This is a genomic window from Teredinibacter sp. KSP-S5-2 (assembly GCF_032773895.1).
In the GTDB taxonomy this organism is placed as follows: domain Bacteria; phylum Pseudomonadota; class Gammaproteobacteria; order Pseudomonadales; family Cellvibrionaceae.
This window is the reverse complement of record NZ_CP120416.1, coordinates 658,357-1,581,102: the sequence shown is the minus strand read 5'-3', so window position 1 is coordinate 1,581,102 and position 922,746 is coordinate 658,357. Positions and strand designations below refer to the sequence as shown.

Here is a 922,746-nt window from a genome sequence, read left to right as displayed (position 1 = left end):
TGTATAGTTTTGACTGGCCGGTACTTCATCGTAAAACTCCAGACTGTCAGGCATAGGTAGAATATTCATTCCGGACAAATCGATAAGCTCTGTTCTGAGCTTTCTAGCGACTAACTCCGAAGGGTTTTCGAGCTTTAACCCGTCAGCGGCGGACCCCAACTTATCCGCATAAAAAATGGTGTGAATGCCGAGTGTTCCACTCTCCATCAATGCTTTCATGGGTGTCGTGATATTGATTTCCGGATCAGTGAGAACCACGACATCCACTGGCTTAAAATCGATCGAATCCAGCACCGTATCGTGACTTATTTGGACTGGGGACGGCGCACAGCCCGACAGAAAAAGAGAGAAAGCCGAAACGATAAAAGCTAATCGGAGGAACATATTGCAAAAACCCTTAAGATGCATCCGGCGACAAAAGCTCTCACATCTTCAGCTTATGCGGCCACGATAGTTAAAAATAGAAACAGATATCGACAGCAAACAGAGGCACAAAGCTATCGTCGAACACAAAAAAAAGCCACCTAAAAAGGTGGCTTAAGACATATGTATAATTAATCCGTTAACTCAATCACAAAGAACATCCAGTCCTTCTAACAGCCTCCGAGCTGTGTCCAGGCGCTTGTCCAGGCCCAACCAACGCCAGGCTCATAGGGGCCGCCAACCGAACACCATCCGCCAACAGTACAACGGTATTCATTACCGACATTCTGTACTACATCCCCAGTGCTGTATGGCGAACCATCAACATAAGCAGGCGATGTACATGAACCGCCGCTGGATGAGCTGGAGCTACTGGTGGAAGATGAACTTGTGCTACTGGATGAGCTTGAACTGGACGAACTAACTAACGTACCGCGAGGGTAATCAAACGAAACGGCGTAGGTTTGCCCACCAAAAGATACAGTCCAGTTAGAGTACATGGATGTCGGCAGCTGTTGCGCGAACGTAATGGTCACACTCGCACCTGGCGCTAAAGATTGCCAAGAAGGCATTGTTAAGCGAGCCAAATGGTAGTTGCTATCTAACCCTGGCGCGCCAGTGTTATTGCCGGAATGACCATCCTGGACCAGAGTCAAAGTAAACCCGGACTGGTTCGATACCGTGCCCACATCAGACGTACCATAGTTGAACTCAAACACCGCCCCACCAGGAATCGTCATTGACGAGTCATTAGTCAGAGTCAACTTGCCAGTAATCGGGAAGTTGGAATCACCAACAGGATACCCGCCCAAGCTATAGGACATCGGCAATACCTGAGTTGGCATAGCCCGTTCGGCTTTGGTTGCATTGTAAGGTGAAGCATTAGCAAACTTGTTGTAGATGGTTGTGGTCAGGGTATCCCCCATTCCACATTCACCGCTGGCCGGACAATCATAGTCACCGGACAACTCCCAGAACATGATGCCGCCAATTCCCTTATCGATCACATAATCCGACTTGGTATTCAGTGACTGCTCATCCTCCGTCGAAAGGAAAACGCGTTTTTCCGCATTCCACAGCCAAGGCGTAACCATAGTAGCGTTGTAATAACGGGTGTAGGTTCCGGTAAGCTGGTCATCTGGATCATTGGCAGGATCAAGACCAAAGGCGCCGATGTAACTACCCGCTAAACCACGCTCCAGGTTTTTCGCATGCCACATTGGGTTGGCTCCAGCAGGCACTTCCAAACCGGTTATAGGATCAAGGTCATGCCAGATATTGTCGATACCGATTGCACCATTACCACAGGGTACGGTCGACCCCACTGTTCCACCTGTTCCTTCAGGACACTGTGTTTGATCAGGTAAAGGCGCTTTACCCCATAAGCCGTTGGTTCCGCCCTGAACATCGCGCCAACCGCGGGTGTAGTATGGAACGCCGATATTGAGTCGGCCCGCAGGCATTGAGCCACGGAAATAATGGTAGGCCCAGTCGGTATTCAAATAACCAATGCCATATACACCATAGAAATTCCAGAACACCAACTCAGGATCTTGCCCATCATCGTACAAGGCCGCATTCGGGCCGACATACTCGTTCCAGGCACCGTGCAAGTCGTAAGACATAATATTCAGGTAATCCAGATATTCGGTAACCTGATACATGTCCATACCTCGTAACATATACCCCGACGAAGGTGCGGCAACAGTTAACAGATAGTGCTTACCATCCTGTTCACCGGCTGCATCCAGTGCATTTCGCAATTTCCGCATAAGCACCACATAACTGGCCATCAAACTGGAACGTCGAGCCTCTGAGAATGGGAAGTCCAAAGGGTTACCCGCGTATGGCATTGAAGTGGCATATTCGTAATCGATATCGATACCATCAAAACCGTAAGTACGCAGGAAGTTCACCGCAGATTGGGCAAAGGTATCCATGTTGGCTTCGCTATCTGTCAGCGTATAAAAACCACCATCACTTACACGAGTGCCTGTTGAATCGAAATGTCCACCGGTTTCAGCCCAACCTCCCACGGAGACCATGGTTTTAACCTGTGGGTACATTTTTTTGTATTTGTTAAATAAGTTGAAGTGACCGTTAAACGAGTATTCTGGATCCATTTCCGCCCCAGCCACACCAGGCCAAGTCATGCCAGTCGCGGGGTTTTCCGGGTTATTCGGGTCACCAATGGAGACCTGACTGTTTTCAACATGAGCGAACGCATAATTAATATGTGTAATCTTATCCCAGGGAATATCTTTAACGATGTATTGGGGTCGTCCGTCTTTACCATGTCGCCATGCGGGGAAGTAGCCAATGATACGACGATTGATTGCCATCTTCTCCCGACCATCCGTATCGTAAACATCACAATATGCAGACTGAACACCGGGTGCAGTGTATAAGCCATCAGGACGACACGCCGCATGATCCACACCACCGGATGAACTTGAGGAACTGGAAGAGCTACTGCTTGAGGATGAAGAAGAGCTGCTACTCGAGGAAGAAGACGAACTACTGGAAGAACTCGATGAGCTCGAACTACTACTAGAAGAAGATGAAGAAGAACTGCTGGACGAACTTGAGGAACTGGAACTGCTTGAACTGGACGAACTGCTGCTCGATGAACTTGTGGATGAGCAACCTCCTAGAGAACTCCAGGCATATTGCCACGCCCAGCCAACACCTGGCTCATAGGGGCCACCCACCGTACACCAACCACCGACGGTACAATTAAATGCTTCATTAATATTCTGCACTATGTCTCCGGTGTTATAGCTACTGCCGTCAACATATTGCGGTACACCATTACAATCGTAGGCCTGTGACTCAAGAGAAAAAGCCCCAGCCGCCAGCAATAATAAGCCACCGACTTTTTTTATTTTTTCTGCCGAAATCATTTAGGTTTCTCCAATAATAGGATAGAACGTAAAAGCATGAACAATACCCAGAGACAAACACGTTCTCTGAACGGTGTTCAAATATTTTGCTGTCTTAATAAAGTGAGCAAAGTCCTTTTAAACAACCCTTACCTGTATTCATTTCCCTGTGAAGACGTATTCGTTTCCAAACAGCATTATTGTTTTGTACCAGTGTTTGAAAACTTCAGAAGAGTATGGATGAAGGACGGAACAGACGCCGAGCGGCCAGAATGACTTACACGCCATCCCTAGATTAATTCTTAATAAAAAAAATAATAGAAATTCGGATACCCCGAAAAAAATGTTTGAGAAATATCAGCCATTGATTGATAGATACAATTGCTATTACCGAGCTAACAGATTGGTTAAAAGAAGCCCCCTATCGACACAAAATAATGATACGAGCGAATAGAAAAATATAATCCAGATAGCTTTATCGATGATAAGACCTACCACTTACCATTGTTGAATATTTCAATCAACAATGCACAGCTATGCATACACAATAGAATTCACTTAACACCGACTGAGGGAAGAATACTGTGATTGTTCAACTGATTTATTTAATATACAAAATGATGTACGACTATGAAAAGATACATATTTTTACTACTAGTAGGGCTCTTTGGGTGTAGCCAACAATCCGTCCAAAATGAACAGACAAACAATACAGTTGCGCAGGGCACAGTAATTAATAGCATTGCCAACTCTACGGCCATATCCCGAGCCAAACTCCAAGAAAACCCGCTTCAGTCCATCAACATATACCTTCCGCCCAATTACAGTAAGACAAATAAGCGTTACCCTGTAATCTATTTTTTACATGGCTTTGGTGGAAGTAACGACGTAGTTACCAAAAACAAAGAAAGAATTGATCAAGCTATTGCTAATAAAGCAAAAGAATTTATTTTTGTTGAACCAAACGGCAACAGTTCTCTTGGCGGTTCTTTTTACGCAAACTCACCTGCAATGGGTAATTGGGAAGATTACATCGTAAAGGAACTTATCCCTTACATCGATAAAAGCTATCGTACAATCAACAGTAAACAAGGTAGAGGGCTCGCTGGATTTTCAATGGGTGGCACAGGTACAATCAATATCGGTTTTAAACACCCCGACAAATTTAACGCAATATACTCATTTGCCGCTGGCGTACTTCAACCCGGTGATTTAGAAAACATGATCAAATCCTGGGGCACAACACGAGAGCATTTTAATTCCTACGGCGCAGCAGCTTCACCGAACCTAAACCTGCCAGCACCTTATGCCGAAATTCCTTTTGAAACCTATACCAATCCAACCAAAAACAAACAAGTTGTTGACCGTTGGTATGCCCTATTTGGCAACCAAGAAAGAAAAATGGACAATTATCTTGAGAATAGTTCCAAACTATCGGGCATAAAAATATCCGTAAATAACGATGATTACTATCCCTGGATTGCTAACGGAAATAAGCACTTTCATCAAGTGCTGAACAAAAAGAAAATTGAACATCAGTTTGACCTAAGAGAGACAGGAAATCACAACCTGAGAGATGACTTTATCGAAAACGAGCTTATTCCATTTTTCAGCCAACACCTCGAATAAAAACCTCAGTGGAGCTAATAGCAATTAGCTCCACATTTCATATTCATTAGCACAACCAATAAAACCCAAAGCAATAACAACACAAGTTAAAAATTGCATACCTAAGTGCTTGTACTAACCACACTTTTTGCTAGACTAGGTGTTTACTTTTCCCTACCTGAGGTTATCACTTGCTCGACCTACTCTTTGATTTTATAGGAATGACCGGCACTACACTGGTGGTTGGTGCCTTTTTTCTGTTACAGCTCGAAAAAATTGCATCTAAAGACCTTAGCTACAACCTGATGAACCTAGCCGGGGCAATACTGCTCATGATCAGCCTCTGCTACAACTTTAATTTAGCAAGCTTTGTGATTGAAATATTCTGGATAGGTGCATCACTCGTTGGCTTAGCCAAGAGTTTAAAACGTGATGATGATGTCAACCCAATGACAGATTAATATAGACTATACTATTGATCACAGGACACACCATACTTGTTAAAGCTATGCTCTATATAACCCTTATGTTCATTATCTACATTCATAATATTTAGTTGAAGCTTATACTCATCATACCCCCTAAAAATTTCACACTTATATTCTTTTTCAAATTCCTCAGGATCAAGGTAATACCTCTGAATGAGCAGTACATCCACTAAAACCTTATCTTTTAGAGTCGTCAACTGATAATTATCCACCGATTTTCGTAAAAGAAAAACATAGATACAACCAAAAACAATAACCAACAACTGAACAAAACAAACTATAGACAATACTTTTATTTTCATGTCATTCACTTATTAACAGCCATACCCATCAACTAACAACTGAAGGCTTTTTTCCCGCCATACCTAGTGTAACGAAGAGGCCTTAAAAGCTATTCCTTTTGACACAACCAAGCAACACCTCCACATTGCTTTCCTTCATCAGGAAAAAATTCTTTCAACTCTGGGTTCCTGTGTAGAAGCATGCGAATTTCATCATCATCCCACTCAAACTGTTTAACTTCTTGCCACAACGGATACAAGCCAATTAATTCTATCTTCAAATAGAGGGTTCCGGACTCTATCAAATACATATCTCCCTGATTCCCTCTCCCGTCAACACGAACATAATCTTCACTTATTGGAGATTTCGATAAGACTGACCGATAAACTCGGTTGTAGCCAAAAACAGGATTAGTCATAAGCACCGGAAAAGCACACAGCAACGCCAATAGAATTAACTTACCCATAACCCCAATTATGCGCCGAACAAATACCAAACCGGCATACCCGATATATACTGATGAAAATACGCTTCCACACCATACGCCACGCAAGCGATTACAAAAACAATAAAATCATTTCGCCAAGGGATACTTTTTTTAACAGGCGGTTTATTTCGCTTATTCAAAGAAACAATTTTGAATATTGAAAACACAACAAAACCGAAAAAGAAAACAAGCGACCACAAATCACCATTTGCAACACAATGGGCAATACCCCATATTATTACTGCAATCAACATCGGATGCCTGACCTTTTGCCCAATATTATTTGGAGCAAACATAGCAACAAGAAAAAATATCGAGAAAAACATCAACACCATAGTAAACTGTTTGATAAGGGCTGATGGCTCATAGATAAAAACAAATTCGGCTTTTGCATACCCTATGCTATATAAAACCAACCCGATTAACGCAATTAATGCATACGCTCCTGCATAGCCATTTTCGCCATACTTGCTGATTAGATTATTTCTCACATTCCCCATGTTGGGCACAAGATGAACCCCAAAAAACAAAACCATTCCAACAATAAAATACACCATAGAACACCCCCATTTTCATCTGGTAACGCGAAAGGAAATAACATCTCATTTGAGATTAATTGTCATTTAAAACACTGAAGATTTTTCTCATTCACATAGATCCGTTATTTTATAAACCTAAATACAAAGAACAACAATCCGTTTCCACCACCCGCTTCAACTTTTCTCTTAATATTTTTTAAGCACAAAAAAAGGCGAGCCTAAGCTCGCCTTTTGGGTATTCACACAACCATTGCTGATTATGATTCTTTTAGGATTCTTAACATTCTGCGAAGTGGCTCAGCGGCACCCCACAACAATTGATCACCTACGGTAAACGCAGACAAGTACTCGGGGCCCATAGACATCTTACGTAAACGGCCAACAGGAATAGATAGCGTGCCTGTTACTTTCGTTGGCGTAAGCTCTTGCAAGGTCACATCACGATCGTTAGGAACAACCTTCACCCAGTCATTCGCTTTGGCAATAATGTCAGATACTTCGTCAAGCGGGATATCTTTTTTCAGCTTGATGGTTAGCGCCTGACTATGACAACGCATTGCACCGATTCGAACACAGATACCGTCTACAGGAACCGGGTTAGCAGAAGAACCAAGGATTTTGTTTGTTTCAACTTCCCCTTTCCACTCCTCACGGCTTTGCCCGCTTTCCAATTGAGAATCGATATAAGGCAACAAGCTACCAGCCAATGGTGCACCGAAATTATCAATCAACAAATCATTGCGCATCGCGGATGCGACTTTACGGTCGATATCCAGAATAGCTGAAGCAGGATCAGCTAACTCAGGCGCAACAGCATCACGAATTTGTCCCATTTGCGTGATCAACTCACGCATATTTTGTGCACCGGCACCACTGGCAGCCTGGTAAGTCATAGCAGTTACCCACTCAACCAACCCTTGCTGGAACAAACCGCCCAAGCCCATTAGCATCAAGCTAACAGTACAGTTACCGCCAATGTAGTTTTTCACACCTTTGGCTAAACCATCACGGATGACAGAATCGTTTACAGGGTCAAGAATAATAAGCGCATCATCAGCCATACGCAGTGAAGATGCCGCATCAATCCAGTAACCATCCCAGCCAGCATTACGCAATTCTGCGAACACTTTACCGGTATAACCACCACCTTGACATGAAATGATGGCGTCCAGCTGTTTTAGCTCTTCCAGATCGTATGCATCTTTAAGCGGGGGAATGTCCACGCCAATGTCTGGCCCCTGGCCACCGACATTGGATGTCGTGAAAAAGACTGGCTCTATATCACGAAAATCGTTTTCTTCCAGCATGCGACCCATTAATACCGAGCCGACCATACCTCGCCAACCTACAAAACCTACTTTCATTTTCTTTACCCTATCCAATAAATGAATATTTCATTGCGTGTTTAAAAATAATTACGCGTTGTTTACTGCCGCGACGACAGCGTCCCCCATTTCTGAGGTGGTTGCTTTTGTTGCGCCTTCAGAATATATATCAGCCGATCTTAGACCTTGATCTAGGACAGCACCAACTGCGTTTTCAATCGTGGCAGCCGCTTCTGGCTCATCCAGCGAGTACTTCAACATCATGGCTGCAGACAAAATAGTTGCCAAAGGGTTGGCAATGTTTTGCCCTGCAATATCTGGCGCGGAACCGTGTACCGGTTCATACAACCCTTTACCTTCTGCGTTAAGCGATGCGGACGGCAGCATCCCAATGGAACCGGTAAGCATGGCAGCCGTATCAGAAAGAATATCGCCAAACATGTTACCCGTTACAATGACATCAAACTGCTTGGGCGCCCTTACCAACTGCATCGCCGCGTTATCCACATACATATGGGACAACTCAACATCCGGATATTCTTTCGCAAGAGACTGGATAATCTCACGCCATAAGACGGTTGCTTCCAATACATTGGCTTTATCCACCGAGCACACTTTACCGCTACGCTTACGCGCCATTTCAAAAGCAGTACGGCCTATGCGCTCGATTTCAGACTCCGAATACACATAGGTGTTATAGCCCTGGCGCTCACCGTTGTCGAGCAAACGAATACCACGAGGCTCACCAAAATAAATACCGCCGGTAAGCTCGCGAACAATCAGTATGTCCAAACCCGCCACGATCTCAGACTTCAACGTGGACGCTTCAGCCAGCTGTGGATACAAAATTGCTGGACGAAGATTGGCGTACAAACCCATTTCGTAGCGGATTTTCAACAACCCTTTTTCCGGACGAATAGCAGAATCAAGATTATCCCATTTCGGACCACCAACAGCGCCCATTAAAACTGCATCGGCCGCTTTACACTTTTCCAATGTTGAATTGGCAAGAGGCACACCGTACTCATCAATCGCACAGCCGCCGATAAAGTCTTCCTGAAACTTAAAGCTGATTTTGTGCTTTTCACTTACGGCTTTAAGTACCTTTACCGCTTCGGTCATAATTTCCGGGCCAATACCATCGCCCGCTAATAAAACAATTTTTTTAGTCAAGGTAGTTTCCTCTATAACACCAATTAGGAAATCGTGTTAAACAGCCAGGGAGCCGTTTGCTTACGTTGCTCTTCATAGATTTTGATTTTATCTGCATCCTGTAGCGTCAGGCTAATGTCATCAAAACCATTTAATAAACAATGCTTTCTAAATTCGTCGATATCGAAGCTGTGTGCAGCACCAGATGGTGTCACCACTTGCTGTGCTTCCAGGTCGATCGTAAGCGAATACCCTTCGGTCGCATACATTTCCTGGAACAATCCTTCAACAATATCATCAGCCAGCACGATTGGTAACAAGCCATTTTTAAAACAGTTGTTATAAAAAATATCGGCAAAACTGGGAGCAATGATGGCACGAAAACCATATTCATCCAGCGCCCAGGGAGCATGCTCCCGGCTTGAACCACAACCAAAATTTTCTCTTGCAAGCAAGACACTCGCACCCTGATAGCGAGAAAAATTAAGCGGGAACTCTTCATTTAATGGACGATTGCTATTGTCCATTCCCGGCTCGCCCGTATCAAGATAACGCAGTTCATCGAATAAGTTAGGGCCGAAACCTGTTCGCTTGATCGATTTTAGAAATTGCTTCGGGATAATCAGATCTGTATCCACATTTGCCCGGTCCATTGGAGCAGCCAGGCCAGTATGTTGAGTAAAACTTTTCATTGCTATATACCTTTACTTGGCTGATTAAAACTCTCGCACATCGACAAAATGACCTGCAATTGCTGCTGCAGCTGCCATCGCAGGGCTTACCAGGTGAGTTCTCCCACCAAAGCCTTGTCGACCTTCAAAGTTACGGTTCGAGGTAGAAGCACAGTGCTCCCCTTGACCCAACTTATCTGCATTCATCGCCAAACACATAGAACAACCCGGTTCACGCCATTCCATCCCCGCATCAATAAACACCTGATGCAGACCTTCTTTTTCCGCCGCTTCTTTTACAACACCGGACCCCGGTACCACAATGACTTCTTTCACAGAGTCGGCCTTTTTACGGCCTTTTACAACTTCTGCTGCTGCACGAATATCTTCAATACGCGAGTTAGTGCACGAACCAATAAACACTCGGTCTACGGGAATACTTTTAATATCCTGATTGGCTTTCAAGCCCATGTACTGTAGCGCTCGCTCAATACCACTCTTTTTAACCGGGTCAGATTCATCAGCGGGATTTGGCACCTGAGCTGTAACCGGGAGCACCATCTCAGGGGAAGTTCCCCAGGTTACCTGCGGTTCGATTTCTTCTGCTTTCAGCTCGACCACTTTATCGAATTGCGCATCAGTATCGCTGACCAGTTCACGCCAGGACGCTTCCGCCTGAGCCCACTGATCTGCCTTCGGCGCAAAAGTACGGCCTTTAACATAGTTAATGGTAATGTCATCCACGGCGACCATACCGGCACGCGCACCAGCCTCAATGGCCATATTACATACCGTTAAACGCCCTTCCATCGACATACTGCGGAAAACGTCACCGCCGAATTCAATGGCGAAACCAGTACCACCGGCTGTACCAATCTTGCCGATAATGGCAAGTATTACGTCTTTTGGCGTGACACCTTTACCTAGCTGACCGTCCACTCGCACCAACATGCTTTTCATTTTCTTGGCAACAATACATTGTGTCGCCAGCACATGCTCTACTTCACTTGTACCAATTCCAAACGACAGCGCACCAAGCGCGCCATTGGTTGAGGTATGGGAGTCACCACAAACAATCGTCATTCCCGGTAGACAAGCACCGGATTCCGGACCAACAACATGGACAATGCCCTGTCGTCGGTCGTTAATTTTGAACTCCGTAATGCCCAGTTCATCACAGTTTTCATCCAAAGTTTTTACCTGGATTTTGGAAATCGGATCGGCAATACCATCTACGCCAGAAGCACGCTCTTTCGATGTCGTGGGAACATTATGGTCAGGTGTAGCCAAAACGCTATCCGCTCTCCAGGGTTGACGCCCAGCCAGGCGCAAACCTTCAAACGCCTGCGGAGAAGTCACCTCATGCACAATGTGGCGATCAATATAGATAAGTGCAGACCCGTCATCTCGTTCGCTGACCAGGTGTGCATCCCAAAGCTTGTCATACAGAGTTTTTCCAGCCATATGCCTCTTCCAGATCTCTCCATTAAGTTTTTTTTAGAAGTGCGTATTCTAAAAGCCAGGAACAAATAACTCAAATTCATTATTTTTATAAATTGCATTCCCTAACGGAATAGATAAACTATGAAATGAAATCCCCTACTCAGCCGTTTACTCTTCATGGACACAGATTCACTTAAAGCGTTTATCTCAGTCGCAAAACATGGCTCCTTCTCTAAGGCCGCAGAAGAGCTGTTTCTTACCCAGCCTGCGGTAAGTAAACGCATCGCAGCCCTGGAAAACGAACTTAATCACAGCCTGTTTGATCGACTGGGACGCGAAACCATGCTCACCGAAGCGGGACAGGTATTGTTACCCGAAGCACAAAGCATTATGCGAAGTATTGAGACAACCAAACGCTCAATCCTTGAACTTTCCGGTGAAATTGTTGGAACACTACGCGTGGCCACCAGCCACCACATTGGCTTGCACCACTTACCACCGGTATTAAGAAAATTTGCCGCCGCTCATAAGGAAGTAAATTTACAATTTGATTTTTTAGACTCGGAACAAGCGCATTTCAAAGTCGCCAAGGGTGAATGTGAACTGGCGATTGTGACACTGGCTCCGATTATCGAAGAACCCTTGCAAGATCATTTACTGTGGCATGATCCACTGGTTTTTGTTGTGGGCCAAGGGCATCACTTAGCGAATAAAAAATCCGTTACTCTCAAAGAGCTAAGTAACGAAACAGCTATACTGCCGAGCTTGGCAACATTTACCGGACGATTATTAAAAGAATGTTTTGATAACGCCAACCTGCCTTTAACGCTCAATATGACAACGAACTATCTGGAAACAATTAAAATGATGGTGTCTGTAGGATTAGGCTGGAGTTTATTACCAAAAAAAATGGTGGATGAGCAGTTAATCTGCTTAAACGTACCGGGAGTTTCGATTGCAAGAGAGCTCGGTATTATTACCCATAAAAAACGTTCGCTTGGAAATGCAGCTCGCGCATTTTTTGAATTATTATGCGAGAGTTCAAATAATCCGACAAATTAGATACATTAATTTACATTAATATCTGCTATATATAGTCACGATAAGCTTTTGCTTAAAATAAATACCGACTGCACCCTGGGGGAATAAACACATGAAGAAACTCATTATTGGCTCAACGTTACTTTTGACGACAGGAAGCGCTTTTGCCGATATCGTCGGTATATACGCTGGCGGTGGAGTTTGGGGCACAGAATTGAACGGTGAAATTGGTGAGACAACTGAATCAGCTCAGCCACTGGATGCTGATGATTTGGGAGTGGATGCTGAAGCAAATACATTTTTCTACGTAGCACTTGAACATCCCGTTCCCGTTATCCCGAATATCAAACTGATGCATTCAGCCTTGAAATTAGAAGGCGAAACAAATAACCTTGCCGGAACCGTGGTTGACTTGGACCCAGACTCATCAGAATTTATTGTTCCTGCGGACGGCTACGTAAATACTGAAGTCGACTTCAGTCACACTGACGCCACTCTGTACTATGAAATTCTGGATAATTACATATCCATCGATTTAGGTTTAACCGCACGTGCGCTTGATGGTTATGCCCGGGTTTCAACCCACCAGGATGTAGAAGAAGTGGAGTTCGACGGTGTGGTTCCCATGCTTTACCTTAAAGGGCAATTCGATCTACCTTTTACAGGTTGGTACGCTGGTGGTCACGGAAACTTTTTAAGTATTGGCGATAATGAATTTACTGATCTTGATGTACGAATTGGTTACTTAACCGATGGCCTTGGTCTCGACTTTGGTTTTGATATTGGTTACCGTCAAATGAAACTGGTTGTTGATGAAAGCAGTGAAGCCAAAGCAGATATTGAAGTTGGTGGACCTTACCTTTCAGTACAAATGCATTTTTAATCCTCAAAAAAAGAGCCACATACTTGTGGCTCTTTTCTATTTCTTTCAACCTAGAATTCTTTACTCTTCGTCCTCAACCAAAAGCGGGTCTACACTCCTTGGCTCTTTCATGTAGGGTTGAGACTCTTGAAGGCTGTTCTTTGCATCCCGCATCTGCTCTTCCATTAACCATTCGTAACTGGCTCGATGTAACCGCGCAGCAGCTTGGTAACGAAAATATTCGATTCCCTGCTGGGAGCTTCCTAGCGACTGCTTCTGCTCTATCAACAACTTAGTCAGGCTCGCAGCTTTACTCCAGACTTTGGCAGACTCCTCATACTGCACACCACCATCATATGCATATGCGGCCTGTTCGTAGACTTCTCCAGCCAAACGCAACAGCTTGTGCGAAAGCACACGGTTAACTTTTTTTACCGTTTCATCTTCAGCTTGCTCAAAACGCTTCCAGAGATCGGCAGCACGTTTTTCAATGTAGCCTCCCATTTCCTCCGTATCAGAGGAATAATCCCGCCATGCTTTAATCGCGTTTTTTTCTTCTTCATAGGAAACCCAGGAAACAACGACCTGGTGCTGATTTTCAAATAAATTCTGGATATTGGCTTCAACCACTTTAATGATTTGCTGAGCACGAACATGCTGCCCTTTTTCCACTTGCTCCACAGCCAAATCCACATCTGTCCTCACAGACCAATACATTGAAGCAATGCGACGATTGGTTTCCGCAATATTTTCGACAGGGATAACCTCGACACTGGGAATAGATAAAGCCAACGGTAAAGGTGTTGCATCAGGTCCGTGAAGCGCGCAATAGGTAGTTGGCTCTCCACCATTTTTCGCACAGGCCTGCTTTATTTTCTTCTCATAATTGGCACAAATAGATTGCCAGGGTTCCACCGGCAATTTCATGCAGTCACACGAGATTTTGGGGCATTGACCTTGTGCGCCAGCCTGCATGGCTAGGCATGTCAACCCCGCCAGGAGAAAGGTGTGTAAGAATGTACGTATTTGCATAGAGCCCCCTTTCTGTTTCAAGGTGTCAGAATATCGTTCAATACAGGTAAGGCGGCGGAGCTTCCAGCGCCATAACTTTTATTGCCTGTTTTACTTACCACCATATAACAAAATTAGCTTAAAACGTTCGCCATTACACATTTAATTATCGAAATATCTATTCTTTAGGCGTCGCAGGTATAATGGGAACCTCAATTTTCTGACCGCCGTTTTGGCCTCGATTACGTAAAGCATGGTCCAATATGGTAATCGCCATCATCGCTTCAGCAATCGGCGTTGCCCGTATACCCACGCATGGATCATGTCGTCCGGTGGTCACGACTTCCACCGAATTGCCGTGAACATCCACACTGCGGCCAGGAATACGCAAACTGGAAGTCGGTTTCAGCGCAATATGAGCAATTAAATCCTGTCCCGTAGAAATCCCCCCGAGAACACCACCAGCCTGATTCGATAAGAAGCCTTCAGGAGTTATTTCGTCGCGGTGCTCTGTCCCTTTCTGAGCCACAGAATCAAAACCAGCACCAATCTCCACGCCTTTCACCGCGTTAATCCCCATCAGTGCATGAGCCAAATCCGCATCTAACCGATCGAAGATAGGTTCGCCCAGCCCCGGAATCATGTTTTGCGCAATCACCGTTATTTTTGCACCAACCGAGTTGCCTTCTTTGTTTAAGGCAATCATATACTCTTCCATTTCTGCCACTTTACTTGCATCCGGGCAGAAAAACGGGTTTTGCTCTATTTGATCCCAATCGACGGTGTCGATACTGATCGGGCCTAACTGAGATAAATAACCTCGAACTTCAATTCCCCAAGTTTCTTTGAGCACTTTCTTGGCTACCGCACCAGCCGCAACACGCATGGCAGTTTCCCGCGCGGAAGAACGGCCACCGCCCCGGTAATCGCGAATACCATATTTCTGCATATAGGTATAATCAGCATGAGCCGGGCGAAATTGATCTTTAATGGTGGAATAATCTTTCGAGCGCTGATCGGTGTTTTCTATCAACAGCCCTATAGGTGTACCCGTGGTTTTCCCTTCGAATACGCCGGACAATATTTTGACTTGATCCGCTTCCCGTCGTTGTGTAGTGAAACGAGATTGACCGGGCTTTCTTCTGTCCAGATCCTGCTGTATTTCTTCTTCGCTGATTGCTATTCCCGGTGGACAACCATCAACAATACAACCCAACGCCAACCCGTGGCTTTCACCAAATGAAGTGACAGTGAATAGCTTACCTATGGTATTACCTGACATAAGATACTCTTTCTAATACTTGTTTTTATTACATGCGCTTAAGAAGCGCTATTAAAATATTCTTTAATCTGCGCAGAGGTTAACACAAACACGCCGTGCCCTCCGTTTTCAAATTCTGGCCACATAAAAGGCACATCAGGATAAGCCGCCTCCAGGGCCGGCCAACTGTTCCCAACTTCCACAACTAACAGCCCGTCATCACTGAGATATTCCGCAGCATGGGACAAGATCTGCCGAGTGATATCCAACCCGTCATCCCCAGAACCTAACCCCATTGCCGGCTCCGCATGATACTCTGCGGGCATAGAGGCCAAATCCTCGGCATCTACATAGGGTGGGTTGGACACAATAAGCTGATACTTTTTAGGTGGGATACTGGCAAACACATCCGAGTGAACAGCTTGAACACGGTCTGCCAACTCATATCGCTCAATATTACTTCGAGCTACATTGAGTGCTTTGACGGACAGATCCGAAAGGTCCACCTCCGCTTCGGGAAAAGCAAACGCACAAGCAATACCAATACAACCACTACCTGTACATAAATCCAAAATACGTTGGGGATAGGCTTCCAACCAAGGCTGAAATTCATTGACGATCAGCTCGGCAATTGGCGACCGGGGAACCAAGACATCTTCCGTTACCCGAAATGTCAAACCAGCAAATGGTGCTTCACCCACCAAATATGCCGCAGGTATGCGCTTTTCAACACGATCCCGAATGGCTGCAATTAGTAACTCTTTTTCCGCTACGGTTAAACGTGCGTCAATAACAGCATCACACCGATCCCAAGGCTGCTTAATAAGCCCTAACACCAGCATCATCGCCTCATCCCACGCATTATCCGTTCCGTGACCAAAAAACAGACCAGCACGAGTAAACTCACTCGAAGCCCATCTAATCCAGTCCCGAACGGTCAATAACTGATCCACAACATTCTTATCCATGCAATTTGTTACTCATCAGGGTCATTTGAACACCATATGTACACGTATCAGGCAAATATAACCTTCTTTATTTTTGGCAAATAGCGAAAAGCGGGCTATTCTAACGCCTTTTTCACAAGAGCCCTAACGCCTTCAGGTATTTAGCAGGGCCAGATACGAAAATATCTGCCATTCAAGGGCAGGGTTACCTCGGGATACGTATAGCTATGAAAGAACTGTTTGCTCAAATTATCGAAAAAATGGGAGAAGACCTTGCTCGACCAGGGTTGGTGGACACCCCGGATAGGGCAGCTAAAGCATACGAGTTTCTCACTAGTGGCTACAACTCAACCATTGAAGATGTGGTGAATGACGCGCTGTTTCCCTCAGACTGCAATGACATGGTGATTGTGCGAGATATCGAGCTGTTCTCGATGTGTGAGCATCATATGCTGCCTTTTATCGGTAAGGCCCATGTTGGATACATCCCTAAAGGCAAGGTTTTGGGTTTGTCGAAAGTAGCCCGAATTATAGACATGTACGCCCGTCGCCTGCAGATACAAGAGCAACTGACACATCAGGTGGCGGAAACTATTTTGAATGTCACAGGTGCGGCAGGCGTTGCAGTTATTATCGAAGCAAAACATCTATGTATGATGATGCGCGGCGTGGAGAAACAAGGTTCATCAATGAAAACGTCGGCAATGCTGGGTTGCTTTAGAAATAGCCCAGCAACCCGAGCGGAATTTTTATCGTTAATCGAGAGCTAAACCGTCTTATTTTTTTATTACCACCAATTCAACCTTGGCGCTGCCCTGTTTCCCCTGTGGCGCCAAGCCGCCTACCCCTCTCACCTCAATACGCGACTCAGGCATTCCTGCTTTTATAAGTGCTGCTGCAACTATTTTTGCGTAAGACTCTGAACTTTGAATCTGATTATCCAAACGAACGGGAGAATAATCGTGCCCCACTACGGCCACATTTTTACCAAATAACTTCAATAGGGCTTTGACGGTGTGTTCGGCATACGCTTCCGACACTTTATAACCTGATGAAGCAACCTCCGCATGTGCGAAAACCCAATAACCATGATCTTTTAATGTACGATAGATTTCTTCACTAGATGCAACCAGAGGTTCCCACGCTTCATCCAAAGGCTTAAGCGTATCGAGCTGAACATATGTACGCTGATTTCCGCGTTGCACCACATACGCAACCAATACATAAAATTGTTTATTGTGTTTTACTTCCCAAACCCGGTAGTACTGGGAAGCATCCATTCCATATAACTGTTTTACTTTAAATCGATTATTAGCCCATGCGTTGCTGCTGCCACAATCCATCAGATCACAAGAATACAGTGCCCGAGAATCTTCGGATTTAACCTGTTTTTCCAAGTCGTCAATCACCGTTTCGAGGGCAACTTGATAATCCGATGACAACTCTATGGTTCTCCGAAAAACTTCGGAATGAATCACCTCCTCCCTATCAGACACCCACTGGCCATTTATCTTTTTTAGATTCGCCAAAGAAAGTCGATATTCCTGCGCAGGAATATGAGTTTGGTAAACAACGCGTCCTTCTATAGAAATAACGTCTAAAGGGTTAGCGGTTGAAGCAACCGAGTGGGTTCCGACAACTACAAAAATTAACGAAATAAAACGCAGGTATTTATTCATACAAGTCAAAATATTTTCCAATTTTCTCCGACATCGCCAAATACTGTTGCGACATATGTAAATGATGCTCACCTTCGAGCATATGAATAACAACATTTTTATATTTACGAATAGACTCTAACATCGGTTCTTCCTGAACCATTAGCCCCTGGCTTGCGATATAAAGTTCCACCGGAATTTCGATTCTACGCATAAAGGCATGAACCTGTTCATGTGTCAAACGCAACTCAGAGGGCGCTAATAATTTTGCATCATTTCCCCAGTAAAAGCCTTGCCCGTCATTGAGCACACCCCGCTCTGCTAAGGTTTTCGCATCCGCAGCACTCAACTTAAAAAAGCCATTTTCCCTTGCCACGACGGCACGTTCAAAGCTCGTGTAGTAGTGGCGTTTTTTATGGAGCTGGTCCAGAACCCCCTCAATGGACAACGCGAGTTGCTGGGGTGCATTTTCAGGTTTTTCAACCCAGGGAAACAGGCATTCAATGGTCACCAGATGTGTGACTAACTCAGGAAATGTACCAGCCATAATCATGGCAATCATGGCACCACGCGAATGCCCAATCAAAGCAAACTTTCGCCAACCGAGCTGCTGCACGACATGGTAAAGCTCGGCGGTATCCGTCCAAATATTGTATGCACCAATGTGAGGTCTATGATCTGACCTGCCATGCCCGGCAAGATCAAGCGCAACAAGGTTCAGTTGCGGTAATTGAGCGGCAAGAAAATGAAATGAAGCACAGTTGTCTAACCAACCATGTAATGCCAGGACGGGGATACCATCTGGTGAGCCATAACGCCGAGCCCGAAGGGTAACGTCGCCGAGATCAAACTCGAGCTCCTCGTAGGCAGGAGACAAGCTGTCTATGCTGGTTCTGCCTGGTGTAGCCATCTTAACTCACCACAATTTGCAGCAACCACATCAGTATCGATCGCCGCCAATGCCGCGGTTCCCATACGATAAGCGCCAGGCTCCAACCCACACAACCTATCGACCAGCGTACCAACCAAAGGCTGGTGACTTACAAGTAACACGGACTCCACACCTTTCTGTTGTATCTCGTACAAGTAATCAATCAATTTTTGAGGGTCTGCACACGGAACCACTAACTCTGACTCAACAAACTCGTGAGCAGGAAGCGCAGTTCGCGCAACTTGATAAGTACTCTGAGCCCGTACATAAGGGCTCACCACAGCAAGTTGAATTTTTTCCAACTCACTTTTATGACGAGACAGACTGCGCGCCACTTCACTTTCCCCCTGCACCGATAATGCACGCAGGCGGTCAGAAGGCGCCTCGGGCTCTGCATGCCCGTGACGCATAACAAATATTTCCATAGTGCTACCCGTGGAGCAAAAGTTACGACTCGGAACCTTTTTCAATGATTTCCTGTTCGACGACCTTGTCTTCTGCCGGCGCGGCAACCACTGAGGATTCTGGCCAGTCAGCAAACGGGAATGGCTTGTCTTCTGTGTTATAGGTCAAAAACCGTAAGGCCTGGTAGATATATTGCGATAAAGAATCACCAAAACGTCGCAGGTTCACGTTATCTTTACCGGTTATTAAGGCAAAAAGGAACTGAACTGCAACCAGAACCCACATCACTAACGAAGAAACTTGCAAGAATATGGAAAACAACACCATATACACCAGACGTAACCAGTGCTTGCTTGAAGTTAAATTCGATTTTAACTGTTCATCCATCACACACCCCCTTGTATATCGACGTCACTACTCAGTTCACCAGACATTAAACCCTGTACGACTTCTTTAATATCCTGAGATTCCCACAGTATTGCATATAAGCCTTGCACTAAAGGCATATATACACCTAATTCATCGGCCTTGGCTTTAACCAGTTTAACCGTATTGACACCTTCCGCGGTCTGCCCAATTTCAGCCAAGGCATCTTCTAATGCTTTACCTGTACCCACCGCATACCCTACACGATAGTTACGACTTAAATTGGAAGTACAGGTGAGAATTAAATCTCCTACACCAGCCAATCCCAGGAAGGTCAGTGAATCAGCGCCTAACTCACGAGCAAAGCGCCCCATTTCCGCAAGGCTTCGGGTAAGCAACATGGCTATAGTTACATGGCCACAACCCAAGGCTACCGCCATTCCAGTAACAATAGCGTAAATATTCTTCAGCGCCCCCCCCAACTCCACACCATAACGGTCTTTGCTGCTGTATACCCGGAAAGTACCAGAAGAGAATACCCGAGACACGATGTCGACAACGTCCTGATGCTCACTAGCTATCACGCTACCAGTGTATTGATGCTGGATAATCTCTTTAGCGAAATTTGGTCCACTCAATACGCCAATTTTCACATCAGTCAGTTCCTGCTCAAGAATCTGACTCATCAAATAAAAACCAGAGGATTCAATACCTTTCGTAGTGCTAACCACTATGGCATTTTTCTTTATCAAAGGTCGAGCAAGCCGTGTTACTTCACGAAAAGAACCACTGGGAATAGAAATGACCACAATATCACTGTGACTGACACACTCTTCCAGGTCGGCAGTTACGTTTAATCGGGAATCCAATTGATACCCTGGCAAATACTCTGAGTTTTCCCTGGTCTGTTGGCACTGCTCTGCACGATCGTGATCACGCATCCACAGGTATGTCTTATGTCCATTAGCAGCAATAATATTTGCTATTGCTGTACCAAAACTGCCTCCCCCAAGAACGGATACAGTGTATACATCTTGCATATTGATTCACTCGCAGGTTAGTGCTTTAAACGCCATTCAACACGTAACTATTTGTCCAGTTAAACGCGCCATTTTAATGCTGGATTAAATCCTATAGCCGTCATAACAAAAAAGCCGCCAAGAAGTCTTAGCGGCTATTTAGTTCAGTCAAGCTTGCATCAGGTTTACTGACTCAACTCAAGTAATAGCTTGTTGAGTCTGTGAACATAAGAAGCCGGGTCTTTAAGGGTTCCCCCTTCCGCCAAGCTGGCCTGATCAAAAATCACCTTGGCCAAATCGCCAAATCTGTCTTCATCTTGCTCCGTATCCATTTTCTTTACAAGAGGATGATGCGGGTTAATTTCAATGGTTGGCTTGCTTTCGGGTACATGTTGACCAGCAGACTCCAGCAAACGCTTCATCTGTGCACCCATGTCATGTTCACCGACAACAAGACACGCTGGAGATTCAGTCAAACGATGTGTAACACGTACTGTCTCAACATCATCTTTAAGCACCTCTTTCACACGAGAAATAAAGTCTTCAAATTCCTTTTCAACTTTCTCTTGCTCTTTTTTATCTTCTTCGGTGTCCAGCTTGCCTAAATCCAAAGCACCTTTGCCAACATCCTGGAATGACTTCCCATCGTATTCCATTAGGTGCCCCATCAGCCAATCGTCTACACGATTGGACAACAGCAAAACTTCTATACCTTTTTTACGAAACACTTCCAAGTGAGGGCTGTTCTTAGCCGTATTGTGGTTTTCTGCAACCACATAATAAATTTTTTCCTGGCCCTCTTTCATTCGCTCAATGTATTCGTCTAATGAATGCGTTTGCTCTTCATTGTCATCGAGTGTAGAAGCAAAACGCAGGAGCTTGGCAACTTTTTCTTTGTTTGCATAATCTTCAGCTGGACCTTCTTTTAGTACCTCACCGAACTCCTTCCAGAAAGACTGGTAATTTTCCTTATCGTTTTTGGCCATTTTCTCCAGCATATCGAGCACACGCTTGGTTAATGCAGTGCGCATGCTGTCAATATTCGGATCTTTTTGCAGGATTTCACGGGATACGTTTAACGAAAGGTCGTTGGAGTCTACAACACCTTTAATAAAACGAAGATACAACGGTAGGAATTGTTCAGCATCATCCATAATAAAGGTACGTTGAACATACAGCTTTAATCCTCTGGCCGCATCACGGTTATACATATCAAACGGCGCTTTTTGTGGAAGGTAAAGCAAACTGGTGTAATCAAGTTTGCCCTCTACCCGGTTATGACTCCATTTAAGCGGCTCATTAAAATCATGACTGATGTGCTTATAAAATTCTTTGTACTCTTCATCAGAAACATCACTGCGCGAACGTGTCCACAAGGCGGTCGCAGTGTTAATAGTTTCATCTTCAGGCTCTTTGTCTTTTTCCTCTTCGCCATACTGCTCTTTTTTCATGACGACAGGAATGGATATGTGATCTGAGTATTTTTTAATAATTGAGCGTAAACGCCAGCCGTCTGCAAATTCTTCCTGATCTTTATTCAAATGAAGAATTATCGTAGTCCCACGTTCTTTTTTCTCTACGTTTTCAATTGAGTATTCCGCTTCACCTGCGCTTTCCCAGTGAACACCATCTTCAATATTTTTCCCTGCGCGTCTGGTCAAGACTTCAACCTTATCAGCCACAATAAATGCAGAATAAAAACCCACACCAAACTGACCAATAAGCTGCGCATCTTTTTTCTCGTCACCTGATAAGGATTGCAGAAACGCCGCTGTACCAGATTTCGCTATTGTTCCGAGATTTTCTATTACCTCTTCACGACTCATACCAATACCGTTATCGCTTATGGTAATGGTTTTTGCTTCCTTATCGAATTCAACACGGATTTTAAGATCAGTATTACCTTCATATAAATCCGGCTTTTTCAACGCTTCAAATCGCAACTTATCTGCGGCATCAGAAGCATTTGATACCAACTCACGTAAGAAGATTTCCTTATTGGAATAAAGCGAATGGATCATCAATTGAAGCAATTGTTTGGCTTCGGTTTCAAAACCTCGTGTTTCTTTTGCTGCCTCGACAGTCATCGCAGTCTAACTCCTGATATTTTGGCTAGTTCATATTCATGTTCATCTCGGATACCCCTGTATACCGAGGGTTAATCCTATACAGGAGCCAAACTTGGGGCTAAAGAAACTTTTTCAAGTTTTTCACAGGGATACGAAGATAAAATGTCAAAAAAATTGGCTATTATTGAAACAAGCTGGATGAGCGCCAGAGACGTGGGGAGGGATTCTTATACCAAAGCCTGGATGAACAGCAACAGTTTTCACAATAGTTGACTGAAATCTAAGGAATTTTGGCCAAAGACCTTCCATTCGCGGCTGATTTGATCCATATTATCGCCCGGCTTGAAACTGGCCGTTAAAATCTATCGAAATCGATTAATATTCAAACCGAAATTTACTTTCAAGTCTGTTAGGGGCTATATATGCGAGTTGGTATTCTTACAGGAGGCGGTGACTGTTCAGGTCTTAACGCAGCCGTCAGAGGTGTTGCTAAGAGTCTTATGCACCAATACGGTGCAGAAGTGATAGGTATTGAGGAAGGCTTCCTCGGTATGATCGAAAAAAGGACTCGCCCTCTTTCACTTGAAGACATAGATGGCATTCTCGATAAAGGCGGTACACTTCTCGGTACTAGTAACCGTGCAAACCCCTTTGATTTCGGGGGGAAAGACGTATCAGATCAGGTGGCAGAGTATTACAACGAGCTTGGCCTGGATTGCATTGTATCCATGGGCGGTGATGGCTCCATGACGCTGTGCTACGAAATGTCCAAGAAAGGCATGAATTTCGTTGGCGTTCCAAAAACCATCGACAACGACCTAACTGGTACAGACAGAACTTTCGGTTTCGATACCGCAGTGAACATTGCAGCTGAGTCGATCGATCGCTTACAGACTACTGGCAAAAGCCACAAGCGAGTGATGATTCTTGAAACAATGGGCCGTTATGCGGGCTGGATTGCTCTTCACGCAGGCGTTGCCGGCGCTGCAGACATGATCCTCATTCCTGAATTCCCATATGACCTGGATGAAGTTGTTCGGGTAATTAAGGATAACGAGAAGAAAAAATCATACACCGTGATTGTTATCGCTGAAGGGGCAACCCAGAAAGGCGGTCACATGGTGACAGATAAGGTTGGCGTCGATGCCCCAGACCCCATTCGTTTGGGTGGTGTAGGCCGATTCCTGCAAACTCAATTAGAAGAACGTATTGATCAGGAAGTACGTACTACAATTCTTGGTCATATCCAACGTGGTGGCGCACCGTCTCCGTTTGACCGAATTTTTGCTACCAACGTAGGTGCTTATGCCGCCTCTTTGGTTGCCTCCAAGCGTTACGGACGAATGGTGACTGTTTCTAATAATCACCTTTCCAGTGTGTTGCTTGAAGAAGTTGCTCACAACACCCGCACTGTGCCAAAAGATGACATGAGTCTTGTTGGTGCTGTAAGTATGGGCGTGTCTTTTGGTGACCCTAATCTTAAAGTTTCACTTAGCGACCTGAAAGATGGTGACGTTAAAATGAGCTAAGTGCATATTGCACGATGATCACCAAAAAAGCCGGGCAAATGCCCGGCTTTTTTATTGTTCTCTGAAAAAGCGCATGGTATATCGATGAGGCTTTTAACTACCCGCCCAACACCGCACTCTACCAATGGGCACCTTTTGAAATCACCACCCTATTCCTTCCCTGAGCTTTGGCAGAATACAAAGCTTTATCTGCTCGCTCAATAAAGTCTTCCGTTGATTCCTCACCCATCTGAGCCACACCAAAACTGCAAGTCACACTAATGCCCTCTGGCCACTCGTTGGCTTCGATCATTCTTCTCAACTTCTCCGCAATAGCCGTGATCTCCAACAAATTACAGTTCGGACAAGCAAGAATAAACTCTTCCCCACCCCAACGTGCGAGCAGTTCCGTACTGCGTGTGTTTTCACTGACGACCCGGGAAAATTCCTTCAAGACATCGTCCCCGATTGCATGACCATAGGTATCATTAATTTTCTTAAAGTGATCAATGTCCATAAAGGCTATACATAGACCATCTGTACGATTGGCTTTAATTGCGCCTTCAATAAACAGCTTTTGCAGTCCTTCCCGATTAAGCGCTCCAGTAAGTGGGTCGCGTGTAATCTTATTTTCCAGCTCCTGACTTTTCACATTGAGCAACCGATTAATTGCTTCCAGCTCTCTTTCCCGGTAGCGGGCAGCAGATAGGGCTTTCTTATATGAAACAATCCAAAACAGAATATAAATAATCCCGGAAAGCATCCAGACAACAACAATAAATAAATACAGGTGGTTCTGTTTGATTAACTTGCCCTGGAATTCTATACGCTCGACAACGAGTCGGTAGTGACCTGCTGACGCCGCTGAACCTGTGGCTATCTCAATTGAATGAACGTTGGTGAACTCATTCCCCATGTATTCGATTTCAATATTGTTTTCAACAATCCACCAGTTCGCGACACGAAAGCTGCTCAGCGGCACCCATATTGGGTAATCCTGCTTTTCCGCTACCCATTCAAAGGTGTTGTACTTAATAGTATTTGGGTCACTTAGGGTTGAATAATTCGGATTAAAATTGCGTAAATGAAAACGTATTGTGCTGGTTGCCTCTGACTCATAGCTAATCCAAAGGCCTATCTTGGAGTAGTTGGATAAATTAATTCCTTTTATATCCCCTTCATTAGTAAGGTCAGTAAAGGTAATGTTGATTTCACAATAAGGCCATTGGTATTCCCGACTAAGCTCACAGTCCAAAATGAGCTTTTCCCCTTCTCGGGTCAGAGAAGACTGGCTCACGCCCCCAGATAACCTATCGTCAACTGGATCAATCTGGATATCACTATTGCCATCGATGACAAAGCTGGTATTCATGCCATACCGATGGAGAACCAGTAATAAGGCGGTTCCTATCAATAACAGAATAATAACTTTAAGAGGTTTTTTATTCTCTAAATCCATATCAGATCACATGATCAGTCAATCTTATTGTAAGAGTAGCAGAGGAATGCCCGACTATCGGCAGTATGGACGGCTTGGCGGTTTTTTAGTTAAGCACTTGATCAAGGCTATACTTTTGCGCTTCGACTACTTGATTTCTACCTCGGGACTTGGCCTGATATAAAGCCTTATCTGCCCTTTCAATGAAGTCCTCCAAACTTTCATTATAGTCAAGCTGAGCAACACCAAAACTGCAAGTCACCGATATTCCTTTGGGCCATTGATACTCCTCAACAATTCTACGCAGCTTTTCAGCCAACATAATGATTGAATCTATTTTTGATAACGGGCAGACAAGGATAAACTCTTCTCCCCCCCAACGAGCTAGAAAATCCGAACTGCGGATATTCTCCGCAATCAGAGCACTGAACTGACAAAGAATGGTATCTCCGAAATTGTGTCCATAGACATCGTTCACTTTCTTAAAATGATCAATATCCAACATCACGATACAACAGCGCGGAAGCTTAGTTTTTTTGGACTCTTCTAAACTAAAAAAAAGATCCTTCAAACCTTCACGATTCAGCACTCCTGTAAGAGGATCCCGAATTATTTTCTCCTGTAACTCCTGACTTCGGTTATTCAGCAACTGATTGATCGACTCCAGTTCTCTTTCACGTTGAGTATAAAGCTTGATTTTATTACGATAATGCAGCCCCCAAGAAACAATATAACTTGCTCCGGCTGCCATCCAAATGAGTAAGATCCCAAAATATAACTGGGCGCGAGTGATATACTTTCCATGAAAAGCGATTTTATCCAGAAATAAACGGTGACTTCCTTCTGCAATCTCCGTACCTGTGACTATTTCAATGGAACGAACATCATTGAATTCCGGTGCCATTTGTTTAAGTGGAATATTACGCTCTACGATCCACCATGAAGCAACCTGAAAGGTATCCATGGGAATAGTGACAGGGTAATCAAAATCTGACTTAAACCATTCAATGCTATTGTATTTCAGGCTATCAGGGTTATCTTCTGTCGCATAAGCCGAATTAAAATTACGTATATGAACACGTATACCTGCGTTGTTTTTATTTTCGTAACCAATCCACAAACTCACACTATCAAAAGCACTTAAATCCAAGCCGTATATTTTTCCATTGCCATCCCGTTGACTCACATCAATATCAAATTCGCAATATGGCCAAGCATTGGAAATACGGATAGTACAATCCAAGACGTATCTACCATTTTCTATGTAATATTTGGATTGAGAAGCACCACCCAAGACACTGTCATCCAACACTTTCATTGAGATGCCAGAGGTAGGGTCAATAACCAGAGTTTTGTTGAATGAAAAATTATGCAGGATTAATAATAGTATTGTTAACAATAATAACAACGGGATGGATTTTATAAATTTATTGTCGCTGATTTCCATTTTTACGCTAGTCAATCACTCATATATTCATGCTAGCACAGGAAATTATATTTTGATGCGAACACGAGCACTCTACCAGGAATGCTCGTGTTCAAAAAGGAATTAGATCTCTACACCAAACTGAAATGCAAAACCTGAGTTGTTATCTCCCAAGGCAGCCGCGAAATCAAAATGAACAGCAATAATATTAAAACCGAACCCAAGGGTATAAGCACTGTCATCAGATTCGCTTAAATTTTCTCTAAAACCTGCGCGCAAACGAATTGCATTTATAACATCCCACTCAGCACCAAGGTTCAGATATTGAGAATCAACACCATTTACCAGAGCCTTGTTCTCTTTTAAATCCATGTCAGCAGCCAAGCTCACCCCCAAAGGACCATTCCAGGCAACACCAGCACGATATTGAGGCTCTATATCAAATGTAACTTTTGTCTGATTGTCCTCGACAGAATCATAACTATTTGAAATAAGATTTTTACCAACAATGCCAACAGTGAGAGAATCTGCCAACAATTGCACGGCAACACCAAAATCTAAATTAAAATCAGTCTCGTCACGCTCGTTGGCATCTAACCGATCGGAAAGGTCAAAGTCGTCTTGTGATGCATCACTCACTAGAACATTCGCAATACGATTTTTCACTGACACCACTTTGGGTGTAATACCAAAAGAAACTGGCACACCACCCAGTTTAAATTCTCTGGAAAGTGCGATGCCGTACTCATCCGTTTCCAAAGTAACCGCCAGGAAATTCGAGGTTAGATTGTCTTCCGGACTGACTAATTCATTGCCGACCACAATATCAATAGATGTTTCTCCATCGCTACAATTAAACCTTTCGTTGGGAAGTGTACTGGCATCATTTAATCCATCGACAAAATCCGCATAAAAATCCAGCAGTTCGCCGTCACATTCACTCACGTATGCAGTCGCTTCAGCAATCCCGCCCTTAGCGTAATAAAACGAAAAACCCAAGTGTTCATTAGGCAAAGCAACCGATAGCATTCCCTGTGCTGCACCTGTGATGGGCTTACCGGATATTTCCGCTAAATTACGATTTAGGCCACGGACGTTGGTCGAAAAATCTGCGGCAGCATTTTCGAAGTTGGCGTTTGCATTGATACTTTCTACGGCATCATTTATCGCATCAATATAGTTTTCATCGTCAATATCTTCGTATGCGTCAACAGCATCTTCGTCAGCGAAAATCGTTACCGCAAGATTGGGTACCAAGATACTAACCTTGTCACCGGTATCGGTACTGAGCAAAGCTGGGTTGTACAAGGCAGCCGACCCAGCCTTGGCAGAAGCCACACCAGTCTCTCCCATCCCCATTTGACGAACATCCAAAATATTAAACGGTGCGGCGTTTGCGGTAGCGGCTGTAAATAGCCCCAAGAAAACAAGCTTCTTCATTTCGACATACCTTTATTCATAGTTGCTCTGACTGCTTTAACAGTTTGCTATTGAGCGAAGTATAGACTCGATTATGCTGTTTATTTGTTCACTTACAGCTTTACCGTAAACCTTTCCTCACTGTTACAAAAATCAGAAAAAAATATGATGAAATATGTGCCAAATGGTTATACCCTGTGTAAGCAGATTAGATAGCCACTTAGATATGACACAATAACTTTTATAACAATGTCAGTGAGCCACTTATTTCAATTATTCACATTCACTATCTGGAGTTCGGTGCTTTTATTTATTTCGCCCGTCTCTTATGCAGCACCTTTAAATTTTTCATTCAATAACAGCATTACCATTCTTGTCCCGAGTGATGTATTAACAACGTTTCAAGAGTTCACCAAAGACAAGAAAGTCCCCGAAATAACCGACTTTTCTAATACAGCAATCTGGCGAGACGTCGCGGAGCTGATACTTCAGCAACAAGCACTACGTCTTGGCGGTTTTCAGGGACAGATAAAATACGGTGTATCAAATAGCTATTCCCGCAGCCTGAGACTGATTAGTCAGGGTAAAAACCTCATTTTGGGGACGACCGTATGGAGCCTCGACGCGAATAAATATTACGGTCTTTGGCAGAGCGAAGCGCTGGTCAGTAGAGGTGAATACAAGGTCGGCCTCTATGCCCTGCCAAGTAACTACAAAGCGATGAATGTTCGCGGAAAAGAGGGGCTAAAACAGCTCAGTGGAGTTACCAATCAACAATGGGGACCAGACAAGGAGCTATTAACGCAGCTTGACCTGAAATCTGTCTTATATGGGCCAAGTTTTCAGTCAATGGTAAAAATGGTGGCCGGAAAACGAGCAGATTTTATGCTGCTGGCTTTTCGTTCGACGGAAGATCTGTCGTTTCAGTACGACAACATCACGTTGAAACCGATACCAGGCGTTACAGTAGCTTTTAATGACAGTCGTCACTGGGTTGTCAGTGATATTCACCCAGATGGAAAAGTGATTCAGATGATTTTGAATACCGGGTTGGCCAAACTGCAAAAGGAAAATAAGATTGTGAGTGCTTTTGAGCAGGTCGGAGTCATGCACCCATTAGTCAAAGATTGGCAGGTTCTTAATCAAGAGGAGAGCCGCTAGGCACTCCCCTTTCAGTGTTTCTTAGACAGTTAAATCACGAATACTGGCTTTAACGAATTCTTTTTTCAGATCTTCGTATGTATGAACCGCCGGAAATTGTGGGAACTCGTCAATGACATTCTGTGGAGCGCTAAACAGAATACCAGCATCAGCCTCAGCCAGCATGGTGGTATCGTTGTATGAATCCCCAGTTGCAATGGTTCGATAGTAGAGGGATTTAAATGCACAGATAGCCTGGCGCTTCGGGTTGGCTTGACGGAGATTGTAATCGGTTACCCTACCCGTGTTGTCTACAGTCAACTTGTGGCATAGCAAAGTTGGGTAGCCAAGCTGCGCCATAAGCGGACCAGCAAACTCGTAAAAAGTATCCGACAAAATAACAACCTGAAATCGTTCTCTTAACCAGTTTAGGAAGTCTGCAGCACCTTCCAGTGGACTTAATGTTGAAATTACCTCCTGTATCTCATTCAGCCCAAGACCAGCTTTATCCAGCTCAGCCAAACGCATAGTCATAAGCTCATCGTAATCTGGAATGTCACGAGTTGTCGCTTTCAAAGCTTCGATACCGGTTTTTTCCGAAAACGCGATCCAGATTTCTGGAATAAGAACACCTTCAAGGTCCAGGCAAGCGATTTCCACAAAATTCTCCTTGCAATTAGGTTAAGAAACATATTTGGGACGCCAATCTACAGCGAAGCCCAAAAGATAGCAAATGGAAATGAAGCCGGTTTTATATATGAGTATTACACTCGGTTATTTCTCATATTCATAAGGGTTTGATATCCTTGCGCCCGCCTTTATACCGGGCATACGAACTAACAAACTTAGGTAATAACAATGACAACCGCCATTAACGCTGTTGATGTAGACAAACAACTACAAGAATCCTCTCCACAAGAAATATTGCGCTATGCCCTAGATCAGTTTGACAACCTGGCAATTTCATTTAGCGGTGCTGAAGACGTAGTCTTGGTTGATATGGCCAGTAAAATCAAACCAGGTGTGCAGGTTTTTTGCCTGGATACCGGACGCTTGCACTCGGAAACCTACCAATTCATAGAAAAAGTCAGAAAACACTACGATATAGATCTGGATATACTCTTCCCTAACACCCAGGCCGTACAAGAATTGGTCAAGGAAAAAGGTCTATTCAGCTTCTTCGAAGACACGCACAAAGAATGCTGCAGTATTCGCAAGGTCGGTCCCTTGAAGAAAAAACTAATGACGCTGGACGCCTGGGTAACAGGACAGCGTAAAGACCAAAGCCCTGGCACACGTGCCCAAATCCCCGTAGTACAGAATGATCTCGTTTTTGCCCGACCAGGTGAAACTTTCACCAAATTTAATCCCCTTGCTAACTGGACGTCTCAGCAGGTGTGGGAATACATTCGTAACAACAATGTCCCATATAACAGCTTACATGACCGCGGATTTGTGTCGATTGGTTGCGAACCTTGCACAAAACCCATCGGCCCAGGTCAACACGAACGCGAAGGCCGCTGGTGGTGGGAAGAAGCCACTAAAAAAGAGTGTGGTTTGCATTCCACGAATATTGAACAATAACGCTTGAATAAACCGTATACGCCTCCACTAATACAGCCAGGCAGGTTAATAAAACTTAAGGTTGGATAAATGAAGATTACCTTTGTTAAAAAGATTCTCGCAGATGGCTCCCCCTGTAAAAAATGTGCAGACGTGATGGAGAAGCTTGAATCAAGTGGACAAATCAACCAGATCGACGAAGTTCTGGTAGCAGATGAGCGAGACCCGTTTAGCCCTGGGATTAAACTTGCTTCAGACTTGGTTGTCGATCGAGCACCCTTCTTCGTCGTGGAGAAAGAAGGGGAAGCTCCGCAGGTGTATACGGTTTATATGAAGTTTGTCAAAGAGGTTTTACAGCAGGAAACAGCAGAGAAAGATGAACTAAAGGAAATCATGGAAAACAATCAGGATCTCGATTTTCTGTAAACAACACCAAAAAAGGCCGGTATTCACCGGCCTTTTTTATATCCACCTTATAAATACTTAATGCGATGGCAGCTCAATATGATTGAACAGCTCATCCAGCTCCACTTTTGAGTGTCGATTAAAGGCTTCGCTAACCAGCTCTTTGGTCAAGTGAGGCGCAAACTGCTCGATAAACTCATACATGAAGCCCCGCAAGAAGGTTCCACGACGGAAACCAATTTTGGTAATGCTTTCACGGAACAGGTGGCTTGCGTCCAACGCGACTAGATCACTGTCTTCCTCAGGATCATAGGCCATTTGAGCAACGATCCCGATTCCCAACCCTAAACGAACATAGGTTTTGATGACATCCGCATCTGCAGCCGTAAACACCACTCTAGGAGCCAAACCTCTTTCCATAAAGGCTTCATCCAATTTAGAACGCCCGGTAAAACCAAATACATAGGTGACAATCGGATGCTTAGCAACCTCTTCCAGGGTCAACATGGAAAGCTGACAAAGCGGGTGCCCTTTGGGAACCAAAATACATCGGTTCCAACGGTAGCAAGGCAACATCACTAAATCGCTGAACAGCTCAAGAGCTTCCGTCGCAATGGCAAAATCAACCGTGCCATCCGCCGCCATTTCAGATATCTGCATGGGCGTCCCTTGATGCATATGCAGCGAAACATCAGGGTATTTTTCAATGAAGGAACCAATTACCCGAGGCAACGCATAACGAGCCTGAGTATGAGTAGTTGCAATAGACAGGCTTCCCTTTTTCTCGTTACTAAACTCCTGAGCAACCTGCTTAATGCTTTCTACTTTTCGTAGTATTTCCCCGGCGGTACGCAGTATTGCCTCCCCCGCGGGAGTAATTCGAGTGAGATGTTTTCCACTTCGAGAAAATATTTCCACACCCAGCTCATCTTCCAGCAAACGAATTTGCTTACTGATACCTGGTTGTGACGTATATAAACTCTGAGCCGTTGCCGATACGTTCAACTCGTGATGTGCAACTTCCCAAATGTAGCGCAACTGCTGCAGTTTCATATGCCCTCCGCATAGCGGCAGTGAAGATTATTATTCAATCAAATGATAGACGAAAAAATCGGATTTGGACTTTTCATTATAAAAATATAAGAAAATATTCTTTTGAAGAATAGTTAGATATCCGTATATTTGCCAGCCCTAATTTCTAATTTAGCAGCGATTTCGCATTTTTCTGCATAAGAATGGACCTAATTTTCTACATTTTTGCCGGTGCAGGTGTCGGTTTAGCAGTAGGACTCACAGGTGTCGGCGGAGGTTCACTTATGACCCCCCTGCTAATCTTGTCTGGCGTTCCTGAAAAGATTGCTATAGGAACCGACCTACTTTATGCCGCGGCCACTAAAACGGGCGCAGTCCACACTCATCAAAAGCTGGGGACCATTCGCTGGCGTCTGGTGATTGTGCTATTGGCCGGCAGTATTCCAGCCTCGCTGATTACCAGCTATGTTCTTAAACATCTTGTCCCGCCGGATTTTGATTACGGCCCAACACTAACAACCTCATTGGGCTACATGCTTATCGCCACCTCGCTGGTTATCTTTTTCAAAAAACGAATTCAGGGTGAAACTTCTGACGGCGAAGTCAAAATCAACTGGTTTCACCGGCACGCCAACCTCATAACGTTTTTTGCCGGCATTATTCTCGGTGCCTGCGTCACACTCTCTTCAGTGGGAGCTGGTGCCTTCTGTGCGGCTCTACTGCTTATACTCTACCCAAGACTGCCAGCACTCCATGTCGTTGGGACAGACATTGCCCACGCAGTACCATTAACACTTATTGCAGGCCTTGGCCACTTATGGAATGGAAATGTCGATTTTCAACTGCTTGCTGGGCTACTGATAGGTTCTTTGCCTGCGGTGCACTTTGGCTCGAAAGCAGCGGCCAAAGTGCCTAACTCCATCCTTCAACCAATCCTGGCCGTGATTTTGATGATCATCGGCATTAAGTTTGGCTTTTTTGGCAGCAGTCACTAGCAAGTACAAGAATTTACTAGCAGCAAGAATCAAGTTCCAAAACGAGTTGGGATGGGAACTTCCGTCATTCCTAAGGCATGGGCAGGATTCATCATCGGTATCATAAACACCGGCACTTTCGCTAACTGGAGTACTTTACTTGCAACAGAGCCGAGTAAACGACCGTCCAACGACTCTGTACCATGACTGCCAATAACGATTAAATCCACACCCAAGCGTTCAGCTTCATACAAAATAATGCTGGCAGGGTGTCCGGGAGCGACAAAAACACCTGAAACGCGATCGATAAGAGAGCCATCGATAAATGCGTTATTTGACAAAATATCGTAAACCTCTGAACTCAACGTATCCAAGAGTCCTTCGATCCGCAGAGTTCCTAACACTTCTTTTTTTGCAGACTCAGAGCAATGGCTTTTCACGACGGAAGCAGCAAACTCACCAAGAGGCGGCACCGCATGAACCACAACGACTTCAGCATCAAAAGATTTCGCCAGCGATTCAACATGGATGAGTGCATGGGAAGTAAAGGCGCCCAAGTCCGCAGCATATAAAATTTTTTTAAACATAACCCGCCAAACAAAATCCATCATAAACAAGCGCTACAGCCGTCAGTATTTTTGTAAAACAGGAAATGAAAACGACGACCTATAGAGCCTGGAACGCGAGTACAAACTAACTTAAGTACACACTACTAGGTTAGCATTCAGGTGTCACGCTGCACGATGAAAGTCGCATTTTCCCTATACTGAATCAGTCTAGGTTTTGACTTTTTTATACGTCCCATTACCTCATTTATTGTTTGCAATACCGTGGGGTACGTGGCCCGTCGCCACGTGATCTCTCGCAGAATCACAATGACTCTGCTGATCGTCAAAGAAGACATCAGCACCGTATGCTTTGAGGAACGCGCCCTTAGGCAGACCACCAAGAAACAGTGACTCGTCAATCCGAATATCCCATGCGCGAAGTGTACGTATCACCCGCTCATGAGCAGGCGCAGACCTTGCTGTAACCAGCGCCGTGCGTATCGGACACTCACTCTCTGTAAACTCGCTCTGAAGCTCGTGCAAAGCTGACAGGAAGGATTTGAAAGGCCCACCGCTTAATGGTTTTTTGGCTGACGCGGTTTCACTTTCAGTAAAGGCATCCAATCCCTGAGTTTTGTATATTTTTTCAGCCTCATCCGAGAAGAGGACAGCATCACCATCAAATGCAAAGCGCAGCTGATCTTGATTCGCTTGATCGGGGTTAGAGGCCAACAAGGTTGCTGCGGCAACACCATGCTCCAAAGCATGACGAACGTCATCCGCATCGGTTGACAGAAAAAGGTGTGCACTAAAAGGGGCGATATAACGGTAAGGACTCATACCACTGGTAAACGCAGCCCTGGAAATATCCAAACCATAGTGATTAATACTGTTAAAAACACGTAGCCCCGTATCCGCACTATTACGGGAAAGCAGAATAACCTCAACCCGTGGTTCACCCTCTAAAAGGCTATTGATATTCAACAGTTTTTTTACCATGTGAAATGCATCACCTGGCTTTAACACTACTTCTTCGTTTTCTATTTGATACTTGGAATATGCGTCTAAACCTTCATTTTCAAATACATGATGACTATCGCTTAAATCAAATAACGCACGAGAAGAAATCGCAATGATCAGTTTTTTACCAAACCCTTTTGCCATCTAACCTTACTCCTGTTTAATTTCATTTTGTACGGAAGGAGCGAAATATTCTTTGGTTAAACGAGTAACCACACCGGACAATAAAACTAATGCGATTAAATTCGGGATCGCCATCAAACCATTTAAGATATCCGCAGCAAGCCACACAGATTTCATAGGGATGAGTATCCCAATGGGTATCATCGCAACCCACGCAAGACGATACGGAAAAGAAGTTTTCTGACCTAACAAATACCCCGCACACTTCTCTCCATAGTAGCTCCATCCTAATATGGTCGTAAACGCAAACACAATCAGAGCCATAGATACAATTTTATCTCCGTGGGGAAGCACCGAGTTAAATGCTGCCTGAGACATTTCAACACCTTGTGCCTCTCCACTCCATACACCGGTTACGATAATTACCAGTCCGGTGATAGAGCAAACAACTAGGGTATCGATGAATGTGCCTAACATAGCGACAGTGCCTTGCCTCACAGGGTTATCAGTTGCCGCCGCTGCGTGCGCAATAGGTGCACTCCCTAGCCCTGCCTCGTTCGAGAAAACGCCTCTTGCAACCCCCATTCTGAGAGCAAGCATTATCGTCGCTCCAGCAAAGCCTCCCGTCGCAGCAACAGGTGTAAAAGCACTTTTCACAACAAGGACTATCGCTTCAGGTAAAGCTGTAATATTCATAACCAATACAACCATGCCTGCCAATAGGTAGCTGCATGCCATAAATGGGACTAAATGCCGAGCCACATTTGCGATGCGCTTGACACCACCGAGCAATACTGCCCCCACGAGACAAACCAGAACCACCGCAGTGATTTTCTCATCTACACCAAACGCAACAGCCATAGATTCTGCTACTGAATTTGCCTGAACAGCATTGCCAATTCCAAAGCCCGCTAATGATCCAAATAGTGCAAAGGTTCCGCCTAGCCATAACCAGTGCTTGCCCAGGCCATTCTTTATGTAATACATGGGTCCCCCCACATATTCGCCTTTCTCATTCTGTTCTCTGTAATGAACAGCACATACCGCCTCGGCGTACTTCGTTGCCATCCCTAATAAAGCACTGCACCACATCCAAAACAACGCCCCAGGACCACCTAGCCCTATTGCTGTAGCAACGCCAACAATATTACCGGTTCCGATTGTTGCAGATAGCGAAAGCATTAACGCGTTAAACGGCGCAATTGTCCCATCACCCTTTGCTCTTCTCCCGGATATAAGCTGACCAAACCCATACGGGATCTGACGAACAGAAATAAACCGAATACACACGCTGAGAAATAACCCTACGCCCATAATTAAACAAAGCGTGACAGGCCCCCATACGAAATCAGAGACAATTTTAAGAATTTGATGGAACTCACTCATTATTTTTCTTTCCCGTCATCAGGAGAATTTAAATTCGTTTTTAAACGGAAACAAACCAAAGCCTCCGCCTGTATGCACAAACACAATATTTTCCATATCTTGAAATACACCGTTCTTTATCTCTTGAACCATTCCATAAAATGCTTTCCCTGTATACACTGGATCTAAAACCACCCCTTCTTCTTTTGCTAACTCTTGAAGTAGCGCGATCATTTCCGGGTAGGTTTTTGCGTACCCCGGACCAATAAAGTTATCCAAAGTATTAATTTCGATCTCTTCTGCAATTGAAGAACAATATCCAATATGTTCCTGATATCGCGTTTGCCACCCGTTAACGTCTTGCTTAATTTTACTCAGAAAATACTCACTCGAATCACATACTGCAATACCAAACACCTTGGTATGAAGCTGATTTAACCAACAACCGACCGTCAAGCCTGCCTGGGTTCCAGCTGAACCAGTTGCACATACGATCGCTTCAGGATTGATTGCCGAGTTTTCAAACTGATTCACTAACTCATACGCAGCATCAATATACCCCCACAAACCAACCTCATCACTTCCACCTGTCGAAATAGCATATGGAATGTCCCCCCTATCGATACAGATTTTCTTATGATGAACAAATAAATTATCCAATTGAGATATATACTTATTTATTGGGTATAAATGAATATCAGCACCGAATAATCTATCAAGAAGCAAATTGCCGTCGCCGTTCGGTTCACAATTTAATCGAGCATCGTCTCTCAAAATCAATTCACATTTCATTCCTTCCTGCGCAGCAACAGCGGCCACAGCACGGCAGTGATTAGACTGAACACCACCACAACTAATAAGAACATTGGATTTTTGAGATCGGGCATCTGCAACTAAGTATTCCAGTTTGCGGATTTTATTTCCTGAACACATAAACCCAGTAAGGTCATCGTTCTTTAACCAAATTTTTGGCCCACCTAATTTACGAGAAAAACGCTCAAGTAACCTGAGCGAGGTCGGCGTATTTGCTAACGGTGCTTTCTTTGGAAAAGAGATTCTAATCTCTGACATTTCATATCCTTAGTATGTTAATAGCTGACCAAAGCAAATCAGTTAATCATTTATTGAAACGTCAATACAAAGCATATGCTATATATTGGATCGCGGAGTCATCAAAAAATATTTTTCGCAAAATGTGCATTTTACGTATAAATAACGCCTAGCAGCTTCCGAAGGACACACTTTTCTTGCGCTTCGGACGAAATGGATAACGTATTCAGTATTATTTTGTAAGTGCTATATAGCAGACTACATCAGTCATCGACTATATTTGTCATCGCTCCTACAAGCTTACACAGCGTTGAATAGACAAAAAAAAACCCCGCTGATCAGCGAGGCTTTCGTATATTTTTCAACCAAACAAACCATTAAATTGATTTGATTGTTCCTTTGGGCAATACAGCATGGACAGCAACCTTTTGAAACTTCAATTCAACTTTATCAGCTGCACTCACAGTTACGTAATGCTCATCCACATTTATGATTTTGCCAAGCATGCCGCTATTCAAAACAACTTCATCGCCTTTGGACAAACTATCAACCAAGGCCTGATGCTCTTTCTGGCGTTTTCGCTGTGGCCGAATCATAACGAAATACATAAACAAGAATAGCCCGCCGAAAAACAGGAGCTGGACAAATACGTTAGACTTCGGTGCAGCTGCTTCCGTTTGGGCTACAGCATCAGCGATAAAAAACCCCATAGTTAACCTCTTTCACAACCAAATATTTCAAGGCTCGCTACTGTACAAGACTTAATGAAGAATGGGAATAGCGTTGTCAATTGGTAAACGAACGAAACCATTAGAACGTCACTTAACATGTAAAAAAGTGATGTTCTAATGGCTTAGTCGCGAATAACGAGCTGATTAAAAATTAAACGTAATCGCGGAAAAGTTTTCTAAACGTGCTTGGAGACAAACCAGTCCAACGTTTAAAAGCATTGGTAAAACTAGTACGGTCTGAAAAGTCCAGAGCCGCTGAGATACCGTCAATACTCATATGCTGTTTGATTAGGTAATCAATTGCATAGTGGAATCGAACCTGATCTCTTAACTCAGCGAAGTTGACATCTTGTTGTTGCAACCTACGCTGAAGAGTTCGTTTCGAAAGATTGAGTTCTTCAGCAATGTGGCCAATGCTTAGTGCCGCTTGCCCTACTCTGCGCTCTAATACTTCCACTACTCGCGCGGGGACACCAAAAACCTCTGGAATTCTGGCCTGTTCAAGGTATTCATCCAAAGATTTAACGGAACCCAAGGCAAACATGGCCTGATCAGTCAACTTACGTTGCGCATGTGCTTTCTGCAGATCAACCATAAAGGCGACTCCTTCTGCCAAAAGTTCTAGTAAAAACACGTCCTTAACAACCTTCTCTTCAACCAGTGAAGCCGAAGAAATAAAGCACAAAATCGCTGGATCAGAATTCTGTGCGTTTACAAAGGTACCAAGATACGCGCCTACTTGGACGCCATTATACGCCGCAGGAGATGGCTTTACATCCTCTGCTAACACATTGGCGTATACACAAGTCTCTTTTTCATTGAGGACTCGTTCACAAAAAGAATCTGTAATCTCGATATGCTGGTTAATGTAAAAAGAATCACCACCGCCAGCATAAGCTAGTACTTGAGCTTTTTGGCTTGATACAGGCCTTAAAACCAAGGCAATCTCTGCACCAAAACGCTTAATTCCAGATTCTAAAAGAAGTTTAATACCCTCAGTATGAGACTCTAACCGTTGGCTTGAAGCCAGAGTACGGTACAAGAAGGTTAGATACTCTTCCGTACTTTGCAAGTTATAGTTCCCAATCAAAGGGACAGTTTCATGGTGGCCGGGCTGATAACTACGGCTTTCTACAAGTTTCAATTCACTCACCTTTTTTTTAGTGCCCGAAATATGATGGCACTTATTCTACTGCGTTATTAGGGGCTCAAAAAAGCGTCTACGCGCTTATGGCGCTAAACTATGTCTTTGCACCGACTAACACCAGCCAAAACAACGTCAAAATACCACTTTTGGTGTCATTAATTTGGACAACAATGAAACTTTTGTCAAAACAGCATTCAAAATAACGTAATGACACAAAAAAAGCCCTAGATGAGTATAGATTCTTTTTAGCGCACCCGGGCACGCATCCACTAACGCATACAAGATAAGCTGCTGTATAGATCTTAGGATTTACGATCTCAAAGAATGACTGAAGCGCCATCTATAAGCGCCAACGATGGCGTTCCTTTCTCACATTTAAGGCCTGACATGCACAAGCTGCCAATTTATGAATCGTAATATAGAATTTTTGCTTTTTATCACTATGAGAATGATTTATGAGGTGCAAGAGAAATAAGTGCCGAATATCATTTAAAGACGACACTTTGAATAGATTAGACCATTGAATTTAAAGCTTATAGGAGCGCATCCAGCTCGGCTAACAAGTCGTCGTGATGAGTATTGGTTTTAAATTTATCCATTACTTTTTTTAAGCGCCCCTCTTCATCAATAATGAAAGTAGTCCGAATCAGCCCCATGAACTCCTTACCCATAAACTTCTTCATCCCCCAACAACCATATTTTTCTGCTACCTTATGGTCTTCATCAGAAAGCAAAGTAAAATTCAGATTTTGCTTTTCAATAAATTTTGGCAGGCGTTCAACTGGATCCGGGCTTACGCCTATGACAACAACATTGCGTTTATCAAGTTCTTTTTTAATATCCCTCAATCCGCATGCTTGCACAGTACACCCAGGCGTCATTGCTTTCGGATAAAAGTAGAGAACGACAGTTTTGCCAACTAGAGACGAAAGCTTAACCTTATCTCCATTCTGATCCGACAAGGTAAAAGCCGGTGCTTTATTACCAATTTTTGGAAAACTCATTTTTATCTCCGCAGAATTTTTTTATTTTAATAAATCTAAAATGTTCAGGTAAAAAAAAACGCTGCATAGCAGCGTCTTTTTTCGTTCAATGAAACATTATGCAGGAAGCAAAGATTTCACTGCGTCACGCTCTTCTTGCAATTCTTTTTCTGTCTCAAGCATTTTCTCTTGAGAGAACTCATCAATAGATAGCCCTTGAACGATCTCCCAGTCACCATCTTTACATACACATGGGAAGGAGTAAATCAGACCTTCTTCGATACCGTAACTACCATCGCTGTATACAGCCATGCTCACCCAGTCATTGTCTGGTGAACCTAAAGCCCAATCGCGAATGTGGAAGATTGCAGCGTTTGCAGCAGATGCAGCACTGGAAGCACCACGAGCCTTAATAATAGCCGCACCACGTTGCTGAACTGTCGGGATAAACTCATCTCGATACCAACCCTGGTCCACTTGCTCAACAGCAACCTTGTTATTTACCAACGAGTGGTACAAATCAGGGTACTGTGTAGCGGAATGGTTACCCCAGATAGTCATTTTAGTGATATCAGTAATTGAGTTGCCTAGTTTTTGGCCAAGCTGGGTAAGCGCTCTGTTATGATCCAAACGAGTCATCGCAGTAAAGTTGCGAGGGTTTAGGTCTGGCGCATTACGCTGAGCGATTAGAGCATTAGTATTTGCTGGGTTACCAACAACAAGAACTTTAACGTCACGAGAAGCGTGATCATTTAAAGCTTTACCCTGTACAGAGAAGATTGCAGCATTTGCTTCAAGTAAGTCTTTACGCTCCATACCAGGTCCACGAGGACGAGCACCGACCAATAGAGCGTAGTCTGCATCTTTAAATGCCACATTAGGGTCATCAGTGCACACTATTCCTTGCAACAAAGGAAAAGCACAGTCGTCCAACTCCATAGCCACACCCTTAAGAGCATCAAGTGCTGGGGTGATTTCTAGCATTTGTAGAATAACAGGTTGGTCGTTACCAAGCATTTCGCCTGCGGCAATGCGGAATAACAAAGAATAGCTGATTTGACCAGCAGCGCCGGTAACGGCCACACGAACGGGTGATTTCACAATAATATCTCCGTATGCTTTCAGTTGAACTACCCCAAAACGGGGTAAAAGTTTACAAAATGGATGAAGCCCAATAAATAAGAGCTGTAACTGTACTACCAGGTGGTCGCCATTATATTGATCTGGGTAGAAAAGTCATGCGTTGGACATCTTAAATCGAATAAATCACCCCGGATAGCGGGCTTCTAAAGCAGAATAGAGTTGCTGCTGAAAGTCATCCGCAGATGAGTCTAATTGGCTCAATATGTCGACTAAATGCTCGTTATCCTCTCTACCTGACCATTGTTTTAAATAGCTTCCATCCTGATAGCCATGATCCTGGCGGAAGAAGTTTAGTACGTTTTTTCCAACATAGCTTTTAAAAAGCTGTTCAAAGCTCAGATCCATATCCGCCATAAGCTTGGCGAACTTATCAACATGAAAGCTTTTGGAACTCAATGTAGATAACGTAAAATCTTCCAGATCGGCCCGAAAATCACTCCCTTTTTCTGCCGTTTTTAACTTGAGCTCTATTTCAGAAGCAATTGTATTATGATCAGCTCCCTCCATGATGAGAGCACTCAATCCGAAATGCCATATATCAATCAGCTCTAATATGACTTGTTCCGTGTCTGGAATTTGCTTTTTCCACCACTTCCAACCGTAATGATCCAATAATTCTGCACTTTCAATCCAAATCGCCCGGTACCATTCAAAATTCTGCTCTCGCCAGTCCGCATGGACTTTAGTATTCATGGAATCTTGCAATTTAAGCATTGTAATTATTTGATTTTGCATATCTTTTGTTCTACCGGTTGGAGGGAGTTTCAATCACTAATTCGGCGAGTATAGTAGCACATCAGCCCCCTTCCCTTTTTACCTAGCTACCCTTTGAATTCAAAACAAATCACTGTAAGATAAATGTCATATTTATCTCATATGTCTGTCATTAACGACCTCTAACGTATGTAGGGATAGAGGATCGGCCATGCGTTTATTAGAAAGTATTCATAATTACGACATCATTACTTTTAGCTGGTGTTTGAAACATAAACACAGGGATCAGGCTGTTAAAATCAGTCGTATTGTATCCTTCTCAGCTGATGGTCCCCTCTATGTTTTAGCTGGGGTATGCTTTCTTATTGCCCAAAACTGGGATGTATCTTTACTTCTGGCTCTGGGCTTCTTAATTGAGCGAACCTGCTACAGTCGATTTAAAAAATTATTTAAAAGAAACCGTCCACCGGAAGCTATACCCGGGTTTAAAAGTGTTGTTGAGCCGTCAGATCAATTCAGTTTTCCATCAGGACACACTTCAGCAGCATTCTTAATCGCATGTTCAATTAGCTTTCACTTTCCTTTCATGGCATGGATTTTATACCCTTGGGCGTGCTGCGTTGGTATGGCACGCGTGTTTCTAGGTGTTCACTTTCCTTCAGATGTGATTGCCGGGGCAACAATGGGGATCACCATCGCCGCTACTTTGATTAATTTTCTATTTTAAATGAAAGTACTTTATGGCGTTCAGGCCACGGGCAACGGCCACATATCCCGCGCACGCGCACTTAATAAATATCTCAAAGAATTTGGAGTTGACGTCGACTATGTGTTTAGTGGCCGCCCTCGTGAGCAGTTCTTTGATATGGAAGAATTTGGCAACTGGAAGTGTTATCGAGGCTTGACCTTCGTGCATGAAGCCGGCGATTTAAAGATATTTCGGACGTTGCAACACAACAACATGCTCCAACTCATCAAGGATATTCGAGAGTTCCAACTGGACGGATACGATTTGATCATCAGTGATTTTGAACCAATCACTTCATGGGCCTGTAAAACACGGGGTATACCCTGCATTGGGGTAAGTCATCAGCAAGCTTTCGCCTTTGATGTTCCTCGACGTGGTGGCGGAATCATTCCAAAACTAATTATGAAATATTTCGCTCCCACCACAAGCGGACTGGGGTTACATTGGCATCACTTCAATCAGCCAATTCTGCCCCCCATCGCTGAAATTCATGAAACTGATGAAGCCAGTGACCCCAATAAAATTGTTGTCTACCTGGGTTTTGAAGAACCAGAGGATGTAATCCAGTTACTTGAGCCCTTTGATGACCACTTATTTATCTACTATGGCCCATTCCCACAATACGAAAGTCGAGGCCATATTCAGTTAAAACCTCTTTCCAGAGAAGGTTTCAAGCAAGACTTGGCCACCTGCTCTGGAGTAATTTGCAACGCGGGGTTTGAATTGTCCAGCGAAGCAATACAACTTGGGAAAAAACTTTTAGTCAAACCATTAAAGGGCCAGCTCGAACAACTCTCTAACGCTAAAGCGCTTGAAGCAACAGGTTTAGGCATGACGATGGGTAACCTGGACTCGGGTGCGGTTAAAGACTGGTTAGAGAACTGGCAAGCAAAACAGGTTATTTACCCCAATGTAGCAAAAGCCATCGCAGAATGGATTGCCAAAGGCCGATGGCAGGACGAAAGCTCCCGTGATGAGTTGGTTAATCGTTTGTGGTCAGAAACCAACGCAGCGGGCGTGCCAAGCTTTGAAAGCGCCCCTTTGCCAAACCTATTGCAAAGAAGTTGAGCCTTCCTAAAGATCTCGTTTGGCGGTTTTGAAAAGCTGGAAAAAATTTTCGGTCGTTTGCTCAGCCAACTTTTCGAAGCTTACGCCTCTGAGATCGGCAATAAATTCTGCGACCTCCCTGACGTATTTAGGCTCATTCGGTTTCCCTCTGTGAGGAACAGGAGCCAAGTATGGAGAATCAGTTTCAACCAACAGCCGATCAGATGGAATCCTGCGTGTTACGTCACGCAGCTCTTCGGCATTTTTAAACGTGACAATGCCGGAAATGGAGATATAAAACCCCATAGCGAGAGCCTTCTCAGCCATTTCCCAGCTTTCGGTGAAACAATGCATGACGCCAGCACTTTCCCTACTGGCATATTGATCCATAAGATCCAACGTATCATGCCTGGCGTCACGAGTATGAATAATCACGGGCAGATCCAGTTCTGCCGCTGCAATCAAATGGTTCTTAAAGCTGGCCTTCTGTGCGTCTGCAGATTCTTCTGCATAGTAATAATCCAGGCCTGTTTCACCTAAAGCGACAACCTTATCTTCAGATGCCCACTCTTTTAGTGTTTCAACAGACACAACTTCGCCTTTTACATCAGAGGGGTGAACACCTACCGACGCGTATATTCCGGGGTAACGTTGAGCAATACTCACCACAGTATTTTTATTCTGTTCACTGATACACACACACAGCATGTGTGAAATATCTCGAGCCTTTGCCGCCTGAATAGCCTCTTCAAGACTATTTCCTGGATAAGAGGAAAGCTTTAAACGATCTAAGTGGCAATGGGAATCGACAAGCATAGGACAGACATACGCCTTTTAAAACGGGAGAGGAAATAGTAAAGCTTATAAGAGCCAGATAAAGCTACATGGTATGTGTGGGACGATCAGATTCAAGAGTTCCCGCAAGATAGTTTTCTATTTTGCTATTGGCCACATCATCGTCGCCGCTAAATTGCACCCCGATACCAGCTGCACGGTTTCCCTGAGCGCCCTTGGGAGTTATCCATACAACCTTACCGGCAACTGGGATTTTTTCAGGTTCATCCATCAGGCTGAGTAGCATGAAAACCTCATCACCAAGGCTATAGGATTTGTTAGTGGGAATGAACAGACCGCCGTTTTCCACAAAAGGCATGTAAGCGGCATACAAAACCGCTTTGTCGCGAATCGTCAAAGACAAAATACCGTTGCGGGCAGCACCACCAACACCTTTCATTCACTCACTCCGTATCGAGAGATTCTTATATGGGTTCGATCATACAAAAGATTATGAACCAAACAAAGTATAAAACGCCTAGAGAAAGCCTGCATGACTTTTCATGCTGCTGGCACGTAACCTTATCACAGCCGCCCAATCAAGCATTAACTCTTCCAATATCAACGTTGGGTTCAAATTCGATGACGATTGTACCAGTCGTCTTTTCTTCGCCAGATTATCTCTAAGACGGAATAACAACCCGGATTCAGCGCCTTCAAATGCCTGCTCAAGCTCACTAAGTTCAGCTAGAGGCTCATCAGCCAAACGAATCTTTATCATTTTCTCTACCCAGTACAGCATATTGGAGATAATTGAGGTCAGATCCACCTTAGCCCAGACTTTAGCGGTTTCTATAGGTGTCGTCTGCGATAAACTCAACGCAACCAGCGACTGAAGAAGCTTTTGCCGTTCCTGTAGATATTCAGAATCAGCCCATGACTTAGCCAACAAGGGAGCGCCGCCTGCCGCTTCAAGGATGGCTCCAGGCTGTTCGACGTGAACCGATTTTAACCATTCTTCAGCTAAGTGCTTCTCCGGCAAAGGGAGCACAAGTTTCAGGCAACGACTTCGAATAGTTGGAAGCACCTGACTCAGAGAGGAAGACACAAGAAGAAATACTGTGTCCCCAGCGGGCTCTTCCAGATTCTTAAGTAACGCATTCGCTGCATTGATATTCAACGCATCCGCCGGGTGAATGACAATAATTTTCTTCGCCCCCTGCTGAGAAGTCTTACCAACAAAATCAGCCAAGGTACGAATTTCATCAACTTTAATCTGCTTACCAGGCTCTTCTGGTGAGATAACCACCATATCTGGATGATTACCGGAAGATAACAACATACAACTCTTACATCGACCACAGGAGATCTTTCCCATCGGCGATTGGCACAGCAAGAATTGCCCCATAGCGATAGCCAGGGTTTCAACGCCTGTACCTGCAACCCCAGTTAAAAGCATTGCGTGGGGTAAACGATCCGCACTGATATTATCGATAAACTCTTGCCAAACCTTGTCTTGCCATCGATAAGGAGGCATAGGTAATATTGCATTACTCATATGTCACGCACGTATATTGCTGTCTAACAGCTATTTTCACACCTTAACCAACGCCTAGTAAAGTTTTACCATACATGACCCTTAGCCAAATACGAGAACCGGTCTATTCTGACGAGCATTTAATCGTTGTTAACAAACCATCTGGATTACTGTGTGTTCCAGGTTTGACTGAGCCAGAGAATTTATATGACTCGGTGTTAACAGAATTCCCGAACGCTCGCGTCGTCCATCGATTGGATATGGCAACTTCCGGGCTGGTAATATTTGCGCTCTCATATGAAGCACAAAGGGAGCTAGGCAAATTATTTGAACAACGAAAGGTCAGCAAAAAATATATCGCCGTAGTTCATGGGATATTGGACAGCCATTATGGCGAAATCCACTCACCAATGATGTGTGACTGGATAAACCGACCGAAACAAAAAATCGACTGGCTATCGGGAAAGAAAGCCTCAACTTTTTATAAGACCCTAGCAACCGACAACAACAAAAACCAAAGTCGCTTATTGCTCAGCCCACACACAGGCCGATCCCACCAACTGAGGCTACACACCCTACAACTCGGTCATCCGATCTTAGGGGATAAATTGTACAGTGGTCACTTGGAAGCAGAACTTGAAACAGCTCCGGCAAGAATGCATTTACACGCCCAGAGCTTACAATTTATCCAGCCAATGACAGGAAAGAAAATTAAAATCGATTGCCAACCGGAATTCTAGAATAATTTTTCCAGTGCAACCTGTATATCATCCTGCACCGCATTAAGCGGTTGACCTGCATTAACTACAGCGTACTTGTCGGGGGTTTCATTTACGCGCTCCAAGTAACCGGCCCTAACACGCTCAAAGAATGAGATTTGCTCCTCTTCAAAGCGATCCAGTTCAGCTCGGGCTTTTGCACGCTCCAACCCAACTTGCACATCGATATCCAGTAAAAATGTTTTATCAGGACGCAGATCGCCTTGAACGCTTTGTTCAAGCTCCAAAATAAAGGACTTTGACAAGCCTCTCCCCGCTCCCTGATACGCGTATGTAGCATCAGTGAAACGATCACACAAAACCCACTGACCACGGGCTAACGCAGGTTTAATAACAGTGTTTAAATGTTGGGCGCGTGCAGCAAAAATCATTAATAACTCAGCTTTTGCATCAAAAGGCTCTTCTCTTTTTTGCAATAGCATTTCTCGTATTTCTTCCGCGAGAGGTGTTCCACCTGGCTCACGCGTTATCAAAAGAGGAATTCCACGCGCTTCTATTTTTGACTTTATGAAATCGATATTTGTCGATTTACCAACACCTTCAGTGCCTTCTACTGTAATAAACTTACCTATCATTCGTTATCGGCCTTGTCTACTTCGTTACTACGTTCGTCCGTCAACGGGGATGAGCGATAATCCTCTCTTCGCTTTAATTGAAATTTTCTTACTGCATCTAAATGCTCATCAAGTGTTTCAGAGAAATGATGCGTACCATCACCTTTCGCCACAAAAAACAAGGTACTCCCTTTTGCTGGATTAAGTGCGGCGTTTATTGCTTTTTCTCCAGGCATTGCGATCGGCGTGGGAGGCAAACCTCGAATCATATAAGTGTTGTAAGGCGTATAAGTTTGCAAATCCTTTTTAGTAATATTTCCAGAATAATTATCACCCATACCATAAATCACAGTCGGATCAGTCTGCAAACGCATTTTTGCTTCCAGTCGACGAACAAATACGCCCGCTATCTGCTTACGTTCAAACGCTGCACCCGTTTCCTTCTCGACTATTGAAGCCATAATTAATGCTTCATAAGGTGTTTCATAGGGAAGTTGTTCGGCTCTTTTTTCCCACTCAGAATCCAACACCAAACGCATTTTTTCGTATGCACGACTCAGGATTTCTAAATCACTATCTCCGTTAGTAAATTGATATGTATCTGGATAAAACCACCCTTCAAGGTGTTCGACGTTGACACCATTTTCTCGAAACAAAGCAAGATCATTCGATGTGCCTAACAATTTTTTAATTTGCTTATGACTATGCAAACTATGGACGAAGTCTATATACGTTCTACCCTCGACCAAAGTAATATGATGCTGTACTACATCGCCAGATTGGAACCTGGCTAATAAAGAGATTGGGGATTCTTGATGAGAAAAGCGATATTCCCCTGCTTTAATCGTCGTCAAATTCATAAAGCGCGCATAAAAAACCCACAACCTTGGCCAGCGGATAATTTTCGCTTCTGACAATTCCCAAGAAACTTTTGTCAGAGATTTCCCTTTGCTTATTTCATAGAGCTGTTTCTCTTCCGGAATTTCAACAGGCGTTTCCAACCACTGCCAGACATAATATCCAGCACACCCCGCCATAACCAACAACCACAAACTAATCGCAATCACTGTGCGAGCAATATCTATTTTCATATTTTTATTTTTTTCTCAAGTAATTGGCTCAATTTAAAAGCCACATCATATTGAGCGTAGGTTTTATGCAACTCTTGCTTGGAATCCAATAAAGATTTTACCGGAACAATCCCCACAACTGCATTAGTGAGAAAAACCTCATCTGCATCAACAATATCATCAAAAGACAAAACCTGTTCTGAGTATGAAATAAAATCGTGATCATCAACTAAAGATTTCAATACTCTTTTCAACACCCCTTCAACACCACACGTATCCAATGTCGGAGTAAGAATACGATCTTTCTGCGCAATAAAAATATTGTGATGCATTGATTCGATAATCTTCTCTTCTGTGTCAGCCAACAGTAATTCTTGCTGATTACTTACCTGAGCTTTTTCCGCCGCAACGATGTAATCCAAACGATTTAAGTGCTTAAGCCCTGCAAGATAACGGTTTCCTGAAAGACGGTGTTCGGACATAACCAACTCAGTTTCAGACTGAAACCACACATCCGACTTAACAGAAGCTCTTTCATGAAAAAGCAGCACTATTTTAGGCTGCGGCTGTTTATCCGGGTAGAAGCCTTTACCACCTTTACCACGCGTTACAACTAACTTAACAACACCATTTACTGATGGAAGGCGACTTATAAATTCTGACAGATAAGCTTCTATATCAGTTTCTTCGAATTGAATAAAAAGCTTTCGAATGGAGGCAAGCAATCTGGATTTATGTTCTTGCCACAAAGGAATCAGGCCATTTTGAAACCGCATTGTTTCAAAAACGCCATCACCATACAGAAAACCCCGATCTTCTACCTCAACAAAGTTACTTATGTTTCCATTGATAGAGATAATCGGGGAGTTCATCTGGCGCTACAGTTTGGTTAAACCTTCTTAAAGAGCAAGGTTCCGTTGGTACCACCAAAACCAAATGAATTACTAAGCGCAATGTTAATTTCCATTTCCTGCGCCGTATGAGGAACGAGGTTTAAATCACAACCTTCGCTAGGATTGTCCAGATTAATAGTAGGCGGTGCAACCTGGTCACGAATAGACAGAGCCGTAAAAATTGCTTCAACAGCACCAGCTGCGCCTAGTAAGTGACCAATCATGGATTTGGTCGAACTCACAGCCAACTTCGATGCATGACCACCAAACACCTGCTTCAGCGCATTACACTCGGCTAAATCGCCTGCCAGAGTTGAGGTGCCGTGAGCATTAATATAATCCATATCCTCAGGATTAACAGATGCATCAATAAGCGCATTTTTCATTGAAAGTGCCGCACCTTCACCCGACTCAGGAGGAGAAGTCATATGATAGGCATCACCACTTGTACCAAAACCTGCGACTTCAGCATAGATTTTTGCCCCTCGGGCTTTGGCATGCTCATAATTTTCAAGAACAACAATACCGGCACCATCACCTAACACAAAACCATCGCGGTCTTTATCCCAAGGCCGACTCGCCCGTTCTGGATCATCATTGCGTTTAGATAACGCTCTCGCAGCACCAAAACCACCGACACCAACAGGTGTTGTCGCCATTTCAGAACCACCGGCAATCATCACATCAGCCGTACCGAACATAATTTCTCGTGCAGCCAAACCGATACAATGAGTACCAGTAGTACACGCTGTCGTGACTGCCAGGTTAATACCTTTTAGGCCATACTTGATAGAAAGATTGCCCGCGATCATATTGATAATCGAACCAGGAACAAAGAAAGGAGATACCCGTCTCGGGCCGCGCTCTTTGATGGTTAGTGTGGTATTTTCAATTGATCCCAAACCACCGATACCCGAACCAACAACACAGCCAATACGGTGTGCATTCTTTTCAGTCACTTCAATACCGGAATCTTCAAATGCCTGAGTACCGGCAACCATGCCATACTGAATAAACGGGTCAATTTTTCGCGCTTCTTTTTCGTCCATATAGGGAGAAAGATCCAACCCCTTGACCGATGCGCTAAAACGCGTGGCAAAGGCTGATGCATCGAATGAATCAATCGGTGTGACACCGCTTTTTCCACTTAAAATGGCTTTCCAAGTGTCTTCAACGTTGTGGGCCAGTGAGCTGACCATACCAACACCAGTAATAACGACCCGATTGCGATTCACAAACTCCTCCGATACAGATGGCAAAACTAATGAGTGCTACAAAGTAGATAGCATTAAACAGAAAATAAACACTCAGTAGCTAATACAACAAAAGCCGTACTATGAACCATAGATACGGCTTTTGGCGACAATAGGCTTCAGCTAATAACTAAAAACGGCTTATGCCAAGTTTTCGTTGATGTAGTTGATAGCAAGCTGAACTGTAGTAATTTTTTCAGCTTCTTCGTCTGGAATCTCAGTCTCGAACTCTTCTTCCAATGCCATAACGAGTTCAACAGTATCAAGGGAATCCGCTCCCAAATCTTCAACGAAGGACGCTTCGTTTTTTACTTCTTCTTCTTTAACACCAAGTTGCTCAGCGACAATTTTCTTAACGCGTTCTTCAATGCTGCTCATAATCGTAATTAACTCCTAATGGTAGTCTATCAGTGAAGCCGTAGAACATCTGACAATTGATATTCCGTAATAATCAACACACTCTGGAGAGTGCTATTTCTGGAGCCACAAACACCTACAGCTCAGGTACCCACACCGTTAAACAAAACAATGCCCAACGGTGGCTCGGGCTCACACGTGCGCGCATTTTAACTCGAAATTCTTGCAGTTGTAACGCAAGATTCGAAATTTATTACGCTTTTATAAAAAAAACCTTTATTTTCAGAAGGTTAGCGCATATACATGCCGCCATTAACCTGCAGTGTCTCGCCGGTAAGGTAGCTGGCATCTTCACTGCACAGGAAGCTTACTACACCAGCAATCTCTTCTGGCTTACCAAAACGCCCAGATGGTATGGCACCCATCATAGAATTTCTTTGATCGTCATTAAGTGCCTTGGTCATATCTGTTTCAATAAACCCTGGTGCCACAGAATTGACGGTAATCCCCCTAGAAGCGACCTCTTTAGCCAAAGACCGGGCAAAACCAGCCACTCCCGCCTTGGTTGCTGCGTAATTGGCCTGACCGGGATTCCCCATCTGCCCAACCACTGAGCTAATGTTCACTATGCGCCCCCAACGGGCTTTCATCATACCCCTTAAACATGCCTTACTTAGACGGAATACAGCGCTGAGGTTAGTATTGATTACATCAAACCATTCTTCTTCGCTCATGCGAAGCATCAGGTTATCACGAGTAATCCCGGCGTTATTTACAAGGATTGCCGGTGCACCATACTTTTCTTGAATCGCTTTGAGTACCTGAGCTACGGAATCGGGGTCAGTGACGTTTAACATCATACCTTCACCCTTGTAGCCTGCAGCCTCCATGCGAGCAGAGATCTTCTCCGCGCCGCCTTCAGAGGTGGCCGTACCAACAACAACCGCACCGCTTTCAGCCAAACGATTGGCTATTGCCTCACCAATACCACGACTTGCACCTGTTACTAACGCAACTTTACCTTCTAAGGTCATTTTATCTATCCCCCGTTCTCTGCTGTGCTCTCTAAGCACAGCAAACAATGTTCTTAATGATTGCCTTGCAAACTAGCAGAAAATAAATCTTCAGACTCTGTTGCCAAAGCCTGTAATGGTTTGTGAATGCGCTTAACTAACCCAGCCAATACTTTACCGGGGCCGCATTCTATAGTCGTTTCCACACCGTTATCGACCAAATACTTAACACAATCAACCCACTGCACTGCAGAATAGATCTGCTCCACCATAATTGCTTTAATTTTTTCAGGGTTAGCCTCTGGTAAAGCGCTCACATTGTGTACAACAGGTACTTTTGGCTGACTAAATTCGGTTTCCTGAATTTGTGCTGCCAGCCTGTCTGCAGCAGGCTTCATCAGCGAAGTATGAAATGGTGCGCTCACGGGTAAAGGCAGCGCACGTTTAGCTCCGGCCTCTTTACAAAGCGCCATGGCACGCTCAACAGCATCGCTCTCTCCGGCAATAACAACCTGCCCAGGTGAGTTGTAGTTAACCGGACAAACTACCTGTCCCTCTGCCGCCTTTTCACAAGCTTGCTCTATTTCTTCATCCCCCAAGCCAATAATGGCTGCCATTGCACCCTGACCTGCGGGGACTGCTTCCTGCATGTATTGACCGCGAGCTCTTACCAAGGCCACTGCATCTTCAAACTTAACCACTTCTGCGCAAACCAATGCAGACCACTCCCCCAAACTGTGCCCTGCCATATATGCAGGCACCACACCGCCTCGCGACTGCCACAATCTCCATAGGGCCACACTACAGGTTAGCAATGCAGGTTGGGTTACCTCTGTCATATTGAGTTTTTCTTGAGGCCCCTCTTGAATCAATGCCAGTAAGTCATAGCCAAGTACATCACTCGCCTGAGCAAATGTATTCTTCACCAGTTCTTCGCCGTAAAAATCTTCAAGCATGCCCACTTTTTGCGAGCCTTGACCAGGAAAAACAAATGCAAGGGATTGCTGAGTATTCATAGATATATCCGCTAAATTACAAAAACACTAAAATTAAGAGACTAAACACTGTTCAATTTTATTTGGGATGTCAGCCTGAACCTGCTCTAAGGCCGTTTCCAGGGCATTAACAAAGCCTTCTTTGTCTGCCTTGCCGTGACTTTTAACCACAATCTTCTTTAAGCCCAGGAGTGCAGCGCCGTTATAGCGTGAGGGATCAAACCTTTTTGCCCATGAAGCCAAAAGAGGTTTAACAAGTAAGGACAAGATTCGGCGCACAATACTTGATGCGAGATATGTTTTAAGACTGCCAAACACAAACTGCACCACTCCCTCACTGACTTTCAAAGCCACATTACCGGCAAAACCATCACACACAACAACATCATAGTTGCCGGTGTAGAGGCCATCACCCTCGACAAATCCACAGAAATTCATCTCTTTACGCTGACTCAGGATTTCGGCCGCCTCCCTGATATCGCCGCTGCCTTTTGTTGTTTCAGCACCAATATTGAGCAGCGCAACCTTAGGCATGGATTTGCCATATACTTTTGCCAACGCCGCCCCCATCTCTGCGAACTGAACCAGTTGCTGCGATGAACAATCAATGTTTGCCCCCAAGTCGAGAAAGAAGCTTTTACCTTTAGCTGTTGGCATAGGTTTACAAATTGCTGGCCTGCTCATACCTTCGTAGGTAGTAATCAAATAGCGACTCATAGCCATTAGAGCTCCGGTATTACCACCGCTCACACAGGCGTCGGCCTCCCCTTTCGCAACTAGCTCCAGGCTTTGCCACATAGAAGAGTTACGCTTGTGGCGCAATGCAACTCCAGGCTTGTCATTCATGCTGACAACATCCTCGGCGTGGACAATACGAATTCTTTCTTGCTGCTGATGATTCGGAATTAGAGAGGTAAGAGTCTGACCATCTCCAACCAGGATGATATGAACGTGGCTATGCCGTTCAAGAAATGAGAGGACAGCTTCAACGCAAAGACGGGGACCTAAATCCCCGCCCATAGCGTCAATTGACAGGTAAATCGCCTTCGACAAGCTTACTCGTCGTCAGCTACGTCAACAACTTTGCGACCACGATAAAAACCGTCTGCAGTCACATGGTGGCGACGATGCTTTTCACCAGTTACAGAATCTACAGACAAAGTAGAATTGTCAGTTAAAGCATCATGAGAACGACGCATACCGCGCTTTGAACGAGTTTTACGATTTTGTTGTACCGCCATAACAATTACTCCAAGTAATCACCACGAGACATTAAACGTCTTTTGGTTTCTTTTTCAGTTGAGCCAATACCTGAAACGGGTTTTCTCCCGTTTCCTGTTCACTGGCCTCAATTTCGCCAGCCGTCATCATCTCAGCATCAATACACTGATAATCATGTACAGCCACTACAGGTAGCTCTAGCAACACTTCTTCTTCAATTGCACTAATCAAATCAGCGTCACTTCCAGTTACTACCCAGGGATCTAATTCCTTCGGTAGCCCTTTCGCCTCGCTTTCATCCCAAACAATGCCAACCATAAAGTCTGAGCTAAGCGATAATGTCATCGGTTCCAGGCACCGCTGACATATTACTTGTACCTCAATAGCATATTCGCCCCGAAGGATCTTCCTGTTTTCTTCATCCACAGAAAAAACCAACTTGGCGGTTAAATTGCCATTAGAATGAGTGGCCGAAGCCAATCGAGGCAGTTTATCGGCTTCTATAATCCCATCGTACACTGCCCCCAAATGCGCGCATTTGCGGGGATCGAGGTGGCGTGGGAGCCGTTTTGAAGGAGCACCTTCTGACATAAGCGCGCAATGATAGGGAGTTGACCTAACTCTGTCAAAGAAAAGTGTGGATAATATGGTAAAAATCGCCGATTAATCACCAATTCACTGGAAAAAAAAGGCCCGAACTACTCAAAATATGAACACTCACATACATTGCAAGCTCATTTTGGCCTCCAGCTCACCATATAGGGCTGCTCAACTGAACCAATTACAACTTAGATTTCAGTGTTTATCACCAGATATCGACGAGCAGCCAACCCCAGGAGAGACAGCGGAAACCATTGCCCACAGACTTTCAATCGAAAAAGCCAAAGCAGTAGCCAAGCATGCCCCCGAAGCGGTCGTTATCGGCTCGGACCAAACGGCGGAACTCGACAATGCCATACTGGGAAAACCCGGCTCACCTCAGAAGGCTATCCGACAATTGCAAGCATGCAGCGGCAAGACAGTTACCTTCTATACAGGTATTGCTTTATATCAGGAAGCCACGGACACGCTTTATTCCAAGGTTGTTTCTACACACGTGAAGTTTCGAACGCTTACTAGCCAGCAAATAAACAATTACATCAGAGAGGAACAACCTTTGGATTGTGCCGGTAGTTTTAAGTGCGAGGGCCTTGGAATTGCGCTATTTGAGGAAATCTCAAGTTCCGACCCATCTGCATTAATCGGACTACCGTTGATTGCACTGACTTCCGCACTAAACAGTTTTGGTATTGACCCATTACTCACAAACAATGCTAGCTGACGTTCCCGCTTTTACCTACAATGCCTCCCCATGATTCAGCTTACCGATTTTAGCCTCCAGCGAGGCAGCAAATTCCTGTTCGAGAATAGCAGTGCAACCATTCACCCCAGCCAAAAATGCGGTGTCATTGGCGGCAACGGCAGTGGTAAATCGAGCTTTTTTAAACTGCTTTTGCGAGAAATTACTGAGGACTCCGGCTCAGTCAGTATTCCCAAAGAATGGCGTATCGCCCACATGGCTCAGGAAGTTCATGCTTCTGACCGTTCAGCCACAGACTACGTTTTGGACGGCGACCAACAATTCCGGGAAATAGAAGCCGCCATTGCAACATGTGAAGACGGCGAAAAGCTGGGCAACCTCTACGCACAATTTGAACAAGTTGATGGGTACAGCGCCCCTTCTCGTGCACAGCAACTTTTACGGGGCCTGGGTTTTTCAAGCTCGGATGAAAACAGACCCGTATCTGACTTTTCTGGTGGATGGCGTATACGACTTAACCTCGCTCAGGCACTGATGTGCCCGTCCAACTTACTTTTGCTCGATGAGCCCACGAACCACTTGGACTTGGATGCCACCCTCTGGCTTGAACAGTGGCTTCAATTCTATTCAGGAACACTCCTGATCATATCCCATGACAGGGACTTCCTAGATAATGTGATTGATCACGTACTCAGCATAGAAAATCAAAAACTCATTACTTACAAAGGCAACTACAGCGCCTACGAGAAGCAAAAAGCAGAGCGTATAGCCCAACAAGCCGCAGCCTATACCAAGCAACAGGAGCGTATAGCGGAAATCGAAAACTTTGTGCGACGCTTTAAAGCCAAAGCATCAAAAGCAAAGCAAGCCCAAAGCCGCCTCAAAGAATTGGAACGTATGGAGCAAATTGCTCCTGCACACGTAGATTCCCCGTTCAGCTTTCGCTTCCCAACGGCAGATAAAACGTCCCAAGCCTTGATTAATTTATCCGATGCATCACTGGGCTATGGCGAAACCAGCCTTGTCTCGAAAGCCAATTTAAATATTCTGCAAAATAGTCGTATTGGTTTACTCGGGCACAATGGTGCAGGCAAATCCACACTGATAAAAAGCCTGGCGAAGGAAATTCCGCTTATAGCAGGCGAGTACGCTGAAGGTATCCATCTCAAAATTGGTTATTTCGCTCAACATCAATTAGAAGCGCTTGATCTAGCGGCTTCAGCTGCTCTACATATACAGCGAATATCACCTAAAGCCAGCGAACAGGAAATTCGCAACTTCCTCGGTAACTTTGGTTTTCAGGGAGACCGAGCCTTTGAAACCATTACCCACTTTTCCGGAGGAGAAAAAGCTCGTTTAGCGCTTGCCCTCATTGCCTGGCAACGCCCTAACCTACTTCTGTTAGATGAACCAACCAACCACCTGGATCTCGAAGTTCGCCATGCATTGACCATCGCTTTGCAGACCTATGAAGGGGCGATAGTGATTGTGTCCCACGACCGTCATCTGCTTAACAATACAGTCGATGATTTTTGGTTAGTGGATTCGGGGCAACTTACCCCCTTCGATGGCACCCTGGACGACTACCATGACTGGTTGAAAAACGATTTTTCTGCAAATGAACACAACTCGCAGACCACCAAAGCGATAAATAAAGAAACCAAGAAATCCAATCGCCAGAATGCCGCTGTGATCAGAGAAAAACTCAAACCCTACACAAATGCTATTCAAGCAATAGAACGTAAACTCTCTAAAATGCAGCAAGAGCTAGAAACAATAGAAACTCGTCTTTCGGATACATCACTTTATGAAAGTAACAACAACGAACTCTCTCAACTGCTGAAAGATCAGGGACAATTGCGACAATCAATAGAAACCCTTGAAGAAGAGTGGTTATCAAAACACGATGAAGTAGAATCGCTAAAAGCCTCGCTGGAAGCTTGAAGACGCTGAATTAGTCCCCAGATTGAAAATATCGGCCATAAAACTTTTGGCCCAAATGAAAGTCTGATACGTATAGATAATAGTACGACGCCAACCGAAATAACTTGCTTTTGACTCCTGGCTTCGTATGATTAAGGTCAAAAATCAAGGACCACTTGGAGGTTACTTTTATGCAAGAACTGTATTCACAAACTGGTGCTGCGAGTCACTCGCAAGAAGTCAGCAAGGTATTACGCAATACCTATGCGATGCTTGCCATGACATTGGTTGTCAGCGCTTTGTCGGCTGGTGCAGCGATGGCAATAGGCATTGGTCATGGAATGGCCCTAATTTTTAACATTGTTGCAATCGGCATGCTATGGTTCGTTTTGCCTCGCACAGCCAACTCCGCCGCTGGTGTATGGGTAGTATTTGGCTTTACCGCATTGCTTGGTGCAGGGCTTGGTCCAATGCTGTCGCACTACCTAGCAATGCCCAATGGCTCCGCTATCGTAATGCAAGCCCTGGGCGCAACGGCTCTCGTATTCTTTGCTTTATCTGGTTACGTGCTGACAACAGGTAAAGACTTCAGTTTTCTAGGCGGCTTCCTGTTCGTTGGCTTGGTTGTAGTACTGCTTGCCGCAGTTGGCAGTATGATTGCGGGCTTTTTTGGGGTAGCCATTTCCGGTGTAATGCTTGCCATTAATGCAGCTATTGTTTTTCTTATGTCTGGTTTTATTCTTTATGATACCAGCCGCATTATTCACGGCGGAGAAAGAAACTACTTGATGGCAACAGTGGCACTATATTTGGATATTCTGAATCTATTCACTAGCCTACTTCACTTAATTGGCGCCTTTAGTGGTGACGACTAATTGAAATAGCTCTACACTATAAAGCCCCGCAATTGCGGGGCTTTTTTATTGGTGATCAGTTAAACGGTTTGAGGCTTCCTAAGTAGCACCCGTTTTATCCCCTCCTAGTTATTGTGTGACAAACAGGACTTCAAGAATGACCCTTGGGTGTGCAAAACCAGAAACCTACGAACAACAACTCCAGGATAAAGTGCAATTAACTCAAAGCGAATTCCAATCGCTGTATTCTGGAGATATCGATGTTTACGCCTCGGAACCCACACATTTCCGAATGCGGGCGGAATTTAAAATCTGGCACAAAGATAGTATTGCACACTATGCCATGTATCAACCTGGCGAATACAAAAAACCCGTTATTATCAGCGAGTTTACAATCGGCTCAGAAACAATTTGTAACCTGATGCCAAAGCTTCTCCAGGAGATAAACACTTCAGACACACTTAGGAGAAAATTATTTCAGGTCGAGTTTCTCACAACCCAGACAAAACAGTCTGTCATCACCCTGATCTATCACAAATCTCTCGATGAAATATGGGAGCAAGAAGCTCAGGTACTCTCTCAGGCACTTAACACCCAAGTAATTGGCCGTAGTAGAAAACAAAAAGTGGTACTGAACACTGACTTTGTTATCGAAGAAATGCAGATAAATCAAACCACCTTTCAATACCAACAGGTCGAAACCGGGTTCACTCAACCAAATGCAAAAGTCTGCGAAAAAATGTTGAGCTGGGCTTATGAAGCTTCAGCAGGTCTTGGCGGAGATTTGGTTGAACTCTATTGCGGGAATGGCAATTTCACATTGCCTCTATCTCAAAATTTCGAAAGAGTCTTAGCAACAGAAGTGTCGAAAACTTCCGTCAACTCAGCACTCTACAATATAAAAGCCAATAACATCGAAAACATTCAAATTGCCAGAATGTCTAGCGAGGAGTTTACTCAAGCATTGAACGGGGAAAGAGAATTTCGTCGCTTAAAAGATATTGATTTGCCCTCCTATTCGTTCTCAACCATATTTGTGGATCCTCCACGAGCTGGGCTCGATACAGAAACAGAAAAACTCTGCTCCAGGTTTGACAATATTATTTATATCTCCTGTAACCCTGAAACACTAAAGAACAATCTTTCATCCCTAACCCAAACGCACACGATTGAAAAAATGGCTCTGTTTGATCAGTTTCCTTATACCACTCACAGAGAGTGCGGAGTAATACTAAAGAAAAAACAATAGCCTCAAGCCATACAGGTTTATAATGAGCAAGGGCTGTCATATACAGGCTCTTACTCTTCTACGTTTAATCGTTCGTCTTTCAATAGGCGATGCATGGCATTTTCAACAAAGTCCTGATACTTCTCTTCAATTTTCTCTCTTTGTTTTTCGTATACTTGCTTCTCTTTTTTAGTCAGTTTTTGCCATTCATCTAAAATTGGAATATGCGATGTTGCCTGAGCAAGCTGAGAAAAAACTTTATAGTCTTCATCATTATCTTCAATAAAATTGATGGACTCCATCAACTTACTAATACGAATACAGGCTTCGGTTAAAGTTACCTGCCCCTCAAGCGTACCTTTAGCTAGCACCGTGATACTTTTCTTAGTACGCATACGCTTTTCTTTCTGTAAGGCCTCCAACACACGAACACCCTCATCATGCTTCAGCCGTTGTTTGTACAATAACCAATGCAGATAAAGCGCTACAGCAAACAACACCAAAACGACAACAACAGCAATCCCAATTAATAACGACGTCATATAACAACCTTACGCTTCATCATTATCCAAAGGCAGATAGTTTTGCACACCTTCGGGTAAATTCTTACTTGTTTTAGCTCCAAGCTCTTTCAACCCATCAATTCTGCGCAACAAGTTTCCTCTGCCCTGTGACAAGCGCTTCAAGCTTAATTCATAAGCAGCGGAGGCCTTATCTATATGCTTACCAATATCTTCTAAAGACTCAACAAAAAGAGCAAATTGATCATAGAGTTTTCCTGCACTTGCCGCGATAGCCTCAGCATTAGCGTTTTGCTTTTCATATCGCCATATGGTTTCAACAGTACGTAGTGCAACCATGAGACTTGACGGGCTAACTAATACGATATTTTTATCATAAGCCTCTTTAAAAAGCGCCGGACTCGCTTGCATTGCCCCGATATAAGCAGCTTCGATAGGGATAAAAATAAACACAAAATCCAGCGTCCGTATCCCTTCCAGATTTTCATACTCCTTCAGGGACAAACCTTTAACATGAGCTCGAATTGAATCGACATGTGCCTTTAGGTATTTATCCTGATCAACAGCATCATCATTTGAACAATAACGCTCAAAATCAATCATAGAGACTTTAGCATCAATAACAATATCTTTCCCATCTGGCAGATGCACTACCACATCGGGTTTGAAACGCTTGCCGTCAGCGTTTTTAAATGTTTCCTGGACTATGTATTCTCTACCCTTAACAAGACCGGATTCCTCTAATAGTCGCTCCAAGACAATTTCACCCCAGGTTCCCTGAAGCTTGTTATCCCCTTTTAACGCATTGGCCAGATTGTTTGCGTCTGCACTGATCTTCTGTGTTTGCTTCTGTAGCTCTACGATTTGCCCAAACAACTGATTTCGTTCACTGTTTTCTTTGTGATAAATATCTTCGACGCGCTTATTAAAGTCTTTTAATTGATCTTTAAAAGGGTTAAGAATTGCTTCCATATTTACCCGCGAAGCATGCGTAAACTTCTCTTGTTTCAGTTCAAATATTTTATTCGATGAATTTTCAAATTCTTTTATCAGTTCCTTTTTTGCTTGCTCCAAAAACGCCCGCTCGCTTTCCAGTTGCGCCAGCTTTTCGGTTAACGATGCGCGCTCCTGTATATACTCTTCTTTTAACTTTTGAAGCTGGCCAAGTTCAACTAAAGCTTTGTCGTGATCCTGCTGTACTTTCTCTAAACGAGAGGATACTTGAGCAGTTTTTATCTGCTCCTGGTGCAATTGCTCTTTCCACTGGGATTCGAGGTTTATTCGCGCAACATCATTCGCTCTCTCAAGCTCAAATAACCGAACCTCCTGCTTACGCCGTTCAGCACGAAGCAACAACACATGAAGGACAATAACGATAACCACCACAATCAGGCATACAACTATCGCCAAAACAGGATAAAAATCGGGATTTTGAACCAAATCTGATAAGAACACTTTAACTCTCTACAAAAGACGAACAATGTAATGGATACGAATACTAACACCAGAGACTGTGTTATCCTTTGACCTATCGACTCTGCCGATTAACTTCCAACCGAAACAATGACAACAAGACCTAATATTGCAGTTTTCGATTCCGGTGCCGGTGGTTTAAGCGTGGCTCTAGAGATTCTCAAAAAATTGCATCCATGTATTCTAACCTATTCTGCGGACAAGGCAGCCTTTCCCTATGGCTTGATTGAGGACTCTCTACTGATTGAGCGCATCCTCAGGATTTCCAAAAATGTCGTTGAAAACCATTCACCAGACATACTGGTTATCGCCTGCAATACCGCTAGTACGCTGGCTCTCACCCAGCTGAGAGAACAACTGACACTCCCCATTGTTGGCGTGGTTCCGGCAATCAAGCCTGCAGCTAAAAGTAGTAGCGGAGCAATAGGTTTGCTTGCAACACCCGCTACAGTGAACAGAAATTATACCTATTCTCTCGCTCAGGAGTTTGCATCAGATAAACAGCTTCTTTCCCTGGGCAGCAATATTCTTGTTGAACAAGCGGAACGTTATCTAAACCAAGAAGAAGTCGACCTTAATATCTTAAAACAGGAACTTCAACGCTTATTTGATCTGGAAAACCATATAAAAATTGACACAATTATTCTCGCCTGCACGCACTTTCCAATAATAAAAGAGTTACTCATAGAAGTAATTCAGCCCAGACAAGTAAAGTGGGTGGATTCAGGGGAAGCCATTGCGCGACGAGTTGAATACTTATTAGGAACACTCGGAGCGGATATATCAGAACAGAGATACACGCCATCTCAAATCAACTTTTCATGCACGCTGGATAGCAGTACAAATATCGAGAGCTTAAGTAAAAGCTACTATAGCTACCTCTGCAAGCACTCGGAAAATCCGCTGTGTTTAGGCACAACAACAGCCTTGAACTAAAATTTGTCGGTTAAGAAAGCTATTTTTTACCAAACGCGCTAACGCTCTGCGGCCGAAGTATCTTCAACTTTTTGCTCCGCATCTTCTTTTTCAGACTCATCTTGAACAAAAGCGGCGGCCGTATTACCAGTAATATGCCCAGGAATGGCCCCCGCAGCAAACCCCCACGATGTCGCCGCACCAATCAAGGTACCGCCAACATATGTACCGTAAGCGGGATGCAACGTCCTATATGCATGCTTTCGCTCCCTATCCATACTCTCAGCTTTCATATAGCTCAAAACATCAGAAGATGCGACAGCTTCATAATACAAGGCAGCCCCCGGCAACCCATATAAGAACGCATGCAAACCCTTTCGCTTTCTCCGACCAAGATCTTTAGCATGAGCCGCTTCATGCAGTGCTATTGCATAGTCATCAGAATATATGCTGATCGTATTAGTGTAAGGATTGTAGTGATCTCCACCAAAGAAACGGCCGGGAAATGCAGCGTACATAACCGCTGAATAAAAGCCGACAGTGAAACGCCAACCAGCACCGACCGTTCGATTACGAAAAAGACGCTTAAACTGAAGCCCAGGCTTATAGGTATTGACCAGTATTTGAACATTTTCCAGATCATTCTTATCTACATATTCCATTAGATAAGATAAAGTCTCTTCAGAGATCTCGTGACTATCAACCTTGGGATTAAGGAGTACTAGTTTGCCCAGTAAACTCCCAATCCAATACCAGTCCGAGGCATCCAAAACTTTGTGAGGGGTCCCAACATAGACCTGCTGTTGCATATCAGGAGAGAGCGGATTATCGATCTCCGCCCTCCCGGTCGTGTATGTATAGGTATTAGAGGCACAACCTGTGATACAAGCCAATACTATAAGTAGCAGCAAACGACATCGATATAAAAAGCGCATAACAACAACTTCCCTTTAGTTATGCAGACTAGTTAAATTTTGCCTCTGCTTTCTCTACCACATCAGCTTCATACGAAGCATTTTCGAATTGACCATTTTCTCTTTTCAACTGCGCGGTCATACCGAAGAGCTGTTGAGGAGGTAAATCCGTGCGAGTTCCCGCTACCACTTCAGTTAATACGGTAACAAGGTAACCTCCCGACATATCCACTTCGGCCTTGAAACTCTTACCATCGACCGCAGGCATCGCAAATACTTGTCTCAACGCGGAGCGATCAACCGTAACATCTGTTCTCTTAACCTTATCATGAGCAGAATATTCGTATTTCGCTTCATCCGCTTTTTCTTTTGTGTCCGCGCCGTTTTTGAGGTCAGCGATAAATGCTTCCGCCAAGGACTGAAGCTTTTCTTGCTTCATTTTTTCTCTTAACAGAGCCGTTATCTGCTCTTTAACCTCGTCCAACGCTTTGATACGTTCTGGTGAATGCGTTTTCTTTCTCAATACCACAGCTTTATCGGCAGAGATTTCAATAGCCTGACTGTTTTGCCCCTCAGAAACTACCACCGGATTAAACGCAGCATCCCGAACGACTTTGTTAGAAGCGATCCCAGTTCCAGAAGCGCGAGTAAACTCTTCGGACTCTTTAATAGTTAAGCCAAGTTCCGTAGAAGCAGTCCGCAAGCCTTCTGCACTGTATGTCAAATCACCCAACTCTTCCAACATCTCGAAATATGCTTCTTCGGCAGTTGCTCTAGCTAGCTGCGCCTTAATCGCATCTTTTCGATCTTCGAAAGAAGGTGCATTTTTAATCGTTTTCTTAACAACTTTTAAAATATGCGAACCTGCGTCCGTTTTAACAACAGCGGATACCTGGCCTTCGTTCAAGTCAGCAACCGCTGGAGCGAATTGCTCAGGAAACGCACCTGGAGTTAACAGACCGAGATAACCTTTCGAGCTTTTGCTTCCGATATCGTCACTATAGTTTTCAACTAGTGCGTCGAATTCCTCACCAGCATCCAATTTGGATTGAAGCTCAGCAAGCTTATCAGATGCACCGTCCCCGTCTTCTATCAAAATATGAGCAATCTCGACTTCAGGAGTACTATCAAAAGCCGCTATTTCCTGATCGTATTGAGCGCGAATATCTGCCTCAGCAATAACCTCATGTTTTGCCAGATCATCTACCGATAACTCTACATATTCAATAGACATTTTTTCTGGATCCAGATAGGTCGTCTGGTTATCGTAATAATATGCAGATATCTCTTCGGTAGTCGGTTCAAGATCTTCGCCTATAGCGCTCGCAGGAATTTTAATCATCTCAAACGATCTGGCTTCCCCGACAACACTAACAATCGCATCCAATTCAGCAGGAGTTACAAAAGAAGACGCCTGGATACCGGAAGCAATTTGCGAAATAAGAAGATCTTCTGATAAAGAAGCCTTGAATGTGGCTGGCGTATACCCGACCCCCGATAGTACACGACGGTATGCTTGTTTATCGAACTTACCATCTGTGTGGAAACTTTGCTGATCGAGAATAGTTTTATTAATAGTTGTATCAGAAACGCCAACACCACTATCTTCTGCAGAGGCAATTAATGCTGTTCGACGAATAAGCTGTTGCAACACTGGACCACGTAAATTTTCGTCTTTCAGGTAGTCAGCGGAAGGATCGACACCTTCTTGTGACAGCAAACGCTGTTTCTGCATGTAGACCGCGCGCGCCAACTCGTTATTGCTTATAGCACGCCCATCCACCGTTGCCACTTTGCCCCCCGCAGGGCCACCCAAGAAGGAGGTTCCAATTCCGGACAAAACCATGGGCACAACAAACATAAGCACGACAACGACTGCCAGAGTGCCTTTCATGTTGTCACGAATAACTTGCATCGCACACCTCGATAAAATTTATATTTTTATTTGTGAGAATATAAAAAAAGGCGCATAAGTGTGCGCCTTTTTTATTTACACGAAACACTGATTTTTATTTTATTTACTTCAGTGTTTTTAATTTTTTTCAATTAAACGTTTTTTGCTTAAATAGAAAATTAATTAACTGCGTCTTTAAGCGCTTTACCAGCTTTAAAGCTTGGAATTTTTGCTGCTGCAATTTGAATTGGTTCACCTGTCTGAGGATTACGACCAGTGCGTGCTGCGCGCTCTTTTACCAAGAAAGTGCCGAAGCCAACAAGTGCCACCTGATCTCCTTCTTTTAAAGCGTTAGCGATCGCATCGGTCATAGCGTCAAGTGCCCGACCTGCCGCTGCTTTGGAAATATCTGCTGACGCGGCAATCGCTTCGGTCAATTCTGATTTATTCACTATAAACCCCTTTTATATTTGTTTCATGTTTCACTTCGACACTCACTCTCAACAATGAGAAGTCTAGTAGTTTCGCCCCAAGCCGACCCAATAGAGGCCACCCCATCGAGTCGCTGTGATGAACTGCGATTTATACCAACTGCCCTAGGGCCGGTCAAGAATGAAATCCAGAATTTCGTCTTGTTTCGAGCAACTGCTCGCAATTCATACAGTTTTATGGTCTCAGACTCAGCATTTAGTGAGTACTTATTCTATTTTCGTCTTTTTTACTATCCTGAACCTTTTCCTGCAACGCTTCATATTCTTCGTCGCTATAGGGTGTTGGCATGTATTGTAAAGCAATTTCCAACACCTGATCGATCCATTGAACAGGTTTGATCTGTAAATCTTGCTTGATATTGTCCGGAATTTCACGCAAATCCGACTCATTATCTTGCGGAATGAGAACTGTTTTGATCCCACCACGGTGAGCCGCCAATAGCTTCTCTTTTAACCCGCCAATTTTTAAAACTTCCCCGCGCAGGGTTATTTCCCCTGTCATTGCCACATCCGCTCTAACGGGTATGTCAGTGTATACAGAAACTAACGCTGTACACATGGCAATACCAGCACTTGGTCCATCTTTTGGCGTCGCCCCTTCGGGTACATGTATATGCAAATCTTTTTTCTCGTGAAATTCAGGATGAATTCCCAAAAACTGCGCACGAGATCTCACAACTGTCATAGCCGCCTGAATAGATTCTTGCATGACATCACCGAGAGAACCGGTTTTTATCATACGACCACGACCATTTACGGCTGAAGCTTCAATAGTGAGTAATTCTCCCCCCACTTGCGTCCAAGCTAAACCTGTAACCTGACCAACTTGGTTTTCATCTTCTGCCCGGCCAAAGTCGGTTTTTCGAACGCCTAAATAATCTTCTAATTTTTCAGGCTCAACATGAGTTGTCTCATGCGATTTCTCTTTCACATTGCGCGTAACAACCTTTCTACACAGTTTTGCAATTTCTCGATCCAGGCCACGTACTCCAGCCTCTTTTGTGTAATAACGAATAACGTCTCGTATTGTTTGCTCTTCTACCGCAATTTCATCTTTCACCAAACCATTATTTTTAATTTGTTTCGGAATTAAATAACGGCTTGCGATATTAACTTTTTCATCTTCGGTATAACCTGGAATACGAATAACTTCCATTCGATCCAATAACGGTCCCGGAATATTCATACTATTGGAAGTACAAACGAACATCACATCAGAAAGGTCATAATCGACTTCCAGATAGTGATCATTAAAACTGTTGTTTTGCTCTGGGTCTAAAACCTCAAGCAATGCAGACGCTGGATCACCACGATGATCCATTCCCATCTTATCGATCTCATCCAATAAGAACAGAGGGTTCTTCACTCCAGCCTTGGACATTTTCTGAATCAACTTACCTGGCATAGAACCAATATAGGTTCGCCGGTGACCACGTATTTCCGCTTCATCGCGTACACCACCTAACGCCATACGGACAAACTTTCTATTTGTTGCCCTTGCTATGGATTCGCCGAGCGAGGTCTTACCAACCCCGGGAGGGCCAACCAGGCACAATATCGGGCCCTTAACTTTTTTGACGCGCTTTTGCACTGCCAAGTATTCAAGTATGCGCTCTTTGACTTCTTCCAAGCCGTAGTGATCTTCTTCCAGAATCTGCTCAGCTTTCTCTAAATCATGGCGAACTTTACTGCGTTTTTTCCAGGGAACGTTGACCATCCAGTCAATATAGGCGCGAACAACGGATGCCTCTGCAGACATCGGGGACATCATCTTTAATTTACCAAGTTCAGCCATGGTTTTTTCTTCAGCTTCTTTCGGCATGCCAGACTCAGCCACCTTTCTTTCCAGCTCTCCATGCTCATTTGCACCTTCATCACCCATGTCACCAAGCTCTTTCTGAATCGCTTTTAACTGCTCATTCAGATAGTACTCGCGCTGGCTTTTCTCCATTTGCTTTTTAACACGGCCACGAATACGTTTCTCAACTTGGTACAAGTCTGCCTCGGCCTCCATCAAACCGATAAGGTGCTCCAGGCGTTCACGTACATTAATAATTTCCAGCAGCTCTTGCTTCTGCGCCAACTCCAAAGACATATGCGCAGCCACTGTATCAGCCAAACGGCCAGGCTCATCGATGCCACTTAGGGAGGTCATCACCTCGGACGGCACCTTTTTACTGAGGTTAACGTACTGCTCAAAACGTGTTAACAGAGAACGAGTTAACACCTCAACCTCTCTATCCTCTTCTGCATCGGACTCGACGTACTCAATTTCAGCCTGGAAATGCCCCTCAGATTCTGTAACTTCGATGATTTGAGCGCGTTTCCCGCCTTCTACCAAAACCTTTACCGTGCCATCGGGAAGTTTTAGTAACTGTAACACCGTGGCAACCGTACCAAATTCATAGAGATCCGCACGATTTGGCTCGTCGACAGAGGCATGTTTCTGCGCAACCAGCAGAACTTGCTTATCCTCGGTCATAGCGTGCTCCAACGCAGAGATAGACTTCTCTCTACCAACGAACAAAGGGATAACCATATGCGGGTATACCACAACATCACGCAGCGGTAGTAATGGGAGTCTGTTTTCTTCTACTGTGGATTCAATCTGATCCATTGATTAAGCCTCAATACACGGGGGCAATTGTTGTTGAAAGTTTTGTTTCATTAAGATTGGGGGCTACCCTTGTAAAATACAAGCTACACAGAGCAAAAAGGACTCATAAGAGCCCTTTTTAAATCAAAGTGTCACATTAAAACGCTAGTCCTCTGGGACTGCCTTAGCTGAATCGTTGTTTTCATAAACAAGCAATGGCTCAGACTCCCCTCGAATGACAGCATCGTCAACAACGACTTTACTGACACCGGGTTCTGACGGTAAACGGTACATAGTATCCAACAGCACTGCCTCCATGATTGAACGCAACCCACGAGCACCGGTTTTTCGTTCCATAGCTTTTTCCGCAACAGCATCCAGTGCGTCGTCTCTGAAATCCACCTCAACATCTTCCATTTCAAACAGCTTGGCATATTGCTTAACCAAGGAGTTCTTTGGCTCTTTCAGGATTTGAACAAGCGCCAGCTTATCCAACTCATCGAGTGTGGCAATGATTGGTAACCGGCCAACAAACTCAGGAATCAACCCATATTTCACCAGGTCTTCCGCTTCAAGCTCTTTCAGTGTCTCACCGACATTTTTGCTGGAATTCTTGCTGCGTACTTCCGCACCAAAGCCGATCCCACCTTTTTCGGATCGATCCAAGATAACCTTATCCAGGCCGGCAAAGGCACCACCACAGATAAACAGGATGTTTGACGTATCGACCTGTAAAAACTCTTGCTGAGGATGCTTACGACCACCTTGAGGAGGAACAGAAGCAATAGTGCCTTCGATCAGCTTTAACAATGCCTGCTGAACGCCCTCTCCAGACACATCCCGAGTAATAGAGGGGTTATCCGACTTACGCGAAACCTTATCAATTTCATCAATATAGACAATGCCCTGTTGAGCTTTCTCTACATCGTAGTCACACTTTTGCAACAGTTTCTGGATGATATTCTCTACGTCTTCTCCGACATAACCCGCTTCGGTCAAAGTCGTTGCATCGGCGATCGTAAAGGGTACATTTAGCAACCTTGCCAAAGTTTCCGCCAATAGGGTTTTACCGCTACCCGTTGGCCCAACCAGCAGGATATTACTCTTACCCAGCTCAACATCATCTTTGGACTTTTTCTTTCCACCCAAACGCAACCGTTTGTAGTGGTTATATACAGCAACGGCAAGGACTTTCTTCGCACCACGTTGACCAATAACGTACTGATCTAAGGTCTCAGAGATTTCTTGAGGCGTAGGCAGTTTATCGCCAGAAGTCTCGGCACTGCTTTCCTGAATTTCTTCCCGAATAATGTCGTTACAAAGATCGACACATTCATCACAGATAAATACCGACGGGCCAGCGATCAATTTGCGTACTTCATGCTGACTCTTTCCGCAGAAAGAGCAGTACAGCAACTTGCCGTTATCGTCGTTATCACCACTATGGTCAGACATTAAGTCTCTCCAACTTTCTAAAACTTTGCTTTGATAAGCTTAAATGTAGCCCAATAGACATATTTCAAGGGCGAACTTAGCAAAATCAAGGCAGAATTGCGAATATCTATGCCACAAATTACTGGTAGCACACTATCTTAAGACGTTTACCGGCTTGATATTAGGCAAAAATCAGGCCTAAGCTTCGGTACCACGCATACTAACAACTTCATCAATTAACCCGTAAGCCTTTGATTCTTCTGCGCTCATAAAGTTGTCACGCTCAGTATCTTTGGCAATTTGCTCAATGGACTGTCCGGTATGGCCAGCCATGATACGGTTCAAATTCTCACGAATCTTAAGGATTTCTTGCGCATGAATGTGAATATCTGACGCTTGGCCCTGCGCACCGCCAGAGGGCTGATGGATCATTACTCTAGAGTTTGGTAAACAGTAACGTTTCCCCTTAGCTCCAGCCGTTAATAAGAAGGCACCCATGCTACATGCCTGACCAATACACATTGTACTCACATCGGGCTTAATAAATTGCATAGTATCGTATATAGATAGCCCCGCAGTCACAGAACCACCAGGGGAATTGATATACAAGTGGATATCTTTATCAGGGTTTTCTGCTTCCAAGAACAAAAGCTGGGCAACCACCAGGTTTGCCATATGGTCTTCGACCTGCCCAACCAGAAAAATTACGCGCTCTTTTAATAAACGAGAATAAATATCGTAAGAACGTTCACCACGAGCTGTTTGCTCTACAACAATGGGGACTAACGAATTCACAGTTTCAAGTGATTTGTTACCAAGCAAGTCAATTTTCGACATAAATTGTTCCGTATCCTTAACAAATTTTACATGGCGCCCTAGTTATCAATGCAAAAAATAATGATATTAACAGTAAGGTCGCAGGATCATCTCTTATATGCTACAGCCACTTATGCTTTAGCTTAACCTTGAACGAGATATTTCGCCAATAAAATCAATAGCTTTTGGAGGTGAAGAATTCAAATACCTTGGGATATGGTTTTTTTTAACTCAGCTTGCCCAATCATTAAACAGCACCAAAAATCCAGGGCCTGATTTCGTTTTAAAAAAATCCACACATTCTACTAAGGTATTATTATTCAGATAAAAAAAAAGCTAGGAAGCCTGACACCTCCTAGCTTTTTTTAACTCTTTTACTTTAGGCTTCTTCTTTTTCCAGAGGCTTTATAACCTCATCGTAAGAAACTGTTTTATCAACAACCTTGGCCTTTTCCAGCAGAAAATCAACAACTTGATCTTCCAGTGCGGCCGCTTCCACGCTTGCCAACAATTGCTCATTGCTGAAATAGTAATTAACAACACTTTCCGGGTCCTCATAGGATGAGGCAGCTTCTTCGATAAGCGTTTTAACCTTGTCTTTATCTGCAACAAGCTTTTCTTTACTTACGATTTCAGAAACCAACAACCCAAGAGCAGTTCTGCGTTCAGCCTGCTCTTTAAACATGTCGTCAGGAAGAAGAGACTGAATATCAAGATTTTGCGCTGCCTGACCATATTGCTGGATCATCTGGTTACGCATTGCATTAATTTCTTGCGAGATTAATGCTTTCGGAATATCAACTTCATTTGCTTTCAAAAGAGCATTCATTACCTGCTCTTTTGTTTTCGCTTTAATAGCCTTCAGCTTTTCCCGCTCCATGTTTTCTTTAACATCTTCACGGAAACTAGCTTCGTCACCTTCTACACCGTATTTTTTGAAGAATTCTTCGTTCAACTCTGGCAATTTTTGCGCGCTTACAGCATTAACCGTAATCTTGAACTCAACGGCTGCACCTTTTAGGTCTTCCGCGTGATAATCCTCAGGGAAAGTCAGCTCTAAAACTTTTTCCTCGCCCGCTTTCATCCCGATAATGCCTTTTTCAAAACCAGGAATCATACTGTCTGAACCAAGCACCAAGTTGTGCCCTTTAGCAGAACCACCTGCGAACTCTTCGCCGTCTTTTGTACCAACAAAGTCAATATTTACCCGGTCAGTCTTTTTCGACTTACGCTTTACATCGCTCCACTCAGCCTGACTTTTGCGTAAAACTTCGATCATATTGTCGACGTCTTCGTCACCGATCTCAGCGTTGTAACGAACAATTTCGGACTCTCCCAAACCATCAACCGTTACTTCGGGGTAAACTTCAAATGTTGCTACAAACTCAACATCTTTACCTTCTTCAAGCTGTTTCGCATCAATTTGAGGCTGGCCGGCTGGGCGTAATGACTCTTTTTGAACCGCTTCGTAGAACGATCGGTTAATGGTATCGCCAAGAACTTCTTGACGCACACCGGCGCCAAAACGGCTTTTGACAACTTTCATAGGAACTTTACCTTTACGGAAACCGTTGATACGTACAGTTTTGGCGGCTTCTTTCAGGCGTTTCTCCACTTCCTGGTCAACTACGTCGGCAGGAATACCTACAGTAACTTTTCTTTCTAAACCGGTAGTTGTTTCAACTGAAACTTGCATTTTGTTCCTCGTGAAGTAAGAGAGTAGTGTTATTAGTTAAATCTGGGGGACTACCTTTGCCATTCTCATTACGACAGGCATTTCACCCAGTTCAGAATTTGCTCTGACGTTTAAGGGCGCGCAGTATACACAAATGAAATAAAAAGTGCGACTAGAAGAAAGACCCAAAATTGGGGCGACAAAACTACTGAGAGTATCTATTGAGATTTACCAAGATGGTGCGGTCGGAGAGACTTGAACTCTCACGCCTTGCGGCACTGGAACCTAAATCCAGCGCGTCTACCAATTCCGCCACGACCGCGCTATGAAAAGCATTTAGCCTAATAAGCTAATCTTCAAACTTAATCTAAGCCATTGATTTTCAATGATAAATCAATCAAAAATTGGCCTCTCATTTGAAGAGGCGGGCATTCTGCCACAAGCTTTTCATCTGAGCAACAACAATTTTCAATTTCTTTAGTTTAATCGCTCTAGGACGGTGGTAATGCCCTGCCCCAGGCCTATACACATAGTCGCAACGCCAAGAGCTTTATCCTTATCCTGCATTACCGACAGTAATGTCCCTGTAATCCGGGTTCCGGAACAGCCAAATGGATGTCCCAAAGCAATAGCGCCCCCGTACAAATTCACTTTTTCATCCATTACATCCAAGAGCTTTAAATCCTTTAACACTGGTAACGCCTGAGCGGCGAACGCTTCATTCAACTCAACAATGTCGATATCTTCAATGCTCAAACCGACCTGTTTGAGCGCTTTCTGGGTTGCCGGAACTGGCCCATATCCCATAATTGACGGATCCACCCCTGCCAGCGCCATGCCACGTACTTTGGCTATGGGGGTCAAACCTAATGCCTGCGCTTTCTCCCACGATAAAACTAACATCGAAGATGCCCCATCCGTTACCTGAGAAGAGGTTCCCGCTGTTACAGTTCCACCTTTCGGGTTGAATACTGGCTTAAGCGTTGCCAGCACTTCAACTGTTGTTTCCGGTCGAATCGTCTCATCGTGTTCGACGAGCATTAACGCACCATCTTCATCGTGACCATTTAACGGGATAATCTCTCGGGAGAACTTTCCCTCTTGAGTTGCTTTAGCTGCAAGCTGATGAGAGCGAGCACCAAATGCATCCATTTGCTCTCTACCAATGCCATGTAAAAGGGCAAGATACTCCGCGGTTAAGCCCATTGAACCGGCGGCCTTGGCTACAGACACGCCCAACGCCGGGTTCGGGTCAACATGCTGATTCATATCGATATGCCCCATATGCTCAACACCGCCAACCAGATAAATATCCCCTAAACCGGCTTTTATGTTGGCTGCGGCAATATGAAGAGCAGACATAGAGGAACCGCAAAGTCGATTAACTGTTTGCGCCGGAATTTCGTGGGGAAGCCCGGCTCGAAGCAATATATTCCGGGCGACATTAAAACCCTGCTCTCCGCGCTGCATAACGCACCCCCAAATAATGTCATCGATCTCTTTAGAATCAATACCGGGGTTTCGCTCAAGTAAACCATTTATTAGAAAAGCGCTCATATCATCGGCGCGCAAGTGTCGGAAACACCCATTTTTTGCACGCCCCATTGGGCTGCGCGCATAATCAACAATAACCACGTCTCTTGCTTGTAAACTCATGCTCCGCTCCTCCTTAGGCTGCGCGATAATATTTTGCATGTGCGGCGGCCATCTCTGACATGCCCGCTGTCACCTTATATAGCTCGCCCAGATGAGCGTAGGGTTCCGCCATAGTAATAAAATTGTCGATACCCATATTATCAATCCAGCGTAACAAGCCTCCCCTAAAGGGTGGAAACCCTAACCCATAAACCAACGCCATATCCGCCTCAGCAGCCGAATCAACAACCCCCTCTTCGAGACATCGCGCTAACTCAGTTGCCATGGGAATCATCATTCGCGCAACAATCTCGTCTTCTGAAAAATCCTTTTTCTCAGCATATTCTCCAGCGAGTAATTGATAAGATTCATCCGTAACCACCTTCTGTGGTTTACCTTTCTTATCCAACTCGTAATTGTAAAAACCTTTCTTGTTTTTTTGCCCGAGACGCTGCGCCTCGAATAATATATCTGTCGCAGATTTATAGGTTCTTCCCATTCTTTCGGGGAAGCCTTTAGCCATGACCGCTTCTGCATGGACTCCGGTATCCACCCCGACAACATCCATTAAGTAAGCCGGCCCCATTGGCCATCCCCAACGCTCCATGACTTTATCCACTTCCTGAAAGTCAGCGCCATCACGCAGAAGCATGCTAAAACCAGAAAAATAAGGGAACAAAACCCGATTTACCAAAAATCCAGGGCAATCATTTACGACTATTGGCTTTTTCCCCAAGGCATTGGCATAAGCCACCGTTTTTGCCACTGTAGATTCTGCTGTTTTCTCACCCCGGATAACTTCAACTAAAGGCATTGCATGGACCGGATTAAAAAAATGCATCCCACAAAATTTATCGGGATGTTTTAACTCTGCAGCCAGATGAGAAATAGAAATAGTCGAAGTGTTGGAACAAATTATCGTATTTTCAGATACATGTTTTTCCACGTCAGCCAATACAGCTCGTTTCACTTTCGCGTTTTCCACAACAGCTTCAATCACAATATCCGTTTGATCAAAACCGCTATAAGCAAGTGTTGGTTCGATTTTATTTAATACTTCCGCCATTTTTGAGGCAGTCATCCTTCCACGTTCAACCCGCTTGTTTAATAATTTGGCCGCTTCAGATAAGCCTAAATCCAAACCATCCTGAGCAATGTCCTTCATTTTTACAGGGATGCCTTTATAGGCAGACTGGTAGGCAATACCCCCCCCCATAATCCCTGCACCAAGTACTGCAGCTCGTTTTATTTTTTCGCCAGATTCTTTTTCATACTGCTTGGCTTTTTTATTGATTAACTGGTCATTAAGGAAGATACCCACCAAGGCATGGGCGACAGGAGTTAACGCCAATTGAACAAAAGCATTCCCTTCCACAACTAACGCTTCGTCCCTCCCCATTTTTGATGCATCCTGCATTGCCTGAACCGCTGCAACAGGCGCTGGATAATGCTTTCCAGCCTGTGACTTCACAAACATTTTTGACGTCTCAAAAGACATTAGCGATTCAATGTCATTGATTGGCAACGGTGATTTTTTTTGCACTTTGCGTTCTTGGAAATTCAGCTTGCCAGCTATCGCTCTCTCCAACATATTAATGGCTGACCCACGAAGCTGCTCCGACTCAACCACCGCATCAACAACACCTGCTTTCAACGCAGGAAGGGCATCATAGTTTCGCCCACCAGCAATCCATTCAACAGCAATATCAACACCTGCCACGCGGGGTAGACGAACCGTTCCGCCCCAGCCGGGAATAATCCCCAACTTAGTCTCAGGTAAACCCACCTGTGTACCATTGCTCATTACGCGATAATCACAGGACAGACACACCTCCATGCCGCCGCCCAAAGCAAACCCGTTAATCGCTGCGAGACTTGGTATAGTCAGATCTTCAATTCGGTTAAAGCACGCATTTACCCGATTTAAATAGCCGCGAACAATGTCTCCACCCTGAGTAAAAATTGGGCCAAACTCAGTTATATCTGCCCCAACAACAAATACTGATTTGCCGCTAGTTAAAAGCAATGCTTTAGCATCCTGAGTGGTCTCAACTACGGTGAGAGCTTCCCCCAATTCATCAAGGGTTACGGAGTTAAACTTATTGACAGATTCATTTTTGAGATCAAAACACAGTTCAATAATTCCTGACTCTAACTGTGTTAGCGATAAAGTCTGACCTTGGTAAAGCATGACAACCTCAGCATTCCTAAAAAGGTTAGAAAGTAAGCAAACCTATTATTAATCGCACTCACTAAAAACGCGACAGCCACAATATACAGTCCTTTCCCGCATATAGAACGTAGCATGATTTAACTAGTATAGATTTACACTAGCCTCAAGGTTTTATTACCTTAAGGCTTAGTCAAGTATGGATCAGAACGATAATGATTTACAGTTGATTTAGGAAAGAAAATCACTGTCAATTTGCGATGTTAATCGCCAAATGAGACGCAGACCACAGTACAGTCTTTATCGGTTGCGTTTAAAAAGGAGTGAGAACGTAGAAGAGAAAAATAAAAACCATCGCCAGGTTTTAACTCATAAACGGTTCCTTCCAGATGCAGTTCAATTTGCCCATCAATAACCATTCCTCCGACGTAGCCATTTTTAACCATCCATTCTGAAGTGACTTTCGCGCCAGGAGAATAAACCTGCTGCGCGAGAAAAACCCCTTTATTGTCTGATCGGTTTATAGGCAAAACCCGATAATCAACTGCATCCTTTTCAACATGCACGAGCTGGTCATAACGAAACACCGGCGGCGTAATATCAAGCGAGTCAGAAAAAAACTCCTGCAGAGACATCGGAATCGCATTCACAATTTTTTCCAATGATGCGATTGACGGACTGACTTTACCCTGCTCAATCATGGATAAAGTACTATTGGTCACTTCAGCACGGCGCGCAAGCTCCCGCTGAGATAAGCCGTGAATTTTTCTTACAGTTTGTAATCGTGTGCCAACAGTTTCACTACAACCAGTATCCACCCCATCCGGAGTTGCTTGTTCGGACAACAGATTAGAAATTGGCATCGCCCTTTACCCTTTTGTCAGTTAGATTTTATTTATTTTTTGAAACCAGACAATCCTTCATCGTTTTGTAATGAAATTGTAGCTTTATATCCCGGCATGCATACATTTTCTTTACTGACTTGAATTGAATCCTCATCAAGCAGGTTATTACCAAATTCATATATTGGGCTTAGCTTGCCAAGATCAGCATCCTGACAATACTGACTGGCCATTGATTCCACCTGCTCTCGCTTATTTTTATACTCTAACAGCTGACTAGAACTATAGTGGTTCGCGAGATAACTGTCGACTACTGACGGTGAAAAAACTGTCGCTGTAGCGTTATTTCCGCCAAAACCTTTTGAATTTAAAAATGCGACTTGCGCACCTTTTTCACCCAACTCATTGTCAGTTTTGCGAATATCTAAACGGGCAGAAAAAACATCATCAGCAACGGAATCAATCGTCTTAATGCCAGGCAAAATTCCTCGAGCAAATACACCTAAACTCGCAGCTATTTGATCCCCACTGGCTGGCCCAAGAGAATGCCCCACATAACTTTTTACAGCCGCCACGGGCCAATTTTGAATACCAAATGCTTCTGCAACCTTATCAAATATCTTCGATTCCGTGACACGGTTTTGCGGTGTACTTGAACCATGCGCCTGAACAAAGCTTCCATTTTTTACAGCTTCCTCACCCAATAGGGTGTTTGCCAAACCTACGGCACGAGCCATGGTAATGTAGTTACCAGCACCAGGAGCTGAAATAGATTTTTTAAAGCCGTCAGCATTGACATAAACACCAGGCACAGCACCATATATCTGCGCGCCCATTTCGATAGCCAAATCATCAGCCATAAGCACGATGTATTGACTGGACTCAGCCAAGGTAAAGCCACAGTTTTCACTGAAAGGACGACTGGCTCGTCGATAATCAGGTACATCCACCTGATCCAGTTTTCTTAAATTATCATCGGTTGCCAAAGCGCTCATCGCCGCGTAACCATCGATAACTTCAGGAAGAATAGGTGCTTCGCTACATCCGACAACAGCAACCTTCTTTCTCCCCATCCGAATCTCTTCGACCGCCTGCCGCAAATTGAAAAGAAAAGTTGCACATGCTCCGGTCACACCACCAGTTGAACCCAAGCTTCCCAGAATATAGGCATTAACGAAATCCGCTGGCATGGTGTTCATGCCAAGAGGAAGCTGTTTGGACGTCACCCTCGCACCATTTTGTCTCGCCTGCATCATTCCACCAAAACCAGACTGATCCAGCTGACTCATGACACTACTGGCATAAACCGCGACCTGATCCGGGGAGATTTTCTTGGCAACATTGGACCATTTGATTCCCATGGACCGCACAGCATCTGAGGCACCCAAAACAGTCAATTGCAGGCCTCTTGGATGATGCATCGAACGATAATGATCTGCGGGATTAAAACCAGAAGGAAGCTGACCCGCGGATTGGACTGCAATTGGAGAATGGCTGTTCACCCGTACGGACTGATTCCCCATAAGGGTTACCTGAAACTGTCGATCATCCCCTGCCACTGGCTCAACGTGCCAGTGCTCAGGTATTGCTTCTGGCAGCTCACGTGCACTCAACACAAAACGAACAGGATCAGATCCAGAGCTTCTTATCGGAAAAGTCTTACCAAAGGGAGCTTTTTCAACATCAAAATAGGTTGGCTCTATACGTCGAACCAAAGAACCAAGCAAAATTTCCTGCTCGTCCGCTCCAGGCTTTCCCATTATGTGTGCTAGCGAGCTAAGTGTTTTCGCCCTATCGGCCTCACCCAGGCTTTCCAATATCATTCGTTCATATGCTCGGTGAAAAGAGCTTCTGCCCGCAGCATTGTAACCACCAAACCCGACAATTAATGGTAAGAAAGACGTCATGACCTGTGCCTATATTCGTTATTAAGCAATCAATATTGAGAATGGGATTCTATTCAGTTAAATTACCATCGTCTCGGGCATATCAGCCGTTTAACCATGGCAAAACAGCCAAAAATGCAGACTGGAGAATAACTGGAGAATATATGGCACTAAAGGTAGCTTTTGTTGTTTGCGAAAAGATGCTGGCGACCAGTCTTACCCTTCCCTTGGAGCTACTTCGGGCAGCAGAAGATATCGCCAAAACAAAACCCAAAGGCAGCACGCAACGCCAACAACTATCGGTCCAAGTGATTTCAGATATTAATGAAAGCGTAACCACTCATACAGGGATTCGCTTCGACACAGACAACAGCATTGATGACGCTGGCGAGCTGGATCTTATTTACCTGCCCGCACTATGGAGAAACCCAAACACCGTTATTAATAGACACCACAGGCTCATTGCCTGGCTCCGTGATCAATACGAAAATGGTGTCACAATAGCCGGGGTCGGAACCGGTTGCTGCTTTATGGCTGAAGCCGGCATATTAGACGGCAAACCTGCAACCACACACTGGCATCACTTCGACTTTTTTCAAAAAAAATATCCTCAGATTAACCTGAAACGCCAGTACTTTATTACCCAGGCAGGTAATCTCTATTGCACCGGGAGCGTCAACTCTCTAGGGGATTTGACGGTTCACTTCATTCAAAAATACTTTTCCAGAGAGGTCGCCACTCATGTAGAACAACATTTTTTTCACGAAATACGCCGAGCCTACGAGAAACCCAGTTCACTTATCGAAAGCAACAACAGCCATCCAGACGAAGAAATTGTTCAAAGCCAAATATGGATTCAGTCCAACCAAAGCAAACATATTTCAGTGCAAAACCTGGCTGAGCAATTTGGTATGAGCATGCGAAGTTTTAATCGTCGCTTTAAAACTGCAACCGGTGTTTCCCCCCTTACCTATGTTCAGCAAGTACGAATGGAAACAGCAAAGGACTTATTAAAAACCACCAATTTAAGCATCGGAGAAGTAATGGACAAAGTGGGTTACCATGACGGCTCTTACTTCACCAACTTATTCAGAAAAATACATGGTACTACTCCAAGCCAATACCGCACAACAGTGAGAGCAAAACTGTTCAGTTTAAACACTTAACTCATTCCTTACTGAAGATAAATGCATCATTAGCAACACGCTGCAACGAAACCCTGGCAGAAAACTGCCGCTGTAACGCTTCCATTAACCAAAGCAACGTTTCCCATGAATAAAAACTGATGTGCGTAGGGTCATTTTTATAGTGCCATTGGGAAAAACGTTCAGGACTTTCCACGAGCTTAGTCATCAGACCCAAATGGCCTCCACTATCTAATATCGACCAAAGCAAACGAAATGTCTCCCAGGGCTGGGCAAGGTGCTCAACAACTTCAGTTGCGGTAATAAAATCATACTGCGTTGTCGTTAAAGCAGAATTATCTGGGTAATAGAACTTATCGTACAACGTGACTCTATGTCCCCGCTCTTCAAACATAACCGATAACGTAGGACCTGGCCCGCAACCAAAATCCAAGCCAATAGAGTTACTCCGAAGAAGCTGATTTAAAGGGTGAAACAATCGACCAAGAAACACTCGATAGCCATTATCATCCGGCGAATTCTGGTGTTTATCATATTCCCCTTTTTCGGCATCCAGATTCAGGTGGTACTCACTCGGTACAAAAACCAAGTGACAGCGCACGCATTGACGGTAGCACCGCTTTTTATCTTGATGAAAATCAACGAGTTCAAGACCACGACACAAGGGGCAGTAATTAAACATAACGCGCCACAGCAGTAATTATGAAGTACATACAAAACAATGCTACTTAAATCAAAAAAGGCCACCCTTGGGTGGCCAATAGCTATGCAGACAACTATTCATTGGACAACAGCTTACACATTAGATGCATATTGACGTTATGCAACGCGATCATTAATGCCTTTAACTGTTGCTCCCTGGTTTTCAATTGATGCTGATGATGCATCTCTAATTTCAATCGTACGGGGTTTCATCGCTTCAGGTATTTCCCGCACTAAGTCAACGTGCAACAAACCATTCTGAATAGAGGCATTCACGACTTTTACATAATCCGCCAATTGAAATCTTCGTTCAAAATTTCGCGCAGCAATACCTTGATGAAGAAACTGCTGCTGTTCTGTTGATGGTAATTTCTTGCCTGTAACGGTTAACGTATTTTGTTTTGCTTCAATATTTAATTCAGATTGATCAAAACCAGCAACAGCCATAGTAATTCGATATTGATCCTCACCCGTTAATTCAATATTGTACGGGGGGTAACTTGGTTGACCTTGATCGTTGCGACTTAACGCATCCAACATATTTGCCATACGATCAAAACCAATAGCAGAACGGTAAAGTGGTGATAGGTCAAATTCTCTCATTGTATTATCCTCATTTGAGCAATAAATTAGGGGCTTATCAAATGATCAAGCCAGAAGTATTATGCGGACAAATCATGTTTATCCGTTAGCGAACTGCTTATCAAGCCAGCTCATTAACAGATATATGGCCACCCAAAACTTTTTCAAGAAAAAAATTTAAAAAAATGCATTTGGCGATTTTGACACTGACTTTCAGGCTCCACGGCTGCAGCTCTCTCAAAGAAAAGCGCCATAGAATAAGCGGCATAAAAGAGAAGTTCTCACGGGTTACATCAGTCGCGGGATGCGAGAGTCACTATCACGACTCCTGGCAGATGTGCGAGTTGAGTTTCGTTGCCATATCCACGACTAGAAAGACAGTAGAGTCCAGCCTGACGACCATTGTTAATTACGCAGAAAAAGAAATGGACGCAGAGTTACTCGACCATAAAATGGAGTGGATTTAAAAATTTCCTCCCTGCGAATAATCTACTCTCACCCGAGCTATTATTTGTGCTACGTCAAATCACCTTCGGACCAAAGGAGTAGCATAATTCTGACTTAGCACAAAAAGTTTTATCGCTTAGTTTATAAGACCATAAGAACATAATTGAATATTCTTAAAAAGTTCTTGAATTTTTTGTGGCAGACGCCATGATAAAGATGTGGGCCCAAGAATTTATACCTTCAATCAAAACGGCACCAATGGAGGTTTGCCTATGCTATCGAACGCAGAAGTTGTCTACCGCGACATTGATTCATCTCCTGCACTCAGCGAGGTAATAGAAAAGAAAATACAAAAACTTCATCGCTTTTCAGATTCCATCATGCACAGCCGTGTTGTCATTGACACACCGCACAAACATAAGCACAAGGGAAAGTTATTCAGAGCTTCCATCGAACTTGGAATGAAAGGATCTCCCATTACAGTTAGCCATGATGACCCATCCGTTCATGTTGCAGTAAGAGACGCCTTCTTAGCAGTAGAACAAAAGCTGAAAAAGGAAGAAAGTAAACGTAAAGTATAAACAACCATCTTCAATTGAGTTGCCAATCGCAGCTCGGGGCCTGTGAAAAAGGCCCGTCCAAAACGGGAAGTCCATAAGCGACTTCCCGTTTTAACATTCCCCTACCCCATTAAAATTCTTGTAGCACATAGGTTATTTTTTGCCTAAAATCCGCGCTCCATGACCCAGGTCACAGGTATTTCCTGCGACCTATTGTATTCACTTAAAATTCTTACCAAGAGTACGGAATTTGAACAATCCAGATAACAAAAAGTGGTCCAGCCGCCTATCAAACGAGCTCTACGGTGTAAATGAGTGGGGAGCTGACTATTTTAGCATCTCCGATTCAGGGGAGATATGCGCCCTACCCATGGTAGATGGTGCTCGAAAAGAGCTTTCCTTACTTAAACTCGTCGAAGATTTACGAGAGCGTGGGACAGATATGCCCGTTCTGCTGCGCTTTGAAGATATCCTCGAAGAACAAATCGGCCGTTTAAACCAGGCGTTTAACCATGCCATAACCTCAATGGACTATAAGGGACAATACCGTGGCGTTTTCCCGATTAAAGTCAACCAGCAATGTCATGTTATTGAGGAAATTGCCAAAGTCGGCGCAAAGTACGGCCACGGTCTGGAAGCTGGCTCTAAAGCCGAATTGCTTATTGCACTGTCTCACATTGAGTCAGAAGAGTCCTGTATTGTCTGCAATGGCTATAAAGATGAAGAGTTTATCGACCTCGGCTTACATGCCTGCAAAATGGGCTATAAATGCTTCTTCGTTGTAGAGACACCCGCAGAACTATCTATCATCATTGAACGCAGTCAAATTCTCGGGATTCAACCACTGATCGGTGCCCGGGTAAAATTAGCCTCGATTGTTAGCGGGCATTGGAACGCAACCAGCGGCGACCGAAGCATCTTTGGCTTATCCATTGCTCAGCTGGTCGAGATGGTCGACGCGTTAAAAGCGGTGGATATGCTGGATTGCCTGAAACTGTTGCACTTTCACCTCGGCTCCCAAATCCCAAATATTCGAGATATTCGTGGCGGCGTAATTGAAGCCTGCCATGTGTATATGGATCTAGTTGAGGAAGGCGCTCCGATGGGCTACCTCGATTTGGGAGGAGGCTTGGCCGTGGACTACGACGGCTCAAAAACCAGCCAAATTCATTCGAGAAACTATACCCTCGACGAATACTGCACCGACGTTGTGGATGTCATTATGTCCACATTAGACCCTGAGGGCATTCCTCACCCAACCATAGTCACAGAATCTGGACGAGCCACTATCGCCTACTCCTCGGTACTGCTTTTTAACGTGCTGGATGTAGCCAAATTTGAACCAGGCCCATTGCCAGAAACAATCCCGGAAACCGAACACAAGCTTATTCATGACTTACAGGAAGCCCTTGTTTCAGCACAAACCAAAAACCTGCAAGAATGTTACAACGATGCGGTCTTCTACCGGGATGAGGTTCGCGAACTGTTTAAACGTGGCCAAGTGTCATTGCGTACACGTTCCATTGCCGAAAACCTGTTTTTAAAAATCATGCACCGCATTATTAAGCTTGCAGATAAAAGCCAGCGAGTGCCACCAGAGATCGAAAACCTCAAGGGTCAGCTGGCAGATATCTATTACTGCAACTTTAGTTTGTTCCAGTCGCTTCCTGATATTTGGGCGATAGATCAAATATTCCCAATCGCGCCAATTCATCGCCTGAATGAAAAGCCGACCAGGGAAACCATTATTGCGGATATCACCTGTGACTGTGACGGGAAGATCGATAGTTTTTCCAATATGCATGAGACGCGAAGCACTCTGCCCCTGCACGAACTAAAAGAGGGTGAAGAATACTATATCGGTGCCTTTTTGGTCGGCGCGTATCAAGAAACCCTTGGAGACTTGCATAATCTCTTTGGTGACCCCAATGTAGCCAGTATTCGAGTGAATACAGATGGTAGCTACGATTTTGCCGATGAGATAGAAGGTGACCAAATCGCCGATGTTCTAAGCTACGTGGAATACAGCCCGCAGACAATGAAAGAGCGATTTAGAAAACTTGCCGAGAAAGCCGTGCGAAAAGGCCACATTAGCGCAAGCGAAAGGCAAAAAATCATGAAAGCTTTTTCTGACAGCTTATCGGGCTACACCTACTACGAAAAAGAATAACACTTAATGAAGAATGCCGCTGTTTGCTCGGCAAACTGGAGACAACCATGAAAAAAGTACTGATTGTAGGCGCCGGCGGCGTCGGTGGTGTTGTGACACACAAATGTGCTCAATTACCAGAAGTGTTTGGCGAGATTATTCTCGCCAGCCGAAATGAAGACAAGTGCAAAAAAATTGCCGCACAACTAAAACGTGAAATTAAAACTGCTCAAGTCGACGCCGATAACGTGGCAGAGATGACCGCATTACTTGAAAAAGAAAAGCCGGATCTCGTCATTAACGTGGCACTTCCCTACCAGGATCTTCACATTATGGATGCCTGCTTAAATGCTGGCATTGATTACCTGGATACGGCGAATTACGAACCACCGGAAGAAGCCAAGTTTGAATACAGCTGGCAATGGGCCTACCAGGATAAATTTACTAACGCCAACCTTACTGCATTGTTAGGCAGTGGTTTTGATCCAGGTGTAACCAACGTATATACCGCGTATATTCGTAAGCATTATCTTGATGAGATTCATGAACTGGATATTATCGACTGTAATGCCGGTGATCACGGCCAACCGTTTGCCACCAATTTTAACCCCGAGATCAATATTCGCGAAGTAACAGCGAAGGGTCGCTACTGGGAAAATGGTCAATGGGTTGAGACCGACCCTCTGACAGTCAACCAAGCTTACGACTTCCCAGAAGGTATTGGCGAAAAACAAATCTATCTGATGTACCACGAAGAGCTGGAATCCATCACCAAGCACTTCCCTGAAATCAAACGTGCACGCTTCTGGATGACTTTCTCGCAAAACTACCTGAAGCATTTGGAAGTCTTACAAAATGTTGGAATGACAGGAATCGAGCCCGTTAAATATGAGGGCGTGGAAATTATTCCTCTTCAATTTTTAAAAGCCGTATTACCTGACCCATCCAGCCTAGGCCCACTGACGAAAGGTAAAACCTGTATCGGCTGTGTCGCTAAAGGCATAAAGGACGGGAAAGAAAAAATCGTATATGTGTACAACATTTGTGACCACGAACAATGCTACGAAGAAGTGCAGTCACAGGCCATATCCTACACCACCGGTGTACCAGCTATGATCGGAGCCAAAATGATTCTGGAAGGAAAATGGAAGAAAGCCGGCGTATGGAATATGGAGCAGTTTGATCCAGACCCATTCATGGAAGACCTGAATAAATATGGCCTACCCTGGACCGCTGTTGAGTTGGACTCCACAGGGTTAAATTCATAAATGGGCAAATTGAAAAAAGTACATTTTGGTATGGGGGAGCAAGAACTGGTTACAGAGGCTCTCCCCTCGCCTTGCTATATCGTTGATGAGCACGCAATTAAATCTAACCTGAAAATTCTTGCAGATATTCAGGAGAGAAGCGGAGCCAAAATTCTGCTCGCACTTAAAGCTTTCTCCATGTTTGCTGTTGCCCCGTTAGTCAGTAAATATTTACATGGTGTATGTGCCAGCGGGCTGAATGAAGCAAAACTGGGCAGAGAAGAATTCGGTGGCGAAGTACACACCTACGCTGCTGCATACAAAGAAAGCGAACTTCTGGATATCGCCAAGTTATCCAACCATATGGTGTTTAATTCTTTCTCCCAATGGGAAAGATTTAAAGACACACTTATACAGTACCAAAAGCAACACCCTGGTATTGAATACGGTTTGCGAATCAACCCGGAACATTCAGAAGGGGCAACGCCAATCTATGACCCCTGCTCCCCGTGTTCGCGTATGGGCATTCCTCTAAAGCACTTCAAGGACCAGGACCTAAGTGGCATTAGTGGCATACATTTCCATACGCTGTGTGAACAAAACTTCGCACCGTTAGAACGTACACTGGATGTAATCGAACACCGCTTTGGCCACGTTTTAAAGAATATGAAATGGGTCAACTTCGGTGGTGGTCACCATATCACTCGGGAAGACTATGATCGGGAAGCCCTAATACGCCGAATCAAAGCGTTCCAAAAAAAATACAAAGTTCAGGTCTACCTTGAACCCGGCGAAGCAATTGCCCTAAACAGCGGCATCCTGGTAGGAGAAGTTCTGGACACCATTCACAACGGCATGGATTTGGCCATTCTGGACATTTCCGCCACCTGCCATATGCCTGACGTGCTGGAGATGCCCTACCGACCGAGTATTCAAGGCGCTGGCGAACCGGGAGAAAAACCCTATACCTATCGACTGGGTGGGCCTAGCTGCCTGGCTGGCGACGTGGTTGGCGACTACAGCTTTGAACATCCGCTGCAAATTGGGGATAAATTGGTGTTTGAGGACATGGCGATATATACCATGGTAAAAAACACCACATTCAACGGCATTAACCTGCCTGCCATTGCTTTGTGGAACAGTAAGAACGGTAAGCTAAAATTAGTGAAAGAGTTTGGCTATTCCGATTTTAAAAACCGACTTTCCTAAAGCCGCTGTGTTAGCCTAGTACTCTGAGCGAAAGCCAAATATGAATTTGAACTGGGTTAACACCGCCGAATGTCAGATAAATCCGAGAAGCTTCACTGCCCCCTGGGGGAGAACGATTGCCCAATATTTGAACACGTCGATCAACTTAAGCAACAGGTTGAAAACCTAAGCAACGAAGTACGCACCGACCACCTTACCGGCCTCTACAATCGACGACATCTCACCTTCGCTCTAGAACAAGAGATAGAACGAACACAAAGAACTGCCCAACCAACAACACTGGTTTTGCTCGACCTCGACCACTTCAAACAGGTCAACGATACCTATGGCCATATAGTTGGGGATAAAGTACTCATTCATTTGGCCAATATTCTCAAGGCAACGGTTAGAAAACTGGATATCCCCTGCCGTTACGGCGGTGAAGAGTTTGCAGTCATACTGCCTTCCACATCCGTATTCGTTGGCGCGCAAGTCGCGGAACGCATTCGCCAAGTGGTTGCCAACTCCCCCCTTCAGATAGATCAGGAAACCCTACACATCAGCGCAAGCCTTGGGGTGGATGCCCTTTCCCCCAACTGCCTTGAATCGCCACAAGAACTGATTGATCGAGCAGACAAGCAACTCTATCGAGCCAAAAAACAGGGTAGAAATCAGGTTTGCCAGGCAACACAAGACATCGCACCATCCGCTGTCAGTGTTACTCCAAGCGAACGGGATGCGCTATTTAATTCCCCCGAAGACTAATCAAAACGTCTTTCGCATACCTGTTTTGACATTGGCGTTTGACCAAATACATTCACCAAACGGGTAAATTCCTGATAGTTATCGCTTTTACAAACCTGCTTGGCAATATTCTCTTTCGCCAAGTCTGATAAAACCCACCCAATGGGTGCCACGCCGGCTTCTTCCGGTAACGCATTCAAATGAAAGTGATAAAAGCTGTTTAAACAGCCTTTATCAATATCTTCACAAATGTTCGTGCTTAACTCTTTGAACGCCAGAATGCCCCGCGATTCCCTCGCATTCGCTAACCCCAACACCGGAGCCAATACTTGGTTGGCGATTTTGGCGGGATTAAAATTTTGAAACACAGAGTTAGCCTGATAGTCTTCTCGCGTGAGCGTGACATCATTTGAAATCATAACCACAGCAATAGGAATCTCTTTTTCTGCGGCTTTTTTCCGAATAACACCTAACAATTGTTTTAATGTTTCCGCACCATAGTTTTCAAAATAACCCCCATCCAAAACGTGGCCACGTAATGGAGAACCGAAACCACCGGCCGGACTGACATAAGGGAAGCGCGCCGCATTATGGGCAATTGTCGAGGCACGATATTGATAGCCCGGCGCAGCGTGATAAAAATCAATCGCATTTTTAAACACATGAGATTCCAAGGTAAACGGTGCGGCAATAATTCGCTTACCGGATTCCTCATGGGTACTGTTAGAAATCATAATCGGTAACCAGGCTGGCTGGGCACTGCAATAGGTTTCTGGTTTTCCGTCATATAGTTTTAGATAAGGCTGGTTTAAACAGTCCTGGCCAAAGTGATCTTTAAGTGCAAGCGCCCATGACTCTTCCAACGCACGAGAGCGATCGGGCAATCCAATAAAAGGAAAAAAACTGTGCGCCAAATCCGCGTACAACCAAGCGGCCATTAACGGCGACAAGAAGTCCGTACCAACCGCATACTTTAATTTATCCTCAAACACGCCAATCTCTTCAGCGGTAATCGCGTGCTCAGCACCTAAGGCCGAAACATAAAACATGCCACCAACCGCACCACCGGACACACCCGATATTGCAAAGACATGTTCATGAAAAGCCTTAACATTTTCCTCCAGCGCACCCAACAATAGCGCAGTCCAATAAGCAGAACGACTACCACCACCGGCAGTGGCCACTAAAACCAGAGGCGGACGGGATTCACCCTCAACAACAGGGTGCTGCGCTTCGTAAAAATCCAGCCACTGATCCCAATATTCATGTAACGGTCTTCGTTGATCAGGCTCTCCTGGCAAGATACGGACGTTGTGTTCAAAAAAGACCGTGCCCACAACAAAGATCCAGAGAAAAATCAGTGTCACAGCAGGAACACCCAAACGATCTGAGTGATAGACAATATGGCTGCCAATTGGCACGATAGCTCCAAGACCAAAAAAGATTGTCCCTCCAGGACCCAACAACCAGCCCATGTGAACAGGCGAGACAATGGAGTAAAGCAATAAAACCAGCAATATGGTCCAAATCATTAATCGCAGCTTTAAACCACCCTTCTCCGATAACACACAAAAGCCCAGTGCTTTTATCCGTGTCCTAAAATGTGCAAATACGTAAAACACTATCCCTAAAGGCAGTAGAAACCAGCCGAGAACATCTTGCTCTGCATTAAAAGCAACATAACTAGCAACTAAATAAGCAATTAACGCATACATACGAGGAAGATGATCAATGTAAGGCGAGCTTAAATCGATTTTAATATCTTCCAGATACAGGTCCCCAGCCTTAGCTCGATCAATTAGATCATTAAGAATAAACCTGGCCCAGCCCCAGCTTTGAGTCGCCCACCAGATAATACCCAAGACAAAAAACAGACCATGAATATGCCACAGGTTCAGGCCAATAAAGATATCAAGCGTTTGATCGCCAGCAGTATAGGAGAGAATAAAAAGTAAAATAACTAAGGCGCTGAATCGGGTCTTACTGATTAAAAAAGAGAGGATTCTCAACTGCATCCAAATTGAGTAACGGGTTCTTTCCTCTTTCACAATTCAACTCCTCGCCCTGTTTTTACAAACGGTATTCAATCTAGTAGGTAGTGGGCGTCAATAATAACGTTATTGTCTCAAATGCTCCATTTTTATTACTTATTTACCGATTCGGCAGACACAGCCACCCCACTGTAAATCCTGTGCTATAAATTTTAAGGAATCATTTTTTTACGGCATGAGCTAATAAATGAAGAATACGGAAAACCAAAGCTACTTTGTCGTTGCCGCTATCGTTGCCGCAGAACTCCATAAAGCGATGAAAATCGCAAATGAAATATCACTCACAGCAAGTAATGCCAGAGCATTAGCTTTAAGAGCCGGCCAAGGTGCCGCCGGGTTTCGAGCAATCACCGATTTCATCGACGAACTTGCCCGTGTAACCGTAAGTGCCTCACAAACCATCAACAGGCAAGCCATACTCATAAGCCGTATGGCTTCCGATACGGCACGAGCTGAATCCGCTTTGGCCCGTTTCAATGCGGCAATACAAAAAGCGGAAGGTGCGAAATACGTATCAAGTATCGACAAACCAGTAAAACGTACACGTGACTATTACGACGATATCAATAAAAAATTTACCAAAGGGGTCTGGAAACTCACTGACCAGCTGAACGACTTAGCACGGGAATTGAGAACCGCTACAGTACTCTCTGCCATGTCCAGAGTTGAAGCATCTCAATCCGGCAAAGAATACGAACAATCTCTAAATGTCGTCGCCGAAAATGTCGCCAGAGCGGCGGAAGAAATTCAACATCATGTGAAAAAATCCCAATCCCTGTTTAACGCCTTAGCATAATAATCCAAGGGAATCATTCAATGCTAACAAAGCAAATTTATAACGGTAGTACACACCAATGGTTTATGTTCGGTAGAGATCCGGAAAAACCCAGTAAGATTATCGACACAAATCAGTACATGATACGAACTGCTCGCAATGCCCTGTTAATGGATCCTGGCGGTATTGAGCTTTTTTCTGCCATGCTCGCTAACATTGTCAAGCAGGTACCTCTTGAGCAAATCACGCATTTATTTGCCTCCCACCAAGACCCAGACATTATCTCTTCTCTTGGTTTATGGGACAAAGCTCTGGAGGGAAGTACACTACATGCCCCTTGGTTATGGGAAGGGTTTTTGCGACATTTCGGGATGGAGAATATTGAATACGCATCAATTCCCGACGAGGGGGAAACATTGACCATTGATGGACTGAGTTTTCAATTTATTCCCGCCCATTATTTACACGCGTCAGGTAATTTCCACGTATACGACCCACAGGCAAAGATTCTTATGTGTGGGGACGTGGGGGCAGCATTAGAAGCAGACAACGCACCATTGGAAGTCGATGACTTTGAAGAACACATAGGCAAAATGAAACTATTTCATCAACGCTGGATGCCTTCCAATCGGGCCAAAAATGACTGGGTTAGTCGAGTGAGAAAACTCGAAATCAACAAATTATGCCCGCAACACGGACGCATGTTTTCAGGTGACAATGTGAAAAAGTTTCTCGACTGGTTCGAAGGCCTGGAGGTCGGTACCGCCATATAACCATCTTAGTTATGAAATATGGCTAACCCATCGCAACGCATAAGCCAGATATAGCAATGCAGCGCCAATACTTGCCGGATACATTTTATGGCCAATGTCTTCATTGGCCATTTTCATTATGGAGGCATAATACAAAAACCAGCCAATCACAACCTGAAAAGACAACACGAAAACTGCATCATACCTTGGCGATTTAAAACTATAAGCCGCAACAATACCGAGAGCCAACACCCCAGACACAGCAACAATAAGACCGATATATTTAGAAACCTGATATTTACTCATAATGTATTTTTAACAAAAAATGATTCTATTTCACGGGGTTCATTGTAACAAGCTTGCCCGTTTTACTGCCTCGATTATTTAATAGTAAATAAATAACCCCCTTTGGCCCAACGGCGACATCTCTTATTCTTCCACGGTTTTTTAAGATGATACGGTCTTCTTCTATAGAATTCCCTTTTACGTCTAGTAAATGTAATTCTTCGGATGCCATACCACTCACCAGTAAACGATTCTTCCACAAAGGGAACGCCTCGCCCGAATAAAAATCGATATCGGAAACAGCAATTGACGGCACCCAATAGTGGAGCGGGTCCACCATACCCGGTTTTGAGGTATGGGCTGTCATCGGTGTGCCGTTATAGTTCATTCCGTGTGTCACAACCGGCCAGCCATAATTCTTTCCTTTCTCCACAATATTGATTTCGTCACCCCCACGAGGCCCGTGTTCGGTAATCCATAATGTTTTTCCATCCCGAGCCACAGTCATTCCTTGCGGGTTTCTGTGTCCGTAACTCCATATTTCGGGTAACGCACCTTTTTGATCAACAAAAGGATTATCCTTAGGAACTCGACCGTCATCGTGCACACGAAAAATCTTGCCATTTGGCTTATCCAACTGCTGCGCCAGTGCCATATCCCCCCGGTCACCAATACTAAAGAATAGATAACCATCGATAATCGCTAAACGAGAACCGAAATGCACACCAGCAGATGTGTGAAACTTGTCATCCAGTTCAAAGATTGTTTGCTGATCTTGCCATTGACCATTTCTTATCTTTCCCCGAATAATTTTTGTTATGCCTTTATCCCGGCCGAATAATTTTGGTTCGACACTGTGGCTGTATGACATATAAATCCAACCATTGTTTAGATAGTCAGGGTGTAAATATACATCTAACAAACCACCCTGCCCGTGCTGCCATACGTCTGCAACGTCGATTATCTTGCGTTTTTTCTTATCAGAGATTTGCCATAGAGACCCGGATCTCTCAGTCACCAAAATGCTTCCATCAGGTAAAAATGCCATTCCCCACAAAACGCCATTCAGTTCCGCCAGTGTGGTCAACGAATACTTGTGCCCCGAAGCTTCGATAACACCATTTTCAGGTGCAAGCTCTGCCTGCATCTGTGTTAACGATGCGGCCTTGGTTTCTTCTCGAATTAAAATCACCAGACTACGCACGTCTTCATCTGTCAGTATTTTTCCCCACGCAGGCATCCCCATATCAGGCGCGCCATATTTGATTACCTGAGCAATATCCTCATCACGACCACCATACTTCCACTCATTATCAATCAAGGAACTGCCTGAACCCCCAGATAGATTTTTACCGTGACACCCTGAACAATGGGTTTGATAAATATTGGTCACATCAGCATAACTAATGCTGGCAATCAAAAAAGAAAAGCTCAATAAAACTCTTCGTACAATACTCATCTTATTTCCCCTTCCAGGAACACCCTATTCACATAGATATGACAATGCAACTAATACAGAAGCTCAACATAAAAGCCCACACAAACCATGGAATATCGGCCTTTTCTCTAATAACTTATACCGCATTCAATCACACCCTGGGCATCTGAATCAATTGGCTCGAAACAGCTAAAAACACTAACGATTAAAATCGGCTTTATTCTCTAAAGAAAAGCCATTACTATGGCCACCGGTCACACAACGACCTATGTATTCATAGCATGTGAATATTTTTACTTCTTAAGGAGATTTATATGAAACTCAGATTAGAAATCAGAGCCGCTGAAGGTGGCGATGATAGTAAACTATTTGCCCAGGATCTTGCTAACGCTTACATTCGGTTAGCAGAAGCTCAAAACTGGAAGACCACTCGCCTTTAGCCCCCTCACACTTGATGTTTCTGGCAAAGGCGTAGATGCCTTGTTACAAGAAGCCGGCGGACATCGAATTCAACGTATCCCTCCAACAGAAAAACGCGGTCGAGTCCATACCAGCAGTGTCACTGTTGCAGTTTACGATGCCTCAATAAAAAGAGATCTTGAAGAACTGTCTAACCAGGATGTCAGAATTGAATGGTTTAGTGGTACCGGTGCAGGCGGCCAACATCGAAATAAAACCCAAAACTGCTGCCGTGTTATTCACACATCGACGGGAATGGTTGAAAGCCACCAGGGACGGAACAGAGAAACCAATAAAAAGTTAGCGTTGGAAGCTTTAGAAAGACGTTTATTCAATGCGGCTAAAGCCAGCCAGAATATGGATATAAATACTATTCGTACTGAACAAATTGGCATTGGTTTACGAGGAGAGAAAATTCGAACTTATCGTCAGAAAGACAATCTGGTCATCAACCATGTAAATGGCAAAACCACCCGATACACTTCAATAATGAAAGGTAACTTTAACAAGCTATGGGAATAATCGACTGACAGTTTGAAAATAAAACAAGCCCGGATAGTTCCGGGCTTGTTCTGACAAACGATATAAATCAGATTAACTCATGGGAGAATTAAAATCGGAAAGGAGTATTCACTTTTTAGTCTGGACGGATAGAATACAACTCATTGATATCGCGTTTTTTACTGCGAACCCACTGATCGCAACGCTCCACAAATTCATCCAGTTTTTCCAGCGCATTTCGATCAGCGCGTAAAATCGATTCCCGCAGCCCAGGTGAAGAATATACTTTTTGAATATGGGCTTCCATTAATGCTCGTGCCGCATCGCAGTTCATAGGGCAGCTAACACAATTATCACGAATATAATCACTTTCGTGATATACCTGCGTTTTCTCTTGGACAAAACCTCGCTCCCCTATCGGAGTAAGGAAGATTTCATCTTCAATCCATTCATACACCAGCGAAGCGTGAAGCTCTTTGGAATCCAATTCAAATCGCTTATCGATAGTCATCCACATATTCCTGCCAACTACTACTGAATAGGTATGGTATGTAACAAGCCTAGACGTATTCCTATCTATTTGAAGCGGTTTATTAGATGAAAAAACGATTAAAAAGACGCCGCAAACGTTGCTATTCCAATAAAAAGAATTCTGCGTCAAACATCAAAATATAAGGGGAGTTTTTAATAACCCTAGATAATACGAAGTATCACAATCGAACTCGATTACTAGTTTTCTTAAAATCGAAACCTGCTTTGCAGGCTAACCTACTCTGAAGGATATTCGTATCTGAAACGTATGACATCATCCTTTCAAGGGATAAACAACATCAGTATTTTCTATCTCTTACAAAGCTCGAAGAAATACTCATCTACTCACAACAGTCACGGACATAATTTCTTGTGAAGATAAAGAAAAGACTTACACAAACTAGTGTTGTTAATTTTTAACACCCAAAAAACAAGATTGATTTGCCTACTAGTTTTTCTTGCTCTTTGTCATCAAATCAATCAACATTTCCCAACACTTTGCTACACTGTCAAAAACGCAGGCAAACACTTCACTCTGACTATTGTTTCTTCAACACGATCAATAAAGAAGCTTTCAGTCTAAAAATTCTAATCCTTATATTGATGGTGGTTTTCTCCAATATGGATATGCTCGCTAAACGCTCTTTTTACTACGAAACCCGTCCAGCAAGACAGATGCTACCCGCTGGACAATCTTCAGTGCAGCTTCTAAGCCGCTTGAGCAAACAAGATCTGGACAAATTTGATCAGATAGTCGAACAGCATCGCCCCATTGATAAAGGTGAATATCTCTACCAAGCCAGCAAAGAGTTCAAATCAGTTTTTTTACTCAAAACGGGTGCGATAAAAACAGTTAAAAATACACACAAAGGCCATGAACGAGTAACTGGGTTCTACTTTCCAGGAGAAATAGTTGGCGTGGACGGATTAGCATCCAATCATCACAGTAACTCCGCCATCGCACTTGAACGTTCGACTGTATCTATCATTCCGTTTTCTCGATTGGAAAAAATCAGTTCAGACAATCCCGATATCCAACGATGGTTTTTCCAGGTACTCAGTAAAAGTATCATACACGAACAGCAACTCATGACGTTAATCAACACACAACAAGCGCAAGAGCGCGTTATATTTTTGTTGTTAAACTTATCCAGGCGTTATTCGTCTCGAGGCTTATCGGCAAAGGAATTTTTCTTACCCATGTCTCGGACGGATATTGGAAATTATTTAGGAATAACAATTGAGACTGTCAGCCGTGTACTATCACGACTCCAAAAATTTAATTTAATAAAAGTGGATAAGAAGCTTATTTTCTTAGCCGATATCGATAAACTCGCCAGTATGGTATCCATGAATAATGAATAAGCCATACACCCTTTCAAGCACAGCAGCATATACAGAGAAATATACGTTCGTTCTTATCCGTCTCTCAAAGAAAGTATTTGGTTGTTAAGCTTGTCAGCCCATATTGCCAAAACGAAGCTCAGTAGAAGCACAGACTTTAAAAACTGAAGTTTTAATTACGACTAAAGAGGACTTACTATCCCTTCACATTCAAATCAACCAAGTAAAAAACGGGTTTACAAGAGACTAATCCAGTTTTTTATCTCCAACTTCGGTAAGTTTAGTCTCCATCATGTATAGGTTCAGTTACCAAATTGGCTTACCTTGGAGATAACAGCAGGAGCGAAACTTAAAAAAGCTCGGGAGTAATGTAAAAAGCAGGAGTTATATAAAAAGAAAGGAGCGAGATGCTCCCTTCATTTTTAGTGGAGTGAGTTATTAATAAATGGCGTTGTGATAAACCCTCTGTACGTCATCGCAATCATTAAGCATATCTAGAAAGCGCTCCATTATTGCCACATCATCACCAGAAATATCGGTCGTTACTTGTGGCACGAACTGAATAGAATCCACTTCCAGCTCCACACCTTCAAAGGCATCTGTAAGGGCTTGTTTAGCTTTGAAGTATTCTGTGTGTGGTGCAAAGACTGTGACCATATCATCTTCGTTTTCAATGTCAGTAACGTCGACATCGGCCTCCATTAAAACTTCCAGCACAGCGTCTTCTTCCTGCCCTTTAAGCGCGAGAATGGCGCAATGATCAAACATGTGGCTGACACTGCCTTGTGTACCGATTTTGGCCTTTGCCTTGTTAAAACAGGTGCGCAGATCACCGAAGGTGCGATTTGGGTTGTCTGTAAGGCAATCTACAATCACCATACAGTTACCTGGGCCAAACCCCTCGTATCTGGCTGCATCGAAGTTCTCTCCTCCACCACCTTCCGCTTTCTTTATGGCCTTTTCAATAACATGGGTGGGTACTTGATCTTTTTTTGCTCGATCAATCAACGCTCGAAGGCTTAGATTACTATCAGGGTCAGTACCACCTGATTTGGCGCATACATATATTTCCCGGCCGTATTTACTGTATACCTTGGATTTCTGATCCGAGGTTTTTGCCATGGATTCTTTTCGGTTTTGGAAGGCTCTACCCATTGCTAATTCCTGGTTTCATACTAATTTGGGGCCCATTTTACAGGAGATGAGCCAAAACGGCATGCTACAGTTCACCCGAAAATGACGGCTTGACGGTTTTTTGAGCAAGTCGGCAGCTTTTAGAAAAGCATGGGGTTTCGTTTTATGCGTTGCGCTGAAAAACGGGAGTTCATTAAACACTCAAAGGTGGTCACGGTAAGGCTTCCGATACGGGGTGCTAATATGCTTTAACACCGTTTATTCCAGCCGTTCATGAATACCGGGCTGGTTTGAATCTACCGCTTTTGAATGGAACTGGTTTTCTGGGGGGGGGGTTGTATCTGACATAGGATGTTGTGGGTTGCGATAGATTTTTAGAGAACTGGCATACTTACAAATAGACGGCGATGAAATGGAGTCTGCCCAAATTATCAATAGCAGACAAGCTCGTCTTATTTCTTTCTCCTCTTTTTCCTAGCAGCATCTTTTTCGGCTTTTTTACGAATAGCCTCTTCCACTTCAATTAGCTCTTGCTCAATCATAGTTGGTGTTTCTAAGCTAATCGGCCCTATAGTGCAATCTCTAAATTCATGAATCAGTATTTTGCACACCCTATCAATATCAACTCGTTTCCCCCCGGTTATACACCCTCTTCTTCTACCGATGCTTTCCAGTAACTCTGTAACATCATCAGGCAAAGAATCTAATTTAAAATTCTCTTTTAGTTTCTCAGGGTAAGCTTGTAGTAAATATTCTGCCGCATAATAAGCAATGTCGTCATACTCAATAACCGTATCTTTAATCGCACCCGTAACGGCTAAACGGTAACTGCTATTTTTATTATGAATTTTCGGCCACAAAAACCCTGGGGTGTCATGCAAAACAATGTTGCTATCCAAATGTATTTTTTGTTGGCGCTTGGTAACCGCAGGTTCATTCCCCACAGTGGCAAGCTTTCGGCCAGAAAGAATATTGATGATAGTGGATTTTCCCACATTGGGTATGCCCATAATCATGGCGTTAATCGGTTTCAGGCTCGTATTACGTTCTGGAACCAGCTCATGACATAACTTCAAAAGCTTTTTTATCTGCTCAGGCTTCTTACTGGTCACGGGTATAGCTTTCGAATCGTCCAGGCTTTCAAAATACTCACACCATAACCTTGTGGTTTCCGGGTCAGCTAAGTCACTTTTATTAAGTAACCGTATAACCGGCTTCTTCTGATGCTCCTTGGCAATAATTTCTGCCACAGCAGGGTTGGTACTACTATACGGAATACGCGCATCCACCACCTCAATAACAACATCGACCTTTGGCAATGCCTCTTTTATCTCTTTTTGGGCTTTGTGCATGTGCCCCGGGTACCATTGTATGGCCATTCTTTGTTCTGCTTTCTTGTGTGATTATTGGGTTTGATGTGGGGATTATATCGGGAATTGGCGATACTCTGGTAAAACACCCGGAAGTTTGTATGAGATGGATTAGTGTAGCGACCTAAAAGGCTAGCCTCATGGATTAGGCGAGTGAGTTTGTTCATGGCGAATTAGTAAATCGATGACCTCAACACTGCCAGAGGCATTTCGCACGAACTCAGACATATTTTTTCCTTAAATTTCAATAACTTAACAAGCTGGCTTTCGTGCACCCATTCAGCTTAATGCAGGTTTGATCACATCAACTCAGAAGTGTTGTCACGTATTTGTCACGCGAACAACTAGCCATCTACAGGTTTGAACCTGATTTGAACCAGCTATCGCACTCATACCCTTCGTAACCAGAAGCAACCTGCTCTTTCTATTCCCCTGAGCTTTGCATGGAGCAAATACCGCACTTGAGCTCTTTAATGAAGTCATGTTAGGAAAGGCGATTAAAGGAAAGGTTTCAGTTATTGATCTCAGAGAGATCTGCACCATTGAAGAGGACTTCTCAGAGCTATCCCCCATTGCGCCTTCGAGCATTGGTGCAGATAAGATAGTTAAAAGGATACTTGATGTGAACCTAACAATAGAACTGTAGTTTCCCTATATTAGCTCTGAGAATAACTCATTGTTGGAGAAAGTATTATGTTCAAGCTAGCTTAATTGCGTCACGTACAGACATAAGTACCTTCCCCAAAAGATTCTTCCCTCGCCAGTTTTTCTCATCAAGTATTAAATCATCATCAGCCGAAAATCCAACGCCCCATACAAGGTCGTATGGAGATGCTTCGGCTAACACCTTGCTACCTGTATCAATTAATCTACTAGACAAATCCGCATGCTGAGAAAACTTCAAATAGTTTCCATACCATACAATTCCAATCTTATTCAGGTTCCACAACCCAGACTGAAATCTTTTAACCTCTCGTCCCAATTTTTGTTGTACGGCTGGCTCTGGCTCACTTAAAATTTTACTTGCAGTCTCCATATCCCCAAATAGAAGAGCCTTTTTATACATCATGTATTGTTCACAACAGTTATACTTTACCCCCTCTGGATCTACAATATCCCTCTTAGTCCACTGACCAAACTGATGTTTCCAAAAGAAGTAAAACTCCTCTGTTTCTCTCATAACTGTTCCTCAATGATCAAAATCCGTAGCCAATTGGTGCTCACTTCCAATAAGAATGATGGCCATTTCTTCCATTAATTTATGCTCTTTGATTTATACCACTAGATTCCCTTGCCTACTCGATACCTTTATATCAACTACGGCTCCACTATTGAACTCTATAAAATCGTCGACCATACCATCACTAAAAATCACACCATGGTTTGTCATTTGTGATTCAATGGTGAGCTTTTCCCCGCGGTTAACTCTTCCAAAAATACACTCAGCGCCAGTAATCTGGCTAACAAACGGTTCACGGACAGCATAGGACAAGTAATTCGCATCCCAAGGAATGGGTTGATGTTCACAGGATGAACCAGGGACGACTCCTTGAGCCCCAGCAATAACACTCTTTAGCCAACCTGTTGAGCCTAGCCCTGTTGAAACCAATACACCACTGGAACTTTGATGTTCAGATTTTCCATCAATGTGTAATTGGTATCTCGCAGAAATCTGCAGTTTTGGACCAATAAACAAGTCATTTACGGCCAACAGGCTTTGGCCATCATTCAAATTGGCTTGAGCCATAGTAATATTTTTAGAAGAATAACGTTTATTGAGTACTTCAGTGACAATGACTTTTACATCATCTACGGAAAAAGGCAGAAGCACCCCATCGTACCGATGCATATCCGGATTGATAGCAACTACAGGCTGACGGCTCAGGTACTTCAAAGTATTTGCGACTAAGCCATCCTGACCAATAACTAAGACAATATCTTCTTCTCCAAATAGGTAATTCGGCAGAAACTCTCTGTCCAGAAACTGCACCCGAGCCAAGTCTTTCAGTACATTTTCTACTTGTTTGAGTGCATTGCAATATACTTCATGCTCTACCTCATAATCCGAAAAGTCGCCGTTGCGACTCTCAATAACAAACTTAGCTTGAGCCTTGGTGTTGTACTGTGCCACCAATTCAGCCAACCTTGTCTTGCGAGTCACAACGACGATTTTTCTCTCCAGCTTCTTCATAACTGCATGCCCTTAACGTTGCACAGCTCCTGCCATTGCCTGAAGTAGATCTGGAGAGAAATTGAGCTGGCCGATTTTTTCTGAATTCCCTGCAAGCTCTCTTATTCCTTGAGCCAGCATTTGCTCGGGTTTAAGGTTAGACATAACAAGTGCTTCCAACACTCGAACATCTACCCCAGCTAACGCCTGCATGGTTTCAGAAATATCATAGGCTTTTGCGTCCGCTTGTTTCCTTGAGTTCTCTGTGGAAAGCTCAACAAACTCCTTGCGTTTTTCTTCCTGCTCGATTTCCGCTTCCAGCGCTTCCTTTTTCATCTGCCTACGTTGTTCAGCCAGCTGTCGCTCGGCCTTGAGCTTCTCTTCCTTGATTATCTGTTGTTTCTGTTCAACAGCAAGTTCCGTCTTTAACTCGTTTTCCTTAACAAGTCGTTCCTGATCAATAGAAGCATTTCTACGTTTGTAGATAGCTTCATCAGCTTCTTCTAAAAGCTGCTCTCGTACAGAGGCTTCAAGTGCTCGTGCAGTCTCTGGATTAGGTTTAATTGCCAAAATTGCAAAATCCAGGACTTCCACACCTAAAGCACTTAAAACATCAGAGGTCATCAAAGCACTCTTAACTCCGCTGACTAAGTCCTTCGAAGCGGAAATAGCTTCTCGTAACTCAAGTTGCTCCAAGCGAGACCGCATAATGACTTGGACCAGGCTCACCACCCTATTCTTTAGCTTCTCCGGATCCTCCGAAACATAACCAGCTCCACCTGGTTTAAGCGAATAGTTCATTATGGACGCAAGCTTCTCAGGCTCCACAATACGAAAAACGATCTGCCCCTGCACGTTGACCTCTTGAAAGTCCTTGGTTGACTCCTTAAACATAAAAGGCTGATCAACCGACCCCATTGGAATAGCAACCATTGATACGGAAGGTGAAAAGTACCAGAAAGCTAACCCAGCCCCTTTCCTTTTGAGTTTCCCACGGGAGAACTGCATCAAGTAGGTAGTGGGTTCCGATTTAATATATTTAAAACCAAACATGCTACATAACCTCCATAAATTCAACGGGCACTTCATCCGTTAACCACACACCATTCTTAGATACGTAGAAGCTATAACCACTGTTGTACATTCCCAGTGCATCCACTTTTAAAATCACCACCTTACCGTGACGCTGACCAACATTAGAAGCTGTACTTTTATCTTTGGTTAAGTGTACGTGGTGGCGGTTTCTTTTAACTAAACCTTTGGAAAGAATTTCTCCCAAATAGCGAGAAGCTGTTCCGTGATACAACACTTCTGGTGGCTCTTGCGGCGCAAGTTCAAGATCCACCTCGATGGAGTGGCCCTGGTTTGCACGGATTTTGTTACCAGAATCATTAAGAGTGAAACGTTGCTTCTCACATCCTGCAACGATCTCCTCAATCAACTTTCGGGTTAGCTGAGGCTTTCTGTCTTTTGTAAGCACTATAAGATCACTCACCAAAGCCCACCCCTGAGCATCTAATTCCAAACCTATTTCATCCGGCTTATGTCTTAGTACGTAACTCAGGAATTTGCTTCCTTTTTTCAATTTTTTGTCTTCCATCTTGTGATTTCCTACTATCAAATCAATTATCACGTTGACTTAGTGTCTATATGTCACTAACATAGTGTCATACAAACACTATGTCAACTGAATTTTTTCATTTATGAACAAAGAAGAAAACTACCAATCCGAAAAAGAGTTCCTGGAACACTACGATATACACCGGTTTGATATTCCCCTTACGACGGTAGATATGGGAATTTTTTCTTTAAGAGAAGATGAACTCTGCGTTCTTTTAATTAAACGAGCGAACTTCCCTGCAAAAGGGAAGTGGGCACTACCAGGTGGTTTTATTGATCTTAAAAAAGACAATAATTTAGATGAAACAGCTCACAGAAAACTCAACGAAAAAACTGGGGTTAACACTCCATATTTGGAGCAAATAGGTACTTTTGGCAGTAAGAAACGAGACCCTAGGGGTTGGTCGGTCACTGTTGCCTATTTGGCTCTTATATCATCTGAGGATATTGGCTTATCACTCAGTAAAACAACCGAAGACATTGCCTGGGTACCAGTAGAGGAAGCCATCGAGAAATACAAATTAGCGTTCGATCATAATGAAATCTTACGCACATGCCATGAAAGGCTGAAATCGAAGGTTCTGTACACGTCATTACCGGTAAATCTACTCCCAGAGGAGTTTACGTTAACAGATTTACAAAATACCTTTGAGATTATTCTGGGCACAGAAATCGAGAAAAAATCATTTAGAAAACGTATGTTAGATTCTGGATGTATAGAAGAAACTGGAAATATGCGCAGGGGAAGCAATCGCCCTGCGAAACTCTACAGAACAAGTCCTAATGGGGAACAGTTTTTCTTTACCCGAATTATTGAAGGCCCCAGGAACTAGCCCTTCATAGAAGGAGAGAACACTTAAGGAAATATTATGGAACTTATATTAGAAAACTATATACATCAAAAACAACACTGGCCAGATAAAGGCAAACACATAATGGCTCAATTCGACAATGAGTCCGTTGTTGTTTATCAAGCCTATCGACCAGCTATTGGAGAGTTTGCCGCAAAAAACGGTTTTTTTGGCGGCTCCTTTAGCTATACACGCATGAGCTGGATAAAGCCAAATTTTCTTTGGATGATGTACCGCTGTGGTTGGGCTTCAAAAGAAGGTCAGGAAGTTGTATTAGCAATACATCTCAAAAGAACGTTTTTCGAAAACATACTTACTTCTGCCTTCCCTTCTTCGAATACCTTAGACTTATCCAAAGAAGAATGGAATAGCAAAACGGCGTCTAGCAATGTTCGACTGCAATGGGATCCAGACCACGACCCATATGGAAACAAAGAGGAACGGCGGGCCGTTCAACTAGGTTTAAGAAATGAGTTTTTGCTTCCATTTAAAGGTGAAGGTATAAACAAAATTGAAGATATTACAGATTTTGTGAGAGAACAAAGTAGATTTGTCGAAAGTAAACAATTAGATAAGTTAATCACACCCAAAGAACAGGTTTATCCAGTGAGTAATGATGCAATGCAAGCGCTAGGAATGAAATACGAAAAGGATATGTAATGGACGAAAATAAAAACCTCGGTTGCTTGGTAGGCTTGGCTGTAGGTGATGCTCTAGGCACCACCCTCGAATTTTCTCCCAGAGGAAGCTTTACACCAATTATCGATATGATTGGTGGAGGCCCTTTTGAGCTGGAGCCAGGCCAATGGACAGATGACACATCCATGGCCCTGTGTTTAGCCGAATCATTGATAGAGAAACAAGGCTTTGACGCAAATGATCAAATGGGTCGCTACTGTAACTGGTTTAAATGGGGCTATATGAGTAGTAACGGTCGGTGTTTTGACATTGGCAATACTGTCGTTGCAGCACTGGACGCTTATAAAAAAACGGGAGAACCATTTTCTGGTTCACAAGACCCGAACACCGCTGGTAACGGGTCGATAATGCGCCTAGCCCCTGTAGCTATGTACTTCAACCCAAACCTTGGTGATGTTATTCACTATTGTGGAGAAAGTTCCAGAACCACACATGGTGCAGCAGAGTGTATAGATGCTTGTAGATATTTAGGAGCCCTGCTTTATTTGGCACTAAATGGTACAAGTAAAGATGAAATGCTAAACCAAACCGTTTACACCCCGTACACAGAGAAAATAAAGCTTATAAACTCTGGAGAGTTCAAGTGTAAACATAGTACACAGATTCGTGGTTCAGGTTACGTAATAGAAAGTCTGGAAGCTGCTCTGTGGTGCTTTTATAACACTGATAACTATCAAGAAGCAGTATTAACGGCAGCAAACCTTGGAGAAGATGCCGACACAACGGCAGCAATATGCGGCCAAATAGCCGGGGCGTTTTACGGTTACAACAACATACCAGAGAGCTGGCGAAATAAAATTACCTACAAACAAGACATTGAAAGCTTTGCGATTTCCCTAATGCTCGGGAACTCGTAAAGAGACGAACAAGGAATGAAAAATGACAAATAGGAATCAGCGATCCAAAATCGCACATAATACTCTAGAGATTCTGGAAGCAAAGAAATACCTGACACCTAATGGAGTAAAGACTGATATTAGCAGTCAACTCAGTAAATGCGTAGACGGCTCTATTCATTACACGCCAGAAACGCTTGATATACTTCTGGGTGAAATAGACCCAACCGGAAATACTGAAACTCAAATTGAAGTAATAAACGAAACAACGTTTGCGGGGGCAAAAACCCTGTTAAATCAGGGTAATGGCAAAGTCCTCTGCCTCAATTTTGCCTCAGCTAAAAACCCTGGTGGCGGCTTTATTGGAGGCAGCCAAGCACAAGAAGAGGCTTTGACAAGAGCAAGTGGGCTCTATGACTGCCTTTCTCAATATATGGACATGTATATAGATAACCGGACATATAAAAGCTGCTTGTATCGAAATCATATAATCTATTCGCCAGATGTACCTGTGTTTAGAGATGAAATGGATGAACTTATTGAAGCACCTTGGAGCACATCTATTATCACCGCTCCAGCAGTGAACTATGGTGCGCTAAAGGAGAATGAAAAAGAACAAGCCGAAACAGTTATGCGAGAACGTATTGATATGGTTTTAGCTATTGCATATGAGCATGAATATAAAAACCTGGTATTGGGTGCCTGGGGCTGTGGTGTATTTAGAAACGACCCGTACAGAATCGCGGCATACTTCTGTCACTCACTTAGTAAGGAAGGACGATTCCATAATAGTTTCGAGAGAGTAAGATTTTCTGTATTCGATAGATCAGAAAATACCAACACCTATACTGCATTTAAGGAGATACTCGAGCCAGTTGACACTGATTATGTGAGCAACTCCTAAGTTAGAAACAAAGATGAAAATAACAGATATTAGAAATAATGAACAACTACAACAATTTGTAGCAACCAAGAATAAAGCAAAATATATATTCTTCTGGGGTCATCAAGAGACCTCCGGAAAGGTTACCAAGAGCTGCTTTAGCCAATGGTATGAATCTTCTTTTGAAATTGAAAGGGTAAAGTATCAAACAGCTGAGCACTTTATGATGGCAGAAAAAGCCAGACTATTTGGTGACGCTAAGTTAGAAAGTAAAATAATTGCAGCTTCAAATCCGGGCGAAGCAAAAGCTCTGGGAAGGTCTGTCGCCAACTTTTCCGAATCACTTTGGAATGAAAAACGATTTAATATAGTCGTACAGGCCAACCTTGCTAAGTTTAGGCAGAACCCTTCACTCCAAGAGTTTCTACTCAATACTGGAGATAGAATTCTGGTAGAAGCAAGCCCCGTAGATAAGATATGGGGTATCGGGCTCGCTCAGGATTCACCACACATAGACAACCCCTTCAAATGGAAGGGGCTGAATCTATTGGGGTACGCCTTAATGGAGGTAAGGAGCCAATTACAAACTACGCCAGTTGAGCCTTAATAAAACCAACAACTAACCTTTAAAAGTCAACATTGGTTTTAATTTAGCTACAGGGCTAACAATTTTGTTTTGAACCTGTACCTCCACAACCTCGTCGATATCCTTGTAAGCCGCTGGAGCTTCTTCGATTCGACGATCCTCCTTGAGCGTAATACAGTCCACACAGGTTAACCCCAAGTCCTCGCCAGCTTTATTTCTACAAAACATATCATGCCGGGATTTATCTCTCCCAGCACCATGAGACGCAGAATTAAGAAAGCGTTGGTTGCCCAACCCCATCATTAAGTAGGAAGGATGCCCCATAGAACCTGGTATCAATACCGGCTCTCCGAAATGCGCTGGTGTCGCGCCTTTACGGTGAATAAAGCAGCCCGACTCTTCAGTAACGATATTATGAGGTGCGTCATGAATTAGAGGCATCTCAATACCCTTACCAAATACCTCCCTTACACGCTTGCGCACCAACTCAGCCAAAAGCAGTCGGTTAAGGTTGGCATAATTAGCGGCCGTATTCATTGCTTCTAAATACTCCGTTGCCCTATTCCCATATAACGGGAATATTTTTGAACTTGGGTATTTATAGGTACTCGGCCAATTTTCCCTTGCTTTATCTATCCAATAGTTTCCTACATGCATACCCACTGCTCTAGAGCCTGTGTGAATCATTATTGAAATCTGACCCTTTTTAACCCCTAACTGAAAAGCCCTCTTCCGATCCAGAATTTCATCAACGATTTGAAACTCTACAAAATGGTTACCACCACCAATGGTTGCTAATGAGCTATCACGAATAACGCTTCGCTCAAGGTTCACCAATGATTCTGGAGCCCATTTAGCATGCCCCTCTTCTGAACCTCCGGAATAGACACAACCAAGCTCGTTTTCCAGTTGAACAAAATCCGTTTCTATAAAATCACCCATAGGTTTTAACTTTGCAGATCTAACCCAGCCAGCTAAGCCATTATTAAATAGCTCATGAAAACTGCGAGGTTGCATTGGTAAATTCCTAGTCCCTAGCAGTAAATCACCTCGCAGTTTTTCCACCAACTCTGTTTTTTTGCTTTGCCAGTCCGTAATATCAATATCCATAGCATGTAACCTCATGCCACAGTGAATATCTGTACCTATGGCTTGAGGAATAATCATATCTCTGGATGTTGCCACAACCGCACCAACAGGAACACTAGAACCGGCATGAAAATCTGGAGTCGCTACTGCAGCTCTTACTTCGCCACCGTTAGGATGAGCCACTCCAGCGAAAGACATAAGTTGTTTTACAGCCTTTAGATCCAGATTATAGCGCTCAGGCAAAAGCACCTCAGATATAGGCGCGCCAGGCACTCCAATATTTTGGATTCGGTACACAGCCCCATCTTTGGATACAGCTAAGTTCTGCTTTTTAAATAATTTTGTAAGACGTTTGAGCGAAGTACTCATACTGCCTCCGTTTGCTCGATAGAAATACGCTCTCAAAATTTTGAGAAACGAAAAAGCGGTCACGATTAACGCGACCATCGAGCAAGAGTCAGCAGCCAGAAAGGTATCTCTTGCAATTTGGGCGGCACTATACTGAAAGGAAATAATCCGTGCAAGCGTAAAATTGAGACAAATTGTAGATTAAGTACTCCACAGGGTTTACTCTCCCACTAAACTTGAGGTAACCTAAGTCGCTCGGGTTACTTCACATCCCATCTTCCCACAAGAAAAGGCCCATAAGCCGTGAAGACGTGATACTTCTTATTTACATAGCAAACTTTGTCTTATAGACACGGGTTCTAGAGTGGGACGGTGACCGTGTCGAGGTATTAGGCGGAGAACATGTTATGCCCTTCTATATTTCTCAAAACACCCTTAAGCAACAAGTTAAGCTCGTCGTAAAAAACTGGCCTTTTGCGGAAATTAAAAGCCATCAGGCCCGCATACTGCTTTGCAAGCTATATGGCTTTGAAAATCAACACGATTATCTTAAAAAAACTCATGAAACCCCAAGCTCACTAACACCAATAAACGAGCAAACTGTCATTAATGCCTACCTACAGTGGGTTAAAAGGCTTGCGAAACTTGGATCTATCAATGAAATTCAAGCAAAGAATTTGCTACACATTCTCTGGCCAACTTATTTGGCTCCGCACAAGCATTTAAAGGAAAAGCTATACACCTGCAAATTTAAATTTCACGGTACCTGCCTGGATTTTTTAAACCAGGCAACAGAAGATAAGTGGGTCGACTACAAGTTTGATGACCGCCCGTCGGTTAAAGATGCCATTGAAGCCATAGGTGTGCCTCATCCAGAAGTTGGAGGCATAACGATTGATGGAACTGATGTGGACTTCAACTACTTACTTGAAGATGCCCGTGAAGTAGAAGTCTACCCTCATCCATATGAAACCGGTCTGTTACCTTATAAACCAGAAAGAAAGAGTACATTTCTTTTGGATGTGCATTTAGCCAAGCTCACGCGTTATTTACGCATGGCAGGCTTTGATTGTCTGCACGAGTCAAAAGACATTGGTGACGAGTTACTGGCACATCTTTCACAAACCAACGACTATATATTACTAACACGGGACATAGGTCTATTAAAACGTGGTAATGTCAAACATGCTCGCTGGATAAGGAATACCGAACCGCAGGCACAATTTAAAGAGATTGTAGACTATTACGACTTACTCGATAAATTTAAGCCTTTTAGCCGCTGTGTAAAATGTAACGGTGATATACAACCAATAAACAAAGAAAGTATAAAACCTGCAGTACCAGGACAAATTTTTGAATCACAGGAATCCTTTAAGCAATGCGCCCATTGTAACCAAGTGTATTGGAAAGGCTCACACTACGACAAGATTAAAAATATTTTGCTGCAGGCAGAATAGAAAGGAGACGAAAAATGAATGGATTTGAAACGTTAAAACAACGTTTAGGCTATTTTGAAGGTGTCCATGAATGCCACATAACCGTAGACATTCAACCCAGTGAGGTAGAAGCCTTTTGCCACTTCTGCCAACACCTAGGAGGTGACGCCACTGTTATAGAATTAAGCAACGGACACACCCCTGTTCAACCAATGCTAGGAAAAATCATTTCTCCATACGAGGGCGAAACTTACGAGCAGATATTGCACCTATATAATGTTTTAAAAGTGCGCTACAGAATATTACGAGTAAAGGTAGAAGCAGGCCTGGAAAACAAAAATATTCCGCTGCTAGATGATGAGAACAGAAGTCTTCCAGACACCTGTTACTTTGAGCACCATGTAAAAATGCAACTTCGTTTAGATGCGAACCTGGATGACATACGCATGCAGCTGAAAAAATACAACGCTCACCTTTCTAATAATGCATTAACGGTAAATAAAGAAAATCAATATCGCTTTGCGACTCAGAGATTTGATGACATAGGGAAATATAATGCTGGGGCAAAGCTACAGGAGCTATTGGGGTTTCTTTCTGAGAAAAATATACCCGCATGCAAGGTAATTCGTGAATTCAATATCTATGATAGTAATAAGGATCTGGATGCAGGATGGTTATAAAAAATATGAACGTAAATCCAATACGTTACGCAGTAGAGGCGATATTAAAGACCCTTTCGGAGTCCCGCCATTATGAACACTTTGTAGTACGGGGAAGTGTCAGTACGCGAGACTGGATGGGCGAGCATGCTCGTCCATTTCACGACTTGGATTTTCTCTATACCAGACAAAATCATATTGATGGGCTGGTAGACATTTTCAAAGAACTACTTAAAAGCTCATCCAAATATGGGCTAACCTTAGACATTAATAAAATTGATACCCAAAACATTTGGGAAGACAGCATATCTCCAGGTATTCGCTTAATCGTACCCTTCTCTATTAAGGAAGAGATAAATGAATTACAAGTAGATATAGCAGTGGGTGATCCATTATCTCAACCACCAATAGAAATAAAATTTGATACTCAGTTTTTCGACTTTTTTCCTATACAAACCGTAACCCTGGAAATTGCCACAGCTTGGAAACTGCATGGTCTGTTTGAGCATTTGAATGGCCCTTGGCAATCCAAAACCTTATGGGACTTATACCTATTTTGCCGTTATAACTCTTTGAACAAGACACACCTACTAGAGGCCATTAAGCTTGCTTTCTCTAGTAGGTTAGACCCGTTAGAGATTCTAAAACGTTTCGTTTACGGAGATTTTGGTCAAAGCAAGCAGTCCAAGCGGAATTGGAAAAGCGATTTCAAAAAGTTTCACGCTAAAGAATTCATGGATCTATCGGATGTATTGAATTACCTACAAGGGTATTTTATGCCTATTCTCAATCTAGAAAACGATGGCACCTTATTGACCCTAACGGAAGTAATTGAGTACCGAGTAAATCTGTTAAGAGAAATGGAATGCGATGAAGCAAGAAAAAAACTAAAAACTTTATCACGAAAGGTTCGAGTACTTCCCTATAAAGCCTACCGAACAATTCAGCACATAAAAGGTTCAAGACTCGGACCATCTGAACGAAGTATTGATATCAATAAACAACACATACTAACTATTGAAACCAAACAACCTTCAGATAAAGTTGTGATACAAGAAAAGTTGGACGGCTCGTGTGTATGTGCATATCGCCAAGGTGATGACATTCTTGCTCTTGGACGAGACGGAGACTTGGCATACTTATCTCCAAATGAGTCTCGAAGGCTCTGGGCTAACTGGGTTGAGAAAAATACTGAGCGTTTTCTTGCTTTACTCCAACCTGGTGAACGAGCCGTAGGAGAGTGGCTCGCCATGGCACATGGGACACGCTATAAGCTTCATCATGAACCATTTGTTTTATTTGATATTTTTAATCAAGAAAACCGGGAAATGGAATACCTACAAATGAAAAACAAAGCAAACGCTCAAAAATTTGTGACCCCCAAACTTATTCATATAGGGGCACCCTGCTCTCTTGAAAAAGCGCTGGCTATTCTTGACGAAGGTCACCATGGCTCAGAGGATGCACCCGAAGGACTCGTGTGGAGGCTTGAACGGAGTGGAAAAGTACTGTTTAAAGCCAAATATGTATATCCAAACAAACTGGATGGCAGCTTACTGACCGAAACTACAGGTAAACCCAGTGTATGGAACTGGCGGCCAGAGTAACACCCCCTTATTTAGCCCTTCAAATATTTGATTCTATCACTTGAACTAAACTTTTCCCGCTGGTAGGATGCGCAGCAATTAATTTAGGACTTTCAAATGACAACTTCATTCACTACAGCTTCTGCATTCGGTTACGGGTTTTTACCTGCTGCTTTTGCATGTGCGTCTGAAGCATTTTCATCAGAAGAATCAATACGTTAGCCTCAAAATATACAGGAGGCTAAGGCCTCCAGCGAAATTTAAAACCCTGGTAGGCCTAAAGCAAACCAGGGTTTTTTTATGCCTGTTTGACAGCTATTTACATGGCTAAGCGAGCGAATTATGAGACTTAATTACAGAATTAACGGCAAGAACATAGACGCAATTTCCATTCGCCAGGGAAAGGACAGCTCGCGCCTTTTACTTGGTGTAAACACGACTCGATATGTTACTGAAGTAGTATCTAGTGTACGTGTATTGGAGAAAGTCGAGACAGAATATTAGCCCTCCATAGATAAAACCTGGAAGGCTATACGCCTGACAGGTACTCACAATAAGCCTGTTAGGTGAAAACTTAACAGGCTTTTTTATGGAAAAAATCATGACTAATTTAAATTTGAGAAACATAGGCATTATTGCTCATGTAGATGCAGGCAAAACTACCTTAACCGAAAGAGTTTTATTTTATGCCGGCGAAACCCATTCCATGGGCGATGTTCACGATGGAAACACCCGAACAGACTCTTCTGTTCAGGAAAGGCAAATGGGCATCACCATTGGCAGTGCAGCGGTAAATGTGAACTGGAATAACCACCGTATCAATATTATTGATACTCCAGGCCACATTGACTTCAATATCGAAGTAAAACGTTCTCTTAGAGTATTAGACGGTGCAGTAGTTGTATTTGATTCTGTAGCAGGTGTTGAACCTCAATCAGAAACCAACTGGCGACTGGCAGACCAATACGGCGTGCCAAGAATTTGCTTGGTAAATAAGATGGACAGAACTGGCGCGGACTATTTTTCCGTAGTTAACGCCATACAAAAACAATTAGGTGCTCAACCTCTGGTAACCCAGTTACCTATTGGTTCTGAAGCTGAATTTAAGGGAATGGTAGACCTAGCTTCCAAACAGGCTTATATCTGGAAGGAAGAATGTACCAGTGCAGAAACTATTAATATTCCTGCAGAACTTGAAGCTTCTGTTGAACATTATAGAGAAGCACTTTTATACGAATTGGCGGAACACGACCAGAGCGTTATGGAAGCCATTCTAAACGAAGAGGAGATAACAGAAATACAAATACGAACTGCAATACGCAAAGGCACCATTGAAGGAAAATTTGTTCCTGTTTTATGTGCATCTGCATACAAAAACAAAGGCGTAGAGCTTCTGCTTAATGCAGTTGTTGATTACTTGCCCTCCCCTAAAGAGAGACAAGTAATTGAAGCAAAAACCCAAAACAGCGAACAGGTGATTCTTAAGGTCGACATAAATGAAGACTTCTGTGCTTTGGCTTTTAAAGTGACAACGGACAAACACGGCACATTAACCTACCTTCGAGTGTACAGCGGAGAACTGGAAGCAGGCGAAAAAGTCGTGAATGCCAGTCACAACAAAACGGAACGCATCGGTCGAATGTTTGTGATGCAGGCGAACCAAAAGCAACCTGTAGACACAATACAAGCCGGCGATATTGTTGCGGTACAAGGCCTAAAACACACAAGCACGGGTGACACTCTTTGTAATGAAAACTGTGTTGTTCAACTGGAAACGATTACAGCGTCTAAACCAGTGATCGAACTTGCTGTTGAAGCAAAGAATAAGGCTGAGCAAACAAAATTGACTGATGCGCTCAGGCAAATAACCAAGGAAGACCCTAGCCTACATTTCTCGACCAATAACAGTCAGGAAATGATATTGGCCGGTATGGGCGAGCTTCATCTTGAAGTCGTTCTAAAACGTTTGGATACGGATTTCGGCGTACAAGCCAAAACGGGTAAACCTCAAGTTGCATGGCAAGAAGCTTTTACGCAGAACACAGAAATAAATGTTCGGTATAAAAAGCAAGACGGAGGCCCCGGCCAATTTGCAGAAGTTAATTTGGTATTTGAGGTAATTGACAACAACCAAATTGAATTTGAAAACCGGATTACCGGCGGAGCCATACCCAATGAGTTTATTGGTTCCGTTGAAAAGGGAATACGCTCAGCCGCCCAAAGTGGCGTGTTAGGTGGCTACCCATGTTCGGGATTCAATGCAATTTTGTTAGATGGTAGTTACCACGCACAGGATTCTTCGCAGTTAGCATTTGAAATTGCCGGCACGAAGGCTTTCCAACAAGCCGCTCAAAAAGCTGCTTGTACTTTGTTAGAGCCGGTAATGAAGGTCGAGATTGTACTACCGCAGGAACATGTAGGTGACTGCATTGGCGACTTGGTTCGCAGGCGCAGTGAAATATTGGAACAAACCCATAGAGGGAACAGCGTAGTAATTCAGGCAAGAGCACCACTGGCCAATATGTTTGGCTACATTGGTGACTTACGCTCCCTAAGTGCGGGCCGTGGAAACTTTTCCATGGTATTTGACCAGTACCAACAGGTTCCTGCAAATATAACGGCAGGAGTTTTGAAGCAGAGTTAATTCTGCTGAATACAGAATTACGAGTGCTACTTATTTATAGCAACATATTAGTAGTACTCGTATTTAAACGCCCATAGAGGGCACAAATTAAACAGGAGGGTTATTTAACCTTTAATAGGAGAAGTCCGATGGATAAATTGCATTTAAACGTAGGAACAATTGGTCACGTTGATCATGGTAAAACCACTTTGACAGCGGCTATTACCCAACACCAGGCATTAAAGTTTGGTGGTACCGCTTGGTCTTTTGACCAGATCGACAACGCCAAAGAAGAAAAAGAGCGCGGTATTACGATTAATACTTCCCATGTGGAGTATGAGTCTGATAATCGTCACTATGCGCACATTGACTGCCCGGGGCACGCTGACTATATCAAAAACATGATTACCGGCGCATCTCAAATGGACGGTGCAATTTTGTTGGTTGACGGCACAGAGGGTGCTGCCAAGCAAACCATCGAGCATATCCTTTTAGCTCGTCAGGTGAATGTCGAAAACCTTGTAGTATTTGTTAACAAAATGGACATGCTGGCCGACGACGAGAGAGAGGAAATGGCAGACCTTGTTCAAATGGACTTGGAAGACCAGCTTTCCTCGCAAGGTTATACCGATGTGAAGTTTATTTTTGGTAGTGCGCTAATGGCACTTAACGATGTTGCCGAAGGCAATCTTAATACTGAAGCTACCCAGTGCATCGATGAATTGGTAAAGGCGCTGGACACCGAAATACCTGACCCAGTCAGGGATTACGACAGCCCATTTATGATGCCAATCGAAGACGTTCACACTATTGGTGGTCGTGGAACCGTGGTAACAGGTCGTGTTGACCGTGGTGTAATTAAAGTGGGCGACACTGTGGAAATTGTTGGTTTGGACAGTCAACACAACGAAGCCGTTGTGGTAACCGGTACTCAAGCTTTCCACAAAGACGTAGACGAAGCCCGTGCGGGTATGAACGTCGGCTTGCTTCTTCGCGGAGTTAAGCGCGACGAAGTACAACGCGGCCAGGTAATTACTATACCCGGTGCGGTGAAACCCTACACTAAAGCTCAAGCAACCATATTCGTGTTGAGCAAAGAGGAAGGGGGTCGCCACACTGCGTTCAGCTCCGGCTACCGCCCGCAGTTCTTCTTCGGCACGACCGATGTAACTGGTATTGTGAACGTTGAAAATGACACTGCTCAGCTACACCCTGGTGCTCAGGGTCAAATTAATTTTGAGCTATTGAAGCCAGTTGGTTTGGAAGAAGGCATTCGCTTTGCGATTCGCGAAGGTGGAAAAACTGTGGGTGCCGGTGTGGTTACTGAAGTCATTGAGTAATTCTTGAGTAGAAATACTCGTTAGAAAGCCGGAGGCACTGCCTCCGGTTTCATCTTATTTTCTACCTTATTCAGGCTCACTTCACCTTTATTATTCATCCAGTAACAATCCAAGTCTTTAGCCAGAAAAATATTTCCAACGAAAACAGATTTAGCTTCGTCCTCAATATTTAATACACTGGGGAAGCGATCGATATCATCGGTATAGCGCGGACTGAAATGCGTCAGAATTAGATTTTTCAACCCCACCTCCTGAGCAAAAGCAGCCACCTTTTTTGCATAACTATGTTGAGGGACATTCCCCACTTTTGCGGCTACATCTTCCGTATAGGTTGCCTCATGTACAACTATATCTACACCTTCCATATAGGGCTTCAACAATTCAGGACTATCGTTATCTCCACAGACGATCAATTTCGGGGAACGCTCAACTTCCGTTAAAAATTCTGCCGATTTAAGCTGCCGCCCATCTTCTAGAGAAACATCCTCTCCCTTTTGAATTCGCCCCCACAACTCACCTTTTGCAATACCTTCCGAAATCAGTTTTTTTGTATTCAACTTTTTCTTTCGCTCAACAACCTCAGAAAATCGAAAGCCAAATGAAGGCACTCTATGAGAGAGAGGGATTACTTCAACGACCACCTCGTCCAAAGCAACAGAGAGACTTTTTACTGCTACATCAATGTACTCGAGTTCATAGGAAAGATGCATCTCAGTCTCTGCTATTATTGACTGCATAAAATTTCTTACTCCAGCAGGACAAATAATTTTCAGAGGGGCATCTCTTCCTGCCATGGCAGCACTAGCCAACAATCCAGGCAAGCCGTAGCAATGATCTCCATGAACATGGCTTATAAAAATCGCTTGAAGATGAATTAATGAATACCGGGTTAGCGATATTTGATGTTGTGTCCCCTCTCCGCAGTCAACCAAACACCACTTCTTTGAATCCCGCAAGCTTACAGCTGCACCAGATACATTTCTTGTTTTGGTTGGTGTACCCGAAGACGTTCCTAAAAAAGTAAGTTCCATTCGATTTTTTCCACTAAGCTCTGTTGCTACTTTCTCCGCCCATTATTGCTGCTCCAATAAGATGGGCCAACCGTAGAGGCTCTGGTACTTTTCCGTTATCGGTCACCGCTTTCAACACTTCAGCGGCACAGGCCGCATCACAACCGATAACCTGGAAAAAGAAACCACCCAAATGGTGAATTTCTCCAGCCTCTTCCAGAATTTTGATTCGCAACTCAGATTTATTAAGGTTACCCAACGCAGAGTATATTGATGGCAGGTCTGGCATTCGCCGCATTACAGCGATAGAGGGTAAACCAGTGAGTTCATGCATTTCCTTCAAATTTATAATATTAAACCCAGCAACTGCAATCCCGTCTAACAATACAGCATCGAGCTGTTGATGGAACTTACTATTGCATATCATTGAGGATAACTTGTGCGTTGCATCAAAACCATCTTTATCTACCTCCCCCCATAACATGCCTTCAAACCGAGTATTTGAGCAGACAATTCCCGAGACATTTACCTTGCCATGCCCATTTTTTGGAAAGGGGGCGTCATCAAAGCCAATAACTCTGATTTGTTTTTTCTGATTGAGCTTTTTATGTAGTGTCATAATGAAAGGTAATATTCTTCGAGAAGCCGACTAGACTTTTTTAAATAGTCGAGACCAAACTCTTCATTTTCTAATGAATCAATGAGATGAGAAGGTAGATCGTTAACAAAAAACTGACTTCGACTGGCAGCAGCTAAAGCAACAGCAGCTACCGTATCAACATCCCCGCAGAATTCAACACTTTCCCTCAATACTCCGGCTAAACTATTTTGTGTACTAAGCACAGTCAATATGGCATTCACGGTCTGTTTTCCACAGCATGCAACAGGCCCAGACCACTGATCACTCCATTTAAACTCGGAGTATTCTTTTACAAAGTCTAACAACTGTTCTTTTGGTCCCAGATTGTATATAAAATAGTGGCATATAAGGGCTACCGCCTGAGCAGACTTTATTCCAATTTCTGTATCGTGGGTTATCGCAGCCTGAATAGCAGAATGTGATAATAACAATGGTATATCTTTTATATATCCGATCGGCGTTGCCCGCATAGCGGCACCGTTACGTGTACTATATGGATTGATTTTATTCAATAACTCTGAACCATTTTTTATGGAACAAAGTAACTGATAGAACCCTTCTGAGTACCCTAGTCTCTGGTCTCTCTTAAAGCATTCTACAAACTTATGCGCAATATTTTCTCTTATCCAATCTTCACCTTCTATAAGAAGCTCCGCCAAAGCAAGAGACATCTGAGTATCATCTGTATAGTTTCCAGCTTTGATTCCTAGACCATGCTCATAGTACATTTTAAGGTTATTATGATTTTTGACTTTTTCTTCTGAAGCAAATTCAAAGCCAGCGCCATATGCATCACCAATAGCTAGATAAAGCAGCATAATTATTCCCTCAATGTTTCAGCCTAACCAATAACATGTAAAAAAGTGGTTTCAATACCATGAAATGTACTTTTGTAAATTTCCGAATCATCAAACATCAAGTCAATATCTTGTGCCTCACAGTATTGGCTCTTTGCAATATTCCAGGCATTTTCATCGGCATATGGCAATCCCTTTCTCCACTGAACATCTACACTGGTTTGTTCAAGATGATCAACGATTGAGAAATAGTGAGTAAACTGGATACCAGCATTTGCCAGCATATTATCAATTCTCTCACAGCGTTTTGACCCAGTAACGATGTGCACTTCTGCCCCAGCCTGAACTAACGCAGAAGAAAGAAGCTTGAACTTTTCGGGGAAAGTATCAATAACGCCATGAATATCTATACCCACCTTTAATACTCTGGTCATGCCTCTTTCTCCTTTTCACTTTTATTGAACTTCGGTCACTTTTGCAGTCAATGGTATTTGCCTATCTGCGCCGAAAGAACGGCGATTGATACGAATAACTGGCGCAGCCTGACGTCGTTTATATTCGTTTCTATCTAATAGCCTTTTGACTTTCGCTTTATCTTCCTCTCTCATCATACTTGCAGTTTTACTGTGTTTTTCTATCTCTTCTGGCTCTAACAAATCATGCTCAAGCAGCAAATGTAAAAACGCATCTAACTGGTCATAAGGAGGCAAAGCATCACTGTCTTTCTGATCCGGTGCTAGCTCTGCAGACGGTTCCTTATCAATAATTATTTGCGGAATGACTTCCTTTTTAAACACTTCGTTATTTAAGTATTTTGCCAAGGCGTATACCTGGAGCTTGTATAAGTCTGCAAGCAAGGAAACACCTCCAGCCATATCACCATACAAGGTACAGTAGCCAACAGACATTTCCGTTTTGTTCCCTGTAGAAACGACCATCGCTCCTGTTGTGTTTGAATAGGTCATTAGACGCTGGCCACGAATTCTCGCCTGTAGGTTTTCTTGTGCCAAGCCACTTGGCGGACTACCAAACGCCTCAGTATAAGCCTGAACTTCCGTATCAAAAGTTGCCTTAATAGGCGCATTAATTAACTCAACTTCAAGCGCATCACACAGGGCAACAGAGTCATCAACGGAACCGGCAGAACTATATTTGGATGGCATAGTCACGGCAATAACATTCTGCGACCCCATTGCCAGAGCAGCAATGGCTATGGTTACCGCACTGTCTATGCCACCACTTGAACCTATTACGACTTTTTCAAATCCAGACTTATCGCAATAATCCTTCAAGCCGGTAACCAGTTGGTTGGTAATAATTTCCATATCATTCAGCGCTTCTATTACAACTGGCTGCTCTTGAGCAAGGTTTACTTCAGCAACCTCTTCCTTAAACAGCACGCCATCAAAAAGGCATTCTGCTTTTTCTGAATACACAAGCGAGTTACCATCGAATACAAGCTCATCAATTGCCCCCACTTGATTGACATACACCACAGGTGCATTACACCTAGTCGCAATAGTTTTAACCAACCCATGTCGAGTAGTGCGTTTATATATACTGTAAGGAGAAGCATTAATGCTAACGATCAAATCAAGCTGGCTTTTTTCCAACAACTTAACCGGATCACGCTTGTATAATGGCCGCTCTCCATCTTCCCAGGCATCTTCGCAGATCAAAAAACCTAAACGCCTCCCCTTCCACAGAAAGGTTGCAGGCAAATTGCCCGGTTCAAAATGTCTTGCCTCATCAAATACACCATAAGTTGGCAAAAGTTGTTTGTGGTAATTAAAGCGAGTCTCTCCATTCTCAATAAACTCCAATGCGTTTAAAAACGCCTTTCCATTAAATGGGTTTTCTTGAACAGTACCTATCACCACCGCAGCGTGAATATTTTTTGTTGCTTCTCTAATTTTCGCTACCGCTCGGTTTTGTTTCTCTATAAACCCTTTTCTTTGAAGCAAGTCTTTTGGGTAGTAACCGGTTACACATAGCTCAGAGAAAACGATAAGGTCAGCATCATTCCCTTTATTCTTAATTACATCCAAGATCTTTTCGGTATTACCCTGAAAATCACCAATGGTATAGTTTAGTTGTGCTGTTACTATTTTCATTACACAAATTCCTCTTTCCTTCCATATGCTCCTGCTAACCAGGCCACATAATCCGGGTTTTCACACATGGTTTTACCGGCGCTATCAGAAAGCTTGGCAACAGGTCTGCCGTTCACTTCCACCACTTTCATCACAATATTCAGTGCTTTATATCCGAGGTCGTTAGTAAGGTTTGTTCCTATACCAAAACCTGTTTGAATACATGGGTTAAATTGACGATATAGTTCAACCATTTTCTCAAAGTCCAAACCATCGCTCCAAATAGCCCGTTTAGTTCTTGGGTCTAAACCTAGCTCCGTTAAGCGATTAATCAGTTTGTTGCACCAAATAGCGGGGTCACCAGAGTCATGCCTGAAACCATCAAATTGCTTGGCAAAATACAAATCCAATACATTGCAGAAGCTATCCATACCAATCACATCGGTTAGTGCATCTCCCAAACTCCCCCTAAATTCTTGTGCCCAGGCATTCAGTGCTGCTTTTTGAGCATCTAGCGGGTGAGCAAGTGCTTGCCATGCTTGTAAATATTCATGGGCCATAGTGCCAATGGGTTTTAGCCCATGCTCTCTGGCAAAATAATAGTTAGAGGTACCAACAAAATATTCGGGCAGCTCCAAGCGAATTGTACGCAGAACTTCAGCCTGCCATTCTTTACTGAATCGTCGGCGCGTTCCAAAATCAGTAAAGTTAAACCCTTCAAGCTTACCCTGCTCTTTTATGAACTTAATTTTATTGGCTAGACGACGACGCCCTTCATCATAATCAGGCTCTGGTATAGAATGACGGAACCAAAGTTCATTAACAATTGGCAGTACATACAACTCCCAAGGGCTGGTTTTCAACATTGGCCCTTCGGCAAATATATCTATCCCACCATTTGCTTCACGTACAAAAATCTGGCTTGCATCTACACTGAAATCGCTTAGAAAATCAATGTAATCCGACGTCAAATGAGGTTCCTGGCTAAGGTAACGCAGCTCGCTGTCTGTAAAGCGAAGTTCAGCAACCATTGCCAACTGCTCTCGAATAGCAGGAATCAAAGGTCTAAGGTCAATATCCTTGTTACGGCATTTGAACCTGTACTTTGCCATTGCACCTGGATACTGGTGAAAGTTCACTTGCTGCATACTGAATTTGTATTTGTCGGTATCCAGTAAACTCGTAAAAATTGGCTTTCCTTCATCTCTCATTGAACCGCTTCCTGTAATTAATTATTTGTAAGTTCTGTCGCACTTTGAATAAGTATCGCGCCCTGGGTGGCCATTTCATTCAACGCTTGAGTAATTGTTTCTTCTGCAATTCCCCGGCAAGCTTCAAGGTTTACCACCACCTCAAACCCCGCCTTTAACAGTTGCAGCACTGTCAGCTTTACGCAGTAATCCGTTGCCAAACCACCACATATCACTGTCTCTATCTCATTCTGCTTAAGGTATTCAATCACGCCGGTGGACAGAGTATCTCCAAGGTCGTGGTAACACGCTCCGTAAGGATGCATATCTGGGGCAACCCCTTTATATACAATAAAGTCGTAATCTGTTGGCTTGGGAAGTCCATCGATTAGCTCAAAGCCTTTGGTACCTGGCACACAGTGCATATTCCAGCGTATATCAACGTTCTGCCCATCAACAGGACTAAAACTTGGGTTTTCATCATCCGTCTTCCATATAGAGTGTGGGGTGTGAGCATCCTGGGATACCACTCGAATTCGAGCAAACTCTGCTTGCGCGTTCAGGAAGGGTGCGATTTGATGCCCGCCCTCAACGGGTAATTCGTCTGGGCACACTGGGGTAAAGCCATTCTGGGGATCAATATCAAAACTGGCAGTTTTGGCCTTGTTCACTTTCATGTTTACTTCTCCTTACTCTCGATTTCTCTCTTTACTTCGCAACCTTTAATTGCTAAGATAGCAACCATACATTGCGATGTAAACCCCCTTAAGAGATATTTTTATGAAAAAAGACCAAATTGCAGTATTTGGTTCAGCCTTTAACCCGCCTCATAGAGGGCATGAAGACGTAATCCATCAAATACTGGAACATACAGATAAGCTTGTTCTCGTCCCTAGCTACAATCATGCTTTTGGTAAGAAGATGATGCCCTTTGAGTTTCGAGTGGGATTGGTTAAAGGTATGGTTGCCGAGATGGGGTTGAATGAAAATACTCTAGTCTCACGTATTGAGCATGACATCGCAGATACTCACCCAGAAGATAGACCAGTGTATACTTTTGACGTACTCAGTGAGCTGGAAAAGGTATATAACACCCAAAACCTTACCTTCGTAGTCGGCCCAGATAATGCCTCCCCCAGCACATGGAAACGGTTTTATAACGCAGATGAAATTCTAACCAGGTGGAATATTTGGGCAGCTGAAGAACGCATTAAAGTACGAAGCACGATGATCAGGGAAAAGTTGGACAAAGGAAGCGCCCCCAGTAATGAAGAATGTTGTGAGTTTGTGATTACTCAACTAACCAATACATATATAGAGCAAATATAAAAGCAATGAATAAGATTGATTGGGTTTTATATAGCGTCGACCCCGTAATTTTTACTTTTCACAAAGGTGAGCTCTGTGTCCTTCTAGTTAAGCGAAGCTCCGAACCTGAAAAAGGTTTGTGGGCATTGCCCGGAGGTCGAGTAGATAAAGACAACTGCCCAGACCTGGACTCCGCCCTATTGGCTAAGTTAAAAAGAAAAACAGGTATCGAGAATATTTTCTTTGAGCAACTTTCCACTTACGGCTCTGACTCCATGGACCCGAGAGGATGGTCTGTAACCACTGCGTATTTAGCATTAGCGCACGAAGGTGAGTTTGATATTAACAATATGGAAGGCAGTGAAATTATTCGCTGGAAACCCATTTCTGATGTTGGCACAAAATGCGAGATGGCCTTTTGGCATGAACAGATAATTAAAGATGCCTTCAATAGATTAAGAGACAAATCACTCTACACTGATTTACCCGTTAACTTTATGCCGGAGACTTTTACCTACCCAATGCTCAAAGAAGCCTATGAGAAAATACTTGGCATAAGCATTACCCGACAAAGTTTTGCCAAACGCATGGATTCCGCTGGAATTTTCGAAGATACCGGCGAAAGAGAAGCGGGAAGAAATCGCCCCTCCCCTTTATATAGAAAAATAAACCGTGGTGGCGCATATATTTTCCCTGGGATAATTAAAGGAGTAGCACCTAGTAATGGATAAAAAATTCACAATACTGGAAAGCAACACGACGTATAACGGGTTCTTTAAACTCATTAGTCACACAATCCAACACAGCCTCTTTCAAGGAGGCTTATCACAAGCATATACCCGAGAAGTACTCGAACGCGGGCATGCCGTTGCTGTACTGCTTCATGATCCGCAGCTAGACCAAATAGTCCTTATAGAGCAGTTCCGTATTGGTGCCATTCATTCGGAAAACCCATGGCTGATAGAGTTGGTAGCAGGCATAGTTGAGCCAGGAGAGTTACCGGAAGACGTTGCCATTCGTGAAGCAGAAGAAGAATGTGGCGCTCAAATAGAAAACCTTGAACTGATTACCAGCTATTTCAATTCTGCTGGAGGAAGTACAGAAACCACAACGATTTATTACGCACATGTGGATGCCTCGACAATTGAAGGCGTGCACGGATTGGACTCAGAAAATGAAGATATTCGCGTTGTAAAAATGGGAACTCAGGATTTCTTGAACAAAGTAACAAATAACGAATTTAATACTGCTTCTTTGGTTACAGCTGGATACTGGTTACTCTCAAAAGTTAGCTCTCATGCTTTCTAAAGCTGTGATAAGAACTATGATTATTTAAACTATGCCAATTAGTGCACCACCACAATATTAGTTAAAGTTCAACAAAAACTGATTCTTTATAGAGTTAAAATGAAGTTAGACAAAACAATGCCAGGGTTAATCGTAAAAAAACACGGCCCTGAGCTGACCCAAATTCCAACTCCACAAATTGAACACCCGGATGAAGTCATCGTTCAGGTTGAGTTGGCAGGTATCTGCCTCACAGATCTACTCGTAGCCCAAGGCAAACTTCCCAATGTAGCAGGACAAGCATTTGGTCATGAATTTAGCGGCCGTGTTGTAGCAAAAGGAGCAAATTGCCCCCTAACTATCAACGAGACTGTCGCAGTCAACCCAATCATTCCCTGTGGTACATGTAGTGACTGTCATAAACAACTCCCGCACCTTTGTGGTAACACTCAACTATTAGGGGTTAGCCAGCCCGGTGCATTTGCAAAGTATTGCAAGGTTCATCGCAATCAATGCTACCGCGTGCCAGCAAACTTGGCGCCTTCCATAGCAGCCTATGCAGAACCTGTTGCAGCCATGCTGTCGATTTTGAACTGTAATATCCGACCAAAAGACAAAGTTGTAGTTCTAGGGCACGGAAGAATCGCAAAGCTTTGTGCATTTATTCTATCTACCCAAGGTATTCAAATACTGGAACAATCAGAAACAGAAAATATTGACTTCCTAATTGTTATATCGCCCACAGAGTCTCTTCCAGTTGAAAGTTTAAAAACCGGAGGCCAGATTATTGTCAAAAGTAGAGCACCCTCTAAATTGAGTATTCCTTATTCCACTGTGGTACAGAAAAGAATAACCATAAGAGGTGTTAACTACGCCCCCTTTTCCCAAGCTCTGGATTTCATTCAGGCGTATCAGGAAGACATGACTCAATTTATTGGCAACCATTACCCGCTGGCACAGTTTAAGTGTGCATTTTCTGCGGATGACAACAAAAAAGCATTCCTTAACCTATGTGCGGATTAGTTGCGCTTATTGATCAAAACAGGCCTATTGACCTAAGTATTTTGCCGTCTATTTTCCATAGTATGCAACACCGTGGACCGGACGATGAACACTACTATGCGGAGCCTGGTGCATTACTTTGTCACAGCCGTTTAGCCATTGAGAGCGCCGAAGGTGATAAACAACCTATTACCAGTGTGTGTGGTCGATACACCATTGCAGTGAACGGAGAGCTCTATCCACATAGAGAACTCCATCAACAACTATTGCAACAGGGTTACACTTTTCAAACACAAAGCGACAGTGAAATCGCGCTAGCACTCTACCTGAAATACGGTGAAGACTTTGTTCTACATTTAAGGGGTGAGTTTGTTATCCTACTGTGGGACACACTTAAGCAAGAACTGCTGGTTGTGCGTGACCGATTCGGAATAAAGCCTTTAGTCTACGGCCAACAAAAAGGTCGCTGGTATTTTGGCTCAGAAGCAAAAAGTCTATTTGCTGCCGGGTTTAATGCAAGCTGGAGCTTACCAGGGCTTGCTCAATGCTTAAGCTATCAATACCTATCCCCGGCTGAAAGTCTATTTGGTGGCCTACAGCAGCTTCCTCCGGCTCATATGCTAAAGCTAAGTAACGGAACGGCTAGAGTCACTCGCTATTGGGAGATGACCTTCTCCCAATCAGGTCAATCACCTATTGTTACTCCGGACGAAATTCTAGAGTGCCTGAATGAAGCTATTCGTATTCGCCTTTCCCAAAACAAACAGTGTGTATTTAGTTTAAGCGGTGGCCTGGATTCCAGTGCTACGGTTGCCTTAGCCTCCAAGTATTTGAACAGACCAGCAGTTTGCTACAGCGTTTCTTTTGATGAAAGTAGATTTGATGAATATCCTCAGGCAAAGAGCTATACAAGCGCAATGGGATATACTCATCATAAAGTTAATGTATCCCGCAGTGATCTTATTGAGCATATTGATAAAGCCGCGTACTTTTGTGAAGGACTAGCGAGCAACGGACAATATGTTGGTAAATTCTTGCTAAATAAAGCTATCGCTAAAAATGGCCACCAAGTTATTTTATCAGGAGAAGGTGCAGACGAAGCCTTTATGGGGTACGCACATTTATTACAGGATTATGCAAACTCAGAACTTACAGGCGAGGCACAACAACAAGCGCTAACACATATCGGTCAAGTACATCAGCTGCAGAAAGGACTTATGCTGAGCACTAACAAAAAAAATGATTCTGTGTTTATTCCCAGTTTTTTAGCTGCCAAGTTTCAATTCTGTCAACAATTTCCACCTTTATTCAAAGAAGAGTTTAACCAACTGTTTCAACAGGCAAAAGCCAAGCAAGAATTACTCAACAAGCTAGACAGTCCGACAAGCTCTCCTTTACTCACTCCCGTTCAAAAATCAAATAAGCTATGGACAGAAATGGTGTTAAGCAATTACATATTAAAAACGTTAGGCGACGGGATGGAAATGGCATTTTCTATAGAAGGCAGGCTCCCTTTCCTAGACCATACGGTATTTGAGCTAGGCATCAAGCTAGACACTCAACAGAAGCTAGATAGAAAAACGACAAAAAAAGCACTTAGAGAGTGTTTAAAGAACAAGTTGCCACATAATATTGTCAATAGAGAGAAGCACCCGTTTATTGCACCTCCGATATCGGGAGGAATTTCAACCAACTTAATGGAAAAGATTTTTGACCAACTTTCCACGCAAACATTCCGGTACAACCCTGTATTCTGCCCAGAAAAAACTCAGCAATGGTTGCAACAATGGAGACACGCCACCCCTGAAGTCCAAAAGACTATGGATCCAGTACTAATGACGCTCTTATCTTTTAGTGCTCTCAATAAACATTTTTCGCTAAACCACATAGACTAATCCATATTATCTCATGACATCATATATAGAGCCCCCCTGGTGGAAAACACTTTACGACCAAAATCTTGCAGACATCCTAATGGAGAATGCGTCTACGGAAGACGCGGAAAACACGCTACTATTTTTAGAGAATTACGCAAAAATGAAAGCGGGAGATAGCGTGTTTGACCAGTGCTGCGGTACCGGTCGCCTAACAGCCTTACTCGCAAAAAAACACAATGTCATAGGTGTAGACCTAATACCAGAGTACATTGTACTAGCAGAAAAAAAGCTAAAGAAGCACGAAGTAAAAGCAGATCTATTTTGTGCAGACGCCATGCAGTTCTCTACCGAAATACCCGTAGATATTGCTATAAACTGGTGGACAAGCTTTGGCTATGCTGAAGATGATGCTACCAATAGTAGAATGCTACAACGAGCGTATACGAGCTTAAAACCAGGAGGGCGTTTTGTTATTGACTTTATGAACGTACCAGGACTACACCGGCACTTTCAACCAAGCATGGTAAATTCCATCATCAAAAATGGTAAGACAATAACATTAGAGCGAATAAGCTCGATTGACTTTAAAAGAGACGTACTCCTGAAAGATTGGAATTACTCAATTGAAGGACAAGCACCTATTACACGTCAAAGCGAAGTAAAATTATACTCACCAGCTCAATTGATCACGCTACTCTCCAAAGTGGGATTTATAAACATTCAGCTATTTGGCGACCTAAGTGGCGCCCCACTTAATCTCGACAGTCCACGCTGTATTGTTATGGGAGAAAAGCCATGATTTCATCACTACCAAACGATCCCAAAACATGGCGGGATCAACTCTATCAAGGTAAGTTATACAAACTCTCCCCAAGCCCAAAAACAATCAACCTGGTGCGTGAAGTGAACAGTTTTTTACAAGAAATATTTGCCCTTGACAACCTGACCCAAGTGCACAAAAAACTGGATGAAGACGATTTTTTCCAAGCCATGAAAACGATTCGAAAAAACCTTTATGAAGGTAAAAAGTACCGCCTACTTCTTACTGATGTATTAGTAGAACTGGGTTATTCTGAAGGAGAAATCGCATATGAACCCTTGCGGCTAAGAGCTATTCGTCACAATGGCCACTTAAACCCCAGAGCCAAAGCAGTGTATTACCCCCATAGGGACACATGGTACAGTCACGGACAAAGCCTAATTGTTGGCTGGATTCCTCTCCATGATCAAACGGAAGAACAAACTTTTGAAATCTACCCAGAATGGTACAAAGAATCTGTACCCAATAACTCCGAGGTATTTGATTTTGACCAATGGCGGGAGAATGGTAGCGATAGAAAAATTGGATGGCAGAAAAAGAGCACGGGGTTAACTGCAGTCTACCCAGAAGCCACAGAAACAGTGCCAATTAAAGAGATAGTTAAGTTTGGTGCAAAAACCGGGGAGCAGCTGCTGTTCTCTGGAGCACATTTCCATAAAACCCGAGAACAAACTAATGACCTCACTCGTTTTAGTGTGGATTACCGTTTCGTTCATCTCGGAGATCATCAACAAGGCATAGGTGCGCCAAATGCAGACAACCGCTCTCGGGGCTGTGCAGTAAAAGACTATATTCGCCTATGATATCCCACTTATACCAGCAAGTACTGCGGCAACCCAATGCCACAGCGTTACATATTAATAATACAAAACTGAGCTATGCAGAGATATGGCAACTAGCCCACACTAACGCAATTCAAATGCAAAATGCTGGTATAAAACCTGGCGATATCGTTGCACTGCATCTGGAAAAGTCTAATGAGTTTGTTATCGCTCAAATAGCATGCTGGTTACTGGGTGCTGTATTTTTACCACTACCCCCAGACTGGCCACTGCAACGGAAAAAACAAACGCTCGCTATCGCGAACTGTAAGTTTATTTTCACTCACCAAGTAATTAAAGAAGCGGAAGCAACCCAAGTACCTCCAATAACGGTCTTCGAAGAAATTCACTATTTCCCCTACTTCAACCTGTGCGAAGCCAATCAAACAGCCTATGTAATATTCACCTCTGGCTCCAGTGGCTCACCTAAAGGAGTAGAAATTACGTTCTCTGGGCTATTGCATGTCATAACCGCACAAATCCACACCGTAAAGCTGGAACCCCAAGCCAAGAGTTTGTGGCTGCACCACATTAGCTTTGACGCATCGATTGCCGATGTATGGGTTTCGCTTTTAGCCGGGGCAGAGCTTTATGCAAAAGAGCCGTTTCAAGCTGAAAACATCTTTAGAATAGTAAACGAACAAGGTATTAACTATATTGACCTACCCTCCCCCTTACTTCCTTTACTCAATCCCAAAGACTCGCCGGATTGTCTAAATTGCATTCTAGTGGGTGGTGAGGTTTCAGACCTATTGGCGTTAAAGTCATGGGCGAAGTTCAAACGCGTAATTATTGCCTACGGCCCCACTGAAACCACCATTTGCTCTAGCATGTTTCATTTCAATGCCTCCGATAATACTCCAGGTCTCATAGGCAAACCTTTAGCACATCTTCATTATGCATTAAAGAAAAGCGATTCAAAAAAAATCGATAACAACATCGGAGAGCTTATTATTTATGGCAAGGGCGTAGCAAAAGGCCACATAAACTCCAGCGGGAATCAACAACGTTTTCAATATTATGAGAGCGCACCAGCCTACTTTACCGGCGATTTAGTGCGAAAACTGGAATATGGTTACCAGTTTATTGGCCGTATTGATCGCCAATTTAAGTTCAGAGGAAAACTAGTCTGCCCAGAAGAAGTTGAGCAAGTTCTTTCGGCACACACGGGCATATCAGAATGCTATGTCTATCAGATGAATGGCAGCATTTGTGCAGCTACTTGCGGTTCACTTACGCAAGAGGAAATGACTACCTTGCTAAAAGGTTTATTCCCACACTGGATGATACCATCCATTTGGCTAATACTTGATTCACTTCCAAGGAATACCCACAATAAACCAGATACAGTAGCCATAAAACGCCTTCATCACCAGCAAATTAATACTTCGAAAAATGGTTCTGAAAATCACGAGCATACGATATTAGCATCCATTCGAAACATTCTTAGCTGGCCAGAATTTACCTACTCTCACTGTTTGCATGACAAGTCACCAGATTCCATTCAATGGCTTGAAATTATTGTCAGCCTTCGCAGTCAAGGACTTTACTTCACACCAGAAACACTTCAACAAGAAAAGCCCTTTGAACAGCTTCTCACCGAAATTGACTCTGGTTCCGCTGTGGAGGAGTTGGACGCACCGACTCTAAAAAAAATACTTAAACAGTATCCATTACACTGCAATCTGGAAGAAAGCGCCACCCAAGATGCTATCTTTATTACAGGTGCAAATGGCAAACTAGGTAAAGAGCTTTTAAAACACATTACCTCAACAGGAAGGAGAACTTATTGCCTGGTACGCGGGGGATCAGCGCGATTAAATGAGGGTTTAGAGTTCCCCCTGGATACTGACAACCTAACTTGTCTCGATGGCGACATTCGACAACCCAAACTTGGTCTTACCCCAATACAATGGAAAGAGCTATGTAGTAACGTGAGCGATATATACCACTGTGCGGCGGATACCAGCTTAATAAAAAAATGTCATGAGTTAGAAGAAACAAATGTTTGTGGTACATTCCATTTACTTCAACTTTTAGAGCAAGGGCAAAAAAAGCGAGTTCACTATGCCTCTACGCTAGCTTTAGTCGTTGATTCTGACTGGCGAACAAAAAATGTGGATGAGAGCAACCAACTAAAAACTGGCATCTATACCGGAGGCTACTGCCAGAGCAAATGGTTAGCTGAACAGCTTGTTCAGCAAGTGCCTTACGCAAATATTTTCCGCTTTGGCCTACTCATATCACAGACAGAGAATACTAGGCCTTCAACAAGCATTGACTGGATTGAAACTCAATTAAAAAAGCTTCCTGATTTATCCTCCGTACCAGATTACTTCAGCTTGGATTTTACACCGCTCAAGTACGCAGCAGAAATGATGTTCGGTGTTAGCAACCACATGGAGTCGGGGATTTACCATATTTGTCATCCCACTCCGGTAACGGCAAAAAAAGTAAAAAGAGCTTGTGATTTACTCTGGAAAACTCAAAAAGAGCAGAGTCGACCTATTTGGAATGAATCACCCAATAGTCCATTTCGCATTTTTAAAATGACAAACACCCTAATAGATACTTCTGAAGCACAGCTTTGGGCAAGAAAATTGGCTATTGGCATCCCATCAGTAACAACAACCAATTTGGTGCAGTATTTAGAAACAATATGAATAGAAAACTAAAAACACCAGGATCATCTCATGGTTTAGTTCTAGGGAAGTTTTATCCACCCCACCTGGGTCATCAATATTTGATCGAATTTGCTTACAGGTATGTCGACCAGCTAACCATAGTAGTTGAAGAAATGCCCAGGGAGACGTTACCTGTTGCTCTCCGGGCGAGCTGGTTAACGTCGCTATTTCCCAAAGCTGAAATACTACAGCTAAAAGATCAAAACCCCCAAGATCCAAGTGAAACTCCAGAGTTCTGGGCTATTTGGGAATCCAGCTTAAAAAGAATAATATCTGAACCTTTAGATTATGTGTTTGCCTCTGAGGCATACGGTAACCCCCTCGCAAAATGCCTCGATGCTGAGTTTATTCCTGTTGACCCGAATCGAGAGCGCTACCCTACATCTGGAACTCAAATTAGACAAAACCCATACAAACATTGGCAATATCTTAGCTTGCCAGTAAAACAGTATTATCAGAAACGAATATGTGTGTGCGGGCCGGAGAGCACAGGAAAATCCACTCTTAGCCAATGGCTCACGGAGCAACTTAATCAAAAGCAACCCAGTAGCGCCCAACTCACTTCTGAATATGCCCGCACCTATTTAGAAAGCAGAAATACCGCTTTAGAGCATTCAGATATTGAGCGTATTGCACTGGGACAAAATGTTAGTGAACAATGCCACGATACCAGTCCCTCTCCGTTTCATATAATTGATACTGGTGTCAAAGCCTCCCAAGTATGGGGTGAGTTTTTATTTAATAAAACATCAAACATGCTAGTAAAACTCTGCCAAGAAACAAACTACGACCTATACTTACTCTGCCACCCTGATATTCCTTGGGTTAAAGACGGCATCCGATATTTACCAAAGGAAAGCCATCAATTTTATAACCGCTTAAAAGAAGTATTATCTAAGGAGAAATCGAGCACCGTTATTGAAGTTTTTGGCCAAGGTCAGGCTAGACAGAAGCTTGCTCTAGATGCTTGTTTAGATGTAATAGATAACGCTATCTAGGTAACGTCTTCAGCTTACCAATAGAGAACTCGTAAAAAGGGCTTATACGCCCTTTTTATTACATCGAAATGTTATGCAAAGCAAAGTATACAATAGAATAGTAGTCATAGATTCTTCACTGCATTGGTTACTTGAACTCGCGCACGCCAATGCGTATTTGAACTCAAAATCTTACTCAAGAACTCATAACGAATATATTTATACCGTTCCTGAACATAGCTATCCTTTTCTACTTTAATATACAACCCCTCCATTAAACCTGTTAGGTCGGTTTCTTCCAGCACTCTTCCGGAATCAACGCTTGCCACTCCTTCTACATTAGCTTTCAATCTAGCTAGCGATTCAGAAGATATAAAGGCAGAAGCACCAACCAAAGCTTCAAGCTCTGAAGCATTATCAAACACTTGGTGTGCGATAACTCGAACCGAATGAATATAATCATGCCCCCTGAATAGAGATTGACGAGCTTCAGTAGATAAAAACTGCTCTACTCGTCGATCATAAACATCATATTCCATAAAATACGCAGGTAGCGCGTCGTAGAAAATAGTGTGTTTTAGGTACAACCATTCTCCAAACAGAATAAAACGCTGACCTAACAGCTCCCATAGTTTTTCTATATTGGAGTACACCCATTGCTTTGCCAAAGAAAATTCATCACTCGCCTCAATAATTGAGCCCCTAGAATAGAAAACTGGCTCAGTTGGCCCCTTAAAAAATATACCGAGTTGCGAACCATCCATTTTTTCTTCAATAAGCAACTTAACTTTCTTGCCTTCAAATAATTTAATGCGTTTAAGTTCCTCAAGTCCCTTTTTTAGACCATGAGAAAATCGAAATTTCGACCCATCAATATGATGGGTCTTTGGGTATGTAACGATATCCGTCAAAATATTCATAACACTATACTCCAGAGCGCTCTAACTAAAAGAGCGCTTTACGACTGGTAAAAACACCCTCTGTTTTTATAATTTCATAGTCTTCATTAATAACAATAAACCTGTGAGCCTCATTCGGTGTTGGCCATTGTGCCGTTTCCAGTTGGCGAGCCAACACTTCGTCTGGCACAGCATGTTCCCGGCTTTTATTCCCTTCGTAAACAGCCTGCTCTGGCAATTGAAAAACAACCAATGTCACCATTGCATGGTAAGCACAGCCGATATCGATCACTTGCTTGCGAAAATCAAACCTCAGGCTTGTTGCATCCCACACAACTTTGTGACCTTGAGATAGATGCTGTTTCAGGCGCTTTTTGGCTTCCTGCAATACCTGCCCCTGGATTTTTTGATTTGCCCTGTTGCCGCCTAACTCTTCTCTCAGATCATCAAGAGAAACCACTTTGTAATCTGGCAAACTGTTTTTTATCCAAGTTGACTTTCCGGCTCCCGAAGGCGCACAGACAACCACCAAATGACTGTAGTCATCACGATATTCAAAGGATTTCGCAATAGCCTCTTCTGGCATTGTAATTACTCCTTCCTCCCTATCTTTAATGGCCTTGGCATAAATAAAATCGCAGGTCAGCGCATCAAAACTCGTTACCTCGGATTCAAGAAAAAGCCTCCATTCTTTATACGCATCGCTGTCACTCCCCCAAACATTGTATTCCTGGCAAAACAACTTGAACTGTTCCAAATAATCCAGCTGAATGCTTTTGTCCGGGCAGTTTCGCCCCGTCATATCTGCTACTTCCAGGTAGTACAGCAATTCACAATCTGCCTTGCGTGAAAGCGCCAAATAAGCGCCCTCTGGCCGATTTCTGACAACCAGAAGCTTCGGCATATGATGCTCACCTACCAAGCCAAGGATGCTTGAAATGACTTCATGGGAAAGTCCTTCACGCTCTAAGGCACACAGTTTATAGGCAAGGTATGAACGACCATTATCTTCATGACCTGGCGAAATCACACGCTCAACTCCACGAACTTCCGCACGCCTAGTACATACAGGCTTACCAATATCGTGCAGTAACGCAGCGAGAATTAGGGCTTGCCTGCGCTCACCGTGAATATCGCAATAAGCAGTACTTAATATTTGATAAAGCGCTTCCAGCACCATACCTGTATGAACATGAACATCGCCCTCACCATGCCACTCCGGGTCTTGCTCTGTGTTTTTTAATTGGCTTAGTCTTGGCAATATACCTTTAAGCATTAGTACACATTCATCAATACGAGGAGAGGCGCTTCCTTTAAGTTCTGATAACCATAGGTTCAACTTGTTATTCATTGTCACTCTCCTCATACGTATCCTCATTGCTATTCACACAACTCTCGTGAGAGCCAGCTAGCTTGTTGGGTACAACATCACCATGCATCCAATGCTGATCTGTTTTCACGTGGTTTGTTCTCACCCACTTTGCAACACTGCTCCCAAACTCCCTGTAAGGAAAAGCATCAACCAATCGAACTACATAACCTTCACACTCATTGGTATCAACCTGAATGGATTTCACCAAGTCTTCATCCCATACTCCCTTATAGAATACTTTTGGCGTGACTAAACCAAGCAAGTCACACCATTCCATCGTTTCGCTCCAGCTTAGACAAGTGTTATTGCTGTCCCAAATCGAGAACACGTAAAAATATGTACTTAAACTGTCATAGTGTATTGAATGCTTTGCATAAACATTCTCACCGCATAATCGCCAACCTTCAGGTATTTGATACTGAATTTGTGCATGTAATCGTTTTACCCAGTTTCTTGATGAGTGGTTCCTGCTATCAATAGACCGTGCATGAATATGATCACAATACATGGTGGTGTTTTCACCATCCAATTTCTCAGTAACAACTACCTCTTTTCCGCCAAATACACCAGCGGAAGATGCTCGGATATCGTCATGCGTCCATCCTGGTGACCAGGGTAAATGCGGTGTTCTTGGGTATTTAAACCTTTTCATAATCCTATACTCCGTATTCACTTTTCCTCCATTCCAATGTCCCCAATACGATTTCAACAGGCGACAAGAAGCTCTGAATAAATAACTTCAGTAGAATGGATGAATCCTAATTGATGTTTCTCTTGTTCTTTAAAAGGTATAAAACACAGTGATTACATGCCCTTACATTTAGTTTCCTAAACGCTCCTAACGCAAAGCGATACCAGCCCTAGCCGCTAACACAGCAGGGAGAATACGCGTTAATTTATAAGGGCTTACAAAATCAAGATAAACCTGACACCTAAATTAAAGGTGCAGGTTAACGACAAACCAATAAGGTTAGCAGTAAGTAGACTGGGAAGCCCATTTTTTAAAACATAACAAATTAGTAAACAAATGAACCTCCTATAGAATTGAACGTGGATTTGAAGCGCGCTATGGTACGTGTGCGTTTTATATAATTCAAGCTTTATTAAGTGAATAATTGTGAACTCATATCCAACCAAACCAATGAAGCCGCGCATAGACGCTATACGCGGCTTACACTTTAGATTAACGAGAATCGATATTTTATTACATGTTTGACAGAAGTTGACCATAACTTCTTTTCACACTTGCCCAGACTATTTATTTGTTCGATCTGCACCGTAGAAGGATCAACAAAAAAGTTCGCCATTTTCTCTACCCAAAGCATCAATACCTTTTCAATGGAGCAAGCCAGTTCTTTATTCGCCGCCTTCGAGAGTTTGCTTAAGAATAGCAATTGTTTCCATTTATTCATTTTATGAGTCGTTCTAAGCAAGGCAGGATAAACACCAACCGACTTCTGACCAAGAAGAATAGTTTCAAACTCTTCCAAAGATATAACCAGATTGCTCTTTTCCAGCATCCTGGCACATTCCTTAACTATCTTTGGTGAGTCGTCCATCATCATTCTCTTCAAGATACTAACTAAATCAGTCTCTTCAGCAAAAACATAACACGCTCTTAGGGCTTGCAAGCGCACGCTTGGATATTCTGAGTCTAGCTTAGGCAACACTTCACTTAAGCTAGCCTTCGAGAACAATTCCATTAAACCCCATATCGCAATTTTTTGTTTACGAGGCATTTCTGTATTTAATTGCTTTAGATAAACATCAACACAATCAAAACCACTTTTCTTCAATTGAAAAACGGCCGCCGAACGCACACCAGTGTGCGAGTCAAACATCAGCTCTTTCGCTACCTGAAGAGACTCATTTTCAGCAAGGCGCACCAACTGACGGAATGCTTCACTTCGTACTCTTGCTGACTTATCTAATATCGAGACCTTACCTAGAATATGACCATCTACTTCTGACACCTGTTCAAGGCTTGAAAGACCAAACTGCCGAACACGGACATAACGACTAGCCAGGCAAAGGTCGAAAAGTGCTTTTTTAGAAAAATGCTCTGCTCTAGCCAACAGCTTCGCTGAATATAATGCTGACTCAGCAGAGCTTTTCCTAAGGGCTTCCTTAAGTGCATCAGGAAATAGACAAAGCTGTTTTTCTATTTCTCTAACAAAGCTAGAATGCTCACTTCTTCCGCACTGGCGCAAATGATAAAAACGATTTAATTTTTTTGCATAGTATATAGCCGACGACTCAGACAACATGTCTGTCAGGATTTCTTTTGCTCTGCTCCTGATTATAGGCACCCAATCATTTGTTCTTATAATTAGTGCCTCTACCGTATCTTCAGACGGGAAGCAAGATAGCGCCTTAACAGCCGCTTCTCTGATATAACCATTTGAGTCTTTCGACTGACTAATTAGCTGCTTTTCCCGGCCTTTTGATACAAAAGTATCTTTTGCTATTCTTTTCTCTTCACTGTTTTTGTATTCCATAACAGTACTTCCTTTAATCCAAAACGATAAAAAAGATTTTCAAAAGACAAGAGGGTGTGAGACGCCTTGGTGCTCTACCACTGAGCTACGCTTCCACTGTTAGAAGCGGCGGGATTCGAACCCGCGACCACCCGATTAAAAGTCGATGTAGTCCCACAGGCATTCTTTTGAAAACCTTAGATTTGGTTGACTCTTCTTACAATGACAAAAACAAGTTATTGAGAGACATTTTTCGGTACTCTACCAATGAGCCACGCCCCCACTGAAGGGTAAGCGGTGGGAGTCGAACCCACTCCTCCGAACCTGGATGTAGTCCCACAAGCATTTCTTACCTGTGCAAGAAAAGTCAACACAAAAAGAGAGGCGACAAAAAATTGATGAAACATATTTCCCATAAATGTAGTTCCATCAGCATTCGCCTCAAAACCTAAGCACTTTGAACCTGGTCGGAAATTACCTTTTCCCAATAATTAGGGATTCCACCACCGTCAACAAATTGCGCAATAACATTAAACACTTGGTCAGAAAAACCACCTATATTAAGCACATCATGGCTGGATTTCGCCTGAGATGTTCCGTATGGTTGCAAGTCAGTCAAAACCAATTTTGCATTTGGGTTTCGCTTTTTAAACACCGCCCATTCCTTAGATATTTTTGTTCTGCCGCCAAAGTAGCCTCGATCAGCCCACGATTCATTATCGGAAAAATAAATTACTGTGTCAGCTTTGGCTCGACACATATTTAGTTCTTCGAGAGGCAAACCGCAAGCAGTACCTCCACCACCGTATTTTGCTAAATTATGTGCGACCGTAAAAACACTATCACGATCATTCAATCTAGCTCTATGAACTTGGGTATCAAAGGGGATAATTTCTACATCTTGACCCGTTTTTAACAATGCCGCGGCAAACAAGGCGGCGACATCAATACAACGAACCGTCGATGTAGCCCCAGGGCGATACCCCGTCACAGGAGATTGCATCGAACCGGAAACATCAATGAGTACGTAAGTCTTTCCCTTCAGTACAGGCACGTTACTCAAAGCATGCTCCATAGCATCTTGCAAAGCATCTCGAATAACTTTTGGCACATCTACCGCAGCGTTAAATGCGGACATTAGCTGATAGGGAAATACCTTAGATTTTTCAATTAATGCTTTATTTCGTAAACGATTAGCCATTTTAATCGTTAGCTTTTTATCATCAAAACATCCCTGTCGATTAAACGTATTCAGGTTCATACGTGTCATCTGCCAACCACCGTTTTCAGCAATGCTTTTCCAGGTATCTGCATCCAGTTCCAAACCGCTTAATAAACGAAAATCTACATTTGGGACTTTTGACGCCACTCCAGATTTAAACCTCTCGAACTCTTTTACGCACCTAGGTAGATTTTCGAACTTATATTCCTTATTAACGATGTAAGCAAACAGCGCCTCTTGCTCCAAATCTACTGGCGCAGGATGAACCATCTTAATTACATCAGATAAAGATGGAGATTTTCCCACTGAAGCATTCAACAACTGCTCCGATTTTTTATTTCTTAGCCAGGCCGCCACCATCTTCTTAGGTGCTGAACCTAATGATTTTCTTCCCACAACGCCAGAACGCATAATCTGAACAAAATTTCTTAACATCTTCCCGTTATCAATAACCTGAAAAAAAGTCCGCTTAAATAATTCGGTATCCTTCATGCTTAACACCGCCAGCAACAATGCGGGACTATCTTTCATATACGCATGATTACGTGCATATATCGCAAGCTGAGATAAAAACCTTGCGTCAACCTTATTAGCCAAATCGATAACTGTTTGCAGCTGTTTTTCATCAGTCGCATAAAAAGTACCATTTAAACACCCTGTTACGACGTATTGAGCCAAAGCCTCTTTATTAGAAAGAGCATATGCTTTTCCACCGGCTTCGTTTACCGAATCAGCTTTAATACCTCGAATTTTAGAGAACAAATTTTTATTAGCCATTTCTCTATTCCTTCAATCTCATAAATAGTTACCAGGTACACTACAAGCACCGTGCCAAAAAAGATAAAAACAATAAAAGAATTTTTAACCTATTGATTTTTATAGATTTTATTTTGACGCACCAAAATTTCACCTATTCATTTAAGAGCATCATTACAGTAAATTTATATCCTTATAGATAGCCATCTATCTCTATAGATACTTTATAAAACCATGCATCATATATCCAAACTTATGGAGATTTAACACTTAAGCTTTTAAACTAAGGCCTATCCACACTTAGAATCACCACAGACCCATGGCAAGCAAAACTCGACACTTAAAAAAACAAAACCTGCTAATTAACCCACCCCACTTCCTGGATACCGGAGTTCAGTACGAAGTCATCATGGGGTCAATCGCCTATGGAGTATCTAACGATAATTCAGATATGGACATTTATGGCTTTGCTATCCCACCAAGAGATACGGTGTTTCCGCATCTGCAAGGCTATATCCACGGGTTTGATCAAGAGCTAAAGCCCTTCAACCAATTTCAACAACATAAAATTCAAGACGCATCTGGCAATGCTGGAAAAGGGCGTGAATACGACCTCACCATATACTCCATCATTAAGTACTTTCGACTGCTTGCGGATTGCAACCCCAATATCATTGACACCCTCTTTGTTCCGCGCCGCTGCGTGATATACAGCACCGCACTGGGTGAGCTTATTAGAGAAAACCGCCACCTGTTTTTGCATAAAGGTTGCTGGCCAACCTTCAAAGGCTACGCTTATGCTCAGATGCATAAGATGAAAACTAAGCAGCCCGAAGGAAATAGAGTCAAGCTCATTGAAAAGTACGGCTATGATGTAAAGTTTGCCTATCACGTGGTACGCCTGCTCAACGAAATTGAGCAAATTATGGCTGAAGGCGATTTGGAGCTAGACAAGAACAGCGAACAACTAAAGGCCATACGAAGAGGAGAATGGAACCAACATCAGATTGAAACCTATTTTTACGAAAAAGAGAAATCTTTGGAAACTCTATACACCAATAGCACCCTACCAATCAAAGCTGACCACAACGCAATAAAAGATCTACTATTACACTGCCTTGAACAGCATTACGGCACACTAGAGAATTGCATATCCTCTCAGGATAAAAACACCAAAGCACTTAATGAAATCAAGAAGATAGTTAGCTCACTATCTCTATAAAAGATAAAAAAATGGAAATAAAAAAAGATAAACTACAGGAAATTGAAAACCATCTTCAAAACCTGGAGCGAGAGAAAGGCATTACCATTCTTCACGCGGTGGAAAGCGGCAGCAGAGCCTGGGGTTTTCCTTCGCTAGACAGCGACTATGACGTCCGGATTATTTATCACCATGAGCACGAGTGGTACATCAGCCCTTTTGAGAAAAAAGACAATATCGAAATCCCCATTACTGACGACCTGGATATTGCAGGCTGGGATATTGGAAAAACACTAAGCCTCCTATACAAAGGAAACGCGACTGTACACGAATGGCTAAACTCCCCCATCGTGTATTTCAGCAATCAAGAAAAGCACTCATTATTGAGAGATTTTGCAGCTAAAGAATTCAACGCCGCACCGGCGTTTTACCACTATATCTCCCTAACCAAAAGGAAATTTCTTGAACCTCAGACCCAATTTAACGCAAAAGCCTATTTGTATGGTTTACGCGCTTTATTGTGCGCAAACTGGATAGCAGACAGAAATACTGCTCCTCCTGTTCTTTTTGAAGTTTTGACAAAGACTTACCTTGACACAAACCTCAAAAACGAACTGAAAATCGTACTTCAAGATAAAGCCAAGCAAAAAGAGAAAGATGCCTTTGCAATCCCCAAAAACCTTTGGCAATACAGCTTAGAAACCTACGAGCAGGTATCCGAGAGTTTTTCAGAGAGAAAGAGACAAGGAAAACAAAGCGATTACGAACAACTACTCAGGAAAATAGTTATGTAACCGCCTTGGATATTGGCAAGCTTAGTGAGAGACACTCACCTGCCAAATCTTTTCATCGCGCTTAGTAATGGAAATCTGACAACGAATAAACGCTTGAATAACAGAAGCATTAGTTTTTAGATGCAGACTGGGCTCAAGCGTAGTAAAGCTGCCTCCACCACCTAACACTATTGGTAATAGCAATTGATCCGCCAAATGCTCACCTACCACTGCATTTGAGTTTAAGTAGCGATCCATTTCCGATATTGCCTTGTCCGCTACTTTTTCTGCTGAAACACCTCGCTCGCCGATCACTTCAACCACTTCTGTCATATTTTCATATTCAGCACGTAAAGAGAGAATATTTCCAGGGCCAACAGACTTTACTAACCGTTTATGCAAACTCTCAGTCTGCAATGAAAAGCGATTAGCAACACTCCGCAGCTCTCTATCCACCACATGCTGAGGAATTTGAGCCGAAGTTGCGACCGCACTTACAGACAAAAGGTCACCACGCACTTCATTTTTGTATTTAGCAATCCTACCAACAGGCGTAATGCGCGCCTTCCAAGCACCACCACCTGCAGGGTAAAACCCGTAGCGATCCAATATTGCTTCCATACAAACGCCCATCTTGCTTAACTCGGGAAAAAAGGAGTTCTGAATAAAGTCAAAGCTCGGAGCCATACCGTTATGCGTCCCTCCTTCAAGCAATAATTCACTGTCACCACCAGTCAGTAACAATGGCAAATACACCGTTTGAAATACCAGCGTAGTACTTCCAGCAGAACCCACAGCAATGTGATATTTTCCCGGCCTCACCTTACCAGGAGTAAACACAACGCTTTGAGAACCGAGCACCGCCCCTTCCACTTTTGCATCACAGATTTCCTGCGCAGCCTTTAAACAAGTTAGATGCTGTCGTAATAACCCAGGCTTTTTCCTACCTGAGCGTATATTTTTTATTGTTACCGGCTCCCCCAAGCACATTGAAAGCGTTAAACTGGTACGAAAAACCTGCCCTCCCCCTTCGCCTTGTGAGCCATCTATTATTTTCATTTTATATCCTTAATGTAGGTAGCCATCCGTAGCCTCTTTGTCCATTAAAACACTTCATTTCAAAATTAAAGATATCCCTATCACCCTTTAATACCGAACCAACTTTGCAGCTGGAAACTTCCTGTCACTTAGATCCTGCCTCACCAAGAACCTGCTTACCCCTTAACACATACAACTTGCTTCAACGTATAAACCACTTCCACCAAATCCTTTTGTGCTTCCATGACCTTTTCGATTGGCTTATACGCCGACGGGGTTTCGTCAATCACGCCTTCATCCTTACGGCATTCCACTCCCTCGGTCGCTTGACGATGCTCTTCCAATGAAACTAATTTTTTTGCTTTAGTTCGTGACATGATTCGTCCTGCACCATGACTACAACTACAAAAGCTTTCCTCATTACCCAATCCGCGAACAATGATAGATCTCGCCCCCATACTTCCTGGAATGATACCCATCTCACCTTCGCGAGCACGAACAGCACCCTTACGGGTTACCAGAATATTTTTTCCGTAATGGTTTTCACGGGACACATAGTTATGATGGCAATTTACCGCCTCCATTCGCGCATCAAACTCTCGATGCAGCGTATCTTTAACCGCACCAATAACACGCGCCATCATTACTTCCCGATTAATTCGCGCAAAACTTTGCGCCCATTCAACCGCCTCAACATATTCATCAAAATGCTCAGTACCTTCAGGCAAATACGCCAGGTCAGAATCTGGAAGCTGAATATGCCAACGCTCCATATCTCTTTTTGCCTTCTGAATAAAGTGCGTACCAATACGGTTACCCACTCCACGAGAACCGCTATGCAGCATTAGCCATACGCTATCGTGTTCATCCAGGCACATTTCTATAAAATGGTTTCCGGTTCCCAACGTCCCCAAATGGTTAATATTGTTTGTGCTTTTTAGTACTCGATGCTTTTCAGTTAGCACATCAAACTGAGCCGAAAGCGGCGCCCATGCTCTCATTACATCTTCCGGGATATTTGCCCAAGCACCTTTATCGCGACCTCCCCTAGCATGAGCAGAACGTCCATGCGGTACCGCACGCTCAATCGCATTTCTAATTGCCGCCAAATTATCTGGCAGATCAGAAGCCTTTAAGCTGGTACGCACAGCCATCATTCCACAACCGATATCCACACCAACGGCCGCAGGAATTACAGCACCTAAAGTTGGCACCACACTCCCAATGGTCGCCCCTTTACCCAAATGAACATCTGGCATTGCAGCTATCCACTTATGAATAAAGGGCAGACGGGCAATATTTTTTAGTTGCTGTTTTGCGTCTAACTCAAAAGAAACACCTTTAGTCCACGACTTAATTGGCACCCCACCGTCTTGCATTACTTCATAAGCATGTTCAATCACTGCTTTTTCCTCTTTATTCATTTAATTCACGCCTCTCATATAGCGAAGACAATGCCAAGTTTTCATAAAGGCCCCAAAACAAACTGTAACTCATTGTTTTGCTTATATTTTTTAAAAAGACAAAAAATTAGACCATAATCCACCCTCTTAAAATAGCAAGCAAATATATCTTTTTCGATAGCCATCTAATATATTTGATACCTTACACATGCAAGGAGAACCCATGAAAACTGTCGCTATCAGCATACTCGGCACCGTGCTAGACAAACGAGGCAAGCGCAGTAAGCGTTGGGACAAATGGCGACCTACGGTTTCTATGTTCCAACATGATGACCTACTGATAGACAGGCTCGACCTTGTACTAGACAAAAACCACCAGCGCCTTGCAGACCAAGTAACAGAAGATGTTCAGCACGCCTCACCTGAAACCAAAGTAGTTCATCACTACGTTAATTTTGAAAACCCGTGGGACTTTGAAACGGTTTACAGCGAGCTTCTTGATTTTTGCAGAGGCTACACATTTAAACCTGGCCGAGAACAGTACCTAACCCACATCACCACAGGCACACACGTTGCCCAAATATGCTTGTACCTTTTGACGGAAGCTGGCTATCTCCCCGGCAAATTACTTCAAACCTCTCCCCCCAGAAAAGAAAGTGGCAATGCGGGTGAATACCAAATTATCGATTTGGATCTTTCAAAATATGACCAAATTGCTTCCCGCTTTCAAAAAGAACACACAGAAGGCACCTCTTACTTAAAAGGCGGCATTGAAACCAATAATAAAAAATTCAACGCAATGATTGAGCAATTAGAGAAAGTCTCCATTCGCTCAACCGAACCTATTTTGATAACAGGCCCAACTGGGGCAGGTAAATCTCAACTAGCGCAACGGGTATACGAACTTAGAAAACACAGAGGCAATCTGGAAGGCAACCTTGTTGCAGTTAACTGCGCAACATTGCGCGGTGAAAATGCCATGTCTGCACTCTTTGGCCATAAAAAGGGGGCATTTACTGGCGCAACCACTGACAGACCCGGACTATTAAAAGAAGCAGACCAAGGTCTTCTCTTTCTCGATGAAGTTGGCGAGTTAGGCCTGGACGAACAGGCTATGCTGCTGCGAGCAATAGAAGATAAAAGGTTTATTCCGTTTGGCGCAGACAAAGAAACCAGCAGTGATTTTCAGCTTATTGCCGGCACAAATAGAGATTTAGCAAAATTTGCCCGCGAAGGCAAATTCAGAGAGGATCTACTGGCCAGAATAGACCTATGGGAATACTGCCTTCCCTCCCTAAGAGAAAGGCCAGAAGATATTGAACCCAACATTGAATATGAGCTTGAGAAATTTGCCACCAAAAGAGGTCAGTTAATCAGCTTCAATAAAACGGCTAGAGACATCTACCTAAGATTTAGCCAATCCCCCGAAGCAAAGTGGTCCGCCAATTTCAGAGACCTGAATGCAAGTATTACCCGCATGGGCACTCTGGCCGATGGCGGGCGCATAACCGCAAACTTGGTAAAGGAAGAAATAAGCCGATTAAAAGCAAAATGGAAAACTTCTACCCAAGCAGGTGAAAACCAGGTTGAACAGGCAAGAGAACTGTTAGGTGATGCAAGGTTTAGCCAACTCGACCTTTACGACCAAATTATTTTGGCTGGCATTACAAATGTATGTAGAAACTCCAGCTCTATGGCCGAAGCAGGCAGAACACTGTTTAACTTAAGCCGTACAGCCAAAAAATCGACCAATGATTCGCATCGCATTCGACAGCTTCTGGAAAAATATGGCGTTTCGTTTGATGAGTTGCGGTGAGGCACTATTACAACGTTGAGCTTTGTAGCTTCTCTGCCTGTTTTGGCCGTTTAAGCTTCTTCAATGCTTCTACAGCGGTGGCCTTCAATGCTGGAGCCATATAAAAGTTCTTTCTACGCCGCAACTTATTAAAAATTCTTAACACAGCCATGGCGTCATATTGGACTAAATATGACGCTAGCTCCTCGTCCACCCAGTAATGGTCAACAGCTTGCTTATAAAGAGCCCTCTTCAACTCTCTAAGGCCAGATAACGGTTTGTCACGTATTTGTCACGCAACTTCGGTGACAACAAAAAGCGTTGCGGGAGAGTTAGAAAAAATTACTGAGTTTTCGACCAGCTAATTAACACGATACCTATGAGTAAATGAAGTTTCAGGTTAAGTTTTTGGCGTTGGGATCGGGCCGCTCTCGGCATCCATGCCTACGCGGCACGCGGGCTTCCTGCCCGCGACCGCTGAGCCAAGAACCATCTCTCTGAACTTCTACAGGACAAACAAAAAACCCCCGTCCGATGGACGAGGGTTTTGTTTGTTTGGTGGAGCCTAGCGGGATCGAACCGCTGACCTCAACACTGCCAGTGTTGCGCTCTCCCAGCTGAGCTAAGGCCCCGAATTGAGGAGGCGCATTGTATCAGCCAGTGGGAGTGTGTCAACTTTTTGTTAACACCTGCACCACCTCAATCAAACCCAAACCTTTCGCCCCAATAAACATATTGACTCATAAATGATAATCTATATCATTCGCATTTTTATTTTCGCCGAGAGGCGCTTTTATTGGGGAAGGTTTTTAATGAGTTTACGTGTTAGCAAGCCATGCGCTTTGGCCCTATCGGTTTCTGCAAGTATCGCACAAGCCGATGTTCAGGCACCTTATGTTGAAGAAATGATTGTCACCGGTAGCCGGGTGTTGGAGCGTATTGATGAAGTGCCGGCTTCAGTCACAGTGATATCCGCAGCAGAAATCGCGGAAGACATTAAGGTGAACACGGAACTAAGTTCTTTGCTCGGAATACGCGTTCCAGGTATGTCCGCCAGTACGGGCTCCAGTAGCAACTCTGGTCAAAACTTGCGCGGCCGTCCACCGCTTATTTTGATTGATGGTGTTCCTCAATCCACCCCACTACGTAATGGCAAGCTGGGTATTCGGTCGATTGATGCCGGTGTTATCGAGAATATTGAGGTCATTAAAGGCGCAACTTCCGTTTACGGTAACGGCGCTGCGGGTGGTGTCATCAATTACATTACCAAGAAAGCGCGCACTGATAGTTCACTAAATGGTGAGCTGGCTTTCGGCACAAATTTCTCTGCGATCAATACGGAAGATACTCTGGGCACACGTATTCAATTGGGTGTAGACGGCGGTATTGATCAATTCAATTATTTGATTAACGGCGTACTGGAAAACAACGGTGTTCAGCGTGACGCGGAAGGCGATGTCATTGGTTTGCAGTATGGTTTGTCTGATGTGGAAAGCAGAAACCTTTTAACCAAGTTCGGTTTTAATTTTAATGATAAAAACATTGTGAGCTTGAGTTACAACTATTACGAAGGCAGACAAGATACCGATTACGTGAATGTACACGGAAGTGTCAACTCCGGCGTTAAGAGCTACGCAATAAAGAACGGAGAAAAAATTCCTGGTGAGCCACAAGGCCCGGATGGAAATGAAAACATCACTCTGAAGTATGTTAGTGAAGATTGGTTCGGGAATACCAATTTTACTTTCGATTTATATCAACAGAAGATTAACAACGTATTTTTCTATTCGACTCGCCTCGCAGACTTTGACCAAGGGTTTGAGGGCGGCCAGTCCAGAATTGTTTCTGACAAAGACGGGTTACGAGTTAACTTTAATACTTCCCTGAATTTCTCCGATGTTGAAACAACCATTATTTACGGTGTGGATGCCATAAGTGATACCACAAAACAGGACTTAGTTGACGGTCGAATTTGGGTTCCGGAGATGGAAATGGAAAACTTTGCCCCCTATTTGCAAACGAAGTTTGTCTTTGCTGAGGACTGGGTATTAAAAGCCGGTGTACGCAGGGAAGATATCGACGTTAGTGTTACCGATTACGAAACCATGAATCGATGTTCTGCCCCTGGTGTCTGTACCGGGTCTGTTTCAGTCACCGGTGGCGATATTGAATACGAAGCCACAACCTATAACCTCGGTTTCCGTTACAACGGTATTGAAGCATTTAATCCATTCTTTAGTTATTCAGAAGGGTTTGATGTTTCAGACTTAGGTCGACTGCTACGTGCAGCAACCGTAACCGATATTCAACAAGTCAGAACAGAAGCTTCTATTGTTGAAAACAAAGAAGTTGGCTTTAGTGGTTCTATAGATAAGCTGAGCTACGCCTTTGCTTACTACGAAAGCTATTCTGAACTTGGTACGGTCAACGTGTTTAACACAGTAACCGGTTATTACGATCCTGTGCGAGCACCGCAAGATATTTGGGGTTACGAGGCAGCTATTGATTACACGCTGTCAGATAATATTTCTTTCGGAATGACTTACACCTGGATTGAAGGCAAAAACAAAGAAGCTGGCAAATATTTATCCGGCCGAGAGATTTCACCCCCCAAATTCACCGCCTATATCGACTGGCAAGTATCAGAGAATTTGGACATAAGTGTTGACTGGTTGAATTCAGGCTCTCGTGATCGATTCCAACCAGACGACGCAGGGAATTATGTTGGTGATGAAGGCCCCGTATCCGGTTTTGATTTAATTAACCTTAGAGCAAGTTACCAATTTAACGCATGGAGTACATACGTAGGTATAGAAAACCTGTTTAACGAAGACTATTATCCCGCGATTTCTGAAGCGATTACCTACTCCGGTTACAATACTAAAGGCCGAGGCCGATGGTTAACACTCGGTGCAACCTACCAATTTTAAGTTACAGCGTTAGTTAGCAACCCCTTTAGCCTTCTCACAAGAGAAGGCTTTTTTATTATCTAGAAAAAAATTATTTTTGAAATACACAGATGGGCAAAGCACTAAGAAACAAAGTATTAAAAGTACACCTATACCTCGCCTTTATTGGTGGAGCATTTTTACTAATGTTAAGCGTAAGCGGAGCATTGCTCGTTTTTGGCAAAGAAATTCAACATACTATCTGGCCTGATTACTGGCAAGTTGAAGCTCAGAATTCACCGCTTTCCGTTAACACATTAGTACGCAGCCTTCAGCAACAAGCAGAAGCTGAAAATAGTGAGCTTAAACAGTTAAAAATTGCTGAGAAGAACAGCATTGTTTGGACAGCAAACTTAGCCAATGGCACACAATGGAATATTGACCCCTTTACTGGCCGTATTGTTCACCGCTTTACTACTGGACAGGATTTTTACAGCTATATACTTTTTTTCCATCGCTGGTTACTGATGGATGCGGGGCCGTATCGTGACTGGACCAGGCATATAATTTCAATTGCTGCATTGCTTTTTATTCTGCAAATCATTGTAGGGGTATGCCTTTGGTTACAACCACGAAAACGTGCAATTAAGCGGTTAAAATATAAAACGGGGCTTCCCTTTCGTCCCTGGTTAAATCAACTTCATCTTATATCCGGTGTTTACGCTGGCATTTTTCTTATTTTAATAGCCTACACCGGCATAGGGTTTAACTGGCCGGAGGTGAACAAACTGGTTGAATGGTTAAGCTTTAGCAAAGTGTCCTATCCGCCACCCCCAAAAACCGCACCAATAGGAGGAACCAATCAGTTTGGCCTGGCGCTAAAAAATGGACAACAAGCCTTACCTGAAGCGGAGTTAAGAAGGATTTACTTCCCACAAGACAAAAACAAACCCATGGTATTACGCTATAAAACATCGGGGGAATTTCACCCATTCAGCTATGTTTGGGTTGATGGTGGGTCTGGAAACGTTTTGTTGACTCATAATGCGAGTAAGGCATCACGGGCAACACGAGTCTGGAACTTCAAATACAAATTCCATATTGGCGATTTTGCTGGTACGCCGGTCCGCTTTATCTGGTTAGTACTGAGCTTACTACCATGCTTCTTTGTATTATCTGGTTTTTATTTATGGTGGAAACGTAATCCCACTCACAAGAAAAGAAGTAATGTTAGCTTGATTAGGTAAATAGAAAATTTTATTGAAAGCCGCCTATTTTGAGGCGGCTTTCAATTGCAAAGAATTATTCTGCTGAACTTAAAGCCGCAAACTCTTTTTCATAACGTTTGAGTACTTTCTTCCCTGCACCACCCAATACCTCAACGGCTTCGCGTAAACGTGCACGGGACAGGTCGGAACCTAACAGTACCATCGCATCCATCACAGAAAACGATGCAGTCGAACCCGAGATGGCAACAAATAACGGTGCCAGAAAATCTTTTAATTTGATTTCCAATGCATCGGCTAACGCTTTCATGGATGAGAATATTTCATCTCGCTCCCAGGAACGTAATGATTCAAGGCGCCACAAAGCAAACTGAAGGACTTTTTTCTGGGTCTCAATATCCAGCTTATTGCTTGCAAAGCTTTGCTCACTTAACGGTAGACTACCAGCGGCCAAAAATGCCACGGAAGGGACAAAATCTGCCAAGGTTTCCATACGCTGTTTAATATGTGGAATCACTTTTAACAGATTTTCTCGATTCAGTAACCAATCGTGCAGCGTTGTCGCAAGGGCTTGATCATCAAGATCCTCACGAATCCACATGCCGTTTAACCAACGCAGTTTTTCCACATCGAAGATTGGCCCGCCCAAAGACACACGGGAAATATCGAACACTTCCTGCATTTGCTCCAGGCTAAATTTCTCTTCGCCATTTGGCATTGACCAGCCCATACGTCCAAGGTAGTTCAACAGGGCTTCAGGTAAATAACCGGTTCGTTGATAGTACAAAATACTGGTGGGGTTTTTACGCTTACTCAGTTTGGTTTTATCCGGGTTACGCAATAACGGTAGGTGACAAAGCTGGGGCGCATCCCAACCGAAGTACTTGTATAGCAATAGGTGTTTGGGTGCAGAGTTAATCCACTCTTCACCACGGATCACATGAGTAATGCCCATTAAATGATCATCCACCACATTGGCGAGGTGGTAGGTAGGCATACCATCCGACTTTAAGAGTATCTGAGCATCCACGAGTGCCCAATCCAGCTCCATTTTGCCACGAAGCATATCGTCAACTTCACATGCACCCTCTTCCTCCGGCACCACCATACGCACAACATAGGGCTCACCAGCAGCTTCGCGTTTGGCAAATTCGTCGTCGGACAACTTAAGATCCGATGCTTTCAATGCACTGTGAATCCCCGCCTCTTTCCGTTCTGCACGAAGTGTGTCCAGTTCCTCTGCCGTTCGATAGCATTTAAAGGCATGGCCACTCTCAAGTAGCTGGTCTACGTACTTACCATAAATATCCTTACGCTCGCTCTGCCGGTACGGGCCGAACTCGCCTTCTTTATCCGGGCCTTCATCCCAGTCCAAGCCCAGCCAGCGCAGGGAATCCAATATCGCCTGCTCGCTCTCGGGAGTGGAACGGGTTTGGTCTGTGTCTTCAATACGTAGAATAAACTGCCCACCATGCTTCTTAGCGAAACACATGTTAAATAAAGCGATATAAGCGGTACCAACGTGGGGGTCTCCGGTTGGAGACGGCGCAATACGGGTGCGAACTGTCATGGATAATCTGCTCTCGTGCCAATAGAAAAGTACAAAGGCGCGAATTATACGCGCCTTGAGCCAGAGAGTTAATCAATCAGTGAATTTGGATGGTTTTGGCCCGTATCACCGTATGAAAAACAAACAAACCTCACTCAGCCTCATTCACAAGGCTAAAACCTTGTAGCGAAACTGAAGTAGTAGTTATTTAAGTCTGTATCATCCATCTTGGCAGTGCTAGCTCCTATGGCAAATTCGACGGAGACTCTTTTATGATGGCCAACGGCATATCCCATTTCAACGGCCGCTTTCGGGTAAAAACCAGACCACGACTCTTCCTTAACAACGTCACCATTTCTCTCTAGAATTAACTCATTTCTTGCGTAGAGAGTACCTGCCTTACCTCGAACAAAGAGCCCATATGGTGACATAGCCTCGCCCAGAGCCAACAGGCTGTAGCCATCCATTTCATACTCAATGTTTTCGCTTAGCCACCCGTCAAATAGATCTCCAAAAAACAAGTTATCATCTTCGAAATTCTGGTAGCTAAGCTCTATACCAAAATGTCGATTAATATAAAAACTGACATGCGGGATTAGACTAAAGCCGTCATCATCAATTGCAGATGCATTTTGACTAAGCCTCTGAATTCGAGACCTATCTATTTCTACATGCGCGGATGCAAATGATAGGCCCGTGCGAAAACGCTTAAAGTTCTCTGTTTCAGAATAGACATCGGACGAAACCAACGATATGAATAATATTACCCCTCCAACAACACCTATTTGGCAAGCTCGGTTCATAGCCCTCTCCTCCGTTAAAATGTGTAGCACTCGAACCAATAACCCTATAAACATTATGCCAATACTCTCACGCTAACTGTGTAAAATGTGTCTTTTTATTGTTACGATCTTTCAGCTTTTCCATTTCATTCTATGACAAAGAGATTATGACGACAGATAAGATTCAAGCGCTGCTAACACGACGCTCAGTAGTTGCACGGGACCTATGTGAACCGGGCCCAAACCAAAATGAACTGGACACGATATTAAAATGCGCTCACAGAGTGCCCGACCACGGAAAAATAGGCCCGTGGCGGTTTATTATCTTTCAGGGCGAGGCACGCCTGGCATTCGGCCAGGAACTGGAGAAAATCTTTGCAGAGGAAAACCCGGACGCAACAGATAAAGCACTTGAGTTTGAAAATGAACGCTTTATACGTGCCCCTATTGTGGTTGGTGTTATCTATTCCCCACAAGAACATCCCAAAGTCCCTGAATGGGAGCAACAACTATCCACTGGGGCGGTGTGTCAAAACATACTAAATGCGGCACATTTTTTAGGCTACTCCGCCCAGTGGCTCACGGAGTGGTATGCCTTTAATGATCGGGTAAACAATGTTCTCGGTTTACAAGCACAGGAACAGGTTGCTGGTTTTATTTATATCGGCAGCACCAAAGAAAAACCGTCGGAAAGAAATCGTCCAGATTTAACCGAGCGTATTCTTCACTGGCAGCCATAACGTAGCGCTTTCGGAAGCCCAGACTCCCGAGGCTTCCCCCCTTTCTTTTATCCAAGTACGCAACAAATCAAAAGAGAAAGATCATCCTTCCTGTGTAAACAAAACCCAATAAAACTGTAACTTTTCTTTAACAATCCCCCCCTATAGTCGTCCATTGGTTTAACCGCTCAATTAAACAATCTGACGCCAAAATATCTTTTGCTTTTTTGCATCTTCGTAATATTTCTTTAACGAACATGCAATATAAGCTAATCCGCGTTATCGAAATTCATTGTTTCGGTATTCATCGATACATATTAAATGTATTTCGAATTCTTTGAATAAGACAATTTATCTAGCTTTTGTAAACAGGGTTATTAACATGAAACAAAAAGCATTAAGCGCCGCAATCGCAGCATCATTATTTACCTTTAGCCAGGTTCATGCTGGCGACGCAGATATTTTTGTATTTGTAGACCAAAACCCACTGCAAGGCATTGATGTCGAAATAAATGGACAGACAATTGGAAAAACCAACAACGAAGGTGAAGCCTCAACATATATTGGTGAATCTGGCCAACAAAAAGTTGCGATTGTCCGAGAAGGCGAAACTATAGCAACCAGTGAATTCCAACTTAGTGCCGAACAAGATGTAGAAGTGAGTGTGGTTCTTTCTAAAACAAACGAACCTCAAATACACATATACAAAACAGGCGACAACGCCCTGAAAGCGATAGGATTTTTAAACGGGCAAATTCAAGACCCAAATGGTAATCCGTTATCTGGCGCACAAATTCAGTTATCTAATACCAACCAAAGCACAACAACAGATAGCAACGGAAACTATGCATTTAAACTGCCTAGAGGTATATACGATTTAACTGTATCTCACCCAGACTTTGCAGAAAAAACCTTTCACGATATTCGTATCGTTGCAAACATCGGCACTGCTGCTGTCGTAAAAATGCGTGAGAAAGGTTCAACCCCGATATCATCGCAAATGAACATAGCAGCACCGATTGAAGAAGTACTAATTCTGGGTAAATATACACCCACAAATGAATCCAGTTTTACCGTTGAAAACATGGCAACATCCGTAGTGGATGCCATTGATATGGAACAAATTATTCGTTTTGGCGATTCAAGCGTTGCTTCTGCGCTAAAACGAGTTGTGGGAGTATCAATTGTCGATGGTAAATACGCCGTTGTACGAGGATTACAAGGTCGCTACGTCGCACCCACACTCAATGGCAACTTAATGCCAACAACCAACCCTTTTAAACGCGATGCAGAACTTGATCTTTTTCCTGCGGATGTTCTTAGCGGAATTGAAATTCAAAAAAGCTTTACAGCTAACCTTCCTGCAAGCTCAACCGCCGGTAGTCTATTGATAAAAACACAAGGTATGCCAGACCAGTTTAAGCATAAAATTGGTGCATCCTTTGGCTATAACTTTGAAACGACAGGAAAAGATACCTATACCTACCAAGGCGGAGATTCTGACTACTTTGGTATAGACGATGGCTACCGTGAACTAACGCCAGCATTGTATCAACAGTCAAACGGCGGGCTTGATTTCAGCATCTGCCAGATTGAAGGACAAGCTAACTGCATTTCTCGTGAAGACGCATCAAACTTAGCGAATACTCTTGAAAATGAATGGATACCTGCTGAAATTGAAGCCAGCCCTAATCACGGCCTTTCCTATTCTCTAGGTGGATTGCTTGACACATCAATTGGCTCATTGGGAAATTTTTTATCTTTATCTTTCGACAAAGAATATCAATCTAAAGCAGATTATCTACTCGATGATATTGATGTATCAGCAGATAAGACGACTGACACTATAAATACAGCTTTCAATGGTTATTTCACTACAGGATTTGAACTTAGCAACGGCAACAAACTAGAAAGCAAGACTCTGTTTATCCGTGATACCGATAAGAGAACCTCTATTACAGACGGTTTTAATAAAAAAGAAGAAAACGACTATACCAAAACCGTTTTGGAGTGGAAGGAGCGGGAAGTTTTTGCAGAACAGCTTTCTGGTCTAGTGTATTTAACTGAAACCCAAGAGTTAAATATTCGTCTTGCCTATTCAAAAACCACCAACGATATTCCAGACAGAAGAACGTATACCTACTTCGGCGACTTTTTATCTTTCTCAACTGTTGAGCGCATGTGGTCAGAGCTGGATGAAACCGCATACGACGCAGGTTTCGATTACCTACTACCTATTGATTTTGATGATAGCTGGAGATCTGACTTCAAGCTAGGAGCGTTATACAACAAGAAAGAACGTGAGAACGAAATTGTCCGTTTCGGTATTCGTCAAGGTAGTAATAGAATTTCTCTCAACGAAGACTTGGAAACCCTTCTACAACCAGAAAATTTCGACAACGATGCCTTCAGACTAAACGCAACCACAACCAATTCAGATATGACAAAAGGAGATGCTGAGACAACAGCATATTACCTAAATTCAGATATTCATTATCAAGAAACACTCACGCTTTCTCTCGGTGCAAGACAAGAGGAATACGAGCACATCATCTCTCTCCCGAATGCACCAAGACCAGATATTGATTTATCCACGGACGATCTATATCCCTCATTAAATATTACTTATAGACCTTCTGACAGCTGGCAAATAAAAGCCGGGGCATCTAATACGCTATCTCGCCCGAGTGTAACAGAAATGACTCCGTCTAAGTTTTATGACGACGAGGGAGATGCGTGGATTGGCAACCCGGACTTGGTTGAATCCGAAATTTCAAATGCTGACCTACGTATTGATTACTATTTTGGTGAACAAAACAGTATCTCTTTAGCCTATTTTGAAAAACAAATTGATAACCCAGTAGAAGTCAGCGTTGCAGACGGTTCGGGATCGGCCTCCTCAGCAAGAACCTGGAGAAATGAAGAAGAAGCCAGTATTAGCGGAATTGAATTAGACGTTAACTACGAATTTTTAAGCACAGACAACTTTTCCGGATTCGTAAGCGGCAACTTGGCATTTATCGATTCAGAGGTAATCCTGAGCGAAGACAGCGCACGCCTTCAGTTGGATGACAAACGTGAACTACAAGGGCAATCCCCGATGTTAGGCAACATCCAGCTTGGATTTGATCACTTCCCAACGGAACAAAAGGTCACGCTGTTATTGAATTACTTTGATGATCGAATCGATGTCGCCACCAGAGCGCCAGAAGAAGTTATCTATGAAGCAGCCCAATTAACTGTAGATTTTAACTACGAAATTTTATTGGGTGAAAGAACAAAAATTAAAACAAAAATTAAAAATTTAACAAATGAAAAAGTTAAGTACACACAATCAGATCGAGTCATTGAGAGCTGGAAAAATGGTACGTCTCTTTCTGTAAGTTTGTCTTACAACTTTGAGTAATTTGTCATAAAAACTAAACAGAAAAACGTTAAAAAATGCATAGCTGACATTCATTTAGGAATTATGTCATTTAATTCTTTTTCCTATTTACAGCTTAAGATTTTAAATTCACTAAAATTGGGATCAACTCAATGAACAAAGAAAAATTGGCCTTAGGAGCATTTGTTGTTTCTGCAGCTTTTGGCTTGGCGTCATGCAGCGGCAGCGACAATAGCAACAGCGGCGGTTCTAGTAGCTCAAGTAGCTCAAGCTCATCCAGCAGCTCCAGTTCTTCAAGTAGCTCAAGTGGTGTTATATCAAGTTGTGAAACAGGTTTACCCAGCTTTGTTTCATGCGTTGACTCGAGCGGTACAGCAATTTATACGATAGCCGGGAAAGTTGACCAGGATTACACACTGGAAGCGAATAAAGAATGGCGCTTAGATGGCGTTGTAACTGTCGGTTCTGGTAACGTCAATGTTGCAAACGATGGCGACGTTGCAGCTATCAAAGCAGCGGGTGTTACTCTTACTATTGAGCCAGGCACTCACATTAAAGCATTTGACGACGGTGCACTTCTTGTTACCCGCGGCTCAAAATTGATGGCTGATGGCTCAGCAGCAATGCCAATTACCTTCTCTTCGCTTGATGCCGGTTATGACGGTGAAGGTGAATGGGGTGGCGTTATCATCCAAGGTTTTGCTCCTCAATATGGCGCTGGTAACACAGGCCCATGTTACGGTACTGGCACAGTATGTAACGTTGAAGGTGAAGGCGGTACTGAAGTTGCCGTGTACGGCGGCAACATAGAAGACGACAACAGCGGTATCATCCGGTATGTTCGTATCGCTGAAGGTGGATTAGTTGCTGGTCCAAATAACGAAATTAACGGTTTAACACTTCAAGGTGTTGGCCACGGTACCACAGTAGAATACATCCACGTCCACAATAACCTTGATGACGGTATAGAGTGGTTCGGTGGCACAGTTAATGCGAAGTATGTTGTTCTTACTAACAACGACGATGACGACATAGACTTCGACGAAGGCTTTAAAGGTAATATTCAATACGGCTTGGTTGTTAAAAACCAAACTAAGACAGAACCCACTGGCAGTAACGACCCTCGTGGTGTAGAAGCCAACTCTTCTGATGACGAGTATGTACCTCAAACAGAAGCAACACTTGCCAATATCACCGTTATCGGCGGCCCGGTAAACAACAACGCAGCCCACTCTAAAGGTCAACAGCCTGGTATGCGCCTACGTGGTTCTTTGACTGTAAGCGTATATAACACTGCAGTGAAAGGCTTTGATACTGGTTGCTACCGAATTGATGACTCTGATATAGACGGTGACGGCCCTGGAACAACAATCGTGAACTCCAACGTTACATTTACTAACGTATTTGGTGACTGTGCTGACGGATTCTATGATAAGCGTGATGCTGATAGCACAACTAACACTCAAGCGGTCTCGTTAACACTGAACGAAAACTACGCTATTACTGAAGCTGCTGCTCAGCTAGGAGCACCTCAATCAATTCCTGCAACAGATAATGGCTCCGGTTTCGTATTCGACGATACTGCCTATGTTGGTGCTGTTGACCCTACAGCCACAACACCATGGTGGGCCGGCTGGGTACTTGAAGGTGTGCTTGCTGACGCAAATGTCGAAAATCCGCCGGCTGAAGCCTCTTTTGTGACATGTAACCACTCTCTTCTTACTTGTGACGTATCTGGAACAATCGACAAAGACTACACGTTCGAATCTCACTACGAGTGGCGTCTTGACGGCGTTGTAACCGTTGGTGCTGGGAACGTGAATGTTTCCAACAGCGATGACGTGACTGCGATTCGAGCTGCGGGTGTAAAACTTACCATTGAGCCAGGCACTCAGGTTAAAGCGTATGACGATGGCGCACTTCTGGTAACACGTGGCTCCCAGTTGATTGCGAACGGTTCTGCAGCACAGCCAATTACCTTCTCCTCTCTGGACGCTAACTACGACGGCCTAGGCGAATGGGGTGGCGTTATCATCCAAGGTTTCGCTCCACAATACGGTGCTGGTAACACGGGCCCATGTTACGGTACTGGCACAGTATGTAATGTTGAAGGCGAAGGCGGCACCGAAGTTGCGGTATACGGTGGCAACCTACCGAGTGATAACAGCGGTATTATCCGTTACGTTCGCATCGCCGAAGGTGGTCTGGTTGCTGGTCCGAACAACGAAATCAACGGCTTGACACTTCAAGGTGTTGGTAGCGGCACAACCATCGAATACATCCACGTTCACAACAATCTGGATGATGGTATTGAGTGGTTCGGTGGAACAGTTAACGCCAAGTACGTTGTTTTGACTGGTAACGACGATGACGACATCGACTTCGACGAAGGCTACAAAGGTAATATCCAGTACGGCATCATTGTTAAAGACCAGAACAAAACCGAACCAACGGGTAGCAATGACCCTCGTGGTATTGAAGCGAACTCTTCTGATGACGAGTATGTTCCTCAAACAGAAGCAACACTCGCCAACATCACTATTCTGGGTGGCCCCGTTAACAACAACGCAGCTCACTCTAAGGGTCAACAACCAGGTATGCGTTTGCGCGGTTCATTAACCGTTGCGATTCATAATACTGCTGTTGCCGGCTTTGACACGGGCTGTATTCGAATCGACGACTCAGACATTGATGGCGACGGTCCAGGCACAACAATTGTTGACTCTGACGTGACGTTGAACAATGTTCTTGGTGAGTGTACAGACGGCTTCTATGACAAACGCACTGCTGACACAGCAAACAATGCGGTTGCCAACGCAGTTAATGTAGACAGCGCATTCGCTCTTACTCAAACAGAAGCAGACCTGGGTGCAGCAGCAACTATACCCGCTACAAACAACGGCTCTGGCTTTACCTTTGAGCAAACCGACTACATCGGCGCAGTAGCTCCTGGCACAACCGAAAATGCGGCATGGTGGAAAGGTTGGACATTAGAAAACACTCTAGACGATGCAATAACCAATTACGCACCAGCACCTTAAGCTTTATCCCTAAGCTTACTTAGGAAAACAAAGCCGGCCCAAAACCTGGGCCGGCTTTTTTGTATTAAGAGAATGGATAGACCTTCCACACACGTTTTAGCCAATAAAGACTCATAAATTGTATCCCTGAAAAGAGCCAGTTTATAAAGGTAGTCAGCGCGTTAATTGACCCACCTCATACCCCTCGGGCAACACTTGTACTATTGTATGCTCAGCCTGAACTGTCAGGTATTTCCGTAATAACTTATATACGATTTATTCTTATTTGACCTGAGTTTCAAATTGACTTTGGTAGTGCAAAGAGCCAAAATGTAAACACGAATACTTCTCATCAGTAATATCTTTTAACTCGAGAGAAAAACATGACACTTGACCAGCTAGCTATCGGACAACACGCTCACATAACCTGTACTGGCGGTGGCCAGGAAGATTTTACGTCCTTTTGCCAATCTCTTGGTATCGAGCCAGGAGCAAGTGTCCGCGTATTACGTAAAGCCCCAGGTGGCAGCCCTCTCCAAGTGAAAGTCACGAATACTCTTTTTGCTGTACGCAACTTGGACGCACAGCAAATCAAGGTCAAAATAGCTTGATAGAATCAGACAAACACGAACGTAAAACCCCCGCTGAAATCGCCATAATCGGCAACCCAAACTGCGGTAAAACTTCCCTTTTCAACAAACTGACCGGCACGCGACAACGCACTGGCAACTGGCCTGGCGTCACAGTGGAACGAAAAGACGGTAAAGTTCGCCTTGCTGACCAGCACCACTGCTTGGTCGACCTTCCTGGCATTTACACACTAACAGGTAAAGGTGGCGGCATAGATGCCAAAGTAGCTCAGGAATATCTCACCAGCCAGCAAGCAAGTCTGGTTATCTTTGTCCTCGATGCAACACAGCTCGCTCGCCAAATAATGTTGCTGGCAGAGTTAAACACTCTGAACATTCCTCTTGTCATCGCCGTCAATATGCTCGATACCGCTGAAAAAGAAGGTATTGAGCTGGATCTCCCTCTGCTCTCCGAAGCTACCGGTTATCCCGTTGTTGGCGTATCGGCCTCTACAGGTTTAGGCATTGAACAGCTTAAGCAAACCGCCGCAGAACAACTGCAAAGTAAACAGCAAACGCCGGAGCCCATTACCATGCAGGCGCTCAGGGACCTTGCACCCAAGGTTGCTGTTTACACCAAAGAAACCACACGTACAGAACAAATAGATCGCTGGCTTCTGCACACATGGTTAGCCGTTCCCATATTTTTATTGGTGATGTATGCCCTTTTCTCCATATCGGTGAATGTCGGTTCGATATTTATCGATTTCTTCGATATATGGCTCGGTTCGTGGTTGATCGATGGCAGCCGCTGGGCACTGACCAGTATCAACGCACCTGGCTGGCTAACCGCGATTATCTCGGAAGGGGTGTTTGCAGGTATCCAACTTGTTTGTACATTTATCCCTGTTATCGGTTGTTTATACCTTTGTATGTCAATACTGGAAGACTCCGGATATTTATCCCGGGCAGCGTTTGTCATCGACAGTGTGATGTCCAAGATTGGTCTTCCCGGTCAAGCCTTCATTCCGCTTATTGTTGGTTTTGGCTGTAATGTTCCATCAGTGATGGCCTCGCGCGCGCTCGACCGCCCCAGCGCGAGACTGACAACAATCTTTATCGCTCCGTTTATGTCCTGTGGGGCACGGTTGTCAGTCTATGTTTTTGTCGGTACTGCGCTGTTCCCCAATCAAGCCCAAAACGCAATATTCCTTCTTTACGTACTGGGCATTGCTGTTGCGGTGTTTTCCGCCTGGCTATTACGCAAATCCCTATTCCTTGGGGAAACCCAGTCAAACCTGACCGAAATGCCAGCCTATCATCGACCACTTATGCGTAATGTACTCACGCAAAGCTGGCAGCGGCTGAATAGCTTTATATTCCGTGCAGGTAAGCGCATTGTTGCCGTAGTTCTTGTACTCGCCCTTTTCCAATCCTGGGGGATGGATGGCACCTGGGGTAATCAAAACAGTGAAAAGTCTGTTCTTTCATATACAGGAAAAGTGATTACGCCAGTCTTCGAGCCAATGGGAATTGGTGAAGATAACTGGCCCGCAACAGTTGGTCTGTTTACCGGCTTATTTGCCAAAGAAGTGGTTGTCGGCACACTGGATACCCTGTATTCACCGCCACAGATAACAGAAAACGACTCAAACGAAAAACCCGATTTTGCAGCAGGCTTTATGGAGGCGCTTGGCTCCATTGCTGAAAACGCGAAAGGGCTTTCTGACGTGGTATTCAACCCTCTGGGCATTGATACGAGTAATGTAGGCAACCAGGACGCAGCGGCAGAAGAGCAAGGAGTACAGCAATCCAGTTACGACTCCATGATCGCGCTCTTTCCCTCCGCATGGGCAGCCTTTTGTTATCTCGCCTTTATTTTGCTTTACGCTCCGTGTGTTGCAACTATCGGGGTAATGCAAAAAGAAGCCGGACACGGCTGGTTGCAGTTTTCTATCATCTGGAGCCTGCTGTTGTCTTATTGGCTCGCCAGTAATCTGTGGCAGGTCAGCCAGCTAATGATAACCCCCCTCTTTTCGGGAAGTTGGTTTGTTGGCAGCACATTAGTTTTAATCGCCAGCTATAAGCTCATTGTTCGCCGGGTTAGAAGACAATACGCGAACGAAATTCCGATTGTTAACCTGCCCATTTAACTAAACAGAATCATATTTTTCAGGTTAAAAAAACGCGTTCAATTGAACGCGTTTTTTATTTCAATAGAGCTTGTGGAATTATTCGTGGTTAATCACCATCACATCCACATCAAGCGCCGCAATCAAACGCTCAGCGGTATAACCGCGGTAAGATTTCAGCATACCGTTGGCTCCCAATGTCCCCATAATAACCAAGTCAGCATCGATTTCTTCTGCCAGTGCCGAAACTTGTTCGTCGGTATAACCTTGTCTCACAAAAATATCTTCTGGAGGTAAGCCGGTTTGGTTGGCAAGCTTGCCCCTGTCAGGGTAGTTCATAGAATCCAAGTAGATATTTGCCACACAGAAACGAGCATTATAGCCATCAGCCCAACGCTTACCCTGCTCCAGAATCTTGTTATTTAGCTCACGCTGGACATCGGATGTAGCCTGGAAGTTAACGGCAGCCAAAACAGTTTCACGCTTTTCTTTCCCACCGGGACGCTCCATCACCACAGGACATGGAGCACTCTTCAATAGCGACCATACCGACTCTGGCAAGCTAAAACGATGTTTTTCAGATTTACCTTTAACAGGAATAAAAATGTTATCCGCACTGATACGACGCGCTTGGTTCAGAATGGACTTCTGCCACTCGGTTGACCAGGAGATCTCCAGCTCATACTTGATACCGGCCTCTTCCAACGGCGTTCGAACAGAGCGGTCAAACCAGTCCTCTTGTCGGAAAAGCTTGTCGTTGCAGGCTCGAGTGTCTACGGACTCAGGGTCTATGGCAACGAACACATGCAACTCAGGACAAGGCTTGCGAATACGTGAAGTAATAAGCGCACGCTGAAGCGCAATATGATCATCTTGGCTAGGGTCGACCACAACCAATAATTTTTCGGGTGTAGACATATTATCTCCTGTTTACCTATTTATTACGTTAGTAATGTACATCTCGACTGCCTCAGCAAGGTATAAAGCGAACTTGTTAAGGAAGCGCTACGATAACCAAATAATGGGTTAGCATAGTTGATTGATGCCAAATTTGCTGACAAACCAAATCATAGATGCCACTGTAACCGGTTTTGCCCCCCAGTCAATCTGTTTCAACCAGTAGAATAATAAAGCCTCAATGTGTCCAACGATTGACCAGAGCGTCCTATTATAAAACGCAAAAATTCCGTAAAAATCGACAACAAAACAGAAACCAGGCTCAGCTTACCTTTCGGTATGTGGTTGTCACCGGGTGTTGAGATACTTTCCCGGGTCTAGGTAAAACGCTTTTTTGTAGCCCTGACTGGAACCATCAGCCAGCCAGGGATAAGGTATGAGAGAAACAATAGAGTAATGGAGGTGCGGCTGCTTCCCGATAGCATTACCCGTATCCCCCACTTCGCCAATCACTTCATTCGACGATAACAGAACGCCAGCACGGCGATCGATAGTATGCAAGTGAGCAAAGTAATGAAGCCGCCATTTAGGGCCAAGGGCAAGAATAACGTTACCGCCTTTACTTAACTCTCCCCGATACAAGAGAATCAGGCCAGTTGGTGCGACAACCTGCGCTCCCCTGTCAGCAAAAATATCAATACCTTTATGAACACCAGAGGTACCCCAAGGCTCAAACCAAAACGTATCCCTATGCCAATCGTTGACACTTGCACCAACAACAGGAATGTGGTTTTCTTCGGGGAATAAAAAACCAAGCAGGACCGCACAGCCAAAAACTAACGTAATTAATTTCCACATAGAAGAACACTTAATAAATACGGTTTACGAATAAAACACGGCTAACCAAATCGTTTTCTGATTAGGATCAGTCCAGGATACTCGATGACGAACATGTTTCGGGATGGTAACGTACTCCCCTTTTTGAAGTAATATCTCTACCCCATCTTCATATTTGATCTTCCCGGCTCCCTGGATAACCATTACCCACTCATTCTCCTCTTGGTCGTACCATTCATTTTCAGAAGAAGAATGGCCTTGAGAAACAATTCTCTCGATTCGAACAGAGCCTGAACGAACAATGTCTTCGAAATGCTCCTGTTTCATATTCCCAGGCAGGAACTGATAAATATTTCCAGGCTTATCCATAGATACCACCAAATGCAAACAGCTATGAAAACATCAGAGTATAAATGGTGGGATACAGACTACAACAATAAACATAAAAGAAAATGAAACATTCAGAATGAACTTTCTAAAAGAGTATTTCACTTCCAGACAACAATGTGTTTTAGCAAAAAAAGTCTGTCCAAAAAAACAATACTCAAAAGTACGTATAGTTATACAAATGAACAGTATTTAAGAAAAGAGAAATCAATCCATCAATCGATAGTACAGTAATAAAGGCGCAGGGAAAGGTAACAAGGTTTAACACGGACCTCTGATTATTCAGTATCAGAGAAAAAACATAAGACGAACCACCTCTAGAAGAGGTGGTTCGATAAAGTAAATAATAGGGCGTTTCTTATTGAACAAGGTCAACATTGTTCAATTTCACAATATCCCCTGAAGCATTACCACTCAACTCTACATCGCTAGCACTAACTTGACCCGCGGCTTCTGCTGGAGCAGGCTCATCTTCAACAATCCATTGCCCAATCGTTACGCCATACTTGGCGTTGTCTTCAGCTTCAACACCAGTCAATGAGCCAAATATTTGCCCAGCACCCTGTTCAGTGAACTGGATTCCGTCATCACCGTTTTCTTCGGACTCGACGTTTTTCAAGGCAAAGTTAATATCGCCATCATCAGCCTCGTCAACTTTCAAACCTTCGTCGCCACTGCCAGACACCTCGGTATCAAGCACACTGATGTTAACGCTACCCGCTCCCGCTTCATCGAAATCAAGACCTTCGTCTTTATTATCAGCAGCAGATACGCCGATCATATTCACCCAGATACTTCCTTCATCACCTTCATCAATGTCGAAACCGTCATCGTAATCTTCTGCGTTATAAAAACCGTTTCGGTCGATGATGGTATCAATTACGGTGGTAATAACATCACCGCGCCCGGCTTCATCCAACTCAATGCCGTCACCGCCATTATCACTAATAACAGATTGACGAATAGTGGTTATGATATCGCCGTCACCACGCTCATCCACACGAATTCCGTCAAAATCCAAAGCACCAATACCATTGAAAGTGAAGCTGGATTTGCTAATGTTAAGCTCTAAGCCAATGGCAGAACCAAAGTTACCATCATCAAACTCATCTCGGTTATCATCAATATGCAAACCATAAAGTGCAGAATTACGCACCACCACTTTGTGCAAGTTCACAACTTGGTCACCACCAACTGCATCTTCTGGAATATTGACCACAATACCGCGTGTTGCGCTGTTCAATACGCTTAAATTTTTAATGGTAATGCTTGCCGCAGTATTAAAAACAAAAGTGCCATCCTCTGTAACCGCAGTAAGATCCTGATCCAGAACAAAACTACCGGCTGAAGCTCCATCAATCGTTGCGCCGTGACCAACCAAGACCAAATCTTGTGTACCGGAATAAACTACGGGTTGGTTTAAAACGATATGCGCGTCTTCTTCAAAACGGATTTTTTTGATATTTGGGTTCGCGTTTGCTTCTGCAATAGCCTGCATAAGAGAAGCTTCATCAGAAACTCCACCATCAGCAAAAACATTGTTTGCACAAATTAAAGGCAATAAAGCGGATAAAACAATTATTTTTTTCATCTTCTATTCCTAGTTATCGAAATATGATTGTTTGCCCATGTCTCTGAATATTTAGAAACTAAAAATTCACCCCGGCTGAGCAGCACCACAATAGCCGATAAAGAAAATAAAATATGAATAGTTTTAACAAATCTGAAAAAATTGGAAAATCACGCCACGATACTTATAGGTATTGTGATTCACTTAACATCAGACAATACCTTGAAATATCGAAAATAATTCTCATTTTTACCACATATAAAATACAAAAATAAAATGTTAATACACAGTATAAAATAGGCAACAAAAACGGAATAACACGCTGCATTAATACGTCTAAGTAGGTTTAAGCCATAGAAACGGAGGGTGACACTTATTACATTAAAAAACAAATGCGACAAATCTGTTAGTGAATCGAAAATAAACTCAACACTAATCCAACGGAATTTCACTAAGAGCGAGATTAATTAATTGCCGTTTGGCCGACAATCCCAACCAAACAATAGCATCGTCGAGACTATCCGTAACTTTGTAATAAGCGTTGGCATTGGTTGAACTCACCCCCCACTGATGGGCCATTTTCCTCTCGGGGTCCTGGCGAACAATAATTGCCTGCATTGCTTTTTTATCGTAGGGGTTACGCGCAGCCAAGTCGGACAAAAAAGATTGGGATACATTATTTGCGACTATATCCCGAATATCAGATATAACTGAATAAGTCGGTTTAAAATCGGGGTCGCTTTTTAAAGAGGCTAGATGACTCAATACGGTTTCGTCATACACAACCCCCCAAGTTTTAGCGATAACAAGCTCCAAATCCCCCAAAATCACATAGCCAATAGGCATTAAAAACTTCCTCCGAATAGTCGTTGCCCTTCCACCAAGTTTAGCAAAGGAAAAATCCGGTAAGCGGTAATTAGAAGAATAAAAGAAGAAGATCAAATAACGGTAAGATAATACTCAGCCGGAGAGATACTTTCTCCAGCTGAGCATACAAAGGCACTTAAGATATGTCTCATTCAAGCACGGTTTCCATAAAATCCAAGCTGGCTTGACTTCGAATAGCTTTACGATGATTGGCCCACAGTGCTTTAATTTTTTCCTGATTACAGACTTTACGATCCACCAACACACAAGTTTTTAACTCACCTACAGGTGTCGGAGAAGGCAGCTTGGCAAATACAAACTGATTGCTGATCAAATCCATAAACGGCCCGGACTTACTTGTGGGCATAATAAAAATCAGTTGTAAACCGAGCGTTTCAGTCAGGTAATGAATCACTTCACGTGAACGGGTTTCATCCATTTTGGAGAAGGCTTCGTCAACCAACACCATGCGTAAATGATTACTGCCTTCATTAAAGCGAAACGCCGAAGTCACTGCCGCAGAACGAATAATATAGGCAGGCGTCTCCAATTGCCCACCAGAGCCCGTACCGTATTGGCTTAAGGCAATAGGCGCTTTACCCTCCGGCTCTTTATAAATTTCATATTGACGATAATTTCTATAATCGCTAATTCGGGTTAATTCACGCAGAGCAACCTGCTCATCCTGGGAAAGCAGCATCTCGAATAGTTTATCCCGAATTTTACACGCCTCTTTCGGTAAGCCGGCATCAAACAAGCTGGTACCATCGCCCAGGTTGGGCATATCGATAATGGTCTTGAAGAAACGCCAATACTCTTTATATTCCGGCATCCAATCCCAACCAAAATAAAAGCGCTCTCTATCCGCGCCAAAGCGGTGGCTTTCCAATTCCTGGTTTAGTTCTTCCAGTACTCGCTTACCCTGGCAAATGGCCTGATAGATCGAATGGCACAGATTGGTCACAAACGCCGTGTTAAAACTTTCTTTTAACTTTTCCAATTGACCGTACTTATTCACCAATACATTATTTTTTAATGTATTAAGCAAACGCACAAGTTCTCCCCCAAGTGCTACTACCCCCAGGAAAAACTCGTCGCCATGACGCTCGCCTATGCCCATGCTATACACAATCTGATTGTGTTGTTGGGCATTCTGATTATGTTCCGTCACTACCTGATAGAGCTTACGCTCAATCTCTTCAAGGGACTGGGCCAGGGTTTTAAGCTGATCAGTAAAATCAAAGTCAGCAGAAGCTTGCCCTGCTTGTGTATCGGCCGCCTGCAAAGCGGTCTCATCGTCAAAGTCGGGGTACAATTTACCAATTTTACGAATACGTTCTTCCAGACGCTCCTGCTCCGCCTGCAGTTCTTCAATACTGTCGACTTGCTCGCGAATCTTTTTATCAATTTGTCGATTTTTTTCCGTAGCAACACCAATCTGCTGCTGTAATTCGCTGGACTGAGCTTCCAGCTCCTGAGATTGCTGTTTAATTTTTTCCAGCTCGTCTTCCAGTGATTTAAAATCACTGAGGTCAAGCCGGGCTAATTCATTTTCAGCGTGGGTAATTTTCCGCTGAATTCGGCAAATATCCTGCAACAGTTCCGCGCAAGCAACGGGTTTAATCCCGTCTACCAACTGAAAAATGGTGTGAACCTGCTGCACACTAGTCTCAAAGGCGTTTTGTTCGATCAGCAAACGATCCAGTTCATCGCGCTTTGCCTGCATAGCTCGCTGCCGAGCACCCTGGCCAAAAACCAATTCACTGTCGTCCAGATCGCAACGCCACATACTGTAGTTACCAGCACCCAGCCCTTCCGTAGTTAAACCACGTGCGGTTTTTTTCAGGGATTCGGCATCCTCCACTAACAGCACATTGCCGTAGGAAGCGCGAATATAGTACTCAGCGGTTTTGTGGCTGAACTCCAAAACACTGACCAGAGAGTTATCGGCATGGGTTAATCTGTCTGCATCACGCTTTGCTTTCCCACCTTGAATCACACGCGCATTGTTTCGTCGGGCATCAGACAAAGAACGAACTATGCGGATCGCGTCGGCCTCATACTCTTCATCAACAAGAATGGAGAAACGCGCACCACCAATATAGCCTTCAATTGCCATCTGCCATTGCGGGTCAGTCACTTCAATAAAATCACACAACACTTGTGGATTGGCTTCCGGGCATTGTTTGCGAATTGCATTCAATGCATTTTCGACATAAACCGGATAATTGGCTTTATGATTTTTCAGGCGCAGAATTTCTTTTTCTTTTTGCCCACGACGCCCCAACATGGCTTGGTATTTTTGGTCGTTCAGGGAAACCTGGATGGCAATTTGGTCGCGTATACTTTTTTTGCCACTGCCTTCTTCTTTATGCAGTAACTCAGTCCACTTTTGCAGATTAGCTTCAAACGCTATAAAGGAATCCAGCTGTTGCTCGATTTGTTCGATTCCCACCCAGTCCTTGGACAACATACGACTGATATCAATATCAATCGTATTTTCATTCTCCAATACTTTTTTCGCAGCCTGCCGGAAATGCTTATCTTCCAACTCGGGAATGTGCACCGCCAATGAGCTTTTGCTGAGCGCTTCAACCAGTTTTTGCGTGGCCTCTGTGTTTTTTACCATCTGCTGATGTTGAACCAACAACGGCTTGGCACGCTCTCCCAATTCACGGGAAAACTGCTCCACAGATTGTTCTAAATCGTCTTTGGTTTTCAGCGCATTAATGCCCTGACGTTTGGCTTCAAGGGCTACCCGCTGATCGTATAACTGTCGCTGACGCTCATTGCAGATAGTCAGCTTTTCGGAGTTTTCGTCAAAGTCACTTTTTATTTGAGACTGCAGACGTTTAGTATCCCGATAGGCTTTTTGTTTTAAAAACAAACTGCGGCTGGCATCGGTATATTGCAATACATTGCCTTCGATCCAGGTGTCCACATAACGTTTGGTATAGGATTCCGCATTAGACAAAGTTTCGATTGCACCGCGAATGGTTTTTGCATCCGCTTCCATTTGATGGATGGTTTTCATCAGTTCGGAAACATTGCGGATAGCATCACCCAAATCACGCGGTTCCAATACTTCTCTAGCAACAAACTCGGAGATGCTTTTTACTGGCTTATAGGCCATAAAATTGGAAAAAGTACGTGCGGCATGTTTGGCTTCACGGGCCGGAACCGCTTCCTTTTTCCCCCTTAACACACCGTAGAGACGATTAAGATACACCCCTTTTTTGTCATACACCTCGACCAGATTACTGCCAAACTCTTTTTTCAGCAGGCCTGCAATATGGGCGGTTTCAGTTATATGTTTACCATCGGGAAATTCCCGAACAAAGTGCGCCAGATTTAATTCCGTGTCCGTGACAATTAAAAAGTTTACATTATCTAAACGGGCCTGAGTTTGCTTTCCAGCTCGATCCAAAAAGGCCCGCATGCACATTACCGCAGTAAATGGTGAAGCATTTTCTCCCTGGGTGGGGTGAAACACCCCTGCGATATATCCATCTGACGTATCTAATCGAGCATAACTGCCGTCGTCACAGCCCATCACGTATGACGCTAATGTACGAACCTGCTTGCCCCCTCGCCCTTTTTGTGTGGTTTCATCCTGACCGGGGTTGTAGTTAAACAGGTTTTCGTGGGCCGCCGTCATTAAGGTTTGAATCGCATCGGCTGCGGTGGTTTTTCCAGAACCATTACCACCGGAAAATAAATTAATCGGGCCAAATTCAAATTCGCGCTGCGGGATGTTGCCCCAATTCACCAGAATCAGTTTTTTTAAAAACATCAGGCCTCTCCCCCATCTTTAAACAGCTCACTGGGTGTTACTTCATTATCATCGTCATCAAAGACATTACCGGAAGGGTTAGCCTGTTTATTTTTTTCTTCGACGAGCTCATCGCCCCCCAAAGTTTGCATCACCTCGTCGGTGACAAAGCTGGTAATTGCCGGTTGAATTTTTATCCAGCCCTCATCCCCTTCCAAATCGTCTTCCGAGTTAAACTGGATAAGACGCAACTGGCGCAGGCGACGAAAAATGTTTTTTCTTTCCACCAGGCTTTCCGGTAACGTTCGCTTGAGCAAATTGTTCATCGCAATAGCCAAGCCTTCGAGCGACAACAATGAACAGCCATCATCCTGAATCTGCCCTTCCCGTAGCGACTTTTCATATTCCGCACGCAATACCAGAATAACCGCCACTTCCTGCTGTGTTGGCCGGGTACGAAAGCCGCCGTTAAATGGTTGATCATTTTCATCGGCCAAACCGGGAACCTGTGACCCAGGCGGATAGACACGAACAAAAGCAAACTGTTTATCGTGCTGTAAACGCACAGCAATAAACGATAAGTAGGACTCAACTAATTCCATACACGATAAAAAGCGATCGTAAAGGGTTGCTTCAATCTGACTTTCGTTGCGACAGATAACACCGTAATCGAGCAAGCGAATGACAAGCTCAGAAAACTCATTACGCGAGATATTCAGCGTTTTCAGCTGTTCTTCAATATAGGCATCTAACATAGATTAATTCTTTATTTCGATGAGGAACTCATCGACTTTCTTATAGAAATCGGTTTCAATTTGGCGTTCATTCCAGCGCACAACAAAATGGTGGTCGGAACTGAGGTTATTCACCGCCCCTACTTCAATGGCATGCGCCATAGCCAACAGGTCATGAGCCGTGTTGACCGGCAAATCGGCAGTGGAAACAACCCCTTTATTTTTTAAGGCATCAGCGACATAAGCCTTTAAGGTTTTGTTATCCATAATGAATGCCTGATCCAGAAACTGTTGGATCATCTGCTCACGGCGCGCATCTTCATCAATAGAGACAGACTCCTGCACAGCGGTAGTGACGGTTCGGACTCGTCTGCGCTCATACAATTTTATTTGTGCCGGGTCCACCCATTGCAAACGCATTCCCGCCAAGTTGCCAGAGGCTTCTTCCAGACGGCGGTTTTGCTCTTCCTCGGGCAAGCTTCTTAACACCTGACATAAAGCCACCACGTCATCCGCTTGTTGAACACTCAGATAACTCAGCTGACGAATAATAATGTCTGCCCGCTTGGTAAACCCATGTAAGGCATTGCGCAACGCCGGCAACATAACCTCTGCCGCATTGGTCATACGCTGATCAATGGTATCGAGTATCTGCCATAAGACAGAACGGCTTTTATCCTCTACCAAGTCCGGTACTTGCTGGCGCAATTGTCGCTCAACCTGAGCTTTAAACTCTTTCGGCTTTCGACGAATACGGGTAATAGTTTTGCTTATTTGATCCCGGTGTTTTTCCACGCTGTCTGCCGACAATCGTACAGACACATCCGGCTGGAATCGTTTTTCCATAAACTCAAAGAACTGATCCGTTGCCTGTTGCACCAATTGCTGTGCTTCCACCTCTTGAACCAACTGGCGTTTACGCTCATCCAGTTCGGCAATAACATCGGTAAAATCGGTGACGATTCGTTCGGAGTACTCATAGGCATCCAATAAGTCATAGACCTCACCGCGGGAAATAAACGCTTCCAGCGCATTCAGGGTATTACGGGTGTTACGGTGACGGGTTCGAATCTGAGTCGCATCCGACTCCACTAATGACTGGGTAAAAACCCGGCCCATACGAGTAAACGGGTATGTGGACTGTAAAGTCGCAGGGTCCACCTGCTTAATTAACCAACCACATTCTAATAGCTGCTTGAGAATCCAGCTGGATTGCTCCCGGTTAGACTTGAATCGTTGGCTCGCCTCTTCGCCATCTTCGGTTTCCAGAACCGGCGCACGCACCAGGGCTTCATCAAAAATATCCAATATTTGGTCTTTGGATAATATATGTCCGTAATCCGCCTGCACGCTGTACAGCCGCTGGTAGAGCAAGCGTAAGCATTGCACTATCTGTTCACGGTATTTACTGGTAAGAGGTTTAAAAAAATCTCGACGCTCAGAGGAAAAAAACATAGGTGGTGTGACAAAGCCTCTGGTTAAAAAATAGCCTAAAAGGCATTCAGACTAAGCGGGCTACTCTATGCTTCTGGACGCTATCCGTCAATCCGCCGAGCAAAATTTCCTGGGCCACTTGGCAATCAAACAATTCAAGCGCCTGTCTAGATATTAATCAGTCTCTTCAAGGGCATCCCAGGCTTTTCCCTGCCTTAAATTAACCAGAAAATTACAATTCACAACGCCCGAATTACGAGGAGATCAGAATGGCTATAAAAAAACGGTGTAAAGCTGAGAGCGAAATTCGACATGTCTCTCGAACACACAAGATAATTACCTGGAGCAGAACCAACATAAGCTCCTTTTCACGTAAAAAGACGCTATTTTCGAGGTAAAAAGGGCATTAAATCCGGCCATATCGCGCAAAAGCTAGGCATAGCCTTAAAACATGCTTTAGAATTAATGTGTACGGTTAACAAAAACATATAAAGGAGCCTCTATGGCCGCGAATAAAACCTCCCTTTCCAGTCACGACATTAAGAAACAAATCAACGACCTTCATACCAAACTTGAAAAAACCCAATTTTCTGACTTGTCGAAATCTGAAAAAGCGCTCGCCAAGCTACAAAAGGCCATAACCAAGTCTTCAGAAAAACAGAAAAAAGCCAAAGCCAAGCTGGATGCTCTAAGAAGCAAGCACAAGAGTAACCCGTCTAAGTCGTCTAAAACTGCAGTCGCCAAGGCACAAGAAGCAAGCAATGCCGCCTCGGCAGAATCAAAAGAGCTAAGAACTCAACTCGCTGCAGCAAAAGCAGCCATGAAATCCATTCAAGACGATTTGGCACAAACCAAAAAAGAAAAGAAAGCGGTTGAAGATATCAGAAACAAGCAAAGCAAGCCCGCTCCAAAACGTAAGAAAAGAGCACCAAAAAAAGCTTAATACAATTCAGTACAGGCTCGACTACTTGAGCCTGTACTTCTTCCTTTGGCATTAAGCGCCCAATAGTATCGAAACAAACCATTTTTAATAAACAAATAAAATGCCGCTATGGCATTGTATCGTGAATATTCTCCAGCTCTTCCAGAATTGCCGTGTACATTTCGGTATCGCAGGCGCGAGTAAAGGAATCTTTATCGCTATTGTTCAGTTCAAATAAATAGTAATTGTATTGCAGAACTAACTGGGGAATTTTATCCCGAGCATTTTGATTCCAAGGCCATCCACTAATCCGTTGCAACAAATAGGTTTTTGCTTCCGGGCTGGATACAATAAAAACCAATTCGACAACACACTCAGTAGAAAACTCGGACGCAACAGGTAGGTGTCTGACCATTTCCAAAATCCATTTATCACCTTTCACCCTCGCCAAATGAATTAATTCTGTTCCTAAGTTTTTTTCAAAGATATCAATAATAAGCGACCTAGGAGTGATTACCCCGCCATCAATATCAGTTAAGCTCCCCGCCGGATTAGAATTATTTCCTTCCGGTTTAGTCTCATCCCTTTCTATTAAATCCATTTCAGAAAGCAACTGAATGGGGTCTCGATGGTTCACTATTTGATCACAGAAATATATATGGCTAGTGTTTGCCATATAAAATACAACGGTATGGCCTGAAAACACCGTTAAACATTAGGCGGAATTCTATTCTTTTCGAAGAACAAAAATATGATGTAACTTAACAAAAACATTAAAAAGGCGGGAAAAGCTTATATAAAGCTCATTATTTTACATTTGGGGAATCATAAAAGATGATTTAAAGACACATATATGCAGCGGTTTGAACCATTCAAAAACAACCCAATCCACGACCGTTACGCATAATGGGAATTATTCACCCTAGAAGAAGCGAATAAAAAATGGAAGTGCTTTACAAAAAAAGCTTTATCCCCCCGCGATAGGAGATAAAGCCTAAAAAAGACTTTGGCATTTAGATGCCAAAGTCTTGAGCAGTGAACGTTATAGGTTCAGAGTTGGCAACCAGTTCATCTGATTGGTGGAAGAACAAGACTCTTGAGTCAGATAATAAAAACTGTTCGGTCCTTCTGGAACAGAAGAGCTATTCAAACACAAGTTGCTATGGGCGTTTTGAAATTTGACGGAACCATCGGCTTGAATTTCTTTTGTCCATAAAACGGCATCCGAGTCATCACACTTATTGAGCACAATATCGGATCCAGCTGTTTGATCACTTACAGACAGACAGTTTTTAGACTTATATTGCTTTAACATCCACGAGCCTGATTGAGTCTTAGATTGAACCAGGGACCACAAAAAATTGTCGTTAGTAGAACACGTATATTCGATTGTTTTGCTTCCTATATTCGTCCCGGCCATTTCAGAATCGACACATCGACCAGTGGCTGTATTTTTGATCACAGTGAAACTCATTTCTATGCCACTGTCTGGACGAGTGGTAAAACGCCAATCCGAGTTAGCGGAAAAGTCTGCGCAGCCTGCTTGGATTATATCTCCCGTATTGCTCACACTTAAACATAAGCCGCTGGCATTATTCTGCAGTCTGATCTTACCATCGTCCCGCACAATTTTTTTCCACTGCCGGTCACTCACATCGTTACACGCAGCCTCTTCCACAGCGCTACCAACGAGGTTATTTGTGGTTTGTAAACATCCGCCCATGCCGTAAACATTAAATTGCTGAATTTGCATGTAGCCTGGTGCGGTAAGCGAATCGAGCTGTTCCCAACGCACTAATGTGCTGGTGTTAGCGCAATCAGCCGTGGTGATGTCGCCGCCATTGTTTGCAAGGCATTGCAGTACACTCAAGTTTTGTAGATGTTGATTGGTATCATATACCGCCTCAATGTTCACATCACCATTCACTACCACCGTGGTATTCGGTAAATAGCTCGCAGCAATAGTCGCTGGCGCAGAAGCATCCATAGACCAACCCTGGAAGTTTCGACCATCCACTTGTGCTGGCGCGCTCAAAACAAAAGTCTCGCCTTCACCATCCCAACGGCTATCTTGAACCACTTTATTTGCCGCAACGATATTGGCACTGGTCGTTAAACGAACCTCCGGTTTAAAAACAGCCTGAATCGATGTATTAGCCGTTACGCTTGGCAATGTTAACGTTTTTGGACCAATCTGATCGGCGTTATCCGGTTGCACAACTTGACCATCCACTAGGAAGTGTGCGAGTGCGTATCCCATGTCTGAACGTGCAGTGATGGTAAACGGTGTACCTGCTGGCACAGATGTATTCGCAGTTGGGTAAATTTCTCCGCGAGCCAATGCCTGTGTTACTACTTGTGATGGCCCAAGATCATCCCATGCACCATATTGGCCACCCACAACAGGTGGTGAGTATTGATCAGCATACCAGTTCGCTTCAAAATCATGGCCTTGATACGCAACTCGTGCACCCGCCTGATAAACAGAACTTGAACTCCATTGCGGGTACACGGTGCCTACTACAGTTTGAGTAACATTTGTTGATACATCTACAGTGTAATGCGATACAGGTGAACTTCCTCGGGTATAACTTATTGGATGAGCATAATCGACATCGTTAGTGCGCCCAACAAACTCAATGGTATATACACCTGAACTCAAAGCAGTGAAATCAACGCTAGGGTTAACAGAAAAGTCTGTTTGGTATACAAGGTTGTGACTCTTATAGCGATCATATCCTCCAGCACCATCATCTACATATTCAACGACAAAAGGCGAAGGCTCACTTCCCGGATCAACCAATTTATTATTGCGATCCACTCTAGGCGCATTACCGGCATAAATATCTACACGAATGGGCTTACCATGCGAGTCAACATTCAATAGCAAATTCTCATTCGCGAGTAACGCAGTTCGACGACGAGTTACCTGTACATCATATACCGCCGAGTCCCATTGCTGGATGTCATTGTCGACACAAGTTTCTTCGATAATTTTCACCGAAGGACCCGCCTTCAACGATGCATTTTCTATGGACAAACATAACCCCGAATTTACGTTTTGATATGCTGTGCCGCCATTGGCTTGTAATACTTTTAACCAAACTTGTTTATCGTCGGAACCATTACAAGCAGCAAATTTAACAACAGGATCCAGCACGTTGCCGGTACTGCTGACACAAACATTATCATTGAAGTGTTTTATTTGAACGCCCAAACCTTGCGGTGGTAGCGACCACACCATAGATGAACTGTTTAGATCGCAATACCACGGAATGAAATCATTACCAACAGCGCGTGCGCTACCATTGGGGTCAAGACAGAAACCGCTCCTCCCATTTACCAAAAAAATAGACCCCTGAGTCGCAGTATTAGAACGTTGGTTTTTGCTCAGGTTAGCACCCACCCACAAGCTTTCGCCAATATTCGCAGCAGGAACCAATACTCCGTCATTCTCAAAACCACTGAGGTCAGTATCGACATTGGTATATAGATATTCATCACGAAGTGGACTGATCGTTGGGTCTGAATCATCCGCATCCATTCCGACAACAAAACCATCACCATCTGCGTCCACTGGTGTAATGCCCGATAAATAGGTGTAGTTCAGTCCCCAATAAACAAGTTGCGCTTTCCATATATCCGCTTTGGCCGGGTCGATTGCAGCAATCTGATTAATCAATTGCAAATGGAAAAACTCTTCGGCTTCCTTTTCTTTAAAGCTTACTTTAGGGTTCTGAGCTTGATACCACTGAATGGTATTAATCAGAAAATCCCATGAGCCCATAAAATTCTTTAACATCAACATGAACGCATCGCTATTCATAACCGCATACATATCAATATCCGGGTCATTGCCAAATTTTAAATAACGGCCGCGAATCAACATGGCTTTGGCAAGCGCAAGATATTCGTTCTTTTCCATACCGCCAGCACCTTCGGGGTCGGCAATCCATTCCCGAAAATAGTTCGCCGCCGGTTCGACGTTATTGTATCTAGCAACCTTCTCATTTTTCTCATTCAGGTAGTAAGTGTGTGCATAGGTCATGCCATAGGCCAGAGTAAAAATATGGCCAACTTCATGGGTCCAGGCAGAAGCATCCAATACTCGATCGCCTGGATTGAAATTAAAATGGGCAATATTAATTGGACCTGAAGCATCTCCACCATTTTTATAATTTGGATCATGGGGCTTTTGACCACCTACTCGAGACCCCCAGGTGGTTTCATTAATATCCGTCAACTTAAAAAATTCATTGAACGCTTTTGAGTGCTCTTCACTGTAAGCCTGCCAATTGAACGTACTTTTCTGATGAGTTTCCGCCTCGATATAGCCTTTATTATTGGCACTGGCTGCGCCCAAAACAAAGGTGTCATCAAAGGTACTGGCATCAATTTCCGACATTGCACCTTCCAAGCGGGCTGGTGAAGCAACGGCGCTTTTTATCGTATAGGGCACAGTAATATCCCTCGGTGCTAACCAAGTACTCTTCCACACTTCCCGGTCAGGAGAATCGTTCAACGCGGTCAGGATTAACGTGTAACTTCCCGCCTTTTCGACATGAAATTCAATGCGGTTGTTTGCTTTCGGAATATTCGTACCAGCAACATTACCACTCCAATCAGCGGGCGAAGACCACCATGGCCCTTTGTCGCCGTTACGATTCCCCTGGATCAAATTGAGTTGAAGAGGTGAGCTACTACCTATATGAATATCGACATACTTGCCCACATCTTCTAGCGGAACATTAAAATTCACCACTGCAGACTGGTCGTAAGCGTTGCTTACGCCATCAGGCGCTGCCCCCAATTGAATCGTGGAACTGATATCAATATCAGCCCAGCTTGCCCCACTCAAAAGTGCGGCAGCAATAGCCAAAGCGGGAACTTTTGACAAGTTTTTCATCAGAAACCCTCATTTAATAATTTTTATGCTGTTTGTACAGAAAATAAATATCCGTATTGGGAAATATCTCTGGCCCAAAACAAAGAGCGGAAATACATCTACCCTGAATATCAAGTAGCGTTTACTTACGACAATTTCAGGAAGGTGGTGATACTTACCACGCGGAGGGGATATTACTTTGAGGTCAAAAAAACGAAATATAAAAAGATATTACAATTCATCAGAAAAATAGTACCTTTCTATTTATTCTCAAGACTATAAAAACAACATGGGCGATAAATTTTAAATAAAGCAAAAAATCAATAGATTTAGGCGACAATAAATAAAAAACAACGAAAACAATGCCCGTCGTATTTTATTCCATTCCTTTCGCTTTATATTCATAATTTTACAAACGCACAAAAAAAGCTCTATTCCCCAAATAGGGAACAGAGCTTCGATAGAGGTCAACAATACATGTTGACATGTTTTTACCGCAATTAGAGATTAGTTAACGACTGCCACGTCACTTCCGTTGCCGTATCACAATCCCGCTGGGTGACATAATAAACATTATCCGGTGCGGTGGTGGTTGGATTCTTACTAATACACAATAAGCTGTATCGGTTTTTATACTTCACGCTGCCATCGGCTTGTACAATTTTTTCCCAAAGTGTATTGGCATTTTCTGAACAAATACCCAGAGTTAATTGACTACCGGACTGCATATCATTGGCTTGCATACAGTGTTTTGACTTATGCTGCTTCAACATCACATCATCGGAACCATTACTCGCCGGCACTTGGTACCACAACAGGGAATCAAACGAGTTGCACGTGTACGCGATGATTGCGGTACCAGGATCAGTATTCCCCCAAAATGAATCAAAACAGTAATTACCTGAGAGATTCTTTATTCGGGTTGCGCCCATTGCGGCAGGCTCCGAAGGCGCTGTAGTGAATCGCCACTCGTTGTCCAGAGTTGTACTGTTGCAATCTTCCTGAATCAGGTCACCGGTGTTATTGATCGTCAAGCATAAGTTGCTGGCTCCGTTTTTCAACTTAACCGCACCATTATCCTGAACCAATTTAGTCCACTGTTGATTCGCGGAATCGATGCAAAAATCATCAGTGACAGCGCTTCCCGCAATCGTATTTGTTGACTGGACACATGTGCCGTAACCGTAAACATTATATTGCTTGATTTGCACAAACCCCGGTTGAACAGAATCCACCTGCTCCCAACGTGCCACAGGGCCTCCAGTTTGACATGCAACGGCCTGCATATCTGAGCCCGAATTACCCACGCACAATCCGGATTTTAAACTTTGAATATGTTGATCCGTTTCGTATATAGCTTGAATACTGACATCACCGTTCACCACAACAGTGGTCGACGCACTGTAAGCAGCGGCTATGATGGCTGGCCCATTATTATCAATCTGCCAACCCTGGAAACCTCGACCATTTACCTGTGCTGGTGCATTTAATGAAAAGGTTTTTCCTTGTGCATTCCAGCGGCTGGTTTCAATCACTTCATTTGCTGGCGTAATATTGGCGTAAGTATGCAACCTGACCTCAGGTTTAAATACCGCCTCAATACTCATGCTCGAGCTCACGTTGGCAATCGTTACCGTCTTAGGCCCAAGGGCATCCGGGTTGTCTGGAAGCACAACTTGTCCATCAACCAGAAAGTGATCCAACTCGTATCCCATTTCTGATCGCGCAGTAAAGGTAAATGGTCTCCCCCCAGCAGCAAAAGAATTGTACTTGGGGTAAACTTTTCCACGGCTACTCTCTACCGCAACAAGCGTCTCGTTTAATTCATCCCAAGCCGTATTCCAGGGGCTATCCGACGGCTCTTGATAATTCCAGTTAACGGTCGAAACGTAGTATTTCCCTTTGTAACTGACCTTGTCACCCACCGATAATGGCTTAGCCGCATCATTCCAATCGGGATGGCAGATCGGGTTTGTTGTGGCACCATTAATTGATACGCAGATGTTATGCATATCAACCACAGCATTAGTGTGCTTGTAGGTAATGGGGTGTGCGTAATCACTGTCTACCGCCAAAGCTGTAAACTCAATGGTATAAATACCAGATAAAGGTGCAACAAAATCAAGATGCTGATTCACCGCAGGGTCAGTTTGGTAAACCAAATGATGGGTTTTATGTCTTTCATCCACACTATTCACCGAACTCATGGTAGCGGTAATAGAACTAGTATGATTAAAAATCTCATTATTCGGCCCAATATACGGAGCGTTACCTTGGTAAACATCTATCTGAATCGGCACACCATGAGATTCAACATCCAGTTTCAGGTTTTCACCGGCAGCAAGCAGTGTACGTCGACGGGTTGTTTTTACATTAAAAGAAACATAATCCCATTGCTGGAATTCCGTTGCCGAACACGCTTCCTCAATAACACCGGCACCATTGAAATAAGAATGGCCGTCAACTGACAAACACTTGCCTGAATTTTTATTTTTGTAGCCAAACCCACCATTCGCTTGCGTAATTCTTTCCCATGTCTGCTTATTATCAGCGCTATTACATGTCTGTAACTTAACGCCATTACTGGTGGAAGAAAGGCATAAATTTTCAGCAAACTGTTTTATACGCAGACCATTGGCCACTTGCTGAATATCCCATGCCATATTAGGGAAGTTAAAGCACGACCAAACAAGATTGTCTGCATTAACGCTGTAATGACTGTATAAACAATAAGCGCTTGCACCATTCACCAAAACATGACTACCACGTATATCCGGCGAACCAGGATCCCCCTCATACACGTTCTTACTTAAATCAGAACCAAGTAAAAAACTCTCGGCTTTGAAATTAATAGGCACAAGCACGCCATCGTTCGCATATCCACTATAGTCCGTATCAACGCCAGAATAGAAATATTCATCACGCGCAGGACTGATCGATGCATCGTTGTCGTTAGTATCTAACCCGGCAACAAAACCATCATTATCCCCATCAACAGGGTTAGCGTTTGCCAATACCGGGTAATTTAATCCCCAATGGGCCAACTGATTTTTCCATACGGTGGCTTTTGCCGGATCGATGGCTTCTATTTCGATCAGTAACCTCGCCACCAACAACTGCTCAGACTGTTCATCGCCGTCAGCAGGAGGCACGTTTTGAGACAGATACCACTCAATGGTGTTTTGTAAAAAATCCCAATTACCGATGTAGTTTTTTAATAACAGCATAACGCCCTGATTGATCATCACTCTATGTGGATCGATATCCGGATCGTAGCCATGCTTGAGCTCGCCTAAAAACGAAAGCATCAGTTTAGAATGACGAATAAACTCTTGCTTCTCGGCACCGCCTCGGCCGTCGGGGTCTGAAAGCCACTCGCGGTAATAATTCGCTGTCGTTTCCCAGCTCTCATATCTTTCATTCCCACCTGAAGGCCCAGGCGCGTCAAAACCATATTCCCAACCCACGGCATGACTGAAAACATGACCGACTTCATGTGTCCAGGCAGTTGGGTCTAACACTCTATCGCTAAAATTCAAATAGGGAATAGTCACTCGGATAGGGCTGGACGCATCGGCTGCCGGCTTATAATTGGGTTCAAAAGGTATCTGGTACGGAACGAACGTGCCATATTTAGTAAATTTTTTCTTGGTCAGAGAAAAGTATTCGTTAAAAACTTTAAAGTACTCTTCATTATATGCCTGCCAATTAAAGCTGCTTTTTTGTACGACCTGAGCATCGCGGTATGCCTTTTCTTTCCAGGTAATTTCACCAATTGAAAACGTATCAGGAAAAGTCTCTTCTAATGCATAAGTGCTTTCAGCATTTTTATATATCTGTGAGGCCACATTAGTAGCAATAGAATATGGCAGTACAACATCACGAGGCGCCATAAGGTGTTTTTCCCAGGAATATCGCCCGGCGTGATCATTGCGCGTAGTAAGTACCAAAGTATAACGGCCGGGTATAGCAGGCTGAAATTCAACGCGAGTGTTGGCAACAGGGCGTGTCTGACCGGCAATACTCTGATTCCAATCACCATACGTCCATAATTCTTTTGACCAGTTTCTATGGCCTCGCGACACATTCAACTGAACCGGTGTCTGGCTATTTATTTCTATAGAAATATATTTCCCCACATCTTCGGACGAGACATTAAATGGTATGACCGCGGATTGGTCATAGGGATAGTCAACACCATCACCATTTAATGCACCCATGGTAACAGTACCAGACAGATCAACTGCCCAGCCAGCCCCGCTAAGAAGTGCAGAGGCAATAGCCACAGCAGAAACTCTTGACAAGTTTTTCATCAAAAACCCTCATATAATAATTATTGTGTTTTACACACGAGAAACGTATGCAATACAAGGCATACCGAAAAACCGTTTTCAAGAAGCAAACTGCGCCTAACGTAACAAGGGCATGAAGAACGTACTTACACCCGTAACATCAGACAGCATTTACTTATAATTGAAAATTAAACAGATTTGTTTTCGGATTATTTTTAGAACAGCAGCGGCCGCCACCACGCATAAGGAATGTTACTGTGAGGTAAAAAAAATGAAATATAAAAAGATATTAAAACCAGCCACAAAAATATTACCTTTTTGCTCAAAAAAGTAAAATCGGAAAACTTTAGCGACAAAGTAAAGCAAACAGCGAAAAGCCAAAATATGGACACAGATACATTGCCGATCATTATTCAGGTTATAAAACAAAAACCATCCCACCAGCTGACTGTACGTTTTACGCCCACCCTTTTCATATAAGGTGAGCATTTTCAATCTATGTATCAGCTTATCAGAGGCAAAGCATATCGAAACTCTCCAACAATACTATTCACCATGCATATCAAATTTTCCTGACGAAAACCCTTTATCACCAGAGAAAGAGCATTAATCAAGAACAGTCAACATACAAGCAAAAAGGTAATCACAGAGCGATAGCACATCACTTAGAACGGGGTGATTTTAGAATGACTTTTCCTTCCGGAAAGATTGAGAAAGCAAACAAAAAAAGAATAATAAGAGGTCGGATAGACCAACCTCTTAGTTAGAGGTTATTTGAAAATACAATGTTTCGCGTAGTCTTTTGTTTCATTTGCAGTCCAATCGCCCTTATCCTTAGCATCCATATGCTTACACCACTTATCACTTCCTACTTCTGGCGTACAACCAAGAAACATTAAGCACAATAACGGAATGATTATTTTTTTCATCTCAACACCACAACTTAGTATAATCAGAAGCCTATATAAAAGGCTCGGCTATCATACTCACACGATTGACTTTCTGCAAATTATCCATCAGGGAAATGTGATTCTCGCTATCAGGCCTTCCCCCTCGTCTTTATCCAAAAATGCCAGACCAGCCTGATGTAAATCCACTATTTTCATCACGATTGATAAACCAATACCACTGCCATAGGTTTGAGTATCCGAAACGCGATACGAACGACGGACGGAGTTTAGCTTCTGATCATCCGTCATCCCCGGTCCGTTATCAATCACATCTAGCATAGAGTGACCGTTTTCGCTTCCCACACGAACGATAATCAACTCTTTTTCTTTACTGTACTTATAGGCATTTTCCACCAAATTTCTCAACAGTGTGTTGAGTAGTGTTCGATTACCCAATATCACTGTTTTTTCGCCTTGAAGTTCAAAATCATACTTTGCTAACACATAGTCCGGTAAGAGCATAATGACTTCTTTTGCCAACATATAAAGATCAATCTCTTCGACGCTCATACGGCCATGTTCGCTTTCCAGCTTATTTAAAAGCAACAGCTGTTCAATAGTATGAGACATGTTATCAATACTACGGATAACTTTATGCACAGACTCTTCTGATTCACCTCGCAGTGTTTCTTTTAACTGAATATTCTGCACATGAACCTTAATCGCCGCCAAAGGCGTTCTTAGTTCGTGGGCCAAATCAGCATTAAAGTTTTTCTCTTGTGTCAGCACACAATGAATACGCTCTAACAAGTCGTTAATTGCTTGCTTGATTGGCGCTAATTCCCCGATCACAGGTAGGTCAATGGAATTAAGGTTATTTTCACCGCGCTCAGATAACTCGGCACTAAACCTGAACAGTGGTCGCATACCAAATAACACCGCCAGAATGGCAATAGTTAACACCAACAGATTAGTTAACGCCATGGCAAACAAATGATCGCGGGTAAGCATATCAACTAACTCTTCTCGTACACTTTCCTGCTGAGCGGTATATATCCATTTATTTGCCGTATTGGAATACAAGGCAAAGATATGCCAACGAATATCGTTGTATTTAATTTCGCTGTAACCCGGCGTGGTAGCAGCCAGAGGATATAACGGCGCATTTTCCGATGTTAGAAGTAAATTTCCTTCGAGGTCCCATACTTGGTAGGCAATTTTTGCTTCATAGTCATGGCCATAATACGCTGAGGCTTCAATCCCCTCCATTTCTGGCACTGAACTCACGATTGCATCAGGGGAATCCGGAATTGAGGTAGTGGAAACCAGGCGATCGATAGTTCTCGCCAACTGCGCCTGCTCGGCAGCAAATAACTCTTCAATTTCCAGCTTGGTATATCGGTAAATATAGAAACCAGCGACAACGTTGACACAGGTCAGCCCAATAACCAGAAGCAGGATGATTCGATTACGAATGGAGTTCAATGAAAGAAGTCCTTCACCAACATGTACCCAACACCACGAATGGTTTTAATTGACCCGGTGCCAATTTTTTTACGCAGGTTATGGATATGTACCTCCAGAGCATTGCTTTCAATATCCTGCTCCCAACCATAAGACAAAGATTCAAGGTTATCACGGGTAAATACTTTATTTGGATTTTCAAAAAAGGTTTTAATTAATGGAAACTCTCGACGGGAGAATTCAATTCGTTTATCAGCAAAAAGCAACACCCTGCTGTTCAGGTCCAACTGCGCATGACCAAGCGTAATGTTTTCGTCCGCCCGCCCACTAAAACGCCGGGTTAGCGTTCGAATTCGCGCTTCCAGTTCACGAACATCAAAGGGTTTTATCATGTAATCATCCGCACCGGTGTTCAATCCCAGAAGTTTATCTTCCAACTGGTCTCTGGCGGTAAGAATTAACACTGGAATCGTTTTCCCCTGCTGACGAATTTCTTTTAATAGTGTGAGTCCGTCAACATCCGGTAAGCCTAAATCTAAAATAACAAGGCTGAAATCATTATCTTGCAATGCTGAAACAACATACTTACCCGCTTTAAGCCATTCAACGGTATAAGAAAAATGAGACAGGGCTTCTTTCACCCCTTCTCCAAGTAGGTCATCATCTTCGACGAGCAGTATTCTCATGTAGCACTACACCAATACTTAACCTCTTGCTGCTGTAAAAACGCTTCGGCATTTTTACCATTAAGCAAAGCAATGGTCGCCAGACATCCGGCTTGAATACATACCTGTGCAGCAACCGTCACAGAGGAAGGGGCACCGGGAACAGGCCAACCGGTTTTGGGGTTTAATATGTGGCTGTATTTCTTTTTACCTCGACGAAGGAAACGCTTGGAATCACCGCTGGTTGCCAAAGCCCCTTCGCGGATAGTGAGTACACCTTGAGTTTTATCACTGGCGGTTGGGTCTTCAACTCCAACTGTCCAAACCTCATTGTTTTTTCTGGGAACAGAAATTTCGATATCGCCACCCAGGTTAACCAGAACAGAAGTTTCGGGGAATTGTTCCCGACAAAGTTGAGCGGTCCGACTGACCGCATACTCTTTACCTATGCCACCAAAATCGATTTCCATGTCTTTTTTCATAGTCAGGGACTGATTGCTATAACGGATTTTTTCCCAACCGATGTCTGGCAGAATTTGATCAATTTGCGACTGTGATGGAATCTTGTCACTGCCATCAAATTTCCATATTCGACGTAAAACCCCCGAAGTGATATCAAACATACCGGAGGAAAGCGTATAACAGGCATCGGCAAAGGTTAATAGCTTGTAGCATTCTTCATCGATATCGACGGTTTCACCCATCGCAGTATTGAGTCGATCACACAAATTCCCTTTTATGTAACGACTAAATTTGTGTTCTATGCGTTTTACCTCCTGGTAGCAGATATTCTGTATGGCCTGCGCGCGCTGTATATCATCCGTTTCGATTAATAACTCACACGGGCTGGCCATAGCAGAAAAAGCTGCCAGATAATAGGTTTTCTTGTGTATCAGTTGAGGTTCTTCGCTCACATCCACTATAAGGTGTTACCTGGAAATCAGAAACTGTAGTTAAATTGTAGTATCAACGCATCTAACTTGGGAAACAGATCCTGATCCTGTAACTGTCCAGGCCGATTTTTCCCAACGTCTTTCGGTACTTGGGAATAATACTCCAACCTAACGCCATATTCGTGTCCTTTGGATAATTTTTTCCCATATTTAATACCAAACGTATAAGCATCCATTTTACCGATGCGGTAATCCGCGCTGGCAAATTCCGGCGTTGCTTCCGAGTCGACTAAAAACGGCGTATAGAAATCCGCTTCACTCTGCTGGTAATACCGAACATGGGGCTCAATATAGTTATTATTACCGAATGGAATTCGATAGCGAGTATCGAGAGTATGGCTGGTAATCCCCCAGTCGTCCCCGGCATATCGATAGGAAAAATCCCAAATATTTTTACTGAATTGATACTTCGACTGGGCAAAGAATGTATGCTTCGAACGTGTGTCGGGTCTTTGCTCATAAAGGTTGGACTGAGTTGTCCCCGAAGCATCTACCACACTCACCACTTTGTAAGGGCCTGTTTGATAACCATCAACCTCGGAAATGCCAAAATTGAATTGGGTAATCCAACGCCGATTGATTACCTGCGTGACACCAAGTAAGACATCTAAAGTATTTTTTGTATCATCCGCACTGTCATCACGGGTCAGGTCAAACGCTGTGCGAAACTCATCATCGCTCGCATACTGCCCTAAATTAACTACCATTTCAGATAGCCCTACGGGTTGCCCACCTACTGGATCAATAACATCCATCGCATAAGACAACCCAAGCGATACAGATGTATTCTTTTGATTAAAATCCCGACCTAACATGCCATTCAGGGCCACGGACTGGTAATCATGCTCTGCAGAAATATGAATACCTGTGGAAAAAGTGTTGTCCGCCATGAATGGCTGAGTCCACTGCACATCTAACTGGCCACGGGTATCTTTAAACGTATCATCCAGAGGTATTTCCCCTGCCTCAGCCTGATATTGGCCATTGCCTGAGGGACGAGTAAATGTTTGTGCAGTGTTTTGAGGCACAGCACCATTTGCCGATGCCCCGGTTAGAGAGTCAATCACAAATTTCGCATTAAATACGGCATCATTTTTAAAGGTCTTATTACCAACAATCACACCTTCTAATGCGGATACCCGATCCTGCTCGCCATAGTACATAATCGCGGTATCGACATTCCAGTCATCAGCTTGCGTTGTGCTCCCTAATAACGAACAGGATGCAGCCAGTAGTGCGCCTGTGATATTTGTTTTCTTTAATTGCATCCGCAACCTCCTCCAGCATAACCTCGGCCACCACTCGTACCTTCTTTACTGAAGTAGATGTGTTCATCGAGTGACAAATCAACAGCATTTCCGTTTAATGACATTTCATCCTTAGCCAGTAAATCGCGCTCCCAGGGCTGCACACCAAGAGAACTGCATCCGGTCACAAAAAAAATCCAGAACAGATTAAAAATTAATAATTTCTTCATTGTTTACTCCCGGTTGCATTTAACAAGGATGAGATTTCATCTTCATATTGCTGCACCTTATTTTCAAAAAAGCCGCGATGGGAAAATGCCACCTTCCCGTCTGGACTCAGCATATAACTGGAGGGCATGCCTTTTACTTTAAATTCTTTGGCGTACTTTCCTTTTGGATCAAAGATAACGCCAAACTCAACGGGAACATCCCGCAAAAAGGAATCTGCCAGAGCCTTCTCCTGATCCAGATTCACCGCAATAATTCTCAACCCTTTGTTGGCATACTTGGCTTGCATTTCATTCATCCAGGGGAAGGATTTACGACAAGGGGTACACCAGGAAGCCCAGAAATCAACGTAAACGAGCTCGCCATCCTTGATATTTGCCTGCTGCTTTAACTCATTCAATACGCTGCTGGGTATGACTCTCTCAGCAAAGGAAGCCGGAGAGAGAAGGAGGATAAGCACACTAAAAAGTGATATAAATCTCATTTTTATTTCCATTGTTCCATCTTTAGCCAAAGTTTCCCCCAGTATCACGTGTCAATCTTAAGAAAATCTTAAGAAACCTAACCGCGATCTATATCATTCATAAAAGCCACCCCAAAAAAGAGAGGCCTTAAGTTTTCATTAAGCTTTATCGCAGAGAATATCCCGCAGACTGAGAATCGAATTAATGAGGCATAACAATGCAAAGCACTTTAAATGGGCGCCTGTACATAGCGATCCAATTAATGTCCTATCTATTTTTGTTAGTAGTGTGCAACACCTATGCTGATGAGGAAATGTTTCTAGATGCCAAAGAAGCATTTCAGGCCAATATAATTATCGAGGATTCCAATATTCTCGTGAGTTGGAAAATCGCCCCGGATTATTATCTCTACCGACACGCATTCAAAGCTTATGCAGCAACAGCAGATGAACAAGAGTTATTATCATTCACATTACCCGAAGGCGTAATAAGTTATGACACCTATCTCGATAAAGAAATTGAAACCTATTCTCACGATATAACCCAACGCATTACCTATACCGCACCGGGAGAAGCGCATAAGCTGATTCTCTATGCCCAAGGCTGTAGCAAGAAAGGGCTATGTTATCCACCAGAGAAATATGAGTTTGATTTACCGCGAACAACAGTACAGAAAAGTGTCAGTAGCCTCACGGAAAATAATTCCGAAAACGCCGCGAATTTATCTTTATATACTGTGATGATCATGATGGCCAGCGGATTCCTGGGTGGCCTTATTCTAAATTTGATGCCGTGTGTTTTCCCGGTGTTATCGCTAAAGGTGCTTTCTTTATCAACCAATCATCAAGACGGCAAAAGTCAAAAGCGTCATGGTCAAGTTTACACCCTGGGTGTTGTGCTCTCATTCATCGCAATCGCCAGTACAATTTTTATCGCCCGCCAATTGGGTGAACACGTTGGCTGGGGCTTTCAGTTACAGCATCCCTCATTTGTTATCAGTATGATTTATCTGTTTTTTATCATGGGCATCATATTAATGGGGTTTGTCGAAATAGGTGGCTCTTACGCAGGTTTGGGACAATCACTGGTTTCCGGTGAAAGCACTCGTGCTTCTTTTTTTACCGGCGTGTTGGCGGTGCTGGTGGCCTCCCCCTGCTCCGCCCCGTTTATGGCCCCCGCACTGGGTTATGCCTTAACTCAACCTTTTCTTTATTCATTAACAATTTTTATTGCATTGGGCTTTGGGATGGCGTTTCCCTTTTTGTTGTTAAGTTATGTTCCAGGCTTAACCAAGTACTTACCCTCACCAGGAAACTGGATGGTGTTATTTAAACAGCTTTTGGCGTTTCCATTGTTTATTACAGTCGTTTGGTTAATTTGGGTACTGTCAAATCAAGTAGGTGTTGATACAGTGGTCATGGTGTTGTTTGGTTTACTTGGTATCAGCTTTTCTCTATGGCTCTATCGTATCGCGCAACATTCCGCTCATTTTCCTCACAGAAACACTCTGATAAAAGGAATGAGCTTAACGGTGTTAAGCCTGTCTCTTTTCTTCACACTTGCGCCAAAGAATGATGCCCTGGCAATGGAGCTGACCCAGGACAACCACCGGGAATTGTTCAGTTTGGAAAAACTGGAAGCTTTACGTAATACTAATCAGGCTGTTTTTGTTGATGTCACTGCCGAGTGGTGCATTACCTGTCAAGTAAATGAAAAAATAGCGTTTACAGATCGAGTCAAGGATGCATTTAAACTTCACGAGGTTGAATTTCTCGTCGCGGACTGGACCAACGCCAACCCGGAAATCGAACAGCTATTGCGTGAGAATGGCCGTAGCGGTGCCCCTTTATATCTTTTGTACTCGAAGAATAAAGTATCACCCGAGATACTCCCGCAAATACTTACTGAGGCTACAGTGCTTGAGGCATTAAAACGAGCGCAGCTATAGCGCTCTTCTTTTAGTACGCTTTTATTACCCTTCTGGCCGAAGGTAGCGGTTAATCGCCTGAACCAAACTATGCTCTTTGTTTTTGGAGTCCGAAGTTACTTCAAAAACAAATACTCCGGCGAGATTATGATCCAAAACATACTTGGATTTCTTGACCACATTTTCGGTGTTTTCAAAATATAGGTGCTGGTAATGTCCTGAACTAAGGTGTTTTTCGTTTTCCTTCACTCTATCGACGATCACATCATAAGACACATGTTTGACTTCTTTATTGTTCCCCCCAATAAATTCAACACCATATAGGGGAATACCCGCAATCAACTTTTCTGCTTTAAAGCCGCGCTCCAGAACGGATTGAACCGCTAGAGCAAAGGTTTCAAATTCGGAATGATGACCGACAGGAGAATCCGGCCAGGCACCGGTAAAATCGAACGCCATTAAATTCACGTAATCGACATATTTCTGCACGTCAACCTGATACTGTTCCCCCTGCCAGGCTCCAGCCATAATATCAACAGTTAACAAGGTTCCTTTCGGCAATTGGGCTCTTAGCTCCGCAAGAAGCTGAACCAGCTGTTGGCTTTCTATAGGATCGACACCGCCTTTGAACAACTCATGCTGAAATGTCCAATACTCCCAGTCAATATCAATACCATCCAGATCATAGCGTTTGACGATTTCTACAATGTTATTCACTAGCGTCTTTCTGACTTCCGGAGTTCTTGTGGCGACAAGATAACCTTTGCTTGCCTCGCCCGCACCACCGATAGAAAGAATAACTTTTTTCCCCTGCTGCTTTGCTTTAGTAATTACTTCGCTCGCAAAGCCGTCAATATGCTCAGTAATTATCGAACCATCGGACTCAGGAAAAGCTGCAAACAAAGTAATATGAGAAAAATGCTGCCACTGTAAGCTATCAACTTCTTCTGAGGAATGTTTCCAGTATGGATAGACAGCAATAACAACTTTTTCTTCGGGCAGTACTTTAGAACAAGACACCAGACTTACGAATACAGATAATACTACTATTTTGAAAAACCACGACAAACCCATTTCCCTGACTCCGTTGTTAGAAACAATTAGGAAACTCTATGGATACAACGTATAAAGCTCAACTATTACTCGAAAACACCTATAAAAAACCAAACATAAAAACAGATCATTTTAAATCTGCGATATAAACATTTATTTCAGCACGTTTTCATTGGACACGTTAAATATACACACCTAACTTTTCAAATGCGAGTTAGAGAGCACAGAAAAACCAGTATCAAGAAAGATTTTACAAATACCAAATGAGAATTTAATTAAGGCATTTGCACACCAACAAACAGAAAACAAAAACGCCTATTTTTTGCACTGGATCGTAGTAAATTGGAAATAACGCTTATCTATTTTTTGATAGAAAACCAGGCATGGATAAATAAATTCTGATAAAACAGAACGGGGCTCGAAAAACCACCCGCCAGAATAAACGCTTCGATATCATTAATGGATGACACCATCACCTTTTTCCCAAAGTTTTCTATCTCTGCATTGGGCACATCAGCGTACTTCATGGTTCTAACCCAGACATTCAACAATGCCTGTTGAGGTTGCGATGAATAGCCAGATGACAAATCCGCATTCAACAGTACGCCCCCATTTTTCAAACGTTGAAATATTTGCAAAAAATACTCTTTCCGTTCATCTTCCCTAAGTATGAATTGAGAAACCAAAAAGGATGTTGCCGCATCAAAGTGCGTTTCAACCGACAAACTCGACAAGTACCCCTGATGAAACTGGCAACGATGTGCGATTCCTTCCGCTTTCATTTTTTCCCGACATACTGCCAACATCGTGTTTGACGGTTCGACCAGCACAAATTGCCATGTGGGGTTCGCCTTCGCCAACTCAACCACTTCAATACCGGTTCCCACACCAACGCACAACACATTTGAATTTTCAGGCAGCTCAGACAAAATCATTCTGGCCAGGAGATGCAACGAATCCCGCATAGGGGAAAGTTTTTCTAATCGCTTATCATGATGACTGGCATTAGACTCATCAAAATAATTATCCGTTTTGAGTTGTTGTTTTTTCATCAATCCACATTTTTACAACCAGTCAATCTACTCACCCCTATTTGATGATCCTGGTTGATATAACACTCCATCATATGCACAAAGTAATTAGGCTAGTCATTGTGAATAACAGAACATGCGTTATCACATCATTAAACAGCAAGACTAAAACCCGACGGTTAAATTTTATCAGATCCTGCTTTCATCCATGAAAACTAGCGCGTCAGCATTTTTCAATTCGTTTACACACATATTTTTCAAGGATATTAAATTCAACTTAGCTTTTCTTGCTCATCGGCTTACAGATACCGAAAACATTGGCCCCTTAAAAACCAGACACACCTGCTTGCTTCGTTTTACACAGAAAAAACCTCAACAAAATATTTTAAAAAAATGTTTTATTTTGTAACAAATTGCAGGGGTAGACCTGCATTGTTGTTTTGAACGACATCTTTTTTGAATTAATTTTGACGTCTGTTTTATCTAAAACAATATGAATAAAAAACATTGAGGAAACATCTTTGTGAGTCGTCCTGTCTGGGATGAAATACATCATCTATAGTCATTTGTGCTGGCTCATTATTTCTATGAGAAGAAATCAATCTTTGATTTCAAGAATAAGAATCAACGCAAGTCACCTAAATAACGCAATGAACCAAACATTTATAAATGCAGCCGTTCATTATTTCTAATAAAAAGGTAGAGCTATGTATAAGAGATACCCGAAACAGCTTGCCCTATTGCTCGTACTGGTCACGCTGTTTTCCAGTTTTGCACTCAGGGTTTTTGCAGCAACCACGGCAGATCATGAAAAACAGATTGTCGGTTACATCACCCAATGGGACCCCTGGAAAGACACCAAAGCGGGATTCCCGGCAAAAGGCGCGTCCAACCATTTAAATGTGGACATGTCCAAATACACCATTCTTAACTATTCATTTTTCGGTGTGGCTGTCGATGGCTCACTACACTCCGGTGACTACCGAAATAAGAAGATCTACCAAGATGGTGTTGTACAACAACCCGCTCCCATTCTGATGACGGATGTGTACAGTAGTTGGGATCTGTATTTGATCTGGGGTGAGTTACAACCAACTTACACCGAAAGTCAGGCAACCAAAGACCAAGGTTTTGTGGTTTCCGGTCAAAGCTGGACTCACCAACCTTCTGGTTTATCTGGCAGCTTCCCAATTCCTGCGCGCAAAGTTGGTGGCAAGCCCGGCTTAATCGAACACGCTCATGCAAACGGTGTGAAGGTAATGGCCTCCATCGGTGGCTGGAGTATGTGTAAGCACTTCCCGGAAATGGCAGCAGACCCAGCGAAACGTGCCAAATTTATGGAAGGTGTAAGAACCCTTATGGGCCTTGGCTTTGACGGTATCGATCTGGACTGGGAATACCCAGGCCCCTTCACCGGCATGAACTTTACCGGTACCCAAGCTGACTACGCGAACTTCTTAACTCTGGTAAAAGAAATTCGCGCTGAAATTGGTCCAGATAAATTAATTACTTCTGCTTTCTCTATGGTGCCAGACAAACTCGCCGGTTTTGATTGGACAGAATTAAATAAATACATGGACTACTACAATATGATGACCTACGACGTGAACGGCGGCTGGTCTAATATTGCAGGACACAACTCTCCGCTATACAACTACCCTGGCGCAGAGTGGGATCTAAGCTGGGATGTTACCGCACAATGGTTACTGAACCAGGGTATCCCCGGCCATAAAATCAATATGGGCTTTGCCTTCTATGGTCGTGGTGTGGTTACCGAAGCACCTACGGGTTTGAATCAAACCACCATCAAGCGTGATGTCACCATTCAACCAGACGGCCCCATTACCACGGCTGCAGATTACGACAACTGGAAAGAAGAAGTGTACGACGGTACACCTAACTTCTTCTTTATCGAATCGCAAAAAGCCAACGGCTGGACTGAGCATTGGGACGACGACGCCAAGGTACCATACCTAACCAAAGACGCTGGAACCAAGAGTTACTTCCTCAGCTACGATAACGAGCGTTCAATTGGCTTAAAAGCCCAATACGTCAATGACTATGGCTTAGGCGGTGGTATCGTTTGGCAAGTGGCCGGTGATTTTGAATGCGTTGGTGGTTACACCATGCATGGCAAATTGCCTGTATGTAACGGCGTAAACCCCAAGCTTGCCAATAAGATGAACGAAGTCTTTGCGCTGGGCTGTAAGGGTTGCCCAACTATTCGCATTACTTCACCTATTGCCGGCGACCAAATTGCACCGGGTGATAACGTTACCTTTACTGTTGCGGCTAACGACGCAGACGGACAAGTCATCAGCGTTGAGTACTATGCGAATGATCAGCTAATTGGTACTGCCAGCAGTGCGCCGTTCTCCTTTACCTGGAACGCAGTTCTTGCAGGTAAGTACGACATTGTTGCTGTTGCCACAGACAACGCCAACAATGCCCAACGTTCTGCAGTATTAAAACTGGATGTAAACAATGACCACCTAGCTCCGGAAGTCACAATTACAGCACCGGGCGCAAAAGTCGTTCAAGACACTCTGGGCAGCGTTGCTATCTCAGCTGACGTTATTTACACCTTGGGTTCAGTGACTGGCGTGCAGATGTCTGTTGGCTCTGAGCAATTGGTCGTCAGCCAGGCAGGTGACACATACACCGCAGCATTCTATCCAGCCAGTTTTGGTAACTACACGCTTTCTGTTGTGGCTACCAGCAGTGATGGCTTCAGCAAAACAGTCACCACTGACTTTGCTGTGCTAGCGTGTGATGCACCGGCCTGGAATGCAAGCACTGTGTATGCTCAAGCAGGTACCGAAGTAATTTACCAAGGCATGCTTTATCGCAACAAGTGGTACATCTCGGGTACACCACCAAGCAGCTCAGCTTCTGGCCCGTGGGAGTTCATCAAAAACTGTGACGGCAGTGGGTCATCTTCCAGCTCCAGCAGTTCATCGTCGTCTTCATCCAGCTCAAGCTCATCTTCAAGCACAAGCAGCTCGTCCAGCTCCAGCAGTTCTTCTTCTGGCGGCAGCACCTGTTCTGCGTATGTTGCGGGTAACAGCTATCAAGTGGGTGAGGTAGTGACCAATGCTGGTGGCTACTACAGATGTACAGTTAGCGGCTGGTGTTCAAGCGGTTCATCCGCATACGAGCCGGGTGTAGGCTGGGCTTATCAATACGCCTGGACGAATGCATCAGCAAGTGACTGCGGTACTTCCAGCAGCTCTTCCAGTTCATCATCCAGCTCAAGCAGCTCGTCTTCGTCTAGCAGCTCCTCTTCCAGCAGCTCTAGCTCGTCCAGTAGCTCATCTTCATCCAGCTCGAGCAGCAGCTCTTCTTCAAGCTCGTCTGGTGGCACAACGTGTACCGCGCCGAACTATGTTGACGGCGCTGCATACAGCACAGGTGACACGGTTCAAGCCGGTGGTATTGAATACCAGTGTACCGTTGGCGGATGGTGTTCTATCGGTGGACCATACGCGCCAGGAACTGGCTGGGCATGGCAAAGTGCCTGGACTTCTCTTGGAGCCTGTCAATAACTTAGCCACAATCTAATCGTTAGATTGCATCGTTGTAGCCCGCGTTTTACGCGGGCTTTTTTTACTCACCTTGTTGCAAGGTATGCGAATTACTTTTCATTAATAGAGAAAACATCCCGCCTTCCCTTTAATTTGTTTGGTATTTAAGGCATCAAACTATTGCACCACTACAGGGTTTTCAAAGCGAATGTTATCCAACTGAAAACGAAAACCAGATTGTGGTATCACCCAGTCCGGTAATATATTTATCCCAACAGGCACAGCGGTAATATCCATCCCATCAGAAATTAACTGAGAAACAGGTATCCGAACTTCTTGCCAACGATCGACCAGGCTCTTATCAATCCTATGACTTGTTCCATTGCACGGATAGCCACAGTTATATACCAGACTTGTCGTTTCAGCGCCGACAGACAGTATTTTTATATCGAAAACATAATCACCATTTATAAATTCGGAAAAATCCGGGCCTAATTGCTGTGGTGGGAATATATAGAAGGTTCCCAATACGTCATCTTTATTAAAGGATATCTCCAAGACATTCTTACGTACTGGATCGCCGGAGAATACTTCCGTCCATTGAACATGATTATTTACATCAGTGTAAAAATAGTTTCCATTCCACTCCGTGTCCCAGGCACCAAACCCGCCCCATTTACTATCCAGGCAATTACCGTAAACATTGCCAGGTTGATCAACACAACCCGATTTTTCCCAACGTATATTGTCCAGCTGGAAATGCACGCCTTGCTGCAAATTCCAATCTGGATTAATTTGCAGAGCAGTACCTACTTTTGATAGATCTAAACCTATCGACTGTAAATCGTCGACATTAAAAGAAACTGATTGCCATTGCCCTACTTCTGCCACAGGCACTTGGAAAGGTGCACTCTGACAAGGCCAGCCACACTCAACTTGCAACCAAATATTTTCAGTTAACCCCATGTCCAATACCCGGATATCAAATTTAAGTTGGCCGCCTGCAAATGCTGTCATATCAATGAGCTGCTCTTGTTCAGGATATCCACTCAAACCGCGTTTTGCGGTCAATAATTGAAAGGTTCCATTGACAGCACTGTGATTAAATTGAACATCGACAACACGATTATGGGCTTGATCTTGTAAATTTTGAATTGACCATTGAACGTGATTCTGAGTTGCACCGCTAAAATAATTAAACGGCTCCAAGCCTTCACTCATCTCCCAACCCGATAACCCTTGCCAAGTAGGATCAACGCATTCGATAAAGACATCACCTTCTTGTTGAGTACAAGGTTCAACGTTGACCGAAACACTATCTGGAATACTTTCAGTAACACCATCATTTACAACAAGGGTAAATTCCACTGATTTCCCCTGAAGCTCTGCTGGAATAAATGCAATAAGCTTTTGTGTTGTGTTATCCGTTGTTACTTTTCCTTCACTATCCAATAATAAAACGGACTCTCCTCCATTATGTGTCCATTGGTAGGTTAAGGTAGTGTCTACCTGGGCCTGACTACCATCCTCATTAAAGGCATAAGCGCCACCATTTAATTCAACCTGCTGCCCGCCGGAAACGGTTACATCATCACCTGCATCAGCTAACAACCCACCGCCACAGGCCGTTAATGCTGCAGATACCATCACTACAAGCAAAGATAAAAAGCGTGTCATCAATATTTACTCCTCAATTGTTATACTTTTCCAGTTCCACAGCTGACAACCTCAAAACCCGCTGACTCCTGTCTTTAAATCCGTAAACTGAGCAGACCTTGAGGCTGCCAACATAAGCAATAACACCTGAGCCACAGACCCCCTCCATTTTTTTTGAAAAAAATAATGCGATCAAAATTTAGACACAAAGACTCTATTACAGGCTCTGTCAACGAAAGCCGAGACTAATAGGTAAAAAGATGTGATTAGATGGAGGATAGAAAACCAGGATGTAATTACTAGCCTACCAGGGCCATAAATGGCCCCATTAGAGGCAGCACAACGAATAAAGAAAGGAGCTAGTTTTCAAAACGAATATTGTCTAACTGAAAAACCAAGCCATCCTGAGCTTTTGAATCCGACGGAAAAATATTAATCCCTCTGCGAACATCATTGATATTCATACCTTGTGCTTCCAATGTGCGTACTGGAATACGTACCTCCTGCCATACTCCTGGCTCGCCGAAGGAAATCACATTTTTAATACCCTCGCAGTCCGGGCCGCAATTATAATAGACCGCTGCATTCTCCGAACTTGGCGATATCAAGCGAAAATCAAATACAAAGTCCCCGTCGCTATAATTCGATACACTCGTATTGAAATTTAGCGCTTCCGTAAAAAATCCACCGTAAACCCCCGGCTTCACAAAAGAAAGCTGGAGTACATCACTTCGTTCAGGGTCGCCAGGAAAAACCAACTCCCAAAAGACATGTTCACCAAACGTAGGGTCATTCAAACCACTGCCAATAATCAAGGTGCCTTCAGAATCCCAGGTTCCAGGGCGAAACCAAGTAGGATCAAAGCAGTCTCTAAATACTTGCCCAGCAACACTGTCGCATATATCTGTATAAAAACGGATATTATCTACCTGAATATGAAAACCTTGTTGCTGCAAACTCCCAGGGCTGATTTTAAAAGCACTGGTTAGGTTGGAGAAATCTCGTCCCAAGAATTCAATCATGTGGGAGTACACTTTTTGGGTAAACCATTGGCCAGAGGTATCAATCGGAAGTTGCAATCGGGGCCCGACACAAGGCGTTTGGCATTCCCCTTCAAGAAAAATCGTATCGTTACCCGCAGCGTCAAGCACTCGCATATCAAAATGCAAACTATCGCGAGAATAGGTGGAAAAATTGCCGCCAGAGGTGGCTGAGGTGGAAACATAAGCCATTTCCCGCGAGGAAATAAAAATCGCGCCCGCACTGTTTTCTTTACGAAATTGAATATCCAATACTTGGTTGTGCTCATCATCAAGTAGATTAAGCACAGACCAATTAACATGACGCTCACCCTCCCCGGTATAGAAAGTTTGAACCTCTTCCATATTGATTCTTTCTTCACTGGCAATCCCTTTCCATGACGGATCAATACAATCAACAAAAATATACGTGTCTTTATCGACACACGGAGTAACATTTATGGTAATCACTTCGGAATTATCTCGAGTACCGCCATCATCAATATCCAATTGCAGACTAAAGCTTTCTCCGGCATAAGATGCAGGTATATGCACCAATAGATCACGAGAATCGGGGGCTTCCACCGCAGTCCCATCGGGTTTTAAAAAACCGATAGGGAAATCGCCAATTAACGTCCAGCGGTAAATGGCATGCTTTGACGTACTGCCTGCACCCAATATACGAACAACATCACCAGGGCTTGCGGTCAAATCCTCTGTCAGAATAGCGCCAGAACCATTTTCACCGGAGTCAATTTGAGTGACATTAGTCGTATCAAACTGCGCACTATTGTCTCCCGACCCACAGGACAAAATCCCAAGCACACAAGTTACATAAAATAAGTATTTCATAGTCATTAAAACTGTTAACAGAACCCTCTACGAAAACAGCTAATCTCCCGCCTGCAGTGTTACCTGTGTTCCATCATCGGAAAAAATCGGAGTTATTGCCAGAGAGTGAGCCAACACTTTTACGGTCGTTTCAAATTCAGCAATCTGGATAACCGCCGTAATCTCCATTTCGGCCATTTCTGAATCGGCGAGCAATACAGTTTGAGGGTAATAGCGCCGTAAATCTTCGATTACCGCGTCCAAACGAGCACGCTCATAGATTAATTTTTTGTCTCGCCAACTTAATCGTTGATGCGCGTTTACCTCATCGGGCAGAACGCCTTCTTCAGCGTCAGACATAGAGAGCTGCTGATCTTTAATCACAACAGCTTGTGCATGAAATTGATGATTATTCTGGTCATAGTGTCCAATCTCAACCTTGCCCCCTAACACCGTGACCTCAATATCTCCCTCGAGAACCCGGACTGAAAATTGAGTACCAAGAACACGAACACTACCGAAATGACTATTAATAATAAAAGGTCTATTCGGATCCCTGTTTACGTCGAAAAACGCTTCACCCTTTTCCAGGAACACTTCACGTCTATTGTTAGTGACCGCCACTCTCAGTTGACTATGTGTATTCAAAGCAATATCAGAACCATCTTGTAAGGAGATACGCTTGAATTCACCTTGAGCAGTTTGTATGTCATAACTCTCAGAGAGAGTCGAACTCATATGAGAATACAAAAAAACGCCCACAAGAAGAATTGCACAGGTTGCAGGTATCGCTAACCAACGTGTCATCCAGGTAAAATTCATTCGGTTTTCCGGAAGGCGATTCAATACCTCCCCTCGCTGCCAGAGTTCTTCCACCTTGATATAGGCCGCTTGATGTCGTGGAGACATCTCCAGCCAACGCATAAATGCCTGCTCCTGCTCAACTGTTAGGTTGGACGATTCAAGCTTGGCTAACCATTCAATGGCTTCATTTTCTGCGCGACGATTCAGAGCGTTGTTATTCATTCATGCTCCCCTCTTCAAGCACTTCCCGTAAAAATTTGAGTGCTTTTATGATATGTTTTTCAACCGTGCTTTCTGCAATATTTAACTCCAGACTGATTTCTTTGTAACTTTTCCCATCTACTCGACTGAGTAAAAATGTACGCCGATATTTTTCTGGTAAACGCTCAATAGAATTCTCCACTTTCTCCAGATCTTTTCGTGCAGTGGTAGAGCGCTCTGGAGACAAATCATAGCTTTGATCCGGGTTTTGATTCGCCAGGTATTCACGATGCCTGTTGATTTTTCTAATACGGTTCAACGCCAGATTGGCTGCCGTCTGATACAAGTAGGCCTTTGGATTATCCAATTCGGAGATATTTCCCAGCTTCAATACGCGCTGAAACGCATCTTGAACCACTTCTTCCGCATCATCCTGGGATTTATTGAACTTAAATGCGATAAGCTTCTTTAAGTCCACACCATACTTTTCAAATAAGGTGCCAAGCAAACTTCGATCTTCCAGCATCTATAACTCCACTCCCAAACCGAGTGAATAAGCCCTACCTTCAGAAGCGTTATTACGAATACCTCCTACTAATGCGTTTAAATAGGATTCATCGGTTAGATTCTTTACCGAAAAATCCAACGACCAATCGATATTCGCCACAGAAAAACGATAACGTGAAGAAAAATCAAAGGTCTGGTATGCAGCAATGGGGTGAAGGTTCTCAGCATCGGCGTACCGTTCACCGACATAATTTACCCCTAGACTCATATCCCATCGTTTTATTGGCATGTAATTGATAAAGAGACTGCCACTGTGTTCAGCTACTAGCGGTGATTGATTTCCCTGCCATTGACCGGAGATAATTTCCGGCCTCATATAGGCATAGCCTGCGATGAAATTAAGCGATGGCCAGGGAGATAGCGTCACATCAAAATCCATTCCATTTACTTGTTCCTCATGCCCGGACAAAAGACGTCGCTGTCCATTCACATAGCGGATATCAATAATATTTTCTTTATTGATTTGGTACAGAGCAAAGCTAGAGAGCAATTTTCCATTCCATAATAGCGATTTAACACCAAACTCCAGTTGATCCGATAACTCAGGTTTTACAGGCGAATCCCCACTATAGTCAATCCGATAATTTGCCTTTAACGCTTCACTGTAATTCAAATAGAGTGACTGATTCTCCAAAGGCTTAAACACCACTCCGACCTGAGAGGAAAACCGATTATGGTTGCTGAGTTCGATTGTACGGTTATCATGGCTCAGAAACTCTCCTGAAATTGACGAATATCGAGTACCAAGCGATACCAGCCAATATGGGCTTAATTCAATAACATCTTGAACGAAAAAACCCAGATCCTGAGTTTGTAACTGAGATTCATTTTCCTCCAAGTTCCCCAATCGGGATGTGGATGAGGAAATGGTATTCAGCACTTCCTGGAAACCGGTATCAAACTCTTCCGGCGTCCATTCCTTGCCAGTAAATAAATCACGTTCCTCGATAATATAACGATGCTCTCGGTCCGCTTGGTATGCATCTATCCCCAATGAAAGATAATGTTCAGTAGCAAAGAAAGATACATCCCCCTCCAATCGGATTTTCACTTCTCCCGTATTGTCACTAGAAAACTCATCGTAGATACTTTTGATCGTACCAATACGGTACCGTGTTGCTCCGCTACTAGAATCAAAGATCAACGGCAACGCCATTTGCCCACCCGCTATATAGACCCGAAATTGTTCGCCCAACTCATCCGGATCAAAAAACAAGTCTTTATTAAAGATGGTGTCAATAGATGTCCGAACACCTTCTCGCTCTTCATTGTGTAGAAAGACACTTGTTTGTATATGCCAGCTCGCAGAAAGATAATGATCAAATTCAACATCAATCAGAGAAAATTCCGCACTGAATTCCGGTCTATTTTGCTGCGCTAATGCAGATAAAGAAATGCTATCCGAGGCATCACCATGGGGAAATAACACCTCATATTCCCTATCCCATGTCTGTCGGAAACGGCGGTGCTCAATTGCCATATTTATCATTGTATCGGGAGTCGCTTGCCAATCAGCCGATATGGTAAGCATGTCGTTTTCAATATTATGATATCCACCGGATTGATTCTGGGAAGAGCTGGCACCAATAACGCGGTAACGTATGTCGGCAACGTTTCCTAGGGAGTTGTTCCAATCGACGGAAAACTCTTTACGGCCAAATGAACCTCTCTTTGCGGTAGCGTGGAAGAAATGGTTAGACTGTGGCCCCTTACGAATAACATTAATTATTCCCCCCGGTTCAGCTTGGCCAAACAACAACGTGGACGGACCTTTAAGAATTTCTATTCTTTCGATATTCGCTGGGTGAATTTTCCCACCGGCAGAGTCTCCCAAACGAAAACCATCTACGTAAATTGCATGCCTTTGAAAACCTCGAATATAGGCGTCATCGTTGCTATTTGAAATACCATCCCCCGGAGTGATGCCACTGGCAAACTTCAATACATCAGCTAATTCTCTCGCCTGTTGGTCTTCAAACAACTCAGCAGGAATGGTATTAAGAAACCGGGAAGAATCGAAATAAGACACACTGCCATGCATCTGCGAATTGGTGACAGTATGATAACGAAAGGGGTACTTATTGCCCAAGACCAGAGTTTCATCAATTGAGCTGGAGTCACTCTCCTGAGCAATTACCAGATCCGGCTCAGCATCAATCACCCTCCGCCGAATAACGTATACCCCTTCATCAGGTAAATATTGATAGGTTAGAGAACTCGATGCCAACAGCAAGGTTAAAGCACTGTCGATCGTATGTGGGCCGACGATAGGGTTAGAACGTTTTCCTTTAAGTAACTTATTGTCCGCGACAATAGAGACTTGCCCTTGTAAACCAAACTCAATAAGCCCCGACTGTAAATTCTGGGCAGGCAAATCGAAAAAACGAATTCTGCTCTCAGAGGAGGCCTGAACGGAATAATTAAGAGAAATAAGTATTAATACAACGAATGCGCGAACTGGCACTAAAGATTGAAGAAAAGCATCCATGATAATTCGATAACAGACTTATTGATTTTGCCGGCAATAATAAATGCTCTTATCGATTATGTATATGCTAAAAGTAACTCTACAATCCATCAATAATGGCAATCATTTTAGCCTCTAGCATTCGTATACCTCATGAATACTTTATCCAAACCGGCAGCATAACCATTTTTCTCAACTTCGTAGGCAACAAACCCCATTTTTTCATAAAAGCCTTGAGTAAGCTGTGAAGTGTCTATTTTTATTTGTCGATCCGGGTATTCCTGAAGAATTTCATTGAGCCTGAACTCCACAAGCTTTTTGCCGATACCTCGGCCATGAAGACTGCGATCCACCATCCCCCAGCTAAACGTGACATGCTCTTCCTCTTGCTCATATCCACCGCAAGCCACAACAACTCCATGTTGCTCAATCACGAAATAGGGGTAAGTGCTGGCATAATTTTCTAAAAAGGTTTGAAACTTAGCCCGTTCACACTCCACGAAATACGTTCCGAGGTTGCTATCAAACAACAGTAAACATTGGCGTTGATATTTCGATGTATAACGAATAATGTCCATATATTTTGACCTATTTGAAACGAGACCTTACTCAGTGCTTGTTAATTGAGTTAACCGTCGGTCAATCTCTTTGAGCTCCTCCGGTAGCTCTCCATACAACTTAGCCCTTCGTAGAGACTCCTTTGCCTGATCAATACGTCCAGAGTTTATATATTTCAAAGTATTCTTTATATGCATTTTCCTGCGTTTTATCCGAATCCTGGATTTTCGCTCTACGAATAACCTGTCAACCAACTCAAAACCACCAATGATAGCCGGAACAATAAGCCACAGAATATAGAAGTTTTGGGTAATTCCCGCTAACAAGCCAACCAGGAAAATAGCAACAGGAGGAACCAAGACAATGAGAAACGTCTCTGCACCACTGCGCCCTTGAGGGAATTTAAATCCGAATCGTTTGTACCACATAGTATGATTACACTTTACCTTTATAACGATTTTTTAACCTGTGTTCTAACCTGCAATTTTCTCTTCGATTATATCGCCTAATTTACTAAAATTATTTATCTTGGCATAAATGAGTATTTTATCTCCGCTTTCTGTTACTACTCGAATCCCTGCTCCGCCGAATGCAATTTCACTATCCATATCAATATCGTCAGCGCATACACCCTGCTTCGGAAACATCTCAATCCGCTTGCATTGTCCCCATTCATAAAAATCTCCACTTGATGAGGTGATACCCAACTCGGAGATATAGATTGATCCGTATCTCTTCTTACTTCGCAAGTCCACAGCGAATAGCAATATGTATGTAATTAGACTAAACACCACGGTAAAACCTATGGAGGGCACCATATTCTGGAACACTCCGTAGACCATTATCGCTGTTAGAAACGTAGCCCAACACAACCCTCTATGCTTGGCCAGAAATCCATATTTATACTCTTCTTTCATACATCAGAACCAAAAAACAAGATACAAACCAACCGACATCAGAATCATCAAATACTTACGGATTCACGCCTCCAACCAAAATCAACGAAGCCAAAGCTCCCGTTTGTGGATTAATTGTTTCTTTAAGCTCGCCTAATGTAAAACCGTTATTCAAAAATAAGTTAACCCATGATTCGAGAGTTCTAAAATACCAGGGAGCAGGATCAACAAACTCTTGACTAAAGCCATCCCATGATCCACTGCGCCACCCGTCTTCATATCTCGCCTGACCATAACTTGCATGAGGGTGAAGGGTTTGAACGATAAACCGCCCTTGAGGTTGCAATAATTCAGGCAGGGTTTTAAAAAGATACTCGACAGAATCCTTTCCCAAGAGTGAGAAATTACAGACCGCAAGATCATATCGACCAGGTATGGCGCTGCTTGATATCTGATCGTATGGCAAAATCTGAAACTCACCGCCCCCAAACTGTCTGGCTTGGCTAATTAGCTTTTCGGTTGCATCGACGCCAGTAACAGACACCCCTCTGGCAAAAAGCGCACGAGCGAGCCACCCTTCTCCGCAACCGATATCGAGAACGTTATTTGGGGAATACGACATAACCGTATCAATTATGGCTTGATCCGTGACCAGATTTCGACTCTGAATTTGCTTTTCCTGAATGGCGTTAACCCAGGGAGACGCATTTTTCGCCCAAGAGTTCAGAATCTGTTTTTCCTTTGAGGAAGGCATCTAAGTCTCCATCATACACTCATCTATCTACGTAAATGCGCAAACGAATTCGCTAGCAGGCAAACTCTCACTAAGACAAAAGCAATCAATATAATTGGCTGACAACTTATTCAAGAGTAATAGGCAGTGGAATATCAAGCTGACAATTTTCCTTCAAAAAAAGACGACTAAAAATATCCACTCCTCTTTCGAACATTAAAAAACTATAACTTACCGGTTTTAATGTAGTCAGCTATTTTATCAGCATGCTGTTCAATTAACAGGCGAGCAGAACTTGTTGCAGTGGGATTCTTGGAAACCACCTGCAGTTTTCCCACGATTTCACCACTGGATCTATCCTTAATTAGAACAGTACTAGTTATATTATCTGAACCGGCCATTACACCAACCAAAGCTCTAGCCGCTCCGTGTCGCATGTAGTAATTTGTGAACGTTACTTCGATTAACTTAGTTGATTCACCGGAGGTATTTAACCCTAACGCTTTAATTTTTGACTCCAATCTTTCCTTAAAAATAGACATTCCTTGTGGAGTTACATTCGCGTTATCAACAATCTCATAAGAAAAGATATCGTTCTGCTGAAAAGCATAACCCTGATCAACACGTAAGTGAGTCCCTGCACACCCGGCTAGAAATACGTAGCTGAAAACCAACGTTAATACAACCATTTTTTTCATTTTGCTTCCTCTTTTGACTTAATAGATATTCATTGTTAGTTGAGCCCCATATTAGATCAAAGCTCCACGCCGTACTCCACATTAAAGGACATTCAAGTAAAATACCCTAATCACCGAAAGTTATTATTATATACTTTCGCCAACAAAACCCTCTTATTCATTTAGGGAGATACCAAAAAATTGCGTGATATAACACGGCTTTGGAACAGCCACATTATCCATTTCTCTTGGGTTTTCAGAAAAGGCTTTCTTGAACTTATTCAGCTTTACAACACCTCTGACGGACTGCATAAAAATTAGACTCACAAACGGGAAAACAATCCAATCGTAGAACCCCATCCCCACAACCAATATCGAGCACCTTCACAGAAGATCAATCGCGTAAACAGCACATGTCATCGTTGACCAAGGCGAGACAACATCAGTGTAATAATAAACACGAACCTCGTTATTCTGAGCTTTACTTGAAATTAAAAAAGACAAACTAGCCTTATCCTCAGGTGCTATATATAACCAAGTACATGGAGAAACTAAAGCAGCATCCAGTTGAAAAACTGTAAAACCTTTTACCGGAGTTTGCTCATGAATTAATGTATGATTTCTTAATACACCGACTTTTCCAGAAACGGTTTTTCCCGTCGCAGCATTTACCCCCTGTGCTGCAATCAACAACACCAAACAAAAAATGAATTTTTTCATAGTTACTCCAATTTAGCTATTAGCACGCACAATCAAAAATTTTAAATAATCGTTACACATATTTGCCATATCATTTTTAGATGCTGCATACCGCCATAAAGCACATCCATTCATTGAGCAAGGAGCTATTCCCATCCAACACTAAACTTATATGTCCCCACCTATAAGCCAGTCATATATGAAACGAATTTTACTCGAGATACAACACGCTCCAAAATCAAAGAAACACTACCGAACTACAAAGATAAATCCACCTGTTACTTTACTCAGAGAGCACTTTTGCAATACTCTTCTCTGCTTTACTGGAAGCCTTTACCGCTAGATACTTTGTATGCCTTAACAGCTCAACATCCCCTACTGCCCCATGACCAGGAACAACGATTTTTGCGTTTGAATAATTAGTAAGAAGCTTTTCCGCCGAAGCAGGCCATTTATCGATATGAGCTTCCCCAATGTATCCTAACCCTTCGGTCTCACGACTACGAACAAAGCAACCGCCAAATAATATTTGATGTTTCGGTAACCACACGACCACATTATCAATGGTGTGGCCACCTCCCGGATAAAACACTTCCAGCAAGCCATTCGCTAACGCATTCTCATTCCCCTCTAACGAGTTCCTTGCTTGCGCCTTGCCTTTATCCCGCAATATATTGTTGGTTAACGTCGTTGCATAAGTGGGGATAGAATGATTGTTTAACCATTTTATTCCGGCGGTTCTGTCATCATGCGAATGAGTGGAAATACTCCCCAGCAACTCATAGCTCTTTGAACGGATCCAATCCACAAGTTTTTCTGTGTCTCGGTCAGACCAGGGGGTATCAACAATAAAGGCTTTATGATCATTAACTACAACAAGACCATTTGCACTCACCAAACCCCAACCTTCAACTTGGCTATATGATTTGTGCAGAAAAACACCCTTGTCAATTTCGATAATTTCCAGACGGGGAATAGCCTCTCTAGCGAAAGACATACAACCCAAAAAAATAATTAACAAAAGATAATATGATCGTATATTCATACCCCCTCCAACAAGAAGTCTACTCACTTAAGCAAATCCTATTTACTGCTTCATCTCTAGCTCCATTTACATATTGCCAAGACTTGACCAAAAACAAAGCAGTGTAGTACATCGACCAGTGTTAAACATTTAGCTTTTTAACTGTTACATATTAATCAATACTCAGATGCCTTAGATAACATCGACCATCAGGATCAACTATTGTGTAGAGAGTAACATCGCTGCCAGAAAACTTGGCAGCCAATAATGCACTTACAAATGTCGGATAATTTGAATCCGTTTTCTTGACGTAAGCCCAGTTATTTGTGTTTCCACACAACGCGGGCTGGCCTTTTAAAGAAACACGAAAAGAATAAGGTTCATCGTGTGCAACTTCCGTTAATGCAATTTTCCCCTTGAGCTGACCCGCCCAGGCTCCAAATACATTTACAGACAAAAACAAAAATAGAGTAAGTAGGTATTTCATTATATTTCCTTTATAGATATAGGGCCGGCGCCTCACAACCCCAAGTAAGTGAAAATTTGAAAAAAATTAATGGGCAGATGCGCATACCCATATTTTCAACCAACTTCTAAAAAAACTCATACTCGACTTATCAGGACCAGATGGACGATCATCAACCCGACATTTAGCCGATTTTATCTGATTTTCATTTATTAAAACCTTTATTCAAAATTTACCGCTACGCGATTAATTACACAGTCGATTTTTAACTACTCAAAGTTTATAGTAGCCTCTCGCTTAGTCGCAGCAGCAGTTAACAAGACACTTTCACTGCGGATTCTTAACCCAAAGATAATAACTAACCGCAGGCTTTGACAAGTACATAGGTGCCACATATAAGCCTACGATAACCAAGGCTATTATCAAGAATAGATAATTAGAAGCTAAAAAACATACCAAAACCGCAACACAAAATGCTCCGACTGTTGAAACAATTCGGTATTGCGCCAATTCCATACCCAATAGCACTGAACCTGCCACTAAAAATATACCGGATATGAAAATGGCTACAGCGTGAAAAGGTGACTCGAATATACCTCCGATACCAAACAGGAATAGCAATCCAATAAAGAACTGTACAACCTCATACACTCGAAGTATTAACGGTTTTCGAATATATTTTTTTAGATTTTGAGGCCGCTTTTCAATCAAGCCACCTCTACCAAAGTTTATGAATTTGATCTTCATACAGATATTAGTTAGGTATTACGGTTTAGATTGAATAACAACACTGCTCAGGTTTATAAACTTCCTGCAACTGCCATAACCGCCACAATTGCAACCAACTTACTTACTAATACCATAAGAATAAGATCTGGCCAAACCGAAGCCCCCGTATATTTTTTCAATAAATAGAAAAAGACGACAATAGATAAAATCCATCCCACACCGGGTATTAACCCAACAAGAGCTGAACAACCTGAAACGATTACGGCTGTTTTAAACAACAGGTCAACTGAAGTGATACGGCTTGCAACCCACAAGACAGAGCCACTTATAATGGCATCTAAAAGAAAATAAATTAAAAACTCCATCTAACTCCCTCCCCACGAAAGTATTAATAATATAAGAAACTAGCCACAGAGCCAACTAATAACTCGGCTAAAGAGCCGATACAAGCTCAAGACAGCCTTATTACAAATAACAATTATTATCACTCATAATATTTTCTTTTAGAGATTAAAAAACATGTCCCACAGAAAACCATACACACTAGACTCAATGTATTTTAAATCAAAACACACTGAAAAATATTTCCAGATGAAGATGTAGAAAACATTTAAAACATAATTTGATATATCTATGAGCCACCAAATATTTTGGACGTTAGATTTCTACGCTCTTGCAACAAGGAAGACGGCATTGTTCCATTATCTTTAACTCGGTCTATCATCATTCTTGCTAGCGAGACAGGGATCTTATGGTCCTTTTTCACATCTTGACGATGATATCGATAAATAGTTTTTTGTTTATATGGGTCAAATTCTTTGGTTCCTAATGTTGCGTTAGCACTGATAAAAACCTGAGAAGTCGGTATAACGATACGAACAGGCTCCCCCTGTTCATTTTCGGTTGTCCACACCGCGACGGTATGATTCCATGTTGGCCAAAATAGGCCAACATTCTTTACCCCCAAACTACTGGATATAAATGCAAACAACGCCGATAGTTCATCACACTCTGCTATTGCTGTAGGTTGGAGGCTCTCTTTTTCCCAAAAGCTATTGCCAACCAACGCATCCCACTGATGCCAAATAGAGTCCGAATTAGGCTCTTTGTCTGTTATCCCCCAGCGTAATTGCCATAAACCGGAGTCTCTCGTTGCTTCAAAAATGGTTCTTACTCGTACAAACTCACGATAAACTCTTTCTGAACCCGCAATGCCATGAGATTGCTGAAGAGCTACAAATTCCGCTTTAATGACTTCGGAAGTTTCTATCTCATTTTTTATAATGTTTTCTAAAGAGGAGATTAGTTCGCTATAGGTTACGTAACCAGACGCAGTGCCCTCCCCTAAAGCAAAAACAGGAAGAGAAAGTGCAAATATCAAAACAGTTGTTATGCATTTATACTTTTTGAAGCCCAGCATTGAGCACCCCCAGAGAGCAATCTTTACATAAAACTACCGACTAAGGTACTTGCCTAGCTGTTCTAACCCCGCACCCCAGCCTTTACCATGGTGAGGTCGTGAGGCATTAAACACTTTGATCTCAACGTCTGTTGCGTTCATGGGTTGCCAGGTCAGAGTTAAACGGGTCTGATTATCTGCAATTTCCGTCAGCTCTACCGTTGTTCTGAGCTCTTTTGGCCAACCTGGCATTTGTGGATTACTCAGCTTATCGCCAAGTTGGTTCGACATATATTGACGGAAGACAATACAAGTGGGCGGGGTCAGGGCTTCGTATTCCGTTAACAGCCACATTTGATGGCCATCTGGCGAAGTCATTTTATGCAGGGTACTTCCCCCGGCACGAATATCGGATCTGGTGTACTCACACTCAAATCCGGCTTGCGGCATCATCCACTTAGCCAGATGCTCAACTTGCGTCCAGGCTTCGTAGACCAGTTGAATTGGGGCTTGATAATCCCGCGTCAGGATTGTCGGCTCCACGTTCTTATTATTATTCGTTGTCATCGCTTATCTCCTTGGATTGAATGGTATCAAGGTACTCCCCCAGTTGATCCAACTGCTGACTCCAGTAACCTTCAAACTGGTGCACCCAATCGTGAATGAGTTTTAATTGCTCAGGGTTAACCCGGTAAACCCGAAAACGCCCCTGCTTGCTTTCCAAGACCAGGCCAACCTGCTTAAGCACACCAAGATGCTTGGATACAACAGGCTGGTTCCAGCCCATTCGCCCGACAATCTCATTCACTGTTAGGGCTCCCCCCGCCAGATTTTCGATAAGCGCCCTGCGTTTGGGTTCTGCGATCGCATTAAACGGGTCAGAGGTGGTTTTTGTTCGGGCCATACGCTCAATATATTCCAATATAGGAATATGTCAAACTTTTTCGATTCACCCTCCTTCGGATACCGAACACTTAACCAGTGGATAAGTGAGATACGTCCAAAAGTTATGTTCACATGGTGTGTGTTACATCAATCGTTAAAGGCGTTACGAATGACGATAAAGAAGTGTTACCTGGACGGAAACCAGACGATCACTGGCAAAAAATCAAATAGCCGCTATAGTCTTTTTATCGGGAACAGACAGCTTGTACTTTTCAATCCGATTTTTCACAAAATGATTCGTCTGAGAAAAAAGTAACACGCGTTTGAAAATCCAAAAAACACTTATATTAAGCAGGCATTACGTCTTGATGAGGTGGCAAAGCGTTTGAGTACTCTCTACTTTTTAAATTATTTCCCATGACGTTCCTGGGCTTATTTCGTTAAGATTATTTCAAATCAATATATTAATTTTAGAGAAATATATAATACCGTCACTTTCCTATTCCGGTGTTTACACTGGCGTTTCACTATCTACATTCTCAGAGCTTTATTATGAGCGAAGTCGCACTTTCGATACTGATCCTATCAGTAGTCGCAATTATTGGTTTATGGATAGGTGGTTTTAAAGTCAAAGGAGTTGGCTTAGGCATTGGAGGCGTATTATTCGGCGGATTGATCGTCGGTCACTTTACTGCAAAGAACGGCTGGCATCTTGATGCCCACTCCTTACACTTTATTAAAGAATTTGGTCTGATCCTTTTTGTCTACACAATCGGCATTCAGGTAGGCCCCGGGTTTTTTGCCTCTTTAAAAAGCAGTGGTTTACGTTTAAACGGCCTAGCCGCAAGTATCGTTATTCTTGGCGGTCTGGTAGCGGTCATGCTTCACTTTATTTTTGACTTGGAGCTAAACGTTTTTCTAGGTATCTACTCTGGTGCGGTGACCAATACACCTTCCCTCGCAGCCGGACAACAAATTTTACAGGAGCTTGGCCTAAACTCTGAGCAAACCTCGACACTGGGTTTGGGTTACGCGATGGCCTACCCCTTCGGTATCCTCGGCATATTGCTTTCCATGTGGGTTGTCCGCATTTTCTTCAAGGTCAATATCGATCAAGAGTCGGAACAGTTTGATCAGGGTAGCCATAATAAAAAATCCAAAATTACCTCTACCAACGTAATGGTCAGCAACAGCAACCTGGAAAATATCACCTTATCTGCCTTGACCAAACTAATCGGTACCGAGGTTATTTGTTCCCGTCTCAAATCCGATGGCGAACTCAAAGTGCCCAAACCCGACAGCATACTCAAAATGGGCGACGTGCTGCATTTGGTTGCTTCGACCAAAGAACAACTGAAACAGGCTGTCATGATCGTTGGTACGGAAGTCAACGAGTCCCTATCAACCCAGGGTACCGACTTCCTCAGTGACCGGGTGGTGGTGACCAACGAAAACATGCTGGGCAAGAAACTTAGCGAAATCGACTTAAAGCACAATCACCATGTCGTTATCTCACGCCAAAACCGTGCGGGTGTGGAACTGATTGCCAACAAGGATTCTGTCCTCCAGTTTGGTGACATTCTTAACATCGTTGGTAAAGAAAAGGACGTAAACGAAGTGGGAAAAATGCTGGGTAATGTGGCCAGTAAATTGAACCACGTCCAGATGCTGCCGATTTTTATCGGTATTAGCCTCGGGGTTTTGTTGGGGTCTTTACCTATCCATATTTCCGGTTTGCCGGCACCGTTAAAACTTGGCCTTGCAGGCGGGCCACTTATCGTAGCCATTATTCTGGCCAGAATCGGCAGTGTTGGTCGCCTCTACTGGTTCATGCCGCCCAGTGCTAACCTGGCATTGCGGGAAATTGGGATCGTCCTGTTCCTCGCAGTGGTTGGTGTAAACTCCGGTGCCCATTTTGTCGACACATTGGTAAATGGCGACGGTTTAAGCTGGATGGGCTACGGCGTGGCAATTACGTTACTACCGCTGCTCATTGTTGGTTTTGTTGCCAGATGGTGGATGAAACTGAACTACCTTTCTTTGTGTGGTTTGATGGCAGGTTCCATGACAGATCCACCCGCCCTGGCCTTTGCCAATTCCATCCACCCAACCAGTGGTGCCTCTGCGCTTTCCTACGCAACAGTTTATCCATTGGTAATGTGTTTGCGAATATTATCCCCTCAGGTTATCGCCGTTCTCCTGTGGGTCTCAGTCTAAAAAAAAGTGTGCCCGGCTACACGGCCGGGCCTGCTCAAATCGATACAACTCTTTCCCTTCTCGCAAACCTACTCCACCTGCTGTAAGTTAGACACTCTCCTGTGGTTATAAATAAGTAGCAGCATAACCATAGCAATGGTTAGTAGAATGCTCAGCTTACTGAATAAACTAAACGGCACTAACAGTAAGGTGGTGATCACTTCTATTGCGATAACAAAAATAATTAGCATTTTGGTATGGAAAATTTTTAGCTTGGACAAAACATACCCACCTAATGGCGCTCCCAGGGAAACAACAGGCGCGGACACAAGCCAGCTATTAGCAACAAACTCGTTGGGTGGCTCAAACCACAACAACCAAAGGGAAGCATAAATCGAGTTCAACGCCATAAAACCGACGGTGGTTGGAATACTGTCCTTGGCACAAAACCGGCAAACATAAACCAGATAGAAAAAAAGTAAGGCATCACAGCCAGAACCAATTTTAGATGAAAGCAGGCCGCCTAGAAAACCAAATACCATCGCCCCGAACAAACGAACCTTCTTTTCCTGCTCATATGAAGATGCCGTATTTAGCGTAATAAAAGCGCAGAAGACAATGAACTGTGAAAAGATATATCTGGCGGTAATGTTATCTACCGAAAAAACAAACAAACCAATTGGCAATGCAAGCAGACTTCCCAGCCCGGCATAGAGAATCACATTCCAGTATATTTTTATCGAGCGACTGACAAAAAACAACGTCGCAAAAGTCATTCCAACGGACTGGATCATAAAACTAAATGCACTGGCATCCACGCTACTCACATGTAACACCTTGGTAAACACAGGAAATGCGACAGCGCCACCTCCCAGAGGAGTCGCGCCCGCGACAAAAGAACCTGCAACCATGGTAACGCTGCTTTGCCAGTACTGGGAAAAAAGTAATCCGGCATCCTTATGCATAAACAACCATGCCCATAACAACCAGAAAAGAAAGAGCGGGCACCAATATATGGCTGTTCGATACCACGAGTGTGTGTTACTGGATTTCATTCGCTACTAGCATCCTAAAATAAATAATTACCAAGCTCATGCTTCATGACCAAAAGGCAAACATCTCGTAAATTTCGGGAGAATTAATATCTTTCTGCACAAGAGAAGCAATTTTCTGTAAGTTATCGGGTTGAACGATAGTCTCGTGATTGGCATCCAGCTCATACTGATTCACCTCTTTGGCATATTGATCCCAACCATTATAGGGGCGATCCAGTTGGAAAAGATGGTGTGCAATGTGATCCGAGGGCAAGCCAGTCAAGGGAGACAATAAATTTTTGGCCTTCACCAGGGAGATTTTTATCGGCAACTTTTTATCTGGAATATAACTAAATAGTAAGCTCATTTCTGTTTTTACCAGATCAAGCAGTCGTTGATTTTTTCCACCCTCAAATCCAAAATATTCCAGAAACTGTTTAGCTTCTCTGTCCGATATACCCTGTTTTTTGGCAGTAGGAGAAGGCAATACGGAATCGATAAGGTATAGGCCATCCACATTTTCTCCCATTCCAATTAACTGATGGGCAACTTCATAGGCGATATTGCCGCCTAAGGAATACCCGCCTAAAAAGTACGGGCCAGACGCCTGAATCGATTTAATATAACGAATGTAACGCTGCGCGAGAGAAATTAAATCCGTTTCGGGAGAATCCAGATGGTTAAAGTTATAGGATTCCACCCCATAAAATGGCTGATCTGCATCTAACCAATTCACCATTTTCATATATAGCTCTGAGCCACTCATACTGGGGTGGACAAAAAATAAGCCTGGACGTTGTTCGTTATGACGAATACGAAGAATGGGTTCAAAACCTTCGCTTGGTACATCTTCAATAAGCAGTAAATCCGCCATTTTGGCGATAGTGCCGGCCTCAAGCAATTGCGCAGTGGATATTTTCTTATCAAATTTAGTGTTGATCAGTAATGTCAGGCGAATTGCCAACAACGAATCCCCACCCAGCTCAAAAAAATCATCATGAATACTGAGCGATTCAACACCAAGTACGGATAACCAGATGTCATACAGCTCTTGTTCAATATCAGTTCTCGGTGCGACTTGCTCACCCGATTCGGAGTGCAGTTCTATTTGCTCAAGCTGATTACGATCAACCTTACCATTGGTAGTAGTTGGAAATGCTTCCAACCAATGAAACACGCTGGGAACCATGTATCCGGGCAGATAGTTTGACATATGCGCGACCATGAGGCCCGTTTCAATTTTTTGTTCCGCCGTATAAAACACCGCTAAATAATTACTGCGGTTATCGGTTTGATTCGCAGACTTTCGTGACTTTGCCAATACGCAGACATTACTCACGCCGGGGTATTTCAATAACACCGACTCAATTTCCCCCAACTCAATTCGATGTCCGCGAATTTTTACCTGATGATCGTTCCGACCAATATATTCAATTTTTCCGTTTGGTAGATAACGACCCAAATCCCCGGTTTTATATAACTTACTGGGCTTGTCCGAATACTTAAGCGGTGTCGAGAACGGATCGTCAATAAAACGTTCTGCCGTTAATTCCGGCTTATTGAGGTAACCTCTTGCCAAACCCACGCCACCGATATACAACTCGCCAACCTCTCCCAATCCAACCAGGTTAAGGCTCTCGTCCAGAAGGTAAACATACATATTCTGAATTGCCAAACCGATATTGGTTGGCACGTCGTCATCCTGAAAATGATTTACGGTTGCGCAAACGGTTGTTTCTGTCGGGCCATACGCATTTATCATACGACGACCCGGTCGCCATTTACTGACCACCGATTGAGTACAGGCCTCCCCGGCCACCACCAGTGTTTTTAAACTTGGCAATAGCGGCGCATCACTGTATGTCATTTGCGCCAGTAGTGAGGGCACAATTGTGGCAACCGACACTTTTTCACGGTCAATAAACTCTATAATTTTGTCGCCATCAATTTTGGACTCATCATCAATAATCGCCAAGGTGGCACCGTTTAACAGGGCACTGAATATTTCACAAACAGAGGCATCAAAGGTAATAGGCGAAAATTGCAATACCACACTTTTATTATTAATCAGAAAATCTGTCTTTCTGGAATGAGCCAGATTAATCACACCTTGGTGTTCAATCATTACACCTTTTGGCTTGCCTGTTGTACCGGATGTGTATATCACATAAGCCAGGTCACCTGCAGACTGTAGTTGCGAGTACCAACGTGTACTTTCGTCTGCATAATTTTCGGGATTCACGGGTATAACATGGGGATACGCTTTATTGTTCGCTTCCCTGTATTCCTGGATGATTGGCGTCACTTTTCGAACCAGATGATTTTCCGTTACAACGACTTTAATATCGGTGTCAGCCAATAGATACCGTATTCGATTTACCGGATCAGCAGGGTTTAAAGGGAGATAGGCTGCGCCGGTTTTTAGTACACCAAGAATAGCAATAATGGCATCCAGTCCACGCTCGTAAAATAGACCAATCAAACAATCGGATGCTATCTCTTCCCCTGTGGAACCGCAGTATTGTGCAGACAAGTAGTTAGCAAATTGATTGGCCCGGTCATTTAGCTCGCGATAGGTTACTCGTTCATGCAAATAGGAGACAGCGACGTCATCCAGATGCCGACTCACTATATCCTCAAACATATCGATGATTGTTTTATCACTCGGGTATTCCGCTTCGTGAATATCTGGAAAAAAAGCGTTACCCCAAGGGTGAGTTATGCGTTCTTTTCTTTGGACTTTTTCTTGTGTAGACATAACTAAAGCATCCTTATTTCGCAATCTAAAATAGCTTTACTCGTCTAGTAACGATCAATAAATCGATACTGTTTCCAACATCGAGATGCAGCAAATTAAGATCCACCCATATAATCAGTAAACGTTCATCGAACGCCCTATACAGGTTCTTGACTTACCAGCATACCTTTTACTGAAATCTTGAGCTTCTTTTGAAACCGTTGGAGGCAGGACGCTGACAACGAGCTTACATAGACGTATTTATTGCGTGTTTCAAAAGAAGGCCAGGAATTTCAACTCATATCCTATTTGGACATATCACCGATTAGAGCCTAATCAACATAGAAAATGACTCTAAACAGAAATAAAAATCCACCTTAAAAAGTGGATTACTTTTTACACTAGTATTCTCTACGATTACTTTAAATTACAGCAGCAGCCTTGGTTGTAGCTTTCTGAACACACTCAGCAATATACTTTGCATGCTGCCCTACACCATAAAGCAAAGTCGATTTATTTAAATCGACCCCTTGAATACCAACAAAATACAATCCTGGGCACTGAGTCACACCACGCTCAGCAATGGGGTAACCAAACTCGTCGAAGACATCTTCATGAATCCAGCTAAAATCATACTGATAACCGGAAGCCCAAATTATCGAGCTGATATTGCATTGACTAATGGAGAGCTCCTGAGGTGCGCCGGCATAATCGTCCAACGGCGGTTCGATATAATCTGGCGCAGGGCAGTCCAACGCTTCCGTTTCAATAAACTCATCCACTTTTTTCAGAAACTGAGTACTGGAGTTAGCGATGAACGTCATATTTTCGACCAAGTCCGAATCAAAAAATAACCTATCGCCATCGGCGTGACTCATCTTCCCCAAAAGTTTTAAGCCGGAACGCGCCAACTCTTGCAGATGAATTTCCTTTCCGCCGTTTTTACCAGATACCTGCGGGCTAGAAGGAAATTTACCGCCGAGCTCTTTTGTCATAGGGACTTTTGCTTCCAGAAAGCCCATCAACCTCGCCCACTTCGTGGTATCTTTTCCCCTGTAACGTCGAGCCATTTTCATAGTACGACTGGTAGAGCAAAAGACATCACGGCCCGCTTCAACCAATTCATCAACAATTTGCGCACCGGATTGAGCTACCCCCACAACCAATACCGCGCCGTCAGGTAAACTCTCAGGGTTCTTATACTCAGAAGAGTGAGTCTGCGTAACTCCTGATGATATCGCATTGGAAAATTCGGGGATTCGAGGCTTATTAAATGCGCTAGTGGCAACCACAACTTGCTTTGCAGTAAAAACACCATTATTCGTGCGTAACACAAAGCGATCATCTTCTTTTACCACCTCAGAAACCCGGACATTAAAACGTATTTCTTTATCAAATTGTCCTGCGAAGTCATCGACATACATACACACCTGCTCTTTGGTAAGAAATTCGTCCTCACCAAAGCCCTGTGCCGGAAAGTCCGGTAACTGATTCATACTGTTTGGCGTAATGAGTGTGAACGAATCCCATTTTCTTTTCTTCCAGGAGGAAGCAATAACACTATCCTGCTCCAGGATAACGTGGTCTATATTTTCCTTTGCCAAGTAGTAGCTGACAGACAAACCAGCCTGGCCAGCGCCAACAATAACTACCTCGAAATCACTTTTCATTTTCACTTCCACTTTCTATTTACACAGAGACAATTTATTTACAACAACATAATTATTCTTAAGTCACAGGTTGATATTTGGCACCGTAGTAATACAACGGGTCCGCATCCGAAACTTTATCCAGCCCTGACCAACGAGTTTTATTTTTACTAATATGGTCAAACACCTCGACCACATAGTCCAAATGACTTTGGGTGTATACCCGCCGGGGGATAGCCATTCGAATAAGGCAGCGACCGGAAGCCTCAGGCTTATCGAAAGCGTTATCCAACTTAATCGAATTTAATTCGCACGCGCGTATACCCCCACTTTCATACAAGGCCACATTTAATGTTTGCCCAGGGTGATGTGCGGCATCAATATGGTTGAAAAAGCGCGTTGCATCGACATATACCGCATGAGATGAGTAGGGTTTCACTACAGGAATACCCAATTTATCCAGACCACTCGCCAAGCGTTCGACGGATTTAATTCTGTGCTTCAGGTAATGCTCGTCCACACCTTCCTGCACGCCCACAGCAATGGCTTCAAGGTCTCTGCCACTCAAACCACCGTAAGTCACAAAACCTTGGGTAAGCAACAACTCGTTTAAGGCTTTTTTTGCCCAATCATCATCATTTAATGCTAACCAGCCTCCGGTATTGACCAAAGCATCTTTTTTAGCACTCATGGTCATACCATCAACATAAGAAAACATCTCCTGGATAATTTCTCTGACAGGGATATTTGCGTAGCCCTCTTCCCGCTGTTTAATCATGTATGCATTTTCTGCAAAGCGGCAACCATCGAAAAAAAGAGGAATATTAAAGGTATGACACAAGTCCCGTGTTGCACGGATATTCTGCATCGAAACCGGTTGTCCCAATGCAGAGTTATTTGTGATGGTAAGAAAAACCAGAGGAATGCTTTCGCTATGCTCTTTCAACAGGGAAGCCAAACGGTCGATATCCATATTCCCTTTAAACGGGTAATCACTATTCAGGTCTCGTGACTCATCTACTAATAGATCTACGGCCTCACCCCCCATACTCATAATGTTACCTTTGGTGGTATCAAAATGGGCATTATTGGGAATAATGGTATTTTCGCTGGTCACCAGGCTGGCCAGAATTCTTTCTGCAGAACGTCCTTGATGGGTTGGAATAATATGTTTAAAAGGAATAATTTCCCGCAGAGACTGTTGAAACTTTTCGTAAGACGGAGAACGAACATAACTTTCGTCACCAAGCTGCACAGCCGCCCACTGATTGGAGCTCATCGCAGATATACCAGAGTCGGTTAGAAAATCCAGTAACACATCATCAGATTTTAGTAAGGCGACGTTGTAAAAAGCCTCACGCAACAAAGCCTTTCGCTCTTGTTCCGTGGTGACTTTTAACAACTCAACACTTTTAATTCTATAGGGTTCGAAGACAGTATTCATATTTGATGCTATCGATACCACCACATCCCTGTGGAACGGTTATTGTTAAACAGCCTCAGCCACTTCTTCCGTTTGCTTGTACGCCACAGCAATATTATTGGAATAGTCACCAAAGGTTGTGGAGTTATCCTCGTTGTAAAACTTATGGTGTGTACTGACTGGGGGACGCTGCATCTTGAATGTATTTTTAGGGTTAGCAAAGAACGGCATGGAACTGCGTTCGCTATTTTCAATATCCGTTGCAGGACCAGTCACTGCGTGCATAACGGGTTGAACTCGGCCGTTGGTCAATGAGTTCATTGTCTCCCCTGTCATGACTACAATAGAGCCACGAACAGGAGGAATCGGCACGTATTTATCATCCATTTTGGCTTTTAACCCAACGTGGCCGTTTCGCGCAGGTAGTTGAGTAAGCAAGGTAATAGAGGATGCATCAGCATGAGTGACCATTCTGTCTACACCCAAAGGTTTCTCCGGGTAATAGCATTGACAGTGAAGTACGGTGTCTTCTCCATCAAACAGGTTATCCCATTCTGGATGCTGTTTTAAATCCAGCGCTTTACCAATACAATCCATCGTTCGGTCTGAAACGCGAATTAACTTGTCAATCATGTCTTGAAAGGTATTTTTAAATCCGTCATCCGGATATACATTTTCGGACGGTCCCCAAGCATATTTGGCGTACTGATTAATCGCTTTACCATTGTTGATCGAGTTTTCATACGCACCAGTACCATAGGCAGAGTAACCACGAAGAATAATGGGCAAGCGTTCATGCACCATGGCTCGCTTTTCCGCTTCCGACTTTCTGAAGAAACGTCTGGTTGTATTAAAGATATTCTCAACTTCGTCTTCGTGTATACCGAAGTTTTTAATATAGAAGGGATAAGACTTTTCCAATGATTCTTTAAGTTCATCCAACCTCAAACCTTTTTCTAACTCTTCCAAATCAAATATTTTTACCCCTTCAGGAATTTCTTCCTCAGAGTTCCAATTCAATTCATTAAAGATCAAATCCGAAAATTCAGGAGCGCTTAACGGGTCGATATGTGTTTTATTATCTTGGTTCATACAGGATTCCTTATGGAAGAATTAGTACTTCGGATCAGGCTCAATGACACCGATGTTCGCCAAAATATGCGAAATGGGTGCATATATGGACATCAAAATCATCTCAAACAACGGTAATGCAACCGGCACATTAAAAATCAGCTTTTTGGCTTTCTGATAATCGCTGTGTGGACCGTGCAACCGGTAAATAATTGGCATTTGCGAACCAAACCACAGCCGATAGGTTAATAACGGATTCAGGAAAGTCGATGCTCGCCAGGGAGAACAACCAATCACTCGCGAGAAATCACTCATATACTTCGAATACTGGACGAGCGATCGTACATTCTTATTACGATAGAAAACTTTATCTTCGTAGTTGGCCTGCTGATCGATTAACATCATCAGCTTTTCTTTTTCTGGCAATTTCTTTTTACCACTGCATAACAGCGCAAAATACCTGGCCTGCATTTCCGAACAGGCAGGGACTCCACCTGCTGCAGGACGTGCCCAGCCGATAAACACAACTTCATCACCTAACTCAGGGTGGATCATATGCTTATATAAGTGCCGAACATCTGTCACATCCGCATCTTTAATAAAACAGAACTTATCCATGTAACCCGTATTCAGCATAATCATATCGATTTCTTCTTTTCTGCCATCTTTAAACATGACGTAGTCTTTACCGATATGATCAATACCTGAATCATTGATATTTAATTTGTTATCAACTATCCGCTTAACAAATGCTTCACTTTTAATATTGAATCCACTCAAGTAATGCCCTGCTTTAAGGTTCCACTTGGCGTATTCCCGCTCTTCTGGGTCCTTCGAGTGTTTAGATATCATTTTGAATGCGAATTTCATCCGTGCGTTAGCGGCAACAACAGGCGTGGCGTTTAAAGCGTGAGAGGTATAGGCATCACTGGTGTGAACTCCACCAAAAGGAAAGCGCTGGATAATAGGTTGATACTGCCTGACCGAAAGCACACATTTTTCGGCTAACTGGGAAATTTCATTGACCACATCAACGCCGGTTTCTCCCATTCCAATACATAGGGCTTTACGTCCCTTATAAGGATCCGCGTTACGATAATACGCTGAGTGGAAGACATCCCCTTCGAAGTCTTCCAGACCTTTCACTTCGACATATTTGGGCACACGACTACTACCGGTACACACAGCAACAGCATCAAACGCATATTGCCGGGTCATCTGATCCTCAGTAGACATGACGTCAACGATATACTTCCCTTCACCATTTTTTTCAACGTTGGAGACTTCCGAGTAATACACAATAGTTTCATCCAAACCAAATTTCTGGGCAAAATCCACCAGGTATTGCTGGTATTCCGCAGCGGTCCAGAAACGTCGTTGATCTTTCATTGGAGGCGGAAAACTGGAGAAAGCCATCATATAATTGGAAATGGTCAGCAATGTAGAGTCGTAGGCACCCGTCTCTTTATTATCACTACGATAAAAATTGCCTCCGGGCTGACCATATTTTTCAAAACAGGTTACCTCATGCCCCTCATCCAGAAGCTCTTTAATAGCGGTAAGGCCTGAGCTTCCGGCACCAATAACACAGACATGTTTTTTTTGTGTAAACATAGGTCTTCCTTATCAGGTAAAATTTTTATTTTCTTTATAGAAGAAATGACTAAGCGAAAAATTCTGTATTATTTTTATTAGTATTTAGGATCAGGTGTAATTACCCTGAAAGATGCCAGTAACCTTGTGACCACGGTATATAACGTCAAGATCACAGTTTCAACCGCCCCGAATGCAACAGGCACATTGAAAATGCTTTTCTTAGCGTTGTGATAATCACTGTGAGGGCCGTATAACCGGTAAATGGTAGGCATTTGCGAACCGATCCACAGCCGATATGCAAGTACCGGATTCAGGAAGGTTCGAATACGCCAGGGGCTGCAACCAATTACTTTGGCAAAGTCATTCATGTACTTGGTGTAGCTCACCAGGGAACGTAAAGCGGGATTTTTATGGTAGACCTGATCTTCATATTTCGCCTGGCGCCGGATAATATTCATCAGCTTCTTAGGCTCAGGTAATTTTTTCTTTCCACTGCATAGTAACGCGAAATAGCGACTCTGCATTTCAGAACAGGCTGGCACACCACCCACAGCAGGCCTTGCCCAGCCAATAAAGACAATTCCCTTACCCAAGCCAGGGTGAATCATATGTTTATACAACATACGTACATCAGTAACATCTACATCTTTTAAAAAGCAGAATTTATCCATGTAACCGGTGTTGAGCATCACCATATCAATTTCTTCACGCCGCCCATCCTTGAACACAACATGATGCTCTTCCAGGTAATCAACACCACTGTCATTGATGATAAGTTTGTCTTCTACAATACGGTCGACAAATATTTCACTTTTAATATTAAATCCATTGAAGTAACCACCGGCCTTCAGATTCCAGTCTGCAAAGGCTTTTTGCTGATCAATTTTTGAATATTTTTTTGTTAACACAAATTGCAGCTTCATTCTGGCATTGGCGGCTGAAATCGGCTGCGCATACAAAAACGGAGAGGTATAAGCGTCACTGGTATGTTCCCGCAACAAGGGAAAACGTTCAATCACGGGCTGATATTGACGAACAGACAGAACACATTTCTCTGCAGCCCCAGCCAGCTCGTTAACCACATCCACACCAGTTTCACCCATTCCAACACATAATACTTTTCGCCCGGAATAGGGTTCGGCGTTTTTATAATATGCCGAGTGATAGATTTCGCCCTTAAATTTTTCTTTGCCTTTTAATTCAACATACTTCGGCACTCGACTACTACCGGTGCACACGGCCACCGCGTCAAATATAAAGGCCTGTTCACTATCGTCAGCTAACGACCTAACCACAACCTCGTATCGATCATTGTCGCCTGAGCCAATATTTTTAACACTTATTACTTCTTTATTGTATTGAATGCACTCATTGAGAGAAAACTCTTGAGCAAAACGATTCAGATATTCCTGATATTCAGCCCCACTCCAAAACTTTCTTTTTTCACTTAAGGGAGGCGGAAAGCTGGAAAACGCCATCATATAATTCGAGATAGTCAACATTGTGGAATCGTAGGCACCAGTGTCTTTCACCTCATCATTCCTGTAAAAGTTTCCACCAACCTGATCGTACTTCTCAAAACACACTACCGAATGATTTTCATCCAGAAGCTCTTTTATTGCCACCAAGCCAGAACTTCCAGCACCGATCACACACACATTCAAATTGTTAGTAGTAGACATTTTTAGCCTTTTGTATTTTTAGTTTATTAACTGTCACTCTGAATAACGCAATGACCAATAAAATCATATAATGTGACCTAATAATTCAAAATGTCATTAAAACCCTAATCCCTTAGCCATCTTGCCGACAAATCTATATTCAAACGTTTTTGATGTCCACACCAAAAACAAATTTTTAATAATTTTATATATAAAATATCTTCGAATTGTTAAATTGATATTTAATTATTTTTTCTTGAAACAATTAAGTCACAATAAAAATAAATAATTTTTTACGACATAAATTTTTATTTATCAAAATACCCATAAAAACCCAACCCCTTACATTAACCAAGGAGATAAATTAATGAATAATTTTTATAAACTATTATTTATGTGCTTTACTGTATTTCATTTAAGTTCTTGCAAAGCCACATCGAGAGGAGATAATTTTGTTACGTTCGAAACAGGCCAGGTTAACCCGATAGCCATATCAGATGACGGAAAAAATATTTTTGCACTCAACACGCCAAACAGTTCTCTGGAAATATTTTCCGTTACCAGCAGTGGACTGTCTTTATCAGAAAGCATTGATGTTGGCATGGAACCAACATCCATCGCCGTACTCAGCAACAAACAAGTCTGGGTGGTAAATCACCTTTCAGATAGTGTCAGTATTATTGATATCAGTGAGAAGCCCGCAAAAATTATTCGCACTCTTCTGGTAGGCGATGAGCCGAGAGACATTGTGTTCGCAGGGAATAATAATAGGTATGCGTTTATTACCGCTGCCCACAGAGGACAAAACGGGCGAGATGATAGACCTATTGATGCCAAGCTTACTGAACCCGGAATCGGTCGCGCTGATGTTTGGGTTTTTGACACCATGAATCTGGGCGAAACAATTGGGGGCGACCCGGTTGATGTGATCAATTTATTTGGCGACACCCCAAGATCTCTAACGGTAAGCCCCGATGGAAAAAGTGTTTTTGCCTCCATCTTTCTTTCAGGCAACCAAACAACGTCCTTGGGAGTGGAGTACTTTGCCAAACACGGCCCAACCACAAGTATTGACGGAACACCACAACCGGATACCGGCCTGATTGTTCAATTCGACGGAAACCAGTGGGTTGACGAGAATGGTAACGCTGCAGATCAAAACGGAACAAATTACGGCAGCCGTGTTTTATTTTCTTTGCCTGACTATGATGTATTCCGCATTGATATTGAAAACGGCAAAAAACCAAAACTGAGCGGAACTCCCTACAGCGGTGTGGGTACGGTTTTGCTAAATATGATTACAAACCCAAGAAATGGCGCGCTTTATGTCACCAATCTGGAAGCATTAAATGTAAATAGGTTTGAAGGACCCGGCACTATGGCATCCAGTGTTCGTGGTCACTTTACTGAAAATCATATTAGCGTTATTAAAAACAATAGTGTCAGTCCACGACATTTAAACAAGCACATTGATTACACTCAATTCCCCGGCACGAAAACCGAACGAGACTCAGCAATTTCATATCCAACGGATATGGCCATTACCTCGGATGGAAAGACGTTATATGTAGCCGGTTTCGGTTCCAGTAATATTGCCGTCATAAATACGCAAGAGTTGGAGAATAATAGTTTTCAACCCAGTCCGGAAAAATATATTCGTCTTTCTGGCGGCGGCCCTTCCGGTATCGCTTTAGATGAAACAAACAACCGTTTGTATGTATTAACACGTTTTGACAACAGTGTTTCAGTCATTGATACAAAATCAAAAAATGAAGTATCCCGCGTTGCAATGTACAACCCCGAACCTGACAGTGTGATCGAAGGACGGCCGTTTTTATACGATTCCATTGCTACATCCAGTCGCGGCGATTCTTCCTGCGCACTTTGTCATGTCTATGGAGATTTCGATGGTTTAGCCTGGGACCTTGGTGACCCGGATGCACCAATGAAACTTAACCCTAACGGTTACGTCGATGAGAAAGTAACACCGCCTTACACACCTTATTTCCATCCTCTAAAAGGGCCAATGACCACACAAAGTATGCGCGGCCTAAAAGGTAACGGGCCAATGCACTGGCGTGGAGACCGAACCGGCGCACAAGCGAAAGAAGGTGAAAGTATTGAATTTGCAGCACTAAAAGAATTTAATGCCGCATTTACCGGCTTGGTCGGACGGGAAAATCAATTAAGTGAAACGGACATTGATAAACTGTCTAGATTTGGACTGGAGATAACCTACCCTCCCAATCCAATCCGGGCGTTGGATAACTCGCTGACACCGATGCAACAAGCCGGTCTTGATGTCTATAACAATGATATTACGACTGGCGTCCCCCAACCTGTTCATGCCTGCAATCAATGTCATGTTTTAGACCCGGTCAACAATAAGTTTGGAACAGGTGCTTTATCGGTACTTGCCGGCCCCGATATAACTCAGGAATTTAAAGTCCCCCATCTACGTAACCTCTATCAAAAGATAGGACGCTTTGGCAATTCCGGTCGGTTTTTCACGGACGGCATTGATTATGGGGAACAGATAAAAGGGTTTGGTTTCCTACACGATGGCACACTGGACACTCTGGATAAGTTTTTAAAAAGCCCTAACTTCCATTTTGAAACCGACCTTAAACGCGATCAGGTCGTGGATTTTATCCTCGCCATTGATAGCGAGCTTGCCCCGGTTGTCGGACAACAAATCACCTTAACCAAACACAGTGACACAAAAGTGCATGAGAGAATTGATCTGCTACGATCCCGCGCACAAATTGTCACACCGAGGGAAGAATGTGACCTGGTGGTAAAAGGCGTTATTGATGGTCAACAACGTAGCTATTTAATGCATGCGGATGGCAGTTATCAAAGTGACAAAATCCAGGAGGTGTTGAATGACTCAGAACTGCGTAAGCTGGTAAGCAAACATAATCAGACTCTCACCTTTACCTGTGTGCCGCCCGGCTCAGGCATCTGGATGGGTATTGACCACGATGAAGACGGCATATACGACGGTGACGAAAAGACATTGGGTACCGACCCACTAACACCTGACGCCTATTTAGTTGAACAATTATTGACGGCAAATCAATAATACCTCAACGCCAAAAAACTGAATGAGAAATGAGTCATCGCTTTTAGCTAAGAGGTGACTTATTTTTTAGACGCTGAGGTATTTTTTTTGTACCAACAAGCCTCTCACATAGGCTTTAAACCGATACGCTTTCCTCACTCCTAAATACCGGAGGAATTAACTTGAGGAAAAATAATGAAGATTCACTATTTAATTATCAGTGCTACGCTTTTGCTTACACAACTTGTTTACGCGGATAACGTTGTTACCGGTTGTGAGCAAGTGGGACAGGGTCAATATGCCTGCGATACCTTCCCGGTAGACAACTCTCCAGGTGATGGACTTAACGCTCAATTGGTGTCTCAAACCTGGCAGATCACATATGGTGGCGTTATTGTTGCTCAGTCAACAGGTTCCATGATTGCCAACTGCAGTTCATCTCATTCGAATGCCGGCTATCAATTTATTGCCGAACTCAATACGGGACAGACTTTTTTCCAAACTGGAACTCTGCCCTGTGCAGCAGGCGGTGGTGGCGGATCCGTTGGTCCAGGAAGCGGTTGTTTTGGCCGACTGGATCAATTTGGTAACTGTATTAATCAGCAATAGCTCTAAATTCATTTAGCAACCTTTTCACCTTTGCTGACACGCTATGGATATGTCCCTATACGCTCATCGTCGGCGTCCTGCCTCCGATGGTCAGCACAAGGCAACAAAGCCTGCTAAGTAGAATACTTGTCATGAGCTGCAATTTCGACCGTCGACAGCAAGGAAGCTTGTCGACGAGCCTCCATGGATGGATTTACGGAGCGTCGAGCAAATAGCACCTGCTTTGCATTAATGTGTATTTTTAACCTTACTACAACTTTAGATAAAAACCGTCTCGACTTCACTCGCCGAATCCATTTCAGCAACCTTTTCACCTTTGCTGACACGCTGTAAACATTTAACTCGAATGCGCCCATGCATTCTCCCCTTAGGGCGTGGATACAGTTCATCATCAACAAAGGTAAGAATGCTTTCCCAATGCAGAACCGACGGCAAGAATATCAGAAGCAAAGCAGATGCTATGAGCAAGACCGTCGACAGCAGGGATGCTGGCGACGAGCCAACAAAGATGTTTTCACGGCGTGTCGAGCAAATAGCACCTGCTTTGCATTAATGTGTATTTTTAGCATTACTACAACTTTAGATAAAAACCGTCTCAACTTCGCTCACAGAATCTATTTCAGTAACCTTTTTACCTTTACTAACACACTGTGAATATTTACTTTCGAAAACTTATTTTAAAAATAAGAAATTACCATTGGTTTAACACTTTTTTAATCTTTAAAACAAACTTGTTGACTCGACCCGAGTCGACACTCTCACACTTATAAAGCGGTAAAAATGTTAACTTAGCCTTCCTTGCACATGCCCCCAGCAAAGCATACTTAACAACCCGTTTAACAGGTTGCCACAAAACCAACTTATCCACCCACCAGGGTGCGCCAAAAGTAGTGACCACCAACACTTTTTTTAGGTTATTCAACTTCGGTGTAATTGGCCCATAATCACTGGCATGATCATAAGCAAACCCTGGAGCCCATACTCGATCAAACCATCCCTTTAGAATGGCCGGAAAGCCAAACCACCATGTCGGAAAAACCAGCACCAAATACTCTGCAGCAAGAAGTCGATTAATCGAAGATTCAACAGCCTGATAATGATATGCATCAGCGTAATAAGAATCTCTTTCTGTTTTAGATAATACTGGGTCAAAATTCTGTTGATAAAGGTTTTCTTCGGTAATATCCACCCCCCTATTAGATAAACACTGAATGATTTCCTTTGCCAAATGCGAACACAAACTATTTTGCTGAGGATGAGCAATAACCACCAAACATTTCACGTACTTTAATACCTTTCTCTAGAGTCTGTTTAAGCTAGTTTTACCTAACACTTGCTAAACTTCAATAAGCGTTCAACTATTCATTTTGGTGTATCAATTAATCATGAATACGATAGGTTCCGTCAAAAAAGCAGTAAAAGAATCTTTCACGCAACTTACGCAAATATCAAGCTGGACTAATATAACCTACACTGGCTGGATATTAGTGAGCCTATTCTGGGTATGCGTCGCGTTAGTCAATGCTTTGCACTGTTTCATATACACCGAAATCGTCCATCCGAATATATCCAACTTTTTTATTTCATTCGAACACACATTAATTCGATGGCTACCCTGGATACTTTTCACACCTTTTCTGATCAACCATGCCAAACAACTGGATGATGCATATTGGAATATACAGTTATTGGTAAAAAAAATACTTCTCATTACCATAACCTGGGGGCTAGCTCTACCAATAAGCTTTTGTATTTTTCAATCATTTAATACCACCGATTCCACCGCAAAAGTTTCTGTTTTTTATACAACACTCGTTAAAGAAATTCCGCTTTTTCTGGTTGCGACAAGCTGCTTGTTAACTTTGTGGCGCTATCAAATATCCAAAATATCTTCTCCACCCCCGCCGTCAGACTCAATCCAACAGGTCGAATCACTGCTAGTGGAGACCCGCCAGGGAACTGAACCGATTGATATTCCAGATATTGAACACATTTCAGCTTCGGGAAACTATGTTGTCTTATGTACATTTTCCGGCAAACAGTATATGCATCGGGCGACGATGAAAAGCGTTATGCAATCCCTGGATCAAGGTTTATTTATCCGAATTCACCGTTCGAGCATTATTAATAAAAATGCGGTGAAGAAAGTACGCACAGCAACACATGGCGAAATTAAATTAACATTATCCAGTGGTCAGGATGCTATCGTCAGCAGACACTACGCCAAGAAACTGCGGCAAGAATACGCCACACCACTAAAGCAACTCTTTCTTGCCAGCTAGAGCGTATTAACACGAATTGAATTATTGCGCTTGTTTTTTGCCGTTCATATAGGGCAAACCAAGCCAAGTATTTCCCGGTGTAACTTATCACTTTCTCAGTCCGTCTTATCACATATTCCTTGTGTGGCGAGGCCTGCAGACCTATTTTGATTTCGAGACAACAACAACTTGTTCAAGCGCAAACTGAACACTTGGATATCAAAATATGGTCACCTTCACGCTCAATGGCGAAACCGTCACTATCGACAACGAAGATATGAGCAAACCTCTACTGTGGTTTTTGCGTGATCAACAACAGCTTACTGGAACAAAATACGGTTGTGGTAAGGGTTTATGCGGCGCATGCACGGTTCATGTTAATGGCTATGCAACACCTTCATGCAGCCTTCCTCTGGGTGCAGTAAACGGAATGAATGTCACCACCATTGAAGGCTTGGAGAAAACACAATTTAACACTCTGCAACAAGCCTGGATTGAACAGGATGTTCCTCAGTGCGGTTATTGCCAGCCTGGACAAATTATGAGCGCAGCAGATCTGCTGGCCCATAACAAAAACCCGAGCGAAGAAGACATCACCCAAAAGATGACCAATATCTGTCGATGCGGAACCTACTCACGTATTCGAAAGGCCATAAAACAAGCGGCACATATGACCAACCTGGCTGCGGAGGTGAAATCATGAAACGCAGAGATTTCCTGAAAGCCAGCGCTTTGACCACCGGTGGTTTATTGCTGTCGCTAAACCTGCCAGCAACCCAAATTAGAGAATCATCCTCGTCTGCCAATATGGTTGGCCCGCTGATACAAATCGATACCAATGGCGACGTCACCATTTTTATCTACAAACAGGAAATGGGACAAGGTGCCGCAACGGGAATCGCTATGATTGCGGCGGAAGAATTGGATGCTGACTGGTCGAGCACTCACATTAAACTTCTTAGTTACGATAAAAATATTGAAAACTACCAATCCGACTGGGGACGGTTTGATACGGGTGGCAGTTATTCAATAGAAACTGAGTGGAGTTTAATGCGTTCAGCCGGAGCAAGTGCCAGAGCCATGCTCATCGCCTGCGCTGCGGCCAGTTGGCATACCAACCCTTCAAATTGCCGAACGGAGAAAGGGTTTGTCATTCATACGCCAACGGGGAGAAAACGCAGTTACGGCGAACTCGCTCAGGAAGCCGCGAATATACCAGTGCCGGAAATAAATCAATTCAAACCTCAGAGCCAGTATCAGATTATTGGTCAACCACACAGCAGCTTAAAAACAAAAAATATCGTACAGGGTAAACTGAAATACGGCCTGGATATAAAAGTGCCCGGCATGCTGGTCGCAACCATTATTCGACCACCCGTGCTGGGAGGAAAAATAAAACGTTATAACGCTGAAGAAGCACTGAAGCTGCCAGGAATTGTTGCGATCTATCCAATGCAGGAACGGACATCCAAAGAAGTGTTTAACAAAGGTATTCGCGGCGGCTTAGTGATTGTCGGCCAATCGACCTGGGATTGTTTATCCGCCAGAGATAAAATAGAAATTGAATGGGATCACGGCGTATTACAAACCAAAAGTTGCCGGGATCTCTACGCCCAACTTGATGCATTCCGAAATCCAAATACCACACCTTGCCAAACCGCTGGCGTATCTGAGCAATCAATCAATCAGTCGCACCAACATGTATCGGCGGAATACACCAGCCCGTTTATTGGCCACGGATTGATGGAGCCCTTAAACGCCATTGCCGATTTCAGTGATGGCAAACATTTAGAAATCTGGACGGGCACACAATCCCCACAGCATTCAACCAGACATCTCTCTATTATCCTCGGTATCGAGAAAGATACCATTGTTGTACATCCCTGCTTTATGGGAGGCGGCTACGGCCGCCGTTTTTTTTGCGATTTTTTGTTGGAAGCAAGTTTTATTTCGAAAGAAGTTAAACGCCCTATTCAACTGATTTGGACACGGGAAGACGAAATTCAGTTTGGCCACTATCACCCACTGCGCAAAGATTATTATCAGTGTGGTTTAGATAAAGACGGCAACATCGAAACCCTAGCATTGAATGTTGTCAGTACCCATGAATGGGGTGGCGGTGAAATGCCCTATGGTTATGGATTAAAAAATCTGAAGGTCACCAGCCAGCATTATGCGGACTCCATTGTTCCCTGGGGATCATGGCGAAGTGTAGTACCACACTTGGATAGTTTTTCACGGGAAATTTTTATCGATGAACTGGCTCATGCTGCTGGTAAAGATCCGATTGCCTACCGCATAAGTCAACTAAAAAGACCTTCACCCGAAAATTATTTTAACCAGCACAATAAAGAAATACTGAGCACATTATCTTTTATAAAAGATATGCAAATAAAACTCTTGGAAGCCGTAACAAAACTTAGCAACTGGCATACACCACGTGCAGCAAACACAGGCTTGGGTGTGGCTATTTCTGCATTTCACGATCGCAGTTTTTGCGCCCAGGTGGTGGAAATCGAATTAGTTGGTGAAGAATACATACTCAAAAAGGTATATACCGCTGCGGATATTGGTTTGGTGATCAACCCTAACTTAGTAAAAGGTCAGATAGAAAGCGGTATTATTTGGGGGCTAACCCCGGTTATTCATGGCGGGGTTACCGTGATCAACGGCAGAATTGCACAAAGTAATTTTCACGATATGCCGCTAATTAAAATGCACGAAACGCCGGAAATGATCACTGAGCTTTTCAGCTTTCAGGAAAGGTCGCCCGCCGGTGCAGGCGAATTTGCTGTTACCACGATTGCTCCGGCGATATCCAACGCAATATTTTCTTTATCCGGCGTTCGTAAACGCCACCTTCATATGCTCGGGTAAAAACTTATTTTAATTTAAAGTCGCTGACGGTGGTCTGCAATTTATTGGCTAATCCCAATAACTGTTCTGCAACAGCAGCGGATTTTTTTGCATCGCCGGAGGTAATTTCGGCAGAATGGCTGATATCGTTAATATTTTGATTGATGCTTTCTGCAACCTGACATTGTTCGGATGCCGCAACTTCCATTTGCGCATTGAGTTTACTGATGCTTCCCACCACCTGAGAAATACCACGCAACTCTTCTGCAACAGTCATGATAACTTGCACTTGCTGTTCCGCATGCGAAGATGCGCGGCTCATAATGGTCACACATTCACTTGCCTCAAGTCGCAATGCTTCAATGGTTCGACGAATTTCCTCCGTTGACTGTTGTGTTCTAAATGCCAGAGAACGCACCTCATCCGCGACCACGGCAAAGCCTCGGCCTTGCTCTCCCGCCCTCGCCGCTTCAATAGCCGCATTCAGCGCTAACAGGTTTGTTTGCTCTGCAATACTGGAAATCACCTCAAGAATAGAGGCCACGTCATCTGTGCGCAGGTTTAACTTATCAATTTTTTCCGCGCCTTCCTGAACACATCGATTTAACGCCTCGATTCCCTCCACAGCACCCTGCACTTTGGTTTCACCTTGTGCGGTAATTTCTGCGGCTTTTTCCGATTCATTTCGGGTAACGCCAGCGTTATTTTTTACTTCTGTCGAGGAAGCCGCCATCTCTGTCATCGCGGTTGCCACTTGATCAGTTTTCAACTTCTGTTCTAAAACTTCTTTTTCCGTGGCTTCGGCCAAACCGGTAATCGATTTTGCCGCGTCATTTACTTGTAATGCGTTGTTCGTCACAGCAGTCAGGCTTGAATGAATTTGCTTTATCATCCGGTTAAACGCGTGAGATACGGAACTGATTTCATCGTCACGATTTACTTTCAACGTAATAGTCAGGTCTGAATTTTCAGCAATTTCGCCCATTTTTATCTGCAAATATCGCAACCGCCGAATCACAATCCGATTCAGCACCCATGCGGTAAGCACAAACCCAAACACGGCAAAAAGGGTTTGAATAACTCCATGGGTTAATACGGATCGCCAAAGTTCTGCATCTTCGCTTGCCAGCGAATAGTCGATTCGAATAGCCCCCAGAACCTGATTCTCCGGTCCTTGATGGCAGGCAAGGCAATTACTGCCCTGATAATCAGATTGTGCTCTAACAGGGACAACAATCGTCAACAACCTTCCGTTATCGTTTTGCTGAATAACGTCCACCGCCTCACCTAAGAGGCCGCGATTATCATAGGGGTCTTTGGATTTTTCCGTATCAAGACCAGAACCGTAGAGCGCCGAAATCGGTTCGCCGCGGACAATACGAATATCTTCCACATTGGGCGTAGCCAGCATTTTCTCTCTAAGAAGTTGTCGATTCGCCATGGTGCCGGTATGCATCATGGTATTGAGCGCATCAAAGTAGGACTTGGACAGGCTGTAAACCTGATGACGGGAAGACTCTTCCATTCGGCTTTGCTGGGTTTCGCTGCTATAAATAACGTTAAAAGCCAATACCAGGGTAAAAACAACCGCCAGAACCCCCAGAATTAAGGTTCGAATGGAGAAACGACTAAACACGCTTAATGCCTCCCGCCAAGATCAACGAAAGGGAAACGGGCCCCATTAGCCTGAACAACCAAGCCAGGTAAATGGGACACCTGCCACCGCCTATAGGATTTTTGATTTACCCCTGAGGCCGGAAAATAAGCTTGAGATATATGGGGTTATTCAGAGCGTCCTATATACTAACCCTAGCCTACAAACGCCAAACTGGACAGAAAACCAACATCTGGCAGGCTATTGAGGAGGGTCGACTCTTTCCGCCACTGACGTATTCACCCTGAACCACCCGGCGATGGAATACCGGTCCCGCTTGGCTGGCAGAACCTCATGGGGAAACTCCTCACTGAGGAAAACCACAACAGTTCCCATCAAGGGCGTTACCCGAATACCTTTCTCCTCCTGCCAGTTCTGGTATATCACCAACTCCCCACCATCCTCGGTGTACCAGTTGGAGTTCAAATACACCACTACCGATAATTTGCGATTACTTTCGCCTTTAAAGGCATCCACATGACGCTTATAAAAGTCGCCCGCTTTGTAATGTGCAAAGTGACTCTCAAAGGAGAACAAGCCAAGAAATAAGCGGCGATTTAGGTATTTTTGTAATTCCGCACACCAGTGTAACCAGGCTGTGCCTGCTTCAGACTCACCTGTTATCCAGCATATTTCATCGGTACGGACAAAATCATTCTTTAAATAGTCATCCGCCCGACCTATGCCAGCAGAGACAAATTGTGACGGGCTCATGAGTTGCGAATGGCGGTACAGAGCTTCGGTCAAAGTTGGCGGGAGCGCTGCCGGATTTATGCTATAGCCTGTTTGTAAAATATCCTCTGCAATACGTGCGAACAGCGTATCTTCATTGAAACCATCAACCTCTGAAACAGATTGAGATAATGCGTTCATTTATTTTGCTGTCCTTTATAAAAAGAAAACTTAACCCGCGAATGAACGCCACGGCTCAGAACCTTTAAACGGTCTTCCAATACATCGACGCCATATAAAATGGCCACCACCAAAAGCGAGAGCTTTATTGCGGGAATCAAATAGCCCACGCCAATCATTACACCAAGGGACGCCAGAACCCAAATTGTTGCAGCAGAAGTCACACCCACCACTGCACCGTCTTTAGCCAACATTACCCCAGCCCCAAGGAAACCAATACCGGTAATTACCTGGCCGATAACGCGGGACGGATCCACAATCTCACCTTGTAACAAGAAGGCACTGGTAATAAATAAATAAGTTCCAAGGGTAATGAGCGAGGATGTGCGAATACCAACCGGCTTGCCACGTATTTGCCGCTCCAATCCGACAACAGCACCACAAAATACTGACGCACCTATGGAGTGCCATTCAAAAGGCGATACATCGGTTATTACAGAAAGTATGGTTGTTATATTCATAAAGTCTTACCCAGCCCCAACAATCCAAACACAAAGCTAAATGAAGAAAAGCCCACTGCTATTGCAATAGCAAAACATACAGGCTTGCTCCGCTATAGGCAAAACAAGATGAATGCGCAATTGGATTTAAACAGTTGGAGTTGAACACTGAACGATGCTCGGGCACAACAGATCCTGACGGATTCGGCAGCGCAGTTTCAACCTGGGCGAAACCATGCTATTTACACGCTTTGTTGGTTTTTAGCAAGAATTTAATCGGTCAATTTGAACAGAGAGAGGAACACAAGGGATAAAACCTGAATGGAATCCGACTTTGACAAATCGCCTCCTTTTAGCAAAGAGACGATTGCTGGGTTTAAGCTCACATAAATCGTTATTCAGCGGTATAGGTCACGGAAAAAGCACCACGAAAATCCTCCATCTTATACCCTCGGGCAAGATCATTCGGATACAAGGCGTCCAACTTATCCTTTAACTCTCCCTGAATGTTTTCTCCATGGCAGGTCAAACACACGGCGTCAATAGCGATGCTTTTCATCAACCGAAACTCATTACCAACCTGTTCGGACAAGTATTTTTTCTCACTACCAACATCGTAGTTTTTTTTCAGATCCGTTAACATTTTACCTTCCCACCCTTGCGCAGCATTATTCGGGTTGCGCGGACGGTCTGACACACGACGAACCAACCAGCCCTGTTCACTGTGCTTGGCAGCGATCTTCTCCGCTTCTTCATGACATACTGCAATGGCTTTCGTAGGGCCACCATCCTGAATCCCGGTTTTTAATCGGGTTTTTAATTCTATGGCGAAGCTTCGGATCTTAGCCATCGCCTGCCGATCAAACTCAATTTGATCCATTTTACTTTCTGGCGGTGTTACAGGTGGTTCAGCAACAACGAATAAAGACCCGGTGAAAAATACTCCTGCCCCAATCGCCAATGTGGTACGTAAAAAAGTGCGCATTTTGTATTCCTCTAAACTATTTTTTATTTATATCTTTATTCTCAAAAAATCACCCCTAACACAACAACACCCATTAACAACCAGGCAGAAAAAGGGTTAAAAAGAATTCGCCATAACCAAAATTCGGGGATATACCCAACGCCAACAACAAAACCAGCACTCATACCAAGCATTCCCAAACTGATCATATCGTGGTTAACGGCATCTTCAGTTAACCACAACGGCATCGCCAAAGTAATACCAGCAAAAAGAAAAGATACGAAAAATGTTAATAGGCGCACAGGGAATGCGTAAACGGTTTTCCAATACCAACAACTCAGACTTTCAATGCTGAAATAAGAATGATTCCCGCTCATATGGATTATTCTGATTCCCTATCCAGGTTTTCATTCACCTCAAGCCACAGAGCATTAACAATGCCAAAAGAGCAGGCCAATAGCACACCAAGAATCCAGGTAAAATACCACATAATTTTTCTCCCTTAATAGGTTCCAAGACGATTGTTTTCAATAAAATCAGTATCTAATTTTCGCCACATTTTCACGTATCCCCACAGGGTATAACTCAAAACTATAGGAACAAAAATAACCGCCACCCAAAACATAACAGTTAAGGTCAATTTACTCGACACCACATCCCACAAGGTTAAACTAAAATCCGGGTTAATGCTGGACGGCATAATAAATGGAAACAGACTCAGCCCGGCAGTCAAAATAATTCCCGCTAACGCAACGGAGCTGAAGAAAAAGGCCCAGCCCGCACGTTTAAACACGCTAAAAGCCAAAGTGAGCAACAAAGCACAAATTGCACTAATCGGCGCAAGCATGGTTAAAGGCATGGCAGAATAATTATTTAGCCAGGCACCGTCGGCAGTTACAACATTTTTATCCAGCGGAGACATTGCCAACTGCGGATCAACCATTTCGGTCACAACAAAACCTTTTATGTTTGCCACCCATACGCCGGCGAGAACAAATGCGACCAGCGTAACGCTTGCAGAGATCATTGTCGCTTTCACTGCACGTTGTGCCAGTTCGCCGTTTGTTCGCATTTGCAAATAGCAACCACCATGCATAATTAACATTGCCAGACTCACTACGCCACACAATACCGCGAAGGGAGAAAGCAATTGCCAGAAAGTTCCTTCATAGGCACTGTGCATGTACTCATCCAGCACAAAAGGTAAACCCAAAAATAAATTGCCAAAGGCAACACCAAAAACCAAAGCGGGAATCGCACTGCCTGCTGTCATTAGCCAATCCCATGCAGTACGCCAGCGAAGATCCTCTATTTTTGACCGATACTCAAAACCAACCGGTCGAAAAAACAGTGCAAACAACACCAGAAGCAATGCCCAGTACAAACCACTAAAAGCCACCGCATAAACAATAGGCCAGGCGGCAAAAATAGCGCCGCCTGCAGTAATAAACCAAACCTGATTGCCATCCCAATGAGGGCCAACCGTATTTAATACGACACGCCGTTCATCGTCGGTACGACCGACAAACCGAATCAGTGCAACCGCCCCCATATCAAAGCCATCGGTAACGGCAAAGCCAATTAATAAAACACCGATTAAACACCACCAGATAATTTTCAGCATTTCATAATCAAGCATGGCCAACCTCCGCGTTTACTTCTTCCAGATTCTTTTGTTCGTGGTAATAACGCCCGGTTCCAAGTGAACTCGGCCCTAGGCGGGCAAAACGAATCATTAAATACATTTCCACAACAAGCAGGCCACTGTAAAAAATAATAAAACCGGAAAGACTCAGCCAGAGATCACCAGCCGAACGGGATGATACCGACAGTGCAGTGGGCAAGACCTCCCCTATTGACCAGGGCTGACGCCCGAACTCAGCAACAAACCAACCCATTTCCGATGCAATCCAGGGTGCGGGCAAGCAAATGATTAATGCTTTTAACAACCAACGCTGATGCTCGGCGTTGTGTTTGGTGGCATGATAAAAACTTAAGCCAATAAGGATCAGCATAAGTAAGCCCAAGCCCACCATAATACGAAAACTCCAAAACATGGGCGCAACAGCGGGAATGGTATCCCGAGCAGCTTGTTTTATTTGTTCTTCCGATGCGTCGCTAACCGATTCCGTATATTTCTTTAACAACAAGCCATAACCTAAATCGGATTTAACACGATTAAACGCATCAATGTTTTCCGCACTCTTCTCACCCGATTTAAGTTGTTCCAATAAATCGTAAGCCACCATGCCATTGCGAATGCGCTGCTCATGACGAACAATTAAATCCTTAATGCCTGTCACTTCTTCATCAATCGATCGTGTGGCAATTAATCCCAGAGCAAAGGGAATTTTTATCGCGAAGTCGGTGGTCATGGTGTCTTCATTTGGAAATCCCACCACCGTAAACGCCGCCGGCGCCGGGTGCGTTTCCCATTCCGCTTCAATAACGGCTAACTTGGTTTCCTGAACATCCCCAAGCTCATAACCAGATTCATCGCCTAAAACAATAACGGACAAAATCGACGCCATACCAAAACTGGATGCAATGGCGAAGGAACGCCGGGCAAAAGGTAGGTCGCGCTTGTTCAGCATGTAATAGGCGGAAATCGCCAATACAAACATGGCACCGGTGACGTAACCCGCCGCAACGGTGTGTACAAACTTGACCTGAGCAACCGGATTAAAAATCACATCGGAAAAACTCGCCATTTCCATGCGCATGGTTTCAAAGTTAAATTCCGCACCTACCGGGTTTTGCATCCAGCCATTGGCAATCAGAATCCACAAAGCCGATAAATTGGAACCCAACGCCACTAACCAAGTCACCACTAGATGCTGTAGCTTGGTTAATCTGTCCCAGCCAAAAAAGAACAAACCGATAAATGTCGACTCAAGAAAAAACGCCATCAAGCCTTCAATTGCTAAAGGCGCGCCAAACACGTCACCAACATAGTGTGAGTAATAAGCCCAGTTAGTACCAAACTGAAACTCCATGGTTAAACCGGTCGTGACACCGAGCGCAAAGTTGATGCCGAATAACTTGCCCCAGAACTTCACCATATCCTTGTATACCTGCTTGCCTGTCATGACATAAACAGATTCCATAATGGCGAGAATGAATGCCAACCCCAAAGTCAGCGGCACAAATAAAAAATGGTAAAACGCGGTTATCGCAAATTGCAGACGCGATAAGTCCACCACGGATTCATCAATCATAGAGATTCCCCATGAGTAGCTTGTGAAGCGGAAACCGGGCTTTGCTCCCCCAAACCGAAATGCTGATCGATTCCCTGTTCGCTATTGCCCAAATCAACCGGTTGCGAAAAAAACAGCCAACGAATCACCACAATTGCAATCAGCTTCACGATGAGTACCAGGGATATCTCCCGAACCAGAGGTATGGCAAAGATTGAGCTTTGTGCACCGGGTTTAGCATTCATACATTAGACTTTTCTTATGACTAAATTGGCTTATTTTGAACTTGATATGACTTACTGCATCTTATATGCCAATTTACTAATAAAAGTGACAAAACCGTTATAAGCAGGAATAACAAGGTATAGAGAGCGACTAACGACCAATAAACGCAGAAGAAATCAGAACCGCATGCCAAATATGGCATGCCAGAATTGACACAGTGATTATCCTGGCACAGACTAAGGCCATGACCGACACAACCATTCTTAATGTCATTCAAGACCCCGCCATTCTGCTCGATCGCAACTATCGAATTATTGCGGCGAACAACGCTTACCTGGATGAATTTAACCAGCGTGCCGTGGGTCACACCTGTTATCAGATTTCACATGGTTATTCGGTACCCTGTGACCAGGCTGGGGAATCCTGCCCTCTGCGACAAGCATCGTTAACCGGCGAAACTCAGCGTGTCTTGCACATTCACAATACCTCACATGGCAAAGAGCATGTGGATGTTGAGTTGATTCCCATACAAAACCAGCGGGGAGAAACCGAGTACTTTGTTGAGCGGATGAAACGGATTAACGAGCTTGTTCAACACGACAGCCATATGATTGGCTACACCGCCAGCTTTAACCAGATGTTGAATCTGCTCAACCGAGGAGCTAAAGCGGATATCAGTGTTTTATTACTTGGCGAATCCGGCACGGGTAAAGAACTGGCTGCCCGTTATTTACATGAAAAAAGTGCTCGAGCCGATCAACCATTTGTGACAGTTGAATGCTCCGGCCTGACGGAGACGCTTTTTGAGAGTGAATTGTTTGGCCATGAAAAAGGTGCCTTTACCGGTGCATTAAATAGAAAAATGGGGCTGGTCGAAGCCGCACATGGTGGAACCTTGTTTCTCGACGAAATTGGTGATGTCCCTTTGGCCTTGCAAGTAAAACTATTGCGTTTAATTGAGTCCGGCACCTTTCGCCCGGTGGGCAGCGTGGAAGAAAAGCATTCGGATTTTCGCCTTATTTGTGCCACGCATAAATCCATCGATACCATGGTGCAGGAAAAAAGTTTCCGTAACGATTTGTATTATCGAATCAGCCCCTTCCCAATCCAAATTCCAGCATTAAGAGAAAGACGCGACGATATTCCTGCAATAGCCCGACACTTATTAAAAGGTATGAACAAAGGGAAACACCACAAAAAACTCAGCAAGGAAGCAGAGGAATGGTTACGGCAGCAAGAATTTCCCGGAAATATTCGCGAATTACGCAACCTGCTTGAACGCTCCACCATTTTAGCGGACGGTAACCACATTCAACTACAGCACATCACCCCCACCACTCCGGTCATGGATATCGCCACCAATAATATCGAACCGACCTTTTTACTTGAGCCAATTAAATCTTTGGTCTCTGTGGAAGCGGATTATCTAAAACAGGTTTCGTATCATTTTCAGGGCAACCAACGGGATTTAGCCAAGGCATTGGGTATTAGCGAACGAACCCTGTATCGAAAACTGGCCGCATTAAAGCCGGAGTCATAAGGCGGATTAACACGGTGTCTGAATAAATCGGCAGATATCAGCTAACGCCTGTTTCGCTTCTGGAAATAACGGCGACAGTAACGGAAAAGCATGCACCATTTTTGGCCAGACTTTTAAGGTGACCTTCACTCCCTGCTCTTTTGCTTTTGCAGCAAAATTCAGGCAGTCATCCAAATGAATTTCGTGGGAACCAACACAAATATACACTGGCGGCAAGCCGTGAAAGTCACCGAACTGCGGGGATAACATTGGGTCAGTTGGATCATGATCAGCAATATAATATTGTGTCCAAAGATTCCAGGATCCAATAGGCGCAATGTCCTTACTCGCGTTATAAGTGAAGGAATCTGCAAGACAACGTAAATCCGTCACGGGGGAAATTGAAAAGGCAGCACGAGGCAAGGCAAGTTGCTTTTCTTTCAATGCCAAAAGTAGCGAAAGCGTTAAGGTTGCTCCCGCAGATTCTCCTCCCACAACAATATTTTGCGCAGTAAAACCTTGTTGCAACAACCAAGTATAAACAGCCTCGCAATCCTCCAAGGCGGCAGGAAAAGGATGTTCAGGCGCTAGCCGATAATCAAAAACCAGCGCGGGCAATCGACTTTCGTTGGCAAATTTTGCAACGTGCATACGGTGAGTCAGACAAGAACCGGAAATAAAGCCGCCTCCGTGAATGTACATAAGTACCTTGTCTGTGCACGTATCAACGGGCCGAATCCATTCCGCTTGTATTTTTCCTATAGCAATTTTTTCTATGATTACACCTTTCGGCGTGCGCATTTTCGCACTCAGCCTATCAATATCTTGACGGAATTGTTCAACCGAAAAATGCTCGTCCACCACATCGGCTGAGAGCTTGAATTTAAAAAAGTGACGATGTTTGATTAACCAAAGGACTAACTTACTACGAATACTCTGCATTGCGCCGACATCATAATGAATAATTTATATGTGACGGCACATTGTGCAGAAAAAACCGGTGACCGCAACGCTACATTTTGTCCTCGGACAACTCCTGTTGTAATTGTTTTTCCTTGGCATGAGGACTATGGGTGTATTTACCCAGGTAACGATAGGCAACAGGAACCAGGTAAAGGGTAAAGAAAGTTGCAACCAATACACCAGAGAACAAAGTAACCCCAAGTACTTCACGCGCTTCCGAGCCTGCACCACTGGAAACAACCAACGGAATAGACCCGGCGATTGTGGTAATACTGGTCATAACAATCGGACGCAAACGAATTTCTGCCGCCTCGACAATCGCATCCCCAACCTGCTTTCCTTCATCACGTAATTGATTGGCAAACTCCACCAACAAAATACCATTTTTTGCTGCCAGCCCGATAAGCATCACCAAACCAATTTGGCTGTATAAATTCAAGGTATTCCCCGTCAGGTATAACCCAAGCAGGCCGCCGGCCATCGCCAGTGGAACGGTCAAAGTAATAATAAATGGGCTGATATAGCTTTCAAACTGCGCTGCCAATACCAAAAACATGACCACCACGCCCAAACCAAATAACCAGATGTTTGACTCGGTAGAATATTTAAAATCACGAGAACGGCCTTTGTAGTCAATCACCGCGTATTCTGGCAGCAACTCACGGGTTTTTATTTCAAGGTACTCAAGTGCGCGGTCCAGCGATAAATTATCATCCAAATCTGCTTCAATGGTAATTGCGCGAGTGCGATTAAATCGATTCAAGGTTTGTGAGGCGGCAAACTCCTGAAAATCCACCAGGCTGGCCAGAGGTATAAGCTTGCCACTATTTTCCGAACGCACATAAATATTGGCGAGATCCTGTGGATTATTTTGTTGATCGCGAATACCTTCAATTAATACATCGTACTCTTCGCCGTTATCGATGTATGTTGTCACCCGTCTGGAGGCCAACATGGATTCCAAAGTCCGGCCAATATTTTGCACAGACACCCCCAAATCAGCGGCACGTTGATAGTCGATGACCACTCTTATTTGCGGGCTGGTTTCTTTGTAGTCACTATCGATACTGATTAAGCCGGGGTTATCCTGTTGAATCGCTTCCACCAGCGTATCGCGCCACTGGGCCAGTTCTTCATAACTGCCACCACCGAGTACAAACTCCACCGGTTTACCAACCCGTCCACCTATACCCTGACGCATGATCGTGGCCACCGTCACACCCGGTAAATCTGTCAGCTTTTCTCTCACCTCTTTCATAATTTCGTTGGCTGGGCGTCGCTCATCCCAGGGGCTGAGTACGACAATCACAATACCGGAATTAAAATTGGAAATCGTACCGCCAAAACTGCGCGGCGCACGAACCAGAATTCGCTCTGCTTCACCGTTTTCGTGAAATGGCATTAAACGTTTTTCAATTTCATCCATATATTTTTTCATGTATTGATAAGACGTCCCCTCTGGGCCATTTACCAACACAAAAAATGCGCCGCGGTCTTCTTTAACCACATATTCCGATGGTAAAAGTTTTACCAACCACACACTACTTGCCACAACTAGAGCAAACGCCCCCACCACGTACCAGGGATGACGCAAGGAAACGTCCAGACTTTTTCGATAACGATTGCGCAAACGGATAAACGTTTTATCAACCGTTTCTGTGAGAGTGTGTTTACCCGAATGCGGTTTCAAAAAAAGCGACGCGATAACTGGCGATAACGTCAAAGCCACCAGGCTGGAAAAAAACACTGCAGCACTCATGGTGAGTGCAAACTCAGAAAAAAGACGACCGATGTCCCCTTCAATCACCGCAATTGGCGCAAATACAGCAATAAGCACTGCGGTTGTGGCAATAACAGCAAACCCCACTTGCCTGGTTCCCTGATACGCCGCGACTAACGCGGACTCACCGTATTCCTCCATGCGCCGGTGAATATTTTCCAGTACCACAATCGCATCATCCACCACCAAGCCGATGGCTAACACCAAAGCAAGTAAGGTAAGCAAGTTAACGGTAAACCCCATCACCCAAATAATAATAAAGGTCGCAATCAGCGAGACGGGCACCGTCACCGCGGGAACCAACATGGCCCGCACACTACCGAGGAAAAGAAAAATAATAAAGATGACCAGGGAAATGGCAATCGCCAGAGTTTTATAGACTTCGTCAACTGCCTCCTCAATAAAAACCGAGGTATCGTAACTCTGTTTTATGGCCATACCTTCCGGTAACAACGCCTCAATACGGGATGCGGCCAATTTTGCCGCACGGGCAACCTCCATGGTATTGGCCGTCGACTGTTTGGTAATGCCAATACCGACCATCGTTTCGCCATTGCCGCGAAAATCCAGACGGTATTCCTGTGTCCCTTTCACTACAGTGGCGACATCACTTAAACGTACCAAGTGGCCATTGTCTCCCCGCTTTAATACCAGCTGACGAAAGTTTTCGGGGTCGACAAAGACGCGCTCCAAACGCACCGCAAATTGTCTCTCCACCGATTCAAAACTACCGGCCGGTAATTCAATGTTTTCCGCTCGCAAGGCCTTCTCAATATCGGAAACGGTAAGTTGGTGTGCGGCAAGTTTTATACGATCAACCCAAACACGCATCGCGTAGCTTTGCCCGCCTCCGACACGCACTCGTGCAACACCATCGACAATCGAAAAACGGTCTACCAGATAACGTTCAGCGTAATCGGTGAGCTGTGGCACTGTCATACGGTCACTGGTGAGGTTTAACCACATAATGACATCATCGTTGGAATCGACTTTTTCGACATCCGGCGCATCGGCTTCAACCGGCAGGTTGTCGATTATCCGGGAGACTCTATCGCGCACATCATTTGCCGCGGAATCGATATTGCGGCTCAAATCAAATTCAATATCGATATTGGATCGACCATCCCGACTGCTTGAGGAAATAAATTTAATCCCTTCAAGACCAGCCACCCGATCTTCAATTAACTGGGTGATTCGGCTTTCTACCACACTGGCGGCCGCACCGGGGTAATCAGTGCGAATAGAAACAACCGGCGAATCAATATCCGGATACTCCCTAAGCGGCAGGCGATCAAAGGCGATCACACCAAATACAATCAGCAACAGGGAAATCACCGAAGCAAATACGGGACGTTTTATGCATACATCAGAAATGATCATCTAGGACCGAACCTATAAAAACTGAATACTCAAATAAATCACAGACGCTACTTGGAAAAATTGGCTGGAAGGATCCGAATTTCGCTTTGATCCCGCAAACGTAAAATACCGTGCACCACAATTCTGTCACCGGCATTCAAGCCAGACATCACCACCACTTCACCATTATTTCTTGCGCCCGTTGTGACCTGTTGCTTATTGACTTTATCTACACCATCAGCGGGAGCGACCACATACACATATTGACGGAACCCCTCTTGCACCAGAGAGGCTTCAGGTATCAACAACTGATCCACAACCGGGGTGGTTAAGTTCACCGTCATCAGCATACCGGGCAACAATTTACCTTTTGGGTTTGGCAATATGGCCCGAACCCGAATCGCCCGCGTACTCGTATCAATTCGCGAATCAATGCTGGAAACTTCACCAGAAAAAGATTCCCCATTTATATAGGGCGTTGTCGCGGTAATGGCCATCCCTTTTTGCACTGTGGACAAGTAAACGGCAGGCAAAGAGATATCCAACTTCATTTGGGTTAAATCATCCAATGTCACGATCTCATCGCCCGGTTTGACCAGGGCACCAACACTGATGTCCCGCAAGCCCACCACACCGGAAAACGGCGCAATAATCAAGCGTTCTTCCAGCCTTGACTGAGTAGCCAGTAAACGCGCCTCGGACGCTTCAAGCAGTTGAGTTCGTTCATCCAGCAAAGACAACGAGGCCAGCTGTTTCGCCTCAAGAGACTTAACCCGATCAAATTGACGCTTAGCCTCATTGTATTCAGAACGAGCCTCCTCTAATAAGGCGTGCTCTTCATTACTGGTCATCTCAACCAGAACCTGATTCGCTTTCACAACCTGACCGTCTTTAAAGTGAATCGCACGGATAGTTTCCGTCACAGTTGCGGATAAGGTGACTGATTCATTGGCCTGCAAGCTGCCAAGCGCTTCAATTTTAGTAGAGAAAGGACGCCATTGAACTTCAGCGATTTCGACAGGAACTGGAGCAGAATCCACCAACGGAGATAAGAGTAAACCAGCCAAAAACCATATTTTTTTCATACCAAATCCGGGCATCTAAAACAGCCTATAACATCTAAATAAACAAGGAATGTTCTAAAGTTTAGCCGAGCAAAGGTAAAGCGATAGATACCTGGCTGCTTTATTGACCACGCAAAGACCATCCTAAAGTTACGTATATTTCATATGGAATTAGTCTTAAGTCCAACAGAACAACCATACACCCACCATCAATAAACGCGCTAAACAATACATTGTATCAATATCGGAGCGTAAACTATCGTCTTTAATCATTTCGTCACTAATACATTCGTTACGATAACACGGCAGAGAAACAGACCAGCACACTAGGTTCAAATCAAACTCATTTCTTCGATCCACGACATAGATTAGGGATAACGTTACCTTGTACTCAAAAAAGACGGAAAACTAACCTATGAAAACGCAAAATGAAGAGAATAATAATTCGCTTCCTTGGATGATTTTTTCACACTCAAATGACAATTGAAAGTTTTAAATGCCAAAGAAACAAAACCGGGAAAAAAGCAAACACTATTTAAAACATAACAATTTCTCATATTGACGCTAGATTCCTAGCCTATGGATAAAGAAAAAAATAAGATGAAAAAACTCCTCGGCCATCATCGAATGACGGAGTCGCTCATAATGCAAATTATGGGTTGTATTTATTCGATTAGCCCCGGTGTCAATAAATTAATAATAAATACCAAAAGGACTATATACATGAATATATCAATAAAAACGCCACTCTCGATCCCTCTTCTATGCTCGAGTATGTTCACTCTTTCCAACATAGCTTCGGCTTACGACTGCACAACACTTTCTCTCTATGATGCAAACGCACAAATCACGTTGGCGGAAGAAGTGCAACACAACAGTAAAGCATACCGTTGCAATGTCGAAGGCTGGTGCAATACCGGAGGCTGGGCATATGAACCGGGTGTTGGCGAGTACTGGGGCACAGCTTGGGAAAGCTTGGGAAATTGTGAATCAGCAGTTAATGGCCAAACACCGGAAATTATCATTGGTCTGATTCGTGAAAAGGATATGAACAATGTCAATCAGGTTAATTTTAAGGCTGGCAGCTACGATTTAAACGGAGATATTGTTCGCTGGGAATTTATTATCCATCAGGACATAAATGGAGAACTCATAAACCCGACTGTTATTGCTGCGGAAGATGTGTCGGCTACGGATAAAATATCTATGTCGCACTTATGGACGTGGACTGATTGGGGAAAATATGTTTTCGAAGTAAAAGTCACCGATGCAAGTGGTAACCAAACAACCAAATCTGAACCGTTCGAGATAAAATATTATAGAAGCCCTTTTACCGTAAACTCACCTGAAGTTATTCTTACCGGAGAGCAGGGAACCACCAAAATTAGTGGATATAGCTCTGGGTATCCATCAAGTGATTACTATGTTTTTGCTACACCGGAGTTAACCGTCACCAGAGGCTCTGGCTTTTCTGCGAGTAGTAGCAGTAGTGGTGGAGGAACGGAATGGTACTACTGGCAAGATTATCATTGGACAGCAAACACTCCAGGCAAATACCTGATCTCTGCATCTTATTCACCTCAAAACACAGCCAATGCTGTAGTAACAGAAGTCAATGCGTTACCCGCTGATGGTCTTCCTGTTATTCAAGTTTCGCAACCTGACAATTTAAAATTAGGGCAAACTATCGCTATCGACGTACAGGCATTAGATAGGAAAGGCATTATTTCATTAGATGTTTCGTTAAACAACATCATTCAAGACCCTCTTATTTCAGTAGATCTAGGCCGTTTCACCCTAAAACACGGCAGGGTAAATACTTATCTCTGGCAAGTAGAGGAAGGCACCACCAGCTTCCAAATTACTACCCTGGATAATGAACAAAATATCGTGACTGAAACCCATGATATTGTTTACCACTCCGGGCCATGTGAAGGTAATAATCCTTCAGATATAAATGCTTATCCAAATTGGCCAAGACTTGATTGGCAAGGAAACCCCTCCCACGCGGATGAAGGCGATTTGATGAAGTATAACAATTCCGTCTATCGAGCATTGTGGTGGACACAAGCCACGCCTGGTTCAAACAATGCTTGGGAATTTGTTTGCGAGATTTGATTTTGAGTCAAAGCCATCTGCGTTTTCGCAGATGGCTTATTTACAGAAATTAAAAGCTTAGTGTAACCATTCCATCACCCGCTTGCGCCCCGGTGGCATAACAAATGGCGCCTTCGTTATTCTCCACAAAATCCAACACCGACGAAACGCTTTCCAGCATCGCAGGTTTTATACCCGTTCCGGAAAAAATGCGCTTATTCCAATAGGCATCAAATTGACTTGCAGTTTTTTCTATCACATTAAAGAAAGCATCATCAGCCAGGTAACATGGTCGTACGGTTTCGCCTGAATCCAACCGGGTGATTTTACCTAGAAAAATACGTTTAACCTGATTTATATCTAAGCTTTCTGCCGACAGACTTTTATGCGCAACCAAAGTCTCACTATGACTAAAAACGGGAATAAGTGAGAATGTGGCAACAAGTACCGTAACGAACAATTTTGCTATATATAGTCGTCTCATGTATCACACTCCCTTAAAATCCAATGGATAAAGATGCTTTGAATTCAGTGAAATCAGCACCTGAAAATTCACTATTATTTTCTTCTGTATTGACATCGTAGAGTTCGAACTTCACATACATATTTTTATCAACCAGCAAGTTCACCCCCAAAATAGAGACAACACCTTCGTCATCACCAACATCATCATTAGGATCAAGAAATTCATACCGGACGTAGGGTGTAATTCTTTCGGTAACAGGTACATACGCCATCAAACTGTATGCGTAACGGCTGACATCCGGTTCCGCAGAATCAGAGTAATTCACATCGCCAAAAATATACTCAAACTCCACACCTACTGGTTTAGCGGTCCATTCCGCTTGAAGGCCATAAGTGCTTAAATCCGCACTGGAATTATCAAACTGCAACTTATCGCGATACGCTGAAGCACCAACGCGCAACTCTTCTAATAAGTTAATACGGAAACGCATATTGACAGCTTTATTGACGTTGTCATCTTCTTCGTAAGGATTGGCTTCATCGTTATCCGAATCACCATTTAAAACCTGAACGATGTAGTCGTAATCCATATCTCCCACATAATGATTCCCCGTAAGGGCTAAACCATTGCCCCATCTAGGGTAAAACCTGAAGTCACTGCCCAATTTATTGTTTTTATTAGTAGAGAGAGGTTCCTTGATCGTCAGGTTAGCCGGTTTCGCGGTGTGAATCTCGTTATAGATACCGAAATGCACAAACATTTTCCCCGCGCGTACCTTTGCCCAATTTTTAATGGTGTACTCCGCGAATGCATATTCAACAGCGGCGTTACCTCGATCATCCTCTGTCGCCGTACCATGCTCCCAGGTTAAATCCGCGGCAAGGCGCAGGTTGTCCGTCGCACGAAAGTTAAGGACCAGATCAAACAAATCCGCATCAAATGAACCATCTACATCGCCTGTTGGTTCATTGGGATCCCCACCAATGTATTTGTCACCACCTACAATTTTTTCGTATTCAAAACTAAAATAACCGTTCACATCCAAACGATCTAATTCAATAGCAACACTATTTAGCGGCATTAATATAGCCACCAGACACGGCCATAATGTATGTCTCTTCATACCGGATTCCTTTTTTAGACCCATTTTATTCATTAATAAAAAGACGAATAATTTATTAAAGTTTGTATTTATATAGTATTAGCAAATTAAAAATGCAAAATTTAAAAAACCGGGCTAAGCCGGTTAGATATTTTTTATTTTTTGACGAACGGCAAAGTTTATGAACTTTGCATCAAAGAAATTAACATGCCTGCCGTTAACCTTGATATAGAAGAAACCACACTCATAACATACAAAACACGCAACAATACGTACAACAATGTGACGCCAACCTCATTTTTTGGCGCAATATTATACATATTCACCTTACAAAACGGCCATTTTTTCAAGATAGCCTATTATTAAGGTGACAAAATGCAGTCCATAAAAAACTCGACCACGGAAAAGATCGTAATCTATGAAACTATTTACCAAAACTTCCGTAAGAAACAAAATTTTACTTATCCCTATAATAGGCAGTTCGGGTTTCCTCATTTACTTATTTGTCAGCATTTATTCAACGCTCAGCACCTTAACTGACATTGATTTGGTTAAAAACGAAAAATACCCCTCTCTTCAACTTACTGAAGAAATCATTGTTAAAACTGAGAAAATCAAAGAAACACTCAGCTATGCCGCCTCCTCAGCAGATGAAGATGCACTGGAGCACACAAGCGAGTTACAAAAACAGGTTTTATCCAACATTGAAAAATCCATTGCTGTCTCTCCTTCCAGCTCGAGGGAGATCGAGAAAATCAGAGATACGTTCTCCAATTACTATACGCTTGCGTATGCATTATCAAAAGATTTCATTGATGGCAATATCAATTTTGAAGACCTGGGTAAACGCAGTGCTGAGATTAAAGTTGAACTGGATAAAACAAACAACGCACTAGCCGAATTGAAAAACCAGAAAACCAAAGAGCTGGACACTTCTTTCAAACAAATTATTAAAGCGTCAAACAACACCATTTATCTTGGTGTAATCCTCGGAGCGGCGACTATTTTACTGATCTTTCTCATTTCACTCCCGATTGCCATCACCATCCGCCGCAATATTTTGGCTGTTAATACCTCACTCAAAAATATCGCGGAAGATAACGGTGACTTAACCCACAAAATTCATACGAATGCGGAAGATGAAGTGGGTGATCTGGTGAACTCGTTTAATCAATTCACCGACACATTACGCATCATCATTAAAGAATTGGTTCAATCAAATCAACCGATGGTCGATTTAGCTTCAAATGTCACTGCAATGACACAACAAAATGTGGAGACACTTAACCAACAAAAACAAAGTGCCGAACGCTCCAAATATGCCGTAGAGGAAATGAATACCAGCGTTAACCATATTGCCACCAGTGCTGCCGAAGCCGCAGACGCAACAAGTAAGGCTAATGACGCCATGCGACAAGGTGATATGGAAATTGCCAATACGGTAAATAGTATTCAATCACTTGCACAGACCATGTCTCGCACAGCGGAAGATGTCAAAAAGCTGGAAGAAGACACATCCAAAGTGAACGTTGTGCTGGATGTGATTAAAGCCATCGCAGAACAAACTAACTTGCTCGCATTGAACGCCGCAATTGAAGCTGCCAGAGCCGGCGAACAGGGCCGCGGCTTTGCCGTGGTTGCCGATGAGGTGAGAAGCCTGGCAATGCGAACTCAAGAGTCCACAGAAGAAATCAACACCATTGTTAATGAGTTACAAAGTGGCGCGCGCAGTACCGCCAACTCCATGGAAAGCAGTTATAAATGCGTAGAAGAAAGTGTCACTAATGCGGGCAAGGCCGGTGAAAGCTTTAAGCTGATTTCCGATACGGTAGATATCATTACCAAGATGAACAACAACATTGCCACAGCCACGGAAGAACAACAAACCGTATCAGTAACCATTGTCGAACACATTAACGATATTCAAGTGAAAACTGACGAAACACTGCATGCAACGGAGCAATTAAGCAGCATGATTAATAACCTCGGCGACCATGTTGAAATCATGAATGCCATTACCAAACGATTTAAAGTATAGACAACTCAACCACGATTTAACCCGCAACCAATTATTCTGGTTGAAAATGAACAGCACTGGAATACAGTGCTGCTATCACATCCGATTGGGTAATAATGCCCACTAACTTTCCTCCATGATCAATCACCGGAATATGATGTAACCCTTTATCGGTAAATAAGGGCACTACTTCGGCAAGCAAATTGTTTTCCAAGACACTGCTCACTTCAACAGTCATGAGGTCTTTTACCATCATCGTTTTTTTCTTAACCAACTTCACCAAACGGCTAAGTGATGGTTGCAAGCCGGTTTGTTTTGTATTCAACATCGCAATGGACTCCTTCTTTAAGAAGTCCACAGTTGATACCACGCCAAGTAGTTTGTTTTCATGATTAACCACCGGTAGCATCTGAATTTTATGGTATTTTAATAATCCCCATGCAACTTCCAGCTCGGTATCCGGCGTTACACTAATGACGTTTTTCGACATAACATGCACACAACGAATATCACCGTATCGCCGACAAAATACATGCTGTTGTGCAAAACGATAAACCAGCGCTAAATCTTTTTCACTGATATTCAAATATGCATCGTATTCCTTCAATGCACTTTTTAAGTCCAGCTGTTCAATACCGAAACGAGAGAGTGGACTGAGTTCTTCCCGTTTATGGGCAATATCCTTACGAGCCAAGGGTTTTGCCGGGTACTCGGTTTTGAGCCAAAAACGATGCAAAATAATCGCCATGAAAATAAGAATAACGACATTCGTCAACACAGGAAAAACAATAAAATTCACCCCATGTACTACATCGTATCCAAGTATAACCGGCATAAGTGCCGTTGCTCCTGCCGGTGGATGGATGCAATTAAATACAAACATCATGAAAAAACACAGCGTTAAACAGAGGGCCGCACTAATATAAAAATCAAATGGTAGATACGCGCACCCGACCCCAATTGCCGCCGCCATTGTATTGCCCATAATAAGCGCATAAGGTTGAGACACGGGGCTGGTGTAGAGGATGTAAACCAGAATTGTACTGGCTCCTATTGAGGCAACCAGCAGGTTCTTATCCATACCCGGCGTAATCCACTCGGTTAGTAAAGACATGGATAACAAGGTAATAAAAACCGCAATCATAGTTTTTATTCGATGCGGCCAGCGTTGATGGCTGGCTGGCGAATGGCTGACTAGGCCCATAAATTTGAATAATTTCATGATATATCAATATACGATACGTTAACTGTCCCTACCCTTTTATCCACGATGGGTAAGTCTTAATATTTTTGCCTGGTTAATTTTTTGTTTAAATTGTACCAATAACGGGCAGAACGCGATTATCTCTATTGAGGTAAGACAATGCTTACGGGAATTACTGATTTAACTAATTAGTTACTATTATAAAAATACTATCTGGCAAAAGCGGTATAACCAAAATGCTCGCGATGAAGTATTAAGGAGTTCAAACTCTCAGGCAACCTTTCAACCTTTACAGACACGCTGTGAGCACTTCCCTGTACGCTCACCGTCGGCATCCTCGATAACGGCTCCTACGTTATTCTAATAAGGTGCTCCCTGCACCGATGCCTTCGAAGGTCTACCAAGACGGAAAGGTTGCCACTAAATGAACGCCTCTTATCACTCAGCTTATTTTGCATTCTACCCTTCCAGATACTATTTTTTGGTTCGCCTGAAACACGATTACACCTTGTTTCCTTTTCGGCAACGTATTCACCTTTTCAGACTCGCTGTAAATATATCCCTATACGCTTATCGTCGGCTTCCTGCCTCCGATAGTCTTCAAAGGTGAATACGTTTCCTCATTTTGAACTGCACATACGGCGTGCGTAAATACAATCGTTATGCCACAGACTCTCCTGATTCAACTAAATCAAGAGACTCAACCGTAGATTGATCAACACTCGCAGTGGAATAAGAAAACACACCTTTGACTACCTGCCAGGTTACCGCAAGCGCACCGATGATAAATACCACATCACCCACGGTTCGTATCCAACGTAAATTTTCCAACACACCGCTTTGCATAAAGCCTTCACTACGCGCGTACCACAACCCTTCCGAAGCACTGGCGATAAACTGAATAACACCGATAGGTAATAAACTGGTAAACAGCATTAATACCAAACCAGCATTCAACCACCAGAACCCCACTTTCATTAATCGGTCATCAAACACCAAATGAGGTCGGATATAACGTAACACCAGCAGCGTAAAACCTAATGCCAGAAACCCATACACACCGAATAGTGCTGCATGTCCGTGGGTTGCTGTTGTATTTAAGCCTTGCACATAATAAAGCGACACGGGCGGATTAATGGCGAAACCCAGTACACCCGCACCCAACATATTCCAGAAAGCCACAGCGATAAAACACATCAATGGCCATTTAATGTATTCCATCCACTGCGCAGCACGCTTTAATCGCCAGTGCTCCCAAGCTTCGTAACCCAGTACGATCAAAGGTACGACCTCAAGCGCAGAGAAAGTTGCACCGACCGCCATGACCGGCGTGGTGGTACCGGAAAAATATAAATGATGGAAAGTACCCGGCACACCACCCAATAAAAATAATGACGCCGATGCAAGTGAAGCAGCCGTTGCCACTTTTTTCGAGACCAACCCAAGGTTACAGAAAATAAATGCAAGCGCGGTTGTGGCAAAAACTTCGAAGAAGCCTTCTACCCATAAATGAACAATCCACCAACGCCAGTATTCCATCATGGAAAGGTGAGTTCGCTCACCATAAAAGAAGCCAGCACCGTAAAACAAACCAATCGCGGTGACGGATGCAGTCAACAGAGCCAGCAGATTTTTATCGCCCGGCTGCTGCAACGCCGGCACAATACCGCGCAACATAAGCACTAACCAAAGAACAACACCGGTAAATTTACCAATCTGCCATAACCGACCAAGATCAACATATTCATACCCCTGATGCCCCAACCAAAAACTCCATTCGGGAGGAAGTGCTTGGGCAATGGCCAAATAATTACCAATAAATGAACCCACAACCACGGCAATAAGCGCCCCAAAAAGCACGTCTACACCCAGCTTTTGAAATTTGGGATCTTTACCGCCATTAATAATCGGAGCCAAAAATAAACCCGCTGCAAGAAAACCCGTTGCAATCCAAAATAACGCAGATTGAATATGCCAGGTACGCACCAGGCTATAGGGAAACCACTCGGATGTTTGAATACCGTAGAACCCCTGCCCTTCAACCGTATAGTGGGCAGTAAAACCGCCAAGAAAAACCTGAAAGGTAAACAACACCACCACCACAAATAAATATTTCCCCAATGCTTTTTGTGAAGGTGTTAACTGAAACGTTGTCAATGGATCTGCCGCAGGAACAGGTACAACATCTTCTTCTTTACGAACAAATGACCATATCCAAACCAGGCTACCCACGCCGAAAACTAACAGCACGACGCTAACGATAGACCAAACAATATTTTCGGCTGTGGGAACATTATTTATCAGTGGCTCGTGTGGCCAGTTATTGGTATAGGTTGCACCATCAGGTTCACGTTCGGTTGCAGCGGCCCAGGCAGTCCAGAAAAAGAATTGTGTCAGTTTTTCTCTACGCTCATCATCTGGAAGCGTCACTTCCTTCATCGCATAGCTTTCACGAGTTCCCTGTAATTCAGGTGAGCCACCAAACAGGCGATTATAGTAATCCGCCGTTAACGCAATGGCTTGCACACGCCTTTCGCTTAATACCAGTGCTTTTTGTTCTGCGTTGTAACTGCTTGAGCGATAGGCCTGAACCAGTTCATAACGCAGGTTATTCTGCTCTGCCCCGCCAAGCTCATCATAATATTTGCCGTATTCATCCTGGGCAGCAAGGTTAAGCCAATGGATTAACTCGCGATGTAACCAGTCAGCAGTCCAGTCCGGTGCCTGGTAGGCACCATGCCCCCATATCGAGCCAAGCTGCATTCCTCCGACAGATTGCCAGGCAGTCTGGCCATCTAAAATGGAATCCTGAGTCATTAATACTTCCCCGGAAGGCGAAAGTACCCGGTCTGGAATAGGAGGTGCATTGCGATATACCTCGTGACCAAAGAACCCCAGTAAACCAAAGGTCACAGCAAGGATGCCAATTAATGTCCACCAATGTTTGTAATATTGCCTCATGGTTATGCCCCTTTTTGCGCGCGAGCAAATAGCACATTGTTTTCCAGGTGAATATGCTCCATCAGATCGGCTTTAAACGTCGCTAACGCAGAGTAAAGTGCTTGCCAGGTGTTGCACGCATTTTCCGGAGGCGTAATGTTGTTGGTCAGCATATCGATTCTAGCTAAGTCAGCACCGTGGCTATCGTGCTCCTGACGCATCACACCAATAGGACCACCGCTCATTTGATACTGGCCGTTTTGTAGCATTGGAAACAAAATTGCCTCTTCCTTCTGCATATGTGACAGCATCGCCTGATGTACAGCAGTCAAATGGTCAGCCAATCCCACCGGGCAATCCGGCTTATCACCATGCACAGCTTCTACACGCTGAGCCAGACGAATTAGTTCTGGCATTTGCTCGCGATGAACAGCATGGAAACGGGTAAGGATGTGGTCGATAAGTGCAGAATCCTCTACCTCACTCCAGTCTGTATGATTCACCTGAGCCCCCAACTGCAAGCTCTCCAGTGCACTTAGCACCTCCTCTTCATCCAGGTTCTTTTTCGCCAGAGCTTCGCCCAATACCTGCTGACCTCCACAACAAAAGTCCAACCGGTAACGGTGAAAAACCGCAGTTGAGCCGGGTATCTTGCAAGCTATTTCGCTTAACGGCGTATGCAACAGACTCATGATGACCTCCCAAATAGAATAAATGCAGTAGAAACCTATAAGATGCATATAAATTACATCTTTAAACTGGAGTTTACGCCTATTTATTAAAGATGTAAAATAAATACATGTTTAAGTAGATAGCAACGAATATTGCTGCCGATTCAGGTATCAGGAGCAGAACCGTCATGCACGTCACCCGTTATACCGACTATTCCTTACGCGTACTGATGTACCTTGCAACACGGGAAGGCTCGACCACCATTCAAGAGATTGCCGATAACTACAGCATTTCTAAAAACCACTTAATGAAAGTGGTTCAGGCACTGAACAATAAAGGCTATGTGAAAGCGACACGAGGCAAAAATGGTGGTGTCACTTTGGGAGTGGAAGCAGAATCCATAAACCTTGGCCAACTGGTTCGTGAAATGGAACAAGGTTCGCCACTGGTAGAGTGCTTTGGTGAGAATGGGACCTGTGTTATTACCCCCGCCTGCCACTTGAAAACGGTATTCGCCGAAGCATTGGAGAGCTTCTTCTCTACCTTAGATAATTATTCCCTGGCAGATCTTGTCCCCAAGAACAAACGGAAAGAACTGCAAAAACTGTTAAATATCGGTTAGGTCGCTTTAAACATCCTTCTCTGGTCATACCATAAACAAAAATATAATTTCGCTGTGACCAGAGCTCCCGTACATTTTCCACATACTTTTCTACCTTACCCAAAACATAAGAAAATAAAATCGGCGACATTAACACTCCACCCCTATTAATCAATACGGGGTTTACAATCAGCTTCAACTCGTAAAACAAAATTCAAATTCGCATTGAAATCAATGTAATAACTTACAGTTGACACAATCTAAAATTTCCCAAGAAAATACTATGGAAAACGAAATAAAATATATTGATAAGAATTATCGACATAGGTCTCATTACCAAGTAGTACGCAACAATTTCAACCAATGAAAAGTGGAATTCAACTAAGACTAATGTCCAATTTTTTATGAAAGAAATAACTGAGACTATTTCTATCTGTTAATATAAAAATCACCAATATTGACCAGCCGTTCGAGTTCTCAACCATCTATTGACGCGAATAAAATGATCAAACCTGTTTTATTTCTCATTCTTTGTAGTTTTTTTTAAACCATGGATACACTTGATGGAATAAAAACCATTGTTGCTGTTGTTGAAACGGGTTCGTTTACAGCAGCCGGTGAACGCTTGGGCTTATCCAAGGCTTTGATCAGCAAATATGTGGGTACAGTTGAAAACCAGTTTGGCGTCAGGCTTTTCAATCGTTCCACAAGAAAAATAGCGCCAACAGAAGCCGGTGTTAAATATTACAACCAATCCCTGGTATTACTGAGTGAATTTTCCTCACTGGTGGATGTGGTATCAGAGAAAAAAGGCGTATTAAAAGGTTCACTCAAAATAAGCACCTCGGTTACCTTTGGCGAATTATTACTCGCCCCAAAACTTCCGTTATTTATTGAAACCTACCCTGACCTGCATCTGGATGTACAACTAACCAACCGAAAAATTGACTTGCTGGAAGAAGGCGTCGATCTGGCCATTAGGGTTGGAGAAACCGTCAGTTCAAATCTGATCTCTCGTAAATTATCGGAATTCAGCTTTAAACTCTGTGCATCGCCGATCTACATCAGTCGTTATGGTGCGCCACAAAACCCATCGGAGTTAACATCACATCAGTGTATTATCGATTCAAACCTGACGATAAAATCCAAATGGCCCTTCAAAACCTGTGAACCGTTAGAGGAATCCGTTGAAGTTCAACCAATCATTACCATCAACAGCCCTCAAACCATTCGAAAACTGGCGGTAAAAGGGTTAGGTATTGCTTTACTGCCCACCTTTATGATTCAGGATGATTTACATACTGGAAAACTGATCGAACTTTTACCCAATCAAACCAACCTGTCATTTTCTCTGTACGCGATTATTCCCCACAGGGAATATATTCCGAATAAAGTCCGCCTGTTCATCGATTTTTTGACCAAGCAGTTTGATCATATTTAACTTGCGAAAGGCATTTATGTCTGGCCTTCTATTTCCTGTAACTGGGGCTTTTGGGGCATAATGCCAAACACGGCAAGGCCGAGAATAATGACAAGAATCGCAGCCATCATACCGACAGAGATAGTTTCACTTAAAAATGTCACTGAAATTAACGCACCCGTCATCGAAGCAATGACACCAATCAGGCTGATATATACCGGGCCGGAAAGCCGCTGTACCACAAAAAACAAATAGTACATAAAAATGTAAACAATCACTTCCCCTATCAACCACTTTGGTTGGGCAAAAACCCCGATAATATCCGCCTCCCAGGAACTGGACAGGGTATACTGAACTCCCCATATTAATGCACTGGATGAAAGAAGCATCACAGATGCCAGTTGAATAGCATGAATACCATCAGGCCAACGACAGGATCGATAAATATTCCCGACCGAAATAACTATTGGAATCAATAAGGCAATATAGCTCCAAGGATAAGACTGCGGTGCAATTTGATTGGTTGATAACGAAAGCAGTACACCACCAGCGATACACAACATGGTTCCCAGTAATTGTTTTACCCTAAGCGCCGCCAGGCCCATAAATATGGATAAAAACCAGGTGATCGATATTGGGAAGGTTAACAATATTGACAAATAGCCCACACCAACCCGATTCACCACCAAAAAAGACATCACGTTCGTCAACGCAAAAACAATTCCTGTTACCAAAGCGTATTCGTAGGCAATACGGCTGGGGAAAAAGCGGTATCCCATCGACAGGGAAACAATTTGCAGAATGCAGCCGGCAATCGTTGATGACACAAACAGAAACGCAATCGGGTCAATACCGTCTAAATAGGCAAACTTGCTCAGGGATACCGATAACGACAACAGCGTTCCCACAGCAAGTAAAGATAAAAGTGTATACACCGCTTTTATATTTTCTTTCAATAAACCACGTATCAACCCGACACTCCCAAATAAAGGCCATAACACAGATCTAAGCAGACAAAGTCTAGGCTAGACTAGTGTGTATTTTATAAACACCTATTAAGCCGGCTCGACTTCGGTATCGGTCTGAAGCATTCGGTCTAGATCTCCAATAGTAATCGTCGAGTTGACGGTTATTCTTGGATCAACGGCATATCGCTCTCGAAGGAAATAGCGGAACCCTTCCCATTCATAGTCTTTGGTGAAAATCTGTTTTAATGGTGTAGAGGAGTTTAAATGAGAGATACTTTTCCCTCCGGGCCATTGATATCGAATAATATCTTCTATCGACAGAAAGTCATTTTTCATATTGAAATCCACATCCTCAATATTTAGCATTTTCACTATCCGACGAAACACCGGTGCAACCGCACTCAATACAGTTCCAAGTGGGATAAAGAAAGCCAAGTGAGAAAGTGGCGCTCGGGTAACCCCGACCTTTTTATTAATAAAGTCTTTTGCAGCCTTATAGTTTTTACCATGCCCCTGCAGCCTGAATTGTGCAGCAACCATACTGCCATGATAAAAATTAAAGAATAAACGAGGATTAAGGATTAGCTTATACCACTTAGCTTCCGCTCCAATCAGCCCGGCTAAGTAGGTAGTAAACTTCAAATAACGAACATTTTCTGATTTATCAGGCTCCAGAGAAAAATAGAACTCCTCTTTAGCTTTCATAGTTTTAACTTTTTCTCGCAAGACATCGTCGGCAGGTAACTCACGGCGTTTGGATAATAAAGAAGCATAATATCTCGCCTGTAATTCAGCGATTGTCGGCACACCTCCGACATCAGGGCGAACAAAACCGATCCACACCAGGGACTCCCGCAAATCCGGGTGAATCATATGACAATAGTTATTACGCACATTGTCCGCAACCTCATTCGCTGCAGGGTGATCAATCACATCAAACTGGGTTTTGTAGCCAGTGGACAGCATAATATCTGTACATTCGATTTTTGATCCATCATTCAATACCACACCATCTTCAACCACATGATCAATGCCGAACATATGCAGCTTGAGTCGTTCGAAGTCGATATCCTGGAAAAACACATCGTTTTTGTTGGTAAACTCACCATGCAAACCAAATTTAACCAGATACTTCCACATCCAGATTGCACTTAACTGACCCTGATTTTTATTTTGGTAATGACGAATTCCTCTCGCCATAACGCGTTTTTTCAATGATGCCTCAAAAATAGATTGATTCACCAAAAACGAGTAATGTGCAGCGCGAGTGGTTCTGGAATCCCCCGTATCACCAAAAATAATACGTGAAATAATGCTTTTTGGCCGATTCACCACCAGATGCGCTGCATCTGCTACTTTTGATATCTGGTGAACGATATCCGAACCGGATTCTCCAATACCAATACACACCACCTTTTTGCCTTCAAACTGCTCTGGTGTTTTGTAATTAAAACTGTGATGAATTCTTCCTTTAAAACTCTCCAGGCCTTGTATATTCGGCACATTCGGGTTGCGGAATTTTCCGCTGCATATAGCGATAGAGTCAAAGTACTCCGATTGCAAATCCCCGCTTTGATCTTTATAAAACACCTTCCAGGTTTCTTCATCAACTTGAGTGATATTCACCACCTCAGTTTTAAAACGGATAAACTTCTTCAGTGCAAATTTTTCAACAAAACTGTGCAAATACTCCAGATACTCCGACGCAGTCCAAAAACGGCGTTTTAAATCTTCTGGAAGATGCGAAGAAAAGGACATAAAATAATTGGAAACGGTAAGATGCATTTCGTTATATATCCCACCTTTCGATTCTTTATTATAAAAAGCACCGCCAATATCATCCTCCTGCTCAAAGCAAACGACAGAATGACTTTCTTCGATTAGTTCTTTGATCGTCACCAAGCCTGATAATCCGGCGCCGATTACTGCCACCTTTTTCATTGGATGATCAGATATTTTTGCTTTCACAGTTATTCTCCAATTATTAACGTTATGTGCTTTAACAAATTTTTTCTATAGAGGGTAAACCAGGGAATCCGGTATGGTGTCCGAATCGATAATGCACATTCTTTTTTGAAATCTGTATTCGCCATGATCGACTACAATCGAATCTTGAGTTTCTCCGCAAACAAGCAACGAAGATGGCTGACCATCATAGCTTTCGATGAGCGCCAGGGTGGTCTTACATTCGAACCGGGTTAAATCGGCTTTTACAAAATCCACCTGGATACCACTTACAAGTCTTCGCTGTAGTCTCTCACGATAAAACACCGCATTTTTTAACCCTTCGGCTCGATCGCGTAACATCGATTTACCAATACAACGTATAAATGCCAGTTCGAGGTCATCATTCAGATTTTCACGAGTTGTTAAACGGTATTCACAATCGTCGAAGAAAAAGTCAGGCCACCGGGTAACATCACTACTATCCAACGCTTGACAATAGTCTGCATAAAAAGACGAAATCTCTTGTCGAATGATATTTTTTAGCAATCGTTCATCCATCTAACCTTGTCCCCAATTTCGGAAAAATACGCGTTATAGAAAGCACGAATAGCCGCCTCTGTTACCATATAGTCTGCGTCGGTATCACCTTGGCCAAATTCGTAAACCATCGGAATTTCGGGCGAGTTGGCAGCATGTTCCTGCGTAATTGCCAGAACTTCATTATCATCAATGGTGACCAACCCCGAAGGCCCCAATAAGTTCGCTTGATTTAGACGGCGTTCAGTTAACGCTTCTGGTTCATCTTCATAACCAAAAAATGTCCAGGTTTGAATACTACGATTTGGCCCTTCCGGTTTAACGTGGCGCATCACCAGACAATTTAACTGTTGTAGAAAAATCAGGTTCGGCCAGATAGTCATGACTGCCCCTGTACCACCTTCAAACTCGCGCTGATGATCAATAAGCCGTGTGTCTTCCAGGCTAAAATCGCTCTGTTTCGTGGTTTTTTTCTCAGTTTTGCTAAACGTTGCACAAGACACCAACACGCTGTGCTTACCAGAATCGTCAATAATGACATTGGTATCCTGATCCGACCGCCAAATACCGAAGGTGGTAAAAAATGAATGCAGGATGGCCGCGTGAACGGGATCTTTTACATTTTCGATTTGCAGCTTCCAATTAGCGTTCACGACGTGTCGCATCTTGCCAACTATTTTTAATGGCCGCCCGTCGCACACCCGATCAAAATATTTGGTAATTTTTGGGCCAAAGTATTCTGTCAGTGAAGGTGTCGAGGGAGAAAAGGTACCGAAAATCACACCGTTACGTGTCGCGATACGAACCGGTGTCAAATTATGGCTTTTCATATCAAACGCTTCAGACATACCGCCCTTACCATCCACGCCATTTTTGTAGGGCACGCCCCGTAACTCGCCGTCGAGATTAAATGACCAGTCATGGTAAGGACAAACAAATGCTTTAGTATTGCCTTTGCGTTTGGAACAAACCTTAGCGCCTCGATGCGTACAACGATTCACAAATGCACTAACTTGCTGTTCTTTATTGCGCACCACCACAACAGGAATATCACCAATAAAAGTTTGAACAAAATCTCCTGGATTTTTAATCTCACATTCCAAGCCGAGATAATTCCAGGACTCACCTTTATATATGCGATTAACCTCATCCTGATATATGCGGTTATCGGTGTAAACTTCTGGCGAAACGTAGAACAACCCCTTTCGGGGTTGTGTATTCAAGGCAGTCACTACGCAGTCTCCAGTTCCGCTTCCTCAACAACCTTGGTTTGTTCAGCTGTTTCCAATTTCTCACTAGCATCATCATCGGCAGAATAGTGAACAACCAAATCAGCAATACGTCCCATAACCACAGACAACATTGCCCAACCTTTCTCTTGAATATCCAATAAAGGTTTTACATCCGTAATAGGCGTTTCACGAATAAACTGATATCCCATCTGAACGTGTTCATGGTCGTCAATATTGTGCGCAGTAAAATGTTCACTGGAAGCAGTCCCATCCATAGCTGGTTTAACATGCTTGTAGAAAAATGTCGCTGAGGCTTCTACGACCAAGTGAACGAGAACGACTTTCTCCAGATCACTCAATGACGGAATGATATTCTGGAACCAGGCAGAAGACGATTCTAAAACCGGATCGAATACGGTAGTGGCATTGTCTCTTGATTCAGAGAGGTCTTTGTTATGCCCCAACTCTTCCATAAAATGATCCCAAGCCAGTGCTTCATGGCATGGATCCTGAGTATTTAATACTCTGGAAATAACCATTTTCTGGAAATAGTTTGACCAAACCTGGAAGCAATCCAGAAAACGGGATTTTTGTGCCGGGCGTTTAATCAAGCCTTTACGCACAAGCGCGAATAAACGGTGCTTATCAAAGCGCTCCATAAAGTATTCGTTTTTCTTGAAGAGTAACTCTGCAGGGTCATCAATTTTTGAGTAATCCACTTCAGAATACTCGTCAAAAGAAGCCCAGGGGTCATCAATATCCTCATACAAACCACGGGAGTCAAACTGAAGTGACAAGCCCCAGAAACCGTTTGGTTGTCCGCCAATAAACCCGTGCTCTTTGCCCGGAGGAACAACCAATACATCACCGGCTTGCATAGGTGCTTGTACATCACCCAAAGTTTCCGCGCTGCCTTCACAAAGCAAAATCATGGACTCAACGGGATGAATATGTTCATCCAATTGTTCTCCCGCTTCCAGACGCACCCACGCCATAGAAATACGGTTATCTTTAGGTAAAAAGTTAACCAAGGTTGAATGCTTGGTGAAATCTTTAACATGACCTAACCAGTGTTCAACACCATCCACCACAACAGTTCTCATAGATGGAATATCATCTCGTCGAACCAGATTTACTTTATTTACAGTACTCATTCTTATCCCCTTACTCTATTTTGTAGGTGCATACATCGGGTTAATTATTTTCTACGACTTGTAAACTCTTTAAGAAATCAACAACTTTCTTTTGTTTCACAGGAGGCAGGTTCTCGAAATTGTCTCGAGAAACTCGACCTTCTCCGCCGTGATAAAGGATGGCTTCCGTAATTGTTGTAATATCTCCGCGATGACCATAAGGTGCTGAACTGCCCACATCCCAGAGTTTTCGTGTTAAGAAAAACTCTCTACCGGGCTTATCACCATGTGCTTGTCGGTCTTGATCCAGCGTTTCATTACAGTAAAAACGAATTGCATCTAAACGACTTTCGTCATCACACAGGTTGTGTAATTTCAAATCGGTGTACGCGCGAACAACAACATTGCCTTTTCTGTCACGGCCTAATCTCGGCGATGGACCTTCGGAGGTCATATCCCAGACAATTGATTGGCTAACATCGTTAAAGGTATGTACCGCATTGAGTGGACTGGGTTCACTGAACAATGGACTACTTAACACCAACTTGGGCTTGTGGCAGGAAGCACAACCTATCTCTTTGAAGAGCCTCTTACCTTGACGGATTGCAACACGCTCTTCATGAGATTCTGGAAGCACTTGCGTTGGGACAGGTAGAGCGGCCTGGAAAACGGTGAGCGCAGTAATATCACCAATGGAAAGTTCGCGATGCACACCATCTTCATCATGATCGCTTTCAAAGTTTTTGCCGGCAAATAAGTCAAACCGTTCTTCTGCTTGCATACCATGGTGGTGATTCATCGCGTCAATAGTGAAGTGACGAATAGAAGCAATATTGCCAGACTGGGCAAAAGGACGAACCATGAGATCTTTACGAATGCCCTCGCTGTACGTTACCTCTCCGTTCTCTTTGACAATTTTGAAGTCGATACCTTTTGATGAAATGGTATGTTCACCATCGGGTAAAGCAGCCGCTTGTGCACGCAAGTCATAGGTCATTTCACGGGCAACCATTTCTATTGCGCCGGCACCATGCATGCCCAAAGTATTTCGTTCGTTACTGAACTGGTTTGAAACCGATTCAGTCACCGGGTCAAGACGTTGTGCAAGAATAAACGCGTTGGTAACAAACTCACCGGAACCGCCCACAAATGGCTGTGCATGACAACCTGCACAGGAATTTGTTTCGGGTGAGGATGTACGAATAAACATCGGTTGCGTTGCTTCCCGTTTGACACCACCACCGGTAGTCGCAGGGCGACCAATACCATCACATTTATTAAACTGTGCGGTAAATAATCGTCGCCCTTCGTCGATGATTTTATCCAGAGGTGCGTGGCCATTTGCCAAATCAGGATGTTCCAGATGCGTACCCAGTACGCCTTTTTCTGGATAATCCGGGGGGCAGAAAGCCATTGCCATACTCGGCAAAACAGCAATACCACTTATTATTAATGCTATACAGGATTGAATTTTCTTCATGTTTCGCCCTACTTAGTGTTATGAGTGAGTGCTTATTTGAAACAAATGAATCGTTAAGACGTCGCCGTTTGTTTTTCAGGTTTAGGTTGCATGGAAGGCGCAGGTACAAAACCATTCAGGTTTTCTACGTTTTCCAACCAACGTAAAATATTGGAATACATTTCCATTCCAATACCCCCTAGTGGCGCCATTTTTATGTAGGCATACAGCGCAATGTCCGCGATAGTCGTATGTTCACCAACCAGCCACTCTTTCTTCTCCAGATATTCATCAAGCTGATTGAACAAGCGGATCGAAACTTCAACAGCACCGGTATAATTCACATCTTTACCCAAAAGTTTTCCCGCTCGCGCAGTCGCTGGCCCATTTACCAGCTCCCCCGCCGCAATAGAAAGAAAACGCTGGATTAATGCTTGTTTTTCCGGGTCTTCCGGTAACCAACGACGACTCTCATCATATTTTGTTGCCAGATATATCAAGATTGCATTGGAATCGGATATCGAAACCGTGCCATCTATCAGTACAGGTACCTGGCAAAGGAAATTTAATTTTTTAAACTGGGTGGTTTTTTGCTCACCATTTTTTAAATCAACGGTGATCTTTTCCAAAGGCAAGTCCAATAGGGAAAGCATTAATTCTGCCCGGTGAGAGTGGCCGGACATTGGGTGACACAACAGCTTTAATACCTTCATTAACATTCTCCTGATCAAATAAGCTTCATCTAAAAATAAAAAGCGAGGCAATTACACATGAAGATATTGAGGTTATATAGATCAATAACGTTGATTAACTGTTGCGTCTTTGTTGACAATTATTTTTATCACTAACAGCAAATAAACGATAATTAGAATGGTGATTTAGACGCTATTTACGCTTCGCAAAACGGATAAAAAAGGTAGTAAAAAACGCCAGGTAAAATTAAAAAAACTGTAATATTAGTGGCAAGAATTCGACAATAAATGTCAAATTTAAGATAAATTTGCATATTAAAATAGCAAGTGCAAAATTAGGCGAGAAGAATGAAATATAAAACGACAAACCAAATGTTGTTTAGAATGCCGAGGAAGACAGTAAAGAAAAGCCAAATATGATAAAAATATTTTACAACACAGTTCACATAATCGCCTCAACCATCAGACAATCCTGTTCACAAATGGGTAACTGAACAATCTTACAGTTGACAATCTGATTCGCACTTCACTTAAACAAGACGAGCTAAAACACCCCACAGTAAGCTGGAATAACAATTCCGCTTAATATGTACTTTCCTATTTTTAGGATCTCTCTGGTTGGATAATCATACCTCAGTGGTTTTACCCCGCTCTCGAACTCTTATCGATTGATGAGAAAGCTCAGAACGAATATTGGCATATTGACTATTGTTCCCTATGCCCCTCGTTGTAGCTTCTTATGCTACCCGTCACTATTTCTCTTAGTACACTGTGATTATGTTTGATAAGCTTTTTGAAGCAGCGCTTGGCAGCTTAGCATGCTGAAATTAAACCTGTGGCAAAGCCAGAAGGGATATTGAAAATATCAGGGGGTAAAATCGAAAGCGTTTTTTGTACATATTCATCGCTTTATTATCCCTAAATAGGGTTAACTGTTCTGTGCCACTCCCAGCTTTTGTTCAAATTGCGAATTCACCTGATACACGCGGAACATCTGCTCTAAGCATGTCCGTTTTCAAGCAAAATTTGTGTATTGGTTTATAGAATTACCCCTACCCCTGATGCAAAGTACTTAAGTTATGCGTTTGGTTGATTGCGTTCAGTGTTATTACAAGTGCGCCTGTATCAAGCGGCATACTCAACTAATAAGAACCAGATAAAAGGACACTAAAACCGTGCTTCGCTCTACTCTTCTTGCTAGTGTGATCTTATTACTTAGTGCCTGTGGCGGTGGCTCGTCTGACGAAATTAACACCGATGGAAAATCATCCAGCAACAGTTCATCAACGAGCTCTACATCCAGTAGTTCTAGTAGCTCATCAACGAGTTCAACATCCAGTAGCTCTAACAGCTCATCTAGCAGTAATAGTTCAAGCAGTGGTTCAATTGGTGGCAGCAGTAGCAGCTCATCTGGTGGCAATATCGAACCAAAACCAAAAGACATCACCGAGGAAGAGTTAGTCCAACACGGGCTTATCGACAGCAGTATCGTTGGCCCTGCTCCATCACTTATCGAGCACCGAGGTATCAGTTATATTCCCAATGGAGACAGTTGGAATATTATGCTCCCCTATTCTCCCAAATATGTGGATGTCGGAGCCATCATTTCATTTAACGTTGATGACAAAAACAACGCCATTACAACGCTGGGCTACATTCCACCCTATTACCAAAAGCCCGATGACCCGGTTTACGATATCAAATATTCCCCCCGGTTAGGCGCCAAGCGTTTTGTATATACCGACCGAGTGCTTATGCCCGTTCAAACCAATTACCAGAACGAGGTAATCCTGACCTACGATATTGCCACCAACAAATTTCGTGAACCTTTTGTTATTCCCCATGAAGATTTCCAGATGGTGGTCTCAGATGCCAATGATCAAGGCATTATTCGCGCAAGTGGAAGAACACCCGACGGAAGCCACCTTTGGTTTTATCAATACAATCCATTTACCGAACAACTCACCATGTCGACAAAGTTTCCTATCCAGCATGAAGGACTGTCGGACTATACCTATTTCATGACTCGTGCGGTCGGTGATTGGATTATCGCCGGTTGGGGGTCCTACCCCTGGCGTTTGGTCGGTTATAACTTCAAGACAAGTACCTGGAAAGTGTTCCGTGAAATTCCCGGTAGAGGTAGTCGAAAAACTTTCGACATGTACAAGCAAAAAGACCAGTCAATTATTATTTTTTCTGAGGAAGTATATGACGATCCAAGCTCCATGAAATATTGGCAGTTTATTGCCAGCGATGAAGGCGAATTAATACCAACCACCCTGAGGGAAGGCGACCAAATTGCCAACCTTGATCGTCATCCATTACAGAATAAATACCCCTATTTCGAAAGCTTTTTTACACCAGTATATATTCACCCTTCGGTTCAGGAAGGCGCCAACCCTCCTCCAAAGGTGAACGAGGATACCGTTTACCCCACTCTTGATGGCGACATGAATATTGAATATAACTACCTTGGCAACGCAGAAACGCAAGCCGCACACCTGATGCCGTTTAAAGATAGTTACCACATGATTGGCAGTGCCGGCGATTATCTTTACGGCTCTGCCCCTCACTACGGCGATCATGTGTTCTACAACCCAACAAATGGACAGGCATTTTCATTTTCTGCAAAATCATTAGCCACCTATTCAGTCGCCACCATTGGCGATAAAGTCTATATTGCCGGGTACCCCAACTTCATTATGCGGGAATACGATATTCCCACCATGACGTATAAAACGATTCCCCACAATTCTCACGTTAATACTCATTGGCCATTAGCGGGCATAGCCAAAGGCATTGATAATAAAATTTATTATTCCGGCTATTATTCTCGTGTCCGTATTGGTGGTGGCATCGCTTGGTATGACCCGGCAACCGAAGCTTTAAGGGGGTTACCCATCGACCACTATAAACCTATTAGCATGGCTTCGATTCAAGATGGACGATATATGGTGATGTCCTGTCTTGAGGATGGTGGCAAATTATTAATTTACGATGTTGAACGAGGTAATCTGGAAGTCACGTCTATTCCCGGCATTGACCCGCATTATGTTGCCAGCATTGGTGACACGATTATCGGTTTTGGTAAAAAAACCTCTAGCACAGCAGACGACGGGGTCATCTATAAATACGACCCAATTCGGAACGAGATGCTATGGCAATTTAATGTCCCTCGCAGCCCCACAAGAGATATGTCCCTTGTGCGTAAAAAGCACTACACATTAACCTACGATAACCAAGACCATATTTACATCAGCGTATCGAGTTATTTACTTAAAGTTAATGTGCATACCGCTGAAACCCAAATACTGGGAGCGCTGGCGAAATCGGACCATGTAACACTGCACAGTAGCGGTATTTATCAGGCAGGAGCAGAAGGGTTTTTAAAATTAGCGATTCCTTAACGAAAGCCTGCCACCAAACGATGAAAAGGTTTGCATACAAGCGGGCCTTTCCAGCAATTCACGTCACACAGTGGAATCGCTTCTAGTACCACAGAAAGATTAAGCTTTGAGTGGAGAGAAAAAACGTGAGTGAAGCAATCAAGAGATTGTACAAGCCCGTTATGCCAGGCTTGTACATATATGAGGCTAAAACTTTTTACTGACCATAAACCACAGCTTAAGGGTATCCGTAGCAAAATCATCCGCTTGGTAATACGCACCTTTCAGCAGTAGATTTAAGTCAGGGTTAACCAAATAACCGAGACTGCCATCCCATTCACTACCGTAGTCAACACTTCCCTCGTCAGATGTAAACTGATGATATGTCACAGCCCAGTTCCATTGCTTAGCCTTACCGTTTGCTCCAATGTATTTGTCATCCATTCCGTTTGCAGGGAACCCCAGGAATTTATCGGCAAAACCCTGGAATTTATGCAAAGTTGCAAGTGGTGTAGTAAAACTCGCACCATTGTCTGAACCCAGTACTTCGTTGCCCGCTTTCACCGTCACCGGGCCAAAGTTATAGGCCACTTCCAGATTCTTATAGTCAGCCGTATAGTCCAGGTTACTATCCGCCCAATCACTTTGCCTGGCATAAGCGGCATGAACGTTCAGTTTATCAAACTGGCCATCGTAATTAATTCCCCAAGTTTGGCTGGAAGCATTTGCTAAAGCATCAAAATCCAACGAATAATTCATCAGTGTGACCTTGTGGGATTTGTTTACAGCATACGCCACATTGGTAAGGTAAAAAGAACCGTCCAAATCATCAACAGGATGATCTTCACCCACTATTCGGTTGATGTTATAGACATAACTCGCATCCACAGTGACTTGATTTGCAACATATTCAAATCGATAACCATCGTAGGTTTGTTCGTTCTGTCGCCAGCCGACACCGCCAACAAAACGTTGATTACCATGGAGAATTCGTTGTCGTCCCCAAGTGGCTTTTAAATTGTCCTGGTTATATTGCAGATAAAATTGGTTTAAATCCGTACCTTCTGGATCAACCACAACCGGACGGTCTACTTTACCGTTTGTTGTGCTGTTATATAAATCATTACCAATCAGTGATACCACATCAAACTCTGCCACACCTTTTAAATTGGACCAACTCGCGGTGGAGTATGTAAAACGCGTACGCAGGGTTGAAGCATAGGCTTCCTTATCCATACCATCCTGATCGACAAACTCTGTACGATAACGCATATTGACCTGAGTCTTCCCCTCTTTCACCGCATCAGTGAGAGAGTTTACGTTTTCGGCATAAGATACGTTAGCAAAAGCAACTACTGAAGAAGCTATGGCGATTTTTAACGGGAATGATTTTAAAGAGACGAAAGTTTTGGTCATTGGGCTCCACCTTGTCATTCGTTATTAGACTGATTACCCCGTAAGATACGCTGGCAAGTATTATCACTTTTGACAAAAATCAACAGCCTATTTCAACTACCCACAATGCCCCAAAGCTCTACCCACTTTTATGCAAACAGTGGCTTCGTTTTTCATGTTTAGTCATCTATTTCCAAAAAATTATGTTCAATGGCCTGTTTCAATCGTTGCTGATATTCATCCGCTTTGTTGGCATAAAACATAATAATCATGCAACCAGCGAGTAAACCATACAGCAACATAAAACACGCACTGTGAACGCCGACTAGATCGTCAGCCAAACCAAATAGAACCGGCAAACTACAACCACCTAATGCACCAATAAATGAAACAAAACCACCCGCCTGCCCCATATGATTTGGATAATAATTGTGGATAATTTTATATACGCTGGCGCGGCCAAACCCTTGGGCAATACCGATAACCAGAATTAGACTGGTAAATACCCACACGTTTATTTCGAGATATAAATTCACTTCACCACGGATGCCATGAATGGTCATGGTGGTGGGTGGATAACTGAGAAAAAACAAACAGACCAGACATACCCAAAACACGCTCCAGTTGACGGTACGCGCACCATACTTATCCGCGTAATAACCACCAAGCGCACGTACCGTACTGGAGACGAAAGTAAACAATAGTGTGAGATTCATGGCCTGAATAAAACTCAGCTCATAGGCGCTCATGTAATATTGTGGCAACCAAAGGATCAGTGCCAGAAAGCTGCCGAAGACAAAATAGTAGTACAAGCTGAATCGCCAGATTCGAATATCCAGATACGGATTGATGGCTTCAACTTCCCTGGCCTTTTCCTGCATATAAGGTAAAGGCGCTGGTGCAATAAATGCAAAAAATACGATAACCAGAAAAAAACCGACGGCGTAGACATAACCAACCCAACGCCAGGAGATATAATCCATCAACAGCGGTACCAAGAGCAAAGTCACAGCCGCCCCCGCATTACCGGAACCAAATACCCCCATCACCGTGCCGAGGAACTTACTTTCAAACCAATCACTGATGTAGCGTATACCAATGGTAAACGACACGCCGGAAACACCAAGCCATAAACCCACTAATAAAAAATCGAAATAGGTTTTTACAGAAGGCAGGATGAGTAAAGCTGGCAGAGTTAACACCATTTGCCAAACAAAAAACCGTTTGCCATTCGCCCGCTCCACATAAATCCCCACCGGCCAGCGAATAATTGCTCCGGTGAACATGGGGGCTGCCAGCAACAAACCAAATTCCGTAGCGGACAAATCCAGATCACTGCGAATTTCTACCCCTAAAACAGCATAGAGCGTCCACACAGAAAAGTTGGCTGCAAATGCAAACGTTGCCGCCCACAACGCTCGGTGGGATAAATGTTTTTGGAACTGCATGTCATCAACTCCGGTTACTCTTACCCCCTTACCTTAAAGAAAGCGGCAGTGGGAAATAAGTATTTATCCCGAATAACTTCATCCAGTGAAAACACCACAACCTTTATACCTCTTCAGAGGTATACGACCAGAAATACCAAGGGGTAGAAAGAACATGACACCACCCCTTTGGGGATAGCTTCCTCAATCCGCATATTTTTCAGGTGAATTGCGATTGATCCATGTCAGCTTTTCCAAATGGATGATTACCGACACTAGAGCCAGATTCACTATCCATCTGCTAAAGCGGGAGATAAAAATGAGCGCTGACAGCAAACTAAACCTGTTCAATTTTGGCGATCCCAAAATTAAAACCCTCCATATAACCTGGTTCGCCTTTTTCCTGACATTTGTTGTCTGGTTCAGCCATGCACCACTCATGGTATTTATTAAAGAGGCGTTCGATTTAACCAGCCATCAAGTAAAAGCCCTGTTAATTCTTAACGTGGCCCTGACCATACCCGCGCGTATTATTATTGGTATGATGGTGGACAAATATGGGCCGCGCAAAGTGTACAGCGGCTTATTGGTGCTCTCTTCATTTGTCTGCTTCGCATTTGCCCAGGCAAAAAATTACGAACAATTAGCCATCTTCCGCTTTTTACTTGGATTTGTTGGTGCTGGTTTTGTTATTGGTATTCGCATGGTTGGCGAATGGTTTCCAGCAAAACAGGTTGGTATCGCCGAAGGCATTTATGGCGGCTGGGGTAACTTTGGTTCCGCAGCGGGTGCCATGACCTTACCCACTATTGCCCTTCTGTTTGGCGGAGACGATGGCTGGCGTTATGCATTGGCGTTAACCGGAGTTATCACGCTAATATACGGTGTGTTTTATTTCTTTACCGCAAAAAATACGCCTAAAGGCTCCACTTACTTTAAACCGAAAAAAAGCCGCGGCCTGGAAGTGACCAGTTACGGTGATTTATTCTTTTATCTGGCCATGAACGTTCCCATGTATATTGCCCTGGGGGTGCTGGCCTGGAAACTTTCCCCTGCTGGCGTAAAACTTTTTTCAGAGACGGTAATGTATGTTCTTTGGGGCGTATTGGTCGTCCTGTTTATTGTTCAAACCCAAGGGATATGGCATGTTAATCAAGAACATTTGGAACAAGGCGTACCCGAGCTAGAAAAATATAAATTTAAACAAGTCGCTATACTCAGTGTGTCTTATTTCGTCACCTTTGGTTCCGAGCTTGCCGTTGTGTCCATGTTGCCGCTGTTCTTTATCGAAACCTTCGACGGACTCGACCCGGTAAAAGCGGGTTTACTCGCCTCCGGCTTTGCCTTTATGAATTTAGTCGCGCGACCAACCGGTGGTTGGTTTTCCGATTACTTCGGTCGCAGAAAAAGCTTAATGGTGTTAGTGGGCGGCTTAGCCGTTGGCTATTTCGTGTTAAGCCAAATAGACGGTGAATGGTGGATTCCCCTCGCTGTAATCGCCACCATGTGTTGTTCCTTCTTCGTGCAGGCAGGTGAAGGTGCAGTGTTTGCCATCGTTCCTTTAGTTAAGCGACGCATGACAGGACAGATCGCCGGAATGACCGGAGCTTATGGCAATGTTGGTGCCGTCACTTACCTGACCGTGTTATCGTTTGTCGACTACAGCACTTTCTTTCTGGTCATTGCTGCATCCGCTATTTTTATTGTTGCGGCCTGTGTGTTTTTAGAAGAACCTAAGGGAAAAATTGCCGAAACACTGCCAGACGGAACCGTGCATTTAATTGATGTAGACTAATACTGATTAAATTCAGTTAAGGATACTTCTGTGACTGAACCCTCTATAGCTGAAGTTTCTACAACTCAACTCCAAGTACGTGTTGCCACCGCAACACGTACCGGCATAAAAGAGCAAAATGAAGATGCCGTTCAGGCTGAGCTTCCTGTCAGCCCCCATACGCTGACCTACAAGGGTGTGGTGGTTGCCATTGCCGATGGCGTCAGCAGCGCCGAGGCAGGAAAAGAAGCCAGCTATACCACAGTTAACCACTTAATTGAGGATTATTACAAAACACCGGATACCTGGTCTGTCAGTCACGCCGGACAAAAAATTCTCAGTGCCATTAACCTTGCCTTATACAAAAAAAGCCATGAATTTATTCACGAAGTAAAAGGTTATTTGTGTACCAGTAGCACACTCATAGTTAAATCCACCACGGCGCATTTTTTTCATGTAGGTGACAGTCGAATATACCGCATTCGCCAGGGCAAGCTACAACAGCTCACCAAAGACCATGTTGCCAACCTAGGCGGTAAGCAGGCCACGCTTTCCCGAGCGGTGGGCATGGATAATTCACTGAATATCGATTACGGCAAACAACAATTACAACAAGGGGACTTTTTTCTCCTTACTACCGACGGCTTACATGACTTCGTCGATCTGGAAAAATTTGCGCAACAATTGGATGCCAGCCAGGACTTAAACCGGCAGATAGAAAGTCTGTGTAAGGAAGCACAGGAAACAGGCAGTGATGACAACATCAGCGGTGCGCTACTTTACATTGAAAACACACCGTCAGAAACCCTGGACGATTACAACGCAAAGCTCACGCGCCTGCCTTTCCCACCGCCTCTTGAACCCGGCATGATTATTGACGGATATAAAGTTGAAAAGGAATTATTCGCGTCCTCTCGAAGCCAACTCTACCTTGTTACACAACAAACAAGCGGCCAGCAGATGGTAATGAAAACACCGTCGCCTAACTATGAAGACGACACAGGATATATTGACCGTTTTATCCAGGAAGAATGGATTGGCAAACGCATTAATAACGAACATGTTGTCAAAATTATCGAACAACAGAGCCAGCGGCATTTTCTGTATTACTTAATGGAAAAAGTTGAAGGCATATCGTTGGATAAATGGATGGAGGAAAACCCACGCCCCAGCCCGAAAAAAGCCATTACCATTATCAAACACATTGCCGAAGGCCTGAAAGCCTTTCACGAAAAGGAAACCTTACATCAGGATCTAAAACCGGCCAACATCATGATTACACCTGAGAACCAGGCTGTTATTGTCGACTTTGGTTCCGTGTTTGTTGCTGGCATCGCGGAAATGTTCAGCCCGGTGCAGCACGAAGGTGTCCTGGGCACGGCCACCTATTCTGACCCCTATTATTTATTGGGACATAACCCAGGCTTACAAGGCGATATCTACTCCCTGGCCACGATTACCTACGAACTATTTACCGGACACTTGCCCTACGGTAAAAAAATCAACGAGTGTACCAGCCGCTTTGATTACGACCGACTGCGCTACCGCAGCGCCACCACCTTTAACCCAATTATCCCGGCGTGGTTTGATAAAGCACTAGCTAAAGGAGCAAATTTTGATTTACAAAAACGCTATACCACATTGGACGATTTATTAACTGATCTCACCCAACCTAACCCGGAATTTATTCGCAACGCGCCTATACCGGAAAAAGACCAGGGAAAACTACTCTTTTGGCAACTGCTTTCCGGCTTTTGGGTCATGTTGATTATTATGCTGATTGCATTGTTTGCGAAGAAGTGATAAAAACAAAAAAATAGATCAAACTACACCCGAATCAATGTATTTCCCTAGGAGCACGGATTAATAAAAGACGTGAGGTGCCGGTGACTTATTTACATGGCTGATGGTTACAAGAGATTGGCTTTACCATCGGCAGTCAGTACCTTGTCGAACGGCAAAGCAATAAACTGATTATTACCGCACTGAAGAAGAAAGATGAGTAAATATCCGTAGCCTAAAACAACAAAGCCCGGCATTCACCGGGCTTTTTGTTTAATTAGGGACTGTCCCTTATTTCCTTTTCCGAAGCAGGCCAGCCCAAGTATAAATTAACAAATTCTTTGTACGTAAGATCTTTATTCTCTAACTTCCGTTCGGCTTTTTCAGAGAGAACTGTAGAGACTGGTAACCTAGAGTACCAACTAGAAAATCCTTCGGAAACATTAGCGTTAACCCAAACCTCTTTTTCAAGGATAGAACCATCTTTTGAAATCATCTTTTCAAAAACCCAACCTAAAATTCCTTTTTCTTCATCATACAAATACTGGATTGATTGACGATGATCCCCCACATAATCGTCTTCTGATGTAAATACCGTCCTGAGCTTTGCGCTAATTAAATAAACGTTTCCTGCCGTAGTATCTTCACAATCATCTAAAGTAAATTCATACCCGGAAAAAAGCCATTTTTCTTTTACAACCAACTTACGGTTCGGGAGTGCAAAAATAACACCTTTATTTGGCAAAAGCAGACACTTCCATTTTGAATTAGATTCACACCTACGAAGCGCCAAAGAATAATCTCGACCATCCTCTCCAATTAATCCGCTTTCACTGCTAATAGCAAACTTTTTTAACTTCAAACTTGGCTCAGAGAATCCGACGTACTGCAACGATTCCGCCGAACTACGTAAACTAGGAAAGAGAAGAAAAAAGATCATCACTGACAAACTATAAAACTTCAATTTAGTCATTTTTGAACACCCTCCGAGCCCAATCAACACCTACAGTCGTGGCATGTATTTCAGGCTTACTATTAATCCTAGACGAACTAACATCACCAAGTTGATAGTTTAGATTTTTGGGATGCCTATGTGCATTTTCATGCCTAAAAGCAAACAGCCTTAGTTGATGATCAGATAAAGTATCGAGAAACTTAACTTGTTCAGCGGTAGCTTCTTCAGGTATAAGCCTATCGGTGAAAAACTTATCTCCTACTGTTATTACTCCTTTCATCCTTGGAACTGTCACAATTTTAGCCCATCCGTCATATTCTGAATCATACACAACGGTTGCTCCTTCAGCATTTGGCAATCCGTAACCGAATGGAGATTCAGACTCTCTCATTAACTCCAAAAACTCTTTGTAAAGTGCTTCGGCTTCCTTTTGCTACTCTTGTGACGCAGCAGTCTTTGCTCCAGTATATTCTGCGTTTAAAGCATGTGCCATAGCAGCCGTCACCGCACCATTGGCAAATTTCCCTCCAGTCATCTTGGATACAGTCCCTCCAATAACCGCAGCATAGATCGTTCTGCCTGCCACCTGCTGCCAAGCTCTATCGTTGACATAATCAAAGCCGGCTGACCCCATCATAGCTTTTGTAAAGCCAGCGGAGACAAAACCGTGACCAAACTCTCCGCCTGATAGCTTAGTTTTTATACCACCAACCGAGGAAAAATAAAAGAAAAGGTCAACTTAGCGAAATAGAGTCTTATGTATTCCCTCAAATAGATACATCTTCAATTTTTGGAAATTTTAACTGGTAATATAAAAAACAATTCTATCTATTTTTTAGGTTAACGAAAATCATTCTCACAATCAAAACTACAAGAATAAACCCAATATTGGAATCACGTGTATTTTGTAAAATGCTATCAAACTAAAAGATATGCATAAGTACTAATAATTACATTGGAATTAAAGAAACCATTTAGTCCACATCAGACTCCTGAAAAAAAAGTATTTACTGAAGCAACGGCCCAACAGCCTGAAAATCAAAGCCTTCTATGTCAGCATCATCAATAAGTACTTGTATGTACTGCGCAATGGCCTTTCTTTTTACTTTTTCATTCAGATAGTTACGAATATCATTTTTGACGTGTTCAAAAGGCAGTCTCTCACCATCAATTCGATTAACAATATCCAATACGTGAAACCCATAGCGGGATTCTACAGGCTGGTTTTGGAGCCCAACATCAGCAAGAAACAACACTTTTTCGAACTCGGGTACGGTTTGTCCTTTGGATAACTGGCCGAGGCTTCCCCCCACTTCTTTTGATGGGCAACTAGAGTGCATTTTGGCTAACTCTTCGAAACTGTTTTTGTTGTCAGTCAGTTTTTGCAAAATTATATTTGCTTTCTCTTTAGCCTGTTCCCGTTCAGACAAATCAGACTCATGTGCAGTAATTAAGATATGCCTCGCTTCAACAAGTGGCGCTGACATAAATTTTTTCGGATTGTTATTATAAAAAGTTAGGCATTCTTGCTCTGAAGCCTGAGGACGTTCAATGTCTCGTTCAAAGAGTTGGCTAGTATAGTCTTCTTCCGTTACAGAAGTATCGATACCACTAGTTGATGCCTTTTGTTTGAGTAATTCACCGATGATCAATGCTTGTGCTGCATTGATCATGGCTTCTCTCTGGGAATTTGCTGGATGATATTGCATTTCTTCCGAGATTTTTTCTGCGTCGATAACCTTGCCATTAACTTTTATTTCATTTACATCAGAATTATTCATACTATCTCTTTGTTAGCAATGATCATCCCATACCTATTCATTGAAAATGATATGACACGTTTATTTATCACTGGCCTGCGAGGCTTTTAAAATAAGCCTAAAAATCCCCGGAGTGAAAATCAGTACTCATATCGAGTACTCGTGTTGGGGGAATTTCTTAGCTCCACTCCGGGGTCAGGAAACACAATTTTAGTCTCTCTGGTTAGCGCGCCCGTACTACTTGGTAATTTCGCGACAGGTATTTAACCGGCACACTCCACACGTGTACCAATCGACTGAACGGAAACAGTAAAAACAACGTCATACCCAGTAATATATGTAACTTATAAATCAGCCCGACATGGCGAATATCCGCCACAGCTTCCGCTGCATCAAAGGTAATTGTATTTTGCACCCACGACATCAACTTCAGCATTTCCTGACCATCCATATGTTGTGCAGAAAAGAAAATACTGATTAAGCCTAAAATAAGTTGCAGATAAATAAGCAATAAGATGGCAATATCCATGCGCGAGCTATTGGCTCTAATACGAGGGTTAGTCAATCGACGTTTTATTAATATGGTCATACCATAAAAACAAATCACACCAAAAAAACCGCCCATGCCCATGGCAAAGGCTTGCTTAACCGAAGGTGTCAGGCCGATTGCATCCCAGACTTGGTGAGGGGTACATAAACCCACGGCATGGCCACCCAGAATCGCAATAATGCCAATATGAAAGGCATAATTCCCTTTACGCAACTGTTTGCTTTCCAACAATTGACTGGAATTGGTTTTCCAGGTGTATTGATCCCTGTCATAACGGACGATACTTCCCAAAACAAATACCGCTAACGCGATGTAGGGGTAAATACCAAAAAGAAGATGAGTAATATCAGGCATAGTCTTTTCTCCTGTCCTATTGCATGCGTGCAGGCGCAGTGGGTGACGCCGCATCAACAAAATGAATGGGAATATTCTGGTCTTTACGTTGACTGTCACTGGGACGATATTGGTTGCTGGGACAGCCGCCATTGACCGCATCACCACCAAAGGTAACCGCTTCTTCTTCCCACACTTTGTCCATCGCTTTTTGTGTGTCATCCCGTTGCTCATGTTTAAGCTGTTCAGCAACATCGGTTAAATCGACGTCGGCACCTGATAACTCAAGCAATGCGGAGAATAAGGCAACATAATCACACTCGCGTTTTTGCAAACGCACCGTTAGCAACGAGAGGACATGCGCAATATCCTGCAACCAGGACTTTGCGTTCTCCTCTCCCTGAGTAGAAATAAATTCTAAAAACAGGGGGATATAGTCAGGCAGCTCACGTACATCAATATTTAAACCGGCCGCTTTATACTGCTCCATCAGGTTCACCATTGCCTGCCCTCGATCTCGGGACTCACCATGCAGGTGTTCAAAGAGCAGCAACGACAAGGACCTGCCACGTTCAAACAGAGCATCATATTCGGCTTGCCAGTCCAACAGATCCATTTCAAAGCGGACACCAATAAATGCCACCAATGCAGCTTTACTGCTGAAAGAGAGGTGTTCTTCCTCACATATGGCATCCAGTAGTTCGGACTTGTATTCCAGTATTTCTTCCTGAGGGTAATCAATTAATCGCGAAAGCACTTTAAGTATTTTCATGTTTGTTGCTCCTAATCTTTTAGTACCACAGGAATAATTTGCTTGACGGTTTGATCTTTACCACCAAATAAATTCACTGAGTTATTGCCATCACTGCAACCATTGCCGAAGCTAAACCCACAGGCACTTTTCATTTCGTAGGCATTTTCTGCGTAAGCTTTGTGACTGGCAGGAATCACAAAACGGTCTTCATAATTCGCCAATGCCATATAGCGATACATATCTTCCACTTGTGACTGGGTTAAGCCCACTCGATCAAGTACATCGGTGTCTTCCACTTTTTCAACTTGCTGTGCACGTTTATAGGCCCGCATTGCCAGCATTTTTTCCAACGCGGCAATCACCGGCTGTTCATCGCCCGCAGTCAGCATATTGGCAAGATACTTCACCGGAATACGTAAGGATTTTAAATCTGGAATCACGCCATTCATGCCCACATGACCGGATTCCGCTGCTTTTTGGATCGGGCTAAGTGGCGGTACGTACCACACCATCGGTAAGGTTCGATATTCAGGATGTAACGGTAACGCCACTTTCCAATCCATTGCCATTTTGTACACTGGCGACGCTTGTGCTGCATCCAACCAACCTTGTGGAATACCTTCTTCTTTTGCTGCCGCAATCACTTCCGGGTCAGAAGGGTCGAGGAAGATGTCCAATTGCGCCTGATATAAATCTTTTTCGTTAGCAGCGGAAGCCGCTTCTTCAGTTTTGTCTGCGTCGTACAAGAGTACGCCCAGGTAACGAATTCGGCCAACACAGGTTTCGGAACAAACGGTGGGCTGCCCGGCTTCAATGCGCGGATAACAGAAAATGCATTTTTCCGATTTTCCAGTTTTCCAGTTGTAGTAGATTTTTTTGTAGGGGCAACCACTGACGCACATACGCCAGCCGCGGCATTTGTCCTGATCGATCAGCACTATGCCATCTTCTTCCCGTTTGTATATTGCACCGCTGGGACAAGACGCCACACACGCGGGATTCAAACAGTGCTCGCATAAACGCGGTAAATACATCATGAATGTATTTTCAAATTCACCGTAGATATCCGTCTGAATCTCATCAAAGTTTTTATCGGCTTTACGCTTTTCAAATTCGGTACCGAGAATTTCTTCCCAGTTTGGTCCCCAATTAATTTTTTCCATTCGCTGCCCGGTTAACAACGAACGAGGACGGGCAACGGGCTGGTGTTTACTTTCACCCGCTTGGTGCAAGTTTTGATAATCGAAATCGAAGGGTTCGTAATAATCGTCGATTTCCGGTAAATCCGGGTTGGCAAAAATATTGGCTAACACACGTAGCTTACCGCCCTGCTTCGGCGTTAGTTTGCCATTACTATTGCGCTGCCAACCGCCATGCCATTTTTCCTGATTTTCCCATTCTTTTGGATAACCCACACCGGGTTTGGATTCCACATTATTAAACCAGGCATATTCCACCCCTTCACGGGAGGTCCATACGTTTTTACACGTTACTGAACAGGTATGACAACCGATACATTTGTCCAGGTTCAGTACCATGCCGATTTGTGCTCTTACTTTCATTTTTCTACTCCCGTAGAACCTTTCATAAAATTTAGAATTTTTGCGTTTAGGCTAGGCCGGAGTCTTTCGAAAAGCACAGCATATAAAGAATATGTGAGCATTTGAGAAAGATGAGAACGACGCATATGCCAAAAATAATTATTTTAAAAAGGTTCTACTCGTCATCTAGCCAATCAACGTTCTGCCCCATCTTCCTGACCACAACAAACTCGTCGCGGTTACATCCCACAGTGCCGTAATAATTAAACCCATAAGACTGCTGCGCATAACCACCAATCATATGCGTCGGTTTCATTACCGCACGGGTCACAGAGTTGTGAATACCGCCGCGGGTTTTGGTTAATTCAGAACCCGGCACATTAATAATCCGCTCCTGTGCGTGGTACATCATAGCCATGCCTTCTGGTACCCGTTGTGAAACCACTGCACGAGCAGAAATTGCACCGTTTACGTTAAACACTTCAATCCAATCGTTGTCTTCTATACCGCCATTTTTGGCATCGGTTTCTGAAAGCCAGATAATTGGCCCACCACGAGAGAGCGTCAGCATTAACAAGTTATCGGAATAGGTACTGTGAATACCCCACTTCTGATGCGGTGTAATCCAGTTCAACACCACCTCTTTGTTGCCATTGGGATGTTTGTTCAATATCGGCTGCACGGTTTTCATATTAATTGGCGGCCGATAGACACACATGGTTTCACCAAAATCCCGCATCCATTCATGGTCCTGATAAAACTGTTGTCGCCCGGTTAAGGTTCGCCAGGGAATATATTCATGCACATTGGTGTACCCCGCGTTGTAGGAAACATGTTCATCTTCCAAGCCCGACCAAGTTGGTGAGCTGATAATTTTTCGCGGTTGCGCCACCACATCGTGAAAACGGATTTTTTCGTCTTCTTTGGGTTTTGCCAAATGCGTATGATCCAAACCCGTTGCTTTGCCTAACGCCTCCCAAGCTTTTACCGCTACTTGGCCGTTGGTTTCCGGTGCGAGGGAAAGAATCACTTCTGCCGCATCAATGGCGGTTTCAATTTTGGGTCGGCCAAAGTGGGTTTTGTCTTTATCGTTGTGGGTTCGATTTAACTCACCCAGGAACTTCACTTCTGCATCGGTATTCCAGCTAATGCCTTTACCGCCATTACCCAGCTTTTCCAATAAAGGCCCGACCGATGTAAAACGCTCATAGGTATTTGGGTAATCCCGCTCCACCACAATCATATTCGGTGCAGTTTTACCCGGCACTAAATCACATTCCCCCTTCCACCACTGTTTAACACCAAATGGTTGGGCCAATTCGGCCGGGGTATCATGCAAGATCGGAAGCGTGACCAAATCTTTTTGCTTACCTAAATGCCCCTCTGCTGTTTTGGAGAATTTTTCAGCGATGCCTTTGAAAATATCCCAATCCGAACGAGATTCCCAAACCGGGTCGACGGCTTTACTCAGCGGGTGAATAAAGGGGTGCATATCCGATGTATTTAAATCGTCTTTTTCGTACCACGTCGCTGTTGGCAGAACGATATCGGAATATAAACAGGTAGTGGACATACGAAAATCTAACGTCACCAACAAATCAATTTTTCCGCTTGCGCCATCATCAACCCATGTCACATCTTGTGGTTTTTTACCGCCAAACGAGCCTAAATCTTTTCCCATCAAACCATGTTTAGTACCCAATAAATGGTGCAACATATATTCATGGCCTTTACCTGACGAGCCCAACAAGTTGGAACGCCAGATAAATAAATTACGCGGGAAGTTTTGGGGGTTATCCGGTTCTTCGCAGGCAAACTTCAATTCGCCGGTTTTTAATTTCTCTATGGCATAGTCTTGCGGTTCCACACCAGCAGCCTCAGCCGCTTTACACAAATCCAATGGGTTCATACCCAACTGAGGTGCAGAGGGAAGCCAGCCCATGCGCTCTGCTCGCGTATTAAAATCAATAATCGAACCGGACCATTTTTCCTTATCCGCCAATGGGGAAATTACTTCGTGCATTTCCAGCTTTTCGTAACGCCATTGAGAAGAATGGTTATAGAAAAACGAAGTACTGTTCATATGACGCGGAGGACGTTGCCAGTCCAGGCCAAATGCCAGCGGCTGCCAGCCAGTTTGTGGTCGTAGTTTTTCCTGGCCAACATAATGTGCCCAGCCACCACCGGACTGACCAATACAACCGCACATCACCAATAAATTAATAATGCCGCGATAATTCATATCCATGTGGTACCAGTGGTTCATACCAGCACCAATAATAATCATGGAGCGCCCTTGGGTTTTGTTCGCGTTATCGGCAAATTCCTGGGCAATTTTTATCGCATCAGCTTTGGCAACACCGGTAACCTGTTCCTGCCAGGCAGGAGTGTACGGAATATTATCGTCGTAGGATTTGGCCGTATTCGGGTCATCGTAACCGTTATCGACACCGTAATTGGCCAGAGTTAAATCCAAGACGCTGGTCACATAAATCTCTTCACCGTTTTCCAGTTTGATTTTTTTCGCAGGAATTTTACGGCTGATAACCTCATCATGATCAGTGTGTTGGAAATAACCAAACTCGTGTTCAGCACCGCCGAAATACGGGAAGTTTACATCCACAAGGGCATCGTGATTTTCTTTAAGGCCCAATAGTAATTGAACCTCTTTGCCGGATTTGCCATCGGTCTGTGTGATATTCCACTTACCTTGCTCACCCCAGCGATAACCAATGGAACCGGTTGGCGAAACCAATTCACCCGTTTGTTCATTCACGGCGATGGTTTTCCATTCGGGGTTATTATCTTGCCCTAAGTTGGCTTTTAAATCTGAAGCCCGTAGAAAACGCCCTTGGTTATATTTGCCATTGGCATCTTTTTCCAAGGTAACCAACATCGGGAAATCAGTATATTTGCGCGCATAGTGCGTAAAGTATTCGGTTTTATTTTTGACATAGTGTTCGGTTAACACCACATGGCCAAATGCCATTGCCAGTGCGGCATCGGTTCCCTGCTTGGGTGCCAACCAATGGTCGGTCAATTTTGCCACTTCAGAATAATCTGGCGTAACGGAGACCACTTTAGTGCCCTTGTAACGTACCTCCGTTAAGAAGTGCGCATCCGGCGTACGGGTTTGAGGAACGTTTGAACCCCAGGCAATAATGTAATTCGAGTTGTACCAATCCGCCGCTTCCGGCACATCGGTTTGCTCTCCCCAGATTTGTGGCGATGCGGGTGGTAAGTCGCAGTACCAGTCGTAGAAGCTGAGGCAGTTACCACCAATCAGAGATAAATAACGTGCCCCCGCCGCGTAGGACACCATAGACATCGCAGGAATTGGCGAGAACCCGGTAATGCGATCTGGGCCATATTTCTTTGCGGTATACACATTGGAAGCAGCGATGAGTTCATTTACTTCTTGCCAGTCTGCCCGGCAAAAACCACCCAGGCCTCGTTGACGTTTGTATTCGTTGGCTTTCTCGGGGTTTTCAACAATAGACGCCCAGGCATCGACGGGATCATCATATTGCGCTTTGGCTTCGCGCCAGAGACGCATAAGACGCTTGCGCATCTTCGGGTATTTCAAGCGGTTAGCACTGTAGATGTACCAGGAATAGCTCGCACCACGGGGGCAACCACGAGGCTCGTGGTTGGGTAGATCCGGTCGGGTACGAGGGTAATCGGTTTGCTGGGTTTCCCAAGTCACTAAACCATCTTTGACATATATTTTCCAGCTACAGGAACCAGTACAATTTACCCCATGGGTAGAACGCACCACTTTATCGTGCTGCCAACGCCGTCTGTAACCGTCTTCCCAATCCCGGTTTTCGTTGGTCGTAACCCCATGTCCTTTAGCAAATGGCTGTCCTTTGTTATTAAAGAACCGCAACTTATCTAAAAATTGACTCATGTTTTATCTCCGCAAAAGCTCGCCACCCGTCAACGGGTTTTGCAGTGATATTAATAAGCACTGGCCGGTCAAAGTTGACCTGAGTCAAAACGGGTTTTGCCGATTTTTTGCGAAAAATCGTGCTCTACCACTAGAGGGGTACTTGAGAAAAAATAAAAAGTCTTTTTAAATCAACCATATAGAAAACGCTGCTTTGAATGCACTATATAAAAAGCCTGAGCAGGTTTATTAGTAGTAGACCCTGTCCACGCGCAGGGTTTAGGATACGATGGTTGCGTTCAAGCCCCCCGGTTGATATGGGAAAAACATGCAAAACTTATTCACCAAATCCGTTGTAGCCAGAATTACCATTCTCATGGCAATGGTTATTCTAATTACCGTAACCGCTATATTTTTCTCGGTATTTATTTCGGACAGGGTCGACAGCGATGCCGCGGTGATAAATCTCTCCGGCTCCATGCGGATGCACAACTACCGCATGCTGGCCAAACTGGAAGAATCGATTAAAACCGGCGACGAACAATTGTTTAAGAACAGCATTGATCGCTTTGATGATGTATTCGAACATCCACTGTTCCAATACCCCTCGCCAAGAAACAGCAAAGCCATTCGTACTGCTTTTATCGACATTAAGCAGCAATGGTTAAACGAAATTCACCCGTCCTTAATACAGGCATTTCAACAAAAAGCCACTTCGGCTGAGCTAACCCATCTCATCGACGATTATGTCGATAAGATCGATCGATTAGTTCACCTGTATCAGGTTGATTCGGAAAAGAAAGTGCGATTACTTCGTACTGTGGGCATTACGGCGTTGTTTGTCATGGTGCTCGTGGTATTAATTTGTATCTACAGTATCCATGTTCATATTAAAGAACCCCTAGCCAATTTAACCCGCACGGCAAAGCAACTGAGTAATGGGGATTTCACCGCGCGAGCCAGTGTCGATCAAGAAGATGAACTCGGTATTCTGGCACGAACGCTGAATCGTTCCTCTCAAGTGATTGGCGACATGTATAGTCAACAGGAAAAAAGAGTTAAAGAAAAAACCCGAGACTTAAAGCGTTCCAACGATTCTCTCACTTTACTTTTTGATGTTGCGCGAACTTTTAATGAAACCAAACTGGATGATATGGATTTTCATCATGTGATTAAATGCCTTTCAGATGTCAGCGGTGTGCAGGATATCGATTTATGCTTAATGACGGCATCAGGAGAAAGTGCTTATAACCACTTAGTGACTCAACGAGGAAAAAAAGTACCTGAAAACTGTTTAAACGGCAGTTGCTACAACTGCATTGAGGGACAAAAGAATCATATTACTGAATCAGATTACAAACATATTAAATACCCACTGCTTCACGACCAGATTGAATACGGCGTACTAATTTGTACGATTGAAGAAAACAATGAACTTGAAGAATGGCAACACCAATTGGTAACTTCTGTGGCAGACCAGATTGCTACAGCCCTGGCAATACGAGACAAAATCGACCAATCCCGCCGACTTTCTTTGATGCAGGAAAGAACCATTATTGCCCGTGAACTGCATGATTCACTGGCCCAATCTCTTTCTTATTTAAAAATTCAGGTATCCATGCTGCAAAAAATTCTTTCCGCAGAAACACACTCCAGCGAAAAGACGGAAAAAGTTGTGGCGGAATTAAAAGAGGGGCTGGGCTCAGCCTACCGACAACTGCGAGAACTGCTCACCACATTCCGCTTGAAAATTACTGGCCCCGGATTGCGCGCAGCGATTCAGGAAACCGTCGAAAGTCAACGTGAGCGCACACATATGTCAATTCAACTGGAATTTGGCATTGACGACTTACCATTCACACCCAATGAAGAAATACACTTACTGCAAATTACCCGTGAAGCACTGCAAAATGCAGTCCACCACTCAAAAGGCGATCAGATAAAAGTGCGCTTTTATTACGATGCCGAAAAAACGGTGCACCTGGAAGTTTCTGACAATGGCGTTGGCATGCCTAATTCACCGGAGAAGCTTAACCACTATGGCTTAGCCATTATGCAAGAACGTGGGCGTTCGCTATCCGGCGATTTAAAAATTGCACCGGCATTTCCCAATGGAACACAAGTGCATTTTCAGTTTACACCCAACTATGCGGCGTCAGTGAACTGAAGACGAACAATCTGTGTTTGTTTCGACCAACGGAATTGCTATTCTCAAACAACGAAGAAATCTATCGTCTTTCAGTGGCCCATCGAAACATGCCCTATCGGCAGACACTTCAGGCCTTCCACTGTTGTAATAAGGATTCTTCGCTTGATCGAACCCAGTATGTAAGTGGTTAAAAAGCTCTATTTTTGCCTCGAAATCCATAAATCGGGCGATATACTCATCAAAGTTTAAGTTTATTGAAATTAGCTTTCCACCAAAATAATTTCGGAGTTGAGATGTTGACATACTCAGTTTCTCCCCTTCATCTACCTCTATCGCGAACTCATAAGGAGAAAGTATACTCAGACTCTCCATCCTATAATATTCAGGAGTTATCACATTTATTGTCATATTAGGTTTATAAACTGCTCGAACAAGCCACCCAGGAAACTTCAAATCATCATGAAAGAAATTGGTATTCCTGTCCATTTCTTGAAACCCGTAATATAAAATGCCAAACTCTCTGGCAGCCACTAACCTAAAACTACGTTCATCTGTTCTTAAGCCACGAATTTCTTCCACTCTCATCTTTGATGACGAACTGACCACACTTAACACATCAACAATCTCAGACAGTTTCATCAATAAAATCATTTTTCCAATCAAGTTATCCTGAAGTGTTAAAGAATTTTTAACTTGCATATACTGATTTAGTAGTGCGGATATCGCGATCTCATATTTTCCTTTATTGTATGCAGATATCGCTTCAAGAGTCCGCAACCTTTCAGCTTGAACGATATACATATATTCAGGATAAACTTCGGAGACTGTGGGTTTAGTCAAGGTTCTATACTCATCGAATGAGTGAAATTTTCCTATACGCGTTAACAACGTAGCATGATCATTCAGAAGCGCTTCAATTTCAGTATCAGAGTCAAATAGTCTTTCCAGGCAACCCTTCTTCCAGATATGACAGAACAGCTCGCCATCTGGCAATGGAAGCTTATTTTCCCGTGGATACTCAACAACTTTATAAGAATCATCTTTCTCATAGGCTTGATACTCTTTCACCAACACTCTTCCTACTTCTATTGGATCTTCATTCTCGTTGGCAAATATCCCCATAAGATAAAAATACGCAGTGCTTTCGCTATCACCATCTAGCCTTTCTAGCAGAGCAAGGGAATCATCACTTAAGTCATCATCTATTTGAGAACCGAAAAACAAACCCAGCACAATGAAAATACTAAATAAAACTTTGATTAGCATAAAAACACAACGACATAATTTAAAGATATGTTACACATTACGTATGTGTACACATACAGAAAAAAAGCATGTATCATCTTATCATTCCCTATATATCTATGCCCTCTATCATTTCATCCACCGCTTTCTGTGCATGAATTTTTGTTGTATCAACCAAAAAAACTACAGGAATATCTTCTTGTGATAGCAACATACCGATTTCTGTACAGCCCAAGATTACGGCTTCTGCACCTTGAGCATGCAGATTCTGGATTATTCTTAGGTATTCTTGCTTAGATTGCTCGTTAATGATTCCCAGGCATAGTTCATTAAAGATCACTTCATCAACGAGAAGCCTGTCTTCCTCATCGGGGATCAATACCTCAATACCATATTTATCGTTGAGCCGGCTTTTATAGAAGTCTTCTCCCATCGTAAACCTGGTACCTAGCAGACCGACTTTACGGACTTGCTTCTCAACCAGTGTTTCTGCTGTGGCATCGGCAATATGTATAACAGGTACACCAACGGCGTCAGCAATTTCATCGTATACCTTATGCATGGTATTGGTACAAATCAGTATAAAATCTGCTCCACCGGCTTCGACTCGTTTTGCCGCATCCACAAGAATTTCTGCCGCTCCAGCCCAATCACCCGTGTGTTGCAGTTTTTCGATGGGTGCGAAATTGACGCTATACATAACAATCTGAGCAGAATTTAATCCGCCAAGTTTTTGTTTTATTCCCTGATTTATGGCTTGGTAGTAACTCATAGTACTTTCCCAGCTCATACCACCGATAAGACCCGCTGTTTTCATTCCGCCCACCTCATTTATGTTGCATATATGGTAAAGTAAACCACGTCTCAGTAATGTGTTCATGCTGAGTTGCGACCGCAAGCAACATGTATATTTTATACATAACGCGAAAATATACTTATTAAAAGGGATAGTTTAATGAAAATCAGAAGCATTCTATTTTTCAGCACCTTAGCCATATCTTCATTTTGTCACGCAGAATACAATCAATGGGAGTTAGCCAATGCTAACACTTTCCAACAAGATGATTGGTCTTGCGGTGTCCATAGCTCATATCGATTACTCGCGTCACACAACCAAACTGAAGACTATAACGAAATGAGAAACGTTATAGGTGCCTACGAATTTGATATCAACTTCACTTACCGAATAGGCACACGGGTAAGTGAAGAAGTATGTGACGGCTGGAAAAAAATACTGCTTATAAAAGAGTGTACAGCGTGGAAAACCGTTGAAAAACTGGTTGAGGAGACGAAACAAGGGAGCCTAACGCTAAATACAGGTGGCGGGTTGCCCGATAAGATACTAGTCGAAAAATTGAGATCTTATTACAGGGAATCGTTCAACGTTGCGGATCGGAAATCTTTTACAGACCTTAAAAATATGATTGACGCAGGAAAAACACCAATGGCGCTCATTCATAATTGGACTGACACCTACAAACTTGATTCAAAAGCGGCACTTAATACAATTGGTGTATTTTTTGGTCCGGAAGCTTATTTGATTTCCGGCGCCACTATCCACGCTCCACATTACCACTGGATCATTATTAACGGTTACGACGAAAATAATGTCTATTACAATGATACATATGACGACCAGATTCATTCTATGAGTATCACTGAATTTAACAAACAGTGGGAATGGAAAAATGGGGAAATATCCAGCATTATAAAAACTCACCTTAATTTTTATGAAAATATGTATCCCAACACGTTATTATGGATAGACGAACCATTATCACTTGCTCAAAACATACCATTTAGAGGCGTTATGGTTGCTATCAATTCTCTTATTCTTAGTAACTAAATATAAAAAGGAGCGAAATACCGCTCCTTTTTTATTTTCTGATCCAATAATGATGTTTAAGGGTTGTAAAACTCACCATTCTTACGTAGGTAAAACCACCAATTAACAAATACACACACCAGATAAAACGCAGCAAAACCGTATAGTGCTACTTCGGGTGTCGTCGCTTTAATTTGCTCCCCCAACACCTTCGGTATATAAAACGCACCGTAGGCGGCTACTGCAGAAGTCCAACCTAACACCGGCCCCGCCTGCTCCTTCGGAAATACCATAGCAATGGTTCTGAAAGTGGAACCGTTACCAATACCCGTTGCAGCAAACAAGACTAAAAATAGTAAAAAGAAAGGCACAAAAAAGTTTTCTGGTGTTGGTGACTGATATGCTGCTTGCATATAATAAGCCACCCCCACAGAACTAATGACCATCACCACGCTACAAACTTGCGTGACCAATGCACCACCTAACTTATCGGATATCCAGCCACCGACAGGCCGAATTAACGCACCAATAAACGGCCCCATCCAGGCGTACATTAGCGCACTCGGGCCATTAGGATTAACCTGGTCATGGGTCATAACGCCGTCGATCATTACGTGGCTATAGCCAAAAATAACTTTAATCGCGAGAGGGAAAGATGCAGCAAAACCAATAAACGAACCAAAAGTCATGGTGTAGATCACACTCATAATCCAGGTATGCTTGTTATTAAAAATTTTGTATTGTCTTTCCAGGCTGGAGCCAATTTTCCCCGGTAATTGCTTTAACAGAAAAACCGTTGATGCCACTACAAGTACAAGTACTATTTCTTTCGGTACACCGAAACCAGAACCGTTAGCTGATTCAGGGAGCATTAACCACAAGCCCAAGGCAGCGGTAACTAAACCGATAACCAACATAACAGTAATTAATCCAATCGAACGTATTGGATTACCAATATCTGGGGATACTTCCTGGGTTCTAATGTTGTTCATACCAAACCAGGTCAGAAAAAATAACGGAAGCAAAAGCAACAACCAAACAAAACCGGCATTCGCGATAAAGCTTTCTGTCCCCGCTGGAATCTTTCCGATCAGTGTCCCTGAAGTATTCACCAAAACCATAGGTTCACCACTAAGGGAACCAAACGCCGCGAATGTCATAAAGAGTGGTACGACGATTTGCATGGTCGTCACACCAAAATTACCCAAACCCGCATTTAATCCAAGAGCCAAACCCTGTTGTTTTTTTGGAAAAAAGAAACTGATGTTTGACATCGACGAAGCAAAGTTCCCACCGCCAAAACCGGACAACAGCGCTAATAACTGAAAGACCCAGAGAGGTGTATCTTTACTTTGCAGTGCAAAGCCAGTTCCCAAAGCCGGAATCATCAACAAAGCTGTGGTAAAAAATATGGTATTGCGTCCACCACAAAGACGAATAAAGAAACTACTGGGAATTCTCAGTGTCGCACCAGTTAAACCGGCAATTGCGGCCAGGGTAAAAAGCTCTGACTTGGCAAAAGGAAATCCGAGGTTTAGCATTTGAACCGTAATCACTCCCCAATACAGCCATACAGCAAAACCACATAGCAGACTGGGAATAGATATCCATAAATTTCGATTGGCAATTTTTTTTCCTTCCTGAGCCCAGGATTGTTCATTCTCCGGGTCCCATGATGTTAAGTCGGCCACTGTTGTACCCCTTAAAATTGAATAACGAAGGCTAACTATCTAAAAGGCAGGAGTCACTTACAATTGACTTAATGAGTTACCTCTTTATTCCTAATGAATTAAAAAAATACGAGTATTGTGTTATTTATTTGCGTCACACGACTAACAAAAAAAAAATTTTTATATGAATTTCAATATGTTACGACAAATAGCACTACAACTATTTAGGTACCCACTTCGGGGTAGAGAGAGGTAGTCTGTGCATCTATAATAGATTTCGGGGCAACCTAAAACATGATTCAAGTCAAATCGCGTATTTACCAGTCTCAGACAATAGACCTATAACAACGTACAGGTGAAAAACCAATGAATAGCACATCCGTTCTACTAGTTGACGATCATCCTCTCTTTCGTAAAGGTCTAAAGCAATTAATTGATCTCGAAGACGACTTAAATGTAATTGGCGAAGCCAGCAATGGCCAAGACGCCATTCAGATGGCCCTGGATCATGACCCTGACCTAATTGTATTGGATTTGAATATGCAGGGCATGGATGGCTTGGAAACGGCTAAAACAATGCGAGATAAAGGCATTGGTGCGAATATTGTTATGTTGACGGTATCCGATAACGATGAAGATGTGATTGCCGCGATTACTAACGGTGCGGACGGATATCTGTTAAAGGATATGGAACCAGAGGATATTATTGAACACATCAAACAAGCGGCCACCGGGAAAATCGCTATATGTGAAAAATTAACAGAAGTACTGGCAACGGCATTGCGTAAACCCAAGAAAAAGGAAGTTAATCCGCTGGAATCTCTTACCAGTCGTGAACTGGAAATTCTTAAATTGATAGCGAAAGGTTTATCTAACAAGCTCATTGCAAGAGAATTGGACATCTCTGATGGAACGGTTAAAGTGCATGTCAAACATCTATTGAAAAAACTGAACTTCCGTTCGAGAATCGAAGCCGCAGTCTGGATGGTAAATAATAAATCCAGCAATACATAATGAAACGAGGATAACAATGAGCTGCAGCTGTGACACGCACACAACAGCATTAATGCCCTATTCTGACGCTTTAAGCCTGTTACTGGATACCGCCCTCCCTATTACCGAAGCTGAAAGCATTTCACTGGCACAAGCCTTGGATCGTGTTTTAGCTGAAAATATCACTTCTTCAATCAATGTACCGCCTGCAGATAACTCCGGTATGGACGGCTACGCCTTTCGCAATGAAGACACAAAACACTTTGCATCACTCGTGATACAAGACACGGTTTTTGCAGGCGATCATTTGTCTACCCCGGTGAAAGAAGGGCATTGCGTTCGTATTATGACGGGCGCACACGTACCTGAGGATGTCGATACGGTTGTCATGCAGGAACGCACACGTGTAGAAGATGGCCGATTGTTTATCGATGGAGAATGTAAAACAGGTGACAATATTCGCAAGGCAGGCGAGGACATTTCAAAAGGGGATGTCATATTAAAAAAAGGAAGAAAGCTCACACCATCCGACCTGGGATTAATCTCTTCTGTGGGCATTAATCAAGTTAAGGTTATACGAAAGCTTAAGGTTGCGGTTATTTCCACTGGCGATGAGTTGAAGCCTGCAGGCACAGCCCTGGAGCCTGGACAAATATACGAATCCAATGGCATTGTTATTTCATCTTTGCTGAAACGCATGAATATTGATGTGATTGAGTTCGGTATTATCCCGGATATTCCTGAAGAAATTGAACGCGCTTTTATTCAAGCCAATCAACAAGCGGATGTGGTCATTTCTTCTGGCGGCGTATCTGTCGGCGATGCTGATTATGTCAAACCTTTGCTGCAGAAGCTGGGGCACATTGATTTTTGGAAGGTAGCCATTAAGCCAGGAAAACCGTTTGCCTTTGGTAAATTAAGTGAGAGTTATTTTATCGGCCTGCCCGGTAACCCTGTCTCTGCGACTGTGACATTTGACGTGCTTGCTAAGCCATTTTTGCAAAAGCTGTCAGGCATGCATGCGTCTCCCACTCTCAGCATTCCCGCAACCACGGCGAGCACATTTAGAAAACGCCCTGGACGAATGGATTTTCAGCGTGCAGTGCTTCATCAAACTGTGGATGGAAGCCTTCAGGTTTCTCCAACGGGGAATCAGGGGTCTGGTATTTTAACTTCTGTCAGTCTGGCAAATGGTTATGTTGTCATTCCCGCCGAGCAAGGGAGTATTTCTGAAGGGGAAACCGTTCACTTCACTCCGTTAAGCACAGCGCTCCGCGAATCGGATTAATATCAGTACTAGTGTAATGTATTACAAACTCTCGATTCGCCGTAAATAAACCAGATACAACTCTTCGACACACCGTATATAAATAACTCGGATGCATCCATGCATCCGACCCTTCGGGCGTGGACACGGTTCAAAATGATCCCGTCATTTTGTCCATGTAGGCTCGTCGCATCTGACTTATTTTCTTTTTATCTACGTTTATTTATTGACGATGTTTCAAACAACCAATAAAAAACCCGGTAACAAGTACCGGGCTTTCAAATAAAACGCTTAGGTTTTGCCAATATTATTTAGGCAAACACTCCAGGTTCATATTTGTCTGGAACATAAAGTTAGACGCAGTAGTATGTCGTTCAGCAAAGAACAAATCGAAGCTATAAGAATTACCCTTCACGATACCCAGGCGGCCAGCAATCTCGTCCAACTTAATACTTCGTTCAAGTACCGAGTGAACACCACCGAGGTTAATGGCCAGTTTTCCATTGATGAACACAAACAAGTCATCATCACCACGGAAGGTAAATTCTTCCCCACCTTCATAATCAAAGGTTAAACGCGCCTCCAACGTGAAGTGGTAGTTATGATTCCAGCCTGGCGTATTGCCATACCCCATTCCATCAATCGGGAAGAAACTGCTATTTTTATATTGCCAGATGGTCGATCCAGGCTCACGCGTCATTTCCAGCGTCATCGGTATCTCAATATTCCACTCAGGCAACGAACGATACCACTTATAGAAATAGTAACTACCGTTAGTGGTCGGTGTTGCTTTTGGATACGCCGCATAGACAGGAATACCATCATCACCCAACTGTTCTTCAACAATGCCGTAATCTTCACCGATTCGGTATTCGAAGTCAGGGTGAATTTCCGGGTCAAAGTCACGGATGATAACCGGGAACGAACGTCGTGTATCTGTTGAAATCTCACAAGAGGAAGTACCCACTTCGATCACAACCGAATCCGGCGCACTGTCCATTTGCCCATCATTCACAATCAACTGAATAACGTAAGTACCCACTTCAACCGGTTTAAACCCAGAAGCTACCGTACTGGCCTGATCAAGGCTTAAGTTGCTGCCGGAAGGTTGACTGATCATACTCCAACGGTAAGTCAAGCTATCGCCATCCGGGTCAGAACTGCCAGAACCATCCAGAGACACTCGGTTACCCACGTTAATCGACTGATCCCTTCCGGCATCGGCAATAGGACGGGTATTTCGTGTAGATATCAATACGGTGTCAGGCTCACTGTTACTGGTACCATCGTTCACAATAAGCTGTGCAACATAGTCACCAGGCACATCAATTTGCAATGTTGGGTACACTTGAGTCGGATTAACCAGGCTCACTACGCTACCTTGAGGTTGACTAATCAAACTCCACTGATAGGTGAGTGAATCGCCATCTGCGTCACTACTGCCACTACCATCAAGATTAGCAATGCTATTCAGGTATACCGCCTGATCACTGCCCGCATTAGCAACGGGGGGCGTATTCTGGCTGTTGATAACCACTATATCCGGGTCACTGTCGGCCATACCATCGTTAACCACCAATTGAATGGTATACACACCATACACATCTGGTGTCAGGCTCGGCATAACCGCATTGGCATCCGTTAGAACCGTAGCAGAGTTAGCTGGCTGGCTGACTATGACCCAATGGTATGTCAACGGATCACCATCCGCATCGCTACTGGCTGAACCATCCAACTGAACTGCCGTACCAGGCCACCCGGTTTGATCGTTTCCGGCATTGGCAACTGGCTTGGTATTGCCCACCTGCAAAGTCACCGTATCCGGGTCACTATCGAGCAAACCATCATTCACCACCAACTGCACGACATAGGTTTCGCGCTGACTGATAGTAAGAGAAGGTTTAACGGAAGTTGCATTAGCTAAATCCGCTTCAGCATTAGCAGGACTCAAAATAGTCCATTGATAAGTTAATGGATCACCATCCTGATCTCGGCTACCGGAACCATCCAGAGCAACCACTTGATCAAGATTAACGGGCTGATCACTTCCTGCATCTGCGATGGGTTTGTGGTTTACGGCCTTAGTCACGATAGTCACAGTGTCAGGTGCGCTGTCTAATTGGCCATCGTTCACCACCAGTTTAACCACATAGCTACCAGCAATATCGGTTTGCAATGTTGGCTGCATGCTTGTCGCCCCTTGAATGGACGCTACGCTTGACGCTGGTGCACTCTCAAGTGACCAAAGGAACGTAAGTGCATCACCGTCAGGGTCTGAACTTGCAGAACCATCGAGGCTAACCACCTCACTTGGCACACCGCTCTGATCGTTGCCCGCATTGGCAACAGGAGGTCGGTTATATAGATCCAGCTTGATAGAAAGCGTGTCAGGAACACTGTCCAACTGCCCATCATTCACCACCAGCTGAACCACATAAACACCAGGTTCTGACGCTACAAATCCAGGGCTGACTGTCGCGGCATCAGTTAGAGACGCTGACGCACCGTCAGGCTGACTCAAAATCGTCCATTGATAACTTAACGTATCACCTTCTGGATCAAAGCTATGGCTACCATCAAGTGCCAATGTGTTATCGATGTAACCAGTAACATCACTGCCGGCATTCGCAACAGGCGCGGTATTTTGCTTGGTTACGGTAATTGTAGTGGTATCCGCATCACTGGTAAGAACACCATCATTAACTCTTAACTCCACAACATAAGTTCCCACTACATCAGGAACAAAGCTTGGAGAAACACTGGTATTACCAACCAAACTTGCTCCACTGCCTTCAGGCTGAGAGATCAGGTTCCACTGGTATTGCAGCAAATCACCATCAGGGTCAGAACTGGCCGAACCATCCAGATTCACGGTGCTATTAATTAGTGCGCTTTGATCGGCTCCGGCATTGGCTACAGGCGCGGCGTTCGCTTTGGACACAGTAACCGTAACAGTGTCAGCGGCACTGGTAAGCTGACCATCACTCACTTTTAGCTCGATAACATAAACACCCACCACCTCAGGAAGAAGGCCAGGCGTCACGCTTGTGGCATTCTGCAATGCAACACTGCTTCCTTCTGGCTGGCTGACAACAGCCCACTGGAACAGGAGTAAATCCCCTTCCGCATCAGAACTGGCCGAACCGTCCAAACTCACTGCACTGCCAACGTAAACGTTTTGGTCTGGACCTGCGTTAGCTACTGGTGCTGTATTTGGCACAACACAGTCGGGATAAACACCCCCATGCTCACAGGTTGGCTCTGGATCACAGTTCGGATACACCCCACCAAACTCACAAGTCGGTGCTGGATCACAGTTCGGATACACCCCACCAAACTCACAAGTCGGTGCTGGATCACAAGCTGGGTAAACGCCACCGAACTCACAAGTAGGAGCCGGGTTACAGTTTGGATACACCCCACCATACTCACAGGTCGGAGCTGGATTACAAGCTGGGTAGATTCCACCAAACTCACAGGTAGGTGCGGGGTTACAATTTGGATACACCCCGCCATACTCACAGGTTGGTGCTGGATTACAGTTTGGATAAACTCCACCGTACTCACAGGTCGGAGCTGGATTACAAGCTGGGTAGATTCCACCAAATTCACAGGTAGGCGCCGGGTTACACGCGGGGTACACACCACCGTATTCACAAGTCGGTGCTGAGTTACAGTTTGGATACACTCCACCGTACTCGCACACAGGGTCTGGTTCTGGTGTTACACAGACGATACGACTTAGATCAGTGTTATCCACATAATCAGCATTGTACGGCTGGAAAGGGAAATCAAGACCGGAATTAGGCTGACTCAATGCCATATCACTGTATACGGTATTTTGCTTCGCATGCACAATGGGTAGGCGACTATTCCCTTTAGGGTCAAGTACCCATATGCCATATTGGCTTTCAATACTGCCATTTACATCGGTCACTTTGTCTGCCTGACAGAATGAACTCACACCGTTTTCGACAGTTGTGCATTGAGCCCAGCTTACCAATAACCGGGACGAACCATCCCAATATGGAGAAAGCGCGCTGAACCAACCTCGGGAAGAAAGCTGATTGGGATAAAGATTAACGCCACCACCAGCGATAGGCTTAGGTGAAAAATTATTGAAAATTATTTGACTGTCAACGGCTTGGCCTGGAGCCTGAAACTCAAGAATATCACCGCCTAAAAATTGATTATATTGATGCTGTACTGTTGCAATAAGGTGGCCATTTTCAGCCTGAACAATTTTAGATATTTTAATAAATTGCTCATCAGAACTCTTTGTTGTTACAGTTTGATAAAGCTGCTCCAGCTCAGAACCATCCGCTGAAATTCTCAACAATGTGTAATTGTTACGCGCGACAATTTGTCCGGCTACGCTTGACCGTGAATACTGACAAGCTTCCACGTCAGACCAGTTAATTGGTGCACTAATACCGCTAGGATAATCGGATTTAAACAGGTCTGCGTGAGTAGCGTTACTGATGTCAGTTTTTTGGTACGTAGATGACCCACAGCTTGCCGCTTGCTCGTAACTTCTGGACCAGCGAACAAAAGCGATTCGACCATCTCGTAGCGTTGTTGGATTAATATCGTGATTGCTACCATAAGTAAGCTGAAGAATATCCCCACCTTCGGTGGTCATTGAGTGCAGCAAAGAAGGTTTTTCTTCTGGCTCAATTTTGTAACAATTTTCTTCAAGCTCAGGCGTAATGATATTCGGCACAGGGCTATTTGGATTGCCCGCGGCCCGATCAGTAGAAAAAACGATACGCCCTGTTTCAGTATAAGTTGGGCTCGTATCCTGACCAGCATTTGCTATCGCATCATCAGCGATAATTCTGCGTACAGAATGCGCTTCAAAGCTGTACTCGTAAATACTCCAGGTAGAATGATGGGGATCACCAGCAGGACCATGCCCGGCAAATAAAATACGCTTGCCATCGGCGGAAACACTGAGGTCTTTTACGTCGAAGCTATCAGACTGAAAATAATTTGATAACACCTCGGTGTTCATCGCATCAACACTCAAGGCTGAGCGACTGACAAGCTTGGCACCAGGGTTGAACTCATATGGCGAACCATAGTAAACGGGAGCGCTTGTTTTACTCAGAACAGCAGAGCGATACTTTTCCAAGTTCGCAGCTGACTCTTCGCCTAAATTACGCTCGACGTATACAAAAGGCGTGGTTGTTGACAGGCTTTTCTGCTCCGAGCTATTCGACTCTGAGCTACCTCCACCACCACCGCATGCAATAACCAGTGACGGAAGTATGAGAAAAAGTATGATTTTTTTCGAGATCCGATTTAGTGAATGCATAACATTTAATTTTTTATTTATGGCAGATCATGATGCCAATAAATGAAGAAAAAAAAATATATGACTTCACAAAACCGGGGTACCTTTCGTCGGCCTAAGCAACAAATCGTATAAAATGTGAACTCAATATATTTAAAATGCCATGACAGAGAAAAGCAAAGGTAAATACTAGGATTATATGAGGGGTTTTTGATCAAAAAATACTAACACAATAGAACCAAACAAAATTCAACCAAGATAATTACTAAGCATTAAATTGGAAATTTTTTAAACTACCTAGAAAAATCAACCACGAAACACAACTAGCACTTTACCATTAACACAAACTAATACTTTAGGATTATCAAAAATAATCAAAGGTAGCAAATCAAACCGCGATTTCTATTTAAAAAACCTACCCCAAAAACAAAACTGCCCCGCAAACAGGCGAGGCAGTTTATAAATTACCAAAAAATGTTAGTTAACTGGGTAAGAATTGGAAGGTATATTCAACTGGCGTAGCACTCACATCCCTCGGGCCGAAATTAATTTGCTTAATACCATGTAGAATGCTTTCTTCCAACGATTGGATACCCAACTCGCTGGAAATCAATTCCAGGTTACTTATGGAACCATCCGGCAAAATTACCAACTTAAAAATAAACTTCCCGCTCAGTTCCGGGTTAGACAACAACATCTTGTTGTAGATAGCAAAAATACCGGCTTTCTTTTGTTCAAAGGTTCTGCGAATGCTTTCCATATCACGACGGCCAGTTTGATAGGAGGAATAGGACGCAGACGAAACACCCGTTCCCGCTTCAATAGCCACACCTTCTACCGCGGTAGTTTCATAGGCAGATAACCCTGTTGGTTGGTTACTGATAAGCTCACTATCCACTTCAATACCACCACTACGTTTGGTCGCATTATCTTTGCCAAGTAAGTCTCTGGAGCTTTTTATTGCTTTACCACCATTGGTATCGGTGACATTTTTCCGCTGCATTTTGGCCAAATCAATAGACCCACGCAATGCACTAAGCTGGCTCGATAAATCCGTTAAACCCTGAGACTGTTCCACCGGTACCTTGTTTTGTGTTCTCGCTTTTCCCGCTGAGGTTGTTTGTTTATCCGATGCTTTTTTAGGTTTCGGCTTGGGCTTTGGTTTGGGCGGAGCCTTCGGTTCTATCGGCTTTTCACGGGATTTAAGTTGAACAGGCTTTAACAGCACCTTGGTTTTTACCACCGGTTTCTCCGGCTCTACATAATCTTTTTCAATAGTCGGTAAAAAGGGAATGACAATAAACATTATCGCCACCATTATCGCAATGCGTTTCAGGGTGCGAATAAACCGTTCTTCCTGCTCCTCATTCGGACTCCAGGGGAGCTCCAGATCAAGGGAAACCGCTTGCAATGAATAACCACTCATAGCTAGCCCTCAACCTTCTCAGACGTAATCGCCGTGCCGGTATCATCGCCCGGCATAATACCTTGAGGAGTCAGCCCCTCAATATCACCTGTACCGGCCTCCCCGCCTTCACCATAGGCATTGGGAAATACGGTACCTGCGATTTGGTTTACAGCTAAAGAGATATCCCTGAAATTTTCACCAGCACAAGTCATCATTACACTTTTCAGAATGGTATATGGCACATCCTTTTGCGCCATAATGGTCACACCCAAACCATAGCTGGTTTCATAAGCGTTTAACTTACCTCGTTTTTCAACATGCGCAATTAAAGCTTCTGCCAGCGATGAAATAACCTGTTCCGGTGCTTTAGCGATCTCTGGAACATTGGCAACAATTTCATCTTCCAGCCAAATGTTCTCATCATTAATAAACAGTTTTAAATCCGCATGCGGTGAAATGGTTGAAGCTGAATCTGGTAATTTAATAAATTTGGCATTTTCGATTTTTTGACTTTCACCAGAATTCATTAATAGAAAGAATACCAATATGGTAAAAATATCCATCAAGGCCACCAAACTTAACCGAATCGGCGGCGGTGATTTTTTGTATTTAAATATAAAACCTGAGCCCATCATTTTTTAACGCTCGCATCACCCAAGGAAATATTTGGGAAAAGTTCGATTTCAACCAGGCTCGCAACAACAGTGGTTTTGTATGATTTAACGGTATCCATGGTTAACACCAAACTTTGATAATCCGTATTTGGTGCACTCAGAATAAGGATATCCTGAACATCACTTATCTGACTTTTTACTTCCTGCAAGACCAATGACAACTTCGCGTAGTCATAGGACACACCTTCCTCAGTTTCTATAACAGGGATTTCACTCAACATGGTGTTTTGCGGATAAAACACTTTAAACCCCGCGTCAGTGATTTCCACTTCCAGCTGAGGTTGAGACTCACCGCTACTGCTGTATCCACCGGCCAGTTCAGGCAGTTTAATATCCAACACCGTAACCTGAGTGAACGTCATGGTAAGCAAAAGCACCGGAACCAGGACAATCATCAGGTTCATGAAGGATGTTACGTCCAGCTCTACCGGCTCAAATGTTTTATTGCGAATTTGAAAACTCATAAATTCATTCACTCACTGTTGCACTTGCCATATTCACGAAAACAGTTTGCGACTAACGCACCGCTTCCGTTTCTTGAGCCGATTCATCAGCGGCTTGAACATAGCTTTCTTCCGAGACTTCTTCTGGCATGGGTGCAGTAGTGTTATTTAATGCTTCCGCTGGTTGCTGGACAACAAGTTCCCCTTCGGGGGTCAGACTCACAGGTTGATTGTTAATGGCTACACCACCGTGCCCGGCACTTTGCACAGGACGAACAATACCGGCTTCGATTGCGCGGTTTAGTGTCATCACATTGAGAAATTTGACTGCTGACATTTCAATACTGGAAACAATCGCTGCCGTTTTATTTTGCAAAAGGGAATGAATAATCAGTAGTGGGATTGCCGAAATCAGACCAAATGCCGTGGTGTTCATTGCCACAGAGATGGACGACGATAGCATTTTGGATTTTTCTGCAGGGTCAGCATTGGCAACCGCAGTAAACGCCGCAATCAGACCAATAATGGTGCCGAGTAGACCAAGCAAAGTGGCAATATTAGCCAAAACGGACAAATAGCTGGTGCGAGTTTCCAATCTTGGAATGGTTTCCAACATGCCTTCACTCATGGCATTTTCGATATCCGCGCGCTGTTTTGAGACTTTCATCATATCAATCCCACAACCAATAATGCGGGTGACAGGTGTTTGAGTGTCGCGCGTATACAATTGCATTTTTTCCAGGTCATTGGTTCTTAGCAACGGCAAAAATGCATCGAATGCTTTCGCATTTCGAATCCTTTCCCGAGTCAAGAACAACCAACGCTCTATACTGATAGCAACGCCCAAAGCGAGCACAACGGCAATCGGGTAAATAAAAAACCCGCCTTCCTGAAAAAATTTCGTTACTGTACTGTAGATATCAACCACGATAGAACCTCGCTGTGCCTTCTTCTATTTCATAGGGTATTTTTAGTACCCATTTGAATATTATTATAAAAATATTTTTCTTAAATTCTTTGCTCAAGCAAACAATTTTACTCTTCCATTGGTTTCTCTAAATCCATTTCGTTATATATATTAATGGATCTAAGCATAACGTCACGATCAACCATTTCTAATGTCTGATCGTTTTTATCTTCGATATTCCAATAAAGCTTGTCCGGTGCACTGGTTCCCTTCCAGGGGATAAAATAACTCACTCCAGGTTGCTCTTTATCCCCGACGAAAGTCGATTCGAGCTTAATTGGGTTTTCCAGGTCATCAGCTTTCTTTTTCGCACTTTCCTTCTCTTCGGCCAATGCAGTCGAGCAAGCGAAGATCAAGCATATGCAAACTGTAAAAACACTGTAATGGCTTTTCATGTTCGTTCTCTCTGTAACAACCTGCATATTATTCTTTTACGTAGCGGGAGATACCGCCGGTGCCTGTTCAACATTCAATTCCACGGCAAGACCTGTCCGGCTCTGCATTTCGCGCAGCCAGGTTTCAGCCTGCTCGTCTTTTCCATCAGTCAAAAACTGGTAAGCTTCCATATGACGCTGGGCTGTCGCGGTATCATTCATATAAACATCAAGCAAAATTGCCAAATTCAAATGCGCCTCGGGAAAATCCTGCCAATGAGAAAGCGCCGTCGCATACACGTTTTGCGCGCGGACAAAATCTCCCTGCAAACGCTGTACTTTAGCGAGACGGATATAGGCATTCATGTTCACTTCGTTAATCGTTAACGCCTTGCTAAAGAATTCCGCGGCCTGAGTTAAATCACCTTTTAACTCAGCGATATCACCTAACATCACCCAGGGACCGGACAAGGTGCCATCCGCCTGCACCAACTTATCCAAAACCACTTTAGCCTCATCGTATTGCTTTGCCTTAAATAAGCGGCGCGCCTCAATAAAGAGCACCACCGATTGCTTATCTATACGCCCTTTTTGCAACAGGTAGGGATTCGGCATAGCAATGTATGGCGCTAACAGCCCCGTTTTCTTATCAATTTCACGCTTGGGTATGTATTGCAAGGTGGATTGAACGCTGGGCTGTTCTACCTCGACTAAGGCGTTATCAAGAGGTTGCTTGTCATTTGTGCAAGCGGCTAAAACAAGAGCAAACAGGGCGAGATAAAAACTTAGCTTAATTGTTTTCATTAACGTATCCCCTCACCATAATTTACGGTTGCTTCCTGCTTGTTGTACCTTGCCGGTTGCAGTTTGCGCATTTCGGCAAAACTATTCTCAATCCAGTTATTGTATTTCCCGTCCCAGGCTCGCTCGATATTCCCCTGATGTAAATCGACAGCCAGCTGCATAAACGGCAGTGCCTGCTCCTCAAGAATACCCATATATGCCTGCTTATCCTGTGAGGACAAGCCCGATGGAATGGGCGCACCACGAAGTTCACTGGCAAACTTTTGATACAAGCCGGCGATCTTAAAGCTGGAGGAGGTCACAAACTCCAAAATGCCGTAATCCGCCGCCATTTGATAACGCTCCGTTGCATTTTGCAGCATTTCGTTTTTCTTCACGATACTCTTATTCAATGGCAACCGGAGCTTGCGACGAGAAAATTCCGATGCGAAGTAATCACCATATTCCATATTGGCCCACGCCCCCAACCAACGACTGCGGTCAGTACGTTGATCACCACCTTTTTTGTCGCCATCAATAATTCTGCGCAACCAATACAGTTTTTTATTTTCGTCGTCGATCTTACCGTAGTTGGTTGCCAATCGATAACGAGCTTCCATACGGGTATCAAACGGTTGCTCGTAGTGGTAGGCATAACGTTTAAACTTCTCGATTGCCCGTTCATGCTGTCCATCACGCTCATACATGTCTGCAGCAGCGAATAACGCCTCTCGCTGTATTTCTGCATCCTTATCGTTTTGATACAAATACATGTAGCTTTCTGCTGCCTTACCCCAAAGCTCCTGATTTTCATGGGCAAAAGCAATTTTTCTTGGGAATTCAGCAGCTAACTCATGCTCGGGGAAATTCGCCATCAAATCCTGCAACTCAACAACCGCAGCCTGCCATTGCTTCAGCTCAAGCAGCAGGGTTGCGGCATCGTATTGTGCCGTTACACGTATTTTTGAATTAGGTGTGAGCGTTTTAATTTTTAACAGCTGTGTCGCGGCTTGATCTTTTTGCTCCTCAGCAATCATCCCTTCAGACTTTTTATAAATTGCGCTGGCCAGTTGTTCAGAAATACGTGTGTATTCTTCACCGTCCTGATTCACTAGGTTGCGCTGGTTGAGATAACTCTCTTCCGCCCCTTGGTAGTTACCTAATTTAAAATAGGAATGCGCCATAATACCGTAAGCAGTTTTCTTGAGGTTTTGGCTCAGATTTTGGTTGTGGGCAATCAAATCACTGGAAACCTGCAAAGCTCGTTCGTATTGTTCAAGACCAAACAGATATTCAGCTGCCCGAGTCAAGACAGAAGGCGAACGCTCATCCTGGTGATAGACTTCAGAAAAACGCAACATGCTTTCCACTGCGCGCGCCTGCCACTGCTTAATGGCTTTTTCTTTTTCCAGAGAGTCAATGTATTTTTGATAAGAAACAATCGCGGCGTAACCTGCTGTTGCTCCTCGTTTCTTCATGCTATCGCCTTGAATCTCATACGCAACCTTCTCGTATTCGGTGATGGCAGGTTCATAGCGATATGCGGAGAACAACGCATCAGCTTTAAGGAAGGTCATCTCTCCTACAGTTTCATCCTGCGGGAATGTGTCGATAAACTGCTGATAAAAACCCGATGCTTTATCAAAGGCTTCGATAGCGTCTTTATCCGCTTTTGCGTACTTGGCCTTATTCGGCTTATTGTTTGCCGCTTCAAGTTTCTTCATTGAATCGCGATAGCCCTGCCCTTTGGCATGGTACATACGCGCCAATTCATCTATGTATTCTTTTAGTGTACTGGTTAGGTCAACCCCCAGTTTTTCCTCACTGGCCGCCAGGTGCATTTTGTATTTTGAATAGATTCCGTAGGAGGCGACATAGTTTTCCTTCTCGGCCATCGCCTGTTTAGGGAAGCCACCTTTGATATAGGTATCAATCAATCGCTTATGCATCATTGGCGCGTGATTGGACTCAGGAGTGCGGCTAACAAATAGGCGGAAGGTATTCGCGGAATCTTCGAATCGCTCTTTATCCAGATAATATTGCCCAAGGTCTTGATACACCATCCACACATAAGGCTTATCGGCAAGGTTGTTGACGTGACCAATGGCTTCCGCACCACCAAGCTTGGATAGCGCCAGACTCATCGAGTGCAGTGTATCGTTGATTAAAGCACTTTTGGTTGCGTTCAACTCACCCACTTCCATTTGCTCTGCCAAAAGCTCATTCAAGACATGGGCGAATGATTTAAGGCAAGAGTTAAACCGGTTTTGCTTGTAGTAAGCCCAACCTAACATGTAGTGCGCATTCACTTGTAACTTGGCATTGTCGTACCGGGTAACCGCTAAATATGCGCGTTCGGCATTGGCATAATCGGCTTTGTTGAAATAAATGTCGCCTTTACGGAAATACGCCTCAGGGTTAAAGGGATAGTCGGGATGACGGGAGGTCAACTCATTAAGCATTTTAAGGGTTTCTTCCTGCTTCCCTTCCATGTCGTAAGCTTTTGCCAACTGGTAAAAGACCTCTGCGTTCTCTGGTGAATTAGGGTATTTTTCCAGAACCTCACGATAGGATTTAATCGCTTCCTGGTAATAGCTTTTTTCGGGTTTACTATCGAGCTGATCCTGAACACCTTCCATCATATATACATCTGCAATTCGGCGTTCGATTTGTTCTTTCAGTTTGTCATCTTCAAACAAGCTTAGAAGTTCTTGATACTCTTCACGAACTTCCTGATGGTTCATTTTTTTGAACTCAACCTTTTCTTCCTTTTTGCTATCCGAACGTTTGATATGACCAATGGTGTTCTTTTTCGGCGACGCACCACAGCCCACCAAAACGATAAGAAGAAAGAAGGTAAATACCCTAACCAACATCACCATTACTCCCCTTTCTCACTGTCATTTGTCATTGATTTTGCCTGTTCTAACTCCAACAAGGTACTGTCATATAATCGTGCTTTAGCCAAACGTGACTGCGCCCAGTAGTAACGCATTCGCTCTTCATGCTTGTTGAGCTCAACATTTACCAAGTCGCGCATAACCGGTTCCAGGACGGAAATAAATTTATTGGTTTCCGCCAACTGAACATCCAGCCGTTTATGCAGCGCCGCGACCATCCCGTCATAACTTTCCGGTAATCGATATGGCGCTTTCACATCTTTTAGCTGATTCACGGTACCTTGCAGTATTTTCAATTCTTGCATTGTGGTTTCAATAAGCGCAGACATACGATCCTGCACGCTTTCTTCCAGAGTCAGGGTCAATAAACGCAACTCCAGAGTCTGGTCGTCAAAACGGGATTGTAAGGTTTCGCTTTTTTGTAAAAACTGCCGGACATTTTTGTCAAATGTTTTTTGACTGGAGTTCTCCAGAATCAAGGCATGCTCTGCTGTCTGCTTCGACCAGTATTGTAAATTATTTTGAATATAATATAAGTCTGTTAATTCTCTCAGAACTTCGGTAAATGCATTACTGGCCATTAAATCAATCAAAAATGGCGTCAATTTTTTATAATCAACTGAAAGCTGTACTCCGTGCCACTCGGACTCATCCATAATCGCTTCAAGATTACGAATAAATTCACGGGGCACATCACGCAAACCAATAATACGCCTGGCCTCTTCCACCTGCTCCAGACCTTTTTTAAATTCCTTTTCCGCCAGTAGATTACTTTTTAACGCTTTACGGGGTTCGCCCTGTTGTTCGTATAAATGTGCAAGTAACACTTTTGCTTCCTGCACTTCAGGCAATGCGATTGAACGCTCATTGAGAATTTCCAATGCGGAAATAGCATCCTCAAAACGTTTCAATTTAATTGCCGCCCAGGCGTAAGTTAATAATGCGCGGTTAGAATATAAACCAACAGATCGAATTCCAGTCAGGTAATTCCAGGCTGCGAGAAAATTACCACTTTGAATCGCAAGCTGCGCCAATCCATGCCTTGCCCTATCTGCCAAGACAAGCAATTCCTCTTTCTGCCCGGCGTAACTGGCAACGTGCTCTAATTCACCGACGGCCTGAACAAGATTGCCGGATTTAAGATGACCGATCGCCATATTAAAACGCAAATAGGGATGGTAAGGTGAGGTTTGAGGTAGCACCTCAAATGCCTGTTCAGCTTTTTCTAGGTGGTTGCCATTAATATTAATCAGGGTGGCCAAATAATGATATTCGGCATGCACATCTGGCGACACTCGCCCTTTAATATTGCTTAACGCTTTGGCTGCATTTGCCGCATCGGACTTGTTGTAATACAACCTCGCCAGATAATACCAGGCACTATTTTGTGTTTCTTCATCATGGGTCGACGCGAGTAAACGCTCAAAGATTGGCAGAGCTTGATTTGGCACACCATATGAAACCAACATACCGCCTTTTAAAACCTGAGACTGATCTCCCAAGGCAATCGGGTTGCCTAGGTGACTAACGTATTCATGGTCAACTAAAGCGGTGAAATAATCTTGCTGGTAAAAATCATAGAAAACCGTCCCGTATTCAAGCGCCTGACGGGAACGGAGAACAGAATCAGGTTTACCATTTTTCGCCCATACATGTTCGGCATCAAAAACACCAAAAACTAAAAAGCAAAATATTAGTGCCAGCCCCGGTTTTGTTGAATTTACAGTAGATACACGCACAACAACCTCACACTCTCTACCATTGTTTCAACGTAAACACAGGCTCTTGGGTTGCACCATTATCACTAATAGCTAACTCAAGATATTCTCCGCTGGGCCCCTTTTCAAAGTTTAGCGATTGAGCGCGCTTATATGCTCGCCCCTGCGGCCCAATGCCAGTAAAGAATACTGTAGCGGTGTGATCACCTTCATTTAGGTTGGTGGTATACAACAACTGAACCCCGCCTCTTGAAAGCGCACTGCGCTGCTTCTCTGAATAGATGTGGGAGGCAACCAATTTGCCGTCGATTTTCAGTTTGATACCTTCCAGAGTAAAAAACTGTACCGCCCTGGAGGAAACAAATACGGAATACTTGGTATTAGAAGGAAAAAGCAGTTTCTCCTCCATCACGCGCAAGTCTTTATTTAACTCAACGATGTCCTTTTTCAGACCCTGAATATTTTTTGAGATTTTTTTAACAGCATGCAAAGCATCTTGAGAAGATGCATCTTCCTGCCCCAAATCAAATTGAATCTTATTATCTTCTGCGACTTGTTCCCAACTTGACTCGCCCGCACCCGGCTCTACAGGTGCAGCCTCCTCTGAGGCGCTTGCCCAAAAGGAGTTACACAAAAGAAAAATGAAAATGCTTGTTACTACTACTCTACGCATTATCTTTGCACCCAAATTCAGGCAGCCATTTCAGGTATAGATGTTTATTACTGTTGTTATTTAAAAATGAACTGCATCACAAACACAAAAAATAGCTACTAATCTCCGCTGTCTTTTATGCAAACATCATCCATATTTGTGAAATGCTTCACTACACTTTAGGTAGAACCCCGAGTTTGTGAGATGCTTCCTGGCATTCAGTCTTGTTCTTATACTGCGTAAAAAACGGTGAGCGGTACCCAAATCGGCTGCCAATAATCCACTCACTCAAATTTTTCACTTAGCCCAAGGCTAGTCTGGTCACCCTTAAGGATTAACACCAGAGACCAAGATGGTACGTACTCATTACATTAACCACAAGTAAGCTGTGGTAAAACGTAGCACCTTAGTACGAGGTAATATAAATAATTAGTACACACTGATACAACATCTTGGCAGGATATACCATAACCAAGTAATTTCATTTCACCTTACTGCAAACTGAATAACATTCATCACGTGAACTCCGTCATTTATTTCGTTATTCCTGTCGGCAAACATCGTAAAACATGACACACTGTTCTGCTCGGTCACTCCTCCCATTATGAGGCGTTTTATTTAGTCTTTTAGGCAAAAATATGGGCTGTTTCACTAAACGAAACAAATAGAGTTTTAGTGGGAGATACAACAGTTTGACCCAAGAAAACGGCGGTTGCAGGTAATGACTGTTTCCACTCCGGCAGCGGCTGTTAGCAATTATTCAACCGTGAGACTTTAACTATGCTGAACTATGGACGAGCGTGCCCATTACTCTTTTTTCTCGCAACTTCCAATCTGGCGATCGCAGGCAGCTCCGCCGAGGTTTTACAGCCCGAAGAGCAGTCATCCACCGTTAAGTCAGCAGCAATAGATACTGAAAAATTTGAGCTGGGGTTATACACCGGGTTACTCTCCGTTGAAGATTTCAGCACTAAATCCGTGTCAGGCATCTCATTCAGCTACCACATTAACTCCAGGTTTCTTGCCCAGGTTCAATATGGCGAATCAGATGCGGGCGAGCCCACAGCAGAAAAAATCAATGAAGGTGTGGTTTTTGTTAAAGACAAAACCTTTAGCTACTACAGCTTGCTAGGTGGTTATAAATTATTCCCAGGTACATCATTCACCAGCAGCAAACGCAAATTTGATTCTGATATCTATTTACTGGCGGGTATAACCAATGTGGATTTTGCGGGTCAAACGGAAACAGGAGTCACCCTAGGCGCGAGCTATAGAATAGTATTAACAGACTGGTTAACGGGAAATCTGGACTTTAAAGATCACATTGTACAGCGCGACTTATACAACACAGGTTCAAAAACCACGCAAAATACAGAATTGTCTTTTGGGTTGAATATTCTCTTCTAACACCTTTCGAATACGTCATCGCCAGCAGAATGTACTGGCGATGAACCATCATCTCTTTAACTAAAACAGAAAGCCGATTCCCGCAGACAATTGGTTGTTATAAACCTTTTCGTCTTCCTCAATAGTAACGGAATCATAAATATAATAGCGATTATCAAAGCGCATAATAAAACGCCGAGCCAATGCCATTTGGTAACCCACACCAAACACATAAGTAAAGCGATTTTCACCACCAAACTCGGTTTCACCAACCCCACCTACCAAATAGACGGAAGAAAGGTTTGCATGCGCTTCCGAGGTAAAAATTTCCCCCTGCAACACGTTGTATCCAAGCAGCACATCGTAGTGAGTAAAAGTGCGATCGTCACCACTATAAAAAGAGCCTTGGCTTTCTTCATATGCAGAATCTGATACATCTGCCTGCATCCAGTTAAACTGCAAGAAATACTTCTCTGATGCGTTAAAGGTTGCATTGATTCCAGCAATGAACTCGCTACCGAAGTCTTCAATGTTAACCACGCCAGCTGTGAAGCCAACATCGAAAAATTCGCTATCAATAGCGGAGGCTGTTGCTTTGTTTTCACCCTCTGCGGCCATGGCCGGGCCTGCCACAAAGGAAAGTAAGATTGCGGTACGCAATACTAAAAGAATGTGTTGAACCCAATTTTCCATGTAGCTAATCTCTCATTATTATCAGTTGACTCTGGATTTTCGTCGGCCTTATCGATAGACACCGAATAAGAACGATACTCCATGCGAACCACAAAGTTACGCCCCAAGTAGTAATTCAGCCCCAAACCATAGTTCGTGTAATCCGAATCATCGATGGCTACAGGAACAACTTCAGGCTGCGAGTTAAAAGACATGACACCACCGCCAAACAAAACCACCGGCGAAAACATCCACTTGGAATAAGGTTCAACCAACAGGTTCGCACCATAGAAGTCGCCGCGAATCTCTGAACCGTAGAACTCGCCATATTCGATTTCGCCAACCAGCCAACTCAGGGGCCGGTAGCCAAACGCAAGACTGAAGGTCTCCGCTCCATCCAATTCACCATCGATAAACTCACCTGCAGTAAACCCGACACGCATTTTACTTTTCAGGTAGTCACCGTATCCCACCTCTGGCAGGTCAGCAGGTTCTCCTGTTGCCTGTAAAGTACGGGAAATCTGCGACGAACTGGTCCAACCGACTTTACCGTTTTCCGCTCGGACTTCATACCAACCCGGACGGCGAGTTAAAACGTCAATTGATTCCCCTTGCTCAATAACGAAAAACACCGGGTACCCCTTACCTGGCCCCGTATGTAATTCAACGTAGGGATCAATTACCTCAAGCTTCATAGTCTCTTCTGAAGCTCCCCCATAGGATGAAATGGTAACCCCCAACAGGAAGCTACATAGAATTTGTATTAGACGCATTCGCACTCCATATTTTTATAATTTGCATGACAAACTCCCCACCTTTAGTTAGATAAACACGAAGTGAGAAAGCTGTTGCGAGCCAGCATTACTAACCGTTCCTTTTAACAGAGAATAATGAACTCGTAAATCAACTGTCACCTAGAGTGTCGGCGATGTCTCAAAAGTAAGTACCCAATAAGCTGTGTTATGACAAGTCTCTCGAATTGCCACTGCTGGCCAAATTATGCCAGTGCAAGCTAATCCTTTGATTGACCCGTATTATCTTAATAAAAAACTCTTCGGACATGCCTTAAACAATAATCAAACACAGAAAATGACTATCATTTAGTCAAAAAGAATAAGCTTATAAGAAAGTGTCCCATGAAGGCTGAGGGCTTGTAGCGGTACTGCCTTTTAGATAGGAGGAAAAAGTCACGTCTACTTCAGCTATTGCTTCGCGAAAGCCTTTCATAAGCACATCGACTTCCGCCTCTTCCTCTTCACGAGCTTTAATCTCAAGAACTTCGGCCAAATGAAATAGTTTATTACACCCCAAATTGCCCGCACTGCCTTTAACGGAATGTGCAAAATCTGCAATATCATTAATATCCGCATCACCAGATGAAGCTCTTTTTAGAAACTCATCTCGTTTGTTTTTTTGTTCCAGATACAGCGTAATCAATCTTTGTACCCGCTCTTCTTTTCCTTTTACCCGGCGGCTTAATACATCCCGATCCCATACGTCAAAAGAAAGCTGTTCTTCCGTATGGTCAATAGCCTCTGGATATTGCACAACATCACCACCACGAATGTAGTTTTCAATTTTTTCTATCAGCATATCGGGGTTAATCGGTTTTGTTACGTAATCGTTCATGCCACTGTTCAAACATTTTTCCCGGTCTCCAATCATGGCATTCGCCGTCAAGGCTATGATTACCGTATTTTTATAGTGATCACCAGCCAATCCCGAACGGATTGCCCTGGATGCCTGATAACCATCCATCTCAGGCATCTGACAATCCATAAGGATTAAATCGTATTCGCACCCATAGGTGGATTGCAGCATGGAAATGGCTTCTGCCCCGTTTGCAGCATTGGCAACCTGAAGACCGATATCATTCAATATATCGTTGGCCACCGCACGGTTTACCGCATTGTCTTCCACAAGTAAAACCCGGGTTTCTTTAGTGAATAGTGGTGTAGTGTGACTGGCTTTGACCTTTCCTCCGACTACATCATGCGAAAGAATCTGATCCCGGTTATGAGCAAGTGGAGCAAAAATATCAAACAGATCCGATTGGGTAACCGGTCTGGAAATAGTTGAGTCAATAGCAAAATCGTTCAAGTTGAGATGGTCTGCACTACCGATACAATCGCAGATAAGAACTCGCTTAGCATCGCCTAATGATTTCTCTTTATCAATCTCCGCAAAGAATTTGTTTTCAGCAAAAGAAAATACAGCCTGGTCAATAAAAATCACATCATAATGGTCTAAAACTGTTCGCAACTTGTTCGATTGAAGATACTGTTCAATTGAACACGCATTAACACTTATTCCCCAAGATTCTATTTGCCGGCGAATAGTATTTCGGCTGGAAACGTGTTGATCAAGAATCAATGCACTAACACTACTGCAATCGATAACCGGTGCTTCAGAAGTAAACCGAGGCTGTTGCAGGTTAATGGTAAACTTAAACGTACTACCACCAGCGGGTATCGAACAGACTATAATATCTCCTTCCATCAACTCGCATAGCTGACTGACAATAGCCAAGCCTAACCCCGTACCACCAAAGTTACGTGTAGTGGAGGTGTCGGCCTGGGAAAACGGGTTAAACAACGAAGAAATTTTATCCGGGTCAATCCCTATTCCACTGTCTATTATCCAGCACTCAAATTTATATTTTTTATCATCATCCAGAGTTAGTTTTGCTTTTATATTAATCTCACCCACGGAAGTAAACTTAATAGCGTTGCTCAGCAGGTTATTCAAAATCTGTCGCACGCGAACGGGGTCACCAATCACAGCATTGCGTTTTACTTCGGATAAATCAACCACAATGCTTATACCTTTCTCGTAAGCAATAGCCGAAAGACTTTTTGCCAACTCACTAATTAACTCCATTAAGCTAAACTCTATGAGTTCCAGCTCCATCCTACCGGCTTCAATTTTGGAAAAATCCAAAATATCGTTAATAATGCCAAGTAAAGAGTTCGCGCTACTGTATGCCAACTCCAACCTTTTAGTTTGCTCAAAGTCAGTAACATTTTTCATTGCAATATTCAGCATACCCAAAACCCCATTCATCGGAGTTCGTATTTCATGGCTCATATTGGCAAGAAATTCACTTTTTGTTTTTGTCGCATTTTCCGCTTGATTTTTTGCTTCAATCAACTGGACATTAGACAGATATCTATCCGTAATATCATAACTTACACCTACAGCACGCTCGGCAATACCATTTTTGGTTATTATTGATGCAATAGTGCGTACATAACGTCGCACCTCTGGAGAAAGAACAATCTCATGCTCACAAACAAATTTTTCTCTTTTCTTCACTGACTCATGTAATTGTTGTTTATACTCCTCTCTTCTTTTCTCAGGTAGATATAACATCCAGTCATCAAAATCTACCACCTGCAGTGATTCATCAGTGGAAAAACTCCGCATATACAAATCATGCATGCGTTTATCCCAAAGCAAAGCATTTGACCTTAAGCTCAATTCCCAAACCCCCATTCCCTCAGCATCCAGAGCCAGCGTCATTCTCTCGTTATATTCTTCGTTATCCTTATTTAAGGATTCGTTCTTTTTAAGAACAAGACGCAATTCTTCTAGCGCCTGTAACATGCGGGATATTTCATCGCTCCCACTCACTGATATATTTTCATTCAGATTCCCCTTCATTATCTGTCGCGTACTAAACGCTAATCGATTTAATCGATTGGTAATTTGTGGAATCACAAAATAGAAAACAAATATGATGATAAAGACCACCATAAAGATCAGAAGAGAAAAAAGTATATTCCGCCTATCATCCAGAACTCGCTTAAAACGATCCAGATCATCGGACACTCGATAATTCGACACCCTCAACAACTCATCCAGAGAAACTCGAACGCTCTCATTCAAACCAGTATTATCTTTTAGAATTGTTGTTAATAATTCGTTATATTCAGCCAGAAATACGGCAGATGAGAAAAATTTTCCGTCTGCCACCACCTGATCCAACAAGGTTTCAGTAAGTGCCGCGAAACTATCCTTTACGCTCTCATTTTCAATGATAGTGAGGATATCAGTAACAGCCCTCACCATCGCCAAACACTCGTGTTTGCGTTTATTGATAAAATCAATAGAATCATTATAGGAATAGCGAGATATTTCCGTATCTATACCTGAAACATATTGTTGCAATCTAACGATCTCGGAATAATCCTTTTCCGACAGAGGAGGAACTCGCATCGTATTCGACACTATCAATTGCTTATATTCCCTTAATGTCGATTCAACTTCTTGCTGATTACGCTTTACCTCTTCAACAGCCCGAACCTTTTCATCAAGAACAATATTCTTTATCTTCCCCACATTTTGTTTTATTTTCTCCATGTCGGACACAAGACTATTCACAACAAAGTTTTCTTCAATGCGGTACAAATCAGAAACCTTCTCCTCCACTAACTCTTCCGATTGAGACAACTCATCAATCCGCGCAGCAAACTTTTCGGGATCATTTATTTCAATTAGAAATTCCGCATCCAGAATCAGCTTATTTATAAGGTAGGCAATGGAACGGGAGATTTTTAAAACAGGCAGGGTTTGATCAATCAGTTTTTTCTGCTCTCTTTGCGCCTGACTTAAACCATCAAGGGAAAAAGCAATCGACAGCAGGGCCAACACAGAAACAAAGGAAATACCAACAAGAAGTTTGCGGGATAAGTTAAAATTAAATGGCGGCCAGGCTAGCATAGTTTAGTCATTATTCCACATTCAATACCAATTAAGCTCTGCTTACAGAACTGGATTAAGGTTATTTAAACTTGCTCTCCCAGATATTCGAATTTCAGCTCTACTTCAACTTCTAATAACGATTACAACTCCATATTGTTCACACAGCTTCTAATTTGAACATCCGATAGATATAACCCTATGTGCTAGGCTATCAAAACCGACTCCATGCAAAAGAGGTCTTGTGTGAACATTAGCAGACGCCACTTTTTAAAGACAAGTGCCATCGGCTCACTCTATCTTTCACCTCTGTTCGCATCAGCAGAAGTTTCACGGGTTCTGAAGAGTGCGATCACCAAGGCACATACCAATAAACACACCACTCTCACAATACTGTATCCTGACGGCAGCCTTCCCAACCTTTTACCCGTAACGAAAGCCTTTTCTCAAATCACTGACATCAATTTTAATTTCATCAAAGCATCCGTCGACGACATAAACACCAAGATATTACTTGAAAGTTTAGGTCACAAACACAGCTTCGACATAGGATTACCCGCTACATTTGGCATTCCTGATCTGGTTGAAGCAAATGCCCTGTTGGACATCAGTGACTACGCAGAACAATACGAGCCTCAACTAGGTTACACGTCTTCGCTTTATGATCTGGGAGATAAATACAAAGGTAAAAAATATGGTTATCAAACAGATGGTGACATCTATCTGATGTTTTATAACAAATCCTTCTTACAGGATAAGATACGAGTTACAGACTACGAACAAACATACGGAAAAAAGCTGGATATCCCCAATACCTGGCAAGAACTCGATCAGCAAATGGCCTTTTTTCACAATAGCGAAAAACAAAAGTATGGCGGCGCAATGTTTCGAATTGCTCGTTATATGGTTTGGGAATGGTGGATTCGTTTTCACGCAAAAAAACAACTTCCATTTAAGGATGATATGACCCCTAACATAAATAACGAACCTGGCATTGAAGCATTAGAAGAATTATTGGCAGCATCCAAATATCAACACCCCTCCGTGGCCGGCAATGGATTAGTGGATAACTGGAAACTGTATTCAGAAGGTAGGTGTTACGCGAATATCGGCTGGGGTGGCACACAGAAATATCTCAATTCATCGGAGTCAAAAATTCGCGGCAATATGCTCTATTCATCCACGCCGGAAGTAGCTTATTTTAACTGGGGATGGAACTATGTAGTTTCCAGTCAAAGCAAATATCCGGAACTGTCTTATTTATTCTGTTTGTTTTCTGTATTACCCAAGCAATCCACATTGGCAGTAATAGAAAATGGTTTCTTTGACCCTTTTAGGAAAGAGCACTATAACAATCCGGAAATACAGCGAATGTATTCAAATGAGTTTCTTAACGTTCACAGGGAAACCATGAAGAAAGCCATTCCAGATCTATACATAGAAGGCCAGGGGCAGTACATGAATGTGCTGCAGAGATCGATAGTAGAGGCTTACAACAAAAATATCAGCGCGAAAGACGCCTTGGCTTACGCAGAATTTACCTGGCAAAAACTAACTAAAAAAATTGGCGAACAAAAACAAGTTGAACAATGGCGACATCTTAAGCAGCAATATCCCAAAGAATTAACCTAGATTTTCAGAGAAAAATGCCGATCTAGAATCATAGGGCATAAGCAATTTTCCAAACATAATTTTCCTGCTTATCATTCCCTATTAGAGGGCATTCTCCAACTGGCTTATCCAGTTTGGTATATTTTACCTTACTCATCACAGACCATCGTTGATTAATCGGGAAAAGCAGATTTACCCCTGCGTATTTATATGATTAAACATATCTTCACTCCCCAACAATTGAGACATGCAGGCTAGAGGGAGCGGCCTACAATCACAGGTATCATAAGCCACGATTCAACACGGTACTTTGCCCGTTACATATAACCCCGAACGATCGTGACATTTGTCTATAGGGAGAAGAGAGAAACTGTGAAACAATAACCCTATGAATTGGATACGACAACAACGTGTAGAATTGTATTTGGCATTTTTGACCTGGTTAGGGGTTATATTGCTGCTTGGCCGAACCTGGATCGCTGGTGATATTCAGTCTTCCATGGGCAATATCGACATGCCAACAATGAACATGCCCAACCTTATTCTATGCGCGCTACTATTGGTTGCCTTTATGGTTGGGTACGTGTTGTCGTACGGGGAATTCAACACCCGACTGCCGCAAAAATTCCGTCTAACGGGCCTGGCCATTTCCTGTTTATCTGTATTCGCATTGTCTCTGCAATTTTATTTTAGCTACGTCGCTATTCTTGCAATTATTGTAGTGTCACAAACTCCGGAATTCTTCCGGCCACGATACGCCTGTGCTATCGCGATAATTATTCCCATTATCGGCGGAATAATTGATAGCCAAATCCACCACTTTCCTCACGTATTCGAAAACGTCCTGCTTTATAGTTTATTTAATTTGTTTGCGTTACTCATATGCACACGATTTTTGGCAGAGCGACAGGCAAAAGAAGAGTCCCGTCAGCTGGTTCGAGAACTAAAAGCAACACAAATGTTATTGAGTTCTGCATCCAAACGTGACGAACGACTGCGCATCGCCCGCGATTTGCATGATGCAATAGGCCATCATCTCACCGCCCTGAGCTTACAACTGGAAGTTGCAAACCACGTAGAGGGAGATACCGCCAAGACACATATTCAACAGGCACGCGCGATCAGTCACCTTTTACTCAGCGATGTGCGCGAAGCCGTATCGGAAATTCGCCAGCAAAAAGATTGGCAACTCTCCGAAGCCCTGCACACGCTCACGCAGGATATTCCCAACCTGGATGTGAATTTAGTTATTGACCACCACCCCACAGACTCTCGACAAACCGAAGTACTGTTTCGTTGCGTACAAGAAGCCCTGACCAACGTTATAAAACACGCTCAAGCAAGCCAGTGCTCCATTTCACTCACCAACAAACAAGGCCCGCTTCTCAACATTTATGACAATGGCAAATCCAACACTGACATTATTCCTGGCAACGGTTTGAAAGGTATGGCAGAGCGAGTGAAAAACCTGGGCGGACAACTGCGCTTCCACAATCATGAACAAGGGTTTGAACTCATAGTACAACTACCTGAAGATGAGACCAGATCATGACAATTAAACTCCTTCTGGTCGACGATCAAAATTTAGTAAGGCAAGGTATATGCAGCCTGTTGCAACTGAACAATCAAATTGATGTAGTGGCACAGGCAGAAGATGGGCAGCAGGCGATACATTATATTGGCAAACATATACCGGATATTATGCTTCTCGATATTCGTATGCCAATAATGAACGGTATTGACGTGTTGGAATATCTGCACAGTAATGACATCCAGCTACCGACTTTAATTTTAACCACTTTTGATGAACATGATTTGGTCATTCGCTGCATGGAACTGGGGGCTAGAGGCTATTTACGCAAGGACGTCAGCCTCGAAAACCTGATGAATGCGATTGATACTGTAGCCGCTGGGGGTCATTGGACTCACCCAGCTGCAGCTACACGAGTTACTCAGCAACTGGAAAATACAAACACACTGCAAGACACTCAGATAGAACCATTAACCCAAGGGGAAATTCAGATATTACGTTTGGTTGCAGCAGGCTATTCGAATAATGAAATTGCCCATGCAATACATAAATCCGTGGGTACAGTACGAAACAGTATGTCGTTTATTCTGGCAAAACTTCAGGTTCGCGATCGGACACGCGCAGTATTGAAAGCGATTGAATATGGATTGATTTAAGCCGCTGGACGTTCACCTAACAACCTAAAATTGGAATGGCTTATTGATATTCGCCCACCTTCCCTGGCATGCGAATCAGTTTCTTAGATAATTAAAGGCTTTCTACGTACAGGAAGTCATAACCCAGCCAAATAAACAGGCTACATAACACCAGGGTAATTAACATTGCCGGCGTGCCTTTTCTGAACCAGATGCCCGGTGTAATGGCCAAACTCGGGTTACCGGTTTCCCTGGCTAAACGCTCGGAAATTGTCACGATGTACACGTTCGCGGTTGAGCCGATATGAGAACCGTTACCGCCCATACCAACGCCCATTGCAAGGGCCCACCACATGACACTCACATTGACACCTTCATTCTGCAACCCGGCTAAAACCGGAATCATCGCTGCAGTAAAAGGAATGTTATCGATAAGCGCGGATGAAATTGCCGCCACCCATAATAAGAGCAGCGCGGCCATCAACGGATGCTCTAAAATCACCGGTTTAAAGAATTCCCCAGCGACTTCAAGCAGACCGGACTTTTCTACACCACCGATAACAATAAACAGCGAAATAAAGAAGATAAGCAAAGGCGTTTCTATATCCCCGGTCACTTCTTCCATTTCAATATGACGACTAACAAACACCAGCAACGTTAAACAAGCCGCGGCAACCAACCAGGGTTCCCAACCAATGTGATGATGAATGACAAACAGAAACACCATCACCGCCATTACAAATAACGATTTATGCCAAAGCTTCTTGTTTTTGTAATCGACAACTTCATCAAACTCGTGCTCAACACGCGCACCCAGTTCCTTGGCAAACAACACCTTCATACCAAATAAAATACCCACCCAGGCTAAAAGAACCGGTGGTCCCATATGAATAAAGAAGGTATTAAAATCGATATTCGCCGCAGAGCCGATCATCATATTCGGCGGGTCACCAACAAGTGTTGCCACACCACCGGTATCCGACAGCAATGCCGCAGCGAGTAAATAAGGTATAGGGGAGACACCCATTTTCTGGCAGATCATAATGATCAACGGGCCGAAAATGATAACCGTGGTAACGTTGTCCAGTAATAAGGAGATAACCGTTACGGCGGTACCCAGTAAAACAATCAGGCGAAATTGCGACCCACCACTCAGCCTTGCCAGATATTGAGCTAAGTGCTCAAAACCACCGGTGCTGATCATGATGGAGACAATCACCATCATAATGGCGAGTAGAAACACCACATTCCAATCAATTGCTTCGAGCGCAAGTTCCGGGGAGTAAAACCCGAGGAACTGGCCAGCTATAATAATCGCACCGGCACCAGCCATAGCGAATTTCGCACGTTCAATACCGTGTAAATGCTCAGTGAATATGCCTATAAATGTAAATAACAGGATGGCACCTGACACGAGCATACTATTGGTTAACTCAACCACACGCTCCTCCGTTAATAATTAAAGTTATGGTTATAGGAAAAAAGAGGTGTAAATAAAGGCAGAATAGACGCCTCAGTCAGGCTTTCTTAACAAACTGAGACTTCAACATCATGTCTCCCATACGATCAACTTTGCAATCGAGGTCATGGTCGCCCTCGACTAACCGCTTGATAACGGCTTTGGAACCGATTTTTAATACGGTCGATGAACCTTTTACTTTTAGATCCTTAATCAATGTAACCTTGTCCCCTGCTTGCAACTGGGTACCGTTTGCATCTTTGATGACCAAGCCATCTTCAACTATAGCCTGTTCAGGATCCCATTCATGACCACATTCAGGGCAAATAATCAGATTCTGGTCCTGATAACCATACTCTGACTGACACTTCGGACAGGGTGGGATGGAGTCGCTCATGAAAAACCTCTTAGTTAGTAGATATAGCAGCGCGAATACTTATTCTCACTCAAAACATGGCCGGAATGAGATTGTAAACAATTAGAACGCGATTATAATGGCATTGTAATATTCTAGAAAGGTTCAATGCTATCAATGATCGCCCTGAAAGAAGCGCATACTGCGGGTTTACTCAAACGTGGCAACTGGGTAAATAATGTAATATCAGGTGTCATCGTTGGCGTTGTTGCACTACCACTGGCAATGGCATTTGCCATCGCATCAGGAGCCAAACCGGAGCAAGGGCTCTACACTGCAATTATTGCCGGTTTCACCGTTTCCATCATTGGCGGAAGCCGTTTACAAATCGCAGGGCCCACTGGCGCTTTTGTTGTAGTACTCTCAGGTATCACCGCGGAACATGGCATTCAGGGGCTGCAAGTTGCCACCTTTATGGCGGGGGTCATTCTACTGCTTTTTGGTCTGGCAAAAATGGGAAAAATGATTAAATTTATTCCCGCTCCGGTCATCCTGGGCTTCACTGCCGGGATCGGCGTCATTATCTGGGTTGGCCAATGGCAGGACTTTTTCGGTTTACCTGCGGTAAGCGGCCAACACTTCCATAGCAAGTTTGTAAAACTAGTGCAGTTGCTACCGCTGCTTCACATTCCAACAACACTGCTGGCATTTACCTCTCTCGCCATTGTTGTCTTCAGTCCACGTATACCTGGCATCAGGAAAATCCCCGGACCACTGGTCGCCTTGGTGTTAATTACTCTGCTGCAATACTTTTTTCAGTTTGACCACGTCAAAACCATTGGTTCTGCATTTGGAGGCATTCCCCAGGCATTGCCATCATTTCAACCACCCGGACTGCATTGGAATGAAATCATTACCTTAATTGGTCCGGCCTTTACCATCGCCATGTTGGGAGCCATTGAATCCCTGTTATCTGCCGTGGTCGCTGACGGTATGACCGGTACACGTCACAACTCCAATCAGGAACTTATCGGGCAGGGCTTAGCCAATATTGCCGCCCCGCTCTTTGGCGGTTTTGCCGCTACAGGTGCAATCGCCAGAACAGCAACCAATATTCGAAACGGCGGTACAAGCCCGGTATCCGGGATTGTTCACTCCATTACCCTACTCGCAACGCTACTGTTGTTGGCTCCGTTAGCAGCACACATCCCCCTTGCGGTTCTTTCAGCTATTCTATTTGTCGTTGCCTGGAATATGAGTGAGGCAAAACACTTTGTAAAAATGATCCGGCGCGCGCCCAAGGCAGACGTTGCCATTTTGTTGATTACATTTTTTCTCACTATTTTTGCTGACCTGGTTATTGCAGTAAATATTGGCGTTATTCTGGCTACGCTACATTTTCTAAATAGAATGGCAACCAACGTTGAAGTCCGGCAGGCAACCGTACAAGAGCTCTCTCAGGAGTTTTCCCATAAGGGTGTTGTTGAACTTCCATCTGATGTACTGGTTTTTACCGTGGAAGGGCCGTTTTTCTTCGGTGCCGTAGAAAATTTTGAACGTGCTTTGGCCGGCACACACACAGACCCGAAATATCTGATCATCCGACTGAAGTGGGTGCCCTTTATCGATATCACCGGGCTGCAAACCTTAGAAGAAGTTATTCAGGAACTGCAAAAACGTCACGTCACAGTGATGCTTTCCGGGGCAAATCGTCGAGTTAACCGGAAATTGAAAAAAGCCGGCATTACTGATCTGATAGGAAATGAAAATAACTTCGAAACATTCGAAGATGCGTATTGCTCAGCTCTGTCTCAGTCTCAGACTGATGCCCTGGCGAGCTCACAAGTATCACCCGATCACACGAGCGCCATACTGACAAAGGTGCTCGCACAAAGCAAAGAGAACTTCCTTAATACAGAGAGTAAACAGAATAGCGAAGAAAAGTAATTACTTAACCTGGGGATTGGTAATGGTGTCACTGGTGTAACTTACACCGTGTTTTTCCAAATACTCGCGAATCAGTTGCCTTGTCACTTGGGAAGGCGTGAGGTCCTGAGCCGCACAAAGCTCTTCAAAAGCTTTTTTCTTTCGCGGATCAAGAAGAACAGTAAAGCGGGCTGTTTTCGATTCCATATTCTAAACCATCTAATCAATTATAATTTGATTGTAATACATGAAGGTAGATGAGCAAAGCTTTTAGGTCACAAACTACCACCTGCTGTATATAAACTGCCCGCGAATCATGTTTATTCCGGTTTTCCTGCTTCTATCTCAAAGCCGAAAACAAAATACGACAAGAAATGAATTGAAGCAAGGCCATGCCCCCGAGAAAAGGGTAGCAGTAAGGGGAACCGAAAAGAGCTGTGGTATATGACTGAGGCACAGTAAATGCTGCAGCACACAATGAACAACCAAAAAACGTAAGCCGGCTATAACTCACTCACCGGCAAACAGTTTTCGGAAAATTAGATTGGATAAAAAGGAAAAACAGCGGTTACGTATTCTTTTCCAGAATATGTGTTTCAAACCCATCAATACTCGTTTGATTTTTCTTGGCCCAGTATTTCTTGATGCCTTCTTCGCCCTGCTTTTCGGCCCATTCATTTAATAGTTCGCGCTCACCAACATAATCAAAATACGGCACAGACATACCGCATGATGTCTGCACCATATCAACCTGCATATCGAAAATTTGGCGGGCACCGGGAATCGGATTAAATTGTGAATACAGCTCTTCCCACTCTGGATCATTCTGATGAACAGCCCTGGCTTGGCCGTAAAGCCGCATAATAACCGGGTTACCCTCGTATGCATTAAACATAATGGTCATACGAGGATTAACCTGAACATGGGCGGCAGTTTCATTACCACTGCCGGTAACATTCAACCAAATAACCCGGTTCTCATTAATAACGCGAAAACTATCCATGCCTTTGGGCGACACATTCACTCGTCCATCATCCGCAGCGGTACCAACAAAAAAGATTTTTTGCTGTTCAATAAACGCTTTATGCTTTTCTTTAATTGCCGGAAACTGCTGGCCCATGAAATATGTCCTGAACGTTAATGATTGTGGGAAAATCAGGCTGCGGCGTTAATTCTTACACCGTTACCGACAGTCTGAAGCATTGGGATATCCGTATCATCATCACAAAACGCCCAACTATTTTCAAGATCAATATCGTGCTCTATTGCATACCTCAGCATTTTGGTTCGCTTTGTCTCACCGATACAAGGCTGGCCAATTAACTCACCTGTATAGGTATCGTCAACAATTTCTGGTGTAGTGCACAAAACATGATCAACAGAAAATTTCTCCACCATTTCCTGTACCAACGGTTGAAACGAACCGGTCACAAATACGACACGATAGCCTTCATCTTTTAACCGAATCAATTCCTGTAATGTTTCAGCAATATAGAAATCGTCGTCACTTTCAACTTCATCAAACCAGTTTTTTGCCAACTCACGAATTTGAGCAATCGTAAACTGTTTATACAATGAAAAATAATGACGATTTAAATCATCCCGAGCTACATCATTACGTAATTTGTCGATTAACTGATCATTAAATAGTGTCAAAGAACAGACTTTATTCGATTCGGGGACATGACCTTCCAAATAACGAGCGAAACTAATTAAACTCTTTATCGAAATTAATGTACCATCGACATCAAAAAATGCCGCTCGTAGCTTAGTGCTCATATTCCACCTCAACATTGGGTTGCATGGATTCATCGTTCGAAGAGAAACAACGCAGAATAAAATGCTCAATTGTTGTTGCAAATAAAACGGCCGAATCCAACTGAATTGCATGACCGGTATTCACAAAAGGTTTTAACTCAACGGAAAGGCCATACCCGGCCAGCGCCTGATAATAGTCTTTAGCGATAAACTGATCTTCCAGCCCCTGCAATATCCAGGTTGGCCGTTTAAATTCCTTTAACAATTGGATTTCATCCAGAACTTTGCCATTGGCCAGACTTTGTCCCAATGCAGAACGAAATACACCGTCTGTTTCCCGGATGGATTGCATGAGCGAAAGCATACTCTCAGCTGAATCATGAGAGACGAAAGCACGAGCAAATGTTTTAACCTCATCGTCAGTTAACACATTTTGAAACAGTAAGCCGCCCGTTGGATCTTCCAAAAAAGCATCACCAATCGTATTCAGAGAGAAAGGTGGCGCAGAAATCAAACACAGGCCAGCAGCTTTAGTGTGTTGTGGAAGGGATTCCAATAACGCATGCCCTCCCAAACTCTGGCCAACCAGTAAATACCGGTCTGGGTTATAGTCTTTAATAACATCGACCGTAAATGCGCCGATATCGGCAATACTGAATTCTTGTCGATACTGTTCAGGTAAATCGGTTTTCCCGTGTCCAGGTAAACTCACCGAAACCAATTGGTATTTTTCCCCAACTTCTGACTGTAATAGGTCAGTGTAGGCATCAGCACCACTGGAATTACCGTGAAAAAAGAAAACAGGATCTCCTGCTCCTTCCGAAACAAGAAATTCTGTTTCAATTCCTTGAATGGATTTAGTATAGGACTTCATAATCATTCTCCTGCACTGCTGATGGATGATTAAATAATTCGGAGCCAAAAACCAAGTGACGAACCTGTTTTGCATCCAGTTGATTACTAAGTAACTGAGTCAAACCATCCGGACGAACCAATTCGACGAGCGATAACTCATCGTCTGAACAAGACATTTTTTCTATTTCAATGTGAGGAAAAGAGACCAAAGCATTGCTTTTAGATTGAACTGCAGATTTAAAACAATAAGGAACAAGCTGTACTCGTCCTATATGCATATCTTCCTCCAGCTCAAATAAGAAGTGATTCAGATGCTCTTCGTGCCCGTGTAGCAATTCAAGATTAATGAAACACCAATAACTGTTCTTCTGTAGATAATCGATCTTACCTTCATCAAGCAAAGCAAAAACCCTTGGGCTAAGCTTGCCGATATCAGGTTCTGCATCATGCTCATCCGATGAGTTAGCCAGTTGTATTTTCTGTGCCAAACCGGAATGCAAATAAGGCAAAATCCGACTTTGAATTTTTCGGTTACCCTGTTCAGGCGCGAGCTGATCAATAATCGAATGTTCTGTTATCGTTCGCGTAATTAACTGCGTTGATAAATCGGATAAATCTGCTGCCTGTTTAATTGCAGGCTGACGTTCCTCGTTATATGAGTTCAAACACGATTCAGGAGCCATTTGATGATGTACAAATGCCAGCTTCCATCCCAAATTCAAGGCATCCTGAATACCCGTATTCATTCCAGTTCCACCAATAGGGCTGAACAAATGCGCCGCATCACCGGCGATAAACACTCTGTTAGATTGGATAGAACTGGCTACACGATTATAAAACGGTGCCCGTGATATCCATTTAGGTTCAGCCAGAACAATTTCCGGATTGAGGTAGGTTTGAAGTATGCTGCTGATTTCTGATGACGATACTTTTGATTCAGGTAGTTCACCGTCGTACTTCACCACGATTCGCCATAGATCCTGACCAATCGGAATTAAGATAAAAAACGTATCCGGGTAGATATAGTACTGAACTTCATTATTGTCATAAGGCAGAGATAATTCATAATCACCCAACACAAAAAACATATCGTAATCGACACCCGAAAAATCAGGTTGTATATGTTCACGGGTTAAGCTTCGTTTGCCATCACACCCCACCAAGTATTTGTATGACTCGGTATAGGTTTCTCCATCCAGACGTTTTAGTGTCGCCAGCACCGAGTTTTCCTGCTCCTCGATATGAACAACTTCTTCACCCCAGGCTACTGCACCTTTGCCAGCCAATTGAAGCTGTTCTAGCAACTCATTTTCCGTAACCGATTGAGGTTGCGTAATAAGCGACTGGATATCGAAGGGCAACCAACTAAAATTAATTGACGAATAGCGTTTACCTTGCCAATGCAGATTCAGGCGAGAAATCGATTGCCCTTCTCTACCAATACTTCTACCCAGGCCAGCCAACTGCAAACCGTATTGGCTGCTAATATTTATTGCCAGACCTTTACTGTCTTCCGTTGGTCCGGCTTTGGAATCAACGATTTTATAGGGTACGCCGCGTCGCGCCAGATCGTTCGCCAGGGTAAGGCCAACTGGCCCCGCCCCGACAATTAATACTGCATCATCTCTGTACATGATTATTCTCGCTGGAATCAAGCAATATGTAATTGCTGAGCGTCAGACTGAGCAAAACTCTGCTCCAGATCTTTCACTACACCTTGTGCTTTTCTCGCTTCAATTTTGTCCAACACTTTGGTAATACACAAAGTCACATCCAGGTTAATATTGGCGATCACGGTTCCACATTGAGAAACAGTTGTCTTAACAATCACAGTGATGTTTTTCGAAGACGAACGTAATTCCTCGATACTGGTATCCAAAGTACAAGGCAAAGGGAATAAGTAGCCGTTAAACTGGCTATCAAAACGATCCAGAATGAGCCCGTAATCCACTTCGGCAGTCGAACAATATTCGTCTTCCAAAACGGCAATCGTTGCCTGTCTCGATGCTTCCATCAACAACATAGCCCCGACATGTTTGCCGGTCACATGGTCAGATAAACGATCCACTTTATCGGTAATGGAAAGATCAAATCTATACCGATATTGAGAGAACTTTTCTGGTTTGGAAATCAGTACATTTTCCTGAGATCGTTTATGGGTCACGTCTAGTGGCGCAACTTCCGGTAAAGGATAAAAATTATCCACTCCACGTTTTTTTAACGTGTGGCTCAAAAATTCTCTGTCGTGATAACTCACGCCTTGCCCAAGAACAACTTTGGCATTTGTTTCCGGCCAGCCCTGATTTTTTAACATTTTTTCGTAAAAATCTGACAAAACAAATGCTTTGTCTTCATCAGAGAAGCCGCGATAATCATCGCCGACAATAATATAAAACGGTGCAGTCATGGCATCGTCTCCATGTAGTAAACGGTTTAACCAAAAAACTAAGGGCTATTGCAGCCCTTGTTTAAATTGACTTTCGATAAAGCGGCAGTAGTCCATAGAGGTATTCATGCGCAACATCGCACCGAAGAAAATTTCATGACGGGCTTCCTCACTTTCTGCCACTGTCGGAGTAATGGCATTAGTTAACCATCCGTTACCGTGACGAGCATCAATAGAGATATGAGTAATGTGGTATTCAGATGCTTTTTCTGAAAGACCAAGACGCTTAAAACCTTTGGTGAGCAAGGAAAAACGATAGGGAGAAATAATTTCAACGGTTCCCAGGGCACCTAAACCAAGGTTAAGATTTTTTCTGTGTAACACGGAGTACATTAACGTATTGCCACATGCCAACGCCTGCCAGGAAGCACGGCCTAATACATCGAGGAACTTTTCGTTCTCGCCAAATATTTCCAATTCATCGTACAAACTGGCAAACATTTTGGTGTGCACTTCTTCCGGTTTACCATTACCCATTTCATCCCAGAAATTACTGGCAAGTTCCATTTTTATACCGGGATTTTCAACTCCCACTTGCATAAGGGCAATCAGGTCATCAAAACGCGGATCAATCGTCACTTCCTGGGAAAAGAAGTAAGACATCTCTTTAAAACTACCTTCATCTGACAAATAACCATAAATAGGATGATTAGAGGAAGGATGCTCTAGAATGTAAGTTTTTAACCAACGAGCGAATGCTTTCGGTTCAACGGGTATTTCTTCCGCCGGAAGACGGCTTTTTTCGTAACCGATCCACGCAGCTTCCAGCTCAGCCATGATCTCCATCAGAATCGGATCAAACTGAGAGGCACTATCTGACGCATTAATCTGGTAGTCGTAAATAGTGTTAAGTGTCTTATGTAACTCATACGCCACGGTATCGTTGTTGGAACCTTCAAAATGCTTGGTAACGGTTGCTAACAACTGTCGCAAATGATCCAGTTCCTCTGGGTTATCGCGAAGAGAGCGATATGGCGCCTCTCGTTTTAACAGTTGGCTTACAGCATGAGAAAGGGTTGTACTGTCTTCCAATGTAACAGGGAACAATAAATTCGGGTTTACTTCGGCGGTAAGCGGTGAAGAAGTTGCTTCAAGGCTCATGGTATTCTTACTCCAATTATTCCAGTAATGGATTGGTTCAAATTTTTAGGTTGAAGATTTTTCTAGGATTTTTTGTGGGTAACGGGAACCGGCAACCGCATCATCAGAGAAGATTTTATCCAACTGACTGATAACGGAAGGCTCAAGCGTTACTTCCTGGGAAGAGAAATTACTGGCAAGATATTTCTCGGTTTTACTTCCAGGAATAATATGAACATTTGGTGAGCGCTGAAGAACCCAGCTCAAAGACAACTCGGAGGTTGAAACACCAACGTCCTGTGAAATTTGTTCCAATTCTTTAACAAGAGCGATATTTTTATCAATATTTTCTTCGCTAAATCTTGGTAGTCTCTTACGGAAATCCAACTCACTATCCGCACTGCTCATAAAGCTCTTGTCGATGTTTCCGCTCAAGAAGCCACGTCCCAAAGGACTAAATGCAACAAAAGCCACATCTAATTCAATACAGGCAGGTAATACACTTTCTTCGGAATCACGGGACCATAAAGACAACTCGCTTTGCACGGCTGCAATTCGTGTCAGGCTATTTGCTGCTCTTAGCTGCTCTTCTGAGACTTCACACAGACCAACATTAATAATCTTCCCTTCTTCCTTTAGCGATGAGAGTACCGCCATCGTTTCTTCCAGGGACGATTCAGGGCTCAATCGATGAACATAGTACAAATCGATATAATCCGTCTTCAAACGTTGCAGTGAATCATCAACGGCCTTTTTAATATAATCCGCACTGCTGTTTACCGAGACACTGTATTTATTATTTGGATCCCGGACTATGCCGCCCTTGGTCGCAACAAAAATATCATCTCTTTTCATTTCGGGATGATTGATAAACTTCCCTAATAACGTTTCGTTGTGGCCTTTGCCGTACATGTCCGCCGTATCAAAATGGCGATAACCCATTTCGAAGGCTTTCATAAGCGTGTTCAGCGAAACGTCGTCATCCGTTTTACCGTAAAACTCACTCATTCCCATACAGCCCAAACCAACTGCAGGAAGTTTTGACTTTCCTATATTGCGTAACATTTTTATCACCCCGAATTTATAATTTACGATAAAAATGCTATTTTTTTTCTTCCTTACAAACAAGATGAAAGATATTACAGGATAAAATTTTCTCGTTTTAAATTTAAAAATAAAATCTCAAAATAAACACAGAAAAAGGCGCAGATATATATCTGCGCCTTTCAATATCACAACAAAAATGATTACAAGTTAATTACCTGACAACAATATCACTCAGTATAGACTTTCACGTTCGCTGACGCCCCTATTCTGAATACGGCATTCTTTGGATCGCTAATGGAAATAATCACCGGCATACGCTTCACTACTTTAGTGAAGTTACCAGAAGCATTCTCGGGCGGAAGCACACTGAATATTGAACCACTCCCACTGGAAATACTTTGCAATTCGCCTTCAAACTTTACACCAGGGTATGTATCGATTGTAAATATTGCCTTCTGCCCCCGCTTCATTTCGCCTACCTGGGTTTCTTTAAAATTCGCCTGAATCCAGGGTTTCTCTTGACAGGAGACAATACTGGCGATTGGCTGCCCTATTTCTATGTAATCACCACTGGATGTTCGCCTGTTGGAAATATAGCCGTTTCGCTTAGCGCGAATCTGCGTTCTATCCAGATTTAGTTTCGCTAAATCAAATTCCGCCTGAGCCACCTCTACCGCCGCTTTCGCGGTGTTCACCTGCATATCAGCATTGGCCAACAGGTTTTCTCTCGATTCCTGTAGAGCCTGCAATTTGGTTTTTTCTGCGGAGACTTTAGTTTTTTCCACTTCTTTTAAATTCGTTAACCTCTGCACTTTTGCTTTTAATGCATCAACAATCGCCGCCTTGGATTCGTGTTGGCGCTTGGCATTTTTATATTCCAACTCGGAAGTCACCTGTTTTTTATAAAGCTGGGTGAGATGATAATAATTTTCCTTAAGGTATAACGCATCGGCTTTGTTCGACTGTAGTTCGTTCTTCGCTTCAACAATGGCCGCTTCTGTCGATGAAAATAGCGCCTGAGCAGAATCCAGATCCGCCTTCGCCGTATCAAGATCCCGGCCGATTTCAATTTTCAGTAACGCGGCCGCATTCAAGGATTCCTGATAATTGGCTTTGCGTATTTCCAACGCCGCTTGCGCACGATTAAGCTCAGCACGAAACAGATCCGGCTCAAGCTGAATCACAACATCAGACTGACTTACCCATTGATCATCTTCAAAATCCACTTTTTCGATTACGCCATTCACTTCTGAAACAACGTCAATCAAATTACACTGAACCGTTGCGTTATTGGTGTATTCAACATTACGTGTAGCGTAGCCACGGATACTGATACCAAGAATAACAACAAGAATGATTAGGCCGACCTGGTAACGATAGTCGGATAAAATAAGGCGCTTAATATTCATTGACATAACCATCTATGTGCATTGATTAAAGTTAATTTCTTTTGGTTTTGATAAAAAAGGATAAAACAACCATTGCCAGGAAACCCACGGTAATGATTTGAAATATATTCATATAGGTAATCGACAGAACTTGCTGAGTAACACGTCCATTCAATGCCTGAAACGCTTTTTCCATTGCATACGTATTACTGGGGGTTTCTGACAGAAAAAAATCTATTACTCCGGCGAAACGTTTATACAGCACGGTACTAAAAAGCGTAACATTGTGTCGCAGTACTTCCCAGGTACGCAGTTGGTAATGGGTAATCAAGCTGGCAAATACCGCGATACCCAAAGTACTGCCCAGCAAGCGTGTGGTGGATTCCAACGCGGCCGCACCAGGCATTTTTTCTTTTGGAATACTGATTAACGCAGCAGTGGTTACTGGACCAAGAATAAATGCAGCCCCCAGACCCTGAATGACCTGAGGGAAAATCATGTCCTGCCAGCCGGTTTCAAAGGTAAAATCACACATCATTAAACCACTGCATATACCAAAGAACAGCCCGATAGATATAAGAATACGCGTTCCCACCCGGTTAAATAACCAACCGACCAAAGGAAAGGCCAACATCATAACGAAGGCTCTTGGTGCCATCGCCATACCGGCCTGAGTCGGCGAAAAAGTTAACAGTTCCTGCATATATATGGGCAGCACAAACAACGTACCAGTGATGATAAACGCCGCCAGAAAGTTCATGCTGTTAGCGGTGCTAAATGCCCGGTTGGCTAATATTTTGAAATCCAACAAAGGCTTGGAGATAGATAATGAATGGGCGAATAGCATTGCCCAGGAGGACAGCGCAGTAATGAGAAGATAGATGTTTTTCTTATCTTCAAACCAGAAGGTTCTATCCCCTCTTTCCAGAAGCCAGACCAGGCTCACCACCGCCACGGCTAAGTAAAAGAAGCTGAACGTATCAAAACTCAGTGTTTTATTTATTTCACTGGTTTCGTTTTGGACAAATTCCTGCACCATCACAAAGCTGATCAGCCCAATAGGAATATTGACCAGGAATACCCAGTGCCAACTAAACTGGTCAATAATAATTCCACCAAGCATTGGACCAAATGCCGGCCCCAACATAATCGACGTGCCGTATAAGCCCAACACCAAGCCATGCTGTGCAGGCGGGAAGGTTCTGCGCAGTATCACACCTTCAACTGGTAATAGGATACCAGCACCCAGCCCCTGAATAACACGAGCCATAATCAATTGATTCAAAGACAACGAAAATGCACACAAAGCAGAACCTGTAACAAATAGCAGTAGACCTGTCTGATAAACATTTTTACTGCCGTAGCGTTTTACCGCCCAACCGGATAAAAACATACACATCATCGATGCGATTGCGTAGCTGGTACTTATCCAGCTGATTTCTGCGATAGTCGCGGAGAATATTCCCCGCAAATTTGGCGTTGCCACATACAGGATAAACGTATCGAGCGATGACATGATTCCGCCCATAGAAACAGATAAAGCGATTAGCCACTTTTTGCTTTCCATATTAGACGTATTATCTAAAATCGCCGTACTCATACACTCTCTGCTTACCTATTTACAGAATTAATTTTTCCAACGTCAGACAACAATATTAAGCCTCTAACGGGTGGCGCTATGCTAGCGATTTACCGTGGTTGAAATACCTGTCAGATATTACATAGCGCTTTTATTTACTTAGCATCCGGATTGTCGATACCATTTATTTAACTTACGCAAAATCTTATATCTGGTCTTAACAATGCACACAAACACGTCAGGTAACGATCAACGTTTTCTTCGTCAACTGGGGGAAATGGAAATGCGCATGGCGCTTTTTCATGAAAAGCTGAATGGCTCAACTCAGGGAGTTCAGGTTATCTATTTTAACGGCGATATTACTGCCGAATTATTTCGTAATATTGCAAGCCACATTCATGCTCATTATCAGGCGCTACAATGTAAAATCGAGCAAAGAGACGATACCCTATGGTTTAGTGAAGGCGTCAACCTTGACCAGATAGAAATCAGTTACTGTGAAACCATGACGTCTGAAAGTCTGGATACATTTATTCATAACGCAGTAGACACACCAATTGATGCCAACAAATCACTTTGGCGGTTACAACTGGTTAAATGCCTGGACAGCAATCAGAACGCGCTTATTTTATCTGCACATCATTCCATTATCGACGCAAATGGCATGCATGAAATTGGCAACGTTTTTTTCCTGAGTGCTGCTCACTATTTGGCAGAAAATACACTACCCGAGTTAACTCACTACCCGTTGCAAAAACCGATTGATGATTTGCTGCACGATGGCACACCACCGTTTGCCACACCTTCTGCCTACCAGCAGCCTCACGATGGCCCATGCCCAATCAAATACCGCAAGACCCACTGGCAGACATTGGTTATATCGAAAGAAGAAAATAGTAAATTTACTGAACGCTGCCAGCAGGACAAATTAAAGCCACACTCAGTGATCAGCGCTGCACTCTGTCAGGCACTTGCGGATGCGGGCCTGGCACATGCACCGTTTGTTTTTGGCACGGCCGTATCGCTTCGCTTTTTACAGGACAGCAATCCAGAATACCAACACCCACTGGGCTGTTATATGGCTATTGCTTCCAATATGTTAGAACCGGAAAAAATGGATCTGAACGCCCTTGCCGAACACTACAACCGCGAATTGATGCAACACATTATGCTGGGTTGTTTAAAAAAACTGCCAAGTAATCTATCGGCGCTAAATCAGGGCATTAATGTTATGCAAAATAATATCGCCTTTACTCAAGGGGCGGGTATTACCAACATGGCCGAAGTGGGCATTCAAACCCGTTACGGTGATTTAATCATTAATGATTACCGCATGCTAGCCAATCGAGTATCAGCCAACTTTTCCATGGTTGCACATTGTTATGAATTTAACGGTTCGCAGATTATCGGTTTGGTCTATCCAAGCCCGTGCCTGTCAGACGCCACTGCGGTTACGGTAAAAACCAGTTTGAGGGAACGCCTGCTTAGCTATGCCGACGGCATAAACCTAACGCAAAACGAAGAAGCGGCCGTTACCGCCGGATAAACAGTTTACATTATTAAAAATGAGGAAGAATTATGAGTGGATTAACTATTCAGGAAATCGAAACAAAACTAAATACCATTATTGCGGAGATAAAACGTATTAGTGTCGATGAGATCAGTCTTAGTGCTGAAGAAGACTTTATCGGAAAATACGGTTTATCCAGTATGGATGCCGTTTCGCTAAGTGTAAAAATCAGCCAGGATTTTGGTTTTGGTTTTGGCCAACAAGCCGAAGACATTGACGGTCTGGCATCTTTCGGTTCATTAACACAACTCATTCAAAAACGGGCTGCCTAAAATGCAAACACTAGGGTATCGAGTTTTACACTGGGCCAAGGTTCAACCCACCGCACTGGCCGTAGATGATGGTACGACATCTTTTACTTATCAGGAGCTAAGTACACGCGCGCAAAACTACGCGAATAAACTGACCTCCCTCGGTATTGGCACTGGCGACCGGGTGATTATTTTACTCCCTAAAAGCACCGAAGCAGTGAGTGCTATCCTCGGCACCCTATTGGTCGGCGCAACTTATATTCCCGTCGACACCGGCTCACCACGTAAGCGGTTACACAATATTGTTGATGACAGCGAAGCCAAAGCTGTCATTGTGAACCAGCAAACTGGTGGCTGGTTCGATGAAATCGAAGAAGTCTATGCAGAACAACTGCCGCTGACCCCAACGCCATTTTCGCTAACGGATTCGTTTGATCACAATCAGGATGCCTATGTGCTTTATACATCCGGCTCTACCGGTGTGCCTAATGGGGTTCGTATCAGTTACCATGCAATGCATCACTTTTTTGCCGCGGTTAATTGCCACATGGGTATTTCCCGGCATTCCCGCTGCATGAATACGTCGGCATTATATTTCGATGTGTCTATTGCCGATTTAATGTTGCCATTGTATCAGGGTGCATCGGTCTGGCTGGGGCCCAATATCCCACTGCCATTCCGCTTTATCGACATTATCAGCAAACAGCGTATTACGCATTTCTGTGCTGTGGGCTCAACCTTGACCATGCTGTCGAACTTACCTGGGTTTGATCAGCATAACTGGGATCATATTCGTTGCATTATGACCGGCGCCGAAGTATTGAATCCCAGCACTATTGCCACGTGGTTAAATAATTGTCCATCTGCACACGTGATTAACGGTTACGGGCCAACCGAAGCAACCTGCGTGTGTACCGTCTACGAAATTCACCACGATAACGTGGATCAACACACAAGTTTTCCGATTGGTATTCCCCTGCCGGATATCGAAATCTATCTCGACCCGCATGAAGCAACGGATGGTACTGGAGAACTGTGTGTAACCGGCCCGCAAATTATGAATGGCTATCTGAATCGCCCACTATTAAACCGGGAACGATTATTCGAAAAAGACGGAAAGCCATTTTACCGCACGGGCGATAAAGTCAGTTACGACACAACAGGAAATTTATTATTTATAGGGCGTATTGATGACCAGGTGAAAGTCAACGGTTATCGAATTCACCTGGGTGAAGTCGCAGAACCTTTCCGCTCTGCCAATGGCGTTCAGGAAGCTATCGCGCTCAGTTTAAAACACCCAAGGCTCGGCGAATGCCTTGCGGTGGTAGTACAACCGGGTACGGATATGGCTCCCCTGGAACAACTCAAAAATGAGTGCAATGAATCACTTCCCGGTTACATGCGCCCGGCATTAATTGCACAAATGTCTTCCTTACCCCTTAGCGCCAGTGGTAAGGTGAACGTGAAAAAAGTGCGCGCAATGGCGACCGAACATTTAATTCACATGGAAGAAGAAGCCAGCATTATTGAATTCGAAACAGAAGGAGCCGTTGCGTGATCAGCGAATATTCGCACTTACGTGGAAACTCGTTTAATCAGACAGACTGGGTGAAAAGCCATGCAACCGCACTTGCCGAGACGCTATCCAACTCCCCGTACAACGGGGAGTTAAGCCTCCGTAATTATATTGGCGAGTGTTTCAGTCATCAGCTTTACCCTGAAGATATCCAGGATTGGCAATACTTCAACGCTCTCACATCCGAATATTTGGCGGCACAGTTATCCGTTGCCGAAGCGGAGGTTATTGGATACCAACAGGGGTTTCTCCTTCCTCTACTTTTTGCATTAGATAAACAACCACCGGTTGATCGAATGATTGAATTGGTTAAAACAGGTGAACGTATTTTTAGTGGAATTCCGTATCAAACAGAGCACTGCCTTAACCAACTAACGGTTAAACAACACGAAAACAAGTATGTATTAAACGGCCAGGTCAGCCGTATTATTCAAAACCAGGAAACAGATTTTCATTGCCTTCTGGCGACAAATGAAGAAAGTAATAATTTGTGTTTACTTATTGTTGAAAAGTCCGCTCTCGACGTAGCTATTACTGCGCAAAAGCCCTTCTCCAAAAATGAAGACTGCTTACTCGCACGTGCTCACTGCAATGAATTTGCTATTGAAAATGTAGAAGGCTGCTATTCACTGTCAAAACAAACTGTATTGCAGATAATGGCCAACAACAATTTCGCCACAGCATTAAGAGCAAACCTGCGCACTCGGCTCTGCCTGGATTTTATTGTTGCCTTTTTACGTGAGCGAACCACTCACACTGGCAATTTGCTTTCAATCGATGTAATTCAACAACGGTTAGCAGCCTGCGAGGCACAATGGTCAATGCATTACGCCCATTGTTATTTCGCACTGACGTCATCAAAACCTGAAGCCCTGGAACGTTCAGAAGCCTGTCGAACACTCGCCTTTTCTCTGCTTGAACAAGTCGCGAGAGAAAGCCAACACTTAGGCGGCATCATTCACTATCGTACCGATAGCCCACTTGCCGATTTATTTTTGGAGTCACGCCGCAATTTATTGCTTCGGTAAAACCACTCACACATTTTACGAGATACCTCATGACCGCCGATCGCATTGCCCATAAAAATGCTGTAGATGCCTGGGTTGCAGAAAAGATTTTGTCCAAACTGACCGAATATTCCCGAACCGATTATCTTCCTCTTCGCGAATTGATTGCTTCCCTGCAGCAGCAAAACCTGCTGACAACCGGCTGGCCAGCGCCCTACGGCGATGGTGACATTCGCAAACAATTGTACTTGCATTACGCAGTCGCCAAACAACCGATTGGCGGCCTGGGCCTGACGCTGGTGTCTCATTTGGATATCGGCGCGAGAGGATTACTGGAAAAAGGCAGCGAAGCATTACAAGCAACCTGGCTACCGGGCGCATTAAAGGGGGAAACCATATTTTCTTTGGCCATGACAGAACCCAACGCCGGTAGTGATCTACAGGGAATCGAATTTACCGCAGAACAGGTTGATGGTGGGTGGAAACTGAACGGAATCAAACGCGGCATCACTAACCTGCCCTTTGCTGATGTATCGATTGTACTGGCGCGCACTCGCCCTGAACGCACTCCCTTTTCGTACACATTATTTTTTGTTCCGTTGAATACTGCAGGCATTACCCGCGAATCTACTATCCCGTCGCTGGGTTACTCCGGTTGCCTGGGTGGCTTTGAAGCTAACGACGTCATTATTCCAGCTGAAAACGTATTGGGTGCGCCCGGCGCTGGCCTTATGCAATTAATGGCGCATTTACAAACGGAAAGATTGTTTGTTAGTGCACGAATGAAAGGGTTAAGCGATTACCTTTATCAACAATTATCTGTCGACAATCTAAGGCAATATCCAGAATTAGATTATCAGCGCCAGGCCTACCACGCATTTTTTGAGACCTGTGTAGATAATTACATCGAAAAAAACCTTTCCGCCAGGGATTCCGCTTCGTTAAAATTCCTCGGTAGCCAATTACTCCAGACATTAACCACACGGATTCAACAAGATAATGCCCTTGAGGATTTTTTTGCTGATCAAGCACTGGAACAATGTCACCATGAAGCCATGGGGTTGGCATTAGCCGGTGGCAGCAAGGAAATCATGCTGTCCATCATAGCAAGCACGTTGTAACACAATTGCCAGGTGAACATTGAAAGACACAGTCAATAGCAGTCCCTCCTCCCTCCCTCTTTGGGGTATTTTATCGGCATGTGCTGTGGTCTTTATTTGGTCTGGCTGGGTCGTATCTTCCCGTTGGGGCATTACCGGAGATTTTTCTCCGGTCGATCTCACCTGGCTTAGATTTACCTCGGCCTCACTGGTACTGCTACCTTTTTCACTTCGCTACCCCTGGCGAAATGTACCCTGGAAAAAAGCGCTGGTTATTGCCTTGGGCTGTGGCTTTCCTTATGTATGGCTGGTTTATATTGCATTAACCATAACGCCCTCCGCTAACGCCAGTGTTTTAATTAATGGCTTCTTACCCATAGTAACCAGCATTCTGGCATTTATTGCTTTTCGTACGCCGGTATCACGTGCTGTAGTCGGTTTATTTATTGCCATTTTTATTGCCACAGGATTAATGGCCTATCAACCTATTCATTTTTCCTGGCAGAATTTGCTCGGTATTTTACTGTTAATTTCTGCCACTGCCATACTCGCAACTTATATGCTGGCAGTAAAAACCTGGTCGGTAAGCTTGCGAGACATAATGGCTTGGGTGCCATTACTGAATGCAGTAATTTTATTGCCATTGTGGCTGATTTATTCTGATGGGTTGGATGCAATCCGAGCGCTACCGGTAAAAAATCTGGCTTTTCATATAGTTTACCAGGGTATTATTGTTAGCGTGCTTGCGTTATTTTTATTTTCCTACGCGATAAAACAGATTGGTGCTTTTGCTACCAGCTTATTTATGGCCTTGGTTCCTTCTGTGACCGCCATATTAGCGCTGGTATTTTGTGCAGAATATCCTTCTCCAATACAGTGGGCCGGCATTATTTTGTGTAGCACCAGTTTAATTGTATACAGCCTGGCAAACCGTTAAGCGTTAATTCATTATGGCCCTAATTATGGGATCGAATTTGATTACGGATATTGTTATTTGCATAGAACAGCACGGAAACACGCCTCAGCAGTATGCCCCTTAATATAACCACGACCACCGGAGAACTGGAGATAATGATCGGCTATAGACTCTCGTAGCGCTTTACTCAAAACGGGAAGATGATCGACCTGTTTTACATTGTCGATGTTATCTATTAAGAGCATTACCTCAGACTCAAACGCGAGCAACTTGGCGTCCAGCTCCGCCAATATAAACTCAACATGTTGGTTCTTAATTAAGAGTGAGCCAAATGTCTGTCGATTGCGTACCTCATCCAACATATTCCCGAACATATAACGGCAAAATTCTTTGTCCGCAACGGCTTCGGCAACAGCAGCGTATACGGCTACTCGTTCAAACTTTTTCTGTTGCTCAGGCATTAAACGAAATACATCGGAATCATCAATAAAACAATCCACCAACCGACAAGAACCCTGCGAACCATGCTGAGGATTCCCCAATGTCACACCCGGTTTATACGTCAATACTTCCAGCGGCATACCGAGACACACATCCTCTCCCTGATCAACCTTAGCCTGCAATAAAATAAAATCCGCGTAGACAAGGTTAGTCAGATGGCAAACATCACCACTTAACCGCCAACCATGGCCCTCCTTCTTTGCCAGTATTCTCGAGTTATTTGAATTTAATGAATTAAAGTCACCCGTTAATATTGCCCCGCGGGTTTCAGCACACTCTATCCACTCCGGGAAATACGCCGGTTGCTGATCCACCGACTTTAGAAACAACAATGCAAAATAATGGGTAATTACATTGCGACAAAAAGGGTACCAACTTCCTTTAGCAAAATAGGAAAGGTTGGAACACAATTGAAGGAAAACCGCACTATTATCCTCTTGCTCAAATTCAAATTCTGCGATAAATGATTTAAGCAGTTCCTCCTCTGGCAATTTGCCATTCTGCAACCAACAACGTTCCACCTCATCCTGATACTGCTCACACCAGGCTTTCAGCTTTTTTGGATCAAACACCGCATTCACTGTATTCATTGTTGTTCTCTGTTTAATATTTTTCTGCCGCAGCAATGGTTTTTAACATCATTTCATCTGACCCGGTGGAGATTGAATACAACCTTGCGTCATAAACCTGATTCAGGTTTTCCTCAACAGAATCGGTTTGCATTGCTTTTGCGTTCTCCAGAGCAAACCGGGATGCTTGGCGAGCCAAGCGGGAAGACAATAATTTACTTGCACAGGAAAGCGTTAAATACTCGCCACCATCAATCCAGGTTTGCATGGCTCGATAGGTTACTGCCCGACTGGCTGCCCATTGTGCATTCAGTGAAGCCAATTTGTCGGCGAAGACATCTACTGGTTGCATGGCATAGTCCAGGCATCGTCGGGCCAATCGGTTCGCCCGCAAAGACGATAATATTCTTTCCTGGGAAAACTGCTGCATTTGATTGATCATGCCCATGCCAATGGGGCCAAGACGAAAAGAGTCATCCAACTGTACGTTATCCAGTTCAATATCTGCGATAGGACAATGATGATTACCCAATGTTGGGCGTATCGGACTGACTCGTAAACCGGGCGTATCAGCAGGAACTAAAAAATTAACCATATTAAACGGGGCTCTGAACGCTGGCAGCCGCGCCACAATAAAATGCACATCCGCCAGAAATGCCAGCGATATCATGCTTTTTTTACCCTGAATGCGCCAGCCATCGCCATCCTGAATTGCTGTGGTATGAATATTGTTAATATCAGAACCCGCTTCAGGCTCACTGACCGCGTGGCTAAATAAAATGTCGCCTTTTAAAGCTGGCACTAAAAAGTCAGCAATTTGTTGATCAGTACCATACTGATCAATAAACGGTGCGACCATATCCAGATGAATCGTCAGTGCCATACCGATACCACCGGAGGGCACAATTCCCAGACTTTCGGCAAATAATGCCTGGGCAGCTAAACCTTTGCCTAAGCCACCGTTTTTTGCTTCATAACGTAAACCACCGACACCAGACTCATACAGTGACGATAGTATTTTTTTGTAATCACAAACGACATCTTTTTTTGCCGCCGGAATTAGAAGCTGAGTAAAAACCTGATTAATCCGAGTACTTAGTTCCTCATACTCTTTAACACGCCAAAAGCTCGGCCGTATATCCGTGTGCATACTTATATATTCAGTCATATTGCTCACCATCCAAACATTAAGATTAAAAAGCACACAAATTTAAGATTAAAGGAAGCCTTCCCGCACATTAAATGTGTATTTAGACCCTGGCGATTGTAGATAAGAAACCCCAACTAGATACCTGTCACTTATAACAGGCAACCAACATCCAAAGGTAGAAATAAAAGCTGTAACAAATGACAGGGTGGCTGGAGAGCGAGTCCGATTACACTATCGACCTAACCGTCGAATAAATATGTACTATGCCAAATATCGCAGATACCGCTGTTGTGTCTGGCGTTTATCTGGCTCATCAATTTCGTCAATATTTCTTACTGATCAGAAAAAATTGGATACAACACATGTCAACTCTCGTTTTTGAAAATAAAAAAGTTCTGGTTACCGGTGCATCACGCGGTCTGGGCCTGGGCTTTGTTAAAGCATTAGCCCAACGCGGTGTGCAAACAATTTACGCAGGCTGCCGAACTCAGGAAGGCATTGAAGAGATCAAAGCCCTGGGGTTAGAAAGTGTTACCCCACTGCTTTTGGATGTGACGAATTCTGCACATATCGAAAACCTTAAAGCAGATATTCAGGAGCTGGATGTTTTAATTAACAACGCCGGTATCGCTTCGGCGTGTGGCTTTACCTCTGAGGAAGTGCTGGAAACTGCCCGCGCGGAAATGGAAGTACATTACTTTGGTTCCCTGGCGTTAACTAAAGCTTTCTTACCGCTAATTCAGGCATCAGGCAATGGCGGCATTATTAATATTTCATCAATAGCTGCCTTGAGTAACTTTAAAGCCATGGGAACCTATTCAGCATCCAAAGCGGCTTTACACTTTATGACTCAAGGTTTACGTGCTGAGCTGCAGGAATCTAACGTATTTGTTCAAGGCGTTTATCCCGGCCCATTTGACACGCGTTTAGCCGCAGGTTTTGATGGTCCGAAAAAGAGCCCTGAAACCATCGCCAATATCGTATTGGATTCGTGTGCAGATGGTATTACTGAAGTCTACCCAGATGATTTCTCTCAAGGCATGTACCAGACATTTATTGAATCCCCGCAAAAACTTGCTGAAGTCTTTTCACAGTAAAAAGCTGACGTAGAGAATCCTTTTATACGAGCACCTTCTAAGGGTGCTCATTTTCTATATTTCTGATAGGAAAAATATCAACGCTCTATTTTACTTAAAGAATTACGCTCCAAGTAAGCCGAGCTAAAGAAAGCCAGATAGCGAGGTTTAATTTAAACAAACCCGGCGGTATAGGATAGCCTGCTTGCACAGAAATAGGGAAAGCGCAATTAATGTAGCTCAATTCTTAATTTTTCGTCCACATCCACCAATATTGCTACGGATTTTTCCACGCCAATTTGCAATGCTTTACCTTCGCCCAGACGGCGCATTGTTATACCCAATTTTTGCAGAATTCGTTCAAACCCAACTGTTGTTACAGCGACATATTGCTGAACATTCTGGTACTGGGCGAACTCATAGAGCGATTGGAGCATTCGAACTGTGACCTGACTGGAATATCCTTTTATCGCTTTATTGTGTGTCTTCTTCACAGCAAAACGACTTATTTCCCATATATTTTGACATTCGGGCAAAACCTCTCCCTGCAACAACTCTGGGAAAATACTGCGTAACATATAATCCCCTGTCGTCGGTAAAGCACGCCAGCACCCACCCATTTCACCAGACGCGTTTTTAACCACAATATGATACGGGTCCAAATCATCGAAATGATCTCTCTCCATACCATTATCTGAACAAATGTCCCAACCTAATCGGTCAATAAATGCATCGTGACGAAGACGATAAACATCGTTAACTGTTTGAACACTTTTCTTTTCTTCTTTACCGGGGATAAAAACGACGTGATTCATAATCCATTCTTTGATCTGGTTAAACATAAGATCAAAAAATGTAATCTCGGAGGATATAAAGAAATAGCTGTAATATGTTTAATAATTTACTTATCTAGAATAATTCCTTCACAATCAATAAGTTACAGACACCACCACCTCACCTGAAAGATGTGACAGGTTATCCACCCTCTTGAATTTTGCTTTTTGGGTTCAAACATGATGCCTGGTAAATTCAATTAAAAAAATAGAAATGACAATGAAAGAATTTGAAGACCACTTTTTTCAATTTATATCGAAGAGAACAAGATTAGTTTGGTTTTTAGTAACCGTTTCTTCACGGGGCATGTAATATTTTACACATATAAGAAGTAACAGTTTCGTAATATTCTGCAGTTTGGATAATATCTCTATGACAGATATGAATTTAGTGCTTTCCACACTTTCCCATGCTCAATCCATTTCGAGCAGGGCGGCGTTTGCCTGGTTGATAACCGACAAAAACAACCGGGCACTAAGTCACGATGCAGTGATCGCTGGCTTCAATCAAAAACAAATTCTGAACGAGATAGCTAAATATAAAAATCAAGCAGAAAAACTCTTTCTTTCAATCGAACCCCTATCAACCATCATCGACATTGATCAATTAATCGAAACGATCACCAGTTCCAATATCCGGGAAATAACTTTAGGTAATACTCTACCCGATAAGCTCTCCGATAATCGCTGGCGTCAATGGCTAACAACCTGGCAGGGAAAGATTCATACTATGCCATTCAATTCCACAATAGAAAGGATCAGTTACGGTATTAACGAAGTACTGCATAATCAAAAACCCTGGGTAACCTGTGTCACCGCAGCAACTATTGCTGGCCGGGAAATAAAACTCAGTAGCCTTTCCAATGAATTTGGCTTTTCCAGCTATCTGGACGAGTTGATCAAACAGTCTGGCGTACTTATGTACACATCTGATCAAGCAATGATCATCGACAGCTTAAACCTGGTTAATAACATGGGTAAGGCCATCGAGATAATCGAAATTCTTTCTCTGGACACATTGAATTCCATACTGCGCCAATGCGCCGAAAGGCAACGGTTTAATGTGGTAATACTGAGTAATTTACAGGCTTTGGCGCATTTACTGGAGAATAACCTCATTGACGAGGCAATTCATCATATTGGACATACCCAATTGGATTACGAGGGTAACTCCACTACTACGCATGCACCACTCGATCTTATTGCTTTAAATAACTGGAATCTGGCAGCCAGCGACATTGTGGGAGAATGCAGCCGGCTCACCTTTTGCAGGAAGACGCCCGTGAATGATTCACGGCATTGGGCGAACTAAACCACTAATAATCGCCTTTGCCACGGCATGCTGGCGATTAACTGCACCCAACTTTTTGGTGGCACTGGTCAAATGAAAAATAATAGTACGCTCGGATACATCCACAATTTTGGATATTTCCCAAGTGGTTTTACCTTCACAAGCCCAAAATAGACATTCAATTTCCCGTGGAGTTAGCTTTTCCTTTTTCCTTCCCGGTTCATCTCGTCGAAGTCTCTGGAATGTATCCATAGCTAAAGCACCAAAGACCTGCGCGTAAGAGAGTACCTTCATCATACGCTCATCAATATTTTCATCCCGCTTAGACGCCAGGCTGAATATCGCGATCTCACCAGAACGCGTGTTAACCGGAATTGACAAACCATTGACCAACCCAAGAGATGCTGCACGCTGCATTACACCTTCGCCGTAGTGGTCGGTATATTTATCCATTTTTATCAGCTTATCCCATCGAATTGGGCTGGTATTCTCGAAGCAGTATTTAACAACAGGGTCATGCTTTTGCAGCTTTTCGCTGAAATAAGTTTTAATCCATTCGTCTGGATAATTACTGATCGTTAGTACCTGAGGCGAGCTTAACGAGTTCACACTACAGATACTGGCGAACAGATAGTATTCAAAATCGGAAGCATTGCAAAACTCCTGAAACAATGCTTTGACTTGCTCTTGACTTTTTGCCAGCTCAACACTGGACATTAGATCGCGGTATTTTTTCACATCCAACACAATATTTTCCCATTTGTGAAATATTAAATTACAAATAACTACGACTGAGATCACATATATTTTTATTGTTATTTTTTATTTAATACAGCCACCCAAAAAGTGGCGCAAAGTTATCTTGCATATTAAAAGCGGTCAAGGCCATTTTTTCTCAAGTCGATTATTTACGTCAAAAAAAAGATGTTGGTGCCAATAAATGAAAATAGTATTTTTGTTATTTTTATAATGTCTTCAGGGCGTCTTTTTTATTACATGGGAATAAATAAAACCATAAGACCATGGTCGTATAGCGCTTAAATTAAATTGAAATATTTTTGATATAGGAGAGTTTTTAACTGGAACCTTGGACAGAGCCTATTTTTAATGCGATACCTAACGTAATAAAATACGGTATTGCTAATATAGTATTCTGTGACTATCCGTTGATAACTTCCTTGTATTATCAACACACTTATGACAATAAAAATGAACAAAAAATACAGGTTATCAATCTTTATATTAGAAGAAACTTATTCCATCCAAAATTTAACCACTGCAATAAAGACATCACTGTATTCATAATCGATACTCAATCACGCAAAAGTACGATTCACAAATAAAGAGAATGGCTCAGATGCTGATCTCAGCTTTTTTCCGACTTGCGGCCAATAGCTTGCACGACAGCACCGACGCCATTGTGATGAGAGCCTTCCATCACTTCTCGCTCCAACTCAATTAGATGTGAGAAAATCAAGCCCTTAAGCTCATTAGAAATTATCTGTTTAGATAGCATCAGTTCTTTAACCGGCGGACCACCTGTACCATATTTCAACTGCTCTGGAGTATAAGCTTCCAGTAAAAATACACCATCGCACTTGAGCGCAGATAAAATGTTGGAATGAATCTGTTTTCGCACACTCTCAGGTAAATGGCAAAAAATCGATACAATGCCGTCCCATTGATTTATACCGATATCGTAGCGACCCAAATCTTCATGTATCAACTCGATGGTGACACCATTTTCTTTAGCAAGCCGCTCCGCCTTTTCCAAACCAACCCGAGACGAATCGACGGCGGTAACACTGTAGCCTTGCTTGGCGAGAAATACTGCATTCCGCCCTTCCCCTTCAGCAAGGCATAGCACTTTCCCCGATGGAATTTTTGCGTAGTTATTTTTTAGAAATATATTAGGTTCTGTGCCATAAATATACTCTTGAGAATTATATTTCTCATCCCACATAATTTGCTACTCAATACCATTTAGTTAAATTACCAAACCAAAAATCCATTTACAATGTTGCCACACCTTAGCAGCGCTTCCAAAAGTCATCTACACAGAAAACATGGATTCCAAATCATGTCTGGAGTAGGCTTTGAACGCAAGCATAGTATCGGTTTCCAAGATGCCCTCGACATTAACAAGATCATTTGTGACAAAATCAGCCAAGTCATCATTATCTTTAACCCGAACAATAGCCACCAAATCATAATTACCACTTACCGAATACACTTCTGACACCTGACCCATATCAGCCAATTTTTCAGCAACGTCGTTAATGGATTGTCTTTCTACACAAAATAAAATAATTGATGTAACCATAAGATGATCTCCTAAATGGCGTTATCGGTTAAATAGATTAAATCGAGTTTCATTAGTTCGAATACTCTACATCGCTTAATCGAACGTTGATATTAAGGTACGAAATTGGCTAATCGCCTCAACCAAAGATGAGTAACTTCGTTGTTCATGAGATTTTCCCCCTCTTTCATTGGTGTAATTCAGAGCAATAAACCATGTATTATTATGCGTTGAGTCTATTGAAGAATAGCCTAAATTGACCACCAACTTCGTATTCCGATTAACTGCGTGAAGCAAAATATCTCGCGGAATGATTTCATTACAGATAAATCCATTGAACTCCATAGCCGATATTTCGTATTCGGTACGTTTTAGAATCGAATCAGGGTCATCTATTTGCCAGGATGTATTATCCATATTTTACCTATAACATAGAGTGAAGAAGTATTTTAACGCGGGTTGCTTGTGTAAATTGTATGGTAGATCAGACAGAACTGAAAACCGTTTGGAAAATGTGTTCGGGACTACGATTATAGATACGATAGGACTACGGCAATATCATCAGCTTTAACACGAGTACAACGTAGAATACCCCAGAAGAATAGGAATAAAGACCCTGGCCTGCTAACTCACTTTAAAGAAGGATACAAGTTTCATTACTTCATTCGCTTGATCACTCATAGACTCACCAGCAGCACCAGACTGCTCCACCAAGGCTGCATTTTGCTGTGTCATCTCATCCATTTGAGAGATAGCGATATTCACTTGCTGTATACCCGAATTCTGCTCAATCGCAAACGCCTGAATACCTTGCACAGCCGAAGCTACCTTTTCTACTTCAACAATAATTGCTTTTAATGTTTTACCGGCTATATCAACCAATTCAGCACCCTCCGTTGTTTTACTCACACTGTCCTGAATTAACGTTTTGATTTCTTTCGCCGCATCCGCAGAACGTTGGGCAAGATTCCGTACTTCCCCGGCAACAACAGCAAAGCCTCGTCCCTGTTCTCCCGCTCTGGCCGCTTCGACCGCAGCATTTAAAGCCAGAAGATTTGTCTGGAATGCGATTTCGTCGACAACACTGATAATATCGTGGATTCGGCTGCTTGAATGATTGATTTCCGCCATAGCGGACACAACTTTATCAATTACCTCCCCTCCTTCCATTGCAACAGTCTTCGCATTCACAGCCAATGTCACGGAATTATTAGCATTTTCCACGCTCTGTTGTACACCGGCGGCCATTTGCTCCATGCTGGATGCCGTTTCTTCCAGATTTGCCGCTTGCTCCTCTGTCCGTTGGCTCAAATCGTTATTTCCCATAACTATTTCGCCGGCACTGGTATTTACTGATCGCGTTGCATTTTCCACATTGCGAATTACATTCTCCAGTTGGTCTGATGAACTATTCAGTGCATCCTTCAATACTGCTAGCTGTCCGGAATAGTTGCCGTTGATACGAAAACGTAAATCTCCATTTTTCTGCTGCTCGGCAACTTTAACGATCTCATTCATTGCCTCATCCAAATTTTGCAGTGATTGATTTACATCGCGCTTTAATCGTAATAAGTCACCATCAAAATCCATATTGATTCGTCGATCAAATTGACCGGATTTTAAATCCCTCATCACTGAGCCAATCTCGAGAATAACCCGACTTATACTGTTACTTGAGTCATTGATAGATACTTTTAATTTTTCCAGTTGTCCCGAATAAGTGCCACTAACCTTTGAATCCAACTTCCCATTTTGTTGATCTTCAGCCACAGACACGATTTCATTCATTGCCTCATCCAGATTAATCAGGGATTGATTAATATTATCCTTCAGTAAGTACAACTCACCGTCAAAATCTATTTCTATTCGATTACTAAAATCTCCCTCTCTCAAAGACGTCATAACATCCGAAACGGCCTCAATAACAGACTGAACACTGTCCCCGGAGTTATTGATATAGTTTTTTAGCTCCGCCAGATTTCCTTCGTATTCCTTGGTAATTCGCTTGGTAAAATCACCTTGTTGCTGGGCTGCAACACTTTGAATTATGTCTTTGATTGCACTTTCAAGGCTTTCAAGCGAACTATTGATATTCTGTTTAAGCCTGCCCAACTCGCCAGACAGCTTAACGTCAACTCGATGAGAAAAATCTCCATGCCTAACCCCTTCCATCACCGAGTCAATTTCTTTCAATGCACATTCCATATCCTCCATCGCCCCATCGACCTTGCTCCTGACCACACCTTCGACCGAGGGGTCCATTCTCGCTTTAAAATTACCTTCAGACAGCGCATCCATCACTTTACCCAAAGCATTCATGGTTCTCTCTACAGAATCGGCCGACGCATTAACGTTCTGCTTTAATTTATTCAGATCACCACTTAAGCTTGTCGACACCCGTTGATCAAACTGACCTTTTGCGATTGAGGCCATCACGGTGTTCACTTCACTAAAGGCGTTTTGTTGAACATCGAGCAAGCTGTTCAATGAGAGACACATTTCCCCAATCTCATCGGCTGAACTCACCTCCACTCTTGTAGAAAAGTCACTGTGTTGTTCTACATACCGGATTGTTTGCGCTACGGTTCTAATACTATTCAGCATTTTCTTGCCTATATACCGAGCCAGCACAAAACACGCAAAAAATGCGGTCACTGAAATCAGAGAAATTAAAACCAGGTTTACCACAGAATTCCAGAAAAGTTGGTTGGCTTCAGAATGAACCAAAGAGACAAACTGGTCGGACTGACTCTTAATATCCTTAATTCGTTGAGTTGTTGCTTTAAACCAAACTCCAGGGTCCACACCTATTACTTTGGATAAACCAAATAACGCATCAACCGCCGGTCTATAATCAACCTGAATACCATTATTAATCTTTTCAACGCTGGCCCCACGACCAATAAGCAGCATAGCTTGGCTCAAGTTTTCTTTATAGGCAGCAACTGTTTCACCAAGACGATTCAGCAACGCCAGCTCACTCTCCGTTACGCCAGGTAGCCGTCGATATTCATCAAGTATTTCTTCTGCCTTCAATAAATGTTCGTCTATTTTTTCTTTATACTGAGTGTCCTTGTATATAGTCAGATTCTTAAAATCATGAATCAGGCCACCAAAACCCAGCTCCATTTTCAGTGAGCCAAGTAGAGAATCCTTTTTTGTTCTTGAGGAGAATACCTGACGCATCTGCAACACCGCCATGTCATTCTGCCTATCTAAAGCAGCTTCAAACGATTTGATTTGATCCGACGACGCATAGCGATAGAAATAATCCAGTTTTTCGTCTTGTTGACGAATATAACCTGTAATGCTGTCGGATTTCTCAGCAGTCAGTTGTTGGGAAGTAAAAACACCATTTAATGCTCCTCGCTCTTGACCAGCCCTTTCCTTCATCCACATCAGACTATTGGCCAGATTAAGATGGGTACGCAAAGTATGGTTACTGACCTGCGCGCTCAACGACTCAATTAAGTTCAGGGCCTGTCGGTTAATTTCAGAATAATAGGAAAATGGCGATATGATCGGCTTACCATCATCAACCCCCTTTCTCACCTTATCTCTTTCCGCAATCAGCGTGATTAGCTTATCAAAAGCCAAAGGCGAGACGTCAGCCAAATCCGTATTTAACAACACCTTCACTTTTTCATCGACTAACTGCCGTTGTTCTTTCAGTTTCTTGTGCTTTTCTTCTGTTCGACCAGCAACAAAACCCGCAGTCAAGCCCCGCTCAACCGCAAAGTTATGTGCGACTCCATCCAGTGCGACAGCATAGGAAACGAGTTCCTTGGCATCGCTGGCAGAACGAAGCTCACCAACCTGAAAAGAAATCACGGAGACAACAAAGACAAAAACCAAAACAAGAGGAACCGAGACAAGCAAAAATATTTTTTTACTGATCGGCTGGTTATCCAAAGTTGAAAGCAGAGAAGATAATCGATTGAACCAGGGAGTATTTCCGTACGCCATCCTGTCACCTAATACCACGCATGGGGTCGATGTTATTTTTGTCGTTAACCCATTAAGAAAAGCACCGCTCTATGAGTATTTCAAGCGGGAATGACCAATAACGACAATATAGTGACTTACAGTTTAGTCGATACTTTAACGATCAAAGAGCACTTTGGTTATGCTGGAATAAAAATAAAAGAAAACACGCAGATAACGCCAGCCAAGCGATTGCGTTACTTGTCATTTAAGCAACACAAAAAGCATTATTAACTATGGGGTATTAAAAGAGAACAGTAAGAACAATAACCCGAACCCGTGAATAGCCTACCCAATTATGGGTATCGTTTTCTTGCTGGCGGTTACGTGATTCACGAAAAACTTGGCTTCGACATCCAGATCAACAAACTAAAAATAGACTACCCAGGAAAACAATGCCCCTTGCAGAACAAAAGGGGCACCTGTTCAATTTTTCTCAAGCGTTGTTATTAAGCTGGCATTCCAGATGTTGGCTGACAATAGCAATAGATTTTTCACCAACTTCTGTTTTGCCTTTGACCAGACCAAGTTCAGATAACTTTACCTGTTCAACCGATTCAAACCCTGCATTAAGCAAATTCTTATGAGCACAACCAAAGCCACAGCCATCCACAGCAATAATACGGGAAGCACTTTCTGCCTTTTTAAGCGTATTTGCCTCTCTTGCCGAAATGGCCGACAGGCATGCCATTGACGCGGCTCCCATTTTCGCCACTGTACGTGTCGCTCTATCCGCCACCTCGCCCACATCGGATGCACCGGAACAGGCAAATAATAGTACGTTTGAAGGCGAATTTTTCGATAACTCGGTCATAGCTTTTCCTCACTTAAGCAAGTTTTTTAGCTCTTCCAATGACGGTATTTTACCGGTGACTTTAACTTCTTCATCAATCACCAGAGCAGGCGTCATCATAACCCCATGTGCGGTTATTTCATTTGGGTCTTTAACTTTTTCAAGTTCATAGTCAATGCCCAGCTCTTTTGCTGCCATTTCTGTCAACTCGGCAAGATGTTCACACTTTTTACAGCCAGACCCTAAAACTTTGATTTTCATTTTTATACCCTTGTTAGCGTTAATCAGAAGTTGGTTAAGCAAATTGTCCAAATATCATTCCACTCAATGTCGCCATAGACACCACCAGGAAAATAAATACGGATGTTTTGCGTAACCCCAAAACTTGGTAGATAACCAGCATATTCGGCAAACTCAATGCGGGACCGGCAAGTAACAGCGATAACGCTGGACCTTGTCCCATACCATGAGACATTAAACCCTGTATGATCGGCACTTCTGTCAACGTCGCAAAATACATGAGTGCTCCAACGACTGACGCAAAAAAGTTCGCACTGAAACTGTTGCCCCCAACCAAGTTGGCAATCCAGGAGGATGGAACCATGCCTTCGTGGCCGACCCTGCCCAACAAAAAGCCACTGATGAGCACACCAATCAACAACATGGGTAAGACCTGCTTGGCGCTCTCCCAGGCGGCGAGCATCCACGGCCTGCCTTCGTCATCACTTTGTAGACTCACAACAACAAAAACTACCAGAGACAGCGCAAACAGATATTCCGGTTTAATCGGTAAAAATATAAATGTGACGATTAATACCGTTATTGCCAACCCAATTTTCCACCAGGAATATTTAAGCCACACAACCATTAACACCGCAAAAATCAGGGCGAAAATAACGACCAATAACCAGCGTATTTCCATAATCGCAGTGAGGATGGTGGACTGATTTTGAGTATCTCCCCAATTGGCAAAAACCAAAATACCGATCATGGAAATAAAATGCACGGCCACAAAACCCGCATGATGATTTGATGTTTCTACCATCTTGATATCCGGCATATCTTGCCGTTGCTCCCGGCCAAACAACATGTTCATAATTAAGCCGATAACAACACTAAACACCACCGCGCCGATAATTCTGGCAAATCCGATTTCACTGCCCAACACACGAAATGTCAGAACCATCGCCAAAATATTAATGGCCGGCCCGGCGTATAAAAATGTTGTCGCTGGACCAATACCTGCACCCATGCGATATATACCGGAAAACAAGGGCAGCACCGTACAGGAGCACACAGCTAAAACGGAACCGGAAATAGAAGCAATACCATAGGCCAAGGCTTTATTTGCCTTGGAGCTTAAGTGACGAATGATGGATGCCTGGTTAATAAAAACGCCAATAGCGCCAGCAATAATAAAGGCCGGAATCAGGCAAAGAATAAAGTGCTCCCTTACATACCACTTGGCAAGGTAAAGCGATTCCAATAAAGACTGGTCGAAGCGTTGTAAACCGAGCGGAAGAAAAAAGACAAGCGCAAACACTAAAACATAAATCAAAAATGCCTTAGCTTCAGAACTACGAATAAAAATGGCTCCGAACATATAAATACCTTTGACCAAAGTACACTGGTAAAGAATGAAACCCGCTTTCAGCACCTTAACAGCTGATGGTCATTAACCGACACAAACAGCAAGGGATGGTACAACCCTGTTTTATAAGCAAAAACCATGGATCCGCCACTCCAACATATTAGGGTACTAGGGCTGAATGAGTTTCCAGCTGGGATTGAATTACCGCCTCAATACACTGGGTAAACTTAAGTACACATGGGACTTTTAACCGGTAAAACACCTGCTTACCCCGCTTCTCATCTTCCACAATCCCCGCCTGTTTCAATACTGACAAATGCTTTGAAATAGTCGAAAAGTCAGCATCAATCACATCTGTAAATTCGCAGACACAACGTTCCCCATTCACCAACTCCTCAGCCATCCAGAGACGGGTGGGATGCGCTAACGCTTTAAGGATTCTGGCTTTAGCCTCATACAGAGCTTTGTCTTTCGGGTTCATCGAATCATCCACATGCTTGGTTATTTGGCAAAATAACCAAATGTTGAATGTTGGTCAATTGATGAATACCCCTCCCATGATATGGGTCAACTCGAACGGCTTAAGTAAAACTATTGACTTTAAATGACTAATGGTTTTTTATATAAATAACCACCGGTTAATTAAAGAGGCATATTATGAACAAAGTCGCAGTAACAGGCGCAAACGGGCATATCGGCTATCAACTTTGTCGCCAATTGGCGGAGCGGGGTTACCAGGTAACCGCCATTGTCCGTAACCCGGGTACCCGTGATCTCAGTGCGTTAGCAAAACTAAACATAAATATTCATGAAGGTGACTGCCTGGACTATGAAAGTTTAGTCAGGGCATTTATGGGCAATCAGGGCTTATTCCATCTGGCTGCAGTGTTTGACACCACCGCCAACAAGCCCGAGCAGGTAGTCGCCCCCAATATGAAAATCACAGAGAATGCATTACGTGCGGCTTCCGAAGCCGGCATTAGCCGTGTGGTTTACACCTCCAGCATCGCTGCAATCGGAACAGTAAAACCCGGCGCGCCAGCATTGGGAAATCAACACTACAACCTCTATTCTCCCGAGTTATACGCTCGCTCGAAAGCGCTCAGCGAACAGCTAGCCTGGCAACTTGCCGACAAATACGGGCTAAACCTCGCTACAGTTTTACCCGCCACGGTTTTGGGCCCCAGTCACCAAACCAAGACCGATAGCCTTAAGTTGGTAGAACAGATATTAATGAACAAACTCCCTATGGCTCCCCCTCTGCACTTTAACTTCGTCGATGTGCGTGATGTGGCTGAGGCGCATATTCTGGTTTATGAGAGTAATCGTCAGGCTCGACATGTTGCAGGTAGCTTTTCGGGTAGCGGCAGAGAATTAGTCAACTGGGTAAGATCTTATCGGTCAGTGAAGACACGCGATAAAGTTGCTCCCATGTGGTTAGCCAGGCTTCTGCCGTTTACCGACTGGTTAAATCACATTATTACCGGCAGTGAGCGCAGCATTAGCAGAAGAGCGATAGCAGAATACGTTGGCCGGGAACAGCGTTATCAGGATCAAACGCTACGTACCGAGCTTGGCTGGCAAACACGGCCACGAGAAGATACCATATTGGCCACTATTCAATTTTTGGAAACACATGCAAAAACAGCGCGCCCGCAGCGAAGAAGAGAAAGCACTGCGTAAACAATCCATTATTGATGCCCTTGCCCAGCTTATGCTCCAGGGGCACTCCCTGCCTTCAGCTGGTGATATCGCCAAACAAGCGAATATCACTAAAGGTGTGATCTATCGATATTTTGATTCCCGAGAAGAAATATTCTTAACACTCTTGATTCAGGTTTCTGCCCCGCTCAATGGTTTGGCAAGTTCGAACTATGCCAATCTAAATGAGTTCAAACAACAACTGCTGGATTTTTTTAACCAACAACCACTATTTATGCAGCTAAGTGTACAAGCCCCTGTTGTACTGGAGCAGAATATTAGCTCTGAATTTGCTCGCAGTTTCAAACTTGCTGGTGCGGATTTAATTGACACTTTAGCTTCTTGCATTCACCAGTTTGCACCAGAACTCACCTCGTTTCAGCGCAGGCAGTTTATTTACACCCTTTATCAGCTGGCACAAGCCAAATGGCAAAGTGCTCATCCACCCAGAGCAATTCAAGAGGCATTTGCTGACCATTCCCACTGGTTGGTAAATCACGATATGCGACAGGAAATGTCTGACGTATTTGATTGGCTTTGGTATGGACTGAGGTATTTAACACAACAAGCTAATGTCGAATAAGTCTTTATTCTTTTTAGTACACCAAAGACAACATCACGTTGCGATCAAAAACAAAAAAGCCCCGAGATAATTCGAGGCTTTGCATGTTCACATTTATAGTGATAATTAATGTTGCAGCTTTCTACGAGTAATACCTAGACTGATCAAGCCGATGCACAACAATAGAATGGAAGAAGGCTCTGCTACTGAAACAGTATCAAATACCAGGTTATCAAATACTACACCATCACCATAACCGGTAGTTACTTGAGAAAACTGAATATAGCTAATACCTTGGGCAAACAGGCTCAAAGTAAAGAACTCACCCACACCAGCGCCAGTTCCAAATACTTCATCCGTTGCTAATAATGTATTGTCCGCAGCGAATGCACTTAACATGAAGCCATTGCCGCCAACGTCTACGCCCGTCAAGCTAACGGTGTCTATTGTTGAGCTAAAAAATGCTTCGATTGGATTCGCAGGCGTTGGCTGATATCCCAAACCTGTATGACTAATGGAGGTAGGATCAGATCCACCGGGAAGAGTCCCATAACTATTCGTTACAGCATTCGCAAATGTCACACCCAAGTCGGCGTAATGATCGCCAACAACAACACCCGAACCTAGATCATCAAAATCGATGGTAATTGGTATTGCACTAACCGACCCGACCCAGAACATAAGTAAAAGACAAACAATCTTTTTCATTATTGATATCCCACAGTAAGTTTATTCTATTTCCAAGGCAGCACAGGACGCCGCCCATATACAAATAGCAAAACGGATGCCAAAAAAAAATACCCTTTTATTTCAAGGGGTTATATTTTTTTTACCTTACGAAGTGGGTGATGTTGTAAATATTACTGACAGATTACAATGGAGTTTTTTAATAAAAAAACGCTTAGGTGAAAACGATTATCATATAGATTTTTATCCGCTCACTTTGTATTTATTCTGTTATACATAATTAAGCTCAATATCCCTAGCAAAAAAAATCGGCACCCATTGTTCATATTCACAAAGCGCATAAACAACGATTTAATCCAGGTTAATTATGAGATAAATTTATATACCGTAAGAATAAATAGGAACAGCGCCAAACGATTACTTTTTTTAACTAACTGACAGAAGCACTGAATACCAATACTAATCTCACCTTTAATAGATTAATTTGTGAATGAATTCATAGTTCGATTTTTTACACCTGTACTTAAGTAGCGGCTTAATGATGATACACAAAACAAGTTTCTATGCTTACTGAGGCTCTTCATCGTTGATCAACTCCCTCATATCAACCGACAATTCAATCAGGCCAGATTAAATATAATATTCAAGCAACCGGGTAACCTTCATGTTTCCGACTGAATTCGCTCGTGCTTTATTGTTTCGATGTAACGCGGTATTTTGAGTGTGAATGTGGTTCCTTCCCCTGGAGTACTTTCAAAATCTAAATCGCCCCCCATTCCTCTTATTAACTGCTGGCTTAATGTTAGGCCAATACCGGTTCCTTCAATAGCTTGAGCTTCTGCATAATCCAACCGAACAAATGGCTTAAACACTTTATCCCGTTCTTTTTCTGGAATACCAACCCCGGTGTCAGTGATGTTCAGATGTAAAAACTTTTCCTGAGGAACACAGCTTAACGTTACCGAACCTCCGGTTCGATTATATTTCACACCGTTAGTTAATACGTTAATAATAACCTGGGTCAATCTACCGGGATCGACAAATATATCAGCATCGGCCGTATTGTCCTCCAGGGAAATCCCCCTGTCCGCGGCAAAGCTGCTAACAATAGATAAGCTATCTTTTACCGATTCAGACAGCATACATCTTTGAGCTCGTATTGGAATTTTTCCCTTTTCGTAATCAACAAAATCAATAATGTCGTTGATGAGCATAAGCAAGTAATAGCCTGCCTTGTTAATCCGTTCTGCCATATAGTGGATTTTATCGGAAGATGAATCGTCGGATATTTTTATTTGTCTTTTGGAAAAACCGATAATGGCATTTAATGGCGTTCTCAGTTCGTGACTGATTCGCGACATAAAATAGGACTTGGCACTATTTGCCTGCTCGGCCTGATTCTTAGCCGCCTCCAAATCCTGTGTTCTCAAGGCAACTTTTTTCTCCAGATCATTATTCAACTCAAGCAGGTCTTTCCTGGCTGCCCCCAACTTCTCAACCATACCCTCAAATTTCTTTTCAATGACATCCAACTCATTTCCTTTACGAGTTTCCAAATGGATATTAAAGTCATCCAGCTTATCAAAGTCGACACTCGATATAGCATCGGTAAGTGCACTCAGTGGTTTGATCAAAATCCGTTTACCAACCCAGATAAAAATCAACCATAGAGCAAGGGTTTTGATCATGGCATTAAAAACCAGCATGACCAATCCCAAACCTATACGGTCAATCACAACAGAAGAATCGGAAAAAACCGTTACCTGGCCAATCTTGTTGGTTTGATCATGAATTTCGTAAACCACAGGAAATGAGTAGGAAAAAAGCTCCGATAGATAGTCACGACTATCGTCGTAATTGCCATGAATATCATAGTAACCGACTGTTCGATCACTCCCCTGCACAGTACCAATTGCCATAAACAATTCGTTATTTTGATCAATTCGGATACCAATAGTGGTTGGCAACTTGTACATTGCCTGGAGTATTCGCTGAATCCTTTCCTTGTCCAGATCCCATAATGCAGAGGAAAGAACCTGACCGAAAATATCCTCGTTGGTTTTCAGCTCATCATGAATAATAGATTTGGTATGACGGTATTCAACAATAATATGAAAGCCCGTAACCAACACTGCAATGACACAATAAAAGGCAAACACCACACGAATTAACTGTAGAGAAATAGAGTCGCCAGGTTTAACCGTATTTTTGAACAAATTTAATGCCTTAAATTAATGACAGTCATCAGGTATCCAGCTTTCCCATTTTGTTCTATTCGCCTCATACCATTCTTCCGCGGCCTGCTCATGGGTCAGCTTATCAACATCGACTCTTGCGGATAATTGAGCAATAGTCGCATTGTCGAAATTAACATTTTTCAATGTACGGTAAGCACAGTTCCATTTTTTCGGCATACCGGACCAGGCTGCTTTTTTTAACCAACCTCCCGAAGGGTTGCCACAGTCATAATGATATAGCGGATTCACTCCCCACTTGGGGTCGGTTTCGCACTCAGGTTCATACGCAGGAAACTCAATAAACTTTCCATCATAACGATCCTCAACCCAATTCGGAGTCCAGTTGAATAACACAATGGCCTTATTCTGCGATTGTGCCTTAGCCAGCTCCCGCCAAAGGTCGTCCGCCGTTTGCACTTGATCAACAATAAAATCCAACTCCAAGGCCCGAATTCTTGCCGCTTCCGGTTTCTCCCAGGGACCAGCAACATACCGTCCTTTGCCATTGGTTTTTTCTGTTGCAAAAACCTTGGCACACCGCTTTAACGCTCGCCAATCGGGTAAACCCGGGCAAAGCTCTTCCACATAACCTGGATACCACCAATCCTCCCGCGTCAATGCAGAATGGGTTCCCGCATCCAAAATACGGTTAGCTGAGACCATTCGATTAAACATCAACTCCATAGTGCCTTGCCAAACTTCGACCTGAACATGGTCTATGCCCAAGGCCAACGCACCCCACTGCTCCGAACTACTGGCTTGGACATAACGTACTTTATAACCCTGATGGATAAAAATCATACCCGTAATACGGGAAAGCACTATCTGGCTGGTCCAATCATTTTCGATTACACGTATAGGAGAAGTATCCTTTTCCTGCTCCGCCGAACAAAGTAAAGGCAAGAATAAAAGAAGCAGAACACGCAGAATAAATCCCCCCATTAACATCCCCCACCGGAATAAAAATATCACTAATAAGTGTAGATGAATTCACAACCAGCCTTTATGGCAAGTTGTATCGATACATATGCGAATGAATCAATTCATTACTGCACATGTAAAAATAATATTTAACACGACATCCAACAGCCCACCCACGTAAAATAAAACTCGAAGGCACTGGCTGTTGCATAACACGCACCCGACTTATTGAAAAGCCACATTACAATAATGCCACCACAAACAACTCAGGTGCTTTAGCAGTAACCAACTTTACTTCTGCGATATTGACCATACTTTCTCTTTTGCTAATGTATACTTTCCTACTTCGGTCAATCCGCCTAGTATAAAAACCATAACAGAGCGGTATTTTACTACCGAAAGAAACACCATATCAGACTAATCTTTCCCAAGAAGAGCAATAAAAATGCATACACGAAAATTTGGTAAATTTGACTGGAACCTGAGCGTGATCGGCTATGGCATGTGGGGAATGGCCGGCTGGACAGGTTCAGACGACAAGGCATCCAACCAGGCTCTCGATAAAGCCGTTGAATTGGGATGTAATTTTTTTGATACCGCATGGGGCTATGGCGCTGGGAAAAGCGAACAGATACTCGGTAATTTGTTAAAAAGGCATACCGCCTCCAAACTCTATATTGCAACTAAAATCCCACCCAAAGAAGACATATGGCCACCAAGGAAAGACGCCGGCCTGCAAGATATTTACCCTAAGCAACATATCACTGAATTCACCGAGAAAAGCCTGAAGAATTTATCTGTCGAATGCATCGATTTACTGCAGTTTCATGTATGGGAAGATAGCTGGGCCAATCAGGATGAATGGCAAAATGAAGTGCTACGCCTAAAACAGAGCGGCAAAGTCAAAGCGTTTGGTATCTCCACGAACCGTTGGGAACCGGAGAACTGCATAGAAGCACTTAAAACCGGACTGATTGATTCAGTGCAGACTATATACAATATTTTTGACCAGTCACCTGAAGATAAATTACTACCTTATTGTCAGGAAAACGGCATTGCCGTAATTGCCCGAGTACCATTCGACGAAGGCTCACTGACAGGAAAACTCAACTCAGATTCCCGTTGGCCAGAAGGCGATTTCAGAAATATTTATTTTTGCCAGGAAAACCTGCAACCAACTCTGGAACGTGTAGAACAGCTACGCCAAGTCGTGCCCGAGGAAATGACAATGGCGGAAATGACGCTGCGGTTTATTATTTCCAACCCTGCTGTTACAACAGTCATACCTGGTATGCGTAGTCAGGTAAATGTAGAAGCGAACATGGCCGTAGGCAATACACAAGGATTGGATTCAGACTTGATAACACAGCTGCGAGATCATCGCTGGGATAGAGTACCGACCAGCTGGTCATGTTAGACACGCTATCTAGTCAGTGCTAGAGAGATAAACAAATCGACAATGGGGTATCCAGCCACAGAACACGCTGTACTGTTCGATATCCCCTCTGTCGGAATATATAACCCACACTTATTCTGCCAGCAACATAACATAGCAACTTTTCAAAAAAACAGATTTTATTAGCCGCACTGCGCAAAACATTGTCGAAACCACTAGAGTCTGTCTCCAATCCTCCTGAAAATTCGGTTAAATGCGTCAAACTTGAATTTATCTCAAGGGTACAGCGCTGCATTCAACGTTCATTTATCCTGCCGCGCATTTGAAGATGTCACATTATTATGTGAGACTAACAGGTTTGAACGCACCCATTAAGGTCCATAGGCATGATGAAAGCATTTTGCTTTGCTCTCGCACAATGGTCACATTGCCTTATATGGCAACTGACACACCTTTTCAGTGGAGGTCCAAAAGCCTGGCTGCGCAATATTATTCTATTGTTTATCGTGACACCATTCCTGCTTACTCTGCAGCTCGTTCATTGGCTGTTCTTTCTTCTGGATGAAATATTTTTCCCACAATACAAAAGTATCTCCATCAATAATCCGATTTTTATTCTCGGCATTCCAAGAAGTGGAACAACATTCCTTCATCGGACCCTTAGTGAAGACCGTAAATTCACCTCAACAACGCTATGGGACTGTGTTATAGCCCCTTCTATCACGGAAAAAGTTATTTATACCGCGATAGGGAAAATATTCAGCCCCATCATTAAGCGAATACCTATTCCACAATTCAGTTTCTTCCGAAAAATGGAGTCCATACATCTACTGGGCTTGTCCGAACCGGAAGAGGATTTTCTGCTATTACTCCCCATTTTTTCCTGTTTCATTTTACTGGTTGTCTTTCCCGAATACACAAAGATATGGGATCTCGCCTTTTTTGATAAGAACAAAAATCAGAAAGATAAAACAGTAGTTATGACATTTTATCAACGGATGCTAAAAAAGCATCTGTACTTTTATGGTAAGACATATCAAGAGAAACACGGAAAGGAAATACGATACTTAGCCAAAAACCCTTCGTTCACGCCAATGCTGGAGAGCCTGACTGAACATTTCGACAATGCTGTCTTTATCGGTTGTATACGGGAACCGCAACGCACAATCCCATCTCAAATAAGCTCGCTTCAACCTGCACTCAAACTTTTCGGGTTTAGCCAAACAAGCCATGAATTTAAAAACAACATTGTCAACATGCTCGTCTATTATTACAACCATCTACGAACGATAAAAAAACAAGGGCAACATACCCTGCTTCTTATATCGATGGAACAACTGAACAAGCAACTGACAGAGATACTGGAAGTAATATACCAAACTCTGGCAGAAACCATAGACAATGATTTGCGCAATAAGTACACGCATATTTCCGAAGAATCAAAGGCCTATAACAGCAAGCATAAGTACAGCAAAGACATAGGCAATATAGATTTGGATCAGCTAAAGCGTCACTTTGATTCTCTTTGGCCCTTTCCTGATGGCATGCTCGTAACAATTGAAAACGGTAAACCTACATGAACATCCAGGCATCGGTAAAAGATTCACATTTAATAGAAGATGACTATATTGACTCCGCGCACGCAGAGCTGAGCAACGTCCGTGTAGTCATTATCTCGGATGCTGCACCGGAAAGAAATGGCGTCGGCTCCTATTACCATGACTTGGAACGCTACCTTAAAGATCATGTGGAGTTTATTGAAACCATCTGCCCTAAAATCCAGGGGAAGAAATGGTCGGGGGGAATCAATGTGCCTTTGCCGGGTGACGCCACACAGAAATTCGTTATCCCCAACTTTTTTTCGTTAAAGAAGCGGGTCAAACAATTAAATCCTAATGTGATCATTATTCCCTCCCCGGCTCTTTATGGCCTTTTTGGCGCAGTTATTGGCAAACAACTCGGCGTTAAAGTGATTATCGGCTTTCATACCTGGTTCGATAAACTCGCGGATCTCTACTGGAAAAGCATTCAACGGTTTATCGTCAAAAAATACTTTGAATACTCTCACTGGCTGATATTTAAATTTGGCGATGTAGTTCTAGCGAACTCGGACTATATGATGGACATAGCCAAACACTTGGGAGCCAAGAAGACGGGATTAATGGGAACCCCCATTGCCTATGAGTTTGTCAAAGCCCCTATCAAACCAATTAGTTATCCACCGAAACGGGTCATATTCGCCGGCAGACTTGCGGCGGAGAAAAATATTCAGTCGGTGATTCAAGCCGCGATGGATCACCCCGATATGCAGTTTATTATTAGTGGCGATGGCCCGGAACGGGAAAGCATACAGGCCGCCGCAAATAACATTAAAAACCTGACCTATCTTGGCTGGTTAAACCGACACGAATTACTTAATCAGATAGACAACAGCGACATACTTGTCCTGCCCTCTTTGGTAGAGGGTTTTGGTACCATCGCACTTGAAGCTTTAGTAAGAGGAAGAATGACAGCCGTATCCGACAACTGTGGCATTATTGAATGGCCAGAACTGGTTGATAGTTTGTATATTTTCTCAAATGAAGATGGCTTTAGCAAAGCACTGCATCGTATTACTGCCACGCAGCCCGAACAGATAAAGGAAAAAATAGATAGCGGGCGCAATGCCGCATTAAAACTGAATAACTGGAATTTCAGTATTTGGAATGACGTGTTGGTCGGTAAACAATGAAAGCCGTTATTTCAATTCACGATGTCATGCCGGAAACCATGGCACATACTTTTGAATTACTTAAGCTATGTACTCATCTCCAGCCATTCCATATCTATCTGCTTATTGTGCCCGGATTAAACTGGCAACCACATCAGATCGAACAACTAAAGGAGCTGGAAACGCAAGGCTATCAACTTGCAGGACATGGCTGGCAACACCATTGTAAAGAGATAAAAACCATTAAACACCGTTTACATTCGGTTTTCATTTCCCGTAATGTAGCAGAACACCTATCCCTCACAACGGAACAACTTCATCAACTGATTTTACGTAATTACAACTGGTTTATTGACTCCGGATTTAATGCACCCGAGCTTTATGTTCCGCCAGCCTGGGCAATGGGCAATCTCCCTAAAACTACGCTCAAAGATTTACCCTTCAAATACTACGAAACAACCAACGGCATCTATCATGTAACATCGAACAACTTTAAACGCCTACCACTCGCAGGCTTTGAAGCAGACAATACTTGGCGAAAAATTGCATTAAACCTCTGGAACCAAATTAATCAGGCAGCAGCATCCCAAACAAGCCCGTTACGTATAGCACTTCACCCCTACGATTTAGATTTAAAGCTTCACACGCAGTTGAAAACACTGGTGAGTCAAGTATCCGAAGCCCGCTCCTTAGCGCAGGTATTTTCAACCTAAACTGGCAAGCTGATCTATTCGCAATACACGGTTAGCTTTTTCTTTTCTCCATAAGCTTTTGGTGATGAAATGAATCCTTGCGCAGTAATTTACTGCCACACTTTGGACACCGATTTTCCTGACAAGGCTGGCCGGCAGTGTGCTTGGACGTGTACCCGCATTTAGGGCAGACACATTCACCGACCGGCCCCAGATTTCGACACGAATTTGCATTCACTCTATCGACTCCTCATCGTGTAGTTGATCAAATGCACGCAAGGCATCGGCAGCAAGCATAAGAGAAGGGCCGCCTCCCATATACACACCAACTCCAAGTACTTCTGCAATCTCTTCTCGCGTTGCCCCCAAATCGTTTAAGTTTTTCACATGAAAGGCAATACAGCCATCACAGTGTTTTGCCACACCAATAGCCAGAGCAATATATTCCTTTATCTTTTCTGACAATGCTCCGTCTTTCAATGCGGCTTTGGATTGCGCATAAAAGGCGTTAATGGTATCCGGCTGAATTTTCTGTAACTCGCGGGTATATTCCCGAATGGAGCTTCTTACAACTTCGTAGTTTTTATGCATAGCCATCTCTCTTAAAATACATCTGACATATTTGTTATGGGCTAGGTACTATCACTGTGATAAATATCCGAAATCATATAAACCACTATGCCTTGCGGAAAAGTTGCCAGACATTAATCAATGTAAAACCTATAAATGCAACGAGAGTCCACCCAGGGATGCTTACACCAAATAATGTCCAGACAACATCGGCGCAATCCCCATCGCCTTGGAAAAGCACTTTGATCGCCTCCCATAGCGGCATGGTTTCTAAAATAAAACTTAGCCCGGGCCCGCACGCTGGCACCAACTCTTCAGGCAGGTTTTGCAACCATATGTGTCGAGCGGAAACGCAACCACCCCCAATTGCCGCTATTGCACCTAGCCCGGCATAGACTTTAATACCACCTGCACCGGGATGATGAATAAAAGCCACTAAGGCGATAATACCGATGGCAATGACAAATGCTCTTTGTGTAACACATAATGGGCAAGGCGTTAATCCCAACGTTTTCTGAAAATAAAAAACAGTGATAAGAACAGCAATCACACACGCACTAAAAACAATCAGGTTAGTCACACGAATAGACGGCCGAAGGCGTGAACCTTGTTCAGAGTAAACCATATCAACATCTCAATAGTGACAGCGAAAACCGGATTTCATAGTGATGGATTGATAGTCCTCAACCTCATTCTCCTCACACTTATGAGAAGTGTGTTTTTCATTACAAGGGTTATTCTCAGTTTCCAACTGTTGTTTAAAATACGCAGCGATAATATCCTTCGGGCTCCCTTCTTTCGCGCCAACAACAACGTTTATGCCCCACTGATCAAAAAAGCTTAATGCTCGATTGCCAATACCACTTGCGATAACCAATTGTGTTCCATTGTCATTTAACCAACTGGGTATGCTCCCAGGCGTGTGTATCGGTGCCTGTAAATATCGGACATGTAAAATTGTTTGATTCTCTTCGTCCACTTCAGCGAAGGCAAATTGCTCACAATGACCAAAGTGCTGACAAAGTTTTTGATTAATTGTAGGTATAGCTATAAGCATAACGTTTCCTTTTACCAACGTCTTACCCATTATTCACAGGGGTTGGAATATCGATTGATTTACAAAACAACCATGCAATAGCAAAAAGAGCGCCAAAATAAAAACAGGAAAGAACAGAAAGTAAAACCGTCCAAAAACCTGAGACAGCGAAAGATAGGCTAGAAGTAGAAGTTATCGAGTCGAACCCGAATCGTGCAATTTACCCGATTGACATAACGATGCTAGAGCTAGCTACGCCCATCTTTTTCAGGCAATTCAATGGAAAATGATTTAATTTTTCGATACAGAGTACTCACGTCTATACCGAGTTCCTGCGCACTCTTTTGGCGGTTGCCCTGATTACGTTGTAATGCTTCACTAATAAACAGCTTTTCAAGTTCCGCAAGACTCATCGGTTGATTAGATTCAGCACCATGTGCGACATTCGGTCGCAGTTCGGGCGGCAAGTGATTTAAATGGATAATTTTGCCACGACATAAAACAAATGCCTGCTCAATGATGTTTTCCAGTTCACGGACGTTGCCGGGGTATTCGTACTCCATTAACCGCGACAACACCTCATTCGACACACCGGCAATATCCTTTCCCTGTAGGTGATTAAATTTGCTCAGTAAGGATTCAATAAGCAAGGGAATATCTTCGCGCCGCTGTTTTAAGCCTGGTAGCAGCAAATGCACAACGCGAATTCGATAATACAGGTCTTCACGGAACTGCCCATCGGCCACTTCCTTTTGCAGCGCCTTATTGGTTGCAGTAATCACACGAACATCAATAGGTAAACTTTTTGTTCCCCCCAAGGGTTCGATTTCCCGCTCTTGTAAGACGCGCAATAACCGCACTTGCATCGCAGGCGAAATATCCCCAATCTCATCGAGAAAAATAGTTCCCCCCTCAGCCAAAGCAAAACGACCGGGTTTATCCCGCTTGGCATCAGTAAAGGCACCGGCTTTATGACCAAATAATTCGCTTTCCAATAATGTATCGGGTAACGCTGCACAGTTCACCGCCACAAAAGGTTTATTCTTACGGGGCGAAAGGTTGTGAATAGCACGCGCAAACAGCTCTTTACCCGTACCACTCGCACCCTCAATCAAGACGGTACTATTGCTTTCTGCCACCAAAGGAATAAGCTCAAATAGGCGAGTCATGGCAGCGCTACGACCGATAATATCTTCAAAGGTATAGCTCGCGTGTAGCTCCTTGCGTAGCTGCTCAACCACCGTGAGATCCTGAAAAGTTTCCACACCACCGACAACTTCGCCTTCACTGTTTTTCAACAAGGCAGTTGATATACGAATCGGAATCCGTTCTCCCTGCTTATTCACGATATAAGCCACAGCATTAAGCACGGGCGTGCGATTGGACATTGTCCGCCGTAAAGCGCAGTCCCTTTCGCAGATATTGGCTCGAAACACATCGCAGCATCGACTACCAATCGCCTCCTGTCTGCGAATCCCTGTTATCTTCTCCGCTGCACTATTAAATGCCGTAATTCTCCAGGATCGATCGACGGTAAACACGCCTTCATTTACCGAATCCAGAATCGCGGTTTCTCGCTGGCGAGCAATTGATAGTTGATCAGTCAAAAGAGTGTGTTCCTAAGCGTTTTTGGTGCATGGCAAAATGCCCGATTTAAAAAACCATTTTATTGCAGTTTGCCCGATTGAAATTGATGAATAACAAATCTTTTCATGACTCCACCCCGTTTTTGACCGCGCATTGGTTGCAGGAAATCAATGGCATATATAGTGCATATTCGGGATAAACGTTTTGGGAGTGCCTAAACCATGAAACTTGCAATTCCCCACTGGCAAAACCAGATATCCCCGGTTTTTGATGTTGCTGATACGCTGTTACTGGTCGACATGATCCAAGGGTCCGTCACCACACTCAACAACATTACTATCCAGAACGACGACCCACACACACTTGCCGAATCCATTGCCAATATTGGTGTTAATGTTTTGATATGCGGTGCAATTTCGAGACCATTTGAATCTGCGTTAGTACAGAAAGGGATTGATGTTATTGCCCAAACACGAGGGCAAATCGATGAAGTACTCGATGCGTTTTTAGCAAACCAGTTAGGACAAGGAAAATACCTGATGCCAGGCTGTTCACGTAAACAGAAAGTGTGTCAATCTTATCACCACGCAATCAACAGATCCCACAGCGGTCGTGGAAGACGCAGAAAATGCGTCAACAGAAACCAGGAATTAAGATAAACCAAAATTTACCCGATGTTACCTAATTCCAAACCATTTACCTGAGAACTAATTTTGTCAGAATTAAAAATCACCATATTGATAGACAATACTGTCAACCACGCCGGTCTGCTTGCTGAACACGGCCTGTCAATTTGGATAGCAACCCGCGAACAAAACATTCTGTTTGATACCGGCCAGGGCTTGGCGCTAAAACATAATTCAAAACAGTTGAAAATAGATTTAAGCTCGACAGATGCCCTGGTGCTGAGCCACGGCCACTACGATCATACTGGTGGTGTGGATGAAGTTTTACAACTGAGCGAAAATGCATCGGTTTTTATACACCCGGAAGCACTCAAAGAAAAATATTCGCTCAGATCAAACAACCCGGCTCATTATCGGGGTATGGCAACGCCGATTAAAAACCTTCTGCATAATACACCCAACATATATTGGACCGAAAAACCCACACCGATCGCAAAAAATGTTTGGTGCACCGGTTCGATTCCACGCATCAATGATTTTGAAAAAAATACCAAAACTTTTTTTTATGATAAAGATGGAAAATCACCGGATCAAATTATGGATGACCAGGCGCTTTATATAGAAAGCGGACTGGGGACAATTGTATTACTTGGCTGTGCCCACGCTGGAGTGATTAATACCCTAGAGTACATTCAATACCTTACCCATAACAAACCGATTTTTGGCGTATTCGGCGGTATGCATCTGGCCAATGCCAGCACTGAACAGCTCGAGTCAACAATAAAAGCCCTTCGCAAACTCAATATTCAACAACTTGGCCCAACACACTGTACTGGTTTTGCAGCGATGAAAAGCCTGGCAGAAGCCTTTCCCGATCAGTACCAAACTATACACGTAGGTTCGGTTATCCATATATAGAAAACCAAATTGACACAAATTAGTATGCAGCAAGCAACCCATCCCATAGCGAAAATGAAAAACCACCACAGTCATAAAAAATGCTTTGCCTGTGGTAAAGATAACGCCGCGTCGCTCGGGTTACATTTTTATTCTAACGATAATGGAGGCGTAACAGGTGAGACAAAATCCTACCCTTTTCTCCAGGGTTACCCTGACATTCTACACGGCGGTATCGTGGCCACCATGCTGGATTCGGCAATGACCCATTGTTTATTTCACCATGACATTACAGCGTTAACGGCCGATTTACATGTGCGCTACCTTTTACCCGTGCCCTGTCAACAAAAACTGAATTTAACCGCCTGGATAACACGATTCAAACCACCGCTCTACTGTTTAAGGTCGGAACTACATGTGGGAGAAAAGTTGATGGCCTATGCCGATGCTAAATTTATGAGGAAAGAATTGTAGTAGGTAACAACCATACGACTTGGACCTAAGCTTGACATGTAGCTGAAATATTTGACCGCAGATATCCCCCACCCACACATATGTGACGCCACTGAAACAAAGATAAAAACTGGCGCGAGCACCCCATATAGGCTTTACCGCGACATAAGCCGTTAGTATGAGCCTCTTCAATCGATATTTGTGCTAAACATATATAGGCGGCATATAAACTGCGCCAATATGCTTGCCTTAAAGGACAAGCATATTAGAAAAAAGAATAATATTTTTGAGTATCTACATGAAACTGACAGTTATACAACGAATCAGCATAGGTTTTTTATTTTTAATTAGCTTTTTGGTTGTAATTGGCTACACCGGCATCACCAGTGTGAACGGCATAAACGATAACCTTCAGCAGGTGACCACAAGGGCCATTCCGATAAGCGAAGACTCCGCTCAACTCTCCGCGCAGTTTGCAGCGGTTAACCTCGCCATGTATCAGCATTACAACAGCATAAAATATGATCAACTGGAAGAATCCGAAAAAGTATTCAACCAAATTAACAGCCAATACCGTCCCCTTTTAGAGCGCTTAAAAAGTGAACTTAGTACGATTGAGACCGCCAGTGACCAAATAGCGATTGTACAAACCCTACAGGAGAAGGTGCCCGAAGTATTCAGCAATATTGAATCCACCATGCGCGTATACCGCATGTCTTTCGATGGCTCAAATCTATTGGCAACGCTGGATGAAAAAGTAGACAAACTGGAAGAGCAGAGCCAGGACATTCTCAATCAGGTAAGGAGCGTCCCTGTCGCTTCCCCCAGTAATAAACAATATATTGATGACGTGGCTTTTCATATTTCCCAAGGTATAGGCCTGATCAAACTGATCAGTGCCTCCAAAGACAATGTTTCCTTTAGAAAATATGTTGCTCAATATACTGAATGGATGATTGCTTATCTGGACAAAGCCTACGAATTGCAAAGAATTGCGGAGAATGCCAGCCCAAGGGTTCGTTCAGCCATCTACCAACAAAATGATCTAATCAGTGAAATTATCCACCTCGTTGCAAGCCTGGAAGGCTACGGCAATACCAAGGAAACCTACCTGGGTACCAAAGATACGTTATTTAAAAACATGGTGGAGAACGAACAGGCACTCGCAGAAATAAGAAAAGACCTGCACAAAGTCAACGAATTTGCTTCCAGTTACTCCAAAAGTGTCGCCAACAACGCTCAGGATTCCGTATCCTCCAACAAGCTCACAATTATTTCGATTAGCGCCGTCGCGATAGTTATTGGGGTTTTGGTGGGTTTATTACTCACGTCCAGCATACGAACCGGTCTGTACAGAATGATGAATGCCCTGCAACGCATGGCGACAGGTGATTTAACTGAGAAGCTCCGCCAGGCATCCGATGATGAATTTGGCAAGTTACAGAAATCCGCATCCACTTTGAGTCAGTATCTTCGAGATATGATTCATGCAATCCAGGACCAATCCCACGCGATTCTTGAATCGATCGAAGATACGCAAAATATCACTCAATCGACTAAATCAGCCATTACCGGACAGAAAAACGAAATTGATATGGTGGCAACGGCGATGCAGGAAATGACTGCAACGATTAGGGAAGTATCGAGTATTGCCCAGGAAACCTTTGGCGAAGTACTACAAGCCCACGACTACGCCACTAATGGTGAGAAAAATATTGAAGATAACAAAAGCCTGACCCTAGCTCTGAAAAGTGATATGGACATTGCTGCAAAAGTGATTGAGCAATTGGACAGTGATGTCAGAAAAATTGAAGAAATACTGCTGGTCATTGACGCTATTGCGCAACAGACGAATCTACTTGCGCTCAACGCTGCAATTGAGGCCGCACGAGCAGGTGAGCATGGTCGAGGTTTCTCTGTAGTGGCTGACGAAGTACGAACCCTGGCCAGTCGAACTCAGGAATCCACGGAAGAAATCAAACACAATATCGAAACCCTACTGCAAAGCTCAGAGCGAGCAGTTTCTTCAATCAACCAATCACAAATCAAAACCGATCAGTCGGTTGAAAAAGCGCAATCAATCAGCGAGCAAATTCGAAATATCGTTACCATCATGGCCAGAATTAAAGACATGAACATGCAGATTGCCACAGCCTCTGAACAACAAAGTACGGTAACAGAGGAAGTCACCAAAAACATCACCCGCATTTCCGAATTAGCGGAAAACACTGAACAAGGTGCACAAAAAAACGAAGAGAATATGATAGAACTATTAGACTCGTCCAAGACTCTTGAAAAAATAGTCGAAAAGTTCAAAACAAATTAATTTACGAGATAACAATGAAAACCAATATTTTTGCTTTTATTCTTCTTATTTCGTGCGCGCTCAACTCCTGGTCATCAACAACTGTTTCTGTCTACACCTGGCGAGATCAGGAAGGTGCTCTATGGGATATCATTTCACAGCGCAACTTGATTCCAGGAATTAAAATCGATCATAGAGTCATCCGTTACGAGAAACATGAAACCTACCAACCCCACGTATTAATTGAACTTCTGCACCGCAAGGCGGATGTATTTCAGTGGGGGCCAGGCGCAGCCAATCTTAAACGTCTAATCGACGAAGGCTTTATTGCACCAAATCAAGCCGACATCAGCGATATGAATAAATCCGCACTCCTGGCATCTCTCGGACCGGATGGAAAATATTACGGAGTTCCGTTTGCCCTTCAGCTTCAGTCTTTGTTAGTGAACAACAAAATCCTGAACGATCTGGGAATACGTCAACAACCTCAAACAATGCAGGAATTTAACTCCGCACTGGAGAAAATAAAACAAAGTGGTGTTACCCCCATTCATTATGCCTCTGCCTCAGGTTGGTTAATTAATCAAGTGGTTGCAGAGGTAATGGTTTCGGGTTTAGTTGATAAGAACTTCGCAGCCAATCTGGCAAAAGGTACAGCCTGTTTTAATGATCCAGAATACTATCAAATATTTGAAACCATTCTGGACTGGAAAAAAAGAGGTTTTATCAATGAAAACTGGGAAACCGAAGGTTATTCCGGAATGGGCAGTGCAATAGCAATAGGAAACTCAGCCATATCTTTTGACGGTGGCTGGAAAACAGGCCCCTCTTCAATACTCTGGCAGGTCGACCCTAATTTTCAGGTAGGCTTTTGGGCCATCCCTGGTAAAAGCGGTCAGGTTTATGCTCTGGGTGATGGAACCTATCAAGTGAACCACAAATCCCCCCGAGCTAAAGCAGCTTATAGAGTATTACAATATACTGCGACCAAAGAATTTGCTGAGCTGTTTGCCGAACATGTTAAAGAACTACCCGCATATGGTGGAAAGCTTAATATCGCTAACCCCATGCTGAATACAATGTCGAGTTTGGTTGGCAATGCCTACCCAGTTAGCCTTTTTGGCAGTTACCCATTGAACAAACAAGAGCCCAGCTACAATGAACTTGTTCTCACCGCTTTTACAGAGGTGCTAAAACAAAATAAAACCCCGAAAGAAGCGGCGCAAACTATTCAGGACGAGTTAAATAAATGGAAGTATATCGGCTATAAGAACTGTCAATAAAAATCAGAGAATCTGATTACATTCTGTGGTCTTTAATGACAACTTCGATGACTGTTTGTTAGTCAATAACTATCGAGTATATTGGTAAAATAAATCGGTATAAAAAAACACTCAAAATTCACAAAAAATTAATTTGTTAAGTAACGCAACAAAAAAAATGATTTGTACGACGAATCCACATTCGTTGATTTCTTTTAGCAATCAACGAGCGCCGTTTTTAGAATACTTCCATTAATCACTTCACAATTATCACCTAGGTAGCTTTTACCATTTATAAAAATCTATTACGTGCATCGATTTTATCAAATGTACGCTATTCGAAACCCAATCCTATACTTGATTACCAGTGCATTATTAAATAATCAAACAGGAGTAAACTCGATGATGAAAAGAACAATGCCCCTCTTCGCCATGGTGGCGGTAGTCGTACCCTGGCTTCTTATGTCAGGCAACGCAGCCGCAGAAGGCATGGCAAAACCCAACACATTCTGGTGGCCAGACCAGCTTGATCTCAAACCTCTTCGTCAACATGCAGACGAATCCAATCCCATGGGCGATAGATATAACTACGCCGAAGAATTCAAAACTCTCGACTTAAATGCAGTAAAAAAAGACATCGAACAACTGATGACCGAATCACAGGATTGGTGGCCTGCAGATTATGGTCACTACGGCCCATTCTTTATCCGCATGGCATGGCATAGCGCGGGTGTTTATCGTGTTGCCGACGGGCGTGGTGGTGCGGCAGGAGGTCAACAGCGATTTGACCCATTAAATAGTTGGCCGGATAACGCCAACCTGGACAAAGCCAGACGTTTGCTATGGCCGATTAAACAAAAATACGGCAAAAAGATTTCCTGGGCCGATTTAATGGTATTAACCGGCAATGTTGCACTGGAATCTATGGGCTTTAAGACCTTTGGTTTTGCCGGTGGACGCCAAGACGACTGGGAAGCGGACCTGGTTTACTGGGGATCGGAAAAAGTATTTTTGGATGATAAGCGTCACGGTAAAAACCGAAAGCTGGAAAACCCGCTTGCTGCAGTTCAAATGGGTTTAATATATGTTAACCCTGAAGGCCCTAACGGCAACCCGGACCCTCTTCTTGCAGCACATGATATTCGCGTCACGTTCGGCCGTATGGCGATGAACGATGAAGAAACCGTTGCCTTAATTGCCGGCGGACATACCTTCGGTAAAACTCACGGCGCCCACAAACCTGAAGAATGTCTCGACCCTGAACCTGCCGCCGCGGGTATCGAAGAGCAAGGCTTGGGCTGGAAAAATAAATGCGGTACGGGCAATGGTGCAGACACGGTTACCAGTGGCCTTGAAGGTGCATGGACAGTCAGCCCTGCACAATGGACACATAACTTCTTGCAAAACCTGTTTGCTTTTGAGTGGGTAAAAACCAAAAGCCCTGCTGGCGCAACCCAGTGGATTCCAGCAGATAACCAGGCTGCGAATCTTGTTCCCGATGCCCATGATCCGAACAAACGTCATGCGCCAATCATGCTGACCACAGACTTGGCTTTAAAATTTGATCCAAGTTACCGCGAAATATCCAAGCGATTTTTGGATAACCCCAAAGAATTTGAACTCGCTTTTGCTAAAGCCTGGTTCAAGCTAACTCACCGGGATATGGGGCCACGCGCGCGCTATTTAGGTTCTGAAGTACCCAATGAGGATTTAATCTGGCAAGACCCTATTCCCGAAATAACCTATAAACAAATTAATGATCGTGATGTGAAAAAGCTTAAGGCAAAAATTCAGGACTCCGGTTTAACCGTACCAGAAATGGTTCGTACTGCCTGGGCTTCCGCAGCGAGCTTCCGCGGCACAGATATGCGTGGTGGTGCAAACGGCGGACGGATTCGTCTTGAGCCACAAATTAATTGGGATGTAAATAACCCACAAGAACTTAAAAAGGTATTAAACAAACTCAGTGCAATTCAGCAGGAGTTCAATGAAAAATCCGGAAAGAAACAAGTGTCTATGGCTGACTTAATCGTTTTGGCAGGCACTGTCGGTGTTGAACAGGCCGCGGCTAAAGCAGGTCATAAAGTTGAAGTGCCTTTCGTACCTGGCCGTGCTGATGCGACACAAGCAATGACGGATGTTGACTCTTTTGCTGTGCTGGAACCGAAAGCCGATGGCTTCCGCAACTACTTCAGTAAAAGTAATTATCGTTCTCCAGCAGATATGTTAGTAGACCGTGCAGATATGCTGACACTGTCGGTACCTGAAATGACGGTATTAGTTGGCGGTATGCGTGCACTTAACGCTAACGCAGATGGTTCTAAGCATGGTGTCTTTACTGATCGTCCAGGAACGCTCAACAATGATTTCTTTGTTAACTTGTTGGACATGTCAACTAAGTGGAGTAAATCCGAGAAAGCTGAAGGAATTTACGAAGGTCGTGACCGTTCCAGTAATACAATGAAGTGGACTGCAACCCCTGTGGATCTCATCTTCGGCTCTCACGCAGAATTACGTGCAGTTGCTGAAGTGTATGCAGCGAATGACGGTGAACAGAAGTTTGTGAACGACTTTGTTGCTGCCTGGACGAAGGTAATGCAATTGGATCGTTTTGATTTGTAAAGCCATTAAATTGTTTGTTGTGATAAGGCGGAGCTTGCTCCGCTTTTTTTTGTCACAAGATTAATGAACCGCGAAACAAAACTTTTGAATTCAAACCAGAAGTAACTCATCGACACGCCGTAAAAACATCCCTGTTGGCTCGTCGCCAGCATCCCTGCTGTCGACGGTCGAGTTCATTACTTCTGATTTATTTTGTAACTATCTGAAGTATTAAAGCTAACTACTCAGCGTACTTAACCACTAACTCCACAGAATCCAACTCGATAAATCGCTCCCAGGCATAAAAATCACCAGCCAGAACCAAACCACGATTGTCAGCGGGGTTTTGTTGCCAATGACGAATGGCATTCATCAGTTCAACACTATTGATTTCCACCCACTGTGCTTCACTACTCGACAAGGTAACCGAGCCTAATGCACTCTGCCACGAGGGACAGCTCTCGGTTGAAACGCAGAAAAAATCGTAGTTAACCGTACCGGGCAACCAATCGGCTTTATCCTGATTGAATAGCGTAACCTGCTCTGTCACACCTAATTGTCCACCCACAACATGAAAACGCAGGGTCGCATCCACAACCGTACCAGCCAAGCCAGAAACATCAAACTGAATCAAGGTCTCATAATCGTAGGCATTTGCTTCCTCTCGCCTAAAGTGACCACCCACACGGGTTATACCACCCTGCTGGGTTGCGCTGCCATCCCACAACACTCTATTCAAACCGAAGAGTGAACCATTCAAGGTTTGCTGCCCGATTGGCCCGACCTTTTTGAGATTTACACCCGAGTTAGCAGAGTCACCCTGAAACATCGACCACTCTACATTGTCTTCGTTGTATAAACCGTATTGATACAAATTAATCGTGTCGCTATTAGAAATAACCAAAAGCTCAATTTGATTGTCACTATTTAAATCTGTCGCGATTGGAAACGGACTGCTACCGCCAATACCAAGGCCATTACTTTGGAATTGCCCAAGCGCAGTTTTAGCGACACCTGTTGGAGAAAACACGACAATATTCTGGTTCGTCCGAATAACTACATCCACTTCATTATCACTATCGATATCCGCCACCACAGGGTGGATGCTGTTATATCCATTGTCAGCAATTTGTGTTGCGGCAACAGGCCAACCATTTACCGGTGTTGCATCGTGGTGATATAAATGAATCAACGGTTTTTTGACACCGTTAGCTAAACCGCTGGTAAACAATAATTCCAAATCATTGTCACGATCAATATCAGCCAACACAGGCGGTTGGTGAACGGTCCAATAGTTGATATTCATCGCTATCGGCCAATTTGCAGATAAATCAGAACCGTCTGGATTTAACGCATAAACATGTGATGCAGTAATCGTGGCTATTTCCAACTCACCATCCAGATCCATATCGCCAATGACGGGCGGCGCTTCGACCCAACCGGTAACAGATCTTGGCCATGCAGGAGAAAAGCTTTCCCCCGTATACTTCACTAGATAAAACGGTGTAGTCTCTGTTCCATAAGCACCGGAGGTTTTTCCATAGGTACCAAATGCCACTTCTTTAAAGCCATCACCATCAAAATCAGCACTGGCAACAGTTGCAGCATTAGATGCAGCAATTGGCCAACCAGTTAAAGATGTACCATCGTGATGAAAAGCTTGTACTTTAGTAAGATCTTTGAAATTAGGCAGTGGACCATCAGCGGTTGGAATCACAATTTCCATATCGCCATCGTTATCCAAATCCGTCATGACCGGATCGCGGTGGGTATAAAACAGTTTAGGCCAGCTACCCTCTTGATTAGAGCCGTCGGCATTATACACATACACACCACCCCAACCGCTCACCGCGATTTCTGCTACGCCATCCAGATCGATATCCGCGATTGCGGGGCTTCCCACCAATCTGTTGGCAATGCTTTTAGACCAACGTAAACTGCCATCGTGATTGAAAACAAATAGAGTTCCGCTCTCCACACCATAGCTCACTCCAACCACAATTTCTTTAGAGCCATCGTTGTCCAAGTCAAACGTATTGGGTGACCCCATATGATGGCCAAACGTGTTTTGTGGCCAACCAGGGCTTTTATCAAACAAACGCAATTGTAATAAATCTGAATGGGTAACACCTGACACCGTATCTGTTAAGCGAAGATACTTCACATCGCCCCGTGTAATATTTGTAGTTGACGTAATTTGTCCAACTAGATTGTTTGCGGGATTTACGCCAGATTGTAATAACGTCCACTGAGTTGCATAAGGCGTGTCCGCAATTTCGAGGGTGTAGTTACCGCCAATAGTGCCAAACACATCAATCACATCATCCATTAACAACGCATTAAACTCAGGAGATGTAATTACTGCTGAAGGTAGTTGTGCATTCAAACTGATTTGCAACGCTTCGGCGACGTTTGTTACACCCGAACCAATAATTTTGTCCGTACTGCTATTTGGCTGGTTAGTTGCCGACGTCAAAATGTATTTTACTTTTTCAGGAGTCGCATTTGCATTGTGTGACAAAATTAAACTAGCCACACCAGCCACATAGGGCGATGCCATGGAAGTACCACTTAAAACGGCATAACCCGGTGTAGCAGCATCACTTTTGGCAAGAGGGATAGTGGATAGAATACTACTGCCAGGTGCGGCTACGTCTACCCAGTCACCATAGTTAGAAAACCAGGAGCGTTTACTGGCACTATCAATACTGCTGACAGCAATAACGTTGTCATAACCTGCGGGATAAAACACACTATCTACAGCGCTATTACCTGCACCACCAACAAGTGTGACACCTTGAGCATAGGCATTATTCAAAGCCAGTTCCGTAGCCGAAGAAAATTGAGACGAACCAAAACTCATATTAATTACATCGGCACCATTATCAACCGCATAATTGATGGCTTTAATAATCGCAGCACTGTCTAATAAACCATACTCCTGCCCTCCTCGCATCAACGAGAAACCTGCACGTAAAGGCATAATTTTGGCGTTGGGGTTTACACCAACTACACCAAGATTATTATTTACAGCGGCAATAATTCCGGAAACATGGGTTCCGTGACCATTAATATCAGACGGATCATCATCCTCCAGAGAATAATCCTCATCGGCAATCAGTTCATAACCCTGACTCACATATGCTGCCGTATCGATATTAACGAAATCTTTTCCCGGCACTCCGGTAAGGTCTCGCCAGATATTGTTTTGTAAATCTTCATGCGCATAGTCGACACCGGTATCAATCACCGCAACAATAGTTTCACTACTACCCGGATTAATATCCCATGCCTGCTCTATGCTGGTATTCTGGTGTGCCCATTGTTGAGCGTAATAAGGGTCTTGAGGTTGATAGAACGTGGTATAGATAATATTGGGTTCAACCGACTCAATATCTGCATGATTTTTTAACTGTTGCAAATCTCCTTGATAGTTCTTCAAACGATAGGTTCGGTAGAGTTTTTTACCAAAACCATTCATTTTTCTATAGGCGTCCTGCAACAACTGCGCATCGGTAGGTGCACTGCTGGAACGAAGTCGTGATTGCAATACAGTCTTTTTTGCTTTTCTTAAAACAGCCTGCTTGCTGACAATTGGGTCAAATTCGATATCAGATACTGAATTAGCCGGGGATAGCTGTCTAGCGGATTTCGCTTGAACAACTTTCGGCAATAAAACAGCCTCTGGATCAACCCCCTCTTTTAGGGTAACAATATACTCGCCCGGCACATAACCAAGATTTTTATCGGCGCTGATAGACGTATTGGTTTGATTCCCTACCTCTGCGTTAGCAACAAACAAATCTTCAGCAGATGAACCATTTACAAGAGAAAAAGCGGCCAATACTAAACAAGCGCCTCTTAATCTTTTTTTTGCTTGAAACATATTATTGTTTTTCATATTTTCTCCACCTCCCAAAGCGGGAAGATTAATTATTTTTATTTTTCCAACCAATAGATATTTTATAGGTATCAACCAAAAAAAGATTTAACTCGTTGGCAACAAAAAAGCACAAAAACAACAAATAAAATAGGCCTGATACAATCCTCTCAAAATAACCATAAGAATCTGTTTGCTTTTAAAAACCTAAAAAAACAAAACAGTATCAACGCACTTAATTCCTCTTTTAATTTAACTTAATCGAAATAATTATCTTTCTGATAGACAAACAAATCAGATCAAAAAATAACGCACACCACTTCCAGTTAATAACAGATTATTAATTTAGAAAAACTTAATAATAAAGATCGAAAAAACAACAAGACGGAAAGACTTAAACAACGCATACCTACATCAAAAATTAAAAATGCATTATCCCAACAAGGAAAAGGAATATAAATATGTAACAAACACGCATGTGGTTTTATAGGAGGACAAAAAGAAATTTTCTACGACCACCTCAATTGCAAACATTAAAAAATTTCGCAAATTAATACTCCTTAAATTATTACCAAGTCAAAATTGACCCCCAACTTATTCATATCACGAGGAAAAAATGAAAAAGCTAATCGCTCTGGTCATTTGTTTTTTTATTTATCAATCAGCATATGCCGTTACAGGCGTAGCCTTTGTGCATGGCACTGGTCAGCAAACAGATGCATTAAATGACTATTGGAAGTCCGATTTTGTCAATTCAGTTAGACAGGGATTACCCAATCAAAGTATGTACACTGTAATCAATTGTGATTTTAACCAATACATGTGGCACGCTCAGGCAGCGGGGTGTCTGGCAGATCAGTTATCCAATTTTATTACCAGTAAAAATATTGATGACCTGGTGGTTATTACTCACTCAAATGGCGGCAATATGATGCGCTGGATTATGTCTAACCCAACCTGGGATAGCCGTTATCCAACGATTATTTCAGCCATTCGTTGGGTTAACGCTCTAGCACCATCCAGCGCTGGCACACCTTTGGCCAACGCAGTAATGAACGGTAACGGGTTTGAACAGTCCGTAGGCTGGTTACTTGGCTTCGAATCCGACGCTGTAAGAATGCAACAAACATCCTGGATGGCGAACTACAACTCTCAATGGTTATACGGCACGAGTGACAGACCCGCCCTACCAAAACCATTTTATAGTGTTGTGGGAACCGATGTAGAAACAGCAATATGGGATGCCGACAGCTACTGTGGCGGCTACACAGAAAACCTGGGGCTGGAAATTACTCAGGCCTGGTTGGATAGTTGCTCCGACGGATTCTTAAACTGCTCCAGCCAACAGGCCGCAGGTTATACATGGTTTAAAGACAAAGATAGAACTAAGGGTAAAGAACCCCTCAGCCATAACCAAAGTCGACGTAAGTGCTTTGATCTCGACGTTATTCTGCGAAACGATATTTGATAGGGGAAACTAAATGAAAAATTTAACTAAAACCTATTTTACTAATTCACGGAATAACAGCAAAATGAAAAATATGTATTCGGCGATTCTCATTAGTTGCGTTACAGCTGTACTCACCTCCTGTAGTGGAGGCGATAACGCCACCACTACATCCGCAGAAACATCAACAACCTCACAAGAGAAAGTGATTCAAACACAATTGGCTGCGCCCACTGAAAACGACATCACTACAGATGAAGTGGTTCAACCCGATTTCAGCCAAAGCAACCTTGCCAATATAAATACCAACAAGGAATCCGTAAGCTTCAGCTACGTTGTTGATAACCGGTCCGAAATACAAACGCAACCGACAGGCTACGAAGAACAAAGCCGAGCTTTCAAGTTATCGGTTTCAGGTAGTGAACTCAATAAAGGCATCAGCCTGCCGGTAACATCCAAGAGCGCCTTAATTCGAATCCAACCTAAATCTTCCGCCAAAGGTGAAAAACCGATAGCAATGGAAACAATTGAGATAGAACAAGGTGGTATCGTCACCAAAGGCGATCAGGCATTTGAAATATTTGTTAGTGGTGAAGAACTACAAGCTGCTGGTATTGCTACGGATAAATCCACATCCGCCATGCAGATGAAATCGAGCTTTAAGCCAGAGCCCGTTACAATTCGCTCTAAGTCAACCGTTTCAGACAAACAATACTTTGTTCACGTTCAGGAAAAGAACAGCAATAAAGTTTTGGTTATGGCAACCAAAAAACCGGAAGTACTGCAAGGTGAAGAGCTGGATATCAACCTACAGCTCGAAGGTCTCTCCAGCGAAGCTAACTTGAACTACATGAACGGCAACTTGGTTTCTCCAGAAGGAAAACGTTATCCGGTTGAACTGACACAAAAAGACGGTGCGATACGATTAAAAGCAGATACTACGCAAGCTGGTAGCGCAGCGCCGGGGTTGTGGGAATTGCAAACTTCGGTTGAATATCAGGACGGTGCTACTCTTGTCCGTCGTGACGGCCGTTTAGCGTTTGCACTTTCCGCAAAAACCGCACGCTATAACTCGGATGTAAATATTCACAAAATATCAGACTCCAACTCGTTCAAGGTTGAATTACAAGTTGAAACCTATACGCCAGGTCGTTATGAAGCCAGTGTTATGGTTACCGGAGCCGAGTCAGAATCGGCGATTCAGGTAATGGCCGCCAAGTGGTTAGATGCAAGTGACACCATCACCTTAACTGTTGACGAGGAAATATTATCAGAGAGTGGTATCTCGGCCCCATATCAATTACGTAATCTGACCCTGAAGGATCAGACTCGTATGTCGACGCTGTGGGTGCAGTCGGAAGTGTTAACGGTAGATTGATAAACTAGGAATTAACGGTAGATTTCCTCCAGAGTAAGCCTGGAGAATCTACCGTTACAGGCCACTATTAGTTACTTGTAACTTCTATAATCACTAACCACCAAATCGGTTGTATGCCATTACTATATACTGTTTCGCCACTTCAAATTCTTCTTCTGACGATATTGTAAACTCGACATCACCTGTTCCAAAATGACCGATCGAAGTTACATCACGATAGTTCTTTGTATTAAGAGGAATATCAGACGGATTTAACTTTAAAAATAATTTTATGTTCCTACCTTGAACTTCCATACAGGCGATATTTTGAGAAACTTTATAAGCAACATAGTGTTTTTTAGGCACTTCTTCAACGGACTCATCTAATCCTAGAATAAATTCACGAACAACCATCGTCAATTCTTGTATCTCCTGACTTTTCCCCTCCAACCTCTCCTCGAAGGTATATGTAGCAGTAGCACGAGTTAACGCAGCTTTTTTACCTGCTTCAACCATCACAGGATTTTTATATCCACCATCATTGGATCTTGTAGAGAGAGAGACGTTAGTTGTCTTAGATGTATGAAAAACCTCTTCAAGATAAAGAGAATCATTGGCAAATAATCGATATTTCCAAAGCTCAATATTTGCTCCCATCACCTGCACTGCATGCAAATCATACTTTTTATAGTTTGGGGCGATACAAATAACTCTAACATCCGACCAATCCACTCGAATATCACTACCTAAAGCTTTCTGAACAGCAATCTCGAAATCACCTTTATGGTCATAGATCCAATGCAAATAGAAGAGACTTTGGTTAATAAGTTCTGACGATTCAACTTTTTTATATTCGATAATTACTGGATTATCTTCTTCAGATAGAGCTAAACTATCAATTCTTCCAGCATGCTGAGAACCGGTTGAAAATTCACTAGCAATAAACCGACAATTAAAGACTGTTTCGAGATTTCTCTCAATCAAAGACTGTAAATCTTTTTCCAGAGAAAAATTTCTCTGCTCAACGGCAGTAAGCTTACCTTCTATAATATCAAAGATTGGCATTTTATTACTCAGTTTACTTTTTAACCTAGCCTATAGATAGGATCGAGGTCTATCCAACCATTCCATCCATAAACAATTCAATAATATAAGTCTCTCTACAACAATATATCTACCGTGCTCTATTCCTGTACATAAGAAAAGAAAACATAAAAAAAGAGACCAAGAAGAACGCAGGGACGACATAAATAAAGATCAAAGGTGCATTATCCATTCTTTGCTCTTCATAAAGATAAGGAAAGGTCAAGTATTTATAAGAAACTAAAAATACAGCTATGTTAAAACCAGAATTTAAAACAATAAATAGCGCATTAAAAAAAATACTTTTTATCTTCATAATCTCTATTTTACCTCCCAAAACCATACTTCTTTGCTTTTATTGAGATCAGAAACCACACCAAAAAATTCATAAATAGATCTCATAACCATGCCACTGCTTGTGATTTTGTCCTTATTCCATAAATCAATATGATCCCCGCTTCTAGATTCAAATGACTCCTTACCCCGAGACCAGTAATCCTTAAAAAAAATAACCCCTGTTTTCCCAGATATTTCACTTTGAAATTCGCTCGGAGAAATTTTTTTCATCGGTTGGAAACTCGCGGGGCGACTGGTATTTAGCGCATTGGCTAGTTCTTCCGCCAATAAAATATGTTTTTCCCCTTTATGAGACCAACACCTTTTCGCCTTAAAAGCACTAATACTTATACCAGATCGAATAAAACACTCACTTAACATAATGGCACAGTAATCACTAAACGGTTTATTGCTATCTTTTTGCTTGTTAGTACAAGCCACCTTTATCACTTCTTTTTTGGGGAAATTATTCCACATTTGTTCAAACTTACTCATATAATATCCTTAATATTGACTAGTTTTTAAATGTAAATCAGAAGTATAAGCAACACTCAACAGAACAGAGATAAGAATCATTCTTAAAATCTTCTTCTCAGAAGATCCTACTGGCCAGTTTATCCAGGCATGTAGAAATGATCTAGACTATTTTTATATTGATTTGTAGTTCCTGTTGAACCGTCCGCCATTCCGAAAAAATACTCCCTTTTTTTGTAAACTCCCAACTTAGGATACCCCCCAAAGTTTTGAATCATTACTTAAATCGAAGCTAGATAGATAAATGTGCCAAAATCAAGTATTCAGCAGCTACTAAACAGCCCTTTATTATCGAGTTTTGATCTTCGAATAACTTCGAGTTTTTCATGTTACAGCTCTTTATTAGATTTGAATTTTTCAGCTTCCTTATACCAAGCTCTCATAAAATCTTCCGTTAATTTTTGCTCTAAATTCAATGCCTCATGGGTGGGACAAAAAATCGATATCATGAATTGATTTTTGCCTAAATTATTGGTTGAAATGCGGACACTGGTTTCTGGGCCGGAAAGCGGAACATCCAACCTTCTTGCCATTAATCCATTGTATCTTTCAGCAACAACCGAAAAGGCGGCACAGTACTCATTGGCTTTTCTGAGAATCTCATCCTTTATTGAAAAAACATTTACGTTATCGGGCTCTCTCACTATGGTAAAGCTGTGAGAGACATAGCGACGCATGTAACTAAGATTTTGAATAGGATTAGTAACGAATAGGCTATTAGGTAAGTAGATTGTCTTACCCGTGTAACTATATGTTCCACCTTCTATATCGACTTCAAGAATTTTGGTACCCAACCAGTCGCTGCGAATAACTTCCCCATAGAAAGTGCCTGCTTTAATCCAGTCCCCCACGGAAAAAGAACGTGTACCAACTTGATATAAAGTACCAACAAAACATTGGAGAATTTCCCTGGTGGCAATAACAAATGCGACCACAAAGGTAGCGATAGAAAGTGCAACAAATTGCAGCTCGGAAAGCCATATACTGATCAAACCAATAAAAATAAGCAGATTAATTGCATTCTTTGCACTGTTTACCCAGCGTAGCCGAAGGCTCTCATCGTCAACGGCCATCTTACTCAATTGCCGGAGAGCAAACTTGCGAACTACCCAGACTGCCAACAAGAGAGCAAAACTGAGGAACAATTTATATTCAATGCCCATTTGACTCATAAAAGGATTCTCGAAAAATCAACAGGTTACAAGCCTATAAATATACCTTTAGCCTGGCATATTTACCATCATGGCCTTCGCAATATGGCACATTTCCTATTACAGAAATGAACTCCTATATCCGCCTTGTAGAGAAAACAGGGAGCCACCATTAAACGTACCAAAAACAAAACCAACACAACCTTGCTGTTTATACCAACAATCTGGGTACTAAGCTGTAGTACTTAACTCTTCTAATCCGTAACGCAAAAAAATGTTTGCGCTATGTATAAACATCAAATAGTTTTTTAATCAATCTACGGCAGAAGCTACAAACGAGCAAAAAGGTATCAAAAGTTGAGACACCCACCAAAGAACTTATTGGCAACAAAGAATTCTCAAGCAACAAAACTGCTTGCACTAAGCAAGACTAGTTAGGAATATCTGAAAAAGACTAAAACTGATCATACATATGGATATTCGCAATACCACACTACCGTATGCTCCCTTGCCAATTAACGATGATTACTGGTGACAATGACTTACCCTCTGCCACGCCACACTAATCATGCAAATTTGAGTGATAAATCTTCCTATACGCCCCAACTTTTCAACCTCGTGCTTCTGTCATTGCTATACTATTAATTACCAATTAATAATAATTCATATACATCTATTCCATTTTATTATATTAGAATCTGCTAATTTTATATTAAGATACCTCAGCATGCCGGAAACACCCCGGCCTTAAATTCCAAAACCGGAGGCAATATGAAACGCACCATCGTCATAGGCGCAGGTTTGGCAGGAATTTCTGTAGTATATGAATTACGCCAAAAACTACCCAAAGAACATGAAGTGATGCTCATTAATGAAAATCATGAGTTTCACTTTATCCCTTCCAACCCCTGGATTGCTTTTGGGGAAAGAACCCGCGACCAAACGGTTGTCGACCTCAACCCCTATACCAAAAAATATAACATCGCTTTTAACTCCACCGGAGTCCGCCAGATAAATGCCCCAAAGCAACAACTCCAGACGGGTGACGGCGAGACCATCAACTACGATTATCTGGTTGTATGTACTGGACCTCGTTTGGCCTTCGAACGCGTACCCGGAGCAGGACCTGATGGTGGTCATACCCATTCGGTATGCTCAGTTCATCATGCTGAAGAAGCTTATGCCGCCTACAAAAAGTTACTGAAAAATCCCGGCCCGGTGCTAGTTGGTGCACTGCAGGGTGCCAGCTGTTTTGGCCCTGCATACGAATACGTGCTTTCACTTGAACATTACCTACGCAAAGAAAAAGTACGCGACCAAATTCCCATTACTTTCGTTACCAGCGAGCCGTATGTTGGTCATATGGGCTTAGGTGGTGTGGGTGACTCAAAAGCCCTAATGGAACACGAATTCAGAGAACGGGGGATTAAGTGGATATGTAATGCCCAGGTAAATCGGTTTGAAGACGGCACCGCATTTGTTGAGGAATTAAATAGAAAATCTGAAATTGAATATACTCACGAGCTGCCATTCGAGTTCGCCATGTTTATTCCATCGTTTAAAGGTTCCGAAGCAATTGCAGACGTTCCAGACCTGTGCAACCCCGGTGGCTTTGTGATTACCGATGAGTTCCAACGCAACCCCACTTACCCTTCTATTTTTGCCGCAGGGGTATGCGTCGCCATTCCACCGCTGGAAAAAACCCCGGTTCCGGTTGGTGTACCCAAAACCGGCTTTATGATTGAGTCTATGACCACAACGATTGTGGAAAATATTCTCAGCCTAGAACGCGGCGAAGAAATGCATACTCGCCCGACATTGAACGCTATTTGCCTGGCGGATATGGGAAACAAAGGCGCCGCATTTGTCGCACTACCACAAAACCCACCGCGTAACACTAACTGGACTTCGATGGGTAAATGGGTGCATATGGCAAAAATCGCCTTCGAGAAATACTTCCTGTACAAGGTTAGACACGGCACCAGCGAACCTGTATACGAGAAATATATCTTAGGTGCGGTGGGAATTCACCGAGTAAAACCCAAAAACAAATAATTCCTCCCCATAGTCGCTACAAGCATTAAGTGACTATGGGTCATATACTTTTATCACAATAGGTTAGCTATCCTAATAATTCACCATTTTTTAAAATGGATATTTCCAACACTATTGGAAGAAATTTTTTATCCAACTCCAGATGCATTTCTGAAAAAAATAAAAATTCCGAAATAGTTCCATGCATTTTTTTTCATTATACATTCCTAAATTCTTAAATATTAGAAAAAAATAAATAACTTAAATTATTTAAATTATTTTTAGCATCCATATGTTTTTTTGGGCGACAAGATTATCACTAATGTGATCGACTCGTATTTACGAATTCGCCTCTAGCTGTCAGATTATTATCGCCTTAAAGTTAATAATTTACGGATTTACAAAAATTTTAATGCCGGGCAAAAAATCAATACGGAGATTATATGAAGACACTTAAAAATAATTTATTTTTTTTATGTACATTATGCGCAAGCATGATTTTTTCACATGCAGCTTCTGCAAGTTGCGTTTACACCACTACAAATGATTGGGGAACAGGTTTTGACGCACAAATTGTAATCACAAACGACACAACCACCGCTGTAACCTCATGGAGTGCAACATGGGAATATACAGGTACGGCAGCAATTAATAGTGCATGGAACGGAGTTTTATCCGGTAGCAATCCATACACAGTACAAAATACTTCCTGGAATGGAACTATTCAACCAGGACAATCGGTAACTGTTGGCCTGGGGGGAAGCGGTATAGCAGAAACACCAAATACAATTACCGGAAACCTATGCTCTGGTGGAGGCTCAAGTTCGTCTTCAAGTTCCAGTTCCGGTTCAACGTCAAGCGGTGGGTTACCTACAGGCATATCCGCTCAAGATATTGGTAATACAGTAATCGCTGGAAGCTCATCCTATGCGAACGATGTTTACACAATAACAGCAGCCGGAGCAGATATTGAAGGTACTGCTGATGCTTTCCACTATACCTATGGAACACTTACAGGTGATGGCGAGCTAATCGCGAAAATAGAAACAGTAACTGAAGCGGATACTTGGACCAAAGTAGGTTTAATGTTAAGAACCGATTTGGACGCAAATTCACAAAATGCATTTATGTTGTTACGCCCGACCCAAGGGTCTGCCTTTCAACATAGAAATTCAAAATCGTCAACGACTGAAAGCACTTGGCAGGATACACCTTATCGAAATGACAACTGGGTAAATCCCACGCCATATCGTGCTAGATATGTTACACCGTCAACTTGGCTTCGATTAATCAAAAACGGAGACACAGTAGAAGCCTATTCATCAGATGACGGTATGTGCTGGAATATTCGATGGCGCGAAACGATAAGCTTCCCAACAGGAAGTATCTACGCGGGGGTTGCATTAACTTCACACACAACATCTCAAACATCTACGGCGACAGTATCTGGACTTGAGATCAATGCCACTGTACCTACAGATGTTAACGCCAGCTGCGCGCGTGCTCAGGCAGACAATGAAGTTGCGCCACCAACTCAATGGATTGTCCAACCTGGAATTATTGGTAACGAAACATGGAACTATACATTAGTTGACCCCGTTGCCACCGATATGCCCGTCCCATGTCAGGTGGGTAGCGACAGAATGCGTTACACCAATGACGACCCTGCATGCCCAATTGACACAAATACACACGCCTGGACCAATTCAGGATACGGTTACACATCTAACTGGGTACTAAACGCCAACGGTGGTTTTGGTGTCGACACAACAGTAGATGGAGTCAATACTCAGGTTAACGCAAGTGATATATGGTTGCGTAAAGAGTTTACACTTACCGCAGACCAAATAAACAGCGTGATGTTCTGGGGTAAATGGACCAAGGCCACCTCTATTTATATCAATGGTGTACTTGCAACGGTAACCACAGACTCGCCCAATGCATATCATTACCTCGGCCTAAATGCGAATGCAAGAGCCGCCTTGGTTGCAGGCACAAACGTACTTGCAGTAAGAGTGAAATGCGAAAGCTGTAATGTCGCTGCAGATTTTGGTATCGGTATTAATTCTGCGTTTGCAAACTACCCAAGAAATATCATTACATCGGGATCTCAGTGGGCGAACCTGATGGATGTCTATTATCAGTTCACACTTGAACAAGCCGCATTGGGTGGCGCTATCGCAGTACAAAAAGATGGCCTTACCGTTGAAAACCAGAGCTTCGGTTATTCTGATATCGGCCTAACGACTGCAATGCCTGCCAATGCAATTATGCGTTTGGCCAGTGTTGACAAGCTTATCACCAACGCTGCAATAGTTAAGCTTATAAACGACGACCCAAGCATTACTAAAGATTCCCTGGTATTTGGTCCAACAGGTATTTTGTCCCATATCACAGCAGTACCTGGGTGGCAAAAGGGAAATAACGTAGAAAACATCACCCTTGAACATTTACGCACACATAGCAGTGGAATAACTGGAGTGGGATCAGACGGACAAGGCTGGAAAGATGAAGTTGCGTTTCGATTTGGCATTAAACCTGACCAACTCACAAGTGAACATTTGGCGAGCGTTTTCTACAGCTTTGACACAACATCAACTCCCGGAACGGTAGCATCATATAACAGCAACGGATACTTCCTACTGCGTTATGTTGTCGAACATGTAACCGGACAGTCGCTAAATACGTATCTAGCTACCAGCATGGGCGCTACAGATATTGTCGTTGCTGCTGAACGCCTTGCAGATAGACAAACTAACGAACCGGACTATCAAATAATTGATCGAGAAACCCGTGCACGCTGGTTTGAACTGGAGAACTATTTAGCATTAAGTGCTTCAGCCCCTGGTTTAGTAAGCTTCTTCGATAACTATGCTCCTAGATATGAATATCACGAAGATCCAAACAATCCAGGTGTGTTCAAATACTTCCCGTACGATGGTGGCATCGGCGGTGCAATGAACGGTACACGCAGTGGTTTAGGTGCTAACCCCACGACGAACTACGCACTCGGGCATATATGGAACAGTGACTTTCCAGGAAGTAATCGGAAAGATGACCTTGAAGCAGCACTTAATGGTGTTCCAGTGGGTAACTGTAAACCGACTACAGATTTAACCAGTAGCTATCGTATTAGAAGCGCTTGGACCAACGAAAAGGACACGTACTTAAATACGGAAACGATCAGCGGACAAGCAGCCGGTTTGAAAGCAACGTCAAAAGACGATCAATCGGAAATTCTAGGTTGGCATAGCGCTCAGTGGAACTTCATTCAGGTTATAGATAATGGACAGACTTACTATATTATCCAGAATCGATACCAACCTGGCACAGCACTTCATCTAGAAGACCTAGTTCTAAATCCAACTACCGGTAAATTAGAAGCAAGTGCGTACCAAACTGGCTGGCATTCAGCTCAATGGATACTTGAAGATTACGGAAATTATTTCAAGCTCCGTAACCGCTACTTTGCCGACAGATACATTCATATCGAGAACGGAACTCCAGAAGCAACAGCAATTAATTCTGGATCCCATAGTGCTCGCTGGTACCTCTGTTACTAGTGGATAACGCTTAACTATAAGAAGCTATTAGATATAGAAAGTAATAATTAAGATCCCACACAAGCCCGCTTATATATAGCGGGCTTTTTTTAGCGAAGAAAGTCCGAGCCTGTCAGTATTCGAAAAAATATTAAATACCTGAAAACTCAAAGTACCCAGAAATAAACAACATTATTTCAGTTTTTCTATGGGAATTATCCGGATAGCTTGAGTTCAAATGAGATTCTCTCATTCTAGCGCCAACTTCAACACCGTTTTCAAAAGAATAAACTCCGGTTATGGCATATGCCTGTTCAATATCTTCTCTAACGGGGGCAACCCCCACCTTACTGTAACGGATATCAGAATATTTATACTCCAAATTAACTCCAAAATTATGATATTTTGGGGTTGCTGCCCAACCTTGAATAGAATGCCTTTTCGGCGAAAAGCTTTCACTGTAACCATCGGAATCATGAATGTCTTTTCTATTATTGTATTCAAATTGATATTGAAGGTTCCAATATACGTAGTTACCCACAAAAAACTCGAAGTAGCGTTTCTTTCCATCCAGAAAATTAATGCTTTCCTCTGCATTCTGTTCATCAAAATTAAGCCTATACTTTACATCCAGCATATCAGAGATAGTTTTCTTCCCTGAAATGGAATACCGATATGAATCTTCGTACAAATCTGGACCATAAAAGGCACGCGCGTAACCGATACCCAACCGAGGAAAAAACAATCGATCAGTTTTACCTACCCATAACATTAAATCCGTAGCCTGATAGTCATAGCTTTCCAAGTCAAGATAGCTTTTATCCTGAAAAAACACTTCAAGGCCGACAGCATGGTTTTTTTCTCTCCAAAACTTGGCGTCACCAGAAAACATAATTTCAGAATACTGATCACCCTGATTACTATAGTTTTCCAAACTACCGGAAGTTTGGGATACATTATCGTCATATCCCATAGATGCCTCAGACCAGATTGAAAAATCACTTAACTCAGCTTGTTTTTTATAATCTTGCGCATATACGTAATTTGATCCAACAAGAAAAAACAAAAAAACAATTACATTTATTTTCATATTCAAGCCATACACAAAAAGACAAACAACAAACCAGACAATCAAATAAATGTGTGATATTTTTATACCCACATTAAGTCAAAACATTAAAACAATGAAAAAACACATTATTCACAGTGGCCTTAACGTGTTTAAGCACACAAAAGTACACAAACTACTATCACCCATTTATTCCGGGCTTGGCAGCATACTCATGTTTCATCGTGTGCTACCAGAACAGCCTCGACTTCCTCACAACAAAGCACTTGAAATAACGCCTGAGTTTTTGGAAAAAGTTATTATTCATTTAAAGTCATCTGGATACCAAATAATATCACTGGATGACATAGGCAATCGCATTCGCACTCAAAGTAAAAAGCCGTTTATATGCTTCACTTTTGACGACGGATACGTTGACAACTACGAAATAGCTTATCCTTTATTCAAGAAGCATCGCGTGCCTTTTACTATCTACGTTTCCACGTCTTATCCAGATAAAACCTGTCTTCTATGGTGGTATCTTATAGAAGACCTATTACTTAACCACTCTCAGCTATCATTCACATTTGACAACCAAAATCACACTATCTTTTGCCACACATTTAAGCAGAAAACAAAAGCTTATAGTTATCTAAGACAGCTTATACTTTCTCTTCCCAAGCAGAAGCTTCTCACCTTTCTTCAGCAAATTGAGACCGACTATCACCTATCAATACATACCTATAAAAGCCAAACTTTAACCTGGGAACAAATCCAGGAATTGGCAAACTCCGAGTTTTGCACTATTGGCTCTCATACCATAAACCACTACAACTTGAGACAACTCAACCAGAATGATGCAAAAAGCGAGTTACTTAAATCAAAACAACAACTAGAGTCCATAATATCCACCCCGGTTAACCACTTTGCCTACCCATTTGGCACACTCAATGAAGCCGACCTTCGCGAATTCTCCATCGCTAGAGAATGTGACTACCATACCGCAACCACAACTCGTGAAGGTTCTATTTTTCCTGATCACATCAACCATATGCATAGCTTGCCTAGAATAAATATCACCGGGAAACTGCAAAATTTAACACTTCTCGACATGCGATTATCCGGTTTTCTCAAAATATACAGAAGCGGTCTAAATCCCGTTGTCACTCGGTGACGTCAACACAGGTTTAATTCTTTCTTCAGACAATGATTTTACTATTGCAATTCCAATGTAGGTCATTAACAGAACCACGATATCAAAAAATCGCGTTATCAATATCATTGCTGACGTGTAAACCGATGACACGTTAACCAGAGTGGTAAATAGATAAACCCAGGAAATTTCGGACGGCCCCACATTAAGAAATGTAATCATTCCAACAGTTGACGAAACAGCCCAAATAATGGGTATGTAGCCAAAATGAAACTCTACTCCAAGCGCACCAAACACAATAAAAACGCATAAGAAATCACATAAAGTTGCCACAAACGTTAAGGCGGACAACCGGAGCAATAGTTTTTTCTCCTTCAAGAAGGTCGACGTAAACCTATCCAATTGTTCAACAATTTTATGCACAATATTAAATCTTGAGAATTTACGAATTTTCACTCGAAGAAAAAGAAAAAAAACAATGATCTGAAAGGAAAAAATAGCAGAAAAAACTCCTATCCAATCATGCTTAAAGATAAGAAGAAGAGAAAATAACAATGCTATAACGAGTGTTGCCAGGACTTCCAACACTCTATCGACAAGTAAACCGTTTAGAACGCTTGCCTGTCTGAAGCGTTTCTGAGCGACCGGCGCGATAGATAAAAACATAGATATCTGCGCACCTATACGAGAAATTAAGGCAATCTCTGAACTGTCACGCCATGTAAGATTAGAGTTAAGCAAGGAAACTTTGATCATGCGAAGACAAAGAGACAACACTCCAATAAAGCATAACAATACCAGAGAGGTCACTGACACATTGCTTACGGCATCCCAAATAGCATTGATACCTATCCCCCAAATCAACCACAAAAGTAAGCCAACGCCAGCAAACTGATAGAAATACTTCCCTATTCTTTTCATCATAGTTCTATACCTCTTTTACATACTGAAGGATACTTTTCAAGAGTCACACCTCGGATAGTTAACGCCATATCATGCTCAGTCGAGGGCATATCAAACTGCAACGAAACAATATTTTCCAGATTAATATCGGGGTTTTCCCGAATAATGCTAGATAGCGGCACAATCACCCTATTCTGACAATAATCGACACCAACTCCAAAAAAGCGGTAATCATCGTCGATCCGATAAATAAGGTTAAATTCCGGCTTAATCGATTGCGAATAACTCATATCAACAATTAAGTAAAAGGTTTCCAGTTTTTTAATTGCCATATCAAGACGAAGTGGCAAATCGAACACCGACCAGCCAGGAAAAACCTGAACAGACCTGACCAATAAACCAACATCAGTCCTTTCAAATTTGATAGGGTCCAGCCCTTCCTGATACGCATTGCTCGGCATTTTATCCATGTGATGCACATCGAACACATTTCTTCTTACCGGCTCGAGACTAATCCGTTTTATATAAAAACTGTCCTGCTCAATACCGTCGTGAATAACTAACCTTAAACGTTGCGCAATATCCGAAAAGTCATACATATCTCTTAAAGAAAATATCAAACTATGACCAATATTTTCAGAGCTATAGACAACATCACCAAAACCGTTTTCACCGCCCAGCGAAAGACCCAGCCCCCACGGAATACTACCCGTAAATTCCACACGAACCTCCATATCACTTTCGGGTGTAAGTAGCTTCTGACTACTTGGCGGTATCTGCCATACCAGCTCAGCATACTTAAGTTCCTGAATATCAGATAAATCAACCTTCATTCCTATTGGGCGGTTGTCAATCTGTATAATTCTGTAGGACTCATCTGTTATGCTTGGTTTCTGGTTTAATCCGTCTCGATCGAATATTTCACCCTTATTCCGTACATCTCCAATATCGACTAAACGAATGGTCTTAATTTTAAAGGATTCAAATGTCTCCTCATGAGGAAGGTTTATCGAGAAAGAAACGCCATTTTTTAGAAGCTTTGATTTTCCACCAAGTAAACTCAGAGGAAACTGATAAATATTTTTTTCGGAACCTATATCTATCAGGGATACCGATTCATTTTCGCCACCGGTTAAACTAAAATCCGTTCCAATAGGCAGCACACCCTCAACCTCCATTGTTATCGCATAGTCGATTGCATCCTTATCCTGCTTGAACAAATAATCGGGAACTACCCATATCAACGAAACCCACTCAGACTCTACAAGTTGACTATTCTTAAACAGAGGAACAATCTCCAGACCGGTTGAATCCAGTTTCGCGATATCACTATAGGTAAGCTCCTGAACACCATTACCACTATCCGCAACAACAAAAGGTAATCGTCCGTTCTTCAAGCTATCAAACATCACAAGATTGTTCAGCTTCCTCGTTGACGCCACCGAACTAACTAGAAATACCGCAAGTAGAACCAAGAATAGCTTATTCAGATTGGTATAATTTACCGATCGACCGTTTGAACCAGTTGAATCGGAGAAACCAAATTGAAGAAAGGGAGCAGACATGAAAAACCAGAAAAATATTCCCTGGTAAAGATTTTCTAACACATAGTTAAAACTGGAAAACAACAGAATAAATATTTGAGCGCACAAAATAAATATATGTATTTGACGATCCACTTCATTTTTTGATCGTTTTATATTCTTTATCTGCTTACTCAAGCTTAAAAATATGCATAGAAATAATAATATTCCGCCCACCAGGCCATAATGCACCAAAACAGCCAAAAAAGAATTATGGACGTATATAGGGTTGGAGCTATCGATGTGTGACGCTAACGGAAAACGATCAATACCAATCCCGAACAACCAGTTTTCCTGGAAGAGTGTCCACGCCGAACTCCATGCCTGCCATCGCCAAGCAGCCCCCGATTCGTTTGCAATATCTGTCTTATTTGACAAGTAAACAAACAAATCCGGAAAAAAGTAGCTTACAACAAACACCGCTACGACCAAACAGGACAACCAGAAAAACAAGTCGTCTTTTTTTGATGAAGCATTGCGTCTTGAAAACACATGGTAAATCAACAGTATTACAAATACGGAGGCAAACGCAGAGCGTTTCACACTGATAGCCAATATAAACGCATTCGCACAACACAACACAAACCAAATCAACTTACTTCTTTGCTTGATAACGTTGTGACAAACCCATAACCCCAACAGACACAAGCCAGCTAGAATTACATCTGTTTCATTGTGAAACACACGAAACACTTCGCCATTGTAATTTTCGCCTAAAAAATAATACCCCAGAATTTTCATCCCGTTTACTGCAGAAACAAATACACAAAAGAAAAATAGAAAAAAGTGTAACCGCTCCTGCTTACACAAAAACAAGGTAAAAATCGCCACCCAAACAACATTTAGCGTGATCGATATCTGATCCAACATCAAGTAGCTGTCGTTAAAGCGAGATACAAAACTGACCAGCCCAAAGACAAAAAAAGAAACAAGACACAAGAAAAATATCTTTTCCGACGACACTATGCTCCACAGATGGGATCGATGAGCATTAGAAACAAAAAGAAGATATACACATCCCACGCTCAAGATTGAAGTAAAAAACACTTCTAACGAGACATTATTAACATACACTTCTTTAACATGTATATTAAACAACGACAATGTGACGATAAAAATAAAAGTGGTATACCAAATAACGTTTTCTTTATTCAGCATCGAATCAAACCATGCAAATCGATTAGACCCGCCATACTCTATGGGCACACCCGGTTCAGAGGACAGATTTAAATTTTGTTCTGGGTTTATATTATTCATTATTCCCACCCCATCACATTTTGATAAACTTGAGAAGTTGACTGGGTTATCGACGCCCAATCAAATGTTTTTAATAGATACTCTTTAGCCGATTTCTTTTCGGATTCGGTAACTTTATTTTCAAACTTTTCTATCTTGCCCACCAAATCGTCCATATCATTTCCTTTGAAATATCGAATTATCGGATGTTCAATCTCCCTCGTTGCTGTATCACTCACAAGACAGGGGACGCCATATACTAAGGCCTCCAATAAAACGATTGAAAAGCCTTCGTGTATCGATGGCAAAATCAGGCATTCAGCTCCAGCTAGTAACTGCTGAAGCTCCTCTCCTTTTAAGTAACCAGTAGGTATTACATTTTTGGTTTGTTGAGCCAGGGATTTAACATGATCGGAATAGCTATCCCGACAATCACTATCACCGATTAGTACCAGCTTTACATCCCTGCCAACTTTCGCAAAAGCCTCCAGAAGAAAATCGGGACGTTTTATGGGTGCAAAACGCCCTATATAGACAACGTATTTTTCTCCAATCAACAACCATTTCTTCAGGTAATCATTTCCGGCAGACTTTTCTTGTAGATTTATGCCATTAGGTATACGAACAACTTTTGCATTGTATCGATCGCGCATCATTGCACTAATAACATTTGAGACAGATATTACACAATTCGCCATAGCCATATGCTTTTCCCCCAGACGAAGAAACCATTTCGCCAGCGTGTTCCACTTATCATCCAGATAATTCAAGCCATGATGAGTTGAGACCACTTTATACCCCAGCAGTCGACAAATTGGGACAAACAAAGACGGCCCCATTGCATGAAAGTGAATAATATCCGGCTTATACCTAAAGGCTTTAATAAGCGCAAAAAATGTATAAATAATTGTTTCAAAAAAAGCATGATTTGGACAGGAAACAGGAACAAGGTTAACACCACCAAAATGATACGGTTTGTTACCTATATAGTGCTTTCGACCGTAAGCAGTGACCTCATACCCTAGATCCACCAACCGTGGATAAAGATTTTCACAATGTGTTTCAATTCCGCCTTGCACACTAGGAAAACCCCTTAAGCCAATGACGGCAATTTTTATTTTTTTCATTATATAATCCTCGGCGGATAGCCAGTCAAACCAGCCTCTCAGGAATCGAACCCTTCGCTAGAATCACGAAGAATACGTAACCGCTGAATTTTCATCTCCCCTTTTTTGGCATCCGGGAAAAAATTCATGGCAAACATTACTTCCAGTTTACTTTCCATCAGAACGTCTTCGTTGAATGCAGCAAGAGGAATTTTGTACACTTTTTCTCCTCGATCAAAACTCACCTCATCGATATGACCAAAGCGATCTGCGACGGTAAAACTTAATCTATAGTCAGATGGTTCCTCCAACTCTAGAACAAAGTAGTACTCATCCAGATTATCAATTCGATAGTTTTTCGATAACCTTGGCAGCACCCAAATCAGGGACGAGTGGTGTCCTTTCTGATCTTCAAGAAAAAGATAGATACCATCCTCATATTGCTCTGCCACGACTGCCTCAAAATCATAATGATATTCTTTATAAGGGTTTTCGGAGATGGGAACCAAGTTTGAAATTAACGGTACTGGCATTTGCCCTTGCGCTTCTGGTGAATAAATATCAATTTCTTTGGTGATATTCAAAGGTGATACAATAAGTAGTCCATACATTATCAACCATAAAATAAATACACTGTTTACTAGAAAAATACCTCGTTTTCGTTCTTGGTAGTCAGTACTTTTCCCAATGCAAATCCTTTCCAACACATAAGGCATTGCCAGAAAAAACCAGAAGAAAACAGCTTGATGCTGACTCTCCAGCATAACATTAAAAATTGGATATACTAGACAAAACACAAAACCGAGATAACCAAACAGAGCTATCTTTCCAACTTCATGGTTTCGATAGGAATGAATAAAAAATAGATATCGAGAAAAAGTGGATTTAATAATTGCAGAAAAAATTATCACTCCAAGAATGCCGTGTCTTGCCATAAACGCCAGATACGAATTGTGTGGATCATCCGTGTCCACTAACCAAACGGTTTGAGTAAGAATTCTTTGACCGTAACCTATTCCGATCCAGGGTGATTCAAGAAAACGATCAAAGGCAGATTTCCAGGCCAACCAACGCCAAGATGCATTACCCTCATTGACGATGTCCATTTTTTTCACAACAAAACTAGTCATATACTCATGAAATGTCGAAGAAAAAAAGAACGCAGAAAGTAACGCCACAGCAGCAACGATGAGGAGAAGCAACAGCGGTTTCTTGACTTGACCGATGAGGCCTCTGGACATTGGCGTGGTTAACATCGCCACACCAACGGCAAGCAAACCTATAAAGGAAGTACGTTTAAAAGGCAGCGCCAAGGCAATCAATGCCAAAATACACAAACAAAAGAAAACAAAACGCCCATATCTGTTTACCAGTTCTTTGGCAAAAAGAATCAGTCCAATACATGCAATAGGCACAGCAATCGTATCAACTTCGTTATGCATAACCCTGTCCGGTTCTATATCGTAGTACACCCCGGTCGACTTGTAATAGATAAGCTTCCCAGCAATAAGTACAACAGATGGAATGAGCAGCAACATCAGGCTGGCCTTAAGCCTCTCCAGATCGGAAAAGACCAGGATAAAAACGAATACCAGACCAGAGTAGAACAACATCATGCTTTGCCTAATTGCCAATACCGAGTGTTCTCCCACTAGAAGCTGGAACACACCATAGGCAAGCAGAACATAAAATGGCGAAAATCGTTCATTCAATACATATTCTTTAAAATCCCGATCCGCGCTTAAAATAAACAATTTCACTGCAGTAAAAGCAGCAATCGTTGCAACCAGAAACTCAAAGACATATAAGTCTTTGAATCCTATTTGAACAAACGGACGATTACCTATAATGATTCCCACTATTAGAAACATCATTACGAAGTATTCTATTGCAACCGTTCCGTTTTTAATGGAAAGATTTTTCATTACCGTCTCATTTTATTTATCTAGGTTTTTTTAAAAATATCCAACATATTCAAAAATATGAGGACAAAACACCCAAGAAAAGCAATCGTTGGAAAAACTTCATAAGCTTTTCCATTTGAGACAATTAACGCTGCCATACCAAAAATAACCGAAATGCAGTACATAAACAGTACGACAGTCTTATGTGATAGCCCCTTCTTTAGCAGCTTGTGATGAATATGGTCTTTATCGGGAACAAAATAGGATTTATTCAATATACGTCGTGCAACGGCGGTCAAAAAATCCAGAATAGGTAAACCAAGAGCAAGAACAGGAACCCATATATTTGTTTCAACTGTCCCACCTTCCTGAACCAAAGCCCCGGTCGCAATGATATAACCCAAGAAGAAGGCACCGGAATCTCCCATAAAAAGCTTTGCGGGATTGAAATTAAAAAAGAGGAACCCAATAAGAGAACCGAGAAGGCCAGAGTAAACTAATCCTAGTAAAAAATGGCCGTTTTTAACTCCGTAATAAATAATAAACAACGAGGTAAGGAATACAATTCCGGCCGCCAGGCCATCCAAACCATCTATAAAATTAATTGCATTGACAACAAGAACAATCCATAAGACGGTGATTGGAATGGAAAACACACCAAGCTGGACTTCCTGCATAAAAGGAATATATATGGAATCGACCTTTAGCCCCATACAAGCTGTATACAAACCGATCCCCAAATGGATCATAAGCTTCAGATGTGCTTTTACGCCAATAGAGTCATCAATCACACCCAAGCCGACAATCGCCAGACAACCAACGATTAAGACACTTAACTCGCGAACATAGTCAAGTTTAAACAAGTCAAACTTTAGCGAAAAAACTGCCACAGCCAATAGAGAAATAATAAACCCTGCAAACATGGCCACCCCACCCATGCTGGGCACACACTCGGTGTTTACCCGGCGATGGTTTGGCGTATCTATTGCACCAACATACTCCGCAATTTTTTTTGCTTGCGGAACCAATACCAGCGTTACAAAAAAACTTAGTAGTAAAGCAACCGAATAGAGCAGTATTGGAGTAATACTATTCATACCTTCGTTCATACCTGCCACCTCAAAGAAGCTACTAAAAAATAATTATTTCATTTATATTTGTTTTTATTTTGTCCACATAAGCCAACAATCAGCCGGTAGTGAACAACTTTTATTCCTTTTAATGAAAAACCAGAACATCCTGACACTGGCCTCATACTTAATACATCTATTGGATATATTAAATAAAACAGTTAAATCTCTCCTCCTAAATTACCTACGCAGTTCACATTAGAGAATTGAAACTTCGAGAAATTAGTATTTACTTTTCGGCGTCAAACTACCCCACGCCTTAATTTTTTTATTATTATCCGTATCAGTAAACATTTGGATACACTGTCGCCCGAGTTGCTGGCCAGGCTTTTCAATGTACTTATAAGTCAATCTGGAACACCACACCACTAATAACACGATAACCAAAACAAGTATGTTGTTCAGGCTTTCACTCCCTAAATCCAAGACTCTCTTTCCTTCGATTATCGGAGCAAACTCCACAACCAGAAATTTCTGACAAACCATCAATACCGAGGTAACACAAAATAAAAGCGCGGCATGAATCATATATATTGAGTATGACAATTCTCCGAGGCGAACAAAAAATGGCTTAATCAGGATTTTTGAAACTACGCCTCGCTCGAAACAAAAGACAAGAATTGAAAAACCAAATATGACTGTAGCAATTGTATTTCGGACGTAATAATTTCCTTGATATACAACAATATTCACAACACATACCAGGGCAATTAATTCCAGAAAACTTGCTAGTTTGTAGTCTAAATTCAATGCCTGAAATTTTTTGTACACAGGGTAAAGCGAAGCTCCAAGAAAAAAATTGTATAAACCTCGCTTAACTTCATCTATTGGCCATGCACTCGCCACCCAAAACAGATAAAACATCGTGGCTATTAGTAACAACCAAATAGCACCCCGCCCAAATCCTTTTACCAAAAGCGTAAAGAAAAAAATATGGTATACAAACATCTCAACGCTAATACTCCAGGAGGGATAATTAAACGAGAGTAACTCGGTATATGGCGTCAACGAATGGAACAGAAATAGATTTGGCAGTATTTGGCTTGCAGCTTGTGCATCAGAAAACGGGGGGTTATTGAAAGCAAAGCCATGCTGATACGCAAAAACCTTACCTAACTCAAAACCAATAAACACCAACAGCATGACCAGATGCAGGGGAAAAATCCTAAAGAATCTGGATAGAATAAATTTGCTAAAAGGTAAACGCTCTTTGTATGCAAACCCGTGGGTTAACACAAAACCGCTGAGTACAAAAAAGAATTCAACGAATAGACTGCTGCCTCGAAAGAATGTTGACTCTGTAACGCTATTTAATACATCTAAATGAAATACAACAACGCAACAGGCAAACAGACCACGAAAACTGTCTAATACCAAAAACCTTTTTTTCACAACTTACCCATTCTTTAATTATGTTGTTATTTTTGCATTAAAGCTTTGGTTGGATGAGTATCGTTCAATTGCACAAAAAACTTGCTAGACCGGGTGTGCAACTATTCCATGCTTAATATGGCGAGGATAATAATACATCTATTGGATGTATAAAATACCTTTGTCAAAAAAAAGTGAAATTGGCACCTTAACCTTTAGTTGTGGCGCAATATAAATCATTCACAGTAATAATTGGATACAAATCAATCAAAAAGGTCAGATCGTTTTTTGTCCGCTTATAATTTGAACGAGCAACGCAGCATTAACCAATCACCGCTTATTTGGCTGGTCCGAGAATCGCGGCAATAAACACTAGATAACGCTATTTACGCGTGACTGGGTAAACCCAACAGATTCTTTTTGCTAAACCGATCAACGCTATACATGGGAGGTATATGAAGTGAATGAATACGTTGTAACGATACGCTTTAGAAAAGAGTTGCTCTTACATTTAACCAGGTCAGAACCATTGCAGATACAACCTTTCGATTTCACCTTCTTCAATCAGTGCTCTAAGACTTGAATCCAGTGATTGCAATAAACTTGCATTCCCCTTTTTGACCGCAATCGCTACTGGCGACCCCGGATCGGGGTTTTCCAACACTTTTACACTAAACCCCAACTGCTTGGCTAAGTATAAGCCCACCGCCTTAGGCATAATCGCCGCAACAGTATCTTTTTGATAAAGCAATTCCATCGCTTGCTCTTTAGTTCCCGTTTGCTTAATTCGAATATGTTCTTTGATGCCTTTATTCTTCCAGTAGTTTTCGACAAAGGAATGTCGATCACCGGTAATTTTTTTACCATATAAATCATCAATCGTTTTTATGCTGTCATCGTCGGCTCGAACAAACACCACATCATAACGATGATAGTATTCTGTCGTGAAATCAAAATACTTTTTGCGTAGTTCATTTATCTCCATTCCCGAAATGCAGTCAACTTTGCCAATTCTCAGGTAGTTAATTACATCATCCCATTTGCCTGGAGCAAATTTTAAGTTTTTATTGGTTCGGCTAACGACAAGCCGAAGAACATCTGCATCAAAACCACTAACAACGCCGAGACTTTGATATTGATAAGGAGGGAAACCATTAGCAATTCCACATACCAGGTCATCAGCAGAGACATTTATGGAAAACCCACACATACTGCTGACGAACAACAATCTATGCATAAGCTTGCCAAGTCTGATCTTCCTCATATACGGTCCCATCGGTGAAGAGCGCTGAACTGAAAGGCTATATACTCCCCCTATCAATACCTTTTTTACCCTATTTATATGTATAGAATAGGATCGTCACGGATGCGAATTTTGGACTTTTTGTTCTTGAAATTCATTGGGTTAGCGTCCATTAAAAATACAGACTGGACACAAACCCGATTACTTATCCCTAGCGTGGGTCATGTTAAAACTGATACCCCACCCCTAAATTAAAACCATCACTGTTACCTGCATCTTCATTTTGTACTTGTATATCAGCTTTGATTACCACATCTGGATGAGGGTAATAGTTGACTCCAACTTTCGATTGCTCTGCCTCGACACCATTCTGTTGGGACCAACTGCTTTGACGCACAAAGACGCCCCATGATTCCGCGGGCTTCCATCCCAGTTCGAGGTATCCACCATCCTGTACATCTTTATCGGCCTCAACTGCCGCATCACCAGCAAGATCCCACCTTGCATAAAGTGCCTTGCCGGTAAAATCCCCCATCTGATAAACCACATGGCCCCCCACCAAAGTGGCATCTTCCGCATAGGAAACTTCTGCTTTTTGGTCCAGGTCCGGTTGATACTGTGCGTATACCGAAAGCTCCAGGCCCTTTGCACCCCGATACGCAATACGACCAGTTATAGCTAATGCATGAGCATCGGCAAAAGATGCCTTTTGCTTACCCGCTTTTAAATCAAAAGGGTCAGCATTGGGGTCGGAATTTGGGTCTTCCGTTTTGAGTCCTTCAGATAGCATCAGGTTATAACTAATACCGTTATCTATAGCGTGAACCCAACTAATTCCTGCCGAATACCACGTCGTAGGAATGATTGTTGTTTCAATAATCGGACGTTCTACGCCATAAAAAGTGGGCGGCTCGTGAGTTTCACTAATAATTCCAAGAGGCATCAATTGAATACCAGTACGAACCTGAGCAGATTTTAATAAATCAAATTCCAAATAGGCCTGCTCAACTTCCACAGCGCCCCGGCTTCCCGAGCTGACGAGAGAGTGTTCCACTTCCAGCTCTGAAATAAACCGAATAGAATCGCTAAATTGGTAGCCAAAAAACATCACCAAACGATGAAAATCGATCTCACGAATATCTTCGCCATCTTGATCAAGGTGATTGTAATGCAGCTCACCATAGCCCCCGATATGGAGTTGGCTGTCACTTTTCTTAGATGCTGAATAATTGTGTTCCAATTCCTCAGCCATCACTTCAATATTCTGCTCTAACTCAGTTATACGTTTTTCCAACCGATCAATTGTTTCCTGGGTAATTTGATTATTATTTTGTGCAGACACAACAGGCGCCAATAGGCCTAACGCTATAAAACCAATCATCGGCGTTGTATTATTTTTTTTCATAACTACCTTCGTCATTTTCAGTATTTATATATTGTCTTTTAAACGGGTTAATCGCCGTCCGTAAAGGTTATACCTAGTTCTACTTCAAGCCCGTTAGGAATTTCTCTCTTAAAATTCCCATCTAACTGAGCTACAGCGGATTCAAACAAAACGGAATCATTGTTTCCTATCGCTGACTGAGCTAAAGCGATATTTTCTTTAACCGTTTCAACTGATTGTCCATGTCCACCAGCAGACATTATGTCCAAAATATTGAATTTTGTTTGAGTACGCCCGGCAAGCATATTTTTTACTTCGGATAAAGATGCCCCCATCATCGACCAGGAATGAGCGGATAACTTGTCTGAAATACTTACCACCCCCCTATTTTTTAGATAATCCAGATACTCTTGCACAGATGTAATAATTTTATTAACTGGCGCACTACCATCTTCAATATTCCCGGATAAAAACAGACTACGATAGGAAGCCGCCTCACCTTTAAATGATACAGTCCAACCGTTATTGATGTACTCAGCTCTGGTAAGCATCGCAGCAGAAAGGCCGCGTAACACATCACATTTCCTCGGCTGACTGGTGTATTCCTGCAGCAAACGAATATTAGTGAATTGATCATCCGCAGCGGTTAAATCAAATAGAGAGATTTCGAGAGCAAGCAGCCCAACAAATTTAAAGTTTTTATTTTTGAAATATTCGTAGTTAAGAGCCTGCTCACTCAAAATATCACGCTGAATTTCCTGGCGAACAGTTTCTGTATAGTCAGTCCCTCTAAGGCGTAGAGAATCGATATAGATATAAGAAGGGAAAACGATATCATCGTTCAATGGTCCGAAATTATACGGTTGAAGTCGATACCACGCATCCGCCAATGCTTTCCAATTTAGCTGTGCCGTTTCCAACGCAGGTATGGATTGACTGGTACAAAAGGATTCTATTGCATTATCCAGTTCAATGGATTTTTGCAAAAAATTATTGGTTGCAGGAATAATAGCCGTATCGACAATTTCCTCAACGGCAACATCCAGGCTATCCTGCGATAAAACCACAGGGTCGTTTGATCTTGATCCGCCACACGCCACCAAAAGAAAAAGCACTAGGCTACTAAATACGAATTTTATTTTTTGCATTATATTTACACTGTAATTTGAATTAAGTGGTTATCCCAATGCATACCCGGTGTATGCAATCTGTTTTTTTTGTTTTCCTGCAAGGTATAAGCATCGAGTTGCCGTATCTGCCCGGAAGAAGAACTTAAAATAAAATGAGATTCAGACCGGGATAACGCAATACCACAAACATCATCAAAGCTGTGATAGCCCTTGAAGCCACCGGTATCAATATCCCAAAAAACGGCCAGATTACCTCTGGGACTGGTGAACCCTGCCAACCGTGACGAACCGTTAATCGCTACGCTGCCCATATAGTCTTTTAGATGGGGAATCACCGTTTCAGGCTGTATTAGCGCTATAAATCCTCGGCCCGGTTTATAAATTGCCGCCAGAGGCACCAACTCATTTGATTCCATCGCTTGTCTTTGTACCTGAATTGCGACAGCAATGGTTCCGTCCTTAGCAATATCGATGTGACGTAAACTTGCTTTAGCGTGATCGACTTTATGCGTTTCAATAAGCTTTCCAGACCGGGAATCCACAAAGGCAAGATTCGAGTTCATAGTGTGCAGATTTACAATGCTTCCCTGTTGAGAAACCAAGCCTCCATTAGCAATCACCAGAGTGTGTCCGTTCGGCATCAATTTAATTTCGTGAGGACCTAAGCCATAGGAAGGAAACTCTGTTAAATATCGAAAACTAAGACCATCATAAACACCAATAACACCTTCACCATTTTCATAATTTTCCTCAGCGGCAAAGAACAAAGTACCATCGTCACTAAAGCAACCATGTCCGGTAAAAAATCTGTGGGAAACGCACCGAAACGCATTTTGAATTTCGGGTTGGGCTATATTAAAAACGACACTGATTTGGCTAGGTCTCCTCCCAACCATTACCACCAGTTGGCTTTGTGTTGGATGCTGGACAACTCCGTGGCCGCGAACAGGCCCTTTAATTGAATGTTTTTCAATTGGGTCCTTCCTGCTATTGTCCACACCTAGATCACTAAACCAGCCCAGACCATATGTTGTATTGGTTTTACCTTGCGCAGAAACCCAATATTCCCTTCGATTAAACGGGTTTTGCTTCGCAAATGATTTAGGGGTTGCCACTATCGGCAACCCTAAAGCTATACTGTGGTGAATGAGTTTTCGACGGGTAAGGTTTGATTGTGTTTTTTTCATTTTCAAGAAGCTATAAAGAGTTAACAAATCGGATCAAAGCATCACGATCTGTTTTGGTTAATCCAACAAATAATGTTTTACTCTGCTCGGCCTCACCGCCATGCCAGAGAATGGCTTCCTCTACCGTTTTAGCTCTTCCATCATGCAAAAGCGCATTGCTTCCATTTACCTCCTGACTCAATCCAACGCCCCAAAGCGGTGGCGTTCGCCACTCACTTCCACTTGCACCAAAATCTGGACGACCGTCGGCGAGATCCTTCCCCATATCGTGCAGCAGAAAATCGGAGTAAGGCCAAATAGTCTGTTCAGACAAGTGAGGATATACGTCGCTTTTTGCTGTTTTAAAACTTGGTTGATGACAAAGGGAGCAACCGATTTGATAGAAAATTTCTCTGCCGCGGATGCCTGCTTCACCATGTATTTTTCTTCGCGCAGGCACACCAACATTACGATTAAAATTGATCACCAAATTCAATAGATGTTGGGGTAGTTCTACGCCTTCTGCATCATCCCCCGAGGGCTGATTTAAACAACTAGCCTGCATTTTCGTGCACGGTTGACCCGGAAATAACGGATTTGTCACCCCGATGTCATTGGCAAAAGCACCGGCAACCACCATATCCATATTGGGTCTATTCGCTTTTAATCCAAAACGTCCTGACTGTGTAGACTGAGTAACAGCATCCCACACTTTATTTACTCTGCCGGATATTCCATCGCCGTTTTTGTCATCGGCGTCCGCGAGTGCGTTTATCGAGGATTGTGGAATAAGTTCAATTAATCCAGCCCCCATAATGGCCGGAGCGACCCTTAAGCTGGTAAGTGTTTCTTCAGGTAGAGAGCCATAAGCCAAATGTCGAATATCCAGCTCTGGCCATCTTAGCGTTACGCTGTCACCATCGGGATAAATAAAGTTTTTTGTTTTCCATTTCAGGTAAACATACGCTTCCGGCGCGACATCATTTTTTATTTTGTCCGGCCAGTTTTTTTGTAATTGATGAGCAAGAGCGACAGATTGTGTTTGAAGCTGGTCACCATACTGAGTTAAAAACAACGCGCCCTGTTCTTTTTCCCCTTCACCGGGGAGGCTTACACGAACAAAAGCACTAAAGAGAGGTTGATCCGTCGATTCGGGAACCAACCCTTTTCCACCGTTAATATGACACGCCAGACAAGTACGTGCATTGTATATAGGCCCAAGTCCATCTCTTGCCGTGGTAATGGTAGGTGCTTTTACCCACGGCTGATTAGCCAATGCTTTTCCCGCATAAAATTCCGATTTTAACGCTTGTGGTAAATTAGCCGCGGGTAACTCAAAACTGGCTCTTGGCAAATATGAAACCGTTGCATCGCCCGCTGGATAATGCTCCGCTTCAGAAAAAGTTGGGGCAGATTTAATCGCATATTGATTGTCTGTTTTTTTACACCCAACTAAAGTAGCCAGTGCAGAAAAAAACATAAACTCAACAGTAAATCGGCGCATTGTGCATATATATTTTACAATACTCAATTTAATAACCTGTATATGAGAGGTTAAGGCCAGCATTTTTGTGCTCTTTTAATCAGAAAAAAATGTCTGACTTTTCATGTTGAAACGAAAGCCTAACTCAACACCAGTGTCCAATCAGACATAAGCTGGCGATAAAAACCAACCGTTACTCGTAAGTAATGGTTGGCCTGGATTGGTTCCTAATCGTGTTTATTCGCAAGATTGGTTGGGATTTGTGGTGTTACAACCTGACGCATTATCATCAACAACCGCCGCCGTAATACCTAATGCATCGGCAATATCAGAAATAATTGCTGATTGTGCATTTAACGCGATAATTGTGGCGTACATTGGGTTTGTGTTGTTTCTGTTCGCATCCATAATCAACACATCCACTGGAGATCCAGCACGCGCTTCCGAATCAATGCTGATATAACCGTCCTCAGTATCAGACAAGGCTGCATGCATTTGTGCCGCTAAAGACGTTTGGTTCATATCCGCCAGTAAATCATCAAAACCATACCCCGATACTGCGCGAGCGTTTTCGTTATCTGTGCCATCTAAAGTACTATCGTAGCCAGCGTACTCACCAAAATAGCTGTTAGAAACACCCTCGGCATTGAGCCAGATATCTCGATGGGTATTGTCAGAAAAACATGAGTGTTCGTCTTCCTGCGAGTTTGAACTAAATGCAATTTGCATCCGTTCCCCGGCGAGTTCACCTTCCGAAAGCGTCCCCATACCCGTTAACACCTCAGCCAGTTTTTGAAGAGCTTCGGTTTCACTATTGATAGTGGTGAAGGCTGTGCGGTAACTTGCTCCTGTTGCCCATCCATCTCGTACACTTGTGAGATCTTCAATCAATTTGGCAGCGACCACTTCCATAAATAAATGGCGTCTTGACGCATTCACATCTGTCGTAAAGTCTGTCAACGGACGGTGGCCACCGGAGGTTAATAAACCATTTGAATCAACAGTCGATGCCTCACGGCTGGCTTCTGTGTCAGCACTGCCATCCAAGTTGAGGTCTTGCCCCCACAACATAAATTCAATCGCGTGATAACCGGAAATAACATCGTGCTCATCGGCAGCAGTTGCCGTTTTAGCAATAAGGTTTGCATCAATGGCTACTGAAGAATTGATGATATTTTCTGTGGGGAAATTAACACCCGTGGTATGACTGGTAACATCCGTTTGATCCGGCCCAAAATCCGTACCCGAAATGGTGTAATCAATTAACGCTTCCCCCAAAGGCCAGGCGTTAATGTCACCTTCTGGCCCGTCTTCGTTTTGGTAATCGGTTGAATCAATTGGGCTTAAACGGAAACGGTAAACTTCTGTTTGTCCGTATGGCTCACGCGCAACAAGCCACGCAATTTTTGCAGCATCCAAATTCTCTTGGGTTGGATTATTTTTGAATGTAGTCAATGCAGTTTGTAAATCGACGGCTGTATCGACAGCATCACTGTATGCGGCGAATGCAATATCCGCATTTGTTTTTAGCAGGCTTCGAACGTTATCTAGTTGTAAACTCATTCCACCTGAGCTACTTGAACTTGAAGAGCTTGAGCCACCGCCTGAACTGGAACCACCACCGCCACAACTGGCAAGTAAAGATATTGCTGCCACACCTGCGGCCAAATGTAAGAATTTCATGTATCGCTCCTATTTTTTTGTTCTTCGGCTTACTGCTCTTTGCAACCTGATTGATTTATGTATGCCTTGTATTGGCATTAATTATTTCAGGGTGGCGATACTAATGCGACTGATAACAATTATCAATAGCATTTTTATTACAAAAGCGGATAGAATTTGTTTATGATAGCGCCCGCAAATCGGCATGCGGCTCTCCCGCAGCTATCAAAATATTTCGCTGGATAAACGAGGTCGTAGAATGGACACCTTGAAGCTCATATACCGAATGACACTCTCAACAAGCATTGCCCTTGCAGCGGGCTGCGGAGGTTCTTCATCGACAAATCCTCCAGAGCCAGAGCCCTCAGCTCCGGCATTTACCACCAAGTCCTCCCTTGGGGAAGCCCTCTATTCCGACCCAAACCTCTCGTTTAACCGAACACAATCCTGTGCCACTTGCCACAATCCAGACCATGCATTTATCGACAATCGACTGGGGCCAGAAGGTTTGGTGGACGCCGTATCCCTTGGCGATGACGGATTTTCCCTGGGGGATCGCAACACACCCACCGCGGCTTACGCACGATTTGCCCCTCTGTTCGCGTCAGGTTCTCACCCTCGTTTTAATAGTCAGCAACCCGATTATCACGGTTTTGTTGGTGGGCAATTTCTTGACGGACGAGCAACCGATTTGGCGAGCCAAGCCGCAGGCCCACCAACGAATCCAATAGAAATGGGCATGCCGGACAAGGCGAGTGTAGTCGACAGACTAAAAGAAAATAGTCGTTACGTTGATAGCTTTGAGCATATATTTGGACCAGATGTTTTTGACGACATCGACACAGCTTATATGGCAATGGCTGAGAGTATTGCTGAATTTGAAAAAAACGATGAGTTTGCTCCTTTTGACTCCAAATACGATCAGTTTCTTCGAGGAGAATATATTTACGACCCGTTATCAAAAGCCGCATTAGGTAAATCGCTTTTCTTTTCTCAACAATTTACCAACTGCGCCACCTGCCACCAGCTAAAGCCCAATGGCACTGATGGCGAACTATTCACAAGCTATGAATACCATAATATTGGCGTTCCCAAAAATGTGGATGTACGAGCGCGAAATGGCAAAGATGAATCATTCGTTGATGAGGGTCTACTAAGCAATGATGCGGTTACAGACATAAGTGAACGAGGTAAATTTAAAACACCAACGCTAAGGAACGTCGCGGTAACAGCACCCTATATGCACAATGGCGTTTTTCGCGAACTAAAAACAGTTATTCAATTTTATGACCATTTCCTCACAAACTCAGACCATGTAATTAACCCCGAGACAGGTACCCCATGGAAAGACCCCGAGGTTCCAGAAACGGTCGCGTTTACTGAGTTACAAGATGGAAATAAATTAAGCAACGATGAGGTCGAAGGCCTAGTATGTTTTTTACGTACACTAACCGACTCACGTTATGAGCACCTGCTACCTGAAGACGGCCTGTGCAATTAATACGGCGACCTAAGGAGCGAATGATTTCGCCCCTTAGTTTCAAAAATGAGACGCTATTCCCCACTTCAAAAGAGATAGCATAACCATTCGAAATATCAAACGTCCAAACCAGGCAACTATATCTATCATGTTTTTTCGGTTTTTTTCGTTGAAAAGCATGATAGTCACACAAGAATCTTCCTCGTTGTCGCCTAATTCATGATTGTGGCCGAAATTATTAATCGACTACCATTGTGACACCCGTAAACTAAACTAACCTTTGTAATAAAGTTGTTTGTTTTATTCTAAGAGCTGTGTCCCCATGCCTCGAGGCGTTAAACGGTTTGGTATCCTATTGTTATGCGTGATGTTTTGAAGAAAATCAAACCTCACGCAGTCCTACTCCTTCGGTCTCAGTACTTCTGGGAGATATTTGCGATTGTTGCATCCGCTGCAATATTGCTCTACATCTCGATTCGAAATGACCTATTTGACCAGATGTACGAATTCAGTCGAGCCCATGAGGACTGGGAGCTCGATGAATTATTCACACTCATGATAGTCAGCTCCTTTGCCCTGATTCTCATTGTCAGCCGCAATGCAATCCATCTAAAAAGAGAAAACACCAGACGTTTAAAAGCGGAACAAGCAATAAAGCGTATGGCTTTTTACGACAACTTAACAGGATTACCTAACCGCTACCTTGGTTACGACCGCTTAGAACAAGCAATAGAACATGCTCAACGCCATAAAAAAATGGCAGCTGTACTGTTTATTGATTTAGACAATTTCAAGGAAGTAAACGATACCTACGGCCATAGCTGCGGCGACGAACTGTTAAAGCAAGTATCTCAACGTATCAACTTCAGCCTCAGTTCTGACGACACTTTGGTAAGAATTTCCGGTGATGAGTTTGTTGTCATCGTTGAACCGCTGCAAACCGAAGACTCAATTTGGACCCTGGCAGAAGGTATTATTGAGTCCATGCAATCGTCCTACAATTTACAAGGGCACGAAATGTTTGTCAGCGTCAGTATTGGTGTAGCAATTTACCCAAATGACGGAGTTACCAGAGAAGACTTACTTAGAAATGCAGATGCCGCCATGTATCACGCCAAGCATCAGGGAAAAAACACATTTAAATTCTTCTCCCCTGCATTGGACCAACTAGTACGAAATAAACTTCTGATAAGCAATCTGTTGCGACAAGCACTTAAAAATGACGAACTTGTTTTGCACTATCAGCCCGTGTTCAATTTAAGTTCTGGGGAAATTATCGGTGTAGAAGCATTATTGCGATGGAACAACCCAGTGCTCGGCTGTGTATCGCCAACCGACTTTATTCCTGTCGCAGAAGAAACAGGCATTATCACCCAAATTGGAGACTGGGTACTCCGACAAGCATGTCGACAAAGCGTGGCCTGGAGCCAAGCAGGCCTACCGCCATTAAACATGTCAGTCAACATATCGGTATTGCAATTGGACACTGACGATTACGCCAGTAAGGTAAGAGACATATTAGACGAAACAGGAATGAATGCCTGTTATCTCGAGCTGGAACTCACTGAAACGGCGGTAATGAAGGACGTAAATAAATCAATAAAAACAATTGATGCACTAGTAGACTTAGGAGCGTCAATCGCGATAGATGATTTTGGTACAGGCTATTCTTCTATAAGTTACCTTAGAAAGCTAAACATACATAGAATTAAAATAGATCGAAGTTTTATTAAGAACATTCCTGAAAATACGGAAGACATTGCCATTATTGACACAATCATACTTTTGGCCGGCACCTTAAATATGAAGATTACGGCCGAAGGTGTAGAAACAGAGAAACAAATGTCCTACATAAAATCAACAGCCTGTGAATGCGCCCAGGGATTTTTCTTTAGCCCACCAGTTTCTGCAGAAAGACTGGTAGAATTACTAATCAATCCAGCGCCTTCAACAAAACATTAAACAACTGCACAGAAGCTGCAAACGCATATAGTATTCAGGAACTAGTGACGAAACACCGGATATTTTCATCACTCCGGCAAAAAGGCGGTAAATACCATTATATTAATCCCCAAAAAAAACCATATTGCTGATGGATAGTATGATTTGTAGACCTAGGAAAAGAATCAGGAGTAAATAGACTTTAAAGATGAGATTCAAAATAAGTCGAAAACACTCGACTCTTTTGAATCTCAATAAAATCAAGAATGCGTACTATCAAGCTATCACTTCTTTTTTCACGCCGAAGATCAACAGCCAGAGACAAACACCAAACTCCCCGATACTACTTGGCAAAGTAACATACCAAGGAACCTGATCTATGGTGAAAATGAACTTTAGGGCAAATTCCAGAAAATACCCTACCCCGCCAAGGACAAGAAATACGCCAATTAGCTTAGGCAAAAAGTTTGACTTATAGACCAAAAAACCAAAAGGTATTAACCATGCACCCCAAAAAATATTCGACACCAACGTTGCATTATTATACGACCCAAATAAATACATTATCTTCGCATGCAACTGTTCCAATGGAATAACCTGAAGATATGCGTGCTCTTCCAAGAGAAATATAATGTCAATATGCTTAACTACATTACTTAAGGTACTGGGAATACTAATTAAAGAAAATACCACCATCAATATTGCCGCATCCCTATTTACTGTATGTAGAAGCTTGTACAGCATTAGAGGCAAAACAATGAATAAAATAAAACATATCAACTCTGAAAATATGCCCATTCGAAATAAAAACTCTTTTGTTTGGACATTCGACGCAGTTACAGCAGGATCAGACCAGTCAATAATAACTGTGGGCACATAAACTATACCAAATATACCAGTTATTATAAGGAGCAAATAAACCACCCCACTCCAACGGGCTAACTGTATTCTAGACATAATATCGTTACTCCTGTAAGTTGTTAGCAAAGAATTGAACCGTAGATATTGACTAACAAAAACCTATTCAGCGCAAAAAAGCATTTTTTCGCAATAGTGTTTCCGTAGTATTAATCCTAACTCGGCCCAATAAAACTCCCGTAAAATACAATATCATTAATAAGACGAACAAAGGGGCATCAACCCGACATATACCATGCCGGGAGTGAACTATTTATTATTAATTATGCTCAAAATTTTGGATGTAGCTGAACGAGATGTACACAACCAAGCTGCCCATCAGATTCATACCCACCCCATAATCGCAAAATTATTGATCGAGGTAAAGTAGCAAACGAGGCTATATCTTACGAGTTTACGCCTAAACACCATCATTTTTATTCATTGTTTGGCTATCACGTTGCGCCTCAGATTTATCTGACCATACTGGCCAGTACTTTTCGCGCTTTGTTTTAACATCAACAGAATTATTCTGATACCAAACGTATGTTTCATCTGTGGGTTCGACAACAGTTGTTGAGTTTAGCCATTCTTTAAAACGATTTGATTGCAAACTAAATTCATCAGAGGAGCTGTTTCTAAATGGAGCAAAGCTAAATCTGTATGTGGCAGCACCAGGAAAAGGCCGAACCAGAACATAGTACGTTTTACCTGGAAGCAGCTCCGCGGCCAAGAAGTCAGCGGCCTCATTGGAATGGACCATAAAATAGTGGTTTCCCGGCTCAGCCAAGTGAACAAGTTTTGTTCTATTGGGAATTGCACCAATTACAACCTCCTTTTCTCCGGACACATCAAATAATACCGCAGGTATTTTTCCGCCAGCAAAAGTTGAGGAGCTTCTTAGAAATACAATTTGAGCTTTATCAGATGGAGCTTTTGGAATCGTTTGATTCTGGCTGTTTTTATATGGGACACTACCCACACACGCACTAAGTGTCAGTGCAGAAAAAAACCAAAATACAACAAGCTTTATTTTACCCATAAGTACACCCTTTATATTCTATTTAATAATATATGGCAGCCAAACAACAACTGAACGCATCAACCATCTCCAACAACGTAATACACTGTTGTGAGTTAAACATCCTCTAACAACCACTCCGGAAGAAGCATCGGAGTATATATAGACATCATAAAAATCACCAAAAACAACGCAAAAAATGTTGCTAACATAAAAATCAAACCGATACCAAAACATTTCCAATTTGATTCCTTAGCGAATCCCTTTTCAAAAAAAACATCGATCAGCTCTCCTTGTTTTTCTTTTGCAATCATTCGAATTATTCCGGCAATAATTGCAGCAAACCCAATACCCGGTGTATTTTCCGGAAGATAGATTGACCCAAAGATCACTAATGCAGTAATTGAGTAGCCATAAAGCCGCATAGATTTCATCTGCATTGGCATATCAAAAACATAGTAATTTTTTACCATCAAGTGGATTCCGGCAAGCGGACCACCCAACAATGTAGTTCCTAATATTTGATTCAATGTGTACAACGTTATATTTTCCTATGTACTTAACGGGTCTACCCTCAAAATCGCAACGAAATTCGAGGATTTGAGCAGATTAGAATAATAGCCCGCCAATAGACTTAAGTATTGAATTTAATGCAAGTATTCTACGTTTACAGTCCAAATTGCGGTTTTTGTCCACAAAGCCTGTATATCACCATAGACGTAGTACAAGGTCGTCGATTGTAAACATATTTGCATTTATTACTTGCGATTCTCCTCATCGGAAATGCAGACACTTTAAGAGTGTTATAACAACACAACGAATTTAGCCTTCATTATTTTCATTTTTTATCTTTTGACCGCCGATGACTTAACATCAAGAATTGAGACGATTTTTTGAGATGTATCGATAGAAATCCATCACAAGCAAAGGAATTCAGAAATAGCGAGGTCACGTTATTTTCGGGAACGCGTTGATCGTCCGAGTGATCTTTTTACCTGTCGCTGAGTACGATCGGCTTCCATGCCCGTCACACCAAAATGTGCTCGCGAGATTTCTCGCATTTCCTCCGCGGTTCCATCTTCAGAAAGGTCACGAATAATCGGACAATCCGGTCTGGAATCACCGTGGCAACTCCCTGCCAGGTGCATAAGGGTCTTACTCATTTCCTGCAGTTCCCGAGCCTTGCGCTCCAGTTCCGCAACATGTTCCAGTGCGATGCGTTTAACATCTGCACTTGCTCTATTCCGGTCTTGCCAGAGAGCAAGTAACTCAACCATTTGCTCAACCGAGAACCCTAAATCACGAGCACGCCGGATAAAACGTAACGTGTGCACATCGTTATCACTATATTCCCGATAACCGGCCTCAGATCGTGACACTTCGGGTATTAATCCGATAGATTCGTAGTAGCGAATCATCTTCGCCGACACGCCGGATGCCGCAGCAGCTTTGCCTATGTTCATCATTGCTTTTTTTACCCTCACCCTTTCAATGGCAAATTGGTATCGTCGATAACCTTGCAAACAAAATCAAACCGGCTAACCGCAGTTTATTCTACCTCGACGGGAGCACGAAACGTTCGCAATCTCAATGCATTACCCAATACAAAAACCGAAGATAGCGCCATCGCACCAGCGGCAAAAATCGGTGAAAGCAAAACGCCGAATGCAGGATAGAGCGCCCCAGCCGCCAAAGGAATTAACGCCGTATTGTATGCAAATGCCCAGAACAAATTCTGCTTAATATTGCGGATAGTACCCTTTGACAAAGCAATCGCGTTTGGGATGCCTTTGAGGTTACCAGACATAAGCACCACATCCGCAGCTTCAATCGCGATATCCGTACCCGTTCCAATTGCGATCCCCACATCCGCCTCGGCGAGCGCCGGTGCATCATTAATTCCATCCCCGACAAAGGCGAGCTTGCCATACCGGGACTTCAATCCTTTCACCGCTTCGACCTTGCCCTGCGGCAGTACTTCGGCCACCACTTCATCGATTCCCAGCTTGACTGCAATCGTCTCGGCAGTGCGTCGATTATCTCCCGTGATCATCGCGACTTTTAAGCCGAGACGATGTAGTTGTGCAACCGCTTCCGGTGTTGACGCTTTAATCGGGTCGGATACCGCAATAATCGCAGCCAGCTTTCCACCGATAGCAGTATAAAGTGCTGACTTGCCTTCATTCGCAAGACGCGTAGCAATCTCGCTGAAAGGCGCCACCTCAAGACCGAGTTTTTTCATGTAACGATCAGCACCGATTTGAATTGATACACCATCGGCCTGCGCTTTGACACCAAAACCGGTCTCAGCTTCAAAGCGATCAACGCCGGGGAGAGATAGATTTTGCGCTTTTGCCACCTCAACGATGGCGCGAGCAATGGGGTGTTCAGACTTAGCCTCGACCGCCGCAATCTGGGCAAGGACTTGGTTTTGCTCAAAGCCATCGATAACTTCCAGGTCAGTCAGTGCGGGCTTACCTTCAGTCAGCGTACCGGTCTTGTCTACGGCAACAACATCGGCATCCTTTAACAACTGGAGCGCTTCCCCCTTGCGAAACAGTACCCCCATCTCCGCACCCCGCCCGGTGCCCACCATAATGGAGGTAGGTGTTGCCAACCCCATTGCACATGGACAGGCAATAATGAGCACAGCCACCGCATTGACCAGCGCAAGGCTCAGTGCCGGTGACGGCCCTAAGAAAAACCAGACCAGAAAAGTGAGTAATGCCGCCCCAATAACCGCCGGTACAAACCACATCGTCACCCTATCCACCAACGTTTGGATCGGTAATTTCGACCCTTGAGCCTCCTCAACCATACGAATAATCTGTGCAAGAACCGTCGCCCCACCCACAGCAGTCGCGCTCAAAAGAAGCGCACCGTTTTGATTGATCGTCCCCCCCACTACCGAACTACCTTGTACCTTAACCACTGGAACCGGTTCACCAGTGACCATCGATTCATCGACGTAACTCTCTCCATCCGTCACTTCGCCATCAACCGGTATACGTTCACCAGGGCGAACCTCCACGAGATCCCCCAACTGCACGTCACTTACAGGTGTTTCGACCGACTGGCCCGCTCTTCGGACCCTGGCTGTCTTGGCCTGCAGACCAACAAGCCGAGTGATGGCCTGAGAGGTTCGCCCTTTCGCTCGGGCCTCCAAAAAACGACCAAGCAGAATTAACGTAACGATAACCGCGGCAGCTTCGTAATAAACATTTGCTGTACCAGACGGCAGGATACCGTAGAAGAAAGTCGCAATAACTGAATAGCCCCAAGCAGCAGATGTGCCGAGCACCACCAGAGAATTCATATCCGGTGCACCGCGTAAGAGAGCGGGCACCCCTTTCTTGAAAAAACGCAGCCCCGGACCAAATAGCACAACTGTCGCCATCAAAAACTGAAAGTACCAGCTTGCTGCCAACCCAAAAGTATTCATTATCCAGTGGTGAAAACCTGGAATCAGATGGCTTCCCATCTCCAATACAAAGACAGGAAAAGCCAGGACCGCAGCAATGAGCAGATCTCGTTTAAGCTTCGTTTGCTCAGCTTCCTTTTTTTCTGCGAGCGTATCGGTTTCTATCCCGGAGGCCTGCTCCAACACACTTGCCGAGTAACCCGCATCTGCCACCGCAGCGATAAGCGTTTCGCTGTCCGCGCTACCACGTATGTGTGCTTGTTCGCTGGCAAAATTGATATTCGCCTCAATCACACCTGGGACGGCCATGAGCGCCTTTTCCACACGGCCAACACAGGAAGCACAACTCATCCCCTCAATAACCAACTCTGTGGTAAACAACGGCACCGAATAGCCGGCTTTTTCGACCGCCGTAATAAGCTGCCGTCGATCCAGAGATGAAGTTGAACGAACATCGGCGCGTTCAGTTGCCAGATTCACTGTCACGGACTCTACACCGCTAACCTTTTTAAGCTCCCCTTCCACTCGTCCAACGCAGGAAGCACAGCCCATACCTTCAATTGGGAGACTTATCGTCGAGGTATGCGATGAATTTGTTTTGATTTGACTACCCATCATTTGCCTCCGTAGCGGCTTCGTGTGGTGATTTTCCATGATCATAGACCTTCCCAACGTGGTAAGGTCAAGAATAATTTCTATATAACACACGGCAGGATAAAAAAGCTAAACCGATAAGACTGTTCATCTGTTTCCAAATATTCGTGTCCAAATACCTGGATATGCATCGAACTCGTTTACGAGAGGAAAGAAGCCGATTGAACATTGTTACAAATTCTTTTCGATCAGCACATATACCCTGTAAAACATATGCAATGTGAATTTTTTATGAGGAAAATACCTAGTAACAAAATTCATTAAAGCTGATAACAAAAATTATGTCATCGTATTTTATTTTTTGACACCCATGAGGAAGAACAATAACTTAACATCGCGCACCGGGAATAAACCGAATTATTAAGTAACGCTTACACCTAGTTTATTTACCCAGATGACCAATATGCTGGTCAACTACCAATAAGTGCATCAAGCAGTTAAAACATCAAAAAAGGACACGCATGAAAAACAAAAAAGTACTCATAGTAGGTGGAAGCTCCGGGATAGGCTTAAACTTGGCTAAAAAACTGGAACTCAAAGGTGCTGACGTTATTATTGCATCACGCTCGGCAAAGGAAAAACAAAGTGAACTTAAAAACCTGAGCGGACTTCATAGCAGTACTTTTTATTCAGTCGACATAACCAAAGAAGAAGATATTAAGAATCTACTAAAAATTGTTGGCAACATCGATCATCTTGTACTTACGGTCAAATCACCCCTCGTTTCTGGCTCATTCCTGGAACTCAATCCAGAAGATGTTCGATCCGCATTTGAAACAAAATTCTGGGGACAGTACAACTTTGCAAAGCTCGCGCGAAAAAACATCAACAAAAATGGCAGTATTACCTTAACCTCTGGAACATTAGGCGTCCGCCCATACAGTGGTTATTCGACGATGAGTATTATTGCTGGCGCAGTGGACTCACTATGCAAAGCCCTTGCCGTAGAACTCGCCCCGCTCAGAGTTAACTCGGTTTCCCCAGGCTACAAAACCTTGGAAGAACTACACGATAAAATCCCCTTGGGGTTGGGGAGCGATGCTAAAATGTCCAACCCATATTTGTTTCTTCTTGAAGACAGTTACTTGACCGGAACATCCATTGTTTGCGATGGTGGAGCAACGCTTGTTTAGAGTTGCTCTTAGGTTTCCCAATATAAAGATCGAACAACCAACTTAAAACCAGAAGAATATCTTATTCTTAATTGGTGGCCCGAATAATTAATCTCCGTACTCCGCTAAATGTATTGATATATTATGATTTACACAGGTTTGCATTAATCTCGGCGATATAGTTGGGCCATTTCCACACACATTTTCTCTGGCCACAAACCCAATATCGACAATCCATTCAACCACTCTATTTTCGTCATCCAGGCTGTCAGATTCATTTTCTAACCAATCTTCAAACACCCTGAATAACGCTGGCAATGCCCATTCCTCTGTAGCAAGATGAAATTTCGCTTTTTTCCTACCATTTTCAACTCGACATATATAAATTGACACCTACTCACAAGCCTCCACCAGACATAACCATCGATCAGAGCTTAATAGTACCCCCAGCGAAGAAGATTTTATAGCTAATCAGCCGGATAATTGTCCAGAGACAAACTAAAGGTGAGATTTATCCTTTTCTGCGCATTAAAAAACACTTACGCACATGCTCTCAAACTATTCGTTTTCTGAAACATTACAGAGAATGCAATCTGCCTATCAATTAAAAATTGATAATATAACCTTATACTTAATATTTTTTACCAAGCTGTACCTGCTTGAATATACCATACGGTGTCTTCTGGTCCTCTTGCCACATCGATCCCCATTCTAAATCCATATCGCCTGGCCACAACATACCTGAACCCACCGCCATAAGTTTCCCTATTAGCAGATTCACGGATCCCTTCCATATCGTTCCCTGCTCTGCCAACACCAGCGAAACCTTTAATACTCCATCGATGGTCAAGATCCCAGGTCAACTCCGTTTCAGTCATAGCAACATACTTACCCTGGTATCTCATCGACTGTATTCCCCTTAGGTCGACAAACGGTGTCGCCATAGGTGTAATAAACTCATCTGTATCAGCAACTTCGCTTTCTATACGCAAGCCTGCTCGAAATTTCTTATTTAATCGCCAGTAGTTAAGCCCTTTGAAGCTGTATTTATCAAAATCCAAGTCGCTACCAAAAAAATCTCTATTTAACAGCCATTCAAGCTTGTATTGATACCCATCTTCGGGACTAAAAATATTATCTCGACTATCGTACTCTGTCACAATACCAAGACCCGACATGGTCATTTCACGAGTTAAATGAATCAATTTAACGAAGAATCCTAAATATGAAATATAATACCGACAATTTCCAGGCCTGATTTTCTAACGTCGCCTAAGCTACTGTAGTGGATTCTTTCAACTGCAATTTTTTGGTTTAAATTCATTGATTTTTAGGAACCAGTTTAAAAAACGCTACCCCCAAAAAACAACAGTGCCCTGCTATATACTTCTTGCCGTTTTTATTAGAAAAGCTATCATAGATGGGACTGGCAATCTCAGATCGAGAATTATTGCACACGTGTATTTTAAAAAGTCATGCATTCAACTATCTTCTGGAACTTAACATGAAAAAAATAGCTTTGTTTTTTTTATTTTGGGGGCTCTCTTCCTGCTCTAACCAGCAGAATATTTCTTCCACACCCCAGAACTCTGGGCTCGGAAAAAATTCAATAACCGCTGTACAATCACCTGACTTACCGCTGTCAAAAGGAACAAACTTAAGTTGGCACCCGGATTCTTATCGGTTGTCTGGCAATGAAATCCCCAAAGACTGGGTAAAATATAGCCACTCTGAGATTGCAATAGAACTCGCAGCAAAACAATTAAATATCATCCATCCACCCGGATCGACCAGATACCAAGTTATATCTTCATTGCTCGTTGAAGGCTCTCCCGCATCAGAAGAGCTAATTAAGCTTTTTAAAATATACCCTGGCCTTAACTCTAGCAGTTCAGCCAAATCCGGGATTCTTATTATTGCTATTGTTGACCCTATTATTGAACGTGCGGTTTGGCGAGGCGCTATCCAGGTTCACACCACCACAGAGATTTCCGACCACGAGCGCAAACAAAGAATAAGTGAAAGCGTAAGAAAACTTTTGAATACAATAGAAATAAAAAACAGCTAAACCATTTGTTGACAACTTTATAAATATATCAACAGACGTGTAAGCCTCGCTTTTATACGTCACTGACGCCCAGGCTTTGTCGAACCTCAAGAGCCGGTGCCAGCACCAATTTCACAATCAGGTCAGAGAGGAGGAATCAATATAAAAATATTGGTAATCACAGGCAGATACTTCATTATGTCGACTCTTATTAAAGATAATTCTAGTGAGTGAGGAGTGCATCGAATCAAAGTCTAGGTACGAAGTATTCTTTGTACTCGTACCCACAAAAAGTACGCTTAACTGGTGTCTACTTTTCGTGGGTAACTCGGTTAGCTAACGGGTCGGTGCTCAATGTCACCCCGCAGGGGTGAACTTTTGGAGCAGATTGATAGGCGGACGCGCTCGCCTATTCTCGCCAACCACTTCTTAGTTTAAAATTAATTCTTACTCAATTTATAGCACTGCGCGGACAACTATCTGCGACAAAAAATTGAGCACCGACCCGATACATGGCCGAGGTCGCGCAGCGAGCGAGGCCGTGTATCAGTATGTTATACGGAATTCCGTATATACCCGGATAAGAACGATTCTCACCCGCAAAGTTTCTTATTTAAATTCAATGTGTTAACAAGCTGAAAGCTAGGTTGAGGAAGGTTCTTGGCCGGGGAAAAGCTGCCTGAGTACATAACGGAACTTTCCGGGTCTTCTATGCACTCAATGAGGAGACAGTTTTTCCTTGGTTTTCAGCAACTTACTTTCTAACGCTTGGAAAAACACAGAATTCATTTTCGTTTCTCATTAGACCCCATTCTTGAAAAAATGTCTATTTCCCAATAGAACTGGATGGACAACCAGAGCGTGTTGGCAATAATTCTCACTTCATTGATTGTTTGCCATATTTTCCTGTATAGAATATGATCGCCCGCCATGCGAATTTGGCTCTTCTCTTTTTGGTCTGTGTTGACCACGGTATTCAAGTCTCTACTTCCTAGTGGAGCTAAAGCCATTGTTGCGGAAAACATTACTTTACGAAAGCAGCTTCTTGTTCTGTCCAGAAAGCATAAACGCGCACCCAATCTAACACCGGAAGACCGATTTATTCTTGGTTGGTGTGCCCAATACCTAAGCTTTCAGCGCATCATTAAAAACGCGATTATCTTAAAGCCAGCCACAATTCTTCGTTTTCATAAAGCGCTTAAGGAAAAGAAATACCAATTACTCTACTCTTCAAAATCCAAAAGAAAACCTGGCCCTAAAGGGCCATCTCAAGATGTCATTAATGCAATTCTGGAAATGAAATATCGAAACCCTCGTTTCGGAGACCCTCGAATTGCACAGCAGATCAATTTTGCTTTTGGAGTCAGCATTAATAAAGATGTTGTTCGCCGGGTATTGGATAAACATTACAAACCAACTGGAGATGACCAAGGCCCTTCATGGTTAACGTTTTTAGGACACTGTAAGGATAGTTTATGGAGCCTCGATTTTTTTCGCTGTGAATCTGCGACGTTGAATAGTTATTGGGTTATGGTCGTGATGGATCAATTCACTCGACGTATTATTGGTTTTGCCACACAAAAAGGTGATATAAACGGTATTGCTGCCTGCAGAATGTTTAATGAGATTCGGTCTAAGAAAAGACTACCCAAATATTTAAGTTCGGATAACGATCCGGTATTTGAATTTCATCGCTGGTGGACGAATCTCGATATGCTGGATATAGAGGAAGTCAAATCACTTCCCGGTGTTCCAACCTCTCATCCATTTATTGAACGTATCATCGGTACTGTTCGAAGAGAGTTTCTTGACCACACTTTATTTTGGACCTGTTCCGATTTACAACGAAAACTCGATCAATTTAAAGACTATTACAACCAAAACAGAGTTCACTCTTCCAGATCGGGAAAACCACCAACAAACCAGCGCTCAACAACCATGAATTTTTCAAATTATTCATGGAAAAGTTACTGTCGCGGACTCTTTCAGCTCCCAATTTATTCTTAAATTACGAATTCGCCATGCACACCCATATAGTAAACCTTTCTTGATTGTCATTTGTATTTGAGACTCCCGTAATAGTTGCACCCTTAATCAGTTCAAGACTCGCATTAGAAAATGGAGACATAACTAGTAAAGTAATAAAAAGTATTTTTTTCATTTTAACCCCAATAATTAGTGTTATAACGCCTTGTTAAACCGTGACAAGCACTCCGCACCTTTTGTGTAATACTGAGCGAAGCGAAACACAAAAGGTGCGGAGTGTTTGGCATCGGTTTGAGCAACTTGTTATGCGACCTTACCTTTTAATTACTAAATCTTCAGCCTCTAGCAGAAACTCTCTATTTTCGAACAGAACTTCAGACCAGTTTTCAGGGTTAGATGATTCATTTTCACAAACCACCCGATAAAGAAAGTGGATTCCATTATCTGGAAGTTTTTTAACAATAGAGCCACCCGTTATTTCAAACTCCTCACAAATACGAAGCCTGTCAATTGCCGTTTCGTAACGGTTCATAAGCCCTATATGTTCGGCTTTTTCTTTAATACTACCAAATTCTTCAATTTTACTCAGAGCTTCTAACTCTTCTATGAGAAAATCTAGTGGCTCTTTCATTTTATTTTGCTCTGATTCCGATTTGCATAACGGGTCGGTGCTCAATGTCACCCCGCAGGAGTGAACTTTTGGAGCAGATTGATAGGCGGACGCGCTCGCTTATTCTCGCCAACCACTTCTTAGTCTAAAATTAATTCTCTCTCAATTAATGGCACTGCGCGAACAACTATCTGCGACAAAAATTGAGCACCGACCCGATACATGGCCGAGGTCGCGCAGCGAGCGAGGCCGTGTATCGCCTGTAGCAGGCGGCCATTTGTAGTGCAGGCGAAGACGAAACGAAAAATGGGTCGACCTGACTACACTTGAATGGTTAATTTAACACAAATTTCCCTTTCCGTTAAAAAGCGATAAGGTGAGGCTCATGTCTGCAGCAACAGACATTCAGCATAGTAGCTCGATGACTGACAGGCACCGATATAACCGAGTCCGTTAACAAGCTGGAGCGCTATGCTGATCCTACTTTAACTCGAGCTCGAATGTAGCAAGGGTGAGTCATGAAAACAACTACCAAAGCGCACATTAAACAACAAAGAAATTTCGGTATCGATGTAGGAAAGACCTTCTTGGATATTCATGTCCTTGAACTGGATCGACATTGGCAAATACACAACACCACTGATGAGGTTAATGACTTGGTAAAAACCCTTAAACGCTTCAACCTCACCCGCATTGTTGTTGAGGCCACTGGTGGATATTAGAGAAAGGTTGTGGAAGCCCTGGCAGGTGCACAAATGCCAGTGGTGGTAGTTCAGCCAATGAATATTCGCCAATTTGCAAAGGCTCAGGGGATATTGGCAAAAACAGATAAAATTGATGCACGAATAATTGCTCAATTTGGCGCAGTTATGAAGCCAGACATTCGACCAATAAGCAGTAAAAAAGTGAGACATATCAGAGACTTATTGGCTCGAAAACGCCAGCTTATGGAGATGAGAACGCAGGAGCTAAACCGCCAACAAAAGGCACAGAAAAGTCTTCAAGCAACCCTCAACAGAATATTGAAATTTCTGAACAAGGAGATTGAATGGGTCAATATTCGGCTAGCTAAAAAGGTTTCTGAGGTCACTGAATGGGAAGCGACTTACAACATTTTATTATCTGTACCAGGCATTGGTGACGGAGTCGCCTTCACATTACTTGGTGAGTTACCTGAACTAGGCAGTTTAACCAATCGACAAGTCGCTGCTTTATGTGGACTCGCACCCTACAACCGTGACAGCGGTGCCATAAAAGGTAAACGGCGAATAAAAGGTGGAAGAGCACCGATTAGAACGGTGCTCTATATGGCGATGCTGAGCGCCATACAATGCAACTCGGTAATGAAAATATTTTTTGACAGACTTGTCGCTGAAGGCAAGCATAAAAAGGTCGCGTTAACAGCATGCATGAGAAAAATGATGACTATTTTAAATGCCATGATCCGCGATAGGAGAGCATGGCAGGAAGCCGAATTTATTAAATGAGATACGTTGGTTTAGGCTTGATTTTTACCACAGTCGCTTGTTAAATGCCCCACTCAACGCTTGATACACCGGGTATATGGTTTACAACGTTCTCCAGTAGTTGCTTCGCTTTCTCCTCAGGAGCCCTATCAGTTTTTCCAAAGAGCCTTTTCATTATCGGCACAACTTGTTCAGGCCATACTTGCCAGAGAACTGGAGAAGATTCCTCTTCATTCTTGCCCATGTATATATGGACTACCTCTCCATTTATTGAGGACTCAATAATACACATGTATTCGTCTATTTCCGGGGAACTCACACTTACCCCAGACTTCTTTAACTCTTCATAGAGGTAATCTGCCAGACCTTTATTGGTCTCAAATTCATCTGATTTGAAGTAAAGGTTTAAACTCATAGCTTCCCAATAGCATTTAACGAGTCGGTGCTCTATGTCACCCCGCAGGGGTGAACTTTTGGAGCAGATTGATAGACGGACGCGCTCGCCTATTCTCGCCAACCACTTTTTAGTTTAAAATTAATTTTTACTCAATTAATCGCACTGCGCGGACAACTATCTGCGACAAAACGACCAAAGCAGCGGTTTATCCGCTGCCTTTGCTTGTTATAAGCCCTGTATTTTCTGTGAGAGCTTTATTGTTTGTTCTTGATTCTTCGTTACAACCAACCAATCAAATAGTACCTCACTATATTGGCCAGTTGCGTTGTAAAAGTTTGAGGTTTTAGTCTTTTCCCCGAAGAATTCATCTTCCTTGGCAGATTTAACTGAACTGATGATATTCTCTGCGAATTTTAGAAGCTCCACTTCAGTACCAATTAGAAAGGACTCTTCCCAACCAGTTTGGGCTGTAATCAATGGGCCCGCATCTCTTTCTTTTGTCATATTTAATCTACGTTTCTAAATTATGCTTATAACGGGTCAGTGCTCAATGTCACCCCGCAGGGTGTCGTTTATGTTTATTTATAGCATACTGCTAATGGCTTTTGCGTGCCAAAAGCGGAAGTTAATCGTATCTACAAATGCCGTTCCAATAAACTCATAAGCGGACATTGGAGGACACACAACATCAACGCTTTTTTGAGCAGTCGCTTGTTAGAAGTATTTTGTAAAATGTTCATGGAATGATCTATAGCGGCCGAGACAGATTGTATCAAATTCATCTAGACCTCCTTTTTTAAATACCCCAATAGTTCGTAGTGCTTGATTTATGCCACCTTCCATTTCTTCCATTGCAACCTTACCAGCCGAATATACTGTGGCGTATTGCTCCCCGAAGCCCCCAAAGTAATCGGTGAAAATAATTGCATATTCTTTTAGGCCAAGCTCTTTGGCAAAATAATGCGTAACAGGACAATTAAGAATAATATTTCCGCTGTTTTCATTTGGAATAGAGAGTTTTTCAGCCCAATGGTCGGAATGCCCTGCATCTAAGCCAACTATTGAGAACCCCTCATGGATTACACATGGCAACTCGAACTTACTCAGTAGCTCTTTATCTAGTTCACCCTTAGCTACGATAGCTTCTATACGGTGTCCCACGAACTCTCCTTTGGACTTCTACGCCTCAATAACCGGCGCAGCTTTGCTGCGTCCGGCACCGAAGGTGCATCGTTGATTGATTTGTTAAGTTACTTCTCTGATTCTAGCTCTATTGCTTCGTTAATTTTCTGTTCTGGTAGAGCTGGTGACTCCTTAGACTCTTCAATATATGGCTGTAAGAATTCACTCCTCAAGTCTTCCAATGACTGTGGAAAACTAGCTACATCATTAACAACGCCTATAGCAGATGCGACCGAAACTAAGAATGCGCTAACCCCCGCTATTGCTTTAGTAGCTGATTTCTTTGATACCTCGGAGTTTGCAATAATGTTGTATATTGACTTTCTTATAGGTTCAGACCCATATAAATCAAAATGCTTGATGCGATCAAGGATTTTTTCAAGCTCTTCCTTTAAAAAAGATTTTAAATAATCAGACAATTCACTTGAAGTTTTTATATCTTCAATTAAGCGCGCAACTTCCGACTCCAGTTCTTCAACGGTAAGCCCATGGACTTTAGTTGGCTTAACGAAATGTTCAAGGTTGTCATTTGCAACTTGGATTATATCCAAGTGTGTTCCCTGCCGAAGAGCTGAAGTTAAAGCTTTCCACTCATGATGATATGGAGAGTGCTTTTGTAGCGTAGTTGTAAGATACCCTCGCCATGCAGCATGTGTTTTTTGTTGCTTTGGGTAGTATTGCATTACCTTTTTGAAGGCTTCTTCAATAAGTACAAATAGCTGAGAATAATGTGGAAATATTTCAGCGGGACTATTTTTCACATCTAGAAGACGGGCAAAGACTGCTGATATTTGCTCTTTATCATTATGCTCAATTTCTAGCATCCTATCTAAGAAGGACTGCAACCTGGCCGCTGGATTATCTGGCAGCATGTCACTTTCAATACCCAATGTTTACTCCTAACTAAATTGGTAACTTAACGGGTCGGTACTCAATGTCACCCCGAAGGGGTGAACTTTTGGAGCAGATTGATAGGCGGACGCACTTGCCTATTCATTCCAACCATTTCTATAAATTTTATAAAAATTAACGTCTGCTTTTACAGTTCAACCATTTTCAACCAGGATTATCCTGAATGACTGCTTTGTGTCGTTAGAAGACAATAATACTAGCACTAATTAGACGACACCTAAGTTCATTTAAGCGCCACACAAAAACTCTGGGCGCCTCAAATTTCATCGCAAGGAGAGAAGCTTTATGCGGCTATTCGATCACTCATTTCCCGTTACAGTGAGTCAGCTTTCAGTTGCTGTTTACACCGTTTTATTTGCTCGAACTTTTACAAACAAAATTAAAGCATTAAGGTTTTATATAGTACCGTTTTGAAAACCACCAAAACATCACAGACAACGCCAGTAGAGTACTTGGCCAGCCCATAAAAGCTATTAGCACATGAACGGTCAACAACACTAATATCCAATTACGCTTTTGTAGATAAATAAGAAAGGTAATTCCTGCTGAAAACACCACCGATAAAGATAAAAATATGGAAAACATTGTAGCTTGTACAGAACTCCCTCCAGACCAAGCCATATAATTTCTATATACGGCTTCAATATCACGAAAAACAAGAAATGCGATGTATGCAGTTATAAGTGTACAAACTCCCGCGATTGCTTTCGATAAGTACTCCTCTTTCATATTAAAAACCATGTTTTATTGCAAACTAAGATTCAATCTTTATATGCTAAGTATCCCTTCCCTCTTTTTTTTCCTTGAGGTAATCCAAAAGAGAATACGCTTCCATGACTAACTCTCTTCTTTCTGATTGATCTCTTGTATTTTGAAGCTGACAATAGATCTCAATATACCGTTTTCTCATTCGGCGAAATAGAAACGAATCATAAAGATCACCCAACCAGGAAACTTCTTCATCGGTAATCGCACCAAGAATTTCATCAGGAATATAAGAAAAATAATCTCGCCGCGCATCACTCGAAGCGTGCCACATATCAAGGTCTTTAATTTCTCGACCTAAAAGCAGAGGAATAAAGTACAAATTGGACAGCATCAAATCCGCAAGTTTATGCTTCGCGGCCTCACTTTTTCCTAAACGATACAGACCAAGAGACCAACAAAGTTTTTGAATGGGTTCTCCCCCATCCTCAGAAAAGACATTTGAATACCACTCCATGTACTCCTCAAATTTAGGCAAGTCGTTTAACACTAGGTATAAATAAAACAGTAGGTAACGCTTACCCGTCCCATCATTGTAATGACCATACGTTTTCTTTTCTCGCTTCAATGAGGACTTATAACGGCTGATCGTAGCTTTGAGTTGCTTTTCATTGTTAGGAAAGGAAAACATATAGAGAGCCACATTTTTCAAGGTTTGAGACGTGTTGTACGGGCAATCAGAAATTACCAGTATACCCTGTCCTTATTTTTCTAGAAGAGAGAAAAGGGTTCGAACTCACAGTACTAACTCTGGAAGGTATCGAGAGTTCGAGAAATCCACCTCACCCCCAATTGCCGAAAAAACCTTTTTTCGTAGGGAATTTAACTTATTGATTTTAAAGGAGTTTCGGAGGTATCTCGAAATACCTCTATTTTGGGGAAAAATGGAGATTTTTTGAGAATTTGAGAGGTTTTTGTACGTTTTGTTCGAGAAATAAGCGGAGGGTAAAATTGGGGAATATCTAACCAACTCGCCGCTAGAGCCCGCAGTTACTGGGGTCTAGAAACCAAAACGCCGAGATCTCATGTCTCGGCGTTTCAATAATGATGGCGGGGTGGAGGGTACACTTTTCGAAACTTTTCTCGCACCAAGATAGAGCAAGTTTCGACTTAAAATCAAGCATATAGAATAGATTTTGTTCGTTTTAGCTGTGTGTTCCCACCGCTAGTGCCACTTGAAGGTTCGAACCCTCGATACAGGAAAACAAAATTTAATCAAATGTACCTAATTACGTCAATCAAAACTTACTACTTTTTTCAACTCTAGAATAATAAAGCCGTTGCCCATATACCGCCCTGTCAGCCCCCTGCCGCATTAATGTGTGGGGACTAGACTAATGGGCCTACTATGGTTTTTCACCTCAAATATCACCAGTTTTGTTGAATCATATTTTCAGTAATTAAACGCGCTTATTACTTAAATTACGAATTCACCAGGAACAGGCGCAGCCTCACTTTTGCATTCCATTTCAACACAATAACAAAAACAAGGAAAAAAAACGTCAATCCATCTGGCGATCCACCACCTGAAGAGCTCTGACTTGGGCTCCCGCTTGAACTTGAACTTGAACTTGAACTTGAACTTGAACTTGAACTTGAACTTGAACTTGAACTTGAACTTGAACTTGAACTTGAACTTGAACTTGAACTTGAACTTGAACTTGAACTTGAACTTGAACTTGAACTTGAACTTGAACTTGAACTTGAACTTGAACTACTTGTGTTCAAGTCTCGAACACTTGAGATTACTGCATTCTTTAAGTAGATACTCCCATTAACCAAACCATCATCGTCACCTCTAGAACCGTCCTTCAAATGCAACGTAATACGATTAATATCATATGTAGCCCCAACACCAGACTCAGGGGTATACAGAAATTCCCATTCGACGGCCTCTTCATCTGAAGTTATTTCTGAAGACTCGCCGGAGTGAATAAATGCCCACCGGTACGAATCCCGTTCATAAGTATTGATATTAATAACCACCTCATCGTCCGGACTATTAAGTGAGATCAACATATCGAAATAGATGTTTTCAGGAAACTGATAATTTGGTGTATCAAACTGGTAAAACCGAATAGGAAAATTGGATTCTAGGCTCATTGGGTAACCAGAACTGGTTCCATTCATAAATTGTATAACCGTATTTTGAATATCATCATATGTGCCATCCTCATTAGCATCCCTCGACAGGCCCCTTGAGATAAATCGAAAAGATTCATCATAGTTTTCAACTCCATCGTTATCCTTGTCTGGGTCTAAATTATCGCTAATCCCGTCCGAGTCGGTATCCTTTGAATGTGCTGGGTCTAGTGGAAAGTCATCTTCAGGGTTCAGAACTCCATCTGAGTCCAAATCTCCTTCGTCATACTCTGGATCCGAATTATCACCGATACCATTTTCATTTAGGTCCTGCCATTCGAGTATATCGTCAGGAAAACGATCATTCACATCTAGCCTACCATCCCCATCCGAGTCATTCTGAGGATACATATGCACAATATCTACTGATGTGGTAGTTCCGATATAAACTCCTGTAGATTCCAAGTCAACAAATGATCGAATTCGGCTATTTGACTCCCAGTAACCTTGGGCCTTAAACCCTATCCAAACAGAATCAATTACCTTTTTCGAGGTAAAGGAGTACTTATTAAGATACCCCTGACAACTGAAGATGAACGGATGCTCGTTGTTTTGATAAAACCGGACCGATTCAGATAGATAAATTCTGTCGTCACACACTTTGCGTCTAAATATCTCAAGCTGACGAGCCCCGGAAAAACCAACCAACTCACCCTCTTGGTTTCCAGAAACAACATCCAATACACCGTCTCCATCAATATCTATGAGCGAAGGTTCATAGTAGTAATTTCGATTTGTGCTCCATGACTTTAAGCTTTTACCATCAATTATGTGAAGATCTATGTAGCTAAACACGATGTCCTTCCATCCGTCTCCGGTCACATCTCCGATTTGCACGTGATCACTTCCAATTTCAGCGCCTCGGATTATAACTGGCACTGAACGCTCAATGTTCAAGCTTGTTCCATCTAGCATCAATAAAAACACACCCTCCGAGCCGGTATTGTCCATCCCCCCTGTGATAACAATTTCAGTTGAGCCATCCCCCTCAATGTCATCCACTGCAATGGAATAGGCTCTATTGTACCCTCCAATATCATAAGTTCTGTCATACATCACCCCAAAATTCTGTCCATTCAATACGATCAAACGAGGGTGGTTTCCATCACTCTTACTACCGAGTAAAATTTCACTTGCACCATCTTGGTTTATATCCGCGATAACCAGACAGGCTACATCAGAGCCAAATCTTGCAATATCACTTCGCCATATATCTACCAGGGTATCTGCATCTTTAACAATGAGCGTCCCCTCTTCAGTCACCCGAGCGATGCCTACCCCATTTGACGCGCCTAAATTTCCTACATCAAATATTGAATAAGGTTTGTTTGACAAACGTGACTGCCATAGCGGAGTTTCGGATTCGAAGTCAGATACATGAAGGCGGTGAGAATATCCTCCCTGAGTAATGTCGCTGGAAAACCAAGTTAGATTCAATTTTCCATCCCCAGTTACGTCAAATACAGATACTGATCGTGGATGTATCGTCTGTGGAAGGCCTTGGGTCTGCTCGATCCGAAACTCTCTAGCTTCTGTCAAACCATCTATAACGCTAATACCAACAGATACTCTAGAATCATAAATATACTCTGACACTATTATCTCTTCTGCTATGTCATTATCGATATTTTCTGTGGTAAAGGAGCTGAATCTATATCCAATAATCCTCTTCTCTAGGGTCCTGCTTTCTCCATCATACACATAAAGTTTACTTTTCGATCGGTTGTCTAAATATATAACCTCGGGTGTCTTATCCCCATCTATATCAGCAATTTCTACCGCGCCACCAAACCCTTCTTCTAAAGTCAACTCTTCCGTCGAAACACTTAACAGCGACAATATCCCCTCTGCAAATTCGCCAATGATACCCGTCGAAGTAATTATCTCTAATTTCTCATCGCCGTAAATATTTTTGAGTTTTAATACGGAGCTTTTATTTTCATAGACATCGCCTAGATATAAACCAACTCTATTTGTGCATTCTAGTACCTGACATACAGATACGACCCTACCATTGCCGTGCAAGAAGACATACTCTGAATCGCCGTCTAAATCGATATCTGCGTAGTCAAAATCAGAAAATAGTATTCCTGTATCTACAGTGCGAACCAACTCTCTACTATAGGCGTCATAAATTTCAATAACGCCATTGGATGCCCATGGTCCTAGATCCGACAAAGTTACATAAAGAAAATTACGATCAGCGCTCTTGTCGTAAATCAATTTAACCTTGTTGATTTGAGTATATGACTTACTCTTCCATATAATATCGTAGTCGTTTTTAGCTGGATTATAGGTAGCATAGTACCAGTAGGAGGAGGGCGTATTGTAGCTGGTGTTTACCATCCCGATAAAGCTCTCGGTCTTTCCATCTCCATCTAAATCTATCGGTTCAGATATTGTCGACCATGGAGAGTTTTCCAGTGTATCTGAAAACTCTGTGTAAGATCGATGCCGCTCAAAAGATGTTGCATTTGATGCTGCTGAAAAGAAAATGAACACACACAAAATAAACTCTCGTAACAGCTGAGTTCCTTTTTCCATCTTTACCGCATTGTAACCAATATTTAAAAACACCAAAAACTCCTCGATAAGGCCTGCTGCACAGGATGACTAATGCTATAGCCGTTGCGTAGCCATACGCAACGAGCGAAGCATTGGGCAGCCCAGCGAACACAGTGAACGATTGTGGCAGCACTTGTTATGTTTACCTCGACTTAGCTTAAGCCGAAGTCTTCCTCAGCATCAGATTTCTGTTCTTGAAACCATTCGTCATCTGGAAACTTCTCGCTCCCTTCAACGACTACTCTTCTAAGACTCCTAAGAGATTCTACATACAAATCTTTAAAGCGCTTACCCGATTCAAATACTGGGTTAAACCCCATATTTAGATTTGCACTCAAACCGTGAGTTAGGCATTGTTAGCGCTAGAATCTTCTCTGCGATAGTACCCGCCGAATTAGGCGAGAAACCGTAGCTTTTTTCTGACGCATAAATAGCTGCTGCCAATGCACCATTATCCCTTAAGTCCATTTCGTTTGACTCTGGTAAGTCCCTCAAGACTTGACTAAGATAATACCAATACTCCCCATCCTCAATAGAAATACTTTTAACTACTGCCAAATAATCATACTCATAGTTTTGAGACTTAATATTTCCATCTATCACCCTCATTATTTCTTTAGCTTCTTCAATATTCATAGGTATTGGTACCTATTCCCTTCTGAAACTGGTCTTACCCACAAAAAGTAGACACCAATTAAGCGCACTTTTTGTAATAATGATTTTCATATTCAACCGGACTTATATTGCCGATAGTTGAATGCCTTCTCCCTCGATTGTAAAACATTTCGATGTATTCGAATACACTCGCATAGGCTTCACTCAGGTTTTGATATATCTGGGTGTAAACCTCTTCCACTTTTAATCTAGCAAAAAATGATTCCATTGCTGCATTATCCCAACAGTTTCCTTTGCGACTCATACTCGGCTTTATACGTTCGTCATGTAGTGCCAACACATATTCCTTAGCACGATATTGAACACCTTGGTCTGAGTAAAGTATCAATCCTGGCTCACGCCTCCTACTTGCTACAGCCATATCAAGTGCGCTTTTTATTAATTCTGTCGTCATGGTTTTATCAAGCGACCAACCAATAATTTTTCATGAAAACAGATCCATAATTACCGCAAGGTAAACCGTCCCGCCTCGAATAGGAATATAAGTGATATCGGATACCCATTTTTTGTTCGGTTCATCTGCCTTAAAGCAACGCCCTAAAAGATTCTCTGCAATATTATTTTTGGTGACGCCTGCCGGACTGTATTTAAACCCCTTTCCGTTACGTGCCCTTAAACCCTCTTCTGACAACAATTTTGCCACAGCATTAACCGAACACGTAAGACCTTCCGAACGAAGCTCAGCAGCCAGCCTCGGCGCTCCATAACGTTTCTTTAGTTTCTCAAACATCGCCTTTGTTGCTTGGCGCACAATCTCTCGATAACGCGACTGAAAGCTTGGCTCGCGCTTTCTCCATTTATAATAGCCAGAGCGACTTACTTTCAACCATTTGCACATTTTAGCTATGGGCAACATCTCCCGATACGACTCTATAAAGGCATACCTCACCTATTTGGTTTGCTGAGGTATGCCGTCGCTTTTTTTAGGAATTCGTTCTCTTCTTTTAGGTCGCTCAGTTGTTGTATTTGTTTTTTGTCTTTTTAATCTATATTAGACCCTCAGTTAGCTAGCAATGAGGTGTCTACTTTTTGTGGGTAACTCGGACACTTAACGCTAATGTAATTGGCCGAGTGGAGCGAAGCGTAACGAGGTCAAATTGACATTATTGTTAGATTTTTTACTCATTTCACCAACATCCTTTCTAAATCTTCAGCGCGTTCTTCATTTAACCTTCTGTGACAATAACCGAGCTTTTCTCCCATGAATACTTCACTGCTATTAAATGCTTCATTTCTAAACATACAATATTGATCTCGATACAGCTCCCAATTTATTCTTAAATTGAGAATTCGCCAGGGACAGGTTGGGCACATACCAAATTAACGTATTCTCAATCAGTTTGATAGTTCTGTAATTTGAACGCTCACTATCTTCCATTCTCCTAAACGTTTAACATAAACATCAATATATCGATAATGAGCAGTAAAATCCTCCCCGTCATATTTTCCTTTCATTCGAGTTCTACCGCTAAGCAATGCCACATCACCATATACACGAAGATCATAATCTTCCACGGTATAAGGTCGAATTTCCAATCGAGGAGACATCAATCCATCAACAAATTCCGCTTTTTTTTTTATATTTCCTGTACCATCAATCTGACGAAATTCTTCCGCCATATTCGATAGTATCGCTGTACGGTCTTTATTAACAATTGCCAGATCCCATAGATCGGCTTGATTTTTTATCGATACTTCAACAGAAACAGGCTTTTCGCTACCTCCCGGCTTTCGATCGAGGCAACCAGTTAACAAAAGTGCAAGACTACCAGTAACGATAATACGAAATAGGTAATGTAGTGCACTGTAAGTAAAATACGATTTATAATTGAATTTGTTAGTTTTGATCGACATATATTTATCACCATAACTCCGCAGTTATAGAATCATGACATTGGTTTCATGAACACAGCTTGGACGGTAATTTTAATGTGAATTATTTAGAGGAGTAAACGAATAAGAACAGATATATGAATAGATTAATAACCACTGCGACTTTCGTACAAACCGCCGAAACGATTATTTTACAACTAATATGATCATTTCAGTGTTTCACAACCCTAATTCGGAAAATCGTAGATCCGAATCGGCAAATCGCAACACTTCGACATTATAGATGTAATCATTTCCATCAAGCCCAACAATTCGATAACCGGTATTTTCTGATATCACACTATACTCGGATCTATCCCCACTCAACAGAACAACGTCATCACCTGCCCCGCCCAGAATCCCATCATTACCTGGACTAGGGTAAAACAGATCATCTCCACCTCGAGCAATCAGATAGTCTTCCTCTAACGGGTCGCCATAAAAGGGGAGCTTTAGCGAGTCCAGCGCTGAAAGCGTGTTTTTTTATGGCTTTGTTATGCATTTATATACTTAAGAAATATATTGATACGCCAAAAGAAAATAACTTGTATTAGAATAGAAAAAAAGGTCGTACTCCATTCTAGTACCGTAATTGAGAAAGATAGAGCTTCGCTTAAGACGCCGATTACTACTCCACCTAATAATGATATCAAGAATAGCTTAATTAAAATTGGAAATGTCAACGCCGTCATCCTAGAAATATAGTCAACCCCGTCATCGCCCATATTTGATCGATATGTAAAACTAACCCCAAAAATAAGTATACCCACCATTGCAATAGATTCAACTAATACAGCTGTTGTATTTTCACGTGGTGATAGCATTAACAAATACAAAGACACTGTCATAAATATCGAAACAGCTAAGTAATACTTCTTCCATTCATTTGAACTGATTCTGTTGTTTTTTATATCCTCGGCTAAGGATCTAGTTTTCCAAATATACATAAATGTTCCTTTCTAGTTTGATTGCATAACGGGTCGGTGCTCAATGTCACCCCAAACGTACCGTTTATGTTTGTTTATAGCATACGGCTAATGGATTTTGGGTTCCATTATCGGACTGTTGACCATGAACTAAATCGAAACTTCGAAAACTCAAAAGCGGACATCGACTTATACTCAACATCGCCCCCTTCAAGTATCACCGTCGGGTGATAAATCATTCCTCAACATGAATGAATATCTTTTCTCCACTTGGGGTAGACTGTAGTTTTCCAAGCATATCACCCAAACCGATGAGGTAGCTTTCTAGGGAGATGACCTTGAAATTACTCGACTCAAAGGTGCATTCTTCAAAGACGCAGGGCACATGAAATCCGTAGCAATTGCCATGCTCTAACAGGCCGAGGCTTTGCTCTAAAACAGAAATCATCCGAGGCATGAAGAAATACTCATATTCTTCTTGATTTTCCAGTAGCTTAGCCAATTCTTCTTGAGAGCTTGCCACCGGCTCATAGCTAGCATTTGAAGTACTAAGAAACCAAATAGCTCCGTCATCAGCTTTAGTGAAAATCTCACCAAATTTTGTTACCAGAAGGATATTAAACTCTGGACACTTTTTTAGTATCCACGACCAATGTTGAAGGCATTTTTGCCAATCAACTTCAGCTGTTTCGATTGAGATATCTTCGATACTCATAAGAATTATGCGTCTGCTTATTGGGTCGGCTTTAATGCGTTCATAATGACCTTACAATTCGATGAATGTGTCATATCTGCTGTAGTAGTTTAATGCTGCTTCCAACTCTTTGTCCGTATAGTTATGTCTCTGAGACAATAGATTATTAACAATGTCTAGGAGTTGGTTTTCATTAAGCAGGTTCCCATAACCATCTCCTTGCGATAAAACCTGATCTTCAATTTCGCCATACTCATCCGAATATAAATCACAGACATCGAGATACACAGGAAAAACCAGCATATCTAAGGTGAGATCAATACCGGAGAAGATCATCCACTCTGAATGAGTATCCCCTCTAATACATCTTTGAATATGCTCTTTGAGAGATATCCCCTTACCTATTTCAAAGCTCATTTTTCGACTCGTTTTTATATATGATATTACACTGCGCTATAAGGAGTTCCGTATACACCCGAGAGGATCTATTCTTCGCCCACTCTACAAGTCGCTTGTATCGTGCTTTACTTATCCCCTGAACTATTCATTATGCCTTACTCCACAATTACGACACACAACAGGATTTGTAAAAATTGCCGTACCACACCAGTGCGCTGGCATTAGTAGAGGTTTACCGCAAGAAGTACACTTTGCATTTAGCATTTGGATGTTCGCAAATACAATAACCCCCATAATCGCCCACGATATCAACGTATAGTAAATATGAGTGTCACTTAGCACGAAGAAGGTAATTGCCACCCAGATGGCAAGTACCAACCAAGCCCATTTAGCTACAACTTTCCACTTCTTAAACTCTTTCATTATCTCAACTAAACATAACAGGCCGGAGCCCCCCAGGGGTGAACTTATGGAGCAGATTGATAGGCGGACGCGCTTGCCTATTCTTGCCAACCACTTCTTATCTTAAAATTAATTTTTACTCAATTTATAGCACTGCGCGGACAACTGTCTGCGACAAAAAATTGAGCACCGACCCGATACATGGCCGAGGTCGCTCAGCGAGCGAGGCCGTGTATCGCCGCCATTTGCCGCAAATTTGGAATGGACCGTTCTGTGGTAGCGTAGCGTTAAACCACAAAAAAGGGCCATGGAAAATTTGTCCAGCGCTTGAGTAGCAGTGCGACGCAAGATGGCCTTGTTAGGCATGTTTAAAATATACATGCATTCTCCAATATCCGGCGAAGCTTACAACTTTTTCCAGCTCTTCCAACGCCTTTATTTCTTCAGAAGACACCTTTGCAGAATAGTTTTTGCCACCAAGATGATATATTTCATTGGCTGTTTTTGGTGGAGTTTTAACGCGCTCTCGTATCTCGTTTATTAAATCTCCAGAAATCTGATTAATTATTTCTTCCGGCTCAAAATATACGCTTGCAGTTATTAGTCTTGAAACCACCTCTGACTTTAAAAAGAGCCCTTCCGCATGTGCTTCAAGTATTTCTGAGACGGTGATATCCATTTTTCGCATGATTTTATGCCTAACGGGTCGGTGCTCAATGTCACCCCGAAGGAGTGAACTTTTGGAGCAGATTGATAGGCGGACGCGCTAGCCTATTCTTTCCAACCACTTCTTAGTTTAAAATTAATTTTTACTCAATTTATAGCACTGCGCGGACAACTGTCTGCGACAAAAAATTGAGCACCGACCCGATACATGGCCGAGGTCGCTCAGCGAGCGAGGCCGTGTATCGCCAATAGCAAGCGCGTCGCTTTTTGGCGTCGCCTTGGCTATTTTTGTTATGTTTATTTACTTGTAAGCGACCATAAACCATATGGATTATAGAAAAAGTCATCGTTTTCATATCGGCTACAGTCAATGCCATTAATTGTATAAAGCATTGATTTATTGTCTTTACTAAATGTTTGTCCGTTCCTAATATTAGGTTCAGCTCTATCTACAACTAGGTACAATAGGAACATATCCAAATCATCAATTGCGGAATCGCCGTTGTTTATTTCAACATCTTTCATTCCGATTAAATGCATTCCAACGGAATAGAGTTTACTTTCGCCAGAAATTGGTAATCGTACCCATGCTCGGTATAGGGAACTTAATTGGTTTTCAGGTTCTTTTGAGCGCTCTGAAAGCTCCAACCACCGTAACTTCCCGTGCGCTATACCTGAACTCTCTCCTTTGACAGCTAGTGCCCCCAATTCAAATGCCTCCGCAACAAATGAGAGCATTCTTTGTGATATATCTACCGCATCTTCTTTCCGCATTCTCGGAGAAAGGACGTAGTTTACAGCTGTATGCTTGTATATGGATTCCTGATCTTCTAGTACAAAGGACGGTATTAAGCACTCCATAGACGCTGCAAAAGCAGTACTCATTCCTTCTTGGAAATGGCCATGAGAATATTCCTCGTCATATTCAAACCCAGGGTATTCCTTGCACAGATTTCTAATGACATCCTGATCATTGTTCAGGATACAAACAACATGCCTTGGCTGTATTTCCATAGTTATTCGCTATCTCCTAAAACATAACGGGTCGGTGCTCAATGTCACCCCACAGGGGTGAACTTTTGGAGCAGATTGATAGGCGGACGCGCTCGCCTATTCTCGCCAACCACTTCTTAGTTCAAAATTAATTTTTACTCAATTTATAGCGCTGCGCGGACAACTATCTGCAACAAAAAATTGAGCACCGATCCGATACATGGCCGAGGTCGCGCAGCGAGCGAGGCCGTGTATCGCCTTGCTAAACCGTGACAAGCACGGAGCATCTTTTGTGTAATACTGAGTGAAGCGAAACACAAAAGGTGCGGAGTGTTTGGCATCGGTTTGAGCACTTTGTTATGTGCCAGCTCTTGTTAAGCATGTGGTTCATGGCAATATTAAAATTTAGTGCAAATTAACTATTTACTGTTATCTTTGCAGCAACTATTAAATTTAGAGTAATCAACTAACCCATTATCACGCTCAAATGCGACCTTATCCCATAGCTGGCAAAGCCTTCTATCAAGCTCCTTTACAAGATATTCGATATCTTCCTTATTCATATTCTCTATTTCTACCTCTCCATTACTTAAGATGGAGTTAATTTTGGAATCATCTGGATTCCAGTATATTTCAGCTGATTTTAGTTTAATCATATTTCGATTACTCTCGTCTTCAGCCATGACCACATTCTTTAAATAAGATACTCACTCTTGGGAGCACATAACGGGTCGGTGCTCAATGTCACCCCGCAGGGGTGAACTTTTGGAGCAGATTGATAGGCGGACGCGCTCGCCTATTCTCGCCAACCACTTCTTAGTTTAAAATTAATTCTTACTCAATTTATAGCACTGCGCGGACAACTATCTGCGACAAAAAATTGAGCACCGACCCGATACATGGCCGAGGTCGCGCAGCGAGCGAGGCCGTGTATCAGTATATTATACGGAATTCCGTATATACCCGGATAAGAACGATTCTCACCCATAAAATTTCTTATTTAAATTCAATGAGTTAACAAATTGAAAGCTAGGTTGAGGAAGGCTCTTGGCCGAGGAAAAGCTGCCTGAGTACATAACAGACCTTTCCGGGTCTTCTATGCACTCAATGAGGAGACAGTTTTTCCTTGGTTTTCAACAACTTACTTTCTAACGCTTGGAAAAACACAGAATTCATTTTCGTTTCTCATTAGACCCCATTCTTGAAAAAATGTCTATTTCCCAATAGAACTGGATGGACAACCAGAGCGTGTTGGCAATAATTCTCACTTCATTGATTGTTTGCCATATTTTCCTGTATAGAATATGATCGCCCGCCATGCGAATTTGGCTCTTCTCTTTTTGGTCTGTGTTGACCACGGTATTCAAGTCTCTACTTCCTAGTGGAGCTAAAGCCCTTGTTGCGGAAAACATTGCTTTACGAAAGCAGCTTCTTGTTCTGTCCAGAAAGCATAAACGCTCACCCAATCTAACACCGGAAGACCGATTTATTCTTGGCTGGTGCGCGCAATATTTAAGTTTTCAACGAATTATTCGAAACGCGATTATTTTAAAACCCGCCACAATTCTTCGTTTTCATAAAGCGCTTAAAGAAAAAAAATACCAACTGCTCTATTCATCAAAACCCAAAAGAAAGCCTGGACCTAAAGGGCCGTCTCAAGATGTTATTAATGCAATTCTGGAAATGAAATATCGAAACCCTCGTTTCGGAGACCCTCGAATTGCACAACAAATCAATTTTGCTTTTGGAATCAACATCAATAAAGATGTTGTTCGCCGGGTATTGGATAAGCACTATAAACCAACTGGAAATGACCAAGGCCCTTCATGGTTAACGTTTTTAGGACACTGTAAGGATAGTTTATGGAGCCTCGATTTCTTTCGCTGCGAATCTGCGACGTTGAATAGTTATTGGGTTATGGTCGTGATGGATCAATTCACTCGCCGTATTGTTGGCTTTGCTACACAAAAGGGTGATCTAAACGGTGTTGCTGCCTGCAGGATGTTTAATGCGATTCGATTTAAACAAACATTACCAAAGTATTTAAGCTCGGATAACGATCCTGTATTTGAGTTTCACCGTTGGTGGACAAACCTCGACATGATGGATATAGAAGAAGTCAAATCACTTCCCGGTGTTCCAACCTCTCATCCATTTATTGAACGTATCATCGGTACAGTTCGAAGAGAGTTTCTTGATCACACTTTATTTTGGACTAGCTCCGATTTACAACGAAAACTCGATCAATTTAAAGACTATTACAACCAAAACAGAACGCATTCTTCCAGATCGGAAAAACCACCAACAAACCAGCGCTCAAGAACGATGAATTTTTCAAATTATTCGTGGGAAAGTCACTGTCGCGGACTCTTTCAGCTCCCAATTCCTTCTTAAATTACGAATTCGCCATGCACAGGGGTGAACTTTTGGAGCAGATTGATAGGCGGACGCGCTCGCCTATTCTTTCCAACCACTTCTTAGTTTAAAATTAATTTTTACTCAATTTATAGCACTGCGCGGACAACTATCTGCGACAAAAAATTGAGCACCGACCCGATACATGGCCGAGGTCGCGCAGCGAGCGAGGCCGTGTATCAGTATGTTATACGGAATTCCGTATATACCCGGATAAGAACGATTCTCACCCATAAAATTTCTTATTTAAATTCAATGAGTTAACAAGCTGAAAGCTAGGTTGAGGGGACTCTTGGCCGGGGAAAAGCTGCCTGAGTACATAACAGACCTTTCCGGGTCTTCTATGCACTCAATGAGGAGACAGTTTTTCCTTGGTTTTCAACAACTTACTTTCTAACGCTTGGAAAAACACAGAATTCATTTTCGTTTCTCATTAGACCCCATTCTTGAAAAAATGTCTATTTCCGAATAGAACTGGATGGACAACCAGAGCGTGTTGGCAATAATTCTCACTTCATTGATTGTTTGCCATATTTTCCTGTATAGAATATGATCGCCCGCCATGCGAATTTGGCTCTTCTCTTTTTGGTCTGTGTTGACCACGGTATTCAGGCTTCTCCTTCCTGGTGGAGCCAAAGCCATTGTTGCTGAGAACATTGCTTTACGAAAGCAGCTTCTTGTTCTGTCCAGGAAACATAAACGGTCACCCAATCTAACACCGGAAGACCGATTTATTCTTGGCTGGTGTGCTCAGTATTTGAGTTTTCAACGAGTTATTCGAAACGCCATTATTTTAAAACCCGCCACGATTCTTCGTTTTCACAAAGCGCTTAAAGAAAAGAAATACCAACTGCTCTATTCATCAAAACCCAAACGTAAACCAGGGCCGAAGGGACCTTCTTCTCAATTGATTAATGCAATTCTGGAAATGAAATATCGAAACCCTCGTTTCGGAGACCCTCGAATTGCACAACAAATCAATTTTGCTTTTGGAATCAACATTAATAAAGATGTTGTTCGGCGAGTATTGGATAAGCACTATAAGCCAACTGGAAATGATCAAGGCCCTTCATGGTTAACGTTTCTTGGTCATTGCAAAGACAGTTTATGGAGTCTTGATTTCTTTCGCTGCGAATCGGCAACATTGAATAGTTATTGGGTTATGGTCGTGATGGATCAATTCACTCGACGTATTATTGGTTTTGCCACACAAAAAGGTGATCTAAACGGTATTGCTGCCTGCCGTATGTTTAATGCGATTCGATTTAAACAAACATTACCAAAGTATTTAAGCTCGGATAACGATCCGGTATTTGAATTTCATCGCTGGTGGACGAATCTCGATATGCTGGATATAGAAGAAGTCAAATCACTTCCCGGTGTTCCAACCTCTCATCCATTTATTGAACGTATCATTGGTACTGTTCGAAGAGAGCTTCTTGATCACACTTTATTTTGGACCAGTTCCGATTTACAACGAAAACTCGATCAATTTAAAGACTATTACAACCAAAACAGAACGCACTCTTCCAGATCGGGAAAACCTCCAACAAATCAGTGCTCAACAACCATGAATTTTTCAAATTATTCATGGGAAAGTCACTGTCGAGGACTCTTCCAACTCCCAATTCCTTCTTAAATTACGAATTCGCCATGAACAGGCGGAGTGGAGCACAAGCGGAACGGAGATCCCAGGCGAAGGCGACAACACCACCTTGTTATAGCTAATGTTCATTTATTTGTATTTAGCCAAAACCGCTTCAATATTTTCTTGAAATACGCGAGCAGCTAATTCGTAATGAGGACGAAACTCCTCTTCAGTGATATCTAACTGTTGAGGAACGATCATCATACTTCCTCCACTTAATACATACTCGGTAGAATTCTCAACATAATCAGGGTGAGCATATAATATTTTCTCAAGATCTTGCGCAATTGAATTTTCAATAAGTGTCATTTCTGGGAGAAGGTTAATCATTCAAAACACCTTTTTAGCTAGATGACTGCTTTGGGTCGTTAACGGCCTATAGACATTCATTCCTGTTAACTTCCGCAATGTGTCGAAAGCCGAAGTTCATAATATTCCTCTTCAAACTTCGCTCTAAGTAACTACGCCCATCAAAACTGATTTAGGAACGCCTGCCTTTCGTACTCATCTAGAAAGCCCATCAACTCCTCTTCGAGCAGTGCAGTGTTGTAATACCAATCGCTGGCCTTATCATAGTCAACATAATCCTCGCATCCCATAGCCTTGGCATGACTATAGATTTTCTGCTCGATAGCATCATAAGGGTTTTTAACACCACCAGCTTCATGGGCTGTCATAACCCAATGCCCGATAAAGGCCAAATCTAGTAGCTGCTTATACTCAGCTTTTGTAAAATGAATCTTCATAGTGTTTCAATGAAGGAAATATGACGCCTTAGCATTTAAGTAATTCTCACTCAATTTATGGCACCATAACTTACTCTCCAGACTCCCCTTTTAAAGCTACAAGGTGGCATAGAACATACACAAATCAAGACTTGAAAAAAGTATTTCTAATCCATCCCCTATCAATAAATAAATTTTGGTTTGGTTTATATCCCATTAAATTTTTTCTACCACGAGATCGAACGAGTAAGTGCCTCCGTCCATTGCCATCTCTTGTTCTTTTGTTAGTTTCTTTACCCTTTTCACTGATGATTTCGATCCATCTATAGGGCGAAGCCACCATTCTTTTGCTTTCTCCCCTACTTTAAGGGGATGCGTTGACCTCCTCATCTTGGACACCAAATAGTCTTGGACATTTATTACTTTACTTATACGCCTAACTTGACCTTGTGTTTTGGGCATTAATAAGTCTGTACAGATATTGAAGCCAGGACTATCCAACGAAGCATTGAAGTTGTCTTTCTTGCTACCATCCCCATGAAAGGCATAAACGATATTCCCACCAAATTCGATGATTTTTGTAATAACAACCAGGTAGTAATACCCACCTTCAAATTCTATTTCAAGGACATCGCCCGGTCTTTGCTGAATCAATTTTTTTCCTGAAGACTTCTGTATTCAATATTGTGCCAAAAGCCGGTTTACTACCGGTGTCATTTTAGTTTTCACGCTGGCCCACTTATTCAGTGCTAGCCCACCCTTTCCTTTTAGATGGTACTCAGCATAACCAATTCGCTCATTTCCTTTGAACAATCGTAGCTCAGCGTGACTCAAATATGGCGTTAAATCCCATGATCTCAGGGCAGTATACGTTAGTTTAAAATTACAATTCTCTGGAGTTAGTCCTTTATATACCTCAGTAGTAATACCATGATCTTGAAAAATGTCTTCAACGATTCTTACAAATTCGTCGATGGTAACTTTAGCATTGTATTCAATACACACATGATCCATGTTATGAGAAGACTCTACTTGTTTAATCTCTATTGCAGTACAACCACCCAATAACAAAGCAACAAAAAGGGATATTTTTTTCATCATTTGTCCTTTACAGATAACGACTATCTGGTTGTTTTAATTCAAACAACTCTGCTGATGAGTAAAAGTCTCTATCATTCTCAATTGTTCTTTTCTCACAAAATAGCTATTGCTTATCAGATATGCTTTCCCACTCACTTCCATATCCCGCATTTTCTAGATAACCTGAGATTGATGTCATAATTTTTTCGTTCCAATACTCAGCGCCTTCGGGCCAGGGTAACGCAACGTCTTTCTGTTCGTCGATGATCGATGCATCGACCATATTCCAAAAAAACTCGCTTAAACGTACTGCGTCCGCAGAATTTTCCACTGTTCCATTTTTTAGAATAGAGAGGACTGCATCGTCATGTAACTTCTTTGCGTAATACGTAGCAATTTCGAGTTCTTCGCTATATCGGTATTTGATCATCAGTCAAACCCCACATTTTTCATTCTTGTCATCCTGTGTGCGAGCATTTTCAACTTAATTACTAATTGGCTTAACGGCGTAGCTTCGGTTACCGTTAAAAAGTAATGGCCCTTTTTGTTTCGGTCTGGAACAAATTTTAAGCCTAGTGGAATATTTGATGTTTCGAGTACCCAGTAAACATCAAGTTTCTTACCTGGATTGTGCTTGCTCTTTAAACGATACACATCTTTTAAATTTTTATATGTGGATGAAAAAGATAGGCCCATTTGATCGTGAGGTAATACCCAATGTTGATCATGCGAAAATAACCAGTCTTTAACTCGCACACCCGATAACAGTTTCTCGTTTTTCCCTACATCCCTATAACGATAAAGTGTTGGATGACTATACCTTCTCGTAGGACGCATCAAAAGCGTCTCATACTCCTTTATAACCTCACTCAGATCGTTAATTGTCTTGAATTGATAGACTACTTTTCCCATAAGTCTTAGCAACTAATGCATTATCCGAAAGGTTAAAAATATAACAAAATCAATCAACTAGATATGATTTTAGGCGACAGTAAAAAGGCAGTAAGCCATTTATCTCAACTCTCAGTGCAATATTTTATTTGTCAGCAGGAGTCGGATTCCTAGGTACTGTTTGCTGGAAGATATCGAGAGTTCGAGAAATCCACCTCACCCCCAGTTGCCGAAAAAACCTTTTTTCGTGGGGAATTTAACTTATTGATTTAAAAGGGGTTTCGGAGGTATCTCGAAATACCTCTGTTTTGGGGAAAAATGGAGATTTTTTGAGAGTTTGAGAGGTTTTTGTACGTTTTGTTCGAGAAATAAGCGGGGCGTAAAATTGGGGAATATCTAAGCAACTCGCCGCTAGAGCCCGCAGTTACTGGGGTCTAGAAACCAAAACGCCGAGATCTCATGTCTCGACGTTTCCATAATGATGGCGGGGTGGAGGGTACACTTTTCGAAAAAAGCAACGCACCAACACAAAGCAAAAATCGCTCTACAATCATACAGATAGAATGTTTTTTCTTCAATCCATCTACCTGTACCCCTTCCCACTACCGATTGAAATCTCGAACCCTCGATACCGTAAGTCAAAATTTGATCATTTCGGTAAGTTTCTGTCAATCCACTCTTATCACAATATGAATAAATAATGGCCGCAATATAGGCTCCAAGCGCCACATTTAGCTTTTTCCAACTTACTCCAATAAAGATATTGCTACCTCAAAGTTGCCTAGACAACCCGAATTCACTCAATCGCTTTCTGGCTCTATATCTAAATTAACAATTCGCCATGTACAGGTTCGGCCATATAGGTGTTAGCTCTTTTGCTTTAGTGCTTATATGTATCAATATCAACGAACGCACCGATTTCACCTAAAAATTCTACTGTTTCAACTTCGAAACCTATTGCCGGAGTTGAGTGCTCTTCATTCATGGAAAACCATAAGACTACTTCAAATCTTGGCGAAGCATTAAACCGTTTCATTGCTTCCAATATGAGATCTTTCTTAGGCTTAAGCTTGGTAACGATCTCGGTAGACATTTCAAATACATCAATGAAGTCGTTAACAATATTCTCTGTAGAGAACTGCCACGAATTCATTTTTGGAATTTTACCTGGGACTTTAGAACCTTTACGTTTGATTGAAGTCGGCTCAATTCCAAGAAATTTAGTCACTTCGTCAGGGTCAAAGTCATCTCCTTCTAGAGCAAAATACACTCTCCCTTCGTTAGTATTCACTCAATACTCCTATAGAGCTAACGGGTCGGTGCTCAATGTCACCCCGAAGGGGTGAACTTTTGGAGCAGATTGATAGGCGGACGCGCTGGCCTATTCTCGCCAACCACTTCATAAATAAAATTTAGTTCTTACCCAATTAATCGCACTGCGCGGACAACTATCTGCGACAAAAAATTGAGCGCCGACCCGATACATGGCCGAGGTCGCGCAGCAAGCGAGGCCGTGTATCGCTCAGCTTTTGCGTCGGTATTTGTGGAGGCCGCTTTTTGGCCGGAGCAAATATTGGTCGCTAAACAGCCCCTTGTTAGGCCTTTACCCATTAGGCAAAAAATGAAATTCATAACCAGCATCAAGTAACTTTAAAAAATATTCACAATTCTCATCGTAGTCGGTATATCTATTACCGAAATCAATCAACCCTTCTTTATCCACTTTAGATGGATCAATCTTATGCTGGTTAAAATCCCAAGCATCATTGATCCCGAGGAACGAAGCAAACTCCCTACTTACTGTAGAGCCCTCATAAATACCAAATAGTCTAACTGTAATTATGGCCCCTTCAACTGTTCCACGGTAGTAACGCTCATCGTATTCATAACACTGAACGAGAGACTCTTTATACGGTCCGATTCCGAAAACCTCTGCCGTCATTCCCATTTGTACCGTTCTCCCTTTTTTGGCCTAACGCCCGGCACAGCGGGCAACTTGTAGCGACGCAGGAGCGAAAAGTTGATCCGCCTGATGCCGCTTGTTAACCCATAATTACCGATGATATGGCAATTGTAATAATCACCATACCGAAGAAATACCATTGAGCTTTGACTGCTGAAGGTTCCTCCACAATACGATATAAGACTGATTTGGGAGTGTCATTTTTCTCTAAAGATTTAATATTGTCTAGCTCCGTTATGCTTGAACTTAATACACCTTGCGCCGCACGAGATATATTTTTTATGCTAGATTCTGTAAACAATCCCTCCTTTAGAGCTAAAACCTCCTCTCCTTTTTCTCCAACAACATTAAATACTATAGAGCCATCTCGATTTTCAACGGCTTTTAGTTTATAACCTTCAGTAACACTAACTTTTTTACTATCAAAGCTTCCCTCAATCACAACACCCTCGCCGTCTTCGTCGTTTCTCAAGGAAATTGAAGCATTAGGAATACTTTTTCTGATAGCTATCGAGCCCAAAACAACGACGGCAAAAACCAAATAGCTATACTCCTTTAGAGACTCAAGTTGAGACACTGCTATAGCAAACAGAAGTGTAAAGAAGCAAAGACATACGTACATTAGGAAGTACTTCCCCCGATTAGGAATTTTCCCACTAGCAGAAAAAAGTATATGTTTCATCATCGTCTCGTATTGGTTGCCTCAAACACCGGCATGGTGAAGTTGGCGGCTTTTTTGGAACAAAAAAGGTGACAGCTTTACCATGTCCGAGTGCTTTGACTTGTTAAATTTTTTATTGCGACAAGCTTTTGTTTAGCTTTTTGACTTAAGCTTGAGTTTGGCGCTAATTTTATTACTTCATTGTAATCATTGGCAGCTCTATTATATTCATTGATGTCCTCATAGGTGCTAGCTCTACCATAGTATGCAAGCGCAAATTTTTTATTGATGCTAATCGCAGTGCTGTAATGATGTATTGCTTCAGTGTAGTTTTCACTCTCTTTAGCTAAGACACCCAAGCCAGCATATGAGTAACTAAGTTTGCTGTTTAACGATATAGCCTTTTCGTAGTTGCTCTTAGCTAAAGCGAAGTCGTTGAGATAAAAATATGCTGTGCCTAAGCCATGATAAGCTGCGTATTCATTTGGACTTTGATCAATAATTTCGCCATAGATTTTTATAGCGTCCACATACTTTTCTTCCTGAATTAGCTTAGTTGCTTTGCTCAAAGCACTGTTATTCGCCTCTGAGTAAGGCTTCCCTTCATCTTGTGACTGAAACCCACCTTCTACATCATTTGTTTCGATGTGATTGTTATCATACTTATCGCAGGCTTGTAATAATAATGAGCAAAAAAGTATAAGGGTTATGATGTAATTATTCATAAATATATCGATCAACTCGCTAAGCGAATTTAACGGGTCGGTGCTCAATGTCACCCCGCAGGGGTGAACTTTTGGAGCAGATTGATAGGCGGACGCGCTCGCCTATTCTTCCCAACCACTTCTTAGTTTAAAATTAATTCTCTCTCAATTAATCGCACTGCGCGGACAACTATCTGCGACAAAAAATTGAGCACCGACCCGATACATGGCCGAGGTCGCGCAGCGAGCGAGGCCGTGTATCGCTGCAAACACGCGCTTGTCGCGTGCTTTGCCTTGTTAAAAATATTTACTCAAACGCTTCATTTGCTTCTTTGAAAGAAACAACCCTAAAAGCTCCGGAATAAGTAAAAATATGGAGCCCAAAATAAATATGGCTATATATAAGCTACTTGCCCTATTTGCTCCATTTCGTGCTGAAATAATGCCATTTCCAGGGAATTTCGTTTCTAATATAACCTCAGATGCATCTACATTTAAACGCTCAGATTCGGGCTTACTGAGTTCAACGATAATATGATCAAGCTTCTTCTCGATAGGCACGCTATCATAATAAGCAAGGATCTTGGAATAATCAGATAGTACAGTCGACTGAAAATACCATGCGGTGTTTATCAGCAAGATGCCGATTATTCTTAGTAAAGCACTCCATTCCTTCACATGAATTTTCATAATAGAATCCAATTCCTTTCAAGATTTAACGGGTCGGCTCAATGTCACCCCAAACGTACCGTTTATGTTTGTTTATAGCATACTGCTAATGGATTTTGGGTTCCATTATCGGACTGTTGACCATGAACTAAATCGAAGCTTCGAAAACTCAAAAGCGGACATCGACTTATACTCAACATCGCCCCCTTCAAGTATCACCGTCGGGTGATAAATCATTCCTCAACATGAATGAATACCTTTTCTCCACTTGGGGTGGACTGTAGTTTTCCAAGCATATCACCCAACCCGATGAGGTAGCTTTCTAGGGAGATGACCTTGAAATTACTCGACTCAAAGGTGCATTCTTCAAAGACGCAGGGCACATGAAATCCGTAGCAATTGCCATGCTCTAACAGGCCGAGGCTTTGCTCTAAAACAGAAATCATCCGAGGCATGAAGAAATACTCATATTCTTCTTGATTTTCCAGTAGCTTAGCCAATTCTTCTTGAGAGCTTGCCACCGGCTCATAGCTAGCATTTGAAGTACTAAGAAACCAAATAGCTCCGTCATCAGCTTTAGTGAAAATCTCACCAAATTTTGTTACCAGAAGGATATTAAACTCTGGACACTTTTTTAGTATCCACGACCAATGTTGAAGGCATTTTTGCCAATCAACTTCAGCTGTTTCGATTGAGATATCTTCGATACTCATAAGAATTATGCGTCTGCTTATTGGGTCGGCTTTAATGCGTTCATAATGACCTTACAATTCGATGAATGTGTCATATCTGCTGTAGTAGTTTAATGCTGCTTCCAACTCTTTGTCCGTATAGTTATGTCTCTGAGACAATAGATTATTAACAATGTCTAGGAGTTGGTCTTCATTAAGCAGGTTCCCATAACCATCTCCTTGCGATAAAACCTGATCTTCAATTTCGCCATACTCATCCGAATATAAATCACAGACATCGAGATACACAGGAAAAACCAGCATATCTAAAGTGAGATCAATACCGGAGAAGATCATCCACTCTGAATGAGTATCCCCTCTAATACATCTTTGAATATGCTCTTTGAGAGATATCCCCTTACCTATTTCAAAGCTCATTTTTCGACTCGTTTTTATATATGATATTACACTGCGCTATAAGGAGTTCCGTATACACCCGAAAGGATCTATTCTTCGCCCACTCTACAAGTCGCTTGTATCGTGCTTTACTTATCCCCTGAACTATTCATTATGCCTTACTCCACAATTACGACACACAACAGGATTTGTAAAAATTGCCGTACCACACCAGTGCACTGGCATTAGTAGAGGTTTGCCGCAAGAAGTACACTTTGCATTTAGCATTTGGATGTTCGCAAATACAATAACCCCCATAATCGCCCACGATATCAACGTATAGTAAATATGAGCGTCACTTAGCTCGAAGAAGCTAATTGCCACCCAGATGGCAAGTACCAACCAAGCCCATTTTGCTACAACTTTCCACTTCTTAAACTCTTTCATTATCTCAACTAAACAGAACAGGTCGGAGCTCAATCCCCCCCCAGGGGTGAACTTTTGGAGCAGATTGATAGGCAGACGCGCTCGCCTATTCTTGCCAACCACTTCATAATTTAAATTTAATTCTTTCTCAATTAATCGCACTGCGCGGACAACTATCTGCGACAAAAATTGAGCTCCGACCCGATACATGGCTGAGATCGCGCAACGAGCGAGGCCGTGTATCGCCCGTAGAAGGCGACTGTATGTAGGCGATTGGGTTTTATGCCAGCGTAGCGATCGGCATAAAAATTAAGCGCCGGAATACAGGTCGCCTGCCTACGTTTGTTACATTATTCAAGCATAATAATGGAGAAGTCCCATGCATTGCTGTTCCACAAAGTGCATTCATCTAAGTAATGCATATCCACTACCTGCCCCGATGCCTTGGCTGCTAACGCGGCACTAACAACCGCGCTATATGCAGGATGCTCCGAGGTAATAGCCACTCGACGAAATCCATTTGTATTTCCGCAAGACACCGGAAGCTCATCCATATATATAAATGCTATTGCTTCGCCACTCGTACTATAGCTTGTATAATTCTTCCCCATGAATTGAATTTTTTTAATAGTACCCACAACATTTTTTCTGTCCGCTGCGTTGGACATAACGCTTAATACCGACAAAACAGTAAATAACAATATTTTCTTCATGTTTCTTCCTTATTTAATGTAACGGGGCGGTGCTCAATGTCACCCCGCAGGGGTGAACTTTTGGAGCAGATTGATAGGCGGACGCGCTCGCCTATTCTTCCCAACCACCTCATAAATAAAATATAATTCTTACCCAATTAATCGCACTGCGCGGACAACTATCTGCGACAAAAAATTGAGCACCGACCCGATATATGGCCGAGGTCGCGCAGCGAGCGAGGCCGTGTATCAGTATGTTATACGGAATTCCGTATATACCCGGATAAGAACGATTCTCACCCATAAAATTTCTTTTTTAAATTCAATGAGTTAACAAGCTGAAAGCTAGGTTGAGGAAGGCTCTTGGCCGGGGAAAAGCTGCCTGAGTACATAACAGACCTTTCCGGGTCTTCTATGCACTCAATGAGGAGACAGTTTTTCCTTGGTTTTCAACAACTTACTTTCTAACGCTTGGAAAAACACAGAATTCATTTTCGTTTCTCATTAGACCCCATTCTTGAAAAAATGTCTATTTCCCAATAGAACTGGATGGACAACCAGAGCGTGTTGGTAATAATTCTCACTTCATTGATTGTTTGCCATATTTTCCTGTATAGAATATGATCGCCCGCCATGCGAATTTGGCTCTTCTCTTTTTGGTCTGTGTTGACCACGGTATTCAGGCTTCTCCTTCCTGGTGGAGCCAAAGCCATTGTTGCTGAGAACATTGCTTTACGAAAGCAGCTTCTTGTTCTGTCCAGGAAACATAAACGGTCACCCAATCTAACACCGGAAGACCGATTTATTCTTGGCTGGTGCGCGCAGTATTTGAGTTTGCAACGAATTATTCGAAACGCCATTATTTTAAAACCCGCCACGATTCTTCGTTTTCATAAAGCGCTTAAGGAAAAGAAATACCAACTGCTCTATTCATCAAAACCCAAAAGAAAGCCTGGACCTAAAGGGCCGTCTCAAGATGTTATTAATGCAATTCTGGAAATGAAATATCGAAACCCTCGTTTCGGAGACCCTCGAATTGCACAACAAATCAATTTTGCTTTTGGAATCAACATTAATAAAGATGTTGTTCGGCGAGTGTTAGATAAGCACTATAAACCAACTGGAGATGACCAAGGCCCTTCATGGTTAACGTTTTTAGGACACTGTAAGGATAGTTTATGGAGCCTCGATTTCTTTCGCTGCGAATCGGCAACATTGAATAGTTATTGGGTTATGGTCGTGATGAATCAATTCACTCGACGTATTATTGGTTTTGCCACACAAAAAGGTGATATAAACGGTATTGCTGCCTGCCGTATGTTTAATGCGATTCGATTTAAACAAACATTACCAAAGTATTTAAGCTCGGATAACGATCCAGTTTTTGAGTTTCACCGTTGGTGGACGAATCTCGATATCCTGGATATAAAAGAAGTCAAATCACTTCCCGGTGTTCCAACCTCTCATCCATTTATTGAACGTATCATTGGTACTGTTCGAAGAGAGTTTCTTGACCACACTTTATTTTGGACCAGTTCCGATTTACAACGAAAACTTGATCAATTTAAAGACTATTACAACCAAAACAGAACGCATTCTTCCAGATCGGAAAAACCATCAACAAACCAGCGCTCAAGAACGATAAATTTTTCAAATTATTCATGGGAAAGCCATTGTCGCGGACTCTTTCAGCTCCCAATTCTTTCTTAAATTACGAATTCGCCATGCACAGGACAAGTACGGGAAGGCGTTGTAAACAAATTCTCAGCACGTAATTTTATCATATTGTTTAACTACGCTCTTTGCGATCATAAATCAATCGCTTTTGCTCCCGCTGTACCACTATGTTGAAATAAAACCTCGTAGACTTCCTCTAATAAAGTAATAACAGCCTCTAGCCCGCCTCCCCGCAAAGACAGGGGCCTATCTAAAAAACAACCATGCTTTGCACCACCCTCACCAAAAGACGGCCTCCTTGCGCAGATTTCTTCAATCATAATGGTCATTGCACAGTCAAATGCTTCCCACTCATCATTCTCGATCCCTGACCAAATTTTAATCACTCCTTGCCCTGCCTTTTATTGTACAAAACACCGCCAGCAGCAAAAATAAGAAAACTAGAGCGAAGCGGCAGTTTCAGAGTTTAAATATCTGCTGTAGCTAAGGTCTTTTATGTAGGCGAGCGTTTTGGGTTCCTATTGGTCTTTGACAGGTTCGGTCATATAGGTGTTATGTGGCGCAACATCTTTGACATAAAGTATTTTTGATGACCTTGCTATACCATTTTTAACAGCTTTACTAGTAGGGGCTGTAAATTGCACTTCCGCTTTTTCCAACCCCACTTTCTTACAAAAACTTTCATGCCACAAATCAGCGTATGCGAACCAAGTACCATACCACTCTCCGTTCTCGACATTCATTGCATCCAATAAAATACATATATCCCAATCACTACCGGGCAGCCAATCGCCTCTCGCTCGACTACCAAATAGGATGACAGCCCTTATTTCAGATATTTCTGAAGCCCACTCTTGGACATTCTTAGTAAATTCACTCATTCGTCGTCACATACCGGGTCGGTGCTCAATGTCACCCCGAAGGGGTGAGCTTTTGGAGTAAATTGATAGACAAAAGTAGTCGCCCTCCAATTTCCCCGATTTTTAAATTAGGAATTAACCATAGACAGGAAGCCTATTCTTTGTTGATCGACTTGTTTCAATTTACAAACCATAATACATTTCATCTAGCATTGACTGCATAAGAGAATCAAATTCATTCGAATTTACCTGCCACCACACATCTTTAGATGAGTTGATTTTAGATACTATTTTATTTGTCTCAGGGCCAAAGCTAATACTAATCATTGATACCACAGAATGATATTCAGAATTTAAAATTATTAGCTCTTTCTTAGAATCTAATACGCCTTGAACAGCGTCTCTAGAACGTTTTACTTGCTTAAAAGCAACATCTCCTTTGTCAGCTCCCTTTTTTAATCGAGATAAGATTTCACTGGAATTATTAAAACCAAATTCCATTTCCTTTTCAAGCGTTTCTGCAAGATCTCGTTTTGCATATATTATGGACACCCTTTCAAAAAGAGAACGTCTAATTTCTAGAAGGTTATGGCTAACCTGAAACTTTGCAGCTCGATCAAGAGCTTTTTCAGACGCGGATAGGCCCATATGGACACCATAAATACCTATTGCTGCGGTAATAATAGGCATCAATATCGGTATTAAATATTTATCTAAAATCTTATTTTTTCCCATAGGCCTAGATCGCAAATTCAAACGAGTTAACTATCAATGAGTAAACTTTTGGAGCAGATTGATAGGCGGACGCGCTCGCCTATTCTTGCAACCACTTCTTAGTTTAAAATTAATTCTTACTCAATTTATAGCACTGCGCGGACAACTATCTGCGACAAAATATTGAGCACCGACCCGATACATGGCCGAGGTCGCGCAGCGAGCGAGGCCATGTATCGCCCGGCTAAACGGCACGAACGCAGTGATCGTCCGGCGGAGTGAAACGGAGCGTATTTGAGCCGCTTGCTAGGAGCATTCATCAGTCTGGATTTTTGTTCCACGTATACGTATCTGTATTTATATCACTGCCGTTACTTGAATAGCCAAGCCATCTGCCCTCTAATTTTTTTGAATCTACTATACGCAACTGAAAAGCACCTCGATAACCAAACCTATCTTTTTTGTTATACCAAGTGCCTGTTATATAACTTCCTTCAATAATTCCTACCAATTGGTAACGTTGATCCACTGCCGCATATTCTGCATAAATATATTTACTAAATTGATAGATATTTGCAGTCTTGTGACGATCTTTTTCGTTTTCAAATTTAATACTGTTACTTGCCCAGTAAACATCCCACTCCCCCCTTAGATTAGGTGGATTATCTCGATAAATACTTCGAGTAGGCATTTTGCTCAGAACAAATATCAGCTTTGGCGACAATCTCAAATCTAAGATCAAATTTAGCAAAAGTCCCACTACTAGGGGGCTTATACCCAGTAAAAATGACAACCAATTAAATTCCATATGGCTCCTAACGGGTCGGTGCTCAACGTCACCCCGCAGGGGTGAACTTTTGGAACAGATTGATAGGCGGACGCGCTCGCCTATTCTTGCCAACCACTTTATAATTTAAATTAAATTCTTATTCAGTTTTCAGCACTACGCGGACAACAACCCGCCACAAAAATTTTTCTCCTACAACATGCCGAGACTAAGCTGCGAGCGGGGCCGTGTATCGCCCGCATTTTCGGCTGGAGTGCAACGGAGAATCAGTCAACAACATGCTACGTTACTTAGTCCCGATACCAGTTGTAATTATCCTGTGCCACTGAATTACATTTGAGGCAGCGAGCTTTGTATTGCCCCATTGGAGCCTTTTTGAGCTGCTCCCTTCCTGGATACGGCACGTTTAATTCCGCTAAGACTGTCTTCCTACATTTCCCTTTGCACAATAATTTTATGAGCTTATTCCTAGCAGAGTCTTGGGCATATTTTGGAAGATTTCCTTTATAGTCCACGCTACTATCTCTAGGTGAGTCTAAAATATCTAAAGAATCAACCTCCGAAAGCCCCTGTGATTTAGCTTGTTCATGGTATTCCTGCAACTCATCACCCCAAAAATCTACCACCTTAATATTATGTCCTGCGCTACGCGCATCATTTCCCTTTGTCAGCCAGTCATTTGCAAATTCGTGAGCAACTGGACCTATGATGCTGTACACACCCTGATCGCCATCTTGAAGGTAAATATATAAATCTTTTTTCATGATCACTCCTGCAGTTATAAATTGATCTAGGGTTACTTGGGTAGCTAACGCCCGCGTAATGGGCTGGCTTGGAGCGCCAGCGGAAAGCCAGTCCCAATTGACGCGATTGTTATAACAAAACTAGCGGTTTCTAAAAGTGTAGTATTCCGGACCAATTTCATAATGCAGATTGTTATCATCAATAGAACTCATATCACCTACACCAAAAGAATTTGGTTTGTGCTTAACACGAAATAACTCCCACTCAGAATCACTCTTCCCAAACTTTGTAAATGGAAAGATACTACTGAAATCAGCACCAAGGGAGTTATAGCCAAGATAATAATTATGATAATCGCCGGCATTACCAAGGTACAAATACTCGCCATATCCATAGTGTTTTGACGTTAAGTAGCTGTATAGATATGTATGTGAATACTTTCCAGAAAAACCTTCTATCTCTGCCATTTGTGAAAACGTATTTTCACCAATACACTTTTCTAATTTGGGAATACAGGGAGTGAAATTCATATCTCTAGATACCACCGAATAAAAAGTCAGCGACCCACTCTTACTAAAAATCAGCTGAAGATAGAATTTTTTAAACATGTAGTTGAGTTCAAGGGTATTATCGAACTCGTGACTTACCTCAACTACGGGAACACCAAATAAACTATTTGCGTAAGATCTTCCCATACCAATAAAAATCTTACCTAAGCTGTTCTCAGGTTTCTCAATATCTTTTGAAGAAGCCTTCTCACCGGATTTAGATTCTCCGTCAAAACCTGTCGAGGCTATTGAAACCTTAGGCGACTCTAAAGCAGCTTTCGGAGCCCAGAGACCTAAATACAGTCCTGCAATTGCTGTAATCCCCGTAGCTACAACTGTAGCGCCAGCTCCAATCCATGCAGCTTTTACACTGTCACTCACTTCTGCGGACTCCTCTTAAGTTATAACGGGTCGGTGCTCAATGTCAGCCAACAGGGATGAACTTTTCAAGCTCAATGATTGCACCTGAACTTTAACCGATTCTATATTTATCATTGAATTCACTGCCTCGCAGAAACAAACCGTTAGCTCCCATTACTCAGCACTAGCAGATAATATCACTCAAACTTATATCAACACTTTTGTTTGTATCGTTAAATTATAGTAAGCAAAAAATGCATTAGAATTGATTTACGCGCCAAAATTATCTATAACGAAAAATATCTTCCTACACTTTCATAGCCCGCTTAGATTCGGCGAGCTAATTTAGAATCATTCCTATTTAGATAAATCAATAGCCTAAAAAATGGAGTTAAGAGGTAATGTAATGTGCGGATACTTTGGCAATCTCCACGAATGCCCTGCAGTTTTGGTCTTATTGTTGGATTTGGGACTTCCGATCCCCTATCCCGGTATGAATATGCAGAACTATCAAAAGAGATTGGTTAAAGGACACATCAGCGGAAGCGATAGTGGATATCAGTACTCAGATGCTTTCTGGTGGTACCAAATGGATGTTTTTGACGACAAGTTAATCCCGAGTAACCTCACCACCTTTAACGCAAGAAATCTCTCGGGACCACTCTATGGGAATGCCATCAAAACCAGAAGAGGAATAGTTATAGCTTCGGAAATCGGAGAGAGTATTGGAAGCGGAAAGGATAAAAAGATGTACCTCATGAAATCTCAGGATGGGTTACTTCTGGGGACTGTGTATAAAGATTGGCAAACACCTAATGGAGAATGCTTGAGAACGATGGCTATCATCACACGAGATCCTCACGAACGATTTAAGCAGTACCACGATAAATCGACGCCGCTCTTTCTGCCACATGATATTGGTTTTATCAAAGAATGGCTAAACCCGAGTATCCCCACCAGCCTAGCCATCGAGGAAGCATTGGCACACCCCAAACTGTATAACGATCTTGAAGTGACTCAGGTAAAAACATTTAAACGGGGCGAACCACTCTCAGCGCCTCAGACACTCAATAAAGATTGAACGATGGTGTTCAAGACCTCGATTTCACTCAAGTCAGCATGAATCACACAAAAGATGCCGATAGCCTCTTTTACTTTTGGCTGTAAAGCGCTCACAATCTTGGTCTTTATTTGATCTGCCCTGGCAAAGGGACTACACCCAACCCCAAGAGAACGTAACTCCACAAGCTTGGTCGTTAAGAATTGTTCTCTCTGCATCGGTAGAGAGACAACAGGAACCCCGCTTCTAATTGCCATACTTGTAGTGGTGTGACCTCCGTGGCACAAAAACACATCGGCATGCTGCATAGATGTGTTTAAATCTATAACTTCATTAAAGATTTGAAGATGTCGGGAGGAGAACGTATCAACCTCTGCGCTATCAATCCCCGGAATACTGATAATCGCATCAATCGGTAGCGATTCGATCACGCTCAACAACACGCCCAGGTTTTTGTAGTCTTTGTTCAGATATGCAATGAGCTTTTTTGGTCTTCCTCCCCGAAAATCTGCAACACGTCCACCAAATCCCCCATCCAAATACCCGTAGTATTGGCTCCCACGCCGACTCTGCGCGTAGATGTCGAGCGCTTCGTATGTCAACAGTAGCTCCCTATCACACTCGAATATCTCATAGACAGCGTTAAGCAAAGGCTTACCACTTAGCTCAAGAGCCCAATTCAATATCTCCAGTAAAACCTTTTCCGATTCAATCACTTCGGATATATGGCCTTTGTTGCTTTCGAATAAGGGCAGCGGAGATTTTTTTGGCGGGAGAAAGAAGCCATCACCGATATGCACTTTCTTCACCGCGAGATCACGGTAAGCCAGTAAAGCACCTGGCGCGGCATCATAGATAACGGTGTCGGGTTTTACTTGATCGAAGATCCTCATCCATGCGTTTATTAAGCAGGTTGTCTTTTCGACATTTTGAAAACTGGATGCAAGAAGAACCTCGGAATAATTTCTTGGCTTTGTTCTTTTTGAGGAAAGTACATAGAGGGTATTTGGCGCATTACCTACCGAATAGGGGAGCGGAAACTCCAGGCAGAAATATTTCTCAAGTAACCCACAAATCGGCAGAATGAATGTAACTCTGTGGCCAATAGCGCTAAGTGACTTAGCCAATTGATGTAGCCGACCTAAATGTCCGAGTCCCTTGCCGACTTCGAGGGCAATAAGGATGTTCAATACTGATACCTCTGAATTACAAATCGATAGAACAAGTGTTCAACCTTACTTGGCTTTTTCTTGTCTCGAATCCGTAACCCGGAGTCTATCACATCCATTTCAAACAGATCACACACTCGAATCAACTCGCTGAGTTTTCGATATCCATAGTTCAGCGGCGAAAATGAGCTGTTGTTCGTTAGATAACTACCTACAGTCGAAAGCATCGCCCAACTTTCATCATCCGATGTCTGAGACACAGCTTCTCTCAGCAAATGCACTAATGCCGCATCGCCCCTAAGCGTCTTTCTGTCCGCTTTTAAACTCGGTTTATCCTCTGCTGAATCAATCAGGTTTTCGGTGTAGATAAAAGGCGCACAGGCTTTCACAAATGACCACAACCCAATAGAAAATTACATAAGTGCGAATCAGGCTTTTAACTTATTATTCAGTAACACAATTCAACGATAGGTAACCACCACTGTTCCACCAATACCCCCTCTGGATCTTGCTCTTGCTCGATTGTTCTTTTTATAAGAGCAATTACTTTTACCTCCGTCTCATCTCCCACCAAAGATTGATACTTTTCATTAGCGGTCATGGAAAGCCTTGAAATTAGGGTATTTCTGCTCTCTAGAACTAATCGATTCCCCCCTCTTTTTACTAGTTTTACAATTTTTCCCACGCCAAGCTGCGCCAGTTCCTTGTGAATTATGTGTTCAGGTTGATATTTACCTGGAATTTTTAGAACAATTTGCTTCATTCCTATCGTTGAAAATCGGACCTGTTTATCAAGGAATTCTTTTGACTGACTTATTCCGATATGGCAATTGCCTTCACGCAAGATGGACAAATGAGGGTGGTAATTCTTGTCAGTTGTAATATTCATAAGGGTAAGCTGTTCAATAGACCGTGTCATACCCACGTAAAAAAGCCTTCTCTCCTCTTCAAGAGTATTGTTTTTTTCTAAAGCATATCCCCAATCCCCCCCCAAAATAATAACTTGCTTGAACTCCTCTCCTTTTACTCCATGTACGGTACTTAATACAACGCCGTCGCCATAACGGGTTTGCCTTCCCGCTTCGAATAGGTATTCATCGAATAATCGCTGAAAGTGAACAGTCGCAAGCAAGTTATCTCCAAACTCCTCTTGCCAATCTAAAATCAAGTCGTGTATTTTTTGATGCCAAGAGTTTCGCTCCTCGGGCAGCCAGCGTTCTAGATACTCAGTTTGAATTAAGCTGTCAGTAATGGCCCTTAACCATTCTCGAAATTCCACCATCTCCCTAACGAGATGTAAAGAGAAGGAATGGTCTTTATCTATCGCATATTGATATGGAACACCACCCAAATGTAGCACTGACCGTACTTGAACTAACTCTTCCCGATCAATACCGTTTCGAGCAAGGACTGCGATGTCATCATATTCCAACATCGGGTCTGACTCGGTTAAACAATGAATTTGCGTCAAGACCTCATTTGCCTGCTGGCTCAGGCTATTACACTCGATAATTTTCACTCTTCCCTGGCTTAGCGGGTCTTTCTCATGCCAACGCCCACCAGGAGGTTCTGTTTTCCTAGCATGGTTTATTTCAATAGGATGATCTGACTTCATTCGATCATTATTGTTGCCAATTAACAGGTTGGAAGCCTCAATAATCGTTTTTGTAGAGCGATAGTTCTGAGTAAGGTAATGAATTTCAGCCTGATAATCCTTCTCAAACTGATGAATGAACTCAACGTTTGCTTGGCGAAAACCATAAATAGACTGATCATCGTCACCTACAGCCATGAGACTGATTTTTTCGTCTTCATCCAAATTCTTCCCTGCAAGGGCCGAGATCATTTGATATTGTGGCTCATCAATATCTTGATATTCGTCTACAAGAATATGTTCAATGCCATCGAGTAGTAGTGAACGTTGATGATCCTCTTCTATTCCAATTTCTGTGACATCTCCTTTTAAAAGTGCCAGTGCGTCTTTTATTAAACTGTCAAAGTCCTTGTCCCTGGCCATGTCAGGATCGAATGACGTCCCTAGCAAGCGCATAGCTAAGCCATGAAATGTGTGAACCCGAACAAAACGCCCTTCATGCCCAAGTAAGAGAGCAATTCTCTTGCGCAAGGATACCGCCGCATTGTGGTTAAAAGTCAGAACAAGTATTCGCTGCCCAGGAACTTGTTCGACTCTTGCTAGATAAGCAACTCGGTGAACAATAACTTTTGTCTTTCCGGAGCCAGGTCCGGCAAGCACCAACTGGTTCTTATCCGACCGAGTGTGAACGATGGACTGCTGGGCAGAGTTGTTTAGCGAAGTAACTATTTTTTGCCATGATTCTTGGCTAGTCGCCCGCCTAAGCATTGCCTTTTGATTTTTAAAATACTCAGATAAAAACTCATTCTCAGGAAGCTCAAAATAATCTTTCACCAATTGATCAAGGGGTTTGACTTCATTCATACCTAATCTGGCGTACTCATGCATGACATGGATCTGAATGATCTTTCGCTGATAGTGGTGATCGAGATCTCGATAATGCTCTTTTGAATAGGTACGTGTATTTCCACTGGGAACCTTTAGTTCCATAGCTTGCTTAAAAACAGCCATACCATTTTGCAGCTCAATCACTTTATGAGCGTCAAGAAAAACAAAACTGCGCTCGATCCCCCTGAGCAGATATTCATTTTGCTTGGTTTTAGAAAAACCCTCCAACGCCTCTTTTAGCACCATGTCATTGCGTAACTCATCCATGGCTTGCTCCAGGCTAAATTCCACCATAACTTTCTTCTGGGAGGAAGCGCTTGCCGCAGGTAAAATCGTATAGAGAAACGCAACCAGGGATTCAGCCATATTGCGCCGGTGCTCAGAAAACCTTCTTAGTTCCGACCAGACACGATTAAGTGTTATGCATAACAAATCTTTTCCCTTCGTATGAAGGTCAATCGAGGGCTTATCCTGATATTGCTTCCCATCGTATGCCCAAGTCTTCAGTAGATTACGAATGATTCGAGGAGAAGACTCTAAGTTGAATTCATTAATTAACCGAGTATTAATAGACCGAATATCGACAATAAGCTGTTGCTTTGAGTCGTGATCCTCATAAGCTAGCTCAGGCAACAACGACAGTAGGGATTCTTCAATTTTATGGATTTCCTGCAATAACACCTTTGCATTGTTTTTTCCCTTTGGTCGAAAGTATGTCGTTAGGGAAAATCCATTGGTAATAACCCCAGCTGCTGCCATTTGGGCTAACACCCCCATAATTTGGGTAGGCGACATTTTATCCTTTAATTTTTCATCCTTTACCTGGGTAATCACCGAATCAAGTATGTCATCCGCATTGATTCCTTGATCGAGAGATGTATTCATTAACATCTGTAAAATCAGTAACCACTGACTTTTCGCTGCTGGAACTAGACTTAACGTCTCGATGTGAGTTTCCGCCTCATCCAAAGTTCGAAATTTTGGTTTCCCTTGAAAAACGGAATTGATATTATCTTCTCGCGTTAAAAACCCATCTTTTTCCAGCCAAGATATAGCAGTCTTAATTTTGGTATCCGCCATTTTATCATCGGCATCAATGTCAGCATTCATGTACTCAGAACGGATTAGTTCCTTGCTCGTCGCAACAATACTCCCATCGGTATATTTCGCTCTGAAGCGAATTTCTTTTAGAATCTCTCGAATGTCTTTCAGACGAATCTCTGACATTTTGCTGAGTTTAAATTGCTGTTCAATGTCTTGCTCATCAAACAGTAAAAAACAGCTTGCGTTATTTCGATCTCGACCCGCCCTACCCGCTTCTTGTAGATAGTTTTCAAGAGAGCCAGGAATATCGTGATGAATTACCAGCCTAACATCATCTTTATCGACTCCCATACCGAAGGCATTCGTTGCACATACCACGCGAAATTCCCCGGCCATAAAGCCATCGAGAATGGCACGCTTTTCGCTCGACTCTAACCCTCCATGAAAGTAGCTAACCGACAACGATTGCTGAGCGGATAAAATTCTAGATATATCTTCAACTCCGTTACGAGTTGAGCAGAATATGACACAACTCCCTTCTTGACCTGTCCCCAGATAATCCTCTAATAATTGAAGAATTTGACCGACTTTGTTGTGGGCTTGAGTTTCTACGACATCAAAGCTCAAGTTATCTCTTGTGACACTTCCTTCAAATCGTTGTAAGTCGATATTCAGCTCATTTTTAAAGTGGCTACAAATATCCTCTATCACCTGAAGCTTTGCTGTCGCCGTATAACAAAAAATGGGCGGGGGTTGTTCATTCTGCTCACGAGCCACTCTGGCAATTACTTTCGCGCAATAAAGGTAGTCCGGCCTAAAATCATGCCCCCACTTAGAAAGACAGTGCGCTTCATCAAAAACCCAGGCTCCAATTTGCCTTGATTGAATCGCCCTTTTAACTGAACCATTTCTTAATTGTTCCGGTGACAGATAGAGGATGGCAATATCCCCCATCCGAATACCTTCGAGAATAGAGGCTCTCTCTGGCATGGATAGCATTCCGTAGAGCGCACCTACAGACTCCATGCCTGTCTTATCCTTCAATCCATCGACCTGATCTTTCATCAATGCCTGTAACGGTGACACAATTACAGTTAACGAAGCGTTCCTCTGGTTTCTAATCATGGCAGGAAGTTGATAACATAGAGACTTACCTCCTCCCGTAGGTAATATCCCCAATAGCGATTCACCCGCAATACCGGCCTCAACAATATTTTTTTGCAAATTTGGGTGATTCTGAGGGGAATGAAAACCATCGAAACCAAAATATCGCTTTAGAGATTTCTCAGCATCAAAGTTCTCCTGGCAATAACCACATGAAGATTCACCACAGTGCGTTTCTCGTAATTTTTTGATAACGGATTTAATACTCGGAAATCGACGCCAAACCCAAGGAGGTAACACAGAGACACCTTCAGCGACTTGTATCCACGCAACAGCATAGGCCAAACACAATGAAGAGACTTTTCTGGATTCGAAATCATCGATCAGGCGACCTAGCTGAACAGGACACCCTAGAGTCGAAACACACTCTGAAATTAGCGTGCTAAATTCTGGGGTTTCGCCTCCGCTACCAGCTGCTTCCATGACACAACACAGACCAGTACTGTCAAAATCACTTTGAAGTTGTGTACTAAAAAGGAAGTGGTAAAGATCAATTATCGCTGAATTATCGGAATATTGTTGCCTAAATGCCTGAAGCTGCTCTTCAAAGATTGATAGGGATAATTTGGCGTCGGCAACTGGATCGTTGTAACTATCCTTTACGATCTTATAATCTTTTACCAACCTATGATAAGGGTTTCTCGGAAAAGCAAGTGGAGATAAGAATAAAGTGTCTATGACCGGCAGTTGCTTTAGCTCGCTGCAATCAATTTCTTGTGCATATAGCCAGGGAAGGTCATGCTCTAAAATATTGTGCCCTAGAATGAACTGAGCACCTTTGGACAAACTTATAAGCTGTCTAATTGCTTTTTTTGGATCTTTCCGTTCATCAACCTTAACATCACCTAACACTGCCCCCAAATGTTTTAGATGCTTCCCGTCCTTAGTGATTTCTAGATCGAGAGATAGGATTCCATCTCGGTTCATAGTCTACCTTGTTCTGAAAACGAGTATCGCTGTATGCTTCTTTCTACCTGCTAGTTTATCGTTGATCCAAAAAACTATCACTCATAATATTTTTGTCGCCGAACACCTCCAGAGACATTGTGCGCAAATTAAATTATGAGCCTAAGCCCGGTAGAATTTATCTCATCTATGAACTAAGGTCTGACAAAAAGTCACCCAAATTTAGTGACTCCTGAACTTTTTGTCTCAGCGAGAGTGGTTTCATATATTTCAGCATTACCTTTTTCATATTCACTTTTCCAGTACAGATCTCCATCCTCATATCGGCACAAGAGTAGTCTTCCTGAAATAAGCTTACTGCATATCAACATGCTTATCTCTTCTATAATTAGAATCAAAGACATCACCTACAAAATCTGTATAAACCCTCCATTGATAATCCGAAATTTTGAAAATTACTACCTCATAGCTACTATCCCAAGTTTCCATAAAATCTGAATCAACATAAGAAACAAACCTAAGAACATAAATATCATCATAGTCTTGCAGCATTCCAACGCCGACCTGATCTGAGTAGCCATCTATAGAGTATGAAAAAATACAGCTTTCCCTAAAATCAATATTAAATACTATATTTTTCCGTCCATTCAATTCCAATTTTTTCAATCTATCTCTAACTTTAGATGAGATTTTCTCACATTTATAACGAGAAATAAGAACAGGAGCAATCTCTCCATCAGTCAGCCGTGACAACTCAAGATTTTTATCTCTCTCAGACACAACACCCGCGAAAAAGGATAATAGTATAACAACCACACACAAAATGAATAACACAATAGGTTTTATCATTCCCCCCCCAAAATATTCAACTATCTTCTAAAACTCAGCTGGCAGGAAGCTTTTATTTGGCGGAAAAAACTGCTTTGATCCGCTTTCCTTTTCCTGCATACGCCCCCAATTAGGCGCGCTACTCGGTTTTTTTGCACCTGCGTTTTTAAAGAAACTATCTAAAGCAGATGTCAATTTATCATCCGAAGAATAATAGTCGATATAAAAATCCAATCCAGCCAAGTTAGAAGGCGCATCCTCATACGACCAACTTGTAGGGTATCCAGCCTGCCCATCTTCGGTCAAAACTGTACTATCCCATAGTTTTTTGTAAGCGTACATTTTTAAAAAACTACTATCTGTTTTCATAAATGGTTTTAGCCCTGATGGGATGTGTTTATTCGCTTCAGATGCAACTTGAAAGAAGTGCGCTAAATCAATCCACCCTCTGTTTTCGGTGTATATATAACGCCCGCCGCTTGCTCCACCAAATGGACCGACCTGTCCACCACCACCCCCAGCCTTCTCAGTATATCGTAATGAGTCTAACCCCTTTCCACCAATGATGACTTTTGCTTGATCCCATGTAATGGACTGCGACTTTGTTGGCTCCCTACCATCAAGATCGAGATATTTATACGGGTTATTATTCGCGTATGTATAGCGATTAAACATATGTGGACTATTTTCAATATAATCCAACACATGGGCCGGATCTCGACTGATAAAACGCCCTATTTCTGGGTCGTAGTAACGAGCGCCAAAATAAATTAGCCCCGTTTTATCGTCATATTGTTTGCCGGTGTAGGAGATGGCCTCATCGGTTTGATCACCGATGATCCATCCAGCTCGTTCACCAAAGGCGGCGTAATCTTTGCGCCAAATCACTTCACCTTGTTCATTGGTGGCGGCCACCACCGAACCTAATGCATCATTGTGCAAATAAGTAGTGGTACGCTCTGCCATACTCAATGACGACACAAGCATCAAACAAGCAAAGAGATAGACCACACTATTTTTTCCAATCCTTTTCATAAATTTCCCCAACGTCACTCTTTTTCTTTGCATCAAGGATGAACCGCGTTCAAATTATCAACAAAGCAGTTTAACCAGAAGCTGATTACAGTGATTCATTTTCCTATAAACGTACAAGAACAGTCGCATCATATCTCTTATTATTATTTCATTTTCTTCACACTTACATCATGAGAAACAAAAATTTCTTCGATATCCTCTACAATATCTCTTTCCGGCAAACCAATAATCCTCTCCTCACTACTATTAAGAATAATTTGCATAATGGGAAATGAGGTTCCATATAACTCTATCGCCCCAAGTACAACTTGGTTTATATTTTTATATTCAAAACGTTCTCGATCAATTACAACAACTCTTTTGGTAAGTGAAATATTTTGCGGAACAGATCGTAAAAGGCTATAACCTGGATATGCAAGCAAAAAGCCAATAATTAAAGAAACAGGCAGCACAATTTTATAATCGGCTGCTCGCCCTCCAAAAAGCCAGATAGCAAACACAAACAATACAAAAAGAATAACAAAGGACAACCTTGTTAAATGACCGACATTTGATTCGTACTCTTTATTTTTTGCCTTAATGTATTTTGGGTTTTCCGACCATTTTATCGACAACTCTTTCATCGCTTTTTTTATTTAGACACCCAACCAATCGGAAACATATTACAGACTAAAAACAATTATAAAATAAGCTGATATTTTTTAAATCTCATCAAAATAAGGAAGCTCATTCTTCGAACATACTTCACAAGGCCCTAGAAAAGTTGGGCAAAAATAAAAAATATAGTCATCATTCTTTTCCTCATAAAAAACCTTGGATAAGATTTTTTCCTTCCTGTAGCTTGCAATCTGTGAGAGATTGCCAGGAAATTCACCTTTTTCTTCGTAATAATCATTTATCTCTTGACAGACATTCAAAACAGGATATTCAAAGTCAATACTTAAATAACCAAAGCCTGCGCCAATAAGAACAAAACAAATAAGAGATAAAATGCAATAATTTAGAATTTTCATTCACTTCTCCTACTTAGACTGATAGCGACCAAGAGCCTTCTTTGCCCCGTGGGGGGAAAAAACGAAAGTATCCAGGCTTTCAAAATCACGATACAAACTAGCAGCTTCGTTGCGAACAGACTCTGAATACCCTTGTTCAGAATCCGCAACCCCTTTCAGCGCCCCTTTCAAGGTAGAAAATGTATGTGTTACACAATTTGGTCCTGTCAGCCCCCAATCAGATCCAGAGTAGGTCTGCCCTCCGGATAACTGACTCTTACGCTCTAAAGCATTTAAAACTTCAGGAGGCAAACTCTTGTCACCACTATCATAAGCATCCCTAAACTTCTGGGCAATAGCATTATCGAGTTCTTGACTGACGCTAAAATGGAATTCTTCATAGCCTTGATATTTTGCAGATGAAGGAGTTCCCTTTGTCCTTTTGTATATACCTGGCCCACTATATAAACTCCCCTTATATTTCCCTTTATACCTTCCAAAATCGTAGTTTACTTTATTTCCATTGTAATTTGTTTGTATCCCAACATGTCCCGTTCCTGCGGTTTCTACGTAAACCGAAAACCGCCCATCTGGATCTATAAACTTATACGGATTGTTATTCGCATAGGCATAGCGGTTAAATATATGCGGATTGTTTTCAATATGACTCAACACATGGGCCGGGTCGCGACTGATAAAACGCCCTATTTCCGGGTCGTAGTAACGCGCGCCAAAATAAATCAGCCCTGTTTTATCATCGTATTGTTTGCCGGTGTAGGAGATGGCTTCATCGGTTTGATCACCAGTGATCCATCCAGCTCGCTCACCAAACGCCGCATAATCTTTGCGCCAGATCACTTGACCTTGTTCATTGGTGGCGGCCACCACCGAACCTAATGCATCGTTGTGCAAATAGGTAGTGGTACGCGCCGCCATACTTAATGACGACGCCATGACCATCAAACAAGCAAAGAGATACACCACACTGTTTTTTAAGATCTTTTCCATAATTGTTTCCTAACGTTTCTCTTTTACTTTGTCTTAAGGATTAACGACTTCCAGGTTATCAATAAAACCATTTAAACCGAGCTGGTTGGTGTAAATGCGGAATTTGACTTGCCCCCAATCGGTGTAGCTGTGCTCGTAGCTGTAACCTGCCGCACGTGTTTGCCCTGCAGGGTAAACATACAACGTTGATCCGGTGGCATGCTGGACGATTTCAACTTGGTACACGGTATTGAGCTGAGCGACACCTAACACCTCAGTTGTCTCAAAACCATACACATTGTTGTAAAGCACATGCACATTCCCGTTTTCCAGAAACGCACTGACATATCGTTTATCCGCATCGGCTGCTTGGTCGTTATAAATACCCACACCAATTTCACCGGTGGTTTGCCATTCGCTCGTGGATAACTGAGCTTTGAACGTCAAGCTATCGGTAAACAAATAACTTTGCGTGCCCAGTACCGCTTTGAAGTACGTGTCCCAACCACTCATACGCGCGAAATTCAGTACACCACCACTCACCGTCATATGGTTAAATAAGGGCTCCAAGCCTGTACTGTCCGCACTAAAATCCTGCGACCAGAGTAAACCGGGCGTGCCGGAATTACTGTTAACAGTGATACTCAGCGCGGTACTTGTCGCTGTTTTGCCACCACTATCTGTCACGTCAGCGGTAATACTGTGCGGCCCGGCGGTTAAGTCATTAATGCTGACAGATGGGCCGGTATAGGACAGTGGTCCATCTTTACTGGACGTCCAGTGAATCCCTTGCGACAAGGTGACATCGTCGTCTTCGGTATCTGTGGCTTCCGCAGTAAACAGGATGGAATCCCCTTCATTAAAGAAGCTATCTCCTGCTGGCCCGGTGATGTTTATGGTCGGAGCCGTGTTCGGCGCTTCATTGATGGTGATGTTAAGTGGCGCACTTTCAGCAGGCGCATTATCACTATCCACCACTTCCGCGGTGATGCTATGCGCCCCAACCGATAGGTGGTTTACCAAAATGGAGGAGCCCGTTTCAGGCAGTAGATTATCCTTACTGGATCGCCAGCGAATACTTTGCGACAAAATAGCATCGTCGTCTTCCGTATCCGTAGCATGTGCCGTGAAGTTAATGGTGTCTCCCTGAGTGAAGAAGCTTCCCCCTGCTGGTGTATCGATTGTCACGGTAGGCGGATTGTTCACCACACCACCAGCACCCACGACCTGCAAGTTATCAATCAACCCATTTAAACCAAGTTGGTTGGTATAAATGCGGAGTTTGACTTGTCCCCAATCGGTGTAGCTGTGCTCGTAGGTGTAGCCATCCGTACGCGTTTGCCCGAGCGGATAAACATACAAGGTAGATCCTGCAGCATGTTGCTCGATTTCAACTTGGTAGACGGTATTGAGTTGGGCAATACCTAATACCGCAGTCGTATCAAAACCATATACATTGTTAAAACGCACATTCAGGTTACCGTTTTCCAGGAATGCGCTGACAAATCGCTTCTCAGCATCGTTCACTTTATCGTTGAAAATACCAAACCCAACTTCACCGGAGGTTTGCCATTCGCTGACCGACAGCTGTCCCTTAAAGGTTAAGCGATCACTAAATAAATAGCTTTGTATTCCCAGCACACCTTTGAAGTAGGTATCCCAACTATCCATACGCGCAATGTTCAGTACACCATTGCTGACCGTCATATGGTTAAACAAGGTGTCTAAGCCAGCACTATCCACGCTGAAATCCTGCGACCAGAGTATACCGGGCGTGCCAGAGTTGCCTTCGATTGTGATAGCAATAGGCGAGCTGACAGCTAAACCGCCAGCACTGTCAGTCACTTCTGCAGTAATACTGTGTGAGCCGACTAATAAATTACTTACATACACAGAACCACCAGCTAAACCAGAAAGCGGCCCATTACGATCCGAACGCCACTGGATACTTTGCGTCAAAGTCGCATCGTCATCTTCGGCATCGGTCGCTTGTGCAGTGAAGTGAATCATTTCACCTTGAATAAAGGTACTGCCTGTGCCCGGCCCAGTAATATTCACCGTTGGCAGAGTATTGGGTATTGCGCTGACCTTCACGAGAATGGGTAAGCTAACACCGGTCCCACCCGCACTGTCCGTTACTTCAGCAGTAATGCTGTGATCGTTTGGCGATAGCGAATTCACATTCACCGATGCACCTGTCACAGTTAATATTCCATCGTGGTTCGAGCGCCACTTAATATTTTGAGACAGAATGGTGTCGTCGTCTTCCGCATCGGTTGCACTGGCAACAAAATGAATGGTTTCCCCTTGAACAAAGGACGTATTGTTTCCAGGCTGAGTGATCGCTACATCAGGAATACTGTTTGGCGGCTCATTGATCGTTACGGTAATGGCCGCACTCACAGCGGAGTCACCTGCCGAGTCCACTACTTCCGCGATAATCTGATGTTCACCAAGCGGTAAATTACTGACTTGAATAGCCCCTCCAACAACACTCGACAAATAATCAACCGGGCTTGAACGCCACTTGATCGTTTGCGACAAAGTGACATCGTCGTCCTCAATATCATTCGCCTGAGCTATGAATTGAATACTTTCCCCTTGAATAAAGGACGATGCATTTCCAGGAGCGGTAATGGCAACCGTCGGCGGCGAATTTACAATAACCGTAATCGGTTCACTGCGCGTGGTTTCGTTGTCACTGTCGGTGACGACCGCGGTAATAATGTGTGTATTCGCAGTGAGCGCTGTTGTGCTGATACTCGAACCACCTTGCGAGAACTCCCCATCCCAGTTCGATTCCCAACGAATTTTCTGCATTAATATGGTGTCATCATCGTCCTGATCACTTGCCGTGGCCGTGAAGTAAATACGTTGATTGACTTTATATTTCGCATTATCCCCTGGCGCAGTAATTGAGATGGTCGGCGCGGTATTGCCATTTACCGTGACTTTAGTCAGTGCCGTATCCACAAAACCGGCAACATCATCTTCTATTCGCGCATAGATCCAATGCTCGCCTTTTAACGTTAATTGAACGCTCGGTGGAGTACTTCCCGTTCTGAGCAACCCTTCTCGGCTGGAATACCATCGAATATTGTCACTCACATCTATACCCGATTCATTCAATGCTGAACCAGACAACGCCAACGGGTTATTCACATCATGTTTACTATTGTGAACAGGCTGAGTGATGTCAATGCGGTGAGGCACACGGTTATTGCGGTGCGAGTTTACTCCCCCATAAGCACCATACTTCGTTGACCACACACTGTGTGATTGACCAGGATTATTATTGGCCAGCACGAGTATGGAAGACGTATTACCACGAAGAGTCGCATAGATCGTACCATCGTTGCCTATCGATGGATTCAGAATTTGCCGATTGGTTTGCAATAACTGCTCCCACACATTCACAGGGATTTGCGAGTCATTCACTTTAAACGCAGAAATGACATTGTATGCTGTCCCGTATTGATATGACCCACCGGAAAGCAGATACACAAAACCATCAGCACCAGAGATTAAATTAAAACTTCCTTTATGATTAGTTGGCAAACTCCCCAGTAATTGCCCATCAGAAGAAACCACGCTTAAAGATGAATCACTGTAACCGTAAGCAAAAATATTGCCGTGATCATCGAGCACGAATTCGTTTCCTCGACCGGCGACAAGTGCAACGGGAGATGCCCATAGATCAATACCGGTATTAGGATCCAGTTTACGTAGATTTCCGTCTATGCCTAATACATAAAGACCTCCATCAGGCGCAAAGGCAAAAGCTTTCTCAGCTAACGTAAGGTCGTCTCGTCTCCATGTTACTTTCCTTAAAACGGTGTCATAGGCATAAAGAAAAGAATAAAAATTAAAATAAACAGTTCTTCCATCAGCGGAGGAAACCAGATGATAAGCCGTCTCATTGGACTGCGTAAGGTCATACAGATTTTCCGTCCATTGAATAGAACCGAAACTATCAATTTTATAAAAGTAGTTTGGACCCGTAACGACATAAAGTGACCCATCCTCTGACAGACTAAATGCTAAACAGTTATTAGCATTTACTCCGGCCCGCCAAATAAGCTCACCTTCGCTATTCAAGTAGTAAATCGCATCGGCAAATGCATAAATATTTCCGTTCTGATCCACCATAGGTGGTTGACGGGAAAGCGGATACGAAACCAGCATGGGATATATCCAACGAACACTTAAATCTGGATTGAGCGACACCAACCCTTCTGATCCAACGTAATACACATATCCATGTTCATCAACTGTGGTGCCACCGTATATCGATGTGTAGTCTTTTTGTAGAAGCACGTCGCCATTACCTGGAGAAGACAGACCATCGGACAGACTCGTTCCCGCCAGGATTTCTTGTAGATTACTAAACCCATCTGTATCGCTTTGCGCCAGGGCATCGGTAGCATCTGTTGGACTCAATCCTAGCGTATCAATTTCAATACGATCAGGAATTCCGTCGCCATCAGTATCGGCGAGATAAGGTGAGGTTGTCGCAACACCTTCCTCACCATCTAAAACACCGTCGTTATCCATGTCCGGATCGGTGGGATCAAAGCCCTGCTGAATTTCGATACCATTTTTTATCCCGTCATTATCCGAATCCAGGTTTGCATCAGACAAGTTATTTGGATCCATTCCATATCGAACTTCAACACAGTCTGAAATTCCATCAGTATCTGAATGCGTCGATGTCGAATAATAACGACCATTGGCAAAGCATTTACTAGCTGAACCGGCCGTATTATGACTAACACCATTCACGACATAACCATTCGACGGTTTACTATCATCAATAAACGAAAACACCTCCCCCATATCGCTGTATACTTTTATCATTCCATCCATTTCAGATAACGTCGTTACCTTCTTACCTTTTATCGGCATATCCCACTTTAGCGCTCCGTTATTCGAGGCATCATAGGCATAAAGGTGCCGATCGATTCCTTGAACAAGCGTATCCCCGCCTGCAATTTGCAGAGAGCATGTTCCCGAGCTTGATGATCCAGGGGTACCAATTCGCCAGCGCTCTTCCCCTCGAAAATCCAGACTCACAATCGAATAACTTAAGTAACCACCACCTAGACATAAATAAATATTTTTATCCCTATCCACAACCACATTGTCTGACTTAATCCCCGAGGAAAAATAAATACTTTTACTCACTTTCCCACTGTATTTATCTATCTTAAGTAGATTGTTATCAGTCTTCACCCATAGATGTCTATGCCCAATATCGACTAACAATGTCTTTCCGCCTGGTGTTGACGTTTGCCATAAAAGCTCACCCTGATCGGAAAGGGCATAGGTTGAAGATAAATCAGAAAAATACACTCTACCGTCAACATCCAAAATGGGAGAATTAAATGGGCTATCAAAATATTCACCGATTTCATAGTCCCAGTTCAATATTGCCGTATCACCAGAGAGGTTGAGTGACACAATTTGCTGTGAATTCGAACCAAGACCAACAGCAGACAGCGCCAAGCCATTTTCTCCATGTGTAATGGCTGATAACTCCTCTTTGGATATCTCCGGGAACACACTTAAATCAAATGATTTTTCCAAAACCCCCGTATCCAAAGACAAACGATAAATAGCATTTTTACAGCCTAAATAAAGTTTATTATCCGGCCCAATGCTTGGCACACATCCTACGTAATTATAATTGTTACGAGCCGTCCACTTCACCACACCATCAGAATATATCGCCTTAACAACATTAGAATAAACGGTATAGGTGGTACCCATACTGTCCATCACCGTAGAGGGCGCATATTGAGCGGTGGACTTGACATCCAAATGCAATTTACGAACTAACCGATCATCGGAATTTGATAATGGGTAGCTGGTGATATCACCAGGTAATGTGCCAACTAAAAGCTCTTCACGTAAGCTAAATTTATCCTCATCAACATCGACCAGAGCCTCTTCGTTGTATACGGCTGGATTCAGGCCATAATCCTGTTCCTTCGCATCGGGTATACCGTCATGATCGCTATCGAGCAACAGCGGATTGGTATTTAATCCAACCTCCTCATAGTCCGAAAGACCATCCCCATCCGAATCTGAAATTTGGCTGCTGGTTTTATTGAGATACTCATCGTAGTTTGACAATAAATCGCCATCTTCATCACCCGTTGCGTTATTTTCATTTTCATAATTGAGATGATGAATAAATTCATAACAGTCTGGCAAAAGATCGCCATCCTGATCATCGCTATCGTGTCTACCCAGGATTTTTTTATCCGACCGACATTGATAGGAACTCCCAGCCAAATCATGGCTATGCATTGGCCACGGGGTTTTCGCCGGACCACCCGAGTCGGTGACCAAACCGGTCATGACTTCTGACTGAGTCGTGCCATCTAAGTACTCGATAATTAATACACCGTATTGTGTAATCACCGGCGAATAATTTAATCCAATACCAAAATTCTTCCGCCACTTTTCAACGCCATTCACATCGAGAGCATATAAAAAGCCATCGGTAGAGGTAAAGTACACATCGTCGTTTGCGGCAACAGCAGGCGTCGAGGTAATCGCATTCCCGGTAACAAATGGTGACAGTAATACCACACCGTCTCGACTTAGGGTATGTAACTGCCCCGCTTCATCACCAAAGTAAATACGGGAATCCGAACCGATGACCGGTGAGCCCGTTATTTTTGTGCCAACGGAATACTTCCATTTAATTTCACCGGCAGCGTTTACCGCGTAGAAATCGCCCAACGCATCACCAAAGTACACGGTACCCACTTCATCGATCGCAAGTGATGTCGTAATCACACTATCAAGAGTCGATATCCAGAGTACATTTCCAGACTGGGTTAACGCATATAGATTGGCTTGATCATCGGTAAAATGCAGGGTTCCTTGAGCAGAAATGGCAATGGACTGCATACCAATTTCACCGATACCATAGTATCGCCAGTCAGTCGACATATCTGAAAAATAGGAATAGACATCACCGTAAGAAGACACCCTATTATTATTTTCATCGATTGCATAATCACCAATCAATAAGGTTCCGATACCATCGATAGTTAAGGAATCACGGCTACTTTTAGTAGAATATTGCACGACAGATAAAGCACCATCGTAGGTAACTCGATATACAGGGTTGGCATCCGATCCCGTTTTACCTACAGGTTTAACATAAGCCGCACCCTTATCATCTACAACAGCACGGGTATCAATGCCATTGACAATAATATTTTCGACAGGAAAATCGTGTCGCCACAGCGACTGGCCATTTTGGGGAAAATCGCTGATCGAGTTTGGATGGGTACCAGTTAAGAATTCAATACTATCTGGATACCCATCACCATCTGAATCAAGAGTATTTTTCACTGCCGGATTTAAATTATGCGCCGTTTCATAATCATTTGGTAAACCATCCTCATCATCGTCTTTGTTCGATAGCGGATCAGTTTGATGGGTGATGACCTCATCGTAATCAGACACACCATCGCCATCCGTATCGGCAAGGAAGTAGTCCGTCCCCGCTTCATATTCTTGTAAATTATTTAGCTGATCCTCATCCCAATTTTCCAATGCATCATTCGGATTACTTCCACCTAAGCCCGCTAAGTGCTCAGAACAATCGGGGATTCCGTCGTTATCCATATCATCAGTAGCCGTGTTACCCAAAGTAAAATCAGCAAACTGACACTGGTTCCCAGTTCGATGTGGGTTATTTTGCGCGGTATACCAGGAACGTTGAGCGCGACTATTTGCAGGTATGGATTGTGCCAATGCAAAGACTTGCAGATGCCCATGCGTATAACAGCCAAAGCTGCAACCGGGCCCAGAAAACCGTCGATAAACGGAAGGAATAAACACTGTGCCTTCTTTTAAAATAAGCGGACTCAAGCTAAACATTGCGCCTTCGTGCAATTCCGGCGTCCAGGAGCTCAGCAAATCACCGGATGCAGCCTTGTAGACAAACAGTCCTTGGGCATGACTGACATAGACATTACCAAACGCTTCCTGAACCGTTTTCTGTGCTTCAATGTCGGCTTTGACAAATCCGCTCCTCGTTCCATATTCCGTATAAATATCTATGGATTTACTCCAAAGTATTCCGCCAGATTTTGATATCACCCATAAGGTTCGAGTTCTTGCCGCACCACCGCTCACCACATAAATATTGCCACTTTCTCCGATTGTAACAGGCGCAGTGATGGAACCACCCTTCAAATCCAACTGCCAGTTCAGCTGCCCATTTTTATTGAATGAATAAACCGCACCATCCGTTGCACCAACATAAATATTGCCAATGTAATCTACTGCTGCGGCCGCATGTATTTCCGTATTTAGGGCATACTGCCAGTTTAGTGTGTAATCTGATTTCAGAGACACAAGACCATTGTGAAGCGTACCAATAATAATATTGCCATCCCGATCAATAATCGGTGAGGCACTCACCGCATCGTTAATCGAGTACCGTAACTGAAATTCGGTATCTGAAAGTGTTTGTGAATACACTTTGCCCTGTTGTGAGACCACTACTGGCTCGCCAGAGGTGTTGATAGCAATCGAAGAGAAAAACGAATCGGTGTAATCAATAAAATCTGGCTGAACAGCGTTACCAAGTTTATCCAGCACAACAATCCTGCCACCATTCTGATTCTTTACACTTAAAAAGAGGTTTCCTTGAGGTCCAACAACGGGAGCACCGTATACCAAACCGCTACCGGTATACAGTATTTCGTTTGTCGTACCAGAGAGAGGTATTCGTTGAATCTGAAATTCATTATCATCACTGTTTATTGCCAGGTAGAGATAGCCATCGTAACCAAAAGACAAGGTAGATGCCTTAAACAGGTTTTCAGCAAGCGCTTGATTATCTGTCGATGGACTGATTGACCAACTGGTCGGGCTTATTTCCCATAGTGTTTCAAATTTTCCAGGATGATAACCGGGATTATTGGGCTTGGTTACACCCACATATTCCTGAATATTACTGTAACCATCTCCATCCAGATCTTGAAAGCCATCGGCATAATCATTTGGATTCAGGTTTAATCGTGTTTCTATATCATCTGGAATGCCGTCGTTATCCGTATCTAACGTCAGGTTCAAATTATCATGCACACCCTGAATAAGATCGAAAGCAAATTCAAATCTATCATCATATGGATCCGCATCCGAGTGAGGATTATCGATGAGAGTTCCCAATAACTTTTCATGAATATCTGTCAGTCCATCACCATCGGTATCCAGCGCCTCACCATCTCCCAATGGATTAGATCCCGCCTCCACTTCCACCAAATCATCAATACCATCAAGATCCGTGTCTTTTCTTAAGGCATTGGTACCATAAGCCAATTCAATATCATCCGTAATGCCATCGGCATCGCTATCCTTATATTGAATATACGAATGTTGCTGTTCATACTCAACCAGATTCAGTATTCCATCTCCATCTTTGTCTTTTCCTGCATCCGAGGTATCGGAAGGCGATAAGCCAACAGCCAATTCAATACAATCAGGGATTAAATCCATGTCTGCGTCCAACGCCATATCGGTATGCACATCCACCGAACGTGCAATAACAGAGGAACCCAAGCGAATGTAGTCTGTAGACGTGCATTCATAAATACTATCTTCATAGAGAAGTTGGCCAGATTTAGTATGGACGCTATACGTTAGCCCATATTTTTGGTTATCTTTTTGAACCACCCGTTGCCCATTACCGTCATAGCGGTAGGTCATATCGGCTTCGGGTGTAGGGGAGCCTACGGAAGTGGATAATTCGAGAAGCTGTGAAGCGTCATCAAATTGATATCGAATAATATCGGATAGTTCTAGAGTACGACCTTGAAAGCCTGTACCAATGTAATACTGTTTTTCATTGACGTTGCCATAGCGATCGTAGTTATAGTGCGTTTCAGATACAACACTTGAAAAAGCGACATCTGTTTCAACTAAAACTTTTTTCAGCTTCGATTTTGTTAAATTATAAGAAAGTGAATAGATGTGATAATCTTCATTACGTGTGTACAAATTTCCGTACTGATCATAACCTTGGTACTCTCTTTTCTTTGATTTAGATTGACTATTCGTTTGCGTTAAACGGTCTAGGGAGTCATACAAAGAGGAAACTGTATAGGTTGAATCTAGACTATTGACAATAGATCTAGTATTGCCGGTGGCCCCATAATTATACCCAAGCTGCACGACATCCGTGCCGACATTAATTTGTTTTGTCATCAACCGATCATCAAGCGTGACATCCGTGACAACACCATTACCTGATGTAAAACTTTTCACCTGCCCACTCGGGTAATAATGGATAGTGGAAGCATAAATCCCGACTTTGGTTGCTCGCCCTAAAGGATCCGGGGCGTAATCCACCAATAAAGTACTCGGATACTGAATGGAGGCTAAATTATCCAGCAAATCGTAAGTATACTGTGTTGAGTAAACACGAGGAGCATCAAACTCCATGGTTAAGGTTAGGGTTTCGGACTTCAGATTATTATTTTTGTCGTACACATAATCCAATACCGAATCTTCCGTTGAAATACGTTCAACATTGCCGTTTAAATCGTAGACATATCCCGTTGAGTCACCACGCGGATAGGTAATGGTTTTAATTCTGTCGAGTTCATCGTAGGTGTAAATGGTTTTCTCTTCATGAGTGACCGGCAGGATGTCACTTTCCCCAACATACGTCCTGATTCGGTTCCCTTCATCATCATATTCGTGGTGTGTCCAGCCAACTTCCGCATCCTGCTCCGCAACCAGATTAAACTGTTCGTCATACTGATAATAACGAGAAACACCATCGATAATTTGATTGCCATTTTGTGGATCGTATTTTCCCTGAAAAACACCTTTTTTATTGTTAAAAGTGTCTACGCCAATAAAAACCGCAATGTCTTCTGGATAATAAGACATGATCGGTACAGATGAACCCCTATTTACACCAAAGATTCGATAGTATTTTGTTGTTTCAATCGTATATTTATCTTTGTAGATAACCGTTGTATCGTCGTAATTGTAGGTTTCCGTATACCCGGCAGAATCCGTTTCACTGGTTAACCGGGAGAGTGCATCAAATTGGTATTGCGTGCCTTTGGTACCAACAGGAATTTGATATGTTTCTCTGAAATAACCCGCAGGATCGAGAGGATGAGTCTGAAAGACAATATTGCCTCGAGTATCATATTCGATATCCGTGACGACTTTTGCTATACCATCGGCACGGTGTGTTGTACTAATAACTCGCCCAAAACTATCAAGCACGTCTGTACGCTGATACCCGCCACGGGTTATCACTCTGTCTTCTAATGCGTAGCGGATGGTCGTGATTTGATTAATTGGTGGTGTGATTTGGGTAATTCGATTGAGATCATCGTAAAGATAACTGGTCGTATCGCGCTTCCCATTCATTTCTGAAGCAATAGTCCCCGTGCTATTGACCACTCGTTCCAGGGTCACGCCTTCTGGATGGTATTCCATTTGGGGAATACCACGTCTGTAATTGTGATACTCCGTTCGCGTAAGGCTGGGGTCGGTTTTAGAAAGTACATCACCGGTTTCCCAATAGGTATAGGACGTTGTTCGGCCAAACTCGGTTGTATTTTCCAACAATCCATTACTGTAATAACTGTTTGAAACTTCACCTATCGGTGTATTTAAACTCACACCTTCAGGCCCTGCGCTCCCCGCATCAACAGCGTAGAATTCTTGCTTTGCAGGCAAACCAATTAACCATTGATTAGTATCATTATTGTAAGTATTGACGGTTAATTTGTCGTTGCCGTCCCAGGCTTGCCATAAGTTTTGTTGGTCTGTTACGCCATAATTTGTGTATTCCAGAATTCTTCCTGGATTTCCATATTGGTCATAGTGTGAATAATTGGTTCTGTGACGTGTGGAAAAGTCTCCATCACTTATGGTTGAGTAATTCCCATTACCTGTGTCATTGATAATGTCCCCTTCCCGATCTTGCGTTTCCCATAAAAGAATAGGCGCGTAAGTTACATCATCCTTAAATTGCTGGCTAATCGCCGCATGATTGTAATCCTCATCGGATATTTTTCGATAACCCCACTCCCAGCGCCGTCTTTCTTTTATCTGACCATCTAAAGAAAACACCTCTTCTCCCACTTTTAAACCCACCGACCGAGGAGGTACAGAAGATAAATACCAGTCTTGATTTGCATCTTTGTATTCGAAGTATGACAGTCCAAAGTGATAGAATTGAATGATTTCCGTAGGGGATGTTACCTTTGTCATATCGTATTTATGACGAAGCCCACTACCAGGAATGATTGATCCAAACGGCACGCTCATCGGGAAGAATTCATACGTCCAAACACCCGGAGCAACGTTATTGCCCGAAAGTGTTTTGGTTTTAACACTGACGAATGGTGCTGGCTGGTACAAAAAGTTTTTTGGTTTTTCAAATTTCACTTTCTGGTAGGTATAGTCAATACTCGCACCATAAGGGTAAACAACCTTATTGATCGAATAGCTGCCCATATCCGCTTCATCGATCCCATCGGTTAAATCAGGATCTATAACTCGACTATTGTAGAAATACTGCCACGTCTGTAGATCAGGCCGCGTAACAGAAACAAGCTTCTTGATATTAGGTTGCATATAATCTGGAATAACCTCATAGGCATACTCCCAGCGCTGACCGTTTGCAACAATGGCACTAATGGTTAATGCTTCAGTATTTAGGTTTTCGTATTCAAACGTGACTACCGGGATTTCAGGGTTGCCACCTATTTCAGTCGCCTCTTCTTTTCGGAACACTTTATCGATATATAGTTTTCCAACGGCATTGGTGCCATAACCAATGGAGATCCAGTTGCCGTTTAAATCTTCGATTTTCGAGGTATACCATGCAGCACCATAGAACTTGTCCATAGTATATTTTATGCCGGAAGGACTAGTGACCTCGAAACCATTGTCCGATACCAAGCATTGTGCTTTCCAGTTGCTTTTTGTAATCAGGGTATTTGTTGTACTCAGATGAAAAGCGCTAAGCACCAGCTGTTCTCGCGCACCATCACCAAGCTCTAAAGAGGGGTTATCGCGTACTGTTTCGGCATGATTTGATTGGTTACACACTTTATCAATATGGCTTTTAGGCGCAACAATTCGACCAAAATGCATGGTCCACCCCAAGCCCATATTCATAAGTGAATCACTTGCAGCGACATTGATATCACTAGGCTGGAGGCTGGTATAAGAACGGTTAATACTGATATCCATTCCACCATTACCGGGGATATGAATATCGGTGTATTTTAGTTGGAGAGTCCCACTGAACGGATCGATATGCTCGTTAAAACTCTGATTCAGGCTCTCTTTAAACGGATGTAATCCCGGTTCAGCGTAATAGTCCCTTATCTCTTCGGAATACGAATTTGAAGAAACCCCAGCAAATAAAATAGAAGTTAATGCGATTATTTTTTTGGATAAACTAGACATATCAATCCCTTAAAAACCTGTTATTTATTACCCTGATCAACATCTTGCTTTGAGATGGAGAGGTACAACGAATCTCTTTCTACAGACGTGGAGATAAGTTTTTCTTCTAACGAATCAGGCACATCTAAAAGCTCACTTTTTTCGCTTTCGGCGATGTCTTTTTTATGAACATCGGACTCCCCACCGATAAGATACACGTACAAGAATGCAGAAAAACCAATCAAAAAAACGACAAGAAATAGCTTATTTTTCATAAAAAACATATTACACCTCAAAAACAACATATGGTGTTGAAAACACATAAAGAATAACCAGAAATCACAAACTTATAGTTAAAAAACCAACTATTCATTACAAAATATAAAACAAAAAAACGTATAGTTTCTATGCCATCTACACAATACAAAACTTTTCTTCGTAGTTTCACTCTATATAAAACAAATCCAGTAACACCAGGAGAGATGAAAATTACACTACATTCATTTCATGTAAATAGCCATTAAGCGGGAATAGCTTATAAAGTTTTTATTAGCCAAAATAGGCAATAGAAATGCGTTAGAATAATGTCGTCCCTTAGCAGAAAAGATATGAGAGCTATATCCAACCCTCACTGGCAGAAAAAAACCGCGGAATACGACAATTGCTTTTAAAAACACATCCATCCCTAGACCAAATACCAATAGAACATAAACAGGTATGTTAGCTATTTAACCAACCCCAATATCCTATCACCCTGATTGACACACTTTTTGTGTTTGAGAAAAAGTGTGTATTTTAAAAAAATATAAAAATAATAAACTAGGTGGCGCGATATGGCTCGCAAAAATTATTACGCCAAACAGATTATATTACTTAGTAACTGATAAAAACCAAGTCAGCTTCCAAGACAACTCGACTTTAAACAAATATATAAACATCAGCAATACCTTATAATACAAATTATATCGTTTTATGAAAATTATCAATCTCAGCTTAACTTTTGACTACTTTTTATTCACGCATTAAAAATGAATTATTTAAAGGAAATCCATTCAATACAACATTCTTTATACTTGAACATGGGTTCAATAATGAAAGTACAATAAACCAGAGAAACTTTATTACATCTTTAAACGAGAAGTAATCTCAATAACCAACCGTCATACAATAATTGCAAAGCAATTACTTTCCACAAAAACCTTAACAGCTAATATTTTATCAAAAATAATTTATGAAAATCGTCGAACTTTTAAACCTAATAAATTTTACAAATCAAAAAAATAGAGAAAACACACCGATACCAATGAAAGACAATTTCAACTAACACACCTGCAATCAAGCAAGATAAGGAGATAAACGCCAAATTTAACAAAATTTTGTGTCCATCAATAATTCCAGTTGACGATGACTTTTACTGCAAGCTAGCATCCACACCCCTTCGAAATGCAGTAAAAATTCTCGATCAACTTGTGAGGAGAAGCTACCTTGGAGTTAGTAGAACCTGTAAGTGATAACGAACTCGAACACATCAATGCCATGCTATCCGATGTAAATGTCGCAGTTTCTATGTCGATGTCTTATATTAGGAAAATTCAGAAATGGGATTTCAACACATTAGAATCTCGATTTGACAACATATCGCTGACCACATGGAAAAAATATCTGCAGCCCAGCTACCTTAAGATGCGCCCACTGCATATGGTTGCAGCATTTAGCTGGTTAACGATGGTACCGATGCCATCTTTTTATCGAGGGCTTAAAATCAGAGAATCATATAGAGGAATGGATGAAGAGTCCGTTGAAGCTATGATTCACTGCGGAATACTACCCAAAAAACAATACAGATTATTATTGGATTTCTTATACGAATACTTATCTCCAAGCCAGAAAAATGAAGCAAATTTGCTGATTCAAAGTATTCGAGAAAAATATGGATCACTCGAAGATTACGACGATAATGACTTCCTGTTTCCCAAATCCATTTGCATCAACAAGTTTGCAGAAGATTACTATAGATCCGTTGCGCTCGCATTTTACAATTTCAGAAAAACAAACAGCTTGAGCATTGAAACAATCGCAAAGATTCTAAATTTATCTACCTATCGCTATAAACAATGTGAAAACCCGGAGAATCCCGTTCCTCTTCCTGTAGACATAGCTGCGCGTTTAAAACTTGGTTTTAAGCTAACCGATGCAATGCCATTTACCTCAAGTATGGCCACCTACCCTCAGTTCCACACAATGAGAAAAGTACAACACATAAGAGAAACAAAACTTGTTGCTTTAATGAAACATCTTGAACAAAGTCATAAAAAACACTTTGTTGGCATCCTTTCCAACATGGCAAATCTACACTCCACTCAGATTAGAATGATTCGTTAAAATGAGTGTAAATTACTAACAAAAAGATACTCCCTCGTTTAATTTGTCTTCTCCCCCTGTTTATTTCATTATTACCTTCATCAATTAAGCCACTATTACAGTTTGAATTTGAGCACTTTTAGATGAAAGTCCAGAGTATTCTTTTGCCAGCTTTACCATAAGATTTGCTGTTTTCTCTGGAAACTCTAAGTGAACCAAATGATCAGCATTTTCAATCATTTCAAATTCACAAAATGGTAGCTTATTGACTAAATCTAGTGCATTTTTCTCGGTAACATAAGGGTCTTCTTTCCCAATGAAAAGTAAGCATGGAATATCAATTTTCGATAAATCAGAAGGACTGTATGAAAGAATTCTTACGGTATTCTCACAGAAACATCTAATTTGGTTTTCCGTGTATTTATGTACTTTTTGTCGCGCGCTGCGTGAAATAGCTTTACCTCTGGGAATACTTTTATCCTCAACAGTTAACCCATCAATAAAAGCATCTGCAAACTTTTTACGATTTCGAATCGCATCGCCCAAAATTGCCATTGTATCTAGCCTAGAGGGCTCGGGAATGCCTGCCATACCACCACACATAGACAAAGTAATGATGTTTTCCCATGCCAGACAAAGCTCTAAGGCAACTGGCGTTGCATATGAAAATGCAAGTAAGTGTGCGTATGGTATTCCCATTCTTATTAAGAATTCTTTGAGCAACTTTGCCTGCTCCTGTATGGAGTATGTCGCCGAAAGAGGATTTGTTAATCCAGTACCGGGAACTTCCACCACATACAAATTTAGATATTTTGAGAAATACTCGGAAAAAAATTCAACCGACTCAATTTCTTGTAGATTCCCTATAAGAAATACACCTAAGGGGAATTCAATTTGATGATTCTTATAGACTGAGTAGCGATACATATGATCATTTAGCCATATTTCGTTCACTTTCATACTAGCTCCAACATAGTTATTACGGACTTTCCCAATGTAACTATATCAGCCATATGGCGTTAGTAGATTCAGATACATTTTGCGCCACACAAAAGAATAGCGCGTCAAAACAAAGGACTATAAAGACTTAAATTATGCAAGGATTTAAAGAAATACGAACCGAATTTAACAAGGTAATGTCGATCATTAAAAAACAGCGGGCGTTGGTAGAAGCATGCAATGTCAGTACAAGCGCAGCGTCACAATGGGTCAAGCAGGGATGGGTTCCTCCCTCAAATGTTATTTTTGTTTATCAACTTGTAAAAGGAAAAAAAACAATAGACGGAGAGGAAATCAGTCTTGAGAAATTACTTTATGAAGGGACTATGGGGAAAAGATTGAAGAACAATAGGGATAGCAACTAAACATCCACTTCACATATTTCACTGAATCGTCAGAGAGACAGAGCATGCAAAAATCAATTCTAAGCCAAACAAAGTTGATCAGCAATTGGTTGATTATTGAAAATGAGGGGATTTCATACAGATATGCTTTTATTGATGTGCTTTTTAAAAGATCAGGACGAGAGATATTCAGAATGGGAACTACTGGTGCTAATTCATACAAAATTGATCAACGTAGAGTCAAACAAGGCGATGTCGATTTTTTACGATATATGTTCAACAATATACGGAATGATACCTTTTATGGAAAATATAACAAAGCAAGATTTGTCTTTGATAAACACTCCAATACAGGCCAATACTTTTGGCGGTACGACCCTGACTTAGAGTATATCCAAACCATTACTCTTAACCCCGAAGACAACGACCTCATTCCGTTAGTACAGTCATGGAATGGTCTTCCGGAGTGTTGTTATCGCCCCTGGATAAACTCCGATAAGACTAAAAGATCAAAACTAACATTCCTTAGACATACCCCCCTTTTTCAACAATCCTCGAGAATCACTCTCCAATGTAATTAGGGCTCAAATACCGAGGGTTGTCTTAAGTCTGCCATATGAAGAACCTCTCCTGGTGGCGGACTTTTTTTATTTTAGGTTTATCACGTATTATCGATATATCTTTCGTTTTGTCTTAATCTTGCGTCTTCGGTTACAAGTAAAGTATTGAAAAGCCCCAATCAAAAAATACAGATACTAATTCAACACTCTTCAAAGAATAATCAAATTACCCAATTAAATAATAGTGACTACTAATAAATATATATTTTTCTAATTATTTACATATTAAATCAAGGCCAGATACGGTGCAGAACAAAGAATCCATATCAAACAGAGAAAACGAATATGGTATTGACGACGAAGCGGTCAACGAATTACTGCGTGACTTCGAGTATCTGTGTATGCAGTGGCTGGAGCATCCGTTGACTAAAACTGCCACCCCCTCAGAAACAAAACTCTATTTTTGTCAGCTAATCGATCTCTGTTTAGATCCCTCACCGAATCAGGAAGATAGCGATAACAATGGTGCCATATTGTCCTATTTTTCACTGCGATTGATGAATAATGCAAATGCGATCTTACAAAAACGCTTCCCAAATGAAAGCATGTTTCAAGGTTAGAAAGGCAAAGGGCTGCCGTAACGTATATATTGAGGAAGCGAGAATTATAAAGGTGCAGATTGTTTGGATGGGGAATAGAGGTGTGGCTCAATATTCGGTTTTTTTGCACTAATCCCAAGCCGTTCTAGTGCGTCATCAACATTATCGGTCACGTAAAAATACGCGTTGGATGAGGTAGAAAGCACCCCCCAAAAATGCGCCATACCTTTTTCATAGGAAGAGGGAATCAACAACACCGTTGCCGAAAGACTATCAAAAGGTTTACGCTTTGCCGCTTGTTTAATCCCATCCGGTGTGACTTGCATCTGAGAGACATAGCGTAACGAGTAGCGTGGACAAAAACGTCGATCTGATGCCAGAACACTGAAGTGGTTATACAGTTCATCGTTAGTAAATGTCCCGTAAACTCGGGACACAACCAGTTCCAAGTCTTCCAGGATAGTGTATTCAATCGTCATAGTTTGCCAACTCCCCTATTGGGAAGATTAGCACAACCAGACTTCGCACAATCACTTAACTACGGGTTATCAATAGACTGAGTAAGCATAAAAAAATGGGAATCAATTGAGGGAATTTAGGTAGGATCGAATCGCTTGTTCCTTGGCTTCCAGACCAAGCCAGATCAACGCTTCGATAAACTGGTGGGTAATAAAAAAGTAGGCGTTTGAGTGGGTCGCCATCACGCCCCATAGAGTTGCGAGCTGTTTATCAAAAGAATCTGATGCGACTAGCGCTGTCATGGAGTGGCTGTCGAAAGGCACACGCCGAGCGGCTTCCTGAATTCCCTCCTTGGTGATTCTAAACTCAAGTACTTGTCGAAGGTCGGTGAGTCGAAAGTACTCTGCATTAAATTTGGGGTCATCCACTATGCGAGTAAAATGCCCCACTAGCTCTTCATCAGTAAAGACACCACCGGCCTTGGTTACAACGAGTTCCAGCTCGTCAATGATCGTGTACTGAATTGCCATAACCATCCCTTTCCGCTCACTCAGTATCAGCTTAGCATACGGCTCTAGCTGGTGGGTATTTCCGCCGAACAGGTGGTGATAAACCCTCTTGATGAGAAAGTATGTTCAACTCGAGTCACGGCATACTCGCCCTGAATGGGTGGCCTCACCCCTTCTAATCGAATTCGGCTTTCGGCTTGAATGTCCGCGTTGCCCAGTAAGGTTAATTCCAAATTACCCAGGCCACGTTGTAACTGCTTAAACTTAGCGGCAGCAGCTCGCTTCGCTTCATCAATATTGGGATATGTATGCCGCAAGCCAAATGACGGATCGTCCTCGCCGACTCGGACAAGTTGTTTCTCTGCATTATCAGTATCCTGCCAATAGGCAATGACCGAGGCATACTTATTTCTTTCAGCCTGGGTGAAACGAAAGCGTTTGATAATACTTGGCTGAATAATTGTCACAGGAAGCGACTGACCGGAAATGGATATGGTTTCCCCCTTGGGTGCCACAATGAGATAGCCATTGGTGGGTTTGACCACTGCACCATTTTCGTTGGCGATACGCGTAAGAAAATGCAAATCCGATTCGTTATTTTGCTCCAAGTAAGTAAAACCAATGTCTCGTAAAGCTTGGGAGACACCCGGTGTTAAATCGTCCGGTGAGACGGCTTTCACCACATCGTACAATGTTGTGTCTTCCCAAAACCGCTTTTTTTGTGCTTTGATTGTTTTGCGCATATCCGCCGCTTTTGCGCGAATCGTCATCCGCAACACAGGACCGGAATATTCCACCTCATCGACCGAATACAATCCGAGTTTGGATAAGCCGGTTTCTTTGTAACCAAGCTTTAAGGTCAGTACCGCGCCCGTCTCCGGCCAATTAATATGACTGCCCTCATCATCCAATTGAATTTCCAGCGCATCGGATTTTATGCCCGCCTCATCGGTTACACGAAGAGAAATGAGGCGCTTGCGAATCAGTTCGGTGATATCGTCATCGTTGGCTTCTAAGCGAAAATCTGGAGTCATAACACACGTATTCAGAGAAAGAACCAGACCAGTTCAGTGATACTTAGGAGCAAAGCAAGGAAAAGAAATATTAAAATAAGGCTTGCTTTAACCATCCATACACTCCGCCTAGCACCCGCACCACGATAAAATACACCCAGGACAAGCTGAATTCCGATTCACGTAATAGCATCAGTAGCTGTGCATCAATGACGGATTTCGAAAACGGCATATTCGGATGATCAAGAAACTGACACAACGCATCATGCACTAGCGAAGCGTAATAAGTTTTGGGCTTGCCAGTAATATCATGTAGCGCCCCGTCTGGCGTTCCCAGATACCCCACATCAAATATTTTAATTTTGGGGGAACACCCATCCCAGGCATAACTCTTATAAATCGTGATCACGCCCTGCTGATTAATCAGCATGCGCAACTGACCATTTTGATCATGAAACTCGACCGTTTTTGGGATAGCGATACCGGTTGCGTGGTGGTAGTGATCATCCAGGCAATATTTATAGACAGCCATGTGTCCTCCTAAGTAAAAATAAATAGTAGAAATAACGGAAAAGAAAAAAGTGGAAAACCTTAAGTGCTAATCCCACAACCGAATAGGTGAAGGGTGATCGTGAGCTTTGGAATCAAATTCGGGAAGTTCGATAAGCAACCCCGATGGAAGACGCGGACCATAATACGAGAGGCCAGGATTCACGCTTAATACATTTTCAACATGTTGTCGGCTCAATCCGTAGAACCATGTGCAGATTTGATCCAGTCTATCTCCCTCTTGCGTGCGATATTGCATAGACTTAGTTCCTGGGACGATTTTCAATTTGCCAACCATAAAAACGCAGTGATAATTCAAACTCTTGTTTTTGGGGTTGTCCGTTTTGGAGAAAAAAGGAACGGGTATCCGCAAGCGATAGCACCACCCAGAGTCCCCAAACGTCCCCCAACCCATCGACTAACTGCAAAGGCACTCCCTGCTCCGCTTCTTTCTCCAGCTCGTCAATTTGTTTTAGGCCACCGCGATAGTGGGGATAAATCACCCCCGACAGCGACAGTGATTTTTCACCTAAGCTGATAAACTGATTCGCTGGACGTTCTGATATTCGTTCTTGAGATACCCACTGAAAACTGCGTGTAATTTTGAGTTGTTGGTAGGCAGCGGTTTGAATGGAAAATCGATAGTTCGGCCCTAGGGCCATCATCACTTGACTCATAATGTTTAAATAAAACGGAAAAATGCCAAGCACGGAATGCTTGGCGTTAAGGTATTAGGATGCTATTTGACAGGTAATACGGCCATAAACCATATTTTCAGATGAATTTTTAAATGTAAGAAAGCCAGTCCAAACTGTACCAGAAATGTTATTATCCGATTCTCGATTTGCAATTATACAATACTCGTCCAAATCAAAGCCTTGTAGATATTCGACGTCAGAAAGATCTACCTTACAAGCCCGAGCATGCAAATCCTCCATCATTCCAGAAAAAATCATAAACCAGTTAATAAGTGCATCTCGCGCATCTGAATCTAAACGTGCCAAGGATGTGGAATCGTGCAGACTCTTTTTATAAAAAATCGCTTTCATTTATGTTTACTCCATATTGTTTAATCAACACCATGAACGCTTCATCATGAATTGAAGTCAAGAATAAAGAAGACAGATTAGCCACATCCATGTGGCGGCTCATTAACCCAAAGAGCAGATCATTTCAAAAGCGCGCTCTTCCAATTTGGAGTCAATATTCTTTAGTCTCGCAGTCCAACAATAGCGCATAAAGTCCTCTTCCCACCCGGTGAAAATATTCAAAGAATACTTTGGGTTATCCATATCGGGAACGGCAAGTTCAAAATCGATCAAAACAGTAAAATCAGTGAAATGATTGACTTCTCCTAACTCAATTTTTGATCTAACGATTTCAGTCAACATCGCTATATCATCACCCTCCAAATTTTTATGATGAATTTCGTATACCGTAAAGTGTTTATCGCTCATGGTTTTCTCCATCTGGTTTATTTGCACACATGAACGCTTCGTTCTGAAGGTTAATCAAGTCAATTCGTAACGGCTAAAGCAAGAAAGATTGAAAGTAAATACCCGCCCTTTTAGGCGTAAAGTTCAATCCTTTGGAAAACATACAAAGAAAGAAGAGAAGTCGCCCCGCTGGCCACACTGCGGCACACACGGGGGTAATATAGTCGGCTATCAGAGAGCGTTTTGTATTTAGGCTTGGTGTTATCCCCAGAGAAGTTTCCTCTGGGGAGAATGGTAGACCTACATTTTCACATCTACTAGCGCGCACTTCATACTGAAGTGTTTTTCAGATGAATCAATAGTTGAATTTAGATCGATAGTCCAAAGATAGCGCTCCGTATCTTCGTCATACTCTCGATAATAGCCAAGGGAGTATTTGCAGTCTTCTGCATGATCCGCATTGTTTTCCAAATCAATCAACACCACAAGCGTACAAACATCGCTTCGGTCGACCATATTTAAGTATCGTCGAATCGACGCCTGAATGAGTTCTAACTCAAACCCATCCAGATGATCGCATGTAAATTCATATACAACGAAGGTGCTATATTTTGTTTTGTCTTGCGTGTTGGCTATTGCGTGACTTTTTATCATTTTACTTTCCTGTTTTATTTTTGATGCGTTCATGAACGCTTCCTTTCACTGAACAATCAAGCACTTATTACTGCATTTCGCGATACAATTAAGAATGCATATTAATCATAAAGCGCACCTCTTTGATCCGCTTGCGCGCGAAGCATTTCCTCTTCCAACATGAATTTCATTTTTTCGCCCATCTTTTGCTCGTCCATCCCCGGCGCGGGATTAACCACAATTGAAGCGTTGACTTGGGTAGAGTTTTGAATCTGAGACGCGGTTTTGGCGGCGTTGACTGTGCGCTGCTGAACATCATCCAGAGTCGAGATATTTGATGACGCACCCAGTTTGATTTCTGGCGAATCGTTACCACTAAAAAGCGCACCAACAAATTGGATGGTCTTTTTGAGTAGACCAAAGGGATCAAGTAATTTCCCGATAAATCGAATTAAAAACCCCACCGCGTTTTTGGTTTTTTCTTTTAGGCTTTGCCAAAAATCCATCACAAAGGTTTTAACCGTATCCCACCGGGTAACCAGAAAATACCCTGCTGCCCCGAGTGCTGCAATACCGGCAATAATGAGACCAATGGGGTTAGCCGTCATGGCGACATTTAACGCCCACTGTGCCGCCGTCATTAGCCCTGTGCGCACCGCCGTTAAACTGGCGATAGCATTTAAACGCAGTAATCCAGTTTGATTGAGTTTGGTTAACATGGCTGTGATGCCAAAGGTGGTGTTAACCCCCAGCAACGCACTTTTCATAAATAGATACGTCCAGGTGCTGGCAATGGTGGCGATGCGCAAACCAATAATGCCCACGGTCGCGCCCACCACCACTGTCGTCAATAGCGGAAACTTTTCCGCAAACAACGATACCCCGGACGCCACTATCGCAAGGACATCGGCCACCGCAGCAATGGCAGGTAAAAATAATCCACCGACAACAATGGAGATGCTTTCCAACGCGCTGCCCAATCGTTTTAATGCGCCTCGGGTGGTGTTGCTCATTTTTTGTGAAACTTGCTGTGCCGTTCCTTCCGATGCACCAAGAATGGCGATAAACGATTGCAGTTTGTCTTTGCCCGCCTGATCCATTAATACGGCGGCAGCAGACGCCGCTTCTGTACCGAATATCCGTTTAATCATTTCCGTTCGATCACCCGTTCCCATTTCGGATGTTGCATCGTTTATTTCTCTTAACAGCTCGGGGAAAGAACGTAAATTACCGGTACTGTCTTTGGTCACAATATTCAATTGTTCCAAAGCATCAGCCGCCATTCGCGGTGGAGCAGACAAGCGCAGCAGCATGGTTCGTAATGCCGTACCGGCCATCGAACCTTGAATACCCGCATCGCCAAGTTTCCCGGCCATTGCGGCGGCGACTTCCAGATCCGTATTGGTGGCTGCCGCCACCGGTCCGACAAATTTCATGGTTTCACCGAGCATCTGTAATGTGGTGTTGGAGCTGGTGAACGTTTTGGTTAATACATCAGAAATTCGCTGACTTTCGGAAGCTTGAATATTGAAGCCCGACATAATGTTGGACGCGATATCCGCTGTGGTCGCAAGATCCGCCCCCGATGCTTGTGCAAGCTGCAACACATTGCCAGTGGATTGTTTAATCTCATCAGCATCAAACCCAGCCATTGCCAGAAACCCCATTGCATCACCGGTTTGAGAACTGGTGAACTGGGTGGTACGACCTAGTTTTTGTGCCTCCTTATTTAATACCGTTAACTGTTCCTCGGTCGCATCTTTTGTCAATGCGCCCAACTTGGCCATTGAGTCTTCAAAATCCATTGCAGTGGATAGTGGTCGGGAAACAAGAAACCCCATCGCCGTAGCATCAAACAGATCCCCACGCACTTGATCCCGTTTCATTCGCAACTGTTGCTGCGTTTTTAGGGTATTGCCGAGGCGTTGGTATTTTTGATTTAACTGGTCAGCAGAGGCACCCAGGCGTTTATTTTGTTGCCGTAGATTCTGGGTCGACAAGCCCAACCCAGTCATGGCCTGACGACTTTCTTGTAATCGTCGTCGCTGCCGGGTTAATGCATCCGACAACCGATTGCTGCGTTCCTGAGCACGAGCGTATTGATTGAGTAATGTTTTGGTTGGATTTTTGGAAGCTGCCACCTGCATCCGCAGGTCTTTGACCTTCTGGCTTGCTTGAGCAAACGCAATTCTCGCTTCGTTGACACGAGTCGAATCCAGATCGAACTTACGAATCGCCTGTTGTTGATCCTTCACTTTGCGAATGCTATCGCCGAGTTTATTGAGTTGCCCCTGTGAACCTTGCGTGACGGTTTTAAAGCTTTTTCCCAGTGTCGCACCAATAGAGATTGCAACGTTAAACTGAGAAGCCATCACACACTCTTACACGACACGTATAACAAAAATACAAGTAACAAGTTGAATAGAAAGAAAAGCAGAACCAAATAAAGTCGCTATCACGATTTGGGCAACACCGCTAACCACTTCAACACTTCCTCGCCTTCTAGCTCTAGAAGTTCGGAGAGTCCCCAACCCGTGTGACTGGCAATCGCAACTAACGCTTTACGGGCGTCTTGCGCTTTGAAGATAAAAAACCTTGATAGGTTTCCTGTAACTTGGCGTAGTCCAACATATCCAGTTCAGTAATTAAATCCGGCGAGCATTCACAAAGATTGGCAAACAAATCGATTTCTTTTTGGGCGTCATTGGACGTACTGTCTTCCACACCGAGCATGTCCCTTACCTTCGGGCGTCGAATCAAAATCTGTGTATGTTCTTTTCCCTCAAAAAATATCGGAAATTGCAAGGTCACTTCTGTTCGAGCAACCGGTGTTTGAGTGCGTGCTGCCATTAGTTATCCTCCTTGGTCGGTGCATCTTTCGCCTTAATCGATTGCGTTAAACTTTCTAACTCTGCTTCAGATTGTTTAAGTTCTTCTTGCACAATCCCCAGTTCATAAGTCAGGTTTTTTAGTTCATGCGTCAGTTCAGCAATGTAACGGGACGCATTGACATCGTTTGTTAAAAATCCACCATGAATAAGCGGTCGTGCTTGCGACTCGGTTAAATCCAACCGGTGGCCAATACGCACTTTCTGTTTCTGAAAAGTGGTTGGCTTCATCACATAATAAGGCGATGTTTCCATGAGAGGGCTCCATAAAAAAGAAAAACAATTGAAAAGAAAATGGACTGAACAAACCGTGTAATTGGGTATCTCAGATACTGAAGGTCAGTCAAAAATGACTGATAAGACAAATGAATTAAAATATTTACAGATATAAACTGGTCTTACACACTGAATAGTGCGAAGAAAGAGTAGACTCACGACCAACATTTTGGTTTGGACTACTTATCGGATCTCTGAACTCTGATACAACCATCAAATCATGGAACTTCGGTTTCGAGTAGTATACTGATACAAATGCAAAAACTCTGAGGGACGGTCTATCAGATGCTAATGGCTTTAGCTTGATATTTTTGGCATCATTCTAACGTTACATAATTCAATATGAGGGTCGCTCCTACTTGCGGCAAAGACACTACGATGAAGCTCTTCTTGGTTATATCTTTCTTACTTACCGTACCATTCTCGGCATTAGCAAAACCGCCTTCTTCTTTTTCTGAAGCCAAAAAAGTGGCCGTAAAAATCTACAATGATCACTTAATAAGCTTCTATTGCCAGTGCCCCATCACATGGTATGGAAACAAAGGAATACCACAGCTTGAGCAATGTGGCTATGATGTTCGCAAGCAGGAGAAGCGAGCAAATAGGATCGAATGGGAACATATTGTCCCTGCTTGGCAATTCGGCCATCAGCTTCAATGTTGGCAGCAGGGCAAACGTAAGAACTGTAAGAAAGATAAACAATTCCAAATCATGGAGGCGGATCTTCACAACCTCGTACCGGCTATAGGCGAAATCAATGGCGACCGGTCAAATTTCAATTTTACTGACTGGAACGGAACGCCAACACAATACGGTTCATGCGACATGATCGTAGATTTCAAGGAACGTAAAGTTCAGCCACCCAACCATGCAAAAGGTATGATTGGGAGAACCTACCTATACATGCAAGAGCGGTATGGGTTTAGGTTATCAAAACAGCAAGTACAATTAATGCAAGCTTGGAGCAAAATGTATAAGCCAAGTGAGTGGGAGTGTGAACGTCATAAGCGCATCGTTAACGTCACCGGTACTCAGAATACATTGACCTCCGAGATGTGCAATAAAGAAAGATAACATTGCGAAAGAGATAAAATTTAAAGCCCTAACGCAGCACGCATTTTGGCAAGCTGGTCGACGCCATTCACTTTTCGGACAAAGTTGGGAATATCGATTTCGTAAATCGGGAATTCATCCAGGACAAGCTTGTAGTAGCGTAGCGATACCATAAACTTGTTGGTTGATTTCTCTCCCGGCTTCCATGTACCCATGTCCAGCTCTCGCACCAGGCCACGCATATTGATGACTGCTGCTTGCGTTTGGCCGTTATCGGACACCACCGCACCTCTGGCAGTGAGTTGGGTTTCACCGCTAAACACACCAAACAGGGTCAGCGAGTGGCGATTAAATCGTGTAAGCGTAAATTCACATTCGAGCTTTTCCATACCCAGCTCAATGTCCACCGGCGCATCCATGCCGCCGTTGCGTAACTCCTCAGTTTGTAAACTTAACTTAGGCAGAACAAGTTCTTCTATATTGCCTGCGTAACCTCGACCATCTACTGTCAAAGTCATATTACGAAGCACATCATCGAGCACGATGCATCTCCTAAAAATAGAAAAAAGGAATGAAACGAAAAAATTTAGAAATTAAAAAAAGGGAGAAAATCTGAATGGATAAAGATTTAGAAAAAACTGGATGGAACTTAATTCGCAGGCAAAGGAATCACTTCCGTTAAATAGCCGTTAACCACTTCGCTACGAAAAACAATGTGTTCTGCTGGCGGTGGCGGCGTAAAGTCAAAACTGAAGGTCACTTTTCCCGACGCAATATCCGCAGGCGTATTGAACTCCGCATCGATCCAAGCTTGGCCGTTGATAATCGCACCACGTGTTCGCAAAGAACGAAGGTACGCATTGACACCTTCCAACACATCCTCGACATAGGTTTTAGAAATAGTACGATCCACTGCCCACAGGTGTCCTTGGAGAATGCTTTCGTTCACCATATCTGCTGTACGGCGTACCGATAAGAACGCCCATTTTTGATCATCGGAACAGGTGCGATTGCCCCATAGGCGATAACCCGTTTCTTGAATAACCGTGGCCACTTCATTTTCATTTAGGATATTGGCACGCGCATTCGGATCACCAAGCGTAAAGTCAATGCTTCTCACCGGGCCGAGAATCCCACGTAACTCTTGATTCGACGGTGAACGCCAAAAACCAAATTCGGCATCGCTTTTTGCGATTAACCCAGCCACACGCGCACTGACAGGACGAATCACTTCGGCACCGATTGCCGTATTCCACACTCGTACCCAAGGATCAACAATGTATAAGCGTGGACTACCAAATTGTTCACGATAATGAATCGCTTCAATATCATTGGTATTGGGGCCATCGGCGATCACTACGGCGCGCAATCGTTCTGCAACCGTTAACATTTCATTGGCCACTGCGGCGTTGTGTGAAAACTCCGGGGCAATAAGCACGCGCGGTGTGACATGAACTTCACTTTGTGCCGCTAGAAACGCATACACACCGAGATATTGTCCTGTGTCATTATCCACACCGCCGATCACTTCATTAAGTGCTTCTGATGGTGGGGGAATATACTCTTCCCCATCAAAGGTATCGCTGGGATCAACAGCACCACCGTAGCCATCTGAAGGCTGAGTAATACCGTCACTCACACGCACCACCACAATCAGCGCACCCGCTTGGTCAAAGATATCATCCAACGCAGCGGGCAAGGTTCCGGTCGAACCAATACCCGCCATATCAGATCGTCGCCCAGCCACCAGCACAGGAAAATTTAACGGAAAACGTTCTGGGTCGGCTTCCGGTGCCGTGCCAATTAAACCAACTACGCTCGAACGCACAGTACGAATTGGACGTGGACCGTTGTTAATTTCAACGACTTCCACACCATGTAAAAACGCCATAGCTCACCCCATCTCACGAGGAAATGTAAAAGTTAAAAATGAAAGAAAGAAAAAGAGAAAACGAAGGGAATGAATTCAGGTATAAAAACGAAAGAATAAAAACTAAGGCACAATCTTATCGAGTTGTTTTACTGTGCTCTTCGGGTTATTTGACCAAGTACGGACTGCATCAATAAACCGCCCCATTGTGGTCTGTTCCACTTCAGTACCATTTCGAAGAATATTCATCTGTTTCCAAAGTGGGTACACATCAATAATCTTTTGCTGTGCAAGAATGCGCTTTTCTTGGGGAGGATCAATCTCGGCCTGACGTTGAACCACTTTACCATCGATAAAGTTATCTCCAGGATCTGGCATATCCTCGCCTTCGGACAGAGACACCCACGTATAGTCGGACTGCCCTTTTACCGAATGCACTCCAATAATGTCGGTGCCGTCAATTTCTAACCAATATAAATTATCCATAAAACGAGTTACTCCTATCTATTGTTCACCATTACTTCCGCCAGATCGCCATGTAATTGATTTGCGATGCGGCATTGTTTTCGCTGTTTTGACAAATCACGCGAATATTGCCATTTTGAATCCGCCATCGGCACCATATTCGGTCAATACCATCAACCTCGCCACCAAAATGAATAAACCCAATACTGGCGAGAAATCCCATAAGATGACTCGTGGTATATCCCACTGGCGGCCCAATATCGGCGTAGTTATAACTGAAGTTATTTGAACCATCCCAATTCACCGCTGACCGTCGATTACGCGTGGTAGTTCGCCCCCAACTCACCAAAAAATTATTGGTCGGCGTATACCGATCATCGTGGTAATGTGGCGTTGGCGGCATACTCGTTGGCCTGCCGCCTATTTGATTCCATGTGTGAGAGTGAACTGCTGGCGTAAATGTGGTCGGCTTACCCGTCACCTGCCCCCAAGTGTGCGTATGCTGTTTCCCAGCATACCGAGCATCACCATGTTGTCGCGTACCCCACGGTGTCATGGCCACGGCAGTATTTATCACACCCGCTCTCGCTTCGGCTTCCGTGACAAGTCGAACGAGCCCAATCTCATCCTCAGTCGCAGGCGATAAATTAAAACCACCTGTTCCCTCAACAACAACACTGTCATCCGGTAAGGCACTCAGTACCATATCAAAGGCTAATAACAAATCCACATCTGCCGATTTCCAAGCGAGTGGCTGTTGCGCATCACTCCATACCGCGAACAGCGTACCATCGGATAATAAAAAACCGATTTCACGTACCCAATACTCCTGGTTTCCATTTTCGATGGCGGTAATATGAATTTGAGTCTGATTCACTCTCGAACCACCTTCAATATCCACGCGATTTTTTTCAGCTCGAAGGTGTGTTGCATTCTGATCTGGCGTCCAGCCTTGCTCACCAAATACCACCTGGGTCAGCCGCGCCTGCAGACCGTCATTGGTAGCATTAAACACAGCGGCCAGTCCTGCGGATGTAATTGTCGGAACTAGCGCGATGGCCATAGCACGTTCTCTCTTAAAAAATTTAAATCAGAAAAGGGAAATAATTAAACAACCGTAAAACGGTACGGAAATTGAGAGGTTAAAAACAAATAAAAATTGAAAAACGAACTAACGGTCAAACTAGCGTTGCGTGTATTCGCACCACATTCACCGCTCGGAGTGTTGATACCGGGTGAACAGGAAGTTGACTGCTGAACGTGGGAGCAACTACCTTAAGACTCACATTGGCTCGATTCGCAACGCGACTGGCTAAGGCAAATTGCAGTGTTTGTTGTAATTGCACACCAATACGAAAGGTGTAATGACTTCGTACTGGCTTGGTTACATCCACAGCGGCTTTTAATGCCGCATATAATTGGGTATTTAATATAGGCCTGTCATCACCACCAAAATTGTCGTTCACCCATGCAGTCAACTCAAAGGTGTGGGGTGGACCATTAAATTCAAACCACTCTCGAATATTTGCCGTCACACCTAAGTTTGCTAATACCCGCTCAATGGAAGCTAATGTGCCTTTTTGCTGATGCACAAATAAAGAATCCGCAATCGCCTGTCGTTTTTGTTCAACAGACCAACCACTTTCCCAATAATCCACTGACACAGCCCACGCTAACCAAGGTAAAAGCACCGCTGGGCACGCCCAAGGATTCCACAGCGTATCCAGTGGAATTGGAATATATGTGGTGCGCTGCAGTGTTTTTTCCAAAGCGCGTTCTAACTCAGAACGATTGGGTGGCAACAATGACCTACTCACTTTGACCTCCTACTGGCAGTCGATGACCTCACAACAGTGACCTAAATTGCCAGGGGATGTCAGAATCACTATAATGGATCAACATCAATAACCGTCTTATTTAGCAAGGGATTCGCTTATGTCCGTTCAGAGAATATACACCCTCTTCGTTTCATCCTTGATATTTTGTTTTCTTTCAACGTTTGCCTATGCAAATGACATTACTGAGAAGGAAATACAAGATTTTATGCTAACAGTTGATACTTACTTCATTAATAAGGACGTTAAGAACATTGAGTCCGTTATGTCCGAAGACTATATTATGGTATCGAACATGGATATCGAGGGAAATACACAGATGAGCACCATGAACAAGGAAGAGACTATCGAAGGGCTAAAAAATAATTGGGCTCAATCCAAACGTTATTCCTATCAACGCAACAGCATAAAAATAAATATTCTAGACGAGATAACTGCGCAGGTTATTGAATCGATTTCAGAGACCGGCGAATACGACTTTCCATTTCAGATAGATTCTACGAACGATATCACGATAAAAAAAATCAACGGAAAATACTTCGTGACACAAGTCTTTTCCAAATCGAAAGCATTTAAGCTCTAGCGAGATAGGTAGACAGGAATTTGTCTTCTTTACTTGTGACTATTCACCCCGCCCTCCCAAGGTAATCTTTTTCTCGGTATTCCATGCCACCTGTGACCGCTGTACGGAAATATTCTGTACTGGTGATAACAAATTTACCTGCTGCACACCGGGTTGATGAAGTGCAGCATACATTCCCGATAATGTAATGTCGTGTCCGAGCTTGTGTCGTGCTTTAAGATAATCATCCAATGCGATGTTAGCCGCTTGTTCAACCACAGACTCATCCGGCCCGGAAAACAAAATGAGTTCGGCCTCAACTGTAAACGGAATAACCTCTGCCGACTGCACCAATACCTGATCGGTCAGTGGTCGAATGGTTTTATCATTTAAATGCGCGTTAACAGTTTGCAATAAGGCTTCACTGGCGATTCCCGCACCATCGTTTGATAGCACAGTGACCACCACCACACCGGGTGTTGGGCTCTGGACACTGGCATCTTTGACCAATGGACTGGCGGCAAGCGCATGGAAAATGTAACTGCCTTCAGGGCCTGCGGTGCTGTATCCTTCGTAGCTTAATTGGGACCGATAACGAAGTCGGTCATCATCTTCGTATTTTGGTGCAACAGGCGGTATTGCAGACTCATCTCCCGGAGACACGATTTCTCGTTGCAATCGGTAATAGCTCGCAACAATGTGATCCAAGTTTGACCCACGCGCATACGCCAAGAGTAAAGCTTTAATGCGATCATTGATTTCTGCGCGAAGCATTAATTCTCGATACGCAGACACTTGTAAGATTTTATAAGCCGGATCACTTTCCACATCGGCGGAAAATTCCGGGTAAGCTTCGGTTAACTCTGCAAGCAATGCCGAAAAAATCGTTTCAAAATCGAGCGTCTCAATTATATCCGGCGCAGGCAGCTTCTCAAGATCAATGGCAGAAAACTGGCTCATAGACGTCTCGAGAAAGTGAAGAGCAATTTAGCAAGAAGGAAGATAAATTCGAGTAAACTCGAAATTAAAAATTCAGTTTCAGGTCAGATAAAATGAGCGGTTCACGCCGTGGTATATAGTCACCTTCAAGCAACAGGATAATTTGTCCTTGATCCACCGACTCCACCTGCACTCGCTTTACTACAAATCGCGGCTCCCACCTCATCAAGGCTTCTGCCGTAGCCGAGTATATCTCAATTATTGTCACCGAATTAATTGGATGATCAATCAAATCAAATAATCGGGAACCGTAGGTTTCCCGCATCACACGTGAACCCAATGGCGTGGTTAAGATATCGCGTATGGACTGGCGCAGATGGTCAATACCTGAGATAGCTTTTCCCGTATTGCCATCGACACCCTGCATGTTATCTCCGAGTATTAGGATTAACAAAAGTTTTTCCAGATTATTTTGTATTATTCCAACAACACTTTTAATATTAGGTGTGATATGTGGCTAAATGTGTTTCATATATATCCCGATCCGCTTGCATACTTCGCGTGTGATCCGTTATGTCGCCAGAGGCGTCAATATCTCCGGCAATGGTTACATCGCCCTCGATGTCTATTTTTCCCTTTATTTTAATTCCGCCATCGGACACCAATGCCGTCGTACCGCCACTGGGCAAAATGATGGAGAGTTTATGCGCTTTTTTATCGTATTGTGTTTCCGCCCCATCTGAATACCGGGTGAAATGTAAATCCTTATCCTTCGTGGGAGAAGGAAAGCGCTTTTGATTGATCGAGCCTAGAATAATGCCCATTGATAGGGTACCACTGGGCGAAAACACGATCACTTGCTCATTAAGATCAATCGGCCACCAAGTCAGATCTTCCCCTGCGCGTTCAGTAATAAATGGCAGTAAAGGCGAAACCAGTTCGCCAAATCGAACCTTGGCTTTCGGGATATCCCCCGATAAATCCAGTGTATCGATTCGGCCAAGTTGGATCATATTGGCCAAACGACGATCCAGCTCGCTAATACGAAATTCTATGTCCATATTAATTTTCCTCAGAAATCAATTCGCCTGTTTCGTCACCCAGTGGGTAAACAAAAATGGACTGCGGCACAATGCCTTCTGTATCCCATTTATTCTCACCCAACCGAAGCGGCTGTACCCACTCGATGAGCCAGATTCGATGCCCCTGAAATTCCGGCGAAAAATAATCTCGAGCCACATTTTTTATTTGCACCAAGCCAACATTTTCCAACATCCAAGGCGATTGAAATAATTCAAATAAAACCGCCGACACCAGTTCCCAGGACTGAGGTTCGGGTTGTGACTCCAAGGTAACCACGCGCGCTTCCCAATGCGCACGCAAAGCCAATTCGCCTGTGCCCGGATCGGTATCCGGTTCCAGTTCCACTAACTCCACCACCAACGCGGGCAAATTGAGGCTGGTTTTCTTTTTAGGGGCAAGGCCGACATAGCCCACCCCTACAATAGTCGACAGCAATTCAACCAACGCATTTAAAATTGAGGTCAACATAGTTGTCTTTTTAATACATTATTTATGAAAGGTTGAACGTAAGATGTAACGCATCTCGCGTTCAAAAAGTTGTTCAAAGTGGCGATAAGCAATCCCGTCTGAGAAATAATCCATTGCATCGCGCAAATCCTGGGAAAAGAAAAAGTACAACTCTTTGATTGGTAACCGTGAATCAGATTTCCGGCGATAGATACCTTCGTGACCTGATCGCATGCGCGCAACGAACGCGTGTTTATGCAGTTTCTTTTTAACCACCACACCTTGATCGTTTTGTACGGCATTGCCCACTTTGGACAGTGGTACTTGACCACTACGTTTAGATAACCCCACCGTGGCTTGCAAACGACTGCGTGATGCCTTAATTGTTAACAAGCCGGATTTTATTAACCCGACACGCAGTTTGGTTTTTGCCGCGACCTCTCTGGCCATCTGCGCACGCACCCAGCGAATGGTCACATTCAGCGATTTAATGGCTGCACGACGAATTTGGTTTTCGGTTGCGCCAACCGTCGCTGCCCATTGCGTTAATTCCGGTGTGGATTCAATCGTGATATTGATCATATCGTTGCCAGTGGTAACGTTTGTGCTACCCACACAAGATGCATTTTTTCCAAGGTGGGTTCCGCTTCAATACGATACGGCACATTGTCCACCGTTAGCACATCCCCAAGTTGCAAATCGGGTACTTGCCAGCGGCGTACATCAAACACCGGTTCTTCACCGTGTATTTCCGCTTCACCGAGTGCAAACAATTTTTCCGGGCGTTTAGGAATTACCAAAATGGCAACAGGTTCTTCGTCTCCCCGCTGCCACAATGCTTCCACACCCAGGCGCACAAATAACGCATCAATCATGCGAGAAAACTGTTCAGGCACTGGCATCAGCTTTTTTCCGTACCGGCCGCAAACAGATCTGTATCATCTTTTTCTGCACCGTCATCCCCTAACCCTTCTTCCACAAGCTGTTGGTAGATTGCCCAAGCGTGGTCACGATCTGCTGCGGTAATGTTCTGCTCCAGAATTTTCTCCAGCGCTTTCACATTTGGCTTTTTATCTTTTCCAAACTCAGCGGGATCAAGATCGGTAATGGCATCGACAATCGCATCAATCAATCCAGCGGCTGGGCCGATCTTTTCGCCTTTGACAATACCTAACGACGAATAGGAACTGGTGGAATTGGCAAGGGTAAGTGCTGCATCGGCTTCGGTTACCCATCGGGCTAATTTCAGCTTCACTAATTGCTCGGCCTCGCGATCATTCTCGATGGGCAATACACACAACGGCGGAATAGTTTTAGGGTTTGGTTTGCGAGTCCTAAAACTCTGATTATTGCCGTTGTTATTTGTGTTTTTATTTTCCTCATCCGCATCGATGACGAAGGTCACCAAGGTCACAATACGTTTCATACACTACCCTCTTTGTCGCACAGTAATGCACATGGAGGCGTTTGGACGATACGGCACAATTAATGGAGCCGATTGCATCAATAACCAACGCACTGCGGGATCTTCTTCTAACCAGGATTTGGAAAAATAGCGATTAGCTTGGTAATTGGCTTTTTCATCTTGGATGACACCATAGCAGCGAGTGCCTTCCAACTCGCCTGCACTGCCCATGAGCACGGTGTAACTGGGCAGTACTGATTGATCCACACCATCGTCATCAACATACACATCGTTGTAGACAAAGAATTCAAAATCGCCAATCGAGCCGACATAACGTACTTTTTTATTTCCCTGGCCAAAGGCAATGGGATCAATGCTTAACGTCGTATCTGTACCACGACGTTTATCCAACAATTTATCCACTTTGTCGTTGTCTTTAAACAGTCGCCACGCCATCGGATCAAAGACTACCGTGCGTGCCGCCGCCCCCGAAACTAACTGAATAATACTTGCCCAATCTTCCAAATCATTGAGTGGGTTCACACCGGGTTCGCCCCACTGCAAATTCCCCAGCAAGACACGTGTGAGGTCGGCGTGCCGCTTAAAGTCTACTACTTTGGTTGGATAGTTTTCACCGGATACCGTCACACGACCAAACCGCATGGCTTCTGAGGCCATAACTTCTTCTCGTCGTGTGAGATTTTCCAGTTGGTTGGTCATCGATTTATTCAGTGCAGCCTCCCGGCGGTTCATCGGCGTTAATGAACCACCAATGGTTTCACCGATGGCACGCTTCAGCGGCGCATTGGGATTGAACCGTCTTTTGTCTTTCACATAAGCCGGTTTAAAGGAATAGGTTTGATACCCTTCTTCCGCCACCACCTTGCCTTCCACCAAAGGTGAAACGAAGGGCGCAAGGCGCGGCTTGGATTGATCAATATCGAAGTGAATTTCTTCACTGTCTTCAGTTTGCACGGAGGGAAAAAAGGCATCGAGTAAAAACGACGCGGGACGATGTAGTGATTCCACCACCCGATTTAACACAAATGTGGAAAAAATATCCATGAACTTACCTATAACGCGGACACGCAAAACCCCACAGCCTTTCCCTACCGGGAGCCGTGTGTTGCGAATACAAAAATGAGAAGAAACGAATTAAAAAATGAAAAAAAATAATTAAAAAAACGAAAAGGAGAATGCGCGAAACGATGGATGTCGAGTGACCGACATAGGGTTATTAAAAAATTGAGATTCTTTACAACTCAGATCAAGCTTGATTGGCACTAAGAAAAATCGAACGAATACGAAAAGCACGACGCACGGTTTCCAGTGTATGACCGTCTCCCAATGTCAACGCCTGCGAATTAAAGTGACCGGAAAAATACGCCATTGCTTGCACAGGGCCTTGGGTCGCATCCACCGGTGCGGCCAACACCGCCTCGGGAATTTCCGAACCGTCTTCGGCACCGGCGGCGCTGAAGACAAAGAGTTGTTCATCATCAATTTCACCAATAACAGCGCCAGCGGGATAGTCCACACCACCCCCGACGGTAACCTGCATCACCACTCTTGGAAATTCACCGGCAATTAAATTGTCAACAACCGAGCTGCCCTGATCAACAAACCCTTCTGCAATACCTGGATAACTCATACCTCACCTCCTAATGTTTTTTGTGTATTTTGTATATTTTGTGTGTTCTGTGTGTTTTGACTATTGTGTGAATGCTTGACGGAATAGCTGGCAATACGCTGTGCCGCCGCTTCCATTTTTTTCTGTTCATCATCCTCGCCCTCCTGATCCTCAGCGGCAGGAGCAATCTCCGGGTTTTGAATCCCGGCCATTACCTGCTCAAAACTCGATGTCGGTTTAGTCGGCGTATTCTGTTGAACCGGCGCGGCGTTTAAGGTGCTCACCGCCATCTCCACTGATATGTCAGAGGAAAATGCCAAGTGTTGTGCAAGCTGCTCCCGACCTTTGGCCGCGTCATCACCCAAAATGGCCGCAATACGCTGTCGTTCTTCATCTTTTCCCGTTTGAATACCTGCTTGTTCACCTTCTTTTTTGCCTTCGGCTTTTCCTTGTTCAAACGAAACTGAATGGGTGGTGGATTGAATGTCTTCCACGAGCTGCGGATAGGCAGCAGTAAGGGATACCACGTCGGTCGGCGTATTGACCGCTGATGTTGTAGCAGAATGTGGCGAAGGTGTTTCCGGCTCGGAGGTATGTTGCGTCATGGTGTTTTTCTCATGCTGTAAAAATGAAACACCCCGCGAAGGTGCGGGGTGTAATGGAAAACTCTGCGTAGTATCAAGTCGCCTTTTTTTATTTTTATTATTTTTTTTATTCAATTCTTCAATCACCGAATCCAAGCTGCCCAGCTTATCGGCGAGCCCTACGGTCACCGCATGTTTCCCAATAAACACATCCCCACCGCCGAACTCGTTTTCAACAATCGCCGAATCAACGCCTCGATGTTTTGCCACCGAGTCAATAAAGACCTGAGCAAGTTCATCAATACGATTTTGAATCCGTTGTTTTCCGGCATCCGTCGAGACATCGGGTCGTTTGTGCGGGCTTTGTGATGAAACAATTTCAATTACGTTGTCATCTTTAAAGTGGCGTACTGTCGCCACCACACCGATTGATCCGAGTTCTGCGGTATCGGATACGATAATTTTGTCTGCTGCTGACGCGATCCAATAGGCACCGGATGCGGCATCGCCAGAGACATAGGCATAAATCGGTTTAATGCCCCGCGCTCTATAAATTATTTTTGCCAGCTCAGACACACCATTGACTTCACCACCAGGCGAATCCACATTTAAAATAATCGAATGAATATCTGGGTTGGCTAAAAGCGCTTGCATATCTTTGCCAATAAGCTCGTAACTGGTCGCGCCGCTAATGCGCGTAAAAATATTCGCATAGCGAAACAAGGGGCCAACCACCGACACAATGGCCACACTCTCACGCACTTCACTGAGTTGCGTTTCCAGCATTTGGTCATTGATGTTTTCCGCGACCCACTGCTGCACATCATTCTTTCGCTGTGCAATACTGAGGATCGTTTCCAAAACACGTTCGGAAATCGCCCACGGTGTTTGCTGGGCATAGTTGTAAAACGTCATGGAGTCACCGAAAAACAGAGTAAAAGGAAAAATAACCAATAAAAAGCTAATCGAGGTATTTAAGAGAATAAAAAAAAGGCCCAGGGGGAACTGGGTCATGCCCTAGATAACAGACAATACACGTTAGACAACCTGCATAAGTAAACGTGCTTCCTGATTACGTCGTGTTGTGTATCGATCTTCAAAATCGAGCAGGATAGTCAGTGTTCGTTTCCAATCTTGTTCCGTAATCGCTTGCCAAAATTTAGGCGCGCGTTTTTTAAGACCAATACCATATTGGAACGAGACTGACGCAATCACGGTTTGAATCGGAGATGGCAACGCTGAAAAGCGTATTTTGTCTTTATCAATCGACGCGTTGTACACCACTTCCAGCTTCAACGTATGTTGTGTTTTGACCGAAAAATCAATCAATTCGGCTTGAGCGTTAGAGATCTTAAGCGGATGATTCTTTAAATACGCCTCGGCTTCTTCACCTTGATACCCACAATAGGGAGAAAGCAAGTTCACTAAAAACGCATTTAATCCCAAGTCAATGAGGTCTTGCTTGGTACGTTGCCCAAGGTCAAACCCGGTGGCGATGGTCACACCACTGCGACTGCTTTCAGGGTCGGGGACATACCCCTGCGTTTGACAACCGCCTTCAAGTTTTTGGATAAAGTCATAGTCGATGTTGACCGGCATAGTGTTTCTCTCGTTGGCTTAAAAATGGGGCAAAAAAAAGCCCAGGCCGTTGCCTGGGCTGTGTGAATGTTCGTTGAGCAATCGATTAATACTCGGTGAGTTCTTCCGAATGCACTCTCCAATGCGTCTTCTCTTTTATAAGTCTGCCTCTGAAAAACACACCTTCAACGGGATAGTCGATGTCAAAATGTATGTCGTTTCGTATTCGATAGAATTGGTGGACGTCGAGATAGGTTCCACTCTTCGGTTGCGCCATGAATTTTACAGGAAGCCCAAATTTTATTACGTCAATACCCGGAGGCACATGCCCGTTAGTTTTCACAACTACCGGTACTCTATCTTCCAATTCAGGATGAAAATATTGTTGCAGACTGGGATAGTCCAACAGGGATTGAAACGCAGCATGTAAATCCCGTTTCTCGACATCGATTTCTGTCAAAGGAATGGTTGCGGGGCACCCCGTTGTGATCATGACAACGATCAATATCCAACAACGTTTAATTTCAGAAACACTCAATCTAACCAAGAGTTGACGCCTTGTTGATAAAAGAATTTCAGAGTAGAACGTTCGAGACAAGAAGAAAATACTTTTCTCTTCATGCCATTATAAATAGAGCGAGATAAAGCCTTAGTCACCCAAGGCTGTATCGTCATGGACAAGAAAATCAAAGCCAAATATTTATTCTTATTATTATTTGTTACTTCGATGTTCGAAACTATACCGATAACCTGTGTCTGCCATTGGAAATACATCACATCTAGATAGCAATCCCTATCGTCAAAAACCTAATTTGAGACATCATTCGAATTTTCTATAGCGAGTTCTTCCATTTTTGCTTTCTCTCTCGCCCGCTGCTCTAATACATCCTCCCAATCCAGACCTTGAGTCGCACATTCTTCTTCCAATGTGGATAAGCCAATGTCCATCCGAATTTGCGACGCCTTCGCTTCTTTAACTGGATCAATCCAACCACGACCAGGGCCGATCCAACGACACCGAGTCCAGGCCGTTTTGGCTTGATAAAAATTCGGTGCGTCAATGAGTTGTTTATTGATGGCTTCTTCTAACCACAAACAATAGATTCTGCTCGCCCAGTTTTGCCCCAACCAAGTTCGACGCCCCATAAAAAATCGCCAGGCTTCCATGAGTGCAGCTCGAGCACTGGCGTAATTGGTTTTGGAGAAATCCTTCATCAATAATTCATAAGGAAGGTTTAAACCTGTGCCGATATGACGAAGAACGTTCTCTACAAATTGGGCATAACCGGAGTTAGGACGTCCCGGCGTGAACGATGAAAGTTTGTCCCCAGGAAAGATCGGAATGACCGCCCCACCTTGGAGCTTAACCGACCACTCTTTCCTGGCTTTTAAGTAGTCTTCCTGATTACCACCGAATAATTCATTGATGCCCTCTAGATCGAGGGGCGTTTCAATAAACGCGGCCACCATTGCATTAACCACCGCCGCTTGTAATTCAGAGCGTTCATAGTGATCCAACATCTTAAACATCGGCATGATGGCAGTAAGCAATGGCTTACTTCGATGCTGACCAATGCGTTGTTTTTCCAACACATGGATGACTCGCTCTCGACCAAATTTTGTTCGAGCTGGAATACGTTGCCAGGAATGTTCTGTCACCCCCTGGAAATAATCGCCAGGGTGATGCTTTCGCAACCAATAGGCACTCGCACCGCCATACGCATCTAACTCTATACCGCCCCGCAACGCTTCCTGATCTTGTTTGCCATGCGGGTTTTCCAAACGATCCGATTCGACGAGCTGAATTTTTGTGGCATAAGGGCCACTATGAGTCGGTAGCCACAACGGTAACGCGACTGCCTCGCCGTTTTCCAATACCGAACGAAAAACCAATGTCGTCATACCAGCAAAGGTCAAACTTCGCGTTGCATCACAATCGGTACTATCAGCCCATCCCCGCCATAATGATTCGACGTGTTTTGACCAACCATCGGCCCAGTCTTTCGTTTTGCCTAATGCAATATAATCAGGTTTTGCGGAAAGGCGTAAACCAATCCCCACCACATTATCTGTAAGCGTCTGAATGCCGCCGGAGGCGACTCCGTGGTTACGAATTAAATCGCGAGAACGTGAGACTAAAGAAGGTAGTTCCGAATTAAGGTCACTATCCGCTGATCCTATCCCCGGCGTCCAAGAAGCAAGCTCTTTTGCAGTCCGTGACGCAGCGCGATGTGACGTATCCCAAGCCAAGGGCTTTCCATCTGCACCGAGAATAGTAGACGGTACAGACATACAGACCTTATCGAAAACAATTAAATTATGATTTAACGAATGACTAAAATTTTATGAACAACGGTTTCCGACGCGGTCTCCCCAGAGCGCGCGCAATATCCTGTTTTAATTTCGCGATATACCGTTCCAAATGAGCGATATTCGTTTCTGAAAATGTCGTTTCACCATAGTCGTCCACCTTGACTTTGACTTCTCTGGCTCCAGTCATCAGTTTATGCAGTGCAATTTCAGCTTCTTCCAATCGCGTTTTTAATATCGTAATATCCGCCATCATAGCACCTCTTTAACATCAGATTTATAAAAATGGATCATCAGAAGATTGTGTGGTTTGCAATCCTTGCAGTGGATTAATTTTTGGGGATTGCGCCGAGTGAGAATGGTTCTTTTGGTATTGTCCAGCCATTGCATCAATGGCTTTCTCTAAACGCAACCAATGCAACTCACGGAATCTATCCAGGCCGTAAATCATCGCCGCTGCCCGGTTATACACCCGGCAGTCCAAAACCTCGTTATTTTGTCCCGCATCTTTTTCCCAGATGGCTTTGGGAAAACCGTTCTTGATACGAATCACCCGACGTTCTGCAGTAATCTGTTTAAAAATCTCTTCACCATATTGCGGAAAATGACAATACCCCGCTGGAAATCCTTCCCCCTTCGCGAATTGTTCGTCAGTGGGTTTGGGGAGTTTTAACCAACCGTAGAGTTCCGCTTTAGCAACTGGAACACCTAAATTCCAGAGTTTTAATCGTGATCGTTTTCCCGCTATATCAACATTGGAAACCGAGCTAATCAGTGCAGTTTCTTTGTCACGTCCTTTGATGGCAACAACGGTTCGAGGTTGTGACGCCCTTGCGCCAGCCCCACCCCATACCGCTTGGGGAAATTTTTTCACCCAGGAGTAAACGGTTTGTGTGTTGTAGCCCGAGTCAACAGACATAACTCGAATGGGTAGCGTTCCACCGCGTGCATGAGGAAAATCCGTGTTTAATACCTTTTCTAATTTATTCCACACGGTTTGTTCTGCGGTATTTCCCTGCAAGATAAAATATTCGACTGAGAAGGATTCACGATTTCGACACCACGCCACCACTTCACATTCAATTCGGTCTTTTTGTACATCAACGCCCGCCGTTAAGAAGAGCCCTTTCTCAGGAACAACGCCCATCGGATAGTCTTCACGACGCTCATACAAGCGTGTCCAATCCGGCGCTTCGAATTCTTCTTCGTAGGCTTCGCCCAGGACGGTATTGATAAAGCCCTTCATCAATTCTGGGTGCTTTAATGCTTGCTCATACATTCTTACCGCATCAGCCCAACTGAACCAGCCAAGCGGAGAGTACAGCGAAGACAAGTGAAAACCAACAGTAATCCCATCGCCTTCTGCCGTCGCAATCCATTCACCTTCGGCCAACATTTTTGTTTTATGGTATTCAGCAATACCTCGCTCGCACGACTCGCATATACACTCCACGCCATCGGGATTCCCTTTTGGCCACTTAAATCGTGAAAAGACCAATCGTTGTTTATGGCCGCAATGGGGACAAGGCACAAAGTAATAGCGCTGATCCGACTGCAGAAATTCGCGCAAAATACGCGACGTGCTTTTTAATGTCGGCGTGCTTACTAAGAAGATTTTACGCCGACGGGAAAACGTTGCGGAACGACGCTCGGCAAGCAGGATAGGATCGCCTTCGCCATCAAGATCTACCGGGTATCCATCTGTTTCGTCCAGCAGCAAGTACTTAGCTGGCATCGCTCGGAGTGAAACGGCAGAGTTAGCGCCACTCATAACGAGCACACCGCCAGGGAAGTCTTTCGACATCACCGTATTTGAAGCATCTCTCGTGCGCGCAGGCGCGATACGCGCCTTAATTTCCGGCACATCGTCAATAAGTGGATCAATACGCTGACGAGACGCTCGCTTGGCCATGTCCACCGTTGGCGAAACGAACATGATTGGCGCTGGCGCATGATGGATCGCATAGCCCAAAAAATTAATGCCTGCCTCTGTTCCTCCGATTTGACTGCCTTTCATAAAGGCTACGCGCATAACGGGCGACGAGGTGGATAAACAATCCATAATCTCCGTCAAATAGGGCGTTCTTGCATTGCGCCATCGCCCAGACTCCGCTGCACTTTTCGGAGATAGAATTCGGTATTCGTCTGCCCACTCAGACACGGTTAAAAGTGGGTCTGGTAACGTTCCCTCTTTCCACGCATTTTCAATCGAATCAATGCCGTCGTAGTAGTCCACAGCGACATCAAAAATTCCGTGCATGGGGTTTCATAAATTACATAGTGCGTATTCGCTACCGAGGATTTAGTACGAATCAAGGCATTAAAATATCTAAATCCATGTACCCATCGGATTTAATAATTGACGATAAAAAACAATAAAGCCATCGTCCGACTCAACATCAGAGTGGATTCTTCGTTGCAATGAAGCGTTAATGGCCCCCCCAAACACAAGGGACTTACCGATGAATCAAGATATCATTGACAAAATTGAATCTGAAAAAAAAGGACTAATAGCGGCGATAGAAGCAATCAACTGCTACGCCGAAACGAACCTTCTGATAAAAAGATGCAATTTAAGGCTTTGGCACCTTAACTTTATACAAGACTTGAAAGCCAATATAGAAAAACAGTTGTGTATGATTCGGGATATCGAAGATCCTGCTTTATTTGAGCTAACATTTGTTATAGATAAATCGATTCAATTTAAGCTCTTTTCCTGGTCGATAACCTTACGTCTCAAAATGGTCAAAGCACCATAATAATAAACGAACATCTTTTCCCATCCCCACAAGCGACAATTACCTGTCGCTTTTTATGCCGAATTCAAATACTCATTCCGAAAAAAGCAAACACAATCCGATCATCCACATTTCAAATGACGATTCCGCCGAACTCTTCGATTTATTTATCTTTTCTTTGAACTTCAGCTTGCTTCTCTTCCGAATTGAAGCGTTCATGGACACCACACAAAGCACGGAGGGTTCGATATGACCGTTAACGATATCAATCACAATATGATCACAGCAAAAGCGGCGGCATTAAACGAATGCCTCGAGCATCTACAAGAAATTAACAAGCTGTTGATGATCTTAAATCTGGCGTCTGAACACCGATTTTATTTACCGATTGATCAGGTGAGCTTTGATCACGGCGCGTTACTCGCGAGCATTCGAACAACACTTGACGGCGTGTGCAAAAAAATCCCAACCCAACCAAATATTATGGCCAACACGGCAAGAGGAAAACACCATGAGTAAACTTACCGCAACCCAAACAGAAGCCCTGGTAAACGCCGCACAGCGCGAAGATGGTAGCGTATTGCCCCTACCCAGTAATGTCACACCCGCACTTATTGGCCGAGTAATTAATGGCTTGCAAACACGCGGCCTGATCGAAGAACACGGCGATTTATATTGCATTTCTGACGCAGGCAGGGAAGCCATTGCAGATCAGATCCCTAAGAGCGAAAACAAAATCAAAGCCAAACCCAAGCCTCAAAAGAAAGCCAAAGCGGAAAACGAACCCGAAAAAAAGACAGTCAAAAAGCCGACAAAAAAGCAACAACTCATTGAATTGCTTGAACGCGACGGAGGCGCCTCTTTGAATGAAATTGAAAAGACACTTGGCTGGCAAAAACACACCGTGCGCGGCACGATCAGCAACCTAATGAATAAAGATGGCTACACCATCGAATCTTCTAAAAACGAAGCGGGTGATCGTGTCTACGCGATCAAAAACTAATGGTTCATCGGGGCTTATTCCAAGTCCCGCCATTTTCATTCCGACGATCACCAACGCGAAATATTTAGCTTTTAAAAAGCCATCACCTAACTCAACCATCAACTTGATTAAGATGGAAATTGAAGCGTTCATGTGTCTACCGAAACACACAAAGGAAAAAGAAAAATGTCGACACGAAGCTGCATCGCCCTACAACTCGAAGACAATATGTATATTTCTATCTACTGCCATTTTGACGGAGATCCAAGCGGCGTAGGTAAAGCCTTAAGCACCCACTTTAACGAATATAAAAAAGCCAAATCGCTGATTGACCTTGGTAATCTTTCCTATATCGAAGACGACAATGCTTACGCCTACCACAGGGATGGCGGAGAATCCTGGCAAAGAAACCGACCTATCGCCTGCATAAGCAAAGACACTCTGCTAAACCAGGCAGAGAAAATGGACGCCTCGTATTTGCATATTTTTCAAAACGGAAAGTGGGAGATACTAAAATATTCTCCGCAAAGCTACCCACACATCTATACCAAAATTGATTAAATCATTCACTGGGGAGGAACACCTCCCCACTCAAAAATAATTTTTAGAACTGATCGTCTCGTTCAACATTCGACTGGATTACTTCTTAAATTGAAGCGTTCATGTGTCCAACAAACAACAACATGGAGACGTACACATGAGCCACCGAACTATTTTAGCCTACCAAGTTACGAATCAAATTATCCAATTCATTATTTGCGATAATATTGATCACTACACCCCGGTTGAGTTATTGGCCATTTTACAAGAGCACTATCCCAACACATTAACTATCGAATCGCTCATGACCAACGGCCATATTTTCGCAGTCGACAAAAGCGGCGTAACCATAAGGTATTACAAAGACCTCGGACGAACCTGGGCTGAAAGCCGTTCATTATTTTGTGATGATAAAGCGCATTTGCAAGACAGCGCCCACACCTTTGGTATTGAGCATATTTTTTGGTATTCGCAGCAATGGCACTACACACATGTAGAGAACCTACTTTGCAAGGAGCAAGCCGAATGATTAAATCAGAAGAATATCAAAAACTCGCAAATAAGCTGGAAGACATCCAGCTTATCATTGCCAACCAACTTTTCGAAATTAAAAAGTTACTCAATACATCCGAAGAGTTGCAAAGTGCCGCTCTAGCCTCTACCGAATGGATTGACGTGGTTGAAAATGCCATTTACAACCCCGACGGCCCCGTGTTGTCCAATCAACCAACCTTGGACAACACCATCGAATTTCTTAGAAGTCGTGCGGTCGAGCGTCATTAATTTCTGGAAGCGGGAAAGAAAGAATTCCTTCCCGCATAAATCCTCGCTGTTTTCTCAATGTAACATTGATTGCAATGTCACAATTAATTTGGGCGAAATCGTGCTATGGCACGTTGACCAAACCAAAAGCCCATCACCGCGCCAAACAATGCCTGGGTATCGGTATCCCAGATTTGTGGCACCGCGTGGACGACACCCACCTTCTGTTCAAAAATGAGAATGTAAAGAAAGCAACACTTGCAAATGGTAAACAATCCAAAGAACGCATAGGTTATCACAGGCCGGACAGATGCCCTGAGTTTATCGACCCAGGTATCGCCGCCAAGCGCCGCATCATGCTTCAAAATAGCCAGCTTTTCTTCCAGATCGGCGCTGAGATTCAGCTCATCAATCTTAAACGTATGACCGAGTTTCATTTGCTCAATTTGACGATCCAGGATCAACAATTGATGAGCCTTTTCCTGCCGATCTTTTAATAGTTTCATTAGATCTGGTAGGGCACTGGATACAAATCCAAGAAGGCTGCCGATTAGGGTAAGCATGAATTAAAAGCTCCCAATTGAGCGTTGTAAGAGATATCGCACACATTCACAGGACAAGATCGTCTAGTGGAGATACGTAGCTTTGATTAAGATAAGACTGACCGTCACCAATACCGGCTTAAATTCCACGGAACGGAAAATTCTGCCTGGCGCTAGGCTGTTTTGCCGGTGACGGTTTCTTCATTCCTCTCGGGGGCATTAGGGATTGAGCCAAAAACCTCTCCTGTTTCGGCATGTACCGCCACACCACCGCAGAATTCTTGCCAACGTTTAATAATGACGTCCACATATTTGGGATCTAACTCCATCAGTCTCGCTTTGCGCTCATTTTTTTCACACGCAATCAAGGTTGTGCCAGAGCCACCGAATAGATCCAGGACAATATCCCGCCGCTTACTGGAATTTTTAATTGCCCGTTCAAATAAGACGACGGGCTTCATCGTAGGATGAATATCATTTTTTACCGGCTTGTCGACAAACCACAGGTCGCTTTCGTTTCTTACCCCACACCAGAAGCGTTCCTCTCCCTCCTTCCAACCGTAAAGGATGGGCTCATATTGGCGTTGATAATCGGAGCGTCCCATAGTGAAATGATTCTTTGCCCAAATGATAAACGTTGACCATTTTCCGCCAGCTTCGATAAAGGCTCGCTGTAACGTATCCAGCTCACTGGACGACATGGATACATACACCGCCCCTTTGCAAACCGCCAGCGAATTCTTTAACACAGCCACCAAAAAATCGTAAAACTGATTGCCTAAATTATCGTTAAGAATCGTGCGTTTGTTATGGCGCATTTTGTCTTTAGCCGCATTACCGTAATCGACATTGTAAGGTGGATCTTGCACTACCATATCAGCAAGGCCACCATCCATCAGTCTATTTACATCATCCATATTGGTTGAATCACCGCACATCAATCTGTGCTCGCCCAAAATCCAAATATCACCTAACCTGGCAATCGGATTTTCCTCCGGTTCAGGAACACTCTCTTCGGCTTCTTTTGACTCGTCAGTATCCAAGCTAAGGTATTTATCCAAATCCGCATCAGAAAAACCCAACAAATCCAAATCAAAGTCCAACTCTGACAACTCAGCAAGTTCAAGATGAAGCATTTCTTCACTCCATCCGGCACCCAATGCCAATTGATTGTCGGCAATGATCAGAGCCCGTCGCTGTGTGTCACTCAGGTGGCTTAATACGATCACCGGTACGACATCCATACCCAGTTTTTGCGCAGCTAACAAACGACAATGCCCAGCGACGATGACATTATTCTCGCCAACCAGGATGGGATTGACGAAACCAAACTCCACAATCGACGCGGCGATTTGGTCAACCTGAGCGTCGCTGTGGGTGCGGGCATTTCGGGCATACGGAATCAGTTTGGCCACAGGCCATTGTTCTATCGTGCTAACGACGGTGGGTTGCATAATGTAAAACTCAATCTATTGTAATGTGAACATCGCCTAATTCTTTCAAATGAGCGGCCACTTCTGTGTGTAAAATGGATTTGACTTTTTCGGAGTCAACAGAGAATTTCTCCGCAATGGATTGCGCACACTCTTCTACCCACGGCATCCAAGTTGCTCGTTGTTTTGATGCAATCTTATGGACATGAATCAGAACTTTATCGCGGGATACCACGGAGGATTTCAGTTGCTCGAGCTGAACTGTGCTTTTTTGAACTTTAATGACTTCATTGGCGGTTTTTGCCTGAGCATAGCTTGTTGTCCCCACCTCCGCGATGGAATCAGACATAAGCTTGCCCATAAAAAATAGAAATAAAAATTAACCAACAAATCACTTGATTTAAGGCTGAATAGAAGCGTTCATGTACCCACAAACACGTAAAACCAAACTTCAAAAAGGAATCACCATGAGCGATGACAAAGCCTCAACCGAAGAATTAAAAGAACAACTTGGCCACTACTTAAATGGTTATGGACGATCACAACCTCAAAGACTGAAAGACCTGACGAGCATTACAAACTGGAATAAGTTAGCCGAGCAAGAACTGCAACGTCGAGCAACCCAAATCATTCAAAACCTGGACGAGCAAATGCTTAACGCCATTGCGGAGGGAAAAATTCAACTCAACCAGGAAATTGAAATTGCATTTCAGCGCCTAACCAAGTAACACACTTTTTGCACCCGCCACAGAGCGGGTTTTTTCTTCCACTATAATCGAATATACCCATCGTCTCACTCAACACGAGACTGGATCATTTCCCAAATTGAGGCGTTAATGGTTGCACACAAACAAACACGAGGACGAAGTCATGGGATGTTGGGCATCACCTACAAAATCAAAAGATGCACATAGACTGGCACAATTATTTCTTCAACCACTTCCTATCAAAGATTATATGAAGCTTTACGATCTAGTCGGGGATGACGGATTATTTGATGCCCTATATCGGGTCGAGCAGGACAATGATCCCAACGTAGATATCCGCTACGTTGTTGCCAACAAGCTACAAGAATGGCTAAACAATCTTGACTCATTTTTCCAACCCTGGGACAACGATTCAATTACAATATGCCGAAAGCTTGTCGCGGAATACGCCACAATTAAAGACTAACCTCAATCAGGACAGCGTATGGTATACATAAGCTGTCCTCACGCTCCTTGGCAGCATAAACAATTTTTATATCACTAAAGTAGCCAGTTGCTTTCTTACCTGCTCTTCCAACGCCACATAAAACTGCTGTTCATCGACATCTAATTCCGCTGCAACTTGCGCTGCTATACGCGCAGGCCAATTTAACCACGCGTCTCGTTCAGTTCGGGCGATTTTAAAAATTGTACGCAGCGCTTTATCACGATCAATCAATTCGCCTTTTAAAACCTGAAGTTCAATTCGTCCAATCTGCGCTTTTAGCACTTCATTGGCCGTTCGGGCTTTCTGGAATTGAGATTCAAATTGTCGGTTTGATACCTGAGTATTTCCCGAAGTGGAATCTTTTCTCGCTAACGCGTTTAACTGTTCCCGGCGTTTGGCGGAGTTGGTGTTTTGCTCCCATTCGCGATTGGCTTTGTCAGGATCGATTTTCCCGTTTGCTTCTGTGGTAATACGGCCAGTTTTAATCGCCTTGCGCACTGCGGTTTCCGAGACACCACGCAGCTTGGCGAACTGACGATTAGAAAGCAGTTCAGTCAAGGAATATCTGATTTTTAAAAATGGCTTAAGGGAGAAAGATGCGAACTTTTTTAGGTGCGACCCCAAAAAAAAGTTGACTCACTAGCGAAATTCGGCGAGTCGGAAACCCGCTGGCACAGAATACCACCGGAGTACCTTTTTTTCAATCGGTAATATAAAAAAATAAATACAAATATTTCTACAACAAAACTAAAACCTTCTATCAAAACAAGACGCACAGTGTACGAATAAAAATTATCTTTGCAAGAAAAAATAAAAACTTTATTAAAAAAAAAACAATAAAACATTTCCTCTCAGCAACGAACAATAGATTAAATTATTTTTTTATTTTTGCAATCGATATTTAAAATAAATATTTTTTCATCGCCGATTAGTTTTTATAGGTTAACCAAATATTTTATATTTGGAAATACTTTTTTAATTTTTTTCAGTTTTTATTTGCCGCTTACCGCTCACCCACTTCAACTCAGCATAGTGCAAAATGTACATGATTTTTTCAAAAGTGTGCCACACTAATTCACGACAATTCAGGCGGTACGCGACACTAAATGACAAGCTGTGCAAAGAGCGATACATCACGACACAGCCTGTCACCAATTGATTTTATCTAACCTCTACACGTTTACACGTTAACTCCTCGATGATTTTATCCAACGCCACAGCATACCAACGCTGACACGTTCGCATACCCACTCCAAACTCCCTGGCCACGCCCTTCCAACCAACGCGGTGTCCCCGCAACCAAATGAGCTTACGCTCGCCCACCGTGAGATTATCCTGTTGTATCCACGTTAGCGTTTCCACCGCGCGATCTATTGCGTCCGGCTGCGCGGTGAGTTTATTAATTCTCTTTCGATTATTTCTCAACTCCCGGTCGGTCAACACGATATCCGGCCAATAGGAATAAAATCCTAATCGCACCACGTTTGGTAATAACTCAAACACGGTGACGCAACTATCAAAGCGATCAATCACTTTTTGGCGATCCCATTGATATTTGGTTGTCTCAGCCTCGGTCAGTAAATAATTATTTACCACATGGGTACCACTGAATTTCATCTCAGTCCCCCTATCGAATAGCCACACGCAATTACGACCCCAGGGCAGAATGTAACACAGTGCAACGTAGTGTTACCTTCTACCCTGTAAAGGGTAGGGTTGACAGTACATACAAACTCAATCGCTACAACCCGCGCGGTTATTGGGCTAGAGCCAGAATGCAACCCAGAATGCAATGACCGCAAGTTGCATTCTGGATTTTCACTTAAGTGCTTGAATTCATTTAGTTTTGTCTTATTTCCAGAATGCAGAATGCAAATCCAGAATGCAGAATGCAAACCGCAATCCCCGTTTTGCATTAACAACATTGTTTTATTCTTGTTCAATTTTTTCCTCCTGATAGATCCAAATATGCGGGTTTTCAACAGGTAACGCTGCGCCGGTTTGCGGACATTTGTAATGACTCGGAAGTACTGGCTTGCACACATTTGTTTGCTCACCTGTCTCAAAATCCGTCTCCAATTTTTCCGTTTTAAGTTCCATTCTCTCCACACACATGTAGCCGTATTTCGAACGCGCCACACTGGGTTTACCGTAGCAATCGCTGTCTTTAAAAAACTTAACGTAACCTTTGGTCGCAAGCACACCAATTCGATTTTGAATAGTTCTATCCGCCCCCAAACCTGCTCGCCCCTCGAAGGCTTCGGCAAATTGCGCAATGGTATACACACGTCCTTGCACAGCTTCATCGAAAATAAGCTGTAAAATCACGTCGTGTTTACGTCTACGTTCCGCATCGAGTTTTTCTCCGTGGTTTTGGTTCACCAAACGTTGGCTTTCATACTCAAGCTCCACCCACCGCCCGCGCTTTTTGTCGATGAGTTTATCGGGGATAGCAGGCCCATTTCTCAGCTCCATAGTGAGTGTGCGGGCATTAAGGTGTTCGTCCTGGCGATACAACAACATGCCCGTGCTGTAATACCCTCGTAAGCTCCCTGCCCCAGAGAACGATTGAAAAGGCTCTTCAATTAGCTGGCGTTTATTCAGTTTCTTTGTGTGATGCACGATGATGATGCCCGCTTTTGGATTCACAAGATCTCTCAACCTTTCCACCCGATCCTTTAGAAAAAAAAGCATCGCAGCATTATCATTTTCCGTTGCCCCATTTTCCCCGCCGTCAAACACATTCCGCAGGGGATCAATGGCAATCACATCAATCGGTTCTTTCCCACTCGCATTTTTAATCACCTTTAACACCCTGGCGATCCCTTTTTCGTCCAACACCAACCGCAATTGCGGAGTAATAAATAAATTATCCGAAGCCCGCCAAATCATCAGTTCGGATAAATTCATCTTCTGCAATCGCTCACGTAGATAGTGATATTGCACCTCGGCTTGCAAATAAAATACGCGTAGACGTTTAGCAGGTTTTAAATCCAGAAACGGTTCCCCAGCGGCCATGTGGACTAACCAGGACAACACAAAATCGGATTTACCCACTTTGGGCGCGCCACCCAATACCACCATCCCTCCTGGCGTGAGCACACGAGGCTCAATGAGATCCTCCGGCATAGGCGAGTTGTCATTGATGAATTCTCCCAACGAAAATGCTTCTACCGCATTTGACATTAAAATGTCTTTTTTCGGTGTGCTCTTAAGAAAAGCGAGAATATTTATGCCTTCCGAAACCGCATCGAAGGCATCCCATTTAGGTCGCAGGTCGGTCGGAAGATTGAGGATCGATACTTCATCAGCCCCCGCTTCCGCAATGGCCTGTGCCGCTTTTTCTGCGTATTCTTTTCCAGCCTCATCGTTATCCGGCCAGATCAAAACTCGCTTGCCTTCCAAGGGAGACCAATCGGTTTTTTCTATTGGCGCATTTGCACCGTTCATTGCCGTGGTGGCAGTAAAGTCGTGAGCGATTAACGCATCACAGCATTTTTCTCCCTCCACCAAAATCACATCCGTGGCTTTGGCAATGCCGACTTGGTTGTAGAGCGGACGCGGATTAGGTGCCAGCCCTTTTCGCGCTAACACATCCCACGGTCTAAATTCTTTTCCTTCCTCGGTGTCGTAGCGATAGACACAGGCGATAAGCTTTCCATCGGCATCGTGGTAATCCCATTTATGCGACCAGTGACCCAGCTCATCCTTCGGCGGTGATTTTATTTTTGGTTTATTTGTAAATGCTGGTGTTTCCCCCAGCCATACCGCCATATCCTGAATGATTTTTGTAAATTCGCTCTGCACGTCGAAGCGGTGAACTCTCGCCCACAAATCGACAATGTCTCCGCCTTCGCCAGTAGCAAAGTCTGTCCATAGACCCTGCTTGCTGCCACCTAACTCGACGACTAAGCTTTTCCCCCGGTTGCCTTCCAGATCACCAATCACAAATTGTTGACCACGCACTTTTCCTTCAGGAAAAAACGTATCCAACACCGAATCCAATCGATCCAGAATGCGGGATTTAATTTCCATTGCATCCTGGCTATCGATTTGCGATTGGGAAACATCGTCCGCTGAATTAAAATTCAACCAGGCGTTATCACTCATCGAGGCACACGCTCCCAACATCGATCCTGCCACGGACATATTCGACATTCGTAGTGGGTGTCGGTTTTAGTCATGCGCGGTTGCAACTCACCAGCCTCACACGCTTCGATAATCCGCACACCACGATCCGAACGTTGTTGGGCCAGCGCGCCGTTAAATGCCACTAACTCGAAATGAATTTCAGCGGTCTCTTTGTTGATGGCAGTAAACAATGCGGGATTGCTTGATATACCTGGAAATTGCGGTTCAAGATAGGCTTGATACAACGGCATCTGTGCGGCATACACCGGATCAACAATTTCAACTCCCTGATTTTTGATTTGCCTCCAGACTTTGTTGGCCTTGGATTTACACTCCCACAACATGGGAAAAGAAAAATCAAATTGACTCGGCGCATTCACAATCACCCCATCGATATGCCCCTGAATTTTCCCATCCAGAGTTTCAAAACCAAATTGATCCCCATCGCTGCTGTGCGTCAGTAATTCAAAACCGGCCATCTTTAGCCATCGCACCATCAGATCTTCAAAGACATGACCTGCATCGAAGTTTCTTAGTGTGGTACCCAAGAAGTCTCGTCCAGGGTCTTTCGGTGTATTGCTATACTCATATTGCAACGCACGGTCACAGGATGCGCCCAATCGCGATGCGCCGAGATAATTTCGTTTTGGTTTGAGTTTGTTTTCCGCATCCAAGGCAAGATCAATGCGTTTCATGATGGCCTCAGAAAAACTGAGTCGATGATTAAAATCCAACATGGTCACACCTCCATTAAAACGACACACGGTCTTCGATAAAATCGGAAGACGCTTGTGCTTGTATTTGGTTAGCGATGGATTGGCGTTGACGGTGGTAACTCGCCACCACGGTTTCAATTAAGCCCACGATGTTGTCTTTGGTGTATTCTTCCAGTGACTTTGTTACGCCCACCTGTTGGCAGATATAATCCGCCAGCGGCCCAATCGTTAAATCGATGGCCTGCGTATGTATGTTTTCGTTATCCACATTCACTCCAATAAAGCGGAGCCGTGTGTCGATGTCCTGGCATTGCTTTGAGCAGTACTTTCTTGGCGAAGCCATGTCTATTACAGTAAGTAAACGCACCGGGTAATGACGGATACTTAAAGGCGGTTGCGACCAACCAAAGCCCCTCGCCCATTTTCTACAGACAAAACAATCCCGCGACACACTCTCTGCCTTTTAAAAAATTGAGAAATTAATTGTTGAATAAAGCGCGATTTATTCGCGCTCACATTAGCGTGACACTACTGCGCCCAAGTTGGTCTCCCACTCGAGTTGGCCGTGGTGCTGGCAGATTGCGGATTCGGCGTTTGCGCTTGGCTTTGCGCTTGGCTTTGCCCTTGGCTTTGCCCTTGCCTTTGCGTTTGCATCGGTGATGTTTGATATTGACCCGCAGTGTGCTGGGGCATAGAGTATCCCCCGGTTGATGATGACGGTGTAACAGGTGATTGCGCTGGATGGATTTCAAGTCCCGCCATTAAATTTGCGTAATCCGCGTGTTCTTTCGTTATGGCTATACTGATCGTGTTTTTGGGATCACCCTGACTATCCCGCTCTTTGCCAATCTTGGCGATAAACTCAACGCCGTCTAATTCAGCAAAGCTGTTAATACATCGCGCTTGCTGAGCCTGCGGTGAATTATCAATGGGGTCGAGGTTACGTGCAGAATTCAAAATGCCTTTGATAAAAGATCGCCCCATATTGCCCCAATCCGGTCCTTTACTGCTGTGTAAGCCGATTAATCGCCACACTTTCCGTTTATCGTATGCTCCACCGATGACCACAAACTCACAGCTTAGATACACTGCGCCCGTCGTCGGATTGAAGGTGGCATACCCGTCAGTCCATCCCATTTGCGGATCATCAAATCCACCAGGTTTAATGCTCATTCGTACTTTCGCCAACGTGCCATTGGGAATTAAATCAAACTCTTGTTGATCTTCTGCGTTGTTAAAATCGTTCCAACTCATGATTGGCCTCCTGTGTTCGTTGCGGTGCGGACTGCAGTGGATGGTTCATTTATCGGCGTCATCGCTTGCGGGGGTGGATCACCGTATTCCAATCTCTCCAACGCACTTTTCACCGGGCCTTTTATTTTTTGCATGAGTTTGCCAAGGTGAGCAGGCTCTTGCAGATCCAATCGACCACTTCGGTCTTTTGCCGGGTAACGCATCGGATTAATTTTGTGGTTGATAAAGACCCGTGTACTGTTGCCCGATACATCAGGCACATCAACCATCGTCACCACTTGATCCAATATGCCAGGTAATTCCAAGCCTGTTTTTGAGCCATCAATTTGTGCTTCAAAAATACGGCGTCCATAATCGTCCGACCGTTCTTGTAAAATCCCCAGCAGCCAAATATTTTTATTGCGCGTATGTTGGAGATGCGTAATCCAGCCAATCATCTCCTGACCAAGTAATCCATACGCACCGCGCATATCGAGTTTGCCGGTTTTTTCCGAGATGGCTTGCGGTTGACCTTTGCACCACTGAAGGCAAAAACGTCCCGCAACCGAAATGGAGTCAATAAAAAACGTGTCGTATTTATTGAGTTTTTTCGCATCGCCAAACTTTTCACACACGGCATCGTAATGGGCTTGGCTGTATGCTTGGTCAGGACGATGCGCAGGATTAGGTCCACCGATATACACCGCATAATCACGGCACTCTTGCCACGTCTTCGGACGCAAGGCGTCCCCTTCCCAACCTTCGACGGCCAAATCCCCCGCTTCTAAATCTAAAAACAACGTAGTGTTTTCAGGAATCGTCCACAGCAGTGACGTTTTCCCAATCCCGGCTTCGCCCAAAATTAACCCCTTAATACCGCTCTTTTCTTTTTTACGTTGATCGGCAGTGACAATAGGAAATCCCATTACTTCACCTCCCCGAATTTAAATGTTGGCTTACCGAGTTTGACGGTTCGAGCGGGGGCATAGGTTTGTTGGAGTGCGTGCGACCAGCCATTAAATTTACGCTCCGGCACTTTGTAGGTGATGTCCATAAACTCAGTGGGATCGAGATTCGCTTGTCGAATGTTGTGCGCAATCGACGCTAACTGATCCTGATCCCATTCAATTTTTTTCGGTTGATCCGCCACAATGGGAAGACCATCGTCTTCGAAATTCACCACACCCGTTTCTTTTCCAGTTAAATCCCGAAGCACTTTGGCTTTCTCAGAAAACTTCAACGACAAGGCTGCATCGATACTGGCTTTCTTTAGCTTGGCTCGTTGTATTGCGGCTTCCGCTTCAAGCGTCAACTCGCGCAATATTTGGTTGGGTTGCTGTGAGATTTCAGCAATTGAGAACTGTTCTAATTCACCATATTTCATGCACACACCCCCATGCGTTTTTCATGTGGTGTCTGGCGAGGCGTTACACGTATAAACTCTCGCTCATACGCTTCCACATCTTCTTTTAAATACATCACTTTCCCCGGATATTGAAGATAGGCTGGACCAATATCATCTGATCGCCAACGCTGGATCGTTCTCACCGTGACACCAAAGTGAAAAGCCACTTCTTCTTGCGTTAATAAACTTTTCGGTAACGACATTACTTTCTCCTCTGCTCATTGAACGTCGAGGAAATAGTTTGGCAAACCAAATGTACGGGCGACTAGCCCCTAGAAGTACGGGAATATGTACGGAATTTTTGGTATTTCCGTACATAGATGTACGGGGATTTTTAAGTTTCCGTACATATTTGTACGGAGATGTACGGGATGATTATTTTCTATTCAAAATTTGTCGCAATAATGGGGGGTTCTTGAAAAATTGCGGATCATGAAGAGCGAGTGAAAAGAAACAAGTCATTGCTAAACAGCAGGCACGGCAAATCTGGATTTCTTTTTCAAGAAACCAGATGTCGATAAAATGGAGGGGAAAATAGCAGGAAGTTTGGAAGTAATACAGATTATTGCGGTCTAGTTTGGTGCTCAGGAACCCATGTCCCATTTGATAAAATTAACTTCACAGATTGAGATGTCCCGAGTTCTTTCACAAAACAAAAATCACACTCTTGTTTGGCTTTTTCGAGTTGACGTTTTTCCCGGTTGCCACCTTCTACAACCATGCTGTCACCATTAAACGACACCGTAGCGACATATCGATTCAGGTATTCCTGCCGTTTAAGGGGATGAATTTCTCTCGTATTCATAACAGTGTGTCTATATAACGTGTAGGAAGGGGATTAAAACCGGCGGCGATTTTAACAAAGGGCTGAACAATAAATAAAGTATTAGCCTAAAAAAACAGGATTTCAATGAAGAAAAAGAGAATTATTATGGGAAAAAGGACATTTCATCACAAAACAAGACTGAGTGTCTGGCTCGTTTTACGCTCTAAATCGTCTAACACAAAAAGATAATCACGAATTTCCGTTCGTAAACTGCCAAAACCACGTTCACGGCACCACAACCCTAATAACCGCTTATATTCCCGAATTTTAAAGGCTTGGTTTTTATAGGCCAACTGGACCTTTTTCTTTTCTTCGGATGGGAACTCTTTATTGATTTTTTTTGCTTTACGCAGCGACTCGACCAATTGATGCGTGGACACAATCATATAATCCACATCATCAATAATGCTTTGATATTCTTCGTTTGAACGAATCTCTACCGCCTGTGAACCGGTCATGTTGCACGTCCTGTGTTGTCTTACGCGGCCATCATAGACCGCTATAAGTCACCAAACCAGTCGTCGAACCACATCATTCCTGTAGGAAAATGTCGATAACCTCACCAGCGTTATGCTGACGCACCAGCGGATATTAACTCCAGGTTAAGGCCATAATATCCATGTTTTGGCCTGGAAATATACGTTTCCCACTGATCATTGCCACGAAAAATCGACGGAACCCGTCCCGCGCCACCAAAGTCGGTTTTGGTTTTGTCTAATAATTCTTTCGCCGGAATTTCCCATCGACCTCTATAGGCCTGTTCCACCAAGTAGTGAACGACTGCGCCAGCACGTTTACCGTTAATATGCCAGTCGGGTTTTCCAACAATCGTCAATATCTGATTCTCGATATCATAGGTGCATTTTTGATTTTGGCGTTCAAGCACAATCACACTTGTTCCTTCTGGAACCGGTTCTGCATTCACATCTTGCTGTAAAGGTGGACGCCACTTAAAGTCCAGGGATTCGCCTATCAACACATCCCAAAGTTGTTGCACTTGCACACCGGTCGGCCATTTAAACAGATCAGGGTCAGCGCGCCCACTGTGTAGAACTAATCCATATGCGCAGTTTTCCGATAGCACATCATAAATAGGCTGGTATCCCCGCTCTATTCCTCGCGCTAAGTACAAAGGCACATTCACCCCCCGTTCAATGGTGGCCATCCCCAAGTACCAACAATATTTCGACATAGGAATAATGGATGGCTGAAAACTCAGTAATCGAGGCCGTAAGATTTCAAGCACTCCCGCAATAAACTTCTGCTCATTAATCTGATATACCGCCAACTCATCCAATGCAACTTCGCGAATGGCCAGAGTTTCTGGACAGGAAAAGCGTGTTAACGGTTCATTCGGAACACGTTTTACATCCACCCAAAAGTATTGTGCTTCATGGACATATTTATAGGTCGCGGCATAACCGGCCAGTTTAAAACAGACGGGCCACTCGTCCAGGTTAGGGACATTTAATCGTCGACGAAGATCCCATATCGCTACCCCTTCAATGTTTGTTCCATCTAATCCACCTAGCGGCTCCAGGGAATCTTCAAACAACTCAATAAATATTTTTAGTCGATCGGGTCTTACTTCGGACACTGATCGCACCTCCCTTGTCTTACAATATTCCATCGTTCAAGTAACGTGTAGACCGCACACCGTTCAATTAGACGCTGCGTCTGTATGGTCAGTATTTTTCCACTCTCCATTGTGACCGGAACCAAACTCGATTCACCGTTTATATTCAACGTAATTGCCAGCGTAATTTTAGATATCGTGTATGTCTCAACGGCACGGATGTCCTGTAAACAGTAATACACATCTTTCGAATCCAACGGTGATACGTTGATTTCAAGTGCCCGACCATTTTTCATTAACGTCATCTGAATGACTTTTGCTTTGGAAAACAATTCATTGGCAATGTCAAAATGTGCATTATGACTAAATTGCCGATATTCAAACCGAAAAGATTCCCATGAGTCGGGTGATTCAGAAAACAGCAAATGTTGGCTGACGCATTCTGCAAGCTTTTCTCGAAGCATGGTTCCCGCAGCCGAGACTTCTAAACGCCCTACCGTTTGGTTAAAGAGAAGATGGACAAACACAGGAATCGCCCCGACTCCATCTTGCGTAAATCGATCCTCAACCAAAGTAACCACTACCGGCGGCTTAATATAACGAACTATCCAATGCCACACGGATTGCGTATCACCTTGAAGTGGATCGACGTATTCAAAGCATTCTTCTCGAACGGTTATCGTATCTGCAGGTGTCAGTAGTACTTCCGACAACGCTTGCTTAAACTCCTCCAGACGACTGGCACTTTGAAAATACACCGCCGAATCCGGCATAGCGAACAAGGTAGACGGCAAGATGCAGGTGGCATTTTCGATCTCCGAAAAGTGAATGGCTTTGACCAGATGGTTAAACGCTTCTGGATAATGATCCTGCAGCCAAATACTGCGTTCGTACTGGTTGCCCGCATAAAAATAGTTTTCCAATTCCTCTTTCGATAAGCTCGACAAAAAGGAGGCTATCGCTTCCGTTCCACCAACACTCGCCACCAAGAAAATATCTTTTGCCCATCGAATGATGCCTTCTGCAATATGGCCAGACCAATTAGTTCGTTCAACATCAAACACCGCGTTCGCCTCAGAACCAAATCTCCGGCACAACGATGCCCTCAATGCATCATGAGAAGCATGGAGATAAACGGTTTCGAGGTATGCAAATCGCCGCATCAATGGAGTCCTTAACGTGTCCTGTAAAAAAGCACAATCCCATACTTTAAAGTGGTGATGGTGCCCAAAAGTGTCAAAATAAAGAAATATAAACGAAATTAAACGTTTTTAAACGCCACCTAAATGGCAATAACCCTACCAAGTTGAATAAAGATTAGAATTGATAGGCGAGCGTATAGGCCATAGGAGTGGCCAAGTTATGAGGGGTGGGTATAAAAAGTGTGTTCGTCATGGTCACAATTTGAGCAGTTCCGTCTCGATACATCATTACTGTCTAATTCAATTTAAAGCGTCAAATATCAATATAGAGTGAAATTATCGCAACTGGAATGAATAGGCAAGGCTAAGAATAATCAAAATGATAAAAAATCCGTTTTTTTTCAACGTTTTCTTCATTTTATTCTCTTTTCCGGTTTAACGTTTCGTGATTCAACGAATACATAATTTTTTTCAAAATCTGAACCGCTCAAAAATTAATTAATCTGTTCAAGCTGAACTTGAGCAGTCGTTTATTTTTTTCTAAAAGCATCCTCCAAATTCAAATCAAAAGAGTACATTTAGATGTACTCTTTTTTGTAAATTGAGTATTAAAAAGAGTTCGATGCACTCAGATTTAAGTAGAACGAACCACCACATCAACCCGCAATTTCAACACCCGATAGATTTATTATTTTCTAAAAATCTCAAATTACGACAAACCGCGACATCCCTCACCTACGCTCGATCTGAGTTAACTGCGACAATGTTTTGGCTTTCATTTTTTTGGATAAAACATGGAAACTCAATTCAACACCGCACCGTTATTACCAACTCAACACCTTTCTCAGCAACAGATCCTGGATGAAGTGGGGCAGCTACTTGCTCAAGCCCTGGTTCGCAAACACGAACAGGAAAAGAAAAGAGAGAGCGAAGTTTAGCTTGCTTTCAACCGGCTACAGAGCGTTCATGGAAAAAACAGAGACAACATAAAAGGAGAAACACAATGCCTGACGTGGTTGCCAAAGTGGCCGCGCTACAGACCATGAGTTCGTATGAATTGCAAGAGCTCTGGTTTGAATTGTATGGCCACGATGTCAGTACCAGCCGAAAAGAATACCTAATACCCAGACTCGCATACCGCATTCAAGAACTGGCCTATGGTGGATTGTCTGAAGCCGCACAGAAAATTCTGCGGGAGAAACTCGATGATTCCGTGCAAGACCCAACATCGAAAAAGAGTCAGGTCACTATCCCCGTTGTTGGTACGCGAATCACTCGTGAGTACAAAGGAGTAGAACACCAAGTGACGGTAACCCGCGAGGGATTTGAATATCAGGGACAAACCCACGGCAGTCTGTCCAAAATCGCCAAAGCCATTACCGGCACACACATATCCGGTCCCGCTTTCTTTGGCCTGACGGAGAAAAAAGCCAAAGCCAAACGAAAGACATCCAACGCCAGATAAGTTACAGACGCTTCTCGCGCTTAGTGCCTGTTTGTTGAAAGGAAAAATCATGTATCAAGAAATAAAACGTTGCGCCATTTACACACGAAAATCCAACTCGGAAGGGTTGGATCAATCCTATACCTCCATTGATGACCAATTAGCGACGTGCCGTCTTATGATTCAGGCAAAGCATCATATGGGTTGGCAGGAAATTCCAGAAATCTACAGCGACCCCGGTGTATCCGGTGGTTCACTGGATCGACCTGGACTGCAAAAGTTGCTGGAGCACATTCGCCAACGCAAGGTGGATATTGTGGTCATCTATAAACTCGACCGACTCACACGCAGCTTTTTTGATTTTCCAACATTGGCTAAGTTATTTGAAACCTATGAGGTGGGTTTCTTTTCGGTCACCGAGAGTTTTGATACCTCGACCGCTGCTGGTCGATTATCACTGCACACGATTCTCATGGTGTCGGAGTATCACCGTGAGGATGCGAAAGAACGTGTTCTCCACAAAATTGCTGCGTCAAAAAAACTGGGTATGTGGATGGGTGGTAACCCGCCGTTAGGGTATGACATTGTCGACCGCAAACTGATCGTCAATCTTAACGAAGCCAAGATTATTCGAGAAATCTTTACCCGGCTTATCCAACTGGGATCAGTGACCCAGCTCTGTCTGGAGTTGAACAGAAAGGGATATCGTACAAAGGCATTTATATCAAAAGCCGGTAATGCGATTGGCGGTGTCCACTTTACCCGTACCAGCCTCTACAAGTTATTACGCAACCCCATCTATGTGGGACGTATAAGGCACAGAGACGCACAGTATCCAGGGCAACACGAAGCCATCCTTGAAGTGGAGTTGTGGGATGCGGCCCAGGAGATTACCTCCGGTCGATGTAAAACCAAGATTATTGAGCATACCACCCCGTCCTTGTTAAAGGGACTGCTCTACGGCCCCGATGATCGACTGATGACGCCGAGTCATACCAAACGCCGAGGTAAACGCTATCGCTATTACGTGACACACACGGCGCAAAAAATCAGTCGGAAAACCTGTCCGGTGAAAACCGTCCGCGCCGGAGAAATCGAGGGCATTATTATTGATCAGTTAAAAACCGTGTTTCAGCAACCGGAAATACTCATCCGCACCTGGGAAGCCCTTCGGGAAGAAAAGACGGATTTAACAAAAAAGGACGTGGCTGAGGGACTTCAATCTATCGAAAGCTTGTGGGGACATCTCTACCATACCGAGCAAGCTCGATTGATACAGCTCTTCGTTGAAAAAATTCAGTTATTTGAAGATGGGATAAGCATTCGCTTACGGCCAAATGGGATCACCAACCTCGTTTCCGAGATTCGAGCAGCCCATGATGATAGGAGGAAAAAAAGTGCGTAAATCAGACAGCGTCACGGTGTATCAAGTTAACGACCGTATTGAAATCTTTATCCCGATATCTCTTAAACGTTACGGTGGGAAAAAGATGATGGTTTCACCCGAGAAAAAAGTCGTTAACCCCGACCGTTTTAGCCCGAATGATTTTGTCCTGTTCCAGGCGCTACTCAAAGCCCATATGTGGAATGATATGTTACTGGAAGGCGCCTACGCGTCCATAGCTGAATTGTCAGAAGGGGAAGGTTTGGCGGAAGGCTACGCCTCCCCTATTCTCAGGTTGGCGTATCTGGCTCCTGATATACAGGAAGCCATATTGCAGGGAACATTTCCCGCCCAACTCACCTTGGCGGATTTTAAGAAACCGTTTCCGCTGCTGTGGGAAGATCAAAAAACTTTCTTCAATATCAACGAATAGTGTTACGTAATTAAGTGCATACCTAGAAATGCACTATTTTTTATACATATAGCATGTATTTAATTTATTTCTAGGAATTTATTGAATCAGGCTCGCTAACGCAACCCATCTCTTCAACTTCCTTCTCCAACACAGCGAGAATCCGTTCCAACTCAGCATCCAAACCATTCAAATCGATTGTAGATTTTATTTTTTTCCTAGTAATAAGAAAACATTCAAACCAAGTGTAAACACTAATCCTATATGCAACTTTCCTTATGTCGGTATTAAGCTCATCGAGTAACTTATTTAACACTATACTACTTAATTCATTTATCTTTTTTGACAACAAGTCTCGAATAAACTGAGGACTTTCATCATCCAAGAAGTTTTCGCTGTTATCGATATAGCTATGTGTAGCGTCGAGAACCTTACTAACACTCCCCTTCCCCCTCAAATAATAAGCCAGAAGAGGATCAGTTTTACAAAGATCTTTTAAACAATCCTCATAAGACTGGAGAAAACATTCATCAACAATCGGTTTATTCAATTCAAGATGATCAACAAAATATTTCTCTATTGACCTTCGAAGATCCTCTGAGACCACACTCTCGCTAGCAACACCCTTTTTATTAAAAAACTCTTCGCAACGACCTAGGTAGCTCTCCAACAACTCCTTAGAATCAACATATGAAGAAACAATCAAGAATCTTATTTCTAAAAGATGAAATAAGACTAAGCACTTATTTTTCTGTATTTCGTTTCTTGTTTTAAAATAATACCCCACACCACCAAATAAAGAAGCAAGAGATACTCCGCATAAGCTGATTAGCGCTGCTACTATCGTCGCATCCATATACTTATTTCCTATTGAGAGAAAACGTTTAACAATCCAACCAATACAAACAAACCATACAAGATGGCAACCCTGCTATACTGAAAGATTTATTACAAAACCACATAACTCTATCTATATCTCAATAATACAATACATTAAATCACCCGACTGTCATCCACTGCACACCAAAAAGGTCGACAATTAGACCATTATTGTCTACCAAATTACACCGACTGACCATACCGGCTAGCACATTCTGTAGCTTGTTTGAAATATCACATGTTATGTAGACAGTATAAATAAAACTATTATCGTAACCTGTAAATATTTCTCCTGTACCGATCATCAAAGAAGCTGGATCATCTTTTTCCTTAAAAATATCCAAAAACCGTATTTTATCTTGTGGATTAGCTGAAGATATTGCGCTAGCAATTCTTTCCGATATTTCGTCACTCTTCCAATTTGGCCGTATATCAAATATACATTTTTCTAAACATTTCGCCGAGACAACATCTCGAACAATTACGACTGCTTTTCCACCCAGGTTTTCTCTACGAGACTCAAAGTTCTCTACTATAAATTCGGCGCAGGCTCGAAGATAAGCAAAACCAATATCAGATAGATTTTTTCCACGTCCAGATATACGGTCTTTTAATCCAAATTGATTAAAGTCACGATTCACTATAGGCCATAGTTTTCGAACAACAACACTAAAAGGCTTAAGAACGTCATCACTTATTGCTTGTCGTAAATCATAATTAGCAATTACACCTCCATGCATCTCGTGCGGCAACTTTTTAAACGTATTAGAAAAGAGTATATAAGTACAATTTGATGGAATTGAAAATAGCTTATTAGGCACCGCACACAATTTATACAACACAATCAAATAGCTTTTAGCCCTTTTTAAGATATCCGGTTCAAAACTCTGAACTGTCCATAATATTACGTCATGTAAATTTTCAAGGAGAATTTGAGAAAAATGCTCAACAGTCTCTGCAACAGCAACGGAAAGGCCAGATTCTTTGTGAAAAAGAATGTGAGATAAAAGCTGATCAATATAAATCCTTCTATCAACGAGAAGTATAATTGGATTACCTTCAAGAAAATCTAGCTTAAGTATTGTTTCCATGTACATAACTAGAGTGGTGTTTAAACCAGTTCCCACAGCCTGAATCACTGCCCCTGCTTTTCCATTGCCTTCTGGAGAAATGGCCTCTTTAGTTGCTTCGATGGCGCTACCGACCATCTCACGTCTCATAGAATCCAAATAACTGTCTATAGGCTGCACCAGCCGTCTAATCTCAGGAATAGCCTTGAGGACAAACTTTTGATCCTTCACATTTTCAGCTAGTAAAGATAGCAATGGATTGAGGGTATCGGAAAGTAGGCTAGAAATCTCAACCACATTTAGCTCTACTGAGAAATGCACTATCTTATTTCTGTACCTAGTTAATTGATCGATTTTCCTTCTAAGAAACGCACCATCTGAAAGCTCATCAATTGGCAATGTAATAGCCGTACGCTCAATTAAGTTTCGAAACCCAACGGACATCACTTTATCATCGTTTTCAAACAAGTCTAAAACACCCGCATCTTCCATTCCAGGTTTCTTTCTTAAAATCCCAAGCCTTTCTACAGCCTTATTAACATCTTGAAAAACTAAAAATTCATTTGTTTGAACCAACAATTGCTTTAAAAGCAGTTCTATTCCGTGATGAACCCAAATCACGGACTCTTTCAAAAGCCAAGCATCGCCACTATCTTTCCATTGAAACCACATTTCAAAACCTCGTTTTAATGAATGTGCTCCATTATCCAACAGGCCAATTTTTAAACTACTTGATCGATATAACATATAAAAATATTAATACTCAAACATTGTGTCCACAGAAAAAGTTTATATAAACTAATTCTACCCATGCAAGCCGTACATCATCCATGCTCACATCTTCCAAAGAATTAATTTCCGCTTAAAAAAATAGGAAATGACCGACCAATCCCAAAATGGTTGCAACAGTAATAACGACGATGGGCCTCCAGCTCATTGAGAATTGCCCTTTTTACTTGCCAACATGCGTAATGCTTCGGGGACTCGGTTTATCGCTTGCTCGATGGTTTTTATTAGATCAGCTCTTGAGATAGATATCCATTTCCCTTTTCCATAGGCTGACATTGCAAAAACAACACTAATGGTTGCCAAAACAGTTGTATAGTCATCCGTAATATTCATTGCCTCTAGAAACACAAGCAGCACCAATGTCAATGAAGACAGTACTTGAAATATGTCGATAGCGAGCTGATTCTTTTTCGCCTTCAAAAAAACCTCTATATCCTTTTCTTCAAACATTTTTTCTCCCTAAAGACTTAAAACATACAACATACTTAATTTACAGCGTATAAAGGCCAGCAATACCTGACAAAAGAAAATATACTGCATCAAGCTTTTTCAAACACCACAGCTGCATTTTTAAAGATAATTCTTGAATAGACCAAACTCTCTATCCTCGGCTATAGGCCACAAAATAATAGACGAAAATATCGTCTCATCTATATCAAAACCATTATCCAAAAAGAAACATGACCACTCTTCCGATCCTATAAGCATAGATAACAATTCATTTATATAGACAGAAAGAATCAAAGGATTTTCTGTAGAGTAACCAGTAAGGGCCAATTTATTCTTGTTTCTAATAGATTTAAGCACCTTACATTTGTATTTCTCAATATTGTCTTCGCCGCCATAAGGGTTGTGTTTATAACTCTCAATATCAGGTATATGATGATCTGGAACGCTTCGGTTATTCATATAAACGGAAGTTAATTCAACCCCATATTTTTGATTATTACTCTCAGATAAAAGTACGAAATCTGGCCTTTCACCTCTGGAGTATATTTTTAGTTTTTCTCCACCAACGATTGAATGATAATGAGAAATAAAATTTTCTATTTCCCAATTTTCTCGCTCTTCTTTTGTTGGCCACTTCATAATATTTAGGGTCTCATAGTGCACAATGGTTCGTGCGTCAATCTTCAGGAGGCCGATCACATTTGCTTATAGCGTACTTTTAATGGCCTTATAGCATTTATTCCCAATGGCTTAAGCACTTCGTCTGAACTTCCAAAATATATACTCAGGATGTATAAGAACACTAAAATCAATTTAGTGTTTTGTATTGTATTAAAAACCTCTTTCTTATCACTACCCAACGTACCTTCTTTGGGAACCAATACTATCGTCCATGTTTCTTGGCGATCTTTAATGCCTGGCTAACTTGACGAGCAGCGGACAAGGCTTAGTGTTTTTCATCCTACCCTGCACATAGAACGGAGCAAATCAACTAATTCTGAATTACTTTGATTTCGACTATATCTTCTGGCTTTACCGGTATATTTTGCATACCGTCTTGATCAATTCGATAGGCATTGCGATTAACCATATAATGATAGGACGAAACCAATATTTTGCCCCAAGAATAGTCGGTGAAAGTCTCTACAAATCTCGGTTCAAGTGAGCATCTTACAAGAAGAGGCTCTCCAATAGATGCAAGCTTACATCCAATTGGCTCATCCAGCTCAAAACACATGCTTACTTGCTCACCGCCATATAGACCGAGTAGGTATTTTGAACCTGCTCTACCCAATTCCGATTCAGTGAAATTAAAAAATACGCGTCCATCTCGGACGTCACTTTGGCTGCTAGTGAAATAAATAGCCCACCGCTCTCTAATGATATCCAATTCATCATCCGTGAACATGCTTCCATGTTCTCGTATAAAAGTATCCCTGATTTCTCTTCCACAACGGCTTAGCAGGCCATTTAGCTTAATACTCTCAGGGATCGCTCTTGTATAGTGAATACCAATAATTCTATTTTCTTCACAATACGCATTTAGCTCGCGAACCAACGGAATCACCTCCCTATTCTCAACCAGAGATTCCGAAAATTCATACTCAAAGAAAAGGTTTTTAATTTTACCAAATTTCCTATGTATTTCTGGTGGTAACAGGGCCGGGTTATTGAGATCCACATTCATTTCTTTAATCCTAATCGCCTTCAGATGGGTCGCCGTCTTTCTGCTCGACTGCCAACTTTTCTAAATCAATACCCTGTGTAAGCATTAGAGCCTTGTAAGCATCAAGTAGTTGGTCATGCATACCCTCTAGATCATCTATCATGACTTTACGTCCATCAACCGAATTACGCCTAAGATTATGCTGCATATAAAATGAATGCGCCAACCTATTGCGAGTAGCCAAAGCCATATTTAGGAGTTCTTCTACACATCCGATATCTTCGGTTTTCTTTCCCAGTTTTTTGATTAATTGCCCTAAAGTATTCCGATCAATTTTCTTGTAAATTTCGGTTGCCTTTTCAGGGTCAGGGCTTTTAATAAGGCCTGCTTCAATAGCAGAGGCCTCTATAAGAATAGTTCCAAGCTCAGTCTCTAAAAGCTGCGCCGCCTCAGATACCTCACCAAATTTTCGGTACACATCATCTAAAGTTGTCATAAAGTTTCCGAGAAATTTAACGGGTCGGTACTCAATATCACCCCCGAGGGGTGTCGTTTATGTTTTGTTTATAGCATACAGCTAATGGCTTTTACGTGCCAAGAGCGGACCATACTTCCGTTTCAAAATGTATACTTTTTATCCTCCAAAGCAGACACTAAGTTTTGACGCTATTGTGTCTTTGACAGGTTCGGTCATATAGGTGTTAGAACTGTCGCTACATATGAGCGATCCTGTATACGCATGAATCGCAAATGTAGTCTACATGAGGTGGATGATCGTCGTTCCATATTTGTCCTTCATATTCGGGAATATTGATTCCGCAAACTGAGCATTCAACTTCATCACACTCCTCATTGCAAAAGTGGCATTTATATACTCCATCAGTTAGAGACATGGTTCCCGCAATTCCGCAACAAGAGCAATAATAACCATTTTCTACCCCCCCAATTTTTTCAGCATCCTCAATAGCTTGTGCCACCTTTGCCTTGTATTCATCTGCCAAGATCTCGAACTCACTGATTAATTCCTTATCAACGTGGTCCTTTAATTCAAAACTAGCCACAGTTTCATTGAATTCGTTTATAGTCTGCATCAGCCGACCTAGAGTGGATTTCGCTTCCTCAACGTCAAGACTAAACTTATGATGTTCGATATCATTTCGTAGTTCTTTAAACCACCTCAAATCATCTTCAAACTGTTTTGAAACACCATGCCCTTCGTTTTTCAGAAACTGTACCGCATCCCATATTCCTATAGTGTTTTCTTTTTCAATTTTCTTCGAAAAAGGATTTTTGTATATCAACAAGGGGTGAGATTCGGAAACGTAGTATTTAAGCAGCAATTCGAAAAAATGAGAAAAATGAAGAATTGCGAATTTAAAAGCCTTTAAATTGCCATTTTTACCTTCTGTATATTTCGTCAAGGCCTCATTAAGGCTATCAGTAGCATTTTCCAGTAGGTCAAGCTCGATTTTTGCCATAGTGAATACCTGAGTTCTAACGGGTCGGTGCTCAACGTCACCCCGCAGGGGTGAACTTTTGGAGCAGATTGATAGGCGGACGCGCTCGCCTATTCTTGCCAGCCACTTCTTAGTTTAAAATTAATTCTTACTCAATTTATAGCACTGCGCGGACAACTATCTGCGACAAAATATTGAGCACCGACCCGATACATGGCCGAGGTCGCGCAGCGAGCGAGGCCGTGTATCGCCGCAAACACGCGCTTGTCGCGTGATTTGCTTTGTTAGAGTTTATCTCGCTCACGGATTACCTTAAGATAGTCAACAGCCTCACGTGTTATGTAATACTGCTGACCCCGATTGTAACGAAGAGTTAAAAAACCAGCTGAGACTAATGATTCTATATCAGCCTCCATAAACCGCTCCTCATCACAATACATACCTTTACCGACACAAAAATCTATCAAGGGAGGTTGGTCAGCTGATTCAAGAATATAAAAGTGAGAACTACCACTTTCATCTAGTTCCGATAGTATTTTCAAAGCCTGATCCGATAACCGCGACTCAGGATATATTGCTTCAGCTAATGAATCCAACCCCTCAACTTGGCTTGATATTTTAGCCAGTATTAAATCTATTTGATTGAATCTTTCTGTAAAAATCTCTGATTTTTGATTGAGCAGAGCTTTAATTGAAATAGTTGTCTTATAGTTGGACTCAATCAAGTCTTTTGATTCATTGTGGCCGTGTACTTCCAGCCAATGCATAAAGTCATCTAAACTTGCTTTATTTTTGCTTTCTGCTCTGTAATTGCAGATTAAGCCGACAACTGTAGCATATGCTCCAGCAGCTACCATTGGCTCCATTCATTTCCCCTTATTTAGTAACTCTCGCCCGGCTTTTGCGCCGGTATTTGTGGAGGCCGTTTTTTGGCCGGAGCAAATACCGGTCGACAAACAGCCCCTTGTTACGTGGCCGAACTAGGTTCTGACCACCACTCTTCTTGGATAAATACCAAATCACCACTTTTAAGCAATTTGATTTTATGCCGCCAAATTCGTACTTCTTTCGATTTCACATTTTGGGCTTCTTTAACCAAACGAAGCAAAAGAGCATCCGTATCAACCTCAGTTTTCTTAAAAGAGTAACCAACCACATAATAAAGAAGGTCAATAAAGAATTGCCTTTTTGGGCATGTATAGTCTTCGGCCAATCGAATATACCAATCAAAACGACCATGCCAAACCAAAAATAAATCCCAATTTTGATCTGGCCATTCTTTTTCACTAAAAGCCCACTCTGTCAGCTCATCCTCTGTAGGATTATTTGGATTCATATTTCCCTATCACGTAAGCCGCGCTCTACGGCAAATTTGGAGCGCAGCGGAAAATTTGTCCGACAGCAGCGCCTTGTTAGCTTTCAAACTCGGCCTCTTTTAACTCAATAAGTTCTAGTATTTTCTTTGTGTCAATTAAAGGGCTTCCAGTAGTAAAGCTTGACTCAATTGGCCCCTTTTTCTTAGTTAAATCTACATGCAAGTGATCCGGCCCATAATTGACATTGTGATGATCAGCCGAATCTATTCGAGCAACCTCTTTGCCATCCAACCCGAAAATCATATAGGCATAATTTCCTGGCGAGTCTAGCCTGAAAATCCCTTTTAATCCTGACGGTCTTACGAGTGTCATAGTATTTGCGTTAGTCTTTTCGACTTTACAACCTAACTCCTTGGGTAGCCATGACAAAACCAGCTCAAAATGCTCCTTAGTTTCTAGCGGCACGAACTGAAAAGGTGGTGGTTGTTTGAATAGTTTGGCCAAGTACTCAAGTAGACTGTTCTCAGATTTAGCCACCTCCAAATGATTGTCACAAAGATTAAATCCAACCATAAAGCCTTTGGTCGAACTCAGAGTAGAGCTCATCATCCGAAAATCATTATCACCACAAACAAGGCAGCCAGGAGAATTAAGAAACATCGACTTTTCTACTGAAGTGGATTGTGAACGCCCCTCAAATAAGCCTTTAAACATTTCTGTTTCACGAGATTGCCGCTCTCTAAACTCACGTATTCTTGCTTCAAAGCCATCTTGACCTATTTTTTTGCCAAGCTGATTAGGTGGAATGATGGGCAGTTCCAATCCGTTGGACTTAAAGTATGCATGAAGCCTAGCAATTTTCAGTAAGTCCGCCTCTCTGATGAAATAATTTCGACCTACAGGATATCTATCATCATGAAAATAATATGCTGAAAAATAAAATACTCCGCCTTCTCCATAAACATGAGGAAAGATCGACTCTTTCATCATAAGTAATAGATGTTCTAAGCTCTTCAATTCAATGGCTTGGAAAGGCTCATTTTCTTTTATTAAGTTGCACAGCATGGACTTAGCACAAATATCTGCACTTTTACCACTTCCCGTATCTTTTAATGCTTCTTCAACAATTTTCCGAATTTTCATAACTTTCCATGTGTAAGCTAACGGGTCGGTGCTCAATGTCACCCCGCAGGGTGTCGTTTATGTTTGTATATAGCATACCGCTAATGGATTTTAGTGTCTAAAGCCGAAGCTCATATTAGCATCACCAACTTTACAATCAAAAAGAATATAATGCCTACACAATAATTAAGACGCCAACTATAGCTCGGTGACTTAGCCAAATTGGTTTACAATAAATAGTTTAAGGCAGCAACAAGACAGATAGTTAGGATGATTTGTGGCAAAATTTAAGCTTGAAATCAAACATAGGAAAATCGATATACTATGATTTTGGACAGCAAGCTATTTGAACCCGATACCATATCCCACAGCGAATACGCATATTGCTTCAAAATTGACGAGCACTTTATTCCAAGTAACGGAAACACTCTCCACGGCCAATACCTCCACCATCAAGGTGATACGGAAAGTAAAGGGCTGATTATCCATTTTCATGGCAATGCAAAAAACATTACTTCCCATATCACCCACGTAGATTGGCTTCCCAAACATGGCTATGATGTCTTTATATTCGACTATTCAGGGTATGGTTCTTCTTCCGGCACGCCATCTAGAAAAAGACTTGTTCAAAATGGCATAGACATATTGAAATACATAGCTAAAAACTTTGATACACCTAAAAAGATGATCGTTATCGGTCAATCACTAGGAGCATCCATCGCTTGTGCAACGATATCCAATTCGGATACCAAAATTGATCACCTTATATTGAATTCTGCTTTCCCATCATTTAGACAAATAGTTAAACATCACATACAAAAAAAGTTTAAAAGCCAATTAGCCAGCACATTCATCCCAATTTTTATCAGCGAAAAGTACGATTTAAAGGATACGATCAAAAAAATTCGTTCGCGAATATTAGTACTACATGGAACCCGCGATGACATTACACCGTTTAGGTTTGGTAAAGAGATTAGTCGCCTATGCAATTGTACTTTTTGGCAAAGCGATAGCGGTCATACACAATTATTCCGTGAATCAGAAGAATTCAGAAACAAACTTTTACTTTGGCTGGATGAAAGTAGGTAAAAACTACAATCATGACTTTTTCAGATTCTATAGAAACTCAATGTAGGAGCCCTTTCATTCCTCTATATTTCATTTGCGTTGAATATGGCATCAAAACTCACATATAAAATATTGATTACACATATAATAAATTCTCTTATCAAGTCTCGGGGAAGAGAGTGTGAAGTATTTTTCAGGTTTTGAATGGGCAGTTCCACGTTCATTTTGTGATGCGGTTTCTTTGTGTAAATTTGAAGAGGGAGATCTTCTTTATGACAATAAGCATTCATACGAAAAGGAATGGGCTGAAGCTCGAAAGCTAGTCAACTATACCATTCAAGTTAGATATCCTAGTCGAGTAGCTGGGGGAGTCGAAAAGACCAGTAAAAGTGTATTTGAGACCAACTGGAATTCGGAAGTCCGAATTGAGTTATACAAAGAGCACAAGAAGCTTCAGGCAGGGCAAATCCGTACAACACAGGGGCGTTTATACACCGCATTATGGAGAGGTGATTTAAGTGTTCTTGATGCCTCCTCACCCAATCCCAAACCGCCATCCACAGTTATGTCAGTAACAAGCAAACTAGGTGAGGCGGAAGAAAAAGCTCATGAAATCTCGAACGGGTCTCCAGTTTTTTACATGGCACGGGACTATTCCAATTCCGTTTCCACAACAAAACATCGCGTAATTAATGAATACCTTTTCAAACATAGTGATGACCCAATAGTACTTACTCCAGGTGAAGCTGGATTGAAGGATCACATCAGTATCGCCCCATCCGTAGAAATTGTCTTCTTTAGAAGAAAGGATGGCAGTGATGCCGACTTCTCTGAGATAGTCAAAAAAGCTGTTTATGTCCCAACTAAGGGAGCCAAAAAATGTATGTTCAACATTAATAAGCACGGAAGAGTAACGTGCAGTAAAAGATAAATCATTAACCGCTTTTAGCTGCCTAATACAACAACCTGTATTAGGCAGCTAAAGAGTATTAGGTCAGCCTATAGGCCAGCTTCGCTTATCCAGTGTTCTTCAGTGATAATGGAAAGTGGTACACCGGCGTCTCGGTATTCAATAGCTTTCTCAATTTTTCGGCCAAAGGTTTCATGTGCCCAGCTATCTGATACGTATACCCCCAGGATCAAGTAATCTAAATCCTTGGTAACGTTCTTTATACTCACACCACCCAAGGCAGCGATAGCTTCCTGGCACTGTTTCCTTGTTCCATATGCAAATGTGCCAGTAAACAAAAATTTCTTATCTTCAAATCGCAACTTAGGCGCAGGAGAACAAATTGGTAAAACGGATGTTTTTGCTAGTTCACCAAGCGCAGTGGGCTCTCCAGATATTTGCTCTAGAATTTTATGTAACTCAACCGACTCTTCCTGATCTAAAACACCGTCCTCTAGCATCTGAGTTACTTTGTTAAGTAAATTAAGAATAATTGGATGTTCGGTTTGACTATTCTGCTGCAACCAAGTTAATAGGTACTCGGCCTCAGCTTGCACCACGGTACCATCAGCACTAATTCCTTTGCTTAACCCTATCAAAGTGTCAAGCTGCCTATCTTTAATATCCCTTTGGTTATATTTTTTAAAAAGATCTATGTTCTCTAGCATAGTAAACTAATCCCCTCCCTAATCGACATATAATATCCTCACACCAATAGAAACTAACATAAAGTTTCGCACTTTAAACCCCCAAAAACTGCAACGCGTAGCCACAGTATCGAAGCGAACAATTATAGCTGCCCTACTATACTTCCAGAAGCTGTGCCACTGATGCTTACATATGGCATTAGTTCTTTTTGTATTAACACATTAGAGTCTACACCGGTAATGCGAACGAAGAAATCCTCACCAATGGGAACATAAACTGTTTGCTCTATATTCGCACCAGATATATTTCCACCTACAAATTCACTACCATCACTAGTCGCAAGTATCTTAACCGTTGCCCCGGCCCCGGAAATAAGTAATACCCTTGAAGGAGAAGATTCATCAACAAGCGGAGCGTTGAAGGTTTCCACGAAATATTCAGGGATCTTAGTGCGACTCATGTTTGTTACAGGAAATAACCAAGCGCACACCCCAACAACAACTCCGACAAAAGCGAGCACAATCTCAATTTTCCGACTTATCCGAATTATCTTCTTCAAGAACAGAGATTCCTATGCTCTCTTATCACGTTGAGAAATCGATAGCTTTCTCGCTAAGCTCTGTGCTTCCGTTTTTATTCTAGACTTATTCCTTTCCAAATGCTTTTTGATATCATCCTTAGACTTAAAACGCTGTTCTCTATCAGTCATCACCGGCCCCTTTTATATCTCTTTTCATTTTCTGATACTCAATATCATTTCTCGGCCCAAGAATCCGATGTTCATTCTCGGGCAACTCAGACTCCAGATTTTTGTACTTTTCCCTGCGCTTACGAAGTTTATCTTTCATTTTCTCTAGTTTTTTTCTATCGTCAATCATTAGTCATACCTCGAAATCAAATGAGTAACGATTCCTAAACTGTTACTGTTTGGTTCAAAACCAGCCTTGGAATACATTCTAACATGAGCTGGACTCATCGGGTTACACAACCATAATTCTTTAGAGCCAAGCAATCCAGCATAGGAATCTGCGGCAAAAAGAACTATCTCCAGTATTCGTCCGTTAAGAGGGTTATTAATCGGTGTTCGTTCAATCGCATGTAACTTTAAAATAAACTTTCTTTTGCTAGGAACACCATAGCATAAAGCTAACAAGCGGTTTCCTTGCTTAAGAGCTAAATCAAACCGTTTTATGCCAGAATGCCCTTGATAATCTGAATACATTTTTGTCCATTCCCAAGTTGCAATCCGACTCGGATTATCCCATTCACCAGCCCATTGATCGGCACGTATAGCATCGTGATAGGAAATACCACTCGCAGAAATATTTAGGTGACTGTATTCATCCTGCACAAACTCATAGACGGTTTGTCTTAGATCCGCATAATAAGAGATTGTTTCTTTATAGTTTCTCAACATTTCTCTGAATTCCTTATTCAACTAACTATTCTTATATCATCAGGAGTAACACTGTAGAATCATTGACTGGATTTAAATGGCCTTTCGATTTTATTCTCACTTAGCTTAAAAAAGTAGCGAAAGATCATATTCATAAATTATCCTTGTCGACGTAACTCATATAAGTATTAGCCAAGCCCAAAACTCATATCTTTATTTAGCTTCTTAGTAGGAGTTAAGTCTTGATAAAGTGCTGGCAATTCGATTCTTACATATTCCGTTAGCGATACGGATTTAGCACTCTCCGACGATATCCCCAGCACCGATGCGGTAGACTCTGGACCTAAAGTACCATCGGAACGACCATCTACTTTCTTAAAACCAATCAAATCACAGAGATACATTTTAAATTCTTCATTATTCATACCATGATCTAGAACAGATAATACAGATGGAACATTTTTTTGAGAAAAATAGTTACGAGCATGCAAATTAAGAGAACCAGTTACATCTTCTGATCCATAAACCAAATAGTGATGGGTATCTCGGCCACTCATTTCTTTTTTAGCTTTTTCGTAGCATACAAATTTGTCTTCCTCAGTCTTTAGCTCTTGATAAGAGCGTTTAAACTCAATCAGAATTATTTTATAGTTTGAAGAGAAAATTCCATCTGCAAAACAATGCTCCTGAACACCTGACAGTGGAGCAGCAAAATCCAATTTCTTATCCGTTGCCGCCGATAAAATAAATTTATATTCAACGGTTTTCTCCCACCAAATCATCGTACTTCCCCTCTCATTACTTGGTTGTTGTGCTCCCAAGCCTTCACACGGCTACTGAAACACCTTAGATTCCATGACCGTTTATATTAAGGGTTCTTTATTGTTCAAACACGCCTCAAGCCCTTAACACCCCCTCTCAAATCGCTAATTACCTTGAACTGAAATGCCGCGTTCTCCGTTTATACATAGCAATTAATACATTGTTTAAAAACGTAAAAATATAACAAAATCAATCAACTAGATATGATTTTACGCGACAGTAAAAATGTAGTGGGCCATTTATCTCAACTCTCTGTGCAATGTTTTATTTGTTAGTAGGAGAAGAAGGAATTCGAACTCACAGCACTAGCTCTGGAAGGTATCGAGAGTTCGAATTTCCCTCCCCTCCCCCCATTCACACAAAAACCTTTTTTCGTAGGGTTATTAACTTATTGATTTTAAAGGAGTTTCGGAGGTATCTCGAAATACCTCCGTTTTGGGGAAAAATGGAGATTTTTGGAGAATTTGAGAGGTTTTTGTACGTTTTGTTCGAGAAATAAGCGGAGGGTAACATTGGGGAATATCTAACCAACTCGCCGCTAGAGCCCGCAGTTACTGGGGTCTAGAAACCAAAACGCCGAGATCTCATGTCTCGGCGTTTCAATAATGATGGCGGGGTGGAGGGTACACTTTTCGAAAAAAGTGATGCACCAAGAAAGCGCACAAAACGCTTTAAAATCAAACAACTGGAATATATTTTCACCGCTTTATCTAACTGTTCCCTTCGCTACTATCGATTGAAAGTTCGAACTTTAGATACCGAGTAATAAAATTTAATCACTTTCGACAATTCCTGTCATTCCAACCCCACTCATTCCCCCCATAATTAGGCCTCCTGCACGCCCTCAAAGTGCCACACAACAACTTTTTAAATACCCACCAAATACGGACTACTATTCGAAATGTTGCCGAAACTGGCCAATAATACTCGATCGCTTTCCTAAGCATGCTTTTGTAGCCACACCATTTAGCCTTTCAACAAAGTAGCAATACATCCCAAAGCAAGCGAACTTAGGACTACTCCTTTGCTTCAACAATCAGGTCACTACACTAGAGATCTTCGTGAAAGGCTGAGAAATAAAACCTTCTACTTTGGCTCCCATATCCCTTGTCGGATTCACATCATAGAGTAATTGCATCCCAATCCACTCCAGCCAAGTCAAGCCTTAACGTTTCTAACTTTCCATATATTTTTAATAGTTCCGAGAAAAATGGAGATCTTTTTTCGCAGCCATATAGATATTGAGTTTTCCAATAATTATATGCCATCCGGTTTAACTGAATATCAATCTCGCTTGATTCCAAAAGTAACCCTTCATATTTCAGGATATTGTTGTACACATATTCTTCTGACTTATCCATCAAATCGGAAAAAATCACTCCATCCTGATCAAACCCTCTACCTAAAATATTACTATCAATCATGTTTGAACTTCGGGTTTTTGATGTTGGGTGCGACTCCCTGTTCTTATCACTAATCTCCAACAAAATCTCTTGATAAAGAAAATAAAATGGCAAAATATGCCTAGCTATATTCCTAGGATAGGGCAAGGAAGATATAAGCTTCAGAGCACAACGATCAGCCTCAAGCTCCTGTTCATGACACATATCAATTGAATCAATATGTCCCAGTTTGATATGAGCTATTTCGTGAAATATCGAAAACTTAAAAAGCAAAGAATCGATCACCTTAGCCAGATTCAATACATCACCTTCTAAAACTTCCAAAACACTGGTAAATTCTATACCGCTTTCTACATAGTAGGTAATATATAAGGGGTCGAGGCTTATTTGACTCATCAGATCTTGTATAAATTCTGCTTTTAAAGATTTGCAACCCGCAACCATAGCACCCACAGATACATTAACAGCCATAAGATATATCCATTTTCTGTACCCAGTTGATACAACTATTGTTGGAACAATTTTGTCATTCACACAATATATATAAACTTCATTATCAGGAACAAACAATAGTCTCTGCCGTGAGTCTGAATCACCTATATTTGTCAACCCACTTTCATAGAGCATGTCTTGGGGAGTTTCACCTCCACCACATAAGCCAGTATAATAATAAATCATCCCCTCAGTTAGATTAGAATTATTGATAAGAATATATTCCATTTAAAAAACCACTCAATCCTTTCCCTCTAATATTCTAGTGAATTCACTTTTTTCTATCTTAAAACTTCCCTTTTCAATCAATACTCTAGTTTCTTTCTTGTACTCAAATTTCACTGAGTCTTTAGGTTTCTTATTTTTCTCTAAATAGCCCCATATCGCGTTTGCTAACACACCTGAACACACTGAAGAAAATAAAACCAGCGCTTCTACATAGAGGCTTGATTCTGACATACCTCTTAGCACTTTCTCCGTTTCTAAGGTAGCTTCAAAAGCTTGATTTTCCGGCAAGCTTCTTGAGAATTCCGAGAAAAAATTTCTATCTGGTGTTTTAATCATGAGCCGAATTTTATTCATATAAATCAACCAATGTTATTTTAATAATATATGCGAGGTAATTAAATTTTTTACGCCTAATCAACATCTTCATTTTGGTTTTTATGTAAATCGAAACCGGAAATTAGTCACTATATGTCTGACGCCATTTGCCGAATATGCTTGGTTCCCCAGGAAAGAATATCTCGGTTTCCCAACCATAACCACCGCCACCCCCAAGACCTTCGGACCTGAGATGCTCTATATTTCAAGTAGTTATTTTAAGCGCTTCAGAATAGCAATTTATCGGAATAACTATTAGTAGACTTAGTACCAGATAAAGCACTTTTACCCCCTTGTTCGCAACGCCAAATTTAGAGAATTATTATTTAAGCCAGACGGAATTGTGTAAGATTACCATTCTATTTCAGATAGTCGAGAATTCAATGTGGCAATTACCACCAAAACACAATTTCTGACACATATTTCATCATTTGAGCAGAATTTAAATGTGCGGATACTTTGGAAACCTTCACGAGTGCCCTGTCCCTGGCGAATTCCTAATTCGGACCAATACGACCTCAATTTGCTATCATAACCTGATTAATCTATGATCGCCCGCCATGCGAATTTGGCTCTTCTCTTTTTGGTCTGTGTTGACCACGGCGTTCAGGCTTCTCCTTCCTGGTGGAGCCAAAGCCATTGTTGCGGAAAACATTGCTTTACGGAAGCAGCTTCTTGTTCTGTCCAGAAAGCATAAACGCTCACCCAATCTAACACCGGAAGACCGATTTATTCTTGGCTGGTGTGCTCAGTATTTGAGTTTTCAACGAATTATTCGAAACGCCATTATTTTAAAACCCGCCACGATTCTTCGTTTTCACAAAGCGCTTAAGGAAAAGAAATACCAATTACTCTACTCTTCAAAATCCAAAAGAAAACCTGGCCCTAAAGGGCCGTCTCAAGATGTCATTAATGCAATTCTGGAAATGAAATATCGAAACCCTCTTTTCGGAGATCCTCGAATTGCACAATAAAAAGCACCCAAAAGATTTAGAAAACACTGAAATTGAGCATTTCTTAAACTATTTAGCAACTCACAGGAAGGTCTCAGCAGCTACGCAAAATCAAGCTCTTTGCGCACTCGTTTTTATGTACCGATATGTGCTGAATAGAGAAATCGAAGGGTGCTGTCGCAGGCCAACGCCGGTTTTCACAATGCTCATTTCATATATATCGTTGGCAATGCTAGGATAAACCTTAACAAGACTGCCCTTCTGATGACCGTACTAGAATCTAGTCTAAACAACTAAGCGAAAAAGATATGGACTTAAATAAGTTTGCAAGCACTTGTGACAAAGCAATCAATGCAAGTGATATCGATAAAATAAAACAGTTAATAACGAAGGCTTCAAATAAAGTTAAACTTGATGAAACACCGGATAACATAAAAGCTATTTATCTCTACTATATCGGAAACCTGCATAGTGCGGCCTCAAAAATTCAAAAAGAAAGCTGGCATAGATGGAGAGAACAAGTTTATCCAAGCCACAAGGTGCAGACGATAAATGCTTATAGAACTTCGTTATTACTACTACAGGAATTTTCAAATTCCCCAATCCTTAATGAAATACGCACCAATTTAGCAAATGAAATTACTGATCAAAGAAGAAGTATCGAAGCATTTGAAATCTGGAGCCATGATTTTTCATCTCCTGGTGATGCACCCTTTGTGTCAACGGCGGCAAAGATTAGAGAATTAATTTACCTTCATTACTATATAAACGACCCCGGCCATGCAAAAAGCTATATTTTTTCAGCATATAATCTACTAAACACCTTAGAAGAGAATATTAGCGAATCAAGCCACCCAGGTATAATCAACCTATTACAATATGACAAGGACATTAAAAACCTTCGAGATTTCGGGTTAAAATGTAGCAAGGAGGACTTATCCTGGGATTCTACGCCTCCCACTAAGTACTCTAAGAGTGAAAAAAAATACCGTCAGTGGTGTCTCGAAAATCGACTTTTTGTAAATCATCTTAATGATATTACGAAATCAGATATTGCCGATCAAGATATACTTCAGTTCCCTAACTACACATCTTCCTATAGAGAAGGCCCATATTTTTCTGCTGCTTTTTCTTCCCTAAAAAGAGAGTATTGTTTTGCTAGATTTTTAGCATATGAAGGATTCCATAAAGTTCACCCAAAATACGAGAATAAAAACTTATACTTGGTAGACACCTTAGATTACGTAAACTACGAAGGGTACACTGAAAAATTAAAAACCTCTCTAAGAATATGTTTCAGTATATTTGACAGTACGGCGCAACTACTAAATAAGTACTACGGATTAGAAAAGTCCAAACAAGTTGCATTCACCCCTAGGGATTTAAGGAAATGCACACCAGATAAAACAAACCCATTTTTATCTGCTCTATTTTGGCTATCATGTGATTTATATGACATTGATTTATCCAAGAAATCAAACAACTGGGAGGCTCCAAACCCTTCCTCCTCAGCTTTTCGAAAGATACGAAACTCATGTGAACATGGGTGGCTAAGGGTTGCAGACGGGAGTTTTGACGCCTGGGGGAATGAGAATGACTATGCTCAAATAATCTCATCTGAGTCTTTAAGCAAATACACTCTCGAACTACTCAAGCTTGTTAGATCCGCTCTAATATATTTCTGCCTTACTATAAAATTTGAAGAAAGTGAAAACTCTACTGAAAACTCTACTAAAGAAGAGCTGACCCTACATAGAGCCACACCTATTTATAAATAACCGTAGATTAAATACAAATAAAAATCCCAACCTATGGTGAGATTTGTCCAACCTTTAGAAAGGGAGAAAAAGTATGGCGGACGAGTGCGGGAAGGCGCTGTAAACAAATTCTCAGCACGTAATTGTATCACATTGATTAAACTACGCTCCTTATGATCATATTTCAATCGCTTTTGCTCCCGCTGTACCACTATGTCGAAATAAAACCTCGTAGACTTCCTCTAATAAAGTAATAACAGCCTCTAGCCCGCCTCCCCGTAAAGACAGGGGCATATTTAAAAAACAACTATCCTTTGCACCACCCTCACCAAAAAAAGGCCTCCTTGCGCATATTTCTTCAATCATAATGGTCGTTGCACAGTCAAATGCTTCCCACTCATCATTCTCGATCCCTGACCAATTTTTAATCACCCCTTGGCTTGCCTTTTATTGTACAAAACACCACCAGCAGCAAGAATAAGAAAACTAGAGCGAAGCGGCAGTCTCAGAGTTTAAATATCTGCTGTAGCTAAGTATTACCTGTACTTAAGTCTTTTATGTAGGCGAGCGTTTTGGGTTCCTATTGGTCATTGACAGGTTCGGTCATATAGGTGTTATGTGGCGCAACATCTTTGACATAAAGTATTTTTGATGACCTTGCTATACCATTTTTAACAGCCTTACTAGTAGGGGCTGTAAATTGCACTTCCGCTTTTTCCAACCCCACTTTCTTACAAAAACTTTCATGCCACAAATCAGCGTATGCGAACCAAGTACCATACCACTCTCCGTTCTCGACATTCATTGCATCCAATAAAATACATATATCCCAATCACTGCCGGGAAGCCAATCGCCTCTCGCTCGACTACCAAATAGGATGACAGCCCTTATTTCAGATATTTCTGAAGCCCAATCTTGGACATTCTTAGTAAATTCACTCATTCGTCATCACATAACTCCCAACTAACCGAATCCGCGTTAAGTTGCTTGTTATGTCTGCAGTTTTAGTTTAACCCATGACCGTATAAGACAAACGAATTTGTTTGACTGTCAAAAACACCTATATCAGTACCTCTCAAATGCCATTGTATTTTTGGCTTGGAAGGAGCCTGAATTTCATTTCCAAATATCTCTGATTTAACAAATTCACGGTCGTCTAATTTTGGATCTATTTGATTAATGATTCGGGTGTAAGACTGCGCCAACTGAACAATTTTCAAACTAGTACCTGACGTACTAACGTTTCCAGGAATAACAATACTATTTGGTGGGGCATCCTGCGATGAATAGTTATCAAAGAGTTGCCATAAACGTTTTCTTTCCTGAGAAATTTCCATTGAAGTAGGATCTGCAGAATCAAATACGGAGTGATCAAACACACCAAGAATATGGATTCTCAGCTTGTCTACCTTCGCAAAAACCACATCATTTTGTCTTTCTGATAACTTAGACCCTGCATTTAAAGCACCCAAATGAAAATGGTGGAAACCCATTACATTCAATAGACGGTCTTTATCTTCCCATCTATCAACATCTGACCCACTTGCAGAAGCTGCTGGTGTGAAACCTTTTTCATGAGCCTTTTTAGAGAGATATGGGTTAATGTCGTCTCCATTTTTAGATTTTTCTTCGAACCTTAAAAAACTATCAGATAGTAGAGTCCATTTTGGATCTTTGTATACATCTGGCTCAATTTCAATAACTCTTCGCCTTGGAACAATCAACCTTGATGACCAGTTGAGATATATAATTAATAAATCTGTAAGACTCTTCGATTCTAATTCATCTTTAGTTTCTTTATTATTTGGAAAGGAAGGCAATTTAGATATTATTTCTTTTTTTAACTTTTTTACTCTTTTAGAGATCACTGTGAACCTTTTTACGAATAGAGAAAAACATAACGGGTCGGCGCTCAACGTCACCCCGCAGGGGTAAGCTTTTGGAGCAGATTGATGGGCGGACGCGCTCGCCCGTTATTACCAACCACCACATAATTTAAATTTAATTCTTACTTAATCTATAACCCTAAGAAAAAATCATATATAACTTAGATTGGCTTTTTTCGACGTGAAACGCTCCAATAAATGAAAACACTAAATGACAATATAAGCAGCCCATCCGGCTCGGGAACTGGTATGATTTTTGAGTGAGGATATTCACTAAATGATAACTCTCTGGCTGTATAAATATGTGTTGAAGCCCCAGTATGAGGATCGATTCGCCATGCACTTAATTCAGGTCTAAGTGCTGTAAAATCTTCAAACTTTGGAACATATTCGGGCAAATCCCAACTCGACAGCACTCCTGCTCCTGCAACTTGCAGACGAAATACAACCTCTACTAACGGGCCGCTATCAAAAGAAGAATGTGTATGCCCTAAATAGCTGATTGTATCTAATCCTTGACCAGAACTATTAAAAACATCTACATATAGCTCGGGAGATAAGCCGTCATCAAGAGATATGGAATGCCGAAGTACCTTTCCCGAGTTCCTATAAACCTCAAACGTAAACTCGGCTAAGTTCGCATTTAGTTCGTATTGTCCATTGAACTGTCTTTTGGTAGCACCTTCAGTTTCGAATACAATTCTTCCTCCTGCGAAAGACCCCCACGGAACAGATACACCTGGTCCGACCTCCTGTATGAGCCCTTCATATTCGAATCCAATCAATATCGAATGTGCACTTGAAGACAGAAAAATAAATACAAATAAAAGCATCGACCGGAACATATTTCCTCCTAATATGCAATAGACATATTATAAAAGGCTTGACGCCTGTATCGTTTAACTATACTAAAAAGAAGATTCCTCATATTTAATTTACGCGCCAAAATTATCTATAACGAAAAATATCTTCCTACACTTTCATAGCCCGCTTAGATTCGGCGAGCTAATTTAGAATCATTTCTATTTAGATAAATCATTAGCCTGAAAAAACGGGGTTAAGAGGTAATGTAATGTGCGGATACTTTGGCAATCTCCACGAATGCCCTGCAGTATTGATCTTATTGTTGGATTTGGGACTTCCGATTCCCTATCCCGGTATGAACAGGCAGAACTACCAAAAGAGAATAGTGGAGGGACACATCAGCCAAGGTGACGGTGAATATCAGTACTCAGATCCTTTCTGGTGGTACCAGATGGATGTTTCTGGCGACAAATTAGTTCCCAGTAACCTCACCACCTTTAACGCGAGAAATCTCTCGGGACCACTCTATGGAAATGCCATCAAAACCAGAAGAGGAATAGTTATAGCTTCGGAAATCGGAGAGAGTATTGGAAGCGGAAAGGATAAAAAGAGTTATCTCATGAAATCTCAGGATGGGTTACTTCTGGGGACTGTGTATAAAGACTGGCAAGCACCTAATGGCGAATGCTTGAGAACGATGGCTATTATCACACGAGATCCTCACGAACGATTTAAGCAGTACCACGATAAATCGACGCCGCTCTTTCTGCCGCATGATATTGGGTTTATTAAAGAATGGCTAAACCCAAGTATCCTCACCAGCCTAGCCATCGAGGAAGCGTTGACACACCCCAAACTGTATAACGATCTTGAAGTGACTCAGGTAAAAACATTTAAACGGGGCGAACCACTCTCAGCGCCTCAGACACTCAATAAAGATTGAACGATGGTGTTCAAGACCTCGATTTCACTCAAGTCAGCATGAATCATACAAAAGATGCCGATAGCCTCTTTCATTTTTGGCTGTAAAGCACTCACAACCTTGCTCTTTATTTGATCTGCCCTGGCAAAGGGATTACACCCAACCCCAAGAGAACGTAACTCCACAAGCTTAGTCGTTAAGTATTGTTCTCTCTGCATCGGCAGAGAGACAACAGGAACCCCCTTTCTAATTGCCATGCTTGTAGTGGTGTGACCTCCGTGACACAAAAACACATCGGCATGCTGCATAGATGTGTTTAAATCTATAACTTCATTAAAGATTTGAAGATGTCGGGAGGAGAACGTATCAACCTCTGCGCTATCAATCCCCGGAATACTGATAATCGCATCAATCGGTAGCGATTCGATCACGCTCAATAACACGTCCAGGTTTTTGTAGTCTTTGCTCAGATATGCAATGAGCTTTTTTGGTATTCCTCCCCGAAACTCCGCAACACGTCCACCAAAACCCCCATCCAAATACCCGTAGTATTGGCCCCCACGCCGACTCTGCGCGTAGATGTCGAGCGCTTCGTAAGTCAACAGTAGTTCCCTGTCACACTCGAATATCTCATAGACAGCGTTAAGCAAAGGCTTACCACTTAGCTCAAGAGCCCAATTCAATATCTCCAGTAAAACCTTTTCCGATTCAATCACTTCGGATATATGGCCTTTGTTGCTTTCGAATAAGGGCAGAGGAGATTGTTTGGGAGGGAGAAAAAAGCCATCACCGATATGCACTTTCTTTACAGCGAGATCACGGAAAGCCAGTAAAGCACCTGGCGCGGCATCATAGATAACTGTGTCGGGCTTTACTTGATCGAAGATCCTCATCCATGCGTTTATTAAGCAGGTGGTCTTTTCGACATTTTGAAAACTGGATGCAAGAAGAACCTCGGAATAATTTCTTGGTTTTGTTCTTTTTGAGGAAAGTACATAGAGCGTATTTGGCGCATTACCTACAGAATAAGGTAGCGGAAACTCCAGGCAGAAATATTTCTCGAGTAACCCACAAATCGGCAGGATGAATGTAACTCTATGACCAATAGCGCTAAGTGACTTAGCCAATTGATGTAGCCGACCTAAATGTCCAAGCCCCTTGCCAACTTCAAGGGCAATAAGGATATTCAATACTGATACCTCTGAATCACAAACCTATATAACAAGTGTTCAACTTTACTTCACTTTTTTTGTCACGAATCCGCAAACCGAAATCGATCACATCTGTATCAAACAGTAAATATATCCAATTAAATATAGATTAAAAGATAAACACCGATACCATCAGCAACACCCCGAGGGTAACTGATGTAAATAACAAGGTTTTATTTTGACTAGTCAGCTTCTCAAGCTTTGCAAGGTAATCCTTTTCTTTTTCCGCCATTGTTTGCTGAAATCCCAGTCGTGAGTTACTCAGCTCATTCTCTAAGAGGTCTTTATCATTACTGACTTCCGCAAGTTTCTTTTCCTGATGTATCTTGGCGGAGTAGGCTGTTAATGCATATAGCAAACAGCTTCCGAATTGTGTTGGTGTCGAAAATGACTCATCCGCGTACTTATCCAGCATAACAAAACCATCGGAGTGGCCAATTGCTGTGTACAACGGACATTCCAGTTCTAATAAGGAATTGACTACCGATGCGTCATCCCATATTCGCATCCCTGAATCAGAGCTGGCACCCCCACGGACAATCACCAGTCCCTTAACCTCCATATCTCGAATAACATCCGCCAAATCACTTAAAAAGAGTTGACTGGAAGACACCCTGACCTTTGCCTGAATCCAGGGAGACTCTGACAAACCATTGAGTCCTGAATTGAAATCACTGAGACCCCGCTCGGTGCCCACAATGACCAGATTTCCCAATTCACTGAAATTCTGATGCACGAATTGATTTAAGGATATTTTTGCCGCTTGTCGTTGCGGAATAACCAACGGTTCAGTCTTGTATTCTTTCTCCCAAGAGCCCGTGACAACCCCATCCAGAAGCACTGTTAATCCGTCATGGATGCTCGAGGGCTTCACCGTAATATTCCCACCGATGATTACGGTATCATTGATCTTTTTTGGGGCTCGGTCAGGAGGGCATCGAAAAGATATCGCGCAGTCGCGGCCAACAAGGGTTCCATACACCCACAGGTCTTTGTAGGGATTTAATTGTGTAACCGTTCCACGGACAAAAACCTCTCCCGCCGGTTTACTCACGTTCAGGCTTTCTAAAAGCTGCTCAGGTACAAACTCAATATTCCGTTGTATTTCAGTACTGCTATTCATCGAGTCCAAATTCCTTTGTTAGGATTCAGTAATTCATAGTATGAATTTTAAGCATATTTAACGCTAGGAAAGATGGGTTACTTTTTACTCATATTGGTGGAAACAACCAGTGACGTTGGTCGAGCAGCCATTGCCGTGCCCACCCACTTATCCCAGAACTTTTTAATATCGTCACCCTGAATACCAACACATCCTTTTGTGCCCGGTAGATTTCCATCGGGATGAATACCAAAGCCATGCCGAGTGGTGGAAAATTTTGGCGTTAATGGTAAAAACCATCCTCTTCCCGTCGCGGCATTCACAAAACCCGATTTCATGGTTTGTGCGTTGCCTACAACCGCCTTTTTAGTCTCGATGTCGTAAGTACCATCGGGGATCGCGCCAAGCCCATACCCCCCTGTTACAACTTGATACTCTGCCCCTCCCCAGGTTAACTTTCCCTTCATTCGAGAACCTTCCCCAGACTCGGTTTTCACAAACGTTATTGATCCTGCCATTATTCATCCTCCAATAAAATACTGAGTGTAGCCTCACCCACTCCTGCGCCACTCGCGAGTCGCTTCACTCTTTCACCATTGATTTGATATAAATTCACCAGTGTAGAACTTATGACGTTGGCATTCGCGCCATCACTAATTGCACCAAGCTTCAACAATACCAACAACGCCTTGTCGTCGGTGTATGAATAGGTCTGGATCAGTTCAAGCATGGGGTGCGCAATGGAAACCCATTGTGTATTGTTTGTGGCGAGAAAATTCAGGTGAATTTCAGCATTGGCCACAAAAGCATTCATGTAGTTTTGCTGCTGTGTTCTTTTCGCCAGCAGGTATTCGAACCAAAGCTTCCTTAAAGGGTCTTGCTCTTTGGCATAATCCTTTTCAATAGCCAGCAATAAATCGTCCTCTAACGCCATATTTGACAACGCAACAAACGCAGTCACCGCATCGTCGTCAGCTTGTGTATGTGAGTAGATATCTTGCGTCAAGGTCGCTGAACATCCCGCCAGGGAAAACAATAACATCGCTCCCAAGATATATTTTTTCGGTGACATACTACCTCCTATGTTGGTATTCAAACTCAGTACATTCTATTTGAATCAGATGGAAACGCCTGGGTCTGAAAACGTTCAGGTTGGGAGTCCTTCGCACTTTTTTCCGCTTGGATACGGTTGTAGATTTCCTCACGATGGACTGAAACATCCTTGGGTGCATTAATACCGATACGCACTTGATTGCCCTTAACACCAAGAATGGTCACGGTGACATCATCGCCTATCATCAGCGTTTCACCAATGTAGCGGGTTAAAATTAGCATTGGCTATTCCTTAATAGCGTTTAAAAATGAAATGATAACTCAGCATAGACTTCCGATGTAGGCGTATTATTCTGTAAGTCCTTAACATTATCCCTAATTACCGATGCAGCAGTAAAGTTTGCACTAAAATGTCGATGTTGGAGCTTCAAACCCACACCCGCGTTTGCCAACTCACCCGTAATTTTTTCATCCCCTTCAATCAACGGATGGATTTCGCCATAGGCACCATCGATAAACACATAGGGTTGAATAATATGGCCAATAGATTCACCGAACAGTTTGGCATTACCAAAACTCGGAAAGCCAAAAATCCAGTCCACACCCAAAAACAGACCGTCATCGGTTTGTAGGCCATTGACACCAAAGGCACGCGTTCTAGCCGGTCCAGTCAAGTTGATTTGATTCAGGTTACTCAAGGCTTCACCTGCGTATTGCCCGGAGGTTTTAATCAGCCAGCGCGTTTGCTTTTCGGTAAACGGAAAGTTCATGAACGCCAACATATTAAAATCAAATGTTAGGTAATTTTCGGTTTCGTTGACCGTCCCATCAAACCCACCGCTTTCGTAGGTATCTGAACGGTGTAATGACACATTGCCGATATACACTTGACGACGTTTTTCGCTGAGCAAATCAAAATTAAACCCGAGTGAGGTTTTTTTGGCTTTTTCATCGGTAATGGTTGCCGAGGTGTCCAGTGTGGTGTCGATGTCCATATATCGCACTTCGACCGAATAGTTTTTTATTCTAGAGCGCTTCATCAGGTATTTAAGGGACACATCTGCCACTTCGGATTTACCGGTAAAGAATCGTTCACCGGAATTTCTGACATCACGAGAAACGAAGTCATTGGTGGAGAAACCAATGCTAGTGCGTAATCGAGGCATGCCCCACATTGAGTTATAGCGAAACGCGCCATAGGTACTGTTATCCGGGCTAAATGAATTCAACACCGCCAAATACAGTTCATCCCCCCAGCCCAACGGGTTATGCAAATAAAAGTCGGCATAAGCGCGATTTTCACTGGTGTTTTGTGAACCATGATTATCAAACCGAATGTTGCCGCTGTACCACTCCTCGCCCATTGAACTCACTTGAAGCTTGGTGTCCCCCACTTGCGACCCAGGTACTAATAAACTTTGAACGGTTAATCCCGGAATATCACTCACTAGATACAGCGACTCTTCCATCCGTTTACTGGTCACCGGGTTTTCTATTTGTGGGTTAAACGCTCGAACAATCAATTTTTCGGAAACACGTTTGTTATTCAACACCTCAACTTCGCCAAGCTTGCCAAGTAGCAAGGTAAGGGTAACCACACCATCTCTGACTTCCTGTTCAGGGATAAACGCCTTAGCCAAAATAAAACCGTTTTCTCGATAAAATCGTGTGATGACATCCGCGACGCTTTCAATCATACCGAGCGTAATGCCTCGTCGTCGTCGCTGATCGCGAACTAAGAAGACTAAACGTTGCAAATCGGTATTATCGACATGACTATCCTGGGTTTCTTTTTCAATGTCCGCTAACAGGTCTGCTATCTCAGAAATTTCTTGTTCTGAGTAGCCCCACTTGCCCAATTCGCCCTCTTTCATCATATCAAAACGAATGCTTTCGACTCGCTTGATCAACGCCTCTCGGGTAATTCCCATCTTTGGGAACTCCACTAAGCCTTGCACGCGAAACTCTTTGACATTCAATCGAGGGCCACCTTCTGGATCAGGGTTTCGATCACGAACAGGTGGAATGTCCATATCCAATAGCATGGTGTCCTTTTCGTACTCCGGCACCTCACGCATTTCAGGCATTTGCAGGAAGCCTTGTGCGATACTGACATTCGCGTAAAACCAAAAGAAACCAGCTAAAAGTAACGCTCCGTTCTTTAAACTACCCTTATTCATCTACTTAATTCCGTACATTTCGCTAATGTGCCTTAGTCCTCAGAAATCACTTGCACGTTCTTCACTCCCATCGCGGACAACCTGATAAAGAGGGGTTTCAGTTGCTCATCGTTGACGCCCGACTGCATATTGATCGTCAATAGGGTATCCGGTGTGACCTTGGAAGAAATTTCTTTTCCCCACACTACATCATCATAGATATCGATTTCTTTCCCTTGAATGAAATAGCGTCCCTGAGCACCTATTTCTATTTGAAACTCACTTACCTTGCTATTCGCCTCACTTGAAACCGAGGCTTTGCGAATAGTTAACTGATAAAACTTTTCATAATCCGGGCAACTCCATTCTTCTCCCGTCAGTTCCTGTATTTTGCCTTTCGCAGTCGGAGATAAATCACGAAAAAACTCCACCTTATCTAACTCTTCAATGAGCGCTGAAAACGCCTTGGTCTTCACTGCGGATTTCGATCTCGCGATAACAAGGTCATTTAGCTCTTCAAAACTTAACTCCGACTTAAACTCTTTCCAGTTTTCAACAGCAAACACATCACAAAAAGCTTTTGCATCCTGTTTGTATTTTTCAGTTCCACTATCACAACTGACAAGCAATAGTAACAACACAAAAACAAACTGTACCCGTACAACACAACCAGTATTTTTTTTATTCATGCCAAGCCTTAATCGTTTAATACCAACAGAAACTCTTTGAATGATTTATCTATTTTCTTCAAACTCTCTGATAGTTGCATAGGATTACTGACCACCTCCTTGATAATCTGAAGGGCTTCGTCCTCAGTCAAACTCACACCAGAGTCTTCCACCAACGTTTTGAGTTTTCTGGCAGCTTGGATAGCCTGTTTAGGATCACGCAAATCTGCGTTGTTTAACTCTTCAACAATAGGCCTGTACTTTCCCTCAATGACGCGACCATATGCCTCCGGCGATTTAGTTACCGATTTAATTGCTGCAGTAGATAAAATGGTAATAACAGCAGTCCACACGTTAAATGCTTTTGGTGAAATAGTCGCCTTTCCAATCAACACTCCGGCCAACTGAGCCTGCGTTTTTTCATCTTTGACAATTGTCTCGGGTAGCTGCTTACCGAAACTCTTCCATTTTACTTTGGCTTCAGCGATGAAAAACTCTTCTAATTTCTGATGCAAGGTCGGTGCATACTCAGCCATTTTCCCGTGCTCATCCAATAGATCTTTACTCAGATTCTTTGCAGCAAGTGCTTTCCTGGATGATAAAATGGATGTTACCCCAATATCCACCGAAGTAATGGCAACCAGAGCAACCAAGCTCGCCGTAGAAAGAACACCTAGAATAAAATACATCTCATACTTAACGATGGTCTTAATTGGAGCTGTTGACTGCACAACCTTATTTGCAACACTTCGGTTGGTCACATCCCAAACAAAATTATCCATATGTTGAATAAATATATTTGAATTTCTTGGCGATATTCTATCAATCAATAAATAGATTACCGTATCACACCCTACTTCATAGATAATTCGTTTTCCGTCATAACCATCATAAATTTGGCCTGACTTTAACTTGAACTGAGGAAGTTTCATACCCAGCATATTTGAAACATCCAGCGCTTGAGTGTGAAACTCATCAAATGGACGGTAGGTCTCCAAAATTTGAGTAATATTTTTGGGCTTACTTAGCGCGTTTTCTCTTTTTTCACACACTCGCACTAACTTATAACTTCCATTACTTGTAAGGTCATACTGTCTTACTTTCGCCATATTTTTCTTCCTAGTAGTATCCATCAGGTTTTAGTGTGCTTTAATATTTAAAGCTCTTCCCACCGTCTGCGTTCTTCTTCCAACTCATCTTCGTACAACTGATCTCTCGGCATACGAATCGCAATGTCTTCGTAAATAAAGTTCAGGATATTGGTAAAGATTGCCGGATCGATTTCTTCAATGTCTTCCACATCGACCAACAAATCTGCAACGCTGCCAATAATACTGGGATCAACCAGATCCGAGTCGGTAATTAATCCTTGAGCAGGACGTTCGCCAAACGCCCATACCGGACGAATCCCAGGCCCGGAAATAAACATTTCATCTTGGGCATAGACCACAATCTGGCGAGGCGCGATACCAAAGCCATCTCGTGTAAACGCATCCACACTTCGTCCAATAAGTTCAGGCCGTCTGGAATCCGGTCTCGGCGGTAAGGCAGCAACGTACCCTTGTTGCACTTCTAAACGTAATACGCCCTGGCCATAATTCGCATCAATGACACCGCCTGCCGCGCGTGTCCCCGTTATTGCCACATCGTAATCCGCTTCAGCACGATTATTAAGAATGACATTGCCGCTGGTATTGATTAACTCAATATCACCATGATTAATGAGCGCGTTGACGGTGAGGTTTTGATTATTGGTTACGCCCACTTCACCGACACTATTGGCCACATCGATAATCGAGACAGTGGTTTCGATATTGTCTTCCAAAGTGCCAAAACCAGTTTGACTATCCCCGATTAATTCGTTGGTAGTGAAATTAATTGCATCGCCATTGTTATCGGATACGGAACCACCCACGTTGAATCGAATTTGTTCGTCAGCCGAAGTAGAAGACACTCTAAAGTCGCCACCACTGTTCACCTCCAGGATCGTTTGGCTTGCGGCACTCGCACTTTCGGTCATCAACACATTTCCAGCATTTAATGTGAGTTGATTGAATTGCATATCGTTATCGAGCGTCAGCGTGTTTACCGCACTGACTTGGCCATCAGCTTGCGTTGCCGTGATATTTCCATGAAGTTCAATTGTCTGAGCATGAATTGTCAGTCGATTGCCAGTGGAGCGAAGATCAGCATTTGCCAAGGTTTCAACTGTACCGTTATTGGCTTCAATCTCAATATCGTTGCTGGCTTGAACATCGTCTTCCAACACCACATTGCCGTTGGTGGACGTTAAGGAAAGCCCCCCGGTTTGAATGACTTGGGTCGAGATGGCGTTCGCCGCAGAGACATTCACTTGTTGCGCACGCGTAACTGTATTCGAACTGCTTTCGATAAATGTCACACTAACATTTTGCGACGTAATATCGATGGTATTGTCCGCTGTGAGATTACCTGCCAACGTAATTTCGTCCGAGGCATCAATATCCAGATTACGTCCAGAAATATGTGCGCCCGCTGTTTGTTCAACTTGCGCACCACGGATAATCACATCGCCGGACAGCCTGCCGGTTGAATCCACTTCAGACTGAATGGAAACCAAATTATTTCTTCCGTCGATGAGAATGCCGTGATCACCATTCGCTTGGTCAACAGATAAACCACCGGCGATGGTTACGCCATTTCCTTGTAACGTAATAACGTGGTTTGCCGACACTGCATCCACTACGCTCACACGATCATTATTGGAACTGAGCAACACACTGGCTGCAGAAATCGCGTTGACATTCACCAGCGCATCCGCTTCCACATCAATGGTGTCGACCGCATTTCCGCCAACGGTAATACCATTCGCGCTGTGATCTCTCAGAACCACTGATCCTGCGTTTTGAATATCGATGGTATTAAAAGTATTGGCTTCGTGATCCAGTTGCACAACACTGTTATCGCTGCCATGAATAATTACATTTTCGGCAACCGTGATCGAACCGGTATCATTGACATTGGCTCTGGCCATAAGCGTAAGATTTCTTGCGCTGATTTCCGCCAAGGTGGTTGCACCATTATTTAATGTCACTTGACCATTGGGCGACAGCAGTGAAATATCGCCGGTTAAATTGTTGGCGTTATCCAGCACTATATCGCCATTGGTATCCAGTCGAACGGCTTGTGCCGAGGTCAACACCGCATCATCAGTAATCGCGCCGTTGGAATGAATATCCAAAACACCTTGTGGATTGCTTAACCCGGCTAATACCAGGTTGCCTTGTTGCTCGAGGTAGGTATCGCCATTGACGCTGGTCAGAATGAGTCGGGGACTGTGTATTTGCAAACGATTGTCTGCGTTACCCAGTGGTCCGGTGCGATCAAACGTTAATTGGTTACCCGCTTGCAATCGACCATTCGCACCAGGGTCAACCGTCACGTAACTCAAGGTGATATTTCGATCCAGCGACACCAATCCATCCAGGACCACGCCATCCCCTTGTGTGCCATTGACACGTAAGCTTTGCGTGTTGGTATACCGCACGGGCGTAAAGTCATTCACATTCACCCGTTGGTTGGCCAGGGTGATGGTGTTTGTCTGACCGGATGCAGGATTAACCGATAAGGTATCGGTAAACGCATCTTGATTGACGGTTTCAACCGACTCGTAATTGACGCTATAGCGGAAGGTACCGTCGGCAAATACTCGTTCATACAAGAACGTGACCGAGCCATCGTTCTGGGTGGTGTAATCCACATTAAACCGATTATTGGCATCCCCGCCCTGCACGATAAGCTCATCGTCATTGTCGCCGCCGTTAAAAATCACTTCACCATTTTGGTGGCCATTGCCGAGTTGCAACAATAAACGATCTTGCCCGATTCCTGCATCGATAGAGCCTGTCACACTACCGGTTTCTTCTACCGTAAAACGGTCTACTTGGTCACCACCTTCTAAAATATCAAAGCCGTGAAAGGCAATGCTATTCAATTGTGTGTCTTCAATGAGACCACCGTTGGTTTCATTAATCGTCCAGGTGTTTTCTTCATTCGCCGCCGTGAGCCGTGCACCATTGTTATTACCGGTATACTCTTCGATATTCATGAAGCCGGAACTCGCATCGCCAATACGCACATGTACCGAAGCCAGTTCACGCATATCGACGGAATCACGCAGGTCTTGCGGTTGCGTCCCCCCATCCACCCGCCCGGATATTTTGCCGTTCTCACGGAAGGTAAATTGATCCACTTGCTCGCGACCGGTTAAATTGGCAAAGCCGGTAAACTGCGTGGCATTTAATCGACCACGATCTGTATTGTTGATCAACCAGATATTATTGCCCGCCGACCCGACCAGAGTGTTGTTATTGTCTGCTGCCGTTATCGTTTCCAAATGGGTGACCGTGAAATCGGCATTGTCATAGGATGAATCCAAACTCACGGTTTGAGGTGCAGTCATTTGTTCAATATTTAATGTATCGGTAGCGGAACCGGTTGTCGGATTGGCTCCGCCGTCAAGCAAACCGGACAGTGACCCGGTATTGGTGACCGTAAAGGCGTCGTTGCGATTGCCACCAATAAGTTGTTCAAAACCAGTAAAGGCAATGGTGTTATTTAACACACCGGCATTAGCATTATTAATTAACCACGAGTTCGCACTATCATCACCACGCAACCGAAGTCCAGTGGCAGTGGTACTGATGCTTTCCACATTCAGCACATTGATATCTGAGGAGGTTCTATTACCAAGATGCACAGTGCGATCATTCAGGTTTTGAATCGTGAGCATGTCGGCGGCATTCGCCAGATTATTACCACCATCAATTAATCCACTGACGGTTACACCATTGAATACAAACTGGTCTTGCGCTTCGCCACCGGTTAACTGAGAAATGCCGGTAAACCGCAAGACTTCCCCTGTTGTCAATGTGGTGAGTGTGTTGGTGCTGCCAATATGCCATTCATTATCGGAAGTTTGTGCGCCACGAAGCGTATTATTGTGTGCCGTATTCGCGGTCAGCGTTTCGATTCCCACTAGGTCTAACACATCCGAACCGGTATCGAAGATGTTACCCGTGGAATCCCCTTCACTGACTTGGAAAATAACATCCTGATTGGCGCTACTGTCAAAAGTAATGGTATCCACCGCAGTCGGTTGATTCGCTCCACCGTGAATGATTCCCGTAATAAACCCAGTGTTGGAGAATGTGAATTGATCCTGTTGACTATTACCACCAATATTTTTGATATTGGAAAAAACAAGTGACTGGTCGGCGTTACCATCATTAAAGGATACGGTTCCTCCATTCACCGTGTCGATTGACCAAGCAGAATTAAAAGCCGCGCCAAAAAGTGAATTGTTTTGATCAGATAATTTCAGTGTTTCAAATTGATTGAAAATCACATCTGCCGAAAGAGTACTATCCAGGGACAAACTTAACGGTTGATTCACTAACGTTAAATCTAACGTGTCGTTTCCCGCTCCCCCATCAAACACCGCATCGACAAAGCGGAGATCGAGAATAGTAAACTCATCATTGCCATCACCACCAAACACCCGATCCACATTAAAAAATTCAAGTGTGGCAGCATTATCTGTGTCGACGAGTGTGGTGGTTGCGCCAATATTCCATTCGAAATTGCCAGAGTCAGCGCTATACAAATGTGTTATTGCCGCCTGATTCCCTATTAAGGTTTCAACACCTTGAATATCAATCACACCCCTGCGGGATAAGAGCACATTGGCATTTTTAATATCAGTGGGACGTGCCGTTGCCACAGGTACATTATTTTGAAACGTGCTTAATCCAAAAGTAAGTGGTTGAAGTGAACTAGACTCAATACGGTCATTGCCACCGTTACCAAATATGGCTGCACCCACATTGAAAGTTGTGTCCGTGACAGTAAGCTGCCCGGTTAAATTGCCACTTCCGGTAAACTGGAAAACATCGTCTCCAGTACCACCATACAGTTGATTAACACCCGAGAAGGTAAAACCAAATTCGCCATCCGGGTTATTGGTATTAATATCAAAACGTCCGGTGTTAATTGCACTAATTGTCCAGGTATTCGAGTCATTAAAGACAATTTCCGAATTTTCGTCATCGGCCACCACACGTAACAAGGTATTGCCGTTACCACTGACATTTAGAATTCGGTCGGTGACATTCACCACGGAGAAACCTTCTCCCCGAATTTCAATATTCGCGCGCCCCGTCCCTTCCAGATAAAAGCCGCTTAAATGATATTCAGAGATCCCATCCGGGCCAGGGCCGGTGGTAATGTTGTCTATTAGGTTGGTGCCACTGTTTTCCTGGAACGAACCAAAGTTAAAGAAATTGACTCTACTTCCACTGACAACATTATATGTCACACCTTCGACATGCTGGCCATCCACCAGCTCTGCATCCGGGATGTATTCAATGACCTGGAAAAAACCATTATTGGGTTCCCCCTGCTCAAGTCGGAACTCAATGTCATTACTGTGTGTTATTGCCAGCCAATTCAGCGCTTCGCTGGCTAAATCCCCTTCGTCAGCAATAATGGTTTCAAAATTATTGGCGTGAACATTCACGGGTGGTGTTTGGGGAGGTTCCAACGAAGCAAAATCCACAATATTACCGGGATAAGCCGATTCGCCATACTCCACCACCACACCATCGGTTAACCCGGATAAAACCAACCTGTCCTCTTGAGCGGATGCATCGCCTCCATCGACCATGCCATCAATGACACTTAATGTTGATGTAAACGCAAACGTATCTGCACCCAATCCACCTGTTAGATTCTCAACACGCTCAAACTGCCCCACAATGTTTGTATCGCCAATTTGCCGTGTACCGACACGCCCGGTGTTTGCTCCAGTGATTTCCCAACGTAAAACATCGGAGGTATCTGGGGTATTGATCAATAAGAAATCATCGCCACCTCGACCATCGATATAATTCAGAGAAACACCTGCATTTAATGTAAAACGATCCGTTGTATCGTTCCCCACTAAACGACCAAACCCGGTAAAGGTCAGTGTGTTTAACGCACCTTGATTATTTGCCGTGATATTCCAGACATTGTCACCGGTGCTCAGCGACATCAAGGTACTATTCGCACCTGAGCCAACGAAATGCTCAATATCCATGACATTCAGTCTGCCATAGGTAGCTAGATCACTTTCCGTGACGAGCTGTACCGTGCGTGGCGAACTGACACCAGCAAGATTTAATTCATCCAATACCGTCGCCACCGCATTGGTACCACCGTCCATTCGACCTGTAATGGTACCGGCAGCATTCAGGTCAAACACATCTCGCGCATTGCCACCACGAAGTTCATTGAAATCATAAAAACGCATTTGCCCAATGGTGGAAGAATTTAAAATACCACTGTTCACGGCATCAATGGTCCAGGTATTCGTACCTGTCGCCACAGAAAGGGATGCAGTATGAGTTAACCCTGCACCGCCGTTGTGATTGCCACGTACAACTTCTATACCCGAAAATTTAATGTCTGAAGAAGATTGGTCTCCAAGAACAATATGAATATCGTTGGTGACGTTTGCAAAATTAGCCATGTCATTCCCTGCAACACCACCATCGAATTCCTTAGTAATCACCCCGGCATCCGTAAAACGAAATTCATCATCCCCCACTCCACCACGTAAATACCCAAAGTCGGTAAAGGTCATGGCATCAAACGTACCACCGGAGGTTAATACAATTTGTCCGTCATTATTGCCAGTAATATCCCAGCGATAATCGCCGCCTAAATTCGACACTAACCAATTATTTTCAGCGCTGGCTGTTGATGCGGTAAGCTGTTCGATTTGATAGACATGGAAATTCGGTAAGGTGTCGGTGCTATCGGGATTAATTAGGGTCACCGTATCGCCCACTTCAATAACCACACCACTGATTAACGCAGTGACATCCAAACTGTCGGCACCACCATTACCGCCATCCATTAATCCGGTTACCGCTGCCGAACTATTGTCAATACGAAAACGGTCTGTGCCATTTCCGCCTGTTAAGTTGCTAAATGCAAAAAAATTGGCGGCAAGTACGCCATTGATGGAAACTGCTCCTTCATCGATATTACTGATGTTCCAGTTTGTCGAGTCACCGGCGGTACTGACAACCTGCAGAGAATTGATGCCGGTATCGGTTTGACCTTGTGTGACACCACGCACTTGACTCACCGTTGCGGCACTGCGGATTGTCACGGTATCGTCGACTGTACCGCCAGTTAGGTGCTCGATCCCGCCAAAGAAAACACCTTCGCCAGAAATATTATCGTAATTTAACGTGTTCGCATCAGGCGCTACGCCATTGTCTACGATCCAAATATTTTCCGTGTTGGCTCCGACCAGTTCATCAAAGCCATCTACGGCATTGGCTCCACCATCGAGGGTAATATTCAATGGTGTGGTTGTAGCGATAGTAAATTGATCGTTTCCATCTCGGCCCAAGAGTGTATGAATAACATCGGTCGCAATGGAAAAAATATCCCGGCCTAAACTACCTTCTGCCACATCGATATTGCTAAAGCCTAAGGTTCCCCCACCTGTCACGACCGCTTGTTGCCCGGAAGCATTCAGCGTCCATGTGGTTTCACCATTGTGGGTAAGGCGTAATCTATCGGTATCAGAATCAGAACCGCCGTTAATGGTCGCGCTTAATTGAGCATTGCCGATTTGAATTAAGTCTGCGCCGCTTCCACCTAATATGTTTTGCACATAACCTTGGCTTTGGATATCAAAAAAATCATCCCCGCCGCGACCATTTAATGTGGTGACATCAGTAATCGCACTGACCGTAAATGCATCTCGATTGCTGTTACTACCCTGAACCGTTTCAATCCCCTCAAACAAAACAAGTCCCGCACTGTTGGAAACACGTTCCTGACCGCCATCCAATAACCACTGTGTGGTGTTGGCATAATCCAAACGCAGTACATCATCCACGCCTCCCAAGCCGTTCAGGGTGGCATTAACCTCCGCTGTTTCAATGACGAAGGTATCTGTACCGTTACCACCGTCAAAGTTTTCAATACGATTAAAACCATTCACACGGCGATCAACGCCTTGCATAACATTATTGGTACTGCCGATATTCCAGGTCACGCTGATGCCAGCGCCGCTATTCACAATTAATTTGTCAGTGCCCAGGTCATTAAAACCGATGTCAGTACCAGAAATACTTCCCGTTATTTGGCCATCATCGCCAGTGGCATTATCGACCAGCGTAAATTCATCATTACCTTGATTTCCCGCCAAATTTTCCATACCAGAAAAATTAAGGATGTTCGTTGCGGTTGGCGTCAGTAAAGAAACCGTCCCTTTATCTATTCCCGTAATTTGCCAATCGTTATCTTGGTTTAAACCGACAAGTGTGTCATTGCCACCCAAACCTTCCCAACTTTCAAACCCCGTAAACGTCATTCCGGCAACACTGCCATCCCAGACACCGGTTTGCACCCAACGACCATTGTTGGTATTAACGGAGATGGAGTCGTTGCTGTTTGCTCCTCCGGTTATCTGTCCTGTCACGTTTCCAGTATTAGTAATCAGGAAATTATCTATGGCGATATCACTGCCGGACAAATTGGCAAAATTAATAAATTCAATACGGGTGGAACCATTACTGAGCACACCATCATCAACACCATTGGCATTGAGAATTGTTTGGCCAGTTGCCGTTGTTGTTGAAACACGCCAGGAATTGGTACCGGTATTTAAACCACTTAAGGTACTATTGGCTCCGTTGCCGATAACACGTTCGGCATGGGTGACGCCGTTAACGGAAGAATCACCCAGGGCAACGCTAATTGATCCAGCAACAGACGAACGATCCACGGTATCCGTACCGTCTCCTGCATTAATATTGTCACCCGTTCCGCCAAAGAGACCCGCGTTTAGAAAACGGAAAAAATCCGCACCGGTGCCGCCCGTTAATTGCGTTATACCTGAGAAGGTCAGGAATGAGGTGATATCGGTATCATCGCTGTCATTTACTCGTTGAACTTGATCGTCTTCAGAGGCATGCAACAATCGCCACTGATTGGTATACCCAGCGACTGAATCCACCGTCAGCGTATTCTCGATGCCCTCACCGCCTTGAATATTCCCCGTAAAATGCCCGCTACTGGTCAGAATAAAATCGTCGTTATTTGACCCACCGCGTAAATTTTGAATACCACTAAAGGCTTCAACATAATTTACAGGTGAGGCAGTGTTGGTCATATCGGCCAACTCACCGGATTGCACGCCGGTAATACGCCAACGGGAAAACACGTTCTGACCAATCAGCGTATTCGCACCACCACCGCCTTGAACACCGCCATATTGATCCATGGCGGTGCGAATTAAGCGTCCACCTAAAGACAAATTAAACGTGTCGTTACCCTCTCCACCAATCAGCAATTGGAAATTTTCAAACCGGGTAACAGGTCCACTGCCTATTTGCACATCGCCTTCGTTTAGACCATCCACTGTCCAAGTGACTGTTGAGCCAGTAACACTATTGACTGTAATTTGATTGTTGTAATCTGCATTGGCAGAAAGCGTTTCAAATCCATTTACCGTCAAGCCATTTCCCAGAGAAGCGCCTAACCTAATACTGGTATCAGCAGCGGGAAGCGTCAGCGTATCGTCACCGGTTCCTCCACCCGCATTTATGGTGAGTGAGATATTGGTGGACGATAACAAAAAATTATCCGATTGATCACCGGACGTTACGGTTTCAATGCCATAAAACTGCGTGGTGGCTCGCAATGGTGTGGCTGGAGTACCGCCATCATCCAAACCAATATTATGAGCCAGACTTCCTCTACCAGAGATATCGGAAAGGTTCCAGGTATTCACCACGTTCGCCGCCTGCAGAGTATCACCCGCTGTGCCCGTATGATTGCCACCGCTAATTGATCCGGTAATACCGACTACACCTGAAGTTGTGGTAACGGATGGATCGTAAATGAACTGGTCATTGCCCGCTCCACCAATTAAATGATCCACATTAATAAATTGCAGTCCGGCCACTTCACCATCATTCAGGCCATCACTCGATGGTTGCGTCGCGATAACGCCGATATTCCATGTCACAGAGGTATCCGTGACGCTTTCAAATGTTAAATACGTGTGATTATCTGCTGGTGAACTGAGACCGTTTTGGTTTCCCCGTAATAATTCAATACCGGAATTGGAGTCAAAACTAATTTTGGTTGTGCCTACTATAGAAGACACATCAAGCTCATCTTCCGCACTCGCACCGGCTCGAATCGTGTGGAAAGGACTGACGCTGTAGTAATATTTATCTGCGGAGGTCGCACTACCCTGCAAGGTTTCGATAGCGCGAAAATCCGTGAGGTAATTACTGTCATTAGAATCTGCAAGAGAATTGTTCAGTGCGAGAAAAACATCTAGAGCACGAATAAACCAGTGATTTTCGCCACTACGTGCCTCGATGGTGTCATTATCACCGAGGTTTGTTCCGCCATCTATTTTCTCAACAGCACCCGCATCACCAAAATCAAAGACATCACTGCCACCTTCACCAAAAAGTGACGCACTAACCGTGGTTAAAATATCAAAATGATCAACACCCGCATTCCCACGTAAAACGTCCATGCCGGTGAAGGTTACTAAATCAGTTGGTGTTTGGGTATTGGCAACACGGAAACCATTGTTTGCTTCAATGTCCAACGTCCAGGTATTGTTTTGATTTCTGGCCGTTAAGGTGTCCTCTGACGCGCGACCTTCCAACACATCAATATTGCGAAAATCCGCGACGTAATAGCCCGTTCCTCCGACCTGTTGAACACGCCCTTCCGATTCGCCGGTTAATAATTCCCATAAAGAATCGACAGCTCGGCCAACAAGCGTATTACTCCCTGTTCCACCATCGACAATACCGCTTATTGCGCCCGTACTATCAAACAGGAAGGTGTCATCGCCATTATTTCCAGTAACATTTTCAAAGCCGGTAAAATGAATGGTATCAGTTGGGCCAACAGTATTCTGCGCGACGGAACCACCATCCGTCTGATTGATATTCCAAAGATTATTTTGGTTACGACCAACGAGCGTATCACTGCCCGTTCCCGCAGTCAGTGTTTGAATATTGCGGAAATCAGTAACGTAATTAACACCACCGGTAAAGGCGACACTGCCGTTGGGTGTGGTGCTATCATACGAAAGAGAAAAGGTGGAACCTTCATTCCGTCCAGCTAGTTGGTTTGCACCATCCACCGTACCGTCAACGGAATAAATCGAACCGGTTACCGTAAATTGATCGTTCGCCTCATTGCCAATTAACTTGCCAATGTTAATAAAATAAAGGGGAATAAGATTGCCTTCAGCATCAACATGGTTGCTGTTGGTAATTACACCATCATTTTCTCCATTCAAATCACTGTCACTAAAGGCTACGGAGGTATAATCGTGAACATTCCAGTGTGTATTGCTACCTGCAATCCCACCACCCGTAATCGTAAGTGACGTACTATTACCATCACCATCTCCACGAAATACTTCAGCGTTCTGTACACCGTTAAAATCCGGTGACGATAAATCCACATTAATATTGGTCAAGGTATCGTGGGTCAATTCAACGGAATCATAATCCCCACCTCGAGCATCAATGGTTCCAGCAAACGAACCTATTTCGGTGGGTGAATTCAGAAAAGCAAAATCAAAGGTATCGTTGCCCGTATCGGAACCGTATAACACTTCCAATGCATCAAAAGTAATATTGGTATTGAGTGAACCAGAGTCTGCCGAATCTATTTGCCATTGACCGTTATTATTAACATTTAGATCTAATGTATCTGTGCCTGCGCCACCGTCAATGGAAGCGGTAATGGTGGCGTTTGTAATATTAAAGGTGTCGACATCATCGCCGCCCTCAATATCAAAGGTTGCGCCATCTCCGTCAGTGACATTGGCCGCTAGATTAAACGTATCGTTTCCACTTCCTCCCTGTATTCGTCCGGTAAAATCAGAGGACACACTAAATGTGTCTTTCCCTGTACCAGCTTCAACACTGCTATCACCACCGACCAAATTTTCAATACCCGAAAAAGTAATTACGCGACTCTCATCAGAGTCATCACCATTTGTCAGAGTAGTTGTTGAGTTTATATCCCAGGTATTTGTGTATATCGAGGCATCAACAGCATGGAGCGTATCATTACCACTTGCATCATCGATAGTTAACTCAATCCCGCTGGCATTAATGTAATACTCATCATTTCCTGCTGCGCCATGTACCGTATTGACAAGTGATGTCGTGATATAAAATTTATCAACACCACTTCCGCCGTATATCGTCGCGCCTAAATCTTTATCAATATTAAAAACATCATCTCCGCCGCGTGTACTGTCTACGGAACCATTTATATAAACCGCTCCTCCTTGAAACGCTGTGGTTGCACCTATCGTAAAGGTATTATTCGTTTCACTGTTGCCAATTAAAGAGAGATTTCCTGCTCCCCCGTTTTCCCAGGCGTTGTCTCTCAGATCAAAGCTTCCGTTTACTTCAACTAAACCGGCAACAATAACCTGAACATCACCAGCACTTTCCCCCCAAACGTTGAGCCTCGTTCCAATTGCCCCATTAAGTTCAGCGGAATTTGCGCGTATTAAGATATCGCCACCTTCCGATTCCAGCGTTGCGGTGTTTTCTAACGTAAAATTTCGACCGTGAGACTGAAATACACCACCTGTTAACCAAATATCTGTCCCTGAGATAGTGATATCACTATTAGAGTTAATATTATCTCCTAAGGTGATACTTCCATTTGCTGCGAAAGAGGCATCGTTATTGAGATAGAGGTTAAGCTGATCATCACCAGATGAATTATCAATACTGGCTGAATCGATGGTAATCGATGTTTCCGCATTTAAATTGACGTTGAGAGAATGAGTACTGTTGTTATTATTTTCACCGTAAACCAGATTTCCGACTAAATGGATGGTATCGGCCGAGACACGCATATAGGAAACATTGTCTTCATTCGCAAAATCATTGTTTCCTGTTTCACCGATATTGATAGCTCCCAGCTCTACTGCACCCAAAGAGGTAATATTTAAATCACCATTGCCGTAAGTGGAGCGCAGGTCAAACGTGGCAGAGGTTTCATGCAAATTGACACCATCAGCAGCAAAATAGCTCCACACATTGGTTGGCTCAATATCAGCGGTAAGACTGCTATCGGTGTTCCACTTTGGATCGACGGCAACTGAACCTGTTTGCAAATAAGTAATGAAATTTGTGTGGGCGCCTATCTCATCAGCATCCGTCGTGCCAGGATCAATCCCCAACATGCGATAGGTGTAATTACTATTATCGTGATCACCACCAATAATTAAGTCACCATTTTCAGTGGTAATATTGTTATAGATATTGACATCACCAGAAGCAAAAATTAATGCATGAGCATTAGCACCCGTTGTAATACTGGACGCGCTTGCAACAGGGTCGCCGCCACCGGAGGGTGTAAAAGTTTGAAAACCTAGAGAGAAATTATTGCCATAGGCATAGAACTGACCGCCTTCCAAATCAATTTCGGCGGTATAAACGGTATCACCAGCACGACCACCGATAAATATATCGCCTGATCCATTGTTGTCGCTGTCAGCGATCAGGGAAAGGTTGAGGCTATCGTCACTAAAGGCTTGACCATCATAAATAGAATCTTTAATAAAGATATCATTATGGGCTCGGAGTACTAATGAATCATTCGAGCCAATATCGTTGTAATTTAGCTCGCTCTCAAGAGTAATATCTCCATCATGACCACCCGAACCTGTGGTTTCAATTAAAACCCTGGCACTACTTGTACTGGCTAACGCCGTTTTAATTGACGATATTCGCAAATAGGAATTAGACGCGATAGGTGGATCATCGGACAAATCGGAATTAGGCTGAAAAATACGGTTTAAACCATGAACATCATCCGTATTTTCTAGATTAGTTGACTCGGCATCTCCTATCGTAATATTCCAGGGATCGATTAACCATTCTCCGCCTTCACCAGACTCAGCGCCTACGGAAACGGTTAAATCCAGATCAACAACGCCTGCCGATGTTTCGATAAACCCTCCATTGGCAGTTCCAAAACCCTCGGCATTGATGGTTCCGTAACCTCGAAGTAACTCATTTCCGTAGGCAACAATCTTTCCTGCTGAATTTGTTTCAGTTGCGTTAGCTGAAATTTCGGTATTGTGGCCAAGATATACTGCATTCGCATTGCGAATGAATTCGCTTTCGCCACGCGTATCACCACCAATTAGAACTTGACCATCACCCTGAGCCGCATCAACAGTTATTTGCGATTCACCGATAACACCAATGTTTTGTCCCAACAGTTTTATATCACCACCTACGCCATTAGAGGAGGTTGCGGAAGTTTCACTGTTTTCAGTGAGTAATGTGGTATCGCGACTGGTTAATTCGATATGGCCAGCGGAATCAAATTCGCCATTGGCGGTAATTTTTCCTGAGTGCGTAATATTCTCACCCACCAGTACTACATCCCCACCTTGACTGTTGGATGACGTATGTATACTGCCGGTGTTCACGACATCCGCACCCGCGCTTAACCGGAAGCTACCATCCTCATTGACGACAACACTGTTCGCCTGACGCACACCTTGCAGATTCATTGCACGAGTAAACACATCCTGACTCGCGGTCGCGGTTAACAAAACATTACCACCACCTGCGTTTATTTCACCGGAATTCAACACCGCTGCATCAACCCCTAACTCCTCTTGCAGTACTGACTCACTGATGCCGATCCCGAGCATTCGCTGACCTTCAAAGGTTAAAAATGCACGTTTGCCTGCGGCTAAAGTCACCGTTCCAAGTTCGGCGTCAATCAGACCGTGATTTTCTACGCGTTTCCCCAGTAACCCAACCATACCGCCCGTTGCCGCATTGATCAGCCCGGAATTAATGACCACACCGTCTTTGCCTTCCACAGCGGAGAAAGCAAAGTCGCCATTCATAAAATCGTCTGGGTTGATGGAAAGACCGGATGCGAGAATGCCACCGGCATTAATAACCGAATTTTCACCGAAGAAAATCCCATTCGGATTCACAAGAATGACTTGACCATTAGCATCGATCCGACCATGTATCTGTGAGCCAGAATTACTTAATATGTTATTGAGAGAAATAGAGGATGAATCAGGCTGGATATAGTGAACACGCTCATCGACATTGACATCGTAGCTTTGCCAATCAATGACCATCTTATCGGTTGTCTGATTAATGGTGGTGGTATTGCCGGCCTGTGAAATATTGCCGCTGCCTCCTGTCACGTTCCCACCTTGTGGCCCTGCCAAAGTACTGCACGATAGCGCACCAAGCACCATGCCTATGGCGAGAGATAGCGGATGTTTTTTTAGTTGTGGAAAAGTCGTGACAGTGTTGTTCAGACGTGGACAATGTGTGCGCTTCATAATGCACTCCCCCAAAGAAAACAACTGCCCCTTATTTTTTGAGATAGGAAGAATAAGAAAAGCAGAAGTTTAATCAAACTCCCAATGTTTAATTACTTGCTGGTGAAGCCAACTGGAAACAGTTGATCCAGAAAGAAAGATATTTGTACTTTTATTTTTTGGTGCATCCTTGCACTATCGAATAAAACCATTTTTTTAAATTCGAACACTTTAAAAACAAGGATTTTACTATTTACTTCCCTACATTACCGGACTAACAGAACGCGATAAAATAACCCGTTCGCCTGTATTGATATCAATAACATATAACCACGTTGTAGTTTCAAACTGTCTGGTAGCAAGCAGATACAACACATCGTTTTCACTATCAACAGTCAAACTACGTGGTTTTAAATACTGATTTGCACCCATATCCGGTGTGCTGCCATCTGATACAATGCTCACCGCTGCGGAAGTTAAATCAACTTGCATCACCTGATCAGTACCAGTATTAACAAAAACCACTCGGTTATCGTCCTCATCGTTATCCATATGAAACGGTGCATTAACGATAGGAGATTCGACGAACAAGGTTCGTTCTCCCGACGTTAAGTCTACCCAAAACAGTTTATTTCCTCTTACATCCGAAACTAAGGCACGATTGTTCCCTTCATCCAATACCACATCGACAATCCAATCCAACGGGTTAGCCCCTCCGACTGGACGGTCACTACCAGAAACAAGTGTTCTAGCACCTGTTGCAGGATTAATTGAATACAGCACTTGATCTGCCGCATAGAGTAAACCACTACTGGAATGCAGATCCAGACCATGAACCTCCACCATATTGATATCTGAATCCCCATTGGTATTATCCGTAACTAGACTAAATACTCCTGTATCCAAATCCGCCACATTTAATTGGTTGGTCTCCCCAAAAAATAAGCGATTATTGGATTCGTCTACATAAGCGGTACGCAAAGGCTCCGATAAATCAGCATGTTCTGCAATAAACTCACTGCGTACCCCTGTGTCAATATCCACAGCTAGAATATTTTTCTTACTATACCCTGGCACAAGAATACGATTGTTAATCATATCCATATCAATTCCACGATCTGACATCTCTCCGATATACACTTCATTTCCAGCGGGAAAATTCGTCTCTTGATCCGTTTGCAGAATTGTTAGTACTGTTGGTACTGTTTGAGTGTTCCCCGCTCCATCAGTCGCGGCTACCTGAATGGTATTTAATTTATTTACCGCTAAGTCAACGGGTATCGACCATGTGGTCATATAGTTGTCGTTTGCACCAGCAGCGATAATGACGGAATCCACTTGTGTAGCACCAGAATCCGCCGTCACGGTAACAGTAATGGAAGCAACAGGACCAAAATCATCCGTCGCCTTTCCACGTAAAGTCACTGTCAAACCATCGGTTAATGTCGTTGGTGTTGGGAATGCCACTTGCGCTTCAGGGGGAGTCGTATCTGCAACGGTAGTCACTGTGAAACTGGCTTCAACCCCACCAATACTTAACGTTGCACTTGCATCCGTACCCGGAGTCGATGCGGCGGTTATGCGAATGACAATCGACTGACCATTGGAAATATTTCCTGTTGTACCGTAATCACCGCTATCGATTGAAAACTGACCACCACTAATTGTCACAGGTGCCGCATCATTGATTCCAGTAATAGAAGCGGCGTTTGAAGTTACCACACTGCTAACCGATGCCCCGGTAACAGGATTAAAACTAAACGCTTCCGGGGTAATATCTTGAGCAATTGTGGTCACACTATACGATGCTGATACCCCACCCACCGTCACCGTAGTGGTGGTTTCCATTGAAAACTCAGAGGAAGCGGTTAAACGAAGCTGCAGCGTTTGGCCATTTGAGATACTTCCTGTTGTGCCATATGCCCCACCGTTAATTGAAAACTCACCGTTAGTAATAGTAACGCGAGAGGATGAATCGATCCCCGAAATTGTGACTTCTGGGGATTCAACGGTTTCACCCACTCCTACGTTAGTAGAGGCGCTAAATGAATACGCGTTAGGTGTTGTATCTTTGGTCGGAGTGGGCGTCCCACCATTGTCGCCACTTCCACAAGAAGCCAAGATGACACTAGTAGAAAGCAGCGCACTCGCTAACAGGGTACGAATTGCTCGAATTCTCATTGATTGGATCACTCCATGCGTTAGATTTTTATATATAAAATCTTTACATCAAACTTTGGTATGAATTCTTATTTGAGTAAAAATAGCTAAGACAAAAATTATTTTTTGAATTCTGACACAAACGGCTGTTCACGTATGTGATATAGATTTAGTTCAACAAGCGTTAATGTATGCAAAGTTATTTTTGTCATCAAAAACAACTTTTAGACACAAAAACCAATTTTCAGCTTTTCTTTCTCAACCAAACACTTTCTATACTACAAAGACTTCAGCACATCTAATAGCCCACCCTCTCTGAGAAGAGTATCCGTAATCTGGATTTCCTGATATTCGGCGGAGACAATTCTTCGGTCTGGGCGACTAAAGTTTATAAAAAAGAATCCCTTTTCACTGGGCCCACTTACATTCATAGAACGGCGAATTTTTAGGTTTTCACCTGCAACGTCTTCATCCACAAAATTTTGCCTCGAAGGTAAACCACCTTCTGCCTCCGATTTCCACAATCTGTTTTCGACAACATCAACAATCCAATGTACCGCAGCTCGAGGAAATTCTGTTTGATGAACTAAAAGCCCACCAGGTTCATCTTCTTCATCAGGATATGGAGACGGCTTTTTAACGATTAGTACTAATTCGGAGCTTCCCACAACAACAAATAATTTTTGCTTTGGATAGATATAATCCATATCTGTAACAACAGAATATCCATCAGGTAAATTGTCGGTATAGAATATCGTCATACTATTTTCCCTTAATCGGTTTCGCAGGGATTATTTTAACTGCCCCTTGCTTTTCCAGCTCACCTACAGTTAATGGATCTCGTTCAAATGTAAAAGTCTCAACGACGCCGTATTTTTGGCCAATATTATGCGCATACCGACTATCTGGTGTCACCTTGGTTAAACCATTCCCAGAAAACAAGGGGTTAGCACCAAACTCCATTTGTGTTTTATGGCGAGCCCGAATTAATTTTTGTTTATCTGAAATGTTTGAAGACTTCTGAGCATGACGCATAATTAATTGCGAGTCGTATGGATTCTGCCCAGTATTCTTATAATCATCCATAAATTCGGTATATTCTTCCGCGAAGTCTTCATTCATTATATCTTTCATGGTACTTGGCCCAAATCCTTCCTTCTCAGTAAATTCCTTTTCGCCAAATTCGGACATTTTTTCAAAAGTGGGAACAAAGCTTTCTCGTTCCGCCTGAGCAGGCATTTTTTCCATATCGATTACAGCTAAGCAAAAGGGCTGCTCGTGGTCAAAGTTTTCAATACCAAAAAGTCCACTCAGTATCTCTGGGTCGGTATCCGCCGCTTCAGCCATCTCCAATGTCGTCGCCCAATACGGTGCTCTGCCTGAATCTCGCCGAAAGCCGAGTGTACCACCTCTAGCCTTATCTTCATCACCAAATACCAAACGAACTAAAAATCGATCATTTACCTCACCCGTTTTTGCTATTTCCAGCAACTCTTCGTCCGTATACTTTTGTTTATACCCATCCTGTATTATTTGTTGACGTCGATCTGAAAGTATCTTTTCTACGTCTGCCAAGTTGTTCGGTTCTGTACTTTCAGTTTTCGAAGAGCTTCCCGAGTGATTAAAGACCGTACCCCCTTCTCCAGCATGCGGCCCCAATGTAGGTGGTTTTTCTCTAACGTCAGAGTCCTCGCGACCTGACGATTTTAATTGAGTCTCATTGTGTAGCGGATTTATCAATACAACAACTTTCCCTTTTAGGATCTCTTTTGCCAACTCACGAACAATAATTTCATAGTCTCGTTTAGTTTGCCGCAATCCCAACAGTATTTGAAAGGATTGCATCTCCTCAACGGAAAGATCCAGCTCATCCAAAAAACAGGTAGCATCTTCTTCAGTGAAAAAGTGACGTACCCGAGTACTTGCCGAATCATCCCAAAGCAAAACGGAACTGGGCGCAAATTCCACTTCTAGCTTGCTTTTCTTATTTTGTACAACTCGCTCTACGCGTGGTGCTATATGACTTTTCCCTCTTGGGATCTCATAAATCATAATTCGACGGGACATGAGAATTTGAACAATCTGTTTATCGAACTCTAACGGCGTTCTTGCACGCGTTGCCCCAAGTGAATAGAAATTAAAGAACTGATCCCAAAACGACGGCTGTACGCAAAGGTGGTGCTTAAACTGTTCAGCCGAAACGGGATCGCTTAAATGAAGTGGCTGAATTTGGGTTTGAAGATTGGCAGGGAAAAACGGCTGTTGACCAAAAGGATAAATTCGGTAAGTGCGTCCTAATGTATCTCGAACAGTAGTAGCAAACATAAACGTTCCTTTTGCAGATTCAGGCTGCCCAACTAACAGGCACACTAGGCCGACACTCCACTCCCTGTGTAAGCTCATTTAAACTAGTTCAACTTTTAACAAACATATATTACGTCTTGATCCGCATTATATATAAGCTAAAACTGAAATCCATAGGAGTTAAAGTTTAATTCTGTTAAAAGATAAAATTATATTCCTCAAAATCTTCATATTGGCACCAATGTAATCAACACATTAAAACAAGTATTTTTCCTGTTTTTTTTACAAATTTGGAATATGGCGAATTATTTTTTGAAACAATTTGAGACATTCAGCGCCACAGAAAACATTTGGCGCCAATTATTTTTTATTGTCATCAATTGCTTCGCACGCATGATTTGGCACGTTTTATTTATTTAAAAGTTTAAATAAACTGTTGTAAGCTACAAAACGTTTTTATGAGAGTGGTAGAACAAGGATGGGAGCCAATAAATTAATAAGGAGATATCAGTGAAATCTTTCGCAATCCTCACCCTTCCAATATATGGTATTTTGGCGTCTTCTAACGCTTTCTGCGAAACCAACAATCACGATATTCGTCAGTATCGAGACTTATCGAATAGCGCGATGGCATTAACACCTGCACGAATGGGACAAACCATAGAAGATACCCCCGGCTCTGTCACAGTACTCAAGCGAGACCAATTATTAAATCAGGGAATAGAAACCATCCCGGAAGCCTTGCGTTTAGTTCCAGGGATGTCCGTTTTAGAAACCACTGGATATAGTCAATCCTCTGGCCATGACTATCGCATTGCCTATCACGGTGGTTCAGCACTCGTTCCAAGACGTTTACAAGTCATGGTTGATGGTATGTCCGTATATCTGGCCGGTTTATCCAAAATCGACTGGGCACAACTCCCCGTCACGGTTCACGATATTGAGCGGATAGAAGTTACCCGTAATCCCAGTGCTGCTTCCTATGGAGCCAATTCATTCCAGGCCGTGGTCAATATTATTACCCGCCATTCCGCAGATGTCCCGAATCATGAAGCTTCCGTGCAAGCAGGTAATCGTAACGATCATTTTGCTTTTTATCGAGGTGCCGCAGGCTTTGGCGAAACCACACTGACTTTTCGTGCATCACAATGGCGAGACAATGGTTACGACGAAGCCTTAAACGCACAGGAAACAGGTAGCGCAGCACCCGGCAGCCGAGACACGACAGAAGTTTCCCGTTTTTTACTACGTGGTGACACGCTGATTCAAAATGACACGGAACTGACGATTCAAATCGGTGCCGTAACATCAAAATCGGAGTCTGAGTATGTAGTCAGCAGACAAGAGTCTGGCGTTTTTCCAGATATCGAAACGGAAGACTATTTTTTTAATGGTCAATTAATTCATACGCATAACGACAATTCAGAAACACGCATGCAAGCGTATTGGAAACGAAATACCCTGGAGCAGGATTTTCGTGCGTGTTCACCTGCCGTGTTTATTCTGCCGGAATCCTATGCATTACTCAGGGCAAACCCTGACTACTTCGATGCCTTACTCAATAATCAAATTCCCTCTGGTGGAACGACTGAAGATGATGCCTTAGCCCTGGCATTAATGACACGAGTACAACAGCTCGGCACTACCGCTTTTACACCTGTTTGCGGCACACTAAATCAAGACTACAAAGATGAAAGACAACACCTGACGGTAGAACACCACCGATTTCTAACACCCGAACTTCGTTGGCTTGCAGGTGCAACATACGAACAACTAAAAAATACCAGTGAGACCTATTTTACAGGCTATGCCCAACAGAGCATTGTCAGTGGATTTATGAACGTCGAATGGAAACCCGTCTCGGCACTCACAAGCAATATCGGCTTTATGGCCGAATACCCGGAAAACATCGACGAATTAGTCTTCAGTCCAAGAGCATCCCTTAACTGGCATATACATGACACACTCAGCGCTCGTTGGGTTGTGAATCGCGCCTTTCGCACGCCAGATTTAGCCGAAACAGATCGAAGCTGGAATTACCGTGTTCGCGATATATCTCCGGTTATTGATGGTATTACCGACAGCATCTTTGCGGACTATGCTTCATCGGAAGGGTTTAACTTGCAACCCGAACGTATAGACGCGACGGAAATCGGCATACTCTATCAAGGGAAACGACTCACACTGGACAGTCGTGTATTTTACGAAGACCTCGATGATCTCATCACGGAAAAACCCGCCTACGCCGATTTCCAACTCAGCAATAATGGCTCAGGCACTGTCCAAGGCTTTGAAGTCAGCGGCCGTTATCCCATCTTTCCAGAACTGTACTGGGACATTAATTACAGTTACCAGGATCACGACTTCACCTCGCTGAACGAGCAAGGACTCAATAGCGAACATTCGGGCTCTACCGCACTCACGTTTGATAACAATGATCGAACGATCACGTTCAGTTATATCGGCCACAGTGACCAGATGAACAATAGCCTGGATCGCTGGAAAATTTCCTGGCGAGAGCACCTGCGAACAGGTAACACAGCGCTGGAATTATTTGCCCATATTCAATACCAACCCAGTGATGTGATCTATGCAGAACCCGCCATAGATCTCGCCATTCGCTATACCCATGAGCACACAACTTACGCTGAACTTGGAATCGCACTGAGATTGTAACCATGATGAAATCACGACTGTATGCTACCGTTGGCGTATTAACACTGACGACGATTTTTGTATTCGGCGCACTGATTCCGTTAGTTAACGCCTTGTGTTTACCGCTGTTTGGCCTGGGCTTGGGCTGGCTTGTGGTCAAAACGCCCGAAACCGGATGGCTCGAAATTGTTTTGTGGTGTGCAGTCGTAGTCTTGGGATTCTTTATTGCCATTTATCGACCAGAGGGGTTCCACTACCCTATCGCCTGGGAGACCTCCGCAATGCATGAAGGCGGACTGCCGTTCACCCTACACATGAACTTCAGTAAATTACTCGGTGGCATACTGGTCATTATCTGGTTACTCACCGTATACAGCAACAACTCGATAGCTCGTCCCTTGCACGAATCGATTCTTATTACGGCGGCCAGCGTTTTCGTCATGTTGCTGATTGCCAATGTATTTTTCGATGTCGGATGGCAACCCAAAATATCCGAAGGACTGGGTTTATTTGTGCTCGTCAACCTCGGCATTACCGTACTCTCTGAGGAAGCATTTTTTCGTTTATTGATACAAGATCGAATGACTTCTTTCTTTAGTAATCCGACCATCGGCATGTGGGTCGCAGGAATATTCACAAGTGTTTTGTTTGCCTTTGCCCACTCCACGACAATCAATAAAACGTGGTTACTATTTTTTATTGCAGGGGCAATTTACAGCGCAGTATTTGCCTACACCCAACGGTTTTCAATGGCCTTGGCCGTGCATTTTGGAGTGAATCTAATGCATTTTATTTTTCTTCGATATCCCATATCGACTTAACAAGAAGTAAGGATGTCAGGTGAGTGGGTTAGCACCGTATATTCGACATAGCTTTTTTGGAATACTGCTGTTGTGCCTTATTCACAGTTCGGCTATTGCCGTAGAAATTCAATTCCATATTCCGACTGCACTCAACAATACCCCACTGGTCAATCATTTAACCAAAGCGTTTAAATCACCTTCAAACATTGATAGCAACGTCATCGTCACTCTCGGACCAGAGGAGTTGCGAAACGTTTTAGTCCAAAAAAACAAACCCGAATTCCCAGTCATTGCCTTATTAATTACACGAGAAGAGTTTTACGCCCTAACAGACAATCATTCCGACATATCCATTTCGGCGCTTTTTATGGAGCCATCGCCTAAAGCATTAACCGAGTTTGCTGTGCAACTATTAGGGGACGAAGCCAATCTACTACTGCCCGTTCATCGTGACTCAAGTTTTGCACGATTTATTCAAATGCAGCAATTTCCCTCCACGATCCAAGTTATTGAAACAGATTCGGCAAAGCAATGGTTGAGACAACTTAGAAATGTACAAGGCGTGATTGCCCAGCCCGACTCAGGTTTATTTACTACCGCGAACATTACCGCCATTGCACGATCACTTTTCCGACAACAAAAAGTGTTGATCGGTTACTCAAAAGAAATGACGCAAAAACGCGGTGCGCTCGCCAGCTTATATACCAGCGACAATCAGCTTATTCAGGATGCGATTGCGTTAATACAGGAACTTCACAAGCATCCACAAACGCCGATTCAAACATACCCCACACAGTACCGTGTCATTCTGAATACCACACTCGCGAAAACGCTGGGTTTTCACCACCTGGATGAACGCCAACTGGAAACTCAACTCAATGCCGCCCTGGCAATGGATAAACAAGGAGCTGCCGAATGAAGGATGCGTCACTGCGAATCAAATTTTCCGCGTGCGTAACCATCGCAGTATTGTGTTTAGCGGTTCCCATATTGATTCACAATACGCAACAACGCCTGGAATTAATTCATGCCAACGTACAACAAACGCAAGCCACATTGTTTGACCTGCTCTCTGTCGATGCCAGAGAAGCACTTGAAACCGGCTTATATGATCACCTGCAATCACGGTTTGATCAATTGACGCAACGGCCAGATATAAACGCGATTGAGTTACGTGACGAAAACAATAAAACACAAGTCAACTCGCCAATAACCATGAGTTACGCCGGTGATTGGGTGAGTCAATCTATTGAACAAAATGCATCAGGCCGACTATTAGAATTTCCAGGGCGAACAGAAAAATCGGTTGAGGTAACGACACCTAAACGTCTAGGCACACTGAATATTTCCTTTAACCCCGCACTGAAGGACGCACAACTTCAACAAATGAAAATCGAAACCGGCATATTATTGGTGCTCGCATTGTTCTTTGCCATTGGTTGTGCTGTATCCGTAAATTATTTTATTACTCGTCGTATTGCACAAATGGCAAAGGGCTTAATCGACATTCAACACGGGAACTATCACCCCAACCTTTCCCACACGTCGAATGATGAACTCGGCCAGCTTGCCAAACACATTAATGAAACAGGCGCAGCGGTCGAACGATATGAAGCGTCGCTACAGGCAGATAAAGAGAAAAAGATTGCTGAGCAAGCCGCTCGTACAGAAAAAGAAGTTCGCAGCTTGTCTATGATCCAAAACTTGATGAATGACCTTCGCCAATCCATCGAAGGCACTTTTAACGAAGCAGTGGAACTTGCCCAGGAGCATGTATCCAACCAAGCTCACTCTTTGATCGTCAATATGATGAACTCCCTACGGGCAGTGGATGAAGTCCAGCATATATTGGAAAAGGATGAATTGCCCGCATACCCTCGGTACGTTTCGGATACCTTAACGAACTGTATTACCAATCTTGAACGGGGCTTGGGTGTCATTGCCTCCCGTAAACAATTTCCCATCGATATTCTGGTTTCTGATTCGATACGCAAAACCGAGGATTGCATTCTCATCGATCAACATGCCACGCTTCGCTACCTCACTCTGGCGTTAGAGTATTGGCCACAGCAACTCAAATCCTTTCATTCCCAGTGGCATATTCGCATTAGTGTCGAAGACAAAAATGCACTGGTATTTGAGTTAAAGGTACACACTCTCCCACTGTCCGCCAACCAATGGGAGCAAATGCAGCAGCACTTAATCTATCCTCTGGATGTGCCAAAACAGGAACGTAGCCCCTTACAAAAATCTCTGAAGAAAATGGAGGAGATTATCTCCGTTCGCCAATCCATCGCAGTAGAACAAAACGAATCCTTGACCTTTCGTTATGCCTTCCAATGCATTTTAGGCGCTTCAATAGAGGAAATTACCGAACAGGCTAAACAGCGCTTTGGCCATCACAAACGTATTGCTGTAGTGGGTAGCACCACGTTTGTCGCCACACTCAAACAACAATTTGAGCATCTTTATGTCGATGTTTATGCGTTTAGCTACCAAGACATTCTCCAGAACAAAGAACCGCTCAACGACCAATACGGACTAGCACTGGTGGATATTGACAGCGACACCCAGCAAGCTCAGGCAGTATTGAAGCACTTACAGAAATTCACTGCATCTTCCCTGCTTCGTATTGCTTTGAGTCACACCCCAATAGAACAAAGGAAGCCGTCCGACAAAAACCGCTACTTGACCGATCTGTCAGATGAATATTTGCGGCTCCCCATTAGTCATACGGATATTGCACGAGTGATTAATAGCTTGTCGGCGAATGATGTTGCCCGCAATGCCATCCTGGCCATGCAAAATGGATTCAATCAACCCACTCCATCGGATCATCCCTCCACCGATTTAAAGTAACTCAACCCAAAAAGGAAGTGTTTTATGTTTCGTATTCTTGGTGTACTTATCTTCAGTCTGGCAATGGTGTCCCACGCGGGCATTCGCGCCGGATACTGGAAAGAAACCCTCACCCCAACGCACGAGGAAGCACTCGCTTCCTGCCTTGGGGGGTATGGCAGTCCATATTCTCGCTGCGGTATAACCGATATTCACAATGAAATTTCGGTGCGCAGTTTGGCCATCACCGATCAAGACAGCCAATTAGTTTTTGCTGTCATCGACACCATTGGCGTTGGCGATTCGGTTATTGCTGACATTCAAAATCGAGCAAGCCTGCAAAGCCTGGGCGAAATCCAACCGCAAAACATCCTCGTCACAGCAATCCATACCCACTCAGGACCAGACTTGCAAGGATTATGGGGAGGGATTTCGGCAGAGTACAAAGAACGAATCATCCGCACCACCGTGCGCAGTATTCTCAATGCCTACCACACCAAAAAAGCCGCCACCCTTCACGCCTGGACGGCACAAGGCGATATAGAAAACCGTCGAGGCTGGGATATCGTGGACACGGATATTACGGCCTTAGAATTTCGCTCAAAAAAATACGGTCGGAGTATTGCAACACTGATCAACATGAGTGCACACCCGACGATCATTGATGAAATGGGTTTAACGTACAGCAGCGATTATGTGGGAAGTTTACGGGAGACCGTTGAACAACAAGCCAACACCAGCGTGGTGTTTATTAATGGTATTGTGGGCGATGCACAACCTGCAGGAGAAGGAACACGTACCACGGCAACCGCCGATTATTTTGGCAAGCTAATGGCTGAACGGATTCTGGCTATGAGCAGCGCAGCAGAATCAATCAAAGGACAACTCCATGTCGAACAATACCCGATCCGTCACCCCGTCGAAAACCCCGGTTTATTAGGCGCAGTTCAAGCTGGTTTATTGGACGTATTCTTAACCCCGGATTTACAGGTCGAAACACAGATAGGATTATTTAAGATAGGCAAAAAAGTGACAGGAATTATATTCCCTGGAGAAGCACTCTCACGAATGGGGATGCCGATCAAAGATCAACTTCCTGGAGAATACGATTTGTTTTTTGGTTTATCAGGGGATTCTTTGGGTTACTTCATCCCCAGTGATGAATTTCTGCAAATTCCTGGTCGAACAACAGAAGAAGTGGCCAGCGTCAGTCCCACCGTTGGCGATCACGCAGCCCAAGTATTAACGCAAGCTATTGACGATTTCCCTTGGAAAAAACACCCCAAGCATTGTCGAGATTGAAATACTAATTCTCTTTATAGTTAACCATAAAATTCTGGCCTGCTACGGTAGGCCAGACTACAAATGCCCAACTTTACTTAACAGCACGATACTTTTTATTAATTCTCTGCTATCCGATGCGTCCAAATCCAGATTTTGCTTGGAGCACAACGCCAGTACCCGATCCAGTAATTTTGTCAAATGGCCGTGCTCAAGATCTTTGAATACATTTACCCCACATTCCTTTGCAATCTCATCAAGCAATACGTAGACGCGCCCGAGATACACTTTATCAAACTTATCCAATCCCTGATTGACGCTGGGCGACGAATATATTTGAGCCTCCGGGAACGGCCATTCACTGTCAGAGAGTAAATAGTGATACAGTTTATTGCGCTCAATTTCCACACCACGTTGTTTCTTGATTTCACCAATCAGGGCATCAACCAACTGAAGAAACAGGCGCAGAAATTTAGGCGGTCGGTCTTCGATAAACAACAGTCGAACGCCAGCAGCAGTCATCCCCGATATTCTGGCGATAGCAGACAATGAACCATATCCTTCGATCCCGGCATAAGAACAGGTGATACGTAGTCGATCACAGAAACCCAGAACATGATCAGGTGTCTTGGTCTTCTTCCTCGACGGAACTCTTTCTGTCGTTTTACTCATAATTAAATCGCTTCAGCTATCAGACCAAAAGTTCTATTTATTTAACTTTAAACTAGATTAGTCAAATTCTAGCCTGAAAATGGCTAACTGGATACCCATAAAGGTAGCAGATTAATCCGCATTCCATTGCCTAAACACGAAATCCATCCAGTAAATACGGTATCTTCTACGCCAACACATACACTCGCCCGCCATTATTTAAACTTTCATATAAACTTGTATTGAAGTTTAAATAAGACCATGCAAATATGAGCTTATAGTATGAGAAACACGGATTTTTATTCAACTAGCAAGGGGGCGCTTTATGCACAACAGAAGCAAACATATCGCTACGATTCGCAGGGACACCCGACACTCGGTATTCTTACTCAGGGAGTGGATGCTTAACCGGTTTGGCGAACTTCGCTGGCAGTATTTTTATCTGGACATCGTCGCCAGTGGCACACCCCCTCTATTTATATTCCAAGCGGGCACACAGCCCAATCTAGGTACGGTTCTGACCCCACTCACCGTAACGCCACACGATGACAAATATTTAGAGTCTCACGCAAAAATACTATTCGATGTCCAAACCCGTAAAGGGAAACCCTGGAATAAACTGCGTTTAGTGTATCGACGTGACTCCGAGACGCTGCTGCTTAGAACCCAGTGGGATCAGGATCTAGCTTGGTTTAGTGAGCTTTCACCCGATGAACCGACCTATCTAAATCTCGATATTGATATGGAAATGAGAATTTTGAGCTGGCAAGGATTACCCCCTTGGACGCCAAAACCCTGGCAAAAATCCCGTTTAAGAGATCGTCACATACCGACACAGATACTTAAACACAACGCAGCAACAGTGCATTATTTAAGGCAAGGCGAATCCGCCTCAAGCATGACTAAGTAGGGGAGAATAAATTTAAGAATTAACAACAAACAAAACCATTGATACTGGCGAGCAAGTCTATAGTCATCGCCTTAATAATTTTTAGTAGCGGATCAAGGATGGAATCGCTTCGTACCCTCGTGTACAACCAGTAAGGATGAATACAACTTATGTTAATACTGACACGACGATCAAGCGAAAGCATTTATGTTAGCGATGATATTGTTATTACTGTTATTAGAATAAATTCTGTTACAGGCGAAGTCGAAATCGGCATTAGTGCGCCCAAAGACATTCCCATTTATCGACAAGAAGTTTACGAACGCCTTCCCAAAAAACAACCCCCGTCTTTTTTAACCAAGCTCTTTACCAAACCAAAGGATTAGGAGCGTCACCATGCATTCTCCAATAGATCGTTTATTGCCTCAAATTACGAAATCCGTGACTCAAACTATCCCGGATCATTCCGAACGAGTCTTGCATGGTGCCAAACGCGCACGATTACGCCCGATACTAATCGAGCATCGCGGTTTTCATTTTAAAACCGACCCACGGCGACAAGCATTTTTAATCCCCAAACCGGCCTTGGAATATATTTGGATGTCTATATACACCTACTATGTGCTATTCGAAATATGCGATGCGTATCGCACTCAAGGCCAGTCCACGTTTAAACCACGTAGCCACCCTGACATGGCTAAGATTCTAGACTTTCTGAATCTAGCCCATCAACAGGTTTACACCAAACACCCTCTGAAATGGCCAACGCTACCCCGAACGCTAAATGATATCCCCGTTATGGCCATTGCTGACACCATATTTCTTCGGTGTTTAGAGTACCTTTTATTACCCAGCTACTTGAGCTTTCTAAAAGACCTTACCAATATTCGAACATCGTCAACGGATTACATACACCAGCGGGAACTCACTTCGATTAACTTGTTGATGGTGAATGCTAAAGGTCAGAAGGACAAATTTCGTCGTGCCATCGCACTTTTAGTAGGCTCATTACTTAAAACAGCAAACACACAAGACGGTTATCCAAACACCCTACAACAAAGTGAATTTAACACCGTATTGTCACAGCTTCCCGATTACTTTAAGCACAGCATTCACACTCTTTACTTTTTTGTTTGGGTTGTTTTCCACGAGCAGATGCACAAGCCAATTCCACTGACACCATACGATGTTATCAATCGAGAAAGTCTTTTGTTAAGTGAACTAACAAACCCCCACCCAAAAGGCATGACAAATCAAATCATTCGACAGAGTAAACAACAATAAAGCCGAAATAGATGAGTAAATCTATCGACAGAAACAGACTCAATTTTTAAAGAATAAAGAAAGTCCAAAAATATGAAAAGAGACATGGATTCCCCGACAAAGCGCCTACATGCACAATGCTTAACACTACTGAATGAAAAACTCCCGACTAAGGTTTATGGATTGTTACCCATTTCGGCATCTCTTCCTATGGAAGTTCAAATCACGGAATCCACACAATTTCAATTTGCCATTGACCATGTACAACATGTATTCCAATTACCGAGGACAGCGCTAGAGTTTTTATGGGTGGCCACCTATTCTTACCTATCGCTCTATGAACAAGTCGAGCAGACAAAAGAGAAAAGCAAGTTTATCTATTTTCACCTAAGCGACAACAACTACTCTATCTTGGTTGAATTATTACGTCGTGCCCGAGCGAGATTAAATTCATCCTATGCGGGAAACTGGAACACTTTAGGGATTAGCACCTATCCCATTGAAAATACGGAGCTGATCGACAGTGTTTACTTGCGGTGTATTGAGTATAAAGTTCTGCCCTTATACCTCGATTTTCTCTCCCTGCAAGCAGGAGAAACCGATGTAACACTGCAGCACGCCTACCAACGAGATCTAACCGGTAAGTTACTGATCTCCCGCAGTCAACGGGATACAGATGACCGAACAAATGGATTTGCCTTGTTTATTACATCACTGCTCACTATCACACAAAACACGCTAATCGATTACACCCATACCACGCTCGTTGCACGCGCAGTCAAAACAACCACGGAGCAAATGACATCGATTTTAAGCGAAGAAAACCACTCTGCGTATCAGTTGGCTTGGGTGCTATTTCATGCGCATTGTCGAAACGCTATTCCGGTGTTACCTAAGTCTGCACGAACCAAGTTATCGCAATTACGCACCGTACTAGAAGACTCACTGCTTACTAGTCCCTCGACTTTGCGGCAACGCAAAAATCCTCTCCAACACATTGAGGACTAGTGTTGGCCTGTCGCCCAGACCGAACCGGGCGACAGGCATTTTTTGAGTTTCGTTAATTTGAAGGTCGAACGAAAATGAAAAGACGTCTTTTTAATCCACTTGTGACAACACACATCGAGAAAAAGCCAAGCTCTTTCATTGGTTTGTATTGTGCAAACTGGTTAACAAGCTGTATTTGTGCTTTACGCATCGATGAGATATTCCAACAACAGTCAATAACTGTATTTGTGAACAAAAACAAAGCCAATGAAATGATGTATATCGTCCAATCATTTAATATCGAAACTGGCCACACACAAGAGTACTCCTTAAAACACCATCACTTAGCGTTTCTTAATAGCGTGTTCAGCATACTCAAAACATATTGCTTGACGAAAGAAAGTAATCGGATTCTTTTCATTTTTGACCAAAAAAACAATACCTGTGAGTTACTGGGGTTCTTCGACCCATACGTCGACACAATGTTTTCAGAGAAAAATATCCCCAAATTAGCTGCATGCGAGACCACACATGATTCAAGAGGAATTGATACTGTGAATACCAATAGTTCCAAATCAGCAAATGAAAACGAATATGGTATTGACGACGAAGCGGTCAACGAATTACTGCGTGACTTCGAGCATCTGTGTAGGCAGTGGCTGGAGCATCCGTTGAATAAAACTGCCACCCCCTCAGAAACAAAACTCTATTTTTGTCAGCTAATCGATCTCTGTTTAGATCCCTCACCAAGTCAGGAAGATAGCGATAACAATGGTGCCATATTGTCCTATTTTTCATTGCGATTGATGAATAAAGCGAATGAGATCTTACAAAAGCGCTTCCCAAGCGACAGTATGTTTCAGAGTTAACCGTTAAGCCGGTACATATGGTTCATGGCTAACCAAGCCACTATTGATTTTTCGCGCCAACCGCTATACTGTATATTAACACAGTATGGCGGTTGGAGGTTGCTGTGATCATTCGAATCGTTCAATGCCTGTCGGATAAGACACATACCGCACAAGCAGGACAAGACAACGCCATGTTGTACGCATGGATAAACAAGAAGCTTTGGCAATTTCGATGGGGAAGCTGGTATACGGCGGGAAACTCACTCTTTGGAACCAGTATTGATGAAACAGACACAAATCTGCTTGATGACTACGAAACACAACGCTGCTACATCCCAGCAGTTGTGGTTGACTATCAGAATGGATATCAATTAGATCAGGTTGAATTGACGGATGATCAAGCGGTTTTGGGAATCGCTGTTAAAAACACCTACAGTTCTACCAGTGGAATGGTAAATCGCAACTATTGGATCTATGCACTTATGTCAAAGGGTAAACCGTTAATTCAGAATGGCTTTCTACACGAAATCCATAGTATTAATGAATCATGATTGGAAACTAAAAGAAGGAAATCAATTGAGGGAATTTAGGTAGGATCGAATCTGATTTTCTTTAGCTTCTAAGCCGAGCCAGACCAAAGCTTCAAGAAGAATATCTGTAGTGAAGAAGAAGGCATTGGAAGACATCGCAGTAACGCCCCATAACGTCGCCCACTCCCTTCTTGTTAGATCAGAAATTAGTAACGCCGACATTGAATGACTATCAAATGGAACACGCCGGGCGGCTTCTTGAACGCCTTCCTTTGTAATTTCAAAGACTAATACGTGCCGTAGGTCGGTTAAACGTGTGAACTCAGGCCTGAAATCTGGGTCTTCGACCAACCGGCTGAAGTGACCAACTAGCTCTTCGTCAGTAAATACCCCACTGACTTTGGTCACAACCAACTCCAGCTCCTTCATTATTGTGTAGTCAATTGCCATAAACATCCCTTTTCCGCACACTCAGTATCAGCTTAGCATACGGCTCTAGCTGGTGGGTATTTCCGCCGAACAGGTGGTGATAAACCCACTTGATGAGAATGTATGTTCAACTCGAGTCACGGCATACTCGCCCTGAATGGGTGGCCTCACCCCTTCTAATCGAATTCGGCCTTCGGCTTGAATGTCCACGTTGCCAAGTAGTGTTAATTCCAAATTACCCAGGCCACGTTGTAACTGCTTAAACTTAGCGGCAGCAGCTCGCTTCGCTTCATCAATATTGGGATATGTATGCCGCAAGCCAAATGACGGATCGCCCTCGCCGACTCGGACAAGTTGTTTCTCTGCATTATCGGTATCATGCCAATATGCAATGACCGAGGCATACTTATTTCTTTCAGCCTGGGTGAAACGAAAGCGTTTGATCATACTTGGCTGAATAATTGTCACAGGAAGCGACTGACCGGAAATCGATTTGGTTTCCCCCCTGGGAGCGACTATGAGATAGCCATTGGTGGGTTTGACCACTGCACCATTTTCGTTGGCGATACGCGTAAGAAAATGCAAATCCGATTCGTTATTCTGCTCCAAGTAAGTAAAACCGATGTCTCGTAAAGCTTGGGAGACGCCCGGTGTTAAATCGTCAGGTGAGACGGCTTTCACCACATCGTACAATGTTGTGTCTTCCCAAAACCGCTTTTTTTGTGCTTTTATCGTTTTGCGCATATCCGCCGCTTTTGCGCGAATCGTCATCCGTAACACAGGACCGGAATATTCCACCTCATCGACCGAATACAATCCAAGTTTTGTTAAGCCGGTTTCTTTATAACCGAGTTTTAATGTCAGTACCGCGCCCGTCTCCGGCCATTGAATACGACTGCCCTCATCATCCAATTGAATTTCCAGCGCATCGGATTTTATACCCGCCTCATCGGTTACACGAAGTGAAATAAGACACGTGCGAATCAGTTCGGTGATATCGTCATCGTTGGCTTCTAAACGAAAATCTGGAGTCATAACACACGCATTTCAGAGAAAGAACCAGACCAGTTCAGTGATACTTAGGAGCAAAGCAAGGAAAAGAAATATTAAAATAAGGCTTGCTTTAACCATCCATACACTCCGCCTAGCACCCGCACCACGATAAAATACACCCAGGACAAGCTGAATTCCGATTCACGTAATAACATCAGTAGCTGTGCATCAATGATGGATTTCGAAAACGGCATATTCGGATGATCAAGAAACTGACACAACGCATCATGCACTAGCGAAGCGTAATAAGTTTTGGGCTTGCCAGTAATATCATGTAGCGCCCCGTCCGGGGTTCCCAGATACCCCACATCAAATATTTTAATTTTTGGGGAACACCCATCCCAAGCATAACTCTTATAAATCGTGATCACGCCCTGCTGATTGATCAGCATGCGTAACTGACCATTTTGATCGTGAAACTCCACCGTTTTTGGGATAGCGATGCCGGTTGCATGGTGATAGTGATCATCCAGGCAATATTTATAGACAGCCATGTGTCCTCCTAAGTAAAAATAAATCGTAGAAATAATGGAAAAGAAAAAAGTGAAAACTGGAAAACCTTAAGTGCTAATCCCACAACCGAATGGGTGAAGGGTGATCGTGAGCTTTGGAATCAAATTCGGGAAGTTCGATTAGTAACCCCGATGGAAGACGCGGACCATAATACGAGAGGCCGGGATTCACGCTTAATACATTTTCAACATGTCGACGACTCAACCCATAAAACCATGTGCAGATTTGATCCAATCTATCTCCCTCTTGTGTGCGATATTGCATAGACTTAGTTCCTGGGAAGCTTTTCAATTTGCCAACCGTAAAAACGCAGTGATAATTCAAACTCTTGTTTTTGGGGCTGTCCGTTTTGGAGAAAAAAGGAACGGGTATCCGCAAGCGATAGCACCACCCAGAGTCCCCACACCTCTCCCAAGCCATCCACTAGTTGCAGGGGCACCCCCTGCTCCGCTTCTTTCTCCAGTTCGTCGATTTGTTTTAGGCCGCCACGATAGTGAGGATAAATTACCCCGGACAAAGACATCGTCTTTTCACCTATGCTTATAAATTGACTGGCTGGTCGTTCATCAATACGCTCCTGGGATGCCCAGTGAAAGTTGCGCGTGATTTTGAGTTGTTGATAGGCTGCGGATTGAATAGAAAATCGATAGTTAGCCCCAAGGGCCATCATCACTTGACTCATAGTGTTTTAAAAAAAGGAAAAAATGCCAAGCGTGGAATGCTTGGCATTGATGAGATATTATGATTTTATTTGACAGGTAATACGGCCATAAATCATATTTTCAGATGAATTTTTAAATGTAAGAAAGCCAGTCCAAACTGTGCCGGAGATGTTCTTATCCGATTCTCGATTTGCGATTATACAATACTCATCCAAATCAAAGCCTCGTAGATATTCGACGTCAGAAAGATCTACTTTACAAGCCCGAGCATGTAAGTCTTCCATCATTCCAGAAAATGCCATAAACCAGTTAATAAGTGCATCTCGCGCATCTGAATTTAAACGTGCCAAGGATGTGGAATCGTGCAGACTCTTTTTATAAAAAATCGCTTTCATTTATGTTTACTCCATATTGTTTTATTCAACACCATGAACGCTTCATCATGAATTGAAGTCAAGAATAAAGAGGATAGATTGGCCACATCCATGTGGCAGCTCTTTAACCCAAAGAGCAGATCATTTCAAAGCCGCGTTCTTCTAATTTGGAGTCAATAGTCTTTAGTCTCGCCGTCCAACAATAGCGCATAAATTCCTCTTCCCACTCAGTGAAAATATTCAAAGAATACTTCGGGTTATCCATGTCGGGTGCAGCAAGCTCAAAATCGATCAAAACAGTAAATTCAGTGAAATGATTGCCTTCTCCCAACTCAATTTTTGATCTAACGATTTCAGTCAACATCGCAATATCATCACCCTCCAAATTTTGGTGATTAATTTCATATACCGTAAAGTGTTTATCGCTCATGGTTTTCTCCATCTGGTTTATTTGCACACATGAACGCTTCATCTTGATAGTTAATCAAGTTAATTCGTAACGGCTAAAGCAAGAAAGATTGAAAGTAAATATCCGCCCTTTTAGGCGAAAAGCGCAATTCTTTGGACAACATACAAAGTAAAAAGAGAAGTCGCCCTGCTGGCCACACAGCGGCACACAAGGGCGTAATTTAGTCAGCTATCAGAGAGCGTTTTGTATTTAGGCTTGGTGTTATCCCCAGAGAAGTTTCTCTCCAGGGAGGGCGGTAGACCTACATTTGCACATCCACCATCGCGCATTTCATACTGAAGTGTTTTTCAGATGAATCAATAGTTGAATTCAAATCGATAGTCCAAAGATAGCGCTCCGTATCTTCGTCATACTCTCGATAGTAGCCAAGGGAGTATTTGCAGTCTTCTGCATGATCCGCATTGTTTTCCAAATCAATCAACACCACAAGCGTACAAACATCGCTTCTGTCGACCGTATTTAAGTATCGTCGAATCGACGCTTGAATAAGTTCTAACTCAAATCCATCCAGATGATCGCATGTAAATTCATATACAACGAAGGTACTATATTGTGTTTTGTCTTGCGTGTTGGCTACTGCGTGACTTTTTATCATTTTACTTTCCTGTTTTGTTTTTGATGCGTTCATGAACGCTTCCATTCGCCAAACAATCAAGCACTTAGTACTGCATTTCGCGATACAACTAAGAATGCATATTAATCATAGAGCGCACCTCTCTGATCTGCTTGCGCGCGAAGCATTTCCTCTTCCAACATGAATTTCATTTTTTCGCCCATCTTTTGCTCGTCCATCCCCGGCGCGGGATTAACCACAATTGACGCGTTGACTTGGGTAGAGTTTTGGATTTGAGAGGCTGTTTTGGCGGCGTTGACTGTGCGTTGCTGAACATCATCCAAGGTAGAAATATTCGATGATGCACCCAATTTTATTTCTGGCGAATCGTTACCACTAAAAAGCGCACCGACAAATTGGACGGTCTTTTTCAAAAGACCAAAAGGATCAAGTAATTTACCAATAAACTGAATTAAAAAACCTACGGCGTTTTTAGTTTTTTCTTTTATGCTTTGCCAAAAATCTATCACAAAGGTTTTAACCGTATCCCACCGGGTAACCAGAAAATACCCTGCTGCCCCGAGTGCTGCAATACCGGCAATAATGAGACCAATGGGGTTAGCCGTCATGGCAACATTTAACGCCCACTGTGCCGCAGTCATTAGCCCTGTGCGCACCGCCGTTATACTGGCAACGGCATTTAAACGCAGTAATCCAGTTTGATTGAGTTTGGTTAACATGGCTGTGATGCCAAAGGTGGTGTTAACCCCCAGCAACGCACTTTTCATAAATAGATACGTCCAGGTGCTGGCAATCGTGGCGATGCGCAAACCGATAATACCCACGGTCGCGCCCACCACTACGGTCGTCAATAGCGGAAACTTTTCCGCGAACAACGATACCCAGGACGCCACTATCGCAAGAATATCAGCCACCGCAGCAATAGCAGGCAAAAACAATCCTCCGACAACAATGGAGATACTTTCCAACGCACTGCCCAACCGTTTTAAGGCACCTCGTGTAGTGCTGCTCATTTTTTTTGAGACTTGCTGCGCTGTCCCTTTCGATGCCCCCAATATCGTAATAAACGATTGCAGTTTGTCTTTGCCCGCCTGATCCATTAATACGGCGGCAGCAGACGCCGCTTCCGTACCAAAGATCCGTTTAATCATTTCCGTTCGATCACCCGTGCCCATTTCGGATGTCGCATCGTTAATTTCTTTTAATAGTTCAGGAAAAGAACGTAAATTACCGGCACTGTCTTTGGTCACAATATTCAATTGTTCCAGCGCATCCGCCGCCATTCGTGGTGGAGCTGACAAACGCAGCAGCATGGTTCGTAATGCCGTACCGGCCATAGAGCCTTGAATACCCGCATCGCCAAGTTTGCCAGCCATTGCGGCGGCGACTTCCAAATCCGTATTGGTGGCTGCTGCCACCGGTCCGACAAATTTCATGGTTTCACCGAGCATCTGTAACGTGGTGTTGGAGCTGGTGAACGTTTTGGTTAATACATCAGAAATACGCTGACTTTCGGATGCTTGAATATTGAAGCCTGACATAATGTTGGACGCGATATCCGCTGTGGTCGCAAGATCCGCCCCCGATGCTTGTGCAAGCTGCAACACATTGCCGGTGGACTGTTTAATCTCATCGGCATCAAACCCGGCCATTGCCAGGAACCCCATTGCATCACCGGTTTGGGAACTGGTGAACTGGGTGGTACGACCTAATTTTTGTGCCTCCTTATTTAATACCGTTAACTGTTCTTCGGTCGCATCTTTTGTCAATGCGCCCAACTTGGCCATTGAGTCTTCAAAATCCATTGCCGTTGACAATGGTCGGGAGACAAGAAACCCCATCGCCGTGGCATCAAACAGATCCCCACGCACTTGATCCCGTTTCATTCGCAACTGCTGCTGCGTTTTTAGGGTATTGCCGAGGCGTTGGTATTTTTGATTTAACTGGTCAGCAGAGGCACCCAGGCGTTTATTTTGTTGCTGTAGATTCTGGGTCGACAAGCCCAAGCCTGTCATGGCCTGACGACTTTCTTGTAATCGTCGTCGCTGCCGGGTTAATGCATCCGACAACCGATTGCTGCGCTCCTGAGCACGAGCGTATTGATTGAGTAGTGTTTTGGTTGGATTTTTGGAAGCTGCCACCTGCATGCGCAGGTCTTTGACTTTTAAGCTTGCTTGAGCAAACGCAATTCTCGCTGCGTTGACACGAGTCGAGTCCATATCGAATTTACGAATGGCCTGCTGCTGATCCTTCACCTTGCGAATACTATCGCCAAGTTTATTGAGCTGCACCTGCGAACCCTGCGTGACGGTTTTAAAATTTTTTTTCAGTGTCGCACCAATAGAAATTGCAACGTTAAACTGAGAAGCCATCACACACTCTTACCAACACGAATAACAGAAAGACACGCAACAAAATCAACAGAAGGAAAAAACACGATTAATAAAAGACAGGAGGAAAAATTATTGTAATATCGTCGCTATGACGATTTGGGCAATACCGCCAACCACTTCAACACTTCCTCGCCCTCTAGCTCTAGAAGTTCGGAGAGTCCCCAACCCGTGTGACTGGCAATCGCAACTAACGCTTTGCGGGCGTCTTGCGCTTTGAAGATAAAAAACCTTGATAAGTCTCTTGTAACTTGGCGTAGTCCAACATATCCAGTTCGGTAATTAAATCCGGCGAGCATTCACAAAGATTGGCGAACAAATCGATTTCTTTTTGGGCGTCATTGGACGTACTGTCTTCCACACCGAGCATATCCCTTACCTTTGGACGCCGAATCAGGATCTGTGTATGTTCTTTTCCGTCAAAAAATATCGGATACTGCAAGGTCACTTCTGTTCGAGAAACCGGTGATTGGGTGCGTGCTGCCATTATTTATCCTCCTTGGTCGATGTATCCGAATTCGTCTTGATCGATTGCGTTAAATTTTCTAATTCGGCCTCGGATTGTTTAAGCTCTTCTTGCGCAACCCCCAGTTCATAAGTCAGGTTCTTTAGTTCATGCGTCAGTTCAGCAATGTAACGGGACGCATTGACATCGTTTGTTAAAAAGCCACCATGAATAAGCGGTCGTGCTTGCGACTCGGTTAGATCCAACCGGTGGCCAATACGCACTTTCTGTTTCTGAAAGGTGGTTGGCTTCATCACATAAAAAGGTGAGGTTTCCACGAGAGGACTCCATTGAAAAAATATTGAATAAGTGAAGGAAAATAAAAGAGAATAGAAAGTCGGGTTGAATAACCCGCAAATATAAAAGTAAAAATCAAAGCCCTAACGCGGCACGCATTTTGGCAAGCTGGTCGACGCCATTCACTTTTCGTAAGAAGTTGGGAATATCGATTTCGTAAATCGGGAATTCATCCAGGACAAGCTTGTAATAGCGTAGTGATACCATAAACTTGTTGGTAGACTTCTCTCCCGGCTTCCAGGTACCCATATCCAACTCTCGCACCAGACCACGCATATTGATGACTGCTGCTTGCGTTTGGCCGTTATCGGACACCACCGCACCTCGGGCAGTGAGTTGGGTTTCACCGCTAAACACACCAAACAGAGTTAGCGAATGACGATTAAATCGAGTTAAGGTAAATTCACACTCGAGCTTTTCCATCCCCAGCTCAATATCGACTGGCGCATCCATGCCGCCGTTGCGAAACTCCTCCGTTTGTAAACTTAACTTAGGCAGAACAAGTTCTTCTATATTGCCTGCATAACCGCGACCATCTACTGTCAAAGTCATATTACGAAGCACATCATCAAGCATGATGCTTCTCCTAAAAATAGAAAAAAGAAATGAAACGAAAAAATTTAGAAATTAAAAAAAAGGAGAAAATCTGAATGGATAAAGATTTAGAAAAAACTGGATGAAACTTAATTCGCAGGCAAAGGAATCACTTCGGTTAAATAGCCATTAACCACTTCGCTACGAAAAACAATGTGTTCCGCTGGCGGTGGCGGCGTAAAGTCAAAACTGAAGGTCACTTTTCCCGACTCGATATCCGCAGGCGTATTGAACTCGGCATCAATCCACGCCTGACCATTGATGATCGCACCGCGTGTTCGCAAAGAACGAAGGTACGCATTGACGCCTTCTAATACATCCTCGACATAGGTTTTAGAAATAGTGCGATCCACTGCCCACAGGTGTCCTTGGAGAATGCTTTCGTTCACCATATCCGCTGTACGGCGTACCGATAAAAACGCCCACTTTGGATCATCGGAACAGGTGCGATTGCCCCATAGGCGATAACCCGTTTCTTGAATAACCGTGGCCACTTCATTTTCATTTAAGATATTCGCGCGTGCATTCGGATCACCGAGCGTGAAGTCAATGCTTCTCACCGTGCCGAGAATCCCACGTAACTCTTGATTGGACGGTGAACGCCAAAAACCAAATTCGGCATCGCTTTTTGCGATTAACCCAGCCACACGCGCACTGACAGGACGAATGACTTCGGCACCGATTGCCGTATTCCATACCCGTACCCAGGGATCAACAATGTATAAGCGTGGACTACCAAATTGTTCACGATAATGAATCGCTTCAATATCATTGGTATTGGGGCCATCTGCGATCACCACGGCGCGCAATCGTTCTGCAACCGTTAACATTTCATTGGCCACTGCGGCGTTGTGTGAAAACTCTGGGGCAATAAGTACCCTCGGTGTGACATGGACTTCACTTTGCGCCGCTAAAAACGCATACACACCGAGATATTGTCCGGTGTCATTATCCACACCGCCGATTACTTCATTTAGAGCTTCTGATGGAGGAGGAATATACTCCTCCCCATCAAAGGTATCGCTGGGATCAACAGCACCACCGTAGCCATCTGACGGTTGGGTAATACCGTCACTCACACGCACCACCACAATCAGCGCACCCGCTTGGTCAAAGATATCATCCAACGCAGCGGGCAAGGTTCCGGTCGAACCAATACCCGCCATATCAGATCGTCGCCCAGCCACCAGCACAGGAAAATTTAACGGAAAACGTTCTGGGTCGGCTTCCGGTGCCGTCCCAATTAAACCGATCACACTCGAACGCACAGTACGAATTGGACGCGGGCCGTTGTTAATTTCAACGACTTCCACACCATGTAAAAACGCCATAGATCACCCCATCTCACGAGGAAATGTAAAAAAGAAAAGAAAAGAAAAAGAGAAAACGAAGGGAATGAATTCAGGTATAAAAAACGAAAGAATAAAAACTAAGGCACAATCTTATCGAGTTGTTTTACTGTGCTCTTCGGGTTATTTGACCAAGAACGGACTGTATCAATAAACCGCCCCATTGTGCTCTGTTCCACTTCAGTACCATTTCGAAGAATATTCATCTGTTTCCAAAGTGGGTACACATCAATAATCTTTTGCTGTGCAAGAATGCGCTTTTCTTGGGGAGGATCAATCTCGGCCTGACGTTGAACCACTTTACCATCGATAAAGTTATCTCCAGGATCTGGCATATCCTCGCCTTCGGGCAGTGACACCCACGTATAGTCGGACTGCCCTTTTACCGAATGCACACCAACAATGGTGTCGCCGTCAATTTCTAGCCACAATATATTTTCCATAAAATGTTCGCCGTTACTTCCGCCAGATCGCCATGTAATTAATTTGCGATGCCGCATTGTTTTCGCTGTTTTGAGCAATCACGCGAATATTGTTATTTTGAATTCGCCATCGGCACCACAGCCGGTCAATGCCATCGACCTCGCCACCAAAATGAATAAATCCAATACTCGCAAGAAATCCCATAAGATGACTCGTGGTATATCCCACAGGCGGCCCAATATCGGCGTAGTTATAACTGAAGTTATTTGAACCATCCCAATTCACTCTTGAGCGTCGGTTACGCGTGGAGGTTCGCCCCCAACTGACTAAAAAATTATTCGTCGGTGTGTAGCGATCATCATGATAGTGGGGCGTTGGCGGCATACTCGTTGGCCTGCCACTAATCTGAGTCCATGTGTGCGTGTGGGCTGCTGGTGTAAACGTGGTCGGCTTACCCGTCACCTGCCCCCAATTGTGCGTATGCTGTTTCCCTGCATACCGAGCATCACCATGTTGTCGCGTACCCCACGGTGTCATGGCCACGGCAGTATTTATCACACCCGCTCTCGCTTCGGCTTCCGTGGCAAGTCGCACTAACCCAATCTCATCCTCAGTCGCAGGCGATAAATTAAAACCACCTGTTCCCTCAACAACGACACTGTCATCCGGTAATGCACTCAGTACCATATCGAAGGCTAATAACAAATCCACATCTGCCGATTTCCAAGCAAGCGGCTGTTGTGCATCACTCCATACCGCGAACAGCGTACCATCGGATAATAAAAAACCGATTTCGCGTACCCAATACTCCTGGTTTCCATTTTCGATGGCGGTAATATGAATTTGAGTCTGATTCACTCTCGAACCACCTTCAATATCCACGCGATTTTTTTCCGCACGAAGGTGTGTTGCATTCTGATCTGGCGTCCAGCCTTGCTCACCAAATACCACCTGGGTCAGGCGCGCCTGCAGACCGTCATTGGTAGCATTAAACACAGCGGCCAGTCCCGCCGAGGTGATGGTCGGAACCAGCGCGATGGCCATAGCACGTTCTCTCTTAAAAGATTTTAATCAGAAAAAGAATTTAAAAAAAAATTTGAATGACGATCTATCTGTTAAATCGGCGTTGTGTGTATTCGCACAACATTCATTGCTCGGAGTGTTGATACCGGGTGAACAGGAAGTTGACTACTGAACGTCGGGGCAAGGACTTCCAGATTCACATTGGCTCGATTCGCCACGCGACTGGCTAACGCAAATTGCAGTGTCTGCTGTAATTGCACACCAATACGAAAGGTATAATGACTTCGTACTGGCTTGGTTACATCCACGGCGGATTTTAATGCCGCATATAACTGGGTATTGAGTATAGGCGTGTCATCACCACCAAAATTGTCGTTCACCCATGCGGTCAACTCAAAGGTGTGAGGTGGGCCATTAAATTCAAACCATTCTCGGATATTTGCCGTCACACCTAAGTTGGCTAATACCCGCTCAATGGAAGCTAATGTGCCCTTTTGCTGATGCACAAATAAGGAATCCGCAATCGCCTGTCGTTTTTGTTCAACAGACCAACCACTTTCCCAATAATCCACTGACACAGCCCATGCCAACCAGGGCAAAAGCACATCTGGGCACGCCCAAGGATTCCACAGCGTATCAAGTGGAATCGGAATATCCGTGGTGCGCTGCAGTGTTTTTTCCAAAGCGCGTTCTAACTCAGAACGATTGGGTGGCAACAATGACCTATTCACCCCGTCCTCCCAAGGTAATCTTTTTCTCAGTATTCCATGCCACCTGTGACCGCTGTACCAGAATATTCTGTGCCGGTGATAACAAATTTACCTGCTGCACACCGGGTTGATGAAGTGCGGCATACATTCCCGATAATGTAATGTCGTGCCCGAGCCTGTGACGAGCATTAAGATAATCATCCAATGCGATGAGAGCTGCTTGTTCAACCACAGACTCATCCGGCCCGGAAAACAAAATGAGTTCGGCCTCAACCGTAAACGGGATAACCTCTGCCGACTGCACCAATACCTGATCGGTCAGCGGTCGAATGGTTTTATCATTTAAATGCGCGTTAACGGTTTGCAATAATGCGTCACTGGCGATTCCCGCACCATCGTTTGATAGCACAGTGACCACCACCACACCGGGTGTTGGGCTCTGGACACTGGCATCTTTGACCAAAGGACTGGCGGCAAGTGCATGAAAAATGTAACTGCCTTCAGGGCCTGCGGTGCTGTATCCTTCGTAGCTTAATTGGGATCGATAACGAAGCCGGTCATCATCTTCGTATTTTGGTGCAACAGGCGGTATTGCCGACTCATCTCCCGGAGACACAATTTCTCGTTGCAATCGGTAATAGCTCGCAACAATGTGATCCAAGTTTGCCCCACGCGCATACGCCAAGAGCAATGCTTTAATACGATCATTGATTTCTGCGCGAAGCATTAATTCTCGATACGCCGACACTTGTAAGATTTTATAGGCCGGATCACTTTCCACATCGGCAGAAAATTCCGGGTAGGCTTCGGTTAACTCTGCAAGTAATGCCGAAAAAATGGTTTCAAAATCGAGCGTCTCAATCACATCCGGCGCAGGCAGCTTCTCAAGATCAATGGCAGAAAACTGGCTCATAGAAGTCTCGAGAAGGTGAATAGCAATTTAGCAAGAATGAAGATGAATTCGAGTAAACTCGAAATTAAAAATTCAGTTTCAGGTCAGATAAAATGAGTGGTTCACGCCGTGGTATATAGTCGCCTTCGAGCAACAGGACAATTTGCCCCAGGCTCACCGACTCCACCTGCACACGCTTTACTACAAATCGCGGCTCCCACCTCATCAAGGCTTCTGCCGTTGCGGAATAAATCTCAATCATTGTCACCGAATTAATTGGATGATCAATCAAATCAAATAATCGGGAACCGTAGGTTTCCCGCATCACACGGGAACCCAGTGGCGTAGTTAAGATATCGCGAATGGACTGGCGCAGATGGTCAATACCGGAAATTGCTTTTCCCGTATTGCTATCTATGCCCTGCATTGGCTTGCTACTCTGTGATTTTTATTAAAATATACAGTCCCAACATGATAATAAAAACCACCAAAGAGGCGGTCAGTATCGAGCCTTCATTTTCCAACCAAAACGTCATCATATCTATACTGACTCGTTGTGATTCTTTATAAAGGATAGTATCGAAACTATGAACGAGAAAAAGTCTGTCCCTTCACACCCCCATAAGACGGGAATATTTTGTCGTTAAAATACTGATTTGAGCGCAGATAAGATTATTGTTTGAACTAACCCTACTATCCACCACGCCGGTTTTTAAAATGAAGATACAGGGCATAGCCCATTAGACATAAACAAAAGACAGTAAAACCAATACCAATTTGATCAACCAACTGCATAAGAACATCCAAACTATTACTACATCCAACAATGGGCGCGTAGAGTGCCTGAATATGAGTCGATTGGGTATTAGAGAGAATAACGAATTCTACTTTATTATTCGCCATACCTTCCTACGAGGTAGCGCATACATTAATCAGCGCTAGGTATGATACGTTTCTAAATGCGCCGTATAGATATCCCGATCCGCTTGCATACTTCGCGTGTGATCCGTGATATCACCCGACGCATCAATATCTCCGGCAATGGTTACATCGCCCTCAATGTCTATTTTTCCCTTTATTTTAATCCCTCCATCGGACACCAATTCCGTCGTACCGCCACTGGGCAAAAGGATGGAGAGTTTGTGCGCTTTTTTATCGTATTGTGTTTCCGCACCATCTGAATACCGGGTGAAATGTAAATCCTTATCCTTCGTGGGAGAAGGAAAGCGCTTTTGATTGATCGAGCCTAGAATAATGCCCATTGATAGGGTACCACTGGGCGAAAACACGATCACTTGCTCATTAAGATCAATCGGCCACCAAGTCAGGTCTTCCCCTGCGCGTTCAGTAATAAATGGCAGTAAAGGCGAAACCAGTTCGCCAAATCGAACTTTGGCTTTCGGGATATCCCCCGATAAATCCAGTGTATCGATTCGGCCAAGTTGGATCATATTGGCCAAACGACGATCCAGCTCGCTAATACGAAATTCCATGTCCATATTAATTCTCCTCAGAAATCAATTCGCCTGTTTCGTCACCCAGTGGGTAAACAAAAATGGACTGCGGCACAATGCCTTCTGTATCCCATTTATTCTCACCCAACCGAAGCGGCTGTACCCACTCGATGAGCCAGATTCGATGCCCCTGAAATTCCGGGGAAAAATAATCTCGAGCCACACTTTTTATTTGCACCAAGCCGACATTTTCCAACATCCAGGGCGCTTGAAATAATTCAAATAAAACCGCCGACACCAGTTCCCAGGACTGAGGTTCGGGTTGTGACTCCAAGGTAACCACGCGTGCTTCCCAATGCGCACGCAAAGCCAATTCGCCTGTGCCCGGATCGGCATCCGGTTCCAACTCCACCAGCTCCACCACCAACGCGGGCAGATTGAGGCTGGTTTTCTTTTTAGGGGCAAGGCCGACATAGCCCACCCCCACAATACTTGACAGCAATTCAACCAACGCATTTAAAATTGAGGTCAACATAGTTGTCTTTTTAATACATTATTTATGAAAGGTTGAACGTAAGATGTAACGCATCTCACGTTCAAAAAGTTGTTCAAAGTAGCGATAAGCAATCCCGTCGGAGAAATAATCCATTGCATCACGTAAATCCTGGGAAAAGAAAAAGTACAACTCTTTGATTGGTAACCGTGAGCCGGACTTCCGGCGATAGATACCTTCGTGACCTGATCGCATGCGCGCCACGAATGCGTGTTTATGCAGTTTCTTTTTAACCACCACACCTTGATCGTTTTGTACGGCATTGCCCACTTTGGAAAGTGGTACTTGACCACTACGTTTAGATAACCCCACCGTGGCTTGCAAATGACTGCGTGATGCCTTAATTGTTAACAAGCCGGATTTTATTAACCCGACACGCAGTTTGGTTTTTGCCGCGACCTCTCTGGCCATCTGCGCACGCACCCAGCGAATGGTCACATTCAGCGATTTAATGGCCGCACGACGAATTTGATTTTCCGTTGCCCCAACCGTCGCCGCCCATTGCGTTAATTCCGGTGTGGATTCAATCGTGACATTGATCATAAGGTTGCCAACGGTAATGTTTGTGCCACCCACACGAGCTGCATTTTTTCTAACGTGGGTTCCGCTTCAATACGATACGGGACATTGTCCACCGTTAGCACATCTCCAAGTTGCAAATCGGGTACTTGCCAGCGGCGTACATCAAACACCGGTTCTTCACCGTGTATTTCCGCTTCACCGAGTGCAAACAATTTCTCCGGGCGTTTAGGAATTATCAAAATGGCAACGGGTTCTTCGTCTCCCCGCTGCCACAATGCTTCCACACCCAGACGCACAAATAACGCATCAATCATGCGAGAAAACTGTTCAGGCACCGGCATCAGCTTTTTTCTGTATTCGCAGCAAACAGATCCGCATCATCTTTTTCTGATCCATCACTTTCCAACCCCTCTTCTATAAGCTGTTGGTAGATTGCCCAAGCGTGGTCACGATCTGCTGCCGTAATGTTCTGCTCCAGAATTTTTTCCAGCGCTTTCACATTTGGCTTTTTATCTTTTCCAAACTCAGCAGGATCAAGATCGGTAATGGCATCGACAATTGCATCAATCAATCCAGCGGCTGGGTCGATCTTTTCGCCTTTGACAATACCTAACGACGAATAGGAACTGGTTGAATTGGCCAGGGTCAACGCGGCATCGGTTTCGGTTACCCATCTCGCTAATTTCAGTTTCACTAATTGCTCGGCCTCGCGATCATCTTCGATGGGTAAGACACACAACGGCGGAATAGTTTTAGGGGTTGGTTTACGTGCCCTAAAACTCTGTTTATTGCCGTTGTTATTTATGTTTTTATTTGCCTCATCCGCATCGATGACGAAGGTCACCAAGGTCACAATACGTTTCATACACTACCCTCTTTGTCGCACAGTAATGCACATGGAGGCGTTTGGACGATACGGCACAATTAATGGAGCCGATTGCATCAATAACCAACGCACTGCGGGATCTTCTTCTAACCAGGATTTGGAAAAATAGCGATTAGCTTGGTAATTGGCTTTTTCATCTTGGATGACACCATAGCAACGGGTGCCTTCCAACTCGCCTGCACTGCCCATGAGCACGGTGTAACTGGGCAGTACTGATTGATCCACACCATCGTCATCAACATACACATCGTTGTAGACAAAGAATTCAAAATCGCCAATCGAGCCGACATAACGAACTTTTTTATTTCCCTCACCAAAGGCAATGGGATCAATGCTTAACGTCGTATCTGTACCACGACGTTTATCCAACAATTTATCCACTTTGTCGTTGTCTTTAAACAGTCGCCATGCCAAAGGGTCAAAGACTACCGTGCGCGCCGCCGCCCCCGAAACTAACTGAATAATACTTGCCCAATCTTCCAAATCATTGAGTGGGTTTACACCGGGTTCGCCCCACTGCAAATTCCCCAGCAAGACGCGAGTAAGGTCGGCGTGCCGCTTAAAATCGACTACCGTGGTTGGATAGTTTTCACCGGATACCGTCACACGACCAAACCGCATGGCTTCTGAGGCCATAACTTCTTCTCGTCGTGTGAGATTTTCCAGTTGGTTGGTCATCGATTTATTCAGTGCGGCCTCCCGGCGGTTCATCGGCGTTAATGAACCACCAATGGTTTCACCGATGGCACGCTTAAGCGGCGCATTGGGATTAAACCGTCGCTTATCTTTCACATAAGCCGGTTTAAAGGAATAGGTTTGATACCCTTCTTCCGCCACCACCTTGCCTTCCACCAGCGGTGAAACGAAGGGTGCAAGGCGCGGCTTGGACTGATCAATATCGAAGTGAATTTCTTCACTGTCTTCAGTTTGCACCGAAGGAAAAAAGGCATCGAGTAAAAACGACGCGGGACGATGTAGCGATTCCACCACCCGATTTAACACAAATGTGGAAAAAATATCCATGAACTTACCTATAACGCGGACACGCAAAACCCCACAGCCTTCCCAATTGGGAGCCGTGTATTGCGAATACAAAAATGAGAAGAAACGAATTAAAAAATGAAAAAAAATAATTAAAAAAACGAAAAGGAGAATGTGCGAAACGATGGATGCCGAGTGACCGACATCGGGTTATTAAAAAATGGAGATTCTTTACAACTCAGATCAAGCTTGATTGGCACTAAGAAAAATTGACCGAATACGAAAAGCACGACGCACGGTTTCCAGTGTATGACCGTCTCCCAGAGTCAACGCCTGTGAATTAAAGTGACCGGAGAAATACGCCATCGCTTGCACAGGGCTTTGGGTCGCATCCACGGGTTCGGCCAACACCGCCTCGGGAATTTCCGAACCGTCTTCGGCACCGGCGGCGCTGAAGACAAAGAGTTGTTCATCATCAATTTCACCAATAACAGCGCCAGCGGGATAGTCCACACCACCCCCAACCGTAATCTGCATCACCACTCTTGGAAATTCACCGGCAATTAAATTGTCAACAACCGAGCTGCCCTGATCGATAAACCCTTCTGCTATGCCTGGATAACTCATGCCTCACCTCCTAATGGTTTTTGTGTATTTTGTGTATTTTGTGTGTTCTGTGTGTTTTGACTATTCTGTGAATGCTTGACGGAATAGCTGGCAATACGTTGCGCCGCCGCTTCCATTTTCTTCTGTTCATCATCCTCACCTTCCTGATCCTCGGCAGCAGGAGCAATCTCCGGGTTTTGAATCCCGGCCATCACCTGCTCAAAACTCGATGTCGGTTTTGTCGTTGTATTCTGTTGAACCGGCGCGGCGTTTAAGGTGCTCACCGCCATATCAACTGAAATGTCAGAGGAAAATGCCAAGTGCTGTGCAAGCTGTTCTCGACCTTTCGCGGCGTCATCACTCAAAATCGCCGCAATGCGTTGTCGTTCTTCGTCTTTGCCAACTTGTTTACCGGCTTGCTCACCTTCTTCTTTTCCCTTGGTCATTCCCTCCGCCTTGCCCTTATCGAAGGAGGCCGTCGTAGCAGAGGACTGAATTTCTGCGACAAGATTTGGATAGGCGGTAGTCAGTGATGCCACATCGGTCGGCGTGTTAACCGCTGATGTTGTAGCAGAAGGTGGCGAAGGTGTTTCCGGTTCTGTGGTCTGTTGCGTCATGGTGTTATTCTCATGCTGTAAAAATGAAACACCCCGCGAAGGTGCGGGGTGTAATGGAAGATTATGTGTAGTATTAAGTCGCCTTTTTTTATCTTTATTATTTTTTTTATTCAGTTCCTCAATCACCGAATCCAAGCTGCCCAGCTTATCGGCGAGTCCGGCAGTGACCGCATGTTTCCCAATAAACACATCTCCACCGCCGAACTCGTTTTCAACAATCGCCGAATCAACGCCTCGATGTTTTGCCACCGAGTCAATAAAGACCTGAGCAAGTTCATCAATACGATTTTGAATCCGTTGTTTTCCGGCATCCGTCGAGACATCGGGTCGTTTGTGCGGGCTTTGGGAAGACACAATTTCGATCACATTGTCATCGTTATAGTGACGTACCGTCGCCACCACCCCAATCGATCCGAGTACTGCGGTATCGGATACGATAATTTTGTCTGCTGCTGACGCGATCCAATACGCACCGGATGCGGCATCGCCAGAGACATAGGCATAAATCGGTTTAATGCCCCGCGCTCTATAAATTATTTTTGCCAGCTCAGAAACACCATTGACTTCACCACCAGGCGAATCCACATTTAAAATAATCGAATGAATATCCGGGTTGGCTAAAAGCGCTTGCAGATCTTTACCAATAAGTTCGTAACTGGTCGCGCCGCTAATGCGCGTAAAAATATTCGCATAGCGAAACAAGGGGCCAACCACCGACACAATGGCCACACTCTCACGCACTTCGCTGAGTTGCGTTTCCAGCATTTGGTCATTGAAGTTTTCCGCGACCCACTGCTGCGCATCATTCTTTCGCTGTGCAATGCTAAGGATCGTTTCCAAAACACGTTCGGAAATCGCCCAAGATGTTTGCTGGGCATAGTGGTAAAACGTCATGGAGTCACCGAAAAACAAAGTAGAAAGAAAAAAATAACCAATAAAAAGCTAATCGAGGCATTTAAGAGAATAAAAAAAGGCCCAGGGGGAACTGGGCCATGCCCCAGATAACAGACAATACGGAAAGCAAAAAAGTCTGTCGAGGGTAAAACAGAGAATGCACGTTAGACAATCTGCATAAGTAAATGCGCTTCCTGATTACGTCGTGTTGTGTATCGATCTTCAAAATCGAGCAGGATAGTCAGCGTTCGTTTCCAATCTTGTTCCGTAATCGCTTGCCAAAATTTAGGCGTGCGTTTTTTAAGACCAATGCCATATTGGAACGAGACTGACGCAATCACGGTTTGAATCTGAGATGGCAACGCTGAAAAGGGCATTTTGTCTTTCTCAATCGACGCGTTGTACACCACTTCCAGCTTCAACGTATGTTGTGTTTTGACCGCAAAATCAATCAATTCGGCTTGAGCGTCAGAGACCGTAAGCGGATGATTCTTTAAATACGCCTCAGCTTCTTCACCTTGATAGCCACAATAGGGAGAAAGCAAGTCCACTAAAAACGTATTTAATCCCAGATCGATGAGGTCTTGCTTGGTACGTTGCCCAAGGTCAAACCCGGTGGCAATGGTCACACCACTGCGACTGCTTTCAGGGTCGGGGACATATCCCTGTGTTTGACAACCGCCTTCAAGTTTTTGGATAAAGTCATAATCAATTTTTGTGGGCATACTCACGCTCAGTTTTTAAGATATTCAAAGAAAGGGGTTGGGTTTACAACACATTTCACACATAAAAAAACCTCGTTAACGGCAAACACTAACGAGGCTTATAAAACAACAATTTAAAAAGGGTAAATTCAGTCAATCCAATTCTTGGGAAAATTCATATCGTTGTATCGTCGGATCAGCGAATTTTCGGATAAGGGTAAGGTTCTCATCGTATCCCGCATAACATGTCCATCCACGACACGGCGGCAGCACTTAAAAACTTGCTTCACCGTTGCGTTTTCTACGGTGATTTCAATCTCACAACCGTCATGTATTTTTTCAACAGAAAATCGAATTTCTGACGAATTCAATTCGCTTTGAAATCGTTCCCAATCAATCGGACATTCCGCTCGAAAGGATAGGATCAGAGGTTTTGTACGTGTGTCTAAACGTTTATTTTGCTTGTTCATGGCATTTCCTTTTTGTTTGTTGATAACGCCATGAACGCTTCAATTTTGGCAGGAAGCAAGTTGATTCTTACTTAATTCGGCCCGTTGATTGTGATGCATCATCGTCGATATCCAGCTCCCGCATTTTGGATTTTTCACGCGCACGCTGCTCTAATACATCCTCCCAATCCAGCCCCTGAGTGGCACATTCTTCTTCCAATGTGGATAAGCCAATGTCCATCCGAATTTGTGATGCTTTGGCTTCTTTCACCGGATCAATCCATCCACGCCCAGGACCAATCCAGCGACACCGTGTCCAGGCCGTTTTGGCTTGATAAAAATTAGGCGCGTCAATGAGTTGTTTATTGATGGCTTCTTCTAACCACAAACAATAGATTCTGCTCGCCCAGTTTTGCCCCAACCAAGTTCTACGCCCCATAAAAAATCGCCAGGCTTCCATGAGTGCGGCTCGAGCACTGGCGTAATTGGTTTTGGAGAAATCCTTCATCAATAATTCATAAGGAAGGTTTAAACCTGTGCCGATATGACGAAGAACGTTCTCTACAAATTGGGCATAACCGGAGTTAGGACGTCCCGGCGTGAATGATGAAAGTTTGTCCCCAGGAAAGATCGGAATGACCGCTCCACCCTGCAGCTTCACCGACCACTCTTTTCGGGCTTTTAAGTAGTCTTCCTGATTACCACCGAATAATTCATTGATACCCTCTAGATCAAGAGGTGTTTCAATAAACGCGGCCACCATTGCATTAACCACGGCCGCTTGTAATTCAGAGCGTTCATAGTGGTCCAACATCTTAAACATCGGCATGATGGCAGTAAGCAATGGCTTACTTCGATGCTGACCAATGCGTTGTTTTTCCAACACATGGATGACTCGCTCTCGACCAAATTTTGTTCGAGCAGGAATACGTTGCCAGGAATGTTCTGTCACCCCCTGGAAATAATCGCCAGGGTGATGCTTTCGAAACCAATAGGCACTCGCACCACCATACGCATCTAACTCTATACCGCCGCGCAACGTTTCCTGATCTTGTTTGCCATACGGGTTTTCAAGCCGGTCGGATTCGACGAGTTGTATTTTGGTGGCATAAGGGCCACTTTGGTTGGGTAACCATAAAGGCAAGGCCAAAGCTTCGCCGTTTTCTAACACCGAACGAAACACCAATGTGGTCATGCCAGCAAAAGTTAAGCTCCGTGTTGCATCGCAATCGGTGCTTTCTGCCCAACCTCGCCATAGCGCTTCAACCTGCTTTGACCATGCATCCGCCCACTCTTTCGTTTTACCGAGGGCCACATAATCGGGCTTTGCAGAAAGACGTAAACCAATCCCCACCACATTATCGGTGAGTGTTTGAATGCCACCCGAGGCGACTCCGTGGTTACGAATTAAATCGCGAGAGCGTGAAACTAAAGAAGGTAGTTCCGAATTAAGATCACTATCCGCTGATCCCACCCCCGGCGTCCAAGAAGTAAGCTCTTTCGCAGTCCGTGACGCAGCGCGATGAGACGTATCCCAAGCCAGGGGCTTTCCATCCACACCAATAATTGTTGACAGTGCAGACATTCAAACCTTCTAAATGAATAAAATTGAATTAGCTGAAGAATTAAAAGCGAACAAATTTTTTGAGGTAGTCAAGTGACCGAACATATTTCCTACCTTGCACCCACAGCGAATTATTGCTAGTAATAGGGAATTGGAGAGTAAAAAATTATGCGGTTTTTAATTATACTATTTAAGTAAAAATTAATATGAGTGCCAACTTGAATTATATCATTGATTATAAACTCGTTATTGGCGTCGTTAAACAAAAGTCCAGGGAGACGTATGACCGAATCCTCAACAATGCAAACGATATTGGAATAAGTACAGTATCCGTCGGAGAGATTCTTTATGCCACACACCCCATTTTTCACAGGCCGATTTCCTCAGAACACGTTAACAGATTATTAGATGAAATTACGCCTCTCACTTTTTCATATTCTGCGGCACGCTACTACGCTGACATACGAACGCTTTTATTAACGAGAGGTACGCCACTTAAGGAAATAGACATACAGATCGCTGCACACGCTATGGCATCGAAACTTACGCTGATTACACACAGGATTTCTGAATTTAACCTCATCCCCTCACTTTCAATAGAACCTTGGGAAATATAAAATACACATCATAAAAACCACTCTTACGATACGGTCAAGTAGTGTTTGTTTACGCCATAAGAACCGTAAAACCCACAAAATGTATAAGGCATTCACTCAATACAATGAGAACCAACTGATACACACGTCAAATCTACCTCTAAAGGGGTAGCGACATTTCAGGCATAACCACTACGCTTGATTGTAGGCACTTTGAAATAGGAAAAAACAGACAACGGATCGGCGAGCATATATTAGAATGTAGTTGAATAAGGTAAATAATATATGAAATTAGATACCGTAACGTACATGCTCGAAACTGAGTTTATTCGAAAGCTCGTTTGCTCAAAAATGTATATTCCCCTTGCATCAATTGTCCCAAACTCAGCAAAATTTGGTATCAGTGCGGTTAGTTTTGCCCACCTGTTAACCTGTCCCTGCGGCATCTCGTTTCACACCTTTTCAAGTCGACGCCTCCATCAACTCATAGACAAAACCAGCCTGATTCAATTCAACGAAATTGCAGCAAAAAAATATGCAGACTTGATACAAAATAAATCCCAATGGCAATCAGAATTAAATCACATTGACCTTATGGTTGCTGCGCATGCCATATGCGAAAACCTTATACTCATTACCGAGCAGCCGGAAAAATTTCAACACATTCCCGGTTTATCCACAGAAACCTGGATTATTTCTGAGCTCAGTTACACCGCATATAAACTGACAGCCACTTAATTTAGTGGTGATCACTTTTTAGAAGACATATCTATTCTCGATATTCACACGCATAAAAAGAACTAGAACTTTATGAACAACGGTTTCCGACGCGGTCTCCCCAGTGCACGCGCAATATCCTGTTTTAATTTCGCGATATACCGTTCCAAATTAGCCATATTCGTTTCTGAAAACGTCGTTTCACCATAGTCGTCCACTTTGACTTTGACTTCTCTGGCTCCAGTCATCAGTTTATGCAGTGCCATTTCAGCTTCTTCCAATCGCGTTTTTAATATCGCAATATCCGCCATCACAGCGCCCCTTTAACATCAGATTTATAAAAATGGATCATCAGATTGCATGGTCTGCAAACCCTGTAGCGGATTAATCTTTGGAGATTGCACCGAGTGAGAATGGTTCTTTTGGTATTGTCCAGCCATTGCATCAATGGCTTTCTCTAAACGCAGCCAATGCAACTCACGGAATCTATCCAGGCCGTAAATCATGGCCGCTGCCCGGTTATATACCCGGCAGTCCAAAGCCTCGTTATTTTGTCCCGCATCTTTTTCCCACACAGCTTTAGGAAAACCGTTCTTGATACGAATCACCCGGCGTTCTGCAGTAATCTGTTTAAAAAACTCTTCACCATATTGCGGAAAATGACAATACCCCGCTGGATATCCTTCCCCCTTCGCGAACTGTTCGTCAGTGGGTTTGGGGAGTTTTAACCAACCGTAGAGTTCCGCTTTAGCAACTGGAACACCTAAATTCCAGAGTTTTAATCGTGATCGTTTTCCCGCTATATCAACATTGGAAACCGAGCTAATCAGTGCAGTTTCTTTGTCACGTCCTTTGATGGCAACAACGGTTCGAGGTTGTGACGCCCTTGCGCCAGCCCCACCCCATACCGCTTGGGGAAATTTCTTCACCCAGGAGTAAACGGTCTGAGTGTTATAGCCCGAGTCAACAGACATAACTCGAATGGGTAGCGTTCCACCGCGTGCGTGAGGAAAATCCGTATTTAAAACTTTTTCTAATTTGTTCCACACGGTTTGTTCTGCGGTATTTCCCTGCAAGATAAAATATTCCACGGAGAAAGATTCACGATTTCGACACCACGCCACCACTTCACATTCAATTCGGTCTTTTTGGACATCAACGCCCGCAGTTAAAAAGAGCCCGTTCTCAGGAACAACGCCCATCGGATAGTCTTCACGACGCTCGTACAAGCGTGTCCAATCCGGCGCTTCGAATTCTTCTTCGTAGGCTTCGCCAAGGACGGTATTGATAAAGCCCTTCATTAATTCTGGATGCTTTAATGCTTGCTCATACATTCTTACCGCATCAGCCCAACTGAACCAGCCAAGCGGAGAGTACAGCGAAGACAAATGAAAACCAACAGTAATCCCATCGCCTTCTGCCGTCGCAATCCATTCACCTTCGGCCAACATTTTTGTTTTATGGTGTTCAGCAATACCCCGCTCGCACGACTCGCAGATATACTCCACACTATCTGGGTTCCCTTTTGGCCACTTAAATCGCGAAAAGACCAATCGTTGTTTGTGGCCACAGTGGGGACAAGGCACAAAGTAATAGCGCTGATCCGACTGCAGAAATTCGCGCAAAATACGCGACGTGCTTTTTAATGTCGGCGTGCTGACTAAGAAGATTTTACGCCGACGGGAAAACGTTGCGGAACGACGCTCGGCAAGCAGGATAGGATCGCCTTCTCCGTCCACATCACCGGGATAACCATCAACTTCGTCCAGGAACAAATATCGTGCTGGCATGGAGCGCAAACCCACAGCACTATTTGCCCCGGTCATGACCAACACGCCGCCATTAAACTCTTTACTCAGAACCGTATTCGAAGAGTCACGACTACGTGCCGGTGCAATGCGTTCTCGAATCGCGGGCACATCTTCGATCAGAGGATCAATACGCTGACGCGAATTACGCTTGGCCATATCCACTGTGGGTGCAACTGACAGCATTGGTCCTGGAGAATGATGGACAACATAGCCCGTCCAATTTACACCGGCCTCGGTGTTGTGCGTCGGTATCCATCCCTTACCACACAAATACAAATGGCTGGGCGAATTCACCTCAATACATCGAACAGGTCGGCTGGCAACTTGTTCGATGGATACGATTTTGCGGCGTTTGGAACGGGTTAATTGTCCGTCATGCACGGAACGCATTCGCTTGAGTTTTCGTGTTAAACGAAAAACAGGCTGCTCCCGATACGCCGTCCAAGACAATCGCCAGCAAGGTTGGCTGGTGTAGCTATTCCCGTTCGGATAAGCTTTGGTTATCGGTGCTTTGTATTGCACCCCGACCTTGTAACCCAAACTTTTCGCCAGCTCTTTTACACCCTCGATCAACCGCGTATTGGTATTGGAAAAACTGCAATAACCTTGCTTGGTAATATCCCCATCGCTATCCATTAAGCCTTGAAGTAACGCAAAACGCTGGTCGATACTTGCCCGTAAATAGTCGGAAGGAATATGCTTGTTATCGAGCACATCCAGATATTCCAGCGCCTTCATAAACGAAGAACAATGAAAGTCCACCTCGGCATCGGATTTATTCACCGAAATGTGGTTCATCTGGCTACTGCCGTCCCCCAGCCATACACCAAGCACATAGGGGTGGATCAACAAATCCCGTTTTGGTAGCGAAACAGACTGGCAGACATCTACAGCAAAGTGATATCGCTTACTTCCACCTTGAAGAAAAGTAAGTTTAGAGTCGAACATCTCCTGGGTTGTAATCGTTTCTTGAATATCCTGTTTTTTACTTTGACAAACCCAAACAACCCACCGGTGATCGCTATCGCATACCACCGATTCACCATCGTCAAAAGTGATCTCATAACACGCAGCGCCAACCATTACGGGTGAAACACCCATCACACGACAGGGCTTGCCATCTTCGGCGAAGAGCCAATCACCAACTCGAAGTTCAGCCATTGTTTTCCAACCGTCCACGGTAGGAATGGGTGTGGTGACACAGAGCGGGCCACCCACTTGGCTGCCTTTCATAAATGCCACCCGTTGTTCTGGTGATGACACAGAAAGGCAATCCATAATGTCAACTAAATAGGGGGTTCGTGAATTACGCCAACGACCGGGTTCGGATGCGGTCTTGGCCGATAAAACTCGGTGCGCTTCAGACCATTGTGAAACAGTCAATAGCGGATCGGGTAACGTTCCCTCTTTCCACGCATTTTCTATCGCATCAATGCCGTCGTAGTAGTCCACAGCAACATCAAAAATTCCATGCATCGGGAGTTCTTAAATTACATAGTGCGTATTCGCCGCGTGGATATGAGTAAGATTCAAGACCATAAATGCCCTAAAACCTTTTACCTATTTAAGCTCGTAAATAGTGGTCAGATATAAATACAAAAAAACCATCGTCCGATTCAACATCAGAGTGGATTCTTCGTTGCAATGAAGCGTTAATGCTCAAAACACAGGAGAATGAAAATGCAAGCATTCGAAATAGATGACTTTGAAATACACAAAAATACCGCCCACAATCAGATCCGAAACGTAACCAGACTAATTAGCGAATATTCCGACCCGGAGGAACCAGACTATTTCCCGGTATCCAATTATCGGAGACTACTTGATGCGCTAACTGACTTTGTCAACAAACATTGTCGAAATACACCGGCAAAGTCCTACAACAAAAACAATCAGCCCAAAACAGATTCCACACATTATTTGAGAGCGCAATACACACTCGAAGCCGAGTCTCTTATCCACAAAATGGTTGACTTTACTCACAGCTACAACAACTTGAGCAGCCAACGGGCGAGCAATGAACAAAAAGAAGCACTTAAGCGTTTTCTTAGTGGGATTGAACGAGTTTTTGAGTATTAACCATAAATACATATAAATAAATAACATCTGGGTGACCATTGCGTCGCCCAATAATCCAATATTCTTTGAAGAACAACATATCCAAGTGACAAGTATCTGTCACATCCAACGCATACCTTTTGCTATGGCGTAAGAGATTTTTTAATCTTTCACTTGCTTCATCTTCAAATTGAAGCGTTCATGGTCACTCCCAAACACAAAGGACTTACCGATGAATCGAGATATCGTTAATAAAATTGAATTTGAAAAAAAAGGGCTAATAGCGACGATAGAAGCAATCAACAGCTACGCCGAAACAAACTTTCTGGTAAAAAAATGCAAATTAAGACTGTGGCACCTTAACTTTATGCAAGACCTAAAAGCCAATCTGGAAAAACAATTGTGTATGATTCGGGATATCGAAGATCTCTCATTATTTGAGCGAACTTTTGTTATAGATAAATCGATTCAATTTAAGCTCTTTTCTTGGTCGATAACCTTACGCCTCAAAATGGTCAAAGCACCAGAATAATAAACCAACATCTTTTCCCATCCCCACAAGCGACAATTACCTGTCGCTTTTTATGCCGAATTCAAATACTCATTCAGAAAAAAGCAAGCACAATCCGATCATCCACATTTCAAATGACGATTCATCCGCACTCTTCGATTTACTTATCTTTTCTTCGAACTTCTGCTTGCTTCTCTCCCGAATTGAAGCGTTCATGGTCACCACACAAAGCACGGAGGGTTCGATATGGCCGATAACGATATCAATCACAACACGATCACAGCGAAAGCAGCTGCGTTAAATGAGTGCCTTGAGCATTTACAAGAAATTAACACGCTGTTGATGATCTTAAATCTGGCGTCTGAACGCCGATTTTATTTACCGATTAATCAAGTGACCTTTGATCACGGTGCATTGCTCGCCAATATTCGAACATCGCTTGAAGATGTGTGCAAAAAAATTCCAACCCAACCCAATATTACGGCCAACACGGCAAGAGGAAAACACCATGAGTAAACTTACCCCAACACAAACAGAAGCCCTGGTAAACGCCGCACAGCGCGAAGACGGTAGCGTATTACCCCTGCCCAGCAATGTCACACCCGGACTCATTGGCCGGGTCATTAATGGCCTTGAATCACGAGGCCTGATCGAAGAACACGGCGATTTATATTGCATTTCTGACGCAGGCAGGGAAGCCATCGCGGATAAGATCCCCAAGAGCGAAAATAAAATCAAAGCCAAACCCAAGCCTCAAAAGAAAGCCAAAGCGGAAAACGAATCCGAAGAAACGATAGTCAAAAAGAAGACAAAAAAACAACAGCTCATTGAGATGCTCGAACGTGACGGAGGCGCATCTTTAAATGAAATTGAAAAAACCCTTGGCTGGCAAAAACACACCGTGCGCGGCACGATCAGCAACCTAATGAATAAGGATGGCTACACCATCGAATCCTCTAAAAACGAAGCGGGTGATCGTGTCTACGCGATTAAAGACTAACGCTTGACTTGGGGCTTAATACTAAGCCCCATCCGTTCGTAAAATGCGATCAATAAATTCAGTTCTTATTATTTCGATTAATAACCCATCGTCACATTCAACACCTCGCTTGCTTCTACTCCCCTTCGAAGCGTTAATCACACCACCAAATAACACGCCAAAGAGGAATAACCATGTCAGACAAAAACACACTCATCGAGTCCGCAGCAGAACTTGAAGATATTCAAATGCAAATAGTCGAGCTACTCGATTCAGCGATGGCAATTATTCGTAAAACGGATATCCCCCAAATTGCAACACGAGCACAAAGCTATTGGTGTGCGCATATCAAAATAGCGCTATTTAATAATTCAGGATATCTCGGGAGATCCATGTGTACCTTCGAAGATACGATCCAAGAAATCTATAGTCAGATAGAGAAGCTTGACGCTAAAGACGATCAATAGCCTCTATTACCACACTGGGCGATAGATTATCGCCCAAACTAAAAATCCCCATCACCTATTTCAACCTTCAACTTGATTAAGATATAAATTGAAGCGTTCATGTGTTTACCGAAACACACAAAGGAAAACAAAATATGTCAACACGCAGCTGCATCGCCCTACAACTCGAAGACAACGCGTATGTTTCTATTTACTGCCATTTTGACGGCGACCCAAGTGGCGTAGGTAAAGCTTTAAGTATCCACTTTAACGAATATAAAAAAGCCAAATCGCTGATTGACCTTGGCAACCTTTCCTATGTCGAAGACGATAACGCTTACGCATATCACCGGGATGGCGGAGAATCCTGGCAAAGAAACCGACCAACGGCATGCATTAGTAAAGACACTCTGCTAAATCACGCCGAAAAAATGGACGCAGCTTATTTATATATTTTTCAAAACGGAAAGTGGGAGATACTAAAATATTCGCCGCAAAGCTACCCACGCATCTATACCAAAATTGATTAAATCATTCACCGGGGAGGAACACCTCCCCACTCAAAATAATTTCTTAAAAACTGATCTTCTATCTCGACATTCAACTTGATTGCTTTCTAATTTGAAGCATGAATGCTTTTACCAATAAACGTAAAGCGAAGGAAACCAATATGACCAACGTAGAACAACTAGAGGATGCCATCGAAGAGCTATCTTACATCCAGGAACAAATAACCGATCTATTAGAAGCGGCAAAATCCGCCATCGTTGACCTCGATATTGAAGGGTTAGTTCAGGAAGCCGAAACCTGCTGGATGGCGCATATCGCCAGTTCGTTAAGCGATGATAATAACTCGCTCGGCGATACTATGACCACCCTTTCAGGTACCATCCAAACCATTCAAGACAAGATTGATGAAGGATAAAATCACAAACGTGAGCGCCCTATAAATGGGGCGCTAGTTCAGCCTAAATTTCTCTATATCTCCACAGCAATTACCAAGACCAAAAATTCGTTAAAAAAAGATCGTCATGTTCAACATTCAGACTGGATTACTTCTTAAATTGAAGCGTTCATGTGTCCAACAAACAACAACACGGAGATATACACATGAGCCACCGGACCATTTTAGCCTACCAAGTTACGGATCAAATTATCCGATTTATTATTTGCGATAATATTGATCACTACACCCCGAATGAGTTATTGGCCATTTTAAAAGAGCACTATCCCAATACCTTGACCATCGAATCACTCATGACCAACGGCCATATTATGGCTATCGACAAAAGCGGAGTCACAATAAAGTATTATCGTGACCTCGGGCATCATTGGGCTAACAGCCGATCATTATTTTGTGATGATAAAGCGCATTTGCAAGACAGCGCCCACGCCTTTGGTATCGAGCATATTTTTTGGTATTCACAGCAATGGCACTACACACATGTAGAGAACCTACTTTGCAAGGAGCAAGCCGAATGATCAAATCAAAAGAATACCAAAAACTCGCAGATAAGCTGGAAGACATCCAGCTTATCATTGCCAACCAGCTTTTCGAAATTAAAAAGTTACTCAGTACATCCGAAGAGTTGCAGAGTGCCGCTCTAGCCTCTACCGAATGGATTGACGTGGTTGAAAATGCCATTTACAACCCCGACGGCCCCGTGTTGTCCAATCAACCAACCTTGGACAACACCATCGAATTTCTTAGAAGTCGTGCGGTCGAGCGTCATTAATTTCTGGAAGCGGGAAAGAAAGAATTCCTTCCCGCATAAATCCTCGCCGTTTTCTCAATGTAACATTGATTGCAATGTCACAACTAATTTGGACGAAATCGTGCAATGGCACGTTGACCAAACCAAAAGCCCATCACCGCGCCAAACAATGCCTGGGTATCGGTATCCCAGATTTGTGGCACCGCATGGACGACACCCACCTTCTGCTCAAAAATCAGGATATAGAGAATGCAACACTTACATATCGAAAACAGTCCAAAAAACGCGTAGGTAATCACTGGCCGGACAGATGCCCTGAGTTTATCGACCCAGGTATCGCCGCCAAGCGCCGCATCATGCTTCAAAATGGCCAGCTTTTCTTCCAGGTCGGCGCTGAGATTCAGCTCATCAATCTTAAACGTATGACCGAGTTTCATTTGCTCTATTTGACGATCCAGAATCAATAATTGATGAGCCTTTTCCTGCCGATCTTTTAATAGTTTCATTAGATCTGGTAGGGCACTGGATACGAACCCAAGAAGACTGCCAATTAAAGTAAGCATGTTAACTCCGGTAAATTTTGTAAGAGATTTCGCACACGATTAGAGTAAAAGGACGTCTAGTGTCGACACCTAGATTTCATTAATATTTGACTGACCGTCACCAATACCGGCTGACTACTCAGGGACAGGGTTAAAATGCCAGGGCTTAGGCTGTATTGCCGGTGACGGTTTCTTCTTCTGCAATAAGGGTATTATCGCCAGAAGCAAAAACCTTCCCCGTGTCGGCATGAACGGCCTCGCCACCGCTGAATTCTTGCCATCGTCGGATAATGACATCTACATATTTGGGATCTAACTCCATCAGTCGTGCTCGCCGATCCGTTTTCTCGCAGGCAATCATCGTTGTTCCTGAACCGCCAAATAAATCCAGAACAATATCCCTGCGTTTGCTGGAATTTTTTATTGCCCGCTCAAATAAGGCGACGGGCTTCATCGTAGGATGAATATCATTTTTTACCGGCTTATCGACAAACCACAGGTCGCTTTCATTTCTGACACCACACCAAAAACGTTCCTCACCCTCCTTCCAACCATAAAGGATGGGCTCATATTGGCGTTGATAATCGGAGCGTCCCATAGTGAAATGATTTTTTGCCCAAATGATAAACGTTGACCATTTTCCGCCAGCTTCGATAAAGGCTCGCTGTAACGTATCCAGCTCACTGGACGACATGGATACATACACCGCCCCTTTGCAAACCGCCAGCGAATTCTTTAACACAGCCACCAAAAAATCGTAAAACTGGTTGCCTAAATTATCGTTAAGAATCGTGCGTTTGTTATGGCGCATTTTGTCTTTAGCCGCATTACCGTAATCGACATTGTAAGGCGGATCTTGCACTACCATATCAGCAAGGCCACCATCCATCAGTCTATTTACATCATCCATATTGGTTGAATCACCGCACATCAATCTGTGCTCACCCAATATCCAAATATCCCCCAACTTGGCAATCGGATTTTCCTCCGGTTCAGGAACACTCTCTTCGGCTTCTTTTGACTCGTCGGTATCCAAGCTAAGGTATTTATCCAAATCCGCATCAGAAAAACCCAACAAATCCAAATCAAAGTCCAACTCTGATAACTCAGCAAGTTCAAGATGAAGCATTTCTTCACTCCATCCGGCACCCAATGCCAGTTGATTGTCCGCAATGATCAGAGCGCGTCGCTGTGTGTCACTCAGGTGGCTTAATACGATCACCGGCACGACATCCATGCCCAGTTTTTGCGCAGCGAATAAACGACCGTGCCCAGCGACAATCACGTTGTTCTCACCAACCAGGATGGGATTGACGAAACCAAACTCCACAATCGACGCGGCGATTTGGTCAACCTGAGTGTCGCTGTGGGTGCGGGCATTTCGGGCATACGGAATCAGTTTGGCCACTGGCCATTGTTCTATTGTGCTAACGACGATGGGTTGCATAATGTAAAACTCAATCTATTGTAAAGTGAACGTCGCCTAATTCTTTCAAATGAGCGGCCACTTCTGTGTGTAAAATGGATTTGACTTTTTCGGAGTCAACAGAGAATTTCTCCGCAATGGATTGCGCACACTCTTCTACCCACGGCATCCAAGTTGCTCGTTGTTTTGATGCAATCTTATGGACATGAATCAGGACTTTATCGCGGGATACAACGGAGGATTTCAGTTGCTCGAGCTGAACTGTGCTTTTTTGAACTTTAATGACTTCATTGGCGGTTTTTGCCTGAGCATAGCTTGTTGCACCCACCTCCGCGATGGAATCAGACATAAGCTTGCCCGTAAAAATAGAAGTAAAACTTAACCAACAAATCACTTGATTCAAGGCTGAATAGAAGCGTTCATGTACCCACAAACACGTAAAACCAAACTTCAAAAAGGAATCACCATGAGCGATGACAAAGCCTCAACCAAAGAATTAAAAGAACAACTTGGCCACTACTTAAATGGTTATGGACGATCACAACCTCAAAGACTGAAAGACCTGACGAGCATTACGAACTGGAATAAGTTAGCCGAGCAAGAACTACAACGTCGAGCAACCCAAATCATTCAAAACCTGGACGACCAAATGCTTAATGCCATTGCTCAGGGAGAAATTCAACTCAACTTGGAACTTGAGAATGCATTTCAGCGACTAACTAAATAACACACTTTTTGCACCCGCCACAGAGCGGGTTTTTTCTGTCAAATTTGAATTAACCCATCGCATTACTCAACATTAGACTGGATCATCTTCCAAATTGAAGCGTTAATAACATACACAATCAATAAAGGAGATCGTAACAATGACCACACCAGAAAAAATATCCAACGCGCTAAATACGCTGGAGACGGTTAAATCCGAAATCTATCGATTGATAGAATCTGCGAGAGAAAGTATGAAAGAGCTTAACGTGGAGCCTATCTCTCTACACGCAGAGGAATACTGGATTGCAGCGATTCGCTCGGCGCTGAATAATACGCATGATGAACTTTCGCCCCCCATCACAACGCTGACGAACACCATCGCACATATCAAAGAATTCGAGGCTCATCCAGAACGGTTTTCAGAATAATCCTTTGATAATGTAAAGTAGATTGCTGCACACCTCTTTCCAATACAACCCGCAACAATGCGGGTTTTTATCTTCTACAACCAAATAAAAAAAGATGAACAAACCCATCATCCGTTTCAACATTCGACTGGAAGCTTTCACGTATTGAAGCGTTAATACGTCTACACGCACAAACAAGGAAAATCTATTACTATGAGAAATTTACCCCACACAACTGAATCCGCCGAACAGTTAAAAGAACTCATGTCCAACCCCATAGAAAAAAACGAGTACTACTACCGATATAGGTCGCTATTCGAATCCGACTTGATTTTGGACGCGATACTAGAACACAAAGAAGGTGAAGATGTACGAAGCACTATTCGATATCACCTAACCCAAGTACTGTTAAGTATTTATACAGACCCCGTTAATTGGACAAAAGAAGCGCTCGATATTTGCCTGGAACTATGTAGTGAATCTCCTGACGAAGTGAAACCCAACATGCAAATCAATGCCCAACTCATCGAAATTTTTAAACGTTACGACAAGGATGCATTAGAAGTTATTGGCAGCAAATCAGTTGAACTCGATATCGTCGAACTCAGCAAGGAAGCACAACGACTAAATAATTCTGGAGTAACAAACTCACTGCCTTGCATTTTCATAAGAATCGACCAAGCAGTTGGCAGAAATATCGTTAAGCAAATACGGGATCTTTCAAAAGAGGTATTCCGTTTTCTATCCAAGCTAGATGAAATCACCTTGTCAAACATTGAGTCATATACCTACGAAATAGAACTTTCTGAAATCGCTGTCTATGCAAAAAAGGCCGTCCCCCTTCCAGAGGAGTTCTTACAATGTAATGCGAATTCAGAATACCTCAAGCACTAAATCCCCCCCTAAGTGGCGAGTCCTCGCCACTTTATTTTCCCGCTATCTGTCTTAAACCCATCGTCCATTTCAACTTTTGACTGGATTGAATTTCAAATTGAAGCGTTAATGGTTGCACACAAACAAACACGAGGACGAAGTCATGGGATGTTGGGCATCACCTAATAATTCAAAAGATGCACATAGACTGGCACAATTATTTCTTCAGCCACTTCCTATCAAAGATTATATGAAGCTTTACGATCTCGTCGGGGATGACGGATTATTTGATGCTCTATATCGGATCGAGCAGGAGAATGATCCCAACGTAGATATCCGCTACGTTGTTGCCAACAAGTTACAAGAATGGCTAAACAATCTTGACTCATTTTTCAAACCCTGGGACAACGATTCAATTGCAATATGCCGAAAGCTCGTTGAAGAACACGCAACAATAAAAGACTAACCTTTCATCAGGACGGCGTATAGTATACATAAGCCGTCCTCACGCCCCTTGGCAGCATAAACAATTTTTATATCACTAAAGTAGCCAGTTGCTTTCTTACCTGCTCTTCCAACGCCACATAAAACTGCTGTTCATCGATATCTAATTCTGCTGCAACTTGTGCTGCTATGCGCGCTGGCCAATTTAACCACGCATCTCGTTCAGTCCGGGCGATTTTAAAAATGGTACGCAACGCTTTATCACGATCAATCAATTCGCCTTTCAGAACCTGAAGCTCAATCCGTCCAATCTGCGCTTTTAGCACTTCATTGGCCGTTCGGGCTTTTTGAAACTGAGATTCAAATTGTCGGTTCGTTACCTGAGTATTTCCCGAAGGGGAATCTTTTCTCGCTAACGCGTTTAACTGTTCCCGGCGTTTGGCGGAGTTGGTGTTTTGCTCCCACTCGCGGTTGGCTTTGTCAGGATCGATTTTCCCGTTTGCTTCCGTGGTAATACGACCAGTTTTAATCGCCTTGCGCACTGCGGTTTCTGAGACACCACGCAGCTTGGCGAACTGACGATTTGAAAGCAGTTCAGTCAAGGAATATCTGATTTTTAAAAATGACTTAAGGGAGAAAGATGCGAACTTTTTTAGGTGCGACCCCAAAAAAAAGTTGACTCACTAGCGAAATTCGGCGAGTCCAAGACCCGCTGGCACAGAATACCACCGGAGTACCTTTTTTTCAATCGGTAATGTAAAAAAATAAATACAAATATTTCTACAACAAAACTAAAACCTTCTATCAGAACAAGACGTACAGTGTACAAATAAAAATTCTCTTTGCAAGAGAAAAATAAAAACTTTATTAAAAATAATAAAAAAACATTTCTCTCTCACCAATGAACAATAGAATAAATTATTTTTTTATTTTTGCAATCGATATTTAAAATAAACTTTATTCATCACTGATGAGTTTTTATAGATTAACCAAATAATTTATATTTGAAAATACTTTTTTTCAGTTTTTATTTGCCGCTAACCGTTTACCCACTTCAACTCAGCATATTGCAAAATATACACGTTTTTTAAATAAATGCGACATGGTAAAAAATGACATTTTATACGCTTCGCGACACACCATGATACTCCATACCTATGCCGCGAAACGATATGGTACATCTAACCAAATGATGCAAAATTAATTTGCCCTTACCCCCTTACCATCCAACTCGTGAATGATTTTATCCAACGCCACAGCGTACCAACGTTGGCAAGTTTTAATACACACACCAAACTCCCTGGCCACACCCTTCCAACCGACACGATGCCCCCGCAGCCAAATCAGTTTACGCTCACCTACCGTGAGATTTTTTTGTTGCATCCAAGTCAGGGTTTCCACTGCACGATCTATTGCATCCGGTTGCGCAGTGAGTTTGTTGATTCGCTTCCGATTATTTCTCAACTCCCGATCAGTCATGACAATATCCGGCCAATAGGAATAAAATCCTAATCGCACCACGTTTGGTAATAACTCAAACACAGTGACGCAATTATCAAAGCGATCAATCAGTTTTTGGCGATCCCATTGACATTTGGTTTTCTCAGGCTCGTTCAACAAATAATTTTTTACCACATGCGTTTTTCCAAGGCGCATAGCACGTCTCCGTATTTTTCATAATAAATTTTTTACTTTCTAAAATTTTATTTTCGCGTTTTGATGACGTATTTCTCGCTGTAAAACAATCTGTCATCGCGTGTCGTTTTTTTGTTTTTCCCCTTCTAAAACCCATCTAAAATCGACGATTACTATTGGGCAATACCAACACTCATCTTTTTTATAAAACGCGCCCAGATCGAAACACAGAACCGTTGGCGCGCATTTTTGCATTGGGTTTCTAGTCCAAAATTGAGTTCATCAAACCCGAGGCAATTTTGTCCGGTGAATATTCATATCGCCGAGCAATGTGCTCAACCGGTTCAATCGACATGGTTTCAAACTTTGCGCCGCGCATAACACACCACTGCCGCAACTGACCGATAGCCGTGTGGAAGAATTTTTCATCGGCATTGGGCAACGGTTTGTCCAGAGTGACGACGCGTTTTACCGGCAGTTGCTCGGGCAGCAGGGATAAATACAATCCCAGTGTTGGACAATCCGTTCCAGGGCCAATGGCTCTCATCGCGCAGGCCATTGGTCGAACAGGATCGGAATATTCCCATGCCAGTTGTTCACTGATCACCATGACCAGCGTCGGTGTGTTACACCACAATGGAGTCGAGATTTGCATGTGCCTCCACGCCACACCTTTCGGCCAGTCGTATTCGTCCGCTTGCATTCCAGCAAATTTTTTTGAAAGTTCTTCCGTCGTGTACAGGCGTCCTTGCATCGCTTCGGCTTGAATGAGATCGAGCATGAGTGCGTCATGAAATTGTTGAATTTTGGATTGCATTTTTTTCTCCTAAAAATTTTTACTCGTGTCCGTCGTTCCCGCCTCACAAATATTTTTATTGGGAGGTTAGGTTGGGAACCTCCCTATATATATTTATATATACCCTTTCCGGGAACGACCAAAGTCCAGTAACCATGCGGGTTTGGTCGTTCCCGGACATGAGCGGGAACGACAAAGGGCCGGGAACGACCAAGTCCAGTAACCACGCGGGTTTGGTTATTCCCGGTAGCTGGTCGTTCCCGGCGGGAACGAGCGGGAACGACCAAAACCGGAGACGACCAAACGTACAAATTGATTACCAAACACACTAAAAAGCTGTATTAAAAAAGAGCAAGGTGTTAAATTTTTGCTCAGCGAGATACGAATTATTTTTTTGAAACGCGCTCATATCATCGCGTTTTACCGTGTTATCAGGCTGAGCCTGTTCATAGATAATCAGTAAAATTCCGTCATCGTTTCCTCCTGTAAAAAGGTTACCGAGATTTAAAATTGGTCGTTCCCGGCACCCACCGGGAATGACCGGGAATAAGCGGGAACGACCATGTTTTTGTATTTTTTGTGTTTATTCATGTTTAATGCGGTTTGTTTTCCCGAGTCCATTACGGCTTGTTCGGGTGTGTAGAAGACTTGGATAAATGCCCTGGTTTGAATTTGGCTTCGCCTCTGGCAACGGGTCCATTCGGTTCATCCAGCCACTTCACCGTTGATTGTCCAGGGGCAAGTGCCGCAACTAACCGCTGCTCCAACTGCAGTTGTTCCACCATGCCAAATAAAGAATGTTTACCCAGCTCTCTAAACTGGTTCGGTAATTCAAACCGTCGCTCCCACACTCCGTTTAAGCCAGTTTTTGTATAGGGCTTCCCATCCAATGCAGCCTGAGAAATTGCCACCACCAACTCTTGTAAATCAGCTCGATTACTCTGCTTTTTTTTGGCAATGTCATAAGAACGATCCACCAAAATCCCCGACTGCTCATCACGCACATATGTGGTCACTTTCATATTTGCGCGACCATTGGCTTTCACCACACCACCAAACACCACACTGCCACGCGAATAGATTTCATTTATCGAACTGCAGATTTCCTTTGCTGTATCCACCGGCGGTTGCCAAAGGGCATAGGCCATACGCACTCCATCTACTAATCCACCAGTTCCACGAATTGCCTCCCTCGCTTGCTCCGGGCTAACGGCTTCTCGTTTGGAAAAATGGTGAGACACAATGACCGAGGCATGTAATTTAGAAGCCAGCGCAGAAAGTTGCGTACACACGTATTGCGCGTTTTCCGGGACGTTAAAATCCAACGCACACAACGGTTGCAACGGATCAAAAATCACCACGCGCAAATCAGGAATACTGGCCAATTGGTTCGTGAGTTCGTGCCAAAATTCGGTGGTGGTAGGAATGCGTTTATTCTGATCAGGGAAAAACAAGGGACGTGTGCCACCGGCATCGGGCAAAGGCACGACATACAATTTATCCGGCACATCACCCAATGCAGAGAGACGAATATGCATTTCAATCGCATCATCCTCTGCAGTGATGTACACCGCCGCTCCTTTGGTCAGCAACGCGCCACCAAATAACACCGGCGCGGTGGGTCGATAGCCATTGAATGCCGCCACTTCTCGAGCAAGTTGTGCAAGAAGAAACGATTTACCCACCCCACCCGCTGCGGCCAACAGAGACACTTGTGCCATTGGAAACACACCCTCGCACAGCCACTCCCGTTGCTTAGGTGTGCCAATAAATAAATCACTGGCTAACCAATCATTTAAATCAAAGCGACGTGTCTTCACCGACGTTTTTTCGGTGTTTTTTAAAAACTGTTCAAGATCAACGCCGCTTTCAACTGCATCTGCCGCATCCCATTTGGTCGGAAGATCCGTAGGAATATGTAATATCTCAATGGATCTTGCCCCCGCCTCCGCAATGGCCTGTGCCGCTTTTTCTGCGTATTCTTTTCCCGCCTCATCGTTATCCGGCCAGATCAAAACTCGCTTGCCTTCCAGTGGCGACCAATCGGTTTTTTCTATTGGCGCATTTGCACCGTTCATTGCCGTGGTGGCAGTAAAGTCGTGAGCGATTAACGCATCACAGCATTTTTCTCCCTCCACCAAAATCACATCCGTGGCTTTGGCAATGCCGACTTGGTTGTAGAGCGGACGCGGATTAGGTGCCAGCCCTTTTCGCGCTAACACATCCCACGGTCTAAATTCTTTTCCTTCCTCGGTGTCGTAGCGATAGACACAGGCGATAAGCTTTCCATCGGCATCGTGGTAATCCCATTTATGCGACCAGTGACCCAGCTCATCCTTCGGCGGTGATTTTATTTTTGGTTTATTTGTAAATGCTGGTGTTTCCCCCAGCCATACCGCCATATCCTGAATGATTTTTGTAAATTCGCTCTGCACGTCGAAGCGGTGAACTCTCGCCCACAAATCGACAATGTCTCCGCCTTCGCCAGTAGCAAAGTCTGTCCATAGACCCTGCTTGCTGCCACCTAACTCGACGACTAAGCTTTTCCCCCGGTTGCCTTCCAGATCACCAATCACAAATTGTTGACCACGCACTTTTCCTTCAGGAAAAAACGTATCCAACACCGAATCCAATCGATCCAGAATGCGGGATTTAATTTCCATTGCATCCTGGCTATCGATTTGCGATTGGGAAATATCGTCCGCTGAATTAAAATTCAACCAGGCGTTATCACTCATCGAGGCACACGCTCCCAACATCGATCCTGCCACGGACATATTCGACATTCGTAGTGGGTGTCGGTTTTGGTCATGCGCGGTTGCAACTCACCAGCCTCACACGCTTCGATAATCCGCACACCGCGATCAGAGCGTTGTTGGGCAAGCGCGCCGTTAAATGCCACTAACTCGAAATGAATTTCAGCGGTCTCTTTGTTGATGGCAGTAAACAATGCGGGATTGCTTGAGATACCTGGAAATTGCGGTTCAAGATAGGCTTGATACAACGGCATCTGTGCGGCATACACCGGATCAACAATTTCCACGCCCTGATTTTTGATTTGCCTCCAGACTTTGTTGGCCTTGGATTTACACTCCCACAACATGGGAAAAGAAAAATCAAATTGACTGGGCGCATTCACAATCACCCCATCAATGTGCCCCTGAATTTTCCCATTGAGGGTTTCAAAACCGAATTGATCCCCATCGCTGTTGTGCGTCAGCAATTCAAAACCGGCCATCTTTAGCCATCGCACCATCAGTTCTTCAAATACATGACCTGCATCGAAGTTTCTTAGTGTGGTACCCAAGAAATCTCGTCCAGAGTCTTTCGGTGTATTGCTATACTCATATTGCAATGCACGGTCACAGGATGCGCCCAATCGTGATGCACCGAGATAGTTTCGTTTTGGTTTAAGTTTGTTTTCCGCATCCAAGGCAAGATCAATGCGTTTCATGATGACCTCAGAAAAACTGAGTCGATGATTAAAATCCAACATGGTCACACCTCCATTAAAACGACACACGGTCTTCGATAAAATCGGAAGACGCTTGTGCTTGTATTTGGTTAGCGATGGATTGGCGTTGACGGTGGTAACTCGCCACCACTGTCTCGATTAAGCCCACGATGTTATCTTTGGTGTATTCTTCCAGTGACTTTGTTACGCCCACCTGTTGGCAGATATAATCCGCCAGCGGCCCAATCGTTAAATCGATGGCCTGCGTATGTATGTTTTCGTTATCCACATTCACTCCAATAAAGCGGAGCCGTGTGTCGATGTCCTGGCATTGCTTTGAGCAGTACTTTCTTGGCGAAGCCATGTCTATTACAGTAAGTAAACGCACCGGGTAATGACGGATACTTAAAGGCGGTTGCGACCAACCAAAGCCCCTCGCCCATTTTCTACAGACAAAACAATCCCGCGACACACTCTCTGCCTTTTAAAAAATTGAGAATTTAATTGTTGAATAAAGCGCGATTCGTTCGCGCTCACATTAGCGTGACACTACTGCGCCCAAGTTGGTCTCCCACTCGAGCTGGCCGTGGTGCTGGCAGATTGTGTATTCGGCGTTTGCGCTTGGCTTTGCCTTTGCGTTTGCATCGGTGACGTTTGATATTGACCCGCAGTGTGCTGGGGCATGGCATATCCCCCGGTTGATGATGACGATGTAACCGGTGATTGCGCTGGATTGATTTCAAGCCCCGCCATTAAATTTGCGTAGTCCGCGTGCTCTTTCGTTATGGCTATACTGATCGTGTTTTTGGGATCACCCTGACTATCCCGCTCTTTACCAATCTTGGCGATAAACTCAACGCCGTCTAATTCAGCAAAGCTGTTAATACATCGCGCTTGCTGAGCCTGCGGTGAATTATCAATGGGGTCGAGGTTACGTGCAGAATTCAAAATGCCTTTGATAAAAGATCGCCCCATATTGCCCCAATCCGGTCCTTTACTGCTGTGTAAGCCGATTAATCGCCACACTTTCCGTTTATCGTATGCTCCACCGATGACCACAAACTCACAGCTTAAATACACTGCGCCCGTCGTCGGATTAAAGGTGGCATACCCACCAGTCCATCCCATTTGCGGATCATCAAATCCACCAGGTTTAATGCTCATTCGTACTTTCGCCAACGTGCCATTGGGAATTAAATCAAACTCTTGTTGATCTTCTGCGTTGTTAAAATCATTCCAACTCATGATTGGCCTCCTGTGTTCGTTGCGGTGTGGACTGCAGTGGATGGTTCATTTATCGGCGTCATCGCTTGCGGGGGTGGATCACCGTATTCCAACCGCTCCAATGCACTTTTCACCGGGCCTTTTATTTTTTGCATGAGCTTGCCAAGGTGAGCAGGCTCTTGCAGGTCCAATCGACCACTTCGGTCTTTTGCCGGGTAACGCATCGGATTAATTTTGTGGTTGATAAAGACCCGTGTATTGTTGCCCGATACATCAGGCACATCCACCATCGTCACCACTTGATCCAATATGCCCGGTAATTCCAAGCCCGTTTTGGAACCGTCAATTTGTGCCTCAAAAATACGGCGTCCATAATCGTCCGACCGTTCTTGTAAAATCCCCAGAAGCCAAATATTTTTATTGCGCGTATGCTGGAGATGCGTAATCCAACCAATCATTTCCTGGCCGAGTAATCCATACGCACCGCGCATATCGAGTTTGCCGGTTTTTTCCGAGATAGCTTGCGGTTGACCTTTGCACCACTGCAAACAAAATCGTCCTGCAACTGAAATGGAGTCAATAAAAAACGTGTCGTACTTATTGAGTTTTTTGGCATCGCCAAACTTTTCACACACGGCATCGTAATGGGCTTGGCTGTATGCTTGGTCAGGACGATGCGCAGGATTGGGTCCACCGATATACACCGCATAATCACGGCACTCTTGCCACGTCTTCGGACGCAAGGCGTCCCCTTCCCAACCTTCAACTGCCAAATCCCCCGCTTCTAAATCTAAAAACAACGTAGTGTTTTCAGGAATCGTCCACAGCAGTGAGGTTTTCCCAATCCCGGCTTCGCCCAGGATTAATCCTTTGATTCCACTCTTTTCTTTTTTTCGTTGATCGGCAGTGACTATAGGAAATCCCATTACTTCACCTCCCCAAATTTAAATGTAGGCTTACCGAGTTTGACGGTTCGTGCGGGGGCATAGGTTTGCTGGAGTGCGTGCGACCACCCATTAAATTTACGCTCCGGCACTTTGTAGGTGATGTCCATAAACTCAGTTGGATCGAGATTCGCTTGTCGAATGTTGTGCGCAATCGACGCTAACTGATCCTGATCCCATTCAATTTTTTTCGGTTGATCCGCCACAATGGGAAGACCATCGTCTTCGAAATTCACCACACCCGTTTCTTTTCCAGTTAAATCCCGAAGCACACTGGCTTTCTCAGAAAACTTCAACGACAAGGCTGCATCGATACTGGCTTTCTTTAGCTTGGCTCCTTGTATTGCGGCTTCCGCGTCAAGCGTCAACTCGCGCAATATTTGATTGGGTTGTTGTGAGATTTCTGCAATCGAAAACTGTTCTAATTCATCGTATTTCATGAAGCTCTCCTCTTGTAAGCTGCAGAAATATTCTGAAAAGGAATACGAATACGGTTTTCATACTCTTCGATGTCTTCCCGTAAATACCTCACCCTGCCAGGGTATTGCAGATAGGCAGGCCCGATCTTTTCCACCCGCCAACGCTGCACTGTCCTGACAGTCACACCGAAATACTCGGCAACTTCCTTCTGCGTCATTTTTTCATTTTCCAAACTCATGGTTTTCCTCTCGTTTCGTTGTTTATCGAGAGGTCATTCTGGAAAACCGTTTGGACGGGCGACAATAGCCAAATTGGACGGGTTTTTGGACGGGATTTTGGACGGAGAGAACTGCTTCCCCGTCCAAATTTGGACGGCGGATAGACGGCGATTGGACGGAGAGACTATTTATTCATCACTAACAACAAATAAACAACCAAATTTGCTTTGGTACGAAGGACAAAAGAAATGTGACATCTATGCATTCGTATAGGCGTTGAGTGCATTTCTAAGGATGAACCACTTGCTGATATTATTTATGATAGCCTGACGGAGAATATAAAATTAACATGGTCTCAAAAGAAAATGCATAAAGTTTACGAAAACATCTATATAGGCAATTTCATTTACTTATTGGGGGTGATATCTGAAAGAGAGCGTCTGGCATCGTCCAAGGAAGCCAACTTGTCGGTTTCACTCTATCAGCAGACACCATCAGACCCACATATAGGCGATTTCTTTTCTACGCTGGATGGTCGAAGTATTATTATTGAGTTTAAAAAAGATGAAGCCTCTATCGATAAAAAGGAAGTCGAAAAGCAAGAACAGCTTTACTATAAGCTAAAAAACAAAGAAACTGATCCCGATCTAAAAACACTATCGACCTCTTGTCATTTTTTGGGTGTCGGGGAAAACATCTCCGGCGGCTCAGCTAACATCCATTTTCGGCTATACACGAAACTTCCCAACGGAACCCCTATTACCACTCCGATAGAAACCTTTATTTCAAACTACTGCACAGGAAAAAAGATCAATATTCATCAGTTAAACAATCTGCAGTATTCAACCACTATTGGTAGCGATAGCAAAAAATTTAAAGACTACCTAGAACTCTTGAGGAGTTTAAACAGTAGCAAACGGACAGCAAGTTCCGGCGGACTCATTGTCAACATTTCACCTGAAGGTAAAATCAACTTACTCTCCACCCCTAACATTCAGAGCCTGCTTCAACACCTGAGCGACCTCAATCAAAGCCTGCAGAAGGCAGCACCCCAACCAGCATTTGAGCCAAAAAATGCACCTCAACTCAGGTAGTAGCAGTGAGGTTTCTGTTTTGATTTACTAACGACATTCAAATGCGTTTAGTGAGTGGATTGGTTTTGAGCAAACAGTGGCAGAACCTGAAATACAGTATTCAATCTGCCACAGAAGAATGTCGATAGTGAATGACGTCTAGAATAATGCGCTATTTGACTTCTTTTTCTTGAAGGTTGAGATTGGTCACATCAGGCTTGGCCTGCTTGATTGTCTCGACAAGCTTTTCACTTATAAAATATACAGAATGATCCTCTGGCACTCGAAATAAATCAGGAACATCCTGTAGCTTTTCAAGATCAAAAACAAACTCATCAACACCAATGACCTTTCCATCGTCCGTATAATCAATATCTGACAACTCTTTATTCAAACAATCATAGGTACCCAATGGGTTGATATAAAAATACTCATCCGAGGCAATACGGCCTTTATGATTTTCAATGGAAACAGGCAAGTACTCACAGGCGTCCCCACACACACTTTCGATAGTATTCTTTACAGATTCATGGGCAATTATGGAAAGTTCAGCGTTTCCAATAAAATCAGACAACACCAATCCCCCTCTATCAGACATTTTTGCCACTACATCTTCTGGATATTTTGATGCTGCCTTCTTCCCTGACATAATGTACGAAGATAATAACGCAATTTCTTCTGGTGGGCGCTCGATAAAACTAAAATCCTTATCCTGCCGCCGATACACATTGAGTTTGTAGTATTTCACAGAAGAAAAGTCCTTAAAGATAAGTTACGAAGTCTACTTGACTTCTTTTTCTTGAAGGTTGAGATTGGTCACATCAGGCTTGCCTGTTTTTATCGCGTTCACTAGCCGCTCACTCATGAAGTATTCGGAATGGTCTTCAGGAACACGAAACAGGTCTGGTACTTCCTGTAATTTTTCACGATCAAAGACAAAGCTTTTAACACGAATAACCTTGCCATCGTCCGTATATTTGATTCTGGAAAATTCTTTATTAAGACAATCAAAAGTGCCTAGAGGGTTGATATAAAAATACTCATCCGAGGCAATGCGACCTTTATGATTTTCAATAGAAACAGGCAAGTATTCGCAGGTATCACCACACACATCTTCAATTATGGTTTTTACGGATTCATGGGCAATAATGGAAAGTTCTTTATTGCCAATAAAATCCGAAAGCACCCTTCCCCCCCGATCCGACATTTTTGCTACTACCTCTTCTGGATATTGAGATTCAGCCCTATCTCCAGACATGATATACGAGGACAATAGCGCTATTTGCTCCGGCGGCCTCTCAATAAAGCAATAATCTGGGTCTTGCCGATCATACACTTCAAAATGGTAATACTTCATTTTCTAATAAACCTTAATTATTGATTTAATCTTGCGAGACTATCCAAGGAGCGACCACCTTCCCACTCTAATATCAATTCAAGCAGCTCTTCAGAAAGATCCTCCAGTTTTTTCTTATCCAACTCAAAATCGGGTTCTTCACATTCTCCAACCTCTGCATTTTGGATGGTCTTTCTATAGCCTTCCAAAATTTTCGTCAGACCTTTATCCATATCGCGTACCATTTCATTGTACACCGGGTGATCCGTGCAACTGGCTTCAACAGAGGCATCATCCCCTTCTTTCAGCACCAAGTGCCTGGGCATATCCAAAATTCTGCCCACCTCTTTGTCCTGCGGTATTAACAACATATTAATCTTGTGATTGATGTTGTATTTTGCCTGCAACAACCCCTTTTCCATCAAACGCCCTACTTCATAGGGCTCATCGACGATGGCTTTCTTTAAGGTGCCCTTTGGAATTAGATGGTGCGCATTTTGCCAATACGGCCAAGTGTCTTGTGTAAAGTTCTTACCCATTTTCACCCGAGCATCCCTTCGACCAAAATTGCGACGCCTTATCGTTTTTGGTGGTCCGCCTACATCCCAGTCGCCTTTACCCGGCACTGGCACCTTGAGCATATAGCGCGCTGGATACATGTTCCCGCTGTTCGTCGGGAAAGCAGAAGTCATTACACCGCCTTCCTCCGCATATCGTTCATTAATTTCATCCAGATGGTCGTTATAGGAATGCAGATATTTCTTTATTTCACTGTTCGATTTGGCCTGCTCCACGGCCTGATACCGAAAATTACACGAATTCTTTCGGCCAAAATTGGAGTGTCTGGCACTATCGTGTCCCGTTAAACACGCGCCTCCCTCCGTGCCACCTTTTGTAGAGATGTGTTTTTGTTTATTGGCTTCAATAATAAAGTGATTTTTCTTCTTCGCCATCTCAACTGCCTCCTCAGTTTGACGTCACTAACGTAACGCCAATATTGCCGTTGTCCGATACTGAGCATATCAATGCCAAATTGCTTTTTGCATAACCGCGTTCAAAACTACGTGTCGCCAGCGCAACTGCAGCAATACCACTTGCAGCGCCCACGTCTCCCCAGCTTGTGGCAGGGACGATTTCATTGCAATGCTCCAAGGCCACCCGCTTACTGCCTTTTAATGTCACTTGCGCAATGCCCCACACTATTGCTCGCCATTCTTCGCCGTTAATGTCTAAATAAATATCCCCCCAATAAGGTTGCTCACCTAACACACTGAGCGCTTCAATAACGGCTTTGCCAAGTTTAACACCCAGCTCTTTCGCCAATACATGGGGGCTATTCGATTGGTCTTCATCGGTTTCATCTACATCTGAGCTGTCGTTGTCCGCATCTTCTTCCGAGACTTGCTGCTCATGAGTAACGTGTACAGAATTAAGAATGCGCGACATCATTATGCCATTTCGCTCTTGGCATGCCTCCGGGGTTTCAAGCAAGGCTATTGCAGCAAGTTCACCGGGTATGATACCCACGGGGTTCTCCGGTGTTTTGAGACGCTCATCTTCTTGTAATTGCTCAATGCACAGCGGTTCCAGCAAGGAGTCAACACTAATGCAGAGTGCGCGCTTATAGTGCCCAGCGTTAAAGGTTCGGGCAATCGCACGCAGGGATCTTGCCCCACCGGATTGTCCTTCAAGAAAGTAACCATTGGGTGGAGTAGAAAGTTTAATGCCAAACCGGGCCGCCAAGACAGCAGATAGATATTGCTGAAGCCAACTTACAACCTCATCTTCCGGCCAGTTAAACCGCTCGGAAATATTCGGAAGCACCCAAACGACGAGCACGTCCTCCCAAAAGGCGCTGTTATTTACCTCTAGCCCAGAATGATCAAGCAAGTCACTCAGCGCATGCTCCAACAATCGTAAAAGCCGCCCCTGCTGGATAAAACCTTTTGTAATTAATGGAATCGGCGCGCCCAATAGTGGTGCTTCCAACTCATCCTCATCAAACACAAATTGTCCGTCCACCGGGCCAAAGCGGCTTATACCCGCTCTCACTGACGCCGCAGAGGTGGCCACATCAAACCCCACACAGGAGACCATTCCCAGGCCAGTAACCATTGTATATGCCGACATTGTGTTCCCTTTTTATTCTGCTAGTTACGAGGCGTGTAATTCAATGATCGGTAGGAGTCGCAATTGAGCCAGCTTTTTGGTGCTAAAGAAACTGGCTCACCGCCTGTCATTAACGGTCCAGGTGCGAGCTGAACTTCTCTCTGAGAAAACAAATTGGCTTGCTTTGCCAATTTCAACCAGGCAATAATTTCCATTGAAACATGGGATGTGATTTCAGCTTCTTCCAAAGTACCTTTATACCGGTCTCCACCTTCTGCCCATTTTTCCTGATGCTCATTGATGAGCATTTCAAGAGCCCCCCAAAAATCTTCGTGCTCTTTATCCAAATACGCACGCAGTAACACAAAGCGCTCATCCTCGTTGTCATTATGAAGCGTCTCAAACGCTTTCATTAAATTTTCAATCGCCTCTTGTTCTTTCCCCAGTCCGATTAAATCTAAAAGGATACGCTTGTACAGAAAGTCTTCTTCGTATTCTTTCCGTGCGTTAACGGTAGTCGCCGCTGCTTTAGCAAGACGACTGAGGGAAGCGGTATCGTTCAAATAAATGGCATCAAACAAAACATTTATTTGTGACGTCGCCTTTTCACTTTCTTCTGCATTTTCGAGAAACTCGCAATAGGCTTGAATACCTTTTGCCACTTGTCTATTTAAATTCGCAGGGTCATTACTCATGAGAAATTCCCCTATGCCAACTTGCCGATAGAGATCCGATATTCGATTAAAATACAGCAATTTATAGGGTGGAGGTGACGACAAACTTGTAAGAATATCCTCAAGAGTAATCGCTTGATTTTTCACCGCCATAGGCAGGTACATCGTATTGGAATCTCCTGTTACGTTTGAACACTTTTATATCTGAAAAAATGGAAAAAAACTAAAGTGTACTGCACAAAACAACCTATTGGTTAGTATGAACAGGTTCATCTAGCGCTATCCCGTCGTACCCATTCGCCATCTCGCTCAACCAATCCCCCCTCTCCGACATCTGATTCTTAAAATATATCTTTAGATATTAATTTAAACCTTTAGCAAGCTATCATCGAACCAAACGTCTTCATAATCTCCGGCTATGAGAAACCTCCATCCAGGAGCTAATCCCAAATATTTTTTTACTTGCGGACACCAATCATCAAGGTGTTCGACGTGCAGAGGCTTAAAAAAATTTGGATCATCGGATAATTCTTCACCAGCATAGATATACCAACCCGTGGTATCCCCTTCCGGCGGATGGCGAAGACCGTTAATTGGTACAATACCATCACGAATATTACTAGCTATACCAACTTTGAAATTATTTGGAGAAGATAAAAAATCAGACTCATACTTTTTGCATAGCTCTCTTTGCAATTCTTCTATTGCGGACGTTTTCATAGCCCTAGATCCTTTTTCTGCTCTTTAGAATATTTGCTCAATTCGCCTCCTTGTTTGTTTGAACACGTTGGACACTGCGGCTGTACTGAATCGATATCTCGCATACGTGTCTTATCAATGGCTCCCGTTCTATAGTACTCTTTTACAAGCGGCTCTTTGTGATCGGCGTATTGTTTAGGAGTCCTAGCACCACAATCTACACAGGGTTTACCCTGAACAGACTCCCTCTGAGCTTTCGTCGTTGCACCAGATGGCCGCTTGTAGGGTTTAGTGATTTCAGGCGCTTTTTTTGCAACTTTTGGCTTTCCTGTGAGTGCCTTCCAAATATCTCCTAGCTTGACATCCCCTCTCGCGCCTCGTCCACCAAAAGCACCTCCGCCCTCTAGCATTTCATCAATTGTATCACTCAAGCTTAAAGGCATGTGGTCGTTTCGTAGATCCCTTGGCGCACGACCATCTGGGTCAACATAGCGATAAGGATTGTTATTCGCATAGGTATAGCGATTAAACATATGCGGATTTTTTTCGATATGATTCAGCACATGCTCAGGATCACGACTGATAAAACGTCCGATTTCCGGGTCGTAATATCGGGCTCCAAAATAAATCAGGCCGGTTTTATCGTCGTACTGCTTCCCTGTGTAGGAAATCGCCTCATTGGTTTTATCACCACTGACCTGCTCACCAAAGGCGGCATAATCTTTACGCCATACGACTTTTCCCTGTTCATCTGTTGCAGCAACAACAGAACCATCTTTATCATGGTGAAAGTAGGTCGTTGTCCTTTCTGCAAAGCTTGGAGTAACAGAAAATATCAACGTAGATATCAGGAGGAAGGAAAAAACGCTTCTAAAAAAATGCCCCATAGTCATTATCAACTAATCCTTACAGAAATTTATTGTATTTGAACGTTTTACGCTCATGCAGCGGGATTTGTTAAAGAGGTGGAGCTTTCAGAAGAGAAAACGTTATCCATAACAAATCATCCCTGTGCGCATTCGACAAGGACGATTATAAATATCTTTCAAGAGACTAATGAGGAGCTGGGTGACAATATTTAACTCTTCAATCGTGTCAGAGTTCAATATTTAACCGATAGTAACCTCTTCTTGATCTCTGTATATACTGCTCCCAGTTTCCTTTGCCCTTAAAGATCGACGGGATCTGCGTTGCACCTCCCGCCACTGGCTTGGTGTTTTCCAACAATTCCTTCGCTGAAATTTCCCACCGTCCGTTCATTGCCTGTTCGACTAAATACTCAACAATTGCAATGGCACGATCACCAGTTACCGTCCAGGCGGGCTTACCGGGAATACTTAAAAGATGTAACTGCGGATCATAGGAACAAACCACTTTTCCACTCGCATCCCGTACTTCCTTTTTCTGAGTAGTAGGTGCAATCTGAGCCTGCTTTTTTTCTCCTCGAAACAACAAACAGTCTATAGAAGGCACCGACGGTATCGCTGGTTGATCTAACACCAACACCTCCCAAAGTTGCCGAAAATGCATTCCAGAAGGCCAGCGAAATTGTTCAGCATTAAATCGACCGCAATACAAAATGAGTCCCACGGCTCGCTCATTTTTCAGGGTATCCAAAATTTCCTGCCTCGCAATTCTCATCCCCCGGACTAAAAAAACAGGGAACTGAGTACTCCCTTGTAAAACACCCTCACCCAGGTAGTACACATACTTGGAGCACGCTCTCACGCTGTCTTTAAATGCGATAAATTTTTCTTGTATCGCCTTGATTACAGCGCGCAAAAATTTATTTTCATCAACTTGATATACCGCGATTTCATTTAAGCCAACCTGACGAATGGCCAGTGTATGCGGGCAGGAAAATTTTACTTGCTGCTCGCCGGGAATATCGTGGACAGCGACCGAATTAATTCGTCCCATATAGGTATATCGATAAATACCTGCATAACCACATTGTCTTAACCAGTGTTGCCAGTCTTGCGGTTGGCGAATACGGTGTAGATGAATAAGTTCCCACACAGGTATGCCTTCGATCACCGGAGTATAAAGCCCACGAATCTTATCCAGGGACTGCTCAAATAAACTAATCAATGTTTGTATTTGGTCGGGATTCATTCTGGACAATGATGACCTCCTTCATGTTCATGAAGAATTTGCCATCGCTCTAACATCTGATAGCCGAGCATACGCTCCTCAATACAATCGGAGTCGATGTACACGGTTTTATGATCCACCAAACAAATTGACAGGAACTTTGGGGGGCGTTTCCTCAACACGATATTCATCGAAAGACATATTTTCGAAACTTCATACATTTCTAAGCCGCGAAAATCATTCGCACAGGAATACACATCCTCAATACCGTTTAAATCAACGGATAAGTCGATTGTGCGACTACGTTTGTATAACGATAACTGAGTAACCTTCACCTCCCGAACAACGCCACCATCAATGGGTAAATGCGGTGGCGACCGAAACGTAAAGTAGTCAAATTCAAACATAGACCAAGTTCGGGGTTCTTCAGAATACATCAACGCCTGATTCACTCGTCGTGCGATTTTATTGCGTAACATCGTGCAATCAGCGGACACTTCCAGTACGTTGAGTGAGTGATTCAAACAAATAAAAATGCTTTCGTAAGAAGATGCCGTTTCTTCCAGCGCGACACCTTTTTCAAATTGCGCAACCAATTTTGGCCGTGTGGGATACTTAATCCACAATACGGTGCATTCTAAAAATTCACTGGTAATGGCATCGGTAAACTGAAACTGTCGCTGTTGGATATTGATCGACTGAGACGGGCAAAACAGGACATCAGCCAACAACTGCCGGAACAGATCAATCTGTTCATCTTCGCCTTGAAATACACTGTTTGCAGAAAACCGAAATACAGAGCTTGGCTTTTTCCCCCATTGAAACACCAACCCGGAAAATTTTAGTGCGTTGTGCATCTGATCAAAAATTTCAGGGAAGTGACTATTTAGCCAAAGACTACGATCATATTGATTCCCGGCGTAAAAATATTGTTGTCGTTGATCCGTTGGCAACGAGGAAAGAAAATGGTCGAGCGCGGTTGTATCATCAATGTCCGCCATATCATAAATGGTTTTTGCCCAATCAATAACACTGTTCGGAACATTGCCCCGCCACTGCCCCACTGGAGCAGAAAACACGGTATTTGCTTCGTCACCAAACCGTTTGTTGAGTGCAAAAGCCAACTTTTCTTTGGAGGCATGGTTATACAAAATATCTAGATATGCAGAACTGGGCACAAAGTTTTCCTTGTCTAAAATCAATCAGCAGTTTCAGGTACGTAGCGTAAGAGCTTCTTCCCACTGAAAAATGGTACAAAACGTCATATAAAGTTCAAAAAATGTGACTATTTACGAAATTTAAAAATTATAAGCGCCACCAAGCGCATGACTTGGGGGAGTTAAATGGTATTGATTAGTGAATTTTTTGCTGGATGGCATGTATGGCAAACGAATGCCGGCACACGTCTGTCGAGAGGAGAGTATTTTCAAAAAGTGCGTTCATCAATTTCACAGCTAGAGCGTTCCTATCTCACATTTACATCTTTTCGTTTTCAATTAAACGACCGTTGAACAACTAATTTTTATCAAACTATCGCGCCAATTGTCAATTTCAAGTGAAACAACAAACACCCTTTTATCAGATTGGCACCAAATACATCATTTCTAATTCAACTTTTACTAATGTTCGGCGCTTTACCCTCCAAAGCACAGACTTTTTACGAATACATAGAGCTAATCGAATGTGTTGATTCAATAAATTATTCCGATAACGACAAATGACGATACGCGCCGTCATCCAGTACCTACGCTCGATCTGAGTTAATTGCGACAATGTTTTGGCTTTCATTTTTTTTGGACAAAACATGGAAACTCAATTCAACACCGCACCGTTATTGCCAACTGAACACGTTTCTCAGCAACAGATTCTGAATGAAGTGGGGCAGTTACTTGCTCAAGCCCTGGTTCGCAAACACGAACAGGAAAAGAAAAGAGAGAGCGAAGTTTAGCTTGCTTTCAACCGGGTACAGAGCGTTCATGGAAAAAACAGAGACAACATAAAAGGAGAAACACAATGCCTGACGTGGTTGCCAAAGTGGCCGCGCTACAGACCATGAGTTCGTATGAATTGCAAGAGCTCTGGTTTGAATTGTATGGCCACGATGTCAGTACCAGCCGAAAAGAATACCTAATACCCAGACTCGCCTACCGCATTCAAGAACTGGCCTATGGAGGATTGTCTGAAGCCGCACAGAAAATTCTTCGGGAGAAACTCGATGATTCCGTGCAAGACCCCGCACCGAAAAAGAGTCAGCTCAATATCCCCGTTGTTGGTACGCGAATCACTCGTGAGTACAAAGGAGTAGAACACCAAGTAACGGTAACCCGCGAGGGATTTGAGTACCAGGGACAAACCCACGGCAGTCTGTCCAAAATTGCCAAAGCCATTACCGGGACCCACATATCTGGCCCTGCGTTTTTTGGGCTAACGGAAAAGAAAAGTCAAACAAAAGGGAAATCCAGAAAATCAAAACCGAAAAAATGACAGCATTTTTTAATTCATTGTACAAGTAAAAGGAAAAACCAATGCACGAAGAAACCAAACGTTGTGCGATTTACACTCGCACGTCATATCAACGGAAAGACGATCAACACGTTACTTCGATCAGAAATCAACAAGCAACCTGCCAACAAATAATCGAGACGAATGCGCATTTAGGCTGGCGAACAATCCCAAAAACCTACTCGGATCAGGGAGCATCCGGTTCGACGTTAGACCGTCCTGGCTTACAGTGTCTCCTGACAGATATTCGCCGTGGTGAGATCGATATAGTCATCTTTTACACGCTTAACCGCCTATCCAGAAACTTTATGGATTTTTCGAGGCTGGTAAAAGCAATGAATCAACACGGTGTGCATTTTATTTCCATTGCAGAAAACTTAGATACCTCTACCACTGCCGGTCGCCTTACTTTGCAGACAATGCTGATGCTTTCTGATTATCAATTGGAGGATGAGCCAACCACTTTTTTTCAAAAAATCAAACAGACAATCCAACAATTTCGCTTACTACGATGGTCATTCTTTACACTCAGGGAGAAGAAAAATGCAAACTGAACACATTTCTAATGCACCTAAACGGAACTATGCCCTGTATCTACGCCGAGCAACACTGACCAATGACCACGATGTGCAACAACAGGTCCAAAAATTGGTGTCTGCCGTTCCCGAGGGTCACACTTACACGCTGTATAAAGACATTGGTTATTCTGGCCGCACTCCCGACCGCCCCGCTTTGAAACGGTTGCTTGAGGATGTGAAATCCCAGGATTTTCAATACGTGGTCATTCCTGCGTATTACTCCCTAGCCCGTGATGACTTGCTTCTCTTGGATCTGAATCAACATTTCAAAAAACGGGGGGTAGACACGCTAACGCTTGATCAGATCACACCACCTCATCCCATTCGTAGTCAGACAAAGACACGACAAAGGCTGCCGGTCATACCTTTGCTCACGCCGCACATAGATGCATTTCGTCACGAAGGGAGGCAAAGATAAATGTTAGAAGTCGCTCCGAAACGTTGTGCGATCTATACCCGGAAGTCTAATTCAGAGGGGTTGGATCAATCCTATACCTCCATTGATGACCAATTAGCGACATGCCGTCTTATGATCCAAGCGAAGGCCCACATGGGGTGGCAGGAAATCCCAGATGTCTACAATGACCCAGGCGTATCTGGCGGTAACTTGGAACGCCCAGGGCTCCAAAAGCTGCTAGAGCATATCCGAATGGGGCTGGTGGATATTATTGTCATTTATAAACTCGACCGGCTTACGCGTAGTTTCTTTGACTTTCCTATCCTGGCCAAGATGTTCGAGAAATACAATGTCGGTTTCTTTTCCGTGACAGAGAGCTTTGACACTTCCACTGCTGCAGGAAGATTGTCACTGCATTCGGTGTTGATGGTGTCGGAGTACCATAGAGAGGATGCCAAGGAGCGTGTGCTCCACAAGATTGCTGCCTCGAAAAAGCTGGGGATGTGGATGGGAGGTAACCCGCCTCTTGGTTATAACATCGAAAACAAGAAGCTTATCGTTGACATTAATGAAGCCAAGATTATCCGTGAAATCTTCACCCAGTTAATTCATTTGGGCTCTGTAACGCACCTATGCAAAGAACTGAATAAGAAAGGCTATCGTACAAAGTCGTTTATTTCCAAAGCCGGAAACCAAGTCGGCGGAATTCCATTCACCCGCACCGCACTCTATAAGCTTTTGCGTAACCCAATTTACGCTGGGCGTGTTCGCCATAAAGATAAACAGTACCCAGGTCAACACGAGGCCATTATTGAAGAAGGCTTGTGGGACGCAGCCCAGGAAATCACATCAGGGCACTGTCAAACCAAGATTATTGAGCACGCGACGCCTTCCCCACTTAAAGGGCTTCTCTACGGCCCAGACGACCATCTTATGACACCTACTCATACCAAACGCAGAGGTAAACGCTATCGCTATTACGTGACACACACGGCTCAAAAAATCAGTCGGGAAACGTGTCCGGTAAAAACCGTCCGCGCCGGAGAAATCGAGGGCATTATTATTGATCAGTTAAAAACCGTGTTTCAGCAACCGGAAATACTTATTCGTACTTGGGAAGCCCTTCAGGAAGAAAAGACGGATTTAACGAAAAAGGATGTGGCTGAGGGACTTCAATCTATCGAAAGCTTGTGGGGACATCTCTACCATACCGAGCAAGCTCGATTGATACAGCTCTTCGTTGAAAAAATTCAGTTGTTTGAAGATGGGATAAGCATTCGCTTACGGCCAAATGGGATCACCAACCTCGTTTCCGAAATTCGAGCAGCCAATGATGATAGGAGGAAAAAAAGTGCATAAATCAGACACAGTTACGGTGCATCAAGTTAACGACCGTATTGAAATCTTTATCCCGATATCTCTTAAACGTTATGGAGGGAAAAAGATGATGGTTTCACCCAAGAAAAAAGTTGTTAACCCCGACCGCTTTAGCCCGAATGACTTTGTTCTGTTCCAGGCGCTACTCAAAGCCCATATGTGGAATGATATGCTACTGGAAGGTGCCTACGCGTCCATAGCTGAATTGTCAGAAGGGGAAGGCTTGGCGGAAGGCTACGCCTCCCCCATTCTCAGGTTGGCGTATCTGGCTCCTGATATACAGGAAGCCATATTGCAGGGAACATTTCCCGCCCAACTCACCTTGGCGGATTTTAAGAAACCGTTTCCGCTACTATGGGAAGATCAGAGAAAGCACTTTAGTATAGGCAGCCAGAATCAGGTACCATAGAAATGAAATTGCTATTTATATAAGTTCAAATATTTGCCTGAGATCTCTAGCCTCGGTATCCCACTGGCGAAAATGGCTGTACAAACCATCAACACCTTGACGAAGATCTCCTGTATTCATCACCAGATTTTCCTCCTTAAATAGATCTGAAGCCAAATCATGGCAGTACTTGATCATTTTTGAGGACAAATACTCAGATCCACCTTGGTCACTTGCATACATCAGATGAACATTGGTCGGTAAAAAGTAATCACCCACAATAGGCATTTCTCTTAAGTTAAATTTATTATGATTATCCAAGTCAGAATCCACGATAAAACCGATTGAGCCTAAAAAATTTTGAGGTCTTTTTTCGATCCCCTGTAATACCTGCCACCATCCTATGTTCTCAGGTTTTTCTTTGACATTCCAAGCTTCAAACAACGCTAAAACAGAACCAGCACATGATGCTTTCCCAGAATCATGGTTTTGAATAATAAGATGGTATGCTGCAGTAATAGATACTGTCGAACCACACACTTTTTTTGTATTTGTATCCACCGCAATCAAATGATCATAGTCAAGAAACTGTCGATTAGGGTCTAACCAAACAGTATTTTTCATTCGAGAGCTAGTATGTAATATTTTCTTCCCCCCTTTGAGTCGATCTCTACTGAATTCAAGAGAAGAATCACCTATGAGCGGCATAATCTCTTGCCCTATATAGCCAGACATTGTTTGGTTTTTTAGATCAAGAGCCAAACCGTCATACTTTCGAATATTCATTGGGTCTATTTTTATGGAGATTGTTCTCTGGTATTGTCTTTTATTATTCATTAGCTATTTTTTAAACTCGAGTTTTTTGAGAAATACAAAATGAAACTTTCCAGCTCAATTTACACACCACCGGATTTTAAAAAGTCGCTTCCGATTCTGCGGAAAGATCAGAGAATGTACTTTGGCTTGGAGAGCTAAGTGATTTACTCTCCCCAACTCATTCTCCATTTCTGGAGGGATAGCGCTCAATAGAGGAAGAATTAAGAACGCCCTTAACCTTTATGTTTACCCAACGTGAGACATACCAGACGAGAATCACTCCGGCAAAAGAAGCCAGACCTGCGGCCAAAGTGACTGTTGAGTGAATTAAATATTTGAATACTAGATAAACCAACAACTCACCATATAAATGCACTTTCTAAATTAATCTGATTGACTAGTAGAAAGCCTCGAAATAAACCGTTCAAATACTTTCTGCCCTTTTTGAACATTGTTTTCCATGACTTTCATGTACTCGTCCCTGGAAATATCTAAATCTAATTCATTACGAATGGAGAGAACTACGTTTGGGAGAAGCTCTAATAAGTAGAAAAATTGATTCATACACCGTTCGACAAATTCAAGATGCTCCCTATTTTGCTCACTCCAGAGGTGATTTAGCTCATTATTATAGTCTTCTACTTGGCCTGACTCTCGATCAAAACTCGCATTGAGGCTACTCCATGCTTTCTTATCTACTATTCCCTCCAAATTGTAATTCTTCATGAGATCGACCAAGCGATCTGCATTTGACTGAGCCTTATCTCTGAACCCGCTAATTAAAAGAATCTGATTTCGTCGCTGACCAAGGGGCATTCTTTCCAAGCTCAACGTTAAAATCGAAGAGGAAATCTCTCCCATAAGGTCGACTACTGCTTTAACCGTACCTTCTGACCCCACGATATGCACCTTGGCAATCCTCCCTGTATCATCTGAAAAACCGTCCATAATTTCCTGCTCAGTCAATTCTAAATTGGAGAAATTAGCTATACGGTTATGACACTTTATAATCGACTCTACAGCAATTAACAGCACCTCTTTCTTAACCTGCTTCTCTCTTTCCACCGCCCCTACCTTAAGCTGATTAAGCGTTTTAACTTCTTCCAAAACCGTTGAATATTCTGTCCTGACCTTTTCGACTTTTTCGGTAATTAATCCAATATCTTCTTTCGTGGCTAAATTTTTGGCCTTCTCTGATACATATGATGGAAAGAAAAACTTAACAAGGTAGAAAGCTATACCCCCTGAAACAATTGCCCCAATGCCAAAAGAACCGAAAATTTCGACTAGAGATTTAATTTCTTCTGAGCTCATGATTTAACTGTCCTTTATGAATTTAATACCCGGCTCCCACCTTAAAGAGGTCTATTTTGGCTCGAGCTTTACTGAAGACTAATATAGTATGGAAATAATACTGGGAACCGATAATAAAATTCTATTTGGCGAATATTATTGTCACTTCAATCGACATAAGATCATCACCAAGGCAAGGGTTGAACAAATATTAACCACCCCAAAATCACTCCCCATAGACGGCACTAAATGGAGAAGCCTATAATCGAATGGCCTGTACCCCTGTATAACAAAGAATCTACATCAACGATAGACACACTTTAGAAATCCAGTGCAGCCCAATTTAAACACTAGCATCCCAAATAGCAAATACTGCTACGATAGCTCTAACAACAAATAAACGACTATCGAAAGGAATATACCATGGGCATTCTAGACTTTACCGAAATACCTCCTGCAAACGCTAACAACAAATATGATGAAAAAAATATCGATGGGTTTGAGCTATTTGCACAAGAGTTTTTTGGCGTGCTATATGATGCTGAATTTATAGAGTGTGCAACTCGAGGACAAGATGGCGGAAGAGATTTGCTCTTTCTCATCAACGAAAAAGGAGTAAAGGAAAAATGGGCAGTGAGCTGTAAGCATAATGCTTATAGCCTTAATCCCATCGGGCTATATCAAGAAAAAAAATTCTATGATACGCTCGTTAGAACAGGTGCGGATAAATTAATTCTGTTTTACTCTCATACAGCCACCTCATCTTTAGAGCTTGAACTATTAGAAACGAAAAGAAATAGAGAGATTTTCGATTTTGAAATTTTCAATGGGGACAAGATCGAATCAAAATTACTCTCCTCTAAAAACGGAAAGGGTTGGTTTTTAGCGTCTCGATATTTCCCGAAATCTTTCCTAAGACTATTTGAACGCTTTCTATGCCCAATAAATCACTACTCAGAAGAGGACGTGATCGTTGAATCTAAGAATTCAATTAGAATATCTGGCCCCGGTGGAGCTAGAGTAACTTTTCCAGAAGGGCAAAATATAAAGAAAGAAATTACTGAACTTATAGAGTATGCCAATGAACGAGTCACACTATCTCTACACGAGGCATATTTTGCGAAAGTTCTGACGGAAATCACTCAGTTGTGGCCAAGTTGTTTCTCATACTGGGGGGCCTGTCCATCCGAAGAAATTGATATTTCAAAAATATACCCAACATTTTGCAAAAAGAGCATTCTTGAAATTCTTCGGAGTGAAAACCGATATGATGCAATGATCGTTTGTCTAATTTGGACATGGTGGGATGAGAAACTAGCCCACTCAATTTTTCATGAAGCATATATTGAACAATATGGCTCACTAATGTCTAAAGAAAATACTCGTTCGATATTGAACATTTCCACAGTTGTAGGGTTCTGCAATCTCGAAAAAAGAAACCTAGTAACGCGAATGGTCGCGTTTGGGCATGGAAATCTAAGTGAACTAACACCGTGGGACAAGGTTGCAATAACAACCAATTGCTGTGGACTAAGAGAAACACTACATAACGTACTGGAAGACCTTTATCAACAATCCAGCACACAGTTTGGTTTCGATTCCAGAATAAGTACTTTAAGCACTATACAGAAACAACTGCATGAGTACGCATCTATTCTAGGGTTTGAGCATGTACAAAAGAGTCTTGAACCTCTATTTGAAAACTTACCTTCTCACACCTATTTACCTTTTGAGACGCTCGTTCAAAGGAAAATAAAATGGACAATCAATACTACATTTCATTTCGAATGGTACAACGAAAGAATTAATAGGTCTTAATTTTTTACCATATACCACAATGAAAAGCCTGCCCATGCTATAGAATTGGACAGGCTTTAGTTAGACACACCGAGAAACTACTTTCCTAATAGCTTAGCGGTTAACTTGATGGAAGTATCGAGCTTACCAATCATCTTTCTCAAAGGCTCACAATCGGTGTAGGCATCAAGCAATATATCTTTCAGCTGCTGCAGTAGGATTGCGACGCCCTCCAAGGACTGAGCTCGTTGAAGAAATGGATCATTTGCATCAATACCACCGTAATAGAAAAAGCCATATTCATTTGTTACATCAGCTGAATACTCAGAAAAAAACCAGTCTTCTAATTTGCACTTAATATGTGATAAACGGTTATAAACGGCTGGAGGTATTACACTAGAATGCTCAACAGCTTTTATCAATTGAGCTGCAAGTTGGTGAGACTGAATTGACATAACAGCATTTGGACGACGTTCGTTATATGGCGCATTCCAGTTTTGCATGGGCTGAGTTTTTTTACCTGAAACACGATATATAGTCCCCTTCGCCACAGCCCTCTGCTTGTCTTGCCGAGTGACAGCAAGAGGACTATAAAAAGTGTCATGCCCTTCAGAAGAGGTTCCTGTCCAATTTTCTGCAGTTAATGGATAAGGAATACCATCAATTTTGGCCATTAAGCCTTTAAAGTCATACCCTGTAGAGGCATCCGTAGCCACAAACATATTTGAATAGCCTGGATAGTACATTCCCGCCCACTTTGATGACTGTAAGTGCCAGTTATATTTTTTGGACCATGCCGCTCTTTCTCCCTCTACCACCGGGTTAAGATAGGGTTCGTCAATCAAGATAAATTGCCCGCAATCAGGATCATACCAATAAGTAGAATGGTCAGCTTGTGGTAATTTGTTATTGTGGTCCCTATTTGGACAAGCCGCTTTGTAGTCCCTACTAGGCTTTAAGCCAGTTACCTCAATAAACTTTAGCACCCTGACAGCTTTACAAATTCTACTTCTGGCTTGATCTTGCGATTCACTAATTTCGTCACAAACGAAATGATCTTGAGAAGCTAACCTAAACCGGCCTAGACCGCTAGACCTTTCAAATTCCTTCTTGCTGGCGATTTGTAGCAAAGGCATAGAAAGCTCAACTTCTAATAGCTCTCTGCCTGATTCATAGGTTTCTCGATCATACCAATGCACTGTAAAAAATAGCTGAGTGTTTGATTTAATCACAGTCCGGTTTTGAAGGGATTTACGTGCATGCTTGAAATTTTCAAATGAAGCACTTCGAGCAGCAATATCCAAAGCTTCATGATGAGGAACGCCATTCGCTTTTTTAACCTGTTTAGCAAGGCGCTTGATACCACCGATAGTAGATGGCTGGATATTGTCATTCAACATTTTTACTCTCCTAGCTTGCCTTAAAACGTCGCTCGCCTACCGCTTAACAAGCTCGAATAAAAATATTGAGCCAGTAAAATTAGAAGAAGTAGTACTTAAAAAGCTTCGCAACGACGAGCGGCAGGCTCCTACCAAGAGCAGATTCTTTATACGCCATAACCCAATTGAATGCAACCCAGCCCACTAATCTCTATTACTTGGGAGCGCACTAGGCAGCTTGCTCTGACCTTAGGTAGGTAACCGATGCTCAACCCCTTGAGCTACTGAGGATATATATTCAAAAAATGAAGCGGCAACCCAAAAAAACAAGCAAAGTACAAAACAAACCAGAGTAAGCTCCCAACCAGCCTCCGGTAAGTGCAATGCTGAAATAATCCCCAACGCCACTAGAACCCCAGTGAGCAATCTAAAAATACTAGCCAATACGGAGCCGCTTTTTTTGAATATTTCTCGATAAAGCAAAACTCTGAATGTCGCATGATCATTACTTCTAGGAATGTAACGAGAGCAATACACCACAACCAGGGAAGCCAAATACAAGGCCAAAGCGTAGTTCATACTGAAATCCGAAATATCAATAGATTCCAAGAAGTCTACGGTCGAATCAAGTCCACCACCTAAGGTGATAAGAAAACATGGGATAGTTCCAACCAAGATGGCTGCGATTAATTCTGATAAAAATAGCTCTATCCTAAACACTCTACTTCCCCCTCAAATTTTTCGTACCGTTAGTTTCATTTTAAATCCCTGCAAGGCAATAGTTTATTCAGTCGAAAGATCATCGCATTTAACACTCTCGTTTGTGGTGACAAAATATAAGTTGAGAGCAACTCTTCATACGCTTGCTCTTGAATAGTAGAAGGAGAAGCAACGCTATAGTTACACCAACTAAGACCCTCTGTGGCGTCCAGCCCCCTACAAGATACACTTCAGCCATTCGGCGCTGGCCACACAATAAGCCCCCATAAAAGACTCTATATACCAATCTAAGTTACCTGGAATCAATCGCTGGGAGTCACTGGCAGGAATCTTAATTTCACCTTCACTTGCAATGGAACACGAGGACAAAAACAGAAAGGAAAGCAGGCAGATAACCTCCCTCATGAAAAAGCTCCTTATAAAAAACTATGAGAATTTCTTATGCGTTTTAATACCCAGTTTCCGAAACTATAACACCACATCCAAAAATCATTTTTTGAACGAGTTCAACACCAAGAAATATCTCTGTAAATTTATTAAATAATTGGAAAGGTAAAAATTTATCCTACTTTTAGAAAAACAGTTTACGACTCGAACAATTTGTACAAAAATACGAAATGTATCGAGATTTCGAATTTCCCTCCCCTCCCCCCATTCACACAAAAACCTTTTTTCGTAGGGTTATTAACTTATTGATTTTAAAGGAGTTTCGGAGGTATCTCGAAATACCTCCGTTTTGGGGAAAAATGGAGATTTTTGGAGAATTTGAGAGGTTTTTGTACGTTTTGTTCGAGAAATAAGCGGAGGGTGAAATTGGGGAATATCTAACCAACTCGCCGCTAGAGCCCGCAGTTACTGGGGTCTAGAAACCAAAACGCCGAGATCTCATGTCTCGGCGTTTCAATAATGATGGCGGAGAGGGAGGGATTCGAACCCTCGATACGTTTCACCGTATACTCCCTTAGCAGGGGAGCGCCTTCGGCCACTCGGCCACCTCTCCGTTAGAACCAAGTATGCTAACCTGGCCCCTTATCTGGGCGCAGAATAATAGCAATACTGTGGGAAAAATCAAAGGGCAGGAAGACATTATTTTGAAAAAAAGTGAATAAAACCAATAATTTATCGGGATTACTCAGTCAAACCCTGCCTTTGTATTAGAATCTAGCTATTTCCGTTTTCAGCTTGTTGTCTTTTTTCGTTCTGAATGCGCTGATAGATTTCTTCACGGTGAACCGCGATCTCTTTTGGGGCGTTTACGCCGATACGTACTTGGTTACCTTTTACACCCAGTACAGTAACGGTTACATCATCGCCTACCATAAGTGTTTCGCCAATACGGCGGGTTAAAATTAGCATTTAAAATCTCCTTCCTGTAATCCTGTGTCACAGTGGTAAAGTAATATCTTGTTGACCCCACTGCCGATTTTCGTAATCAGCCCTTTTTTTTGTTTTGGTATGCCAACCTATGTAGAAAGGTTTAGCACGGACTTTTGATTAAAACCAGCCAACAATGTATTTTTAAGTTTAAATACGCTCTTCCTCAGCAGAAGAGCACCTGCTTTCCGTATTATACGCGATATTATGCTTCGGATTTGGCATCCAAATCAAAGGCAGAGTGAAGCGCTCGTACCGCTAGCTCCAGATATCGTTCATCAATGATAACGGAAATCTTAATTTCAGAAGTGGTAATCATCTGAATATTGATGTTTTCCGCAGCCAATGCTTTAAACATTTTAGAGGCTACACCAGCATGGGAGCGCATACCAACACCCACAATGGAAACTTTTGCGATTTTTGCATCAGTTGACACTTCGCGAGCGCCCAACTCCAGAGCTACGCCCTCAAGTATCGCTTTTGCCTTATCAACATCGTTGCGATGAACCGTGAAAGTGATGTCGTTTGTGTTATCAGCGGCTACGTTTTGTACAATCACATCAATTTCAATATTGGCATCCCCTACGGCGGAAAGAACCGTCGAAGCGACGCCTGGTGCGTCTGGAACTCCAAGGATTGAAACTTTTGCTTCGTCCCGGTTAAACGCTATGCCAGAGACTGCTGCTTGTTCCATAGTTTTTGCTTCCTCATCTAAGCTTATCAAGGTACCTGGCCCATCTTCAAACGAAGAGAGCACTCGGAGAGGGACATTATATTTACCAGCAAATTCAACAGATCTAATTTGCAGAACTTTGGAACCTAAGCTGGCCATTTCAAGCATTTCTTCGAAGGTAATACGCTCTAACCTTCTTGCACTATCTACGACTCTTGGGTCTGTTGTATATACCCCATCAACATCAGTGTAAATTTGACATTCGTCCGCTTTTAACGCCGCTGCCAAAGCCACACCGGTGGTATCCGAACCGCCTCGACCGAGGGTGGTGATATTGCCATGCTCATCAACACCTTGGAAACCTGCTACAACTACCACTCGACCTGCAGACAAGTCGCCTTTCATTCTTTCGACATCAATTTCTTGAATACGTGCCTTAGTATGAGAATCATCAGTCAGAATTCTGACCTGCCCTCCCGTGTAGGACCTCGCATCGTAACCAAGATCTTTAAGCGCCATGCATAAAAGTGCAATGGTGACCTGCTCTCCAGTGGAGACAAGTACGTCCATTTCCCGGTTGTCGGGCTTTTCTTGCATCTCTTGAGCTAATCCAATAAGACGATTGGTCTCACCGCTCATAGCAGAAACAACGACGACAATATCATGTCCGTCGTCACGAAATTTGGCTACTTTTTTGGCAACGGCTTTAATTTTATCGGTCGTGCCTACCGAAGTACCACCGTATTTATGTACAAATAATGCCATGAATTTACTCTGTAATACGAAAATTCAAAATAAGGCCTCTATAAAGGGGCGCCAATTAAACACCAATTTTTACCAAAAGTTAACCATTATGATTAAATCTTGGAAAAAAATGTCAGCTCTCTAACGATTCCTGCAACCAAGGGGTTATAGATGCCATTGCTTGTGGTAACGCAGCAATGTCTGTCCCTCCACCTTGCGCCATATCCGGGCGTCCACCGCCTTTTCCACCGACTTGCGGAGCAACAAATTTCATTATATCGCCGGCTTTTACTTTCCCTGTAACATCTTTACTCACACCTGCAACGATGCTCACCTTGTCACTGGCGGTAGCCAACACAACAACGGAAGAGCCCAGTTTGTTTTTAAGCTGGTCTAATGTATCCCTCAAGGACTTAGGGTCTGCTCCATCCAGAGTTTTCACCAACACTTTTATTCCCTGGATATCCTGAGCTTCATTCAACCAGTCATCGGCTGAGGCCGACGCTAGCTTACCTTTTAGCGCTGCGATTTCTTTCTCAAGCGCCCGGCTTTGAATTACTAACTGCTCAAGTTTTTCAACGAGTAACTCTGGTTTTGCTTTCACAACGGAAGCAGCTTTTTTGTACTGCTCTTCGATGTGAGTAAATGCATTCAAAGCATGCTCACCAGTGTAAGCTTCGATCCGTCTTACACCTGCAGCAATACCGGATTCGGCAACAATATGCATCAAGCCGATATCCCCTGTTCGAGAAACATGAGTACCACCACACAGTTCAACAGAGAAGCCACCGCCCATCGATAGAACGCGAACAGTTTCACCATACTTCTCACCAAACAACGCCATTGCACCCGCTTGTTTTGCTTCGTCCATTGAACAAACTTTTGTTTCAACGGGTGTGTTTGCGCGAATTTGCTGATTAACGATGGTTTCGATTTCTGCAAGCTGTTCAAGTGAAACCGCTTCAAAATGAGAAAAGTCGAAACGCAATTTTTCAGAATCAACAAGAGAGCCTTTTTGCGTTACATGCTCACCCAGTACTTCACGTAAAGCAGCGTGTAATAAGTGGGTTGCAGAGTGGTTAAGTGCGGTCGCTTGTCGAACGTCTTCAGAGACTTCGGTATTGACCGCTTCACCTGTCGAAAGTTTTCCGCTCAACATCACCCCAAGGTGAATATGTTGGCCACCACTTTTTTGGCAATCACGAACTTCAAACTTTCCAGAATCAAACAATATGTAGCCCGTATCACCAACTTGCCCACCGGACTCACCGTAAAAAGCTGTTGATGAAAGAACAACTGCTGCCTCATCACCTTCGACGATTTCGTCGACCTGCTGATTTCCTTTTATTAACGCGGTTACCGCTGAACTATTAGACAAGGACTGATAACCAACAAACTCCGTTTCGCCCTCAAGAGACAAGGTATCGGTATAGTCAATCTTAAACGCACCAGATTCTCTGGCACGTTTTTTCTGCTCTTCCATTAGTTTTTCGTAGGATTCGAGGTCTAATGTCAGCCCTTTTTCCCGAGCGATATCATTAGTCAAGTCCGCGGGGAAACCGTATGTGTCATAAAGCAAGAAAACAGTTTCACCAGATATAACCTGCCCATTTAATTCAGCAAGTTTTTGTTCCAGTACGGTCATCCCTTTATCCAGGGTTTTCGCAAACTGCTCCTCTTCAGTCAACAACACTTTAACAATTTGTGCCTGCTTCTCTGCAAGTTCTGGATAGGCTTCACCCATCTGTTCAACAAGTGCAGACACAAGGCAATTAAAGAAATGATTTTTCTGACCCAACTTATGACCATGACGAATCGCGCGGCGAATAATCCGACGTAACACATAACCGCGGCCTTCATTTGATGGCATAACACCGTCACAGATCAAAAATGCACAGGAGCGAATATGGTCCGCAATAACCCGGAGAGATTTATTTTCCAGATCTGTTGTATTTGTTGCTTCCGCTGCGGCTTTAAGTAATGCCCGAAATAGATCTATTTCGTAATTACTGTGTACGCCCTGCATAACCGCAGCAATCCGCTCAAGCCCCATTCCAGTATCAACAGAGGGCTTGGGTAGTGGCACGAGCGAGCCATCTGTTTGACGCTCGTATTGCATAAAGACCAGGTTCCAGATTTCGATATAACGATCCAGATCGTCGTTTTCACTTCCCGGAGGACCACCTGGAACATCTTCACCATGATCATAAAAAATTTCTGAGCTTGGACCACATGGGCCGGTATCGCCCATTTGCCAAAAGTTGTCTTCGTCGAGACGGGAGAAACGGTCGGCGCTCACGCCCACTTCTTTCAGCCAGATATCTGCAGCTTCATCGTCAGATATATGCACCGTTACCCATAAACGTTCTTCAGGTAAATTCATAACCTGAGTTAAAAATTCCCAGGCATACTGAATAGCTTCACGCTTGAAATAGTCGCCGAAACTGAAATTACCTAACATCTCAAAGAAAGTGTGATGTCTGGCAGTGTAGCCTACGTTTTCCAGGTCGTTGTGTTTACCACCTGCGCGCACACAACGTTGTGAACTAGCTGCACGGGCGTACGGACGCTTGTCTTCGCCCAAAAAAACGTCTTTAAATTGCACCATGCCAGCGTTGGTAAATAGCAATGTCGGATCGTTCCCAGGAATTAAAGAACTACTGCCGACAACTTCGTGGCCTTTACTTTCAAAGAACTTCAAAAAGGCTTCGCGAATTTCTGCGCTTTTCATTGTTTATTTTTGACCTTAATACTTTCGCTTGTTATGACATACCTAGCGAACTTTCAGAGAAGGTTTTGTTCGCCAGAATGTGTATATGGAGATGGAAAACGGTTTGACCTGCAGCTTCACCGTTATTGATCACAACCCGAAATGCTTCATCGACCCCTAATTGACGGGCGATATCACCCACTTTCAACATAAGCTGGCCAAGTAAGGCTTTATCTTCTGTCGTTGCATCAGCTAACCGGGGGATTGGTTTACGGGGGATAACTAATACGTGTGTCGGCGCTTTGGGGCTGATGTCATTAATGCAAATGCAGTCATCATCTTCATAGACGATGTCTGCCGGAATATCGCCATTCATGATCTTGGTGAAAATCGTTTCTTCCGCCATGTTTCGGCCCTCACGCTCCCAGATTTATTTAGTCTTTGAGGCTAAACGTTCTTTTTCTTCTAATGTCAGTTCACGCGCCTCACTTTCAAGCATCACTGGGATATCGTCCCGAATCGGATATGCCAGCCCACTCGCAGCGCATAATAACTCTTGATTTTCTTTGTCGTAAGTAAGCGGTGCTTTACTTACCGGGCAAACAAGAATGCTGAGCAACTTTTGATCAATCATGCGTTTTTAGCCATTTGAGTCAGAGAAATTCAGAGGGCGAATACTACACCGCAGACGGCCTCTGTGTCTCTATATCGGGTCAAGATTACTCGGCTTTAGCCTCATTTCTCTCAGGAAGCACAAGATAGGGGTCAAGACGCTGGTCAAACCAGTTCATACGCCAGTCCAGGTGGGGCCCGGTGACACGCCCGGTTGCGCCGATTTCTGCAATCAGCTGACCCTGTTTTATTTCTTCGCCCTTCGTAACGTGTATACGGCTGAGGTGGATAAAGGTCGATGTCAGGCCATAGCCATGATCAATTACCAGAGTGCCGCCAGAGTAATACATATCATTATGACTAAGGGTTACCACACCTGAAACGGGAGCAACAACCTTGGCGCCAATCGGGCCAGCAATATCCAGCCCATAATGGGGGCGCTTGGGCACGCCGTTAAATATTCGTTGGCTTCCATAAACTCCGGTTACTGGGCCTTCAGCCGGCCAGATAAAACCTTCTGCAAAATAGTTTTTTTTCAGCAACCCCTGGCGGGCTTGCCAAACTAATGCGGCATCATTTTTGATGCGCTCCTGCACTGACGCAGGTGGTTTTACGTATTTCTGATCAACCCCTTCAATTTTTTGCAACTTATACTGACGCTGTTTAACCGGATAGCTTTTACTTTCCCCATTAACAACGATATCTAACGTCGATTTAACATCACGCCCCAATCCGAAAATAAAGTTGCCTTGTGCATCAACGTAAACACTTTTCCCTAGAACCCGAATGGTCGCGCCAGGCTCCGCCTGACCGAAGATGAGTCCACCCTGCACCAACTCTGACTGCAATGTGATGTCATTTGATGCCGCAAACGCGGGGTTTCCAATGCACATATACAACAAAAAAACGGCTTTAATCGTTATTAAAGCCGTTTTTATTGAATACGTAGTCCGTTGTTTTTTAGTTGGTATGAAGGTTTCCATCATCGATTAACTGCTGAATAATTTGTTGGTCACTGGTACCGAGTAACGTTAAGTCTACACCAGTTAGCACAACGTCCAAAGTACTGCCGCTACCATCACCATCCACATCAACCGAAACCGTTGAATCTGCACCATCAAATGAAATATCAAAATAAGCATCCAACACTGAAGCATCCAGAGACTCGCCCTGCAATACATCAGCGAAATCCAGGGTATCGCCAGAAGAGCCAAGGGTAAAGTCTCTAATGGTATCAGTGATTGGGGAAATTAAACTGCCATCATCACCACTGTTCCACTGGAAGGTATCCTGTCCAGCTCCACCAAACATAATATCTTCGCCTTCTCTACCAATAAGTAGATTGGCACCATCATCACCTTCAATATAATCGTCGGCGGAATAATTGTATGAAGGGTTTGAGTTCAGTGTCACCAAAGCAACATCACTGGTATTCCCATCTGTATCCGTCGCAATGTATTGAATTTCTCTGTGGTCGCTACCCATCTGACCGGAATTAGCAATCTGAATTGCCGACATCACTTCTTCGTACTGCGCAACCGTCGCATTACCAGAAAGACTTAGGGCTTTAGATTCTGCGTCATAGCTCAGTGTAATACCGTAACCCGCAGCCAAGGTTTCAGTTGCATCGCTGGTATACAGATAATCATCTGCTCGCCCGATAGCAATATTTACTTCGGCAGAAACCAGTTCAGCACCATCGTCCGTAATGGACAAGTTTGCACCAATGTCACTATAAGAATGTGTCACAGTATCAGCAGACACACTGAATACGATATCGCGTAGATCCCAATCAACCGTGTAACCGCCAGGATTAGTTAACGGAGCGGCATACAAGTCTTCGAAACCAACAATGAGTTGGGAGTTATCCGTACCATCAATACCGGACATAACATGTTCGAAACCATCCGGGTTTAACGCCCCAGCCAATGACAAAGAGGTGTTTGGCAACACTGTTCTCGTTCCGGCAGGGTTTTGTTCCGTTCCTTCTGAATAATAAACCAGAGCAACATTGGAATCAGACGCATTTGCCAGATTCCCTTCGGCGTCTTCAAACCGCAAAACACCATTACCAGCCATAAACGCATTGAGTTCCGCCTGAGCTAACGTTGGATCATAACCATCCTGAATCAGGAAGAACCCCATTTGCCCTGCGGGAACACCTTCGATGACAATATTTTGTTGACCGTTTGCCACCACTGTATTTGCGTTCTGCCAAATAATATCTGCGCCGGTAATTTCCCCATTGTCATTAACGGAATACCATCCGAGAACATTATCAAAACCGGCCGACTCAGAAATAAATTGAATACGCACATCGGTTTCAACCTCAAACACGAGATTGCCAGGCAAAATACCATTTGCGTTGGATTGACCATTACCACCGGATGTTGGGAATGCATTGCCATCAAATGTTGTTTCAAATACCAAATTACTCGGCGCGACACTGCTGTCGATTGCAGTAATAACTGGCGCTTCACTCACATCAGTAACATTGATAGTAACGGTTTGAGTGTTTGATGTTAGACCACCAGGATCTGTAGCTGTAATCACTACTTCGTATGGGCCGGTTTCACCCGCCTCATAATTTGGAGCAGTAATAAAACTCAGCGCACCGCTGCTGGAATCAATTGTAAACAATGCAACATCGGTACCGCTTATGCTGTAGGTTAACGGATCGCCGTCCGGGTCGGTTCCTGTGAATGTACCAACAGCAACCGTGTTTTCAGCCACGCTAACTGTAACAGCAGTATCCATTTGTGGCGCTTCGTTTACATCACTCACATTGATCGTAATGGTTTGCGTATTGGACGTTAAACCGTCTGGATCGGTTGCTGTAATGATTACTTGATAAGGCCCGGTTTCACCGGCTTCATAATTGGGTGCCGTAACAAAACTTAATTGGCCATTAGTATCGATGGCAAATAACCCAGCATCGGTGCCAGAAAGAGAATATGTGAGTGCGTCATTTTCTGGGTCGGAGCCAACAAAACTACCAACCAGTGTTTCGCCTTCGACAACACTGACCGTGGCATCCGCACCTAACGACGGCGCTTCGTTTACATCGCTCACGTTTACCGTAATGGTTTGCGTATTGGACGTTAAACCATCTGGGTCGGTTGCAGTAATGATTACTTGATACGGCCCGGTTTCACCTGCTTCATAATTGGGTGCCGTAACGAAGCTTAACTGACCATTAGTGTCGATGGTAAATAAACCGGCATCAGTTCCACTTAAACTGTAACTGAGCGTGTCGTTTTCAGGATCGGTACCTGCGTAGTTACCAATCAGAGTTTCACCTTCATTAACACTGACCGTGGCATCCGCGCCTAACGACGGTGCTTCATTGACATCGCTCACGTTGACCGTAATGGTTTGTGTATTCGATGTTAAACCGTCTGGATCGGTTGCCGTAATTGTTACTTGATACGGCCCAGTTTCAGCGGCTTCATAATTGGGTGCCGTAACAAAACTTAATTGGCCATTAGTATCGATGGCAAATAACCCAGCATCAGTTCCACTTAAACTGTAACTGAGTGTGTCATTTTCTGGATCGCTGCCAGTGTAATTTCCAACCAGCGTTTCACCTTCGGCAACACTGACCGTGGCATCCGCGCCTAACGACGGCGCTTCATTCACGTCACTGACGTTGACCGTAATGGTTTGTGTATTCGAAGTTAAACCGTCTGGATCCGTTGCAGTAATGATTACTTGATACGGCCCGGTTTCACCGGCTTCGTAATTTGGCGCAGTAATAAAACTTAACTGGCCAGTATTATCAATCGTAAATAAGGCCGCGTCTGTTCCAGAGAGAGAATAATTCAACGTGTCATTTTCAGGATCGGTACCGGCGTAACTGCCAACCAATGTTTCACCTTCCGCAACACTGACCGTGGCATCCGCACCTAACGACGGTGCTTCGTTTACATCGCTCACGTTTACCGTAATGGTTTGGGTATTCGAGGTTAAACCGTCTGGATCCGTTGCAGTAATGATTACTTGATACGGCCCAGTTTCACCGGCTTCATAATTGGGTGCCGTAACAAAACTTAACTGGCCGTTATTATCAATACTAAATAGCGCGGCGTCTGTACCAGAAAGAGAATATGCGAGCGTATCGTTTTCTGGATCGGAGCCAACAAAACTACCAACCAGTGTTTCACCTTCGGCAACACTGACCGTGGCATCCGCACCTAACGACGGTGCTTCGTTGACATCACTGACATTCACCGTAATCGTTTGAGTATTCGATGTTAAACCATCTGGATCGGTTGCAGTAATGATTACTTGATACGGCCCAGTTTCACCGGCTTCATAATTCGGTGCAGTGACAAAACTTAATTGGCCGTTATTATCAATACTAAATAACGCGGCATCAGTGCCAGAAAGAGTATAAGTCAACGCATCATTTTCAGGATCGGTGCCAACAAAACGACCAACCAGCGTTTCACCTTCATTAACACTGACCGTGGCATTCGCACCTAACGACGGTGCTTCGTTTACATCACTCACATTGACCGTAATGGTTTGCGTATTCGAGGTTAAACCATCTGGGTCCGTTGCAGTAATAACAACTTGATAAGGCCCGGCTTCACCGGCTTCATAATTGGGTGCCGTAACAAAACTTAATTGACCATTATTATCAATACTAAATAACGGGGCATCAGTTCCAGAAAGAGAATATGTGAGCGCGTCATTTTCAGGATCGGTGCCCGCATAATTACCAACCAGTGTTTCACCTTCAACAACACTGACCGTGGCATCCGCACCTAACGACGGTGCTTCATTGACATCACTCACGTTGACCGTAATGGTTTGGGTATTCGAGGTTAAACCATCTGGGTCCGTTGCAGTAATAATAACTTGATAAGGCCCTGTTTCACCGGCTTCATAATTGGGTGCCGTAACAAAACTTAACTGGCCGTTATTATCAATACTAAATAGTGCGGCGTCTGTACCAGAAAGAGAATATGCGAGCGTATCGTTTTCTGGATCGGAGCCAACAAAACTACCAACCAGTGTTTCACCTTCATTAACACTGACCGTGGCATCCGCGCCTAACGACGGTGCTTCGTTTACATCGCTCACGTTTACCGTAATGGTTTGTGTATTCGAAGTTAAACCGTCTGGATCGGTTGCCGTAATGATTACTTGATAGGGGCCTGTTTCACCGGCTTCATAATTGGGTGCCGTAACAAAACTTAATTGACCGGTGTTATCAATACTAAATAGCGCTGCATCAGTGCCAGAAAGAGTATAAGTCAACGTATCATTTTCAGGATCGGTACCGGCGTAACTGCCAACCAATGTTTCACCTTCGACAACACTGACAGTGGTATCGGCACCTAACGACGGTGCTTCATTGACATCACTGACATTGACTGTAATGGTTTGGGTATTCGAAGTTAAACCATCTGGGTCCGTTGCAGTAATAATAACTTGATACGGCCCAGTTTCACCGGCTTCGTAATTTGGCGCAGTAATAAAACTTAACTGGCCAGTATTATCAATCGTAAATAAGGCCGCGTCTGTTCCAGAGAGAGAATAATTCAACGTGTCATTTTCAGGATCGGTACCGGCGTAACTGCCAACCAATGTTTCACCTTCCGCAACACTGACCGTAGCATCGGCACCCAACGACGGTGCTTCGTTTACGTCACTGACGTTCACAGTGACATTTTGTGTAGTGGAAAGATTTCCCTCTCCATCATCAGTGGCGGTAATAGTTATATTATATGGACCAGTCTCACCTGCCTCAAAATTGGGGGCAGAAATAAAACTTAAATTCCCATTTGCATCTATCTGGAAAAGTGACGCATCTGCACCACCGATGGAATAAGTAATCGTATCGCCTTCGCCATCTGTCGCCGAGAAATTACCAATGCTTGTCGTATTTTCTGCGACCACAATGGAAGTATCACTGCCGAGTACGGGCGCAGTGTTTTCCAACACATTGGTCACATTAACGGTAACCGTTTGTGAATCAGTCAAACCGGCTAAATCCGTGGCCATCACAATGACTTGATATGGACCAGTTTGTCCTGCATCGTAGTCTGGTGCGGAAATAAAACTTAGGTTACCCGCAGAATCAACTTGAAATAATTCTGCATCGGCACCACTTAGGCTGTAGGTAAGGGTATCGTTATTATCTGCATCGGTTGCAGAAAAATTTCCAACAGCGGTTTCATTTTCAACGATATCAACGGTAGTATTTGCACCGAGAACCGGCGTTTCATCTATAAGGTCAACTACATTGACTGTTACATTTTGCGTGCTTTGTAAATTCCCAAAGCCATCGTCCGTGGCGACAACCGTGACATTATAGGGGCCGGCCTGTCCCGCTTCATAATCGGGTGCTTGTATAAATTGTAAATATCCTGATGCATCAATCTGAAAAAGTGCTGCATCAGCACCAACCAACGAATAGGTAAGATTGTCACCATTAGGATCCGTTGCAGCATAATTGCCTACATCAACCGCGTTTTCATTGACATCTACAACGGTGTCTGCACCCAACTCTGGCGGCAAGTTACCATCCGTGATATTGACTAACGCTATGGATGTAGCGGTTTCTCCATTGCCATCGGTTATGGTGTAGGAAATAAAATCCCGCCCGACATAATCCGAAGGAGGTGTATAGGTAATGGTGTTGTCCGGATTAACAACTAAAGTGCCACGATTTGCTGTCACCGAATAAAAACTTATAGAGTCACCATCAACATCGTAGTCGTTGGATAAAAGGTTCAGAGTAATAGGGGCATTTACATTCGTTGATGTAATCCCGTCATTCACGGCAACCGGGGCATCATTTACCGCAGCAACGGTTAAATCTGCTTGAGAAGAAACGGTTCCACCGTTACCGTCGTTAATTACATAGGAAAACTGAACATCACCGTGCCAATCTGCAGCCGGTGTAAAAGTGAAGGTTCCATCACCATTATCTGTAACGACCCCATCGCCTTGAAGTATGGTCAGGTCGCTAATGGTTAAGACATCACCATCGATGTCACTGGCATTCGCAAGTAGTTGCTGTTCCGAAATAATTATCGAATGATCTTCCTGTATTTCTCCCAGGTCAGTTCCAGCCGTTACTACAGGTTGATCATTTACATTATTGACTTGAATGGTAAAAGTGGTTTCTACCGAATTGTTGATCGCCGATGAGCTATCCGTTGCAACCACTGTTATTTGATAGCTGCCATCGCCAGTCAGCGCAGCCGCATTTGTAGGAACACCCGATAGCAAACCCGTTGCGGAATCAAACACCACACCATCAGGTAGAACCGAGTCCGCTGTTAGCTCATAAGTAAGAGTTTGATTTTCATCTGGATCAGAAAAAAACTGTGTAAGTCCGAGTTCAAGGGTCTGCCCCTGGTCAATAGAAAGGTTATCAATACCAGTCGTAGTCGGGCGTTGATTAAACGGATCAGGGTCATTAAATTCTGTAGCAGCGGTGTTTATTTGCGGTACTGATTGCGTTTCAAAACCACTTTCTGGTGTAACTTCAGCAGCAGTGCGCTCGATGCGAACACCTTCGGCACTGGATGAGCTGGAGTTCGCAGTAGTAGGTTGTCCACCACCGGCGGCTGTTGGAGGAAGAAGTTCTTCAAGATTTTGCCCTTCCTCAATGGCTTGTGCAATCAGCTCGAAATTCACCGACTCATCCAAACCGTCGTCGAGCGTAATGCCACGAATTAAATCCAACAGCTGCTGATCCAGAGTTAAGGTTTGATCATGCCCCAGGCTCAGCGCATCAGCGCCATCCAACTGTAAAACAATTGCACTACTGCCCTGTGTGACAACTTGATCACCCAGATGAAGAGGCTGACCTTCCCTGACTATTTGTTTTTCTCCATTAGCCAAAACGATGTAGTTATCGCCCTGCACTTTTCCTACTTTACCGATCACTGCACGATCGGAGTCTGCTGCGGAAATATTTTTTTCTGCCATATAATTAACCTAACACCTACACCCCTTAGCGATTTTTTTTGTCTTAATGTTTTTTTCTCATAATGGTTAATATTTTTTTATACGCGCTCTATTTAGGTTGTAACGCGTTAACCAGCTTCCCTGCTGCATTTAGAATTCGATAGCTGGCAAAAAGCAGATCATACTCTGCATTGGTATAAGCTCTTTTGGATTCGACCACTTCGGTTTCTGTGTTGAGCAAATCCAAAAGCGTTCTTTTGCCGATATTAAATTGTTTTGCGTAAGCTTCTTTTGTCGACTGAGCTGCATTCTTGTGCTGCTGTAAATACTGAAGCTGAGTATTTAGTGCATCGTAGGCGTTCCAGGAAAGGCTCATGCTTTCAACAACCTGCCGGCGAGAAAGGTTACGAATATCTTTTGCTTCTTCCAATAGATAAGCCGTCTGTTTGGCTTTGGACCGGTTTTTTCCACCTTGATATATATCAAAACTCATACGCAAAGCCACAACAAAATCTTCATCTTCCCCTTCAATAGTGCCGATGTTTTCATCCCACCGTTTATCCACCTCGAGGTTCAACCTTGGCCAATAAGCGCTTTTTGATGCTTTATGCTGCGCCACTGCAGCTTTTACATCCGCCGCTGCTACTTTTAAAGTTGGGTGCCCATCAACAGCCAACGCTAAAGCTTCTTCCCTGTTTTTGGGGATAACGGGAAGAAGATCGGGTTTTTGCATGTTTTCCAAATTAGGGTATAAGCCGACTAAACGGTAAAAATTACTCTGCGCATCTATCAGGTTATTTTGTGAAACCACCATATTGGAGTTTGCCAGCGCTAAACGGGCGGCTATCTGATCCAGGTCCGCCTTACTTCCAACTCCAGTGTCTTTGCGGAGTTTCATCTGGTCATAGATATTCTGATGTTCCCAAAGGCTTTCGCGAGCGAGGTCGAGTAACTTGGCCTGACGCAACACACTTAGGTAAGCTTCAGCCGTTTTCAACGCCAAATGCTCACCCGTTGCCATTTCATTAAAGCTTGCACTCTCAACCCGAGCCTTCTGTCGCTGCACCTCTTGATGGGTTGAAAATCCGTCGAAAATGGTCTGGCTTGCTCTTAAGCCCAGCTCGGTACGCGTCGCATCGTTTTCCTGATTATCGGTTGCAGGGGCAGTTCGGGTCTCATGCCCGACGCCTGCATCGAGGGATAGGGAGGGCAAATAACCGGCTCGGGCTTGCTTTACCTCGTAGATTCTGGACAGTTTTTCATTTTTAGCAGCTTGAAGCTCTGGGTTCGTCTCTAAAGTGTGAGCGATCACTTGCTCCAAAGTCATTGAACAACATATGGTAGGTATAACACCTACTACCAGTACCAACAAACATCTGCCAAGGCAGGTCTTCATTCTTGATCCCCTAATAAATTATGACAAGTGCCTCTTTATATGTGAAATCGATCACACTTGCGTGATTTTCACACAGTTTTTTTATATGCACAAATTATATTAATAATAGATGTATATGCCACCATATGGCATGTAAAAAAACATCAAATTAGCACAATATATAGGGGTATATGCCCGGTATTAGCGCAATTAGCGCTCTCTTAGGGCGAGCTGCTTGGTTTTGAGAATAGGTTTGAGCAAGTAACTCATAACGGTTTTTTTGCCCGTCAGGATGTCCACACTCACGGTCATGCCGGGAATAATTGGCAGCTCTGAACCGTCTGGCCCGACAAACGTCCTGCTGGTCTCCACCCTGACCTGGTAATAACTATCGCCATTTTCATCGACAATGGTGTCTGGACTGATGTGTACGACCTCTCCGTCCAGCCCCCCCATAATGGAGAAATCGTAGGCGGTAAACTTCACCTTGGCTTTCTGCCCAGGGTGTAAAAAGGCAATATCCGCAGGCCTGACACGGGCCTCCACCAACAGTATCTCTTCACTGGGCACAACTTCAACAATATCCATTCCCGGCTGAATGACACCACCGATGGTTTTTACCAAAAGCTGCTTAACTGTGCCTGCCACGGGTGAGCGCACCATTGTCCTCTGCACTCGGTCGGCCAACGCCGAACTGGTTTCCGTTAGTCTGGCCAGCTCTCCGGTGATTTCGCTAAGTTCTTCCCGCGCTTCTCGGCGGAAAACCAATTCTGCATTGGCCAGTTTTTCTTTTGCTTCCTGCAAACTCGATTCAGCACGAGGCAGAGCCAGCTGGGCCGCATCCAGTTCCCCATGTAAATCGTTCACCTGACGTTCTAAACGCAGCAATTCCACTTCAGAAATCGCACCCGATTCCGCTAAAGGTTTGGTGAGTTCCAGCTCTCTTTCCAAAAGCTGATAGCTCCTGCGCAACTGGTCACGCCGGGCCTTTAATTCAGATAATTCCTGCTGCTTCTGCGACTCCTGCTGCTTCAGTACCAAGGTATTGCTGTCCAATTCCTTTTGACGAGACCGGTACACTGCCAACTCTTCTTGCACAAGCGGATCAGAGAGTTGCTCTTCGCTGACCTGAAAAGGTGATCCGTCGGCCTCTGCCCGTAGTCGCGCGGACTTGATTTGCAGCTGATCCAGGGTGACGCCAGCTTCTCGTAGTGATGAAGAAAATCGGGTGTCGTCTATCCGAAGTAAGGGCTGTCCGCGTTTGACGGCTTGTCCTTCATTGACATATAGCTCTGCCAAAATACCGCCCTCCAGGTTTTGAATAACCTGAATATGCTGTGAGGGAATAACTTTACCATCACCACGGGTAAACTCATCCAGTTCTGCCCATACTGCCCAACATAGGCAAACGACGATAAAAACGGAAATAACCCACAGCAGATGCTGTCCACCTCTCGGACTTTGAACCAAGATGGCTGCTTTCGCAGAGGAAACATAGTCCAGGTCCTTTTCAATAACAGGGTTTGGCATTTCCGAACGAATTTGGTTTTCGCTCTCCCGCAAGAACAGAACAAAAGCGCGCACTTTCTCAGTCATTTTTTTAAGAAACACGTAGCTGCCCCCGTTTTAACGCATCAAGCACTGTTTCCTTGTCCCCGTCAGCAACAATTCGCCCACCATCGACCACAATCACCCTATCTACAAGCTGTAGCAATGAGGTTTTATGTGTGACCAAAATGAGAGATTTTTCTTTGAGTGTCTCCTTCAAATTGGCAATGAGTTTGGCTTCGCTGGTGTTATCCATGGCTGAGGTGGGCTCATCCAAAAGATAGACAGATGCTCGACCAATTAAACTTCTGGCGATGGAAATTGCCTGCCGCTGACCACCGGATAACATTTCCCCCCGCTCTCCCACGGCCCGTTCAAACCCCATAGGGTGCTGATCAACAAAATCGGATACACCGCTGATTTCTGCCGCACGAATAATCTCCTGATCGGTGACACCATTTTTACCAAAAATAATATTTTCTCTAACGCTGCCGCTGAACAAAACCGTATCTTGCTGAACATAAGAGATTTCACTTCTTAAATCAGAAGGGTCTATCTGCTTTGCATCAATACCATCTAAATGCACTTCGCCTTTTTGAGGCTGATACAAGCCAACAATTATTTTTTGAATGGTGGATTTACCTGAACCGAGACGCCCTATCAGCGCGACTTTCTCACCGGCGTTAATTTTAAAGGAGATATCTTTTAAGCTTTCTTGTGCCTCTCCCGGATAACTAAAGCACACATTACGAAATTCAATATCACCCCGAATATGAGTGCGTTTGGTATAAACCCTGTCACTGTCTCTTTCCTGTGGCTGATTGACGATTTCTTCCAAAGAAGACAACGCCAGCTTGGATTGCTGATACTGAACCAGCAGTCCAGCAATCTGGGCAAGTGGAGCGAGAACGCGTCCAGTCAAAATAACACAGGCAATTAACGCCCCCATTGTCAGTTGATTGTCACGGATTAAATACACCCCGACGACCACTACGGCAACTGAACCCAATTGCTGAAGGAAGCCTGCAGCTCCGGTGACATTGGCGCTGATCATCCGGGATTTCAATCCCCAGAAAGATAACTGTCCGACAGACGATTCCCAACGACGCTGCAGTTTGCTTTCCGCGGATAACGCTTTCACTGCATCCAGACTGCTCACGGACTCCACCAAGGTTGCATTTTTCATGGCAGCGGCGGAGAACATTTTTAAAACTGTGGTATGTAGAAAACGCTGACCAACAAATGCAATCAGGACAATCGTTGGCATAATAATGAGCGGCACCCAAACCAGACTTCCACCGATATAAAACACCACTAACAAAAACAGGATAACAAAGGGTAAATCAACTAACGCGGTTACTGTGGACGAAGTAATAAATTGTCGCACAGTTTCAAACTCTCTTAATCTACTCGCAAAAGCACCAACAGATACAGGATGGTTTTCATACCTGACACCAAGTACTCGTTCGAAAATAAAAGCAGAAAGAAGTACGTCTGACTTTTTCCCTGCCACCTCGATAAAATACACCCTCAGGGTTTTTAACAAAAAGTCGAAGACATAAACAAAAAATACACCCAGAGCCAGTGCCCACAATGTTTCAACAGCCTCATTTGGAACAACACGGTCATAGACATTCATGACAAACAGCGGGTTTGCCAGAGCAAAAAGATTAATAAAGACGGAAGCGAGCAGTACATCGCGATAAATCCGCCAGGAGTGCCCCAGCACTCCCCAAAACCAATGTACTTTTCGATCACTGTCTATGCCGGTAATCTTCTTCACCGACTCCGGTGAGGTACGATCCGGGCAGGTAAAAATGGCGAAGCCAGTGTATTCGGAATCAAGGTCTGTGAGAGAAACATCATCCTCCCTCCCCAGCAATGGGAAGTAGGCCGTGGCCTTATTGTTTTCAACGTCTAAAGACTTTAAGACAACAACATTGTTTCCTTCGAGTAGCAAGATTACAGGCAATACCAGAGAGGATATTTCCGTTACTTGCCGTTTCACCACCTGAGCACTTAACCCCGCCCGTTTTGCAGCCTGGATCGATAGCTCAGGGGTCAGCATGCCATTAACCAGGGGTAAGCCCGCCGTTAGAGACGACTCGCAGAACAAAATTTGTTCAGAGTTCGCGATATGAATTAGTGCGAGCAGTAGAGGGTCCGCAGCCACATTGTTTTTTTGCTCTGCCCCAACTCGACCAGTTGTCTCGTCTGTCACTATTTCCCCCATAGGATCAAGAACTTACGTAGGTATAGAAACACCACGCGATATTCCCGATTATAGGCGACGTAGCTTAAAAAAGAGAGCTGTACAGAAGAATCTTTGACTAAACTGTGTAAAAACAACTCAACAACTTTTTTAACTCGTAAATACCATGCCTTATGTAAAACGTGATGAAAATCAGGAAATCATTTCGGTTTCCAAAATACAGACTGATGAATTTAGCGAATATGTAGAACCACATGATGAGGCGTTACGAAGCTTTTTTATTACAGAAGAACCAAAAAATATCAAACAGGCACTTAGCGAATCGGATAGAGAAGTCGCCAGGGTCGCAGAAGATTTGATCCATCTGCTAATACAAAAAAACGTCATTATATTTACTGAACTACCAAGCGCAGTACAGAAAAAGATTCTAATGAGGGAGAAATTGCGAACCGAGTTGAATCAGGAACCCAGTTTTTTAGATGACAACGAATCTATTTAATTCACTGGAAAAACTCGTATCTGAAACAAGTCATTAGTTAATCAAAACAGCTTGAAATGCTATCCAAATCGAAACCTCTGTACCTTAAGAAATTCTGCTGTTTCATTTTTTCTTTGAAGTCTTGCGGTTCGGATTTGTACTTTTTCCGCAGAACATCCTGAGCGGTTGCATTCCAATCCCAATCCGTTTCATCAAACCCACGGGAAATGACTTCGGAAGATACGCCTTTTTCGTTTAGTTCTTGAGTAATGCGAACGGGCCCAAATCCTTTTCGAGCTCGACTGCGAATATAGGCCTCAGCAAAACGCTCGTCACTTAAGTATCCCTGGTCGATGAGCGTATAAATGATTTTATCAATCAGTTCGTCACTCGAAGAGAACTTACGTTTCAGTTTTATTTTGATTTCAGAAGAGGAATGCTCGCGCCGCGCAAGCAGGGCCAGCGCGGCGTTATATAGGGATGCTTGTTGATCTTTGGTCAACGTTTTATCTATTCCGCTGTGGTTTCTTTCTCAGCAGCAGGGGTCGACGTAGCAGCTTCCTCGAAAACTTCACCAAGCAACTCAGATTTAAGTCTCTTCTCCAAGTACTCAGCGATCTCAGGGTGCTCCTTTAAATACTGCATAGCATTACTTTTGCCTTGGCCAATCTTATCGCCGTTGTAGCTATACCAAGCTCCGGCTTTGTCGATAAGACCTAACTTAACACCGTAATCAATAATTTCACCCAAACGGTTAATGCCCTGACCGTACAAAATCTGGAACTCGGTTTGTTTAAATGGCGGCGCGACTTTGTTCTTAACCACTTTCACACGTGTTTCCGAACCGGTTACTTCTTCACCATCTTTTACCGAACCAATACGGCGAATATCAAGACGAACGGAAGAGTAGAATTTCAACGCGTTACCACCAGTAGTTGTTTCCGGGTTACCGAACATAACACCGATTTTCATCCGAATCTGGTTAATGAAGATAGCCAGACAATTGGCATTCTTGATATTACCAGTAATCTTTCTTAGTGCTTGAGACATCAAACGCGCTTGCAGACCAACGTGGTGATCACCCATTTCACCTTCGATCTCTGCTTTAGGTGTCAGAGCCGCAACCGAGTCAACTACCAGAACGTCAATCGCGCCTGAACGTACCAACATATCAGCCACTTCGAGCGCCTGCTCACCGGTATCTGGCTGGGAAACGATCAACTCTTCTACATTCACCCCCAGCTTTTCCGCATAGATAGGATCCAGCGCGTGTTCAGCGTCGACAAACGCACAAGTACCGCCTGCTTTCTGAGCTTCAGCAATAACCTGTAGGGTCAATGTGGTTTTACCCGAAGATTCCGGGCCGTATATTTCGACAATCCGGCCTTTTGGCAGGCCACCAATACCCAGAGCGACATCTAAGCCAAGGGAACCGGTTGAAATACTGGGGATTCTCTCTAATTCTTTATCGCCAAGGCGCATGACTGTGCCTTTACCAAACTGGCGATCAATCTGTGCAAGCGCAGCCTGCAAGGCTTTTTCTTTGTTCGTATCCATTGTTACCCTAACCCTCAAATTTGGTATCTATCTCTGGACCACCGTCACTGGTAGCACCAGGTTGTAAAAAGCATACGACAATTTTACTGTATGCGCAAACAGTATTTATGTTTTTATATACAGTATATCAATCAGTACTGATTCAATGGTCGCCTAGTCTACATCAGAGCCCTGCAGGAGGCACCGTAGTACGAGTATTTTTCATGATTTCCTCACATCTATACAGGCATAATAGCCTGCCAAAGACACCTATTTAGGATGGAGATAAGGCGTTGAAGCTCAAACTGGCAGAACATTCAGATCTTGATCAAGTTATAGATCTACAAAGGAAATACCACGTTAATTCAGTTTCAGAAGAAGACAAAAAAGATGGTTTTGTCACCACCGAATTTACCCGTGCACAATTAACTCAGTTAATTGATAGCGAACAAGGTTTAATTCTCGCTCAGAGAGAAGGTATTACTGTCGGCTACGCCATGGCGGCGTCATGGAAGTACTGGTCTGCTTGGCCCATGTTTCAGTTTATGATTTCTGAGCTGCCAAACACCCCGTACTTAGGGAAGAACATAACTGAACAAAATTCGTTTCAGTACGGGCCCGTTTGCATAGATAAATCCGTTAGGGGAACCGGGGTTTTGGAAGCATTATTTGGTTTTGTGCTTGAACACATGGCTAATCGATACCCGACCTTGATTACCTTTATTAATAAACAAAATCCACGTTCATACAACGCTCACTCACGAAAATTAAATTTGGATACCGTTAGGGAATTCCATTTTAATAGTAATGAATATTATTGGTTAGCCACTTCTACACAACGATAGCACTAATCCATTTACCGGGGCTGACTCTTGCTAAGTAGAAAAGCCCTGGTCATAACATCAACTAATAAAACTGATCACTTCCGGTAAGCCGTTACCTCATCCCAATTAATATTCCGCGTGGAATACATCACCACACCCAATGAAGAGAAACATAACAACGCGCCCATAAGTAATGCATAGTCTTCACTGCGAATAATGAGATACAACAAACCATAGACAAGTAACACAGATAAAGAAAAGTATGACGCAACACGAAGGCTTTTTAAGATTGTTCGAAAATAACCAAACATTAAGCTCACACAACAGACCGTCGAAATACCATACGCTAGAGAAAAATCGATATGCTCAGACAGGGAAATCAACAACAAGTAAAAAATAGCAACGGCCAAACCAATTAGAGCGTATTGCACTGGATGTAAAGGTAATCGATTCAGCATTTCAAAAACAAAAAAGGCAATAAAAACGAAAACAATAAATAACACCCCATATTTGGTTGCCCGATCTGACTGAGCATACACATCAACGGGCTCAAATAAACTCACCCCAAATTCCAATTCGTTGAATGGCAGGCAGTTACCGTTTTGGCACGTTAGGAGTTTATTATTCACATCCGTAGCAAAGGAGGTAATCTTCCAATTGGCAGAAAAACCATCGCTAGTCACATTACGGCTGGAGGGCAGAAAAGCCCCATAAAATGAAGGATGCGGCCAAGAGGAACGTATAGATACACTCATTTCTTTTGCTAAGGGCAACACCCCAAATGTTTCCATTCCACGTAAATTTAGGTTCAAATCAAACGGGATACTTTTCTCATGAGCGTTCATCTCGTCATATAAGTTCATTGACAAAGGGGCATGAACACCATGCTGCCAAAAAGAAATCTTAGTACCGGGTTTAATATCCAACCGCTTGTTAAACCAATTTAATTGAGGGATTTTATCAATACCGCGAGGATCAGATAACGCAATAGATATATAGGGTTCTTCCCACTTTATAAATTCGTTAATTTGAGTGATATCACGTAATCGATTTTTGATTTCGAGCGTGGAGAAACCACCTTCAGCAACGACTGTATTTTTGTATACAGGAACTTTATATATCCCTTTATACCTGAGTTCAGTTTCAAGTTGAGATTCAAGCTGCATTGATTGCGGGAAAATATACATGTTTTCCCGTCCAGTTTTTACAACCTTCTGATATTGCTCTGCTTGCGGGTCCCACACTTTATCTTCCCATTGAACAATATAGGGCAAAACCAATACAGGCCCCAAGAAGGACTGTCGTCCAGTCCAACTTTCTGCTATTGATTGCTTAACCTCTGCTTTATAAGAAGCTCGTTCATGAATTTTATTTTGAATTAGAGCTAATGGAATAAGAAGCAAAAGAATCAAACCAAAGATTGTAGCGATTTTCCAGAGTAGTGCTTTTTGCATAGTGATGCTCCCACGTCAGATGCAAACAAGACTTTAAAATGGAATGATTACCTAATTACGGAGCAAAAAAGATCAATAGAGGACGAAAAGTGGCAAAAAATGAAGGGGAAATAAATGGAAGGGAACAAGTCCCTTCCGAACGTATAAAACTCAAAACCATCGGAGAATTGAGATAGCCAAATAATAGTTAGAGTGTCGTCAAAGCCAGGTCAAAACCCAACGTACTCAATTAGCCTTTTTATCGCGTATTCTACGGATTGTTGCCGTACAGCCTCCCTATCACCAGTAAAAAGCTCTGTAGTTGCTTTTTTACCATCTCCACTCCCCCAGGCAAAACAAACTGTTCCAACAGGTTTACCGGGAACTGCACCGGTAGGACCAGCAATACCGCTCACCGCCACGCCGATGTGAGACCCCGACGCCCGTATCGCCCCTTCTAGCATTGAAAGTACAACAGGCTCGCTCACCGCACCATATTGCTCAAGCAGCTCGCCAGGTACCCCTAGCATTTTCTGTTTAGCAAGATTGCTATAGGTAACATACCCGGAATGAAACCACTCTGAACTGCCGGAAATCGACGTTATCGCCGACGCGATGCCACCACCGGTACAGGATTCAGCCGTCGTCACAGTCATTTGCTTTTTCCTCAAAAGCTCTCCCAACTGTTTCAAATAATCGTTTACTTCCAGATTTTGCATGTGGGCACCAACCAAACTCGCTCGTGGAATGGGCGTTAATGGATTACAATTTATGTGAGTTTACTGCCTTTCCCGGGAAGAATGTATGAAGAAATTGATTTTCAAAGTCGTGGTCATGGTCGCCGTAATGGTCGGCATCTCAAACTACATGCTTTACCTTATAACAGGCAAATCTCCCTTTAGCGCCAGCAATTTCAAGGTTCCAGACGTTTCCTCTGTCAGCTCCGAAATCAAAAAAGCCAACCCCATGGGCAATAAAGAAACGGCGTATAAGTGGACAGATGAGAACGGCGTGGTTCACTATTCATCCGAACCCCCTCCCGAACAAATCGCGGAAAAGATGGAAGTCAACCCGGACACGAACTTGGTTCAAGGCTTACGGAAAGAAGAAGAGGAAGTTCCCGGCCCTCAATCCGCGCCAGCCCCAGGCTTAAATCTACCTGATGGCTCTATATACAACCCGGAAAACATCAAAAAGCTGGTAGACGACGCCAAAGAAATTCAGAACATGATGAACGAACGCAACAAACAAATGGAAAATCTCTGATTCAATCCGCATTGTTACAACATGTCATAAACAGGGCTAGAGCTGTGCGCTAGTCCTGTTACAATCGCGCCCTCACAACAAAAATCCACTCGAATAAAAACTGAGCAGCCCTGATTCATGTCGGAGAAACCGCAACATACACCGATGATGCAGCAATATCTGCGCATCAAATCGCAGCACCCCAACGAACTTGTTTTCTATCGAATGGGCGATTTTTACGAGCTTTTTTATGATGATGCCAAGCAAGCCGCAAAGCTACTGGATGTAACGCTTACCGCGAGAGGAAAGTCTGGTGGCGACCCGATTCCCATGGCGGGAGTTCCATATCATGCAGTGGAAAACTACCTGGCAAAGCTGGTAAAACTAGGTGTATCTGTTGCTATATGTGAGCAAATTGGCGACCCTGCGACCACTAAAGGGCCGGTAGAACGCAAAGTAATGCGGATCGTTACCCCTGGTACGGTAAGTGATGAGGCGTTACTCGATGAGCACCGCGATAACCTGCTGGTTTCAGTGTGCTATCACCAAGAGCAATTTGGCATTGCAGCCTTGGATATGGGTAGTGGCCGATTTGTAATTCTCACCGCAGAAGATCCGGCCTCGTTGCTCAGCGAAATCACTCGCCTAAACCCAGCAGAGTTGCTCTGCCATGATGTGGGTGCCCTACCACCAGAATTACGGGAACGCCGAGGTTTTCGCAGTCGCCCTGAGTGGGAGTTTGATCAAGAAACAGCATTACAAACACTGACGAAGCATTTCGGCACCAAAGACTTAACCGGGTTTGGCTGTGATGACAATAGTCCGGCAATAGGCGCAGCAGGCTGCTTATTCGCCTATGCGCAAGAAACCCAGCGCACATCACTCAATCATATTTCGTCGATCATTCCTGAATCCAGCGATGAAAAAGTCACGCTGGATTCCTCCACTCGCAGAAATCTAGAGCTGGATTTAAACCTTAGCGGTGGAGAAGAAAACACCCTATTCAGTGTACTCAATACAACGTCCACCGCCATGGGCGGCCGTTTACTGCGTCGCTGGCTGCATTACCCACTGCGGAATTTTCAAGAGATCACTCATCGACAGGAAGCCATTACGGCATTAATCGAGAATTACCTGTACGAAGATATTCGCCAGCCATTAAAAAATATTGGCGACCTGGAGCGTATTCTCGGTCGCTTGGCTCTACGTTCTTCTCGCCCGCGTGATTTATCCCGTCTTGGAAGCTCACTGGCTTATTTACCCGAAGTTCAGCAAAAGCTCAGTCAACAAACTTCCGCCAAGCTGGTTGATTTAGCCAACGACATTTCAGAGTTCCCGGAACTGGTGGCATTACTGGAAAAGGCAGTGGTGGAAAATCCACCTGTGGTAATTCGGGATGGCGGCGTCATTGCTGAAGGGTACGATACCGAGCTTGATGAGCTGCGAAACATCAGCACTAACGCCGGAGAGTTTTTGGTTAAGTTGGAAGAACAGGAGAAAGCCCGGACAGGTATCGCAACACTGAAAGTCGGGTATAACCGAGTTCACGGCTATTTTATCGAAATCAGCAAAGGCCAGGCAGACCAAGCTCCAGCAGAATACATTCGCCGACAAACATTGAAAAACGCAGAACGGTTTATTACTCCAGAACTTAAGGAGTTTGAAGACAAGGCACTTTCTGCGAAAAGCCGTGCGCTGGCCAGAGAAAAAGCGTTGTATGACGAGCTGATAGAGCAGCTAAATGAGCATCTGTTTGCATTACAAAAATGTGCCAACGGTGTATCTGAGCTGGATGTGTTGAGTACTCTGGCAGAACGCGCCCAGGCACTGAATTACTGCAAACCAGAACTGACATCAGAACAGATCATTCAGATAGATGAAGGGCGTCATCCAGTAGTCGAGCAAGTATTGGAGTCACCTTTCGTCCCCAACGACTTGTTATTCGATTCGACGCAGAAGATGTTGATTATTACCGGCCCCAATATGGGTGGTAAATCGACCTATATGCGTCAAACTGCATTGATCGTGTTGCTGGCACAAATTGGCAGCTATGTACCGGCAACCCGCTGTAAGCTAGGGCTGGTGGACAGAATATTCACCCGTATAGGCTCGGCAGATGACTTGGCCGGCGGGCGTTCGACCTTTATGGTGGAGATGACAGAAACGGCCAACATCCTGAACAACGCCACGGAAAACAGCCTGGTATTGATGGATGAAATTGGTCGCGGCACCAGTACATATGACGGTCTGTCACTAGCCTGGGCCTGCGTCGAGTATTTGGCAAAGGAAATTCAGGCACTCACTCTGTTTGCGACCCACTACTTCGAAATTACTGAACTGCCCGATACTTTGGAAGCGGTAAAAAATATTCATTTGGACGCAACAGAGCACAATGACGAAGTGGTCTTCCTGCACAATATTCAAACGGGACCTGCCAGTAAAAGCTATGGCTTACAGGTGGCCAAACTTGCCGGTATTCCCAGCAAGGTACTCGGTCAAGCCAAGGCACAACTAAAACGGCTGGAATCCCAGGATACAGGCTCGCCGCAACCACAGGCTGCGCCTCGCTCTGTGGCGCAGGCGGATCTGTTTGCCAGCCCGGAGCCAAGCAAGGTTGAGCAGATGCTGGACGATATCGACCCAGACTCGCTCACGCCCAGGCAGGCATTGGAGTTACTGTACGAACTGAAAGCAACAGCAGGTTAATCTATATAGCCGCCATACCAAATCGGAAATGCGATTAATACTCGACAATATGAGAGTTTCCGAGTGTGGAGCTTCCTGATAGAATGGCGCGCTCAAAAAATTGAAGGGGTGGAAAAATGACATTTGTGGTGGGTGACAACTGCATCAAGTGCAAACACACAGACTGTGTTGAGGTATGTCCAGTTGATTGTTTTTACGAAGGTCCAAACTTCCTGGTAATTCATCCAGATGAGTGTATTGATTGTGCTCTCTGTGAACCAGAATGTCCCGTTGACGCCATTTTCTCCGAAGACGAGCTACCACCAGATCAGGAAGCCTTCCTGGAGCTGAACGCTGAGCTTGCAGAAGTATGGCCAAATATCACCGAGAAAAAAGATGCCCTCCCGGATGCAGAAGAATGGGATGGTGTTGAAAACAAACTCAAATACCTCGAACGATAAACCGTTGTATCGAGAAGAAAAAAAGGCCGCTATCGCGGCCTTTTTTGTGTTTATCCTTCCCTATATGTCCATCTAAAAAGCTAACCCCTCCATCTTTATTCACACACCTAACGCCAGTGCGCTCCGCAACAATATCCTGCTACAACGTTTGCCGATCGTTTTAATTGACTTTCAACTGTCACCCAAAACGAAAAAAGCCCGGCAAAGCCGGGCTATCTAAGCTGGAGAGTTTCTGATCAAAAGGTAACTAGATGGCTCCAAACAAGGCGGTTGCATCCAAACCTTGTTTTTCCAAAATGTCGCGAAGGCGGCGAAGCGCTTCCACTTGAATTTGACGTACTCGCTCGCGTGTTAAACCAATTTCACGACCCACTTCTTCGAGGGTGCTGGTTTCATGTCCGCGAAGGCCAAAGCGACGAGCAACCACTTCACGTTGTTTTTCACTTAGCTCGTCTAACCAATCATTTAAGCTGGTGCTTAAATCACTGTCTTGCAACAATTCAACCGGGTCGGAAACTTGTTGATCAGGTACTGTGTCAACAATCGCTTTTTCTGAAGAAGGGCCGACAGGCACATCCATTGAAGTAACACGCTCATTTAATGCCAGCATGCGCTCAACGTCTTCTACAGGTTTATCCAGTAAATGTGCAATTTCTTCAGGGGAAGGTTCGTGATCCAGTTTTTGAGACAACTCACGTGATGCTCTTAGGTACACGTTAAGTTCTTTCACTACGTGGATAGGCAAACGTATTGTGCGAGTCTGGTTCATAATCGCGCGTTCAATCGTTTGGCGAATCCACCAGGTTGCGTATGTTGAAAAACGGAAACCGCGTTCTGGGTCGAATTTTTCAACGGCTCGAATTAAACCTAAGTTGCCTTCTTCGATCAGGTCTAGCAAAGCCAAACCACGATTCACATAACGGCGAGAGATTTTCACAACCAAGCGTAAGTTACTTTCGATCATGCGCTTGCGTGAGGCTTCGCAGCCTTTAAGAGCCTTACGAGCGAAGTAAACTTCTTCTTCTGCGCTCAGTAAGGGAGAGAATCCTATTTCGTTGAGGTAAAGCTGAGTTGCGTCCAGGTTTTTCTGATGAATGTCGTCTTCTGGATCGACTCGGCGGCTCCGAGTTCTTCTGGTTTCAGTTCCTTTATGCTCGAAACCGTGATCGTCAAAGTCATGATGACCATAATCAAATTGAGAAATAACTGCAGAGTCGTTTTCTTTTACTGCTAGAGTATCAAGTTCTTGAACTGCCATGACCTTTACCCCTGTGACCGATATTGTAGTTTCGTAGTTGTGCTACTTGTTAGTGTTAAACGTGGTCGATACAGCTGGACACATCGTTTCGAGCACGGAATCTGCTGGTCTTTGTTTTGACAGCTTGCTAGATGATTACGGCGTCGTTCTAGTAGTTGTCGGCCAAGCTTTAGATTCTTTAGCTCTGAAATATCTACCACCCTACTTTGGAAGATATTTCAGCGGGTCTACAGGTTTTCCGTCATAGCGTATTTCAAAGTGCAACTTGACTGAGTCGGTTCCTGAGGAGCCCGCTTCAGCAATCTTTTGTCCCGCTTTAACTTTCGCCCCTTCTTTCACCAGGAGTTTCCGGTTATGTGCATAAGCACTTAAAAATTTCTCACTGTGCTTAATGATCAAAAGTTTACCGTAGCCTCGCAAGCCGTTACCTGAGTAAACAATTTCTCCAGCAGCGGCAGCGAGTACAGGCTCTCCCAAATTCGTTTTAATATCAATACCCTTGTTCAGGCTGTCATTGGGCTTGAATGTGGAAAGCAGTTTTCCTCGCGCCGGCCAAACCCATTCTTTTGCACCGAACCCTGTATGATTTTTAATCGTGGGCGTTTGTTTTTTTGTTCCTTTTATTGAACGATTACTCAACTTTTGGGCGGGAGGTTTTTCCACCTTAATGGCGGGTGTAACTTCTGGTGTCACCTTAGTAACCTGACCTGCTGACCAGGGCTGTTTGGTAGGCACTCCGGCAAGCTTAATCCTTAAACCAGGGTGGATTGTGTAGTTGGCGTCTATACCATTGATTCTCGCCAAGGCGCGGTAGTCCAAGTTGTACCGCCATGCAATGGAATAAAGGGTCTCTCCTTTGGTTACAACATGATAATTCAGCTTCTTGGAAGGGGGCTGCTCAAACTCATGGAGGGGGGCGTAATGTGTAGTTTGACCACAGCTAGACAACAAAAAGCTCACGATCAATATATCGATCAAAAAAAACATCCTTTTCTGAGCATTGATGCTTTTGTCGCCTAAATTCACAACCGACATCCAGATCGCTTTTTGATCAAATTAATAACCTCTGAAAGATTAAAAAAATTTTTTTTATGAATAATTAATCTAATCGTTTTTCGCAAAAAGTTGTACTTTTTTCTCAACATCCGACTTTTAGTCATTTTTTATGAGATCGATCTCTCACTCTTTATCTAGTCCCTTGGACATTTTAGATGCCAATAAATCAACTGAAAGTACCAAAAACACCCCAATACAGGCAGAAATCAGTGTCAATACAACCATAGGCTCTATTTCAAGCGTTTGTTCGAACTGCCAAGGCATAACATTTGACTGAATAAGTGGAATAACCTCTCCATGACGGTCAATTGTAGACTCGACAGTGACCTTCCAGGGCCATGTCACTTTAAGCGAGCCCACGAGAAAGCCTGTGAGAAGTGCAAGGGTGGATCTGGCGTAGTTATCCAGTAACCAGGATAGAAAGCGGGAGAAAACCATTAAACCACTGGCACAGCCTGCGGCAATGGTGGTCAGAGCAACAACATCTATGGTTTCTATTGCCTGTAAAAAGACAGGGTACAAACCAATGAGTAGCAGGATAAAACTACCTGAGATACCAGGTAAAATCATGGCGCATATGGCGATGAAGCCCCCGAGGAACAATATCCAAAGCTCTCCAGGTAATTGCGCTGGTTTTATAAACGTCACCCCCACAACAAAAGCCACTCCTATAACAAAGGAAAGGAACTGAGAAAACTGCCACCGCTCCTGTTGTTTTAATAATAGTACGACTGATGCGGCAATTAACCCCGAGAAAAACGCCCATATCAACAAAGGGTAATTCTCCATGCCGAAGATAATGGCTGTCGCCAGGGTTTTCAGGCTAACCAGAATCCCGGCAAAAAGTGCCACAAGAAAGGTTCCGTTAATGTACTTCCAGGCACTAACCAAGCCTTCTTTATATAAGATGACCAACGCCTGGGGGCCGATTTGCTTTAATGAGTGCAATAACTCGTTATAAATACCAGTGATAAAAGCAACGGTGCCACCAGATACACCAGGGACAACATCAGCTGCCCCCATGGCCATCCCTTTCAGGGTGATAAGTAAATAGTCTTTTATTGTTCGATTGCTTGCAGTCATTGTGCGCAATGTTCCAGAGTTGATATCGAATTTATAGTTATGGTGTAGGGGTGTACCAGAAAGAGAAACTGGAGTTTAAGAGAGCCCGGATAGGAGCGGGACGAACTTCACCTCTTCTAGCTTTTGTTCTATGAAGTTATCTGTATCCCCTTCGCGAATAACCAGCGTTAACGTTTGCGCTTCTGCCCCAACAGGAATGACCAGCACTCCATTCGGCGCCAACTGATCCAGCAAACTCTGAGGAATGCTTCTCGGTGCAGCCGTAGATAAAATCCCGTCGAATTGCGCTGGTTCAGGCCAGCCAAACGTGCCATCAGCATATTTAAGACTAACGTTTTTGATCCCAAGCAGCCTCAAGCGTTCCCTAGCCTTGTCCTGTAGGGGTTTGATCCGCTCGACACTCCAAACTTCCGGTACCAACTGGGCCAATATAGATGTTTGATATCCTGACCCGGTTCCAACTTCCAAAACCCGGTTCAATTGACCTGCAGCGCCGATGAGTGTTTCCGTCATTCTGGCAACAATGTATGGCTGAGAGAGCGTTTGGCCATGGCCAATCGGTAACGCTGTGTCTTCGTAAGCTCGATGTGATAATGCTTCATCTAAAAATAAATGACGCGGAGTATTCCCTATCACCTCAAGCACTCTGGCATCGGAGACTCCCTGGTCGACAAGTCGATTGATCAAGCGATCCCGAGTTCGCTTGGATGTCATGCCGACACCCTCTAACTGTATGCGATCCACAAGCCCTCCACTGTGGCAAGCCAAAAACGGGACGAACTATATCAGGATTAGTGGGGCACCGGAATTATCCAGGCCAATAGAGGGCGGGATTTATGGATTTCACACAAGAATAGCGATTTCTCGCAGTACAGAAGTTGCAAATTGCCCGGATGGGAGGGAAAACTCTAGCTCCAGGTTATTGTCCGAAAACTGCCAAGTCAGCCCCTCAGGCATGGTAACAATACTCCGTCGTTCCTGTTTTAACCCCTTATGCTCTAAGACATCCCGCCATTGGCTAAAGGGTTCGAGTACTTCATCTTCCACTTGCAGAGCAACGCCGGAAGTTTGTGAACGTCCACGTCCCCACATGGGTGACGAAGGGTAACCATTTTCAGCCACGTCCCCGTCAATTAGTTGATTCCAGTTACCGAGGGAAACACGACGCGCTACAACCAGGTTAAACAGGTATGAACGGGAAGCTGACAATACCATTCCCCGCTTATTTCTGTTCCGCACTTCGGTTTGCCCCGAAAACCACTCGTCAGCCAGTTGCAGGTTATTCATATCGCGACCGAAACGCTGTTCACCAAAATAATTCGGTACCCCACCTTCACTTATCACCTGCAAACGTTTTTCCAGATCATCTGAAGCATTAATATCCCTTAGGCGTATTTTAAACGCATTACTTTGGTGAGTACCCAACCGTAATTTCTGTCGGTGAATTGCTGCATCTAATAGGGTGACTTCGGCTTCAACCTGAGCTTCAATATCCGTTAAAGAAGGGATCTCCCGAATACCGGGAAGATACACACTGAACCACTGACTGGTGACGGCATGGCGGTCTTTCTTGCCGGAGTAACCCACATCATTGGCTTTCACCTGAAAGTAATTGGCAAGTTGTTCTGCCACCCAGTGTGTGTTTTCACCTTTTTTCTTTATTTGAAGATACAGGTGCTCCCCTTCTTGAGAGAAAGCCACATCAAGATGCTCGTCGACGATAAAGTCTTCATTTTCTGATCGAAAACGCGCCGTATCCACAGGCTTACCGTAAGCATAGGGAAAATCCAGGGAAAAACTCTCAGTCATATGTTTTCTTCTTGTGAAACACCTAAATACAATCGGGGGCAGTGCTGCCCCCGAGTTTAATTTTTAACTATAAACTAACCGTTTTGGCTTTGAATTGCCCGATCGGCAAATGTTTGTCGATGTATCAACATCGGACATACCAATTTCGAACCAGGCAGATACGATATCAGGCGTTAGAAATGAGCACCGTCGCAAACGCAGCAATGCCTTCTTCCCTTCCGGTAAACCCTAGTTTTTCCGTGGTGGTTGCTTTTACATTGATCTCATTAATACTCGCATCAAGATCTTCCGCAATATTGGCGCACATATTAGTAATGTGAGGAGCCATTTTCGGTTTCTGAGCAACGATAGTCATATCCGCATTCACTAAACGGTAACCATGCGACTTTAACTTGGCATACACCATACGAAGTAATCCCCGACTGTCTGCGTTTTTGTATTGCAGGTCGGTATCCGGGAAGTGCTTACCGATATCCCCCAACGCGGCCGCTCCTAGTAGCGCATCGCATAACGCATGTAAGAGTACATCACCATCAGAATGGGCAACCATTCCATGGGTATGGGGAATCACTACACCGCCGATAACAATCTTGTCACCAGGCCCAAATTCATGGACATCAAAGCCCTGACCGATTCTCATAATCTGCTTTTACTCTGATTAAATAATGTGTTGCTTTAAAATATGCTGCGCCCAATATAAATCTTCGGGCACTGTAATTTTAATGTTGTCTCTGCGATCAGCCACAATCAGCGACCGCCCACCAACAGCTTCAATTGCCGAGGCTTCGTCCGTCACAGGAAGTCCCTGTTGTAAACACGCCTCCAACGCCGAATGCAGCGCACCTAACGGAAAAAACTGCGGAGTATGAGCCAGCCATAACTGATCCCGGTCTTCTGTTTTTTCTATTTCGATAATTTTGTCTCCAGTTTCTGGAGCTCGCTTCACGGTATCCGCAACCGGTGCGGCTAAAATGCCTCCCATATTATTCATAGTGCAGGTGGCAATAAGTTCGTTGACTTTGACAGGGGAAAAACATGGTCGGGCAGCATCGTGAACCAACACCCAAGTACTGCTCATATCCTCGACATGATTCGCTATATAACGTAAAGCTGAGAGCACAGAGTCACTGCGTTCCTTACCACCGGAAACCCGATAAATATCCGGATGAGAGGCAAACTGCGAATCCGGCCAGTATTCATCTTCATCGCTCACAGCAACCACGATATTCGACACAGCATCCAAACCGAATAGTTTTTGAAGCGTGGTGTCCAGCACGGTGTGTCCGGCAAGAGTAAGATACTGTTTAGGCACGTCGGAGGCCATTCGTTTGCCTACGCCCGCGGCAGGCACAACAGCCCATATGATGATACTGTCTTGGGGCATACGTTACTTTTTCCCCTGATTTTTCTCTTTATCCACAATCATATAGAAGGTTTCCCCTTCTTTAATCATTCCCATTTGCGTTCGAGCACGTTCTTCTACCGCATCCAGGCCATTTTTCAGCGCATCCACCTCCGCTGCAAGCAAACGGTTTCGCTCTACCAAACGGGCATTCTCTTCCCGCTGTTTTCTGATTTCTGTTTTTAGACGAGTTACATGCGCAAGGCTACCGTCCCCAATCCAGAGACGGTACTGTAGGAATGCGATAATCAAAATTAAAACGGCGGTAAGCCACTTCATAGGGACAGCTACGGGTGATAAACTTTGGCGTAAGCCTAACAGAAAAGGGAAAGCGGGGAAATCCGCATAATAAAGGAATGCCCTCTCAGGTCTCGATCCTCCTCTTCAAATTGCTCACGGCTAGGCATTCGTTTTTTGTTCATTTATCCACGATAACAAGGAGATATTGTTATGTTGAGGAAATTAGCAACACTTATTCTGGCCATTAGTGTTTCTCATAGCGTGCATAGCGCAATTATAGAAATTCATTTTTTAGGGGAGATATCTACTGAAGGTATGGGTTATCAACTAGGTGATTCGATATCAGGCCATTTTACTCTTGATACTTCAAAAGCTGGATCAAGCGCTGACACACCAAATTCCAGAAGCTACTACACGGAAGGTTGGGATGGTGATAGTGTTATCTCCAACAGTATTATTGGAAATATTTCAGAAACAACCAGACATATGGATTTTTTGGGGGTGTATAACAATAGCTACCAAGCAGAACCTTGGCATTGGTTTGACGCTCCCGAAAACAGTGATTTTATCTGGCTCTATGATATTCAATCGACAACACCCTCACAAAACACTCAGATAGATTACGGCATGGATATTCAACTTGCCTCCAGCATCTATGATTTTATTGAGACAGAGACTCTTTCAGACATCGACTTTTATTCAAATGATACAAATCTGTTTTCTCAACTTGCTCAAGGATCAATATGGCAGTGGAGTGCGCTTTATGGAGAGGAAACATACAACGAACAGGGAGACTACTACTATCGCCCGATTCTTTCTGAAACGATGGATGGAGCTATTTATCAACTGTCAGAAATCAGAATTGTGGATGTTACTGAAGTTCTGGAACCAAATACATTTGGTTTAAGTTTTATTGTATTTCTAATGACTTTTATGAGACTTAATAAAAAGTCATCATTCTTAATTTTTCCAAAACCGCATAGAAAAACTGTTGGCCAACCAAAACATTCATATGGAGAGTAAAATGAAACTTCTAACTACGCTAATATTTATACTGTTCTCAAATGTTGCTCTCGCAACATCAGTTACCTGCAGTGGAGAAATATCCCGGGTCGGCTTTTTGCCAATGTATGGAGGAAAAGTTATTGCGTTTGACACAACTTACCAAACTGAAATTTGGGCTAAAGTAATGGACGCAGACACGGATCCAAGCAAAACAGATATGGTAATGAGCATGCTACTAGCGGCAACTTTGGCAAACAAGCCAGTTAGTATTCGATTTAAAACACTTGGAGCCACCAGCTGCGAGACAATAGAAAAGTATACAGGTGGCGTTCTTATAGAAAGAATTTTTTTAATTCAGTAAAAAAAAGGCCAGCATATGCTGGCCTTTTTAGTCTTACTTGAATTCAATCGATTAAGATTTAAATTCTGCACGACCTTTGTAAGGAGCTTTCGCGCCCAACTCAGCTTCGATGCGAAGTAGACGATTGTATTTAGCAATACGGTCAGAACGTGATAGAGAACCAGTTTTGATTTGGCCCGCTGCAGTTGCAACAGCCAAGTCAGCAATGAACGTATCTTCAGTTTCACCAGAACGGTGAGAGATAACAGCAGTGAAGCCAGCATCTTTCGCCATTTGGATCGCGTCTAGAGTTTCACTCAAAGAACCGATTTGGTTGAACTTGATTAGGATTGAGTTACCAATACCTTTCTCGATACCTTCTTTAAGGATCTTAGTATTAGTTACGAACAAGTCATCACCAACGAGTTGTACGCGGTCACCAATTTTCTTGGTAAGTACATCCCAACCGTCCCAGTCACTTTCGTCCATACCATCTTCGATAGAAAGAATTGGGTACTTAGAAGAAAGCTCGTCAAGGTAAACAGCAAACTCTTCAGCGCTGAACTTCTTGCCTTCACCGGCCATGTCGTAAACGCCGTCTTTATAGAATTCTGAAGAAGCACAGTCCAAAGCAAGAGTGATATCTTCACCCAACTTGTAACCAGCATTTGAAACTGCTTCAGCAATCGCTTCCAAAGCACCTTCGTTAGAAGGAAGGTTAGGAGCGAAGCCACCTTCGTCACCAACAGCTGTGTTTAAGCCACGGCCTGAAAGTACTTTTCTCAACGCGTGGAATACTTCAGCTCCCATACGAAGCGCTTCTGTGAAGTTTGGCGCAGATACTGGCTGAATCATGAATTCTTGGATGTCTACGTTGTTGTCAGCGTGCTCGCCACCGTTGACAATGTTCATCATAGGTACAGGCATGGAGTATTGGCCTGGAGTACCATTAATTTCTGCAATGTGTTGGTACAAAGGAACACCTTTGTCGATTGACGCTGCTTTAGCTGCTGCAAGAGAAACAGCAAGAATTGCGTTAGCACCCAAGTTTGCTTTGTTTTCAGTGCCATCGGCTTCGAGCATTACAGCATCAAGAGCGCGTTGATCAGCGGCATCTTTGCCTACCAATAGAGGCTTAATTTTTTCATTTACGTTAGCAACCGCTTTCAATACGCCTTTACCCAAGTAGCGGCTCTTGTCACCGTCACGTAGTTCCAATGCTTCGCGTGAACCAGTTGATGCGCCTGATGGTGCACATGCACTGCCTACCACGCCAGACTCCAATACAACTTCAGCCATCACGGTTGGGTTACCGCGGGAGTCCATTACCTCAAAACCAATTACGTCGGCAATTTTGCTCATAAAAGTTTCTCTCTAGTTAATCAAATAAATGAATTTCTATTCTTTAGTTAATTTCTAATTGGGGTTGCGATTTAATTAAATCATCCAATTCTTTAATCTGTGCCAGGAATGGTTCCAGCATAGTCAGTGGCAGAGCGCTTGGCCCATCGCATTTTGCTTGCGCTGGATCTGGGTGTGCTTCTAGAAACAACCCTGCAAGGCCGACGGCTATTCCAGCTCGGGCTAACTCAGCGGTTTGTTGACGACGTCCGCCAGATGCAGATCCTAACGGATCTCGGCACTGAAGCGCATGAGTCACATCAAATATCAATGGAAGGCCGCCGCAGGTTTCTTTCATTGTACGAAAACCCAGCATATCGACTACTAAATTATCGTAGCCCATGCACGCCCCTCTTTCACACAAAATGATCTTTTCGTTGCCACATTCTTTAAATTTCTCAACGATGTTAGCCATTTGCCCCGGGCTCAGGAACTGAGGCTTTTTCACATTGATAATTGCCCCGGTCTTGGCCATCGCTTCAACCAAATCAGTTTGCCGGGCAAGGAATGCGGGCAACTGAATCACGTCCACTACATCCGCCACTGGCTGAGCCTGATGTGGCTCATGTACATCGGTAATGATAGGCAGATTAAATTGCGTTTTAATTTCCTCAAAAATCTTGAGACCTTCTTCCATGCCTGGGCCGCGATAAGAGTGCACAGAAGAACGGTTGGCCTTATCAAATGAGGCTTTAAATACGTAAGGAATGCCCAGCTTTTGGGTCACCTCGGCATAGGTCTCTGCGATTTGTAATGCCAAGTCTCTGGATTCAAGTACATTCATGCCGCCAAACAGCACAAAAGACTTGTCGTTGGCGAGTTCTACATCGCCAATGTTAATCACTTTACTACTCAAGGGGTTTACTCCAATTCAGTACCAGGCAGAAAACTATTCTTCGTCGTCTTTTGCTTGTCGGTTTGCAACTGCGGCCTCTATATAGCTTTTGAATAGAGGGTGCCCATCACGGGGTGTAGAGGTAAATTCCGGGTGGAACTGACAGGCAACAAACCATGGATGATCTTCAATTTCCACCACTTCAACCAGAGTATCATCGGATGACCAGCCACCGATTCTTAGCCCGGCCCGACGAAGCTCATCAACGTAATTGTTATTGACTTCATAGCGGTGACGATGTCTTTCAACGATCACCTGCTTGTCATATATCTGAGCAATTTTGGAGTCCGCTTCCAAATGACATTCCTGAGCCCCCAAACGCATAGTTCCGCCCAAGTCAGAGGACTCATCACGGGTTTCGGTTTTACCCTCAGAATCTGTCCACTCAGTAATGAGACCGATCACGGGATAAGGCGACTTACGGTCAAATTCTGTTGAATTTGCGTCTTCCAGGCCTGCAACATTACGTGCAAACTCAATCACTGCTGACTGCATACCAAGACAAATACCCAAATATGGTATCTTGTTTTCACGGGCATAGCGTACAGAGGTGAGCTTGCCTTCCAGGCCACGTTCACCGAAACCACCGGGTACTAATATGGCGTCCGCATCGGCCAGAATACCGGTGCCCTGCTCTTCGATATCTTCTGCGTTGATATAGTTGATATTGACCTGAGTACGAGTATGAATACCTGCGTGCTTTAATGCTTCGTTTAGCGATTTATATGCATCAAGCAAATCCATGTATTTGCCGACCATCGCAATGGTGACTTCATTTTCAGGATTCTGCTCGGCTTCCATCACTTCCGCCCATTCACTGAGATCAGCTTCAGGCGCATCAATGCGGAATTTATCCAGTACGATTTGATCCAGATTGTATCGTTGTAACAGCTCAGGAATGGCGTAGATGGAACTGGCGTCAGCCAAAGGTACCACGGCCTTTTGCTCAACGTTGGTGAACAAGGCAATTTTGCGACAGGAATCTTCGTCGATGGTTTGTTCAGAGCGACATAACAATACATCCGGTTGTAAACCGATTGAACGCAGTTCTTTCACCGAATGCTGTGTTGGTTTGGTTTTAGTTTCCCCTGCTGTAGCAATGTAGGGTACCAACGTTAGGTGAATAAGCAGGGCCTTTTCACTTCCCAACTCCACTTTCAGTTGACGCACAGCTTCAAGGAAAGGTTGAGACTCGATATCCCCCACGGTTCCGCCGATTTCAACCAAAGCCACATCGGCATCACCGCCACCGGCAATAATGCGTCGTTTGATTTCGTCGGTAATGTGTGGAATCACTTGTACAGTTCCACCCAGGTAATCCCCTCGGCGCTCCTTACGCAGAACGGTTTCATACACCCGCCCAGTGGTAAAGTTGTTATTCCGGGTCATCTTTGTCCGGATATAGCGCTCGTAGTGACCCAGGTCCAAGTCCGTTTCAGCACCGTCTTCTGTAACGAACACTTCACCATGCTGGAAAGGGCTCATGGTTCCAGGGTCAACATTAATATAAGGATCGAGTTTAAGGATGGTGACCTTAAGGCCACGCGCTTCTAGTACAGCCGCGAGAGATGCTGAAGCGATCCCTTTACCCAAGGAAGAAACTACACCACCGGTTACAAAGATAAAACGTGTCATGTGGACCCTTTAGTAAATCTGACAGTCATTAAAATAATGTATAACACCACCTTTGGCCTGTCCTCTGAAAGCAGAGACAAAACACAAAAGTAGCATGCAATAGGGTTAACTATTGCAGGAATTTGGTTGATCTACGTATATCGTGATTGAAGGAAGGCGTTACTTTTACCGGGTTTTGCCGCTCGAAAAGCATTCGGTCAATCACTATTGAGACGGGACGTCAGGCTACCAGAAAAGGCCTTTCAACTCAATGAGATATACGAGATAAGCCCACTTCAATTACGCCAATAAGGGCAACCTATGCTTGGCCATAACAAAGAGGCGGGCAAGATTTGATTAAACCATTCTGCTGGATGAACCTCGATCGCTACTCCGAGTACGGTCCATGAACCAGGGTGACCTTAAACAGAACCACATCTTCGTCGTCAGGTCGCATGGAGGAACCCATTTTTATTCTTCCCTGGCCAGATAACGGACAAAACTTGTTGCGGATAAACACGGCTTCTGAGCGACCAATCTTAACCATAGTCCCATTCATACTATGATCCCGAACGCCAAACTGCCCTTCCTGGATTTCCAGGGTGCAATGTTTACGGGAAGTAAGGTTGTTTTGCACGACCATGTGGCAGTCTTTTTCATCTCGACCAATAAGGAAAGGCAGGTCATCAGATTTAAGCGTGTGTGATACCCCGTGGTAATAGAGCTCCACCGTATCCAGATCGACACTTAATTGATTACTGAGTGTTGGATTGAGTCTAGTATCGTCGCGCAAAGTTCTACCTCTTCGCCTTTAATAAATGGTTTTACCTAAAAAATGAAAACTAACGCCAGCACCAATGCCACGAGCGCCGCGATCAAGCCCCACTGATACCGCCTTGCGTATTTTATTAATCCTTCAGGCTTCGTGCTTTGACGTGGTTTGGATGAATCCAATCTAAACGTCAGTTCTATACGCCCCAACAATAACTTGTCGCCATCGTAGAGTGGGCTGGTGGGTACCACCTCGCCATTCAATACGATAGGGTTAGCACTACTCAGCGCGGCAATAAAATACGTATCGCCTTTCTTAGTAATAGATGCGTGCTGGCGAGAAATCGAATCCACGGGAATAGAAATCTGGGCTTTTTCGTCTCGACCAATAGTCCAGGATCTGTTGGAACGACGGGATTCGAGAGAGAAAACCTGCCCCCGAGTGGGGGCAGACATAACAATCAAACGTGGACCACTGCCAATATTCAGCTCTTTTTGATACTGCTCATTCAGGTTTTGCACGCGCCGCCGCTCCCCTTCACTCAGCAAAGCCGTGGCATGCTCGTCGCCTTCAACGCCGGTGTTAGCAATTCGTTGAGAAATAGGCTCTCTGGGTGCTCGCCTCGGCATAATCCGAGTGGACTCTTCCAGTGATGGCTGAGGGGTGAAAGGCGGTTCAACAACCCGTGTTGCTTCGGCGTCACCAGCCTGATCTGAGGTCAAACGAAAAGACACATCACCAAAAGTGATGTCATCGCCTAAAGTCACCAACACTTTTTTTTGGATCCGCTGGCCATTGACCCAGGTTCCAGTTTCAGAGTTTAGGTCTTCTAAAACAAGGCCGTGATGTTCTTCAGTAAAGCAAAGCTTGGCGTGTACGGGGGAAATATTAGGGGAAGCTAAAACAATGGCGCAGCTGGGATCCTGCCCTACCAGTTTTTCACCAGCCAGCGGATACCTCTCGCCGGAATGCAAAGACCTTAGGACCATTAACGTTCTTTTAACCGATAAATCTCTGGTAACAACACGTGTTTCTTCCACTGTCACACTGAATTTCCCTAAGCGTGGATCTTAAGCGCGACATTACACCACAATGGCATAAAGACGTCATCCACGACTTAAGAAGTAATCCCCTGCTTTGTGAACAGCCTCCAACTGAGATGGGAATTCTGCCAGTCACTTAAAAATGGATTATTCACACCACCGTCATCCATCACACAAAACCACAAGTCTCCCACTGCCACCAAATGCCCCTGGTAAAAAACCAGTGGAACCCGTTCCCTCAACCACGGTTCAAGTTGATGTTCCTGCAGCAATTTTTTTAAGGTTTGGGACCGCTCCCGGGACTCTGGCCGACAGCGTAAGCCCGGTTGTCGAAGCGACACGCTTAACGAAAAATCTGTTTTAGGAAACTGTCCACTTGGCTGAAAAACTAATTTATCCCCCCAAGGTAAAACCAACTCAGGTTGTAGCAACGGAGACCAGTCTATCGTCCAGCTTTCCCCAACAGGGCTTGCCACGGATACCTTTGGCAAAAGGTACAATCGGTTTTGATAGCGACGCAACTCACACTGTCCCCAACTTAAACATGGGCAACCGTCTTGCGCCGCCTGGAGAATAGAAGGCAGCTGTTCCAATTGGCGATGATCCGGCAGGCTATAACCACAACGGTGTGTCCAAACCCGGATAATGTGCCGCTGACGATCAAGCCCATAGTGTTCAAACTGAGTTAAATCGATGCTCTGGCCCAGACGTTCTTCACGACACTGGCAGATACGTAAATCTTCCTCACCATACTCACTTAACAGAGATTCAGACTCGGATAACAACTCCCCGGTAAGAAAGGCTTTTTGTTCGACTTTAGGCCAACGGGTTTTAATAATGGGTATCACATGACTACGAATAAAATTCCGGTCATAGACGTCACTCTGATTACTTTCATCTTCCACCCAATTGAGCCGGTGCTGTTCGGCATACGCAGCAAGCTCTTCGCGAGACACCGAGAGAAGTGGGCGAAATAATGTCCCTTTACCGCACGCGCGACTTTTCGGGATCGCTGCCAGCCCTTTTAAACCAGCTCCCCGAAATAAACGAAACAACAGCGTTTCCAACATGTCACTTTGGTGGTGAGCAATTAATAAAATGTCGTCGCTGTCTAAGACGGAATGAAACGCCGCGTACCGCTGTACTCTTGCTGCACTTTCTGTTCCTTTGCCCTGATCAACAACCTCAACCACCTCAACCTGAATGGGGATTCCCATGTTCTCTGCAGTTTGCACACACTGGTTTTGCCAAGTACTGGCATTAGCAGAAAGCTGATGATTCACATGAATCGCGTGAACCCGGTTTGCCAGAGAAGAACAGGCCAACATATGCAATAAGCACGTGGAATCCAGGCCTCCACTATAGGCCACCCAAATTTTGCCATTAGCGGATGAGAATCTTTCGATTTCTTGTAGAATTGCATTTTTATCAAACATGGCAGTCAAGCAGGCAGCATACAAATGAATAAACAGGCCCCTTTTGGTAGCTGGGAATCTCCGATTTCGGCAGACATGGTTGCGGGTAAAACGCCCAAAATTAGCGAAACCCATGTCGATGGGAATCGAATTTTCTGGCTGGAAACCCTTGCCGAAGAAAAAGGCCGCTGTGCCATTATGATGCACAAAGACGGGCAAAACCAGTGCGTGCTGCCCAGACCACTTAGCGCAAAAACCAAAGCGCACGAATATGGTGGAGGCAGTTATTGCGTTGTCGGCGAGACGATTTATTTTATTCTGGCAGACGACCAACGGATTTATCGTTTAAACCTGGCGAAACCTGAATACAACATCGCTCCGCTCACACCCGAGTCGCAACAACGCTTTGCCAATATTCATTACGATGAAACCCGCGATAGATTAATTGCGGTATGTGAAGACCATAGTTGTATTTCTGACAATACGCCCTACCCGCAAAATTATTTAGTCAGCCTGGATATTAAAGCATCGACTGAAGAAGAACTGCCCTGCATTCACCCCACCCCCCTTCACCAGGGGCAGGACTTTTATTCCAACCCATGCGTATCGCCCGATGGCAACTGGTTAACCTGGCTGACCTGGAATCACCCGGATATGCCATGGGATGCCTCCCAGCTTTGGCTGGCTGAAATAAATAAACAAGGGCAACTGCTTCACCCCAAAGTCATCAATTCAAACCGAAGAGAAAGCATATTCCAACCACAGTGGTCTCCCGCTGGCGATTTATTTTTTGTCTCTGACCAAACCGACTGGTGGAACCTGTACTTTTTTTCCGCCAAAGATATCTCCAGCTCACTGGAAAGAGAAAATGCCCAAACTGTTTACCCATGTGAGGCGGAATTCGCTACACCGCAATGGGTATTCGGCATGTCGACCTATGCCTTCCTTGATGAAAACACGCTAATAACCTGTTTTACTCGAGACGGACAATGGCAACTGGGGAAAATACACCTGCAAAACAACAAGCTGGAAATAATAGAAACAGGATTAAATGATATTAGTGATGTTTCCGCAAACAGTGGCACAGGTGCATTTATTGGCGCAAGCGCCACGTCTTTCCCCTCCGTATATCAACATAACGCCACTGCAACTCAGGCGTTAACCGAACAACCCGTCTGTCTTGACGATGGTTATATTTCCATAGCCCAGGCTTTTACCTTTAACACCGGAGAAAACCAGAGAGCACATGCTTTTTATTACTCGCCTAAAAATAAAGACTACGCAAGTAACGGGCCCGCACCTCTTATTGTGCTCAGCCACGGTGGTCCAACAGGAAGCACATCCAGCAGCCTGAATTTAAAAATACAATTCTGGACCAGCAGAGGATTTGCCGTTGTCGACGTCAATTACCGGGGAAGCACCGGTTATGGTCGACAATATCGGGAACAGCTTTACCCGCTATGGGGGATTGCTGATGTTGAAGATGTTTGTGCGGCGGCGGACTATGTAGTCAAATCCCACTGGGCAGATCCGAGCAAGAAAATTATCAAAGGCAGCAGCGCAGGCGGTTATACAACCCTTGCCGCGTTGGCTTTTTCCGATACCTTTTCTGCCGGTGTCAGTTTATACGGTATTGGCGATTTGGAGCTACTGGCCCAAGATACCCATAAATTCGAAGCACGCTATCTCGATAAATTAATTGGAGCATACCCGGAGGAAAAAGACACCTATATAAAACGCTCCCCACTGTACGCCACCGAAAGAATATCCTGTCCTATTATTTTATTTCAGGGCCTGGATGACAAAGTCGTACCTCCCAATCAAGCGGAACAGTTTGTTCAAGCAGTAGACCAACAGGGACTTCCGGTAAGCTATGTGACCTATGCCGATGAAGGCCACGGCTTTCGCAACAGCGGTACTGTCATCCATATGTTGAATGCAGAACTGGAATTTTATTGTAAAATTTTTGGTATTCACCGTGACGATCAAACTGACGTTCTTGAAATCAAGAACCTTTCAAATTAACACAGGGATAAACACATGGGCCGATGGCGACCACCCGTAAAACGCGGTTCTCCCTATATCACCGCCCAAGGGGCAAAAGCGTTACAAGAAGAGTTACATTACCTCTGGAAAGAAGAGCGTCCTAAAGTGACTGATGCTGTGCATGAAGCAGCAAAGAATGGAGACCGCTCTGAAAACGGTGATTATATTTATGGAAAAAAGCGGCTCAGAGAGATCGACCGAAGAGTTCGATACCTGAGTAAACGTCTGGACGAACTCATCATCGTGGATCGTATTCCAGATAACACCAATCAAATATTTTTCGGCGCCTGGGTAACGCTGGAAAAAGAAGACGGAGACGAAGTCTGCTATCAGATCGTCGGGCCGGACGAGTTTGATGTGTCCTCAGGAAAAATCAGCATGGACTCACCACTCGCCAAAGCTCTTTTGAAAAAGAAAAAAGACGACGCTGTGTTGGTGAGATTACCCGAGGGAGAAAAAGAGTTTTATATTCTGGATATAGAATATCGTCCACATTCGGTGGAATAGTGTTTTAGAAATCTTTTAATTCTTCCGATATTCCCTTGGCACCAGCAAAAATAAAATCCTTGCTGAAGAATTCTTTCAACTCTGCATCGTGACTACTATCGGCCAGCACACTTTTTATGTAGTAGTCACGGGACAATTCACCGGACTCAATCAAAGATAAGTCAACAATCCGCTCAGGACACTGCTTCCTATTGGTATCCGTCAGAATAATAATCTTCGGCAGACGTCGCGCTCGCGCAATGGTTTCCAATACCACACCAATCTGGCCGTTAATTAACTCTACTATGCTTCCGGGAGGGTAGAGACCAACCGTTTGAATAAAAGCTAAAGCTAACTGATCGTCGAACTGTTTTCCTCGCTGCTCGTAAATCTCTCGCAAGGCATCGGTTGTGGACATGGCTTTGGCATACACCCGATCACAGGTCATTGCATCATAGGCGTCAACAATCGAGATAATTCGACTAAACAGGGAAATACTATCGCCACTCAAGCCTCTTGGATATCCCAAGCCATCCGGCCGCTCGTGATGACAATATGCGACATCAACAGCTCCTTCATAAACCGTTCTTTTTTCCAATAAGATTTTTCGCCCGAGATCCGCATGCTCTCGCATGAGCTGGGTTTCCTGATCCGACAGAGGGCCAGGTTTATTCAAAATTTCATCGGGAACGCACATCTTTCCAATATCGTGCAACAAGGCACACAGGCCCAAGTTCCGCAACTGATTAATAGTTAAGCCCAACTTTCGACCAAAAATAACCGATAAGGCGCAGACATTAATCGAATGCTCAGCGGTATACTCGTCCTCTTTTCTAAATCTGGATATCCACATCAGTACATCGGGATGGCGCAATACGGAAGAGACGCATTCATCCACCACCTTACGCGCTCGGCTTGTCTCAATGGGAACTCCCCGGCGAACATTATTTAATACCTCTTCAACATATTCAGTCAGGTTTTCAACCAACGCCTCAACATTTTTGTGTTCGACTTCAACACTGGCTGTAGTTTGGTAGGAGGTCGGTTTTCGACCGATGAGCACACCGGACTCGAAATCAACAGGCTTATCAAATAAATGGCGATCTTTCCCTTTAACCCAAACGTACTGGCAATACTTGGCGACTTCGGCTACATCTTCCCGCGAACGAATATAAAAGCCCTGCATCAAGAAGGGCGTATCTAACCATTCTCTATCCAGTTCGGTAATGAACATCCCTATTTGTAGATTGGATACAGGTATCCAGACATCACGATTTGTACGTTTTGAGACGGATGATTGAGGGTCTTCTTCTTTCGACATATTTTACAAACTATATTTTTAACACTAACCCTTTTTTCTGGTAGTCACGTAATTTAATACCAAAACTTCCATCGCGCCAGACTTGTTTTATTAAATTTCGCCTGGGCAGCACGCCCTCCTCGATGAGAGACAAATCCAATATCCTCTCCTTCTCAAGGAATTTTTTATCTTCACTCATTACGACAATAATTCTGGGTAAATGGCGCATTCTCTGGTTTGCTTCAATAACAATTCCAACTTCACCGCTGTATAGCTCAACGATGCTTCCAGCGGGGTAAAGCCCAATTGTTTTAATAAACTTCAGCGCAAGTTTTTCATCAAATTGCTTGCCACGCTCGTTGTAGATAATTTTTAGCGCTTCGGTTGAGGTTTTAGCTGGGGAATAACATCGGTCTGCAGTCATTGCATCGTAGGCATCGACTAATGAAATAATACGTGAAAACTGTGAAATACCATGTCCAGGTAGTTTTCTGGGGTAACCTTCGCCATCAATTCGTTCATGGTGACTATAGGCTACGTCAATTGCGCCGGTATAGAGACTGCTAGTAGAAAGCAAAAGATTTCGTCCGTGAACCGTGTGTGCTTTCATCATGCTAAATTCTTTAGTCGTCAATGCTGCAGGCTTATCGATAATCTCCACCGGAACACGCATTTTGCCAACATCATGTAGGAAACCGCACAAGCCCAGGTTTTCCAACTCCTTCTCATCCAAGCCAAGCTGTCGTCCAAAAGCAATGGCCAAAATACATACGTTCAAGCAATGCTCAGCGGTATACTCACGCTCTTCCCTTATTTTAGTCATCCAGAGTAATGCATCGGGATGCCGTAATACGGACTGAACACAGTCTTTTACTGTATCCTTCGCCACTTGAGTATCAATAGCTCCGCCAAGACGAATATCATCAAGCATACTTTTGGTGAGTGAACGAGCCTGCCGAAAAGACTTGTAAATCTCTCTATGTTCGTCAGCGAGGGAAACTTCTGGTTCGAATATGGGAATATGGGGTGCGGAAGACGCTGTACCTACATTCGAACTATATGAGGATATTTTCTTGGTATAGTCGGTATCAATCCAGACGTGTTCGCAGAACTCCGCAACAATATCAATATCTTCAGCATCCTCAATTAAAAAGCCCTGCATAATAAACGGTGTATCAAGCCATTCTCTATCCAACTTGCAAACATACATGCCTACTCTTAGGTCTCCCACATGTAACTTCTGGATGTCCGGCATCGTATTCCACCCTGTTTTGCAAACACATCTTATGATTCATCCCCGACAGCCCCTAAGACTGTGATCTAGAACGGGTACCTGTTCAATAGTAAAAGTATAGAAGTGAACAAAGGGTTTGAAAGATCAATTGGTTTTAGAGAACAGCCGAAATACCGAAAACCAATAACAAAGATATCTATTCAGAAAAGAGGGCTCTATTAAAAGAGGCAAGGGGTATCACCGAGCGATGATACCCCTTAGGAAGCTATATCACATTAATAACTGCATCGACAAAATAATCGATGTTGGACTCTCTCAAACCGGCCAAACTAATTCGGCTCGAATCCACCATATAGACAGAATAATCCGCCGCCATTTTGTGCACTTGCGCCTCAGAAAGCCCAAGAAATGAAAACATGCCTTTTTGGTTAGCAATATGCGCAAAACGATCACCACAACCCGCAGCAGCCACCTTCTCACAAAATCGGTTTCTCATATCAACGATACGAAGGCGCATACCCTGAAGCTCGGCCACCCAACTCGCTTGAAGTTCTTCATCCATTAAAACCCTGGCAACCACTGACGCGCCGTGAGATGGCGGCATGGAATAGATGCCTCTCACCACATTATTTAATTGGCTCAGAATTACTCCAGTTTGCGAAACAGCTGAAGAAACCACACCAACGGCGCCAACCCGCTCCCGGTATAAGCCGAAATTCTTTGAACACGAAATGGCGAAAATGACTTCGGGTAAATTTTCAGCCAGATAAGACAGACCATACCGATCATCTTCCAAGCCGTCTCCAAACCCCTGGTAAGCCATATCAATAAATGGCACTAACTGCCTGTCTAGCATGAAACCAGCCAATAACCGCCATTGTTCGGCGGATAAATCAGCGCCACTCGGGTTATGGCAACAAGCATGTAGCAGGACAAGATCCCCCGGAGAAGCTTTGGAGAGCCCTTCAAGCATCCCTTCAAAATCAAGCTGGTGAGTATCGAAGTTGTAATAAGGGTATGACTGGATCGTCAACCCGGCATCCCCCAGTAAAGGAACGTGATTACCCCAAGTAGGATTGCTGACCCAGATCCTGGCAGTAGCCTTAGCTCTAACAATCAGCTCCGCTGCCACCCGAAGTGCACCACAGCCACCAGGGGTTTGTACAGTGGCGACGCGCCCATCCTTTAAGGCAGGATGGGATTCTCCAAGAACCAGATCTGAAATCAGACGATTAAAATCCGGGTTTCCTGCGGGCCCAACATAGGCTTTACTCTGCTCAGTCTCAAGCAACCAGTGCTCTGCACGTTTTACCGATGAAAAAACTGGCGTAGCACCGGACTCATCACGGTAGACACCAACACCAAGGTCAATTTTGTTCGCGTTGGCATCATTTTTATACTTTTCTATTAGCCCTAGAATTGGATCCACAGGGAGAAGTGGCAAGGAATCAAGCAACATGGTCACGGCAATACATCATCTGTTTGAGAAAAACGCAGTATACACCAGAATATGCTGTTAATTACCCGGCTTAATGAATCAAAGCCGGGCTTGATTTTGGGTCCGAATGACGTCTTCCAAAAGCTCAATATTGTCTTTCAAGTCATCTCTTTCCGGATATTTGCGATATGCCAACTTCATTTGGCGTAATGCAGATGGGTAATCACCGTTGTCTAAAAACACCTGTGCTTTGCCCAGAATGGCTTCCTTTCTCACATCATCTAAAGCTTCCGCTCGAGTATAAAGTAACTCGGCTTTGGTAAAATTTTGTTTCCCAAGGTATAGCTCCGCCAAAGCAATGATTGCCAGCCCATTATTAACGTTCAACTCAACCGCACGATCAAAATACTTTATCGCATCGTTCAAGCGGCGATTAGCGTGAGCAATTTTACCCTGGTGATAAGCCAAAATACTGGACTGATTGTTACTTATGCCTTTTGTAGTGGTGGCAACTTTCGACAATAATCTATCAGCGCTATCCCACAATTGCTGTTGATATAACCAAGATAAGGCCTGATGCACTAATTCTATATCTTCAGGTTGAGCTGCCACAGTCTCGGACAACAACTCAATTCCACGATCGTAGTTACCCAACTGAAAATTAAGTTGAGCCGCGATTTTTTTGTTTTCAACCCCAGCATTCCCCAACCGAATTGCTGCCTCTACACTACTCAATGCAATTTCTTTTTCCTCTGCCTGTAAGGCTGCGCTTGCGCGCCTTAACCAGAGCTGGGGGTTAGATGGATCTTTTTTCAACAACTCAGAAGATAAAGATAATGCACTCCCAGATTGCCCTGAATCAGATAACGCCATAAGCAACCCATATTGCCAGCTTGTATTTTCTGGCTGTAATGCTATTGCGTACTGAAAGGCGCTAATCGCACTCCAGGGATTATGTAGCTGCAAGTTTAAATACCCCAACTGGCCATGGGAAAATGCGTCCTTTGCGCCGTAAGAAACTGCTTTTGCCAAATGGTCTCTCGCAGCCTTCGGTTCATTTTCCTCAATATATATTTTTGCCAAGTTCACATGTGCGCGAACCAACTGAGGCATTCTTTTTAGCACGTACAAATATGTATTTTTTGCTTCCGTCCTGTTATTTAACTGCGACAGTATCTGCGCTTTTAATATATGTAAAGCAGGGCTAAGTTCGATATCAAATTTCTCATTAAGTATCCCCAAAGCCTCTTCCAGCCTTTCCTCAGCAAGCAGCTCCCTTAAACGTTCTGCCATTTCATATTCTTTACTCGGAACTACAGCCTCTCTCTTTCTAAGAGGATCCGAAAACTGGGGAATTTCTATCTCTTGCGGGGAGAAAACAAATTTTATATCTTTCGCACTCACACAAACAGGAAACAGCAATAAGCAACAAAAGGAAAGAGAAAAACTCTGCTTGCACAAACGACTTATATTTAAAGTACATTTATTCATACACACAACTCTAATTCTGAATAAAGGTGATTGGCCAATCGTATCTAGCATGAACAGCCTCGCCATTTTTTTTGGGCGGTGTAAACTTCGCGCTTTTCACGAGCTCACGAATTGCCACCTCCATTTCGGGATACTTACTATCAAGTATTTTTAATAAAAAAGTATTACCACCCTCATCAATGAGCACCTTAACTTGTGTAGCCACCCTAGAAATTCCTCGCCGCCTCAACTCCCAGGGAATTGACACACTTTTCCTTGAAATAATGGTCGGCATCTCATCCAGCTCTGACATTTCCACTTCTGGAAAGTCCACCGCAAGCAAATCTTCCCACTTATCTTGCTCTATAGGTAAATCATCGTACTCTATTTTTTCTAATTGAATTGTTTTCATCGAAGGGGTTTTGGAAAAAGTCAGCTCAACGCCAGCACTATCGCCAATAAGGCTCATTTCCATAACAGAATCCGATGAGTCATCGACAACCTTTTCCTCTGGTGGAGGCGGTGGAGGGGGCAATCTGGAAACATCGACCTCCCTGATAACGAGTGTTTTTTCTTTTTCCAAGGACGGAGACCGAGACATCAACGCGACAAGAGACAATAAAAAAAACGCCATCAAAACCGATAAAAAAACAGAAATAAAAGCGTATTTAAACGCCTTTTTATCCAACTTTAAAAACCATAAATGTTTAAACATACAACGACTACTGCTCGGATGTTGCAATATTTATCTGTTCCGCCCCACCAAGTTTCGCTTGATCGATTACTTGAACCAACAATTCCGTAGAAACAGTTTTATCCGCTTTAATTACTAGCGGCTTTTGCTTTCTTTTCATCACACTTGAAACAGTCGACCTTACGCCAGAAACGCCAACATTTGCCCCATCGTAAACAACCTGACGATCCGAGGTAATTGCAATCAGCACAACATTTCTCTCTAAAGATTGAGTAGATACTGCCTTTGGCTTTTCGATATCCACTCCAGTTTCCTTAACAAACACCGTAGTAACGATAAAAAATATCAACAGAATAAACACAACATCAATTAGCGGAGCCAGATCAATATCTTGTTTATTATTTGTCTCAAGCCGCTGCTCTAAACTCATCCTCATTACACAGTCTCCGGATGTTCAATACACCACGCCACAAGCTGATTATTCAACTTCATCAATAACAGCCATCCAGGTACAACCAAAAGCAACCCTAACTGTGTAGTAAACAGGGCATCAGCTATGCCGTTTGATATCAATTCCTGCAATGCCATGTTTCTTCCATACGACATAAAGCGAAATGTTTCGAGCAAACCCGCAATCGTACCCAACAAGCCAAGCAACGGCAAAGCACTCAACAAGGCAGGAAATGTGTCCGACCAACCGCTAGCACGCTCATACCACTGCTCACACTTATGAGAAAACAAAATAAGATACATAAGCATGCTGTAGCAGAAAATCGCAAGAAGCAATATACAAAGAACTACAGGATTACTAAAACTAAAAAGACTTAAATAACTCAGATCACTCATCACTAACACTACAATTTAATTTTACTCAATTTAATCGCATTAGACTCCAAGCTTGCCGAGTAGTTTTTTATCTTTCTACTTAACAGAGCATTGATAAGTAGCGCAGGAATTGCAACAACCAATCCCAGCTCAGTCGTCACCAAAGCTTCAGAAATACCACCAGATACGACTGCGGGATCACCGGAACCGAACAGCGTCATCATTTTGAATGTGTCGATCATACCGCTCACCGTTCCTAGAAGTCCCAACAGTGGGGCAACAGATGCGGTAACAGCAATAACCCCGAGAAACCTCTCCATCTCATATTTGTTATCTAAAAGAAAAGCAAAGAGTTTATCATCTCGTTTATCTGAAACTGGATTTTGCAAGGCAATTTTTAATATATTACTTTGTGCGCCCTTCAAAGACTTCAGCAGCAGGGTCAGCTCAGCGCGTTTTGTTTCTTCATCTTTTTTCACAATACGTTCAACCCGCTCAACAAAATTAGGTAACAAGCGAGGAAGACGCACAATATAAGTCGCCTTCATTAATGCAATTGTCGTTGCCAAAACGGCAAAAATTAGGATCGGAACGGCCCACAGACCACCCCGGGATAGGTGCTGCAACAAACTATCTTTTTGTCCGTATACTTTCAACGCACGATCTAAAGATGGATCAAAAACGACCAGACCACGTTTTTCTTGGTAGAGACGCTGCAATTCCTCTCGCTCTGACGAGGAAAACAAATATGCCGTTTCAGGCAGCCCTTCTCTTGGTTCAGACAAGATCCCGGCTGAATGATCATCCTCATCCAGATACCAGCTGACGGGACCAATTTTTATACTCTCAACATTCCTGATCTCGCCGTTTTTAATTACAACCTGAGTCGCTCTCCACGATGGGTACAATCTACTTTTAGCGCCAGAAATGTACTGATCCAAAAGATCAATACCATTCATAATATTGTCTTCAACACTCTTCACATCTGATACAGGGTAATCAACATCTTCCGCAAACCCAATCAATAAATGCTGTTGGTAAATATTCTGGTTTCGCCACTGAGAAACCTGATTCCGTAACTTATCCAACCCCAGAGTCTGCTCATCGCTGAGCTTTCTTGCTTCTACAGCCTTTTGCCTCAATGCGGACAATTGTCTTTCCTTTAGTCGAATTTCATCCTGCATTGCCCCCATTTTTTTTGTAATCAGAGACTGCTGTTTCTCAAGCTTATGCTGCGATTTTTTTATATCGTCGACTATCGATTCAGATAATCCATCAGAATAGGAATAATCGGCCAGAATAAAAACAGAAAAGAAAAATAAAAACAAAAATCGAATACCATTCATAATCACATCACACTCACAACTACCTTTGTGACAAGGACAACTTATCATTAACGCTAACAGGTAAAGTTACCAACTCAGCCTCAGAGTTATTTTCCAGAATATTAATAACAGCCAGAATATCTTTAGGGTTAAGCTGTTGATTTAACTCTGAAGATGCACTCTCCATGTGCCACCACTTCCATCCTTCAGAGGTGGGTTTTCCGTAACCGTAAAAGGCGCCATCATCACTTGAATACCAACCTTGGGATACGCCCATATAAACCTGTTTTACCTGCACATCTAACGTTTCTATTTTCATGGAAGCCTGATGCAAAACCACTCTAGATTCAAAATGGTTCATTTTTTTTAGAAGATCGACAATCAAGTCAAGCTTTTCACTATTACTGGATAGATCAACGTCCAGTTCATTTATCCTGGAATTCCATTCCGCATTCAATGGTGGTGGCAACTGAAACGCAAGATCCTTAATGGATAACAACGACTGCCTAACCTTCGCCTCTAATGCAGATTGAGATTTCTCCATTTCATTCTTTTGCTGAACAAGATCTAATCTTTCGGCTTCAACTTCGCCTATCAAGCCGGAATTTTGTTCAACAATTCGTTTCAACGCTGCGGCCTCTTCATCCAATAAAGAAAGATAGTTTTCCATACTCTTTCTCTTCAAGTGCCATTCAGAATTCAGGGTATTAACCTGATTCTCGATATCAATCCAATTCTTCACCAAACTATCGTAGCCATGAACCGAATCACAGTATCCAACACGGCTTAATAGAAAAACCCCAAACAGGAATAAAAATTTTCCTAATATCACATAGTTATTATTCATTATTTACCTTGCCCCATCTCTCTTGAGGTCTCTTTTCTTCGTAATGCTCTTTCCATTTCACGCCGTCTATTATCATCTGCAATATCGTCATTGCGACTCTTAACCCGGTAACTGGCAAATCCTTTGTTATAGCCTTCAAAAAAATCTTCTTCTAACTCATCGGGACATATATTGTTATATTTTTTCCCGCTGAGCCCAATGTCATATCCGTTATCCGCAGTACAAAATACGAACAAACCGGCCTCATATCCTTGTAAATACGAGTTAACGTGGTTCTGAGTAAGCTTCGGTTTACACGTTTTCTTATATTTACGCAGTAAATTTAAGTCATTCCCATCCTGAGCCTCTTCCATACCACGTTGCTTCCAATCTATCTCATCACAATTTCCAGCAAATAGAGAATTGGCGCAAAGCGCCCCCAATATGAACAGAGCAACCTGTATATAATTCAACATCTTTCTTTCCTATTAAAACTGCAAAAGGCGATAACATTTTTGGCTTACAGAGTTAAACACGTAATACATACCTCGTACCCGACAAAAAAAAAATTTTTTTCGTACTGTCTAAAAATCACTTTTCAAAGCGTCAAATAACGTTAACAATCTAGCAAAACCCCAAAAAAGGAATAATAGGAATAAAAAACATGAATGTTATATCGAAAAGTTTTGATCAATACGACATCAAAATACTTTCCGCACTGCAAAAAAATGCGGGAATTTCGATGTCGGACCTGGGCGAAGCTGTAGGACTCTCCCACACACCTTGTTGGCGTAGAGTTAAACGTCTGGAAGAAGAAGGCTATATCCGCGGCAGGGTTACGCTACTTGATCCGTATAAGCTAAATCTTGCCGTAACTGTGCACGCCTATATCACAATAAAAAAACACGACGAAAGTTCCCTGAATGCATTTGAATCTTCCGTTACTGTGGTTGAAGAGATTGTTGAGTGCTACTCAATCACAGGAGACAAGGACTACTTACTTAAGGTGGTCACGTCTAGTGTTGATCATTATGAAAAATTATTAAAAAACACCTTGGTTCACCTACCCAACGTTGACTCAGTAAATTCGGTTTTTGCTCTAAAACAAATTAAATATTCAACGGAACTGCCTTTAAACAACATCAGAAGTTAAATGTATTTTTCCGTTTTTCGACACGAGTCCGAATTCAACCTTACACCACAAATCATGCTATACAAAAAGCTAAACTGAAGTAAGTAATCACACTCATAGAGGACGCCGCTGGATAGCAAGCTGAAAATAAAAAGCCCACTAAAAAAGTGGGCAAGAAACAAGACTAAAAACTAGGACAAACACTAACGTTGAATACATGAATTCTGTTAGTTGGGGGAGGAAGTACAGAACTCATCAACTAATTAAAAATATAGTCCAGAACGCAATTCAAATATGGAACAAAGTGAAATAACGGATGCGGTTATCATTTAAAACCACCATTAAAAATGTCAACAAATTGACCTTTATACATTTCCCACATTATTCCGCGCCATCATGCCACTAACAGAACCTACTCAGCCCGAATAGACTTTATTTTTTCCATTACTTCTTGTGCAACCAGATCCGGGGTAAGTCCATCAGCTACAACAGTAATTTGAGCGTATTTATTATAGAGAGACAGCCGCTCTTGATAGATATCGTCTAAAGAGCTTCCAGGCTGACTGGCTATTCCCCTGGTAGATTGGTTACTGACTCGCTGCTTCACAGTGCTATGCGATATGCTTAAATAGACAACCACACCAACCTGAGTCAGTGCCGACATACCCGTTTCGCTATATACAGCGCTCCCTCCTGTTGCAATAACATGATGATCGAAACAGGCTTTAGCCAAAATCTCCTCTTCTTTTTCTCTTAGTGCCAAATAACCTTCTCGATCCAGATATGACTGCAATGTTTCGCCAAGCGCTTCCTGTATCAGAATATCGGTATCGACAAAGGCTTTTGCCATGTACTTAGCCAATAATACTCCAACCGTACTTTTTCCAGCACCAGGCATACCGATTAAAATGACCGAACTTTTCACATTTATCTCACTATTTAAAGCGTTAAACCATGGCACAAATATTTGGCTTCAACATACTCCATAATTCCGGACTCCGAACCTTCACGTCCAACCCCAGACGCTTTTACGCCACCAAACGGCGCCATTTCGTTGGAGATTCGCGTATCGTTTACGCCAATCATGCCAAATTCTAGTTGAGGAATAACTCTGGCACATCGAGTAGCATTTTCCGAATAAAAATAGGCAGCAAGCCCCGCTGGGGTTTTGTTGGCCAAATCCACAGCCTGCTTTTCTGTAGAAAACTTTGTCACGGCGACAACCGGCCCGAAAATCTCTCGCTGAAATATCGCCATTTCAGGAGAAACATTTTGAATCAATTTTGGAGGATAAAAAAAGCCTTCACCCAGATTTTTCTCTGCTGGCGTTTTTATCGATATTTGTAACGCACCTCCACCAAGTGCATTCTCAACGAGAGACTGAACCTTTTCCCGTTCATGCCGAGAGTGCATGGGACCAAGATCGACAGATGGATCATATCCTTTCCCCATTTTTAATGATGTTATTCGTTCGACCAGTTTTTGACAAAATGCATCATGGATGCCTTCATGTACAAGGAAACGATTAGCCGCAATACATGTTTGCCCCGTATTTCTAAACTTGGCAAACATCGCCCCTTCAACAGCTAAACCAAGGTTCGCATCATCAAAAACAATAAAAGGTGCGTTTCCACCAAGCTCCAGGGATAAGCGTTTAATTGAATGAGCGGAGTTCTGGTATAACCATCGTCCCACATCGGTTGAACCGGTAAAGCTAATTTTTTTAACCCGTTCATCACCAGTGAATACCTCTCCCACCATTTGTGGTTCACTACTCACCACAAGGTTAAACACCCCCGCGGGAATAGCTGCCTGCCTGGCTAATTCACTAATCGCAATAGCCGTCAAGGGCGTCGATTCAGCGGGTTTAGCAATCACCGTGCAACCGCAGGCCAAAGCAGGCGCGGCTTTTCTAGCCAGCATCGCAAATGGAAAATTCCACGGCGTGATCGCTGCAACAACCCCCACAGGTTCGTATATGACTTCTGCTCGCTGAGCCAGGTTTTTAGTCGGTAACAAAATACCGTTTAAACGTTTAGCCTGTTCAGAAAACCACTGAATGTACGCCAGGCCATAATCAATTTCTGCTCTGGATTCCGCAAGCGGCTTACCCTGTTCATATGTGATGATTCGAGCAAGATCCTCCTTGTTTGCCACAATCAAGTCATACCATGCTCGCAATAAATGCTCCCGCTCTACAACCGGCTTACTGCGCCAGGAGGACAAAGATGAATACGCACTGTCCACCGCTGATTGAACAAGCGCTTTAGTAGCGGATGGCAACGTGCCAATGGTTGCACCCGTCGCGGGATCAATCACATCGAAAAAGGCATCGCTAACGCTGCACCATTGCCCACTTATATACGAGCCTTTTTGAAGCAACTCATAATTATTCAGCTGTATCATGACACCTCCGGGCTAACTTTTAACAAAAGCTTACCAGTGTGTTTTCCCTGGTCCATGCAGGTATGGGCATTTTGCACCGCTTCGATGTCCATCATGTTGTATACCTGAAAAATACTGGGGCATATTTTTCCACTCACCACATGCTGCCAGAAAACACGCTCAACCCCGTCACGTAATTGTTGTTTATATTGTGACGATTCTGAACGCAGGGTTGAACCCGTCAAGGTTAAACGTTTCAACATCACTCGCATAAAATCAATATCAGCGCGGGAACCGGCCATGTAGGCAATATTGATAATTCGACCATTGTTGGCGGCACACTGAATATTACGCTGAATATAATCGCCACCGACCACATCTAAAATTAAATCTACACCCCGGCCATTGGTAGCCTCCTTGCATACGCGAACGAAATCATCTCGCAGGTAATCAATGACAACATCCGCACCCAGGGTATAACAAAAATCACACTTATCCGTGCTGGCGGTGGTAAAAACACGACAACCGTAACTCTTGGCCATTTGAATCGCCGTTGACCCAATACCACCACTTCCACCATGCACCAACAGAGTATCCCCCGGCTGCATGCGTCCACGTTCAATCAGGTTGGAAAATACAGTAAACATGGACTCCGGTAATCCTGCGGCCTGCTTAAGCGTCAACGCACCGCTCACAGGCAAAATTTGTCCTAGAGGCACATCCACGTGTTTCGCATAGCCGCCTCCGTTGGTTAATGCACATACCGCTTGTCCCGGTTGAAAGGAAGTTAGAGTGTCGGAGGCAATCTCCTCAATCCAACCGGAGACTTCCAACCCCAGAACAGGAGAAGCTCCAGGGGGCGCGGGATAAGCACCCTGGCGCTGAAGAATGTCAGGGCGATTTATCCCTGCGTAGGCCACTTTGATTCTTGCCCATCCGGGAGCCAATGGCTCGGCTTCAAACGATTCAAGACGTAAAACGCTGACATCGCCGTGACCATCACAAATGACCCTTTTCATATTTTTCTCTAAGGTGCCAACCGCTCGATATGCCAACCACCCTCTTGTCTACGATATTGAAAACGGTCGTGTAATCGTGCCCCACCACCCTGCCAAAATTCAAATAGTTCGGGCACTACGCGATAACCACCCCAAAAATCAGGCAGCGGTACTTCACCCGCTTTAAACTTATTTTTGATTGACTCAAACTGCATTAACAATGCTTTGCGAGAGGAAATCGTGCTGCTTTGAGAAGATGCCCAGGCTGCGATTTGACTGTCCCTGGGACGTGTCACAAAATAACTTAAGGTTTCCTTTAGCGAAATTTTTTCTGCATTACCACAGACCTTCACCTGTCTCTCCAGAACATGCCAGGGAAAATGCAGAGATACTTTTGAGTTTTGTGCAATATCTTTGGCCTTGTCACTGTTATAGTTGGTAAAAAACACAAAGCCTTGTTGATCAAGGTGTTTTAAGAGCACAATACGTTGCGAGGGCTGGCCACTGCTGTCAACAGTAGCCAAGGTCATTGCAGTTGGGTCATGCAGCTCGGCATCAATGGCTTGTTGCATCCAAAACTCAAATTGCTCATATGGATTGTCTTTGAGATTATTCCGGCGTAATCCACCCTGTAAATATTCTCTGCGGATAGCTTCAAGCTCCATGACATTCAACCTTATAATCGTTCACAAACGTAAATTATTACATAAAAAACATATGGGATGTTCGACTCAACCATGAAGACATGCACAATACTTTCGCTCATGTTCGCCGCCACTATTTCTTCGGCAAATGAGTGTAATTTTACGCCACAAACAGAACTGGAAACCCTGTATTGCCAGGTAAGTCAAACACATCCAAAACCCAATTTGGTCAACATCTATGAATTTCGTAAGAATCCCCCAAAGGTTCAGAAATTAATTCTCAAACCACACCTAAAGAAAATGGGGTTGGAGCTACCAAAAGATAGTTCAGATAAAGCGAATGCCAAAACGAATACACAAACCGACCAACCAATACAGGATAACCAACTATCTAATTGCTCGCTTACCGGAAACACAATTCGCTGTAATCGAAATACCTACACACTACTTACCAACAAGAACAACAACGAGTTAAGCCAGTTAGCATTATCTCAAAGCAATCGGCTGGACCTGCCTGAAAAAAAATCCCCGATCTATACAGGAAAATCAGACCAGGAGTATCTGTCTTCAATATACCCATACTACTTGGAGAAAATGATTGGAATCGGCCTGGCAGAAGTCACCATGACCTTTACCAAGTTTGTTGCGACCTACAAAACAATTGTTGCGGAAAAGAAAAGCTTTTCGACACGTTTTGAAACCATGTACGAATTTCTAAAGAAGGATAAAAAACACAACCGAATAGAGAGGAATACCCGGCCAGTAACCGTCACAATTGAACAATGCTACTTTGCCGGGAGAAAACTAATCGTCTGCGATGATGTTAACCACAATTGGCTTTTCAGCATTGCAGAAAAGCGGTGACCACTAAGGCACCGCAATCAGTTTGAATTTTTGTGTATCGCTATTGGTATTTACAGAAAGTACTACCGGGGTCAGTTCACCAATATCACTGGTTGGTGTAATCACATAACTTGAGCTGAGATTATTCCGCAAAGTAACCGAGTCAGCATCCAAATCAACCAACCAACGAGCCTGACTCATATAGAAATTGTTTTCACTTTCCAAAGCTTTAGAGAAGCTAATAAGAAAACGATATACCGCCATAAAGTTGGCTGCAGAAGGAGCAATCATTTTATCTTCCGCACTGGTATTAATCAGTAGAAACCGCCCATCTACGTCATGCTTAAATTGCCATACCTGCGTAGTATCATTGCTACAGGAATTAAAAACCGCACCTCGATATGTATCACCAGTATCGGAATCCTTTATATCCCCCAAATCCAGACAGAATGTGGGATTGGATACCGACTGTAATTTGTATGAGTTTTCGGTCAACGTGTCACTGAAAAACGCTCCTGCATTAGTTAGAGATACGCCATCCAACCGAGTGTTTTCACCCGTTAAAACTTGTTGAGACGATTGATTATTAATAAAGTCTGATGTCTTCCCGCCCACATCTACTCTATTGCCAAAAACCTGCAAGTTCGTCGCCCAAGTTTCTGTATGCCAGCTTTCGTCGGGCTCCACATTAGTTACTTGCTGTGACTCCACATCATCAGTGGAGTTATAAAAAGAATTATTGCGAACTTCAGTATTATTACCCAAGTTCCGAATAACCGTCTCGCCATTAGCTGCTCCGGTCTTAATGGCAGAATCAAAAATATTATTCTCAATAACAGTACCGTCTACCCCTTCATGCACAACCACGTGCTCATTCAATATATTTCGCCCGAAGGTGCTTAATCGAATTTTGTTACCAGTGTTTTCAGGCAAAAATTCACCCGGAGTTGGAGCTGTCGTCCACTGGGAATCATCAGAACCTATAACAGCGCCTTGCGATGAAGATGAGAACTCTGAATTCTGTATTATATTATTGCTCGAACCGTTTCGAATACGTAAAGCGGCTCCAGTTTGCTTGACGACATTCAGGTAATCTATTTCATTATGGTTGGCGGAATCCAGGAGTAAACCCGTTTCCCCATTCTCTAAAGATATATTAGAAACCTGCCAGTAGTCCCCGGTTAGCTTCAAGACAGAGGTATTAATTGCACCGTCACCGATGAGAGTAGCATTACGACCAACTTCTCCCCGCATAACAATTGGGCGATCTACAGTACCGCTAGCAGCGGAATAAAAATAGGCAGAGGAATCTCCACTGGTATCCGTTGCCCCCTGATACTCTCCGTCAAACAGAAAGATTTCATCACCTGCACTTGCATTAATTAATGCCTGCTGTAACTGAGTGGAGTTTTCCACAGTTAACCAGTTATTATCTGATCTCACCACCAGCAACGAATATGTAATGATATTTGGTGTATCGCTAGTCGAATTTTCAGCCACAGATTGGATAAGATATCTATTTTGACCTGGATCTAGCTGAAGTGCGTACACTTCATTTGCGGGCAAAGTTTCACCCTGAAAAACATAAACCGGATCATCATTGGCATCCAGTTTTACGGCACCATTCTCATCAACTTCATATTTAGAGATAGTTATTGTTGCAGATGATGAAGTTGGAACGACAGTTAAACCTGTTGTTGCAACAGTATTACTGACAACAGCACCAACCTGGCGACGAGTACAGGTAAAAGGAGCCGTCAAAGTGCTATTTTCTACGGAAAGAGATTCCAAAGTGGGGAGATTAGCTAACTCCGTAGTCGTAGATGGCTTACGTTCAACGTTAATAGTGTAAGTTTCAGTTTGAGTTTTATCTTCAGACTGAATAGTTAAGTCAAATACATTAAATTGATTAGAACTACTGCCATACTTCGGCAGATCAGTTAGCGAAATTTCTTTATGATATGCGCGCCGACCGTTAATCCAAATCTTTGCTCGAGGTTCGGAGAGCACAGGTTTTATTTTTAAAGAGCAAAAAGAAAAATCAGTTTCCAGTTTATATTGCTTGGTTGCCGTTTTAAAATTCAAAGACTCAGACAATGCTGTCACCTTTAAACTTCCCTGATAGAAACCATTGGAGTCGATCAACAAGTTCTGTAAACCAGCGTCAGAGCTCACTTTGTGAATTTTAATTCGATATTCCAAACGATAGGTATTACTGGCATCCACCACGGTAACCATATAGGTGTTGTCACCGTCTTGTACATCGCGTAAACCTTGCTCGCCAGATTGAACCTCAATCTCATCAATAATTATGGTATCCAGCTTTCCGTTATTAAGTAGCTCCGTAGACACCGTAGCAATTAAAATCTTTACGTTACTGGAATTAGCTGTGGGTAAAATACTGATCGAACTCACAGAACTATCCACAGACAGCTCATATGGTCCAGTTTCGCCTTGCTTAAAATCGAGCAAACTTTGGTCGCCGGCACGCACATCCAGGTTACTCAATGTTAAATCTGGAATCTTTGTTAACCCGGTTTCAGCATCACCGCCACCACTGCCACCGCAGCCAGCCAGCACCAAAAACGAGAGCAGAGTTAACATCCAAGACGTATTGAGAATTGTTCGCGACATCACCGTAAAACCTGATTTTCATTGATATTTTTCACTACAACCATTGCGTGTATTTCCACGCAGGCGGGACAAGGTACAGACATTCTTGTAAGGAGTAAAGTGAATGCTAACCCCCTAAACCAAGCCCCCAATCGACTGGTCTTCGATCTACTCACATAACAAATAGTTCCTTAGATTAAAAACTCTTTATATTTCAGAAAGTTAGCCTTGCCACATTTCGCCATAATTGCACATCTTTGATCAGACTCGACGCCAATATCGCCCGGTTTTGGCCACATTTTGCCTGTTTAATGACAAGTATCACCATCGTTCCCAAAGAACCGTGGAAGAGAAAAAACAGAGCAAGGTCAGGTAAACGCTCTCGACTCAGGCCTGAATACACAGGCCATAAGAAAGACAACAAGAGGTTAAGCTCATGGCTCAAATACTCAATCAATTACTGCCTTCCACGACAGGAGGCTTCATCCTGTGGTTCCTCACTGCAGTTGTCGTACTGTATTTCTCACGCAGCGCAGCACATCAAGCCATTCGCGCGCTATTTGGCAGTCTCTACTCAGGCCTGCGTCTGGGCTCAGTGGCATTGGTTCACGCTCGCAAACAACTCAGAGAACGCAACCGCGATGTGTTGCTCAACTTGGGACGAGAGCACACTGAACGGGATCTGGAAAAAGAGTTTTTCGAGATCAGCAAGTTCGTACAAAAAGACTTGGGCGGATACCCTCAGCTGCAAAGACAAATCAGCGAGCAGATTTCTCAAATTCAGGACGATTACGAACAAAGCAAAGAAGTTCCTATGGCCGCCCCGGATTGGGTGGATGCGGTTGAAGCGGTAAGCAAAATCAAAAACACGGACAACAACCCGTCGCTGAACAGCAAAATACTGGAACAGATTCACCAGTCTGTTCAACAGCAATATAAGGAAAACCTGGAGGCATACCGCGAAGAAAAAAGCGCGCGTAACAAGAGCTTGAAGACGATGACCCCCTATTGGCGCAAACTCGCCTATAGCGTGGACGAAGTCGGTGTTCGATTGAAAGAAATTGTTACCCGCAGTCAAAACATCGACATGCATATGGAGAAGTTTGACGAAATTGTTCACGGCACAGATAAAGCAGAGCAATCGCTAAAAGCGTCTGCCATTACACAGTTTCTCATTGCCTCAATCGTGATTGCCATTGCCGCAGGTGGAGCCTTCTTTAACTTCCACCTGATTGCCTTACCCATGTCGGAAATGGTGGGGTCGTTGCAACGCATTGGCGGTGTAAAAGTGGCTGACCTGGCTGCGCTGGTCATTATTTGTCTGGAAGTCACTGCGGGTATCTTCTTACTGGAAAGCTTGCGTATCACCAAACTCTTTCCATTAATCGGGTCCATGGACGACAAGGTACGTCGGTTCATTTTATATGCAGCAGCATCCGTGCTCCTGATTCTAGCTGGTACAGAAGCCGCCTTAGCATTTATGCGTGACCAGATTGCCGGCGACCTGGCTGCATTGCGCGCATCACTGTCCGGCAGCGAAGCCACTCAGGTACACAGCGGTGGCATCAATGAGTGGATACCGCTTACCGCAAACATGATTCTTGGTTTTGTTTTGCCGTTAGCGCTGACCATGGTTGCTATACCGCTGGAATATATGCTGCAAACTGGCCGCACAGTCATTGGTGGTCTGCTGGAATGGGTACTCAACAGCATCGCTGTGGTACTTCGAGTCGTTGCAACAACGGTTCGGTACACGGGTAAAGTTGTGATTCATGCATACGACATTTTGATCGCTGCACCACTATGGATAGAAAGCATGGTGCTAAAACGTACACAACAAACCCGAACTTCATCAGAACAGGATGAGTTTGCGTCGTACCAGGATACAACGTCTCGCGAAACAGCAAGAGGGAGAAATTAATATGAAAGCAAATATCCTAAACAAACACAGTTGGAAGCGGCTACTCGGTTTAGTTCTTGCTCTTACCCTTGTGACAGGTTGTGGCGAAGAAACCCAAACCAAGCAGTATTCGCAGGGCATCTATTTGTTGCTGGATACCTCCGGGACATACACCCAGGAGCTATCCAAAGCCAAACAGATCATCAACTACATGTTAGCCATGATGGAACCCGGTGATACGTTTACTGTGGCACGCATAGACAGCGCCAGCTTCAGCGAAAAAGACATTGTTGCCAAAGTAGTTCTGGATGCCCGCCCCTCTGTTTCCAACAAACAAAAACGGGAGTTCGCAGCCACGATAGACGCCTTTGTTCAAGAGGTAAAAAGCAGCGCCTATACCGATATTTCCGGCGGTTTGCTTCAAGCAATTGAACATCTGAACGAAGCCAGTGTGGCAAAAAAAACCATTATGATCTATTCCGATCTGAAGGAAGATCTACCCAAAGGGTATGTTCGTGAATTTGATATGCCCCTGGACGGGTTTCAGGTAAAAGCACTAAACGTCACCAAACTGCGTGCGGATAACCTGAACCCCCAGGAATACCTGGATCGAGTGGAATACTGGCGCTACAAAGTCGAGCAAGGAGGCGGTCGGTGGACAGTGATTAACGACCTCGACAAACCCGAAGCGATAACTCTGTAACAATTCTGAAGAATTGAAAGGGCCTTAGGGCCCTTTTTTTGCTATCTTTTGGCTGTTTGGTGTGCAACCCGCACACTCGGGGTCAAAAAATACGCCCTCAAAGGAGACAGAGTGGACATTCGGGCAGCGCAACTGGAAGACATCACACAAATTATCACACTGGTAACCGGCCAATCCGATATATTTCTTGGTAAAGAACAAACAGAGTTACCAAGTTGGTTTATCAATACCTTTAGCCCCACCTACTTTGCCAAGCGATTCAGCTCGGACACCTTTTATAATTACGTCTGCACAGACGGTGAAAAAATCCTCGGTTATATCTCACTAAAATACACTGGTCACTTAGTACACCTGTTCGTTGAACCACACCAACATCGCTCCGGCATCGGCAAAGCACTGTGGCAACATGTCAGCCAACTCTGCCCGGCACAATTAATTACCGTGCGCGCCTCTCTAAATGCCGTCCCCTTCTACTTAAAAATGGGATTTAGTATTGCGGGGAAAGCCGAAGAAAAAGAAGGCTTAGCCTACCAACCAATGGAATATGTAAAAGAGCTAGAACAAAAGCCAGCCCACCGATGTTAATCGACTGCAAATCAATGGAACAACAACTGCGCAGACACACCCGATCGATTTTTACATTTAACCAACAAAACGCGCAGGCTTAATGAATACATCACTATTTATTTAAACTGCCTTAAAAAAAACACAAACAAAGTAACATTCTTCTGACCTTGAATTGGATATACTTTCCATTGCTGAATAAAAGGCAGTGAATAAAGGAGCCAGTTTTTATGGATAAAAAAATATCAACAGTTCTATCTTTCTTATCCCTACGTTAAATTCACTAAAAAACTTTCCTGTATTCATTCATTGGATTTTGTCGGTTATTCAGCACACCGTTTAATAAAAATAATTAAACGAATAACAGTAACAAAAAATTTAAAGGAAATACTATGCTAGGAAAAATAATTAAAGTATTTATTAATCCTTCACTACTCCTCGCCGGTGTTGGTTTATGCTCAACACTTTCATATGCTTTAGACCGTTCTCAAGTCGACGGCTATTACAATGAACCCACCAATTACGTTATCCCCAAAGGGGCCAATGGCATTTTGTGGGACTATACAAGTACAGAACCGGCGAGTAACTGGAATACAAGCGCATTTGATTCATCAAGCTGGTTAACAGGAACCGCCGGCTTTTATAGCGGTGGAGCATCACCTGGCGATACGCAATCAACACCCTGGCCTGCAAACGCATCCACTCTTTGGCTCCGTGGCACTTTTAACGTCACCGCAGAACAAATTCCCAATTTAATGCTTTGGGCAAGATGGGATGATTACGTCACAATTTATATTAATGGCGTTGAAGCAACATACGTTAAACAATGGTCTCATACATACCGTTATTTAGGCATATCCGACGAAGCACGTAACACACTGGTCGCAGGCCAAAATACAATTGCAGTAAAAGTAGAAGACACAGGTGGCGGTAAATATTTCGACCTGGGTTTTGTACTTGAAGAAAAAATGGCGAATATTCCCGCATCAGGTTTTACATTAAACCCTGAACTTGATGTACTCACCACCTATGTTCAAGATCAAATGAGCAAATTTGGAGTGAGCGCAGGCTCGCTTTCGGTTGGTATTCACAGCGGAACGCAATCGGAAATTATTTATTCCTACGGCTTCGGTTACATGGATAAAGAGTTCACCCGACCAACACAAAACGATGCTGTGTTTCGTATGGCCAGCTTAGATAAAGTTATCGCTAGCGATGCGATTCAAAAAATGATCAACGATGGCGTAACCAACCCGGCAACCAACACGCCAATTACCAACAGCACGCCAATTTTTCCAATGCTGGCCAACCTCGGTTTAACACCACTACCAGGTACAACACTGGATTATCGCACTAACAACATTACCGTCGGCAACGTTAGGGATCACCTTGCCTGGTTCCCGGATAACCTTCCTGATGGCAGCGCCAGTTACTACCAACAGCTCGGTGTAACCGCTGACACCATTACCGCTCGCGATAATATGCGCTGGTTATACAGCCAACCTCTACGCAATGACCCAGGCACGTTGCCCGCAGGCTGGACCAGACCATATTCCAACTCAGGCTATACATTATTGCGCTACACCATTGATGAGGTAAATACGGGAGGTATTCTCAGTTACTTACGCAACGGGCTGTTTTTCCAAGATCAGGATATTTTTGTTGCCCACGAGCGTCTGAACGAGAGAGTCTATTACAGCAATAACGAACTGCGTGAACCCTGGTATGCAACCTTTGAAACACCAACAGACCGCTGGGTTCACTTAGACGATGAACTGGGCTTAGCATCTACCACAAGTGCCTATGCTTCATTCCGACAACACGCTCACAACGATTCCACTTACAACACCCGTGGAATACGTTTCTGGGGTGGCTTTTCAGGCACCGCAACTGTAGTTTTTGCCATGGAACCTGTTCCTGGAACGTTAGTAACCTATGCGGCATTCTTTAACCAGGGCACTATGCCAATGAATGAATACAGCAACAATGTACTCGTTCAACCACACTTCGATGGAAACCTGGAAACCCTAATCGCATCACTCCCCGCTTCGGCTTGGACAACCAGCTCTTCTAGTTCTAGCTCCAGTTCTAGCTCAAGCACAAGCTCAAGTTCTTCGGGCGGTGTAAGTTGTTCCGGTGTGCAAGTATGGAACAGTAATTTAGCATACTCTGGCGGAACACTAGTCCAGTACAACAATGTTAAATACGAAGCCAACTGGTGGACACAAAATCAAAACCCAGAGCAAAACTCTGGCCAGTGGCAAGTTTGGACCAACCTTGGTAATTGCCAGTAAAACAACCTACAAAAGAGCGACAGAATTTCTGTCGCTCTTTAAAAAAACTTATTGAAAAAGCCAAACACCACATCAGTGATCTTTAGGCTCAGCCTTATCGCACTTTACACAATTGAGCAGCTCTCCTAACATCGACGCCCGACCAGATTCTGTTTCCACCCAGGGACGATTAATAAACGGCGGCTTATTACGCACATGCTGAAAATGCCGACACTCTAATTCTGCCACCCAGTCACCCTCTTCGTCTTTGTGATAACCCACAATTGTCTGCTTCATATTCATCTCACTAAAGCCTCCCGATTTCAAAGAACCAGGAATTTACATCAAAACCTATATCTTTCAATAAGCAAGTACTCGAAATAAAAACATTAGTAAAGCGGGAACAAGTGATACATTACTCTCTGCGGCAACTTGTTAGCCATACTGTTGGCTCGTAAATATAACTTGAGACACATTCTTGAATCCACCGATCTCAGAGGAGTATGTATTCACTTTATTACCTATTGATGTACTAATCAGTACTAGTACATTCGAGTAATTCTCCGATAGGCATCTTGATTTGAACCCCATGGTTCACAATTACCTTCGTGATTGTATGCTAACGTCACACTACGATCAGTTGCTCTAGCAGCCAACAGCATGGAGTACATTCTCGCTCTTGCTTCAGATGAAATATCCTTACTAATGGCAAAGACAGATTTATTCGAACATTCAGGAACATCCTCGCCATGGCTACTTATTGTAACTAGAATCGTCTCCGTTGTTGCATATGTAGTTATTGACTTTACCTTTCCGCCTACATTTTTCCATGCAGCAAAACAATTCATACTTAAAAAACATATAAATATAACAAATACAATTCTCATTACCTCTCCTTATTTTGGCAAATTTAATTACTAGCGGTTGGGCCATTCAGCCGCCCCTTAGTGCCAGCCATAGCATTTAGCAAGGCCAAAGAACGCTTAAGAAATATTTTGACTTTTTATCTCGACCAACTCGGCCATATTTCTGTTACGTCTAACTCTTGACGTCGACACGATAGATCTTCGGATACTGACCAGAACAGCCTTCAATCCCAAAACCAACTTTTTTACCCGATGCAAATGCCATTAGCAAAGTCGAGTACAAAGCTTTGTGAGGATCTTCATTTAAATCCAACTGAGCTGTAACTTGACTCGAACTACTGCAGTTCTGGGTGTTTTCAAACGACGGAGAAAACTGGACCACCACTATATCTCCATAAGCCACCAACAACGAAACAGATCGATCAGAGGGAACACTCTGACTCACTGAAAAAGCTACTTGAGAAAAGAAAAACAAACAGGAAAACAAAAACACATTCATAAAAAACTCCTTTAAATTATGAGGCGTAGCGCCCAAAACATGCTCGACTTTTCAATGAGACCTAAGGCCAAATAAAAAACGATGGACGGTATAGGTTATGTAATTTTGATTATTGCACCATACCAAAACTCTTAATATTGCACTCACCAGGAATATAGTAAACAAATATCTTTCTCCCTGCTAATTTGGCTGCCAAGACAGTCGACCAAAACCGATCGATATCTCCTTGCGTTGAATTGGAAGGAAACTGCAACTTCCCAGAACAGCTCGACCCAGAGTTCCAAACTTTAACATTGTCATTATCTCCAACATAATTTTCCAATATCCAACTCTCAGGAATAACCTCCACTTTTGGATAGGCGGCCTGGGAAAAATTACTCAAAAATAGAACCAGCCAAAATACTAAAAACAGCCTAACTTTCATCAATCACTCCACATATTCAAATAAAGGATCGTTACCTAACGCGAGTAAAATCTATTATCTTGTTAAAGACTAAGGCTTTAACGTCAAATAGTTTGAGACACATTCATTACCGGTGCCAAATACGCCTATTCTTATTGTTTTACCTGCTGTATAGGCAATCAACGCAGTGGATACCATAGCGGCATGAGACTCTATTGTTTTAGAGCCCAGGTATACAATAGATGCTTCGCAATTAAAAACCGCACCAGCAGGATTCGGTGCCTAGGGATTTTCCAGGGTTACAGCAACAACGCCACTATCTCGAGAAATAACCGATGTCACTTCCGCTGTCCAGTTAGCATGCTCTGCAAAAGCAACAGAGGAGAGCACAAGCCCTACAAATAAAAAAAATAATTTCCTGAACATAAGTTCTCCTATATTTATAGTATTAAACAAGGGTTCATCCGCTGCATTACTTGTTCATCTTAATCTTTTTTATCAAAAAACATATGATAACTACTGCAACCACATCTAAAGCAATATATGTTATATCCTGATCATATCCAAACAGAAGAGAGAACATCGGTTCAAACTCCGCCGAAAAACCGACTTTAAAACCAGTTTTAAAATATATAAAAACTCCCCCCAGATTAGTATATACAAAAGAAACCCCATCGGTTACAACACGAGAAACTGCATTCACCATTGAAACCTATTTAATAAGCACAATCATACCGTGCTGTTTTACAAAAGCAGCATTGCAGATAGACGGAATAGTGTTATCAGTAATATACACTAACAAAGACCGGCCCCCTGCAAATGCAGTCAACACAGTCGAATACTCAGCCCTACCAGTTTCTGTAGCCAGGTCCATAAAAATATTATCTCCGTTACTCAACAACGCACAAGCCTTGCCCCACTTAATACCTACATCAGTTACTGTAACCTCAACATTCCCCGCGCCATAAGAACCACTCGAACAAAGCAATATAATTAATAGCAATAGTTTTCTCACACGATTTCCTATCCGTTATATGATCGAGGCCATATATAAAACCAAGTCTTCTATCCGCATTTTTTCTATTACGGCAAACTTTATTTCCTCAATAGGAAAGATTATAAAAAGCAAAAAACAACAACGATATACATTTATATTTAACACCCCAATAAAATGTTATGAGCCCACTGGCCACGAAGGAAAGCGACCAAACGCGGCCTCATTAATCGCACAATACTCTGTTCCACCAAAGGTTACCGAACCCGCAGCAACTCGATAGAGGTGAACATCTGATTTGGATGCGACAGCAGCTAACAGCGTTGAATAAATATAATCAAAATTTGCATTACTTTTCAGCAATACAATCATTCTCTTACCCTTGCACGTTGTGTCCGAAGGCAATCCGACAGCAGCATGGGCAAAAAAACCCATAGCCACACTATCAATTTTCCCTAAATATGACTCCACACCATCAATATTTATAGGATTTGCACGTACACCAAGTGAAAAGAAAAACAATACGAAAAAAACCAGCTTCTTCATCAATTACTCCTTTTATACACCTCGTAATGGACTGACGCCCCACATCACCCCGAAAGGATGAACAATCTAGCAGATTAATAAATAAACACACTTACCTATCTCTGCCAACCACTTCTTAGTTAAAACTAATTCTTACTCGTTTTATGGCCTACACCTATGACAATCTGCTATAAAAAATGAATAGAGATCGGATACGCGGCCTAAGCCGAGTAATGCAACGTATCGTCAAGCCAAGCTTTCTTAACCATTTTGTTACAACCCTATTGTGTTAACTGAACAAAATACGGCGATGGAGGGCTTGACACAGGCACTTCATTACATGATGCAATCTCTGGAGAGAATTTGTATGAAACCATGACACTTCGCCCTGAGACTTGAGCGCTTTGCAAGATACTTAACCACGATTTGCAAGTATCTACAGCTACATTATTCACTGGACTAGCGACACTGCACAGGGCTATATATTGGCCATTAGAAATAGACTCAGCAGACAAATACAAACCTCCCGAACTAGAAACACGTGTAGTAGTTACTTTCGTAGAACATTGTGGTCCTGCCGCATATACTTCAACTGAAAAGATAATTGCAAAAAACAACAATAGATTTTTTTTCATTTTTAATAATTACTCCATATTTTTTAAAAAAACTCGACCTTCCCCACATAAACCTCCCGTAGATAGGCCTGATACATTACCTTCACTAGGATCTCCAAATTTCATGTATTTATTGTCACTAGTAGGTATTAGTTTTTATTTACTTTATGTATCCAATATACCTTTTAGGAAAAATGAAGCTATAACACCTAGCCAATAAAAAATTTAAACGATGTAAAATTCACGTCAATATTAAAGTGAAGAAATAGAGGTGAATACCTACCGAGGGCAGCACAACTAGGGATAAATATGACTTCTCGCTTCACCAGAATTAATCCTTATGTGGCTACCTGTATTAAACAGAATTCCTTATATATTTGGATAAGAATGATTCTCACTCATAAATTCTTTATTGGAATTCAATGCGTTAACAAACAGAAAGTCCGTTTAAGAACGGCTCAAAGGTGGGGAAAAGCTGTCTGAGTACATAGCGGAGCTATCCCGGTCTTCTATGCACTCCATGAGGAGACAGTTTTTCCTTGGCTTTCAGTGACTTACTTTCTAACGCTTGGAAAAACACAGAATTCATTTTCTGCGTCTCATTAGACCTCATTCTCGTAAAAATGTCTATTCCCAATAGAATTGATTTTATAAGTCAACCTGCGGATATTGGACATGGGAAAATTAAATCCATGCCTTCCCCCCCATCTCTCACCCTTCTACAGAATGCGCATTCTGAACAGCCTGGGTTAGTAACTCACTACTGGGTTAGTAACTCGCTATAAACAGGTATCCAATATAATGTTTCAAGAGAGTTTGCCCCCTGACCTGCAGTTTTTGCTTATGCATTCCGGGGCAAGACGACAACACAGGTGACAGTCCGGAAAATTGCGTTGTCTGATTATTGGGGTAGTGACAAGTCACCAATAACAACCATAAGAACAGGATAAAAAGGATTTTCTGAAAGCATTTTAAACCGTGCATTTTTTTGCCTCATATTTAACACGGTTTCATATTTTCTACATTACAAACGCCAACACCACCAGTATTGACTAAAAAAAAGAGAAAATGGCGGCTATTTCTTCATTTAATGAAAGTCAATAGGTTTCACAAGGCGTTTTTAATTTAATTTGCTTTGCTGAATATCTTGAAATTTCTTTCTAATTATGCCCGAACACTCTTATAATGCATACATAAAGATCTCGATTATCATCCGCATCCGACAAATCAAACAACCCAGACATTACTCGTTACTATCTTACTCAGCCTGAAAGAAAAACCACTCGTAGATAGATAAAAAACTCGCGATTTTATTGGGCATTCGAGGGAAAGCTATATTCGCAGACTTGGGCTGAAGGCAAGGACAACAACCTTTCGAGTATATAGCTACCCCGCCCTTCTAATTCTTAAAAAATAGCTATAAATTGCACCGGCAAAAAAAAGAACTATTTCAAATATACTCATACTACTTTCAGGCAAGTTAATCAAAATAATTACAGGAAAAAAAATACCAATTACAGCATGTATTTCTGAAAACTTATAACTAAGCAGCCCATGAGGCCATCTTCTGATGAAAAATTGGATAAACAGAAAATCAAAGACAAGGACTCCAGCCCAATAAACAAGCATTATCGGAATATTTAAAAAGTACAAAAGTTCAACTAAGTTAACCATTTTATTAATCAAAGAGCCAATAGAACCATGCCAACCTTTTCATCTCAGAGGTTACATTATCACACCTAATCAGATAGCTTAGTTTTCCATACACCACACTCATCTGCTTACCCCCTATTATCAACAACTTACTTTACAACTTTCACCTTGAATTACTCTGTGTAGTTCATTGTGCCGACAATGCTAACGTCTATCCATTTTGACTCAACCATAGAAACCAGATCACATGATTCTTCTTTTGCCAGCCTATCTTGATAGATTGCTTTAATCTTATAACTACCTGGCTTTATATTAAAAAAGAATTTTATATCATCAAGACTAAAGCTCTTCCCGTAAAAGTGACGACGATTAATATTGATTATATTCCGTGGAACTCCTGTATCTATAACACCATCAACTTCCTTCAGCGCTCCTTCTAAATTTTTTATTACTAGTTTTAGAGGACTAATACTATTTTTACCTCCCACCTCGAAGTTATTAGCAATTCTGAAATCAGATAAGCCTTCATTCTTCATTATTACTATTACTTCGGAGCCATTTTCACTTAGCTCCAATACGGGCTTAATATCCAAATCACATGACAGAGAGTTAGAAGAATTAACTATCAATAGAAAAATGACAGTTAAAAATGGATACTTAGTTAGATTCATAAGCATACTCTCCTTGAATGGACGCTTATTATTCAATAACACCTTCTACCCAATAAAATCGGCACAGTCAGAAGGGGCCGAATAGACCAAAACACCATTCCTAAGCAACCAATATTTACAACGAAAGCTTGATCAATTTAGGGATTACCACAATCGGTTCAACTATTATTTAACCAGGATAGAACAGCCAATTAAGTAGACTTTTCTTCGTCGATTATTGGCTTGAATTCGTATTTTGCCAAGGACAGCGTGTACCCCCCCTATTTTTAAATTATTTTATTTCTTTTCCATCTAGCCGAGCCTTTTCAAGTATATCCTTACCCCAATCTGTCCACCCTAACACTTCTTTACTTCCATCACAGATAGATGTTGATCCATCTTTTAGAATATAAAACACATACTCTCTGCCAGCCCTAACACCTATAGAGCAAGTACCTAAACTTTCTCTCAATACTTCTTTTTTATTACTCTCTCCCTTAAAAACACGAATGGTTTTATATTTTACTTTTACATATGACTCAGGCACGCTACTTTTCTCTACATATTTAGTAGACATAACCCGCGCATATACTATTTTTTCTACATTTCCTCTAACACCTCCACACTTACAAGCGAGTGCAGGATAAGAAAAAAGAAGTACAACACAAAGAAACATTAATTTCATAAATCAGTCCTTTCCTTATTTCTACAAGTCCACTCGATATGCACCACTTTCAAAAGTCCGAACTTGATCCGCAGTTAATTCTTGATAGAAATTCACCATCCCATCATGCTGCAGAACGCCTTTCCTATCGTACCATTGAGTTAGTAAAGCCCTATTCATTTCACTAGCACTCAACCCCGTCCTTCCTATATTTCTCATTTCCCAGTCGTATGCTGATACCTCACGAATAGCATTTGAAGTGAGAAAAACTCCACCAATTGAATATTGTTTTGCATGAACTAATTCATGCCCAATTGTGATGCATTTTTTGACGATTCATAGTTAAACACATGCGAAAATGCCGCGATTTTCGCACCATTGGCAAACTTACCACCGGCAAGCTCACTTAGCTTATATCAGAACTAAACACACTTATGAATATTTTTTAAACTCCCATCATTGGGCTGAAATAGTAATTCGCCAAGAAAATCCTATTTACATGGATTAGTCTTCATATAGTAATAATCATTCACCACTTTCCGAACAACATCCAGCACTTCATTCTTAGTAACCTTGGAATAAATCAACTCCCTTTTTTCGCTGAGGTCACCAAGTAGTTTAGTATTTTGGGGTTTATCTAAACTATAAACTAGAGACCAATATAAAACACTGGACAACTCTTCTTTTGATAGAGTTTCAAGACTACGATTGACCATCAAATATTTAGCAAACTCAACTCCCTCTAACGCAAACTCCTCAACAAAATCGTAATTTAAAGTATATCCTTCTTTTTTGGATAACTCATAAGACAAGTATACCCAGTCCCATCGATCACATTGAGTATTCCCTGAAATTCCATCTTCAACTACAGGTATCAAGCTCTCCACGTCAAACGTTGAATACGTCATATACTCCGAGACGCAAGCCACATCCGTTGAATCAACTAACTTATTCTTACAGCTACTATCAGAGGCATAAGAACACGATGATAAAAGCAGCACTCCCAACAAAATAAATCTATTTTTTACAATTGTCATAGGTAACTCATTTCTCAGTTGATTTCGTATCAGATAAGTTGGTATACACAACCACTCTGAGCATCGGTGTCAACCTCGTGAAAGCATCCCGCACCCTAACCGAAGCAAAATCCCAGGCGAACACCCTATATTTGATAAATTAAATTTGGCATCAAAGGCACGGATCGTCTTTTCTATAAGGGTAACCCTTCACAACTCGCTGTATAACCTTAGCAATAGATTCCTTCGATAACTCATTCATCGCCATCATTCTAATACTTGCAACATTTTCCATATGAGGATTATTCTGGGGCTTACCTATACTAATCAGCAAAGACCAGTAAACCAGAGACTTTAGTTCTGATTCAGCTAATCCTTTCACTTCTCTAGCCGCCATCAAGTACATTGCGAACCGAACGCCTGATTCAGCATACTCTTCGATTAATGGGTAGTTTAATTTATATGGCTGAACCTTTGACATACGGTAGGTCAGATTTAACCAATCCCATCGATCACAAGACACCGAGCTTTTGATTCCACGCTCAACTATTGGGTATACAGTTTTAAGATCGTTTTTAGAGTTTCTTGCGTACTCACTAACACAAACAACACTTTTTTCATCTAAGATATTATTTGCACAAGGCTTCCCTGCATTCGCACACCCTGTAATAACTAACAAAACAAATGGAAGAAATTTAGTTAGTTTCCCCTTAGACAACCCAGCCCCTTTTTTAGAAAGTCGAAAGTCAAATTATTTTAAGGATCATCACAATCAACACCGCTGTCATTCAGCGAAAATGGAAAATCTCCCATACACCGTCAAAAAACACACTTAAGCTTTCTGATTACTCGCAAAAAAACTAGTGTCGTGGAATTTTTGAACTCCCGACCTTGAAATAAAATAGAAATTCCTCAAAGACAGAACCTGCCCGAAATTTATTATTCCTCGTTAGAAAGTAAGATAATGGTATCGTAGATACATGTCTTTATATAAAGGTTTCATACAAATATAATTACTTCCCGGATCAATCTGGCCGCACTCAGCATCTACCACATTACTTTTATACCTAACAACATCTATCATACAATTCATCCCCCCACACTTAGAGGATCTGTTTACCCCAAAAGAAAATAGTTTTTCTGTGCTTAGGTATCTCATATTTCCATTTTTTGGCAATAATTCTTTCACTCGGGCTATATCACTAGGAGCAATGCTTTTTGGGACATCCCCCATTTTTGTAGAAAATATAATTTCCTCACCAGAAAAACGTATCCTTATCGATTCTTTATTCCCTTTCAAAACACCATCAATCTCAATTAGCTGACGATAATTATCAACAGAAAATAACCTATAAAACGTTTCTATTTCACCCTCTTTATCTGAGCACGAAACAAGAACAATAAAAACACTTAAACATATGATTTTTAAATATGTCATAAGCCACCCAAACAATATACCTTACTATTTTATCTTGCATGTCATCGCATTATCACACATAAACAAGACGATCTTTTTATCCATGTCACATTTTACTTTCTTGTGATTTATAAAAAACCCACTACCGAGGCCTTTTTCGGCTGCCATCCTTGGCTTGAATTAGCAATTAGCCAAGGACAGGTCTGCCCCCCATTCTCTGTTTACTTCAACATTTCCTTAGAAACAACTTTAAGCGTAACTTTATCTATTTCATAGATAACCGTTCCACCACCAACGACTGGTTTATTTCTTGGAATAAGGAAGAACACTTTATAAATATTATCCAGTGATTCGGATTTAACGATGTAATAATCACTAGAATCAACCCCTCGTATCGCCTTAAACTCATTTAATGCAACGTTCATTGCATCTAAAGCTTTCACCGAGACAACACCACTACTTTCAACCTGATCAAATACTTTTTGATCAAAATGAACGGGAGGTTTACTCACTTTATTTTTTGCCAATTCAGTAGCCATAAGTTTATACACCGGAAAAATAATGGCTAACGTAAATAAAAAAACCAGCTTCTTTTTCATCAATAATTCACTCTTTTTATAGGCTGCCATAATCATGAACTTTATCGGCACTTAAATCATAATATTTAAAAGACCCCTTAGGAGTTCCTAGGCACCCATTGATCTTGTGATATTTAGCAAAGGGAATAGCTCCTATAGAGCCTGTAGTTATTTACCTTGCTTCTGATATCCATTCCCCCAGGAGCCTTCCGAGCCTATAAAAAAAGGCCAGCTACCAGCTGGCAACCGGCCCAACTAAAAACAATTACAACTTGTACCAGAACTAAACACTCTTACGAATATTTTTTCAAATCCCGTTCTTGGCTTGAATTAGGGATTTTTATTTTTAATTTGGGTTTGCCCTCTATTCTTTTTTATCATCATATTCAACATTCCACAAACAAGAAGAAGAACCTTTTTCTATTATTGAATCAATTAATTCCTGAAGACCTTCATTTTTCATTAAACCAACCCTGTCATTCAAAAAATAATCACACTTACCATATATGAGCGGGATTTTGTTGATACCAGTACTTGAAAATAAATAGTACTTCTGACCAACCTTAAGATTACTAAGCTCTTCTGATTCGTAAACAAAGTCGACTACATTCCCAGGGGCATATCCATGATCAACATAAGATCTTAGAATTAGAATTTTTTCACGCCTATCTTTCAGCAATTCGGATCGAGCGTTAAGAGACTCATCCTCACTAAAATACTCATTCGCTATATCTTCCAAATCATAAATGGCTGAATACCCTCCCACTTTCATACCAAGATAAACGTGATTACTTTTACCCAAGTATTCTTTGGCTGTCGCCTTGCTGTATTCCATGTCACTTGACCAGCTCGCCAAACTGTATGAGAACAACACCAACCCTACATAACTTGCTAGCATAAATACTTTCATACATTGGATCCTTATTGAGTAAACCGACCAGAAAGAGAAGTCCAGTTACCATTAGAATAATTCAGCTCCCTAAACCTGCTGTCCTTAAACTACTTATTTGCTCTATATAAAATCGTTATGGATATGTATTTTGACGAAGCTATTCAGCTTTACAGCTTTTCTCAATCACAACGTCATCAATAGATTCCAGCCCCGCCTTTAGTATCGATAGAGCCTCTTTACATACCAAATCATTGTTGTTGTTTTCACAAGCGACTGGATACCAATAATAGCTTTGCTTCTTAAAGTAGAACCCTTTAGCCAAACCCAACTTTTCCAGCACTAGAGCAATGTCCGGCCTCCCGGAGAAAACGGATGAAACTTCAATAATCGATAAGAAGGAATGGTTTGGCACAAAATGTCCACTTTCTGTGGAGTTAAGATTAGTGAGAAATACTCCCCCAATGCGGCTGGGAGATTGAAACATGACATCCTTGCTAAACTTTATATTTACTTTTTCTAACTTGTTACCACCTTCCGAGCTACCTAGTACATTTCCAAAGATAGAATACTTGCTGTTAGACAAACTACCAGAGCAAACTTTAATCAAAGCAACAATTTCGGCACTATTTTTTTGAAACGAATTTTTAGCCTGCGCACCACAGGAACTAATAAATACAACCAGAAAAAACAGAAACATTGTTTTCATTTAGTCACCAACAGAAATTATAATTTGAATTATTCCGTCCCCACAAACCATTTTCGTAATTAAAAAATAATTAACTTATATCAGAACTAATTACATTTACGAACGCCTTTCTCAAGACTATTTTCACTTTAGATTAGTACTTCAACCAACCACAAAAGCTTTTCATCCCTAATTAAATCCAATTGAGAACCACAACCCATCAGCGAAACCAAAATTATTTTTTATAGTTAGCTCCTTCCAGTTCCTTCCTATGTAATCTGCTTTGAATGCTATAGGATTCATACCTACTGGCACAGATTCATTACAACTCAACCCATAATCAATAACAATCTCACATGTTTTTGATAACTGCTGAGAATTATTTAAAATATCTATTATCGATCTAAAAACATCTTTATCTTTATGGGAAATCACTCCAGATTTCTCACTAAACAATAGATTAAGAGAGTGGCCAATAACACTCCAGGTTTCTTCAACCAATTCAATATCTACCTGAACACTATAAAGAGAGCCATCCCCAATATTATTTTTGAAGATAAATTCCATTAACAGTTTAAGAAGCTCTTCATATTCCTTGAGTTTTATACGTTCCCTGTTTTCGATACTCAAATTATAGTCAGATCTAACTTGAAGCAACCAGGTACTATTTATTTTTTCTCGTTTAATATGATATTGTTAATACGAAGGCCGCTTTCAAGCTCAACACTGATCGCATAGAAATCTCTTGCAGTTTCATTAATCTGGACTTGTGCAGCACCGGAATCACCAATCGTATAAGAGTATAAGAGTATAAACTCCACCATAAAGTAGTAACAAAACAAAATCTAATCAATAAAGTCATTTTTAACACCTTAGCGTCATCTATTAGTCTAAGCGCTTTATTTATTAGTAGATTTCACTGGTAAGATCCACGCCGACCCACCTACAGCCAATAATGAATATTTATCATCCGTGTAACCTGACTTGATAACTGTCGCGTGATCCTGAGATACAACAACTGCAACCTGACCCGAGGGTCATAAACTGATGTCTAGAAAACTAGTGGCTATTCAGTCTTTATTATTGATAAGCAGAGGCACTTCCTTTTCAACCCATCCTCCAAGAACAACCCCAACGTGCGGATCATTTATTAACTTTGCCTTTAACTCACTACAGGTTGAACCTCTAGGAATAGTACTACACGACATAGAAGCAATCAAAACAACAGCGAAGAATAGGATATTTAACTTCACCCTTACAACCCTCTACAACTGACCCAAACCCCAAGAACAGCTTAAATACTAATTGAAAAATATTTTTAGATAGATCACCAATTTGGCATCCACCCCTAAGCTAATAGCCATCACGCCAAACTTACGAAAAATATCGGAGAAAATTTCCACAGCTTGAAAAAACAAAAACCAATTATACATTAAAAAACTTGGCCAAAATCAAATCACTAATAAATAGGTTTGCGCCAATGCCCGCACTTACTTATGATCAGCGACCATGAAATACCCGTGCACCATGATTTGGTTTTTGCTTAAAACATTATTCAGGTTTCTTGTACCTAGGAAAACACGATCGATTGTTGCCGAGAATATTCTACTTAGGCAACAACTCTTAATTCTCTCCAGAAAACAAAAACGTTGCCCTAATTTAAAAATGGGAGATCGTTTTATCTTTTCCTTATGTGCTGAGTTTCTGAGTGCTCAGCGCATCGCAAAAAGTGCAGTCTTACTGAAACCGGATACAATTCAACGCTTTCATACAGCGTTGAAAAATAAAAAGTATAAATTACTTTACACATCAACAACCAACGCGAAACCCGGCCCTAAAGGGCCTTCTCAGCAAGTTATTGATGCAATTTTGGAACTCAAAAAACGAAATCCACGTTTTGGTACATCAAGAATTGCTCAACAAATTAATCTGGCATTTGGTTTAACGATTAATAAAGATATTGTTCGGCGCGTTTTATTCAAATACCACAAACCAAATGGCGATAACACTGGCCCTTCGTGGCTGACGTTTTTAGGCCATAGCAAGGATAGCTTATGGAGTACCGATTTTTTTCGTTGTGAATCGGCAACACTAAAAAGCCACTGGGTAATGGTGGTTATGGATCAGTTCACCCGTCGCATTGTTGGCTTTGCTGTTCATGCTGGCGATTTAAATGGCTTAGCCGCATGCAGAATGTTTAACCAGATACAAAGCAAACAAACGTTACCTAACTATCTCAGTTCCGATAATGATCCGTTATTTCGTTTTCATCGCTGGAAAGCGAATTTACGGATACTGGACATAGAAGAAGTAAAGTCCATTCCCTGTGTACCCACATCCCACCCGTTTATTGAACGCGTGATCGGAACAGTTAGAAGGGAATTACTCGATAAGACGCTCTTCTGGAACAGCCGGGATTTACAACAAAAGCTTGATCAGTTTAAGCATTACTACAATCAACACCGCTGTCATTCGTCCACAATGGAAAGGCCACCCATAAACTGCTCAAAAAACACGCTTAAGCTTTCTGACTACTCGTGGGAAAGCCACTGTCGTGGCCTCTTTCATCTCCCATCTTTAGGTTGAATTAGCAATTCGCCAAGAACACGACCGTAGTTGGCGTCGTATAACTGGGTCACGCTGTGGCTGTCGCCGCCGAGGGTTTCGGTGGTGGTCAGCGGTTGGCCCAGGCTGTTGAAGCTGGTGGTACGGGTTAAGCTGCCGTTGGATTCCTGGTACATCTGCCCGTAGCCGTAGGCCACGTTGTCGTACAGGTAGGTGCTGTCGGCTTCGCCGGTGGCACGTCTAAGGGTCACCCGCCCCAGGGTATCCAGGTAGTAGCTGACGGTTTTGTTGTTGGCCCGGATTTCCTGTTGCACTTCACCAAAGCCATTGTAGACAAAGTCGGTGATGCCCTGGTTGGGGTCGTTGACCTGGGTTTTGCGGCCCAGGCCGTCGTAGTGTAAGCAGTACTACAACCAACGCAGCTGTCATTCGGCAAGAATGGGAAAACCACCTGTAAATCGCTCAAAAAACACTCTTAAGCTTTCCGACTACTCGTGGGAAAGCCACTGTCGTGGCCTTTTTCAACTCCCATTCTTGGCTTGAATTAGCAATTCGCCAAGGACAGGTACGTCCCCTTAGTTTTTTTAACATGGGTGTCTTGATTAGTTTATTTTTCATCTGGCCATGGAGGAACCGGTTTTTTCTCTCCAATTTTAATACCACCTAAATGATCAATGATATTTTGATATTCTGGATCTGAAGGCAGGTACTCAAAATATGCATCACCAATTATCCCATCTTCAGATTCCGCTTTTAACTGCAAAGAAATCGTTCCGTCAACTCCCATTGTTGCGACACCTATACTCTCATTCATATTGTTAGCAGAATCTCCTGTATTACGATGTTGTTCAGTGCAAGCACATGCAGACACTAACGCAAAAAAGATAAAAATTATTGCTCTAATACTTATTATTTTCATTGCCCACTCCAATATAAATCTAAGCTGGGATACTGCATACCATAAAACTGATTTCCACCATAATAATTTGCAAAGCTTTCTGCATACGTTTCTTGTCGCCCCGCAGCGCCAGGTTGTTTGAAATAACCTCCCAAACTACTATATGCGAGCCTATACGCAGATTTAAATGCTGCTGACCCTGACGGGCGCCCTAATACTGCGTCATAAGCATGGCCAGTCTCATGCAATGCCAAATTATATGAGCCATGGGAATGCTTTCCACTTGTTGCAATGACAACTGTATTAACATTTGGGTCGTAGACCCCAGGAACAATATCCCAAGTTTTTCCTGGGGACCAGCCTCTCGGTCGGACCCCTTTTAGGTGAGTGAGATATTCAGTTACAGAATCTTTAACTGCAACAAACTTAACACCAGATGCGTGCAGTTCAGCAAGCACCTCCGGCGGCAATAGAGACAAGTCCGCCCTAAGAGAATCGACATTCCCACCGGCATCAATAATTCCATTAAGAAGAGCATTGGCACTCTCTTGTGACTACAAAGTTTACTACTCAATAGGCAGGCATACAGATTTCAGGTATTCATCTTTAATTCTAAAGCTTTCAATTATGCTTGAGTCCTCAACGGCCCCATTTGGAAAGCACACAACTTTCTGTTCAGAGGCCCATGAAACCCCGACCAGGGAACCACCATTTTTTTCAATTAATACGTAAAGTCTTTTCTTATTCTTCAGAAGACTTATATGGGAAGCAAATAAATCAACTGTAAAAGTTTTTTCCCTAAGGCTTCCCTTAATAACATTTAAAGCTTTCATTTTAACGCTATAAAGTTCTCCACTATAAACCTCGTCTACAGAAGAAAGATCCTCTTTGAACTCAACCTTTATGGGTTTCGCCAAGACTAACACATGATTTTTCCAGCTAGTTTCTGCACAAGCCCCGACTGATATCATTAATCCAACAAATAACAAATATAAAAATTTAATCATCGTCGTTACCCCTTAGTATTTCTTCCAGCTGCCAGGCTCGTCTTTATGGACAGTCCTATATTTATATTTTCCATCTATCCTTCCGACCTCCCACAATTCAGAGCCTCGGTGACCAATTACAAAACTTGAAACACCTCTAAATTTGACAGAACTGTGATCCCCCATCTGCGGCCGCTGAGGTCTAATATAGGAGGGATGTACATGGGCTATTGCCCCTGCGCCTTGCAGGAGAGATGTGATCTTTCCACCTTGTCCAGGCAATATTCCAATATTTGTTACAACCACCTGACCATCGGAATTTAACGCCATCGCTAAAAATTTCTCTCCCTCTATTGGAATACCCGCATTAGCGGTAGCTTTTGAAATTGCTTTCAAAAAAGCTATATAACGCGGATCAGAAATCACATCACCAGAGGAAGAAGATGAAGCTGAATTAACTTTTTTGGTTGCATTTCTAACGGCTGCATTACTTGATAATCCATCAAGTATTGGAGCGTTATTCCAAAGTCCATTCTCGACGGCAGCAAGATATTCCTCGGCAGTCATTCCCTCCTGTGACGGCTCTCGGATAGTAGCTTTTTCAAACTCCCCTTGTCCAGATTCAGTAAATGTATTAAATCCAACACCTGACTCTTTATCACTCAAGATAGAGTAATTAAATTCATATGAAAATTCCTGTTGGCCTTGGGTCAGCGATGTTTGCGAGCCAAGATCACTTGAACTAACTCCGCTTAACCCACTCAATCTCCCTTTGCTATCAAAATTCGCTTTCACCGCTCCGTTTGCATCCACACCTGATTGGATAGCCAATGCATCCTTCGTATACATCTTTGTGTTAACCGTCGATCCATCGGCTTTGGTGACCGATACATTTGTATAATTCTGCTTCGACTCCCTCCCTGTAAAATCAATCGTATAACAATTTCCTAAGCCACAACTTGGAGGCTCTTCTTTAACAGCCGCATACCCCGTCGGATCCGTCCCCGCTAATGGGTTATTTAAAATGTAGCTGTAGGGGTTAATGCCCTGTGAGTTTCCAGGCTCCTGCACATAGGGGTCCACACTTAAGAACCGACCCAGGTTGTAATCATATACCCGGCCGTTCATGTGTATATACTCCACATCATCCAGATGTTCATGGTCGGTAAAGCCACGTCGGGTTTTGGCATCGGCTTCGTCGCCCAATATGGGGCGCTGTTGTTCACCACCGCCTAACCAGACATTTTCTTTCAGGCTGCCATCGGCTTCTCGCGGTTTACCAAACGGGTCGTAGTCCCGTTGTGCCACCACCAGGCCGTTTGCATCGGTGAAGGTACGTGCACTGCCTAACCGGTCTTTGTGTTGGTAACGGATAGTAAAACCGTCACTGTCGTCCTGGCTGACCACTGCAGTGCTGCCAATGTAGGCCCGCCAGCTTTCCCGTGTCACACCATTTTCTTCGCGGTATTCCTTTTCAAACAGCTTGCCCACGTAGTGTGTGGTGGTGGTTATATTTTCTTTGACTTTGATTTGCCGGTAACGCATATGGCTGGGGCCATAGGCAAAACTCAGGGTCGCGCCGCCTTTCTCGATATAGGTGGGTTTGTCCATGGCATTGTAGATGGCTTGGCTTAAGCCATCGCCGCTGGTCATATTCCCCCGGGCATCGTAGCTGAAGTTCGCCCATTGGTATTGGGTGGTGCCGTCCTGTTGCTTGAGGATTTTCTCTACCCGTTTGACCGCGTTGGGACCACCGCTGGTGCCGGTGGTGTAGTCGTAATTGCGGGCGTAGTCGGATTTACTCAGCAGGTTGCCGCCTGAGTCGTAGGTGTAATCAAGACCGGTGCCATTGAAGCTGTTAAAACTGCTGTGGGTTAACCGGTGCAGGTCGTCATAGACAAAGTATTCGCTGTAGTTGTGGCTTCCGCCCTTATCGCCCATATCCGGGGTGGCGGCGCCGTTTTGCATGTGTTCCAGCAGAATATTGCCGAAGCCGTCGTACATCTGGTATTGGATATCCAGTATCTCTTGCAGGTTGCGCAGTGCGCTTATCTGCAATGCCTGGCCATTGACCGCACTGTATTGCGCCAATTCCTGAATGCCATTGCCCAGTGTCGCCCCGACGATTGTGACTAATTGGGTCTATCCCCTATTGTTTTATTTTTTCTGACAACCATACAAACCAATCATTAATAAAACTTCTGGATCTTCATCATCTTCAGATAATTGTATTTCAGGAAAAGGCCCAGAAGCCTTTGATATAGTAGCTGTAAAGCTAACACTATCACCAATACTGCAACCTTTCCAACTAGCAGATGTATTTTCATCTACGTTTAAAAATAGATGGTCAGACCTTAAGACTTTCCCCTTTGACATTGGGGTTGTTTCAGGCTCCATAGACATTGCAATTCCAGGAGAAAACTCCTCATCTAGTTTTATATCAGAAACAATCCCCTTCCAAGCGACACTACAACCACTGTATTCAGAAGATATATCCTGCTCACTTCTTCCCTTTTCGTACAAAGCAACAACTGCTTTAATAAAATCTTTCCAATCACCTAAGCTCTTATCATTCATAATTTAAACCTAAACTTTCTAACCCCAAGAACCAAAAGTACTGTTCTGAATTTCATTTTGAAGTGTATTAGATGCTTTCTGCATTTCTTTTGCTGTCCTCGCTGGACTTAAATTAGGACTGATTCTACCTAACTGCTCCATTACAGCTTTGTTATATACCGGATGCCCTCCAATATGATCAGCACGCCCCAATAAAGCCCCATTATTTTTCCCATTAATATTAAAACCGCCCTTAGCTGCCTTTTTCATTAGCTCTGGAAAACGCTTAATGGCCTCCAAAGGAATAACATGGTGAGCAACTTTCCACGATCCTTCGGACCCCATAGCCTTTCTTAACAGCTCTCTTTGCTTTGTTGGACTCAATTTGAGTTGTTCAGCTAGTTCGACAGTAGAATCTGCAACATCATCAGCCTTTGTGGATGCTTTCCCGAATTTAGAAAGAGTTGCTCTAGACGTAGGCAACGCAGCTAAGGTTAAATTTATTACAAGTTTATTATCTTCATATGTTTCTAAACCAGCCTGCTCTGCATTATTGTTTGCTCCAATTCCAGTGGGATCTCCTTGCTCTTCTGGAGAAACGCCTGTGATATAAGTATGCGCGCTGTGAAGGGTATCTTTAACAAACCCTTTGCCCATTCCGTAAAGGAATGATCCAAGGCCACCTCCACTCTGTTTTGGGCTATTACTGTTTATTGCACCAGTTAACCGAGCAGCCTGACTATTCGTTGCAGATTGACTCCCAATATCGGACTTCGAATAACCACCCTTTCCATCAGATTTAATATCTAACTGCGCCGCACCATTTTCATAAACAGCAACCATGCTTCCATCCGACATGGTAACAACACCTTGTAAATTACCATATTCTTCACGTGCATACTTCTCAAGCTCAGGAGGCGGTGGTTCCTCTTTCTCCGCCGCATACCCCGTCGGATCGGTCCCCGCTAATGGGTTATTTAAAGGGGTTATTGCTCAACAAATTAATCTGGCGTTTGGTTTAGCAATTAATAAAGATATTGTTCGACGCGTTTTATTCAGATACCACAAACCAAATGGCGATAACACTGGCCCTTCGTGGCTAACCTTTTTAGGCCATAGCAAGGACAGCCTATGGAGTACGGATTTTTTCCGGTGCGAATCGGCCACGCTAAAAAGCCACTGGGTAATGCTGGTCATGGATCAGTTCACCCGTCGCATTGTTGGCTTTGCTGTTCATGCTGGCGATCTAAATGGCGTAGCGGCATGCCGTATGTTTAACCAGATACAAAGTAAACAAACATTGCCTAACTATCTAAGCTCCGATAATGATCCGTTATTTCAATTCCATCGCTGGAAAGCAAACTTGCGGATACTGGAGATAGAAGAAGTAAAGTCCATTCCTTGTGTGCCCACATCCCACCCGTTTATTGAACGCGTAATCGGAACAGTTAGAAGGGAATTACTCGATCAGACGCTCTTCTGGAACAGGCGGGATTTACAACAAAAGCTTGATCAATTTAAGCATTACTACAATCAACACCGCTGTCATTCGGCCACAATGGAAAGGCCACCCATAAACTGCTCAAAAAACACGCTTAAGCTTTCTGACTACTCGTGGGAAAGCCACTGTCGAGGCCTCTTTCATCTCCCATCTTTAGGTTGAATTAGCAATTCGCCAAGGACAGGGTTTAGGCCAGGGCTTGGTTTATTTAATTAGGGACTGTCCCTATTTGTTTTTATTTAAACTAAGGTAGCCCCCAAACCTATTGGAAAATTTACCGTCCACAGTCTTAACTTCCGTAGACCAAAATAAAAGCAGTTCTTTCTTAGCCAACTCTTTTCGAATAGAAGGAAAAATTCGTTCTAAATTCAGCTTTGAGCTATAAGATTCCCCACTTTTAATTTCAATTCGACCAACATCTGGATCATCAATTGCGCCAAGTTCTTCTAGTATTCCACCATAAGCTGTTGACTTTGATATATATAAGACCACATTGTCTCTTGATAAAAGATCAGAATAAAAAATAAGCTTATCTTTCGAATTATTTTTTAGCTTAAATTCAAGCTCTACACTTTTATCATTTACAACAACCGCATCGACAACATAAGGCGAAGAATCTACCTCTTCCGAGCTATACCCATTTTGTGAACTAGCTATAACAGCCATAGACAATACCATTTTGCAAAATATGCATCTAATCCAATAATAATTCATAACTATTCACTGTACTTGTTATAAAAATTTTCAAGATCATTCAACCGCATATCTACCCTTAACTTAAGGTCTGGATGTACAGAAGCATTTTTCAAGAAGTTAATTTCAGTTCTATAACCCCTTCGTTCGAGCACATTTTTATTTTGTGTTGCTGGACTAAATAAAATTTGCTTCCCAGCAGGCTGTCCTTTAAGCACGTCCAAATTTGTTCCATACTCTAGGAAATCCTTTATGTGCTGTTCCTCATGAGCCAATATCGCATCCTGGATCACTTTAGGCGAATGAATACTTTTCGTACTTAATTGAGGCATCATGCCTCCTTTACCATCGGTTACGACAGTATTGTTATTCGGCTGCTCGTCACCAATATGTAATTTAAGTTTCGTAGGAATTCCTTCCTGATCAACCCCACCCTCTTGTGACGGTTCCCGGATAGTAGCTGTTTCAGACTCCCCCTGTCTAGGCTCCTTAGTTTTAGTCAATTCGACACTTGGCTCTTGCTTTGTCAATGAAGGCTCCTCAGGCGCCCTAGTCTCCGGAACCTTGGATTCTTCGTCTGCCACTTTCGGTGTGGATGGGCTTCCTGTAACCCCCTGCTTGCCGGATGCGCCATTTGATTTTCCCGAAAGCTTTTTGATCAGACCACTTAACGCCCCCGAAGAACTTCCACTGTACTCCACCTTGTAGCCATTAGCCGCGCCAAGATTACTGGTTGCATCATAGATTTCCCTAGAAGTCGGTTTTTTCGTCGGTGGTTTCTCTACAACAGCGCTATACCCCGTCGGATCCGTCCCCGCTAATGGATTATTTAAAATGTAGCTGTAGGGGTTAATGCCCTGTGAGTTTCCAGGCTCCTGCACATAGGGGTCCACACTTAAGAACCGACCCAGGTTGTAGTCGTATACCCGGCCATTCATGTGTATGTATTGCACCGAATCCAGGTGTTCATGGTCGGTGAAGCCCCGCGGGGTTTTGGCGCTGTCCAGATCGTCCAGTATGGGTTCCATGGGCACGCCCGCCATCCAGTGGTCCTCTTTTAAGGTGCCATCGGGCATGCGCGGTTTGCCAAAGGGGTCGTAGTCTCGTCGGGCTACCACGCTGCCGGCTTCATCGGTGAAGGTGCGCGCGCTGCCTAACCGGTCACGGTGCTGGTAACGGATGGCAAAACCGTCACTGTCGTCCTGGCTGACCACTGCGGTGCTGCCAATGTAGGCCCGCCAGCTTTGTTTTAACCCGATGCTGGTTTGTTCGGTCACTTCTTCATAGAGTTTGCCGATGTAGCGTGTGGTGGTGGTGTCACCGTTGTCGCTTTTCACCTGCCGGTAGCGCATTTGGCTGGGGCCGTAATCGAAGGTCAGTAATGCGCCGTCTTTGTTTATTTCTGTGGGTTTATCCATGGCGTTGTAGATCGCCTGGGTTAAGCCATCACCACTGAGCATGTTGCCCCGGGCATCGTAGCTGAAGCTTTCCCACTGGTAGGTGGTGGTGCCGTTTGCCTGTTTGAGGATTTTTTCAATCCGCTTGACCGCATTGGGCCCACCGCTGGTGCCGGTGGTGTAGTCGTAGTTGCGGGCGTAGTCGGATTTACTCAGCAGGTTGCCGCTGGCGTTGTAGCTGTAGGCGATGCTGGCCCCGATAAAGTCGTTGTACCCGCTTTGGGTTAAACGATGCAGTTTGTCGTAGACATAGTATTCACTGTAGGCGTCAGCGCCGTTTTGTGGAAAAGCCGCTATTGCGACTTTTCCAACTTCCATCCTTGGTTTGAATTAGCAATTCGCCAAGGACACCTTCTCTTTTTAATGCTTAGTATTTTTTTGTTTTATTTCTTCCAAAATATCATTTGGACTCTGTAAAAACCTGTATGCCTTTGATTCATGTAAAGATTGAACTAGTTGATCAAAATTCATAAGAGCAAGGATAGAACCACTTTCACTAAGCACAACTACGCATTCATGCTTCAATGATAATTTATATATTTCCTTCAGCAATCTGTAGTCAGGACTCAAAACATCAAATTTCACCAACACATCTTCTTCATCTATTTCGACCTTAGTTTTATTTTCACAACCATAGACTCTAGCATCTCCCCAAGAGTCGATTCTAGGTAAGATATGTCTTATTCCTGCCTCAAAGTCTGAAATAGAATAGTTTTTCCAGTAGTTAACGAACTCACCCTCTGGAGGGATTGTTTCATGATACTCAGCATATTCACTTAGCTTACCGGATAGAGAACCGTGACTGTCAGACACAGCCCCTTTCGGTAAAATATGAAATCTGAAGTGTGTTAGTGCCATTACTTTTGCATCCTAATAGAGGAACCATGTAATTTCGGAGGAGGAACCCTTGTTAAGTCTTTTGCGCTAACGTAATTTTTAAATGGCAAATTAACTCTAGTAAACTTTAATTGATCTGTAATACCAAGATGACGTGCAGCATTTAATCTATTGCTACCATGCACTACATAAGGCACACCATCTTCAACAACATATTTTATTTCAGTATTTTTTAATCCATTTTTTGATATATCTTTGACTAGATTTCTATATGCCTTTGGCCCTAAGCGATCAGTAGGTACAAAGTCACTTTGCTGAAATTCATCATCATCAGGATCTTCCCCCATCCCCCCAGGCGAACCCGAAGAAACCATGCCTCCAGTCGGACCACGCATATCATAAGGCAACTCTCCCGGCGGCTCCATTCCATCATCACCAATCTGCATATTTGCCGGTAAACCCATTAGGAGCAAAAAGCCTGCTGCCTGCCCCGTTACTAAGACTCTGGCAGCCGCTGTACTCATCCCATACAATCGGGTACCAGCACCTTTGATCATATCCAGCGTAAGCATCCGCGCTCCGTATATAATCGTCGTGCTGGCACTGGTCTGACCAACTATGGTCATGTTTTCAGTTCCATCTGCGTCATTTTGCCCGTGATATGCACCCGGCTTTAATGACTGAACATGAGAAGAACCGCCTAAATCACTGGTACTTCCGGCTGAATTTCCGCCGCCTTCCGTTGTCAGCGTTGTGGGAACACCACCAGCCTCTTTCCCACCACCGTTAGAGAGTTTTAAGCCTGCTTTCCCTTCTTTAGCCAGCATGCCACTGACTTTATTGAGCTGAGCCCCAGTCATAGAAACTATTTTGGTTCCTCCACCCTCTACGTCAAATTCGACGTTATAGGTAGCACTCTCGTCAATCATATCGTCCTGATTCGTACTCGGCGGCAGCTCCCTCACTACATACCCTGTCGGATCCGTCCCCGCTAATGGGTTATTCATGATGTAGCTGTAGGGGTTGATGCTTTGGCTATTACCCGGGCTCTGGATGTACGGGTCCACACTCAGGAACCGGCCCAGGTTGTAGTCGTATACCCGGCCATTCATGTGTATGTATTGCACCGAATCCAGGTGTTCATGGTCGGTGAAGCCCCGCGGGGTTTTGGCGCTGTCCAGATCGTCCAGTATGGGTTCCATGGGCACACCCGCCATCCAGTGGTCCTCTTTTAAGGTGCCATCGGGCATGCGCGGTTTGCCAAAGGGGTCGTAGTCTCGTCGGGCTACCACGCTGCCGGCTTCATCGGTGAAGGTGCGCGCGCTGCCTAACCGGTCACGGTGCTGGTAACGGATGGCAAAACCGTCACTGTCGTCCTGGCTGACCACTGCGGTGCTGCCAATGTAGGCCCGCCAGCTTTCCCGCGTCACACCATTTTCTTCGCGGTATTCCTTTTCAAACAGCTTGCCCACGTAGTGTGTGGTGGTGGTTATATTTTCTTTGACTTTGATTTGCCGGTAACGCATATGGCTGGGGCCATAGGCAAAACTCAGGGTCGCGCCGCCTTTCTCGATATAGGTGGGTTTGTCCATGGCATTGTAGATGGCTTGGCTTAAGCCATCGCCGCTGGTCATATTCCCCCGGGCATCGTAGCTGAAGTTCGCCCATTGGTATTGGGTGGTGCCGTCCTGTTGCTTGAGGATTTTCTCTACCCGTTTGACCGCGTTGGGACCACCGCTGGTGCCGGTGGTGTAGTCGTAATTGCGGGCGTAGTCGGATTTACTCAGCAGGTTGCCGCCTGAGTCGTAGGTGTAATCAAGACCGGTGCCATTGAAGCTGTTAAAACTGCTGTGGGTTAACCGGTGCAGGTCGTCATAGACAAAGTATTCGCTGTAGTTGTGGCTTCCGCCCTTATCGCCCATATCCGGGGTGGCGGCGCCGTTTTGCATGTGTTCCAGCAGAATATTGCCGAAGCCGTCGTACATCTGGTATTGGATATCCAGTATCTCTTGCAGGTTGCGCAGTGCGCTTATCTGCAATGCCTGGCCATTGACCGCACTGTATTGCGCCAATTCCTGAATGCCATTGCCCAGTGTCGCCCCGACGATTGTGACTAATTGGGTCTATCCCCTATTGTTTTATTTTTTCTGACAACCATACAAACCAATCATTAATAAAACTTCTGGATCTTCATCATCTTCAGATAATTGTATTTCAGGAAAAGGCCCAGAAGCCTTTGATATAGTAGCTGTAAAGCTAACACTATCACCAATACTGCAACCTTTCCAACTAGCAGATGTATTTTCATCTACGTTTAAAAATAGATGGTCAGACCTTAAGACTTTCCCCTTTGACATTGGGGTTGTTTCAGGCTCCATAGACATTGCAATTCCAGGAGAAAACTCCTCATCTAGTTTTATATCAGAAACAATCCCCTTCCAAGCGACACTACAACCACTGTATTCAGAAGATATATCCTGCTCACTTCTTCCCTTTTCGTACAAAGCAACAACTGCTTTAATAAAATCTTTCCAATCACCTAAGCTCTTATCATTCATAATTTAAACCTAAACTTTCTAACCCCAAGAACCAAAAGTACTGTTCTGAATTTCATTTTGAAGTGTATTAGATGCTTTCTGCATTTCTTTTGCTGTCCTCGCTGGACTTAAATTAGGACTGATTCTACCTAACTGCTCCATTACAGCTTTGTTATATACCGGATGCCCTCCAATATGATCAGCACGCCCCAATAAAGCCCCATTATTTTTCCCATTAATATTAAAACCGCCCTTAGCTGCCTTTTTCATTAGCTCTGGAAAACGCTTAATGGCCTCCAAAGGAATAACATGGTGAGCAACTTTCCACGATCCTTCGGACCCCATAGCCTTTCTTAACAGCTCTCTTTGCTTTGTTGGACTCAATTTGAGTTGTTCAGCTAGTTCGACAGTAGAATCTGCAACATCATCAGCCTTTGTGGATGCTTTCCCGAATTTAGAAAGAGTTGCTCTAGACGTAGGCAACGCAGCTAAGGTTAAATTTATTACAAGTTTATTATCTTCATATGTTTCTAAACCAGCCTGCTCTGCATTATTGTTTGCTCCAATTCCAGTGGGATCTCCTTGCTCTTCTGGAGAAACGCCTGTGATATAAGTATGCGCGCTGTGAAGGGTATCTTTAACAAACCCTTTGCCCATTCCGTAAAGGAATGATCCAAGGCCACCTCCACTCTGTTTTGGGCTATTACTGTTTATTGCACCAGTTAACCGAGCAGCCTGACTATTCGTTGCAGATTGACTCCCAATATCGGACTTCGAATAACCACCCTTTCCATCAGATTTAATATCTAACTGCGCCGCACCATTTTCATAAACAGCAACCATGCTTCCATCCGACATGGTAACAACACCTTGTAAATTACCATATTCTTCACGTGCATACTTCTCAAGCTCAGGAGGCGGTGGTTCCTCTTTCTCCGCCGCATACCCCGTCGGATCGGTCCCCGCTAATGGGTTATTTAAAGGGGTTATTGCTCAACAAATTAATCTGGCGTTTGGTTTAGCAATTAATAAAGATATTGTTCGACGCGTTTTATTCAGATACCACAAACCAAATGGCGATAACACTGGCCCTTCGTGGCTAACCTTTTTAGGCCATAGCAAGGACAGCCTATGGAGTACGGATTTTTTCCGGTGCGAATCGGCCACGCTAAAAAGCCACTGGGTAATGCTGGTCATGGATCAGTTCACCCGTCGCATTGTTGGCTTTGCTGTTCATGCTGGCGATCTAAATGGCGTAGCGGCATGCCGTATGTTTAACCAGATACAAAGTAAACAAACATTGCCTAACTATCTAAGCTCCGATAATGATCCGTTATTTCAATTCCATCGCTGGAAAGCAAACTTGCGGATACTGGAGATAGAAGAAGTAAAGTCCATTCCTTGTGTGCCCACATCCCACCCGTTTATTGAACGCGTAATCGGAACAGTTAGAAGGGAATTACTCGATCAGACGCTCTTCTGGAACAGGCGGGATTTACAACAAAAGCTTGATCAATTTAAGCATTACTACAATCAACACCGCTGTCATTCGGCCACAATGGAAAGGCCACCCATAAACTGCTCAAAAAACACGCTTAAGCTTTCTGACTACTCGTGGGAAAGCCACTGTCGAGGCCTCTTTCATCTCCCATCTTTAGGTTGAATTAGCAATTCGCCAAGGACAGGTGAGTAAATAAGGTAAAGCACCGCTTTACCTTTACGAACGACCGGCCAGGGATCGGCCGGGACGTAACCAAGTTGAAGGGACTCATGCTTGCCGTACACTAAAAAAAGCCCCGGAGATTAATCCAGGGCTTTGTTTTTAATTAAGGGCGGTTCTTGGTTTATTTAATTTTCACCATTTCATTTTGAGCTGAAAAACGCCGTAAAAATCTCACAAATGCAAATAAAGAGGTAAAAACAAAAACTAGTGAAATAACAGTCTCAACACCACCACCCGAAAAGAATTTATAAGCTAGAAACACCACTAAAAAAAATTGCATCAAGCAAACAGCAAAGTAACCGACCTTCCTTTTCGCTAATTTATTAATAATAAACAGCTCAAGAAAAATATATTGGCACACAAGAACCAAAGAGAATAATACTATTAAAAATACCATTTCTAATTACCTGCCTGCTCATAAATTGTATACCCAGCCTGGAATGCTTCATTTGTAAGCTCCATAGCCCCAGCTTGAGTAAATGCACGAACAGTAGAAGTATGCTGTAAAGCCGACCCAGGGTACAACGTAACCGGAACACCTCTAGCTAAACCATATCCGGCGGTAAATAAACCAACACCAGCATGAGCATAAGTTCCAACAGAACGATCTAAGTTTGCTGCTACTGCAATATTTTCATAGCCCTGTCGCACAAAGTTCCAATCTCTACTTCCACCATCAAAGATATCAAGATAATCACCAACTCCACCGGTAATATTGCTTGTACCATGTAAGCCAAGAAATACTCCAAAAGGAGTCCAACCAACAAGAACTGCCAAAGCGTCTTGGCCTATTCCACCGAGGGTTTGAACAACGGCTGATGTTGCGGCTCTCAACCTAGCAAGATGTGTGTCTGTATCAGTTAACGTGTCCATAAAAGGGGAACCAGAAGCAAGGAACCCTTCACCGAGCTTAACCCCTCCCTCTTGTGACATTGGAGTACATCCCCTTGGTTTTTCTGAGATTAGAGACAAGAACTAAAAAGCCCTGGGGTTTAGGCCAGAGCTTTAAATCACACCTCTAATTAAAATTTAGAGTGCACCTAAATAAATTATCGCGGCACCAGATAGCGGCCCCATAATAGCCAAACTAATATGTAGAGCACTTAACCAGCGTACACTCCTTTTTTTAATTCTTACAAAAAAAGTAATCGCCATAATAATTAGTGCCGCAATTCCCCACCATAAATACCCACCAACAACAGCAAATATTAATAATGAATAAAATACTAGAGGCACCATAATTGCCAATATTACTGAGTTATTCTCCGACATAACGCCTCAACTATTTAAACGAGTCTAACGATTCACCTAAACCAACCCATTCAGATACAGCAGCAATCCCTGCTCCCGCTCGGGTAACACCGTGATAATAATCACCAAGCATCGCAGCTCCCTTGAAATACCCATGCACCTGAGAGGCCGCTCCCGTCCGTCCAGCAAACCTCCCCGCTACATAACTAAGCTGACTACCAGAAAGAACTGATAGACCCTCATTAAGATTACTTCGGATTAGCCCAGTAATTAACTGGCGGTGTGCGGGATCAGCTATCATTCGATTTATTTCCCTATCCATTAGGTTCACTCTTAACCAGAACTGATTATATCTTTCTTCTCCAGAAAAACCTTGTGAATCGGCTGCTGCAACAAAAGCACGCTTTAGTGCAATCAGATAACTTGCAGCGCCATCTGTAACCCCTCTTGCGAATGCTTCGGAGTCGAAATCTTTTCCTTTAAAAGCGGCCTGAATGGCAGAATCCATTTCATCAATAAATCCTTGAAATCCCTCATGTGACGCCCCAGGCACCCTAATCGCCTCAATGTCTCCTTCAGTCTCTTCAGCAGCTTTCGTCAACTCCTTCGGTATCAACCCCGTATAAACAAGCCCATTCTCAGACCCGTGCAATGCTTCCTGATTCCGTAAAGTAGACTGATTAGTTTTGGTTTCAGTATCCGCATCTGTTTCAGCCCCTTTCTCCCTAAACAGCCTTTTTACAACTTGCTCATTGCTCAGAGCCCCATTATAAAATGTGGTTTTCGTACCACCTTCTGTTGCTGTAGTCACTTCTGTGTATGCGGACGTAATCCTTCCATTTCGCGTTGTTGTACTACTACCATCTTGGTTAAAAATAACGGAATAGCAACCAACCCCACACTCTGCTTGATACCCCGTCGGATCAGTCCCTGCCAGCGGGTTATTCATGATGTACGAGTATGAGTTAATACTCTGCGAGTTCTTTGGACTCTGGATGTACGGGTCCACACTCAGAAACCGGCCCAGGTTGTAATCATACACCCGACCGTTCATATGTATATACTCCACATCGTCCAGATGTTCATGGTCGGTAAAGCCACGTCGGGTTTTGGCATCGGCTTCGTCGCCCAATATGGGGCGCTGTTGTTCACCACCGCCTAACCAGACATTTTCTTTCAGGCTGCCATCGGCTTCTCGCGGTTTACCAAACGGGTCGTAGTCCCGTTGTGCCACCACCAGGCCGTTTGCATCGGTGAAGGTACGTGCACTGCCTAGCCGGTCTTTGTGTTGGTAACGGATGGCAAAACCGTCACTGTCGTCCTGGCTGACCACTGCGGTGCTGCCAATGTAGGCCCGCCAGCTTTCCCGCGTCACACCATTTTCTTCGCGGTATTCCTTTTCAAACAGCTTGCCCACGTAGTGTGTGGTGGTGGTTATATTTTCTTTGACTTTGATTTGCCGGTAACGCATATGGCTGGGGCCATAGGCAAAACTCAGGGTCGCGCCGCCTTTCTCGATATAGGTGGGTTTGTCCATGGCATTGTAGATGGCTTGGCTTAAGCCATCGCCGCTGGTCATATTCCCCCGGGCATCGTAGCCAAAGTTCGCCCATTGGTATTGGGTGGTGCCGTCCTGTTGCTTGAGGATTTTCTCTACCCGTTTGACCGCGTTGGGGCCACCGCTGGTGCCGGTGGTGTAGTCGTAGTTGCGGGCGTAGTCGGATTTACTCAGCAGGTTGCCACCTGAGTCGTAGGTGTAATCAAGACCGGTGCCATTGAAGCTGTTAAAGCTGCTGTGGGTTAACCGGTGCAGGTCGTCATAGACAAAGTATTCGCTGTAGTTGTGGCTTCCGCCCTTATCGCCCATATCCGGGGTGGCGGCGCCGTTTTGCATGTGTTCCAGCAGAATATTGCCGAAGCCGTCGTACATCTGGTATTGGATATCCAGTATCTCTTGCAGGTTGCGCAGTGCGCTTATCTGCAATGCCTGGCCATTGACCGCACTGTATTGCGCCAATTCCTGAATGCCATTGCCCAGTGTCGCCCCGACGATGTTGCCCCACTGGTCCATGTCGTCAACTTCCTGATAGACATAGCCCGTGGCCGCATTTTTTACCACATTCATGTAGCCATAGGTGTTGTAGTCGTATTCCACGGTGAGGTGATTGGGGTATTCCAGGCCTTTGAGCCGGCCGTAGTTGGCGTCGTACAGGCTGGTGACGCTGTAGCTTTCACCGGTGCTGTGGGTCTCGGTGGTGCTGACGGGTTGACCTTTGTCGTTGTAGCTGTAATGACGGGTTAAACCAGCACCCGATTCCTGGTAGAGCTGACCATAACCATAACTGGCGTTATCGTAGCTGTAACTGAGGTTGTCTTCGCCTGTTGCAGTGCGCAATGTGACACGGCCAAGCGAGTCCAGGTAGTAGTTGACGGTTTTGTTGTTGGCCCGGGTTTCCTGTTGCAGTTCACCAAAGCCGTTATACACAAAGTGGGTGATGCCCTGATTGGGGTCATTAACCTTAACTTTGCGGTTTAGGCCGTCATACAACGCCACGATCGGATGCCCCTGTGTGTCTTCAATCACCACCGGGCTGCCCAGGCTGTTGTATCCGTAGCGGGTGATGCCGCCTTCGGCATCGGTGGTCCGCATCAATTGGTCCAGGCTGTTGTAGGTGCGGCTCATGGTCAGCGTTTTCCCTTCACACCCACCTTGCACCAGGATATCCGTTTGATAGGGGTCTGCGGTATCAATCCGGTAGCTGGTGGTCATGGTGGTATTGATGCCCAAGGTGCCACAGGTTTGGCTGACTTGCTTGCCCATTAACCGGCCAAGCGGGTCATAGGCGGTGTAGGTCACACCGTGGCCCTCACTCGGACTGTTCAACATGCTAAAGCTGGGCACCGACTCAAAGCTGACCAGGCCACGGGCATTGTAGAACACATCGCCATACACCCAGGAGCCCGCAAAGCTTTGCGTTGCGGTGCGCAGGGTTCGGCCCAATTTGTCCTGCCAGGCTTTGCTTGTGGGGGTTCCCGCCTGGGTTGTGGTCACCTGAAGTGCCGCCAGGGTCGGGCCATCCATGTCCGGTAAGGTATAACGCAGATATTGAGTGGCGGCACCATCGGTGTGGATGGCCAATGGCCGACCGAACGGATCATAGTTGGTGGTCACCGTCACGCTGTGGGTGGCATCCAGCATGCGACTGACGGATAACGCCTGCCCCGATGCCGGGTCAATGTCCGTCATCACGCTGTGGCCTAACGGGTTGGTCACGGTACGCGGGAAGTAGCCATCAGTACTGTACTCGGGGATGGTGGTGGTCCGCGTTTGCAACTGCCATTGCCCACTGGTGTTCTTTTGGTAGGCGGTTTGACTGGTGCTTGTTGGCAGGCCGTAGTCATTGAATAGGGTCACGGTGTCACTGTATAGCCCTTGATTGCTGGCCAGCTGATCCACACCGTTGACGTTCACCGAAGTCACTTTGACCTGCTTTGGTATTCGAAGTGAACGGGTCGTGTCGTAGCTGTAGGTGGTTTCAACTTCAATGGCGTTGTCTAAGCCGGTTTCACTGCCGCTGTAACGGGAGAACGCATCCTCAAGATGACGGCCTGTCACCTTATCCTGGGTCACGCTACTCACCGTTTTCTTATCCAGCCACCAGGCGGCTTCCTGCGTTGATGTGATGTCAATCGTGGCGCTGGCCGCCGTGACCCGCGTTCCCCATTCATCCCAATGGGTTTGTGTGGTCGCGATGGCGTTGCCCCATTTATCTATGCTGGTGGTTTCGCTGGTTTGTATCGATACGGGCCGGCTCAGGCTGCAGGGTAACGTGTCACACATCAGCTTGCGCATTACGCTTTGATTCTGGGTAGCATAGATGCTGTGTATACCACCAGCCGACGCGGTTACCGCGATATCCATTTGATGGGCAGTATTTTGCGCATAACAGTGGTGGCTGAAGTGAATGGCTTGGCTCGCATTGGCAGGCAAGCTGGACAGGCTGGTTTCCGAGGTGCCACTGATGGTGCAGGCCGCGCCATCACCAAAGACATTGCTCGAACCAAAAGTACCATAGGTATCGCTGGTGAATTGGCCTTGCTGCTGCACCAGGCTCACCATCGGGAACATTTGATGGAAGTCGGTGTGGCTGACCAGGCCGTTGGCCACGTCTTCACGAATCATCGAGCGGAAGCCGGTAAAACCACGCCCTTTGCTGTTGTACATCGCGCCCCGGTAGGCGTATTTGGTTTCATTGAGCCCGCCAATGCCGTTGGACTGCTTGAAGTTGCTGACCACATACATGCTGGAGCTAAAGTGGAAATACCCCTCGCTCTGGTTAACGTAGTCATGTGCCGTGGAGTAGAGGGCCTGCCCTGCCACACTGGTGTCTCCGGTGGATAGCGGACGATAGGCCCATTCCCCTGTCACGCCAAAGCCATTGGTTGCCTTGCTCATCACATCCACAGGGTTGTAGCTGCCGGTGGTGGTGCCATTACCCGAACCGTAGTTACGGGTGATGTAGGCACCGGCAATAAAATTACTGCCAGAGGCCAGTTCGGATAGCCAGGTTGAATTGGAGTTCGCAGTATCGATTCGTTTAGAGACGGTGCCGGTATAGGTACGCAAACCGATGGTGCTGACCATATCCACATTGCCGTCACCAAAGGCATCAAAGAAACGCACTTCGTAGGCTGGACCGACAAAAGCAGTCGGCTCTTTTCTGACGGTGTAACCGCCATTGCCATCGTCATCAAAGTAGAGTGCGTCCCAACGGTAGATAGAATCATCGTAGTAATACGACCCTATCGGAGTGGTCGGGTATGTCGACGTTTGTGTCTGGATCGCACCATACAACTCATCCCCACATTTTTCGACGGTGCCTTCAAAACCAAATGCGGAGGTGGAACATACCGAAATTAAACGCTCCCCCGGCATAACCAGTTCCTGGCGTCCATCGCCATTGAGGTCAACCGCGTGCATGGCATCATTGTATTTAGGCTGTACGATGGCACGCTTTAATAGCCCTCCACCATAAGACATTAAAATTTCATGGTATCGCTCTTCGATAAACTTCCGAGTACTCTGGGTGTTATCCACTTGCGTTAAGACGATACTGTTTGACGTGATATCGCCCTTGTTTAGCATCACCGCAAGTTGACCGTTACTCCAACCTAGCGTATCAGACAAACCATCGCCATTAACATCCAGGTAGGTGTGGAAGTATTTTTCACCAGGGCCATAATCCGTGGTTGTTCCTGCACCAAAGCCGCCTTTTAACACACGCTCAAATTGCAAATTGCCCGGCGTACTTTTATTCAGTAACACAGCGACAGGAACAGGGTCGTAATAGGTGGTGGCCAAATGAAATTTATCCATCGTCTCTTCGATGATGAAATCCGTTAAACCGTTGCCGTCATAATCACCAATAGGGGTCAGGGCTTCGTAGGTAAAGACATCATACTGGCCACCGGCTGGAAGCTGACCACAGCCTACGATAGAGCAGCCATACACCGTTTCGGCCAACTCCTGGTAGGTGTACACATCTGCTCCCTGTGTTGCAAAATGGGTCGCGGTAGCACCACCGTTATTTAAATACACCCGGAGCTGTGTTCGGCCTGCCAGCTCGTTAGGGTAAAAGGGGCTGGTACCCGTTTCCGTGTATTTCACCACCAAATCCTGCAGCCCATCACCGTCCACATCCGTCGCCGTAAGGATTTCATCACGACGGTTATATATCGGATTTCTCAACTCATCTTCGGTCGCCGAGTTGGAAGGGATTTTCAACAAGATGTTGGTGTTCACGTAGGGGTGCACGCCGGAGCTTGGCTTTTGTGAAGAAAACTGCACGTGCAACTTCCCTTGCTCAAACTTGAACGCATCGTTGATGCCGTCTGAATCCAGGTCTAATTCGATGCAGGTGTATCGGCCCTTCACTTCTGTGCGCAGGCAACCAAACTCGACATCCACATCGTTGGTACCTTCGTTGTCTTGTTCGGCATTGACGTTGTAACCGATAAAATCCCGCGTACCATCACCGTCCACGTCGCCCTGTGACATCACATTATGCAGGTACACTTCTCCCGCAAAGGTTTCCACCCCGCCTATTTTAAGTGGGGTCACTTCTGCAATAGTACTGTTTTCCAACCAGTCAAAACGGGTTGCAGGCAGGCACTGCCAAGTGCCTTCAAATGCGCAGTGGGTAATGCTTTTAACCAGTGATCGTCCACTCGCCAAGCTCAAACCATAGCCAACACGGTATTCGTAAATACTGTCTAAACCATACTTCGTGGTAATTTTGTGCAGCCGCTGAGTGGTTTCCGATTTTCCACCCGCTAAATACGATACCGTCCTGTCATCACGCGGCTCATAAATAAATTCGACCGCCCGATCACCTTTGTCGCTTTCGCTGTTCCCGGTATAGGAAATTTCGGTTAACAGCTTTTCACCTTCACCAAAGGTGGTGTAGTCGTAATGAATAAAATTAGCGGCTGCAACGGGTACGTTGCCCAAATTTGCTGCGCCGTCGGTGTTGCCGACTGCATCGTGTTCAAACTCCAGTAACCAGCTAATCGGGTAAGAAACACCGGCATGAATTAATTTACTATTGGTATTTTTACCAAAGTATTGAACGGAACCGTCTTTGTATTCCGCCGTAAACCATGCAACCGTACTGTTAATTCCGCCACTGTGCTGCGTAATCCGGACAAAGCTATCGCTCTCTGTCCGGTATTCTGCACCTGCCGCACCGTATGTTCCCGATACCACCATCAGTCGTGAGCCATTCAGACACAACCGGTCTTCCGTTATCGAGTACTGCACTCCCCGGGTTAAGGCATCCTGGGCGTAGGTGTTACCACAACGGCTGATCGCACCGCCAGCGCCCAGACTCCAGCCAACCCCCAAAGTGTCATTGCCACCACGCGATGAATAACTCAAGGAAACTGAAGGCTGAACACCGTTTCTGCCTGGTGGCAGAGCAATAGGAACGCTGTATGAGGCAGAGCCGCCGCTGACATTCGCCGCTCCCTGCAGCACACCCACCGGCTCGGCCGGCATGGCAGGTGCAGAGTTAACCAGTGTTTTATCTGCGATTACGCCGTCAAACGGATTGGCATAAACCGGCTCAACAAGAGCAGATATATTGACCGGTGCTGATGCCGTCGCTGGTGAGCATTTTTTTATTCCGTATAACGTTTTGCAGGCTACAACTTGGTATTCATAGCTGCCGTTGGGGAAAACGTAGTCATTTAACACTGCCACTCTATTGGTGAATTCTTTGCTATTCGTACCCGCTGTTATGCCAACACGATTAACACCATACTCCAGGCCGGTTAAGGAGTCCCAAGTGACCTTCGTCTCCCGTCTACCGCTTTCATTATTCACACGAATATTGGTTACAGTGGATGGCGGCGCAGAGCTAAAAACAGACACGACCGAAGACGGCACCGCCAAACTGCATGCTTCCAGGTTGGCATACACATTACACGCTTGAATGCGGTAGTAATATTGACCGTCAGCTAGACCTGTATTTCCCAATCCCGCTGACGTGGTTGTATAACTGGCCTTAAGGCTATTCGTTCCATAATCCAACAGCTCTATTCGATATTCAGTGGCATGAGTGCTGCCGGTCCAACTGATGGTGACATTCCCCGTTGTACTGGCCGCATCTCCCGCAATACCGGAAACCGGGGCTGGAGTAATCAAATTAATGGCCACTTTTCCCGAGTTTGTGGCAGGACTACACCCGCCTAAATTACATGCCTGAACTCGGAAGCGCCAACTACCAGGATTAAGTGAGCCTGAACCACTGGACACATTCGGCCCTTTATATATTTGCTCCCAGGTTCCACTCTCATTGTATTCCCGTTCCAACACGTACTCAGACGCAGTAGGGGAGCTTGGCCAACTGATAGTGACCGATCGTTCTGTGGTACTGGTAGTCGACGGATCAACCTTGTCTAGAGCAGACGGCGGAAATAAAACCTGAACAGTCTTAACCGGAATAGTTGCCAACACCGGACAGTAGCCCAATTGATTCGCCTGTCGACAATCCCGCTCTTCAATGTAATACGAATAGTGACCATCAACCGTTTTCGAATAGGTTTTCACCCCCGAAGAGTTCGTCAACTGCGTCATGGTTGGTGTGCCATCACCGTATTTCTCGTAAAAGAACGCATTCCCATAAACGGTGTTCGCTGTCCAGCTCACCGTATATTGGCCATTGTTAGAGAAGGTTTTGCTCACCGTTAAACTGGAAATAATAACGGTAGATTCTCCGCCTCCACGCCAATCCCCACAGACCGAGCCATTACAGGCTCTTACACGATAACTGCGCTTACTGGTAGTTAGCGGTGAACGTTCATAACTGATGTTTGTACCGGAATAGATGGTTGCCCAATTACCGGTATCTATTTTTTCTTGCAATTCATACTTGGTCACAGTCCCTGAAACAGAGTCCCAGGCAATATTTACCGACGAGGCCGTGATTAACGAGGGATAACGTATGGCACCTGGAACAGGCATAACAACCAGTACGCTATTACCACTCCGATAAGCACTACAACCGGTAGTATTACAGGCGCGTACCTGGAATGACCAAGTCCCCACTGACATACTCGTGGAACTGGCCTGAGTGGTGTTACTGGTGGAAAAATTACTCCAGCTGCCCGAACCTAAACGTCTTTGCGCTTCATAGCGGGTGACATAACGACTCGGAGTATTGGCCGCCGCCCCCCAGGACGCAGCCACAGAGGTTGCTGACGTTGTCGCGGGCGACACCAACATACTGGTCGGCACACCCGGCACCGGATATACCACAGACACGGTATTACTGTACTTATAATCACTGCAGCCACTGCTATTACACGCCTTTATCCGAAACTGCCAGGAACCCGGAGTAAATGTGTAAGTCAGGTTATTGGCGGTTCCAGTGTAGTACGAAGTCCAACTGCCGCCATTGACTCTCCGTTCAATTTGATAACTTGAAACAGTCCCTGATGACGAGCCTCGGGTAACGGTTCCCTGGGCAATATCTCTCGGCTGACAAACAACATCGGACGCAGTGCAATGCGCCAATGACGAGGTGGTGTAAAGGGTGCCAGGAGACACCGTTAAGCTTGAAGGAATTCCTGGCTTGGGAATATTCACCGTAACACCAGCAACAAAAGAAGCGCTCCCACCCATTGGCGCAGAACAGGTTACGCTAACTGTTTTATTTGATTGGAGATTGCTGTATGTAATGGAACCACTTTTACTGTTGTACGTAACGCTACCAACCTTGCAGTAAACACCATTACTTGACCACGATAGTGTGGAACTTCCCCCAGCATCAACCACAGAGGGGGTAAACTTTGCATAATAGAGCGTGACTGCGCTGGCAAACTGAGGAAAAAAAATAGCAATAAGCGCAAGCAAATGTATTTTTTTAACAAAGAATAGAATTTTATTATGAATAGCCTGAGCAGCCATACTTTCCCCTACGATACAAGTTTTCCGTAAATACAAAACAAGAAGGAAAGAGACCACAAGAAGCTATAGAGGACTACAGCCTACGACAACAACTTATTCTCTTCCCTAGATAAAACACATCCCACCAAATTAAATATTTGGCTTACCAACAAAACAGGAAATTTAAAGACCGGTTTCAATCGCCATACTGATGAATTATTTTTATTCTGAAAACGCTTTAATAAAAACGTAGTCACTATTATTTTCTTTACCTTTATACAGTGACACCAGAATTAAACCGCCCGTATTTTCCCAGCGAATTTCATAATCACTTGACGATGATGGCGAACCGAGATTTAACCCCAAGTTCTCCATCGCAATGGAATTAAATGGCAAATGATCAACACCCTCTACCGTCATCCAGTCCGCTTTATTATTAATAAATGCAATTTGCAGTTCAGCTTGCGCATAAGCACACTGCTCACCTTGTTCTGTGTTTTCACAGGAACCCGGCTCGCCAATAAGCGCACTGACTTCGCTTTTGTTTTTTCCAACAATAGAAGGCACATCGACCAACACATCGGCAAAGGAATTGACTGAGACAAATATCCCACACAGGAAAAGAAGTGTTGTTTTCATTATCAATCCTTTTAAGAAAAAACCACCTGACCTATAAAGCAGGTGCCTGCCCAGGCCGAAGAGAATAAAAAGTGAATAACATCAGGAAAGAAAAAAGCAAATAATAAAACGATGTTAACCTTCCCTGCTTACTACGACTGTCCAATTTTTAGCAAGTCTAACTATTATTTCATCAAAAAACAATCCACCCAAACATAAAAAAACATATAAAAACAAACCCATTCAAGACAAACCATAAAACCAATCAATTAAATTGAGAAAACATGATATCAAATGCAATACCTAAGCATGAATTAAAAAATCTCACTCCACTATAAAATAGAATAATTCTCAATATCACCCAAGAAACCGGTACCAGACGAACACACACTTGGCCATGCAAAGTACAGTAGAGGTTCTACTGCATAGTATTCAATTAACCGAATAAAAATAAATAAACAGGCCATCAGACCGCACGCATTCAGCATGCACAAAAAAACAATATCCCTCGAAATGATTAGACCTGTTACGGGACTTCACAGAAGAAAATCCCTCACTGTCTCATGATTTGAGACACCGGCCTGTCACACTATTCCAGCTCTCACATCCGTGGGTGCTTTTTCAATATCTATACCATGTTTATTACTCATTCACATTCAAAAGGATCAAATATGCTTAACAGGCAGATACTTATATGCGCTCTCCTCACCAGCGTTATGATTAATAACGCCTGGGCTCTTCCCACCACCTACTACGATATTGATTTTTCATCCCCAACACATACTCCAGGTTTGTCGCCGATGGCAAATGGCGATTCGGACACGCCATCTGAGGTTGTGTTCGGCGAACCTTTAGTTCAATCAAATAGCCCGCTGGACGGGAACGCGTTGAAATTTAATACACTTGGAAACAAGGGGAGTTTTTACTACGACCAGATAGAATTAGATTTGGGGTTTCAGTCTGATCGCTATACCGTTTCTTTTGATTTTTACGCTGAAAATTTCGCAAACAACAATTCAGCCAATCAATTCACGCTACTGTTTGATACCCCTCAGGTGCGAAATGTGTATTTTGAAAGCACGGGAAATATCACTGCAGAGTCCTATGGAACATATATAAAAAACACCATTGGAAAATTCGACAATAATCAAGCGTTGAATATGCTTATCGATATTGATTTAATCGGGAATACCTGGGATTTTTATATCGACCATTCCAAAGTCTTTTCTGATTCTTTTAGCCCTTCAGACCCGGATATCGAGTCTATGCGGTTTTCATTTGGCAATAAAAGCAGTATTGACGACCCGAGCTATTTTGATAGCGTGTTTATTGATAACCTACGGGTAACCAACGGTATTACAGCCGTTCCCGAACCGGCTACCTTAGGTCTTTTGGGTTTGGGAATAATTGCTTTGGCATTTCGACGAAGAAAAGTGTAAGAGTATAAAGGCATCTAAAGGAGCACCCGCGTTGGGTGCTCCACAAAGTTATACATTAATCGAATAGTTTAACTTCGCTTCGTCGCCGGTAATACCGCGAAACCCCCAGCAATAATCTGGCTGTTGTTTCACCGTAATTTCAACATCCGCCTCGGCTAACGCTAATTGTGTTTCACACTCAGAAAAAATCATTTTAATTAACGCTTTGATCGTTTCCTTTTCACGACCTTCTATCATATTAATTTCAATCACCGTATAAGCATCACTTCGTCCACCAGGGTAATAGAAGTTCTCCGCAGCGAGCGGCACAAATCTGTGCGCACGTTTATCTTCCGGCAACCCCAAAACCTCCTGCATACATTGATGAATCACATCCGATAGTTTGGCTTTAATCGGGTTGAGTTTTTTGTCAATTCCATATACAACAATCATGTCAATTCTCTGTAACAATAGATAGATTTAAATACAATTAAAATGTCACATATATGCAACGTTTACACTGATGGTTCGACTGAAACGAAACATATTCCGTATACAATATAATATCAAGCATTCCGCAATGCGGAGCTGGCAGCGAACAGTATCAGATAAAGAAGAAGAAGAACGTGAAAGAGCAACGTAAAAAAGAAAGGAAGCAGGTGAGCTTGATTTGCTCAGCGACTCACCTGCTAAATACCAGAACCTATCGAAATTAACCTAAGCTATCTTCAGCGATGAAGTATTTGGGGTCTTCAATCACATTAATTTCCACCAAATTTCCGGCGTTGCGTAATAGCTTGCGGCATTCATCGCTCAAGTGTACCAAGTGCAAAGTTTTACCCGCATTAAGATAACGATCGGCTAACGAATCAATCGCTTCCAAACCAGAATGATCGGCCACGCGTGAGTTGGCAAAGTCAATCACCACATCCCGCTTGTCTTTTGCTGGATCGAACTGCTCCATAAAGGATGTGACCGAACCAAAAAACAACGGACCTTCAACCGCGTAAACGGTTGAACCTTTATGATCTTCTTTCGAAATAACACGGATATGCTTTGCTTGTTCCCAGGCAAACACTAATGCAGAAACAATCACACCAACTACTACGGCTACAGCCAGATCGGTAAATACCGTCACGGCTGAAACCAGTATCAACACCAAAGCATCACTGCGGGGTACTTTGCGAATAATTCGAAAGCTACTCCATTCAAAGGTGCCAATCACCACCACAAACATTACTCCGATAAGCGCTGCTAAAGGAATACGCTCGATCAGGGGTGAAGCGATAAGAATAAATGCCAATAAAAACAACGCAGCAGAAACACCGGATAAACGACCACGACCACCCGAGTTCACGTTGATCATGCTTTGCCCGATCATGGCGCATCCCCCCATTCCACCGAAAAAACCTGTTAACACGTTGGCCGCCCCTTGTGCAGCACATTCACGGTTACCTCGACCTCGGGTTTCGGTAATCTCATCCACCAAACGCAGGGTTAACAAGGATTCAATCAAACCTATTGCGGCAAGAATAACCGCATACGGGAAGATAATTTTTAATGTTTCGAAATTGAGTGGTACCGCGGGAATATGAAAACTGGGCAAACCACCTTTGATTGAAGCCACATCACCGACCACTCGGGTGTCCAGGTTAAACCCGACAACCAGCAGCGATACCACTACGATTGCAGCCAAAGAAGATGGTATCGCGGTGGTCAATTTGGGCAGGAAGTGAATAATCGCCATGGTTAACGCTACCAATCCAACGAGCATGTACAGCTGTTGCCCCTCTAGCCACGCCACATCCAATATCGAACCTTCCATTGCAGTTCCCGCTAACCATCCTGCCTCACCGGGTGTGCCAAACTGCCCCAATTGAGCGAGAAAAATCACAATCGCCAAACCGTTTACAAACCCCAGCATCACCGGATGCGGCACCATGCGAATAAATTTACCCAGCCTCAAAGCCCCGGCCAACATCTGTAAAAAACCCATTAAAACAACTGTGGCAAAAAGATATTCAACTCCGTGATCGGCAACCAAAGCCACCATCACCACCGCCAGAGCGCCCGTTGCGCCGGAGATCATTCCAGGGCGACCACCAAATGCCGCGGTAATCAAACCAACCATAAAGGCTGCATACAAACCAACCAGAGGTTCTACACCAGCAACAAAAGCAAAGGCTACGGCTTCCGGAACCAGCGCCAGGGCCACAGTTAAGCCAGACAATACATCATTTTTTACCGACGCGACTTTGCTCGGGTGAAGTTCAAACATGAATTTTTCTCAATTTACTTACAGATGGCGTGCTTATTTCGCTAAACACGGGAATGTTTTGTGATACCACTACGAAGGAATTGTTATTATCAACGAATGGGAAGGCGCGCATTCTAACGAAACACGCCTGATTCCTCAATGGACACACGTTTTAATCATCCCGGCCAGAGCCCTACGATGGAGTATTAAAGTTTGAGTGATATAAAGATCTGGGTGGATGCCGATGCCTGCCCGGTTGCAATAAGACAGATTATTTGCCGTGCTGCAGAACGCAGAATGATCCAGACAACGTTTCTGGCGAATCAGTTTTTACCCGTCCCCACCTCAGAGCATGTCCGTTTCGTGCAGGTAACAAAGGGGTTTGATGTTGCCGATAATGAAATTGCCCAAAGAGTCGGTGCGAATGATTTGGTCATTACCCAGGATATCCCGCTGGCAGCAGACGTCATTGAAAAAAAGGCGACTGCTCTAAGCCCTCGGGGCGAACTCTATACCCAAGCGAATATTCGAGCGCGGCTGACTATGCGTAATTTCATGGACGAACTGAGAGGCAGCGGTATTCACACTGGCGGCCCATCGGCTTTAGGTAAAACCGAGATCAAACAATTTGCCGATCATTTGGACCGATATCTCCAACAAAAAAGGTAACGCCTTTCTATTTCGACTCCGACAATCAAAGCCTTTGCTGAATAATGTCGCTATTCGGCAAAGGTAAAAAGCTCACCTGCCCGGAGAATAAATAGCAACAAGCCGATAACAATTGAAAACAATATCTGCCGAACATAATGGCATAGTGTGTATCTAATTGAAGTCTTTTATTTTCCATGAGCATCTAATGACACACACACAACGCAATGACACATTTTCTCTTCGTATTCTCTTCGCTACGATCGCTATTTTGATTTTGTCTTCCTGCACCCATGAATCTGCGTATAAGGGGCTGCAAGAAAGGGAAAAACAGGAGTGTATGAGAAGGTTTGATATTGAATATGAGGAATGTATCAAGCAGTTCGACAAAAGCTATGAAGATTACGAACGCGAACGGCAGGAACTACTAAAAGATAAAAGTGAAAACGCAGAAGAATAGCCAGGTAAAGGAATACAAAAGTTATGAAAGCTTTCTGGACAGCAAGCAGAAGCAATTCTTCGACACGCCGTTAATCCATCCATGGAGGCTCGTCGCCAGCATCCCTGCTGTCGACGGTCGAGTTCATTGCTTCTGATTTACTTGCTACCTACCTGGAAGGTATTCAGTATCTGAATTAAATAGAGCAGCCTGGAAACACTTTCGTCCTGGCAGACCATAGGAGGAAGAAAATAAAAATAGTTTGGCACCACAGCCTTTAGTGCCTTACTGCCAACATCGTAAACAACGTTTCTTTCATTAACTCCAGGTCAGAGAACTTTGGATTAATCATGCTTTCAACGTTGATACCATACAAAGAATTCAGCAAAAGCTTACCAAGCGCCTCTGCCGACTGCGCTCGGGTCACCTCACCAATTTCCTGCCCCTGAGTGATAGCTGCGATAATATTGTGCTCAACCGCCTTGAAATACTCCTGAATCATCGCCTGGATATCGGGTTCTTCACCGGATAATTCCAATGCGGTTTTCACCACATAACAACAACGCTCAGGGGTTTCCGACACAACGTTGGACAGAATTCTCTCGTAGAAACGCTTCAACCCAGCCAGAGGAGTTGGCTCGGCAGCCATATCTTCTGCAAAGTTCTGGGCTGTTAGCTCGAAATAGCTTTGAAGGGTGGCAATAAAAAACTCACGCTTGTTACCAAAAGCACCGTAGATACTGCCCGGCTTTAGGCCTGTCGCTAACTCTAAATCTTTAATTGAAGTGTTGGTAAATCCTTTATGGCGGAACGTCAGCAACGCCTTGTGTAACACCTCTTCCTTTTCAAACTCTACCGGCCGTCCCATAGATACCTCGATTTAGAATCTTCTTGCATAAAAAATCTATGATATCTGAGACATCCGGTAATTTAGAAATATCCTTATCGATTAAACACAACAGTCTTATGACCGTTTAATAGGACGCGGCTTTCCGCATGCCAACGGACAGCACGTTGCAATACGACTGCCTCGATATCACGGCCAATTTCCACCAACTCTTCCGGCGTGTTGGCATGGCTTACCCGCTCAACGGATTGCTCGATAATCGGGCCTTCATCCAGCTCGGCAGTCACGTAATGGGCTGTGGCACCAATCAGCTTTACACCGCGATCATAGGCTTGATGGTAGGGCTTGGCCCCTTTAAAACCGGGTAAAAAGGAATGGTGGATGTTAATCGCACGACCTTCCAGTTTCCCACACAAGTCATTGGACAGGATTTGCATATATCTGGCCAGCACCAGAAAGTCCGATTGTGTCTCATCAATAATGGAGAGAATTTGCGCTTCCTGATCCGCTTTAGTCGCCGGCGTAACCGGTAAATAGTGATACGGAACTCCATACCATTCGCAGAGTGGGCGCATAGCCTCATGGTTGGATACCACCGCAGTAATATCCACAGGTAAATACCCCCGCTTCCAACCGTTGAGCAAGTTATCCAGACAATGACCCCACTGGGAAACCGCAATCACCACCTTGGCTTTTTCTTTCGCATTACAGAGAGACCACTCCATTTGGTAGCGATCAGCAACAGATTGAAACGCCGACTTCACGTCATCCAGAGATTTCGGCCCTTCCACAGACTCCAGCACCGTGCGCATAAAAAAGCGCTGGGTCGAGGCATCTTCAAACTGTGAAGATTCACGAATATTAAACCCTTGCAAGGAAAACAGGCTGGCCACGGAAGCAACGATTCCAGGCTTATCGGCACAACTGAATTTAAGAATCAGCTCTTCAACCATAGCTGACATACATAACTCCTAAATGGATGGTATTTGGATCGAATAATTTCGCTCCATTCTACACAAATACTTTTATTTAACAGCCTAGTTAGCTGTTTTTTAACATTTTTTTCAAATAGCTACCGGTAATGGCCGCCCCGGCGAGCGAAAAACCACCATCTACAGGAATAACCGCGCCGTTAATAAAAGCAGACTCCTCTGCTCCCAGAAACAGGCACAGGTTGGCTACATCCCGCTTTTTCCCCAACCGCCCTGCTGGAATGCTTTGCTCAAGCTGCCAGCGCATCTTCTCTGTCGGTGCCAGTCGATCCACCCCTTCGGTTTCTTCGATAGGCCCAGGCACCACACTATTTACTCGAACACCAGATTCGGCCCATTCCAGAGCCAGGCTGCGCGTGACCATATCCACCCCTGCTTTGGCCGCACATACATGACTCTGGGCCACCATAGGCACCGAGGCCTGAGGGGCAGAAATATTAATTACACTGGCACCCGGTTTTAAATGCGGAAAGGCCGCCTTTAAAACATGAAATGTGCCGAGCAAATCAATTTCAATCACTGACCTGAAGGCATTGCTGGACATATCGTTGGCCATTGCAGGGAAGTTACCCGCAGCACCGGAAACCAGCACATCAAAACGGCCCCAACGGTCAGCAACGGACTGAAACCCTTCTTCCACGGCATCCAATTGACGCACGTCCGCAATAAACCCCATGGCTTCCGCCCCCAGCTCTTCCAACTCGGCAACCGTGCGCTCAACCTTCTCCAGATTACGGCTGGCAACGGCCACCCTGGCCCCCACTATGGCGAACTCCCGCGCTATGCCCTGGTTAATACCGCTGGTACCACCCACCACCACCACGGTTTTTCCGGAGTAATCAAAACGAATGGCCATGCCCTTCTCCCGTATTCACGATTGAAAAAATGCCTTAACTGCCTGCCCAAAAGCCTCACTGGACAAGGCCGCTGAGAAGGCTTCATTTTCTCTTTTTATTGTTTGGCTCACGACCTGCTCGTTCGCCTCACGCAATAAACGCTTGGTGGAAATCAACGCAGACCTCGGTTTTTTACTGAGTTTTTGCGCCTGATTAAGCGCCACAAAAAGCGGGTCATTCACCAAATAATGAATGATCCCCTTGGCATATGCCAGTTCGGCTGGAATTTCTTCCGCCATAAGCAGGGATTCAGCAGCAAAGCCATAACCACATAAACGGGGCAAAAGATAACTGGCGGCAAACTCCGGCACCAACCCCAAATCAACAAACGGAAAACGCAGTGATGCGGTTTTGCTGGCATACACCAAGTCACAATGCAGCAGCAAGGTTGCGCCAATCCCCACAGCTTTACCACTTACCGCCGCCAGTATCGGCAAAGGGCAATGGCGCATAGCATTCATAAACTGAATGACAGGATGATTCTCGTTCGACACCTCCGTCAACGCGCCTAACTCCGCCAAATCAAAGCCGGCAGAAAAACAGTCTTTCCCTCCATGCAGTACCACCGCCCCGGCCTTTTTGCTGAGATCCGACTGGGAAAGCGCTTCCGCCAGAGCCTGATACATAGGCAGCGTCAGCGCATTTTTCCGCTCTGGGCGATTAATCCCTACCACCAATACCTCTCCCTCGAATCGAGTTGTGACTAACTCTGTCATTATTATTCCTCCATCTATCGGTATATTTTCCTGGTTCGTCGCTATGCGACCGACATGTTTACTGCGCTACAGCAAAAAACGCGACATTTTCTTTCAAACTACCCGCCATGACTTGCATCTGACAGCAAGGCCGCTAAAATCGCGGCTTCGTTGGAGTGACCCTATGAATATACGAGCTTTTCTGAATGACCGAGTCCGCAATGCTATGTCCGATGTGGGCATACCCGCAGACTATAGCCCTAATGTTTCCATCAGTAAAAAAGAAGGTTTTGGTGATTACCAGGCCAATGGCGCTATGGCCGCGGCCAAGGCATTGAAAAGCAATCCACGGGATATCGCTCAATCCATCGTAGGCAGCCTGGAACTCGGGCAGATCGCAGAAACAGTCGAGATCGCTGGCCCAGGGTTTATCAATATCCACCTGAGCAATGACTGGTTGGCCCAACAGCTACAGGAAATTTCCGCCGAGATCCAAAAGTCCACCGCCACCGAGGAAGAACCTCACAATGTGGTGATTGACTACTCTTCCCCCAACCTGGCGAAAGAGATGCACGTCGGCCACCTGCGCTCCACCATTATCGGCGATGCCATCGCCCGCGTACTCGAATTCTTGGGCCACAATGTTGTACGCCAAAACCACGTTGGCGACTGGGGAACCCAGTTCGGCATGCTGATTACCGAGTTGGAAGAGCAAATGCAAAGCGGTGACGCTGCAGAATTTGCCTTACAGGATCTGGAAGGCTTTTATCAACAAGCAAAAAAACGCTTTGATGACGACCCCGAGTTTGCTAACACAGCGCGGGAGTATGTTGTGAAGCTGCAATCCGGTGACCCGAAAGTGCTTAAGCTTTGGGAGCAATTCAAGTCAGTTTCCTTGCACCACAGCGAAGAGATATACAAAAAGCTGAATGTCACATTGACCCCGCAGGATGTTCGCGGCGAGAGCGCATACAACGACCAGCTCAAACCGATAGTCGACTACCTCAAAGAGGAAGGACTGGCCGTTGAAGACGATGGCGCAACAGTGGTATTTCTGCAGGAACTGGCAGACAAAAACGGCACACCCAGCCCGGTTATTGTGCAGAAAAAAGACGGCGGTTACCTATATGCAACAACCGACCTTGCCGCATTGAAATACCGCGCAGAAGAGTTAGACGCAGACCGGGTGTTGTACTTTATCGATGCCCGTCAGTCCTTGCATATGCAGCAGGTGTTCACCCTTGCACACAAAGCCAAGCTTGTCGACGAATGGACCAGCCTGGAGCACCACGCATTCGGCACCATGATGGGTAAAGATGGCAAGCCATTTAAAACCCGTGATGGCGGCACAGTTAAGCTTGCCGCACTATTAGATGAAGCAATTGAACGCGCTCACGCCATAGTGAAAGAAAACCAGGACCTGACGGAAGAAGAGAGCCTGAATATTGCGCAGAAAGTTGGGATTGGTGCGGTAAAGTACGCAGACTTATCTAAAACCCGTACCAACGATTACATATTTAATTGGGATTCAATGCTCAGCTTTGAAGGTAATACCGGCCCATACATGCAGTACGCCTACACACGAGTTCGCAGTGTGTTCCGCAAGGCCGAAATCGATATGGCCGACTTCAATGCAGAAATTAAAATTGAAGCGCCGCAAGAAAAAGCACTGGCATTAAAAACCCTTCAGTTTTCTGAAGTGGTGGAACAGGTTGCCAATGATGCGTACCCTCATGTGCTATGTAATTACTTGTACGACTTGGCCAGTTTGTTTATGAGTTTTTATGAGGCCTGCCCGATACTGAAAGAAGGCACTGAGGAAGACGTGAAAAACAGTCGACTTATGATCAGCAAAGCGGTTGCCACCACATTGGAAACCGGCCTGGATTTGCTTGGCATCGAAGTAATGGAAAAAATGTAATACCGCTTCGCAAGCTTGAATCAAAAACTCAGAACACCAGGGAATCCAGTTATTGAGTCATTACTGGATTCCCCCCCCCCTCGGTTTCTCACTTTAGTTTCTCTCAAGACAGAGTTAATGGTTGCCCGTAAAAAACGCATAAATACCTCCCTGTAGCTTACTCAATTCATCCCTGAATTAAGTATTTTTGACTGCCCATCCGTAACGCTATACAGCCATCTGCCCATCAACACTTACCCCCAACCCTCACGTATTCCTTTCTATACTTACTGCAAACAACCGCCGGCACGCCCACATCAATAAAATCCGATGGCGATATATGCAAAAAAGCGGTGTTCCGTATTACTCTTTGAATAGTCGGTCATGCCAATGAAACTAAAAACACTATTTTCTGTTACAGCCTTAATGGTCACCTGCCAATACGGCCATACAGTTCCCGCAACACTCGCCACACCCACATTGCCCCAAACAGACTTCCCCAGTCGTACGTACTACGACGCAGAAACAGCGAAACAGCTTCCAGACATTGTTATTCGTGGCAACCCATTGGCCTACCATCCCAAACGCAAGAAACATCTGATCGTCATGTCCCACAAAGAACTAGAGGGGCAAAAGTATTACGTCATCAACGAGCATACAAAAGAAAAAATACTGAAAGGCGTCATCGGCAAATCCATTAGTGGTAAAAGCCTGTATGCACCTTTCGACCATAACTACACACTCGATGTCAGCCAAATAATAAGTGAAGGGAAATACACGCTGATTATCGATACCGAAAAACACAATCCTTCATTCTTATTTGAGGTTGCCTACTCCAGCATCCAACCCAGCACCCGAATAAGTGAAATGCTCACGCATTTAAAATCAACGCGTAGCGGCACAGCCGATACGCTGTATCACCCAGCAACGCATTTGCAAGATAAAAACACGCTCATTGTTAGAGAAGCCAATAAAGAAACTGATGTTCCGAAATCCTACCGAGGTGGTGTAGATGAAAAACTCGGGCTGTATACCGTTGATGGAAAATACATTTGGAAATCCACAGGTAAAAATATTGACATGCTTGGCGGATGGTATGATGCCGGAGATTATATTAAATTCACCTTAACCAATGCTGCCACGGCTTATTATTTATTAGAGGCGTACCAAACCGCACCAGAGCTTTTCCTAAAGAAAAGACACTTGTCAAAATCAAAATACAATGACCTGCTCGATGAAGCCAAACACGGCCTGGATTATTTATTAAAAACTCTACCAACGGATGACAATTTTATAATGCAGGTGGGGTCGCAAGAAGACCACAACGCAGGCCACCGACTACCCGAAACCGACAAGCTCTCCGGGCTGCGACGTCCAGCATTCTCTGCACTCGTTCCACAGCATATGGGGCTGGTGGCAGCGGCTTTATCAAAAGCATCTGTTGTTTACCGACCCTACGACGAAAAGCTGGCAGACAATTATCTAGCGTTCGCGAAAAAAATCTGGCAACGAGCCAATCAAGACGATGTATTAAATTACTACCCATATGATCAACCCTGGTTTTACAACGATGTGAGTATTGCCGACAACCTGGCGTTAGGTGCAGCGGAATTATATAAAGCAACCAAAGAGAAAAAATATCTCAAGGCCGCACAACAGCTTGCTCAACAAGCTGGCGATGTCACTTATGTAAGCTGGGAGTCCTATCACCTGCCCGCCAACTTGGCTCTAAGCCAGTACGATAACACCGCCAAACAGCGAGTGCTGAGCGGGTTGGATTTATTCAAACGCTTTTCACTTTCGCAAAAACCAAACGACCATTGGGACGATGGCAATATCTGGGGACGTCCAATGAAATCGGTATGGGGCGGTTTATATAATGAATTACATGTTGCTGCTGCAGCGGCAGTACTGGGCGCAAAAGGTAACCCCGAGTATATGGACCTTGCCTACAACGTGGTGGATTATATGTTTGGCCGAAATAACTGGGGAATCAGTTTTCTATCCAGCCAAAAAATTCCACAGGCTGTAACGCAAACCTACAGCCAGATATATTCGTTACAACCACACATATTCCCAACAGGGGCAATTTCTGAAGGACCGATTGGAAAAAAAGCTCACGATGGAAATCTCGGCGGCGCGACGAATCGAAAAGTTATTGAGGAAGATATTGCCAACAACCCCTACAACACAGAAGACGAAGTTTTTGTTGATAACAATGGCGATTACACCACAATGGAAACCACCATTTGGGGACAAGCGGTGGGTATTTATTTAATGAGTACAATCTACACGTACGAGAAAAATCTTTAAATAAATGCTATGAAGCCTTTTCCTGCGCTGCCACTCTGGCAGCCAGGTTTCCCCGATATTCAAACAACAACTCGGTTATCCCCTTTTGCATCCCAGGCCTTAAAATAAATGTGTTCCTTATACCAAAGCCAGCCATCAGCTTCATTAACGAAGCCGAAGTCGCCGCATTTTTCACTTTCACTAATTTTTCGGGTTTGGAATAAACCAGCTCAGTAGGCGACCGAAGCAGAAAATTACCCGGTTTTGCGGGCATTGCGGTTTCGGGATACATAAAACACAACAATTTTGTTTCCGGTGTACAGTAGGGGCTCAAACGCTCACCCAAAGCACGCAACTGCTGCTGAGAGCAATAATTAAAAATGTCCCAACCCAAAATTACGTCGAATTTAGTTTCAGATGAATAACTCAAGAGCTGAGGGCTAATAGGTAAATACCCATTATCACCCGGCTTTAGCGATTGTGTAGAGCGCCACCAGCGAAGCGACGATATCAAGTCTTCGGTATACACCTCATCGGCATATTGTTGCCAGAAATTTGCGTTTTTACTGTTTTTCAAACCCAGATCCAAAACGCGAGTGCCTTTTCGGTGACGCAGATAGGACACCACAGATTCAAGAGCTGGCGATTGATGACGCAGTAAACCTTTAGTCAGAATGGAGCTGGTTGTTTGAAGCACTTCGGTTCGTGTCGCATGTTTTTTTCGCAACGCCAAGTTAGGCTGGAAACGTAAAACATACTCAGAAATAGCAGAGTGCATGCCATCCATTCCAACCACAGTACTTTGTAAATAATACTCGGGGATTTTTTTTAACAGTTGAGAGGTATTGTGCTGGGGGACATGCCGTTTCCGCATATCGACCGTATCAATTGCAACGTGTTGCGTGTCCTTGATAGCAAATTTTCTTGGCAGCACAGGAATATCGTCACTGACATACTTAAACATATGCAACAGTGTATCGGGCTTGCAATGCTGTTTTAGTTTTTCCAACAACGCCTGCACAGCCTCCAGTTCGAGATAATTAAAAATATCCCAACTTAATATTACGTCAAACTTCTCGCCCTCTTTATGAGCAAGCAAATAACGCTCAAGGCGATAGATTAAATTTTGCGTGGAAAGTTTGCCGTATTCCTGAATAAACTCATCCAGATTTTCGAAGTGAATTTTACAACTCAGTTGAGAGAAAAAAGAAAAGTTCGCAGCCACCATCGGCCCGAGATCAAGTACTCGATTTCGTTGCGAGGATTTTATTTCATTATATATGGCAGCAAGGCCAGGAGATTTATGCAGGAACATATACAAAAAGTGCCTGAGTTAACCACCCCAGGCACTTTTCACAATTACGCCGTTTCGGTCGTAGATTTTTTTGCTGGTGACGATGAAGATGAAGTGGAAGAATCTGTTACTTTTTGAAAATCTGATTTTCGAGATTCCACATCCATATCAATAGAACCACGGAACTTGGCACCATCTTCCAGGGTTACTCTGTCTGCGACAACGTTACCTTTTACATTACTTGATGAAAGAATGGAGATTCGCTCTTGACCGAACAAGTCACCTTCAACACTGCCTTCTACCGTGATAGTTTTGGCCAGTACGTTGGCTTTAATGGAACCTTGCTCACCAATGGTTAAATTGTTGTCTTTTAAATCAATAGTTCCTTCAACCTGACCTTGTATTAACAGGTCTTCTTCACCAACCAATTCCCCTTTAAAGCGAATTTTCGGGCCGATAACAGCAACAGGTTGTGCTTTGGATGATTGAGGCGTGATAGGTGTTGGCGAAGGTGTAGATACAACTTTTGGTTCAGCCGGGCGAGATTCTGGAGCGGCTTTTTGTGGTTCACTTTTATTACCAAGCATCGGGTTAACTCCTAATTCTTCTTGATCTTTTTCTTCTTCAACTTCTTCTAGAGTTTCTTTTTCTCGAACTTCGTCTATAGCTTTATCGTCTTGACCTTTCCGGTCCTTTTGAAACAATCTCTTCATGACAGGACCTACTCGACCAATAAGACAGCGCTGTTATGTTTCTGACACATGCGATGGATACTATTAATTGCAGTTGTGCGTTCTTTAATCTTGGTAAGCATCTTAACCAAAGCTCCTCAGCTAACACTAAAGCTCAGTGTGACACTCACCTAAGAGAGTGGTTTTGATTTGCCCCAAGAAAGATAAAGGTCAAATGCGTCAGCGATGTTACACGAAGATTTGTTGAAACTGCACACTTGATTTGAAAAAAAATTAATTTTTGCAAAATTGACGCCTAATACAACATGTTCAACCTGCGATCCTGGCAACGTGTTCATTTATGCACACATCACAAAAACATTTTGTGATTAATTTAACACTTTCAAATTATGCTCCATTTCTTTTGCATACATGAGACACTAGAAGCTCAAGAAATATTCCACAAAATTTTAAAAAAAATGTCATGCTGCATAGATCGGTTACAACTACCTCAATCGTGGTTACTCAACACGCCTCAGGCGGGTAAAGTGAAAAAACGCAATGGCAATAAATCACTATCTAATTGTTATTTAGCTAATATGCAGTAAGAAAGAAGAGAAACGTACACTTTCTGCATCAACCAAGATAAAGCAGATAGTGTATTTTTTTAAAATGTGCCAGAAGTACGAGATTAAAAATCCCGGCGGAAATTTGGCAAGGAATTGAGTAACGCTTTACCGTAGCGTTTTGATATCAGACGTCGATCCAAAATAGAAATTGTTCCCGTATCCGATTCCGTTCGCAATAAACGACCACAAGCCTGAACTAACCGCATGGCCGCATCTGGAACACTTATTTGCATAAATGCATTTCCACCATTGGCTTCCACCCATTCAGCTAACGCGGCCTCAATCGGGTCATCCGGAACAGAGAAAGGAATTTTTGCAATAATCACGTGGGAGCAGTAATTCCCCGGAAGATCAACACCTTCAGAAAAACTGGCCAAACCAAAAATAACGGACCCGTTACCGTTTTCTATGCGCGTTTTGTGTTTTTTTATTAAAAGTTGCTTCGATTCAGCACCCTGCATTAACACAATTCTACGCAAGTCATCCGGCAGTTCTTCGTGTACATCAACCATTTGTTTGCGTGAGGCAAACAAAACCAGTGTGCCCGCTTTGACATCAATTATCTGCGGCAACAGTTCAACAACACTGTCCGTATGGGCGACCGCATTATTTGCATCAATCGCGCCTTCAGGAATAGTGAGCAGCCCCATTGCATTAAAATCAAACGGGCTGGGCACAACATTATAAGTCGCATGATCATAAGTACCGGTACGCTGCTTAAACCGATCAAACGAATTTAATGCCGTCAGTGTTGCAGAAGTCACCACGGCACCACAGCAACGAGACCACAAATCTTTTTCCAGTGCTTTTGAGGCTAATATTGGGCTCGAGACAATTTCATAATCCGCAATATCGTTAAAGGTCACCACAGTAATCCAGCGCGCAACCGGCCAGTTGGCTTTGTGCTTGGTATCAGAATAACTTTCCCATAACTCCATATTGGCTTCCGCCCTATGCAACCAGGAGCCAACAACAGGATAAATGCTTTCCAAGTCGACTAATGGAACGGCAGGATGATCTTCTTCCATCAGTTCCCCCAGCTCTTTGTGCATTTTTGTCAGCACCTGAACCAATTCTGCAAACTGCGCTGCAAGGTCTTGAGCGAAGAGTTCTAAATCTCCCGGCACCACACCTTGAGCAAAACGGAGCTGTATTTTTTGCTGGGTTTGATCCGCACTTTGAACAAGCGCATCCATTTGCGGAAGGTAGGCTTCCATAATGGAGCGAGTTGCCTTAAGCGTGGACTCTAGCGGCACCGACAACTGCATAAAATAACTGGCTTCGGACAGAGGCTCGACAATGGACGGCCATTGCCCCTCACTTTGCCCCAACCAACGAATGGTGCTTTTGTAACGGGTATGGCAACTGAAATGATTTAGCGCTTTGTCGGCAAGGTGGTGGCCTTCATCAAACACATAAATGCACTGCTCCGGTGCAGGCAAAATCGCACCACCACCAAGGGACAAATCCGCCAAGACCAAATCGTGGTTGGCAACAATGCAATCCGCTTCACCCAATGCTTCCCGCGCTTTAAAAAAAGCACATTGACGAACGTGACTGCACTTTCGCCCCGAACATTGACGGTGATCAGTCGTCACCCGTTGCCAGGCAGCGGGCATGATTTCCGCTGACCAGTTATCGCGGTCCCCATCCCACTCACCTCGACCAAGTTTACCCATCATATCGCCGTAGAGTTCACTGTCTTCGGCGCTAATTAAACCGGCTTCATCTTCGTAGAGAGGAATAAACTGATCGTCTGCACTGGATAAAATTGCATCCAGTTTGGCTAGACACAAATATCGGCCACGCCCCTTTGCCAAACGAAATTGAAATTCCAAAGGCGTGTGACGAATCAGTTCGGGTAAGTCTTTAAAAATAATTTGCTCTTGCAGGGCAACCGTGGCCGTGGCCACGATTACGGTTTTATCCAGCGCTTGCGCCATCACAATGGAAGGCAGTAAATAGCCGACGGTTTTCCCCGTACCGGTTCCCGCTTCAACCACGGCAACATGGGGCGTATTGGTACGTAGCCCTTCGCCATCCAGCTCAATATTTCCCAGCGCTTTTGCCACTTCAGCGATCATTAACCGCTGCCCATAGCGTGGAGTTAATTCTTTATTTTCCAGAAACTTCGAGTAGGCAGTTTGAATCGTTTTTTTGGTGCTATCACTTAGTGGCAAGATAAAACCTACTGTGCTTTTTATTTATCGTGTTCGTGGTGCTGACCCAGCTTGGTCAGTACCGGGTTGGCATACCCCTGTAAGAGTATTTTCTTCCAGCGCGCATCAATTCCATCAATACGGGCAAGAAACTCCTCACGCTCTTTTTGCCAGGACTTTTTAGTAAAGTCTTCGGCCTGGTTACCAACTGCAACTTTCGGTGCTTCGCCCATCAGCATTTCATAAGCGAAACAATTTGTTGGGTGCAGAACATAAGCACTATTCACACGCTCATCCAAAACTTCCGCCACCTGATCCGCATCTTCAAAAGTACCCGTTAAAGGTTCACCAAACGCTAGATGCACTGCGCCTTTGTAGCCGGATATTCCCATTGCGATACTTTGCACATCCTCGTGTTCATCTTTGGTATAACTGCCAAATGTTTCCTTGTGATAAAGCTCTCGCGCTTTGGCTTCATCACATGGATCATATTCGTAAGAAATGGTCACCGGCACAATTCGACTGTTGCCAATAAACTCAGCAAAGTTCTGCGCTTTTTCCTTGCTTAAAGCAAACATATTAATAATGGCCGGATTAGTTCGGTCAATACCGTCTTTTGCTCGCCCTTCCCGCTGCGCGATCCAGATATTTTCATTGTCCTGATGCAGTGAATGCTGGATATAACGGGATAAAAGCTTTGCGGCTTTTAGTTTTTCCCGTGGTTTGGTTGCCGAGCGATTCACAATAAAGCTTTTGTTCAAACGCATCAGCCGCGAAGCAAAAGGTTTGGTCAGCAAGTTATCACCGATGGCAATACGCAAAGTGGTGAAACCGTTGTGGAACAATGTCCAGTTTACGAAGGCCGGATCCATCGCAATATCGCGATGGTTGCTAATAAACAAATAGGACTGGGATTTGTCCAGCTTTTCCAGACCGGAAACGGATAGATTGGTGACGGTTCGATCAATGAGCGTCCCAAGGTAGGATTCGATCAGAGCCTGAAAATCAGCAACTGTTTTTACACCGGAAAGCTGCTTGGCTAACTTGCTTTGAACCACAGATCGAAGCACATGCTTGAGAAACCGACCAGTTTTGGGCAGCTTTAACGCAATTATGGAGTCGATAAACTCCCGGTCTTCCAGTAGCTGCTGCAGTACATCGGCCACTTCATCGTCGTTATACGGGCGAATATCGTCGAACTCTGACATCAGCCTAACCTATCCTCTGTTGTTTAAAAATCAATCGAATGTGGGATTGTCCCACGGAAAAAGGCGGGAATTATACCTGTTCCGAAAAGAGTTATTTAGTTTTTGAAGTGAAATCCGTCGTTTTTGTTTCCCTGTGATAGACTTAAAACCAGTGGGCATAAAAAACTTTGGGTGAAGCTCTCCTGGATGAAGATACTCCTTGTAGAAGATAGTGCAACCTTACGCCACGCGATGAGCAGTTACATTCGGGCATTCGGCCACGATCCTTTAATTGCATCTAGTGGGGAGGAAGCGTTACAAATTGTCGATAAGACACCAGTTGACATGATCATCATGGACGTCGAAATGCCGGGTCTGGACGGTTTTGAAACAACCCGCCTGATTCGCGAATGGCTTGGCGATCACTGGATTCCGATTATTTTTGTCACAGGTAAAAGCGAAGACGAAGACCTGGAGCACGGTATTAATGCCGGTGGCGACGATTACCTGATCAAACCTGTTAGCCAGGTTATTCTCAAGGCCAAAATTCAGGCCATGGAGCGCATCACCAATATGCGCGACCAACTTAACCAATTGAATCAGGACCTGAAAAACCTCAGCCAGATTGATGGTTTAACCCAGCTCTATAACCGACGCACCTTTGAAGAGAAAGCTCATGAGTACTGGCGTCTGGCCACTCGATCCAAAGAGCCTTTGGCAATTCTGCTGCTCGATATCGACCACTTTAAGCTGTTCAATGATTACTATGGGCACCCGGCCGGTGACGAGTGTATCAAGCTGGTGTCCTCTGCCCTGCAAAAATGCCTAAACAGACCGTCAGACCTTGTCGCCCGGTATGGTGGCGAAGAATTTATTGTCATGCTGCCCAATACGCCGCAAGACGGAGCCTACCATGTCGCGGAGCACATCCGTAAAACAGTCGAAAAATTGAATTTGAAACACCGGGCCTCCACCAGCAGTGATCGGGTAACCGTCAGTATCGGTGGCAGCGTGGTCAACTTCACCACAGGTTCCAGTCTGCAGCAACAAATCAGCCTGGCCGATAAAGCCCTGTACGAGTCCAAACAGTGCGGTCGAAACCGTTCCACAGTCAAACTCTACAACCCGCATAACACGGTGTTAGTGGTGGACGACGATGAAATCAGTATTGATATTATTTCCGAAACGCTACGCGGCCACAGTACTGTAGTCAGCACCCGCAGCGGTGAAGAATGCCTGAATATGGCAAAAGAATTAAAGCCGGACGTTATCATCCTGGATGTGTATCTACCGGGAGTAAACGGCTACGCAGTATGCCAGTCCCTGCGGGATGACCCCTCAACAGCCATGATCCCGGTGATATTGATTTCGGTGTGCGATAAAGAAGAACTGACCCGCTTTGGCAAAAAAGTGAAGGCCAACGCCTGCTTACAAAAGCCGCTTGAACATCACCGCCTGATTGCCAAGGTCAATCAGTTCATCACTTAGCACACACCGTTATGCAATGAGCCCGGATTAAAGGTCAATCTTGGGCTCGCGTCGCGCGTGATACCAGTTTACAGGCTTGGAGAATCTATCCACCAGATCCACCACATCCAGAATCATGGCAAACAGCGCCATACGAACTAACACACCATTGTCCGCCTGACGGAAAATCGCCAGTTTCGGGTTCTGGTTCAGGTCGTTATCCAACTCATTGGCTTCAGAACGCGAATCGCGAGGAAGCGGATGCATGATCACGGTATTTGGCTCACAGTACTTGGTGTAAATAGCCTGATTTAAGCGGAATTTGCCACGGTACAAGTCGGCCTCTTCTTTGGAATTAAAGCGTTCTTCCTGGATTCGCGTGGAATACACGATATCCACATGCTTGATACTACCCGGCAAGTCGGAAGAGATTTCTACGGTATGGCCGGCTTCACGCAGAAGTTCAACATACTTCTCTGGCATGGCAAGTTCTTCGGGCGAGACCAAGACAACGTGAAGATTCTTGTACAAACGTAGCAAACGACTGAGTGAGTGAACGGTTCGACCAAACTTCAAGTCGCCAATCATAGCGATACGCAGGCCGTCCAGGCTGCCGCCTTTATCTTTCACTTCTTTCTGGATGGTGTACAGATCCAATAATGCCTGACTAGGATGCTCGTTGGCCCCATCACCGCCGTTAATGACCGGAACCCGGCTGGCGACGGCAAATTCGCCAACCGAACCCGAATCCGGGTGACGCATACAAATCACATCGCTATAACCTGAAAGCACACGGGCGGTATCGTGCAGGGATTCCCCTTTCGCTATGGCTGAGCTCTTAAAGCCCGTAGTCTCGCGAACTTCACCGCCCAGAAGGTTAAAAGCACAACCAAAACTGACTCGAGTCCGGGTACTTGGCTCGAAGAACATGTTGCCAAGGATCGCCCCCTCTAAAACACGGGTTACTTTTTGCCTCAACGCATAAGGTTCCATTGCGTCTGCGACGGAAAAAATCCTTTCAATATCCGCTCGCTCAAATTGATCCACTGAAAGAATATGGGCACCAGCAAAATTCACAAATAGATCCTCACGCACATTAAATTTGGTGGCTATTTTACCGGGGCTTCGACCTAAATGGGTAATTAATTCACTGCGCTTGGTCAAATGGGAGAAGAATGGTGCCCGAACAAAAGTCGGGCAGCCAACTTTAGGCAAACACATGAACGCAACCGAGACTTTTGCGGGAGGCCAACTCTAATTAGGCCGATCAACATCTCCTCCCCTGACAAGCAGCTGAACACAACTCCTGTTCTGACTTACTTCCCAATATGACCGACAATGCTGTTCTCATAGCGGTACGCGACATAATCACTACAAGCGTTGAGAATCGCTATTGCCTGGCTGTCCCCGGCTTTTTCTTGCTTTAACGCTCCAATTTTGTCGGTTATTTCCTGCCACGAAAGTTTGTTTTCCCCACCGTAATACAAACTATGAGCAACGGTTTCATCCCACTCTTGTTGTTCTACCTCAGTTAAATACGAGTAAAAGTTACGAGCCAAATATTTTGGCAGGATATTTGCCAACCGAGTGTCTTCAAATACAAAGCGATTGCCTTGTATATTTTCCGGTTTCAGGTTGCGAACGTTTTGCATCAATGCTTTATCACTATTGCCGATAAAGCCATCATACAGTTTCTGCTCCGGGTCCTTTTTTTCTTCGAAAACGTTTAACTGGAACACCGCTTGCAGTTTCGCTGAGATATCCATCGATCGAATTTTTTGCCAATGGATTTCACATTGGTTTTTATCCAAACCAAAACGCGCTTCCATCTCTTTACTCACCAGTTTAGGCGTAGCAAGAATCGGGCACTTATTCAAATGCACCAGCTTCAACGGAATACGCTCCTGGCCTTCAGGTAAATCCTCCTGAGCAACAAATACACGGTTGGCAATTTCTTCCGCACTCAACGTTGCCAGCTCAGCCGGGTCCACCGAAAGGTCATAGGTGATCACAGCATTTTTATTCACTGGGTGTATCGCCAAAGGCACGATGAGTGCCGAACAGCCACGTTCAGAAGAAAAACGAGAGGAGATATGTAACAACGGTTTTCTCGCCTGAATATCAATCAGCGCGTTTACCGCCTGCTTGGAACGATTGCTATAAACGTAATCGTACAACTCCGGCTTTCTGGTTTTGATTATTTTTGCCATTTCGATGGTCGCTTCCACGTCCGAATAGGCATCATGGGCAGACATATGAGAAATGCCGTTGGCCTGTGTCAGCAACTCCAGCTTAAAGCTGGGCTTACCATCCACGACTGGCCACTCAATGCCTTCCGGTCTGACAGCAAAAGTCAGCCGAAGCATATCGATAATATCCCACCGGGAATTTCCATTGCGCCACTCCCGCTCATAGGGGTCATAAAAATTACGATAGAGAGTGTAACGTGTCACTTCATCATCGAAGCGCAACGAGTTGTATCCCACGACACAGGTTTTCGCCTGCATAAATTCCTGATGGATGCGCCGGATAAATTCTCGTTCAGGAACACCTTCACTTGCCGCCTTTTGCGGCGTAATTCCGGTTACCAAACAGGCTTCTGGATTAGGCCAAATATCTTGCGGTGGCTGGCAATAAACGACCAGAGGCTCGCCGATAATATTCAAATCTTCATCAGTCCTCACACCTGCAAACTGTGAAGGACGATCAACAGAGGGGGTGGCGCCCCAAGTTTCATAATCGTGCCAATAAAGTGTTTTCAAAAGATGCACCGCATTTGGTATAGCCCGCCTGAAAGAAAAGGATCGTCAGACAAAAAAATAATTCAGCCAACTGTGTATTAGCTATTTTACTCATTACTGCCCAGAAAGAAAAAACAGCAAAATGAAAAAATCAATCACACCAGCTCTAAACAATAATATATGTAAGGTCAATATGCGTACAAGTTCGCATAAAAGAATCAATGTAAGTAAAGCTTTTAGGACCACGTTTCAGGAAAAACAGTCCGGAACTTATATTCAACAAACCTCAACAACCCCTAGATGACGTACTTTACCACCCAAGAGAAAACTATTCCGCGGAAATTCAATGTTATTGCAATGATCGTTCTTGTTTTTATTCACAATCAATATTGGACTAGTAAAACCAAACAAATAAATTGTAACCATCAGCACGATGCTGATCGCCAGGAAACGTTTTACAAGAAAAAAAATAAAATAATATTATGAGGAATACATACCATGAATAGACATGTATGTTACTTAATCACGTTACTTATTATTTCTATGGCAGTTAATTCACACGCACAAACAGATGGCGTTAATTGTAGTGGATTACCCGATTTCACTGGTCCAACTGTGCCCGCACTCATGATTTCAGACGGCATGGTAATTAAATACAAAGAGAATGCCTACCAGTGTAAAGTGGCTGGCTGGTGTAACATCTGGGGTCCATACACACCAGGAGAAGGTTGGGCGTGGCGTTATGCCTGGGATCACCTCGGTCACTGTGCACCCGATACCAGCTCCAGCAGTTCCAGTTCAACCACTTCCTCGACCAGCAGTACGTCCAGCTCCAGTTCGAGTACCACGTCGTCGTCCTCGACCAGTAGCTCGTCGTCATCCGGCGGATCAGTTTCCACCCGCATCATCTTTGCCGATTATAATGAGCCGGCGAACTTGACCATAGCCACTCAGGACTCTGCGCACGCGATGTTTTCAGTTGGGCTTTCCGGCACCATCAGCTTCGATCATTTCAAAGTTGAATTTATTCCGCCCAATCAACAAGTGCAAAATTGCGCCATATACCAACCCTGGCAGCAAGGTCAAACTTACATGGGTAATCAGTATGCTATTTATAAAAACATGCTGTTTCAGGCCAAATGGTGGACAAGTGAATCTCCGGCATCGTCAACATCCTGGGGAGCCTGGGAATTTATTGCAGCCTGTGAATCTGCAGGCATTTACGGCACTGGATTTTCCTGGAATTACCCTTACCAGCCTGGCGTAAAACGCTATAGCAAGGAATACTATTTCCCCGTATCCGGCGCTTACACGCTAAAAGGCTGTGCATATGATGCGCAAGGTGTAGCAAAACACTGCTCCGAAAAAACCATTACCGCGGGCGCTGTGTCTAATCAGGCACTGCATTTCGCCAGCCCAAGTACATCAAGCCCAATATCTGCACCGATCAATGTTGATATCGATGTATCATCGGGAACAACAAGCCAAATAGGGCTGTACATTGACAGTAGTTACTCCAGTACAGCTTTTTTCCAAAGCGTGTTGAGTTCACCTTTCGCTTACACCCTAAACGCAATTCTCGATACCTATAATACCGATACCAACCCTATCTATTCAGGAGAGCACGCTCTTTATGCGGTAGGTATTGATAGCCAGGGTGCGATTAAACAGGCGTCAATTACCGTATCTGTTCAATAAGTTACGCCTCCCAAGGCACAGAGGTTCCTGGCGCTCTGTGCCTTTTTCCAGCATTGACAAACACAACGCTTTCAACAAAAATTACGTCTAAGCTTTTGGGACGCTTTACCTACGAAAGAGTTGTACTCACCCATAATCGTACTCATCGATAGTAGTACTTACCTATTTATACTCTTTTGCGGCTTTTCCAGGTAGGAGGAAATAGCATTTACAAAGGAGTCGTACTATGGCCATCCGCCCATTCGTTTCTGAAAACTATTTTAAAAATGAAGCCTCGAAGTTATTCAAGCATCTTCATTCAGACAATCCAGTCAAACAGAAATTCGCTGAACAACGTTTTTCGATACTAACGCGCTATGCGTTGACACCCGATACCATCCAAAGAAAACACGCTTTAACGGTAGTAGCAATTGAAGCCGGATTTGGCTCCTGGTCAAAGCTGAAGAAGCAAATTAACAAGTCGCCAATCAACTATCGTGATTTTTTTGGTGCACCACAATTTGGTGGCACATTAAACCATTGGTTTAAAACCTACTCGGCCGCCAAAGAATATCTGCGCGCAAAAGGAGGCTATTTACTCCCCTTTCGGGATCAGTATTTTGTTGCCACACCGGACTTTATTCAGAATATTGGCCTCGATCAACAGGACCCTGATTGGCAACGCATTGGCTACGACTGGATTCACCCCGAATGTCCGAAAGCACTTAATCGTCTGAAACAGAAGTTAGAAAGTGCTTACCAACCAGGCGCATAATTTACTGCACTAAGACAAGACGAGATCAAAGTGATACACTGCTGCCTTTGATCTCGTCTTGAACGAAGAGCATATGATGAAACCGTTTTCTCAAGCCTGCGAAAATAATAAAAACCCCATCCTGAAAGAGATTAAGCACACCTTCTCAAAAGACGAAAAGATTTTTAACGTGCTCGAAATCGGAAGCGGCACTGGCCAACATGCGGTGTATTTTGCAGAGCATTTGCCACATATTCATTGGTATACCAGCGACTTAAAAGAAAATCATTCAGGCATCAGTGCCTGGATTGACTCATCACCAATCTCCAATATTTCCCACCCTCTGGAATTGGATGTGACAAAAATCTATTGGCCCGATGAATATCTAAAAGATATTGACGCGGTCTTCTCGGCAAACACTACCCACATTATGCCGTGGAAAGCTGTTGTTGATATGTTCAAGGGGTTTCATCAGCTCCCACAATTAAAAACCATCGTCTTCTACGGTCCATTTAAGTATAACGGTGAGTACACCAGTGACAGCAATCGACAGTTTAATTTCTGGTTAAAAGACCGGGCCAGACACCAGGGAATTCGCGATTTCGAAGCAGTGAATGAACTGGCTGAAGCATCTGGGTTTCATCTGCAAAAAGATGTTTCAATGCCCGCAAACAACCAACTCCTCGTATGGCAAAAAATGCCGAAGTAATCATGATTTTTGTTACCAACCATATTCAACTCAGTGACGAGGAAATTGAATTCCAGGCCATTCGCGCTCAAGGGGCTGGAGGACAAAACGTCAATAAGGTTTCCAGTGCGATCCATTTAAAATTCAATATTCAACAGTCCAGCCTACCTCCTTATATTCAGCAGCGGTTATTTGCCGTCAATGACCAGCGGATATCAAAGGATGGTGTTATCACCATTAAAGCACAGAGTTTTCGTACCCAGGAAAAAAACAAACGAGATGCTATAGACAGGCTGGCCGAACTTATTCGTTCCGTCTCCGTAACGCAAAAACGAAGAATCCCAACAAAACCCAGTAAGAGTTCCAGAAATAAAAGAATGGACAAAAAAACCAACCACGGAAAAACCAAACAATTGCGAGGCAAAGTCACCTGGTAAATAAATTATTTATCCAAAAAGTATTCACGCAAATAAATTTCCCTCAACTCCTCGCGGCTTCCTTTTGCATACCAAAACAGTCTTTTTTGAATTAACTTTTTGTCCTCACTTTCTTTTAATAGTACCTTATTAACACGATCTATAATTGTTTTCCCCCATGCATTTTTCGGGCAAGCCACATGTACCTTCAGAAAAGGTGTGTCTGCAATTTCTGTAATATTACGTACTGAATAGTCCGCCGCCATATCATGCATGGATGCGTGGTAAGACATAACTGCCGGATACTCGATTATGTATTCAAGACGATGATTAAAAAGCATTTTTATCAGGCTTTCATAAAAAGGCACATCCAGAATATTCAACTGATCGCCATAATCAGACGTCAATTGATTAAGGGTTGCAGTATAACGCCCCCGACTCAGGCCACCGAGAAAGCGTTGATCCGATAAAAGATTAATCAGCTGAATTTGATGACCAGGATAAGCTTGAGCAACACGTTTATTAACAAACAACTTATGTGGCAGAAGAATACTATTCACTTTTGACAAATGGGCATCCGTATCGGCTAACACGGATGGATGACATACATTGTGCTCAAGCTTCATTTCAAACAATACTCTCTGGGTTGTCATATTCACCCGCCGATGAGTGTATTCAGGTAGCGCTTCTTCAAAAGTATCCAGCAATTGATCATAAAGCCCTTTGCCTTTCATCTTGCCATGCAGAATGTAAAACGGAGCCCAGTCAGTTACACGCCATGTAATTAGATTTTCTTGTCCCCTTCGCTCCAAAGCTTCTACACACTGAGTGCTAAAAAGCAGGGTCCCAATTAAAAACCATCGCAATCCAATCATGAACAAAAAATCCAATGATGTTGTTGTCATAAAGAGTCTAAAGCCCATATACAAAAAACGCATTTCATCAATAAAAGTGGTATGCATCATGCTTTCATAGTGCAAAGACAAAAATCTGTCACCCGTTGGAGGGCATTATGGAAAGTCTCACAGTCAACAAAAACGATTTACGTGTCATATTGATTTTAGTCGCTGTCATTCCATTGACATGTTTCATTACCGGATTTTTGATGGCCCAACCATTTTCTCAACCGGTTATTATTTCTGACGGTCAAAACACCGTCACTAGCGCCACCAAACAACAAAATGCGCCAGCCATCGAACTGGAAGAAGAACTGGTCGCGATACAGCAGACTATGCCGGAGAACGAGGATGTCGATATTCTGTCAGCGGAACTTGTTTCAACAGCTGCAGAAGAAAAGACTCAATTGGCAGAACTCACCGAAACAACGCCTGTGGCAGAAAACACTCACTTCTATACGGTTCAGGCTGGCGTCTTTTCCAAAGTGAGCAATGCAAACAAGCTGGTTAGCCGCCTTAACGATAAAGGTATCAACTGCGAAGTCATTTCCGACCGGATCAATGACAATCTAAGGTTTAAAGTGATCCTGGGGATTTTCGAATCGAAACAGGATGCTATAGACTACGCGAAGGCAATGCAAACAAGCCACCAGGTCGACCTTTACGCTACCGAGTTGGACCCCAGTCGTTCCAAAGCATTCTTCGCAGCGCTGTAAAGCCCGCAATATTCATGGAACATGCCCTGATAGTTTTTATGCTGCTTTTGGTACACACAGCGTGATATTAGAGGACAATTCAGGCCATAATGGCCTGATGTCCAACAATTATTAATATAACGCCATGCATAACGATAAACTCCGCACTCAAGCACTTATAGCTTTTATTCTATTACTTTGCTCCAGCTTACTCATCGCCAACCCAGCGCAACAACCCCCACAAACAGACAACAACCTCGTCATCAGCGGCAGTTGGAAAGCGGGCTACGACCCATACGGTTCACGAGTTGACTGGGGAAAAACCAGCGAACAGGCAATAAAAACCGTGTTTTCCCTTAACGGGAAACAAAATGCGCAAAACTGGCCTTATGTTGAACTGATCTATTCTTCACCAAACTCACTTGAAGGTGTGAAGACAATCCAGTTAGCCTACAAATCCAGTACGCCCATGATCGTTAAACTGTCCCAGTCCGATTTTTCATCCGCTGGAGATAATTCCTATGCCCACTACCAAATTAAAATTCCCGCAACCAAGAAATGGAAAACGATCAAATTAAAAACCAAGAAATTTAAACAACCTGGATGGGCCCCAAAATCAGCAAAAGCAATCGACCTGAATCTGGGCAACGTGAGTGCCGTATACTTTGCTCCAGATATTGATCTGGAAAAAGGTGGTGAAGGTGTTTTTGAACTTCAGGAACTGAAATTATTACCATAATCGAAAATGACAGGTATTTACCCCACGCCAAGAAGCGTAGCGTGGGGTAAATATATCACGCAGGCTCAGTCAAAAATATCTTCCAAGATATCTGAACTACTGCTGCAGTCATGTTCCCGGCAATGGGCTTCTCGTTCTTTATGCTCTCGATCAATTCGGGCATTTTTTGCGTCTCTAATCGCTTTTCGTAACGCCGTAATACTGGCAAGACGTTTAAACGCACCGCCCACAAACTCTCCAGGCCAAGGGTTTGGCCGGTAGGTACGGGTGGTATTGACTTGGTAAAATAATTCTTCCCGCCCTGAAAATACATTTTTGGTCTTCCCTAACTTGTGCGAAATACTTGACCAATTCTTTTTGAGTTGGTCCGATGAGTTTTTATTTTCTTGTGCAACGGGGTTCAAGACAAAGCGTATAGGAAAACCCGTTATATATTGGGGCATTCCCCATTCAGTAACTTGCAGCCAAGACATTGGAACAAGGCCCTCACAAAACTCAATTTCAACACGTTCTTTCATCGCTCTTTTTTGGAGAAAGGTAACAAGATGGCAGGGTTTGCCTTCCAGAGTTTTATGGTTCTTCTTAAGGTTAAAGTGCCTATGTTTATGTTTTAGTGACTTAAAGTAAGTGCCTGCACCAATATAGTGTCGATCTTTCCCGTCGTAATCCAACTGAACAAGAAACTGCTGATACCTCGTTAACGTCATCGAGGTGTAGACTTTTAACCCCTCACCCAACGCGTAAACACGAACTTCATTCTTTTCAGGGAAAAAAGCTATTGCGGTTTTATAGCCATCCGAATTGGTTTTTCCTCGAATAATCGATTTCTCAGTAATATCATACCAAACCGATAATGAATCCTTTTGCATGTAACGTTCTACACGCTCTTCAGCCACGACATAACCGGTATACGCATTCGCTTCGAGTATGGACATCGAAAGCAAGATAACAATTACCCGAATAGTCATTTTAAACCCAAACATTTCACTCCCTTACAAACAAACTCTTGTGAAAACAGCCCCTCTTTCTCGGAGCATTAGGCATTGTATACTCAAACGAAATAACACAACTAAGTGACGGGCTTCAAAAAAATTGTCTTAAATTAAAAAAATGGCGCTTTTACCACCCCAAATCACTACTTTTCTATCTTTCTAGCCAATTGGAATCAAGCGTAGGATCAGAGATTAATAAATGGAAATCGAAGAAGAAGAAAAATGCGCATACTATTCCCTCTCTTTGTTGTTGTGTCGTTATTACAAGCGTGTGGCGGCGGTTCTGGCTCAGATATTTCCCCCGCAAGCAGCTCCAGCTCTACCTCAAGTTCGTCCACCAGTAGCTCAACATCAAGTACGAGTTCATCTACAAGTAGCTCGAGCACGTCCAGCTCCAGCTCAGGGAGTTCAAGTGGCGGAATAGTCGATAGTGTAGATATTACAACGCCGCGACCAGCCACCGCAGAAGTGATTCAATTAACAGCCAGCGCAACCGCCTCGTTGCCCTCCATGCCATTGAAAACCGGCGTGCCTTTTACATTCGGAGCCATTCGCTCCACCAGTAATATGCGACTGGAAAATCATAACGGCACCAGCGAGTTACATGCACAGTTTGAACCCCTCGCCTATTGGCCAGATAACTCCATTAAATCGGTATTAGTCTCCACGGTGAACGACCTCACACCAGGTCAACAAAACTATCAATTGGTTTATGGTAGCGACGTCACCGCGCACAACTTTACTGATCAGATAAAAATTACTGACAACGCCAACGATATTGCCATTGATACAGGAAAGCTTTCGTTAATCATTAGCAAAGACCAAGGCACTGTCAGCGGACTATGGCGAGATAAAAACAGCAATCAGACCTACGAAACCAACGAACAAATTATTTCGGGTAGCGAATTTTTTGCATTTAATGCAAAAGACAGGAAAGAATACTTAGCCAGTCACGCCACCGATGTCGCCGTAACCATTGAAGAACAAGGCTCTGTTCGCAGCGTTATTACCGCAAGTGGCACACTTAAAAATTCTGAAGGAACAGAATTAGTTAAATTTAAAACCCGATACTACGCCTACTTAAACTCAGACATACTGGATATTGAGCATTCCATTATTGATGAGCGAGTAGAGAATATCGCCCATCACGATTATGGCCGGGACGACTTAGCCCTGAGCTTATCCAGTTATGGGCTGCGATTAAATCTCACAAATGTCAGCAGCACTTATCGCTTTGGTGGAGATTCAGACACGGTTATTCAAGGCGCAATTTCTGGGGAACACTATCTTTACCAGGGCGGCGAGTTTCTTTACAACAACGATCTGCAGTATCAAGGTCACAATTTTTCATACAGCGGCGTTGCCTCTGGCGAAAAAGCAACGGGTTGGATGAGCCTAGATGGTGACAACCATTTAAATCTTTCAGTTCGTGATTTTTGGCAAAACTACCCTAATGAATTCCATATACAAAACAACACACTGATCATTGCACTACACCCTGAACGCGCCAGCGGTGCCACACCGGAAACTGCACCACCAGTAAACGATATCGCCATAGCAGATACCTATCGCAGAGCCAAAACCTTTTATTTTCTTGGCGAAGGGGGTGCGAAAACCTATCAACTGCGTTTTCAGTTTCCACAAAACAAAACCTCTGACGCCGACGTTATTGCATTAAACAATTATTACCAAACAAAAGACCTGACGTTTAGGGCAGACCAAAATACTTATCTCAACAGCGGTGTATTTGGCGAAATTAATGCCGCCGGAGACCAGGATGCGAACATCGGCTTTGACGCTTGGTTAAAACATTCTGTCTACAATCGATCAATGCAGGAAAACCTGATTAAACAATTTGGTTGGCGCGACTACGGCGACCGAATGCGTCCCGGTTGGTCGGCGGTGAAAAACGGCATACGCATTCCCACCTTTTATAACGATACCCATGTCGGCGCGAACCAATACTTTAAGCATTATTTACGCACCGGCGATGCAGAATGGTATGCCCTTGCAGAAAAATCCACACGGCATTTTATGGATATCGATGTATCCCACGGCCCACGGTACGGCTACTTTAATACGGGCGGAAAAAATCAACCGGCAGGTGAAATACATGCTATCGCCCATGAAATGACTGACCATGAAACCCGTAACGTTCACGGCGGCCATGCCCACCTTTCCGGCCTGACCGATTATTATTTATTAACCGGCGACAAACGCGCTTACGACGTGTTTCAGATAATCACAGGTTGGTGGAAGTTTATGAACGACTACCGCTACAACCGCCCTAGCAATATTGACGGCCCCAACCGGGAATATCGAGAAGCGGAACGAGATTATGCTTGGCCATTATATGTAATGAATGAATATGTGCGCATAACCGGCGATGCTGACTACCACAAAAATGTGGCTGGGAAACTGGTCGACTATGCCATTCAGTGGTGGAAGACGCCCTACGAACATGTGGGGTGGGATCCGGTCGCCAATCAAAAAGCCATAGTAGGAACCAACAATGCCAGCCAGGGGACCGGTTATTGGACCATGACCAAAATGGATAACCACGGCAACGCCACCATCGAGGGTAAATGGCCCAATGGCACCAATCCCTGGATGGCGGGCTGGTTTATTTCTAACATTATTGCCTTTTATGAAACCGACAAACAGTTTGCTGCAGCCAACAAAGCGTCTGGAATTAAACATGCAGAAATAAAAGATATGCTACTGCAGTGCTTAAATTACATCGTCAAATATGGTTACGGCCCGAACTACGATGACCCAAGCAAAAAACACTTCTATTATTCCGAAGTGGTTCGCACCTACAGTGGTGGCGACGAGTCATTGATTTATCCCCTGTTGTACCTCAACAACCTGTTTGAACAAGAACAATCACAGGGTAACTTAATCAACCCACAGTGGTACGACACTCAACCCCAGTGGCGAGGTATTGCCAACAGCGTTCATCAAAGCCTGCAAGCAAAAGTAAAAGGTGGTAATACCATTTCCACCGGGTTTTATGGCTATGAATTAATCTTCCCAATGGATTCATTCAATTTAATGGAAGAGAAATTTAGCACGCCTTAGATAAGAACCACCTACCAACTTTGGTGGTTTCGAGCAAAAAAATAGCGCCTTTATGGCGCTATTTTTAAAGAGATAACCAAACTTATAGCTGATCAATTCCAGCCTTACTCAATTTTTCTCGCAAGACTGCCAAATCTTTTTCAATTAACGGCAAAATATCACTTTTTGCTTTAACTGCATCAGCTTTGAGTTTGTTAACTTTTTTCAAATCCGGGTTACGGGAAGTCATTTCCTCCAAACCATTGCCCGCCTGCACATAAAAACGGCGAACTTTGGAAATAATTTCTGTCGGTATCTCAAATGTTTCCGGAGAGTACTTCATTCCCTGCCAGATAAAATTATCCAGAGAGTATTCACCGGGGTGGTTAATGTATGCTCGCGCGTTTCCTCCGGTGTAATCTGTTGTCCAGTATTCAATATTATTGATGTTATCCACTAACTCATCGCGCATTGCGGAACGAAGGTAATAACCACTTCTATCGGATTTCAGTAATTCAAACTGGATCGCTTTTTCAAACCCTGCTGATGCTGCCAGGTACACCCCCATGATGGTGGCAAATACAACCAGACTATGACTCACCCAAAATTCAATATTTTCATTCTCCTTGACAGCAAAGATACGTTTTAGCATTCGATACTCCTACAATATAAAGATAGTCGGTAACTGTACCCCCCAAATTTCGAGCATTTACAGCCAACGATTCAGGACACAATAATAGTTTGTGTTAAAGCCATAAAAAAGGCTGCATATGCAGCCTTTTTTAGTTTTATTTAAGCATGATATTCTTCACTACGAATGATTCCCCTACTATTTTTTATAGAAGGAACAGCGAAGAGAACACAGAATTGAAAAACTCAGGTTTTAGGTAACGTTACGCCTCTCTGCCCCTGATACTTTCCACCTCTATCTTTATAGGAGGTATCACACACTTCATCACTTTCAAAAAACAACATTTGCGCTACACCTTCGTTGGCGTAAATTTTTGCAGGCAATGGTGTGGTATTGGAAAACTCCAGAGTCACGTGCCCTTCCCATTCCGGCTCCAGTGGTGTGACGTTAACAATAATACCGCAACGGGCGTAAGTGGATTTACCCAAACATACGGTCAACACACTACGTGGAATACGGAAGTATTCAACAGTACGAGCGAGTGCAAACGAGTTAGGCGGGATAATACACACATCACTTTGAATATCGACAAAACTGCTTTCATCAAAATTCTTTGGGTCTACCGTAACAGAGTGAACATTGGTAAAGATCTTGAACTCATTTGAGCAGCGAACATCGTAGCCATAGCTGGAAGTACCATAGGAGATTAAACGATGATCCTTTTCGTCATATCTCACCTGTCCCGGCTCGTAGGGCTCGATCATGCCTTCTTGCTCTGCCATGCGGCGGATCCACTTATCTGATTTTATGCTCATACTGGGTTTATCTCTGCATAGGTCGATATTAATAATTGGCGGCGATACTACTATTAGAAAGCCCCGCGATCAATTGAAGACAACAGGGCAAATGCGCCTGGCAGGCTGCGGAAAAACGTTATCGAGGCCGTCAGCGCAGGGCAAAAACAGGCGAAAACGCGCAGTTTATACGTGATAAATGAGCATTTTGAGCCGGTTTTTAACGCCGCGATGGCAACGCTGGTAGTTTTTCAAAGGCCAGCTAGTCATCATCCACGGAAATTTCTGGCACAACAGGGCCAGTCAGGGACTGAAGCCACAAATTAGCGCCCATACGGCGGGCAATTTGCCGATAAATTTTGCTTACCGGTGATTCCGGGTCAACCGCAACGGGGGGCTTGCCCTCATCGGTTTGCTGGCGAATATCCAACTGAAGCGGCAACTGCCCTAATAGATCCACCCCATATTCCTGAGCCAGATGTGTACCACCGTCAGAACCAAAAATGGCTTCTCCGTGACCACATTTTGAACAGATATGGATCGCCATATTCTCAACCACGCCCACCACAGGAATATTGACTTTGCGGAACATATCAATGCCTTTTTTCGCATCCAGCAAAGCAATGTCTTGAGGCGTGGTAACGATTAATGAACCTGAAACCGGAACAGTTTGTGAGAGTGTTAGCTGAATATCTCCTGTTCCCGGCGGCATATCGATTACCAAGTAGTCCAGTTCCTGCCAGTTTGTATTGCGTAGCAACTGTTGCAACGCACCGCTGACCATTGGCCCACGCCAGGCCATGGCGGTATTTTCATCGACCAGATTGCCCATGGAGATAACTTTAATGCCGTGCGCTTCAATGGGAACAAAGGTTTTACCGTCAATATTATCTGGACGTTTATCTGCAACACCCAACATCTGAGGCTGACTTGGCCCGTAGATATCCGCATCCAGAATACCTACCTTTGCCCCTTCGTAAGCAAGCGCCAACGCGATATTAACTGAGGTGGTGGACTTACCCACGCCGCCCTTACCTGAAGCAATGGCTACTATCTGCTTCACGCCCGGCACCCCGGCACGCTGTTCGCTGGTTTCACCAGCTAAAACCATCCAGTCAACGGCAACATCCACATCGATGCCTTCCGCCATCATCGCCTGACGAATGTGAGTTTCAATGGAAGCCAGTTCAGTTTGGCAGGCAAAACCGAGCGTCACTTTCAAAAGAGGCTTATTCGACGAGGCCTCCAGTTCAAAGCAGTCTTGCAACGGCACCTGATCCGCATGATTCAATTCCTGTAATTCCGGCAACTGGGTTTTCGCCAGCACGGCCGCCACTCGGGTTCTCATTTCGTCCAATTCTTGACTCGTTGCGCTCATATAAAACCTCTCACCTTCCCTTTTAACCGCACAGGGAAGTCAATAGCAATAAAACTAATGGGTGATATCTGTAAATTCGATGATAAATCAGGCCGTTAGGTCCAATTGAACCAGCTCGAAAGCAGACAATAAAGTGTCGAAAATGGTATAGTTTCGCGTTTTCTGCGGGCAGGTCAAGCCAGTCTTGGTCATCCCCGGATACCAACCCCAAATTTGAACAAATTCCGAACAAATACTATGACAAAGCCACGCAATATTCTGGTGACGAGCGCGCTCCCTTATGCCAACGGTTCCATTCATCTCGGCCATATGGTGGAAACCATTCAAACCGACATTTGGGTTCGCTTCCAAAAAATGCGTGGCAACAATTGTATTTATGTTTGCGCAGACGATGCTCACGGCACCGCCATTATGCTGAAAGCCGAACAGTTGGGTATTACCGCCGAACAACAAATCGCCAATATCAGCGAAGAACACCAAGCGGATTTTCGCGATTTTCTGATCGGCTTTGATAACTACCACAGCACCCATTCCGAAGAAAATAAGGAACTGGCCAGCCTGATTTACACCCGTTTGAAAGAAAACGGCAAAATTGCATCACGAGAGATTACCCAGGCGTATGACCCGGAAAAGGAAATGTTCCTTGCCGACAGATACATCAAAGGCACCTGCCCGAAATGTAAAGCCGACGATCAATATGGCGATAACTGCGACAACTGCGGCGCAACTTATTCAGCAACTGATTTGATTAATCCCAAATCGGTCTATTCCGGTGCGACACCCGTTACCAAAGAATCTACACACTTCTTCTTTAGACTGCCTGAATTTACCGACTTTCTAAAACAGTGGACCCGTGCTGGACACTTACAGGACGAAGTGGCGAATAAATTAGCGGAGTGGCTAGATAGTGGCTTACAAGAGTGGGATATCTCCCGCGATGCACCTTACTTTGGTTTCGAAATTCCCGGCGAATCAGGAAAATATTTTTACGTTTGGCTGGATGCGCCTATCGGCTATATGGCCAGCTTTAAAAACCTGTGCGATAAAACTGACGGTTTAAATTTTGAGGACTACTGGGGGCAAGACTCCCAGAACGAGCTGTACCATTTTATTGGCAAAGACATCGTTAACTTCCATGCACTGTTTTGGCCAGCCATGTTGTCTGACTCAGGCTTTAGAACACCCACCAAAGTTTGCGTGCACGGCTTTCTGACGGTGAACGGCGAAAAAATGTCAAAATCTCGCGGTACATTTATTAATGCGCGGACTTACCTTGACCACCTGAACCCCGAATACTTGCGTTATTACTACGCATCCAAACTGACTAACCGGGTGGATGATCTGGACTTTAACCTGGAAGACTTTGTGCAAAAAGTGAATTCGGATTTGGTGAACAAGGTCGTTAATATCGCCAGCCGTTCTGCCGGTTTTATTAAAAAGGCCGGGGGTATACTGTCCAGTAATGTCGAAAACCCCGAGCTGTGGAATAAATTCACCGCGGCTTCGGAAGTGATTGCAAATTATTACGAAGAGCGTGAATACAGCAAAGCCATGCGGGAAATTATGGCATTGGCCGATGCGGCAAACGAATATATTGCCGAGAAAGCACCCTGGACCCTGGCAAAAGAAGCAGGTAACGAGCAGCTGGTTAAAGATATATGCTCCCAAGGGATTAACATGTTTAACGTGTTGATGACTTACTTAAGCCCGGTGTTACCTACAACAGCGAAAGCAGCGGAAGCATTTTTGAATTTAAGCCTGGATTGGAAAGCCGCACCAGAGTATTTAGGCGAACATGAAATTAATAAATTCAAACCGCTTATGACGCGCGTAGAAGGCGATAAGGTAGAAGCAATGGTCGACGCGAGCAAAGAAACTATCCAGGCTAAGCCAGAGAAAAAACAAGATGAAAATTCATGGCTGGCGAAAGAACCGGTTGCGGATGAAATCGAATTTGATGATTTTGCCAAAGTGGATTTACGTGTGGCGTTAATTAAAAATGCCGAGCATGTTGAAGGTGCCGATAAGCTCCTGCGCCTGACGTTGGATTTAGGTGGTGAAACCCGCAACGTGTTTGCCGGAATTAAAAGCGCTTACGCACCTGAAGATTTAATTGGTAAACACACCGTGATGGTGGCCAACTTAAAACCCCGGAAAATGAAATTCGGCATGTCCGAAGGCATGGTGCTGGCTGCCGGACCGGGTAAAAAAGACATATACATTCTTGAACCCAACGAAGGCGCCCAGCCGGGTATGCGAGTAATGTAATTAATTTCCTGGAGGGGGAGTAAGCGCGGTTCAGACTCGCCGTAAATACATCCCTGTAGGCTCATCGATAGCATCCATGCTATCGATGGTCTTCACAACACTCACTCCCCCAGCCATTACGAATTAACGATACAAAGTTGAGATAGCTATGACGGAATTTGCCGTTATTTTAATAAGTACTGTACTGGTCAATAATTTTGTACTGGTTCAATTTCTTGGCCTCTGCCCCTTTATGGGCGTCTCCAATAAACTGGAAAGTGCTATCGGCATGGGTGCAGCAACCACATTCGTTCTGACACTCGCATCCGTGTGTAGTTATATGGTGCACTCCTGGGTACTCGAACCACTCGGCCTCACCTATTTAAAAACCATTTCATTTATTTTGGTTATTGCAGCGGTTGTGCAGTTTGCCAAAATGTTTATCGAAAAAACCAGCCCGCTACTTTATCGCGTACTGGGTGTGTTTTTGCCGCTTATTACCACCAACTGTGCCGTGCTGGGTGTCGCCCTGCAAAACACCAATAAAGCACACACATTTCTTCAGTCCAGCCTCTACGGGTTTGGTGCCGCAGTCGGATTTTCATTGGTACTTATCCTGTTCTCCGCAATGCGCGAGCGGTTGGCCGTCGCAGATATTCCCGTCCCGTTTAAAGGTGCGGCCATTGGTATGATCACAGCCGGTTTGATGTCACTGGCATTTATGGGTTTCGCGGGTCTCGTATAACTTATGATTACTTTTTTTCTCGACAATCCTATTCTTAGCGCGCTACTCGCCCTGGGCGGGATGGCTGTCGTTTTTGGTGGCGTTCTCGGTTTTGCCTCCATTAAATTTAAAGTCGAAGGTAACCCGCTGGTCGATCAGGTTGATGCCTTACTGCCGCAAACACAGTGTGGTCAGTGTGGTTACCCCGGTTGTCGGCCGTATGCCGAAGCCATTGTTGGTGGCGACCCCATTAATAAGTGCCCTCCTGGTGGCCAAACCACAATTAATGACCTCGCGAGCTTATTGGATGTGGAGGCACCCTCTTTAGATGCCGAACACGGTCAGGAATCGGACGTTAAAAAAGTTGCTTACGTTCGTGAAGACGAATGTATTGGTTGCACAAAATGCCTACAGGCTTGTCCAGTGGATGCCATCTTGGGCGCAGCCAAACAAATGCACACCATTATCGGTTCCGAATGTACTGGGTGTGACTTATGCGTCGAGCCCTGTCCGGTGGACTGCATTGAAATGCGTCCTGTGGAATCAGGGCTAAATGAGTGGAAATGGCAAATGCCAACGCCGGTACAAATTATTGCTACAGACCGCACCTCACAAGCAGTTGAAGAGGAACACGCCGCGTGAGAAAGATTTTCGATATTCCCGGAGGCGTGCACCCTGCGGAAAACAAACACCAATCAACACAGGTTGCGATTGGCAGCATTCCATTACCCAACATAATTATTTTGCCGTTAAGCCAACACATTGGTGCACCCGCTGTACCCTGTATTTCGGTAGGCGATAAAGTATTAAAAGGTCAGGTCGTTGCCGAACCTATCGGCTTAATTTCTGCGCCCATTCATGCATCCACTTCGGGTGAAGTCATCGCCATTGAAGATCGTTTTATTCCGCACCCTTCCGGTATGACTGCACCCTGCGTTGTAATCAAACCAGACGGCGAAGACACCTGGGTAGAACTCACACCTTGTGATGATTACACACAGTTTTCTCACTTGGAGCTGGTCACCAAAATTCGCGACGCAGGCATTGCCGGTATGGGCGGAGCAGGCTTCCCTACGGCAGTAAAACTCAACCCGCGGCCTAATACCAAAATCACCACACTGATTTTAAACGGAACTGAGTGTGAGCCATACATTACCGCCGACGACATGCTGATGCGCGAGCGCGCTGATCAAATTATTGAGGGCGCAAAGTTACTGGCACACTTACTGGGTCAACCGGAAGAAATCGTAATCGGGATTGAAGACAACAAACCCGAAGCCATAGCCGCCATGCAAAAAGCGGCAGAAGGCAGCCAAATAGAAATTGCTGTTTTCCCAACAAAGTACCCTTCTGGTGGCGAAAAACAATTAATTCAAATACTCACGGGTAAAGAAGTGCCCAGCGGCGGCTTACCCGCGGATATTGGTATCGTGGTGCAAAATGTGGGAACGGCGGTTGCCGCCCATCGAGCAGTAAAATACGGCGAACCACTGATCAGCCGCGTCACGACTGTAGTCGGTGAATCAGTCGAAGAACAAAAAAACATCGACGTGCTATTGGGCACACCGGTTAGCCACATATTGCAGCAACACCGTTTCCATGATGACGATTGTGCACGTTTAATTATCGGCGGCCCGATGATGGGCTTCGCAATGGAACACACGGAAATCCCTGTGGTAAAAACCACGAACTGCATCTTGGTTCCAAGTAAAACTGAAATGCCCGATGGAGAACCCGCACAACCATGTATCCGCTGTGGCATGTGTGCCGAAGCCTGCCCGGCAAACCTGCTGCCGCAACAACTGTATTGGTACTCGCAATCGGAAGATTTTGACAAACTGCAATCGCATAATCTTTTCGACTGTATTGAATGTGGTGCCTGCTCTTATGTTTGCCCAAGTAATATACCCTTAGTGCAATATTACCGAGCATCCAAAGGCGCAATCCGCTTACACGAAGAAGAAAAACGCAAATCGGATCGATCGAGACAGCGTTTTGAATTCCGCAAAGAACGTATTGCTCGAGCTGAAGCAGAAAAAGAAGCTAAACGTGTTGCCCGTAAAAAAGCCGCCGAAGAAGCCAAGAAAAAATTGGCTGAGCAACAAACCACTGAAGTAGATAACGGCAGTCCGGCACCAGCCAAAACTGCACCGGATGTTTCCCCAGAAAAACAACTGGCTAAACTGGAGCGCGCGTTAAGCAGTGCTGAAAGCCGTGTTGAGCGTGCAACCACACAATTAAACACCGCCAAGGAAGAGGGTGATGCAGATCGTATCGCGTCCTGCGAAGCACGCTTGAAACAAGCTGAGCTGAAAGTCGACGAAGCCAAAGCAAAACTTGCTGAGTTTCACTCAGGGGAATCAGCACAAACACCAGTAAACGCAGCGATTCAAAAAGCACAAAATAAGCTCAATCAATCGCCTCTGGAAAAACAGACACAAACGATCGAAACGCTGAAAAAACGCTTAGCAACCGCAAAAGAGAAACTGGCAGAAGCAGAACAGGCAGAAGCTGCCACCGTAGATGCGTTTAGAGCTGGGGTAGAAAAATTACAGGCAAAACTGACAACGGCAGAACAGGAACTCGCAGAGATTAAACAACAAGCGCCGAATGCAGCCCCCCCTGAAAGCCAAACGGCGGAGAAGTCCGCAGCAGAAATTGCCATTGAAAAAGCCAAAGCAAAAGCCGAAGCCATGGCAAGTATGAGCGATGAAGAAAAAACCCGCGCTCAGTATGAATCCTTAAAAAGCCGTCTGGACAAAGCACGAGACAAATTAAATAAAGCCGAAGAAGAAGGCAGCGAGCACATTGAAGCCTTTCGAAACGGCGCTGAAAAACTGGAAACAAAACTGGCGGACATTGAAAAGAAACTGTCCGAATATAGTTAAACTCTCTGGAGATAAAAACAATGATAGACCAGATTAAGTCGTTTTTTGTAGATGGCAACTGGGTTGATGCAGTGCTACCTTTGGCACAAAAAGCGGGCGTTGCTCTACTGATATTTATTATCGGTATCTGGATAGCTAACCATGTCGTCCGTTTTGTCAAAAAATTACTTCAGCTTAGAAAACTGGACGACGCGCTCACAGGTTTTGTTGAAGGGTTATTATCCGCACTGCTTAAATTCGTTGTTCTGCTGATTGCTGTAGAACAACTGGGTATCGACACGACATCACTTCTGGCTTTACTGGGTGCAGCCGGTTTAGCCATTGGTCTGGCATTGAAGGATTCACTATCCAACTTTGCTGCGGGTGTCATGCTTATTGTATTCAAACCCTTTAAAGCGGGCGACTTTGTTGAAGCCGGCGGCATTATGGGTATTGTTGAAAGCGTAACCATTTTCAACACGTTATTCCGTTCTGGGGATAACAAAGAAATTATTGTGCCCAATGCACAGATTTACGGTGGCACTATTATTAACTACTCTGCTCGCGCCACACGCAGAATCGATTTGATCATCGGCATCAGCTACGACGACGACATGAAAAAAGCCCGTCAATTAATGCTTGATGTGATTAATAGCGATGAACGTATTCTAAAAGATCCTGAGCCTGTTATCGCTGTCGATGCACTTGCAGACAGTAGCGTTAACTTTGTTGTTCGTCCCTGGGTTAACTCATCGGATTACTGGGCCGTTCGTTGGCACCTGCTTGAAGCGATTAAAGAATCTTTTGATGCAAACGGAATCACTATTCCCTATCCACAGCAAACTGTTTACATGCACTCAGCAGAAACTAAGTAACCGAAGAAAACACTATGGCATTTATAAAACCAAGTTCACCACACACATCCAGACCAGGCACCACCGGCCATGTGATGCGCTTGGTGTTACTTGCCACTCTTCCCGGTATTCTGGCACTTACCCTCTACTTCGGTTGGGGAACCGTCAGCAATATCGTTTTCGCCAGCTTGTTCGCTATTGCCTTTGAAGCAGGCTGCCTGAAGCTTCGCAACAGAATTATTCTGTTTTACCTGAAAGACTACAGCGCGCTGGTAACAGCATTTCTACTGGGTATTGCACTGCCACCCTACTCGGCATGGTGGTTGATTGCTGTGGGAATGTTTTTCGCCATAGTCATCGCCAAGCATTTATATGGCGGCCTCGGTTATAACCCATTTAACCCCGCCATGATTGGTTATGTGGTTTTGCTTATTTCCTTCCCTGTTGAAATGACACAGTGGGCACAACCCACCACATTGTTGGCAGACGGCATTTCCACCCCATCTATTCTTGATGCGTTTTCCTATGCCCTGAGTGGTACACCAATAAATAGCATTGACGGGTTAACTGCAGCAACACCGCTGGACATTATCAAACAGAATAACAGCGAGCTGTTGGTTGATGTCTATACCAACTCCTCTATGTTCGCCGCTGGGCAGTGGGCCGGTGCAGGTTGGGAATGGGTCAACATTGCATTTTTATTAAGCGGTGTTTACCTGCTGTATAAGAAAGTGTTCACCTGGCACGCTCCAGTTTCCATGTTATTGGCTCTGGCTGTAATGTCCCTACTCTTTTACGACGGTGGCAGTTCATCCAGTCCAGGTTCACCATTGTTTCACTTGTTATCCGGCGCAACCATGTTCGGTGCCTTTTTTATTATTACCGATCCAGTTTCTTCCGCCGTCAGTACTAAGGGAAGAATTATTTATGGTGCTGCCATTGGTATATTAGTGTTTATTATTCGCGCCTGGGGTAACTACCCGGATGCCATGGCCTTTTCCGTGCTACTAATGAACTTCGCGGCGCCCTTTATTGATTATTACACTCTTCCACGAACATACGGCCATGCCAAAGCCAATCGCGGAACGCAAAAGAGCGAATAAGGAATAGGAAGAAGCTATTGTGTTTTTAAAAACGATCAGTAAAAACAGTTTAATACTTGGTGCCTTCGCGCTGGTAACCGCCGGCTTGTTGGCTTTTACCTACAAGGGCACCGCGCCTAAGATTGCGGAAGAAGAAAGACGCGCAGCACAAAAAGCCTTATTGGAAATCGTACCGCACGACAGGCACGATAACGATATGCTTGAAGATGTACATGTACTGACAGAAGCGCAACAAAAACTTTTCCATTTACCTGCGGACGCCAAGATCAATCTGGCCAAACTTAACGGCCAAACCGTTGCGGTCATCGTGCCCGCAATTGCGCCAGATGGTTATAGCGGTGATATAAAAATTATTGCTGGAGTAAATATTGATGGTTCTCTCGCTGGTGTGAGAGTGCTTTCTCACAAGGAAACACCCGGACTCGGTGATAAAGTTGATTTGGCCAAAAGTGATTGGCTATTGGGTTTTAATGGTAAGAACCTAAACAATCCAAAACTGGAATTCTGGAAAGTGAAAAAAGACGGCGGTGAGTTCGACCAATTCACCGGTGCCACCATCACTCCCCGTGCAGTAGTACGACAAGTAAAAGACATTTTGCAATTTGTTCAAGAAAATCGCGAACAACTATTTGGCAAGCTGCCAACAGAGGCTAAGCAATAATGGCGGATTATCAAGAAATTACCAAAAACGGCTTATGGAAAAATAACCCGGCAATCGTCCAGCTGTTAGGGTTATGTCCACTGTTAGCGGTGACCGGCTCAGTGGTTAACGCGCTCGGATTGGGTTTGGCGACCATGCTGGTATTAATTGGTTCCAATATCTCGGTTTCATTAATTCGCAACGCAGTAAGCGACGCGGTACGTCTACCAGCCTTCGTCATGATCATCGCTTCGTTCACGACCTGTACCGAATTACTGATGCGGGCCTATACCTTCGAGCTGTATCAAATTCTGGGCATATTCATTCCTTTGATCGTGACCAACTGCTCTATTCTCGGCCGGGCTGACGCTTTTGCCAGTAAAAACCCTTTACTGCCCTCCATTGCAGACGGTTTCATGATGGGGTTGGGGTTCACCTTGGTTTTAGTGGTGGTTGGTTCAATACGGGAGGTGATTGGTGCAGGTACGTTGTTTGACAACATGCATCTTCTGTTTGGGGATGTTGCTCGAAGCTGGAAACTGAATTTATTTGGTGCCGACTATAAAGGCTTCCTAGTGGCGATATTACCACCTGGGGCGTTTTTGGTTGTCGGTGCTCTGATCGCGGTAAAAAATGTTATCGACTCAGAAATGAAGCGTCGGGAAGAAGCGAAAAAACCTGCAGCAGTGAAAGGCAGCAAGCGAGTACGCACTACCGGAACAATCGCCTAACAATAACAATTTATACAATTAACTACATTCAGGAATGAAACATGGCACAATTTGAAAACGTGACTGTTACCAAAGCAGCAAACATCTATTTCGACGGCAAGGTTACCAGCCGTAAAATCGAATTCGCAAACGGCGAAATTAAAACTTTGGGTATTATGATGCCCGGCGAGTACACATTTGGCACAGAAGCCGCAGAACTCATGGAAATCCAAAGCGGTTCCGTCAGCATTTTGCTAAAAGGCGAAACAAAATGGCAAGAAATTAAAGGTGGTGAAAGCTTTAATGTGGAAGCAAATTCGTCTTTCGATATTAAAGTGAACGAAGTGACCGACTACTGCTGTTCTTATTTATAAACATCCAGTATAAGGCTGGTTATAAAAACCAGCCTTATATTTAATATTCCTTCATTCATCGTAACTACAACCACATACTATTAGAGACATATGTGAGCGTCATAGACGAACATATTAACGCAAAATCTACGGCAATACATTCATAACCAAAAGCAGTTACTGCGTAGCCGAAGGACAAGCAGCAGCTCCAACATCCTCCCACGCGTCACTCACACCAGGCTCATTTCCACGAGTCCACCAACGCGCTCGATAACGTCTATCTAAATGATTTACTTCCTCTCCAGCTAAATAGACAGCCAAACTATCCCATGGAAGTTCCACATCGCTTACCAAGGTCCAGGCACCTTCACCAACCGATGGCTCGTTATTCTGGGTCCACCATTTTGCGCTCCACACAAGTTCATTGTGGCTCACAACATCACCTGCATAGTAAATATTACTCGAACTCCATACTGGATAACTTGCGGCATTTGGATCTGTTGTAGGACATTGAATATCCGAAAAACATGTCGCATTCGTCACGTTCCAATTTTCAGGAGCTTGCGAGGGGCTCATATTTCCGGCAACAAGAGCCTGGTACCGAGTACCTCTGAACAAGAAAATGTCTCCTTGGTTAACTGCGCTCCCATTAACCCACATGGGGCAGTTGCTACGGCTCGGTAATATAGGCTCTCGCCCTGGAGAACAACTGACCTCACTTTCCATTACCTGCTTCCAGAAAACACCTTCTGCAGGAGGAGCGGTATCTTCATGAAACTGTCTTGCAACATATAAATTGGTTTGATGGCGCACAACATCTCCCGGTAACCAAGCCTTATTTGCGACCCATGCAGGGCATGACGTTACGATACCATCAACTGGTGCACCTGCATTTTCTTCGCATGAATCAGCGTTGTTTTGCCCCCAGTCGTCAACATAAAGAGTATACCCACCTCCCGATATGTCGGGAGTTCTCACTATAAAGAAGTAAGCATTCCAATCAACCTTACTGCTACCACAATTTGGAATTACTTTTTTTGCTCTATCGACTGACTGTGTGGACATACCTTGAGGAGCATTCTCACATCCATACGGTATCGTATCATTAACAACCCATAATGATGGATTTTCAAGTGGATGACTCAGTAAGTCGGCGGTTCCACCTTGATTTAGATAATACTTCCCATAGTAGTAAACATAATCCAAGTTATCTCGTGTTTCACCAGCAAGATATGGCCCACACCGTATTTGAAGATTGTAGAATTGGGAATGTGCAGGTAAAGAAAACAAAGCAACAATGCTTAGAAGAGCATACTTTCTTACAGACATAATTTTATCTAGCATAATGATATCCTTATTGATTATTATTTCATTAATTCTCCATTAACAGCAAAAGAATCAGATATTGATATTTATGGAGAAAATCTAATAAAACACTCAATAAATTTGATATCAAAAAAATTCTCTTAAATATATTTTTTTTGAGAATTGAATCTCGTTTTATTGGCATTAAATAGTCTTAAATATTTTCACGACAAAAAAAACACTTAACATAATTCACTCTCAAATGCATTAACGTGAAAAACAAGAATCATTCAGCTCTACAATTGGACTTGCGGAGTTATTTCAGGAAGGTATATTTTTACCTATCAACACCTAATTTATAGGCTTTAAAGAAAACAGCTTTCCAACGATAATTCAAGATCACTCTAAGAAATAGTTTTTGACAATAATGAGCAATGCATCTAACTCTATTCACTAACTGCGATTTTTTTTGTATGTTTTGATATACCACTTCAACTGCGATCAATAAATAAATCAACAATAAGCGGCAGGTGATCCGAGCCAATGTTTGGCCCCAAACGAGCTTTTTGTACTTCAAAGTGATCGGACACCAAACAATGGTCAATTGGAATTTGTGCCAAAGGCAACTTGGTCGACCAGGTAGGTAGAATACCCATGCCTCGACGCACGTTTCTTAAGCCAGTGTTTTCTTCTAGTGGTCGATAATATCTCGACCACATGGTGATATTAAAATCTCCTACCACCAACAACGGCCCCTCAATCTGTTTTATGTCCGTCACCATGTCGTTAAGTTGGGCATTACGGGAATCGAAATAGTCTTTTGTGGTTGGCGGGAGCGGATGAGTACTGAGTAACGTCACATTTTGTCCTGCGATATTTAAGGTGGCATTGATACTGGGAAGCCCCATATACCCCCAATTTTCCCTTTGCACTTGCACTATCGGATATTGGCTATACAGCGCAATACCAAAATTGTCCATACGTGGCACTTCGTAACTATAGGGATAATTGCTCGATAGCGTTTTCAGTGCAGCGACCCAGTTATCAGTAACCTCTTGAACAATAATCACCTGTGGCTTTTCGCTTTCTACCAACGCCAGTAACTGTTCATGGTTCTGGTTTTGAGACAGCACATTACTGTGGAGTAATCGCACAGACTGTTTTACTCCCACCTCCTGCGCTACCGCCCCGGTAATGTACCACGGCATAACAAACCAACCGTTAACCAACACACAACACACCATTAACACGGCCAGTAGTTTGGACTTTTTCAGGAGTGCCCAACTTAATAAAAATAGAGATACAAGGAAGTACTGTAATTTAAAGTGAACCAACAATTCGAGATAACGGTGAGAACCATCAAATAGCGTAGCCACACTCACTAAAAATGTTGCCACCACCCCAAAGATAAGGAGAGAACCAAAAGGAAATGCCTGGATAAAACGATTCATTTGAATACCAAATCCACACTGCAGCGTATAACGACTAGCCTACTATAATTCTAGATCGCATCATAGTAGATACAATAGCAACTAGAGCACATCCTATGAACAATCCGTGCTTTCAACTATGCCTTCACTAGCTTTTATGTTTATAAAGGAAGAGATACAACCATGGAAGCAATTAATGCTTTAGGCGAATAAATGTTATTACTTTTCACTCTATGTCAACCGGAAACAAATCCTTAATAAATTTGTCACCTATTAATAACTACTATTCCCCAACCGATGCAGAGATGACACATCCCAGTTGTACAGGTACACCCAGGCTTCAACGAAAAAGATGGTATCTTTATAGACCGGAAGACGTTTTCGAACATACTCGTGAGGCTCCGGGTATTCCGATGAGCATTGCTCATACTGATCCAAAATCCGAAACAGCGTGTCAGGGAAATCCACTGCATAAATCTCACCAACCACTCTATCGTCTTTTGCTGAAGATGGAATCATACCGGGATAACCATCCACCTCATAAAGACGACCATGCATATAACCCTCACCAATATATTTGGCACAATGTGCAATAACATTGGTTAAATTAGAACGGTATTTATTTTTTAATGTACCGTAAACGAAAAGAAACTCATTGTTCATGGCCATCAAAAATACCAAGCAAGTTGTGCAATAAGAGAATACTGATTACTGATATATCGATTGCCTACCCCAGAGTTCAATCCACCGTATTCGGTGCATTTTTTCCCAACGGGAACATTGATAGCCAGAAACGATTGCCAGTTTTGAGACAGGTTAAAATTGCCAATCAGCTGTATAAGCGAGGAAGAGTCATCAAGGTTATGAAAAACACCGGGAGTAAAGGTAATCAATGGGGTCAACTCAATGGTGGAGGAAGCGGCAATATATTGTTTGGCATAATTAAACAACTCTCCCCGCCGGAAACGTAAAAGAAGTTCCTCATTGGATTGTAGATCTGAATAATCTCCGTCTGCCTGACCAAAACCGTTGTAAAAGTATTCAATCTGGCCGCTGGTGTTTTTACCAAAACTCATCCACGAATAGGAAAGGTTTGTCACCCCGCTCCAATAATTATCCTCATCTGTCTGGGTATATACCAAATCGGATCTCCAGATTGCACCTGCCAGACTACTGGTTAAGCCCAGTCCCACCACTCTATCCTGATAGTGCTCAGCCAACAAAACATCGATTTCCCTTTCACCGATAAAAGCATGATATTTCATTCCAACCGAATGCTCTTCTGTTTCAATATCGCCTGTCTGTACATCCCGTCGAGCAACGGCCAGCAGTTGTATATCATCACCATTGGACAACAAATATTGACCGTAAATCATATCATCGCCGGATTTGTATTCTTTATCCACTGCAGTGGGATCAAAGGGATTTAGGAAATCCATCGGGTTGTAGAGTAATCCATTTCCCCAACTCACTGCCTGACGACCAATACGTATCACTGTGCTATCCGAAGTGTAGTTAACATGAAGTCGATCAAATCGGTGTACTAATCGGGTTCTACCGCTGTCTTTGATTTCCCAGGTTAAATCCATTAATCTTCGATCATCCGATGTTTCTCCCCCCGTAGTCCAAGCGACATCAGTCAATTTATGACGAGCTTCAGTTAGCTCTCCATACTCGGCATAGATCTGATAGTCCGCATTGAAACTCCAGGCGTTGTTTGACCAATCAAAATTAAGACGCAAATTGGCAGCTTGATCAAATGCCTCTCGGCCTAGGTAAGAATAAAAAATGCTGTCTTCGTCATATCCATTCAAATACCACTCGTATTTCAGGTGACCACGTAAGTTCGCATCACCTTGAGCATGAACATGTAAACTTAGAAAAAAAATGATGGGAATAAAATAACGCATGTTATTTTACGTGAGACTGATCTTGTGTTTGATTGCTGACAATCTTACCGTCAACCATTTTAATTATACGTTTACAGTAGGACATCACGCGGGTGTCATGGGTGGCAATTACAAAGGTAATCCCTCGGTTTTTATTTAATTCCACAAATAAAGACATAAGCTGTTCCGCGGTTTTAGAATCCAGATTCGCGGTGGGTTCATCGGCAAGTACCAAAGTCGGCTCACTGACAATTGCCCGCGCAACAGCCACTCGTTGTTGTTGACCACCGGAAAGCTGAGAAGGTCGTCGCTCTTCCATTCCTTTTAATCCAACCTCCTCCAAAATAGCCAAGGCTCTGTCACGCCGGGATTGAGCACCGATGCCTTGAACCTGCATAACAAACTCCACATTTTCTCTCGCACTGAGTACCGGAATAAGGTTATACGCCTGGAAGACAAAACCAATATGATGCAGACGCATTTCCGCCAACTGGGATTTATTCAGTAGATCAACACGTTGAGAACCAACCGTAATCTCTCCACTGTCAGGTTTATCCAGCCCCCCCATCGCATTGAGCAAGGTTGTTTTACCCGAACCGGATGGCCCGGACAGACAAACAAAATCTCCAGACTCGATAATCAAATCGACATGATCCAGGCCGGTAATCGTTTCTTCCCCCTGGCGAAAGGTTTTACATAAATGCTTGCAGCTAATTGCGGTCATGGTGTTCTCACGTTTTGGTTAATGCGCGAATTGGGTTGAGATGGGAAGCCCGCCAGGCAGGTAATAAACTGGTTAACAACCCCAATATAATCACCACTCCGTTCGCTAATAACACATCATTCAATTTCAACGCGGGATAAAGCATACTGCCCGCCCCCATCATTGCCATTCCGTCGGCAACAATAGAAATATCAATACCGGATTCCAATGGTTTAATCGCAAGGTATGCGGTCACATTGCCAATTAATAATCCCAGGCTGAGAAGTAACAGCGACTCAAGTAAAATTTGTAGCAGAATATGTCCGGGCTTCATCCCCAGAGCCAGCATTAATCCAATTTCTCTGACTCGTTCGAATATCGCCATCACCAGAGTGTTCACCAACCCGAAAGACAATGCTAAAAAGACCACCACCATCCATACCAAAACAAAGCCGTCCATCATGTCGATCATACTAGACAAATAAGAATCGAGTTGTTGCCATGCCAGTGTTTCAACATCTTCTCCCGCCGCCTCCGCCAACTCCTTCTGCAATATCAAGGTATCACGATAATCATTATTTCCTTCAACAACGATTTCAGAAATATCATCATTAATATTCAACAATGTTTGCAGCGTTGTTTTACCCGCGTAAATCAACCGTTCTTCCGTGGCCGGTAACCTTGCACTATAAATTCCAACAATGCGAAAGCCTTTATCCACTACATTGTTATCCGGGTCCTGGCTCATGAGTACAACCCGTTTACCCAAACGGGTTTCCAGTTGTTCCGCGAGTTTTTTGCCAATCACCAACCCGCGGTCATCGTTTCCTTGTAAAAAACGCCCTTGCACCAATGTCTCGTTAAAAAACTTTTGCTCCCATTCAACATTGGGCTCGATACCAATCGCCACCACACCTCGAGTATCTCGTTCACTGGATAGCACAGCAGGCACACGGACGCGCGTACTCCACGCTTTGACATGTTCTCCATTTAATGAATTTAATAAAGACTGTGATGGTGGAGGCAAACGATGTACCACGGTGGGATCATCGCGATAACCGGGGTGATGTATCTGTACTTGTCCAGGTAAAGAACGAATTCCATTCAGAACCATTTCATCAACCATGCCGCGCATTAATGCCGTCATAAAAATCATGGCCCAAACACCCAGGCTGATCGCAGCCAACATAATGATGGTGCGCCTATAGTTACGCCAGAGATTCCGCCACGCCAGGGTAAATGTTGTCTTCAGTAATGAAAGAGAAACCATTTTCATTAATTGGCCCTCATGGCTTCTATCGGTTGTAGAAAAAACAGCCGTAAACCAGGGTACAAGGCTGCGAGAAGACTACCAACAAATACCGCACTCGGCCCCATGCCAATGGCTAAAAGCGAAACAGATGGGAATATTTTACTGGGGAAGTTAAATCGCTCGGCCATTTCTTCAACGCCCGGGTACATAAAGCCAACGTGATTTAAATACAATGTCAGCAAAAAACCTAACCCGACACCAATAGATAACCCCAACACTGACATCAAAAAAGTTTCCGTAAACACCAACCGACATAATCTTGCAGGCCTTACACCAAGTGCCATCATGGTGCCGAACTCCCGAGTACGCTCTAACACCGACATTAACTGCGTATTCAGTACACTAAAAGAAACCAGGATAATAAGCACAGCATACATAAACCAGGCACTGGCAAAATCGGCCTGAATGGCTTGCTTCAACCCCGGCACCAAGGCCTGCCAATCTCGCACTTTTGGAACGGTGGAAAAAGTATTCTCCTGTTGTGAAATTAGTTGCTCCAGTTTCACATTGAGGCTTTGCACCTCATCCAGGCCATTGGCCAATATGGTAATGGTGTTTCCATCAGTGTTCATGGAAAACATCGCTTGAAAATCTTTCAGCGATATCTGGGCCATTGATCGGTCAATGTCGATCATGCCAGAATCAAAAATACCGACAACAGTCAACACACCAGCGGCAAACGAACCATCAACACCACTACCCAATACCGTGATGGATTCGCCAATGCTTACTTTGAGATTTTTCGCCAACACATCGCCGACAACGATTTCATTAGTGCCTCCATTCAGATAACGCCCCTGAACCACCAAACCCGGAATGGAAGACACTCTTGGTTCGAACTCCGGTTGCACACCGGTAACTTGAATACCGTAGGAACGCTGTTCACTGGACGCCAGGACAAATGCCATACTACGTGCAGCCACCTGATCTGAATGCAATGCTTCCCGGACTTGTTCAGCTAGTTGCTCAATATCAGGAATAATGAAACGTAATTTTGGATCATCTAAAAAATCGGGGTGTTGTATTTGCAAATGTCCGGAAAAAGTACGCAAGGTATTATCAATCATCAATTGATAACTGCCCAGTTGCAGCGAAATCATAAAGATCAGTAGAACATTGGAAAAAATCATTGCCCCGACAGTTAGCCAGGTTCGGCGACGGTTTCGCCAAAGATTTCGCCAAGCTAAACGTAACGTAATATTCACTGACGGGGATTCCTCAAATTAGATAGGGTAAACACACCTTTGCCAAGCAACTGATCAAACTCCACTTTGTGGGTTTGCATCTCTGTCCATTCACCCTTATCTTCCACCTGACTCATACGCAACACCGAGGCGACAACACGCCCACCCATCTCTTCCAATTTGAGCGCTTTCATGGTTTTTACTAACTGATTATCTTGATCCCAAAATTGCTGCTCAAGTAGCACGTTATCGTCCCGAACAAATAGAATTTCCTTTCCCCAAACTATTGCCGCATCTTCATGGGGTACGGATTCAATGACATAAACAGTGTGTTGATCCTGCTGTTCGGTTCGCAGCAAGGTGTGTTCGTATTGATCAATAATATCTGTGGTTTTACTGATATCTTTATTAGAAAAGTCACTGCCCATCCAGCTTTGTGCCATCATCGAAGAAGGAACTTTAATAATTTGATTTATCTTCGGTGAATAGGTCCACATATTCGTCCCTTTTAGCAGGGTACCGTTACCAGCATCCTTACGTGGTTCAACCACACGCACCAGCGAATGCTTATCCCCTTGAGTCCAGGCGCGCATCGACATTTTGCGCTCCCAATCCGGTCGATGGATCACCATAGTGACTTCAGAATATGAGGAGATTCCTCGCCAATGATTCATCGCTTTGCGGATAATTTCCCGAGGTGCTTCCAGGTTGCTCGCCAGACTACTGGCACTTAGAACAAGAAGACAAAGCAGCGAAAATAAAATACAAAACCAGTTTTTGAATGTAATGGGTTTCATATAACTATTTCCTCAGTCTACATATAGAAATTGACTAACATACACAACATGTTAACGCTGAATCGTGGCAGTTTTCTGTGATTTCGCAACGGAATATTTTTTATTAAACGGCAGTTCCCAACGTATCAAGCGATTAAATAATGTTTCGAAAGGGCCACCACGAAAAAACGTTAACCAACAGCAAGAAAAAATGACGGCAAAAACGCAATAAATAAGTGCTGCGCTTACTGCAACTTCAATGGACTGGCCATCCATCAGGCCCAACCCTTCAATAACGGCCATACCAATCATGACATGCAATATGTAAAGAGACAGTGATAGCTGCCCGGTTTTTGCAAGTAGTTTCACCCCCACCCAATGTTCAATAGATTTAATCAATGAAATAATTGCACAGATAAAGAAAATCGCAAACGCTGTGGCAGCAAATACATATAAGGGAGATGGCGGCATCGGTTTCGTCAAACATAGTGATATCCACTCACCAGTAGGATCAAGGCCTGATTTCGTTACCCATCCAACAAGTAGACGGGACAAGCTTTCAATTGCCAGCCAAAAGAAAAGCGATTTAATCATCAAGCGTATTCTTGAATAGCTGTTCAATAAATTTTGTCTGGCCAACCACATTCCCGCAATAAAGAAAGCAACCCAGGGGAATACAGGATGAAAACCGTTAAACAGCAAATATCGTGTTGCGCCATGTAAGGTCCAGAAGTCTTGATAGGTTAATGTTGAAAAATCCCAGCCTGCTTCATAGTCAAACAACATCACTCCCAAAACAAATGCCAAAATAGAAAGTACTCCAAGACTAATTAACGCTCGACTGGAATAAACGGCAATGACACTGGCGATGAAAAAATACATTCCATAAAAGCGTAAAATATCCGCAGGCCAGACAAAGGAAAACACAACACCGAATACAAATAACAACATAGCGCGTTTTATTAGCTGTCGCTGATAATTGCGTACTAAATTATGATCGTGATGAAGAGTAAGTGCCTGAATTTTTAAAGACACACCAACACCAGCAAGTACGATAAAAAGCGCTACCGCTCTGCCTTCAATACTGTGTACCAATTTCAGTAACCAAGCACTACCTTCATCGGCACCCATAACCAGTTGGTAATTAACCAGCACCATGCCAAACACAGCAAACGCTCTGGATACATCCAACCCCAGAATACGACTGTTCACATTATTATCCCCAAAAAAATGCCCTTGAGGCTAATGTACTAGGTCGCACAACTGAACTCAGTTATCGAGTGTCTTAAGTTAGTTACCCATATGCCAGGAATTGTACACACTCATTGAATTAAGACGCCTGACACACCTACGTCCCGCCAAACAAAGCAAGTTTGGCTTTTTGAGCATACATGTTGAGTAAGAGCAAAGGCAGAAAAAATCCGAGTATCAGGGGACAGATATGAAATGAAATGCAATGACATTAAATGGGTTAGCCAAAATGCGACATACTATTTGGCTAACGCTCCGATGCTTAAAGGCTTAGATTACGATGTTTGCCGGTTCGCATTTTTCAACGTTGCCAAGAATAAAGATCGAATGGAATAAAATCGTATTTTGAATCTCTAAAAAACCGGGAGGCTTTTGTCGTGAGAGATGCCCCTCACTTTGTGCCACACCACAAAGCAAGGGGGAAAACACCTTATTGATCAGCCTGAATGGCAGTAAGAGCAATGGTATAAACAATATCTTCCACAGTGGCACCGCGAGAAAGGTCGTTCACTGGTTTTGCCATGCCCTGCAACATTGGACCAATAGACACAACTTTTGCCGAACGCTGAACGGCTTTGTATGTCGTGTTACCCGTGTTTAAGTCAGGGAAAATAAATACTGTTGCCTTGCCTGCAACAGGGCTATCCGGTGCTTTGGAACGCGCAACATTCGCATCAGATGCCGCGTCATATTGCAAAGGCCCATCAATGATTAAGTCCGGGCATTTTTCTTTGGCAATTTCTGTCGCCTTTCTTACCTTATCCACATCCGATCCGGTACCCGATGTCCCGGTTGAATAAGAAATCATGGCGATACGCGGCTCAATACCCAAGGATTTGGCCGACAAACCGGATTGAATTGCAATATCAGCAAGTTCTTCAGCATTGGGGTCAGGGTTCACCGCACAGTCACCATAAACCAAAACCTGATCCGGTAAACACATAAAGAATACCGAACTCACCAGGCTCACACCGGGTTTGGTTTTGATAAGTTGTAACGCAGGGCGAATGGTATTGGCTGTAGTATGAACCGCCCCACTCACTAACCCGTCTACTTCATTTAATGCAAGCATCAAGGTGCCCAAAGCGACATTGTCACCGAGTTGGTTTTCCGCCATGGGTTCAGTCATGCCTTTATGCTTACGTAACTCCACCAAATGCGGAATATAGCGGTGGCGAACTTCATCCGGGTCAATAACCTCAATATTGCTTGGCAAAGAAAGGCCGTGATTGACCGCCACTTCGGTTACACGCTCTAACTTACCGACAAGCACACACCGCGCGATCCCTTTTTCATGGCAGCGTATTGCGGCTTCAATGGTTCTAGGTTCATGCCCTTCCGGTAACACAATACGTTTGGCCGCCTTGTTGGCCAACTGCACAAGTTGGTGGCGGAAAGCCGCGGGAGAAAGACGCTTCTCCGTTTGCTTGCTGACACAATCCATCAAGAAATTTGCATCTAGATGGGTGGCAATGGAATCCATCACCAAGTCCATCCGCTCGACATCATCGGCTGGAACTTCCGTATTCATCATGTTGAGTAACTGAGCCGTTCGCCAGGTGTTTTCGTGGCAAAGAATAATCGGCAGACCGGTTTTCATTGCCGCATCACAATGCTCAAGTACATTGTCCGGCGGTAACATGTCTCCAGTAAACACAATCCCCGCCAAAGGCACGCCTTTAATTGCAGCCAACGCCGCAGCAAGCATAATGTCGGTACGGTCGCCCGGTGTCACCAGCAGTGTCCCCGGCTTCAGGGTATGTAACATATTCGGCACAGTACGCGCACATAGTGTAATCAGTTGTACCCGTCGCTCAGCCATATGGCCTTCGTTAATAACCGTTGCCTGTAAATAATCGGCAACGTCTTTGGTTCTCGGTGCAATTAAGTTCGGGTTCCAGGGAATAGCGCCAAGAACTTTAAAATTCGGATTATGAAAAACTTTTAACCGCTCACGAATTCGCGCGCGATCCGGTTCTACAATTTCAGCCTCATCAGGTTCTTCATCGGTTGTCACATGTTGTTGACGAACTTTAGGAGCACCAATTTTATTATGAATACAGCCCAACACCTGAGGCGAGTCCACACCACCAAATAAACTGGCAGTCATTTCGATTTGATCATTTAACGCGTAAGACCGCTGAGCATTGCGCGCCGTCACCAGAATAATATTGCTGTTTAGTGCACGAGCCATTTCCCGGTTTATTTTGGCAATATAGCTCTCGTCGCCAATCGGCACCAAGCCTTCAATTACGATCACATCGGCATCGAGCGCGCTTTTCTGGAAGATATGAATCACCTCTTCCATCAAACGCCCTTCCAAACCACGAGACATAAGCTGCTGCGCATAGCTGAGAGGTAAAGGCGGCGCAGGCTGTAATCCAACCGTGGCTTTGATTAAGTGGGTTGAGCGATCAGGTTCGGAATCAGAACCGTAGCTTTGAGAGATCGGTTTGCAAAACGCTACCCGAACACCCATGCGGTCCAATGCTCGAACGAACCCCAAGCAGATAGATGTTAACCCGGTATTTACTCCAGTCGGGGCTAAGAAAAAAGATGTTTGCATAACTCTATTCGCCTGACCTATTTTGATAACGCTAGACAATGATTCGCAATCTGCAACTCTTCATTGGTTGCAATCACAGCAATTTTGCGCGATGAAATTTCACTGATCACCGCTGCGTTTTGTTCATTTAACTTTTCATCTATCTGAAAGCCTAAATGCACCAGATACTTCACAATTTTTTGCCTGACAAACGCCGAGTTCTCACCAATGCCTCCGGTAAAAACCAACGCGTCGATACGAGAAAGAGAAACCGATAGCGCCGCCAGATATTTGGCCAGTTTCAAACTAAACATATCCACCGCTAACAAACAGCGGGGATCTCCCTCAAGAGCATTTGCCTCAATGGGACGCATATCATCGCTGACACCACTAATCCCCAGTAAACCACTCGCTTTATTCAGCTGATGATCCACTTCATTCAAGCTCATACCTGCGGTATCCGCCATATATTTGTGTAACGAGGGGTCTACATCACCACTGCGTGTGCCCATCATTAAACCTTCGAGCGGTGTGAGTCCCATGGTGGTATCAACACTTTTGCCATTTTCCACCGCTGTTGCACTTACCCCGCCACCAATATGCGCCACAAGAACACCGTGTGATTTGGGATCAAGATTCAGTTGCTGAACAGCTTGCTGGGAGACATATTCATGGCTGGTGCCATGAAAGCCATACTTACGTACACCATAGTCTTCATACCATGACCAGGGTACTGGATATAAATAATGAATCTGATCCAAGGATTGGTGAAAAGCAGTATCAAATACGGCTATTTGGGTTGCTCCAGGGATCAGTTTTTGAGTTACTTCGATGCCCAGCAGGTTCGCAGGGTTATGTAAGGGAGCCAGACTGGAGCACGCTTTAATCTTCTCAATAACGTCATCATTTATCACCACAGAAGAGTTAAAGGCTTCACCGCCATGCACCACACGATGACCAACCGTTTTTATACTGTCCAGATCAATGCCCTTTTCAGCAAACATCTCAAAACACTTTTCCAACGCCTGCTGATGATCTGCACCTGGCAGAGGAACAACCTGTTTTTCACCGTTGGATACCAACTTGATCTTTGCATGCTCGTTGCCCAATCCATCTGCTGCTCCAGAGGCAACACATGTCTGCTCAGGTGAAAGAAATACACTGAATTTGACAGAAGAACTGCCTGAGTTAATGACCAAAGTTAAAAAGGAACTCATTACTGCACCAGTTTGTGAAAAAGAGAGGTTGGATTAATGATTATCATAGGTCGATAGCCAAAGTGCGCGTTGATAAATATCAACCGCAAATTCTTTTATAACCCACTAATTTCGTACGGATTATTTCTCCCCGAATAAGACACGGGTATTTGGCCTCCAGCCCCCCGAACAGGCACTACTTCTGAATAGAATATAGGCACTCCGGCGAACTCTCACTAGATCGCTTAATTTTAACCTAGACCCAGGTTTTATAATGCTGAACATATCAAAACATGAGAGTTACGCCAGTATCATCTCACTCCGCCCTCCCTGTTCCCCAGATCAATTGGATAATGGCCCCATAACACCCCATTAAAGCCCAATACGTGATTCTCCCCTGGAGTGGACAAAAGCCTGACCACATTGCTATGAATTTCAGGCCTCAGGCATCACTCGCAAGGGCAAACGAATGGTTGATCTAGTTGTGAAAAAATAAACAGAAATCGCATGCAATCCGCACATAAGAAACTCATGCAAAAGAAATATTGAGAATAGAACCCAACAATAAGAAGCGGGTCATTCAATATGATAGGTTTCTACTCAGCGAATTAGAACATCACCACCGAAAGTCGATTTTTAACCCAAGCATGTGATTCCATTTACGGACGACCGGTTTGCTAATATTAGCGGCCCTGAATAAGGATGGCGTCTAAATTCATATCAAAAAACGATGATAAACCTACCACTTTTCAGGGTAGATATTCACCGCGGGCATGATAGATTTTTAGTTTAGCTAATCTGGTGCGAAAGCTTATACATCACGTTGTATTCCAGAATACAGCGCCAAATTAGAACGAAAAACCCTTAAAAATCTCTTATATGAGAAAACGGGTTTTATTTCACATCAAACTAAGAGTTAAAAATTGGCATTCAGACAATTCAATCCATCTACGAACTGTTCTACAGCCTTCCTTGTATACAAGCTCTTCTTATACAACACATGAAAAGTCATGTTAATTTACCAGTAACTTAGGGAAAAAAATGATCAATATACTTCTCGTTGGATTTTTAATTGTCGTTATCTGTTTCGTTCCAGTAATGCTTGCAGCCAAAAAGCTTGACGCTGGAAAATCGGATCTGGTCAGCAGTGTAATTGCTGTTATCGTTGGAGGCATTGCATCGAGCACTATCGCGCCGATGCTTCCAGGAGCAAACACTAATGCTCTTGTTGCAACTCTCTATGTCTTTTTAATAACAGGGGCGGCGTATAAATTCATTCTTGATACAACATATGTCAAAGGCATAATTATTGCCCTTATTCCCGCAGCAATATGGTATGTGCTCGGCATTGTTTTCTCATAACATACAAAAATGAGAGATGTACAACGCACCGATCAACCGTTCCAAAACTTGATTTATTTTTATACCAAAGGAATCAATGTGAAATACGTATTTTGTATTATTTTATCGCTCACCCTTATTGCTTGCAGCAACAAATCAGGGAAAGAAGAAAAAGAGCTGGCCACACAGGCTTTTATTAATTGTGACTTTTATGGGGCCATGCAAAATGCTGAACTTGCCTTAAACTATGCAGGGGATAATGTGGAAGTGGCGGTCCCAGCCTTACTTATTATAGGTAAAAGTGCCGAATTTTTGGATCAACAAAGCACAGCTTACGAGAAAATTGTTGAGTTAGCTCCAGGGGTAATTAGTGTTTCCCAAGCAAAAGAGATAGCCAATAACTTTGTAAAAAGTTTATCAGCAGCAGCGCCACAGAAAGTAAAAGACTGTCCTCAACTGCAAATTTAATAGTTCCATGCAATAAACCCCGGCCTAAACACCTCCATAATGCTGACAGGAGGTGTTTAGATTCTGGATGAAGAACCAAAACACAAACAACTACCATCCCTCAGGGTTATATCAAGCCCACATCAGCAACAACAGATGACTCGTCAATCAATATCTGATTAAATACCCAAAAAACTAAAGGAGATATAGGGTGTTTAAAAAGGTATTAGTCATTGCTGCAGCGTTACTTATATTTCAATACTGGGGCAGTATAAATAGTCTACTGAACCCTCCTCCTGATTTTGCTGCGGCCCATAATGGCAAAGTAATTCTGTATTCGACGGCATGGTGCGGCTACTGTGCCAAAGCAAGAAAACTGCTAAAAGATAATGGTATTGATTATTTCGAATATGACATAGAAAAATCACAAGAAGGAAAACGACAGTATAAAGCACTTGGAGGCAGCGGTATTCCCGTATTACTTATTAAAGGTGAGGTTATTAAGGGTTATAACCCTAACCGAATATTAAAACTGGCAAAGCAGTCGTAACTCACCTCTCACCTTTTTACCTCATGCTTTCATCTCAAACTTATATTGGAACTTTATGTTTATGGGGAAGCCTTACATATTCACAATAGCTTTAGTGACTATACCTCAAATATCACATAGACCTTGATACCATTGAAGTCTAGGCAAAAGATCTCGCTCGCTTTTATACCGGTTCATGCAACTCACATAGATGATATATCGCTTCAAAGGAAAATGAATTATGACAATATATATACCCGTAATCTTATGGTTAGTAGGTTCCGCAGTTAGTTACTGGCTTATGCACAAAAGAGGCGTAAAACTCACCTTATTTAAAAACCTATTGGTTGCATTTCTTGGTCCACTTTCCATTCCTGTTGTATTCCTTTTTCCAGCAAAAACACATGCGCTACAGTAACCTCCATATCCAATGCATAAAAAAACCGCCACTAAAAAGCGGCGGTTTTTTTGAAAGCCAATTCGACTGAAATTATAGAGAGTTAGTCGCGTTAAGCTCGTTAAATGCTTGAAGCAAACGATCAGTCATGCTTTCTTCAGCCTTACGCTGCCATACACGAGGATCGTAATATTTTTTATTTGGTGAATCTTCACCATCTGGGTTACCAATTTGGCCTTGAAGATACGCTTCTTTATCTTTGTAGTAAGTACGAATACCGTCCCATGCAGCCCATTGAGTATCAGTATCGATGTTCATTTTAATTACACCGTAACCGATTGACTCTTCAATTTCTTCAGCAGAAGAACCTGAACCACCATGGAAAACAAAGTTAAGCGTGTTTTCCGGCAAACCAAATTTCTCAGAAACATAGGCTTGAGAATTTTTAAGAATTACTGGAGTCAACTTCACGTTACCTGGTTTATAAACACCGTGAACGTTACCGAATGAAGCCGCGATAGTGAACTTGTCACTTACTTTTGACAATACTTCGTAAGCATAAGCAACATCTTCTGGTTGCGTGTACAACATAGAAGAATCCATACCGGTATTGTCCACACCGTCTTCTTCACCACCAGTACAACCCAATTCAATCTCAAGAGTCATACCGATTTTGCTCATGCGCTCAAGGTACTTGGCACAAGTTCCGATATTTTCTTCAAGTGACTCTTCAGACAAATCAATCATGTGCGAACTGAACAATGGCTTGCCTGTTTCAGCAAAGTGTTTTTCACCTGCGTCCAAAAGACCGTCGATCCAAGGAAGCAATTTTTTTGCAGCATGGTCTGTATGAAGGATAACAGGTACGCCGTATGCTTCAGCCATTTGATGAACGTGTTTGGCACCAGCAACCGCACCCAAGATAGCCGCTTGCTGACCTTCACCTTTAAAGCCTTTACCTGCAACGAAAGCTGCACCGCCGTTAGAAAATTGAACCACAACAGGAGACTTGGCTTTAGCCGCAGCTTCCAATGTAGCGTTAATCGAGTTAGTACCAACGCAGTTTACCGCTGGTAATGCGAATTTATTGGCTTTAGCAACTGCAAATATTTTTTGCACATCATCGCCAGTGACAACGCCAGCCTTTACGACGTCGGATACTTTCTGAGTCATGAAACCTTCCTATTTATGGGGTTTAAGGTAAGAGTGAACGGGTTACTTGACCCTGAGCTACGCTCGCGTGTGAGGGGCCAAAAATCGCGCGTATTTTGACACAAGCAGCCCGTTTTTTTAAGCGTTCAGCTTATGCCTAATTTACAGAAGCAGCATATTCCGTCATAACCCCACATAAGTCGCTGATTTTAATCAATAATCTATGTTACAGTCGCTGAAAATCGCAGGGGGTTGCCCCATATCAACGGAGATGTACGCACTGGGAATACGGCTTTTGGGCCTCCGCTCTAACCAACAACTAAAATAAGGAGATGCCAATGACCCTCATTGCTCACCGAACCTGGTCAATTATTCTATTTGCCGTACTGGCTTTTACACTTACCCCTGCAGGTGCAGACTCGGTAAAAAGTCGGCTGTTTGCCAATGCCTACCTTGCCAAACAGTCCGCTGCAGATAAAGACGCCAATGAATTCGCTCCCAAGAGCTTCAACAAAGCATTAAAGACCCTTGAGTCTGCAGAAGACAGATACAGCAAAGGCAAAACCGTTGAAAGCATCGACGCCACTCTGAAAAAGGCCGTGGAGCAATTTCAAAAAGCGCAGTTTGCATCTGAGATAGCCCAACAGAAACTATCCGGGCTAATCAAAGCCCGACATGATGCCATTAAGGCTAAAGCCCAATCGATGGACCCAAACAAGTGGAAAAAAGCCGAACGCAACTATACGTCGGCAATCAGCACGCTGGAATCAGGTAATCAACCCCTGGCCATGAGTAAAGCCAAAGATGCTCAAGAAGACTTCCGTAACCTGGAGCTAACAGCAATCAAAGCCAAATATCTGGATCAAACCCGAACCTTGATTACCAAGGCTGAGAAGGTGAAAGCCAAGAAATACGCACCAAAAACATTCGCCAAGGCTCAAAATCTTCTTATGCAAGCCGAAAAAGCATTGACCGAAAACCGTTACGACATAGACGAACCACGTAGCCTGGCGAAAGAAGCCAACTATGAGGCCAGGCATGCCATCTTCTTAACAGGTTACCTTAAAGAGAAGAAGGACAAGGATAAGACCGACGAAGACCTGATTCTTGAATGGGAGTCACCATTGCAGCAGGTCGCGGCAGCAGCAGATATTCAAGCGGAATTTGACAAAGGCTATCAGCCCGTCGCAAACGAAGTAATCGCTCACATCGACTCTTCCTACGCTCTGAAGCAAGAGCAGCAGCAGGATATCAATGACCGGGACAGCCAGATTCTGTCACTGAATCAACAGGTTGGCGAACTCAGTCAAAAACTGGGTGGCGTTGCCAGTGCCGAGGCAGAGTTACAACGCCGCCTGCTGGCACAGGAAAAAATCCGACAAAAAGTGAAAGAAATTGAAGGTACTTTCAGTCGCTTTGAAGCCACTGTCTTCCGCGATTCAGACCAGATCTACATTCGACTCGCAGGTTTAAGCTTCGCCTCTGGCAGCAGCACGCTAAAAACCAAGGATTACAAACTCCTGCAAAAAGTGGTCAACGCCATCAAAATATTCCCCCAAGGCACCGTCGTGATTGAAGGCCATACAGACTCATTTGGCGGCGATGACATGAATCTGATCCTCTCGGAAAAGCGGGCTCTATCAGTAAAAGAGTACATGATGACTCACGGCGGCTTTTCCAATACCACTGTCGACGCAGTGGGCTATGGCGAAACACGACCCGTTGCCAACAATGAGACACCACAAGGAAGAGCCAAAAATCGCAGAATCGATATTCGTATCGCACCCAATCTGGATCTATCTGCATCCTGATCCACCACACAAAGGAGAACACCAACACGTGTTCTCCTTTCACAATCAACAACCCATATAGCGCTAAGTTGCTGTCTATTCTCAAAAGTCCTGCAGTAAGCTTGACTACACTTAATAAATTACCGTCGTAAAAATCCCCAAAAAGTAGTGTTATGAGTAAGAAAAAACTGGATAAAACCTTTTACGAACAAGAACTGAAAAAACTGCAAACCGAACTGGTGAAGCTTCAGGAATGGGTTAAACACAAGGGGCTGCGCATTGCCGTTATCTTTGAAGGCCGGGATGCTGCCGGGAAAGGTGGCGTCATCAAGCGTATGACTGAAAAACTCAATCCTCGTGTATGCCGAATTGCAGCTCTGCCCTCCCCAACGGAACGGGAAAAAACCCAATGGTACTTCCAACGTTACGTAGCACATTTACCCGCTGCGGGAGAGATGGTGCTATTCGACCGAAGCTGGTACAACCGAGCCGGGGTTGAACATGTCATGGGTTTTTGCAGCGAGGAAGAATACAACGACTTCTTACGCGCCTGCCCTGAGTTTGAACGTATGCTTATCCGTTCCGGGCTGGTGTTAATCAAGTACTGGTTTTCTGTCTCCGATGAAGTGCAGGAAGCCCGTTTTCTGCAACGCATTCACAAACCCATTAAACGCTGGAAGTTCAGCCCAATGGATCTGGAGTCCCGTTCACGCTGGGCGGAATACTCACGAGCAAAAGATGTAATGTTTGATTACACCGACACCAAACACAGTCCGTGGTTTGTGGTGAATGCCGATGATAAACGACGAGCACGGCTCAATTGTATATCCCATTTTCTAAAGCAAATTCCCTACAAGGAAATTGACTACCCCGCCATAGAGTTGCCCGAAATAAACAAAACCGGGTACATGCGAACTCCGAAGGATGAACAGCACTGGGTGCCAAACAAATATTAGGACCAACTAATCCAGACTCTGTGCTTAATACAGCTTTCACCCCCAATATGCTTAAATCACGGTTTCATTCATCACATACGGGTAGTCGTTAGGTGTCAGATTTATCAAGCAAAATCCAGGTAGTGTTATTTGATTTAGGTGGTGTTCTCGTCGATTTGGGCGGCCCCCCGTTTAAACACGAATGGTCACCGTTGACCAACAGTGATATGGATGTTTGGCAAGCCTCAGCCAACTCTAAGGCATTACATCAGTATGAAACTGGAAAAATCCGCTGCGAAGACTTTGCTCGACAATTTGTCGAGGAGCAGCAACTGAATGTCACCCCGGAGTTTTATTTAGAATATTTTACTCATTGGCCCAAAGGGCTTTTCCCCGGCGCACTCGATGTTGTTCGCCGAATTCCAGAACACTTTATTCGGGCAATTTACTCCAACACCAGTGCAGCCCACTGGCCTCGGTTGATGAAAGAAATGCAATTGGATAAGGACTTCGATCATTATTTTGCCTCCTTTCAAATAGGACATATGAAACCAGGCGAAGAAGGGTTTGTTCAGGTCGCGGAGAAATTGAATATCTCCCCCGAAAAAATATTTTTTATGGATGACAATATTGCCAATATCGACACGGCATTATCTCTGGGCTTTAATGCGGTGCATACCAAAGGAATTGAAGAAGTGGAAACCGCATTGGTAAATGCCGGGATTATTGCGCCAGCAACCAATTGAACGAGTCATATATAATAACTTAAGCACTGAGTTTCAGTTTCAAAACCGCATAAACACAGCCATGTGGCTCACTCAATTCATCCCTGAATTGAGTGTTTTGAAACTAAAACTCCGCGCTTTTTTTTCGAACTCGGAAGCCAATTAATAGATCCTTTCCTCTCGCAAAAAAATTCCCACCCCCTTCTCTGACTAACACGTTATCAAGAGAGATCGGAATTATCAGACACAAAAAAAGCCGCTTGTTTAGCAAGCGGCTTTTTAAAATAAGAATGATTAGACGGTTAGATCACACCGGGAATAAAGCGATATTTCACTTGCTTACAATACTCCAAATAGAATGGGTCAGCACTTAAATGACGCTCTTCAGTAATTGCTCTCAAATAGTAGAACCATGTCATAAAGCACAAACCAAGAATTTGGGTAATCGCCACATGTATACCCGTATGCGTTGCGTTATAAATAACTGCCGGAAACATCACACACCACCAGGCAAAGTTTTTCGATGCATACGCAGGGTGACGAATAATCGCGAATGGCCCTTGACGAATAATTCCGCGGTTGGTCAAGTTAGAGAAACGTACCCCGAACCAAAGCGTAGCCGACATATATACCAAGTAACTCAACACCATCATGGTGGTAAAGAAAGTAATAATCCACTGGCTATCAAAACGTAATACTTCTCTTTCGCCCGGAGCTGGGAAATACAAACCCAGGAACATCTGGAATGGAGGGTAACAACAAACACACACTACCCAACCAAGCACGGTTGGTTCGGCAGAAAAAGTTAAGTTGTCCACCCAGCGAGAGGAGATCACATAACCACACCATGCCAAACCGACATCGATAGAAAAGATTAAGGCAATAGAAATATTAAACAGATCGTTGTTGAACTTCTGGTGCGTATATTGACCACTGGCAATCATATCGGGGATCGCACCAAAAACATAACCAATATTATTGACCAGATGGGGAAACTGACTGACAAAAAAGACTGTCATCAACGGCGTAAAGAACAACTTAACAAAAAGACCGCGGGCAATTTTTTTATGTACATCTTCAAATGGCGTTTTGTTTTTTTCCAAACCAGGAATAACAGATGATGCAAAAAGTACAATTTTCGTTAGTAGCGCAGCCAAATCCTTTTTGTCCGATTCTGGATCATACTTAACTGCACGGGTAATAAGCACATAAACAAAGCCATACCATAAATAGGTATCAAATACGATTTCGAGAAACCTAAACCAACCCTGATAATATGGCGCCTGACGTTGAAAACCATATTCTCCCGCCCAGTGGAAAAATAACATCGCCAACCATAATAAAAATAAATACTTAAGATAATTCACTAAACTATCGGCAAAAAACGTTACGTATTTTTGCTGTTTCAACAAAGGCGAAATCTGGAAAAAATTTTTAGGATCTCGAAGGTAAAGGCGAACACACTCAGCCAAGAGCATGATTCCCGTGACCATAAAAATTGCAGCCAGTGTTGTATCTAAACGATTATCAGTAAATCGGTATCCAGCAAACGCGATGCCATTACCTAGAGCACCTGACACGTTGTACCAAGCAGCAATTGCAACCAAGGAGACAGCACCAATAACACCGGATATCCAAGCTCGGTCGGTAACCCAATCTCCAGCTTTAGTGGAGTCCAGGGTAGAATCAGGTGTCGCAGTTGCTGTTACGCCAGCGGTGTGAGAAATGGAAGACATGATTACGACTCTTTTTGTTATTTTTATTCGCCTCTATCCTACCCCTTGCAGCGTTGGTAAACCAGCCCCTGCCACAACTTCGATCACAAAATGCTATTTTTGGAGTAAGAAGAGGCTAATAAATTAGGACGAACAAATAGGCTTTAACCACAATAAAAAACATAAAAAAGTGTGGTTTTTTTTCATCTTATGAACATCATAAAAACAGCGCGACATCCAGGTATCATTGTATTATATTTAGTAATACGTTCTCAGTTCACATATTTAAAATAAATATATGTTAATCGGCGTCTAATGTCGATCGGATCAAATGTCAATATTGAATAAAAACTGATCGTCCGTTATTTTTCGCCTTAGCTTTTTTGTATTGTTATAGGCTTTCATGGATGTTTCTCTCACGCCTAATACATAAAAATAATAAATGAAAAGTTCCCAAAATATTTAATCGCTGGAGAATAATAATGTTTAAGAAAGCAGTCGCATCGGTCGCTCTGACCGGAGCCGCTCTGGTTTCTGGCGAGGCATTAGCAGTTAACTGCGACGGCCTACCAGTATGGAGCGCCTCATCCGTATTTACCAATGGAACCCAAGTCCAACACGAAGCAAACGCGTATACCGCGAATTGGTGGACCCAAGGTGCAAACCCAACAACCAATTCCGGCCCCTGGCAGGTATGGACACATGACGGTGCTTGTTCGAGTTCTTCCTCTTCAAGTTCATCTTCATCATCCAGTAGCAGCTCATCTAGCAGTTCGAGTTCTTCCTCGAGCAGCAGTTCGTCTAGCTCATCAAGCAGCTCTTCGTCCTCAAGCAGCAGCTCTTCCTCGTCCAGTTCTTCATCTTCAGGCGGCAGCACTTGCCCAAGCTATTCCGCAGGTTCTGCATATAGCTCAGGCGCTAAAGTAACGAATGCTGGCGGCTATTTTAAATGTACCGTTGCAGGCTGGTGTTCTTCTGGTAACGCGGCATATGAACCCGGTGTAGGCTGGGCATACAGCTATGCCTGGGCAGATATTCCCGCATCCGAATGCGGTGGTTCAACAAGCTCCAGCTCTAGCAGCAGCTCTTCTAGCAGCAGTTCATCCTCTTCTTCAAGCAGCAGCTCCTCCAGCAGTAGTTCATCTTCATCTAGCAGCTCATCAAGCTCTAGCTCGTCTTCCTCAGGCGGTACCTGTGGTGTTCAAGCTTCAAGCGGTGGCTACACCATGTGTCGCTCTGATCTGGAAGCACGTGAAACCGAGTTAACCAGTTCGCCATTGTTTACTCGCGTTAAACAAGACATCCAAGTACGTCCAGAGTCTGAAGTTCTCGCTATCGCTCCTAAAAGCGCTTCTAACCCAGACAACGTGAAACGGGTAGAACGCATTGTTTCTGAAGCCGAGTTCGACTTTATTTTCCCACTTCGTAACCCTGCTTATACCTATGTTGGCTTCTTACAGTCCATCGGTAAATTCCCAGGTTACTGTGCGGATTATCCAGGTCAGGACTCTGACGCAATCTGCCGTAAGCTCCTTGCGACATTGATTGCTCACGGTGGTCAGGAAACGGGCGCTCATGATCCTAACTCTCCATACGATTCATGGCGTCAAGCGATGTACTTCCTACGCGAAGCCGGTTGTGTGGAAGGTGGTGCAGGTTGTGGTTACGACGTAACCTGTGATCCTAACTCATGGCAAGGCCAAAAATGGCCATGTGGCGCAGGCGCTCAGTACTATGGTCGTGGCTTCAAGCAATTGAGCTACAACTTCAATTATGGTCCATTCTCATACGCGCTATTCGGTGACGTAACTGTGTTCTTGAATGAGCCAGACAAAGTAGCAACTTCCTACTACCCAATTGCTTCTGCTATTTGGTTCTCCGTCACACCACAATCACCTAAGCCAAGTATCCTGCACATTATGGATGGCACTTGGGTACCCAACGAGGTTGACCTTGCTCGCGGTATTCGTCCAGGCTTCGGTGCAACCACTAACGTTGTGAACGGTGGTATCGAGTGTGGCCAGTCAACAGATGGCGTGAATGAAAAACCACAATCCGCTAACCGTATCGAGTACTACAAAGGCATTGCAGCACACTTGAATGTACCTATTGGTGCTGACGAAGAGTTGGGCTGTGCCGGCCAGGATTCCTACGTGGTTGAAGGTGCTGGCGGCTTGCTACTCAACTGGGATCAAGACTGGGGATACTACCCAGATATGCCCGGCGGCAAGTCTTTCGCTTGTAAACTTGTAGGTTATCAAACAGCATATGACGCGCTTGAAAAAGGCGGCTACGAAGAGTGTGTTAAAAACTACTTCGGTGTGACTGTATTAGATAAGTAATTACCTATCTGGTAAGAAAACAAAAGCCTTCCTATGAGAGTAGGAAGGCTTTTTTATTATTAGCCCAAACGAACCACAATCAACAAAAAACTCAGAATCGTTTTACTTGGCTTTTTGTTGCTCTTTGACATATTGCATGATGTTAATAAAAGAGTCAGTCCAATAAATATCTTTGTTATCAGCAAGATACTTTAACAGCTCTTCATGCGCCTCTTTTGAAACAGACAAATGATCGCCACCAATACCGTGGAAGGTCAGATTAGCCATAGTGCCCTGAGCCGCGGCTCTTTTCACAATCGCGATCAATTGCTCACCTGTTGAACCGACCGGGCCGTCCATACCCACTCGATAGTAATCAAGTTTAGACATATCGGCGACAACACCACCAAATGAAGCTTTAGCAGCAACAAAATCACCCTTAATTGCATCAATATAGTTTTCACCAGAAGCCATTTGATCACCACAGGGTGCGGTGTAGGTGCGTTCCGTTTTTCCGTCAACGGTTTTCAGAAAACCACTGACTAACAGGATCTGTTCCCGCACCTGCTCCACTGTTTTTTTGGAAAGATCGTGATAGGGTTTTTGCCATTCCCGATTTGGCAAAGAGCCATCACACTCATGAAACAGCGAGTGATTACCCAGCTCATGGCCGCTTTGTGCAACAGATCGCCACTCATCAATCCGGTCAAACAAAACACCACCCGCCGGATACACATAGAAACTGCCTTTTAAACCATATTTATCCAATGCTGGAATAGCATTATCTAACTGTGAATTCAGTGCATCATCATAAGCAAGGCTTACAGCGGCTTTAGCACCTCCCGGCCACTTGAAGCTTTCTACCGCATTACTCTTGCCTGCCAGCGTTAATAATGAAAGAAAAGTACAACCGATTATTTTTTTATAATTCATGGTGAGTTACCAAGTTACGGAGTTAAAATAAAATACTACTTACTAATTAAAGCAAGTAAACTCTTTGTGAGTTCGTATTATTCTAACAACATATCTGTACGATATATCTATCTATGGGACACTTACATTTCCTTTGGTATGGCATGGCACTGCTATCCGGCTTTGTACTGCTCGGCGCGTTGCTGAATAATCCCGCGATAAAATCCAGCAAAGGGTTTTACGCCTTCCTGCGAATATATCTGCTAATCAGCGGTTTTTTATTATTCGCCACAATTACGCTGTACGTTTCAGTCAACGTACAATCCAATCACAGGTTTATTCTTCTGTTCACTGTCTCAATTCCTCTATTTTTGACCGGAACAGCGGTATTAATTCTGCAACATTTCGCAGAATCGAATGACCATGTATTAACAAAAAGCCTGCGTATATGGCGATACGGGCTTATCTGTGCAGGCGCGACACTGAGCCTGATGCTTTTGACTGTAGCTCAGTCGATAATTTTGCCTATCGTATTCATCAGCGCCTTATTGCTGGCCATTACCATTATCTGGTGCCAAAAAGCGATTCCCGTAAAGGACGGCAACAAAGAGCATCCGGCATCAGTAATTATGATTATTCAATCTCTTCTGTTGCCATTTTTGGAGGTATTGTTTCTTCAGGATTTTGTACTCAACACCGGCATGACATTCAGCCAACCATTGGTCTATCTAATTAATAACTTCCTGATATGGCATTACCGAGCACCGTTATTCAGGCTCAACAAAAAACCTAACGCAGAACCGAACCATGAACTGGAAACACTCACAGACAAGGAAAAGGAAATCGCACTGGCCGTCAGCCAGGGTTTAAGCAACAAGGAAATAGCCGCTCAACTAAACATTGCGCCGAGCACAGTAAAAAATCACCTCTACACCATATTCCGCAAGCTTAATATCACCAACCGAGTCGCCCTGGTGTCACGTATAACAGGCAACTCGGGAGATCAAAGCTAGTATTCTAACTCCCTGATATCCAAAGTTATTTTTTGGGACTAGGACAAATTTCCCAGGCTATTAAGGCCGATTTTCCCATTTATCCGGGCTCTTTTTTAGCCTTAGATAAAGACAACATCTGTTGCTTTGGGAAATAACCTATGAATATTATTCAGAAGTCTTTTATCAAATGGCCATTGCTGGTCATCTGTGCGCTGCTATCCACTACTCTTATTGGCATGATCACCATTGAAGCCTTCCCTGCCATTGTTGACGCAGAGTCCCCAATCTCCTGGCCGGATCTGATCCTGATTTCGCTTGGAGAATTGCTGGTGTTGGATTTTCTTGCACGGAAATCCCACTACGGAGGCTGGCGTTTATTGGGCGTGCTATTCGCAGTCTATGCCGGGACAAAAATACTCATGATGATGATTGAAGCGCTGTTCTTTCTGAACATCTGGCAAAGCGTTCCAATGATGAGTGTCGAAGCCATACTTGGGGCCACCTTTCACGGCCTTCTGTTATGCGGCCTTATGTGCTTACTGATCATAAGCTGGAACAAAAAATGGCATTCACCGCCGTCAACAGCGTTCACTTTTCCTCCAGTAAAACCCGTACTTATCATCGCCTTTGCTTATGTTGTCTGCTATCTAGCCGCAGGAGCATTTATTGTTATGCCTCTCGGCGGTGAGGCTTTTGAAGCGACCTACCAAACCATGTCCCCACCAGTCTGGATGCCTATTTTCCAATTTGGACGTGGTGTAATCTGGGCAATGATTGTCTGGTTGGTTGTCCAGGCCATGCCGGCACAACATAGAACCCCTGCGGTGTGTTTTTCACTCTCCGTATTCGGCGCAGCACAATTACTGCACCCCAATCCATTTATGTCAGATCACCTTCGCGCAGCGCATATCGTCGAAGTCGTTTTATCCATGTCAATATTTGGTTGGTATGCAGTGAAACAATTTACTCAGGAAGAACGACCACATATTGAGGTCAATGCTTGAAACAAAAAAACACCGCCGACATAGCCGGCGGTGCCGCGCATCACGTTAGACGCAACACGCGAGGGAGTGAAACCTATTCGGAAAGAATGGTTGCAAGGATGAGAGGAGACCCAGTTTCACCTGTACCAGGGTCTCGAGCAATCACAGTGTAATTGGTCCCCGCATTCAAGGTTACTGGACCTGCTGCGAAAGCAACGGTCGACTTGTCCCCTGCAGCAGTCACGGTAATGTAGTAGTCACCAGCAGCAACAGGAAGCTCATCAGTAACGGCTCGATAGGCCAGATTTTCAATCGCCGCTGTCGCATCGGTAATCACCGCAGAATCCGTCAGGTAAACATCAACTGGAATGCTTTCCGCTACCGCGTAGGAACCGTGGATTACTCTCAAGCTGGCTTGAGTCACCACCGAGCGGCGATTATCAGATGTGACAACCGCTTCCAAGGTTTCATCTGTTACGGAATTCAATCCACCCACTGCCACCACGGTGTAGCTCATACCATTAACAAGAGACAGGGACTCTTCAATCGGGGCAATAGAATTATCCGCCGCCGCCGCAACCGTTACCGTGTAAGTCCCAGTTGGTGCAGACACCGCTTCATATGCTGCGCTATTTGGGTAGGCAACATTGGCCAGCACTTCAGTACCATTTACCAGAATATCCACCTCAGGTGTATCTGCAGAATTATGAACAACACGGACTTCTGCTTGGGTTTGATTATCCAGTACCTCGGATGCTCCGTCTTTACCGACCGCTAACAGGTTGACAGGGTTAGCACCAATGCCGGTAGTATTTTCCACTGCGATTAATGTCAACTCGGTACCTGCAGGAAAACTAAGCGTCCCGCTGTCATACACAACATCGGGGCTGCCATCAGCGGTTATACGCACCTGATAATCCGTATCCGCCATTAACTCTACAGGTTCAATATATCCACCGAATCCGGCGTCTAGAGGGGTGAGCGTGGATATATCCTCACCAGGAGATGAAACATAAATATCCACATCGGCGACCTGAGGTGCCGCATGTAAAATGGCCACTTCGACCTGAGATACAGTACTTATATCATTATTCAGTACTGCCGCTTTAATATTGAGGTCAGTACCGTTAAATAATTTATCCCATGCGACAACATCAGTGCGTACGTCATCACTGATCGTAATATCAACTGGGCCGATGACTGACACCTCTGAGTCGTCAGGTAAAATACCCCGTACTTCTACAGAATAAATACCCTCTTCCATCACAAGGTTGCCTGAACTCACTTTGTAATCAACGTCGGCAAGAACAAGTTCTCCGTCGACATACACATTCACAGCAGGAGCATCTGGGGAGGCATGGGTTACCCTCAGTTCACCTTCTTTTTTGGGCATATACACGTAGTTGGAATTATTATTATCACCACCGCATGCAGTCAAAAAGACCATAACCAGTGAGACAAGGAACATATTGAAGATTTTCATTGTTGTTTCTCCGCATTGTCGGAACGTGCCAATTATTACGGAGAAATTTTTATTGCGGATTATAAAAAAAATTTTTGTTTACTATTTTTATATATTGTGAACCCGACGTGATCCAAAACGGATTATCGAACGTAGAGTAATCTTTTAACCCAACAAAAAAGCAGAGTTGACTAACACCCGATTTTTTTTTGTATTGCTTTGAGGAGAAGAAACTGCACAGCAATATAGATTAACGTCGCCAAGACCGTCCACGTCACAGCAATATAAGCGAATATGATAGGGGCAAGCATTAAGGTAGACATTAGCGATTCCTGATAATAGAAAAACCACTGGTGATCATCGGGAAACACTGTCTCGTGAGCCCAGCTAAAAACAGTATCAGGCCCGATAATAAAAATCAGACATACAGCCAAAACCACGCCAGATAAAAGTCCAACAAGCTGGAATTTAAAACTGGGGACAGATGCTTTTTTTTGAAAAACCCAAACAACCTGCACGCCCCAAACAAAAAACACGAAAATGGAAAAAATAGCCAACACTTCGATCAAGTGCGCAACATCCAGTAAATGAACCACCTCTGGTTGTCTTAGCAACCGCTGTGAATGCCCGACAGAATCAACGGTAAACTGAATATCTTCCAGCCCTTTTCCTCCGGTATGTATTTCGCGAACAATTTCCGAAAACAAACGGGCGCGCTCTTCTTTAGTGGTTTCTGCAAACCCCAGCTTGTAGCGGTTTTGTGGCCCATATTGTTCAATCCCTTGTTTAATACCGCCAAAATCATGCCAGACACCATAAAAAAAGTTGTTTACGGCCAACAACGCCCAAGATAAAACCAAAGCAACAACAAGACTGCCAAATGAAAAGTTAACAGAAAAAAGGCTTTTTTTAAGATTCACACAACTATCCCCCTGATAGGAGGAATAATATCATTGTTTTCAAAGAGGGTGACGATCGACTTAAAACAACTCTATATCATCACTGACATCATCTTCGACGGGAGGAACGGTCAAGGTTTCATCGATAATACGCCGCTGCTCACTATTCAAACGTCGCAGTAGCGCAACCACCTCGGCCAAATTGGTTTCTATCGAGGCATTTTCCTGTAAACAGGTGTGAATTTTTTTTGCGGAGGATTCGACCTTATCGCACACATACTCTTCCTGGTCGTGATCCATCCCCATATTTCGCATATCCAGTGATAACGTTGCGACCAACTCAGACATGATGCTGGATACTGCATTCATATTCAGCGAAAACGAATCACGTATAGAATCAATGGTCATCTGTACCGCTTCTACCGAGCCAGCCAAATCGGCGCTCTGGGTTTTTAATGCGTGTTCAGCGTCAATAACACGTACTTTGGCATCGGTTGCACCAAGCACAAAGGGAAAGATATCCTTCAATCGACCATACTGGGTTCGATCATCTAACGGCATATTTTTTACCAAAAGCACTACCTGCGGATAATTCACTTGTGTACGACTACCAAAATCCACAAAGCGGTCATGCTTATGCATCATTTCCATCAAGTCCTTTTCTAAGGGAGTCGGAGCCTTTAGTGTTGAAGACGCATAGAAGTTTCCCCTTCGCCCTTGAAACATTGCCACTGCACTTAAACCCAGGCTGCGCATAAAGTCCATCAAGTATTCGCCCAGAGATTCAAAATCGGGAGAAAGATAAGAACGTTCAACAAACCGCACCGCCTTACCCAGCTCATAACTGGTAGACATCGCCTCCATTGCAGTTTGTTGGGCATTAGAAGCATCGTAGCGCAAAACATTTTTTGCCCGCGCATGCTGAGTAATCACTTTTATTTTCGCCAACAACTCGTCGCTGTCACAAGGTTTAACCAAGTAGTCATCAGCGCCAACTTCATACCCAAGCATTCTCTCACGCAGAGAACTTCTGGAAGAAATAAATATAACAGGGATATCGAAAGTGTTTTTATCCCGCTTTAACAAATCACAGACTTCGTAACCGCTTCGGCCAGGCATTTCGACATCCAGCAAAATAATATTCGGTTTCCAGCTATTCGCCAGCTGTACTCCCTCTTCACCTTCGTAAGCACTTTTGATTTCAAATTCACCGGCAAGCATTTTTATCAATACTTTATGAATGAATTTTTCATCATCAATAATCAGTACTTTTTCCATAGCGAAACAAAACCTGCGATCTGAGATTCTGGTGTCTGATTTAACTCTAGCAGTCACCCACATCCTGCACAGAGAAATATGCCAGCAAGAGAATATTTTTATATCACGGGTTAATTATTAGATCAGATTGCACTATTAGAACAAAAAATTGAGGGGGGAATATTGAAGGGAAAATCAGGGTGGTTTAAGAGCCACCCATGAACAAACTTCTACTATCGCTTATTTATTATTGCTTTTCGAATCATTCTAAAACTATGCTCGGCGACGTCGTAAAACAACTAAAGTCGCGAAACCAAGAACAACTAAAGACGCCCCCCAAAAATTGGGAAGTTGTGCTTGAGTACTTGGCTCTGCAGCCCAACCCCCTATAGACAATAACGTCATAGTTAATAAAGCCACAAGTGCACGAAAAACAAAAAACATACTTTACTCCTAAAAAACGCTTCCGGCGAATTACAACTCTCAAATTTATTTCCTTAAGCTTTCGAGGCGGCATACTAACAACACAAGGTGTCAGTTTCTTTTCACAGCCCCGTGAAAAGCGGCGCGCAGAGTATAGGACGTACCCTATAGAGTCAATTTCAAGTGAAAGTTTTTTGTAATTTCTAAGGTATAATGGCGCCAATTACGATCTTAAGTGGAGCATATGCATGTTAGTACTTGTGGTAGAAGACAATCGAGACCTCGGTGCCAGCGTATTAGATTACCTGGAAATGAAAGGTATCGAATGTGACTATGCTGAACGTGGTGATCATGCTCTACAGTTGATCAAGGAAAACAGCTACGATGTGCTGGTACTCGACATAATGATGCCAGGCCTTGATGGTTTGTCACTCTGCCAGGCACTGCGCAGGCACGGCTGCACATCTCCAGTGATTATGCTAACGGCAAGAGACACGCTGGAAGACAAACTGGCCGGGTTTGAAGCGGGTGCAGACGACTATCTGGTCAAACCATTTGACCTGCCCGAACTGGAAGCCAGACTCATCGCGCTAAACAAACGCCAGTCCATGCCAGCCGAAGCAGGAACTCTCAAGGTAGCGGATTTAGAATTGAACCTGGAAACCCACCAGGCAACCCGACAAGGCAACCTTATTGATCTTTCCCCTGCCTGCTGGAAAATACTGGTGGCACTCATGCAAGCCAGTCCCAAAGTGCTTTCCCGGGAAACGCTGGAAAAAACCCTATGGCAGGACAGCCCCCCCGATTCGGAAGCCTTAAAATCACACCTCTATACTTTGCGCAAATTGGTCGATAAACCCTACGACAAGAGTTTGATTCATACCTTACGTGGTGTGGGTGTGGCGCTTCGCGAAGATGACTAATTTCACCAAATCCCTACCCGTTCGGGTAGGGAAAATTATTGCCATTTTTTCTATTTCCCTGGTTGCCTGTTACACCGTGCTGCTCACCATGCTTTTTGCCTGGGGCTCGGCCAAAGCAACCCACGGGGTTCTGCTCTATGAATCAGCCAGATTTCTCGACGCGTATAGTAAAGACCCCTCAACGCCTCTGCCGCAATCGCAAACGCTACAGGGGTATATTGGGTTGAATACCATTCCCCAATCGATCATGAAGGCATTCCCACCAGAAAACTGGGACACCCTGTACAAAACCCAGGAAGGCATCATGTATGTGCCAAAACGATACCCGAATGGAGACGGCCACCTCCATTTACAAGTAAGTGACTTGCCCGGACGAGAGGAGAAGTTTTACCTCTATTACGAAATTGTTGTACCGGATTCCGTAGAGGAACATATCAAAAACAAATTCCGGGTTCTGGCGCTGGCTGGTGCCATCATGGTAACCCTGATGCTGCTGGTCTTTTACCGGGTTATCCAAAGGGCACTGGTGCCAATCGGCAGCTTGTCAGAATGGGTGAAACGCAACCACGACCGGGAGGAATTAGAGGCACTTCCAGCCGATATCCGCGACGACGAAATCGGCCAGTTAGCACGAACGTTACACCAGTCACTGCAGCATATTCATGAGCAAAACAGTCGCGAAAGGCAGTTTTTACGTAACGCCAGCCATGAGCTACGCACTCCGATCGCGATAATTCGTAACACCATGGATGTGTTGGATCACATTCGTAAACAGCCCGCAGTTAATCAAAACAAAGAGCAAGATCTGCTGCTTAGAATTCGTCGAGCCAGCGACACCATGAAAGCGGTAACAGAAGCGATTCTGTGGTTAGCGCACCCAGAGAAGTCCACCTCTTCACCAAGTAGAGGCAGCATTGAGCTGGACACCCTGACAAAAGAACTTATCGAAGAAAACAGTAACCTGCTGCAAAACAAGAATGTAGATGTTCAATGCCAACTGGACGGACTTGCGCCACTGCAAATCGAAAAAGCCCTAATATACATTACGCTGGATAACTTGATCCGCAATGCATTCCAGCACTGTATGCAAGGCGAAATACTGATCGACAGCCCCAAACCCAATGCCATCCGCATAACCAACCCAAGCCCCCACTACGACCATTGCAACGCGTCTGACGAAGACATCGAATTCTGTGTCGATACCGGAGGTTTTGGCCTAGGTCTATCACTTGTGAAGAAAATTGCCGAAACCCAACACTGGGAGTTCAACTTCACCATAGACGAGCACAAAGCGATCGCCCTACTCAGCTTTTAACTCCCCCAGCTACAGGCTCGATTCATGCTTTGATGAGATATAGATTCTCTGCGCGCGTGCCAGAAACTCGGTACAATACGGCCGTTATTTTCCGGTAGATTGGTATACAGCGCAGATGATCCCGAAGTTAGATGCAGTTCCTCAACTCAAACACCTTTACGCCAAGTTCCTTGACCTGCTAGGCAACTCCTCTTTTGCAGGAGACATTCACGCCGACTTTGCAGATCGGGTCGTGCAATCCACGGACAACTCCGTATACCAAATGACACCTGAAGCGGTGCTCTACCCCAAGAGCACAGACGATCTGGTCATCCTCACCCACTTGGCCAGCTTGCCGGAATACCAGTCCATTCAGATGTCCCCGCGAGGCGGCGGCACAGGAACCAACGGACAATCCCTCACCCACGGTATATTGGTGGATCTATCCAAGTACATGAACCAAGTACTGGAAATCAATGTAGAAGAAGGCTGGGCAAAGGTACAAACCGGCGTAGTCAAAGACCAACTGAACGCTGCTCTCAAACCCTACGGTTTATTTTTCGCCCCCGACCTTTCCACCAGCAACCGAGCCACCATTGGCGGCATGATCAATACCGATGCATCCGGCCAGGGCTCCTGTTTGTATGGAAAAACCCGCGACCACGTACTGGAGCTGACCACTGTCCTGATGGATGGCAGTGTTATTCACAGTAAAGCCTTGGAAGAAGATGAATTCGAAGCTGCAGTGGAACAGCAGGATCGAAACGGCCTTATTCACCGCTTGATCAACAGTATCGACCTGGAATACTCCGAACAAATTAAAGCCACATTTCCGCCACTAAACCGCTGCCTAACAGGTTACGACCTGGCCCATATCCGCGACGAACAAGACCGCTTCAACCTGAACAATATTCTCTGCGGCAGCGAGGGTACGCTGGGGTTTATTGCAGAAGCCAAGCTGAACGTGATTCCTATTCCCAAGTTCAGCTCTCTGGTGGTGGTGAAGTATGCGGACTTTGATACTTCTCTGCGCGATGCCACAGAGCTAATGAAGAGTGAACCCACATCCATCGAAACCATTGACTCAAAAGTATTGAACCTGGCCATGAACGATTTTATCTGGCATCAGGTGGAAGATTTTTTTGCCGAGCAAACGCCGGTACCATTGCAGGGAATCAACCTTGTCGAATTTACCGGCCAGGACGAAGACGAGCTGAACAAAAAAGTCGAAAAATTCGTTAAGGCCATTCAAAAATCGCTGAGTGACACCGGACGCATTGGCTACGCCCTGGCTCAAGGGAAGGATGCCATCGGTAAAATCTGGGCCATGCGCAAGCGCGCCGTAGGACTTCTAGGCAACGCACAAGGCGAAGCCCGCCCGATTCCGTTTGTGGAAGACACCGCAGTACCACCCGAAAAGCTGGCCGATTTTATTTTGGAATTTCGCGCAATTCTGGATTCCTACCAGCTTTCCTACGGTATGTTTGGCCACGTCGACGCCGGTGTTTTACACGTTCGCCCCGCTCTGGATATGAAAGACCCAGGGCAAGAAAAAATTGCCTGGGAAATCTCTGACAAAGTGGCCGACCTGACACATAAATACGGCGGGCTCCTGTGGGGTGAACACGGCAAAGGTGTTCGCTCGCAATACTCACCGGCATTTTTCGGTGACCTTTACCCGCAACTGCGCCGAATTAAATCGGCATTTGACCCATACAACCAATTAAACCCCGGAAAAATTGCCACGCCCAGCGAAAGCGAATCCCTACTTCGCATTGACGAAGTTCCAACTCGCGGTGCACAGGACAAACTTATTTTTCAGGAAAGCTGGCAAGCCTTTGACGATGCAGTTTACTGTAATGGCAATGGAGCCTGTTTTAATTGGAACCCAAACGATGCCATGTGCCCATCCTGGAAAGCCACCCGTTTACGCACCCATTCACCCAAGGGGCGCGCCTCATTAATGCGTGAGTGGTTAAAGCAAGCTTCAGACAAAGGTTACATGCCCCACAAGCACCTCCAGGGCGAAGAAAAACAAAATGCTTTACTCAGCTTGCCACAAAAAATGGTGAACACCTGGATGCCAGAAAAACGTGCGGAAGATTTTTCTCACGAAGTCTACGCTTCCATGGCCGGTTGCCTTGCCTGCAAATCCTGTACTGGGCAATGCCCCATTAAAGTGGATGTACCGGAATTCCGGGCCAAGTTTTTAAGCCTCTATCACACCCGATATTTACGGCCGTTAAAAGATTACCTGGTGGGCTTGTTGGAATACTCTCTGCCGCCATTTTCTCACTGGCCAGGTTTATATAACTTCTTTATGAAAAACGGCATCGTGAAATTCGTGCTACGTAAAGGCGTGGGATTTGTCGATGCGCCATTATTAAGTAAGAAACAACTGAAAGACTTCGACATCGACATAGCAGACGAACAACAACTGGCCAAGCTTTCCGATGCAGAAAAAGAAAAAACCGTTATTATCGTTCAAGATGCATTTACCAGTTACTTCGAAGCACCGTTAGTAGCAGATTGTATTCAACTGTTAAAAGCGCTGGATTTCAAACCCTTCCTAGCGCCGTACTCACCCAATGGTAAACCACTGCATGTTCACGGTTTTCTGGACAGCTTTAGAAAAGTCGCAACAAAAAATGTGCGTGAGTTAAGTAAACTCGCGGCAAGCGGTATTCAACTGGTTGGCGTAGATCCCTCCATGACCATGACTTACCGCAATGAATACAAAAAATATGTGACAGAGGAAACCGTTCCCCATATTCAGTTATTTCAAGAGTTTTTAGCAAGTCACTCAGGCACACTAAAAACCAAAGCCCCGCTGTTTTCACCAGGGGACTTTAAATTGATGTCCCACTGTATAGAAAGTGCCAACGCAGTCAGCTCACTTAAAGACTGGCAAACAACGTTTAAAGCACTGGGGCACAACCTGGACGTATTAGACTTGGGATGTTGTGGCATGTCCGGCACCTTCGGTCATGAAGCACGTAACCAGAAAACATCCAAAGACATTTATGCCATGAGCTGGCAGGAAGTGGTCGACACCTATAAAGATGAAAATAACCTTGTCGCCACCGGTTACTCCTGCCGTAGCCAGGTAAAACGTGAATCCAGCTACTTGGTCCCGCACCCGCTTCAGGCGCTCTTAAAACAACTCAGGCCCTAATACGGCCTGAGGGGAAAAATATTATGCGTAAATACAAGCAAATTCTAATCAATATTTTCGTATTTCAATTTGCTTTGTTTACAGCAACCAATGTTTTTGCCGAAGAAGAACAAAAACATGAAGTTAAGGACGAGTGCGTTATTTTATTGCATGGCCTCGCTAGAAGCAGTAAATCGTTAACCCCTATTGAGAAAGAACTCAGTGAGATTGGTTATCGCGTCATCAATCAAGGATACCCGTCAACGCAAAAAACCATCGAATTACTGAGCGACAAAACCGTATCAACTGCACTGGAAAAGTGTGGCACAGTAAAGTCCATACACTTCGTCACCCATTCAATGGGCGGCATATTGGTACGCTACTATCTCAAATATCATACGATCGAGAATTTAGGTCATGTGGTTATGCTCGGCCCACCAAACAAAGGCAGTCAAGTAGTCGATAAATTAAAAGATGTACCCGGATTCAAGCTGATTAATGGCCCAGCAGGATTACAGCTTGGTACGGGAGAACTCAGTATTCCCAACCAACTCGGCCCAGCAAACTTTGATTTGGGCATTATCGCGGGAAACAAAAGCATAAACTTAATTCTATCCAGCATTCTGCCGAATGAAGACGATGGAAAAGTCACTGTAGAAAATACCAAGCTGGAAGGTATGCAGGATCACCTCACCCTTCCTGTTAGTCATCCACTAATGATGCGAGACCCGGAAGTAATTAAGCATATAATTCACTTTCTACAGCATGGTTACTTTAACGAAGAATGACATATTAAACAGAGTAAAAGTCTGTTTTTTTACTAACCCAATAAAAGCGCATCATCAATTGCAATAAATTCACTGGCGGCATTGATCAGAGAATCGGAAGTAAGTTTGGCCACACCATAGACTTCAACATGTTTGCCTTTATCTAAACGCAGTTTATTCACGAGCAAGTCAAAATCACCATCTCCCGACACCAAAACAACGACGTCAGCGTCCTGCGAATACTCCAGAGCATCTATAGTGATTCCCACATCCCAGTCACCTTTGGCAGAACCATCAGACCGCTGAATAAACGGCTTTAACTTCACTTCAAAACCGATTGCACGCAAAATATTTTGAAACTCTCGTTGCTTAGAATCCCCTCGATCAATTGCATAAGCAACTGCCTTTACCAGCGTTCTCCCTTCAGTGGCCTTGGCAAAAAACCTGTTATAGTCGAAATTTCGGCCAAAAGTCTGCCTGGAGGTGTAATACACGTTTTGCACGTCAACAAATATTACGACTTTTTTAACATCAATCATAACGCTGCACCAACCAAACAATTAAGGCGTAAAAACAAAATTCTATTAAACCACCCATAAACCAAAGACATGCAAGCTTTCCGGGAATGGGGTAGATAAAATATTGATTGGCGTTAACCAACACACCGGCAAGAACCGCAAAGAATAACCCGTGAGTAAGACTCTCGATCACATCACCTTTACTCAGCCATTTGTTATAACTGATAACAAAAAGAATCGCCATACCGAGGGTAATGAGCAACGATAGAAGCATTTTTTCGGACATATCCGATCTTCTAAGATCAGCGATTAATGCGTTTTGTTCGGAAATCAGCACCATATGAAATAAACCATTCCACATGATAGCGAATGCAAACACCAGCACTACTGAAACGATACATTTTTTAACGGTCATTATGTCATCCTCACACAACTTACCAATATGGTGTTCCTTTCTACGATTCCTCTTGATACAGCGCCAGGGTTTCTGTTATTGCCTGATGTAACTTTTCCCTTAGTATCGGAGGTGCAACAATTTCAGCGTGTGCGAAATATCGAATCACATCCTGAATAAACTCATGAGGTTGCCCAATATTTACGGGAAGCGTTAACAAGTATCGACCATCCTCCAGAAACTCACCCCTTTGCTCGGGGTGCCATATTTCTCTCGACACACTGTATGCCACGTCTTTAGAAAAACGAACCTTAGCTAATTCAACATTGTTTCCGGCGTAGATACCATAACTGGCTTGATAGTATTGATCTAAGGCTTGCTGATCTACCTCTTGGTAACGAGCCGTGGTTTCATGTGCCCCGATGATACAATCCAGAGCAAATGTCCGATAGCTTTCACGCTTATGGCACCAGGCATCAAGATACCAGTTATTGCGATAGTTTATAATTCGCTGTGGAGAAATAACGCGTTCGCTTTGCTCTCCCTGATCCCGACTCATGTAAACGATTTCAATACTTGTTCCATTTAATGTGGCGTCCACAATTTTGGTAAAAATACCCGGCTCAACATCCCGCATTGCCACCCCAAGAAAACGCACTCGTTCTTTAATTTTGGAATGATCAATCTGATTGCTTTTTAACAGTTTGGTAATTTTTTCGGTAATAGGAGAAAACTCTTTTTTCAGAAATCCCGTTCCCAAATTATTTAATAGTTGCTGTATAAGTAATAAGGAAAATAATTCTTTTTCATTGAACCAAAGCCCCGGCAATTCAAAACCGGAATCTTTATCTTCTTGATAATAGTAACCACCCTGTTCGCGGGAGTAGGCAATAGGCGCACCGAGAAAATCCGTCATGTGACGTTTAATTCTGTTAAACGTCGCTCTGGAACACTCCATTTCCTGCAAGATATCCTGGGTTGATATGGCAGTTTTTCGGTTTTTTAGAATTCTGTGCAAATCGTATATTCGGTCAAATCCATCCACGGTAACGACTTCCTCTAAGTCAACTTCAGAGTCTCAAGATTTGAGACATCAACCAGTAATAATACCCACCAATGCAGATACAAGGACATGGCAGATATGTCTGGCAAGCATTGGATTTTTTATGATGTCCAACTGATTAAAAAAGGAGCAATCATGAGACTTGTTTTATTTTTCATGCTCATAAGTTTCACCATGCTTGTTACCTGGGCAGATGCGGGAACATATACTCAGGAGGCCAGCTTTAACCAGAGATTACCACTTTTGCTGAAGCAAGGAGAAGTGTATCAAGCAAGCATCAGCTTTACTCAGCGCTTTTCCTCAATTCAGCGCGTATGTTTTCGTACTTACTTTAGTTTAGATCTGGCAGACCCCGGTGACGGCATTCGTATTGGCCCAATTAAAGACTTTAGTTACGGTTGGCGAAACATATCTCAACCACCTTTTGAGTCTCGACCAATATGTCTTTCAGACTGGCATACAGACTCCCTCGTCTTTCTCGATGGGAGGCAAGCATTTGCAATCCAGTCCACATCAGGAAGTATGCTATTGGAAAAAATGACCGTGAGCATTACCGGTACAGTGGTTGAAACAGAAACAGTTAATTAGGATTCTTTTTCCAACACGTTCCTCTGATTTTCCGATTTTTAATTACTTTAGTGTAACCATCGGAATAGTGTTCAGGAATAATTTCCCTAAAGACAAAGATCTACAACCAATGTAAGCACCCACTAATCGGCAACAGCCTATGAAATAATTAGGTTCAAAGAACAATCATGCAGAAAGCAAGTTTAGTACTGCGTATTGTATTAATTGGGCCACTATTTCACAAACAGGGATATACACTTAGTATGGCTTAATAGACAATTTACACTTCTCCATCGCAGCTGTTTTGAGAAGCCCGGAACCTATCCTGATTAGGAGTAACTACATGCGGATTCTGGCTATATTTTTTATATCCCTTTCAATGAACTTACTCGCAGTTCAAGCATACCCAGATGCAATGCCTTTTCCTATGGCGCAAAAGGAAAAGACTTATCGAATTAGCAAACCCAAGTATTCCCAAAAAACACTGGATAAAGACATACATCAATATTATCAGAAATGGTTAGCCCACTATTACCGAACCTATCCCGCACCTTACGATAATATTGGTTATATAGAAGGCCATGTAACCGGTGGTTACCCCGATCCCTGGAGCGATAATCAGGATTCACTAGGCCCTATGGTCAGTGCTTCCGAACATACCGGTTACGGCATGATCATTTTTGCCATTATGGGTGAGAAAGAAAAATATGATTCTCTGGTTAGACTTTATCTGGCTCACAAGCACAAAGAAAATCACATGATGAATTGGGTAATTACCCAAAATCACATTGCTGGCACACAGGAAAAAGACGAAATTGGCAGCGCAACTGATGGCGATATGGATATCGCGTATGGACTGCTAATGGGGGCCAAACAATGGCCAGGGAAAAGCCCGTTTGCCAAGAGCTACATGGATATGGCGAAGGATATGATTAACGGCGGTATTTACAGTAATCTTATTCACCATGAATCCAAACGGGTTCAGTTGGGAGACTGGCACGACGACGACGCGCCTTATACTAAGTGGGTGACTCGCTCCAGCGACTTTATGCTGGATAACCTGCGTGCGTTTGCTATCTACGCCGATGCTGATAAAAAACCGTTATTCAACGATGCCATTGATGAAATTTACAACGTGTTGAGTGTATTCAATTCAGAATACAATAAGGGTACTGGTTTGGCTTCGGATTTTATTGTTGGCAAATACCCTCGGCCTGCTCCAGAAAAGTTTTTGGATGAAGATTTCCCAACCAATCACTATTCAGAAAACGCCTGTCGTTTACCCTTCCGCTTAGCCGCAGATTACCTTCATTCCGGTGATGAACGAAGCAAGGCACAGTTGGAAAAAATTGCATCCTGGATTGCACCAATGGTAAATGGTAAATGGGAAAAGGTTGTCGACAGCTACACTCTCGACGGAAAAGACACGATTGATTGGGATCAGGCAGAAAGCCCTTACCATGACCATCAGGGTAAGAGGAATAACCTGGAAGCCTTGCATTTTTCTTCTGGTTTAATTGCGTCTCAAATTGTTCGAAAAGACGGTAAGAAAGATTTATCCAAGGGCTGGAAGTTCTTACGTCAGGCGCATGCTTACGGAACGGAAAGTCGTTTTCTGGTTCACGAAGGAAAGACACTTCCTCTGCAGGACGCCTATTTTAAAGATACCTTGGCGTTATTAAATATGATGGTTATCTCTGGGAATTGGTGGTTTCCCGGCTAGCCATGATCATTTTATTAATGAGCTTATTTGGACAACCATAAATAAACACTATAGACCTGCAGAAAAAACCAAAGTAAAACCGATGCTATGAGCACGACCGTCGACAGCAGGGAAGCTGGCGACGAGCCTCCATGGATGGATTTACGGCGTGTCGAGAAAATAGCAGCGGATTTACATTAACGTTATACGGACAACCTTTTAGCCTTTGCAGACTCGCTGTGAATATATCCCTATACGCTTATCGTCGGCGTCCTGCCTCCGATAGTCTGCCAAGGCAGAAAAGGTTTTCTGAAAGTTATGCATCCACCGCCAACCAATCCAAAACCGGCTGCCACTGCTCTCTGTCTTTTTTTATACGCGATGGCGGAAAATCAAAAATTGTTACGCCCTTATCCATAGCGTGAACATAATTCTGAGTGTCACGTAAACTCGACACCATTGGCAAATTTATCCGTTCCAAAAACTCATTCAAAATTTGGACGTAATTGGTATTGGTTCGCACACGATTGGCAATTAACCCCACGTCAATACCAGACTCCATCACACCAGAGCGATGTAAACTCATAATAAAACGAAAGCTGGCTTTGATATCGGTAGGAGAAGAAAGCACAGGAATAAGGACTTTATCACCGCTGTGCAAAATTTTGGAAACATGCTCAAGCGACCAGGCCGCAGGCATATCATGGACAACACAATCGGCGCCATTTGTCTGGGTTGGGGTATCCGCCGAGGCGGCGACCAAATCAATAGGGGAACAACCTTTCGGGCGAACAGCTAGCCAATCGGAACTGGAGCGTTGAGCATCGTGATCCACCAACAACACATTAAATCCCTGGCTGGAATAAAAGCCCGCCAGATGTGTCGCTATTGTCGTCTTCCCACACCCACCCTTCGGATTTGCGACAAAGACTTGTTCCATGATTTTCCCCAACGCCAATTATTGTCAGTTGTTATGGCAAGCGCATTCACTGCTAATTTATAGCAGATAATCGAGGAAAAAGCTGTGGAAATCAGTGACAGTTAACAGGGTCCTCTTCTGACGCCTGCTGTTCTGTCATCATATGCTGGGAATGATCGGCATGGCCTCTCTGTGTTACGCCATAGAGAACCCATCCACCATAAATAATAAACAGGACCGCAAAAGTACGGCGCACCCACTTATTCTGCAAAAATTCTTTCACTCCTTGACCGGCCAACCCGCCTAGAAATACTGCAGGTAAAGTACCTAAACCAAACGCCAGCATCACCGCACCACCATGGGTTGCACTGGATTGCATTGCCGCATATGTGGCGGCAGAATACACCAAACCGCAAGGTAGCCAGCCCCAAACTGCACCCAACAATATGGCATGATCCAATCGTTTAACCGGCATCAGGGCTTTACTTAAAGGTTGGATTTTCCGCCAAACAACATTACCCAACCGTTCAATATAGGTTAACCCTTTCCACCAATCCGCCAGATACAAGCCCATTAAAATCAGTAACACACCCGATAACACCCGAAGTATCGGCATACCACTAGCGTTTGCTATTTGGTGGCCCACAGCCCCTACCGCCGCCCCAAATGCGGTATAACTTAAAATGCGACCGATGTTATACCCTAAAAGTAACAACAGTTTTTTATATCGCTCTGTTACCGGCACAGCAAATGACAATGCTGCTGCGATGCCCCCACACATTCCTAAACAATGGCCTGCGCCAAATAATCCCAAAAAGAATGCTGTTACCCAAGGAAGGTTGTCCAAGTTCACTCCTTATATTCAGGTTGATTTTGTTGTTGCGGATGATCTTGCATTTTTTTATTTTTCTTAGGCTCATTGTCAAATAATATGCGCTTGGCCTCTGTATCCAGGTCATCAAACTGACCAGATTTTACAGACCAAAAAAAGGCCTTAACCGCAATAACAACAAACACTAAGGCGATTGGAATAAGAATAAATAGACTTTCCATTTAATCACCACTGGCCGATATTTTTTTACCCCGATTTAGTCTCAGAGCATTTACCACCACCACAAGAGAACTTAGCGACATACCAATTGCAGCAAGGTATGGAGGAATAATTCCGGTTACTGCGGCCGGCAACGCCACCAGGTTGTACGCAATGGCCCAAGCCAGATTTTGGCGTATGGTGTCTTTTACCCTACGGGAAAAAGACAGACTTTTCACCAGCGTCCGCAAATCACCATTCACCAAAACACTGTCCGCTTTTGATTCTGCTAGTTGCGTAGAACCCGCCATAGCGACAGATAAATTTGCCCCACTGAGCACGGGCACATCGTTAATGCCATCCCCCACCATCAGCACTTGCCGACCAAAGCTTTGCAGTTCACGAATAATTTCCAGTTTCTGCTCCGGTAACAATCCACCAACAACGTTTGCAATATTGTGTTTTTCGCCAAAGGCACGCACATTTTCTTCCCGATCACCACTGAGAAGTGTCACGTCAATTCGGTTTTTACTGAGTTCTTCCAATACTTTATTCAATTCAGGTCGAGGCGAATCATGTAAAAGAATCCAGCCAATCACTCGCTCTTTATCCGCAAGCAGTTGCCAAAAACCGTCACCAGGGTATTCAATATTTTGCAGTTGTTCTGGCGAAGCAAATTCTTTTTTACCAAACCGATAGGTTATGCCACCAATATCCCCTTCAACACCTTCACCGGAATATACCGTTACGTTACTGGCAATATGTCGCAGGCCAACCGTATCAAATGCCCGGGCAATTGGATGAGAACTATTTATTTCCAGCGCGGACACAATATCCAAAATGGATTTTTCATCATGCTCACTGAGGCTGACCACTTTAAGTACCGATAACTTCCCTTCCGTTAAGGTGCCAGTCTTATCAAACACAATATGGGTAATACTGGGGAGCAATTCCAAAAAGTAGCGAGAGCGAACCAGCAAGCCCATTCGTCGTAACTTAAGTGTTCCCGCGGTTAAAGCAACAGGAGTCGCTAAAGACAATGCACAAGGGCAAGTGACCACCAGCACGGACAACAACACCCACAGTATTTTTTCTGGAGCAATAAAATACCAGCCCACAACCACACACGTAGCAACAAGTAATACGGCACCAACAAAATAGCTGGCAACCTTATCTGCCATTACTTGCTGTTTGGGTTTTGTTGTAGTGGCAATTTCCACTAAATTTTCAATGGTGGCCAACAAGGTGTTCTGAGACACCGCCGCGACTTTAATTTGCAACCCGGTATCACCATTGGTGGAACCGGCTATTACTTTGTCGCCCGGCGCTTTATGTTTAGCCTCGGATTCCCCCGTTAACAGAGATTCATCCGCCGTACTGGTTCCGGATTCAACCACCCCATCACACGGAAACACTGCGCCAGCATCTACCCAAACAATTTGACCCGGCTGAATGCTTTTTAACGGCACCAGTTTTTTTTCACCCTCTTCCATTAATTCGGCTGACAGTGGTAACAGTTGTGACAAATTGGATGTAGCGAAAGCACTACTGTGCCGGGCACGCATTTCAATATAACGCCCCAACAACAGAAAAAAGGTCAGCATGGAAATAGAATCAAAATACACTTCACCACTGTTAATAATAGTGGCCCAGGTACTGGCGAGATACGCTATGGATAATGCCAAAGCAATCGGTACATCCATATTCAAGCTTTTTAACCGCAAAGCCCGATATGCGTTATAAAAAAATGGATTGGCACTATAAAGCATTACCGGCGTAGCAATAAGCCAACTCACCCAGCGCAAATACGATTGCCAGTGCGCATCAATACCCTGGGCTTCGCCAGCATAGAGTGCAACAGCAACCATACCCACCTGCATCATGCCAATACCGGCCAGCCCCAAACGACGTAAAAATCCGGTTGCCTCTTTTTTCTGAGTGCTTTCCTGCTGACTGGCAATGGCTGGCTGAGGGTGATAACCAATATCCTCCAGAGCGTGCATGATTGCACTCAACTGAATTTCATCATTATCCCACTGTAATATACACCGTCGATTCGTTACATTGACGATGACTTTTTGTATTCCGGGAAGTTTGCCCAGGTAGTTTTCGATTAGCCAGGCACAGGCAGCACAGGAAATACCAACAACATTTAACCTGGCAGTGCGTATCGAAGTTTCTGAAAAGGTAACAAAGTCCGCCTGAACTTCATCAAGATTATAGGCGTCGAATTGTGTTTTTTGAGCGATTCCTGTTTCGCCAGACACATCCCGATAGTTGTAGTACTCAGACAAGCCGCCATCGGCGATGGCCTGAGCCACTGCCTGACAACCGATACAACAAAAAGATTTTAATTCACCCTCAATTTTTGCTTCATATTCCTTGAACGCGGGTAACCCGCAGTGAAAGCAAGTGCTCATTATGTTTTGATCCGTATTAGCGCAATACGATCGACGTCGTATTATTCAGGTCTATTTCTCCAGATAAACGCCATTGCGTTTTCTCTTCCCCATCTGCGCCACGCAATTGAGAAGTATCAGAAATAGCTGGAGTAATCCTTACATACCAGCGACCTTTTTCCACATCTACATTATCCGCAATAAAACGCGTCGAACTAATTTTTTGCAATTGAATAGTTCGATCAAGCTCAGTCTTTGCCGGATGTGAAATAAATAAAGCTAGCTCATCTTCCAACTGCACGGTTTTTTCCAGTGTGAACGAGACTACTCGCCCCGCCTGATTGAATACCAGAGTTCCGGAAATACCGCGATCTATTGCATTTTGATCCGCAGAAAAACTGCGATTGATCAAACGACCTTCTTTATAGTAGTCATCAATCACTACATCATCGGCTGAGCGAATTGCAATAGTTACCGTAACCGTGCAAGTTAATATAACAACGATTAAGGGGGTAAAAACAATCCATCCCCAAAACTCTTTATACCAAGGATTTGAATCCTGTTCGTGTTTTGAATTCACGCATTCTACCTAAATCTGTTTAACGACGCTTTTTTACTGCAGGCCCAATAAAATTGGTGGTTTCGACAGCCTGTAATTCAGGGTCATCCTGGGCGGTAACAATAAACTTAAGTTTAGCTTTTTCTGTATTCAACTCGCTTCGAGGAATAGAAATTCGTAAGGGTAAAGTAAACACTTCACCTGCCTCAATTCTCATCGGCCGATAATTTCTTAATTCAAATGGGTATTTACCATCAAGCTCAATTGAATACTCGTGAGGCTCATCATCCATATTGTTGATTTTTATGGTGTAGACATTTTGCACCTGATCACCGGCTATGCGATACAAACGTGCTCCTCTATCCCGTATCACATCAACGCTTAACGCCGTTCTGGACAGTAGCACATAAGAGAACGCACTAATCATTGCCAACACAGCAAAACTATAACCAAATAACCTTGGACGGATAAAACGGGTTTTCCCGGTTTTTAACTCATCTTCCGATGTAAATCGAATCAATCCTCTTGGGTATTTCATTTTATCCATAACGGCATTACAAGCATCAACGCACAAACCACAGTTGATGCAGTCGTATTGCAAACCGTCACGAATATCAATATCCACTGGACACACCTGAACACACCAGGAACAATCGATACAATCACCCAACCCTTTCGCCTTGTAGTCATCCGTTGGTTTTCGGGTACCGCGTCGTTCGCCACGCTTTGGATCATAATGAACTGCCAGTGTATCCGAATCGTACATAACGGATTGAAAACGCGCATAGGGGCACATGTATTTACAAACCTGTTCACGCATCCAGCCCGCATTCAAGTAGGTCATGGTGGTAAAAAACAGCGTCCAAAAAGCCGCTACTGGTGAAACACCGATTTGCAACATACCCAAATCATTACGAAATGGTATCAAGCCGGCTAACAACTCGCGAATGGGTACAAAATACCCAATAAAAGTCGCCCCGGTAATAAACCCAATTAAAATCCATAAAGAGTGTTTAACGGTTTTCTTGCTGATTTTTTCGAAGGTCCAGCCCTGACGATCTAATTTAATCCTTTTATTTCTATCCCCTTCAACTATGTGTTCAACGGACATAAACATCATTGTCCAGACCGTTTGGGGACAGGTAAAACCACACCAAACCCGGCCTAACAACACCGTGACCGTAAATAGGGAGAAAGCAGAAATAATTAATAACCAGGCCAACAACATGAAATCCTGAGGCCAAAACGTCATCCACAGCACATGAAATTTCCGTGCGGGCAAATCAAATAAAACCGCAGGTCGGCCATCAATAACTAACCAAGGTAAAAGTAAATATGCTGCAATTAAAGGCAAACCGGTATAGCGACGTATATTTTGAAAAAAACCGGTTATTCTCCGTGTGTATATTTTGTCCGGGGTTTCATACAGGTTTACATAACGAATTGACTGGTCAGAAGCTTTGTTATCCGCATTTTTTTCTTCACTACTTCGCTGTTCAGACACTTAGCTACTCCAAAAATCGAATCCGTCGTGCGTCTCAAAATACACTGAGACGCACGACTTTGGTTGATACTTTATACTATTCCAAATTAAAAAAGGGCGTGAAGGACTGTGACATTTTGTCGCATACCTGCACGCCCATTTAACGCTTTAGCGTTTGAGTCTTATCTATTCATACTCAAAAGATAAAGAATATACATATGCAGTAAGCAAATGGATCTTCTCTTCACGAAGTAAATCTTTTTGCGCAGGCATATGGTTATTCAAGCCCATACGTACTGAGTGAATAATACCTTCACGCGAACCGTCATACAGCCAGATATTGTCGGTCAGGTTAGGCGCGCCCAAAGCGTGCATTCCCTTTCCTTCTGCACCATGACATGCTGCGCAGTTTTGACTAAATACCGATTCGCCTTCGGTAGCCAGCTTCAAATCATAATCCTGACTGGATAGCTTAAGAACATACTCAGATACTTGTGCAACTTTTTGCTCACCGAGTATTGGTCCCCAGGGAGGCATATTGCCGTTACGCCCTTGAGTCAAGGTGTGTTTAATCGCTTCAGGAGAACCGCCGTACAACCAGTCATTGTCTGTTAAGTTTGGAAAGCTGAAGTTTCCGCCACCATCAGCACCATGACAAACTGCACAGTTATTGGCAAATAAGCGGGTTGCCATTTTCATAGCCTTCCCATCATGCACCAACTCTTCGATAGACATTTGTGAGTAAACGTCATAACTGCTTTTGTATTCTTCCAGCGCCTTTCCCTGCTCAGCTTCAAGTTGATTTTCCTGAGTCCAGCCGCCAATACCTTTCCATGCGCCCAAACCAGGAAACCAAATTAAGTACGCAACAGTAAAAACCAAAGTCGCTACAAATAAATTAAACCACCAACGAGGTAAAGGGTTATCGTATTCTTCAATACCATCGTATACATGTCCGGTTGTTCTATTTTCCGGCTCTTCATCATCACTCACAGCCACTTTGCGGTTTGCAAATAACACCCACGTGACCAATGCTAAACAAACAACTGTGAGGACAATAATCCACAAACTCCAGAATGTGCTCATATCTAGCCCTGCCTTTCTTCATCATTTTCAGGATGAAGTTCTGTATCTTTTGAATTGACTTCGTCAGCAAACGGAAGGTTTGCCGCGTCTTCAAACTTATTCTTGCGCTTGGGGGAAAACGCCCACCAGCAGATACCCGCAAACGCGACCATAACAAAAACCGTTGATAGACCTCTAAGGGTATTGAGATCCATAGCTAACTACCTTTTATGTGTTAACAAGGTTCCAAGCTGTTGCAGATAAGCAACGACAGCATCAATTTCTGCCTTGCCTTCTACAGCGGCTTGAGCGCCAGCAATATCTTCATCGGTATACGGCACGCCAAGAGTACGTAATGCAGACATTTTCTTCGCGGTGTGTTTGCCATCTAACTTTTCGTCAAACAACCAGGGGAAAGCCGGCATATTGGACTCTGGCACAACGTTTCGAGGGTTATACAAGTGAGCACGATGCCATGTATCACTGTAGCGTTTACCCACGCGAGCCAAGTCAGGACCAGTTCGTTTTGAGCCCCAAAGGAAGGGGTGTTCGTAGACAGATTCGCCAGCAACAGAATAGTGGCCATATCGCTCCACTTCCGCACGCAAAGGACGAACCATTTGAGTATGGCAAGTATGACAACCTTCACGAATGTAGATGTCTCTACCTTCCAACTCAAGAGCAGCTAATGGCTTTAAGCCTTCTACAGGTTCAGTTGTCTCAGGCAGGAAGAACTGAGGAACCAACTGCACCAAGCCGCCGAAGCTAATCGCAACAACGACGAGAAGCACCATCAAGCCAACATTCTTTTCAACAATATCATGATTTTTCATGTCGCTTCCTCCGTTACGCTGTTTGTGGTTGAGCTTGCGAAGCTTCTTCCGCTTCGGACTCTTCTTCTACGCACGTGCGATACACGTTGTAGGACATGAACAGCATACCTAACAGGAAGATAAACCCGCCGAGGAAACGCACAAAGTAACCTGGATAACTGGCTTCAACGGATTCAACAAAGCTGTATACCAGTGAGCCGTCAGCATTAAATGCCCGCCACATCAAACCTTGCATAATGCCGTTAACCCACATGGAAGCGATGTAAAGCACCGTACCAATTGTGGCCAACCAGAAATGGGTATTAATCAGGCGTACACTCCACATCTGCTTTTTATTGAATAAAGCAGGCACTAAGTGATAAACCGCACCGATAGAAATCATTGCCACCCAACCTAATGCACCGGAATGCACGTGACCAATTGTCCAGTCAGTATTGTGGGACAGCGCGTTCACAGTCTTAATCGACATCATCGGGCCTTCAAAGGTAGACATACCATAGAAGGATAAAGACACCACAAGGAAACGAAGGGTTGGGTCAGTGCGCAATTTATGCCAGGCACCGGATAACGTCATGATACCGTTGATCATCCCACCCCAGGAAGGTGCCAATAGAACCAATGACATCACCATACCTAAAGTCTGTGCCCAATCTGGTAGCGCAGAGTAATGTAGGTGGTGAGGACCAGCCCATATGTATACGGCAACCAATGCCCAGAAGTGAACAATCGAAAGCTGGTATGAATAAACCGGACGCTCAGCTTGCTTCGGCACGAAGTAGTACATCATGCCAAGGAAACCCGCCGTCAGGAAAAAGCCCACTGCGTTGTGGCCATACCACCATTGCACCATGGCGTCCATCGCACCACTGTATGCAGAATAGGATTTAAACAAACTCACTGGCATTGCCATGCTGTTCACTACATGCAGTAGCGCAACAGTAATAATGAAGGCACCAAAGAACCAGTTCGCCACATAAATATGCGAGGTTTTTCGCTTAACAACGGTACCGAAGAATACAATTCCGTAAGCCACCCAAACCAGGGTAATCGCAATATCAATTGGCCATTCAAGTTCAGCGTACTCTTTTGCGCTGGTAATCCCCAACGGCAAAGTAATCGCAGCAGCTACGATAATGGCTTGCCATCCCCAGAAGGTAAAAGGAATTAAGAAGCCGCCAAACAAACGCGTTTGACTGGTTCGCTGAACAATATAATAAGAAGAAGCAAACAGCGCACATCCACCAAATGCAAAAATTACCGCATTGGTGTGTAATGGTCGCAAACGACCAAAATGTGAATAAGGCTGTAGCAGATCGTTAAGTTCCGGCCACATTAGCTGGGCCGCAAGCAATACACCTACAGCCATGCCAACCACCCCCCAGACGACCGTCATGATTGTAAACTGACGGACCACCTTATAGTTGTAGTTTGACTGAGCTGCAGCACCCTTTTGAGATGACAAGTCACTAGTCATAGTAGATTCCCAAACACTATAGTTAGAAAATTTTTATATCGGTACACGCTTATATTTCGCTTTACCGTGGGACTTCGAACGCTGAATCGGCTAAAAACAGACCACCCTAAATATTGGCTACACAGTAGCCCATTGTCTATTCCAGCTTTAACAGCACGAGCCATTATAGGCATGCTCAACCTAAGGGTATTGATTACCATCAAATTGAGCCACCAGGTTTATTCGTGTGCCAAATTAATTAAGGACGAATACGAGAATACCACGTACTGCCGTACGTGGTATTCATCTTTGGTTTTAGTTTAGTTTGAAATTACGCTTATGGCTGTTAACGCTTAAAGAAAGCCACGACCTTTCTGGGCTGCAATACGCATTCTTAAAGCATTCAGTTTGATAAAGCCTTCCGCATCTTTCTGATCATACGCACCAGCGTCATCTTCGAAGGTTGCAATCTTCTCGTCGAAAAGGCTGTCATCAGAGCGACGACCCACTACAGAAACGGAACCTTTGTATAGTTTGATACGCACATCACCATTAACCACTTGCTGAGACTCATCGATCGCAGCTTGCAGCATTTTTCTCTCCGCGCTCCACCAGTAGCCGTTGTAAACCAACTCGGCGTACTTAGGCATGAGAGAATCTTTTAAGTGTGCGGCCTCACGGTCAAGCGTTAAAGATTCGATAGCACGGTGCGCAGGCAACAAAATGGTGCCCCCCGGTGTTTCATAACAACCGCGAGACTTCATACCCACGTAGCGGTTTTCGACGATGTCTAATCGACCAACACCGTGCGCTCCACCCATCTTATTCAGAGTTTCCATGATGGTGGCTGGCGACATGGCCTCACCGTTAATAGCAACCGGGTCACCACTCTTGAAGGAAATCTCCACATATTCAGGCTTGTCTGGTGCATTCTCAGGAGAAACGGACCAGCGCCACATATCTTCTTCCGCTTCCGCCCACGGATTTTCCAAAATGTCTCCTTCATAGGAAATATGAAGTAGGTTGGCATCCATGGAGTAAGGGGATTTTTTCTGTGCCTTGGCAAAATCAACAGGGATATTGTGCTTCTTACAATAGTCCATAAGCGTTTCACGGGAAGTCAGATCCCACTCCCGCCAAGGCGCAATCACTTTAATTCCAGGCTTAAGTGCATAAGCACCCAACTCAAAACGTACCTGATCGTTACCTTTACCTGTTGCACCATGAGAAATCGCATCCGCACCGGTTTCATTGGCAATTTCAATCAGACGCTTGGCAATAAGCGGTCTGGCGATTGACGTTCCCAATAAATACTCACCTTCATAGATGGCGTTTGCACGAAACATGGGAAAGACGAAGTCGCGAGCAAATTCTTCGCGTAAATCATCGATATAAATTTCCTTGATCCCCATCGCTTCGGCCTTGGCCCGAGCGGGCTCAACCTCTTCACCCTGACCAATGTCAGCTGTAAAGGTCACTACTTCACACTGGTAAGTTTCCTGTAACCATTTAACGATTACAGAGGTATCCAGACCACCAGAATAGGCAAGAACGACTTTGTTAACTGAGGATGACATAGCTTCTCCGGTTATATCTGGCCAAGCGGAACGCTCAGCCGGGATGCGAAATTGACACATATTTAGGGGGGCGGATTTTATCGCGATTATGAGGAAAATGACAGCATCGAAGGCCACCCATTCACCGAACTGACGACTATTTTCTTTATATCAGTAGCGGATATTGCTAAATTACGACATTCAATATTCCGTTTCACCCCGACTTTTGTCGTTCCAGGGAGATCACCATGCCGGCCTTGTGGGGCACTCTTTTTTGCATCTTATTCATTTTCAGCACCCAAGTTGCAGCGGATACACGTCGCCTCGGCCCTGATCTCGACATTCAAGCCAAGATCGTACAAACCGATCACGGTGCTGAAGTACTCTACTCACTCACCGAAGTGGAATTGAAAGCAGACGGTCACTGGCAAGCGGTTGACTATATTTCAATCCGCATTAACAGCATTGAAGCAGCACGCGACTATGGCCGCATTGCCGTACCCTACAACCACTACTACTCCAATATCTCATTGGATTTTGCCCGCGTGCTTGATAGGCAAGGCAAGCTCAACGAGCTGGCAGAAGATGCCGTTCAGGTTCGTATAACCGGTGGTGGCCAGGATTTTTATTCCGATAGCAGCGAGCTGGTATTTTCTCTTCCCGACGTTGCCCCCGGTTCAATACTCGAATTTCAATATACCCATACGAGTAAAGAGTTAGCGCTGCCTGAATTGTTCAGTAACCGCATCACTCCCTACTATTTCCAGAAAAAAGTAGGCAATGACGGATGGCGTACAGACTACGTTTCCAACTTTTCCTATTCACTAACCCACAACGTGGGCAAAAAGCTTTACACCAAGTCGTACAACCATTTTCCAGCCACACCTACAGTTAAAAGTGATGGTCGAACCATCACCAAAACTTGGAGCATGAAAAATGTAAAAGACCTGACTATTGAAGGCTGGATGCCACCACTGTATCAAGTCGCACCTCAACTATTTATATCTACCCACAAAGACTGGAGCGTAATCGATACGTGGAGCTGGGGTAATGTGCACGAAAAACTGGTACCCACAGCAGAAACAAAAAAAATTGCCAAGCGATTAAAAACCAAAAAACATGGAACAGATGACGAAAAAGTCCGTGCCGTATATGAGTTTATACAAAGTAATATCCGTTATGTGTTTGCCCACTTGGGGAGAGGCGGATACGAGCCTCACTTTCCCAATGATGTTCTGCAACAAAATTACGGTGACTGTAAAGACCAAACTGTTTTAACGGTGACACTGCTTAAAGAGCTAGGTGTAGAAGCCTACCCGGCACTGGTACAGACACCACAATCCGGACGTAGCGATACACCATTAGTCAGCCTTATCTTCGACCACATGATCGTTTACATCCCCGCAACCGAAACACGCGAAGCAATATGGCTGGATACCACCGGAGACCGGGCTCTTTATCCGGGGATGTCTGGCTATCTTGCCGGACAGACCGCGTTTGTTGTGGATGGCAAGGGAGGAAAGCTCACTCGCATCCCTAAAAGTAAACTACCTAATAACGAAGCCACCCTGAATCTGGACTATCGGGTTAATGAAGAAGGCTTTTCCGAGGTCAGCGCAGAAATATTTTTATCAGGCTACTACGAAGAAAATATTCGCAACTGGTGGAAACATGACACCAACCGCACAACCAGCTTAAACCAGTTTGCATCGTCAATTTTTCCCAAAACCACCGAGTACGTGTTTAGTGGCGATGTATTAAATACTGATGACTTTTGGCAACCAGCAACAATTAAGGGCGTATTTACATTTAAAGAAAAAGCCTCGGAAGAGGATTCCGTTTCGTTCGCCGCCAGCCTCGCTCAAATCATCCAACTATTCGGTGGTTACAGTGAGTTGCAATTACCACAGGAACGAGAAAATCGCTTTACGAATTTTTATCCCAGCACACTGTATTTAAATGCAAATTTCCACGCCCCCACTGAAACCATTGTTGCTGTTGTGGATACCGGTTCGGATATAAAAAGTAACTACTTTACATTCACCCAAAAAGGAAGCAAAACAGCAGAAGGCTACAGGGTAACTATGTCGCTTACACGGCCAGTGATTAATATTTCAGCCAGAGAGTACGCCGAATATTTTGAGCATGCAAAAGCTCTTTCACAACCCAACCCCTGGATTATTAGCTTTACCAACAATCCAGAGCAGGAAAAAGAACATCAGCTTTCACAAGTTGAAAGTAAGTTTGGCAACAAGAGCTTTGAGTTTCTGCTGGCAAAAACCAAACAACTCATAGAAGCCGGCAACTTCGAAGCAGCACTGGAACCCGCCCAGGAAGCAGTAAAACTAAATGTAAACAGTGGCGAAGCTTGGTATTACCTAGGTATGGCTCAAGGCTTGAATTCAATGATCGACGAATCTCAGCAATCATTTACTGTAGCAGAAACCCTAGGCTATTTACCCTAAGCAGGAAGTCAGTCAGGATGCGAAGAATAAAAACAACTTTAATATCATGCGCAGCCGTACTGTTAATTCACGGCTGCACCAACACACCGAACACAAACACCAAACAGACCCACCCCTTAGCTCAGGCGACCACACATCAGGAACTCTATCGTTCTGCACAAGAGTATTTTGAGTTATGGGGAGAAAGCTTTTCACCGTCAGATTTAAACAAGAGCTACACGTTATTTAAGCAGGCTCTGAAAAAGCAACCAGATAACATTCAGTATCAAAAAGCATTCTATTTGGTTTTATTTGCTACCAGCATTTTGGAAAACCAGCATGATGAGGCAGCACTAGAAAAACAGTTTAATGCGATTCATCCAGCAATTCGTCCTTCCATTGCAGCGCCAGCAAAAAGCACATTTATCAAGGCGAAAGCATTAAATAAACCGCAGGAAGAGTTGTTACCCATATTAGAACGCGCAATCCAACAACAACCCTACGACCCCTACCCCTGGCTAGAACTCTCTCAAATCTATGCAAAGCAAAACCATTTCTGGCTAGCCGCAGCAGCCGCTAAGCAAGCCCAGAGCCTGGATCTAGAATCAGGCGCGCCGTCCTACCAACTCGGACTGCAACTAAACAATATTGCCGATGCGCGACTATGCGCAAACAATACCAAAGCACTCAGCCAGCAAGCCATTAAACATATTTCCCGAGCATCATCCAAGGAACCGAATAACGCCGATTACTTATATGCGCAGGCATATATTTACCAGGTGCTAGACCTGATGCCGCTCGCACTGATGCAAGTAAAAAAAGCTATAGCAAACAAAGAAACACAATGGAATCTAAGACTTCATATCCAAATACTACTCAACCTTAAAAAGTATAAAGAGGCGAAAGAGTTATCTCGACGCTTGATTAAGCAATTTGAAAATAATGATGGCTATCTGTTTTTAGCATTAGGCCACGCAGGGCTGGAAGAATGGGGAGACAGTTACGACGCATACAAAAATTATACGCTACACGTCAAACCTTCGCTTTATCACAGCTTTATTCTTAACTGGTTACACAATATCGATAACAATAAAAAAGACCTCCCCAAATTAAACAGCGATACAGCAACAAACAAATGGGAACATTTTATTTACGACTACGTTTTTGCCGAGAAAGTAAATGAAGAAGATAACCTGCTGTATCTAGCTGAAAATCAATGCGAAAAGACATTGGGGCACTTTTTTACCGCATACAGGGCATGGATAAAAAATAGTGACAAAGATGATGCAGTTAAACATCACCTACAACAAACAAAATCACTGAGAATTCTTCGTTATCCGGAATACTATTGGGCTCAATCTCTTTTAGACGGACTGAATTAACACTCGCTTAGACTAGTTGGTTGCAGAAGCTAATGGCAGAACCTCAATTTCTTCCACACGCTCCAAACGAATTGTCACCCTGCGGTTCTTTGCCCTACCCGAGGCAGTACTGTTACTTTTCGCGGGATAACGCTCACCATGCCAGCGAAGTTTTATCCAGTCTTGCGGGATTCCTCGACGTATCAAATAAGCATTAACCAATTCTGCCCGTTTTTTTGATAACTCCAGGTTTTCATTTCGATCTCCGGCGCTATCGGTATGACCATCAATATAGAACAGCCGTACTTTATTATCGTGTTTCACCAATGCCAAAATCTGATCCAGTTTTTGCTGCGCCCCTGGTGATAATTCCTCTTGCTCCCCGGGAGTAAAATATAACGCGGTGCGCTTAAGCTGATCGAAGTTTCGAGGGATTAACGTCGCCAGACATCCCAGGTATTCATCATAAGCCTTTCTAAATCCGATAGGCGTAATGTCAAGATCAGTGATGTGGCGAATATTGTCGTACCAAGTTAAACCAGCGATTTGAACCTCTCGGCCATGGCTGAGGTGCACCAGCATCCTCTCTGCCCAATAATCGCCCAGGTACATAGGCGTCAGCCCCCTTTTGATTGGTGCCTTACCCAGATTATAGGTTCGCCCTTTAGGCTTCCAAACTGGAGGATGGACTGTAATTTCAGCCTCACCGGCACGGAATCGACTGGTTTGGGAGCGCAGATAAAATGAAGATGACTCCCCCGCCCGCTTACGGAAAACAACTTCGCCGTAAAAGGGGATTGTATGGACTACGCGACACTCGAAAACCGAGCTTTCAGACCGCCAACCTTCATTATTGATTGCTTTGGTGTAGGTTGTTGCATAAGCCCCGGACATGGCAAAGCAGGCGGACATAACAACCACGCTATAACCCAACCAGACAGATCGGAGTTTTGATAGAACAAACAGTGTCAACACAATCCGGCCTTTAACGCATTCATAGACAGCCCGTAAAACAGCAACGAGAAAATAAACTGACTCTTAGTTTATATCGGCGGCATCGCCACCAGCTTTAGTGTTGATAATGACAGACAATGCAAAAAAGCCGGTTTTCAGGTAGCATTCGCGACTCTCTGTCAGTAACACATGAGTACCCGGCAAAATGACGCAAACTCTTACTCTTACCGCACCCGACGATTGGCATATCCACCTGAGAGACGGCGACGCCCTCCAGTATACGGTGCCCCATGCCGCAAGCTCCTTCGCTCGCGCCATCATCATGCCCAATCTGGTTCCCCCCGTAACCAATGCAGAGGAAGCTGTGGCGTATAAAGAGCGGATTTTGCAGCACGTCCCCAGCGGTGAAAACTTCACCCCATTAATGGTGTTGTATCTGACCGATAACACAACAGCAGAAGATATAGTTGCTGCCAAACAGGCCGGTGTCGTGGCTTGCAAACTCTACCCTGCCGGTGCGACGACTAACTCAGACTCAGGCGTAACTAACCTGAAAAACATATACCCCGTGCTGGAAGCCATGCAAGAACAAGGTATCCTGCTATTGGTACACGGTGAAGTCACCACCTCAGATATCGACATTTTCGACCGGGAAGCCGTGTTTATTGAACAAATTCTGAAACCGGTGATTGCTGATTTCCCCGAACTTAAGGTAGTTCTTGAGCATATCACGACAAAAGACGCCGTTGACTTTGTTACCCAAGCGAGTGATAAGGTTGCAGCAACGATTACGGCACACCATTTGCTCTTTAACCGTAACCATATGCTGGCTGGCGGAATTCGTCCTCACTTCTACTGCCTGCCAATACTCAAGCGCAACATTCATCAAGAGGCCTTGATTCAGGCTGCGACCAGTGGCAATAAGAAATTCTTCCTCGGAACCGATTCAGCCCCCCATGCCAAAAACAAGAAAGAAGCCGCCTGTGGGTGTGCCGGCAGCTATACCGCTTTTGCGGCAATAGAGCTATATGCCGAGGTGTTTGATGCAGCGAATGCCCTGGACAAGCTAGAAGCTTTTGCTGCCCACTTTGGCCCGGATTTCTACGGTTTACCGAGAAACCAAGACACCATCACGTTAAAACGAGAAGAATGGACCCTACCCACCGAATTCGAATTTGGTGAATCGACACTGGTTCCTATCATGGCCGGAGAAACGCTTCGCTGGCAAATTCAACGATAAGCATTAAAGGCTGTATATCGTGACCGAACAAAAGAAAATCAGAACAGGCATTGCCGCGCGCTTTCGCGGCTTTCTGCCGGTTGTTATTGATGTTGAAACCGGCGGTTTTAATGCCAATACAGATGCACTGCTGGAAATTGCAGCAGTCACAATCCAGATGAATGAGGACGGAGAACTGGAACGGAAGGAAACCCTGGAATTCCACATCACGCCGTTTGAAGGCGCGAATATCGAAGCCGCCGCCCTGGAATTTACCGGAATCGATCTGAACAGCGAAACCCGTGAAGCCGTCACAGAGCTAGACGCACTTACAAATATCTTTAAGGCGATTCGCAAAGAAGTGAAAACAACCGACTGCAATCGAGCGGTACTCGTTGGCCATAACGCCCACTTTGATTTGGGGTTTCTGAATGCCGCGGCACAACGCTGTGAAATAAAACGTAACCCATTTCACCCGTTTTCCTGTATGGACACGGCCACACTATCGGGCCTCGCTCTGGGACACACCGTGTTAGCCAAAGCGTGTCAACTTGCCGGAATCGAATTCAGCAACTCAGAGGCGCACTCTGCGGCCTATGATGCGGAAAAGACGGCAGATTTGTATTGCTGGATAGTCAACAAATGGAAATCACTTGGCGGATGGCCTCTAGCAGCCGTAATAGAAGAAAATACAGAGACTGATACAAAAACACCGGCATAAGCCGGTGTTTTTTTAATGCCTGAAAAACGACCTTATAGACTTTCAGCGTTCTCAGAAAGGTAAGCTGCAACACCTTCTGGAGAAGCTTGCATGCCTTTGTCACCTTCTTTCCAGCCAGCTGGACATACTTCGCCGTGCTCTTGGTGGAATGCCAAAGCGTCAACCATACGAAGCATTTCGTCAACGTTACGACCTAGAGGAAGATCGTTCACAACCTGGTGACGAACCAAACCGTCTTCGTCGATCAAGAAAGAACCACGGAAAGCAACACCACCTTCTGATTCAACATCATATGCCTGACAGATAGCGTGAGTCATGTCAGCAACCAAGGTGTACTTAACAGCGCCGATACCGCCATCATTTACCGGAGTATTACGCCAAGCGTTATGAGTGAAGTGAGAATCGATGGAAACACCAATAACTTCAACGCCACGCTTTTGGAACTCTTCCATACGGTGGTCAAACGCAAGTAGTTCTGATGGACATACGAAAGTGAAGTCTAGAGGGTAAAAGAATACAACTGCTTTTTTACCTTTAGTGGCTTCAGCGAAGTTAAATGAATCAACGATTTCGCCGTTGCCCAATACCGCTGGAGCTGTGAAATCTGGAGCTTGTTTACCTACTAATACGCCCATGAATGTTCTCCTAAATAAATAAGTAATTTTTGTGGTGACAGGAAGATGGGAGCTACCGTTGTTTCTTTAGGCCCACCACTGAATGAATTGCCATCAACTGGCACAGAATTCATTCAATATGACTATCAGTCTACTTCTTCCGATAGAGACGGCTAATCATACACAGAGCAAGCCCAACAATTAATTAATTTTTTTTATATCGCTCATAGCTGCAGCCTAATTCGTATTTCGGTGAATCCCTTTTCTTTTGTTTTTGGTCAAACACCCCCCACCACAAGTTACCTATTATTCAACACAGATAATGACAAAAATGAGAACGCATTTGACAAGCATTCTCATTTGCATTAGTATTAGTGTAACTCTGGATCAGTTTGATCATTGATCAAAAAGGTATAGCTATGTACGTATGTGTATGTAAAGGTGTTACAGACAGCCAAATTCGCGACGCCGTGAATGCTGGTGCCGAAAGCGTACTGGAAGTCCGGAAACGCCTCGGCGTAATGAGCCAATGTGGTAAGTGCTCCACTCTGGCACGAGAAGTAATAAAAGAAGCCCTAGAAACAACCGGAAACACCTCATCCGCCCTTTTCTACGAAGTAGCTTAACTCCCTCTCCTCATTCCAAACAAATTCCTCACTTCCCGGCTTGACATAAGCCAAGCCGGAAACCAAACTTTTGCACAATCTCGCCCCGAATCAACAGGAGAACGCCATGAAAGGTGATGCAAAGGTCATTGAATTCCTAAACAAGGCATTAGGAAACGAGCTTGTGGCCATCAACCAGTACTTTCTTCATTCACGTATGTGTAATGACTGGGGGTTCAAAAAACTGGGAGAAAAAGAATACAAGAAGTCCATCGAAGATATGAAACAGGCCGATAAACTCATCGAGCGTATTTTATTTCTCGAGGGCCTCCCCAATCTACAATCTCTGGGCAAAATTCTAATTGGAGAAAATGCTCAGGAAATTCTAAATTGCGACAGAAAGTTACAAACGACCAAACTGGAGCAGTTACGAGAAGCGATCGCCATATGCGAATCCCTTCAAGACTACGTTTCCCGTGATTTATTAGAAGACTTTCTGGAAGAAGAAGAAGAGCATCTGGATTGGATAGACACGCAAAAAGATCTGATCAATGCGACAACGTTGGAAAACTACCTACAATCAATGATTTAATCCCTCACGCAAAAGGCTGCAGTTCACGCAGCCTTTTTAATTCCCCCTATAAAAAGTTCTGTCTCAATACTGGTAACGTTTCCGTTACCCAACTCGCTATCTCTTCAGCAGGCATAGGTCTGGCTAGAAGAAACCCCTGAACACGGTCAACACCAAGTGAACGGATCAAAGCCAGATCCTCAATATCTTCCACACCTTCGGCAACGGTTGTCATTCGTAAACTCGATGCCATTTGTACCGTGCTGGCCAACACCTTCTGTTGTTGCTCTTTCTTATTTGAGTGATGCACCAGAGAACGATCCAATTTCAGCTCTGTTGCGGGTAAGCGGGACAACTGCTCAGCATTAGCAAAACCACTACCGTAATCGTCTATCGAAATGTGAAAACCCTTTAGGCGTAAACGAGCAAGAATCTGAATTGCCTTGGCAATGTCACCAATGATCATGCTCTCAGTTACTTCGAAATTTATTTCGTTGGCATCCACTTTATAGTAATTAATATGACCGCATATCCAATCGGTGAAATCTGTATTGTTTAACAAACTTGGTGACAGGTTTAGTGAAAGAGCGAGTTTTAAACCTCGATCATTCCAGTACTTTTTTTGCTGTAGCGCCTGATCAAATAACTCTAATGTCAGCGCCCCCATATAACCGGCATTTTCTGCCACACTAATAAACCGACCGGGAAGTACAATACCATGTTCAGGATGATTCCATCGACACAGCGCCTCGACGCCAATCATCTTTAAACCTTCAACTGACAATACCGGCTGATAACACAAGAAGAATTCTTTTCGTGTAATGGCGGAAATTAAATCCTGAGCAGATAATTTAAAAGACTCGGTGGAGGTATCATCTCTCGCTTGAGACTCAGCCTGAAATTTTTCCAAGCAGGAATTTAAGGCTTGTTGGGAAACAGGTTTTTGCAAGGTACCAAGTACATCCAGGTTTTCAGCCTCGGCCATCACACCAACACTGGAAATAAGCGAAATATCCTTAGCGCTCATAATAATAATGGCTTTACTTAAACATTCATTTGCAATATACCCGATTAACTCAACGCCATCTAAAACAGGCATTTCCAAGTCAACCAGAACAATATCGCAGCTCTCCTTTCTCAATTCAGCAAGAGCCTCTGCACCATCATGAGCTGATCGAACTTCGACGGCACAAGGAGCTTGGTTGCATAAGTCCACCGCATGTTGACACTGGACAATACTGTCATCAACAACAAAGAGTCGTAGCGTTTGCATATTTAGGACCTCATTCATTGAATAAGCCCTGGGATTTGTTCCAGTGCAACAATTTTTCGGGCGGCTTGTAATTGAATTGCTTCTTTCGGCATACCAAATACAACGCACGTCTCTTCGTCCTGAGCCACAGTTTCACTCCCCGCCTGTTTCATTTCCAATAACCCGTGGGCACCATCGGCTCCCATTCCCGTCATAATAATTCCCAACGCGTTACGCCCTACGTTTTTTGCAACGGAACGAAACAGCACATCAACCGAAGGACAATGGCGATTAACGGGCGGCCCATGAAAAACCCGACTAATAAACTGTGCTCCCGAACGGGTTACCTCCATGTGCTTCCCACCGGGTGCGATCAGTACCCGGCCTGGAATGAGGCGCTCACCGCCCTGCGCCTCAAGCACTTCGACCTGGGATATATCATTAAGCCTAGCAGCAAACGCCGATGTAAACTTCTCAGGCATATGCTGGACAACAGCAATCCCAGGACAGGTTCGAGTTAATAATGGAAGAATGTATTCCAATGCAATGGTGCCACCGGTAGACGTGCCGATGGCCACAATTCTGTCAGTCGTGTGGCTCATATGAACCAACTCACTCTGACGAGGAGGCTTTTCTTCTCCAGCATCAGGAGCAACTGACTTAGGTTGCCGAACCATCTTAGCCTGTGCTGCGGCACGCACGACCTGCCAGAACTCCTGCTTTGCATCCAACAGAAAGCCTTTCACACTTAATTCGGGCTTGGTTATGATATTGGTCGCTCCCAGAGAAAGCGCCTCTAAACTTAAGTTACAACTTTTCTTGGTTAGTGATGAGCAAATAACTACTGGCGTGGGACGCTCCGACATTATTTTCCGTAAAAATGTCAGGCCATCCATTCGGGGCATTTCGATATCCAGAATAATCACATCTGGCCATCGCTCTTGCAGAAATTTCTGTGCAATTATCGGGTCGGACGCAACTTTAATAACTGATATATCCGGCGCCTCCTCCAGAACGGAGGAGAGTACCTGTCTCACAACAGCGGAATCATCAATTATGATAACGTTTATTGTCATTGCCTATTACCATCAAGAGGAACCGGATACAGACGCACATCAATCTTGCCATTTTCTAGATCCATCACCAGTGTTCGTGCGTTGTCTCCTCCCAGAGAGGTTTCAACCACATTCAATTTTTCCTGTTTAACCCACTGCTCAGCCAACTGAATATTTTTGCATCCAACGTTTCGGGTTTTGTCTGGGGAAAAAAACAAACTCCCTCCACCATACAAACCCACTTGATAATCGCGAGCATTACCTTCTTTTTCCATTCTTCCCTTCATATATCTAACGGCATGAACACCATAGAAACCATCGGGTTTTTCAGCCTCTTTCTTACTTGAATAAGGCAGTAAAAAATGGCACATCCCACCGTAACGTTTTTCCGGGTTCCACACTGTTACAGCAACACAAGAACCAAGAGTGGTCTGGATCTTTATCGGTTGATGCGAAAAGAAGATCTCTCCTGTAATTAAATAATAGATGTTATTACCAATAAACATCTCATACACCATATTGATACACTGCAGGACAACGCATTCGAAACTCTTTATCCACCCCATGAAGAGATTCAGAATGCCCAACAAACACATAACCATTCGGTTTAATACATTTTGATATGCGTTGCATAACTTTGATTTGCGTTTCTCGTTCAAAATAAATCATGACATTTCGAATAAAAATCGCATCAAATTTTCCCATTCCGGTAAAGTCATGCATTAGATTCACTTTCAAAAATTTCACACGATAACGAAGCTCTGGCGTTATACGTACATGAGATTGATATTTCCCTATCCCATGAAGAAAGTATTTATCCATAAAAGCCGGACTCACCCCACTGAGTCGATCATCGCGATATATGGCTTTATAAGCATGTTCTAACACCTTTTCATTCACATCAGAAGCAACCAACTCCCATGGAGAACTGCATGACTCTGACAAAATCATCGCGATGGTGTAGGGCTCTTCTCCTGTCGACGCAGCAGCACACCAAACACGAAATGTTTTCGTATCACCTTGCCGTTGCTGTAAAACCTTATTCAAGAAATCAAAGTGCTTGGGTTCGCGAAAAAAATAGGTTTCGTTAGTTGTAATCAGTTCCAGTGCCATCTCCAATTCATGGGATTCACCAGAGTCTGATATCAAAGAAAAGTATTCTGAAAAGTTTTTACAACTCCTTTCAACCAAACGTTTACTCAGCCGGTTATTCAGTAACGTTTTCTTATGAGGAGGTAAAAAAATCCCCGTACTCTCTTCAATTAGCCGCTGATACTTTAAGAACTCGCTATCTGAAGGATAGGGGATTCCATGTGTCATGAATCAATCTCAGTTAACAATAGGTCACTATTCGTTGTGGGAGACAAAATATTGATCATCATCGTCTCCAACCACCCTTCTAGGAGAAGAAGACACATCACTGGGCCGCGAGGATGTACTATCAACTTTATCCATCGGACGACTTGAAACAGATGTGTAAGATTGCCTTGGGATAACCGTGGAAATAGAGAAGTAATCAATGGCCTCTTTTAGGCGCATTGCCTGACTACTCATCTCCTCAGAAGTCGCACTTAGCTCTTCCGAAGCCGCAGCATTCTGCTGCATAGTCATGCTCACCTGGCCAATGGCACTATTTATCTGGTGCACGCCGGATGTCTGTTCAGATGAAGCCGCTGCAATTTCTTGCACAAGATCCGCCGTTTTTCGAATGGAAGGCACCATTTTTTCCAAAAGTGCGCCCGCAACATTCGCTTGTTTAACACTGTTAGTTGCCAACTCACCAATATCCTGAGCTGCCACCTGACTTCTTTCTGCCAGCTTTCTCACTTCCGAGGCAACTACCGCAAACCCTCGTCCATGTTCACCCGCCCGACCAGCTTCAATAGCAGCATTTAATGCCAGTAAGTTTGTCTGATAGGCAATATCGTCAATAACGCTAATTCGTTCGGCAATTTGTTGCATGGCTTCAACAGTCTCAGAAACGGCATTACCGCCGCTAATTGCGTCTTCCGCCGCCTGCTGTGCCATACCATCAGTCACATTAGCGTTTTCATTATTCTGAGAAATAGAAGCAGACATTTCTTCCATGGATGCAGAAGTTTCTTCCACACTTGCCGCTTGTGCCGAAGCACCTTTCGACAAACCTTGTGCAGTCGAACTGACCTCTTCCGAAGCGGAAGCCAAAGCATCCGCTGAAGCCCGGACATCTGATATTACCGCGGTAAGCTTTTCCTTCATTGAAGCAATGTCTGCTAATAAGGAGTTACTAAAACGACTGGCATAAGTAATATTCAAGTCGAGATTACCGTCAGCAACACTTTTCACAATATCCGCAGTATAAGCTGGTTCTCCGCCCAACAAGGCATAGATATCATAAAACGTGTAAAGCATGACCACCAAGACTAAAACCGAAAAAACGATCCCGTATAAGATGAAACTGTTTATGGCATGGTCAGTGTTATCATGAATATCTTGAGCAGTGTCCTTAATCAGATTATTAATCTCATCTTCCGTCCGAAGTGCAATTTCTTCCATGCCTTTACTAGCAGCCCTATCAACACCTTTAACAAGTTTATCCACCGTTTGCCCAGCTGTTCTATCCGATGAATTAAAGCTCTTTATCGCATCCTTATATTCTTTACCCAATTGTTTATGATCAGACAGCAATTGATTGGTTCCGGCAGAATCAATACCGAGTGCCTTCTGTTTTTCAATCGATAGTTTTAATAATTCCTGAACCGTATTTTCCTCTTTGACAAAGCGCTCAAAGTACTTATCAAATTGCTCTTTATCATTACCTCGAATTAGCACATTCTTCCATTCCTGAACCTGCATTTTAAAATGAACATGCGCTTGCTCAACGGCTTCCAACAGTTCGACTTGAATATCAATTCTTTCTATTCTCTGATCAACAAAGTTATCGACTTCAATAAGTTCTGAAACACCTAAAGCACCTAAAAACCCCATTGAAAGGAGTACGAGAAGTGACAAAAGTGCAATTTTTAATTTAATACTTAATTTTCTAAACATAAACACACACCCTCTCATAGAGAGATTTTAAGACATTACACATCGAATTCAGCTTCAACCAACTTGGCTAACTCTCTGGCAGATAACGTTCTATTTGCATCGAGCAAAATGACAAATTCATCGTTTTTCTTGGCTATACCCTGGATAAACTCAGCACGAATTTTGGCTCCAAAGGCGGGAGCATCTTCAATATCGCCATCCTCAATCTCCGCCACTTCGCTCACGGCATCTGCCAGTAACCCAAGAGTTAAATCATGTCCTTCGTGGTTATGCTCCACAATGATAATGCACGTCCGCTTTTTGATTTCGATGGCAGACCGGCCAAGACGAATGGCAAGATCAATCACAGGAACCACCTCTCCACGTAGATTAATCACGCCATTAAGAAACTCGGGCATAAGTGGAACCTTAGTCACGCCTTCATACTCAATCACCTCACGAGTTTGTGACAACTCCATACCGAATAGCTCATCAGCCAATTTAAAGGTCAGGTATTGTTTTATATGAGATGATTGAAGAGGATCCTGACTATCATCTTTTCTTGCTACGGAAACCATTTACGCGGTCCTCACATCTGCACCAGTAAATTTATTTTCTTTTTGCACCACAAACGAAATCAGCTGTGGAATATCCAGGATAAACGCAATATCTCCACTACCGAGCAGCGAATAACCTCCAATGCCCCTAAGTGATTGAAAAATGGGGCTCAAAGGTTTTATCACGGTTTGGGTTTCACCAATCAATTCATCGACTACAATGCCCGCCCGGTCTACGCCAAACTGAACAACAACAAAATCGGAGTGATCGGTATTCTTACCTTGCACAGCAAACACTTCTGCCAACTCAATATATGGCACCAGCTCTCCACGAAGCTTAAAGCTGTTTCCACCTTTGGATTTTGATACGGAGTTGATATTAATACACTCCACCAAAGTCGATTGAGGAACGATAAAGTTGGTTCCTCTTACTTTGACGTGAAAACCATCAATAATGGCTAACGTAAGGGGCAAACGAATGGTTAATACGGTTCCTTGTCCTTCTTCACTCTCAACTTCCACTCCTCCCTGCAGTTCTTCAATATTCCGTCTAACCACATCCATACCGACGCCTCGGCCGGATAAATTTGTTACCGATTGAGCGGTGGAGAAACCCGCATGAAAAATACAATTGTGTATTTCTTTACGAGAATAACTTTGTTTTTTATCGAGAATACCTTTCTCTACAGCCTTCTCATAAATCTTATCTGTATTCAGCCCTCGTCCATCGTCTCTCACTTCAATGACGATATTGCCTGAGTCATGATAGGCAGAAAGCTTTAACATGCCATGCGCATCTTTGCCGTTTTCTTCTCGCACATCAGGTGATTCAATACCATGATCAATGGCATTTCTCACGATATGCGTCAAAGGGTCAGTCAGCTTTTCAACCATTGAACGATCCAATTCAGTTTCCTGCCCGTCGAGCTCCAAGGTTATTTTTTTATTCAGATCGGCTGCGGTATCCCTCACAACTCGCTTGAAACGCTGAAAGGTTTCACCAATTGGAACCATACGCAGTTCCAAAGCGGCATCGCGCACTTTTTCTGTGAGATAACGAAGACTTTCGACGGATTCATCCAAAAGCTGGTCTTTCATTCTTTCGGATATGGTATCGACTCGTTGACGATTGATAACCAACTCACCAATTAAATTAATCAGGTTATCCAAACGCTCTGCATCAACCCGCACGAATTTAGTCGTGTTCTTTTTACTCTCAAGCTGTTTGCTTTCTTGTTTGTGGGGGGAATTGTTTTCTTTTTTGGCTTTTTTACTGGTGTTAACCTTATCAGATTCCAGTAAACCATGTTCCATCAGCAGCCGCTTAAGCTCGTCAGAGGATTCCAATTTATCCAATAGTGCAAGGTATTGTTTTCGATCCGAACCGGGTTCAAGTACTACAATGTCCGATTCATCGGCAACAAACATAAATGCATCTTCAATATCGCTTTTGGTACAGGATGCGGATAAGCCAAATTCAAAACCAATATACAGTATTTCTGGATCGAAGCTATTACAGTCAAGGAGATCATCAACAACCAGGGCATATTGGATCTCACCCAATGACTCTAAATAGCGAATCATGGCAACAGGATCCATGCCGTTTTTTAATGCATCCTGATTAATTCTCACCGATATATGCCAACAACCAGAACAGGCTGTCGAGTTTTCATCTGACCCTGCGCTTTCACTGGAATCACTATCGAGATAGACCCGCAGCTTGCCAACCAACTCTTCACCACGCAAACTCTGCGCGTCACTTAAAGAGGTTTGATCGGAAACATTAGCGACCAATTCTGCAATATGATCTTTACAATGCAGTAGAACACTGACCAAATCATCATCGAGTTCTATTTCGTTATCTCTGGCTTTATCCAGAACATTCTCGACAATATGAGTAAAACCAACAATATCATTTAATCCGAATAGCCCTGCTGAGCCTTTAATAGTATGTGCTGCACGAAACACTTCATTAAGCACTTCACTATCTTGAGAGCCATCACTGATCTTCATGAATGCATGTTCCAAAACATCAAGAAGTTCTTCGGCTTCAGCTAAAAATGCGTTTAAAGCGGCATCCATTGACATGAATATACCTCTAGCTCAACAACATGGATTCTTGCCTAAGTAATCTCAGCGGATAACTTACGGCATCATTCGCCTGCTCTATTACGAAACGCGCATCCTTCGATTCTCCCTGTAGTTTTTTCTTCATATAAAGAAGAAGCTGTATACCCGCAGTATCAATTTCTGTTACCTGGGCAACGTTAACCTTGATATTGCTTTTAAATACATCCTTTTCCTGCTCGATGCGTTGCAATATATTGGCAACACACTGTATGGTCATTTCGCCCGAAAACTCAATGTAGGTTTCTGATCCGTCTTTCTTTACTAGAACATTCATCGGTTAAGCTGGCACCAACATAGATACAGCTTTCAATAGTTGAGGAGGTTGAAAAGGTTTAACAACCCACGCTTTCGCTCCGGCCTGCTGACCTTCGCGTTTTTTCTCTTCCGCACCTTCGGTCGTCAACATAATGATGGGGGTAAACTTATAGTCTGGTAGCTTTTTCACCTCTTTAACCAGGGTGATACCATCCATATTAGGCATATTTACATCGGAAATAATGAGATGCACCTTTCCCTGCCCCAACTTGCTTAGTGCATCTTTACCATCAACGGCTTCCACTACGGTATAGCCCGCCCCTTTTAGGGCAATATTTACAACCTGCCTAACGCTTGAAGAGTCATCAACAATCATTATCGTTTTTGACATAATCTACCTTTACTCTCTCTAAAAAAATGTTATTTCTGATTCACCTGGCGACTGATCACGTACTTGACCATCTTGATGCACCGCTACCTGCTCAAGAGTGGTAAATGATTCCTCAATTTCCGCCAACCATTTATCAATATCGATCGGGTCTACATCAATTCCTTTTTCAAGATGATCTTTTTGCTGCTGAAGAACAACACAAAGTTTTTTCATATCACTGGAGACATGCTCCAATATTTGTCGGACACGATCCTGAAACTGCAAAGACACCAAAACCTGCTCCACTTCATTTCTCACTGTGTCGCTTTCGGTCATTAACACTCCAGTAGTTTCAAACAGCTTTTCACTGAAGCTTTTAAAAGTCAGCAGTACCGACTCAATCATCTGTTCAGATTGCTCAGTGGTATTTTTTCCTTTTTCGGCAAATTCATCTGCAGACTGTAGGGCTCCCCTTAGCAGATCATTCACTTGTTCTATTCGTTTGGTAATCCTTGCACCAGTCTCACCTGAACGGGTAGAGAGCGTCCGCACTTCGTCAGCCACGACCGCAAATCCACGACCGTGTTCTCCCGCTCTTGCTGCCTCAATGGCAGCATTTAAAGCCAACAAGTTGGTTTGCGATGCAATACCCGCAACTTCATCCCCCATTTCCCTTAACTCATCGGTAATGGAAGAAAGCTCAGATATTTCATTGACTAATTTTTGCTGTTCCAAGATAGACAGAGACAGAAAGTCAATTAATTGTCGTAACTCTTGTTCCGAGTTACGTAAAACTTCTGCTAAGCCACCATTCTCACTATCATCACCACTGGTAACTTTGGCTGCGTTCATTGCCACTTGAAGCTCATCGTAAATAACCGAAAATTTATTAGTAAGTTCTGATACAGCTTCTGTGGATTGATAATTGGCAAGATCCACCTGTTTTTCCCAAGCAGGAACTAACTTACTCATAAAATCGCGACAATAATCTTCACAGCTGTAGGCATGCATATCTTCGGTTAATTGCTCAAGCTCTTCGACTTTTGATGACTGAGATTCAAGTTCCTGCATCGTTCCCTTATATAAGTAGGCCTGCAAAACCAAAGCAGCAAGTACAGTTACCGCAAGAAGGTATTGAAAGATGCCGAAGGAGCTTTGAAATATGCTTAGAAATAAAATAAAAGATATCGCGATAGCAATAGAGGAGAAAAAGAGTATATGTCTAAGTTTGTACATTCACGACCACATTTTATAAACATATTTTTTAATAGGCTTTAGAAGAATAGTACATCTGTCATATTTTTCCATTTGTTGAAAAAACTGAAAAATGTATATAACTAACTGAATGCAAACCAGGTTTTTGCATAACCAAGCTCGCAGAACTCGGGAGAATAGATAATCAGGTGTTAAAAATCTTGATCACAAGAAGGTACTACAACATCAACTTTGGACATTTTTCGGTGAGTGCAATCTCAGATCGACATTACCCGTAGCAAGATCAAAAACCAGTGTTCGACATTCGTCACCACCGACGGATTGATCGACAACATTTAGTTTGTTTTCTTCAACCCAATCAAATACCAAGTGAATATTTTTACCAGCCACATCCCGTGTTTGGGAAGAACTGAAAAATAAACTTCCGCCACCATACACACCGACTTCATAATCTTGCATCGAAGCGTCTCGTGTCATTTTTTCTTTCATTATGTTGACAGCATGGATACCGTAGTAGAGATCTGGCTTTTTATTATCGTCTTCCAGGGTATAGGGTAATAAAAAGTGGCACATACCACCTTTGTGTGCTTTCGGATTCCAGACCGTAATTGCCATGCACGAACCTAACGTGGTATTTATTTTTATTGGGAGGTCTGAAAATTTAATATCACCAGCGGTTAAGTAATAAACGTCTTTCCCAATATACATTCGAGTATCCACCTTAGATCACAACTGGCCGCAATGACAAAAACCTAATCCATTCATAGCGCCAACAAAGAAAGGGTGGGGGTTGGCACTATTTCAGAATAGTACAGCCAAACCCCCTTTCCACTATAAGATATAGTTTATTTAGAATAATTATCTATATAGTTCTGTTTTTTGATATGAGGGTTTCCTGTATAACGGCTGACGCGCAACAAGCACCAAATGCGTGCACATTGCTTCGCCTATTCTTACCACATAAAGGAAAAGCTGCCGATGCGAGCAATTGAATTGGATAGAGGAACAATTATTTTGTTACTGGAAGGTGACAACACCAGAAGTAAGCACTTCACCTTTAAGAAGTACTTGAATTTGATAACGACCAGCCTGTGGAATGGAAGTTGAAGGCAACGGCAGTGAATGAGTCCCGACCTTGTCGGTTAAAAGAATTGCCTGACGATACACTTCAGCTTTTGAGGTTGCGTCAAGAATGGTTAACACCAGAGATTGATCATCAATTGGTAAGTTTTTGTAATCAAAACTAAGTGAGATGTTTTGACTGAGCGTGAATACCTGACCTTGGTTAATATCGCTTAAGTCTGAAGTCGAAGAATCACCGATCTGGAATCCGACTATTTTAGGCTTCATTCTCTCCCTCTCGGCAATAACCTCTTTCACCGCCAAAGAAAGAGAGTGAATACGATCATTCGCAGGCAAGGCACGCTGAGGTTCATCCAGTTCCGCAAGAGCTTGCTCAAATTTCTCGGCGCTCACCATATTCCAGACTTTGGTTGATAGCGCATCAACCACTTCCTCAATACCCTGTAGAGCTTGCGCGTTATTGCTTTCTTTCTCCAATACTCTCTGAAAAGAATCCAACGCATTGGCGCCCGGAGGTGTAAACAGCTGTTCATCATTCAGTTGTTGTCGCGCTCTTACCAATAAAGCTTGAATTGCCTGACGACGATTTAACTCGCTATTGATCCTGCCTCGTAACTGCTTACTCTTTTCATTTTCTCCAGCAGCGGCATCCGCACTGTCAAGATAACTTTTTGCTTTTGCCAAATCCCCCGCCGAATAACTGTTCCTTGCAATACTTAACAAGGTCGAACCACACTCGGCCAGTTTGGTTTTTGCTGTTGTATTATCCGGGTCCAGTTTGAGCACAGCTTTAAATTTGGTCACAGCATTATTATTCTCTGGACGAGTCAGCTGTTTTTTCTGCAGTAGCTGATCCCCTTCATTTAATAAGGTGGTAATTTTCTCCAGTCGATTTAATTCTTTTTCCAGCGAGACCAGTTCTTGATCAGCATAGTTGCGAAACAAATATTTTAATTGCGTTATCTTCTTTTCACTTACTGCGAACTTCTCCTGAGATATCAATACTGTTACATCATTTACTTCTGTTTGCAGCAATGCTTTCATGGCCGCGAGTGTTTCAATATCGTCGGGAACATTGGCAAGCACATCGCGGTAAGCGGCAACCAGATCAGCCAGATAAGCGCCATCTGTTTGATAAAGGGCTTCCAGCGTCGTTGCCTGCTCACGCAGTTTGGTAATCGCCAAACTCTCTTCCAGCACTTCAGGCTCTTCAGAAACAGGCTGTTTGACATCAACAACAGTATCATCAACTGGCTCTTCAGGTTGAGCAACCAACTCAACCGTTTCAACTATGCCAGCTTCATCCGCAGATTCTTCTGGCAAAGGCTTTTCTTTAACGAGAGGAGTTATGATCGAGGACTGTTTTTCTATTACCTCAGCGGTAGCGGGTTCTTCTTTTTCAAATGTTTTTTTTTGAGCCGATGTCACAGTGGATATCGGCTCTTGAGCAGTACTCGTTACGGGAGCAACACTATCTGGAATAACTTTTTTACTCTCGCCCAGAACAGTATTTGTATCCTCAGTTTCCCCTCCCATAACATTAGAAAAGGTCTGTACCACCATCTGCCGGGAATTCTGCAACCAGGAATCAATCGACAGAGAATGCTGTTGATAGAAAACGCCCCCCAACACAGAAGCTAGGATGGCACCACCAAACACCCAAGGCCAGGGGGATGATTTTTCATGCTCGAAATCATCCTCCAGAGTTTCGTATACCATAGTAAAGCGCTCTACTTCATCAGAAACCGGCGCCATCTTGGGGCGACTGGGCCTTGAGCGAGCAGCAGTAGAAACCTTGGCGGACATTGCCGCTTTATTAATGGGTGTGACAATTGTGGGTAGATCTGCGTTTGACGAGGTGTTGTTTTCCGAAGACGAGTTTTTTTGCGCCCACTGAACAAGTCGGTCCAAATCTTCAATATCAATTAGATCCAGATCCTCTAAAAATTCCTCTGCATTTTGATAACGCTCTTCGGGCTTTTTCGCCATGAGCGTATCAATAATTGGCTGCATTTTTTCAAAACCAATCGGCAATAGCGGAACCGGCTCAGTAATATGCTTAATACCAATCGCAACAGCGGATTCTGCATCATAAGGCACATAGCCAGACAGCAACTGGAAAAACACTACCCCGAGGCTGTAGAGGTCTGAACGATGATCGACGGGCTTGCCTTTTGCCTGCTCTGGGCTCATGTAGTGAGGAGTACCGATGGCCACCCCCGTTTGCGTCATGCTTTTATCCGTTTCAGCGGCTCGTGCAATACCGAAGTCGGTGAGCACAGCTCTATTGTCCGCCGTATAAAACATTATATTTTCGGGTTTGATGTCCCGGTGGACATAACCTTTGGAACTGGCATATTGCAGTGCTTTGGCAATATCCCGAACAGCAGAAAATTTTTGTGCAAGCGAAAGGTTGTCGCGCAGATGTCTCAGATCCTTACCGTCAATGTATTCCATCGACAGGTAGTAAGAATCTTCGTATACACCAACATCGTGAACCGTGACAATATTAGGGTGAACCAATTGACTAACGATTTTGGCTTCGCGCATAAAACGCTCACCAAATGCGGAATCTTCGCCTAGCGCTTTAGACATGATCTTAAGCGCCACCTGACGACCAAAGATTTCCTGCTCCGCAAGATATACCGTAGCCATACCGCCTTTGCCTATAGCCCGGATTATCTTATAGCCTGGAATTGTGTCGGTCATGTACAGGGTCCGCTTAACGCATACGTTGAAACGATAAACGCTTAAATATCAAAGCTTAAAAAGAATAGCTTATTCAGCTTACAGTTTAGTAGACCCAAGGGCACGCTTTTCTACAGAAAATCAAAATTGTGACTAATTATGGTGAGTTCTTGATCGTTTTTTTGAATTTTTCCGACCACTTTTTAACCACATGTAAATACCCGTAATCGCTAATATAAGAAATGCGACAGACATCACGTCCATTATCCAGGGCGCGTAGCGACCAAAAAATCGGCCAGCGTGAATATCCAGTACCAATCTTTCCCAGGTAATTCCCGAACTAAATTCCTGTTGAAATATCGATTCGGGTATTTTATCTATTTTTTTTGCCGGTAAATTCCAATTAATCTCATTCGCATCTACTTGGGTTTCCTGCCACATCAAATCATCAAGTGACGCCGAATAAAAACGTTTTTGGGAGTTAACAACAATTAGCTGATCTATAACGCCAATACCTTGTATTGGGATGGAAAGACCATCATAGCGGCTGATTTTTTCCACCAACTGCATATCACTGGAATAAATTTGAATTTCCGATTCGCAAACTATATAAAACAGCGCCAAAGCTTGATCCGTTAATGCCCCAACTAATTTACCATCACAACTGCCGAACAAGTTTTGATCAAGAAAAAGATCCTCAGCAACATTGACGATACTCTTTCCCGATAAGTTGACGGAGTAAGCCGCTGGAATCTCGATATGATAAAGATCCAAAATAACAGGGTTGCGAATGTGTTTGCGATCAAGCCCTGCGTCCACACTATGGTTTAAAACCAAGCCGGTAACGGAAAGAAATACAACAAAGGCGGCGCTTATAATACCTAAGCGTCTATGCCAAACCCACCAGACTCTTTTATTAATGCGCTTTTTCATTCGCCGACTGAATTACCTGAATGTGTAAAAAAAGCGCAAGTTTAGCGATTTTTTTTGATGCCCGCACAGATAAGGTTGCGCCTGTGATGCCATCAATTTTCTGGGACAGCTTCCACGGACTCTTATCTTGAACCAATTGAGCGTGTTCAAACTGCCTGGCAAAGAAATCGTATTGAATTTCTCCTCCCCGACTTTCCCTGTATTGAAGTACCTCAAGGAACTCAATATGTCCATCATTGACCACCACACCAAATGTTATCGGTTGCTCTTTCCCAATTTCCTCCAACACCCAGGCAGTTTTATTTTGATGAACCCAGTAACGTACTCGCAACTGGGAAAAGGAATAATCCAGTTGCTCTCTTACCTGCTCTTTGAGCGCTTTGGTAATCCATATGGATTTTCTAATTGGCATCTGCTCAGCAAACGCTTTTTGTCTAAACTCTAGCAAAGGGTCTTCATCCGCTATTGAGAAATGCGAACTCAAACAACAGAACCCAAAAATAGTGTACAAAATAAAGCGAATAATCATTTCCACTCTGTCAGAAACAACGAAACCTCCGCGAATAATCACGGAGGTTTAAAACAGTTTATTTATGGGCAACTTAGAAAGACCAACCCACACCTAAATTAAATGAGTCATAGTTGTCACTGTCTGGATTATCTTCATGGGCAGCTTGATAATCCGCTTTAAAAACTACGCGCTCGGTAAGCCAATAATTTACGCCCACATCGTAAAAAACTGAGCGTTGATCGCTTACATCAGGATTTTCTCCCGCCTCGTTATTGTAGTTGCTATAACGAACAAAGAAGCCTAGATCATCCAGAGGTTTTATTGACGGCTCGACAAACCAGCCGTTTTGAACATCCCGCTCATTCGTTTCCCAAGCGTCGTTATCAATATTCCATTCCGCCCACAAAGCACGTACAGAAAATATGCTCTTCTCATAACTTGCATTTAGTACGGTTAATACGGCGGAAGCGGAGTCGCCTTCGTTATTTTGAAGCACGTCTTCCTGATACTGCACTGCTGCAGCCAAATTCAAACCAGGAACACCGGTATAGGAAACACGCCCTGTATAGGCAAAATCATTCGCAGTCGCCTTGGCGGATTTCTGACGACCACTTCGAACTTTATCGCCGCCGTCCATTTTCAGACCGGAATGCATGGCAAACTCATACTTCACACCAGGCGCGATATCGCCTTTGAACATCACACCAGTTTCCCACCATGTAGTTGGAATAATGTTCTTTTCTATCAGGTTTCGCTCGACACCATAAAACGTATCGGGCTCATGAATTTCATTTAAGAAACCAACAGGAATCAAATACTGACCGACAACGAATGAATGCTTGTCCGCGTAATCCCATTCAATAAATGCTTGTTCGAGTTCAACTTCACCAGGCTGGCCATCACCGGATAATCCGTGCTCTAGCTCCCACTCAGAAAAGAAACGAACCTTGTCTGAATATTCGTGACCAACGTAGAGCACATAACGGTGAGCATCGACACTGTCATTCTTGCCCCCATTAAAGTTGTTGTAGTGATGTTCACCATAGCCACCGATAGTGGTTTTTTCTGCCCAGGATCCCGCCTTTGAGCCGCTTAGAGAAGAGCCCGTAGCTACTTGTTCAACCGCATCAGCTGTAGCTTCGACCTTCTCTTCTGTAATTTTTAGGGTTGCGTCAGTTTTAGACTGCTCTTTTTTAAGCTGTTCAATTTCCTTTTGTTGCTTTTGAATGATGTCCCAAAGCTCTTCTACAGTAGGCGCAGCGGCAGCCTGTCCGGCCAAAGCCAGCAGAGAGGACATAATTGCGACTTTGCTTATTGATTTCATGTAGTTCCTCGAAAAAAGGTGATGTTAGTAGACCGAAATTTTGCGGGGAATATACATCAAATGATAATAGTTATCAAGTGCATTATATTTAGCATTAAGCATCAAGTAATTGGAGCCCCCCCCCCTGTACTGATACTTATCCGCTGTTTTTTTGCATTTCGTCCCCGGAGTAAATAGAATGGCGCCAGTTTCCTAAGGGGTGGCTCGCGCCTGAGACTAATCGCATTCCTGCGGTTTAAACCCTTTGAACCTGATCCGGTTAATGCCGGCGTAGGGATAGGGCTTCTCTCAAATTGAGGTCAGCTTAATCACCCAATTTGAGTGTTCTCGTCTATCAACTCACCGCTTGCTTTTCCGGGTCTCCTTTTATTAATTGGGGGCTCAAACGTTGAAAAAACACAAACTTGGTGCATTGGCCAAATGCACACTAATTTCTTCCCTGGCACTGACTTCCGCCTACAGCGGCGCGGAAGCCATCGAAGAAGTCACGGTTAAAGGCGAGTTTCGCCAGTACGCACCTATCGATATCGCCAATAGTGTATCGGTCTTCACCGACAAAGCATTGGAAATGCGTGAAGCAGAGCATTTGGAAGATCTGTTTAACCTGGCACCAAACGTAAACTATTCTGCTGGTGCTTCACGCGGACGCTACATCCAGGTGCGCGGCATCGGCGAGCGCAGCGAGTACTCTCACCCAGTAAACCCATCTGTTGGTGTTGTTGTCGATGGTATTGACTTCACAGGTATCAGCACCGGTGTAACCGGCCTGGATACCGCACAAGTGGAAGTATTTCGCGGACCGCAAGGTACTTTATATGGCGCTAACGCGTTAGCAGGCCTGATATATGTGTCGGGTAAAACCGTAGAATATGAGCTTGGTGGAAAAATTAAGGCAGGCATCGGAAATTACAACACCAAAACATTATCCGGGGTGATTAATGCTCCGCTAAATGAGGGTGCTGGTGTTCGGTTTGCCATTAAAAACCATTCTTCCGATGGTTACATGCGTAACGCTTACTTAAATACAGACGATACCAATAATATCGATGAAACCACTGCGAGACTTGCTGCATCGCTTAAAGTCACAGATAAATTAGCTTTGGATCTCGTCACTTACCTTATTGATGTCGATAATGGTTACGACGCGTTTAGCTTGGACAATACCCGCACCACCCTTTCTGACCAACCTGGACATGACACTCAAGACACGCTTGCAGCAGCATTAAAAGCGAATTACCAGTTGTCCGATTCCGCTCGATGGGAAACGACTGTAAGCGTCGCCGATTCAGAAACAGAATATGGTTACGATGAAGACTGGGCCTATAGAGAAATCTGCCCGGAGACGTCCGCTTGTGCTTACTACCAGTATTCCACAACCGACAATTACGAAAGAGAAAATGAAAATCTTTCTCTGGATTCTCGCGTAGCCTCGCAGAATGCAGCCTCCGAATTTGGCTGGGTTGCCGGAGTATACTACCGTGACCAATCCGTAGACTTAACTCGAACCTATACCAATAACGACCCGAACTACGATTCTTTTTACGGCCCCATTACTGACCAAGAGTTAACTGTATATACCAGCGATTACAGCACTGAAAATATTGCAGTATATGGCCAACTGGATTTTCCATTATCACCCAAGTTAAAACTGATTTCTGGCTTACGTTATGAAAAATGGTCTTCGGACTTTATTGACAGCGACCAAGCTAAATTCTCCCCGTCAGAAAATCTTTGGGGTGGACGATTATCACTGGAATACAATACCGATAACACACTGATTTACGGCCTTGTATCACGTGGATATAAGCCAGGAGGATTTAATCCAGAGAGTGGTATTCCTGTCGAAGATCGCGTCTACGAAACAGAAACCATGTGGAACTATGAACTCGGGTCGAAAACCTTTTTCCTGGATGGCAATCTGGAACTTCACACTGCGATCTATTATCAAGACCGCGACGATGTTCAGGCCAAGCAATCGAAAGAAATACGCGTGGATGGACGCCCCGAATTTGTTGAATTTTATGGCAACGCAACATCCAGCAAAGGACGTGGAATTGAGCTTGAGCTAAACTGGCGAGCAAACAAATCTCTATTGTTCTACGGCTCTATTGGCTATCAAGAAACAGAGTATGGAGATTACGTTAACCCTGACCATATCCTAAACAAAGATGAAGGCAATTTAACTGTCTATAACATGAAAGGCCGTGATCTGGCACATGCGCCAAATTATCAATACGTTGCTGGTCATCAAATTGATATTTCAGACAACCTCTATTACCGGCTGGAAATTGAAGGCAAAGCAGAATTTGTGCTTTCCGACAGCCATAATGAAGAATCTCAAAAATATAACCTGCTCAACCTGAGAATTGGCTATGAAATCGATCAACTAACGATTTCATTGTGGGGGAAAAACCTGACCAATGAGGACACTATTGTTCGAGGTTTCTATTTCGGTAATGACCCAAGGGATGAATATACAGCCAAACCCTATTATCAATACGGTGCACCACGGACATTCGGTGTTTCCGCAAGTTATGATTTTTAAATTGACGTCCTAAAGGAGAGCTCTGCTCTCCTTTTTTTCTGGAGAAAAACATGCAACTCAGCGCAGAAATAACACTCTACCCGTTACAAGAAGATTATTTAACAGCAATAAAAGCCACCATTGAAAAAATCAATACCTTTAGTGGTCTTAAAATTCAAACATTTCCCACCGCGACAATTATAATGGGTGAATACCAACAAGTTATGTCAGCAATACAGGAAACTGTTCGCTGGAGCTATGAAAATTACGGCAAGTGCGTTTTTATTGTGAAGTACTTACCAGACTACGAAGCATTGTCCTCATGACAGCATCTGATATTTTTCAACAAGTCTATACCGCCTTTATCCAACAATCTGGCCCAGAAATCGTTGCCGTGATGCTTTCAATCGCTTATTTGGTTTTAGTGATGAAAGAAAATATGTGGTGTTGGCCTGCTGCATTTCTCAGCACGGCTATTTTTACGTGGCTATTTTTTAGTGTAAACCTACTCATGGAATCAGTATTAAATGTGTACTACATGGTAATGGCAGTATACGGTTGGTGGGCATGGAAAAATGCGGACGATGACCCAGATAAAATAACCAGTCACAAACCAATACTAAAATGGCACAAAAAGAAACACACTCTGGTAATTTTATCCGTTATAGTTGCGAGCGCGATCAACGGCTACTTTTTATCAAAGCATACCAATGCCGCATGGCCTTACCTGGATTCTTTCACCACATGGGGGGCAGTTATCACCACTTATATGGTGGCCAGAAAAGTGTTTGAAAACTGGTACTACTGGTTGGTAATTGACGGAGTTGCGTTGTTTCTCTATATCGAACGTGGTTTATATTATATTGCTTTGCTAGATATGATATACCTTGTCTTGGTCGTAATAGGCATAGTCCAGTGGAAAAAGAAACTGGCTAACCAAAGTACACAGGCTGACCAGCAGGATATTGAGAACATAAATGCCGCAACTGAAACTTCATGATTTTAAACGGCTTGATACGCTAATAAAAAACTGGCTAACTTGGCAAAATACCTTTTCTCATTCCCTTGAATTAGTTAGGCCAATTTATGGTGGCCTAACTAACCATAACTTTCTATTAAAATGTGGTGATAACAAATTTGTAGCTCGATTAAATAATCCACATTCGCCCAATTTAGGCATTGACCGTCAAACTGAAATTTCTATTCTCAATTGTTTAAAACATACAGGCTTAACCAGCGAAATCATATATTGGCACCAACCCACAGATATTACTCTATTCAAATATATTGAAGGCCGCAGCTGGAATCAGTCCGATTTAAGAAAACACTCGAATACGCTTGCAGACGCTGTAAATATCTATCAACAAGTATCTTGCGATGTCCCGCATATTCAGTACGACGAATATTTAAAAAAATATTGGCGAATACTCGAACAAAAACAGCCATCTATCACACAAAAATTAAAAACCGAGTGGAATAATTTCAGCAAGCGGGTAAAAGTGTTTTCCAAACAGAACTGGGAACGCAAACTCACTCATCATGACCTGACAGCGAGTAACATTATTGAAACAGATGAAGGGATTAAAATTATTGACTGGGAATATGCATCGCTGGGCCACCCGGCTATTGACGCGATCTATGCTGGACTAGCGGATCATTACGTCGCCTATCCAAAAGACGAAATTCACTTTCTCAGGGAAATGATAAATTGGATGGATCAACTATGGCGCTACATCAATAAATAGGCCTGCCACCCCAATCGATAAGAGGTGGCATAAGCAATTTTTTATTCTTCTTCAGGATCAGCAGCAGAATCAACCAAAGTTTTTAACTCGCCACTTTCATGCATCTCGGTAATGATGTCGCATCCACCAACTAACTCACCTTTCACCCACAACTGAGGAAAAGTTGGCCAATTAGCATACTTGGGTAAATTAGCACGAATATCAGGGTTAGATAGCACATCAACGTAAGCAAACCGCTTACCACAGGCCATCAGCGCCTGAGAGGCTTTCATAGAAAAGCCACACTGAGGGGCGTTAGGCGAGCCCTTCATATATAAAAGAATATCGTTGTCTTCGATTTGCTGCTTAATGGTATCCATGATGTCCATGGGAAAAAATACCTCGTAAATGGTTCTTAAAGGCTCAGTTTTTGGCCAAACCTTAGTGGATTAGTCAAGTATTGGATTCTACAGGAGAGGCTGGGGAAATTCAGCAACTGCGGCGCTGCTTTTTAATCCAGGCAATATGCCGCTGAACTTTCTCGTTCCCCAACAGGGCCGTAAGGGTTGAATAATCTCTCGCCAAAGTCATTTCGTCAAATAACCTGTGCAGACAGGAGTGGCACGGGCGACATAGTTCAATACCGCGATTCAATTCAGATCCGCTGTAATGCTTCTTAAAATGCGTTCTCCGGTGCACTTTTCGCGGAATCAAGTGGTGAAAAGTCAAAGGCACCCGGCGTCCGCAGAGCGCACACCTGTTCTTCTCAACGTTTTTCTGCATAGATGGCCAAAATCTGATTTGAAAACCTTGAAATCTCACGGTTTTTGTTTTTAGAATGCTCGTTTACCCAGGCAGCAATCCGCTGCCTGTTTCTTTTTGGGGAACTTAAGAATGTCGGTATCATCGCTAATGAACACCTACGGTTCAAGAACTACTACTTTGGTTAAAGGACAAGGCGCTTATGTCTGGGATCAAAGCGGTAAGCGCTATATCGACGCAATTTCAGGCATTGCTGTGTGTGGCTTGGGACATTGCCACCCTGCAGTCACCCAAGCCATAACCGACCAGGCGAATACGCTGGTGCACTGTTCAAACCTGTATCTGATCGAACCACAAATCATTTTAGGGGAACAACTCACCAAAATCTCTGGTTTGGAAAAGGTATTTTTTTCCAATTCGGGTGCAGAAGCCAACGAGGCGGCGATCAAGATCGCACGCAAATTTGGTCAAAGCAAAGGCATTGAAAAGCCGGAAATAATTTCCACGACCAAGAGCTTCCACGGTCGTACCATGGCCACCCTGTCTGCCACAGGAAACCCCAAGGTCAAAGAAGGTTTCTTCCCATTAGTCGAGGGCTTTGCCCACGCGGAATACAACAGTATTGAGTCCATCAAGTCGGTTGCGACAAGTAACACCGTTGCCCTGATGGTCGAACCAGTTCAGGGCGAAGGCGGCGTGAACGTGCCCGACCCATCCTATCTTTCAGAGCTGAGAAAACTCTGTGACGAACAAGACTGGTTATTGATATTGGATGAAATTCAAACGGGTAACGGAAGATCTGGCAAATACTTTGCCTTCCAACACACAGATATGAAACCAGACGTGTTGACCACAGCAAAAGGTTTAGCCAACGGCGTTCCTATCGGAGCCTGTTTAACCGGCCCCAAAGCCGCACATATTCTGCAGCCAGGCAACCACGGTTCCACATTTGGTGGCAACCCCTTAGCTTGCGCAGCAGCCAACGCCGTTGTGCGCACAATCAACACCCCCGAATTTTTAACTCGAGTTAACACAATAGCCAACCTCATGGTGACGCAATTCAATAAACAGCTCGAGCATTCAGAAAAGGTTGTACAAGTTCGTAACCTCGGTTTACTCATTGGAATTGAGCTAAATATCGACTGTAGCAACCTGGTTGAACAAGGAAAAGAACTGGGAGTACTTATCAATGTGGCAGGCGGTAATACCATTCGTTTACTTCCACCACTCAATATTACTGATGATGAAGCTCAAACCATTGTGGATGCAGTGGTTACGCTAATCCAGAACAGTTAACCAGGTATTAAAAGGCTATTACGCCATGGCAAAAAGACACTTTTTAACTTTACTTGACCTCTCTTCCGACGAGCTTAATCACATCATCCAGGATGCGATTAGGCTTAAAAAATCGCTTAGAAGTGGGGAGATATACGAGCCTTTTCAAAATCAGGTCCTGGGGATGATTTTTGAAAAGTCTTCAACCCGCACCCGCGTCTCTTTTGAAGCCGGTATGGCACAACTTGGTGGAAGCGCTATTTTCCTATCACCAAGAGACACGCAACTTGGCCGAGGCGAGCCCGTCGAAGACTCTGCCAGAGTGCTTTCAAGAATGGTCGACATGATCATGATCCGCACATTCGATCACGCAACGATTGAATTATTTGCAGCCAACTCAAAAGTGCCTGTCATTAACGCCTTAACGGATGACTACCACCCCTGTCAGCTATTAGCAGATATACAAACCTACACCGAGCATAGAGGCTCGCCTCAGGGCAAAGTAGTAGCATGGGTGGGAGACGGCAATAATATGTGCCACTCCTATATCAATGCCGCTCGACTGTGCGATTTTGAGCTTCGTATCGCATGCCCCGAAGGTTTCGAACCCAACGCAGGCCTGGTTGAAGCCAATAAAGACCGGGTCACCGTTGTCAGAACACCGGAAGAAGCGGTTAAAGGAGCAGACTGGGTCGCAACCGATGTCTGGGCCAGCATGGGACAGGAAAGTGAGCAAAAGGAACGGGAAAAGCAGTTCGCCAACTTCCAGGTTAACCACGAATTAATGAGCCATGCTCAATCCGATGCGGTATTCATGCATTGCCTACCAGCCCATAGGGGAGAAGAAGTCAGTGCCGAACTACTGGAGGACGAAAAAATCTCCATCGTTTGGGATGAAGCAGAAAACCGGCTCCACGCACAAAAGGCATTAATGCTTTTTCTTGCCAATCAAAAATAACACCAGCAAATACATCCTCGCAGTATCAACGCACTCCGACAGCGCAATTACGCCGTCGGAGCTATACCCACATAAAATCTAATACTAAAGTAGCTATAAAAACATCATCGCAAAAGAAAAAAATATTATAGATTTATGTCAAAACAGATTTAACGCCAACAGCCTTTATACCATCTAGCTTTGCAGGTTAGTGGTTACTGCCTCAACTTATTACCCACATTTTATCCACAAGAAACCAGCAGCAATCGAAACTTGAAAAATCCTCAAAAGCGCATTATCTTGTATCAAAAATATGGACAACCCCAATATATGGTGTTTTGGTGAAATTTTGTCACAGGGTCGAATTCTCAATATCTGTACAAAATAGCAAGGAATTTTTTATAAATATTATGCAAATCAATGCCTTAACACTGAGAGTTCCTGCGTTCTAGCGGGAGCAGCAAAGAAAAAGTTGTATTGAAAACAAATAAGCAAGACGGCGACAAGATCGTCAGGCTTTTTGCAACCTTTGCATGAGGAAGCGCCTGTTTCCTCACAAAGAATTAAACGAAATTTTAAATGTAGTAACCGTTTTTAGTATCAGGAGCACACGGAGATTTATGCACACATCAGATTCAGAACTAGCGAAAACTCACAACAACGGAACCAAAACCGCTGCGCATGAGATAGATAGCTCAACCGCTAGTTCAGTAGCCGCAACAGCACCAGGGCAACTCAAAGTCATCAAACGCAATGGAAAAGTTGTTTCCTATACCGACGACAAAATCAAAGTGGCTGTTACTAAAGCATTCTTGGCTGTGGAAGGCGGATCTGCCGCAGCATCTACCCGCATACATGAAACCGTTGCCAATATTACTGATCAGATCTCAGCAACTTTCCGACGCAGAATGCCATCTGGCGGCACAATCCATATTGAAGAAATTCAAGACCAAGTAGAACTCACGCTAATGCGTAATGGCGAACACAAAGTGGCTCGCGATTACGTGCTTTACCGGGAGTCGCGAGCTAAAGCGCGGGCGGAAAAACAGGAAACGGCATTTGGCGCAAACACACAAGCTCATGCACTCAATGTCACTATGCCCAATGGTGAACAACAACCTCTTGATATCCAGCGTGTGCAAACCATTCTGTCAGAAGCCTGCCAGGGCTTAAAGGATGTTGAGGCAGCGGTAATATTTAATGAAGCCATGCGTAACTTGTACGACGGCGTATCCTACGAAGATGTAAATACTTCTTTGGTTATGTCCGCCCGTACTCTGGTCGAAAAAGAACCCAACTACTCCTTCGCAACGGCAAGACTACTACTTGATAAATTGCGAGCAGAAGCATTGAGCTTTCTGGATGTTGCAGAAACCGCAACCCAGGCCGAAATGCAGGTTTATTACGCACAAGCATTACCCAAATACATTGCCAAAGGTATTGAACTTGAGCTTGTTTCGCCCGAACTATTAAATTTTGACATCGCCAAACTAAGCGAGGCGCTTTTACCTGAGCGTGATTTGCAGTTTACCTACCTTGGCCTGCAAACCCTTTACGACCGTTATTTCATTCACAGTAATGAAATACGATTTGAGCTCCCTCAAATATTCTTTATGCGTGTCGCAATGGGCTTGGCGCTCAACGAAGAAAACAGAAATGAACGTGCAATTGAGTTCTATCGATTGTTGTCCTCGTTTGACTACATGAGTTCCACACCAACACTGTTTAATGCGGGAACCTTAAGGCCTCAACTGTCTTCTTGTTACCTCACCTCTGTGCCAGACGACCTGCACGGGATCTACGGTGCAATGCAAGACAACGCCATGCTATCCAAGTGGGCAGGCGGTCTGGGTAATGACTGGACACCTGTTCGATCTCTGGGAGCCTATATCAAAGGCACAAACGGTAAATCCCAAGGCGTGGTGCCATTTTTAAAAGTTGCGAACGATACGGCTGTTGCAGTAAACCAGGGTGGTAAACGTAAAGGGGCTGTCTGTGCTTATTTGGAAACCTGGCACCTGGATATTGAAGAATTCCTGGAGCTGAGAAAAAACACAGGTGACGATCGTCGAAGAACCCACGATATGAATACCGCAAACTGGGTTCCAGATTTGTTCATGAAACGTGTTTTTGAAGATAAAGAGTGGACGCTCTTTTCACCCCACGACGCACCCGACCTTCACGATGCTTTTGGTCAGTTCTTTGAACAACGCTACACAGAGTACGAACAAAAAGTTGCATCAGGCGAAATAAAACTATTCAAAAAAGTACGTGCTGTCGATCTATGGCGCAAGATGCTCGGCATGTTGTTTGAAACCGGTCACCCTTGGATCACGTTCAAAGACACCTGTAATTTACGTAGCCCACAGCAACACGTCGGTGTCGTGCATTCATCAAACTTGTGCACCGAAATTACGCTCAACACCAAGCCGAATGAAGAAATTGCGGTGTGTAATCTGGGCTCAATCAACCTTGCCCAACATATTGTTGATGGTAAGCTGGATACAGGCAAACTGGCAAAAACCGTTTCAACCGCTGTGCGTATGCTCGATAACGTGATCGATATTAATTATTACGCCGTACCAGCAGCAAGAACATCTAACCTTCGTCATCGCCCCGTTGGCTTAGGATTGATGGGCTTTCAGGATGCCCTGTACAAAATGAAACTCCCCTATTCCAGTGATGAGGCGGTGGAGTTTGCAGATCGTTCAATGGAAGCCATTAGCTACCACGCAATCAAGGCATCCAGTGAACTGGCCAAAGAACGCGGAAGTTATTCAACCTTTGAAGGTTCGTTGTGGAGCAAAGGAATTCTTCCGATCGATTCGATCAAACTGGTTGAAGAAAACCGCGGTGCAGAATTTATCGAGGTAGATAAATCCACCACGCTTAACTGGGATTCACTTAGAACTCAGGTACAAACCCAAGGTATGAGAAACTCAAACGTAATGGCCATTGCACCAACCGCAACCATTGCCAACATCACCGGAGTTTCTCAATCGATCGAACCGACGTATCAAAACCTCTACGTAAAATCGAATCTTTCCGGTGAATTTACAGTGGTCAACCCATACCTTGTTCACGATTTAAAAGACCGTGGTTTGTGGGACAGCGTCATGGTCAATGATTTGAAATATTATGAGGGTTCACTGCAAAAAATTGATCGAATTCCAGAAGAGTTAAAAGCACTTTATTCAACTGCGTTTGAAGTTGAACCTCGCTGGATAGTAGACGCAGCAAGCCGCAGACAAAAATGGATTGACCAGGCTCAGAGCTTAAACCTCTATATCTCCGGGGCTAACGGTAAAAAACTGGACATCACATACCGCATGGCTTGGTTCCGAGGACTAAAAACTACGTATTACCTACGTGCACTGGCAGCGACAACAACAGAAAAATCAACGATAAATACTGGCTCATTAAACGCAGTATCGGCAAATAACACTGGTTCATCCTCATCCGTGGCGGCACCGGCAGAAGTTCCTAAAGCCTGCTCACTGGACGACCCGGATTGCGAGGCTTGCCAATAACAAGCCCGTAAAAAAAGAAGGACCAAAGGGGGAGCACTGCCTGGGATGGAGTTGGAATACGGCACCAACTCCATACCCAGGCCTTTTACCCATATAAGAATCTATTTGAAACACAAAATCGCAGTAAGCTAAGGAAATATTTATGCTGAGCTGGAATGACTATGAAGAATCGTCAACCACTTCAACAACCAAAACCGCACCACAACCTCCAGTTCAACAAAACACTGTTGCGGAGTCATCTGCAACTTACGTTGTAGAAAAACAAGAACTAAAAGCGGAACAAGCTCATACACCAGAGAGCCTTGAACAGAATGCAGACAGCATATCGATAGATAGTGACGCAGTAAAAAAAGCCCAGCAGGCAATCCATGATATGGATCCTGCTCCAGGGTTGGAAGAGCTGGAAATGGGCGCAGCCCGAATTGAAGTCGACGATAAACGTATGATCAATTGTCGCGCAGACCTTAATCAACTTGTGCCATTTAAATATGATTGGGCCTGGCAAAAATACCTTGATGGTTGTGCCAACCACTGGATGCCACAAGAGGTCAATATGACCGCAGATATTGCCCTGTGGAAAAGCGCCGATGGCCTGACAGAAGACGAGCGAACAATCGTAATGCGCTCACTCGGATATTTTTCTACGGCAGACTCGCTTGTTGCGAACAATTTAGTATTGGCAGTATATCGTCACATCACCAACCCCGAAGCACGCCAATATTTATTGCGACAAGCTTTTGAAGAAGCAATTCATACTCATGCTTATCAATACTGCATTGAATCTCTTGGCATGGATGAAGGTGAAGTCTTCAATATGTATAGGGAAATACCATCTGTCGCAAAAAAAGCAGCATGGAGCATTGCGCATACCCAAGGGATCGGTAACCCGCAGTTTTCTACAGGGACACCAGAAGCCGATCAGGAATTATTAAGAAACCTCATTGGGTTTTACGTAATTACCGAAGGTATATTTTTCTATTGCGGTTTCACTCAAATATTATCGATGGGTCGACGCAATAAAATGACGGGTGTAGCGGAACAATTTCAGTACATTTTACGCGATGAGTCGATGCATCTAAATTTCGGTATTGATGTCATCAACCAAATTAAATTAGAAAACCCGCATTTATGGACGACGGAATTTCAGGAAGAAGTTAAACAAATGGTTCTTGAAGGGACTGAATTAGAAATCGCCTATGCCAGGGACACCATGCCACGTGGAGTGCTAGGTATGAACGCGGCGATGATGGAAGAATATCTGCACTTTATTGCTAACCGTCGCCTGGCTCAACTAGGCCTGAATGAAGTCTATACTGGAGCCAAAAATCCATTCCCGTGGATGAGTGAAATTATGGATCTGCGTAAAGAAAAGAATTTCTTTGAGACACGCGTCATTGAATATCAAACTGGTGGCGCGTTAAGCTGGTAACACGTTGGAGGCAACTCTAACGTACGTCGTTCCCACGAGTTTAATTGAGTATATGTTCAATTAAACTCGTCAGATCGACACATTAATATGTGAAGAGTGTTTTCTCATGACACAGAAAAAAAGTGACACTTATTGTATCGTTTCTTCTACCGAAGAACTTGTTGAAGCACTAAGAAAACTAAGCAAATCCATCGGCAGCCTAAGCAGTGTGCTTAACGAAATGCAAGATGAGCTGGAGCAACAATACAATTCGCACATTGACCTGGATTTACTTGAACTTGAAACGATAGATATTCCTAAAACAATTCATTGATGTTGTTTATGTGAGACCAAACATGCCGACAGCTCTAGAGGAAGTCCAGCTTGCCACCCAACACACAAGCTACAGCAATCGCTTGCCAAGTAATATTGCCAACAGTAATCTCGATAAAAAGAAAATAATCAAAATAGTTCGCCACTTACGGGATGATTTATCCCGCATATTTCCAAATGAACTTATGCCCAGTTCGTGGATAATCCGATGCTTGATAGAAAGTTGTTATACAGAATCTCACGGGCTCTCATGGCAAGCTTCGGTACTCCACATACTCCGTTCAGTTTCTGAAAATACTGCATCCAGATATGGCGTAAATACCGTCTTTTTCCAAGAAGATGGTGTCACGCCTCTGTTTCCAAACAAGGAAGACTTCAGCCCATCTCATGCGCATACCTTTGCAAACCTGGCTCACAAGTACCTCAAGCTTCAACAGCAGAACCAAGACATAACCAAATATTTATATCAAACTAGCAACCCATAATGGCTACAGATAAAGATATGGCACACGGATAGCATTACTTCAGCTCTGCCCTATACTTGTATACACATATAAATATTCCATAATCCATTTGGCTAAGAGCTTGCATGACCAAAGTACTCGTCGTCGATGATGTTGAAGACAATATAGTTTTGCTTTCATTTGAGCTAGAAGACGATGGCTTTATTGTTGAATCTGCGTCAGATGGTCAAACCTGCCTTGAAAAAGCGATCTCCTGCTCGCCGGACATCATTCTTCTGGACATTCGTATGCCAGGAATAGATGGTATTGAAACCCTGCAAAGATTGAAGAAGTCAGAGAAAACCAAGCACATTCCCGTCATTATGGTGTCGGCAAATGACGCCGACCAAAGTATCGTTAAAGCTCTGGATCTAGGCGCTCACGATTTTGTCAGTAAACCCATTGAGTACTCAGTACTATCGGCCAGAATGCGCTCAGCTCTGCGCTTAATTCAAACCAAAAAAGACCTGGAAAAGGCAAACAAGGAACTGGAACGCCTGGCGACTCAAGACTCATTAACCGATGTTTATAACAGAAGGCATTTTTATAACCTGTCAGAAATGGAATTCGCCAAAGCCGTTCGGCACAAACGCAAACTATCGGTTCTTATGATAGATGTTGACATGTTCAAAACAGTGAATGATACCTATGGGCACGCGGCCGGAGACGCAGCACTGCGAGTACTTGCGGAATGCTGTCGGGAAGTGACACGCTCCTCGGACGTGATTGGCCGATTAGGTGGAGAAGAGTTCGCCCTTACCTGCCCGGATTCAGATCTGGAAGGTGCCTTTTCTCTTGCAGAAAGAATTCGGGAGAACTGCCAAAATAAAGTAATCACGCTCGATGATCTTTCCTTTGGTATTACTCTCAGCATTGGCGTTACAGAAATACAGCAACAAGACAAAAGCCTGGAACAACTATTACAGCGCGCAGACAACCTGCTATATCAAGCCAAAGAGATGGGTAGAAACTGCTCTGTCGCAAGCTAGCTCGCAACTTAAACGTCCCCCTCCCCCCTTCATCTGACACAATCCACACGTATTTTCGGTCATGTCGTGTAGGCAATGTCTCACATTCCCCAATGACCATCACCACTGTTTTCTCACCCCCTAAATAAGCAAAATACTCATCAACAAGGACGTAGACAGGGAACAGTGAACTGGCCAGGAAGGGTCAACGGAAGCGCCTTTAAGGATTGTGTGGTGTTCCAAAGGATAGGGACACTAATTAAGACGCGAATGGATTTATGGATCCCACCTACAAGGAGGTTAACAAGGAAGATTCTTAGGTCATGGAAGGCCAACGGAAGCATGATGCTTTCAGGACAGTGGGTAGAAATCAGGATTAGATGGAACTGGCAAAGGGAAGCAACAAATCGGATGTTTAAACAGGAGGTTTACAAAGTAAGGAGGCTTTACAAGGATGAACTTACCAGGATGGTAAAGGGAGCAGCCAAGAAGGAAATTCGTATTCAGTACGATACTCCAAGGATGGATGTGGATTTAAAGAATTACAGGGATGCCCCATGGACGGAACTGTTGGCCAGGAAGGCCAAAGGAAGCGCCCCACTCAAACGAGTGTATAGACAGCGTCAGAAGGGCTGTAGCTCCCCCCAGAGTCTCAGCCAATTCTGACTGTTTGTCTGCCCTTTCCAAACTACAACCCTCTGGCAATACACAGTAATCCAGCGACTGATATAGCGTCAGTTATTTCCCCTCGCATCACCATATCCACAGCTTCGGTGATCGGCATTTTTCTTACTTCAATATCTTCCGTATCTTCCAATAACTGTCGACCTATTGAAAGCTCTGTAGCCTTGTAAATAACGGCGTATTCATCAGTAATAGAATTGGACAGGTGTAACCCCATCAATTTTTGCCATTTACCGGCGACCAAACCAACCTCTTCTTCCAACTCTCGTTTTGCTGTTAGCAAAGTATCCTCACCTTCAGGAGAGCCTCCTTCCGGAATCTCCCAGGTTGCCTTTTCCAGAGTGTAGCGACTTTGCTTTACCAGCCAGGTATTACCATCATCATCCATTGGAATAACACCCACAGCTTTATTTTTGAAATGTACAACACCGTATATGCCTTTCGATTTACCAGGGGTAATGACATCATCGTGGTAAACCCGAATCCAAGGATTGTCATACACCGTTGAGCGATTAACTCGAAACCAGTTACCAACCACAGCCTTAATTTGTTCTTTCATAAAACCTACTCAGTCATCAAAACAGCCTGACTCTTTTTATTTTCAGGGATATCTTCCCAATGAGTGTATTTGGTCGTTCCCGCTTCACTTACCCACTTGTATATTGGGTTACTTTTTGCTGGATCAGCATCTCGACTCAACATGGCGTCACCATCTTCAGCCTGATTCACAAACTGGGTGTAATCAACACCCTCTAATTTAGGGTCATCCAAAACAATAGAGATTAGCTGGTGTATTTTGGCGTTTAATAACAGTTCCGCAGTATTCTGTTTTTCAATTAGCGTTCTAACTTCCTCGTCAGACAAAATGGCTTTCACTCGGGTATCATTTTTCAGGTACTGCATTCTCCTCCACACCCAGGAAAAGTTGTCTGCGACAAACTGCTCAGGGTCTTTATTTTTTTCTTGAGAAAAAGCCTTAGCCATTCCCACCATATCTGGTTGAGACATAAGCTGAGAAAACTCCGGCAGCTTTTTAAGCGCTCCGGTGTTATTGGTTGCCATCAAATACTGCGCTTGAGGATTTTGCACCAAACGTTTTAACTCTTCCGATTTTGCTAACCCTTGAAAATGAGTTACCGTTTTCGCGGGCTTACTGGTCATAACAGCAATAATTTTTGCCTGCTCCTCATCCTTACCTGTAGCTCGAGAACCAAGATATGCAGCGGTTTCCATCGCTTTGCTGGCCACCTGTCGGATTGCCTGATCTGATGATGGTGAATCAACCACAACCTCGGCATGACTCAATTCAGCGTCACTTGGCGCGTCTTTTAGGGATAGCGCAAAATCAATAAACCAGACAAACACCAACCCACTAACCACATTAACCCCAGCGCCAATCACAGCACCAAGAGCGGGAAGCTGCCCCTTATTCTTGCTTATCAAAGGCGATATATTGGGAACAGATGAAACAAATAACTGAACAGAGAAGAATAAACACGGCAAGACCACTAAAGCGGCAATCAAAGGAGAGAAGCCCTGCTCTTGTAAAATATCCACAAGAGGGCGTCCCAAAACGACACATGCAACATAAGCTGCAACAACCCCCAATACAGAAAAAAAACTCAGCCAAGAGCCTTTGAAATATCCCCTAATTGCCCCCCAAATTACCCAGGACACAAATAATAACGTTGTGATGTTCTCTGGCATTGCTTTCCCCTATATTTTGCGCATTAATTGGCTCGAATTTGATCAACAATACAGGCCTAAATACAGTCTTTCTCTCGGTTATGCGCTATAATCGCCCACCTTCGTTCAACCAACAAGTAGCGGTTGGAATAACTCCCACCCACTTTAAGCTTAAACCCCCAGTAATATCCCGGATTACCTCTATGCAACATACAGGAATGGTGACTTCTCTTTCCAACGAAAACGAATTTACCCAAAGGCACATCGGACCAAACCAGCAACAAGCCGATGCCATGCTCAAACAATTGGGTTACTCAAACCTAGAGGAGCTGATATCAGCTACTGTTCCTCAGTCAATCCGACACGAGGCAACTGCGGTACTTAAACCGGGTATCACGGAACATAAAGCACTACAGGAACTCAAGTTAATCGCGGAATCCAACCAGTTGTTTTCCACCTATATTGGCCAGGGATATCATCCCACCTACGTCCCGCCGGTAATCCTGCGTAATGTGCTTGAAAACCCTGGTTGGTACACAGCTTATACGCCATATCAACCCGAAATAGCCCAGGGACGTCTTGAAGGTCTGCTGAATTTTCAACAGATGATCATTGAACTCACTGGCATGGATATGGCAAATGCCTCGATGCTGGATGAGGCAACGGCTGCCGCTGAAGCCATGGCTATGGCTAAACGCGTATCGCGAAAGAACAAATCAAACTGCTTTTTTGTTGATGCCCAATGCCACCCACAAACCATCGCCGTCGTAAAAACCCGTGCCGAATATTTTGGTTTTGAGATCAAAGTTGGAGACCCCGCGACCTCAGAAAGCCTGGAAACAGACTATTTCGGAATTTTGATCCAGTACCCAGGCACTGACGGTGCAATTCCAGACTTAAAACCTGTGATTGAAAATGCTCATAGCAAAAATGCCCTGGCCATTGTTGCAGCGGATATCATGAGCTTAGTGTTGTTGAAATCTCCAGGAGAACAAGGTGCCGATATCGTTGTAGGCTCCAACCAGCGTTTTGGCGTACCAATGGGATTCGGCGGACCTCACGCTGCTTTTTTTGCCTTCTCCGAAAAACATAAAAGATCCACTCCCGGACGAATCATTGGCGTATCTGTCGATGCTCGTGGAAAAACAGCATTGAGAATGGCCATGCAAACCCGGGAACAACATATTCGAAGAGAAAAAGCCAACTCCAATATATGTACCTCTCAAGTATTGCTTGCGGTTATGAGCGTTTTTTACGCCATGTATCATGGCAATGAAGGCATTACCCGGATTGCCAATAGAATTCATTTCTTCACCAAAGTTATCGCTCTGTCTCTGCAAGAACTAGGCTACCAACTCAATTCAGAAACTTTTTTTGACACTATATGTATCGAGGTTGGAGAACAACAAACTGCAATATACGAGCGGGCACAAGCAAAAAAAATTAATTTACGTAAAGCTGGCGATACGAATCTAGCGATCAGCATGCACGAATGTGCATCCTTTGATGAAGTAAAAGAACTCATCGAAGTCTTTAATCTGGAAGGCAAAGAGATTGGTTATCCAGACATAGAAAAGCAAGCGCAAAAACAAATTATTCCTGATCACCTACAACGTAGACAGAATGCTCTCAGCCACGATATTTTTGAAAAATATCATTCTGAAACAGAAATGATGCGTTATTTAAAAAGGTTGGAATCTCGCGATATTGCACTTAACCACTCAATGATCCCCCTCGGCTCATGCACTATGAAATTAAATGCAACTGCCGAAATGATTCCTGTTACCTGGCCGGAATTTTCCAATATCCACCCACATGCACCAATTGAGCAGGCTCAGGGGTATATAAAGCTTTTCGATGAGCTTCAAAACATGTTAAAGGCATGTACAGGTTACGATGCAATAAGCCTTCAACCAAATGCAGGTTCGCAGGGAGAATATGCCGGTCTAGTTGCAATAAACAAATATTTTGAACATCAAGGCGAGCTAGATAGAAAAATATGCCTAATACCGGCATCGGCTCATGGCACCAACCCCGCCTCAGCCCAAATGGCCGGGTTAAATGTAGTCGTTACCAAATGCGATGATAAAGGTAACGTAGATTTACAAGATTTACAGAAAAAAGTAGAAGAACACGGAAGAACCATTGCCGCATTAATGATTACCTACCCATCTACGCATGGAGTGTTCGAAGAGCAAGTTAAAGAGATATGTGATCTAGCCCATTCAGTTGGGGCTCAGGTATATATCGACGGCGCAAATATGAACGCACTGGTCGGGCTTGCGGCCCCTGGTGAATTTGGCGGCGATGTCTCCCACTTAAATCTACACAAAACTTTTTGTATTCCTCACGGCGGCGGCGGCCCGGGGATGGGCCCTATAGGGGTAAAATCCCACCTCGCACCATTTTTGCCTGGTCACCCTGAACAAAGCGTACCCGGCACATCGCTGAATAACGGAACAATATCCGCGGCCCCATGGGGGTCAGCAAGTATTCTACCCATAAGCTGGATGTATATTCGGATGATCGGCGCGGAGGGAATAAAGAAAGCAACAGAAATGGCAATACTCAATGCAAATTACGTCGCCCACCGTTTACAAAATCATTTTCCAATTTTGTATACAGGAAGAAATGGGCGCGTGGCTCACGAATGCTTGCTTGACCTACGTCCTGTTAAGGAGCGAAGCGGAATATCTGAAGAAGATATCGCAAAAAGACTGATGGACTTCGGGTTTCACGCACCAACAATGTCTTTCCCCGTTGCAGGGACTTTGATGATTGAACCCACTGAATCCGAATCAAAAATAGAACTCGATCGTTTTTGCGACGCAATGATTCAAATAGCAGAAGAAATTAATCAAGTAGAACAAGGGGATTGGCCTTTGGATAACAATCCTCTGGTCAACGCACCGCATACACTGAATGATATCTTCGATGAAAGCTGGGAGCGCCCGTATTCAAAAGAAACCGCAGGCCGTCCTTTACCCTATTTGAAAGACCACAAAGCTTGGCCGTACGTAAATCGTATAGACAACGTATATGGGGACAGAAACCTAATCTGTTCATGCCCAGGCATTGAATCGTATCAAGACGTTGAGTAAAAAGATGCGCTCACCGGAAAAAGGTGGGCAACAGACCTCTTTCCAAATAGATACACACACATTAGCCGTATATTTGTCTCAATAATACAAAAACAGATAAACCTGAAAAGAGCGCACAAAAAAAGCGAACCTATTGGTTCGCTTTTTTGCCGCCCCTGTCTCCAAAAGCGCCAGTTAATTCCAGCTTAACTATATTAATCGCTAAACGGGATTAAGGAGATATTATAAATTTTTGCTTCCCGAGCAGCATCAGCAATTGAAACATATGTTTCAGCTGAAGAAAGTTCGTGCGCACGAACAATTACAGAAGCATCAGGGTTCTCAGCTTTCTTCTGAGCAATCAACGAACGAATAGAACGAACGTCAACACGACGGGTATCTATAAAAACCTCGTCCGAGGACTTAACCTGGATAAGAATATTTTTAGGTTGATCTGAGTCCACCTGATTATCTTGAGGGGTACTTTCCGGAACATTGACCCCAATAGACTTCTCCTTAACAAAGGAGGCTGTCACAATGAAGAAAATCAACATGATAAAGACCACGTCAAGCATAGGGGTTAGGTCAATCTCTGCTTTATCTTCGGCTTCGCCCTTATGTTTCTTTCTACGACTCACGATTTGATCTCCAGAATAGTTAGTTTGGCAGTTACCACTGCCCATAAAACGATCACTAAGCCAAGTATCTTCAGTTTAGCCTAGCCCTCCCCCAGGTAAACCGCAAAGGCGCAAATGGCCACATCAGCTTAGAGGTGTAAGTTTAAACCACCTGCATGTTATTGAATACCCATATATCACACCCAGACGGCAGAATAATGGCTTATGTTGTGCTGAAACATAAAAACCACTAAAAGTGCTGTTTTTTTAGCCATCCAAGGGAAGATTGAGCTGTCGCATTTCTCCGCTCATACAGGATAGACGCAATCCAACTCCTAACAACCTCACAGGCAAGGGATTTCGGCTCCTTGCCACCATCGCCAGGCGCTGAAACTCCTGTGCTGCAGTGGAAACGAATTCAGCCCGATTTCCCGTCCCCCACTTTCGGAGTAGGGATTTTGGTATTACCGCCTCTTTTGTGGTTTGACTGAAATCACTAAACTTAACTTTAACAAAAAATTTTACCGGATCTTCAATTCTCGCCTGCCTGGCTACCCTTTCAGAGAGCTGCTCCAGAACCTCAGACAACCGGGTATTTACCATACTTGTATCAACGATATCCGAGGAAAACGTCCTCTCCACGCTAATTGATTTTCGCGCATCTCGTGGTTTTACAGGCCTATCATCAACCCCCTTAGCCCGCATATACAATTTGTGGCCAAAAGTTCCGAACTGTTTTAGCAAAAAGTCCAACCCCGCCTCTTCAATATCAGCGCAGCATTGTATTCCGTATTTAGCTAAACGATTTTGCGTCACTTTACCGACACCAGGTATTTTTTTGACAGGTAATTCTGCGAGAAAAAACGGAAGCATCTGAGGTGTTATTGTAAAAAGCCCCCCCGGTTTATTCCAGTCACTTGCCACCTTAGCCAAAAACTTAATTGGTGCAACACCAGCGGAAACAGAAATACCTATCTCTCGTTTCACTCTACTCATAATTTCCCGAGTGATTAATGTTGCACTGCCGCGATTTTTATCTGAGAAACTGACATCGATATAGGCTTCATCGAGTGAGACTGTCTCCACTTGATCTGAATACTGGCCAAAAATATTCATCATGCATTGCGAATATTCCCGGTATAGCGGCATGTTAGGTTTAAGCAACAAAATAGATGGGCACAACCTCAGCGCTTCAGCCGAAGACATAGCTGAACAAACACCATATTTTCGGGCTTCATAATTACATGTAGCAATTACCCCCCGCCCGGAAGGGTCGCCTCCAACACCAACGGGTTTATCTTTTAGATAGGGTCTGTTTAACAGCTCAACTGCCGCAAAAAAACAATCTGCGTCGATATGTATGATTTTTTTCATAAAAAAGAACCAAATTACTGTATTAGTATACAGCACATTCATTTTTGAATTATCTTTTTTTATGAAAATGAACAAAAAAATTGTTTTTAAATGCGGGTGCCCATATCTAATCGAGGATCAGCTCAAAAAAATAAGTTCATACAGTATTACAGTGGTCGATTTTTTTTACACTTAGATCAGTTTTGGCTTTAATTTTAAATATTACAGCTTCTGTAACTGATAATATTTAAACAGTAATTTGAATTATGTTTTCCACTTTTTTGTATAGGCTTTTACCAAAAAATAGTTCAAAAAAAATATCAGAATGAACACTTTGTAATACAGAAAAAATTCATATCCCGAAGACTTTTTTGACCAAAAATTAAAAAAATTTAGGTTTTTTTAAAAAAAACGGTAAAAAAATGCAAAAAATCCTTTAAAATCAATAAAAAAGCTTGAATTTTTCTTGTTATTTCGTAATGTAGTGCTACAACTTCTTTAAATCCATAAATAAAGGGTAATTCCGATGGCAGGTCGTAAGGCAAAAGTTGTCGATTCAGTTGCAGCTTTAGAAGCTGAATTGGCTCAACTTAAAACTAAACTAGAGAAAGCGCGTGCAGCAAATGAAAAAGATGCTGCTACTGCCGCCACTCAAACAGCGAAAGCAGCAGCTGCTGCTGCAAGCAAAGCGAAAGCAGCAAAAGCTAAAGTAGCTTCTATTCGCTCCAAAAAGAAATCAGCTGCTCAGGCTAAGCAACTTACTGCTGCAAGAGCGGCTGCCGCTGCGGCAAATAAAGTAGCTACTGAAACAAAGAAAGCTGCTCAAGAAGCTAAATCTGCGCTAGTAAAAGTTAAGGCTGACAACAAACAAGCTACAGCACTTGCTAAAGCTGTTGCTAAGGAAGAAGCTACTCTAGCTAAAAAAGCAGCAGTAGAAGCTAAGAAACAAGCTAAGAAAGACGCAGCAGCAGCTAAAGCAGCAGCGAAAAAAGAAGCTGCAGCAGCTAAAGCCGCCGCGAAGAAAGAAGCCGCTGCTGCTAAGAAAAAAGCCGCCGCAGAAAAGAAAAAAGCTGCTGCTGCTAAGAAAAAAGCCGCCGCTAAAGCCAAAGCTGCAACTAAAAAAGCCGCTGGCAAGCGTGGCCGTCCAGCTAAAGCTAAACCAGCTGCTGCCGCTGCCAAGAAGGCTCCAGGCAAGCGTGGTCGTCCAGCTAAAGCCAAACCAGCTGCTGCCGCTGCCAAGAAGGCTCCAGGTAAGCGTGGTCGCCCAGCTAAAGCCAAACCAGCTGCCGCTGCAAAACCAGCTACTAAGCGTCGTGGTCGTCCACCAAAGAAAGCTTAATGCTCTTCTAATAAAAAAAGGCTGCTCTCTAGGCAGCCTTTTTTTATGTCTCATTATCTTGAATAGCTAATTGACCCTTCTCCTGATTTTAAAACTCTCAATCAGGTTATTTTCAGTAACACATATAGATCGAAACCGTAGTTTATCTCCCTGCTGATTCTCTGCGTCAAAATCAATAATGTACTGAATTCTACTCTCGTCGATATAGTTCGGTTCCGGCTGATTTTGAGTAATTAACACCAGATTGATCATAAGCGATGTCTTATCTGTAAACGTGCTTTGACATAACTTCCACATATTTAGCTTCCAGATTCTAAGCTCCTCCGCCCGTTTTCTTTCCTCTGCCAATCTCATTTGCTCTAGCTCTTCAGCCGTTGGTTCGAGAACAATCGGGACTTTTGTCGTTAAGGTGCGAAAACTCACCCCATCCACCATCTCATTGTAGCTTTTACCGTTTTGCTGACGGCAGAGTATTCTATAAACGGGATGACCGTCAGAGCTGCGATCCAAATCCAGCGTTCCATCAAGCACAACAACACACCGATCTATAGATTCGGCAACCTCTGCTGCTTTTTTTAAATCAAGATAGAGAGTTTGGTATTGAGAAGGAAGCCAAAGACGGTTTTCATCGAAAGCCAGGCCCGAAAGAACAGGGGTTAGCCACAACCCAATTGCCAAAACGAGCTTAGCGAACAGATTGAATTTTACCAATTGCCATTGCATTGAATACATACCCAAACAGAACCAACATCTTGTCCTCACTTCCCTTTAGAAACTCAACTCCGTAAAAAAAATCACCGTTGCTGCGCTGGATTTTGGAACGAATCATCACTTCAATCGACAATAACCGCTGTATCCCAGCAACTTCAAACTTGCCCTTTATTTCAACCTTCTCGCCAACTTCCCCAACACTTCGCTCTAGTAATAGACCAGCTCCAGAAACACTTATATCCGCTATTTTTCCAGTAATTCCTCTCAAACTTCGATCGACTGTACTTGAAACTAATATTGGCAAGCTCACTTCTACCCTCATTGCAGTGCGCACAGACTTATGCTTGATTGCTTGAGGAATATCCAGATATACCATTAATGTAGGGATTTCTGAAATAAACAACACCGTAGTGGGAAACATAGCAATGCCAATCGCTGTAGAAGTTCGAATAGCGACTTTTTGCCCCTCTTTGACCACAGGAAATTCACCTGTTGGGGACACAGAGACAATAACTGCCTCTCCTGGAATTCCACCAATATAAGTACAATCAAACCTTGTTGATTCTTTGGGATTAGGATGGATTTGAACAATATTCCCAACATGTAAATCCAAATCGTCAAATTGCAATATTTCGTGAGAAGACATAAGCCACAGTATTATTTATGTATACACAAAGCCCAAAAGATCTATATCGGCATATCCTTAGTAAATATTAGCAGTAGAATCGATTCACGTTTTTTGAGTACCAAATTCATTGGTTAAATAACAGGCCATCTGAAAGCAAAATGGGAGCAGGCCCGCGGTTGATATGACAGCGGAAAACAAAATATACATCCCCACGCTCAGATAACAGAAGAGATTCCAGAAAAAGATATGGTCTACAGAGAGATGATTCGGTCAGCAATATGGTCTCACCCCACATTGCTGACGATAAGGTAAAAAGATCAGTTTACTGCCGTATACTTGGAGACTTCGTATTCATCTTGAACGGACTCAGCCTGCCAATAATCTCGCACAAAAAAGCTAAGTTTAAGAGCTCCTCCCAATAACAGAAGCAAGCCCCAAGATCCGATTTCAAACGGAGCGAGAAAAGTAACAGCGACCATTGATAAACCAAGAATAAATGGTGCCAAATAGTTTGCAGCACTGATCCACACCCAGGAAAAGTACCACTTATCAAAGATACCGATCAAAGCAAAAATGTAGCAACCAGCCAGTCCCAGAAGTAATATTCCACCGAGTACGGTGACCAAAATCCCCACACCCCCAGCAAAAATCAGTGAAGCTAGAGATGGAAGCAGCATAGCCGTTGCGACAAGCACCCCAACAAGCGGGAGCCCCCAGATAACAGCCCAGAGGAAGATCAGAAAATTTCTCACTTTATCTCTCCTCTATCTCGAGTCAACGGCGCTAGTGGTCTCCTCGGATGTTCCCTGTAATGCTTATAGGGAGTCTTAACATACTTTCGGTACAAGGCTTTTGCCTCATGAGGCAATGCCAGCATAGCCGGTGTAACAACCAGAGTGAGTATGGTTGAAAACAACAAACCATAGACAATAGCACTGGCAAGGGACACCCAGAATGAACCAACTACCCCCCCGTGGATTATCGTTCGTCCAACCAAATCGATACTGAGGCCTCGAGCCAAAGGCAATAAACCCAGTATCGTTGTGAATGTTGTTAAAAATACTGGACGTAGCCTTAACGTCGCGGCTAATAAAGCAGCTTCTTTCTCTTCTAACTCTGGACGGGTTTTACGTACATGATTAAACGTATCAATCAGTACAATATTGTTGTTCACCACAATCCCCGCCAAAGCAACAATACCTACCCCCGTCATAATGACACTGAATGTAGAGCCGGTAAGAGTCAGCCCCAGAAAAACACCCGCGGTTGACAGAATAACAGAAGAAAGTGTCAAAAAAGCTTGGTAGAAACTATTAAACTGGGTCACCAGCAATATAAACATTAAGAATAATGCCAATAACATAGCGGTGGTTAAGAAAGCCTGAGATTTTTCCTGCTCTTCATTAGCACCTCGATACACGACCCGAACGTCCTTATCCAAGGGGTTTTCTTTTAACCACGCCTTGATCTCTTTCACTTTGTCTTCTGCGTTGACACCATCTTCCACATCGGCCAGTACCATTGCATATTCTTTGCCGTTAATACGCTGAACTTTATCGACTCTTGGACTGGCAATTCGCTTAACGAAACTGGATGCGGCGACTGTACCGTTCGCAGTGTTTACCTTGATATTTTTTAATTGCTGCAATCCACGTTCAGATTCAGGTAATCGAACGCGAATATCTACCTCATCATCAGCGTCATCGGGTCGATATTCAGACAACTTAATACCATTTGTGACCAACTGAACAGCTCGACCAACTTCCATCACATTCGCGCCCATTTGCGCGGCCAAATCCCTGTCTACTTCGATCGTCCACTCAATACCAGGTAACGGTGTAGAATCCGTAACATCCCTTAAGCCAGGAATATTTTTTTCTAACTGAGCACGTAAATCCCGGGCACTGTTCAACAGTTTCTCCCGATTAAGCGACTCTAACTGAATTTGCACGGGTTTCCCGACAGGAGGCCCCCCTTCCATTGCCACCGCATTCACATAGACACCAGGCATATTCTTAGTCTTCTTGCGAATCTCGGCATAGACTTCATGAGTTGACCGGCCCAAAACTTCAGGCTTATAAGTTTCAATCAACATCGCGGCGATCTGATCCTTTTCCGGTGACCGGGGGCCAAATTGCTGCGGAGCCCCAGGGCTGGCAACCGAATACACAACCTTAACACCAGGAACACTCATCACGACTTTTTCCACCTCCGCCGCTAGTGCTCTCGCTTCTTCTACCGCCAAATTACCTTGAGCACGAACATCCACTGTGCCAATAATTTGCTCAGTTTCAACAAAAAACTCCACGCCTTTATTAAAGTTGGCAAAGGCCATGAATATCGCAACCAACAAATAAATAGCACCAACAAAAAGCGCAAACGGATGGTCTATTACACTCGTTAAAACTTTTACATACTTCCCGGTAATACCGCCATGCGAACGGGGATCATCCGTCTCCAGTCTTTTAAGATAATCGGTTGTTTTTTCATCCATTTTATTCTTGCCCATTAACGCCCCCATAACAGGGGCAAATAACAAGGCATATAAAAGGGAACCGACAAGAACAGCAAAAACGGTAACCGGCAAATAACGCATAAATTCGCCAGCGACACCAGGCCAAAACATGATAGGCAAGAAAGCCGCAAGAGTGGTGGTAGTCGAAGCTGTAACCGGCCAAAGCATTCTCTTTACTGCATAACGATAAGCTTCTTTACTGTCAGAGCCTTCCGCCATTTTCCTGTCAGCATACTCAGTGACAACAATCGCACCATCGATCAACATACCCAGGGCCAAAAGCATGCCGAACAACACCATAAAGTTGAATGAGAACCCAATAAAGTAAACAACCAGCAAGCCAAACAGGAGAGAAAACGGAATACCAATCCCAACCAAAATCCCAGACCGATAACCTAGCGCAGCAATAATAATGACCATTACCAAAACCATGGCGGTCATAATATTTCCCTGCATTTCATTAATCATTCCAATTGAGAAATCGGATTGATCCATCAAATAGTCGATAGTAACTGCTTCGGGAACTGTTGGTTTCAGCTCATCAACGAGCTCTCTCACGGCTTTAGTTACAGCAATATCATTTGCTTCATTGCGTTTTCTGACCTCAATTGAAATGGCTCTTTCACCATTAACAGTTGTATATTGCCATGGATCTTTAAAAGTACGGCGCACATCAGCTACTTCACCTAAACGAATAACGCCATCAGCATTGGCTCGGATAGGTAAGTTATAGACATCGTCCCGGTCTTCAATTAATGCGGGGACTTTTACCGCAAAACGCCCTTCACCTGTATCAATATTGCCGGCAGGTACAAGTAAATTATTACTCACCACAGCGTTAAATATTTCACCACTGGTAATGCCATAGCTTTCTACGCGAGAAGGGTCGATAGTCGCTTCAATGACTTCTTCCCTGTGACCTGTCAGCTCTGCTTCTAATACACTTGGGAGAGATTCTATCTGTCGTTTCAATGTTTGCGCTGTTTGATAAAGCACACGTTCCTGCACTTCACCCGCAACCGTCACAATAATAGTTGGAGCATCATCCGCAGAAACTTCATTGACAACAGGCTCTTCTGCATCGATAGGTAATTCAGCTTTCGCTCTATCAACAGCAGTACGCACATCAAGTAAGGCTTGATCAACATCCTGATCCGCCTCGAACTCAACAATCACATACGAAATAGATTCTCGAGATGTGGCACGAATTTCTTTTAACCCTTCTAGAGAACGTAGCTCTTTTTCCAAAGGGCGAACCAATAAGCGAGCCCCA

838 protein-coding genes, 3 tRNA genes and 1 riboswitch (2 of these 842 cut by a window edge) are annotated in these 922,746 nt (G+C 43.6%); of the genes, 254 read left to right on the top strand and 587 right to left on the bottom strand.

The genetic code is table 11. From position 1 onward, the window contains the following. Together P5V12_RS07285 and P5V12_RS07280 are read right to left on the bottom strand one after the other, a co-directional pair. Positions 1–384: the 5' portion of a hypothetical protein gene (locus P5V12_RS07285; protein WP_316956690.1), read on the bottom strand. Its footprint begins 276 nt before the window's first position; 384 of the gene's 660 nt are visible here — the first part of the coding sequence; it begins with the start codon at positions 382–384; the stop codon falls past the left edge of the window. A gap of 209 nt (positions 385–593) precedes the next feature. Next, complete coding sequence (locus tag P5V12_RS07280) at positions 594–3,326, bottom strand: glycosyl hydrolase family 18 protein (protein ID WP_316956689.1); 2,733 nt, start codon at positions 3,324–3,326, stop codon at positions 594–596. A gap of 609 nt (positions 3,327–3,935) precedes the next feature. Between P5V12_RS07280 and P5V12_RS07275 the strand changes: the two genes are divergently transcribed. Beyond that, positions 3,936–4,934, top strand: coding sequence for an alpha/beta hydrolase (locus P5V12_RS07275; protein ID WP_316956688.1), 999 nt, complete (start codon positions 3,936–3,938; stop codon positions 4,932–4,934). 170 nt (positions 4,935–5,104) lie between these two features. Continuing rightward, on the top strand, positions 5,105–5,374 hold the full coding sequence (locus tag P5V12_RS07270) for a CBU_0592 family membrane protein (RefSeq protein WP_316956687.1): 270 nt from the start codon (positions 5,105–5,107) through the stop codon (positions 5,372–5,374). 11 nt (positions 5,375–5,385) lie between these two features. Here the strand turns inward: P5V12_RS07270 and P5V12_RS07265 are convergent, their stop codons facing one another. From P5V12_RS07265 to leuC, 7 genes are all read right to left on the bottom strand, one after another. Then, positions 5,386–5,703 carry a hypothetical protein gene (locus tag P5V12_RS07265; protein ID WP_316956686.1) on the bottom strand — a complete coding sequence of 106 codons (318 nt, stop codon included), beginning with the start codon at positions 5,701–5,703 and terminating at the stop codon, positions 5,386–5,388. A gap of 89 nt (positions 5,704–5,792) precedes the next feature. Further along, the gene (locus P5V12_RS07260; RefSeq protein ID WP_316956685.1) at positions 5,793–6,149 is read right to left on the bottom strand and encodes a hypothetical protein; all 357 of its coding nucleotides are present in this window, start codon (positions 6,147–6,149) and stop codon (positions 5,793–5,795) included. 8 nt (positions 6,150–6,157) lie between these two features. Further along, positions 6,158–6,727: an NnrU family protein gene (locus tag P5V12_RS07255; protein WP_316956684.1), complete on the bottom strand. Its 570-nt coding sequence runs from the start codon at positions 6,725–6,727 to the stop codon at positions 6,158–6,160. A 239-nt stretch (positions 6,728–6,966) separates the two neighbouring features. Continuing rightward, positions 6,967–8,073 carry an aspartate-semialdehyde dehydrogenase gene (gene asd, locus P5V12_RS07250; protein WP_316956683.1) on the bottom strand — a complete coding sequence of 369 codons (1,107 nt, stop codon included), beginning with the start codon at positions 8,071–8,073 and terminating at the stop codon, positions 6,967–6,969. Positions 8,074–8,124: 51 nt separating this feature from the next. Beyond that, positions 8,125–9,207 (bottom strand): 3-isopropylmalate dehydrogenase, encoded by a 1,083-nt coding sequence (leuB, locus tag P5V12_RS07245; protein ID WP_316956682.1) that lies wholly within the window; start codon positions 9,205–9,207, stop codon positions 8,125–8,127. 23 nt (positions 9,208–9,230) lie between these two features. Continuing rightward, on the bottom strand, positions 9,231–9,878 hold the full coding sequence (leuD, locus tag P5V12_RS07240; protein WP_316956681.1) for a 3-isopropylmalate dehydratase small subunit: 648 nt from the start codon (positions 9,876–9,878) through the stop codon (positions 9,231–9,233). A gap of 24 nt (positions 9,879–9,902) precedes the next feature. After that, the gene (leuC, locus tag P5V12_RS07235) at positions 9,903–11,321 is read right to left on the bottom strand and encodes a 3-isopropylmalate dehydratase large subunit (RefSeq protein ID WP_316956680.1); all 1,419 of its coding nucleotides are present in this window, start codon (positions 11,319–11,321) and stop codon (positions 9,903–9,905) included. Positions 11,322–11,477: 156 nt separating this feature from the next. On the opposite strand from leuC, the gene P5V12_RS07230 reads away from it, so the two are divergent. Both P5V12_RS07230 and P5V12_RS07225 read left to right on the top strand, forming a co-directional pair. Further along, a complete protein-coding gene (locus P5V12_RS07230) occupies positions 11,478–12,362 on the top strand; it encodes a LysR family transcriptional regulator (RefSeq protein WP_316956679.1) in 885 nt (294 codons plus the stop codon). Between the two features lie 91 nt (positions 12,363–12,453). Then, complete coding sequence (locus P5V12_RS07225) at positions 12,454–13,224, top strand: TIGR04219 family outer membrane beta-barrel protein (RefSeq protein ID WP_316956678.1); 771 nt, start codon at positions 12,454–12,456, stop codon at positions 13,222–13,224. A gap of 60 nt (positions 13,225–13,284) precedes the next feature. Here the strand turns inward: P5V12_RS07225 and P5V12_RS07220 are convergent, their stop codons facing one another. The 3 genes from P5V12_RS07220 to prmB all read right to left on the bottom strand — a co-directional run bounded on the left by P5V12_RS07220 (position 13,285) and on the right by prmB (position 16,443). Continuing rightward, positions 13,285–14,235: a hypothetical protein gene (locus P5V12_RS07220; RefSeq protein ID WP_316956677.1), complete on the bottom strand. Its 951-nt coding sequence runs from the start codon at positions 14,233–14,235 to the stop codon at positions 13,285–13,287. 157 nt (positions 14,236–14,392) lie between these two features. Beyond that, the gene (gene aroC, locus P5V12_RS07215; RefSeq protein WP_316956676.1) at positions 14,393–15,496 is read right to left on the bottom strand and encodes a chorismate synthase; all 1,104 of its coding nucleotides are present in this window, start codon (positions 15,494–15,496) and stop codon (positions 14,393–14,395) included. 38 nt (positions 15,497–15,534) lie between these two features. Next, positions 15,535–16,443 carry a 50S ribosomal protein L3 N(5)-glutamine methyltransferase gene (prmB, locus tag P5V12_RS07210; RefSeq protein ID WP_316956675.1) on the bottom strand — a complete coding sequence of 303 codons (909 nt, stop codon included), beginning with the start codon at positions 16,441–16,443 and terminating at the stop codon, positions 15,535–15,537. Between the two features lie 206 nt (positions 16,444–16,649). Between prmB and folE the strand changes: the two genes are divergently transcribed. Next, positions 16,650–17,192 (top strand): GTP cyclohydrolase I FolE, encoded by a 543-nt coding sequence (folE, locus tag P5V12_RS07205; protein WP_316956674.1) that lies wholly within the window; start codon positions 16,650–16,652, stop codon positions 17,190–17,192. A gap of 6 nt (positions 17,193–17,198) precedes the next feature. On the opposite strand, the gene P5V12_RS07200 is transcribed toward folE, so the two are convergent. The 6 genes from P5V12_RS07200 to htpG form a co-directional block, all read right to left on the bottom strand. Then, positions 17,199–18,101, bottom strand: coding sequence for a DUF4892 domain-containing protein (locus P5V12_RS07200; RefSeq protein WP_316956673.1), 903 nt, complete (start codon positions 18,099–18,101; stop codon positions 17,199–17,201). Beyond that, positions 18,094–18,990 carry an alpha/beta fold hydrolase gene (locus P5V12_RS07195; RefSeq protein WP_316956672.1) on the bottom strand — a complete coding sequence of 299 codons (897 nt, stop codon included), beginning with the start codon at positions 18,988–18,990 and terminating at the stop codon, positions 18,094–18,096. Before P5V12_RS07195 ends, P5V12_RS07200 begins: the two co-directional genes overlap by 8 nt. After that, positions 18,963–19,436 (bottom strand): phosphohistidine phosphatase SixA, encoded by a 474-nt coding sequence (sixA, locus tag P5V12_RS07190; RefSeq protein WP_316956671.1) that lies wholly within the window; start codon positions 19,434–19,436, stop codon positions 18,963–18,965. Before sixA ends, P5V12_RS07195 begins: the two co-directional genes overlap by 28 nt. Positions 19,437–19,458: 22 nt before the next feature. Continuing rightward, the gene (locus P5V12_RS07185) at positions 19,459–19,803 is read right to left on the bottom strand and encodes a DUF4389 domain-containing protein (RefSeq protein WP_316956670.1); all 345 of its coding nucleotides are present in this window, start codon (positions 19,801–19,803) and stop codon (positions 19,459–19,461) included. Then, positions 19,803–20,822 carry an NAD(P)H-dependent glycerol-3-phosphate dehydrogenase gene (locus P5V12_RS07180; RefSeq protein ID WP_316956669.1) on the bottom strand — a complete coding sequence of 340 codons (1,020 nt, stop codon included), beginning with the start codon at positions 20,820–20,822 and terminating at the stop codon, positions 19,803–19,805. Before P5V12_RS07180 ends, P5V12_RS07185 begins: the two co-directional genes overlap by 1 nt. Positions 20,823–20,986: 164 nt before the next feature. Then, positions 20,987–22,888 carry a molecular chaperone HtpG gene (htpG, locus tag P5V12_RS07175; protein WP_316956668.1) on the bottom strand — a complete coding sequence of 634 codons (1,902 nt, stop codon included), beginning with the start codon at positions 22,886–22,888 and terminating at the stop codon, positions 20,987–20,989. Positions 22,889–23,292: 404 nt separating this feature from the next. On the opposite strand from htpG, the gene P5V12_RS07170 reads away from it, so the two are divergent. Next, positions 23,293–24,399 carry an ATP-dependent 6-phosphofructokinase gene (locus tag P5V12_RS07170; RefSeq protein WP_316956667.1) on the top strand — a complete coding sequence of 369 codons (1,107 nt, stop codon included), beginning with the start codon at positions 23,293–23,295 and terminating at the stop codon, positions 24,397–24,399. A gap of 118 nt (positions 24,400–24,517) precedes the next feature. Here the strand turns inward: P5V12_RS07170 and P5V12_RS07165 are convergent, their stop codons facing one another. From P5V12_RS07165 to traF, 3 genes are all read right to left on the bottom strand, one after another. Then, positions 24,518–25,837, bottom strand: a complete 1,320-nt coding sequence (locus tag P5V12_RS07165; protein ID WP_316956666.1) for a GGDEF domain-containing protein — start codon at positions 25,835–25,837, stop codon at positions 24,518–24,520. An 85-nt stretch (positions 25,838–25,922) separates the two neighbouring features. Continuing rightward, entirely contained in the window at positions 25,923–27,263 is a 1,341-nt protein-coding gene (locus P5V12_RS07160) for a GGDEF domain-containing protein (protein ID WP_316956665.1), read from the bottom strand. A 102-nt stretch (positions 27,264–27,365) separates the two neighbouring features. After that, on the bottom strand, positions 27,366–28,682 hold the full coding sequence (gene traF, locus P5V12_RS07155; RefSeq protein ID WP_316956664.1) for a conjugal transfer protein TraF: 1,317 nt from the start codon (positions 28,680–28,682) through the stop codon (positions 27,366–27,368). A gap of 279 nt (positions 28,683–28,961) precedes the next feature. Between traF and P5V12_RS07150 the strand changes: the two genes are divergently transcribed. Further along, a complete protein-coding gene (locus P5V12_RS07150; protein ID WP_316956663.1) occupies positions 28,962–29,822 on the top strand; it encodes a hypothetical protein in 861 nt (286 codons plus the stop codon). Positions 29,823–29,843: 21 nt separating this feature from the next. Here the strand turns inward: P5V12_RS07150 and thrH are convergent, their stop codons facing one another. Next, on the bottom strand, positions 29,844–30,461 hold the full coding sequence (gene thrH / locus P5V12_RS07145) for a bifunctional phosphoserine phosphatase/homoserine phosphotransferase ThrH (RefSeq protein ID WP_316956662.1): 618 nt from the start codon (positions 30,459–30,461) through the stop codon (positions 29,844–29,846). 198 nt (positions 30,462–30,659) lie between these two features. Between thrH and P5V12_RS07140 the strand changes: the two genes are divergently transcribed. Both P5V12_RS07140 and P5V12_RS07135 read left to right on the top strand, forming a co-directional pair. Next, a complete protein-coding gene (locus tag P5V12_RS07140) occupies positions 30,660–31,385 on the top strand; it encodes a phosphoadenylyl-sulfate reductase (protein WP_316956661.1) in 726 nt (241 codons plus the stop codon). 69 nt (positions 31,386–31,454) lie between these two features. After that, a complete protein-coding gene (locus tag P5V12_RS07135; RefSeq protein WP_316956660.1) occupies positions 31,455–31,790 on the top strand; it encodes a hypothetical protein in 336 nt (111 codons plus the stop codon). Between the two features lie 57 nt (positions 31,791–31,847). Here the strand turns inward: P5V12_RS07135 and cysB are convergent, their stop codons facing one another. Continuing rightward, positions 31,848–32,822, bottom strand: coding sequence for an HTH-type transcriptional regulator CysB (gene cysB, locus P5V12_RS07130; RefSeq protein WP_316956659.1), 975 nt, complete (start codon positions 32,820–32,822; stop codon positions 31,848–31,850). 182 nt (positions 32,823–33,004) lie between these two features. Between cysB and P5V12_RS07125 the strand changes: the two genes are divergently transcribed. Continuing rightward, the gene (locus P5V12_RS07125; protein ID WP_316956658.1) at positions 33,005–33,796 is read left to right on the top strand and encodes a sulfite exporter TauE/SafE family protein; all 792 of its coding nucleotides are present in this window, start codon (positions 33,005–33,007) and stop codon (positions 33,794–33,796) included. Positions 33,797–33,825: 29 nt separating this feature from the next. Here the strand turns inward: P5V12_RS07125 and P5V12_RS07120 are convergent, their stop codons facing one another. The 9 genes from P5V12_RS07120 to P5V12_RS07080 all read right to left on the bottom strand — a co-directional run bounded on the left by P5V12_RS07120 (position 33,826) and on the right by P5V12_RS07080 (position 42,620). Next, positions 33,826–34,386 carry a universal stress protein gene (locus tag P5V12_RS07120; RefSeq protein ID WP_316956657.1) on the bottom strand — a complete coding sequence of 187 codons (561 nt, stop codon included), beginning with the start codon at positions 34,384–34,386 and terminating at the stop codon, positions 33,826–33,828. Positions 34,387–34,584: 198 nt separating this feature from the next. Further along, a complete protein-coding gene (locus P5V12_RS07115; RefSeq protein ID WP_316956656.1) occupies positions 34,585–35,487 on the bottom strand; it encodes a 5'-nucleotidase in 903 nt (300 codons plus the stop codon). A gap of 6 nt (positions 35,488–35,493) precedes the next feature. After that, on the bottom strand, positions 35,494–36,852 hold the full coding sequence (locus P5V12_RS07110; protein WP_316956655.1) for a sodium:alanine symporter family protein: 1,359 nt from the start codon (positions 36,850–36,852) through the stop codon (positions 35,494–35,496). An 18-nt stretch (positions 36,853–36,870) separates the two neighbouring features. Then, the gene (locus P5V12_RS07105) at positions 36,871–37,902 is read right to left on the bottom strand and encodes a D-cysteine desulfhydrase family protein (protein WP_316956654.1); all 1,032 of its coding nucleotides are present in this window, start codon (positions 37,900–37,902) and stop codon (positions 36,871–36,873) included. A 356-nt stretch (positions 37,903–38,258) separates the two neighbouring features. Beyond that, positions 38,259–38,591, bottom strand: a complete 333-nt coding sequence (gene yajC / locus P5V12_RS07100; RefSeq protein WP_316956653.1) for a preprotein translocase subunit YajC — start codon at positions 38,589–38,591, stop codon at positions 38,259–38,261. A 172-nt stretch (positions 38,592–38,763) separates the two neighbouring features. Beyond that, complete coding sequence (locus P5V12_RS07095; RefSeq protein ID WP_410483324.1) at positions 38,764–39,765, bottom strand: helix-turn-helix domain-containing protein; 1,002 nt, start codon at positions 39,763–39,765, stop codon at positions 38,764–38,766. A gap of 527 nt (positions 39,766–40,292) precedes the next feature. After that, the gene (gene bcp, locus P5V12_RS07090) at positions 40,293–40,763 is read right to left on the bottom strand and encodes a thioredoxin-dependent thiol peroxidase (protein WP_316956651.1); all 471 of its coding nucleotides are present in this window, start codon (positions 40,761–40,763) and stop codon (positions 40,293–40,295) included. Positions 40,764–40,859: 96 nt separating this feature from the next. After that, positions 40,860–41,843 (bottom strand): malate dehydrogenase, encoded by a 984-nt coding sequence (locus P5V12_RS07085; protein WP_316956650.1) that lies wholly within the window; start codon positions 41,841–41,843, stop codon positions 40,860–40,862. Positions 41,844–42,008: 165 nt separating this feature from the next. Next, complete coding sequence (locus tag P5V12_RS07080; RefSeq protein ID WP_316956649.1) at positions 42,009–42,620, bottom strand: dUTP diphosphatase; 612 nt, start codon at positions 42,618–42,620, stop codon at positions 42,009–42,011. A 190-nt stretch (positions 42,621–42,810) separates the two neighbouring features. On the opposite strand from P5V12_RS07080, the gene P5V12_RS07075 reads away from it, so the two are divergent. Together P5V12_RS07075 and P5V12_RS07070 are read left to right on the top strand one after the other, a co-directional pair. Continuing rightward, positions 42,811–43,326 carry a phosphatase PAP2 family protein gene (locus P5V12_RS07075; protein WP_316956648.1) on the top strand — a complete coding sequence of 172 codons (516 nt, stop codon included), beginning with the start codon at positions 42,811–42,813 and terminating at the stop codon, positions 43,324–43,326. Further along, positions 43,327–44,415, top strand: a complete 1,089-nt coding sequence (locus P5V12_RS07070) for an MJ1255/VC2487 family glycosyltransferase (protein ID WP_316956647.1) — start codon at positions 43,327–43,329, stop codon at positions 44,413–44,415. It abuts the gene before it with no gap. Positions 44,416–44,421: 6 nt separating this feature from the next. Here the strand turns inward: P5V12_RS07070 and P5V12_RS07065 are convergent, their stop codons facing one another. The 3 genes from P5V12_RS07065 to P5V12_RS07055 form a co-directional block, all read right to left on the bottom strand. Then, positions 44,422–45,210: a TatD family hydrolase gene (locus tag P5V12_RS07065; RefSeq protein ID WP_316956646.1), complete on the bottom strand. Its 789-nt coding sequence runs from the start codon at positions 45,208–45,210 to the stop codon at positions 44,422–44,424. Between the two features lie 64 nt (positions 45,211–45,274). Beyond that, entirely contained in the window at positions 45,275–45,628 is a 354-nt protein-coding gene (locus tag P5V12_RS07060) for a PilZ domain-containing protein (protein WP_316956645.1), read from the bottom strand. A 78-nt stretch (positions 45,629–45,706) separates the two neighbouring features. Continuing rightward, positions 45,707–46,726: a DNA polymerase III subunit delta' gene (locus tag P5V12_RS07055; RefSeq protein WP_316956644.1), complete on the bottom strand. Its 1,020-nt coding sequence runs from the start codon at positions 46,724–46,726 to the stop codon at positions 45,707–45,709. Between the two features lie 74 nt (positions 46,727–46,800). Here P5V12_RS07055 and P5V12_RS07050 point away from each other — a divergent pair, with 74 nt between their 5' ends. Beyond that, the gene (locus tag P5V12_RS07050) at positions 46,801–47,445 is read left to right on the top strand and encodes an RluA family pseudouridine synthase (RefSeq protein ID WP_316956643.1); all 645 of its coding nucleotides are present in this window, start codon (positions 46,801–46,803) and stop codon (positions 47,443–47,445) included. On the opposite strand, the gene tmk is transcribed toward P5V12_RS07050, so the two are convergent. From tmk to P5V12_RS07000, 10 genes are all read right to left on the bottom strand, one after another. Beyond that, positions 47,442–48,059 (bottom strand): dTMP kinase, encoded by a 618-nt coding sequence (gene tmk / locus P5V12_RS07045; RefSeq protein ID WP_316956642.1) that lies wholly within the window; start codon positions 48,057–48,059, stop codon positions 47,442–47,444. The genes P5V12_RS07050 and tmk overlap by 4 nt on opposite strands. Next, positions 48,056–49,129 carry an endolytic transglycosylase MltG gene (gene mltG, locus P5V12_RS07040; RefSeq protein WP_316956641.1) on the bottom strand — a complete coding sequence of 358 codons (1,074 nt, stop codon included), beginning with the start codon at positions 49,127–49,129 and terminating at the stop codon, positions 48,056–48,058. Before mltG ends, tmk begins: the two co-directional genes overlap by 4 nt. Continuing rightward, the gene (pabC, locus tag P5V12_RS07035) at positions 49,126–49,980 is read right to left on the bottom strand and encodes an aminodeoxychorismate lyase (protein ID WP_316956640.1); all 855 of its coding nucleotides are present in this window, start codon (positions 49,978–49,980) and stop codon (positions 49,126–49,128) included. The genes mltG and pabC overlap by 4 nt, the downstream gene beginning before the upstream one ends. A gap of 17 nt (positions 49,981–49,997) precedes the next feature. Next, on the bottom strand, positions 49,998–51,236 hold the full coding sequence (gene fabF, locus P5V12_RS07030; protein WP_316956639.1) for a beta-ketoacyl-ACP synthase II: 1,239 nt from the start codon (positions 51,234–51,236) through the stop codon (positions 49,998–50,000). A 159-nt stretch (positions 51,237–51,395) separates the two neighbouring features. Then, on the bottom strand, positions 51,396–51,632 hold the full coding sequence (acpP, locus tag P5V12_RS07025) for an acyl carrier protein (RefSeq protein WP_011468112.1): 237 nt from the start codon (positions 51,630–51,632) through the stop codon (positions 51,396–51,398). Positions 51,633–51,901: 269 nt separating this feature from the next. After that, positions 51,902–52,645 carry a 3-oxoacyl-ACP reductase FabG gene (fabG, locus tag P5V12_RS07020; protein ID WP_316956638.1) on the bottom strand — a complete coding sequence of 248 codons (744 nt, stop codon included), beginning with the start codon at positions 52,643–52,645 and terminating at the stop codon, positions 51,902–51,904. A gap of 53 nt (positions 52,646–52,698) precedes the next feature. Continuing rightward, positions 52,699–53,640: an ACP S-malonyltransferase gene (fabD, locus tag P5V12_RS07015; protein ID WP_316956637.1), complete on the bottom strand. Its 942-nt coding sequence runs from the start codon at positions 53,638–53,640 to the stop codon at positions 52,699–52,701. Between the two features lie 33 nt (positions 53,641–53,673). Then, on the bottom strand, positions 53,674–54,672 hold the full coding sequence (gene plsX / locus P5V12_RS07010; protein ID WP_316956636.1) for a phosphate acyltransferase PlsX: 999 nt from the start codon (positions 54,670–54,672) through the stop codon (positions 53,674–53,676). A gap of 2 nt (positions 54,673–54,674) precedes the next feature. Further along, positions 54,675–54,860 (bottom strand): 50S ribosomal protein L32, encoded by a 186-nt coding sequence (gene rpmF, locus P5V12_RS07005; RefSeq protein ID WP_316956635.1) that lies wholly within the window; start codon positions 54,858–54,860, stop codon positions 54,675–54,677. Positions 54,861–54,891: 31 nt separating this feature from the next. Beyond that, the gene (locus tag P5V12_RS07000; protein ID WP_316956634.1) at positions 54,892–55,359 is read right to left on the bottom strand and encodes a YceD family protein; all 468 of its coding nucleotides are present in this window, start codon (positions 55,357–55,359) and stop codon (positions 54,892–54,894) included. A 190-nt stretch (positions 55,360–55,549) separates the two neighbouring features. Here P5V12_RS07000 and P5V12_RS06995 point away from each other — a divergent pair, with 190 nt between their 5' ends. The 4 genes from P5V12_RS06995 to trmA all read left to right on the top strand — a co-directional run bounded on the left by P5V12_RS06995 (position 55,550) and on the right by trmA (position 60,166). After that, positions 55,550–56,161 carry a nucleoside triphosphate pyrophosphatase gene (locus tag P5V12_RS06995; protein ID WP_316956633.1) on the top strand — a complete coding sequence of 204 codons (612 nt, stop codon included), beginning with the start codon at positions 55,550–55,552 and terminating at the stop codon, positions 56,159–56,161. Positions 56,162–56,191: 30 nt separating this feature from the next. Beyond that, entirely contained in the window at positions 56,192–58,084 is a 1,893-nt protein-coding gene (locus P5V12_RS06990; protein ID WP_316956632.1) for an ATP-binding cassette domain-containing protein, read from the top strand. Positions 58,085–58,254: 170 nt separating this feature from the next. Further along, positions 58,255–58,938: a Bax inhibitor-1 family protein gene (locus P5V12_RS06985; protein ID WP_316956631.1), complete on the top strand. Its 684-nt coding sequence runs from the start codon at positions 58,255–58,257 to the stop codon at positions 58,936–58,938. A 136-nt stretch (positions 58,939–59,074) separates the two neighbouring features. Next, complete coding sequence (trmA, locus tag P5V12_RS06980; protein ID WP_316956630.1) at positions 59,075–60,166, top strand: tRNA (uridine(54)-C5)-methyltransferase TrmA; 1,092 nt, start codon at positions 59,075–59,077, stop codon at positions 60,164–60,166. Positions 60,167–60,216: 50 nt separating this feature from the next. Here the strand turns inward: trmA and P5V12_RS06975 are convergent, their stop codons facing one another. Together P5V12_RS06975 and rmuC are read right to left on the bottom strand one after the other, a co-directional pair. Then, entirely contained in the window at positions 60,217–60,687 is a 471-nt protein-coding gene (locus tag P5V12_RS06975) for a DUF2489 domain-containing protein (RefSeq protein ID WP_316956629.1), read from the bottom strand. A 9-nt stretch (positions 60,688–60,696) separates the two neighbouring features. Next, positions 60,697–62,121 (bottom strand): DNA recombination protein RmuC, encoded by a 1,425-nt coding sequence (rmuC, locus tag P5V12_RS06970; protein WP_316956628.1) that lies wholly within the window; start codon positions 62,119–62,121, stop codon positions 60,697–60,699. Positions 62,122–62,229: 108 nt separating this feature from the next. Here rmuC and murI point away from each other — a divergent pair, with 108 nt between their 5' ends. Then, positions 62,230–63,075, top strand: a complete 846-nt coding sequence (gene murI, locus P5V12_RS06965; protein WP_316956627.1) for a glutamate racemase — start codon at positions 62,230–62,232, stop codon at positions 63,073–63,075. 38 nt (positions 63,076–63,113) lie between these two features. Here the strand turns inward: murI and P5V12_RS06960 are convergent, their stop codons facing one another. The 12 genes from P5V12_RS06960 to P5V12_RS06905 all read right to left on the bottom strand — a co-directional run bounded on the left by P5V12_RS06960 (position 63,114) and on the right by P5V12_RS06905 (position 79,428). Beyond that, entirely contained in the window at positions 63,114–63,989 is an 876-nt protein-coding gene (locus P5V12_RS06960) for a hypothetical protein (RefSeq protein ID WP_316956626.1), read from the bottom strand. A 28-nt stretch (positions 63,990–64,017) separates the two neighbouring features. Continuing rightward, positions 64,018–65,883, bottom strand: a complete 1,866-nt coding sequence (locus P5V12_RS06955; protein ID WP_316956625.1) for a SurA N-terminal domain-containing protein — start codon at positions 65,881–65,883, stop codon at positions 64,018–64,020. Between the two features lie 158 nt (positions 65,884–66,041). Next, positions 66,042–66,314: an HU family DNA-binding protein gene (locus tag P5V12_RS06950; protein ID WP_316956624.1), complete on the bottom strand. Its 273-nt coding sequence runs from the start codon at positions 66,312–66,314 to the stop codon at positions 66,042–66,044. 235 nt (positions 66,315–66,549) lie between these two features. Further along, positions 66,550–68,970 (bottom strand): endopeptidase La, encoded by a 2,421-nt coding sequence (lon, locus tag P5V12_RS06945; protein WP_316956623.1) that lies wholly within the window; start codon positions 68,968–68,970, stop codon positions 66,550–66,552. A 144-nt stretch (positions 68,971–69,114) separates the two neighbouring features. After that, a complete protein-coding gene (gene clpX, locus P5V12_RS06940) occupies positions 69,115–70,404 on the bottom strand; it encodes an ATP-dependent Clp protease ATP-binding subunit ClpX (protein WP_316956622.1) in 1,290 nt (429 codons plus the stop codon). A gap of 177 nt (positions 70,405–70,581) precedes the next feature. Next, complete coding sequence (gene clpP / locus P5V12_RS06935) at positions 70,582–71,220, bottom strand: ATP-dependent Clp endopeptidase proteolytic subunit ClpP (protein ID WP_316956621.1); 639 nt, start codon at positions 71,218–71,220, stop codon at positions 70,582–70,584. A gap of 358 nt (positions 71,221–71,578) precedes the next feature. Further along, positions 71,579–72,895 (bottom strand): trigger factor, encoded by a 1,317-nt coding sequence (gene tig, locus P5V12_RS06930; protein WP_316956620.1) that lies wholly within the window; start codon positions 72,893–72,895, stop codon positions 71,579–71,581. A 216-nt stretch (positions 72,896–73,111) separates the two neighbouring features. Next, positions 73,112–73,196: transfer RNA gene (locus tag P5V12_RS06925), tRNA-Leu, on the bottom strand. Between the two features lie 155 nt (positions 73,197–73,351). Further along, entirely contained in the window at positions 73,352–74,530 is a 1,179-nt protein-coding gene (fadA, locus tag P5V12_RS06920; RefSeq protein ID WP_316956619.1) for an acetyl-CoA C-acyltransferase FadA, read from the bottom strand. 13 nt (positions 74,531–74,543) lie between these two features. Further along, a complete protein-coding gene (gene fadB, locus P5V12_RS06915; protein WP_316956618.1) occupies positions 74,544–76,700 on the bottom strand; it encodes a fatty acid oxidation complex subunit alpha FadB in 2,157 nt (718 codons plus the stop codon). A gap of 242 nt (positions 76,701–76,942) precedes the next feature. Continuing rightward, positions 76,943–77,542 (bottom strand): helix-turn-helix domain-containing protein, encoded by a 600-nt coding sequence (locus P5V12_RS06910; RefSeq protein WP_316956617.1) that lies wholly within the window; start codon positions 77,540–77,542, stop codon positions 76,943–76,945. Positions 77,543–77,574: 32 nt separating this feature from the next. After that, the gene (locus tag P5V12_RS06905) at positions 77,575–79,428 is read right to left on the bottom strand and encodes a beta-ketoacyl synthase (RefSeq protein WP_316956616.1); all 1,854 of its coding nucleotides are present in this window, start codon (positions 79,426–79,428) and stop codon (positions 77,575–77,577) included. Between the two features lie 143 nt (positions 79,429–79,571). On the opposite strand from P5V12_RS06905, the gene P5V12_RS06900 reads away from it, so the two are divergent. Beyond that, positions 79,572–80,573, top strand: a complete 1,002-nt coding sequence (locus P5V12_RS06900) for a GlxA family transcriptional regulator (RefSeq protein WP_316956615.1) — start codon at positions 79,572–79,574, stop codon at positions 80,571–80,573. A gap of 1 nt (position 80,574) precedes the next feature. Here P5V12_RS06900 and P5V12_RS06895 read toward each other — a convergent pair whose 3' ends face one another. Then, positions 80,575–81,234 (bottom strand): class I SAM-dependent methyltransferase, encoded by a 660-nt coding sequence (locus P5V12_RS06895; protein ID WP_316956614.1) that lies wholly within the window; start codon positions 81,232–81,234, stop codon positions 80,575–80,577. Between the two features lie 137 nt (positions 81,235–81,371). Next, the gene (locus tag P5V12_RS06890; RefSeq protein ID WP_316956613.1) at positions 81,372–81,857 is read right to left on the bottom strand and encodes an Hsp20 family protein; all 486 of its coding nucleotides are present in this window, start codon (positions 81,855–81,857) and stop codon (positions 81,372–81,374) included. Positions 81,858–82,021: 164 nt separating this feature from the next. On the opposite strand from P5V12_RS06890, the gene P5V12_RS06885 reads away from it, so the two are divergent. The 6 genes from P5V12_RS06885 to P5V12_RS06860 all read left to right on the top strand — a co-directional run bounded on the left by P5V12_RS06885 (position 82,022) and on the right by P5V12_RS06860 (position 88,192). Further along, positions 82,022–82,303 carry a DUF503 domain-containing protein gene (locus P5V12_RS06885; RefSeq protein WP_316956612.1) on the top strand — a complete coding sequence of 94 codons (282 nt, stop codon included), beginning with the start codon at positions 82,022–82,024 and terminating at the stop codon, positions 82,301–82,303. A 252-nt stretch (positions 82,304–82,555) separates the two neighbouring features. Then, positions 82,556–82,864 (top strand): HPF/RaiA family ribosome-associated protein, encoded by a 309-nt coding sequence (locus tag P5V12_RS06880; protein WP_316956611.1) that lies wholly within the window; start codon positions 82,556–82,558, stop codon positions 82,862–82,864. Between the two features lie 229 nt (positions 82,865–83,093). Beyond that, positions 83,094–85,013 carry a biosynthetic arginine decarboxylase gene (speA, locus tag P5V12_RS06875; RefSeq protein WP_316956610.1) on the top strand — a complete coding sequence of 640 codons (1,920 nt, stop codon included), beginning with the start codon at positions 83,094–83,096 and terminating at the stop codon, positions 85,011–85,013. A 47-nt stretch (positions 85,014–85,060) separates the two neighbouring features. Next, the gene (locus P5V12_RS06870) at positions 85,061–86,260 is read left to right on the top strand and encodes a saccharopine dehydrogenase family protein (protein WP_316956609.1); all 1,200 of its coding nucleotides are present in this window, start codon (positions 85,061–85,063) and stop codon (positions 86,258–86,260) included. After that, positions 86,261–87,448 carry a carboxynorspermidine decarboxylase gene (gene nspC, locus P5V12_RS06865; protein ID WP_316956608.1) on the top strand — a complete coding sequence of 396 codons (1,188 nt, stop codon included), beginning with the start codon at positions 86,261–86,263 and terminating at the stop codon, positions 87,446–87,448. 69 nt (positions 87,449–87,517) lie between these two features. Then, the gene (locus P5V12_RS06860; RefSeq protein WP_316956607.1) at positions 87,518–88,192 is read left to right on the top strand and encodes a GGDEF domain-containing protein; all 675 of its coding nucleotides are present in this window, start codon (positions 87,518–87,520) and stop codon (positions 88,190–88,192) included. Here P5V12_RS06860 and P5V12_RS06855 read toward each other — a convergent pair. Continuing rightward, positions 88,189–90,219 carry a hypothetical protein gene (locus P5V12_RS06855; RefSeq protein ID WP_316956606.1) on the bottom strand — a complete coding sequence of 677 codons (2,031 nt, stop codon included), beginning with the start codon at positions 90,217–90,219 and terminating at the stop codon, positions 88,189–88,191. The two genes, P5V12_RS06860 and P5V12_RS06855, sit on opposite strands and share 4 nt — an antisense overlap. A 190-nt stretch (positions 90,220–90,409) precedes the next feature. Here P5V12_RS06855 and P5V12_RS06850 point away from each other — a divergent pair, with 190 nt between their 5' ends. Both P5V12_RS06850 and P5V12_RS06845 read left to right on the top strand, forming a co-directional pair. Next, entirely contained in the window at positions 90,410–91,018 is a 609-nt protein-coding gene (locus P5V12_RS06850; protein ID WP_316956605.1) for a chemotaxis protein, read from the top strand. Between the two features lie 20 nt (positions 91,019–91,038). Then, a complete protein-coding gene (locus tag P5V12_RS06845; protein WP_316956604.1) occupies positions 91,039–91,770 on the top strand; it encodes an MBL fold metallo-hydrolase in 732 nt (243 codons plus the stop codon). Positions 91,771–91,779: 9 nt separating this feature from the next. On the opposite strand, the gene P5V12_RS06840 is transcribed toward P5V12_RS06845, so the two are convergent. Both P5V12_RS06840 and P5V12_RS06835 read right to left on the bottom strand, forming a co-directional pair. Continuing rightward, positions 91,780–92,055 (bottom strand): hypothetical protein, encoded by a 276-nt coding sequence (locus P5V12_RS06840; protein WP_316956603.1) that lies wholly within the window; start codon positions 92,053–92,055, stop codon positions 91,780–91,782. Positions 92,056–92,080: 25 nt separating this feature from the next. Beyond that, complete coding sequence (locus P5V12_RS06835) at positions 92,081–93,493, bottom strand: PQQ-dependent sugar dehydrogenase (protein WP_316956602.1); 1,413 nt, start codon at positions 93,491–93,493, stop codon at positions 92,081–92,083. Positions 93,494–93,786: 293 nt separating this feature from the next. Here P5V12_RS06835 and P5V12_RS06830 point away from each other — a divergent pair, with 293 nt between their 5' ends. Then, positions 93,787–93,912: a PCRF domain-containing protein gene (locus tag P5V12_RS06830; protein WP_316956601.1), complete on the top strand. Its 126-nt coding sequence runs from the start codon at positions 93,787–93,789 to the stop codon at positions 93,910–93,912. Positions 93,913–93,952: 40 nt separating this feature from the next. After that, the gene (locus P5V12_RS06825; protein WP_316956600.1) at positions 93,953–94,453 is read left to right on the top strand and encodes a peptide chain release factor-like protein; all 501 of its coding nucleotides are present in this window, start codon (positions 93,953–93,955) and stop codon (positions 94,451–94,453) included. A 115-nt stretch (positions 94,454–94,568) separates the two neighbouring features. Here the strand turns inward: P5V12_RS06825 and P5V12_RS06820 are convergent, their stop codons facing one another. Next, on the bottom strand, positions 94,569–94,943 hold the full coding sequence (locus tag P5V12_RS06820) for a hypothetical protein (protein WP_316956599.1): 375 nt from the start codon (positions 94,941–94,943) through the stop codon (positions 94,569–94,571). Between the two features lie 641 nt (positions 94,944–95,584). Between P5V12_RS06820 and P5V12_RS06815 the strand changes: the two genes are divergently transcribed. After that, entirely contained in the window at positions 95,585–96,328 is a 744-nt protein-coding gene (locus P5V12_RS06815; protein ID WP_316956598.1) for a helix-turn-helix domain-containing protein, read from the top strand. A gap of 417 nt (positions 96,329–96,745) precedes the next feature. On the opposite strand, the gene P5V12_RS06810 is transcribed toward P5V12_RS06815, so the two are convergent. The 6 genes from P5V12_RS06810 to P5V12_RS06785 form a co-directional block, all read right to left on the bottom strand. After that, entirely contained in the window at positions 96,746–97,462 is a 717-nt protein-coding gene (locus P5V12_RS06810) for a YebC/PmpR family DNA-binding transcriptional regulator (RefSeq protein WP_316956597.1), read from the bottom strand. A 431-nt stretch (positions 97,463–97,893) separates the two neighbouring features. After that, the gene (ylqF, locus tag P5V12_RS06805; protein WP_316956596.1) at positions 97,894–98,793 is read right to left on the bottom strand and encodes a ribosome biogenesis GTPase YlqF; all 900 of its coding nucleotides are present in this window, start codon (positions 98,791–98,793) and stop codon (positions 97,894–97,896) included. A gap of 715 nt (positions 98,794–99,508) precedes the next feature. Next, positions 99,509–99,991: an NADAR family protein gene (locus P5V12_RS06800; protein ID WP_316956595.1), complete on the bottom strand. Its 483-nt coding sequence runs from the start codon at positions 99,989–99,991 to the stop codon at positions 99,509–99,511. 93 nt (positions 99,992–100,084) lie between these two features. Next, positions 100,085–101,002 (bottom strand): sugar kinase, encoded by a 918-nt coding sequence (locus P5V12_RS06795; protein ID WP_316956594.1) that lies wholly within the window; start codon positions 101,000–101,002, stop codon positions 100,085–100,087. Positions 101,003–101,014: 12 nt separating this feature from the next. Continuing rightward, positions 101,015–102,034 (bottom strand): SPFH domain-containing protein, encoded by a 1,020-nt coding sequence (locus P5V12_RS06790; RefSeq protein WP_316956593.1) that lies wholly within the window; start codon positions 102,032–102,034, stop codon positions 101,015–101,017. 1 nt (position 102,035) lies between these two features. After that, positions 102,036–102,581 (bottom strand): RNA 2'-phosphotransferase, encoded by a 546-nt coding sequence (locus tag P5V12_RS06785; RefSeq protein ID WP_316956592.1) that lies wholly within the window; start codon positions 102,579–102,581, stop codon positions 102,036–102,038. A 103-nt stretch (positions 102,582–102,684) separates the two neighbouring features. Between P5V12_RS06785 and P5V12_RS06780 the strand changes: the two genes are divergently transcribed. Genes P5V12_RS06780 through P5V12_RS06760 form a run of 5 tightly spaced genes read left to right on the top strand, consistent with a single transcriptional unit; the run spans position 102,685 to position 106,477 of the window. Beyond that, on the top strand, positions 102,685–103,434 hold the full coding sequence (locus P5V12_RS06780; RefSeq protein WP_316956591.1) for an NUDIX hydrolase: 750 nt from the start codon (positions 102,685–102,687) through the stop codon (positions 103,432–103,434). A gap of 36 nt (positions 103,435–103,470) precedes the next feature. Continuing rightward, on the top strand, positions 103,471–104,112 hold the full coding sequence (locus tag P5V12_RS06775; RefSeq protein ID WP_316956590.1) for a DUF4291 domain-containing protein: 642 nt from the start codon (positions 103,471–103,473) through the stop codon (positions 104,110–104,112). Further along, entirely contained in the window at positions 104,112–105,008 is an 897-nt protein-coding gene (locus tag P5V12_RS06770; RefSeq protein WP_316956589.1) for an ADP-ribosylglycohydrolase family protein, read from the top strand. Before P5V12_RS06775 ends, P5V12_RS06770 begins: the two co-directional genes overlap by 1 nt. A gap of 22 nt (positions 105,009–105,030) precedes the next feature. Then, complete coding sequence (locus P5V12_RS06765) at positions 105,031–105,891, top strand: TIGR02452 family protein (RefSeq protein ID WP_316956588.1); 861 nt, start codon at positions 105,031–105,033, stop codon at positions 105,889–105,891. Between the two features lie 13 nt (positions 105,892–105,904). Continuing rightward, positions 105,905–106,477: an NADAR family protein gene (locus P5V12_RS06760; protein WP_316956587.1), complete on the top strand. Its 573-nt coding sequence runs from the start codon at positions 105,905–105,907 to the stop codon at positions 106,475–106,477. A 12-nt stretch (positions 106,478–106,489) separates the two neighbouring features. Here the strand turns inward: P5V12_RS06760 and P5V12_RS06755 are convergent, their stop codons facing one another. Continuing rightward, positions 106,490–107,914 carry an RtcB family protein gene (locus P5V12_RS06755; RefSeq protein WP_316956586.1) on the bottom strand — a complete coding sequence of 475 codons (1,425 nt, stop codon included), beginning with the start codon at positions 107,912–107,914 and terminating at the stop codon, positions 106,490–106,492. Positions 107,915–108,300: 386 nt separating this feature from the next. Here P5V12_RS06755 and P5V12_RS06750 point away from each other — a divergent pair, with 386 nt between their 5' ends. The 5 genes from P5V12_RS06750 to tuf all read left to right on the top strand — a co-directional run bounded on the left by P5V12_RS06750 (position 108,301) and on the right by tuf (position 115,537). After that, positions 108,301–109,350, top strand: coding sequence for a Mut7-C RNAse domain-containing protein (locus tag P5V12_RS06750; RefSeq protein WP_316956585.1), 1,050 nt, complete (start codon positions 108,301–108,303; stop codon positions 109,348–109,350). Positions 109,351–109,364: 14 nt separating this feature from the next. Then, on the top strand, positions 109,365–110,009 hold the full coding sequence (locus P5V12_RS06745) for a hypothetical protein (protein WP_316956584.1): 645 nt from the start codon (positions 109,365–109,367) through the stop codon (positions 110,007–110,009). 5 nt (positions 110,010–110,014) lie between these two features. Then, the gene (locus P5V12_RS06740; protein ID WP_316956583.1) at positions 110,015–111,595 is read left to right on the top strand and encodes a nucleotidyl transferase AbiEii/AbiGii toxin family protein; all 1,581 of its coding nucleotides are present in this window, start codon (positions 110,015–110,017) and stop codon (positions 111,593–111,595) included. Between the two features lie 580 nt (positions 111,596–112,175). Then, entirely contained in the window at positions 112,176–114,218 is a 2,043-nt protein-coding gene (gene fusA / locus P5V12_RS06735; RefSeq protein ID WP_316956582.1) for an elongation factor G, read from the top strand. A gap of 128 nt (positions 114,219–114,346) precedes the next feature. Next, positions 114,347–115,537: an elongation factor Tu gene (gene tuf, locus P5V12_RS06730; protein ID WP_316956581.1), complete on the top strand. Its 1,191-nt coding sequence runs from the start codon at positions 114,347–114,349 to the stop codon at positions 115,535–115,537. Between the two features lie 20 nt (positions 115,538–115,557). Here tuf and P5V12_RS06725 read toward each other — a convergent pair whose 3' ends face one another. Genes P5V12_RS06725 through P5V12_RS06695 form a run of 7 tightly spaced genes read right to left on the bottom strand, consistent with a single transcriptional unit; the run spans position 115,558 to position 121,944 of the window. After that, positions 115,558–116,568 carry a ribonuclease Z gene (locus P5V12_RS06725; RefSeq protein WP_316956580.1) on the bottom strand — a complete coding sequence of 337 codons (1,011 nt, stop codon included), beginning with the start codon at positions 116,566–116,568 and terminating at the stop codon, positions 115,558–115,560. Positions 116,569–116,581: 13 nt separating this feature from the next. Then, the gene (locus tag P5V12_RS06720) at positions 116,582–117,166 is read right to left on the bottom strand and encodes a DUF99 family protein (RefSeq protein WP_316956579.1); all 585 of its coding nucleotides are present in this window, start codon (positions 117,164–117,166) and stop codon (positions 116,582–116,584) included. Beyond that, the gene (locus tag P5V12_RS06715) at positions 117,163–118,005 is read right to left on the bottom strand and encodes an ADP-ribosylglycohydrolase family protein (RefSeq protein ID WP_316956578.1); all 843 of its coding nucleotides are present in this window, start codon (positions 118,003–118,005) and stop codon (positions 117,163–117,165) included. The genes P5V12_RS06720 and P5V12_RS06715 overlap by 4 nt, the downstream gene beginning before the upstream one ends. Positions 118,006–118,028: 23 nt before the next feature. Continuing rightward, entirely contained in the window at positions 118,029–118,418 is a 390-nt protein-coding gene (locus P5V12_RS06710) for a hypothetical protein (RefSeq protein WP_316956577.1), read from the bottom strand. Positions 118,419–118,439: 21 nt separating this feature from the next. Continuing rightward, positions 118,440–120,098: an NAD+ synthase gene (locus tag P5V12_RS06705; protein ID WP_316956576.1), complete on the bottom strand. Its 1,659-nt coding sequence runs from the start codon at positions 120,096–120,098 to the stop codon at positions 118,440–118,442. Beyond that, positions 120,098–121,288: a nicotinate phosphoribosyltransferase gene (gene pncB, locus P5V12_RS06700; protein ID WP_316956575.1), complete on the bottom strand. Its 1,191-nt coding sequence runs from the start codon at positions 121,286–121,288 to the stop codon at positions 120,098–120,100. Before pncB ends, P5V12_RS06705 begins: the two co-directional genes overlap by 1 nt. Before the next feature lie 17 nt (positions 121,289–121,305). Then, a complete protein-coding gene (locus P5V12_RS06695; protein WP_316956574.1) occupies positions 121,306–121,944 on the bottom strand; it encodes a nicotinamidase in 639 nt (212 codons plus the stop codon). 103 nt (positions 121,945–122,047) lie between these two features. Here P5V12_RS06695 and P5V12_RS06690 point away from each other — a divergent pair, with 103 nt between their 5' ends. The 9 genes from P5V12_RS06690 to P5V12_RS06650 all read left to right on the top strand — a co-directional run bounded on the left by P5V12_RS06690 (position 122,048) and on the right by P5V12_RS06650 (position 132,064). After that, on the top strand, positions 122,048–122,596 hold the full coding sequence (locus tag P5V12_RS06690; protein WP_316956573.1) for a nicotinate-nicotinamide nucleotide adenylyltransferase: 549 nt from the start codon (positions 122,048–122,050) through the stop codon (positions 122,594–122,596). Positions 122,597–122,601: 5 nt separating this feature from the next. After that, positions 122,602–123,306 (top strand): NUDIX hydrolase, encoded by a 705-nt coding sequence (locus P5V12_RS06685; RefSeq protein ID WP_316956572.1) that lies wholly within the window; start codon positions 122,602–122,604, stop codon positions 123,304–123,306. Next, a complete protein-coding gene (locus tag P5V12_RS06680; RefSeq protein WP_316956571.1) occupies positions 123,299–123,883 on the top strand; it encodes an NUDIX domain-containing protein in 585 nt (194 codons plus the stop codon). The genes P5V12_RS06685 and P5V12_RS06680 overlap by 8 nt, the downstream gene beginning before the upstream one ends. Before the next feature lie 99 nt (positions 123,884–123,982). Next, positions 123,983–124,885 (top strand): zinc-dependent alcohol dehydrogenase, encoded by a 903-nt coding sequence (locus P5V12_RS06675; RefSeq protein WP_316956570.1) that lies wholly within the window; start codon positions 123,983–123,985, stop codon positions 124,883–124,885. Continuing rightward, complete coding sequence (gene asnB, locus P5V12_RS06670) at positions 124,873–126,759, top strand: asparagine synthase (glutamine-hydrolyzing) (RefSeq protein ID WP_316956569.1); 1,887 nt, start codon at positions 124,873–124,875, stop codon at positions 126,757–126,759. Before P5V12_RS06675 ends, asnB begins: the two co-directional genes overlap by 13 nt. Positions 126,760–126,772: 13 nt before the next feature. Beyond that, positions 126,773–127,540, top strand: coding sequence for a class I SAM-dependent methyltransferase (locus tag P5V12_RS06665; RefSeq protein ID WP_316956568.1), 768 nt, complete (start codon positions 126,773–126,775; stop codon positions 127,538–127,540). After that, positions 127,537–128,364 carry a hypothetical protein gene (locus P5V12_RS06660; protein WP_316956567.1) on the top strand — a complete coding sequence of 276 codons (828 nt, stop codon included), beginning with the start codon at positions 127,537–127,539 and terminating at the stop codon, positions 128,362–128,364. Before P5V12_RS06665 ends, P5V12_RS06660 begins: the two co-directional genes overlap by 4 nt. Continuing rightward, positions 128,361–131,045: an AMP-binding protein gene (locus P5V12_RS06655; RefSeq protein WP_316956566.1), complete on the top strand. Its 2,685-nt coding sequence runs from the start codon at positions 128,361–128,363 to the stop codon at positions 131,043–131,045. Before P5V12_RS06660 ends, P5V12_RS06655 begins: the two co-directional genes overlap by 4 nt. After that, on the top strand, positions 131,042–132,064 hold the full coding sequence (locus tag P5V12_RS06650) for an AAA family ATPase (protein ID WP_316956565.1): 1,023 nt from the start codon (positions 131,042–131,044) through the stop codon (positions 132,062–132,064). The genes P5V12_RS06655 and P5V12_RS06650 overlap by 4 nt, the downstream gene beginning before the upstream one ends. Positions 132,065–132,168: 104 nt before the next feature. Here the strand turns inward: P5V12_RS06650 and P5V12_RS06645 are convergent, their stop codons facing one another. The 5 genes from P5V12_RS06645 to P5V12_RS06625 all read right to left on the bottom strand — a co-directional run bounded on the left by P5V12_RS06645 (position 132,169) and on the right by P5V12_RS06625 (position 138,790). After that, positions 132,169–132,963, bottom strand: coding sequence for an RNA ligase family protein (locus tag P5V12_RS06645; protein WP_316956564.1), 795 nt, complete (start codon positions 132,961–132,963; stop codon positions 132,169–132,171). Positions 132,964–132,988: 25 nt separating this feature from the next. After that, positions 132,989–134,293: an AAA family ATPase gene (locus P5V12_RS06640; RefSeq protein ID WP_316956563.1), complete on the bottom strand. Its 1,305-nt coding sequence runs from the start codon at positions 134,291–134,293 to the stop codon at positions 132,989–132,991. Beyond that, positions 134,286–134,966 carry an RNA ligase family protein gene (locus P5V12_RS06635; protein WP_316956562.1) on the bottom strand — a complete coding sequence of 227 codons (681 nt, stop codon included), beginning with the start codon at positions 134,964–134,966 and terminating at the stop codon, positions 134,286–134,288. Before P5V12_RS06635 ends, P5V12_RS06640 begins: the two co-directional genes overlap by 8 nt. Positions 134,967–135,492: 526 nt before the next feature. Then, entirely contained in the window at positions 135,493–136,812 is a 1,320-nt protein-coding gene (locus tag P5V12_RS06630) for a hypothetical protein (RefSeq protein ID WP_316956561.1), read from the bottom strand. A 427-nt stretch (positions 136,813–137,239) separates the two neighbouring features. After that, positions 137,240–138,790 (bottom strand): hypothetical protein, encoded by a 1,551-nt coding sequence (locus P5V12_RS06625; protein ID WP_316956560.1) that lies wholly within the window; start codon positions 138,788–138,790, stop codon positions 137,240–137,242. A gap of 298 nt (positions 138,791–139,088) precedes the next feature. Here P5V12_RS06625 and P5V12_RS06620 point away from each other — a divergent pair, with 298 nt between their 5' ends. Continuing rightward, complete coding sequence (locus P5V12_RS06620; RefSeq protein ID WP_316956559.1) at positions 139,089–139,991, top strand: DNA polymerase beta superfamily protein; 903 nt, start codon at positions 139,089–139,091, stop codon at positions 139,989–139,991. Between the two features lie 11 nt (positions 139,992–140,002). Next, positions 140,003–140,764 carry a nucleotidyltransferase domain-containing protein gene (locus P5V12_RS06615; protein ID WP_316956558.1) on the top strand — a complete coding sequence of 254 codons (762 nt, stop codon included), beginning with the start codon at positions 140,003–140,005 and terminating at the stop codon, positions 140,762–140,764. Between the two features lie 21 nt (positions 140,765–140,785). Here the strand turns inward: P5V12_RS06615 and rtcA are convergent, their stop codons facing one another. Then, positions 140,786–141,802, bottom strand: a complete 1,017-nt coding sequence (gene rtcA / locus P5V12_RS06610) for an RNA 3'-terminal phosphate cyclase (protein ID WP_316956557.1) — start codon at positions 141,800–141,802, stop codon at positions 140,786–140,788. Positions 141,803–141,957: 155 nt separating this feature from the next. Beyond that, the gene (locus tag P5V12_RS06605; protein WP_410483323.1) at positions 141,958–143,205 is read right to left on the bottom strand and encodes an RtcB family protein; all 1,248 of its coding nucleotides are present in this window, start codon (positions 143,203–143,205) and stop codon (positions 141,958–141,960) included. A 202-nt stretch (positions 143,206–143,407) separates the two neighbouring features. Between P5V12_RS06605 and rtcR the strand changes: the two genes are divergently transcribed. Further along, positions 143,408–145,000 (top strand): RNA repair transcriptional activator RtcR, encoded by a 1,593-nt coding sequence (rtcR, locus tag P5V12_RS06600; RefSeq protein WP_316956556.1) that lies wholly within the window; start codon positions 143,408–143,410, stop codon positions 144,998–145,000. Positions 145,001–145,535: 535 nt separating this feature from the next. On the opposite strand, the gene P5V12_RS06595 is transcribed toward rtcR, so the two are convergent. After that, positions 145,536–145,611: transfer RNA gene (locus P5V12_RS06595), tRNA-Ala, on the bottom strand. Between the two features lie 180 nt (positions 145,612–145,791). On the opposite strand from P5V12_RS06595, the gene P5V12_RS06590 reads away from it, so the two are divergent. Both P5V12_RS06590 and P5V12_RS06585 read left to right on the top strand, forming a co-directional pair. Continuing rightward, positions 145,792–147,909 (top strand): TonB-dependent receptor, encoded by a 2,118-nt coding sequence (locus P5V12_RS06590; RefSeq protein WP_316956555.1) that lies wholly within the window; start codon positions 145,792–145,794, stop codon positions 147,907–147,909. 89 nt (positions 147,910–147,998) lie between these two features. After that, positions 147,999–149,114, top strand: a complete 1,116-nt coding sequence (locus P5V12_RS06585) for a PepSY-associated TM helix domain-containing protein (RefSeq protein WP_316956554.1) — start codon at positions 147,999–148,001, stop codon at positions 149,112–149,114. Positions 149,115–149,169: 55 nt separating this feature from the next. On the opposite strand, the gene gltX is transcribed toward P5V12_RS06585, so the two are convergent. After that, positions 149,170–150,663 (bottom strand): glutamate--tRNA ligase, encoded by a 1,494-nt coding sequence (gltX, locus tag P5V12_RS06580; RefSeq protein WP_316956553.1) that lies wholly within the window; start codon positions 150,661–150,663, stop codon positions 149,170–149,172. 152 nt (positions 150,664–150,815) lie between these two features. After that, complete coding sequence (locus tag P5V12_RS06575; protein ID WP_316956552.1) at positions 150,816–151,445, bottom strand: hypothetical protein; 630 nt, start codon at positions 151,443–151,445, stop codon at positions 150,816–150,818. Between the two features lie 146 nt (positions 151,446–151,591). Between P5V12_RS06575 and P5V12_RS06570 the strand changes: the two genes are divergently transcribed. The 5 genes from P5V12_RS06570 (at position 151,592) to feoB (ending at position 161,270) form a co-directional block, all read left to right on the top strand. Further along, on the top strand, positions 151,592–152,164 hold the full coding sequence (locus P5V12_RS06570) for a nitroreductase (RefSeq protein ID WP_316956551.1): 573 nt from the start codon (positions 151,592–151,594) through the stop codon (positions 152,162–152,164). Between the two features lie 361 nt (positions 152,165–152,525). Next, complete coding sequence (locus P5V12_RS06565) at positions 152,526–155,549, top strand: TonB-dependent receptor (RefSeq protein WP_316956550.1); 3,024 nt, start codon at positions 152,526–152,528, stop codon at positions 155,547–155,549. Positions 155,550–155,680: 131 nt separating this feature from the next. Continuing rightward, the gene (locus P5V12_RS06560; protein WP_316956549.1) at positions 155,681–158,569 is read left to right on the top strand and encodes a hypothetical protein; all 2,889 of its coding nucleotides are present in this window, start codon (positions 155,681–155,683) and stop codon (positions 158,567–158,569) included. Positions 158,570–158,931: 362 nt separating this feature from the next. Beyond that, positions 158,932–159,159: a FeoA family protein gene (locus P5V12_RS06555; protein WP_316956548.1), complete on the top strand. Its 228-nt coding sequence runs from the start codon at positions 158,932–158,934 to the stop codon at positions 159,157–159,159. Continuing rightward, positions 159,156–161,270: a ferrous iron transport protein B gene (gene feoB / locus P5V12_RS06550; protein WP_316956547.1), complete on the top strand. Its 2,115-nt coding sequence runs from the start codon at positions 159,156–159,158 to the stop codon at positions 161,268–161,270. The genes P5V12_RS06555 and feoB overlap by 4 nt, the downstream gene beginning before the upstream one ends. Positions 161,271–161,348: 78 nt before the next feature. On the opposite strand, the gene P5V12_RS06545 is transcribed toward feoB, so the two are convergent. The 8 genes from P5V12_RS06545 to P5V12_RS06510 form a co-directional block, all read right to left on the bottom strand. Further along, positions 161,349–162,167, bottom strand: a complete 819-nt coding sequence (locus tag P5V12_RS06545; protein ID WP_316956546.1) for a universal stress protein — start codon at positions 162,165–162,167, stop codon at positions 161,349–161,351. A gap of 327 nt (positions 162,168–162,494) precedes the next feature. After that, the gene (locus tag P5V12_RS06540; protein ID WP_316956545.1) at positions 162,495–163,004 is read right to left on the bottom strand and encodes a M23 family metallopeptidase; all 510 of its coding nucleotides are present in this window, start codon (positions 163,002–163,004) and stop codon (positions 162,495–162,497) included. Positions 163,005–163,028: 24 nt separating this feature from the next. Continuing rightward, positions 163,029–163,352, bottom strand: a complete 324-nt coding sequence (locus P5V12_RS06535) for a cupin domain-containing protein (protein ID WP_316956544.1) — start codon at positions 163,350–163,352, stop codon at positions 163,029–163,031. Positions 163,353–163,728: 376 nt separating this feature from the next. After that, on the bottom strand, positions 163,729–164,961 hold the full coding sequence (locus P5V12_RS06530) for a hypothetical protein (protein ID WP_316956543.1): 1,233 nt from the start codon (positions 164,959–164,961) through the stop codon (positions 163,729–163,731). Positions 164,962–165,372: 411 nt separating this feature from the next. After that, positions 165,373–165,786, bottom strand: coding sequence for a hypothetical protein (locus tag P5V12_RS06525; protein ID WP_316956542.1), 414 nt, complete (start codon positions 165,784–165,786; stop codon positions 165,373–165,375). A 169-nt stretch (positions 165,787–165,955) separates the two neighbouring features. Then, complete coding sequence (locus P5V12_RS06520) at positions 165,956–169,600, bottom strand: ATP-binding protein (protein WP_316956541.1); 3,645 nt, start codon at positions 169,598–169,600, stop codon at positions 165,956–165,958. Next, positions 169,600–170,334 carry a DUF4194 domain-containing protein gene (locus P5V12_RS06515; RefSeq protein WP_316956540.1) on the bottom strand — a complete coding sequence of 245 codons (735 nt, stop codon included), beginning with the start codon at positions 170,332–170,334 and terminating at the stop codon, positions 169,600–169,602. Before P5V12_RS06515 ends, P5V12_RS06520 begins: the two co-directional genes overlap by 1 nt. 3 nt (positions 170,335–170,337) lie before the next feature. Beyond that, a complete protein-coding gene (locus P5V12_RS06510) occupies positions 170,338–171,768 on the bottom strand; it encodes a Wadjet anti-phage system protein JetA family protein (RefSeq protein ID WP_316956539.1) in 1,431 nt (476 codons plus the stop codon). Between the two features lie 481 nt (positions 171,769–172,249). On the opposite strand from P5V12_RS06510, the gene P5V12_RS06505 reads away from it, so the two are divergent. Further along, complete coding sequence (locus P5V12_RS06505; RefSeq protein ID WP_316956538.1) at positions 172,250–172,690, top strand: hypothetical protein; 441 nt, start codon at positions 172,250–172,252, stop codon at positions 172,688–172,690. Positions 172,691–172,796: 106 nt separating this feature from the next. Here the strand turns inward: P5V12_RS06505 and P5V12_RS06500 are convergent, their stop codons facing one another. The 10 genes from P5V12_RS06500 to P5V12_RS06455 form a co-directional block, all read right to left on the bottom strand. Beyond that, positions 172,797–173,306, bottom strand: a complete 510-nt coding sequence (locus P5V12_RS06500; RefSeq protein WP_316956537.1) for a hypothetical protein — start codon at positions 173,304–173,306, stop codon at positions 172,797–172,799. Between the two features lie 405 nt (positions 173,307–173,711). Continuing rightward, entirely contained in the window at positions 173,712–177,575 is a 3,864-nt protein-coding gene (locus P5V12_RS06495) for a ricin-type beta-trefoil lectin domain protein (RefSeq protein ID WP_316956536.1), read from the bottom strand. A gap of 479 nt (positions 177,576–178,054) precedes the next feature. Next, complete coding sequence (locus P5V12_RS06490; protein WP_316956535.1) at positions 178,055–181,867, bottom strand: ricin-type beta-trefoil lectin domain protein; 3,813 nt, start codon at positions 181,865–181,867, stop codon at positions 178,055–178,057. A gap of 749 nt (positions 181,868–182,616) precedes the next feature. Next, complete coding sequence (locus P5V12_RS06485; protein ID WP_316956534.1) at positions 182,617–182,775, bottom strand: DUF3012 domain-containing protein; 159 nt, start codon at positions 182,773–182,775, stop codon at positions 182,617–182,619. 87 nt (positions 182,776–182,862) lie between these two features. After that, complete coding sequence (locus tag P5V12_RS06480) at positions 182,863–184,221, bottom strand: ATP-binding protein (protein ID WP_316956533.1); 1,359 nt, start codon at positions 184,219–184,221, stop codon at positions 182,863–182,865. After that, entirely contained in the window at positions 184,218–184,886 is a 669-nt protein-coding gene (locus P5V12_RS06475; protein WP_316956532.1) for a response regulator, read from the bottom strand. Before P5V12_RS06475 ends, P5V12_RS06480 begins: the two co-directional genes overlap by 4 nt. Continuing rightward, positions 184,883–185,785, bottom strand: a complete 903-nt coding sequence (locus P5V12_RS06470) for an FAD:protein FMN transferase (protein WP_316956531.1) — start codon at positions 185,783–185,785, stop codon at positions 184,883–184,885. The genes P5V12_RS06475 and P5V12_RS06470 overlap by 4 nt, the downstream gene beginning before the upstream one ends. Positions 185,786–185,805: 20 nt before the next feature. After that, the gene (locus P5V12_RS06465; protein WP_316956530.1) at positions 185,806–187,086 is read right to left on the bottom strand and encodes a DUF3570 domain-containing protein; all 1,281 of its coding nucleotides are present in this window, start codon (positions 187,084–187,086) and stop codon (positions 185,806–185,808) included. Further along, positions 187,077–187,295 carry a DUF4266 domain-containing protein gene (locus tag P5V12_RS06460; protein ID WP_316956529.1) on the bottom strand — a complete coding sequence of 73 codons (219 nt, stop codon included), beginning with the start codon at positions 187,293–187,295 and terminating at the stop codon, positions 187,077–187,079. The genes P5V12_RS06465 and P5V12_RS06460 overlap by 10 nt, the downstream gene beginning before the upstream one ends. Next, on the bottom strand, positions 187,292–187,777 hold the full coding sequence (locus tag P5V12_RS06455; protein ID WP_316956528.1) for a TlpA family protein disulfide reductase: 486 nt from the start codon (positions 187,775–187,777) through the stop codon (positions 187,292–187,294). The genes P5V12_RS06460 and P5V12_RS06455 overlap by 4 nt, the downstream gene beginning before the upstream one ends. A 242-nt stretch (positions 187,778–188,019) precedes the next feature. Between P5V12_RS06455 and P5V12_RS06450 the strand changes: the two genes are divergently transcribed. After that, the gene (locus P5V12_RS06450) at positions 188,020–189,705 is read left to right on the top strand and encodes a protein-disulfide reductase DsbD (protein ID WP_316956527.1); all 1,686 of its coding nucleotides are present in this window, start codon (positions 188,020–188,022) and stop codon (positions 189,703–189,705) included. A gap of 24 nt (positions 189,706–189,729) precedes the next feature. Here P5V12_RS06450 and P5V12_RS06445 read toward each other — a convergent pair whose 3' ends face one another. Both P5V12_RS06445 and P5V12_RS06440 read right to left on the bottom strand, forming a co-directional pair. Next, the gene (locus P5V12_RS06445) at positions 189,730–190,752 is read right to left on the bottom strand and encodes a glycoside hydrolase family 18 protein (RefSeq protein WP_316956526.1); all 1,023 of its coding nucleotides are present in this window, start codon (positions 190,750–190,752) and stop codon (positions 189,730–189,732) included. A gap of 344 nt (positions 190,753–191,096) precedes the next feature. Further along, a complete protein-coding gene (locus P5V12_RS06440; RefSeq protein ID WP_316956525.1) occupies positions 191,097–191,789 on the bottom strand; it encodes a class I SAM-dependent methyltransferase in 693 nt (230 codons plus the stop codon). Between the two features lie 686 nt (positions 191,790–192,475). Here P5V12_RS06440 and P5V12_RS06435 point away from each other — a divergent pair. Further along, positions 192,476–195,313, top strand: a complete 2,838-nt coding sequence (locus tag P5V12_RS06435) for a glycosyl hydrolase family 18 protein (protein WP_316956524.1) — start codon at positions 192,476–192,478, stop codon at positions 195,311–195,313. A gap of 156 nt (positions 195,314–195,469) precedes the next feature. On the opposite strand, the gene P5V12_RS06430 is transcribed toward P5V12_RS06435, so the two are convergent. From P5V12_RS06430 to P5V12_RS06350, 17 genes are all read right to left on the bottom strand, one after another. Next, a complete protein-coding gene (locus P5V12_RS06430; RefSeq protein ID WP_316956523.1) occupies positions 195,470–196,969 on the bottom strand; it encodes a putative glycoside hydrolase in 1,500 nt (499 codons plus the stop codon). Between the two features lie 338 nt (positions 196,970–197,307). Then, positions 197,308–198,819 (bottom strand): hypothetical protein, encoded by a 1,512-nt coding sequence (locus tag P5V12_RS06425; protein WP_316956522.1) that lies wholly within the window; start codon positions 198,817–198,819, stop codon positions 197,308–197,310. 39 nt (positions 198,820–198,858) lie between these two features. Further along, positions 198,859–199,824 carry a FecR family protein gene (locus tag P5V12_RS06420; protein WP_316956521.1) on the bottom strand — a complete coding sequence of 322 codons (966 nt, stop codon included), beginning with the start codon at positions 199,822–199,824 and terminating at the stop codon, positions 198,859–198,861. Beyond that, on the bottom strand, positions 199,817–200,329 hold the full coding sequence (locus P5V12_RS06415; RefSeq protein WP_316956520.1) for an RNA polymerase sigma factor: 513 nt from the start codon (positions 200,327–200,329) through the stop codon (positions 199,817–199,819). Before P5V12_RS06415 ends, P5V12_RS06420 begins: the two co-directional genes overlap by 8 nt. Continuing rightward, on the bottom strand, positions 200,330–202,858 hold the full coding sequence (locus P5V12_RS06410) for a TonB-dependent receptor (protein WP_316956519.1): 2,529 nt from the start codon (positions 202,856–202,858) through the stop codon (positions 200,330–200,332). A gap of 107 nt (positions 202,859–202,965) precedes the next feature. Further along, a complete protein-coding gene (locus P5V12_RS06405; RefSeq protein WP_316956518.1) occupies positions 202,966–203,415 on the bottom strand; it encodes a GNAT family N-acetyltransferase in 450 nt (149 codons plus the stop codon). A gap of 27 nt (positions 203,416–203,442) precedes the next feature. Further along, a complete protein-coding gene (locus P5V12_RS06400; protein ID WP_316956517.1) occupies positions 203,443–203,823 on the bottom strand; it encodes a hypothetical protein in 381 nt (126 codons plus the stop codon). Between the two features lie 45 nt (positions 203,824–203,868). After that, positions 203,869–204,312, bottom strand: a complete 444-nt coding sequence (locus P5V12_RS06395) for a hypothetical protein (protein WP_316956516.1) — start codon at positions 204,310–204,312, stop codon at positions 203,869–203,871. A 55-nt stretch (positions 204,313–204,367) separates the two neighbouring features. Further along, complete coding sequence (locus tag P5V12_RS06390; protein WP_316956515.1) at positions 204,368–205,045, bottom strand: class I SAM-dependent methyltransferase; 678 nt, start codon at positions 205,043–205,045, stop codon at positions 204,368–204,370. A gap of 203 nt (positions 205,046–205,248) precedes the next feature. Further along, the gene (locus tag P5V12_RS06385; RefSeq protein WP_316956514.1) at positions 205,249–205,722 is read right to left on the bottom strand and encodes a DUF4410 domain-containing protein; all 474 of its coding nucleotides are present in this window, start codon (positions 205,720–205,722) and stop codon (positions 205,249–205,251) included. A gap of 363 nt (positions 205,723–206,085) precedes the next feature. After that, positions 206,086–206,421, bottom strand: a complete 336-nt coding sequence (locus P5V12_RS06380) for a hypothetical protein (protein WP_316956513.1) — start codon at positions 206,419–206,421, stop codon at positions 206,086–206,088. A 262-nt stretch (positions 206,422–206,683) separates the two neighbouring features. Beyond that, a complete protein-coding gene (gene blaDIM / locus P5V12_RS06375; protein ID WP_316956512.1) occupies positions 206,684–207,445 on the bottom strand; it encodes a DIM/SIM/IMP family subclass B1 metallo-beta-lactamase in 762 nt (253 codons plus the stop codon). 151 nt (positions 207,446–207,596) lie between these two features. Continuing rightward, the gene (locus P5V12_RS06370; protein WP_316956511.1) at positions 207,597–207,911 is read right to left on the bottom strand and encodes a hypothetical protein; all 315 of its coding nucleotides are present in this window, start codon (positions 207,909–207,911) and stop codon (positions 207,597–207,599) included. Positions 207,912–208,690: 779 nt separating this feature from the next. After that, positions 208,691–208,984, bottom strand: a complete 294-nt coding sequence (locus P5V12_RS06365) for a hypothetical protein (protein WP_316956510.1) — start codon at positions 208,982–208,984, stop codon at positions 208,691–208,693. A 266-nt stretch (positions 208,985–209,250) separates the two neighbouring features. After that, positions 209,251–210,039: a hypothetical protein gene (locus P5V12_RS06360; RefSeq protein WP_316956509.1), complete on the bottom strand. Its 789-nt coding sequence runs from the start codon at positions 210,037–210,039 to the stop codon at positions 209,251–209,253. 33 nt (positions 210,040–210,072) lie between these two features. Beyond that, entirely contained in the window at positions 210,073–210,585 is a 513-nt protein-coding gene (locus P5V12_RS06355) for an SRPBCC domain-containing protein (RefSeq protein WP_316956508.1), read from the bottom strand. Next, entirely contained in the window at positions 210,572–210,922 is a 351-nt protein-coding gene (locus P5V12_RS06350) for a metalloregulator ArsR/SmtB family transcription factor (protein WP_316956507.1), read from the bottom strand. Before P5V12_RS06350 ends, P5V12_RS06355 begins: the two co-directional genes overlap by 14 nt. A gap of 533 nt (positions 210,923–211,455) precedes the next feature. Between P5V12_RS06350 and P5V12_RS06345 the strand changes: the two genes are divergently transcribed. Further along, positions 211,456–213,120 (top strand): putative transporter, encoded by a 1,665-nt coding sequence (locus P5V12_RS06345; protein WP_316956506.1) that lies wholly within the window; start codon positions 211,456–211,458, stop codon positions 213,118–213,120. A gap of 68 nt (positions 213,121–213,188) precedes the next feature. On the opposite strand, the gene P5V12_RS06340 is transcribed toward P5V12_RS06345, so the two are convergent. From P5V12_RS06340 to P5V12_RS06310, 7 genes are all read right to left on the bottom strand, one after another. Further along, on the bottom strand, positions 213,189–214,154 hold the full coding sequence (locus tag P5V12_RS06340; RefSeq protein WP_316956505.1) for a sulfite exporter TauE/SafE family protein: 966 nt from the start codon (positions 214,152–214,154) through the stop codon (positions 213,189–213,191). 43 nt (positions 214,155–214,197) lie between these two features. Beyond that, on the bottom strand, positions 214,198–216,891 hold the full coding sequence (locus tag P5V12_RS06335) for an amino acid adenylation domain-containing protein (RefSeq protein ID WP_316956504.1): 2,694 nt from the start codon (positions 216,889–216,891) through the stop codon (positions 214,198–214,200). A 401-nt stretch (positions 216,892–217,292) separates the two neighbouring features. Beyond that, positions 217,293–218,540: an NAD(P)/FAD-dependent oxidoreductase gene (locus P5V12_RS06330; protein ID WP_316956503.1), complete on the bottom strand. Its 1,248-nt coding sequence runs from the start codon at positions 218,538–218,540 to the stop codon at positions 217,293–217,295. Between the two features lie 58 nt (positions 218,541–218,598). Continuing rightward, positions 218,599–219,963: a tryptophanase gene (locus tag P5V12_RS06325; protein WP_316956502.1), complete on the bottom strand. Its 1,365-nt coding sequence runs from the start codon at positions 219,961–219,963 to the stop codon at positions 218,599–218,601. A 45-nt stretch (positions 219,964–220,008) separates the two neighbouring features. Further along, positions 220,009–221,034 (bottom strand): 2OG-Fe(II) oxygenase family protein, encoded by a 1,026-nt coding sequence (locus P5V12_RS06320; protein WP_316956501.1) that lies wholly within the window; start codon positions 221,032–221,034, stop codon positions 220,009–220,011. Between the two features lie 21 nt (positions 221,035–221,055). Next, positions 221,056–222,627 (bottom strand): flavin-containing monooxygenase, encoded by a 1,572-nt coding sequence (locus tag P5V12_RS06315; protein WP_316956500.1) that lies wholly within the window; start codon positions 222,625–222,627, stop codon positions 221,056–221,058. Between the two features lie 77 nt (positions 222,628–222,704). Further along, positions 222,705–224,291 (bottom strand): flavin-containing monooxygenase, encoded by a 1,587-nt coding sequence (locus tag P5V12_RS06310; RefSeq protein ID WP_316956499.1) that lies wholly within the window; start codon positions 224,289–224,291, stop codon positions 222,705–222,707. 346 nt (positions 224,292–224,637) lie between these two features. Between P5V12_RS06310 and P5V12_RS06305 the strand changes: the two genes are divergently transcribed. Continuing rightward, the gene (locus tag P5V12_RS06305; RefSeq protein ID WP_316956498.1) at positions 224,638–227,355 is read left to right on the top strand and encodes a hypothetical protein; all 2,718 of its coding nucleotides are present in this window, start codon (positions 224,638–224,640) and stop codon (positions 227,353–227,355) included. A gap of 174 nt (positions 227,356–227,529) precedes the next feature. Next, positions 227,530–227,943: a hypothetical protein gene (locus P5V12_RS06300; RefSeq protein ID WP_316956497.1), complete on the top strand. Its 414-nt coding sequence runs from the start codon at positions 227,530–227,532 to the stop codon at positions 227,941–227,943. Between the two features lie 258 nt (positions 227,944–228,201). Here P5V12_RS06300 and P5V12_RS06295 read toward each other — a convergent pair whose 3' ends face one another. Together P5V12_RS06295 and P5V12_RS06290 are read right to left on the bottom strand one after the other, a co-directional pair. Then, a complete protein-coding gene (locus P5V12_RS06295) occupies positions 228,202–228,393 on the bottom strand; it encodes a hypothetical protein (RefSeq protein ID WP_316956496.1) in 192 nt (63 codons plus the stop codon). Between the two features lie 241 nt (positions 228,394–228,634). Further along, on the bottom strand, positions 228,635–229,225 hold the full coding sequence (locus tag P5V12_RS06290) for an NAD(P)H-dependent oxidoreductase (protein ID WP_316956495.1): 591 nt from the start codon (positions 229,223–229,225) through the stop codon (positions 228,635–228,637). A gap of 103 nt (positions 229,226–229,328) precedes the next feature. Between P5V12_RS06290 and P5V12_RS06285 the strand changes: the two genes are divergently transcribed. The 3 genes from P5V12_RS06285 (at position 229,329) to P5V12_RS06275 (ending at position 233,081) form a co-directional block, all read left to right on the top strand. After that, positions 229,329–230,225 (top strand): LytTR family DNA-binding domain-containing protein, encoded by an 897-nt coding sequence (locus tag P5V12_RS06285; RefSeq protein WP_316956494.1) that lies wholly within the window; start codon positions 229,329–229,331, stop codon positions 230,223–230,225. Positions 230,226–230,430: 205 nt separating this feature from the next. Further along, positions 230,431–230,907, top strand: coding sequence for a (2Fe-2S)-binding protein (locus tag P5V12_RS06280; RefSeq protein ID WP_316956493.1), 477 nt, complete (start codon positions 230,431–230,433; stop codon positions 230,905–230,907). After that, positions 230,904–233,081 carry a xanthine dehydrogenase family protein molybdopterin-binding subunit gene (locus P5V12_RS06275; RefSeq protein ID WP_316956492.1) on the top strand — a complete coding sequence of 726 codons (2,178 nt, stop codon included), beginning with the start codon at positions 230,904–230,906 and terminating at the stop codon, positions 233,079–233,081. Before P5V12_RS06280 ends, P5V12_RS06275 begins: the two co-directional genes overlap by 4 nt. Positions 233,082–233,085: 4 nt before the next feature. Here the strand turns inward: P5V12_RS06275 and P5V12_RS06270 are convergent, their stop codons facing one another. The 9 genes from P5V12_RS06270 to cydP form a co-directional block, all read right to left on the bottom strand. Further along, entirely contained in the window at positions 233,086–234,696 is a 1,611-nt protein-coding gene (locus P5V12_RS06270) for a methyl-accepting chemotaxis protein (RefSeq protein ID WP_316956491.1), read from the bottom strand. 219 nt (positions 234,697–234,915) lie between these two features. Then, positions 234,916–235,587, bottom strand: a complete 672-nt coding sequence (locus tag P5V12_RS06265) for a 2OG-Fe(II) oxygenase (RefSeq protein WP_316956490.1) — start codon at positions 235,585–235,587, stop codon at positions 234,916–234,918. Then, positions 235,584–236,087, bottom strand: a complete 504-nt coding sequence (locus tag P5V12_RS06260) for an MgtC/SapB family protein (RefSeq protein WP_316956489.1) — start codon at positions 236,085–236,087, stop codon at positions 235,584–235,586. The genes P5V12_RS06265 and P5V12_RS06260 overlap by 4 nt, the downstream gene beginning before the upstream one ends. A 373-nt stretch (positions 236,088–236,460) precedes the next feature. Then, positions 236,461–237,051: a DUF3365 domain-containing protein gene (locus tag P5V12_RS06255; RefSeq protein ID WP_316956488.1), complete on the bottom strand. Its 591-nt coding sequence runs from the start codon at positions 237,049–237,051 to the stop codon at positions 236,461–236,463. Positions 237,052–237,092: 41 nt separating this feature from the next. Beyond that, on the bottom strand, positions 237,093–237,407 hold the full coding sequence (locus tag P5V12_RS06250; protein ID WP_316956487.1) for a cyd operon YbgE family protein: 315 nt from the start codon (positions 237,405–237,407) through the stop codon (positions 237,093–237,095). A gap of 5 nt (positions 237,408–237,412) precedes the next feature. Then, positions 237,413–237,520, bottom strand: a complete 108-nt coding sequence (gene cydX, locus P5V12_RS06245) for a cytochrome bd-I oxidase subunit CydX (protein WP_316956486.1) — start codon at positions 237,518–237,520, stop codon at positions 237,413–237,415. 12 nt (positions 237,521–237,532) lie between these two features. After that, positions 237,533–238,669 (bottom strand): cytochrome d ubiquinol oxidase subunit II, encoded by a 1,137-nt coding sequence (cydB, locus tag P5V12_RS06240; protein ID WP_316956485.1) that lies wholly within the window; start codon positions 238,667–238,669, stop codon positions 237,533–237,535. Further along, positions 238,662–240,248, bottom strand: coding sequence for a cytochrome ubiquinol oxidase subunit I (locus P5V12_RS06235; protein ID WP_316956484.1), 1,587 nt, complete (start codon positions 240,246–240,248; stop codon positions 238,662–238,664). The genes cydB and P5V12_RS06235 overlap by 8 nt, the downstream gene beginning before the upstream one ends. Beyond that, entirely contained in the window at positions 240,245–240,472 is a 228-nt protein-coding gene (gene cydP / locus P5V12_RS06230) for a cytochrome oxidase putative small subunit CydP (protein WP_316956483.1), read from the bottom strand. The genes P5V12_RS06235 and cydP overlap by 4 nt, the downstream gene beginning before the upstream one ends. A 224-nt stretch (positions 240,473–240,696) precedes the next feature. Between cydP and P5V12_RS06225 the strand changes: the two genes are divergently transcribed. After that, entirely contained in the window at positions 240,697–241,992 is a 1,296-nt protein-coding gene (locus P5V12_RS06225) for a sigma-54-dependent Fis family transcriptional regulator (RefSeq protein ID WP_316956482.1), read from the top strand. Positions 241,993–241,998: 6 nt separating this feature from the next. Here the strand turns inward: P5V12_RS06225 and P5V12_RS06220 are convergent, their stop codons facing one another. The 3 genes from P5V12_RS06220 to P5V12_RS06210 all read right to left on the bottom strand — a co-directional run bounded on the left by P5V12_RS06220 (position 241,999) and on the right by P5V12_RS06210 (position 247,158). Then, on the bottom strand, positions 241,999–242,913 hold the full coding sequence (locus P5V12_RS06220; RefSeq protein ID WP_316956481.1) for an alpha/beta hydrolase: 915 nt from the start codon (positions 242,911–242,913) through the stop codon (positions 241,999–242,001). 70 nt (positions 242,914–242,983) lie between these two features. Then, entirely contained in the window at positions 242,984–246,094 is a 3,111-nt protein-coding gene (locus P5V12_RS06215; protein WP_316956480.1) for an efflux RND transporter permease subunit, read from the bottom strand. A gap of 47 nt (positions 246,095–246,141) precedes the next feature. Beyond that, positions 246,142–247,158 carry an efflux RND transporter periplasmic adaptor subunit gene (locus P5V12_RS06210; protein ID WP_316956479.1) on the bottom strand — a complete coding sequence of 339 codons (1,017 nt, stop codon included), beginning with the start codon at positions 247,156–247,158 and terminating at the stop codon, positions 246,142–246,144. Positions 247,159–247,860: 702 nt separating this feature from the next. On the opposite strand from P5V12_RS06210, the gene P5V12_RS06205 reads away from it, so the two are divergent. After that, a complete protein-coding gene (locus P5V12_RS06205) occupies positions 247,861–249,255 on the top strand; it encodes a cellulose-binding domain-containing protein (RefSeq protein ID WP_316956478.1) in 1,395 nt (464 codons plus the stop codon). Positions 249,256–249,304: 49 nt separating this feature from the next. Here the strand turns inward: P5V12_RS06205 and P5V12_RS06200 are convergent, their stop codons facing one another. After that, positions 249,305–249,718 carry a hypothetical protein gene (locus tag P5V12_RS06200; protein ID WP_316956477.1) on the bottom strand — a complete coding sequence of 138 codons (414 nt, stop codon included), beginning with the start codon at positions 249,716–249,718 and terminating at the stop codon, positions 249,305–249,307. 13 nt (positions 249,719–249,731) lie between these two features. Continuing rightward, complete coding sequence (locus P5V12_RS06195; RefSeq protein WP_316956476.1) at positions 249,732–250,823, bottom strand: hypothetical protein; 1,092 nt, start codon at positions 250,821–250,823, stop codon at positions 249,732–249,734. 397 nt (positions 250,824–251,220) lie between these two features. Here P5V12_RS06195 and P5V12_RS06190 point away from each other — a divergent pair, with 397 nt between their 5' ends. Continuing rightward, the gene (locus tag P5V12_RS06190; RefSeq protein ID WP_316956475.1) at positions 251,221–252,840 is read left to right on the top strand and encodes a methyl-accepting chemotaxis protein; all 1,620 of its coding nucleotides are present in this window, start codon (positions 251,221–251,223) and stop codon (positions 252,838–252,840) included. Between the two features lie 31 nt (positions 252,841–252,871). On the opposite strand, the gene P5V12_RS06185 is transcribed toward P5V12_RS06190, so the two are convergent. The 3 genes from P5V12_RS06185 to ytfE form a co-directional block, all read right to left on the bottom strand. Next, positions 252,872–254,041, bottom strand: a complete 1,170-nt coding sequence (locus P5V12_RS06185; RefSeq protein ID WP_316956474.1) for an HPP family protein — start codon at positions 254,039–254,041, stop codon at positions 252,872–252,874. Between the two features lie 642 nt (positions 254,042–254,683). After that, positions 254,684–256,984, bottom strand: coding sequence for a nitric-oxide reductase large subunit (locus P5V12_RS06180; protein ID WP_316956473.1), 2,301 nt, complete (start codon positions 256,982–256,984; stop codon positions 254,684–254,686). 2 nt (positions 256,985–256,986) lie between these two features. Next, positions 256,987–257,655, bottom strand: coding sequence for an iron-sulfur cluster repair protein YtfE (gene ytfE / locus P5V12_RS06175; protein ID WP_316956472.1), 669 nt, complete (start codon positions 257,653–257,655; stop codon positions 256,987–256,989). 167 nt (positions 257,656–257,822) lie between these two features. Between ytfE and P5V12_RS06170 the strand changes: the two genes are divergently transcribed. Continuing rightward, complete coding sequence (locus tag P5V12_RS06170) at positions 257,823–258,257, top strand: Rrf2 family transcriptional regulator (RefSeq protein ID WP_316956471.1); 435 nt, start codon at positions 257,823–257,825, stop codon at positions 258,255–258,257. A 529-nt stretch (positions 258,258–258,786) separates the two neighbouring features. Next, positions 258,787–259,677, top strand: coding sequence for a LysR family transcriptional regulator (locus P5V12_RS06165; protein ID WP_316956470.1), 891 nt, complete (start codon positions 258,787–258,789; stop codon positions 259,675–259,677). Between the two features lie 14 nt (positions 259,678–259,691). Here the strand turns inward: P5V12_RS06165 and P5V12_RS06160 are convergent, their stop codons facing one another. From P5V12_RS06160 to P5V12_RS06130, 7 genes are all read right to left on the bottom strand, one after another. Then, entirely contained in the window at positions 259,692–260,627 is a 936-nt protein-coding gene (locus tag P5V12_RS06160; RefSeq protein ID WP_316956469.1) for a DMT family transporter, read from the bottom strand. Positions 260,628–260,711: 84 nt separating this feature from the next. After that, complete coding sequence (locus tag P5V12_RS06155) at positions 260,712–262,592, bottom strand: flavin-containing monooxygenase (RefSeq protein ID WP_316956468.1); 1,881 nt, start codon at positions 262,590–262,592, stop codon at positions 260,712–260,714. A gap of 45 nt (positions 262,593–262,637) precedes the next feature. Beyond that, positions 262,638–263,129 (bottom strand): aromatic-ring-hydroxylating dioxygenase subunit beta, encoded by a 492-nt coding sequence (locus P5V12_RS06150; protein WP_316956467.1) that lies wholly within the window; start codon positions 263,127–263,129, stop codon positions 262,638–262,640. Then, the gene (locus tag P5V12_RS06145; protein ID WP_316956466.1) at positions 263,111–264,340 is read right to left on the bottom strand and encodes an aromatic ring-hydroxylating oxygenase subunit alpha; all 1,230 of its coding nucleotides are present in this window, start codon (positions 264,338–264,340) and stop codon (positions 263,111–263,113) included. The genes P5V12_RS06150 and P5V12_RS06145 overlap by 19 nt, the downstream gene beginning before the upstream one ends. Further along, positions 264,340–265,494, bottom strand: coding sequence for a cupin domain-containing protein (locus P5V12_RS06140; RefSeq protein ID WP_316956465.1), 1,155 nt, complete (start codon positions 265,492–265,494; stop codon positions 264,340–264,342). Before P5V12_RS06140 ends, P5V12_RS06145 begins: the two co-directional genes overlap by 1 nt. A gap of 40 nt (positions 265,495–265,534) precedes the next feature. After that, entirely contained in the window at positions 265,535–266,953 is a 1,419-nt protein-coding gene (locus P5V12_RS06135; protein ID WP_316956464.1) for a di-heme oxidoredictase family protein, read from the bottom strand. Positions 266,954–267,006: 53 nt separating this feature from the next. Beyond that, positions 267,007–267,645: a glutathione S-transferase gene (locus tag P5V12_RS06130; RefSeq protein WP_316956463.1), complete on the bottom strand. Its 639-nt coding sequence runs from the start codon at positions 267,643–267,645 to the stop codon at positions 267,007–267,009. A 1,154-nt stretch (positions 267,646–268,799) separates the two neighbouring features. Between P5V12_RS06130 and P5V12_RS06125 the strand changes: the two genes are divergently transcribed. After that, entirely contained in the window at positions 268,800–271,031 is a 2,232-nt protein-coding gene (locus tag P5V12_RS06125; protein ID WP_316956462.1) for a hypothetical protein, read from the top strand. A gap of 186 nt (positions 271,032–271,217) precedes the next feature. Here P5V12_RS06125 and P5V12_RS06120 read toward each other — a convergent pair whose 3' ends face one another. Both P5V12_RS06120 and P5V12_RS06115 read right to left on the bottom strand, forming a co-directional pair. After that, the gene (locus P5V12_RS06120) at positions 271,218–272,426 is read right to left on the bottom strand and encodes an alginate export family protein (RefSeq protein WP_316956461.1); all 1,209 of its coding nucleotides are present in this window, start codon (positions 272,424–272,426) and stop codon (positions 271,218–271,220) included. A gap of 158 nt (positions 272,427–272,584) precedes the next feature. Then, positions 272,585–273,853, bottom strand: a complete 1,269-nt coding sequence (locus P5V12_RS06115; protein ID WP_316956460.1) for an MFS transporter — start codon at positions 273,851–273,853, stop codon at positions 272,585–272,587. Between the two features lie 298 nt (positions 273,854–274,151). Here P5V12_RS06115 and P5V12_RS06110 point away from each other — a divergent pair, with 298 nt between their 5' ends. Further along, positions 274,152–275,627, top strand: coding sequence for a NarK family nitrate/nitrite MFS transporter (locus P5V12_RS06110; RefSeq protein WP_316956459.1), 1,476 nt, complete (start codon positions 274,152–274,154; stop codon positions 275,625–275,627). Between the two features lie 30 nt (positions 275,628–275,657). Beyond that, positions 275,658–277,409: a bifunctional protein-serine/threonine kinase/phosphatase gene (locus tag P5V12_RS06105; RefSeq protein ID WP_316956458.1), complete on the top strand. Its 1,752-nt coding sequence runs from the start codon at positions 275,658–275,660 to the stop codon at positions 277,407–277,409. Between the two features lie 256 nt (positions 277,410–277,665). Here the strand turns inward: P5V12_RS06105 and P5V12_RS06100 are convergent, their stop codons facing one another. The 8 genes from P5V12_RS06100 to P5V12_RS06065 all read right to left on the bottom strand — a co-directional run bounded on the left by P5V12_RS06100 (position 277,666) and on the right by P5V12_RS06065 (position 287,191). Then, positions 277,666–278,361, bottom strand: coding sequence for a hypothetical protein (locus tag P5V12_RS06100; protein ID WP_316956457.1), 696 nt, complete (start codon positions 278,359–278,361; stop codon positions 277,666–277,668). Further along, on the bottom strand, positions 278,354–278,734 hold the full coding sequence (locus P5V12_RS06095) for a hypothetical protein (protein ID WP_316956456.1): 381 nt from the start codon (positions 278,732–278,734) through the stop codon (positions 278,354–278,356). The genes P5V12_RS06100 and P5V12_RS06095 overlap by 8 nt, the downstream gene beginning before the upstream one ends. A gap of 42 nt (positions 278,735–278,776) precedes the next feature. Then, positions 278,777–278,980, bottom strand: coding sequence for a hypothetical protein (locus P5V12_RS06090; RefSeq protein WP_316956455.1), 204 nt, complete (start codon positions 278,978–278,980; stop codon positions 278,777–278,779). 370 nt (positions 278,981–279,350) lie between these two features. Further along, positions 279,351–280,124: a peptidylprolyl isomerase gene (locus P5V12_RS06085; protein WP_316956454.1), complete on the bottom strand. Its 774-nt coding sequence runs from the start codon at positions 280,122–280,124 to the stop codon at positions 279,351–279,353. Between the two features lie 202 nt (positions 280,125–280,326). After that, positions 280,327–281,007, bottom strand: a complete 681-nt coding sequence (gene narI / locus P5V12_RS06080; protein ID WP_316956453.1) for a respiratory nitrate reductase subunit gamma — start codon at positions 281,005–281,007, stop codon at positions 280,327–280,329. 16 nt (positions 281,008–281,023) lie between these two features. Continuing rightward, on the bottom strand, positions 281,024–281,758 hold the full coding sequence (gene narJ / locus P5V12_RS06075) for a nitrate reductase molybdenum cofactor assembly chaperone (RefSeq protein ID WP_316956452.1): 735 nt from the start codon (positions 281,756–281,758) through the stop codon (positions 281,024–281,026). Positions 281,759–281,769: 11 nt separating this feature from the next. Beyond that, positions 281,770–283,302: a nitrate reductase subunit beta gene (narH, locus tag P5V12_RS06070; RefSeq protein WP_316956451.1), complete on the bottom strand. Its 1,533-nt coding sequence runs from the start codon at positions 283,300–283,302 to the stop codon at positions 281,770–281,772. Between the two features lie 154 nt (positions 283,303–283,456). Beyond that, positions 283,457–287,191, bottom strand: coding sequence for a nitrate reductase subunit alpha (locus tag P5V12_RS06065; protein ID WP_316956450.1), 3,735 nt, complete (start codon positions 287,189–287,191; stop codon positions 283,457–283,459). 307 nt (positions 287,192–287,498) lie between these two features. On the opposite strand from P5V12_RS06065, the gene P5V12_RS06060 reads away from it, so the two are divergent. Beyond that, complete coding sequence (locus tag P5V12_RS06060; protein WP_316956449.1) at positions 287,499–289,337, top strand: histidine kinase; 1,839 nt, start codon at positions 287,499–287,501, stop codon at positions 289,335–289,337. On the opposite strand, the gene P5V12_RS06055 is transcribed toward P5V12_RS06060, so the two are convergent. Both P5V12_RS06055 and P5V12_RS06050 read right to left on the bottom strand, forming a co-directional pair. Next, on the bottom strand, positions 289,326–290,585 hold the full coding sequence (locus P5V12_RS06055) for a hypothetical protein (RefSeq protein WP_316956448.1): 1,260 nt from the start codon (positions 290,583–290,585) through the stop codon (positions 289,326–289,328). The genes P5V12_RS06060 and P5V12_RS06055 overlap by 12 nt on opposite strands. Before the next feature lie 88 nt (positions 290,586–290,673). Beyond that, on the bottom strand, positions 290,674–291,381 hold the full coding sequence (locus tag P5V12_RS06050; protein ID WP_316956447.1) for an aspartate/glutamate racemase family protein: 708 nt from the start codon (positions 291,379–291,381) through the stop codon (positions 290,674–290,676). A gap of 138 nt (positions 291,382–291,519) precedes the next feature. Here P5V12_RS06050 and P5V12_RS06045 point away from each other — a divergent pair, with 138 nt between their 5' ends. Further along, positions 291,520–292,410 carry a hypothetical protein gene (locus P5V12_RS06045; RefSeq protein ID WP_316956446.1) on the top strand — a complete coding sequence of 297 codons (891 nt, stop codon included), beginning with the start codon at positions 291,520–291,522 and terminating at the stop codon, positions 292,408–292,410. Positions 292,411–292,466: 56 nt separating this feature from the next. On the opposite strand, the gene P5V12_RS06040 is transcribed toward P5V12_RS06045, so the two are convergent. Further along, positions 292,467–294,080 carry an MFS transporter gene (locus tag P5V12_RS06040; protein WP_316956445.1) on the bottom strand — a complete coding sequence of 538 codons (1,614 nt, stop codon included), beginning with the start codon at positions 294,078–294,080 and terminating at the stop codon, positions 292,467–292,469. 345 nt (positions 294,081–294,425) lie between these two features. Here P5V12_RS06040 and narL point away from each other — a divergent pair, with 345 nt between their 5' ends. After that, positions 294,426–295,073: a two-component system response regulator NarL gene (gene narL / locus P5V12_RS06035; protein ID WP_316956444.1), complete on the top strand. Its 648-nt coding sequence runs from the start codon at positions 294,426–294,428 to the stop codon at positions 295,071–295,073. 16 nt (positions 295,074–295,089) lie between these two features. Continuing rightward, a complete protein-coding gene (glp, locus tag P5V12_RS06030) occupies positions 295,090–296,340 on the top strand; it encodes a gephyrin-like molybdotransferase Glp (RefSeq protein WP_316956443.1) in 1,251 nt (416 codons plus the stop codon). A gap of 286 nt (positions 296,341–296,626) precedes the next feature. Here glp and P5V12_RS06025 read toward each other — a convergent pair whose 3' ends face one another. The 10 genes from P5V12_RS06025 to P5V12_RS05980 all read right to left on the bottom strand — a co-directional run bounded on the left by P5V12_RS06025 (position 296,627) and on the right by P5V12_RS05980 (position 311,555). Then, positions 296,627–301,636, bottom strand: coding sequence for a PKD domain-containing protein (locus P5V12_RS06025; RefSeq protein ID WP_316956442.1), 5,010 nt, complete (start codon positions 301,634–301,636; stop codon positions 296,627–296,629). 460 nt (positions 301,637–302,096) lie between these two features. Then, positions 302,097–303,041 carry an AgmX/PglI C-terminal domain-containing protein gene (locus P5V12_RS06020; protein WP_316956441.1) on the bottom strand — a complete coding sequence of 315 codons (945 nt, stop codon included), beginning with the start codon at positions 303,039–303,041 and terminating at the stop codon, positions 302,097–302,099. A 2-nt stretch (positions 303,042–303,043) separates the two neighbouring features. Continuing rightward, complete coding sequence (locus P5V12_RS06015; protein WP_316956440.1) at positions 303,044–303,586, bottom strand: ExbD/TolR family protein; 543 nt, start codon at positions 303,584–303,586, stop codon at positions 303,044–303,046. A gap of 68 nt (positions 303,587–303,654) precedes the next feature. After that, positions 303,655–304,161 (bottom strand): ExbD/TolR family protein, encoded by a 507-nt coding sequence (locus P5V12_RS06010; protein WP_316956439.1) that lies wholly within the window; start codon positions 304,159–304,161, stop codon positions 303,655–303,657. A 52-nt stretch (positions 304,162–304,213) separates the two neighbouring features. Then, a complete protein-coding gene (locus P5V12_RS06005) occupies positions 304,214–305,068 on the bottom strand; it encodes a MotA/TolQ/ExbB proton channel family protein (RefSeq protein WP_316956438.1) in 855 nt (284 codons plus the stop codon). Between the two features lie 107 nt (positions 305,069–305,175). Beyond that, entirely contained in the window at positions 305,176–305,502 is a 327-nt protein-coding gene (locus tag P5V12_RS06000) for a hypothetical protein (RefSeq protein WP_316956437.1), read from the bottom strand. A 36-nt stretch (positions 305,503–305,538) separates the two neighbouring features. Next, a complete protein-coding gene (locus P5V12_RS05995) occupies positions 305,539–306,285 on the bottom strand; it encodes a tetratricopeptide repeat protein (protein WP_316956436.1) in 747 nt (248 codons plus the stop codon). Beyond that, positions 306,285–309,140 (bottom strand): tetratricopeptide repeat protein, encoded by a 2,856-nt coding sequence (locus P5V12_RS05990; protein WP_316956435.1) that lies wholly within the window; start codon positions 309,138–309,140, stop codon positions 306,285–306,287. Before P5V12_RS05990 ends, P5V12_RS05995 begins: the two co-directional genes overlap by 1 nt. Positions 309,141–309,145: 5 nt before the next feature. Next, entirely contained in the window at positions 309,146–310,903 is a 1,758-nt protein-coding gene (locus P5V12_RS05985) for a hypothetical protein (protein ID WP_316956434.1), read from the bottom strand. 16 nt (positions 310,904–310,919) lie between these two features. Next, on the bottom strand, positions 310,920–311,555 hold the full coding sequence (locus P5V12_RS05980) for an AraC family transcriptional regulator (RefSeq protein ID WP_316956433.1): 636 nt from the start codon (positions 311,553–311,555) through the stop codon (positions 310,920–310,922). A 759-nt stretch (positions 311,556–312,314) separates the two neighbouring features. Between P5V12_RS05980 and P5V12_RS05975 the strand changes: the two genes are divergently transcribed. Beyond that, positions 312,315–312,941 carry an outer membrane beta-barrel domain-containing protein gene (locus P5V12_RS05975; protein ID WP_316956432.1) on the top strand — a complete coding sequence of 209 codons (627 nt, stop codon included), beginning with the start codon at positions 312,315–312,317 and terminating at the stop codon, positions 312,939–312,941. Positions 312,942–313,001: 60 nt separating this feature from the next. Here the strand turns inward: P5V12_RS05975 and P5V12_RS05970 are convergent, their stop codons facing one another. The 3 genes from P5V12_RS05970 to P5V12_RS05960 all read right to left on the bottom strand — a co-directional run bounded on the left by P5V12_RS05970 (position 313,002) and on the right by P5V12_RS05960 (position 318,314). Then, complete coding sequence (locus tag P5V12_RS05970) at positions 313,002–313,613, bottom strand: outer membrane beta-barrel domain-containing protein (protein WP_316956431.1); 612 nt, start codon at positions 313,611–313,613, stop codon at positions 313,002–313,004. Then, a complete protein-coding gene (locus tag P5V12_RS05965) occupies positions 313,583–314,365 on the bottom strand; it encodes an SH3 domain-containing protein (protein WP_316956430.1) in 783 nt (260 codons plus the stop codon). The genes P5V12_RS05970 and P5V12_RS05965 overlap by 31 nt, the downstream gene beginning before the upstream one ends. Positions 314,366–314,711: 346 nt before the next feature. Next, positions 314,712–318,314, bottom strand: coding sequence for a response regulator (locus P5V12_RS05960; RefSeq protein WP_316956429.1), 3,603 nt, complete (start codon positions 318,312–318,314; stop codon positions 314,712–314,714). Between the two features lie 225 nt (positions 318,315–318,539). On the opposite strand from P5V12_RS05960, the gene P5V12_RS05955 reads away from it, so the two are divergent. The 3 genes from P5V12_RS05955 (at position 318,540) to P5V12_RS05945 (ending at position 322,091) form a co-directional block, all read left to right on the top strand. Further along, positions 318,540–319,925, top strand: a complete 1,386-nt coding sequence (locus tag P5V12_RS05955) for an ABC transporter substrate-binding protein (protein ID WP_316956428.1) — start codon at positions 318,540–318,542, stop codon at positions 319,923–319,925. A 367-nt stretch (positions 319,926–320,292) separates the two neighbouring features. Continuing rightward, the gene (locus P5V12_RS05950; protein WP_316956427.1) at positions 320,293–321,456 is read left to right on the top strand and encodes a sensor histidine kinase; all 1,164 of its coding nucleotides are present in this window, start codon (positions 320,293–320,295) and stop codon (positions 321,454–321,456) included. Continuing rightward, entirely contained in the window at positions 321,453–322,091 is a 639-nt protein-coding gene (locus P5V12_RS05945; RefSeq protein ID WP_316956426.1) for a response regulator transcription factor, read from the top strand. The genes P5V12_RS05950 and P5V12_RS05945 overlap by 4 nt, the downstream gene beginning before the upstream one ends. Before the next feature lie 91 nt (positions 322,092–322,182). Here the strand turns inward: P5V12_RS05945 and P5V12_RS05940 are convergent, their stop codons facing one another. Together P5V12_RS05940 and P5V12_RS05935 are read right to left on the bottom strand one after the other, a co-directional pair. After that, on the bottom strand, positions 322,183–323,511 hold the full coding sequence (locus P5V12_RS05940) for an SLC13 family permease (RefSeq protein ID WP_316956425.1): 1,329 nt from the start codon (positions 323,509–323,511) through the stop codon (positions 322,183–322,185). A 76-nt stretch (positions 323,512–323,587) separates the two neighbouring features. Next, on the bottom strand, positions 323,588–323,926 hold the full coding sequence (locus P5V12_RS05935) for a zinc ribbon domain-containing protein YjdM (RefSeq protein ID WP_316956424.1): 339 nt from the start codon (positions 323,924–323,926) through the stop codon (positions 323,588–323,590). A gap of 126 nt (positions 323,927–324,052) precedes the next feature. Between P5V12_RS05935 and P5V12_RS05930 the strand changes: the two genes are divergently transcribed. Further along, a complete protein-coding gene (locus P5V12_RS05930; protein WP_316956423.1) occupies positions 324,053–325,831 on the top strand; it encodes a SulP family inorganic anion transporter in 1,779 nt (592 codons plus the stop codon). Here the strand turns inward: P5V12_RS05930 and P5V12_RS05925 are convergent, their stop codons facing one another. From P5V12_RS05925 to P5V12_RS05880, 10 genes are all read right to left on the bottom strand, one after another. Next, positions 325,832–326,017 carry a hypothetical protein gene (locus tag P5V12_RS05925; RefSeq protein WP_316956422.1) on the bottom strand — a complete coding sequence of 62 codons (186 nt, stop codon included), beginning with the start codon at positions 326,015–326,017 and terminating at the stop codon, positions 325,832–325,834. A gap of 361 nt (positions 326,018–326,378) precedes the next feature. After that, positions 326,379–326,930 carry a pyridoxamine 5'-phosphate oxidase family protein gene (locus tag P5V12_RS05920; protein ID WP_316956421.1) on the bottom strand — a complete coding sequence of 184 codons (552 nt, stop codon included), beginning with the start codon at positions 326,928–326,930 and terminating at the stop codon, positions 326,379–326,381. Positions 326,931–326,965: 35 nt separating this feature from the next. Continuing rightward, positions 326,966–327,589, bottom strand: coding sequence for an HAD-IB family hydrolase (locus P5V12_RS05915; protein ID WP_316956420.1), 624 nt, complete (start codon positions 327,587–327,589; stop codon positions 326,966–326,968). Then, a complete protein-coding gene (locus P5V12_RS05910; protein WP_316956419.1) occupies positions 327,579–328,442 on the bottom strand; it encodes an alpha/beta hydrolase in 864 nt (287 codons plus the stop codon). The genes P5V12_RS05915 and P5V12_RS05910 overlap by 11 nt, the downstream gene beginning before the upstream one ends. Next, positions 328,426–330,057, bottom strand: a complete 1,632-nt coding sequence (locus P5V12_RS05905; protein WP_316956418.1) for an FAD-dependent monooxygenase — start codon at positions 330,055–330,057, stop codon at positions 328,426–328,428. The genes P5V12_RS05910 and P5V12_RS05905 overlap by 17 nt, the downstream gene beginning before the upstream one ends. Positions 330,058–330,074: 17 nt before the next feature. Next, positions 330,075–330,830: an AfsA-related hotdog domain-containing protein gene (locus P5V12_RS05900; RefSeq protein WP_316956417.1), complete on the bottom strand. Its 756-nt coding sequence runs from the start codon at positions 330,828–330,830 to the stop codon at positions 330,075–330,077. 45 nt (positions 330,831–330,875) lie between these two features. Next, positions 330,876–331,970: an iron-containing redox enzyme family protein gene (locus tag P5V12_RS05895; RefSeq protein WP_316956416.1), complete on the bottom strand. Its 1,095-nt coding sequence runs from the start codon at positions 331,968–331,970 to the stop codon at positions 330,876–330,878. Positions 331,971–332,015: 45 nt separating this feature from the next. Then, on the bottom strand, positions 332,016–333,014 hold the full coding sequence (locus tag P5V12_RS05890; protein WP_316956415.1) for an aldo/keto reductase: 999 nt from the start codon (positions 333,012–333,014) through the stop codon (positions 332,016–332,018). 209 nt (positions 333,015–333,223) lie between these two features. Further along, on the bottom strand, positions 333,224–334,405 hold the full coding sequence (locus P5V12_RS05885; protein WP_316956414.1) for an HlyD family secretion protein: 1,182 nt from the start codon (positions 334,403–334,405) through the stop codon (positions 333,224–333,226). Positions 334,406–334,436: 31 nt separating this feature from the next. After that, a complete protein-coding gene (locus P5V12_RS05880) occupies positions 334,437–335,984 on the bottom strand; it encodes a DHA2 family efflux MFS transporter permease subunit (protein ID WP_316956413.1) in 1,548 nt (515 codons plus the stop codon). 202 nt (positions 335,985–336,186) lie between these two features. On the opposite strand from P5V12_RS05880, the gene P5V12_RS05875 reads away from it, so the two are divergent. The 6 genes from P5V12_RS05875 to P5V12_RS05850 are packed head-to-tail and all read left to right on the top strand — an operon-like array spanning position 336,187 to position 342,404. Then, positions 336,187–337,509 (top strand): hypothetical protein, encoded by a 1,323-nt coding sequence (locus P5V12_RS05875; protein ID WP_316956412.1) that lies wholly within the window; start codon positions 336,187–336,189, stop codon positions 337,507–337,509. Between the two features lie 32 nt (positions 337,510–337,541). Continuing rightward, positions 337,542–337,805, top strand: coding sequence for an acyl carrier protein (locus tag P5V12_RS05870; protein ID WP_316956411.1), 264 nt, complete (start codon positions 337,542–337,544; stop codon positions 337,803–337,805). 1 nt (position 337,806) lies between these two features. Further along, a complete protein-coding gene (locus P5V12_RS05865) occupies positions 337,807–339,342 on the top strand; it encodes an amino acid adenylation domain-containing protein (protein WP_316956410.1) in 1,536 nt (511 codons plus the stop codon). Beyond that, entirely contained in the window at positions 339,339–340,388 is a 1,050-nt protein-coding gene (locus P5V12_RS05860) for an acyl-CoA dehydrogenase family protein (protein ID WP_316956409.1), read from the top strand. The genes P5V12_RS05865 and P5V12_RS05860 overlap by 4 nt, the downstream gene beginning before the upstream one ends. Before the next feature lie 29 nt (positions 340,389–340,417). Beyond that, entirely contained in the window at positions 340,418–341,488 is a 1,071-nt protein-coding gene (locus P5V12_RS05855; protein ID WP_316956408.1) for an acyl-CoA dehydrogenase family protein, read from the top strand. A gap of 19 nt (positions 341,489–341,507) precedes the next feature. After that, positions 341,508–342,404 carry a DMT family transporter gene (locus P5V12_RS05850; RefSeq protein WP_316956407.1) on the top strand — a complete coding sequence of 299 codons (897 nt, stop codon included), beginning with the start codon at positions 341,508–341,510 and terminating at the stop codon, positions 342,402–342,404. Between the two features lie 53 nt (positions 342,405–342,457). Here P5V12_RS05850 and P5V12_RS05845 read toward each other — a convergent pair whose 3' ends face one another. Both P5V12_RS05845 and P5V12_RS05840 read right to left on the bottom strand, forming a co-directional pair. Further along, positions 342,458–343,474 carry an acyl-CoA dehydrogenase family protein gene (locus tag P5V12_RS05845; protein WP_316956406.1) on the bottom strand — a complete coding sequence of 339 codons (1,017 nt, stop codon included), beginning with the start codon at positions 343,472–343,474 and terminating at the stop codon, positions 342,458–342,460. A 13-nt stretch (positions 343,475–343,487) separates the two neighbouring features. Beyond that, positions 343,488–344,621 (bottom strand): acyl-CoA dehydrogenase family protein, encoded by a 1,134-nt coding sequence (locus P5V12_RS05840; protein ID WP_316956405.1) that lies wholly within the window; start codon positions 344,619–344,621, stop codon positions 343,488–343,490. 344 nt (positions 344,622–344,965) lie between these two features. On the opposite strand from P5V12_RS05840, the gene P5V12_RS05835 reads away from it, so the two are divergent. Further along, positions 344,966–345,700 (top strand): SDR family NAD(P)-dependent oxidoreductase, encoded by a 735-nt coding sequence (locus tag P5V12_RS05835; protein WP_316956404.1) that lies wholly within the window; start codon positions 344,966–344,968, stop codon positions 345,698–345,700. Positions 345,701–345,909: 209 nt separating this feature from the next. Here P5V12_RS05835 and P5V12_RS05830 read toward each other — a convergent pair whose 3' ends face one another. Next, entirely contained in the window at positions 345,910–346,494 is a 585-nt protein-coding gene (locus tag P5V12_RS05830) for an acyl-homoserine-lactone synthase (protein WP_316956403.1), read from the bottom strand. Between the two features lie 391 nt (positions 346,495–346,885). On the opposite strand from P5V12_RS05830, the gene P5V12_RS05825 reads away from it, so the two are divergent. Then, positions 346,886–347,824 carry a hypothetical protein gene (locus P5V12_RS05825; protein WP_316956402.1) on the top strand — a complete coding sequence of 313 codons (939 nt, stop codon included), beginning with the start codon at positions 346,886–346,888 and terminating at the stop codon, positions 347,822–347,824. Here P5V12_RS05825 and P5V12_RS05820 read toward each other — a convergent pair. The 9 genes from P5V12_RS05820 to P5V12_RS05780 all read right to left on the bottom strand — a co-directional run bounded on the left by P5V12_RS05820 (position 347,804) and on the right by P5V12_RS05780 (position 356,954). Then, on the bottom strand, positions 347,804–348,550 hold the full coding sequence (locus P5V12_RS05820; protein ID WP_316956401.1) for a LuxR family transcriptional regulator: 747 nt from the start codon (positions 348,548–348,550) through the stop codon (positions 347,804–347,806). The genes P5V12_RS05825 and P5V12_RS05820 overlap by 21 nt on opposite strands. Positions 348,551–349,169: 619 nt before the next feature. After that, positions 349,170–349,766 (bottom strand): class I SAM-dependent methyltransferase, encoded by a 597-nt coding sequence (locus P5V12_RS05815; protein ID WP_316956400.1) that lies wholly within the window; start codon positions 349,764–349,766, stop codon positions 349,170–349,172. Positions 349,767–349,856: 90 nt separating this feature from the next. Next, on the bottom strand, positions 349,857–350,126 hold the full coding sequence (locus P5V12_RS05810) for an Lrp/AsnC ligand binding domain-containing protein (protein ID WP_316956399.1): 270 nt from the start codon (positions 350,124–350,126) through the stop codon (positions 349,857–349,859). A 75-nt stretch (positions 350,127–350,201) separates the two neighbouring features. Then, complete coding sequence (locus P5V12_RS05805) at positions 350,202–350,522, bottom strand: hypothetical protein (RefSeq protein WP_316956398.1); 321 nt, start codon at positions 350,520–350,522, stop codon at positions 350,202–350,204. A gap of 207 nt (positions 350,523–350,729) precedes the next feature. Next, on the bottom strand, positions 350,730–354,071 hold the full coding sequence (locus tag P5V12_RS05800) for a methyl-accepting chemotaxis protein (protein WP_316956397.1): 3,342 nt from the start codon (positions 354,069–354,071) through the stop codon (positions 350,730–350,732). Positions 354,072–354,525: 454 nt separating this feature from the next. After that, positions 354,526–354,903 carry a putative zinc-binding protein gene (locus P5V12_RS05795; RefSeq protein WP_316956396.1) on the bottom strand — a complete coding sequence of 126 codons (378 nt, stop codon included), beginning with the start codon at positions 354,901–354,903 and terminating at the stop codon, positions 354,526–354,528. Positions 354,904–354,912: 9 nt separating this feature from the next. Continuing rightward, positions 354,913–355,143: a thioredoxin family protein gene (locus P5V12_RS05790; RefSeq protein WP_316956395.1), complete on the bottom strand. Its 231-nt coding sequence runs from the start codon at positions 355,141–355,143 to the stop codon at positions 354,913–354,915. Positions 355,144–355,177: 34 nt separating this feature from the next. Then, positions 355,178–356,485 carry a permease gene (locus P5V12_RS05785; RefSeq protein ID WP_316956394.1) on the bottom strand — a complete coding sequence of 436 codons (1,308 nt, stop codon included), beginning with the start codon at positions 356,483–356,485 and terminating at the stop codon, positions 355,178–355,180. A gap of 148 nt (positions 356,486–356,633) precedes the next feature. After that, positions 356,634–356,954 carry a metalloregulator ArsR/SmtB family transcription factor gene (locus P5V12_RS05780; protein WP_316956392.1) on the bottom strand — a complete coding sequence of 107 codons (321 nt, stop codon included), beginning with the start codon at positions 356,952–356,954 and terminating at the stop codon, positions 356,634–356,636. A 176-nt stretch (positions 356,955–357,130) separates the two neighbouring features. Between P5V12_RS05780 and P5V12_RS05775 the strand changes: the two genes are divergently transcribed. Together P5V12_RS05775 and P5V12_RS05770 are read left to right on the top strand one after the other, a co-directional pair. Then, positions 357,131–358,156: an NAD-dependent epimerase/dehydratase family protein gene (locus tag P5V12_RS05775; protein ID WP_316956390.1), complete on the top strand. Its 1,026-nt coding sequence runs from the start codon at positions 357,131–357,133 to the stop codon at positions 358,154–358,156. Continuing rightward, positions 358,110–358,757: a TetR family transcriptional regulator gene (locus tag P5V12_RS05770; RefSeq protein ID WP_316956388.1), complete on the top strand. Its 648-nt coding sequence runs from the start codon at positions 358,110–358,112 to the stop codon at positions 358,755–358,757. The genes P5V12_RS05775 and P5V12_RS05770 overlap by 47 nt, the downstream gene beginning before the upstream one ends. A 105-nt stretch (positions 358,758–358,862) precedes the next feature. Here the strand turns inward: P5V12_RS05770 and P5V12_RS05765 are convergent, their stop codons facing one another. The 3 genes from P5V12_RS05765 to P5V12_RS05755 all read right to left on the bottom strand — a co-directional run bounded on the left by P5V12_RS05765 (position 358,863) and on the right by P5V12_RS05755 (position 362,602). Further along, complete coding sequence (locus tag P5V12_RS05765; RefSeq protein WP_316956386.1) at positions 358,863–359,444, bottom strand: PEP-CTERM sorting domain-containing protein; 582 nt, start codon at positions 359,442–359,444, stop codon at positions 358,863–358,865. A 641-nt stretch (positions 359,445–360,085) separates the two neighbouring features. After that, a complete protein-coding gene (locus P5V12_RS05760; protein ID WP_316956384.1) occupies positions 360,086–361,639 on the bottom strand; it encodes a sensor histidine kinase in 1,554 nt (517 codons plus the stop codon). A 15-nt stretch (positions 361,640–361,654) separates the two neighbouring features. Then, positions 361,655–362,602, bottom strand: a complete 948-nt coding sequence (locus P5V12_RS05755; protein WP_316956382.1) for an ABC transporter substrate-binding protein — start codon at positions 362,600–362,602, stop codon at positions 361,655–361,657. Between the two features lie 424 nt (positions 362,603–363,026). Here P5V12_RS05755 and P5V12_RS05750 point away from each other — a divergent pair, with 424 nt between their 5' ends. From P5V12_RS05750 to P5V12_RS05735, 4 genes are all read left to right on the top strand, one after another. Then, positions 363,027–363,998 (top strand): aldo/keto reductase, encoded by a 972-nt coding sequence (locus P5V12_RS05750; RefSeq protein ID WP_316956380.1) that lies wholly within the window; start codon positions 363,027–363,029, stop codon positions 363,996–363,998. Positions 363,999–364,363: 365 nt separating this feature from the next. Beyond that, positions 364,364–365,557, top strand: coding sequence for a sulfotransferase (locus tag P5V12_RS05745; RefSeq protein ID WP_316956379.1), 1,194 nt, complete (start codon positions 364,364–364,366; stop codon positions 365,555–365,557). After that, entirely contained in the window at positions 365,554–366,708 is a 1,155-nt protein-coding gene (locus P5V12_RS05740; RefSeq protein WP_316956377.1) for a glycosyltransferase, read from the top strand. Before P5V12_RS05745 ends, P5V12_RS05740 begins: the two co-directional genes overlap by 4 nt. Next, the gene (locus tag P5V12_RS05735; RefSeq protein ID WP_316956375.1) at positions 366,705–367,400 is read left to right on the top strand and encodes a DUF2334 domain-containing protein; all 696 of its coding nucleotides are present in this window, start codon (positions 366,705–366,707) and stop codon (positions 367,398–367,400) included. The genes P5V12_RS05740 and P5V12_RS05735 overlap by 4 nt, the downstream gene beginning before the upstream one ends. On the opposite strand, the gene P5V12_RS05730 is transcribed toward P5V12_RS05735, so the two are convergent. From P5V12_RS05730 to P5V12_RS05710, 5 genes are all read right to left on the bottom strand, one after another. After that, positions 367,392–367,613 (bottom strand): hypothetical protein, encoded by a 222-nt coding sequence (locus P5V12_RS05730; protein ID WP_316956374.1) that lies wholly within the window; start codon positions 367,611–367,613, stop codon positions 367,392–367,394. The genes P5V12_RS05735 and P5V12_RS05730 overlap by 9 nt on opposite strands. Further along, complete coding sequence (locus P5V12_RS05725) at positions 367,614–367,970, bottom strand: carboxymuconolactone decarboxylase family protein (RefSeq protein ID WP_316956372.1); 357 nt, start codon at positions 367,968–367,970, stop codon at positions 367,614–367,616. An 85-nt stretch (positions 367,971–368,055) separates the two neighbouring features. Next, entirely contained in the window at positions 368,056–368,574 is a 519-nt protein-coding gene (locus P5V12_RS05720; RefSeq protein ID WP_316956370.1) for a disulfide bond formation protein B, read from the bottom strand. Positions 368,575–368,583: 9 nt separating this feature from the next. Further along, on the bottom strand, positions 368,584–369,006 hold the full coding sequence (locus tag P5V12_RS05715) for a NifB/NifX family molybdenum-iron cluster-binding protein (protein WP_316956369.1): 423 nt from the start codon (positions 369,004–369,006) through the stop codon (positions 368,584–368,586). A gap of 227 nt (positions 369,007–369,233) precedes the next feature. Next, the gene (locus P5V12_RS05710) at positions 369,234–370,592 is read right to left on the bottom strand and encodes a sigma-54 interaction domain-containing protein (protein WP_316956367.1); all 1,359 of its coding nucleotides are present in this window, start codon (positions 370,590–370,592) and stop codon (positions 369,234–369,236) included. Between the two features lie 201 nt (positions 370,593–370,793). Between P5V12_RS05710 and P5V12_RS05705 the strand changes: the two genes are divergently transcribed. From P5V12_RS05705 to katG, 6 genes are all read left to right on the top strand, one after another. Next, the gene (locus P5V12_RS05705) at positions 370,794–371,231 is read left to right on the top strand and encodes a NifB/NifX family molybdenum-iron cluster-binding protein (RefSeq protein ID WP_316956365.1); all 438 of its coding nucleotides are present in this window, start codon (positions 370,794–370,796) and stop codon (positions 371,229–371,231) included. 54 nt (positions 371,232–371,285) lie between these two features. Further along, on the top strand, positions 371,286–372,116 hold the full coding sequence (locus tag P5V12_RS05700) for an MBL fold metallo-hydrolase (protein ID WP_316956363.1): 831 nt from the start codon (positions 371,286–371,288) through the stop codon (positions 372,114–372,116). A gap of 9 nt (positions 372,117–372,125) precedes the next feature. Further along, positions 372,126–372,569 (top strand): PaaI family thioesterase, encoded by a 444-nt coding sequence (locus P5V12_RS05695; protein WP_316956361.1) that lies wholly within the window; start codon positions 372,126–372,128, stop codon positions 372,567–372,569. Between the two features lie 277 nt (positions 372,570–372,846). Then, a complete protein-coding gene (locus tag P5V12_RS05690) occupies positions 372,847–374,874 on the top strand; it encodes a methyl-accepting chemotaxis protein (protein WP_316956360.1) in 2,028 nt (675 codons plus the stop codon). 14 nt (positions 374,875–374,888) lie between these two features. Continuing rightward, positions 374,889–376,136: an extracellular solute-binding protein gene (locus P5V12_RS05685; RefSeq protein WP_316956358.1), complete on the top strand. Its 1,248-nt coding sequence runs from the start codon at positions 374,889–374,891 to the stop codon at positions 376,134–376,136. Between the two features lie 381 nt (positions 376,137–376,517). Then, a complete protein-coding gene (gene katG / locus P5V12_RS05680) occupies positions 376,518–378,737 on the top strand; it encodes a catalase/peroxidase HPI (RefSeq protein WP_316956356.1) in 2,220 nt (739 codons plus the stop codon). 220 nt (positions 378,738–378,957) lie between these two features. Here the strand turns inward: katG and P5V12_RS05675 are convergent, their stop codons facing one another. Further along, positions 378,958–382,617: a S8 family serine peptidase gene (locus P5V12_RS05675; protein WP_316956354.1), complete on the bottom strand. Its 3,660-nt coding sequence runs from the start codon at positions 382,615–382,617 to the stop codon at positions 378,958–378,960. Positions 382,618–383,212: 595 nt separating this feature from the next. On the opposite strand from P5V12_RS05675, the gene P5V12_RS05670 reads away from it, so the two are divergent. Together P5V12_RS05670 and P5V12_RS05665 are read left to right on the top strand one after the other, a co-directional pair. Next, positions 383,213–384,064, top strand: a complete 852-nt coding sequence (locus P5V12_RS05670) for a hypothetical protein (RefSeq protein WP_316956352.1) — start codon at positions 383,213–383,215, stop codon at positions 384,062–384,064. A gap of 13 nt (positions 384,065–384,077) precedes the next feature. After that, positions 384,078–385,421, top strand: a complete 1,344-nt coding sequence (locus tag P5V12_RS05665) for a DUF4785 domain-containing protein (protein ID WP_316956350.1) — start codon at positions 384,078–384,080, stop codon at positions 385,419–385,421. A gap of 93 nt (positions 385,422–385,514) precedes the next feature. Here the strand turns inward: P5V12_RS05665 and P5V12_RS05660 are convergent, their stop codons facing one another. From P5V12_RS05660 to P5V12_RS05650, 3 genes are all read right to left on the bottom strand, one after another. Next, positions 385,515–386,465, bottom strand: a complete 951-nt coding sequence (locus tag P5V12_RS05660; RefSeq protein WP_316956349.1) for a DUF5655 domain-containing protein — start codon at positions 386,463–386,465, stop codon at positions 385,515–385,517. A gap of 339 nt (positions 386,466–386,804) precedes the next feature. After that, a complete protein-coding gene (locus P5V12_RS05655) occupies positions 386,805–387,314 on the bottom strand; it encodes a type VI secretion system amidase effector protein Tae4 (protein ID WP_316956347.1) in 510 nt (169 codons plus the stop codon). Between the two features lie 368 nt (positions 387,315–387,682). Then, entirely contained in the window at positions 387,683–388,516 is an 834-nt protein-coding gene (locus P5V12_RS05650; RefSeq protein ID WP_316956345.1) for a mechanosensitive ion channel family protein, read from the bottom strand. A gap of 759 nt (positions 388,517–389,275) precedes the next feature. Here P5V12_RS05650 and P5V12_RS05645 point away from each other — a divergent pair. After that, complete coding sequence (locus P5V12_RS05645; protein WP_316956343.1) at positions 389,276–390,559, top strand: FAD/NAD(P)-binding oxidoreductase; 1,284 nt, start codon at positions 389,276–389,278, stop codon at positions 390,557–390,559. A gap of 422 nt (positions 390,560–390,981) precedes the next feature. Beyond that, complete coding sequence (locus tag P5V12_RS05640; protein ID WP_316956341.1) at positions 390,982–394,101, top strand: cellulose binding domain-containing protein; 3,120 nt, start codon at positions 390,982–390,984, stop codon at positions 394,099–394,101. Between the two features lie 130 nt (positions 394,102–394,231). On the opposite strand, the gene P5V12_RS05635 is transcribed toward P5V12_RS05640, so the two are convergent. Then, entirely contained in the window at positions 394,232–395,170 is a 939-nt protein-coding gene (locus P5V12_RS05635; protein ID WP_316956339.1) for a hypothetical protein, read from the bottom strand. A 94-nt stretch (positions 395,171–395,264) separates the two neighbouring features. Here P5V12_RS05635 and P5V12_RS05630 point away from each other — a divergent pair, with 94 nt between their 5' ends. Then, positions 395,265–396,302, top strand: coding sequence for a polysaccharide deacetylase family protein (locus tag P5V12_RS05630; protein ID WP_316956337.1), 1,038 nt, complete (start codon positions 395,265–395,267; stop codon positions 396,300–396,302). On the opposite strand, the gene P5V12_RS05625 is transcribed toward P5V12_RS05630, so the two are convergent. The 12 genes from P5V12_RS05625 to P5V12_RS05570 form a co-directional block, all read right to left on the bottom strand. Then, positions 396,279–397,205: a lysylphosphatidylglycerol synthase domain-containing protein gene (locus tag P5V12_RS05625; RefSeq protein ID WP_316956335.1), complete on the bottom strand. Its 927-nt coding sequence runs from the start codon at positions 397,203–397,205 to the stop codon at positions 396,279–396,281. The genes P5V12_RS05630 and P5V12_RS05625 overlap by 24 nt on opposite strands. Next, positions 397,202–400,024 (bottom strand): O-antigen ligase family protein, encoded by a 2,823-nt coding sequence (locus P5V12_RS05620; protein ID WP_316956334.1) that lies wholly within the window; start codon positions 400,022–400,024, stop codon positions 397,202–397,204. Before P5V12_RS05620 ends, P5V12_RS05625 begins: the two co-directional genes overlap by 4 nt. Continuing rightward, on the bottom strand, positions 400,024–401,130 hold the full coding sequence (locus P5V12_RS05615; RefSeq protein ID WP_316956332.1) for a glycosyltransferase family 4 protein: 1,107 nt from the start codon (positions 401,128–401,130) through the stop codon (positions 400,024–400,026). The genes P5V12_RS05620 and P5V12_RS05615 overlap by 1 nt, the downstream gene beginning before the upstream one ends. Before the next feature lie 38 nt (positions 401,131–401,168). Then, complete coding sequence (locus P5V12_RS05610; RefSeq protein ID WP_316956330.1) at positions 401,169–403,034, bottom strand: O-antigen ligase family protein; 1,866 nt, start codon at positions 403,032–403,034, stop codon at positions 401,169–401,171. Between the two features lie 20 nt (positions 403,035–403,054). Further along, complete coding sequence (locus tag P5V12_RS05605; protein WP_316956328.1) at positions 403,055–404,122, bottom strand: MraY family glycosyltransferase; 1,068 nt, start codon at positions 404,120–404,122, stop codon at positions 403,055–403,057. Between the two features lie 243 nt (positions 404,123–404,365). Next, entirely contained in the window at positions 404,366–405,535 is a 1,170-nt protein-coding gene (locus tag P5V12_RS05600; RefSeq protein ID WP_316956327.1) for an acyltransferase, read from the bottom strand. 499 nt (positions 405,536–406,034) lie between these two features. After that, the gene (locus P5V12_RS05595) at positions 406,035–406,778 is read right to left on the bottom strand and encodes a transporter substrate-binding domain-containing protein (protein ID WP_316956325.1); all 744 of its coding nucleotides are present in this window, start codon (positions 406,776–406,778) and stop codon (positions 406,035–406,037) included. A gap of 205 nt (positions 406,779–406,983) precedes the next feature. Then, positions 406,984–408,162: a porin gene (locus tag P5V12_RS05590; RefSeq protein WP_316956323.1), complete on the bottom strand. Its 1,179-nt coding sequence runs from the start codon at positions 408,160–408,162 to the stop codon at positions 406,984–406,986. A gap of 47 nt (positions 408,163–408,209) precedes the next feature. Beyond that, a complete protein-coding gene (locus P5V12_RS05585) occupies positions 408,210–409,289 on the bottom strand; it encodes an imelysin family protein (RefSeq protein ID WP_316956322.1) in 1,080 nt (359 codons plus the stop codon). A 5-nt stretch (positions 409,290–409,294) separates the two neighbouring features. Then, on the bottom strand, positions 409,295–410,458 hold the full coding sequence (locus P5V12_RS05580) for a DUF1513 domain-containing protein (RefSeq protein ID WP_316956321.1): 1,164 nt from the start codon (positions 410,456–410,458) through the stop codon (positions 409,295–409,297). A gap of 10 nt (positions 410,459–410,468) precedes the next feature. Beyond that, the gene (locus P5V12_RS05575) at positions 410,469–412,004 is read right to left on the bottom strand and encodes a di-heme oxidoredictase family protein (RefSeq protein ID WP_316956319.1); all 1,536 of its coding nucleotides are present in this window, start codon (positions 412,002–412,004) and stop codon (positions 410,469–410,471) included. Positions 412,005–412,157: 153 nt separating this feature from the next. Beyond that, positions 412,158–413,603: an imelysin family protein gene (locus P5V12_RS05570; protein WP_316956317.1), complete on the bottom strand. Its 1,446-nt coding sequence runs from the start codon at positions 413,601–413,603 to the stop codon at positions 412,158–412,160. Between the two features lie 238 nt (positions 413,604–413,841). On the opposite strand from P5V12_RS05570, the gene P5V12_RS05565 reads away from it, so the two are divergent. Then, positions 413,842–415,083: a cytochrome-c peroxidase gene (locus tag P5V12_RS05565; RefSeq protein ID WP_316956315.1), complete on the top strand. Its 1,242-nt coding sequence runs from the start codon at positions 413,842–413,844 to the stop codon at positions 415,081–415,083. A gap of 339 nt (positions 415,084–415,422) precedes the next feature. Then, a complete protein-coding gene (locus P5V12_RS05560) occupies positions 415,423–417,024 on the top strand; it encodes a putative bifunctional diguanylate cyclase/phosphodiesterase (RefSeq protein WP_316956313.1) in 1,602 nt (533 codons plus the stop codon). 255 nt (positions 417,025–417,279) lie between these two features. On the opposite strand, the gene P5V12_RS05555 is transcribed toward P5V12_RS05560, so the two are convergent. The 5 genes from P5V12_RS05555 to P5V12_RS05535 all read right to left on the bottom strand — a co-directional run bounded on the left by P5V12_RS05555 (position 417,280) and on the right by P5V12_RS05535 (position 422,960). After that, positions 417,280–417,960 (bottom strand): DUF4386 domain-containing protein, encoded by a 681-nt coding sequence (locus P5V12_RS05555; protein ID WP_316956311.1) that lies wholly within the window; start codon positions 417,958–417,960, stop codon positions 417,280–417,282. A 361-nt stretch (positions 417,961–418,321) separates the two neighbouring features. Further along, positions 418,322–418,942, bottom strand: a complete 621-nt coding sequence (locus tag P5V12_RS05550; protein ID WP_316956309.1) for a hypothetical protein — start codon at positions 418,940–418,942, stop codon at positions 418,322–418,324. A 95-nt stretch (positions 418,943–419,037) separates the two neighbouring features. Further along, positions 419,038–419,460, bottom strand: coding sequence for a hypothetical protein (locus P5V12_RS05545; protein ID WP_316956308.1), 423 nt, complete (start codon positions 419,458–419,460; stop codon positions 419,038–419,040). A 414-nt stretch (positions 419,461–419,874) separates the two neighbouring features. Further along, positions 419,875–420,387, bottom strand: a complete 513-nt coding sequence (cueR, locus tag P5V12_RS05540) for a Cu(I)-responsive transcriptional regulator (RefSeq protein WP_316956307.1) — start codon at positions 420,385–420,387, stop codon at positions 419,875–419,877. Positions 420,388–420,470: 83 nt separating this feature from the next. After that, the gene (locus P5V12_RS05535; RefSeq protein ID WP_410483322.1) at positions 420,471–422,960 is read right to left on the bottom strand and encodes a heavy metal translocating P-type ATPase; all 2,490 of its coding nucleotides are present in this window, start codon (positions 422,958–422,960) and stop codon (positions 420,471–420,473) included. A 497-nt stretch (positions 422,961–423,457) separates the two neighbouring features. Here P5V12_RS05535 and P5V12_RS05530 point away from each other — a divergent pair, with 497 nt between their 5' ends. Beyond that, the gene (locus P5V12_RS05530) at positions 423,458–424,129 is read left to right on the top strand and encodes an SDR family oxidoreductase (protein WP_316956305.1); all 672 of its coding nucleotides are present in this window, start codon (positions 423,458–423,460) and stop codon (positions 424,127–424,129) included. An 87-nt stretch (positions 424,130–424,216) separates the two neighbouring features. Here the strand turns inward: P5V12_RS05530 and P5V12_RS05525 are convergent, their stop codons facing one another. Both P5V12_RS05525 and P5V12_RS05520 read right to left on the bottom strand, forming a co-directional pair. Further along, complete coding sequence (locus P5V12_RS05525) at positions 424,217–424,501, bottom strand: hypothetical protein (protein WP_316956303.1); 285 nt, start codon at positions 424,499–424,501, stop codon at positions 424,217–424,219. Between the two features lie 248 nt (positions 424,502–424,749). After that, the gene (locus tag P5V12_RS05520; RefSeq protein WP_316956302.1) at positions 424,750–425,313 is read right to left on the bottom strand and encodes a hypothetical protein; all 564 of its coding nucleotides are present in this window, start codon (positions 425,311–425,313) and stop codon (positions 424,750–424,752) included. Positions 425,314–425,612: 299 nt separating this feature from the next. Here P5V12_RS05520 and P5V12_RS05515 point away from each other — a divergent pair, with 299 nt between their 5' ends. After that, complete coding sequence (locus P5V12_RS05515; protein WP_316956300.1) at positions 425,613–426,176, top strand: hypothetical protein; 564 nt, start codon at positions 425,613–425,615, stop codon at positions 426,174–426,176. 909 nt (positions 426,177–427,085) lie between these two features. Next, complete coding sequence (locus P5V12_RS05510) at positions 427,086–428,162, top strand: integrase core domain-containing protein (protein WP_316956299.1); 1,077 nt, start codon at positions 427,086–427,088, stop codon at positions 428,160–428,162. Position 428,163: 1 nt separating this feature from the next. Here the strand turns inward: P5V12_RS05510 and P5V12_RS21770 are convergent, their stop codons facing one another. Continuing rightward, positions 428,164–428,283, bottom strand: a complete 120-nt coding sequence (locus P5V12_RS21770; protein ID WP_410483334.1) for a DUF5992 family protein — start codon at positions 428,281–428,283, stop codon at positions 428,164–428,166. Positions 428,284–428,454: 171 nt separating this feature from the next. Further along, the gene (locus P5V12_RS05505) at positions 428,455–428,772 is read right to left on the bottom strand and encodes a hypothetical protein (protein ID WP_316956297.1); all 318 of its coding nucleotides are present in this window, start codon (positions 428,770–428,772) and stop codon (positions 428,455–428,457) included. 497 nt (positions 428,773–429,269) lie between these two features. On the opposite strand from P5V12_RS05505, the gene P5V12_RS05500 reads away from it, so the two are divergent. Further along, positions 429,270–429,473 (top strand): hypothetical protein, encoded by a 204-nt coding sequence (locus P5V12_RS05500; protein ID WP_316956295.1) that lies wholly within the window; start codon positions 429,270–429,272, stop codon positions 429,471–429,473. A gap of 9 nt (positions 429,474–429,482) precedes the next feature. After that, positions 429,483–430,238 carry an IS110 family transposase gene (locus P5V12_RS05495; protein WP_316956294.1) on the top strand — a complete coding sequence of 252 codons (756 nt, stop codon included), beginning with the start codon at positions 429,483–429,485 and terminating at the stop codon, positions 430,236–430,238. 40 nt (positions 430,239–430,278) lie between these two features. On the opposite strand, the gene P5V12_RS05490 is transcribed toward P5V12_RS05495, so the two are convergent. The 17 genes from P5V12_RS05490 to P5V12_RS05410 form a co-directional block, all read right to left on the bottom strand. Beyond that, the gene (locus P5V12_RS05490) at positions 430,279–430,632 is read right to left on the bottom strand and encodes a hypothetical protein (protein ID WP_316956292.1); all 354 of its coding nucleotides are present in this window, start codon (positions 430,630–430,632) and stop codon (positions 430,279–430,281) included. Between the two features lie 207 nt (positions 430,633–430,839). After that, entirely contained in the window at positions 430,840–431,118 is a 279-nt protein-coding gene (locus P5V12_RS05485) for a hypothetical protein (protein ID WP_316956291.1), read from the bottom strand. 210 nt (positions 431,119–431,328) lie between these two features. Then, positions 431,329–431,775, bottom strand: a complete 447-nt coding sequence (locus P5V12_RS05480) for a hypothetical protein (RefSeq protein ID WP_316956289.1) — start codon at positions 431,773–431,775, stop codon at positions 431,329–431,331. A gap of 89 nt (positions 431,776–431,864) precedes the next feature. After that, positions 431,865–432,686: a hypothetical protein gene (locus tag P5V12_RS05475; RefSeq protein WP_316956287.1), complete on the bottom strand. Its 822-nt coding sequence runs from the start codon at positions 432,684–432,686 to the stop codon at positions 431,865–431,867. 409 nt (positions 432,687–433,095) lie between these two features. Beyond that, positions 433,096–433,437 (bottom strand): hypothetical protein, encoded by a 342-nt coding sequence (locus tag P5V12_RS05470; protein WP_316956286.1) that lies wholly within the window; start codon positions 433,435–433,437, stop codon positions 433,096–433,098. Between the two features lie 46 nt (positions 433,438–433,483). Further along, positions 433,484–434,104 (bottom strand): hypothetical protein, encoded by a 621-nt coding sequence (locus tag P5V12_RS05465; RefSeq protein WP_316956284.1) that lies wholly within the window; start codon positions 434,102–434,104, stop codon positions 433,484–433,486. Between the two features lie 791 nt (positions 434,105–434,895). Then, entirely contained in the window at positions 434,896–438,192 is a 3,297-nt protein-coding gene (locus P5V12_RS05460) for a hypothetical protein (protein WP_316956282.1), read from the bottom strand. Between the two features lie 297 nt (positions 438,193–438,489). Then, complete coding sequence (locus tag P5V12_RS05455) at positions 438,490–438,816, bottom strand: hypothetical protein (RefSeq protein ID WP_316956281.1); 327 nt, start codon at positions 438,814–438,816, stop codon at positions 438,490–438,492. A 58-nt stretch (positions 438,817–438,874) separates the two neighbouring features. Further along, entirely contained in the window at positions 438,875–439,249 is a 375-nt protein-coding gene (locus tag P5V12_RS05450; RefSeq protein WP_316956279.1) for an IS3 family transposase, read from the bottom strand. A 30-nt stretch (positions 439,250–439,279) separates the two neighbouring features. Continuing rightward, on the bottom strand, positions 439,280–439,606 hold the full coding sequence (locus tag P5V12_RS05445; RefSeq protein WP_316956277.1) for an IS3 family transposase: 327 nt from the start codon (positions 439,604–439,606) through the stop codon (positions 439,280–439,282). Positions 439,607–440,190: 584 nt separating this feature from the next. Beyond that, positions 440,191–440,709 (bottom strand): nuclear transport factor 2 family protein, encoded by a 519-nt coding sequence (locus P5V12_RS05440; protein ID WP_316956276.1) that lies wholly within the window; start codon positions 440,707–440,709, stop codon positions 440,191–440,193. 512 nt (positions 440,710–441,221) lie between these two features. Beyond that, a complete protein-coding gene (locus P5V12_RS05435) occupies positions 441,222–441,674 on the bottom strand; it encodes a hypothetical protein (RefSeq protein ID WP_316956274.1) in 453 nt (150 codons plus the stop codon). 214 nt (positions 441,675–441,888) lie between these two features. Continuing rightward, positions 441,889–442,368, bottom strand: a complete 480-nt coding sequence (locus P5V12_RS05430) for a hypothetical protein (protein ID WP_316956272.1) — start codon at positions 442,366–442,368, stop codon at positions 441,889–441,891. Between the two features lie 51 nt (positions 442,369–442,419). Continuing rightward, positions 442,420–442,764, bottom strand: coding sequence for a hypothetical protein (locus tag P5V12_RS05425; protein WP_316956271.1), 345 nt, complete (start codon positions 442,762–442,764; stop codon positions 442,420–442,422). Between the two features lie 742 nt (positions 442,765–443,506). Then, positions 443,507–443,836 carry a hypothetical protein gene (locus tag P5V12_RS05420; protein WP_316956270.1) on the bottom strand — a complete coding sequence of 110 codons (330 nt, stop codon included), beginning with the start codon at positions 443,834–443,836 and terminating at the stop codon, positions 443,507–443,509. 275 nt (positions 443,837–444,111) lie between these two features. After that, on the bottom strand, positions 444,112–444,828 hold the full coding sequence (locus P5V12_RS05415) for a hypothetical protein (protein ID WP_316956269.1): 717 nt from the start codon (positions 444,826–444,828) through the stop codon (positions 444,112–444,114). Positions 444,829–445,226: 398 nt separating this feature from the next. Next, a complete protein-coding gene (locus tag P5V12_RS05410; RefSeq protein WP_316956268.1) occupies positions 445,227–445,490 on the bottom strand; it encodes a hypothetical protein in 264 nt (87 codons plus the stop codon). A 634-nt stretch (positions 445,491–446,124) separates the two neighbouring features. Between P5V12_RS05410 and P5V12_RS05405 the strand changes: the two genes are divergently transcribed. Together P5V12_RS05405 and P5V12_RS05400 are read left to right on the top strand one after the other, a co-directional pair. After that, positions 446,125–447,201 (top strand): integrase core domain-containing protein, encoded by a 1,077-nt coding sequence (locus P5V12_RS05405; protein WP_316956267.1) that lies wholly within the window; start codon positions 446,125–446,127, stop codon positions 447,199–447,201. Between the two features lie 583 nt (positions 447,202–447,784). Then, positions 447,785–448,861 carry an integrase core domain-containing protein gene (locus P5V12_RS05400; RefSeq protein ID WP_316956265.1) on the top strand — a complete coding sequence of 359 codons (1,077 nt, stop codon included), beginning with the start codon at positions 447,785–447,787 and terminating at the stop codon, positions 448,859–448,861. Between the two features lie 96 nt (positions 448,862–448,957). Here the strand turns inward: P5V12_RS05400 and P5V12_RS05395 are convergent, their stop codons facing one another. The 15 genes from P5V12_RS05395 to P5V12_RS05325 all read right to left on the bottom strand — a co-directional run bounded on the left by P5V12_RS05395 (position 448,958) and on the right by P5V12_RS05325 (position 457,769). Then, complete coding sequence (locus P5V12_RS05395) at positions 448,958–449,200, bottom strand: hypothetical protein (RefSeq protein ID WP_316956263.1); 243 nt, start codon at positions 449,198–449,200, stop codon at positions 448,958–448,960. A gap of 140 nt (positions 449,201–449,340) precedes the next feature. Then, entirely contained in the window at positions 449,341–449,547 is a 207-nt protein-coding gene (locus P5V12_RS05390; protein ID WP_316956261.1) for a hypothetical protein, read from the bottom strand. A gap of 264 nt (positions 449,548–449,811) precedes the next feature. Then, positions 449,812–450,249, bottom strand: a complete 438-nt coding sequence (locus P5V12_RS05385; RefSeq protein ID WP_316956259.1) for a hypothetical protein — start codon at positions 450,247–450,249, stop codon at positions 449,812–449,814. Positions 450,250–450,273: 24 nt separating this feature from the next. Further along, on the bottom strand, positions 450,274–450,696 hold the full coding sequence (locus P5V12_RS05380; RefSeq protein WP_316956257.1) for an Sbal_3080 family lipoprotein: 423 nt from the start codon (positions 450,694–450,696) through the stop codon (positions 450,274–450,276). A gap of 103 nt (positions 450,697–450,799) precedes the next feature. Then, positions 450,800–451,105 carry a hypothetical protein gene (locus P5V12_RS05375; protein WP_316956255.1) on the bottom strand — a complete coding sequence of 102 codons (306 nt, stop codon included), beginning with the start codon at positions 451,103–451,105 and terminating at the stop codon, positions 450,800–450,802. Then, a complete protein-coding gene (locus P5V12_RS05370; RefSeq protein ID WP_316956253.1) occupies positions 451,105–451,587 on the bottom strand; it encodes a hypothetical protein in 483 nt (160 codons plus the stop codon). The genes P5V12_RS05375 and P5V12_RS05370 overlap by 1 nt, the downstream gene beginning before the upstream one ends. A gap of 859 nt (positions 451,588–452,446) precedes the next feature. After that, complete coding sequence (locus P5V12_RS05365; protein WP_316956251.1) at positions 452,447–452,857, bottom strand: DUF4279 domain-containing protein; 411 nt, start codon at positions 452,855–452,857, stop codon at positions 452,447–452,449. Positions 452,858–453,169: 312 nt separating this feature from the next. Beyond that, on the bottom strand, positions 453,170–453,514 hold the full coding sequence (locus P5V12_RS05360; RefSeq protein ID WP_316956250.1) for a hypothetical protein: 345 nt from the start codon (positions 453,512–453,514) through the stop codon (positions 453,170–453,172). A 94-nt stretch (positions 453,515–453,608) separates the two neighbouring features. Beyond that, positions 453,609–454,070, bottom strand: a complete 462-nt coding sequence (locus P5V12_RS05355; RefSeq protein WP_316956248.1) for a hypothetical protein — start codon at positions 454,068–454,070, stop codon at positions 453,609–453,611. A 218-nt stretch (positions 454,071–454,288) separates the two neighbouring features. Beyond that, positions 454,289–454,915, bottom strand: a complete 627-nt coding sequence (locus P5V12_RS05350; protein WP_316956245.1) for a tetratricopeptide repeat protein — start codon at positions 454,913–454,915, stop codon at positions 454,289–454,291. A gap of 276 nt (positions 454,916–455,191) precedes the next feature. Further along, complete coding sequence (locus tag P5V12_RS05345; protein WP_316956243.1) at positions 455,192–455,584, bottom strand: hypothetical protein; 393 nt, start codon at positions 455,582–455,584, stop codon at positions 455,192–455,194. 212 nt (positions 455,585–455,796) lie between these two features. After that, a complete protein-coding gene (locus tag P5V12_RS05340) occupies positions 455,797–456,276 on the bottom strand; it encodes a hypothetical protein (RefSeq protein ID WP_316956242.1) in 480 nt (159 codons plus the stop codon). A gap of 51 nt (positions 456,277–456,327) precedes the next feature. Further along, positions 456,328–456,672 (bottom strand): hypothetical protein, encoded by a 345-nt coding sequence (locus P5V12_RS05335; protein ID WP_316956240.1) that lies wholly within the window; start codon positions 456,670–456,672, stop codon positions 456,328–456,330. 123 nt (positions 456,673–456,795) lie between these two features. Further along, positions 456,796–457,242 carry a hypothetical protein gene (locus tag P5V12_RS05330; protein WP_316956238.1) on the bottom strand — a complete coding sequence of 149 codons (447 nt, stop codon included), beginning with the start codon at positions 457,240–457,242 and terminating at the stop codon, positions 456,796–456,798. Positions 457,243–457,406: 164 nt separating this feature from the next. After that, entirely contained in the window at positions 457,407–457,769 is a 363-nt protein-coding gene (locus P5V12_RS05325) for a hypothetical protein (RefSeq protein ID WP_316956237.1), read from the bottom strand. 612 nt (positions 457,770–458,381) lie between these two features. Between P5V12_RS05325 and P5V12_RS05320 the strand changes: the two genes are divergently transcribed. After that, a complete protein-coding gene (locus P5V12_RS05320) occupies positions 458,382–459,458 on the top strand; it encodes an integrase core domain-containing protein (protein ID WP_316956235.1) in 1,077 nt (358 codons plus the stop codon). Positions 459,459–459,556: 98 nt separating this feature from the next. On the opposite strand, the gene P5V12_RS05315 is transcribed toward P5V12_RS05320, so the two are convergent. The 6 genes from P5V12_RS05315 to P5V12_RS05290 all read right to left on the bottom strand — a co-directional run bounded on the left by P5V12_RS05315 (position 459,557) and on the right by P5V12_RS05290 (position 463,459). After that, positions 459,557–459,811: a hypothetical protein gene (locus P5V12_RS05315; protein WP_316956234.1), complete on the bottom strand. Its 255-nt coding sequence runs from the start codon at positions 459,809–459,811 to the stop codon at positions 459,557–459,559. Between the two features lie 132 nt (positions 459,812–459,943). Next, the gene (locus tag P5V12_RS05310) at positions 459,944–460,306 is read right to left on the bottom strand and encodes a nucleotidyltransferase domain-containing protein (protein WP_316956232.1); all 363 of its coding nucleotides are present in this window, start codon (positions 460,304–460,306) and stop codon (positions 459,944–459,946) included. Between the two features lie 162 nt (positions 460,307–460,468). Beyond that, positions 460,469–461,020 carry a hypothetical protein gene (locus P5V12_RS05305; RefSeq protein ID WP_316956231.1) on the bottom strand — a complete coding sequence of 184 codons (552 nt, stop codon included), beginning with the start codon at positions 461,018–461,020 and terminating at the stop codon, positions 460,469–460,471. A 298-nt stretch (positions 461,021–461,318) separates the two neighbouring features. Then, positions 461,319–461,807: a hypothetical protein gene (locus tag P5V12_RS05300; RefSeq protein ID WP_316956229.1), complete on the bottom strand. Its 489-nt coding sequence runs from the start codon at positions 461,805–461,807 to the stop codon at positions 461,319–461,321. Between the two features lie 269 nt (positions 461,808–462,076). Beyond that, the gene (locus P5V12_RS05295) at positions 462,077–462,550 is read right to left on the bottom strand and encodes a hypothetical protein (protein WP_316956228.1); all 474 of its coding nucleotides are present in this window, start codon (positions 462,548–462,550) and stop codon (positions 462,077–462,079) included. Positions 462,551–462,670: 120 nt separating this feature from the next. Further along, positions 462,671–463,459: an ETEC_3214 domain-containing protein gene (locus P5V12_RS05290; RefSeq protein ID WP_316956226.1), complete on the bottom strand. Its 789-nt coding sequence runs from the start codon at positions 463,457–463,459 to the stop codon at positions 462,671–462,673. 385 nt (positions 463,460–463,844) lie between these two features. Here P5V12_RS05290 and P5V12_RS05285 point away from each other — a divergent pair, with 385 nt between their 5' ends. Continuing rightward, positions 463,845–464,519, top strand: a complete 675-nt coding sequence (locus P5V12_RS05285; RefSeq protein ID WP_316956225.1) for an SOS response-associated peptidase family protein — start codon at positions 463,845–463,847, stop codon at positions 464,517–464,519. Here P5V12_RS05285 and P5V12_RS05280 read toward each other — a convergent pair. The 10 genes from P5V12_RS05280 to P5V12_RS05235 all read right to left on the bottom strand — a co-directional run bounded on the left by P5V12_RS05280 (position 464,498) and on the right by P5V12_RS05235 (position 488,835). Beyond that, positions 464,498–465,688, bottom strand: coding sequence for a hypothetical protein (locus P5V12_RS05280; protein WP_316956224.1), 1,191 nt, complete (start codon positions 465,686–465,688; stop codon positions 464,498–464,500). The genes P5V12_RS05285 and P5V12_RS05280 overlap by 22 nt on opposite strands. Then, positions 465,685–466,056, bottom strand: a complete 372-nt coding sequence (locus tag P5V12_RS05275; RefSeq protein WP_316956223.1) for an OST-HTH/LOTUS domain-containing protein — start codon at positions 466,054–466,056, stop codon at positions 465,685–465,687. The genes P5V12_RS05280 and P5V12_RS05275 overlap by 4 nt, the downstream gene beginning before the upstream one ends. A 59-nt stretch (positions 466,057–466,115) precedes the next feature. Next, positions 466,116–471,284: a RecQ family ATP-dependent DNA helicase gene (locus P5V12_RS05270; RefSeq protein ID WP_316956221.1), complete on the bottom strand. Its 5,169-nt coding sequence runs from the start codon at positions 471,282–471,284 to the stop codon at positions 466,116–466,118. A gap of 333 nt (positions 471,285–471,617) precedes the next feature. Next, the gene (locus tag P5V12_RS05265; protein WP_316956219.1) at positions 471,618–472,112 is read right to left on the bottom strand and encodes a hypothetical protein; all 495 of its coding nucleotides are present in this window, start codon (positions 472,110–472,112) and stop codon (positions 471,618–471,620) included. 27 nt (positions 472,113–472,139) lie between these two features. Then, positions 472,140–473,126 carry an RHS repeat-associated core domain-containing protein gene (locus P5V12_RS05260; RefSeq protein WP_316956218.1) on the bottom strand — a complete coding sequence of 329 codons (987 nt, stop codon included), beginning with the start codon at positions 473,124–473,126 and terminating at the stop codon, positions 472,140–472,142. A 143-nt stretch (positions 473,127–473,269) separates the two neighbouring features. Continuing rightward, entirely contained in the window at positions 473,270–473,749 is a 480-nt protein-coding gene (locus P5V12_RS05255; RefSeq protein WP_316956216.1) for a hypothetical protein, read from the bottom strand. A 78-nt stretch (positions 473,750–473,827) separates the two neighbouring features. Beyond that, positions 473,828–474,139, bottom strand: coding sequence for a hypothetical protein (locus P5V12_RS05250; RefSeq protein ID WP_316956215.1), 312 nt, complete (start codon positions 474,137–474,139; stop codon positions 473,828–473,830). 9 nt (positions 474,140–474,148) lie between these two features. Next, the gene (locus P5V12_RS05245; protein WP_316956214.1) at positions 474,149–475,126 is read right to left on the bottom strand and encodes an RHS repeat-associated core domain-containing protein; all 978 of its coding nucleotides are present in this window, start codon (positions 475,124–475,126) and stop codon (positions 474,149–474,151) included. Between the two features lie 33 nt (positions 475,127–475,159). Further along, on the bottom strand, positions 475,160–488,581 hold the full coding sequence (locus P5V12_RS05240; RefSeq protein ID WP_316956213.1) for a PQQ-binding-like beta-propeller repeat protein: 13,422 nt from the start codon (positions 488,579–488,581) through the stop codon (positions 475,160–475,162). 20 nt (positions 488,582–488,601) lie between these two features. After that, the gene (locus P5V12_RS05235) at positions 488,602–488,835 is read right to left on the bottom strand and encodes a hypothetical protein (RefSeq protein WP_316956212.1); all 234 of its coding nucleotides are present in this window, start codon (positions 488,833–488,835) and stop codon (positions 488,602–488,604) included. Between the two features lie 1,210 nt (positions 488,836–490,045). Here P5V12_RS05235 and P5V12_RS05230 point away from each other — a divergent pair. Further along, positions 490,046–490,942 (top strand): hypothetical protein, encoded by an 897-nt coding sequence (locus P5V12_RS05230; RefSeq protein WP_316956211.1) that lies wholly within the window; start codon positions 490,046–490,048, stop codon positions 490,940–490,942. 84 nt (positions 490,943–491,026) lie between these two features. Here the strand turns inward: P5V12_RS05230 and P5V12_RS05225 are convergent, their stop codons facing one another. After that, positions 491,027–491,881: an alpha/beta hydrolase gene (locus P5V12_RS05225; RefSeq protein ID WP_316956210.1), complete on the bottom strand. Its 855-nt coding sequence runs from the start codon at positions 491,879–491,881 to the stop codon at positions 491,027–491,029. Positions 491,882–492,015: 134 nt separating this feature from the next. On the opposite strand from P5V12_RS05225, the gene P5V12_RS05220 reads away from it, so the two are divergent. Further along, positions 492,016–492,285 (top strand): hypothetical protein, encoded by a 270-nt coding sequence (locus P5V12_RS05220; RefSeq protein WP_316956209.1) that lies wholly within the window; start codon positions 492,016–492,018, stop codon positions 492,283–492,285. Positions 492,286–493,129: 844 nt separating this feature from the next. After that, the gene (locus P5V12_RS05215) at positions 493,130–493,444 is read left to right on the top strand and encodes a hypothetical protein (RefSeq protein ID WP_316956208.1); all 315 of its coding nucleotides are present in this window, start codon (positions 493,130–493,132) and stop codon (positions 493,442–493,444) included. Between the two features lie 44 nt (positions 493,445–493,488). Here P5V12_RS05215 and P5V12_RS05210 read toward each other — a convergent pair whose 3' ends face one another. The 12 genes from P5V12_RS05210 to P5V12_RS05155 form a co-directional block, all read right to left on the bottom strand. Further along, positions 493,489–493,902 (bottom strand): hypothetical protein, encoded by a 414-nt coding sequence (locus P5V12_RS05210; protein WP_316956206.1) that lies wholly within the window; start codon positions 493,900–493,902, stop codon positions 493,489–493,491. 102 nt (positions 493,903–494,004) lie between these two features. Further along, positions 494,005–494,412 carry a hypothetical protein gene (locus P5V12_RS05205; protein ID WP_316956205.1) on the bottom strand — a complete coding sequence of 136 codons (408 nt, stop codon included), beginning with the start codon at positions 494,410–494,412 and terminating at the stop codon, positions 494,005–494,007. Between the two features lie 44 nt (positions 494,413–494,456). Beyond that, the gene (locus tag P5V12_RS05200) at positions 494,457–495,425 is read right to left on the bottom strand and encodes a contractile injection system protein, VgrG/Pvc8 family (protein ID WP_316956204.1); all 969 of its coding nucleotides are present in this window, start codon (positions 495,423–495,425) and stop codon (positions 494,457–494,459) included. Positions 495,426–495,495: 70 nt separating this feature from the next. Continuing rightward, a complete protein-coding gene (locus tag P5V12_RS05195; protein ID WP_316956203.1) occupies positions 495,496–495,936 on the bottom strand; it encodes a hypothetical protein in 441 nt (146 codons plus the stop codon). A 66-nt stretch (positions 495,937–496,002) separates the two neighbouring features. Beyond that, positions 496,003–496,212: a tail protein X gene (locus tag P5V12_RS05190; protein ID WP_316956201.1), complete on the bottom strand. Its 210-nt coding sequence runs from the start codon at positions 496,210–496,212 to the stop codon at positions 496,003–496,005. Positions 496,213–496,216: 4 nt separating this feature from the next. Further along, complete coding sequence (locus P5V12_RS05185; protein WP_316956199.1) at positions 496,217–496,618, bottom strand: phage tail protein; 402 nt, start codon at positions 496,616–496,618, stop codon at positions 496,217–496,219. Between the two features lie 66 nt (positions 496,619–496,684). Beyond that, complete coding sequence (locus tag P5V12_RS05180; RefSeq protein ID WP_316956198.1) at positions 496,685–497,002, bottom strand: hypothetical protein; 318 nt, start codon at positions 497,000–497,002, stop codon at positions 496,685–496,687. A 102-nt stretch (positions 497,003–497,104) separates the two neighbouring features. Continuing rightward, on the bottom strand, positions 497,105–497,410 hold the full coding sequence (locus tag P5V12_RS05175; RefSeq protein ID WP_316956197.1) for a hypothetical protein: 306 nt from the start codon (positions 497,408–497,410) through the stop codon (positions 497,105–497,107). A 279-nt stretch (positions 497,411–497,689) separates the two neighbouring features. After that, positions 497,690–498,076, bottom strand: a complete 387-nt coding sequence (locus P5V12_RS05170) for a hypothetical protein (protein ID WP_316956196.1) — start codon at positions 498,074–498,076, stop codon at positions 497,690–497,692. Between the two features lie 68 nt (positions 498,077–498,144). Further along, positions 498,145–500,394 (bottom strand): phage tail tape measure protein, encoded by a 2,250-nt coding sequence (locus P5V12_RS05165; RefSeq protein ID WP_316956194.1) that lies wholly within the window; start codon positions 500,392–500,394, stop codon positions 498,145–498,147. Between the two features lie 181 nt (positions 500,395–500,575). Beyond that, a complete protein-coding gene (locus P5V12_RS05160) occupies positions 500,576–500,872 on the bottom strand; it encodes a phage tail assembly protein (protein WP_316956193.1) in 297 nt (98 codons plus the stop codon). Further along, positions 500,872–501,165, bottom strand: a complete 294-nt coding sequence (locus P5V12_RS05155) for a hypothetical protein (RefSeq protein ID WP_316956192.1) — start codon at positions 501,163–501,165, stop codon at positions 500,872–500,874. The genes P5V12_RS05160 and P5V12_RS05155 overlap by 1 nt, the downstream gene beginning before the upstream one ends. A 399-nt stretch (positions 501,166–501,564) precedes the next feature. Between P5V12_RS05155 and P5V12_RS05150 the strand changes: the two genes are divergently transcribed. After that, entirely contained in the window at positions 501,565–502,260 is a 696-nt protein-coding gene (locus P5V12_RS05150) for an endonuclease (protein WP_316956191.1), read from the top strand. A gap of 20 nt (positions 502,261–502,280) precedes the next feature. On the opposite strand, the gene P5V12_RS05145 is transcribed toward P5V12_RS05150, so the two are convergent. The 5 genes from P5V12_RS05145 to P5V12_RS05125 form a co-directional block, all read right to left on the bottom strand. Then, positions 502,281–502,781, bottom strand: coding sequence for a phage major tail tube protein (locus P5V12_RS05145; protein ID WP_316956190.1), 501 nt, complete (start codon positions 502,779–502,781; stop codon positions 502,281–502,283). A gap of 107 nt (positions 502,782–502,888) precedes the next feature. Continuing rightward, the gene (locus tag P5V12_RS05140; protein ID WP_316956189.1) at positions 502,889–504,130 is read right to left on the bottom strand and encodes a phage tail sheath C-terminal domain-containing protein; all 1,242 of its coding nucleotides are present in this window, start codon (positions 504,128–504,130) and stop codon (positions 502,889–502,891) included. Between the two features lie 102 nt (positions 504,131–504,232). Then, on the bottom strand, positions 504,233–504,595 hold the full coding sequence (locus P5V12_RS05135) for a hypothetical protein (protein WP_316956187.1): 363 nt from the start codon (positions 504,593–504,595) through the stop codon (positions 504,233–504,235). Between the two features lie 31 nt (positions 504,596–504,626). After that, complete coding sequence (locus P5V12_RS05130) at positions 504,627–505,637, bottom strand: phage tail protein (RefSeq protein ID WP_316956186.1); 1,011 nt, start codon at positions 505,635–505,637, stop codon at positions 504,627–504,629. A 115-nt stretch (positions 505,638–505,752) separates the two neighbouring features. After that, a complete protein-coding gene (locus P5V12_RS05125; protein WP_316956185.1) occupies positions 505,753–506,391 on the bottom strand; it encodes a phage tail protein I in 639 nt (212 codons plus the stop codon). Between the two features lie 118 nt (positions 506,392–506,509). On the opposite strand from P5V12_RS05125, the gene P5V12_RS05120 reads away from it, so the two are divergent. Beyond that, on the top strand, positions 506,510–506,992 hold the full coding sequence (locus tag P5V12_RS05120) for a hypothetical protein (RefSeq protein ID WP_316956184.1): 483 nt from the start codon (positions 506,510–506,512) through the stop codon (positions 506,990–506,992). Between the two features lie 39 nt (positions 506,993–507,031). On the opposite strand, the gene P5V12_RS05115 is transcribed toward P5V12_RS05120, so the two are convergent. The 15 genes from P5V12_RS05115 to P5V12_RS05045 form a co-directional block, all read right to left on the bottom strand. After that, positions 507,032–507,931: a baseplate J/gp47 family protein gene (locus tag P5V12_RS05115; protein ID WP_316956183.1), complete on the bottom strand. Its 900-nt coding sequence runs from the start codon at positions 507,929–507,931 to the stop codon at positions 507,032–507,034. Positions 507,932–507,995: 64 nt separating this feature from the next. Continuing rightward, positions 507,996–508,364, bottom strand: a complete 369-nt coding sequence (locus tag P5V12_RS05110) for a GPW/gp25 family protein (protein ID WP_316956182.1) — start codon at positions 508,362–508,364, stop codon at positions 507,996–507,998. A 46-nt stretch (positions 508,365–508,410) separates the two neighbouring features. Beyond that, entirely contained in the window at positions 508,411–508,971 is a 561-nt protein-coding gene (locus P5V12_RS05105; protein WP_316956181.1) for a phage baseplate assembly protein V, read from the bottom strand. Position 508,972: 1 nt separating this feature from the next. Further along, complete coding sequence (locus P5V12_RS05100; RefSeq protein ID WP_316956180.1) at positions 508,973–509,461, bottom strand: hypothetical protein; 489 nt, start codon at positions 509,459–509,461, stop codon at positions 508,973–508,975. Positions 509,462–509,479: 18 nt separating this feature from the next. After that, positions 509,480–510,022, bottom strand: coding sequence for a phage tail protein (locus P5V12_RS05095; protein ID WP_316956178.1), 543 nt, complete (start codon positions 510,020–510,022; stop codon positions 509,480–509,482). Beyond that, on the bottom strand, positions 510,019–510,342 hold the full coding sequence (locus tag P5V12_RS05090; protein WP_316956176.1) for a hypothetical protein: 324 nt from the start codon (positions 510,340–510,342) through the stop codon (positions 510,019–510,021). The genes P5V12_RS05095 and P5V12_RS05090 overlap by 4 nt, the downstream gene beginning before the upstream one ends. Continuing rightward, on the bottom strand, positions 510,342–510,866 hold the full coding sequence (locus P5V12_RS05085) for a hypothetical protein (protein WP_316956175.1): 525 nt from the start codon (positions 510,864–510,866) through the stop codon (positions 510,342–510,344). The genes P5V12_RS05090 and P5V12_RS05085 overlap by 1 nt, the downstream gene beginning before the upstream one ends. Positions 510,867–510,869: 3 nt before the next feature. After that, on the bottom strand, positions 510,870–511,910 hold the full coding sequence (locus P5V12_RS05080) for a major capsid protein (protein ID WP_316956174.1): 1,041 nt from the start codon (positions 511,908–511,910) through the stop codon (positions 510,870–510,872). Positions 511,911–512,112: 202 nt separating this feature from the next. Then, the gene (locus P5V12_RS05075) at positions 512,113–512,496 is read right to left on the bottom strand and encodes a head decoration protein (RefSeq protein ID WP_316956172.1); all 384 of its coding nucleotides are present in this window, start codon (positions 512,494–512,496) and stop codon (positions 512,113–512,115) included. Continuing rightward, the gene (locus tag P5V12_RS05070; RefSeq protein WP_316956171.1) at positions 512,493–513,974 is read right to left on the bottom strand and encodes a S49 family peptidase; all 1,482 of its coding nucleotides are present in this window, start codon (positions 513,972–513,974) and stop codon (positions 512,493–512,495) included. The genes P5V12_RS05075 and P5V12_RS05070 overlap by 4 nt, the downstream gene beginning before the upstream one ends. Positions 513,975–514,097: 123 nt before the next feature. Beyond that, on the bottom strand, positions 514,098–514,658 hold the full coding sequence (locus P5V12_RS05065; RefSeq protein ID WP_316956169.1) for a pesticin C-terminus-like muramidase: 561 nt from the start codon (positions 514,656–514,658) through the stop codon (positions 514,098–514,100). A gap of 85 nt (positions 514,659–514,743) precedes the next feature. Continuing rightward, positions 514,744–515,184, bottom strand: coding sequence for a hypothetical protein (locus P5V12_RS05060; protein ID WP_316956168.1), 441 nt, complete (start codon positions 515,182–515,184; stop codon positions 514,744–514,746). A gap of 260 nt (positions 515,185–515,444) precedes the next feature. Beyond that, positions 515,445–516,929 carry a phage portal protein gene (locus P5V12_RS05055; RefSeq protein ID WP_316956167.1) on the bottom strand — a complete coding sequence of 495 codons (1,485 nt, stop codon included), beginning with the start codon at positions 516,927–516,929 and terminating at the stop codon, positions 515,445–515,447. Positions 516,930–516,972: 43 nt separating this feature from the next. Beyond that, positions 516,973–517,203: a gpW family head-tail joining protein gene (gene gpW / locus P5V12_RS05050; protein WP_316956166.1), complete on the bottom strand. Its 231-nt coding sequence runs from the start codon at positions 517,201–517,203 to the stop codon at positions 516,973–516,975. A gap of 21 nt (positions 517,204–517,224) precedes the next feature. After that, positions 517,225–519,207, bottom strand: a complete 1,983-nt coding sequence (locus P5V12_RS05045) for a phage terminase large subunit family protein (protein WP_316956164.1) — start codon at positions 519,205–519,207, stop codon at positions 517,225–517,227. A 202-nt stretch (positions 519,208–519,409) separates the two neighbouring features. Between P5V12_RS05045 and P5V12_RS05040 the strand changes: the two genes are divergently transcribed. From P5V12_RS05040 to P5V12_RS05015, 6 genes are all read left to right on the top strand, one after another. Then, complete coding sequence (locus P5V12_RS05040; RefSeq protein ID WP_316956163.1) at positions 519,410–519,706, top strand: hypothetical protein; 297 nt, start codon at positions 519,410–519,412, stop codon at positions 519,704–519,706. Between the two features lie 228 nt (positions 519,707–519,934). Further along, on the top strand, positions 519,935–520,204 hold the full coding sequence (locus P5V12_RS05035) for a hypothetical protein (protein ID WP_316956162.1): 270 nt from the start codon (positions 519,935–519,937) through the stop codon (positions 520,202–520,204). Further along, positions 520,197–520,688, top strand: coding sequence for a DUF3489 domain-containing protein (locus tag P5V12_RS05030; protein WP_316956161.1), 492 nt, complete (start codon positions 520,197–520,199; stop codon positions 520,686–520,688). Before P5V12_RS05035 ends, P5V12_RS05030 begins: the two co-directional genes overlap by 8 nt. A 165-nt stretch (positions 520,689–520,853) precedes the next feature. After that, complete coding sequence (locus P5V12_RS05025) at positions 520,854–521,228, top strand: hypothetical protein (RefSeq protein ID WP_316956160.1); 375 nt, start codon at positions 520,854–520,856, stop codon at positions 521,226–521,228. A gap of 136 nt (positions 521,229–521,364) precedes the next feature. After that, positions 521,365–521,736 (top strand): hypothetical protein, encoded by a 372-nt coding sequence (locus P5V12_RS05020; protein WP_316956159.1) that lies wholly within the window; start codon positions 521,365–521,367, stop codon positions 521,734–521,736. Then, entirely contained in the window at positions 521,733–521,990 is a 258-nt protein-coding gene (locus tag P5V12_RS05015) for a hypothetical protein (protein WP_316956158.1), read from the top strand. Before P5V12_RS05020 ends, P5V12_RS05015 begins: the two co-directional genes overlap by 4 nt. Before the next feature lie 83 nt (positions 521,991–522,073). Here the strand turns inward: P5V12_RS05015 and P5V12_RS05010 are convergent, their stop codons facing one another. The 3 genes from P5V12_RS05010 to P5V12_RS05000 all read right to left on the bottom strand — a co-directional run bounded on the left by P5V12_RS05010 (position 522,074) and on the right by P5V12_RS05000 (position 524,293). Beyond that, positions 522,074–522,532, bottom strand: a complete 459-nt coding sequence (locus P5V12_RS05010; RefSeq protein WP_316956157.1) for a 3TM-type holin — start codon at positions 522,530–522,532, stop codon at positions 522,074–522,076. A 152-nt stretch (positions 522,533–522,684) separates the two neighbouring features. Beyond that, entirely contained in the window at positions 522,685–523,965 is a 1,281-nt protein-coding gene (locus P5V12_RS05005) for a site-specific DNA-methyltransferase (RefSeq protein ID WP_316956156.1), read from the bottom strand. A gap of 10 nt (positions 523,966–523,975) precedes the next feature. After that, on the bottom strand, positions 523,976–524,293 hold the full coding sequence (locus P5V12_RS05000; RefSeq protein ID WP_316956155.1) for a hypothetical protein: 318 nt from the start codon (positions 524,291–524,293) through the stop codon (positions 523,976–523,978). A 73-nt stretch (positions 524,294–524,366) separates the two neighbouring features. Here P5V12_RS05000 and P5V12_RS04995 point away from each other — a divergent pair, with 73 nt between their 5' ends. Both P5V12_RS04995 and P5V12_RS04990 read left to right on the top strand, forming a co-directional pair. Then, complete coding sequence (locus P5V12_RS04995; RefSeq protein WP_316956153.1) at positions 524,367–524,672, top strand: hypothetical protein; 306 nt, start codon at positions 524,367–524,369, stop codon at positions 524,670–524,672. Positions 524,673–524,901: 229 nt separating this feature from the next. Further along, positions 524,902–525,117: a hypothetical protein gene (locus P5V12_RS04990; RefSeq protein WP_316956152.1), complete on the top strand. Its 216-nt coding sequence runs from the start codon at positions 524,902–524,904 to the stop codon at positions 525,115–525,117. 66 nt (positions 525,118–525,183) lie between these two features. Here the strand turns inward: P5V12_RS04990 and P5V12_RS04985 are convergent, their stop codons facing one another. From P5V12_RS04985 to P5V12_RS04925, 13 genes are all read right to left on the bottom strand, one after another. Further along, complete coding sequence (locus P5V12_RS04985) at positions 525,184–525,696, bottom strand: elements of external origin (protein ID WP_316956151.1); 513 nt, start codon at positions 525,694–525,696, stop codon at positions 525,184–525,186. 603 nt (positions 525,697–526,299) lie between these two features. Then, complete coding sequence (locus P5V12_RS04980; protein ID WP_316956150.1) at positions 526,300–526,755, bottom strand: DUF6362 family protein; 456 nt, start codon at positions 526,753–526,755, stop codon at positions 526,300–526,302. A gap of 312 nt (positions 526,756–527,067) precedes the next feature. Continuing rightward, entirely contained in the window at positions 527,068–529,287 is a 2,220-nt protein-coding gene (locus P5V12_RS04975; RefSeq protein WP_316956149.1) for an AAA family ATPase, read from the bottom strand. Next, entirely contained in the window at positions 529,245–530,006 is a 762-nt protein-coding gene (locus P5V12_RS04970) for a PD-(D/E)XK nuclease family protein (RefSeq protein WP_316956148.1), read from the bottom strand. Before P5V12_RS04970 ends, P5V12_RS04975 begins: the two co-directional genes overlap by 43 nt. 13 nt (positions 530,007–530,019) lie before the next feature. Beyond that, positions 530,020–530,436, bottom strand: coding sequence for a DUF6511 domain-containing protein (locus P5V12_RS04965; protein WP_316956018.1), 417 nt, complete (start codon positions 530,434–530,436; stop codon positions 530,020–530,022). Positions 530,437–530,513: 77 nt separating this feature from the next. Then, complete coding sequence (locus tag P5V12_RS04960; protein ID WP_316956147.1) at positions 530,514–531,239, bottom strand: hypothetical protein; 726 nt, start codon at positions 531,237–531,239, stop codon at positions 530,514–530,516. Beyond that, complete coding sequence (locus P5V12_RS04955; protein ID WP_316956146.1) at positions 531,236–532,144, bottom strand: ATP-binding protein; 909 nt, start codon at positions 532,142–532,144, stop codon at positions 531,236–531,238. Before P5V12_RS04955 ends, P5V12_RS04960 begins: the two co-directional genes overlap by 4 nt. Then, entirely contained in the window at positions 532,144–532,602 is a 459-nt protein-coding gene (locus P5V12_RS04950) for a hypothetical protein (protein WP_316956145.1), read from the bottom strand. The genes P5V12_RS04955 and P5V12_RS04950 overlap by 1 nt, the downstream gene beginning before the upstream one ends. Then, a complete protein-coding gene (locus P5V12_RS04945) occupies positions 532,599–532,826 on the bottom strand; it encodes a helix-turn-helix domain-containing protein (RefSeq protein WP_316956144.1) in 228 nt (75 codons plus the stop codon). The genes P5V12_RS04950 and P5V12_RS04945 overlap by 4 nt, the downstream gene beginning before the upstream one ends. A gap of 359 nt (positions 532,827–533,185) precedes the next feature. Further along, complete coding sequence (locus P5V12_RS04940; protein ID WP_316956143.1) at positions 533,186–533,428, bottom strand: hypothetical protein; 243 nt, start codon at positions 533,426–533,428, stop codon at positions 533,186–533,188. Between the two features lie 146 nt (positions 533,429–533,574). Beyond that, positions 533,575–533,907 carry a hypothetical protein gene (locus tag P5V12_RS04935; RefSeq protein ID WP_316956141.1) on the bottom strand — a complete coding sequence of 111 codons (333 nt, stop codon included), beginning with the start codon at positions 533,905–533,907 and terminating at the stop codon, positions 533,575–533,577. Between the two features lie 110 nt (positions 533,908–534,017). Then, a complete protein-coding gene (locus P5V12_RS04930; protein ID WP_316956140.1) occupies positions 534,018–535,046 on the bottom strand; it encodes a hypothetical protein in 1,029 nt (342 codons plus the stop codon). Continuing rightward, on the bottom strand, positions 535,034–536,188 hold the full coding sequence (locus P5V12_RS04925) for a hypothetical protein (RefSeq protein WP_316956139.1): 1,155 nt from the start codon (positions 536,186–536,188) through the stop codon (positions 535,034–535,036). Before P5V12_RS04925 ends, P5V12_RS04930 begins: the two co-directional genes overlap by 13 nt. A 773-nt stretch (positions 536,189–536,961) precedes the next feature. Here P5V12_RS04925 and P5V12_RS04920 point away from each other — a divergent pair. The 4 genes from P5V12_RS04920 to P5V12_RS04905 all read left to right on the top strand — a co-directional run bounded on the left by P5V12_RS04920 (position 536,962) and on the right by P5V12_RS04905 (position 539,428). Then, entirely contained in the window at positions 536,962–537,105 is a 144-nt protein-coding gene (locus tag P5V12_RS04920) for a hypothetical protein (RefSeq protein ID WP_316956138.1), read from the top strand. 65 nt (positions 537,106–537,170) lie between these two features. Beyond that, the gene (locus tag P5V12_RS04915) at positions 537,171–537,632 is read left to right on the top strand and encodes a DUF2924 domain-containing protein (protein WP_316956137.1); all 462 of its coding nucleotides are present in this window, start codon (positions 537,171–537,173) and stop codon (positions 537,630–537,632) included. Between the two features lie 49 nt (positions 537,633–537,681). Continuing rightward, on the top strand, positions 537,682–539,016 hold the full coding sequence (locus tag P5V12_RS04910) for a recombinase family protein (protein ID WP_316956136.1): 1,335 nt from the start codon (positions 537,682–537,684) through the stop codon (positions 539,014–539,016). Next, complete coding sequence (locus tag P5V12_RS04905) at positions 539,009–539,428, top strand: hypothetical protein (protein WP_316956135.1); 420 nt, start codon at positions 539,009–539,011, stop codon at positions 539,426–539,428. Before P5V12_RS04910 ends, P5V12_RS04905 begins: the two co-directional genes overlap by 8 nt. Positions 539,429–539,498: 70 nt before the next feature. Here P5V12_RS04905 and P5V12_RS04900 read toward each other — a convergent pair whose 3' ends face one another. The 10 genes from P5V12_RS04900 to P5V12_RS04855 all read right to left on the bottom strand — a co-directional run bounded on the left by P5V12_RS04900 (position 539,499) and on the right by P5V12_RS04855 (position 548,177). Beyond that, positions 539,499–540,263 (bottom strand): hypothetical protein, encoded by a 765-nt coding sequence (locus tag P5V12_RS04900; RefSeq protein ID WP_316956134.1) that lies wholly within the window; start codon positions 540,261–540,263, stop codon positions 539,499–539,501. Positions 540,264–540,405: 142 nt separating this feature from the next. Further along, the gene (locus P5V12_RS04895) at positions 540,406–542,103 is read right to left on the bottom strand and encodes a hypothetical protein (RefSeq protein WP_316956132.1); all 1,698 of its coding nucleotides are present in this window, start codon (positions 542,101–542,103) and stop codon (positions 540,406–540,408) included. A gap of 186 nt (positions 542,104–542,289) precedes the next feature. Further along, positions 542,290–542,595: a hypothetical protein gene (locus P5V12_RS04890; protein ID WP_316956131.1), complete on the bottom strand. Its 306-nt coding sequence runs from the start codon at positions 542,593–542,595 to the stop codon at positions 542,290–542,292. Positions 542,596–542,715: 120 nt separating this feature from the next. Next, complete coding sequence (locus P5V12_RS04885) at positions 542,716–543,234, bottom strand: hypothetical protein (RefSeq protein ID WP_316956130.1); 519 nt, start codon at positions 543,232–543,234, stop codon at positions 542,716–542,718. A gap of 352 nt (positions 543,235–543,586) precedes the next feature. Further along, on the bottom strand, positions 543,587–544,282 hold the full coding sequence (locus P5V12_RS04880; protein WP_316956129.1) for a hypothetical protein: 696 nt from the start codon (positions 544,280–544,282) through the stop codon (positions 543,587–543,589). A 10-nt stretch (positions 544,283–544,292) separates the two neighbouring features. Next, a complete protein-coding gene (locus tag P5V12_RS04875; protein WP_316956128.1) occupies positions 544,293–544,757 on the bottom strand; it encodes a hypothetical protein in 465 nt (154 codons plus the stop codon). Between the two features lie 217 nt (positions 544,758–544,974). After that, positions 544,975–545,739: a hypothetical protein gene (locus P5V12_RS04870; protein WP_316956127.1), complete on the bottom strand. Its 765-nt coding sequence runs from the start codon at positions 545,737–545,739 to the stop codon at positions 544,975–544,977. A gap of 263 nt (positions 545,740–546,002) precedes the next feature. Next, on the bottom strand, positions 546,003–546,584 hold the full coding sequence (locus P5V12_RS04865) for a hypothetical protein (RefSeq protein ID WP_316956126.1): 582 nt from the start codon (positions 546,582–546,584) through the stop codon (positions 546,003–546,005). A 101-nt stretch (positions 546,585–546,685) separates the two neighbouring features. Further along, on the bottom strand, positions 546,686–547,054 hold the full coding sequence (locus tag P5V12_RS04860) for a hypothetical protein (RefSeq protein ID WP_316956125.1): 369 nt from the start codon (positions 547,052–547,054) through the stop codon (positions 546,686–546,688). 76 nt (positions 547,055–547,130) lie between these two features. Further along, the gene (locus P5V12_RS04855) at positions 547,131–548,177 is read right to left on the bottom strand and encodes a hypothetical protein (protein ID WP_316956124.1); all 1,047 of its coding nucleotides are present in this window, start codon (positions 548,175–548,177) and stop codon (positions 547,131–547,133) included. A gap of 303 nt (positions 548,178–548,480) precedes the next feature. Here P5V12_RS04855 and P5V12_RS04850 point away from each other — a divergent pair, with 303 nt between their 5' ends. Together P5V12_RS04850 and P5V12_RS04845 are read left to right on the top strand one after the other, a co-directional pair. After that, positions 548,481–549,245, top strand: a complete 765-nt coding sequence (locus P5V12_RS04850; protein ID WP_316956123.1) for an alpha/beta hydrolase — start codon at positions 548,481–548,483, stop codon at positions 549,243–549,245. 160 nt (positions 549,246–549,405) lie between these two features. Continuing rightward, a complete protein-coding gene (locus P5V12_RS04845) occupies positions 549,406–550,155 on the top strand; it encodes a hypothetical protein (protein ID WP_316956122.1) in 750 nt (249 codons plus the stop codon). A gap of 68 nt (positions 550,156–550,223) precedes the next feature. Here the strand turns inward: P5V12_RS04845 and P5V12_RS04840 are convergent, their stop codons facing one another. From P5V12_RS04840 to P5V12_RS04810, 7 genes are all read right to left on the bottom strand, one after another. Beyond that, positions 550,224–550,841, bottom strand: a complete 618-nt coding sequence (locus tag P5V12_RS04840) for a BRCT domain-containing protein (protein WP_316956121.1) — start codon at positions 550,839–550,841, stop codon at positions 550,224–550,226. 122 nt (positions 550,842–550,963) lie between these two features. After that, positions 550,964–551,281 (bottom strand): hypothetical protein, encoded by a 318-nt coding sequence (locus P5V12_RS04835; protein ID WP_316956120.1) that lies wholly within the window; start codon positions 551,279–551,281, stop codon positions 550,964–550,966. A 241-nt stretch (positions 551,282–551,522) separates the two neighbouring features. Next, a complete protein-coding gene (locus tag P5V12_RS04830; RefSeq protein ID WP_316956119.1) occupies positions 551,523–551,699 on the bottom strand; it encodes a hypothetical protein in 177 nt (58 codons plus the stop codon). Next, positions 551,699–552,259 (bottom strand): hypothetical protein, encoded by a 561-nt coding sequence (locus P5V12_RS04825; protein ID WP_316956117.1) that lies wholly within the window; start codon positions 552,257–552,259, stop codon positions 551,699–551,701. The genes P5V12_RS04830 and P5V12_RS04825 overlap by 1 nt, the downstream gene beginning before the upstream one ends. Before the next feature lie 146 nt (positions 552,260–552,405). Continuing rightward, positions 552,406–552,999 carry a hypothetical protein gene (locus P5V12_RS04820; RefSeq protein WP_316956116.1) on the bottom strand — a complete coding sequence of 198 codons (594 nt, stop codon included), beginning with the start codon at positions 552,997–552,999 and terminating at the stop codon, positions 552,406–552,408. Positions 553,000–554,160: 1,161 nt separating this feature from the next. Further along, the gene (locus tag P5V12_RS04815) at positions 554,161–555,162 is read right to left on the bottom strand and encodes a hypothetical protein (RefSeq protein ID WP_316956115.1); all 1,002 of its coding nucleotides are present in this window, start codon (positions 555,160–555,162) and stop codon (positions 554,161–554,163) included. A gap of 12 nt (positions 555,163–555,174) precedes the next feature. Beyond that, entirely contained in the window at positions 555,175–555,516 is a 342-nt protein-coding gene (locus P5V12_RS04810; protein ID WP_316956114.1) for a hypothetical protein, read from the bottom strand. Positions 555,517–556,097: 581 nt separating this feature from the next. Here P5V12_RS04810 and P5V12_RS04805 point away from each other — a divergent pair. From P5V12_RS04805 to P5V12_RS04795, 3 genes are all read left to right on the top strand, one after another. After that, entirely contained in the window at positions 556,098–556,511 is a 414-nt protein-coding gene (locus tag P5V12_RS04805) for a hypothetical protein (protein WP_316956113.1), read from the top strand. Next, a complete protein-coding gene (locus tag P5V12_RS04800) occupies positions 556,501–556,731 on the top strand; it encodes a site-specific integrase (protein ID WP_316956112.1) in 231 nt (76 codons plus the stop codon). The genes P5V12_RS04805 and P5V12_RS04800 overlap by 11 nt, the downstream gene beginning before the upstream one ends. 67 nt (positions 556,732–556,798) lie before the next feature. Then, positions 556,799–558,268 (top strand): LA2681 family HEPN domain-containing protein, encoded by a 1,470-nt coding sequence (locus P5V12_RS04795; protein WP_316956111.1) that lies wholly within the window; start codon positions 556,799–556,801, stop codon positions 558,266–558,268. A 156-nt stretch (positions 558,269–558,424) separates the two neighbouring features. Here the strand turns inward: P5V12_RS04795 and P5V12_RS04790 are convergent, their stop codons facing one another. The 4 genes from P5V12_RS04790 to P5V12_RS04775 all read right to left on the bottom strand — a co-directional run bounded on the left by P5V12_RS04790 (position 558,425) and on the right by P5V12_RS04775 (position 560,979). Beyond that, complete coding sequence (locus tag P5V12_RS04790; RefSeq protein WP_316956110.1) at positions 558,425–558,679, bottom strand: hypothetical protein; 255 nt, start codon at positions 558,677–558,679, stop codon at positions 558,425–558,427. 148 nt (positions 558,680–558,827) lie between these two features. After that, positions 558,828–559,190 carry a nucleotidyltransferase domain-containing protein gene (locus P5V12_RS04785; RefSeq protein ID WP_316956109.1) on the bottom strand — a complete coding sequence of 121 codons (363 nt, stop codon included), beginning with the start codon at positions 559,188–559,190 and terminating at the stop codon, positions 558,828–558,830. Between the two features lie 62 nt (positions 559,191–559,252). After that, positions 559,253–560,116 (bottom strand): hypothetical protein, encoded by an 864-nt coding sequence (locus P5V12_RS04780; protein ID WP_316956108.1) that lies wholly within the window; start codon positions 560,114–560,116, stop codon positions 559,253–559,255. A 179-nt stretch (positions 560,117–560,295) separates the two neighbouring features. Continuing rightward, positions 560,296–560,979, bottom strand: a complete 684-nt coding sequence (locus P5V12_RS04775) for a hypothetical protein (protein ID WP_316956107.1) — start codon at positions 560,977–560,979, stop codon at positions 560,296–560,298. 227 nt (positions 560,980–561,206) lie between these two features. On the opposite strand from P5V12_RS04775, the gene P5V12_RS04770 reads away from it, so the two are divergent. After that, complete coding sequence (locus P5V12_RS04770) at positions 561,207–561,881, top strand: SOS response-associated peptidase family protein (protein WP_316956105.1); 675 nt, start codon at positions 561,207–561,209, stop codon at positions 561,879–561,881. On the opposite strand, the gene P5V12_RS04765 is transcribed toward P5V12_RS04770, so the two are convergent. The 12 genes from P5V12_RS04765 to P5V12_RS04710 all read right to left on the bottom strand — a co-directional run bounded on the left by P5V12_RS04765 (position 561,860) and on the right by P5V12_RS04710 (position 588,955). Then, complete coding sequence (locus tag P5V12_RS04765) at positions 561,860–563,050, bottom strand: hypothetical protein (protein ID WP_316956104.1); 1,191 nt, start codon at positions 563,048–563,050, stop codon at positions 561,860–561,862. The two genes, P5V12_RS04770 and P5V12_RS04765, sit on opposite strands and share 22 nt — an antisense overlap. Positions 563,051–563,180: 130 nt before the next feature. Next, complete coding sequence (locus P5V12_RS04760; RefSeq protein WP_316956103.1) at positions 563,181–564,194, bottom strand: exodeoxyribonuclease VII large subunit; 1,014 nt, start codon at positions 564,192–564,194, stop codon at positions 563,181–563,183. 77 nt (positions 564,195–564,271) lie between these two features. Further along, positions 564,272–564,691, bottom strand: a complete 420-nt coding sequence (locus tag P5V12_RS04755; RefSeq protein ID WP_316956102.1) for a L,D-transpeptidase — start codon at positions 564,689–564,691, stop codon at positions 564,272–564,274. Beyond that, on the bottom strand, positions 564,691–565,245 hold the full coding sequence (locus P5V12_RS04750) for a hypothetical protein (protein WP_316956101.1): 555 nt from the start codon (positions 565,243–565,245) through the stop codon (positions 564,691–564,693). The genes P5V12_RS04755 and P5V12_RS04750 overlap by 1 nt, the downstream gene beginning before the upstream one ends. 26 nt (positions 565,246–565,271) lie before the next feature. Then, a complete protein-coding gene (csrA, locus tag P5V12_RS04745) occupies positions 565,272–565,508 on the bottom strand; it encodes a carbon storage regulator CsrA (RefSeq protein WP_316956100.1) in 237 nt (78 codons plus the stop codon). 20 nt (positions 565,509–565,528) lie between these two features. After that, complete coding sequence (locus tag P5V12_RS04740) at positions 565,529–567,406, bottom strand: ShlB/FhaC/HecB family hemolysin secretion/activation protein (protein ID WP_316956099.1); 1,878 nt, start codon at positions 567,404–567,406, stop codon at positions 565,529–565,531. 32 nt (positions 567,407–567,438) lie between these two features. After that, positions 567,439–568,074, bottom strand: a complete 636-nt coding sequence (locus tag P5V12_RS04735) for a hypothetical protein (protein WP_316956098.1) — start codon at positions 568,072–568,074, stop codon at positions 567,439–567,441. Between the two features lie 8 nt (positions 568,075–568,082). Next, positions 568,083–569,162, bottom strand: a complete 1,080-nt coding sequence (locus P5V12_RS04730) for a hypothetical protein (RefSeq protein WP_316956096.1) — start codon at positions 569,160–569,162, stop codon at positions 568,083–568,085. A 47-nt stretch (positions 569,163–569,209) separates the two neighbouring features. After that, complete coding sequence (locus tag P5V12_RS04725) at positions 569,210–584,491, bottom strand: filamentous hemagglutinin N-terminal domain-containing protein (protein ID WP_316956094.1); 15,282 nt, start codon at positions 584,489–584,491, stop codon at positions 569,210–569,212. Between the two features lie 240 nt (positions 584,492–584,731). Next, positions 584,732–586,651, bottom strand: coding sequence for a hypothetical protein (locus P5V12_RS04720; protein WP_316956092.1), 1,920 nt, complete (start codon positions 586,649–586,651; stop codon positions 584,732–584,734). A 257-nt stretch (positions 586,652–586,908) separates the two neighbouring features. After that, the gene (locus P5V12_RS04715; RefSeq protein ID WP_316956090.1) at positions 586,909–587,391 is read right to left on the bottom strand and encodes a hypothetical protein; all 483 of its coding nucleotides are present in this window, start codon (positions 587,389–587,391) and stop codon (positions 586,909–586,911) included. A 1-nt stretch (position 587,392) separates the two neighbouring features. Beyond that, positions 587,393–588,955: a hypothetical protein gene (locus tag P5V12_RS04710; RefSeq protein ID WP_316956088.1), complete on the bottom strand. Its 1,563-nt coding sequence runs from the start codon at positions 588,953–588,955 to the stop codon at positions 587,393–587,395. Positions 588,956–589,444: 489 nt separating this feature from the next. On the opposite strand from P5V12_RS04710, the gene P5V12_RS04705 reads away from it, so the two are divergent. Genes P5V12_RS04705 through P5V12_RS04685 form a run of 5 tightly spaced genes read left to right on the top strand, consistent with a single transcriptional unit; the run spans position 589,445 to position 596,532 of the window. Beyond that, positions 589,445–591,610, top strand: a complete 2,166-nt coding sequence (locus P5V12_RS04705; RefSeq protein WP_316956086.1) for a TonB-dependent receptor plug domain-containing protein — start codon at positions 589,445–589,447, stop codon at positions 591,608–591,610. Positions 591,611–591,612: 2 nt separating this feature from the next. Further along, positions 591,613–592,410 carry a CPBP family intramembrane glutamic endopeptidase gene (locus P5V12_RS04700; protein ID WP_316956085.1) on the top strand — a complete coding sequence of 266 codons (798 nt, stop codon included), beginning with the start codon at positions 591,613–591,615 and terminating at the stop codon, positions 592,408–592,410. 19 nt (positions 592,411–592,429) lie between these two features. Next, positions 592,430–593,311, top strand: a complete 882-nt coding sequence (locus tag P5V12_RS04695) for a hypothetical protein (RefSeq protein WP_316956083.1) — start codon at positions 592,430–592,432, stop codon at positions 593,309–593,311. Further along, positions 593,308–595,251 carry a HAMP domain-containing protein gene (locus P5V12_RS04690; protein WP_316956082.1) on the top strand — a complete coding sequence of 648 codons (1,944 nt, stop codon included), beginning with the start codon at positions 593,308–593,310 and terminating at the stop codon, positions 595,249–595,251. The genes P5V12_RS04695 and P5V12_RS04690 overlap by 4 nt, the downstream gene beginning before the upstream one ends. A gap of 24 nt (positions 595,252–595,275) precedes the next feature. Then, on the top strand, positions 595,276–596,532 hold the full coding sequence (locus tag P5V12_RS04685; RefSeq protein WP_316956081.1) for a hypothetical protein: 1,257 nt from the start codon (positions 595,276–595,278) through the stop codon (positions 596,530–596,532). Positions 596,533–596,589: 57 nt separating this feature from the next. Here the strand turns inward: P5V12_RS04685 and P5V12_RS04680 are convergent, their stop codons facing one another. After that, complete coding sequence (locus tag P5V12_RS04680) at positions 596,590–597,183, bottom strand: hypothetical protein (protein ID WP_316956080.1); 594 nt, start codon at positions 597,181–597,183, stop codon at positions 596,590–596,592. A gap of 304 nt (positions 597,184–597,487) precedes the next feature. On the opposite strand from P5V12_RS04680, the gene P5V12_RS04675 reads away from it, so the two are divergent. The 6 genes from P5V12_RS04675 to P5V12_RS04650 all read left to right on the top strand — a co-directional run bounded on the left by P5V12_RS04675 (position 597,488) and on the right by P5V12_RS04650 (position 601,703). Then, positions 597,488–598,072, top strand: a complete 585-nt coding sequence (locus tag P5V12_RS04675) for a hypothetical protein (protein ID WP_316956079.1) — start codon at positions 597,488–597,490, stop codon at positions 598,070–598,072. Positions 598,073–598,221: 149 nt separating this feature from the next. Next, a complete protein-coding gene (locus P5V12_RS04670) occupies positions 598,222–598,437 on the top strand; it encodes a carbon storage regulator (RefSeq protein WP_316956078.1) in 216 nt (71 codons plus the stop codon). Between the two features lie 10 nt (positions 598,438–598,447). Continuing rightward, positions 598,448–599,335 carry a hypothetical protein gene (locus tag P5V12_RS04665; protein ID WP_316956077.1) on the top strand — a complete coding sequence of 296 codons (888 nt, stop codon included), beginning with the start codon at positions 598,448–598,450 and terminating at the stop codon, positions 599,333–599,335. Positions 599,336–599,419: 84 nt separating this feature from the next. Next, the gene (locus tag P5V12_RS04660; RefSeq protein ID WP_316956076.1) at positions 599,420–600,322 is read left to right on the top strand and encodes a hypothetical protein; all 903 of its coding nucleotides are present in this window, start codon (positions 599,420–599,422) and stop codon (positions 600,320–600,322) included. 74 nt (positions 600,323–600,396) lie between these two features. Next, positions 600,397–601,170, top strand: a complete 774-nt coding sequence (locus P5V12_RS04655; protein ID WP_316956075.1) for a hypothetical protein — start codon at positions 600,397–600,399, stop codon at positions 601,168–601,170. Positions 601,171–601,274: 104 nt separating this feature from the next. Continuing rightward, positions 601,275–601,703 (top strand): hypothetical protein, encoded by a 429-nt coding sequence (locus P5V12_RS04650; protein ID WP_316956074.1) that lies wholly within the window; start codon positions 601,275–601,277, stop codon positions 601,701–601,703. Between the two features lie 21 nt (positions 601,704–601,724). On the opposite strand, the gene P5V12_RS04645 is transcribed toward P5V12_RS04650, so the two are convergent. The 30 genes from P5V12_RS04645 to P5V12_RS04500 all read right to left on the bottom strand — a co-directional run bounded on the left by P5V12_RS04645 (position 601,725) and on the right by P5V12_RS04500 (position 623,190). Then, entirely contained in the window at positions 601,725–602,132 is a 408-nt protein-coding gene (locus tag P5V12_RS04645) for a hypothetical protein (protein WP_316956073.1), read from the bottom strand. A gap of 45 nt (positions 602,133–602,177) precedes the next feature. Then, entirely contained in the window at positions 602,178–603,146 is a 969-nt protein-coding gene (locus tag P5V12_RS04640; protein ID WP_316956072.1) for a contractile injection system protein, VgrG/Pvc8 family, read from the bottom strand. Between the two features lie 71 nt (positions 603,147–603,217). Further along, positions 603,218–603,658, bottom strand: coding sequence for a hypothetical protein (locus P5V12_RS04635; RefSeq protein WP_316956071.1), 441 nt, complete (start codon positions 603,656–603,658; stop codon positions 603,218–603,220). Positions 603,659–603,731: 73 nt separating this feature from the next. Beyond that, entirely contained in the window at positions 603,732–603,941 is a 210-nt protein-coding gene (locus tag P5V12_RS04630; protein ID WP_316956070.1) for a tail protein X, read from the bottom strand. Positions 603,942–603,945: 4 nt separating this feature from the next. Further along, a complete protein-coding gene (locus P5V12_RS04625; protein WP_316956069.1) occupies positions 603,946–604,359 on the bottom strand; it encodes a phage tail protein in 414 nt (137 codons plus the stop codon). Between the two features lie 57 nt (positions 604,360–604,416). Then, positions 604,417–604,734 carry a hypothetical protein gene (locus tag P5V12_RS04620; RefSeq protein ID WP_316956068.1) on the bottom strand — a complete coding sequence of 106 codons (318 nt, stop codon included), beginning with the start codon at positions 604,732–604,734 and terminating at the stop codon, positions 604,417–604,419. Positions 604,735–604,837: 103 nt separating this feature from the next. Further along, positions 604,838–605,143: a hypothetical protein gene (locus tag P5V12_RS04615; protein WP_316956067.1), complete on the bottom strand. Its 306-nt coding sequence runs from the start codon at positions 605,141–605,143 to the stop codon at positions 604,838–604,840. Positions 605,144–605,423: 280 nt separating this feature from the next. Beyond that, positions 605,424–605,810 carry a hypothetical protein gene (locus P5V12_RS04610; protein ID WP_316956066.1) on the bottom strand — a complete coding sequence of 129 codons (387 nt, stop codon included), beginning with the start codon at positions 605,808–605,810 and terminating at the stop codon, positions 605,424–605,426. Between the two features lie 68 nt (positions 605,811–605,878). Continuing rightward, the gene (locus tag P5V12_RS04605) at positions 605,879–608,128 is read right to left on the bottom strand and encodes a phage tail tape measure protein (RefSeq protein WP_316956065.1); all 2,250 of its coding nucleotides are present in this window, start codon (positions 608,126–608,128) and stop codon (positions 605,879–605,881) included. Positions 608,129–608,336: 208 nt separating this feature from the next. Beyond that, positions 608,337–608,633 carry a phage tail assembly protein gene (locus P5V12_RS04600; protein ID WP_316956064.1) on the bottom strand — a complete coding sequence of 99 codons (297 nt, stop codon included), beginning with the start codon at positions 608,631–608,633 and terminating at the stop codon, positions 608,337–608,339. Further along, positions 608,633–608,929 carry a hypothetical protein gene (locus P5V12_RS04595; RefSeq protein ID WP_316956063.1) on the bottom strand — a complete coding sequence of 99 codons (297 nt, stop codon included), beginning with the start codon at positions 608,927–608,929 and terminating at the stop codon, positions 608,633–608,635. Before P5V12_RS04595 ends, P5V12_RS04600 begins: the two co-directional genes overlap by 1 nt. A 94-nt stretch (positions 608,930–609,023) precedes the next feature. Then, a complete protein-coding gene (locus tag P5V12_RS04590; protein ID WP_316956062.1) occupies positions 609,024–609,524 on the bottom strand; it encodes a phage major tail tube protein in 501 nt (166 codons plus the stop codon). A 107-nt stretch (positions 609,525–609,631) separates the two neighbouring features. After that, entirely contained in the window at positions 609,632–610,873 is a 1,242-nt protein-coding gene (locus tag P5V12_RS04585) for a phage tail sheath C-terminal domain-containing protein (protein ID WP_316956061.1), read from the bottom strand. A 98-nt stretch (positions 610,874–610,971) separates the two neighbouring features. Then, positions 610,972–611,334: a hypothetical protein gene (locus tag P5V12_RS04580; protein ID WP_316956060.1), complete on the bottom strand. Its 363-nt coding sequence runs from the start codon at positions 611,332–611,334 to the stop codon at positions 610,972–610,974. Between the two features lie 13 nt (positions 611,335–611,347). Then, positions 611,348–612,358, bottom strand: coding sequence for a phage tail protein (locus tag P5V12_RS04575; RefSeq protein ID WP_316956059.1), 1,011 nt, complete (start codon positions 612,356–612,358; stop codon positions 611,348–611,350). A 71-nt stretch (positions 612,359–612,429) separates the two neighbouring features. After that, positions 612,430–613,068, bottom strand: coding sequence for a phage tail protein I (locus tag P5V12_RS04570; protein WP_316956058.1), 639 nt, complete (start codon positions 613,066–613,068; stop codon positions 612,430–612,432). Further along, positions 613,061–613,960 (bottom strand): baseplate J/gp47 family protein, encoded by a 900-nt coding sequence (locus P5V12_RS04565; RefSeq protein WP_316956057.1) that lies wholly within the window; start codon positions 613,958–613,960, stop codon positions 613,061–613,063. The genes P5V12_RS04570 and P5V12_RS04565 overlap by 8 nt, the downstream gene beginning before the upstream one ends. Before the next feature lie 64 nt (positions 613,961–614,024). Beyond that, positions 614,025–614,366, bottom strand: coding sequence for a GPW/gp25 family protein (locus tag P5V12_RS04560; protein ID WP_316956056.1), 342 nt, complete (start codon positions 614,364–614,366; stop codon positions 614,025–614,027). Positions 614,367–614,632: 266 nt separating this feature from the next. Further along, positions 614,633–614,842, bottom strand: a complete 210-nt coding sequence (locus P5V12_RS04555) for a hypothetical protein (protein ID WP_316956055.1) — start codon at positions 614,840–614,842, stop codon at positions 614,633–614,635. 35 nt (positions 614,843–614,877) lie between these two features. Beyond that, positions 614,878–615,438, bottom strand: a complete 561-nt coding sequence (locus P5V12_RS04550) for a phage baseplate assembly protein V (RefSeq protein ID WP_316956054.1) — start codon at positions 615,436–615,438, stop codon at positions 614,878–614,880. Between the two features lies 1 nt (position 615,439). Next, the gene (locus tag P5V12_RS04545; protein ID WP_316956053.1) at positions 615,440–615,928 is read right to left on the bottom strand and encodes a hypothetical protein; all 489 of its coding nucleotides are present in this window, start codon (positions 615,926–615,928) and stop codon (positions 615,440–615,442) included. Positions 615,929–615,946: 18 nt separating this feature from the next. Then, on the bottom strand, positions 615,947–616,489 hold the full coding sequence (locus P5V12_RS04540; RefSeq protein ID WP_316956052.1) for a phage tail protein: 543 nt from the start codon (positions 616,487–616,489) through the stop codon (positions 615,947–615,949). Beyond that, positions 616,486–616,809 carry a hypothetical protein gene (locus P5V12_RS04535; RefSeq protein WP_316956051.1) on the bottom strand — a complete coding sequence of 108 codons (324 nt, stop codon included), beginning with the start codon at positions 616,807–616,809 and terminating at the stop codon, positions 616,486–616,488. Before P5V12_RS04535 ends, P5V12_RS04540 begins: the two co-directional genes overlap by 4 nt. Next, positions 616,809–617,333: a hypothetical protein gene (locus P5V12_RS04530; protein WP_316956050.1), complete on the bottom strand. Its 525-nt coding sequence runs from the start codon at positions 617,331–617,333 to the stop codon at positions 616,809–616,811. Before P5V12_RS04530 ends, P5V12_RS04535 begins: the two co-directional genes overlap by 1 nt. A gap of 3 nt (positions 617,334–617,336) precedes the next feature. Next, a complete protein-coding gene (locus P5V12_RS04525) occupies positions 617,337–618,377 on the bottom strand; it encodes a major capsid protein (protein WP_316956049.1) in 1,041 nt (346 codons plus the stop codon). Between the two features lie 201 nt (positions 618,378–618,578). Beyond that, positions 618,579–618,962, bottom strand: coding sequence for a head decoration protein (locus P5V12_RS04520; RefSeq protein WP_316956048.1), 384 nt, complete (start codon positions 618,960–618,962; stop codon positions 618,579–618,581). After that, positions 618,959–620,452, bottom strand: coding sequence for a S49 family peptidase (locus tag P5V12_RS04515; protein ID WP_316956047.1), 1,494 nt, complete (start codon positions 620,450–620,452; stop codon positions 618,959–618,961). The genes P5V12_RS04520 and P5V12_RS04515 overlap by 4 nt, the downstream gene beginning before the upstream one ends. A gap of 164 nt (positions 620,453–620,616) precedes the next feature. Further along, positions 620,617–621,177: a pesticin C-terminus-like muramidase gene (locus P5V12_RS04510; protein WP_316956046.1), complete on the bottom strand. Its 561-nt coding sequence runs from the start codon at positions 621,175–621,177 to the stop codon at positions 620,617–620,619. A 128-nt stretch (positions 621,178–621,305) separates the two neighbouring features. Beyond that, positions 621,306–621,626, bottom strand: coding sequence for a hypothetical protein (locus P5V12_RS04505; RefSeq protein ID WP_316956045.1), 321 nt, complete (start codon positions 621,624–621,626; stop codon positions 621,306–621,308). 67 nt (positions 621,627–621,693) lie between these two features. Then, on the bottom strand, positions 621,694–623,190 hold the full coding sequence (locus tag P5V12_RS04500; RefSeq protein WP_316956044.1) for a phage portal protein: 1,497 nt from the start codon (positions 623,188–623,190) through the stop codon (positions 621,694–621,696). Positions 623,191–623,375: 185 nt separating this feature from the next. Here P5V12_RS04500 and P5V12_RS21765 point away from each other — a divergent pair, with 185 nt between their 5' ends. Both P5V12_RS21765 and P5V12_RS04495 read left to right on the top strand, forming a co-directional pair. Next, on the top strand, positions 623,376–623,786 hold the full coding sequence (locus tag P5V12_RS21765) for a type II toxin-antitoxin system VapC family toxin (RefSeq protein WP_410483321.1): 411 nt from the start codon (positions 623,376–623,378) through the stop codon (positions 623,784–623,786). A gap of 264 nt (positions 623,787–624,050) precedes the next feature. Beyond that, positions 624,051–624,503 (top strand): hypothetical protein, encoded by a 453-nt coding sequence (locus P5V12_RS04495; protein WP_316956043.1) that lies wholly within the window; start codon positions 624,051–624,053, stop codon positions 624,501–624,503. A 62-nt stretch (positions 624,504–624,565) separates the two neighbouring features. On the opposite strand, the gene gpW (P5V12_RS04490) is transcribed toward P5V12_RS04495, so the two are convergent. Together gpW (P5V12_RS04490) and P5V12_RS04485 are read right to left on the bottom strand one after the other, a co-directional pair. Next, complete coding sequence (gene gpW, locus P5V12_RS04490; RefSeq protein WP_316956042.1) at positions 624,566–624,793, bottom strand: gpW family head-tail joining protein; 228 nt, start codon at positions 624,791–624,793, stop codon at positions 624,566–624,568. A 24-nt stretch (positions 624,794–624,817) separates the two neighbouring features. Further along, entirely contained in the window at positions 624,818–627,769 is a 2,952-nt protein-coding gene (locus P5V12_RS04485) for a terminase gpA endonuclease subunit (RefSeq protein WP_316956041.1), read from the bottom strand. Positions 627,770–627,973: 204 nt separating this feature from the next. Here P5V12_RS04485 and P5V12_RS04480 point away from each other — a divergent pair, with 204 nt between their 5' ends. From P5V12_RS04480 to P5V12_RS04440, 9 genes are all read left to right on the top strand, one after another. Further along, positions 627,974–628,372: a hypothetical protein gene (locus tag P5V12_RS04480; RefSeq protein WP_316956040.1), complete on the top strand. Its 399-nt coding sequence runs from the start codon at positions 627,974–627,976 to the stop codon at positions 628,370–628,372. 211 nt (positions 628,373–628,583) lie between these two features. Then, a complete protein-coding gene (locus P5V12_RS04475; protein ID WP_316956039.1) occupies positions 628,584–628,883 on the top strand; it encodes a hypothetical protein in 300 nt (99 codons plus the stop codon). Positions 628,884–629,108: 225 nt separating this feature from the next. After that, positions 629,109–629,378 carry a hypothetical protein gene (locus P5V12_RS04470; protein ID WP_316956038.1) on the top strand — a complete coding sequence of 90 codons (270 nt, stop codon included), beginning with the start codon at positions 629,109–629,111 and terminating at the stop codon, positions 629,376–629,378. Further along, entirely contained in the window at positions 629,371–629,862 is a 492-nt protein-coding gene (locus tag P5V12_RS04465) for a DUF3489 domain-containing protein (protein ID WP_316956037.1), read from the top strand. Before P5V12_RS04470 ends, P5V12_RS04465 begins: the two co-directional genes overlap by 8 nt. A gap of 173 nt (positions 629,863–630,035) precedes the next feature. Continuing rightward, positions 630,036–630,308 carry a hypothetical protein gene (locus tag P5V12_RS04460; RefSeq protein ID WP_316956036.1) on the top strand — a complete coding sequence of 91 codons (273 nt, stop codon included), beginning with the start codon at positions 630,036–630,038 and terminating at the stop codon, positions 630,306–630,308. A 134-nt stretch (positions 630,309–630,442) separates the two neighbouring features. Further along, positions 630,443–630,817 carry a hypothetical protein gene (locus P5V12_RS04455; protein ID WP_316956035.1) on the top strand — a complete coding sequence of 125 codons (375 nt, stop codon included), beginning with the start codon at positions 630,443–630,445 and terminating at the stop codon, positions 630,815–630,817. A 140-nt stretch (positions 630,818–630,957) separates the two neighbouring features. Next, entirely contained in the window at positions 630,958–631,212 is a 255-nt protein-coding gene (locus P5V12_RS04450; RefSeq protein WP_316956034.1) for a hypothetical protein, read from the top strand. A gap of 185 nt (positions 631,213–631,397) precedes the next feature. Continuing rightward, a complete protein-coding gene (locus P5V12_RS04445; protein WP_316956033.1) occupies positions 631,398–631,769 on the top strand; it encodes a hypothetical protein in 372 nt (123 codons plus the stop codon). Continuing rightward, positions 631,766–632,023, top strand: a complete 258-nt coding sequence (locus P5V12_RS04440; protein ID WP_316956032.1) for a hypothetical protein — start codon at positions 631,766–631,768, stop codon at positions 632,021–632,023. The genes P5V12_RS04445 and P5V12_RS04440 overlap by 4 nt, the downstream gene beginning before the upstream one ends. Before the next feature lie 83 nt (positions 632,024–632,106). Here the strand turns inward: P5V12_RS04440 and P5V12_RS04435 are convergent, their stop codons facing one another. The 3 genes from P5V12_RS04435 to P5V12_RS04425 all read right to left on the bottom strand — a co-directional run bounded on the left by P5V12_RS04435 (position 632,107) and on the right by P5V12_RS04425 (position 634,319). Next, a complete protein-coding gene (locus tag P5V12_RS04435; RefSeq protein ID WP_316956031.1) occupies positions 632,107–632,565 on the bottom strand; it encodes a 3TM-type holin in 459 nt (152 codons plus the stop codon). 145 nt (positions 632,566–632,710) lie between these two features. Beyond that, the gene (locus P5V12_RS04430) at positions 632,711–633,991 is read right to left on the bottom strand and encodes a site-specific DNA-methyltransferase (protein ID WP_316956030.1); all 1,281 of its coding nucleotides are present in this window, start codon (positions 633,989–633,991) and stop codon (positions 632,711–632,713) included. Positions 633,992–634,001: 10 nt separating this feature from the next. Then, positions 634,002–634,319: a hypothetical protein gene (locus tag P5V12_RS04425; protein WP_316956029.1), complete on the bottom strand. Its 318-nt coding sequence runs from the start codon at positions 634,317–634,319 to the stop codon at positions 634,002–634,004. Positions 634,320–634,391: 72 nt separating this feature from the next. Between P5V12_RS04425 and P5V12_RS04420 the strand changes: the two genes are divergently transcribed. From P5V12_RS04420 to P5V12_RS04405, 4 genes are all read left to right on the top strand, one after another. Continuing rightward, positions 634,392–634,697: a hypothetical protein gene (locus P5V12_RS04420; RefSeq protein WP_316956028.1), complete on the top strand. Its 306-nt coding sequence runs from the start codon at positions 634,392–634,394 to the stop codon at positions 634,695–634,697. A gap of 139 nt (positions 634,698–634,836) precedes the next feature. Continuing rightward, a complete protein-coding gene (locus tag P5V12_RS04415) occupies positions 634,837–635,106 on the top strand; it encodes a hypothetical protein (protein ID WP_316956027.1) in 270 nt (89 codons plus the stop codon). A 192-nt stretch (positions 635,107–635,298) separates the two neighbouring features. Next, complete coding sequence (locus P5V12_RS04410) at positions 635,299–635,979, top strand: hypothetical protein (RefSeq protein WP_316956026.1); 681 nt, start codon at positions 635,299–635,301, stop codon at positions 635,977–635,979. 229 nt (positions 635,980–636,208) lie between these two features. After that, positions 636,209–636,424: a hypothetical protein gene (locus tag P5V12_RS04405; RefSeq protein ID WP_316956025.1), complete on the top strand. Its 216-nt coding sequence runs from the start codon at positions 636,209–636,211 to the stop codon at positions 636,422–636,424. Positions 636,425–636,491: 67 nt separating this feature from the next. Here P5V12_RS04405 and P5V12_RS04400 read toward each other — a convergent pair whose 3' ends face one another. The 3 genes from P5V12_RS04400 to P5V12_RS04390 all read right to left on the bottom strand — a co-directional run bounded on the left by P5V12_RS04400 (position 636,492) and on the right by P5V12_RS04390 (position 638,854). Further along, complete coding sequence (locus tag P5V12_RS04400) at positions 636,492–637,004, bottom strand: elements of external origin (RefSeq protein ID WP_316956024.1); 513 nt, start codon at positions 637,002–637,004, stop codon at positions 636,492–636,494. Positions 637,005–637,602: 598 nt separating this feature from the next. Further along, on the bottom strand, positions 637,603–638,058 hold the full coding sequence (locus P5V12_RS04395; protein ID WP_316956023.1) for a DUF6362 family protein: 456 nt from the start codon (positions 638,056–638,058) through the stop codon (positions 637,603–637,605). A gap of 241 nt (positions 638,059–638,299) precedes the next feature. Next, the gene (locus P5V12_RS04390) at positions 638,300–638,854 is read right to left on the bottom strand and encodes a hypothetical protein (RefSeq protein ID WP_316956022.1); all 555 of its coding nucleotides are present in this window, start codon (positions 638,852–638,854) and stop codon (positions 638,300–638,302) included. A 158-nt stretch (positions 638,855–639,012) separates the two neighbouring features. On the opposite strand from P5V12_RS04390, the gene P5V12_RS04385 reads away from it, so the two are divergent. Beyond that, complete coding sequence (locus P5V12_RS04385; protein WP_316956021.1) at positions 639,013–639,165, top strand: hypothetical protein; 153 nt, start codon at positions 639,013–639,015, stop codon at positions 639,163–639,165. Positions 639,166–639,453: 288 nt separating this feature from the next. Here the strand turns inward: P5V12_RS04385 and P5V12_RS04380 are convergent, their stop codons facing one another. The 7 genes from P5V12_RS04380 to P5V12_RS04350 form a co-directional block, all read right to left on the bottom strand. After that, on the bottom strand, positions 639,454–641,610 hold the full coding sequence (locus tag P5V12_RS04380) for an AAA family ATPase (RefSeq protein ID WP_316956020.1): 2,157 nt from the start codon (positions 641,608–641,610) through the stop codon (positions 639,454–639,456). Beyond that, entirely contained in the window at positions 641,568–642,329 is a 762-nt protein-coding gene (locus P5V12_RS04375) for a PD-(D/E)XK nuclease family protein (RefSeq protein WP_316956019.1), read from the bottom strand. The genes P5V12_RS04380 and P5V12_RS04375 overlap by 43 nt, the downstream gene beginning before the upstream one ends. A 13-nt stretch (positions 642,330–642,342) precedes the next feature. Next, positions 642,343–642,759 (bottom strand): DUF6511 domain-containing protein, encoded by a 417-nt coding sequence (locus tag P5V12_RS04370; protein ID WP_316956018.1) that lies wholly within the window; start codon positions 642,757–642,759, stop codon positions 642,343–642,345. A gap of 77 nt (positions 642,760–642,836) precedes the next feature. Further along, positions 642,837–643,532 carry a hypothetical protein gene (locus tag P5V12_RS04365; RefSeq protein ID WP_316956017.1) on the bottom strand — a complete coding sequence of 232 codons (696 nt, stop codon included), beginning with the start codon at positions 643,530–643,532 and terminating at the stop codon, positions 642,837–642,839. Next, positions 643,529–644,437: an ATP-binding protein gene (locus P5V12_RS04360; protein ID WP_316956016.1), complete on the bottom strand. Its 909-nt coding sequence runs from the start codon at positions 644,435–644,437 to the stop codon at positions 643,529–643,531. Before P5V12_RS04360 ends, P5V12_RS04365 begins: the two co-directional genes overlap by 4 nt. Continuing rightward, positions 644,437–644,895 (bottom strand): hypothetical protein, encoded by a 459-nt coding sequence (locus tag P5V12_RS04355; RefSeq protein ID WP_316956015.1) that lies wholly within the window; start codon positions 644,893–644,895, stop codon positions 644,437–644,439. The genes P5V12_RS04360 and P5V12_RS04355 overlap by 1 nt, the downstream gene beginning before the upstream one ends. Next, positions 644,892–645,113: a helix-turn-helix domain-containing protein gene (locus tag P5V12_RS04350; RefSeq protein ID WP_316956014.1), complete on the bottom strand. Its 222-nt coding sequence runs from the start codon at positions 645,111–645,113 to the stop codon at positions 644,892–644,894. The genes P5V12_RS04355 and P5V12_RS04350 overlap by 4 nt, the downstream gene beginning before the upstream one ends. 345 nt (positions 645,114–645,458) lie before the next feature. Between P5V12_RS04350 and P5V12_RS04345 the strand changes: the two genes are divergently transcribed. Then, the gene (locus tag P5V12_RS04345; RefSeq protein WP_316956013.1) at positions 645,459–646,187 is read left to right on the top strand and encodes a hypothetical protein; all 729 of its coding nucleotides are present in this window, start codon (positions 645,459–645,461) and stop codon (positions 646,185–646,187) included. A gap of 151 nt (positions 646,188–646,338) precedes the next feature. Here P5V12_RS04345 and P5V12_RS04340 read toward each other — a convergent pair whose 3' ends face one another. From P5V12_RS04340 to P5V12_RS04300, 9 genes are all read right to left on the bottom strand, one after another. Then, positions 646,339–646,914: an imm11 family protein gene (locus P5V12_RS04340; RefSeq protein ID WP_316956012.1), complete on the bottom strand. Its 576-nt coding sequence runs from the start codon at positions 646,912–646,914 to the stop codon at positions 646,339–646,341. A gap of 33 nt (positions 646,915–646,947) precedes the next feature. Then, positions 646,948–647,523 (bottom strand): imm11 family protein, encoded by a 576-nt coding sequence (locus tag P5V12_RS04335; protein WP_316956011.1) that lies wholly within the window; start codon positions 647,521–647,523, stop codon positions 646,948–646,950. Between the two features lie 17 nt (positions 647,524–647,540). Continuing rightward, complete coding sequence (locus P5V12_RS04330) at positions 647,541–648,455, bottom strand: hypothetical protein (protein WP_316956010.1); 915 nt, start codon at positions 648,453–648,455, stop codon at positions 647,541–647,543. A 13-nt stretch (positions 648,456–648,468) separates the two neighbouring features. Next, positions 648,469–649,632, bottom strand: a complete 1,164-nt coding sequence (locus tag P5V12_RS04325; RefSeq protein ID WP_316956009.1) for a hypothetical protein — start codon at positions 649,630–649,632, stop codon at positions 648,469–648,471. Positions 649,633–649,652: 20 nt separating this feature from the next. Then, positions 649,653–650,450, bottom strand: a complete 798-nt coding sequence (locus tag P5V12_RS04320) for an Imm49 family immunity protein (RefSeq protein WP_316956008.1) — start codon at positions 650,448–650,450, stop codon at positions 649,653–649,655. Between the two features lie 201 nt (positions 650,451–650,651). Continuing rightward, complete coding sequence (locus P5V12_RS04315) at positions 650,652–651,005, bottom strand: hypothetical protein (protein ID WP_316956007.1); 354 nt, start codon at positions 651,003–651,005, stop codon at positions 650,652–650,654. Beyond that, positions 651,002–651,877, bottom strand: coding sequence for an RHS repeat-associated core domain-containing protein (locus tag P5V12_RS04310; RefSeq protein ID WP_316956006.1), 876 nt, complete (start codon positions 651,875–651,877; stop codon positions 651,002–651,004). The genes P5V12_RS04315 and P5V12_RS04310 overlap by 4 nt, the downstream gene beginning before the upstream one ends. 202 nt (positions 651,878–652,079) lie before the next feature. Continuing rightward, on the bottom strand, positions 652,080–653,108 hold the full coding sequence (locus P5V12_RS04305; RefSeq protein ID WP_316956005.1) for a hypothetical protein: 1,029 nt from the start codon (positions 653,106–653,108) through the stop codon (positions 652,080–652,082). Next, a complete protein-coding gene (locus P5V12_RS04300; protein WP_316956004.1) occupies positions 653,096–654,256 on the bottom strand; it encodes a hypothetical protein in 1,161 nt (386 codons plus the stop codon). The genes P5V12_RS04305 and P5V12_RS04300 overlap by 13 nt, the downstream gene beginning before the upstream one ends. Positions 654,257–654,882: 626 nt before the next feature. On the opposite strand from P5V12_RS04300, the gene P5V12_RS04295 reads away from it, so the two are divergent. From P5V12_RS04295 to P5V12_RS04270, 6 genes are all read left to right on the top strand, one after another. Next, positions 654,883–655,026, top strand: coding sequence for a hypothetical protein (locus tag P5V12_RS04295; RefSeq protein WP_316956003.1), 144 nt, complete (start codon positions 654,883–654,885; stop codon positions 655,024–655,026). 65 nt (positions 655,027–655,091) lie between these two features. Next, on the top strand, positions 655,092–655,562 hold the full coding sequence (locus tag P5V12_RS04290; protein ID WP_316956002.1) for a DUF2924 domain-containing protein: 471 nt from the start codon (positions 655,092–655,094) through the stop codon (positions 655,560–655,562). A 41-nt stretch (positions 655,563–655,603) separates the two neighbouring features. Further along, positions 655,604–656,134, top strand: a complete 531-nt coding sequence (locus tag P5V12_RS04285; RefSeq protein WP_316956001.1) for a recombinase family protein — start codon at positions 655,604–655,606, stop codon at positions 656,132–656,134. Continuing rightward, the gene (locus P5V12_RS04280; protein WP_316956000.1) at positions 656,124–656,576 is read left to right on the top strand and encodes a recombinase family protein; all 453 of its coding nucleotides are present in this window, start codon (positions 656,124–656,126) and stop codon (positions 656,574–656,576) included. The genes P5V12_RS04285 and P5V12_RS04280 overlap by 11 nt, the downstream gene beginning before the upstream one ends. Then, a complete protein-coding gene (locus tag P5V12_RS04275) occupies positions 656,577–657,914 on the top strand; it encodes a recombinase family protein (protein WP_316955999.1) in 1,338 nt (445 codons plus the stop codon). Further along, positions 657,907–658,341 (top strand): hypothetical protein, encoded by a 435-nt coding sequence (locus tag P5V12_RS04270; protein ID WP_316955998.1) that lies wholly within the window; start codon positions 657,907–657,909, stop codon positions 658,339–658,341. The genes P5V12_RS04275 and P5V12_RS04270 overlap by 8 nt, the downstream gene beginning before the upstream one ends. 15 nt (positions 658,342–658,356) lie before the next feature. On the opposite strand, the gene P5V12_RS04265 is transcribed toward P5V12_RS04270, so the two are convergent. Further along, entirely contained in the window at positions 658,357–659,157 is an 801-nt protein-coding gene (locus P5V12_RS04265) for a hypothetical protein (protein WP_316955997.1), read from the bottom strand. Between the two features lie 363 nt (positions 659,158–659,520). Continuing rightward, on the bottom strand, positions 659,521–660,450 hold the full coding sequence (locus P5V12_RS04260) for a hypothetical protein (RefSeq protein WP_316955996.1): 930 nt from the start codon (positions 660,448–660,450) through the stop codon (positions 659,521–659,523). A gap of 402 nt (positions 660,451–660,852) precedes the next feature. Here P5V12_RS04260 and P5V12_RS04255 point away from each other — a divergent pair, with 402 nt between their 5' ends. Next, positions 660,853–662,247, top strand: coding sequence for a hypothetical protein (locus P5V12_RS04255; protein ID WP_316955995.1), 1,395 nt, complete (start codon positions 660,853–660,855; stop codon positions 662,245–662,247). Between the two features lie 77 nt (positions 662,248–662,324). Here P5V12_RS04255 and P5V12_RS04250 read toward each other — a convergent pair whose 3' ends face one another. The 13 genes from P5V12_RS04250 to P5V12_RS04190 all read right to left on the bottom strand — a co-directional run bounded on the left by P5V12_RS04250 (position 662,325) and on the right by P5V12_RS04190 (position 683,511). After that, positions 662,325–663,626 carry a DUF5623 domain-containing protein gene (locus P5V12_RS04250; RefSeq protein ID WP_316955994.1) on the bottom strand — a complete coding sequence of 434 codons (1,302 nt, stop codon included), beginning with the start codon at positions 663,624–663,626 and terminating at the stop codon, positions 662,325–662,327. A gap of 228 nt (positions 663,627–663,854) precedes the next feature. Then, the gene (locus tag P5V12_RS04245; RefSeq protein WP_316955993.1) at positions 663,855–664,325 is read right to left on the bottom strand and encodes a hypothetical protein; all 471 of its coding nucleotides are present in this window, start codon (positions 664,323–664,325) and stop codon (positions 663,855–663,857) included. A 910-nt stretch (positions 664,326–665,235) separates the two neighbouring features. Continuing rightward, positions 665,236–665,325, bottom strand: a tRNA-Ser gene (locus P5V12_RS04240). A gap of 161 nt (positions 665,326–665,486) precedes the next feature. Continuing rightward, positions 665,487–665,681, bottom strand: a complete 195-nt coding sequence (gene csrA, locus P5V12_RS04235) for a carbon storage regulator CsrA (RefSeq protein WP_316955992.1) — start codon at positions 665,679–665,681, stop codon at positions 665,487–665,489. A gap of 223 nt (positions 665,682–665,904) precedes the next feature. Next, entirely contained in the window at positions 665,905–667,137 is a 1,233-nt protein-coding gene (locus P5V12_RS04230; protein ID WP_316955991.1) for an aspartate kinase, read from the bottom strand. Positions 667,138–667,249: 112 nt separating this feature from the next. After that, positions 667,250–669,847 (bottom strand): alanine--tRNA ligase, encoded by a 2,598-nt coding sequence (gene alaS / locus P5V12_RS04225; protein WP_316955990.1) that lies wholly within the window; start codon positions 669,845–669,847, stop codon positions 667,250–667,252. A 31-nt stretch (positions 669,848–669,878) separates the two neighbouring features. Then, positions 669,879–670,232 carry a histidine triad nucleotide-binding protein gene (locus tag P5V12_RS04220; protein WP_316955989.1) on the bottom strand — a complete coding sequence of 118 codons (354 nt, stop codon included), beginning with the start codon at positions 670,230–670,232 and terminating at the stop codon, positions 669,879–669,881. 24 nt (positions 670,233–670,256) lie between these two features. Further along, positions 670,257–670,460, bottom strand: coding sequence for a Trm112 family protein (locus P5V12_RS04215; RefSeq protein WP_316955988.1), 204 nt, complete (start codon positions 670,458–670,460; stop codon positions 670,257–670,259). 85 nt (positions 670,461–670,545) lie between these two features. After that, complete coding sequence (locus P5V12_RS04210) at positions 670,546–671,424, bottom strand: M23 family metallopeptidase (RefSeq protein WP_316955987.1); 879 nt, start codon at positions 671,422–671,424, stop codon at positions 670,546–670,548. Further along, positions 671,399–678,388, bottom strand: a complete 6,990-nt coding sequence (locus P5V12_RS04205) for a retention module-containing protein (protein WP_316955986.1) — start codon at positions 678,386–678,388, stop codon at positions 671,399–671,401. Before P5V12_RS04205 ends, P5V12_RS04210 begins: the two co-directional genes overlap by 26 nt. A gap of 88 nt (positions 678,389–678,476) precedes the next feature. Continuing rightward, a complete protein-coding gene (locus P5V12_RS04200) occupies positions 678,477–679,763 on the bottom strand; it encodes a TolC family outer membrane protein (RefSeq protein WP_316955985.1) in 1,287 nt (428 codons plus the stop codon). 189 nt (positions 679,764–679,952) lie between these two features. Beyond that, positions 679,953–681,353 carry an HlyD family type I secretion periplasmic adaptor subunit gene (locus P5V12_RS04195; RefSeq protein ID WP_316955984.1) on the bottom strand — a complete coding sequence of 467 codons (1,401 nt, stop codon included), beginning with the start codon at positions 681,351–681,353 and terminating at the stop codon, positions 679,953–679,955. Next, on the bottom strand, positions 681,343–683,511 hold the full coding sequence (locus tag P5V12_RS04190; RefSeq protein ID WP_316955983.1) for a type I secretion system permease/ATPase: 2,169 nt from the start codon (positions 683,509–683,511) through the stop codon (positions 681,343–681,345). The genes P5V12_RS04195 and P5V12_RS04190 overlap by 11 nt, the downstream gene beginning before the upstream one ends. Before the next feature lie 157 nt (positions 683,512–683,668). On the opposite strand from P5V12_RS04190, the gene P5V12_RS04185 reads away from it, so the two are divergent. Next, the gene (locus tag P5V12_RS04185) at positions 683,669–684,001 is read left to right on the top strand and encodes a hypothetical protein (RefSeq protein ID WP_316955982.1); all 333 of its coding nucleotides are present in this window, start codon (positions 683,669–683,671) and stop codon (positions 683,999–684,001) included. A 37-nt stretch (positions 684,002–684,038) separates the two neighbouring features. On the opposite strand, the gene P5V12_RS04180 is transcribed toward P5V12_RS04185, so the two are convergent. After that, positions 684,039–684,482, bottom strand: a complete 444-nt coding sequence (locus P5V12_RS04180; protein WP_316955981.1) for a regulatory protein RecX — start codon at positions 684,480–684,482, stop codon at positions 684,039–684,041. A gap of 8 nt (positions 684,483–684,490) precedes the next feature. Then, positions 684,491–685,537 (bottom strand): recombinase RecA, encoded by a 1,047-nt coding sequence (gene recA, locus P5V12_RS04175; RefSeq protein WP_316955980.1) that lies wholly within the window; start codon positions 685,535–685,537, stop codon positions 684,491–684,493. Positions 685,538–685,809: 272 nt separating this feature from the next. Between recA and P5V12_RS04170 the strand changes: the two genes are divergently transcribed. Beyond that, a complete protein-coding gene (locus P5V12_RS04170) occupies positions 685,810–686,361 on the top strand; it encodes a hypothetical protein (RefSeq protein ID WP_316955979.1) in 552 nt (183 codons plus the stop codon). A gap of 74 nt (positions 686,362–686,435) precedes the next feature. Here P5V12_RS04170 and creD read toward each other — a convergent pair whose 3' ends face one another. Beyond that, a complete protein-coding gene (creD, locus tag P5V12_RS04165) occupies positions 686,436–687,794 on the bottom strand; it encodes a cell envelope integrity protein CreD (RefSeq protein ID WP_316955978.1) in 1,359 nt (452 codons plus the stop codon). 209 nt (positions 687,795–688,003) lie between these two features. After that, on the bottom strand, positions 688,004–688,492 hold the full coding sequence (locus P5V12_RS04160) for a CinA family protein (protein WP_316955977.1): 489 nt from the start codon (positions 688,490–688,492) through the stop codon (positions 688,004–688,006). An 85-nt stretch (positions 688,493–688,577) separates the two neighbouring features. Between P5V12_RS04160 and P5V12_RS04155 the strand changes: the two genes are divergently transcribed. The 3 genes from P5V12_RS04155 to fdxA all read left to right on the top strand — a co-directional run bounded on the left by P5V12_RS04155 (position 688,578) and on the right by fdxA (position 692,164). Continuing rightward, complete coding sequence (locus P5V12_RS04155) at positions 688,578–689,039, top strand: DUF4124 domain-containing protein (RefSeq protein WP_316955976.1); 462 nt, start codon at positions 688,578–688,580, stop codon at positions 689,037–689,039. Between the two features lie 117 nt (positions 689,040–689,156). Continuing rightward, complete coding sequence (mutS, locus tag P5V12_RS04150) at positions 689,157–691,724, top strand: DNA mismatch repair protein MutS (protein WP_316955975.1); 2,568 nt, start codon at positions 689,157–689,159, stop codon at positions 691,722–691,724. A gap of 116 nt (positions 691,725–691,840) precedes the next feature. Then, a complete protein-coding gene (gene fdxA / locus P5V12_RS04145; RefSeq protein WP_316955974.1) occupies positions 691,841–692,164 on the top strand; it encodes a ferredoxin FdxA in 324 nt (107 codons plus the stop codon). A 247-nt stretch (positions 692,165–692,411) separates the two neighbouring features. Here the strand turns inward: fdxA and rpoS are convergent, their stop codons facing one another. The 8 genes from rpoS to ftsB all read right to left on the bottom strand — a co-directional run bounded on the left by rpoS (position 692,412) and on the right by ftsB (position 699,051). Next, positions 692,412–693,422, bottom strand: coding sequence for an RNA polymerase sigma factor RpoS (gene rpoS, locus P5V12_RS04140; protein ID WP_316955973.1), 1,011 nt, complete (start codon positions 693,420–693,422; stop codon positions 692,412–692,414). 201 nt (positions 693,423–693,623) lie between these two features. Continuing rightward, positions 693,624–694,409 carry a peptidoglycan DD-metalloendopeptidase family protein gene (locus P5V12_RS04135; protein ID WP_316957408.1) on the bottom strand — a complete coding sequence of 262 codons (786 nt, stop codon included), beginning with the start codon at positions 694,407–694,409 and terminating at the stop codon, positions 693,624–693,626. Positions 694,410–694,601: 192 nt separating this feature from the next. Next, the gene (locus P5V12_RS04130; RefSeq protein ID WP_316955972.1) at positions 694,602–695,561 is read right to left on the bottom strand and encodes a DUF368 domain-containing protein; all 960 of its coding nucleotides are present in this window, start codon (positions 695,559–695,561) and stop codon (positions 694,602–694,604) included. Positions 695,562–695,636: 75 nt separating this feature from the next. Then, positions 695,637–696,275, bottom strand: coding sequence for a protein-L-isoaspartate(D-aspartate) O-methyltransferase (locus P5V12_RS04125; protein WP_316957407.1), 639 nt, complete (start codon positions 696,273–696,275; stop codon positions 695,637–695,639). Positions 696,276–696,404: 129 nt separating this feature from the next. Further along, a complete protein-coding gene (gene truD / locus P5V12_RS04120) occupies positions 696,405–697,370 on the bottom strand; it encodes a tRNA pseudouridine(13) synthase TruD (protein ID WP_316955971.1) in 966 nt (321 codons plus the stop codon). A 166-nt stretch (positions 697,371–697,536) separates the two neighbouring features. Continuing rightward, positions 697,537–698,010, bottom strand: coding sequence for a 2-C-methyl-D-erythritol 2,4-cyclodiphosphate synthase (gene ispF, locus P5V12_RS04115; RefSeq protein ID WP_316955970.1), 474 nt, complete (start codon positions 698,008–698,010; stop codon positions 697,537–697,539). An 18-nt stretch (positions 698,011–698,028) separates the two neighbouring features. After that, positions 698,029–698,754, bottom strand: a complete 726-nt coding sequence (gene ispD / locus P5V12_RS04110; RefSeq protein ID WP_316955969.1) for a 2-C-methyl-D-erythritol 4-phosphate cytidylyltransferase — start codon at positions 698,752–698,754, stop codon at positions 698,029–698,031. Positions 698,755–698,757: 3 nt separating this feature from the next. Then, positions 698,758–699,051, bottom strand: coding sequence for a cell division protein FtsB (gene ftsB, locus P5V12_RS04105; protein ID WP_316955968.1), 294 nt, complete (start codon positions 699,049–699,051; stop codon positions 698,758–698,760). 171 nt (positions 699,052–699,222) lie between these two features. Here ftsB and P5V12_RS04100 point away from each other — a divergent pair, with 171 nt between their 5' ends. Both P5V12_RS04100 and P5V12_RS04095 read left to right on the top strand, forming a co-directional pair. Next, positions 699,223–700,035: a hypothetical protein gene (locus tag P5V12_RS04100; protein WP_316955967.1), complete on the top strand. Its 813-nt coding sequence runs from the start codon at positions 699,223–699,225 to the stop codon at positions 700,033–700,035. A 1-nt stretch (position 700,036) separates the two neighbouring features. Further along, positions 700,037–700,378, top strand: a complete 342-nt coding sequence (locus tag P5V12_RS04095; protein ID WP_316955966.1) for a hypothetical protein — start codon at positions 700,037–700,039, stop codon at positions 700,376–700,378. A 51-nt stretch (positions 700,379–700,429) separates the two neighbouring features. On the opposite strand, the gene eno is transcribed toward P5V12_RS04095, so the two are convergent. From eno to tilS, 6 genes are all read right to left on the bottom strand, one after another. After that, positions 700,430–701,719 carry a phosphopyruvate hydratase gene (eno, locus tag P5V12_RS04090; RefSeq protein ID WP_316955965.1) on the bottom strand — a complete coding sequence of 430 codons (1,290 nt, stop codon included), beginning with the start codon at positions 701,717–701,719 and terminating at the stop codon, positions 700,430–700,432. A 43-nt stretch (positions 701,720–701,762) separates the two neighbouring features. After that, positions 701,763–702,614: a 3-deoxy-8-phosphooctulonate synthase gene (gene kdsA / locus P5V12_RS04085; RefSeq protein ID WP_316955964.1), complete on the bottom strand. Its 852-nt coding sequence runs from the start codon at positions 702,612–702,614 to the stop codon at positions 701,763–701,765. Between the two features lie 33 nt (positions 702,615–702,647). After that, the gene (locus P5V12_RS04080) at positions 702,648–704,288 is read right to left on the bottom strand and encodes a CTP synthase (protein WP_316955963.1); all 1,641 of its coding nucleotides are present in this window, start codon (positions 704,286–704,288) and stop codon (positions 702,648–702,650) included. A 367-nt stretch (positions 704,289–704,655) separates the two neighbouring features. Then, a complete protein-coding gene (locus P5V12_RS04075; protein WP_316955962.1) occupies positions 704,656–705,060 on the bottom strand; it encodes an FHA domain-containing protein in 405 nt (134 codons plus the stop codon). A gap of 35 nt (positions 705,061–705,095) precedes the next feature. Further along, positions 705,096–706,085: an FHA domain-containing protein gene (locus P5V12_RS04070; RefSeq protein ID WP_316955961.1), complete on the bottom strand. Its 990-nt coding sequence runs from the start codon at positions 706,083–706,085 to the stop codon at positions 705,096–705,098. A 71-nt stretch (positions 706,086–706,156) separates the two neighbouring features. Then, a complete protein-coding gene (gene tilS, locus P5V12_RS04065; protein WP_316955960.1) occupies positions 706,157–707,518 on the bottom strand; it encodes a tRNA lysidine(34) synthetase TilS in 1,362 nt (453 codons plus the stop codon). Between the two features lie 24 nt (positions 707,519–707,542). On the opposite strand from tilS, the gene P5V12_RS04060 reads away from it, so the two are divergent. Beyond that, positions 707,543–709,522 carry a S9 family peptidase gene (locus P5V12_RS04060; RefSeq protein WP_316955959.1) on the top strand — a complete coding sequence of 660 codons (1,980 nt, stop codon included), beginning with the start codon at positions 707,543–707,545 and terminating at the stop codon, positions 709,520–709,522. A gap of 15 nt (positions 709,523–709,537) precedes the next feature. After that, positions 709,538–710,050, top strand: a complete 513-nt coding sequence (greB, locus tag P5V12_RS04055) for a transcription elongation factor GreB (RefSeq protein ID WP_316955958.1) — start codon at positions 709,538–709,540, stop codon at positions 710,048–710,050. 4 nt (positions 710,051–710,054) lie between these two features. On the opposite strand, the gene P5V12_RS04050 is transcribed toward greB, so the two are convergent. From P5V12_RS04050 to P5V12_RS04005, 10 genes are all read right to left on the bottom strand, one after another. Further along, the gene (locus P5V12_RS04050) at positions 710,055–711,350 is read right to left on the bottom strand and encodes an HD-GYP domain-containing protein (protein ID WP_316955957.1); all 1,296 of its coding nucleotides are present in this window, start codon (positions 711,348–711,350) and stop codon (positions 710,055–710,057) included. A gap of 10 nt (positions 711,351–711,360) precedes the next feature. After that, on the bottom strand, positions 711,361–712,584 hold the full coding sequence (locus P5V12_RS04045) for an HD-GYP domain-containing protein (protein WP_316955956.1): 1,224 nt from the start codon (positions 712,582–712,584) through the stop codon (positions 711,361–711,363). Between the two features lie 244 nt (positions 712,585–712,828). Further along, on the bottom strand, positions 712,829–714,019 hold the full coding sequence (locus P5V12_RS04040) for an amino acid aminotransferase (protein WP_316957406.1): 1,191 nt from the start codon (positions 714,017–714,019) through the stop codon (positions 712,829–712,831). An 81-nt stretch (positions 714,020–714,100) separates the two neighbouring features. Continuing rightward, positions 714,101–715,294 carry a tetratricopeptide repeat protein gene (locus P5V12_RS04035; RefSeq protein ID WP_316955955.1) on the bottom strand — a complete coding sequence of 398 codons (1,194 nt, stop codon included), beginning with the start codon at positions 715,292–715,294 and terminating at the stop codon, positions 714,101–714,103. 208 nt (positions 715,295–715,502) lie between these two features. Beyond that, on the bottom strand, positions 715,503–716,054 hold the full coding sequence (locus tag P5V12_RS04030) for an energy transducer TonB (RefSeq protein ID WP_316955954.1): 552 nt from the start codon (positions 716,052–716,054) through the stop codon (positions 715,503–715,505). Between the two features lie 139 nt (positions 716,055–716,193). After that, positions 716,194–716,601 (bottom strand): biopolymer transporter ExbD, encoded by a 408-nt coding sequence (locus P5V12_RS04025; RefSeq protein ID WP_316955953.1) that lies wholly within the window; start codon positions 716,599–716,601, stop codon positions 716,194–716,196. Further along, entirely contained in the window at positions 716,601–717,011 is a 411-nt protein-coding gene (locus P5V12_RS04020; RefSeq protein ID WP_316955952.1) for a MotA/TolQ/ExbB proton channel family protein, read from the bottom strand. Before P5V12_RS04020 ends, P5V12_RS04025 begins: the two co-directional genes overlap by 1 nt. 8 nt (positions 717,012–717,019) lie before the next feature. Beyond that, positions 717,020–718,336, bottom strand: a complete 1,317-nt coding sequence (locus tag P5V12_RS04015) for a MotA/TolQ/ExbB proton channel family protein (RefSeq protein ID WP_316955951.1) — start codon at positions 718,334–718,336, stop codon at positions 717,020–717,022. Positions 718,337–718,355: 19 nt separating this feature from the next. Next, positions 718,356–719,162, bottom strand: a complete 807-nt coding sequence (locus P5V12_RS04010; RefSeq protein WP_316955950.1) for a DUF3450 family protein — start codon at positions 719,160–719,162, stop codon at positions 718,356–718,358. Further along, complete coding sequence (locus tag P5V12_RS04005) at positions 719,162–719,617, bottom strand: DUF2799 domain-containing protein (protein WP_316955949.1); 456 nt, start codon at positions 719,615–719,617, stop codon at positions 719,162–719,164. The genes P5V12_RS04010 and P5V12_RS04005 overlap by 1 nt, the downstream gene beginning before the upstream one ends. Positions 719,618–719,805: 188 nt before the next feature. On the opposite strand from P5V12_RS04005, the gene P5V12_RS04000 reads away from it, so the two are divergent. Next, positions 719,806–720,294 (top strand): Lrp/AsnC family transcriptional regulator, encoded by a 489-nt coding sequence (locus P5V12_RS04000; protein ID WP_316955948.1) that lies wholly within the window; start codon positions 719,806–719,808, stop codon positions 720,292–720,294. 391 nt (positions 720,295–720,685) lie between these two features. Here the strand turns inward: P5V12_RS04000 and P5V12_RS03995 are convergent, their stop codons facing one another. Genes P5V12_RS03995 through pdxH form a run of 4 tightly spaced genes read right to left on the bottom strand, consistent with a single transcriptional unit; the run spans position 720,686 to position 724,321 of the window. After that, on the bottom strand, positions 720,686–721,198 hold the full coding sequence (locus P5V12_RS03995; RefSeq protein ID WP_316955947.1) for a shikimate kinase: 513 nt from the start codon (positions 721,196–721,198) through the stop codon (positions 720,686–720,688). 14 nt (positions 721,199–721,212) lie between these two features. After that, on the bottom strand, positions 721,213–722,679 hold the full coding sequence (locus P5V12_RS03990) for an NAD-dependent succinate-semialdehyde dehydrogenase (protein WP_316955946.1): 1,467 nt from the start codon (positions 722,677–722,679) through the stop codon (positions 721,213–721,215). Then, positions 722,676–723,677, bottom strand: a complete 1,002-nt coding sequence (locus P5V12_RS03985) for an NAD(P)H-quinone oxidoreductase (protein ID WP_316955945.1) — start codon at positions 723,675–723,677, stop codon at positions 722,676–722,678. The genes P5V12_RS03990 and P5V12_RS03985 overlap by 4 nt, the downstream gene beginning before the upstream one ends. A gap of 8 nt (positions 723,678–723,685) precedes the next feature. Further along, entirely contained in the window at positions 723,686–724,321 is a 636-nt protein-coding gene (pdxH, locus tag P5V12_RS03980) for a pyridoxamine 5'-phosphate oxidase (RefSeq protein ID WP_316955944.1), read from the bottom strand. 72 nt (positions 724,322–724,393) lie between these two features. On the opposite strand from pdxH, the gene P5V12_RS03975 reads away from it, so the two are divergent. Continuing rightward, positions 724,394–725,164 carry a hypothetical protein gene (locus P5V12_RS03975; protein ID WP_316955943.1) on the top strand — a complete coding sequence of 257 codons (771 nt, stop codon included), beginning with the start codon at positions 724,394–724,396 and terminating at the stop codon, positions 725,162–725,164. A gap of 3 nt (positions 725,165–725,167) precedes the next feature. Here the strand turns inward: P5V12_RS03975 and P5V12_RS03970 are convergent, their stop codons facing one another. Further along, entirely contained in the window at positions 725,168–727,777 is a 2,610-nt protein-coding gene (locus P5V12_RS03970; RefSeq protein WP_316955942.1) for a cadherin-like beta sandwich domain-containing protein, read from the bottom strand. Between the two features lie 415 nt (positions 727,778–728,192). On the opposite strand from P5V12_RS03970, the gene P5V12_RS03965 reads away from it, so the two are divergent. The 4 genes from P5V12_RS03965 (at position 728,193) to P5V12_RS03950 (ending at position 733,217) form a co-directional block, all read left to right on the top strand. Continuing rightward, the gene (locus tag P5V12_RS03965) at positions 728,193–729,677 is read left to right on the top strand and encodes a hypothetical protein (RefSeq protein WP_316955941.1); all 1,485 of its coding nucleotides are present in this window, start codon (positions 728,193–728,195) and stop codon (positions 729,675–729,677) included. Between the two features lies 1 nt (position 729,678). After that, positions 729,679–730,359: a VWA domain-containing protein gene (locus P5V12_RS03960; protein ID WP_316955940.1), complete on the top strand. Its 681-nt coding sequence runs from the start codon at positions 729,679–729,681 to the stop codon at positions 730,357–730,359. Positions 730,360–730,470: 111 nt separating this feature from the next. Then, positions 730,471–730,944, top strand: coding sequence for a GNAT family N-acetyltransferase (locus P5V12_RS03955; protein ID WP_316955939.1), 474 nt, complete (start codon positions 730,471–730,473; stop codon positions 730,942–730,944). A 371-nt stretch (positions 730,945–731,315) separates the two neighbouring features. Then, positions 731,316–733,217 carry a serine hydrolase gene (locus tag P5V12_RS03950; RefSeq protein ID WP_316955938.1) on the top strand — a complete coding sequence of 634 codons (1,902 nt, stop codon included), beginning with the start codon at positions 731,316–731,318 and terminating at the stop codon, positions 733,215–733,217. A gap of 72 nt (positions 733,218–733,289) precedes the next feature. Here P5V12_RS03950 and P5V12_RS03945 read toward each other — a convergent pair whose 3' ends face one another. From P5V12_RS03945 to P5V12_RS03860, 18 genes are all read right to left on the bottom strand, one after another. Then, a complete protein-coding gene (locus P5V12_RS03945; RefSeq protein WP_316955937.1) occupies positions 733,290–733,493 on the bottom strand; it encodes a DUF3565 domain-containing protein in 204 nt (67 codons plus the stop codon). A gap of 245 nt (positions 733,494–733,738) precedes the next feature. Further along, the gene (locus tag P5V12_RS03940; RefSeq protein ID WP_316955936.1) at positions 733,739–734,083 is read right to left on the bottom strand and encodes a hypothetical protein; all 345 of its coding nucleotides are present in this window, start codon (positions 734,081–734,083) and stop codon (positions 733,739–733,741) included. 151 nt (positions 734,084–734,234) lie between these two features. Next, positions 734,235–734,561, bottom strand: a complete 327-nt coding sequence (locus P5V12_RS03935) for a hypothetical protein (protein ID WP_316955935.1) — start codon at positions 734,559–734,561, stop codon at positions 734,235–734,237. A 109-nt stretch (positions 734,562–734,670) separates the two neighbouring features. Then, complete coding sequence (locus P5V12_RS03930) at positions 734,671–734,985, bottom strand: hypothetical protein (protein ID WP_316955934.1); 315 nt, start codon at positions 734,983–734,985, stop codon at positions 734,671–734,673. Between the two features lie 261 nt (positions 734,986–735,246). Then, positions 735,247–735,390 (bottom strand): hypothetical protein, encoded by a 144-nt coding sequence (locus tag P5V12_RS03925; RefSeq protein ID WP_316955933.1) that lies wholly within the window; start codon positions 735,388–735,390, stop codon positions 735,247–735,249. Between the two features lie 46 nt (positions 735,391–735,436). Beyond that, positions 735,437–735,670, bottom strand: coding sequence for a hypothetical protein (locus P5V12_RS03920; protein ID WP_316955932.1), 234 nt, complete (start codon positions 735,668–735,670; stop codon positions 735,437–735,439). Between the two features lie 6 nt (positions 735,671–735,676). Further along, complete coding sequence (locus tag P5V12_RS03915; RefSeq protein WP_316955931.1) at positions 735,677–735,979, bottom strand: hypothetical protein; 303 nt, start codon at positions 735,977–735,979, stop codon at positions 735,677–735,679. Between the two features lie 159 nt (positions 735,980–736,138). Then, positions 736,139–736,504 (bottom strand): hypothetical protein, encoded by a 366-nt coding sequence (locus tag P5V12_RS03910; protein WP_316955930.1) that lies wholly within the window; start codon positions 736,502–736,504, stop codon positions 736,139–736,141. 2,419 nt (positions 736,505–738,923) lie between these two features. Next, positions 738,924–739,421, bottom strand: a complete 498-nt coding sequence (locus P5V12_RS03905) for a hypothetical protein (RefSeq protein WP_316955929.1) — start codon at positions 739,419–739,421, stop codon at positions 738,924–738,926. A gap of 271 nt (positions 739,422–739,692) precedes the next feature. Further along, entirely contained in the window at positions 739,693–740,085 is a 393-nt protein-coding gene (locus tag P5V12_RS03900; protein ID WP_316955928.1) for a hypothetical protein, read from the bottom strand. A 21-nt stretch (positions 740,086–740,106) separates the two neighbouring features. After that, the gene (locus P5V12_RS03895; protein ID WP_316955927.1) at positions 740,107–740,244 is read right to left on the bottom strand and encodes a hypothetical protein; all 138 of its coding nucleotides are present in this window, start codon (positions 740,242–740,244) and stop codon (positions 740,107–740,109) included. A gap of 311 nt (positions 740,245–740,555) precedes the next feature. Then, positions 740,556–741,101 carry a hypothetical protein gene (locus tag P5V12_RS03890; protein WP_316955926.1) on the bottom strand — a complete coding sequence of 182 codons (546 nt, stop codon included), beginning with the start codon at positions 741,099–741,101 and terminating at the stop codon, positions 740,556–740,558. Between the two features lie 151 nt (positions 741,102–741,252). Further along, entirely contained in the window at positions 741,253–741,798 is a 546-nt protein-coding gene (locus tag P5V12_RS03885; protein ID WP_316955925.1) for a hypothetical protein, read from the bottom strand. A 231-nt stretch (positions 741,799–742,029) separates the two neighbouring features. Then, complete coding sequence (locus P5V12_RS03880) at positions 742,030–742,518, bottom strand: hypothetical protein (RefSeq protein WP_316955924.1); 489 nt, start codon at positions 742,516–742,518, stop codon at positions 742,030–742,032. A gap of 200 nt (positions 742,519–742,718) precedes the next feature. Beyond that, on the bottom strand, positions 742,719–743,126 hold the full coding sequence (locus P5V12_RS03875; RefSeq protein WP_316955923.1) for a hypothetical protein: 408 nt from the start codon (positions 743,124–743,126) through the stop codon (positions 742,719–742,721). A 313-nt stretch (positions 743,127–743,439) separates the two neighbouring features. After that, complete coding sequence (locus P5V12_RS03870) at positions 743,440–743,985, bottom strand: hypothetical protein (protein WP_316955922.1); 546 nt, start codon at positions 743,983–743,985, stop codon at positions 743,440–743,442. A gap of 139 nt (positions 743,986–744,124) precedes the next feature. Then, on the bottom strand, positions 744,125–744,673 hold the full coding sequence (locus tag P5V12_RS03865) for a hypothetical protein (protein WP_316955921.1): 549 nt from the start codon (positions 744,671–744,673) through the stop codon (positions 744,125–744,127). A gap of 168 nt (positions 744,674–744,841) precedes the next feature. Then, complete coding sequence (locus P5V12_RS03860) at positions 744,842–745,282, bottom strand: hypothetical protein (RefSeq protein WP_316955920.1); 441 nt, start codon at positions 745,280–745,282, stop codon at positions 744,842–744,844. A gap of 879 nt (positions 745,283–746,161) precedes the next feature. On the opposite strand from P5V12_RS03860, the gene P5V12_RS03855 reads away from it, so the two are divergent. After that, the gene (locus tag P5V12_RS03855) at positions 746,162–747,238 is read left to right on the top strand and encodes an integrase core domain-containing protein (protein ID WP_316955919.1); all 1,077 of its coding nucleotides are present in this window, start codon (positions 746,162–746,164) and stop codon (positions 747,236–747,238) included. Here P5V12_RS03855 and P5V12_RS03850 read toward each other — a convergent pair. The 7 genes from P5V12_RS03850 to P5V12_RS03820 form a co-directional block, all read right to left on the bottom strand. Next, positions 747,217–747,531, bottom strand: a complete 315-nt coding sequence (locus P5V12_RS03850; RefSeq protein WP_316955918.1) for a hypothetical protein — start codon at positions 747,529–747,531, stop codon at positions 747,217–747,219. The genes P5V12_RS03855 and P5V12_RS03850 overlap by 22 nt on opposite strands. 293 nt (positions 747,532–747,824) lie before the next feature. Then, a complete protein-coding gene (locus P5V12_RS03845; protein WP_316955917.1) occupies positions 747,825–748,136 on the bottom strand; it encodes a hypothetical protein in 312 nt (103 codons plus the stop codon). Beyond that, positions 748,133–748,594, bottom strand: coding sequence for an anthrax toxin lethal factor-related metalloendopeptidase (locus tag P5V12_RS03840; protein WP_316955916.1), 462 nt, complete (start codon positions 748,592–748,594; stop codon positions 748,133–748,135). Before P5V12_RS03840 ends, P5V12_RS03845 begins: the two co-directional genes overlap by 4 nt. Before the next feature lie 87 nt (positions 748,595–748,681). Beyond that, positions 748,682–749,122 carry a hypothetical protein gene (locus P5V12_RS03835; RefSeq protein ID WP_316955915.1) on the bottom strand — a complete coding sequence of 147 codons (441 nt, stop codon included), beginning with the start codon at positions 749,120–749,122 and terminating at the stop codon, positions 748,682–748,684. A gap of 12 nt (positions 749,123–749,134) precedes the next feature. Then, positions 749,135–751,192: an RHS repeat-associated core domain-containing protein gene (locus tag P5V12_RS03830; RefSeq protein ID WP_316955914.1), complete on the bottom strand. Its 2,058-nt coding sequence runs from the start codon at positions 751,190–751,192 to the stop codon at positions 749,135–749,137. Positions 751,193–751,258: 66 nt separating this feature from the next. Continuing rightward, complete coding sequence (locus P5V12_RS03825; RefSeq protein WP_316955909.1) at positions 751,259–751,678, bottom strand: hypothetical protein; 420 nt, start codon at positions 751,676–751,678, stop codon at positions 751,259–751,261. 18 nt (positions 751,679–751,696) lie between these two features. Next, positions 751,697–752,515: an AHH domain-containing protein gene (locus P5V12_RS03820; RefSeq protein ID WP_316955908.1), complete on the bottom strand. Its 819-nt coding sequence runs from the start codon at positions 752,513–752,515 to the stop codon at positions 751,697–751,699. Here P5V12_RS03820 and P5V12_RS03815 point away from each other — a divergent pair. Then, entirely contained in the window at positions 752,499–753,320 is an 822-nt protein-coding gene (locus tag P5V12_RS03815; RefSeq protein WP_316955907.1) for an integrase core domain-containing protein, read from the top strand. The two genes, P5V12_RS03820 and P5V12_RS03815, sit on opposite strands and share 17 nt — an antisense overlap. 63 nt (positions 753,321–753,383) lie before the next feature. On the opposite strand, the gene P5V12_RS03810 is transcribed toward P5V12_RS03815, so the two are convergent. The 6 genes from P5V12_RS03810 to P5V12_RS03785 all read right to left on the bottom strand — a co-directional run bounded on the left by P5V12_RS03810 (position 753,384) and on the right by P5V12_RS03785 (position 759,540). Next, the gene (locus P5V12_RS03810; protein WP_316955913.1) at positions 753,384–753,824 is read right to left on the bottom strand and encodes a hypothetical protein; all 441 of its coding nucleotides are present in this window, start codon (positions 753,822–753,824) and stop codon (positions 753,384–753,386) included. A 50-nt stretch (positions 753,825–753,874) separates the two neighbouring features. Then, positions 753,875–755,626 carry an RHS repeat-associated core domain-containing protein gene (locus P5V12_RS03805; RefSeq protein WP_316955912.1) on the bottom strand — a complete coding sequence of 584 codons (1,752 nt, stop codon included), beginning with the start codon at positions 755,624–755,626 and terminating at the stop codon, positions 753,875–753,877. Positions 755,627–755,668: 42 nt separating this feature from the next. Further along, a complete protein-coding gene (locus P5V12_RS03800) occupies positions 755,669–756,166 on the bottom strand; it encodes a hypothetical protein (protein WP_316955911.1) in 498 nt (165 codons plus the stop codon). Continuing rightward, positions 756,166–758,217, bottom strand: a complete 2,052-nt coding sequence (locus tag P5V12_RS03795) for an RHS repeat-associated core domain-containing protein (protein WP_316955910.1) — start codon at positions 758,215–758,217, stop codon at positions 756,166–756,168. The genes P5V12_RS03800 and P5V12_RS03795 overlap by 1 nt, the downstream gene beginning before the upstream one ends. Positions 758,218–758,283: 66 nt before the next feature. Then, the gene (locus P5V12_RS03790; RefSeq protein WP_316955909.1) at positions 758,284–758,703 is read right to left on the bottom strand and encodes a hypothetical protein; all 420 of its coding nucleotides are present in this window, start codon (positions 758,701–758,703) and stop codon (positions 758,284–758,286) included. An 18-nt stretch (positions 758,704–758,721) separates the two neighbouring features. Continuing rightward, on the bottom strand, positions 758,722–759,540 hold the full coding sequence (locus P5V12_RS03785; RefSeq protein WP_316955908.1) for an AHH domain-containing protein: 819 nt from the start codon (positions 759,538–759,540) through the stop codon (positions 758,722–758,724). Between P5V12_RS03785 and P5V12_RS03780 the strand changes: the two genes are divergently transcribed. After that, positions 759,524–760,345 carry an integrase core domain-containing protein gene (locus P5V12_RS03780; RefSeq protein WP_316955907.1) on the top strand — a complete coding sequence of 274 codons (822 nt, stop codon included), beginning with the start codon at positions 759,524–759,526 and terminating at the stop codon, positions 760,343–760,345. The genes P5V12_RS03785 and P5V12_RS03780 overlap by 17 nt on opposite strands. A 181-nt stretch (positions 760,346–760,526) precedes the next feature. On the opposite strand, the gene P5V12_RS03775 is transcribed toward P5V12_RS03780, so the two are convergent. From P5V12_RS03775 to P5V12_RS03755, 5 genes are all read right to left on the bottom strand, one after another. Further along, on the bottom strand, positions 760,527–760,802 hold the full coding sequence (locus tag P5V12_RS03775; protein ID WP_316955906.1) for a hypothetical protein: 276 nt from the start codon (positions 760,800–760,802) through the stop codon (positions 760,527–760,529). Positions 760,803–760,804: 2 nt separating this feature from the next. After that, a complete protein-coding gene (locus tag P5V12_RS03770; RefSeq protein WP_316955905.1) occupies positions 760,805–761,338 on the bottom strand; it encodes a hypothetical protein in 534 nt (177 codons plus the stop codon). Between the two features lie 96 nt (positions 761,339–761,434). After that, positions 761,435–761,677 carry a hypothetical protein gene (locus tag P5V12_RS03765; RefSeq protein WP_316955904.1) on the bottom strand — a complete coding sequence of 81 codons (243 nt, stop codon included), beginning with the start codon at positions 761,675–761,677 and terminating at the stop codon, positions 761,435–761,437. A gap of 10 nt (positions 761,678–761,687) precedes the next feature. Next, on the bottom strand, positions 761,688–771,125 hold the full coding sequence (locus P5V12_RS03760; RefSeq protein WP_316955903.1) for an RHS repeat-associated core domain-containing protein: 9,438 nt from the start codon (positions 771,123–771,125) through the stop codon (positions 761,688–761,690). 201 nt (positions 771,126–771,326) lie between these two features. Continuing rightward, positions 771,327–771,743 (bottom strand): hypothetical protein, encoded by a 417-nt coding sequence (locus tag P5V12_RS03755; RefSeq protein ID WP_316955902.1) that lies wholly within the window; start codon positions 771,741–771,743, stop codon positions 771,327–771,329. A gap of 650 nt (positions 771,744–772,393) precedes the next feature. On the opposite strand from P5V12_RS03755, the gene P5V12_RS03750 reads away from it, so the two are divergent. Beyond that, entirely contained in the window at positions 772,394–773,161 is a 768-nt protein-coding gene (locus tag P5V12_RS03750; protein ID WP_316955901.1) for a PEP-CTERM sorting domain-containing protein, read from the top strand. Between the two features lie 48 nt (positions 773,162–773,209). Here P5V12_RS03750 and P5V12_RS03745 read toward each other — a convergent pair whose 3' ends face one another. Together P5V12_RS03745 and P5V12_RS03740 are read right to left on the bottom strand one after the other, a co-directional pair. Then, positions 773,210–773,593 (bottom strand): tautomerase family protein, encoded by a 384-nt coding sequence (locus tag P5V12_RS03745; protein WP_316955900.1) that lies wholly within the window; start codon positions 773,591–773,593, stop codon positions 773,210–773,212. A gap of 259 nt (positions 773,594–773,852) precedes the next feature. Next, complete coding sequence (locus P5V12_RS03740) at positions 773,853–775,418, bottom strand: SulP family inorganic anion transporter (RefSeq protein ID WP_316955899.1); 1,566 nt, start codon at positions 775,416–775,418, stop codon at positions 773,853–773,855. Positions 775,419–775,619: 201 nt separating this feature from the next. On the opposite strand from P5V12_RS03740, the gene P5V12_RS03735 reads away from it, so the two are divergent. Next, on the top strand, positions 775,620–776,066 hold the full coding sequence (locus P5V12_RS03735) for a YaiI/YqxD family protein (RefSeq protein ID WP_316957405.1): 447 nt from the start codon (positions 775,620–775,622) through the stop codon (positions 776,064–776,066). A gap of 187 nt (positions 776,067–776,253) precedes the next feature. Then, a complete protein-coding gene (locus tag P5V12_RS03730) occupies positions 776,254–776,505 on the top strand; it encodes a hypothetical protein (protein ID WP_316955898.1) in 252 nt (83 codons plus the stop codon). Between the two features lie 256 nt (positions 776,506–776,761). Here P5V12_RS03730 and P5V12_RS03725 read toward each other — a convergent pair whose 3' ends face one another. The 4 genes from P5V12_RS03725 to P5V12_RS03710 all read right to left on the bottom strand — a co-directional run bounded on the left by P5V12_RS03725 (position 776,762) and on the right by P5V12_RS03710 (position 779,935). Continuing rightward, the gene (locus P5V12_RS03725) at positions 776,762–777,352 is read right to left on the bottom strand and encodes a TetR/AcrR family transcriptional regulator (RefSeq protein ID WP_316955897.1); all 591 of its coding nucleotides are present in this window, start codon (positions 777,350–777,352) and stop codon (positions 776,762–776,764) included. A 74-nt stretch (positions 777,353–777,426) separates the two neighbouring features. After that, a complete protein-coding gene (gene purU / locus P5V12_RS03720; protein WP_316955896.1) occupies positions 777,427–778,293 on the bottom strand; it encodes a formyltetrahydrofolate deformylase in 867 nt (288 codons plus the stop codon). A gap of 79 nt (positions 778,294–778,372) precedes the next feature. Continuing rightward, on the bottom strand, positions 778,373–779,179 hold the full coding sequence (locus tag P5V12_RS03715; protein WP_316955895.1) for an SDR family oxidoreductase: 807 nt from the start codon (positions 779,177–779,179) through the stop codon (positions 778,373–778,375). A 15-nt stretch (positions 779,180–779,194) separates the two neighbouring features. Beyond that, positions 779,195–779,935 carry an enoyl-CoA hydratase-related protein gene (locus tag P5V12_RS03710; RefSeq protein WP_316955894.1) on the bottom strand — a complete coding sequence of 247 codons (741 nt, stop codon included), beginning with the start codon at positions 779,933–779,935 and terminating at the stop codon, positions 779,195–779,197. A gap of 163 nt (positions 779,936–780,098) precedes the next feature. Between P5V12_RS03710 and argS the strand changes: the two genes are divergently transcribed. Beyond that, positions 780,099–781,835: an arginine--tRNA ligase gene (gene argS / locus P5V12_RS03705; RefSeq protein WP_316955893.1), complete on the top strand. Its 1,737-nt coding sequence runs from the start codon at positions 780,099–780,101 to the stop codon at positions 781,833–781,835. 369 nt (positions 781,836–782,204) lie between these two features. Continuing rightward, positions 782,205–784,127, top strand: coding sequence for a glycoside hydrolase family 9 protein (locus P5V12_RS03700; protein ID WP_316955892.1), 1,923 nt, complete (start codon positions 782,205–782,207; stop codon positions 784,125–784,127). Between the two features lie 7 nt (positions 784,128–784,134). Here P5V12_RS03700 and P5V12_RS03695 read toward each other — a convergent pair whose 3' ends face one another. From P5V12_RS03695 to P5V12_RS03680, 4 genes are all read right to left on the bottom strand, one after another. Further along, a complete protein-coding gene (locus P5V12_RS03695; protein WP_316955891.1) occupies positions 784,135–785,421 on the bottom strand; it encodes a class I SAM-dependent methyltransferase in 1,287 nt (428 codons plus the stop codon). Positions 785,422–785,465: 44 nt separating this feature from the next. Next, the gene (locus tag P5V12_RS03690) at positions 785,466–786,113 is read right to left on the bottom strand and encodes a polymer-forming cytoskeletal protein (RefSeq protein WP_316955890.1); all 648 of its coding nucleotides are present in this window, start codon (positions 786,111–786,113) and stop codon (positions 785,466–785,468) included. Between the two features lie 649 nt (positions 786,114–786,762). After that, the gene (gene dinG, locus P5V12_RS03685; protein WP_316955889.1) at positions 786,763–788,880 is read right to left on the bottom strand and encodes an ATP-dependent DNA helicase DinG; all 2,118 of its coding nucleotides are present in this window, start codon (positions 788,878–788,880) and stop codon (positions 786,763–786,765) included. Positions 788,881–788,900: 20 nt separating this feature from the next. Next, positions 788,901–790,067, bottom strand: a complete 1,167-nt coding sequence (locus P5V12_RS03680) for a 1-acyl-sn-glycerol-3-phosphate acyltransferase (RefSeq protein WP_316955888.1) — start codon at positions 790,065–790,067, stop codon at positions 788,901–788,903. A 186-nt stretch (positions 790,068–790,253) separates the two neighbouring features. On the opposite strand from P5V12_RS03680, the gene P5V12_RS03675 reads away from it, so the two are divergent. After that, complete coding sequence (locus tag P5V12_RS03675; protein ID WP_316955887.1) at positions 790,254–791,534, top strand: diguanylate cyclase; 1,281 nt, start codon at positions 790,254–790,256, stop codon at positions 791,532–791,534. Between the two features lie 27 nt (positions 791,535–791,561). Here the strand turns inward: P5V12_RS03675 and P5V12_RS03670 are convergent, their stop codons facing one another. Further along, positions 791,562–792,590 (bottom strand): aspartate carbamoyltransferase, encoded by a 1,029-nt coding sequence (locus P5V12_RS03670; protein WP_316957404.1) that lies wholly within the window; start codon positions 792,588–792,590, stop codon positions 791,562–791,564. Between the two features lie 239 nt (positions 792,591–792,829). Next, complete coding sequence (gene sbcB, locus P5V12_RS03665) at positions 792,830–794,275, bottom strand: exodeoxyribonuclease I (RefSeq protein ID WP_410483320.1); 1,446 nt, start codon at positions 794,273–794,275, stop codon at positions 792,830–792,832. 477 nt (positions 794,276–794,752) lie between these two features. Between sbcB and P5V12_RS03660 the strand changes: the two genes are divergently transcribed. The 4 genes from P5V12_RS03660 (at position 794,753) to arfB (ending at position 797,810) form a co-directional block, all read left to right on the top strand. After that, the gene (locus P5V12_RS03660; protein WP_316955885.1) at positions 794,753–795,952 is read left to right on the top strand and encodes a hypothetical protein; all 1,200 of its coding nucleotides are present in this window, start codon (positions 794,753–794,755) and stop codon (positions 795,950–795,952) included. 226 nt (positions 795,953–796,178) lie between these two features. Continuing rightward, complete coding sequence (locus P5V12_RS03655) at positions 796,179–796,706, top strand: hypothetical protein (protein WP_316955884.1); 528 nt, start codon at positions 796,179–796,181, stop codon at positions 796,704–796,706. Between the two features lie 73 nt (positions 796,707–796,779). Next, the gene (locus P5V12_RS03650) at positions 796,780–797,394 is read left to right on the top strand and encodes a DUF938 domain-containing protein (protein WP_316955883.1); all 615 of its coding nucleotides are present in this window, start codon (positions 796,780–796,782) and stop codon (positions 797,392–797,394) included. A 2-nt stretch (positions 797,395–797,396) separates the two neighbouring features. Beyond that, positions 797,397–797,810 (top strand): alternative ribosome rescue aminoacyl-tRNA hydrolase ArfB, encoded by a 414-nt coding sequence (arfB, locus tag P5V12_RS03645; RefSeq protein WP_316955882.1) that lies wholly within the window; start codon positions 797,397–797,399, stop codon positions 797,808–797,810. A 5-nt stretch (positions 797,811–797,815) separates the two neighbouring features. Here the strand turns inward: arfB and P5V12_RS03640 are convergent, their stop codons facing one another. Beyond that, positions 797,816–798,775 (bottom strand): hypothetical protein, encoded by a 960-nt coding sequence (locus P5V12_RS03640; protein ID WP_316955881.1) that lies wholly within the window; start codon positions 798,773–798,775, stop codon positions 797,816–797,818. Between the two features lie 26 nt (positions 798,776–798,801). Between P5V12_RS03640 and P5V12_RS03635 the strand changes: the two genes are divergently transcribed. Both P5V12_RS03635 and P5V12_RS03630 read left to right on the top strand, forming a co-directional pair. Next, positions 798,802–799,401 carry an SPOR domain-containing protein gene (locus tag P5V12_RS03635; RefSeq protein WP_316955880.1) on the top strand — a complete coding sequence of 200 codons (600 nt, stop codon included), beginning with the start codon at positions 798,802–798,804 and terminating at the stop codon, positions 799,399–799,401. A gap of 124 nt (positions 799,402–799,525) precedes the next feature. Next, complete coding sequence (locus P5V12_RS03630) at positions 799,526–800,119, top strand: hypothetical protein (RefSeq protein WP_316955879.1); 594 nt, start codon at positions 799,526–799,528, stop codon at positions 800,117–800,119. Positions 800,120–800,184: 65 nt separating this feature from the next. Here the strand turns inward: P5V12_RS03630 and P5V12_RS03625 are convergent, their stop codons facing one another. Beyond that, on the bottom strand, positions 800,185–801,102 hold the full coding sequence (locus P5V12_RS03625) for a hypothetical protein (RefSeq protein WP_316955878.1): 918 nt from the start codon (positions 801,100–801,102) through the stop codon (positions 800,185–800,187). 231 nt (positions 801,103–801,333) lie between these two features. On the opposite strand from P5V12_RS03625, the gene P5V12_RS03620 reads away from it, so the two are divergent. After that, positions 801,334–804,192 carry a hypothetical protein gene (locus P5V12_RS03620; RefSeq protein ID WP_316955877.1) on the top strand — a complete coding sequence of 953 codons (2,859 nt, stop codon included), beginning with the start codon at positions 801,334–801,336 and terminating at the stop codon, positions 804,190–804,192. Between the two features lie 82 nt (positions 804,193–804,274). On the opposite strand, the gene P5V12_RS03615 is transcribed toward P5V12_RS03620, so the two are convergent. From P5V12_RS03615 to apbC, 3 genes are all read right to left on the bottom strand, one after another. Beyond that, a complete protein-coding gene (locus P5V12_RS03615; protein ID WP_316955876.1) occupies positions 804,275–804,823 on the bottom strand; it encodes a hypothetical protein in 549 nt (182 codons plus the stop codon). Positions 804,824–805,047: 224 nt separating this feature from the next. Beyond that, positions 805,048–805,617, bottom strand: coding sequence for a dCTP deaminase (dcd, locus tag P5V12_RS03610; RefSeq protein ID WP_316955875.1), 570 nt, complete (start codon positions 805,615–805,617; stop codon positions 805,048–805,050). 241 nt (positions 805,618–805,858) lie between these two features. Further along, positions 805,859–806,974 carry an iron-sulfur cluster carrier protein ApbC gene (gene apbC / locus P5V12_RS03605; RefSeq protein ID WP_316955874.1) on the bottom strand — a complete coding sequence of 372 codons (1,116 nt, stop codon included), beginning with the start codon at positions 806,972–806,974 and terminating at the stop codon, positions 805,859–805,861. A gap of 237 nt (positions 806,975–807,211) precedes the next feature. On the opposite strand from apbC, the gene metG reads away from it, so the two are divergent. From metG to P5V12_RS03560, 9 genes are all read left to right on the top strand, one after another. Further along, on the top strand, positions 807,212–809,242 hold the full coding sequence (metG, locus tag P5V12_RS03600) for a methionine--tRNA ligase (RefSeq protein ID WP_316955873.1): 2,031 nt from the start codon (positions 807,212–807,214) through the stop codon (positions 809,240–809,242). 148 nt (positions 809,243–809,390) lie between these two features. Then, positions 809,391–809,966, top strand: coding sequence for an electron transport complex subunit RsxA (gene rsxA, locus P5V12_RS03595; RefSeq protein WP_316955872.1), 576 nt, complete (start codon positions 809,391–809,393; stop codon positions 809,964–809,966). 3 nt (positions 809,967–809,969) lie between these two features. Further along, complete coding sequence (gene rsxB / locus P5V12_RS03590; protein WP_316955871.1) at positions 809,970–810,587, top strand: electron transport complex subunit RsxB; 618 nt, start codon at positions 809,970–809,972, stop codon at positions 810,585–810,587. Continuing rightward, positions 810,584–812,833: an electron transport complex subunit RsxC gene (gene rsxC / locus P5V12_RS03585; RefSeq protein ID WP_316955870.1), complete on the top strand. Its 2,250-nt coding sequence runs from the start codon at positions 810,584–810,586 to the stop codon at positions 812,831–812,833. The genes rsxB and rsxC overlap by 4 nt, the downstream gene beginning before the upstream one ends. 20 nt (positions 812,834–812,853) lie before the next feature. Then, positions 812,854–813,687 carry a mechanosensitive ion channel family protein gene (locus tag P5V12_RS03580; RefSeq protein WP_316955869.1) on the top strand — a complete coding sequence of 278 codons (834 nt, stop codon included), beginning with the start codon at positions 812,854–812,856 and terminating at the stop codon, positions 813,685–813,687. Between the two features lie 14 nt (positions 813,688–813,701). After that, positions 813,702–814,769, top strand: coding sequence for an electron transport complex subunit RsxD (rsxD, locus tag P5V12_RS03575; RefSeq protein ID WP_316955868.1), 1,068 nt, complete (start codon positions 813,702–813,704; stop codon positions 814,767–814,769). A 19-nt stretch (positions 814,770–814,788) separates the two neighbouring features. Continuing rightward, entirely contained in the window at positions 814,789–815,430 is a 642-nt protein-coding gene (gene rsxG, locus P5V12_RS03570; RefSeq protein WP_316955867.1) for an electron transport complex subunit RsxG, read from the top strand. Then, positions 815,430–816,140, top strand: a complete 711-nt coding sequence (locus P5V12_RS03565) for an electron transport complex subunit E (protein ID WP_316955866.1) — start codon at positions 815,430–815,432, stop codon at positions 816,138–816,140. Before rsxG ends, P5V12_RS03565 begins: the two co-directional genes overlap by 1 nt. Before the next feature lie 41 nt (positions 816,141–816,181). Further along, entirely contained in the window at positions 816,182–816,493 is a 312-nt protein-coding gene (locus P5V12_RS03560; protein WP_316955865.1) for a pyrimidine/purine nucleoside phosphorylase, read from the top strand. 156 nt (positions 816,494–816,649) lie between these two features. Here P5V12_RS03560 and P5V12_RS03555 read toward each other — a convergent pair whose 3' ends face one another. From P5V12_RS03555 to P5V12_RS03505, 11 genes are all read right to left on the bottom strand, one after another. After that, the gene (locus P5V12_RS03555; protein WP_316955864.1) at positions 816,650–817,816 is read right to left on the bottom strand and encodes a carbohydrate-binding protein; all 1,167 of its coding nucleotides are present in this window, start codon (positions 817,814–817,816) and stop codon (positions 816,650–816,652) included. A 452-nt stretch (positions 817,817–818,268) separates the two neighbouring features. After that, a complete protein-coding gene (locus P5V12_RS03550; RefSeq protein ID WP_316955863.1) occupies positions 818,269–819,228 on the bottom strand; it encodes an endonuclease/exonuclease/phosphatase family protein in 960 nt (319 codons plus the stop codon). A gap of 252 nt (positions 819,229–819,480) precedes the next feature. Beyond that, positions 819,481–819,876: a gamma-glutamylcyclotransferase family protein gene (locus P5V12_RS03545; RefSeq protein ID WP_316955862.1), complete on the bottom strand. Its 396-nt coding sequence runs from the start codon at positions 819,874–819,876 to the stop codon at positions 819,481–819,483. Next, positions 819,876–821,117, bottom strand: a complete 1,242-nt coding sequence (locus tag P5V12_RS03540; protein WP_316955861.1) for a hypothetical protein — start codon at positions 821,115–821,117, stop codon at positions 819,876–819,878. The genes P5V12_RS03545 and P5V12_RS03540 overlap by 1 nt, the downstream gene beginning before the upstream one ends. Position 821,118: 1 nt before the next feature. Then, positions 821,119–821,820, bottom strand: a complete 702-nt coding sequence (locus P5V12_RS03535) for an ABC transporter ATP-binding protein (protein ID WP_316955860.1) — start codon at positions 821,818–821,820, stop codon at positions 821,119–821,121. Positions 821,821–821,827: 7 nt separating this feature from the next. Beyond that, the gene (locus P5V12_RS03530; RefSeq protein WP_316955859.1) at positions 821,828–823,075 is read right to left on the bottom strand and encodes an ABC transporter permease; all 1,248 of its coding nucleotides are present in this window, start codon (positions 823,073–823,075) and stop codon (positions 821,828–821,830) included. Then, complete coding sequence (locus tag P5V12_RS03525) at positions 823,075–824,316, bottom strand: ABC transporter permease (RefSeq protein WP_316955858.1); 1,242 nt, start codon at positions 824,314–824,316, stop codon at positions 823,075–823,077. Before P5V12_RS03525 ends, P5V12_RS03530 begins: the two co-directional genes overlap by 1 nt. Then, on the bottom strand, positions 824,313–825,092 hold the full coding sequence (locus P5V12_RS03520) for an outer membrane lipoprotein-sorting protein (RefSeq protein ID WP_316955857.1): 780 nt from the start codon (positions 825,090–825,092) through the stop codon (positions 824,313–824,315). Before P5V12_RS03520 ends, P5V12_RS03525 begins: the two co-directional genes overlap by 4 nt. Positions 825,093–825,143: 51 nt before the next feature. Beyond that, positions 825,144–826,283, bottom strand: a complete 1,140-nt coding sequence (locus P5V12_RS03515) for a DUF418 domain-containing protein (RefSeq protein WP_316955856.1) — start codon at positions 826,281–826,283, stop codon at positions 825,144–825,146. Positions 826,284–826,752: 469 nt separating this feature from the next. Then, the gene (gene pta / locus P5V12_RS03510; protein WP_316955855.1) at positions 826,753–828,888 is read right to left on the bottom strand and encodes a phosphate acetyltransferase; all 2,136 of its coding nucleotides are present in this window, start codon (positions 828,886–828,888) and stop codon (positions 826,753–826,755) included. A gap of 17 nt (positions 828,889–828,905) precedes the next feature. Beyond that, positions 828,906–830,084 (bottom strand): acetate kinase, encoded by a 1,179-nt coding sequence (locus P5V12_RS03505; protein WP_316955854.1) that lies wholly within the window; start codon positions 830,082–830,084, stop codon positions 828,906–828,908. A 1,020-nt stretch (positions 830,085–831,104) separates the two neighbouring features. Here P5V12_RS03505 and P5V12_RS03500 point away from each other — a divergent pair. The 3 genes from P5V12_RS03500 (at position 831,105) to P5V12_RS03490 (ending at position 832,401) form a co-directional block, all read left to right on the top strand. Next, positions 831,105–831,425, top strand: coding sequence for a hypothetical protein (locus tag P5V12_RS03500; protein WP_316955853.1), 321 nt, complete (start codon positions 831,105–831,107; stop codon positions 831,423–831,425). 9 nt (positions 831,426–831,434) lie between these two features. Then, positions 831,435–831,872 (top strand): hypothetical protein, encoded by a 438-nt coding sequence (locus P5V12_RS03495; protein ID WP_316955852.1) that lies wholly within the window; start codon positions 831,435–831,437, stop codon positions 831,870–831,872. 190 nt (positions 831,873–832,062) lie between these two features. Beyond that, positions 832,063–832,401 carry a glutaredoxin family protein gene (locus P5V12_RS03490; protein WP_316955851.1) on the top strand — a complete coding sequence of 113 codons (339 nt, stop codon included), beginning with the start codon at positions 832,063–832,065 and terminating at the stop codon, positions 832,399–832,401. 469 nt (positions 832,402–832,870) lie between these two features. Here P5V12_RS03490 and fbaA read toward each other — a convergent pair whose 3' ends face one another. Continuing rightward, positions 832,871–833,950, bottom strand: a complete 1,080-nt coding sequence (gene fbaA / locus P5V12_RS03485; RefSeq protein WP_316955850.1) for a class II fructose-bisphosphate aldolase — start codon at positions 833,948–833,950, stop codon at positions 832,871–832,873. Positions 833,951–834,267: 317 nt separating this feature from the next. Here fbaA and P5V12_RS03480 point away from each other — a divergent pair, with 317 nt between their 5' ends. The 3 genes from P5V12_RS03480 (at position 834,268) to P5V12_RS03470 (ending at position 837,400) form a co-directional block, all read left to right on the top strand. Continuing rightward, positions 834,268–835,740 carry an OmpA family protein gene (locus tag P5V12_RS03480; protein ID WP_316955849.1) on the top strand — a complete coding sequence of 491 codons (1,473 nt, stop codon included), beginning with the start codon at positions 834,268–834,270 and terminating at the stop codon, positions 835,738–835,740. A 152-nt stretch (positions 835,741–835,892) separates the two neighbouring features. Then, the gene (gene ppk2 / locus P5V12_RS03475; RefSeq protein ID WP_316955848.1) at positions 835,893–836,675 is read left to right on the top strand and encodes a polyphosphate kinase 2; all 783 of its coding nucleotides are present in this window, start codon (positions 835,893–835,895) and stop codon (positions 836,673–836,675) included. Between the two features lie 92 nt (positions 836,676–836,767). Next, the gene (locus P5V12_RS03470; protein ID WP_316955847.1) at positions 836,768–837,400 is read left to right on the top strand and encodes an HAD family phosphatase; all 633 of its coding nucleotides are present in this window, start codon (positions 836,768–836,770) and stop codon (positions 837,398–837,400) included. A 281-nt stretch (positions 837,401–837,681) separates the two neighbouring features. Here P5V12_RS03470 and P5V12_RS03465 read toward each other — a convergent pair whose 3' ends face one another. Further along, positions 837,682–839,115 (bottom strand): hypothetical protein, encoded by a 1,434-nt coding sequence (locus tag P5V12_RS03465; protein ID WP_316955846.1) that lies wholly within the window; start codon positions 839,113–839,115, stop codon positions 837,682–837,684. Positions 839,116–839,576: 461 nt separating this feature from the next. Between P5V12_RS03465 and P5V12_RS03460 the strand changes: the two genes are divergently transcribed. Next, complete coding sequence (locus P5V12_RS03460; protein WP_316955845.1) at positions 839,577–841,436, top strand: glycoside hydrolase family 19 protein; 1,860 nt, start codon at positions 839,577–839,579, stop codon at positions 841,434–841,436. Positions 841,437–841,538: 102 nt separating this feature from the next. Here P5V12_RS03460 and P5V12_RS03455 read toward each other — a convergent pair whose 3' ends face one another. Then, a complete protein-coding gene (locus P5V12_RS03455; protein ID WP_316955844.1) occupies positions 841,539–842,348 on the bottom strand; it encodes a polysaccharide deacetylase family protein in 810 nt (269 codons plus the stop codon). A gap of 113 nt (positions 842,349–842,461) precedes the next feature. On the opposite strand from P5V12_RS03455, the gene P5V12_RS03450 reads away from it, so the two are divergent. Continuing rightward, on the top strand, positions 842,462–843,340 hold the full coding sequence (locus tag P5V12_RS03450) for a response regulator transcription factor (protein WP_316955843.1): 879 nt from the start codon (positions 842,462–842,464) through the stop codon (positions 843,338–843,340). A gap of 140 nt (positions 843,341–843,480) precedes the next feature. Then, on the top strand, positions 843,481–844,326 hold the full coding sequence (locus P5V12_RS03445; protein WP_316955842.1) for a hypothetical protein: 846 nt from the start codon (positions 843,481–843,483) through the stop codon (positions 844,324–844,326). A gap of 73 nt (positions 844,327–844,399) precedes the next feature. Here the strand turns inward: P5V12_RS03445 and P5V12_RS03440 are convergent, their stop codons facing one another. The 4 genes from P5V12_RS03440 to P5V12_RS03425 form a co-directional block, all read right to left on the bottom strand. Next, positions 844,400–845,788, bottom strand: a complete 1,389-nt coding sequence (locus P5V12_RS03440) for a DUF4397 domain-containing protein (RefSeq protein ID WP_316955841.1) — start codon at positions 845,786–845,788, stop codon at positions 844,400–844,402. Between the two features lie 170 nt (positions 845,789–845,958). Further along, positions 845,959–846,687 (bottom strand): DUF1461 domain-containing protein, encoded by a 729-nt coding sequence (locus tag P5V12_RS03435; protein WP_316955840.1) that lies wholly within the window; start codon positions 846,685–846,687, stop codon positions 845,959–845,961. A 60-nt stretch (positions 846,688–846,747) separates the two neighbouring features. After that, positions 846,748–847,944 carry a response regulator gene (locus P5V12_RS03430; protein WP_316955839.1) on the bottom strand — a complete coding sequence of 399 codons (1,197 nt, stop codon included), beginning with the start codon at positions 847,942–847,944 and terminating at the stop codon, positions 846,748–846,750. Positions 847,945–848,196: 252 nt separating this feature from the next. Beyond that, positions 848,197–848,367, bottom strand: a complete 171-nt coding sequence (locus P5V12_RS03425; protein ID WP_316955838.1) for a hypothetical protein — start codon at positions 848,365–848,367, stop codon at positions 848,197–848,199. A gap of 227 nt (positions 848,368–848,594) precedes the next feature. Here P5V12_RS03425 and P5V12_RS03420 point away from each other — a divergent pair, with 227 nt between their 5' ends. From P5V12_RS03420 to P5V12_RS03405, 4 genes are all read left to right on the top strand, one after another. Then, positions 848,595–849,269 carry a response regulator transcription factor gene (locus P5V12_RS03420; protein ID WP_316955837.1) on the top strand — a complete coding sequence of 225 codons (675 nt, stop codon included), beginning with the start codon at positions 848,595–848,597 and terminating at the stop codon, positions 849,267–849,269. Next, on the top strand, positions 849,262–850,584 hold the full coding sequence (locus P5V12_RS03415; RefSeq protein WP_316955836.1) for a HAMP domain-containing sensor histidine kinase: 1,323 nt from the start codon (positions 849,262–849,264) through the stop codon (positions 850,582–850,584). The genes P5V12_RS03420 and P5V12_RS03415 overlap by 8 nt, the downstream gene beginning before the upstream one ends. Positions 850,585–850,699: 115 nt before the next feature. Further along, positions 850,700–853,738 (top strand): FAD-binding and (Fe-S)-binding domain-containing protein, encoded by a 3,039-nt coding sequence (locus tag P5V12_RS03410; protein WP_316955835.1) that lies wholly within the window; start codon positions 850,700–850,702, stop codon positions 853,736–853,738. Positions 853,739–853,761: 23 nt separating this feature from the next. Continuing rightward, positions 853,762–854,505, top strand: coding sequence for an alpha/beta hydrolase (locus P5V12_RS03405; protein WP_316955834.1), 744 nt, complete (start codon positions 853,762–853,764; stop codon positions 854,503–854,505). Between the two features lie 32 nt (positions 854,506–854,537). On the opposite strand, the gene P5V12_RS03400 is transcribed toward P5V12_RS03405, so the two are convergent. The 3 genes from P5V12_RS03400 to P5V12_RS03390 are packed head-to-tail and all read right to left on the bottom strand — an operon-like array spanning position 854,538 to position 856,441. Beyond that, positions 854,538–855,023: an NYN domain-containing protein gene (locus tag P5V12_RS03400; RefSeq protein ID WP_316955833.1), complete on the bottom strand. Its 486-nt coding sequence runs from the start codon at positions 855,021–855,023 to the stop codon at positions 854,538–854,540. Beyond that, complete coding sequence (locus tag P5V12_RS03395) at positions 855,016–855,417, bottom strand: hypothetical protein (RefSeq protein WP_316955832.1); 402 nt, start codon at positions 855,415–855,417, stop codon at positions 855,016–855,018. The genes P5V12_RS03400 and P5V12_RS03395 overlap by 8 nt, the downstream gene beginning before the upstream one ends. Before the next feature lie 40 nt (positions 855,418–855,457). Next, on the bottom strand, positions 855,458–856,441 hold the full coding sequence (locus tag P5V12_RS03390; protein ID WP_316955831.1) for a WYL domain-containing protein: 984 nt from the start codon (positions 856,439–856,441) through the stop codon (positions 855,458–855,460). A gap of 153 nt (positions 856,442–856,594) precedes the next feature. Here P5V12_RS03390 and P5V12_RS03385 point away from each other — a divergent pair, with 153 nt between their 5' ends. Both P5V12_RS03385 and P5V12_RS03380 read left to right on the top strand, forming a co-directional pair. Continuing rightward, a complete protein-coding gene (locus P5V12_RS03385; protein WP_316955830.1) occupies positions 856,595–857,047 on the top strand; it encodes a hypothetical protein in 453 nt (150 codons plus the stop codon). A 322-nt stretch (positions 857,048–857,369) separates the two neighbouring features. Then, the gene (locus tag P5V12_RS03380) at positions 857,370–858,749 is read left to right on the top strand and encodes a glycosyl hydrolase family 8 (RefSeq protein ID WP_316955829.1); all 1,380 of its coding nucleotides are present in this window, start codon (positions 857,370–857,372) and stop codon (positions 858,747–858,749) included. 295 nt (positions 858,750–859,044) lie between these two features. Here P5V12_RS03380 and P5V12_RS03375 read toward each other — a convergent pair whose 3' ends face one another. The 11 genes from P5V12_RS03375 to P5V12_RS03325 all read right to left on the bottom strand — a co-directional run bounded on the left by P5V12_RS03375 (position 859,045) and on the right by P5V12_RS03325 (position 870,046). Then, positions 859,045–859,668 (bottom strand): ParA family protein, encoded by a 624-nt coding sequence (locus P5V12_RS03375; RefSeq protein ID WP_316955828.1) that lies wholly within the window; start codon positions 859,666–859,668, stop codon positions 859,045–859,047. A 91-nt stretch (positions 859,669–859,759) separates the two neighbouring features. Then, entirely contained in the window at positions 859,760–860,494 is a 735-nt protein-coding gene (locus tag P5V12_RS03370) for a sulfite exporter TauE/SafE family protein (protein ID WP_316955827.1), read from the bottom strand. A gap of 2 nt (positions 860,495–860,496) precedes the next feature. Next, the gene (ccoS, locus tag P5V12_RS03365; RefSeq protein ID WP_316955826.1) at positions 860,497–860,700 is read right to left on the bottom strand and encodes a cbb3-type cytochrome oxidase assembly protein CcoS; all 204 of its coding nucleotides are present in this window, start codon (positions 860,698–860,700) and stop codon (positions 860,497–860,499) included. Then, a complete protein-coding gene (locus P5V12_RS03360) occupies positions 860,701–863,097 on the bottom strand; it encodes a heavy metal translocating P-type ATPase (RefSeq protein ID WP_316955825.1) in 2,397 nt (798 codons plus the stop codon). A gap of 16 nt (positions 863,098–863,113) precedes the next feature. Continuing rightward, entirely contained in the window at positions 863,114–863,656 is a 543-nt protein-coding gene (locus P5V12_RS03355; RefSeq protein ID WP_316955824.1) for a FixH family protein, read from the bottom strand. A gap of 19 nt (positions 863,657–863,675) precedes the next feature. After that, entirely contained in the window at positions 863,676–865,139 is a 1,464-nt protein-coding gene (gene ccoG / locus P5V12_RS03350; protein WP_316955823.1) for a cytochrome c oxidase accessory protein CcoG, read from the bottom strand. Between the two features lie 165 nt (positions 865,140–865,304). Then, on the bottom strand, positions 865,305–866,204 hold the full coding sequence (gene ccoP / locus P5V12_RS03345; RefSeq protein ID WP_316955822.1) for a cytochrome-c oxidase, cbb3-type subunit III: 900 nt from the start codon (positions 866,202–866,204) through the stop codon (positions 865,305–865,307). A 2-nt stretch (positions 866,205–866,206) separates the two neighbouring features. Further along, on the bottom strand, positions 866,207–866,398 hold the full coding sequence (locus P5V12_RS03340) for a cbb3-type cytochrome c oxidase subunit 3 (protein ID WP_316955821.1): 192 nt from the start codon (positions 866,396–866,398) through the stop codon (positions 866,207–866,209). A 6-nt stretch (positions 866,399–866,404) separates the two neighbouring features. Beyond that, on the bottom strand, positions 866,405–867,016 hold the full coding sequence (gene ccoO / locus P5V12_RS03335) for a cytochrome-c oxidase, cbb3-type subunit II (protein WP_316955820.1): 612 nt from the start codon (positions 867,014–867,016) through the stop codon (positions 866,405–866,407). A gap of 13 nt (positions 867,017–867,029) precedes the next feature. Further along, positions 867,030–868,490: a cytochrome-c oxidase, cbb3-type subunit I gene (gene ccoN / locus P5V12_RS03330; protein ID WP_316955819.1), complete on the bottom strand. Its 1,461-nt coding sequence runs from the start codon at positions 868,488–868,490 to the stop codon at positions 867,030–867,032. A gap of 332 nt (positions 868,491–868,822) precedes the next feature. Further along, positions 868,823–870,046: an argininosuccinate synthase gene (locus P5V12_RS03325; protein WP_316955818.1), complete on the bottom strand. Its 1,224-nt coding sequence runs from the start codon at positions 870,044–870,046 to the stop codon at positions 868,823–868,825. Between the two features lie 227 nt (positions 870,047–870,273). Between P5V12_RS03325 and P5V12_RS03320 the strand changes: the two genes are divergently transcribed. Both P5V12_RS03320 and P5V12_RS03315 read left to right on the top strand, forming a co-directional pair. Continuing rightward, positions 870,274–872,490: a DUF3857 domain-containing protein gene (locus P5V12_RS03320; protein ID WP_316955817.1), complete on the top strand. Its 2,217-nt coding sequence runs from the start codon at positions 870,274–870,276 to the stop codon at positions 872,488–872,490. A 17-nt stretch (positions 872,491–872,507) separates the two neighbouring features. After that, the gene (locus P5V12_RS03315; RefSeq protein WP_316955816.1) at positions 872,508–873,851 is read left to right on the top strand and encodes a hypothetical protein; all 1,344 of its coding nucleotides are present in this window, start codon (positions 872,508–872,510) and stop codon (positions 873,849–873,851) included. Between the two features lie 12 nt (positions 873,852–873,863). On the opposite strand, the gene P5V12_RS03310 is transcribed toward P5V12_RS03315, so the two are convergent. After that, positions 873,864–874,805 (bottom strand): OmpA family protein, encoded by a 942-nt coding sequence (locus P5V12_RS03310; protein ID WP_316955815.1) that lies wholly within the window; start codon positions 874,803–874,805, stop codon positions 873,864–873,866. Between the two features lie 184 nt (positions 874,806–874,989). Here P5V12_RS03310 and pyrC point away from each other — a divergent pair, with 184 nt between their 5' ends. Next, positions 874,990–876,024, top strand: coding sequence for a dihydroorotase (gene pyrC, locus P5V12_RS03305; RefSeq protein WP_316955814.1), 1,035 nt, complete (start codon positions 874,990–874,992; stop codon positions 876,022–876,024). A 19-nt stretch (positions 876,025–876,043) separates the two neighbouring features. Continuing rightward, positions 876,044–876,724 carry a ribonuclease T gene (rnt, locus tag P5V12_RS03300; protein WP_316955813.1) on the top strand — a complete coding sequence of 227 codons (681 nt, stop codon included), beginning with the start codon at positions 876,044–876,046 and terminating at the stop codon, positions 876,722–876,724. A gap of 32 nt (positions 876,725–876,756) precedes the next feature. Here the strand turns inward: rnt and P5V12_RS03295 are convergent, their stop codons facing one another. Beyond that, the gene (locus P5V12_RS03295) at positions 876,757–877,359 is read right to left on the bottom strand and encodes a peroxiredoxin C (RefSeq protein ID WP_316955812.1); all 603 of its coding nucleotides are present in this window, start codon (positions 877,357–877,359) and stop codon (positions 876,757–876,759) included. A gap of 398 nt (positions 877,360–877,757) precedes the next feature. Between P5V12_RS03295 and P5V12_RS03290 the strand changes: the two genes are divergently transcribed. Both P5V12_RS03290 and bfr read left to right on the top strand, forming a co-directional pair. Continuing rightward, entirely contained in the window at positions 877,758–877,964 is a 207-nt protein-coding gene (locus tag P5V12_RS03290; RefSeq protein WP_316955811.1) for a bacterioferritin-associated ferredoxin, read from the top strand. Between the two features lie 106 nt (positions 877,965–878,070). Continuing rightward, on the top strand, positions 878,071–878,535 hold the full coding sequence (bfr, locus tag P5V12_RS03285; protein WP_316955810.1) for a bacterioferritin: 465 nt from the start codon (positions 878,071–878,073) through the stop codon (positions 878,533–878,535). Positions 878,536–878,581: 46 nt separating this feature from the next. On the opposite strand, the gene P5V12_RS03280 is transcribed toward bfr, so the two are convergent. The 15 genes from P5V12_RS03280 to P5V12_RS03210 form a co-directional block, all read right to left on the bottom strand. After that, positions 878,582–879,805 (bottom strand): EAL domain-containing response regulator, encoded by a 1,224-nt coding sequence (locus P5V12_RS03280; protein ID WP_316955809.1) that lies wholly within the window; start codon positions 879,803–879,805, stop codon positions 878,582–878,584. Beyond that, complete coding sequence (locus tag P5V12_RS03275; protein ID WP_316955808.1) at positions 879,802–880,842, bottom strand: chemotaxis response regulator protein-glutamate methylesterase; 1,041 nt, start codon at positions 880,840–880,842, stop codon at positions 879,802–879,804. The genes P5V12_RS03280 and P5V12_RS03275 overlap by 4 nt, the downstream gene beginning before the upstream one ends. Next, complete coding sequence (locus P5V12_RS03270) at positions 880,839–881,327, bottom strand: chemotaxis protein CheD (RefSeq protein WP_316955807.1); 489 nt, start codon at positions 881,325–881,327, stop codon at positions 880,839–880,841. Before P5V12_RS03270 ends, P5V12_RS03275 begins: the two co-directional genes overlap by 4 nt. 1 nt (position 881,328) lies before the next feature. Further along, positions 881,329–882,141 (bottom strand): CheR family methyltransferase, encoded by an 813-nt coding sequence (locus tag P5V12_RS03265; RefSeq protein WP_316955806.1) that lies wholly within the window; start codon positions 882,139–882,141, stop codon positions 881,329–881,331. A gap of 27 nt (positions 882,142–882,168) precedes the next feature. Continuing rightward, positions 882,169–883,851: a methyl-accepting chemotaxis protein gene (locus P5V12_RS03260; RefSeq protein ID WP_316955805.1), complete on the bottom strand. Its 1,683-nt coding sequence runs from the start codon at positions 883,849–883,851 to the stop codon at positions 882,169–882,171. A 35-nt stretch (positions 883,852–883,886) separates the two neighbouring features. Beyond that, on the bottom strand, positions 883,887–884,408 hold the full coding sequence (locus tag P5V12_RS03255; protein ID WP_316955804.1) for a chemotaxis protein CheW: 522 nt from the start codon (positions 884,406–884,408) through the stop codon (positions 883,887–883,889). Continuing rightward, the gene (locus tag P5V12_RS03250; protein WP_316955803.1) at positions 884,409–886,475 is read right to left on the bottom strand and encodes a chemotaxis protein CheA; all 2,067 of its coding nucleotides are present in this window, start codon (positions 886,473–886,475) and stop codon (positions 884,409–884,411) included. Positions 886,476–886,485: 10 nt separating this feature from the next. Continuing rightward, positions 886,486–886,791 carry an STAS domain-containing protein gene (locus P5V12_RS03245; RefSeq protein WP_316955802.1) on the bottom strand — a complete coding sequence of 102 codons (306 nt, stop codon included), beginning with the start codon at positions 886,789–886,791 and terminating at the stop codon, positions 886,486–886,488. A gap of 3 nt (positions 886,792–886,794) precedes the next feature. Next, positions 886,795–887,163 carry a response regulator gene (locus tag P5V12_RS03240; RefSeq protein WP_316955801.1) on the bottom strand — a complete coding sequence of 123 codons (369 nt, stop codon included), beginning with the start codon at positions 887,161–887,163 and terminating at the stop codon, positions 886,795–886,797. 18 nt (positions 887,164–887,181) lie between these two features. Next, positions 887,182–887,994 carry a methyl-accepting chemotaxis protein gene (locus tag P5V12_RS03235; protein ID WP_410483333.1) on the bottom strand — a complete coding sequence of 271 codons (813 nt, stop codon included), beginning with the start codon at positions 887,992–887,994 and terminating at the stop codon, positions 887,182–887,184. Between the two features lie 588 nt (positions 887,995–888,582). Then, positions 888,583–889,065 carry a chemotaxis protein CheD gene (locus P5V12_RS03230; RefSeq protein ID WP_316955799.1) on the bottom strand — a complete coding sequence of 161 codons (483 nt, stop codon included), beginning with the start codon at positions 889,063–889,065 and terminating at the stop codon, positions 888,583–888,585. A gap of 309 nt (positions 889,066–889,374) precedes the next feature. After that, the gene (locus tag P5V12_RS03225; protein ID WP_316955798.1) at positions 889,375–892,149 is read right to left on the bottom strand and encodes a serine/threonine protein kinase; all 2,775 of its coding nucleotides are present in this window, start codon (positions 892,147–892,149) and stop codon (positions 889,375–889,377) included. A gap of 132 nt (positions 892,150–892,281) precedes the next feature. Further along, positions 892,282–893,061: a PepSY-associated TM helix domain-containing protein gene (locus tag P5V12_RS03220; RefSeq protein WP_316955797.1), complete on the bottom strand. Its 780-nt coding sequence runs from the start codon at positions 893,059–893,061 to the stop codon at positions 892,282–892,284. Beyond that, complete coding sequence (locus tag P5V12_RS03215; RefSeq protein ID WP_316955796.1) at positions 893,045–893,545, bottom strand: FMN-binding protein; 501 nt, start codon at positions 893,543–893,545, stop codon at positions 893,045–893,047. Before P5V12_RS03215 ends, P5V12_RS03220 begins: the two co-directional genes overlap by 17 nt. A gap of 118 nt (positions 893,546–893,663) precedes the next feature. After that, positions 893,664–894,896: a porin gene (locus tag P5V12_RS03210; RefSeq protein WP_316955795.1), complete on the bottom strand. Its 1,233-nt coding sequence runs from the start codon at positions 894,894–894,896 to the stop codon at positions 893,664–893,666. 185 nt (positions 894,897–895,081) lie between these two features. Next, positions 895,082–895,190, top strand: a riboswitch (TPP riboswitch). Positions 895,191–895,284: 94 nt separating this feature from the next. On the opposite strand from P5V12_RS03210, the gene P5V12_RS03205 reads away from it, so the two are divergent. Genes P5V12_RS03205 through P5V12_RS03190 form a run of 4 tightly spaced genes read left to right on the top strand, consistent with a single transcriptional unit; the run spans position 895,285 to position 899,165 of the window. Continuing rightward, positions 895,285–897,441, top strand: coding sequence for a TonB-dependent receptor (locus P5V12_RS03205; protein WP_316955794.1), 2,157 nt, complete (start codon positions 895,285–895,287; stop codon positions 897,439–897,441). Between the two features lie 50 nt (positions 897,442–897,491). Then, on the top strand, positions 897,492–897,746 hold the full coding sequence (locus P5V12_RS03200) for a YkoF family thiamine/hydroxymethylpyrimidine-binding protein (protein WP_316955793.1): 255 nt from the start codon (positions 897,492–897,494) through the stop codon (positions 897,744–897,746). Then, positions 897,743–898,420 (top strand): nicotinamide riboside transporter PnuC, encoded by a 678-nt coding sequence (pnuC, locus tag P5V12_RS03195; protein ID WP_316955792.1) that lies wholly within the window; start codon positions 897,743–897,745, stop codon positions 898,418–898,420. The genes P5V12_RS03200 and pnuC overlap by 4 nt, the downstream gene beginning before the upstream one ends. Further along, positions 898,398–899,165 carry a phosphotransferase gene (locus tag P5V12_RS03190; RefSeq protein ID WP_316955791.1) on the top strand — a complete coding sequence of 256 codons (768 nt, stop codon included), beginning with the start codon at positions 898,398–898,400 and terminating at the stop codon, positions 899,163–899,165. The genes pnuC and P5V12_RS03190 overlap by 23 nt, the downstream gene beginning before the upstream one ends. A gap of 41 nt (positions 899,166–899,206) precedes the next feature. Here the strand turns inward: P5V12_RS03190 and grxD are convergent, their stop codons facing one another. Then, on the bottom strand, positions 899,207–899,533 hold the full coding sequence (grxD, locus tag P5V12_RS03185) for a Grx4 family monothiol glutaredoxin (RefSeq protein ID WP_316955790.1): 327 nt from the start codon (positions 899,531–899,533) through the stop codon (positions 899,207–899,209). 505 nt (positions 899,534–900,038) lie between these two features. Here grxD and P5V12_RS03180 point away from each other — a divergent pair. The 8 genes from P5V12_RS03180 (at position 900,039) to P5V12_RS03145 (ending at position 909,526) form a co-directional block, all read left to right on the top strand. Then, entirely contained in the window at positions 900,039–901,202 is a 1,164-nt protein-coding gene (locus tag P5V12_RS03180; protein ID WP_316955789.1) for an aspartate aminotransferase family protein, read from the top strand. A gap of 25 nt (positions 901,203–901,227) precedes the next feature. After that, on the top strand, positions 901,228–902,139 hold the full coding sequence (gene argF, locus P5V12_RS03175) for an ornithine carbamoyltransferase (protein ID WP_316955788.1): 912 nt from the start codon (positions 901,228–901,230) through the stop codon (positions 902,137–902,139). A gap of 599 nt (positions 902,140–902,738) precedes the next feature. Beyond that, positions 902,739–905,648 (top strand): ribonucleoside-diphosphate reductase subunit alpha, encoded by a 2,910-nt coding sequence (locus P5V12_RS03170; protein ID WP_316955787.1) that lies wholly within the window; start codon positions 902,739–902,741, stop codon positions 905,646–905,648. Positions 905,649–905,790: 142 nt separating this feature from the next. Beyond that, positions 905,791–907,077, top strand: coding sequence for a ribonucleotide-diphosphate reductase subunit beta (locus tag P5V12_RS03165; protein WP_316955786.1), 1,287 nt, complete (start codon positions 905,791–905,793; stop codon positions 907,075–907,077). A gap of 106 nt (positions 907,078–907,183) precedes the next feature. Further along, positions 907,184–907,390 carry a hypothetical protein gene (locus P5V12_RS03160; RefSeq protein ID WP_316955785.1) on the top strand — a complete coding sequence of 69 codons (207 nt, stop codon included), beginning with the start codon at positions 907,184–907,186 and terminating at the stop codon, positions 907,388–907,390. Positions 907,391–907,412: 22 nt separating this feature from the next. After that, complete coding sequence (locus P5V12_RS03155) at positions 907,413–907,874, top strand: hypothetical protein (RefSeq protein ID WP_316955784.1); 462 nt, start codon at positions 907,413–907,415, stop codon at positions 907,872–907,874. Positions 907,875–907,978: 104 nt separating this feature from the next. Further along, on the top strand, positions 907,979–908,881 hold the full coding sequence (locus P5V12_RS03150; protein ID WP_316955783.1) for a diguanylate cyclase: 903 nt from the start codon (positions 907,979–907,981) through the stop codon (positions 908,879–908,881). A gap of 249 nt (positions 908,882–909,130) precedes the next feature. Next, positions 909,131–909,526 (top strand): hypothetical protein, encoded by a 396-nt coding sequence (locus P5V12_RS03145; RefSeq protein ID WP_316955782.1) that lies wholly within the window; start codon positions 909,131–909,133, stop codon positions 909,524–909,526. A 22-nt stretch (positions 909,527–909,548) separates the two neighbouring features. On the opposite strand, the gene P5V12_RS03140 is transcribed toward P5V12_RS03145, so the two are convergent. Continuing rightward, positions 909,549–910,103, bottom strand: a complete 555-nt coding sequence (locus tag P5V12_RS03140) for an NUDIX hydrolase (RefSeq protein ID WP_316955781.1) — start codon at positions 910,101–910,103, stop codon at positions 909,549–909,551. Positions 910,104–910,108: 5 nt separating this feature from the next. Then, positions 910,109–911,251, bottom strand: coding sequence for a CvpA family protein (locus P5V12_RS03135; protein ID WP_316955780.1), 1,143 nt, complete (start codon positions 911,249–911,251; stop codon positions 910,109–910,111). Positions 911,252–911,433: 182 nt separating this feature from the next. Here P5V12_RS03135 and gcvP point away from each other — a divergent pair, with 182 nt between their 5' ends. Next, entirely contained in the window at positions 911,434–914,331 is a 2,898-nt protein-coding gene (gene gcvP, locus P5V12_RS03130; protein ID WP_316955779.1) for an aminomethyl-transferring glycine dehydrogenase, read from the top strand. A gap of 194 nt (positions 914,332–914,525) precedes the next feature. Here the strand turns inward: gcvP and P5V12_RS03125 are convergent, their stop codons facing one another. After that, positions 914,526–914,948 (bottom strand): biopolymer transporter ExbD, encoded by a 423-nt coding sequence (locus tag P5V12_RS03125; protein WP_316955778.1) that lies wholly within the window; start codon positions 914,946–914,948, stop codon positions 914,526–914,528. Between the two features lie 246 nt (positions 914,949–915,194). Then, positions 915,195–916,301: a DNA polymerase IV gene (gene dinB, locus P5V12_RS03120; protein WP_316955777.1), complete on the bottom strand. Its 1,107-nt coding sequence runs from the start codon at positions 916,299–916,301 to the stop codon at positions 915,195–915,197. A gap of 505 nt (positions 916,302–916,806) precedes the next feature. Here dinB and P5V12_RS03115 point away from each other — a divergent pair. After that, entirely contained in the window at positions 916,807–917,619 is an 813-nt protein-coding gene (locus P5V12_RS03115) for a hypothetical protein (protein ID WP_316955776.1), read from the top strand. Positions 917,620–917,685: 66 nt separating this feature from the next. On the opposite strand, the gene P5V12_RS03110 is transcribed toward P5V12_RS03115, so the two are convergent. From P5V12_RS03110 to P5V12_RS03095, 4 genes are all read right to left on the bottom strand, one after another. Beyond that, a complete protein-coding gene (locus P5V12_RS03110; RefSeq protein WP_316955775.1) occupies positions 917,686–918,342 on the bottom strand; it encodes a hypothetical protein in 657 nt (218 codons plus the stop codon). Next, positions 918,305–918,976 (bottom strand): PilZ domain-containing protein, encoded by a 672-nt coding sequence (locus P5V12_RS03105; protein ID WP_316955774.1) that lies wholly within the window; start codon positions 918,974–918,976, stop codon positions 918,305–918,307. The genes P5V12_RS03110 and P5V12_RS03105 overlap by 38 nt, the downstream gene beginning before the upstream one ends. A gap of 299 nt (positions 918,977–919,275) precedes the next feature. Next, positions 919,276–919,710: a hypothetical protein gene (locus tag P5V12_RS03100; RefSeq protein ID WP_316955773.1), complete on the bottom strand. Its 435-nt coding sequence runs from the start codon at positions 919,708–919,710 to the stop codon at positions 919,276–919,278. Further along, on the bottom strand, positions 919,707–922,746 hold the 3' portion of the coding sequence (locus P5V12_RS03095; protein WP_316955772.1) for an efflux RND transporter permease subunit. 173 nt of this gene lie beyond the right edge of the window; the window shows 3,040 of its 3,213 coding nt (coding positions 174–3,213); its start codon lies beyond the right edge, outside the window; the stop codon is at positions 919,707–919,709. The genes P5V12_RS03100 and P5V12_RS03095 overlap by 4 nt, the downstream gene beginning before the upstream one ends.

What these genes read in the sequence shown, in the direction of transcription:
- P5V12_RS07280 (WP_316956689.1), bottom strand. Translation starts at nt 3,326, where the DNA reads ATGATTTCGGCAGAAAAAATAAAAAAAGTCGGTGGCTTATTATTGCTG.
- P5V12_RS07275 (WP_316956688.1), top strand. Translation starts at nt 3,936, where the DNA reads ATGAAAAGATACATATTTTTACTACTAGTAGGGCTCTTTGGGTGTAGC.
- P5V12_RS07265 (WP_316956686.1), bottom strand. Translation starts at nt 5,703, where the DNA reads ATGAAAATAAAAGTATTGTCTATAGTTTGTTTTGTTCAGTTGTTGGTT.
- P5V12_RS07260 (WP_316956685.1), bottom strand. Translation starts at nt 6,149, where the DNA reads ATGGGTAAGTTAATTCTATTGGCGTTGCTGTGTGCTTTTCCGGTGCTT.
- P5V12_RS07255 (WP_316956684.1), bottom strand. Translation starts at nt 6,727, where the DNA reads ATGGTGTATTTTATTGTTGGAATGGTTTTGTTTTTTGGGGTTCATCTT.
- asd (WP_316956683.1), bottom strand. Translation starts at nt 8,073, where the DNA reads ATGAAAGTAGGTTTTGTAGGTTGGCGAGGTATGGTCGGCTCGGTATTA.
- leuD (WP_316956681.1), bottom strand. Translation starts at nt 9,878, where the DNA reads ATGAAAAGTTTTACTCAACATACTGGCCTGGCTGCTCCAATGGACCGG.
- leuC (WP_316956680.1), bottom strand. Translation starts at nt 11,321, where the DNA reads ATGGCTGGAAAAACTCTGTATGACAAGCTTTGGGATGCACACCTGGTC.
- P5V12_RS07230 (WP_316956679.1), top strand. Translation starts at nt 11,478, where the DNA reads ATGGACACAGATTCACTTAAAGCGTTTATCTCAGTCGCAAAACATGGC.
- P5V12_RS07225 (WP_316956678.1), top strand. Translation starts at nt 12,454, where the DNA reads ATGAAGAAACTCATTATTGGCTCAACGTTACTTTTGACGACAGGAAGC.
- P5V12_RS07220 (WP_316956677.1), bottom strand. Translation starts at nt 14,235, where the DNA reads ATGCAAATACGTACATTCTTACACACCTTTCTCCTGGCGGGGTTGACA.
- aroC (WP_316956676.1), bottom strand. Translation starts at nt 15,496, where the DNA reads ATGTCAGGTAATACCATAGGTAAGCTATTCACTGTCACTTCATTTGGT.
- prmB (WP_316956675.1), bottom strand. Translation starts at nt 16,443, where the DNA reads ATGGATAAGAATGTTGTGGATCAGTTATTGACCGTTCGGGACTGGATT.
- folE (WP_316956674.1), top strand. Translation starts at nt 16,650, where the DNA reads ATGAAAGAACTGTTTGCTCAAATTATCGAAAAAATGGGAGAAGACCTT.
- P5V12_RS07200 (WP_316956673.1), bottom strand. Translation starts at nt 18,101, where the DNA reads ATGAATAAATACCTGCGTTTTATTTCGTTAATTTTTGTAGTTGTCGGA.
- P5V12_RS07195 (WP_316956672.1), bottom strand. Translation starts at nt 18,990, where the DNA reads ATGGCTACACCAGGCAGAACCAGCATAGACAGCTTGTCTCCTGCCTAC.
- sixA (WP_316956671.1), bottom strand. Translation starts at nt 19,436, where the DNA reads ATGGAAATATTTGTTATGCGTCACGGGCATGCAGAGCCCGAGGCGCCT.
- P5V12_RS07185 (WP_316956670.1), bottom strand. Translation starts at nt 19,803, where the DNA reads ATGGATGAACAGTTAAAATCGAATTTAACTTCAAGCAAGCACTGGTTA.
- P5V12_RS07180 (WP_316956669.1), bottom strand. Translation starts at nt 20,822, where the DNA reads ATGCAAGATGTATACACTGTATCCGTTCTTGGGGGAGGCAGTTTTGGT.
- htpG (WP_316956668.1), bottom strand. Translation starts at nt 22,888, where the DNA reads ATGACTGTCGAGGCAGCAAAAGAAACACGAGGTTTTGAAACCGAAGCC.
- P5V12_RS07170 (WP_316956667.1), top strand. Translation starts at nt 23,293, where the DNA reads ATGCGAGTTGGTATTCTTACAGGAGGCGGTGACTGTTCAGGTCTTAAC.
- P5V12_RS07165 (WP_316956666.1), bottom strand. Translation starts at nt 25,837, where the DNA reads ATGGATTTAGAGAATAAAAAACCTCTTAAAGTTATTATTCTGTTATTG.
- P5V12_RS07160 (WP_316956665.1), bottom strand. Translation starts at nt 27,263, where the DNA reads ATGGAAATCAGCGACAATAAATTTATAAAATCCATCCCGTTGTTATTA.
- traF (WP_316956664.1), bottom strand. Translation starts at nt 28,682, where the DNA reads ATGAAGAAGCTTGTTTTCTTGGGGCTATTTACAGCCGCTACCGCAAAC.
- P5V12_RS07140 (WP_316956661.1), top strand. Translation starts at nt 30,660, where the DNA reads ATGACAACCGCCATTAACGCTGTTGATGTAGACAAACAACTACAAGAA.
- P5V12_RS07135 (WP_316956660.1), top strand. Translation starts at nt 31,455, where the DNA reads ATGAAGATTACCTTTGTTAAAAAGATTCTCGCAGATGGCTCCCCCTGT.
- cysB (WP_316956659.1), bottom strand. Translation starts at nt 32,822, where the DNA reads ATGAAACTGCAGCAGTTGCGCTACATTTGGGAAGTTGCACATCACGAG.
- P5V12_RS07125 (WP_316956658.1), top strand. Translation starts at nt 33,005, where the DNA reads ATGGACCTAATTTTCTACATTTTTGCCGGTGCAGGTGTCGGTTTAGCA.
- P5V12_RS07120 (WP_316956657.1), bottom strand. Translation starts at nt 34,386, where the DNA reads ATGATGGATTTTGTTTGGCGGGTTATGTTTAAAAAAATTTTATATGCT.
- P5V12_RS07115 (WP_316956656.1), bottom strand. Translation starts at nt 35,487, where the DNA reads ATGGCAAAAGGGTTTGGTAAAAAACTGATCATTGCGATTTCTTCTCGT.
- P5V12_RS07110 (WP_316956655.1), bottom strand. Translation starts at nt 36,852, where the DNA reads ATGAGTGAGTTCCATCAAATTCTTAAAATTGTCTCTGATTTCGTATGG.
- P5V12_RS07105 (WP_316956654.1), bottom strand. Translation starts at nt 37,902, where the DNA reads ATGTCAGAGATTAGAATCTCTTTTCCAAAGAAAGCACCGTTAGCAAAT.
- yajC (WP_316956653.1), bottom strand. Translation starts at nt 38,591, where the DNA reads ATGGGGTTTTTTATCGCTGATGCTGTAGCCCAAACGGAAGCAGCTGCA.
- bcp (WP_316956651.1), bottom strand. Translation starts at nt 40,763, where the DNA reads ATGAGTTTTCCAAAAATTGGTAATAAAGCACCGGCTTTTACCTTGTCG.
- P5V12_RS07080 (WP_316956649.1), bottom strand. Translation starts at nt 42,620, where the DNA reads ATGCAAAATCAAATAATTACAATGCTTAAATTGCAAGATTCCATGAAT.
- P5V12_RS07075 (WP_316956648.1), top strand. Translation starts at nt 42,811, where the DNA reads ATGCGTTTATTAGAAAGTATTCATAATTACGACATCATTACTTTTAGC.
- P5V12_RS07070 (WP_316956647.1), top strand. Translation starts at nt 43,327, where the DNA reads ATGAAAGTACTTTATGGCGTTCAGGCCACGGGCAACGGCCACATATCC.
- P5V12_RS07065 (WP_316956646.1), bottom strand. Translation starts at nt 45,210, where the DNA reads ATGCTTGTCGATTCCCATTGCCACTTAGATCGTTTAAAGCTTTCCTCT.
- P5V12_RS07060 (WP_316956645.1), bottom strand. Translation starts at nt 45,628, where the DNA reads ATGAAAGGTGTTGGTGGTGCTGCCCGCAACGGTATTTTGTCTTTGACG.
- P5V12_RS07055 (WP_316956644.1), bottom strand. Translation starts at nt 46,726, where the DNA reads ATGAGTAATGCAATATTACCTATGCCTCCTTATCGATGGCAAGACAAG.
- P5V12_RS07050 (WP_316956643.1), top strand. Translation starts at nt 46,801, where the DNA reads ATGACCCTTAGCCAAATACGAGAACCGGTCTATTCTGACGAGCATTTA.
- tmk (WP_316956642.1), bottom strand. Translation starts at nt 48,059, where the DNA reads ATGATAGGTAAGTTTATTACAGTAGAAGGCACTGAAGGTGTTGGTAAA.
- mltG (WP_316956641.1), bottom strand. Translation starts at nt 49,129, where the DNA reads ATGAAAATAGATATTGCTCGCACAGTGATTGCGATTAGTTTGTGGTTG.
- pabC (WP_316956640.1), bottom strand. Translation starts at nt 49,980, where the DNA reads ATGAACTCCCCGATTATCTCTATCAATGGAAACATAAGTAACTTTGTT.
- acpP (WP_011468112.1), bottom strand. Translation starts at nt 51,632, where the DNA reads ATGAGCAGCATTGAAGAACGCGTTAAGAAAATTGTCGCTGAGCAACTT.
- fabG (WP_316956638.1), bottom strand. Translation starts at nt 52,645, where the DNA reads ATGACCTTAGAAGGTAAAGTTGCGTTAGTAACAGGTGCAAGTCGTGGT.
- fabD (WP_316956637.1), bottom strand. Translation starts at nt 53,640, where the DNA reads ATGAATACTCAGCAATCCCTTGCATTTGTTTTTCCTGGTCAAGGCTCG.
- rpmF (WP_316956635.1), bottom strand. Translation starts at nt 54,860, where the DNA reads ATGGCGGTACAACAAAATCGTAAAACTCGTTCAAAGCGCGGTATGCGT.
- P5V12_RS06995 (WP_316956633.1), top strand. Translation starts at nt 55,550, where the DNA reads ATGAACACTCACATACATTGCAAGCTCATTTTGGCCTCCAGCTCACCA.
- P5V12_RS06990 (WP_316956632.1), top strand. Translation starts at nt 56,192, where the DNA reads ATGATTCAGCTTACCGATTTTAGCCTCCAGCGAGGCAGCAAATTCCTG.
- P5V12_RS06985 (WP_316956631.1), top strand. Translation starts at nt 58,255, where the DNA reads ATGCAAGAACTGTATTCACAAACTGGTGCTGCGAGTCACTCGCAAGAA.
- trmA (WP_316956630.1), top strand. Translation starts at nt 59,075, where the DNA reads ATGACCCTTGGGTGTGCAAAACCAGAAACCTACGAACAACAACTCCAG.
- P5V12_RS06975 (WP_316956629.1), bottom strand. Translation starts at nt 60,687, where the DNA reads ATGACGTCGTTATTAATTGGGATTGCTGTTGTTGTCGTTTTGGTGTTG.
- murI (WP_316956627.1), top strand. Translation starts at nt 62,230, where the DNA reads ATGACAACAAGACCTAATATTGCAGTTTTCGATTCCGGTGCCGGTGGT.
- P5V12_RS06960 (WP_316956626.1), bottom strand. Translation starts at nt 63,989, where the DNA reads ATGCGCTTTTTATATCGATGTCGTTTGCTGCTACTTATAGTATTGGCT.
- P5V12_RS06955 (WP_316956625.1), bottom strand. Translation starts at nt 65,883, where the DNA reads ATGCAAGTTATTCGTGACAACATGAAAGGCACTCTGGCAGTCGTTGTC.
- lon (WP_316956623.1), bottom strand. Translation starts at nt 68,970, where the DNA reads ATGGATCAGATTGAATCCACAGTAGAAGAAAACAGACTCCCATTACTA.
- clpX (WP_316956622.1), bottom strand. Translation starts at nt 70,404, where the DNA reads ATGTCTGACCATAGTGGTGATAACGACGATAACGGCAAGTTGCTGTAC.
- clpP (WP_316956621.1), bottom strand. Translation starts at nt 71,220, where the DNA reads ATGTCGAAAATTGACTTGCTTGGTAACAAATCACTTGAAACTGTGAAT.
- tig (WP_316956620.1), bottom strand. Translation starts at nt 72,895, where the DNA reads ATGCAAGTTTCAGTTGAAACAACTACCGGTTTAGAAAGAAAAGTTACT.
- fadA (WP_316956619.1), bottom strand. Translation starts at nt 74,530, where the DNA reads ATGAGTTTACAAGCAAGAGACGTGGTTATTGTTGATTATGCGCGCAGC.
- fadB (WP_316956618.1), bottom strand. Translation starts at nt 76,700, where the DNA reads ATGCTTTACCAAGGTCAGACTTTATCGCTAACACAGTTAGAGTCAGGA.
- P5V12_RS06910 (WP_316956617.1), bottom strand. Translation starts at nt 77,542, where the DNA reads ATGCCAATTTCTAATCTGTTGTCCGAACAAGCAACTCCGGATGGGGTG.
- P5V12_RS06905 (WP_316956616.1), bottom strand. Translation starts at nt 79,428, where the DNA reads ATGACGTCTTTCTTACCATTAATTGTCGGGTTTGGTGGTTACAATGCT.
- P5V12_RS06900 (WP_316956615.1), top strand. Translation starts at nt 79,572, where the DNA reads ATGGCACTAAAGGTAGCTTTTGTTGTTTGCGAAAAGATGCTGGCGACC.
- P5V12_RS06895 (WP_316956614.1), bottom strand. Translation starts at nt 81,234, where the DNA reads ATGTTTAATTACTGCCCCTTGTGTCGTGGTCTTGAACTCGTTGATTTT.
- P5V12_RS06890 (WP_316956613.1), bottom strand. Translation starts at nt 81,857, where the DNA reads ATGAGAGAATTTGACCTATCACCACTTTACCGTTCTGCTATTGGTTTT.
- P5V12_RS06885 (WP_316956612.1), top strand. Translation starts at nt 82,022, where the DNA reads ATGCATTTGGCGATTTTGACACTGACTTTCAGGCTCCACGGCTGCAGC.
- P5V12_RS06880 (WP_316956611.1), top strand. Translation starts at nt 82,556, where the DNA reads ATGCTATCGAACGCAGAAGTTGTCTACCGCGACATTGATTCATCTCCT.
- P5V12_RS06870 (WP_316956609.1), top strand. Translation starts at nt 85,061, where the DNA reads ATGAAAAAAGTACTGATTGTAGGCGCCGGCGGCGTCGGTGGTGTTGTG.
- nspC (WP_316956608.1), top strand. Translation starts at nt 86,261, where the DNA reads ATGGGCAAATTGAAAAAAGTACATTTTGGTATGGGGGAGCAAGAACTG.
- P5V12_RS06860 (WP_316956607.1), top strand. Translation starts at nt 87,518, where the DNA reads ATGTCAGATAAATCCGAGAAGCTTCACTGCCCCCTGGGGGAGAACGAT.
- P5V12_RS06850 (WP_316956605.1), top strand. Translation starts at nt 90,410, where the DNA reads ATGAAGAATACGGAAAACCAAAGCTACTTTGTCGTTGCCGCTATCGTT.
- P5V12_RS06845 (WP_316956604.1), top strand. Translation starts at nt 91,039, where the DNA reads ATGCTAACAAAGCAAATTTATAACGGTAGTACACACCAATGGTTTATG.
- P5V12_RS06840 (WP_316956603.1), bottom strand. Translation starts at nt 92,055, where the DNA reads ATGAGTAAATATCAGGTTTCTAAATATATCGGTCTTATTGTTGCTGTG.
- P5V12_RS06835 (WP_316956602.1), bottom strand. Translation starts at nt 93,493, where the DNA reads ATGAGTATTGTACGAAGAGTTTTATTGAGCTTTTCTTTTTTGATTGCC.
- P5V12_RS06830 (WP_316956601.1), top strand. Translation starts at nt 93,787, where the DNA reads ATGAAACTCAGATTAGAAATCAGAGCCGCTGAAGGTGGCGATGATAGT.
- P5V12_RS06820 (WP_316956599.1), bottom strand. Translation starts at nt 94,943, where the DNA reads ATGACTATCGATAAGCGATTTGAATTGGATTCCAAAGAGCTTCACGCT.
- P5V12_RS06815 (WP_316956598.1), top strand. Translation starts at nt 95,585, where the DNA reads ATGGATATGCTCGCTAAACGCTCTTTTTACTACGAAACCCGTCCAGCA.
- P5V12_RS06810 (WP_316956597.1), bottom strand. Translation starts at nt 97,462, where the DNA reads ATGGGTAGAGCCTTCCAAAACCGAAAAGAATCCATGGCAAAAACCTCG.
- ylqF (WP_316956596.1), bottom strand. Translation starts at nt 98,793, where the DNA reads ATGCACAAAGCCCAAAAAGAGATAAAAGAGGCATTGCCAAAGGTCGAT.
- P5V12_RS06800 (WP_316956595.1), bottom strand. Translation starts at nt 99,991, where the DNA reads ATGAGAGAAACAGAGGAGTTTTACTTCTTTTGGAAACATCAGTTTGGT.
- P5V12_RS06795 (WP_316956594.1), bottom strand. Translation starts at nt 101,002, where the DNA reads ATGAAGAAGCTGGAGAGAAAAATCGTCGTTGTGACTCGCAAGACAAGG.
- P5V12_RS06790 (WP_316956593.1), bottom strand. Translation starts at nt 102,034, where the DNA reads ATGTTTGGTTTTAAATATATTAAATCGGAACCCACTACCTACTTGATG.
- P5V12_RS06785 (WP_316956592.1), bottom strand. Translation starts at nt 102,581, where the DNA reads ATGGAAGACAAAAAATTGAAAAAAGGAAGCAAATTCCTGAGTTACGTA.
- P5V12_RS06780 (WP_316956591.1), top strand. Translation starts at nt 102,685, where the DNA reads ATGAACAAAGAAGAAAACTACCAATCCGAAAAAGAGTTCCTGGAACAC.
- P5V12_RS06775 (WP_316956590.1), top strand. Translation starts at nt 103,471, where the DNA reads ATGGAACTTATATTAGAAAACTATATACATCAAAAACAACACTGGCCA.
- P5V12_RS06770 (WP_316956589.1), top strand. Translation starts at nt 104,112, where the DNA reads ATGGACGAAAATAAAAACCTCGGTTGCTTGGTAGGCTTGGCTGTAGGT.
- P5V12_RS06765 (WP_316956588.1), top strand. Translation starts at nt 105,031, where the DNA reads ATGACAAATAGGAATCAGCGATCCAAAATCGCACATAATACTCTAGAG.
- P5V12_RS06760 (WP_316956587.1), top strand. Translation starts at nt 105,905, where the DNA reads ATGAAAATAACAGATATTAGAAATAATGAACAACTACAACAATTTGTA.
- P5V12_RS06755 (WP_316956586.1), bottom strand. Translation starts at nt 107,914, where the DNA reads ATGAGTACTTCGCTCAAACGTCTTACAAAATTATTTAAAAAGCAGAAC.
- P5V12_RS06750 (WP_316956585.1), top strand. Translation starts at nt 108,301, where the DNA reads ATGCCCTTCTATATTTCTCAAAACACCCTTAAGCAACAAGTTAAGCTC.
- P5V12_RS06745 (WP_316956584.1), top strand. Translation starts at nt 109,365, where the DNA reads ATGAATGGATTTGAAACGTTAAAACAACGTTTAGGCTATTTTGAAGGT.
- P5V12_RS06740 (WP_316956583.1), top strand. Translation starts at nt 110,015, where the DNA reads ATGAACGTAAATCCAATACGTTACGCAGTAGAGGCGATATTAAAGACC.
- fusA (WP_316956582.1), top strand. Translation starts at nt 112,176, where the DNA reads ATGACTAATTTAAATTTGAGAAACATAGGCATTATTGCTCATGTAGAT.
- tuf (WP_316956581.1), top strand. Translation starts at nt 114,347, where the DNA reads ATGGATAAATTGCATTTAAACGTAGGAACAATTGGTCACGTTGATCAT.
- P5V12_RS06725 (WP_316956580.1), bottom strand. Translation starts at nt 116,568, where the DNA reads ATGGAACTTACTTTTTTAGGAACGTCTTCGGGTACACCAACCAAAACA.
- P5V12_RS06720 (WP_316956579.1), bottom strand. Translation starts at nt 117,166, where the DNA reads ATGACACTACATAAAAAGCTCAATCAGAAAAAACAAATCAGAGTTATT.
- P5V12_RS06715 (WP_316956578.1), bottom strand. Translation starts at nt 118,005, where the DNA reads ATGCTGCTTTATCTAGCTATTGGTGATGCATATGGCGCTGGCTTTGAA.
- P5V12_RS06710 (WP_316956577.1), bottom strand. Translation starts at nt 118,418, where the DNA reads ATGACCAGAGTATTAAAGGTGGGTATAGATATTCATGGCGTTATTGAT.
- P5V12_RS06705 (WP_316956576.1), bottom strand. Translation starts at nt 120,098, where the DNA reads ATGAAAATAGTAACAGCACAACTAAACTATACCATTGGTGATTTTCAG.
- pncB (WP_316956575.1), bottom strand. Translation starts at nt 121,288, where the DNA reads ATGAGAGATGAAGGAAAGCCAATTTTTACGAGTTTACTGGATACCGAC.
- P5V12_RS06695 (WP_316956574.1), bottom strand. Translation starts at nt 121,944, where the DNA reads ATGAAAGTGAACAAGGCCAAAACTGCCAGTTTTGATATTGATCCCCAG.
- P5V12_RS06690 (WP_316956573.1), top strand. Translation starts at nt 122,048, where the DNA reads ATGAAAAAAGACCAAATTGCAGTATTTGGTTCAGCCTTTAACCCGCCT.
- P5V12_RS06685 (WP_316956572.1), top strand. Translation starts at nt 122,602, where the DNA reads ATGAATAAGATTGATTGGGTTTTATATAGCGTCGACCCCGTAATTTTT.
- P5V12_RS06680 (WP_316956571.1), top strand. Translation starts at nt 123,299, where the DNA reads ATGGATAAAAAATTCACAATACTGGAAAGCAACACGACGTATAACGGG.
- P5V12_RS06675 (WP_316956570.1), top strand. Translation starts at nt 123,983, where the DNA reads ATGAAGTTAGACAAAACAATGCCAGGGTTAATCGTAAAAAAACACGGC.
- asnB (WP_316956569.1), top strand. Translation starts at nt 124,873, where the DNA reads ATGTGCGGATTAGTTGCGCTTATTGATCAAAACAGGCCTATTGACCTA.
- P5V12_RS06665 (WP_316956568.1), top strand. Translation starts at nt 126,773, where the DNA reads ATGACATCATATATAGAGCCCCCCTGGTGGAAAACACTTTACGACCAA.
- P5V12_RS06660 (WP_316956567.1), top strand. Translation starts at nt 127,537, where the DNA reads ATGATTTCATCACTACCAAACGATCCCAAAACATGGCGGGATCAACTC.
- P5V12_RS06655 (WP_316956566.1), top strand. Translation starts at nt 128,361, where the DNA reads ATGATATCCCACTTATACCAGCAAGTACTGCGGCAACCCAATGCCACA.
- P5V12_RS06650 (WP_316956565.1), top strand. Translation starts at nt 131,042, where the DNA reads ATGAATAGAAAACTAAAAACACCAGGATCATCTCATGGTTTAGTTCTA.
- P5V12_RS06645 (WP_316956564.1), bottom strand. Translation starts at nt 132,963, where the DNA reads ATGAATATTTTGACGGATATCGTTACATACCCAAAGACCCATCATATT.
- P5V12_RS06640 (WP_316956563.1), bottom strand. Translation starts at nt 134,293, where the DNA reads ATGAATAACAAGTTGAACCTATGGTTATCAGAACTTAAAGGAAGCGCC.
- P5V12_RS06635 (WP_316956562.1), bottom strand. Translation starts at nt 134,966, where the DNA reads ATGAAAAGGTTTAAATACCCAAGAACACCGCATTTACCCTGGTCACCA.
- P5V12_RS06630 (WP_316956561.1), bottom strand. Translation starts at nt 136,812, where the DNA reads ATGGAATACAAAAACAGTGAAGAGAAAAGAATAGCAAAAGATACTTTT.
- P5V12_RS06625 (WP_316956560.1), bottom strand. Translation starts at nt 138,790, where the DNA reads ATGGCTAATAAAAATTTGTTCTCTAAAATTCGAGGTATTAAAGCTGAT.
- P5V12_RS06620 (WP_316956559.1), top strand. Translation starts at nt 139,089, where the DNA reads ATGGCAAGCAAAACTCGACACTTAAAAAAACAAAACCTGCTAATTAAC.
- P5V12_RS06615 (WP_316956558.1), top strand. Translation starts at nt 140,003, where the DNA reads ATGGAAATAAAAAAAGATAAACTACAGGAAATTGAAAACCATCTTCAA.
- rtcA (WP_316956557.1), bottom strand. Translation starts at nt 141,802, where the DNA reads ATGAAAATAATAGATGGCTCACAAGGCGAAGGGGGAGGGCAGGTTTTT.
- P5V12_RS06605 (WP_410483323.1), bottom strand. Translation starts at nt 143,205, where the DNA reads ATGAATAAAGAGGAAAAAGCAGTGATTGAACATGCTTATGAAGTAATG.
- rtcR (WP_316956556.1), top strand. Translation starts at nt 143,408, where the DNA reads ATGAAAACTGTCGCTATCAGCATACTCGGCACCGTGCTAGACAAACGA.
- P5V12_RS06590 (WP_316956555.1), top strand. Translation starts at nt 145,792, where the DNA reads ATGAGTTTACGTGTTAGCAAGCCATGCGCTTTGGCCCTATCGGTTTCT.
- P5V12_RS06585 (WP_316956554.1), top strand. Translation starts at nt 147,999, where the DNA reads ATGGGCAAAGCACTAAGAAACAAAGTATTAAAAGTACACCTATACCTC.
- gltX (WP_316956553.1), bottom strand. Translation starts at nt 150,663, where the DNA reads ATGACAGTTCGCACCCGTATTGCGCCGTCTCCAACCGGAGACCCCCAC.
- P5V12_RS06575 (WP_316956552.1), bottom strand. Translation starts at nt 151,445, where the DNA reads ATGAACCGAGCTTGCCAAATAGGTGTTGTTGGAGGGGTAATATTATTC.
- P5V12_RS06570 (WP_316956551.1), top strand. Translation starts at nt 151,592, where the DNA reads ATGACGACAGATAAGATTCAAGCGCTGCTAACACGACGCTCAGTAGTT.
- P5V12_RS06565 (WP_316956550.1), top strand. Translation starts at nt 152,526, where the DNA reads ATGAAACAAAAAGCATTAAGCGCCGCAATCGCAGCATCATTATTTACC.
- P5V12_RS06560 (WP_316956549.1), top strand. Translation starts at nt 155,681, where the DNA reads ATGAACAAAGAAAAATTGGCCTTAGGAGCATTTGTTGTTTCTGCAGCT.
- P5V12_RS06555 (WP_316956548.1), top strand. Translation starts at nt 158,932, where the DNA reads ATGACACTTGACCAGCTAGCTATCGGACAACACGCTCACATAACCTGT.
- P5V12_RS06545 (WP_316956546.1), bottom strand. Translation starts at nt 162,167, where the DNA reads ATGTCTACACCCGAAAAATTATTGGTTGTGGTCGACCCTAGCCAAGAT.
- P5V12_RS06540 (WP_316956545.1), bottom strand. Translation starts at nt 163,004, where the DNA reads ATGTGGAAATTAATTACGTTAGTTTTTGGCTGTGCGGTCCTGCTTGGT.
- P5V12_RS06535 (WP_316956544.1), bottom strand. Translation starts at nt 163,352, where the DNA reads ATGGATAAGCCTGGAAATATTTATCAGTTCCTGCCTGGGAATATGAAA.
- P5V12_RS06530 (WP_316956543.1), bottom strand. Translation starts at nt 164,961, where the DNA reads ATGAAAAAAATAATTGTTTTATCCGCTTTATTGCCTTTAATTTGTGCA.
- P5V12_RS06525 (WP_316956542.1), bottom strand. Translation starts at nt 165,786, where the DNA reads ATGCCTATTGGCTATGTGATTTTGGGGGATTTGGAGCTTGTTATCGCT.
- P5V12_RS06520 (WP_316956541.1), bottom strand. Translation starts at nt 169,600, where the DNA reads ATGTTTTTAAAAAAACTGATTCTGGTGAATTGGGGCAACATCCCGCAG.
- P5V12_RS06515 (WP_316956540.1), bottom strand. Translation starts at nt 170,334, where the DNA reads ATGTTAGATGCCTATATTGAAGAACAGCTGAAAACGCTGAATATCTCG.
- P5V12_RS06510 (WP_316956539.1), bottom strand. Translation starts at nt 171,768, where the DNA reads ATGTTTTTTTCCTCTGAGCGTCGAGATTTTTTTAAACCTCTTACCAGT.
- P5V12_RS06505 (WP_316956538.1), top strand. Translation starts at nt 172,250, where the DNA reads ATGGCCGCGAATAAAACCTCCCTTTCCAGTCACGACATTAAGAAACAA.
- P5V12_RS06495 (WP_316956536.1), bottom strand. Translation starts at nt 177,575, where the DNA reads ATGAAAAACTTGTCAAAAGTTCCCGCTTTGGCTATTGCTGCCGCACTT.
- P5V12_RS06490 (WP_316956535.1), bottom strand. Translation starts at nt 181,867, where the DNA reads ATGAAAAACTTGTCAAGAGTTTCTGCTGTGGCTATTGCCTCTGCACTT.
- P5V12_RS06485 (WP_316956534.1), bottom strand. Translation starts at nt 182,775, where the DNA reads ATGAAAAAAATAATCATTCCGTTATTGTGCTTAATGTTTCTTGGTTGT.
- P5V12_RS06475 (WP_316956532.1), bottom strand. Translation starts at nt 184,886, where the DNA reads ATGAGAATACTGCTCGTCGAAGATGATGACCTACTTGGAGAAGGGGTG.
- P5V12_RS06465 (WP_316956530.1), bottom strand. Translation starts at nt 187,086, where the DNA reads ATGCAATTAAAGAAAACAAATATCACAGGCGCACTACTGGCTGCATCC.
- P5V12_RS06460 (WP_316956529.1), bottom strand. Translation starts at nt 187,295, where the DNA reads ATGAAGAAATTATTAATTTTTAATCTGTTCTGGATTTTTTTTGTGACC.
- P5V12_RS06455 (WP_316956528.1), bottom strand. Translation starts at nt 187,777, where the DNA reads ATGAGATTTATATCACTTTTTAGTGTGCTTATCCTCCTTCTCTCTCCG.
- P5V12_RS06450 (WP_316956527.1), top strand. Translation starts at nt 188,020, where the DNA reads ATGTCCTATCTATTTTTGTTAGTAGTGTGCAACACCTATGCTGATGAG.
- P5V12_RS06440 (WP_316956525.1), bottom strand. Translation starts at nt 191,789, where the DNA reads ATGAAAAAACAACAACTCAAAACGGATAATTATTTTGATGAGTCTAAT.
- P5V12_RS06435 (WP_316956524.1), top strand. Translation starts at nt 192,476, where the DNA reads ATGTATAAGAGATACCCGAAACAGCTTGCCCTATTGCTCGTACTGGTC.
- P5V12_RS06430 (WP_316956523.1), bottom strand. Translation starts at nt 196,969, where the DNA reads ATGACACGCTTTTTATCTTTGCTTGTAGTGATGGTATCTGCAGCATTA.
- P5V12_RS06425 (WP_316956522.1), bottom strand. Translation starts at nt 198,819, where the DNA reads ATGAAATACTTATTTTATGTAACTTGTGTGCTTGGGATTTTGTCCTGT.
- P5V12_RS06420 (WP_316956521.1), bottom strand. Translation starts at nt 199,824, where the DNA reads ATGAATAACAACGCTCTGAATCGTCGCGCAGAAAATGAAGCCATTGAA.
- P5V12_RS06415 (WP_316956520.1), bottom strand. Translation starts at nt 200,329, where the DNA reads ATGCTGGAAGATCGAAGTTTGCTTGGCACCTTATTTGAAAAGTATGGT.
- P5V12_RS06410 (WP_316956519.1), bottom strand. Translation starts at nt 202,858, where the DNA reads ATGGATGCTTTTCTTCAATCTTTAGTGCCAGTTCGCGCATTCGTTGTA.
- P5V12_RS06405 (WP_316956518.1), bottom strand. Translation starts at nt 203,415, where the DNA reads ATGGACATTATTCGTTATACATCGAAATATCAACGCCAATGTTTACTG.
- P5V12_RS06400 (WP_316956517.1), bottom strand. Translation starts at nt 203,823, where the DNA reads ATGTGGTACAAACGATTCGGATTTAAATTCCCTCAAGGGCGCAGTGGT.
- P5V12_RS06395 (WP_316956516.1), bottom strand. Translation starts at nt 204,312, where the DNA reads ATGAAAGAAGAGTATAAATATGGATTTCTGGCCAAGCATAGAGGGTTG.
- P5V12_RS06390 (WP_316956515.1), bottom strand. Translation starts at nt 205,045, where the DNA reads ATGCCTTCCTCAAAGGAAAAACAGATTCTGAACTCTTGGGCGAAAAAT.
- P5V12_RS06385 (WP_316956514.1), bottom strand. Translation starts at nt 205,722, where the DNA reads ATGAAAAAAATGGTTGTATTAACGTTGGTTTTCAGCTACGTATTTCTA.
- P5V12_RS06380 (WP_316956513.1), bottom strand. Translation starts at nt 206,421, where the DNA reads ATGAAAAAATTCATTTTTTGTTTGGTGTTGTTGATTGCAGCACAGGGG.
- blaDIM (WP_316956512.1), bottom strand. Translation starts at nt 207,445, where the DNA reads ATGAATATACGATCATATTATCTTTTGTTAATTATTTTTTTGGGTTGT.
- P5V12_RS06370 (WP_316956511.1), bottom strand. Translation starts at nt 207,911, where the DNA reads ATGAAATACCTACTTACTCTATTTTTGTTTTTGTCTGTAAATGTATTT.
- P5V12_RS06365 (WP_316956510.1), bottom strand. Translation starts at nt 208,984, where the DNA reads ATGGAGTTTTTAATTTATTTTCTTTTAGATGCCATTATAAGTGGCTCT.
- P5V12_RS06360 (WP_316956509.1), bottom strand. Translation starts at nt 210,039, where the DNA reads ATGCTGGGCTTCAAAAAGTATAAATGCATAACAACTGTTTTGATATTT.
- P5V12_RS06355 (WP_316956508.1), bottom strand. Translation starts at nt 210,585, where the DNA reads ATGACAACGAATAATAATAAGAACGTGGAGCCGACAATCCTGACGCGG.
- P5V12_RS06350 (WP_316956507.1), bottom strand. Translation starts at nt 210,922, where the DNA reads ATGGCCCGAACAAAAACCACCTCTGACCCGTTTAATGCGATCGCAGAA.
- P5V12_RS06345 (WP_316956506.1), top strand. Translation starts at nt 211,456, where the DNA reads ATGAGCGAAGTCGCACTTTCGATACTGATCCTATCAGTAGTCGCAATT.
- P5V12_RS06340 (WP_316956505.1), bottom strand. Translation starts at nt 214,154, where the DNA reads ATGAAATCCAGTAACACACACTCGTGGTATCGAACAGCCATATATTGG.
- P5V12_RS06335 (WP_316956504.1), bottom strand. Translation starts at nt 216,891, where the DNA reads ATGTCTACACAAGAAAAAGTCCAAAGAAAAGAACGCATAACTCACCCT.
- P5V12_RS06330 (WP_316956503.1), bottom strand. Translation starts at nt 218,540, where the DNA reads ATGAAAAGTGATTTCGAGGTAGTTATTGTTGGCGCTGGCCAGGCTGGT.
- P5V12_RS06325 (WP_316956502.1), bottom strand. Translation starts at nt 219,963, where the DNA reads ATGAATACTGTCTTCGAACCCTATAGAATTAAAAGTGTTGAGTTGTTA.
- P5V12_RS06320 (WP_316956501.1), bottom strand. Translation starts at nt 221,034, where the DNA reads ATGAACCAAGATAATAAAACACATATCGACCCGTTAAGCGCTCCTGAA.
- P5V12_RS06315 (WP_316956500.1), bottom strand. Translation starts at nt 222,627, where the DNA reads ATGTTTACACAAAAAAAACATGTCTGTGTTATTGGTGCCGGAAGCTCA.
- P5V12_RS06310 (WP_316956499.1), bottom strand. Translation starts at nt 224,291, where the DNA reads ATGTCTACTACTAACAATTTGAATGTGTGTGTGATCGGTGCTGGAAGT.
- P5V12_RS06305 (WP_316956498.1), top strand. Translation starts at nt 224,638, where the DNA reads ATGAATAATTTTTATAAACTATTATTTATGTGCTTTACTGTATTTCAT.
- P5V12_RS06300 (WP_316956497.1), top strand. Translation starts at nt 227,530, where the DNA reads ATGAAGATTCACTATTTAATTATCAGTGCTACGCTTTTGCTTACACAA.
- P5V12_RS06285 (WP_316956494.1), top strand. Translation starts at nt 229,329, where the DNA reads ATGAATACGATAGGTTCCGTCAAAAAAGCAGTAAAAGAATCTTTCACG.
- P5V12_RS06280 (WP_316956493.1), top strand. Translation starts at nt 230,431, where the DNA reads ATGGTCACCTTCACGCTCAATGGCGAAACCGTCACTATCGACAACGAA.
- P5V12_RS06275 (WP_316956492.1), top strand. Translation starts at nt 230,904, where the DNA reads ATGAAACGCAGAGATTTCCTGAAAGCCAGCGCTTTGACCACCGGTGGT.
- P5V12_RS06265 (WP_316956490.1), bottom strand. Translation starts at nt 235,587, where the DNA reads ATGAACGCATTATCTCAATCTGTTTCAGAGGTTGATGGTTTCAATGAA.
- P5V12_RS06260 (WP_316956489.1), bottom strand. Translation starts at nt 236,087, where the DNA reads ATGAATATAACAACCATACTTTCTGTAATAACCGATGTATCGCCTTTT.
- P5V12_RS06255 (WP_316956488.1), bottom strand. Translation starts at nt 237,051, where the DNA reads ATGCGCACTTTTTTACGTACCACATTGGCGATTGGGGCAGGAGTATTT.
- P5V12_RS06250 (WP_316956487.1), bottom strand. Translation starts at nt 237,407, where the DNA reads ATGAGCGGGAATCATTCTTATTTCAGCATTGAAAGTCTGAGTTGTTGG.
- cydX (WP_316956486.1), bottom strand. Translation starts at nt 237,520, where the DNA reads ATGTGGTATTTTACCTGGATTCTTGGTGTGCTATTGGCCTGCTCTTTT.
- cydB (WP_316956485.1), bottom strand. Translation starts at nt 238,669, where the DNA reads ATGCTTGATTATGAAATGCTGAAAATTATCTGGTGGTGTTTAATCGGT.
- P5V12_RS06235 (WP_316956484.1), bottom strand. Translation starts at nt 240,248, where the DNA reads ATGATTGATGAATCCGTGGTGGACTTATCGCGTCTGCAATTTGCGATA.
- cydP (WP_316956483.1), bottom strand. Translation starts at nt 240,472, where the DNA reads ATGAATGCTAAACCCGGTGCACAAAGCTCAATCTTTGCCATACCTCTG.
- P5V12_RS06225 (WP_316956482.1), top strand. Translation starts at nt 240,697, where the DNA reads ATGACCGACACAACCATTCTTAATGTCATTCAAGACCCCGCCATTCTG.
- P5V12_RS06220 (WP_316956481.1), bottom strand. Translation starts at nt 242,913, where the DNA reads ATGCAGAGTATTCGTAGTAAGTTAGTCCTTTGGTTAATCAAACATCGT.
- P5V12_RS06215 (WP_316956480.1), bottom strand. Translation starts at nt 246,094, where the DNA reads ATGATCATTTCTGATGTATGCATAAAACGTCCCGTATTTGCTTCGGTG.
- P5V12_RS06210 (WP_316956479.1), bottom strand. Translation starts at nt 247,158, where the DNA reads ATGAAAAAAATATGGTTTTTGGCTGGTTTACTCTTATCTCCGTTGGTG.
- P5V12_RS06205 (WP_316956478.1), top strand. Translation starts at nt 247,861, where the DNA reads ATGAATATATCAATAAAAACGCCACTCTCGATCCCTCTTCTATGCTCG.
- P5V12_RS06200 (WP_316956477.1), bottom strand. Translation starts at nt 249,718, where the DNA reads ATGAGACGACTATATATAGCAAAATTGTTCGTTACGGTACTTGTTGCC.
- P5V12_RS06195 (WP_316956476.1), bottom strand. Translation starts at nt 250,823, where the DNA reads ATGAAGAGACATACATTATGGCCGTGTCTGGTGGCTATATTAATGCCG.
- P5V12_RS06190 (WP_316956475.1), top strand. Translation starts at nt 251,221, where the DNA reads ATGAAACTATTTACCAAAACTTCCGTAAGAAACAAAATTTTACTTATC.
- P5V12_RS06185 (WP_316956474.1), bottom strand. Translation starts at nt 254,041, where the DNA reads ATGAAATTATTCAAATTTATGGGCCTAGTCAGCCATTCGCCAGCCAGC.
- P5V12_RS06180 (WP_316956473.1), bottom strand. Translation starts at nt 256,984, where the DNA reads ATGAGGCAATATTACAAACATTGGTGGACATTAATTGGCATCCTTGCT.
- ytfE (WP_316956472.1), bottom strand. Translation starts at nt 257,655, where the DNA reads ATGAGTCTGTTGCATACGCCGTTAAGCGAAATAGCTTGCAAGATACCC.
- P5V12_RS06170 (WP_316956471.1), top strand. Translation starts at nt 257,823, where the DNA reads ATGCACGTCACCCGTTATACCGACTATTCCTTACGCGTACTGATGTAC.
- P5V12_RS06165 (WP_316956470.1), top strand. Translation starts at nt 258,787, where the DNA reads ATGGATACACTTGATGGAATAAAAACCATTGTTGCTGTTGTTGAAACG.
- P5V12_RS06150 (WP_316956467.1), bottom strand. Translation starts at nt 263,129, where the DNA reads ATGGATGAACGATTGCTAAAAAATATCATTCGACAAGAGATTTCGTCT.
- P5V12_RS06140 (WP_316956465.1), bottom strand. Translation starts at nt 265,494, where the DNA reads ATGAGTACTGTAAATAAAGTAAATCTGGTTCGACGAGATGATATTCCA.
- P5V12_RS06135 (WP_316956464.1), bottom strand. Translation starts at nt 266,953, where the DNA reads ATGAAGAAAATTCAATCCTGTATAGCATTAATAATAAGTGGTATTGCT.
- P5V12_RS06130 (WP_316956463.1), bottom strand. Translation starts at nt 267,645, where the DNA reads ATGAAGGTATTAAAGCTGTTGTGTCACCCAATGTCCGGCCACTCTCAC.
- P5V12_RS06120 (WP_316956461.1), bottom strand. Translation starts at nt 272,426, where the DNA reads ATGACCAAAACTTTCGTCTCTTTAAAATCATTCCCGTTAAAAATCGCC.
- P5V12_RS06115 (WP_316956460.1), bottom strand. Translation starts at nt 273,853, where the DNA reads ATGCAGTTCCAAAAACATTTATCCCACCGAGCGTTGTGGGCGGCAACG.
- P5V12_RS06110 (WP_316956459.1), top strand. Translation starts at nt 274,152, where the DNA reads ATGAGCGCTGACAGCAAACTAAACCTGTTCAATTTTGGCGATCCCAAA.
- P5V12_RS06100 (WP_316956457.1), bottom strand. Translation starts at nt 278,361, where the DNA reads ATGACTAAATTGAAGTTTTATAGTTTGTCAGTGATGATCTTTTTTCTT.
- P5V12_RS06095 (WP_316956456.1), bottom strand. Translation starts at nt 278,734, where the DNA reads ATGAGAGAGTCTGAATCTCCATTCGGTTACGGATTGCCAAATGCTGAA.
- P5V12_RS06090 (WP_316956455.1), bottom strand. Translation starts at nt 278,980, where the DNA reads ATGATGGGGTCAGCCGGCTTTGATTATGTCAACGATAGAGCTTGGCAG.
- P5V12_RS06085 (WP_316956454.1), bottom strand. Translation starts at nt 280,124, where the DNA reads ATGAATAATTCTGATGTAAATGAAATAAAAGTTAATGGCAAGGTTATC.
- narI (WP_316956453.1), bottom strand. Translation starts at nt 281,007, where the DNA reads ATGCCTGATATTACTCATCTTCTTTTTGGTATTTACCCCTACATCGCG.
- narJ (WP_316956452.1), bottom strand. Translation starts at nt 281,758, where the DNA reads ATGAAAATACTTAAAGTGCTTTCGCGATTAATTGATTACCCTCAGGAA.
- narH (WP_316956451.1), bottom strand. Translation starts at nt 283,302, where the DNA reads ATGAAAGTAAGAGCACAAATCGGCATGGTACTGAACCTGGACAAATGT.
- P5V12_RS06065 (WP_316956450.1), bottom strand. Translation starts at nt 287,191, where the DNA reads ATGAGTCAATTTTTAGATAAGTTGCGGTTCTTTAATAACAAAGGACAG.
- P5V12_RS06060 (WP_316956449.1), top strand. Translation starts at nt 287,499, where the DNA reads ATGCAAAACTTATTCACCAAATCCGTTGTAGCCAGAATTACCATTCTC.
- P5V12_RS06055 (WP_316956448.1), bottom strand. Translation starts at nt 290,585, where the DNA reads ATGCTAATCAAAGTTTTATTTAGTATTTTCATTGTGCTGGGTTTGTTT.
- P5V12_RS06050 (WP_316956447.1), bottom strand. Translation starts at nt 291,381, where the DNA reads ATGAAAACAGCGGGTCTTATCGGTGGTATGAGCTGGGAAAGTACTATG.
- P5V12_RS06045 (WP_316956446.1), top strand. Translation starts at nt 291,520, where the DNA reads ATGAAAATCAGAAGCATTCTATTTTTCAGCACCTTAGCCATATCTTCA.
- narL (WP_316956444.1), top strand. Translation starts at nt 294,426, where the DNA reads ATGAATAGCACATCCGTTCTACTAGTTGACGATCATCCTCTCTTTCGT.
- glp (WP_316956443.1), top strand. Translation starts at nt 295,090, where the DNA reads ATGAGCTGCAGCTGTGACACGCACACAACAGCATTAATGCCCTATTCT.
- P5V12_RS06025 (WP_316956442.1), bottom strand. Translation starts at nt 301,636, where the DNA reads ATGCATTCACTAAATCGGATCTCGAAAAAAATCATACTTTTTCTCATA.
- P5V12_RS06020 (WP_316956441.1), bottom strand. Translation starts at nt 303,041, where the DNA reads ATGAGTGGTTATTCATTGCAAGCGGTTTCCCTTGATCTGGAGCTCCCC.
- P5V12_RS06015 (WP_316956440.1), bottom strand. Translation starts at nt 303,586, where the DNA reads ATGGATATTTTTACCATATTGGTATTCTTTCTATTAATGAATTCTGGT.
- P5V12_RS06010 (WP_316956439.1), bottom strand. Translation starts at nt 304,161, where the DNA reads ATGAGTTTTCAAATTCGCAATAAAACATTTGAGCCGGTAGAGCTGGAC.
- P5V12_RS06000 (WP_316956437.1), bottom strand. Translation starts at nt 305,502, where the DNA reads ATGAAAAGCCATTACAGTGTTTTTACAGTTTGCATATGCTTGATCTTC.
- P5V12_RS05995 (WP_316956436.1), bottom strand. Translation starts at nt 306,285, where the DNA reads ATGAAAACAATTAAGCTAAGTTTTTATCTCGCCCTGTTTGCTCTTGTT.
- P5V12_RS05990 (WP_316956435.1), bottom strand. Translation starts at nt 309,140, where the DNA reads ATGTTGGTTAGGGTATTTACCTTCTTTCTTCTTATCGTTTTGGTGGGC.
- P5V12_RS05980 (WP_316956433.1), bottom strand. Translation starts at nt 311,555, where the DNA reads ATGCGTAGAGTAGTAGTAACAAGCATTTTCATTTTTCTTTTGTGTAAC.
- P5V12_RS05975 (WP_316956432.1), top strand. Translation starts at nt 312,315, where the DNA reads ATGCTGAACTATGGACGAGCGTGCCCATTACTCTTTTTTCTCGCAACT.
- P5V12_RS05970 (WP_316956431.1), bottom strand. Translation starts at nt 313,613, where the DNA reads ATGGAAAATTGGGTTCAACACATTCTTTTAGTATTGCGTACCGCAATC.
- P5V12_RS05965 (WP_316956430.1), bottom strand. Translation starts at nt 314,365, where the DNA reads ATGCGTCTAATACAAATTCTATGTAGCTTCCTGTTGGGGGTTACCATT.
- P5V12_RS05960 (WP_316956429.1), bottom strand. Translation starts at nt 318,314, where the DNA reads ATGCTAGCCTGGCCGCCATTTAATTTTAACTTATCCCGCAAACTTCTT.
- P5V12_RS05950 (WP_316956427.1), top strand. Translation starts at nt 320,293, where the DNA reads ATGAATTGGATACGACAACAACGTGTAGAATTGTATTTGGCATTTTTG.
- P5V12_RS05945 (WP_316956426.1), top strand. Translation starts at nt 321,453, where the DNA reads ATGACAATTAAACTCCTTCTGGTCGACGATCAAAATTTAGTAAGGCAA.
- P5V12_RS05935 (WP_316956424.1), bottom strand. Translation starts at nt 323,926, where the DNA reads ATGAGCGACTCCATCCCACCCTGTCCGAAGTGTCAGTCAGAGTATGGT.
- P5V12_RS05930 (WP_316956423.1), top strand. Translation starts at nt 324,053, where the DNA reads ATGCTATCAATGATCGCCCTGAAAGAAGCGCATACTGCGGGTTTACTC.
- P5V12_RS05925 (WP_316956422.1), bottom strand. Translation starts at nt 326,017, where the DNA reads ATGGAATCGAAAACAGCCCGCTTTACTGTTCTTCTTGATCCGCGAAAG.
- P5V12_RS05920 (WP_316956421.1), bottom strand. Translation starts at nt 326,930, where the DNA reads ATGGGCCAGCAGTTTCCGGCAATTAAAGAAAAGCATAAAGCGTTTATT.
- P5V12_RS05915 (WP_316956420.1), bottom strand. Translation starts at nt 327,589, where the DNA reads ATGAGCACTAAGCTACGAGCGGCATTTTTTGATGTCGATGGTACATTA.
- P5V12_RS05910 (WP_316956419.1), bottom strand. Translation starts at nt 328,442, where the DNA reads ATGAAGTCCTATACTAAATCCATTCAAGGAATTGAAACAGAATTTCTT.
- P5V12_RS05905 (WP_316956418.1), bottom strand. Translation starts at nt 330,057, where the DNA reads ATGTACAGAGATGATGCAGTATTAATTGTCGGGGCGGGGCCAGTTGGC.
- P5V12_RS05900 (WP_316956417.1), bottom strand. Translation starts at nt 330,830, where the DNA reads ATGACTGCACCGTTTTATATTATTGTCGGCGATGATTATCGCGGCTTC.
- P5V12_RS05895 (WP_316956416.1), bottom strand. Translation starts at nt 331,970, where the DNA reads ATGAGCCTTGAAGCAACTTCTTCACCGCTTACCGCCGAAGTAAACCCG.
- P5V12_RS05890 (WP_316956415.1), bottom strand. Translation starts at nt 333,014, where the DNA reads ATGTTACGCAATATAGGAAAGTCAAAACTTCCTGCAGTTGGTTTGGGC.
- P5V12_RS05885 (WP_316956414.1), bottom strand. Translation starts at nt 334,405, where the DNA reads ATGAATATTAAGCGCCTTATTTTATCCGACTATCGTTACCAGGTCGGC.
- P5V12_RS05880 (WP_316956413.1), bottom strand. Translation starts at nt 335,984, where the DNA reads ATGAGTACGGCGATTTTAGATAATACGTCTAATATGGAAAGCAAAAAG.
- P5V12_RS05875 (WP_316956412.1), top strand. Translation starts at nt 336,187, where the DNA reads ATGCACACAAACACGTCAGGTAACGATCAACGTTTTCTTCGTCAACTG.
- P5V12_RS05870 (WP_316956411.1), top strand. Translation starts at nt 337,542, where the DNA reads ATGAGTGGATTAACTATTCAGGAAATCGAAACAAAACTAAATACCATT.
- P5V12_RS05865 (WP_316956410.1), top strand. Translation starts at nt 337,807, where the DNA reads ATGCAAACACTAGGGTATCGAGTTTTACACTGGGCCAAGGTTCAACCC.
- P5V12_RS05855 (WP_316956408.1), top strand. Translation starts at nt 340,418, where the DNA reads ATGACCGCCGATCGCATTGCCCATAAAAATGCTGTAGATGCCTGGGTT.
- P5V12_RS05845 (WP_316956406.1), bottom strand. Translation starts at nt 343,474, where the DNA reads ATGAATACAGTGAATGCGGTGTTTGATCCAAAAAAGCTGAAAGCCTGG.
- P5V12_RS05840 (WP_316956405.1), bottom strand. Translation starts at nt 344,621, where the DNA reads ATGACTGAATATATAAGTATGCACACGGATATACGGCCGAGCTTTTGG.
- P5V12_RS05835 (WP_316956404.1), top strand. Translation starts at nt 344,966, where the DNA reads ATGTCAACTCTCGTTTTTGAAAATAAAAAAGTTCTGGTTACCGGTGCA.
- P5V12_RS05830 (WP_316956403.1), bottom strand. Translation starts at nt 346,494, where the DNA reads ATGAATCACGTCGTTTTTATCCCCGGTAAAGAAGAAAAGAAAAGTGTT.
- P5V12_RS05825 (WP_316956402.1), top strand. Translation starts at nt 346,886, where the DNA reads ATGACAGATATGAATTTAGTGCTTTCCACACTTTCCCATGCTCAATCC.
- P5V12_RS05815 (WP_316956400.1), bottom strand. Translation starts at nt 349,766, where the DNA reads ATGTGGGATGAGAAATATAATTCTCAAGAGTATATTTATGGCACAGAA.
- P5V12_RS05810 (WP_316956399.1), bottom strand. Translation starts at nt 350,126, where the DNA reads ATGGTTACATCAATTATTTTATTTTGTGTAGAAAGACAATCCATTAAC.
- P5V12_RS05805 (WP_316956398.1), bottom strand. Translation starts at nt 350,522, where the DNA reads ATGGATAATACATCCTGGCAAATAGATGACCCTGATTCGATTCTAAAA.
- P5V12_RS05800 (WP_316956397.1), bottom strand. Translation starts at nt 354,071, where the DNA reads ATGGCGTACGGAAATACTCCCTGGTTCAATCGATTATCTTCTCTGCTT.
- P5V12_RS05795 (WP_316956396.1), bottom strand. Translation starts at nt 354,903, where the DNA reads ATGACCGAGTTATCGAAAAATTCGCCTTCAAACGTACTATTATTTGCC.
- P5V12_RS05790 (WP_316956395.1), bottom strand. Translation starts at nt 355,143, where the DNA reads ATGAAAATCAAAGTTTTAGGGTCTGGCTGTAAAAAGTGTGAACATCTT.
- P5V12_RS05785 (WP_316956394.1), bottom strand. Translation starts at nt 356,485, where the DNA reads ATGTTCGGAGCCATTTTTATTCGTAGTTCTGAAGCTAAGGCATTTTTG.
- P5V12_RS05780 (WP_316956392.1), bottom strand. Translation starts at nt 356,954, where the DNA reads ATGAACCCGAAAGACAAAGCTCTGTATGAGGCTAAAGCCAGAATCCTT.
- P5V12_RS05775 (WP_316956390.1), top strand. Translation starts at nt 357,131, where the DNA reads ATGAACAAAGTCGCAGTAACAGGCGCAAACGGGCATATCGGCTATCAA.
- P5V12_RS05770 (WP_316956388.1), top strand. Translation starts at nt 358,110, where the DNA reads ATGCAAAAACAGCGCGCCCGCAGCGAAGAAGAGAAAGCACTGCGTAAA.
- P5V12_RS05765 (WP_316956386.1), bottom strand. Translation starts at nt 359,444, where the DNA reads ATGAAAAAGATTGTTTGTCTTTTACTTATGTTCTGGGTCGGGTCGGTT.
- P5V12_RS05755 (WP_316956382.1), bottom strand. Translation starts at nt 362,602, where the DNA reads ATGGGGGGATTTATTCTGCGTGTTCTGCTTCTTTTATTCTTGCCTTTA.
- P5V12_RS05750 (WP_316956380.1), top strand. Translation starts at nt 363,027, where the DNA reads ATGCATACACGAAAATTTGGTAAATTTGACTGGAACCTGAGCGTGATC.
- P5V12_RS05745 (WP_316956379.1), top strand. Translation starts at nt 364,364, where the DNA reads ATGATGAAAGCATTTTGCTTTGCTCTCGCACAATGGTCACATTGCCTT.
- P5V12_RS05740 (WP_316956377.1), top strand. Translation starts at nt 365,554, where the DNA reads ATGAACATCCAGGCATCGGTAAAAGATTCACATTTAATAGAAGATGAC.
- P5V12_RS05735 (WP_316956375.1), top strand. Translation starts at nt 366,705, where the DNA reads ATGAAAGCCGTTATTTCAATTCACGATGTCATGCCGGAAACCATGGCA.
- P5V12_RS05730 (WP_316956374.1), bottom strand. Translation starts at nt 367,613, where the DNA reads ATGCAAATTCGTGTCGAAATCTGGGGCCGGTCGGTGAATGTGTCTGCC.
- P5V12_RS05725 (WP_316956372.1), bottom strand. Translation starts at nt 367,970, where the DNA reads ATGCATAAAAACTACGAAGTTGTAAGAAGCTCCATTCGGGAATATACC.
- P5V12_RS05720 (WP_316956370.1), bottom strand. Translation starts at nt 368,574, where the DNA reads ATGGTTTACTCTGAACAAGGTTCACGCCTTCGGCCGTCTATTCGTGTG.
- P5V12_RS05715 (WP_316956369.1), bottom strand. Translation starts at nt 369,006, where the DNA reads ATGCTTATAGCTATACCTACAATTAATCAAAAACTTTGTCAGCACTTT.
- P5V12_RS05705 (WP_316956365.1), top strand. Translation starts at nt 370,794, where the DNA reads ATGAAACTTGCAATTCCCCACTGGCAAAACCAGATATCCCCGGTTTTT.
- P5V12_RS05690 (WP_316956360.1), top strand. Translation starts at nt 372,847, where the DNA reads ATGAAACTGACAGTTATACAACGAATCAGCATAGGTTTTTTATTTTTA.
- P5V12_RS05685 (WP_316956358.1), top strand. Translation starts at nt 374,889, where the DNA reads ATGAAAACCAATATTTTTGCTTTTATTCTTCTTATTTCGTGCGCGCTC.
- katG (WP_316956356.1), top strand. Translation starts at nt 376,518, where the DNA reads ATGATGAAAAGAACAATGCCCCTCTTCGCCATGGTGGCGGTAGTCGTA.
- P5V12_RS05675 (WP_316956354.1), bottom strand. Translation starts at nt 382,617, where the DNA reads ATGAAAAACAATAATATGTTTCAAGCAAAAAAAAGATTAAGAGGCGCT.
- P5V12_RS05670 (WP_316956352.1), top strand. Translation starts at nt 383,213, where the DNA reads ATGAAAAAGCTAATCGCTCTGGTCATTTGTTTTTTTATTTATCAATCA.
- P5V12_RS05665 (WP_316956350.1), top strand. Translation starts at nt 384,078, where the DNA reads ATGAAAAATTTAACTAAAACCTATTTTACTAATTCACGGAATAACAGC.
- P5V12_RS05660 (WP_316956349.1), bottom strand. Translation starts at nt 386,465, where the DNA reads ATGCCAATCTTTGATATTATAGAAGGTAAGCTTACTGCCGTTGAGCAG.
- P5V12_RS05655 (WP_316956347.1), bottom strand. Translation starts at nt 387,314, where the DNA reads ATGAGTAAGTTTGAACAAATGTGGAATAATTTCCCCAAAAAAGAAGTG.
- P5V12_RS05650 (WP_316956345.1), bottom strand. Translation starts at nt 388,516, where the DNA reads ATGGGCATTGAATATAAATTGTTCCTCAGTTTTGCTCTCTTGTTGGCA.
- P5V12_RS05645 (WP_316956343.1), top strand. Translation starts at nt 389,276, where the DNA reads ATGAAACGCACCATCGTCATAGGCGCAGGTTTGGCAGGAATTTCTGTA.
- P5V12_RS05640 (WP_316956341.1), top strand. Translation starts at nt 390,982, where the DNA reads ATGAAGACACTTAAAAATAATTTATTTTTTTTATGTACATTATGCGCA.
- P5V12_RS05635 (WP_316956339.1), bottom strand. Translation starts at nt 395,170, where the DNA reads ATGAAAATAAATGTAATTGTTTTTTTGTTTTTTCTTGTTGGATCAAAT.
- P5V12_RS05630 (WP_316956337.1), top strand. Translation starts at nt 395,265, where the DNA reads ATGAAAAAACACATTATTCACAGTGGCCTTAACGTGTTTAAGCACACA.
- P5V12_RS05625 (WP_316956335.1), bottom strand. Translation starts at nt 397,205, where the DNA reads ATGATGAAAAGAATAGGGAAGTATTTCTATCAGTTTGCTGGCGTTGGC.
- P5V12_RS05620 (WP_316956334.1), bottom strand. Translation starts at nt 400,024, where the DNA reads ATGAATAATATAAACCCAGAACAAAATTTAAATCTGTCCTCTGAACCG.
- P5V12_RS05615 (WP_316956332.1), bottom strand. Translation starts at nt 401,130, where the DNA reads ATGAAAAAAATAAAAATTGCCGTCATTGGCTTAAGGGGTTTTCCTAGT.
- P5V12_RS05610 (WP_316956330.1), bottom strand. Translation starts at nt 403,034, where the DNA reads ATGAAAAATCTTTCCATTAAAAACGGAACGGTTGCAATAGAATACTTC.
- P5V12_RS05605 (WP_316956328.1), bottom strand. Translation starts at nt 404,122, where the DNA reads ATGAACGAAGGTATGAATAGTATTACTCCAATACTGCTCTATTCGGTT.
- P5V12_RS05595 (WP_316956325.1), bottom strand. Translation starts at nt 406,778, where the DNA reads ATGAGGAAGATCAGACTTGGCAAGCTTATGCATAGATTGTTGTTCGTC.
- P5V12_RS05590 (WP_316956323.1), bottom strand. Translation starts at nt 408,162, where the DNA reads ATGAAAAAAAATAATACAACGCCGATGATTGGTTTTATAGCGTTAGGC.
- P5V12_RS05585 (WP_316956322.1), bottom strand. Translation starts at nt 409,289, where the DNA reads ATGCAAAAAATAAAATTCGTATTTAGTAGCCTAGTGCTTTTTCTTTTG.
- P5V12_RS05580 (WP_316956321.1), bottom strand. Translation starts at nt 410,458, where the DNA reads ATGAAAAAAACACAATCAAACCTTACCCGTCGAAAACTCATTCACCAC.
- P5V12_RS05575 (WP_316956319.1), bottom strand. Translation starts at nt 412,004, where the DNA reads ATGCTGGCCTTAACCTCTCATATACAGGTTATTAAATTGAGTATTGTA.
- P5V12_RS05570 (WP_316956317.1), bottom strand. Translation starts at nt 413,603, where the DNA reads ATGAAATTCTTACATTTGGCCGCAGGTGTGGCAGCAATATCTTTACTT.
- P5V12_RS05565 (WP_316956315.1), top strand. Translation starts at nt 413,842, where the DNA reads ATGGACACCTTGAAGCTCATATACCGAATGACACTCTCAACAAGCATT.
- P5V12_RS05560 (WP_316956313.1), top strand. Translation starts at nt 415,423, where the DNA reads ATGCGTGATGTTTTGAAGAAAATCAAACCTCACGCAGTCCTACTCCTT.
- P5V12_RS05555 (WP_316956311.1), bottom strand. Translation starts at nt 417,960, where the DNA reads ATGTCTAGAATACAGTTAGCCCGTTGGAGTGGGGTGGTTTATTTGCTC.
- P5V12_RS05550 (WP_316956309.1), bottom strand. Translation starts at nt 418,942, where the DNA reads ATGGGTAAAATAAAGCTTGTTGTATTTTGGTTTTTTTCTGCACTGACA.
- cueR (WP_316956307.1), bottom strand. Translation starts at nt 420,387, where the DNA reads ATGATGAACATAGGCAAAGCTGCTGCGGCATCCGGCGTGTCGGCGAAG.
- P5V12_RS05535 (WP_410483322.1), bottom strand. Translation starts at nt 422,960, where the DNA reads ATGATGGGTAGTCAAATCAAAACAAATTCATCGCATACCTCGACGATA.
- P5V12_RS05530 (WP_316956305.1), top strand. Translation starts at nt 423,458, where the DNA reads ATGAAAAACAAAAAAGTACTCATAGTAGGTGGAAGCTCCGGGATAGGC.
- P5V12_RS05515 (WP_316956300.1), top strand. Translation starts at nt 425,613, where the DNA reads ATGAAAAAAATAGCTTTGTTTTTTTTATTTTGGGGGCTCTCTTCCTGC.
- P5V12_RS05510 (WP_316956299.1), top strand. Translation starts at nt 427,086, where the DNA reads ATGCGAATTTGGCTCTTCTCTTTTTGGTCTGTGTTGACCACGGTATTC.
- P5V12_RS21770 (WP_410483334.1), bottom strand. Translation starts at nt 428,283, where the DNA reads ATGTCTCCATTTTCTAATGCGAGTCTTGAACTGATTAAGGGTGCAACT.
- P5V12_RS05505 (WP_316956297.1), bottom strand. Translation starts at nt 428,772, where the DNA reads ATGAAAGAGCCACTAGATTTTCTCATAGAAGAGTTAGAAGCTCTGAGT.
- P5V12_RS05500 (WP_316956295.1), top strand. Translation starts at nt 429,270, where the DNA reads ATGAAAACAACTACCAAAGCGCACATTAAACAACAAAGAAATTTCGGT.
- P5V12_RS05490 (WP_316956292.1), bottom strand. Translation starts at nt 430,632, where the DNA reads ATGAGTTTAAACCTTTACTTCAAATCAGATGAATTTGAGACCAATAAA.
- P5V12_RS05485 (WP_316956291.1), bottom strand. Translation starts at nt 431,118, where the DNA reads ATGACAAAAGAAAGAGATGCGGGCCCATTGATTACAGCCCAAACTGGT.
- P5V12_RS05470 (WP_316956286.1), bottom strand. Translation starts at nt 433,437, where the DNA reads ATGAAAGAGGAGTACTTATCGAAAGCAATCGCGGGAGTTTGTACACTT.
- P5V12_RS05465 (WP_316956284.1), bottom strand. Translation starts at nt 434,104, where the DNA reads ATGTTTTCCTTTCCTAACAATGAAAAGCAACTCAAAGCTACGATCAGC.
- P5V12_RS05455 (WP_316956281.1), bottom strand. Translation starts at nt 438,816, where the DNA reads ATGAATATTGAAGAAGCTAAAGAAATAATGAGGGTGATAGATGGAAAT.
- P5V12_RS05450 (WP_316956279.1), bottom strand. Translation starts at nt 439,249, where the DNA reads ATGACGACAGAATTAATAAAAAGCGCACTTGATATGGCTGTAGCAAGT.
- P5V12_RS05440 (WP_316956276.1), bottom strand. Translation starts at nt 440,709, where the DNA reads ATGTCGATCAAAACTAACAAATTCAATTATAAATCGTATTTTACTTAC.
- P5V12_RS05435 (WP_316956274.1), bottom strand. Translation starts at nt 441,674, where the DNA reads ATGTATATTTGGAAAACTAGATCCTTAGCCGAGGATATAAAAAACAAC.
- P5V12_RS05430 (WP_316956272.1), bottom strand. Translation starts at nt 442,368, where the DNA reads ATGAGTATCGAAGATATCTCAATCGAAACAGCTGAAGTTGATTGGCAA.
- P5V12_RS05425 (WP_316956271.1), bottom strand. Translation starts at nt 442,764, where the DNA reads ATGAGCTTTGAAATAGGTAAGGGGATATCTCTCAAAGAGCATATTCAA.
- P5V12_RS05420 (WP_316956270.1), bottom strand. Translation starts at nt 443,836, where the DNA reads ATGCGAAAAATGGATATCACCGTCTCAGAAATACTTGAAGCACATGCG.
- P5V12_RS05415 (WP_316956269.1), bottom strand. Translation starts at nt 444,828, where the DNA reads ATGGAAATACAGCCAAGGCATGTTGTTTGTATCCTGAACAATGATCAG.
- P5V12_RS05410 (WP_316956268.1), bottom strand. Translation starts at nt 445,490, where the DNA reads ATGGCTGAAGACGAGAGTAATCGAAATATGATTAAACTAAAATCAGCT.
- P5V12_RS05405 (WP_316956267.1), top strand. Translation starts at nt 446,125, where the DNA reads ATGCGAATTTGGCTCTTCTCTTTTTGGTCTGTGTTGACCACGGTATTC.
- P5V12_RS05400 (WP_316956265.1), top strand. Translation starts at nt 447,785, where the DNA reads ATGCGAATTTGGCTCTTCTCTTTTTGGTCTGTGTTGACCACGGTATTC.
- P5V12_RS05395 (WP_316956263.1), bottom strand. Translation starts at nt 449,200, where the DNA reads ATGATTAACCTTCTCCCAGAAATGACACTTATTGAAAATTCAATTGCG.
- P5V12_RS05390 (WP_316956261.1), bottom strand. Translation starts at nt 449,547, where the DNA reads ATGACAGCCCATGAAGCTGGTGGTGTTAAAAACCCTTATGATGCTATC.
- P5V12_RS05380 (WP_316956257.1), bottom strand. Translation starts at nt 450,696, where the DNA reads ATGATGAAAAAAATATCCCTTTTTGTTGCTTTGTTATTGGGTGGTTGT.
- P5V12_RS05375 (WP_316956255.1), bottom strand. Translation starts at nt 451,105, where the DNA reads ATGATCAAATACCGATATAGCGAAGAACTCGAAATTGCTACGTATTAC.
- P5V12_RS05370 (WP_316956253.1), bottom strand. Translation starts at nt 451,587, where the DNA reads ATGGGAAAAGTAGTCTATCAATTCAAGACAATTAACGATCTGAGTGAG.
- P5V12_RS05360 (WP_316956250.1), bottom strand. Translation starts at nt 453,514, where the DNA reads ATGGGAATGACGGCAGAGGTTTTCGGAATCGGACCGTATAAAGAGTCT.
- P5V12_RS05350 (WP_316956245.1), bottom strand. Translation starts at nt 454,915, where the DNA reads ATGAATAATTACATCATAACCCTTATACTTTTTTGCTCATTATTATTA.
- P5V12_RS05345 (WP_316956243.1), bottom strand. Translation starts at nt 455,584, where the DNA reads ATGAAAATTCATGTGAAGGAATGGAGTGCTTTACTAAGAATAATCGGC.
- P5V12_RS05340 (WP_316956242.1), bottom strand. Translation starts at nt 456,276, where the DNA reads ATGAGTATCGAAGATATCTCAATCGAAACAGCTGAAGTTGATTGGCAA.
- P5V12_RS05335 (WP_316956240.1), bottom strand. Translation starts at nt 456,672, where the DNA reads ATGAGCTTTGAAATAGGTAAGGGGATATCTCTCAAAGAGCATATTCAA.
- P5V12_RS05325 (WP_316956237.1), bottom strand. Translation starts at nt 457,769, where the DNA reads ATGAAGAAAATATTGTTATTTACTGTTTTGTCGGTATTAAGCGTTATG.
- P5V12_RS05320 (WP_316956235.1), top strand. Translation starts at nt 458,382, where the DNA reads ATGCGAATTTGGCTCTTCTCTTTTTGGTCTGTGTTGACCACGGTATTC.
- P5V12_RS05310 (WP_316956232.1), bottom strand. Translation starts at nt 460,306, where the DNA reads ATGAGTGAATTTACTAAGAATGTCCAAGAGTGGGCTTCAGAAATATCT.
- P5V12_RS05305 (WP_316956231.1), bottom strand. Translation starts at nt 461,020, where the DNA reads ATGGGAAAAAATAAGATTTTAGATAAATATTTAATACCGATATTGATG.
- P5V12_RS05300 (WP_316956229.1), bottom strand. Translation starts at nt 461,807, where the DNA reads ATGGAATTTAATTGGTTGTCATTTTTACTGGGTATAAGCCCCCTAGTA.
- P5V12_RS05295 (WP_316956228.1), bottom strand. Translation starts at nt 462,550, where the DNA reads ATGAAAAAAGATTTATATATTTACCTTCAAGATGGCGATCAGGGTGTG.
- P5V12_RS05285 (WP_316956225.1), top strand. Translation starts at nt 463,845, where the DNA reads ATGTGCGGATACTTTGGCAATCTCCACGAATGCCCTGCAGTTTTGGTC.
- P5V12_RS05270 (WP_316956221.1), bottom strand. Translation starts at nt 471,284, where the DNA reads ATGAACCGAGATGGAATCCTATCTCTCGATCTAGAAATCACTAAGGAC.
- P5V12_RS05265 (WP_316956219.1), bottom strand. Translation starts at nt 472,112, where the DNA reads ATGATAAAACCTATTGTGTTATTCATTTTGTGTGTGGTTGTTATACTA.
- P5V12_RS05260 (WP_316956218.1), bottom strand. Translation starts at nt 473,126, where the DNA reads ATGAAAAGGATTGGAAAAAATAGTGTGGTCTATCTCTTTGCTTGTTTG.
- P5V12_RS05255 (WP_316956216.1), bottom strand. Translation starts at nt 473,749, where the DNA reads ATGAAAGAGTTGTCGATAAAATGGTCGGAAAACCCAAAATACATTAAG.
- P5V12_RS05250 (WP_316956215.1), bottom strand. Translation starts at nt 474,139, where the DNA reads ATGAAAATTCTAAATTATTGCATTTTATCTCTTATTTGTTTTGTTCTT.
- P5V12_RS05245 (WP_316956214.1), bottom strand. Translation starts at nt 475,126, where the DNA reads ATGGAAAAGATCTTAAAAAACAGTGTGGTGTATCTCTTTGCTTGTTTG.
- P5V12_RS05240 (WP_316956213.1), bottom strand. Translation starts at nt 488,581, where the DNA reads ATGTCTAGTTTATCCAAAAAAATAATCGCATTAACTTCTATTTTATTT.
- P5V12_RS05235 (WP_316956212.1), bottom strand. Translation starts at nt 488,835, where the DNA reads ATGAAAAATAAGCTATTTCTTGTCGTTTTTTTGATTGGTTTTTCTGCA.
- P5V12_RS05225 (WP_316956210.1), bottom strand. Translation starts at nt 491,881, where the DNA reads ATGAAAGTGAACGAAATATGGCTAAATGATCATATGTATCGCTACTCA.
- P5V12_RS05220 (WP_316956209.1), top strand. Translation starts at nt 492,016, where the DNA reads ATGCAAGGATTTAAAGAAATACGAACCGAATTTAACAAGGTAATGTCG.
- P5V12_RS05210 (WP_316956206.1), bottom strand. Translation starts at nt 493,902, where the DNA reads ATGACGATTGAATACACTATCCTGGAAGACTTGGAACTGGTTGTGTCC.
- P5V12_RS05205 (WP_316956205.1), bottom strand. Translation starts at nt 494,412, where the DNA reads ATGGCAATTCAGTACACGATCATTGACGAGCTGGAACTCGTTGTAACC.
- P5V12_RS05200 (WP_316956204.1), bottom strand. Translation starts at nt 495,425, where the DNA reads ATGACTCCAGATTTTCGCTTAGAAGCCAACGATGACGATATCACCGAA.
- P5V12_RS05195 (WP_316956203.1), bottom strand. Translation starts at nt 495,936, where the DNA reads ATGGCTGTCTATAAATATTGCCTGGATGATCACTACCACCACGCAACC.
- P5V12_RS05190 (WP_316956201.1), bottom strand. Translation starts at nt 496,212, where the DNA reads ATGCAATATCGCACGCAAGAGGGAGATAGACTGGATCAAATCTGCACA.
- P5V12_RS05185 (WP_316956199.1), bottom strand. Translation starts at nt 496,618, where the DNA reads ATGATGGCCCTAGGGCCGAACTATCGATTTTCCATTCAAACCGCTGCC.
- P5V12_RS05180 (WP_316956198.1), bottom strand. Translation starts at nt 497,002, where the DNA reads ATGAAAGCGATTTTTTATAAAAAGAGTCTGCACGATTCCACATCCTTG.
- P5V12_RS05175 (WP_316956197.1), bottom strand. Translation starts at nt 497,410, where the DNA reads ATGAGCGATAAACACTTTACGGTATACGAAATTCATCATAAAAATTTG.
- P5V12_RS05170 (WP_316956196.1), bottom strand. Translation starts at nt 498,076, where the DNA reads ATGAACGCATCAAAAATAAAACAGGAAAGTAAAATGATAAAAAGTCAC.
- P5V12_RS05165 (WP_316956194.1), bottom strand. Translation starts at nt 500,394, where the DNA reads ATGGCTTCTCAGTTTAACGTTGCAATCTCTATTGGTGCGACACTGGGA.
- P5V12_RS05160 (WP_316956193.1), bottom strand. Translation starts at nt 500,872, where the DNA reads ATGGCAGCACGCACTCAAACACCGGTTGCTCGAACAGAAGTGACCTTG.
- P5V12_RS05155 (WP_316956192.1), bottom strand. Translation starts at nt 501,165, where the DNA reads ATGGAAACATCGCCTTATTATGTGATGAAGCCAACCACTTTTCAGAAA.
- P5V12_RS05150 (WP_316956191.1), top strand. Translation starts at nt 501,565, where the DNA reads ATGAAGCTCTTCTTGGTTATATCTTTCTTACTTACCGTACCATTCTCG.
- P5V12_RS05140 (WP_316956189.1), bottom strand. Translation starts at nt 504,130, where the DNA reads ATGGCGTTTTTACATGGTGTGGAAGTCGTTGAAATTAACAACGGTCCA.
- P5V12_RS05135 (WP_316956187.1), bottom strand. Translation starts at nt 504,595, where the DNA reads ATGGATAATTTATATTGGTTAGAAATTGACGGCACCGACATTATTGGA.
- P5V12_RS05130 (WP_316956186.1), bottom strand. Translation starts at nt 505,637, where the DNA reads ATGGCCATCGCGCTAGTTCCGACAATTACATCCGCAGGACTGGCCGCT.
- P5V12_RS05120 (WP_316956184.1), top strand. Translation starts at nt 506,510, where the DNA reads ATGTCCGTTCAGAGAATATACACCCTCTTCGTTTCATCCTTGATATTT.
- P5V12_RS05115 (WP_316956183.1), bottom strand. Translation starts at nt 507,931, where the DNA reads ATGAGCCAGTTTTCTGCCATTGATCTTGAGAAGCTGCCTGCGCCGGAT.
- P5V12_RS05105 (WP_316956181.1), bottom strand. Translation starts at nt 508,971, where the DNA reads ATGGACATAGAATTTCGTATTAGCGAGCTGGATCGTCGTTTGGCCAAT.
- P5V12_RS05100 (WP_316956180.1), bottom strand. Translation starts at nt 509,461, where the DNA reads ATGTTGACCTCAATTTTAAATGCGTTGGTTGAATTGCTGTCGACTATT.
- P5V12_RS05095 (WP_316956178.1), bottom strand. Translation starts at nt 510,022, where the DNA reads ATGATCAATATCACGATTGAATCCACACCGGAATTAACGCAATGGGCA.
- P5V12_RS05090 (WP_316956176.1), bottom strand. Translation starts at nt 510,342, where the DNA reads ATGCCAGTGCCTGAACAGTTTTCTCGCATGATTGATGCGTTATTTGTG.
- P5V12_RS05085 (WP_316956175.1), bottom strand. Translation starts at nt 510,866, where the DNA reads ATGAAACGTATTGTGACCTTGGTGACCTTCGTCATCGATGCGGATGAG.
- P5V12_RS05080 (WP_316956174.1), bottom strand. Translation starts at nt 511,910, where the DNA reads ATGGATATTTTTTCCACATTTGTGTTAAATCGGGTGGTGGAATCACTA.
- P5V12_RS05075 (WP_316956172.1), bottom strand. Translation starts at nt 512,496, where the DNA reads ATGAGTTATCCAGGTATTGCAGAAGGGTTTGTTGATCAGGGCAGCTCG.
- P5V12_RS05070 (WP_316956171.1), bottom strand. Translation starts at nt 513,974, where the DNA reads ATGACGTTTTACAACTATGCCCAGCAAACACCGTGGGCGATTTCCGAA.
- P5V12_RS05065 (WP_316956169.1), bottom strand. Translation starts at nt 514,658, where the DNA reads ATGCCGGTCAACATCGACTATGACTTTATCCAAAAACTTGAAGGCGGT.
- P5V12_RS05055 (WP_316956167.1), bottom strand. Translation starts at nt 516,929, where the DNA reads ATGTCTGTACCGTCTACTATTCTCGGTGCAGATGGAAAGCCCTTGGCT.
- gpW (WP_316956166.1), bottom strand. Translation starts at nt 517,203, where the DNA reads ATGATGGCGGATATTACGATATTAAAAACGCGATTGGAAGAAGCTGAA.
- P5V12_RS05045 (WP_316956164.1), bottom strand. Translation starts at nt 519,207, where the DNA reads ATGCACGGAATTTTTGATGTCGCTGTGGACTACTACGACGGCATTGAT.
- P5V12_RS05040 (WP_316956163.1), top strand. Translation starts at nt 519,410, where the DNA reads ATGAATCAAGATATCATTGACAAAATTGAATCTGAAAAAAAAGGACTA.
- P5V12_RS05035 (WP_316956162.1), top strand. Translation starts at nt 519,935, where the DNA reads ATGACCGTTAACGATATCAATCACAATATGATCACAGCAAAAGCGGCG.
- P5V12_RS05030 (WP_316956161.1), top strand. Translation starts at nt 520,197, where the DNA reads ATGAGTAAACTTACCGCAACCCAAACAGAAGCCCTGGTAAACGCCGCA.
- P5V12_RS05025 (WP_316956160.1), top strand. Translation starts at nt 520,854, where the DNA reads ATGTCGACACGAAGCTGCATCGCCCTACAACTCGAAGACAATATGTAT.
- P5V12_RS05020 (WP_316956159.1), top strand. Translation starts at nt 521,365, where the DNA reads ATGAGCCACCGAACTATTTTAGCCTACCAAGTTACGAATCAAATTATC.
- P5V12_RS05015 (WP_316956158.1), top strand. Translation starts at nt 521,733, where the DNA reads ATGATTAAATCAGAAGAATATCAAAAACTCGCAAATAAGCTGGAAGAC.
- P5V12_RS05010 (WP_316956157.1), bottom strand. Translation starts at nt 522,532, where the DNA reads ATGCTTACCCTAATCGGCAGCCTTCTTGGATTTGTATCCAGTGCCCTA.
- P5V12_RS05005 (WP_316956156.1), bottom strand. Translation starts at nt 523,965, where the DNA reads ATGCAACCCACCGTCGTTAGCACGATAGAACAATGGCCTGTGGCCAAA.
- P5V12_RS05000 (WP_316956155.1), bottom strand. Translation starts at nt 524,293, where the DNA reads ATGTCTGATTCCATCGCGGAGGTGGGGACAACAAGCTATGCTCAGGCA.
- P5V12_RS04995 (WP_316956153.1), top strand. Translation starts at nt 524,367, where the DNA reads ATGTACCCACAAACACGTAAAACCAAACTTCAAAAAGGAATCACCATG.
- P5V12_RS04990 (WP_316956152.1), top strand. Translation starts at nt 524,902, where the DNA reads ATGAAGCTTTACGATCTAGTCGGGGATGACGGATTATTTGATGCCCTA.
- P5V12_RS04980 (WP_316956150.1), bottom strand. Translation starts at nt 526,755, where the DNA reads ATGAAATTCAGTGGTACCCATGTGGTAAATAATTATTTACTGACCGAG.
- P5V12_RS04975 (WP_316956149.1), bottom strand. Translation starts at nt 529,287, where the DNA reads ATGTCCGTGGCAGGATCGATGTTGGGAGCGTGTGCCTCGATGAGTGAT.
- P5V12_RS04970 (WP_316956148.1), bottom strand. Translation starts at nt 530,006, where the DNA reads ATGTTGGATTTTAATCATCGACTCAGTTTTTCTGAGGCCATCATGAAA.
- P5V12_RS04960 (WP_316956147.1), bottom strand. Translation starts at nt 531,239, where the DNA reads ATGAGTTGGAACGATTTTAACAACGCAGAAGATCAACAAGAGTTTGAT.
- P5V12_RS04955 (WP_316956146.1), bottom strand. Translation starts at nt 532,144, where the DNA reads ATGGGATTTCCTATTGTCACTGCCGATCAACGTAAAAAAGAAAAGAGC.
- P5V12_RS04950 (WP_316956145.1), bottom strand. Translation starts at nt 532,602, where the DNA reads ATGAAATATGGTGAATTAGAACAGTTCTCAATTGCTGAAATCTCACAG.
- P5V12_RS04945 (WP_316956144.1), bottom strand. Translation starts at nt 532,826, where the DNA reads ATGTCGTTACCGAAAAGTTTATTAACGCAAGAAGAAGTGGCTTTTCAC.
- P5V12_RS04940 (WP_316956143.1), bottom strand. Translation starts at nt 533,428, where the DNA reads ATGAATACGAGAGAAATTCATCCCCTTAAACGGCAGGAATACCTGAAT.
- P5V12_RS04935 (WP_316956141.1), bottom strand. Translation starts at nt 533,907, where the DNA reads ATGACCGGTTCACAGGCGGTAGAGATTCGTTCAAACGAAGAATATCAA.
- P5V12_RS04925 (WP_316956139.1), bottom strand. Translation starts at nt 536,188, where the DNA reads ATGCGGCGATTTGCATACCTCGAAACCGTTTATCTCCATGCTTCTCAT.
- P5V12_RS04920 (WP_316956138.1), top strand. Translation starts at nt 536,962, where the DNA reads ATGGAAACTCAATTCAACACCGCACCGTTATTACCAACTCAACACCTT.
- P5V12_RS04915 (WP_316956137.1), top strand. Translation starts at nt 537,171, where the DNA reads ATGCCTGACGTGGTTGCCAAAGTGGCCGCGCTACAGACCATGAGTTCG.
- P5V12_RS04910 (WP_316956136.1), top strand. Translation starts at nt 537,682, where the DNA reads ATGTATCAAGAAATAAAACGTTGCGCCATTTACACACGAAAATCCAAC.
- P5V12_RS04900 (WP_316956134.1), bottom strand. Translation starts at nt 540,263, where the DNA reads ATGGATGCGACGATAGTAGCAGCGCTAATCAGCTTATGCGGAGTATCT.
- P5V12_RS04895 (WP_316956132.1), bottom strand. Translation starts at nt 542,103, where the DNA reads ATGTTATATCGATCAAGTAGTTTAAAAATTGGCCTGTTGGATAATGGA.
- P5V12_RS04890 (WP_316956131.1), bottom strand. Translation starts at nt 542,595, where the DNA reads ATGTTTGAAGAAAAGGATATAGAGGTTTTTTTGAAGGCGAAAAAGAAT.
- P5V12_RS04885 (WP_316956130.1), bottom strand. Translation starts at nt 543,234, where the DNA reads ATGAAGTGGCCAACAAAAGAAGAGCGAGAAAATTGGGAAATAGAAAAT.
- P5V12_RS04880 (WP_316956129.1), bottom strand. Translation starts at nt 544,282, where the DNA reads ATGAATGTGGATCTCAATAACCCGGCCCTGTTACCACCAGAAATACAT.
- P5V12_RS04875 (WP_316956128.1), bottom strand. Translation starts at nt 544,757, where the DNA reads ATGACAACTTTAGATGATGTGTACCGAAAATTTGGTGAGGTATCTGAG.
- P5V12_RS04870 (WP_316956127.1), bottom strand. Translation starts at nt 545,739, where the DNA reads ATGGCAAAAATCGAGCTTGACCTACTGGAAAATGCTACTGATAGCCTT.
- P5V12_RS04865 (WP_316956126.1), bottom strand. Translation starts at nt 546,584, where the DNA reads ATGGAGCCAATGGTAGCTGCTGGAGCATATGCTACAGTTGTCGGCTTA.
- P5V12_RS04860 (WP_316956125.1), bottom strand. Translation starts at nt 547,054, where the DNA reads ATGAATCCAAATAATCCTACAGAGGATGAGCTGACAGAGTGGGCTTTT.
- P5V12_RS04855 (WP_316956124.1), bottom strand. Translation starts at nt 548,177, where the DNA reads ATGAAAATTCGGAAAATTGTTGAAGAAGCATTAAAAGATACGGGAAGT.
- P5V12_RS04850 (WP_316956123.1), top strand. Translation starts at nt 548,481, where the DNA reads ATGATTTTGGACAGCAAGCTATTTGAACCCGATACCATATCCCACAGC.
- P5V12_RS04840 (WP_316956121.1), bottom strand. Translation starts at nt 550,841, where the DNA reads ATGCTAGAGAACATAGATCTTTTTAAAAAATATAACCAAAGGGATATT.
- P5V12_RS04835 (WP_316956120.1), bottom strand. Translation starts at nt 551,281, where the DNA reads ATGAGTCGCACTAAGATCCCTGAATATTTCGTGGAAACCTTCAACGCT.
- P5V12_RS04830 (WP_316956119.1), bottom strand. Translation starts at nt 551,699, where the DNA reads ATGATTGACGATAGAAAAAAACTAGAGAAAATGAAAGATAAACTTCGT.
- P5V12_RS04820 (WP_316956116.1), bottom strand. Translation starts at nt 552,999, where the DNA reads ATGATTTGGTGGGAGAAAACCGTTGAATATAAATTTATTTTATCGGCG.
- P5V12_RS04815 (WP_316956115.1), bottom strand. Translation starts at nt 555,162, where the DNA reads ATGGAATATATTCTTATCAATAATTCTAATCTAACTGAGGGGATGATT.
- P5V12_RS04810 (WP_316956114.1), bottom strand. Translation starts at nt 555,516, where the DNA reads ATGAATAAAATTCGGCTCATGATTAAAACACCAGATAGAAATTTTTTC.
- P5V12_RS04805 (WP_316956113.1), top strand. Translation starts at nt 556,098, where the DNA reads ATGCGAATTTGGCTCTTCTCTTTTTGGTCTGTGTTGACCACGGCGTTC.
- P5V12_RS04795 (WP_316956111.1), top strand. Translation starts at nt 556,799, where the DNA reads ATGGACTTAAATAAGTTTGCAAGCACTTGTGACAAAGCAATCAATGCA.
- P5V12_RS04785 (WP_316956109.1), bottom strand. Translation starts at nt 559,190, where the DNA reads ATGAGTGAATTTACTAAGAATGTCCAAGATTGGGCTTCAGAAATATCT.
- P5V12_RS04775 (WP_316956107.1), bottom strand. Translation starts at nt 560,979, where the DNA reads ATGTTCCGGTCGATGCTTTTATTTGTATTTATTTTTCTGTCTTCAAGT.
- P5V12_RS04770 (WP_316956105.1), top strand. Translation starts at nt 561,207, where the DNA reads ATGTGCGGATACTTTGGCAATCTCCACGAATGCCCTGCAGTATTGATC.
- P5V12_RS04760 (WP_316956103.1), bottom strand. Translation starts at nt 564,194, where the DNA reads ATGAATAGCAGTACTGAAATACAACGGAATATTGAGTTTGTACCTGAG.
- P5V12_RS04755 (WP_316956102.1), bottom strand. Translation starts at nt 564,691, where the DNA reads ATGGCAGGATCAATAACGTTTGTGAAAACCGAGTCTGGGGAAGGTTCT.
- P5V12_RS04750 (WP_316956101.1), bottom strand. Translation starts at nt 565,245, where the DNA reads ATGTCACCGAAAAAATATATCTTGGGAGCGATGTTATTGTTTTCCCTG.
- csrA (WP_316956100.1), bottom strand. Translation starts at nt 565,508, where the DNA reads ATGCTAATTTTAACCCGCTACATTGGTGAAACGCTGATGATAGGCGAT.
- P5V12_RS04740 (WP_316956099.1), bottom strand. Translation starts at nt 567,406, where the DNA reads ATGAATAAGGGTAGTTTAAAGAACGGAGCGTTACTTTTAGCTGGTTTC.
- P5V12_RS04735 (WP_316956098.1), bottom strand. Translation starts at nt 568,074, where the DNA reads ATGAATAAAAAAAATACTGGTTGTGTTGTACGGGTACAGTTTGTTTTT.
- P5V12_RS04730 (WP_316956096.1), bottom strand. Translation starts at nt 569,162, where the DNA reads ATGGCGAAAGTAAGACAGTATGACCTTACAAGTAATGGAAGTTATAAG.
- P5V12_RS04725 (WP_316956094.1), bottom strand. Translation starts at nt 584,491, where the DNA reads ATGAAGCGCACACATTGTCCACGTCTGAACAACACTGTCACGACTTTT.
- P5V12_RS04720 (WP_316956092.1), bottom strand. Translation starts at nt 586,651, where the DNA reads ATGAGAATTCGAGCAATTCGTACCCTGTTAGCGAGTGCGCTGCTTTCT.
- P5V12_RS04715 (WP_316956090.1), bottom strand. Translation starts at nt 587,391, where the DNA reads ATGACGATATTCTATACCGACAATTTACCTGATGGATATTCTGTTGTT.
- P5V12_RS04710 (WP_316956088.1), bottom strand. Translation starts at nt 588,955, where the DNA reads ATGTTTGCTACTACTGTTCGAGATACATTAGGACGCACTTACCGAATT.
- P5V12_RS04700 (WP_316956085.1), top strand. Translation starts at nt 591,613, where the DNA reads ATGATGAAATCACGACTGTATGCTACCGTTGGCGTATTAACACTGACG.
- P5V12_RS04690 (WP_316956082.1), top strand. Translation starts at nt 593,308, where the DNA reads ATGAAGGATGCGTCACTGCGAATCAAATTTTCCGCGTGCGTAACCATC.
- P5V12_RS04685 (WP_316956081.1), top strand. Translation starts at nt 595,276, where the DNA reads ATGTTTCGTATTCTTGGTGTACTTATCTTCAGTCTGGCAATGGTGTCC.
- P5V12_RS04680 (WP_316956080.1), bottom strand. Translation starts at nt 597,183, where the DNA reads ATGAGTAAAACGACAGAAAGAGTTCCGTCGAGGAAGAAGACCAAGACA.
- P5V12_RS04675 (WP_316956079.1), top strand. Translation starts at nt 597,488, where the DNA reads ATGCACAACAGAAGCAAACATATCGCTACGATTCGCAGGGACACCCGA.
- P5V12_RS04670 (WP_316956078.1), top strand. Translation starts at nt 598,222, where the DNA reads ATGTTAATACTGACACGACGATCAAGCGAAAGCATTTATGTTAGCGAT.
- P5V12_RS04665 (WP_316956077.1), top strand. Translation starts at nt 598,448, where the DNA reads ATGCATTCTCCAATAGATCGTTTATTGCCTCAAATTACGAAATCCGTG.
- P5V12_RS04660 (WP_316956076.1), top strand. Translation starts at nt 599,420, where the DNA reads ATGGATTCCCCGACAAAGCGCCTACATGCACAATGCTTAACACTACTG.
- P5V12_RS04655 (WP_316956075.1), top strand. Translation starts at nt 600,397, where the DNA reads ATGAAAAGACGTCTTTTTAATCCACTTGTGACAACACACATCGAGAAA.
- P5V12_RS04645 (WP_316956073.1), bottom strand. Translation starts at nt 602,132, where the DNA reads ATGGCAATTGACTACACAATAATGAAGGAGCTGGAGTTGGTTGTGACC.
- P5V12_RS04640 (WP_316956072.1), bottom strand. Translation starts at nt 603,146, where the DNA reads ATGACTCCAGATTTTCGTTTAGAAGCCAACGATGACGATATCACCGAA.
- P5V12_RS04635 (WP_316956071.1), bottom strand. Translation starts at nt 603,658, where the DNA reads ATGGCTGTCTATAAATATTGCCTGGATGATCACTATCACCATGCAACC.
- P5V12_RS04630 (WP_316956070.1), bottom strand. Translation starts at nt 603,941, where the DNA reads ATGCAATATCGCACACAAGAGGGAGATAGATTGGATCAAATCTGCACA.
- P5V12_RS04625 (WP_316956069.1), bottom strand. Translation starts at nt 604,359, where the DNA reads ATGAGTCAAGTGATGATGGCCCTTGGGGCTAACTATCGATTTTCTATT.
- P5V12_RS04620 (WP_316956068.1), bottom strand. Translation starts at nt 604,734, where the DNA reads ATGAAAGCGATTTTTTATAAAAAGAGTCTGCACGATTCCACATCCTTG.
- P5V12_RS04615 (WP_316956067.1), bottom strand. Translation starts at nt 605,143, where the DNA reads ATGAGCGATAAACACTTTACGGTATATGAAATTAATCACCAAAATTTG.
- P5V12_RS04610 (WP_316956066.1), bottom strand. Translation starts at nt 605,810, where the DNA reads ATGAACGCATCAAAAACAAAACAGGAAAGTAAAATGATAAAAAGTCAC.
- P5V12_RS04605 (WP_316956065.1), bottom strand. Translation starts at nt 608,128, where the DNA reads ATGGCTTCTCAGTTTAACGTTGCAATTTCTATTGGTGCGACACTGAAA.
- P5V12_RS04600 (WP_316956064.1), bottom strand. Translation starts at nt 608,633, where the DNA reads ATGGCAGCACGCACCCAATCACCGGTTTCTCGAACAGAAGTGACCTTG.
- P5V12_RS04590 (WP_316956062.1), bottom strand. Translation starts at nt 609,524, where the DNA reads ATGCTTGATGATGTGCTTCGTAATATGACTTTGACAGTAGATGGTCGC.
- P5V12_RS04585 (WP_316956061.1), bottom strand. Translation starts at nt 610,873, where the DNA reads ATGGCGTTTTTACATGGTGTGGAAGTCGTTGAAATTAACAACGGCCCG.
- P5V12_RS04580 (WP_316956060.1), bottom strand. Translation starts at nt 611,334, where the DNA reads ATGGAAAATATATTGTGGCTAGAAATTGACGGCGACACCATTGTTGGT.
- P5V12_RS04575 (WP_316956059.1), bottom strand. Translation starts at nt 612,358, where the DNA reads ATGGCCATCGCGCTGGTTCCGACCATCACCTCGGCGGGACTGGCCGCT.
- P5V12_RS04565 (WP_316956057.1), bottom strand. Translation starts at nt 613,960, where the DNA reads ATGAGCCAGTTTTCTGCCATTGATCTTGAGAAGCTGCCTGCGCCGGAT.
- P5V12_RS04560 (WP_316956056.1), bottom strand. Translation starts at nt 614,366, where the DNA reads ATGCAGGGCATAGATAGCAATACGGGAAAAGCAATTTCCGGTATTGAC.
- P5V12_RS04555 (WP_316956055.1), bottom strand. Translation starts at nt 614,842, where the DNA reads ATGGCGAATAATAAAGTAGAATTCGTTATTCTCTCTAATACCCAATCG.
- P5V12_RS04550 (WP_316956054.1), bottom strand. Translation starts at nt 615,438, where the DNA reads ATGGACATGGAATTTCGTATTAGCGAGCTGGATCGTCGTTTGGCCAAT.
- P5V12_RS04545 (WP_316956053.1), bottom strand. Translation starts at nt 615,928, where the DNA reads ATGTTGACCTCAATTTTAAATGCGTTGGTTGAATTGCTGTCAAGTATT.
- P5V12_RS04540 (WP_316956052.1), bottom strand. Translation starts at nt 616,489, where the DNA reads ATGATCAATGTCACGATTGAATCCACACCGGAATTAACGCAATGGGCG.
- P5V12_RS04535 (WP_316956051.1), bottom strand. Translation starts at nt 616,809, where the DNA reads ATGCCGGTGCCTGAACAGTTTTCTCGCATGATTGATGCGTTATTTGTG.
- P5V12_RS04530 (WP_316956050.1), bottom strand. Translation starts at nt 617,333, where the DNA reads ATGAAACGTATTGTGACCTTGGTGACCTTCGTCATCGATGCGGATGAG.
- P5V12_RS04525 (WP_316956049.1), bottom strand. Translation starts at nt 618,377, where the DNA reads ATGGATATTTTTTCCACATTTGTGTTAAATCGGGTGGTGGAATCGCTA.
- P5V12_RS04520 (WP_316956048.1), bottom strand. Translation starts at nt 618,962, where the DNA reads ATGAGTTATCCAGGCATAGCAGAAGGGTTTATCGATCAGGGCAGCTCG.
- P5V12_RS04515 (WP_316956047.1), bottom strand. Translation starts at nt 620,452, where the DNA reads ATGACGTTTTACCACTATGCCCAGCAAACATCTTGGGCGATTTCCGAA.
- P5V12_RS04510 (WP_316956046.1), bottom strand. Translation starts at nt 621,177, where the DNA reads ATGCCCACAAAAATTGATTATGACTTTATCCAAAAACTTGAAGGCGGT.
- P5V12_RS04505 (WP_316956045.1), bottom strand. Translation starts at nt 621,626, where the DNA reads ATGAACAAGCAAAATAAACGTTTAGACACACGTACAAAACCTCTGATC.
- P5V12_RS04500 (WP_316956044.1), bottom strand. Translation starts at nt 623,190, where the DNA reads ATGTCTGCACTGTCAACAATTATTGGTGTGGATGGAAAGCCCCTGGCT.
- P5V12_RS21765 (WP_410483321.1), top strand. Translation starts at nt 623,376, where the DNA reads ATGAGTGCCAACTTGAATTATATCATTGATTATAAACTCGTTATTGGC.
- P5V12_RS04495 (WP_316956043.1), top strand. Translation starts at nt 624,051, where the DNA reads ATGAAATTAGATACCGTAACGTACATGCTCGAAACTGAGTTTATTCGA.
- gpW (WP_316956042.1), bottom strand. Translation starts at nt 624,793, where the DNA reads ATGGCGGATATTGCGATATTAAAAACGCGATTGGAAGAAGCTGAAATG.
- P5V12_RS04485 (WP_316956041.1), bottom strand. Translation starts at nt 627,769, where the DNA reads ATGCATGGAATTTTTGATGTTGCTGTGGACTACTACGACGGCATTGAT.
- P5V12_RS04480 (WP_316956040.1), top strand. Translation starts at nt 627,974, where the DNA reads ATGCAAGCATTCGAAATAGATGACTTTGAAATACACAAAAATACCGCC.
- P5V12_RS04475 (WP_316956039.1), top strand. Translation starts at nt 628,584, where the DNA reads ATGAATCGAGATATCGTTAATAAAATTGAATTTGAAAAAAAAGGGCTA.
- P5V12_RS04470 (WP_316956038.1), top strand. Translation starts at nt 629,109, where the DNA reads ATGGCCGATAACGATATCAATCACAACACGATCACAGCGAAAGCAGCT.
- P5V12_RS04465 (WP_316956037.1), top strand. Translation starts at nt 629,371, where the DNA reads ATGAGTAAACTTACCCCAACACAAACAGAAGCCCTGGTAAACGCCGCA.
- P5V12_RS04460 (WP_316956036.1), top strand. Translation starts at nt 630,036, where the DNA reads ATGTCAGACAAAAACACACTCATCGAGTCCGCAGCAGAACTTGAAGAT.
- P5V12_RS04455 (WP_316956035.1), top strand. Translation starts at nt 630,443, where the DNA reads ATGTCAACACGCAGCTGCATCGCCCTACAACTCGAAGACAACGCGTAT.
- P5V12_RS04450 (WP_316956034.1), top strand. Translation starts at nt 630,958, where the DNA reads ATGACCAACGTAGAACAACTAGAGGATGCCATCGAAGAGCTATCTTAC.
- P5V12_RS04445 (WP_316956033.1), top strand. Translation starts at nt 631,398, where the DNA reads ATGAGCCACCGGACCATTTTAGCCTACCAAGTTACGGATCAAATTATC.
- P5V12_RS04440 (WP_316956032.1), top strand. Translation starts at nt 631,766, where the DNA reads ATGATCAAATCAAAAGAATACCAAAAACTCGCAGATAAGCTGGAAGAC.
- P5V12_RS04435 (WP_316956031.1), bottom strand. Translation starts at nt 632,565, where the DNA reads ATGCTTACTTTAATTGGCAGTCTTCTTGGGTTCGTATCCAGTGCCCTA.
- P5V12_RS04430 (WP_316956030.1), bottom strand. Translation starts at nt 633,991, where the DNA reads ATGCAACCCATCGTCGTTAGCACAATAGAACAATGGCCAGTGGCCAAA.
- P5V12_RS04425 (WP_316956029.1), bottom strand. Translation starts at nt 634,319, where the DNA reads ATGTCTGATTCCATCGCGGAGGTGGGTGCAACAAGCTATGCTCAGGCA.
- P5V12_RS04420 (WP_316956028.1), top strand. Translation starts at nt 634,392, where the DNA reads ATGTACCCACAAACACGTAAAACCAAACTTCAAAAAGGAATCACCATG.
- P5V12_RS04415 (WP_316956027.1), top strand. Translation starts at nt 634,837, where the DNA reads ATGACCACACCAGAAAAAATATCCAACGCGCTAAATACGCTGGAGACG.
- P5V12_RS04410 (WP_316956026.1), top strand. Translation starts at nt 635,299, where the DNA reads ATGAGAAATTTACCCCACACAACTGAATCCGCCGAACAGTTAAAAGAA.
- P5V12_RS04405 (WP_316956025.1), top strand. Translation starts at nt 636,209, where the DNA reads ATGAAGCTTTACGATCTCGTCGGGGATGACGGATTATTTGATGCTCTA.
- P5V12_RS04395 (WP_316956023.1), bottom strand. Translation starts at nt 638,058, where the DNA reads ATGCGCCTTGGAAAAACGCATGTGGTAAAAAATTATTTGTTGAACGAG.
- P5V12_RS04390 (WP_316956022.1), bottom strand. Translation starts at nt 638,854, where the DNA reads ATGCAATCCAAAATTCAACAATTTCATGACGCACTCATGCTCGATCTC.
- P5V12_RS04385 (WP_316956021.1), top strand. Translation starts at nt 639,013, where the DNA reads ATGAGCGGGAACGACAAAGGGCCGGGAACGACCAAGTCCAGTAACCAC.
- P5V12_RS04380 (WP_316956020.1), bottom strand. Translation starts at nt 641,610, where the DNA reads ATGTCCGTGGCAGGATCGATGTTGGGAGCGTGTGCCTCGATGAGTGAT.
- P5V12_RS04375 (WP_316956019.1), bottom strand. Translation starts at nt 642,329, where the DNA reads ATGTTGGATTTTAATCATCGACTCAGTTTTTCTGAGGTCATCATGAAA.
- P5V12_RS04365 (WP_316956017.1), bottom strand. Translation starts at nt 643,532, where the DNA reads ATGAGTTGGAATGATTTTAACAACGCAGAAGATCAACAAGAGTTTGAT.
- P5V12_RS04360 (WP_316956016.1), bottom strand. Translation starts at nt 644,437, where the DNA reads ATGGGATTTCCTATAGTCACTGCCGATCAACGAAAAAAAGAAAAGAGT.
- P5V12_RS04355 (WP_316956015.1), bottom strand. Translation starts at nt 644,895, where the DNA reads ATGAAATACGATGAATTAGAACAGTTTTCGATTGCAGAAATCTCACAA.
- P5V12_RS04350 (WP_316956014.1), bottom strand. Translation starts at nt 645,113, where the DNA reads ATGAGTTTGGAAAATGAAAAAATGACGCAGAAGGAAGTTGCCGAGTAT.
- P5V12_RS04345 (WP_316956013.1), top strand. Translation starts at nt 645,459, where the DNA reads ATGCATAAAGTTTACGAAAACATCTATATAGGCAATTTCATTTACTTA.
- P5V12_RS04335 (WP_316956011.1), bottom strand. Translation starts at nt 647,523, where the DNA reads ATGAAGTATTACCATTTTGAAGTGTATGATCGGCAAGACCCAGATTAT.
- P5V12_RS04330 (WP_316956010.1), bottom strand. Translation starts at nt 648,455, where the DNA reads ATGGCGAAGAAGAAAAATCACTTTATTATTGAAGCCAATAAACAAAAA.
- P5V12_RS04325 (WP_316956009.1), bottom strand. Translation starts at nt 649,632, where the DNA reads ATGTCGGCATATACAATGGTTACTGGCCTGGGAATGGTCTCCTGTGTG.
- P5V12_RS04320 (WP_316956008.1), bottom strand. Translation starts at nt 650,450, where the DNA reads ATGTACCTGCCTATGGCGGTGAAAAATCAAGCGATTACTCTTGAGGAT.
- P5V12_RS04315 (WP_316956007.1), bottom strand. Translation starts at nt 651,005, where the DNA reads ATGAAAACGTCCGCAATAGAAGAATTGCAAAGAGAGCTATGCAAAAAG.
- P5V12_RS04310 (WP_316956006.1), bottom strand. Translation starts at nt 651,877, where the DNA reads ATGACTATGGGGCATTTTTTTAGAAGCGTTTTTTCCTTCCTCCTGATA.
- P5V12_RS04295 (WP_316956003.1), top strand. Translation starts at nt 654,883, where the DNA reads ATGGAAACTCAATTCAACACCGCACCGTTATTGCCAACTGAACACGTT.
- P5V12_RS04290 (WP_316956002.1), top strand. Translation starts at nt 655,092, where the DNA reads ATGCCTGACGTGGTTGCCAAAGTGGCCGCGCTACAGACCATGAGTTCG.
- P5V12_RS04285 (WP_316956001.1), top strand. Translation starts at nt 655,604, where the DNA reads ATGCACGAAGAAACCAAACGTTGTGCGATTTACACTCGCACGTCATAT.
- P5V12_RS04280 (WP_316956000.1), top strand. Translation starts at nt 656,124, where the DNA reads ATGCAAACTGAACACATTTCTAATGCACCTAAACGGAACTATGCCCTG.
- P5V12_RS04275 (WP_316955999.1), top strand. Translation starts at nt 656,577, where the DNA reads ATGTTAGAAGTCGCTCCGAAACGTTGTGCGATCTATACCCGGAAGTCT.
- P5V12_RS04265 (WP_316955997.1), bottom strand. Translation starts at nt 659,157, where the DNA reads ATGAATAATAAAAGACAATACCAGAGAACAATCTCCATAAAAATAGAC.
- P5V12_RS04260 (WP_316955996.1), bottom strand. Translation starts at nt 660,450, where the DNA reads ATGAGCTCAGAAGAAATTAAATCTCTAGTCGAAATTTTCGGTTCTTTT.
- P5V12_RS04255 (WP_316955995.1), top strand. Translation starts at nt 660,853, where the DNA reads ATGGGCATTCTAGACTTTACCGAAATACCTCCTGCAAACGCTAACAAC.
- P5V12_RS04250 (WP_316955994.1), bottom strand. Translation starts at nt 663,626, where the DNA reads ATGTTGAATGACAATATCCAGCCATCTACTATCGGTGGTATCAAGCGC.
- csrA (WP_316955992.1), bottom strand. Translation starts at nt 665,681, where the DNA reads ATGCTAATTTTAACCCGCCGTATTGGCGAAACACTTATGGTAGGCGAT.
- P5V12_RS04230 (WP_316955991.1), bottom strand. Translation starts at nt 667,137, where the DNA reads ATGGCATTATTTGTACATAAATACGGTGGTACTTCGGTAGGCACGACC.
- alaS (WP_316955990.1), bottom strand. Translation starts at nt 669,847, where the DNA reads ATGAAAAGCGCAGAAATTCGCGAAGCCTTTTTGAAGTTCTTTGAAAGT.
- P5V12_RS04220 (WP_316955989.1), bottom strand. Translation starts at nt 670,232, where the DNA reads ATGGCGGAAGAAACGATTTTCACCAAGATCATGAATGGCGATATTCCG.
- P5V12_RS04215 (WP_316955988.1), bottom strand. Translation starts at nt 670,460, where the DNA reads ATGATTGATCAAAAGTTGCTCAGCATTCTTGTTTGCCCGGTAAGTAAA.
- P5V12_RS04210 (WP_316955987.1), bottom strand. Translation starts at nt 671,424, where the DNA reads ATGATGGAAACCTTCATACCAACTAAAAAACAACGGACTACGTATTCA.
- P5V12_RS04205 (WP_316955986.1), bottom strand. Translation starts at nt 678,388, where the DNA reads ATGGCAGAAAAAAATATTTCCGCAGCAGACTCCGATCGTGCAGTGATC.
- P5V12_RS04200 (WP_316955985.1), bottom strand. Translation starts at nt 679,763, where the DNA reads ATGAAGACCTGCCTTGGCAGATGTTTGTTGGTACTGGTAGTAGGTGTT.
- P5V12_RS04185 (WP_316955982.1), top strand. Translation starts at nt 683,669, where the DNA reads ATGCCTTATGTAAAACGTGATGAAAATCAGGAAATCATTTCGGTTTCC.
- recA (WP_316955980.1), bottom strand. Translation starts at nt 685,537, where the DNA reads ATGGATACGAACAAAGAAAAAGCCTTGCAGGCTGCGCTTGCACAGATT.
- creD (WP_316955978.1), bottom strand. Translation starts at nt 687,794, where the DNA reads ATGCAAAAAGCACTACTCTGGAAAATCGCTACAATCTTTGGTTTGATT.
- P5V12_RS04160 (WP_316955977.1), bottom strand. Translation starts at nt 688,492, where the DNA reads ATGCAAAATCTGGAAGTAAACGATTATTTGAAACAGTTGGGAGAGCTT.
- P5V12_RS04155 (WP_316955976.1), top strand. Translation starts at nt 688,578, where the DNA reads ATGAAGAAATTGATTTTCAAAGTCGTGGTCATGGTCGCCGTAATGGTC.
- mutS (WP_316955975.1), top strand. Translation starts at nt 689,157, where the DNA reads ATGTCGGAGAAACCGCAACATACACCGATGATGCAGCAATATCTGCGC.
- fdxA (WP_316955974.1), top strand. Translation starts at nt 691,841, where the DNA reads ATGACATTTGTGGTGGGTGACAACTGCATCAAGTGCAAACACACAGAC.
- rpoS (WP_316955973.1), bottom strand. Translation starts at nt 693,422, where the DNA reads ATGGCAGTTCAAGAACTTGATACTCTAGCAGTAAAAGAAAACGACTCT.
- P5V12_RS04135 (WP_316957408.1), bottom strand. Translation starts at nt 694,409, where the DNA reads ATGTTTTTTTTGATCGATATATTGATCGTGAGCTTTTTGTTGTCTAGC.
- P5V12_RS04130 (WP_316955972.1), bottom strand. Translation starts at nt 695,561, where the DNA reads ATGACTGCAAGCAATCGAACAATAAAAGACTATTTACTTATCACCCTG.
- P5V12_RS04125 (WP_316957407.1), bottom strand. Translation starts at nt 696,275, where the DNA reads ATGACATCCAAGCGAACTCGGGATCGCTTGATCAATCGACTTGTCGAC.
- truD (WP_316955971.1), bottom strand. Translation starts at nt 697,370, where the DNA reads ATGACTGAGAGTTTTTCCCTGGATTTTCCCTATGCTTACGGTAAGCCT.
- ispF (WP_316955970.1), bottom strand. Translation starts at nt 698,010, where the DNA reads ATGAGAATCGGTCAGGGCTTTGATGTCCATGAATTTGGGCCTGGTGAC.
- ispD (WP_316955969.1), bottom strand. Translation starts at nt 698,754, where the DNA reads ATGCCCCAAGACAGTATCATCATATGGGCTGTTGTGCCTGCCGCGGGC.
- ftsB (WP_316955968.1), bottom strand. Translation starts at nt 699,051, where the DNA reads ATGAAGTGGCTTACCGCCGTTTTAATTTTGATTATCGCATTCCTACAG.
- P5V12_RS04100 (WP_316955967.1), top strand. Translation starts at nt 699,223, where the DNA reads ATGTTGAGGAAATTAGCAACACTTATTCTGGCCATTAGTGTTTCTCAT.
- P5V12_RS04095 (WP_316955966.1), top strand. Translation starts at nt 700,037, where the DNA reads ATGAAACTTCTAACTACGCTAATATTTATACTGTTCTCAAATGTTGCT.
- eno (WP_316955965.1), bottom strand. Translation starts at nt 701,719, where the DNA reads ATGAGCAAAATTGCCGACGTAATTGGTTTTGAGGTAATGGACTCCCGC.
- P5V12_RS04080 (WP_316955963.1), bottom strand. Translation starts at nt 704,288, where the DNA reads ATGACACGTTTTATCTTTGTAACCGGTGGTGTAGTTTCTTCCTTGGGT.
- tilS (WP_316955960.1), bottom strand. Translation starts at nt 707,518, where the DNA reads ATGTTTGATAAAAATGCAATTCTACAAGAAATCGAAAGATTCTCATCC.
- P5V12_RS04060 (WP_316955959.1), top strand. Translation starts at nt 707,543, where the DNA reads ATGAATAAACAGGCCCCTTTTGGTAGCTGGGAATCTCCGATTTCGGCA.
- greB (WP_316955958.1), top strand. Translation starts at nt 709,538, where the DNA reads ATGGGCCGATGGCGACCACCCGTAAAACGCGGTTCTCCCTATATCACC.
- P5V12_RS04050 (WP_316955957.1), bottom strand. Translation starts at nt 711,350, where the DNA reads ATGTCGAAAGAAGAAGACCCTCAATCATCCGTCTCAAAACGTACAAAT.
- P5V12_RS04045 (WP_316955956.1), bottom strand. Translation starts at nt 712,584, where the DNA reads ATGCCGGACATCCAGAAGTTACATGTGGGAGACCTAAGAGTAGGCATG.
- P5V12_RS04035 (WP_316955955.1), bottom strand. Translation starts at nt 715,294, where the DNA reads ATGGCAGAACGTTTAAGGGAGCTGCTTGCTGAGGAAAGGCTGGAAGAG.
- P5V12_RS04025 (WP_316955953.1), bottom strand. Translation starts at nt 716,601, where the DNA reads ATGAGGATGAGTTTAGAGCAGCGGCTTGAGACAAATAATAAACAAGAT.
- P5V12_RS04020 (WP_316955952.1), bottom strand. Translation starts at nt 717,011, where the DNA reads ATGAGTGATCTGAGTTATTTAAGTCTTTTTAGTTTTAGTAATCCTGTA.
- P5V12_RS04015 (WP_316955951.1), bottom strand. Translation starts at nt 718,336, where the DNA reads ATGAATGGTATTCGATTTTTGTTTTTATTTTTCTTTTCTGTTTTTATT.
- P5V12_RS04010 (WP_316955950.1), bottom strand. Translation starts at nt 719,162, where the DNA reads ATGAATAATAACTATGTGATATTAGGAAAATTTTTATTCCTGTTTGGG.
- P5V12_RS04005 (WP_316955949.1), bottom strand. Translation starts at nt 719,617, where the DNA reads ATGTTGAATTATATACAGGTTGCTCTGTTCATATTGGGGGCGCTTTGC.
- P5V12_RS04000 (WP_316955948.1), top strand. Translation starts at nt 719,806, where the DNA reads ATGAATGTTATATCGAAAAGTTTTGATCAATACGACATCAAAATACTT.
- P5V12_RS03990 (WP_316955946.1), bottom strand. Translation starts at nt 722,679, where the DNA reads ATGATACAGCTGAATAATTATGAGTTGCTTCAAAAAGGCTCGTATATA.
- P5V12_RS03985 (WP_316955945.1), bottom strand. Translation starts at nt 723,677, where the DNA reads ATGAAAAGGGTCATTTGTGATGGTCACGGCGATGTCAGCGTTTTACGT.
- pdxH (WP_316955944.1), bottom strand. Translation starts at nt 724,321, where the DNA reads ATGGAGCTTGAAGCTATCCGCAGAGAATATTTACAGGGTGGATTACGC.
- P5V12_RS03975 (WP_316955943.1), top strand. Translation starts at nt 724,394, where the DNA reads ATGAAGACATGCACAATACTTTCGCTCATGTTCGCCGCCACTATTTCT.
- P5V12_RS03970 (WP_316955942.1), bottom strand. Translation starts at nt 727,777, where the DNA reads ATGTCGCGAACAATTCTCAATACGTCTTGGATGTTAACTCTGCTCTCG.
- P5V12_RS03965 (WP_316955941.1), top strand. Translation starts at nt 728,193, where the DNA reads ATGGCTCAAATACTCAATCAATTACTGCCTTCCACGACAGGAGGCTTC.
- P5V12_RS03960 (WP_316955940.1), top strand. Translation starts at nt 729,679, where the DNA reads ATGAAAGCAAATATCCTAAACAAACACAGTTGGAAGCGGCTACTCGGT.
- P5V12_RS03950 (WP_316955938.1), top strand. Translation starts at nt 731,316, where the DNA reads ATGCTAGGAAAAATAATTAAAGTATTTATTAATCCTTCACTACTCCTC.
- P5V12_RS03945 (WP_316955937.1), bottom strand. Translation starts at nt 733,493, where the DNA reads ATGAAGCAGACAATTGTGGGTTATCACAAAGACGAAGAGGGTGACTGG.
- P5V12_RS03940 (WP_316955936.1), bottom strand. Translation starts at nt 734,083, where the DNA reads ATGAGAATTGTATTTGTTATATTTATATGTTTTTTAAGTATGAATTGT.
- P5V12_RS03935 (WP_316955935.1), bottom strand. Translation starts at nt 734,561, where the DNA reads ATGAATGTGTTTTTGTTTTCCTGTTTGTTTTTCTTTTCTCAAGTAGCT.
- P5V12_RS03930 (WP_316955934.1), bottom strand. Translation starts at nt 734,985, where the DNA reads ATGAAAGTTAGGCTGTTTTTAGTATTTTGGCTGGTTCTATTTTTGAGT.
- P5V12_RS03925 (WP_316955933.1), bottom strand. Translation starts at nt 735,390, where the DNA reads ATGTTCAGGAAATTATTTTTTTTATTTGTAGGGCTTGTGCTCTCCTCT.
- P5V12_RS03920 (WP_316955932.1), bottom strand. Translation starts at nt 735,670, where the DNA reads ATGGTGAATGCAGTTTCTCGTGTTGTAACCGATGGGGTTTCTTTTGTA.
- P5V12_RS03910 (WP_316955930.1), bottom strand. Translation starts at nt 736,504, where the DNA reads ATGAAGAAGCTGGTTTTTTTCGTATTGTTTTTCTTTTCACTTGGTGTA.
- P5V12_RS03905 (WP_316955929.1), bottom strand. Translation starts at nt 739,421, where the DNA reads ATGAATCTAACTAAGTATCCATTTTTAACTGTCATTTTTCTATTGATA.
- P5V12_RS03900 (WP_316955928.1), bottom strand. Translation starts at nt 740,085, where the DNA reads ATGAAATTAATGTTTCTTTGTGTTGTACTTCTTTTTTCTTATCCTGCA.
- P5V12_RS03895 (WP_316955927.1), bottom strand. Translation starts at nt 740,244, where the DNA reads ATGAATAGGGCTTTACTAACTCAATGGTACGATAGGAAAGGCGTTCTG.
- P5V12_RS03890 (WP_316955926.1), bottom strand. Translation starts at nt 741,101, where the DNA reads ATGACAATTGTAAAAAATAGATTTATTTTGTTGGGAGTGCTGCTTTTA.
- P5V12_RS03880 (WP_316955924.1), bottom strand. Translation starts at nt 742,518, where the DNA reads ATGACATATTTAAAAATCATATGTTTAAGTGTTTTTATTGTTCTTGTT.
- P5V12_RS03875 (WP_316955923.1), bottom strand. Translation starts at nt 743,126, where the DNA reads ATGGCAGCCTATAAAAAGAGTGAATTATTGATGAAAAAGAAGCTGGTT.
- P5V12_RS03870 (WP_316955922.1), bottom strand. Translation starts at nt 743,985, where the DNA reads ATGAAAGTATTTATGCTAGCAAGTTATGTAGGGTTGGTGTTGTTCTCA.
- P5V12_RS03865 (WP_316955921.1), bottom strand. Translation starts at nt 744,673, where the DNA reads ATGAAAACAATGTTTCTGTTTTTTCTGGTTGTATTTATTAGTTCCTGT.
- P5V12_RS03855 (WP_316955919.1), top strand. Translation starts at nt 746,162, where the DNA reads ATGAAATACCCGTGCACCATGATTTGGTTTTTGCTTAAAACATTATTC.
- P5V12_RS03845 (WP_316955917.1), bottom strand. Translation starts at nt 748,136, where the DNA reads ATGAAAATAATAAGTATTAGAGCAATAATTTTTATCTTTTTTGCGTTA.
- P5V12_RS03835 (WP_316955915.1), bottom strand. Translation starts at nt 749,122, where the DNA reads ATGATTAAATTTTTATATTTGTTATTTGTTGGATTAATGATATCAGTC.
- P5V12_RS03825 (WP_316955909.1), bottom strand. Translation starts at nt 751,678, where the DNA reads ATGAATGATAAGAGCTTAGGTGATTGGAAAGATTTTATTAAAGCAGTT.
- P5V12_RS03815 (WP_316955907.1), top strand. Translation starts at nt 752,499, where the DNA reads ATGCTTCCATCCGACATGGTAACAACACCTTGTAAATTACCATATTCT.
- P5V12_RS03820 (WP_316955908.1), bottom strand. Translation starts at nt 752,515, where the DNA reads ATGTCGGATGGAAGCATGGTTGCTGTTTATGAAAATGGTGCGGCGCAG.
- P5V12_RS03810 (WP_316955913.1), bottom strand. Translation starts at nt 753,824, where the DNA reads ATGGCTGTTATAGCTAGTTCACAAAATGGGTATAGCTCGGAAGAGGTA.
- P5V12_RS03805 (WP_316955912.1), bottom strand. Translation starts at nt 755,626, where the DNA reads ATGGAAGTTGGAAAAGTCGCAATAGCGGCTTTTCCACAAAACGGCGCT.
- P5V12_RS03800 (WP_316955911.1), bottom strand. Translation starts at nt 756,166, where the DNA reads ATGGCACTAACACACTTCAGATTTCATATTTTACCGAAAGGGGCTGTG.
- P5V12_RS03790 (WP_316955909.1), bottom strand. Translation starts at nt 758,703, where the DNA reads ATGAATGATAAGAGCTTAGGTGATTGGAAAGATTTTATTAAAGCAGTT.
- P5V12_RS03780 (WP_316955907.1), top strand. Translation starts at nt 759,524, where the DNA reads ATGCTTCCATCCGACATGGTAACAACACCTTGTAAATTACCATATTCT.
- P5V12_RS03785 (WP_316955908.1), bottom strand. Translation starts at nt 759,540, where the DNA reads ATGTCGGATGGAAGCATGGTTGCTGTTTATGAAAATGGTGCGGCGCAG.
- P5V12_RS03775 (WP_316955906.1), bottom strand. Translation starts at nt 760,802, where the DNA reads ATGGTATTTTTAATAGTATTATTCTCTTTGGTTCTTGTGTGCCAATAT.
- P5V12_RS03770 (WP_316955905.1), bottom strand. Translation starts at nt 761,338, where the DNA reads ATGTCACAAGAGGGAGGGGTTAAGCTCGGTGAAGGGTTCCTTGCTTCT.
- P5V12_RS03765 (WP_316955904.1), bottom strand. Translation starts at nt 761,677, where the DNA reads ATGTCGGAGAATAACTCAGTAATATTGGCAATTATGGTGCCTCTAGTA.
- P5V12_RS03760 (WP_316955903.1), bottom strand. Translation starts at nt 771,125, where the DNA reads ATGGCTGCTCAGGCTATTCATAATAAAATTCTATTCTTTGTTAAAAAA.
- P5V12_RS03755 (WP_316955902.1), bottom strand. Translation starts at nt 771,743, where the DNA reads ATGAAAACAACACTTCTTTTCCTGTGTGGGATATTTGTCTCAGTCAAT.
- P5V12_RS03750 (WP_316955901.1), top strand. Translation starts at nt 772,394, where the DNA reads ATGCTTAACAGGCAGATACTTATATGCGCTCTCCTCACCAGCGTTATG.
- P5V12_RS03745 (WP_316955900.1), bottom strand. Translation starts at nt 773,593, where the DNA reads ATGATTGTTGTATATGGAATTGACAAAAAACTCAACCCGATTAAAGCC.
- P5V12_RS03740 (WP_316955899.1), bottom strand. Translation starts at nt 775,418, where the DNA reads ATGTTTGAACTTCACCCGAGCAAAGTCGCGTCGGTAAAAAATGATGTA.
- P5V12_RS03730 (WP_316955898.1), top strand. Translation starts at nt 776,254, where the DNA reads ATGACACACACACAACGCAATGACACATTTTCTCTTCGTATTCTCTTC.
- P5V12_RS03725 (WP_316955897.1), bottom strand. Translation starts at nt 777,352, where the DNA reads ATGGGACGGCCGGTAGAGTTTGAAAAGGAAGAGGTGTTACACAAGGCG.
- purU (WP_316955896.1), bottom strand. Translation starts at nt 778,293, where the DNA reads ATGTCAGCTATGGTTGAAGAGCTGATTCTTAAATTCAGTTGTGCCGAT.
- P5V12_RS03715 (WP_316955895.1), bottom strand. Translation starts at nt 779,179, where the DNA reads ATGGCCATTCGTTTTGATTACTCCGGAAAAACCGTGGTGGTGGTGGGT.
- P5V12_RS03710 (WP_316955894.1), bottom strand. Translation starts at nt 779,935, where the DNA reads ATGACAGAGTTAGTCACAACTCGATTCGAGGGAGAGGTATTGGTGGTA.
- argS (WP_316955893.1), top strand. Translation starts at nt 780,099, where the DNA reads ATGAATATACGAGCTTTTCTGAATGACCGAGTCCGCAATGCTATGTCC.
- P5V12_RS03700 (WP_316955892.1), top strand. Translation starts at nt 782,205, where the DNA reads ATGAAACTAAAAACACTATTTTCTGTTACAGCCTTAATGGTCACCTGC.
- P5V12_RS03695 (WP_316955891.1), bottom strand. Translation starts at nt 785,421, where the DNA reads ATGTTCCTGCATAAATCTCCTGGCCTTGCTGCCATATATAATGAAATA.
- P5V12_RS03690 (WP_316955890.1), bottom strand. Translation starts at nt 786,113, where the DNA reads ATGAAGAGATTGTTTCAAAAGGACCGGAAAGGTCAAGACGATAAAGCT.
- P5V12_RS03680 (WP_316955888.1), bottom strand. Translation starts at nt 790,067, where the DNA reads ATGTCAGAGTTCGACGATATTCGCCCGTATAACGACGATGAAGTGGCC.
- P5V12_RS03675 (WP_316955887.1), top strand. Translation starts at nt 790,254, where the DNA reads ATGAAGATACTCCTTGTAGAAGATAGTGCAACCTTACGCCACGCGATG.
- P5V12_RS03660 (WP_316955885.1), top strand. Translation starts at nt 794,753, where the DNA reads ATGAATAGACATGTATGTTACTTAATCACGTTACTTATTATTTCTATG.
- P5V12_RS03655 (WP_316955884.1), top strand. Translation starts at nt 796,179, where the DNA reads ATGGCCATCCGCCCATTCGTTTCTGAAAACTATTTTAAAAATGAAGCC.
- P5V12_RS03650 (WP_316955883.1), top strand. Translation starts at nt 796,780, where the DNA reads ATGATGAAACCGTTTTCTCAAGCCTGCGAAAATAATAAAAACCCCATC.
- arfB (WP_316955882.1), top strand. Translation starts at nt 797,397, where the DNA reads ATGATTTTTGTTACCAACCATATTCAACTCAGTGACGAGGAAATTGAA.
- P5V12_RS03635 (WP_316955880.1), top strand. Translation starts at nt 798,802, where the DNA reads ATGGAAAGTCTCACAGTCAACAAAAACGATTTACGTGTCATATTGATT.
- P5V12_RS03630 (WP_316955879.1), top strand. Translation starts at nt 799,526, where the DNA reads ATGCATAACGATAAACTCCGCACTCAAGCACTTATAGCTTTTATTCTA.
- P5V12_RS03625 (WP_316955878.1), bottom strand. Translation starts at nt 801,102, where the DNA reads ATGTTTGGGTTTAAAATGACTATTCGGGTAATTGTTATCTTGCTTTCG.
- P5V12_RS03620 (WP_316955877.1), top strand. Translation starts at nt 801,334, where the DNA reads ATGCGCATACTATTCCCTCTCTTTGTTGTTGTGTCGTTATTACAAGCG.
- P5V12_RS03615 (WP_316955876.1), bottom strand. Translation starts at nt 804,823, where the DNA reads ATGCTAAAACGTATCTTTGCTGTCAAGGAGAATGAAAATATTGAATTT.
- dcd (WP_316955875.1), bottom strand. Translation starts at nt 805,617, where the DNA reads ATGAGCATAAAATCAGATAAGTGGATCCGCCGCATGGCAGAGCAAGAA.
- apbC (WP_316955874.1), bottom strand. Translation starts at nt 806,974, where the DNA reads ATGAGCGCAACGAGTCAAGAATTGGACGAAATGAGAACCCGAGTGGCG.
- metG (WP_316955873.1), top strand. Translation starts at nt 807,212, where the DNA reads ATGACAAAGCCACGCAATATTCTGGTGACGAGCGCGCTCCCTTATGCC.
- rsxA (WP_316955872.1), top strand. Translation starts at nt 809,391, where the DNA reads ATGACGGAATTTGCCGTTATTTTAATAAGTACTGTACTGGTCAATAAT.
- rsxB (WP_316955871.1), top strand. Translation starts at nt 809,970, where the DNA reads ATGATTACTTTTTTTCTCGACAATCCTATTCTTAGCGCGCTACTCGCC.
- P5V12_RS03580 (WP_316955869.1), top strand. Translation starts at nt 812,854, where the DNA reads ATGATAGACCAGATTAAGTCGTTTTTTGTAGATGGCAACTGGGTTGAT.
- rsxD (WP_316955868.1), top strand. Translation starts at nt 813,702, where the DNA reads ATGGCATTTATAAAACCAAGTTCACCACACACATCCAGACCAGGCACC.
- P5V12_RS03565 (WP_316955866.1), top strand. Translation starts at nt 815,430, where the DNA reads ATGGCGGATTATCAAGAAATTACCAAAAACGGCTTATGGAAAAATAAC.
- P5V12_RS03560 (WP_316955865.1), top strand. Translation starts at nt 816,182, where the DNA reads ATGGCACAATTTGAAAACGTGACTGTTACCAAAGCAGCAAACATCTAT.
- P5V12_RS03555 (WP_316955864.1), bottom strand. Translation starts at nt 817,816, where the DNA reads ATGCTAGATAAAATTATGTCTGTAAGAAAGTATGCTCTTCTAAGCATT.
- P5V12_RS03550 (WP_316955863.1), bottom strand. Translation starts at nt 819,228, where the DNA reads ATGAATCGTTTTATCCAGGCATTTCCTTTTGGTTCTCTCCTTATCTTT.
- P5V12_RS03545 (WP_316955862.1), bottom strand. Translation starts at nt 819,876, where the DNA reads ATGGCCATGAACAATGAGTTTCTTTTCGTTTACGGTACATTAAAAAAT.
- P5V12_RS03540 (WP_316955861.1), bottom strand. Translation starts at nt 821,117, where the DNA reads ATGCGTTATTTTATTCCCATCATTTTTTTTCTAAGTTTACATGTTCAT.
- P5V12_RS03535 (WP_316955860.1), bottom strand. Translation starts at nt 821,820, where the DNA reads ATGACCGCAATTAGCTGCAAGCATTTATGTAAAACCTTTCGCCAGGGG.
- P5V12_RS03530 (WP_316955859.1), bottom strand. Translation starts at nt 823,075, where the DNA reads ATGAAAATGGTTTCTCTTTCATTACTGAAGACAACATTTACCCTGGCG.
- P5V12_RS03520 (WP_316955857.1), bottom strand. Translation starts at nt 825,092, where the DNA reads ATGAAACCCATTACATTCAAAAACTGGTTTTGTATTTTATTTTCGCTG.
- pta (WP_316955855.1), bottom strand. Translation starts at nt 828,888, where the DNA reads ATGCAAACATCTTTTTTCTTAGCCCCGACTGGAGTAAATACCGGGTTA.
- P5V12_RS03505 (WP_316955854.1), bottom strand. Translation starts at nt 830,084, where the DNA reads ATGAGTTCCTTTTTAACTTTGGTCATTAACTCAGGCAGTTCTTCTGTC.
- P5V12_RS03500 (WP_316955853.1), top strand. Translation starts at nt 831,105, where the DNA reads ATGATCAATATACTTCTCGTTGGATTTTTAATTGTCGTTATCTGTTTC.
- P5V12_RS03495 (WP_316955852.1), top strand. Translation starts at nt 831,435, where the DNA reads ATGAGAGATGTACAACGCACCGATCAACCGTTCCAAAACTTGATTTAT.
- fbaA (WP_316955850.1), bottom strand. Translation starts at nt 833,950, where the DNA reads ATGACTCAGAAAGTATCCGACGTCGTAAAGGCTGGCGTTGTCACTGGC.
- P5V12_RS03480 (WP_316955849.1), top strand. Translation starts at nt 834,268, where the DNA reads ATGACCCTCATTGCTCACCGAACCTGGTCAATTATTCTATTTGCCGTA.
- ppk2 (WP_316955848.1), top strand. Translation starts at nt 835,893, where the DNA reads ATGAGTAAGAAAAAACTGGATAAAACCTTTTACGAACAAGAACTGAAA.
- P5V12_RS03465 (WP_316955846.1), bottom strand. Translation starts at nt 839,115, where the DNA reads ATGTCTTCCATTTCTCACACCGCTGGCGTAACAGCAACTGCGACACCT.
- P5V12_RS03460 (WP_316955845.1), top strand. Translation starts at nt 839,577, where the DNA reads ATGTTTAAGAAAGCAGTCGCATCGGTCGCTCTGACCGGAGCCGCTCTG.
- P5V12_RS03455 (WP_316955844.1), bottom strand. Translation starts at nt 842,348, where the DNA reads ATGAATTATAAAAAAATAATCGGTTGTACTTTTCTTTCATTATTAACG.
- P5V12_RS03450 (WP_316955843.1), top strand. Translation starts at nt 842,462, where the DNA reads ATGGGACACTTACATTTCCTTTGGTATGGCATGGCACTGCTATCCGGC.
- P5V12_RS03445 (WP_316955842.1), top strand. Translation starts at nt 843,481, where the DNA reads ATGAATATTATTCAGAAGTCTTTTATCAAATGGCCATTGCTGGTCATC.
- P5V12_RS03440 (WP_316955841.1), bottom strand. Translation starts at nt 845,788, where the DNA reads ATGAAAATCTTCAATATGTTCCTTGTCTCACTGGTTATGGTCTTTTTG.
- P5V12_RS03430 (WP_316955839.1), bottom strand. Translation starts at nt 847,944, where the DNA reads ATGGAAAAAGTACTGATTATTGATGATGAAAAATTCATTCATAAAGTA.
- P5V12_RS03425 (WP_316955838.1), bottom strand. Translation starts at nt 848,367, where the DNA reads ATGTTTTTTGTTTTTCGTGCACTTGTGGCTTTATTAACTATGACGTTA.
- P5V12_RS03420 (WP_316955837.1), top strand. Translation starts at nt 848,595, where the DNA reads ATGTTAGTACTTGTGGTAGAAGACAATCGAGACCTCGGTGCCAGCGTA.
- P5V12_RS03415 (WP_316955836.1), top strand. Translation starts at nt 849,262, where the DNA reads ATGACTAATTTCACCAAATCCCTACCCGTTCGGGTAGGGAAAATTATT.
- P5V12_RS03410 (WP_316955835.1), top strand. Translation starts at nt 850,700, where the DNA reads ATGATCCCGAAGTTAGATGCAGTTCCTCAACTCAAACACCTTTACGCC.
- P5V12_RS03405 (WP_316955834.1), top strand. Translation starts at nt 853,762, where the DNA reads ATGCGTAAATACAAGCAAATTCTAATCAATATTTTCGTATTTCAATTT.
- P5V12_RS03400 (WP_316955833.1), bottom strand. Translation starts at nt 855,023, where the DNA reads ATGATTGATGTTAAAAAAGTCGTAATATTTGTTGACGTGCAAAACGTG.
- P5V12_RS03395 (WP_316955832.1), bottom strand. Translation starts at nt 855,417, where the DNA reads ATGACCGTTAAAAAATGTATCGTTTCAGTAGTGCTGGTGTTTGCATTC.
- P5V12_RS03385 (WP_316955830.1), top strand. Translation starts at nt 856,595, where the DNA reads ATGAGACTTGTTTTATTTTTCATGCTCATAAGTTTCACCATGCTTGTT.
- P5V12_RS03380 (WP_316955829.1), top strand. Translation starts at nt 857,370, where the DNA reads ATGCGGATTCTGGCTATATTTTTTATATCCCTTTCAATGAACTTACTC.
- P5V12_RS03375 (WP_316955828.1), bottom strand. Translation starts at nt 859,668, where the DNA reads ATGGAACAAGTCTTTGTCGCAAATCCGAAGGGTGGGTGTGGGAAGACG.
- ccoS (WP_316955826.1), bottom strand. Translation starts at nt 860,700, where the DNA reads ATGGAAAGTCTATTTATTCTTATTCCAATCGCCTTAGTGTTTGTTGTT.
- P5V12_RS03360 (WP_316955825.1), bottom strand. Translation starts at nt 863,097, where the DNA reads ATGAGCACTTGCTTTCACTGCGGGTTACCCGCGTTCAAGGAATATGAA.
- ccoP (WP_316955822.1), bottom strand. Translation starts at nt 866,204, where the DNA reads ATGAGCACATTCTGGAGTTTGTGGATTATTGTCCTCACAGTTGTTTGT.
- P5V12_RS03340 (WP_316955821.1), bottom strand. Translation starts at nt 866,398, where the DNA reads ATGGATCTCAATACCCTTAGAGGTCTATCAACGGTTTTTGTTATGGTC.
- ccoO (WP_316955820.1), bottom strand. Translation starts at nt 867,016, where the DNA reads ATGAAAAATCATGATATTGTTGAAAAGAATGTTGGCTTGATGGTGCTT.
- ccoN (WP_316955819.1), bottom strand. Translation starts at nt 868,490, where the DNA reads ATGACTAGTGACTTGTCATCTCAAAAGGGTGCTGCAGCTCAGTCAAAC.
- P5V12_RS03325 (WP_316955818.1), bottom strand. Translation starts at nt 870,046, where the DNA reads ATGTCATCCTCAGTTAACAAAGTCGTTCTTGCCTATTCTGGTGGTCTG.
- P5V12_RS03320 (WP_316955817.1), top strand. Translation starts at nt 870,274, where the DNA reads ATGCCGGCCTTGTGGGGCACTCTTTTTTGCATCTTATTCATTTTCAGC.
- P5V12_RS03315 (WP_316955816.1), top strand. Translation starts at nt 872,508, where the DNA reads ATGCGAAGAATAAAAACAACTTTAATATCATGCGCAGCCGTACTGTTA.
- pyrC (WP_316955814.1), top strand. Translation starts at nt 874,990, where the DNA reads ATGACGCAAACTCTTACTCTTACCGCACCCGACGATTGGCATATCCAC.
- P5V12_RS03295 (WP_316955812.1), bottom strand. Translation starts at nt 877,359, where the DNA reads ATGGGCGTATTAGTAGGTAAACAAGCTCCAGATTTCACAGCTCCAGCG.
- P5V12_RS03290 (WP_316955811.1), top strand. Translation starts at nt 877,758, where the DNA reads ATGTACGTATGTGTATGTAAAGGTGTTACAGACAGCCAAATTCGCGAC.
- bfr (WP_316955810.1), top strand. Translation starts at nt 878,071, where the DNA reads ATGAAAGGTGATGCAAAGGTCATTGAATTCCTAAACAAGGCATTAGGA.
- P5V12_RS03280 (WP_316955809.1), bottom strand. Translation starts at nt 879,805, where the DNA reads ATGAATGAGGTCCTAAATATGCAAACGCTACGACTCTTTGTTGTTGAT.
- P5V12_RS03275 (WP_316955808.1), bottom strand. Translation starts at nt 880,842, where the DNA reads ATGACAATAAACGTTATCATAATTGATGATTCCGCTGTTGTGAGACAG.
- P5V12_RS03270 (WP_316955807.1), bottom strand. Translation starts at nt 881,327, where the DNA reads ATGTTTATTGGTAATAACATCTATTATTTAATTACAGGAGAGATCTTC.
- P5V12_RS03265 (WP_316955806.1), bottom strand. Translation starts at nt 882,141, where the DNA reads ATGACACATGGAATCCCCTATCCTTCAGATAGCGAGTTCTTAAAGTAT.
- P5V12_RS03260 (WP_316955805.1), bottom strand. Translation starts at nt 883,851, where the DNA reads ATGTTTAGAAAATTAAGTATTAAATTAAAAATTGCACTTTTGTCACTT.
- P5V12_RS03255 (WP_316955804.1), bottom strand. Translation starts at nt 884,408, where the DNA reads ATGGTTTCCGTAGCAAGAAAAGATGATAGTCAGGATCCTCTTCAATCA.
- P5V12_RS03250 (WP_316955803.1), bottom strand. Translation starts at nt 886,475, where the DNA reads ATGTCAATGGATGCCGCTTTAAACGCATTTTTAGCTGAAGCCGAAGAA.
- P5V12_RS03245 (WP_316955802.1), bottom strand. Translation starts at nt 886,791, where the DNA reads ATGAATGTTCTAGTAAAGAAAGACGGATCAGAAACCTACATTGAGTTT.
- P5V12_RS03240 (WP_316955801.1), bottom strand. Translation starts at nt 887,163, where the DNA reads ATGTCAAAAACGATAATGATTGTTGATGACTCTTCAAGCGTTAGGCAG.
- P5V12_RS03235 (WP_410483333.1), bottom strand. Translation starts at nt 887,994, where the DNA reads ATGAACGCAGCCAAAGTTACCAGTGGTGATGATAGTGAGAATGGTGGC.
- P5V12_RS03230 (WP_316955799.1), bottom strand. Translation starts at nt 889,065, where the DNA reads ATGTATATTGGGAAAGACGTTTATTACTTAACCGCTGGTGATATTAAA.
- P5V12_RS03225 (WP_316955798.1), bottom strand. Translation starts at nt 892,149, where the DNA reads ATGACCGACACAATTCCAGGCTATAAGATAATCCGGGCTATAGGCAAA.
- P5V12_RS03220 (WP_316955797.1), bottom strand. Translation starts at nt 893,061, where the DNA reads ATGAAAAAGCGCATTAATAAAAGAGTCTGGTGGGTTTGGCATAGACGC.
- P5V12_RS03210 (WP_316955795.1), bottom strand. Translation starts at nt 894,896, where the DNA reads ATGAAATCAATAAGCAAAGTCGCAATTATGTCCTCTCTGCTGGCTTTG.
- P5V12_RS03200 (WP_316955793.1), top strand. Translation starts at nt 897,492, where the DNA reads ATGCAACTCAGCGCAGAAATAACACTCTACCCGTTACAAGAAGATTAT.
- pnuC (WP_316955792.1), top strand. Translation starts at nt 897,743, where the DNA reads ATGACAGCATCTGATATTTTTCAACAAGTCTATACCGCCTTTATCCAA.
- P5V12_RS03190 (WP_316955791.1), top strand. Translation starts at nt 898,398, where the DNA reads ATGCCGCAACTGAAACTTCATGATTTTAAACGGCTTGATACGCTAATA.
- grxD (WP_316955790.1), bottom strand. Translation starts at nt 899,533, where the DNA reads ATGGACATCATGGATACCATTAAGCAGCAAATCGAAGACAACGATATT.
- P5V12_RS03180 (WP_316955789.1), top strand. Translation starts at nt 900,039, where the DNA reads ATGTCGGTATCATCGCTAATGAACACCTACGGTTCAAGAACTACTACT.
- argF (WP_316955788.1), top strand. Translation starts at nt 901,228, where the DNA reads ATGGCAAAAAGACACTTTTTAACTTTACTTGACCTCTCTTCCGACGAG.
- P5V12_RS03170 (WP_316955787.1), top strand. Translation starts at nt 902,739, where the DNA reads ATGCACACATCAGATTCAGAACTAGCGAAAACTCACAACAACGGAACC.
- P5V12_RS03165 (WP_316955786.1), top strand. Translation starts at nt 905,791, where the DNA reads ATGCTGAGCTGGAATGACTATGAAGAATCGTCAACCACTTCAACAACC.
- P5V12_RS03160 (WP_316955785.1), top strand. Translation starts at nt 907,184, where the DNA reads ATGACACAGAAAAAAAGTGACACTTATTGTATCGTTTCTTCTACCGAA.
- P5V12_RS03155 (WP_316955784.1), top strand. Translation starts at nt 907,413, where the DNA reads ATGCCGACAGCTCTAGAGGAAGTCCAGCTTGCCACCCAACACACAAGC.
- P5V12_RS03150 (WP_316955783.1), top strand. Translation starts at nt 907,979, where the DNA reads ATGACCAAAGTACTCGTCGTCGATGATGTTGAAGACAATATAGTTTTG.
- P5V12_RS03145 (WP_316955782.1), top strand. Translation starts at nt 909,131, where the DNA reads ATGGATTTATGGATCCCACCTACAAGGAGGTTAACAAGGAAGATTCTT.
- P5V12_RS03140 (WP_316955781.1), bottom strand. Translation starts at nt 910,103, where the DNA reads ATGAAAGAACAAATTAAGGCTGTGGTTGGTAACTGGTTTCGAGTTAAT.
- P5V12_RS03135 (WP_316955780.1), bottom strand. Translation starts at nt 911,251, where the DNA reads ATGCCAGAGAACATCACAACGTTATTATTTGTGTCCTGGGTAATTTGG.
- gcvP (WP_316955779.1), top strand. Translation starts at nt 911,434, where the DNA reads ATGCAACATACAGGAATGGTGACTTCTCTTTCCAACGAAAACGAATTT.
- dinB (WP_316955777.1), bottom strand. Translation starts at nt 916,301, where the DNA reads ATGAAAAAAATCATACATATCGACGCAGATTGTTTTTTTGCGGCAGTT.
- P5V12_RS03115 (WP_316955776.1), top strand. Translation starts at nt 916,807, where the DNA reads ATGGCAGGTCGTAAGGCAAAAGTTGTCGATTCAGTTGCAGCTTTAGAA.
- P5V12_RS03110 (WP_316955775.1), bottom strand. Translation starts at nt 918,342, where the DNA reads ATGCAATGGCAATTGGTAAAATTCAATCTGTTCGCTAAGCTCGTTTTG.
- P5V12_RS03105 (WP_316955774.1), bottom strand. Translation starts at nt 918,976, where the DNA reads ATGTCTTCTCACGAAATATTGCAATTTGACGATTTGGATTTACATGTT.